The sequence below is a fragment of the Prochlorococcus sp. MIT 1300 genome (genome assembly GCF_034092375.1).
In the GTDB taxonomy this organism is placed as follows: Bacteria; Cyanobacteriota; Cyanobacteriia; order PCC-6307; family Cyanobiaceae; genus MIT-1300.
Window position 1 is genome coordinate 570,363 of the sequence record NZ_CP139302.1, and the last position, 922,746, is coordinate 1,493,108.

Sequence of the window (922,746 nt, forward strand, 5' to 3'; positions counted from 1 at the left end):
GTTTTAGCCTCATTGCCTTTGTAACTTTTGCCACAATTGCATCATCAATGTCATTATCAGTTGTCTTAACATACTCTTCTAACATCTGAACAAGGAACATCTTCATTTGCTGCTTAAAAAACCTTTTCAACATTATTAGAAGTATAGGTTTTAGTAATAGGAAAAGAAAGCTCATACCAAAAGTCAGCCAGGTCTAATGATAGCGCTTTTTATCAGTGACTAGTAGAAGAAACCTGACAATAGCTTGCAATCCCCTCCAAATACCCAATAATTAGCTAAAGCTCTTTAAACTCATGCCAATTGTTAGCTTCTGGGAAAACCTGAATAGTGAAAACAAAATTTTAATCAAACAGATTGGTATAGCTGCCATCTCTCTCTATATTGTATCCCAATTAGTAGTATTTCTATTTCCAATAGCCCTAACATCTCTAATAGCCTACTTGGGATACACAAAATACATTTCCCCCAACCCAAGAGTCATGAAATAAAAAGATAGCCTATTTTTTGCTTTTATAGAGCTATAGTCTTCTCATGGTAATTTAAATCAGTAGATATGTTCTTTTAGTAATGTATACTGACTGCATTTACAAAAACTCATATTAATTGGGTCATTAAAAAAATAATTGCGGTAAATTAATTATTCTAGCCTAGCTTGCTAAAGGTAATTTTTAGCTAAGCACTATAAAAAAATTACACAAAGGATTCTTCAAGTGCAGCTTAAAGATGAAAAATATATAGTCCCTCTTTAAACATAAATTGAAAATTACATGCTTTGTAAAACCAATGCAATCTTTCTGCTAAGCTCAAGAAACATTATTTATAAAATCAAATGAAAAAAAATAAATATTGTCATGGGACTTTTCTTTCTCTTTTTATTGCCGCGATATTATTTCTTTCTCCAAACCTGTTAATCTCTGAGGCCAGGGCAACTGAGAATAACTCCCTTTCACCATTGGTATCAGATGCAAGTAAATCATTTTCTGAGAATTTCTGCGGTTCTATAGATAATGGCTTAACACCTGAAGAGGCTGGAGAATTAACTGCAAAAAAAGCAGTTAAAGGTTTAATGTTCTCACCAATCTTTTCGGAAATAATGGCAACGCCAAAAGAATATTTGGCTTTATCAATTTCTAAAGATATATATGATGGATGTGGGAAAAGTCTTGAAGTATCGCGAGAGGAGCTTGACAACTACCTAATTACACTTGCAAATAAAATTCCGAACAAATCAAACAATAATAACTTCCCAGTAGTAAAACAAAAGCCTTCTTCAAAAATTCTATGATCGCTTAGCTTTTAACGAACCTCGGAGATTTCATAGTAAGGACGATCTGCATAATCAGCATCGGAACAACATATGTCAGCATAAATCTCCTCGAGTAAATCATAGGCATCGTCATAATTATCAAATGATTGAATCGTGATATCATCTTCTTTTCCGTCACTTCTAGTGATAATATATTTCACGATAGACTATATAAGAAATTGAAAAGTATAGTACCTAATCATGAGATAGCACCATTAAAACCTTCGAATAGAAGTTCTACACATTGAATAGGAACTCCATCACATCTCCCTCATTAACAATATATTCTTTACCTTCACTGCGAAGCAATCCCATAGTTCTTGCTTCTACTAATGAACCAGCTTCTAGCAACTTCTCACAACCAATTGTCTGTGCCCTTATAAAGCCTCTTTCAAAGTCAGTATGTATTACTCCAGCAGCTTGAGGGGCAGTCATCCCTGATTTTATAGTCCATGCACGAGTTTCCTTTTCTCCAGTAGTAAAATAGGTTCTCAATCCCAATAAATGATATGTTGCCTTTATAAGGCAGGTTAATCCTCCCTCAGAAACTCCTAGGCCTGATAAATAATCTAATCTTTCCAAGTCACTAAGCTCAACAAGTTCAGACTCAACCTGAGCAGATATATGTACAACTTCAGCGCCCTCATGCTCTGCAAAGCGGGCAACCTGATCAGAATATTTATTGCCAGTTGCTAGGTCATCTTCATTTAGGTTGGCTGCATAAATAATTGCTTTAGAGGTAAGAAAACCGAGTGGTTTAACAATTCGTTCCTCGTCAGGATTTAATTTAATATTCCTAGCAGCCCCACCTTTTTCGAGTTCCAACTGGATTTTGGAAAGAATCTTATCTTCTAACTGTGCTTCCTTGTTATTACGTATCTGTTTCTTTAACCGTTCACGTCGCTTTTCTAATTGTGTGAGATCGGCAAGACCTAACTCAAGGTTAATTACCTCTGCATCCCTAGCAGGATCTACAGAGCCAGAAACATGAATGACATCTTGATCTTCAAAGCAACGCACAACATGAACGATTGCATCTACTTCACGGATATTGGCCAGAAATTTATTTCCTAAGCCTTCTCCTTTACTAGCTCCTTGAACAAGACCTGCAATATCAACAAATTCGATTCTTGTTGGTATTAGTTCCTTGCTCTTACTTAACTCAGAAAGCAATTGCAAGCGCTCATCAGGAACTGAGACGCATCCAACGTTGGGCTCAATCGTGCAGAAGGGGAAATTGGCTGCCTGGGCTTGGGCATTGGCAACAAGAGCATTAAACAATGTTGACTTGCCAACATTTGGTAATCCAACAATTCCTGCTTTAAGCATGTGCTGAAATCTCGCTGATACCTGCTGACTAGATAAGCCAAACCAACTTAATGCCCCCTAGGTCATAAACCCAAAAAACTTCCAAATCCTAAGTATTCTCCTAGCTAGAGCCAATCACCAACTAACATCTATAGATTCCCATATTTGACTGCCCAACTTAAAAAGTGAGTAAAAGCACTTTGCAACGCAAAAACTGGTTGGGGCTTGGAGCTGTTTTTTTTATTTTGACAGCTGTAGGAGGCATAACCGCCCTGAAGCTCGCCCCATGGAAGGTCAAGGTACGTGATGTGACTGAATACACCGTCTCAGCAGAAAGTGGCAAGCTGCCTGCTCTTATTACAGCGAGCGGCGAATTACAAGCAGAGCGCACTGTGAATGTCAGTCCTGATAAACAGGGCCTGCTAGACCAGCTATATGTCGATGAAGGAGACTTTGTTAAGAAGGGGGAAGTGCTTGCAAAAATGAATAGCGGTGACTACGTATATCGCTTAGCGGAGTTAAAAGCGGAATATGAAACTAAAAAAACGGCCTTTGAAAGAAGAAAAGAACTATTTAATGAAGGGGCTATTAGTGCTGAAGAAAATGATGAATATAAGAATCTATTCCTTAAAAGCAGAGCTCGCTTTCAACAAAGACAAGTTGAGGGTAGTGAACTTTTAGTAAGAGCACCTTTCAATGGATTAATCACCGCTCGATATGCAGAGCCTGGTTCTTTTGTTACTCCTACAACTCGTGCCTCCTCCAATGCTGGTGCCACAAGTACTTCTATTCTTGAATTGTCCGAAGGGCTTGAAGTCTCCGCCAAGGTTCCTGAAAGCGATATTGGAAGAATTCGCATTGGACAAGACGCATCTGTTCGTGTAGACGCCTTCCCAGACAAGCAATTCAAGGCACAGGTTTCAGAAATTTCACCCAGAGCAGGTAAAACTGACAATGTCACGTCCTTTGATGTAACTCTAAAGCTATTAAAAGAAACATCAAGACTTCGAATTGGAATGACTGCTGATGTCAATTTTAATGCTGGTGAAACTAAAGTCAGCACCTTAGTTCCTACTGTGGCAATAGTTACTAAAAATGGTAAGCCTGGAGTGCTTTTAGTAGGTAAAGACTCAAACCCAAAATTCCAAATAGTCGAGCTTGGTACTACAAGTGGAAGCAAAACAGCCATAATTAAAGGTATAGAGCCTGGAACACCAATTTTTATCAACTTACCTCCATGGGCTAAACAAAAACAAAACTAATAGCCCTAAGGAAACGTTGCACTATTTTAAAATGTCAACTGCCACGGAAAAGCCCATTTTACTTTTAGTTGATGGTCATTCCTTGGCATTTCGTAGCTTCTATGCCTTCAGCAAAGGAGGAGAAGGAGGGCTTTCTACGAAAGAGGGAATCCCAACTAGTGTTACCTATGGCTTTCTAAAATCTCTATTGGATAATTGCATAAGTCTTAAACCCCAAGGTATTACTATTGCATTCGATACTGCTGAACCAACCTTTAGGCACAAAGCAGATCTAAACTACAAAGCTAATAGGGATGTTGCACCAGATATTTTCTTCCAAGATCTCGAGCAACTGCAAAAAATTCTAAAAGAGGAATTAAATCTCTCAATTTGTTTAGCCCCTGGCTATGAAGCAGATGATGTTCTTGGTACTCTTGCAAATGAAGCTTCTAAAGATGGTTGGCGAGTAAGAATTCTCTCAGGTGATAGAGATTTATTCCAGCTGGTAGATGACAAGAAAGAGATAGCAGTTCTATATATGGGAGGAGGGCCGTATTCCAAAAACAAAGGTCCTAAACTAATTAATGAGGAAGGAGTACTGAATAAACTGGGAGTGGAACCCAAAAAAGTCATCGACTTTAAAGCACTTACAGGAGATAGTTCAGACAATATTCCTGGAGTCAAAGGGGTAGGTCCAAAGACAGCTATAAACCTTCTAAATGAAAACGGTGACTTAGATGGAGTTTACAGGGCTCTAGAGGCAGTCGAAGCTAAAGGAGAAAAGGCCACGAAGAGTATTCTAAAAGGTGCCCTAAAAACCAAGTTAAACAGTGATAGAGAAAATGCATACTTATCTCGTTTTCTAGCTGAAATTCTTTTAAATGTACCTATCCCAAAAAAACCAATTCTTAAGCTACAGCAAGTTGATTCAGTTCAGCTAAAGAATACATTGGAAAAACTGGAATTAAATAGTCTTGTCAACTTGTTACCTAAGTTTGTTGATACATTTTCGGCCAAGGAACTTAAAAAAGATAAAGTTTCAATCGAAAGCAAAACACTTAAAAAAGCTTCTAGCTATACGGAAGTTCTAAAAGAAAAAACACTTGAAGGTCTGCCTAATGAAAATAAAATTCCTGAATTAAAGCCAATTGTTATCGATACAACTCTAGCATTGAAGAAATTAGTCGATACCCTTCTCACATTTACTGACCCGCTTAACCCAGTTTCATTAGATACTGAAACCACTAGCTTAAACCCATTTAAAGCACAGTTAATAGGCATAGGTTTTTGCTGGGGAACAGGGCTTGAAGACCTTGCTTATATCCCAATTGGACACATTGAAGAAATATCTGCATCAACCACAGAAAAACAAATACAACTTCCATTAGAGCAAGTTTTAAACGCAATTTCCCCTTGGCTTTCAAGTTTTAAACATCCAAAGGTATTACAAAATGCCAAATACGACCGTCTAATACTGCTTCAACATGGATTCATTCTAAATGGGGTTGTATTTGATACCTTGCTTGCTGACTATCTAATAGATTCATCGGCAAAGCATAGTTTGGAAATAATGGCAAAAAGAGAGTTTAACTTTGCACCCAAATCATTTTCAGATATTGTTAGCAAAGGAATGACATTTGCTAACGTAACAATTAATGAGGCTAGTTTATATTGCGGAATGGACGTATATGTCACCAGGAAGCTCACCACCATACTAAAGAATTATTTAGAAGAGATGGGTCCAAGTCTAGTTAGCTTACTCCAAGAAGTTGAGCAACCATTAGAACAAGTTTTAGCTGATATGGAAACTACTGGAATTCGCATAGACCTCAGTTACTTAGAAGATCTTTCAAAGGAACTTATCAGTAAATTAAAAGATATAGAAACAAGAGTCTATAAACTCGCAGGAGTAAATTTTAACCTTTCATCACCAAAGCAGCTTGGAGAGGTACTATTTGAACAACTAAAGTTAGACAGGAAGAAATCAAGAAGAACTAAAACAGGTTGGAGTACCGATGCGACTGTTCTTGAACGACTAGAGAATGATCATCCAATAATTACTCTATTAATAGAACACAGAACAATTAGTAAACTGCTCACTACATATGTAGATGCACTGCCTGCCTTAGTTGAGAAAGAAACTGGTAGAGTTCATACCGATTTTAATCAAGCAGTAACAGCAACAGGGAGACTGAGTAGTAGCAATCCAAACCTGCAGAATATTCCAGTTAGAACAGAATTTAGTAGAAGAATAAGAAAAGCTTTCTTACCTCAACAGGGCTGGCAGCTCATTAGTGCTGATTATTCCCAAATAGAGCTTAGAATACTCGCACATCTTTCTAACGAAAAGGCTCTAAAAGAGGCCTATCAGAATGGTGATGATGTGCATGCTCTTACCGCCAAAGTTCTGCTTGAAAAAGACTCGATTACTGCAGAAGAACGACGTCTAGGGAAAACAATTAATTTTGGAGTTATCTATGGTATGGGAGCGCAACGCTTTGCACGTTCAACTGGTCTAACCATTAAACAGGCCAAAGAATTCCTCAACAAATTCAAGGATAGGTATCAAATGGTGTTCTCCTTTCTTGAACTCCAAGAAAAACTTGCGCTTAGTAGAGGCTATGTAGAAACATTATTAGGTAGGCGAAGGAAATTTAATTTCGACAAAAATGGGCTTGGTCGTCTAAAAGGTATAGACCCATTAGAAATAGATTTAGAAGTAGCTCGCAGAGCAGGGATGGAAGCTCAGCAACTAAGAGCAGCAGCAAATGCCCCGATTCAGGGCTCAAGTGCTGACATAATTAAAATCGCAATGGTTAAGCTAAATAAACAACTAAAAAATAGTGAACTTCCAGCACATCTGCTTTTACAAGTACACGATGAGCTTGTTCTTGAAGTGCAGCCTGAATCTATTGAAGAAGTCAAAGCCTTAGTAGTTAAGACAATGCAAGAAGCAGTTGAACTCTCTGTACCCTTATTAGTAGAAACTGGTATTGGAAACAATTGGATGGATGCCAAATAGCATGCATCTACTCTCAAAACACCTAATAGCCTGATCGTGCAACTAAGGCTCACTAACACTCTAAATGGACGTATCGAAGACTTTCACCCCATTAAGCCTGGGAAAGTCAGCATTTATTGTTGTGGAGTAACCGTATATGACCTCTGTCATTTAGGTCACGCAAGAAGTTACATCGTTTGGGATGTACTCCGCAGATATCTCACTTGGATTGGATACGAAGTAACGTTTGTACAAAATTTCACCGATATTGACGACAAAATTTTAAAAAAAGCTAAGGAAGAAGGAAGTACAATGCAAATAGTAAGTGAAAGAAATATTCAAGAATTCCATAAAGATATGGATTCTCTAGGAATTATTAAACCCGATCGAATGCCTAAAGCAACCAAATGCCTCGATCCAATTCGCAATTTAATCAAAGAACTTCAATCCAAAGGTGTTGCTTACTCTATAGATGGAGACGTGTATTTCTCTGTAATGAAACACACTAACTACGGGAAATTAAGTGGTCGAGATTTATCACAACAACAACAAAATGCTGATGGCCGAATAAAAGAGTCAGAAGAAGCTAAAAAACAGCACCCTTTCGACTTCGCTCTATGGAAATCTGCCAAACCCGAAGAGCCAAGTTTTCCATCGCCATGGGGTCAAGGAAGACCTGGCTGGCACATAGAGTGTTCTGCAATGGTAAAAGAAGAGCTTGGAGAAACTATCGATATACATCTTGGTGGAGCCGATTTAATTTTTCCTCATCATGAAAATGAGATAGCCCAGTCTGAATCTCTCACTGGCAAGCAACTAGCAAATTTCTGGTTGCACAATGGAATGGTCAACGTAGGTGGCCAAAAAATGAGCAAGTCACTTAATAACTTTACAACAATAAGAGCGCTTCTGAACCAGGGTATATCACCAATGACTCTTAGGCTTTTTGTTTTACAGGCGCATTATAGAAAGCCACTAGACTTTACCCATGAAGCATTAAATGCGGCATCCAAGGGTTGGGAAGGTTTAAACAAAGCCTTATCACTAAATATTAACCATGGGGAAGAACTAGGATGGACTAATGATTATCTCAAAACAAATAATAATTTGAATTCAAAAATAGATCTAGCAGAAGAAGATAAAATGTTTAGGCTAGCAATGAATGACGACCTCAATACCTCAGGAGGCCTCTCGGTAATTTTTGAGCTTGCAAGGCCTCTACGAACATTAGCCAATCGACTTGAGCATGGTGAAGCTAATCAATTAAGTGAAGGCGAGAAAAGAGTCTTCTACCAAAAATGGGTATCTCTAATTGAGCTTGCCAAGGTTTTAGGGTTTAAGCCAGAAAAGATTATTAACTCTAAGCCCCAACAAGTAAACGAAGAAAGTATATTGCAAGCAATAGAAGATAGGAAAAAAGCCAAGTCAAACAAAGATTATTCTAAGGCAGACAGTATCCGTGAAGACCTAAGGCGCTTAGGCATTGAGTTAATTGACAAATCAGGAGGAATAACCGAGTGGATTAAAAAATAAAAGCAGTAAGCTCTGTACTGATTCAAAAAGACTTTGCCTATAAGTCAATATAAAAACAGGCATCTATTGCATGAAAATATTCCTAAATGTTTCCTCCGCAACTACACAAAAACCAAGTGAAATAGTTGGTACAGATATCCACCTTAGGGTCCAAAGCAAGCCAGCCACTTGAGAATTACCTATAGACACTTCTGTTAAATCGGCACGTAATCTTTTTGGCACAACCCATCCCATTAACACTGAAAGAATCAACCCAGAAGCAATTAAAAGTGTATTCATAACTGAATCTACTTTTACAAGAAAATTGACATTTATTGCAGAGGGTATGCCCAAAAGAGCTACTAGGGCAACTGAACACAAAACTGCCTTGTTTCTATTCCAACCCAAATTATCTATCAAGGAACTCACAGGAACTTCAAGTAAAGATATTGAAGAGGTGATAGCGGCTATATAAACCAAAGAGAAGAATGTAACACTCACGATTTTGCCTGCAATCCCTAAAGAAGGTAGTGCTAAGCCATGCGGCAATGTAGAAAAAAGAGTCCCAACTGTTCCAGCACCGACTAAATCACCAAGCCCCAAAATTGCAACTAAAGGGAACGTGACACAACCAGCAAGCAATCCAACAGCAGTATCCATTGTTACGACAGCTAAGGCTTCACCAGGAATTGAACTCTTGCGACTCAAATAAGCTGAATATGCCAATATCGCTCCAATTCCAGTTCCAACCGAAAAGAACGCTTGCTTAAATGCATTAGCAATAGTAGAAGGGTCAAGAAGTTGTTTTGCATCCCATCCAAACAAAAATGCGTAGCCCTCATGAGCATTGGGCTGAAATACTGCCCAAATTGCTAGGCATATCAACATAAAGAAAAGAAGTGGTACTCCTAAGCGCGTAAGCCTCTCTATTCCTCCACGCACTCCAGCTGCAACAACAATTCCAGTTAAAGCAATACTTAGAAGTTGACCTATAAGTGAAACACTACCAGTACTTATCGATGGGAAATAATCAGTTGCTGCGGACTTATCAACTGGAAGTTGACCAAGTAATGCATTTAAAAGAGTAGTTCCTGTATAACCCATTAAAACAACATAATAAGAAAGAATTCCTACAGAAACGACAAGGAAAAGCCATCCCAAAAGCCCCCAGGATTTACCTGCAATTTCAGCAGGAGCACGCAAAGGGGACTTTCTGGTACTCCTTCCAAGGGCCATCTCCGCCACCAACAATGGAAGGCAGACCAAAAAAACTATTACCAAATACAGCAGAACAAATGCGCCTCCACCTCCTTGAGATGCGCGATAGGCAAAACCCCATAAATTGCCCAAACCAACTGCACTTCCTGCTGCTGCAAGAACAAAGCCAAGTCCTGAACCCCAACGTTCTTTAGTCACTGTCATTAGATGATGTTTCTTTCAAGGTTGGCCTAAGCATGAAGCCTTAGACCATGTAATGGGAGACTGTATTTAACTGCTGGAACAGTGTGAAAGCCATAAGCGTCCTGGGCTCGACCGGTTCAATTGGCACACAAACCCTTGAGATTGCTGAGGAATTCCCAGAAAAATTCAGGGTTGTAGCAATTTCAGCTGGGCGCAATTTGCCTCTACTAGTGAAGCAAATCCAAAAACATAAACCTGAAGTTGTAGCTCTAGCCGACAATTCTCTGTTGCCCGAACTCGAAGAACGTCTTAAAGACCTTGACTCAAAAGAGCTATCTAGTTCTTTGCCAAAACTATTGGGAGGCCAAGATGGCCTTAATACAGTTGCATCATGGGATAAAGCAGAGCTTGTAGTAACAGGAATAGTTGGCTGCGCTGGCCTACTTCCTACACTTGCTGCAGTTAGAGCAGGAAAGGATCTTGCTCTTGCAAATAAAGAAACACTCATCGCCGCTGGGCCAGTTGTCTTACCCGAATTAAAGAAAAGCGGGAGTCGTCTATTACCAGCCGACTCAGAACACTCCGCAATTTTTCAATGCCTGCAAGGCACTCCCTGGCCAGAAAATGCAAGGTTGTCAACAGGGTTAGCAACTCCTGGATTACGCCATATCCAACTAACTGCTTCAGGTGGTGCTTTTCGAGATTGGTCTACCAGTGATCTAAAAAAAGCAACTGTCAAAGATGCAACCAGTCATCCAAATTGGAGCATGGGCAAAAAAATAACTGTAGATTCTGCAACCCTAATGAATAAAGGACTAGAAGTAATTGAGGCTCACTATCTTTTTGGGATCGAATACAACCAAATCGAAATTGTTATACACCCTCAAAGCATTATCCACTCAATGATAGAGCTATCAGATTCCTCGGTTTTGGCACAGCTTGGCTGGCCAGACATGAAACTACCAATCTTGTATTGCATGAGCTGGCCTAAGCGTTTAGAAACACCCTGGAGGCGGTTAGACCTTACAGAAATAAGTCAACTAACATTTAATTCTCCAGATACAAGAAAATACCCTTGTATGACACTTGCCTATGAAGCTGGTCTTGCAGGCGGGACAATGCCAGCTGTTCTAAATGCAGCTAACGAAGAGGCAGTTGCACAGTTCCTTGATGAAAAAATACACTTTCTAGATATTCCAATGCTTATAGAAAAAGCCTGTGAAAGACACAAGAAAGATCTCAACCAAGAGCCAAACTTAGAAGAAGTTCTAAGTATTGACAAATGGGCACGAAAGGTTGTTCAAGAAGAAATAAATAAATCTACTAAATTATCAGTTTAATGCCTAAAAATGAATAAAATCAAGGTAAGTCACCATTTATTATTGTGTGCTACGCCTACCAAGCAAGCATGTTGCAAGTCAGCAGCAGGTGCAGATAGTTGGGAGGCGCTGAAAAGATTATTAAAAGAACTAAAACTTGAAGAACTGCATAATACCGAAGGGATTGTATTAAGAAGCAAAGTAGATTGCCTTAGAATTTGTAGCGGTGGACCAATATTACTTGTCTGGCCAGATGGGATTTGGTACGGAGGAGTTACACCAGAAAGAATCGAAAAGATTATCAATCAACACATAATAGATGGGATACCAATTAATGAATGGATAATCAGAAGAACCCCTATCAAATTAGCCTAAAAAACAAAAGCTAGAACCCTAATTCTGCGAACCATCTTTCCACCAATAAATCACCCCAGCAACCTCCAATACCATGAAAACCATTGTGTCCTCCACGTGAAGTAATCACTAGGTCTATTTTCCCATCTTTAAGAGATTGGATGCTATTTTCTAATTCCAATAATCCCGAAACTGGAACCCAAGGATCATCAGAAGACTGCATCATTAAAGTTCGCGGTAATTTTCTGCCTTGATTGAGAATTGAAGCTAAAGGAGAAGCCTTAATGTAATACTCATCAACGCTCTTATAACCCCATCTTGGAGCTGTTATAGCCGCATCAAAATCACGAATAGTTCTTATAGGACCAGAACCATCTAAACCATTATTCAAGAGATCTTTTTCCGTAAGATTTAAGCCAAATGGATCCTCTAGAGTTTGTCTTATTAGTCTTTTCAAAAGCCAACTCTGATAAACCATATTCCTAGGTCTTTGAATTGATGCACTACAAGAGCACAAATCAAGCGGACTGCTAGTACAAACTAATGCATCCAATAAGGGCTTATCAGAATCTTCTAAGTTATCTGATACCAAACATGCATTTAATAAAATAGTGCCACCTAGAGAAATTCCTGCTCCGAGCAATGGCATATCTTTTTTTAATTTGCCTCCCTTACCAGAAAATTCACGACATAACCTCCTGGCCGTAATAAAGACTTCTCGAAGATCACTATTACAACTAGCTGAATATGTACCCCCTGCCAGATGTCTGCCTGGGTCAGCACCCCTCAAGTTAAGTCTTAGAACACCAAAACCTGCTTCATTAAGTTTCACTCCCATTCTTCGTAAACCTAATCGACTACTAGAGCCTCCTAAGCCATGAAGCAAAAGGACAATGCCCCTCATATTTTCTATCTCGATAGGCTTATCAAAAAAGGCCAATAAATAGCCAGGTCCAGCAGCAGCACTAGGTAATTCAGGTATGGGAATTTCTAATGGATCTCCCTTATCCTCAGGCAAATGTTCGTTGCCAAAGGTATCTCTAAGAGTTTGCAAATCCCCACCTATCCATGGCCAGCGCTCCTTAAAAATTGGCATTTCCAATCTTTCAAGAAGCGAGGACACTCTTTTATCCCTTTCTACCAACACCTAACTCCTTAAGTTCTACCAAAAGGTCTCCCAATACCTTCTTAGCATCACCAAAAACCATCGAAGTATTTACCAGTTCAAAAAGGTCATTCTTAATCCCAGAATATCCAGCACTCATGCCTCGCTTAACAACAAAAACAGTTCTTGCCTCTTGAACATCAAGAACAGGCATGCCGTAAAGAGGAGAACTCGAATCATTTTTAGCCTGAGGGTTTACAACATCATTGGCTCCAAGAACAAGAACTACATCAGTAGCAGGGAATTCTGGATTTATAACATCCATCTCTTTTAACTGTTCATAAGGCACGTCAGCCTCAGCAAGAAGAACATTCATGTGACCAGGCATTCTTCCTGCTACTGGGTGAATTGCGTAATCAACTTGAATACCACTTGACTCCAAAACACGAGTAACTTCTCTCAAAGTGTGCTGAGCTTGGGCAACCGCTAAGCCATAACCTGGAACAACAACAACTCTTTCGGCAGCCTCTAAAGTCAGCGCACATTCTTCAACACTGCAACTAGTAATATTGGTGTATTCACCTGGACTTTCTCCACTAGAATTGGTTGCCCCAAGGGCACCTCCAAAAAGGACAGATAAAAGAGATCTATTCATACCATTACACATCACCTGGGTAAGAATTAATCCCGCTGCACCCACCATTGCACCTGCAACAATTAACAACTGGCTTCTAACAACAAAACCTGCTGCAGCCGCTGCAACACCTGAATAACTATTAAGCAGAGAAATCACAACTGGCATATCAGCGCCACCAATTGGAAGAGTCACGCCAATACCAAGAAGTGTTGAGCCAATTACTAATAGCCAAAGCCCCTTAAAGTCTCCAATTTGAAAGAAATGAAAAGCTGCTACTAAGGCAAGAGCTGCAAAAGCAATATTTACGACATGTCTGATCTTGCTTTGCATCCAAGCTGGGGTAGACAGCCAGCCCTGCAACTTAGCCATTGCGACTATTGATCCACTAAAAGTAATGGCCCCAACAAAAACAGAAACAACTATTGAGATATTTTCAATAAGACCATTTGCAAGTTCCTCATTAGGGAATAAAGCAACTCCCATCGCAACCAATAGCGATGACATCCCTCCACAGCCATTAAACAAAGCCACTGTTTCTGGCATTGCTGTCATAGGTACTCTTTGCGCAGTAACCATGCCTAAGAGCCCTCCAATAAGGATTCCAGACAAAATCCAAATAAAAGCTTGAGGGGAAGCTTTTAATTCACCAAAAGAGCTAACTAATACTCCTACCACTGCAAGTGACATTGCTAAGGCAGCAACCCTATTGGCCTCTCTTGCTGAGCGAACCTTAGAAAGACCTTTAATGCCCAAAGCAAGCAAAAGAACTGCTACCAGATCAATCAGGTATTTAAGAAGTTGAACAGAATTCATTAGCGGTTTTCCTTACTTCGGTTTGATTTACGGCTAAACATTGCAAGCATTCGATCTGTTACCAAGAATCCACCAATCACATTGAACAAAGCGAAGCCAAGTGCTACTGAACCAATCAAAAGCAAAGGAGTTTTTTCGCCTGCGTTAATAATCAAGGTGAGAGCAGCAAGCATGGTTATGCCTGATATGGCATTAGCCCCACTCATCAAGGGTGTATGAAGCGTTGGTGGAACCTTCCCAATAAGCTCCAAGCCAAGAAGACTCCCTAACAAAAGCACCCAAAGGGCCTCACTAACAAAATCCATCAGATTGCTCCACCGGGATTAAGGACATCAGGCGACAGAATCTTGCCTTCTTTACTTATCAAACAACCAGCAATCAATTCATCGTCAAGATTAAGGAAGAGCTGGCCGTCTTTTATCAAAGGCTTAAGAAGCGCTAGAAGATTACGTGCATATAACGAGCTCGCATGATTTGCAACGGAACATGGCAATTCTGAAGCTCCTATAAGCTTCACACCCTTTCTATCAACTGTTTTAGCAGGGTCTGTACAAGCCGAATTGCCTCCCTGAGAAACAGCAAGGTCAATTACCACTGATCCAGGCCTCATGCGATCGAGCATATCCTCACTAATAAGGCGAGGAGCTCTTTTGCCTGGGACTTGTGCCGTACAGATCGCCACATCTGCTTCTGCTAGCTGATCAGAAAGTTGCTGACGCTGAGCAGCTAGAAAAGTCTGAGAAGCCTCATTCGCATAACCACCAGATTCAGCTGGCTTTTCTTCAAGTTGAGGAGGATCAATGAACCTTGCTCCTAAGGACTCAACCTGTTCCTTCACTGCAGGGCGAATATCACTTACATAAACGACTGCTCCAAGGCGTCTTGCAGTAGCAACTGCTTGCAAACCTGCGACTCCAGCACCTAATACAACAACCTTGGCAGGCTGAACGGTACCTGCAGCAGTCATAAGCATCGGGAAATAGCGATCAAGCTGTGCTGCCGCAAGTAACACTGCTTTATAGCCAGCGATATTGGCCTGAGAAGAAAGTGCATCTGCAGCTTGAGCTCTACTAATTCGAGGTAAAAGTTCAAGAGCAATCGCTGACAGCTCATGAGATTGGACTACAGAAGACAATGCAACATTTGAATAAGGAGCCAGTAGCCCTACAAGCAATGCACCTGGCTTCAAAAGAGACAAAGAGTCTTCTGTGGGGGTTTGGACACAAAGGACTGCATCTGCTTCTTTCCAGGCGGCCTGATCCTGAGGAGCAACAAGCTGACAACCAACTGCTGCATATGTCGAATCGACAAAACCAGCATCTAGGCCAGCGTTCATTTCCATAGCCACATTGCAGCCCATAGCAACGAACTTCTTGACTGTCTCTGGGGTTGCAGAGACTCGGGTCTCACCAGGAGCAGTTTCTTTTGGGATTAAAAGTCTGGGCAAAACGAAAAGCCTTTAGACCCAAGGGAGATTAGATGTGAATGGTCCATGATCGGGAACTTTTCTGAAGAAGGCTTTTAAAAGCTCATGTATTAGCTATTACTCAGTAAGACAGTTCAACTCCTCTAAATGGGCCTTACTGCAATCGAATGTCCTGATGGCGTATGCCATAGCCACCATGGCGGTCATGCTGTGGACAGAGCCACAATGAAAAGAAACCTGCAAGTGCATGGCAAAGAATGGTGTGAGCGACTTGCAGAACGCATCTATGAAATGTCGGTAGATACCTTTTCTCAAACGGTTATGCCAAGCCTTCATTCATCTGGCTGGCAAAGGCGTCATCTGAATTGGGAATTCAAACTTGACAAGGAGCAATCCGAGCCAGACGAAACACTAGTCGAGGGAATTATCAATGCCACTGAGAGTTTTCTTCGAAGCAGCGAGGTTCACAGGTTATTCATACAAGAACTAGTTCAAGGAACATTTGCTGAAGCTACTGAAGACAATCTTCGAGCAACTGCCGTACGAAAACTTGTTGAAGATAATTTACTAATAATTTTACAAAATCAAAAAGAAGAGCTGATTAGCAAAATTACAAAGGAACTTTTAGAAGGCACTAACTCAAGCAAAGAGCTTGCACATAATGCTGCCTCAGAGGGGCTTGACGAAGTTCAAAGGTTACTGATGAACCATACTGAGGCGATGTGTTGAACTCATAAACCCAACATGTAACAATGCAAAGGCAAACAAGAACAATTCTTGCACCTACTTAAGCTGACCAGAAAACAATTCAATAACTAATAAAGTTTTTAGAGTTTTTACTTGCGCCTAAAGCAGCGATTGTTAAAAAGGGATATTTATATTTTCTGTTTTATTACGACTCTATCTTTTGAGCTTCAAAGGAGTTCAGACAAACTAAGTATTCTTCCTCGTCTATGGCAAAGACAACTGACGCAACTTTTGAGGCGTCGTATTACAAATGTCTCTGACAAGGAAAAGGATGTATTAATTCATGCAGGACCAGGTGCAGGAAAGACTCTTGGCGCATTGATGAGTTTTAAAAAAATGAAGGAGGAAGGCCATCTCTCTAACTTTGTTGTCTTTTGCCATAGGAACTCAATCTGTACTCAATGGCGCAAAACCGCTTTGAAACTTGGATTAAAGCTTATAGATTTCGATGAATTCTCCTCAGACTTAACAAGTTTTGACGGAATACTCACGACTTACCAAGGGGCTGCCTCTAAAAAAGATGAGCTAATAGAGGCATTTTCTGGCCTTATAGAAGGAGGATTTCTTGCTATTGCTGACGAAGCACATCATTTAGGAGTGAACCCAGAAGAACCAGAAAAACAAGCATGGGGAACAACATTTTTAGAGCTAACTTTGCAAAGCAAATTGAGATTAGGACTCACTGGAACGCCTTTTAGGTCTGACAACCTTGCATTTTGTGCTGCCAGAAAAATACGAGTTAGAACCAATTCAGGTGTATTTGAACAAATCAATCCAGACCTCTGCATAGAGCCCCGTGAACTCATCGCAAATGGAGATGTGCGTCCAATTGAATTCAGATTTCAAGATGGGTGGGTTGAACACAGCAAACCAGGCCAACCAGATCGAGAGCTATCCCTTATCTCATCTGAAAACAGAGAAAGTTGGCGAGCTCGAAATCTTCGCCGTTGCATCCGCCTCTCTGACTCCAGCAGCATTGCAATGCAACTTCTTATCAAGGCAAAGCTTCAACTACAAAAAATAAGAGAACACCACCCGAACGCTGCTGGCTTAGTGATTTCTAGAGATATTCAACATGCCAAGGCAATTAGCTGTGCTTTAAAGGAAGACGGGGAAAGCGTGGAACTTGTTCACTCCCAAGATAGTGATGCGAATGAACGATTAGCTGATTTTCAAATGAGTCAAGCCAAGTGGCTAGTCAGCGTCGATATGTGTTCAGAAGGTTTTGACTCCCCACGAATACGCGTGGTGGCCTATCTGACAACAGTTATCACAAGGAGTCGCTTCTTACAAGGGATTACACGAGCGGTAAGGATGGACTCCCAAAGAGCAGCAGATGAGCCCATTCCGCGTGATCCCTCATATGTTTTCGCCCCAGCTGACCCTGTGCTAATTAATCACGCACAGGATTGGGCCAAATCTCAGCCATACCAAATAAAATCGAGCACGATTTCAACCAGTGATCTAGAAAACTTCGGAGAAAGTTCTCATAGGCCGAGCCTACCTCTAGAAGCCATTAACGATGGAGCAGGAAAGGTTATCAGGATGCACACACCTGAACTACCGGCTTTCTTGAAAAAATGATTCTTTTTGTAGAGAAAATGCTGTTTTAACTACAGAAAACATTTTTTGGGCCAATAAACATGCAATCTGGTGTGCATTGGGGACAAATCATGGACGCATCTCTTCAACGAAGGCTGAATGTAGCCAGCTGTTGGGCATCCTCCAGAATTGCAGTACTCGACTGCCTTGAACGCTACGAAGACAGCTATGCAGTTATGCAGGAATTCCAGGAATGGATAGCTTGCCTAGGCGAAAATCCAAAGCACCTAGAAGGTAGTTTTCTCAAAGTACCTACTGATTTATTAACTTCTTTAGAGCAAACCTCAAAAGACATCGACGAGATGCTGGAAATATAAAGAAAAGATTAAGCCTGGAAACATTTTTTCCTGTTTTCTTGGCAAAGTACTTTTTATCTTTTCTGAGTACTTTTGGATTAACTTCTTAAATCCATAAGGGCCTATTCTTGGAAGCTGAAAATGCGCCTTAAAACATGGGCGAAATTATTACACCTAGAGCATTGCCTATTGAAAATATAGTCATAGTTGGATCAGGACCAGCTGGATATACCGCAGCAATTTATGCAGCAAGATCAAACCTACAACCCTTGCTTATAACTGGCTTCAAAAGAGGAGGTATCCCTGGCGGCCAATTAATGACAACCACACACGTGGAAAATTTTCCTGGCTTCCCCGATGGGGTAATGGGCCCAGAACTAATGGACCTAATGAAAGCTCAGGCAATCAGGTGGGGAACACAGCTTTTAGAGGCAGACGTAGATGAAATAAACCTAATAGAGAAACCTTTCAGGCTCATTACTCTTGAAAAGACAATAACTACTCACGCTCTGATCTTGGCCACGGGTGCCAAAGCTAACCGCTTAGGCCTTCCTCAAGAAAATCTTTTTTGGAGTAAAGGAATTAGTGCATGTGCAATATGTGATGGAGCCACCCCTCAATTCCGTCAAGAGCAACTAGCTGTTGTAGGAGGGGGAGACTCAGCATGCGAAGAAGCTATCCATCTCACAAAATATGGTAGTCACGTTCATCTATTAGTCCGTTCCAATCAACTCAAGGCGAGTGCCGCAATGGCTGATCGAGTTGCCAGTAATAAACAAATAAAAATTCACTGGGAAACTAAAATATTAGATGTCTATGGTGATGAATGGCTCAAGGGGATAAAAGTCATATCTATAAAAACAAATCAAGAAAAAAACATAGAAGTAAAAGGTTTATTTTATGCTATCGGGCATACTCCAAATACCGAGCTAGTACTTAATCAGCTTGATTGCACATCCAATGGCTATCTAAAAACCAACCCAGGCCGTCCAGAGACCTCAGTCGAAGGAGTCTTTGCCGCAGGTGATATAGCAGATGCAGAATGGAGACAAGGGATTACAGCTGCTGGAAGTGGGTGCAAAGCTGCCTTGGCTGCTGAGCGTTGGCTAAGCAAAAAAAATCTTTCCAAACCGATTCAAAGAGATCCAATTGAACCTCCATCGATAGATAAATCCACACCAATATCAACCACGACAAAAGAAAATTACGACGAAAATGCCCTTTGGCAAAAAGGCAATTTTGCCCTTAGAAAGCTATATCATGCAGACAATAAACCTCTATTAGTCATATATACTTCCCCTCACTGCGGTCCCTGTCACGTACTTAAACCACAACTAAAAAGAGTTCTGGAAGAACTTGAAGGGAAAGTACAAGGAGTTGAAATTGATATTGAGGCAGATCCAGAGATTGCTAAGCAGGCTGGTATTAATGGAACACCTACAGTTCATCTATTTCAATCAAAAGTTCTCAAAGCTCAATGGCTTGGTTTCAAGCAAAGAAGTGAATTCAAGCAAGTAATCGAATCAACCCTAGAAATAAATAAATAAATAAATTATTTACGCCTTGGTCCTCCTGGGCGGTTGCCCCCAGGCCGGCCCCCAGGAGCTCCTACATTTCTTTCTCGATAAGTAATTCTTCCTCGAGTTAAATCATACGGACTTATCTCAACAAGTACCTTATCGCCAGCCAAAAGCTTAATCCTGAACTTAGTCAATTTGCCTGCTGCTCGACATAGGCACTGGTGACCTGCAGGTTGCTCAAGAGTTACCAAATAGAATCCATTGCCTTGTTCCTTCTCAATAACACCGGATGTCTCAATCATGCCTTTGATCCAGTCATTTGTTTATATAGGTCATTTTAGGCTTATAGGTGCTTAAAAAGCTCTTAGTGCGATCAACAAAAAAAATCAAAGAAATTTTCCATCGAAAGTATCTATAGTTTTTTTCGGAAGTAGTCCTTCATCAGCCAATAGATTCTTGAAGTTCTCTTACCGTTTGCCATTGTCCATAGTAGTAATTTGCCCGTGCACGTCGTTCAGCATCTTCAAGGCCATCAAAAGCATCAAAACCAACATTCCTCCACAATTGATTACCACAAGTTCGATCGAGCTCTTCAGTAGCCTCACTAGCTAAGTTATCCAGCCTGCGCTGAAGGTTCTTTACCTGAAATACAGACATGAAACAGGAAACAAATGAAATTCCAAGTCCATAGTACAAAGAAACTACAGACTTGCCAGGGGGCTGCTTTTCTGAATTTCAAAAAGGCAGCTTTTTCTTTGCATCCTTATCTAGATCAGCTTCCATTTCACGAAGGCGTTTCAAAATCATGTCGTAATACTCTCTGATATAACTCTCCAAACCTGTTGTTTCGGTTGGATCAAGGTTAAAAGCTTTATATGTTTCCTCCATAGGTGCATCTAAGCACCCACCCCCTCCGGTGACCTCTGCAAAAGAAAGGCGTTCAGCAACATTAAGAGTAGGTTGAAAAAATGAAACTAGTTGCTTTGCTACTGAAATTAGAAAAGGAGATACTCTCAAAACCTTTGCTGTCTTATCAGTAATTCCCTCACACAACTTGACCAGTTCCTCAGGTCTCCATGCCTTAGGCCCAACCACTGGAAAGCTTTCCCGTAAGGTTTCTGAACGAGTTAATGCTGCTACAGCAAATTTTGCCATGTCTTGTGTATTCATATAAGCAATTGAACTTGGATTACCACTTATCCAAACAGGCTGACTATCAAGTACAGGAATAGCGAATTGGCCAATAACACCCTGCATAAATGCAGCACCTTGGAGGATTGTGTAATCCAAGGAAGATTCTTTTAAGAGGTTCTCTGTGCAGTACTTAATGTCCATCAATGGAACATTCCTAAAGTTTTCAGCTGCTAAAAGAGAAAGAAAAATCACACGCTTGACACCTAATCGATCACAAGCTCTATATAAATTGAGTTTCCCGTCCCAATCTGTCTTGTAAACACTGTTTGGGTCATCTGGCCTCCCAGTTGCTGCATCAATAACAGCATCCACACCATCCAAGGCATATTCCAAGCTCTCTACATCAAGCAAATCACCTTGAGTCAACTCACAGCCCCATTCCTGCAAGAATGCAGCCTTGCGTGGAGCTCGAACAACGCATCTAACTTGATGGCCAGCATCAATAGCACGTTTGGCAATCTGCCTTCCGAGAGTACCGGTGCCACCAACCACCAGAACCTGCATAGGTAACTTCATTTAGAAACAGGAGCCTAAATGGGCAAAACAAATATTGCGTGGACTAGTCACCTTGAAACTTCAGTAAAAGAGCTCCTCCAGCAAGTCCTATGGGGATCAACACCCAAAAAATGGCTGCTATACCAAAAATCTCGGAGGCCATTGCAAATGGTAAAACTCTTCTCACCTATTTAAAGCCCTCAAGGGGCAAACTATCTACCACCTGACCAAAAAGCCAATATTCATGAACAATCAAGTTGATCCAAAAAAGGAACTGTCATCCAAAAAAACCAATAGGTGGGGGGGAGCCTTTAGCGATACTGGTTAGTGGAATTTTCCGACTTGTCTTGAGAGGACATATCTGCTCATTATTAAAAAACGAGGGTCTCAAAATGGATTTTAGTGATTGGGGAGAATCCCATATTTGGGACTGGAAAGGGTTTCAATGTCACTGGAGAGTTCTCGGAGAGCCAAATTCACGCCCAATAGTTTTGGTACATGGCTTTGGGGCTAGCAGCAACCATTGGCGACATAATGCCAAAGTTTTTGCAAAAGATGGATATAGGGTCTTTGGACTTGATTTAATTGGTTTCGGTTCCTCAAGTCAACCAAAACCAGATCCAAGAAATCCCCTGGATAATTATTTTTGGGCGAAACAAATTGTGGCTTTCCTTGAGGAAATTGTTAAACCAAAAAGTAGCGGCCCATCAGTTCTTATAGGCAACTCCCTTGGGAGTCTTGCCGCTATAACAACTGTGGCATTTCGCCCTGATCTTGTCGCTGCTGTTATCGCAGCACCTTTACCTGACCCCGCAATAATGACGCCATTAGCAAAGCAAACGGCATCACCTTTATGCCAAAAAATAAAAAAGAAATTTATAACAGTTTTCTTTCACTTAATACCTCTGGAGTTAATTGTTTTTTTTATTTCCAAGACTTTCTTAATCAAGACAGGTTTGCAAATGGCTTACAGCAAATCCATTCAAGGAGATAAAGAGCTCCATCGCCTTATAACTCAACCAGCCCGAAGGCCAACAGCACCAAGAGCATTGAGGTCAATGTGTATAGGGATGACCCTTCGAAGGAGAGAACATACAGCACCACTTCTTTTACAAAAGATTGCCCAGGCAGTAATACGACCTCCAATACTTCTTATATGGGGCAAGGAAGACCGACTTGTCCCTTTATTTATTGGACATACAATTGTTGGGATGCATCCCTGGCTTAAATTATTGGTTATAGATTCTTGCGGACACTGTCCTCACGACGAGTTGCCCGATGAGTTCAATAAAACAGTTTTGAACTGGCTGAAAAGCAACTTAATTGGTGATCCACGACTGGCATGAAGCACACTCTCTCAGTTCTAGTAGAAGACGAGTCAGGAGCTTTAAGCAGAATTGCTGGGCTGTTTGCCCGTAGAGGCTTCAATATTGATAGCTTGGCAGTTGGGCCTGCAGAGGCACAAGGGCAGTCGCGCCTAACCATGGTTGTTGAAGGTGATGACCAAACACTTCAACAAATGACAAAGCAGTTGGAAAAATTACTAAATGTCCTGCAAGTTTTAGACCTGAGCTGTAGGCCAGCTGTTGAGAGAGAATTGATGTTGCTAAAGGTATCTGCTCCAGCCAATAAGAGAAGCTCAATTCTTGATCTGGTTCAAGTTTTTAGAGCAAAGGTAGTCGACGTAGCTGATGAAGCTTTAACACTTGAGGTCGTAGGAGATCCAGGAAAATTAGTTGCGCTAGAAAAGCTGCTCAAACCTTATGGAATTATCGAAATAGCTCGTACAGGAAAAGTTGCATTAGAAAGAGCCTCTGGAGTTAATACTGAATTACTAAAAGTTTCAACCAGCGGTGGAAGAGTTCCCGCATAATTTAAAAATCTCCTTTCGTACTAATTAGATTGTAAATAAGAAGCTTTAATAATGCTGTCTCCCTGAGCGATCTTATCAACAACCTCCATACCCTTAACAACCCGCCCAAAAACAGAATATCGACCATCAAGTTCTGGCAAATTGCGCAAAGATATATAAAACTGGGCACTTGCGGAATTCACAGCTTGTGACCTAGCCATAGCTAATGCGCCTCGTTGATGAGTCAACTCAAGCTGAGCTAAATCATTTGGTTCATTTACCAAACTTCCATATAAAGGATCTTTCCGGGTTCTCAATTTCAACTCAAGTGGGATGAAACGAGGTTTACCAAGAGCCTCATCAAAAAAATTTCCAGTTCCATAATTAGCTTCTGGAGTATCTGAGTTCTTAGTTGTCGGGTCTCCACCCTGAACCACAAAAGGAACAGGCTCCCTTATTACCCTGTGAAAAATTGTCCCGTCGTAAACCCCTCTATTAACAAGGTCAAGAAAATTGCCTGCTGTAACAGGAGCAGATTCGCCATCCAATTCCAAAAGGAAGCTTCCTCTATTTGTAATCATTTCAACTCTTGCAATACCATTCAGACATGGGCTCAAAACATCAGAGCAGCCAAGAGAAATCTCCCCCTTTGATGAATTTGTACAACCAGATACAAAGAGAATCAAACATAAAGCCGTAGTCAAAAAACACTTCTGAAAATGAGCTCTACTAAATCCAAACATTTAGATACCCTCAAGATTGACTCCTAAAAAGCGAGCCAACTCAGCGCCTTCTTGTTCTAACTGACTAATAGGTATCGGGTCCCCTACCCGCGTTAAGGGCAAATCTGCTCGACCATTGACTCGTAATGAAATTCTTCTACGAGGATTCACGCCATCTCGTAATTCCAGGCGAACTGCCTTTACATCATTTAATGGGATTTCAATGTTGAAATCCTTTAAATACCCTCTACGAGAAATAAGCACCACCCCTTTTGCCTTATCAAAACGATTGATACCACCTCCGAAATCTATTGAGTAAAGAGCCCATATATAGATTGCCAAAAGGCTTGCAAGAATCCCATAAACCCCCATCACAAGACCTTGTGGAACAAAAATCAATTCTTCAGGGTGTCCAATTGGAAGAAAGCCTTCACCGAAATAACTTGAAAGAGATGCGAGCGAAAAGCCAATCCCACCAATGGTCACAACCAGGCCAACTAACAAATTCGAGAGACGCCTTGATCCTGTAACTGACTGCTGTAAAAGCTCTTTAGAAGAATTTTCGTTAGAAGAGATGTTCTGCATATCAACGGACATATCAGGCTAAAAGGGGAGTCCATTTTGCCCTGGAAAAGCCAATTCTGACCAAAATAAACAACCTTCTGAATCGGTCTACCAATACAAGGGGTTTCAGATGAGAGCAATTTCCCCCCAAATTCTGCTCAGAAATTGTTAATGTCACCCGGTATCCAACAGCCTGCGACTCCCGCACCGTTTTCACCCATGACGATCGCTGTAGGAAGCGCGCCACAGCAAGGATGGTTTGACGTCCTCGATGACTGGCTCAAGCGCGACCGCTTCGTTTTTGTTGGCTGGTCCGGCATTCTCCTTTTCCCAACTGCTTACTTGGCACTTGGGGGATGGTTCGTCGGAACAACCTTCGTTACCTCCTGGTACACCCATGGTGTTGCCAGTTCCTATTTAGAAGGATGCAACTTCCTTACCGCTGCTGTTAGTACCCCTGGCGATGCCATGGGTCACAGCTTGTTGTTGCTTTGGGGCCCAGAGGCTCAGGGCGATTTCGTTCGCTGGTGTCAACTAGGCGGACTTTGGAATTTTGTTGCCTTGCACGGCATTTTCTCCCTGATCGGTTTCATGCTCCGTCAGTTTGAAATCGCTCGATTGATCAACATTCGTCCATACAACGCTCTGGCCTTTTCGGCTCCTATAGCGGTATTTATGGCTTGCTTCCTAATTTATCCATTAGGTCAGCACAGCTGGTTCTTCGCTCCTTCTTTTGGAGTAGCAGCAATTTTCCGCTTCATCCTGTTTATTCAAGGGTTCCATAATTGGACACTCAACCCATTCCACATGATGGGGGTAGCAGGAATTCTTGGAGGAGCTCTACTTTGCGCAATTCATGGCGCAACAGTACAGAACACTCTCTATGAAGACAGCAGTGTTTATTCAGACGGGAAAAAGCAAAGCACTACTTTTAGAGCTTTTGACCCGACCCAAGAAGAAGAGACCTACTCAATGGTCACAGCCAACCGCTTCTGGAGTCAGATCTTCGGAATCGCTTTTTCAAACAAGCGTTGGCTTCACTTCTTCATGCTTTTCGTTCCTGTAATGGGAATGTGGGCACCATCCATCGGAATAGTTGGTCTGGCCGTAAACCTTCGTGCTTACGACTTTGTTAGCCAAGAGATTCGCGCAGCTGAAGATCCTGAGTTCGAAACCTTCTATACAAAGAATGTTCTATTGAACGAAGGCATGCGCGCATGGATGGCATCCGCAGACCAGCCACACGAAAACTTTGTATTCCCTGAGGAGGTACTGCCCCGTGGAAACGCCCTTTAATAACCTTTTAAAGGCTCCGAATCAAAGTATTGATTCAACTGGCTACGCCTGGTATGTAGGCAATGCACGCCTAATAAACCTGTCTGGGCGGCTTTTAGGGGCACATATTGCTCACGCCGGTCTAATGGTCTTTTGGGCAGGGGCAATGTTGCTCTATGAGGTGAGTCACTTCACCTTTGACAAGCCCATGTGGGAGCAAGGTCTCATCCTTATGCCTCATGTAGCCACTTTTGGTTACGGAATAGGCGTTGGAGGTGAGGTCACCGATATCCTTCCATTCTTCCAAGCAGGTGTTGTTCACCTTGTTGCCTCAGCAATACTTGGATTTGGAGGCATTTATCACTCCTTGGCCGGTCCTGAGAAGCTTGAGGAAGCTTTCCCATTCTTCTCTACAGATTGGAGAGACAAAGATCAGATGACCACAATTCTTGGTCGTCACCTTTGTGTTCTTGGCTTGGGTTCAATCCTATTCTCATTGAATTGGATTTTCCTTGGCGGTGCCTACGACACTTGGGCACCTGGTGGTGGGGCAGTTAGGTTGATTTCCAACCCAACGCTTAATCCAATAAGACTTCACTATTGGCTAGCCAATACTCCTTGGGGTGGTGGTGGCTGGATAGTAGGGGTCAACTCAATGGAAGACATTGTTGGTGGTCATGTTTGGCTAGGGATCATTCAGCTTCTTGGCGGACATTTCCACATGCAGACCAAGCCTTTCGGATGGGCTCGACGAGCATTTATTTGGAATGGCGAGGGCCTTCTTAGCTATGCATTAGGTGGTCTATGTGTTGCAAGCTTTGTTGCATCAACCTTCATCTGGTTCAACAACACTGCTTACCCATCTGAGTTCTACGGACCTACTAACGCTGAAGCTTCTCAAGCTCAGAGTTTCACCTTCCTTGTAAGAGACCAAAGAATTGGTGCAAACATCGGATCTGCCATGGGTCCAACTGGCCTTGGTAAGTATTTGATGCGTTCACCAACTGGTGAAATCATCTTTGGTGGTGAAACAATGCGTTTCTGGGATTTCCGTGGACCATGGTTGGAACCCCTCAGAGGACCTAATGGCTTAAGCCTAGATAAGCTTCAAAACGATATTCAGCCATGGCAGGTTCGCCGTGCGGCTGAATACATGACACACGCACCTAACGCATCAATTAACTCCGTTGGCGGCATCATTACTGAGCCCAATGCAGTTAACTTTGTGAATCTGCGTCAGTGGCTAGCCTCAGCTCACTTCTTCCTTGGTTGGTTTACTTTTGTAGGCCATCTATGGCATGCAGGTCGAGCAAGAGCAGCTGCTGCAGGCTTTGAAAAAGGGATTGATCGCAAGACCGAACCAGCCCTTGAAATGCCTGATCTCGACTAACTAAAAGTAATCAATCAAATATTGGTTACTTTGAAAACAATAAAAAAGGCCTCACATAAAAATTGTGAGGCCTTTTTTATTGGAAAGTTCTTTTCAAGTCAGGTCTCCAATCATTGACAAAGATCTCCTTAACCAAGGGAGACTTAACCCTATAACATTACTAAAACATCCTTCTATAGATGCAATAAAAACGCCTCCAGCCCCCTCAATTGCAAAGCCTCCAGCACAATTCATTGGCTCACCACTAGAAACATAATATTCGATTTCCTGGGTAGTCATTTTCGCGAAAAAAACCTTCGTACTTATTGTTTCTTTTATAAGTCTCTTCTGAGAATTATGTCCTAAGCAATTGCTATCTAACGAAGATACAGCTAAAGCATGACCTGTATGTAAAATCCCAAAATTTGATTGCATTCGATGCCAACGGCTTATTGCCTCTTTTTCATTAGAAGGCTTACCAAATACCTCTCCCTCAAACTCAAACAATGAATCACAGCCCAAAACAGCCGTAATTTTCTCAGCACTCAAATCGCTAAAATGGTTATCTGAGGAGATTTTTTGAAAAACCGCTTCAGCCTTTGCTTCAGCTAGAAGTTGAACCAAAATTTGTGGATTTGAATGGCCAATGCTCTCTTCATTTAACCCACTAACAACAACTTGATGAGGGATTTGGACTTGATTCAAAAGCCTTTGTCTGGCATTGGAAGCGGAGGCAAGAATAAGCAAAAGGAATTGCACTTATCAGCAACACCCGTAGGCTGCCATTAATCCTTCACCTTGCAACATCTACATTGGCGATCAAGATTGAAGAAATCGACCTTATCAGCCGAAAGAGAGCCTCAAAAGCTTTGAGGTGCCTTAAATTCAACAAAAAATTCTATAAAGACATAAGACTCCTAGGGCTCAATGCAGAGGGGGTAATTACTCAAGGCAGCAAATACGCCAAGCAAGAGGCCAAATGGTACAGAAGCACGAATGACGTTGAAGGTGCATTCCGATGGCTAATTACATTGGGGGTCCTTCGCCGTGAGGTCGATGGACAAGGCCTTACTTCCAAAGTTCGCCTAACTCCATTGGCCAGAAAGATGCTTGAGGAAAAACCAGATCTTCCAGACGAACATCCTGGAATTTTGGAAAAAGCAATCCACACCATTTATCGCAGTTGGCCAATTCGATGAGATCCTCTTCAGTCCAAAAACCAATCATGGTCTTTGGGACCTCAAGCGGTGCAGGTAAATCTCTTACGACCATTGCTATTTGCCGCATGCTTCTCAACCTAGGCGATACCCCTTTGCCCTTTAAAGGCCAAAACATGAGTAACAACGCCTGGGTAGATGAAGATGGCGGAGAAATGGCATATTCACAAGCCGTTCAGGCATGGGCAGCAGGCCAAACTCCAATATGCGCTATGAACCCTGTACTCCTAAAGCCCAAAGGTAATTGCACGAGTGAAGTGATCCACCTTGGCGAAAGCGTGGGGATTGCAAAAGCCGAAACCTACTACGATGAATGGTTCCGTCCTGGGTGGCTCGCAATACGCAAGGGACTAACCAAACTAAAAAGCACTGAACAAACTGGAAGACTTGTAATAGAAGGCGCAGGAAGTCCAGTAGAAATTAATTTGCAATATAGAGACCTAACAAACTTAAGAATCGCCCAATTCCTTAGAGCGAATTGTCTCCTGGTAGCAGATATAGAGAGAGGTGGTGTTTTTGCTCAAATAGTTGGGACTCTTTCTTTATTAAGACCAATTGAGAAATCCCTGATAAAAGGAATATTAATCAATCGTTTTAGAGGCCGCAAAGAACTTTTTGAAGAGGGCAAGAAATGGCTAGAAAATCAAACTGGAATTCCAGTTATAGGTGTAATGCCATGGCTAAATGATTTTTTCCCGCCAGAAGACTCTCTCGATTTAATAGAAATTGGGCGTAGAAAAAGCAGCTCCGAAATAGAAATTGCAGTAATTAAACTACCTTCAATAAGCAACTTTTCAGATTTAGATCCATTAAAGAATGAGCCTAGCGTTGATCTTCACTTGATCGAACCAGGATCAATTTTAGGCAACCCTGATGCGCTGATAATACCTGGAAGCAAACAAACAATAAAAGATCTTCAAGTGCTTCATGAAAGCGGATTAGCAAATCAAATAAAATCTTTCGCCAATAACGGAGGAATTGTTCTAGGGATTTGCGGAGGGATGCAAATGTTAGGCCACGAACTTCATGACCCATTAAAGTTAGAAAATTCACCTAAAGGAGTAGAGTCAGGAAAACATATTGGCCTTGAACTGCTCCCAATCAAAACAGTTTTTGAAAAGAATAAGTCACTCCAACAAAGACATATTAGAGCTTCCTGGCCAGCCTGTACATTAGTCAAAGGCTTTGAACTTCACCATGGGGAAAGTCGTTTAATTAGCGAAATAAATCATGGGACTGATACAATAACAGAAGATCCATCACTAGGATGGGTTAAAACAAGTAAGTACTATTCATCAATAGCAGGAACATATCTCCATGGGATTCTAGATAATGGAACATGGAGAAGGCTCTGGCTTAACCAAATCAGAAAGCAAAAGGGAATAGAAGAGCTCCCACACAAAACCAAGGATCATTCAGAACAAAGAGATGGCTTAATAAATAAGTTGGCTGATATCTTTGCAGAAGAAGTTAATATCGAACCTCTACTAGAAAAATGATTGAGACTCAAATTTGTATTGAGTGGCCAAATGGAGAGAAGTCCTATGTTTACCCAGGCACAAGTTGGCTTGCAGTCGCAAAGTCCGTTGGCGTTGAAATCCCTACTGGATGCTTGAGTGGTAGTTGTGGTGCATGCGAAATAGAAGTAAATGGAAAAGTTGTTAGGGCATGTATTAATAACGTTGAGAATACGAAGTCAGGCAAAATCAAAGTCGACTTTGCTGAAGATCCATACTGGTAATAAATCAATTAAAAAAGGGGTTAATGTGGATTTGCAAAGTCACTTGCTAATTTAGATAGGCCTTATACGCCTCCCCGAACATAGGAACTAATTGGCAGGAATAGGATAACTGAAGAAAGCAAACCAGCTAAAATAAAGAATTTCACATAACCATTTTTATACTGCATCATCTTATGCAAAAAGATCATAGATACAAATGTCAACGTGGACAAGAAAGATAAAACTTTTGCTGAAAGAAGGTCAATAGAGAGATTTAGATAGTTATTCTGACCAAAAATAGTTTGTCCCCAAGGGAAAAGGAATTCTCTAATGGCTTCTTCAGAAAGTTCTTGTGAAAGAAGCAAGTAGCTTATCGATGCTGAAGTCCCTATACAGGTTAATATGATAAAAGAAACAGGCTTACTCAGCCTAGACATCGTTCTACTAAAACTAATTAGTAGAATTCCAAGTAAAGAAGCTCCAACAAAAGGGAATACTGGAATGATCCAGGCAATTTCAATAGGTGATGGCATATGCGTTGCAATTTGGGACTGACTCTGAAGCCTAAGCAAGGCTATCTGTAGGCAAAAAGCTAAAAGCTCCTAAGATGACTTTAGCAATTCAAGAGCAATGCATAATTACCTATGGTTACTCGGCATAGTTTTTGCCATTTCACTAATAGGCTTCAGATGGAACCAAATTGAGGTTCAACATACTAGAAGCTCAAGCCGAATGATCAAAAAATCTCGCAAACGTCAAAACAAAATTAATATGAAAGCAAAAAGACTTAACAGTTAATTGATTGAGTATTTAAATAGCTTTAAAGGAAAATCTTTGCTTTAGTTTCCCCAGAAGAGCTTTCAGCAATAGGTCCTTGACTCTCTTCTAACTCTTCATCTTCTAAAGATGGATAGCTTAAGAGGGATTTTTCACTAGTGAGAGGCTCAATAACGCAAGCCCTTAGTTCTTTATGGGTTATAGATGCTGGGATATCAAATTCATTTGAAAGGTCATTTAAGAATGTCGGCAAACTACTCTCAAGACCTTTTCTAGTTAAAAAAGGACCAAACATGTAAGTAACTTTAGGAGTATTAGTTTCAACCTTTGACCACCAAGCTAATCCCAAGCTATTCACCAGGTCAATCAAAGCCTCCCAAGCGAAATATGAGAACAGCAGGAGTAAGTCTATAAAGCCAAACGCGGCTGCCAAATAATGCAGTTCAACATTTCCCATAAAAACCACCTATGATGACTCGAAATAGGCAATAGCCTACAGACGATAAGAATATTGGACTGACTTCAAGTGAGTGGAATGATTGTGGTAATCCTGACTAAAATAAACTTGAATCTCTCACAAAGCGAATTGTCTACTTGGGCTAAAAGCTAAGCTCTACCTAGGATTTTTACTATTTTGTAAGACCTAACAAATTCTTACCAACACAAGAATGAATCAAGAACGTGAACTGCCAGTATCCAGCTCAAATCCAAATGAGAATGATCTAAAAAACCTTGAGTCGCAAGTAAACAAAGAAAATATCTCCAATGAACAATCAACTCCAGATCAACACAATCCAAAATGGATTAACAATGAAGGTTTAGAGGTTGAAGAGGTATTTGGGTTTAATAAAAATGCCGAACTAGTCAACGGGAGAGTTGCGATGGTCGGTTTCTTAATGCTAGTTATTACAGAATTATATTTTTCAGGTGTTCCAGTGACAAAAAGTATTTTTGGTATTGGCTAAAAAGCGTAGATCTTTTTGAAAAAAATAAAGCCAAGTTATTATTAAGAATAACTGTACTAAATTGACTTTGCTACTTCTTTACTGGGGACAAAGATATTGCTCTATTCATCATTTTAAAAATTAAAAAGTGACAGAATCGGTTTTCCCATAAGGTTTCAACCAATGCATTCAATGGATTACTTGGCCTAATACCCTTAAACTATAGCCATTGGTAAGAACAGATCAATGAAAAAGATCTCCCGAAGGCCTGTAGCAAATCTAGAGCTATTTGAAGGCGCCTTAGGACTAGCAGACCTAAGCACTATCCAACAAGAACTTATCGATTACATTCGTTTCATTGGTACATTTACTCAACCTATTCTAAATAGAGAATTAGGCCTAACTAACAAACCACCTGCCTTATCGATTCTTTGTGACGCCTGCAGAAAAATTGGTATGCATATGCCTGAACACTTTTCACAAGTAAGGAGTTGGTCACTAAATACCAGTCAAGATGGTGTCCAATGGGATGGAGACCTGGTTTGCAGCATTACCTGGAATATTGATGGAACTAGACTCTGTCCAGAAGAGGGAACTGCTCAATTTCACAACTTTGCGGTACATCCGGAGTTATTCAATGGCCTTTAATGACTGATCAGGTTCCCAAGCTCATATAGCAATTATTAAAAGGGTTGTCTTACAACAGAAAATAATCTATCAATTCCTTACCTATGTCCCCAATAAAGGTAGATATTTAGCTAGAAGGATGTTGAAGGACTTGCCATGAGTTTGGTGGAATGACAAAAAAAGACTGGTTCGGCATTATCTATGTTTCAGCATGGGTTGTAATTTGGGGAAGCATAGGCTCCGTTATTGACTTGCCCCTACTAAACAGAGAGATCTACGTCGCCGGCTCCATTGGTCAATTAGCAACATTCGTTATAACTGCGGTTGTATCACTATTTATTGGTATATGGCTATTCCCAAAGGTTTCCAAAAATAGTTTTGTCGTTGCCGCTCTTGGACTAGACAGTGATGATACAAAATGAGTGCCCTAATAAATTGGTTAAGTCAAATCTATAAATTTGTAGTCGCAAACCGAAAATAATAATGCAATGAAGAGCATATGAAGCTAAAAAGAGTGTAAGCCTGCTATAGAAGGAATTATGGCCCTAGTACGTTCAAGGTGGATAGAAGTTTGTTCAAGATTTCTTATAGCATCAGTCTTTATAAATGCCTTGCCAAGCAAAATTATAAACTTCCAAAGTACAGCAAATTGGATTGCTAGCAATGGAATACCTGCCTCTCATTTCTTACTCTCTTGTGCGATAATTCTAATGATTTCTGGATCTTTATTTTTAATTATTGGTCGTCCACTTAGACTTGGAGCAATACTGTTGTTGATTTTTCTTGTTCCAACGACACTTTTATTTCATAGTGACCTAAGCACTTTAAGTGAAAGGAATGCATTTACTAAGAATCTTGCAATAATTGGTGGCCTTTCATTGGTCGCTAATAGAGCAGGAAAGCGTAAAACTATTCGAAAAGAATAAAGCTAAGTAAATTTAGTCTAATTGAAAATTAGGCAACGGAAACACCTTCTATTAAATAAGAGCTGAGTTCATACAGCTACCCGATACTTTATTTAATATGTAAATTAAACTTGAATTTTGATCAAAGTAGATGTATGTATAGTACAAAGTACTGAAGTCATGAACCGAAAACTTTCAATAATATTTACTGCATTAGTACTTATAGGCCTCATGGCTTCTTTTCAATTCCTAATCGAACACTGGGTAGTGACGATATCCAAAGCAATCCCCTCAGCATTTACCCTAGGTATGACCACCGTATTGGTCTATAAGAGCCTTAGATATCCCAGAGGAACAGTATTTACTCTCTTTGGTCTATTGCAAATAGGTTTAATCCTCTGGACAGGTTTAGTTGCCATAGAAACTGGCTTGGCTTGGATTCTTTTACCCCTTTCTATTGCCGCATTTGTATTTGCTCCCAAATCAGCAAAAGCCTCCTGGAAATGGTTTGGCGTTGACCGTTACTATCAAAAAAAAACCAAAGCATAAGAGCAAAGCAAATTGTAAACCTCTAAATTTCGTCCCTAAACTCTTAAGTCTTCTAAACCCTTAAGACCTAATGATCGGTAGTTTCAGAATCAAATCTTTAAATAAAGGGCAAAATAGCTAGAAATTGCTAAAAATTAGTTTAAGAGGTTTTAATCCAAATGAAAGATCCAAGCTATGCCATTGAACAAATCATCCTGCACCCTCAACTTGGTCTTGCACTTTTAATAGCGGGTGCTTTATTTACAGCCGCTGTTGGAGTCTCCGTATTTTCCTTCTACATCGATGATTATTGGACAGACCAAGCATACAGGGAACGGTTAAGATGGGGTCCACGCAGACAATCACAATAAAATTCTAAGTTGTTTAATAAGTCCCGAACTTAATAGAGCAGTTTATAACTATCAAACACAGGGTTTCATCATCAATATGATGGATATCTTAATTGATAGTTAATTGTTCTAGATCTATTTGAATTTCACTAGGCACGTAGAAAAATCAATGGACAAAACGACAAAAAATCTTATTCGTATATCATGTATTTTTCTTATTTCTACAGGGATGGCAGCCACTACATTACTTCTTATAAAGATAAAAAAAGAAATGAATAAGCCTTTAGATGAAAACGATTCATTAGAACTATCTGAAGATATAAATAAACCAAAAGAGATAGAAAGTGATTTGGTCCAGAAGGAATCAAAAGAAAAACAATCTCTAGAATTGCCAGTTAAAGAAAAGAAGACAGTTGATCATGAGAGAATCCCAGAGGCACCTTCTAAAGACCTAATCAAAAAGCTCAAATTCGATTCAATATCAGAAGATCCTTGTACTAAATATATTGATTCTTTGGATCTTCTAGATGAACAAATGCCAATTAATGAAGAAAAACTCTCATTTGCTCAGAAAGTAGATGAGCTAGCAAATCTATATTTAAAATGTGTTGACAATGAGCTGAACAAAATCAAATAGAGCTTATATGTAAATAAAGCAAGTATGCTAATGAATATTTACTGGTTATTATTTTTTTCTAAAACCTCCCTCGCTATAATCTCAATAAATCGCCAAACTGCACGATGTCTCCAATGAGAATATTCTCCACCAGTTCGTTGTTTACTACTCTCCAAGTAACCATCCCCAAAATGATTTTCTAGAACTTGAATTATTTCACAACTATGCTCATCAAAGAAATTTTCGATGTCTAACAATTGTGTGTGTGCATATGCCTTACCTGAGATACACCCCTCTAGAGCTATATCTCTAAGTTCATTCTCATGATAAGTATCTAATATTAGTTGCCTAGCGTTGCTTTGGTCAGAGTCATAGTGAAGCATTTGCTTTGCTTTAATTACTTCCGAACTAAATCTTTGCAAATCACATGAATATGTACCATCCTCAGCATAAGTCGCATAACCAGCCCCAATGCAAAGCATATCTCCATCAATATTAGAGTCTCTTTTATTCGACTCTATATAATCAAGTAGCTGCTTCCCCTTAAGATTCTTCACAGGGGGTCGTGAAGTGAAATCCTTTTGGGACATATTCAACTGAAATACTGATTAAGTATAGCAATATAGTTACTATACTTTAGAGTAATGACAACCTAAATTAAAGATTAATTATAAATTAAATGTAGCCTTTCTGGTTTAATTTACTATTGATTTATCGCTAGGAGGTAAGCTGAGAACAATTTAATAAGGAGATCTTTTTTTTAATCCAATCATAAACTAAAATACATTTGAATTTTCTTGCCTATGAACACTGAGATTCTGGATGCTTTTGAAACATGGAAAGAATTTACTCAAAAGAATGCTGACAATCCAAATCCAGGCTTAATCATAGATGACACACTCCAAATAAAATTCGCAAGAATTTGTGTTCAATGCAATGTCAGGGATATAATAAAAACAGGAATTGAACTTGGTTTTTCGCTAGACAGTTTAATAAGTATTATTATTCTTCATGGTGGATATTTTAAACTACTTAAAGAAGGATTTATTACTAGAGAAAATTGCAGACATCTAGATTCTCTATACCACCAATCAAGCCCACATTTGTATTACAATACAAATAACCCTGAAATTCTTGCTCCATGGATAACACTTTCAGCTCAAGAAATATTGCTTGATCTAAACCTTAAAGAATATGTTGCAGTTGAATATGGGTCTGGAATTTCGACTTTTTTCTACGAGAGAGAAACCATAGAATGTTATTCATTTGAAGACGACCCTGATTTAATACAAGGTAAAAATTGGTCTGAAATCATGGCATTCCAAGCTTCACATCTTGGTAGAAAACTAAACTTAATCAAACCAACCAATACTCAACTAATTCCTGAGTTTGCTATCGAAAAACTATGGAGAGGTAGAGGTAGTTTGCTAGTTAGCATAGATGGAATCAATAGAGTCCAGCATTTCCAAGACTGGAGTAGATTCATAGCATATAATAAGGATATGCCTATAATTATTTTACTCGACAATAGTGAAATAACTGGATTCAGAAATTCTTTCGAGTTCTTACTCTCTAGTGGAGCTTCTATATATCATCATTATGGATACGTATATGGATCCTTAAACAGAAAGCAATGCACTTCTTTTATTACATTTCATCCTGAGATGATATGCAGCAAATCAGTTGCTCCTACATCGCATGACAAAAGATGGGGGCAACTAGAGTTCCAGAACTAAGTCAAAGGAGTCTTTACCCTCTAGACAAAAGGCTCTTTCTATAAAAATAAAGAAATAATAGCGCCAAACTTGTTTGCCAGCGTTCTTCAATTATTTGTCGTGCTTTATGAATCATAGAAAAGCAAAGTTTTTCATTAAGCAAATAAACCTAAGCTCATATTTAAAAAATAAAATTTGGATTTATCTGATGATTTGCTTCTAATAAGTGGAGCCAAGCGGACTCGAACCGCTGACCCCCTGCATGCCATGCAGGTGCTCTACCAGCTGAGCTATGGCCCCTTTTGTCTGGTCAATGGTGCCCCTTGGCTGCCATCAACGCCTCTGAGCTTACATGGAAGAGCGTTTCATAGCTGCCGCCAAACCGCCAGCAGTTTGCCTTGTACCTCTACTTGCTCCGCGTCAAGCTCAATAGGTTCATAAGCTGGATTAGCTGCTTCAAGTATTACTAAGCCTTCTCTACGGTGAAAATGCTTAAGAGTAGTTCCACTTCCACGAACCATTGCACTTACAACTGTGCCATCTCTTATCAAAGAAGGCTCATGAACTGGTTCCATTAAAACAACATCGCCATGGGCAATATGAGAATCAACCATGGAGTCACCATTCACTGTTAAAGCAAATACCCCTCTTTTCTCTAAAACAGGGGACAAGTCAAGATGCTCTTGAATGTCATCAAAAGTTTCTACCAATCCACCAGCCGCTACTGCACCAAGTACTGGAATTCCAGACACCAACCCTCCAATCAATTGTAATGTTCTTGCTTGACCCTCCTGCCAGGTAATCCAACCCTTTTGCTGTAAGTGTCTCAATCTACTTTGAATAGGAGCAGGAGAGCGAAGACCCATTGCTTGCATCATCTGCCGAATTGAAGGGCTGTGATGATGAGTGCCAATGTAATCAACCAACCAGTCATAGAGCTCTTGCTGAGCTGGAGTTAGTGAGTCAGCGGAGGAAGGGAGCACCGACAATTCATATGTTCTTCAATACAGGTGTACCTATATAACTTGATTTTGGCAAGTCTTATAGACCTCCCAAAACCCCCGCAAGAAGTGCTTGTTGGACATGCAATCGGTTTTCGGCTTGATCAAAAATCCTGCTCGCTTTGCCTTCAAAGACTTCTGAGGTTATTTCTTCTCCTCGGTGAGCAGGCAAACAGTGCATAACTATGCAATTGGATGAAGCCTCTGCAACCAACTCGGGATTTAGACAAAAGCCCTGAAAAGCCTTCTCCCTTCTAGTCTTCTCTTTTTCCTGCCCCATAGAAGCCCAAACATCTGTATAAACCGCATTTGCATCTTTCATAGCCTCTTTTGGATCGTTCATTAGATGAATTGAAGAACCCTTAATTGCAATCGAGCGAGCATGACTCACAACTTCAGGAATAGGCTCAAACCCTCTTGGACAAGCAATTCTTATATTTACACCTAGCAAGGCCCCACAAATCATCAAAGAATGGGCAACATTATTACCATCACCTATATAAGTGAGAGTTAAGCCATTTAGATCGCCAAATGATTCCTTAAGGGTAAGAAAATCTGCAAGGGCTTGGCAAGGGTGCTCTAGGTCTGTGAGTGCATTTATTACTGGTATCGAAGCCCATTTTGCATAATCTATTAGCTCCTGCTGAGCAAATGTTCTGATCGCTAAGACATCACAAAACCTACTCAATACTCTGGCTGTGTCCTCTAATGGCTCTCCTCGACCTAGCTGAGTAACTTGAGGATTAAGATCAACAGTTTGGCCGCCAAGTCGAGCCATTGCAACCTGAAAGCTGACTCGAGTACGTGTAGAGGCTTTTGTGAAAATAAGACCTAAGACACGATTGCCCAAGTCTATTCGCCTGTCTCCGCTTTTCAATTGTGTGGCTAGGTGAAGCAAAGCGGCTATCTGGTCTGCTGTGAAGTCAGATACAGACAAAAAGTCCTGACCTTTTACTTCAGAGAGAACAGAAGCAACGCCATGGGAAGGAGAAACCATGGGAGCATCTTCAAAGAACCTTGACCTAAGAAAGATACTTCGCCATCAAACCTTACTTAAAGTTTTAGGCAAAGAACTTGATTCCAGCATATTCTTAAGCTCATCTCCTTCTATAACTTCCTTCTCCAAAATCATCTGTGCAATATTTTCTAAAAGAGGAAGATTATGCCTAAGAATGTTTAACGCATTATCATGTCCTCTATCAACCAAACTACGAACTTCCTTGTCTATAGCTTGAGCAGTGGCATCACTTACAACTCTGCGAGGATTATTGTTACCACCCAAGAAATTTCCCCCTCCCTGTTTGTCATAAGCAAGAGGCCCCAAAATATCACTCATTCCATATGTTCCAACCATCTGCTCAGCGAGATCAGTCGCTCTTTGCAAATCATTAGATGCCCCAGTAGTTATTTTCCCAAAGACAATTTCTTCTGCGGATCTACCCCCCAACAAAGTTGCAATCTGACCTTCAAGATCCTGCTTTGAATTTAAAAATCTCTCCTCAGTAGGTAATTGCAATGTATAGCCTAAGGCACTCATCCCCCTAGGAACTATTGAAATCTTTGCGACCTTACTTCCTCCAGGCATCAGATGACCAACAATCGCATGGCCAACCTCGTGATAAGCAACTACTCTCTTTTCGTCTTCTTGAAGAACTCTGCTCTTTTTCTCAAGCCCAGCAACTACTCTTTCTATTGCTTCATTCAAGTCTTTCTGCTCAACTTTGTTTCGTTTTCCACGTGCAGCTAATAAAGCAGCCTCATTAACCATATTTGCCAAGTCAGCGCCAGCAAATCCACTTGTTGCTTGTGCAATCCGATCAAGATCAACTCCTTCCGCAAGCTTAACTTTCTTTACGTAGATTTCTAATATTGTCTTCCTTCCTGAAAGGTCAGGTCTATCAACTAATACCTGCCTATCAAATCTTCCAGGGCGCAAGAGTGCTGCGTCTAATACTTCAGGCTGGTTAGTAGCAGCAAGAACAATGACAGGTTTATCCGTTGAAGCAAATCCATCCATCTCTGTAAGTAACTGATTCAAAGTCTGCTCTCTTTCGTCATTCCCTCCAACTACACCCATGGATCCAGAACGACTCTTACCTATTGCATCAAGTTCATCAATAAAAATTATGCATGGTGCTTTCTTCTTAGCTTGTTCAAACAAATCCCTAACCCTGGCTGCACCCGCTCCTACAAATAGCTCAACAAATTCCGAACCAGAAATAATAAAGAAAGGTACACTTGCCTCTCCTGCAACTGCTTTTGAAAGAAGTGTCTTTCCGGTTCCTGGAGGCCCTACAAGCAAAACACCCTTAGGAATTCGTGCTCCTATTTCTGTATAACGCTCAGGAGTTTTTAAGAAATCAACAATTTCAGTCAACTCATCCTTTGCTTCATCAACACCAGCAACATCATCAAAAGTAATTCGGGATTCTTCATCAGGGACATAAACCTTGGCTTTACTTTTAGTAAAACTAAGGGCTCCTTGAGCTCCGCCACCTCCCATACTCCTTCTTGCAAAAAATTGCAGGACTAAAATAAATATTAGGGGGGGCACTACCCAACTCAAAATTGTTGTAAATATGTTTGGCTTCTTAGGAGGTGCGGCTGCAAATTCAACTCCCTTAGTTTCCAACCTCTGAGGCAAATCCATATCAAATATTGGTGTGGTTGCCAAAACTGAAGGAGCACCCTCTTGAGGACTTGCTATTTCATATCTAATTTGCTCCTGAGTGATATACGCCCTCTTAACCTCACCATCATTAACCTGATTAATGAAAAGAGAGTAAGGGACCCTAGGGACTTGCATCCCCTGGTTTGGGAAAAAGCTGCTTATCAAAAGCAACAAGCCAAAACCAATCAGAATCAAGTTAATGATCCCAAAACCTCGATTAGGTTTGTTTTCATCTTGACGTATGGCCATAACTAAATAAATTTCTGGAGTACCAAGCTAGTTCTACCAATCTAAAATCGTTCAAATCAACTGGTGTAAGAACCGAACGTTTTCACTAAGAACTCAATAATCCTCCTCTCATCCTCAAGGGCCCTTGACTTTAAATGCATAAACTTAAAAAAATTAGATAGACTCAACGCATGACAAGGTTTAGGGCCTTATACAAAGCAACTCTTAACATATTTAGTTTCCATGCTTTATATTCAATTAATTCTTCTATTGATGAACGAAAAGAGTCTCAAAAAGCCAGTCATTGCCATATTTTTGAGCAGAAGGTAAATCTAATGAAAAAACCTGTTTCATGTTGGAAAAAGAAAAGTCCCCAAGAGGTGTTTTAGCCAACTCCCCACCTAATAATTTAGGACCAACAACTACTACCAATTCCTGCACACATTCTTGCTTGATTGCGGCAGTAGCTAAAGAAGGTCCACATTCCCAAAGCACTTTATTGCAACCCCTCCGAGCCAACGCTTCAAGTAAACAAGAAGGTTCTGCTTCAGGAAGCAATAGAGCCTCTGGTCCATCGGGAAGAGTTTTTCCATTCCCCAATTCTTTTTCGGAATAAGCCAGAACCGTCTTAGCAAAAGAGGTATTCCATAAATTGGCCTTTCTGGGCAGATTCAAGCTCTGAGTCAATACCACCCTTAATGGCTCAGGGTTTCGTTTGCCGCGACTAGTCAACAATGGATCATCATTCCGCAAGGTACCACCACCAGTAATGACGGCATCACACTTGGCACGTAGATGATGTACCCATCCACGAGCATCTCCTCCTGTTATCCATTTACTAGAACCATTTGGCAATGCAATACGTCCATCAAGGCTCATAGCCCATTTCAAGATCCCCCAAGGCCTACCTGTAGATACTCGATGCAAAAAAGCCCTGTTTTGGAAAGAAGCTTCAGCGGAAAGAACTCCCTTTACGACCTTTAAGCCAGAGGCCTCAAGCAAAGACAACCCTTTACCAGAAACCCGAGGATCAGGATCTTCAAGTGCAACAACAACAGAAGAAACACCTGATTTCAAAATGGCTTCGGTACAAGGCGGTGTTTTCCCTTGATGGCAACAAGGTTCAAGAGTAACAATCAAACTTCCACCATTGGCCCTAGAGCCTGCCTGCTCAAGAGCATTTACTTCAGCATGCGCAGCACCTGCGCATGCGTGATAGCCCTCACCAACAATATTTCCTTTTGAATCAAGAACTACAGCTCCTACAAGAGGATTAGGGCTTGTTTGTCCATCACCTAATTCGGCCAATTGCAAAGCACGTCGCATCCACGGGATCCAACTTTCAACTAACAAGTCTCTTGACTTCATAAAGTGTTTTCGGAATCAAAAACAGATCGCCACTCTTTTACCAAATATGGAGGTACTGGCATTTCTGTAAAAGCTCCAGGCAATTCCAAGCGCAAAGGTCGATTATTTGTTAACTCAGAAAGCAAACTCGACAACTCAAACTCTGCGGCTGCATCACGAGCATCATTTGCCAAAATTGGATTCAAAAGAGTGACGTCTCTTAAAATCCATTCTCTTCTCCCTGAATATACTTTTAAATCGGTTGGATGATCTAGACGCAACTGGCCTGGATACCCGATTATTCGAAGTACTGCCTTCTTAGACTCAAGATCCTCTTTATAGGCAACGACCTGCCAACTTTTGTAATCAAGATCACGAAGGGTTTCAAGACTTCTTACAAATCCTGCACTACTTTCTGCATCTGGCTTTAAGACCTGTGCATGCGTCATCAAGGGAGTTAAAAAAAGAAGCAAACTTACGGCAAAAATGCTTAGTAGGAAAGTATTAATAGTGGCTGAAACGAGCGGGCTCTTAATAGAGAATTTGCCTGGGAAGGTCATAAACAAAGCTTTCAAAAACGGAAGATGCAGAAGTCCATTAGTAATGCGTCTCTGTCCATTAAACAAAAACGGCCATCAAACTTCAGTCAAGTCCATCAATAGCCTTAATCTTATAGAAGTTCTCAGAATGACCTTATTAAGAGCTACGAGCTAATTCTCTTCATCCAGAAGCGCATCCAAGGTTACTGCTGAACGCACCACAGCTTGATATCTACTTAGAACTCGTCTGTTTCTATCAAGCCAACGAGCAGGGTCTTTCGCTTCTAGTGAATTTATTGGGCCTTCTAGCTGAGGAGCCTCAGCATCCAACAAATCAAAGCCATCTTGCTGTTTTATCAATGCAACAACAAGCTCATGCAACCTCCTACGCCGATTTCCTCTTGCGAAATCGTTCTCTTTAATTTGATTCACTTTGACTGAAGGCAAACTAGTACCTATTGAACAAAACAAAAGCTCTCTTTAAACGTGGAACCAATAAATGTCCAAATCTAAAGACCGAGGGAAAATCAATGTCATTGGCACCGATGCCTCAGGGCTTTGGCATCTACCCCCTGAATTGGAAGAGCTAGTAGTATCTGCAGAAGCGATTGCAGCTTCTAAAAGGATCCTTCAAACTCTTCCAGAATGGTGGGCTAAAAAAGCACCTAAAAAAAATATTCCACAAACCACAAACACTGACCAGCCTGAAAAGTTAGTTAAGTGGCTTAAACAAACAAAAGGTAAAAAGATAGTACTAGCAAGCGGAGACCCCCTATGGTTCGGCATTGGTAGGCGTTTAAGCGAGTCATTCAAACAAAAACATATTGTTTTTCATCCTGGGCCAAGTTCAATGCAACTAGCCTTTGCTCGAATTGGACGTTCTTGGCAAGATTGTTCATGGATCAGTATTCATGGGCGTGATGCAACTCCTCTTATAAGATCACTGCAAAAACATCCCTCTAAACTTGTTGTACTGCCCGATCCACAGGCAGGTGGAGCAGAACAAGTTAGGGAGTTGCTAAATGCGTCAGGATTAGCAAGTTGTTATGAGTTTTGGCTTTTTGAACAATTAGGCCATCCAGATGAAAGAGTTCGACTTTTAAACACAAGTGACAAGATCCCAAAAGGGATAGATCCTCTTCATCTAACAATTTTAATTAAGAAAGAAAATCTTGATGAAATCATAGATTCACAACTTCCTCTATTTGGCTTAAAAGACGGGTTGTTTTTTCAACACAAGGACCGCCCTGGGCTAATGACCAAAAGAGAAATGCGTGTTCAACTCTTAGCGGAGCTTGAGCTGCCTGAGAAAGGAGTGCTATGGGATATTGGAGCCGGTGTAGGGAGCGTAGGGCTAGAAGCTCTTCGCTTAAGGCCTCAACTTCAACTCATGGCCGTTGAAAAAAGAGCAGGAGGTGCAGATGTAATTCTTACAAATGCCGCACGTCTTAAAGTTAAACCAGCTGCGGTTCTGGAAGTAGAAGCCGTTGATTTAATAACAGGGCCAAACTTACCTAGATCCCTGAAATACCCTAATAGGGTGTTGATTGGAGGTTCTGACAAGAGACGTCTTGATCTTTTAGAAGCAATTTCTAAAAAAATCGCTCCAGATGGCATTATCATTATTCCACTCGCAAACATTGAAGCACTTTCTGAGATAAAGCCTTTCCTTGAAAAAAACTTTAAAGAAGTAAGCATTTCTCAACATCAGACTTGGCGGGGATTACCAATTAATCACGGGACAAGATTGTCTCCTATTAATCCAATTATAATAATCAAAGGCAAGCATAAGATATTTAGTAAATAGCAAGATTACAGAGCGGTAAAGTATCCCTTTTAACGCTCAGGTTTTGCGACATGAGGCAATCCCCACCCTAATTTGTTACGAAGAACTTGAAAGAATTCATGATCACGAAGCCTTACAAATCTCACAGGGTGATCACTACGACGTATTAACACACGATCTTCAGGCCAGACATAACAACCGGCACTCCCATCAACGACCATCATTAATCTTTCCGGGGTCGCTGGAAAAATCGTAACTGGCTCCTCATCACTAAAAACAAGAGCTCTTGAAGCGAGTGAGTGGGGAGCTATTGGTGCCAATTGAAGGACAGGGCAGTCAGGGGTAATAACAGGCCCACCAGCACTAAGGGCATATGCCGTAGAACCAGTTGGCGTAGAAAGAATTACTCCATCAGCAGATATGTCCACAGGAGCATGACGACCAATTGCAATTTCAAAGTGGCACATGCTAGTTAAAGGCTCTCGGTGAAGAGCCATCTCGTTAAGGCAAAGGGCCTCCCATCTTCGTTGATCTCCCCTCAAAACTGTGACAACTAAAGTAGATCTCTTTTCAGTGGTCCATTCCTTAGCAATTACCTGTTCAAGAACTCTTTCTAGGTCTGCCAGATAAGCCTCAGCAAGAAATCCAAGGTGACCAGTATTTATTGTCAAAATTGGGACATTTACTGGAGCAGTCTGCCTTGCAGCTGAAAGCACAGTGCCATCACCTCCAAGGACAATTGCTAAGGACATCGAAGTATCAAAACCTTCGGGGACAGAGGCGTTGTAACCAAGCATTCTCATGTGCTGGTCTGGGTTGGCGAAACCAACCATGCCACCAGAGCTACTAGCTCTAATTATTTGATGTCCAGCCTTCTCAAGTCTGGTTTGAATAATTTCAGCAGTCTTGACTGCTAGCTCCTTCCCATCATTAACGATCAGTCCGACACAGGGCACCGATCGCATTGCAAAACAACCCAAATATTTTAATTGAATTTTTGTTGATTTCTTCCTTAGTTCCCACCCTGAATTAAAACATCTGTAATAACCCTCACTGATATCCCCTAAAACTGTTCTAGAAAGCGGAGATCACTTGTGTAAAGCCTTCGGATATCGTCAACTCCATGTCGAACCATACAAAATCTTTCAACACCTAATCCAGCAGCAAAACCACTCCACCGTTCAGGGTCAAGTCCTAATCCTTCCAAAACCGCTGGATCAACCATCCCACATCCCATTACTTCCAACCACCTTCCTCGCCATTGGACATCAACCTCAGCAGAGGGTTCTGTGAATGGGAAATAACTCGCGCGAAACCTTACTGGAAGCTCACCAAAAAATGCTTTTAAGAAAGCAAGAACAGTGCCTCTGAGATGACTGAAATTCAGTCCTTCATCAATAGCAAGTACCTCAACCTGGTGAAAAACTGGAGAATGCGTAGCATCTACAGCATCCCGCCTATAGACCCTCCCCGGAGCGACAATCCTTACAGGAGGAGGATTGTTCTCCAAATATCTAATTTGTACAGGGGAAGTATGAGTCCGCAAAAGCAAATTTCCTCCTAAGTAGAAGGTGTCCTGCATATCCCTCGCAGGATGAGCTTCAGGAATATTTAAGGCTGCGAAGTTGTAATGATCAGTCTCAATCTCTGGCCCTTCAGCAACTGAATAGCCCAATCCGCAAAACAAATCAACAATATTCTCGGTTGTAGTAATTAATGGATGACGGTGTCCAAAAGGGACTCCTGAAGATGGGGCTGTTACATCAATAGCTTCTCGAGCAAGTTGGTTATTTAATTCAGCAGTAGTCAACTCCTCTAATTTTTTTGTTATCAATTTTTGCAGCTCAGTTTTTAACAAGTTTGCCCGCTGGCCAATCAGAGGCCTCTCATTCCCAGGAAGCTTTCCCATGGACCCGAGGATGCCTGATAAGCGTCCCTTCTTTCCAAAAAAGCCTACTCTGAGACTTTCTAAGCTTTCAGGGTCTTTCGAAACAGCAATCTGCTTCATTGCTTCTGACTCAAGTAAGTCGAGTTGATCGTTGAGTTGAGCAACAGTAGTTATGGCGTTCAAAGGAAATGAATATTTATTAGAGACTTTAGGCATCTATCAGGTCTAAGTTCCAATCAATTCAGTCTTGAAGCATGAATCCTTTGCGAATACTCATAAGTAACGACGACGGGGTTTTCGCTGAGGGCATACGAACTCTTGCCTCTGCTGCTGCGAATCGTGGCCACCACGTCACAGTAGTTTGTCCTGACCAAGAAAGATCTGCAACAGGGCATGGACTAACGCTTCAATCTCCCATAAGAGCCGAACGTGCTGATGAACTATTTAGTAATGGAGTAATTGCATGGGGATGCAGCGGGACGCCAGCAGACTGCGTAAAACTTGCTTTATACGAACTTCTTGATGAAAAACCTGATCTAGTGATATCGGGTATAAACCATGGTCCAAACTTAGGAACTGATATTTTCTGCTCTGGCACAGTCGCTGCTGCCCTTGAGGGAACATTAGAAGGCATACCTTCTTTAGCTGTAAGCATTGCTAGTTTCAACTGGCGGGAATTTGACTATGCAGCCGAAATGGCCTTAAACATTTCAGAACTTGCAGTTTTAAGAAAGTGGCCAAAGAATCTACTTTTAAATCTAAACATCCCTCCATGTGATAGTTCCAAAATGAGTGACACTTGCTGGACAAGACTTTCTGTTCGACACTATGAAGAACAATTCAGCAAAAGAAAAGATCCACGCGGAAATACATACTTTTGGCTGGCCGGGGAAGCAGTAAAAGATCTTGATTCAGCTGGCGATGGTCCAACCAATTGGCCTAGTGATGTAGCACAAATTGAGAGAAATGGTCCATCTTTAACACCAATTCAACCAGACTTATTTTGGAGAGGGGGCATTAACCAATTACCTGATTTAGATTTAATTAATCAACTTGTCCGATAAATTCTTTGAAGGAGCCAAAGCGAAAGTACTAAACCAATTAAATGTGCTGACAAAACCTGCGTATTACTCAAAACAGACAGCATTTCAATTGAAGTTATTGGTAAAGATGCAAGGGAACCTGAGCTACCCATAGGGGCCCCAAAAAATCCCGGCACTTGAACAGAAGCTTGAACCATAAGACTTCCTGCCAATGCTTGATAGCCAATTAAGGCAAAAATCGATCCAAGAAGATCAACGATTACCCCTCGTTTCAAGAGTCGGCCAGTCTCTCCTCTAGTTGGCCTAGCGGCACTGTCAAGCGCTCTACCAACCTTCACTATCAACCAACCTTGCCAGAGGCTATAAAGAAGCACAAAGAATGCAAGTGTAGTTATCGACAATCCAGGTCCTAACCCCATTGCCTTTTGAGAGTTTCGTGCCAAACTTCCGCCAATGTTGTAAAAAATCAGTACGCCAGCCGAAACTATTGCAAGAGTCAACTGAATCCAAAAGCGTATCCAGCCAACTCGGCGAAGTCCCAAAGAAAGAAGTTGAAAGTCGAGACGGTCAGCCATTCTTAGTAATGCGTTAGTCGTTCAAACTTGCCACTGAAAAGCTCAATTTGCACGATCACCTTGATTCCACTCTGCCCACCTAAGCAGGCTCGTGTACCGACAGCTTTAGCTCTCGGCAGTTTCGATGGCCTACATGCTGGACACCGGCGTGTAATCAATGAGATTGTTAAAGACGGCAAGGGTATACCAACAGTAGTAAGTTTCTGGCCTCATCCCAGAGAAGTCCTTTACGGGGAGCAACGACTAAGGCTAGATCTCCCATCTGAAAAAACTGAACTCCTAGGGCCTCTAGGAGTGGAACAGCTTGTACTTGTGCCTTTTGACCATTCGTTGGCTGCATTATCTCCAGAAGAGTTTGTTGATCAAATACTTGTCCAAACACTCAAAGCAAAGAAAATTGCCGTGGGAGCAAACTTTCGTTTTGGGAAGAATCGCCAGGGTGATGCTCAGAGACTTAAAGAACTAGCTTCACATGCAAATATAGATATTGTGATTCTTCCAATTATTGAGGACTCTCAGGGAAGGATTAGCAGTAGTCGCATTAGGAATGCACTTAATGAAGGAGACCTGGAGTCAGCAAAAAAATTTATGGGTCGTCCATTCAAATTTCGTGGACAAGTAGTTGAAGGGAAAGGGATTGGTCGCAAAATTGGTTGGCCTACCGCAAACCTTCAAGTTGACGGCAGAAAATTCCTTCCAGGTATAGGCGTATATGCGGCATGGGCATTTCTAAATGAAAGCAAAACCCCTTTACCAGCAGTAATGAATTTGGGACCGCAACCAACAGTTGATCCAAATTCCCCTTCATGTGTTGAAGTACACCTACTAAATCAGCAGCTTGATCTAAGAGGGAAAGGACTGATTGTGCAGCCAATAAAAAGACTTAGAAGCCAAAAACGTTTTGAAGGATTAAATGCACTAAGCAAGCAAATTTCCAATGATGCAAAGATGGCGGAATTAATTCTTCAATCCACTAAAGTTTAATTCTCTTATCCAAAACTTTTCGGATAAGCATTCGCCAACCCCCAAGTAATGAAGACACCAATACCTCCCAATAAAACCACCCCCCAAATGAGGACGTTCATGCTGCTCGTAAATCCTCCCTTCTCCATTGGGTTTAAAACTATGAGGTTTTACCAAGATTGACACGAAAGTGAATGCAAAACACACCAATACCAGATCCAAGTGTTGCTCAGCTCATAGATGCCAATCTTGATAGAGCTAGAGAAGGCCTACGCGTAGTAGAAGATTGGTGTCGTTTTGGCCTAAACCGTAAAGATCTTGTAATCACAATCAAGGACTGGAGACAGAAACTAGGGATTCACCATAAAGAAACGTACAAACAGGCAAGGTCAACATCCCAAGATCAAGGTCTAGGGCTAAGTCATCAAGCCCAAAGCAATAGAAAAACGACCTGGGATGTTGTAGCTGCCAATTGTGCAAGAGCCCAAGAAGCTCTAAGAGTCATAGAGGAATTTGGCAGAAGTCCAGATCCAGAACTCGCCTCAGTTGCTGCTTTGATTCGTTATGGCTTATATGAACTAGAACTTAATGTTTTGGAAGCGACAAATGGTGGAACAAGACACAAGAAACTTTCCGAATGTCAGATATGCCTTATTACATCGCCAAATTCAAATCTAACGCAAACTGTCGATGATGCTCTGTCAGTTGGCGTAGGCATGGTCCAATACAGATCAAAAAATATTAGTGATCTTCAAATGTTCTCTGAAGCTAAAGAACTGGCTGATTTATGCAAAAAATATAAAGCCCTCTTTATAATTAATGACAGGATTGATCTGGCTCTTGCACTAGATGCCGATGGAGTTCATTTAGGGCAAAAAGACTTTCCGGTTGAAATCGCCAGACAACTAATTGGAAGCAACAAATTAATAGGTAGAAGCACACACTCTCTTCAAGACATTAACCAAGCCGAACAAGAAGGCTGTGATTATCTTGGTGTTGGGCCAGTACACAAAACATCAACTAAACCAAATGAAAAAGTTGTAGGACTTATTTACGTAGAAGAAGCATCAAAGGCCACAACCCTTCCTTGGTTTGCTATAGGGGGAGTTAATGGTTCAAACATTAAATCTATTCTTACTGCAGGGGCTCAACGTATAGCAGTGGTTGGAGCAATAATGAATTCTCCTAATCCAAGAGAAGCTGCAGAAGAACTTTTTGAGGCTATGGAATGAAACTTAAAGTCAATGGAGAAATTAAAGAGCTAAAGATAGGACTGGGACCAACAAGCCTTTCCAGCATTATCAGACTACTAGTGACTCATCCTGATCTAGTTGTAGTCGAATTAAATGGCTCAATAGTTAGCAATGATCTTTGGAAGGAACAATCTGTCAATGATGGTGATGTCATTGAAATTGTGACGATTGTTGGAGGAGGTTCCTAGAGTCAATGTCTATTGCCAATAAACCTTTGGCCAAACCCACGCTTAATTCAAGCCAAAAGCTGCTGAAACGCTGTTTCAGCATCCTCATCCTTCCGTTGGTGATGACAGGTCTTCTTTTGCTGCAGCCCCAATCTGCCGAGGCAGCTGGAGGCGGCAGGATCGGTGGAGGCAGCTTTCGAGCACCATCTATTCCGCGTACCGGTGGATATGGCGGAGGCTATAGATATAGAGGAGGGGGATATGGATATAGAGGCGGTTACGGAGGGGGCGGCATGGGTTTTCCTTTCCTAATTCCAATGTTTGGCTTTGGGGGAGGAGGGTTATTTGGATTTCTAATCCTTATGACAATTGCTGGTGTTCTAGTAAATGCAGTAAGAGGTAATCGGGATTCAATTGTTGGCACTCCTCAGGAATATTCACCTCAAGCACAAGGTCCTATAACTATGCTTCAAGTTCAAATAGGACTGTTAGCAAGTGCAAAATATCTACAAGAAGACTTAAGAAGAATTGCTCAATCAGCAAATACAAGTAACTCGGAAGGGTTAAGACATGTACTACAAGAGACCACTCTTTCCCTTCTTAGAAAACCAGAACTTTGGGTCTACTCAAATCTTGAGACAGGGATGATACCTTTCAACTCAGCAGAGTTAACCTTTAATCGTTTATCAATGAATGAAAGAAGTAAACTTAGTGCAGAGTTGACTTCGAATTATTCAGGTCAACAACTTTCTGAAAAAAGTCCTTCCTCTCTGGCTGGCGAAGCGGATCCTTCCAACGAGTACATAGTTATAACGATCCTGGCCGCATCAAAAGGTCGAATCAACCTCAACACTTCTGCTGAAAGCAATCATCTAACAGAAAGTCTAAGAACCCTTGGATCAATTCCCTCCGATGATCTAATGGCGTTGGAAGTGATTTGGCAACCTGAGGGAGCTGGAGAAGTGCTCACGTCTGACGATCTATTGACCTCGTACCCAAACCTGCAACATCTCTAGTCCATAGCCTTGAAAAACCAGCCAAGACGAAATTCTTTATAATTTCTTTCGAGAAAATTGTGCAATACGAGCGAAATGAGGGCTTCAACACAATTATCTTATTGGGACTTAATTTTTTTACCAAGCAGTGTCCGCCTCATCCCAACCCGAGTCCCGTCCCATGAAATGGGAAAGCAATGGCGAACTTGCACATCATGACTTGTCCGAACTAGTCAGCCGATTGCTCGATGTCGAATCAACTAATCACACAAATGAGCTCTCAAGGCTTGGAACAAAATACGAAGATTCAGACTGATTAATCCTTTTCCCTCTTGCGTCGAGAGCTCATATCACTCACCTTCAGTTCAACTGAAAAAATATGAATGGCAATACGACCACTTCATTGGGTCAATACTCCAGTTCTCATGGAAGCAATATTGCGCTACCAGGAAGGACGTTTAGCCAAGCCAATGCGTCTATGGGTTGAGCAACTCCTAGAACTGAAGCCCAGCAAAAACCAAATATGCGCGCTAACAAATGACTCTCATATTGAGGAGATTCAATAGAGTCAATAAGACTCGATCAATGTTTTTGAATTTTAATGATCCTAAGAGCAGCCATTGCAGCTCCATATCCATTGTCAATATTGACTACCACTAAACCAGGAGAACAACTTGAAAGCATCCCAGCGAGAGCAGCTTTCCCCTTAGAGCTCATTCCATAACCCACTGAAATAGGCACCCCAACTATTGGTTGCGGTAAAAGCCCCGAAATAACAGTAGGTAATGCTCCTTCCATTCCAGCACAAACAATTAATACCTTTGCCTCTTTCAAGTAATTAAGGTTCTCAAGAAGCCTATGAAGCCCTGCTACACCAACATCAAGAAGCAAGTCGGTCTCAATGCCATGGCATTCCAATGCCAATTGTGATTCTTTAGCTACTTGCAAATCACTAGTACCCCCACTAACAACGACAACTCGTCCTAATGAACTTTCTTTAGGCAAGGGGTCACCAACCGTTAAGCAATTGGCTTCAACGTGATAGGTAGCCTCTTGTATTGATTCAAGAACTATTTCGGCTTTTTGAGAAGAGACTCTTGTAACCAAAGCCATCTGATTCCGCGATTGAAACATTTTCAAAATTGCTGCAATCTGTTCAACACTTTTGTGCTCTCCCCAAACAGCCTCAACCATCCCAATACGTTCTCTTCTCCGAAAATCCAATCGCGCATAAGCATCAGTCACTGAGGGAGCATCTCTCCTTCAAAAACCACTGGGAAAGGATTCCCCTCTAACTGTCTTGTATAACTCCTAGCAAGCCCTTCAAAGTTTTCTTGAACCAACTCAACCTCATATTGGGGAATATCTTTCCATGCCTCTCTACTAGACCAAGTAATTAATAAGGTTGATTCTTCACTATTCGGATCCCAAAACATCTGTCTTCCTAAAAAGCCATTCTTCTTAACAAGCCATTGCTCCCAACTACCCATTTCAGCCCTAAGCCACGCCTCCCTTGAGGTCTTAGGAACTGAAAGGCGAATCACCTCAACTATTTCTGTAGAGCTTTCAAGAGATTGATTTTGGGCCATCAATTGACTTTCTAAAAAAGGAGTAAAAAATAAAATTGTACAAAATACAAAAGAAGCAACGCTCAATCCAAATATTCTTTGGAGCATCTTCTTAAGAAAATGCAAGTTCATAAACGCTCAAGCAATGCAACAGCATGACTACTTATCCCTTCTTCTCGTCCTTCAGGGCCAAGCAGCTCATTAGTAGTAGCTTTAATTGCTACTGATTCAAGATCTAAACCAATTGTTTTAGATAAATTTTTTCTCATCAGGTCTATATGAGGCCTGAGCTTAGGACGTTCAAGAACAACAACTGAATCAACATTCACAACCTTCCAACCACGATCTGATACAAGTCGAACTACATTCTCAAGCAAAAATAAACTGTTAGCACCGCTCCATTTTGAATCAGAAGGCGGAAAGTGCTTCCCTATATCACCTAAAGCAAGCGCCCCTAAAAAGGCATCCATAACTGCATGCACTAACACATCAGCATCACTATGACCATCAAGACCAAGGCCATCTGGATGGATAAGTTCGACTCCTCCTAAGATCAACTTCCTGCCTGGCTTTAGGCAATGTATATCGTAGCCATTACCTATGCGGAATTGTGATCTAGGATCTGTCATGGCAATGGTTTTCGAGAGAAAATCAAACTGTGGCGCATCTGTGATTCAATAACGATATTATGCAAAGAAGTCGAAATGTGATTTGAGTCGTTTTGAGCATTCTAAGTTTAGTTCGAATTGAGCATTCGGATAAATAGGAAAAAATAAAATATGCTGGAGAAAAATCTATTGTCAGTCCTGGGCTAAAAAACTGATTAAAATAACAGTTTTACAAAATCGTTACTTATAAATAACTGCAGTATCAATCTTTAAAGTTCATAAAATTAAACCTGACTATTTATAGGCCTAGACTAATTACCAATCTGGGTAAGTGTCGTATTCATTAGTGACACAATGGTCTATAGAGATGGTTTTCGATGCATCCTCTCTAGAGTTTTTCGAGAACTTCCACTTAATCCATTTCAAATAAAGATCAGGACGCCGCTTTTGAGTACGCAACTCACGTTGCACCTGACGCCATTGATCAATGGCGCCATGATTTCCACTTTTAAGAACTGAAGGTACCTCTAGACCTCGGAAATTTGCAGGTCTTGTGTAATGAGGATGCTCCAAGAGATATTCTGAATGACTTTCATTAAGTAAAGATTCAGGCTTGCCAACTGTTCCTGGCAATAGTCTCACGACCCCATTTATTAATACCATTGCAGGAATTTCTCCACCACTAAGAACAAAATCACCGACAGAAATCTCTTCATCTACAAGGGTTCTTATCCTTTCGTCGAAGCCCTCATAGTGACCACAAAGCAGAATTAATTGATCATAATTTGTCGACCAGCGGAGCAAATCACTTTGACTCAAAGAGCTACCTTGTGGTGTCATCATCAAAACTCTTCTTCGTTCTCCTACTGGAATCGACTCAAAAGCGGCAAAAACCGGCTCTGGTTTTATTACCATCCCAGCCCCACCCCCATAGGGTTCATCATCAACCTTGTGATACCTATCAGTTGCAAAGTCACGAGGATTATGAACATGTAATTCAGCAATACCATTAGAAAAGGCTCTACCAATTACGCCTAGCTCATGTAGAGAAAAGAAAATTTCAGGAGCCAAGCTCAAAATATCAATCCGATAAGGAGTTGTCATTTTTAACTGAGTTAATTCAAAGGAAAGAGAATGCTGAAAAAGTTTTACTCTTAAGTGATGCAGCTCACATTATTAAAAAAGGAAAATCATAAGCACATTAAAATGAAAAGCACCCGATTGGAACATCGATATTAAGTCTCAATCAATTCCCCTCATAACCCAACTCATTCAACCGAGAAGGTTTACTTCTCCAATCAATTACAACCTTTACAAAAAGTTCTAAATAAACAGGCCCATCAATCAACTTTTGCATTTGCAGTCTGGCTCCATGACCAATGGTCTTCAGCATTGCTCCACCTTTACCAATAAGAATTCCTTTTTGACTTTTACGTTCAACAAAAACCGTTGCCAGAATAGCCGTGGAAGGTGCTTTAGAAGAGGCTTCTTTCCCAGGAGACATCTCTTCAATTCTCTCAATTCTTACAGCAACACTATGAGGTATTTCTTCTCGTGTGTGCAAAAGCACCTGCTCCCGTATTAAGTCCGCTAGCAATACCCTCTCAGGCTGGTCACAAACCATCTCTGAGGGATAAAGTTGAGGGCCTAAAGGTAAGTAATTAACCAATTCAGCAATTAAAGAATCACAACCATCACCAGTCGTCGCACTACAACGATATATTGGCCAATCAGAGTTTGATAAAAGTTTTTGATATGAGTCTTCGATATTGTCTTGATTTGCTCTAGATGCTAGGTCCCATTTATTAAGTGCAACTACAACAGGAACTTTCTGATTTTGAAGCAACCTAACTATGAACTCATCACCTTTCCCAGGCAGCTTAAACCCCTCAAACATTAAAAGAACAACATCAACTTCTCCTATAGAAGACCTTGCGCTCTGAACAAGTCTTTCACCTAGCAAATGGTGTGGCTTATGAATGCCAGGGGTATCTAAGATCACAAGTTGAGCATCTGGAGTAGTGAGTATTGCTCTAAGCCGATTACGTGTTGTTTGCGCTACTGGGGAAGTGATTGCAACCTTCTGACCTACTAGCTGGTTAACCAAAGTCGACTTCCCTACATTTGGTCTACCAACAAATGCAACAAACCCAGAGCGAAAACTCCTAGCAGGAAACTCTTTTAAAGTCATGACATCTAACAGATTCCCTGCATAACCTCAGGGGAAGAATAAATGGAAACCAAGAACAAAAAAACACCAAGCTTCGAACAAGCCATGAATGCTGCCATGCTTTGGTGCAAATCCTGGGAGAAAGGAGAACTAAGTGATGAAGTTTTAGCAGATAGAGTGTCGGAACTAATAGAAACTAGAGATGGGGCTAGGGGTTTCTTTGTCATTACTCTTGCGACTGACCTCACTGTTATCGATCGTCTACCAGAGCCATTAATTCTACAGTTGCGAATAGCGGGAGAAATGATAGTTGATCTAGCAGTTAAGAATCTTGCGATGAGCACAGCTATGTCCATACATCATGAAAGAGTAGGCGACATAAAACAGAAAGCTAATTCTCAAAGAATTACCAATAGATGCATAGAACTATTACGCTCCCTCGAGCCAAGAATCGTAAAAAAGAGACTTGAGATACTTTTAGATGCAACTAGTGGGAATGGAGAGGATGTTAACTTCTTAAAGAGATGGAATTATGACAAAGGTCAAATACTGGCTATATCTAAAAGCATCCTTTCTGTTGCAGAAAAAAAACAATACTAAGAGAGGTTTAAAAAAACATCTCCTAGTATTGAATAGTGAATAATTAATTTGTATTTTTTATAAATTCAAAGAATTAAATTTTATTAATCTCGTCGACCACCACCCTGAAGAGCGATCATAAGTCTAAGGATAAATATAAATAGATTGATATATGTAAGGTACATCCCTAGAGCACCTGCCAGGTATTGATCATCTCTATAAGTACGAGGCATTGTATAGAAATCAACAAATGACATCCCGACAAAGAGAACCGTTCCAAAACCAGCAATCATTAATTCAAACGTGCTACCTCCAAACATTCCTGGAGCAAATATGCCTCCAATTATTTGGACAACCATTGCAACTATTAAACCTATCAACCCCAATCCCACTACACCTGAAAGGGCCTGACCAACAGAATCACTCATCCTGCGCCCAACTACTGAAGCTATTGCGAATGTGATCCCCGTTGCCAAAGCAGCTGTACCAACAGAACCAATCCCTATATCTCGTATTGCGAGAAAAACCAATCCACTCAAGGTATAGCCCGTTATCAAGCTATAAGCACTCAACAATGGCAACGCAGTTGCGTTATCTGCTTTCATCGCGACGTTCTGTGCCACGAAGAACAAAATGAAATTTCCTATAAGTGCCACCCAGAAAAGAGGCATGAACAAACCTGGGTTGGTATTCATCAAAGACAAACCACCAAAAACACCCCCAGCGGTAAGGACCATGCCGCCACCTACGTATGGCAATGCTTTGTTAACTACATTTGGTCCAACAAGGGCACTGGACTGCGCCTCTCGGATTGCGGCTTGAAAATTGCTGCTTGCTGGCATAGCTCACCAGGTCATTTAACAAGTTCACTTTGCCAGTAAAAAAACGATTTTGACTTAATTGTTAGTTCGGATCTCCCTATCAAGAATGATGTTATTCATAAGCATCAATAACACGTTGCACAAGAGGATGACGTACAACATCTGCTGAAGTAAGGCGACAAACCGAAACTCCCTCAACATTTTTAAGCCGTTCAGCTGCCTCTACCAGGCCACTTAATTGACCATGGGGTAAGTCAACTTGAGTTACATCTCCAGTAACAACCATCCGAGAGCGTAGCCCTAGTCTAGTAAGTACCATTTTCATTTGGGCAGAAGTCGTATTCTGTGCTTCGTCAAGAATCACGAAGGAATCTTCTAAGGTCCTACCCCGCATATAAGCCAGCGGCGCAACTTCAATCAAGCCTTTCTCTAATAATGTGGAGGTCTTTTCTGGTCCTAAAAGTGTATGTAATGAGTCATATAAAGGTCTTAAGTAAGGGTCAACTTTTTGCTGCAAATCACCAGGAAGGAACCCTAGCCTCTCCCCTGCCTCCACTGCTGGGCGAGTGAGTATTAAACGCTCAACTTTTCGAGCAGAGAGCATGCGAACGGCCAAAACTGCAGCAAGAAAAGTTTTGCCTGTACCAGCTGGACCAAGGGCAAATGTCAAATCATGTTTTTCCATCGCACTTACATAAGCTTTTTGACGCAGAGTTCTAGGCCTAAGCAGGTGGCCTCTTTGACTTCGAGCCAAAACCTGATGACCTAATTCCGCATGGTCATTCTCCCTACCAGTTTCTAAGGCCAAGATCGCGGCTTGTAAATCAACAGGAGACAGTGCCTGGCCCTGTTGCCAAATAGGTCTAATTAATTCAACAACCGCTGCTGCACGCTCCAACTCAGCTGGCGGCCCTCCAATAATTAATTGAAGGCCTCTAATAACCAAGGAAGCACCGGTAAGTGCTTCAAGTCGATGCAAGTTTTCATTCCCGGCACCTGCTAAAGCAAGTGCCGCATTTGAATCAGACAAGTCAAGAACGAAGCGACCAGAGGGAGGTGCTCCGCTCATAGAAATACTCAGGCTTCTGAAGCTTCAGAAACTTGTTCTGAGGCTTCAGAATTTGAATCTGACTCTTTTGCTTTTGCTTGAGCCTTTTTCTCAGAATCTTTTTTAGAGGCCTGTTTGCGAGCCTCAGCCTGTTTTGCCTTGCCCACTATCTCAGCGGGACGAACGCTTTTTTCTAGCAAGCCGCCCTTCTCAAGCAAAGATCTAACAGCATCTGTAGGCTGTGCACCTTGACTTAGCCGGGATCTCAGAGCCTCGGTATCTAACCTTGTCTCCTTTGTACGAGGGTTATAAAACCCCAATTCCTGCAATGGACGTCCATCTCTGCGAGAAGTGCTGTTACAAGCAACCAAACGAAAACTAGCTTCTCGCTTCTTCCCAAACCGCTTTAGGCGGAGCTTGATCATTTTGAAAATGAATTAATTAGGACGTTGAGTTTTTGGCGAAGCAATAAACGCCAAATATCAATTTTAACCTGCTGAGGCTCAAAGGTCTCCAAAACCCTTCTTTTTCTTGACTGGACGCTGCCTTCTAGGGGCGGCCGCTCCTCCTCGACCGGTTCTGCCATGAGCAGGCAAACCACCTCCCATCCCTGGGATAGATCCACCTAGGTCTCCCATTCCAGGTAAACCTCCCATCCCTGGCAAGCCCCCCATACCACCACTCGACATCTGCTTCATAAAGCCGCGCATTTTCTGGAAATCAGCCAAAACCTTTTCTACGTCTGAAGCAGCGTATCCACTTCCCAAAGCAACTCTCCGACGACGAGAGGGATGAGCGGCGAGAAGCTCAGGCTGAGTTCGCTCTATAGGAGTCATTGAACCAATCATTGCCTCGATTCTTTTAAATTGTTCTTCCCCTTGTTTAAGCATTCCATCATCAATCTTGTTCATTCCAGGGATCATCTTCATCAAGCCTCCTAAAGACCCCATCCGCTTAATCAATCTCATCTGTTTTAAAAAATCTGAAAAATCAAACGTTGCTTCCTGCAACTTCTTTTGCATCTTTTCTACATCAGCTATTTCAACTTCTTTTTGTGCCTTCTCAACAAGAGTAAGGACATCGCCCATGCCTAAAATTCGACTTGCCATCCTTTCGGGATGAAAAGGCTGCAAAGCTTCGACCTTTTCACCAGTACCTACAAACTTGATTGGCTTGCCACTAATTTTTCGAATAGAAAGCGCTGCTCCCCCCCTTGAATCTCCATCGAGTTTGGTTAAAACTGCTCCTGTAATTCCTACCTTTTTATGAAAAGCTCTAGTTAATTCAGCGGCCTCCTGACCAATCATTGAATCAACCACTAGCAAAACTTCTTCAGGGTCAACTGCCGATCTAATTCGAACCATTTCTTCCATCATCTCGGCATCTATCTGAAGACGACCAGCCGTATCAACAAGAACTACATCCATCCTCTCGTCTCTGGCTTTAAAGAGTCCTGCTGCCGCTATCTCCTCTGGCTTAGCGTCTACTCCCAAACTAAAAACGTCTAACCCAATCTCAGAACCAAGTGTTTCCAACTGATCAATAGCTGCCGGTCGGTAGACATCAGCTGCAACCAATAACACTCTCTTCCCTTGATCTTTTAAATGCAGTCCTAACTTGGCAGTAGCAGTTGTCTTCCCTGCACCTTGAAGCCCTGCCATCAAAACAACAGTGGGTGGATTTGCTGTCATTTCCAATGGAGCATTAGCTCCACCCATTACTTCAACTAGCTGTTGATGTACTAATTGAATAAACTTCTGATCAGGACTAATTCCCCGAACCACCTCCTCCCCAAGTGTTTTTTCTCGTACTTCTTCAACAAAATCTTTAACAACAGGTAAACTCACATCGGCTTCTAAAAGAGCTCTGCGCACCTGCTTTAAAGCAATTTCTACATTGCTCTCACTAATCTTTGCTTGGCCCCTAAGCCCTTTGACTGCATCCTCAAAACGGGCTGAAAGCTCATCAAACATGGGAAAAGAGCAATAGAAACCTCATTTAATAATCATAAAAACTATCTGCGTCTTTTTCAGGCGAATTAAAAAACTTGTCTCATTTTAATTCTTGAAAGCATGTAGACGCCACACATCAGCATCTCTTCCCAAAATATAAGTTACTGCAAGGTCTTTAATCGAAGTTTGTGCGAGAGTGTTACCTGAACGATCTAATCGCACATCATTGTAATTGACCTTTGCCTGAACCTCAATTCGACGAGGTTTTCTACTAACAATATTAATTGAAGTTATGTTGGCTTCAATCTCCTGTCGCTGCCGGAGAGCAGCATCTTTAGAACGCTCTTTAGCCAGTGCCTCGACCAAATGCTTCCTAGCAACTATTTCTAAATTTTCAGACATAGATCCAGAAAGAAAAGTTGATTTACTTGATAACCAAACCTCCAATAATTCAAGGATCTCAGCTCTGTCTGGTCGATCAGACGTTAAAGGTTTTACCTTCATAACCTCCTTTTCCTCAAGGGATTCTTTATCTTGTTTAAAGTCAATATTTTCAAGGTCATCCTTCGTCTCTCCTAACTCCTCTTTAGTAAGTTCTTGAGTTAAGTCTGAATTGTTTCTACGCAAAACTAATTGATAAATATTTGGAGCAAAAAATATAGTTATTGCTAAAAAACCTAGAGAAGTGCCAACCAATATCAAACCAAAAGGAGATTTCAAAGGCTTAAAGGGTGTCAATAAATCCTTGAATCTCAAAACAGAAGAATGTAAATACTCAAAGGGTCTATTTATTGCAAAAGCGCTGGCATCATCATTGATATTGTTGAAAAGGTCTTCTTTTATTTCTTCATCATCAACTTCAACCAACTGTTCACTGTCATCACTCAACAATAAATCTTTAGTTGACTGCTCAGAAGACAAGGAAGAAAGGAACGAGAAGCCTGCTTTAGCAAGACCTAATGCACCTTTTCTTTCTAGTTGCTCTACAAAATTCTGAACATCTCTATCAGCGAACCAAGATTCAAGATCAACTTCTTCTGAGTCAACATCTCGGAAACCTGGCAAGACATCTTTCTTTAGCCAATCGCGACAATAATCACACAATGCCGCAAGGTCATCACCAGGATAGTTATCCAACCAAGTACATAGCTTTTCATCAGGACTTTGTCTAAATTTTTCTTTCGCAAGTTCTACATCAGCAAGCAAAAGGTCAAGACAGCCAAGCAAGGGGAAAGAATCAAGCCCCTTAAAATTAATTCTTTTGAGAAACTGTCTTGCTTCATTTAGCCGCTCTGGCTTCCTTCTAGAGAATCCAGATGCAGTAAGAGCTAAAACGGCTAAAAAGCCTGCCTCATCAGAACCTTCTTTATGCCAGGCAATAAACAGATCTGCCTGTTCTTGAACAGTTAAAAACTTTCGAATCTGTTGAAAAAAGACCTCAAATTCAGATTGGTCCAGTCCACTCCTAAGAGATTTTTGTCTTCGCCCTTCTAATCCCCCTCTTTGTGATACGAAATCATCTAAAAGCCTTATTCCTTCTTGATGAGAAGACTGGTCACCTAGATCTCTACTTAAAAGATCCAGAATTCGATAAGGAAGCAATTGCTCAAGGTCATCTTCAAGATTCTTTCTCTCTTCGGGGAGCTTTCCCATCCTCTGAAGCAATTGAATACCTTCCTTCAAAAGCATCCCAGCGGATTGATAGCGCCTCTCTTCTTTCTCTTGTTTTGCCGCTTCCTTGCAAGCCAGTGCTGAAACAAGAATCAAATCCGCCTCTCTACTACTGCCCAAAGCAGGCGCCTGAGGAGGCTTAAGACGCTTAGATGCGAGCTGAAACGCCTCAAAGGACGCATCTGCCTCCCATAGCAAAATCAAACCAGCAATTTCTTTCCTGGAAGGGACTTCCAGCCCAACAGCACCCTTCAAGAGAGCAGTTTCATATTCCTTACGTAAGGACGAATCACTCAACAAATCTGCAGAAAGTCTCAGCAGCTCCGCTCTTTGAGAAAGAGTCTCGTGAGTAAACCCTTGCTCAGGAGCTTTGTCCAACCGCAACTGCAAAGCCCTTAAGACTTCTCCAGCGTCAACGGATGGACTTACTCCTAACAAGCGGAAATGATCAATCGGCAATTCCACTAACTGCTAAGCCATTGGCATAAAACTCTAGGCATTGGAAGGGGTTTTGCCTATTCTTAATCCACAGGACCTTACAGTCGTAAATGGATAGAGCGCATATCTCATGAGCAAAGAAACTACAACCACAGCCAAAGAGCCCGCCCAAAGGGCATTTCCAGCGGAAGAACACGCTGAAAGGCTCTCAAATTTGGTCTCATCTCAACCAGCGGTAATAGACCGCAAAACCGGGCTGGAGCTCTTCAGGGACATGACCTTAGGCAGGCGCTTTGAGGACAAATGCGCTGAAATGTATTACCGAGGGAAGATGTTCGGATTTGTTCATTTATACAACGGCCAAGAAGCAGTTAGTACAGGTGTTATTGGAGCAATGAAACTTAAACATGACTGGTTCTGTAGTACTTATCGCGATCACGTACACGCTCTTAGTGCTGGGGTGCCAGCCAAAGAAGTAATGAGTGAACTTTTCGGCAAGGAAACTGGTTGCAGTAAGGGCAGGGGCGGCTCTATGCATCTTTTTTCAAAAGAACATCACCTTTTAGGTGGATATGCCTTTATCGGTGAAGGGATCCCAGTAGCACTTGGAGCGGCCTTCACTAGTAGATACAAACGTGACGCTCTTGGAGATGAAAAAAGTGATTCTGTAACTGCTGCCTTCTTTGGTGATGGAACCTGTAATAACGGTCAATTCTTTGAATGTCTAAACATGGCCCAACTTTGGAAATTGCCAATCATTTTTGTCGTGGAAAACAATAAGTGGGCAATCGGAATGGCTCATGACCGAGCGACAAGTGACCCAGAGATATGGAGGAAAGCCGGAGCCTTTGGCATGGCTGGAGAAGAAGTCGATGGAATGGACGTACTTGCAGTACGAGGAGCAGCGCAAAGAGCAATAAAAAGAGCACGTGAAGGCAAGGGCCCAACAGTCCTGGAATGTCTTACATATCGCTACAGAGGCCACTCACTAGCAGATCCTGACGAGTTGAGGCTAGAAGAGGAAAAATCCTTCTGGGCTAAAAGAGATCCACTAAAAAAACTTGAAAAAGATCTCACTGATCAAGATCTAGTGGAAGATAAAGAACTAAGGGGAATTGAGAAAGAAATCGATGCTGAAGTACTAGACGCAGTTGAGTTTGCATTAAATGCCCCTGAGCCAAGCCCCAACGAACTAACAAGATATATATGGGCTGAAGATTAGATTGCTAAACCTAAATTAGGTTAATAATTAAATCTATAATATAAGCAGCTAAAATACTAAAAACCCCCTGGAAGTTTTCTCGTTAGGTTTCTGAGCTTACGAAGAGCTTTTAGCTCTACTTGTCGAACTCTCTCTCTCGAGACTTCAGTCAATCTACCTATCTCTGCAAGGGTGTGTCTTTCATTTCCCTCTAATCCAAAGCGAAGCCTTAAAACATGTTGTTCTTGTTCACTTAAATGACTAAGCCATCGACCGAGTTGTTCGTGGTGAATTCGTTGCTCAACTTTATCCAAAGGTTCTTCTAAAGAAGCATCAGCAATTAAATCGCCCAAGAAGCTTCGTCCTTCTTCTCCATTTACAGGGGCATCAAGGCTGCTTGTGGTCAACGCCTGACGCAGAAGAGAATCAAGCTCCTCTAGAGGCATATCTAATGCCTCAGCAATTTCAAACCGACTAGGCATAGCACCTAATTTGTGCGCAAGATCAAGGCTTACCTTGCGAATGGTTGTAAGCCTTTCACTCAAATGAACGGGTAAACGAATAGTCCTTGACTGACAAGCAATTGCCCTAGTCATGCTTTGACGTATCCACCAAAAGGCATAAGTAGAAAACTTGTATCCACGGGTGGGGTCAAATTTTTCAACAGCTCTCTCTAAGCCCAAAGAGCCTTCTTGGATCAAATCTAAAAGTTCTAACCCTTTACCTTGATACTTCTTGGCAACGCTCACTACAAGACGAAGATTTGCTTTCATCATCCGTTCCTTCGCCCGTCGACCTATTCGAATCATTCGTCGTTCATGTGAAGTGAACTTCTTGGTTTCTCCTGCTACCAACCCATCTTCTGTGAGGTTCATCATTGTCTGAACCTGATTGCCCAGCTCAATTTCCTCGGCGGGGGTAAGCAAAGGAATTCTTCCAATAGTTGAGAGATACCAACTAATTGGATCACTACCCCTTCGTCTTTGGGACTCGGTTCCCCTAGTCGCTGTTGCAACCATTTTCAACTTTCCCCAACTCAATAGAAGGGACTTTCCTACAGGTATTTGGTAAAACCCTCTTGTTTTCAAAAAGGTTTCGGATTTATGCAAGGAAATCTACACATTTACCCCTTTGCACTGCTAAATAAGTACAAATCCTTGTGATCTTGGGAACATTTCCCCGATTGGATGCCAAGGGTGAATTCTTCTAAAGATCGACAGATAGAACTTGCAGCACCACCATCGCAAGACTGCCTAGCAGCCTGGGAATGAATTAATGCACACATCGCTAGGTCCTGAGCTTTTGCAAAGCCCCTAGCAGCGACTCCAATAGAACCAATACCAACTGCATAACCAGCCAAAAGATCACCAAGCCCAGCCCTTGCAGTCCAGGGAGCTGTATCGAGTAATTGCCAAACACCATCAGAACTGTCAGCGACAATACTGTTTGCGCCTTTGAGCAAAACAGTTCCTTGAAGCAAGTCTGCGGCCTTCAAAGCAGCCTCAACAGGATTAAAGAGAGGTATCTCGGGGAACAAACGCTGAAACTCAGCCAAATGAGGTGTGATCCATATTGGTCCGTTTCGATGTCGAAATAACTTCGAACCCTCGGGACAAAAAGCTATTGCATTTAAAGCATCAGCATCTAAAACTAATAATCCTTGAAAAGCCTCAAAGATTTCCTTCAAATAAATCCATGATTTTTCTTCCACTCTTAATCCTGGGCCTAATAAAAGGCCATCAAACCTGTCCAGATTTTGGTTCTCTACAAGACCCTGCAAAGAAACTCCATCATCTTTTATTTTAGGAATAGGGTCCAGGAAAACAACCTCAGGAATTGTGCTCCAGATTTGTTTAGTTATTTGTTTGGGAAGAATCGCCTTTAAACTACCAACTCCACTTGCAAGAGCACCCTTTAATGCAATCAGAGCAGCTCCTGGATATTGATCACTACCTGCAATTACAAGAGATCTACCTCGCTTGTATTTAGAGGCATTTACAGGTGGACTAGGCAATAAAACCTTATCCAAATCAAAACTGGAAAGCAATTTTGGAGTTTCCTTAGTAAGTTTCTTTTGGAGAAAATTCTGCTTTAAACCAACATCTATACGAACCAAATGTCCAACATAAGGTAGGGCCTGATCCTGAACCAAACCTTGTTTGATCAACCCAACAGTTAATGTGGTATATGCCTTAGCGACATTTGTCCCAAGTTTATTCCCCGTATCAGAAGAAATTCCAGCAGGAACATCTAAAGAGACCATCTTTCCTAATTGATAAGAATTCCGAGCAGCAAACAAACTAGAAATCAACTCTGGCAATGGTCTACTTTGACCAACACCAAATAGAGCCTCAATCCACAAACAATTTTCTTGAGCTTTAGGTGTAACTTGAATTTGTTCCACCCCTAGCCAATGCAAATTAGAAAGATGACTTGCAGTTAAATCCTTTTTAATTGGAAAAGGGCACCAGAGTTGAACCTGGTACCCAGCCAAATGCAATTCCCTTGCTACAACAAGTCCATCACCACCATTGTGACCAGGGCCTACAAGAACAAGCACACCATTAGAAAGCAAGTCAGGCTTTTCTAAGAACCAAGAGGCCATGCCTAATCCAACTTTTTCCATCAGAGAAGCCACAGGCAGCCCGCTCTCAAAAAGCTCATGTTCCAAACCCATTATTTGGCTAGAAGTAACCATCAGGTGTTCGGCATCAAATGCAGGCCAGCTCACAACTATTACGCTTGTTACCTAACTATGGATAAAGAATTGCCTTATTGCCTGTAAATAATCAATTTCACCCACGATTTGCCATGCCTTCCTGCTCATTACCGGTCACTCAAACCGGGGCAAAAACACTCGAAGCTCTAGAGCGCTTTAAAGGCGAACACAAAATTGCTGTAGGCCTCTCAGGTGGAGTTGATAGCTCTTTAACAGCAGCTCTTATGGTTGAAGCTGGATGGGAAGTAGAAGGTTTAACACTTTGGTTAATGAGTGGTAAAGGGTCATGTTGCTCCGAAGGACTGGTAGATGCAGCAGGTATATGCGATCAACTAGGAATAGTTCACCATATAGTTGATTCAAAATCTATTTTTGAAGAACAAATAGTCAACACATTAGTTAAAGGTTATAAAGAAGGAATAACACCTCTTCCATGCTCAAGGTGCAATCGTTCAGTCAAGTTTGGTCCAATGCTTAATTGGGCTGAAGAACAACGAAAGATTCCTTTTTTAGCAACTGGGCATTATGCAAGAGTTCGACACCCTGATGAACAATATTTGCAGATTAAAGGAATCCCAGAAGATAAATCAAGACACCAACTTCTTCGTGGAGCTGATAAAAACAAAGATCAAAGCTACTTCTTATATGATCTACCACAAGAAATACTTGCGAAAGTAATCTTTCCTCTTGGAGAATTATCCAAAGAAGACACCAGAAAAGAGGCTGCTAGGCATGGCCTTCGCACAGCACAAAAGCCTGAAAGTCAAGACCTATGCCTAGTTGAACATTATGGCTCAATGAAAGATTTTCTTGACAATTATCTGCCATCAAAAAAAGGGGAAATTATTCTCAAAAACGGAACTGTAATAGGAGAACACGATGGAATACAACATTTCACCATTGGCCAACGAAGAGGGATAGGAGTCGCATGGCATGAGCCACTTCACGTAACTCGAATAGACGCAGAGAACAATCAAGTTGAAGTTGCACCCAGAGCAGAAGCCGGGCAATCAGAATGTATTGTTGGAAAGATTAACTGGGTGTCAATTCAACCTCCTTGCGAGCCATTAGAAGTGGAAGTGCAGGTCCGCTATCGAAGTCAACCAGTAGAAGGTTTATTAACACCAATTGAAGCCGAGCAACGTGATATTGATGATCATCGACCATATAGATGCATTTTGACTTTTAAAGAGTACCAGTTTTCAATTACACCAGGGCAAGCAGCAGTTTTTTACAGGGGGGATTTACTCCTCGGTGGAGGCTTAATCGAAAGCATCTAAAGAATAAAAATTTAATAGTCTAACCTTTGAAAAAAATACCAAAAGACCCAAGCACTAAAAACATATAGAGGGGCAACTCACCCCATTTAGAATAGAAAGTATTAGAGTCATATAGGTGGACTTTTGCTAGGCCATTACCTTCCTTAAATGGATCAACTAGTTGTACTTGCTCCCCATTGGGTGAAACCAGAGTTGATGGGCCATTATTTGCCACAACTAAAAGATCACGAGCAGTTTCAATACTACGAATTTGAGATAGTGAATTGAACTGTGCATGTAAAGAAACAGGGTAGGGATCCAAATTGGCAACTACTAGGAGCCAATTAGCTCCTTTAGAAACAGCATTTGAGAATGAAACACCATTACTCAATTCATAACAAATACCAACACCAACTGGAGGTCCCTTCCAATCCAATAGTCTAGAGGGTGCGCCAGGAGTCAACCCTCCTACTGCTGAGAGGCCAATCTTATTTAGTCCTGGCCAAGAAGGCACCCACTCGCCTAAAGGTACTAAACGATATTTATCAATTGCCGAAGAGGCTATTTGTTCACCTTTTTCAAAAACCAATAATGAACTTCTTTGCTGACCTTTCACTGAACGGAACCCACCAATAAAGCTTGGCAATGGTGCTGGTAAAGGAAGGACTTTGCCATAAGGCAAAGTCCCCTCTGGAGCAACAAATAAATCTGCCCCCAAATCAGCTGAATCTTCTAAAGCAGTCTGCAATGCATTTGGCAAAAGACGCAATTGTTCCATTGTGAACTTCTTGCGTGTAGGGATTGCAGGTTGCCATGTACTAACAAGAATTGATCCAGATGATTTATGTCCTGCTAACAAACTCCAACCAAATAAATGTAGTAAAGCTACCAAGCTAAAACCAATCAATAAAGGCTTAAAAAGCTTTCTACCACTACGCATAGCGATAAATATTTTCCAAATCCACCAACTAATTAACAATTGAATTGTTGCCAATCCCCCTGCACCAAAAAGTTGGGCCAGCCCTGCCAGAGGTCTATCTAACGGCAAAAGGCTTGAACCCAAACCAATCCAAAACAAAGGCAAACGAGCAAGTGATACCTCAGCCAGCCCCCAAAGACAGGCCATAACCAGTGCATAAGAAAACTGAATTCGCAAAGTTCCATCCTTATGCACAAAACCAAAAATCAATTTGCCAAACCAAGCCCAAAAACCAACAAGAATCCCTCCCAAGAATGCACAAGCTGTCCAAATGATTAATGTAAAAGGAAGGCTCAAGGCAGCATTTATACCCACCCAAGTAAGGGGATGCAAAGCAAGCAGCCAAGAATGACTAATAAGGACTGCAAAACCACCCCATATAGAAGCTGCTAATGGATAGCGGCAAATTGACCAAAGCAACACCAAAGATGGAGTCATCATCACCACACCGGCATTACTAAGGCCATATCCAGCCAACACCCCCCCAAGTAATCCTCGCAAAAGGATTAAGAAATACTCGATGCGCTTTGGGTTTAAAGGAAACCGCAGAAGTCGAGACCTCAATGAAAACAGTGAAATTTGTCTAACCAATTTCCCCTATAAAGGATAGTGAAACATCAACTCCTATTCGCAAGAGAAGAATTAATAAGGAGAATGCCTGAAATTAATCAGGATTAGACGAAGCTGATGACATGTAAAGCACCTCAAGGTATTGAGAACAAGTCATACAAAGGTCACACTAAAAATCCATCGGTTTTCAAATTTATAATTAGCGAAGTAACCTTTCTCATAGGAAAACCTAAAAACCAAAACGATGAAAGACATCCTGATAAGTTTTACTGTTTTTGTCTGCTGTTTAATCGTTGCACTAGCAAGCCAGATCGTTGCTCCCTCGGCTATAGCCGCTAGCAATGAAGAGCCTCTGACTCAAACTAACCTTCAAAAGGTTGAGCAAGCTGCTGTTTCAACAAACGTTTTTGAGCTTGACCCTGACGATCCCAATCCAGTTCTTTTTGCAATGGCTTCCTCAAAGGACACCCTTGGAAGTACAGATCTAGGAACACCTATTGAATCAGAGACTCCTCAAATGACCTCAAGTGGATTAATGATCACAGAAATCTCACTTGGCACAGGTGATGAGGCATCAGCTGGACAAACTGTATCGGTGCACTATCGAGGGACCCTTGAGAATGGCAATGAATTTGACAGTAGTTATGGCCGAGGCCCTTTTACTTTCCCTCTAGGAGCTGGAAGAGTAATAAAAGGATGGGATGAAGGTGTCGCGGGAATGAAAGTAGGCGGGAAAAGAAAATTAGTAATACCACCTGAGCTCGGATATGGCTCTAGAGGGGCAGGACAAGTAATTCCACCAAACGCGACCCTCATTTTTGAAGTTGAACTTCTGAGTATCAAGTGAGCCTCATCCCTTGTGAATTGAAGATGAATTTCCCTACTTAGTAATGTCCCCAAGTAGGCTGTAAACAGGCACATGATTAACGAGATGTTCCGCTCGGCACTTTCAACAATTCTCAATTTCCTTCCTGCTCAAACAGCTGAGGCCCATTGTGATGGTCCTTGTGGTGTCTATGACCCTGCCTCAGCACGAGTTGCAGCAGAAGCAGTTTTGTCAATGACTAAAAAGCTCATTGCCATGGCACCGCCTACAAGCAGTGATCCAAAAGCTTGGGCGGAATACAACAACACATTCTCCCGCTATGTCGCTGTAAAAGAGGAACAAGCCCAAGAAACCAAAAAGGAACTACTAATTCTTTGGACTGATTACTTCAAACCAGAGCATTTAGCCACCTTCCCAGACCTTCATGACACCTTCTGGAAAGCTGCAAAATTATGTAGTGCTTGCAAGGTCAACATTGATCAAGAAAAAGCCCAAGAGCTAATGAGCTCTGTGGAGAAAATCCACAACATGTTTTGGCAATCAAAAGGTCGTTCTGACGCCTGGGACACTGCAAGTTAATTTAAAAAAAGGCTTTAACCAGCCTGATCCAAACTGGTTGTTTCTTGCAAAGATACTAAGTGGGAGCCTTAGACATTGTCGTGTTGAAGGCTATTCAATGCTGCCAACACTTGCTCCTAAGGATATCGTTATCTTCCGTCCAACAAATGAACAAGATTTATCTCTAAAAGAAGGTTGTTTAGTTGTTGTAAGCCACCCGCTTAAACCAGAAGTATTAATGATTAAACGTATCTACCGATTAACACAACATGGATTTGATCTGAGAGGTGATAACGAAGTGGGAAGTATCGATAGCAGACAATTTGGGTTGGTCAACAATTTTTGCCTGAGAGGTATTGTCGAACAAGTCTTTAAAGTTCAAACAGCTCAAATAGGACCATTTGGTTCATTTAAAAAATTAAAGCAGAAGTTTTTTGAAGCCAAAAGAATCCTGTTACAACTGATAGCCCACCAGTAAGTCCAATAATGACTGGAAATCTCCTTCTTCCAGCATACACAGTTGCATTAGAAATCACTAAAACAAAAGCTCCCATTGCTGCAACTGAACCAAACAAAAACGCAGTCATATATAGCACTGCCCCGAACGCAGGAAGAGCCAATGCTGGTATAACTGCAAGCAAATGGCTGGCACCTGCTAAACCATGGAGGACACCAAGGCTGGTAGCAGCATGACTATGACTTAGGTGTCCTTTATCACCTCTGAAATGCATGTGTAGATGCTTATGGGAGGTATTCTCATCATGCATATGCTTATGACTATGTATATAAAATCCTAAAGAGCTTCTAATAGCTAAAGCACCTATAACAAGCAGCAATAAGCCAACAGTAAATTCTGCAAAGGTAGAAAGTTTTTCAATCTGAGCAATGTCCTTAAAAAGTATTGCTAGTCCTGACAAAAGCAATACGCCTGTTGAATGTCCAAGGCCCCAAGCCATACCACCTTTCAATGCTTTGGCTGGGCTCTTTAAAGAGCTTGGCGCCATGGCCACAAGATGATCGGCACCCCCTACAACATGAAGTGCACCTGCAGCAAAGCCTGTAAGGACGCTGATTAACATAGAAAAACAATGAACAAACTAATTTTGTCTAATTGCATCAGTTTGAAAGAAGCCTCTAAGTATTAGCAATTATGAATCGTAGCTGATTACAAAAACCTTAAATGTTCTCAACCCCGTATTAGCTTTTGCAAAGCAACATAGACGTCCATTTGCTTCATCAACGACTCTCCAACCAATACAGCCGCTGCACCTGCAGAATGAACCCTATCCAAATCACCCCGGGTAAACAAGCCAGATTCACTTACCAGCAAACAGCCTTCTTGACTTAATTCATCTTTAAATCGCTTCCCAAGTGACTCGGTTGTAGCCAGGTCGGTTTCAAAAGTAGTTAGATCACGATTATTGATTCCTACTAACGGGAAATTCCCAAGTGCAAGTATGCGCTGAAGTTCTTCCTCATTGTGTACTTCCACCAACACATTTAAAGTCAATGATTTTGCCACCTTATTTAAATAAGTAAGATCCTGATCAGAAAGAATTGATGCTATTAATAAAACTGCATCCGCACCAGCAGCTCTCGATTGATAAAGTTGATATGGTGAAAGGATAAAATCCTTGCAAAGGATAGGCAGATCAACCTGTTTTCTTATGTCTACAAGATAATCAAATCCACCCTGAAAAAAATGCTTGTCAGTTAATACCGATATACAACTTGCTCCTCCCTTAGCGTAAGCCAAGGCAATAGACACTGGGTCAAAGTCCTCTCGTATAACTCCTTTACTTGGACTAGCTTTCTTAACCTCAGCTATAACCGCAGGCAAAATTGGTGCACTTCTAAGTGCCTTAAGGAAATCCTTTGTAGGAGGAAGTTCAAATATCTTTTTTTGCAATTTTTCCAAAGGAACACGTTTTCTTAAATTTTCAACTTCTCTATCTTTTTCCCAAACAATCTTCTCAAGAATATTGCGCGGCTGACTATCTTCATGAGGAATGGAATATTCCAGGCTGGCAACTTTTACACTTGGATTGGGAGGCCTACGACGTATTTCCATTTTAAATTTGTATGAATTACTGGATTTTAGGTTAATTAGAATCTAACTTATTAAGCTGATGAACAGCTTGTTTGTAAGCAACTTCAACAACTTCACTAAGAGTAGGGTGGGTATGAACTTCACAAGACAATTCTTTAACACTCTGGCGCCTTGCTATTGCATTAGAGACCTCTTGAATAAGGTCTGCAGCATGCAGACCAAAAATATGTGCGCCTAATACCTCTCCTGTGTCTTTCCTAAATAGCAACTTCATAAGACCATCACCTTCATTTTCCGCCAATGCTTTTGAGTTAGCTTTAAAATAACTTCGCACGCTTCCTAATTCAAAGCCAGATTCATCAGATAGTTTCCTCGCCTCTAATTCAGAAAGTCCTACCGAACTAATTTCTGGATGTGTAAAAGTAGCCGCAGGAATACTTCTATAGTCAATTAATCTTGAATTACCAAGTATATTGTCAACCGCTATAGTTCCTTGCGCCGCTGCAGTATGAGCAAGCATCATTTTTCCAGTTAAATCTCCCACAGCCCATAAATTGGGGATAGGTTTTCCATCTACTAATACACGCATATGATCATCTACTGGTACAAATCCTCGATTAGTTTCTATACCTAAACAACTAAGGTTGAGTTCTTCACTTGAAGGGACTCGCCCTGTGGCAACCAATACTGCATCGACCTCAAGCTGTTCTAATGGTTCTTTAGTCTTCGTGTCTGCAAGATCAATTTTCACAGGGCATCCAGGTACAATTTTGTTTGCCAAAACCCCTGCACGAGCATCAATATCCCGACCATCAATTAGTTGTCTTTTAGCCAATTTGGTGAGATCAACATCAAAAGTTGGCATCACCCGCTCAAGAGCTTCGATCATTGTCACTTCGCAACCAAGCGCCGTATAAACATCCGCAAATTCCAAACCTATATAGCCGCTACCGATTATTGCTATCCATCTAGGCAACCATTCAAGATTTACCGCTTCATCACTAGTAAAAACAGTACGGCCATCAGTCTCAATTCCCGGAGGTACAAAAGGGTCAGAGCCTGTAGCAAGAATAATGTTTCGAGAACTTAAAACCCTATCAACTCCATTCTTATCTCTAACACCGACTCTCTGAGGCCCCTCTAAGCGGCCAGAGCCAAGAAGGATAGTTACACCAACTCTTTCAAGACTCTTAGTGAGGTTAGTGCGAATAGTTTTAACCAAATTATTCGCATGTTCAGCAATTTTTCTCCTTTCAAAACGTACCGGAGACGCATGAATTCCAAAACCAGAAAGATGAGCAGAATCTGCCAGTTCACGAACCTTTCCACTTGCAGCCAACAAAGCCTTAGAAGGCACACAACCTCGATTCACGCATGTGCCTCCCATTTCTCGCGACTCAACAATGGCCACCTTTAGGCCTTTCTCAGCAGCATGCTTTGCGGCATCAAAGCCCCCATAACCTGCGCCGATAACTATGAGATCAAAGTCGAAACTGGCTTCCTTCACTCGAGCTTTTGCATTGTCTTGGTCATTTTGGCCCTTCGTCGCTCAAGAAGCATCGGAACTGCTGCAGCTGCCACATTGAGTGACTCAACATTTGAGCTATGAGGGAGGGTAACTCCATGCGTACAACAGCTCTTAAGAAGTGGATGTATACCTGATCCTTCATTACCCAACAACAAAATGGTTGGCTTATTCCAATCAAGTTCCCAATAAGGTAAAACCGGAAAAATATCTGAAAAACCTGGAACAAAACTTCCAACAATTTGCTGGCCTGCTTTTGCACAAAGCCTGAGTTGATGTTCAAGCTTTAAGACACCCTTGCTTGCATCATCATCACCAAAACGACAAATTGGCATTCGAAGCAAAGCCCCTGAAGAAGCCCTAATAGCCTTTTGAGACATGGGGTCAGCACCGCCAGCCAGCCAAACAGCTTGAATTTCCGCAGCTAAAGCAGTTCTCAACAAAGTTCCTAAGTTCCCAGGATCTTGCAGACGATCTAAAGCTAAAACAAAATTGCTATGAGGCCTAGGCAAAGGAAGTGCTGAGATAGGTATTAAAGAAGCAACTCCATCAGGGCTAACTGTAGTTACTGAGGCAGCCAACACTGAAGGAGTGACCTCATATATTTGAGTTTCTGAATTTATCTCTCGCAGGATTGATTGATTTGCATCCATCCACAATCTTGTTGCAACAAGTTCTTTAGGCAGAGAACCTACTTTTAGAGCTTCTTCTAACAAATGTGTACCTTCTAATAACAGCATCGAATGTTCTTTTCTCCCTTCTCGTGTGGCAATTGACCTCAATCGCTTAACGAGGGGATTCCTTCGGCTTTTAATAACAGTAGTGGGAATAATATTAATAGTTAGTACCTCAAAAATCCTGTTGTTTTCTAACCCTTAACCCTTCACCAAGAAGCAACTTTTGTCCTTCTACTTCCATTCCATTAACTATAGAGATTTGTCCTTTTACCCCTTCGCCTTCGAGGTTTTTAATAAGCTCTTTCATAAGCTGCTCTTCTACAGCAGTCTGATCAATTTGATCTGGCGTAAGAAGTTCTACAAACTTCCCAACTTTTGAAGCCACAAGTTCGGAAGCATTAGAAATCTTCAACAAAATCATTTCAAACAGAAAAAACCAGACCTACTCAAAATAGTGCGGATGGGGAGACTTGAACTCCCATGACATTGCTGTCACTAGTACCTGAAACTAGCGCGTCTACCGATTCCGCCACATCCGCCTGAACATGCCGTGAAACCGACGGTCTGACCCTAAAGCATCAACAACTAGGTTTTTGACACCATACAAATAATCCACCAGTTCATGCTCTGGACGGCTGGACGCAATCAAATTCTCTTGTCAATATGGGCCGAAAGAAGTAGTGAACACGACATGCCCTTCGCGGCCAGAGTCTCTCAAGAGATTAAAAAGCCGCATCTTCAAATCAGAGGAGAGTCCTCCTTGTCTGGAGAAATAAAAGTAAGTGGAGCAAAAAATTCAGCGCTTGTTTTGATGGCAGCTGCGCTATTAACTGATGAGTCTTTAATCCTGAACAATGTTCCTGAGCTAACTGATATTGATGGGATGAGTGCAATCCTCCAATTTATGGGGGTAAAGCTAAGTAGATCCCAAAGTTCACTTCAATTGAATGCCAATCAAATTCAACATGTTGAACCTCCCTATGATCTCGTCCATGGACTGAGGGCAAGTTTTTTCTGCATAGGCCCTCTTTTAGGAAGACTTGGAAAAGCAAAAATACCTCTACCTGGTGGTTGCAGAATCGGGGCAAGGCCTGTAGCGGAACATATCAAGGGGCTCAAAGCTCTTGGAGCAGTTGTAAGTGTTGAGCATGGAGTGGTATCAGCCTCAGTGCCAGGGCTTTCAAGGAAATTAAAAGGTGCATCTGTAGTACTGGATTGTCCCAGCGTTGGTGCAACAGAAACTCTAATAATGGCCTCAGTCCTGGCTCATGGCACAAGCACAATAGAAAATGCAGCCCAAGAACCTGAAGTTCAGGATTTAGCAAACCTGCTCAATGAGATGGGAGCCAAAGTCGTTGGTGCAGGGGGGCCGACAATAACCGTGGAGGGCGTTGAAAAACTTTATGGCTGCAATTACAGCGTTATTCCAGACCGTATAGAAGCTGCCACCTTTCTTCTCGCAGCAGCAATAACACGCTCAATAATTACAGTGAAGCCAATTGTTCCTGAGCACCTCAACGCAGTTCTACAGAAACTTAGGGATTGCGGCTGTGAACTTAGATATGAGAATAATTCAATAACCATTTTCCCAGGGGATATAAAAGGTGTTGATATAACTACGCAACCATTTCCAGGCTTCCCTACAGACTTACAAGCCCCATTCATGGCACTGCTAGCAACTGCTCAAGGGACCAGTGTCGTCACAGAAAAAATCTATGAAAACCGCATGCAACATGTTGCGGAACTCGAACGAATGGGTGCATGCATACGCCTCCAAGGCAATACAGCTGTCATAGAAGGAGTACCTCAATTAAGCGCTGCGCCGATTTTCGGAACGGACTTAAGAGCAGCTGCTGCAATGGTTCTTGCAGGCCTTGCAGCAAAAGGCACCAGTCAATTAGAAGGCCTCAAGCATCTTGATAGAGGCTATGAAAACTTTGAAAAGAAGCTAAATCTTGCAGGGGCAAATATCCTCAGACATCAAAATTAAGACCAGACTCACATAAACTGTTTCCATGGGAGCGTGCCGGAATTGGTAGACGGACTCGACTCAAAATCGAGCGCCTTAGGGCATGTGGGTTCAAGTCCCACCGCTCCCACTTCAATAATGGGTACTTACCAACGCTTCCCTGTAACTCTTGTAAGAGGAAAAGGGTGTTGGGTTTGGGATGACTCAGGGAAACGTTACTTAGATGCTGTTGCAGGCATTGCCACTTGCAGTCTTGGGCATAGTGACAAGGTTCTAAGAGATTCACTGTCTAAGCAATTAAATAAGATTCAACACATTTCTAATCTCTATAAAATTCAAGAGCAGGAAGAACTTGCAAATTGGCTGGTTGCAAATAGTTGTGCCGATAGTGTGTTCTTCTGTAATAGCGGCGCAGAGGCCAATGAGGCGGCAATCAAACTCGCTCGCAAATATGGAAATACCAAGTTAAATCTTAATGAATCCATTATTCTTTCAGCGAAGGGAAGTTTTCATGGAAGGACTCTTGCTGCAGTTAGTGCAACTGGGCAACCTAATTATCACAAAGGTTTTGAACCAATAGTTAAAGGCTTTAAATATTTTCCCTATAACAATTCAGATGCCTTTGAAGCACTGCTACTCGAAATTAAATCCTCTAGAGAAACTGTTTCAGCAGTTTTGATAGAACCCCTTCAAGGAGAGGGAGGGGTATATCCAGGGGAATTAAATTTCTTTAAAAGTCTTAGAAACCTCTGTACAAAAGAAAAGATATTACTGATCTTCGACGAAGTTCAAACTGGAATGGGACGAACAGGAACCCTATGGGGATATGAACAGCTAGGTATAGAACCAGATGCCTTTACTGTTGCAAAAGGTTTGGGAGGAGGCCATGCTATAGGGGCCTTATTAGTTAAAAACCATGCAAACATATTTAAACCTGGTGACCATGCAAGTACTTTTGGAGGAAATCCTTTTGCCTGCAAAGCTGGGTTAACTGTTTGCAAAGAAATTGTCAAGAGAAACCTTCTTTCAAATGTTCAACAACGAGGCCATCAATTATCTGAAGGTCTCATAGAGCTCATTAGTAAATTTCCTAAAGAATTAAAAGAGGTTAGGGGGCTTGGCCTAATCCAAGGCCTAGTCCTTAATCAAGATACTAAAATAAGCTCAAAGCTAATTGCAGAAACAGCTCTTCAACAAAAACTTTTAGTAGTTCCAGCAGGGGCAAATGTAATCAGAATAATTCCGCCACTAATAATCAAGAAGAATGAAGTAAACGAACTCTTATCAAGGCTTGAATCAACATTAAAACTCTTATTCACTTGAAGCAAATAAATACTCTGTCATCACAAAGCTTCAATGACTTAATACCAGAACTTGAACAGTTCGGCATGCATCTTGGACTGGAAAGAATAAAAAGAGCTCTCAAAGATTTGGGGGGACCCTCCCAAGATATTCCTGCTATACAAATAATAGGCACGAACGGGAAAGGTTCAATAGCAAGTTTTCTGCAAAGCATTTTTAAAATTGCCAACATCCATACAGGTGTATACACCTCTCCACATTTAATTAGTTGGTGCGAGCGAATACAAGTAGACAAGGAGTTGATTAGCCCTACAGATCTACGCACATTCCTTACCAAGATCAAACAAATTGCCGAGAAACACAAACTAACTCCTTTTGAATATGTTACTGCAACTGCATTTGATTACTTTTCAACTAGAAATGTCGATTTATTAGTATTAGAAGCAGGACTTGGGGGAAGATTAGATGCAACCTCAATCCATCCAAATAGGAAAATAATTGCCATTGCCTCAATTGGGTTAGATCATTGCCAACACTTAGGCAATAGTTTGCAGGAAATTTCAAAAGAAAAAACAGCTGCAATACCTAATGACGCAATAGTAATTAGTGGCCCACAACATCCTCAGGTGGCTGAAATAATCCAGAAAGAAACTGAAATAAAAAAGGCCACTTTAAAATGGGTATCTAAAGTTCCAAAGGAATGGAAGTTAGGTTTAAGAGGAGAGATTCAAAGGCAAAATGCTGCTGTTGCAAAGGCTGTTATTGAAGCAATTTCCTTAATTGGCTGGAACATCAGTAAAGAAGAAATTAAAACTGGACTCAGTCAAGCTAGTTGGCCAGGGAGAATGCAATTCGCAACTTGGAGGGGACTACCTGTAGTGATTGATGGAGCACACAATCCTCACGCAGCTAAGCAACTCTCAATAGAAAGAGCTGCTTTGACAGAACAAGACACAAGTACTTGCTGGATTCTGGGAATCCAATCACACAAACAGGGGCCAGAAATTCTTCGTTACCTTCTAAAGCCCGGTGATAAGGCTTGGATAGTTCCAATACCTGGTCACAGTCACTGGCAACAAAGACAACTCTCAGAAGCCTGTCAGGATCTCAAAAATCAACTCATTTCAGCCAAATCAGCTGAAGACGCATTGTGCAAAATCTTCTCTATGGGCCATTGGCCAAGTCCTCCTCCCTTGATAGCAGGTTCTCTATATCTTCTGGGTAATCTTCTCGCAACAGGGATAATCAAGCAAAGTAGTCAGTAATTGCCTTCTCAAATCATGCGTATATCTTCACGGAAGCTTCAAAGCCTGTTAATGCTCTTTGGCCTAATTCTGTGCTTTCTAGTCTCAACGCCTGCTTATGCCCTTGATAGTGCTCTTGAAAGTCTTGCCCAGGAGCGCGCTCTTCAACAAGAAGGTCGTTTCGGCGAAAAAGAAATGTCCAATCAACCGAATTACGTCTTAACCAATGTCACTGGCAGGGACTTTCATGGGCAGGATTTCTCAAGGTCCTCATTCGCAGGTGCAATTGCACGGGATGCAAACTTTAGTAATGCAAACCTTCATGGCACAACATTAACGAGAGTTGATTTCCTTGGCGCAAATCTGGAAGGAGTTGATCTATCAGACACTTTGGCCGATAGAGCTAATTTCAAAGGAACCAACTTAAGGAATGCAGTCCTCACAAATATGGTCGCAATGGGTAGCAGCTTTGCAGGTGCTGATATAGAAGGGGCTGACTTTAGTTATGCAGTTCTTGATAGTGATGACCAAAGAAAACTTTGTCTTGAAGCTGAAGGAGTTAATCCAACCACAGGAATAGCTACTTATGACAGTCTTGAGTGTTAGGAACTTTCTAAACCCAACCCTTTAATTTCCCAGGATTGAGAAGTCCACGAGGGTCATAACGCTTCTTAGCCTCAACCTGATCCTGATCAGTTACACCAAGTCCACCTTCCTCAACAGTAATAACGTGAGGATTAAACAAAAAAGCACCATTATTTATGCAATCAGCAATCATTTCTTCCAACAACTTTTGGCCTTGCCATCTCACTATTGGTAAAGCAGCTAAGCGCTGAACTCCTTGTTGGCGAACAGATTCCAAATGCCATAACAAGTCCCCCCCCCAGCGTTCTTTTAGCGCACACATAGCAGGTAATTCTGGCTGAGGCAAAAGCATCTGCAAGTAAGTCCATTTGGGGTCTCCGCTCCGTAAATGCAAAGTGGTGTGGTTCCATGTCAATTCACGTAATCCATTACCACTTCGCACATTCTCTTCACCTATCCAATTAAAAATTCCACCTGCTCTTGCTGCGAGGCGCTCAATAGTATTAACCCCATCTGGAGCAACAAGTAAAAAAAGACGATGTTGAGACAGAGAATTACCACACCATTTAGGAAGCTGATCAACGATGCTGCTCTCGACCAAACTACAAAGGTTCAACTCCACGGCAGAGCGAGAGCACTCCAACAAAAGTTCGACAGCCTGAGACCACTCTTTGCAATCAACAATCACCTCTTGCCACGAAACTAAAGGAGCAGTAGCCAAGCTCAGCGCAGTAATAATTCCATTTGTTCCGTACGCATGATTCAAAGCCTCAGAAGAAGAAGCATCTAACTGAAGTCGCTGGGGTTTTTTCTCCATCGTGACAACTTCAAGTGCCTGCAGGTGACCAGGATCTCTTAGGAATCCCCATCTAACAGACCCAATACCACCTGAGCCACCAGCCACAAAACCTCCAATCGTTGCACTTCTCCATGTGCTAGGACAAAGTCTTAACTGACGTCCAAATACTGAAAGTTTTTCGTCCAGTTCACGCATTAAACAACCGGTTTCCACTGTTACAACCCCAGAGACTTTGTCAAAAGTTCGAACATTACGTAGACCTCCCATAAGCATTACCACTCCTCCTTGAAGGGGTACACATTGCCCATAATTTCCCGTTCCCGCACCCCTAAGAGTTAAAGGAATACCATTGCTAGTGCATACTCTTGCGACAGCTTCCACTGCATTTACAGAGCCAGGTCGCACGACAAAATCAGCTATACAACCGTCCAGCTTCTTTTTCAAAATAGGAGAATAGTCATAAGCATCTCTAGAGAACCTCTTCACTTCAGAAGGTTCACTTATGACATCGAGACCTTCTATCGAAATCAATTCTGAAATCAACTTTTGGGGTGACATAGAACTACTCATTTATCAGCAATGATCTGAAGTGTTTGTTTAATAAGCCTTTTAATCTATCCAATTTCCATTAATCATTACTTTCCTTGTAGGAGGTGCAGCCATGGCCTCAGACCAACTTGCTGCATCAACCAACAGAAAATCAGCAGCATTACCAATCTGGACCCCCCCATTCCAATCAATTCCCATAACCTCTGCCGCTGCACTTGTAAAAGGGGCCAGTCCCAAGCGCTGCCAAGGAGCCAAATGAACCATGGCTAATGAAAAGCCCATAAGTGCAATGGGATCAAAATTACCAGCAGGAAACCAGGAATCCTGAACATTATCCCCACCGACAGCGACTGTTACCCCTGCATTCTGCAATTGGCAAACAGGTGCCACTGGGCGAACAAGAGGAGTTGCTCTCGAGGTTGAGGTTCTACCTAATAACCATGAATTAGTTAATGGAAGGGCAACTACTTTTATCTTGTGATGAGCCATTCGTTCAGCAAGACGATTCAACTCCCCAGTAGACATCAAGGCCATACTGCTCAAATGACTACATGTAATTGGGACTGATATTTTCATTTCTTCCAAAGCACTTAGCAATTGCTGAAGTCCAGCTGCTGGATGTGAGGCAGCCTCATCGACATGCAGATCAATACCACAGCCAAGTTCTTCAGCCAGTGATAAGAGTTTTTGCAATGAGTCTTTAACTATTTTCTTTTCAAAAGGAGGCACAATCACGCCACCCAGCAACCCGCCAGCTTGAGCAACCTTTTTTGCAAAAACCCTCCCTGGAGAACCACTCCAAAAGTCCAGACGGCTTAGGGCAACGAGCTGTAGCTCTATCAATCCTCTCCAATCACATTGGAGATCAACTAAAGACTCCCAGGATTCATCTTGCCTTCCATCCAAGACATCAACATGACTTCTTATAGCCTTTACCCCATTGCGCAGGGCTAAAGCCATTGCCTTTTCTGCCCTTTGTCTAACTAAGGCTTTAGAGCGAATCTCGTGCTCTTGCATATTTGCAGACAAAGCACACTGATATGTTCCTCTTAGATTTGCGAACTGCTTCCAGGTAAAAGCCTTATCTAAATGAGCGTGGGGCTCAAAGAGTCTTGGTAAAAGAAGTTTTTTGGGAGACAAACCATCTGGAGCAATTATCTCAATAGCTGAAATGATGCCTGATCTCCACTTGACTCGAATAGCTGAAAGCCCCTCAACATTCACAGGAGCATCAATTAGTTCGTCCGAGTTCAGTAAAAGCAGCCCTCTTGGGACAAGAGCTTCTATAGATCCTTTTCCTTTAGGGCTCACGAACAACCTGCCCAAACCCAACAGATTTTATGACCAGAACAGCACCTCAAAAGGGAAACAATGATCACGCACCTGCCATTTAAATCACTCCTATGTGAATTAACCACACAAAACAACAGTTGAATCAAAGCAGTTCTTCTTGGTTAATTGGTAAATTCATAGAGACGCGGCGGGCGTCGCCAAGTGGTTAAGGCAGCGGCTTGTGGCGCCGCTATTCGGGGGTTCGAATCCCCTCGCTCGCCCTCAACTAATTCAGTGTCCTGGCAAAAACACTGAAAGACACCGGCTCAACAAGGAAATATCATGGTGAGGCAAGAGTTTTCACCCGAGCCAATAACTAACGAAGATGAACGAATCAACATCACATTCAACCTTTAATTATATGGAGAGTCCTTGGCCAGGAAGGATTAGTCCTTCTTCCTAAAAACCATACCTATGTAAAAAAATCCGAAAACCACAAAAATTCACAGATCAATAGATTATGGAGACATATCAATCCTCCAGTTCCACCCCTTTAAAAGTCCCCTTGGTGACCTCATCTACAAAAAATCTGCCCAAAAGTCCTTACAGCCCAGAACGGAGTCAAAGTAGCTATTGGATAACCACCTTTGGTTGTCAAATGAATAAGGCTGACTCTGAAAGAATGGCAGGCATTCTTGAAAGTATGGGATACAACCAAGCCTCCAATGAACTTGAAGCCGATGTAGTGCTTTATAACACTTGTACTATTCGTGATAATGCCGAGCAAAAAGTTTATAGCTATTTAGGGCGACAAGTTCTAAGGAAACAAAGTAATCCTAATCTCAAGCTCATTGTTGCTGGTTGCGTTGCACAACAAGAAGGAGAAGCCTTGCTAAGGCGAGTCCCAGAATTAGACTTAGTTATGGGACCTCAGCATGCAAACAGGCTAGAGACCTTGCTTATTCAAGTAGACAATGGACAACAAGTTGTTGCTACTGATGAACACCACATAATGGAGGATCTAACCACAGCGAGAAGGGATAGCAAAATTTGTGGATGGGTAAATGTAATCTATGGCTGTAATGAAAGATGTACTTACTGTGTAGTCCCTTCTGTTAGAGGTAAGGAACAATCAAGGACTAAACAATCTGTTCTTAAAGAAATAAAAGAACTATCAAACCAAGGATTTCGTGAGGTCACATTACTTGGGCAAAATATTGACGCATATGGTCGTGATTTACCTGGAATTAGTTCAAGCGGAAGACGTGAAAATACACTTACAGATCTATTGTATTTTATTCACAATGTCAAAGGTATTGAGAGAATTAGATTCGCCACAAGCCACCCACGCTACTTCACAGAAAGGTTAATCAAAGCCTGCTCAGAGTTACCGAAGATTTGCGAACACTTTCACATCCCCGTACAAAGTGGAGATAATGATTTACTAAAATCAATGTCTAGAGGGTACACCGTAGAGAGATATCGTCGAATAATTTCCCAGATAAGAGAAAGAATGCCTGATGCTGCAATAAGTACCGATGTAATAGTTGCTTTCCCAGGTGAAAGTATTGATCAATTCGAAAGAACCCTAGACTTAATTGAAGAAATTGGTTTTGACCAAGTTAATACTGCTGCCTACTCTCCTAGGCCTAATACACCAGCCGCTACATGGCCTAATCAAATCTCAGAATCCCAAAAAGTTGAACGTCTCAAGGAAATCAATAAGATTGTAGAAAAAACAGCTAGACGAAGAAATTGTCGTTATCAAGGACGAATCGAAGAGGTCCTCGCAGAAGGGGCGAATTCTAAAAATCCATCTCAATTAATGGGAAGGACGAGAACAAATCGCCTAACTTTCTTTGATAGGCAAGGACAAAGCGGCAAAATCTTTTCGCCAGGAGACCTGGTTCAAGTAAAAATTAGCGATGTTCGCTCATTTTCTCTAACCGGAAACCCCTTGACATGATGTCTCAAAAAAGTACTAATTAATTTGATGATTTTTTCGTCAGCTCTTACCGATTAAATCTATGCCTTCCTCCCGCACATGTGTAGGGGTGGTTTTTGGTGGTGCTTCTGGTGAGCATACCGTCTCAATCCAATCAGCAAAAACAGTTGTAAAGGCACTAAGAACAGGTGCCAACAAAAGTCGTTTCGAGGTAATTCCCATTTACGTCGACAGGCAAGGTTCTTGGCATGAAACAGCCATTGCGTATCAAGTATTAGGAGATGATTCTTATACTCTCCAAGCAAAACTTGCTTCCAAAAAAAATATTTCGGGATTCCAAGGGCTCCCACATAACACCTCTCGAATAGATGTTTGGTATCCAGTTATGCATGGTCCCAATGGAGAGGATGGAACTATGCAAGGTCTCTTCAAACTAATGAAAAAGCCTTTCGTAGGTTCTGGCGTACTTGGCTCTGCCTTAGCAATGGACAAACTGGCTATGAAAGCTGCTTTTAAAGCCGCAGAGATCCCTCAAGTCCCATATCTTGGGGTAAAAGCAAGTCAACTTTCAGACGAAAACTATATCGAAGAGCTTATCAAAAAACTAGAGGAGAGACTTTCCTACCCTTGCTTTGTGAAGCCTGCAAATTTAGGTTCTTCTGTAGGAATAACAAAAGCATTTAATAAACAAGAAGTTTTAAATGGCCTCACTAAAGCAGCAAAATTTGACCAAAGAATAGTTATAGAAAAGGGACTTATTGCGAGAGAGCTTGAATGTGCTGCTCTAGGTCATGAGGATCTAAAGCTATCGGTTGTTGGGGAAGTACGTTTTGATTCAGATTGGTACGACTATGAAACAAAATACTCAGAAGGACGTACTACGACGATTATTCCTGCAGCTATCCCTAAAAGCCTTGAAGATGAAATCCATAAGCAAACCAAGAGAGCTTGTCAAGCACTTTCTGTATCTGGAATGGCAAGGGTTGATTTTTTCTATGAAGAATGTATTCAAAAAATTTGGATCAATGAAGTTAATACCCTTCCGGGCTTTACACATCAAAGTATGTATCCAATGCTTTGGAGAGCCTCAGGTGTAACTCTCGAGGAACTTGTCTGCCAGCTTGTTGAAGCAGCGCGAGAATGAACAAAACCTTCCCATTCCCTCTGGACTCTAATTATTTCCGCTGAAAATGATTCACGGTCTGCTCTGGTTTCCACTCCTGCTTGCATTTTTAATGCTTACAGCCCTTGGCTGGCTTGAACGACGTAGGCAAAATCTCTTTCTTACTTGGGCAGAGGGAGCAGAACTTTCCAAGTTAGACAGTTCTGGGGCTGCGAAACTTAAAGGAGGCCAATTAAGTTGGAGCAGCTTTGAAGCAGGAAGCTTCCAGGAGCAAGGAAGCTTTGAAGTCACAAAACTAGAACTAGTAGAGCTAATGGCATTAACTTCTGGAGAAGCTCCGTTAACGGAAGAGTCCCAAGGGCGCTGCCGACTACGACTAATCGGTGACGGCAAGGAAATGGATGTTCCTTTTGCTGATGCTGAAAGAGCCCGCGAATGGATGGACCAACTCATGTCCAAAGCACGATGCGACTTATGAGGTAAACAGCTATTAAAAAACAAAAATCAGCTCTTAATCCTAGGGAGGAAAGGCGAAGAAACTTCAGACATCAACGTCGCAATGATCAACTTGTAGAGTTATGGAGAGCAATCATATTTAGTAGTATATCTTTTGTACTTGGCTCAATACTACTTGCAAACGGATGGAGTCAAATAAATGTGAAGCATTTACGTATTAAAGGCAATTCAAAACTTGACCCACAATCAATCATAAATGCATCTGGCAGTACCTTCCCTCAACCCCTACTTTTAATCAACCCAAAAGAGCTAGAACGAACTCTACTTATAATGCTGCCAGTCAAAGCAGTTTCTATACGTAAACAGCTAATTCCACCTAGACTCGAAATTGAATTACAAGAAAGAAAATCAATTGCATATGCAACAAGAAAGAGCTCTCAAGGCCCCTATGAGAATGGGGTTCTTGACAAAGATGGTCAATGGATGTCAATGAAAATTGCCAAGCTTGGCGACCCACCCACAACTCAAATAATAGTTGAGGGATGGACAAAAAATGATCAAAAAAGAATATCAATAATACTCCGTGAAAGGAGGAAAATTGGGAATGATCTTGAAAAAATAATTCTCTCGCCAACTGGTGAACTTAGCCTTAAAACAAAGGAATTCAAATTGATTCAACTTGGAAGTGATAAGAGTCAACTGATTAAACAACTTCAGGCCTTCACAGAATTAAAAAGGACATTGCCCAAAAGGCTTCGCAACAAGAACGATTCAAGCATCGATCTGCGTGATCCATTGAAACCCGAACTACAAATACCCTGACCCCAAAATAAAAGACTTAAAGCCAAGAAATCATCATATCCAAAAGCTTATTTTAAGCCCTTTAAAAACCAAAGCATAAGTGGAATACCTTTAGCAATAAATGAAAAAAGACAAACAATTTGTCCTAATGATCTGGCTAAATGGCCAATTTCTAGATATCGATGGTCTACATAAGTCAAAGACATCTGATGACCTCCTCTTTAGGCACGTTTACTTACTGGTCCTTATTAGGACTTAATCCCAGTAGCAATGATGAGGAAATCAAAAAGGCCTTTCGTAGAGAGGCTATGAGGTGGCATCCCGACGTAAATGGGAATGATCGAAACGCAGAGGAACGTCTGAAATGGATCAACAAAGCCTATGAGGTGCTGAATGATCCCCAAAAGCGATTCGAATGGGAAACAGCGGGTCGACCCACTTTTGAGATACATAAAGTCAACCCATACCCTCCTAGCCCTATTCGAGAAAGAGCACCTGTAAGAAAATCTCCAAACGATGACGAAACTTTCAGCCCTGCTGAAAAATTACTACTCCTATTAATTTCAATCTTTTCCTTATTTTTGCTGAATGCTTTGAGGTTTTAGTTTAGAAGCCCTTTTGCTGAAAGGGTTTCAGGGAAGAAAGCTCCACTGAAAGAACCTTTTACCTCAGTTTTTTAGTGACTCTAAATACAAGGAAGCTTATGAAATTATCTACAGAATCCTCTAACAGGGACATAATGCACCAAACCTCAATTCCAAAACCTGAAAATGGAGAGCGGTCTAGCCCGATTTGGTGGTGGAAACAGATCCGGCTTGATAAAAGCTGACGCAAGCAAGTCAGGACTAATCAAAGCCGAGGGGATCCATCCAAGCCAGCAGGCCCGAATAGAGGTGATTGGTGTTGGTGGTGGTGGAAGCAATGCCGTCAACAGAATGATCCTCAGCGATCTAGAGGGGGTGGCCTATCGAGTCCTTAATACTGACGCCCAAGCCCTTATCCAATCTGCCTCCAAAAACAAAGTTCAACTTGGTCAGACCCTAACCAGAGGATTAGGAGCAGGCGGCAACCCAACTATTGGGGAAAAGGCCGCTGAAGAGTCAAGAGCAGAACTACAACAAGCACTTCAAGGCGCCGACTTGGTTTTTATTGCTGCAGGAATGGGAGGTGGAACTGGAACAGGTGCAGCTCCTGTGGTAGCAGAAGTAGCAAAAGAAAGTGGGGCACTAACCATTGGAATCGTTACTAAACCATTTGGGTTCGAAGGTCGACGTCGCATGCGCCAAGCTGATGAAGGCATAGCTCGACTAGCTGAAAATGTTGACACCTTGATAGTGATTCCAAATGACCGTCTGAAAGATGTGACTTCTAGTGCACCACTTCAAGAGGCATTTCGTAGTGCTGATGATGTCCTCCGTATGGGAGTCAAGGGCATAAGCGACATCATTACCTGCCCTGGGCTAGTGAACGTCGACTTTGCAGACGTTCGTTCAGTCATGACAGAAGCGGGAACAGCATTACTAGGGATAGGAATAGGTTCAGGAAGATCTAGAGCAATAGAAGCGGCTCAATCAGCTATTAATAGTCCCCTGCTTGAAGCGGCACGCATAGATGGAGCCAAAGGATGTGTGATCAATGTCAGCGGAGGCAAAGATATGACCCTTGAAGATATGACTGCAGCTTCAGAAGTTATTTACGATGTTGTAGACCAAGATGCAAACATCATTGTTGGAGCAGTCATAGACGAAAAACTTGAGGGCGAAATTCATGTAACTGTTATTGCTACTGGCTTCGAGAGCAAACAGCCCTATCAACGATCTAACAAAATCTCTGCTCAATCAATATATGGAAAATCTGAAACTAAAGAAGCTGGAGCAAGCATCCCTGAATTCCTTCGCAGAAGACAACTTCGAAAGAACGCTGAGAATTAGAGTCTTAATTAATTATTTGGTGACCCGGATTCCACGCCTGCTTAGAGCATCCCTTGTGGCTGCTACCTTCCGGTCCTGACCAGATTTAGGCGTCAGAGCCGCATGGGTCCGAGTCAACTAAATTCTAGCAATGGAAAACCTAGGGCCTTAAAAAAAAGATGCTCCCAGCGGAATTGATTCGGTTTAAACAAACCGGACGATCAATAACTGTTTTAACTGCATGGGACAGCATCACATCCTCCATGGTTGAAGCGGCTGGGGCTGATGTTGTTCTAGTAGGTGATTCGTTAGCAATGGTTGTGCTTGGACATGCAACGACCTTGCCTGTCACATTGGAGCAGATGTTGCACCATGCTCAAGCCGTTGGCAGAGGATTTGCTCGGCCATTGAGTAACCAACCCTTGGTTGTTTGCGATCTCCCTTTTCTGAGTTATCACTGTGGGGAAGATGAAGCTGTTGCGGCAGCAGGCAGTCTTCTAAAAAACTCCTGCGCATCAGCAGTAAAACTCGAAGGGGCTGAATCAGAAGTCCTCAAAGTTATTCAAAGACTTGTCCGTACTGGAATTCCTGTAATGGGGCATTTAGGGCTAACCCCTCAAGCAGTGCATCAACTCGGATATCGCCGGCAAGCTGAAGATCAATTAAGCCAAGACAAGATCTTTAGACAAGCTTTAGAGCTTGAACAATCAGGTTGCTTTGCAATAGTCCTTGAACATGTACCTGGAGAGCTTGCTAGCCGTCTTAGGTCTGAATTAAAAGTCCCTTTAATAGGAATTGGTGCAGGAACAGACTGCGATGGTCAAGTAAGAGTAACTGCTGATCTATTAGGACTAAGCGAAAAACAGCCTCCTTTTAGTCCTTCATTAATTTCAGGAAGAGAACTATGTATTAATGCTCTGCAAAAATGGGTAAATGAACAACAGAAGCAGGCAAAGAATCCCACCAAATAACAATCTCTACCAATACCTGATTACTAAATGTCATACCTTCTGGCTCAGTTAATTGATATCTTTTTCCACTCCTTCTCAACCAACCCCTTTCGATTGCCTTCTGCCACCGTTTTTCAAGCAATGGCAAATAGGTAGAGGACTGCTTACTATTCCACCCATAGTTTTGTGCCAAAAGTTCTAAATTAATACCTTCACTTCGACGTAAGCCAACTATTAATTGATCATCAAGTGGAATAGGTTTTGCATTCTCTGCAAGCAAGGACAGTTCAGGACCATATTTTTGTTGGTCGTTAATCCAGTTGTTATATCCATCTCTTGTTCTAGGTCTAGAAAATCTATAACCCCAAGGTGAACTAGTAGCGCCTTGCCCAAACCCCCACCATCCACTTCCTGCCCAATAAACTCTGTTGTGACGAGACCTATGACCTGGTAGTGCAAAATTAGAAATCTCATAACGATTAAAACCTGCTTTGCCAAGCAAAAGGCTAGTTAATTCAATATTCTGCCTAGACAAGTTCTCATTAGGCAATTCCAACTCACCCCTTCTTTGCAGCCAAGAGAAAACTGTTCCTGGTTCAATAGATAGGTCATAAATGGAAAGATGAGGAGCATTAGTTGCAATTGCTTCGTTTAATTGTAACTTCCAATCTTGCAAATCTTGTCCGGGAAGATTTTGTATTAGATCCAAGCTCCAAGAAGAAAGTTCGCCTTTCTGATGAGCTTTGTGCAACCATTCTGCAGCTTGAATCAAATCTTGTCTTTGATGCTTTCTTCCAATTCGCTTTAAAACATTATCATCAAAACTCTGGCCTCCAAGGCTGACTCTATTGACCCCTACATCTAGAAACGACTCTAAATCATTTAAGTCAAAAGTAGCTGGATCCATCTCTAGGGTGATCTCTGCCCCACCTTGCAAACCAAAATGTTTCTTAAGATGAACCAATAAGCCACTAATTTGAACCGGAGTCAATAAAGATGGGGTCCCACCTCCGATATATACAGTTGCTAAAGGAGGGCCAATTGGTGACAACTCAATTTCCTTATGCAAGTGTTCTAAGTAAGTCTTAATTGATTGACTACCAGGCCCTTCACCGCCTCGAGCAAGGTCCCCCAAAGGAACAACTGCAAAATCACAGTAAAAACAACGGCGATGGCAAAAGGGAATATGCAAATAAGCACTTCGCGGAGGGAACATGAATTCGCCAGTTCTCATCTTTCAATCCGCCAAGGTGCGGGCATCTGCCTGGGCAAAATCTTGAGAATGAAACATTCTGCCTAGACATGACAAGAGGAATCTCTATTTTGAAGCCATGGTGAATCCTCTGATATTGATTCTATTTCTTATCTCAGGAGTGGCTGCTGGTTGGCTTGGGGTGGATTTACTGCCAACAAGAATGCTCGAACAAGTGTCAAATATAAGTGGGTTAAGGAAAGTATTGGCAGGTTTTGGGGGCTTTTTTGGGGTATTAGGCGGTTTTTTCTTTCAAATTCTCCGCCAAAGGTTGCTGGCAAAAATACGAAATGTTCCTACTGACCTATTGGTTAGTAGGGCAATTGGACTCATCCTTGGATTACTTGTCGCCAACCTTCTTTTAGCCCCAATCCTCCTTCTACCACTACCTCCTGAGATGGTTTTCGTAAAACCTCTAGCTGCTATTACAAGTAATTTGCTCTTTGGAGTTCTTGGATACAATCTTGCCGATATTCATGGGAGGACTTTATTACGCTTGTTCAACCCAAATAGTACAGAAGCTATTTTAATCTCAGAAGGAATACTTACTCCTGCAAGCGCAAAGATACTCGATACAAGTGTAATAATTGATGGGCGAATTAAGGGTTTACTTGAATGTGATTTAATAGAGGGAAAGGTTATCATAGCTCAAACGGTTATAGATGAAATGCAACAATTAGCAGATTCCAATAATAATGAAAAAAGAGCAAAAGGCCGCCGAGGCCTTAAGCTACTTACTAGCCTAAGAGAGACGTATGGGAGGAGATTAGTTATAAATAGCACAAAATATGAAGGAGCTGGAACGGATGAAAGGCTCCTCAAACTAACATCTGATACTGGTGGAATACTTATAACCGCTGATTACAATTTGGCACAAGTTGCAAAAGTAAAAGACCTAAAAGTAATGAACCTAAGTGAGTTGGTAATTGCATTGAGGCCTGAAGTGCACCCAGGTCAACAAATCAATCTAAAGATCGTTCGTGAAGGCAAGGAAGACAGCCAAGGGATTGGATATTTGGATGATGGCACCATGGTGGTCGTAGATGGTGCAAGAAGTGCCATTGGCCAGCGACTTCAAATAATCGTCACTGGGGCCCTCCAAACACCTACTGGCCGAATGATCTTTGGTAAAGCTGAAAAAGGTCAAACTCCACAAATATCAAACAACTAAAACCAGCAGCCACCTCCAAGCACTCGCTAGGCTCAAATTCTTAAAAGTTTTTCCTTTTATATGACGGTTTCCGCTCCTTATTACGGGGATTCAGCCGTAATGCGCACACCCCCACCTGATTTACCCTCGCTTCTGCTTAAAGAGAGGATCGTTTACTTAGGGCTTCCTCTGTTCTCAGATGATGATGCCAAACGACAACTGGGAATGGATGTCACCGAATTAATAATCGCTCAACTCCTGTATCTAGAATTCGACAATGCAGAAAAGCCTATTTATTTCTATATAAACTCGACTGGGACTAGTTGGTATACCGGCGATGCAGTCGGGTTTGAGACTGAGGCCTTCGCTATCTGTGACACTCTGAGCTATGTAAAACCCCCTGTACACACCATTTGCATTGGTCAGGCAATGGGAACAGCAGCTGTAATTCTTTCAGCAGGAACGAAAGGTCAGAGAGCAGCTCTTCCGCACTCTTCAATAGTGCTTCATCAGCCTAGGAGTGGAGCCAGAGGGCAAGCAACAGACATTCAAATTCGGGCCCAGGAAGTGATTCATAACAAACAGGCCATGCTCGAAATTCTTTCAAAAAACACTGGCCGTAGTGTTGAGCAATTGTCTAAGGATTCTGACCGAATGAGCTATTTGAGTCCTGAAGAGGCTGTCAGCTATGGGCTAATCGATAGGGTCCTCAAATCAAGGAAAGACTTACCAAGCTCAATTACTCCTAGTTGATTATCAAACCTAAATTATCTAAAAACACTTTCTTAATTAACCATTCTTCTCCTTTTTCATCATGCCAATTGGTACACCAAGTGTTCCCTATCGCCTGCCAGGCAGCCAAATAGAGAGATGGGTAGATATATACACAAGACTTGGCGCAGAACGAATTCTTTTCCTTGGGCAAGAAGTTAACGATGGGGTTGCAAATAGTCTGGTTGCACAGATGCTCTATCTCGACTCAGAAGACAGCAGCAAGCCTATTTATCTTTACATCAACTCTCCAGGTGGATCTGTAACAGCCGGCTTAGCCATTTATGACACCATGCAATACGTCAAAAGTGATGTGGTAACAATTTGCGTGGGACTTGCCGCTTCAATGGGTGCATTTCTTCTTACTGCTGGCACCAAAGGTAAGCGGCTTGCATTGCCACATAGCAGAATCATGATCCACCAACCACTAGGTGGAACTTCACAACGACAAGCTAGCGATATAGAAATTGAAGCAAAGGAAATCTTGAGGATCAAAGAAATGTTGAACCGGTCAATGGCTGAAATGACAGGCCAAACCTATGAAAAAATTGATAAGGATACAGATCGAGACTACTTTCTAAGTGCAGATGAAGCTAAGGAATACGGATTAATCGATAGGGTTATTGCCCATCCCAATGAAGCCTGAACAAAAAATTGCTCATTGGCTCAAAAAGGCAACATTCTCAACTAGTCAAAAACTTGATCTTTTTAAAAAAGAGTTTCAATTAATTCGAACATAGACACTTAAATCCGTTCAATTCTTGTGTTCGTTGCAATGAGCTGAGCGCCCTGCTTGCTTAAGCTCATCAAATTACTGATAAAAACCGCCTCCGCATGGCCAAGCTTTTCTATGACTCCGATGCCAACCTCGATCTATTGGCAGGAAAAACAGTCGCAATCATCGGCTATGGGTCACAAGGTCATGCCCATGCCTTAAACCTCAAAGACAGTGGCATAAATGTCCTCGTAGGCCTTTATGAAGGCAGTAGATCCGCTGACAAAGCTCGTTCTGACGGCCTCGAAGTCCTCAGTGTGTCTGACGCCTCCCAAAAGGCCGACTGGATCATGGTGCTTTTGCCAGATGAATTCCAAAAGAATGTTTATAAAAAAGAAATAGCACCACATCTAACTAAAGGGAAAGTGCTTAGCTTCGCCCATGGATTCAATATTCGTTTTGGTTTAATTCAACCGCCTGATTTTGTCGATGTAGTCATGATCGCACCAAAAGGGCCAGGACATACTGTTCGCTGGGAATATCAAAACGGTCAAGGAGTACCAGCTTTGTTTGCAATAGAGCAGAACGCCTCTGGTCAGGCACGTGAGCTAGCTATGGCCTATGCAAAAGGGATTGGGGGTACAAGAGCAGGCATTCTGGAAACAAACTTCAAAGAAGAAACTGAAACAGACCTATTTGGTGAGCAGGCGGTTTTATGTGGTGGCTTGTCAGAACTAGTAAAAGCTGGGTTTGAAACACTAGTTGAAGCTGGTTACCAACCCGAGCTTGCTTACTTTGAGTGCCTCCACGAAGTGAAATTAATTGTCGACCTAATGGTTAAAGGTGGACTTACAGCGATGAGGGACTCCATCTCCAATACTGCAGAGTATGGCGACTATGTAAGTGGACCTAGGCTGATTACAAGTGAAACGAAAGCAGAAATGAAAAAAATACTTGCTGATATTCAAGATGGGACCTTCGCAAAGAACTTTGTTGATGAATGCGATGCAGGCAAACCATTTATGAACAAAGCTCGTCAAAAAGATGCTGCACTTCCAATTGAAGAAGTTGGGAAGAGTCTTCGTGCAATGTTTAGCTGGCTAAAAACAAGCTGACTTCATCCATTGCGCTAATAATTACTGCAGCAAGCATAGACCTGCTAATTGGGGATCCTTATTGGCTTCCTCATCCGGTTCAGTTAATGGGTAAATTCATCACAATCCTTCAAAGGAAAGTTGAAAATATAGCTGGTAAAAACAAATTTGCATTGAGGGTAGGTGGAGGAATAATTGCCATTGCTGTTGTACTAGCAAGCGGGGCATCCGGATGGCTTATAGAAAGATTAATTATGCAAAAAACGACTCTAATTAGTTTTTATGGATACCTTTTCCTATTACTTGGTTTGGCCAGTTCCTTAGCGACAAGAAGTCTAAGAGATAGTGTAGTGAATGTTCTTAATCCACTATCTAAATTGTCAAGCACTTGTCCAGAATCCCTTGAAATAGCAAGAGAAAAGCTAAGTTTTATTGTTGGCCGCGATGTAAGTCAACTAAGTGAAGATGAAATATTAAGAGCAACAGCAGAAACAGCCAGTGAAAACTCGGTAGATGGAATATATGCTCCTTTGTTTTGGATGTTTTTCGGCAGTTTTCTCTGGGAATTATCTAATCAACTACCAGGTCCACTTGCCTTGGCTTGGGCATTCAAAGCCTCTAGCACTCTTGATTCTATGCTTGGGTATAGAGTTGGCAAATTGAAATGGCTTGGAACATTTGGAGCAAGGCTAGATGATGTATTAACTTGGATACCTTGCAGAATTGTTGTATTTACACTTCCATTTATAAGCAAGCCATTACATAAGATTCCAGGAATAATTAACAACGCCTTTATAGATGGCAGAAAGGACCCATCCCCAAACTCAGGCTTATCAGAATCTATTTTTGCTTATTGCTGTGGAATAACAATGGGAGGCTTAAATGTCTACCAGGGGAAAGAAAAACTTAAGCCTAAAATCGCTTCACACGAACCCAAGCCAAGTATTAGAAGCATTGAGAAGTTATTAAACCTGATACTAAATCTTGAGTTGTTTTGGCTAGCAACTATTCTGATTATTAAATATTTAACTTATCTTCTATAAGTTAATAAGCACCTCGATCCATTGGGAAAAGAAGCACACCAAAAGTCCTCATAATTATTGCAAGATCTAAAAAGAATGTTCGCCGTCTTGCGTAAGCCAAATCAAGCTTTACCCTCCTTGCATAGCTCAAGTTATTCCTTCCACTTACTTGCCACAGCCCTGTGAGGCCTGGCCTTACTGAAGCAATCTCATCCATAAATTCTCCAAAGCGCTGAAGCTCTTTATCTACAATTGGCCTAGGACCAACAATACTCATTTCACCCTTTACAACATTTATAAACTGCGGAAGTTCGTCAAGGCTTGAGCGGCGCAAGAAATTACCAAGAGTAGTTATTCTTGGATCCTTTCGTAATTTAAAATCTCTTTCAAACTCTGCTTTCATAGAGGGTGAACTTTCTAGGACACTAGACAAGACATCGTCGGCATCAACATGCATAGTGCGAAATTTTATGCAGCCAAATCTCTTATAATCTCTTCCTACTCTCCGTTGAATATAGAATATTGGGCCAGGGGAACTAATCTTTATTAAGACAGCTAAAAGCACAAATATTGGGGAGCCTAATGTCAACACTAATACAGAAAATATAACATCACCAACTCTCTTCAATGATCTTCCAATTTTACTTTGCTGATTTATAAGTGTATTGGCAGGATATGGAGATGGAGAAGATGAAAGCTCATCAAGTTGTCTTTGTGAAGCGACTCTTCTAAAAATCATTTTTTCTTTATTCAAAACCAATACGCCTCAGAGGCAGAGATTGATCACCCTTAGGCATATCCCACTAAATATCAAACTTGGAAGCCTAAAAACTTCGCTGGGTCACTCGCCCCAACGTCACAGTCCTTTCTATGCAGTCCCCAAACGCGCCTCAGCTCAGTTTCCAACCTTGAGGCAAATTGCTCTGGGCGAAATTGCTCAGCCCATAGTCGAGTTGATTCCGATGAAAACTTCTTCCAAAGTCGACTCTCCTCAAACCAAGACAAAGCTTGAATAATTGAACCAACAGTTTGATCAGGGAAAAGCACTCCTGTAGGCAGAGCTCCATCAGCAGAAGCACACCTCACCGTATCCAATAATCCACCTCTCCCTAAGCCAATAACAGGGGCTCCAGAAGCCATAGCCTCAACGGGAGCTATCCCAAAATCCTCCAGACCCGCATAAACATAAGCTCGACAATGCGCCATAAGAGTCTCCACCTCCTGCTCAGGCTGAAAACCAACTAAACGAACAGTCGGTCCAGCAAGTTTTTTCAAATACCCCTCCTCAGGCCCTTGACCCACAACCACAAGAGGGAGCTTAAGTCTATTAAAAGCCTCTACCACCAAATCAACTCTCTTATAAGAGACAAGACGAGAAACACATAAATAAAAGTCCTCTCTAGGTTCATTCCAACAAAAACGCTGAACCTCGACCGGAGGGTGTATGACTTTTGCAGCTCTTCCCCAAAAAGCTGCAATTCGTCGAGCCGTAAAACGTGAGTTAGCAATCAAATGATCTACACGCAAGCCACTCAATTGATCCCATTGCCGCAAATTGTGCAATTGCCATCTAATCAAAGGTCCTGCACCCAACCTTGCCAAATGAGATCGACGCAAATAAGCATGCATTAAGTCCCATGCATAGCGCATAGGAGTATGCACATAACTGACATGAAGGTTTTCAGGTGAAGTTATTACACCCTTTGCAACCAAATGGCTACTACTAATTACCAAGGGATAATCAACAAGATCAAGCTGCTCAATAGCAAGAGGAAGCAAAGGGAGGTATTGCTGAACATGACTCCTTCCCCAAGGTAGGTTTTGAATTGGAGTAGTAAGAACTGATCTCCCATACAACCAGCTGTCAAGTTGAGTGCTTTGGCCATCTACTAATGATGCCAACTGCGTTGAGCAACCTAAATGCAAAAGCAAGGAGTCAATTTCCCTGGTAACCAACTCAGCTCCTCCATGGGATCTGGTACTAAACCAATCATGTACAAGAGCAACTTGCTTAGGGAAATCGACTAAGTCCTTATCTGGCATAACTAGATCGAATAGGAGGGAAAGATAACTACTTCAAACGTCTCCTGGAGATTAGTGCGTTTGATCAGAAGAAGAAGCGGGATTGATTAAAATTTTCTACAAATTCGTGCTTTTAGTATTATACAAGTAAAGTTGCATTACAAAATATCGAGTGTAAAGTGAGTTCTTCTGTCCAGTTTAGCGATTTCTACAGAGTTTTAGAAGGGGCAAAAAATGGTGACAATGATCAGTTAAAAAAACTTGATTGGATCCTTGCTGAATATGAACATGCAACGAATAGCATCAATGCTTACGATGAACTTGGTCAGATATTCTGCCATATTGGAGTAATGAAACTTTATGAATACACGGGAATAGATGAGGTTAAAATTATAAGCGAATTCCCAAAAGAAGTCTGGGACTACTTAATACTACGAACGAAAATTGACCTGATAAGTTGCATGAAAGAGGCAATGAATAAGCATGCAAAAGAGCATGATTTGCCAAAAAAACTTTGCAATAGTTGGGGAAATAGTATTGAAGAAATTGAATCAAATCTTGAGGACTTGGCTTTTTATGTGGCTGAAGGTATCGAGCAAATAGTAAAAGAGCCTGCTTAATATCCTTGGCAGAAAATGCTTTAAAGTTAAAGAATTAACAAGAATTCTGATTGCAAACCGATCTGTTCATGGCTTAATACATCTTCTAGTTAGAATAATGGTCAACTCATAAAGGTCATTAGAAGATGGCAAACGAAATAGAGTTCAGTGAACTTTTTGGGCTTCTCAATGCAATAGTAGAAGGCGAAGAAAAGCATTTGGAAGCTGAGCAGCTTTTAATTGATTATCGTGAAGGGAAAGGTAGCCACTCAGCAATTGAGGAATTAGGGAAATTGTTTTGCAATATTGGAATAATGGAACTATATAAATATGCTGGCTCTAGGGACATTAGGTATATTGCCAACCTAGAAAAAGAAGAATGGGAAAAGAAAGAGGAGGAGCAAGAGATAAGTCTTCCCTATTTTCTAGCAAATGCAATGATAAGTTACACTAAAGAAAATAAAGTGGTCGATTATCTTTCGAAGAAATGGGAAGAAAGGAAAAGGATGGTTGAGAAAAATATAGTAAGTATGGCCCAATATGTAACTGAAGGTATTATACGATTAATAGACTAAAGTAGTTTTTTTAATAAGCAACATAGCTTCTGATAGAAATCTATATCATCTAAAATCCCAACCCCATCTGGAGTTTTAAGTTATTATCATGTTTAGGATCTTTTATTGATTGAAATGAGGAGTTAAAGCTAATAGAAGTATAGAAAGAAGAATCTAAAGAAGGAAAGTAACGGAATTTAGTGGAAAAGTTATTACTAGTAGAAGAGTATGGAATATGCCCAATAATTAGCTCATCAGAAACTAGAAAGCTCAAATGTTTGTTTATATTCCAGGAAGCATCCGCTGCATAACTAGAGGAAGTTAAAAAGGTACCACAAGAGCTATAGCTAGAACATTGAGAGCCTCCATCAATTAAATGAACACTAGGTCCTATTGATAAATCAAGAGAAAGATTATCTGATTCTATTAGATTATATCCAATGCCTAGAGAAGTTGATATGTCATTAACTCCAACAGTATTAAGCTGATTATATCTATAATCACTAAGAGTATACAAACTAAGCCCTTTTGCAAAAATACGATCATACCTAAGCTTCAATCCAGCCTTTGCGACCTGTGAGTTTATATCATTTTTTTGTTCTTGAATTTTCTCCCCCATAAGAGAACTAGAAATAAAGAGTTTCTGGGTTTTTCCTTTATAAGTTGATGATATATCCAGAGCATATCCTAGTGAATTGTTTGGGCCTGTCGAATTGGAATCTATTCCTAAATCAATATTTGTTTTCCATTTTTTGTTAATTCTTTTTTTTAATATTGATTTAGTATTGACTTTAACTATTCCAAGGAGGGAATGATCTAATACCCTAACTTGTTTAGTACTTTTTGATTTGATCAGCTTTCCTGAAATAATGTCGCCATTTTTCAGCTTGAATTTAACTAGGTCATTTGCCTGTGCGGGAGTAACTATGTTGAACACACTAAATAGGGTCCCTGAAAGAAGTAGCCTGATAAAATAATTAAATGAATTATTTCTCATAAAAATAGCTGGGTATCATGGATCAACCATGATAACTTTGTTCTCACTAGAGGTCAGTTAAAGAAGTACTTAAAACAATAATTAACGGCAAGCCGTATCCAAGTGGCTTGACATTCCGCCGCCTTGAGGTAAAATTAGCAATGTTACCTTTAAGATGAGCAAAGTTAAAAGCAAGAAAACTAAAAACTGCAATAAGAGAAAGAAGATTGCCTGGCTAGCTTATAGCTTCACAGGAATTGGTTTAAGAGCATTAACAACTCTATCATTAATAATTATCGCTTCAAGCCTTTTGAAGGTGGCAAAGAATGCTGTTCAACATTCTGATTGTGTAGCAGATATGTCGTCACAAGTAGGAAACCGTTCAGATGCTTTGAGATACTGTAATGGAGGAAACTAGCTCAATTAGAAATTCATAGCAGATATGAAATAGGGTCGAACTCATTCAAAATCATCGATCAAAAAGCTAATGAATAGAGGTGATTTGAATGGGGCAATAAAAGATTTCTACATTGGAAATATAAGGGCTGGAGAAAAAGATTTTGAAGGTGCATTAGAGTCTTTCTCAAGGGCAATCGCAAAAAACCCACGACATGTTCTGGCCAAAAATAATAGGGGAATTATTAGAAGGCAAAGAGGTGACTTCAAAGGGGCTATTGATGACTTCACATCTGCTATAGAAATAAACCCAAATAAAGCAGATCTATATTTTCAAAGAGCACTTACAAAGATAAACATAGGGAATGAATCGACGACATATCTTAGTGCAATTCAAGACCTAACTAAAGCCATAAGACTTGACCCTACTTTTGCCTTGGCAATAATTCAGAGAGGACTTATTAGAACTAAGCTAAATAATCACTTAGAGGCAATAAAAGATTTCACATTGGCAATAAGCTTAAAACCCAATCTAGGGTTGGCGTATTTATATAGAGGAAACGCAAAATATTATCTGTATAAATCACATCATGGATGTTCTGATTGGAATAAGGCATTAGAACTTGGCTGCTCGGAGGCTAGGGAGAAATTACAGAGTTTTTGCTAACAGAGAACATTAAGCATCCAAACTTTAGATTGATTTATTAAAGGAATTTTTATTTAGTGATCTTTTTCTTATTGCCAGCGATTGATTTCAACTTAAAGAAAATGCTAGCATATAGGTTTGATAATAATAATTGGATCATGTCAGTTAAGAATGAAAAGGAATTAGGCCCTGTATCTGAAGCCATTTCGCGCCTATCAAGAGTCGGTGATGCTGATGGCTTGGGTCAATTTAATTTCTCCAGGTTTTTTGGTGGAATTAATAAGCCTCATACAGAAGAAGAAGTTGAAAAAAGTTTAATTGTTGGAACTTCAAGTACAACACCCTCCATAAATGAAGTTGATCTAGAGTATCCTCAACCTTGGTTATTTTTTAGATTAATAATAGGATCTATTATACTCTTTTATGGATTTGTATTTGCTTATGAGCAATTTGAAAATTCGAATTTAATACCTGGAGTCATTATCACAGGTTCTTTTGCTGTACCAATATCAACATTATTTCTGTTCTTTGAACTAAATATACGTAGAAATATACATTTATGGCAAGTACTTAGGTTGGTTTTGTTTGGCGGTTTACTTTCACTACTAATAGCCCTATTGGTCTTTGAAAATACAGATTTCTTAGAGGATTCTATGGGAGCATCTGTAGCTGGCTTGGTTGAAGAGCCAGCAAAGCTTGGAGCTTTGCTCCTTTTAATGAAGGGCAAAAGAAAGTACCCTTATATATTGAATGGATTATTACTAGGGGCATCAGTTGGTTGTGGTTTTGCTGCATTTGAATCTGCTGGCTATGCGTTAAATGTGGGACTTTACAGTAGATCCTTTGATTCCTTGGTTGAAAATATTCAAATGAGAGGGTTACTCTCTCCTTTTGCTCATATTGTGTGGAGTGGGGTAGCTGGTGCAGCCCTATGGCGTGTAAAAAAGGCTGGAGACTTTTACCTTGGACTATTACAAAAGAAGGAATTCTATATGCCATTTGGAATAATTGTTGCTTGCCATGCAATATGGAATTCGACTTTTTCACTTCCTTTTATGGGTAAATACATTATCTGCGGAGTTGTATCTTGGATAATCGCTTTATCTCTAGTCAATTTAGGTATAAAGCAAATTGCTTCAGAAAAAAAAGGAGAGTTTATCTTTAGAAGATAGGTATGATTCTCTAAAGATTAAGAGGGACCCTGCTTGAATAAGAAGTTTAATCAGAAAGGGATTCTTAAGTAGTTCAGCTTTTCTATCAAATAAGGTATCTGAGTTCAAAAAAACCTGGAATTTTTTTGGATGCCCAAAAGTTCCTGGCTGAGCCATGAAGATAACATTCTAATAAATGCCTATTAAAACATTTTATTTGTATTGCATTTTTTGGTAATTAGAAATAACATTATAAATAATTAAAATACGAGTTTCATGGCAGTCACACCGCAAATGCAAGAAAGGCTTGACAAAATAGACTTGCTTATAAGCAAAGGTTTTTCATTAAAAAGCTCAATGAGAGGGTTTTACCACATCCTTAGCAACCCAGAAGGCAAAGCTATTAATACTATAAGTCAAGCCTATAAGAATGAGCCTCTACCTGGTTTCTCCTGGATTGGATTCTTATGGTGTCCTTTTATATCAGTTCAAATACGTCATTGGAACTACTTTTGGTTTCTTGGAATCGCTTCATTTATATTTGACTTCATTGTTGCAGTAACTAATCTTCCCACCTCGGTTAATAATTTGTTTGGTATTTCTGTTGGTTTTATTTACGCATATAACTTTCCCTACCAAAGATGGCTTTTTAATAAGAGCAACAAGAAAGAAATCTCTGTTTGGAAATCTATTTTAATAGGCTTAGTGCTTTCCATATTAGTTTCTATACCGGGCCTAATAGTTTCAGAGATAATTAATCCAACTGCTTTTTAGGTAATGGTCAAATAATAAAATTGATTAGTTCCTTTCATATGAGGCATATCCATTTAACTCTTATTAGTACCTGCCAAGTGTAAATAATGAATAATAGCAAAGCAGCTGGAGCTATTTTAGCTTTAGCAAAAGAAAAGCAGAAACAAGGAAAGTATCAAGAAGCAATCCTTGCTTTCCAAAAATCAATTGCTCTTAAAGAAGACTGGGATGCATACCAAAGCCTGGGATCTACATTTTTTACAACCAACCAATTTATAGAAGCAATTGAAGCACTGCAGAAATCACTTACCTTAAAAAAAGACTGGAACTCTTTCAAGGGATTGGGGTGGGCATTCTTAAACACTGACCAGTATCAAAAAGCAATAGAGGCTTTCCAAAAATCAATTGCTCTTAAAGAAGACTGGAACTCTTACCAAGGTTGGGGATGGGCTCTATATAAAAGCATCCGGTTCAAAGAATCAATTAGTCCATTCCAAAAATCAATTGCTCTTAGAGAAGACTGGAATTCCTACCAAGGCCTTGGATGGGCGCTATTTAGGAACAATCAATTCGAGGAAGCTGTTGATGCTTTCCAAAAATCAATTGCTCTTAAAGAAGATTGGAACACATTATATGGACTTGGTTGGGCTCAAATTAGAATGAACCATTTCAGAGAAGCAATAGAAGCGTTTCAAAAATCAATTATCCTGAAAGAAGATTGGAGTTCATACCAAGGTCTAGGGTGGGCTCTATTAAATACAAAACAATACAAGGAAGCTATTCAGAACTTCGATAAATCGATTGAATTTATAAAAGACTGGAATTCCTTAAAAGGGCTTGGCTGGGCACTTTTAAAGACAAAGCGTTATCAAGAAGCTATAGATGCATTCCATGCATCACTTCTAATGCAACCAGTATGGGATTCCTACGAAGGACTTGGTTGGGCTCTTATTAAAATAAAACAATACAAGGCTTCTATAAATGCATTCTGTAATTCCATAGCACTAAATGAGAATAATAGCTCTTACTTAGGTCTTGGTTGGAGTCTTTATAAAGTCAATAACCAAAAACAAGCTAACGATGCTTTAAAGAACTCGGTTCCTATAAGAAATACACAAAGAATTTATCAAGGGAAGGAATGGTTGGAAAGTGTCTATCAAATTTTAGGTAGAAGTTATTCAAGCCTAGAGATGGAGAGGAATCCATTCGTTTCTCAGGTCTATGAAAAATATATTCATATAGATTCGAACATGGATTCATGCATCAAACCAGATAAGACAATTAAAGAGACAAATACTTCCTCTTTTGAATGTTCCTTAATTCAAGGTGCAGTCATAACAAATATTTATGGAGTCTACAATCTGCAAGGCTTGCCATTTAATGAAAGTATTATAACAAGGGGTAAAAAGCTTCACTCGAGAGATTTTCCACTTGGCTCTTTTCACAGCCTAAATTTATCCAACTACCCAAAATTTAATGAAATCAGGTCCGCAATTTGGATTAAATATCTTGAGTTTAATCATATAGGTCATGCTCTAACAGAAATGTGCTCAAGTATTTACCCCTTACTAATGTGGGTAGAAAATGGTTTTAATTTAAATGAGTTAACTATAGTTATTCCAGCCAAATGCAAAGAGCATAAAGAAACGTTGGCAACTCTTTTGTCTCTGGACCCCAAACAATTAATACATGTGGGTGATGAAGACATACCTCTAAGGGTGAATCAACTCCTAATACCTAGACCAACTATGGTATTAAGAGATTTCATGCATCCTAACCATTGCAAAGTTGTACAAACTTATCTCAAGCTTTATATAAAAAATATTGAAAAAATAGACACTGATTATGTTTGCAATGATTACTTTTCAAACAAGGTGGGCGAGTTACCTCCTCAAATACATCCAAGTAAATTATATATTTCAAGATCAAAAATGCCATCTAGGCTTCGTAAGTTTGTCGGAGAAGAAGAAATCGAAAGGGAGTTGATTGAATTAGGTTGGACTATAATTTTTCCAGAAAGAACTACTGTTAAAAACCAATTATCGTTATACAAACATGCTAAATATATTGCTGGAACAGAAGGGAGCGCCTTCCATATTTTAATGGGTATTGAAAAACCTAAATTCAAAATAATCTTACTAACGAAAGTAATAAGGGACCCAGAGGAAGATATGCAAGTAAATCTGGGTTTGCAGTTCTCTTCACTAAATACCAAGGTCGATCATATCAACTGTTTAGAGAGTACCGGAAACAAATGGGGAACAATTCGAGACGTATCTCTTCTTCGAAACTATAATGCAACAAATATTGCAAAAGAAATAGAGGCTTTTAGCCAAAAAAACTGACTAATTTTTTCTTCTCCTATATCCAAAAAGGCAAATACAACTCAGGGCAACCTAATATAGAAATTCAAATAATGACGAAAACTCTTGTAATTATTGAAAAATTTAAACTCTAACCATATTTTATTAGTTTTATCCAAGGGACCAAATGATAGTAGGATTTATGAGTGATTACTTGACTCATCACCCATGAAGATATCTGTTGACTTGGGCTGTGGTTCGACCATTAGAAATCCATATGAAGCCGACAAAGTAATAGGAATAGATATACATGCTTATCCAGGAGTAATGGCATGCAATCTATTTTGTGAGCCAATTCCTTTACCAGATCAATCAGTAGATTTCGTAACAGCAATTGATTTTATAGAACACCTTCCAAGAACACCCATATATGAACCTAATCATGTTGAAAACCCCTTTATATTTTGTATGAATCAAATATCTAGAGTATTAAAAACTGGTGGCACTTTTATGCACAAAACACCTGCTTATCCAAAGCCGGAGGCATTTATGGACCCAACACATACAAACATCATTACGGAGAAGACAATTATTTATTTTGCAAAAATTCCTACAGAGGCATATGAGGATTCCTATTCCTTTATCAGAGAAATATCCTCTGGATATGGAATTCAAACAAGATTTGTACTAAAGTCAAGTAAATGGGAGAATTATCATTTAATTCAGACCCTTGAAAAATACTAAACCACAAAAATATATGCGATCTAAAATAAACATCAACGGCTACTATTTATTAGGGGCCATAGCGGCCCCTGGATGTCCAGCACTGATTTTTTTAGATTACATGCATGGACCAATATTTAATTTCTAACTCAGCCGATACAGAAAGTCAGTAGGCAAAACTGCTCTAGTTGCCGCCATTAAAGTTGCGAACAACAAAAAATGTACTTTTAGCCTTTCTCTTGCTTCTACATTAGAATTTATAAATCTTTTACTTCCTGCCTAACTTCGCCGAAACTTCAGGCTTCTCAGCATTAGGCAAAACAAAAGTAAGGTCAATTTCTTGATCCCTAAGGCAATGAAGCTGCTCTGGTGGGCAGTATCTGCTTCTAAATTTTGGTTTAATCAATCATTAGAACTTTGTAGAGCATGATCCAAATCGGATAGAAATATCCTTTTTCAATGACTAAGAGAAAACGAAGAGAAGCAAAAGTCACAAAAAAAGAGAGACACAACAGGCATCTCCCTTTCTTTTAGCGACTGTTTGGGGACAAATCGCCTATATATTTCTAGTCAGACAGTTCATGAAAAAAAACTCAAAATCTTGATGCCCTCACAAGAAAACCCTATTTGACCAGGAGCTGATTTGAGCAGTAATACAGAATTTCGACAGTCCTCACACAAATTTGTGCGGCATGGACTCCACTCAACAAGTGCGCTTTTTTTGTTGGACTTGCTAAAGCAATAGATACACGTAAAAGCGCCTAAAGGGAGGGGCTCCGATCTTCCTAACAGCTGAAAGGTAGAACTGACAGGTTTGATTGTATGATCTACATATCTATAGAAAGGCTCCTAAAAGGAACTCATGTCATATGGCTAAAAAAGGTACCAGGATAGTTGTAACCCTTGAGTGTACCGAGTGTAGGACTGTCCCCGACTCAGAAAAGCGCACTCCTGGCGTCTCAAGATACACAACCGAAAAAAACCGGAGAAACACCACTGAAAGGCTCGAACTCAAGAAGTTCTCCCCGCAGCTCAATAGGATGACTATCCACAAAGAAATTAAGTAATCAGCCTAGATTCCAAAACAGGTGTTTATACCGTTGATTTTTTAGTTGAGCGATTTATAAATAGCTTAGGAGTCAGAGCATGAACGGTCTTAGATAAGTGCTCGACTCAAAGGGCGGGATCGAAATACCCCGCCCTCTTTAATTTTTCTAATCCTTAGAGCTTGGCCAGAAGAGTGCTAAATCACTGCTTCACTAAGGCACTAGCCAGCTACCGACAACAAATTTTGCCATCAAGGCTTCTTGCTTTATGAGGGCTTAATTTTGTTTGATGCTGAATCTGGAAAATTCAGCTATGTTCACTCAGAACATTAGCCATTTGTTGAACAATGCTTCGGAAGCAAGAAAAAAATGCCATCACAAGAGGCGTATTACTCGGTATTGGATGGGGATGGGGGTTAGACAGGTTTTATGAAGGGGATAAAAAAGGAGGTGTACTCTCAATAATTGGCTGGGCTATCATTTTTACAAGTTTGATGTATCTGAAATGCTCTGGGATTGAATACGTAGATGGGGTCAAGGATTATTCCAACTACAGTCCTAATCCATTAATCATACTTCCATTACTGGCTGGGGTTTATGGAGTATATTTGATTATAAAAAAGGCATTTAAACTTGCAAAACAGTTTGAAAATGCAGAAGATTGATATATTTCCTTTTAAATTAATTTATTAAATAAATAGGTTTTCAAAAGAAAATATCTATTCTCCAATTTTAGTGAATTGAAATAAATGTAGTCAAGAAAACTTTATGTACAAAATTTTTTTTTAATCAGTAAAAAGTGATGATTTCACTTAGTTTTTTGATGTAGCAACAAGTAAAATCCTTTTTATATCAATTGCCTTTCCATAAAAACTTGAAAGCCCAATACCCCAACAAAGTTATCAACACCCAGGGTATCAAGGCTCTTAACGCCGAGAGAACAAAAAGAATGGCAACAGCAGAAAGCAGAACTCTCTTTGTTAACGCTTTTGCGTCATCCGTCATAACTTCCCAGCGGGGGAGTAAAGACATAGATAAATCAATAAACTGATACCTTTTTAACGGATTTTCACTGAACTACACTGTCCCCGGGAGCAATAAAACAGAATTTCGAACCTTCTCACACAAATTTATGCGGTATGAACGCCTCTCGACAAGTGCACCGTTTTTGTTGCACTTGTCAAAGGAAGAGATCCAGGTAATGATACCTAATGTGAGGAGTTTGATCTTCCGAGCAGTGGAAACAAGGAAACACTTGCTTTAGATCTCCCAAAAAGCCTGCCCTAGGGCAGGCTTTTTGGTTACTTACAAAACCTTAAAGCTCCAAAATTCATCCACAAGTCTTGCAACGCAGCCATTAAGTAATCGCCATAGAAGCCATACAACTTGACGAGCCACTCCTCGATTAGTACTCTTGTATTACCTTAGAATTTTCGCGGGCGCTCCTTCCCAGCCTAAAAGGCCCTTGGATTTAGCGCTAAGCGTGGTTCCTTTTTGATCCTTTGAAACACTGAACTTATGGTCGCTGAAATTGAGAGAGCATTACCAACTCCAACTGGATGGTTAATTCACCCTGAAAGGAAGCGGGTGCTCTTTTTCATTCGTGACACCAAATCCGTAGCAAGAAACCCTCAGGTAATAACTCAACTTTGGTATTCCACTAAAGACGGTGTACCTACACACATCAAGGACACTAGATCGATGGAACCAGAAGATGCTGTAAAAACTTGGAATAAGTTGCTGAATAACGGTTGGGAATTGGTAGAGCATCAAATCAATGAAGATGCTGCTTAGCTAAATTTTTACAACGGCACTATTATGCAACCTCTGAAGAAACTAAATACATTAGAAACATTGATCTTATACATATAGCATTTATATCTAATTTATAGCCTTAAATAAATAGTTTTAAATATAGATATCGTCATTTCTCTCATGCCTCAAACGGGGTAATAAGACCTCAATATCTATCGATTTTTGGACAATCCCTAGAAACTCGCCAAAACCCTTCTGCGGCATATAAAAGATCTATATCATCGCGTAAATATTGCTTTTCTCCATACCAAAGACTACTTCCTAATCCCACTATCAATACAGTCTTTTTGCCTTTAACTGATTTGGCATTCTTATGCCCTCTAAGGGGCTCCTTATCTACAAATAGCAGAACTGATCCAGTAGTACTTTTACCCACCATGTCTTCTCGAGGAGTCGACCACCAAGTTGTTGCATATCCTTGATATTGACCGTGAGAAAAAGACCTTACCTTATTCCCCTTATAGAACAATGTACCCTTCCATTCAGGGCTGGCTTTCATCGATGTATCATGGAAGCGTATTACCGCATCAGAGCTTCTTTCGCTACGCCATTCACACCCAATGGCAGGGTAAGAAAACAGAAGAGCAGTCAAAAGTAATGATCGACAGATCATATTAGAAATAGTTTTAGAGCAGCCTAAAAGGCAATATCCTGATCATAAATCTGAGAGGGTCCAGCAATATGTATATACTGCTAGAATATTGAATATAGTTCTGACCATGCTAAGTAACAACGATTTCAACACAAAGAATCTTTCCGACCAATTTAAAAAGCATATTGAATTAACTAAAAAGAAGAAAGGAGTATACCTCTTATCTACAATATCTCTAACACTTAGCACGGCGTTATTTCTATGGGGTTTCCAGCAAATATTAATGAATATTTTGTATCTAGTAAACCTCTCATTTTTCTCTTTGATCTTCCGAGATGCTTGGTCAGTTAAAAATAAAAATATTATTCCAATTATTGCTATTACTATAAGCATACTCTTAACTTCAAGCACTTTAATTGATATTTTAAAAGCGCTTGATGCATTTACATCTCTAGGAAGTACTCTTCAGGATATGTTTGATTAAATTATCTCCAAGTTACTAATTATAAATTTAAAAAGAAAAGCAAAGTATCAAAATACCTCATAGAGTTATGCCTTAAAGATCTAGTAGTTGATTTTATTTGCCAGAAAATCAACCTAATCAACATACTTCTTTCATCGTTGTTTCTCCTAAGTCCAACCAAGTCTTACACGGAGAGGGTGTCCGTTAATTAGGGCCTAAATGGCACTTCCTGGAACCAACTTTGGGTTATTTTTTGGTTTGTTTCCTAGCATTTTCCCTAGCACCTAAACGGGAACTCATGAGACTTCATTTCAGGTCTTCCCAAATTTCCCCATGGAGGAGTAGGGCTGAAGAACGACACCCTCACACACGTTTTTTGTCATGAGTGCCGCCAAATAAGGGCAACTTTTTTATACTTTATCACCAAAAATCTCTGGAAACTAAAGAGAGTTTATCTACTCTGTGAAAGTGAGTGGCTACCTTCAAAGGATGGATTGAATCGAGAAAACAGTTTTTTCTTACAAAGAATATATCCATAAATTAATAACTATACTGAAGAGCACGAGGACTAAAGGGACATAATTATCCTTTCTAATCTTAAGAGTCTCTCTAGTTATTAGTGATAAGAAAATAATATTTATTAGATCTATTTTTGTATAATAAAATTCATCTCCAATAAACAACAAACGATATACCATTATTAGACTTATGATCACAGATATAGATGAAGATATCGACCTGAGGTCCTTCCTTTTAAGACTCTTTAAAAAGTCATTCCAAAGAGTAGGCAATTCTTTCTTGTTCGTTTTTAACTTTGATCCTTCAAACTTTTCCATCTGCTCTGACTGACACCCTGCTGCCAAACCACAAAAAACAACAGGCGACCATGAAAAACCTGTTATGTCATATCCTAGGAACATTCCCAAGAAATCTACTAATGCTACTAAATAAACAATGTAACCGATTAAATTGAACATGGTTCAGATGCATTCATTGGTATCCTAATCGAAAATATTAGAATTAATAACATTGTTAACTAAAAAGAGATCCAAAACTCTTACGCCTGAAAAATTACATCAAAAAAGCAAGCAAGAATTCTCTAACATTTTCCCTAACACCAAATTGGAACCTACTGATCCTTTCTGGAACTAACTAAGAGTAAAAATCTCCTGAATTCGCCAAATTGCAGCAATGATGGGACTTCCTGGAACGTCAGGATACTTACAAAAACGGAGAGGGTGTGCTCCGACTTGCACCTAGCAAAGCAGGTATAGACACATATAAGCAGGTGATTCAGAAAAATCGACTTTTCCGCCAACGCTTCCGCTAACAGGGAGTCAACCCTATAAGTTCAATTTATTTAGATCAAATAAAACAATTACGTGGACAATATATGGTATACCTAATTGTAATAATTACTAGGTGAATAAAACAGTCAAGGATTTATTTAAGGTTGTTGCTCCAATTATAGTTGTTGGTGGATCTATTAGACCTGCTTGAATGAGTTTGTAAGGAAATACCAAATACTTCTTCAAATACCCTACCATTAATTTTACAATCAGTACAACCAAGTTCCAACGTTGTAATTTACTTGCATTTCATTACTATAACTCTACTTAAATCTCTTCAATATATTTTCGATCTATTTATTAACATCAGATTCCAATCAGACAATGATCAGAGTTCCAAGTCATATTGATTTTTGAAATGTTACGGCATTCATCCAGTTATAAATAGTGCCTTTTGAAACCTCAATTATGTTCGCTACTTCTGGAAGGCGTATAAAACGATGCGCGATGGACTTGGGCATAGTGCTCAGAAGAGAAACAACCCTCCTATTGCAACTCAACTAATAAAGGGCAATTAAAATTGACTGAATTTTAGATATAACTAGCAGAACAAATAAACCTTCTCCGAAGAGTAACCAAGTAATCGTGGAGTTGCTGAGTCCGAACCTTCTATAACGAGCAATCGTGGCATCATGGACCCTTCGGATACTTGAAAGCATTTATTTCGCTCCCATCACTTTGATTTGATTTCCAGCATCGCTTAATTTCATCCACCTTTTTTTATCCTCATCAGTAAAGGTCTCTAGCCTTCTTGCATACACGGCATCTGCATTTAAGTCTTCGATCATTTCATAACCAAAGAAGTCCAATAACTCTTCCTGACTGTTAAAGCAGCGATCACTCCACTCATAATTGTTATTCCCCTTCGCATTTTCATACTCATAGCACTCATAGAAATAATCAGTCCTATAACGCTCTACTAACGCAAACTCCTTTTGCTCTTCATCTGGGAGTTTGTCGTATACGCTCCAACCAATTATCAAGACTGGCATTACTTGTTGAGTTGAGAGCGAAGGACTAACTGACGCTTTAGTTTTACGCTCTCGTCTTTTAGTTCTTCCATCTCCTTCTGATACTTGTCGATCAAATCCAGAGTCCACTTCCATTTCTTCTCTTTGCAGTGTGCTCTTGCTGCGTCCCAATCCATATTGAAAGCCTCATTATCAATTGAGTCCTCTTGTCTTTTCTAGCAGAGTCTTATTCATGTCAACAGAACACTTCATGATCATGAGTGGATAGATAGTGCCTTCTTTGTATTGCATATATGCCTCTTCACACATCGTTTGCCTAATTCCTACCCACTCTTCAAAAGTTTTGGATTTCAGTTCCTGCTTCAACTTTTTATCTGACTGAACAAGTTTGCTGAAAGCACATTCACGCATCGCGTAGGTATTTCCTTCGTTGCAATACCCCTCTTTCTCTTGTGCCAATACAGGTAAAGGGATGAGTAATAGCAATAGAAGGAAGGATCTCATTTACTCCTGATCATTCATTAAATAAAGCACCTCTAAATCTTGTCTTGAGTCGGCGACCTTCCTTCTTAAAAAGGTCAAGGCATCTCCATCGATTTGCGATTCAGCAATCATCGCTTCTGACTGGTCAATGGCATGCTCCAAATTCTTGATTTTAAGTTGTCTAATTTCCTTATCTTTCTTGCACTGCTCAAGTGTGTAGGAATCAATCATCTTCTGTCTCGGCCCTTGGTGAAGACCCTTGTAATCACAATATTCATCACCACAAAGAAAATCACCGATCCAATCGTGGGAGCAAAGATAAACAGTGCATCGGAATAGTGCATCGCTTACCAATCTGGATAGGCAAAATCATCTCCAACAGGTTCCTCATAAAAATCACCTGCTTTGATTCCCCTTTGGTAAGACGAAAGGAATGAAAGGAAATGGCGAGTCATTTCTTTGCTCATTCTCCTGCTACCTCTCTTAAACGATAGAAAGTTTCCTCGCACCTCACAACGACACCTTTGTATTCAGGTGGAAACGCTTTCATCCAAGTGGGGATTCCCATAGTCACGGGGAATCCTCCCTTGATATGGAAGACAACCTCTTTCTTCTTTTCGTCCAAGAAGTGTGGGGGAAGGTTCACCATTCCAACACTTTCTTATAAGGATGTTTTTTCATTTCACCAAAGATATACTCGTATAAACAACATTGAATGAAAGAATTAAACGCTTCTAAAAATACCCTATCAGACACTTTATACCCTACCATTCCAGTCAAAATACCCTACCGTTTAAATTGCATTGCGTTGCCTTTGTGTGCATATGTCTGAAAGGTAGACCGCTGAAATCGACTACAGAACTCCAGTTTGAGACCCTGTATTCCCGTGTGAATGAGTTTGGTACGGAGAGGGTGGGATTCGAACCCACGGACGGTTTCCCGTCAAACGATTTCGAGTCGTTCGCTTTCGACCACTCAGCCACCTCTCCAGAGCCTATAGACTAAGGTCGACTAATTATAAAGTTATATTATCGTAAAAATCAAATAATTACTCTTTGAGTATTCAAACTCAAAAAGAATAATAAATCACCCTTTGGGAACCAGGAAGATTTTAAATCTTCACTAAAAAATATCAGCTCGCTACAAATCAATTTACTATTATTTCCAGCCAAACTTAGCCATTAACTTCGTGGCTTTGGCATTCAAACTTCCTAACGCCTTTATCGATACTCCATCAGGAATGAAGTTCCCAAACTTACGTACATATGGAGAGTTGCTAAAACCATTTAGAGGATGTTCAAATGTAGGTCCAGCTAGACCAGTGCTCCCATCAGGTGATGCTAGAAATTCAAGTAACTCAATAGCTTCAGCCTTGTTTTTTGCATACTTAGCTATACCGCCAGCGCTAACATTTACATGTGCGGGGTTGGGAGTAATGACCTTCACTTTTTTTGCCAAAGCCTTATCCTTTTCACCATTTATGCCTCCAAGCATTCTTGCAACATAATAATGATTAGTAATTCCTACTCCACAAATTCCTTGTGCTACTGCTCTTGTCAACGAAATATCTCCACCAAAGAAAGGTTCAGAAACATTGTTAATCATCCCTTTCAACCAAGACTTAGTTGACTGCTCTCCATATAGTGAAATTTGATCTGCCACCAATGATTGGTTGTAAACACTATTTCTCTTTCTCAAGCAAACCTTACCTTTCAGACCAGGCTTTGCCAAATCAGCATAAGTATTAATCTTGTCTACATCAATTACTGAGGGATTTGCAACTATAACGCGGACCCTTCTTGTAAGGCCATACCATCTACCAGCAGGATCACGATAGACAGAGGGAACCGTATCATCTAACTTTTTAGATCGGTAAGGTTGAAGCAAGCCCTCTTTCGCCGCATTATTAATCCGAGCTGCATCTACTAGCAAAATCAAATCAGCTCTTGAGTTTCTACCTTCACGCTTAAGCCTTTCAACTAAGGAGATTCCAGTAGCCTCAATAAGTCGGATTTTAATATTGGTTTGCTCAGAAAATTTCTTATAAATTTGCCTATCAGTATTGTAATGACGCCCAGAATAAACTAATACTTCTCTTTGAACTGAAGTAGCAGAAGGAGTCTTAGGTCGCGGCTTATCCCCACCAAATAAAGCTTTGTCAGCAGTACAACTTGTCAAGAAAGCAGCAAGAAGGACACCAGAGGTAAGCCTTAGAGAGCAAACCATTTCTCAATCCAATCAATGAGCCAACTTATACATTATAGGCTTAATCGACTAGATGCATGAACTATAAAATATTTTACAAGTAAATGTAGCTAATGACCCTCTCGGGGCTTAAGCTTAAAGTTGATGAAATAGCATTTAGCCCTTTAAAATCCTATGGAATATTTAAAACAAAATTTAATTAGCAAAGGGTCGGCCGAAACAATTGTCAATTCTATTTTAAGTGATAAAGAGTCCTGGGTAGATGGGAAAAAGACTGCTGGGAGTCAAGCAGCAAAGGTTAAGAGGAATCTTCAACTCTCAAGAGATTCTTACGTATCAAAATTACAAGCAGACCAAGTTGCCCAGGAAATTTCTAACAATGATTTATTAAAAAGCTTTTGCCTTCCTAAAAGTATTCATGGACTGATGTTTACCCGAACAGGTATTGGCGACTCTTACGGAATGCATGTTGACAATCCCTATATGAGCTCCGGGAGAAGTGACCTTTCATTTACGTTATTTTTAAACGAAAAGGATGAATATGAAGGGGGAAATTTGTGCATACAAACGATGCAAGATGTAAAAAAGATTAAATTAAATGCAGGCCAAATAGTGATCTATCCAAGCACAAGTCTTCATGCTGTTGAACCCGTCACAAAAGGGGAGCGGATCGTGTGTATAGGTTGGATACAAAGCCATATAAAAAGCAGTGAAGACAGAAACCTACTTTTTAACCTTAATGCTGGAGCACGAGGGATCCTCGCTGCTCAAGGAAGATCTGATGAACTCGACCTTATCTTTCAGGCCTACAGCAATTTAATAAGGCGACTAGGTGACTAGGTAATCATTTGATACAGCATTATGTAGTAATCTTTATGACAAAAATATTTGAGTTAAGAGACAATGTTCATTAAAGTTAGTTCAGGATCACATAAATGAGGCAAAAATCTCCTGTAGCCATCTTTATGGCCGCCTCAGCTCTTCTAGCGGGCTGTGCAGGCGAACCGAAACTACAGCCAGAACAACAGCAAAGTAATGCTGGGGGCACTAAGGAGTGGACTACAGATCAGGAGGTTAATGATAAGAGCACACTTGACGAAGATGCTAAAAAAGCTGCCAAAAAAGCAAAAGAACAAGACATATGCATACCTATTGGAGAAGGCGAAAACTGCTGGTAAAAAAAATCTATAAAAACCTTACTAAAAACAACTAAATAAAAACTCTAATCAGTTAATTATAATTATCTACCTGGAAAGTCTCACGATAGACATATAATATCGCTTAGATCCTAATAAAATAAATATGTCTAGACAAGTTTTTCTTGTGATTATCCCATCTCTTTTAAAAGAAAAAGCGCCCACAAAGTGGGCGCTTTAAAGGAACACAAATTAGGAGTTTCTGGTTGATCAGAACTTAAATTTAGTGTTAATCAAGGCGCCGACAACATCATCACCCTTCACGCCATCACCCTTTGGATCAGTTAAAGCAAATACTGCTGGAGTTACTGATACGTTGTCAGATACCTGGAAGGTATACCAAGCTTCAAGAACAGTGTTCTCATCGTTGGTATCACCACCACCTTTCTTCTCAGTTGCATACTGGTTAGCACCAAAAGCAAGACCGGCTGAGTTGCCATCAATGAAAGCATCCTTCCATGAAAGACCAATCATCCAAGCAGTAGTTTCTTCGGTGTCACCTGTTGACTTCGCATCAATGTTTGCGATGTCATAGCCCACACTGATAGATGGGACTGCACCAGTATCTTCTGGCTTCCAATAAGCCCTTAAACCTATGGCGTCTTGCTCGCCAGTACGGTTTCTACCGGCAACTGTTCCAAATCCAGCCGATGCTGCTGGATCTGCAGTCTTGTGGGAATAAGCAGCTGAAACCTGCCAACGAGGGCTTCCATACTCGACTTTGGTAAGGAACATCCCTTTTGCACCATCAGTGAGGATGCCGCCTTTAGTTGGATCAGCGTCTTCACCTGTACTGCTAGAAGCAGTGTAGTTAGCACTAACCGCAAATCTTGGCTCGCTACGGTCGTCGACTGACTGAGTCCAAGCAGCACCAAAGCCCTGTCCTGTGCTCGCACCATAAACAGCGCCGTTTCCACCTAACTTAAGAGACTTCAAGATTGGCTTATAAACCGAAGGAGCACTAGCCAACATGTAGTAGTTCTCGATCTTTGCACCCAGCCAGGCCTTAACGTTGTCTCCAACAGGGAAGCTGTACCAAAGCTTATCTACCTTTAGGGTGTCGTCATTGCTATTAGCATGATTCAAATAGGTACCATCAGAAGTACTCTTGAACATGCTTGGCCCAAAATTACCTGTCTTTAGACGGGTATAGAGCATGTCCTCGCCAGTAAAACTGCTCCTTAAATTGGCCTGCCACGTGTAATTCATTGTGGTGGCATCTTTAGGAGTCGTGACATCATCACGATCGTTATAAGAAATTCCTCCAAGAGTAAAAATGGCATAACCATCTAACTTGGTGGTTGAGGAGAACTGACCTGCTTCAAACTCGCCAACACGAGCACTTAGGCCATCAACGCGACCTTTAAGTACTGCAAGTTCAGGGCCGAACTCGCTGGTTAGGCGACGAACGTCGTCAGAAGCTTCAGCGACGTTGCCTAAGCAAGAATTAAGGAGAGCAGCCGCTTCGAAGCGGGTCATTGACTGGTTGCCGCTGGGGGTTCCAGCTACGCATCCAGTTTGCTCAGCCAAGTTGGTCAGAGCCTGGTAAGCCCAATCACTAGGATGGACATCAGAGAATTGAGAAGCATTTGTGACTTGCTCGCTAGAAGCGGCGTAGTCAGAAACACCATTGATGTTTAGCTCAGCAGCAGTTGCAGCGACAGGAGCCATAAGGCCAAGCGCAGCAGGTGCTACCAGCAATTGCTGGAAGAGTTTCATTGAGTTCCTCACACAAAAAGCCCAATTATTTGGGCTTATAGAGTTTAATTAATCTGCAATGCATATAATGTAGCCACGCATACCAGCCAAAGTAAAGTTAGATACACGATTGAGTGCGATTAAAACACTACAAAGTTATTTAGAGCGGCTTTCTATGTAAGATATTTTCTTCTAGTCGATTAGCCAGTTTGGCTATTTAATTTGGTACTTTTTAAGCAAAGGGAATCCCATTTTTCCTCTTTCTTCAACCCAGGCCTCCGCAGCTTGACGTGCAAGATTTCTAATTCTACCAATGGTTGCGGTTCTTTCTGTAACCGAAATCACTCCTCTGGCTTCTAAAAGATTAAAAGTATGGCTACATTTAAGGACAAAATCTAGGGCTGGTGCAGGGAGTCCCTTGGAAATCAAGTCTGCAGCCTCAGCTTCATATAAAGCAAAAAGCTTATTTAAGCGCTCAGGATCAGATTTCTTGAAATTATATTCACATTGAGCCTTTTCAAAAGGCAGCCATATTTGCCCATAATTCATGTGATTATTCCATTTAAGATCCCATATACTTTCTACATTTTGAAGATACATAGCCAACCTCTCAAGTCCATAAGTGATTTCAATTGAAACGGGTCGACAATCTATACCGCCACATTGTTGAAAATACGTAAATTGAGTAACTTCCATCCCATCAAGCCATACTTCCCAGCCAACCCCCCAAGCTCCAAGAGTAGGCGACTCCCAATTATCCTCAACAAACCTAATGTCATGTTGATCTGGGCAAATACCCAGACGTTCAAGAGAAGACAAATAAGTCTCTTGAATGCTGTCCGGGGAAGGTTTTATTAAAACCTGATATTGAAAGTAATGCTGTGCACGATTAGGATTATCCCCATACCTGCCATCAGACGGACGCCTACAAGGCTCTGGATAAGCTACAGACCATGGCTCAGGACCAAGTGCTCGTAGCACAGTGTGAGGACTCATCGTCCCCGCCCCCTTTTCAGTGTCATAAGGCTGAAGTAACAGACATCCTTGCTCAGCCCAAAAGGTATTCAAAGAACTAATAATGTCCTGAAAATTCACTTGTCGCGCCTCCCGGTAATTTCCACCTGAGAAAATGAGGGGAGCATATAGGGGCTGGCTTTAAAATATATGTATTGAGGAAGGAACTTCACTTCGTTGATGGAATGGCATAAGTGCCATTCTCTCAAAAAATGGATTCTTTTCACAATTTCAAGTGCAAAGCAAGACAAGAAGTAATCAAAGCCAATTTCAAGATACTTCTTCAGTTTTTCAATAGGTAATAGAATAATCGTCAAATCATTTGTATCTTCTATCCATACTAATAGCATTAATTTAGAAACATGGTTAAAAGAAGGGTTTCAAAATTTTCAGGAACAAAGCGACTGGAATAATTTCCGTATAAATGCAAATCTGGTATTTAAAGTTTGTTGTCCATATTCCTTTTGTTGTTTTCTCAAAGTCAGCTCTGCATCTAGACCTAAACCAGCTCTAATAAAGTCTGGGTCTTCTTTAATCCATTGTTCAAACATTTGGTCTTCTATTTCAACATGAAATTGTAAACCATACGCATTAGCTCCTATCTTAAATAGCTGCTCTTTACAACGCTTGCTGCTTGCAAGAAGCTCTGCCGAGGGAGGCAGTATGATTCTATCTCCATGCCAATGTAATACATTAAAGGGGGATTTAAACAAAATATTCTCTGAGTCTTGGATTGAACGACCGCTAGCATAGATTGCTCCCCAGCCTACTTCTGGCTTTAGTTTAAGCGACGATCTATCAAGAAGAGATTCAACCTTTCCCCCTTCAACATGTGCTAAAAGCTGTGCGCCAAGGCAAACTCCAACAATTGCAATCCTCTTACTAAGAGCTTCTTTTATAAAATCCAATTCATGAAGCATCCAAAAATATTTAGGATCATTTTTATCCCTGATACCCATAGATCCACCTAAAACCAAAAGCAAGTCCCCTGGCTCTAATTTAGGAAAACTTTCTCCCTGATCCAATCGAACAATCCTTATAGTCATTGCTCTCTCTAAAGCAACCGTTGCAAACAAACCAGGCCCCTCTCTACACAGATGTTGAAGGACTAGCAGCCTAGACACATCAGATCTATTATTAAATCAATATAGTATAGGGGAAGAAAATATTTTATGTTGTATGCATGAAATGTCTATTAATAGGATTAGCCAAAAGAGTAAAATGCACTACTTCAGCGGATGATCTGAAAACAAGATTAGAGATTTCTCAAGGGCTTAATACATTTCTATTGAAAGATTGTAACCATGGAGTGATGCAAGTTAAGACATCTTCTAATAAAAGATGTTCGGTTCGCAGAGAGATAAAGCCAATCAATTACCAGTTAAAAGTGATAGAGTTTCACCGGTTTTGCTGAGTGTTATTCTGGGTGGCACATACAAGGCCAAGCGACCTCTCGTCAAAGATGGAAACTTATGACTATGAAAAATCTCAATTATTCTTTCAAACCAGAGACAAGGTTAGCGATAAATGGATTTGGGGAACATCCAAGCTAGAAGACTGGGACAATATTGCTTTTGGGAAGGAAGTAAAAAAGGTAAGAATAGATGTAGGTTTATCAAATGATGCGTCACAGAGTGCTAAATGGATAATTGATAACCCTGATAGAGGGATTATCGGGATTGAACCACATCCTCAAAACATCGAAGTCTTATTTCGTGGCTCTGGAAAACTAAATCAATTATCCCTTTTAACCAATAGTGCCAATATTGCTGATTATGTACTTGAGTTAATAAATGGCAGGTTCTTTCTAATACAAGGAGCTATAGATAATATCAATGAACCTTCAACTGCTGAGTTTTATAGTGCCTACCCAGATAAAGGAAATAGCAGTCTTATTAAATGCCAAGATACAATTGTTACAGGAAATATGACTGATCTAAAATTTAAAGTCGCCGTCAACAACCTAAGGTCGATTATAGACAAGCTAGATCTAGATAAGTATCGATATATTGAATGTATAAAGGTTGATACAGAAGGAAAAGATTTAGAAGTTCTGCAAAGCTGTGGAGATCAAATTTTTAATACTGTTTTCCTAAAAGTTGAATTATTTAGAGGTTACTTTCCCGAAAGCATAAAGGCTATCAAGGAAAATAGAATAGAGAGCCTAAACCTACAGGTTGAGAGTGGGAGAATTATAATAGATGAAAAAACTGGTTTTTTAGATGGAGCCACATATACCGTTAATTGGCTTAAAGAAAGGGATTTCGAGTTAATCGCTGCTGTTCCTGGCAATTGGATCTTTCTCAACAAAAGATTTAAAGAGACGATATATACTGATGGCCTGCATTTCTCTTAAAAATTAGCGGTATATCAACAGCGAGCATATTTCTTTTAAAAATTTTAAGGGGAATCAAGATTTTTTGATCGTAATTATTACAATTATTTCTCCCTTGAAAGTATTTCCTTGTCCTAGATTTTAAATATGGCTAAGATATATATTAACATACATGTTAATTGAGCATAAAGAGCACTACAAGCTATAAAAAACTACTTATATCATTCGTTATTTTATGGATTTGAACTTAATATTGAACAAGAGCATGAGATAATCAATATTTTTAATTTTACGTTTATCAGGTTCCTGGGCTCAGAATGTCCCACAAAGGTAAAGGCGATAGGGACTATCTCAAGGGCTATATTGATGAGTATATGTAATGAACGCATGACCAAGTCAAAGATCAAATGGAGACCGCTCTCAATAACAAAGTTCCTGGCTTTGTCAGCCATTTGCATGACTGCGATCAATATATTAATTGTAGTTGCCATGTTTTCTTTCAATTTAAGGAAAGAATGGTTCCTATTGTTTAATATGGACAAAGAAATGAATATACCGACCTTGTTTGCAAGTTTACTTTTAATATTCTGTGCGGTTTTGATAGGAATTGTTGCTAAAAAGATTCCATATAAGAGTAAAGATTTGGCAAAAAAGTGGAGAGCCTTTAAATGGATATTTTTATTTCTAGCGTTAGACGAAGCTCTGCAGATTCATGAGGTATTTATTATAAATGGATTAAAGCAGCTTTTGCCTCCTATACTTAATTCGGTTTGGGTTGTGCCATACGGCATCTTCTTGGTTTGGTTCCTATTATATTTTAAGCAATTAATATTCAGCCTTCCTTTAAAGATACGAAGGCTAACCTTATTTTCAGGGGCAGTTTATGTATTCGGTGCCTTAATACTAGAAATAATTGGTAATTATCTAGTATTGAAAAGTGTCATAAGATTGCATGGAATATCGTACGGATTGATAACAACTTTAGAAGAATTCGCCGAGCTAAGTGGCTTAATAATATTTATTTATGCTCTACTTTTATATGCTCTAGATTATCAAAAACAAAAAATAAAGATCAATCTGAGAATCAAATCCTAATAAGCATATGATTGAGGTTGATATTGCTCACTAGTTAATAAATAAAGTTCTTGGCCAAGAAGTCGACAGGAAAGCACAGTTATGGTTAAAGGGGTAATTTGAAAGCCTGCAAGAGTGCTATATTTAAAGAAATATTTTCTGAACTGTGAATATCAAAAGCAAGCTAAAAGAGAAATCATTCTCATTGATCATTTTGTTGATTTTAGTACTAGCAATGTTTTTGATTTATAGAACTATCCCAATAGAGGTTGTTCAGGCTTGGCTCTATACTTTGCAGAGTCAGGTAAGCTTATTTGTTCTCTGGGGGCCAATTTTAATTTTTGGCCTAAGGTTCATGAGCATAGTAATACCTATACTTCCAGGGACCTACTGTTCTGTACTTTCAGGGTACTTTTTTGGAATACCTCAGGGATTAGCTATTATATTTGTTGCAGATTTAATTGCTTGTTCTACTAGCTTTACACTTTCAAGAAGGCTTGGCCGAAACTTTATAAAAACATTGGTAGGTAAAAGGTTAATGAATCGGGTAGAAAAGTTCAGCAAAAATCACTTAGAACAAAATTTCTTCTTATTGACAGGGCTTTTGATGTCAAACTTCTTTGACTTTGTATGTTATGGGGTTGGTCTCAGCAAGATTAAATTTAGACAGTTTCTACCAGCACTTGTTTTTAGCATATTGATTTCAGATACTCCTTTTGTATTCGCTGGTTATAGCATTAAAAAGATTGGAAAAACTAACGTTCAAGAGATACTAAGTGGTAATGCTACTTCTCTGCAAGGCATGCCGCTAATATTATTTATAGCTACAGCTATTCTAATTTTCTGCCTAGCCATAATAAATATAAAGACCACAAAGAATAATTCTATCGACATCAATTCACGAGATTAAATTATAAATTTCAGCGTCCAATTACGATGGCAAACTACCGTCCCCTAATAAAATCATTCTTTACTAAGGGATGACAGAAGACTATACCTCCTTTTCAATAACCTTTCTAGCGTCATGTAGCTTGTCTAATTCACTGTATATATCCTTTAACTGCTTCTTGATATGATCAACATTATCGATCCTACTAAGAGAGTTCATTGCACTCAAAATACTGTCTTTAGCAGCTATAAGGCCAAGGCATTGAGTACTTCCAGGTTCATATGGCATGGATTGGTTCAACGATAATTCAACAAATTATAGCAACCACCTCAGAGAATAATAAAAATGCCAACTAAAGCATTGCATTGAAGTTATTATCTTGCTTTGCTATTGAATTAAAAAATATCATCAAAAATCTAGCAATTTATTTCTACAAGAGATACAAGACTTTTATTAAAGTGTGTATTTAGATACAAAAAAACACCCCTCGATAGAATCACCAAGGGGTGTTGATCGTCGCTGTTCCAAAATCGATGCGCACCTCACCGATCTGCCCCCTTAGAACATAACCCCTGGCAAAAACAATAATGTAACCGATGCTTTATTTTTGGTTGAGCATATAAGCAAATAACATAAACAAATCTCACTCAAGCTTGTGCAAGATATTGCTATTAAAAAATAACATCCTGTTGTTAAAAAAATAACATCGACTTATCATTTGTATTCAAGGCATACAAATTTATGGGAAGTTGAAGCAGTATTAATATGAAATTCATCCCTACCATCCAATGCTTCTTTCTTCATTAACCACTGGTGCACCAGCTGCAATTACTGACCTTTCAGCACCTATATTCGGAATACTCGGTGTAATTGGATTTGCTATTTTTGCAATTGGTGGGAAAAGTGACAATGATGGTCAAGGTACCAATTCTTCCCCTTTTATAAAAGCAGATGTGACTGGCAAGAAAAAGAGCCAAGCCAATACAGAAGCCTAGTGAAAACTAAGTAGACTTTATAGACATTTGAGGACTAAAGCCTTTCCAAACTGAGCTTTTTTCTCGGAGACCATTCAACCAACAAAAAAGCCTCACTAACGTGAGGCTTTTTTGTTGGTTGAATTAAGAGGTTTTTACAAAGGAGTAATAGTTCTAATCACGCACAGTGATTTTGACATTCTCCATGTTTTCAAAAGCATTAGAAATTCGTCTAAAATCAAATCCCATACCTCTTAAAGCATGCCAGAGATGACCCTGTAGGAAAAAGAACCCTAGGAAAAAATGAGCATTGGATAACCAAGCTCTAGAAGTGTGGACATCTGCTGAAAGATTGGAGGCGGTATCAGTAAAATAAGGGAAAAACTCAAAATTAAGTTTTAAAACCTCACCATAGAATTCTGTTGGGTAAACAGTGGTGTTAGTTGAACACCAAAATGCTGCAACAAAAGCCATATATCCAACCCCTGCAAGGGAGTAAGAAAGAACGGATTCAGCTGAAAGCAATCCTTTCCCTTTGAATTGAGTGTATTCACCAAATTGCTTAGTAGCAATATGGAATGCTCCTCCACTTATAAGAAGAAAAGCCAAGATTCCATGACCACCCATTACATCCTCCAGGCTGGTTATAGATAAGAAATCAGCTTGATGATTCCAAACCATTGAAGCGCTTAGGTTAGGTTCAACAGTCCGAACAACGCCTTGTGCACTGTCCCAAATGCCATGGTATTTGGCCCATTCAACAAACTGAATAGCGCCGAGTCCAAGGAAAATTAGATGATGGCCAAGGATGGAGGTCAATCGATCAGGATCGTCCCAAGTAAAGTCAAATTTCTTAGGGCGACCACTTGCATCCCCAAGATCACCTTCGAACTTGAGTGAATGGAGGAGTCCACCAGCACCAAGTACTCCGGAGAAAATTAGATGCAAAACCCCTATGACTGTGCATGCATAAAGATCAGTAATTACACCTCCTTCAATTCCTCCAATACCCAGAGAGGCTAAATGAGGTAAACAAATTAAACCCTGAGTTCCCATTGGCAAAGAAGGGTCATATCTAGCCAACTCAAAGAGGGTGAATGATCCAGCCCAGAACATCATCAATCCAGCATGGGCTGCATGCGCGGCGATGAACTTGCCTGAGCGGTTAGTCACCCCAGAATTTCCCGCATACCAATCATAGGTAACGTTTGGGTTTCCGTAGGTCTGCACGAGGAAGACAGATATATAGGACTATATGAACTTATTAATAAACTGACTCAAGCTTGATGTTCACTTTACATGGTTTATTAGGGTTGTGAATTATGCAAACCTAGTATATATCATTGATCACACCATAATGTTTTTAGCCCTACTATCGTCTTTAGGTCTAAAAAATATGCGAAATTTGTACTAATAGAATGTGATAAATTTCACAAAGGGTTTATTAAAGGTAAAACAGGATTAGCAAAATTATATTTCTAGGAAGATGATGTGTATTGGACTTTTAACTGGTTACCACTATGAGCCGATACCAAATCGATCTATATCTGATTGTTCTTCTTCACTTCTTCATTGGAATTCCTCTGGCAATATCTATTATTAGAGCAAGAAGTATGGCTAAAAAGGGCATTGCACCCCCCCCTGCTGGTCTTAAGAGCTGGTAATTTATTTGCAAGCTTGGGGGCGTGATCCCTACAAAGGTAAGTTAGCTGAGCAGCCAATTGCACCATTGATGTTCTAAAAACCTTTCTTAAAGCCATTCAAATACCAATAGATAAACATCTTGGTATCAATTCAAACAGGTATCAGTAAATCCTGAACTTCTAAATAATTACTTTCTGTATTAGGAAGTGATAGTTATTTTTTTTTAAATGCCTGTAGGAATTTATTTCGCCACAACCACTGGTAAAACCGAAGACGTAGCAGAACGACTACATGAACTTCTCGAAACATCCAATCCACCCAAAGACCTCGCCGATCTTTCAAGCCTAGATGAGTTTGAAGGTCTTGATGGAATTATTTGTGGCATACCGACCTGGAATACTGGAGCAGATTGTGAGCGATCAGGTACAGCCTGGGACGAAATGCTTGAAACAATCGGAAGTATGAAGTTGGCAGGAAAGAAGGTCGCTATTTTTGGATTGGGAGACTCCTCTACTTATACAGAAAATTTTTGTGATGCAATGGAGGAGTTACATAGTTACTTCGTAAAAGCTGGAGCTAAAATGGTTGGGTATGTTCGCAAAGATAGCTATACATTTGATGACTCCAAAAGTCTTCTGGGAGAAAGCTTTTGTGGCTTACCACTAGATGAAGATAGTGAATCAGATTTAACTGACTCTCGACTTCAAAGCTGGGCACAAGAGCTAAAGCATGAAATGCCTGAATTAAATTAGATTTCAAGTCAATGGGAACATAGCATTCATTCTACTTAAAGAGGTAAGTGCTTAAAGGAAAGGCTAAAGAGACTTACCTCTTTAAATAGATCAACTAAAACTGTATTTTTTGAATCACTAAATCTGATCATAATTACAAAATATTATTTTAAGATCGACTATAAATGATGAAATAAAATAAATTAATTAATTTCAAATGGAGATCGTACGCAGCGCACGGCCCTACAACAGCATGCCAGAACAAAATATGGAACGGCCAATAAGCATCGAACTTAATGGAATATTAGCAAGGGCCTACAAGCAGAAAAACTTATATAAATCGACCAAAACGCTTACAATGACTTAGATTTAACTATTCATTTTTTCTGCAGAGATCAAGCTCTCTTTTGACTAGCTGATCAGCCTAATGGAACCAGTCTATTGATCATTTTGGTATTGAAAAATGTATAAGACAAGACACAAATTAGCTATAAATTTTACATAAATAATTAGCCAGATAAAGCATAATAAACAAGGAACGCATAATTAAGTCTCCTTCCCAACAAAAGGAAAGAGACTTTTTTTTTGCCACAAAATAAGTCCTCTAATCAAAATAGCTAGCATTGGGCACATCGCAAAATGAAGTATGGCCTTAATCCATCTGAGTCGGCAACCAAGATAAGGGTCATCTATGAGGAAGGCTTTTCAAACGAATCTTTTGTTACTTGAAACTCTTAGTATTTTTAATAACACATTAAAAAAGCCCTCTATATAGAGGGCTTTATAGAGGGCTTTTTTTATCTTTGATACTGCTGACCTCGATAAGTCAAGACAGCATGCTGTCTTTGTCCAGCATCTTTTTGCTGTTGATACTTTTGACCGCGATAGGTAAGAGTCATTTGGTTCTCCGAGTTAGCTCAAGTCCCCGTTCCTTGGCTTGAATCGAACTGCGCCCCACTATGTAGCAGGGTGAACGTTTTGTAGCGATTGCTACCAAAAATAATTATCTGCTGTAAATGCTCATTTGGCAAGACCCAATGTTCGATCTACTATCAAAATATGAAATCAATGATTAATGTCGACCAGTAAACGTGAAGAGGTTTGCTCTCATTTGCGCTATATCCGTCAAGAGCTAAGAGATATGGATCAAATGCTGAGAGAGGACCGCCTACTCCCAGAGGTCTCTGAGCTCAAGGAGATCTATGCTGCCCTCGAAGCTCTACATGAGCTCGTTTCAGGCAAAACCAAGAAGAAGCCAAAGCCTGAGTTTGACGACTAGAGAGAGGTCAAACCAAGAATTTAATCTTTTTCAAGCTGAATTTCAAGCTTCCAAGGGTTAACTCTTTGGGCCTTCAGAGTCAAATCAAAAAACCTTGAACGAAAGAAACAGAAGACTTAAAGAATGGCTCTCTAAGAAATTTTAAATATTCTCCAAATCCTCAAGAAATAAAAAATCAATCTTCTCACTTCTAACTTATACTATCTATCTGTTATCTAAAGTCATAAAGTTTTAGAGATGTGAGATATTAATTTAAGCATTTTTTGATCTCAACTTTAATTAGTTGCCCTTGCACAGTGCTGTAATTAGTCTCCAATTTCTATTTAAATAATTAGTTTCTTTAAAGTTTCTCAGCATTAAAGAGAAAACTGCTTAAGAAACAATATATAAGTCTCTAGCAGTAATCTCCAATCTCCTTCCACTTATTTAAACCACTCTGGAGGTTCTCAATCTCTTGACTAGTTCCTTTTAACTTAATTGCTTTAATTAGCGATTCTGTTGCATCAACGCCATATTGACTTGCAATTTTTTGTTTAGCACATCCAGTCAAGACATCTCCCTCCTTTAAGGCGGTTTCTGCCTCAAGGAGATATTTACTTGCTAACTCCCTCTTTTCGTTCCAAACATTCATGTAACCTTGAAAGGCGTCTTCACTATCCGCAGCCAAAATATCAGGAGAAGCCCCAATATAAAAAAGAAAAAATAGGATGGCCAATAAAACCGATTTCATCCAGGAATCCTACTAGATGCCTAAAGAGGCAAGGGAATACATTAAAGCATATTAGAAAACCAATCAATTCCTATAAAGTCAAATTTAATTCTCATAGAAAATGCTAAAGCTAATAGTACTTTTTTATAATAATTATTATGGTCCATAGAGGCTATAATAGAAAAAATGAAACGAGTCAATGCAAGAGCCTAGCTATTTAATTGCAATTGCATTTATAAAGCAATCTGGCAGATTAGCAATGCCATTGGGTGGAAAATCTTTGCATATAGATATAACAGATACAGATAGTATATTAAATGTAGGGAAGGAAATTACATTGGACCTTCTTTTGAGGGTCCTTCAAAGAAGTGAAAAGAAGGAGTTGGGTCAAGCAGCAGGTAGAAATAGCTTGCTACTTTTAAGGATACCAATGGGAGCCACTCAAGAGCTGTTGCCTAAAATCAAATCTCAATGGCTAGAAACTGGAGACCAAGAAAGATTTTTATCCTCTGCAAGGGATTTCTCAGAGAATATATGGAGTGTTGAATATATAAAATATGAAGGAGTCAAATTTACATCTATATTTGATAAAGAAGTCCAATAAAGTTTATTAGTAAGATTTTCAATTTAACGATTGAGAACCAAATAAACTATTAAAGGAACTATTGATGCAATAACAAGTAGGCCCACCACATAAAATTTTGCCTTGCCAGAATCGGGGTCATTGTCTCTCATTGCATTAAAATTTGGGTCAGTAACTGGTGCTTGCAAGGTAGACGAGCGGTCAACACCACCATTTAATGGATTATTTAATCGAATAGACCTATCAAGAGGTGTTTCAGTAGGAGAAGACTCAGGCGAAATGTCAGGTGCATCTAATTCAACTGCAAATACAGGTGATGCAACAAGTAGCAATGAAAATAAATACGCGACAAAGCTGAACACAGTTCTGGAAAGATCCAAGATTTTTATTTAGTTGTTTCAAGCATTCTGAATGGTCTTTAGCTTTTTGATGAATTTCGTATACATACCATCCTAATTTGAAACGAAAACTCTCGTAGTTGGATCAACCAAAAACAATCTGTCGACCAGATAGGCTTCTAGAGTACTTCCTGCACAATCATAGCTGCAGAATGGCCACTTGATGGTTTAAGGCTATAACTGCTTGTAAGCAAAAGGATCTACTAGAATTAAATGAATAATTCCAAGAAAATGAACTTTCCAAGCCTTAAGGGTCAAATTCTAAAGCTCTATAAATCATCTCCAAGCCTTAACAAGCAGTTAACAAGACTTTACTCCCCATTCAAAGTCTTCCTAATAATCTACTTTAGTAGTCATATCAGTCCAATACTTGATCCAATCCATACCTCATGGGCAATGGCAATGGGAAGCATATTCTTCTCGAGTGCTAACCTACTTACATCTCAAAACTTAAATAATTCCCTAAAGATAAAGGAATGGGATACTGTCGTATTGGTAGCTGTAGTAATAACTCTTTTACCCATTTTGGAGTGGGTAAGCGCATCTATTGGTCTGGCTTTTTGTATAACATCTCTATTCCATTTCCAGCGCAACACTTCAATTCAAAACTAAATGCTTTTATCTAAGAAAATTCGTATTAATCGCTTTGGTAAAAGCAACGATTCAGATGGTCAACTCTAGCAATATTCGCCAACGAACTATCCCCTAAACCAACTAGACCCAGCCAAAATTCTCCGTTATCCTGTAAAACCAATACTGGCTTTATAGTTCCTTGACTAGGGGCATCCTCTAAAGAGTTATAAAGCATTTCGGCAACCAACTCCCCTTTTGGATGGGTTCTTAACCTTTGCAATAAAGAGCTCAATTGTGAAATCGAAACGAAAGTTACCGTTGCGCCATCTGCCACAAGAATCAAACCCTCTAGGGTGTGGACTCTCTTAAGCATTTCCTCGATAGAAGAAAGCAAAGAGGGGACTGGGAAAATCAAAACTCTCCTCCCTTTATATTTTCTTCATAATTCAAATATTTGCTATTGGCATGAGCATTTATACGAGTTAGCAGCTTCGGATTAATTCTTGAGTAAAAGCACTCCCATTTGTCCAAAGGCAAGTTTTAAATGAACGGCTTCTGAGAAACCAACCTCCAAAGCCATTTTTTCCTGTTCCTGTCCATCTGAAAACTCTTTCAAACTTTCTTCCAGGTAGGCATATTGGTCTCTTAAACCAAGGGTGGAGGCAATTGGTACAACGAAATTACGCAAATAAAGTTTTTGAAACTTAGCGGCAAATGAATCGTTCAAAAGCCTATTGAAATCAAGAATTCCAGCTCTTGCTCCAGGCTTAAGAATTCGCTGCATCTCCTTTAAGCCTAATGTCGGATTCGACAAATTCCTAAGTCCATAAGCCATAACTGCTCCATCAAAACAATCAGATGAAAGTCCTGTATTTAGTGCATCTGCTTGCAACCAAGAAATGTTCAAGGAAGGCTTTTTATTCGAACGCTTTTTAGCTAAAGAAAGTTGCTCTGAGGAGCTATCTAAACCTAAGACATGGCCACTTGGTCGAACACGACCAGCCAAAACTAAGGCAAGGTCTCCAGTCCCACAACAAAGGTCTAGCCAACTCTCACCCTGAGTTGGCTTCAACCATCCAAGCAACTGTCTTTTCCAGATTCTATGTAGGCCAAGGCTTAACAGATCATTCAACTTGTCATATGAAGGAGCAATCTCATCAAATAATTGCTCAATTGATTTAGGGTCGCTATTACGCACAATCAGACTAAGAAAAGAAAAACTTTGGGTGTTTTTGATCCATAACTACTTTTAATCCTCTAAGGGCCTTATTGGCAAAGATCTATTCAACAAATCTGTTTTAATTTGCTCAACTGAAAGTATTCCATCATGTAGCAGAGAGGCTAAAAGGGCCGCTGATGCCTTGCCTTTAAAAAAAGCATCTGCAATGTCATCTATGGACCCTGCCCCACCAGAGGCAATGATTGGAACAGGTACTGCCTCAGCAACAGATTTAGTTAAATGCAAGTCATATCCTTTCTGAGTACCATCGCCATCCATTGAAGTCAAAAGAATCTCGCCTGCGCCGAGGTGAGCCACCTCTCTAGCCCAAGCAATGACGTCTAAGCCAGTATTTTCTCTACCACCCTTGACGAAGACATCCCATCCTTCCTTCCCATGGGTTCTTTTTCTGGCATCAATGGCTACCACAATGCATTGACACCCAAAACGATCGGCACCCATCTTTACGAGTGCAGGATTTTTAACTGCAGATGAATTCAAACTAACTTTGTCCGCTCCTGCTCTTAAAAGTTCCGTAATCCCTTCAATTGAACCAATTCCCCCTCCAACAGTAAAAGGAATAGTTACAGCTTCAGCTGTCCTCCTAACAAGCTCGACCAGGGTATCTCTTCCCTCGTGACTAGCTGCAATATCCAAAAAGACCAACTCATCTGCACCAGCAAGGCTGTATCTGCAGGCCAATTCGACTGGATCACCAGCATCTCTCAACCCAACAAAATTGACACCCTTAACAACTCGACCAGCGGCCACATCAAGGCAAGGAATCAATCTAAGTGCGACCATTAGTAAATAAGCAAAGGCGGCTTGTTAGGGTTGCGCCACTTCTAAGCCTTACAGGCCATGCCCCAGACTGCCACTCTGGCCAAAATCGGATCAAAAGTCCGAATTGATCTAGATCGCGTTCGTGATCGCATTTCCAGCTCCCTCACTAAAAAGCTAAAGGAAGATCCCCGAGGAACTGTTCTTTCATACAAAATGACTGACGGCCAAGGTATTGGACTTGTCCTTGAACTTAGCGATGGCACAACTAGCTGGTTCTTTGACACAGAATTAGCACGTAATTGAGACTTCAAAAGTGAGCGACGCACGCCAACTTTTAGGCATCAAAGGTGCCTCTGAAACCTCAAGTACTTGGAAACTGCGCTTGCAGTTAATGAAACCAATTACTTGGATCCCTCTCTTATGGGGGGTAGTTTGTGGCGCAGCCGCCAGTGGCAATTACCAATGGCGGCTGCCTGACGTGATCGCTGCAATTGCCTGCATGATCATGAGTGGCCCACTGCTTGCTGGATACACACAAACTATTAATGACTATTACGACAGGGAAATAGATGCGATCAACGAACCCAATAGGCCTATCCCTTCTGGAGCGATTTCGCTCAATCAAGTAAAACTACAAATTTGGGTTCTTCTTTTAGGAGGTTTGGGAGTTGCCTATCTTTTAGACCTTTGGGCAAACCACAAAACTCCCTCTGTTTTTTTACTAGCGCTAGGGGGATCTTTTGTTAGTTATATATATTCCGCACCCCCTTTAAAACTCAAACAAAATGGATGGCTAGGGAACTATGCCCTTGGAGCCAGTTACATCGCCCTGCCATGGTGGGCAGGGCAAGCTCTTTTCGGACAACTTACTTGGGCCACTGCTGCCTTAACTCTGGCTTACAGCTTGGCAGGCTTAGGTATTGCCGTTATCAATGATTTCAAGAGTGTTGAAGGGGACAGGGAGCTAGGTTTGCAATCTTTACCTGTTGCATTTGGGATAAAAAAAGCAAGTTGGATAAGTGCAGGAATGATTGATGTATTTCAACTGGCGATGGTGGTAGTTCTTATTGCAATTGGTCAACACCTTGCATCAGTAATACTAATACTATTAATAATTCCACAAATGACTATGCAAGACATATGGTTACTGAGAGATCCATTGGCATTTGACGTTAAATATCAAGCGAGTGCACAACCATTTTTAATCATGGGAATGCTTGTAACAGCATTAGCTATTGGGCATAGCACTCTTACTCAAATTCTGTGAATCCAGGTAATCGCCGCAACTGGCTTTTACTTACTTTTTCAGCGGCTGCAATCGGGTCCAGTTTCTCACTTATTGAAAACTCATTCAACCGTTTTATAGATAATGCTCTGCCTAATTTAACAACAATCTCTAGTTTTAGGCGACCAGGTACGATAACGATCCTTTCTACTTCTGGAAAGATTATACAAAAACTTGGTCCTGCAACTAGGGAAAAGGTTCCAAATGGTCTTATGCCAAAGCTCTTGGAGCAAGCATTTATTGCGGCAGAAGATAAAAGGTTTTACCACCATAAAGGTGTTGATATATGGGGAATCAGTCGGGCCTTAATAACTAATATTCAAGAAGGAAGAATCAAAGAAGGTGCTAGTACAATTACGCAACAACTAGCTCGTATAGTTTTTCTTAGTCAAGATCAAACATTTACTCGCAAGATTCAAGAAGCGGCTCTTGCATATAAATTGGAACGAGAACTAAGCAAAGAAGAAATAATTGAACAGTACCTTAATAATGTATACCTGGGTTCTGGAGCCTATGGAGTAGCCGATGCCGCTTGGGTTTACTTCTCAAAAAAACCAGTCGAATTGACACTTGCAGAGACTGCTCTAATAGCTGGCCTTGCACCAGCCCCATCATTTTATTCTCCTTTAATAGATCCAAATAAAGCTCTTGAACGACGCTCAGTTGTACTAGATAGAATGCATCAATTAGGTTTTATAAATGATATTCAACGCCATGAAGCAAAAATTTCACCATTAAATATTAGGGAAGCCAGACCAAAATACCTTAAAAGTTCAGCCCCATTCTTTACAAGTTGGGTAGCCAAGAAACTTCCAGAGTTTTTAACCAAAGAGCAACTTGAAATTGGTGGTCTCGAAATCAAAACAAGCCTAAATCTTTCTTGGCAAAAAGTTGCACAGGGAGTAATTGAAAACTTCAGCCCGCGCGAAACAGAAGGCGCCCTAGTTTCAATAACTCCTAAAGATGGACTGATCAGAGCCATGGTCGGAGGCAGAAACTTTAACGCGACACAGTTCAATAGAGCCACTCAAGCCCTCCGTTCACCTGGATCAACTTTTAAATTATTTCCTTACGCTGCTGCAATTCAGGCAGGCTATAAGCCTGAAGATATCTTGATTGACTCACCCCGATGTTGGGGTAAATATTGCCCTAAAAACTTTAACAATAAATATATGGGCAAAGTCTCATTGAGCGAGGCATTTGAGGGTTCACTAAATACAATTGCTGTTCAGCTTTTAGACAATGTAGGCTTTGAAAAAGTCATTAATATAGCCAACAAACTAGGAGTAGGGAAAAACAGAAAGCTTGGCACTTATTACCCTTTAGCAATAGGTGCATATGAACAAACAGTCCTTGAAATGACTGCTGCCTATGCAGCAGTCACTAATCGTGGTCAATACATCAAGCCAACACTTATTGAAGAGATAAGGGGACCAGATAATTCTCTAATTTGGAATTCAAAAATGCAAAAAACCAAAAATATACAAGCAATTAGCACCGATGTCGCCGATACACTAAACTGGATGCTTCAACGATCAGTCAGTATCGGTACAGGCAAAGAAGCTAAACTCAAAGAGCGCCCAGTTGCGGGGAAAACAGGCACCTCTGAAGGAGGTCGAGACCTTTGGTTTATAGGCTCCATACCCCAACTAACAACTGGCATATGGTTTGGTCATGACAACAACAGAAAAACGAAAAGTACTAGCGGTGAGGCAGCTTGGGCATGGAAGGTATATATGAAACAAATAGCAAATGAGTTTCCTATTATCCCCTTCCCATCAAGACCAATTAATTAAAATATTTTTATATTAATAAAATTCTCTTTCTAAAATAGCCACATAAAAGCCATCGCCTTCTCTATCAATACCTGGCCATCTTTGTTCTTCTTTCAACAAATGCAAATCAGGATGAGATTGGACAAGATTTTTAATTTGCTCAAAATTCTCACTAGGATTAATAGTACAAGTTGAATAAACTATCCTTCCTCCATAAGCCAAGAGAGGCAAAACCCCGTTAAGAATTCTATATTGTAAATCAATTAAGTCATCAATATTCTCTGGTTTAATTCGCCACCTTGCGTCTGGATTCCTCGCTAAAGTTCCTAAGCCAGAACAAGGTGCATCTATAAGGATTTTATTGAAAAAGCCATTCCATTCGGGCTTTAAGGTATCTAGAAGGCTTGCATCTGCAACTAAAGGATGAATACTTTTAATACCAAGCCTAGCTGCATTAAAGCTCAATCTTTTTAACCGGTCTTCTGATCTATCTACGGCCCATATCTCACCATTCCCAGACATTAATTCTGCTAAATGAATAGTCTTCCCTCCTGGGGCGGCACAGACATCTAGTATTTTGTCTTCAGTGCTTGGAGCTAAAAACGGCGACACCCATTGTGCTGAGCGATCCTGAACAGACCAGTCCCCTTGTTCGTACCCAGGCAATTCTCGAATATTTCCTGGATTAGAACAAATCTCTATTCCGAAAGGACAACCATTTATTGGCTTTGTTTTTAGCCCTGCAATTTTAAACTCCTCTTGCAAGTTTGTCGGGTTTGAGCGAAGCCTATTGACCCTTAGATCTATAGTTGGAGATTGATTAAAGGCTTTAGCTATATTTTCAGCATCCTGCAAACCTCTCCAACTTATTATCTTTTTAGAAAGCCAAATGGGCAATGAATATTTCTGGGCAAACCTTAGAGATTGATCTTTAGGCTGGGGTAAATCAACATCATCCTCTTTAGCTCTTACAGCTTCTCTTAGGATTGCATTTACCACCCGTGAAAGCCTATTTAGATCAGATTCCTTTGCAAGTTGCACAGTAATATTAACGGCTGCAGATTCAGGGACTCTATCCATACATAATATTTGATAAAGGCCTACGTGTAATAACCATCTAAGCAATGGCGGCTGCTTAAGTGCAGGGACTTTTCCTAGAAAATCAATCCAACAATCAAGCACATAACGTTGGCGAATTGCACCATAAGAAATTTCGGTAAGCAAAGATCTATCTGAAGTCTTTAAATTACTTTTACGAAAAGCACGCTCGACTGCTTTTTCAGCATAAGCCCCTGAAGAAACAGATTGCAGAACCTGCCATGCCAACCTTCTTACCAATAAACCCTTCACGTCATTACTCAAATAAACAACACCAAAGGAATGGTGTAGAGAAATACACAATAGTGAAAGCCTTGGCAGAATGGATTCTAGAAACAGATACTCGAGGCTAAGGCCACCGAATTTGCGTCGAAAGGGATCTTCGGGTCAATGTCCCTTACTCTTAAGCCAAAGGAATCCCTTTGATAGATGCCTCTACTACCAAGGCGATTTGAACGGCTTAAATCAGTTCTCAATTGCAGAATGGGAGACTTGACAGTTCTGCTTGAAGAAGTCGACAAACCCCACAACCTATCCGCCATTCTCCGCACATGTGATGCAGTTGGCACAATGGATGCACATGCAGTCAGCAAGGAAGAAAGACCTAGAACTTTTAACAGCACAGCACAAGGCAGCCAAAAATGGGTTTACCTTCAAGATCATCCAAATATTGGAATCGCAGCAAAAAAGCTCAAAGAAAAGGGTTTTCGCCTATATGGAACAAACCTAAATACCAAGGCAAAGGACTATCGGGACTGTAATTACTGCAAGCCTACAGCTTTTGTTTTGGGGGCCGAAAAATGGGGACTAACCTCTGAGGCTAAATCTTTAATGGATGAAACAGTATTCATACCAATGCGCGGAATGGTTCAATCTTTAAATGTTTCGGTGGCAGCAGCAACATTGCTCTTTGAAGCACTGCGCCAAAGGACAGTGGCAGGTTTATTACCTAAACATGGAGAAGGAGTTGGGTTAGATCTATATAAACAACGACTATTTGAATGGGCATATCCAGAAGTTGCTACTTGGTGCAAACTAGAAGGGAGACCATATCCTCAACTCAACTCAGATGGTGAAATCACCGACAGACTACCTAGAGATATAAGATTAAAGTATTAGGCAAAAGCTCAACTCATATATAGTCAATTAAGTTATTCACTAACATCGCAATGTATCCTATAAAAGTATTTTACTCATACTAATCTTTATCGCGACTAAACCAAGATTCTAATCCTTCTCCGAGCATTGAAAGGCCAAGGACAAGAATAAACATTGCCAAACCTGGATACAATGCAGTCCACCAGACCCCCGTGGGAACAGCAGCCAAAGCCAAGTTCATATCACTACCCCATTCAGGAATATATTCTGGTAAACCAAGACCTAAAAAGCCCAAGCCTCCAAGCACTAAAACAGCATCAGCAGCATTAAGTGTAAGTAAAACTGGAACAGAGGTGACCACATTACGCAAAAGATATTTACGCATTATCCATATAGAACTAGCCCCTAATGTTTTAGCAGCATCTATATACAGTTCAACTTTTACCTGGGCAGTCTGGTTTCTTACAACTCGAAAATATTGAGGGACATATACAATACAAAGAGCAAGTGCGGCATTTAGAATACCTCTTCCCAATAGAAATGCAAGAACAACTGATAGCAATAGGACAGGAACGGTATAAAGAGTTTCCATCAACAAGACCAAAACCCTATCAATCAACCCACCAATATATCCACTCAAAATCCCCAGAGGCACCCCAATAAATACAGCCAAGGTGACTGCCAAGAAAACCACTTGAAGAGCCACTCCGCTGCCTTCCAAGGTTCGAGCACAAACATCCCGCCCCAACCGGTCTGTGCCACACCAATGCTGAAATGAAGGATGAGCAAAAATAGGATTAGTTAGTCCCTCATTTGGCTTTGGCAAAAAACCTCCGTAAACCAACATTGGAGTTACCAAAGCAACAATCAAATAGCAAACAACAATGAAAGTCCCATAAAACACCATACGTTTAGGGAAATTCCGTTGCCTAAGGCGCAAAAATCCTCGAAAAAACTTCAACAATTAAATTTCTGGTCACATAAGAAAGACTACAGGGTAGAAAAGATTGATAAAACACGCTTAGATAGAACAGTTAAAAAGCTCAAATGAATTTCAGGAACGAAGGCCTAACCGTTGGAGAACTCACCATGGCTGTAGCCACCTTGATTATTGTTGGCCTGATTTGGACTACATTCAACAATCAATCCAACTCAAGTAAAGAGTCGACGCTCCCATTGCAAAACATCTCTACACATCTCTATACATAAAATCAGCTCTTACCAAAAAGGTTAACTCTAATATATCAATATAGAGTTAACCTTTACTGATTAATTTTTAGAACTGCCATAAATGCTTCTTGAGGAACATCAACTTTGCCCATGGCCTTCATTCTCTTTTTGCCTTTTGCCTGCTTTTTTAAAAGTTTTTTCTTACGAGATATGTCACCACCATAACATTTTGCTAATACATCTTTACGCATAGCACTAATACTTTCACTCGCTATAATTCTACTGCCAATTGAAGCCTGCAAAGGTATCTTAAACTGCTGGCGAGGAATAAGTTCCTTTAACTTTTCAACCAGTCCCTTCCCAACAAAATAAGCTTTATCCCTATGAACTATAGTTGTAAGAGGGTCGGCCTTTTCAGAATTGATTAATACATCTAAACGTACCAAGTCATTTCTCCGATAACCAATTAAATGATATTCCATTGATGCATAACCTTTAGTACGACTTTTCATCTGGTCGAAGAAGTCAGTCACAACTTCAGCCAAAGGTATTTCATAAACCAAAGTAACCCTATCAGTAGTTATATACTTCATATCAATGAAATCACCTCTACGTTCTTGACAAAGGCCCATCAAGGTTCCATTGAATTCATTGGGCGCATATATCTCCATACGAACATAAGGTTCTTCAAGCGATTCACGCTTCTGAGGGTCAGGCAAAGTCGCTGGATTATCAATCATTAAGGTCAATCCATCAAGCATATTAACCTTATAAATTACAGATGGAGCAGTTACTATTAAATCTAAATCATATTCTCTTTCAAGCCTTTCTTGAACAATTTCCATATGCAAAAGACCTAAAAAACCACAGCGAAAACCAAACCCCATTGCACTACTAGTCTCCGGTTCATACTTAAGAGCTGCATCAGAAAGCTGCAGCTTCTCTAAGGACTCTCTTAGGTCAGGGTATTGATCAGCATCAGTAGGGAAAAGCCCACAAAAGACCATTGGCTTCGCCTCAGTGTATCCAGGCAGAGGTTCTTCTGCAGGAGACTTTAATAGGGTTATTGTGTCTCCAACTCTTGCATCAGCAACAGCCTTAATCGAGGCGGCTAAATAACCAACCTCACCAGCATGTAACTCATCAACTTTTATTTGATCTGGAGCCATGACACCAATTTCGTCGAGCTCATAACTCTTTTGGCTGGCCATTAAAAGAACTTTATCTGCTGTGGTTATATTTCCACTAATAACCCTAAAATATACTATTACACCCCTGTATGGATCATAATAAGAGTCAAATATCAATGCCTTAGTAGGCTCATTCAAGGCATCATTTGGTGGAGGTATTCGTTCCACCACTGCTTGTAAAATATCAGGGATACCAATTCCAGTTTTTGCTGAACAATAAATCGCATTGGATGTATCTAATCCAATAATTTCCTCAATCTCCTTCTTAATACGATCAGGATCTGCTCCAGGTAAATCAACTTTATTCAAAACAGGAATTATCTCCAAGTCATTTTCCAATGCCAAATAAACATTGGCCAAAGTTTGAGCTTCTACTCCTTGACTTGCATCTACAACAAGCAAGGCGCCTTCACAGGCCTGCAAAGACCTGCTGACCTCATACGAAAAGTCAACATGTCCAGGGGTGTCAATCAAATTCAATACATAAGTCTCCCCATCAACAGCTTCGTAATTCATTCTTGCTGCCTGTAATTTGATTGTTATTCCTCGTTCTCTCTCAAGGTCCATATTGTCAAGGAACTGTTCTTGCATATCCCTTCCAGCAACAGTTCCAGTGTCTTGAAGCAATCTGTCGGCAAGAGTCGACTTGCCATGGTCTATATGGGCAATTATGCAAAAATTTCTTAAACGAGAAACGATAACTTCGGTCATCGGAGAGGAGATTTCCCGCTCGGACGCAGCGAGCTCAAAACACGATCTTAAGTGGTGATCTTATCCACATGCCAAAAAGCATCTCCACCTAGTCAAGACAAACCAAGCAGGGAATTACTTCTTTCTCTCATACGCACCAAGAGATTGCTGTCAAGATTAGGACTTTTCCCATAACTGGGAATCAGCTCAGCCAATCTCTTCTTCCAGTCTTCACTGAGCATCCCATCTCCCCAACAAAGCCTCAAAACCTCCAGCATTATTGACACTGCCGTACTCGCACCAGGCGAGGCCCCTAACAAAGCAGCTAAGGATCCGTCCGAAGACGAAACGACTTCAGTACCCATTTTCAAAAGAGAACCTTCCTTTGTTCTTTTTATTATTTGAACTCTCTGACCTGCAATAGATAAATTCCAATCCTTAGCAGAAGCTTTTGGGAAAAACCCCTTGAGTTCAGTTAAACGGTCTTCATCTGTTTGACTCAACTGAGTAATTAAATAAGTAACAAGATCAAAATTGTTTAAACCAACTTTGATCATTGAACTGAGATTCGATACACGAAGAGAGCGAAATAAATCAAGATGAGATCCCTTTTTCAAAAATTTACTGCTGAAGCCTGCATATGGCCCAAAAAGCAAAGAGCGTTTACCACCAATCCAGCGTGTATCAAGATGAGGAACTGACATTGGTGGAGCTCCTACTTTTGCTTTTCCATATACCTTTGCATGGTGTCTATCAACCAATTCTGGATTAGAGCAAACCAACCATTGCCCACTAACAGGGAATCCAGCATATGACTCAGCTTCCGGAATGCCAGACTTCTGAAGCAGAGGCAATGTTCCACCTCCTGCGCCTAAAAAAACAAAAGGTGTTTGAACCAAAGAACTTTGTTGCTTGCTCTGAAGCTCCAGCTCCCAAGATCTTTTCTCTAACCTTCTAATATTTACTACTTCAAATCCATATTTCAATTCCAAAGCCCCGGTTTTTTGAAGAGATTTCAAAAAACCTCTTGTCAATGCTCCAAAATCAACATCAGTCCCTCTCTTGACCCTAGTCGCGGCAACGGCTTGGTCATTATTTCTACCTTCCATAACCAATGGCATCCACTGATTAAGTTGAGCTCTATCTATAGACCACTCCATCTTTGAGAAGGCAGTCATAGACTTCAGTTTTTCGTAACGTCTTCTCAAAAAAGCGACTTCCTCATCCCCCCAAACAGCACTAATATGTGGCAATACATTTAAAAATTCCTTAGGAGAAAGCTTTCCCTCCGAAACCAAAGAACCCCAATATTCAAGACTTTGCTCAAAAGCCAAATTAATGGCTACTGCCTTCTCAGTTGAAATTTTCCCGTTAGCGGTTGAAGGGGTGTAATTCAGTTCGCAATTAGCAGCATGGCCTGTACCTGCGTTGTTAACGGCTGCTGTGCTTTCAAGAGCAGGACCTTCCAATCGCTCAACAATTAGTATTCTTAGAGATGAATCCAATTCATTAAGCAATGATGCCAATGTGGCACTCATAATTCCTGCACCCACCAAGATGGCGTCGTAACGTCCCTCCACATCAGCAGATCCCGATAAAGTCACAATCTTCAATCCACCCACTAGTCAGGTTATGGCATAGTTCACTAATCTGTAGAAAGCTATAGCTTCAAATTAAATGAGTATCGAATCAATGGCCCTAACACATGAAAATGTGGAGACCGTACTTGACGAACTAAGGCCATTCTTAATGGCAGATGGAGGGAATGTGGAAATAGTAGAGATAGATGGCCCAGTTGTAAAAGTAAGATTGCAAGGAGCCTGCGGTAGTTGCCCAAGTAGCACAATGACTCTAAAAATGGGCATTGAACGAAAACTGCGAGAAATGATTCCTGAAGTTAGCGAAGTAGTACAAGTGCTTTAAAAAAAAAGGGTCAATTTTTAGGCATAAGTAATAATTAATGAGTTAATAGCGTAAGGAACCGATTACTCAACTGATGATTCTCTATCATACTCTAAAGCCCTATCGTTCATCCATTCAGACTCGGTCTTGCAATATTCACCATGGATTGACAAATGCCTTATTTCTATAAAGCATAAGATTGCCAGTAAGGCCACAGGCACAAACCATACCGGTGATTTCCAGACATCTCCAGGCTCTGGCATCTCAACATTAGCTTTAACATGATGATAGTAAAGCATATGAATAAGATAATCCCTAACCACGCGAATATTTGCTCAAACAATATTTATATCGTGGAAGAAATAAATTAATAAAGTTTAAGAGCAAAAATCATCCAATATAATGCAGACTTGGATAAGATGCATGCCATTGAACTTCACAAAAGTCTTGTTAATCATAAGAACAGGTTGGTCCATAGAACATTAAGTTGCAGAAAATATTTATCGCTATAAGAATCCAAAGCATCTACAATGATATGGATTATCAAAGACAATAATTTAGCTCATGCAGAAAACCAATCCCAAAAATCCTATGTTTAACATTATCGTTATCTCTCTAGCAAGAACGCCCGAAAGGTGGGAGTCTTTTCAAAATAGTTTAGGTAATAATGATTGGCCAATTAATCGTTTATGGGGTGTTGATGGTCAAAATCTAAATACACGTGAGCTAAGTCATTTAAAAGGTCGAGGTTTAATTAGTGATTCAGCATTACGTTGGCCAAAAGGTCAAATAGGCTGTGCCTTAAGTCATCAACTATGCTGGAGGTCATGCATAAATAGCAACACTCCTACCTTGGTTTTAGAGGATGATGCAATCCTTGCTCAGGGTTGGCAACAAAAACTTAGCTTGGCAATCGATGAACTGCCAGAAAAATACTGGGACATTTTACTTTTAGGTTGGAATTTTGATTCATGTCTTGAATACGAATGGGCCGAAAAGCTATCTGCAACTTTACTGTTTAGGCCTCGTTTTCCCACTAGTCTAGAGTTGCAAAGAGGATTAAATGAAGTAAAAACTAGAACTTGGAAGCGCTTAAGGAAAAGCCTTGGTTTAGCGGGCTACATATTAAGTGTAGAAGGTGCTACTCGACTTTTGGAATGGTCAAAACCGCTAAGGACTTTAGAAATCAAAAATCCTGAATTACCATCAAGAAGTTGTTTTAGCCTTGATGGGCAATTGAACGATTTATATCCAAGTATTAGCGCTTGGGTAATAACACCACCCTTGATTGTAGGAGCGAATCAAAAGGGTGAGTCCCTTACATCACCAAATATCATTTAGTGATTATTGACTTAAAGAAAACCTCATCAAAGCAAGGTTTGATTATCAGTTGAATACCCAATAGAATTAATCTTATCCAAAACTCGCTTCATCTCAACATCTGAAAGTTTTTTTGGCTCTCCAATGATTAGCGAATTTAAGTAGACCTTGGATAAGGATTCTACTTCTAATGCAATATTAAGAGCTTGATTCAAAGTCTTGCCGAGAGCTACTTGTCCATGATGCGCTAGTAAACAAGCAAACCGATCTTTTAAAGCCTTAACAGCTACTGAAGAAAGTTCTTCTGTGCCAAAGGTCTGGTATGGAGCACACCGAATATTATTCCCACCTGCAATTGCAATCATATAGTGAAAACTTGGAATATCTCGCCCATGACATGCAATAGCAGTAGCAAATGCAGAGTGACAATGTAAAACAGAGTTTACCTCTGGACGCTCTGAAAGAATGTGTGCATGAAGCCTCCACTCCGAGGAAGGCCGAAGAGTTTTTCTAGATTTTTCATCAGTTGGTCTTGAAATAATTGATCCTGATAAACTTATTTCCAATACATCCGAAGGAGACATTGTTTCATAAGGTTTAGCACTTGGAGTGACAAGCATGCCTGCAGGGGTTCTACAGGCAATATTGCCCGAAGCTCCTTGATTAAGCCCAAGAGCATTAATTCTTCTAGCCATATCGACAATTTCTTCTCTCAAGCCTTTATGACAAGACATATTTAATTTTCCCCTCTTCAGGTAATTTCTTAAAAAGTTTAGCCATACAAATTAAAGAATAAGAAGTTCGATCTTAGATCTTATCAATAACCATAAATAAATCAATATGCAGAAGCATATATTTAAATACAAGCAAGCATTATACTTGAATCAGCAAAGATTAAGTATGCAAGACTTTTGGTTTGTCTATTCCAGCAATGTTGCATAAAATGAATGAGAGAAAACAATCACACTATTTGAGATGAGCTCCCTCAGAGCAACAATGTCTGCTCTATCCAATAAGCATTACTTCAATTATGGAGGGCAAGGTCCATTACCATCACCCTCTCTTAAGGCAATGAAAGCAAGTTGGGAAAAGGTTCAAGAGCTTGGTCCATTTACTCTAAATGTATGGCCTTATCTCGCAAATGAAATACAACAAACAAAGATTAAGCTTGCAAAAATCTGCGGGGTCAGGCCAGAGAGAATATCCCTTACAGAAAATGTAACTAGTGGTTGCATTTTGCCGCTTTGGGGACTTCCCTTTGAAGCAGGAGACCGAATACTAATTAGCAACTGCGAACATCCCGGGATAGTAGCTGCTTGCATGGAATTAGCACGTAGATTAGGCTTAGAAATTGACACCTTAGACCTAGAGGTCTTCGCAAGCCTTTGCAAGAAACCTGATGAGATTAATGATGAATTACTAGAATCCCTAGAGAAAAGTATCAAGCCTAAAACGAAATTAATTGTTATCTCACATATTCTATGGAATACCGGACAAGTTATTCCTATTGAGGCTATTGCAATGAGCTTAAATCAAAAGCCTCAAAAACCCTACCTATTAGTTGATGGAGCTCAGAGTTTTGGACAAATTCCTCTTAAGAGGTCAGCAGCCAGTGCCGACATATATGCCTTTACGGGCCACAAATGGGCTTGCGGACCTGAAGGATTGGGTGGAGTTGTTTTATCAGAGCGTATTTTAAACGAGGCTAGCCCTACATTTATTGGTTGGCGAACTTTAAAAAATGAGAACCTTATTCAAGAAGACATAGGCAATTTGTTCCATAATGATGGTCGGCGTTTTGAGATTGCAACCTCCTGCATTCCATTATTAGCAGGGCTAAGGTCCTCTTTAGATCTAATCGAAGAAGAATGTTCAGAAGAAGTACGTATCCAACAAATATGTCTTTTAAGTAATCAATTCTGGGAATATATAAATGACTCTGATTGTTTTTCGACAATTCTGAAAATACGCCCCAACTCAGGGCTGGTAAGCTTTACCAGTAAAGATAACAAATCACCAGCTAAACTAACATCTCTTCTAGGAAAAAAAAAGATATGGATAAGGAGTCTGGAAAGTCCCTTATGTATGCGAGCGTGCTTTCATATCACAACAACAGCCCAGGAAATTGAAAAACTAATTGAGTGTTTAACAAGATATACTAATCACAGCTAATTTAAATTTAATTTCTCTCTTAGAGAAGCCTCAACCTCCTCACTGTCATCAAAATGTACTTTAATATTCCCTAGAATTTGATAATCCTCATGTCCTTTACCTGCAACGAGAATAATGTCATTAGGTGCTGCATCAACAATTGAGTTTCTAATGGCTTTAGACCTATCTTCCTCTACAAGAAAATTAGTTCTTTTTGGAATACCTTGGATAATGTCAGAAAGTATTTGTCCAGCATCTTCATTGCGCGGATTATCAGAAGTCAAATAAATCCTATCTGCAAAACTTGCAGCAATCTCACCCATTTTTGAACGTTTAGATCTATCTCTATCACCTCCACATCCAAATACACAAATCAAATCACCTTCTGCAAAAGATCGGCAAGCCATGAGGGCATTCTTTAAGCCATCTGGTGTATGAGCATAATCAACCAAAACTGTTGGTAGCAAATTCTCAGAATACGCATCTAGTGAAATACGCTGCAAACGTCCGGGCACTCCAGGAAAACCTTTTAAATGCTCTAGAAGTTCAGGTAATGCGAATCCGTGTTGCAATAAAACGCCTAAAGCTTGCAAAATATTCATCAGATTAAACTTACCTAACAAAGGAGCTACTAGCCTGCCTTCACCAAGAGGACTATAAAAGTCTCCCTCAATTCCTGAATTTTTAACTACAATATTATCAATGGAAATATCAGCAATACCTTGTTGAAATGCACTTTGAATGATAGAGCTACGCCAACATTGCTCACCTAGCCTTTGAGCCAATTCAAGTCCCCATTTGTCATCAATATTTACTACCACCTTTGGACTATCTAAATCCAAAAGTGGAGGAGCAAATAAGGTTGACTTAGCCTCAAAATATTTGTCCATAGAGATATGGTAATCAAGGTGATCTTGCGTAAGGTTTGTAAAAATAGCTCCTGAGAAATGACATCCCGAGACCCTTTGTTGAGCCAATGCATGTGAGCTTACTTCCATAGCAACTAAATCAACTCCTGATTGAACCGCTAATGCTAATTGGGCTTGCAAGTCAACCGCAAAGGGTGTCGTATTTAAAGCTTTAATCTTATTACCTTTCCAACGATTGCCCAAGGTTCCAAAGAGTCCAGCTGTTCTACCAACAGAGTTACTTAAATACTCAATCAAGTAAGCAATTGTTGTTTTACCATTCGTTCCGGTAATGCCTATCAAGTCCAATTTCTGAGAGGGCTGGTTCCAAAATGCTGCTGCTATTAATCCAACCCATTTGGCTACAGGGTCAGGTGCAATTATGACCAAATCTGATTCACCTGGTGGTTGAAGTATTGCTGCGGCATGCCCAATCAACGAGGCAACTGCGCCCTTTTGTTGTGCCTGGGGCCAAAAAGTTCCGCCATCAAACCCCTCTCCTGGTATTCCTAAAAAGAGTGATCCTTTTTCAACAATCCGTGAATCAGAAGTTAAAGATTCAATCAAAGGGTCAGACATATTCTGTGGCATATCTAATCCCACTTCTCTTAAAAGTGAGTGGAGTTTTCGTTGAACCATATACCTCTGGATTGTTTAGAAAACTGAACTAAAAAGACTCAAGTGCATTGAGGCAAGTCTTTTGAAGCCACTTGAGCAATCCTTCCCCATTCAATCGTGGAGAAACCCTGGGCAAGGGAATTAGCTTATGAAGCGAATCAGATGGACCAATACACATAACTGGTACCTCAAGGTTATAGCGTTCTCGAACATCGGCAGGAGTCAACTGGTGATCTATATCAACCACACGGAGAGATAATTGAGGAGTGACTTTATTAAGTTTCAATTCTCGCAATTTTTTCTCAAGCCCTTCACAAAGGCAACAACCTTTGCGGGTATAGAGCACAAGCGAAAATGCTGCCATCAATCAGGCACAGGGTCACAACCACATGGTGTAAAAGGATGGCATTTAGAAAGCCTCTTTAACGTCAGCCACCCCCCTCTCCAAGGCCCATGACGAGCAATTGCTTCTAACCCATATTCACTGCAAGAAGGAATAAATCTGCAACGTGGGCCCAAAACAGGGGAGACCCATTGACGATAAAAGCCAATAAGTTCAATCATCAACCATCCCAAGATTTTGTTCAAAGCTTCTCGCATGTGGACGGATAGACTATAAGGCTCGTTCATAGCTCAAAGTCCTCCTGGAGCTTATCCAGCACGACAGTTGCTTTAACGATTGTTCTCCAATTAGGTTCTTATGTCTAGATACCGCGGCCCTCGCTTGAGGATTACGCGGCGCTTGGGAGATCTTCCAGGTCTCACCCGGAAGGCCGCAAAACGGTCACATCCGCCAGGTCAGCACGGCCAAGCCCGTCGCAAGCGCTCCGAATACGCTATTCGCCTCGAAGAGAAGCAAAAGCTAAGGTTTAACTACGGGATTTCAGAGCGTCAGCTTGTCCGCTATGTAAAAAAAGCACGATCTCAAGAGGGCTCCACAGGAACCAACCTCTTGAAACTGCTTGAAAACAGACTGGATAATGTTTGTTTTCGTCTTGGCTTTGGACCAACTGTGCCTGGTGCCCGCCAATTAGTTAATCACGGTCATGTAACAGTAAATGGCCGGGTTCTCGATATTGCTAGCTATCAATGCAAGCAAGGTGATGTAGTGGGAATCCGTGAAAACAAAGGCAGCAAAAAACTTGCTGAAGCCAATCTTGAATTTCCAGGATTAGCAAACGTTCCTCCCCATCTCGAATTAGACAAACCAAAGATGACTGCAAAAATCAATGGCAAATGCGAAAGGGAATGGGTTGCTCTCGAGATAAACGAATTATTAGTGGTGGAGTACTACTCACGTAAAGTATAAAAACCCAGTTATACCAAGGCTTTTCAGCTTTCTTGTCAAACTTTGGTCAAACTTTTTCACCCCTCGGATCTTCAATCTGGGGGGTTTTTATTTGGCCACTAAATTTCGCTAATTCATCAAATAACGAGCCAAGCTAAGTGCAATACAGAGACCTATGCCAACGTTCCAAATCTTAGAAGGTCTCTATACCGGCGGTGATTTATCCGTGGCTCAGATTCAAGACATGACGACTGGCGATCCGACCGCTAAATGGAGCTACAGAACCAACGCCACAACCCCTGATCTACTCGCTTAAAAGCCTTTTTTTCGCTAATTCTTCAGACCAAGTCTCATATCCTGGCTACAGTAAATAAAGTAAATCTAGGTTGCCTAGTCATTTCCTTATGGGTACTTATGCAACCAATGAAAGAGATGGGCTAACCCTTTCATGGTCAGGGACTGTTGGTGTTTGGGGTGATGAAACAGATAATTGGGCATCAATAATAGATAGCCAAAAAGGTATTACGACAATTGTCCCTACTGCCTCTTGGCAGTTTGGGTCAAGACCAGGATATGTGAACAGATGGGACCAAGGGCTCCCTTTTGCAATCGGAACAAAGGATAACGGAGATTATTTTGTGCTGAGGAGAGGTTCAGGTGCTCAATATATTGGGACTACATATACACCTAGAAAAAGTTATAGTTATGCAAATGTGTACGATGATTATAATACTTACGCAAATAGCAGTTCCACACTTAACCTCGAGAAATTAGTTCAATATGATATAAATGGAGATAACATAATACATAATGATTATGAGATCTCTCTATCGACATCTTCTTCAACGCTCAATGAAAGCAGCACATTAACAACTACAGTTTCAGCAAAAAATGTTTACAATGGCACTACTATTTATTGGTCATTATCTGGCACTGGTATTAGTTTGTCAGATTTTTCCTCCGGTTCATTAACCGGATCAGGTATTACCGAAGGAGATAATGGGAGTTTTACTTTCTCGCATGTTCTGAATAATGATGAGACAACAGAAGGCACAGAAAAACTACAAATAAATTTATTTGCTGATGCTAATAGGAACAATAATCTGATTGATTTAGGCTATCAAGTTGGTTCCACTAAAACTGTATCCATTTTAGATACTTCAGGAACCCCTGGACCTTCTTATTCACTTGAAGTATCAACATCAGCGCTGAACGAAGGAGGAAGTGTAACAACTACAGTAAGCACATCTAATGTAAACCAAGGAACTAATCTTTATTGGACAGTTTATGGTAATAATATAACATCTTCTGATTTTTCTTCTGGCAACTTAACCGGATTTGGAAGTGTTGATAGCAATGGTGAATTCAGTTTCTCTCATTCAATTGCTAATGACAAAACGACAGAAGGTACAGAATACTTCTATGTATATCTCTATAGTGATTCTGCTCGCGCAAGCCTAGTTGGCTCTCCTCAATATGTATATATATATGATACATCCTTAACTACAAGTAGTAATGACTCAAGCACAACAAAGCCTGGCTTGGAGGTTTCACATATCATAGATGGAAGATCGGCCTTCCAAGATTTCAGAGATAAGGTTGAAAACAATACAATAAACATTTGGGTTGATAAATACGGAGAATCTACTCAATTCGATAACACCCTTATTGATGCAAAATCAATGCCGGATTATAGAATTACTTCAATCGATAATATGCTTACAAAATTAGATGGCATCATCGATTTAGATTTCAACCTTGTTAACAACAGATCGGATGCAAATATAACAATTATGCAGCATGATAATCCAGTAGCAGGACAAGAATATGGAGGAAATACCACTTTTTTCAAGAAAGATAATGGTCAGATGAATTTTGAGATTTCATTGACTACAACAAGAAATGATCATGATAAAAATCTAGGTAGCAATTATTGGGAAAATCTAATCTTGCATGAATTTGGTCATGCTTTACATCTTGAACATCCTTTCAAGGGCGATGATGGAGATAAATTTGGTGATCAGGATGACACCAGCGTAGAGGACACAGTTATGGCTTATGGGTCCCCATCTAAATGGGGGGTTTATCCAACATGGTTTCAGGATATAGATATAAAAGCATTAAAAGAAATTTGGGGAGAAGAAACAGGCGAGATATCATCAACTGAAACTGAAACTGAAACTGAAACTGAAACTGAAACTGAAATTAAGACTAGTTACCAATTAGGTAAAACCGATAGCTCAAACAAAATTATTAAAAATTGGTTCTCAAATTCCACAGCTGTATCTTCTCAAAGTACAGATGTTTATAACTCCGAATTAGCGATTACGACCAATACTTGGAATCAAACAATCAACATCAACCGTGTTTCCCGAGCATCATCTTCTGGTGGCTTAATTCAAGCCAAACAAATTACCTTCAACCAACCAGTTAAATCTGGATCAGTCATAGAAGGTGGCATTGGTGCCGACACCGTTCGAGGTTTGGCCGGATGGGATGTTCTCGATAGTGGCGCTGGTGATGATTTAATTCATGGTGGCAATGGACGAGACATTATTACCGGTGGTTCAGGTGCCGATGAACTTCATGGTGACTTTGGCTGGAACACCTTCCGATCCGAGAAAGATGGTGCTAAGGATCTCATCGTCATTAAATCCGACCAACATCTCCACAACTGGATTTATAAAAAAGCTGGTAACAATCCCAATGGCGAAAAGGTCGACATCATCGAGGGCTTAGATGCCAACGATGAAATCAAAATTGTTGGAGTCTTTACTCCTGATCTGACCTTTGCTCAAGCCACAGCAAAAGGAGTTAGTGGTGTGGGCATCTATGCCAAAGGGGCTTTGGAAGGGCTCTATACCGGCGGTGATTTATCCGTTGCTCAAATTCAAGGCATGACGACGGGTGATCCCACCGCTAAATGGAGCTACAGAACCAACGCCACAACGCCTGATCTACTCGCTTAAAACAAGGTCGTTCTCGAGAACCCTGTCTGCAGACAAGACAACAAGATAAAAATTACGCATATCTACTCCACTTTTCTTGAAGTCTGTTTTGCTGCTCGCTCTCAACAACGTTTCAAGGGTGAAATGGACATATCTTTGACCTACTGAATCAAGAACCCTGTCATAGCAATGGGTTTCAAAACGGACTTGCGGTCCGCCGAGAATTTGAATGAAAATTGTTAGAGCAATAAGCCTTTGAAAGGCTTTGGATCATCCCCCAGCGGGACTCACTTACATACAACTCAAAGCTAAAGAGACGATATCGCTGAAATTTACTGCCTAAATGAAATCGATATAGCAACCAGTCCCCATAAGGGTTTTTCTCAACTTTCAAAATGGCACTTTCAAGTTAGACAAACTTTTGACAAACCCTGTTTTCACCGTTGGCCTCTAGTCATAGCAATGGATTTACCGCTCTGTAGAGTACTACTCACGTAAGGTATAGACGCCCAGTCATACCAATCGATTTCGGCGAAAGTTAGACTTTCTTGTCTAACTCTTGTCAAACATTTCCAACCCCCGGATCATCAATCTGGGGGGGGGTTATTTGACCACTAAATTTCACTAATTTATTAGATAGTGAACCAATTCAAGAGAAGCGCTATGCCTTAAATTAAGTTAAAGAGAATGTATTTATTCTTTCAAGAGATTTATTGCCTACACCATCCAAGAAAACACTTTTTCTTGTCAGAAGAAGACTCATACAAACTATCTGGGTCTTTCCCGCTATCAAGATTGTCAGCACTTCTCATTCTTCCAATATTTTCAGGTTCAAGGGAGCCTCCACTTTTTTCGAGTTTCCTAATTTCTTTTATACTACGTTTTTGCCCCATTGGGAGGCCTGTGAGCATTGCCATCTCACTCATTAATCGCTTCGGCTGTTTAGCATCCTTAAATTGCATCAAAATAGAGGCTCTCTTACCATCAGCGTCATATCCATTTACCGCAAAATTATAGTCATGTTTTTTACTTAAAAATCCAAGAAGACCAATTGGGCCAAGGATTATGGTAGTAGCCACTCCTCCTCCAACATCTGTTTTTGATTCTCCAGCAATGCCCCAACTTATAATTCTTGTCGTTGGTATAGATGCATGAGGTGTGGTTATTGTTTCACTATTTATAACTACTTTGTCTATACATTTCTTCTTACTACCTTTACGAGGATCATGACCAAACTTTCTTTGAGATGAGTCTTCCTTAGGGAATAAACAAACTGCCTCATAATTTCCTGCAATGGCCAAAAGAGGATTAACTAGAAATGACCCGGCTAAAACCAACGGGACCAATGGGAAAGAAGCCGAGAGAACAACTTTGGTCTTCACTTGCTACTCCTGATTGCAAAGAAAGATCGTCAGCGACGTATCATTGACGACACCATCCTAAGAAGCATGCTCTTCCAGAAGAATTTTCTTCATAAAGATTGTCTTGGCTCTTGAATTTTCCAAGACCATCAATTCGATCTAAACGTCTTTCATTTCTTCTGATTTGCTTTGCAGAGCGCCTTTGTCCCATTCCTAATCCTGTAACCATTCCCATTTCCTGAATAAATCTTTTAGCTGGCTTTGCATTCTTAAATTGAATCTGCATAGAGGTTTTTTTCCCTTGATCGTCATATCCATTGATAACAAAATTGAAATCATGCTTCTTAGCCAAAAAACCAAGTAGCCCAAGTGGGCCAAAGAAAATCGTTGTAGCAACACCGGTTCCTACAGCTGTAGTTGAGTCACCTCCTCCACCCCAACTTGTCACCCGGCCAGCCGGGATGGAGCCATATGGCGAGCTAATCGCTTCTGGATTAACACTTATATAACACTTGGTTCCGCCACATAAGGCTTTGTAGTCTCCTGCGAATACAGGGGAGGCTAAAAAGGATGGAATTAAGTAAGCGCCCAAAAAAGAGAGGGTTGCGAACTTGAGTCTTTTAATAATCACTTCTTTAAATTTTTCGGGGTAGTAGCAGAACGTAGATTTAATTATTCTGTTTGCACTAGGAAATCTAGATCTTTCAAACGCCGGTTCCATAAAAGCTGCAGCTCTGTTAAAAAAGCTACAAAACCAACGGAGCCTGCACTCTTTCAACAAGATTTCCAAGGTAAACGCGACATATTTTCGACCTACTGAATCAAGAGCCCTGTCCACCACAGGGTTCTTGTGAAGTGACACGCTGTCACTTGAGAATTTATCGGAAACGAGTAAGGCCAAACTGTCATAGGAAGGCTTCTAGTCGTTACCCCCATAGCCCCTATTACTTCAAAAGTCACAGCTAAAGGCGACTGATCGACTGATTTGCTGCCTACATGAAACCAAGCAACCAACCAGTCCCCAACGGGGTTTTGCCCGACTTCCAAAATGGCAGTTTCAAGTTAGACAAACTTTATACAAACCCTGATTTCACCGTTGCCACCTATTCATACCAACAGCTTTCAGCGACGTTCAGCACTACTCACGCAAAGTATAAAATCCTAGTTATACCAAGGTTTTTCGGCAAAAGTCAGACTTTCTTGTCTAACTTCTTCACCCCCAGATCATCATTCTGGGGGTTTTTTATTTGCCACTAAATTTCACTAATTCATCAGATAGCGAGCTAAACCAAGCACAATACATAGAACTATTCCTACGTACCAAGTCGGAATCTGTCTTAATAGGACATTGCGAACAGAATCTTCAAGATTTAGTATTATTTATCTCTACTTTTTCCCTCCAAACATGTATGAGAGTATTTTTTAATCATATTGCAAAATGTGGCGGGACAACAATTAACCTCCTAGCCAAATCAGAATACAAAGAAAATTATCACGTTCTCTCACCCAGTACATCTATAGGTGAATTGACATATTGGTTGTCCAAGAAAGTATTCTTTATAAGTTCGGAAATCTATGGAGTTAGTCCTTCACACTTAGGATTAATCATGAAGGATCCAAATATAACTCGTATTATACTTGGCAGAAATCCAATAAGTAGATTTAAAAGTTTTTGCGGTCATTCAGCAAGGAATCCTACAAAAAAATATGCAGGGGGGGTCGAATGTGGGACAAACCAGGTATACATACCACAGGCTGTTAGCATTAACTTTTGGTTGAAAGCTGCTCTGAAGAAAATCGAACTAGGTTTGAATAGTTCCCAAGCTGAGTACAGTTTTATTGATCCAACAGGACTTCCTATAACTATTTATTCTCAATGGTGGCTTGCTTCTATTCAATCTGTTTATGATCCAAATTCAAAAAGCTCCATATTCTATGGAAAGAATTTTTTTGGTCATATATGTCAAACCAGGAAAATAGCAACTTCTACAAGACAAACACTACCTAAATACATCTCAACCTATATCCGGAAATTCTACCAAGTTTATGGAATTACTGAATGCATGCCAGATTTTCTCAAAAAGTTAGAGTGTTTAGGAGTTTTATCAGCAATACCTGAGTCGATTCCCAAAGCAAATTCATCGGAGGAGATTCAGCTTAAACTCAAGAGTTCCTTCGAAATAGATGAAATTCTTTTAGCCGATTACTTTTCAATTTTGCCAGAAGAGTTCTTCTTTTACGAGGCCTGTATGGACCCATAGATCGGCCGAAAATAGAGCCTTTCTTGCCAGCAAATTTCACTAATTCATCAGATAGTGAGCCAAACCAAGCGCAATACATAGACCGATGCCAACGTTCCCATCACCGCTTGATTTCTTAAATACCAGCGCATAATTCCGTAAGTACTATTAAATTGATTCTAATTTAAAGGGCAAAGAAGTAGTCCCACAAATAAAAGTCAATTGGGTATTGAATGAAAAACTTAACAGCAAGTTCTGTCTTCAGATTATCCAATTTGCTCTCTTCTCCTACATTTACTCTCTCAAGGCTATTTGCATAATCATAAGTTTTCTTCGAGATTATGTCTGCATCTAGCAAGTCTGTTATAAATTGATTCATTTTCTCTGTTGTTCCAACTACAGCATATTCAGGACCTCCTATGAAATCGAACAATTTTTTATTCACAAAGAAATGCTTGATTCCAGAAGCAACTAACCCTCTAATTTTTGCATTTGCAGTAAAAACATTGTCCGGATTACCTAAAGAGAATGCCATGGTTTGGCCTATGGTATTTGCAAAATCATAAACACTTTCGTTTTCCCTTGAATCATTAGTCATCAAACCTATCAGACTATCAATGCTCACATCTGCGTAATGATAAGTAGGGTTAAGATTTTTCATGGCAATTAGGCTGGAATAAGAGAAGTCCTTATATGGCCCTTTAAGAAGTCTCGCATAAGAATAGTGTTCATAGCGACCCTCTCTTCTGTTATGTTTTACACCTGAGATAAGTCTTGCGAGTGGATGCCTAAAACATGTAACAAACTTAACTTCTTCGTATTGGGATATACCTTGTTTTAGTGAATCAAAATAGTCCTTATCAATAAACGTATTGTGAATACTAATGCAACTTGCATTTTCAGGGAAATTAGACTTCTTTATATCTTCGCTTGTAAGGGAGTAATATAAATCACCATATTCTTTTCTAAGAATAGTATTTATATAGCTGCCACCTGTTTTAGGAATGTGATTGTAAACTACCAATCTTTTCATAAGTTGTTTTACGCGAGCAGATCAGGCGTTGTGGCATTGGTGCGATAGCTCCATTTCGCGGTGGGATCACCAGTAGTCATCCCTTGTATTTGACCAACGGATAAATCCCCTCCGGTATAGAGAGCTTCTAAGGCGCCTTTGGCATAGATGCCAACACCACTGACACCTTTGGCTGTTGTTTGGGCAAAGGTTAAATCTGGAGTGAAGACCCCAATGATTTTGATTTCATCAAAGGCATCTAAGCCCTCGATGATGTCGACTTTTTCTCCATTGGGGTTATTGCCGACTTTGCCATATATCCAATTGGCGAGATGTTGATCTGATTTGATGGCAATGAGATCTTTGGCGCCATCTTTTTCTGAGCGGAAAGTATTCCAACCAAAGTCACCGTGGAGTTCATCGGCACCCGCACCACCTGTGATGATGTCTCGCCCATTACCGCCATGAATCAAGTCATCGCCTGCTCCACCATCCAAAATATCCCATCCGGCCAAGCCTCTTAATGTGTCACTGTTATTGCCACCAAGGAGAACCGAGCCTGATTTAACTGGCTGATTGAATTCAATCTGCTTAGCTTGTAAATAACTCCCGTTACTCGAAGCCTCTGAAACACGATTGACTTTGATTTCTTTGCTCCAAGTAGTTGTTTCTATTTTGAGTAACTTTTCAGGAGAAAGGTCTAAAGATCGACTGGGCCTATCTGATGTGCTGGCAAATAATTGACCAACTAAATCTTTGGTGCTAGTGGTTGTATTTAGTTCAAAAGTATTGATTTGATTGGATCCACCCCCAGAATTTTCACCACCTAATGACTTAGATCCATCTAGAAAAGTTTCCCAGGGATTGTCCCACCAACCATCATATAAATATTCAGAATGAATTTTGCCTTCTATTGAGTTTCTATCTCGAGAAGGTGTTGTGCCTATTATTTCTATATCACTATCTGTAATCTCATAATTTTGATAAGCATAATTTACTCCAGTCCAAATATCATCTAAATTAACACTAGGCCAGGTTAATTCCCTAAAATAACCTGGGTTGATCTCGTAAGAGCGGGCTATTTCTTTGAAAGTCCCATCCTTGTAAAAGCTTGCAACCGAAAATGAGAGATTTTTTATTGTAAAGGAAAATAAACCCCCGTCTGAATTGTAATTGAAATCACCATTTGTACTTACGACCCTCCAGTAAGAAGTCGGTAAATAATGTTCTCCATTTTCTCCAGTATGCTCATGCAATTTTAGATTGGCAACGAAACCATCATCAGCAAGTTCATATAAATAATCTGCCTCATCTGTAGATGTTTTCTGCCCTGAATATAAATAAAGGTCTATTTCTTTTTCATATCCCCAATAGTTACTCATAATTATTTAGACGTACTTACGAAGCATTAGTTTTCAATTAAGGAGCAACGAAGATCCTTAAATCAGCCAAAAAGGTACAAAACCTTAAGGCAGCCCCCCTCTATCTGTGAATAGGTCGTAATACCTAGAGTATCTAGGAAGTCTAGGCGGTCTTCTTCTTCGCCCCCAGGCTTTGGCTTGGCAGATTGGGATAGGTCTATGTATTGCTACGTTTCAAACCAAACCCCATAAGATTAAGCATTGGTGATCTCAGTCCCCTCTCATGCTGATGTTTTTAATTAAAAGACTTACTCCTCGCTCTTCCATTCTCTATACCATTGACGATCATCAAGCCAACGGATGACTATCCAATTAATGAGTATTGAAGCTATTGAAAGCCCATAGAATGAGGCGTTCTCAGAAGCAATAAAAAATAGAAGAGTTGGCACTATCGTCATTATTGCCGAAGTAAGCAATGCCCTTCTAGGGGACATTTTTGTTCTCATGAATAAATCTTCTAAGAAGAAGTGGTGTAACTCTTTCCGTAAGTCTGATTACTTTGCTCCGTCTCAACAACATTTCGAGGGTTAAAACGACATATTTTCAAGCTGATGAATCGAAGCCCCTTCTCCACTACTGGGTGTTTAGTAGACGGACCAAGTCTCCGTGAGTACTTGTAAGAAGCCAGGAAGACAAACAGTGATGGGCAGGATTGTCGTCATCCCCCCAATAGCAATAGGCTCTATTCCATTCATTGATCACAGCTGAAGGCTCCTGATCGCTTCATTTACTGCCTAGACGAAATCGAGTTGCCAACCGGTTCTCAAAGGAGTCCCACTAGTGAGTAATTGGTTTGGCGACTCTAGAACTCTTTCTTCTCAAAGTGAAGATATTTGGATACCCAAGTCAGCATTTAAACCGATATTTAGGATCAAATAATAAGTATCATTGGTCTCTCTAGAGGCTCATCTTCAGGAGGCTTAATTCAAACCAAGCAAATTATCTTTAATCACCCCCCTTAAATCCGGCTCGTTTAGAAGGTGGAAATGGAACTGACACATTTCAAGGCTTGGCAGGCTGCGTTGTTCTTGATTGCAGCGCGGGAGATGATTTAGTACATGAGAGCAACGGACGAGAGAGACATCGCAACAGTTCATGCTTGTGCTGATGAAATCTACGAAAACGTTGACTGGAATACTTTTGTTCAGGACCAGGTGAAGCAGAAAACTGATCTCAATCAAATCAGATCAGCATCTATGCAATTGGATTTATAGCAAATCATGGAATTTGGATTTTGGCATCGCAACAGGTGATCTTGGCATTGGAGAAGTAACCGCAAAGAGAGGTAGTGGTATTGGGAGCTACAGTATGTTGCTTTAGAGGGCTTTATTCAGCCAAAACGACCATCAATCGAGACAATAGTCACGCTCACACCTCATTGTTGCGACCCAACAGGAGTAGCAACACCAGATTTATTAGTTTAGAAGTTATATTGAAGTGCTTAGAAATCAACTTCAATGCCATCGATAGCTAGTGAATACCTAATAGATCAAGGATGGGTTGATATCACCAGAGATATAGTTAAGTCAGATAATTACCTTGACATTTATCTGCACAATAAAAAGGGTCCAGTCTATGTTGGGGGAGGAATGTATGGTGCACAGTACATTAACAGTTTAATAATAAATGAAGAATACCGAATATTCATCGAAGAGCAGGTTTTGTCTATCGATAAAGAGTTAGACCTTGATTTTCGTTTTGTAGGTAATAGCAGAGATAGTGATATAGCTGTTTATTTTGATTCTGACATCAACATAGAAGGAGATAGTGGTGTTCTTGGCTTAGCTGTTCTAAATTCAGAGGCCAATAGAAAATATTGGGAGATATTCATTGATGAACCAGCATTCGCCGGTGATACAAACTATTTAAAATACGCATTAATACATGAGCTAGGACACACGTTTGGGCTTGAACATCCTTTTGAAAGTAGTGATGGAGATATATGGGGAGGGATTACTTCGCCATGGCTTAGTGCCTACCCAGAAGATACAGTTATGGCTTATAGGACACCTAGGTTAAATTATTGGCCAAATAACTTCTCTGCAAATGACATGAATGCCTTAAGTTCAGCGTGGCCTGAGGAAAGCAAAGAAGAAGGCACCAATATTGTATATAAATTTGACAACAAAGCCAATTTAAAAGATTTATTAGGTTACTGGTTTGACTCACTTGAATCTGGAAGCTTACAGAAAATAGATTCACCTGAAAATAGACTTCTGGAGATAAAAACTAATACATGGGGTGATCATATAAAGATAAACCGAATCACAAAATCTTCAGCTGATGGGAATGAAATTGTACAAGCCAAACAAATTATTTTTAACCAGCCAATAAAATCTGGTTCTCTCGTCCATGGCAGCTCCAGCAATGAAACCCTAAGAGGTTTAGCCGGATGGGATATTTTGGATGGTGGAGCAGGCGATGACTTGATTCATGGCGGTAATGGGCGAGACATCATCACAGGTGGTGCGGGTGCCGATGAACTCCACGGTGACTTTGGTTGGAATACTTTCCGCTCAGAAAAAGATGGCGCCAAAGATCTCATTGCCATCAAATCGGATCAACATCTATTCAATTGGAACTATGGAAAAGCTGGTAATAATCCAAATGGCGAAAAAGTCGACATCATCGAAGGGCTAGATACCAATGACGAAATCAAAATTTTAGGTGTATTTACCCCGGAACTAAGCTTTCAAGAAACCACCGCCAAAGGCCTCAATGGGATTGGCATATATGCCAAAGGTTCTCTAGAAGCTCTTTATACAGCTGGTGATTTATCAGTCACTCAGATTCAGGGCATGACAACCGGTGATCTCAATCCGAAATGGAGCTTTAGAACGAACACAAAAACTCCTGATTTATCAGCTTAAAAATTAATCTTTCCCAGTACTTTGTCGGGAAGTTCATTCATTTGGGACGGACTACTCCTAAATAGAAGTAATGAGTCAGGTATTTAACTTACATTTTTTATGTAAAATATACTTAATACATTCCTCAGAGAACTAGGTATTTTAGGAATAAAGTATGAATCCATGTAAATTTCAACATTGAAACTTGGCCTCCTAAAATGAAGTACTTGATCTTAGGAGGCCTTTAAACACTATCCATGGTTTTAAGGATCTATTCAAGAGATATGCCATCAAAAGACTTTTCATCTCTAGCTACATAAAATCTAGCTAATCTCTCAGTCCTAAGATTTTTTATTCGTTGATTACTTAAATACCACAAGTGGTCCCTTTCATAGGGGGCAAACTCAAAGAACTCTAAGATTGCTTCATAGGAAGCATTAAGGTCTAATGCTCTATATTTGGTATTATTCATACCTCATACTCTCTATCTTGGAGCTCACATTCACGCAACCAATACTCATCATATAAATCATTCTGCTTAAGAGTAGGCATGAAATTCATGCGGCTAAAAGCCATGGCAGGACTAGCATTAAATCGATTCATGATTAATTTAACTAAATCAAGTCTGCGAGATACATTTTTCTTTCTCATAACAGAAAAGCAACGTATATGGAATATATTGAGCAAATCAAGGGTTGGTAGTATCAACTTTTACATAACCTTAACTAGTGGACATTTATCTTGAAACCCTCGCTAAACAGAGCATCAATTACTACATAACCTGTCATTTATGTAGCAATTCAAACTAAAAGAGTTGCTCAACTGAAAAGTTCTATATTCAGAAAGTTACGCTGCATCATCCTATGAACTGTTTAAATAAATCGGATTACTAACCAATATTATGGCTTATTTAAAAATTTTTAAACCTTGTAAAAAATTAAACAAGCATCCAATTGCTATTCTTAAGGCCTTAGATGCAACTAATATTCGTGCCCAACTATTCTCAGCTTAACCAAGTCATGTATGAAGTAATAATTCAAACGTTTATGTTACCTGTAAGAGTCAAAGCCTGAAATAAACGGAAAGACTTGGTCATCCTCAAATACTGAATTTTCATAATTTTGATCTTCGGCAACAACGTCTTGATTCCCTAAATCGTTATCTTCTTCACTTGGAAGCATTACCTTGCTCTCAGAACTATCGATATTTTCATCCTGAAGAGGAGTTTCCTGAGAGGGAGGAGTCCAACCTTTAATCAAAGCTTGAACAGGGGCATTAAAAAAAAGAAATGTTGTACTTACAAAGACTAGCGGCGCAACCAGCAGCAACAGTTTCTGAATAGTCTTCATCAGCATTTGGTTGAATAGCACCTATGCACATAATAACTATATGGGATTACCTGACAACAGGCCTCGAGGAGGCGCGTTGTTTAGACTTGTTAATCATCTTTAAGAATATATTTGTAGAGACTCTATGTATAAAATGAATTTACTCATAATAAATATAGAAAATAAACATTAAAACTTTAATGGGAGGTACCTTTAAAATCAAATAAATACGACAATCTACCTAGCTCAGAGAATAGTGTAGATAAAAGTTAAAAGTTTATGAGATAGTAAAATAATTTATTTACAAGTGCAACAAGATGACCAGGATTAATTTAGTATGTCCTAGAGAATTGTCAGACCAGCATCTTTTAGCCGAATATCGTGAGATTTTTATGGTCGGCTCTGCTTTACAAAGATCCTTAAAGGCTAAATCCTGGAACAAAACTATTAAAGAGCTTCCCCAAGAGTTTACATTAAATAAGGGGCACGTCAAGTTCTTTTATAACAAAGGAAAGTATCTTCATAAAAGGTATATTAGTCTGATCAAGGAAATGCAATTGAGAGGCATGAAGACTGATCCTAACCGTAAATTCAAAAGAGATCAATGGCCAAATGAACTTTATAACGACTGGGCCCCTAATGCAAAAGACCTAAGAATAATAAGGGAACGAATTAAACTGAAAATTGATCAAAAACCAGAATGGTATAGGTGGTCTAAAAATACTCTAAGCTCAACAACTAAGTAAACAAAGAAATATTTATATGGTATCCGCTATAAATTTAAGCTCATTTTTCCAACAGCCGAAACGGCTCTGCTTTAACAGCTGTAAGTAGCTGCCATAACTACAACTTGGCTTAGCTAATTCATACCATCTCTCATCGGGGTAAAGAGGTAATAAAATTGTAGCTTTTTTCCCCATAGAAGCACAAAGATGCGCTAAAGCAGTATCAATGGTGAAGACGCGAAAATCTGATATTAGGGTTATAAGGTCAATTAATTTTTTGTCGAATGGTGAATACAGATCAATGCCCATACCCTTCAGGATGAATTTCTCCCACAAATTCCAATCTGTTATATCAATAATTACGACCTTTGGGTATTTATCTCGTAGTTGTTTATAAAAGCAACAAACATCTTCGAACTGAACAGAACGCATAAAACAAGAAAGCAAGTCATCAACTCCTTTAGATTGCCAACAAAAAACAAAGCCTTTTGAAGTATCTCCAGAGCTATAGGAATCAATCAACCATGATGCATAGCTCAGACGAGAGTACATATAAGAAGTAATTAGTTCAAAGTCCAATGAGGTATAACATGAAACTGGATCATCACTTTCATTTGAAATTATAGTCCATTCCACGAAAGGTAAATATTGTAAAAGTTCACCAAATTGCTCAGCTCTACCTTGACTTATCTCCACATGAACTGATTTAGCTGTAAGACTATTCCACCAAAATAAAAGTGAGAAAAATTGTAGGTGGTCTCCTATTCCGCCATTAATATTTATCCTAATACTAGAACTATCTTTGCTAGATCTCGACTTAAACTCATTAGCAACTTTCTCCATTCGTTTTTCTGTAACCAATGTCAAGTAAGGATTTGCCTTACCTTTAATACGAGCAATGCGATAATGGATCTTCTGCTGATAAAGAATTGGCAGTTCATTTGTGTAATCAGCAAGCCAATCTTCCACCTCTTCGTACAGGCCAAGGCTTAAACCCCAATGAACCAACTGAGGCAACTGAGGGTGGGCTGGGGAAGCCCGCCATGCTTCTTTCAACCACTTGCGAGCATGGTCAAGATCATTTGTGAACAATGGCCAGGGTGATTGGTTTACAAGCAATGCAAATTGGTTTTAGAACTAACTAAGATCCATTCATAAGACCTTTAGGAATTAAAAGGTAGAACCTTGCTATTCCGTAGCCTTATGAAAGCACTTCCAAAGAGTGGTCTTGGCAAACCAAAACCCTAAGAACCTTCCTGGCCTAAATACAAGAGCAATCCATCACGGCAAAAGCTTCGCGTCCGAGACCGGAACGGTCATGCCTCCGATTTTTCCCAGCTCAACCTTTATGCATGGGAACCCAGAAGGCTTCGACTACACACGCTCTGGGAACCCCAATTTCCGCATCCTTGAATCATTGCTCTCATCTATTGAAGTCTGTAAGTTTTCGTCAGTATTTGCTTCTGGAGTAAGCGCTATTACCGCTATAGCCTCAACTCTCAAGTCAGGAGATCTCGTGCTATGTGAGGAGAATTTATACGGCTGTACCGTTAGATTATTTGAGAAAGTATTTGAGAAATTTGGTATAAGAACTCAATGGGTCGACTTCACAACTCCCGAAGCATTAAATACTATAAAAACTATTAAACCAGCCATGGTCTGGCTGGAAAGTCCGACTAACCCACTTTTAAAAATTATAGATATAAAAGAAGTTTGCGAAGTAGCTTCTTCAGGGGGAATACCTGTAGTAGTTGACAATACCTTTTCGACACCAATTATTCAGCGTCCCCTAGAACTTGGGGCAACACTTTCGTTAACCAGTACAACTAAGTATATAAATGGCCATTCGGATGCACTTGGAGGGGCAATATGTACACATGACAAGCTGTGGCAAGAGCGATTGTGCTTTGCACAAAAGGCACTTGGACTACAGCCATCACCTTTTGATTGTTGGCTAATTACTCGTGGGATTAAAACCCTCCCACTGAGATTAGAACGTCAGGTCGCTAATGCAGCTGCTATTGCTGATGAACTCGCAAAACATCCAAGAGTCAACTGGATTCGCTATCCCTTCCGCTCAGACCATCCCCAACAAGCAATAGCGAAAAAGCAAATGCAATCCGGAGGAGGAATAATTACAGCGAGGGTTAATGGGGATGCCAAAGATACTTATCTTTTCTGCAAAGCTCTTAAGCATTTCACCATGGCTGAAAGCCTTGGTGGAATTGAAAGCCTGGTATGTCATCCTGCAACGATGACTCATGCTTCAGTTGATTCAGAAATGAAAAAGCACTTAGGAATAGATGAAAATTTGGTGCGATTTTCAATTGGGTGTGAAGATTTATCGGATCTAATTGATGACCTAAATCAAGCATTTGCACAAACCAAGTGAGTCCAAGAGATCTTCTAAAACACCCATGCTGGTCCGCCAAGGACCTTGGCGCTGCCTTGCCAGACAGCCCTCACGCAGTCTCCGTGGCCCTACCTAGATGGAATGATGTTGTTGCCTATGAAGAAAAAGATCCCATATGTACAAAAGCCCTAAAGGCAATTTATCCACGTTTCGGTCTTAACCCACTGGTTTCAGAAGTTGCCAACCAAGCAATTCGACTAAGCGGTTTCGCAAACAGCACTGCCTGGCCATACCCAGATCTAAAAACAGCAAAGAAAGCTCAACTTCATTGTCAAAAAGTTTGTCAAAATGCACAAACATCTATCACTGAGTTTCATGGATTGCACTGTTTGATTGCAAGCAATGAAACAACCGCAGATGCTAAGGCTTTTTGGCAACACACTGGCCTTGGAGCCTCCTCTAGACAAGCCGCAATAGCACTAAACAAAGAACAAGCTCCATTACAAAAGTCAGGCATTGAAGCTAGAGATAAAATAATAAAACGTTTGGCTAAAATTTATGAGTGTGAGGAGGGTCTCTTTTCCCTTCATCCTTCAGGGATGGCAGCTCTATATAGTGCTTTAGAAGTAATTACAGAATTACAACCTGGGAAACCCACAATCCAAATAGGTTTCCCATACGTAGATGTACTCAAACTTCCACAAGTTATTTTCTCAGGGGGTGAGCTAATACTAGAGACGGACCTATTAAAATTAAGTAAAAAACTAGATCAAATAAAACCGGCAGCAATCATCATTGAATTGCCAAGCAATCCATTGCTTCAATGTATTGATCTACAAGGAGTCTCAAAGATCGCTCATCAAAAAAGAATACCTGTGATCGTTGATGACACAATTGGCTCAGCTGTAAATATAAATGTCCTGCCATATTCTGATATCGTTTTCACCTCACTCACCAAAAGTTTTGCAGGACGAGGAGACATCCTTGCAGGTTCTCTTGTTATTAGCCCTCATTCTCCTTGGCGAGAAGTACTTTTAAAAAAAGTTCAAGCAGCCTCATTTAGCTCACTATCAGACTCCGATAGTATTGCTCTGGAACTAACCAGCCAAGATGTAATTAATAGGCTAATACTTTTAAATCAATCCTGCTTAACCCTAAAAAAAAGGCTTGAGCAACATCCTGAAGTTTCAAGGGTGCTACACCCAGAAAAATGTCCAAACTTTCATTCTCTTATGCGCCCTGGTGCAGGACATGGTTGCTTGCTGTCGTTCGAACTTAAGGAAGGCATCTCAAAAGCAAAAAGATTTTATGATGCCCTGGAGGTCTGTAAAGGTCCCAGCCTTGGTACAAACTTCACCTTGGCTTGCCCATATGTGCTTTTAGCTCATTACAACGAATTGGAATGGGCTGAAGAATGCGGATTGCCAAGACATCTCTTAAGAGTCTCAGTAGGGCTTGAAGAACCAGAAAATCTCTGGCAAAGATTCGAAAAAGCATTTAGGGCTTAAACATGAAATCCACACAGATATTTGTCATATCGAAATCAGCCGGCTGGAAGAGACCTAAATTCAGGTAATTGATTAGATCGCTTCAAGCTTACGCATGTCACGAATTTACGAAGACAACAGCCTTGCCATAGGAAACACCCCTCTTGTGAGACTGAACTCGGTCACAAAAAACGCTAAAGCAACCGTTTTAGCCAAAATTGAAGGTCGCAATCCTGCTTACAGCGTCAAATGTCGAATTGGCGCAAACATGATCTGGGATGCTGAAAAGCGTGGGGCACTAGATAAAACCAAAACCATCGTTGAACCCACCTCAGGCAATACAGGCATCGCCCTTGCTTTTACAGCTGCAGCAAGAGGCTACAAGCTAATTCTCACAATGCCTGAGTCAATGTCTCTAGAAAGAAGAAGAGTCATGGCAGTACTTGGAGCCGAATTGATCCTCACTGAAGCAGCTAAAGGCATGCCTGGTGCAATCGCCAAAGCAAAAGAAATAGCCGACAGCGATAAAAATAAATATTTCATGCCTGGACAATTCGAAAACCCCGCTAATCCAAACATCCATTTCAAAACCACCGGTCCTGAAATATGGGATGACTCGGATGGAGCAATAGATGTATTGGTTGCAGGAGTAGGAACAGGCGGGACGATTACAGGAGTTTCTAGGTATATAAAACAAGAAAAAGGTAAGCCAATCACCTCTGTAGCGGTGGAGCCTTCGCATAGCCCAGTCATTTCTCAAACCCTTAATGGGGAAGAAGTGAAACCAGGCCCACATAAGATCCAAGGGATTGGAGCTGGGTTCATACCCAAAAACCTGGATCTTTCTTTAATAGATTCAGTCGAACAGGTAACAAATGAAGAGTCGGTTGCCATGGCCCTTCGGCTAGCACAAGAAGAAGGTTTATTAGTAGGAATTTCTTGTGGGGCAGCGGCAGCTGCAGCAATTCGACTTGCTGAAAAGGATGAATATGCCGGCAAAACAATTGTTGTCGTCTTGCCAGATATGGCAGAACGCTATCTTTCATCAGTGATGTTTGAGACTGTTCCGACAGGAATAATTCAGGAACCAGTTCCTGCTTAATGAAGCTTTGCGCTTGGTAAAACTGCCTCAGGGCTTATCCACATAGCATCTCCATAAGAAAAAAACCTATATCTTCTTTCTATTGCTTCTGTATAAAGTGCTAATAGTCGTTCTCTACCTATCAAGGCGCTTACCAAAAGGAGTAGAGAGCTTTTAGGCAAATGAAAATTAGTCAACAAACCGTCTACGACTCCATATTGATATCCAGGTTTGATAACCAAGTCAACTGGTTCGCTAATTGCCTTTAATTGACCGCCTCCTGCAAGGCAAGCCCCTTCCAGAGCTCTAACACTAGTTGTACCAACAGCAATAACTCTGCCACCACGAGCTCTACAAGCTTTAATTGAATCAACTACTTCTTCTCTAACTTCAACCCACTCACTATGTAATTCAAGATCCCTAAGATCTTCTTTTTCAACAGGTCTAAAAGTTCCAAGTCCTACATGCAGAGTTACGCGAGTCTGCAATATCCCCCTTTTAGATAAGGCTTCCAACAATTCATCACTTAAATGCAATCCAGCTGTAGGTGCAGCAACAGCGCCTGGTCTTGCTGCATATCGAGTCTGATATCTATGATTATCTTTCGGGTCATGTCTCTGAATATAAGGAGGTAATGGCACCTCTCCATATCTTTGAAGAAGCACCTCCATAGTCTCTCTATCGCAAAATTCAATGGGGAACTGCACGACTCGTCCCCCTGTCTCAGGATCATTTGATATCACCTCAAGACTTATTGGTTCCTGCTCAAGAGCTTCTACCCAAAGCTGATCACCAGGCCTCATCCTTTTGGCGGGCCTACCAAGACACAACCATTTGCCATCCCCACGTGGCTCTAGTAATAACAATTCAGCGCGTCCACCCCCTGAGCGTCTCACACGCAATCTTGCCTTCAAGACCCTTGTGTCATTCAAAACTATTAGATCCCCAGGCAGCAATTCCCTATGCCAATCCCAAACTTGAGCATGCCTTGCGCCAAACCCATCCTTGGAAGGTTGATCCACAATTAAAAGCCTTGCGGAATGTCTTGGATTCACAGGGACTTGAGCTATGAGGCTTTGGTCCAGCTCATAGTCGTAAGAACTTAATAAAGAATCTCTTAGGTCCGTCACGCAATGAAGAAAACAGCTTTGATAAAGGAAACCCTTGCAACAAGTAACCAGCCTTAATCACTGTCAAACAACAAGTTCTTCAGGTTGGGTTTCAAGCAAATTCGCTAAATCCTTAAGGAAAGCAGCACCATCTGCACCATAAACAACCCGATGATCAGCAGTGAGATTTACCTGCATCTGACGCTTAACTGAAATTGAGCCATCCTTACCAGCAACAACAACAGGCCTGGAGGCGGCTACAGCAAGTATTGCCCCAGTTCCAGGCGGCAAGACTGCATCAAAACGATCAACCCCAAACATCCCCAAATTGGAAACTGTAAAAGTTCCAGTGCTGTATTCATCAGGTTGTAATTGCTTTTGGCGAGAACGCTTAACCAGATCAGCCCATTGTTTAGACAAGTCAAAAAGTCCTGTTTTGTCAGGGTTTTTCAGTACAGGAGTAATCAGTCCCCCATCTTCCATAGCAACTGCCACCGCTACATTCACTTGAGGTGGATAGACCATTCCTTCAGTGGAGCAAGCTGCATTTACTTGAGGATGACGTGAAAGGGTTATCCCCACGGCTTTAACAAGAAGCGCCGTCATAGTTACTCCATTCGGCTTAACTTTCTTGTAAAAAGCATCAAGCTTGTCAGTGGTAATGGAATAACCAACTCTGAAGCAAGGCACCGACAAACTTGCTTCCATATTCCTATTTACAGCTAACTGAAGCGTATTGAAAGGAACAGTTTCTCCAGGAGATCCAAAGCTCTTGCCCTTAGGAGGGCTTGAGGATTCTTGAGAGGAGGAAGAAGTAGTACTACTACCGCCTGCAATTGAAGTTGAAGTTGAAGTTGAACTATTAAGCGCAGGTCCATTGCTTTCCGCAACCCAAGGGACCGTAATGGGTTGGCCTATAGCAGCTTCCACATCCTCGGCTTGTATTCGTCCATGAGGGCCACTCCCAAGCACTGTCCTTAAATCAACTCCTTTTTGAGAAGCAAGTTTTTTCGCCCTCGGAGTAGCAACAATCCTTCCATCATTTACTGCAACTGGAATTACGTTGCTAGGAGTGCCTGGTGCTGAAAGTTCTGGAGGGGGGGTAGTTGCTGCTACTGCGGGAGCGGGCGCGGAAGCGGGAGCGGGCACGGAAGCGGGAGCGGGAGCGGGATCCTCTATAGGCGAAGCAGCCTTTGCTGAAGACTGAACTTCTTCTATCTCAGCCTCAGTCTCAACTATCAAACCTATCGTTTCTCCAACTGGTGCAGTACTCCCAGCTGGCATCAATACAACAGCAAGATATCCATCTTGAAAAGACTCAACATCCATATCTGCTTTATCGGACTCCACCACAAGGACCGATTCACCTCTGCCAACTTTCTCCCCAGGTTTTTTCAACCACTCAACTATTTTGCCCTCCGTCATGGTGGAGCTAAGGGCAGGCATAAAAATGTCGTGCGTTGCCAATACCTTCTCCAGAATGGTCCTATGGAAACAATTTTAGAGACTGATTGAACCAAGCCATTAAGAACTGTTCAATCTTGCTGAATTGCCTCAACTACCCCATCACGAACCACTACAGCTACTTGCATTTTGCTCACAAGATTGTCACCTACCTTCAAGTCGCAAAAGCTGTCAATTTGTCCCTGATCAACGATTTGCTCCATTTCCAGTTCACGAACCTGAGCCTGCTGCTCAAGCAAATTTCGCTTCTGTTCTTCCAATTCAGCTCTTTTTGCAGCAACTTGTTGCTGCACTTGCGCCACCTGATCCTGGACACGAGGGTCTAATGGATTCGCACTTTGGCTCCGAACATCATCAACAACTTGCTGTCCCTCCTTTTCTAATTGTGCTAATTGCTGATCTGACGTTGAAATTGCATTACTCAACTCTCTCTCAGCTTCTTCCTTCCAAGCAGGAGTGACTACAGCCCGAACAGTGATAGAGCGCTTAATTGAAAGGTTGTTGATAGAAGACATGACCAAGCATTTTCTATTGGATAAAGCTCTCAACGAGGAGGCTTGCGACCCACTAAATAAATCATCTTGCTGTGCTAGCGGCTATAGATATCGGCAATCGCAAACTGATCTCGTGCAGAAATATTCTCACGCCTTTGCTTCAGAGTCTGTGTAAGAAGCCCATTCTCAATGGTAAATGCATCGACTAGAGCTATGCCAATTACGCGTTCTTCAGAACGTGAAGAAGGTCTTTGAGCAAGCAATCTATTAATTTCTTGGCTGAGACTTTTCCTGACAAAAGGGTCTCCAGGAGACCCACCTAAATCTTTGGGGAACGAAAATCCTAAATTATTTGCCCAAAGCAATATCGAGGGAACATTTGGAACAATCAAAGCCCCTAATTTCTTCTCATCTTGTCCAACCATCATTACCTGATCAAAAAGTGGACTGGCCACAAGAAATTCCTCTAAAGGAGATGGTTCAACATTCTCCCCACTGCTAAGCACAATTGTGTCTTTTGCTCGACCTGTAAGCACTAACGAGCCATCTGGCAAGAGCATTCCCAAATCACCAGTATCAAACCATCCATCACGGTCAAGAACTTTTGATGTCTCTTCAGGCTTACCTAGATAGCCATTCATCACCTGCGGCCCTCTAACAAGCACAAGCCCTCTTTCTCGATATTTTCTCAACTCCCTGGTTTCAGGATCAACAATTTTAAATTCAGTCTTAGGCAAAGGGGGGCCTGATGTACCTCGAATATTCCGCCAGGGCCTGCGACAACTGACGACTGGACTAGTTTCAGTCAAACCATAACCAACTAATAACTCCACTCCAAGGGATTCAAAAAACACATCTACATGAGGTGCAATTGCCCCACCGCCATTAATTGGAAACCTCAATTGTCCCCCACAAAGTTTCTCTAAAACCTTTGGCCAAAGCAATAAAGATGCCAGCCTATGCATAGGCCATCTCCCAACAGCCTCTATAAATGAAATCAATTTGTTAATTGGAGATATAGGTTCTACTGTTAAGCCCCTCGTCCTTCTCCAGGAGACTCTCTGAGCCGCACTATTAGAAAGAGCTTTCTTTATTATCCATCGACGGTGAGGAGGCAACGCTTTGATTGCATCATAAAAACCTATCTGAATTGCTTCCCATAGCCTGGGAACAGTAGCCATAACCACTGGCTTTATCTTTGGAAGATCACGCTTTAGTTCCTTAATAGTTGTATAAGTTTGAGTACATCCACAAGAAAAAAAATAATACTCAGCACTCCTTTCATATGCATGCCAGATAGGCAAAACACTCAAAACAGGAGAGCCAACAGCCGGGTAAGCAACACAAGCCAAAGATTTCATCTGATGCAAAATATTTGCATGTGTCAAAGGAACTCCTTTTGGTTTACCTGTTGTTCCTGAGGTATACAAAATAGTCGCAGTAGTGACTTCAGCGGACTTGTGGTCTCTATCAGCAAAAGGGTCTGGTGCCTTTAGACCAATCCCTGCATCAAGAAAAGATTGCCAATCTAAAATGCTCTCCCTATCTGACTTTCCTTCTAATTGCAATATGAACTTAAATTCCTTCATTTGAGTATTAGTTAAAGAGAGCTTATTCAAAAGCTCAGCATTTTGAATAATCAGAGCTTTAGCCTTGGAATCGATAATGATGTAATTGAGTTCTTCTACTGGGGAAGAAGCCCCTCTAACTGAATCGGCCGCTCCCACTCGCATGAGGCCCTGATCAGCTATCAGCCACCTTGGACTATTTTCAGCGAATAGCGCCACTACCTCTCCATGGCGAATCCCTAATGAATAAAAAGACGCAGCTGCAGTGGAAATAAGTTCAGATAGCTCTCCATAGGAAAAACTCTCTGGGTGATAAGCATGAGGAGCCTGTACTGCAAGAACCTGAGAGTGTTTATCCGACAACCAGGGCCAAAGCTGATCTATACGATCTAATTGATCAACATGATGATGAGAAGTCAAGGCCTTCTCTTCTTGCTTATCTGGAGACCAAAATGCTCTTGCAAATCCAACCATCTTTTCAACTTCAATTTTGCCAAAAGGCTTCAATAACCAACTTATTTACATATGACTGAAGTAACCACTTTCCTTACGCCTTAGAAGCAAATGATTCCCTGAAAATCTTTACTATTCAGTCTGCCAAACCAAGCCAAACCGTTTCCTTAAAGATTCCCGAATCAATGGCTTTACGTCTGCCACCTCAAGGCCTGGAATCCAATTACTCAGCCGATCTACAGATTTTCCTCTTAATCCACAGGGAATAACTTGCTTAAACCCCTCTAACTGACAGTTCACATTTAGAGCCAGACCATGCTGAGTAATCCATCGCTTACATCCAATTCCTACTGAGGCAACCTTCCGCCCATCAAGCCACAAACCCGTTAAGCCTGGCATACGACTCCCGCTCAACCCCAAAGACTTCAATACTTCAAGACTGACCTGCTCAAGCTCTCGCAAATACCAATTCAGGTCAGTTTTGTAATTATGAAGATCTAGAACGGGATACACCACAAGCTGACCAGGCAAGTGATGAGTAACTTCTCCGCCACGATCAATTCGGAACAAAGCTAAAGGAGGTTTATTTAGATCAAATAACAAATTGTTCTCATTAGCCCCTCTACCAAGGGTGTAACAGGAGCAATGCTGTAACAACCAAACAGCCTGTTCCGAAGAGGGTTCCTTAAGCAGCTGAGCCTGCCAGTTACGTTGCCAATCCCAAGCAAGCTGAAAAGGCACCAAACCTGTCGGCTCAAAAAGAAAAGTCGAGAAAGACTTTGCTGATGCACTTGATTTAACTAGTTTGCTCTTATCAATGAATGCAGGAGTGCCGGAATGAAGCTGCTTATCCATGGAAGGAACCTGGAGCTAACACCTGCATTGCGTGACTACACCCAAGCAAAGCTTGAGAAAGCCGTCCATCACTTTGGAGATATGGTGAAAGAAGCGGATGTTCATCTATCAGTTGCAAGGAACCCAAGAGTGCCACAACAAACTGCCGAAGTAACCGTTTTTGCTAGCGGAACAGTGATTAGAGCTCAGGAAAGAAGTGAAAACCTATACGCAAGCATTGACCTTGTGGCCAGCAAACTCTCCAGACAACTCCGCAGATACAAAGAACGTCATGCAGATCATCACCATAGTCCTGGCCACAGCGCCTCGTCGACACCCAACACTAAAGACCTGACTCATGAAACATCCATTGAGGGCTCTCTAATCAAAGGGAAAGAAGCACATTTACCAAACCCAGGAGTAAGACGCAAGTATTTCCCTATGCCGCCAATGAGCACCGAAGATGCTCTTCACCAACTAGAGCTAATAGACCACGACTTTTACATGTTTCGTGAAAGGAATACTGGGGAGCTACAAGTTGTATATAGAAGAAATCATGGTGGTTATGGACTAATTCAAGCAAAGAATTGATATCAATAGTCAGATGCTTGAAGCAAATTCTGGAGGGAATTACAAGGAATTAGCTCCTTTCATAAAGCAAGCAATGCTTGACCCTCATCAAGACAAAGAAGAGATTAAAGGGTTCATTGATTCAGCATGTCATTTTGGGTTCTCAGGCATTTGCACAAGCTTGAATCAACTACCACATGCGCGTAAACAACTTGGGACTACAGGTAAAACAAAACTCATTGCCGTAATTGCCTTTCCCTTTGGCGCAATTCCAACGGAAATGAAATTGGCCGAAGTAGAATGGGCAGCAGAACATGGAGCAGAAGAGCTAGATATTGTTCCGAATTTCTATGAGCTAAGTCTGAACCAAAGTATGTTCTTCGCAGAGGAAATTGCATCCCTGTGTGAACCTGGTTTACCTGTAAATATAGTGTTAAACATGAACAAATTATCCAGTGAGGAACTATCACTTGCAGTGAATTCTTCTATTGAGGCAGGAGCTCAAGGTTTACAAACCAGCAATGGTTTTGGCCCAGCCGTCACCCCCGGCGACATTCATCAACTTGTTGAGATAACAAAAGGTCGTTGTTCCATTAAGGCAGCTGGTGGCATTCACAAGCTTGGCCAAGTTGTTGAATTAATAGAAGCAGGTGCGAATCATATTGGGACTAGCAAAGGAGCCGAAATCATGCAAGAACTCCGCTTAGCAAGTTCATGAGTTCTGAAAGATACCTTGAGGGATTGGTCTTAAAGGTTGGGCCTCTAGGAGAAACCGATCGCCTTATATCCCTGCTAAGTGACGAGGAAGGGTTAACTCGTTTGGCAGTTCCAGGTGCAAGAAGACCACGTAGCAAAATGGCTGCAGCATTACCACTAACTTTTTTAAAACTTCAAGTTGTTGGTCGAACTGGCCTAAATAGAGTTCGCCAACTAAAAGTTCTTAAGAGCTTTGGCAAGCTTGGGCTAAAGCTTGAAACGTTATCAGCAGCACAAGCACTAACAGATTTGAGCATGATGTTAGTAGCACATAATGATCCTGTGCCAGGACTCCTAAGTACGCTTCTAATGCATTTGGAACGACTTGAAGCCTTAAGCAGAATTAGTCCTTTTGAGCAAGAGTCAACTTTGGCCAGTAGCGTTCAATCATGTCTTCATCTTCTAGCACTTGGTGGTTATGGAATCCCTATACAAAGTTGCTGCAAAACTGGCAAGCCATTAGATCCTCCACTAGGAGATTGGGCTTGGCGTTGTAGTTTCTTACCCGAAGAAGGGTTCGTTATAGGAGCTCTTCCAGGTGCCGCAGTTCAATTGAATCCATCTGAACTTGCCTTGCTACAAATACTCCCCCGTCCCAATCTCCCCTTCCGAAAGAATGGCGAATTATTAGGGCCTAAAAAAGTTTGGCTTCGACTACTTTCAGTAATTCAGTATTGGATTAAAGCACACTTGAATCGAAACATTAAAGCTCTATCGATGTTACAGACTTCTGTAATTGAAGAAGATGAGAAAAATTAACTTTGAAACGCACATGACCAAAACTAAAAGCTTCTTGAACGATTGAAAGCATGCTCGAAACAGAGTCGCCCGCAAGCCCAAAACAAGCGGAACCAAACCAAGGATTAAAAGGATTAATCCACTTAGATGGATTTAAAAAGCTATGGATTGGACAGGTTTTCTCACAATTAGCTGACAAGTTCTACATCGTTTTAATGGTTTTTTTAATTACTCAAAACTGGGTAATAAAGTCTCCACAAAGCAATGGTGAGCTAGCGGATATAGCAGCAGCAATACGTATGCAGATTGAAACGCCTGGTCAAATGATCACACTTTTAGCTACGGGGATATTTGTTGCCAATACAATCCCTGCGATAGCTATGGGATCGATAGCAGGGGTATGGGCTGATAGATGGCCTAAACGCAGCGTAATGGTGGCATCAAATGCAGTAAGAGCATTTCTAGTTCTATTTACCCCTCTATGTCTTATCCCTGGACCTCTTTTTCTTGGAATCACATGGGGATACTGGGCACTAATTTTAATGACATTTTTCGAATCAATTCTTACAAACTTCTTTGCCCCTGCCGAACAAGCAGCAATACCAATGTTGGTACCAAAAGGGAACCTCCTTGCAGCCAATTCTGTTTATCAAGCAACAAGTATGGGCGCAACGATTGTTGGGTTTGCACTTGGTGAGCCAATACTCCAACTCTTACATAAAGCTTTTTTGCCCATGGGCTTCACAGGCGGCGAATTCTTACTCCTCCCATTTTGTTATGGCATGGCTGCCCTGAGCATAAATTCGATGAAGCTCAAAGAGCAGATAAAGCTCACCAATAAACAAACAACTGTCTTGCAAGAGATAATTGATGGTTTAAAAGTTGTTCAAGATAGACCAAAAGTTCGTTCGGGAATAGTGCATTTAGTCCTTTTGTATAGCCTTTTAGCAGCGTTGTATGTATTAGCCATAAGCCTGGCATCCTCAATTGAAGGACTAGGTCCTGCAAGGTTTGGGACCCTTTTAGCAATGAGTGGAATAGGTATGGCTGGCAGTGCGGTTCTTATCGCACAAGTTGGTCATTGGTTTAGCCGCAGACGACTCACTGCCACCGGTTTAGGAATCATTACATTCAGCTTGATAATGCTTACCCAAGCAGAAGGCTCACAAATACTAACTCTTGTTTTCTGTACATCACTTGGATTAGGAGCAGCTCTAGTTGCCATCCCAGCCCAAACCACAATTCAAGAAGAAACACCCGTTGACCAAAGAGGCAAAGTTTTTGGCCTTCAAAACAGTCTTATAAACATTGCTCTTAGCTTGCCATTGGCTCTGGCTGGTGCACTAGTGAGCCTATTTGGATTATTACCATTGCTTTGGCTTTTGGCAGTAATAGCCTTAATTGCAGCATTATTAGAACATCCATGGCAGCGCTGCTAACTTTATTAGTGGCTTAATGAGAAGTTATAGGTGGCTCACATCGCTTGGTTAGGTAAGAAAACGCCCTTTTGCGGAAATGTAACCTATGGAATCAGCACAACAGAAGCCCTAAGGCAACGAGGCCACCAGACGAGTTTTATTCACTTCGATAATCCAAGCAATCCAGGCAATACAAAAACCTCACTACTTGCAAACGACCCGGAAGTAAGCCTTCCATATCTCGTGAAGTCTCAGGTTTACACCATCCCTTCACCTGGCGCGCAAAGAGAACTCAGAGAATCACTTGAAAGGCTTCAACCAGACCTTGTTCATGCCAGCCTCACTCTTTCTCCTCTTGACTTCAGACTTCCTGATCTCTGCCAGCAACTTGGCGTTCCCCTTGTTGCAACGTTTCACCCACCCTTTGATGCAAGCATCAGAAACTTAACCGCAGGTACTCAACAACTCACATATCAACTTTATGCTCCTGCTCTAGCCAAGTACGACAGAGTAATAGTCTTTTCAGAACTTCAAGCAGAAGTTCTATCAAAGCTAGGGGTAAGGGATCACCGTCTTGCAGTAATTCCTAATGGCGTGGACCCAGAGTGTTGGACACCAGTTGCGCCCCACCGTACTAGTCCCAAAAAGACAGAAATCAGAAAAAGACTTGGCTCAGAGCGAGTTTTTCTATACATGGGAAGAATCGCCACTGAAAAAAATGTTGAAGCACTATTGAGAGCTTGGAGACTTGTAGAGCCATCTGGTTGTCGTCTAGTTATTGTTGGCGACGGACCATTGCTACCTACTCTGCAAAATAACTATGCATTAGCCAATAATTCAAATGTGCATTGGTGGGGCTACGAGTCAGATCTAAATACAAAAATTGCTTTGCTTCAATGTGCAGAAGTATTTCTCCTACCAAGCCTTGTTGAAGGTCTTTCTCTTGCCCTCTTAGAAGCAATGGCTACTGGTACAGCATGTGTCGCTACAGATGCAGGTGCAGATGGAGAGGTTTTGGAAAATGGTGCTGGGATTGTTCTCAGCACACAAGGAGTAACTACTCAATTAAGAACGTTGTTACCCGTTCTACGAGACCAGCCAGTACTTACTGCGGAACTTGGTAGGCGTGCTAGAGAGCGAGTACTTGAAAGATACACTTTGACAAGAAATATCGATTCTCTTGAGAACTTGTACAGTGAACTACTTATTAATAACTCAAGCTTAAGAAGAACTAAGCCAACTCTCGACTCCTCTCAGCCGCAAGGACAACCGCCTCAATTAACGCCGAACGAAAACCTGCTTTCTCGAGATGACGCAATGCAGCAATAGTCGTTCCACCAGGAGAGGCGACCATGTCTTTCAATTCACTTGGATGAATGTTTTTTTCCTTAAGCAACAACGCAGTACCTCCAAGGGTCCGACTGGCAAGATGAAGAGATAAATCTCGCGATAATCCAGCTGCAACTGCCCCATCTGCAAGAGCTTCAACCATTAGTGCGACATAAGCAGGGCCAGATGAAGTTAAGGCCAAAAAAGCATCTAAATTTGATTCAGGAAGCTCTAACACCTCACTAACAACTACAAACAAATCTTTTACATGTTTTTTCTCGTTTTGGTTAATGCCATCTCCCCATGAGATTCCTGTGAGTCCTGCACCCACCAAAGCAGGTGTATTAGCAACAACACGAACACAATTATGATTTGGGAACAGAGATTGCAAGCGTTTTAAAGAAACACCTGCAAGCAAAGAAATTAGTAATGGCCGAGCAACTTTATAACTTAACTCGAGGTCCTTAGCTTTAATTGCAACTTGCTCTAATTGTTGAGGCTTCACTGCAAGAAGTTGAATTGGCTGATGCCAAACTCCCACGGAGGCTTGGTCCTCAGAAGAAAACAAAGTTAATCCCTTGGGTAAACTAGGGCGAAGGCTATTAACACTTTTTTGACGGCCAACTACAGCAAAAATCCTTTCAGGAGTAATTTTTTGCTTTTCTATTAATGGAAATACAAGTGCCTGGGCCATGCGACCCAGGCCTATCACACCCAGGGAAGAAAGCACGATTAGATAGCGGCAGCAGTCGCCTCTCCCCATGCAGGTGCAGGTGCAGGTGCAGGGCTGCTGTCTTGTGTGTAGGACTCTGTTGTTGAATCCATACTTACTGTTGTAGGAGCAGATACATCATCTTGACTTGCATTCGTGACAGTCACGCAACTAGGCGCAAAGAGGAAGATACTTTCCCCTACTCGCTCCTGATGTCCATCAATTGCGAATGTTCCTCCTGCCACAAAGTCAACAGCTCGCTGAGCCTGATCAGGTTCCATCATCGTGAGATTTAATATCACAGTCTTACGCTCTCGCAGAGCCTGAATAGCACTGGGCATTTCATCAAAGCTCCTGGGTTCCATAAGACTTACCTCCGATGCTCCACTGGGGATACCAGGCATCCCAATCACATTGGATCCTGAGATGCCTTGACCCAAGCCAAAAGGATTCGACTGTGAAAGCGAGGCAAGTTCACCACCTAATCCAGGAGATCCTCTGTGATCGTCATCAAAATTGTCACTTGCCTCGTAATCAAGCTCGTCATAATCGCTGTCCAAATAGTCGTCACCAGCGACGACGGCACGAAGACGGGAAATAAGCGACACCGTTGGAATCCTCTCTATTGGGCGTTGAGGTAAGCCGACAAATTGCCGACATTTAGGAGCCATTTCCTCAAAGAAACAACTCAACCTGATACCTGAATAGCGCTCCAAGCAGGCAGAGGCAAGGCTCTGACAAGTCTTTGCTTATATCTGTGAGGAATTTGTTAAAGAAGGACACCTAGCCCCAAACAAAGAAGAACCGAGTCGTAGCCAAGTAGCTCCTGCCTCAACAGCCTCTTCCCAGTCGGAACTCATGCCCATAGAACAATCTGATAAAGAAAACTGATTAGCCAACTCACGACACTCAATGAAGAGCTCTTTACGGTCTTGCAAAGAGAACATCATTGGAGGCATCGTCATCAATCCCTTTAGCTTCAAATTCGGAAGGTGGCTTAGAGTTTTCCAGTCCTTCAAAAATTGCTCTCTACTCATCCCTCCTTTAGTGGGGTCTTCACGCAATTTCACCTGAATCATTATTTCTGGTCGAACTAATTCCTCTCCAGCAATTCTGGATAAACGTTCTGCTAAGGACAATGAGTCCACAGAATGAATAACAGCAAACGCTTTTAATACCGCTCTGGCTTTATTTGCTTGAAGTCGACCAATAAAATGCCATCGCAGATCTGGGATGTCTTGTAGAGATGAAATTTTAGGCAATGCTTCCTGTAGACGACTCTCTCCAAAATCTTTTTGGCCGAGTTCTGCAAGACATCGAATTGAGGTTGCAGAATGCCCTTTACTTACCGCAAGCAAGTTAACTCCTACAGGTAGACAACTCGATATCTGATGCCAACTAGAGGAAAACATCTAGCAACTCTTAGATAAACGTTTGCTGGAACAATTCTGCCCATCGACCGATCTCTATAGAAGATTCTCTTCTGCATCGTGCAAGATGAACCTCAGCATGATGGCGTGCATCTTGATAAGGGATGATCTCAAACTGCGCGCCTCGAGGTTGCAAGGTCACCAGGAAAAAGATCCGCTGAGCATATAAAGTTGCATATACATCTCTACCCTCGCCAGCAGGTGCTACAAGATAAAGCATCCCAAAAGTAGGATGATTGAGATAATGCTCGGCGCTCAATTCCTTCAGTGATTCATCTATAACGCACCGTACTTCCCTCTAAGGCTAAGAACAAATACAAGCAAACATCCACACCATAAGTTCAACCAGCGCATCCCCCCCCCTGCAATGGTTCTTGGCTTGAAATAAGAAATAGGGATACCCACCCCTCCACGCGCCAAGAAAGCATCAGCACCTTGCTCAGCGCGCAAAAGAATATTGTTCAACAAGCGTTCTCCCACAGAAAGAATAAGCGCAAGAGAAGATTTAATGCCCAATTGACGGAGGCTAACGGCTCTACTGGCCAAAGCACGTAGAAGATTCTGCAACTCTTCTTGGACTAATGGCAAAAACCTCAACGCAAGCAACAACTGAAAACTAAGTCTTTTAATTGGAAAACCAATTAAGCCCAGAGGGGTCAAGAACCAATTGAAAGACCACATCACATCCTCTGGCGATGTAGTAATCAACATCAAATTGACACTATGAGCCAAAGTAAAAATCAAAGTAGAAGTCTTTATGGCTAGTGCGATGGAGTAGCGATTAAGAACTAAGGGGCCCAACGAAAAAGTCTTCCATTGGAGTGGTCCAATTCGCACTAACTCCCAAGATGGACTCTGAAGAACTACACCTGAAACCTCCACAGGTGACCGCAAAGGCAATACTGCTGATGGTTCTCCTGAGGGTAAAAACAAAGCAAATATGCCAACTGAAATCGCAAGAACTAACAACCAACCAAGTGGACGCAACCAAACCCGAACTGAGACCCCACTACAAAAGGTAATTACCAAAAGTGTAATAGCTAGAAAAACCCGCCAAATCACACCTGCCAAGACAGGGGTAACTAAAAACATCAACACCCAGGCAATCTTGAGTCTTGGATCAATATTTCGTAGCCAAGATGGCGTCCCTACCACATATTGACCAATTGGAACTTGTCTCAACCAATCCATAAGTCAAGAAGAACGATTCTGCTGTCGAGCCAACTCTCGTTCAGCAGCTCGCTGCTGTTTCCCTCTCCAAAACAACTTGATAGGTGTACCTTCAAACCCAAGACCTTCTCTTAAATGTCTCTCCACATAACGCCGATATGTATCTCCAAACAACTTAGGGTCATTAACAAAAAGGGTGAAACTTGGGGGTTGACTTGCAACTTGTGTGCCGTAATAAAGCCGTCCTTGACGTCCACCTCTAGTAGTTGGAGGAGTACGCCATCTCAAAGCCTCCTCTAAAACCTCATTGACTACAGATGTGCTTACTCGACGTCGATGTTGTTCCACAGCGAGAGCAGCTAATGAAAAAATACTCTCAACACGTTGGCCATTAAGTGCAGATGTAAACAACATTTGAGCCCAGTCAAGAAAATAAAGCTTGGCTCTGAGTTCTTTTTCCATTAATGGCATTGTGTGACTATCTTTCTGAACCGCATCCCATTTATTTACAACAACCACACAAGCACGTCCATCGGCCTCAATCCTTCCAGCCAGTCGCTGATCTTGCTCAGTAACTCCATCTAAAGCATCAATAACCAGCACGCAAACGTCACTGCGAACAATCGCTTTAAAACTACGATTTATCCCAAAAAACTCTGGGCCATAGTTGACGCTTCTTCTGCGCCGTATTCCTGCGGTATCAACAATTCTCCAGGCCTTCCCTTCTTTAATCAAAGAAGTATCGATGGTGTCCCTAGTGGTTCCTCGTATCGGACTAACAATTGCTCTTTGCTGGCCAGATATTGCATTTAAAAGACTTGATTTACCAACATTCGGTCGCCCAACAATAGCGATTTGGATTGGATCATCGTCATCATTTCTTGACTCTAGTGCGGGAAGCAATGCAACCACACGATCCATCAAATCTCCTGTCCCTGCACCATGTATTGCAGAAATGGGGAAAGGCTCTCCCAAGCCAAGTCTCCAGAACTCTGCTGCCATAGCAAGGCCTTGACTAGGAGACTCACATTTGTTAACAGCAACCAAGGTTTTGCATGGATGTCCTCTCAACCACTCAGCAATAGCTTCATCTGCAGCAGTAATACCCTGCTGACCATCAACAATGACTAATGCTACAGAAGCTTCTTCTAAGGCTAAGTTCGCCTGCTCACGAATCTCGGGCAAAAATTCGCTGTCATCATCAAAAACAAGCCCCCCCGTATCAACAACCTTGAACTCTCTCTCCCCCCAAAAACCATCCTGATAGGTCCTGTCTCTGGTTACACCAGGCTCATCATGAACAATTGCCTCTCGACTATGACAAAGCCGATTTACCAACGTGGACTTACCAACATTCGGGCGACCGATGATTGCGACTATCGGACTCGCCAATTGCATTCAACATGAATTAAATACTGACACTACATAGTTCTCGAAACAGAAGCCAATTTTCGCCTTAATCAGACATCAAAACCGCCAGCTTGACCTTCACCCCCATCCCCAAGGGAATAGCCCAAAAGGAAACACTATTACTGAACCAAGGGATCTCCTGGATGACCTTGTAATGGATTAGATGGAGGTGGAAAAATTTTAGGCATAGGCCCCTCTTCAAGGAGCTCCTGCCCCTCTTGAACCAACCATGCTAAGAGCCAATTCACTACTGTTGCCCTCCTGGTTCGTCGTGGATACAACTCACCAATTCGATAACCAGCAAAATTCAAACTCTGCTTGAGTAATTGCTTGTGCTCTTTTGGGATAGATCTTGTCAGATGTACTGAAGCACGCCGCCCAACAATCACCTCCGGCGCCTCTGGAAAAGCCAGTGCCCACTTCTCTGGTGTGGTTGGGCCTGCATGCCATACCTTGACGATTCCATTAATTGGCAAATAACCCAATCGCTCCCAGACAAGCTGAACCACAAAAGAGTCTGTAATCTGGTCATCAAGAATCCCTTTTAAAAGAGTCTTGCTTAACGGCCAAAACGAGGATTCATTCTCATTCAAAAATGATGTCAAAATAAAATCCCAAGAGTTGATTAATTACCAAGGAAATTTCTCAACGGATAGATGCAAGAAATGGATTCTGCAATAACCCTTCCAGGAAGAGGTACACAAAGAAGACTTTATTGCAGGGTTATCCAATCCCCATTAGCAGGAGTCAGTGACCTTACTTTTAGGACTCTAATAAGGCGTTGGGCTCCAAATGCCTTGCTATTTACCGAGATGATTAATGCCACCAGTCTTCACCTTGGACTTGGAAATTACAAAATCACTGATATATCTAGAGAATCAGGTCCAATAGGTGTACAACTTTTTGATTATCGCCCTGCTGCGATGGCAGAGGCAGCTAAGCAGGCAGAAGCAGAAGGAGCGTTTCTCATAGATATAAATATGGGTTGCCCAGTCAAAAAAATTGCTCGCAAAGGTGGGGGCAGTGGGCTACTAAGAGACCCAATACTGGCGGAACAAATAGTTAGCAGCGTTGCAAATTCAGTAAAAATTCCAGTTACCGTAAAGACTCGACTGGGATGGGACAAAACAAATACCAACCCTGTCAAATTTGCACACAGACTTCAAGAAGCCGGCGCACAATTACTGACTTTGCATGGACGCACCCGAGAGCAAGGCTTTGCTGGCAACGCAAATTGGGAGGCAATTGCTGTTGTCAAAGAAGCTCTGAAGATTCCCGTGATCGCCAATGGCGACATAACCAGCGTTGATAGCGCTATTAAATGCCTGGAGGCATCTAATACTGACGGGGTAATGATTGGGCGAGGAAGCTTGAGCTCGCCATGGCTCATTGGCCAAATAGATGCCGCACTAAATGGTGAACCAGCCATACAAGCGCCAAGCCCGAAGGAACGCATCCAATTGGCAATAGAATATTTGGATTGCTTAGTAACCTTAAAAGGTGACCATGGATTATTAGTGGCCCGCAAACATTTAAATTGGCTGTGCCATGACTTGGCAGGAACAAATTCGCTCCTGCCAAAGTTAATGAAAGAAAGAACCCCGAGTAAAGCTATTAATCTTCTTGAAGAGCATGTCAAATCAATGCCATAAAGTCAATACAGAAAACATATTTTAATCAATTCCAAGGCATCACATCAGGCCAGGATTGACGTATTAACAACAAAGAGAAATATGGCTGAGAACCACTACTAGCATTAGCTGCGGGCACAACTTGCTGATCGGACAATCCAAGGTTCTTGGCAAAAAGAGCCCTATCCAAAAGACCTTTTCTTTCAAGCAAAGGCCTAACCCATTCCCAACGATCTCCAAGCTTAAGAAGAGCAAGTACACGCCTGAAAGAGGCAGCTTCATCTAACAACTCTTCCAAGTCAACCAATTGATCAGGAGTGGGCAATATCAAAAGTTGGTCCTGTTGAAAAACCAAAGGCCATAAGCCATTTGCCGCTGCCGCTGATATTGAATTAATACCAGGAATAACATTCACCATGCACTCAGGATGTCGGTCTTTTAAATCCAACAACACATAAGAGCCCGTAGCAAAAAGAGAAACATCCCCCTGACAAAGTAAGACAACTCTTTCGCCATTCTCCACTTCCCTCACAAGTAAATCACTAGCCAAACGCCAAGCCTTTTTCTTTGGAGCAGATTCACAAACCATTGGAAAGACCAAAGGTAGCCTCTTCTGGTTTTCGTTAATCCACTGCGAAGCAATTGTGGCTGCAATGCCAACAGCGCCTTCTTTTGCAACGGGGTAAGCAACCACCGTTGCAGATTTAATTTCTTGCACAGCTGCAAGAGTAATTAAAGAAGGCTCGCCAGGGCCAACCCCAACAAGTGTCAGAGTATTGGGAGAGGAGTTAGAACCTGCCAAAGTCGCATGGTTCATGCACACATATGTCTAATACCCCAAATTAGGCCTTACAAGACAAATCATATTCATGCTATTCAACAAATTTTCAGCTGTGCATCCGAGGCTCGGGGTGCAAACTCTGAAGAATGGCGGATTCAACCTTCGCCAACTCCTCTAATCGACAAACAGTTACATCGCGCCCAAATCGCTCCTCAGCAAGTCTCCAATAGATACAAAAATGTCGAGCTTCGCTGGCCAATAAATCTGTATAAAGCTGTCTAAGTTCCTCCTCAAGGCTATGAATTGCCAACAAAGACATCCGTTCATGACTTCTGGCCTCAATAAGACCAGATACGAGAAAACTATCTAGCATTCTTTCTGGCTCACCCTTCCTAATTTCTTTTGCCAAGGCTGCTCCATAAGGGGGTGCAGGCAATAGTTTCAATGATTGTCCCTTACTCTTAATTAAGGAAATCACTCTCTCAAAATGTTCCAACTCCTCCCTCGCCAAAGGGCTTAAAGCTTCAGCCAAGCCAGGCTCACATGGGTATCTAAACATCAGTTGGATAGCAACACCTGCAGCCTTACGCTCACAATGAGCATGATCAATTAACACAACCAAGGGATTCTCTACAGCCTGTTGCAACCAAGCCAGGCTTGTAGGTTGAGCCAACCATTTAATGGTCTTGTTCAAATTTTTAGAAGTAAGGGGAATACCCATCTCAGGCCGATTGAGTTCTCCGCAAATAAGCCATCAAACCATCCAACGCGAGTAGGTAGCTGAATGCCCCAAACCCCGTAATCACACCAACAGCATGATCTGCCAGATAAGAATTCTGGCGAAAAGGCTCACGTGAATATGTATTACTCAAATGCAACTCCACATAAGGGATCGCGCTTCCCAACAAGGCATCGCGCAATGCTATTGAAGTATGAGTAAATGCACCTGCATTAATCAAAATTCCGGAAACCACTCCCATCGACTCTTGTATGCGATCAATCAAAGCTCCCTCAAAATTGCTCTGAAAACAATCAAGAGACACTCCTTCTGCCTCTGCCTTGGCTCGTAGTTGCTGTTCTATATCTACGAGAGTAGTAGTCCCATAGAACGAAGGTTCTCGTTGACCAAGCAAATTCAAATTAGGTCCATTTATCAGCAGTAGATTCATGAAATCAAAAAGGTGGAGCTGTTTGGATCGTATCGATACCAACAACAAGTTCCAAGCCACTCGGAGTACTTGGGACTGTTAGCTGGTAATGTCTTTTGGTGTGTTTGGGTCGGTGCCCGAGTGGTTAATGGGGGCGGACTGTAAATCCGCTGGCTCTGCCTACGTTGGTTCAAATCCAACCCGGCCCACCTTCCACATGCCCTTGTAGCTCAGCGGTAGAGCACTCCCTTGGTAAGGGAGAGGTCTCGGGTTCAAGTCCCGACGAGGGCACTGCCCTGACCGCCTCCAGGGGAACGGATCTCAGGCACCAGAGGTTCTCTAAAGACAAAGTGGACGTCCACTTTTGAGTCCACTTTGGCCTAAAAAGACCAGATCTGGCTTGGCGCATCTTCCACGATGCAGCTAACCAATGGCAACCATTCGAAAAAGCGGACAAGGCTGGCAAGCCCTAATTCGAAAGAAAGATTATTTAGGCCCAAAAACTAAAACGTTTCCTTCCAAAAGTCAGGCTCAATTGTGGGCAAATGCCGTTGAATCGTCCCTACAAATATCAACTCAATTAACAGATCGTGCACCCAAAATCTTTCAAGAAGCGATTGATCTGTATGTCCAAGGTCCGTTGCAATCCCATCGCAGTGGCCATAACGAGCAATACCCACTCCAAGCAATGGCCAATCATTGGATCGGAGGCGTCCTGATCAGTGAACTTTCGATCCGGCATTTGGCCCTGTGGCGAGATGAACGCTTACTCAAAGTCAAGCCCAACACCGTCATGCGAGAACTCAGGATCGTACGAGTTCTTTTGGATTGGGCCAGAGATGAACTGGGCTGTGACCTAAAGAGCAATCCAGCACGAGCGTTAAAAGTCAGAGGCGCCAGTGATGCCAGGTTCCCTTTCATCACACCAAAGCAAAAACAGCAATTACTCCTTGAATTAGCAAAATCCAAAAACCCCAATCACAAACGACTCACCCAATTGGCATTGACGACAGGTATGAGGCGTTGTGAATTGTTGGCGATGAAATGGACAGATCTTGATCTCACTCGAGGCTTGGTTCACCTAAACCGAAAAGACTGTGCAGCCCAAGGGCTTTCAAGCAGTCATCGCTTAGTTCCCTTATCACCCAAGTCAGTTGCGCTGCTCAAGCACTATCCACAAACCAGCGCGAATGTCATTGAACTCAGTATTGGAGCAGCTCGTCACGGTTTTGATCGCGCCCGCAAAGCCGCTGGTCTGACTGAACTGAGGTTTCATGACCTACGCCATATCGCAATTAGCAGCATGTGGGCCGATGGAATGAATGCTCTGCAGATCTCAGAGGCCAGTGGCCACAAAGATCTAAGTATGTTGATGCGCTACAGCCATTACGCTTTGGGGTATGGGGGTTAAAGAGATCGGCCTATAGCGTTATATGGACACAGACTTTTGTGCCATGTTTAAGGAAATTGATGAATGATTATGAAATGCCAAGGTATTGTGGAGGGGCTCTTAGCTGTATTAATTCACTAAACATATAACCATACCAAAGTTATGTATAAAGATAAATCAGTCGAACAGATCCTAATTTCTTATGGGAATAACATATAAAATAAATGTTAATAAATGATTTTCTGGAATGGTTCGTAAAGAAGAGCTAATGGATTTTTTTAAAGTTCATCTTAAGCAATATAGGCGATACTTAGTTCCGGGGGTCGCAGTCCTCCTAATTATAAATGCAAATATCAATAATAATTCCAATAAAACAATAGTTACTCAATTTAGAACATTACGTGAGGCTGAAAAGGCATGTGAGAAATGGGATAAAAAAATCTCTAAGCAATTAGATTCAAAAAATAAAATTGGGAAGTACTATGCTTATGCTTTTTGTAAAACAGATAAAGCATCAAGGCAAGTAGTTGGAACAAAAAGAGTTTCTAATTATACTGATTTTGGCATGAAGTTTGATAGTTACAATAAATGTATAGACAAACGAGATAAAACGCGAAAAAAAATGGAGAAAGAAGATGATACTTATGTTTATCAGAAGGAAGCGGTTTGTAGTTTATGGAAAGGTAAGACTATTAAGCTAAGGATTACTAAAGGAACAAAAGCAACATTATATAGATTTTAAATCTATAAGCAATTTATCTTCCCTGATTTGACATCTTCGATCTGCTCTAAACCCAAATGTACAAAAGAAAGTATTAGTATCCAGGATATAAAACCACAAATAATATATTTACCCATGAATGGAATATTAGAGTGTGAATTCCAAATTGCATGGCAAAAAATTACTACTCCAAAAGGAATATAGAATTGTTTCCTAGACAATAAACGAAACGAAAATTCATTTCCTTGTTGTAATCTCCATAAGGCTGCGCCAGCAACAGCTGTCCAGGCAATATGCGCAAATGGAGAGAGAACCCCACGTATTTGTATGACTCTAATCATTGAATCTATATCTGAAATGCCAAAGGCAAGAGCATATCCTGCAGATTCAAATGCTGCAAAACCACAGCCCACAGACGCTCCCAACAATAGCCCATTCAAAATATATGGATATTTTTTGCTATTCCTGGCCAACAAAATTAAAGCCATTAATTTTGCAGGTTCTTCAATAATTCCTGCTATTGATGCGCCTAGGGATGACTCTAGAAAACCAGTATTCGAGAAAAAGATAAGTGCTAGGAATAGAGATAAAAGACCTCCAAAAAATATGAGCCTAATTACTTGATATAACGGTATATTTTTAAGTATGTTTATCTCGAAAAATAGAATTACTGTTGAAACGGGAACAGCAAATGAACCAGTTATAATTAGACCTGGAACTAAATTTATATTGTCGAATTGAGTATAAGCAAGGAAGAAACCATAAAAAAGAATAATTGAGCCAGATAGTAATTTTGAGAATATCCATGGCTCTGGGTATTCTGTACTTATTTTATCTATAGGAGGTGTTGTAGTTTTTGTCCCTACAATTAGAGATGCTTCAAGTTCTTCTTCACTATGGTCTTTATTTATCCCTTTTATAATTTTCTTAAAGTTAAAACCTCCCAAACCATTTCCTCCTACAATTGTCGAAAGACTATCGATAAAATCAACTATAATGTTTGTTGAAACCTTTGAATTTAAAACCTTTTTTTTAGAGTCACTGTCAACCATGATTATCCTCCTTCGCTAGAAGTTAATATCCCTTTGCAACCATCTTCCTCATAGGTATTGTATTTAGAGTCATATTTACTTTCATATTTTATATCTTTTGACATAACATCGTTTAGAGTTGTTTCGACAAATTCCTCAAATGATTCTTTGTCATCTTTAATATATTTTTGGTAGAATAAATTTGCAGGCGGATCTTTTTTCAGTAATACATTCTCAAAGTGTTTAAAAGCAGCTCCTTTAGGAATCTCTGTCACCTTTTCCATGCAAATTGCTTTTGCAGCTAGATTAGTAATTACAAAATAAATAAATCTGCCATCTTCGACACGGAACTGAGGTGCTTTGGCATTTACTGAGGTTATAAGTGAAGGAGTTAATATTCCAGCAGAAGTAGCAAAGATTAGGAATAAATTCAAATATCTAGATTTATAAGATCTTGGCTTGTTCATTTCAAGGTACAGACTTCTATCGCTAATCTTAGGAGGATTGTCCTGATATTAGATCTTATTTTATGGTTTATTATCTAAGCTTCACTAATAGGATTATCTGTGACCAAAGAACCTTTGGAGGTGACCCAATGAAGAGAATTAGTCGACTTTTGGTTTCTGCCTTATCTTTTGTTTCCATATCTCAACCAAAACTTATTACCTCCTCGATAATATTTATATCTATTTATGAGAGTACTTTATCGAGGACAGCTAAAGCTCAAACATCTGAAGAATATCTAGAGAATGGAATTATAAAAGGAAAAAATGGCAATTCCAAAGAAGCTATATTGGATTTCGATAACTCAATTAGATTAGATTCAAGAAATATAAGTGCCTATATTAATCGTGGAATCGCTAAGAAGAATCTTGCTGATTTTTCTGGAGCGTTATCTGATTTCAATAAGGCTATAAAGCTTTCCAGTGATTCTCCGTACCTTAAGTCAGTTGCCTATCATAAAAGGGGACACCTATACCTTACTAAGAAAAAATTTAAGAAAGCTTTGCAGGACTTTGATCAAGCAATAAAAAACCATTCTTCAAACACAACTTATTTTTCATCTAGGGCATTTCTTAAGGCGGAACATCTTAAAGAATATAAAAGCGCACTTAATGATTGGAGTAAAGCTATTATATTAAGTCCAAAGGATGAACGGCTATATAACAACCGTGGCTATACAAAGAAGATATTAGGTGATCCTCAAGGGGCTTGCAATGATTTCCAAATATCACTTTCTATAAAAGATAATCCACAGGCTAAGCAATGGATTAGTGGCAAAGGAGATTCCTATTGTGAGCCGTATGTGACAGCAAATGAAAGTATTCCAGATCAATTATCTAAGGAAGTATCAGAAGAAAGCGAGAAATCTTTTATGGAATTCTTAGTAGATAATAAATGCTTAGAAGAGGGTTCTTATATAACTTCAAATCAGGCCAAATTCAGAAGATTAAATAGAAAGGACAATCCTTCCTATTCTTATTTGCGTCTATCAAGGTTGGACTACAATTATTTAACTAAAAGTGTAGCCTCTAAAGAAAAATTAGCTTCATTAATTAGTAAAGCGGGAGGATGCAATAAAATTATTACTGAATTAAAGAATAAATTCAATGGCAAGAAGGATATCCTTGATTATGATAGAGGTTATTTCTACAATATAACCTGGGAAAAAGCTTTAGAGAATGCCATTAGTCTTCCTTATACTCAATTGTCTAACAATTATAGAATTCATCCCAATATATCTCCAGAAAAGTCGTTGACTTTGCAAAAGGAACTAGCCAGCATAGATCCTAATAAATGGGGCAAAAGATTAACTGTTAAGAATTCTACTGAAGGTATAAAAAGAAAGAAGAATATGTTGTTACAACCAACAGAGTTGTGTACTCCAATGCCATGGGTTGGTTACCCAACAAGGAGAAGAAAGCTAGATTGTATTCAGGTATTTAAAGGAAAGGATGACCTCAGATTAGTTGAATTTTCCCGTAATACTGAGAAGATTAACCCAAAATCTGAACCCAAGGTTGACTTTACTTTTGTCAAGTTAATTGATTGCAAAAGATCTCAACCCTATTCAATAGTAATTTCATTTAATGGTAAACCTTCGCTTCTTTCACAAGATAAGGGAGGGTATTGGAGTACTAGGCCTTTGCGAGGACGTTATCGCGGAGCCTGCAAATCTTTTCACTAGTCAATTTATATTTTTCGACCAAGTGCATTGATCTGCATATCTCTGATAGACACTCGCGAATCCTTTATCAACCAGTCGTTCTTGGATATTGATCCCATCTTTGGAAAGTTCAGCCACTGTTCTGCCATATCTATCCTTCGTAATCCTTCTGATTGAGACCTCCTCTCCAGCTACTAACCCATTGAGGTAGTCCCTGGCGGCTTTAGCGGGTACTGGATCAGCTCTTTTTCCTCGTAACTCTGGGGTATCAATACAAGCCAGTCGGATCTTCTCGCCTTCAGTACTAGTGCAGGTATCACCGTCGTAGCAGCGATCAATTGTGATGGTGGTTTGAGCTAAGGCTGGAGGTGCCAGAACTATGACGAGAACCAGGAGTAGAGCATGAGTCTTCATGTCGTTAGTCATCTATTCCTTGAAATATCCTTCCTCACACCAATATTTAATGTCAGAAGTTGCTTCCTTCATTCTTAAATCTGCTGCCATTTCACAATTACCAGAGTTGTATTCGAGGTCTTGATAGGCATCAAAGGTGGCTACATGAACCCTTGTGTTTTCAAAAAGAGGGCTGTCACTATATAAAGTCACAACTTGGTTTTCTTTTTTGCTCTGACAGCCAGCTAAAAGAGTCAATAAAAGTGGTGCAAGTAATAAGTGGCGCATCTACTGCATTAGTGGTCCGTCTTTTCAGTATCCCTTTATTCCCAAAGATGATCCAGCCATTGGCTGTCTCCTAATGGTTTAAATAATCAACCCCGATATTGTTGAATCTGTAGAAGCAGTAGAAGAATGATCCGCTTGCTACTTCCTCAATAAACTCAAACCATGCCTCTCAATAAACCAATTCCAGATTCTGTTGTTCGCTATTGGCAAAAGCAGTTTCAAAAGATCAGGGAAATAATAGTTAGACCTCCTAGTAAATAGAACAGGACTTGTTGTTGTTGTTTGTTTGAGGGTTTTGATTCTGCTTACTTGTCATATGTCATAGGTCATCCTTCAAAAAAGAGGCGCCTTCTAGCCTCGATTTTCACAAGCTATGCCCTCAGATCCCTTTATCCATAAGCCCCATATTTTGATCTTTTAGCGATAGCAGCCCTACATTTCATCTCGTTTAACTCCTTGAGCGAAATCCTCTCGGAATGAGCTTCGAGGTGACGTTCAACCGCTTCTCGCTCTCGCTTAGACAAGGTCTTGCCTGAATGAATTAATTGGTTAATGGTTCTCATCGTGAATCTGTGATGGTGGTTTTGCGCATAAAAAAAGAGGCCAGTCTTGGCCTCTCTGATCGATGCGATTGATTGTTTGATCTCTCAGCTTTTAACGTCCTCAGTGAGCTTGGACGAAACCTTATGGGTTGTAATTCACGCCGATCTGTCTAAGCAGCCGTTCGTACTGGCTCAGTGAAATCCCCATGGAAGCTGCTTTCGCTTCTCGAACAAAGGCATTGCTCAAATCAGAGGCCTGCCGTACAGGATCGATCGATGGATTCTGATTGGTCTGATTATTCATAAGTAGTGATAGTGGTTTGATTTCAGTTCTTCTTTTATCTACTTCTAGGTACCTGGTGCCGGCTCATCCCTCGACTTCGTCGAATCATGAGCTATCACCAATGTTCCAGGTGAAAAAGAGAGTGGATCTAAGACGTAATTGATGAAGAAGGAGGAGAACTCGCTGTCGCTCGTTCTCTGCTCCTCATAATCAATAGGCTTTAAAGAGATTGAAGTCTTCAATCTTGTCTCTTCAATCCTTGTCGTCTTCCCCCGTGTAGTATTGTGGGGTTAGCCAAAAGCCAGTCTTTGCAAGGGGACTCAAAGGGTCAAAAAGTGGACTTTTGAGCGATCGCAGCACTCCCTAGAGGTGGTTTGGCAAAGATAAAAGATTGGTCTACATTCTCGGAGCGTCAACCAGATCAGCTGACTTAGCTGGGATTTCGGTGAGCCAACCCGGCCCACCTTCCACATGCCCTTGTAGCTCAGCGGTAGAGCACTCCCTTGGTAAGGGAGAGGTCTCGGGTTCAAGTCCCGACGAGGGCACTGCCCCCTCTCCCGCAAGGCACCTGCGGGAGCAGTCACGAGACCTCAGAGGGTCTCTTTTTTAATGCAAAGGTGTTGCTACTACTGAGGAGTTGCGAAGAAACACCCATCGGGAACATTCAGAATAGTTCAGAAAGGGGAAATCAAATGTCCCCGATTTGTTCCCGACTGTTTATGGCGATGTTCCCTACAGAAAATCTTTTTTAGGTGTAGAAAAAGTCACCATATTTTCTACAGCACTGAAATAAATTTAAGTCAAAAAGCTAGTATTCTTTTTACAGGTCAGGGCTATTTGCCCCTCGTTGAGAGATCTTTACTTTGTCCTACCCATCTGATACTACGAGAAGAATTTAATTCTGCAGTAACATCTGATTTGATTGATTGAAGATCCTTTTGAGGAATCGCTGTCTCAATCATTCTTATAAAAAGATCTAAGGACTTTCCACTTATAGAAGCTCCTCGTTCTTTTTGAAGATCAATTTCTTGTTGCGACTTCCACATCCTAGTCGAAGTAAAATCAATTGCTTTTATGTGCCAAATGCGCTGAAAGTTGCTCCAAATTGATTGATAGTCTTTAAGGGCACTTTGCACAATATATTGGTAATCAAGTTCCTGGGACGAGAGAGAAGTCGTTTCAATGGAGTTATCCTCTAGTGAATTACTTTTAAGATCAGACAAGCCGCAGCCCAAGAACCAACCTTCAATGACCAATACTTGTGGTGCTGAATAACTCCATCCGCATCGATCTCCAAGACCATTTCGTAAGGCTTTATCAAATTTAGGTGCTTTTAAGTGTCCAATACTTTTCCAGTTTTCTATTGTCTCCTCTAATAGATCAATTGAATGACTTCCCGGCAAGGCTCTTGGCACATTCCAAGGATTGCCTGCCATTGCTTTATCTAATCCTTCAGAGTCTAGATAGAAATCATCCATAGATATCACCTTTAAAGGCCATTTCAATTCTGAAGCTGAGGCCTCTAGCCATCTACCAAAACTAGTTTTACCACATCCAGGAAGTCCAGAAATTCCAAATAGAATTCGCTCTTCTTTAAAAATAAAACGTTGTACATCTGAAAGGAACGGTAATCCCAAGCCCCAAGCCCAATCTTTTTTTGTTCCCACTGGCCATGCCGAAGCCGCAAGATTTACCCCCCCGTATTTGAGCCAGTAATTTAACCATTCAATATGATTTGCCCAATCTAAACTTTCTAGCAGCTTGTTATAGGGGATTGTAGGAAAGTAAATCTGTGGCTCGATTGGCTGAGACCAAGGGGTATTAGGAATCATAATTAATACATGGATTAGAAAGTTTAGTTAAGAAGATTTTATTAATAGCTATTTAAAGCATTTTTAACAGACCTACTACATCCATCACAGCATCAGAAGCTGAATTAAAACGCGACTAACTCTAAGAAACACTTTAAATTATTTCTTTTTTCGAAATAAAATTGCAGATTGTGGTCCAAGCCTAAACGAAGAATGCTCATACTCCCCAAGGAGAAAAAACGGGTCAGAGCAGACTTCTTCTATTCCAAGCCAACTTTCAGAACTTCTATTTAACCAAACCAAGAACTCCTCTCTAACGAACTCATGAAACAAATTATTTGGACATTGACCTTTTAAACCTTGACTCCCAATAGCTTCCCATCTAAACGAGTTATATAAAAAGAAAGAACAATCCTTTCTCAAGTCAACTAAGGAACGAATATAAGCACATAAATCAACAGCCCAGTTATGCTCCCACAAGAAAGCTTCACGACAACTTGGTTCAATGCCACCACATAGTCCGATTTCAGTGCCATAATAAATGCAAGGAGCACCTTGTTGTAAAAACAACAAAAACAACGCAAGCTTTAAGGCATTAATATCGCCACAAAGAGTATCAAGAGCTCTAGGCACATCATGGCTATCTAGCAAGTTCAACTGTCCACAATTTACTTCTTCTTGGTACCAGTCAACCGTTGTCTTTATTACTCTAATAAAAGACAAGCTATCAATATTTTTAAGAGGGTAATCAGGATTCTTATATATTTTTCTAAGAGGTTTAGGAGAAGCCCAGGAAAGGCTTGACCAACCAATTCGATAATTCATGACTCCATCAAACTGTTTTCCGTCTAACCATGGTCGAGCATCGCCCCAAATCTCTCCTACAATCCAAGCCTCATTATTAATTGACTTAACTTTCTCCCTAAAATTCCTCCAGAAACTCATTGGAACTTCATCAGCTACGTCCAAACGCCAACCATCAATACCCTTCTCAATCCAATAACAAGCTACAGAGGTTAGGTAATCACATACATAAGCATTATGATGATTAAACTTAGGCAAGGCTGGATCATTCCACCAACAGCTATATCCACATTCTTCTGACTGCCTAGGATATGGAGTCAGAGGCCATTTATGAACAAGGAACCATTCTCGATAAGGAGATTTCTCACCATTTTCTAATAAATGATGGAATGCCCAGAATCCTCTTCCACAGTGATTAAAAACGCCATCCAGGATTATCCGCATCCCTCTCAAATGAAGTGCCTCTATCAATGCAAATAATGCTTCATTACCACCTAACAGAGGATCTACATTAAAATAATCATAGGTATGATATCGATGGTTAGCTGCGGAACAAAAGACAGGATTTAAGTAGATACAAGTAACTCCCAGATCTTGTAAATGATCTAAGCCCTGAATAACACCATATAAATCACCTCCTTGAAACCCATGCTGAGTAGGGTCACTACCCCAAGGTTGCAGAACCACATTGTCCTGGGCCTCTACACGCCCACTTCGTCTGAATCGATCAGGAAAAATCTGATAGACGACAGCCTTTGCAACCCACAAAGGAGGCGAATCTAATAAGTCTTTCTTCCGCATAAACCTTTGCATTTTCCTGACATACCGCTAGCACTGAAGAAAGAGACTGGCCATGGCTGATCAACCCCTCCTCCTAGCACTCGACCAAGGGACAAGTAGTTCCAGAGCTGCCGTATTCAATGCGAAAGGCGTTTTAATTGCCAGTGCGAGTGCACCACTCAAAATCGAATACCCCGCCAATGGCTGGGTTCAGCAAGATCCAATTGAAATATGGCAAAGCCAGCTAAAAGCAATGAAAGCTTTAGAAGATCTACTTAAAAACAAACAAGACATCTCAATTATTAGCTGTGGAATTACTAATCAACGAGAAACTACAATCCTTTGGAAAAGAAGCGATGGATCCCCTTGTGGTCCTGCTCTAGTTTGGCAAGATGGCAGAACCTCAGAAATATGTTCAAAGTGGAAATCGGAAAACCTAGAAAATGAATGGATAAATCGCACTGGCCTACTACTAGATCCATACTTCAGTGCTAGCAAAATTTTCTGGCTTCTTAACAATGAGCCCTCGGCCAAAGAGGCACTCGCAAAGGATGATCTCTGCTTTGGGACAGTAGAAAGCTGGTTGCTCTGGCAACTAACAAAAGGAAAGAATCACTATTCAGACATGAGTAACGCAAGTCGGACTTTACTCATGGATTTGGAAAAACTTGAATGGCTACAACCCTTTACAGAGGTTGTTGGACTCAAAGAAAATGCCCTACCACACTTAGTCCCTTGCCGAGGAGACTTTGGCAAAATCCAAAATGGGCTTCCCTTCGAAGGGGTAAAAATTCAAGCACTATTAGGAGACCAACAAGCTGCCACTCTTGGGCAACTATGCCTCAACTTAGGAGAAGCAAAATGTACTTATGGAACTGGTGCATTTTTAGTCGTCAATACTGGCCAAAATGTTCGGCGCTCTTCTCATGGTCTCTTAAGCACTCTTGGCTGGACAGATGACAAAGGTGTACCTACATACTGCTTAGAAGGAAGCCTTTTTAATGCAGGCACAGTTGTTCAATGGCTGCGAGATGGGTTAGGAATAATTGAGACAGCAGATCAGGTGAACGTGCTAGCCGAAGAAGTTAATGATGCTGGAGGGGTAATGTTGGTTCCAGCATTCACTGGTTTGGGAACTCCTTATTGGGACCCCGATGCAAGAGGGGTAATAGTAGGAATTACAAGAGATACAACTCGAAGCCATATAGCGAGGGCAGCACTAGAAGGCATTGCACTCTCTGTAGCCGCCCTTGTCCAACTTGCTGAGAACTCGCTCCAAGAAAACCTAGAAGAGTTAGCTGTCGATGGAGGAGCGGCAGCATCCAATCTTTTGCTGCAAGCCCAGGCGGATAGCACAGGTCTACTAGTGCGAAGGCCTAAAAGCCTTGAAAGTACTGCAAAAGGAGTTGCCTTATTAGCTGGGGTTCAATCAGGGCTAATAACCAATTTAGACGAACTTGCCAAAAGCCGAAAGCAAGGGGCAGAGATATTCCTACCAAAATTAGACAGAAATGCCCGTAGAAAGTGGAAATCAGATTGGGAAAATGCCGTAAGCAGAAGTCGTCATTGGCATGAATAACAACACTGTTGATCTACTTGTCATTGGAGGTGGTGCTACTGGGGCCAGCATTGCTTATGAGGCAACAAAAAGGGGATTAAAAGTTGCATTACTAGAGGCTGGAGATTTTGGTGGAGCTACTAGCAGCCGAAGCACTAAACTCCTACATGGTGGAGTTAGGTACCTTGAATTAGCTTTTAAGACACTTGATCTGGCTCAACTTAACTTAGTTAGGGAAGCCTTATTTGAAAGAGCTTATTGGCTAAAAAACGTACCATTCTTAGCGCATAGGCTGGAACTTGTCCTACCTTCAAACAACTATTTTACTCAAGCCTATTTTGGCTTGGGTTTAAAACTATATGATCTTTTAGCCGGAGAGAATAATCTTGGCGAAAGTCGATTTCTTTCATCTGCACAAATACAGAAAGTATTACCACTATTATCTAAGGAATATAATGGAGGCATAGCCTACAGTGATGGTCAATTTAATGATGCTCGTTTAAATATTCTGCTAGCCCTTACAGCACAAAAGAATGGCGCTACGCTTAGAAGTTACTGCAAAGTTGTTGAACTAGAAAGAGATTCAAGAGGCAAACTTTGCGGAGCGATTAGTGAAGACCGCTGCAACAGGATAGAAAAGTGGAAAGCAAAAGCGATAGTAAATGCAACAGGAATAAAAGCCGATCAAATCCGTCAAATGGCTCATCCAGAACTTAGTCCTCGTATATTAACCAGTCGAGGCATTCATATAGTGCTAGAAGATAATCTTTGTCCCGAAGGTTCAGGACTTCTCATTCCTTCAACAGACGATGGTAGAGTTCTATTTGTATTACCATTTTTTGGCAGAACTTTAGTTGGGACTACAGATACAACCTGTGAAATTGAAGATGCATTTTCAACCACAAAAGAAGAAGAGCAATATCTAATAAGCCATATCAATCGTTGGTTCCCTACACTTAAGGATCCAGCAATCAAAAGTTCCTGGGCAGGAGGCAGGCCATTAATAAGATCAAATACCAAGGCTATTAATAGCAGTAGAGTAGTTAGAGAACATGAAATAGAAACTCTGGAATGTGGCTTAGTAAGCGCATTAGGGGGCAAATGGACTACATGTCGACCAATAGCATTAGACACGCTAAAAGCAGTAGAACCTATATTCAACATGTCTACTAATGCTGGGAAAGAATTACCTATAATTGGAACAGGCAGGAATCCCTCATTAACTCTTAAACATCTTGAAATACAAAAAAATGAGCTCCGCAAAGAACTCCCCGACAGCTCACTAAAAGACAAACAGATTGAACATCTTCAGAGCAACTATGGGCTTAATGCATTAAACATAATTAAAAATGCAAAAGTCAAAAAAAGAGAACCCCTAAGTGATAAAATTCCAATTTGCGAAGCCGAAATTGGATACTCAATAGAGCATGAGTGTGCATACAAGCCAACAGACATTCTTGCACGAAGATGCAGGCTAGCAATGATAGACACCGAAGAGGCAAAAAGGCTTCTCCCTATAGCAAATAAATATCTAAGAGAGTCAGGGCTTGAAGAAGGTGAGCTTGATCTGCATAACTAATATTTATCAAATCAAATATTTTCTTGCTTTACACTAGAGATAAAGCCTTCAACCTCACCAATTAACCACCAACTAAATCCATAGGCAGGCAAATATACAAACCAATTACTATTCGCTAAAGGGTATTCACATCCCCAAAGGACCTCACGAGTTCTCTCGCCTTCCCAACGCCTTAAATCCAACCGAAGTGATGCACCAGCAGCTGAAAGATTTGCAGCAACAAGAACTGTCATAGTTTCACTTTTACGTAGAAAGACAATCACGCTGGGATGAGTTGATTCCAAAACCTCAAAATCACCTTTTCTTAAAGCTGGCAAGAGTCGTCTACATGTGAGCATTCGTCTATGCCAATTAAGCAATGAGCCAGGGAGCTGCTTCTGAACTTCTACATTGATTACTCGATAGTCATATCCAGGAGCAGTTACTGCTGGTAAAACCAATAATGGATCTGGCGCTGAAGAAAATCCTCCATTGCGAGCAGGAGTCCAAGCCATTGGGGTGCGATTTGCGTCTCTGTCTCTCAGTCCTGGCCAATCACCCATGCCTAATTCATCGCCGTAATAGATACATGGCAGACCTGGCAGGCTGTACAAAAGAGCATTCAAAACTCGATTAGCCCTTGGGTCCCCATTAAGCAATGGTGCAAGACGCCTGTTAATACCCCAATTCAACCAGTGACCATGACCCTGATGTAATCCAGCTTTAATGGTTTTTATGACTTGTTCTGAAACTAAATGCCCATCACCTAACCAAAGCTCATCGTGATTCCTAAGCGGCAAAGCCCATCTACAGCCTGGAATAGCAATCTGTGCTTCTTTTAGAGAGCTTTCCAAATCTTTAGTGGTACCGCTCGCGATAGCAGCGAACAATTGAGCCGTCAAAACAAAATTAAAAGCTCCATGAAGCTCATCTTTAGCTAAATATGGCGCGGCTTCTTTTACGGGCTGAATTGCTTCTGCTAAAAGCAGAACATCCCTATCAACTAATTCAACCCTCTTTCTAACCTCCTTCAAGAAGCAATGGGTGGCGGGTAATCCTTCACATCGAGAATTCTCCTCCTCAAATAAAAACGGCACCGCATCTAATCGAAAACCGTCAACACCTTTTGCTAACCAAAAATCCACTACAGCAAGCATTTGCTCGCGAACCCATGGATTCTCATAGTTAAGGTCTGGTTGATGTCGAAGGAACCTATGCAAGTAATACTGACCAGCGACTTCGTCCCATTCCCAATTTGAAGATTCAAAATTCCTAAAAAGGACGGGTGCTTGGGCATAACGTTCAGGGTCATCGCTCCAGACATACACATCCCTTTCAGAACTGCCCTTAGGTGCCCATCGAGCTCTTTGAAACCACGGGTGAAGCTCACTAGTGTGATTTAGTACTAAATCAAGGATTACTTTGAGGCCCTTATCATGAGCTGCAGTAAGAAAGCGATGGAATGAGGACAGGTCTCCTAGTTCTGGATGGATATTTTCAAAATCAGTTATGTCATAACCACCATCTTTCAAAGGAGAAGGGTAAATAGGCGTAAGCCAAATTGCCTCCACACCAAGCCAGCGCAGGTAACTCAATCGATTAGTTAAACCATGCAAATCTCCAATACCATCTCCATTCCCATCAGAAAAGCTGCGAGGGATCAATTGGTAGATCACAGCGCCTTCCCACCATGGTTTGCTGTTAGTCATCCTCCAAAAAGGCTTTATCCCTGACCCACTGCTAAACAAACCTGACAACAAAGTCATCCCCTTGAACCCAAAAAACTTCTTTTCAACTTCTCTTCGCGAAACCGTTTGGTCTGGGACAACACGGCCAGAAGGCTGGCGGAGAAAGCAACTAGATCAGCTAAATCGACTGATAGATCAGAATGAGAAAGAAATTCTGAATGCACTAGAAGTTGACTTAGGGAAGCCCCAAACTGAGGCACTATTCGAAATAATTGCTCTAAAGCAAGAGCTCAAAACAACTCAAAAAAACTTAAGCGACTGGATAAAACCAAGGCGTGTTCAGGTGCCTTTATCACTAAAGCCAGGAGAAGCAATAGTGCGCCCAGAACCTCTAGGGTGTGTGTTAATTATTGGTCCTTGGAATTATCCATTTTCGTTAACACTTCAACCTCTCGTAAGTGCCCTGGCAGCAGGCAACACCGCGGTACTTAAACCTTCGGAACAATCTCCAGCAACATCTGAATTAATCGGAACCCTTATTCCTAAATATTTCTCAAAGGAGATTATCAAAGTTGTGCAAGGGGGTGCAGATATTGCAGCCCAGCTTCTTGAGGAAAAGTTTGACCACATTTTCTTTACTGGAGGGGGGGCTATAGGAAAGAAAGTAATGGCAGCAGCAGCAAAGAACTTAACGCCAACCACTCTTGAATTAGGAGGGCAAAGTCCAGCAATAGTTATAGAGGGAGCTGATTTACAGGTCACTGCTAAAAGGCTTACTTGGGGGAAAGGCCTAAATGCTGGCCAAACCTGCATTGCCCCAAATCACCTTTTAGTTGAGGAAAACCTCACAGACCCTTTAGAAGAGTTAATGAAAGATTCTATAGCAAAATATTACGGCTCAAATCCAGTAAATTCACCTCATCTTGCTCGAATAGTTAATAACTACCATTTTAATAGATTAAACAAGTTACTAGAGGGAGCGAGAGAAAATGGGCAAATACTTATAGGGGGAGAAGTTGATAAAAGTATGAACAAGATAGCCCCCACTCTTATCAAAGTAGAGAATCAAGAAGATCCACTAATGTCGGAAGAAATTTTTGGGCCATTACTACCAATTATTAAAGTTAAGAATCTCGAGGATGCTCTGAGAAGGATAAGAAGACAACCAAAACCTCTAGCTCTTTATATGTTTGGAGGGACAATAAGGGAGCAACAAATATTACTTGAAACCACAAGCTCAGGTGGGGTTTGCTTTAACGATGTAGTTATGCAAGCGGGAATACCCGACTTGCCATTTGGAGGTGTCGGCCCAAGTGGAATGGGTACCTATCATGGGAAGGCAGGCTTTAACACTTTCTCTCATCAGAAATCCGTCTTAAAGCGCCCCTTCTGGCTAGATCTGAAACTACGATACCCTCCTTACCAACTCGACCTTGGGCTCCTTAAACGCCTACTAGGTTGAACTGACTTTTTGAAAAACACTTTTAATCATTAACCAAAGGGCTGGCCAATTCTCAGAAGAGTCTTATGGTTCGAAAAGACTTTAGAGAAGCATGCGCCGAGCCACATTTGCCGCACTAGCTCTATCTACTATTACCACTATTCCATCATTAGCCGAAATAGTACTCGTTAAACCAGGAGACACTCTCTCTGGGATAGCCGCACAGCATAAAACCACTGTATCCACAATCATGCACTTAAACGCGATAGATCATCCTGACAAGTTGTATGCTGGCAAAAAGATTAGGGTGAGTGCTCTTACAGAAAAAAAGGCAAGGCCTCAAAGGGACTTTCATAAAGTTGTTCCTGGTGAGTCAGTAAACAAAATATCGGCGCAATACGGTGTAAAACCAGAAACAATCATCTCATTAAATAATCTTCCCAGTGCAGATTTTCTATCCGTGGGTCAAAAATTAAAATTACCTACCTATTCAAGTCAAAAGTCAGAGTTCAAAAAAGTAACGAATCATATTGTAAGGGAAGGTGAGAATTTAACGACTATAGCTAATCTATATGGCACTAATGCACAAAAACTTTTATCATTAAATCAACTCAAAAATGGAAACAAACTCTATCCGCAACAATCAATCTTTGTCCCACAAAGAGCTTACAGCTCTACGAGTAAAGAAAATGAGGGAAATCAAACCAAGACAAAGCACGAGATGAAAAGAGGTGAGACGCTTAGCAAACTCGCCAGAAAATATGATGTGAGCCTAAAGAGACTAATAAGTCTGAACAGTATAAGTGATCCAAGCAGCATAAAAGAAGGTGCTATAATTTATATCAATAATCCAAATCCTTCAACAACTATAAGAAAAGATAATTGGCTTCAGTATGGACCAATACAAGTTAATTGGGCTAACTGGAAAGAAATGTCCGGTAGCCATGTAGCTTTATCAAAAAACAAGCAAGATCAAAGAATGTTCTTAGCAGTCAACTGTCCAAACAAGTTATTGAACACTACGGACTCTAAAGGCAATTGGAGGCAATGGTTGACTCCTATGGAGAAATTTGAATACAACTTGATCAATGATCTTTGCAAAAATAAGAATATCTAGTCCTAATATTTGTGTACACTAAGCGATATATTTTAATGGCCAAGGTTTTCGTAAAAACTGCCGTCCACTTTCTTTTAATGATAGGTTTTGAGCCCCATCATTGCTCTCTGCAATAAACTCCTCTTCAACAAGTCTTCTAACAATCCACCCAGAAGAAACTGTTTTATTGTTTTCATCAAAATCAAAGTTTTCCGAGAGATTGGCCATTCCAATGTTTTTACTACTATCTAACTTGTGAAGAATAGCAATTGCTTGTTTAGAACAATCCCTAATTTGTTTGTAATCCCTGCAGCGATCACAAGTTCCACATGGGTCAACAACCTCTCCTACAGACTCTAGGAGCATTTTCTCTCTGCACTCACCTCCTTCTGCAATAGCCTCCATGCGACGAAGTTGTTTATATGCAAATTCAAAACGCAACTTATCTTCTATTGATAAAAATTCTTTTGAATACTTGAGGCTTGATGATCTCATCGCCCACACCAAACTAATTCTATCCCTTGGAGAAAATAAAACCATACATTTAGCAGGTAGGCCATCACGTCCTGCACGACCAGATTCCTGCAAGTAACCTTCCGGCGATGAAGGTAGATTTAAGTGGAGAACTAAACCAACATCCTTTCGGTCAACACCCATCCCAAACGCTACAGTGGCAACTAATACAGGAGCATTTTGACTGGCAAAAGACTTTTGAGCTGCTTGACGAATTTCTGGTGGAAGTCCTGCATGATAAGCAATTGCAGGAATTCCTTTATCATTCAAAACTTCTGTCCAATGTTCTACAGAGCGCCTGGTTCTAACATAAATAAGAGAAGCACCTCTAGCAGTATTTAAAGCCCTTAAAATGTCCGGCAAAGGGTTCTTTGGACGTCTATACATCGTATATTCAAGGTTGCGTCTCCTGGCAGAGTCAACATGAACAAAAGGCTTAGAAAGATATAGAAGCTTGATAATATCAGCTCTAACTCTTGGCGCAGCCGTAGCACTAAGAGCAACTACTGGTACCCTTGGGCACATGCTTCGAATCTTCCCCAAGCGACGATATTCCGGTCTAAAATCATGTCCCCAAGCACTAATACAATGTGCTTCGTCTACTGCTATACAAACCAGCTTATTTTCCTCAAATAATGTTTCCAAAAGCCTGCGAATTGACTCTCCCTGTAATCTCTCAGGAGAGAGATATAATAAGCGAAGTTTATTTTCTTGAATAAGTTGATTGACCTTTTTCTTGCGCAAAGGGTCCAAGCTTGTATGAAGACATTCCGCCCAAATCCCTCTTTCTCTTAAATTAATTACTTGATCCTCCATTAATGCTATCAATGGAGAAATTACGACAACCAAACCTTCCTTGATTATTGCAGGCAATTGATAGCAAAGAGACTTGCCACCCCCTGTAGGCAGAACAGCCAGTGCATCTCTACCGGAGAGAATCGCCTCAATTATTTGGCGTTGCCCAGGCTTAAAAGCATTCCAGCCAAAATTTGCTCTAAGTGTTCCGACTAAAGGATCCACTAAGCAAAAAAAATATTGCCGTTACAAAATAACGAACCTTACATGAATAAGCCAGTTAGCAATCTCATGGAAGCGAGGGAGGAGGAAGATGTTCCGCTGATTCTTCAACTAATTGCAGTCTCACTTTTTTACCGCCAGCCAATTCCCCTAATGAAATCCTCATGGTTGAACCACTAAGGGTCTGCATCGCAACCAACAAATCTCTCAGATAAGGAGTACTGCTGCCACTTTCAACCCAGAGCCTTTCCTGCAATCCCCCTAATCTTCGCCAAGCTGTATGGAGTCTGAGCACAGCACTCTCAAGTATTTGAGCTTGACCAACTGCATCTGCAAGCAATCCAAGTGCATCAAGCCTATGGGCTTCTTTAATTGCCTTTTCCAAAGCCAATTCATCAAGTTCAAAGGCCCGAACTGCTGTTGCAGCGTCAATTGACTTACTGACCCATCTGGCTCTGCTAGTTACGTCCTTTATACAGTCAAGTTCAGGTTCTTCTCTTAAAGCCTTTTGAAAGTCATTCCTCTGGGGCTCAGGCAACTTAGCCAACTCTCTAACTAAGGGGGCCACAACTCTTGAAGGCAACAAATTCTCTTGAGTTTTTTGCCGAATCTCTTCTGGCAAAAGAGCGCTAGTAGCAGCAGTAAATTCATCGGTCAGACGACGAACTTGCCTACGTGTGATCTCCTTACCTTCATTAGCCGCTTCAGAAATCATCATCTGCACTTCTGGGGTGGCCTGAGCAGTTTCTAAAAAGGCTCTCTTTGAAAAGTTATTCACACTGGCCTCAGCCAACATGCCTTCGCCAACCAGGTCATCTGCTGAATCAGCAAGTTGAATCAACCCATACGCCCGAGTCTTGCTGATTTCTCTTTCCCGCAACCATTGCAAGAACCCTGCTCCTCGTCCTTCTCCTCCCCTTTTTTCACGATCCCTAATGACTCTGAGAATCTTGCCTCTCCAAATCTCCGTTTGCAAATCAAAGCGATCACATACTGCCCAAGCTTTCTCTAGTTGAGTCAAAAACTCCAAGGTGCTTAGATCGTCCTTCTCAGGGTCAGGCAAATCAAATCGAATAGGAGGAATCCCTAAATTCTCCAGATCTCTAGTCAAAATGAAACTTGTTCAAGGTTTGATACTGACACAAAGGGCAGCCTTGGGACGACATTCTGTGACGTTGCAGCCAACTCTTACAAACTCAGCGATACGCTTCTCTATGAAAATCAATTTTCAACTGAGCGATGGCCATCTCTCGTGGTGACATGGTGCGCGTCAAGCGCCCTGAGTCTTATTGGTACAACGAAGTGGGTAAAGTAGCTTCTGTAGACCAATCAGGCATCAAGTATCCCGTTGTAGTTCGCTTTGACAAAGTCAACTATGCGGTCTTTAGCGGACAGGATGGTGGAAACAACACCAACAATTTTGCTGAAAGCGAATTAGAGAAAGCTTAAGCCAGGTTTTTGCCTGAGCTTCCTGAGGTCGAGACGGTCCGTCGCGGGCTGACAGATCGTCTCGTCAATTTTCAAATTCAGCGAGTAGAAGTCTTTAGAGAAAGGGCAGTTGCAAGCCCAGGTGGTTCTGAAGAGTTCAAAAAGAATTTAACTGGCCTTTATGTAGGACGATGGCAAAGAAGGGGGAAGTATCTTTTTGCCTCCTTACATAGGTCAAACCCTCTTTTGCAAAAAGATAATATTCAAATCCAAAGTTGTTTCAATGACGGATTTTGGGGGGTTCACCTAAGAATGACAGGTTACTTTCAATGGCATGAATACCCAACACCTCCCTGTTCTCATACAAGAGCAAGCTTCTGGAACTATGAAGGTAACGAACTCCGATTCGTGGATGTCAGAAGCTTTGGCGAAATGTGGTGGGTCCCACCAGGTAATCCAATTGAAAAAATAATAACAGGTTTGAAAAGATTAGGGCCTGAGCCATTTAGCAATGATTTCAATGCCACATACTTAAGAAGAAAATTTAAAGGCTCTAAAAGAACAATTAAAGCAACTCTACTTGACCAGTCAATAGTAGCTGGAACGGGAAATATTTATGCAGACGAAAGTCTATTCGCAGCGGGGATCAGACCTAACAAACCAGTTGGGGAGCTGAAAACAAAGGAACTCAAAAGGTTATGTCAAAGCCTGGCTGAAGTAATGACTATAAGTATTGGGAAAGGAGGTACTACTTTCAGTGATTTTCGGGATTTAGAAGGAATAAATGGCAACTACGGAGGTGAAGCTTGGGTCTATCGCAGAAGCGACAAGCCTTGTCGAAATTGTGGTGAACCAATCAAAAAAGATTTAATCGCAGGCAGGAGCACACATTGGTGTCCAAAATGTCAACTTTAAACCTCTAATCGCCGAAGAAAAGCTTTAATATTCGTTTAAGCGTATTTCCTAAAAATTATCATCAACACCTTACCTTAAAAGGCAAGGCGCAGTAAAAATTTTTAAATGCAAAACTATTGGTTAGACCATAGAACTTTTCAGCTACTTAAAGAAGGCTAATTAGAGCTAAAAAAAATAAAAAAAGGCCGCTTTTAAAGCGACCTTTGCATCTATCGGTTTACCTATGATAGATGATATTTAGGAAATATTTTACCTGGCATTGAGCTATTTTCTCAGGGGGCTACCCCCCAAATATCGTCGCCGCTGATGCGTTTCACAACCGAGTTCGAGATGGATCGGAGTGGTTCCACAACGCCATGAACACCAGGATAGATATATTCCCAAGGTGAACCTTGAGAACTGCATAGATTATGTCGTAAGACAATTAAGTCTGAAATCAACAAAACAATCTTTTTGTAAGAACCAAAAAATATGGTCAAGCCCTCGGTCTATTAGTACTCCTCCGCTGCACCTGTTACCAGGCTTCCACGTAGAGCCTATCAACGGGTGTTCTTCCCGTGACCTTACTGGCTTATGCCATGGGAACACTCATCTTGAGGTGGGCTTCCCACTTAGATGCTTTCAGCGGTTATCCACTCCGCACATGGCTACCCAGCGTTTACCGTTGGCACGATAACTGGCACACCAGAGGTGCGTTCCTCCCGGTCCTCTCGTACTAGGGAGAAATCCTCTCAATATTCCTGCGCGTACACCGGATATGGACCGAACTGTCTCACGACGTTCTGAACCCAGCTCGCGTACCGCTTTAATGGGCGAACAGCCCAACCCTTGGGACCGACTTCAGCCCCAGGTTGCGATGAGCCGACATCGAGGTGCCAAACCTCCCCGTCGATGTGAACTCTTGGGGGAGATCAGCCTGTTATCCCTAGAGTAACTTTTATCCGTTGAGCGACGGCCCTTCCACTCAGAACCGTCGGATCACTAAGGCCGACTTTCGTCCCTGTTCGACTTGTAGGTCTCACAGTCAAGCTCCCTTCTGCCTTTGCACTCGACGACTGATTTCCAACCAGCCTGAGGGAACCTTTGCGCGCCTCCGTTACCTTTTAGGAGGCGACCGCCCCAGTCAAACTGCCCACCTGATACTGTCCGCTCCCCGGATAACGGGTGAACGTTAGAACCCTAGCTCTGAAAGAGTGGTATCTCACCATTGACTCAGTAGCACCCACAAGCACTACTTCAACGTCTCCCACCTATCCTGCGCATTCAGAGCCCGGGCACAATACCAAGCTACAGTAAAGCTTCATAGGGTCTTTCTGTCCGGGTGTACGTAGTCCGCATCTTCACAGACAATTCTATTTCGCCGAGCCTCTCTCCGAGACAGCGCCCAGATCGTTACGCCTTTCGTGCGGGTCGGAACTTACCCGACAAGGAATTTCGCTACCTTAGGACCGTTATAGTTACGGCCGCCGTTCACCGGGGCTTCAGTCGCCAGCTTCGCTTACGCTGACCGGCTTCCTTAACCTTCCGGCACTGGGCAGGCGTCAGCCCCCATACATCGTCTTGCGACTTAGCGGAGACCTGTGTTTTTGGTAAACAGTCGCCTGGGCCTCTTCACTGCGACCAGCTCTCGCTGGCACCCCTTCTCCCGAAGTTACGGGGCCATTTTGCCGAGTTCCTTAGAGAGAGTTATCTCGCGCCCCTCGGTATTCTCTACCACCCCACCTGTGTCGGTTTCGGGTACTGGCAGTTATGCCTTAACGGGTATAGGGCTTTTCTTGGAAGCATGACATCACCAACTTCGCTGCCGTGGCAGCTCGTACTCACGCCTCAGCTCGGAACGTTTTCACCGCTCCTCAACGCCTTGAACGCTTGAACCAGTAACCAACATCTGGATTGGCTAGCCTTCTCCGTCCCCCTTCCCAAAACATAACCGGTACAGGAATGTTGACCTGTTATCCATCGACTACGCCTTTCGGCCTCGCCTTAGGTCCAGACTAACCCTCCGCGGACGAGCCTGCCGGAGGAACCCTTAGGGTTTCGGGGCATGGGATTCTCACCCATGTTTTCGCTACTCAAGCCGACATTCTCACTTCCATGCAGTCCACGCCCGCTTACGCTAACGCTTCACCCCACATGGAACGCTCCCCTACCATTTAACAAGTTAAATCCGCAGCTTCGGTACAACACTTAGCCCCGTTCATTTTCGGCGCAGGATCGCTCGACCAGTGAGCTATTACGCACTCCTTTGAGGATGGCTGCTTCTAGGCAAACCTCCTGGTTGTCTGGGCAATCCCACCTCCTTTATCACTTAGTGTTGATTTAGGGACCTTAGCTGGCGGTCTGGGCTGTTTCCCTTTCGACCATGGAGCTTATCCCCCACAGTCTGACTGCCTAGTTACACACAGGGTATTCAGAGTTCATCTCGATTTGGTACCGCTCTCGCAGCCCGCACCGAAATGGTGGCTTTACCCCCCTGCTGGAGCACTAGACGCTACGCCTCAACGTATTTCGGGGAGAACCAGCTAGCTCCGGGTTCGATTGGCATTTCACCCCTAACCACAGCTCATCCGCTGATTTTTCAACATCAGTCGGTTCGGACCTCCACTTGGTATCACCCAAGCTTCATCCTGGCCATGGTTAGATCACCCGGGTTCGGGTCTATAAACACTGACCAACGCCCTATTCAGACTCGCTTTCGCTATGGCTCCACCATTTCCGGTTTAACCTGCCAGTGCCTATAAGTCGCCGGCTCATTCTTCAACAGGCACACGGTCACCCGATAAGTCGGGCTCCCATTGCTTGTAGGCTCACGGTTTCATGTTCTATTTCACTCCCCTCCCGGGGTTCTTTTCACCTTTCCCTCGCGGTACTGTTGCGCTATCGGTCACACAGGAGTACTTAGCCTTACGAGGTGGTCCTCGCAGATTCACACGGAATTCCACGTGCTCCGTGCTACTCGGGATACAGCTAGGCCAACTCTCCTTTCGATTACGGGGCTTTCACCCTCTTTGGCGCGCCATTCAAACGCTTCTTCTAGGTTTGTTGGTCCACGTTGCTGTCCCACAACCCCGATGGTCGAAACCATCGGTTTGGGCTATTCCCCGTTCGCTCGCCGCTACTTAGGGAGTCGTTTTTACTTTCCTTTCCTCCAGCTACTAAGATGTTTCAGTTCGCTGGGTTGGCTCGAGCCAGCCTATGGATTCAGCTGGCCGTTCTAGGGGTTGCCCCATTCGGAAATTCCCGGATCAAAGCGTGTTTCCAGCTCCCCGAGACTTATCGCAGGTAACCACGTCCTTCATCGCCTCTGTGTGCCAAGGTATCCACCATGAGCCCTTTGTAGCTTGACCATTAAATTTCTATAGAGTCAAAGGTGTGTTGAACACTTATTTCTTAGATATTTAAATTCTTTCTAAAAACTTATCTCAAGTTTCCCTGAGATATAGAAATTTAGAAAAGACTTAAATATCTAATCAAACTCTTGATATAGAGGAATTGCTCACATCAAAAGAACACTATAGATTCTTAGCTCTTGCTCAAGAATTAACACTCTCCGTTAAAGAGAAGTGCATCCATGAGATGCTTTATCTTTTCCAGACTTATCTATGCAGTTGTCAAGGTTCTGCTGAAGTTCTCTGAAACTCTTTAGAGATTCAGTGAGCCCAGCGTCCTGTCATTTTCTTCTTTAATAAAGGTGAAAAGGATAGGAAGCTAGGTTCATTCAGAGGACAAAACTAAGTCACATCAATTTGAGTGATCTCTATTGGGTCGTTGTAGGAGGTGATCAGTGGAGGTAAGCGGACTCGAACCGCTGACATCCTGCTTGCAAAGCAGGCGCTCTACCAACTGAGCTATACCCCCAACACCGAATGGGCCATCCTGGACTTGAACCAGGGACCTCACCCTTATCAGGGGTGCGCTCTAACCACCTGAGCTAATGGCCCAGGAGAAAACCCTTGCGGGGTGTGACCTAGACAAGTTTAGGAACTGAAATCAAAAGCCAAATGTTGATCAAATGGCAATCAATCTGAGGTACCGATCGACCTAAGGTGACAGGACCATGGTCTAAGGATAAATAAACTCAGACATCATGATCGATTGTTGTCTCCCTGTTAGGAGGTGATCCAGCCGCACCTTCCGGTACGGCTACCTTGTTACGACTTCACCCCAGTCATCAGCCCCACCTTCGGCGTCCTCCTCCACAAGGGTTGGAGTAACGACTTCGGGCGTGGCCAACTTCCATGGTGTGACGGGCGGTGTGTACAAGGCCCGGGAACGTATTCACCGCAGTATGCTGACCTGCGATTACTAGCGATTCCTCCTTCACGTAGGCGAGTTGCAGCCTACGATCTGAACTGAGCCACGGTTTATGGGATTTGCTTGCCCTCGCGAGTTTGCTGCCCTTTGTCCGTAGCATTGTAGTACGTGTGTAGCCCAGGATGTAAGGGGCATGATGACTTGACGTCATCCACACCTTCCTCCGGTTTATCACCGGCGGTCTCTCTAGAGTGCCCAACTGAATGCTGGCAACTAAAGACGTGGGTTGCGCTCGTTGCGGGACTTAACCCAACATCTCACGACACGAGCTGACGACAGCCATGCACCACCTGTCACTGCGTTCCCGAAGGCACCCTCCAATTTCTTAGAGGTTCGCAGGATGTCAAACCCTGGTAAGGTTCTTCGCGTTGCATCGAATTAAACCACATACTCCACCGCTTGTGCGGGCCCCCGTCAATTCCTTTGAGTTTCACACTTGCGTGCGTACTCCCCAGGCGGAACACTTAACGCGTTGGCTACGACACCGAGGGGGTCGATTCCCCCGACACCTAGTGTTCATCGTTTACGGCCAGGACTACAGGGGTATCTAATCCCTTTCGCTCCCCTGGCTTTCGTCCATGAGCGTCAGTTATGGCCCAGCAGAGCGCCTTCGCCACTGGTGTTCTTCCCGATATCTACGCATTTCACCGCTACACCGGGAATTCCCTCTGCCCCTACCACACTCAAGCCCAACAGTTTCCACTGCCTTGATGGAGTTAAGCTCCACGCTTTAACAGCAGACTTGAAAGGCCGCCTGCGGACGCTTTACGCCCAATAATTCCGGATAACGCTTGCCACTCCCGTATTACCGCGGCTGCTGGCACGGAATTAGCCGTGGCTTATTCCTCAAGTACCGTCAGATCTTCTTCCTTGAGAAAAGAGGTTTACAGCCCAGAGGCCTTCATCCCTCACGCGGCGTTGCTCCGTCAGGCTTTCGCCCATTGCGGAAAATTCCCCACTGCTGCCTCCCGTAGGAGTCTGGGCCGTGTCTCAGTCCCAGTGTGGCTGATCATCCTCTCAGACCAGCTACTGATCGAAGCCTTGGTGAGCCATTACCTCACCAACAAGCTAATCAGACGCGGGCTCATCCTCAGGCGAAATTCATTTCACCTCTCGGCATATGGGGTATTAGCGGCCGTTTCCAGCCGTTATCCCCCTCCTGAGGGCAGATTCCCACGCGTTACTCACCCGTCCGCCACTAACCCGAAGGTTCGTTCGACTTGCATGTGTTAAGCACGCCGCCAGCGTTCATCCTGAGCCAGGATCAAACTCTCCGTAGTAGATCAAACCCTTTTGTCGATCCTTTATATAAAGAAACGGCTCAGCTTGATTTGCTTCACCCACATATCAGCACTGGCGTACGGATATGCAGTTGATGCCTCCTTCTTCTGACAGAAGGGTTCAAAGAGTGCACTATCAGAATCTCTTCCGTGTGTCTTTCCGAGATCTCAGATCCGGTCGTTGCATAAACCTGTCACACCTTTTACATAAACACTGACCCGTGAAAGTCTGTGAACATGCAGTAACAGGAGTCTGCAACTTAATTTCTTTTGACGGGACCTCACACTCTCATCGCATACCTATCCAAAAGAGCTAAACACCAAGCAGGCGTCAAGCCTTTTGAACGCGACAAAAGCGTCAGTTCCTAAACTTTTCAGTTGTCCAGGTTCATACCCTTCACTCCTTAACAAGGAGCTTCAGGGTCACAGCCTTTCGACTGCTTATAAAACTTACAACACCGGTGGTTTTGTCCTACCAGTCTTGCAAGCACCCACAGTGCATTAAAGGCTCGCGCCTTGTTTGACCCGGGGGATGCGCACCAGGCTCAGCCCGTTGCACATCCAAATAACTTAAACCATTAACCTCCAAAGATGCAACAAAGAAAAAATACAAGCATCTCAAGACTTGCTTTCACTGTGAAAAATCAAAGACAGAACTAGCGTTTAGCCATAGGTCTTAGGAGCAACATGGCAGGACGCTTTAGTCAAAAGCATCAGAGAGTCCGTCCAAACTCCAATGAAGAACAGGTAATTAAGCGAGCATCCGAACATTTCGAACGTAGTCTCGTCGAAGTGGCTGGCCAAGTTGCTGGAAGCATCGCTGCGTTAGAGCACCCAGCAAAAGACGAGGCTTTGAACTACGGCGAGATCTTTCTAAGAGACAACGTGCCAGTCATGATCTACATGTTGGCCAAAAAGCGTTATGACGTTGTCAGACATTTTCTAAGTGTCTGTCTTGATCTTCAAAGCACGACATATCAAACAAGAGGAGTTTTCCCAACGAGCTTTGTAGAAGAGGAAGGAGAACTCATTGCAGATTATGGGCAACGCTCTATAGGAAGGATTACATCTGCTGATGCAAGCCTCTGGTGGCCAGTCTTGTGCTGGCTCTATGTGAGGCGCAGTGGTGACGAAAGTTTTGGGACTAGCCAAAGAGTCCAAAGAGGTGTCCAACTGCTTTTAGATCTTGTACTTCATCCAACTTTTGAAGGTACCCCTGTACTTTTTGTCCCTGATTGCTCATTCATGATTGATCGCCCCATGGACGTTTGGGGCGCACCACTAGAAGTCGAAGTTTTACTCCACGCCTGTTTAAGAAGTTGTATTGAATTGATGGAGTTAAGCAGAAAAAATCAAGTCAGTCGTCTATTAGACCAACGTCTTGTTCTAACTAGGCAGTGGGTACATGACCTAAGGCAATTTCTCCTAAAGCATTACTGGGTAACTAGCAAGACAATGCAGGTTCTCCGGCGAAGACCCACTGAGCAATACGGAGAAGACCAACACCAAAACGAATTCAATGTTCAACCCCAAGTTGTACCTTCCTGGCTTCAAGACTGGTTAGAAAACCGCGGAGGCTATTTAATCGGGAACATTAGGACTGGACGACCAGATTTCCGTTTTTACAGCCTTGGGAACTCCCTAGCTTGCATGTTTGGGGTACTTACGGCTCCCCAACAAAGAGCCCTATTTCGCTTAGTACTCCACAATCGTCATCATCTAATGGCACAAATGCCTATGCGAATCTGCCATCCACCAATGGATGGTGCTGAGTGGGAGAACAAAACCGGTTCTGACCCAAAAAACTGGCCCTGGAGCTATCACAATGGCGGACATTGGCCCAGCCTGCTTTGGTTTTTTGGAGCATCAATCCTTTTACATGAAAGACGTTATCCAGATGCTGACGTACTGCTCATGGGGCAAATGCGTGCACTTCTTGAAGAGTGTTATTGGAGTCAACTAAATCAATTACCAAGGCAAAAGTGGGCAGAGTACTTTGATGGCCCTACAGGTACTTGGGTGGGACAGCAATCAAGGACCTATCAGACCTGGACAATTGTCGGCTTCCTTTTGATGCATCACTTTCTACGTGTAGCGCCTGAAGATGTAGAAATGCTGGATCTTGAAGAGCTTTTACCAGAGAAAAAATACAAAAAAAAGCCGGTTTAATAAACCGGCTTTTTTATAGAAGCTATTCAATTAAAACCCTATTAAAATAGGCCAAGTGTTAATGACTTATCTATAGGTAAACAAGCACCTATACCCAAATAGATAGTAAAAACAGTTCCAAAAAGAAAGAACCCCATTGCTACTGGCCTTCGGAAAGGATTTTGGAATTTATTAAAGCTTTCAATAAAAGGAATAAGCATCAACCCTAGAGGCACCAAGGTTTGCAAAGTAATGCCAAGTAGTTTGTTAGGGACAACTCGAAGGATTTGAAAAACTGGATAGAGATACCACTCAGGCAAAATTTCCAGTGGTGTAGCGAACGGGTCTGCCTTGTCACCAAGCATCGCTGGATCCAAAACAGCTAGACCTACAACACAAGCAATTGTCCCAAGAATTACTACTGGAAAGATGTAGAGCAGATCATTGGGCCATGCAGGCTCACCGTAGTAATTGTGACCCATGCCTTTGGCAAGCTTTTCCCTAAGCTTGGGGTCAGCCAAATCAGGTTTCTTAAGAATATGCATAAGTAGAGCTTCCAGGCTAAAAGAACGAATTGAAAGAGAAAAAAGATCAGGTTTTAAACCCTAATCAAAATTTGGGAGGATTTTACAAAGGCCCCGAAATGCCTTGCTTACGGATCATCAAGAAATGCATAAGCATGAAGACTGCAAGCAGCCAAGGCAAAACAAAAGTGTGAAGGCTATAAAAGCGAGTCAGAGTTGGCTGACCAACACTCTCTCCACCACGAAGCAACTCAACCATAAAATCCCCGACAACTGGTATCGCCGCTGGAACTCCAGAAACGATTTTGACTGCCCAATAGCCAACCTGGTCCCATGGCAAGGAATAACCTGTAACACCAAAGGAAACAGTAATAACTGCCATTGTTACGCCAGTAACCCATGTCAGTTCTCTTGGTCGCTTAAAGCCGCCTGTTAAATAAACCCTAAAAACATGCAAGATGAGCATGAGCACCATCATTGACGCGCTCCATCTATGCACTGACCTAATAAGCCAACCGAAACTGACATCAGTCATCAAATAGCTCACAGAGCTATAAGCCTCAGCAACAGTTGGTTTGTAATAAAAGGTCATCGCGAACCCTGTCGCGAATTGAATAAGAAAACACACAAGTGTTATGCCACCCAAGCAATAAAAGATATTGACGTGCGGGGGGACGTATTTTGAGGTGACGTCGTCAGCTATGTCCTGAATTTCAAGACGTTCCTGGAACCAGTCGTAGACAGGTGAGGAGTTCGCCATGCAGATCTGGGCTTGTTTTTATAGAAAGAGTCTACTGAACGTCATCAAGGGTCTCCAGCAAGGATCAAACCAATGTCGCTGAGTGTCAATTCCTGGTCAAAAGCCCTGCGGCGCATGCTTATTGCGCTGACAAGCCTCTGTATATGCATTTTCCTGAATGCACCAACAGCAATTGCCCTAAACGATGGCCAGCAGTTGGTTCTTGATAGTTGGAGCCTGGTTAATGAGGGTTATCTAGAACCGAAAAAATTTGATGAGATTCAATGGCGCAAACTTCGACAAAAAGCGTTGGAAAAGCCCATAGAAACAAGTGATCAGGCCTATGCAGCTATTGAAGCTATGTTGCTACCGATAGGAGATCCTTATACAAGATTGTTAAGGCCAACTGATTACACCGCCATGAAGGCGAGCAATCTTGGCAGTGAAATAAACGGGGTTGGCCTCCAGCTGGGAGCAAGGCCTGAAGATGGAGAAATTGTTGTTATTGCTCCCCTGGAGGGTTCTCCTGCAGCAGACGCGGGGATTATCAGTGGAACTGTCTTGCTAAGTGTCAATGGAGAATCGCCCAAAAAGCTTGGCCTAGAAGCAACTGCTTCAAGACTTAGAGGAGAGACAGGTTCACAGGTATTAATTAAATTGCAGTCACCCGATGGTGAAAGTGAAGAAATAATTCTTGAAAGAAGGGAGGTTGACTTGCGCCCCGTTAGGACAAGGCGGCTAAGGAATGAATCCCACACCCTTGGCTACCTGCGAATAACACAATTTAGTGAAGGTGTGCCTGAGCAAGTTAATGAAGCTCTACAAGAACTTTCAGAAAAAGAGATTGAAGGACTAGTACTTGATCTTCGCAATAATTCCGGAGGACTTGTTAGCTCTGGATTAGCTGTTGCAGATGTTTTCTTAAAAAATAAACCAATAGTTATAACTAAAAATAGAGATGGGATTAATGATCCAATCCCATCAAGTTCTGAAATTCTCTATGAAGGTCCGATGGTAACTCTTGTTAACCAAGGAACAGCAAGTGCAAGCGAAATACTCGCTGGAGCTCTCAAAGACAATGGAAGGTCTCAACTATTAGGAGATCGCACTTTTGGGAAAGGGTTAATTCAATCTTTAACAACCCTTAGCGATGGCAGCGGCCTTGCCGTAACCGTTTCAGCTTACTTAACACCTAATGGCACAGATATTCAGGGGAATGGGCTTAAGCCAGATCGAATATTAGACAAACCTGAACCACTAAATCCCGGCAGTTCAGAAGATCGCTGGCTACAAGATGCTGAACTGTTTATGGGAGCCAATTTGGATATTGATAGAAACAAAGAGCTGGAAATGTTGGAAGCCTCTGAGGCCGCAACACTCGAAATTGACCCACGACCCTCTCAATCAAGCTTTCAACAATCCGTCATCAACCCGCAAGCTAATCGATGAGCCTGCGGACATATCAAGACCCACTTCATGGCGGAATCAGTCTCGATAGCAGAGACCCCGCAGAAGCAATGGTGATGAAGTTAATAGACACTCAACCATTTCAACGACTGCGTCGGCTAAGACAGCTTGGGCCTGCTTTCCTTACATTCCACGGAGCTGAGTCAAGCAGATTCACACATTCACTAGGAGTGTTCCACCTTTCTCGAAGAGCAATAAACAAATTAATTCAATTTGATGCAGCACTAACCAAACAGCGCGGTGTTCTATACGGAGCAGCATTACTTCACGATCTTGGGCATGGCCCACTGAGTCATACAGGCGAAGAAATGTTTGGCCTAAATCATGAGAAGTGGTCTGCTGAACTGGTGCGCAAGCATCCTGAAGTTAAACAAGCTTTAGAAGATTTTGAAATCGGCACCGCTGAATCGGTAGCAAGCTTGCTTGAAGGTAATCTCAAGACATCTTCTAAAGCAATAAAAGCACTAGTAAGCAGCCAGCTTGATTGTGATCGATTGGACTATCTTTTAAGAGACAGTCACAGCACAGGCACTAGATATGGGTTACTTGATTTAGATCGAATACTTTCTGCTTTAACCATTGCTCCTGATGGAGACTTAGCCATTCATCCAAAGGGGCTTATGGCAGTTGAACACTATTTGGTAATTCGCAATTTGATGTATCGAAGTGTTTATAACCATAGACTGAATGAAGTATGCAATTGGCTACTAGTTCAGATAATCCAAATGGCTCGAATTTTGGGACCTGGCAAAGTTTGGACTGATAAAATTATGGCAAAATGGTTATGGAACCAAGACAATCTCGATCTAAATCTATTTCTCGGAAATGATGATATTCGCATGGGCTATCACTTGATACGGTGGCAAGAGGACGAAACTCAAGCCGCCTTAAGTGAGCTCTGCAAAAGGTTCCTAACACGAAACCTTTTAAAGGCATTATCTATTGGCAACCTAAGCAATACTGAACAATTAGAAGCCCTTGCTTTAGCAAGAAAATTGTCCGAAGAGAAAAGTCTAAATCCAGATCAATGCTGCGGGTTAAGGCATCAAAGTCTGCATGGATATCACCCATACATAGGAGGCTTGCGCTTATGGGATGGGGAGCAACTAAGTGCTATTGAGCAAGCCTCACCTTTAATAGAAAGTCTTAGCAATCCAGCAGGCACATCTTGGCTGATTCACCCTAAAGAAATCAACAATGAACTCATAAAAAAACTAACTGACTTTAGGAAAAGCCGTTAACTTATAATAGCTAAAAACGAAGGGAAGATGGCAAGAGAAAGCATTCAACCCCATTTTTTGACCCTATCTGCCTCTCAAAGTGTCAACTGGAAAGAAGCACTTAAAAGCAAGTTAAGCGAACTACAAGAAGGCCTTGTTGAATTGAATTGCATGGATTTACCCCTAGGATGCAAAGAACTTTCCTACATAAGTTCTGCAGCTGAAAATGCTAATTTAAAGATTACTTTAATCAAATCTCATCATCTCGAGACGCTAGTTTCAGCTGCTGCCCTAGGCCATCAAACACAACTCAATCTTTCAACCAAGCAAGACACCTTTGAGTCACTTAAAAACGAAACTGAAAACTTTAATTCATCTACTAATACAATGTTCCATGAAGGCACACTCCGATCAGGAGAGCATTTGGAAAGCGAAGGAGATGTTCTTGTCCTTGGAGATGTAAACCCAGGAGCCACAATTACAGCAAAAGGCAATGTGTTGATATGGGGTCGTTTATTAGGGACTGCGCATGCCGGCAAAGGAGGAAACGATTTTGCCAAAATTGTTGCTTTACAGCTACGTCCTCTTCAATTGAGGATTTCTAATGCGATTGCAAGAGGTCCGGCAGAAAAACCTGAGCCTGGACTAGCAGAAGAAGCTTATCTGCAATCAGGCCAAATCTTGATTAAACCAGCTGGAGCGACAAGATAGGGGGACCATCAAAATGATCGAATGCAAACGTTAGTCGCCATCTCATGTGAGTATCGCCAAGGCCCATTAAGCTTTCTCCACTCTTAAATGGCCCGTGTCGCCTAATACCAGAATCATTCTTATTTGCTCAGGGAAGGGAGGAGTCGGCAAGACAACCCTTACAGCCAACCTGGGAATTGCTTTAGCCAAACAAGGATCAAAGACGGTTGTCTTGGACGCTGATTTTGGCTTGAGGAACCTCGATTTACTTTTGGGCCTAGAAAACAGAATTGTTTACACGGCGCAAGAGGTCCTTGAAGAGAGCTGCCGACTGGAGCAAGCCTTGGTGAAACACAAAAGGGAGCCAAACCTAGCCTTACTCCCTGCAGGGAATCCAAGGATGCTTGAGTGGCTAAAGCCTGATGACATGAAGCGTGTCGTCACAATGCTCAAAGATCAATTTGATTATGTCCTTATCGACTGTCCAGCAGGAGTTGAAGATGGATTTAAGAATGCAGCCGCTGCTGCCGAAGAATCAATAGTCATAACTACACCAGAAGTTTCGGCAGTAAGAGATGCTGATCGAGTAATCGGCTTGCTAAATACCTATGGAATCAAGCCTGTTCAACTTGTCCTTAATAGAGTCAGGCCAAAAATGATTGCCAGCCAAGAGATGCTTTCAGTAGATGATGTCACAGATATTCTTGCTCTCCCATTACTTGGCCTTGTCTTGGAAGATGAACAAGTAATTGTCAGTACCAATCGAGGCGAGCCTTTAACACTGGTAGGAAGCAATTCACCGGCTGCACGTTGCTATGAAAACGTAGCAAGCCGTCTTACAGGGAAAGACATTCCACTAATTGATCCCGCCAAGGAGGGCAAAGGCCTTGGCAATAAGTTTCGCCGCCTAATGCAAACCAAGATTTTCTAAAAGCCAATGACACTTCGAGACATCATCACAAAACTACTTGGACGCCAGCCTGCTAGTGCCAGTACTGCCAGAGAACGCCTTCAATTAGTTCTTGCGCACGACAGATGCGATCTAAGTCCAGAATTATTAGATGTAATGAGACGCGAAATATTAGAAGTGGTCGCAAAATATGTAGAAATCGATATTGAAGAAGGTGCTGTTAGCTTGGAAACCGAAGACAGAATGACTGCTCTTGTAGCAAACCTTCCCATAAAACGACCTCTCCCAACAGCCATCGACACCGCAAGCAATAGTTGACGACTAAAAACTCTTTTTCATTATTGACCTTCGCCAGACCAGATTAAAAATCAAACTCAGTCACGAAAACATTTCCCCAGTCGATTAGAAAGCTTTAAAGGCTTGTACCTATTGATAAGGATTAGAATAAATCCAATCAACAAGCGCGAGCGACTCGCTAAAATGTTTCTATAGCCGGCTTAGCTCAGTGGTAGAGCAGCGCTTTTGTAAAGCGAAGGCCATCGGTTCAAATCCGTTAGCCGGCATTGCATGAAATCGACAAACAATACTAAAAACACCGATTCATAAAATTTAATTAGCCTATGTACCTAATCGGGTTATTTTTATTATGTGATCTGAAATCTATTTCCTACCCGCAATAATCCAAGCCCCTAGAAACAAAGCTATTAATTCAAAGCTATTTAGTTCAACAATAGGTGTCAAAAAAATAATGAACGGCTTTAGTAACCAATCAAAACTAGCCTGGAGTAAAAGAATAATACCTAGAAGCCAAATCATTCTGAGAAAAAGGTAGTACGAAAGGGAACTTGAAGGCGAAAACTAAAACACCTAAATCTAAACAATACATAATAAAGCAATAACAAGATATTTGGCAAGTTGCTAGCTTGTAGATAGTACGAAACCATTAGATAGAGGCAAGTACAAAAATATTTTTTTGGTTTGCTCTTAAAGCTTACCCAGTCAAGCTTTTTTCTACTCTTTAATTCTCAGGAGTAATAGAGCCTTGCCTCAAAATTTTCCATGTATTAGAAGGCTCCCATAGCAAAACTGTACTTGGCTGTTCAGAAAATTTAGGCCATGGCAGCGGGCCTAAAATAGGCAGTTCAGGAAAGATAGAAAAAGCCTCCTTAACAGTTCGAGCGGGAGTATTACCTGTGATGTTTACACTGGTTGTTGCCAGTGGGCCAACTTCTTTTAGAAATTCTCTTGCAATTTGGCAATTTGGTATACGCAATCCAATTGTTTGGTTTGTTTTATTTAAAGAAGCTACTAAAGGGCCTGCGGCGGGAAGAACAAGTGTTAATTCTCCTGGCCAATATCGATTTGCCATAACCGCTGCAGCGGCTTTACATGACGGCGAAACCAGATCAAGCAACTGATCAGATTCAGCACCCATAAGTATTAAGGGTTTCTCATGGGATCTACATTTAACTTTCCATATCTTTGCTGCAAACTCTGGCAAAGCAGCAAGTGCAGGCAAGGTATCAGTGGGGATTATCCCTAATGATCCTTTCTGCATTTTTAATATCAATGCATTCGACTGAACAACCAAGGACTCAAAGTTATCCATTCTTCAATTTAATCTTTTTTGTGTAAGTCTCCCTAAAGCGAAACGTCTTACCCCCTGCAAGTCCAATTCATAGGAGATTTCCTTAAGACCTATGTCTCTCATCATGCCAAGAACTGCATCACTTTGATCATGATGGTGCTCAAGAAGCAACCAGCCGCCTGGAGCCAAGGCATCTACCGACCCAATAATTATCTCCCGAAGACTAGAGAGCCCATCCTCTCCACCTATCAATGCCACCTCTGGCTCATGGTCTCTTACAACAGGATGAAGTTCTTCAAAAACATGGCTTGGGATATATGGGGGATTACTCAAAACCAAATTCAATTTCCCCCACCATTGTTTTAAAGGCCCCCACCAAATACCAGAATGAAGCTGGCAAGGACAACCTGGGACCAAAGCGTTGAAATTCTTGGAAGCCAAATGAAGCGCATCACCGCTGCAATCCACAGCATGCCCATTCCAGTCTGGCAACTCCTTCGTAAGAGCAATTGCTAAAGCACCAGAACCCGTGCCTAAATCAGCCCAAACTCCTGGTTGATGGCCTTTAACTCTTGATAATGCCAAGTCAACCAAAATCTCGGTTTCCTGTCTAGGAATTAAAGCAGCAGGACTAATTTCAAGTTCTATATCCCGCCAAGGGCAACGGCCAATCAAATGCTGCAATGGAATATGTTCATAAATATGTCTTCTCCAAAAGCTCGAAAGTTCATCAAGTGATTTGCTAAGCACTACTGGTCCATCTCGGCAAATATGAAGCTTTTGAAGCGCACCCCAAGACAAACCTCCGCCTAAATCCAACAGCCAATCAATATCATCTGCTCTTCCACCTAAGGCCAATTGACTCTTTCTCCAATTCAAAAGTTCTTTTGCTTGGAGTTTCTGAGACATAATAATTAGAGTTTAATAATGAAGAGTAGTCCTTAAAAGACAATGGTCTCCCCATTCAATTCAAACTTCAAAATTAAATTAAGGCAAAGCATCCTAATCATCAATAGGTCCCTGATGGAGAGAACTAAATACAGCTAGTAAATCTTCTGGTGTTTCCCGCAGTAGATTCCTTTTAGTATCAGAGAGTCTAACTAAAACCAAGTCCACTTTTGCTTCAATAATTAAGTCTCCATTACTCCTGTAAACCTTAGATATCCAAGGCCATCGAATCCCTTTTCTAGACATAGCCCAACTATCTATGACAACTTCTTCTCCATGAAAGAGAGTTTTAAAGTACTTAATCTCTAAACCTACTACTGGCATTTCCAATCTTCTCTCTTCAAATTCGCTATACCTACAACCTGCTGCTTTTAGTGCCTCTACTCTGGCCTCCTCTAACCATTGCACATAGGCTCCATGCCACATAACTCCAGCATAATCTGTGTGCTGAGGTAATACTCTTTTATGAATCCGCCAAGGTCTTACCGGTGTGTTAAATGTCAAACCTACAGGCCTTAAAAAAGATTCACCTAATTAGAACCACTGAATACACTTTAGGACAATAAAAAAGAAAAAAGATACAGAGATCTCTGCCTACTCTCTGGTAGGCAGAGATCTAAACTTTTCGACATTAAGCCTATTAAGCCTTAAGCAAAACAGGGCTACTTGCCAAGTTTTCCTTTAGGAGAACTAGAGCTGAAGCTCGATTTATCACCAGTATTAGTCGCTATATAGAGACCAATAAGGAAAATCGTCGGAACCCCAACGAAAAGTACGCTGCCGATAAAGCCGAAGTTGGTGGTTTCCATGACCGCAAGTGGTTGTTCGAAAAAGCTATCACCGGTAGGTCCAATAAATGGAAATAACTTCAGGGCTCTTCATCCGAATTATCAGCAAAGTAACAAACCCCAGAAATTTAAAAATTCGGATGGCAGCTCTAAAAGCTAGTTATGGATTAGGTTTTAAGCCAACGGAGCACTCTTTGCAGACTCAATTAGGGCTTTGGCGTTTAAAGGCGGAGACTGCGGTTTAGTCAGAATTATTACTGAGGATTTGACAATTGTTTGGCAAGCAAGACGCCAATTTGCGGGACGAGCTTTCAACTTGACCTTTTCAACTTCAGTTAATGGAGAAAGTGCCTCAGGACTAGTTGGATCAATAACTGCCACAAAACAAGTAATGCACTGACCACATCCGCCGCAGTTGCCAAGGTTGCCCTTCAATCCATAAAGCTCTAGGCCTTCACGAAGAGCTACTTGGCGAAGATTGTCTCCAACCCCACATTTGACATCTCTTCCTTCTCGAACGAAACGAATTGTTGGCATCTTTTAGAAGTTGAACGCAAAGACAAACACTATTTTGCCTATTGGCGTTGCGATTTGTGACCGCATGGAAGAACCCAGAAATACTCCTTCAAAGCTAGTTATCACTGTTCCTTATACAGCTTGCCTGGCTCGACATTAGTATCACTACACGTTGCAGGTAGCGACAAGAAACCGCTTTGCACCAGCCAGACCCCTTACGATCAACCGGTCTGGCTGCTTAAGCAGCTTTGTTCCACGAACCTGACCCATGGGATTGCCCTGGTATCGGGTGCACACAGTCGTTATCAACGACCCCGGCCGACTCCTGGCCGTGCACCTCATGCACACAGCTTTGTTAGCCGGCTGGGCCGGCTCCATGGCCCTATATGAACTGGCCATCTTTGATCCATCTGATCCAGTCCTAAACCCAATGTGGCGTCAGGGCATGTATGTCATGCCCTTTATGGCCCGCATAGGTATTACAGGTAGCTGGAGTGGATGGGATATCACAGGTAAGACCGGATTAGATCCAGGATTCTGGAGCTTCGAAGGTGTTGCTGCTGCCCATATCGTCTTCAGTGGCCTCTTGATGCTGGCAGCCATCTGGCACTGGACTTACTGGGATCTTGAACTCTGGGAAGACTCTCGTACCGGCGAAGCCGCGCTTGATCTCCCAAGAATCTTCGGGATCCATCTTCTTCTCGCAGGCCTCACCTGTTTCGGCTTTGGTGCATTTCACTGCTCCACAGTCGGACTTTGGGTATCTGACCCTTACGCCCTAACTGGCCACGTTGAGCCAGTAGCACCCGCTTGGGGTGCGGACGGATTTAACCCTTTCAGCCCTGGTGGCATCGTTGCCAACCACATTGGCGCTGGACTACTGGGAATAGTGGGTGGAATTTTCCACATCACAAACCGTCCTGGTGAAAGGCTTTACAGAAACCTGAAAATGGGAAGCCTTGAAGGAGTTCTCGCAAGCGCTCTTGCAGCCGTTCTCTTTGTTTCCTTTGTTGTATCTGGAACCATGTGGTATGGCTCTGCCACCACACCTGTTGAGCTCTTCGGGCCAACTCGTTTCCAGTGGGATTCTGGATACTTCAAAACAGAGATAAACCGTCGCGTCCAAACCTCCATGGACCAAGGAGCGACTAAGGCTGAGGCTTATGCCGCTATACCAGAGAAGCTTGCCTTCTATGACTATGTAGGCAACAGCCCTGCCAAAGGAGGTCTATTTAGACCTGGTGCGATGGTGAATGGAGATGGCTTGCCAACTGGTTGGCAAGGCCATATTGCATTCACAGATCGTGAAGGCAACGACCTCGAAGTACGCAGAATTCCTAACTTCTTCGAGAACTTCCCAGTAATTCTTGAAGATTCCAACGGGAACGTTAAGGCTGACATCCCATTCCGCCGGGCAGAAGCGAAGTACTCCTTCGAACAAACTGGCATTACCGCAACAATTTACGGTGGTGAATTGGATGGTCAAACCTTTACTGACCCTGTGGTTGTAAAACGTCTGGCTCGTAAAGCTCAGCTAGGTGAATCCTTCAAATTCGATCGCGAAACCTATGCCTCTGATGGCGTATTTAGAAGTTCGCCTCGGACATGGTTTACCTTTGCGCATGCTTCATTCGCATTGCTCTATCTATTTGGGCACTGGTGGCATGCAGCGAGAACTCTTTACCGCGATACATTTGCAGGTATTGATCCAGATCTTGGTGATCAGGTTGAATTTGGTCTCTTCCAAAAACTTGGAGACAGTTCCACCCGACGCGTCCCAGGACGTGCTTAACCCAGGTCTAATGGCCTTGTCCTTTTACAGCTGATAGCCCCTACCGAGACTCTCGATGGAAGCCTTCTCCTACGTTCTAATCCTCACTCTGGCACTGGGGACCATATTCTTTGCTATCGCATTTCGCGATCCACCAAAGTTCAAATAAAAACCCAGAAAAGCCCTGCTTAGGCAGGGCTTTTTTTTGTCTGAAAATCATTCTCTAGGCTTATTTTCAAAAAAGTTCTATTTTTGCGAGTAATTTTACAGAAGTCTCCTAGCAGCTAGAAGTACAGAAATAGACAACAAAGGGCCTTCTCATATGGCCAATCAATGTATACAGTTGGTTTATATACATTGGAGCATTAAGGGCAGTATGCAATGCCCCAGTTGCCAAAGCACAGATAGTCGAGTTCTTGAATCAAGAGCAGCTGACAGTGGTCGCAGCGTTCGGCGTAGGCGCGAGTGCTTAAATTGCGAGTACAGATTCACAACCTATGAAAGGGTCGAAACAATTCCTATAACTGTTCTCAAGCGAAATAACACTCGAGAAACATTTAGTAGAAGCAAGCTGCTAACTGGCCTTTCAAGAGCTTGTGAGAAAACCTGTATAGGTGTAAGCAATCTCGAAAGATTGGTAGATGAAATAGAGAGTCAGCTACAACAAAGATCAGCAAGAGATGTTAAGAGCTCAGAAATTGGAGAGATGGTTCTTGAAGAGCTTCGGGAAATTAGCGAGGTGGCATTTGTGAGATTTGCTTCAGTTCATAGAGAATTCAGGGGAATAAACGATTTTGTAGAAACCCTGGACAGCATCAATTCAACTAAGAGTGAACTAGCAACCGTTAGCTGAGATGCGTATCTGTAGAGTGTTTTACTAATTCCGCATTGTCGACGGGCTATCGGGATCCTTTCGCACTGTCTTAAAAGGCAGACCGTCAAATAAAAATGTCAGCAACTACTACTGAACAGGTTCAAGGCTCTGATTCCGAGAAAAGCATCGATCAAATCACAACTGATACGACTCAACAAAAAAATACCGCTGTTGATCCTGTTGCAGAAGAAGAGCTTGAAATCCCAGAGGAAGTCCCAACTGCTGACGACCCTAGTAGTAGGCCTGCAAAACGTGACCTAGACGGAGGAGCCGGTTTTACCGTTGATGAATTTGCTGCACTTTTAAGCAAATACGACTACAACTTCAAACCTGGGGATATCGTTAACGGGACAGTATTTGCTCTTGAATCAAAGGGAGCAATGATTGATATAGGTGCAAAGACAGCAGCATTCATGCCTTTGCAAGAAGTCTCAATTAATAGAGTCGAAGGCCTTAGCGATGTACTTCAACCTTCAGAAGTACGCGAATTCTTCATTATGAGTGAAGAGAATGAAGATGGGCAACTCTCACTATCAATTAGACGCATTGAATATCAACGCGCTTGGGAAAGAGTACGGCAACTACAAAAAGAAGATGCCACCATTTACTCAGAAGTATTCGCAACAAACCGAGGTGGAGCTTTAGTAAGAGTAGAAGGCCTTAGAGGATTCATTCCAGGGTCACATATCAGTACTCGCAAGCCAAAAGAAGAATTGGTTGCTGACTTCCTACCTTTAAAGTTTCTAGAGGTAGATGAAGAACGAAACAGATTAGTTCTCAGTCATCGAAGAGCACTGGTCGAAAGAAAGATGAACCGCCTAGAAGTTGGTGAAGTTGTAATTGGAACTGTTAGAGGGATCAAGCCATATGGCGCCTTTATCGATATTGGAGGAGTTAGTGGGCTTCTGCATATTTCTGAAATCAGTCATGAGCACATTGAGACGCCACATTCTGTCCTAAATGTGAATGATCAAATGAAAGTAATGATTATTGACCTTGATGCAGAGCGAGGCCGCATTTCCCTTTCAACTAAAGCTCTTGAACCTGAACCAGGCGATATGCTTACAGACCCTCAAAAAGTTTTTGACAAGGCTGAGGAAATGGCGGCTCGTTATAAGCAGATGTTGCTTGAACAAGCAGAAGAAGGAGAAGATACAACAACCTCAATGATGGTTTAAAAAACATAGATCCTCTTTCAATGCCTCATCTTTTCCTGAAAGGGATACCCTTGGGATCTTTCAAAGGTATCCTTTTTGATAAAGACGGCACTCTTTCGAATAGCGAGGCTGATCTATTGATTACGGCCAAAACACGAATCGATCAAGCTACTTTACTTTTATCTTCAGAAGGCGAAAAACCAGAGACAATAGAAAAGATTAAACATTATCTTGAAAATGCATATGGGTTAAATAATGATCACCTTAATCCTGGAGGAATCATTGCAGTTGCTTCACGAGAGCAAAATCTAATTTCCACCGCAACAGTTTTCTGCTTATTAGGCAAGACATGGCCTGAATCTCAACTAATGGCAAATAAAGTCTTCTCTTTAACGGATAAATTAAAAGGAGAATCAACACCACAAATAATACAAAGGAAGCTGCTCCCAGGTGTCTTGAAGTTGCTGAATAATCTAAGAAATGCCGGATGCATCTGCGCAATTATTAGCAACGATTCGTCAAGCGGCATAAGAGACTTTATAGATTCCAACAAACTCAAGATTGATCATTACTGGAGTGCAGAGCATGTTCCACCCAAGCCTGACCCAGGCGCCGTAAAGGGACTATGTAATCTCATAGGCTTAAAGCCATCTGAATGTGTCCTTGTCGGAGATGCAGATTCAGACTTGACCATGTCAAGACAGGCTGGCATAGGACTAACTATGGGATATGTAGCTGGATGGAATGAGCCTCCTTTTTTGAGCTCCCATCAAAAACTTATCCACCACTGGGATGAACTAACAGTCAAAGCAAACCTTAAAGTTCTTGATACGGCTTGATCCAAATGAGTAGCTACGTTTTCACTTCCGAATCAGTAACCGAAGGGCATCCTGACAAGATCTGCGATCAGATCAGTGATGCCGTTCTAGATGCTCTTCTTAGCCAAGATCCAAGCAGCAGAGTAGCTTGTGAAACTGTCGTGAATACTGGCCTCTGTTTAATTACAGGAGAAGTCAGTTCCACAGCACAAGTTGACTTTATAAAACTTGCTCGGAATGTAATCAGTGAGATTGGATATTCAGGAGCCCAAGCAGGCGGATTTGACTCAAACAGCTGTGCTGTTCTAGTAGCTCTCGACCAACAATCACCAGATATTGCCCAAGGAGTTAATGAAGCTGAAGATCATTCCAGCGATCCACTCGACAAAGTCGGGGCTGGCGACCAAGGAATCATGTTTGGGTATGCCTGTGATGAGACGCCTGAGTTAATGCCTTTGCCAATCAGCCTGGCCCACCGGCTATCTAGAAGGCTTGCGGCGGTAAGGCACGAAGAGATCCTTGGATATTTGTTACCAGATGGCAAAACCCAAGTCAGTGTTATCTATGAAAACGGATGCCCTATTGCAATTGACACTATTTTGATCTCCACTCAACACACTGCCGAAATAAATGGGATTTCTAATGAAAAGACTATCCGTAATCAAATCACAAAAGATCTATGGGAACATGTTGTCCTTCCTGCAACCAAAGATTTAATCCTTCAACCAAATCGCAACAAAACCCGTTTCCTTGTTAATCCAACTGGGAAATTTGTGGTGGGTGGCCCACAAGGAGATGCAGGGCTTACAGGTAGAAAAATCATTGTTGATACCTACGGTGGATATGCTCGCCATGGAGGCGGAGCCTTCTCAGGCAAAGATCCAACAAAAGTAGATCGCTCAGCTGCCTATGCCGCACGTTTTGTAGCCAAATCCCTTGTGGCAGCTGGTCTTGCAAAACGTGCTGAAGTACAACTTAGTTATGCAATTGGTGTAGCAAAGCCAGTATCAGTCCTAGTAGAGTCATTTGGTTCAGGACAATTATCTGACATTGAACTCACAGCAATTGTCGAGAAGCATTTTGATCTTCGTCCAGGTGCAATTATTAACCAATTCAACCTAAGAAATCTTCCCAAAGATAGAAACGGGCGTTTCTATAGGGATACTGCAGCCTATGGTCATTTTGGGAGACCAGACTTGAAGCTCCCTTGGGAGGAAGTGACTTCCAAGGCGGCGGAACTTTCTAAGTCTATATCGCAATAATTTAGTCGGGCTTGACCTAGAAGAAGTGGGGCAATCGCATTTTGTTCTTGGTATTGATCTCGGAACGAGTGGAGTACGGTTTGCTGTTCTAGAAACTCAAACTCGCAAACTAATTTGCAACTTAGAGACTTCTTATCCAAACAGTATCGAAGAAGTAAAAGATTGGGAGAGTTCTTGTGAGGAACTTATCTGCCAACTACCCCAATCAATAAGAAGCAACCTGAAAGCAATTGCAATTGATGGGACATCAGGGACACTTGCTGCCATCAATAGTGAAGGGTTTCCCTTCGGACCAGCACTTCCTTACAATTTAAGTTGTCCTGAGTATGCATTTTTTCTTCGCAAACTTGTGCCTCAAGGTGGAATAGCTACAAGCACCAGCAGTAGCTTGGCACGGGCTCTACGACTCTCGGAACAATACGGCAACGAAATTCTTTTGCGTCATCAAGCCGATTGGCTCACAGGTTGGTTTCTTGGAAACTGGTGCTGGGGGGAAGAAGGGAACAACCTCAGGTTGGGCTGGGACTTAAAAACACACCAATGGCCCAAAACCTTCCAACAACTTCCTTGGTATAAAGCACTTCCTGCAATAAAGCCAAGTGGAAAGATTCTTGGGCAAATTTCTAAGCAAAAGGCACAAAAAAATAATTTACCTGAAGAGCTCCTAATCGTTTCAGGAACAACTGATTCAAACGCTGCAGTTGTAGCTTCAAATCCAACACAAGAAGATGGAGTGACTGTGTTGGGAAGCACCTTAGTAGTAAAGCAATTTGTCCAGCTACCGCTTAAAGGGCAGGGAGTCACAAATCATCGAGTTGGAGGACGTTGGTTAATTGGAGGCGCTTCTAATAGTGGAGGCGCTGTACTTCGGAAGATCTTTTCAGATAATGATCTCAAAGAGTTAAGTAGACAAATTAATCCCGATACAAAAAGTGGGCTAAATTTTCTACCTCTCATATGTAAAGGGGAACGTTTCCCGACAGAGGACCCGAACTTGGAGCCCATTATGGAACCAAGGCCAATAAGTGATTCTTTATATCTTCATGGGCTTTTAGAAGGCATCGCAGAAATTGAATTAAACAGTTGGAGAAAACTAATAGACTTAGGAGCGCCTGCCCCTAAAAGGATAATTACAATTGGCGGCGGAGCAAAAAATCCACAATGGAGAAAGATAAGAGAGAGATTACTTGGAGTGCCCGTTAGAAGTTGTTTCATGCCCCCAGCAGTAGGTGTTGCCAATATTGCTTTACAAGCAATATTGGCAACTTAAAAAAACAATCCTAGAATTAATGGTCAGGTTACATTTAACAATGCTTGATTGAGGCTTATGCTATGCATAGTTTAAAAAAATTGTAATTAGCCTTTGAAGTTAATTTCAATCTCTTGAGACTAATCATAATCAAGGAAATTTACTGTAAATTAATATTTTCCTGTCAAATCGTCACTAGGATATCCATCAAGAATTCACCAATCAACTTCTCATGAGTGCAGTCACCCCAATTGATCAGGCAGTAAGCGAAAGAATTTGTAGTCATATGAATAAAGACCATTCAGATGCTCTCCTCGCCTTCGCAAAGCATTATGGAGAAGCAAAAAACCCAGTAGTTGCTCGCATGCTCACAATCACTCCTAACAACATGGAGCTAGAAGTAGATGGTGTTCCAATGACAATCCCTTTTACTCATCGCCTTAGTGACAGCTCAGATGCTCACCAAACCCTAGTTGAAATGGTGCGCTCCATAAAACGCAACGAAGAGTAAAAGAATATGCTTGAGTTCAAAAAGCTAATAACAGAAGAGGGCAAGAACAAAGGTCAAGAAGATTCCAACCCAAAACCCTACTCAAAAGTTCCAACCAGCTTAGAGAGCGCTCAGTGATCTAAGATCTGATAGTCGCTAAGTCGACCCGCCGGGATAGCTCAGTTGGTAGAGCAGGCGACTGAAAATCGCCGTGTCCGCAGTTCAAATCTGCGTCCTGGCACCTTTTAAGGGCACCTTTTGGGTGCCCTTTTAATTCAAAGAAACTTCCCGGCCAACCCAGAGGTAAATGATCAGGGAACAAGTTATCGCTGAGCACAGCTATTACATTTAATAGAACAAAGAAAAAAGTTGCACTAGAAAGTATTTCTAAAGCTCATCAGATATTTCACCAGGGGCATCATTAACCAAAAAGTTGCCTTGACCTAGACAGAGTCCCAATCATGCATTTAAAGCTGAATATATAACATTAACTTCGCAAGACAGAATATAGATCTACAATAGGTGTGTAGACTTATCTATGAAGCGCCATGCTCCATAATGAGTTCTGGCAGAAGTTCGAAGTTATTTAGTTGTGTCCTTCCCCAATCTCAATAGAGAGAATGGCCAAGTATTTAATAATGCTGACAGCTTTGCTATATCCTTCGATAATGCTTGGAAAAGCTATGCCACCCCAACGGGAGAAGCGACTTTAAAAGACAACGAAAAGCTGAAAGTCGTCCTTGACTCAATAAAAGATCATCCCTTCTTCCAAAACTCCCCAAAGCAAGCCAAAGAAGTGGCTTTATTCAGGATAAGGCTACTAAAACTTCCTTAGTAACATTTAAGCTGATAGTAAAGGCATTTCAGAATCGTCAACATATTCTGCATCTAATTCATCAAAACTTTCTTCTTGATTATCACCTATAGATTGAGAGGATTCAGAAGTTGAGTCTTCCTCTTTGTTCTCTGACATTCCCTCAATTACTTGCAGAGATAAACCTTCTTTCTTCTCAAGATCCAAGAGGTCCTGCAAATGCCTTACACGCTGCTCACTATCCTCAAGCAAACGACTAGCAGAGTCGTCCTTGAAATCCTCCTCAATTTCTTTTGACTTCTCAAGCGCAGTACACCTTTCTTCAAGCTCAAGAACCCTCAAAGTCAATAACTCACTCAACTCACTAAAAACATGCAGTTGCTGACTTAAGCGTTGCTCAAAAGATCCTTTGCCATTAGTAATCGTCATAAAGCGTCTTCTCCTATAAGGAATCTTGCCGATGGTATCGGTACTGAACAAACTGTCCATCTCAACCCAATCAGCAGGGCAAGATTGACAACAGCCACACCTCTCTGATCTCGTCTACAGGCAAGTTCAATATGACTAATCAACAAAACAAAGGCTTGAATGCGCTTGATCTTGCTCGATTAAGCTTATTTCAGGGCTGCCTGGGCTTCCTGGCCGTTATTTTTGCTGGATTACTTAATCGCATTATGAAAACAGAGCTGGGCTTCCCGGCCCTGTTAGTTGGAGGAGGGCTTGCATTTGAGCAATTGGTCTCTCCTGCAAGAGTGGTTTTTGGGAACATCTCGGACAGTTGGCCCATAAAAGGTCGAAGGAGAACACCTTATTTATTGCTTGGCACTTTTTGCTTTTGCTTTTTAGCCATAGTTTCTATTCCAATCATCTTTCAAACTGAAAAAGCTTTAACGCTTGGGAGCTGGCTACCTATAACAGGATCTGCGCTAGCTCTTTGTGGTCTTTTTGCTCTATATGGATTAGCAATTTCCATGGCAACTACCCCTTACCTTGCCCTTGTAATTGACCTAACTACAGAAGAAGAGCGCCCAAGAGCTATCGGAATAATCTGGTGCATGTTAACTGTCGGGATAATCGCTGGCGCCATTATTATTTCCTTAACCATCAAAGGTATTGACGGAGTCAAAGACCCTGAAATCCTGCGCCCTGCCCTTCAAGAGTTCATGATAAGGGTATCTATTATTATTCTTCTTGTAGCAACCTTTTCCTGCTGGGGAATTGAACCAAAGCAAAAATCTAGCGATTCCGTGAATGAAGAAGATAGATATAACATCAGTTTTGGTACAGCAATATCAATGGTCCTTAAGGACATGAAAAATGCTTGGGCTCTTATTCGATCTAGCAAACAAATAACTATCTTCTTCTGTTTCTTATCCTTATATACATTGGGGGTATTTTGCCAAGACCCGATCCTTGAAAGTTATGGTGGCGAAATCTTTGGCATGACACCAGCGAGATCAACTCTTTTAAACGCTTTTTGGGCTTCTGGCAGCCTAATTGGACTTCTAATTGCTGGCCTTTGGGTAACACCATTTATGGGTAAAATAGCTACTGCTCGCCTGGGCTGTAAAATGATATTATGTTCATTCTTATTATTAATGCTAGCTGGACTAACTGGTAGCGAGAACATTCTATTTGGTGTAATGGTGATTTTTGGACTAGCTGTTGGGATTGGGACCAATAGCGCACTTTCGTTAATGCTTGACTTAACCCTTCCTCAAGTGGCCGGAACATTTGTTGGGGTTTGGGGACTGGCCCAGGCTCTATCAAGAGCAATAGGGAAAATTCTAGGAGGTGGCCTTCTCGATTTAGGCGAATTATTTACGGGCAAAGAAAGTCCACTACTGGCTTATTGGCTTGTTTTTAGTATAGAGATTTTATTAATGTTTTTAGCTATTATTGTGCTAGCCAAGTTAAGCATTAAAGGCTTTAAAAAAGACACTACAACTAACTTACATACGCTTCAAATAGCTGATCTAGACTAATTGAATTATCTATAAAGTTTATTTTATCGAATTACTAAAAAGACATAGCAAAGTTGAGCGAGAAATAAAACAGACACTAGTCTATTCAAGATTAACTTGAAGACTGACAACATAAAGCTTTGGGATGAAACCCACAAAGGCTTTCCCTCACCGTGCAACCTGTTACTGGCACCTGAAATAGAAAGTTGAACTGATTTCCACAAATCTCACTTAGGAGTTGGATCAGCAACGCAATTAGACCAACAAATGCTAATAGTATTGATAAAGCGATAGAACTATTGAAAGCGCTAGGCGGTGAACCTGAAATAACACAACTAATTCAAATTCACTGTCCAGGACTTGGCGAGGAGATTCCATTGGCTTTCTATCTTGAAAGTCCATGGATGGCTTATAGCTTCACCAAGCCTAGTCTCTTAAGAAGCGGATAAGATATTGAATAATTTGCTTTAAAAGCACGCAGTTGGTTAATACTTCCTATAGGCACTTAATCACTGTCAAAGAAAAGTGTTGATAATGATTGCTTTATTGTGCCCGAAAAGGTGACTCATGCCCTAATGGAATATCATTTTGATTTAAAAGCATTGAAATTAACCCTAAGCAATCCTTTTTAAACAATCACAATGTCTTTTATTCCCACTAACGCCCTTCGTTTTGGCGCTCTTAACCCTTACAAAGAACCAGTATCCTATGGGAAGGCTCGCATAGCGAGAAGTAAAAGCATGAGTTACATCATGCATTCAAAGGCAGGCTGCATGCCAGGGCAACCTGAGAGATTTACAGTTACTGGAACGAGCAACCCATATACAAATCCTTGCATAAATGAGAATACAATTACCAATGCATTTAAAAGAGAAAAGAGAATAGATTCAAAGAGTCCTTCCGGTATACCTAATGCCAATTCTCCTTATAATTTTACTTTTGAATTACAAAGTCCTCATGATGATAATGCATTGCATTTAGCAATCAAAGCATCTTATAGGCAAATATTTGGGAACTTTCATCCTATGGATAGCGAAAGACCGATAGATTTAGAAAGAAGACTTAGAAATGGTGATATTAATATTCGGGAATTTATAAGAGGACTAACTAAGTCAGATTTTTATCTAGATCATTATTTCAACAAAGTCACCCAACAGAGATTTGTAGAGCTAAATTTTAAACATCTACTTGGTCGTGCACCATCCAATCAAAGCGAAGTCATTCACCACATTGTAAATATCAATAATTATGGTATTTTCTTTCATATAGATTCTTTAATAGACTCAGTAGAGTACGAAGTAAATTTCGGTTCATATATAGTGCCTTATATAAGGTCTTGGACTTCAGAGGTTGGCCTGCAAACATCAAATTTCAACCACATGGCTCAAATAACTCAAAGTTACGCGACAAGTGACAACGCCATACACCAGAGAAAGACTCTTGCGGATTCTCCGGGGGGAAATAGTCAACTCATAGATGGCATGGCAAAAGGCAAACAGAATCAAATTCCTTTCCCTTCTTACCCAACAAAAACCACCTCAAAGAAAGACTCCCCAAAGAATGCCCAAAACCAAAATTTGGAAATAAAACAATAAAACCCCTGAAATAAAGGCGAAACTGCTATCTCAGCACGCCAAGCATGCTAGAAAAAGAGAAGAACAGGGCGAATGGAACCCTGTCAAGCTCAATGATCCCTGAGGAAGGGCCTAAACCAAGTCTCTAACAACAATCGATCAATGTCTCTGCTGCGTCCCCCTTCCAACGAAAGACCGGGTGAACAGTCTGCCCAAACTCCCTCTGGGAAGAAAGTTCCTATGGCCATGTCAATGATGGTTGACTCAATGGTTCGAATGATTCAAAAGGCAAGCAACAACCATTCAGACATAAATCACGAAACTACAGGCGAATAAATTTATGGAAATTGAGCAGTTCGTTGCTCAAAGCAAGGGAGAATGGCGCTCAATGAGAAGCGCACACTCACTGGCATTCCAACAATTTGAAGATGTTATAAGTAAAATATCTATTAAATTACTAAGCACTGATGATCGAAAAGTCAGAGATCTCATAAGAGCTAATTCTTCCTATAAGCATTTGCCTATTTCCCCTTTCTTGATTCATTGGGAAGCAGATACTGATTGGGAAGTTAATACAGCTTCTCAAGTCAACTCAGGTACATGCATTTTAGTGCCTATGCCCCTATCAGAACATTCTGGATTCATGCTTAGAAGCGTGGGCTACACAGAAGCAACTAAAGCAGTCTCTAAATACGAGTTTCTATCAGATGGCACATTTTCAATGAAAACTGAATACGATCATTCGCTAGTAGAAGAAAAAATTTGGTTTATATCTACTCATGTCAGATGTCGGTCATCAGTGATTCGCACCTCAAAGGGATCAGGTGTTTTGCAGACCTCATTCGCCTCAGAAGTTCGTCGTATAAATACTTAGCATATTAATAATATTTATAAAGTGGAAACTCAGGCTATTTTAAGATTCGCAAAAACTATTTCTGGACACTACAATAACAAAGAACAAGCACAAAATGATCCCGTACATTTTGCGAATATAAACATATTTTTTCGACCACTTGCCTGGGACATTTTCAGGGGGCCAGCATTTTATTCAGAGCAAAGTTACGATTATGCTCCTTGGAGCCCATATAGACAGGCTCTTCATAAATTAACTATAAAAAATGAAAAATTTATATTAAATAACTATAAGATAAAACACCCTTTAAGGCTTGCTGGATCTGGCTTTAAGCCTGACTTATTAAAAGAACTTAAACACTGCACATACGAAGAAAGGCGTGGGTGCTCTATGCATTTTATAGAAACAAAATTTGGCAACTATAAAGGGAGCGTTGAGCCAGGCAATAGCTGCCTAATATACAGAGAAGGGAAAGAAACATTCTTAGAGAGTATTGTGGAATTTAACGAAGATATTTGGATTAGCCATGATAGAGGCCTATGCAAAGAAACGAATCAACAAATATGGGGCTCTAGATTTGGAGCATTATCCTTTACCAGGGTAAAAAACCTTGGAGAAAATCTTGAGGAAAGTTGGGTTTATTCAAAGTAACTCCGAAGATCAATCTCGAAAAACCAAACCTGCTTTTTGCCGGACAAAATAATTAGGGTCTTGCTTAAGCCGTAACCAGCGATTGTTAGCAATTATGAGTTGATCGCTTCTCAGAATGTTTTCTATCGCAATGATTGCAGCATACCTAGATACCCAGAATCTAGTGCTATCTGGATCCGTAAAGTAATCTAGATAATTCATTGCTCTAACAGGATTTATTTCTGAAAGTGTGACTATTGACAATGGTTTAAATTTCATAAAGTCAGGCCAATAAATATCCAAAGATCTAATAAGAAATGACTCTATTTCTTTTATCTCCTGTTCTCCCCAATCAGGGATGGCCCTAAAGAGACTAATTAAAAAGTAAATAGCTCCATAGTCTTTACTTGCCTTTTTCAAATAAAACCCCAACTTAGGAGAAATCTCATCTGATTTATATTCCTGAAGTGTCTTTAAGGCTAAATAGCAACGACTAAAGTCGGTACCAAAAAGCTCCTCAAAAAGAAAGTCAATTGTAGGTGGTGCATCATATTTGTGAACAAGATTTAAATTACTGGGTTTATCAAATATAAATGAATCAACAACTTCTATGGGTCGAAACCCTTGGAAATAGTCTAGCCCCTCAGGCCATAAGGACTCAAATGCTCTTAGTCTAAAGGAAACAGATACTGGCGCCTTTAAAACTGCAGGTAGAAGATCTAATGAGCCAAAATCAATTGCATCCTGAATAGCAGAATGCCTCTGGTTTTGATTAGGCAAAAGTAAATGTTCCTCTAATTCTTCAATAAAACACTTTTCGCCTGATAGTTGAGATAGTGCTGCTATTGAAGCGCCACGAATACTTTCCGATGTATTTGAGTTGTATAAAAAAGTCCTGATTTTTTCTACGGCTGAATAAACCTTCATCCCAGCAAGACATTGGATCAGGTTTCTTGTATTTTGCCTTGGATCATCTAAAAGTTCAATAATCACTTTATGAAGAGCATTGTCGTTACAGTTCAGAACCTTCAAAGCCCAGGCTGCATTCTCAGTCAGATAAGGATCACTAGTCTTTAGACATTTCCCAATAACTGGAATTGAACTTTTTGAACCTAACGTTGCCAAGCCTTCAACAGCTTTTCTCTTTGCTATTAAAACAGCCTGATCATTATCCTCAGACTCAAGTAAGTTTAAAAGTGCTTTTTCGGTTTTACTGCCTGGGTATTTAATCAAATGAAAAACTGCCTTATAATAATCACTAACTAACTTTAATTCAGAAACAGGTGTGGATAAAATTTGAAGGGCTTCTTTTTGGCTAAGTGGTGGGAGGTTGTCAAAAGGACTGTATGTCACTTAAGCTCATCGTTAAGGATCAAAGCCTTACAAAAAAATAGGTATTGAAAGCTTATAACTATAAAAAATATCTTAATAGATCAAGAAGCATATAATCAAACAAATAAATTATGCAATTCTTATAACTCTTTTTCAAAGGAATCTTTCTAGCCAGTTACCATTAGGTTTAAATGCAATGATTTCAGTCCATAATTGAGCTCCGCAATCAAGATGAATTGGACCGAGACCCTCAGTTGCCACCCAATCAACTTGATACCCGTCTCACTAAAGACGAGGCAACAAAGCTGGCTAATGAAGTAAAGACTTTGCTGAGGGCGGGGCAAACACCAGCAAAAGATGCTGAAAACATAAGCAAACTGGTAGCAGGGCTAGGAGATTCAAGAGGGCTACTTCGCAGAACCTTTGCAGAAGGCCTTGGCACAATTGGCAACGCAGCATTACCTGCCCTCTGCCATGCTCTTAGACATCATCCTGACGTAACTGTTAGGAGAGCCGCTGCAAAGTCCCTCAGGCTGGTAGGGGATCCAATTGCGCTTCCCCATCTTCTAGAAGCCCTTATCAACGACCAAGACCCTGTAGTTCAGGGCTCAAGCGTTGGCGCAATGGCCACATTTGGGGAAGATGCTGTTGAACTATTACTTCAAGTGCTGATAAGTCCAACAAGCAACGCGACTCAAAGCGGCTTAGCCAGTTGGGGTTTGGCATTTGTAGGCGCAAAAGCACCAAGGGCATTAAAAAAAGCCGCTCTCTCAAAAAATGCCAATGTCCGAGCTGCTGCGATAGCAGCCCTTGGGGAGCAGATCCAATCTTTAAATGATATAGAAGCCAAATCGATAGTAATCAATTCACTAACCGACGAATCGGGAGATGTTCGCGCTGAAGCAACAGCACTCATAGGAGAATTAAATGAGCCAAAGTGGGCTATACCTTTTTTAAAGAGAAAGCTCAAAGATTCAAATTCACATGTTCGAATAAATGCAACTTTGGCATTAATGAAACTTGGCTCAAATGATGAGTTACAAGAACTTGAGATACGTGCAAAGGAAGAGAATGATGAAAAAGTCTTAGATGTTATTAAATTAGCAATTACGCGCCTAAAGAAATGACTCTTATGGAGATCTATTTAACTTTTAAATGTTGACAATGAAGCCAAGACACTTTCATGGATCAAACTGTCTTGAGTTTCATCACAAAGTAATTGTTCTAGGCAGTCTCTAGCAGACGGGTGGTTGATTTCACCCAAAGCCGTCACAGCCGCCAAAACACCTAAAAGATTTTTACCTCTAGAAATCTTGATGAGGACAGGAAGGCCTTGCTCACCAAGTTGTCTCAACAATGTAACGAGAGTCAATGTTTGTTCCGGGTTTTCTTCTTCAAGGACTTTTTCAACCAAAACTATCACTTCTTCAGGGAAAGGGACATTATCAACTCCTGCTGCAATCTGCACAAGAACCTTAATGCAACTTGTCCTAATTGTGCGGTCTTGAGTTGACTTAAATACCTCTATTACTGGACCTAAAGAACTTTTTCCAAAAGCACCCAGAGCTTTCACATATACACGCCTTAAGTCAATCTTCTCATGACCAAGACAAGCTAATAGTCTTGGCAAGGACTCTTCAGGCCAATATTTGACCATCTTCATATATGCATCTTTATTGATAATTGGATTTGGATGAAGTAAATCATCAAAAAGTCGATCTAGGGCTGAGTTATCCTTATCATTTGACCCATTCATCTAATCAAAATAAAAGTGAACGAAAGTAAAGGAGAAAAACACACTAGATATAATACAAAATGACGCATAAACTTTTTATCATAAAATCATCCTTATCTTCAAGATAAAGCATTTATAAGATAATCAAGGAGTGATTTAAACTCAGTAGCAGCCTGCTGATCCATATCTCTAGGTACACAAACTCTGTCACGGATATGGGCGAAAGCTTCTATGTAAGCGGCCGTAGGTAAGCGTTGGGCACGAATAACTTCCCTCATGCCAGCTATTCCCCACTCATCTAGAGGTCCTGTTCCACCTGTAACTAGGCAATAATTAATAAGACGGAGATAATGATGAATATCTCTTGAACATTTATCTTTATTAGCCTGATCATATGAACCATTGCGATATATAGCATCGACTGCGTCTGCAGTTACTTTGTCAATACCTGAGGCGAGCTTTTCAGCCGCCGCCATCCTCGCTGGAGCACGATCAAAAGAACCTTTTACAGCTTCTATATCACTCATTGTTGGGAAGCGACCAGCTGCATCAGCTGAAGTCACCACAGTCGTGACAGCAGATTTCATTGTTTGCTTTCTACTAGAGAGCTTGTAATTTTCATAGGGATTTGATCAAGCAAAATCAACTAATAGCGCTGATTACACGATCAAAATAGGAAGCTGCTTCAGCTGCAATGTCTTGGCATTGAGCACCTGAACCAGAATTGATTCCTTCAAACATCTTACGACCAGTATTGGTTTCAGTCATGATCGCAACAGTTGCAACTTTCATAATCTCTACAGCGCGTACTGCATTTGATATTGGAACACCTAAAGCCATATAAGTCTCTTTAAGTCCATTTAAGCAACGATCATCAAGAACAGAAGGGTCCCCGGCAAGCAGTGCATAACTTACGTATCTAAGAATTATTTCTCCATCTCTTAGGCAAGCAGCCATTCGCCTGGTTGGATAACAGTTACCGCCAGGCTGCGTCATGCCAGTATTTTCACAAACCATTCCCGCAACAGCATCGGCAGCTATACAGGAAACGTTTTGGGTAATTGCAAGGGTTGCATCAATCCGTTTATTCGCATCAGCTACATAGTTTCTTAATGCAGCCAAATCGCTGCTCCCTATCGGTGCACCCTTGGCGTCAGCACTTACTACAGCACGGGAGAAGGCGTCTAGCATTTAGAGGACAGGACCATTTGGAACTGAGTGTCTGACAACCCACAAACAAAGTGTCATCAAGAGGCTTTGGGAAATTAATGGCAGTTGTGATACTCACGTTGAAGACAGTGAGGAATCCAGACCCCCGAGACTTAAACCTCAAGATCAGACAAATTTGAATGTATAAATGGTTATGCAGCCTAGTAAACCTACGCCTTGGCTCTTCTTGGCTTATAAGGATGAGAAGTTACCGCAATGCTTCGTAACTGAAGCCTTGCCACAACCTCATCAAATAAATCGAGAAAAATCTAGCCATTCCAAGTAAACGGCGGCATGAAAGCTTCAAGGCCTTTGATTTAGTTTCTTGATCTGAAAGGGATGAATCCCTCCCCAAGAGGAATTTCCAATCAGAATTGCCTCTAGATTTGACATGAGATTATTGATCTATGTTGGAGCCCACTCAAATAGAACTTGAACAATCAATCCAAGAACTAACTATCTATAGAGACCGCCTTAGGTTAGAAGTCATCAATATCGCTCAAAAGCTAAGGATGCCTCCTAAGAAAGTGGACTCAACATTAAAAGAGCACCCTGAACTAAAAAAAATTGAGAAAGTGCTTTCCCAGCTCAAGTCTCAACAACTGCAAGGGAAGTCAAGAAATAAAGCGACCTAAAAGGCTGAAAAAATTCGAGGGGCGGCTGCGGCGCTGGCTCCCTGTCGAAGCATGCTCACCAATTGGGCCATAGGGTTATTTGACCCCTGAGAAAGCTTGGGTTTGGCTGCAGGTTCTTGGATACGCAGCGAAACGATCTCAGAGATAAGGCGACTAATCGCCTATCTCCCTCGGAGACGTTTACGCACCTTGCTTGTGCTGGTGCCAATATCGATGATGCCTGGCATCATCGATTTGGCTTCTATAGCCGTGGTTGGGCGGCTTATGGGAGCTCTTGTTGGCTCGAAATTAGCGAACCTCCTTCCTGGCATAAAATTCTTTGGTGGAGATGGCATTGATCAAAGCCTTTGGCTAATAGGAATTTTTATCGTTCTTGCATGGCTTGCCTCAGTCACAAAGATTTCACTTAGATTTCTCCAATATCGCCTAACAGCACAGGTTTGGGGAGATATATCTAGTCTTCTACATTCTAAATTACTTGTACAAACTTATTCTTATCATCTTCTACAAGGTAGAGGTAAGTTCTCAGCATTATTACTAAGTAATGCAAAAAGAGTTTCGGAATCGACTGTAATTCCATTCTTACTGATGTTAAGCGCAATCCCATCAGTACTCTTACTTTCCTTGGGGATACTTTTTGTAGGAAAACTCCTCTCAGTAGGACTAATAATATCTCTTGTTATTGCTTATCTTGTAATATCAATAATTGCCACTCCATATCTTCGTCATTCAGCAAAAGGCAGGCTTAGAAATGAACAAAGGGCTTCTAGCCTTTTACTCGAAACTCTTGGAGCCTTTTCTGAAGTCAAGCTTAGCCAAACACAAACTTATTTCAACCATAGATTTAATTCAACTATACGCTCTACTCAAAGATATGTATGGATCAGCGAGTTGTTACCAGAAATCCCTCGAATACTTATAGAGCCTTTTGGTATCACAATGATATTTATAGTTGGCGCATTACCTGCATTAATTAGTGCAGACCCTGATCGAATTAGAGGAATAATTCCTTTCCTTGCATCAGTTGCAGTGGCAGCACTACGACTTACACCACCACTTCAGGATATTTTCAGATCAATCACACAGCTCCGTGGAGGACTTCCCCATGTGAGTGAACTACTGGAAGTTCTAGATCTTCCATCTCAATCTCCTACTATTTCTTCAAAAGGTGTTCCCAGTCCGGAAGGTATATTTCCAAGGAATACTATTAGTCTAAAGGAAGTTAGCTATAAATACAGTGAAGATTCTCCATGGATCTTAAATAATTTGAATCTTAATATTCCAGTAGGATCGAGGGTAGCCTTAGTTGGTCGAACAGGAAGTGGCAAATCAACAACTGCGAATCTTCTTCTTGGCTTACTTCATCCACAAAAAGGAAACTTAGAGCTGGACGGTGTACCTGTTACCCCCTTGGACCTGCCTGCCTGGCAAGTGAATTGCGCGCATGTTCCTCAATCAATCAATCTTCTAAATACAAATGTAATAGAGAATGTAGCCTTTGGAATTGAGGAAGAACTTGCCGAGCTTGACAGAATATGGGATTCTCTAGAAGCAGCTCAACTGGCTGACTTTGTAGCGGAACTTCCTTATGGTCTCTATACACCATTTGGAGAAAATGGCGTCCAACTTTCTGGAGGACAGCGTCAACGCTTAGGGCTTGCCCGTGCTTTTTATAGAGATGCAAAATTTTTGGTTCTGGATGAAGCCACCAGTGCGCTTGACAATAGAACAGAACTTGACCTAATAGAATCCTTACAACTTCTAGGCAGACGATGCACAACATTAGTTATCGCACATCGCCTAAGTACTGTTCAAAGATGTGATTGTATATACGAATTCGAAGATTGTGGCATAAAAGCATCCGGTACATTTGAACAGCTATGCAATTCCTCAGAAAGCTTTAGAGACCTTGCTTCACTGGCTAGTCAAAGGAATAAATATAATATATAAAGAGTGCACAAAACAGGTCTTCCCCCTATCGGCTTTGACTCCAAATGATTCACTCCTCGCTAAATTAACTAAGCATTGAAAGATCTTGCCTAATATAAACTCTCTCAAATAAAGCTAATCCAAACAAAAAAATCAAAGATACTAAAAATCCTCCTAGCATTAAAATATTAGTAATACAAGCATAAGTAATCCATCCTGAAAAGAACAAGGTAATAGATATTCCCAAAGGCCCAGAGGATATAGAGGCAAATAATATTACAAGAGAAGATATCAAGAAGGGAAGAATCAGGCATCCAACATAAGAAAAGTCTCTTATTATTTCCCCGGACATTGTGTAATTATTATACCCCCAAACATTACTATTTTCTATCGAGTGAATGGCCGATCTAGTTAACGAAGAGTCTAATCTTGCAAATAGATTAAAAATTGGCAAAAATGATCTTTGACCTATCCAATTAGGCTCAGGCAATCTTTGAAGCAATTCACTAAGAGCATTTAGGTAAGCAAAGCAATACCTTAAAACTCCCTCAAACAATCCAAAAAATTGATCCAAGGATTGATAACCATCTCTTAAGACTTTAGGCAGCTGAGTAAAAATCGAAACTCCAAAAATTGCTATCAAAGGGGGCAGGAGCTTCCTTCCATTGACCCTCCAGTCCCAAATCAAGGAGACTAAAAATACAAATACAACAAATGCCATCCCAGCTCTTGCGGAGGTTTGAAGGTCATTAAGAAAAATGGTAAGCACTGAAATCGCAAGAAGAAAAATTGAAAGGTTTGTTTTTTTACAGCGAAATAGTGCGAGCGCCAAGCAAAAGGATGCAAAACATAAACCGTTTGGATAGCTAAGCCATATCGGCACAATGCTCTTTAGATGAACAGAAGCCATTCTTAGGCCAAAGAAGAATTCCTTAGCATTATGGAAATTTTTAGTATTTGCTATTATGTAAAACCAAGTGAATAATTGAAGAAAAAAGGAAATATAAACACTTGAGATTGTAGATTTCCTTAAAAACATAATTCCAGAACTAGAATTTGAGAAGTTATCAAAGAAAAGAAACCTGTGCCTAAAACAATTAAGAGCTAGTGCCATGCCTAAATAAGGCAATGTAAAAACAAGAATCCCCTTCAAAGATATAGTTCCTGGAACTGAGAAAAACGCCTCAAATAGGCAGCAAGAACTTGTATAGATCAAGCAAATCGAGGCAGGGAGCTTCCAGTCAACTGGCACAGCAGAGTTACTTCTTTCAATCAAAACAATCAAGTTGTTCTCGGATGATAATAAGTCTCTAACTGTTCATTCATCATTAACACAAATCCTTTAAGACCTCCTCCACCGTCCGGGCAGCATTGTCCCATCGATAAATATCTAGTTGTTTTTTTGCCCTAGAGCAAAGGCTCCTAACAAGTAATCCATCGCTAAGGACCATGGACATCGCATCGGCAAGTGCTGCTGGGTCCTTAGAGTCAAAAAGCAATCCTGCATCACCTACGACTTCAGGGAGAGCTCCGGAATTAGATGCAATAACAGGAGTATTGCATGCCATCGCCTCCAAAGCAGGCAATCCAAAACCCTCCCAATGACTGGCTATAACCAAAGCCTGACATCTATTTAATAATTTTAGACGCTCTGAATCATCCACCCATGGGATCCATTTACATCGATGATCAATCTCAAGCTCGCTAGCAAGCTTTTTCAAGGAAGGAGTGTATCTTCGATCCTGAGGACCAATAATCCACAATTGTGTTTCTTTGTCTCTTAGTAACGCAATAGCGCGCAAAATCCCAGAAATATTCTTATGAGGATCATGTCTACCTAACACCAAAAAGAATGGTTCTCTAGTTAATTGAAGCGGATAAAGTTTATTAGGGTTAAATCCTAAAGGGATAGTGATTAGTTTTTTTAGAGGCAAGCCCAACCTTTCGTGCAATTCTCTTGCGGTTGCTTTTGAATTACATAAAATTCGTTGAGATCGATGAAGAACTAAAGGTACATATGCAAGGTGATAAGCCAAAAGTGGCGTTGGCTGAGGATATCTAAGTGGTAACAGGTCATGAGCAAGAACAACAGATCTAACCCCTCTGAATAAAGGCGCTTCTGGAACAGGGGAAAGGAAAATCTCAGCCCCTGATTTCTTTAAAAGGCTAGGAATCTTAGTTTGAATCCAAACTAAACGTCGAAAATGAGCCTTAACACCTAATTCCGGCATAAGGCTTTTAGGAATTTGAATACTGCCATGACGATTCCCCTGTAATGGATCTAAAAGATGAACCAACCCCGTATCTAATTGACTGATCAAATCCCTAGCAACTACTCCAAGCCCCGTAGGTTTGGTGCCCAAGCAACTTCCATTAAAAAGAGCCAAAGGTGATGGACAGCTCACGCGATTGGTTTTCGACATGCTTCAAACCATCCTTGAACGGCAGCCAAACTTTGCGAAGGCTTGAAAGGCAATCGAATCAAAGAATTCAGTAAAAGACGAATAGTCCTCAAAATTAGTACCCATCCTGAACGATGACGCTGCAAAAATCGAATGTAACTGCAAGTTGAAAGGCGAATTCGCCGGCTAGAGGGGACTTCACTTCCCTTCCCCCCTTGATGAGTAATCCTTACAGATGGGAGCCATAGTATTGGGGCTCCTGTTCCAGCTAGCCTTAAACAAAGATCCATGTCCTCGTAATACAACGGCAACGAAGCTTCAAAACGAGGTTGAACAAAATGCGCAGAGGGCTTAAAGATCAAACTGCAGCCACTAACCCAATCAACATTGATAGGTAAACCGCGTAAATCATCATGCAGCTCTTGATTAATTCGTCGTCTGCGAAAGTCAAGTCCAGGATCAATCCAACCTGCACTCTGCTCAAGTAAACCATTGCGATCACATATCGCCGTGCCTACCAGAGCGTTCGGAGGGAGCTGAGCCAATTGTTCCTCTAGATGCGCAAAAGTGTTCTGTTGAGGCAATGTCGTATCTGGGTTTAACAGCCAAACCCAACCTTTCCAGCCTGAGCTTTGCAATTGCTCCAGGCCCCTATTGCAACCTTCGCTAAATCCTTCACCTTCGATGCCCCTAATAATGGTTGTCTTACAAGACGCTTCTAAAGAAATACTGCCAGCACTCTCGGGACTGTTGTTGATTACCAGCCATTGGTATGGCTGAGTTATTTGCATTCCTAAAGAGACAGCTAGATCAGACAAAACTTGCTGCGAGTGATAAGCCACTGAAAGCATGGCAACTTGCTGGTCCGAAGCGCTCACAGGGTTAATTGAGCTCAGGCATCATTGATCCTGACATTTCCAGAGGAGTTAAGAGGCAATCACGAATTTTCTGAAAAACCTTACTGAGGGTGTCACAAATCTCTTATCCCAAAATTAATACTTAATTTGTTCTAGGAAATCTGAACTAAGCAGCTTTAACCTGCGCCGATGAGTTTTCTTACAGGACTGAATACCGCTCAACAACGAGCAGTTGACCATCACAATGGTCCACTATTAGTGGTCGCTGGCGCTGGAAGTGGCAAAACCAGGGCACTGACTCATCGCATTGCCCATCTGATTGGAAAACACCAAGTTGATCCAACAAATATTTTAGCCGTCACATTTACTAATAAGGCAGCTAGAGAAATGAAAGAGCGTTTAGAACTACTACTTGCCAGGCGACTGGCCGAAAGTCAATTTAATCAACCTTTAAGTACTCTTTCCGTAAACTATCAACGACAACTAAGGGGTAAAATTTATCAAGAAGTAATTAAGGACCTATGGATAGGAACATTTCACGCACTATTTGCACGCATGCTGCGATTTGATATTGACAAGTACACTGACACAGAAGGGCTTAAATGGACCAGGCAATTTTCAATATATGATGAAACCGATGCTCAAAATCTAGTCAAGGAGATTGTCACTCAAGAACTTCAACTAGACCCAAAGCGCTATGAGCCTAAAAAACTCAGATGGGCGATTAGCAACGCAAAGAATCAGGGATGGACAGCCGCTGATATTGAAGGCCAAATAGATGGCCCTAGAGGTAAATTAATTTCAGACTTATATAGTAGATATAGAAGAGCTCTGGCAGCTAATAATGCACTTGATTTCGATGATCTGCTTTTAGTGCCAGTGCAACTATTACAACAAAATCAGCAAGTCAGGGAATACTGGCACAATAGATTTAGGCATGTATTGGTAGATGAATACCAAGACACTAATCGAACACAATATGAGCTAATCAAGCTACTTGTAACGAACGGGAGTGATCCTTCTACTTATAGTAATTGGATTAATAGATCTGTTTTTGTTGTTGGGGATGCAGACCAAAGTATATACAGCTTCCGAGCTGCAGATTTCACAATCTTAATGGGATTCCAAAATGATTTCGGCGATAAAGAGTCTGATTCAAAAACCGAAACCATGGTAAAGCTTGAAGATAACTATAGATCCACATCTACAATTCTTGAGGCAGCTAATTCGTTAATATCAAATAACACCGAGAGAATAGACAAAGTTCTGCGGGCCACTCGAGGTGAAGGTGAATTGATTCAACTAACACGCTGTGATGATGAAATTTCAGAAGCAGAGTCTGTTATCCACCAACTAAGAAAACTAGAAGCTGCACATATAGACCTAAGCTGGAGAGATATGGCACTACTGTATAGAACCAATGCGCAATCTAGAGCACTAGAGGAGTCATTGGTCAGATGGAGAATCCCCTATGTTGTGGTAGGAGGTCTACGCTTTTATGATCGTCGAGAAATTAAAGACATCCTGGCCTATCTTAGGCTACTTATTAATTCTTCAGATAGTGTAAGTCTTTTAAGAGTATTAAATGTTCCCAAAAGAGGCATTGGGAAGACCACTATTCAACGACTAAATGATGCATCAAATCAACTAGGTATACCCTTATGGGATGTAGTTAGCGACCAGGAAGCAGTTAGATCTTTAAGCGGGAGGTCTGCAAAAGGGCTCATACAATTTGGCGAACTAATTAATGATTTAAAAACTCACTTGCTTTCTTCAAAACCGTCAGAACTTATTCAGTACACAATGGAAAAAAGTGGGTATATCAGTGAGCTAATTGCCGATGGAACGGATGAATCAGAAGAACGTCGCCGAAACTTACAAGAATTAGTAAATGCAGCACTGCAATATCAAGAGGAAAATGAAGATGCCGATCTAGAAGGATTTCTAGCTTCTGCCGCCTTAGCAAGTGATGCAGACAGCAAAGACACCTCTTCAGACCGAGTAACGCTTATGACCTTACATAGCAGTAAAGGATTGGAATTCCCAATCGTATGCCTGGTAGGCATGGAACAAGGACTTTTCCCTAGCTACAGATCATTAGATAATCCTGCTTCTCTTGAAGAAGAGAGACGACTTTGTTATGTAGGTATTACAAGAGCGAAGGAAAGGCTTTTCCTATCTCATGCAAGCGAAAGGCGCATGTGGGGAGGCATGAGAGAGCCTGCAATGCCATCAGTTTTTCTTTCTGAGTTACCAGAAGATCTACTGCAAGGGCAGGCTCCTAGGGCTGGAGGCACAGCTATTAGAAGGGATAGGCATCTTGAAAGACTTACAAGAGTCGATAGAAATCAAAATCAAAATTGCCAATCTGTAAGTCCATCCAACCTGCCAAGTAATGCTGTACGCAGGCTCCATGGAGGCCCAGCCCCTGGCAAATCATGGAAAGTAGGTGACGTGGTAATTCATTCAAATTTCGGAGAAGGAGAAATTACTCACGTATTTGGCAATGGGGAGAAAGTCTCAGTTGCAGTGAAATTTAAGGGAATGGGGCCCAAAATACTTGACCCTCGAATTGCCCCTATATCTCCAAAATAGTGCAAACAAAAATCCTTAATCCTAGTTAAATTGTGGAACCTTTAATACTCAAATCAATATTAAACTCTCAAGGCTTCCCAGAAGGCTTCTTAACTGCATTAAGACAAGCAGCTTCCGAACTTAAAGTAAAGCGCATTGCATTAGTTGGTGGCAGCGTAAGAGACGGACTCTTAATCAACAGGAGTCAACAAATATTACCTAATAGAAATAAAAATGACATTGACCTTGTAATAGAAGGCTCAGCTAAAGAGTTAGTCGGAATATTAACCAAATGTCTAGGAGAAGATACGATTACATGCTCTCGATCATATGAAGCTTATGACACTGTAAAACTAAAATTTAATGGGGTAGAAATAGATTTTGCGACTTCAAGAGAGGAGTCCTACTGCTTACCAGGGGAGAACCCCTCCATAAAGGCAAGTGTACTGGAGAAAGATCTAGCCCGAAGAGATTTTAAAGTTAACGCAATGGCGATTGAATTATTAAGCCAAGAATTTCTTGACCCATTTGGTGGTATCAATGACCTAAAAGCTGGGAAATTAAATTTCCTTCATTCCAAAAGTGTCGAAGAAGATCCAACCAGAGTTATCAGAGCCGCACGATATTCAGCTCGATTAGGCTTTGAACTAACGCCTGAAGGGATTAAACAAGTAAAATCTACAATCTCTAATTGGCCATGGGAGGATCTCAGTACAAATAAATGCATCACCAACCAACATCTTCCTGCGCTCTCAACAAGATTAAGAATGGAATTTGAACTGCTCTTCGAAAAGGAGCCCTGGAAAATTGCCATTAAAAATTTACAAGATTGGGGAGCACTATCCTTACTAGATAATCACCTTCAAAAAGACAAAGAATGGTCTAGGAGATTGCATTGGGGCTTACAATTAGGGCTACCATTACTGACTGTTCTTATAGCCGGAACGAATAAACCATTAAAAGTTGCTAAAAGGTTACAGTTATCTCAAAAGCAGCAAAAGCTTCTTCAAGAAAGTCATGAGTTAAAAGAAATCCTTATAGAAAGGTCATTAGAAAATTATCATGAAAATTCTTTAGTTCCATCTTACTGGTGCAAATTCCTTGAAAGTAGTGGTTGGCAGCCTGAATCAGTCGCTCTTGCAATAAGCATGAATGCACCAATGAGGCATTACCTTCTTAGATGGTTGTTACGTTGGCGAAAGCAGATATCTCCTAAATCGGCGAAGACTCTTTTAATGGAAGGATGGGAGGAAGGCCCTCGACTAGGTGAAGAACTTAACCGATTAAGACTTAATGAAATTGATAAATGCGAGCTTAAAAAGCAATAAATTCATCGCTCAGAAAACTCTCCACAGAGAATCATAAAACAAACCCAATTCTTGTCCAAGCATTTAATTGCTTTATCTTTTCGGACAAACTTTGTGGACATGAAATTAGCAAAGGGCCACAAGTCTGGGGGTCAAAAAGTAATTCGTGCAAGGCCATTTCACGTTTACTTCCCGATACAACCTTATCAAACTCCAACCTAATAGAACTATCACCAATATTAGCTTCCGTTAAAAACCTACTCGCCAGTCTATTAGATGGTGCCAACGTGCTCTTCCAACCAGATTCAAGCAATTCTATCGCCCCTGGGATTGAAGGGATTGACTCCATTTTCAATATAATCCTCAAAGGCTGATGATGAAATAACTCACGCTTTTTATTAGTTGTTGTAAGCATTTCTCCTAAGTGGCCCAACAAACCAAAGCCAGTTACATCTGTACAAGCATGAACAAGGTCAAGATCTTTGCATTGCAAAGATAATTCCTGCAATTCAATTACCAGATCATGCTGACTATTAGAAAGCTCAGATATTGCAAAATCTAGATATTCTCTTGAACCAATGACACTTTGCATAGCAGCTGCAAAAATTACTCCACTTCCTATACCCCTACTAATAAAGAGAGAATCTCCCTCCTGAAGGCCACCCTTACTCCAGGGTTTAAAACCTTTCTTCACTGAACCATTAACACTTAGTGCAACATTTATCCCAATTGAGCATGGACTAGGTGAAGGATGGCGAGCTTCAAGAGTATGCCCACCTAATAACTTCGCACCTTGATTATCTAAGGCAGATTGAATACCAGCCAAAGTTTGTGATAATAAATACTGCTGGATTTCTCCTGAAACAATTGGAAGAGTAATTACAGGTTGGGCTGACTTAACAGAAGCCCCACTCGCCCATAAATCAGAACAAGCATGCAAACCAGTTAAACGACCATTCAACCAAGGGTCGGAAATCAATGCTGGAAATCCGTCAACACTTTGTAGAAGGCTTTCTCCTGTTGAATTGATGTCTATATAAGCAGCATCTTCAGGAAAGGTTGCTAGTTCTTTTAAACCAGTTTCAACAAGAGAAGCTTGCAAGGTCCTGGAAGCTATCTTGGCAGCACAACCTCTACAACCCATCTCACTATTACCTGAGCGAAATTTCTTTCGCATTGTTAAAAGTCGTTTAAATCTATCTACAAATCTTTGATCGATAAATCTTTTCCATAACCAAAAAATTTTATTTGGTCCAAACAACATACCTCCCCAAATCGCCCATGCAAGAGGTTTTTTACAACCTAATTGTCCGCCTATTAAATGCAAAGACCGCCTTTGAGGAGTCCATTTAAGAGGTCTTTTATCCAATGAACATCTTTCCAAGTTTCTAGCTAATGGAATAGCAGCTCTTACAGCCCAAACTCCTGAAGCAGGGCGCAAACACTTGTCAATCACACTGCAATCACCAGCAGCAAAAAAGTGAGGGTGACCAATTACTTGCAAGGTTTTAGAAGTAATTATTCGACCAAGATCACTAACAGGAAGTCCAGACATAGCAATCCATTTTTGAGCCTCGCCACCTGTGCAAATAAGAGCTGGGCCTTGTAAAAAAGACGCATTTTCTATTACTTCTATACCAGCAGCAGAGAGTGCTTTCCCAAAGGAAGATCTTAAAGAGTTATGCTTAACATGTAATTTAATTTTTTGATTCCTCCATCTTTGGCGTAAAGCAAATGCAATCTCAACGCCACTAAGACCACTGCCAACAACATTAAAACAATCGTTAGGCGCTGTTTCTATAAAATCATCGTAACTCTCTAGCCACTCTAAAGCAGCTTCTAAAGGCTTTATAGGCTTTATAGAGGAAGGGTTTTTAACTTGCATTAAATCTAGCTTAATAGCAGTCTGATTCCCTACATCAAGGCTAATTCTATTGAAAGATATTGGATTGCGACCACTAATTAGCAACCTATATTTTTTGACATCTAGACCAATTATTTCTCCTTTAATAAAAGCCACACCAGCTCGATCTGCCAAGCTTCTTATATCAATCTCGACTTGATCCCGTCTATATCTTCCTGCGACCAGTCCTGGGACCATGCCAGAGTAAAGTGTTGTACTAAAGCTACTAACTAAAGTAATTAATCCCCCTGGACGAAGTTCTGGGTGCATTATCCACCTGGCCAAAATGAGGGCATGAGTATGTCCGCCACCTGCAAGAACAAGATGTTTAGGTCTCATAAGGCATTAAGACAGTTGATCGAAAAGAAAGCTGCACGAAATAATCCTAAGAAGAAAATAAACATGTAGAAACCCTTGTAAATTAATTTGCTTTAACTAATGAATAGGAACATTCATATACTTAGCATGCAAATATCAACGTCCAGCGACTTTTAATACCGTTTTGATAGTTCTGAAAAGAATTAACAAATCCAACCAATTACTAAAGTATTTTAGGTAATAGAGATCATAAGAAAGTTTTAGCTCAGAATCTTCAACACTTGCAGCGTAGGGTGCACAAACCTGGGCCCATCCACTCAAGCCAGGCCTCATCCAATGGCGTTTACGATAATGAGGGATACTTGCTTCAAGCTGAAGTTCCAATTCGGGCCTCTCTGGCCTAGGGCCAATCAAACTCATATCTCCCCTCACAACATTTACCAATTGAGGCAATTCATCTAGACGAGATCTTCGCAAGAATCGACCAACTCGTGTTATCCGTTGATCACCAGGAACGGTCCATGTCACAGGTGCATGAGGGGAGGCGACTTTCATCGTTCGCAGTTTTAAAACCTTGAAAGGTTGGCCCAACCAACCACTCCGATCCTGTACATAAAACACAGGGCCTCGATCCTCTAACCAAATTAAAACTGCTGCAAGAAGAACCAAAGGAGACGTGAATGCCAAAAGAACCAGAGCCAACACAACATCAGCTACACGCTTCAACTGCCTTTGTGGACTAAATAAAGCATTCCAAGGGATCTCTGAATAACTCAACCAAGGCTCTGGCAATAAGGCCGGTGGAATTCGTTCTAGTTGTCTTTCCGCCAACGCAAGTGGTGTGCTGATGTTGCATTCCCTAGGATCACGCAGCTCAAATTCTTCTAACAGCTCACGATATTCAGGTTCATATCTCTCACTAGGGGATACCGCGAGAACCAAAGGACTTGACTGCATAGCCGCTTCTCTGGCAGGCATCCAACGAGGCATTACTCGTCTAGGCGTTTTCCTCCAAGCCTGTAAAGCTTTTTGGGCTTCGGCCTGTGATCCAACTAAAACTAATTTCGACTCCTCGGCTTGCAAAGCACCTCTTCTGAGACTTACACGAACCAAAAGCGACCAAATTGCCGTTGGAATCAACCAAGAGAACTGGCTTCTTCGATGAAGGATACGGATATCATCAGGAGCATTAATAACCCAGCCCAAAATTGCCACAAAGATCAAGGTGGTAATAAAACAAAGCCCTATACGCTGAATCAAAGTCCAACTTGAAAGGCGAGGCCATCCAAGAACTGTATAAGTGCCCAATAACCAACCAAACAGTAAATAAGCTGTAATTGTTGAAGCCATCCAAGCTATTTGCCCTTTTAGTGGATGAGGTTCAGACCAGCCGCTTACCAAAAGGGCAAGCACCAGGACCATCCCGAGCACATCAAGACCCGCACAAAGGAATAAATTTTGACGGGGATCACGCCAGGCCAAGGACTTCAAATCAATTTCAAAAGCCTAGATCGCACTAAAACCAAGGTCACCAACCTCCAAAGGATTGCTTTTAGATCAAACTCTGAATTTCAACTGAATATCCATCTGGATTTGCCATCTGCCAAGTCCAGCTGTCCTTGCACATATCCTCCAGGCCTCTTCTGGTGCTCCACCCGAGACGTTTCAAAGCCAAGTCGGGATCGGCAACTGAGCATGCCACGTCACCCTTTCTCCTCGAGGTAATGATGTAGGGCAATTTTTTTTGAGAAGCTTTCTCAAAAGCCTTAACAACTTCTAAAACCGAATACCCTCTCCCACTCCCTAAGTTCAAAGTCAAAACCTGCGGTGCTTCTTGCTGTAAAACATTCAGTGCCGCACTGTGACCTTCCGCAAGATCCATAACGTGAATGTAATCCCTTACAGCACTTCCATCTGAGGTAGGCCAATCACCCCCAAAGATCTCAACCTTGTCACGTCTACCGACAGCAACTTGACTGACGTAAGGAAACAAATTTGCCGGAGTGCCGTGAGGCGCTTCACCGAGAAGTCCGCTGGGATGCGCCCCTACAGGATTGAAATATCTCAATCGAGCAATTTTCCAACCAGGTTCACTTGCAGCCACATCAGCCAATAACTGTTCAACAGCCGCCTTGGTTTGCCCGTAAGGATTAATTGGACTAACAAGAGCATTCTCGCTAATAGGAACTTCGTTGGGGTAACCATAAATAGTTGCACTACTACTAAAAACTATCGTCCGACAACCATGTATTCGCATTGCATTTAGTAAGGAACGGCTGCCACCAAGATTTACATCCCAATAATCAAGCGGATCTTCAAAGGATTCAGCCACAGCCTTAAGTCCAGCGAAATGCACTACTGCTTCGATGGGACTTGAAGCAATGCTGAATGCACAATCCAAATCATCACTATTACGAATATCACCCTCTACTATTTGAATTCTGCTCTTAGCTTTGGGTCCAGCCAACTCAAGGACCCTCCTCAAAGCTTCTGGCGAACTATTAGAAAAATTCTCAATGAGAACCAAGTTATGCCCAGCCTCAAGAAGCACCAAGCAGGTGTGACTACCAATAAACCCAGCCCCACCTGTAATCAACAGCTGGGCCATAAAAGACTGCAACTATTTTGACAGCCACGATAAGTGGTTGACCGCCTTAATCCCGCAATATGGCAGAAGCAAAAAACCTTTTTGTGGAGAAATTACAGTCTCTAAGAGGCATGGTGGATCTCTTACCCCACGAAACAATTGTCTGGCAAAAAATCGAGGCAACCGCCCAGCGTCATTTCAAACGAGCCTCAGTCTCTGAAATACGCACCCCACTTTTAGAAGTCACCGATCTATTTGCTCGTGGGATTGGAGAGGCAACTGACGTTGTCGGGAAAGAAATGTATTCCTTTTCTGACAAAGGTGGAAGGAATTGCACTCTTAGACCTGAAGGAACAGCCTCAGTAGTGCGTGCGGCAATTCAACACGGGTTAACCAAGCAAGGGTCACAAAGGTTTTGGTATTCAGGCCCCATGTTTCGATACGAGAGGCCTCAGGCAGGCCGACAGAGGCAATTTCATCAATTAGGGCTGGAGTTCTTAGGCTTTAGTGATCCCAGAAGCGATGTTGAAGCGATCTCAATTGCATGGGATTTGCTTAGTGAACTTGGTATTGGTGAACTAAAACTTGAGCTCAATTCTCTCGGAGACAAAGAAGACAGAGTTTCTTATAGGAATCATCTCGTAACTTGGCTTGAACAAAGACGTGAGCTCTTAGATGAAGAGTCGCGAGAACGACTAGAGAAAAATCCATTGCGAATTCTTGACTCAAAAAATCCAAAAACAAAAGAGCTATTACTTGATGCACCAAAACTTACAAAAACTTTGGGGCATAAAAGTTTGGAAAGATTTGAAAAAGTACAAGCTGGTCTAAATGATCTTGAGATTCCATTCCAACTAAACCCAAGTCTGGTAAGGGGATTGGATTACTACAGTCATACAGCCTTTGAGATCACGTCCTCACAGCTCGGAGCCCAAGCCACTGTCTGTGGTGGTGGCAGATATGACGGACTAGTCGAACAACTGGGTGGACCTGCTACATCAGCCATAGGCTGGGCTCTGGGAATGGAAAGACTAGTACTGCTTCTTTCTCAAGCTAAACAAAATAATCTTGCAACGAAACCTGATATCTATATAGTTAATCGTGGGATTGAAGCTGAGTCTCTAGCACTAGTATTAGCCAGAAAACTACGCAGTAAAGGGCAAATAGTGGAAATAGATCTTTCAGGATCTGCCTTTGGAAAGCAATTGAAACGAGCAAATCGTAGTGGTGCCGAATTAGCTTTGCTGATTGGCGAAGATGAAGCGGCACAACAACAGGCCATAATTAAAGAACTAAATACCAAAAACCTAGAAGGCCCATCAGACAAGAGGGTCACAATCGAAAGTCTTTTAGCAAGATTCGCCTAAGTTGCCGGCATCAGCCCTAGGAATTCTGTGTGAAAACTCCTCTAACTGAAATAAGAAATATCTGCTGCATTGGGGCTGGCTACGTTGGTGGCCCAACCATGGCTGTAATCGCAGATAGATGCCCCAAGATTCAGGTCAATGTTGTAGATCTGAATGAGAGTCGAATAGCCGCTTGGAATGACAGTGATTTAAGCAATCTGCCAATTTATGAGCCTGGGCTCGACAAAATTGTTCAAAGAGCACGAGGGCGAAACCTATATTTTTCAACAGAAGTCGAGCCTTCAATCGCCAATGCAGACATGGTGTTTATCTCGGTGAACACCCCAACAAAAACAAGAGGACTTGGATCAGGTCAAGCAAGTGACTTGAGATGGGTGGAGGCCTGTGCGAGACAAGTAGCTAAATGCGCTCAAGGCCATACCATCGTTGTTGAAAAAAGTACCTTGCCTGTAAGAACGGCGGAAACAATACAAGCAATTCTCCAAGCTTCCCAAGGGCCACAGTCAAACGGTGAACCGAGAAGCTTTGTCGTCTTGTCAAACCCTGAATTCTTGGCTGAAGGCACTGCTATTAAAGATCTAGAAACTCCCGACAGGGTTCTAATAGGCGGAGAAGATTCACATGCGATCGAATCTCTTGCAAGCATTTATAACAAGTGGGTTCCTTCCGAAAAGATCTTAAGAACCAATCTATGGAGTAGCGAGTTATCCAAACTCACTGCGAATGCCTTTCTCGCTCAACGAATTAGCTCAATCAACTCAGTGGCAGCTCTATGCGAATTAACTGGAGCAGACGTGAAAGAAGTTGCAAAAGCGATTGGCTCTGATACTCGAATCGGATCAAAATTTCTAAACTCAGGCCCTGGCTTTGGTGGGAGCTGCTTTCAAAAAGACATTCTTAATCTCGTATACCTTTCTAGATATTTTGGCCTACCTGAAGTAGCAGACTATTGGCAAAATGTTGTCACACTAAATACTTGGCAACAGGATCGAATAGCTCGCTTAGTTGTTAAAAATCTTTTTGGAACAGTTACAGGGAAAAGGCTTGCCCTATTCGGTTTTGCATTCAAAGCAAATACAAATGACACTCGTGAAGCACCTGCAATTCGTATTGCAAAAGATCTACTTGATGAAGGGGCTCAACTTGCTATCTACGATCCAAAAGTGGAATCATTGCAGATTGCTAGTGACCTTAAACTCCCGCAAATTACTCCACCAAGTCTAAAGGCTGGGCCTAGCAAGGCGGAACTTAGTGGAGAAGGAACCTGGTGGCCTTGTTCGAAAGTAGAGGAAGCAGTCTCTGGTGCCGATGCTGTACTAATACTTACTGAATGGAGCCAATTTAGGGGACTAAATTGGGACGAATTGGCTCAACTTATGCGCAAGCCTGCTTGGGTTTTCGATACACGTGGAATTGTCAACAAAGAGGAAGTAACTTCCGCTGGACTTAAGATCTGGCGTGTAGGAGATGGGGCTACTTGAAACGCACCTTTCTGGTTACCGGTGCAGCGGGATTTATTGGAGCCGCCCTAGTTCACCGTTTATTAGCTAAAGGCGAACGTGTTATAGGTATTGACAACATCAACCACTACTACGACCCAGCTTTAAAAGAGGCTCGACTTAAGCAAATTGAACTATCTGAATTTTCTGCAAACTGGTCCTTTAAGAAACTTGCTTTAGAAGATAAGCATTCTCTTTCAGAAATCTTCCAATCAGAAAAGCCTGAAGTAGTTGTTAATTTAGCTGCCCAAGCAGGAGTACGTTACTCCATAAAGAATCCAGCTGTATATATCCAATCAAACCTTGTGGGATTTGGACACATACTTGAGTGCTGTCGACACAATAATGTGCAACACCTTGTGTATGCATCTAGTAGTTCTGTGTATGGAGGAAATCGTGAGCTCCCTTTCCATGAAAAACAAGCAGTTAACCATCCTGTCAGTCTTTATGCTGCGACAAAAAAAGCAAACGAACTTATGGCACATACTTATAGTCACCTCTACAACTTACCTGCTACAGGACTACGTTTTTTTACTGTCTATGGACCATGGGGTCGTCCAGACATGGCTCCAATGATTTTTGCAAAATCGATTTTAGAAAAAACACCTATTAAAGTTTTTAATCATGGTCAAATGCAAAGAGACTTCACCTATATCGATGACATAGTTGAAGGGGTATTGCGTTGTTGCTACAAAACAGCAACAATCGATTCTAGTTTTAATCCTCAACACCCTGATCCCTCAACCGCAGCAGCACCACACAGAATTTTTAATATTGGCAACTCACAACCAGTTGATTTACTTAAATTCATAGAAGTATTAGAAGACGCTCTTGGTACCATTGCAATAAAAGATTTTCAACCTATTCAACCTGGAGATGTTGTAAAAACAGCAGCAGACACAAGTGCCCTAGAAACCTGGGTCAACTTCAGACCCTATACAAATATTGAGCAAGGAATTAAACTATTTGCTGACTGGTACCGCAACTTCTATAAAAGTTAAATTGATAGAGATACATCAATTTAACTGCAAGAATAGATAGCCTCTAATCCTTCCTCAGTTGCAGCCAAAATTCCTTTATCAGTAATAAAAGCAGTTACCAACCGGGCGGGCGTAATATCAAAGGCAGGGTTAAAAGTTTTAGCAAAATCAGGCACTAATTTAACGGATGCAATATCAACTCCACCATTTAGAGAAAGTAAACGACCTGGTATTTGCTTTACCTCATTTTCTGAACGTATTTCTATGGGTATCTCAGCAAGTCCTTCTTTAATCGACCAGTCAATTGTCGAAATAGGAAGTGCTACATAGAAAGGAATATTATTGTCATATGCCGCTAAAGCCTTTAAATAAGTACCAATCTTATTGCACACATCACCGGTTTTAGTTGTTCGATCAGTACCCACTAAAACCAAATCTACCTGATTATTTTGCATTAAATATCCTCCAGCATTATCAACAATGACAGTATGGGGAATTCCTTCACAACCAAGCTCATAAGAGGTGAGACTGGCACCTTGATTTCGAGGTCTAGTTTCATCTACCCAAACATGAAGATTTACACCCTTGCGAAAAGCTTTATATATCGGCGCTAGAGCTGTCCCCCAATCAACTGTCGCGAGCCAACCAGCATTGCAATGAGTAAGAATTTGAATTGGCAAGTCTTCACCTTTCAGGCACTTGTCTTCTGCAAGTTTTTGCAAAATTGACAGCCCATAAGTGCCAATTGCATCACAACAAGCCACGTCTTCAGCAACTATTAATCCAACTTCCCTTTTTGCAGCTTCAGCACGCTCACTTTGAGGAAGTAGAAATACTGCTTTTCTCATTCTTTCTAATGCCCATCGCAAATTGACAGCAGTGGGCCTAGTAGCCATCAGATTTTTTATCGCAATATTTAGAGCCTTATCAGTAGCGTCTGACTGCAATGCAAGCATTAGTCCATAGGCACCGGTAACGCCAATCAATGGTGCGCCTCGAACAACCATCGACTTAATAGCATCAGCTGCATCTTGCCAAGTCCTCAGAGTTTTGGTTTTAAAAACATGAGGCAACTTCCTTTGATCAATAACCCCCACAGAGCATCCATCTTCCCCCAACCAAATACTGCGCCAAGCTTTGTTTCCAATATTCATACTCAAAAGCCGATGTCATTGAATGGTTTTGATCTGAGAGCCAATCCACACAAACGCAACTTCCATTGAATTCGAAAGGAGAGATTCCCTCACAACAAACCTCCCAATCCTGATTAGCATAGAAATATGTATTAATACCTTGAAGCCACTCTTCTTGGATTATTCGAAGCCCTTTTCTCTTGAAGATGCTCGCATAGGAGTACTAGGTGGAAGTGGCCTTTATTCAATGGAGGGACTCGAAAATCTTCGAGAGGTTGAAGTTGATACTCCGTATGGGAAACCTTCCGACGACTTGAGGATAGGTTCACTTGAAGATATTGAAGTCGTTTTTCTTGCTAGGCATGGTCGGAACCATACCTTCACTCCAACTGAAGTTCCATATAGAGCAAATATTTGGGCTTTACGCTCCTTAGGGGTTCGCTGGATACTGTCCCCCTCAGCAGTTGGATCGCTGCAAGAAGAAATAAGACCTCTAGACATGGTGGTCCCAGATCAATTCATTGATAGAACCCATCAAAGGCCCCTAAGTTTTTTTGCGAATGGAGCAGTTGCCCACGTTTCAATGGCTGACCCGTTCTGCCTTAACCTTTCCCGTCTACTAATAGAAATAGGTGAAAAATTAATGCCAGAAGGTAGACAGTTGCATAGGGGGGGCATTTATCTAGCCATGGAAGGACCAGCATTTTCAACTAGAGCAGAATCAAACTTATATAGGAGTTGGGGATGCAAAGTTATAGGTATGACAAATCACACTGAGGCCCGTTTAGCACGAGAGGCCGAAATTGCATATGCCTCCCTATCGATGGTTACTGACTATGACTGCTGGTCACAAGAGCAAAGCAATGTAAGTGTAGAAATGGTTATTGATAATCTCAAATCAAACGCAGAGGTAGGTAACAGAATAATGATCTCTACTATTCAAAAGATTGCACAAACAAGACCTAAAAGTGAGGCTCATACTGCATTAAGAGATGGTTTAATGACTCAAAAGGAAAAAGTTCCCAACAAGACTAGAAAGAAACTTGATTTATTTACCAGTCCTTACTGGGGAAACTTTGAACAATCTTGAATAACAGTAATGTCAAATCCTAATTAACAAAAAAAAAGAGTCTCTTATGTAGAGACTCTCCAAAGTTCTGGAGCTTGTTTGTCAAGCAGAACCAACTCCGGTATAAGAACCATAGAAGAAGGTTCCTAGGACAAAAATAACTGCAATACCACCAGCGGTAGCAACTAGCCATAAAGGAAGAGAGCCTTCAGTCCACCTGCGTTCCCATGAAACAGCTGGTCGACCGTCAGGCAAACGATCTGGAATACGTCCGTCTGGGCCCTTGAGTTTGGTGCTCATAGTTAGGAAAGGGTCAGTTGAAGAAATAGCTGGTGAACAACACTCCCATGACAAAAACAAGCAATAGCCCTAAATAAAGGCTGGTGCGGTTCAGTTCAACCGGCAGGTTGTTTGGATTCGGATTGCGCTCCATAGTTATCAGAAGTAATCAGCGTCGGATAAATTGCATGGCAGCAATCGCACCAAGGAAGAACACCGTTGGGATGGCCAAGGTGTGAACTGCAAGCCACCGAACAGTAAAGATCGGATAAGTACGAACGTTGGTGGCCTGAAGCGGATTGGATGATGATTGAGTCATGACTTATTGCAAGCGCAGGTCTAGTTGGGACTTCGATTCGAAGCGCTGGCTCACAACTGGAGCCTTAGTTTCAGACGCCTGGTAATAAGCATCTGGTCGTGGAGTTCCGAAGGTGTCATAGGCAAGGCCTGTAGACACAAACAAGAATCCTGCAATGAAGATCGCCGGCAGGGTCACAGCATGGATAATCCAATAACGGACACTGGTGATGATCTCAAAAAACGGGCGTTCCCCGGTAGAGCCGGCAGCCATAGCCTCGCGCGTATCAGCTTGATGATCTTATCAAGGTTGTGCTTGAAGACTGGGGATGAATATGGGGCTTGGTTACACAGCGTTGTGGATTTGATGCTTAAAGGCCGATTTAGCTAGTCCAACGAAGCAAGTGTCCCCTCTCTCCAAGCACGAATCCCTTGGTTTTATCAGTACCAGTGTCAAAAAGAATCCGAATTAAATTAGTGGGCTCAGCATCTCCTACTGGGTCTATCTCCCATGAATCCCCATCATCATTACTAAATAAAAGCGTGCCATTACCTCCTGCAGCCCAAATCGTTCCATTTGGATCCCAAGCTAAATCCAAATAGTTATATCCATTAATTATTGGAATGACAGGTTTCCTCCAGCTCTCAACATCACCGGCCTCTTTATTGAATCGAATTTCAGCCCCACGAGAAAGCATCCAAAGCTCCCCATTCGGTTGATAGCCAAGGCTTTGAACCCTTTTGCTACTGGCCCTTTGATGGGGCTGCCATGCTTCCTCGCCAGGTTCTAGTGTGGCAAAGAAGTTTCCAAGGCTGCTAACACTTACATAACCACCTTCGGGGCCTCGTCGTAAGTCTCGAACACCGCCAGATGCATCACTAACCTTTCCCTCCCAAGTTTCGCCTCCATCAGAAGTGCTATAAACGGCTCCAGCAGTTGTTGCAAGTTCAGCAGAATTAATACCTTTAGTAGTTACTAGGTATGGATCGCCAGGCAATTTGCTTCCTAAAACCAACCGAGTCCAGTTCTTCCCGGCATCAGTGCTATGCATCACCAAGCTCGGCTGACCAGCTATCCAGCCTTCATTTCCTTTGAAATCAATACTTATTAATCGGAAATTTTCCTCCTCAGGCAGCTGCAAAGTACGTTCATTCCAAGTAATCCCACCATCGTTGGTTTCCAAAATCAATCGATTTGTACCAATCAAAAAACCATGCTGATCATCAACAAAATCAAGATCTAAAGGATTCGCTTGTGTATTGAGTTCAATTGACTCCCAAGGACTAAAGCTGGCCACCGGGAGCCTTGTAGTTACACAGCCACCCAACCCAAAAGCAACAACTACGACCAAAGCCAAGTTGAGAAGAGGAGAAAAAAAACTTTTCATGAAATCGACGTTTTTTGAATTAGTGCAGTGAATAAAGGGAAAGGAAGCAGGCAACGGCTAGAGCAAGACCTCCAAAAATCAAAACATTCTTCTGGCCTGGGCTAAGGCTATTCACACCAAAGCCATATTTTAGATTTTCTTCAAAACCACTTGGTTTATCCTTTGGGCCAATGTCTTTGAAAGACTCAACCCGGGCCCTGCAAACCGGGCAACGAAATTGATCTGGATCTAAATCCTGAAATGCTGTGTTTACGGGAATTCCTAGCTTCTTAACTCCCTCAGCTGGATCATATACATAACCACATTCCCGACACTCAAACAAATGTGTAAGCCTTTCATTAATTAGCTCTTCCTCAGCGACTTGAGAACTGTCAAGAGGATCCCCAGCGGATTGATTGATTGGATTGGCTTCTGACATGTGAGGTTTACTTGATTGCTATTAAGGTTGTGTGGTGACTTGTGAGTAAAGAAACTCTATCGGCAGCAGCCGTTAGCAGTGAGTGTCAAACTAAAAGCAAATTTGATCAAACGGGACTTTTAAATGTTCGCCTTGCCGGGTTATGACGCTTTTCTCGGCTTTCTGCTTATCGCAGCAGCAGTGCCCATTCTCGCACTAACCACCAACAAGCTTCTGTCTCCAAAAAGTAGCGCTGGAGAAAGAGAACTTACCTACGAATCCGGAATGGAGCCAATTGGTGGGGCCTGGATTCAATTCAATATTCGCTATTACATGTTTGCTCTTGTATTTGTTGTCTTTGATGTAGAAACTGTATTTCTATACCCATGGGCCGTTGCATTCCATCGACTTGGTTTATTAGCGTTTATAGAGGCTCTGATTTTCATTGCAATTCTAGTTGTGGCTTTAGCCTATGCATGGCGCAAAGGCGCCCTTGAATGGAGTTAGTTCATTGACAGAAACACCCTCTATTAAGGCTGCTCGGGATCTACGAGCCTCTACCTGCGCCCCAGTTGGTGCTCCAGCAGTTACCAGCGACCTTAGTGAAAACATAATTCTCACCAGCCTGGACGACCTTCACAATTGGGCTCGCCTAAGCAGCTTGTGGCCACTCCTCTATGGAACGGCCTGCTGTTTTATTGAATTCGCAGCACTTATTGGTTCTCGTTTCGATTTTGACCGATTTGGTTTAGTTCCAAGGAGTTCGCCTAGACAAGCGGATTTAATAATCGTCGCTGGGACTGTGACCATGAAAATGGCCCCTGCACTGGTCCGGTTGTATGAACAAATGCCAGAGCCTAAATATGTAATAGCAATGGGTGCATGCACTATTACTGGAGGGATGTTTAGTGCTGACTCAACCACAGCTGTAAGAGGGGTAGATAAATTAATTCCTGTGGACCTGTATTTACCTGGGTGCCCTCCGAGACCTGAGGCAATTTTCGACGCGGTAATTAAATTACGCAAAAAAGTAAGTAATGAATCTTTCTTAGAGAGAAGCAAAATAACCCAAACTCATAGGTATTGCACAATCCCCCATAAAATGAGGGAACTACAGCCTATAATTACAGGAGAATATTTAAATGCAGAAACACAAAAGGTGGCTTTAAAGCCTGGCTCAGAAGAAAGCTTCCCAACGAAAATAAAAAACAAAGAAGCCTCAACAATTAATGAGGTTTCATCATCTTCAGAAATCAATTCATGAGCGATACATCTAACACCGAATTAACACAGTCTCTACCTGAACCTGGGCCAGTCAGCAAATGGTTGGATGAACAAGGTTTCGCACACAATTATCTTGAGCCTGACAATCTTGGTATTGAAGTAATTAAAATAGATCCCCAATTTTTATACGTTATTGCTACTGCTCTTAAAGCTCACGGATTCGATTATTTACAATGCCAAGGAGGCTACGATGAGGGTCCCGGTCAAAATCTGGTTTGCTTCTACCACCTAGTTGCTTTATCAGAGCTGGCTTTCAATAAGTCATCCTCAAAGGACCAAAGTAAATTGCGAGAAGTAAGGTTAAAAATTTTCTTACCTCGTGATGGTGTTCCTTCAGTACCAAGCCTTTATAAACTTTTTAGAGGAGCGGATTGGCAGGAGCGTGAAACATATGACATGTTTGGAATCAAATTTAATGGCCACCCACATCCAAAGCGACTACTGATGCCCGAAGATTGGAAAGGATGGCCATTAAGGAAAGATTATGTTCAACCAGATTTTTATGAAATGCAAGATGCATATTAATTAGTCCCTTTTGTATTTCCTATAAAAACGCATGACTGCAAGTGCAAGGCTTCTTGGGTCATGCCTAAGTGTTGCTGTTTGACGTACACCTTGAAGCTGTGCCTGCATAACTTCATATCCCTGAGCCATCAACTCTCCTCCATCACATCGAACGGGTTCCGCACCTCTCTCTCGGTAGTAATCCACTAACGGTGATGGAGCCATATCATCTTGAGCAAGAACAGCAGAAAATATTCTTTTACCTATTCCAAGACTGGCCAGTTGAGCTTCTATCGCACGAAGATGGCCAGAAACATCTAAGCCATCAGTTTCACCTGGTTGGGTCATTAAATTACAAATATAAAGTTTAGGCGCACCACTTCGTTGTATTGCATCAACAATTTCAGGGACTAGAAGATTGGGTAAAAGAGATGTATACAGACTGCCAGGACCTAAAACAATTAATTCAGCATTTGCTATTGCATCCAAAGCACGTGGCAGTGCTGGAGGGTGTTCTGGTAGGCACCCCATCCTGACTATTGGACTTGGAGCCTGGCCAATAGCCGACTCCCCTTCGATTCTTTGCCCATTTTCTAACTCTGCCCATAAACGTACGTCAACGTTTGTAGCCGGAACAACTTGTCCTTGAACAGCCAGAACTCTGCTAGATGCAGTAATAGCTGTTTCTAAATTTCCAGTAATTGCTGTCAACGCTGAGAGAAAAAGATTGCCAAAGCTATGCCCTTCAAGTCCTCCACCCCCTGAAAAGCGATATTGAAACAAACGTGTTAATAAAGGTTCCTCTGTTGAAAGAGCTGCTATGCAATTACGAATATCTCCAGGGGGGGGTACACCTAACTCTCTTCGCAAAACACCACTACTTCCTCCATCATCTGCAACTGTGACTATTGCTGTTATATGAGTGCTATATCGTTTAAGCCCTCTCAAAAGCGTTGAAAGCCCTGTCCCCCCTCCTATTGCAACAATGTTAGGGCCACGATTTAACTTGCTCTTAGCTCTTAGAGCATCAACAAGTACTGTTTCTTTATCCGGAGCCAATGCCTGTTGAATTGATCCAAAGCTACGACTCTGCCCCCACAACAAAAGGCCGGCCCCAAACATTAAAACCAAAGGTCCTGTGATACTTCTAGGCAAAAACGTAGTTATTAAACCAAGCACCCAAATAAGAGTTTCAATCATCCAGTAAATAGGCTTCAAGTCTGCCCAAATGGATGCTCCCAAAAGAGCCAATAACAAACCCAAGCCAGAAGCAAGCATCCATCTCTTTACGACCAAACCTGGCAAAAGCCAACGAATAGCTCGTCTAGAACGAATAATGAAATCTTTTTGACGAGAATTCCTAAACGAGCTAACTCGTCTTGCCGCCAGATTTTGCTGGCGTAAACGACGCTTGGTCGAAGGCGGGATAGACGAGGTCAAATACTCGGGGCAAATAACGCCATAAATCGTTCAAGAACTCTAAGTAAGCTTCACTAATTGGACATCCCAGGCAAGATAAAGATGTTCCAAACCTCAAAACCACGTGAATAAATCGACTCCTGTGGTTGAGATGAAAGATCTCACGATGAAGTGGGGAATACTACCAGTCCTTAATGAGCTTAACTTGGTTATGAAACCAGGTGAAAAGCTTGCAATAGTTGGGCCCTCAGGCTGCGGGAAATCAACTGTACTTAGGCTGCTGGCAGGACTTCTTCTCCCTAGTAGTGGAGAACTCAAAATTTGTGGACAAAAACAAGAATATTTGCGTCTCGATCAGAATGAACCGCCCGATGTCCGACTAGTTTTCCAAAATCCAGCCCTTTTAGGATCCCTAACAGTTGAAGAAAACGTGGGTTTTCTTCTTATGCGGAGTAAGCAATTCACATCCAAAGAGATTCAAGAAAAAGTTCTTACTTGCCTTGAAGCAGTAGGCCTATATGACGTGGCAGACAAATTGCCAGGTCAACTAAGTGGAGGGATGCAAAAGAGAGTTAGTTTTGCTAGAGCATTAGTTAATGACCCAACAGTATCCGAAGAACAAATCCCCTTACTTTTGTATGACGAACCCACAGCTGGCCTTGACCCTGTGGCATGCACACGAATTGAAGACCTAATAGTTAAGACAACCAATGTGGCAAAGGGGTGCTCTATGGTTGTTAGCCATGTAGCAAGCACAATTGAGAGGTCGGCTCAAAGAGTACTTATGCTTTATGGAGGCAAGTTTCAATGGGATGGCTCAATTGAAGAGTTCAGGCAAACTGAGAATCCATTTGTAAAACAATTCAGAACAGGTAGCCTTTTGGGTCCAATGCAACCAACCGATCACTAAAACGTATGAGGCGCAGTATTCGTGATGCGATGGTTGGATTCTCACTGCTTGGTGCAGTGGCAACATTTGCTGGAAGTCTTATTTGGCTCAAAGGTATTCGGATAGGTGCAAATGCATGGACTGTTACCGCTAATTTCTCAGATGCAAGCGGCCTAGCTGAACGTTCACCAGTTACTTACCGAGGGATTTTAGTTGGGTCTGTTGGAGAAATAAAAGTGACGCCTAGGTCTGTTCAAGCAACCTTAGATATCGACAAATCAAACCTGCGTCTTCCACTGCCAGTTTTTGCAAAAGTAGTTACAGGTTCTCTTTTAGGAGGTGACGTTCAAGTCGCTTTATTTAGTAGAGGGAAAAGCCTAGCCCCAAGTACACCAAGGCCTAGGTCAGAAGAATGTCCAGGTAAAAATATTCTTTGCCATGGAGACACCATAAGAGGAGAGCCTCTGACAAGTATTTCAACTTTGACTGAATCCTTAGAAAGGGTATTAATAGATTCTGAAGATCAAGAAGTTGTTTCCCACCTAGTCTCTTCTACAAAGCAATTTGATTTAACTCAAAAAAACCTAGACGAGTTAGTTGCACAAATGAAAACAGAAGTTACTAAAGCAGAAGCAATGATTACAAATTTAATACGTGCAAGTGGTCACTTAACCAACATACTTGCTGCATTTGACAATCCACAAACTCTTAAAGATCTCCAAGAAACTGCACGGTCAACTCGCTCACTTACTGCCAAAATTGATGCTATGGGATCTGACGTAGAAAAGCTTATGGAAGACAAAGAGTTGATGAACGCAGTCAGAAACCTAACAGTGGGACTTGGAGAATTATTCAATGAGCTCTACCCAAGCAAAATGATCACACCTTAAAAACATTGATATTCTAAAATAATAGCTAACTATTACCAACATCAGCTATTGCATCCATAGCTATTGCAGCGATAGCTTGATCACTAGCTTTTGGCAATTGCACATACTTTCCACCTGCGGCTTCTGCTAGATCTTTACCCATACCACTACCAATAAACTTTCTTTCAGTATCTATAACTAATAATTTAATCCCCAAACCACGATATCTAGATGCGACATCTAAAACCTCTTGCTTGAGATCTACAGACTCTTCTCCATCTAATTGAGGTTGTCCCAAGGAGGTGCCTAATGGGACATTTCCACGACCATCAGTAATCGCCACTACAACAACTTGGCCCAAGTCTCCTGTAGCCAGAGCATTAGCGCCAACTCGTGCAGCTTGAGTAAGTCCGTGTGCCAAAGGGGACCCTCCTCCGCAAGGCATTGTTTCAAGCCTTCTTTTAGCAGCTGTTATAGATCTTGTAGGAGGCAGCAAAACCTCTGCCTGATCTCCTCTAAATGGAATCAGAGAAACTTCATCCCTATTCTCATAAGCCTCTGTTAGCAACCTAATGACGGCCCCTTTTGCACTCTGCATGCGATTAAGAGCCATTGATCCACTGGCATCCACTAGAAATATCACCAATGCACCAGCTTTCCTTTGCAAAAGTTTGGCGCGAAGATCGCTTTCCTCAACAATTACTTTGCGTCCAGGCTGTCTAGACCTTCTGGCCTTTTGGTAAGGAGCTGCTGCCCTTAAGGTTGCATCTACTGCAATTCTCCTTACTGGCCCCCTAGGAATTATTGGCTTCACATAACGGCCACGACTATCACTAAGAACAGCTGATCGACTACCACTGTTACCACTTTTGGATTTAGCAGCTGAAAACAAAAGTAAATCTGGATCTATTGCACATGCCTCAGGGTCAAGCATGAATTCTTCAGGAACGGGCGGAGATGCTTGATCTTCGGGGGTTTCCTCATCTTCTTGGTCATCCTGATCTTGATCATCAGAGTCCTCTTCAGCCTGTTCAGGTGGAGTTTGCTGCTCTTCTGGGGGAGGGGGTTCAATGGGCTCATCTTGTGGGGGCAACTGCAAAGCTCTAGGGAAAATCACTAGCTTCACTGCCACCTGCAGATCCTCAACATCAACTTGATCTCTCCCTCCCAATGCTGCATGAGCTTTCGCTACTCGAACTGCATAAAGTTCTGAGCGATGGCCCTCAACTCCACCCCTTATCGCTTCATTGACAAGGTATTCAATCTGCTGACGCGTAATTTGAACATCTGGCAACCATTGACGAGCCAAAATCAACTGCGTAGCCAAAGCATCTGTGTCTTCAGACCATTTTTCAGCAAAGCTCTTAGTGCATTGACCATGGGCAAGAACAGATTGAGTTATCTCTACTCTTTGTTCATTACTAATGACTTGGTCAGCTGATAGAACTATTGCAAATCTATCCAACAAATGATCTCTAACTGCTCCTTCCTCAGGATTGTAAGTAGCAATAAGTAAAGGCCTACAAGGGTGGGTGAGACTTAACCCTTCCCTCTCAACTCTATTTTCACCAGCGCCAACTGAGGCAAGAATTAGATTCACAATTCCATCATCTAAAAGATTCAACTCATCAACGTAAAGTACCCCCCGATGAGCTTCGGCTAATAACCCTGGCTGAAAAATAGCCGCACCACTTGAGAGTGAAGCAGCAACATCAACCGCCCCAACCAACCTATCCTCCGTAACTCCTAATGGAACCTGAACAAAAGGTGCAGAAACTACTTTTGAAGGAGGATTGTTTTCTTCTTTATGCTCGAACGAAGCAGTAGTTTCTCTCGCCAACAAGGTCTTAGTGACTTCATCCCAATCATCTGGACGCTTTGGATCAAGATTTAAACCAACGGGCCTTGAAGCCTGTGAATCACTAGAAATTTCTTCGGCCGTTGGTATATCTACAACCTCAATAGGAGGGATTAACGCGTGCAGCGCCCTGGCTAAAACTGATTTACCTGTTCCTCTACCTCCAGCAATAATTACTCCACCCAACCCCGGATCAACCGCTGCGAGAAGAAGCGCAAGCTTCAAAGACCCATGACCAGTAATTGCTGCCAAGGGAAATGCACGCCCAGCAATATCATTAGCCATTTGCTGACTAGTAATTGCTTTTTTGGAATTGGCGGGTGATCCGCTTGCAACCATGGAATGTGACGACCCAATCAGATCTAAAGCAGTCTGGCCGAGCAGCTAATGAAAAGCATCAACTTCTCAACCACTCCAACCCTAGCTTTAGGCCTGGGCGCAAATATCCCTAGCAAAATAGGTTCTCCCCAAGAAACCCTATGTGCTGTCAGGCCAGAACTCGAAAAAACAATTCAAGAATGGATAGTGGCATCCTTTCCGAATAAAAAAAATATAGGTTTCTTAAACGACGACTTATTTAGTTGGTCTCCTTTGTTTGAAACTCAAGCGATGGGGGGACCGCCCGGACAACCTTCTTTCATAAATGCTGTTTTAGTGATAATGGGACCTCAATTTGCACAACTTGAGCCAAATGAACAGGCAGCCCTCGAATTACTACAAAGATGTCTAATCCTTGAAAAGCATTTTGGGAGAAAAAGAGAACAGTCAACATCATCACATTGGGGGCCGCGCTCTCTCGACCTAGACCTACTTGCCTGGGGGGGGCTTCATGTTGCGACAAAATCACTAACACTTCCTCATCCAAGACTGATTGAAAGAAGCTTTGTCCTTGTCCCCCTTAATGCTGCAATAACTAAAACAAAACCTATGCATCGCCAAATTCCACCATGTAGAAACTGGCCTGAATAAAACTCCTTTTTATGTTTCCATTCCTAAATTGCACCTATAAAACAGTTAAATCTGAGATTCAATTGAACTATTTGATAGTGGAATGGTTCCTTTACCTCCTCTAGAGCACTCCAAAGTCATCGAAAGACAAAAGTTTCTAAATGCTCGCAAAATACGTTTCGAGATCAACAAAGTTCAGTTACCTATTGGATTGGAAGGCACTTTTGGAGTTATTCGGCACCCAGGCGCATCTCTAGCTGTTCCGATAACAAATGAAGGAAAGGTTTTGATCCTTCGTCAATATCGCTTTGCAGTTGCTAGGCGAATGCTCGAATTTCCTGCCGGGACTCTTGAACCCGGAGAAGACCCTCTTACTTCAATGAAGCGTGAACTGGCAGAAGAAGCGGGTTGTTTGGCAAAAAGATGGGACTATCTAGGCGAAATGGTTCCATGCCCTGGATATTCCGATGAAGTAATTCATCTTTTTCTCGCAAGAGACCTTGAGATTTTGGCTGAGCCTCCAGCAGGCGATGAAGACGAAGATCTTGAAGTACTACAAATGAGCAAAAAGGAACTAGACCATAATCTCTCTAGCGGGAATGAATCTCTTGACGGGAAAACAATTACAGCATGGTACAGAGCAAGGCAGGAATTAGGAGATTTCTGATTTTTACTTTAAAGATCAATGCAAAGTGAATCCACTAAGTATTCACAATGTATTTTAAAGCTATTCTTTACTAGCAATATTTCTGCCTTTTAAGTCCATAGGATCACCGATAATTTCTCTCAAAATATCAACAACATATTGTTGCTCCCTGCTAGCAAGTTCAGGAAACATCGGTAAACTCAAGACCTCTTCACAGAGCTTTTCAGTAATGGGCAAGCTGCCCTTCTTATAACCTAAATAATCATAAGCATCCTGAAGATGAATGGGAATAGGATAATAAATAATTGTATTAACACCCTGCCCCTCAAGCTTCTCTTTTAATATGTCTCTTTGAGATATAGAGGAAGAACTAAAAGCATAGAATTCATTGTCTTGCTTTTGCTTCTCATGAGGCCATAAGCCATTCACAATACCCCTAACTCTTATCACAAATTGGTTCCAACCATGGGACTTAGGGGAAGAAGTCGAGGTAAAAGGCAAATCAATCCCAGGCAATCCTTCCAAGGATTCTTTATACTTATAAGCAATCTCTCTACGCCTACTAATCCACTCAGGTAACTTTGAAAGCTTTACATTTAATACTGCTGCTTGTATTGCATCTAAGCGACTATTATAACCAAGGTGAGTATGAACATAACGACGAGGCATTCCATGCACAGCCAATTCACGCATCCTTTTCGCTAAAACAGCATTCTCAGTCGTTACAGCGCCTCCATCTCCTGCACAACCAAGATTTTTAGTTGGGAAAAAGCTAAAGCACCCAACATCACCCCAACCACCAACTGGACGCTTATTCCATTCAGCACCACATGCCTGAGCACAATCTTCTATAACCTTCAAATTGTATTGTTTAGCCAATTGAATCACAAAATCCATATCTACTGCATTACCAAATAAGTGAACCGGCAAAATTGCTTTTGTGGATTTAGTTATAGCCGTTTCTATTAAGTTAATATCAATCAAAAAGTTACTTGGATCTACATCGACGAAAATAGGTTTAGCTCCTACAGCACTAATAGCCTCTGCGGTCGCAAAGAAACTAAATGAGCAAGTTATAACTTCATCTCCAGGGCCTATGTCAAGGGCCCTAAGCGCAAGTATCAATGCATCAGTTCCACTATTACAGCCAACTGCATGAGAGACCTGAATAAAAGATGCAAAAGAGTTCTCGAAATGATTTACTTCTGAGCCACCAATAAATTGACCACTATGAAGGACTCGTAAGACAGCCTCGTCCAGAGCTGGGCCTAGTTCAAAAAGTTGTTTGGAAAGGCTAAAAGGAGGAACTTGCATGAAAGGCACATTAAGTTGATCGAAAATGGCAAGAAGTATGCATTAGCCATACCAGGGGGGCTCTTGCCCTGGATGCCATTTGATATTGCACCCAATTGAAGGTTTTTGATCACTAGAAACCTCCTTGTTCTCTAAGACCGCATCAATTGCAGCTCGCAAATCACAACCAGTGACCAGTTGTTTGTTCCCTGGGCGGCTTCCATCAAATTGACCTCTATATCTCAGTGTCTGTCTTCCTGCTCTTGATGAAGGAGCAAACAAAAAAAATTCAGGAGTACAGGCCGCCCTTAGAGCCTTGACAAAGTCTTGAGAAGAATCTTCTAAATAAGGGAAGTGCCAAGCATGACTTGTTACCTGATGAGCCAATTGTTCTGGCCCATCCTGTGGGTGAGTAATCAAACTATTACTAGCTATTGCAAACATTTGAATTCGTAAGCGATAGTCCTGATCCAACTGAGTAAGTCCATCCTCGATATGCTTTACAAAAGGGCAATGGGAACAAAGCACCATTAAAAGCAGAGGTTTTGGTCGCAAACTAACATCAGAAATACTCGCCAGACCCTCTTCGTACCCATCCAGAAAAGCTTTAGTACCAGAAACCATGTTCAACTCAAATGGCGGAAGAGGGGTGCCCAATGGCAACATTGTGGAAGGGGTAACAACCATGGCTCAAAAATCACTCCCCCATGCTGGTACAAAACTCGATCTTCATTGCGATGCAAATAGCTTCATAAAAGCCTTGCATCTCAATAGAAGAGAATCCTCACCATTGTTCTAAGTATTTTGTTCAGATGCTTCTCGATCTAAGTGGCAAAAAGATACTCGTGACAGGTATCGCCAACAACCGTTCAATTGCATGGGGCATTGCCCAACAATTAAAAGCCGCGGGGGCAGAGTTAGGAATCACATACCTTCCTGACGACAAAGGAAGGTTTGAATCCAAAGTCCGTGACTTGACTTCTCCACTTCAGCCAAGTCTATTTCTTCCACTGAATGTTCAAGACAATTCTCAAATAGAAATGGTCTTCTCTGAGATATCTAGCAAATGGGGGAAATTAGATGGATTGGTGCACTGTCTTGCCTTTGCTGGCAAAGAAGAACTAGTAGGTGATTACAGTGCTACTACCTCTGAAGGATTTAAGAGAGCCCTAGAAATAAGTGCCTATTCATTAGCCCCTCTCTGTCATCACGCAAAACCTCTTTTTACTGATGGAGCAAGCATCATTACGCTTACATATTTAGGGGCAGAAAGAGCTATCCCTAATTACAACGTCATGGGGGTAGCAAAGGCTGCTTTGGAAGCCTCGGTCCGTTATCTTTCAGCAGAGCTTGGACCAGAAAAACAAGTTCGAGTCAATGCCATTAGCGCTGGACCAATCAGAACTTTGGCCAGCTCAGCAATTGGTGGAATTCTGGACATGATCCACAACGTTGAGGAGAAAGCCCCATTAAGGAGAACAGTCACCCAAACTGAAGTAGGTAACACAGCTGCTTTCCTACTTAGCAACCTATCCAGTGGTATTTCAGGTCAAACCATTTACGTAGATGCAGGCTACTGCATAAATGGTATGTAACTAAGCCAACAAAATGAATTCAAACTCTCGCCAAGGAGATGTCCATCGGAAAACAAATGAAACGGATGTAAGCGTGCGTCTAAATCTTGATGGCACAGGCAAATGCGAAGTTTCAACTGGGATTGCCTTTCTTGATCACATGCTTCATCAACTATCCAGCCATGGTCTAATCGACCTAGATGTAAAAGCTACCGGTGATATCCATATTGATGATCACCATACCAACGAAGATGTTGGCATTGCCCTCGGCCAATCCTTATCTCAAGCGCTAAGTGAGCGCAAAGGGATTAATCGTTTTGGTCATTTTGTCGCTCCACTAGATGAAGCCTTAGTTCAAATCAGTCTCGATTGCTCGGGGAGACCGCACCTCAGCTATGAACTTGAAATTCCATCAGAAAGAATTGGCACCTATGAAACTGAACTAGTTAAAGAATTCTTTATTGCAGTTGTAAATAACAGCGGACTAACCCTTCATATCCGACAACTAAGTGGTGTCAACTCCCATCACATTGTAGAGGCATGTTTTAAAGCTTTTGCCAAAGCTCTTCGCATGGCTATTGAAAAAGACCCTAGAAGAGTGGACGCAGTCCCTAGCAGCAAAGGTGTACTTGAGCAAGCAGGCAATCAAATCTAAAAGTCATAAATACAAAAAAAAACTCACGCTTTCAAGGCTTAATAAGCAAAGATTGCACTATTGGAAAAAGCAACTTTTGAAAAAACTTACACTCAGCCAGAACGAGATGGAGATGACTAAAGACTTTGATAGAGAAGACTGGGCAAGTGCCTATCGGAATGTTGAGGAAGAACTTACCGATGTTGAAGTATTTCCAACTAAAGGAATTATTCCTAAAGAGCTAAACGGGACACTTTATAGAAATGGACCAGGGCGATTAGAGCGGAATGGTCAGTGGGTCCATCACCCCTTTGATGGTGACGGCATGATCACAGCACTATGTTTCAAAGCTGGAAAAATCAAACTCACTAATCGATTTGTTCGCACATCTGCCTGGGAGGAAGAAGAACAAGCTGGCAAATTTCTCTATAGAGGTGTCTTTGGAACTCAAAAACCTGGAGGAGCTTTAAAAAATGCTTTTGATCTTCGACTTAAGAATATTGCCAACACAAACGTAATCCGATTAGGAGATGAACTACTAGCTCTGTGGGAGGCAGCGGGCCCTTATGCCCTTGATCCAACCACCCTTAAAACTCTTGGACTATCTACGCTTAATGACGCTCTAAAAACCGGAGAAGCATTTAGTGCTCACCCTCGCTTTGACCCTGGACACCACGAGAGTCCTCGCATGGTTACCTTCGGTGTAAAAACAGGTCCTAGCAGTACCATTCGGTTAATGGAATTCGCCTCTGAAGGGCCTGATGCAGGGCAGCTATTAAGCGAGCGTCATGACCAATTCAATGGCTTTGCTTTTTTACATGATTTCGCTATTACTCCTAATTGGGCAATTTTTCTACAGAACGCCATCAATTTCAATCCTCTTCCTTTCTTATTAGGTCAAAAGGGTGCGGCCCAATGCTTATCGTCTGGCGAAGGAAAACAGTCAAAATTCTGCCTAATTCCTAGGGACTCTGGAGCCTTCGCAGGAGAGCCTCCTAAGATCTTTGATGCACCTGAAGGCTTCGTATTTCATCATCTAAATGCATCAGAAAAAGATGGGGAAGTAATAATTGAAAGCATTTATTACAACGATTTCCCAACAATCAAACCAAAAGAAAACTTTCGCAAAGTCGACTTCAACTCAATTCCAGAAGGTAAGCTCACAAGATGTAATTTAAATCTATCCGATGGAACAATTTCCTCCTCAATATTAAGCCCGCAATGTTGTGAGTTCGCAGTAGTAAATCCTTTTTACCAAGGGATTGCAGCAAAATATGCCTGGATGGCAGTAGCTGAAAAAGAAATTGGGAATGCCCCACTTCAAAGCATTAAAAAGCTTAACCTAATTGATGGAACAAGTTGTCTATGGAGTGCAGCACCTAGAGGTTTTGTAAGTGAGCCTTTAATGGTTCCATCTAAACATAATCAAAAAGAGGATAATGGGTGGATTCTTGTCTTAGTGTGGAATGGAAAACGACAAGGTACTGATCTTGTGATTCTCCAAGCAAGTGATCTAAAAGAACAAAGTGTGGTCGAATTGCCTATCGCTATTCCTCATGGCTTACATGGAAGCTGGTCGACAGAGCAATAAAATATCAGCTAATTTATAGACTCAAATAACAATCAAAAATATTTATGTATTGTACATATCTAAACTTATTTTATTTTGCCATAACCAATTGTTTTAACTTGGGTTCTAATAAAGAAAATGCTTTGCCGCGATGACCACACGCCCGTTTTTGCTCTGATGACATTTCTGCGAAAGTAAGTCCTTTATCAAGGACCTCAAAGATTGGGTCATAACCAAATCCGTGGTCACCTCTTGGGACATTAGTAATAACTCCTCTGCAAATGCCTTCTACTTCAAGTAAAACCTCATTTTGAGGCATCGCAAGACATAATGCTGAACTAAAATGTGCAGATCTCTCTCTAATACCTTCTAAAGCAGTTAAAAGTTTCTCAATTCGCTGTTGATCATTAGATGCATATCTAGAAGAGTAAACCCCAGGTTCGCCGCCCAAAGCATCAACACATAGGCCCGAATCATCAGCAAGCGCCATATAGCCCGTGCGAGTAGCAACCTCCAAAGCCTTAAGACGAGCATTCTCAGCGAAAGTTATGCCATGTTCTTCAATCTGCATTCCCTCAGGTTGAGCTAATACTTGGAATTGCAATGGAGCAAGAAAATCAACAAACTCCTCTACTTTCCCTGGGTTGCTACTTGCAACAACTAGCGTTTGATAGTGGCAAGATTTTAAACTCATAAACTTAGAACAAATTCTTTAGCCCAAACCAAAACTTCTTGCACTTCTGTAGGAGTCGGCGCCTCACAATAGATGCGCAACAGGGGTTCAGTCCCAGAGAATCGAAACATTAACCAATAACTATTCCCAAATCGCAATTTAAGTCCATCAACTCTAGTTACCTCTTTTACTTTTTTACCAGCAACTTCAGACGGAGGGTTTTCCTTCAAAAATGTCTCAATTTTATTTTTTTTATTCATATTTTCAAGTTTCAAGTCAATCCTATCGAATTCACTGGATCCACCATACTCTCTTTGAAGCGCTTGAATCCTTTCGCCAAGGGGCTGCCCACCTTCCACAATTGCTTCTAATACTAAAAGTGCTGCGAACAAAGCATCTCTTTCAGGCAAGTGAATACCAAATCCAATCCCTCCTGATTCTTCCCCACCAATAAGTACATTACTCGACAACATTGTAGAGGCTATGTACTTAAAACCTACAGGCATTTCAAAAACTTCTCTAGATAACCCCTCGCCAACAAAGCGCATTAAATCGGAACCACTAACAGTTTTAATGATAGAGCCCGAAAGATTTTTTACCCTAGCTAAATGATCAATCAACAAAGGCATCAATAATTGCGTACTGCAAAACTTTCCTGTTTCATCAACAGCCGCAATCCGATCACCATCACCATCAAAAACTAATCCTAAGACTTTCTCCCCTGAATGTTTAAATGCCTCAACCTTTTTAGTCAAGTCATTGAGATATGGGGCCAAAGGCTCCGGTGGATACCCACCAAAAAGTGGATCACGACTGTTCCTTATTTCCTCTATTAAATCCGATCCCTTATCTTGAAAGAGATCACTAATGCATCCCGCCGCAGAACCATGCATTGGATCAACTATTACTTTTAAATTCATTGCCTCCAAGCCTTGAGCCAATCGAGAAATATCAAATTTCTTTTTCAACCCATCAAGATGTTCTTGTCTGCAATCAAAACTTTTGATCTTCACCACAGACGGATGCCGAACTACTCCGGTAGAAAGCCTTAGTTCAACCGCTTTAGTGAAATCACCTTCTACTGACCCTCCAAATGGTCCTTTAATTTTCAGTCCCAACCAATGAGGAGGGTTGTGACTAGCAGTTACTACTAATGCACCCAAAGCCTTTCTTTGCACAACAGACCAACTACATGCTGGGGTGGGGACAACTGTTTCACTAAGTAATGGATCCAACTCACATGCGCTTACTGCAGCAGCAACAACCTCAGCAAATTCTCTCGCTAAGAACCTTCTGTCATAGCCAATAATGATTGTCTTGCTTTTGCAATATTTAGGTGCGCGATATGCCAACTCCTCTGCAGCGGCAGCAGCTACAACCAAAAACCTTTCAAGCGTTATATCAACCCCTAAGATCCCCCTCCACCCATCAGTCCCAAAACGAATAGGAGTTGGAAGGAGTGGTAAAGAGGTGGGCAGCATGGAAAATAAAGATGTAATCAAGATCTAACAACCAAGCACCTTAACGTTGGTCATGGATGAGATATCTCTTCAAAAAAATGTTCTAACTGATCGCCTGCTAAGAAGCTGGGTGAAATGCCGAAGAAAAAGCTGGTTAGACATAAATGGGGACAAGAGTCAAAAGACATGGGTAGCCCATCGAGCGCTTGAACTAGACAACCAACAAAAAAGTCTGGCATTGCTTTTTCTTACAGAGAAACCAGAAAGAGGTCTAGAAGCATGTGCAAGGGGCGCAAAAAATGTAGTAGGGCTTAGGCTCAAAGGAGAAACGCCCCAAGGCAATCCACTCGAGGCACATCCTCCAGTGCTTCAAAGAATTGAAGGGTCTAGTAAATGGGGGAAATTCGAATACAGACCTGTCCTACCTCGTCAAGGTCGTCGAATAACACGAGAGCATCGTCTTGTTTTAGCTATTTCTGGATTTTTACTCGGGCAAATACAGAGCAAAGATGTTAAGGAAGGTATGGCTATTAATTTAAACAGAAAAGAACTACAACGAAACAAAATTATCCTTAAAAGTAGTTTACTTAATCAATTATTTGAGTCGCTAGAAAAACTTTCACTCGATATCAATAAACCAACTCCGCCTCCTCTAACTACTGACAGACGAAAATGCACATTATGTTCATGGCGAAGCTTTTGCAATATCGAGGCTGCGGCAACTGGTCATCTATCTGAAGTCAGTGGAGTTGGTAGTCGGCGCAGACAAATGCTTCTAGAGCTTGGGATCAGTAATCTCTCTGAGTTAGCAGAAACTGACCCTCAGGAGTTATCATTAAAACTGGAAAGTTTTGGTAATCAACACGTAAAAGTTGCGAGTGAACTTGTTGCACAAGCCAAAGCACAAAAAGCTAAGAAGATAGAAAGATTAAGCTCCTCAAGCTCAATCCCTGAGCTGGTAAAAGCAGAAGGTGTATTAGTTTATGACATAGAGTCTGATCCTGATGCTCGGGAAGATTTTCTCCATGGCTTTCTAGAAGTACACCGCAATTTAAACGGAGATTTGGATCCAGAAGGGGCAACCTACCATCCACTACTTTTAGCAAAAAAGCAAGGCAAGAAAATTGCCTGGGAAAAGATTAATTCATTAATTATGCGCCATCCAGATTGGCCAATATTGCACTATGGAGACACAGAGTTGCTTGCCATCAATTCAATAGCAAAGCATAACCATGCATCAAAAATAGAACTTGATTTGCTACACAAACGCCTAGTTGATATACACAAAAGAGTTCGAAGGAAATGGCTCCTCCCACTTAATAGCTATACTCTTAAAACAGTTGCCGCATGGCTAGGGTTTCGCTGGAGTAAAGATGGCGCAGATGGGGCACGTGCGCTTCTATGGTGGCGTCAATGGAAAAACTTGAGCTTAATTAAGCGAGAAAAATCATATATTTTGGAATGGATTTTCGAATACAACAAGGATGATTGCTTAGCCACTTGGACTGTTGCGGAATGGCTATTAGAAATGGATCGTCATAGCAATCAAAAAACTATTAAATATGATAATCCAAAAAAATAGAGCAAAGTGGAATACTTAAATTCACAATTTCTGAAGGTTGATTAGAAGGGAATGAGTTAGCATCAAACCATTTTCTTCTAATCAAAGCCAACCCAACACTATATTCAGAGTTTAATTCCTTCATTTTAGAAGTGACTAGGCCTATTCTCTCAGGTTTTTTCATGGAGCTATCAGCAGCCAAGAAATAATCCCCAATCTCTATTTGCTTTGAAGATCTCCAAAAGCGTAGCTGTTGTTTAACACCATTATTTACTGTCAATTTAGCCAATGTTTCCTGACCGAGATAACAGCCTTTATCCAGACTTACCCAATCAGTTAGGCCTAACTCAAAAGGATTAGTTTTACCGTTAATCTCTCCAAGGCAAGAAGGGAAGCCAGCTTTAAGTCTCCATAATTCAAACTGATAAGGGCTTGCAAACTGAAACTTTGACAAATCATCTGGTAAATCATCCTCAGGGTAGAGCCAAATCAAGTCTGAAGATGAATCTACCCATAAAGTTCTCATTACCTGTAGTCTCCTAATTGTTACAACCGATTCAATACTGACCTGATCGGCTGGGAATATAATCTCTTCAAAATACTTTTTTAATTCATCAATATCTCCCTCTAAAATAAGAATATCAGCGGCCTTCTCAGTCAACCGGATCTCTAGCAAGGCTCTTACAAAGCCAGTAGGGGTAAGCCAACAACTTCTATAAAATGTTTTGTCTCTATCCAAAAAAAAGTTCGCAGTTGTCTGACCATGCAAAAACTGTCTAATTCCAGCCCCCTCTAACCTCAATAGAGGTCTAGAGATATCCCAAATAAGACTATTCTCAGAATGATTCATATCGAAATCTCTCTAAAACGAGACACAACATCTGACAAAAGAAATAAACTTTCAAGTTGAAGCTCGGATGCAATCATTGCTTCAAACCCACCTTCTTGACGATCTACGATCGCGACAACTCTAGAAATTTCATAACCAAGGTTCCTGAGTTGTTTTACTGCTTTTAAGGAAGAGCCTCCACTTGTCACAACATCCTCCAAAACCGTGATTTTTGAACCTATCGGTGGCAAGGGCCCTTCAAGCCAAGCTGATGTGCCATGACCTTTGGCCTCTTTTCTAACAATCAAAGCATCAAGTGAACGGTCTTTCTGATAAGCAGTCATAGCCACACCACTTACCAAGGGGTCTGCTCCAAGAGTTAGGCCTGCCACCGCAACTGCATCATCTTCTACGTGAGACAACATCGCTTGACTGACAAGCATCAAGCCCTTGCCACTAAGGCTTACAGGCTTGCAATTAACGTAATGATTGCTCTTTCGGCCTGAAGCCAAGGTGAAGTCACCATGTTTATAGGCATTTCTTGCGAGAAGAGTAAGAAGCTCATCTAAATAGTTCTGCGGAGTTGGTGTGAAAGAGCTCATCGGGGCTGGCGTATCAAAAGGGCATTAACTAGTTTGGTTTTCATAGTCTGTACGTATTATTCCTGCAAAGGTCTTACCTCAGAACAAAGACCATTAACAAGACCATTCAAAGGGGGTCTAGCAATCTGGTGAATGCAGCGAACTCATAATTCGCCTAAGGCGAGTTCGATCCTCGCGACCCCCATTCAAGATCTTTAATGCAACTCCTGGTTCTCGCAGCTCTCATCGCACTACCAGCCTTCTTTGCTGCTGGAGAGGTTGCCTTACTCAGATTGCGACCTAGTCGGGTTCAAAGACTGGTTGAGGAAGGTAAGCCCGGTGCAGTAGCCATTCATCGTCTTCAAAGGCGCCTAAGGAAAGCTCTAATGGTTTCCCAACTAGGCGTAAGCCTTGCATTAATTGCTTTGGGCTGGACTGGGCGGAGACTCTCCAAAGACCTTTGGCAAGCGAACCAAATATCAAGTCAATTTTGGGACATTTGCCTCTTTATCACTCTTGTTCTGCTCGCGACGTTTCTTTCGGGGCTCCTCCCAAAAGCTTTGGTTTTAAACCGGCCAGAAACATCCGCATTAAGACTTGCCCCCTTAATTGAAGCCGTAATGAGATCTCTAGCGCCTCTACTTGGGTTTCTAGAATCTGTTACATCCCTTTTTCTACGCCTTCTTGGCCTAACCACAAAATGGGATTCACTAGTACCAGCCTTATCAGCAGAAGAACTAGAGACACTTATTGAGACTGGTGGGGTAACAGGCTTAAAACCAGATGAACGCAACATTTTGGAAGGAGTTTTTGCACTAAGAGATACCCAAGTAAGGGAAGTAATGGTCCCCAGATCAGGCATGGTGACCCTCCCCTTAGAAGTTACCTTTTCTGAATTGATGAAAGCCGTTCACAAAACTCGCCATGCTCGCTTTCTAGTAATCGGCAGCTCCCTTGATGATGTGAGGGGAGTCATTGATTTACGAGAGCTTGCTGAACCCATCTCTAGAGGTGCTATGCAAGCAGATACGCCTCTCGCTCCATATCTCCTAGCCGCCCGAAGAGTCCTTGAGACAAGCACTCTTGCAGAGCTCTTACCAATAATTAAAAGCGGCCAACCCTTACTTTTAGTAGTTGATGAACATGGCGGAACCGAAGGGCTTGTAACTGCTGCAGACTTAACTGGGCAAATTGTTGGTGATGAAATACAAGCCGAAAAGAAAGAACCCGAACTGCAACAAATCGACGGGAAACCCGAGGAATGGCTTGCAGCTGGAGAACTTGAAATAATTGAACTAAACCGACAGCTAAACTTAGAGTTACCTGAGGCCGAAAATCATCACACTCTTGCTGGCTTCCTGCTAGAGAATTTTCAACACATACCTTCGGTAGGAGAACAACTGAAATACCAAAGTCTCTTATTTGAAGTGGCCGAAATGAAAGGGCCCAGAATTAGCCAAGTAAGACTAATAGCGCCTAATTACAATACTGAAGACGACTCATCAACGATAATCAACTCCGAACAAGCATGACCTCTATGACCGACCCAATGGTTCCGGTGAAGGTCGGGGTAATTGGCATAGGCAATATGGGCTGGCATCACGCTCGAGTCCTTAGCTTGCTTAAAGATGCAGAATTAGTTGGCGTTGCAGATCCAGACCAAGAACGTGGATCACTAGCCACTGAACAATTTGGATGCCAGTGGTTCAACGACTATCACAATTTGCTGAAAGAAGTCGAAGCAGTATGTATTGCAGTCCCAACACTTCTTCACCATCAAGTCGGGTTGGCCTGCCTTCAGTCAGGCCTTCACGTATTAATTGAAAAACCCATTGCAGCTAGTCAAGATGAAGCATCCGCGCTCATCTCAGCAGCCAATAAAGCAGGCAGACTTCTACAAGTAGGGCATATAGAACGATTTAACCCTGCATTTCGTGAACTCATCAAAGTCGTGGCCAATGAAGAAGTGGTGGTATTAGAAGCACGTCGACATAGCCCTCATGCGGAACGAGCAAATGATGTTTCAGTAGTTCTTGATCTAATGATTCACGATATCGACCTAGTTCTGGAACTTGCAAATGCACCAGTTGTTCGTCTAGCAGCAGCTGGAGGGCGCAGCTCCGCAGGCCCCATTGACTATGTCAATGCAACCCTTGGTTTCAGCAATGGAGTGGTTGCCAGTCTGACTGCCAGCAAAATGAGTCATAGAAAAATAAGAAGCCTAAGTGCACATTGCCGGGGAAGTCTTGTAGAAACAGACTTTTTAAATCACAACCTTCATATTCACCGGAGAGCCCACGAATGGTATTCAGCTGATCATGGGGAATTGCTTTATCGCAATGATGGTTTTATTGAGGAAGTAAGTACCACTTCAATTGAGCCTCTATATGCAGAACTAGAGCATTTCCTTCAATGTGTTCGTGGTAGAGAAAAGCCAGCTGTAGATGGACAGCAGGCTTCCAGAGCTCTAAGACTCGCTGATCTAATAGAACATGCCGTAGAAAAGCCTGGACAAGGAATTGAATTAAACGAATCAATTTGACCAAAGTGGTCAGCTTCAAAACAGCTATCCAGCAAAAAACAACCCTTTAATAAAGGGATGTTTTTTGCTGGATCAGGATCACCAATTACTTGTCGTACCTGATGGTTGGCTTAAAAGAGAGTGTTGCGAAGGAACTTCTCTTCAGCAGATGCTTTATCTAAAGCCAACTGCTGCTTGCCACACAAACACAAGTAGGAAAAAGAACAGTGGGATGAGGGGCAACACATCCACGGTGGGAGCAAAGGCCTGGTATGCCTCTGGAAGTTGAGCCAACAAGTCAAGTGTCAATGCTGCCATCCCTGAGAATTAATGGACGTTTTAAGGACGCTACCACGTGTGACGAGCTGGTGAGTCGGTATTCCAGGGAGCGAAATCCTCTGAAAAACAACCTTCAGCAATAGCTTTTGCCATTGCTGAAGTAAATCTGATGAGATGACTAATGTTGTGAATACTCAACAAACTCAGTCCTAATAGCTCATCACTACGAATCAAATGGTGCAAATAAGCCCTCGAATGATGTTTACAAGCTTCACAAAAACAACTTTTATCTAATGGCCGGTGGTCGTTACGAAAACGAGCATTTCTTAAATTCCACCTTTCCCCAGCCACTAATGCCGTTCCATGACGCCCTAAACGTGTCGGCAAAACACAATCAAAAAGGTCTATTCCATTAGCAACGGCTAAAGCCATTTCTGGAAGGGTTCCTATACCCATGAGATATCGCGGCCGGTCCTCTGGAAGAAGAGGCAAAACTTGCTTCACAATTCTGTGCATATCTTCAACAGGCTCGCCAACACTCACCCCGCCAATGGCAATGCCTGGCAAATCAAAACTGCAAATTTGTTTAGCACTCAACTCTCTCAGGCTAGGAAAGCATCCGCCTTGAACTATCCCGAACAAAGCTTGGTCTTTCCGCGAGTGAACCTTCACACATCTTTCAAGCCAATTATTAGTTCTTCTACAAGCTTCTTCCACATCATTCTGAGTTGAGGGATATGGGGGGCATTGATCAAAAGCCATTACGACATCAGCGCCTAATGACATCTGAATTTCAATCGCCTTTTCCGGGGTGAGTTCAATTTGACTTCCATTACGTGGGTTCCTAAAAGAAACACCGTGATCATCAATTTTATTGAGATCCGCAAGACTAAAAACCTGAAAACCACCTGAATCAGTAAGGATCGGGCCGTCCCATCCCATAAAGCTATGGAGTCCACCTGCATTAGCAATCACTTCCTCGCCAGGCTGCAAATGCAAATGAAAAGTATTGGCCAAAACCATTTGAGCACCAGTACCAGCTAATTGCGATGGAGTTACCCCTTTCACTGTTCCCAGGGTCCCCACGGGCATAAAGCGAGGAGTCATCACCACTCCATGTGGAGTTTCAAAAGAACCAATTCTTGCTTTGGTCTTTGAACAACTAGCCTTGATCTGAAAATCAAACACAAGCTTCAATCAAAATTTGCACAAAAACAAACGCCTTCATGTATAGCCTGAATTTACTTTCTAAACTCTAGTGAGAATTTATACACCTAGATGGATTCAAGACCTGGCTGGAGCTTGGATCTTTTATTCAATTCTCCCTCCCTGGCCATGCCCCAAGCCAAGGTTTGAGAGAATTGCAAGATTTGCACCCTTAATAGGAATAATTCTTGGTCTTTTACAATCAAGCCTTTGGCAAATTCTCAACTCCCTTAGTTGGGATATCACAGCAAAAGCAATGGCTGTATTTTCATTGGGAATATTTCTCACAGGGGGGCTCCATGTTGATGGTCTAATGGATACAGCAGATGGAATTGCTGCAGGGGAAAAGCGCTGTTTGGAAGCAATGAAAGATAGTCGAATTGGTGCTACTGGAATACAAACACTTCTATTAATAACGCTGCTACAACTTAGTGCATTAATAGAATTGGATTCAATGGCTATTTACGCAATACCAATAGCCTGCTTCTGGTCAAGGTGTGCTCCAATATATGCAATAGCAAATTTTCCATATCTTAGAGAAAAAAGCTATTCATCATTTCACAGTTACTACTGCCGAGGGTTTCAAGATTCAATCCCAGCAATATTACTCAGCATAGCATTATTTACAATAATCCTATGCATAAAAAGCGAAATAGCACTTAAACTAAGTATTGGGTTTGGCCTAGGAATCATCCCTTGCTTGTTAATCCCAACTCTTTTAGGTAAAAAGCTTAATGGACACACGGGGGATTCCTATGGAGCATCTACTGTTCTTGTAGAAACATCTATTCTTCTTTTGCTTGCATTCTTGATATAGAAAAGCGTAAGACAAATGCATTCCCAAAAGATGGCAGAGATTTATCAATCTGTATAGGGGGGCAAATTAATTCCAACGACCCTCCAATCTCATGAGCAAGTTTGCTAGCCAAGTCAAGTCCGATTCCACTGCCAGTTTTATCAACACTTTTAGTACCTCGAATACCCCTATTAAAAATAATTTCCCTTTCCTCAAGAGGTATTGTCCCCCCACCATCCCAGACACATAATCCATCCTCTAAAAAAGAAAGTCCAATAGAGACATTAGGCTCGCTATAACGAAACGCATTTTCAAGCAGGTTTGCAACAATTTCTGCAACAACTCCATAGCTGGCGTGGCAACATTCTTCGGACCAATAAGGCCAAGACAAAGGGCCAAACCAATCTCTACCTTGTAAAGTCGCTGTTGCTTTACTTCGTTCCAACAAAGGTGATAACAGTTTCCTAATGCTCATTCCAGACACCTCTGGCAAAAGTGGTGGCAGCAACAAAGCCTCTGGGGATTCTTGATATTCATAAAGTCGTCGTTGACTTATTTGATCTAAAGCAGATACATATTGGTTTAATTGATCCTGCTCACTTAATAGGCCTTTAACCAAATCTCTATTTCTACTTTCTGGGCCAATTCTTTTCAGCAAAAGTTCGGCATATGTTCTTAAGGCTGCCAATGGATTTCTTAATTGGTGGACCATCACACCAATCTTTTCTCGCTGTGTATCTAACTCCTGCAGCAATCTCAATTGTTCCATTTCCAGAATCAAGCAATGTGTAAGTACACCTGCGAGAGTCTGCAAACGTTGGTCAAGTGAATCGTTCCAACTAGAAGAGGATCGTTTTTGTTCCGCCCTAAGCACACCAATCAACATTGAACCTTCCTTAAGGGGATACCAACGACGGTTTTCGGAAGGCTTCCTTAACTCTCTATCTGCTTCAACAGGGAGCAATCCCTTCTCACCAAAAGGCCATTCTCCAACCGCCTGAAGGTTTGGCGCCTGAACACCTTTGGTCTCGGCCACATAAACCACAATTCTTTCAAGCGTTGCTTCAGACTCGAAAGAACTCAGCTGTTGCTGAACCAGATTCAAAAATCGGTCAGACAGCTGCATGGCAAATAGTTTGCTTGTGAAACGAGGAAGGAGGAGAGATCAAGTCTTGAAAAATACGAAAAAAGTCTTAAGATATTCTCATCGAAAAGCAAGAAGCTTGTCCAGACAGGCCCAAGCTCAGCATCGACAAAGCAAAAGTTGCACAAATGATGCAACCAAAGCTACAGCAGAGGTAGACAAGTCCCCTGTCTTAAGCCGATCAACGATCGGCTAAACGAGTTGAGCTTATAGGGCCTCAGCCTTGCTGTGATCACTTGTTTCTCAACGACCTATCGGGATTTAACTAACTCGCATATTCCAAGCGAGCCAAGCCTCCCGAAGATCCATTCGACTTCAGTCCTTATCCCGATCGCACTCCCAACTAGGAGTTTCCTTGAATGTCTAAGAAGCGCAAGCGCATCAGCCGTAGACGCCTGGCTGGTCAAAGGGTTCTAGCCCATGTTCCAACCTTTCACCTTGAGACTGGCGAACATAAGCCTGTAACCGCAGCAAGGAGATTTATCGCCGAGGCAGGTCTCCGCTCTCCCGCAATTCTCAATGTTCGCCGCAATGAACACACGACTGATCGTTTTTTCTGGGGTGAGAAAGGTTTGTTCAGCGCTCAATATGCCGAGGAGAACCATTTCCTCTTCCCATCATTGAGAATCATCGTTGACTCCATTGGCGAAGACAACATGTTCCAGGGATTGGAACTAACAGCTGATGACTGGGAAGAAATTGAAGAATACGAATACGCCTTTGTATAAACAAAACATCCTTACCAGGACTTATTCCTTCAACCAATTGGTCAATGCCAATTGAATCGAAGGTATTAAATTCACCGGGATGCAGTGCCCGCCTCCAAAATCAATCAGTTCAACACTCCTGGAGCATTTACTCAACATCTTGAGTAAATGCTTTGATGCAGAGAAAGGGACTACGTCATCTTCCCTCCCATGCAAAAGAAGAACAGATGGACATCCATGAGGTGGCTCCCATCCTGGGTGTGGATATGCACTACAACCAATAATTCCCATCAGCGGTAGTTCGCACCCAGCGGCTAAGGCCATTGCACCGCCTTGAGAAAATCCCAACAAGAAAGTTTTCTCCAAAGGAATCTCAGGGGTTACAAGTTCTTCAAGACGTTTCTTTAAATCACTAACGGCGATAGGAACTGCCTGCCAATCTGAAGGGAACAAGCCATACCATTGAAGTCCAACCCCCTGAGGATGAGATTCCGGGGCATTAAGGGCTGCTAACTCAAATTCAACTGGTTGAGGTTCTAAAAGCTCCTTACCAATGCTTATTAGGTCGGTCGCATCGGCACCCCAACCATGCAACAGAACAAGTCGGTGAGTGGCTCGATCATTGTGATACTGAAGCAATTGATCTTTCACGCAATTATTTAGATACCTAGTGCTTAGGTTGGCTCAAAGGTTTCGTCTTGTCCCCTCCACCATGCCACGAATAGCATTACTGAGCGTTTCCAACAAACAAGGGTTAGTTCCTCTCGCCATAGCTCTAAGTCAGGACTATGGGTTTCAACTGTTATCAAGCGGTGGGACCGCAAAAGTACTAGAAGAAGCTGGTCTTGAAGTAACTCGAGTCGCCGAACACACTGAAGCACCAGAAATTCTTCAGGGACGTGTAAAAACCCTCCATCCAAAGGTCCATGGAGGCATACTTGCAAAAAGGGATGATCCAAATCATCAAAAAGACCTTTCTGAACAAAACATTGCTCCAATTGACTTAGTAATAGTAAATCTCTATCCATTTGAAGAAACAATAAAAGATCCAAATGTCAACTGGGAGAATGCTATTGAAAATATAGATATTGGAGGTCCTGCAATGGTTAGAGCAGCAGCTAAAAACAATGCACATGTTTCAGTGTTGACTAGTCCAACACAATATGAACCATTCATTAATGCTTTAAAAGATGGAATTACCAGTGAAATGAGAAAGAAACTAGCTCTAGAAGCCTTTCAGCATACTGCCTCTTACGACATTGCTATAAGTAATTGGTTAGCCCAAAAACTCAAGAGTAATAAACAGAACTCGTCGTGGCTACAAGCATTTCCTCTTAAGCAGAGTTTGCGATATGGGGAGAACCCACATCAAACTGCTGCTTGGTACAGCAACACCAACGAAGGCTGGGGTGGTGCCACTCAATTACAAGGGAAAGAACTAAGCACAAACAATCTCCTAGATCTAGAAGCAGCTCTATCCACTGTCATGGAGTTTGGGTATGAAAAGGACAAACAAAGGCCCTCTATTAGCCCAGCTGCAGTAGTAATAAAACACACCAATCCCTGTGGCGTTGCAATCAGCGAAAATACTTCCAAGGCAATGTCTAAAGCCTTAGAAGCAGATCCTATTAGTGCCTTTGGCGGCATAGTTGCTATTAATCAAGAGGTCGACTCCAAAACGGCCGAAGTCATACAAAGTCTTTTCCTTGAATGTGTCGTAGCACCAAGTTTTTCCAAAGAAGCCATGAGGCTTCTTAAGGGCAAAAAAAATCTACGTTTATTAGAACTCACATCAAATGCAATTAGAAAGTCCAGCAATACTTACGTACGAAGCATCCTTGGAGGAGTGTTGGTACAAGAGCTTGATAACGATGAAATTCAACCAGAAACCTGGAGCTTAGTGACTAAAAGAGCGCCAAGTAGGCATGAAGAAGAAGACCTAAAATTTGCCTGGAAAATTGCAAGGCACGTTCGTTCAAACGCTATCGTTGTAGCCTCTAATGGCCAAAGCTTAGGGATTGGGGCAGGGCAAATGAATAGAGTTGGCGCTGCATATTTAGCCCTTAAAGCTGCTAAGGAAAAAGCAAAAGGTGCAGTATTAGCAAGCGATGGCTTCTTACCATTTAATGATACAGTTCGCCTGGCATCTGAGCATGGAATCACAGCAATAATTCAACCAGGAGGTAGCGTTCGAGACAATGAGTCGATAGAAACTTGCAACGATCTAGATATTTCCATGATATTTACCGGAAAGAGACATTTTCTTCACTAAATTGAATTTAGAGAAGAAAATGGGGAGCAGTAAATTCTTTATGTCTAAAAAGCTACATTCCACATTTAAAACAATTTAATTCAACCTACTATGATTTTGTCTGAGGGTAATAAGTTATTTTATTAGTCTTTCTAAAGGCTGAAAGCCTCCCAGGCCCAGCACATACAAAATAGAAAAATATAGCTGCATATACTGCAGATAATTCAAATGCATAATTATGATTTTCAACTACGGCAAATGGGAAACCCTCTAGACCTGTATCAAGCAAATGAAATGGGATAGCAAAAAGCATTGTTGACAAAAGGCCTAAAGCAGAAATTCTTGCAAAAAAACCAAGAGCAAGACCTATTGGACAAATTACTTGGGTGGCAGCTGCAATAAATGTCCAAACTACCGGATCCCCAGGCAGGAAACCAAAATATTTGCCGACTACAAACTCTGAAAATCCTTCTGGGTCGTGGAACTTCTCTAAACCGTGATGAATCATCATCACGCTTACCCCAACTCGCAAAACAAAAATGGCCAGCTCTGCCAGGATATTGACCTCATTAGAAGCTGATGGACTCTCTACAACCACTTCGACTCGCTGAGGAGCAGACGAGCGATTTAGCTGAGGTGTACTAGTCCCTTCAGGCTGTGGAGCTTCAGGCTGTGGAACACCAGATTCAGACATCGCAACTAGATCTTTGGAAACTCATTTTAGGTATGCACGTTGCAAATCCACCTATTCCTAATGCAAAAACGATGAATAAGAAACCAAAAAATTGAAAAACTCAAAACCTCTAATTCAAAGTGGCTAATTACTAGGCATCACTTAACTTCATAAGTTTCTGAATTACATGCTCTACAACCTGATCAGGAGTTGATGCGCCAGAGGTTATTCCAACATTAACCTCACCTGATGGAAGGAAATTATCTTCAGTGACGAGGTCCTCACCCAAAGGTTTATGTGTAATGGAATTGTTGTCAGCAATTCTCTCTGGAGTATCTATATGAAAAGAGCGAATACCTCTGCTAATGGCAATTTCTTGTAAATGAGTAGTATTTGATGAGTTAAAGCCTCCTATTACTACAAGTAGGTCCAGTGGTTCATCTACTAAGGAAAACATTGCATCTTGCCTTTCTTCAGTTGCATCGCAAATTGTATTAAAAGCAAGAAAATGTTCATTCAAAGCCTGAGGGCCATATCTCTCAAGCATTGTGAGCTCAAACAAACGACCAATTTCTTCTGTTTCACTTTTCAACATAGTTGTTTGATTAGCTACACCCAGTCTTTGCAAATCCTTATCAGGATCAAAGCCAGGTGAACAGGCCTTAGCAAAACGTTCAATAAAAGCAGCTCTATCACCACGACCCAAAATATATTCAGCAACATATTGCGCTTCTTCAAGATCAAGAACAACTAAATAAGTACCAGCAAATGAGCTGGTAGCCAAGGTTTCCTCATGTTTTACTTTTCCATGAATAATAGAAGTAAAGGTATGTTTCTTATGTTTTTCTACTGTGTGCCAAACTTTAGAAACCCAGGGACATGTAGTGTCAATAATGTGGCAACCGCGCTCATGTAAAAGCTGCATCTCTTGAACTGTTGCACCAAAGGCAGGAAGAATAACCACATCTCCTTCACTAACACCTGAAAAGTCTTTTACTCCACCTTCCGCAGAAATAAAAAGAACATTCATGCTGCGAAGATGATCATTAACAGAAGGGTTATGAATGATCTCATTCGTAATCCAAATACGCTCTTTCGGGTAATGACGTCTTGTTTCATATGCCATCGCAACAGCTCGTTCTACTCCCCAACAAAACCCAAATGCCTCCGCCAATTTCACTCTCAAACGGCCATGTTGCAGTACATAACCGTTATCTCGAATAGAACCAATCAAAGTGCTTTGGTAAGCCTGCTCAAGGCTTCCAGCGACTTCCTTCGCTCTGCCGAACCCTCTTCTGTTATATCGATCCGAATGATGCAGAGAACGTTTAAAAGCCTGGGTATCCATATAAATGACATAGAACTGTGTAACGCGACTCTATGCGCCAATCGATAAAAAGCCAAAAAAAAAGCCTGGCATTAAGCCAGGCCTTTCAAAAAAGTAAATAATCTCAGTTTGCAGCAGAAGCGAAATCAGGGTATGCCTCCATACCGTGCTCGCCAATATCAAGGCCAGCAATCTCTTCTTGCTCACTTACTCGGATGCCACCAAAGCAACTTCCAATGATTTGCCAGGCAATCCAACAAGTAACAACTGTCCAAATTGCATAAGCAGCACATCCAACAAACTGAATCCAGAGTTGGCTAAAGCCTCCTCCAACAAATAGTCCCAATGCTGAACCATCACCTTGAACATCAAAGCCCCAAAGGCCTACTACAAGAGTTCCCCAAATTCCACATACTCCGTGAACTGAGAACGCTCCAACCGGATCATCAATCCCCAATGAATCCAACCAAGAAACAGAGAAAACTACGATAATTCCACCTACCAAACCAGCTACCCAAGCGCCTGTCATGGTGAGGTTGCCACAACCTGCGGTGACACTAACCAAGCCAGCCAAAATGCCATTAATGATCATTGTTAGATCAGGCTTGCCGGAGGTCACTGTTGACACAACTGTTGCACCAATTGCACCGCCTGCAGCTGCAAGGGTGGTTGTAACGGCTACATAAGGTACCCATTGATCCATAGCAAGTTGGGATCCAGGATTAAAGCCATACCAACCAATCCACAAAACAAGTGCTCCAAGAGTCGCAATTGCCATGTTGTGGCCTGGCATCGCTTGCGCCTTTCCATTCACAAACTTGCCGAGACGTGGACCAAGAAGCATTGCTCCTACCAAACCAGCCCAAGCTCCAACTGAATGCACAATTGAAGAACCTGCAAAATCAATGAACCCAAGTTCACTCAACCATCCGCCGTTCCACTGCCAACTACCAGCAATTGGATAGATGAATGCAGTCAAAACCAAGGAAAAAACTACAAATTCTCCGAACTTCACGCGCTCAGCAACCAATCCAGAAACGATGGTTGCCGCTGTACCTGCAAAGGCTGCCTGAAAGAGGAAATCAACTGTGGGGACTAGACCTGCTTCACCAATTAATTCAGGCGTAACAGCAGGATCAAAAAACAACCCATTGAAATAGAGCCAACCTGCCGCTACTGCATCTCCATACATCAAGGAATAGCCAACAAACCAATATGCGGTTACCGCTAAAGCAAAAACAAAGAGGTTTTTAGCAAGAATATTTACCGCATTCTTTTGACGGCACATCCCTGCTTCAACCATTGCGAATCCGGCATTCATGAAAATGACCAAGATGGTTGCAACCAGAAGCCAAAGGTTGTTAGCCAAGAATGCAGCATTTAGTTCAGGCATCTCAGCTGCATGCGCTGAGAGATTGAAAAGGCCTAAACCAAATAGTGCAATAGGAACACAGGCAAGCCACATCAAGGAGCGATGAGAGCTGAAGCCACGAATGCTGCGAAGAAGGAGCATTGGCCCCTCCAAGAGACTTGCCTCTTGGAGGGAAGCAGTGCGCCGCCTACCAGACGAATGCAGTGCAGTAGTCATAAAAAAGTGAAGCCTTTAGATAAGACTAGAAATCTAGAAGTAAATTTCTAGCTAATTAACAACGTTAAAATGATGAATCCCAAGGATTTATCAAGTTGCGGTTGATACCAAACGATAAAGAGGCAGTTAAAAATTTATATATTCGTACGTAAAGCTTTATATCCCTTCCTTAAGCGGTTTTACTCCCTCCCAGGTGATCTTTTCTCTATGAAAACCAAAACAACACGGAACAACCTCAACCCCTGTCTTTAAAGCCTTACGAAACAACCTCCCATAAACAGGATCTGCACTATCTCCAGGTGCAAACTCCTTTACATCAATGCGGCTAAGGCATGGGATCAATACACCTCTGGAGCTTCCTAGAACTACCCCCATGAGTTCCTCTAAGTGCTTTTGGCCTCTCTGTGTAACAGAGTCAGGAAACAAAGCCAAGGAACCATCAGCCCAAGTTGTGTTCTTAACCTCTACATAGATTTTCTTTGAATCCTTCGAATCGCGAGCAGGAGTCAATAACAAGTCAATCCTGCTACGACGATTCAGGCCATAGGGCACTTCTCGTCGAATTGTTTCTATCTGCCCAAGAGAGTCGTCTAGAAAACCAGCTTCTATTGCCAAGCGAACCAGAGTATTTGGTAGTGCTGTGTTGATTCCTACCCAACTAAAACCACCATCAAGACTTGGCACTTTGGCCTGCTCCCATGTCCAGGCCAACTTGCGAGCCGGATTGTTCACATGTCTAAGCCTTACTCGACCTCCAGGCAAAAGAACACCAGTCATTGGACCAGTATTGGCGCAATGTGCAGTCACCTTTTCACCATCATCAAATTCAATATCAGCCAAAAAACGTTTATATCTTCTGAGCAAAGTGCCTTCTTTAAGAGCAGGAAACTTCAAAACTGTCTTGCTTTCCATGAGTCTCCATCCATTGCGACGTTGAGAGATCCTCTAGTAAATAGAGAGTGAACAGACATTCGTTAAACCACCCTTTGGAGAAGAATGGGAAGCCCTCTTAAGCAAATAGCTCTAATAGTTACTTTTGGGACTCTCCTAAGCAAAGCAGGAGGATTGTTCAGGCAACTAGTGATAGCTAATGCTTTTGGGGTAGGCGCAGCCTATGAGGCTTACAACTATTCATATGTTCTACCTGGTTTTCTACTAATTCTTCTGGGTGGGATCAATGGTCCTTTCCACAATGCCATGGTTTCTGTGCTTAGCAGACTGCCAAAACAAGAACGAAGCCATGTAATGGCAGCACTTATTACTTTAGTTAGTTCAACACTATGCTTAACAGCAATCTTTCTAGTTTTAGCAGCCGATCCTCTTATCACTCTGTTAGCGCCAGGCTTAAACCCTGAGATTCACAAAATAGCAGTTATTCAACTTAAGCTCATGTCCCCAATAGCCATTTTTTCTGGACTTATTGGACTTGGCTTCGGCTCTTTAAATGCCGCAGAGAAATTCTGGGTTCCTGCGATATCACCACTAATATCAAGCATTGCAATTATTAGCGGAATTGGCCTTCTAAGATTACAGATAGGCCAAGAGATTGGCACGCCAGATTATGCACTACTTGGCGGACTAGTACTCGCACTTTCTTCTTCAGCAGGGGCCTTCCTCCAATGGACTCTTCAAATACCTTCATTAATTAAAGAAAACTTAATTCAAATAAAATTTGTCTGGGATTGGCAAAACCCTGCTGTTAGAGACGTACTAAAAATCATGGGGCCTGCGACACTTTCATCAGGCATGCTGCAAATAAACGTTTTTACCGATCTATTTTTTGCATCTGGAATACCTCTAGCCGCAGCAGGCCTTGGATACGCAACATTACTAATCCAAACGCCATTAGGACTTATTTCTAATAGTTTAATAATTCCTCTGCTGCCTACATTCGCCAAGCTAAATAATAAACTAGACAAGCCTATGTTAATAAAAAGAATTAGCCAGGGCCTAATGCTTTCGATAACTAGCATGGTTGCTCTAGCAACAATCTTAATTGTTATGAGCACACCAATAGTAACCTTAATCTATGAAAGGGGAGCTTTCGACAGCAATGCCTCGAAAATTGTAAGTGCTCTTTTAATAGCCTACGGTATAGGTATGCCAGCCTACTTAGTTAGAGACTTGTTAGTAAGAATATTTTATGCCCTTGGGGATGCAAGAATTCCTCTAAATTTCTCAATCACAGGAATAATTCTGAATATAATTTTTGACTGGCTTTTGGTTGGAGGGCCTACTCCATGGGGCAACCAACTCTCTTTCAACTTTGGAGCTCCAGGTCTTGTCTTCGCAACAAGTGCGATAAATCTGATTACCTCAATAGGGCTAATATGGGTTCTAAATAAGAAATTAGATGGTCTACCTATTAAAGAGTGGATATCTGATACATACAAAATACTTCTTGCAGGGGGATTATCAGGACTAATAGCTTTTTCTCTAAAAATAGGAGTTCAGTGGCCAGACAACACTTTTGGACTCACTTTCAAAGTATGTCTATCTTCCTTAATCGCCCTGGGCGCATTTGGCCTCATAACGAGTTCGCTGGGAGTAGAACAAGCAAAAGAAATCTTGCTTGTTCTACGAAGAAGAATTACTCATTTTTGAGTCTTACTGCTCGATCTTCTCTAATTTGTAGTGCTACTTCAATGCCTTGGCGCCCAACCAGTTCGGCGCCTTGTACAGAAATAATCCGAGCTTCTATCCCAAATTCTTGAAAAGCTGTTTCCATCTCCTGAATCAAGGCCTTCTCAACCTGCGCTTCAGCATCTACGACCTTGCCAAAAAGCCTTTCTCCTAAACGCCCTATGCGCTCTCGAACAACCTCTCGCGCATTGGTGACCTCGATTATCAGCAAAATAACCCCCCTATTTCAATTGCAACCTTATCGGCAGTAAGGGTCCAAAATCTCTTCTAAGTCAATAATCTGAGAAGGAGGAATCAATCGAGCTAGGGGCAAACGAAGACTTCCTCCAGCCAATGACACCTGTACTGACTCCAAGCCACAACGAGCAGCAGCACTAGCTCCTTGGTCAAGCTTGGCGGAACATTCGATTGCCAAGTCCTCTGCGATGCCAGCATCTCCGAGATAAAGATGCCATTTCGAGACCTGAATATAAATTCGATCAGCAATAGCTATCTGCAGTTCTCTTAACTGATTTTTGTTGAGAGTCATAAAACCATTAACGAAGAAACGAATTCAGTCTTTACTCAACACAGATTTTTCCTCACGAGGTCTTTCCCTGACAACAAAAAGCAAATTAAGCATGAGCACGAGAAGCCAAATCTCAGTAAACCAATTCAGATGTCCCCAAGGGTGTCTGATCTGTTGCCAAAACCAAAGTCCACTATTAACCGCAGCGAATGCCATCGCATGAAGGGTCAGGTTAACAATTCTGGAAAAATGCTTATAGAGAGGATCGTTAGGATCCCCTGAGCCGTACCAACGAATAGGCATGTTTCGCTCTAAAACTCTTCAATTGTGGCTTGGAAAACCATAGTCGGTTGACGAAAGGCCCTGTAATAGTGTCTTATGAATTCTTACATGCGCCTGTAGCTCAGCGGATTAGAGCATCTGACTACGGATCAGAGGGTCGGGAGTTCGAATCTCTCCAGGCGCGTTTTCAACTGCCCTAAGGGCAGTTTTTTTTTGCATAGTGTTTTGAAGTCAAACCACCAGAGCAATTTAAAAATGAATAACTAAGCACCTATGACTACGATCCTCAAACTTGGTGCGATAGAGCATGCAGGAAGGTTCAATGGCTCCAATTGACGAGAACTTGGCAACATCCGACAAAGTCATTGCCGACTTGATAGATCTGGAGAGAAATCGTCAGGAAACGCATCTGGAACTAATTGCAAGCGAAAACTTTGCTTCCCAAGCAGTAATGGAAGCTCAAGGCTCTGTACTAACCAACAAATATGCAGAAGGGCTTCCTTACAAGCGCTATTACGGAGGCTGTGAGCATGTGGATGCCATTGAGGAATTGGCAATCAAGCGAGCGAAAGAACTTTTTGGAGCAGCATGGGTAAATGTTCAACCTCATAGTGGTGCACAAGCAAATTTCGCGGTAGTACTAGCTCTTCTGAAGCCTGGGGATACCATCATGGGGATGGATCTCTCTCATGGAGGTCACCTCACTCATGGTTCGCCTGTAAATGTCAGCGGGAAGTGGTTCAACATCGTTCATTACGGAGTAGATCGTTCCACCCAGAGGTTGGATATGGAAGAAATTCGACAGCTCGCCCTAAAACATCATCCAAAGTTAATCATTTGCGGATATTCCGCTTACCCTCGCAAAATCGATTTTCAGGCTTTTCGTTTAATAGCGGACGAAGTTGGTGCCTATCTTCTCGCGGACATGGCTCATATTGCTGGATTAGTGGCATCTAGGGTCCATCCAAGCCCTATTCCTCACTGTGATGTTGTCACTACTACCACTCACAAAACCCTTCGTGGCCCTAGAGGAGGGCTGATTCTCTGTAGGGACGAAGAGTTCGGAAAAAAGTTTGACAAGGCCGTATTCCCTGGCTCACAAGGTGGGCCATTAGAACATGTAATTGCTGCCAAGGCTGTTGCCTTTGGTGAGGCCTTGCAAAAGTCATTCCAGGAGTACAGCTCGAATGTCATTCGTAACGCCCAGGCCCTAGCCAAAAGACTCCAAGAACGAGGTGTCAAAATAGTGAGCGGAGGTACAGATAATCACATAGTTCTTTTAGACCTTCGCTCTATACAAATGACTGGCAAATTAGCAGATACTTTAGTAAGTGAAATACATATCACTGCAAACAAAAATACTGTTCCATTTGATCCAGAGTCTCCATTTGTCACTAGTGGTCTTCGTCTTGGTAGCGCTGCATTAACAACTCGTAGGTTTGACGAAGATGCATTTATGGAGGTTGGCGATTTAATAGCTGATCGCCTTCTCAACCCCGAAGATAATGAAATTAAAAATCAGTGTCTGGATAGGGTAAAAAGACTCTGCGAGAGATTTCCTTTATATTCATAATCTAACTAACAGAAATAAAAGTCGAATGAAGTCCTTTAAGAGAAAGAAAAATGTCGAAATTCTATGCATAGGAACAGAACTACTTTTAGGCAATATCTTGAATGGGAACTCTCGTTGGATCGCCGAAGAATTAGCGGCCCTTGGGATGCCTCATTTTCGGCAAGGTGTAGTAGGAGACAATATGGAAAGGCTAAAAGAAGCAATCCTTGAGTGCTCAGAGCGGTGCAATATCCTAATAACGACAGGAGGTCTTGGCCCTACACCAGACGATCTAACCACCGAGGCAATGGCCCAAGCCTTTGGCGTCAAACTGCAAATAATTGAAGAAGTAAAGCAAGATATAAAGGAAAAATTAACCTCTAAGGGGAAGAGCTATAGCCTAAATAATGAGAAGCAAGCGTTAGTCCCTGAAGGTTCAAAAATAATGCCCAATTCCAACGGTACTGCACCTGGAATAATTTGGAATCCAATACCAGGCTTCACAATAATTTCTTTTCCTGGTGTCCCCTCAGAAATGAAAAAAATGTGGTCGCAATCCGCCTTGCCATGGTTGGAGAAAAATGCAAATCTTCAAGGTACAATTGCTAGTAAATTGCTACGCTTTACAGGCATAGCCGAATCAAAGCTAGCAGAAGATCTTAGCGATCTACTTCATCAAAGCAATCCAACTATTGCACCATACGCTGAACTAGGAGAAGTCAAGTTACGAGTAACAGCTAAGGCTTCTAATGCCGAAGAAGTAGAGCAATTAATGAATCCATGTATTACAAAAATTCGTGAACGTACCAAGACACTTTGTTATGGATCAGAACAAGATAGTCTTGCCTCAGTTGTGATAGATCTTCTAAGAAAAAAAAATGAAAAACTTGTCATTGCTGAATCTTGTACTGGAGGAGGACTCGGTGCAGCATTAACAGCTGTACCAGGCGCTTCTGATGTTTTCTTAGGTGGAGTTATTACTTACAGCAACGATCTAAAACAAAAACTACTTGGAGTAAACAAAGAATTACTTCAAAAACACGGTGCTGTTTCAGCGCAAGTCGCTGAAGCTATGGCAAAGGGTGTCAAAGAAAAATTGGGAGCAGATTGGGCCATTGCCATAACTGGATTGGCAGGCCCTCTAGGTGGTAACAACAAAAAACCAGTGGGACTGGTTTTTTGTTGTATTGCTAATCGAAAATTTTGCAGCACCAAAAAGGAACTTTTCGGGAACTATCACGGGAGAGCAGGGATACAGCATTTGAGCATTGTCCGAAGTCTTGACGAACTACGTTTGCTTTTGCTCTCCGGGAGCTAGGGTTTCGACTTATGCAATTAACTCTTGAGCTCTGGCACCCTTTACGACAAGGTCTGGGACCTGCATCGGGTGAGCGAATTGGCAGGAGGCTCGACTCAACTGCTTGTAGGACTTCATTTAATTCATGAAGTTACAAGCCCTCAAGCATTTGCAGCTCTAAAAGACAAAGGTTTGAAGGTTAAACATCCTGAGAGGACAGTGGCTACTGTCGACCACATTGTTCCAACCCAAAATCAACAAAATAGACCTTTCCAGGATTCTCTTGCTGAGGAAATGCTCAGCACCTTGGAAAAAAACTGCCTAGATCAAAAAATCACCCTCCATAGCCTGGGAAGTGGTAAACAGGGAATTGTTCATGTCATAGCTCCCGAACTAGGTCTTACCCAACCAGGTATGACAATCGCGTGTGGTGATTCACATACCTCCACTCACGGTGCTTTTGGCGCAATTGCTTTTGGCATTGGAACTAGTCAAGTAAGAGATGTCCTTGCAAGCCAAACTTTGGCAATGAGGAAGCTAAAAGTAAAAAAGATTTGGATTGAAGGCCAACTAAGTAAAGGGGTTTATGCCAAGGATCTGATCCTTCATATCATTCAAGTTCTGGGAGTTAAAGGTGGAGTTGGCTATGCATACGAATTTGCAGGTCCAGCAATTTCATTGCTTTCGATGGAAGAAAGAATGACCATCTGCAATATGGCTATTGAAGGGGGCGCCCGCTGTGGATATATGAATCCTGATTCTGTCACCTTTGAGTATTTAAAAAACAAACCTCATGTACCACAAGGCAAAAACTGGAAGCGTGCCGTTGAATGGTGGGCAAGTCTTTCAAGCAATGAAAATTCCAGCTTCGATAGTGAAGTCTGCTTTGATGCTTCCAAAGTTGCACCAACTGTTACATGGGGAATAACTCCAGGCCAAAGCATTTCAATTGACCAGAGAATGCCCATCCCTGAGACCCTCGAACGAGTAGAACGTTCAATCGCTAAAGAAGCTTATAAATATATGGATTTAAAGCCTGGGGAGCCTATTAAAGGTATTGAAGTAGATGTTTGCTTTATAGGAAGCTGCACAAACGGTCGTCTCAGTGATCTGCAAATTGCCGCAAGCATTGCTAATGGCCGCAAAGTAGCAAAAGGGATAAAGGCTTTTGTCGTACCGGGTTCAGAGCAAGTAGCTCTTGAAGCCAAAGCACAAGGTCTTGATTCTATTTTTCAAAAAGCTGGCTTTGAATGGCGAGAGCCTGGATGTTCAATGTGTCTAGCCATGAATCCTGATCGACTCGAAGGACGTCAAATCAGTGCCAGCTCAAGCAATAGAAACTTCAAAGGTCGTCAAGGGTCGGCAAGCGGCAGAACTCTCTTGATGAGTCCTGCAATGGTTGCTGCAGCGGCTGTTACTGGAAAGGTTACAGACGTAAGAGAACTTCTTAAAAACAACTCATAACCTTCGGCAATCAATGATGGAACAAAAGCCACCATTCCCTAAAGGGGCAATTCAAAATTTAATCGGTAGAGCTATTGTTCTAGAAGGAGATGATATTGACACAGATCGAATAATACCTGCGCGTTTTCTTAAATGTGTCAGTTTTGAGAATTTAGGAAGTCAATTATTCGAGGATGATCGAAATGAACTAGAAGGACGACACCCATTTGATTTAAAAATATTTCAAGGGGCATCTATCTTGATAGTAAATTGCAATTTTGGATGTGGCTCAAGTCGAGAGCATGCTCCACAGGCACTTATGAGATGGGGGATACGAGGAATAATAGGTGAAAGCTTTGCCGAGATCTTTTATGGCAACTGCCTAGCACTTGGCATACCTTGCGCTACAGCCCAAAGCAATGAAATCAAAGCCCTACAAAATACAGTAAAGAAAAATGCATCATCCGAATGGAAGATGGACATAGTCAATAATAAGTTTTGGGGGGACAAGTATGAATTAGAATTAAATATTGAGAATGGGCCAAAAGAAATGTTGCTTACTGGAGATTGGGATATAACAACACAATTAGTAGGGAATGAAAAGGCTACAACCGAAATCTTAAATAGACTTCCCTATTTGAATTCTTTCGATTAGTTGTAGAGTGAGGAAACTATTTAGAGGACGGAATAAAAGGCAAGCCGGTTCCTCCAAAGTCAAAATCATTAAGGTTAACTCTGATACCTCCTATTCCCTTATGAGAGTTATAGTAAATACCAAAATCATATGATCTTCTCTGCCAGCGGAACTCTATTTTTGAATTAATTGCCTCGCCATATACATCAGATGAAGGATCGACATTAAAGGCAAATCCTGTATCAAGAATTAATGGACCAGCTATTTGTTGAGTCAATCCTATCTCTACAACTGCCAGGTCTGTAGCCTGATCAAAATCAAATGGGCTTGAACCATTCTTAACTGTGCCCTTAGCAATAACAGCAAGTTTCGTGTAATCAAGGAATGGTTTTTTGAACCTGCCTAAGGTCAACGAAGGCCCACCACTCAAACTGATCGTATTTTGAGTTGCTCCCCCCTCATAGAGTGCAGCTGTCGCACTGATATTAGTCTTTAGATAAATTCCTGGAATTATTTCTTTTGAAGAATATCTATAGTCGAATATCTTATTCATTCCTTCAGGCTTACCTATAAGTAATGGATAGCTACTGTTCAGTGAGGCGAACAAGCTATATCTCCACAATTCGGGAATCTCGGAAGACTCATGTCTATCAGATCTATACCTTCCCAAGCCTGTTCTTAGCAAGTAATTATTAGTAAACTTCTTAGCCTTCCAATCATTTCGTTTCTCCCAGAAGGCACCATATGCGGAATAAATATCTGTTTGGCCTAAAGATCCATTCCAGGCCCTATACCTTGAAGCCCCAAAAATTCGATTGTTTACCTTGCCAATAAAAGGTAAATTATATTCACGGCTAATCCCTCCCCAAAAACGGCTGGCATTAATAAAGTTGTCCATATTAAATGTACTTAAGCTTGCATTAGCTTCTAATTGCCATCCAAAACTCTCGCCATCAAGTTCGGCTTTTAAACCAAAGAGATCTGATGTCTCAGCCCTTTGAACGACTTCATTACTATTAGAAGCACTTCCAGGCTTTATATAACTACTTGTCTCAAGGCTATTTGCACGCTGAAGCATTACCTGGGGCTGTAGATATAAACTATATTTTTCGCCAATATTAATAGGTTTAAGATTCCTTCCAATAAAAATGCCATCCCTGTCTTTGTTATCTATACCTAGAACCCATCTGTTTTCTATTTCTTCTTTCTTTTTTATTCGTTGCTTTCTTGAAATGGGCAAAGGGAACCTCTCCTCTAAAATTAAATTATTCTGACCAGTTCTTATAAGAATATCTCCATTAGACAATTCTTTAGCAACAACATTCTTTGCATCAATTCTTGTCTGAGTTGGCGTAAAAGGATCATTAGTAAAGCCCATTCGGCTAGCCTCCCAACCTTCTGGCGTGATAGTCACAGTTGGAGCTTGTATGCGCCAACGACTAATTGAACCACTCATAAATTTTGTCCTTCCTTGCAAATTCAGCTGAGAGACTCTTATTCCGCCATATTGATTTTGCTCTTCAATATTGCGAGCAGAAGTTGGCACACCAAATCTCTGTTCAAGTCTTAATCTATTAATGGGTTTTACATTGTAAACCCGTTGATTAATTGATCTAATCACCCTAGAGCGAATTTTCTCCTTTTCTAAATTAGATATTTTTTCATTAGTCTGATTCTTATTTTTATTTGCAACTTGATTTGTAAGTGGTGAGTTCTGATTTAAACCGCTAGTGCCTAGGATTTCATCTTGATTGAATGAAATAATAGCAAGATCTCTTTCATTTTTATGAACGCATTTATTTGGAGGATCTATAGCATATTTACTATTATCTTTGATATCCTTACCCCACCTATATCTGGCTCCAAGCAAATAAGCATTACTCCCCTCCTCAGCACCATTGTACAAACCATATGCCCCTGACCTATGATGAATACGACCAACCAATGAAAGACTTTTAGAGACTTTAGCTTCAATTTCAAAACCTAAATAATTCAAAAGTTTATTATATTTTTTTCTGAAAGTTCTTTCATAATTACTAAATCTTGTGTAGTAACTAACACCTTCTATAAGGGCAAAGCTTAGCCATGGTCTAACCCACAACCTTGCGCCTATTCCCAATACAAGCTCATCAAAGGCTTGCGAAGAAGTATCCGAGTAAGGCTTCGCTTGATTATATTTACCACCCGCTTGCCTAGCAACATCATGCCTAAAGAAATCAGCTTCCAACCCAAGAGTCAAAGGGCCTGCTCTATAAAGTCTTTTTTGCAATCCAACTCCTAACAAATATTCTTCCCTCAGGTTCCCATCAAATACAAATGTATTTCGAAAGTTTGCATCAATCTTCTGGCCGGCCCAAATAGTCGCCGACCAAGGGTGAGGATGCCAATCGGGGATTGAGGGTATAGAAGGTGGGCATATTTTTGACTTCCCTAGCTCAAACTTCTGATCTATTTTTTTAGAAGTTCTATTCACAACTTCGCTTACTTTTAGCCGGTCGACTGACCTATTCGTTGAAAGGTCTTTAGAAACCCTAGCCAAGTCAAGTATTCCATAAACATCTTTCAACACTCCATTTCTATCCAGGAAGCTATAACGAAATGAAGTTGCCTGAAAATACTGAGAACCCTTTTTAAATTGAACATTTCCAGTTGCATATAGAGAATTAAAATCACTAGAAAATTCAATTCTTTCTGCAACAAGAGTCCCCCCATCAACATCCACCCTCGCACTTCCTTCGGCAATAAAAATATCTTTTTCTAAATCATATATGTGTCTATCTGCGCTTAAAGACAAAGCCTTTGGAGGAATGCCAGAGTTGATCCGCGATTCGTTGCTTTCAGCAAGAACTCTCTTTGATTTACCAATATCTAACGGCGAGCCTATAGAAAAGGCACCAAGTGATGCTGACTTATCTTTGTTGTTGCCCTTCTCAGGCCATACACCTCCAGACGCAGGACTGAATCCCACTGCACCTGAGGTAAGAAGACCAACAAAAAAAACAGAGGGGCGTTTAGCCACCACAAATTTTCTTAGGAAGCTGATGATCCTCCCATGCTTAGTAGGTCCTAAACACCAACAAGTCCCAGTACTAAGTCTGGCGCGCGAAGGCCTCTATTTTCAGAAAGGAGTCCTAGTCCTGTGGAGCTTCTAGATCCTTTCTCGCAGGCGTGCGGGTTGGATCGCTAGCCAAGAAGCCAAAAAGGAAGACTCCGACGAAGAAAAAGACGATCGTGTAAACGGAAATCTTGAGGGCGAGCATGGATACCGACCACGTCTAAGTTAAGTGATCACATCTTATGGGATTTACCAGCCTTAAAGACCTCAGGGGGGGGGGTCAAGCCCAAGTATTGGCGCGTATTGAAATGTTTCTAAGTCACAAAAGTCACTTTTTAATCGAAAAAAGGCTCCGCATAGACATCGATATCCAAAAAAAACTGCCAAATACGCGCCAAAAGTAAAGATTGCGATAATTAAGTACAAATACTTAGCGGGGGGATTCTGGTTGACGGATTCTTTCAAGAATCAATCATCATGCTCATCGAAAGGATCGTCTAAGCGCTTAGACGGAGGCCCAAATGCTGTGTAAATCCCAAAACCAGTAAGTCCAAACAAAGTCACCAACAAAACAATTGCTAATGAGAGGGCAGGGGAAGTGGTTTGCATCAAATCTCTCGACAGAATCAATCTTATAGGGGGCATTACCCATAGAATATCCAAACTGATCCTTCAACTGAGACACGAGCCTCGCCATGGGACAAAAAACAGCAATCGGAAGTCTGCTCAAATCAATAGGCAACTCTGGGCAGGGAAAGGTTGTTCCAGGATGGGGCGCCGTACCAGTTATGGCAGCCATTGGCGTAATGCTGCTTATCTTCCTGGTAATCATGCTCCAGATATATAACCAGTCATTGCTTCTTCAAGGCTTCTCGGTTGACTGGAATGGGGCTGGCTGAGGTTAAAAAATGAATGTTTTTGGCATCGGTCTTCCTGAAATAGCGGTAATCGGTGCCTTAGCTCTCGTAATATTTGGCCCCAAAAGGCTGCCTGAACTAGGACGAAGTCTGGGTAAAACCCTTAAGGGTTTTCAGGCTGCATCCTCGGAATTTGAGCGGGAACTAAACAAAGCCATGGCCGAGCCTGAGGCATTGGATAGTGCGAAAATTCCTGAAAAAACCATCTCAACAAAAGAAAGTCAATCTCCAAAACCCAAAGAGGGATGATTCCTGGAGATATCAAGCTGTTAGTAGGACTTGGGAACCCTGGCTCAAAATACAAAACCACACGCCATAACATAGGATTTATGGCCTTAGAGAGGTTGGCGCAAGAAAATGCCGTTAGCTTCAAAAAGCACACCAGAATTGAAGGACTTCTTGGAGAAATTGGTTTTGGTACTAAGCGTGTTCGGTTATTAATGCCAAACACATACATGAATGAAAGCGGCCGCTCAATCCGCTCAGCCATGAACTGGTTCGATCTCGAGATTGAACAATTACTAGTTTTAGTTGACGATATGGATCTACCTCTTGGCAAACTTAGACTTCGAACCAAGGGAGGATCTGGCGGTCACAATGGTTTAAAAAGTACTATTAGTCATCTTGGAACCGAGAACTTCAACCGCCTAAGAATTGGTATTGGTGCTCCAATTGGAATGCCAGAAGAACGACGAGCAAATACCGTTTCTCATGTTTTAGGAGTATTTTCCAAATCAGAGACCCTCCTAGTTGAGAATACGATTAAACAAGTAATTACAGGAATCAATATTATTCAGGAATATGGTCTCGAAAAAGCAAGTAACCAACTTAACTCCTATCAAGCCACTAAACTTGAAAAATAATAATGAATACTCTCCCAGCCACTGCAGCTTGCCTAAGAGTTAACCGTCAGAATTTTGCAGAGAATTTTATAGATGGAGAAGTCTCTGCGGGAGGGTTTGAATGGAATTTTCATTGGGAATTCAGCCAAGGAGAATTACAAGTAGAGCCCTCTCTTGGCAGAGCACTCATTCAAGATGCTTTGCTTAGATTCCTTATTAAAATGGACTATCAGCTTGAGCCAGGTGAAAATTATTTTTTTACTGTTAGGGCTAAGTTTTAAACTTTTTTGATCCTTTCCAACACAGCTTCTTGCCTAGGTAATTTTCTAAAATAATCAAAGCCGCTACAGCATCTAAATTTTCTTTCGGTAAAACTAATCCTCTTGGCAGAAATCTAGTGAAATCTTGAGGGGGCCAAAGTTCCCAATAACGCTTTCTGGCTTTTAAAGTAGTGTTAAACTCTTCTACAACTTGTAAAGATGCAACGCCAGTTAATTTTTCTTCCCAATAATCACTACTAGTACCATTGCCGAGCAAAATCAAGTCAATATTGAATTGTGATTTCCAAAGGGTTATTAAATCAATAACCGCACCTGCATGAACAACTCTTCCTTCCAAAACCAAACCCTTTTCTGGGCATGAAAGTACAAGACCACATTTGTGTCTACCAGGATCAATAGCTATCAGTTTGCCCATGTACTGCTTTTATCGGGCTTATTGATGTTCTGCTTTATGCGTAAACCTATTTTCACTTGATCTGACGTATCACTACTCTTTAAAGCGAACGACTCTAAAATAATAGTTCCACCTAAGAGACCTACCAATTCCTTGCCCAATTGATTAACTGAACTTGCATCAAATTGAAGTCCTGAGCTAAGAGATCCTCTTCGCCTAACCTCTGCGAAAGTAGAGGCTAGTAAAAGGTTTATCTGCTTTCGTATTACATCAGTGGTTCGATCTCTTGGATTAAGGGTGATCTTTCCCAAAACATCACCTTTTTGTACAACAGCAATGTTTGGTCTTACCTCCGGGATGGCATAAACCCATTTTTCCCCTAGCAAAACATTACCTGCTGAACGAAAATTAACGACCCATGTACCAGACTCACTAATAGTTTCTTTAAGCTTTTGAATTTCCTCTCTAGGCACCCTCAGGATCTGCCTATTTGGTTTTTCACCAGGCAAAACCCGCCTAAAAGCCTCAAGATTTGCCTCCTGAAGCAAACGATCAATTATCCCTTTAGCTTGATTCGGGTTATCTAATCTGAACTTCGCAGTAGCCAATCTTTGTCCGCTACTTAAAACAACAGCACCTCTCCTTAAAGCAATCAAATTACTTTCACGCAACCTCAATTCCTTTTGAGCTGCCTTGATCTTTGCTTGTAGGCCATCTAATTGAAATAAACCAACTCTCAATTGCCTGCTCACAAGCAACATCAAACCTAACGATAAAAAACTAATAAGGCTCCCTGTTAGGACTGTGATTAAAACAGCTGTGCTTCTTGGTCGCAGGTTAAATATGCTTAAACGAGCTTTGCCTACTCGACTGCCAAGCCGATCCCCAAGAGTGGATAAGACCCCTCCAAGGACCAATAAAAGAACAATGAGCAGCCAGCCTGTCACGAAAAACGTCGGGCCAAGTTTTTATTTGATTCAAACAACATGAATGGTAGGAAGGGATCACACCTAATTGAAACGCTTAGCAAGAGCAATTGGGTCTAATACCGTAATTTTCTTACGATCAATTTCTACCAGGCCAGCGCTACGTAAGTCTCCCAAAAGTCTGGTAATTGTGACCCTTGTAGAACCTATGGCCTCTGCTATTGCCTGATGCGAAAGTCTCAAATCAATAGTAATTCCTTGATCCCCAGGGACCCCAAAATCCCTGCAAAGAACCAATAAGAAGCTTACTAAACGTGATGACATATCACGATGAGTAAGTGTTTCTATCATCGTTTCTGTTTGCAAGATTCGACTGGAAAGCCCCTGCAAAAGAAGCAACCCAACGCCAGAGTCATCTTCTATCGCCTGTCGAACAGACACAGCAGGAGCCGTAATCATCTCAACCCTAGTGAATGCAACTGCGTGATAGAAGCGATCAGATCTATGGCCTGTTAAAAGAGAAAGAACCCCAAAAAGACTATTCTCTCTCAATAGGGCAACCGTAATTTCTTCACCAGATTCATAGACCCTTGAGAGTCGGACTGCTCCTCTTCTTATTAGATAAACCCTCTCTGCAGGATCCCCAGGGAAAAAAATAGTTTTAGCTCTTTCAACCATTTCAGTGCTAGCACCTTCGAGGGCACGAATCACATCCACCAATGTTCTGCTATTCCCAGCAGGAGCATTAGCAAGGCTTGGAGAAGAACCTTGAGCCACGGGTTGTGATGCATAGCGGCTAAAACCGCCAGGAGCTACAGCCATATATGCAAGGTAGTTGCAAGGACGCTAAGGAGCAGTGAATTAAAGCCTTGTAGCAATAGTGACTATTTTTAGGCTTAATTGTTTAAAGCCGATTTTTGTGCAACCTGAAGTTCCATTAGTCCCTTCTCAGCCAAATCAAGGAAAGAATTCAATTGCTCTCTAGAAAATGGAGCTCTTTCAGCAGATCCCTGTATCTCCAATAGCTTTCCCTGAGAATCCATCACAACGTTTAGATCAACATCTGCAATTGAATCCTCCTGATAATCAAGATCAAGCATTGCTAAGCCATCTACCAAACCAACTGAAACTGCTGCGACTTGCTCCTTGAGAGGATTTTCTTCTAAAAAACCTTTTTCGACTAATCGGGAAAAGCCACGATCAAGAGCGATCCACGCACCTGTAATGGAGGCCGTCCTGGTCCCGGCGTCTGCTTGGATTACATCACAATCAATTTTTACAGTTTTCTCCCCAAGCAACGACATATCTAGGACTGATCTCAAAGTCCTACCTATAAGTCGTTGAATTTCCTGAGTCCTTCCAGAAAGCTTTATTAATTCTCGTTCTTGCCTAACCGGTGTTGACCCTGGAAGCAAACGATACTCTGCGCTCAACCATCCTTTACCTTGCCCCTTCCTCCAACGGGGCACTCCGTCCTCAATACAAACACTACATAAAACTGCTGTATTGCCGGTGCGAATCACCAATGAGCTCAACGCAAACCCCATTGGATCCCAAGTCACTTCAAAAGGCCTTAGTTGATCGTTAAAGCGACCAGAAGTACGTGATGGGCTAGAACCACTCATGAAAAACCAAAATTTAAAAAGCGTCAGAAACCTAAAGAATTGGTTTTCACACCATAGATAGTGTCAAATACCTTGTGAGTCAGACTAAGGCCGCTAGATTTTAAAAAAGGCATTAGCTCTGCTCCTAATTTTAATGAGTGCAAGCCCGAGTCAACGACCCAGGAAGACATCACCACCGGCCTGTATAGAAAGGCCACCACTTGTTGCTGTTCCTAGCCATCCTGCCCTACATCTAGTTGCGCAAGAGGGACAGCTGCAAGTTCATACCGCACCTTATAGGGGCAGTTTCTCCGTTGTACTTAGTGAAGCTCTTAGGGCTGCTGGATTGGGCAGGCGTGTCATGGTTGCTCAATTCCTAAAAGGTGGGGTACACCAGGGGCCAAATAGATGTATTCGACTATGTGGAAAGCTGGAGTGGCTAAGACCTGACGTATCAAGCTGCCTATCCAAACCGCCTAATGATGATGTACATGCCTCCAAAAATGTTAAGGCGGTTGAAGCAATTTGGAAGATATGCCAATCTCACCTTATTAAAGGAGATTTAGATCAACTAGTTCTAGATGAAGTAGGGCTAGCTATTGCCCTCGGATATCTAAAAGAAAACGAGGTGCTTTCTTCTCTCGAGGCAAAAAAAGGAGGTATGGATGTCATCATCACAGGACCATCTATTCCCTCTCGAGTTATGGCAATTGCCGACCAAGTCACCGAGTTACGTCGTGGTTTCTGATGCTTAAAAACGATCGCTGGATTACCGAACAGGCCGCAGCAGGAATGCTTGAACCATTTCAAGCAGGACTCATAAGGCATTTGAACCCTCAACTGAATGAACAACCAGTTTTAAGCTTTGGTTGCTCTTCATACGGATATGACTTGCGCCTATCTTCTAAAGAATTCCTCATATTTAGGCATGTTCCAGGTACTGTGATGAATCCAAAAAGATTCAACCCTAACAACCTAGAGCCAACATCCTTACACAAAGATCAAGACGGTGAATTTTTCATATTGCCTGCCCATTCATATGGGCTAGGTGTTGCATTAGAAAAAATGAAAGTGCCCGAAAATATTACTGTTATTTGCTTAGGGAAAAGTACATATGCCCGCCTGGGAATCATCGTAAATACAACTCCTGCTGAAGCGAGTTGGGAAGGACATTTAACTCTTGAATTTAGTAATAGTTCTGGAGCAGATTGTAGGATCTATGCCAATGAAGGAATATGCCAGTTACTCTTCTTTGAGGGAGACCCCTGTGAAACTACTTACAGTGACCGCAAAGGGAAGTATCAACATCAACCAGAAAAAGTAACCCTTGCTCGAATCTAAAAAAGTGGCAACTGTAGAACTAATTACCGTAACGCCTGATGCTGAAAAAGCTATGGCTTATATAGCCAGAGTAAGCAACCCAAATAATCAAGAGAATGAAAGCTACTCGGGCTTGTTGAAATACTGTATTAAGCATGAACATTGGAGCGTCTTTGAACAGGCATATATGACCCTTCAGATTCAAACAAATAGGGGTATTGCTGCTCAAATTCTTCGTCATAGATCATTCACATTTCAAGAGTTCTCCCAACGTTATGCTGATAGCACCCAGCTGGGGTACATTCCTATCCCCGAATTAAGAAGGCAAGATTGCAAAAATAGACAAAACTCTATAGACGATTTATCTACAGAAATAAAAAAAAGTTTTGAAGAAAAAATTCAACAACAATTCCAGAATTCTATTGAACTTTACGAGTCAATGCTAAAAGCAGGAGTCGCAAAAGAATGCGCAAGGTTCATTCTGCCTTTAGCTACTCCCACACGAATCTACATGACAGGTTCATGTCGTTCATGGATTCACTATATAAATCTACGTAGTGGCCACGGAACTCAAAAGGAACATTTACAATTAGCGGAAGCTTGCAAAGTTATTTTCTGCGAACAGTTTACTACCGTTGCAGAGGCCCTTGGTTGGCATAGATAACGAGTTTAATAATATCTAATAGCCTTAACTATGCGAGCGAGGGCCAACTTGAACCTCATTAAAAGAACTGTCGTCAAGATTGGCTTCACTACTATTTAAAAATGAACTAACAGAACCAATACCTATTGAAGAAGGGAAGGGTGTATCATTGAAAAGAGAGTCCATTAATAAATAAAGTTCTTCTCTTGAACGTAAACCAACTGATCTACCTTTGAACTTCCCTTTTGCATCAAAAAAGTTTAATTCCGGAATCCCATTGACTTCATATTTATCAAGGAGGTCTTCCCAAATTGGATTATCTACATTGAGCAAAACAAAGTCTATTTTTTTTTCATTTTTTTGTTCCAATTCCAGCATGGTTGGCGCCATCTCTTTGCAAGCCTCACACCAACTCGCATAGAACTCAAAAACCGTTGGGCGACCATTCGCTAGGGCAACCTCAGGGTCAAGGGATCTTCTCGCAAGTTGCTCCAAAGGGCCTGCTGGATTCATCCCCCCTTTTAAAAAGAACAGCAAAGTAGCCATGCCAACTGCTACAAGAGCAAGAAAAATCCGTTGAAACTGACCAAGCGAAGAGGATTGAGGACTAGCTGCCATGATCAAACAAGGTTGATAATTCCTTTAGTTGAACTATTTTCTTTTAGTGTGACACATCTAAAACAGATCAAAAAACCTTTTTTAAAGTGGTTCGAGTCATTTCAAATTGAATAAAAGGTTTTTTCATTGAATTAAAGATCAATTGCATTCCATAAAATTTATTTTTGGACTCCGCACGTAAACAAACCATTCAACTCAATAGAAATTTAGGACGCCATCCTTGAGTCTTTATCCAATGACCTTTAAGCTTCAAGCTAATTTTGAGACCTAAATGGCCCAAGCCGCCATTAAATCAGTAGAAACTCCTTTAACAGCAGTCCCTCTAAGGTTTGGGACAGATGGAATTCGTGGACATGCTGAGTCTTTCCTGAATTCAAAACGTTGTCTCGAAATTGGTTTTTGCATCGGAAAGGTACTGTCAGGTAGCGGACCTGTTCTGATTGGCAGAGATTCCCGTTGTAGCGGTGAAGCTATGAGCTATGCCCTAACGGCTGGGCTTAATGCAGCTGGGAAGGAGGTTTGGGATTTGGGTTTATGCCCAACCCCAACTATTGCAACACTCATAAAAGAGTCAGGAGCTATAGGCGGATTAATGGTATCTGCAAGTCACAACCCACCTGAAGACAATGGAATAAAAGTCTTCGGGCCAAATGGATCAAAGCTTAAAAGCTCAGATCAAAGAATTATAGAAAGTTATTTAGAGGAAGACCTTACAGGCAAAATTTCACAAAAAACGACAAATAATAATTCCAATGTGACTAAACACCCTGAGCTCCTAACGAAATATCAAAGGAAGCTAGAGGCCTCAACAAAAGGACAAAGATTAGATGGTGTTTCAATAGTCCTAGACCTTTGCTGGGGATCAGCTACTGCAATTAGTGCTGAGGTTTTTACAAACTTAGGTGCTCAAGTAACTGTGCTACATGGCCAGCCCGATGGGAAAAGAATTAATGTGAAATGTGGTTCTACTAATCTTCTACCACTCCGAAAAGCTGTCCTTGAAACAAATGCTGAAATGGGCTTTGCGTTCGACGGAGATGCTGATCGAATGCTTGCAATAGATAGTAAAGGACGTGTTATAGATGGCGATCATATACTTTATCTTTGGGGCTCGGCTTTAAGAGAGCAAAATGCTCTCCCAGAACAAAGGCTTATAGCAACAGTTATGTCCAACTTAGGATTTGAAAAAGCTTGGGAAGACAGTGGGGGCCTTTTAGAACGTACAGCGGTTGGTGATCAATATGTGCATACTGCAATGCTCAGCAGCGGTGCTGCATTAGGAGGAGAGCAATCAGGACACATTCTTTCCTCAGAGCATCAATTTGCTGGTGATGGTTTATTTACCGCCATCCAACTTTCAACTCTTTGTAAATCAAAAGGATTAACTCTTACTCAATGGTTAGATCAGAGTTTTACACCATTTCCTCAAAAACTAGTAAATATACATGTTCCAAATAAAAGTATCAGGAGAGGTTGGTCTAATTGTCAGCCTTTAAATGAAGCCATTTTAAATGCTAAGGAAGCAATGGGCAATGAAGGAAGAGTTATAGTTAGGGCAAGCGGAACTCAACCTTTAATTAGGGTAATGGTTGAAGCATCTGATTCAGGGTTAGTTGATTCTTTTTCCTCTAAAATTGCTTGCCTGGCAGAACAACATCTAAATGCAGCCTAAACTTTATTTTAAATAAATTAAAATCAACTTTCCTCTAATTACAATCGCAAACATCCCATTCCTCCTCTAGCAATGACAAGGTGGGAATAGAATTTTTATTTCTTAAAAAGAGGGCCCTATATATAGGGGAACCATTTTGAGAAGCATAAATCTCCCTTTCAGTTGCAATACTCATAGGATTATTTGTCAGCCATGCCTGAGACTCTTCACCAATACGTTCAAAACAATTACTCATCTCAATCAACTTCAACATTGGATCGATTACCGACAACAAATCACTTTGAATAAAAAGCTCCTTACCAGGCGACAAGGCATTTGCAATCGACAGCAATAACTTTGGCTGAAGAACTCTGCGTTTCTTATGCTTTCTCTTAAACCAAGGATCGGGAAATTGAATTGTTACTCTATGAAGTTGTTGTTTTGAAAGGTTATTTAGCCAGGCGTCAAGACTCACATTTGCATTGCAAAAGAGAAACCTAAGGTTAGCTATACCTAGCTGCTCACGTTCACGCTCCGATGACAACACAAGAGGATGGCGAATTTCGACTCCAATATGGTTCCAATCCAGCTGCAAAGGAGCTAGTTCTAGTAAAAACTTTCCTCTTGCAGAGCCAATATCTAAATGCAATGGCATATCATAATCTTCAAACAATTCTTCAGGCCTAGGTATGCTTCGAGGCAGCTGAAAAAAACGGCTTAGAGGGTTGACATGTTGACGCACTAATGAAAATTTTTAGAGGAGTCTTCTATAGAAGAAATATGCCTTAGAAGACCCCAACAAGCTGTATATCCATGAACATGAGTTGCTCCACCAACCGAACCAATCTCCCCATTACAAAATGCACCTGCAATTGGAACTTCTTGAATCAACTCTCTAGCAATTGCAACATCCCCATTCTTAACTCCATATAAGCTCTCCCCTCTACCTAAACATGCCATTAATAATCCAAAAACTGGAGGTTGATCAGTTCTGTCTAAGGCTGCTCTCAAAAGCTGAAAGGCCTCCTGCCGTGAGGCGTCTGCTTCTCGCAGTTGAAACTGCACATTCTGCCCTACTCGCATCTGTTCAGCGACAGCCACAGCTCCGTTATTTGGATCAACACCTATAAGATTCCGAACTAAAAAACCTGCTTGGGCTTTAGGCGAACCAGTCCCCCCTATAACCAAATCTTTACATTCAACTCCAAGGAACAGAGAATGCCTAACGAGGTCTCTTTCTCGCTCTGTCAAATCAGCAAGAACTCTTTGTAGGAAAGCAACAGGACTATCTCTTGATTCCTCATGACTAAGTTCTATCAGAACATTTTTTTGAACCCGTTCAATCGCAAATACTGGACCTATAGGTTTGCAACCCTGCGCAACAACTGACTCTAAGAACCATTCACCTCCAAAGGTACAACCGACAGCACCATCAACTACTTGATCTCCAAAAAAAAGAGAGCCATGTGCAGCATTATGAGGGCCAGCTATTCCTCCAATAGTTGGTACAGAAGGATAGGCATAGTCAAGACCACTTATAAGGTCATTAATTGATCGTGTGGTGGGATCAACCAATAGCAACATGCTATTGGTTGTTAGAGGGTCTGATCCCACCCATTGCTGCCAATCATGAGAAGGCCCATCCAAATCTGGCAATGAATTTGTGTTTATCGCAAAAGGGTGCAATACAGCACCAGGCAAATTCAACAGAGTTACGCTTAATGCAGGTTTCCGCTCAACCTCAGATGTGATCAAATCACTTCTCGTACCTATCACTCCTCCTCCAGCACAACCCAACCAATGCCTTGCTTTTAAGCGGGCTTTTAAAAGTGGAAGCAAGCGGGGCAAATCACTTGCATAATCAGTCGAAGCAAAAACAAGCGCCAAGTCTGCCGTGCTTTCACCTTTAAGATTGTCGCCAACCTCTTTAACGGCACTCTCTAAAGAAGCTTGCTCAGACAAGGCCGTCCGGCAAGTTGCCTTAGAGGCACGTTGAAAAAGCCAATTTAAGGAAAAGTACGAACCCATAGACTCGACCCTAACAACTCCTTTACTCATCACTGCGAGATTGATAATGACGACATACATAAGGTTGCTATGAGTGAAATCGAATACCGCTTACTCGTATGGCTGACTTATCGACTTGCTGGAATATTCGCTTTAGGCCTACCTCTAGTACTTCTCATCTGGTCAATCCTCAGAAATCAAAGCTCCCTAATACGCCTCTTAATTATCTATTGGAAAGTCTCAAGCCTTTTAGCAATAAGCCTATTGCTTCTTGCTGATCATCGTCCAATGGGATACATCGCATTTTTTCTCGCACCTTTCTTGATGGCCTCCTCGGTCTGGTTCTGGACAGATCTCAATGAAGAACTTGCAGATCAACCACCATTTCGACCTTTACCGTTCACGGTAAAGCTATGGCGTTGGGCATTAACAGGGTTTGCAGTTTTAGCTGGAACAGTTTCCTACCAAAGTCTTGCTTGCTTAAATTTTGTACAGCATGCGAATTGCTTACCCTGGCTAGAAGGGCCAAAGTTAATCCAGCAAACTATAGAAACTCTATTTAAGTTTCTTTTTGGGGCGCAATGGACCGAGCCAATATCAGCTTTCATAGGATATATAACACTATTTGCTTATATTCTTGGAGTGCTTCAACTCCTTTTAGTAAAGCTGCCTAAGCAAGGGAGAATCGCAGGAGGATTTTAGCCAGTAAAATAAAAAATCAAGCCTCACCTATTCAATCAATATAATATTAATGTTATAAAACAAGAATTATTTAGAAGAAAATATTTACTTATTTTTCCAAAACTTCGATACAGCGGCTACAAATAGTGGGATGATTTTCATTAGAGCCTATATCACTCTCATAATGCCAGCACCTCTCACATTTTAGACCTCTTGCTCTCGCAATTTCAATTAAAGCAAGTTCACTCTTATGGCTAGCCAATACCTCTGCCCAAGGCTCCCCTCCTATTTGTAGCTGTGAAACAATTAGCCAATCTCTCAAGCCATCAACTTCTTGATTCCCAGAATCATTCAGCCAATTCAAAGCATTCTTTAACGCAGAACTGACAGGGTCCACCCGAACAGATGCCTCAAGAGATGCTCCAATCTCTTGTTGATTTCTACAATCTTCGATAACACGATTTACCGCAGATCTCAACTCACGTAATTCATGCATTGGCTCCACCAATGTTTTGTCCCTCCAGGCATCATCTGGGACAGGCCATCCTCTTAGAAACACTGAATCCTCATCTACATCATATGGGATATTCTGCCAAATGTCCTCGGCCATATGACACAGTACAGGTGAAATCATACCTGCTAGTTTTTCAACAATAAGCGACATTACTGTCTGACAACTTCTTCTTCGGAAGTCATCACTATGACTTACGTAAAGTCGATCTTTTGCAATATCTAGATAAAAATTTGACAAATCTGACACACAAAAGGCCTGAAGAATCTGAAAAAATCGCGCAAACTCATAATTATCAAACGCTAATGAAACGTCATCAATAACTTCAGCAGTTCTATGGAGCATCCAACGATCAAGCAATGGCAGCGAATCAATTTCTATTGAATTACAAGATGGGTTGAAGTCATGCAAATTACCCAAAAGATACCTTGCGGTATTTCTTACTTTTCTATAAACATCTGACAACTGGCGCAATATACCAGGGCCTATTGGCACATCAACGTTGTAATCAACGGAGCTTACCCAGAGTCTAAGGACATCTGCTCCATAAGCGGGTTCTAGTTTTTGATTAGTGCCCCCATTTATAACAACTGAAGGATCAACAACATTTCCTAGAGATTTACTCATCTTCCTACCCTTCTCATCTAAAGCAAATCCATGTGTGAGAACTGATTTATATGGAGCTTTACCATTTACCGCTATAGATGTAAGCAAAGAAGACTGAAACCAACCTCTATGTTGATCTGAACCTTCTAAATACAAGTCAGCCGGATAACTAAGATGATCAGTTTCTAATAAAACCGCTGCCCAACTAGAGCCTGAGTCAAACCAAACATCCATAGTGTCAGTTCCTTTTCTCCATTTTGCTGCTTGCGAGGCATACGAAGGAGGCAATAGTTCTGACTCATCCCTTTCCCACCAAATATCTGATCCATACTTTGAAATTAGACTATAAAGGTGATCTAATGTCTCAGAGTTCAGAAGAACATCATCACCATCTATCTCATAAAATACAGGAATAGGCACCCCCCAATTTCGCTGTCTAGAAATACACCAATCACCTCGCTCTCTAACCATTGCTTCCATTCTATTTCGTCCTGAAGAAGGTAACCAATTAATTGATTCAATTGCATCCAATGCTTCTTTTCTAAATCCCTCTACAGAAGCAAACCACTGCTCTGTAGCACGAAATATGGTAGGTTTTTTTGTTCTCCAATCATATGGGTATCTGTGGACATAGGGCAACTCCTTTAAAAGTGCTCCCTTATCAATAAGAGCAGAAATAATTGCTTGGTTTGCATCCTTAAGAACATTTAAACCCTGAAAAGGACCTGCTTGTTCGGTTAAAAATCCTGCATCATCAACGGGACAAAGAATTGATAAGTTGTTTTTGCGCGCTGTATTAAAATCATCCACCCCATGACCTGGTGCAGTGTGTACAAGGCCTGTACCAGCGTCAGTTGTTATGTAATCACCTCCTGCAACCACTGGGCTATTACGATCCATCAAAGGATGTCTATACATAAGACCAACCAAAAGACTCCCTTTAACTAGCCCCCTAACATTCAAATCTTGATCAAGGTTATTACTAAATTCTTTCAAAAGCTCTTCAGCAACAATCAGGATGCAACCTTTGGGGTCTTCAACGAACAAATAGTTTAAATTCTTGTTAACAGAAACAGCTAAATTCGCAGGTAAAGTCCAGGGTGTTGTAGTCCAAATTGCAATCTTTAAGGCCCGGCCTAATGACTCTGATTCTTGGGGTAATTTAATAGACTGTTCGTCCAAAGATATTCTTAACTTCTGAGGCAATTTAATTGCTGGAAAGGCTACATAAACACTCGGACTTTTATGCTTTTCAGAATATTCTAATTCTGCTTCTGCTAAAGCCGTTCTAGAGCTTGGGCTCCAATGTACTGGTTTAAGTCCCCGATAAATATGTCCTTTCAATACCATTGATCCGAATACTTTAATCTGAGCAGCTTCATATTGCTTATTTAGAGTTAAATAAGGCTTGTCCCAATGCCCCCAAATACCCCACCTTAAGAAGCCTTTACGCTGAGAGTCAACTTGCTTTTGTGCATAGGCTGCAGCCTTTTTACGCAATTTAATTGCTGATAATTGCTTGCGATTATCTGGATCAATTGATTGTAAAACCTTTAGCTCAATAGGCAAACCATGGCAATCCCAACCAGGAGTAAAGGAAACTTTTCGGCCTAAAAGTATTTGATACTTATTAATTATGTCTTTGAGCACCTTGTTCAATGCATGACCCATATGCAAAGGACCATTTGCATATGGAGGTCCATCATGAAGAGTGAAGCTAGGTCCAGTATTCAACAACCCGATTTTCAAGTTTATGCCTTTCTCTTCCCAAAACCTCTGCAATTCAGGTTCTCTTTGAGCTGAATTGGCACGCATACCAAAACTAGTCCTCAAAAGATTGAGGGTCTCCTTGTATTTCGGGCCTTTTTGCCCGTTCTGTTGCTTCTCCTGACTCACGGGTGGATTCAAGAAACAGGGTTAAAAATCTTCAGAAGAAGGCTTCTGCTCATAGCGGGTTTCCTTGGTTTCTTGGTCAACTGGTGCACTCGCTGACATTACCTCCTTTAGTGCACCCCTTGAATCCTCTTGAGTGGACTGCTCTTTCTGAACATCTGGACGAACCCATTTCTTCCCTATTGAACTTGGCTTGGGTTTACTTCTAAATAATTTTAAAAATTCACCCGCAATTTCTCCAAGATTCAAAAAGGCCTTTTTCAGCTGATCAAAACTTGTCGTCCATCTTTCGATGGAGCCAATCCGGACTTTCTCCTGGCTACTTAAAGCCGCCCAGCGACTCTGAACAACTTCTAGTCCCAATCTGCTTATTAGAAATGTCCCACACAGGACTGCAAGCATCGGTGATCCCAATAAACGATCATGACTAGTGATCAAAACCAATCCAAGCAATAAAAAAACAGCCCCTACTAATGCATCCCGTGGTCGGCTTAGCTCTGTCAAAAACAAAGGAAGCAACAAAACCAACAGGCCTAATAAGACTGCAAGGTCTCCGGCAATAGTTGCCAACATTGCACAAACAAGCGTTACTTCATTCTGATGGGTGAGATCAATAGGGCCACTGTCACCAGGAAGATGAAAGGAAAAACCATCTATAAGGTTTATCTCGAGTTAATTGAAATCCATCACCCTTTCCAAGAAAGCAAAAACCCTCTGGGAATGGCTTATTGACTCATCTGATGCAAATCTAATGTCCAAACCAGCCTCAAACAGAAGATTTTTCAAGATCGAGAAGTTACTTGGATGTATAAACTGGATTCCAAGCCTCCCTTGTCCTTACAAGGGAGAACATTTGGCCCACCTGGCGGAATTGGTAGACGCGCTGGTTTTAGGTACCAGTGACTTCGGTCGTGGGAGTTCAAGTCTCCCGGTGGGCATTATGAAAAAAACAATAGATACACTGGATATACCTATTGGCCTTGTTCGTAGGGGGTCAAGCCCCCGCTGGGTATCCGTTGTGAGAGCTCAAGTAACTTGCGAAGGTTCTGATGAACTATGACTCAAGAATTAGCTAGCACTCAAATTAAAAAGGCTCATAACACTTCAAAATCTTTTGCTGATTGGCAAAAGATTTTGAAGCAGTACAAGGATCCGCCTAATGCATGGAACCCTACTGTTGGCCTGTTCTTCGGAGGATATTGCCTTGCAGCTCTAACCATATGGGAGTGGTATCAAGGCAACTGGCCATTACCAGTTTTAGTAGGCCTTGCCTTTTTGTCTTTACATATGGAAGGGACGGTAATTCATGATGCATGCCATAACGCAGCGCATCCCAATCGTTGGATCAATCAAGCAATGGGACATGGCTCAGCAATATTGCTTGGATTCAGCTTTCCTGTTTTTACAAGAGTCCACCTGCAGCATCATTCACACGTGAATGATGCTAAAAATGATCCAGATCATATTGTCAGCACATTTGGTCCAGTTTGGCTAATAGCTCCAAGATTCTTTTATCACGAATATTTTTTCTTCGAAAGAAAACTTTGGCACAAATATGAACTTCTTCAATGGGGATTAGAACGTGGCCTTTTTATTTCGATTGTTGTTGCAGGGATAAAATATGATTTTATGAACGTTATATATAACCTTTGGTTTGGTCCTGCACTAATGGTAGGAGTAACCTTAGGAATATTTTTTGATTACTTACCTCATAGGCCATTTATATCAAGAAATAAATGGAAAAATGCAAGAGTCTATCCAAGTAGAGTTATGAACTTACTAATAATGGGGCAGAACTACCACCTTGTTCATCATTTATGGCCGTCAATTCCCTGGTTCGAATACAAGCCTGCATACGAAGCAACAAAACCTCTTTTAGACGCCAAAGGATCACCTCAAAGAATGGGGATTTTTGAAACAAAGTCAGATGGCTTCAACTTTCTCTATGATGTACTACTAGGAGTTAGAAGTCACAAAAAACGACGCAGCAAAATGCGTCCTATAGCAAAACTACTCCCTACCTCAAGGCTAAGAAGAAGTTGGATATCACTGCTTCATAAAACAGCAGTTATTCCATTCCAAAAGGAAAAGTAATCTATTTATCTGAAAGTATCCTCGGAACTCTAAAGAAATCACCCTCACGCTGTGGAGCCAGATCTAATATTTGCTCTCTTACAGGTGTAGGAGTCACAGAATCTTCCCTTGAAATATTGACAACTTCAACAGCCCTAGTAGTCGGCTCAACATCAGTAGTGTCTATCTTCTCCAATTGAGCAATATATTCAAGAATCTTCTCCAGTTGCCCGGTATACCTATCAATACTTTTCTCAGGGAGATTAAGTCTTGCAAGGTTTGCAACTTTGCGAACATCTGCAGAAGTGATCCGAGTCATACTTGCTTCAAAAAAGTTTCCAAATCCTCGCTAAGCGCTGAGGCGGCTTTATCAAGGAATCTAGCCCCATGCTCAGGCTTAGCCAAATAAGGATCAGAACCCATGCGGCCATCAGGATATAACCGGCGAAAATCCTCAGGCCCATGAATAGGGCCTGCAGGGGCAGGCTCAGGCAAAGGTCTCATCTTGCCAATCAAACTAGGTTCCAAATGCAATGTGAGAGAAATTTCACTAGGTGTCGCATGTTGACCTTCCTTTGAACCATATAAAGATTTGGCTTCATAAAAGACAGGCGCAGCCATAAACCAATTCACAATCTTGCACCGCAAATTCTTTGATGAGGGCAAGCCACGGCCTAATGCAGTTCCATAAGCCTGTGCAAAAGAAGCCTTGGCGGTAGCAATATTTCCACCATGTCCATTAATGACAAAAATCCTTTCAAAACCATTTCGAGCTAATGACAAAATCAAATCATTAAGAACTGCCATCAGAGTTGAAGGTTGAAGACTCATAGTTCCAGGAAAGCCCAAATGATGTTCCGCCATGCCAAAGGCCTGCACAGGCGTAACTAACACTCCAGTTCGACGCCCAACTTCCAAGGCAACCCCTTCAGCAGTCAAAGCATCGGTACCAATTGCACCAGTGGGACCATGTTGTTCAGTTGAGCCTATGGGGAGAATCACAGCCTTACATTTACTTAGATAATCTTCTACTTCTGGCCAACTTTTAAGCGCCAATCGAATCATGCTGATCTTGTCAACTGGCCCTGGAACTTGGGATGACATTACTGGTCCTCTGAATCTAAACACTTATTCAATCTGGTGCCTTGCCTAATTGTTCTTTAGGGATGACTACCTATTCGAAGCAAAATAGGCTCTGCGAGGCACCTCTGAATATGACCAAGCGATTTTCTCACCATATAGACAAAAAAAACAATCAAATTCAAGCGTCTCCTATCACTACATATAAACTGATATTCAAAATAACTAATTCCAATATCGTTTTTCTACCAACCACACCCAAAATCTTGGCAAAGTCTTTTTTTTGCCGTCCAGCTGAAGTAGTGGCCCCAGAGCTGGTTGGATGCCTAATTTTTAAACGTCAACAAGATGACAAGGTACTTTGGGGAGTAATTGTCGAAACAGAAGCTTATTCACAAATTGAAGAAGGTTGTCATGGATATAAACGTCGATCCAAAAGCAACGAAAGTCTTTTTGGAGAACCAGGCATCCTTTACACCTATCTAACTTATGGTATTCATCATTGCGTCAATGTAGTAACTGGCCAAAAAGAATTGGCAAACGGAGTCCTTTTACGTTCTTTAGCCATACCAAATGAAGATGAGCGAATAGCCTCCGGACCTGGTCTTTTAGCTAAAAGATTGTCTCTAAATCTTTCTCATGACAGTTTGCCATTATCAATAGAAAATGGCATATGGATAACTTGCAAACCTTCAAACCTACTGAAAGCCCATCTTGTGTCGACAACCAGAATCGGTATCTCTAAAGCGAAGGATTTGAAATGGAGGTGGTATCTCCATTCTAGTAGAAGTGTTAGTAAACGCTCCCAAGGAGACCGACAGCCGTCAATAAGTCAAGCGTGGATCCCATCAACCAGTGACCTGCTATGAGCAATTGGAATCATCGACATATTCTTGATCTGGCCGCATTCTCTATTGCTGACTTCGATTCAGTAATAGAGCTTGCACACCGCTTTCGTTCCATCCCAAAAACAGGAGCCCGAAGGCTCCCAGCATTACAAGGACGTTTAGTTGCAACATTGTTTTTTGAGCCAAGTACCCGTACTAGAAGCAGCTTTGAATTAGCAGCAAAAAGTCTCTCTGCAGACGTCCAAAGTTTTACCCCTGCCACCAGTTCACTCAGCAAAGGAGAAACACCTGTTGATACAGCACTTACCTATGTAGCAATGGGGGCTGATGTACTAGTGATTCGCCACAACTCAAGCAGCATTCCTCAAAGAATAGCCAATGCCTTAGATCAAACAAATTCAAACACCAGAGTTCTAAATGGAGGAGATGGTCTTCACAGTCATCCAAGCCAGGGACTCTTAGACCTTTACACCTTGGCAAGTCACTTCAACCCTCAAAAACCTTCTTCAAAGGAATTAAATGGCAAAAAAATAGTAATTGTCGGAGATATCTTGCACTCTCGAGTAGCCAGGTCAAATATTTGGAGCCTGACCGCATGTGGTGCTGATGTGATTTTATGCGGACCTCCAAGCCTGCTTCCTGACACCTTCAAAGCCTTTGTAGACGAACCTCCACCAGGACAAAAAAAAGACCCGGTTAAAAAAAGAGGTGATATCAAAATACTCTATTCACTTGAGGAGGCCTTGCCTGAAGCTGATGCGGTCATGGCACTCAGGTTGCAAAAAGAGCGGATGAGTCAAAACCTACTCACTGACCTTGATCAATATCACCTTGACTATGGCTTAACTCATCATCAACTTAAATTATGTGGGAGACATGTCCCAGTGCTTCACCCTGGGCCTGTAAACCGTGGAATAGAATTAAGTGGAGATCTACTAGACGATAAATCTATTTGTCTTGTAGACAAGCAAGTTCAAAATGGAATCCCAATCAGAATGGCACTCTTATATTTAATGACCAAAATGAAATCAGCGTTGGACTAGATAAAAGACTTTAGAAGCTATTTTTCAAAATCCCTACCGTGATTTGAAAACCAATACCCTTTACAAAAGCTTAAAGCCTTCCATTAGCAAGCCGTAAAGAAGACCTATTCTTCCATTATCTAAAAGTTGACGAGTAAATGCAGGGGGGCCAGATAGAGGCCATTGTCTTCTAAACCGGACCATTATCTCCAGAAACAAAACGGTTATAAAAGCACCCACAGGATCCATCAAAGCCAGTGCACCATTAATCATTCCCACAGAGCTGCCTAAAAAAAATCCAACGAGTAGAAGTATCAACAACAAAGAACTTCTTCGCCATGGATTATCTGCCCAACTTTCTAAGCGTTTGACACTTAGAGCGACATTTCTGTGAAGACGAGTGTTCTGCACCTTGCTTGCGATCAATAAAAGCTTTTTGGACAGGGGTTTATTGCAATGAGAAGAACCACAAAAACCACTGTGCAATATCTTTTTACACCATAAGCATAATATTTCCAGAGTGGAATCTAAAGAAGTATTTTCTCTATATTAAAGACTTAGGAAATCTAAATTTAGCGAAGGAAGTAACACACAGAGATGAAATTTATTCCAGAGTGAATAATCTCTGGTTAATTAGCCTCTGCTTTTAACTTCCTCACAGACTTACCCTCAAGCAACTCTAGAAGAGCTTCCATCTGCGCCATAACTCCACGTATTTCGCCAGCCTCGGGCAGCAAACCATCCTCTAAAACCCCTTGATGCATCTCACGCAGTTCTTGCCGGACATAGCGCAAGTGACTAACCACCTGCTCACGTTTCGATTGAGACATTGAACTCTTTATTTTCTTGGTAACCCCTTTTAACTCATATGACTATGAAATGTGGGGTTTGCGACAGCCTGAAAGACTTCCTGCAAGGGCAATGAAGCCAAAGGTTATTAACGCTGAAGGACGTGCCAAGACCGAAAGAGTTGCCAAAAAAGCAAGTCCAAGAAGGAAAAAATGGCGATTGGCGCTTCGAATCCTGATCAACTGAACCACCCGCTTACCTCATCAAAAAAGAAATTTGATCTAACTAACAAGTGCTAGGAAATTTAATGTTGACACATAATCCTTTGCTATTCAGGAAAACTCATAGAGATCTGCTCTACAAAAATCTTTTGAGCCATCTTTGCTTAACGAATTTGATGGAGAATAGGGGATTCGAACCCCTGACCTCTGCGGTGCGATCACAGCGCTCTACCAACTGAGCTAATTCCCCATTAACAAAAGCTAGCGTCCAGGCAAAATAACTAGTGATGGCAAATTCAGTACTAAAAATGGATAGCCTCGAAATTATGGGAACTAATACTGGGTCTGCAATCACACAAAAGCGTCTTGAAGAATTTGATGAACAATCAATAGCCGTGCTAGCCAAGAGGCTTGAAGAGGATGACTATCCAACACCTTTTGCAGGACTAGGCGATTGGCATCTAATCCGAGCTTTGGCTATACATCGCCCAGAGCTGACAAGGCCTTATCTTCACCTAATCGATCAGGAACCCTTTGATGAAGACTAAGCAACTGAGTCTTCTAGAAGGACGTCGTCTATTAGTCGCGGTAACAGGAAGTATTGCGGCTGTAAAGACACCACTCTTGGTAAGCTCACTCGCGAAGCAAGGTGCTGATGTTCGCTGCTTGGTTACCCCAAGTGCTTCAAAGCTAGTAAGCCCTATTTCTCTTGCATCATTAAGCCGAAATAGATGTTATCAAGATGATGATCAATGGAGCCCTTTAGCGAGTAGGCCTTTACACATAGAGTTGGCAGAATGGGCTGAATTAATTGTCATAGCCCCCCTTAGTTCAACCACCCTGGGGAAATGGGTTCATGGAATTGGTGAAGGCCTTCTCTCAAGTCTGCTACTTGCATCTGAAAAGCCAATAGTTGCTGCTGCAGCCATGAATACGGCAATGTGGAGCAACCCTGCAGTAAGGAGAAACTGGGAAAAAATTCAACAATATCCAAAAGTTCTATGTATATCTCCTGAACCAGGGATGTTGGCATGTGATCGTTTAGGTGATGGTCGGATGGCCGACCCAGAATTAATAGAATTAGCAATTGAAAGTGGGCTAAGCCAAACAAATAAAAATGGAGTGCTATTAAAAGACTTTAATAAGCACCAGATCCTTGTTACAGCTGGGCCAACCCATGAAGAAATTGACGCGGCAAGAATAATCACAAATCGCAGCACTGGAGCAATGGGGGTTTTACTTGCCCAAGCAGCAAGATTAAGAGGAGCGAAAGTTGATTTAATTCATGGACCACTTCAACTCCCTTCAAAAAGTTGGTTAGAAGGGATAAATAGCTATCAAGTTCGTACAGCATCTGAAATGCAAGCCCTCATAAAAGAATTACAAGCCAACGCAAATTCAGTCGCAATGGCGGCAGCAGTTGGAGATATAAGGCTCAAAAACCACTCGAATTCTCAAAAACTCTCGAAACAAAAAATTCTTGCTGTATTACCTCCAAACCTTGAAGAAGTCCCAGACTTACTTCAAGAGCTAGTTAACAGAAAACCACCTGGACAGATTGTGCTGGGATTTACGGCTCTCACCGGCACTGAGAGTGAAATCCAAAAGGCAGCTGAAGCGAAATTAAGACAAAAAGGTTGCGATCTTCTATTTGCGAATCCCATTGACCGCCCAGGTTATGGCTTCGAATCCAACACCAACGGTGGTTGGCTAATCACAAGCAACAAAAAAGCTGTTGAATTGCCAAAAACCTCAAAACTTGCTCTAGCCAATGAGTTGCTTAATGAAATCCTTGCTTTAAAGGCCGAAATACAGTCAAAACATCCGGATTCTTCCTCAGCTGTCGGTACCCAATAAGCACTTTCTGCTGATCAGAGTTCAACTCAAAAGGCTCAAAAGGGGCAATTTGGACCCGTTACCCTCTCAAATAGTCAAAATAAATGTCTATAAGTGAAACTGCCTTTTCACGCTAAATCCGCCAAAAATTCGACAGCGACCCTCATCCGACCCTGATCAAGCAAGGTCCAAAGCCCTTATTAGTAAAGGGTTTTAAGCGAAAACACACCTTGCCTAATTAGGGCTTTTGTCGCCCTCAAAATAAGCGACGGGTTGTTGAGAGCTGCAAAAAGCTCGTGAGATGACCTATTTAGCCCCTGTAGGATCCCAGTTGCCCTGTTGGGCGGTAATAACCGCAGTTATCTGGCCTTTCGGCTTCCTCCCATGCTATTTCGTCCTTTTCTGGCCCTGGTGCTGGCTTTCTGTCTGACATTTTTAGCTGCTCCAAGCAGTGTCTCCGCTGAGTTCGTTCTAGGCAACGAAAGGGGGAACGCCACATATGGCGACATAGTTAATACTGGCAAAGCTAACGATTGCCCAACCATTGCAAATGGCTCCAATGGATCCATAGGCATTGGTTCAGGTGACACCCTCAACGACATCTGCCTTCAACCCACTGAAATCTTTGTCAAAGTTGAAGGTAATAGACGTCAGAAAGCTGGCTTCGTCCCCACCAAGATCATTAGCCCAATCCACAACACAACCGTTGAGCAAGTCTACGGAGACATTTCTGGTAGTGGAACGTTTACTGAGAAAGGTGGAATTGATTTTCAGTTGATCACCGTTCTCACACCAGGTGGCACTGAAGTTCCTTTGGTCTTCTCTGCAAAAGAACTTGAGGCAACCTCAAATTCTTCTTCAATCACTCCTGGCACTGAATTCAAAGGCACCACTCGTACTCCTAGCTATAGGACCAGTAACTTCCTTGATCCAAAAAGTCGTGCTCTAACAACTGGAGTTGACTATGCACAAGGACTTGTAGCTTTAGGTGGTGATGATGAGGAACTTACTGCCGAGAACACCAAGCGTTATCTCGAAGGTAAAGGCGACATCACTTTGAACATTGACAGTGTTGATTCTGATACCGATGAGTTCACAGGAACCTTCGTTGCTTATCAGACTGGAGACACTGACATGGGTGGCAAGACAGCCCAAGACGTCAAAATCACTGGTGTTGTCTATGGTCGCAAAGGTTGATCAGTAAAAACTTGACTTAAGTCACTTTGAACTTGAATCAAACCAGCATCCAATAAAGAAGGGGCCCTGTTTGGGCCCCTTCTTTATTGGATGCTGGTTACAAGCCCTTTCCCAAAACGCTATAACCATCAATCTGAGAGAATCCCCAAGGTATTCCCAAGAATTTCAAAGATCATCATGCAATCTGCTTCAGGCCAATCCGATGGGGTTATTACCCCATGCGGTGGAAAGCTTGTAGATCTAATGCTACCGGCCAATCAACATGAAGACGCAAAAGCTTCTGCCACTAAGAAGTTGGAATGTTCTGATCGCAATGCATGTGATATAGAGCTTCTAATCGTTGGGGGGTTCTCACCTGAACGTGGATTTATGCACCAGGAAGATTATGAAGCTGTAGTAGAAGGCTATAGAACCACATCTGGCCATTTATTTGGCCTCCCAATTGTTCTAGATACAGATCGAGAGGATATATCCATCGGAGATCAAGTACTACTTACTTACAAAGGACAAGATTTAGCCATTATTCAAATAGAAGACAAATGGGAACCAGACAAAGTAATCGAAGCCAAAGGTTGTTATGGAACAACATCACTAGAACATCCAGCTGTTCGAATGATTGCATTAGAGAGAAAACGCTTCTATTTAGGTGGGGGATTACAAGGTCTTGCCTTACCCAAAAGAGTATTTCCCTGCAAGACCCCCGCTCAATTAAGAACTGAACTTCCCCCGGGAGAGGATGTAGTTGCTTTTCAATGTCGCAATCCAATTCACCGAGCTCACTATGAACTTTTTACGCGCGCCTTACATGCGCAGAATGTAAGCAAAAATGCCGTTGTACTAGTCCATCCAACTTGTGGGCCAACCCAACATGACGATATTCCTGGTGAAACGAGATTTCAAACGTATGAGCGCCTAGCTGAAGAAGTAAAAGATAAAAGAATTAGATGGGCATATCTTCCATATGCAATGCATATGGCTGGACCACGGGAAGCCCTTCAACACATGATCATCAGACGAAACTACGGGTGTACCCACTTCATTATTGGCCGAGACATGGCCGGCTGTAAGTCATCCCTAAATGGCGAAGACTTTTACGGGCCCTACGAAGCTCAAAACTTTGCCCGGGAATGTGCTCCAGAACTAGCTATGGAAACTGTCCCCTCACTCAATCTTGTATATACGGAAGAAGAGGGTTACGTAACTGCCGAACATGCTGAGACAAGGGGCCTTCATGTGAAGAAACTCAGCGGGACGCAATTCCGAAAAATGCTCAGAAGTGGGGAGGAAATACCTGAGTGGTTCGCCTTTAAAAGCGTTGTTGAAGTGTTGCGATCCTCATGAGCACTAGTCTGCCTATTAACATTCCTTCACTACAGGCTAAAGGACATTGAACAAACGCTTGCGCAATGTAGGGCTATACGTGCTCCTAGTCGGAGTAGTGATCATTGTTGGTACAGCTTTTTTCGACAAGCCAACTACTGAGCAAACCTCAAGAACCATTCGGTACAGCGATTTTATTGAGGCTGTTCAAGAGAACCAAGTGAGTCGTGTTCTGATTTCACCTGATCAAGGCAGTGCTCAAGTTGTTGAGAGCGATGGAAGGCGTTCAGAAGTCAATCTCGCGCCTGACAAAGATCTCTTAAAACTGCTTACAGATAACAATGTTGATATTGCAGTTCAACCAACTAGGCAGGCAAACCCCTGGCAGCAGGCTGCTGGCAGCCTCATTTTCCCTCTACTTTTATTAGGTGGGCTGTTCTTTCTATTTCGTCGAGCCCAAGGAGGTGGAGGCGGCAACCCCGCTATGAACTTTGGGAAAAGTAAAGCTCGCCTTCAAATGGAACCTTCTACACAGGTGACTTTTGGTGATGTAGCAGGAATCGAAGGGGCAAAACTTGAACTTACTGAAGTTGTTGACTTCCTAAAAAATCCTGACCGTTTTACTGCAGTAGGAGCAAAAATCCCTAAAGGGGTCCTGCTAGTTGGGCCTCCAGGAACCGGCAAAACTCTTCTAGCAAAGGCCGTGGCTGGAGAAGCTGCTGTTCCTTTCTTCTCAATCTCTGGCTCAGAATTCGTAGAAATGTTCGTTGGAGTTGGGGCTAGTCGAGTACGAGACTTATTTGAACAAGCAAAGAAAAATTCTCCTTGCATTGTATTTATTGATGAAATAGATGCCGTAGGGCGCCAGAGGGGGGCAGGACTAGGTGGCGGGAATGATGAAAGAGAGCAAACGCTTAATCAACTCCTTACTGAAATGGATGGTTTTGAAGGAAATACAGGAATCATCATTGTTGCGGCAACCAATAGGCCAGACGTACTAGACGCAGCGTTGATGCGACCTGGTAGGTTCGATCGCCAAGTAGTAGTTGATAGACCTGACTACAAAGGAAGGTTGCAAATACTCAAGGTTCATGCACGAGACAAAACCCTTTCTAAGAATGTTGACCTGGATAAGGTGGCACGCAGAACACCAGGTTTCACAGGTGCTGATCTAGCAAATTTGCTTAATGAAGCAGCAATCCTTGCTGCTCGTAATGAGCTCACTGAGGTAAGTAATGACGAAGTAAACGACGCCATAGAACGTGTTATGGCTGGTCCAGAGAAAAAAGATCGTGTAATGAGTGATCGAAGAAAGCGTTTAGTTGCCTATCACGAAGCGGGGCATGCACTTGTTGGAGCCCTTATGCCTGAATACGACCCTGTCCAAAAGATCTCCATCATTCCCAGGGGACAAGCCGGAGGGCTAACTTTCTTTACCCCAAGCGAAGAACGCATGGAATCAGGACTTTATTCAAGAGCCTATCTGCAAAATCAAATGGCAGTAGCTTTAGGAGGTCGGGTAGCAGAGGAAATTGTCTATGGCCAAGACGAAGTAACTACTGGAGCCTCCAATGACTTAACCCAAGTTGCACAAGTCGCCAGACAAATGGTTACACGCTTTGGAATGAGCGAAAAGCTAGGGCCAGTTGCTCTTGGTCGTTCTCAAGGAGGCATGTTCCTTGGAAGAGATATAGCCTCCGAACGCGACTTCTCTGAAGACACGGCTGCCACTATCGATGAGGAGGTATCCGACCTGGTCTCTGTAGCCTACAAACGAGCAACAAAGGTACTGGTAGATAATCGATCAGTATTAGATGAATTAGCCGAAATGCTTGTTGAAAAAGAAACCGTAGACGCCGAAGACCTTCAAGAACTTCTCATCCGCCGAGATGTAAAAGTTGCTGAATACGTTTGACCCCAGTTCTCTTAACAACTCATATAGCTTGAGAAATGAGCAGCAAGCCTTAATTGCTGCTCTACGAAAACAACCTCTCCTAATAGTCCTAAGACCATCTAAGGAAGATCTAGACCAATTACTTCCAAAAAACCGTCCAATAATTCAAACCATCGAGAAACTCAACGACCTAGGGGTAAAGCATATCGAAATAGCTTGGGCGTCCCATCCAGCATGGGCTGAACTAATTGAAGAATTAAGGCAGAACTTTACAAATATTTCCCTTGGAGCAGCCTCAATAACAAATATCGAAGGATTGGAAGAAGTAGCCAGGCTTGGCTTGACTTATGCAATGAGTCCTTACTTGGACCCTCCCCTCCTCTTGCATGCCAGAAAGCTCAAACAACTTCTTATACCAGGAGTTTTCTCTCCTACAGAAATTCATGAAGCACATCAATCAGGCTGTGAATTAGTAAAAGTTTTCCCAGCATCCAATATTGGAATCAACTATATAAAACAACTGCAGATTCCATATCCCTCCTTGCCATTCATTATTGCCGCTGGCGGGCTAAGAGCTGCAGACTTAAAACCATGGCTAGAGAATGGATATGACGCATTAACCCTTGGCCGGAAACTCATCGAAGATGATCAGATTGACCCTGATTTACAAGCATGGTTAAGAGCAGGGTTGAGCAAAAGTTAAACCTTACATTTGGTTAAAATGAGAATCAGCTGCTACATATGACAGGTGTTAAGTATTCGATTTCTCAGTCAACTATCAAGCTCAGTCTTGAGGCTGCAACCCTAATCACCCAACTTCAAAAGGGAATTTTCAACCGTCGCCACAAAAAAGTTTCTGCTTCTTAAGTAGTAGAAAAACTGGTTGAAATTGGTACCAAGTCTAAGTCAGGAAAAAGTTGCATCAACCAAACCAATCATAAGTAATAACTCTGCTGCAGTTGCGAATGGAAACAAGCAATTAGTACTTACCTAACTCTTCAAAACCAAAAATAGTCCCTCACCAAAAAGTACATTGACCTTGCTGTTTCAAAAGATGGTCAGCAAGTACTAAAGAAACCATTGCTTCAACCATTGGGACTGCCCTTGGAAGCACGCAAGGATCATGGCGACCCTTCCCAGCGAGGGTGATTGGTGTCCCATCTAAATCAACAGTTTGTTGATCTTTCCGAATAGTTGCTGTGGGTTTAAAAGCTACTCTTATGACAATAGGTTCACCATTACTAATCCCACCTTGAATCCCTCCTGAATTGTTTGTCGCAGTCTTTAAGCGACCATCTGCACTGGGAACAAAAGCATCATTATGTTGGCTGCCCTTCATAAAACTCCCCTCAAAGCCAGAACCAATCTCAAAACCTTTAGTTGCAGGTAATGACATCACTGCTTTCGCAAGATCAGCTTCTAATTTGTCAAAAACTGGCATGCCTAAACCAACAGGAGCATTCCTTACAAAACACTCAATAAGGCCACCGCAAGAATCCCCTTCTTTACTAATCTGCTCAATTCGTTCAACCATATGAGCTGCAACTACTGAATTAGGGCAACGAACAATATTTGCCTCTACATCCTCAAACCTGACCTTCTCAGGATTGATATCAGCTTCAATATCATGAATTCTCTTTACCCAAGCCAATACCTCGGTGTTGTGGGTTTTTCTTAGCAGTTGTTTGGCAATTGCTCCAGCAGCTACTCGACCAATAGTTTCTCGAGCTGAGGCTCGTCCTCCCCCACTTCTCGCTTGGATCCCATATTTCTTTTGATAGGTAGCATCGGCATGCGAAGGTCGAAATGCCATTTTCATTTCTTGATAATCCCCTGGGCGATGATCCTTATTCCTAACAAGCATCGCAATAGGAGTACCAAGAGTTTGGTTGTCAAGCATCCCACTCAAAATCTCAACTTGATCTCCCTCCTTCCTAGGAGTGGTGATCTTGCTCTGACCAGGCTTACGTCTCTCTAATTCCGCTTGAATCATAGAAATATCTAATTCAAGTCTAGGAGGACAACCCTCCAAAATGACTCCTACCCCACCACCATGTGACTCACCAAAAGTAGTTATGCGGAACAAGTCCCCGAAAATACTGCCCATAAAACACTCACTCTGACCTAGAGCGTAAGGACTCCAGGCAAAGCAGACCGCAATCCTTGGTCAAAACCAGATGAGAAAATTTATTCCATAAAAAAAGCCCCCTCATAGAGGGGGCTTTGAAGACATTCCTAAAAGGTCTCTTTAAGAAGAGTTTTTAGTATTAGTCGTGATCAACCAATTGCAGGAGCAACAAGAGCAACTGAAGTTGTTTCAGCAGCTGCAAGGTCTAGAGGGAAGTTGTGAGCGTTACGCTCATGCATTACTTCCATACCTAGGTTTGCGCGATTAAGCACATCTCCCCAAGTAGGAACAACCTTGCCCTGTGCGTCAATAATTGACTGGTTGAAGTTGAATCCATTCAGATTGAATGCCATGGTACAAATGCCCATAGAAGTCAACCAAACACAAACAACTGGGAAGATTGCCAAGAAGAAGTGAAGACTACGGCTGTTGTTAAAGCTGGCGTATTGGAAGATCAGACGTCCAAAGTAACCGTGGGCAGCCACGATGTTGTAGGTCTCTTCCTCTTGGCCAAACTTGTAACCGTAATTCTGAGATTCGTTCTCTGTTGTTTCACGAACAAGTGAAGAAGTAACGAGAGAACCATGCATGGCAGAAAATAAGCTTCCACCAAACATGCCTGCCACACCAAACATGTGGAAGGGGTGCATAAGAATGTTGTGCTCAGCCTGGAACACAAACATGAAGTTGAAAGTTCCGGAGATACCTAAGGGCATTCCATCAGAGAAAGATCCCTGACCGAATGGGTAAACAAGGAACACAGCAAATGCTGCAGAAACTGGAGCGGAGTATGCAACGCAAATCCATGGGCGCATACCTAAGCGGTATGAAAGTTCCCACTGGCGTCCCATCCATCCACAAATACCAATAAGGAAGTGGAAGCAAACCAATTGGTAAGGGCCACCGTTGTAAAGCCACTCGTCAAGAGTCGCAGCTTCCCAGATTGGGTAAAAGTGAAGACCGATGGCATTACTTGAAGGCACAACGGCTCCGGAAATGATGTTATTTCCGTAGAGGAAGGATCCTGCAACTGGCTCACGGATACCATCAATGTCGACCGGTGGGGCCGCAATGAAAGCAATAATGAAGCAGGTGGTTGCGGCCAAAAGGCAAGGGATCATCAACACACCAAACCAACCGACATAAATTCGGTTATTGGTGGAGGTGACCCACTCACAGAAAGTGGCCCAGGAATCCAGTTCCCATCTACCCCTGTCGCGGATAGAAGTGGTCATAGATAGTTAGTAAGACGGAGTTTTACCTGAAAAGAGTCCCAAGAGTGGGACAGCTAGTAAGGGCAGGATGTACCTACCGAGGTGACTTTAAAGGATTCAATGCAATATCTGTGAGCAAATCACGAAATCCAAGTACCTCTTAAACAACCGTCAAGCAATACCCCCAACAGGCAAGCAACGGATAGTGAGCCATAGCTAGTACCATTTAAGCTGATCAGGCTAAAGAGTATTTAAACCCTATATAGAGTTCACAGTCTTAATTTTTCCGTACAACCTGTTAACTTCAAACTTAGTTCTTCAAAGCTGGTTGAAGGTCAACCAACCCAATGTCCAGGTCTCCCTATTCGCTACTTCCCACCTTGACCATTGGCACAGGGCTGCTTGTCTTAGGGATAGTCCAATTGACTAGCAATAATAGATTTCAACAGCGAATAAAAAATCTCGAAGAGCTAATGGGGCAACAAATTATTCAATCCCCAAAACTCGACGCAAAAACCCCTATTGGTCCGATTAAGTCAATCACGTTCCGAATAGGGACCAAAGATGATCGGCTCAGAATTTATTGGGCAGATGGAAGTAAAAGCGATTTACCATGCTCCAAAGAGCATGCCACCAAGGAACAGTGGGCTTGTGGCTGAATAAACTTGTGAAAGCAATTCTCAAGTTTTAATGATCTGAAATCTTGTGAAAATCATCTCAAGAAAACAATAAACTATTTAATTCGACTGCCCAGTTTTGATCAAATGCCAATACTTCTCGTTTAGTTAGACTTAAGGCTATTTTTTTTTCCAAATATGCTGCTTCATTAATAAATACCGGTACTAATTTTTCCTTAAAATTAGAGCGAATGATCTCTCCATTTGCCTTAATAAACAATGGTGATCCATGCTCTATCGGTTGCCAGTCTCGGCCTTGAATCTCTGGGTGCAACACTGCAATAGGTTGTCCATCTGAATCTCTTGGCAAATCTAGACTTTGAATATGCCTATGAAGCACCAATTGGTTTGGGAACCTAGCTTCCCCACAAGAAAGCTTTGCAAGACAATCAAGAGAAGCCGATAAAGCCAAGCGAGTCTTTTCAATAATTGATGCCTTTAAAACACCCTGGGGGACTGGTCCAATTTCAATCACCAATCCACATGGCCAATTCTCGACTAAAAACCCTTGCTGATTAGGATCACCTTCATGCAAATAGACAGGCAAACCTAGCCGGTATTGAATTAGAGACGCAACAGCCAAATCAACTGATCTTCGGCCATATATAACAATGCTGCTTCCCATTGATGATGTAGTGCTGTGAAGGTCTATTGCAAACTTGCATGAATGTTTTCCATTAGGTCCGAACAATCTCACAAGCTCCTTAGCTCTCAAGACCTCTTGAACTGAAGAGTTAGAAGAATTCAGCAACTCTTTGCGAAAGCTCCTATTTAAATCACTATGTATATAACGTTTACCTTCGGATAAAGCAGCTGGATTGCCAATGACTTTTTTCAGTTCCAAATCATGGGAATCAATCAAATCAGGATTTCTCGACCACTGATCAAAAAGCCAGGGGGCATTAACCTCATTTCCATGAGTTCCTGCTACCAAAAGTACCGAAATGGGTGACATTCAGAATTAATGGTTGCCGCTAGCCTGACTCAAAATCACTGCAAAGGGAAGCAATGTCTATACCCCCAGCAGTAGTTGCCGCTGCCAGATGCGCCTGGAAATGGCAATGGAACCAATTAATGAATGGCCTCGCCCCAGCTGACAGTAAAGGGAACTACCAAAGGCCACCGAGCCAACATCAAAAAGCACAGATTCCCATTCTTGCGGAGTTGACCAAACGCCCAAAAGAACAATTGCCTCGCTTAATTATTGGCAGAAGCTGTCCATGGGCTCACCGTACCTGGCTAATGCACTGTCTTCGAGGGCTGAGTGAAAGCATTACTTTGCTAGTAGCTAATGCTGATCACAAAAGTGGCCGCTGGACTATTAATCCTCCATGGCTAAAGCAAACGACCCTTCTTGGCCTTTATGAAATAAGTGGCGCACCTCCCAAGCATCGAGCAACTGTTCCAACCTTGATTGATCCTGGGGAACAATCAACTAATCCCCCCGTAATTCTGGGAAATGAAAGTGCTCAACTTGTTGAAGCTCTGAATCAATGGCCAACATCAAAGGATGCAATGGAATTGGCCCCAGAGAATTTAAAAGAAGAAATTAATAACTGGCAAAAGCTTATTCAGCCAACTGTTAACGATGGAGTCTATAGATGCGGTTTTGCCCGTAACCAAGCCGCATATGACAAAGCTTCGAAGCAGTTGTTTGATACTCTCCGCAATATAAATACAAGCCTTTCATTAAAAGGTCCCTGGTTATGTGGAGAAAAACTTACGATTGCTGATGTAAGACTTTTCCCAACTCTTATCCGCTGGGAAATCGTTTACTCACCTCTATTCGGCTGTAGCCAAGAGCCTCTCTGGAGCTTTGACCAAATTTGGGAATGGCGACAAAGATTTTTTGCTCTACAAGGTGTAGCTGAAACATGTAATGCGGATATCTGGCGAAAGGACTATTTCGGAGCACTCTTCCCGTTAAGGCCAAGCTCCATTGTCCCATCAGGTCCAGATCTCAGCAAAATAACTAATTCCTCATCACCTTATTCCCTATGAACACTAATCAACAAAGCCAGGGAATCCCTAATTCTTCTCTTAGCGAACCAGAATTTGAAGGAATATATGGCAGGTATAAAATCACTAAAAATGATGAAAAGGAGGTTCAGTATTACCGGATCTCACTACTACTCTGTGGGATTTCCTTGTCAATTGGCTTATTGCATTGGCAGCTATTAGGCGCAAATATGGCCTGGATATGGTTACTACCAATGTCTATAGGACTTGGATGTTCCCTCTTATGGATACACATATATCTTCGACCTCTTCATATTGCCTTGCAAATACTATGGGCATTTGGATCACTTCTTACTATTTTATTGTCTTTATATGTTGGGCCACAAAATCTTTTAACAGTCATAGCAAAAGAACCTCGTTGGATATTAGTTATAGGTCCACTATTCGCCTCTCTCACTGGGGTAGGGTTTAAAGAGTTTTTTTGTTTCGGCAGGCCAGAGGCAATTGGCCTAACAATACTTGTCCCTTGTGCACTCCTAGGTCATCTAACAAGACTAATTAATGGAGAAATTGCTCTTACATTATTAAACTCCGCTTCAGTCCTACTAATAATCTTATCTCTTAGGAAATTTGGCATGGATGCGGCAGCTGATGTGGGAGACAAAAGCGTATTTAATTACCTAAGAAGTCAAAAATCCGCTAAAATTTCGTGAGTGTTTTAAGCCTCATAGGAGCCTCTAAAGACTTTGGTATTAAAAGTCTTTTTCATGATCTTACGCTACACATTGAGAAGAATGAACGCTTGGGATTAATTGGTCCTAATGGAGCAGGGAAATCAACTTTATTAAAAGTAATTTCAGGGCTAGAACCACTCAACCTAGGTGAAAGAAGATGTAATAAAAAAACTCTAATAAAGCATGTAACGCAGGAAACCTCCTTTCATAAAGGACGGACTGTTTTAGAAGAAGTGCTCGCCGGATGCGGGCAAAAAAAAGAATTGCTAATTAACTTCCGAAAATCTAGTGAAGAAGTTGCGCAGAAACCTAATGAAAAGTCTTCTTTAGAAAAGTTAGGTCAACTGAGTCAAGAGATGGATCATGCAGAAGCTTGGAATCTAGAAAGCCAATGCCAAGAAATCCTCAGCAGACTAGGTATTCAAAATCTGCACCAACCTGTAGATGAACTATCAGGTGGTTTCCAAAAAAGGGTAGGGCTAGCGTCGGCACTATTGTCTAACCCTGATTTATTGCTCCTCGATGAACCTACAAATCACCTCGACGCAATAGCAGTGGAATGGCTACAAAACTGGCTTAAAAATTTCAAAGGCGCCTTAGTGCTGGTTACGCATGACCGATATGTACTTGATTGTATTAGCACACGAATGGTTGAAGTAGACCAAGGCATCGCACGCATTTACCATGGAAACTACAATAATTATCTAAAAGAAAAAAGCAAGGTAAATTCAATTGATAAGTCAAAAGAACACAAATTAAAGAGTATTTTGAGAAGAGAACTAGCCTGGCTAAGTCAGGGGCCAAAAGCACGAAGTACCAAGCAAAAAGCCCGTACAGATAGAATAGAGATTTTACGCAATAAAAGTATTAGTTCAAATCAAAAACAGCTACGTATAGAGAACTTAAAGCGTCGAATAGGCAAGGTAGTTATTGAGGCAGAATGCTTAAAAGTAAGACAAGATAAATACCAAGATAGTAAAATTCTTATAGAAGACTTTAATTACAATTTTTCCCCTAATGACAGAGTTGGAATAATTGGTAAAAATGGTTCAGGAAAATCGACATTACTTGAACTAATAGCTGGACTTAGGAAACCTGATTCTGGTCAATTGCGCATAGGAGAAACCATTCATATAGGTTATTTAGATCAACATACAAAGGAAATAAAAAATCCAAAAGATCTAAAAACAACAGTCATTCAATTTGTAGAAGAAAAAGCCTTATTCATTGAACTACAGAAAAAAAAGATTTCAGCCTCTCAATTATTAGAAAGGTTTTTATTTTCACCTGCGCAACAACATCTGCCAATAGCAAAACTTTCGGGGGGAGAGCGTAGAAGATTAACTCTTTGCCGACTACTGGTACAAGCTCCGAATGTTCTTCTACTGGATGAGCCAACAAATGACCTTGATGTTTATACCTTGAGCATCTTGGAAGACTTTCTAGAAGATTTCTTCGGCTGTGTAATAATTGTATCTCATGATAGATACTTTCTAGATAGAACTGTTAACCGTATCTTTTGTTTTGAAAACAATAAACTTAATCGTTATGAAGGCAACTATACTGACTTTTTAAACAAATCTAGAGAAAAAATTATTTGTGAAACTGAGAAATCCTCTCAAAAAAATACATCTAAATTATCTAAAGAAAAGAACATCACTCACAGAGGAGAAGTAAATAAATTTCAAACTCATAAACCTAGGAGGAGGAGCTTCAAAGAATCCAAAGAACTTGAAATCTTGGAAAAACAACTTCCAGAGTTTGAAAAAAGACGTAATTTTATTGAAAAAAGCATGTCAGAAAACAATGCAGACCTCAGCCAGTTGAGCAATCAACTGGCTGAGGTGGTACTCGAATTGGCTAAAGCAGAGGAACGATGGTTGGAACTTAGTGAATTGGCTCCTTAGGCAGCATCTTTTCATCGCCAAAAGGGACTGAGAGCCCTCCAAAGAAATGCCGCTCTTGAGAACTACGCGAAGCGAAGCTCTCAAATTAGAGGCGAAGGCTCTACCAAAAGGATTCCTACTCAAAAGTCTTATCACCTTATGGAATCAGAGCAATTTGGTCATTCTGGTTTCGCTGATTAGCACTTAGCTTGTTCTTTACCAGAGGCCTAAAACAAGTGTGTCTTCTTTTCCGTTGTAGTTGTTTTGAGACATAGCAAGCCTTGCTTTCGTCATTAATCCAAAGCATACGAACAAATTCACTAAGGGCATCACCGCCATGCATTGCTTTTATTATTCCCATTTCTTCAGCTGGCAACTGAATAATTTACTTTTTCAAACCCTAGTTAGTCTCGGCAATGGTGTTGTAAAGGAAACCAACTACTAGTTCCACCCATGGCATAACGGTGCAAGGGCCGTATCGTGAGTTGTCGCAAGATGCTGGCCAAAGCCTCAGACTCATGAACACCATCGACGAGCACATTCAAAAGGATCAATCCGAGATCCAATCAGCAAAGGCACAAGGAGATGCCGCCAAAGTGAGGCATCTAACTGACGAGCTTCATTCACTAGAAGAATACAAAGAGCATCATCCTGGTGAAAAGCATGATCCAAATGCCTTGGAATTATTCTGCGATGCCAACCCAGACGAACCAGAATGCCTGGTCTATGACGATTGATGCAATATTTGGCAGCCATCCTCTACAGAGGAAATCTCCCACAGGGGATGGCCGCTACTTATTTCAAAATTCCTCATCAAATTCGGATGGACTTCTAGTTAAAGAGCAAACAACCGCCTCCTCTCTTTTAAGTTCCTTCACTTCATTAATTGGACGCCCTAGTTTGCGCAAGGCTTCCACCTCTTGATAGGTTTGGCATCTTGCGATCACATTTCCTTGTCCATCAAAGCAACTATAAAAAGTCATGATTGAAATAGATTCCACCTATTTATGACTAATTCTCACGAATTACACAAGTATATATTCTTGATTTTGCATGTTAGCTATCTAACACCCTCCAGACTTCTACCAGCAAATCTTTAAGGCCATGCCCCATTGCAGCTGATACAAGGATGACTTTTTTACTGAAAGCATTTTGCACAGAATTAACAATTTCTTCTAATTCTTCTTGTTCAACTAGCTCAGTTTTGTTCAGTACTAGAAGTCTTTCCTTGTCAATTAAGCCATTACCATAAGCTGATAGTTCCTCCTCCACTACTCTCAAATCATTGCAAGGGTCTTGAGCAGAGCAATCTATTAAATGCACTAATAATTTTGTTCTTTCAATATGTCGCAGAAACTCATGTCCTAAACCAGCGCCTTTAGCAGCTCCAGAGATCAATCCAGGTATATCCGCAAAAACCGTTCCGTCCCCAGTCGGTTTACGCACAACTCCTAAGTTCGGAACCAAAGTTGTAAATGGATAATCTGCAATTTTTGGACGAGCTGCTGAAAGAACTGCAATCAAAGTACTTTTGCCAGCGTTGGGCAATCCAATAATTCCTACTTCTGCCAACAATTTCAATTCTAGTTGCAAACACCACTCCTCTCCATCGCCTCCCTCGGTGCACTTTTCTGGAGCACGATTTCGGTTACTTAGATAATGAGCATTTCCCAAACCTCCACGACCTCCAAACGCAACTACCAAAGATTGTCCGGCAGAGATCAAATCCCCAAGAATGATGCCTGAAGGGAGGTGGCGTACTTCAGTTCCACAAGGAACTTTTATTATCAAGTCTTTGCCTGAAGCTCCGCTCCGCCTACTGGGCCCACCCCTACTACCATCATCAGCAAGGAACAATCTCCTGTATTTGAAATCTAGAAGGGTTTGAAGGTTGGCATCTGCTTGCAGCAAGATTTTGCCTCCATGTCCCCCATCCCCACCTGATGGACCTCCTGCAGGCACATACTTCTCTCGACGAAAGGCAACAATTCCATCGCCTCCTCTACCCGCTCTAACAGTTACCTTTGCTTGATCTATGAACTGCATTTTCTTCTATTCATACCGAGAAATCTCAAGAAGGGAAAACTACCAGGGACAAATCAGGGATTACATCTCGTGAACCAATTTATATGGGTCATTTAATTCACCCTGTTCTATTCTGTATGCAACAGTTTAGCTTTATCATCAAAAAGGATTTGATTGGGAATTATATTTTCTTCACTAAATAGTTAAGCTTTTCAACCAGATAACAGTGCAACCTGATCCACCATCAACTGGTTCTGCATCACCTATACGCTCAACGTAAGGAACATTTGCAAGCCACTGCCGCAATCCTCGCTTCAATCTTCCAGTACCTATGCCGTGTATAACCCAAACACACCCACTAAGGCCTCGTATATATTCCTCAATCACAGCCTCAGCTTCATGCACCCTTAACCCACGTACATCAACAGTATTCCTCGATGTTCTTACTAAAAGAGAAGAATTTAATGAAGCTTTTCTGTTACCACCTTTTACAAGCACTTGAGGAGTAGGTGTTGGCCTTACTCCATCAAGACTCTCAATAGCCTCAATAGGGACAGTACTTCTTAAAACCCCACAAAGAACAGTAACTTGGGTTCTATCATCAGAAATCGCTACTACTTGTGCTGACTTACCTAGAGCCAACAGTTTAATACGATCACCAACTTCAGGACGCCACCATTGCTGATTTCTTCTCTGAGAAATTGATCTAGCTTCTAATTCCAATTGACGAAGTTTTTGTCCTGCTTGTCTAGCCGTCTCACCATCAGCACCATCTGCCCTAAGACGACTAATCAATTTACGCACTTCCCGCTGGCCTTCACGAATAGAATTAGCTAATTCCTGGCGGGCTTGTTGTTGGATTTCAGCTGACCTATCACTCTGCTGTTTCCAATGACTCAGTAACTCCTCATGGAGCAATTCAGTACGTGCCAACAAAGCAGCTGCATCTTCTGCAGCTGCTTGCTGACGATTCCGCTGTTCTTCAAGACCACTAATAATTTTATTGACTTGTAAGCCGCCACTAAGGCGCAACAACTCTTGTGCCTGATCAATGATGTCTAATTTAAGGCCAAGTCGTTTTGCTATTGCTAATGCATTACTGCGACCAGGAATACCCCATAGCAACTGATAAGTAGGCGACATCGTTTCGCTATCAAAAGCGACAGAAGCATTTTCGAACCTTGAATCAGAGTATTTCAGGGCCTTCAACTCACCAAAATGAGTCGTGGCGATTGTTAAACGCGCCATATCTGCCAATGTAGAAAGTAGTGCTCTTGCCAAAGCACTCCCCTCACTTGGATCAGTACCAGCACCTACCTCATCTAAAAGAACTAATGCATTAACAGGTTGCTCATTTAGTGCATCAAGAATTCGAGATATACGATTAATATGACCACTGAAAGTAGAAAGATTCTGTTGAATCGACTGCTCATCACCAATATCTGCCAAAACCATTTCGCACCAAGGCAAAGATGGACTAGTTTCACAAGGGATTAAGAGACCTGATTTAGCCATCAGCATGGCCAACCCAATACTCTTAATAGTTACTGTTTTGCCCCCAGTATTAGGGCCCGTGATCGCTACAACCTTTAGAGAGGATGGAACTTCAATGCTAATAGGCATTACTTCTATACCCTGCTCTTTAAGGTTCTGCCACATAAGTAAAGGGTGACGAAAACCCTTCAAAGTAATTTGTCCATCTTCATGTTCATAAAGTTTAGGAGATTTTCCACCCAACCATTTGCTATAACGAGCTCGTGAAAGAGCCAGCTCAATTTTTAGGAGTATTTCTTCAAGTCGCGATAGTTCAAAGTAATTTTCACCAACTAATTGACTCCATATAGTTAATAATCTCCTCTCCTCATCGACAATTTGCAATTCCAAATCAGCTAAGCGATGGCCAAGAGGAATAACTTCTTGAGGCTCAATAAAAACAGTATGTCCTGATGAAGAGCGTCCATGCACTAAACCACTAACTTCAGATGAAGCACTCGCCCTAATGGAAAGAACTGGTCTTCCATTTCTTTCCGCAAGTAAAGAATCTTGAAGCCTTCCTCCATATAATTTCAACAGCGCTTGTAAACAACTTTTCCGCTCTTCCTGCAATAATTTTCTTCTAGCACGAAGACCCGCTAAAGAACTACTTGCGCGATCAGCAACTCGACCTCCTTCCTCAAGTCCATATTTAAGTTGTTTTTCAAGATTAGGAAGAGTTGAGAGCTTTTCTAATAACGCAAAAATTGTTGGCCAAAGAGATGGATCATCTAATTGCCTACGCAAACGTCTCGCAGACGCAAGTGTATGAGCAATGAACAAAAGCTCCTCACCAGAAGCCACCCCACCTTTATGACATCGCTCAACAGTTTTCCTAATTTCATGCACTCCATCAAAGTTCAATCCACCCTCAATTGAACTGTCGATCAGATCTATCTCTAATGTTTCTAAAAGCCTTTGTTGGCTAGTAGAGAAATCTGCTGGAAGCTCAAGATTTCTGCAAACTCTTTCTCCTTGAGGAGTACAAGCAAAGCTAGATAGATGTTCACATAGCAATGGCCACTCCAAAAGCTCCAGGGTTTCCTGAAGCACATTGGACGCATAGTCGCCTCTTGCAGCAGGGCCAAGAGGGGTCATGCAAAAACTTGTCCATCCCCCTGATTAGTAGGAATTCCTGCTGGAGGGTGAAAAAGCATTTCCAACCAATTGCCCTCCGTATCTTTTAAATAAAAAGAAGCAGTTCCGTCTCGATGCTCATGAATAGCACCAACTTGACAACCATTTTGTTCTAGTTGCTTATGCATTAGATCAATTTCAGTTCTCTCAGTAAAATGAAAAGCGAAATGAGGTCCTGCAGCTTTATACCCTGGCCCTAAAAGTGCAAGCCCATCCCTGCCTGAACCCGCTTCTAGGTAACACCAATCCCGATCATCCCAAACAAGCTTCATACCAAGAGCCAAATAAAAGTCTCTAGCTCGGTCCATATTTTGCACACGAATCGCAATATGGCCCAGCCTTTGAACAGTCAACCTGCTGTTTTGCAAAGCCATTCTGGGATGTAAAGCTCTAATGGAAGATTACATATTAGAAAGGGCAAAAGAGTATTTATTTACTGGAAGAAAACATTCAACTAGACGACAACAATCTTTCTTAGCTCAAGATTCACTTAACCAACTTGCAGCATCACAGGCGTGATAGGTAAGGATCAAATCAGCTCCAGCTCGCTTAAAGCTCAATAAAGTTTCCAAAACAATGGCCTTCTCATCTATCCAACCTTTAGCAGATGCCGCCTTAACCATCGCATATTCCCCACTAACATTATAGGCCGCAATTGGCAACTCAGACTCATTTCTAAGACGATGAATAATATCTAAATAAGCAAGACCTGGTTTAACCATAAGAATGTCAGCACCCTCCTGCTCATCTAATTGAGCCTCGGTAATAGCCTCTCGACCATTAGCCGGATCCATCTGATAGGTGCTTTTGTTTTTAGGAATGGGCTTCCCGCCATCTTCTCGAGGAGCGGAATCAAGAGCTTCTCGAAATGGCCCGTAATAAGCGGATGCATATTTTGCCGTATAACTAATGATCCCAACATGTTCAAAACCCTCTTCATCAAGGGCCTCACGAATGGCCCCAACACGACCATCCATCATGTCGCTTGGACCAATTAAGTCAGCTCCAGCCTCAGCCTGAACAACTGCCTGTCTGCATAAATTCAAGATAGTTTCGTCATTCAGGACAATTCCCTCGGAACTAACAATTCCATCATGACCATCGCAAGAATAAGGATCTAAAGCCACATCAGTCATCACAGTCATTTCTGGCAACTCTTCTTTAAGGCGTCTAATAGCTCTAGGGATTAACCCATCCTCGTTAAAGCACTCAGCTCCATCCTCAGTTTTTAGTTCATCATCAATCTTTGGGAAAAGTACCACTGAACGAATACCTAAATCCCAAGCTCTTGAGACCTCTCCCATCAAGCGATCAATAGTCCATCGATATGCACCAGGCATCGCTCCAATAGGTTCGACATCATTACCTTCATGGACAAATAACGGATAGATAAAATCACTGGGATTTAACGAGTATTCCCTGACCATTTCCCTGATCGAAGGTGTCCTACGCAATCTGCGGGGGCGATAGGTGAGATCCATCTTTTTCTAAGCTTTAGATATTGATGGTAGAGCCACCTCAAAAACGTGCTGCTTTAAGCCAAGCTTCTCGGGGGTCATGAGATCTAGCTTTTTTCAACCCCTCCAAAAGCTTTATCTCTTCAGAGCTCCATGTGTCGGGAATTTGCAAGCTTAAGGTTAAAAATAAGTCTCCGCGCCCGAGCTTTGAGGGCCAGCCTTTACCCTTTAATCGCAAACTTTTCCCTGGAGGGGTTCCTGCAGGTACAAAAACCTCTGCTTCTCCATCCGGAGTAATTACTCTTAAATTTGCACCTAAAGCAAGTTCATCTAAAGAAACAGGTAAATCAGCACGCAACTGACTCCCTTCAAGTCGCCAAATTGAATGAGGAAGAATCTCAATATTTAGATATAGATCACCTCTTCGACCAGTGCCTGGCTGAATATTTCCCTTACCCTTTAAACGCAATTTAGAGCCTGACTGAATACCTTTAGGGATCTGAACCTGAACTCTTTCATCATTCACCGACAAGGTGCGTTTGGTTCCAGTGAAAGCCTCCGAAAAGCTTATCTTTACTCTCGCTTCAGCATCAAGGTTCAAACTCCTTTGATTTGAGCTTCTAGGAAACCCACTGCCCGCTGTGAATCCATACGATCCAGGGAAACCTCCTCCAAAACCAGGGCCTCCCATAGGACCTGAGAAGCGTCCTAACAAATCATTTACAAATTCATCAAAATTGCCGTATTGGCCAAAATCGACATCAAAACCACCACTAGCGTTGCCCACTCCTCCAGAATTCTTCCAGTACTGTCCAAACTGTTCATACCGACGACGCTTTTCAGGATCAGAAAGAACTTCATAGGCCTCGTTGACCTCTTTGAACTTTGCCTCAGCGCTCAAATCACCAGGATTAACATCGGGGTGGTATTTCCGTGCCATTTTCCTAAAAGCACGTTTGATCTCGTCGGGGTTGGCACCACGCGGAACCCCCAAGATATTGAAGTAGTCCCTGAACCCTCCAGGGGACATATCCACAACCCCCCCTCTTAGCTACTTATCTGTAATTTTCTCAGTTAGCAGCAGAAGTTTGCTTCTGGAAGATGTAGGGAAGCCCGAACGCAACTTTTGGCCTATTTCAAATAAACGGGCAGATGAACCTATAAAATCTTTGAAAGGTTAATAAGTAGGAGAAGCTGAAGCGTGTCACTGATTCATGGATTCAACACTAAAAACCTGAGAGGGGATGTTCTAGGAGGAATTACAGCAGCTGTAGTCGCTTTACCTTTGGCGCTTGCCTTCGGCAATGCTGCGCTTGGTCAGGGAGGTGCGATCTATGGCCTCTATGGAGCAATTATTGTTGGCTTCTTTGCAGCATTGTTTGGAGGCACCCCTGCACAAGTAAGTGGTCCAACCGGGCCCATGAGCATGACAGTAACGGGTGTAGTTACAACTCTCGTAGGCATTGGTGTGGCCAACGCACTGCCAGGATCTCAGGGTCCTGGCACTTTGTTACCACTTGTCATGGCAGCAGTAGTTGTAGGAGGCATATTTCAAATACTTTTTGGCTTACTTAAACTAGGTAAATATATAACTTTAGTACCCTATTCAGTTGTTTCAGGGTTTATGTCGGGGATAGGGGTAATTATTCTCGCAATTCAAATAGGGCCTTTGCTTGGCATAGACACTTCAGGTTTAAATGTTATCCAGTCAGTCAACAAAGTATTCACTGAATTTGGCTCAGAAGCATTTGTTCTGAATTGGTCTGCAATCAGTGTAAGTGTCATGACACTTGCAATTGTATTTCTAACACCAAGAAAAGTTAGCCAATGGGTACCTTCTCCACTGCTTGCGCTTCTAATAGTTACACCACTTTCAATTCTACTTTTCTCAGACTCAAGTCTTGCAGCGAAAGGATTAACTACTCTGCCAAGAATTGGCGAGATCCCACCTGGAGGGCTAAGTTTTGTAGTTCCAAACTTTAATAATCACTTTAATGTAATCATCCAAGCAGGCTTAATGCTCGCTGTCCTAGGTGCAATTGACTCATTACTTACATCATTAGTTGCGGATAATATTTCACAGACACGCCACAACTCCGACCGTGAGCTAATTGGTCAGGGCATTGGTAATGCGGTAGCGGGACTATTTCAAGGCCTTCCAGGGGCTGGAGCCACAATGCGAACTGTTATCAATGTTAAGTCTGGAGGGAAAACCCCTATCTCGGGGATGGTTCATTCAGTGATCCTACTAATTGTTTTATACATAGCTGGAGACTTAGCATCAACAATACCTAACGCACTTCTTGCAGGAATTTTAGTCAAGGTTGGGTTAGATATCATTGACTGGAGGTTCCTATTAAGAGCACATCGCCTTTCAGCTAAAACAGCTGCAGTCATGTGGGGAGTGCTTCTAATGACAGTCTTCTGGCAACTTATTGGTGCAGTACTAGTAGGGGTATTTGTGGCAAATCTACTAACCATCGACTCAATCACCCAAACTCAACTGGAAGATATGGAAGCTGAGATTCCATTAGATGGTGAAACGCAAAATCTCAACAATGACTCAACTTTATCCCAAGAGGAAAAAGACCTTGTAGACAAATGCGCTGGAGATTTAATGTTCTTCAGATTAAAAGGTCCACTAAGTTTTGGAGCAGCAAAGGGTATTACAGAAAGAATGATGTTAGTTAGGAATTACAAAGTTTTAGTTCTTGACATTACGGATGTTCCTCGACTCGGAGTCACGGCAACCCTAGCTATAGAAGACATGGTTCAAGAAGCAAAAACAAACTCAAGAAAAGCATTTGTTGCTACATCCAGCGGCAAAGTAAGAGAAAGACTACAAAAATTTGGAGTTGAAGGAATTGTGAGCACAAGGCTTGAAGCACTCAGGTCAGCTGCAGAAGTCCTAGGAAGTTGACAGTTAGCAGCTCTTAATTGCTTTCCAAGGTCAAGCAGAGTTGAATTAATCAAATCCAAATGAGACGATATGCAAAGCTTCGCATGATCAAAAGCCCTCAAGGATTTGTCATGCCTAATAATCAACTTCCAGTCAGTTAATGAAAATCTCAAAACTGACATCCCTCCATTCCCTATTCCTCACCTTTTAGCATGGGCGCAAGCCTTGTCCTGCAAAACGTCTTAACCCCACCCGTTCTTTTCTTTTTCCTGGGAACGGTTGCTGTTTTCGTTCGATCAGACTTAGAGATACCTGCTCCGCTTCCAAAATTATTTTCGCTCTACCTGTTATTAGCAATAGGTTTCAAGGGAGGGCTAGAGCTGCAGCTAGAGCTTCAACAAACAGGTTTAGGGGGACAGGTTTTACCCACAGTGGGTGCAGCCATTCTGATGTCTTTACTTTTGCCTTTGATTTGTTTTGCAGTCCTGAGGCTAAAGTTCGACGTTTTCAATTCTGCTGCAATTGCGGCTGCCTATGGATCTATAAGTGCAGTGACTTTCATTACTGCTCAAAGTTTTCTTCAAAGTCAAAATATTAGTTCCGATGGTTTTATGGTAGCCGCATTGGCTCTAATGGAGTCTCCAGCAATAATTGTTGGACTTGTATTAGTAAAATTAGCTGCTCCTAAAAACCGACCTGTTTCTAAAAAGATTCGCTGGAGAGCCATTCTGCATGAAGCAATGCTCAATGGTTCTGTATACCTTCTTCTAGGTAGTTTATTAATAGGCTTCTTAACTTCATTACAAGCAGGAAATAATCCTGCAGGCGTTCAAAACATGAAGCCTTTTACAGAGGGCCTTTTCTACGGAGCAGAATGCTTCTTCCTCTTAGATATGGGCATTGTTGCCGCCCAAAGGCTCCCTAGTCTTAGACAGGCAGGTTCTTTCTTAGTTGCTTTTGCTGTTGGGATGCCTTTGTTCAACGCATTTCTGGGAGTATTTGTAGCTAGAGCATTGAATCTTGGCCCTGGCAATGCACTGCTTTTTGTAGTTCTTTGTGCAAGCGCCTCTTATCTTGCAGTCCCAGCAGCAATGCGTATGACAGTCCCAGAAGCTAAATCAAGTTATTACATCTCAACTACTCTTGGAGTAACTTTCCCCTTTAACATAATTTTCGGAATCCCTCTATACATGGAATTGGTCAACAAGCTAATTCCCTTAACTCCTTAAAAATTAATGAAACGATTAGATCTGATCTTTAGCGAAAGAGAGTTACATGAAGTACTCAAGTCATTAGAAGATGCTGAAGTACCTGGCTACACAGTAATGAAACACGCAACAGGTCGCGGCCCAGAGCGTGTTGTGTCTGAGGATATGGAATTTACTGGACTAGGAGCTAATGCGCACGTAATTGTTTTTTGTGAAGAATCGGTTCTTGACAAACTTAGAGATAATATTAAACAACTTCTAAGTTATTACGGTGGAGTTGCATATGTTTCCGAGGCGACCTCACTTTAATAAGTGCATATATAATAATCGTATTTGACTTTAAATCTCAAAGAATTATCAGGTTTTATTTTCAAGTCAACTAGTGTATAAGCCTAGATATTAATAGTTTTATGAATGCACCCAGTCCACACGAATAATTTTGCGGCTATTCAAAAATCTATCAATTGCCATAGCAGCAATACATCCATCAGATGCTGCCACAACTGCTTGCTTAAATGGTGTATTTCTTATATCTCCTATAGCCCAAACCCCTTCAGAAGTTGTCGCCATGAAATCATCAACTACCACTCCCCCATCTTCTTTAAAAGCAACCTGGTCTCCAAGAAAATCAGTAATAGGCTTGGAACCAGTCATGTATACAAAAACTCCTTCTACAGAGATTGACTCCAATTCATCCTGAGAGCGCGGCTTTATCTGAATTCCCGTAACTCCTGATTCATTTCCTTGAATTTCCATCATTCTAGTTCGATTCCAATGCTTAACATTTGACTGTGCAATTAAATCTTTTGCATGGAAGTCATCATCCTTAGGTTCATTGGAAGTAATCCAATGAACCATCGAAGCAAACTTTGTTAGGACTTGAGCTTCCTCTATGGCTTCCTTATTAATCCCTACTACAGCCACTTCTTTCCCTCTATAAAAAGCCCCATCGCAAGTAGCGCAATAACTGACTCCCTTACCCAAAAAATCAGCTTCTCCCTTAAAGGAGGCTGGTCGCCCCATTGCTCCACTAGCAAGAACTAAAGCACGACCCTTAAATGTTCCTTCTGGGGTATAGACAGTCTTCCATTCATCATTCACATCAACTCCGAAGACTTGAGCACGACGATAGTCAGTCCCATACTGAACAGCCTGGTCACGCATCAAAGCAAGCAAGTCCTCTCCACTCATGTCAGTGGGAACCCCTGGATAATTGGCAATTTGATGAGTAATAGCCAAGGCCCCTACTGCTGGGTTCTTATCGAGAATCACCGTCTTCAAATCTGCCCTTGAGGTATATAGAGCGCAGGTGCAGCCGGCTGGTCCGCCTCCCACAATCACCACATCTGCTTCGATTGTTTCCAAGGTCTAATACTCTTCTAGTGAGATTATTACTGATAGAGGAGGCTTGTGAGCAAAAGCCCTAGTAAATTTCAGCAATCCCCTTCTAGTTCTAAGCCAAAACGACTAACTGGCCTTCATGAAGCGATTGGAATCACCATTAAAACGCAAGCCTGCTTTCTGGTTAGGCCCCTTGATAGCAGGCTGCTGCTTTGCACTTGGTCATGGCATTACACAAAGGGTTGCCATACTTCAAAGAAACTGGCGAAAGGCAATCGAAGAGCCTTTTAGCAATAAGCCACTGCCTGGGAAAAGCTTAAAAGCACTAAAGTCGGACCACAGGTCAAAAGAAAGAGCTGCAGCAAGCGAATTCAAGCAATCTGGAGCCTCACAATCTTTCAAGCCAGAAGCAAGCGAAGAGACCTTTCATCAAACGAACATCAAAGCAAAGCTAAAAACGCCATACGCCCCCTGGATCAGGCCTGATATCCCTAGAATTCCTGCAAATTAATATTGCATCTGTTCTAAATCAAAAACAGGTATCCAAGCCCAAATGAAAAAGTCTTGGCGACTCCTTCAAGCCAGTAAAACTGGAAAATCCTAAAAAATAATCGTCTCAATAATGAGCTCATCAGACTCTCTACTCAAAGCAACACTCAATCGCCTAATAGTACGGTTAAATAAAAGCTTGGCTGATACGACAAAAAAAATTTCTCTACTAGTTGATGATGCCCCTCAACGAATTCAGACAGAATGGGATCTTTTTAAAGAAGAAGTTAAATTAGAAGCAGAGCGAATTGACAGCATCTCCCAACAAGAAGGCACTTCAAAATCTACAGCTCCAGACAATCAAAACAAAGAAGCTATTCAAGAAAAGATTGATGGACTGAGGGAAAGACTATCTCTGTTAAACAGGAAACTTGATTAGATATATAAGCTGATGAAATATTTTCCCAAATCAACTATTTCAAGAGGAGTGAGGATTTTCCTTATCTGGCATGGGGTAATAAAGTTAATTCTTATAATTTGGTTTGACACTCAAAAATGGACTTACCCAGGAGGGTGGACTGCTGAAAGATTTAAAGCTAGGCAAAAAAAAAGTGCTCAATGGCTTGCCAAAAAGTTAATTTACCTTGGCTCAGCTTTTATTAAACTTGGCCAGCTCCTCTCAGCAAGACCAGATGTTTTACCAGCCAATTGGGTAATTGAACTGGCAGATCTTCAAGACAAAGTACCTCCTTTTAAATTTGAAACTGCTGAGAAAGTATTGCGAAGAGAACTTGGGCCACGTTATGCAGAAATTATTGATATAGAAAGACATCCATTAGGGGCAGCATCCCTCGCTCAAGTTCATAGAGCAAGGTTGAGAAGTGGACGTCAAGTAGTACTAAAAATACAGCGGCCTGGCCTTCAGAAACTATTTAAGCTTGATCTTGAAGTCATGCAAAAAGTTGCCGCTCTATTGCAACGACACCCTGAATGGGGGAAGGGACGTGACTGGATAGGCATAGCCAAAGAATGTCGTCGAGTATTAATGAAAGAACTCGATTTTCAAATCGAAGCACAGTATGCAGCTAGATTTCGTCAGCAATTTTTTGATAATCCAAAGGTTAGTATTCCGGGAGTTATATGGGAACTCAGTACAAGAGAAGTACTCTGCCTCGATTATTTACCAGGTATAAAGATTAATGATCGAGAAAGTTTAATCAAAGCAGGCATTAACCCATCTGATATCGCAAAAATTGGCACAAGTAGTTACTTGCAACAACTTGTACGATTTGGATTCTTCCATGCCGATCCTCATCCGGGGAACCTTGCTGTTGCAGCAGACGGTTCTCTGATCTACTACGACTTTGGGATGATGGGATTAATTTCAGACGGACTGAAAAGTCGAATCGGGTCAATGGTCCGTGCAGCCGCAATTAAAGACGCTTCAGCGCTAGTAAAGGAATTCCAAGCAGTTGGGCTCATTGCATCCGAAGTGGATGTAGGCCCAGTAAGGCGCTTAATCAGAGTGATGTTGCAAGAAGCCCTAACTCCTCCTTTCAAAGCAGATATCCTTGAAAAGCTTTCAGGGGACTTGTATGACTTGGTCTATGGCAAGCCATTTCGCATACCTGTTGAACTAATTTTCGTCATGAGGGCAATGACTACTTTCGAAGGAGTTGGACGAACTCTTGACCCAAGCTTTAATTTGATGGCAATTGCTCAGCCATACTTAATCCCCCTCATGACCTCAAGCAATTCCAGTCCAAATGATCTCATCAATGAACTAGGCCGTCAGGTTGGAGCCATCGGGAGCCGTGCTGTTGCCTTACCAAAACGTCTTGATGAAAGTCTTGAAAGACTTGAACAGGGTGATTTGCAATTACAAATTCGGATGGGGGAGTCAGATAGACACCTTCGTCGAATAGCAAATGCACAACAATTTGTAGGGCAGTCAATAATCCTGGGAGCACTCAGCGTGACTGCAGCAATACTTGGCTCAGGTGAACGGCCTATATGGGCTTTAGTCCCTATAGCCTTCAGCCTTCCAGCAATTTTAAGCTGGTTAAAGTTACAAATGAGAATAAAAAGTGATGATCGAATCCCCAGGGTTGGTTCGGAAAATATCTAATCTAAATTTTAAGAAGATAACAACAACCTGAAAAGATTTAATCCTTCCATTGAGGTCCTTTACCAACAGATCCTGCATAAATAGCCTGACTACCAAGCTCATCCTCAATTCGAAGAAGTTGATTATATTTAGCGACCCTTTCACTTCGGCTTAAAGAGCCAGTTTTAATTTGGCCCGCCCTAGTTGCAACTGCTAGGTCAGCGATAGTAGTATCTTCTGTTTCACCACTGCGATGGCTAATCACGCTCGTATATCCAGAACTCGTAGCAAGATCTATAGCCTGAAGAGTCTCACTAAGAGAACCAATTTGATTGACCTTTATCAAAATTGAATTTGCAATATTTTTCTCAATTCCCTTCTTCAATCTAAGAGTATTTGTAACGAACAAATCATCACCTACAAGCTGAACTCTCTTACCCAAAGAATCAGTTAGTGTTGACCATCCATTCCAATCATCTTCTGCTAAACCATCTTCAATAGAAACAATAGGGTATTTATCAACTAATTTCCTTAACTCATCTACCATTTCTGTGCTCGTATAACTCCCAGAACCAAAATTATATAAACCATTACTGTAAAACTCTGTACTGGCAACATCTAAAGCAAGAGCTATCTGCTTTCCTGGTTTAAAGCCCGCCTTCTCAATTGCTCTAACCAACATTTCTCCAGCAGCATCATTACTAGATAAATCAGGAGCGAACCCACCTTCATCTCCAACAGCTGTTGATAAACCCTCAGCAGCAAGAAGACCCTTCAATGTATGGAACACTTCTGCTCCCATCCTCAATGCTTCTCTGAAACTTGAAGCGCCATGAGGAACCAACATGAACTCTTGAAAGTCAAGATTATTTGCCGCATGAGCTCCGCCGTTAATCACATTCATTAATGGGACTGGGAGTAGATTCGCCATCGGCCCCCCTAAATAGCGGTATAAGGGCAATCCCAAACCATTAGCCGCCGCCCTTGCTGTAGCCATACTCACTGCAAGAATTGAGTTAGCGCCTAAGGCAGCTTTGTTCTCACTCCCATCTAGTTCTTGCATTGTCATATCAACAGTGAGTTGATCCAGAGAAGACAGCCCACAAAGTGCTGGTGCAATACGTTCTTCGATATAACCCACCGCCTTGGTGACACCTTTACCCATGTAGCGACTACCACCATCTCTTAATTCATGAGCTTCGTGTGCGCCTGTACTTGCTCCACTGGGTACCATCGCGCGGCCTATGGCGCCTCCCTCAAGAAGGACTTCTGCTTCTACGGTCGGATTACCGCGTGAGTCCAGGACCTCTCTAGCCATAATGGTATCTATTACTAAATCAAGAGAATCAATCACGTTTGTCTAATCGAGGTTTCTTGGATCTTATAAGTCGTCAAGACAAACGGCTTGAGTTGTTTGAGACTCCTGCTCTTTAGCGAAAAGCTTTAGGGCATTTTGGATCCAGAATGAAACTTAACTCTCCATCTACCTAGAGGCCATCAAATATGCGCATGCTCCACACAATGCTAAGAGTAGGGGATTTAGAAAAATCCTTATCCTTTTATACAAAAGTATTAGGGATGAAGCTCTTAAGGAAAAAAGACTATCCCACTGGCCGCTTTACCTTGGCCTTTGTTGGGTATGGAGATGAAAAACAAAACACAGTTCTTGAGCTAACCCATAATTGGGACAAAACAAATTACGAGATTGGTCAGGGCTACGGTCACATCGCAATCGGAGTTAAAGACATTCACGCAACATGTGCTGCAATCACAAAAGAGGGAGGTCATATAACCAGGCCACCTGGTCCAATGAGCCATGGGCAAACTGTTATCGCATTTCTAGAAGATCCTGATGGTTACAAAATTGAACTAATTGAATTGATCCCTGGCAAAAATACGGTCTAAATCAAATGTCCAACCAGGCCAACTATCCCAGTTCTATGCAAAGCAGCCTGACTAGCAACCCTGAATGTTTTAGTGATGAAGCCTGGGAGCTTTTATTAGCCGGTGAAGACACTGCACGCCAATGGCGGCATATTCAACTCGATGTGGAGCATCTTTTACAGGTTCTATTTACTGATAGGGCATACAGCCGCTTAATAGAAGCCCTGCCGATTGACAAAGACAAGCTGCTAGACCTCCTTGAAGGTTTTCTTTCAGAGCAAAAGCTATCTCGTGGATCTGAATTATTTATAGGCAATGATTTGGAAGATCTTCTGGAAGAAGCAGATAGATTCAGAAACCATTGGGGATCAAAATTAATAGAAGTTTCTCACTTACTTGTAGCGTTTGCGAAAGATCCTCGAATAGGAAGTGAACTTTTTGACAAATTAGGCTTACCTAGTGAGCGATTAGAAGCAGAATTAAGAAAACTTCCACTATCATCACAAGCAACTCAAGCACTATCGACGAGAGCATCAACAACCCAAAATGGAAAGTCCAAGTCGTCCACGAAGTCAACCTCTAACGCTCAAAAGCCCCAAGAAAACATTCAAGAACAAAATCAAGCCAATAATGATTTCTCAATAAAGAAATCAATCCTAAATAATGAAGACGAACCAACAGCAACAGCTCTTGAGATATATTGCAGAGACCTCACATCTGCCGCAAAACTTGGAGAATTAGATCCAGTCATTGGTAGAGACGTAGAGATTAGACAGTTAATAAAAGTCCTCTCTCGCAGAAGCAAAAATAATCCTGTATTAATAGGCGCTCCAGGTGTCGGGAAAACAGCCGTTGCAGAACTTTTTGCCCAAAGGATAATCTCTGGCGATGTTCCTGACACCTTAAAAGGTTTAAGACTAGTTTCCCTAGACCTGGGAGCATTAATTGCAGGTGCAAAATTCAGAGGTCAATTTGAGGAGAGATTTCGTTCTGTCTTAAAAGAAGTTAGCGAGTCAAACTCAGGAGTAGTGTTATTTATCGATGAGTTGCATACAGTTATCAGCTCAGATCGATCAAGTGCCGAGGCAGGAAGTCTTTTAAAGCCAGTTCTTGCAAGAGGTGATCTACGCCTTATTGGTGCAACAACTGCCGAAAGTTATCGTCAGACCGTTGAGAAAGATCAAGCACTTAACAGGCGATTTCAACAAGTTTTGATTAAAGAACCTCATCTTGAATTAAGCATAGAGATTCTTAGAGGTTTAAAAGGAAGGTATGAGCTTCATCATGGAGTGACAATTACGGATGCAGCAATAGAAGCCGCAAATCGGCTTTCAGATAGATATATCAGTGATCGTTGTCTGCCGGACAAAGCAATCGACCTAATTGACGAAGCGTCAGCTCAATTTAAAATGGATATTTCATCAAAACCTCAAGTCATTGAAGAGGCTCAGGCAGAACTGAGAAAAATTGAAGTTGCTTTACTTGATAACAAAAAAATATCAGAACAAGAAAAGTTTGAGCTTGAAGAAGAAAAAAAAATCGCCATGCAATATTTTGAAGAGCTGAATACATCCTGGGAAGAAGAACGGCAATATCTCATGGAATTGAAAGGGCTAGTTCAAGAAATTGAAGATCTCGAAATTTCTATCCTTGATGCAGAAGATAAAGGAGATTTAGAAGAGGCTGCAAGATTAAAGTATGATGAGTTAAATGTGGTTCAAATCAGAAAATCCTTCATAGAAGATGAAATAGCGAAGAAAAGATCTTCAGGAACCGCTTTGCTCCGTGAAGAAGTAGAAGCCGAAGATATAGCTGATGTTGTAGCCAGATGGACAGGCATCCCAGTGCAACGTCTTCTAGCAGGCGAAAGACAAAAATTATTACGACTCGAAAAACACTTATCTGAAAAAGTAATTGGCCAGCCGAAAGCCGTACAAGCTGTTGCAGCTGCTATTAGACGCGCAAGGGCAGGGATGAAAGATCCCAAAAGGCCTGTTGGGTCATTCCTATTTTTAGGGCCTACCGGAGTTGGCAAGACCGAACTTGCCAAAGCACTGGCAGATTCACTTTTTGATGAAGAAGAAGCACTTGTCAGACTAGATATGAGTGAATTCATGGAGCGCAATGGAGTAGCAAGACTGATTGGAGCACCCCCTGGATATGTTGGTTATGAAGAAGGTGGTCAATTAACCGAAGCTGTCAGACTTCGTCCATATGCAGTCTTGCTTCTAGACGAAATTGAAAAAGCCCATCCAGATGTATTCAATCTGCTCCTTCAATTACTCGATGAGGGACGACTAACTGATTCACAGAGCCGAACAGTTGATTTCAGACACACTGTGATAGTGATGACTAGTAATCTTGCAAGTAGGGCAATACTTGATTCTTCAATATCCTCTAAGGAAAGTGGTGCAGATTTACATAAGATCAGTCTCGAACTAAAAGATCAAATAGATCAAGCATTAAATAAACAGTTTCGACCTGAATTTTTAAACCGTATTGATGAAATTATTAGATTCAATCCACTACAAGCTAAAGATCTCCAACAGATCGTACGCCTCCAATTAAATGATCTTGGAAAGCTTCTGGCCGAACAAGGATATGAGCTCAGAGTTGATGAATCAGCAATAGAACTTCTTGCAAAAGAAGGCTATGAACCTGAATATGGGGCCAGGCCATTAAGGAGAGTTGTAAGAAGAACTATAGAAAACCCTCTCGCAACAAAGCTTCTAGAAGAACATTTCATAGGTGCCAATGCTATTCGGGTGAGACAAGAGCAAGAAGAATCATCATCACTACTTTTTATTCCAGAGCAATAACGATGCTGTTATCCGTTAATGTGTCAAGTTGGCAGTGTATGTCAAAGCATCAGCGCCATCCTCCGGCTTCAATACTGTGACAAGCCCATCTTCTGAGGAAAATTCAGCTGAAACCAGCGAAATCCCTGAATTAAAGGAGCTAGAGGCCACCAATCAACGTGGTTTTCTATCAAAGACCCTTGAGGAATTAAAGCTGGTTGTTTGGCCAAGTCGCCAGCAACTGTTCAGCGAATCAATTGCCGTCATACTGATGGTCACCCTTTCAGCTGCATCGATTGCAGCAATAAGTCGTTTTTACGGTTGGGGGGCTTCTCAATTATTTGGTTAAACCAAAAAAACCCTCAAAAAATCAAAACACCATTCACCGTTCTTCTAGAAAGTGACAGACTTCGATATCACCCCTCAAGAAACTTCAGAAGCAATTACTGCTGCCAATGAAGCAAGTATTGAGGATGTGAATAATTCCTCAACACCAAAAGCACAAACGGCAATTTCTCGTTGGTATGCAATACAAGTTGCATCTAGTTGCGAAAAAAAAGTAAAGGCTACTTTGGAACAAAGAGCTGTAACCCTAGGCGTTAGCAATAGGATCTTAGAGATTGAAATTCCGCAAACACCAGCAGTGAAATTAAAAAAAGATGGTAGCCGACAATCAACTGAGGAGAAAGTCTTTCCTGGCTATGTTCTAGTTCGAATGGTTCTCGACGAAGACACAATGATGGCAGTTCGTAGTACACCAAACGTAATTAATTTTGTAGGTGCTGAAGATCGACGAGCAACTGGCAAATCAAGAGGACATATCAAACCAAGGCCTTTAAGCCGCAGTGAGGTTGATAGGATTTTCAAACGTGCAGCAGAGAAAAAGACAGTAGTTAAACTCGACCTAGCAGAAGGGGACCAAATTATTGTCACATCAGGTCCTTTCAAAGACTTCCAAGGAGAAGTAATAGAAGTTTCAGGAGAAAGAAGCAAACTAAAAGCACTGCTCTCTATCTTTGGAAGAGAGACCCCAGTGGAACTCGAATTTTCCCAAATCAACAAACAGAACTAAAAAAAGGTGGTCGTCTCCCTGTGGAGGGCGGCCAAAGAGGTAGGTTCAACACCTCACCGCACTTGCCCAAATAGGCCAAGTGATCCACAGTCGTCCAATCCCCTTAGCAGATGGCAAAGAAAGTTGTAGCAGTGATCAAGCTGGCCTTACAGGCCGGCAAAGCGAACCCAGCTCCTCCTGTAGGTCCTGCACTAGGCCAACATGGGGTGAATATCATGGCGTTCTGCAAGGAGTACAACGCTCGCACTCAGGACAAGGCCGGTTTTGTAATTCCAGTAGAAATTTCGGTCTTCGAAGACCGCAGTTTCACCTTCATTACTAAAACCCCTCCTGCTTCTGTTCTCATTACTAAAGCAGCTGGTATTGAAAAAGGTTCTGGCCAGTCCTCACATGGCAATGTTGGCTCAATCGACAGAGCCCAACTTGAAGAAATTGCCAAAACTAAATTGCCAGACCTCAATTGCAATAGCGTTGAGTCGGCGATGAAAGTTATTGAGGGCACAGCCCGAAATATGGGCGTTTCCGTTAAGGATTAAAGTCTTTACCCAAACCTATTCTTTATTTAGTTCTTTCTTCTGGGGGAGACATCTTTTTGTCGCCAGAACCCCGTTAATAACATGAGCAAACCATCCAAACGCATCACTAGTCTCCTTGCAAAAGTCGAGGATCGCATTTATCTCCCCGCAGAAGCTGTCCAGCTTGTCAAAGAAAATGCGACAGCAAAATTCGATGAAACAATCGAAGCGCATATTCGCCTTGGTATTGATCCTAAATACACCGATCAACAGCTCAGGACTACGGTCGCCCTTCCTCAAGGAACAGGGCAAAGTGTTCGAATCGCCGTGATAACAAGTGGCGAAAAAGTTAGTGAAGCCAAAGCTGCTGGAGCTGAACTAGCCGGAGACTCAGATCTTGTCGAAACTATTAACAAGGGTGAAATGGATTTTGATCTCTTAATAGCAACGCCTGACATGATGCCAAAAGTCGCCAAGCTTGGCCGTGTATTAGGTCCGAGAGGACTTATGCCCAATCCCAAAGCGGGGACTGTAACTACAGACCTTGCGGCTGCAATCAAAGAATTCAAAGCAGGGAAACTCGAATTCAGGGCAGATCGCGCCGGTATTGTGCATGTCCGTTTTGGTAAAGCAAGCTTCTCAGCAGAAGCCCTGCTAGAAAACCTAAAAACACTTCAAGAAACTGTCGATAGGCATAAACCTAGTGGTGCTAAAGGTCGTTATTGGAAAAGCCTTTTTGTCACTTCCACTATGGGACCTTCAATCGAGGTTGATGTAAATGCTCTGCAAGAGATGCAACAAGACTGATAGCCACATTGTTGTATCCTTATCAATTGGCGTAAGCCAACGGGCATGCGCCCGGCCCAAGACAGCAGGTTTTTAATTATTTCCAGCGCAATCTTGCTCAGGAAGTTTTTTTTATAAGCCCTGCCGAGGCAAATGCAACGGTTTTTTCCCACGTGGATTGGATCGACCTGCGAGCCTCGTCTCCTCATTGGAGGGCAAATCGGCCGTATGTCCAGCTTTTTCCCTCAATCCGATCCCTATGGGCCGCACGCTGGAAAGCAAGCAAGAAATCGTCAAGGAACTCAAAAGTCTCCTTGACGATGCAGAAATGGCACTAGTCCTTGATTACAAAGGACTGACCATCAAGGAAATGTCTGATCTGCGGACGCGTCTGCAGGCCAGTAATGGTTTGTGCAAGGTTGCTAAAAACACCCTTATGCGCAAAGCAATTGATGGCAATAGTGCATGGTCAAGTCTCAACTCTTTACTGAGTGGCACCAATGCATTAGTCCTTGTAAAAGGTGATGTTGGTGGTGCAGTTAAAGCTGTACAGACGTTCCAAAAAGAAACAAAGAAATCCGAGACGAAAGGCGGCCTTTTCGAAGGCAGGCTGTTATCTCAGGACGAGATCAAGGCTATAGCCCAACTTCCTTCCAAGGAAGTTCTCATGGCTCAAATCGCCGGTTCCATTAATGCAGTAGCAACCAAAGTTGCTGTTGGGATTAACGAAGTACCTTCGGGTCTTGCCCGAGCTTTACAGCAACACGCTGACAAAAGCGCAAGCTGATCTCATTAGGACTACCAAACTTTTTCACTCTTAAACAGTTGCTCTGAATTCCAAAATGTCTGCAAAAACCGACAAGATCCTTGACTCTCTCAAAGAGCTTTCTCTGCTTGAAGCCTCTGAGCTTGTAAAGCAAATTGAAGAAGCGTTTGGGGTATCAGCCGCAGCATCTGCTGGTGTTGTCATGGCCGCGCCTGGAGCCGCTGGTGCTGCTGGTGGCGAGCCTGCCGAAGAAAAGACTGAATTTGATGTTGTTTTAGAAAGCTTTGAAGCCTCTGCAAAGATCAAAGTACTAAAAGCTGTTCGTGAAGCCACAGGCCTTGGTCTTGGTGATGCAAAAGCCATGGTGGAAGCAGCTCCAAAAACCATTAAGGAAGGGATCTCTAAAGACGATGCCGAAAGTCTTAAGAAGGCCATCGAAGAAGCCGGCGGCAAAGTCACTCTTAAGTGAACTAGCTAATTACTTGGAACTTCAAAGTTTCAAGCCGATTCCAAAAATGGGATAAGCCAGTCTTGAATGACAGTTTTATCCCATAAAAAAAAAGCCCTGCTTCAGGCAGGGCTTTATTAGTGGAAGAATCTCAGGAGTCTTTCCTTGTTTCGACCCTGAAATTCTTCATCACTCCTCACACGAATGAACCTTATCTAAAAATTACCAAAATCTATAAAGCGATAGGTGCGCTAATTGAACTGGCCTATATCTATCAAAGATTGAGGTCAAATCCGAGTCTGCTTAATCCAGTGAATCTGTAGGGACTCTCAAAAGTACAAAAACAAACTTCAAGCAGAAGCAAATGGACTCATAGCAACAATGAGAGATTGCCTAAAAAGAACTAACAAAATGATGATGAAACTCAAAACAAATGAGGAAAATCCTGTAGACATTCAAAATAATGATGCTTTGAATACAACAACCACTATCTTGAAATGTCAAAACCTCCTGGGCGAGTAATAGCTGCGGCCACAGACGGAGCATGTAGTGGTAATCCTGGGCCAGGAGGATGGGCAGCACTCATACGTTTTGAAGATGGCAGTATTGAAGAGTTTGCTGGTTTCGAACCAGCAACTACTAATAATCGAATGGAACTACAAGCAGCTTTAAATCTCCTCAAAACATTAAAGTCACTTCCTATTCACCCAAACCTGAAAATTAGAACAGATAGCAAATATCTCATTGATGGCTTAGAAAAATGGATGCCAAATTGGAAACGCAAGGGTTGGCTAACAGCAGCAGGCAAACCAGTTATGAATCAGGATCTCTGGAAAGAGCTTGATCAAGCAAATATAAACGAAGTAGCTTTTAGCTATGTAAAAGGACATAGTGGAGACCCTGACAATGATCGCGTAGACAAAATTGCAGTAAGTTTTTCTAAAGGGCAGTCCATAGAGTTACACTCTAGAGTGAAAGGTAAAGTAGACTCACTAGATGCTTTGCCATTCCAGACAGAGGATACTGATATTAAAAATAAAGGACTTAGAGATTTAAATACTTTACTTTCTCGCTTGGAAATTGTTAATAAAATTTCAACGGAAGGCTATAGCCTAGAAGATGCTGAATTAGCTGAATTAGTAAACCTATCTATTAAAGATATTAAAAACAAAACAGCTTCCTGGTATTGGCGAGATTGGCTTATAGAGCCCATAACAAGTGGTCGATGGAAAATTATAAGCCTTATTAAAGACAATCAAAAACCCTAATGAATAAATCATCTAAAACCACTTTTTTTAGTTTCTCAAAGTTTTACAAAGTCCTCTTCGGTTCATTACTGTTGCAAGACGGCGGAATAGATGCAGAAGATTTAACTAATGCCGCACTATTAGCATTGGGACAAGCTTCTCTTTTAAGAAACTCGCCATTCGTGTCAAAAGTAATCGAAAATATGGGCAATGAGCTGAACGTTGAAGATAAAAAGCTTGAACAATTACTTTTTGGATGCAACTTCAAAAACCCAGTAGGTCTAGCCGCTGGGTTCGACAAAAACGGCGTCGCAGCAGGCCTATGGCATCATTTTGGGTTTGGTTTTGCAGAGCTAGGCACAGTTACTTGGCATGCACAACCAGGTAACCCTCGCCCAAGACTTTTTCGCCTTTCAAATGAACAAGCGGCACTTAATCGGATGGGGTTTAACAACAAAGGTGCAGAGATTATGCGTAAAACTCTCAAACGTCAGCATCTTCCACCACCTGGACAGCGGGATGCCATCCTTGGGATCAATCTGGGCAAATCTCGCAAGACTTCTCTCGATCTAGCAGCTGACGACTATGCCTGCTCCTTAGAACGATTAGCCCCTCTAGCAGATTATGCAGTGATCAATGTGAGTTCTCCAAATACACCTAACCTGCGTGATCTTCAAAGCCCCAAGCAATTAAGAAAGCTCATTGAAAAATTACGAAAAGTCCCAAATTGTCCCCCATTACTAGTAAAAATTGCTCCAGATCTTCAAGATAAAGATATCGACAATTTAGCAAAGCTCGCCTATCAAGAAAGAATCGCAGGGCTAATCGCAGTCAACACTAGTCTCAATCGACTTGGCTTAGAAGAGAGAGTTATTCAGCAAACTGGGCGCAAGCTCTCTCTTGAAACAGGAGGATTAAGTGGTTCACCTCTGCGAGCAAGATCAACAGAAGTCATAAAAAGACTCTATAAAAATACTGGCTCAAATCTGCCCATCATTGGAGTAGGAGGAATTGACTGCCCAGAAGCTGCTTGGGAAAAAATTACAGCAGGTGCCTCACTCTTACAGATTTATACCGGTTGGATTTTTCAAGGTCCTCATCTTGTTCCAAGAATTCTTGAGGGGCTTTCACATCAACTAAACAAAAATGGGCTCAACAATGTCTCAGAGGCTGTAGGGACAGGGATACCCTGGAATTAGTAAATTTAATCAACTAAATTTAGAAAAAAAGTTTAGTTAGTAAAATTCCTCCTCAAACACTCCTTCTAATAAAACTTTGCCAAGGTTAATTCCAAGCGAATAACATTACTCAACAAATTTATTGTCACCGGCTTGAGCTCACCCCCCCCTATCCATGGCGGCAATGTTGCCCAAGAAGCCCAAAGATTAGGTTGCAAACCCAATGACCTTTTAGATGCAAGCGCATCAATCGTACCTTTCGCTATTCCCAAGGATCTCAAAAGCTGCCTAAAACAAGCCTTGCATAGGAGTCCTCTAAGAGATTATCCAGATCGAAACTACGAAGAACTACGAAAAGCAATAGCTTCTTGGCACGGAATAAATCCTAATTTCGTTTTACCTGGCAACGGAGCAGCTGAACTTTTTACCTGGGCAGCACGCGATGCTGCAAGAGAAGGTTTAAGTGGCTTACCTTCTCCTGGTTTTGCGGACTACAAAAGAGCACTTCGTTGCTGGCATGGTACATATCAAAACGAAGAATTACCTCTTTCTTGGCCAGAGGAATTCCCACAGCCCTTTCCAATAACACCAAATACAGAGGTGTTATGGATAACTAATCCCCATAATCCAACAGGCCAACTGTGGAGTAAACAATCCATCATTCCATTAGTTGAAAAATACAAACTGGTAATTTGCGATGAGGCATTTCTACCCTTGGCTCCAGTAGGCGAAAAACAATCACTGATACCATTTACAGAAATGTGCCCCAATCTAATTGTCATTAGAAGCCTCACAAAACTCTTTGGGATAGCAGGCTTAAGGCTTGGATATGTAGTTAGCAATGAGAAGCGTCTACACCATTGGCGAGAATCTCGAGACCCATGGCCAGTCAATGGATTAGCCATGACTGCAGGGGAAATGCTTATGAAAGACACCGCTGGCCTTCAAAAGTGGCTAAAAAAAGTACATAATTGGGTTCTCCAAGAAGGCAGCTGGTGTCAACGTAAATTCAAACAAATCCCTGGGATTACTCCACATCCATCATCTACTAATTTCTTCTTAATAGAAAGTCAACATTCACTAGTTTCACTCAGAGAAGAACTTGCACAGAGACACATTCTACTTCGTGATTGTCGGTCATTTAACAAGCTTGGAGGAAACTGGCTGCGAGTAAGTCTTCAAAATAGAAAAGGAAATAAGAAGATTCATAAAGCAATTAGAGGTCTACTTACTTAAATTCCGTAACCAAATTAATCAATCTTTGTTGTGCATCAGCAATTGCAAATTGCTTCATAGCCCTACTCATTGGAATCAATGGATCAGACATATTCTCAACCTTATTCAAGCGTACTTGCAACAATCTCCAAACGGTTTTGCTGAGGGCATCTTCCCCAGGTAAATGTTGATGAATTATCACTGCAGCTCCTGTCTCTGCAGCACACATAGCATTTACTTCTTGATGCTGATCAGTTGCATATGGATATGGAACCAAAATAGCTGGAGTACCCGATATAGCTAATTCACTGAGGCTCCCTGCCCCTGCCCTACTAATAGCAAGATCAGCGTGTTGAAACAAACCAGGGATTTCATATGTAAAGGTTTTTTCTACAAAATTGGGATTACTTAACTGGCAAAGCTCATGATCATTCTCACCAGTTATATGAACAACACGGCAACCTGCATCTAACAAAGAAGCAAAAAGAGGTCGAACCATTTTATTGAGCCCCAAAGCACCTTGACTACCTCCAATAATTACCAACAAAGGTCCTTCCCCAACAGGAACCCAGATTGGCAACGGCTGAGGCGACAGAAACTTTTCTCTAACAGGAGTACCTGTTAGAACAGGATGACAATTCTTCAGTTTGCTACCTGCCAACGGCAAGCCAATAGCAACTGATTGGCACAAACCTGCCATCAACCGAGTAACGCGACCTGGGATAGCGTTTGATTCATGCAATACAACAGGTATCCCACAAAACCATGCAGCAAGAATTGCTGGTGCAGCAATATATCCACCAGTAGTGAAGACCACCTCAATACGATGTCTTCGCAAAAAAAACATCACACTCCCACTCGCTAAAAGCAACTGAAAAAACTGGCTAAAGCGACGAACTCCCTTACCATGCAGGCCGCCTGCTCGAACAGTTAACAGCTGATAACTATCTGGGACTAAACTTGTTTCAAGCCTATCTGGAACGCCAAGCCAACTGACTGTCCAAGACGAGGGCAAGGCCTTCGCCACGGCAAGGGCTGGGAAAATGTGTCCACCAGTCCCACTTGCGGCAATAAGAAGCCTGGGCATTTACCTCATCACAAAGATTTGCCGCTTAACTTATCTGGATTGCAATGACTTACAAAGTGCACCAGCGACTGCAATTAATACTCGGCTCATTATTCCTAGCTACTGTTCTGGCAGTCAATCCCACTTCTACACGCGGGGAGGACTTTGAAACACTCAAGAACCGTCTTGAAAAGGCACTTTCCAACCCAAGCTCACAAACGTCAAAAGGGCTACTTTCAAGAGAGTTATCTGCTGAGCTCGAGAGCAAATATCGCAACTTCCTAGCTCGCTTCCCTAATTCAAACTGGATTATAAAAAGATCTCCAGATCTTGAGGACGGTAGAAAAATGGTTGAAATCCTTATTAAAGGAAAACAATATTCAAAACACCAGGAATACACTTTAGAAGCGACTCAAAAGATTGCATTTAGAAGCAATGGCAATCAAATTATTAACCAAGAGATTCTCCATGAGCAATCAGTACTGCGAAGTAATGATAATAAACTTTCTATAAGTTTATTAATTCCAGACGAAGTACTAACTGGAACTAAATATGACGTAGATATCATTTTTGACAAGCCTCTAGGCAGAGCAATTGTTGCCGGTGGCTTAATTGCGCTTAGCGAGGATGAGGTTCGCAACCAAGTAAACCCTGTCATTGAAATTTCCCCAATGGCAGGAGGCGGATTATTCAAATCAGTACAAGCTCCTATCACTCCAGGGGTGCAAACCTGGTCAGCGCTGTTAACTCATCCAGATGGAATCATTTCAGTAACTAAACGAGTACGTGTTGTGACAACTCCAAGGGGTATATCTCCTTGATACTTGTACAAAAGAAACCTACAAATAAATATCTAGAACAAGTGGCAGACAATTATCAATTAGGATTGATCTGTAAGCACATTAAGCAAGCCAACTTATTATAGAAGGTATTAATTTAGAAACTTACTTTTAAGAGGCATCATCTAGTGCCGATACTCCAGGGAGCACTTTCCCTTCAAGCAACTCTAGACTAGCCCCTCCGCCTGTAGAAATGTGTGACATCTTTTCAGCCAACCCTGCCTTTTCTACAGCAGCTACAGAATCTCCACCTCCAATAATCGTGCAACAGCCTTTTGTACCTATTTCAGCAAGAGTATTGGCTATAGCGTTAGTCCCAGCAGCAAACTTGTCAAATTCAAAGACTCCCATGGGACCATTCCAAATAACAGTTTGACAATCAGCTAAAGCATCTTGAAAAGCCTTCACTGAATCTGGTCCAATATCTAATCCCATCCAGCCATCTGGTATCGAATCAATTGAGGCAGTTTGACTATTTGCATCAGGGGAAAAGTTATCTGCCAAAATAACATCATTAGGTAGTAATAATTGAACACCTTTTGCTTTGGCCTTTTCTTCAAGCTCTTTAGCCAAATCAAGCTTATCTTCTTCAACTAGACTCTTGCCAACTGAAAGGCCACGTGCCTTATAAAAAGTAAATATCATCCCTCCTCCTATGAGGACCTTGTCACACTTATCTATCAAAGATTCAAGAACACCTATCTTACTACTTACTTTTGAGCCCCCAACAATTGCTGCTAAAGGGCGTTTGGGCTCATCAACAGCTCCTTGAAGGTACTGAAGTTCTTTCTCCATTAGATAACCAGCCACACTTGGACTCAGGAATTTGGCCACACCCTCAGTCGAGGCATGAGCTCTATGAGCTGCTCCAAAAGCATCATTCACATATACCTGTGCAAGGCTGGCAAGTTGCTTAGCAAAGTCAACATCATTCTTTTCTTCTTCCGCAAAAAACCTCACATTCTCCAAAAGCACTACATCTCCATCTTTCATCGAATTGACCTTTGACTGAGCATCACCACCAACACAGCTTTCTGTCTTAACAACCGGTTTTCCTAATAAATCACTCAATCGTGCAGCAACTGGTGTTAACCGCATAGCTTCATTAACCTTTCCTTTGGGACGGCCAAAATGAGCTGAAAGAATCACCTGTGATCCTTTCTCAACAAGATCTTGAATTGTCGGCAATGCTGCTCTAATACGAGTGTCATCAGTTATTAAGCCTGAATCGTTTAAAGGTACGTTGAAGTCAACTCGCACTAAGACACGCTTTCCGCGTAAATCAACTGCTTTAAGGCTAGACAGAGAGCGCTTGGCCATGAGAATTTTTGAGAACAATATCAAACGCGCTGAGACTAACCCTTGGGCGGAATTATTTGGAATAGCTGAAAGGAAGGCCAATCTTTCCAGACTGAGCTAGTAAGCAATTAAGTCCTGGCATAACAAGGATCTCAATGTTCGAAACCATTCTTTTCCCAATTGATCAGAGCAGGCAGGCTATTGAAACTGCTTGTAAAGCCTTAGAACTGGCTAGAAAAGATGGGAGCCACTTAACAATCCTTTCCGTTGTTGAGCCTGATAGCGCAGAAGTCAATACTTCTGAATCAGTTTCCGCACTTTTAGCAAGTGTTCGAGAAAAATTTGAACAAGGAGGCGTCTCATGTGATGCAATCGAACGCAAAGGTAAGCCTGCGTTTGTGATCTGCGATGTAGCTGATGAACTAAATGTAGATTTAATTATTATGGGAACAAGAGGGATCAATATCGAAGGCAAAACTGAAAGCACAGCTTCAAAAGTGATACAACTGGCACCATGTCCAGTTCTTGTAGTGCCGTGAGCACTCCAGCAATACAGTGGTATCCAGGCCACATAGCCAAGGCAGAGCAACAACTTAAATATCAACTTGAAAAAGTTGATCTAGTTATTGAAGTGAGGGATGCACGTATACCTATCTCAACATCTCATCCTCATCTCGATCGGTGGATTCAAAACAAGAAACATCTCCTAGTTATCAACCGTCGAGACATGATCACGCCTGAAGCAATGAAAGCTTGGGACGAATGGTTCCGCCATGAGACTCTCCTACAGCCTTGGTGGTGTGATGCAAAATCGGGAACAGGAACAAAGCAATTACTTCAAGCTGCAATCAAAGCAGGAAGTCAACTCAATCAACGCAGAATGAGACGGGGCATGCGCCCAAGAGCCGTAAGAGCTCTAACTCTCGGCTTCCCAAATGTTGGTAAATCTGCATTAATCAATCGACTAGTAGGTCAAAAAGTCGTAGCCAGTGCAAGAAAAGCTGGAGTTACCCGAAGTCTTCGCTGGGTACGTCTCGGGAAAGAGCTAGATCTGTTAGATGCTCCTGGGGTACTACCCCCTCGTCTAGACAACCAAAAGGCTGCTCTGAGGCTTGCTGTTTGTGATGACATTGGACAAGCTGCCTATGACGTGGAGTCAGTAGCTTTGGCATTTTTAAATTTATTGAGCTCCCTACCAGAAAGAAGCTTTAAAGGAGCTCCTCAAGTCGTTCTAGGGAACAGATACGGGGCTCCATATCCTCAAGAATCCGACCAAGTGCATCAATGGCTTATACAAGTTGCTGCCACCCATACATCGGGAGATACGGCAAGGATGGCTCAGAGGCTGCTTGATGACTTTAGAAAAACATTACTGGGGGCAATCTCCCTTGAATTGCCGTGAACCTCACAAACTCCCATCACACTGCCTTTGGAGAAGGAGAGGGACAACTACTCAAACTCCACTATCCAAAGCCATTGCCAATGAGATTAGATAGATGGCTAGTAAGCCAAAGGAAAGAACAAAGTCGAGCCAGGATTCAAAAGTTCATTACTGCCGGTTTTGTTCTTGTTAACGGCGTCACAGGTAAAGCCAAAACCCCTCTTCATCAAGGAGACGAGGTGTTGCTGTGGATGCCACCACCAGAACCCTTAGAACACCTCAAGCCTCAAGAAATGAAGCTAGATGTGCTTTTTGAAGACTCACATCTCATCGTGATCAACAAAACAGCTGGGCTGACAGTTCATCCTGCACCTGGTAATAAAGATGGGACCTTGGTAAACGGTCTCTTACATCACTGCAAAGATTTGCCAGGGATCGGTGGTGAACTTCGACCTGGGATAGTGCATCGGCTAGATAAAGACACGACAGGTTGTATTGTTGTCGCCAAAAGTCAAGAAGCACTAGTAAAACTACAACTTCAAATTCAAAAGAGAATCGCATCAAGAAACTACTTAGCCATAGTCCACGGGGCCCCGACAGAAGAAAAAGGAACAATTTCAGGGGCAATAGGACGCCATCCAATAGACCGAAAGAAATACGCAGTTGTTAATGAGGAAAAGGGTAGAAAAGCAATTACTCACTGGCATCTTATCGAGAGACTTGGTGATTATTCCCTACTAGGGTTTAAATTAGACACTGGAAGAACTCACCAAATCCGTGTACATTGTGCACACATAGGGCATCCTATTCTGGGAGACATTACTTATAGCCGCTGCAAAAAACTGCCAATACCTCTCAAAGGCCAAGTATTGCATGCAATAAAACTTGAATTAGATCATCCTGCAAATAAAAATCGAATGAAGTTCGAGGCTCCACTGCCTGAATATTTTCAACATTTGATTGACCTGTTACGCAAAAGATATCAATCAACCATTTACCAAAGGGACTCTAGGGCATGAGGCCAACAATTTCTGCGTAACCAAATTTCGAGGTGATTTAAGCACCAGATCTGCAGGCCCTTCTTCAACAACTTTGCCCTTATCTAAAACAATAATACGATGGCAAAAACTGGCTGCAACTACTAAATCATGGGTTATGAACAACACTGCCAAACCAAGCTCTTTCTGGATTTTCCCTAACAACCTTAATACATCCATTTGTATTATCGAATCCAACATACTTATACTTTCGTCGCAAATAAGGACTTTAGGATTTAGAGCCAATGCCCTTGCTATAGATACACGTTGCTGCTGACCACCTGAAAGTTCTCTAGGGAAACGATTCTGATATTCCTCAACTGGACTCAGTCCAACCTGTTCAAGAAGTTCGCGTGCTCTTTCCTTAGCTTGAACAACGCTACACAAATTGTGAATCAATAAAGGATCAGCTACTGCCTCCGCGATGGTCATCTTGGGATTCAGGCAAGCAGATGGATCCTGAAAGACCATCTGCAAAGCCATGCGAGCATTTCTCAAAGCCTTTCCCTTCAAACGAAATAAATCCTTGCCTAGAAGATTTACTCGCCCCCCTCTTAAAGGCTCAAGTCCTATCAAAGTTCTACAAAGGGTGCTTTTGCCGCAGCCCGATGCCCCTACTACTCCAAGACACTCGCCTGCATGAAGATCAAAAGTTACAACCTCAACTGCCTTGAACCATTTTGGGGCCCATGGCCAACCGCCCTGCGGATACCAACACCTCAGACCCTCCACTTCTAAAACAGTTCTGGAAGCATTTGCATTTGGTTTAGAAACAAAAATGCCTTCTCTCTCTCGTGCAGCCTTAACCAATCTCTTCGCAGTATCAGATTGAGGAGCTAAAAGAAGATCTTGAGTTTTGCTTTTCTCAACAACCTTGCCATTAGCAATTATTGCCAGTTGTTCACACCACCTATTAGCAATTGCCAAGTCATGCGTTATTAAAAGAAGCGCACTGCCCAGTTCAATGCATAAGCTCTTAAGTTCTAACATCACCTGATTGGCGACAGCAACATCAAGGCTGGTTGTGGGCTCATCAGCAATTACGAGAGAGGGACTTAAAGCAATCGCCAAAGCGATAGCAAGTCTCTGTCGCATACCACCACTAAATTCATGAGGATATGAATTAAATCGATTAGTCCCTATTTTGACTTTGTCTAGTAATTCCTGAGCTTTTCGCTCTCTCCAACTGCGGTCAGTTTCTGGCCGATGTCTACTCAAGGTGTCCAGAAGATGTTCTCCTGCGGTCATTAGAGGGTTCAAACGTGTCATTGGGTCTTGATAGACCAAGCCAATTGTTTGACCTCGTACTTTTCTTAGGTTGCTTTCTGTTATTGATCTGAAATCAATCCCCGCCACACAGACTTCTCCTTCACATTTAGAACCAGAAGGAAGAAGTCCTAAAAGAGTCCTCGCCAAAGTGCTCTTTCCACAACCAGACGGACCAGCTAAAGCCAGGCACTCTCCTTGCGAAACCTGCAAAGTCAAACCATCCAGGGTCCAATCAAGGTTCTTTGGATAGCGCACACGTAGCTGATTAATTTCTAGTAGCCGCCCTGAGGAATTGGGCATTATCTGTAGCAAGGGGTACTGGATCTGAATACCATAGATTTATCCGAAGGTTCGGATGCCAGATGTCACCTCTGCACCTGATTCCTCACAAGCCTATATGGTTTGTGAGGAATCAGGCTGTGATTCAACTGCAGAAGGTCCAACTCCAATCAAGGATATTGATGATTATGGGGTTCCTATCCCAACTTGGTTAAAAAATTGTCTTGAAAAGGTCCCACCTGAACTTGGCAAAAGTTGTCCAAGAGATTCAGATGCATTATTAGCAGCATCTTTTGACTTGGCCTTCCGGCTACATGAAGGGCAATTTCGTGCAAGTGGAGACCCTTACATTGTTCATCCCATTGCTGTAGCTGACTTATTAAGAGATATAGGAGCAAGTTCCAGCGTTATTGCAGCAGGTTTTCTGCATGATGTAGTTGAAGATACAGATGTAACTCCTCAGCAACTTGAGGAATATTTTGGTAGCGAAGTTCGTGGTTTAGTTGAAGGCGTCACAAAATTAGGAGGGATTCATTTCAATAATCGAACAGAAGCCCAAGCGGAAAATCTCCGCAAGATGTTTTTAGCAATGGCTAGTGATATCAGAGTAGTTCTTGTCAAACTAGCTGACAGACTGCACAACATGCGGACAATCGGATCCTTAAAATCTGACAAGCAGCAACGAATAGCTCGTGAAACGAGGGAAATCTACGCTCCGCTAGCAAATCGTCTTGGGATAGGCAGATTCAAATGGGAACTTGAAGATCTCGCCTTCAAACTGCTCGAGCCAGATGCCTTCCGAGAAATACAACAAGAAGTAGCGACGAAAAGAAGTAAGCGCGAAGAACGATTAGCCGTAACTGTTCAATTGTTAAAAGATCGACTTGCCTCTGCAGGACTTGAAAATTGCGACATTAGTGGACGACCTAAACATCTCTATGGAATTTGGAGCAAAATGCAACGGCAACAAAAAGCCTTTCACGAAATTTTTGATGTCGCGGCTCTAAGAATCATCGCTCCCAATGTAGAAAGTTGCTATAGAGCTTTAGCTGTGGTCCACGACACTTTTAGACCCATACCAGGCCGTTTTAAAGATTACATTGGGCTACCTAAACCAAACGGCTATCAGTCACTTCATACTGCAGTGATTGGTCGCCATAGGCCGATTGAAGTACAAATACGGACTCCTGAAATGCACCAAGTCGCCGAATTCGGGATCGCCGCTCATTGGAAATACAAAGAAGGTGGGTCCCCTGCTATAGGCGACACAGAACGCTTCAATTGGCTCCGCCAATTAGTTGAATGGCAACAAGAGGGAGGCAATGATGATCATAATGACTACTTAGCCTCAATAAAAGAAGATTTATTTGATGAAGAGGTATTTGTATTTACTCCAAAAGGCGATGTTGTCGGCCTACGCAAAGGGTCAACTGCAATCGACTTTGCTTATCGAATTCACTCAGAAGTAGGGAATCATTGTCATGGCAGTCGAATCAATGATCGCCTGTGTTCTTTATCAACTCTTCTTAAAAATGGTGATTTTGTAGAGGTTCTTACAAATAAGGCAGCTCATCCAAGTCTCGATTGGTTGAATTTTGTAGCCACACCTACCGCTCGAAATCGAATTCGACAATGGTACAAACGTAGTCATAGAGATGAAACCATACTCAGGGGCAAAGAATTATTAGAACGGGAGCTTGGACGGAGTGGGTTTGAAGCATTACTCACCAGTGATGCAATGACACGGGTATCAGAGCGATGCAACTTAAAAAGCACTGAAGATTTATTAGCTGCACTTGGATTTGGCGCTGTCACCCTTCAACAAGCATTAAATCGACTTAGAGAAGAAGTCCGACTAAATAGCGAACCCCCTCAACAAACCTTGAGCAATGATGATGTTGCCAAGAAATTAACTAATCAAAACGAAGCTAATCATTCTAAGCAAACTAATAGAGAGAATATTCCTATTCTTGGAGTTGAAGGACTGGACTATCGACTTGGAGGATGCTGCAGTCCATTGCCAGGCGAATTAATACTAGGCACTGTTGCACTGGGCAACCATGGGATAACCATTCATCGTCAAGATTGTCAAAACATACTGTCTACGCCGAGCGAACGTCGACTTCCAGTGCGCTGGAATTCAAGTAATGCCCTAGCGAATGAGCGCTTCCCCGTGCAATTAAGAATAGAAGCAATTGATCGAGTAGGAATTCTCAAGGACATCTTGATGCGCCTTTCAGATAGCGAAATAAATGTGAGCGATGCCCGCGTCAAAACTGCCTATAGCAAACCAGCGTGCATTGACCTCCGTGTAGAACTAAATAACGCAGAGCAATTGTCGAAAACGATCGATCAAATCAAATCTATAGCTGACGTGTTAGATATTGCTCGCACTGGGTTGAGCTAATCTTCATAGCCTGAATAATAGAAACATTTAAAATCTATGAGGCCCAAAAAATCAAAGTAGCAATTGACAACTTTTACATGATTAGCTCAAGAATATAATCATTAAACAACTAAATTCGTATAGAGAGACGAATCAATAAATCTTTCTTTGATTGACAATGTATGTTTGGAGGCTGCTAACTTCAATTTGTTTTCTTAAAAGCACGATATGAAATAACTCCAACAAAACCAGCAACAAAGCAACCTATTAAAGCTGACCCAAGCATCAGCCTTTGACTAAAAATCCAACCTTGATGCCAAAGGCTCTGAAAAGTAACCTCTCTAAGCTCAGGTAACGTTTCAGCCTCTCCAAGCACTGCACATCCAACTTTGTAGTTCAACCAATACAACGGCAAATAAGTCACTGGATTACTAATCCAAGTCCCTATTACAGCTAAGAGACGATTGCCATGGAAAATAGTAGCAAGAGAAAGACCTAATAAGGTCTGAAAACCAAATAGTGGGAAACAACCACTAAAGGCACCTAAGGCCAAGCCTATTGCACGCTCCACTGGTGTACCTTCTTGTTGCCACAACCAAACCAACCAACGACGAAACTTACGCCTCATTGCTCGAAGGGGAGGAACCATGAGAACCTCTAGGAATATTGCTACATGGTGTTTTGGATCGTAGTAAGGATTGAGGAATTAATCATCTATGGCTGATCCCACTGAAGAAACGATTGCAGCAATAGCTACGGCCTTATCTCCTAATGAAGGAGGAATTGCAGTGGTGAGAATATCCGGTCCAGATGCTGAAAAAATTAGCAAAGAAATCTTATCGATACCCGGAAAACAAATCTGGGCAAGTCATCACATTGTCTATGGGTATGTAACTGATCAAGACGGGAAAGATCATATAGATGAAGTATTGGTATTAATTCTGAAGTCACCGAGAAGCTTCACAGGAGAAGATGTCATCGAGATCCACTGTCATGGCGGGCTTGTCAATGTTGAACGTGTATTGCAACGAGTTCTTTCACAACCAGGAGTTCGTAGAGCTCTTCCAGGCGAATTCAGTAAGCGAGCTGTTTTAAATGGCCGCATTGATCTAACCAGAGCTGAAGCGATCAGCCAACTAATAGCTGCACGTAGTCAAAGAGCTGCACAACTAGCTATGACTGGCTTAGATGGAGGCATTCAAGCTCAAATTAACCCTCTCAGAGAACACCTACTTAACCAATTAAGCGAAATCGAGGCAAGGATTGACTTTGAAGAAGATCTACCTGCTCTCAATGAAATAGAAATACTAAGTCAACTAAACGAAGTTAAAGCTGGCCTTAGCAAGCTGATTGATGAAGCAAATAAAGGTCAAGTACTTCATAAAGGACTTCAAGTAGCCTTAATAGGTCTACCGAATGTTGGCAAAAGCTCGTTACTCAATCGTCTCTCTGGTCAAGAACGGGCGATCGTCACCTCCCATCCAGGTACAACAAGAGACTTACTTGAAAGTGCAATCATTTTACAAGGAGTGCCTATTACTTTGCTAGATACAGCTGGAATCCGAACGACTACTAATGCAATCGAAAAGGAAGGCATCAATCGTAGCCATCAAGCTTTAGGTAGTGCAGACGTTGTTGTCCTCATTTTTGACTTGTCGATTGGTTGGAGTGAAGAAGATGCTGCACTCTTAAGCAAGATTCCTATAGATGTTCCAAAGCTGATTGTAGGGAACAAATCAGATCTCAAAGCTTCTCCAAAACGATTCCCTAAGGGCACACAATCCTCGAGAATCCTGCCTGATATAAGGATTAGCGCACTTAACGGTGAAGGTGAAAAAGAATTTATAGATGCTCTCTTAAGGGCCTGTGGCGCATCAGATCTTAATGGAATTGTACTTGCTCTCAATGACAGGCAAAAGGACCTTGCTGCTCAAGCAATTGGTTCACTAGAAAAAATCCAACAAACCGCAGAAAATAGGTTGCCCTTAGATTTTTGGACAATTGACCTTCGTGAAGCGATACGGAGCTTAGGCGAAATAACTGGACAAGAGGTAACTGAAGAATTGCTAGACCGAATCTTTTCACGCTTCTGTATTGGTAAATGAACTAAAACTCAAAGCGAATCAGTCTGACACTTAATAAGCTCAATAAAACAACTCTTCAACAACCCAAAGTAGTGGATTTGCTTACCCCTGGATTAAACCGCCTTTTAGATACCTGGTTAGATGAAGATTTAGGGAGAGGAGATCTTACGAGCGTTGCCCTCAAAAACTTAGAAGGATCAGCTTATTGGATAGCAAAAGCAGAGGGAACCTTCTGCGGGGGACCATTCGTTGAACAGCTATTCAAAAAAGTGAATCAAGAAGTTCAAATAGAGCTGCTAGTCAAAGATGGAGAACCAGTCCTCACAAACCAACGTGTACTTGAACTTCACGGCCCCGCATCTGCTCTTGTTGCTGGTGAAAGAACAGCATTAAATCTAGCCATGAGACTTTCAGGCATTGCATCAGCAACTGCTGAGCTAGTAAAACAACTTGAAAGGACAAATGTACGACTTGCCGACACACGCAAAACGACTCCAGGTATGCGTTTACTCGAAAAATATGCCATCAGATGTGGAGGTGGCGTCAATCATCGTCTTGGTCTAGATGATGCAGCAATGCTCAAAGAAAATCACATAGCTTGGGCTGGAGGAATTCAGACCGCAATTGATGCAGTCAAAGCTTCGGCCCCATGGACATCTAAAGTAATAGTGGAAGCTGAAACCGCTAACCAAGCCAAGGAAGCTGTCCTCGCTGGTGCAGATGGAGTCCTCTTAGATGAATTTTCTCCTGAAGAACTTAAATTGCTTATACCAAAATTACGAGAACTGGCTAAAAGTCGTTCCTGCCCTTACACCTCTAAAGAAATTGTGATTGAGGCTTCAGGCATAAGAACCGATGAGCTCAAGGCTTTTGCTGCAACAGGAGTGGACTTGATTTCAACTAGTGCGCCAATTACCCGTAGCTCATGGCTGGATCTCAGCATGAGATTCGACCAATTTAAGTAATGCACCAAAATTGCTCATCAGTGATCACTAAAGTCCACACTTTTTACTGAGGTCGATCCACTCTCATGCTTACCCTTTCAACAACTCTAGGCAAGCAAGTAAAAACCGCCCTCCAGCAAGCCTTTCCTCAAGAGATTGAGGAGGCAAGGATTGCCGGAATATCTCTGGATCCGCAACTTGCCCCTGCCTCTAAGCCAGAGTTTGGTGACTTTCAAATCAATGGAGCACTCTCATTAGCAAAAGTAATTAAAAAACCTCCTCGACAAATCGCCCAAGCCATAGTGGAGGAGTTAATAACTGAAAAAAATTTTTTGAACATTTGCGAGCATCCAGAAATCGCAGGCCCAGGATTCATAAATCTCACTCTTCGACCAAATTACCTCGCTAAAGAAATCCAAACACGATTAAAAGATAAGCGCCTAGGTGTACCTGAAATAAGCAAAAAGAGGGCTCAAGAGGAACCCCAGTCAGTAATCATTGACTTTTCTAGCCCAAATATTGCCAAGGAAATGCATGTTGGGCATTTACGTTCAACCATTATTGGAGATTCGTTGGCTCGAATCCTTGAGTTTCGCGGACATAAGGTTCTACGAATAAATCACATAGGGGATTGGGGCACACAATTTGGGATGCTAATTACTCATCTAAAGGATGTGGCACCAACTGCACTTAACACTCCCGAAGCATTTGACTTAGGAGATTTAGTCACTTTATACAGAGAATCAAAAATACGTTTTGATTCTGATAAGGCTTTTCAAGCCAAATCGCGTGATGAAGTGGTAAAGCTCCAAAATGGTGACCCCATCTCAATTAAGGCCTGGCAGCTGCTATGTGATCAATCACGTAAAGCCTTTCAAAATATATATACAATTCTAGATATTCAACTAACAGAGCGAGGAGAGTCTTTCTATAACCCCTACCTGCGAGGAGTTATAGATGATCTACAAAGCTGTGGGATGCTCACTAAAGACGATGGAGCTAAATGTGTCTTCTTGGAAAGTGCAACCCAAAAAGGGCATAAGAAACCTCCCGTAATAGTTCAAAAGCGAGATGGAGGTTTTAATTATGCCACCACTGATCTTGCGGCTATTCGCTACCGGTTTGGAAAGCCACCAAAAGGAGATGGGGCACGTCGAATAATTTACGTAACCGATTCTGGCCAAGCCAATCATTTTGAAAGCGTTTTCGAAATAGCCAATCGAGCCAATTGGATTCCTAATGGAGGTGAATTACAGCACGTACCATTTGGTCTTGTCCTAGGAGAAGACGGGAAGAAACTCAAAACTCGCTCAGGAGATACCGTCAAGCTTCGGGATCTGCTAGACGAGTCAATATCAAGAGCGGAAAGAGATCTGCGATGCCGATTAAAGGATGAAAAGCGCAAGGAAGATGATTCATTCATCAAACATGTCTCAAAAACGATAGGTTTGGCTGCTGTCAAGTACGCCGACCTTAGTCAAAACAGAATTACCAGCTACCAGTTCAACTTTGATAGAATGTTATCTCTACAAGGTAATACTGCACCTTATTTACTATATGCAGTAGTAAGAATTGCGGGCATAATTAGAAAAGGAGGTGAGTGGAAAATATCTTCAGATGATATTTCTTTCGAGGAGCCACAGGAGTTAGCACTAATTAGACAATTGCTCAAATTTGATGAGATTATAGTAGAGGTTGAGCAAGATTTACTACCCAATCGTCTCTGCAATTACTTATTTGAACTGAGTCAAAGTTTTAATCGCTTCTATGACCAAATCCCCGTCATCAAAGCAAAAGATCCTACTCGCCAAAATCGTCTTAGCCTCTGTCTAATCACCGCAAATACCCTAAAACTCGGATTAAGTCTTCTTGGAATTCCCACATTAGAGCGAATGTAATGGATCTCGAACGCAAAAATTCTTTCAAGAAGTTCCCACCGCCAAGGAAGGAAGTTGAGGACTTAAAAAGTTACTCAGCTCCTGTAGAAGGCCGACGCAAACTTCTTAGACTTGATTTTAATGAAAATACCATTGGGCCAAGTCCGCTAGTAGTTCAGGCACTTCGCAATATTCCAGCCAATCAAATCGCCATATATCCAGAATACAATGGCCTCCGAGAGGCAATGGTTCAAAATTTAAATACAAAGAGGCCCTCCAGTAATTTAAACTCATCGCACATTGGCTTATTTAATGGAGTCGATGGGGCAATTCATGCAATCTTCCATGCTTATGGGGATCGTAAAGATCAACTTTTAACTACATCTCCCACCTTTGGTTACTACAAACCATGTGCTGAGATGCAAGGCATGAAAGTCAAAGCAATCCCTTATAAAAAAAAGAATTTCCTCTTCCCTGTAGATGAATTTAATGCGTTTCTAATAAAGAACAAACCTCGAATTTGCATGATCTGTAACCCTAATAATCCCACCGGGACAAGGCTCTCTCCTCAAAAAATAATTGAATGGGCAAATCGATCTTCAAATACACTTTTTGTAGTTGATGAATTATATGAAGCATTTACTAGCGACAGTCTTTTGTCTCAATTAGATTTTACGGCTTTTCCTAACATAGTAATCTTGCGTTCTTTTTCAAAAACGGCTGGATTGGCTGGGCTAAGGATTGGATTTGCAATAGGGAATTCTCAAGTAATTGAAAGAATTAATAGAGTGACTGGGCCTTATGACATTAATAGTTTTGCAGTGATAGCAGCATTTCAGGCCTTAAAAGATCAGGAATATATAGACACTTATGTTAAAGAAGTTTTGAAAGCTAAGAGTTGGATGATCAATCAACTAGAGAATAGTGGGGCAATTTATCACGCTGATGGAGGAAATTACTTGCTCATATGGCCTAATAGAAATCCTCAAGAAATTACTAAGTTATTAAAAAAGGATGGAATACTTATTAGAGATATGCAAGGCAAGCCACTAATCGAAGGGTCTTTAAGAGTAAGTATTGGAACTACTGAGCAAATGAAACAATTTTGGCAGGTATTTTCAAAGCATGAGATTCAATAATTCTTTCATAAATCATATAGTTAATGCCAGGACCAGCCTCTACGAATAGATCTGCTACAAACGAATTACATCTATAATTGTTTGGCTGGGCAAAGATTTAGGTACCCGGTATGTGTTGCCAACTTCCTGAATTTTTGTACCCTCCATTGCATCCAGAAAAGGCTTCAAACCTTGCTCAAGTTGACAATCTTTAGGTGCCTTCTCATTCCTCAAAAATTGAACTGGTATTACTCTACGAGGGTTCAACTCTTCAATAATCTTAGCTGCTTCTTGTGCATTAAATACTTTAGGGCCTCCACCTACGCCAATAATCAAAACATCAGATCTTGCCAAAAGTACTTTCATTTCGCTAGTCAAAGGCGCTGCTGTACCACCTAAATGGGCAAAAGTCAGTCCAGCCTGTTTCCAACGCCATACGGTTGCCTGGCCAAAACGTCTGCCCCCCAATCGATCATGAGGGAAAGCAAGTCCCTCAAGTTTCAACAACCCAACTCGATAAGAACCAGGTTGAGCAAGAAACTTCCCTTGAGCGACTTTGGCCCCCTCATCGGCAAGTTCTGAACTCGCAAGAATAACGTTGGCACTAATTCTTGGCTCAATTAAACCCTTTGCACATGCAACTGCTTTAAATGGATTAATTAGAACGGAGTGACCGCCGCCCTTAATCAATAAAGAGCTATGACCATAACTTTTAATAGTTACACCCTCTCTAACTGAACTCCACCAACTGGAAAAAAATATTCCAAAGCCAGAAGACACAACCAAAACCGCTGCTAAAGGAATTGGCTTACGCCCAAAATCTTTGAATTGTGAAGGGATCTCAGAAAAGGAGATTTTCCCAATAGCCTTTTGTAATCGATCAAACATGAATTTAGGCACGCAGAGTGAAGAAATCAAAGATGCTGATTATGTTGATCAGCTAAACGTAAAAAATTACTCAACATGTGATGACCTGATTGAGTTAAGACACTTTCAGGATGAAACTGAACTCCTTGTACATGTAGGTAATCACGATGCTGTAAGCCCATGATCGTCCCATCTTGCAGCCAAGCTGTTACCTCTAAACAGTCAGGCAAGCTTTTACGTTCCACAATCAAGCTGTGATATCTAGTGGCAGTAAGTGGTTTAGGTAAATCCAAAAATACACCCTGATTACTATGAAGAACCGGAGAAGTTTTCCCATGCATCAACTCATGAGCACGCACAACTTTACCCCCAAAAACTTGTGCCAAGGCCTGATGGCCTAAACACACTCCAAGAGTAGGTATCTTTGGCGAAAGTTTCTCTAACACATCCAAGCAAATTCCAGATTGATCTGGGTCTCCAGGACCAGGTGAGAGCAAAATCGCTTTAGGATTTAAAGTCTTTATCTGATTCAAAGAAAGCGCATCATTTCGCTCTACACGAACATCCTTAGCTAACGAATGAGATGTGGCCAACTCACCCAAATATTGGACAAGGTTGAATGTGAAACTGTCATAGTTGTCTATTACAAGAAGCATTGTAATTAAGGACTTGATAGACCAAGACGAATTAAGAAAGGAGGCAAAATCAACAGAAATCCAAGTAGCAAAGAGCTCATTGAAGCGAGTAAAACTGCTGCAGCTGCACAGTCTTTAGCAATTCGAGCCAAAGGGTGGAAACGAGGTCCGATAGCCAGATCGACCACAGCCTCTACAGCAGTATTAATTAACTCCAACACTAAAACAGCAGTTACAGTTAATACTATCAACGCCAAATTACTACTACTGAGTTGTAGCCATAAACAAAGTCCAAAAACACATAAACCTAAGAAAACATGGATCCGAAAATTCCTCTGACTATGAAAAGAATATTTCAGGCCTTGTGCTGCGTAACCGAAACTGGCTGGTAAGTCGCCAGAGACACGCCAAGAACCGCTTTTGCCTGACCGAGTTCTGTGCTTGGAAAATGTTTTGATTTCGTCTGACACCTAATTAATGGCTTTAGAGAACGTCACTAATCTCCGGGTCTCACACCCTGAATTAAACCATACCTTCAATATTCAAAAGATGCTCCTGACATGTCAGCATCTTTTGGAGACTTTCTTCATCTGGATGGTCCCAACCTAATAAGTGCAGCAATCCATGACTAACAAGCCAGCGAAGTTCTTCCACCAAATCATGATGATGCTCATGTGCTTGGCGCTGAGCCATAGGAACTGAGACAAAAATATCTCCAAGCTCCAGAAAGCCATCAAAAGGAACAAGCAGCTCCTGGTCTAATGCCGGGAAAGAAAGAACATCAGTTGATTGATTCTGTTGACGCCAAAATGAATTCAATTCAATCATTTTCTTATCATCTATTAACTCCAAACTCAAGCTAAGGTTTCTTGCCAAGAATAATACTTTAGGGCAATCATCTCTTTTATTTTCAAGCAAACTAATAATCCACTTCTTTATATCATATACCCAGGGCTCAGGATTGACTAAACGTATATTAGTACTAGAGCTAATATCACCAATAAGAAACAAGTCAGGGGCCGAATGAAAAGTAAGATCCACTTGAAGATCTATTTTCCCCAAATCATTTTGATCCATTAAATATACTATGGAAAGTTCGGACGACCAAACCAAGCAATGACCAATATGAACAATCCAAATCCAATTGCAGTCAGTGCAAAATGGGAGATACTCTGTTGCCCTTTTCGCACCATATTCCTCATCGCTAGCTTTACAAAACTTGGAGAAGGGCTCGCTGCCTTAGGAGAAGTTTCTTTAGATGAATTTTGTTCCATAATTAAAATTAGTTTTTAGAAGCCTCACCCGGAGTCTCGACCCCCTGGCGCAACAATGACTGAATAAATTGATCTAGCTCTCCATCCATAACTCCTTGAACATCAGTGGTCTCCTGGGAGGTCCGTAAATCTTTGACCATCTGGTAAGGATGAAAAACATAATTGCGAATTTGATTGCCCCAGGCAGCCTCAACAATATCCCCCCGAATATCAGCAATCTCTGCCGCTCGTTGTTCCTGAGCAATTACAAGCAATTTTGCCTTTAGAAGAGCCATTGCCTTCTCCTTATTTTGAAGTTGCGAGCGCTCCTGTGTACAACGGACAGCCAACCCAGTCGGCATATGCAATATTCTTACAGCAGTTTCAACTTTATTAACGTTCTGTCCACCTGCTCCTCCTGAACGACTCGTTGTAATTTCTAAATCTTTATCTGGAATATCAAGCTCTACCTCATCATCAAGCTTTGGCATAACTTCAATCCCAGCGAAGCTTGTTTGCCTTTTCCCATTTGCGTTAAAAGGTGAGATTCTTACTAGACGATGAGTACCCTTCTCATGCTGTAGATATCCATATGCATAACGTCCTTCTACCTCAATAGTCGCGCTTTTGATTCCCGCTTCTTCTCCCTCAGACAATTCATCTATGGTGACTTTCATATTGTGATCTTCAGCCCAACGGGTGTACATCCTCAAAAGCATTTGTGCCCAGTCCTGAGCATCTGTCCCCCCTGCTCCAGCATTAATTGATAAAACTGCACCTTCTTGGTCATAAGCCCCACTTAACAAACGTTCTAGTTCCCATAGATCAAGATCCTTTCCCAGCTTATCCAAGCCCAACTGCGCCTCTTCCAGCATCTCTTCATCAGGCTCAAAGTCATATAACTCAAGAGTTGCTTTTGCATCTTCAATAATTCTTTGCCAACCTGAAAACTGCTGTAACTGAGCTTTAACCTCATCCAGCTGACGCATTTGTTTTTGAGCATTTTTTTGGTCATCCCAAAAACCAGGCTGAGCAGCAAGTTGCTCTAAATCCTGCTGATGAGCCTTCAGCGCTGGCTCGTCAAAGACAGTCCTGAGCTTTGCTCAGGCGGTCAGTGAGCACGGAAAGATCTCGTTTGAATTCGATGAGGTCTGCCAAAGATTGAACTTCTTTGTTCAGATTTGACGCTATCAGGGTAATCAACCTGAATAGGATCATTAACTACTCGTTGCAAACCCATGCCAAAGATCGAAATCTATACATGGCAGTCATGCCCGTTTTGTATTCGAGCAAAGGCTTTACTTGAAAAGAAGGGGGCTATCTATGAGGAATATCGAATTGATGGTGATCAACAAGCCCGAATAGCTATGGCCAAAAGAGCTGAAGGCCGCACTAGCGTTCCGCAAATCTTTATCAATGATGAAGGTATCGGAGGTTGTGATGATTTGCATGCACTCGAAGAATCAAAGCAACTAGATGTCTTGCTTGAAATCGTTTAGTGAAACCATGCGACACCTCTTCGTAATTGACCCTCTAGATCAAATCAAACCCCTAAAGGATTCCACAGCAGCATTAATGCAAGCCACTCAAAGAGCCTCAATTGAGGTTTGGGCCTGCACGCCGGCTGATCTTCAAGCCCGAGGAGACGAGGGATGGGTCTCAGCGATGCATGTACTTACTGAGCCTTGGGTCAGTAAAAAAGAACAAAGAAATATGCCCTTAATAGACTTTGAATGTATCTGGATGCGAAAAGACCCTCCAGTAGATGAGGTTTACCTATATGCGACTCATTTACTTGAACTTGCAGAAAGGAATGGAGTAAAGGTTTTAAACAAGCCTTCTTCGTTGCGTGCTTGGAATGAAAAATTAGGTTCACTTCGCTTTAGCACTCTAATGGCACCAACTCTGGTTGCTAGCAGAGTGGAGCAGCTAGCTAATTTTGCCAAAGAACAAAAAGAAATAGTTTTGAAACCAATTGGGGGCAGAGCCGGACAAGGGGTAATTCGAATTAACTCAGAAGCTCCTGGTCTGGAAGCATTGCTTGAGTTAGTTACTGATCAAGAGAGGTTGCCAATTATGGCTCAGCGCTTTCTCCCAGCCGTTGTAGAAGGCGATAAACGGATCCTCTTGGTCAATGGCGAAGTCCTAGGAGCAATAAATCGCAGACCTAAGTCAGGGGACTTCAGAAGCAATCTCGCCGTAGGTGGCAATCCTGAGCCAACTCAACTCACTAAAAAAGAACAACTCATCTGCGATCAATTGTCGCCAGTTTTAAAACAGCACGGACTCTTTTTTGTTGGTATAGATGTTATTGGTGAAATTTTGAGTGAAATCAACGTAACAAGTCCTACTGGAATAAGAGAAGCAGAGTTATTTATGGAATCTCCTCTAGCAGACCATGTAATTAAATCACTAATCAATACTTTGAGATGAAGAAATTGGTTTGATATCAAATTGATCAGCCAAAACAGCTAATTTCAAAGAAACCTCGTCTAACTCCTTGTCTGGCAAAGACCCTCTAACTAATCCTGCCCCTGCAGTTAAATCAAGAATCTTTCCACGCATATTTCCACATCGAATAGCGACCCTAAGTTCACAATCCCCAGAGCTATCAATCCAACCAATAGGACCAGCGTAACCACCTCTTTCAAAAGGTTCTAACGTACGAAGCCATGACATTGCCTCTTTTCGAGGTAAACCAGCGACTGCTGGAGTTGGATGCAATGCATCTGCTAAACCAAGAGGCTTATACCCATCTGCTTGAGCTGTAATTGGGGTGTGAAGATGAATTAAACGCCCATGCTTCGCCAATTGAGGCATACGTGTACGAAAAGGCCTAATTCCTTGAGCAACAAGCTGGTCAATTATTGAAGTCACAACAAGTTCATGCTCTCTTAAATCCTTATCCGAACTAAGCAATTCCTCACCATTATCAAAGGCAGTTGCCGTTCCAGCCAAAGCATCACTACATAAACGGCCTCTGCGAAGACTTAGAAGTCGTTCTGGTGAAGCTCCAAAAAAAGCCTCTGTAGCATTTTGCTGCCACAAAAAACGACAACTCCCCGCCTGTTGAGAACGCAATCTAGCAAGCAAATTAAGAGGCTCTAAAGAGTCCGACAACTCAATTGATTGACGAACAGCAAGTACTAATTTATGAAGCTGATTTGTATTAACTAATTCAATTCCACGTGCAAGCGCAGGTCTATAACATTTCTGCCATTCGTTTGTTCCTGAACTAATTACTGGAACAGAACCATTTGAAAATGATTCAGGTAAATCACTGGAATTGGCATTAACGAGACATTGGCTCATCATGCAGAGCTCTTCAGCAAGCTCCCTTGCTTCAGCCTCTTGAGTGACTACACCATTAAGTCTTAACCATGCAAATCGTCCTTGGCGACTCAATTGCCATCGTGGTAATACACAATGAACTGAAGGAGGGACTCCTTCAGTTCTCAACCTTTCTGCCGTGTATTCAAAAAACGAAAAAGCAAGCATTATCCGTGGGCGGGCCTGTGCTGGAGCCTCTGGATTTACATCCGTAATCCGTCCCAATGTGTTATCGGCAAATTTTTGGGCAGCAGCAAATCTTCTAGGTCCAACAAGATCTAATTGCTGGCACACCCCAGCCGCAGCAATAGTTAGCCCTGGGGCCCCATCCCAAAGGAACCTAAAGGAATTTTCTACAGCTATCAAAGGCAAATGGTGGAGCGGATCAATCCCTTGAAGCCGCAACGCAAGGCTTAAAACACCTTCTTCACTATCCCTCTCTCGCCAGCCCTTAGCTGCCGAGGTCACAATATTGCTGAAATGGCTACCAGCTGTCATCCGATTCGCGAGGTAATCGCAAGGACTTCTCAAATGTATAAACCGTACTTACTTGCATAGGGGGCTCAATTCCATGCGAAAGCACCAGGCTGTTGCAACCCTTTACGCCAGCAGCACTAATCGACGCACCCTTTGGAAGGCAGCGATCAAATGGCCGCTTTACTCAGTCGCTGTTATGCCAGTGCTTTTGGCTGCTGGATGGAGACTTGGAGCCAGACAAGAAGTCAGATTCGATCAATTAATTGGTTTTCTTCTAGCTTCAGTACTGCTTTTACTTTGGGAAAATCTTACAAATGACCTATTTGATGCCGACACAGGCATAGATCAAGACTCAAAACCTCACTCAGTAGTCGCATTAGTTGGATCAAAAGAGCCAGTACGTTTCTTGGCATATATCTCCCTCACCCTAGGTCTGCTGATAATACTTTTTTTGGCTTTGCGAAGTAATTCTTCTGTGGTGGTACTAGTTTTTATCAGTTGTTTCCTTGGTTATCTATACCAAGGCCCTCCCTTTCGTTGGGGATATAAAGGACTAGGTGAGCCACTTTGCTGGCTCGCCTTCGGGCCTTTTGCTACAGCAGCTTCACTATTGGTAGTAGCTCCCAAATTGGATTATGGCCAAAATATTCCATGGGGGCGAGCTTTAACTCTTGGGACAGGGCCAGCACTAGCTACGACATTGGTACTTTTTTGTTCACATTTTCATCAAGTTGCAGAAGATGCTGCACATGGGAAAAAATCTCCATTAGTGCGTTTAGGTACTCGCAAAGCCGCCAATCTTGTACCTTGGTTAATAGTCCTAACATTATTATTTGAATTTGTACCTGTGCTTCTTGGGACATGGCCAATTACTGCTCTTCTAGGAATTGTTGGCCTACCTGCTGGACTATCTCTAATTCGATTACTAAATCGATATCATAATCAACCTGAAAAGACATATATCAGCAAGTTTTTTGCCTTGCGTTTTCAAGCCCTTAATGGCATAGGGTTAAGTATTGGACTAGCAATTGCACCTCTGTTTAACATTGAAGTAGCGAGTCTAAGCTAAGTGTATGGAAGTCAATATTCAATCAAAACCTTTCTCTTTTCAACTTATAAAAAAATTAAAAACCTCACAAGGATTTCTTAAATTCAGGCGCGGCTTTTTACTTAGATTAGAGACCAGTTCTGGTCAATCTGGCTGGGGGGAAGTCTCACCATTTCAACCCAATGAACTCAGAGAGTGCAAAGAACTACTAACATTGATTGGTAAAAAGACTTCGCGTTCTAACTTAGAGAGTCAAATCAGTCAATTACCTGGAAGCTTAGCTTTTGGCATTGGAGCAGCTCTAGCAGAAATAGATCATTTTAATGGGGGCAAGGCTAAAGGCAATTGGTTAAAGGCACCAAGATCTGCAGTATTACTCCCAGACCCAGAAAAGCTTCTAGATGTAATTCACTCAACTATTTCGAAGTCACAAAAAGAAGATTATGCACCTACATTCAAATGGAAAGTCGGAATTAGGTCAAATTCTGAAGAACAAGAACTTCTAAATGAAATCCTGAGCTGCTTACCCTCGAATGCAAAGTTGAGGTTAGACGCCAATGGTGCATGGAATCGCAAAACAGCATATCAATGGGTTAATTCTCTAATCAATCAACCATCAGTCGAATGGCTTGAACAACCTTTACCAACTCTTGATATTGAGGGACTATTGAAACTATCTCAAAAGATTCCCATTGCTCTAGATGAATCCTTAACTACTGATAAATCACTTATTAAATCTTGGAAATCATGGCAAGTTCGCAGACCCATCTTAGAGGGAGACCCAAGAAAACTACTACAAGAATTGGAAGCCAGATCTTCTCACAAAATGTTAAGTACATCATTCGAGACTGGCATAGGGCAACGTTGGGTGCATCATCTATCAGCTTTACAACAACAAGGACCTACGCCTACTGCACCGGGTTTAGCAGAAGACTGGTTTCCAGATAATGATCTATTCAGTTCAAACCCAATTACTGTTTGGGAGGCTGCATGAAGAATTTAATTTCTCTACCATGTCAACCTATTGAATACAAAGATTGTGCTTTAAGCCTTTATAAATCAATTAATGAAGGGCTTTGGGTTCAACTAATGCCCGACTCACATCAGCAAGCGACTTTATTACCTCAAAAGATTTCCCTTCAAGGGCCTGGTGTGGCCATCCAAAGTGGCGGAAGTAGCGGTGGAAAACATTACTGTTTTCAGCCAATTGATCACCTCAATCAATCAGCCTTAGCGACTTCTGAATGGCTTAAATTGCAAGGGATAGAACCCCAAAATTGTATTATTCTTAACCCCTTACCCCTTCACCATATAAGTGGATTAATGCCTTGGTGGAGAAGCCAATGCTGGAAATCTGAACACATTTGGCTACTCCCAAAAGCAATGCGAGATCCAGTCTTAATAAAGGAAATAATCCACAATCTGAATTCAAAGCCAATATTAATCTCTCTTGTACCTACTCAACTTAAACGCTTACTATCTCATAAAATAGGAATAAATTTATTAAAACTGTGCGATATTATTTGGGTTGGAGGTGCACATCTAAACGAATCCATTGCAAAATTTGCGAGAACACAATCTATTCGGTTAGCACCCTGTTATGGGGCAACAGAAACAGCAGCAATGATTACAGCAATGCATCCCCAAGACTTTTTAAAAGGAGAATCTGGCTGTGGCTCGCCATTAGGCGACATAGACTTAACGATAGGAGAAAATAACTCACTGAAAATAAAAACATCACGGCTCGCTGTAGCTCGCTGGAGCCCTCAAGGGATCGAAAGAATTACGAATAAAGAAGGATGGTGGCAGTCTGGAGATTCTGCTCAAATTATTAATCTCAGCAAAAAAAAATGTCTAATAGTTAAAGGTCGGCTAGACAATGCGATTAATTCTGGTGGCGAAACAATTTTCCCCGAACAATTAGAAGAAAAACTACTTGGCAAATCAAAAAAGGCTGGTTTAAAACTTGAAAGCGTATTACTTCTCCCTATTAAAGATGATGAATGGGGAGAAAGAATTGTCGCACTAATTCGATGGGAACCAACAATCTCTCCCAACGAATTGGAAAGATCTTTCCGTTCCCTCCAAAATATTGTCGCCAAATGGATGAAGGCCGAACAACCTGTTGCTTGGCATAATTGTCCTGAATTATCGCCTAACAAATCAGGCAAATGGGAACGGAATAAATGGCTAGAATGGTTAAAGCTGAAAAGCTAAGTCTTTCATCAATAGAAAGCTTTTTAAACCGGTCTAGGCCCATCGAATAAGGATGATGCTTCCAGCCAAAGGTCAATCTCATGGGGCAAAGTAGACCTATGTCTTGTCTTGCTATCAATAGCCACATGGCGAAGAACAACCTCCGCAACTAATTTCTCTTCTATGCAAAACTTTGTTTGAACTCCAAAACAACTTTTATCTAATTTCTCAGGTCTCAAATCCACAATCAACTGGTCACCAGCTTGAATTGGATGTCGAAAGTCTGCATGACAATGAATAATTGGAAGGCTGACTTTTAATCCTTCAGGTTTGTTACTTAAGCAAGGAAAGATATTACTTGAGGATAAACCATACTTTTGAAGGCTCTCTTCCCAGGACTCATGTGCCCAACGGAAAAGTTGGTGAAAATGAACTACACCTGCCCCATCGCTATCGCCAAAGCGAACATCCCTTCGAAAACTCAACCAATCAATTTGATGTTTTGAATCCACCTCAAATTTCAACGATCAACTGAACCCATTATCACATCAATAGATCCCAGTATTGCCATTATATCTGCCACCTTATTACCCTTCAAAATATGAGGGAGAATCTGCAAGTTATTTAAATCTGCGGCGCGAATTTTAAAACGCCAAGGAGTAACATCATTATTACCCTGTAAAAAGACACCTATCTCCCCTTTCCCCGACTCCAAACGAGTATAAAGCTCTCCGTTTGGAATTTTAAAAGTGGGAGCAACCTTTTTCGCTACGTACTGATAATCAAACTCTGAGAATATACTTTTCTTTCCTTCTGCTATTCGTCTAGCTTCCAGATTTTCAGTAGATCCTCCAGGAATCATTTCACAAGCTTGACGGAGAATCTTTAAAGATTGGCGCATTTCTTCCATTCTTACTCGGTATCTGGCATAACAATCTCCTTCATTTGCAATAGCAACATCCCAGTCAAAGTCGTCATAACACTCATAGTGGTCTACTTTTCTTAGGTCCCAGGGCACACCAGAGGCTCTAAGCATTGGTCCTGACAAGCTCCAGTTGATAGCTTGTTCAGTAGTAATAGTGCCTAAACCCTCAATACGCCTTCGAAATATTGGATTATTAGTAATTAACTTTTCATACTCATCAATCTTTGGCCCAAACCAATCACAAAAGTCCTTACATTTTTCTAGCCAACCCCAAGGGAGGTCACAAGCAACTCCACCTATCCGAAAATAGTTATTGTTAATTAACCTTTGGCCAGTCGCTGCCTCCCAAAGATCATAGATCATTTCCCTTTCTCGAAAAATATAAAAGAATGGAGTTTGAGCACCAACATCCGCCAAAAAAGGACCTAGCCATAGCAAATGATTAGCAATCCTATTTAACTCAAGCATCAGTACTCGGATATAACTAGCTCGTTTAGGCACAGGAATATTTGCCAGTCGTTCCGGAGCATTGACTACTATCGCCTCATAAAACATGCCTGCCGCATAGTCCATACGGCTCACATATGGCACAAACATTACATTTGTTCTGTTCTCGGCAATTTTTTCCATCCCTCTATGGAGATAGCCAATTACAGGTTCGCAATCAACCACATCTTCCCCATCAAGAGTCACCACCAACCTCAATACACCATGCATCGAGGGATGATGGGGGCCAAAATTGACCACCATGGGCTCCGTTCGAGTTTCAAGCTGCGTCATTACGCCTTGATAAAAAGAGCATTTGTACGATCTTAGGAAGAACCCATGCCAAAACCTGCATTGGTTTCTAACTACGATTTTCATCATCTACCAGTTTTGGCAGATGAAGTATTGACAACTCTAGAAAATTTGCCTTTAGAACTAATAAATGATGGCCTTTTAATCGATGCCACCATTGGCGGCGGTGGCCATAGCAGCTTACTTTTGGAGGCTTATCCAAGCTTGAGGTTAATAGGGTTGGACCAAGACCCTGTAGCCGCAGCAGTCGCAACCGAGAGACTGGCTCCTTACTCAAGTCGTGTAGAAATTATTTCGAAAAATTTCGCAGATTTCACCCCTCCGGAACGCGCTGTCATGGTCCTAGCCGACCTAGGAGTCAGCAGCCCACAATTAGACGACGGTGCAAGAGGTTTTAGCTTTCAACTTGACGGCCCCATAGATATGCGGATGAATCCCTCTAAAAACATAACTGCTGCCAAACTTCTGGATAGCTGTAATGAAAAAGAACTAGCCGAAATCATTTTCATGAATGGAGAAGAACGTTTTTCACGGCGCATCGCAAGAAAAATAAAACAAGACCTGCTAAAAAAAGGACCATATAAGGGTACAAATTCTTTGGCCTACGCAATAGCAGGATGCTTTCCTAATAAATTACGCTATGGACGAATTCATCCTGCAACTAAAACCTTCCAAGCATTAAGAATCGCTGTTAACAATGAACTTGATGCTCTGGACAAACTTTTACAAAAATCCCCTGATTGGCTTATTCCTCAAGGCCTCTTAAGGCTAATCAGTTTTCATTCTCTTGAAGATAGGAAGGTCAAGCAGGCATTCCTAGGAGATTCACGACTTGAGCGTATAACTCGCAAGCCCATTACAGCAAAACAAGAAGAAATCTCTAAAAACCCTAGAAGTCGATCTGCTAAATACCGTATTGCTCGTAGGAAATCATCCGTCAATCTTTTGTAATTTCTCAATAGAGTTTACAAGCACTTTAACAACCTTATGTACATCATCAAGAGTAGTATCACGACCCAAACTAAGTCTTAAAGAAGATCTTGCTTCTTCTTTAGTTCTTCCTAAAGCTTGCAATACATGCGAGGGCTCACCCATACTACATGCAGAGCCACTACTACAAGAAATTAAAGGGCGAATTTCTCGAAGAAGTTTCCTGCCATTGATCCCAGGAATAGTAATATTAAGGTTGTGCGGTAAACGATCCTCTAAAGACCCATTAAGCATCAGATTTGGGACATTAACTCTAAGCAAATCCCACAGTTGATTCCTAAGAAATTTCAACTTTTTACCCCTCGCAATAATTTCAGCGAATGCGAATTCTGCAGCCTTAGAGAAACCAACAACTAAAGGTACAGGCACAGTTCCAGGTCTAAGTGACCTTTCCTGACTTCCTCCCCAAGCAATTGGCTCAATAGCTACATCTGGACAAAATAACAAAGCACCTATACCTTTAGGACCATATAATTTATGGGCACTTAGACTTAATAACTTAATACCACAAGAGTCAGGAAACAAGGGAATATGGCCAAAAGACTGTGCAGCATCACTGTGAAAAGTAATATTGTTAGCTTTACAGATGGAACCAATTTCCGACAAAGGTTGTATTACACCAATTTCATTATTTCCCGCCATGATGCTTACCAAGATTGTGTCCTTTTGAATGGCCTCTATTAACTGGTTCATATCTAAAAGACCATCTGCACCAGGAAGAAGCTCAGTCAATGTGAAACCTTCTCTTTGCAACCTTCGCAAAGGATCTAAAACAGCTCTGTGCTCGGTAGCCAAGGTAATCAAGTGCCCAGGCCCGCCACGTCTCATTGCCGAGGCACGTGCATGACCAAGTAAGGCCAAGTTATTCGCTTCTGTAGCTCCACTAGTAAAAATCAATCTCTCAGGAGTTGCCCCTAAAAACGAGGCCAACCGATCCCTAGCAACACTTACTGCTGCAGAAGCATTTAAGCCATCAAGACTATGTCTACTTGAAGAGTTGCCCCAATGCTCCGCCCAATAAGGTGCCATTGCCTCCTGGACTTCATCAAGACAAGGGGTGGTGGATTGATAATCAAAATTTAGTGGAGGCTCTTCTAGCAATGCTTCAAATACTCTTCACCTCATTGTGATCATTTCTTTGGTCTCGTGGTACATACATCCAAAACTCAGAACCATAAGAGTGAATTTTTTTATTTTCAGCTCATTTCTAAAAAGAACAATGAATTCTTATAAATCACAAATTTTGAAAAAAGGGGGTGAAATAATAAGCCCAAGGAGCTTAGAGAACCTGAATGCCTACAAGGAATAGTAGAAACAAATCAACAGCGGGGTTGAACCCGAAGAAGAGTATCCCTATTAATAGCTGAAATTTCTTTCAGAAAATCAGAATTTTGAACTAATTTACCCTTGTACCTGTTGAAGAAATACCGTCTAGATTTTCTCAACACTTCTCTGTTTGGTCTATGAGAGAACCGATCCCTGAAAAGCCCAGTTCGACCGTATCACCAAGGCTTTTATTGGTTGACGATGAACCAGGCCTTCGCACTGCTGTACAAGCCTATCTGGAAGACGAGGGATTCGAGGTTAATACCGCAGTAGATGGCGAAGACGGTTGGCAAAAAGCCCAAGAACTTCTTCCAGATCTAATTATTAGCGACGTAATGATGCCTCGTTGTGATGGATATGCACTTTTAAAAAAGCTAAGAGATGATGAACGCTTAGGAGGCACACCAGTTATCTTCCTTACTGCAAAAGGCATGACAATAGATCGGACTCAAGGATATCAAGCAGGGGTAGATGACTATATTCCTAAACCATTTGACCCAGAAGAATTGATAGCGAGAGTGAGAAATGTAGTGCGAAGACAAAATAGATTACTGGCTGAGGCTGCTCATTTTGCAGATGCAGATATGGGGCAAATTGCAAGACAAATAACAGAAATCCGCTCCTTATTAGCTCAGGGAGACTCTCCTCAATCCAAAGAGGTTCAGCTCCACAACTTCACTCCCCGAGAAGAAAGTGTGCTGCAACTTGTTGCAGAAGGATTAATGAACAAAGAAATAGCCAGGAAATTAGAAACATCCATTAGAAATGTTGAAAAGTATGTCAGCAGATTATTTAATAAAACTGGAACATCTAGCAGAACTGAGCTGGTTCGCTATGCCCTTGAAAATAAATTAGTCAAGTAATCATTTGAAATGCTAGAAGAAAATCTAAAGCAAGATTGGCTACCCGCGCAAATGAATAATGGCTGGGCCTATAGTTATATAGTAAAACCAGTTGATAGCGGCTCTAGAGTTGTTTACCTATTAGCGAAGAGATATGGCCATTCCTCAGTAGACGAATGGCAAGGCAGACTTGACGCCGGCGAAATCCTTCTAAACGACATAGTATTAAGGCAAGATAAAATAATCGTCGTAGGAGACAATATCGTCTGGGAAAGACCACCATGGGAAGAGCCATCAATTCCTCATAAATGGGAGGTTGTATTTGATAATGATGACCTATTAGTTATTAATAAGCCATCTGGCCTGCCTGTTATGGCTGGTGGTGGCTATTTACAGCACACACTTACTACCCTGCTTAAAAAGGAAGCAGTCACCAAAAAAAAATTATTATTTCCAGCCCCTGTTCATCGACTGGGAAGATTCACTTCAGGCTTAATAATTTGTGCAAGGAAGCCAGAAACACGAGCACTCTTATCCGCGATATTTCGCAGAAGTACAACTCAGAGTAATTCCATCAAGAAGGTATATCGTGCATTAACGATGATCAACAAGAATCTAGTTCCAGGAAAGATATTAGAGTTAAATCAACCAATAGCAGAAAACAGTCATCCTCTCATAGGAAAGATATGGGGACCCCCAATGAAAGAAAGTAAAGACTACAAAAAGGATTTTAAAGGGCGCCTACTTAAAGCCAGTTCACATATAAAGCTTATAGAGCGACGTGAGGACGCAGACCTTTTAGAAATTACTATAAAGACAGGACGACCTCACCAAATTCGCATACACCTAGCAATGCTGGGTTCACCCTTAATAGGAGATCCACTATATAAATCTCATGGAAAAATTGCACAAAATGCTGTACCTGGGGATGGAGGTTATTTATTACATGCCTATCAGCTAAATCACCTTGAAATACTAGGAGAAAGATACTCTTTTAAAGCGAACCTGCCAAAAAGACTAATCGCACAGAGATAAGATTATGTATTAGCTAAACAGAAGTTTTTGATTTCCTAAACTCTATTAATTTTGAAAAGTAAAATGGAGCTTGATTTAACTTCATTCGTGCGGGCTCAAAGCCGCATTTCCTTGCAGAATTAATAATACCTGCCTCGCGCAGAGTATATGCTCGAGTCGTCTTACTAGGGCCTGGGAAAAGCTGACCTACTTTCTTTAAAAGGGCCAGAAATGGAGTAAAAGGAGCAAAACTTACTATCAACCTTTCCTGAGTCAGATTACAGAGGTGTGCAACCATTTCCTCTGCTGCTTCTTGGGGGTAGTGAATAAATACATCCAAGCAAATCACTGTATGGAAAGAGCCTGAAAGACTTTCCAAATCAGAAGTATCAAAAGTCAATTTGCTTAAATCTAATCCAGCTTCTGTTGCACGTCGTTTGGTTTCTTCGACCATGGCCTGAGAAATGTCACTAGCAGCGATAGAACCAGCGCCCATCGCCGCCAATGGCAAAGAAAGGCTGCCAACACCACAGCCTGCGTCACAAAAGCTCAATGACCGCAAATCGCTTTCCTCATCCAACCAGGAAAGAACGTCATCAACTGTCTTTTGATGTCCTAGTCGAATGTTTTTCTGAACTTTGTTGACCTCATCACTTTCGCTGTAGATACGATTCCATCGTTCAAAACCCATTCCATTGAAGTAATTGGCGACCTCCGCCTTCTCTGCTTGTTTAAGCTCCTTGAACTTTTCCATAATGATGGACGCGAATCAGTTGATCAGTTGATCGAGATATTAGGCAGCAAGCTTCCAACTTAGTCCTTTCAATTCTTCCTCCCATTGCCAACGCAACAAGTGCTTCAGTGGCTTGCCAAGCAAAAATTCTTTTATCGAAATCTCCGAAGCAAAAATTTTTCTAGGCGCCATAGTCGCTGACCAAATAGAAGCAGAAGGTTCATTGCCCCACAATGCCAAGCGACGACAACCTTCTAATAAAGACAAAGTGGAGCCAGCCAAGGTCCCATCTTCTAGGAAACAAGTTCGATTTTTAACACAAACTTTTCTGTGATCCCATTGATATTTGCTTTCCTCCATCCCATAGGGTGCGAGAGCATCACTAACCAAAACCAGACGTTTCGAAGCCAATTTTTGCAAGATAACAAGCACTTCAGGAGCTACATGAACCCCATCAGCAATTAACCCAAAGGCAATCTTCTTATTGCTCAATGCTGCCCCTATTGGTCCAGGATCCCTATGAGTCAAAGCAGGCATGGCATTAAAGGTGTGAGTCAACATGCTCACCCCATTACTAAAAGCAGATGATGCCTCTTTCGCATTAGCAGTCGAATGTCCAAGGCAAACTACAATTCCCAGTTTGGTCAGTCTTTTAACAACCTCTCTAGATCCCGGTAACTCTGGAGCCAAAGTCACCAAACTAATTTCATTTTCAAATCCCCTAATTCTTTTTTCAATAGCCTCATAGCTTATCTCAGATAAATATTGACAAGGATGGGCACCATTTTTTCGGGGAGAGATAAAAGGCCCTTCTAGATGGGCACCTAAAAGTCTGCAACACCTCTCACCAATATGACTACGAGCCTTATGAAGAACCTCTAAAGAATAACGAAGCTTCTCGGGCTCACAACTCACAATTGTTGGACAAATTGCATCAACTCCATCAATCCAAAGTTGGTTTAATAAAGAAAGCAAACTTGTGATATTTGAATCATCCAAGTCAGAGAAACTTAATCCAAACCCTCCATTCATTTGAAGGTCCATGCCCATTGGACTCAACCAATCACCATGCCAGTCATCACCTGACATGGCTGACCCTGGTGGCATAACACCAAATTCCAAAATCAGATCTTCTTCATCCAATCGAATCCACCAAAGTTGCTCTGAGAAACAATCTTCTAAATGGCTTGGGAGACGTACGTTTGTAATACGACGCATTAGGGAAAAGCAACTGAACTAGTGCGGAAGAGTGACAGTGTCGTCATCATTCATAGTGAACCCCGAAAATCCTCATATGGCTTCAGAACTTCAAAATCAAAGCCCACTTGTTGCTGTAGTAATGGGAAGCGATTCAGATCTCTCAACACTCCAGCCAGCCATACAAATCTTGAAGAAATTCAATATTGGTGTAGAGGTCAGAATTCTTTCTGCTCATAGAACTCCAGCAGAGATGTTCCACTTTGCTCAAAATGCTAAAGACAAAGGATTCAAAATCATTATTGCTGGTGCTGGTGGCGCCGCCCACCTTCCTGGGATGGTTGCTTCTCTCAGTACAATTCCTGTTATTGGTGTACCAATTCAAAGCAAAGCCCTTTCAGGGGTCGACTCATTGCATTCAATAGTTCAAATGCCAAATGGGATACCGGTAGCCACAGTAGCTATTGGGGGAGGACTCAATGCTGGTTTATTAGCCGCACAAATACTAGCCATAGAAGATCAAAGACTAGAAACTCAAGTATCAAATTACCGCAAGGATCTTCATAATAAAGTTATTTCAAAAGACAAAAAACTTATCGAATTAGGCGTGGACGACTATTTACATAGCATGTAAATAGTCAAGCCTGAAAACTATTTTCAATGCCTATTCTTCAGGAGTTAGGTATTATTTCCTTGGCTACTAAATGACCAATCACAATATCAACACATTCTTCAATTGCCAAACTGCCAGAATCAAGTTTCAACTCAGGATCCACTGGTTCTTCATATGGACTAGAGATGCCTGTGAAATCTTTAATTTCTCCCGCTCTTGCTTTTAGATAAAGGCCTTTTGGATCACGCTCCTCACAAATAGAAAGATCTGCTGCACAATAAATTTCTAAGAAGTCTTCTTTATCCACTAAGGATCTTGCCTTTTCTCTATCCCTTTTAAAAGGAGACACAAAAGCAGTCAGAACAATTACACCTGCATCTAGAAAAAGTTTCGCGACCTCGCCTATTCGGCGAATATTTTCTTCTCTGTCTAAATCTGAAAAACCAAGATCTTTGCAGAGCCCATGCCGAATGTTGTCACCGTCCAGTACATAAGTCGCTAAACCACGATTAAAAAGATCTGCATTTACAGCATTCGCCAAGGTGCTCTTGCCTGAACCAGACAAACCGGTGAACCATAAGATCACACTGCGATGACCTCTTTGGTTAGATCGAGCCTGACGATCAACCGAAGCTTCATGCCAAACAATGTTTGCAGCCTTGGAGTTGTTCTCCCTTGATGAAGCTGAAGTCATAATCACAAAACTATTTTTCACTATTCTCCATCCCAAGGGCCTCAACAAATCAATCAGGTCATCCGCCTGCCCGTTTAGGTCTATAACCATCATCATGTAGAACCTCCAACAAAATCCCCACTTGATCACCTTGGAGCTCCAAGCGATCCCCTTTCAAAGTGCCTCCAGTGCCACATCTACTCTTAAGACTCTTAAGTAATGCTCGCAATGCAGCCTCATCAAGCTCAAGCCCTGTTACCAGAGTGACAGTCTTACCGCCCTTGCCATTCTTAAGTTTCTGCACACGAATTCTCTGAGCATTTTTTGGAGTTGTTGCTTTAGCTGATAAACCTTCATTGAAAGGTTGACCAAATTCACACCAATTTCCTTTACTCATTGCACTCATTCTTAGGCTGGAGCATATTCTCCAATCAAAACAGTGACTAGCACAATTCCATCCCAACCCAAGGAGTCGGATCTGGAGATAGGTGTACGTCCTTCCAACCTTGGTCGCTTTGGCAGGTATGGAGGGCAATACGTCCCTGAAACCCTTATGCCAGCACTGTCTGAATTAGAACAAGCAGCCAAAGCTGCTTGGAAAGACGAGAAATTTACATCCGAATTACACAACTTGCTCTGCTCGTATGTAGGCCGTGCAACTCCACTATATGAAGCTGTAAGGCTTACAAAGCACTATCGCAACAAGGAGGGGGGACCAAGAATTTGGTTAAAGAGAGAAGATTTAAACCACACTGGTGCTCATAAAATTAACAATGCACTTGGGCAAGCTCTTTTAGCAATAAGAATGGGCAAAAAAAGAGTTATTGCTGAAACTGGAGCCGGGCAACATGGAGTAGCTACAGCAACTGTCTGTGCTCGTTTTGGCCTGGAATGTGTGGTTTATATGGGGGCAGAAGATATGCAACGACAAGCTTTAAATGTTTTCCGCATGCGTCTACTTGGTGCAAGAGTTGAACCAGTCACCAGTGGCACAGCGACACTAAAAGACGCAACAAGTGAAGCAATTAGAGATTGGGTTACAAATGTAGAAAATACTCACTACATTCTTGGCTCTGTAGCAGGGCCCCATCCCTATCCAATGATTGTTAGAGATTTCCACGCAGTCATTGGGGAAGAGACCTTAAAGCAATGTAGAGATGCTTTTGGGGGATTACCAAACATCTTGCTCGCATGCGTTGGAGGTGGTTCTAATGCAATGGGACTCTTCCACCCATTTGTCCCCAAAACCGCAGTAAGAATGATTGGTGTAGAAGCAGCGGGTGATGGGGTCTCAACTGGAAGGCATGCCGCAACTATCACAGAAGGTCGTGATGGTGTTCTACATGGTGCAATGAGCCTTTTGCTACAAGACCCAGATGGACAAGTGCAGGAAGCCCACTCAATTAGTGCAGGCCTCGACTATCCTGGAGTAGGCCCAGAACACAGTTACCTCAAAGAAATTGGGCGAGCAGAATATGTTGCTGTAACTGATCAAGAAGCTTTAAAAGCACTTCAATTAGTGAGCGAACTTGAAGGTATTATTCCTGCTCTAGAAACCGCACATGCATTTGCTTGGCTAGAAAAGTTATGCCCTACTCTTCAAAATAACGAAGAAATTGTTATCAATTGTTCGGGCAGGGGCGACAAGGACGTTAACACCGTTGCAGCAAAACTTGGCGAAAAAATTTGACAATTTAATGCAAGATTCTTTCCAGATGATTCGCAACTGTCTTCACGGCTGCCATGCAAGTCGAATAAGCCATGCGCATTGGGCCAACAAGGGCAACATTGCCTATTTGGTCATCCGAGACCCTATAAGGAGCATGTACAACTGAACAGCCTTCCAAAGCTCTTTCTGGATGTTCTGCACCAATTAGCACCCCCCCTAACTGATTTGAAATTAAAGGAACAACTGCTGCAGGCTTTCTGTCCATCAGATCTAAAAGAGGCAAAAAACTATCAGTTGTACTGAACTCAGGTTGCGAAACCAATCGAGAAATACCATGAAATAATGCATTCTCCTGAGCCATGCCTTTAGCTTGAGCATGACTCTGAATCGCCTCACGAAGCACCGCTCCACTCAGTTTCAAATGAGGAGGTAATGCAGCCCAACGAATACTCCCATCTCGAGAGTGCTGTAGCTGTTCCATCAGCCATTCTTCAATGGCATCAAGCTCAATTAAAGCTTCACTTGGCAATCGAAGATTTAAATGACTGGCATGATTTGAACTATCTACCAACATCACTAAAAGTCTGTCATCACTGTTCACAAGGCGAATTTTCTGGAGAGTTGGTTGTACTAGAGCAGGTCTGGTAATCAAACTCATTAAACCTGTGAAATCTGTCAATCTTCTTGCCAGCTGCCACAACAGATCATCCAAAGAAGCCCATTGCAAACTCAAACTGGTCAATTCTCTTTCCAGGCGAAAAGCTGCAGAGCCCGGAGGCGGCAATAAACAATTCACATAATGTCGATAGCCCTGTGGGCTTGGAACACGTCCAGCAGAAACATGCGGCTGGATAAGAAGTCCACGCTGCTCCAAAACACCCATGACTGATCTAACGGTGGCCGAACTGACTTTCAAGCCAAACCGTTGAACCAAAGTCTTACTGCTAACAGGCTCAATAGTATCCACGTAATGATGCACCGTGGCTCTGAGTATCTGCTGTTGTCTTTGCGGCAGAGTTTCCAAAGGGCTGAGCACCTATGGGTATTAATCGTAAGAGGAGTAATGCTGGATAAGGCGATCGTCACGAAAGCCTTTGTTGCTATTTAATAACGTGGAACACTTGAATCAACCTCAACACTCCAAGCGTCTATACCCCCTTCTAAATTCCAAACTTCTAGTTGCCAATCCTGCTCAAGCAGCCAAAGAGCAAAGTTCCAACTACGAATTCCCGAATGACAAATAACAACAACATTCTGAGGATCTTCAAATCGCTCTGAAAGAGAGTTAAGCCAAGCTGAAGACTTGCTTAAAGGCAAATGAAGAATTGAAGCAGGGAATGGGGCCAAAGCGACTTCCTCATCTTCCCTTACATCTACCAACAAAGGTAACGGCGATTTCTCTAATAGCCATTGATGCAGATCCTTAGCTGAGATAGTCATGGGAATTTTCTTTTTCATGCAACCATTTTGTGGGAATTAATAGTCAAAACATCACTTTTGCATAAAGATAAACCAAAAGGCCTAACCACTTGATATGCAAGCTCGTACCCTCATGGGCACACTTGGTGCAGGACTACTTTCGTTAATCTTGATCAGCCTGGCTTTGTGGCCAGGCTTTACAATAAAACAAAATATTAATAACGCTCAACTAGAACTCAAATCCATACAACTACCACGAACAGCCGTATTTACCCCTAGAGATGCATCATTAACGGTTCATTGGTTAATTAATCCAAAACTAATACCAACTTATATAGGGACTCAAGCTCAACCCAAGTTTCAAAAAGCAGCCAGAAAAAATGCTCAAGACCTAATAGACGGTATTTTTGCATTAGCAGGTCTTAATTTTCCCTCAGATATAGAAAATTGGATAGGGAGCGAAGTCAGCTTCTCACTAATCGCACCCAAAAACAAAGAAGGTAAAGCTGGCTGGGTGCTTGCACTTGCAAGTGAAAACAAAAATGAAGTAAAAAATTTCTTAGAGCGTTTTTGGCAGGAACAAGCTCTTGCAGGAGAAAATGTTCATGTCACTATCTATCGTGGACTTAATTTAATAAGCAAAGAAAAATCTCTTGATGATAATCTCAAACAGACATTCTCGACTGCCTTAATTGATGATGATCTCCTTTTGGTTGGCTCAGGAGAAGGGATTCTTGAGCAAGCTTTAGACGTATCACAATTGCCAGGTCAGAATCAAATTGGAAATGAAATACTAAGACATTCAGCTGAAAGTCTCGGAGATGGCATTGCTTTAATTACTGCAAAACCTAAAGCCCTTTCATCTTTCTTAGGTTTTCCAGCGCGACTGACTAGTAGAAAAGATTTTATTGGCTTATTGGCAGGCATAAAGCCCATAAATAATCAAATCCAAATCAAGGGATTATTACAATTCAAGGGAGCTAAAAACGTCGACAAAGAAGAGTCCTTTGAAAACTTGTTATTTCTTTCTAATCCCTATGTTGAATCCAACTTAATCGCGCTAATAAATAATCCTTCGCGATTCATGGATCAAAATGATTTAACATCTGGGGAACAATTATTAGGGCCAATAATTCGCGATAAAGTCAGAGAAATAAAATCACTTGCCCCAAAAATAATTTCCAAACTTGACCAAGGCTCATTATTTGTTTTATCCAATCAAAAGGGCTGGCTATTAGGAACAGAGCCAATGCAGCCACCAACATCAAATGTAGCTAAGTTACTAGAAGATAATGGGCTTAGCCAAGCAAATTTATCTACTGAAGATCAAAGCTTAAAAATATGGTCAAAACTGATAGCTAAAAGTGCAAAAGACACTAAAGAAGTAGATACAAATTTAGACGTGATTCTAGCTGAAACACCACAAATCAACTGGTGGGCAGAAGACATTGCTAATCTTCCTATAGATAAACAATCAAACTATAATCTTAAGGAATTAAAAGATCTTCAGAATTCACGCAAAAACATCTCTTATGAGCAAATTTATCTTAATAAAAACCTTGCCAAAGAGCAATTGAGACAATGGCAGGCTTGGCGTCTAATTCAAGCTCTTGCCGGAAATTCATTGGAAGAAAATATACAAGAAATGTCTATTGCAGTAGGCGAGGGGACAAGCATTGATGAATCTAATATACAATTAAATATCGGAATCAAACTTGGTTAATTTACTACATCAGCAAAATACCAATACAAAGCTAATGTTTCATGTTGATTCGACTCTAAGCCGAAGGCCCTTGATCAAGAAATTAGCTTATTCTAAACTTCATTTAAGGCTGCCCAATAATTTCGTCGCCGCCGCTTTCCCTGGACCATATAGCATCAATGCTTACTGAGGTAAACAACCGTTCATATCACTCAGGCAAATCTTTTAGCGCAAACCCATGTCCATCTGCTCAAAAAAACAAGCAAAGCGAATAGGAATGCAAAACTTTGTGCTTTGCTTACAGTCGGCTCAGTAGAATAGGATTCTGCTTAAGTTTCCAAGTAGTTGAAAATAGTCGGTGGAGACAAAAGCACCTAAAGCGAAACACCGTAAAAGTACTTCAATGATTTTTCGACCAGGATTAGAAGGAGTTCCCGTCACTCAATCTGCAATTTGTGATATTGATGGACTCAAAGGAGAATTAACTTATAGAGGTTATCCACTAGCCGACTTGGCTTCGAATAGCAACTTTCTAGAAACCGCCTTCTTACTGATCTGGGGGGAGTTACCAGACCCCAAACAATTACGCGAATTCGAACATCAAGTACAGATGCATCGAAGAGTGAGTTTTCGAGTCCGCGACATGATGAAGTGCTTCCCTGCCTCAGGACATCCAATGGATGCCCTTCAATCCAGTGCAGCATCACTAGGGCTCTTTTACTCAAGAAGAGCAATTGATGATCCTCAATACATCTATGACGCTGTAGTGAGATTAATAGCCAAAATCCCAACTATGGTCGCAGCCTTTCAACTAATCAGAAAAGGCCAAGACCCAATTCAACCAAAAGACAATTTGGCATATTCAGACAATTTTCTTTATATGCTGACTGAGCGTGAACCAGATCCATTAGCTGCAAGAATTTTTGATCGCTGTCTCATCCTGCATGCAGAACATAGTTTAAATGCAAGCACCTTTAGTGCACGTGTTACAGCAAGCACTCTTACTGACCCATATGCAGTCGTAGCTTCAGCGGTTGGGACTCTTGCAGGGCCGCTACATGGTGGTGCCAATGAAGATGTATTGGCAATGCTGGAAGAAATAGGAAGCCCTGAATGTGCAGTGCCTTATTTAAATAAAGCCATTGCAGAAAAAAGAAAAATCATGGGTTTTGGTCATCGTGAATACCGCGTTAAAGACCCAAGAGCTTCAATTCTGCAAAGCTTGGCAGAAGAACTATTCGCAAGATTTGGTAAAGATGAAATGTATGACGTAGCAAAGGCTCTCGAAGAAGCCGCTGAAGCTCGTTTAGGGCCTAAAGGTATTTACCCAAATGTAGACTTTTACTCTGGGCTCGTGTATAGAAAGCTTGGAATCCCCAGGGACTTATTTACACCTGTATTTGCAATTTCTCGTGTAGCTGGTTGGCTCGCTCACTGGCGAGAACAACTAGGCGCCAATAGAATTTTTCGTCCTTCTCAAATCTATACAGGGTCTAAACCTCGTGACTGGAGCAATCCAGAGAGTCGCACCCCTTCAAAAGAGAACTAAGTTGCCATCATCTCAACCATGACAATGGTCACACACCTTGCTACTGCAAATCCAGCTTTGGTAACGCCAGGTATAGATCTCGAATTGAGCTTCACCCATGCTCTAGAAGGATTAGGTTTCTCCTCTGAACTTGCCCATATCCTTTGGTTACCTTTGCCAATGCTGCTGGTACTAACAGCTGCCTTAGTCGGAGTGTTAGTAACAGTGTGGCTAGAAAGAAAAATTTCTGCTGCCGCACAACAACGAATAGGGCCTGAATATGCAGGCGCCCTAGGAATTCTTCAACCAATGGCTGATGGCTTGAAATTATTAGTGAAAGAAGATGTAATACCAGCAAAAGCAGATGGAGTTTTATTCACGGTTGGTCCTGTACTTGTACTAGTTCCGGTAATACTTTCATGGTTGATAGTTCCATTTGGACAAAATCTACTTATTAGCAATGTGGGGATTGGCATATTCCTTTGGATCTCACTAAGTAGCATTCAACCTATTGGCCTTTTAATGAGTGGTTACGCCTCAAATAACAAATACTCACTGTTAGGTGGTCTACGAGCAGCGGCACAATCCATCAGTTACGAAATCCCTCTTGCTCTCTCAGTATTAGCCGTTGTAATGATGAGCAATTCCTTAAGCACTGTCGAGATTGTTGATCATCAAAATAGTGCTGGGTTCCTTAGCTGGTATGTCTGGCGACAACCAGTGGGATTTTTAATTTTTTGGATTTGTGCCCTAGCAGAATGTGAACGACTGCCATTTGACCTTCCAGAAGCAGAAGAAGAACTTGTGGCTGGATATCAGACTGAATATGCTGGAATGAAATTTGCTTTATTTTATTTAGGTAGTTATATAAATTTAATTCTTTCTGCTCTACTAGTTTCAGTTCTTTATCTGGGAGGGTGGGGGTTTCCTGTCCCAATTGAATGGTTTGCAACTGTCATAGGCCAATCAGTAGATGCACCAATAATTGAGCTAATAAATGCTTCCGTGGGCATCGTAATGACAGTGCTTAAGGCATATTTGCTAGTTTTCTTAGCAATTCTTCTGCGGTGGACTACCCCTCGAGTACGAATTGATCAACTGCTAGACCTAGGCTGGAAATTCCTTCTTCCTGTTTCTCTTGTTAACTTACTTGTTACAGCTGGTTTAAAGCTTGTGCTTCCAAGCGCCTTTGGTGGATAAATGAACAAACCCTCATTTCCCAAGCTTCTTGTAAGCACTATTACTTATAGCCTTCAAAAAACTAGTAGGATTTTGTTTATGAACATAGTTAGCCTTCATTAGGTACCTATCAATGCTCGGGTTCCTCAAAAAAGTTGCTGACTACTCCCAGGATGCAGTTGATGCAGCGAAATATCTAGCCCAAGGGCTTTCGGTCACTTTTGACCACATGCGCCGTAGACCCATCACGGTTCAATATCCCTATGAAAAACTCATTCCTTCGGAACGTTATAGAGGAAGGATTCACTATGAATTCGACAAATGTATCGCCTGTGAGGTCTGTGTAAGGGTTTGCCCAATCAATCTTCCAGTCGTTGACTGGGTAATGAATAAGGAAACCAAGAAAAAGGAACTCAAAAACTACTCCATAGATTTTGGTGTATGCATCTTTTGCGGAAATTGTGTTGAATATTGTCCAACAAATTGCCTCTCTATGACTGAAGAGTATGAACTTGCGGCCTTCGACAGACACAGCCTAAATTTCGATAATGTTGCCCTTGGCCGCCTCCCAACAAGTGTAACCACAGACCCATCTATTACCCCTCTTCGTGAACTGGGTTATCTGCCTAAAGGAGTTATGGATCCCCATGGAGTATCTAGCGCCAATAAACGTGCCGGAGAACTACCACTTGAAGCACTTAAGAGAATAAATGAAGAAACAAACTCAGAAGAGCAAAATCCTTCTTTAAAAGCAGATTGCGAAGAGAGGCCTACATCCAAATGACAATTGCAACTTCCACAGAGTTAATTTGCTTTCTACTGCTATCAACAGTTGTAATAGCTGGAAGCATTGCTGTCGTTTTATTGGAAAACATTGTCTATTCAGCCTTTTTACTAGGTGGAGTATTTATGGCAGTAGCAGGGTTATACCTTTTACTAAATGCAAGTTTTGTGGCTGCAGCTCAAGTTTTGGTTTATGTAGGAGCAGTCAATGTCCTAATACTTTTCGCAATAATGCTAGTTAATAAACGCGAGCCTCTCAAAGAAATTGAAGGTTTACGGCTGCAGAAAATACTTTCAGGGGGAGTATGTCTAGGTCTTCTAACAATACTTACTAGAGTAGTAATAACCACTCCATGGGCGACTCCTGGGCCAGCATCTATTGGCGAAATGGCAACAGAGCGCATTGGGGAGCATCTTTTTAGTGATTACCTGCTTCCTTTTGAACTCGCATCTGTGCTCCTATTAATGGCAATGATTGGAGCAATAGTTCTCGCTCGGAAAGATTTCCTTCCTGACGGTATTGGAACAGATGCCGTCACCAAACAAAGCATTGTAGAAAAAGAAAGAACCCCACTACTAATTGAGCAACCGAAGCAGTGATTCATCTCTATCTTTCTCTAGCTACTATGATTCAAACATCTTCTGGCCTAGTTCCACTTCAAGCATATTTATTACTTGCTGCCTTGCTGTTTTGTATTGGAGTATGGGGATTAGTTAATAGCAGAAATGCAGTAAGAGTTTTAATGAGTATTGAGCTGATGCTCAATGCTGTTAATATTAATTTAATGTCATTCTCCTCATATCTTGATGGTGATTTAATTCGAGGTCAAGTTTTTGCTGTATTTGTAATTACAGTTGCAGCAGCCGAAGCAGCTGTTGGGTTAGCCATCCTTCTATCTTTATATAGAAATAGAATAACAGTCGACATGGAAAGTTTTAATCTTCTGCGATGGTAAAGCAGTAGCCGCATCATGCGCCTTAACTTAATTTGGGTTATATATAGATCTGAAAGTAGCAAAGCATACCAAAAGGCTACTTTATGCTCAAACAAATTAACTGCTTTGGGAATCAAAGTTGTTATCGCAGAAAGTGGTATAGGAAAGAACCCATTCCCAAAATTAATTTCTGAGCGAAAGAAACTTCCTGATTTAACAGTAGTTCTTGGAGGTGATGGGACTGTATTGGGAGCAGCGCGTCATCTTGCTATATACGGTGTTCCGATACTTAGCTTTAATATAGGTGGCAATTTAGGTTTCCTTACTCAAGAAAAGGTTCTTTTAGATGATGATCAACTTTGGGAAAGATTGCGGCAGGATAGTTATGCAATAGAAAGCAGAATGATGCTCCAAGCCAATGTAAAACATTTTTCTAATTACAATTTGAGCGAAACAATAACTGAAGTTCAATCTAGAGATGATTGCTCTAATCCACACTGGGCCTTAAATGATTTTTATGTGCGTGCGTACCAAGACGAAATCTCACCTACATGCACTGTTGAACTTGAAATAGATGGAGAAGTAGTTGATCAATACAAAGGAGATGGCTTGATCTTTTCTACTCCTACAGGCTCCACAGGATATGCAATGGCTACTGGTGGTCCAATCTTGCATCCTGGCATTGAGGGAATAGTAATCAGTCCGATATCTCCTATAAGTCTTTCGAGTCGAACGGTAGTTGTTCCACCTGCATCACGACTAATCCTTTGGCCCAAAGGTGATAAAAAACGCCGCATCAAACTCTGGAAGGATGGTGCAAGCGCGGATTTACTAAAGCCAGGTGATTGTTGCATTGTTCAAAGAGCACGTCACAATGCTTTGATGGTTGTTCTAGAACAAAACCCCTCCTACTACAGAACTCTTTCACAAAAACTCCACTGGGCAGGAAGTTTTTCCAACAAGAAAGAAGAACGCAAGTAGCTCAATGGCTTTGGAAATTGAACGACGGTTTCTCGTCTCAAATACAAGCTGGCGTGAATTGACCAATCCAGGCATCCAATTACGCCAGGCTTACTTAGCGACTGGCCACAGTGGCTGGACAATCAGAATAAGAATCAGTGATAAAAACCAAGCATGGATAACACTCAAAGCACCTGCAGAAAAGATTTCAAGCCACGAATTCGAGTACCCAATTGCAATCAAAGATGCTGAAGAAATCTGGGAACTCGCTCTCTATCGCCTACACAAAATCAGGTATCAACTAAATCTCGATAACGGCGAGTGGATCGTGGATTCCTTTGAAGGCGACAATTCTCCTTTAATAATCGCTGAAGTGGAACTCTCATCCCCAAGCCAAATGATTGAAATACCTCCATGGTGCGGCCAAGAAATCACTGGGCAAACTGACTTAAGCAATGCAGCACTAGCCCAAAACCCTTTAAAGGACTGGCCTAATAGCAAGCTGAGAAAAAACGGGCTCACCTAAAGAAGCCTGGCGCTTGCCCGTTTCTTTATATTCTGTTTATAATTCATATTCTCTTAACAAGTGCTGTCGTATTGGCGCTGTTCCACAAAGGAGGAAATTTTGTTTGGGTTGTACGACACAGATGGAATCCTTCGCTACATAGGACGGGATAAAGAAGCGTGCCTGGACTACGCGAGGCTATTTGAGCTGCCACCTGTGGAATGCTCACTGATGCCACTGCCAGAGCCGAAGCTCCTGTCAATCAGGAGTCGGAAGGGGACGCGTCAGGAAGTGTGCAGCAATTGAAGCCATCTCGGCAGATTTTGCCGTGATCCATTGCCCAATTCAGAAGAGCCACACGATTTTTGGACCCTGTTTTTGTAAACATATTGCTCACATGATTGTCGACAGTCCTTTTACTAATGGTCAACTTTTCAGCAATTTCCTGATTTGTAAGCCCTGCGGCAACAAGTTCAATGATTTCCATCTCCCTTGCAGAAAGGGACATTTGAGCTGAATTGGAGATGTCGCCAGTGATCATGCCCTCCTCTCAACCCTTTTCCGCCATAATAGGCAGACATAAGGTTCCTCGATCATTCATAGTAATTAGGGTTACAGGTAAAGCGGTTTGAGATCAGCTCTGCAGCGCTCCTTAGAGGCTGGAGCGGTAACAGTTACTGCTGAAATCATGCCCCCTCGAGGGGCTAATCCTGGCCATGCAATTGCAATGGCCAATACTCTGAAAAATCGCGTTCACGCAATAAATGTTACCGATGGCAGTAGAGCTGTCATGAGAATGAGCAGTCTTGCTCTATGTAGCTTGCTCTTGCGAGAAGGACATGAACCTGTTCTCCAAATGGCTTGTCGAGATAGAAATCGAATAGCTCTTCAGGCAGATTTACTTGGAGCAAATGCCCTGGGAATAAAAAATGTTCTTTGCCTTACAGGCGATCCAGTCAGAGCTGGAGATCAACCTTTGGCTCGCCCTGTTCATGACTACGAATCAGTCAAACTCCTTAAACAAATCAAAGAACTTAACAATTCCAAGGATCCTCTTGGCACTTTGCTCCCCGATGGAGGAACTAATTTATTTGCTGGGGCCGCTGCAGATCCAAATTGCAAAAGCCTCAAAAGCCTGCGCAATCGCTTAGAACGAAAACGTGAAGCTGGAGCACAGTTTCTTCAAACACAAATGGTTATGGATGCTGTAGTACTAGAAAAATTCTGCAAAGAAATAGCTACTCCACTTCAACTGCCGGTATTAGCGGGTGTTTTCTTACTCAAGTCCGCAAAAAATGCACAATTTATCAATAAAGTTGTACCAGGTGCATGTATACCTCAAACCATTATCAGTCGCTTGGGTAATTCTAAAGATCCAATCGCAGAAGGAATTCAAATTGCGGCAGAACAAACTAAGCAATTTTTAAATATCTCACAAGGTGTTCATTTAATGGCGATAAAAGCAGAACAGAAAATCCCAGCGATCCTCGATCAGGCAAATATTAACTTGCAGCAGAAGTAATATCAGTCCCAAGCAATTCAGCCATAGCTTTTTGCTGAGGAGAAGGTTCTACTAAATCCTGACGTCTTGCATCAGTAATTAGCCAATCCAAAGCTGCCTCTTGAAGATCAAAATGATTTCCATTCTTTCCTACACAATATCTTCCAAAGACCAACTTCTCAACCAACTGAACACCAGCTCCAATCCTAGAATAATCAAATATGATCGAGTTATCTATTGTTGCGCCCTCACATATACAACAACTAGGTCCAATCATCGATGGCCCAATAATAGTAGCCCCATCCTCTATTCGAGTCATGCCTCCCACATAAATAGGGCCCTCAACATGAATCTTATCCCAATTTGCAGCAACATTTAATCCGGTATAAATCCCTGGCCTAATTTCTTTACCCGGAACACTCACCTGCCTTACTTCGCCTAGCAAAACACTCCGTATAGCTTGCCAATAATCAGGCACTTTACCGATATCAACCCATTCAAAATCCATGGGAAGGGCATAAAAAGGGGCTCCCATCTCTACCAATTTTGGGAATAGATCAGAACCAATATCGAAAGGCTTGTTTGATGGTATATGCTCAAATACTTCAGGTTCGAATAGATATATACCAGTATTAATAGTGTCGCTTAAAGCAACATCAACAGACGGTTTTTCCTGAAAAGCCTTTACACGGTCTTGATCATCAGTAACAACAACACCATAACTACTAACTTGCTCTTTAGGGACTCTTTTAGTTATCAAACTCGCCATAGCGCCTTTGGATTTATGTCTCCTTACTGCTTCCGTGAGATCTAAATCAATTAATGCATCACCACACAACACTACAAAAGTATCATCAAAAAATTGCTGAAAGTCTTGAATCTTTTTTAGACCACCTGCCGATCCCAGAGCATCGCCAATAAGCTCCCCTTCTTCTATACGACCCTCAAAACTATACGCAATCTCTACTCCAAAACGCTGTCCATCCCTAAAATAATTCTCTATTTCTTCAGCCAGGTGAGACACATTCACCATAACTTCTTTGAAATTGTGCTCCTTTAACAATTCCAAAAGAAACTCCATGACGGGTTTCTGCAAAATTGGAATCATCGGTTTGGGGATCACATGAGTGATCGGCTGGACACGAGTTCCTTTGCCTGCCGCCAGGATCATCGCCTTCATTGGCGTTGCAAGCCTCACCTAATTGGGACACAACATAGACGCCTAAGGGAATAGCCATCTAAGCCGCGGCCGGCGTGACATCTGGCACGTCTATTGTCTCGAGTGGAAGTTGGGCAACTGTTCCTGGTTGCAGTAAGCGTTTTAACCTTAGAGGGGCATACAAAGATCCGTCTTGTTGAAGTTCTACTTTGCCTTGAGAAGAAAGAAACAATAATGCCCAAAAAACACCCACTCGATCAGTGTCTAGATCTTCCTTGGCGACCTCCTTCCAATTCAAGATCAAAGCCTCAAAGTCAATCCAATGCATAGCCTGCTCCCAACCATTGAGGAAAACCCCTAGTGCTGCAGTAGTTTCTGGCAGTTTTTCTCTATGGGCAAGAGCCTTGACTTCTGCGATAGCCTCACGTTCACTGTATCGCTTTTGTCTTTGGCGACGTCGATTTTGCAACTCATCTGATTCAAGCTGCTCTGCAATCGATTCCAATTGATCTATAAGCTCCCCAAGGGTGACCGGTCTTTTTAATGGTGGAGGTGCAACAGGTCGTCTAAGTAAATGGTTCTCAGGTTTACGAGGCAATTCGAACCTTGGGTCTAACCAAGCCTGATCAACATAATCAGGCTCAAATTCGACTTCCACAGGTTCAGGAGGGAATGTCTGTATTTCTAGAGCTTCTGCCTTCAAGCCAACCAAAACAGATGCCGCAAGAAAAGCCTCACTGCTATCCGCTAAATCAATTTCATAGCTTCCTCCATGAGCCTCTAACTGAGCTGCAACCTTTTTTGGAACTTCTATGCGCTGCCTAAGCTGATCCAAAAATCCATCTATCACTGAAATAACATCAACATCCCAAGGATCGAGCTGCCCACTTTGAGCTGCATCTTGCAAAAGCCTTATCGCTAAGCGAGCCCCAGATTGATTACCTTTATCATGGCAAATATCTTGCAAGATAAAACCCAGTCTTTTAAAAAGATATCGATAGTTCAGGGTTTGTGCCAGCATTAGTTAACCATGTTTAAAACTTCTAACAAGAAGTTGAAAAAACATATTAAACAATCGTCTTTTTTAATTATTTTACCTAATTCAAAATGGAATAAAGTAAAAATCTAAGTGATGTTAGAAGCTTGCTCTTTAATTAAAGGGGTTAAAACAGTTGCTGAAGTGATTGCAGAATTGCCAACATTTTTTGGCTTTGCTCGAGTAACTCTTTCCATAGCCACAACGTCCCTAGATACAAGTGCTTCAATAGAAGCGCTATAACTATCTGTCATAAGACGTGGGTATAGTCCAATACCAATAATTGGAACCAACAAACAGGCAATTATATAAACCTCCCTTGGTTCAGCATCGACAAGACTAGTCTGAGCAACAAGTTCATTATTTTCCTTGCCAAAAAATATTTCTCTAAGCATAGATAATAGATAAATTGGAGTGAGGATTACCCCTACTGCAGCCAAAGAAGCAATTACAACTCTAAAAGGCAATGTATAAGCTTCGTCAGTTACAAGACCCGCAAAAACCATTAGCTCTGATACAAAGCCACTCATGCCAGGCAATGCCAATGAAGCTAGTGCACAAACAGTCCAGAGAGCAAACATGATTCTCATTTTTTGCCCTACACCTCCCATCTCATCCAATTGCAAAGTATGTGTCCTGTCATATGTCGCTCCTACAAGAAAGAAAAGGCTGGCCCCAATTAGACCGTGACTAATCATTTGGAGCATTGCCCCACTAGTGCCAAGGGTACTAAAGCTTCCAATTCCAATTAAAACAAATCCCATATGACTTATTGAACTATATGCAATCTTACGCTTTAAGTTTCTTTGTGCAAAGGAAGTTAAAGCAGCATAAATAATATTAACTACACCAAGAATAATGAGCAAAGGTGCGAACTGAGCATGAGCCTCTGGCAAAAGCTGCGCATTGAATCGCAAAAGTGCATAACCCCCCATTTTCAACAGTATTCCTGCCAATAGCATATGGACAGGAGCGGTAGCCTCTCCGTGAGCATCTGGCAGCCAAGTATGCAAAGGAACTATGGGAAGTTTGACACCAAAGGCAATTAATAAGCCGCTATAACAAAGAAGTTGAAATCCTCCGCCAAAACTTTGTTGGGCCAGATGTGTGTACTCAAAATTTGGTGTTTCTCCACCAAAGAACCCCATCGCAAGTGCAACTAATAAGATAAATAATGAACTTCCAGCTGTATATATAATGAATTTTGTTGCAGCGTATTGACGCTTCTTGCCTCCCCAAATTGCCAAAAGTAGGTATACAGGTAAAAGCTCAAGTTCCCAAGCTAAAAAGAACAACAACATGTCCTGAACGGCAAAAACAGCTATTTGACCTCCGTCCATAGCTAACATCAAAAAGAAGAACAGTTTCGGCTTAAATGTGACTGGCCAAGCAGCCAAAACTGCTAGAGCAGTTATAAAACTAGTTAGCAATATCAGAGGCATAGAAAGTCCATCGGCCCCAACAGCCCACGCCAATCCAAGGCCTGGCAGCCAATCAACCCGCTCAGCCAGCTGAAGACCTTCTAGCTGGGGGTCGTATCCATTTAGGTAAGCACCAACAGTAATAAGGAAAGTAATGAGTGCTATTACCAATGCAAACCACCTGACTTGTTTCCCCTCCCCTCTATCAGGGATAAAAGGCACCACAAATGCACCCGCAATGGGAAACAAAATAGACAGACTCAGCCAGGGAAAACCTGCAATCATCTGATCACCCACCAGTAATCCTCCAGCATCTAAAGATGTACCTGCTAAAGATTGCTAAACGTTTAAGGCGTTCAGCTCTTGTGGGAGTGTAGAAATGCTGAGCGTTATCGCATCACCTAAATAGGGGTTGACACACAGAAGGCAATGAAATGGGTCATGCAACTGGGGTTCCTAGAGCACCAAAAAGGACTACCAATGCAACAACTCCCCCAAAAACTATCAATGCATAAAACTGAGCACGCCCTGTTTCGAAGTACTTAAGTCCTTCCCCACTCCCAAGAGTTAACAGCCCAGTAAGATTCACCACACCATCTACAACCTTTGCATCAACTTCAAGGACCTCCTTAGCAAGCCTGCGACTCCCTTGAACAAAAAGCTTTTCATTAATCTCATCGAGATACCACTTTTTAGACAAGAATCGATTCACTTGAGGGAAACGAGCCGCACAAAGCTCTCCTAAATCAATTCTTTTGAGTGCATAAGCAAATACAGCCAAAGTAATACCTGCAACAGAAATTGCTACAGACAAAATGGCAAGCGGAAGGAATTCTCCCCAGCTGAAATTTTCTGCCATTTCTAAAGCCTCATTAGGATCCAAAAGTGCCCCAAATCTGCTATTCCAAGGGATTCCAAGCAAACCTATCAATACTGAAGGTACAGCTAATACAGCTAAAGGAATCGTCATTGACCAAGGAGATTCATGCAAGACACCCTGAATATGGCCCTCATGCACATGCTCATCCTCAAGCTCTTTCCCAGCAGCCAAAAGCAAATGTTTCTGTAGTTCTTTTTCTTCTCCTCTAAAATCGCCTTCAAAAGTTAGAAAATAAAGTCTAAACATATAGAAAGCAGTCATACCAGCAGTCAACCAACCAACAACCCATAACAAAGGGAAAGAATTAAAAGCCTGACCAAGGATTTCATCCTTACTCCAAAAACCAGCAAGAGGAGGTATTCCACTGATAGCGACACAACCAATGAAAAACGTAGTGGCTGTTATAGGCATCTTCTGGCGAAGACCACCCATCAATCGCATATCTTGAGCGAGAACAGGTTCATGACCAACAACGTCTTCCATCGCATGGATGACCGACCCTGAGCCAAGAAAAAGCATTGCCTTAAAGAAAGCATGGGTTACCAAGTGGAACATGCCTGCTATAGGCGCACCACATCCCATAGCGAGCATCATGTACCCAAGCTGGGAAACAGTGCTGTAAGCAAGCCCCTTCTTCAAGTCCATTTGTGTCAGAGCAATAGAAGCACCCAAAAAACAGGTAATAGTTCCTACTAATGCAATGACAAAACCAACTAATGGAAATTGTGAATATATAGGCTGCAAACGAGCAACTAGGAAAACTCCAGCAGCGACCATTGTTGCCGCATGAATAAGAGCCGAAATAGGAGTTGGGCCTTCCATTGCATCTGGAAGCCAAACATGCAATGGAAATTGTGCAGATTTTGCCATGGGGCCCATAAATACCAAGAGGCATAAAACCAAAGCTGCCCAAAGCGGCACTGTCCCGTCACTTAACGCCGCCGAAAGCCCGTCAGCAATTCCCTGAAAATCAAAGCTTCCAGTAGCCCAGAACAATCCAAGGATTCCCAAGAGGAGGCCAAAGTCACCTACTCGATTAACAATGAAAGCCTTCTGGGCAGCATGGGCAGCTCCTTCACGGTCATACCAAAATCCAACGAGTAGATAGGAGCACATTCCTACAAGCTCCCAAAAAACATATATCTCAAGAAGGTTTGGGCTAACTATCAGGCCCAGCATCGAACTGGTGAATAAAGCCAAATATGTAAAAAAACGCACATAGCTTTTGTCGTGGGCCATATAGCCATGTGAATAAAGCATCACTAATAAGGCAATGGTCGTTACCAAAGCCAACATCACTGAACCCAAAGGATCCACCACATAGCCCATTGGCAAAACAAAGCTTCCTGCACTAGCCCAAACAAACAATCGCTCTATAGAAGGGGTACCAGCAAGCTGCTCAAAAAGAACCGCATAACTCAATACTGCAGAAGCACCCACACAGGTCAGGAGAATCCATGCAACAGGCTTCCGAAGCCTATTGATAGTCCTATTGAAACTTATCAATCCAAGGCCTGTAGCCACTGCCCCAAGGAGAGGAAGAACAGGAATTAACCAGGCGATGTCAACTGCAGAGGGCATCCGGTCGGATCAATCTTCAGGGAGTGTACGCAGCTCAGCCGAGCAATTCCCCTAGCCAAGAAGAGAGAAACGCTTCGCTACCTAACGATATGAAGCGATGCGACCACCAAAACAAGCCGACAGCTAGGGCAATTCCTAGCTGGGAAGGTCTTAAGAATTCTTGGACAATCAACTTTTGTCTTTTATCAATAACTGCAAGAAAAGGAACGACAGAAGTTTCCTCCTTCAACACCTCAAAGGCTGGTCCAAACTTACGCTTTAGTCTTTTATCCCCATGCCAAATCGCAAAAACATGATGACCAATCAACCCCAAAGAAGTTACAAGCATGAAGCTACTGCCAATCCAAAGTTGATGCGTTAAACACCAAAGAATTTGGCCCACAGCCTGCGGATGACGAGTTACACGAATTATTCCTTTTGAATAAAGCCTTTGTTGTGGTTTCACCACAGCAGGGATTTCTAAAAGGTTGTAAGTAGCGGGATATAAGAAAAAGAAACTCACTGCTGTTAAGAACCAAACCAAAGGCACCATCCCGGTCAGGCCTTGAACATTCCATAGGCGTGCGCCGTCATAGCGATGTACAAGAAAATATCCAATAAGTATTGCAGCAAGTGGAATACTCACTATCGCAAAAATAATTCTCCAAAGCCTTGGCCCAACTAGCTCTTCAGCCCAAGGTCTCAACGCGGCACCGCCACTATGAATTACAGCAAATAAAACGAGCAGCAAAAACATCACAAGACTGCTGTGATGTGGGCCACCCAAAAAAATGTTTTCCACCAAATCAGCTTATTGCGTTGGAGAAGTGTCCGCTCTAGCAGATTGCCGCTTAAAGTCTTTGTATTGTTGACGCCCTAACGGACGGGCCCAATGGCTGAGCTGCCGTTCACTCTGGACCAGCTAAGAATCCTTCGGGCAATAGCACACGAAGGCAGCTTCAAAAAAGCTGCTGACAGTCTGTATGTAACCCAACCTGCGGTAAGTCTCCAAATTCAAAACCTTGAAAAGCAACTAGAGGTTTCTTTATTTGACCGAGGAGGCCGAAAAGCTCAACTCACCGAAGCAGGGCAACTACTACTGAATTATTGCGACCGAATACTTAGTCAATGCCAAGAGGCCTGCAGAGCACTTGAGGATCTGAACAATCTCAAAGGTGGTTCATTAGTTATAGGCGCTAGTCAAACCACAGGAACCTATCTAATGCCTCGAATGATTGGGGCGTTTCGACAAAAATACCCAGAAGTTTCTGTTCAACTCCAGGTACACAGCACACGTCGCACAGGCTGGAGTGTGGCCAATGGCCAAATCGACTTAGCAATTATTGGCGGAGAGTTGCCTCCCGAACTCAAAGAAATCCTAGAAATCATCCCTTACACAACTGATGAACTTGCCCTAGTGCTACCAACCAAACATCCAATGAATAGACATAAGGAACTTACAAAAGAAGACTTGTATCGCCTGGGCTTTCTCAGTCTCGATGCGCAATCAACAACAAGAAAGGTTGTCGACAAACTTTTAACTAACTCAGGCTTAGAGGTTCAACGACTAAGAATCGAAATGGAACTAAATTCTTTAGAGGCAATTAAAAATGCTGTTCAATCAGGTCTAGGCGCGGCTTTTCTCCCAGTAGTATCAATCGAAAGAGAAATTCTGGCTGGAACCATTTATAAGCCAATTGTGACTGATCTTAATGTAAGCCGCCAACTAAAATTGATTAGACATCCTGCAAGGTATTGCTCACGTGCAGCAGAAGCCTTTAGGAATGATATTCTTCCATCTTTTGCCGACATGAAAAGCCCAATAAGGACAGAACCTATTACTAAAGATTAAAACAGAAAAGTGCTTAAAATTGATAGGCTTCTCGACCAACTGCTCCGGCATCCTCTGAGACACCCTTTAAGTAAAACTTGTTATCTTTGAGGTCCGTTTGATAAACACATTTCACAATTGGTTTATCTCTTATAGATCCTATGTAAGCAAATGTATTCATTCTTTGCTTACATTCACGCTCATCTTCATTAGTGATCGCACCTTCTCTTTTTAGAACCGACCAATTCTCTCTACGAATTACACATCCAGGCTGCAAAGCTGGTTGAGTAACAAAACTAGTAGATGGATTAAGGGTGGTATACATCTCAACATCAATAACAAAAGCACTCGCTCCCCATAATCTGCAAAATTCAGGATCAGGAACCTCCATATCTAACTGCTGTTGGCTAGCAATATTTCCCTGGCCACCTTGAGTGGTACTTGTAATCAGACTGCCTATTCCAACACCTACAACCAAAACCCCAGCCAATACAGCCAGTGATCCAGTATTGAGGTTCATGCCTCCAAGGCCGCCTCCCCCGCCTGAAGGGGCACCAGGAGCAGGTGGGGGGGCATAGGCCGACCTTGGAGACGAAGAACGCGAAGCACCTCGAGGCCTACCTCTTCGACGAGGATCATTACGATCACTTCCGCCACCTCTCGGCGATCTGTAGTAAGGCGGACGAGTCACAACAATTCCGATTTACGGGGAAGGCCCATAGAGAAATTAAGTACACGACAATCTGGGTTGTACTTAATTTCTCCTGCTTGCAACAAATGACGAATAGTGCCCTCTAGCTCTGAGCCAATCTTACGAAGGTTGTAATCGCTCAATTCTTTCCCTGCCTGCGAAGCAACCAATTCTTTAAATCGCAGATTTACTTTGGCAACCACTTCATCAGGCCAAAGGAACTCATTATCAGGGTCTAGATCAAGAGTGAGGTGATCCCCATCTGGAATCAAATTGTCACCATCCACAATTGCGGTGAAAAGTCTTACGTGCCTTGTCGTGCACTTCAGCTGCGTCTCGGTCATAAATTGGCCGGTCCGACTAGTGAACCGAGATAATGAATTAACAAGACTCTAGGTATGGAACCACCTGAGGGGAGTCTTCATTAAAGTTGACGTTCATCTTCCATCAAACAGATGCGAGTTGCCATAGCTGGAGCCGGTTTAGCCGGTCTATCCTGCGCGAAATACCTAGCCGATGCAGGTCATACCCCTGTCGTGTATGAAGCTCGCGACGTTTTAGGAGGCAAGGTTGCAGCCTGGAAAGATAAAGACGGGGACTGGTACGAAACGGGATTACACATCTTTTTTGGGGCATACCCAAACATGCTGCAGCTCTTCAAAGAATTAGAAATCGAAGAACGGCTCCAATGGAAAAGCCACTCAATGATTTTCAACCAACCAGAAGAACCAGGAACATATAGCCGTTTTGACTTTCCAGACCTACCTGCACCATTAAATGGAGTAGCAGCAATCCTGAGCAATAATGACATGCTTAGCTGGCCAGAAAAAATCTCATTTGGAATTGGCTTAGTTCCTGCAATGCTCCGTGGACAAGAATATGTTGAAGAAAGTGATAAGCAATCCTGGACAGAATGGCTCCGCTCACACAATATCCCTGAGCGCGTAAATGATGAAGTTTTTATTGCCATGAGTAAAGCCCTAAATTTCATAAACCCAGATGAAATATCATCCACAGTCTTACTAACAGCACTGAATAGATTCCTTCAAGAAAAGAATGGATCTAAGATGGCCTTCTTGGATGGAGCCCCTCCAGAACGATTATGCCAACCAATTGTCGAGCATATCCAAAACCTTGGTGGCGAGGTTCACCTAGATAGGCCTTTGCGCAAGATAAATCTTAGTGAAAATGGAGATGTAGCAAGCTTCAGCATAGGAAGTACAAAAGGCGGGGATTCCATGGAAGTCAAGGCGGATGCCTACGTAAGTGCCCTTCCAGTTGATTTATTCAAATTATTAATTCCTTCCCAATGGCAAGAAATGGATATCTTTAAAAAACTTGAGGGACTTAAAGGAGTTCCTGTTATCAACATACACCTTTGGTTCGACAGAAAACTAACAGATATTGACCACTTACTTTTTAGTCGCTCCCCATTACTAAGCGTCTATGCAGATATGAGTATAACTTGTAAAGAATATGAAGACCCCGATCGTTCAATGCTGGAACTTGTTTTTGCTCCAGCGAAGGATTGGATTGGTCGTAGCGACGAAGAAATTATTGAAGCAACTATGGGAGAATTAAAGAAGCTTTTCCCGAAACATTTTTCAGGGAATGATCAAGCAAAGCTAAGAAAATACAAGGTTGTGAAGACACCTCTGTCAGTTTACAAAGCAGTTCCAGGATGCCAGAAGTTTCGCCCAGCCCAAAAAACACCTATAGACAATTTTTTCCTCACAGGAGACTACACAATGCAACGTTATCTAGCGTCAATGGAAGGCGCAGTCTTAAGTGGGAAATTATGCGCAAAAGAGGTAAATCACATGACTATTTCTAAAGAGCAAAACCACTTAAAAAACGAGACTTCTCAAGATGCGACATGACAGCTGGATACTCAATTCCCCCTAGTAATCAGAAGGCTGGAATCAGTCTTGATAAGGCCTATGAAATTTGCAGAAAAGAAACTGCCCAATGGGCAAAAACCTTTTACCTCGGCACAATGTTGTTGCCGCCTCTCAAACGGAAAGCTATCTGGGCGATCTATGTCTGGTGCAGGCGTACTGACGAGCTCATGGATAGTCCAGAAGCACTATCGCTTCCAATAGCTCAACTATCAGATCGCTTAGATAACTGGGAAGAACGGACAAAAGCAATCTTTCAAGGTCAAGTTAGGAATGAACTTGATGCTGTGATGGTTGACACAATAGAAAAATTTCCGCAATCAATCAAACCTTATCTAGACATGATTGCCGGACAGAGAATGGATCTCAATCAAACTCGTTATGCAACTTTTAAAGAGTTAGAACTTTATTGCTATCGAGTTGCAGGCACTGTTGGGCTTATGACTCAAGGAGTGATGGGTATTGATCCTGCATATACAACTGCTCCATGGAGTTCAGCCCCAGACCCTTCCGAAGCTGCAATTGCTTTGGGCATAGCCAACCAATTAACGAACATTCTCAGAGATGTTGGTGAAGACCGAGAACGAGGACGGATTTACATCCCGCAAGAAGACTTACTTAAATTTGGCTACTCTGAGCAAGATCTTATGGATGGAAAACTTAACCAAGAATGGAAAGAATTAATGGCCTTTCAGTTGCAAAGAGCAAGGATGTGGTTTGAAAAATCAGAGCAAGGCGTGCGGTGGCTTTCTTCTGATGCAAGATGGCCTGTATGGACATCTTTAAGGCTATACAGAGGCATTTTGGACGCGATAGAAAAACTTGACTATGACGTTTTTAATAACCGAGCATATGTAAAGCGTTGGATTAAAATCCTAGACCTTCCGATTTCTTATTTAATTGCTCAATCCAAATAAAACTTATAAGAAATATTTTCAAGTCTGGTACTGGTAGTAATAGCAGGAAGCTTTAGAAAATCAAAGATCAAACCGCAGTCTTTTGATTTGCGAGTAGGTCCTTCAACTTAGACAATTCACCTGCCCAACGGGGATCTGGCGCCGCTTTAGAAGGTGCATCACTATGCACAAATTTCTTAGTTTCCTTTCTAGCGCTGCCCTGGGAATTAGATCCATTAGAACCGCCTCCTCTCCTAGAGCCTCCTGAAGAAGAGTCACGTCTTTCAGAACGCTCTACTCTCAATTTATTTCCATTGAACTCTGTCCCATTGAGCTTTTCTATTAGAGCTTCAGCCAATTTCTCATTTTCGACATTGGCAAATCCAAAACCTCTACAGCCTCCCGTTTCTCTATCAAAAACGGCTTTAAATCTGATTCCATCCCCAACACTTCTCAAAAGAGCTTCAAGCTCTTTGCTCTCGAAAGTCTGCGGCAAGTTGCCGATGTAAAGACGAACGCTCATGAAAAATAAGGGAGATAGAAATGAATGAGAATCAGACCGTTGAAGTGAAGTTGCTCGTTACATATGCAGTTAATCACATTTAGGTCCAATTATGTTCACACCACTTGCGAGCAAGATGTATAGCTTCATCTCTGGTATTCAACCTACCAAATGCTCGTTCATGGCGAAGATACCGCATGAGCTTACCTAACTCTCTACCAGGGGCGATCCCAAGGGTCTGCTGCAATGTATTGCCATCAAGAGGTGAAGAGGGGTGGAAAAGAGGATCTTTTTGGTCTCTCCATCGCTCAAGCCAATTCTCCTTTTCAGAGTCAGGAAGGTCCAAAATCAACGCCGGCAAATCTGGTTCTAAATCAATGTGCAATTGGAGACGATCCTCTTCGGAAAGGCTCTCAAATGCCTTGCCATCATTAAGCTCTCTCCATTTACAAAGAAGACCACAACGTTGCGAAATCTTGGTTGAGAAACGAAGCGTTTTCAAGCCCTCATTACTTAACAAATTGGCAAGGCGAACTAATGGTATGAATGCAGCTCGTTCATTTTCACTAAGCAAACTTGCATCTTTTAAAGAAAATTCTTGAGAAGATCTACCCGCATCCCAAGATCGAAACAAGTGCATTTCCTTAACTAAAGGCAATACATCATCAGCGAATGGGGCACTCAGCAACAACTCAAGCTCCCTTCGGATTCTTTCTGGGGCTACCTGAGGTAAAAGTTTGGAGTTAGCAGATACCCACTTTTGAGTTTGCGGGTCTAAAGAAAAATTCATTTCAGCCATCAAGCGGAATCCCCGAAGTAACCTCAATGGGTCTGCAACAAGATTCTTCTCACTAATTGCACAAATACGCTTGTGGTAAATATCGTCAATTCCCCCTGTTGGATCAACTAATTCCAAACTTTGGAGAAACCTTAGTCCTACTGCATTAAGGCGATAATCTCGGCGAAAGAGGTCATCAAGCAGATTTTCTCCTTCTTGAGCTGCTACATCTATTGTCCATCCTTGTAAAACAATTCTCGCTATATCCCTAGCTGCATCTAATAAGACATAGGAGCCTCCTACGTCTTTTGCAAAGTTTTGAGCCCATTGCGCAGCATGCTCAGGAACAACTAAATCAAGGTCAGGTTTTTCAGGAAGCCTGTCTAACAGAGCATCTCGAACAGAACCACCCACCAAAACACTCCCTTTGGGAAGCTTCTCGAAAGGGAAAGGCCATCTGTCAGGCTTGAGCCTTCTCCAAGCAATCTTAGATAATTCAATCCGGTTAGCAGTCAGAATGGATTGTGGAGCAATTGGACTAGGCATGTGCATATGCGTTGACTGCCGCTGGGTGGACCGGTGCCAGACCTATCACTCAGTGGAAGAACAACATGGCGTAGATCATCTAACTGATCATCCTGATATAAGACCCCAAGGCCCCAGAATTCATATAAGCGTGATTGACCTTGATGAGGGGCAAACTGGAATTGAATGGGATGTACGAGCCTGCGATAGTTTTGTCCAAGAGAAAGGTCGCTGGCAGAAATTAAGACCTGGGATGGAACTACCAACATGACAGCCCAGCGAACAAACTTGTCTGAAGAAATAACATCCAAATTCATACTTGCTTTGCACAGCTCTCATGAAACCTTTGGTATATCAGTCCTTGATTTAAATGAACCCATAAAAAGCGTTAGGAGTTCTACCTTCCAAATAGGTCGGTTACTTTCCAACAACCTCCTTACATGCGTTGAAGATCTTCTTCCAGCAAAATCATGGACAAAGTTATCTCGCCTTGCTGTAGCGACAGGACCTGGAAGCTTTACCAGTACCCGGTTAACCGTAGTCATGGCGAGAACAATTGCTCAACAAATAAATTGTTCACTTGATGGTGTGAGCAGCTTTGCCTTAATGGCACCTCGACTAGCAAAACAGCTTGATTCTGAACAACTTCAAAAGCCATTCTGGATAGCGCAAAAACTCAAAAGAAGAGGAATAGTGGCTGGCTTATATCACTTAAAAAATAGCCCTAAAACTATTCAGCAAAAATTTTTAGAAATAAAAGCCCCACATCTCATACACGAGGAACTTAATATTCATCCAGCTTTATCAGCCCAAGTAGACGTCAGAAGTGATGTCGAATACCTTTTAAAGATCTCATTAGAAGCGCATAGGTCTAAACAAGATTCCCCTTGGCATAACGTCACACCTATCTACCCGACTTCTCCAGTTGGCAATGTTTGATGCTATTAAAACGCAGCTCTTTTTTTATTATAGCTGGATTATCCATTTGGCTAATAATTAGGTATCCACTTAGGCCCTATTTACAAGCATCAAGATATCTAAAGTCTCCTGAATTAGTTTTTGTCTTAGGAGGAGACATCAAAAGAGAGCTTGCCGGTATTGGCCTGGCAAATACATTAAATCTGCCACTTATAATTAGCGGAGGCAGTAATCCAGAGTATGCGCATTGGATGATAAAAGAATCAGGAGTACCTAAGAAAAACGTTAAACTCGATTATAGAGCAAAGGATACGCTCGAAAACTTTACTTCTATAGTCGAAGATTTACACCTAAAAGGGATTAATCATGCTCTCCTAGTTACCAGCGAAGATCACCTTGCAAGAGCACTTTTAATGGGCAATCTCATAGCAGGAAGTCGAGGGATTAAACTCACACCAATAGCAATATCCTGTGCACCTGAATGCAAAAAAGAAAGTTTACCAAAAAAACTTTTTGATCTATTTAGGGCTGTAGGCTGGATAATTACAGGGCAGGATCCGAAAGATTGGGCTAAACAAAATTTTCCCAAGGTTACAACTTTTAGTGAGAAAATATTTAGAGACTAAGAAACGTTTTTAAAGGTCTAAAAGCGAATTAATACTACTCTGAAGCTCTTCAGTGGTTAATTCAAGATCAGCTTTTCTTTTTGAAGATGGAGGAGAGATAGGCAAGCCAATTCGACAATCAATACGAACTAATCGAGGAAGCCATCTGCCAGAGCCTAAAGCGCGATGACTATTAGCTATAGCAACTGGTAATAATTTGGCACCTGAACGCGCCGAGAGAAGTGCCGCCCCATGCATAGGATTATTAACCCTCCCATTGGATTGTCTTGTACCATCCAAAAATACACCTATTGCCCAACCTTCTAATAATCTATTAGTCGCAACACGAATAGCTTCTCTATCACTAGAACCTCTTTTAACTGGATAAGCACCACAAGCACGGATAATTGCTCCAAGCAATGGAATCCTAAATAATTCATCCTTGGCCATAAATGCTACTGGCCGTCCTAAGGCATGTCCCAAAATAGGAGGGTCTAAATGAGAGCCATGATTAGCAACTACTACTAATGGGCCATCTAATGGGACCTGGTTCAGGCCAGAGATACGTCCTCTGAATATCAGACGAAAAACAGGGAAAACCAATAAATAACTAACTATTAAATAAGCAATGCTGGCATTTGGCCGATTATTCGTCAAAAGACGTCCAGATTTGTCAAGGTTTCTTAGTGAAGCCAAAATTTAATGCCCCAAATCTGTCGCATTTCCTAATTGACTTGTGACAACATCCTTGAATGATCTCTTTACCAATCCGCTCAAAACATTACCTGGACCAATCTCTACCATAGTAGTAATTCCTTCTTGAATCATTGCATCCATAGTTTCTCTCCAACGCACTCCCGTTGTCATTTGCTTTTTTAAGCGTTCTTTGAGAAGCGTTCCATCAGAAGTGGGAGTTGGCTCTGAATTACTAATAACTGGAATAACCGCATTATCAAATTTACAATCGTCTAGCTCTCTATTAAAAACTTTCGCCGCATCTTCCATGAAAGGTGAATGGAAGGCACCTGAGACCTTTAAAGGGATAGCTCTTTTGCAAGCCAAATGCTTGGTTACTGCGTTCACACCCTCAGGAGAGCCTGATAAAACGACTTGACCAGTGCTGTTGTCATTCGCAATAACCACTCCTTCTGTGGACATAACCAAGTGATCTAATTCCGAGCGATCAAAACCCAAAACTGCTGTCATTGCTCCACCACCAGCAGTAGCCATTTGATCTGATCTACAGGCAAGCAATCTCAAAGCAGTCTCTGCATCAAAAACTTCTGCAGCATATAAAGCCACAAATTCTCCAAGGCTATGGCCAGCAACTAAGGATGCTTGACGCCCCTGCCTTTTCATATCATCAACAATTAAAGACTCAACCAGAAACAAAGCAGGTTGTGTATTTCTAGTGTTATTCAAATCAGACAATTCATCCTTTAAATCACTATTACCCGAACAAATAGAGCGCAAATCTCTACCTAAAAGTTGTCTTGCAAGCTCAAATCTATCCTTTGCACCAGGAAGGTTAATTACCCCTTCAGCCATACCAACCTTCTGAGAGCCTTGGCCAGGAAATACCCATGCTATTGACATTGAAAACCTGCGAAAAATACTTATAAGACTAAACGGGCCCTTGCCATTTAAATAAGGCAGCACCCCAACTCAGTCCTGCCCCAAAACCACTACTCGCTATTAAATTACCGGATTGGACACGGCCATCCCTGACTGCTTCGTCAAGCATAAGAGGAATTGTTGCTGCTGAAGTATTCCCATACTCCGCGAGGTTACTCAAGACCTTTGAAAAAGGAATTTTGAATCGATCTGCAACCGCATCCAAGATTCTCTGATTCGCTTGATGCAACAGGAGCCAATCCAATTTATCTGGAGAAATATCATGTGACCTAAGCAATTGCTCCAGCAAAAGAGGCACCTCTCTCACTGCAAATTTATAAACTTCTTGACCATTCATTTGAATTGGTAAAAACCCACCCAGCTGATGACTGCTTCCACCAACCAAAGGGAGATGCTCACTTGATTTCATTAAATTCAAACAGTTACCTCGACTACCATCTGATCTCAATTTGAATCCAATCAAACCCTGATCATCAGAATTCCCTGCTTCTAATGCAACTGCTCCAGAACCATCCCCAAAAAGGACACAAGTACGGCGATCATCCCAGTCAACCCAACTACTTAATTGATCAGCCCCAATCACTAAAGCTCTATGCATCGTCCCACTCTGCAAATATTGGGCAGCTGTTACCAAAGCAAAAAGAAATCCACTACATGCAGCAGTTAGATCAAAAGCCACTGCTCTATTAGCCCCTATTCGAGCTTGAACCTGAGGAGCTGATCCAAACAAATCGTCAGGAGTAGAGGTGGCAAGGATAATTAGATCGACCGTCTCTGGCTCCCAACCGGCCATCTCTAGAGCGGACAAGGCTGCAGAAGCAGATAAGCCCGTCAAGCTCTCCCCAGGGGCAATGACACGTCGTTTACCTATCCCAGTTCGACTACGTATCCAAGTGTCATTAGTTTCAACTCGTAGGGCGAGCTGATCATTCGTAAGGCTCAGCTCTGGCAAAGCACTGCCAGAACCAACCAAAGCCATGCTTTTTGAAAATGTAGGCATTCAAGCGAAGAGGAACTTTGCCCTAATGGGGCCAGTCAACCACACCAATTAACCAAGTCTGTCAAACATTGATTGCAGAAGGCTTCTCAAGTGCAAGTAAATCATCCATAACACCATGACTCGCAGCTGAATGTGCCAAGCGCAATGCACTTACAACTGACAACGGCTTGCTGCTGCCATGTCCAATGACACAAATACCTTTAACTCCCAGCAAAAGAGCGCCACCATGCTCTGCATGGTCTAAACGCTTCTTAATACGCTTTAAGTTGCTTCTAAGAAAAGCTGAGCCCACTTTCCCTCGCCTACCTCGTGGGAGTTCTGCTCTAAGAACATCCAATAAAACACCTCCAACAGATTCAAGAAATTTAAGAAGGACATTCCCAGTAAAACCATCACAAACAACAACATCAAACTCCCCTGACAAAACATCTCTTCCTTCGCAGTTACCCGCAAATTTAAAGCTGTGTTCTTTATTAAGTAATTGATATGCACTTAAAACCAATTCATTACCCTTACAAGACTCTTCACCAATATTAATAAGACCAATACGTGGTTCTTTAACCTGAAGAACATCCCTGGAGTAAATATTTCCTAGTAAAGCAAATTGATGAAGATAACTTGGTTTGCAATCCATATTTGCCCCTACATCAAGTACTAAAACAGGTTGAGCTGGATCTTTCGTAGGGAAAAGAGCCCCAATAGCAGGCCTATCAATACCTGAAAGACGACCTAAACGAAAAATTGCTGAGGCCATCATCGCCCCTGAATTTCCTGCCGAATAAACAGCTAAAGCCTCTCCTTTCTTAACAAGGTCCATGGAAATATTGATACTTGAATCTCGCTTTTTCCGTACAGCTGTAGCTTCCTCATTCATGCCAACAGAAGGGCCACTGGAAACTATTTCTAAATGCCCAGCTAATTGTGATTCTTTCAAAGCTTCTATTACTCCAATCTCTTCTGCAGCAGAAAGCAACTTATCTTTTTCTCCAACCAACTTTATACGCACAGGAAGCCGCTGGATCGCTTCCAAACAACCCTGAATAATTGCTGCTGGCGCATTATCTCCTCCCATCCCATCAACAGCTATCCAAAGTCGATCTCGATCATCTATCGACTTAAAATTATTAGAAACCTCATTGCCCTGCAAACGACGGAGTGGATCAAATACCAATGGTTGAAGCACACTTCCTGCCATTGTGCCTGCGTTTGTCACCACAGACCCAGCGCTAGAAACCACTGTCCCTGCAACATTGCCAGCTACAGAAGCAGAAGATGTAGCCGTATCAACAAGAGTGGTTACCGCCGCATTACGGCGATACCAAATTACCAATCGTCTTATAGCTCTAGAACGATTGGCTTTATTCCTAGGCTCAAAAGCCTTGGAAGTATCAGAATCAGAGTCCTTCGGATCCAATGGAATCAACTATGCGCTGAAATAAATAGCCGGTTCCCCTAGCTGTAAGTATCAACTCAGGGTTAGCGGGATCGTCTTCGAGTTTGGAGCGAAGCCTAGAAATATGAACATCAACCACCCTAGTGTCTACATGCCTTTCAGGGGTATATCCCCAAACCTCCTTCAAGATTTCGCCTCTACTAAAAGGCTCGCCTGAGCGACTAACCAACAATTCGAGCAAACTAAATTCCATCCCTGTCAGCCGTATTCGTTCATCAGCTCGAAAAACTTGGCGCTTATTTGTATCAATTCTTAGATTTGTGACTTGAATTACACCTGAATTGGGGATTCCCGCTACATGTTCCTTCTCTACCCTGCGAAGCACACATCGAATACGTGCTTCTAATTCCTTAGGACTGAATGGCTTCACTACATAATCATCAGCACCTAACTCAAGGCCAGTAATACGATCTGCAACATCTCCCAAAGCTGTAAGCATCACAATTGGGACATCTGACTCCTTTCGCAGCTCCTGGCAAACCGCGTATCCGTCTAGTTTTGGCATCATGACATCCAAAACCACTAAATCAGGCTGGCAATTTTGAAAACTCGCTAAAGCCTCATTCCCATCGCAAGCAGTGACTACTTGATAACCAATCATTGAAAGACGAGTTTCGAGAATCCTACGGATGCTCGCCTCATCATCAACTACGAGGATTGTTTCCTTGGAGGCACTAGTGGCCGTCATATCTTCTTTTGTTTTGGCGGCTAGCAGATACTGATCTTAGATGAAACCCTAATCCAACCACCCTGAAGCTCCTCTCCAATGGTCTCAAGACAATTTTCTGAATGGACTAAACGTGGCTAAACCTGTCTCCCATTACATCTGCCAAAGCTGTGGAGCCCAAACCAGCCAATTTTTTGGCAGATGTCCAAGTTGTGGAGATTGGAATTCATTAATTGAACAAATCAATTCTTCTTCTAAAAGTCTTAGAAAACTGCAACTAGGGACGAGTGCTCTACCTGGTAAAGGCAGCAAGCACTCCGTACCTATGTCATCTCTCGATGAAAAACCAATTAATAGGCTCAAAAGTGGCTACTTAGAACTTGATCGGGTACTAGGAGGAGGATTTGTTCCAGGTTCAATTGTTCTAGTAGGAGGAGATCCTGGCATTGGGAAAAGCACACTGCTTTTGCAAAGTGCAACTGCAATGGCTCTTCACAAGTCAGTCCTTTATGTAAGTGCTGAAGAATCTGCTCAACAAGTCAAGCTCCGTTGGGAAAGACTCAAAGGGACAAATTCAGATCTTCAATTGCTCGCAGAAACAGACTTAGACGTCGTTTTAGAAGAACTTCAATGCCTTAAGCCTGATGTGGCAATCATCGATAGTATTCAAGCCCTTAATGATGATTCACTTTCAAGTGCACCAGGTTCAGTTGCCCAAGTTCGCGAATGTTCTAGCGCCCTGCAAAGATTGGCCAAAAAACAAGAAACAGCTTTAGTGCTTGTAGGTCATGTCACTAAAGAAGGCTTACTTGCAGGACCAAAAGTCCTTGAACATCTTGTAGATGCAGTGCTCACTTTTGAAGGAGACCGATTTGCCACCCACAGACTTCTAAGAGCAGTAAAAAATAGATATGGAGCTACTCACGAATTAGGCGTCTTTGAAATGCAAGGGGCTGGACTAACAGAAATAGGAAACCCCAGCGAACTTTTTATTCATTCTGAATCGGCTTCAGGTGTCGCGACAATAGTTGCATGTGAAGGGACACGATCACTTTTAGTAGACCTTCAGGCACTTGTTAGCCCCACTTGTTATCCAAGCCCTAGAAGAACAGCCACTGGCTTAGAAACAAACCGACTTCTTCAAATCCTCGCCGTTCTAGAAAAGCACTTAACATTGCCCATGTCCCGATCTGACTGTTACCTAGCCGTAGCAGGAGGTCTAGAAGTTGAGGAGCCAGCTGCAGACCTTGGAGTTGCGGCCGCAATTATCTCAAGCTATAGAGACTTGACTATTCCTCCAGGCACAGTATTTATTGGTGAGATTGGTCTTGGAGGACAATTAAGACCAGTAGGCCAAATAGTTCAGAGACTTAATGAAGCTATGAGACTGGGCTTCAGCAGAGCTGTAATTCCAAAATCGTCAGGAATTCATGAAATGGGTTCAGCAATAAAATTAGAAGTTTTAGAAGCTGGAAGTCTTAATGAAGCCATTGTTCTTGCATTGGGTGTGAACTAAGATATAAGTCAAGGCAAAGAATTCATCTCCTAAAAATAAACATCTACATTACTTCTACCGGTTGTTTTTAACCAATTTTCTATATCAAGGTATCCACCTGGGTACAGTCTTACTGCTTTAGTCCAAACCTCAGCAGCTTGATCAAACCAACTATCTGATTCATCAAACTTCCCTGCCTGTTGTGCCATACGTCCTCTTTTCTCATAAATTAAACCCATATTTTTCAAGCAAGAAGGTTGCTTAGGGTTTTCCTCTAAAGCCTTTCTATAAGTCTCAAGTGCAAGATCTTCTTTCCCATTACTCATATAAATAATTGCCATGTTTTTCAATGTTTCGCCTCTATCGACAGCATTCTCTTCAAACTTGAGGCTTTCCTCATAATTCTCAAGAGCCTCTGAGTAATCGCCATCATTTTGAGCAGCGAGCCCATCTCGATAATAGATATAAGCTTTTTTTTCCTGAGCGTTGATTGGCATGACTTTTACGATCATCTCTGCCATAACAGTGAAGGCCTTATCGATGATGTTGTCGTTTTGACTTCGGGGCACGGTTAGCTTGAAAAAACAATTTGTCCACCATCCTGACGGCTTTTAGCGATACTTGTCTATTGAAAACAACCGATCGTGAAATGATTTCAGATCTTTTGCGTTCATTGTTTGCTTTTATTAGCGTTAGGGGACTTCTCACCAACCTGTGAGCCGCATCCAACTTCCTTCTAAAAATCCATCTGTCTTATTAGACGTCGAAGGGATGAAATGCGGCGGGTGCGTTCGATCGGTTGAAAAAACCCTACTTGAACAGCCAAACGTTGCGAATGCCAGTGTCAACCTAGTAGCACGTACTGCATGGATAGATCTAGCTAACCCTGAAGAATCTCTGGAGCCAATCCTTAATGCATTAACAGCTCGTGGGTTTCCATCTAAGCCCCATGCGACTGATCCTTTATCAGAATCAAAACATCAATCCATAGACGGCATCGAAGGGTGGTGGCGTCAATGGCGGCAATTGATGGTGGCCCTAGTCCTATTAGTCCTCTCTGTATTAGGCCATCTCGCAGAAGGTAATCAAATCAATCTCCCATTAATGGGACAACTACCATTCCACGCTGCATTAGCAACTGCTGCCTTATTAGGGCCAGGACAACCAATCCTTAAAGGAGGACTTCGCTCAGCGATTGCCCTAACTCCAACAATGGACACACTAGTTGGACTAGGAGTCAGCAGTGCTTATTTTGCAAGTCTTGTTTCATGGGTTTGGCCTGAAGTGGGTTGGCCATGTTTCTTCAATGAACCTGTAATGCTTTTGGGCTTTGTTTTATTAGGTAGGTTTTTAGAAGAACGTGCACGTTTCCGAACTGGAAGGGCATTAAAACAACTGGCAGAACTACAACCAGATAAAGCAAGACTTTTGATTGGCAATAAAGCCATTAGAGAAGTAAGAGTTGGGGCTCTCCTCCCAGGTGAAAAGATTCAATTACTACCAGGTGATCGAATCCCAGTGGATGGAATAGTTGAAGAAGGACATTCAGCTGTTGATATATCTAGTCTTACAGGAGAACCAATGCCTTTAGAAGCTTCACCAGGCAGCGAATTAGCTTCAGGAAGTCTCAATCTAGAGGCACCTATAATTCTAAAAGTAACAAGGATCGGTGCAGAAACGGCTTTAGCAAAAATAATTGGATTAGTAGAACAAGCTCAAGCAAGAAAAGCACCAATTCAAAGGATTGCGGACCAAGTCGCTGGAAAATTCTGTTATGGCGTTGTAACCCTTGCAATAACTACTTTTCTTTTTTGGTGGCAACTGGGAACACGAATATGGCCACAAGTATTAAATGCAACTGGTCAAGGGCTTATTCATGGCCATCAAGGCCATGAATTACATATGGCCTTAGGTGGTAATGCAGAAACACCATTAGGCCTTGCACTTCAGCTGGCTATCGCTGTGCTCGTAATAGCTTGTCCTTGTGCGCTTGGTCTAGCCACGCCTACAGTTATCACTGTTGCCTCAGGCAAAGCTGCTCGCCATGGATGGTTATTTCGTGGCGGAGATGTCATTGAAACTGCAGCTTCTTTAGAAAAGATTGTTTTCGACAAAACAGGAACTCTCACTCTTGGAAGGCCCTTAGTTTCAGAAGTACTTCAGACCAAAGACCCCAATCAATTACTTCAATTAACTGCAAGTCTCGAACAAAATAGTAGGCATCCGATTGCTCATGCAGTTTTACAAGAAGCCCAAAGGCAAAAGCTCACGCTCCTATCTTCAAAAAATACTAAAACATATCCAGGAGAAGGCTTGGCAGGTGAATTAGATGGAATTGATGGAATCATTCGAGCAGGAAATAAGGAATGGCTTCAAAAAGAAGGGGTTAGCTTTAATAAAGAGACCCAGAAAAATATCTATCAAGCAGCATTAAAAGGTCAATCAATTGTCGCAGTAGCTCAAAACCAAACACTTCTTGGCTTAATTGCAATTGAAGATCTTCTAAGACCAGATGTTTCAATTGCCCTAGACAGGCTGAAAGAGAATGGACTCAGTCTGGCGATGCTTAGCGGAGACAGGCGTGAAGCTGTAGAACGTCTTGGCGAGAAACTTGGTTTCGATCCCAAAAATCTTGGCTGGCAATTACTACCTGCAGAGAAACTAGACCATCTCAAACGTTTTCAGGAGCATGGTCCTGTAGCAATGGTTGGCGATGGAATTAATGATGCTCCCGCTCTAGCTGCAGCAAATATAGGCATCGCAGTAGGAACAGGAACGCAAATTGCTCAAGAATCTGCAGATCTTGTTTTATTGGGTGATCGACTTGAAGGTTTACCAGCAGCACTTTTGCTAGCTCGCCGAACCATGAATAAAGTCCGCCAAAATCTCTTTTGGGCATTTGGCTACAACCTGATTGCTTTACCAATAGCAGCAGGAGTTCTTCTCCCAGGGTTTGGGCTACTACTTTCTCCACCAATAGCAGCACTATTAATGGCTATAAGTTCAATAACAGTAGTTATTAATGCTTTATCTTTACGCACAACATGAAAGGACAATTTATTGTTCTAGAAGGTATTGATGGGTGTGGTAAAAGCACACAAATGCGCTATCTGGAGAATTGGCTCCCTCAAAGTGGTCTGATGCCAAAACAAGCTCAATTAAAGAAAACTCGAGAACCAGGAGGGACTTCACTAGGAAATTCATTAAGAGAATTACTACTTAATCCACCAGGAGAGTCCTCACCTGAGCCCACAGCAGAAATCTTGCTGTATGCAGCAGACCGGGCTCAACATATATCTCAAGTAATACAACCTACCCTGCACAAAGGTGATTGGATAATTTGTGATCGTTTTGTGGGGTCAACCTATGCATACCAAGGCTACGGAAGGAATCTTGATTTAGATCTAATTGAGAAACTTGAGGAAATTGCTACAAGAGGCTTAAAGCCTGATATAACTTTTTGGTTAGACCTACCAGTATCAGAAAGCATTAAACGTAGAGGAGATAGGACAGAGGATCGGATTGAATCAGAGGGTATAGAGTTCCTTAGAAAAGTTGCTTCAGGTTTTGCAAAACTAGCTAAAAATCGCCAATGGATTGAGATTGATGCGCATCAGCCAGCTGAAAGAGTAAGCAAGTGCATCGAAAGAGAAATACTTGGACATTTCAACTCAAAATAACAATAATGCCATTAAACAGAACTTTCTGCGCAACTAGTCTTTTTGAAGACATCATAGGTCAACCTCTCGCTATATCCTTGCTAACAGCTTCTCTTGAAAAGAATCATATTGCGCCTGCCTATTTATTCTCTGGGCCTGACGGTATAGGACGTAAACTCTGTGCTTTACGTTTTCTAGAAGGTCTTCTAACAAATGGGCAGATTTCAATTCGTGAAAGAAAAAGATTAGAAGATTCAAACCATCCTGATGTTCTCTGGATCGAACCTACATACCAACATCAAGGGAAACTAATACCTGCATCTAAAGCAAAAGAGGAGGGAATAAATCTCCGTTCAAACCTAAAGCTTCGAATAGAGCAAATAAAACAAATACCCCACTTTTTAGCTCAAGAGCCAATCGAGGCTAAAAAAGGAATGGTGATACTAGAGGGTGTAGAAAATATAGACGAGCCCGCTGCAAATGCACTACTCAAAACCCTTGAAGAGCCAGGCAAAGGGATCTTGATACTATTATCAACCCGACCAGAATGTCTTCTACAAACAATCAAATCACGTTGTCAAGAAATTCCCTTCTTTAGATTAAGGAAGGATTCCCTTAGACAGGTGCTCAAGAAAAGCAAAAAACCCCAGGAAGAAGCTTTAGATCTAGAGGATATTCAGCCTGAAATCATACTCCTGGCGAATGGTTCGCCGGGTGCACTGATTGATCACAAAAGCAAGTTAGAGGAAATTCCCCAAGAAATATGGTCAAAATTAAATGTTCCAAACGCAAGCCACATAGAAGCCCTTAACCTTGCCAAAGAAATCTCAACAAAGCTGGACAATTCTCAACAAATCTGGATGATTGACTGGCTTCAACAACATCTTTGGAATAAAAATTTCAATCCTCAGCAGATAAAAAAATTGCAGATTTTACGCCGACATCTAATTAACTATGTACAACCAAGACTGGCTTGGGAGATTGCACTGATTGAATTAATTGAAAGAACTAAGCACTAGCACGTTCTTCATCTGCAACAACTTTCTGCTCACGTTCTTGACGGGCCTTTGCTAGTACATCTTGCATATCTTGTATTTGCTGACCTCCAGTAGGCAGTTCCAAGCAATACCCAGCTCCATAAACAGTTTTGATAAACCTTGGCTTTCTTGGATCAGGCTCTAACTTAGTTCTTAAGTGACGGACATGAACTCGAATGGTCTCAATATCGTCGTCTGGTTCATACCCCCAAACCTCCTTAAGGATTAAAGACGGCGCAACTGTCTGACCATGTCTCTGCAAAAGACAATGGAGCAATTCGAATTCTAAATGGGTTAAACGAACTGCTCTATCGAACCATATAGCCTCAAATCTTTCTGGTACAAGTGTTAAGGGTCCATAATTAAGTATCTCACTGTGACTGGTGGCTCCAACCACAGTTCTATCAGTCCGCCTCAGAAGCGCTTTTACTCTGACCAGTAGTTCTTCCAGATCGAAAGGCTTAGTTAAGTAATCATCAGCACCTGAATTAAACCCACTAACTTTATCTTTTGTACCTCCCAAAGCAGTCAACATTAGTATTGGAATTCCTGCGGTTCTTTCATCTCTTCTAAGTCTCTGACAAAGAGTTAATCCATCTACATTAGGGAGCATCAAGTCTAAAAGAATCAAATCTGGGGAATATTGAAGAGCCAAGGCTTGGCCTTTAATACCATCAGCGGCGCGCTGAACATCAAAGCCACTGTGCTCCAAGTGACCGCTTACCAGATCACGCATGTCCTGGTCGTCTTCGATCAAGAGGATGCAAGGCTTCATTAGATCGGAATAGAAAAGCTAGGGGGATTAGTAAACGAGATGCCGTTGTATGAGCATTCCACTAATTCTCTCAAGATTTAATTTGCAGTGCAGAAATGTCACTTCTGGAAGTTCTTGCAGATAACACGCAAGAAAGCAGTACTGGCAATGCTTTTTACCAGCCAAAGCCTAAAGAAGAGATTTCTTCTCTTTAGAAAGTCTTCCAATTCACGCCATGCTCTGTTGCGCATTTTGCAAATTAGAAAGAAAAAGCCACAGCTAAAGCTGTGGCTTGATTTAAAGATGAAACTCCCCGGGCGGGATTCGAACCTGCGACCAATCGATTAACAGTCGACCGCTCTACCGCTGAGCTACCGAGGATTGAACCCAGGAAACTTACCGTTCATACCTACCTGCCGGCAAGTGGTTGAATCTCCTTTCTTAAAGTTGTTCCCTCTTTCCAAGAGCCCAGTTGACCATTTTTCATGAGAATTGCTGCATCTGCATGCTCCAATTCCTCAAGGCGGTGGGTGATCCAAAATGCCGCTAGAGGGTCTTGAGATCGATGGCAAAGCGCTTTGACTATCGAGAGGACTTTCTGCTGGCTCGAGGGGTCTAGCAAGGCTGTAGGCTCATCTAAAAGCAACAACGTTGCCTTACTCGCAAGAGCGCCTGCAAGAGCAAGTCTTTGTTTCTGACCTCCACTGAGAGTATGAATTGGACAAGTCTCCAAACCTGACATCCCTACTTGTTTCATCGCCGTAGCAATCCGTTCTTCACGTTCATGCTCTGTAAGGTTGCTAGGAAGACTAAGCATCACATCACTTTTCGAACTAGGCATAAGCAACTGATGATCTGGATTTTGAAACATCAATGCAGGCTTGAAATTGCAATGCAAAAAACCAGATTGAGGTTTTATTAACCCACTTATCAATTTGAAAAGAGTACTTTTGCCACAACCATTGCTACCTACCAGCATCCACAAACCAGGACCAGGTATATCAAAACTGCAATCAACCAAAGCCTTCTTACCAGAAGGCCAAGCAAAGGTGACCTTCCGAAGGAAGAGCTGACTCTGCTCTGGCATTAATTTGGATTGCTTGACATAAGAACCTTCATTTAAGCCTCGAAAGAAAAGCCTGGGCGCTTCACTCCCCCTGAGGCAGCAGTCTTCTCATACATTTGTACTGCAAGTACCTCACTGAGTAAAACAGTGACTTTTTTCTCCTCAACCTTTTCGCAGGTCAACTCTAAAAGGTGCGGATGACCTTTTTCCATACACCTACGAACCTCATAATAAAGAGCCAAAGCATCCTTTGGATCCTTACGTTGAACGGACAAAGGTAGAGGGCTCAATTTCAGTGCCAACTCAATGACGTACACAGGGCAAATTAGAAGCGCACTTCATTCTTGCCAAAGAAAAGGCACAAAAACGTAAAAACATGTGCCGGATAATTTTCCAAATGCAAGTAGGGCCTCTCCAGCGCCTAAGGGAACATCTTTCAAATCACCTAAGCCAACAACAACATTTCAAAAAGTTTCCGAGAGCATAATTAAGCATAAATAATATTAATGCCAATTCAGCTTAGGAACCAAATTTATACAAGAGCGATTAGCTAGACGGCTGAAGTGATATAGCAGAGATATTCTCCAGTAAAAGCTCTAAAGATTTATCAACATTTGGATCTGAAGGTCCATTTAGTTTATACAAAACCAAGCCATCTTCAACAGTCTGAGGGGAATACTTTCCTTTCAGATCCCTTAATTTAAGAATAATTTCCTGAAGATCTCTCCATTCTGTTTTGAAAACATGTGCATACCTCTGATGCTCATCAACGTCTACAAGTATCCATTCAACATCTCTATCAGAACCATATCTATCCCGATAATTTATGTGGTAAGGGAAGCGAATCAAAACTTCCCTTGCCGACAAATGTGGCACCAATGAGGAACTAGCGGAAACACTTGCATTGACTGGTATAGAGCTCATTATCTTTCTTGCAGTATTGCCATGTTTCCACTGAGCAACTGGTGCTCTGTACACCCAAGGATTAATACTCTGGGGTACCATCCAAGACAGAGTACGGTTTGGGTTACTTGTTAGCATAAAGATAAAAGATAAGGCGATAAATCCAGACCAAATCCTCCTTATATTTTTTTTGTAAAACAAGTAACTTCTATCTTTCCACCAATATATTGATCCAGCAAATAAACCAGGAACCACTAAGTATGTATAACGCCAATTAATTGCGAGAGGGTTACCTTGCGCAAGCAATAATCCAGCCAAAGGTAAACCCATAAGCAACCATGCATCCAAGGAGAGAAATGGAACAAACAACAAAGGGAGCCCTTGGCCAGCTAGATAACGAAGTGTCTTACCTGGAGGATTTACAAACTCTTTCAAAACAACTAAAGGTTGCTTTAGTGCAAAGCCTATGACTTCAAGGCTACTCGCCTTATCTTGGCCGGAAACATATTGACCAAAGTTCTCAATCATAAAGCGCTTTGCATTATCTTCGCTATAAATAGGCATAATTATATTAGTAACTATAAGGACCCATATTGCCCCATAGAGAGTAATCCATAACGCGAATTTCCATCTATATCTATCGCGATAATAAAGCCATAAGCCAACTCCCATGAGAACAATACCAGTATCCTCTCTAATAAGAGGAATAGCTATGGACAATAAAACTGCCAAAAAGTCTTTTTTCTTTTCTATCGCTAACAACAACCCAAATACCAAAAAAGGCAGCTGACAAAGATCAGTAAAGTTGCCAAGGCAAGGGCCTATAACTGCATTGGCTCCATAGAATGCAAATACAATCATTCTTGCAAGCTCAATATGTAACTTGAGCTTTGCCAATTCAAAAAGAAGAAGGCCGGCTCCCGCCATAAGAGTTACTTGAATCAAAGGCAAAGCCCATTTACCAAGTAAACCAACAATAGGTATCCATAATACTAAAATGGGAGTGTAATGTTGACCTAATCGATGATATCCAACTTCTGGATATTCTCCCGAATGAACAACATTAGTCGACAGCTGGGATGAAAGTGTGCTTTCAAAAGGGTGTCCATTCAAGCCATTCCATAAGGATTGGTAGAAAATACCTTGGTCCATTGAGGCTGTCAGACTCTGCATGCGCCAGAACTGCAAAACACAACAGCCCAAAAAGAAAGCACCTGCCGCGAGGCCTACTTGTCTATCTAAGCGCCAAAGGGGTAATCTAATTTGACTCATTTAATCAGCCATCGATTCAGTTGTACAGAATAAATAGCACCATCAAAAAAAATTTTCTAGCCTTATGAACTTGACCAACATTGATCTAGCTTCTTTTACAATTTCTCCAAAAACCCATAACACCCATAAAAATCCTTGACTAAAGCTAGTCTGTATCAGTCAGGCAATAGCGAAGTGACAACGGTTCTTGAATCGCAGTCGCAAGCTTCGTGATTTGCCATATCCCACCAGGAGGAGGTGCCCATGAGTCACAGTTGTTCCATCAAGGGTCTGCTGATCGCGGAGAACGTCGGCTGATTAGTCCTATCTTTCCTTGATCAACTGGTTCCGCGCCATAGCGGGCCCGACGAGAGCCCCTAGTGAGAATATTTTCCTCACTAGGGGCATCGTTAATGAAAATCTAATCTAATTAGTCTCATTAATTGATACTTTTTCACAAAGTTCTATGCCTACAGGCCACTGCTTACATAACCAACCTTCTTCATTAGCTTTTAACAATAAATCCTTCTGTACTTGACTACTTGAACCCCAACCAGGATCCTCTGGGTTTAACAAAAAAATGTCAAAAGCTGAATAATCCTTAAATTTGGTTCCCACTCTAGGGAAATCTACGACTTTCCTGTGACTAAGATGAGGTATAAAATAACTCGTGGTTAATAATCTCCCCTCCGTGGGGATACTCAACATTGCTTGATTGAATGGTTGTCGAACTTCTAATCGCTCTAAGTATGGTCCTGTAAAGAACCAAGGCTTTGATAAAACTGCCCAACAAAGGGCACTCCAAACGAGGCTCCTGAATGGAATATTCTTTCTACGATTGACAGCTATTCCATCTATAGCCGCAATTACACCAATAACTGCAAGAGGCAAACTATAATGATGAATAAGTGTTCTCTGTGGAGATTCTTCAGAAAGCAAGTTTACGACAACTAAAGGTAATCCACCTAACAAAACTGGTAAAGAAGATTGTCTCCAAAAAGGGGAAAGAGAAACTGAAATCAACACGAGGTATATAAAACCACCAATCCAATCTAGATTCTCAAAAACTAAGCTTGGATTCGTAACAAGGTTAACAATAACCTCATCTAAAGTATCACCTAAATAAGAAAACAAACCTGCGGCAGCCTTAGGTCCAGTATTGCTACCAGTTAGTAACGGATATAGAAATTTATTCAAAAAACATAACCACATTAAAGATAAACCAATCGCAGCACAAGACCAAGTCCATTTTCGCCTCAAAGCCAATTCGAATCCGATCCCTCCTACAACCAGCACTAAACCATCGCGCGCTCCAAGCAAAACAACCAACAATACGAACCAAACCCAAGGTCTATTAGATCTACAAAACCAATAGCTTGCAGCCAAAGCAGGCATAACCCAAACTTCTGGATGAAAATCAAATAGATTTACATTCAAAACAACCGGCTGAAGCCACCAAAGCGTACAAACCAGCCAACAATGCTTATTCGGTAAACCTGCCTGCCTTCCAACACACCAAATAGGTATAGCTGTAAAGCTTAAAGCGATAGCCTGACTCGCCAAGAGCCATTGAACACTGCTATTAAAACAATAAGGAATTGCTGCTATATAAAGAAGCCAAGCTCCATGGTCAGCCAATAGATGGCTTCCCTCCATAGACGAATATTGGGGCAAGCCTCTACTTGCCAACCAAATCCATTGATCAAACAATCCAAGATCATAAGCATTACTCTGAAGCAAAGAATGCCTTAAGCCTGAAAACATCCAAAATAACAACGCAATGATCACGCAAATCATTATTAACTTGCGGGCAGGGAATAACTCCTCAAACGAAGGTCTACTCCTAAATTTACTAGCCAGGGAGAGTCCCATTTTGAAGCTATATTGAACCTATTTAGAATAGCTAAATGGTGTTAAGCGGAAACAACGAAAGCATATTCAAGATAAACTGACATGGTTATTAAACTCAATTAAATTCGTAATTTTATTTTTAAAAATCTCGCGTATAGGAATTTAAATACTAATTTAGTAATTGCAAGTCACCCCTTATGGAATTAATCTCCCTAACAAAGCATTCTTCATTTCGAGCATTAGTTGAACCATTGTATTCTAGTATTATAGAGTTCTTATCGCAATGAAAAACAGTATATTGACTGCTTTCAACTAATTCTTCTAATCGATTAATGCTTTTGGATACCCACAACTTGTGATGATTAAATGCGGGTGCGTATGAAAGATTAAATCTTGGTTGACTTACTATAAAGTCTACTGAAACATCATGTCCTTTTTCATCTCTATATTGATCATTTTCCGGGAAGCGGAGTAATACCTGTCTTTGTGCAAGTTGAGGTATGAGATGTGTTTCGGCAGATACAGCAGCTGTCCTAGGGATTAGATTGACAACTTTCCTAGCAACTTTTCCTCTAACCAGCTGCTCCTTCAAAGGCACCTTGACCCAAGGATCAATGCTGTCAGGGATAACAAAGGAAAGTGCTCGGTGAGGGTTAGCCGCCAATGCGAATGCAAAAGCGATAATCAAGCAAAACCTCCAAAATTTCCTGAATAAGCTTCTTTTAAATAAGTCAGGGTGGTCGGCTAGCCAAAATATAGTGCCAGCAAAAATCCCTGGCACTAAGTAAAGAACAAAGCGTAAATGCACCACCAAAGAGTTTCCACCCTGAGAGCTAAGTGCAACAAACAACGGAAATGCTATTAATAACCAAGTATCCAAAGCTATCAAAGGAATAAAGGCTAGTGGTAAGCCAGCAGTAATTAAAAACAAAAAAGTCTTCCCGGGGGGAGAAAATAATTCCTGAATTAGTAAAATTGGTTGGCTAATCATTGATAGCAATACATCAATAGTGCCTCCTGACCTACCATCTAAAAAGTGTCCAAATCTTTCTTGCATAAAACGATCCGCCAACTCTGTACCAAACATAGGCATAACACTATTGGTAATTACCATGACAGCCAAACAAGAGTAAAAGCATAGTCCTAAGCCAAATAATCTCCAATTAGGCCGTCTAATAATCATCCAAACCCCCACTCCAAATCCAAGCAAGCCAACATCTTCTCTTACTAGCGGTAACAATATTGATGAAAGAAAATATAGTGGTATTTGATTTCTAGTAATGCCAAGCAAAAGACAAAAAATCAAGCAAGGGATAACACAAAGATCATGAAAATTCTCTAGGGTTGGCCCTATTACTAAAGTTGTAGAGAAATAGCTAAATACAATCCATGCAGACAATTTGGGTGGGAGATATTCATTAGCTAGGAGAAAAAGGATATACCCCCCCAACGAGATCATTCCCACCTGAATCAGAGGCAAGGACCACAGACCCAAAAAACGAACCAATGGAGTCCAAAAAAGTAATAGAGGCGTAAAGTGTTGTGCTAGGTGTCGATAACCAACCTCTGGCAAGGCGCCATCAAACATTACTGGAGCAGATAGTTCAGAAGCAAGAGTGCTCTCAAAGAAACGGCCATTAGCACTATTCCAGATTTCTTGGAGGAAAAGCCCCTGATCATAAGTCGCATTAAGAGTATAAATTCGCCAAATTTGCAAGCTTAATGTTACACAAAAGAAACCAAATATGTACCTAAAAACATAAGCATGTGCCGATTCATCCTTATTAGGTAAGAGATGAAATTTCATTGATTTACATTATCCAAAGAAAGGAAGTAGGTTGAGCCGATAGTATTTAGACAGTCTGGCGATTCACCACAAAATAATTCTTCCAATTTTATCTTCGTTGTGCGACTGGAGAGCTTCGCATAACTTTCTTGCCATTCAAAGCTTCCTACAAGATATTTAGCCCCTTGAGAAGACCAATGCGCCAAGCTGGATTCATTAACGTTTTCAATAGAAGTTAACCAACCTTGTCGTCTTGCAAGATTTAATAAAGTTGGATCACCTCCAGTAACAGTTACAATACGATGGTCTCCAGGAACTTCATTTCTTATTCTCTCTGCTAAGGGCATCCATATCTTTTCTTGAGTTCTTTCTAAGGACCAATAATCAAAGTTTAATATCGTAAAACTAATCAAAATATTAAAAAGAATGAGCCAAAGTTGGCTGGGCACTGAAAATATCAGAGATTTAGAGATTGTTGTTGAACAAATTACAAAGCCTCGGCCCATCAATGGGCAGGCAAATAACATTAATGGTAATTGATAATATTCATGAATTGAACTTGCACGAAAAGCAATTAAAGTAGAGGCGAACCAGCCTATGACGCCAGACATAAGAATAAACCCTCCTAAATCTTTGCGGGTTTTCCAAAAGCCTAAGAAGGCAAGAGGCAATCCTAAAATAGCAAAATTCCGCAATGTAATTCTTAAGGCAAAGTCCAACCAGACCTGAGTATTCAACAAAAGCCTTAGGCTGCTTCTATCAGAACTTGTGCCCCAAAAACCAAAGCTAAGGCCTGTTATTTGACCTATCTGATAAGCATAGAAAAACCAAATAGATACAATCAATATTACAGTCATAAAATAAATAGATAAACTAGGTTTTTTTAGTATATTAAAAACGTTCAATACTAGTTTTAATAAGCCATTTTGACGATGCCTTCTAGTATTTTTTGCATGCAAAGCCAATATAGGTATCCCCAGCCAAATTAATGGTAAAACTTTAATTAAACAAGCAGCTGTAAAACTTGACCAGCTAAACATTAAAGACCAAACACTACCAGTCTTTCTCCAAGAAAAATATCTCTCAATACTTAATGCTCCAAACATTAAAAGCATTGATTCTGCCTGAAAAGTACGCCCATAGAAAACGGTTAAAGGTAATATTGCAAAGAAAAGTCCACCCCACCAACCACTATCAGGGTCCAAAAGAATTGTTCCAATTCGAATGACTAAAATGATTGTTATCAAACTACAAATAACGGCAGTTGAACGACCAACCCATTCGTGAATTCCTGTTAACTTATAAAGCTGACCTATTAAAAATGGAAAAAGCGGAAACTCACATTCAACAAATCCATCACTTGCACCTCCCCAATCAATTTGCGGCAACCAAATAGGCGTACCTTTAAGGGCAAAATGTCTGGCCATAGCTGCGGTATCAGCCTGACGCCAGCTATGCACACCTAGAATAGGAGACTGAATCTGAATCAAACGAAGAATTAAACCTAAAAAGACTGGGATTGAATAATCTCGAAGTCGAAAGTTCAATAAAGCAAGCATCAGAGGTTCTTCTCTATCAAGGTGTATTCCATACAAAACGAGACGACGCAGCATAATTCCATACAAAAACAACAAATATCCCTGCCATTTGCGCCCACAACTCGTTAGGTGCAATCACTTGGTAAAAAATTGTTGCTAACCCTACATTCGCTACAACTGGCAAAGAAGCAACTAGCAAGAACTTGAGCAGGCCCCCAAAGAGCAACCAACCTCTAAGTCTATGGAAGCGAAATGTCAAAGCATTATTTATAAGGTAATTAGAAGTGGCTGCTAGAACTACAGATATAGGCAAAACATTCACAAAGTCGGCATCAAACAATTTCATTAACAGTTTCGTGGAGAATAACTGAACAAATACTCCACTAAAGCCTACAAATGCGAAACTAATTGCACGACGTGGAATTAATCTAAAAGTAATAGTATGTACTAATGAAATCCAAAAATCCCACAAAATTGCTAGGTCCAGCTTAGAACGACCAAATTCCCTCGGTTGGAAAGAAAAAGAAAACTCATCGACTAATAAGCAGCCTCCACTAATAGAAAGTAATTCGTATAAAAATTTAAATCCATTCACATCAACTTTACGAACGAATGGCAAACATTTACTGAGGTTCAATACAATAAAACCACTCATATAATCTGTTAGATGTCCATAGCTTAATGGCAAGCTAAAGCGAGCTAAACGGTTAGCCATCGAGGAGCCTTCAGTGCGTCTTCGGCTAAGTCCTAGGATTTTCGCTTCGCCTAGGAATCGGCTGCCTGAAACCAAATCTAGCTTTCCATTAATTAATTTTTTAACTGCTTTTAATAAGGCAACTGTTTCATGTTGGCCATCAGAATCCATGACCACAGCTATGCTACCTGTTGCATCTAACAAACCCTCTTTAATTGCACTGGCCAAGCCATATCTGCCAACTCGACTAATTAGACGCACACAAGGTTCATGACTAGAGATGCTCTTAACCAGATCTGATGTGCCATCACGAGAGTCATCATCTACGACTAAGATTTCAAGATCATAATATTGCTTATAAATAAGGAGTTGATCTATCAATGGTTGAATATTTTCATACTCATTATAGGTAGGTAAGACGACTGATAGCCTAATTTGCTTTTTCTTTTTTTCCCTGTCAAGTGTAATCATTTCATCGAGAAGTTAAAGGGCAGTTAGAATTAATCTGAGCCGCAAAACATCAGCGACCATGCCTCCTCACTATCAACTATTTTGCAAATCCTAGATAGAGAAATTACCTTTTGATTTAGCCTTATAGGGTCCTGAGTCAAAATCCATTCTGCATTAGGTCTGCTTTGAAAAGAAGCGATTCTCTTGCCTGCATACCAATTGAGGCTTGGTCGCTCCTCATTCCCCTCCAAGACAAGCTCCGTCTCAGGTGCACGAGAAATCAATTCTCTCAAGGAATCAACAGGCCAAGTCTCATTCAATTCCCAAAGCCAAAGGGGGGATGTCATCAAAAACATTAAGGCAAGATAACTGCCTGACATCAACATGAAAATTCCATATCTTCTCTGAGTTTTTTTTGAACTACATAACCAGTTTCCCCCAACGCACAACCCTGCTCCGATTGGCAAGGTAAAAAGGCTATAGGGACTAAATGCAGAAAATAGATTCGCCAACCCCAAAGAACTGACAAAAACCAAGATCAAGCCAATGCACTGCCAAAGAGAAGGTACTCTTTCAAGAACCCTGAAATAAGGAGGTTTCTGAGAGCTGTCGCGGTTTATCAACCAAACCAAGGGAGGAGCACATAGCAAAGCGAAAGGGAGCCAAAGGGGGTGGCTATACCAGGGCAATTGAGTCTTAAGAGGAAAGATTGCCAACATCATTACCAATTGAGTGCTTAAGGCCCATTGACCCCATAGGCTCTTACGTCTTCGCCAAGCCCACATAACGCCAAAGGGCCATAACAACAACCAAGGCCAACCCCCTTCAAGAATTTCTATAAGAGGCACTCTCCAGCCAAGGTCACTCCCTTCCCCTGCATCTAGGAGTACTCGCATAGCACCATCACCACCCCACAACCAAAAAGCTGCATGTCCACGCTGCCACCAATGAAAAAAATGCCACCCAAGACCTGGAGCCAGGCCTAAAGCAAACCAAAGAAGTAGCCCTAGAGTCCACCAATTCTTCCAGGCTTTTCCCCAAGCAAGTGCCACTAATCCAGCAAACAAAACAGGTAAAAGTAAAGGTGCTTTAAGCATCAACATGCAACTGCTAACTAAACCAATGCCTAACATTTTCAACTGGGTGTATGAACAACTATCAAGCGCAGCTATCAATAGCCAAAGCAGTGCAATGCAACTCAACTGAGTGCCATCCAACATTGCCAGGCGACCATGGCGTACCAAAGGCATCAACGTCAGCAAAATTCCAGAGGTAACAAGAGTGACATTTCGATCGCCACAAGTTAATTTCCACTGAATTAGCCCTCCAAAAGGCACGACGAAACTAGATAAAAATGCTGGTATTATTCGGACATAAAACTCATTCGGTAATGACTGCCAAACATTCGAATTAGTATTATCAAAACCCATTGCAAAAGCAATAAGCCAATGCAAACCTGGTGGTTTGTTCAAGTAAGGCTCATTCCAAATTGTAGGCAGAAGTTTTTGTATCCCACTTTTGGGTATGAACTCATATGAAACACGTGCAACAGTACCTTCGTCAAAATCTCTTAAAGGCAAATCCCCCAGACCCACAAAAGCCAGAAGGCAACCCAAACCCCACAAAAGTAATAAGCCTTTAAAAGGAGCTACTCCGTCTGCCGTAAAAGATTCATCTGAAACTCGTGGATTCAACTCTAAAGGCCTTCTTGCATTCATAAGAACCAAGCACCTCAACTTTCTCGATACATGTCTTTAGTCTGACAAATCAAACTATTTACATTTTCCAAAAACAATGCCAAAGCTCAAAAAAAACCTTGGTTTTTATAATATCTATAGTGAAAGAATCTAGTTTTGGATTTGACTACATGGCCAAAAAGTTGAAATTTTGTATTTGATATTACAAATCATTTTAAAGGTTCAATCTAAATTTGAAACTCAAGTGATAACAGCGCCTAGGGACTAGACCATTGATACTTCTGGCACATCAAGGTGTGTCCAAGAGCACATTAATGGCGAGGATTGCTAGGTGCATATATTGCGCCTCTTTGTGTGAGGAACTCAATGAAACTCTTCCAGCAATTGCTGGTAGCACCTGCTGCGCTTGGCCTTATGGCTCCTGTCGCTGCAACTGCTGCTGAGCTAAACATCAATGGTGTTTCTGACTACGCCGCTTCTAGCGAGCAAGTCACAAATGCTTCTCAATTCTCTGATGTCCATCCTAGTGATTGGGCTTACCAGGCTCTGACCAACTTGGCTGAGCAAACTGGATGCGTAGCTGGAACCCCCAGCGGCAACCAGTCAATGACCCGCTTCGAAGCGGCTGCTCTCCTTAATTCTTGCTTAGGCAACGTCGCTGAAGCTTCTGACGACGTTCGTCGCCTAACCAGCGAGTTCGGCCCTGAACTTGCAGTACTTAAAGGTCGCGTTGATGGCCTAAGTGCTCGTGTTGGCGAGTTTGAAGCAGGAATGTTCTCCACCACCACAAAACTAAGTGGAGAAACAGTATTTGTTACGGGCGCTGTTTCTTATGACGACCGCGACAAAGCTGGCAAGACTGATGATGCATTCACATTCAACTATGCAACCAGGCTTGACCTAGACACCAGCTTCTCTGGCGAAGATTTACTGAAAACCAGAATCAGCGCTGGTAACTTCGGCAACACACCTTTCGGTGGCGATGCATTCTTGGAGAGGGCTTACACCTCTGGATCTGCTGACACACTAGAGATTGATCGTAGTTACTATCAATTCCCTCTTGGTGATTCCTTTACTGCCACCGTTGGCGCAGTAATCCGTCAGGACGACATGCTTGCAGTATGGCCTAGCCAGTACCCAAGCTCATCCAACCTTGATGTCCTCACCTATGCTGGTGCTAATGCCGCATATAACCTTAAAGAAGGCCAAGGTGCAGGTCTTTCCTGGGCAAATGATGAAGGCGTAAGCGCAAGTCTTGTTTATGTAGGCAGCAATGGTTCTGATGCTTCCAAAGGCATCATGACCAAAGAAGGTGGTGATGACATCACAGGCCAGATCGCCTATACCGGCGAAGGATTTGGTGCTGCAGTTGTTTACACCGAATCAGACGAAAAGTCTGGTAATTACGACGCCTGGGGCATCAGTGGTTACTGGGCACCTGAAGAGGTTGGCGCTATTCCTACCGTCAGTGGTGGAATTGGCTTTAAAACCCTTGACAAGGAAACTTCTACTGCAAAAGACGAATTCACTTGGACCGTTGGTCTTGAGTGGGCTGATGTAGGCGCTGATGGCAACTCCCTAGGCTTCGGCTTCGGTAGTGCAGAAGGCTGGCAGGACAAGTCTGGCTATGACGATCCCATGGCTTATGAAGTCTGGTATGACATGGCTATTAGCGACAACGTAAGTGTGACTCCTTCTCTCTTCCTTGTTGAAGTAGACGGAGACGACAAAGACTACTCAGGCGGTCTTATCAAAACCACTTTCCGCTTCTGATTCTTTCAAAGTCAAATTGACTTTGAATGGTTCCAGAAACTTTGGTTGTTATTTGCCAAAAAAAAAGCCCTCTTTAAAAAGAGGGCTTTTTTTTACTTTTTAGCCAAGTATTTGTTTGGATAGATAAATCGCAATTCATGCGCACTCGCCCATGCCCATTGCATCTGACATCACTGCTCTTGTAGGTCGTACACCTTTAGTACGACTAAATCGAATTCCACAAGCAACTGGCTGTAAAGCCGAATTGTTGGCCAAATTAGAAAGTTTTAACCCGACAGCATCAGTTAAAGACAGAATTGCAGGGGCAATGGTTCAAGCTGCTGAACAAGAAGGCACAATCACACCCGGCAAAACAATTTTAATAGAACCGACGAGTGGAAATACTGGTATAGCCCTTGCGATGGTCGCGGCAGCAAGAGGATATCGATTGATTTTAACTATGCCAGACACTATGAGTACAGAACGTCGCTCAATGTTGAGAGCTTATGGTGCAGAGCTTCAGCTAACTCCTGGGAATGAAGGCATTCAAGGAGCTATTGACTTAGCCAAAGAGTTAGTTACAACAACTCCTGAAGCATATTTACTACAGCAATTTGACAACCCCTCTAATCCAGCAATTCATGAAAAAACAACTGCAGAAGAAATTTGGTCTGATTGTGAAGGCCATCTGGATGGATTGATCTCAGGCGTAGGTACAGGCGGAACACTCACCGGTTGTGGGCGGTTATTAAAAAAACGCAATCCCAACTTGCGCATATTTGCTGTTGAACCCGCTTCGAGTCCAGTTTTAGCTGGTGGCAATCCAGGATCTCATAGGATTCAAGGCATTGGAGCTGGATTCATTCCAGGGGTACTACAACAAGAATTGATAGATGAAATTATTCCCATTAGTGATGAAGAAGCTATGGGGATGGGACGAAGACTTGCCAAAGAAGAAGGTCTATTAAGTGGAGTTAGTAGTGGTGCAGCTGTCGCTGCAGCTATCAAAATTGGTATTAGACCAGAAATGGCCAATAAGCGCCTTGTATTAATTTTGGCGAGTTTCGGGGAACGCTATCTATCAACACCTATGTTCAATGCTTCGGCCATTTCAACACCTCGCAAAGACGGACATCTTTAAGCAGTAGGACAATTGAACAATGATTCTAGATCCATATAAAGTTCTGAAAGTGAGTTCAGATGCAACAACTGCCGAAATAAAGGCAGCATATAGATCATTAGTAAAGCGTCATCATCCAGATGCTGGTGGCGAAGAAACAGAGATGCTAAAGATCAATGCCGCTTGGGCAATATTGAGCAATCAAACTAAAAAATACGAATATGACCAAACGAAACAGCAAGAGGATGCTTTCTCACGAGAAACTCAAAAAAGATCAATTCGTAATTCCCAAGCCACAGCTGCCGCCCATGCCACTAAAGGTCAAATTACTGCAGCACATCTAGAACTTATGAACTGGATCAATCATGTCTACTTGCCAATTGACAAGCTCTTAGGACAAGTAATCAACCCTTTTAATGCTGAACTTAAAGCATTATCTGCAGATCCTTATGACGACATATTAATGAATAATTTTTCAAGATATCTCAGCACAAGTCAAAATCGCCTTCAGAAAGTAGATAATTTGTACAGGTCGACATCAACCCCAGTATTAGCTCAAGGTTTTAGCTTAAGTCTCTATCACTGCCTATCTCAAGTCCAAGATGCAATAGTTGAACTAGAGCGTTACACAATGGGATATGTAGATAGTTATCTGCATGATGGGCAGGAAATGCTAAGAGAAGCCAAGCGAATGCGGCTAAGACTTAAATCAGAGAGACATAACTTAAAAGCCTCATGAAATCATCTTGGAAATTCTGGGGTTTAGTAACACTTTTATGGTGCATTGCCACAGGTTTAGATCGCTTGTGGTGGAATTTTCATGCTGGATTTCCATCATGGGATCAAGCTGATTATCTAAATAGTGCCTTAGACCATGGCCGTGCCATTGGCTTCCTCGATGGAGGGCAATGGCTTGGGTGGAAGCACTTACTAGACCTTTCACCCAAAATTCCTCCGCTAGCTTCTCTAATTAATGGCAGTGTTTTAAGCATTGCAGGTGACTCCCCCGCTGAAGCGGCCTGGAGCTTAAGTATCTGGCATGGACTACTGCTGTTTGCAATCGCAGGATGGGGCAAAACACTCAAGGGGGAAGGTTTTGCATTACTTACAGCGAGCTTTGTAGCTATAGCACCAGCCTTAATGGAACTCCGTACAGATTATGTATTGGAGATGTCCCTCACATCAACAGTAACCTTAGCTTTATGGAAACTGGGATGTTGGTGGGATCCCCAAAAAGGTGGCCGATGGGGCCAATCTCTGTTGGCTTGTCTAACAGTCACTGCAGCAATACTTGTCAAACAAAGTGCTCTATTAGCACTTCTCCCTGCCGTGGCATGGGCAAGCTGGATAGCTATAAAAAGAAGTCAAGCCACAAGATGGCAACTTTTAATAGGCCTGACAATATTCTCCTTAAGCATCATTCCGTGGTTACACCACAATTGGATCACAACGATTGGAGGAACTAATAGAGCAGTTATTGAATCAGCAATAAAAGAAGGGGACCCATCTCTATTTACATTGGAAAATTGGATTTGGTATCCGCGCTTACTTCCTGAACAAATTGGAGCTCTATATCTAGCAATAGGGATTAGCGGCCTTTTCCTTTGGTCAATCCAACAAAGCCAGACCAACCATCCTTTAAGTAAATCGCATAAAGAACAAGATGATTACAAGTCATGGTTATGGCTAATCATCACCCTGATAAGCGCTTGGATATTAACAAGTCTCAGTCCAAATAAAGGCGATCGTTATATCACCCCTCTTTTACCTCCTTTACTCTTATTGCTTTCGAGAGGCTGGTGGGAGTGGGGTACTTGGTTCAACCAACATTACCCAGGAAAGACATGGAAAATGCCTTGTTTTCTTATAACAGGTTTTTTAGCAACTATTCCAAATTCTTTGACAAGTCAAGTCAAACGACTCGTACTACACAAACAAGGACCTTTAGAAGAAATCGTCGATACAGCTAGACGAGCCAACCCAAGCAAAAAGCCAATGACTGTAATTGTGATACCCAGTACACCGGATCTGAACCAACATAATGTTAGCTACTACGGTCGAAGGCAAGGCGGACAATTGGTTGGCCGCCAGCTTGGTAATAACAAAAGTGATCTAAAGCCTCTTTTGGCACAGGCAAAGTGGGTGATTTTGGCTGAGGGTGATCAAGGCTCTGTCAGATCAGATGCCAAAGCGGTAGACCAAGGTATTAGAGCAAGCAAGTTTTTCATCGAAATTAAAAGGTTCCCAAGACCACAAGGCGGCAGCTATTCCTTATGGCAAAGAAGTCTTAAAGCTCCACCTGCCACAAATTTTGCTAAAGACTTCTCAAAATTAGCGAGAGGATTAAACAATGGGCCAAAAGGATTAGCAGAAGTGTTTGACCAAGTAGCAATTCAACATATGCTTGATGGACATTTCGAATATCGATTAGAAGTTCGGGAGAATGCTTTAAAACAACTGAGAAAAAATCGAAATAATCCTGATGCTCACTGGAGTCTTGCTCTACTAGCCACTTTATCTAACAGACCTAATCAAGCCGCAAAACATTTTTCTTCTCTAGAAAAACTACTACCAAATTCACCATGGCCTAGCGCTTATCGAAGTGTGGTCACCCTTGCAGCATGGGACCCTTGGACAGCAGTCTTAGTAGCTGATAAAGCCAATCAAAAACGACCCAACAATGTTCTTCAAGGACTCGGAGATCTCAGTGGTGTGATAGGGGGAGCTATATGGCGCCTGCCGAATGCATCTAAGTCAATTCCACGGGCAATTGAAGAAATAGAGACAGCTCTTGAGAAGTCTTAAAGCTCCTCACGCCAAACTTCTAGTTGATCAATACGCAGCCAAACATCAGGAACTGGACGTCTCCAACGAATTTGAGCATATTCACCTTTAATTAGAAGCAACTCACCAGGTCCCTCAAATGGATATGCAGGGGGGTTCTCATCACTGGCAGTTGACTCAACGCTATCTAGATAAGCCGCTCTATTGAGGCGAACCAATGCCCCTTTTTTTAAGCTTTTGGAGGGCTTATCAGATCCATTTTCTTCAGCCATAAGAAGTGGAGTTCCTAATTTTTCAACCTTGTGAACCAAACCTACCTGAGAAGAGCTAATGATGACATGCGCTTGTGACCCAAAAATTGATCTTTAGAAATGACCTCTGATTGAGTGAAGTTCCTCAATTAGATGTACCAAAAGGGTTAAGCCTCTATATCTTCCTGGAAACTTTCGTTAATGTGTCGCAGCAATTAAATGGTTTACAAGATGCGGTTACTTCTTCTGGGCTGCAGTGGTTTTATAGGTCGTGAACTTGTCCCCCACTTATTAAACAAAGGCCACCAACTAACCCTAATCAGCCGACAGCCATTTAAGAAACTTGCAATCAATGGCCTCTCGATTTCAGACAACCTCAATCATCTAAAACTTGACCCTAGCTCTGCAAAAAGCTGGGAGGACAGCAATCTCTTGCAAGCCTTAAAAGAAGCAAATGGTGTAATTAACCTCACAGGAGAACCGATAGCGGAAAAACGTTGGACGCCTACTCACCTGAAAACGATCGAAGATAGTCGACTCAATACAACAAAAGCAGTAGTAAAGGCGATGACTCAAATGAACAAGCCTCCTTCAGTATTAATCAACGCATCTGCTATTGGCTACTACGGAACAAGCGAAAACAATTTATTTACAGAAGACAGTGTATCTGGCAGCGATTTTCTTGCGGAGCTTTGTACAAAATGGGAAAAGGCTGCTGCCCAAAAACCAAACTCCACAAGATTACTAATTATTCGCATTGGCATAGTCTTAGGCCCCAATGGAGGCGCCTTAGGGAAAATGCTGCCCATATTTAAAGCAGGGCTTGGTGGCCCTATCGGTAATGGACGTCAATGGATGAGTTGGATATTTAGGACGGATCTCTGTGAAATCATCAGCCAGGCACTAGAAACTAAAGCCTGGACTGGAGTAATAAACGCCGTAGCTCCTTATCCTGTATCCATGGCAGATTTTGCAACCACACTTGGGAAGGTTCTTCGCCGCCCAAGCCTATTAACCGTACCTGGACCTATTCTCAAATTACTTTTAGGGGATGGCGCACAAATAGTACTTAAAGGACAAAACGTTCAGTCCAAAAAGTTAAAGGCTTTGAAATTTAGCTTTCAATATCCACAACTTTTAGATGCTCTTCATTGTGCCAACAATCCTCAGAAAATAGATAATAAAAAGAGCAAAATTGCCAACAATCAATGAATAAGTTTAGAAATAGCATTAGCCATTGCATGAGCTCCACCGGATACTCCAAGCCTAATACTGGCTTGCTTTGCACATTCATCTATAAGTTTCTGGTCATTCCTAACTCGTGCCAAAAGGTCAAGAATGAGACTGGCTGTCTTCCTTAAGGTCGATTGATCTCCAGTAGATCCATGAACGCAAAAAACTGTGGGTCCTAATAATCGACGCTGAGCTTCAGCAAATGTGTTCGTAAACTGTGGTCCTTGACCTACCAATTGCACAACAGGCTTGGCAAGACCAACAGTTTGCTCTGTGGCTGTTCCAGCCATGCAAACCAAGAGATCACTATTTTGCAATATTTGAGCAAAGGCACCTCTGCGAACATTCATCTTCAACAAACCTCGTTTGATCCGCAATGGAGAAGATTTACTCAACCCACCTTCTAGAGCCCAACCTTTACTCAAAGCCAAATGATGAAGCGCCACATCATCTAAGGCTGATACCAAAGCTAAATCCAGAGTTATCTCACCGCTACCAATAAGCATTTCAGGGAGAAGCTCTATCAAGCTCAGAATCAATAGCAAATTTTTATCAACCTCAGGCCTTCTACTCCCCGGCAGTATCCCTAAACGCCTACGACAAGACGGCAACGCTGGTTGATTTATAAAGACCATATCCATAAAAGGATTGCCTAAGAACTTCACGATGCGACCCAACTGAATTGAAAGATCATTTGAGGTCAATTGATCTCTGCTATAAACCTCTAAAAAACGCTGACTTTTCAAGCAAGCACCACAAGGCCAAGGGAGGCACAACCTGCCCTCATAATGGCTTGAATAAGCAACCAAATAGGTAACGACAGGACGGCGACTTAACCAAGCTGCCAAGACCGGAACGACATCACCAACAACTACTATCAGCTCATAAAAATGAGCCATTCGTAACAGCTTCACTACCCGCTTAAGTAAATAAAAAGCTTGTCCTTCTAAAAACTCAACCAGTCGCCCACTCATACTTGTATATCCAATACCTCCTGTACTGAACTCTTTCCCCTCATCAATTACAAAAATTCCAGAATTTTTATAAGCGGCTCCCAAGCCGACTAAAGGCAACGCCTCAACTGTATGTCCCAATCCTTTTAATTGTTCGCCAAGGATTGCCCCAGATAAGTCTTCACCATGCCCATTACTTAATAGCAAAACCCTTGCCAATTCAAAGCTCCAACCAATTCTTTACTTTTATCAGAGCCTCCCACTCAGGCTTTCGCTCAAGACCATCGGCAATAGAATTGCTAAGTTCTTTCCCACATTCTGGCAAAATCGACATAACTCTTTTGACATAGTCAATGTGATCTCTCACGCCTTTCGAATTCGTTTCTAATAACGCCAAACTCAGATTGACACGTGCTTGGGGATCTTTGCTATCAATTCTGACTGCCTTTCGTGCAGAGAGCAAAGCATCATTTGGCTGATCACAGAGCAGCTGAAGCCACGCAAGACAAATCCACCCCGCTGCTTGATTTGGTGAAACTGTGGTAAACGTCTCAAAATCCCCAATAAGTTCTTCCGCAGGAGTTCCCGATTGATAACGATCCATTGCCCTTTCAAAGAGGCTCTCTTGATTAGCTTCCATTGAAAAAGTCTTAGAAGAACAACACAGACCTCATTAAAGCCTTAGGCAATCTCAATAACAGTCATACTGCGAATGAGCTACCGCAACCACATGTTTGCGTGGCATTAGGATTAGTGAAGTTAAAGCCACCACCGATCAGGTCGGTACTGAAATCCAATTGCATTCCGTAAATGTATAGAAGACTTTTCGGATCTGATACAACTCTCAACGAGGTTCCATCTGAAATCAGGTATTCATAAACCTCGTCTGCCTCTTGTATTTCAGAAGAAGGGACAAAATCCATCGTATAACTCATTCCGCTGCAACCCCCAGAACGCACTCCCACCCTCAAGACCTGAGTTTCACCCTGCTCATTAGCCAGTCGAGACAACTGCTGCATGGCCATTTCAGTAATTAAGATTCCCTTACCATCTGCTGCTGTATGGGTAACAGCAGTAGTTTCAGCACTGCTCATCGATCATGAGAAAACTCTGCACTCACTCTATGGAGATACATGAAATTGTGTCGCATTCACTTCTGGCAACAATGTTCATAGAGTCAGGTAGTTCTTATCTCAGAAGCGAGTGCGAGTAGCAATCGTTGGAAGTGGGCTTGCAGGCCTTACCGCAGCCGTGGACCTTGTTGATGCAGGGCATTCCGTGGACCTCTATGAAGCCAGACCCTTTGTAGGCGGCAAAGTGGGTAGCTGGGAAGACAAAGATGGAAACCACATTGAAATGGGCCTACACGTCTTCTTTTTCAATTACGCAAACCTCTTTGCCCTTATGCGAAAAGTAGGGGCATTTAAAAACTTGCTTCCAAAAGACCACACACATTTATTTGTGAACAGCGGAGGCGACCTACGATCGCTGGACTTTCGCTTTGCCTTGGGCGCGCCCTTTAATGGACTCAAGGCATTTTTTACTACACCACAACTGAACTGGATAGACAAATTACAAAATGCTCTTGCTCTAGGAACCAGCCCTATACCTTTGGGCCTAATTAATTATGAAGGTGCAATGAAAATAATTCGGGAGCTGGACTCAATCAGTTTCCAAAAATGGTTCTTAAGTCATGGGGGAAGTCAACAAAGCATTAATAGGATGTGGAATCCAATAGCTTATGCATTGGGCTTCATAGACTGCAAAACAATTTCTGCAAGATGCATGTTGACTATCTTTATGATGTTCGCAGCTCGAACAGAAGCATCCAAGCTGAATCTACTAAAAGGATCACCACATCGTTGGCTAACTGCACCAATATTAGATTACATTCAGGCTAAAGGTGGAAAGCTACACTTAAGACATAGAGTACGGGAAATTCATTATGATACGAACCATTCATCAAACATAACAGGGTTAACTATAGGCACACCAAATGGAGATATAACTGTTCAAGCAGATGCATACCTGGCAGCATGTGATGTTCCAGGAATTCAAAAACTACTACCTAAAGAGTGGAGAAAATTCTCAGAGTTTGCCGCAATAGATAAACTAACAGCGGTACCAGTCGCAACCGTTCAACTTCGATACAATGGATGGGTCACAGAACTGAATAATTCCAGTGCCCGAAATAACCTAACAACTCCTGCGGGGTTAAATAATCTTTTATATACAGCAGATGCAGATTTTAGCTGCTTCGCAGATCTAGCACTAACTAGTCCCGAAGACTATCTATTAGAAGGGCAAGGTTCCTTGCTTCAATGTGTTCTTACTCCCGGAGATCCATGGATCCCAAAATCAATCGAAGAAATTGTCAACCATACAGACAAGCAAGTTCGTCAATTATTCCCTTCCTCTCGTTCACTAAAATTAGTTTGGAGCAATGTAGTAAAACTGGCCCAATCGCTATATAGAGAAAGTCCGGGCATGGAGGTTTTCCGGCCTGACCAAGCTACTCCAATAAAAAATTTCTTTTTAGCGGGTAGTTATACTCGTCAGGATTACATAGACTCCATGGAAGGTGCAACAATGAGTGGTCATCTTGCCGCAGGCAAAATAATGCGTAAACCTGCAAAGCTTGCAACAAATAAGGCGGTTGCATAAGAATGGGACGCTGGTTAGAACATACGGTTGTCAGCAATATTGACGCGCCTGTTGATCAGGTGTGGAAGGTATGGAGTGATTTAGAGGCAATGCCTCTATGGATGAGTTGGATCGAATCCGTCAAAACAATGAATGAAGAAGATAAAGTCCTGCCAGACTTAACAGAATGGACCTTGGCAGCCAACGGATTTCGCTTTAAATGGAAAGCAAAGATTACTGAAAGAGTTGATGCTCAGAAATTGCAATGGGAATCCATAGGAGGACTACCCACAAAAGGGGCAGTAAGGTTTTACGAGGAAAAAGACAACTCAACTGTTGTCAAATTATGTGTTAGCTATGAGTTGCCAAGAGTTCTAGCTCCAATAATGGAGCCAAATATTCTTGGAGGAATGGTAACAAATGAATTACAGGAAAATATAAATCGATTTAAAAAGCTAGTTGAAAGCGGCTATTCAAAAAATAATTAATATGCATTCGAGTGAATTCGAACCAAACCTTACTTATTCTCTAATTATTTAAAGTGATAACGATTCAATACAAGCTTTAGCCAAACCTTCTAAATCATGAGGACTTGCTTCCCTATCTACTCTATGAAAATTTTCCTCGCAAATCAAACTTGTTTGAGGACCAATAGAAATCAGCTTAACTTTATCAATTAATTCTTCCCATTTAGGGCCAAAATGTAGTCGCAAGAGTCGCGCTGTATGCAAGGCAGTCTTACCACTCGTAAAAGTAATTGCATCTATAGCAGAAGTATTAATAGCCTTTAATGTGCCTTCAGGAATCCTATCTGGACAACAAGATTCATAAGCCGCTACTTCGACTACCCGCACACCAGACTTCCCAAAAGCTTCTGAAAGCACGGACCTACCACCACTCTGCACCCTAGGCAAAAGCATCCTTAGGCCCCATCCTGAAACAGGGAAATGTTGAATAAGGCTTTCAGCAACAAAATCAGGGGGGACAAAATCAACCGCAACACCTAATGACTCAAGCAAATACGCAGTCTTCCGCCCAACAGCAGCAATTTTCAAACTCGAGGGGCCCCTAGACAAGCTCTTTCCCATTTTCTCTAATCTTTCTTGAACCGCATGAACACCATTAGCACTAGAAAAAACTATCCAGTGAAAATTTTCTATATCTGCCAAGGCATCATCTAAAGGACCCCAATCGTCGGGAGGGCCGATTACTAAAGCAGGCAAGTCAAGTGTTTTCGCCCCCAAAGTCTTGAGTAAATCACTAAACTCAGAATGTTGCGCCTGCGCTCTGGTTATCACAACAGAGAAACCCTTTAGTGGCTTTTCGACTAAATTCATAAGATTTCATTCTAAATGAATATTCAATGGAATAAAGGAAACTTTTAGGGAATTGCCAGCCTTGAATTCAATCAGTTATTAATTAAACATACAAAATAAACTAGTACTGTGGAAAGCAATCAGTCTTAATCTGTGAAAGCATCAAAACCTCTAAAAGAAAATTGCTCTTTATGCTTATCCACTTTAAAAAGAGTCCTGAGAGCAATATATTGAGCCTCAGGAACCTGGCCAGGAGAATAAGCTGTAGGTATAGATGGATCTAAAATTGACAAAAAATCTTCCCAAATATAAGGGCTGCCATAAACAATCAAAGCATCAAGAAGGCCGGAATCCTGCAATTGTTTTATTATAAGCTTCCATGGCTCATAGAGATAATTATTACCCGCGAATGGATTACCTCTAAAGAATAGTTGTAACAAGAAGGGTTTTTTGCCAAATCTTTGTAAATCTAAAGGTGAATCAGATTCATCTAACCATGGCAATATTCCGAGCCGATGTGAAATGAAAGTTTTATAACCAAAGCGCTCTGGGAGCAAGATGGCTGGCGAATATTTATCCAGAATATTCGAAGACATTAAACTATCTACTCTAATCAAATTTAATCCATCAGCCTTACCATCTAAAGAGTTACGATGACGTGCCTCCAATGATGCCTTTGCAATTTCATGAACAAGTGCTCGATCGTCTTCACTTTGCAAAGTTTCTGTATAAACAGCATATGAAGTTGAAATCTTCTCAGGAAGATTGACTTTACGTTTTCTAAGTGCCTCTTTCCTTCGTCGAATGGAATGTTCTAATCTTTCAATAGGCAGCCTTCCAGATTGGAGTGCCTGAAAAATTGCATCAATCGCTTCCTCGGCATTTTCAGGCATAAGAATCAAATCAGCACCTGCTTCAAACGCAAGAACTGCTGCCTCGCTAGAACCATATGAATTAGAAATTGCCTGCATTATTAATGCATCCGTAACTATTAATCTATCAAATTTTAACTGATCCCGAAGCAGGTTTTTCAATACTACTTTTGAGAGCGTAGAGGGATACTTTTCATCCAATTTCTTTAATACTAAATGACCAGTCATAACTGCATCTACACCAGCCTTCATTATTTCTATAAAAGGAATTAATTCACAAGATTTTAACCTTTCAAGCTCATGATTTAACACTGGTAAATCCAGATGGGAATCCAGCTCTGTATCACCATGACCAGGAAAATGCTTTGCACAACTCAAAACCTTTTCAGCAGCTAATCCTCTTTGAACTGCACAGGCGAGAGTCGCTACCGTTGTAGGGTGTTCTCCCAAAGAACGAACATTTATAACAGGATTTGACGGATTATTATTAACATCGCAAACCGGCGCAAGAACCCAATTAAGTCCGCATTTGCGAGCCTGACTGCCAATACATTTTCCATAGCGTTCTGCTAAAAGTAGAGCTTTTTTAGGGTCTTTAGAAAAAATCCTTGCCAATGCCATTTGTGGTAACAACCAAGTTCCACCTGAGAACCTTTGTCCGATCCCTTCTTCAACATCTGCACACAAAAGAAGTTCCTTTGGGCTACTGCTCCACTGCTGAAGGCTTCTACAACGATGTTGCAGTTCAAAAGCATTACCTCCAACAAGAATTACTCCCCCCACACCCTTAGCTAAAAGGCGTTGTAATTCAAAGTTACTTAGCTCCCATTCTGGATACTCTCTTTCACTATCAGCCTCATGCCCACTGGCCCTAACAACTAGTAATTGAGCTATCTTGCGACGAATTAAATCATTAGATCTTTGATCTAGTTTTTCAACCATCATTTTCAGATTTGGAGTCCATACGTTTATTTCTTTCATCTTCCAGTTTCCCTAAAAGGCCCAAAAGAGCACTTCCTTGCTCAAGGCCACGGTCTAAGTGAAACAAAACCTCAGGAGCTCGTCTCATTTGCAATCTTCGACCCAACTCTCCTCGCAAAAAACCACTAGCGGCACTAAGTCCTTCTAAAACCTCATGTTTTTGCTTGGCATCTCCAAAAACACTTACATAAATTTTGCAATGTTGTAAATCCCCTGAAACCTCAACTTCGGTAATACTCACCATCCCTTTACGGACCCTCTCGTCTCTAATACCACTAAGAAGTAACTCACTAATTTCTCGGCGGATCAAAGCCGCGACCCGTTCAACGCGACGTCCATGTGCCATGTCTATGCAAAAGATTGAGGAAATACCATTGCGTGAACAATCAAAGCAAGAGTAGTCAGCCCACTAATCAAAGCACCTATTAAAGCAATTGCAGTTACTGGGTTACTGCTCCTACGAACAAGAGGCTCAATAATGGCGGTAAAAACGCCAAGGATGATTGTGATGAGGTATTTGGGATACCTCGCAACATTGGCAAAAAACTCACCCATGGGCCTCTAAATCATGCATGTTGTAGCTACTGTGCCTGTCTCTAGAAAGAAAAGATCATGTTAGAACTACATCAATTCCGCCATTCTGCTTTCTGCTTGAAGGTCAGAATGGCCCTAGAACGCAAAGACCTTAGTTATCGAGTAGTTGAAGTAACTCCTGGGATAGGGCAACTCACAGTTTTTCGAATTTCAGGTCAAAAACAAGTTCCAGTTTTAGTTGATGGAGATAACGTGGTATCTAATTCAAGCGCAATTCTTCGATATCTAGAAGAATTAAGTCCCGAACCAACACTTTTTCCAAAAGATCATAGTCAAGAAGCTCAAGCCCATCTAATTGAAAATTGGGCCGATACCACTCTGGCCAAAGCTGCGAAAGCAGCCTTGCTTCAAGCTGCAGCATTAGATCAAGAACTTCGAGGCGCTTTGTTGCCTAATGAACTTCCAGAACCCTTTCGCAAAGCGATAGAAGGACTCCCTTTAAAAGTAATTAATGACCTCTCTGACGCGTTGAATCAAGGAGAAAGACAGTCCTTAATGGCCTGTCTTGAGAAGATCACTCAACTAGTTGAAAAGAAAAGATGGCTTGTAGGAAACTCAATAAGTGCTGCTGACCTAGCAGTAGCGGCTCAACTATCTTTACTTCGCTTTCCACCCTCTTCCGGAGAAACACTTGCAGGGAAAGGGGTCCCAGGTATAACTGATCACCCACACTTACAAGCCCTCTTCCACTGGAGAGATGAATTAGAACTTTCTTTAAATGAAAAAGATCCAGACTATTTCTGAAAACTCACTCATTTTTTAGCGTGCCTAACCCACTAATCCGTCTATGTGACCACTACGTTGTACTAGAGCCGGAAAAACCAGAAAGAATTCTCAATGCTGATGAAACATTGATATGGCTTGATACCTGGTTAAAAACTTTAGATAAACTACCAGAGGATTTAAAAGAGCAAGATTCAACCGAAACTGCAGCCAAGCGACTGCTTGATACTGCATGTAACTTAGAAATTCAACCAGGAATCAACCTCCAGTGGTTTGCTGTCCGACTAGATCCTCCGGAGGACAAAGGATAGAAGGTAATTTTTCCAAAATACTTAGCGCAACTTGATCAGCTGTCTCTTCTCCACCAACCTCTATATGCAAATCTGATTCAGCATAAAAAGCTTTGCGTTTCCCGAAAATGACCTTGAGTTGCTCTTCAGGGTCTTCACCATCCAATAAAGGTCTACTAGCCGGGTCTAACTGCAGCCTTCGCAAAAGTTTTCGCTGCCCAGGATCAAGCCATATCACTAATCCCTGATGCATAATTCCCCAATTCGTAGGCCGAGTCACCACACCACCACCCGTTGCCACTACAAGTGAGTGCCTCTGACCTATGTCATTTAAAACTTGACTTTCAATTTCACGAAACTCTGCTTCCCCATTTTTCTCAAAGATCTCATGAATCTCCATAGATAACAATTTTTCTATTACCACATCTGAATCCACAAACCTATACCCAAGTCGCTGAGCCAAAAATGGACCAGAACTACTCTTTCCACTACCCATCATTCCTACCAAATATAAGTTCCGCCCCTTTAATCTTTGGGCCAGTGGATGAGGATGCATGGATTCAGTCATTGAGCCTTACTCTTTTGCAACTAATTAGGATGGAGATTGGTCTGAAGTGCCATGACTGAGATCTCTCAAATACATTCCCACGGTAAAGGTAGGTCATGTGTCATTACCAGGCGCGCCTGCTTCAGCGCAAGCCACCAATACTGGCTACCAGAACTGTCCCCAGAAAAAAATGAGCTTGAATTTGGCCCATGCTCATTGTCGCCAGGGCATGGACACAATTACGAGCTAATCGTATCCATGGGGGGAGAATTGGACCAGGATGGGATGGTCTTAAACCTCTCTGAAGTAAAACACGCAATTCACTCTGAAGTCACAAGCCCACTTAACTTCAGTTGTCTGAATAAAGTTTGGCCAGAATTTGACCTCTCGAAACCGAATGGAATCCTCCCAACAACTGAAGCATTGCTTCTCCTCATATGGAAGCGCTTAAATAAGCTACTACCTCTAGTTTCACTTCGCCTTTACGAACAACCAACTCTTTGGGCCGATTACTCAGGAAATTCAATGGAAGCTTACCTAACGATTCAAAGACATTTTGCAGCTGCCCACAGACTTGCTAGACCTGAATTGTCTCGAGAGGAAAATGAAAAAATCTATGGAAAGTGTGCTCGCCCGCATGGACATGGTCACAATTACCTGGTTGACGTAACCGTACGAGGCAATATAGATCCACGAACAGGAATGATCTGTAACTTAACAGCATTGGAAAATCTTATTGAGGAGTTAATTCTAGAAAAATTTGATCATACCTTCCTCAATAAAGATATTTCATATTTCATGGAATGTGTTCCTACCGCTGAGAACATCGCCCTTCATATAAATGATATCCTAGAGCAACCAATAAAAGAAATTGGTGCACATCTACATAAAATAAAATTACAAGAAAGCCCCAACAATGCTGCAGAAGTTTACTCAAGCTCTTCACACTCAGACTCTGACCTAAATCAACAGACTCTTCAATCAATAAAAACTGATTGAAGAGTCTCATCTTGAAGCCATACTGGATCAGACTTGTTTTAGCAATTAGCCTGGATGGAAGGCTTGCAAGACCGAATGGAGGCAAGACTTTTTTGGGAGGCAAAGGGGATAGGCGCGTTTTAGAAGAAGCCCTTGCCTGGTCAGATGCAGCTCTCATTGGAGCTGGAACACTACGAGCGCATCAAAGCACCTGCCTAATTCACTCTCCAGACTTAATCTATACTCGACTTAAACAAGGAAAAGCAAAACAACCAATCTCAATTGTTATAGCCAAAGAAAGCAATCAATCACCACAATGGCTTTATTTCCAACAACCTATAGAGCGCTGGCTTATAAATAATCAAAACTATTTAGGGCTAAATAGCTCAACCAAGATTATCAGCCAAGGTTTTGACCGACATCTATCACTTCAACCAAGTTGGGCCGAAACATTGCAGCAACTATCCGAACTAGGCCTTTCAAAACTTGTTCTTCTAGGCGGTGCCAAATTGCTTTATTCTTTCCTGCAGGCTGATCAAATTGACGAACTACAGCTGACCATCACACCACAGGTAATTGGTGGATCTTATAGCTGGGTCCCTGAAGAAATAACTGGTCTCCCAAAAGCCCTATCAGAAAAGCAATCCTGGACTCTTCAACACCAAAAAGTACTCGACGATCAGGAATTAATGCTGAAATACATACGGAATAGGAATGAAAAAGATTAATACAAACTAATTCTCAACAAGAATGACTTGATTTTATCTAAAATCGTAACCCTAATAATTCTTCGTTGATTTCGAGGCACTTCATCAACCTGTAATGTCGAAACTTACTGTCCGCTGGCATCAATCGATAAGAGAAATACCAGAATCTCAATGGGACGCACTAGTAGGCGAGTCAACGACTCTTTTTTATAAGTGGAGGTGGCTAGATGCACTCGAAGCTTCTGAAAGTGTTGCTCAAAAACAGGGGTGGCAGCCAATTCATCTCGGCCTATGGGAAGGCATGAAACCAATAGCATTTGCCCCCCTTTATCTAAAAGGACACAGTTATGGCGAATTTATCTTTGATCAACCATTTGCTCGTCTTGCACATGAATTAAGACTTAATTACTACCCAAAACTGATAGGAATGAGTCCATTTAGCCCGATTCAGGGTTATAAATTCTTCGTTGCCTATGGAGAGAACGCGAACGAGCTTACAAAGCTAATATTTCATACTATAGATAAATTCGCTATAAAAAATAAAATTATTAGTTGCAATTTTTTGTACGTTGACAACGAATGGCGCTTAGTTGCAGAAAAGGCGGGATGTGCGACTTGGCTAAATCAACAAAGTCTTTGGTCAGCAAACAATCAAGAGAATTTTTCTGACTATTTGGCAAGCTTTAATGCCAACCAAAGGCGAAATATCAAAAAAGAAAGAAAAGCAGTTAAAGCACAGGGAATTAAAGTTTCTGCCATTACAGGAGATGCCATAGAGCCAGAAATCTTAAAGTCTATGTATATTTTTTATGATAGGCATTGTGCAAAATGGGGCCCCTGGGGAAGCAAGTATCTTTCACCTAAATTCTTTGAAAAATTAAATATTTCGCAAATCAAAAAGTATATAGTCTTATTCACTGCCTTTAGGGATAATCCACGTGATGCAGTCGCGATGTCTTTATGTGTAGCAGACAAACACCATTTATGGGGTAGATATTGGGGCTCCAAAGAAGAAATTAACTGCCTACATTTTGAGCTATGTTACTACGCCCCTATTGAGTGGGCTCTAGCGAATGGAATCAAAAGTTTTGACCCTGGGGCTGGCGGCAACCATAAGCGCCGTAGAGGCTTTATAGCAAAGCCTAATTTCAGCCTGCATCGATGGTATGACCAAAGAATGGACAAATTAATAAGGTCTTGGTTGCCTCAGGCAAACAACCTTTTACTAGAAGAGATAAATAATATCAATAAAGAATTACCACTTAAAAGTCATGGGAATATGTACATCTCACCTAATAATTCCTAAAATTTTTTACGTATCTTAAAAGTCACTCAAAGCTCCTTTAACGAAGAAATGTCCTCACAGCGATCATTCGAAAAGGAATCAACGAACCCTAAACGGGCAAGTCGAAGATGAAGCTCCTGAAGACTAATCTCCTCTCGTATACGCTGAATTCTAGGAGTCACAACAGGTTCAATACTCCACATAAGAGATACCTCAAATCTCCAGAGCCCCTATAAATTGTAGGACATCCATTTAGTGACCGTCATAGCACACTACATATAGTGATACAGGAACCGCTATCAACATCTGATGCAAAGGAATTCATATCAATTCTTCTGACCAAACCCAAGCCCCCTGGAACAACAAATCGAAGAGAATGGGCAGATTGATTAATTCTGCAGATTATTGAAGCAATGACTTCTAGTGAAGCCACCTCGGAGGGGACTGCTCTCTCCATAAAAGTAATTGACACCAAGCTCTCTCAAAGATTTATAGAGCTGGACCCTCATGGCTATTGCCTCATTACTGTCAATCATGAATCCAACGAAATAATTGTCCGGCACTTCCAAAATGACATTGATGACCAAGGCAGAGCCATTGATCCAAAGACAGGTGCAGTAATAGGTTGCGATGAAAAAAGGAAAGCAGAACCTGCAAATATCTTTCGAGGCAGGAGCGCAAAAGAAATAGGAATCAAGCTAACCGAGGGTGATGGGAAACATCCCATAAGCCGTCTAGACCATGCTCTCTATCTAGGGAGGGAGCTTCAAAAGGCTGAAAATTGCCTAATCAATGGCACAACCTATATACAAGATTGAAAAAACTATCTTGGCAAGCCTAGAAATCGGCCTTCGATCTCTATAGTCTTAAACAATTACAGGATTTCTCTGAGATGGGCATCATTTTTTATCTTGGCTTAATTGTTGGCGGTCTAACAGGGGCGTTTGTTCTCAACAAAGTACTTCGGGCTGCGAAGTTAATCTGAAAATCACTGGTAATAGAACTTGAGACGACTGCCAGCGCCTGCAGGACAGAGCTAGAGATTGTTTTAAAGAGCATCTCGAGCTTCTGAAATCATTAAATGCGCACCTGCCAGTTGACCAGTCAAATCATAAATATCAGAACCAGTGATCAAAACAGGAACCATCTCGCCTGGGTTTGCACATATACCATCACTAGAAGATTCAATCCTTACCTCACCATCAACTTCTGGGGCAAAACGTCCACACCGACCAATCATTTGACCTGTTCGAGGGTTAGTCTGCTCAACCAAAACATCAATGGTCTTTCCAACCAATTGATTATTTTTTTCTGCTGCAATAGGTTGCTGCAAAGCCATAAGCCGATCTCTTCTTGATTCAGCAATATCTTTATCAACTTGACCAGGCAAATTAATAGCCGCTGTACCCTGCTCAGGAGAAAAAGTAAAAACTCCTAAATGATCAAATCTTTGATTCTCTACAAATGCAAGTAAATCGTCAAAATGATCATCTGTTTCACCAGGGAACCCAACAATCAAAGTTGTTCTCAAAACTGCATTATCAAGTTGACTACGAATACGATCAAGTAAAAGCGAATTAACACCTTCTTGCCAAGGGCGATTCATTGCTCTCAACACTTCAGGATGGCTATGCTGTAAAGGTAAATCCAAATATGGAAGAACATTTTGTACTTCCTGGTAAGCCTGCAAAACTTCAGGTGTTAAACCCGTTGGATATGCATAATGCACCCTTATCCAAGGTATTTTTACATCTCCAAGAGCCCTTAAGAGATCTGCTAAACGAGGTCGCCCATAAATATCTAGACCATAATTAGTGGTTATTTGACTAATAAGAATTAACTCCTTAACTCCCTGTTCAGCCAATTGATGAGCTTCCGCAACAATTGACTCGATAGGTCGACTTCGCTGATCTCCACGCAACTTAGGAATAATGCAGAATGAACAGCGGTAGTCACAACCTTCGGCTACTTTTAAATATGCAACTGAATCAGGTGTAGTCCTGTACCGTGGAAGATTTTCATCTGCGACAAATGATGGTTTGGAACTTACCCGGTTAACCCTTTCTCCTAACTCAACCCTTTGCAAAACTTCTACGATATGTTGATAGTCACCTGTACCAACAATCGCTTTCGCTTCTGGCAAAGAATCCAGTAACTCTTCCTTGAATTGCTGTGCCAAACAACCAGCAATAATTAATTCTTTACCTTGATCAGCCAAACCAACGAGTGTTCTAACCGACTCTTCTCTTGCCTCCTGAATAAAGCTACAAGTGTTAACCACAACCAAATCTGCGTCTGCTTCGTTATTAGTCACTCCATAGCCTGCTTGCGCAAGCAATCCAAGCATGTGTTCAGTATCAACGCGATTCTTTTCACATCCAAGGTGTGCAAAAGCTACAAGAGGTCTTGAAGACACCACTTCAGAAGAAAGGCAAGTTTTTGCAACCAGAGACTGAGTTTGATTCATTGATTGGCAAGGGAAAGCTCGAAATTGCTGTGAGAATAGTTTTATCTAGATGAACATAGGGATAGACCTTTTAGGAGTTTGACTGCAAGAATCAACAAAATCAATTACCCCATAATGGGCTCCTCTCGCCTAGTTAGCCGCCGCCGGCAGGATCCAGGTTTGAAATGGGTCAGAGTTGCAATAGCCATTCTCTCAACTATTGGTGTAATTGACACAGGATCTATCACGATTAGTAAATGGGGTTGGCTTGGCGCATTGTCTTGCCCTGGAGGGAGTGAAGGCTGCGACAAAGTTCTTAATAGCCCATGGGGGACAATCTTCAATGGAAGTCAATTCTCTATTCCTTTATCGCTGATTGGGCTTATCAGCTACTTTGCTGTCCTTTCTTTAGCTATTTTCCCACTCTTACCAGGACTCTCCGAAAACAAGAATGAACTTTCCAGGAAAACTTGGTGGGGATTATTCATCCTGTCATGCGGGATGACAATTTTTAGCCTGATTTTATTAGGGTTAATGATTATCAAAATCGAAGCCTTCTGCTTCTTTTGTGTACTCTCAGGCGCTATTTCTTTATCTCTATTAGTCTTGACAATTATTGGTGGCAACTGGGAGGACCCTGGTGACATGATTTTTAAAGGAATAATTCTTTCAATTGCTGTATTACTAGGGGGCCTCCTTTGGGCGTCCACAACAGAGACGTCCGCTGCAAATGACTCAATAGCTTTTGAGCAAGGAGTCGCTCCTCCAATAACAGCCTCGAGCACCGCAAATCAAATTGCTCTCGCAAAACATCTGAAATCAATCGGAGCAGTTCAATACAGCGCATATTGGTGCCCTCACTGCCATGAGCAAAAAGAACTATTTGGTAAAGAAGCGGCAAGTTACTTATCAATCGTTGAATGTGCTGTAGATGGAAAAAATAACCAACATGCACTATGTGAAAAGAAAGGGATAACGGGTTATCCATCCTGGGAAATTAATAACCAAATCTATTCAGGGACTAGATCTTTAGATGAGCTCGCGGAACTAAGCGACTATAAAGGGGCTAAATTCTTCTAAAAATTTTGTTCTATTCATGAACTGGTCTTGTAAACAAGCCAGCAAAAATTGTCTGACGTGAATGACACCTCCAATAAGGCAGAGTTGCAGGTGCATCATTCCTAAAATGGCCTCCACGACTTTCATCACGAAATAAGCAAGCTCTAAGCATAAGATAACTAGTAAGCTGCCTATGACTTAGATCAAGGAGAAGATTTAACTCTCTTCTGGCACCATTCTCAAGCCTAATAGATAAATCTTTTGGCTGTTCGGTAATCATTTTGAGTAGGTCTTCTTCCTTAGTTTGCGCAAGATCTTTCTGAATTGTTAATAAAGCTGCATGCATGCCCTTAGCCGAACGATCAACCCCGGCTTGAAACCAACAAAGCTTTCTAAGATCTTCTATTTGCCTAAGTAGAGATCGAACATTTTCTTCGGCTTTAAGAAGACATCCGGAACTATCTGAAACAAATTCTGTGCGTTTAATTTCAAGCCTAGATACAGAATTCAACTCTACAGACGCAAGCTGTCTTGCAAAAACCAAGCATTCCATTAATGAGTTACTGGCCAAACGATTTGCTCCATGCAAACCCGTACATGCGACCTCTCCTACAGCAAAAAGTCCTTTCAAGGTAGTTGCAGCTTGCAAATCTGTTGCAACGCCACCCATCCAATAATGAGCTGCTGGAGCAACAGGAATCAAACTGTTTAAAGGGTCTAATCCAAGTTCCCTGCAATGCTCAAGAATCGTAGGGAAGCGAGCTTCCGCGAAAGTCTTAGACATCGGCGAAAGGTCTAATCCAATATGCTGAACCCCCTGAAGTTGCATAGCTTTAACTAATGCTCTGCTGATCTGATCCCGAGGCGCAAGATCTCCACCTTTAAGCTCAGCTACAGGGCTTTGACCATAAGAATCAATTAAAACTGCACCTTCTCCACGCAAGGCCTCAGAAATCAAAAAGCACGGAGCGTCTTTATCTTTCAGCCTTAAAGCAGTTGGATGAAATTGAACAAATTCCATATCTTCAACCGCTGCACCTGCTCTCCAGGCCAAAGCAACACCTTCCCCACATGCCTGCGCTGGATTAGTTGTATTGGCAAATAGATGTCCTCCCCCTCCAGTAGCCAGTACAACTGCCCTAGCTGAAATCCAATGCAGATGAGGACCATCTAAAACTTGAGCACCACAACATACATTTCCTTGGACCCAAAGCTGCGTAACGCGTACTCCTCGTCGATGGAAGATATTCGAGCGATGTTCTACCTGGTCCTCAAGTACCTCCACAAGCGCTCTTCCTGTTCGGTCTTGAACATGCAAAACACGCCTATGTGAATGAGCCGCTTCCAAAGTTGTTGCAAGCTCATTACCAACACGATCAAACTCCATCCCTAGCTTTTGAAGCCGACTCACGCATTTAGGAGCCTCTTCAACTAAAAGTCGAACTGCATCACCATCACACAGTCCTGCACCTGCCTTAAATGTATCTTCAGCATGGCTCTGAACACTATCTTCAGATCTGGTTACCGCTGCAATCCCACCCTGAGCCCAACGACTTGATGAACGGCGGCTCGTGTTTCTATTCAACAAAAGAACATTTAAGTTCTTAGGCAGTTCCAAGCAAGTCATTAGGCCAGCGGCACCTGCACCAACCACGACCACATCCCATGGACCTGGGTCAATAGAACTAGAAAGAGGAGATCGCCTCATGAAAACCACAAAAAAGCCGTCGGTAAAACCGACGGCTTTGAGCTGTAATTAAGTCAACGGGAGCTGGTTTATCTGTACTGTCCGTCATTAAGACGGTCAAAACCCTCATTTAAAGCATTAGAGGGAGCAGTAACAGTGAAGTTGTCCTTGTACTTGTTAAAGACTGACTTCTGCTCACTACTGAGCACGTCATCAGCATCATTAACACTGTTGTAAGGACCTCCAACAATGATTTTGCCAGCAATAGTTGGATACATGCCAGGGAACTGCTTAAAGGCGCGAACTGAAGAATTGTTCAGATCGACCTTCGTGCCTCGTTCACCGAGCTTCTCATCGGAAACGTTTGCGTTGACTGACTGGGGGAAGATCAGGACCACAAGAAGGCCTGCCATCACCAGAAAAGAAGTAAGCAAGGACAACAGCCGCTTCATCTAATACTCCAAAGGAATCGGAACGGATCTTCCGGCTAGGCCGGTACATGAACTTTACAAGCCACAAGCAGTACTCAACCCATCTCTGTGATCAGCTTTTGCAGTTCTTTTCAGACCAACCCACTTAATTTGGGTTGAATCAAGGCTGTAAACCAGAAGAGCCCATCTATCCAAAGAGTAGTTGTCAGTGCAGCACTGGCCACAAGCCAGGTGCTTCTAAACGGAGAATCCAATAACGCTTTTTGTCTCATTTTGTTAGCTAAAAACAATATTAATCCCGCAGCAATAAGTAGTAACAAAAGCGGCTGGGGCTTTAAAAGGGCCTCAGCTGTCTGATTTAGCAACCCCGGGGCATCCTTCAAAGAAGCTTGAACGACAGCAGGCCAGTTAGTCATCACACCGGTAATGACCATCATCAAATCTGTCAATGCAGTACCCAATAAACAAGCCAAATAAAACCCACACCCCAGACGCCACCTTGTGCTTAAGCCCCCAATGGCCAAAGGAAGTGCAATACCCTCAACTGGTAGATGCCACAGAGGATGCCCTCTTAACCACCCCCAAAACAGACAACCACCCAACCAACTCCCACTAACTCCCACTAAGAGTGAACCCACCAAAGCCCATTTTTCTCGACCGATTTCAACAAGACCAATTCCAATACCTAGTAAAACCGCAGTAAAAAGACAAGCAGAGAATGGATGCAAATGCACCCAAGGCGCTTGCAAAAACACGGGCAGCACAACCATGGAACTAGTCCAAAATTGCAATGAACGAGTATTGGAGAGATAACTTTCCAATACTTGCTGAGGCTCTTTGACTAGCGGAGAATTGCTCAGGGTTAGCTCAATCGCAAAGAATGTGAAATTGGAGTTGAATTTCCGAGAAAGCGCTCAAAACAGCATTGGCTCAAAAATTCAACTAAGAAGAAGAACCTTAGAAGACTGGCCTTCTCTCAACCCAAAGAAGAGATTTGAATTGATCTTTTACATGCTTAATTTCCATGCCCGAAGCCTTTGATGACTGACTTCTCTTCATCAGCTGGATTAATTGAGACCTGTTGGAAGTTCTTAGTACTAGGTGCAATCCAAGGGCTAACAGAGTTTCTCCCTATAAGCAGTACAGCACATCTAAAAGTACTCCCCATCTTGTTTGGCTGGGGTGATCCTGGAGTTTCCGTCACTGCTGTACTACAGCTGGGGAGCATGTTCGCCGTAATCACTTATTTCTGGAAAGATCTTTATGGGATGTATAAAGGAATGGATCTGGCCATCAGGAGAAAACAGTTTCACAAACCAAATGCACGCTTAGCTATCGCCATTCTTCTAGGAACCATTCCAATTGCCTTTGCAGGGACAACAATTAAATGGGTTTGGATAGATTTCGACAGTTCCCCCATAAGAAGCATTCCAATCATTGCAGCAGTTTCAATCGCGATGGGCCTTTTATTGGCTCTTGCAGAGTATTGCAGCAACCCTAAAAAAATCATTCAAAACATACAGCCAAAAGATGGAGTATTAGTCGGGTTCTCGCAAGCACTAGCTCTTATACCGGGAGTTTCACGTTCAGGAGTAACACTTACAACATCTCTACTCTTTGGATGGCGCAGAGAAGATGCAGCAAGATTTTCCTTCTTACTGGGAATACCTGCAATTACTCTTGCTGGACTCGCAGAAATCAACGAAGCAATGCAGCAGCAGATCGCCAATGGAATTTGGCCACTAATCATTGGCATTAGTTCGTCAATAGTAGTTTCGTGGTTCGCAATTGATTGGTTACTTAAGTATCTAAGGCACAACAAAGCCTGGCTCTTTGTAGGATATAGACTCATATTTGGTCTATCCCTGATTGTCTGGTGGTTATACGGATTGCCAACTAAAGCTTAAAAGCTCAACTAACCTTTATAACTGTGTGGAACGAACCCGACACCAGCATTACTAGATCAGTTCTAGATCCCGGATCAGAGCAAAAGCAGCCAAGACCAGCAATAATAGAAGCCGTTGAAAAAGGGTCTATTGGAGAAGAGCTTGGCTTTGAACCCGGAGACAAATTAGTCAGCATTAATGGAGTCAAGCCAAGAGACTTAATAGATTACAAATTTTTAATCGTAGAAGAAATATTAGACCTAGAAGTTCTGGATCCAAAAGGAAACATACACAAACTTAGCTGTGAAAAAGATCTTGATGATGGTCTTGGATTGGTTTTTACAGAAGCTCTATTTGATGGACTCCGCCAATGTAATAACAATTGTCCTTTTTGCTTTATAGATCAACAACCACCTGGCAAGCGAAATAGTCTATACCTTAAAGATGACGATTATAGGCTGAGCTTCCTATATGGATCCTATCTAACACTCACAAATCTAACTAACTCTGACTGGGAAAGAATTGAGAATCAAAGACTCTCACCACTTTTTGTATCTGTACATGCCACTGACCCAACAATTAGAAGTGACCTCTTAAAAAACAAACGAGCTCAGCTATTACTAGAGCAACTCCGTTGGTTTAACAAGCGTAATCTCCAAATTCATGCCCAAGTAGTAGTCTGCCCTGGCATTAATGATGAAAAGGTACTTGAAAATACGTTAATAGATTTAGCAAAGTTTGCGACAGGAAAATGGCCAACTGTTCTATCAACTGCAATAGTGCCAGTTGGGTTGACACGCTTCCGACCTGACAAAGACGGCCTAATACCGGTCAATGAAGAATGCGCTGAAAAAGTTATCAATATGGTCGAGTCATTACAAAGCAAATTCAACCGCGATTTCGGAACAAGATTTGCATGGGTTTCTGACGAATGGTACTTAATCGCAGGCCAAACACTACCCAGCAGAGATTCATATGAAGATCTTCCTCAACAAGAAAATGGTGTGGGAAGTATCAGAGGTTTCTTAGAAGCAATAGATATAGCCACAAGAGATCTTCCCCAACAATTAAGTCCTAAAAGAACATGCAGCTGGGTTGTCGGACGATTAGTCGAACAAGCTTTAACCCCCGCTTGTGACCGCTTAAATTCAATTGATGGTTTGTCGCTTCAGCTGTATGGACTACCAAGTCCATACTGGGGTCAAGAAAATGTGGTTACTGGCTTATTGACAGGAGAAGATCTCCTAAAAGGCCTTGAGGGGCTTGATTTGGGAGATGAGTTGCTACTACCTAGTGTGATGCTCAGGCAAGATCAACAGGTTTTTCTTGATGACCTCACTCTTGAAGAAGTCATTGAAACACTTAAGGTCCCCATAAGGATTGTGAATGGAGCGGATGACATCGTGGCCGCAGCGATGGGAGATTGCACCAAAATTCTCTAAGATCTATTAAGTTTTCGAAAAACAGTGCCGAGGATTACTGCAAAAAACCTCTTCGTAGTTGCGAGCATCCTGGCTCAAGGGATCCAAAGTGCTCGGGCAGAAGAAGCTATTAAACCTTTACCCCTTCCCATAACAGATGGACAAACGGCCACTGAAAAAGCTCAACCCAAAGAATTAACTTCCCTCCAGGAAGCTACTGAGAAGGAACCTGCTATCACCAAAGCCTCAGAAACTACTCCCTCCGCTCGATCTAACGAAAAAATAACTCCTAAAACAATTCACAGTACTCTTGAGCCATCTCTTTCTAGCAAGCCTTCTGAAGCCAAAACAAAAACCATAAAGAAACCTATAACCTCTAATTTAAAACCTGTCGAAATAAAAAAAACATACTTGAAGCTACCCAATACTAAAATTAAAACCTTTGGGAATGACTTAGACGTACCAACCTTGCCAGGCGATGTAAAAGTCAAGGAACTTCGACCTCTTTCACTCACACAAGTCGAAAAGTTAGTAGAAATAAATAACCCTAGGCTACAAGTTTTAGAAAACCAAGTTGAACAAGCTAAATCATTATTATTGGCCGCTATTTCATCTTGGTACCCAACAGTCAATCTCACTGCAAATGGTTTACCACAATATCTTTCATCAGATCAATATAGAAATCCAAAGTTCACTGCAAAAACAAAGTTAAACCCTGAAACAGGAGAGTCTGAAGCTATTCCTTTTACTAAAAGTAGTCAATGGAATGCTGCATTCTCAGTACAAGTTAGATGGAATCTAATTGATCCAGCTAGAGTTCCAGCAATTGCGGCAGCGAGAGATTCATATGAAAAAGCAAGAGATGCATACATTGTCAATCTTCGTGAGCTTCGTCTAGAGGCAGTTAGTCAATACTTTCTACTACAAAGAGCCGATGAAGGGGTTCGAATAGGCAAGCAATCTATGCGAGCCTCATTAGTAAGTATGAGAGATGCAAAAGCTAGATACAAAGCAGGAGTTGCAGCCAAGCTTGAAGTACTTCAAGCTGAAACACAATTAGCTCGAGACAAACAACTTCTTACAAGAAAGCTAGGGGATCAACGCATAAGCAGAAGAGCTTTGGCCAGCCTGCTAAATCTACCTCCCAGCATTACACCTACTGCAGCATCCCCAGCTGAAGTTATAGGTATTTGGCAGCCATCATTACAAGAAAGTATCATTGCGGCTTTAAACTATAGGGAAGAACTTGACAGTTTAAGGCTAGAAGTTTCTATACACAATAATAATGCCAATGCTGCACTTGCCGCCGCGCAGCCTACTCTAAGCATTGTAAATACCTTTAGTTCTAGTAGATTTAAAGGCCAGCAAGGTATTGGCACGAATGATTCTGTAGATATGGATGACTATGGGTGGAGCGCAAGTAACACAATAGGGCTTTCCGCGAATTGGAATATCTTTGATGGTGGGCGTGCAAAAGCACTTTATAGATATAACAAGCAAAAAGCCAAAGAAAGCAAGGCTAACTTTGCTGCAACTACAAACAATATTCGCAAAGCAGTTGAAGAAAGTTTCTTTCAACTGCAAACCGCTAATCAAGATATAGAAACCATGACTCGAGAAGTACTTGCTTCAAGAGAGTCATTAAGACTAGCTAGATTACGTTTCCAAGCAGGCGTCACAACACAACGAGAAGTTGTCAATAATCAACGTGATTTAACACAGGCAGAGGTACGCTATGCAGATGCAATAACGACTTACAACACTAGTCTCGCCCAACTACGACGAAGGACTGGGTTAGATGAATTTAAACTATGTAAAAGTGAAAAACTGCCTACAGAAAAACCTGAAAGCAATGATTTAAATTCCTTACCAATAGAACCCTTCCCAGTCAAGCCAGCTTGTCAAGCTTCTGTTTTAAATGGAGAGGGATAAATCTATATTGTGCCTGCAATTCTAAACTCAACTCAAATAATAGAGCTCAACAAGCTTCTAGACCTAGTGGCCGAACGTCAAAGGCAAGACTTTGGACATATAGCGTCTGACACTAAACCCGATGGAACTTTAATTACTGACTGTGATCGATGGAGCGATAAGACATTAGTGGATGGACTTCAAAGAATTACGAATAATGAGGAAGGTGTGTTGAGTGAAGAAGGGTGTCAAAAAGTACCTAAGTCAAAAGCATTTTGGGTAGTCGATCCATTAGATGGAACAACAAACTTTTCTGCTGGTATTCCACATTGGGCCATTTCTGTCGCACGTTTTATTGACGGAAAGCCGCAATCAGCCTTTTTAGATATTCCTGCTCTTCAACAAAGAATTTTTGCTGTACGCAATCAAGGTGTTTGGTTAAATGGTACTCAGCTTGATCTCGCCAAGAAAAGTAATTCAAATTCTGGGTGTATATCTATTTGCAGTAGATCAATACCTATGCTTCAAAGAAAATCCAATCAACGTTTTCCAGGCAAACTGCGTTTAATGGGAGTCGCCAGCTTAAATCTGGTAGGCGTTGCCATAGGCCAAACCTTTGGAGCGATTGAGGCTACCCCCAAGATTTGGGACCTTGGCTCTGCATGGCTGATTTTAAAAGAACTGCAATGTCCTATCAAATGGTTAAAAGCAGATCCAGGCAACATTGAATCAGGCCAAGAATTATCACAAGCAAGTTTCCCTGTGGTGACTGCAAGTTCCTCAGAAAAGCTAGAGCTTTTACTACCTTGGGCCCAAGCAGTAATCGAAAATCAATCGTTTAGTCAACGGCCTTAAACATCAAAACCCTACTTTGTCATGAGTCTTAGGTAAGCTCCAATTGCTCCAACTTGAGTAACCCAAAAAATCATCTAAGGTAGTTAACTTACTTATTTAAATATTGCTTTTATCTCGCTAGCCTTTAGTTATAAACATTGTTGAAAAATCTAGAGTGGGATTTCGCTGGAGACGTCAATTTCAATGGTTGGTTATGAGTTTATGGCGTGCTTACGAACGTTGGACTCGCTGTGACTGTGTAGACCTCAGTGCGGCCTTTGCCTATTACACCCTTCAATCCTTCTTCCCAATCTTACTAATCTCCCTATCCGTAGCGTCATGGTTCCTGGGACGACAAACAGGACTCGACCAAGAAATTATTACCTACACAGCACAAGTTCTGCCTCCTTCTGTAGTTGGATTAGTAGATACAACCTTAGCGAAACTTGTAAATCAAGGTTTTGGGGCTGGATTATTAGGTGCGATTTTTCTCATGATAACTGCCGGCAATGCATACCTAACACTTCAAAGAGGAACTGATCGTCTCTGGGGTGACGCGCTGCCAATCCAAACAAAACCTTCCCCCTGGAAAACACAAGCTTTCAGATTCATAAGAAGCCGAATAGAAGCCTTTCTTGTAGTAATACTGATCGGATTACTAGTAGTCATTGACCAATTAAGTGCAAATATACGCATGATCCCTGGAGCAGTATTAGAAGACCTCAGCAACACATCCCCTTGGGTAGCTGCATTGTTAGCCAGGGTTCCTGTCCTCGAAGTAGGTCAATTTATTATTCCTTTATTAGGCCTGTCAGGCATGGCTTTATTACTCCAAGCCTTACTTCCCAGCAGACGTGTCCCTCTAAGGCCTCTTATACCAGGTGCATTACTTATTGGCACACTCCTGACAATCCTCAATCTCACTGTTAGTCGAAGTCTGCTTTCATTAGGTTCGCGCTTTCAAGCATATGGATTTATTGGTGGTGTACTAGTACTCACATTATGGGTATGGATGATAGGAGTAATTGTTTACTTTGGACAATGTTGGAGCATAGTTCTCGCTAGCCATAGAAACTCAAGGGTTATGAGCTGAAGCAATTAAAAATCAAAAATACTTTTAGCAAATTAATCTCATGGTATATCTTGTTCTGCTCGTAAAAAGACCTTCTTAAGGTTAAGAGCTATTGTATTCCTAAAAAGGAATTGTCAATCAACCGTTCTATTGTGATTAATATTTAGGCTGATCTCAAAAAACTGCTTCAAGCTTATAGCCCAAATTGCAATATTGAGATGGGAAAACCCTCTTCGCTGCTTTGGTTAACACTCTTTTTTCTCCTACTTCTGCCAACTGCCGCAGGAAGAATCCTTCTTGATTTAGCAGGGGGGGTAATGCTCATACTTTTAGGCTTACCACTGCTGCTAGCAGGCTTTGGATGGATAGGGTGGCGGATCCTGCAATCAAAAATGGTCACTTGCCAGGCTTGTGGTGTAACAACATTTCGGAATTCAGATAAATGTCCTATTTGTGGGTCAGCAGTTTTGGAGGTCTCAAAGCCTCCAAAAAAAGCTTCAAATCAATCCATTCCTGCAAGCTCCGTCACAATTGATATATCTGCTGAAGATGCAGGAAAAGATATAGATTAAAGTCAATTCACAAGTTTAACTAGAATTATTTTCATTAAGGTTGACCTCCACCAATTCCTGCTCTACAGAGTCTAATAATTCTTGGCAATGTGCAAGATAAGCTTTTCCTTGAAGATAATGGGCCTGAAGATCTGCCAAAGGGACTTCATCATTCTGTAGTTTAGAAAGCAAGGTATCTAGTTCTCTTAATGAATCCTCAAAGGAAAGTTCCTTCAATTTTTTTCGCCACTGATCTAAATCTTTCTGGACTTTAGATCTCAAGTTTTCTGCATTCTGATTATCAGTTTTATTGTTTCTTCTATTTGATTGTGATAAATCAGACTGTTTCACTGTACGGACCTCTCTGAGTGAATTAATTCCGTTCGAGCATCTACGGATCCATTACTTAACTGAATGTTCAACATCTCTTTAGGGGATATATCATGCACATCCTTTATAGCGTTACCTACATCATTCCTGACAATTGCAAAGCCTCTCTTTAACCACCGAGAGGGAGAATTGGCTTCCAATAATTGAGATTTCTGGTCCAAGAGCACTTGCTTGCGATTAAGAGTATTTAACGGAGCCTGCTCTTGCCACAGCAAAAGACGGTCTTTCAAGTGCTGCTGCTCTCTACCAATCAACCAATGGCAATGATCTGAAAATCTTGCCAACCTTTGCAGCAATTGAACCCGAATGGCTTCTTTATTGGGAAGAATCGCCGTAATAGCAGCAGTAGGAGTTGCCGCGCGGTAGTCAGCTACAAGATCAAGCACAGTTAAATCATCCTCATGCCCTATTCCTGTCACAACAGGAATAGGGCATGAGGCAATTGTTCTGCAAAGGTTGGGATCATCAAATACCACTAAATCCTCCCTACTGCCGCCACCTCTTGCTATGACTATCGCTTCAACACCTAATTCCTCATAACGCTTGAGGAGATTGTTAAATACCGATTGTATTTGCTTAGCAACATCACCTTGCACTGGAATAGGTACAAGACAAAGACGAGTTAAAGGCCACCGGTCTTGTGCCGTACGCAACATATCAGCCAGTGCCGAACTTGGGACACTAGTCAAAATTGCAAGAGAGCTGGGAAATTTTGGGAGCACACGACGTCTATTTGAATCAATTAACCCCTCTTGAAGTAAAAGAGTTTTAGATACTTCAAATTGCCTTAAAACCGTCGAAAGAGTTGGACGAATATCAAGAACCTGCACCGACAAAGTAGCTCTGGCTGCCCAAAAATTCAATTTGCCAACTACAACTACACCATCCCCTTCAATTGGACGATAACTTAGCTGTTTGACTCTGGAGGACCAAACCACAGCAGAAATAGTTGCCTCTCCATCACTCAGAGTCAGCCAAAGATGCCCTTTCTTCAGTTGAGCCTGGCTCACTGAAGCATGCACCAAAAAACGTGGGGCAAAACCACGGTCCAGCAAAGTACCAATTGCTGCATTCAGCTCAGCAACTGAAAAATCAGGTAAAGGTTCAGCGTTCAAGACGTCTATAGGCGAGCCACCAATAAATACATATCAATGCACTAAAAGCACTTAATGCCTGGCCCCAGGAATGATCAATTTGAGTTGAAGCTATAGCCAGAATCAATAGCCCTGTACTTAACATTCTCGCCCCATCACGCCGATTCTTAACAAAAAACTTTGCCAACAGAAAAGTGCTCAATCCTTTATCCACTCTCGCCCAAGAAGTAGTCAATTAAAAAAAAAACTGAGCGGAAAAGCTGTAAGAGCTAGAAAAAGTAATAAAAAACTCTTACCCAAACACTCATAAAGGGGTCTCTATCTAAAAATCAGAAGTCATCCCAAACCCATTTGCACCAATATGCCCTGTCCAGTAAGCAATTCTGTGCCCAGACCAATAATGATTCCCATCATCGCTAATCGCCCATTCCAAGTCTCAGCAAAGTTAACAAAGCCAAAACGTGGTTGATTTTCCTGACTCATAAAGCTCTCCAAGAGTGTTTATTGATCTAATCAAGCAATACTAGAAAAAATCTTCCTAAAAAAGGATTGACACCTCAAAAAAGTGTTATTCCATTAGCAATAGAAAATTTTTGAGGTGTCTGGATATTCAGCGAACATGCCTAGTGCCATCCACGGGATGGTAATCCTCACCGGTGAGTTCTTCATAAATAATTGCAGGCAAACCAGTTTCAAACATTGTTTGCAATGCTTCCTTAAGCAACGGATTCCATCCGCCAGTGCTTACCTTTCCATGCCGCACTGTCCAATCCCAGGTTCCCTGGAGATCTCTTGGAATTCTGCCTTCTCGATCTCGCCTAGCTACCAAATCCAAAGACTCAACTAAACCAACCTGTATTGGTTTCTTGCCATAAGCAGGGGTAAGACTTAACTCGAGCCGAACGGGATCTTCCTTGAGAAGTTTGAGCCGAAACCTTGGAGGCAATTTCACAGCCCTAATTACTGCAGCAACGATTCGTGTTCTTTGATCCAAAAGGCCTCTCCCAGCTAATCCTATTGATGCCTTCTTTAAATAATATCTACTGAACTCATTCAGTAGGTTTTTCTTCTGAGTGAGGAGACTCGTTCTCTTCTGAAAATCTCACGGTTAAAAGCTCCTCATCCGTAATCCGACCTTCTTGATCCAAGAGTTCCGGATGAATTGTTAAGCGACCAGTGCGATCACCTTTTGCATTCCTTCCCCCAGCAGGTGAGCCTTTCTCCAGCGCAAAGCCCCGACTCATCACACGAAAGGCTTGCCACAAAAGGATCAAAACAATAGAGGCATACAAAAATGGGAAAATAGTTCTCAGCATGAATTCACAACCAATTAGGACCAGAAGCGCTCAGATCACTAGCAAAGTTTTATTCATCATTACCTGCTATGGAGAAAACTTGCCGCATGAAGCATCAAGGTTTCATGAAGAGTTAGCCCAAAACCAACAAAGTCCTTGCGAGAAGGAGCACTTGAACATTGTTGTAAAAGTTATCACGTTCAAGCAGTTGCAAAGCCTATGGAAAACGAACCTAGAAGGGGAAAGTTAAACACAAACCCTCTGGCGGAGCATCTATTCAATGGCTAGTGAAACTATATGGCTCTAAGCCGATCAATCCTGTTAATTAAATAGTGAAAAAATTTGATTAATAGGATTAGTGGTAAAAAAGAGTTTTGAAAGATATCAATGTTCTCTTGAATGACAGCAATATTAATCATATTTAATTTTCAATTCACCAAATAGCGATTAGGCATCAAGAACTTCAGTCGTCAGATTCACGCAATTGCTCAACGCAACGAGTAATACACTCACCATCATCCAAAGAGCAAGTCGTAATGCACTCAAAATAAGTTTCCACCGCATCCCATGCCTGTTCCCTGCTCTGGCCATGGTCAATCGAAATAGCGTTGGAAGAGATATTCATCAAGGCCAAAACTCAACTTTGTCAGCCTATGCAAACTTTTTACACAGGTAAAGAAAAATGAGTCTTACTGCCTAATCGATTGTTAAGTTTTTCCAGTGAAGTTAAGAGATTTAAACGATTTAAACTCCCTTTGCCCTCTTGTGAGCCTTTCTTTTCCTCTGGCTGTCGCGCCTTGCAAGACGTTTGGCCTCTTTAGCCGCAAGAGCCAACTCTTTCTCCGCTGCTAATCGTTCTTCTAACTTTTTCTCCTTGTAGTAAGAATAGTCGCCCCTATATAAAATCAATTCACCGTCTCTCAATTCCACAATTCTGTTGGCAACTCGAGAAATAAAGTAACGGTCATGGGAAACAATTAATGCTGCTCCCTCGTATTCTCTAAGAGCATCTTCCAACATCTGCTTTGCCGGTATATCTAAATGATTAGTTGGCTCATCTAATAAGAGCAAATTACAAGGTTTTACAAGCATCAAAGCCAGAGCCAATCGTGCCTTCTCTCCTCCACTTAAATTGCCGACTTCCTTAAAAACATCATCTTTACTAAAGCAAAGATTTCCGAGCAAAGATCTGACTTTTGTTTGCGTCCAATCAGGTACCTCCTCAAACATTGTATCAATCACAGTTCTATCAAGGTTTAAAGCTTCAGCCTGATTTTGTTCGAAATAAGCAGGAATCACATTATGGCGACCCAAGGTAGCTTTGCCCTCATCTGGCTGTTCTAGGCCCATCACTAAACGCAAGAGGGTTGATTTGCCTGATCCATTAGGACCTATAAATGCAATTCTGTTACCTACTTCTACCTCTAAATTGGCACCCAAAAACAAAATCTTATCATCATAACTATGTGTTAGATCATCTATCATAACAACCTCACTCCCAGACCTTGGAGCTGGCAAAAATTTAAAAGAAGGGCCGGACAGCTCACCTTCTGGAGCCTGAATCCTCTCAACTTTTTCAAGCATCTTTTCACGACTCTTTGCTTGAGTACTTCTCGTCGCACTGGCCCTAAAACGATCCACGTATGCCTGTTGAGTCGCAAGATCCTTCTGTTGTCTCTGAAATGCAGCCTGAGTCGCCTCAGCCTCAATATCTCTCTGCTCAATAAATGCTGTATAATTACCTAAATAAGTACGAGAGATGCCTCTCTCCGTGCTCACTATTTGCGTGCATATGCGATCAAGAAATGCTCGATCATGGCTAATGATTACCATGGCTGAGTTTTGCTCTAAAAGGTAATCTTCCAACCATTGAATTGCCTCTAAGTCCAAATGATTAGTTGGCTCATCTAATAAAAGCAAATCAGGCTTCTGTAAAACTATCTTGCCTAGTGCAATCCTCATTTGCCACCCACCTGAATAGTCACCAACGACCTGATCAGCCTCTTTAGAAGTAAACCCAAGAGTTGGCAAAACCTTTTCTACCTGAGCTTCTAACTCATAACCATTAATCGCCTCAAAGCGACTTTGAATAGTTCCTAGATCTCTAATTAATTGATCTAAATAGTCAGTATCAGTTTGCGCTTGTTCAGATGCCATATCCTGCTCAATTTTGTGCTGTTCATCAAGTAAATGAGCAGCCTCAGAAAATGCTCTAAATAATTCATCTCTAACAGTTTTAGAAGGATCTACATCAAACTCTTGCTGTAAATATGCAATCCGAGGACACCCATTCCTAACAATTGATCCACTAGTAGCTTCCTCTAAACCTGCAATAAGCCTCAATTGTGTCGTCTTTCCTGCACCATTTGCACCCACCAAGCCAATTCGATCAGACGCCTTCACCTCCCAAGTCACCTCACGCAGAACTTCACTGGTGGGATAAATCTTGCTAATACGCTCAAGTCGCAGCACTGGAAATTGGAAACAAATAAAGATCATCCAGCTTTGAATAGAGGCAAACTGGAAAAGCCCATACCGAATCTTCGGCCATGGTGAGACTGGAACAAATTACTGCTTTGGTTTTAGCTGCAGCCCTAGCTATCCCCAGCTATTGGTTTTTCTGGAGCTTGGCCGGAGGGGGTGGTTATGACAGGAGGAAAAAACAAACTCAGTCAATGGAAAATGGTTTGATTCAACAAAAACAGCCCCAAAAATCACTTAAAGGCCTCCTCGAGCCTTAATCAACCACTGCTTGGTCTCTCCATCATCAAGGCTTGCAAGATGAGCCTTAACTTCGTCAGGGGTCACAGGGAGATCAAGAGCACGTCCTAATTCACATATAGATCGGATCGCTCCCTGAGGGTCCTGAAGCGCTTGACGGAAGAGAGCCTGTGTATGCGCAGGATCTTCTTGAATACGACGATAAAGCTCTTTGGCATTAGTGCTCATATCAAAAAGCGAAATAAGAAATGCTATTCATAAACTATGCAGCATCTGAGTGAAGAAATTGCATTTCGGAATTTTGAGTGTTGTCGATATCTCCATTACCCAATGCAGATGCATCATCCATACTTCGCGCATCCATGCATAACACTTTCCTCAATTCTGCAAAGTTAGCTGCCTGAGAAGCCTTTCCATCCTTAACAGCACCATATTCTGCTCGTTGCAAAATATGGTGAAGATGGGTGAGCAAATAGGTACTGACAACAGCAGAAATCAAGACATCGCTCTTCTGAGGTGATCTGCTTGTACGGCGACGTCGATAACCAGAGCTTGTTTTTTGCTCATTGGATTTTGAGGGCTTTGGCCTTTTAGCGGAAGGGAGGCTTGGCTTAGCAGACATGGAAAACTCCTTTTGGAAGACCCACTGGTAGTTGACTTGTCAAACGCAGTTCACCAGTTGAACTGCGAAGCGATTAACAATGAGAAAAGCATACTCCTGGATACTACCCTTGCACATGTCTGTACACTAATTATTAACCGTTACTTTTTTAGGGTCGTGGCCACCCGCCAAACATCGTCCAACGGAAAACCCAAGTCGCCACGAGTTCAAGTTGTGCTGCCCGAAGATCTGTGTAATCGATTGGCTGCCTTAGCAAGCCTGGAATCTCGTACAGTTAGCAATATGGCAAAAGTACTAATACAACAAGGAATTCAGCGGTATGAGCAGCAAAACGTTGCTCCTCTACATCAGTCATATCCACAAAACACTGAAGTCTTCCGATCAGCTCTTGAAGCACAGCAGCCCAAAAGGCTTCAAGGCGCACCTCGCAGACTACGCCTTCACCGTCCATAACCAACCCTGGAGATTAAACAGGGTTAACTCGAATACCTAGAACTGCAGAGCGAGAAGCCCCCGTTACAGAAGCAAGGTTTCCCTCATATTTCAACATGTGCCACCAAGCCAATAAAGCAAATGCAAGAGCCTCCCGAGCCGTAGAAGGAATCCCAAACTCTTCAATGGGTCTAATCCTTGTACCTAAACAGCGACGGCGCAATTGATGAAGCAAAATTGGATTCCTTCTACCGCCACCAGAAATCAACATTTCATTTGGTCGAACGAAATTTCGTATAGCCCAACGATTGAGATCCTGCGCCACAATTGCAGCAGTAAAGGCAGTAAGTGTGGCAATCAGATCTTCCTTACCAATAGAAAGATTCCTTCCCAAACGTTCTCGCAAATCCAGAACCCCAAATTTTTCTCTGCCAGTTGATTTCGGCGGAAGTTGCTGAAAGAAAGGTTCCAAAAGCCATTTCTCTATTAACTCTTCGTGCACAATGCCTTTCGAAGCAATTAATGCATCTCGATCAAATTCAAGGTCGCCATTAGTAAAATATTGAACTGCCAAATCAATAAGACTGTTTGCTGGCCCACAATCCCACCCCATTACTGAAGCCCGACAATCAGGCCCTGTACAAGGTGGTATCAAAGTGAGATTTGAAATCCCACCCAAATTCAATATTCCTCGCCAAAACTGCCCCCTTCCCAACAATGCTTCATCAGCTTTAGGGACCAGCGGAGCTCCTTGACCTCCCAGAACCATGTCTGCTGATCGAAAGTCATATACGACTGCTTTATTCAATAATTGAGCAAGCAACTGAGCATGAAGAATTTGCAAGCTGGCGCCTCGCGAAGATTCCCCAGGGGGTCTATGCCAAACGGTTTGCCCATGACACCCAACAAGCTCATAGTTACTTCGAGAAGCACATTTATCTGCCGCATTGGCCTGTACTTCCGTAACAGCCTCTGATAGCTCAAGCCAATCACTGCTACTGAGTCTCTGCCCTTGACCAACCTCAACTATTGTTTTTCTAAGACTGGCGGGATAAGAAGTGAAAGCAAAATCGAGTATTTCCCAATTAGGTCTTGCAGGAGATCCACTGAAATAAGCAAGAACTGCATCAACACCATCAGCACTGGTCCCACTCATCAACCCCAGAACATGCATAAATTCAGGTCTGAGGCAGTTCTTGGAGGTCTTCCATCAGTCCCATGACTACAAGTACATAATCTGGCTCTAGGACATAAGTTGCAGGCGGATTAACTGTAAGTCGATGTGTAGGACCAGCCGCCAAAACATTGACCCGATAATTTTTTCTCAAATTGAGATCACGCAAAGAGCGACCGACAAACAAATCAGGCACTTTTATTTCATCAATGCCTGTCTCATCATCAAGTTCTAAACGCTCAATCAAATTCGGCCTAACCAGTTCAAGGCCCAAACGTTCACCTTGCATTCTTGAGGGGAAAACAACCCTATCTGCACCAACCCGTTTCAACATCTTTTCATGCAAATCGCTCGTAGCCCTAGCAATTACCTGCCTCACCTTCGTCCCTGAACTGTCTTTGGCGATAAAAGTGGTTGTAATGCTTGCTTCGATCGGCTCGCTAATACCAACAACCACTGTTCCCATCTCGAGAACTCCAGCCTCACGCATGGACTCTTCATCAGTGCTATCAACAACTCTGGCTTCGATTGCAGGTTCAAGTTGACGCAACTCCTCAATAGCCCTTTCAGACGAATCAACAGCTAAAACTTCAGCACCATTTTGCAAAAGCTCTCTGCAAACAGCACTTCCAAAACGACCAACCCCAACGACGGCAAAGCCCAATTTGTCTGAGCCTGGTTGGGGTGACCATTGCCACCATTGACTCATGAGCTCTCCTCACTCAACAAAAACTTACACATAAATATCCTCCCTGGGGTAACCAATACGATTCTGATGATGCAATTGGTCTCTATTCAAGACTTCCCATATAGCACTAAGCAATAAAAGGATGCCCAGTCTTCCTACAAACATTCCCACAACTAAAACCAGCTGACCAACATGTCCTAGCTGTCCCGTTACACCTACATCAAACCCAACAGTTGCAAAAGCAGAAATGCAGGTGAAAAGCATCTCTAAAAAAGAAAATGACCTTTCATCTCCGAGGTTGCTTGACATACCTAGGAGTAATGCCATCAACAAAACAAACAAAAGTGAGCCAACTGTTATCCCAACAGCTTTCAAAACAACCTTGTCAGAAATTTGACGCTTTCGAATAATTACATCATCTTGAGCTCTCAGTGTTGAGCGTGTTGCAGCCATCAAAGCTGCCAAAGTCGTTGTTTTTATTCCTCCACCGGTCCCTCCAGGACTTGCTCCAATAAACATCAAAGCCATTAACAACAACAACCCAGAGTCTGAAATACTCTCAATTGATAAAGGCATATTGGTAAAACCAGCTGTTCTAGCACTGACTGACTCAAAAAAAGCAGTTGTTAGTCTTTCAGGCCAACTAAGCGACGAAAAGAAATTCCCATGACCTAAAGATTCTGTAACCAAAATACCAAATGTTCCTATCATGATTAATAAAAAAGACGTATGAATTACAAGTCGAGTATGAAGGCTAAGGTTACGCAAATTAAGTCGGCGTCTATTGCTCCATAAATCACTCGTAACTCGCCAACCCAAGCCCCCTAGGATTATCAATGAAATAATCACTATGTTCACAACCGTATTACTCCTATAGTTTTCCAGACTTCCACTAAATAGACTAAAACCCGCATTATTGTATGCAGAAATACTGTGAAACAGCGAAATCCATAATCTTTCACCTGGATTAGATATATTGTTAAAGCCAAATGAATAAAGAGTTACAGCACCTAATAAGATAAGAATAGCGGCTGTTATAGCAATTCCTCTAAAAGTTCTTCCTACTCCTCCAACACCGAACTCATCAAGAGTTTTCCCTCGATCTAAGCGACATCTAAGCTCTGTACCGCGAACAACAAACCCTTGCAAAAAAGTTGTAATGGCCATTAAGCCCAGGCCTCCAATAAGTAACATAATTGCTAAAACAACCTGCCCCAAAAAAGTTAGGTCATTACCCACATCAATAACAGATAAGCCCGTAACAGTAACTGCAGATGTGGCAGTAAAAAGTGCTTCCCACAAGCCAACCTCTGGACCAGAACAAAATGAAGAGCTCAAAACAATAGTGCCTAAAATTATTACTAATAAGCCCGTGACGACAGTAAACTGAGGGACCGTTAAACGCCGGTGCCAATGTTGAGTTCGATAAACAGCTCTAGGTAAAGGCAACGGTTAACACCCATTTGGCTGCAAAAGATAGAATTCCTTCCATAAGCCTGACCCAGGAGAAACTTGATTAATTATTAGAAACACACTCATCAGTTTATTACGTCTAGGAACTTGCATATCTCCAAAGTATCAAAGCAGGGATCATTAGAGTCATCAAAACAGTCAAGCCTGCCCCATAACGAGTCACATCTAAAAAGCTATAACGCCCTGGGCCAAAAACCATCAAATTAGTTTGATAGCCCATAGGGGTTAAAAATGATTGGCTAGCCCCAAATAAAACAGTTAGCAAAAGTGCCTGTGTAGGCAAGTTCAATCCTGGTGCCAGCTGGATGGCAACAGGAACTAATAATGCAACTGATGCAGCGTTACTAATTACTTGGGTACATAAAGTTGTAGCCAAAAAAATCATTAACAAAGCAGTATAAGTTGGCCAACTATTCAAACCATTCAAACTCTCTGCCAATGCATCTGATAGAGCTGTTTTTTGCATGGCAACGCTAAAGCTTGTAAGGGAACCTAATAAGAGAATTACATCAAGACGAATGGAACGTTGAACTTCTCCAGGCGGAAGACAACCCCCAGCAACCATCGCTACAACCGCAAGTAAAACTGCAGCGACTAGAGGCAAAGGGGTCAGAGTGGGCACCGCCAACATTGCCAAGGCAATGGAAATAGCGAGAGGTTTGCGACGAACAGTAGGAAGGTCATTTTCTAACTGATCCAGTACCAAAAGATCGTTGCTGGCCTGCAGACCACGAATCGAATCCATAGGCGCTTGTAGCAGCAAAACATCGCCTTCGCGCAATACAGCCTGACCCAATCTTTCTTGAACGGTCTGCTGACCCCTGCGAAGAGCAAGGACTGTCGCGTTATGACGTTGTCTAAAGCGCAGCTCGCGCAGGCTAGCCCCTGCCAAGGTCGAGCCTGCAGGTAGAAGTACTTCTACTGTTTTCTGGCTCTCGTCAATATCATCCGACAAAGAAAAATTTGTGAACTTATCTCGATCATGACTGGCAAGCTGCACCGTATGTTCTTGCTGAAGTCTTAGAAGATCTGCACGAGTGACACGTAACAACAAACGATCTCCAGGCTCTAATCTGCGATCTGCAAGTGGAGGAAGGAGTCTCTCTTTTCCTCGTTGAAGTTCAAGGACATCTACGTCAAAACGACGCTGTAAACGACTGTTGTGCAATGAATGCCCTACTAGATGAGAGTCGGCAGGTATTGTCACCTCCGTGAAGTAGCCAATCTGATCTCTACGGCCTCCTAAGTCATTACTATCTCTACCTCTATCAGGCAAAAGAGACTGCGGTGCAAACAAAAGATAAGTCGCTCCAACCAACCAAATTGGGATACCAATTGATGTAAAGCTAAATAGCTCTAGGGGAGCTTCGCCCAACTGCTGGCTGATATCACTCACTAACAAATTCACCGAACTACCAAGCAGCGTGAGTGTGCCACCAAGTACGGTCGCAAATGACAAAGGTAGAAGTACTCTTGAAGGCGATATCCTCCGTCTATTGCACCAGGCTTCTATGACCGGTAGCAAGGATGCAACCATTGGTGTATTAGGTACAACTCCTGACACTGGAGCCACCACAAACCCAAGAAGAGCAATCAAACGTCTTGGGGAAGAAATACTATCCGATGCAATTAATTCACGTAAGCGATCCAACGCACCACTACGAAACAAGGCAGCCGACACTGCAAAAAGTCCCATCAAAGTAATTAACGCAGGACTACCAAACCCTGCCAAACCCTCAGCAGGTGTAAGAACCCCAGTTCCTATTAATAAACCCACACTTAAGAGACCCGTGAGCTCTGGCGCTATTACTCCACTAACAAAAAGAACAATTGCAAGACCAAGAACAGCAAGCGTTAAAACCTGAGCAGCATATGGACTTTGGTAAAAATCAATTAGGTCAAACATGCACCTTCCTAAGTAAAAGCGTCTGATTCCCCCTGTTTTTTGGCCGTACTTTCATGATCGATCAAACAAAATGAACCCGTTTTAGTTACCCAGCAACCAAGCACCTGCCGAACGCAACCCCAACGAAATCCTAGGCAACCTTGTGAGGTAGGTCATCCGACGAAGTTGATAAGCAAGAGGCCCAGCAATCGTCATGCCCATGCCTGTAATCGTTGCTTCACCCATGCCCAAACTAAGCATTTCCCCAAAGTCCTTATATTCAAATGCCTCAGGTTCATGACCTAAGCGCATTGCCATCAGGATTTGCGCAAGTGCTTCTCCCTGCTGTAAAGCCACCTGCGCGGTAGAAGGACAACAATGCTCTTCGTTATATGAAACGTCACCCAAAGCAAAAATATCCTCAAAACCCAATACCTGAAAATATGAATTAATGGGCAAACGAGAACCTTTCAAAGCAACCTCATCTTTGAAAAAAGGAATAACCGGACTATTCCCAGCCGTCCAAATAACACCACGATGCATCAAAGAAGAAATAGAAGATTGTTCTGGTTGTTCACTTTTTAATTCCACCAAGCTAGAAGTAACCGATATAACTCTTGTACGCAGGTGAACGGTAATACCACGCTGATTGATTGCCCGCTCTGCTTGTTCTTGATTAAAGGCCTTTGCATGTGGCAAAACCCTATCGCCAAGCTCTACAAGATGAACCTCTGCAGCACCCTTAAGAAGATCTACCAATTTGCATGCTAATTCAACCCCAGTAGGTCCTGCTCCAACAACTACGACGGCCTGAGAAGAATCCGCTTGCTGCTTAAGCTCACGAATTCTGAGACGCAACGGCTGAATATCATCCAGACCATAAAACATAAAGGCATTTTCACGAACTCCATTCACTCCAAAATCACTAGATTGTGCTCCAGTAGCCAATACAAGCTGGTGATAGCTAACCCTTACTCCACTACTTGTTTCTACTGTTTTCGAAACACTATCAATCGCTTCTACCTTGTCTTCCAACAAAGCTATACCTTGATCAACTAACAATGAAGAAAACTTGGGAGCCACCTCCCACTGTTTAAGCTCACCACTTAACAGTTCATACAACAATGGTAAAAAAACAAATCGTTGACGTGGCTCAATCAAAATTATTGGAGGGCGAGGTCGGCAGCGACTAAGTGCAAGTGCAACTGTCAGCCCACCGAAACCACCCCCTACAACAACTACTGGCCTGTTTTTTGATGATTTAATTCCCATTGCCAATGCAAAATCACCCCGAGCGTGCCTAAACGTTAACCAAAATCAATGGTGTGACGGCATTAGAAAATAGAAGAAGGCCGATCACTCTCTAACAACTTCATCACTAAACCCCCTTCACAAAGAAACAAATGGAAGTTCCATTAAAAGTACCTCTAAAAAAGGCCAGAGCACATTTGGAAGGACTTACAGCACAAGAAAGAATTAAATGGGCAATCGACGAATTCGGCCAAAATTTTGCCTTAACAACCAGCTTTGGGATCCAATCCTCCGTTCTTTTGCACATGGTGAAAAAGGTGCAGGGAAACGCAGTTGTTCCAATTATTTGGGTTGATACAGGTTATTTACCCGTAGAGACCTATCTATATGCTGATCAACTTACACAATTGTTAGACCTAAAAGTCACAACATTTCAAAGCCAAATCTCCCCTGCTCGCATGGAAGCATTACATGGAAAACTGTGGGAAACAAACTCGGTAGAAGATCTTGAGAAATATCATCTACTGCGCAAAGTTAAGCCAATGGAACAAGCTCTTAATGACTTTAAAGTGCACTGCTGGGCAAGTGGCGTAAGAAGTTCACAAACAGACCTGAGGAAATCAATGACACATTTAGATCCACTTCGAGGCCGCCTTTCTCTAAGACCACTTCTTGATTGGACACCTAAGGAAGTCTTTTATTACATGGAAGAACATCAACTCCCACAACACCCGCTCTTTGAAAAAGGATATTCAACAGTAGGGGACTGGCATTCGAGCGCTCCGGATGGCAGTGACACATCAGGTCGTCAAACGCGTTTTGGTGGCCTTAAACAAGAATGTGGCCTTCACGTGCCAGACGTTATGGGTGAAGGCTTGATGGGAGAAGGAATCTGACTTCCTCTATTACCAAAAGCTGCCTATTGATTGGTAACAGTAGATGGCATTGGGCTGAACTACGTGATGGGCAATGGGCCTATCAACACAAAGAACCTAACCCCACAAAACTTAAATCATTCAACTTCTCGACATTGACCTGGGCAGCAGTAGGAGTAATACCAAACAACATTAATCTTCCTATTAGGAATAAATTAGCCATCACTGATGTGCCCTTAAAGGAATTACCTTCTTGGATTGGCATTGATAGAGCCCTGGCCAGTTGGGGAGCACTTATAAGAGCAAAATCATTAAAAACAACCTTCACCGGCTTACTCGTTGCTGATGCTGGGACAGTACTAAGTATTACAAGAATCACTCAAGATGGCTCTTTTTTAGGAGGCCAATTGGCAGCTGGCTTTCGCCTCCAACTGAAAGCTATGTCAACAGGAACTGTACAGCTCAATGATCCCGGGAATGGAATAATCATGGACAACCCATTTCCTTCTAAAACCGAAGAAGCAATGAAGCGTGGTTCTCTTCAATCTCTAATTGGAACAATAATAGAGGCACAAAAAATAGCAAATCTACCTCTATGGCTATGCGGTGGAGATAGTGAGCTTTTATTCAAGGCTCTTAGGCACCAAGGTATTGAGGTACATCATTATCCAAACCTTGCCTTAGAAGGCATGATTGATATACAAAAGAATTATTCAATACCTAAGTCTGAAAGAATTTGATTGGCCATGATTTCTGCTTTGACCTTTCTATAAATCACCTCAATTTTTCCTTGTACATCAACCACAAAAGTATGTCGCATCATCCCCATATATTCGCGCCCCATAAATTTCTTCAAGCCATAACTTTCATAAGAGCTAGCAACAGGGCATGGCTCCTCATCGGTTAACAAAGTCAATGGTAGTCGATGCTTGTTTATAAACTTTGTATGAGAGGCAGCTGCATCTTTACTAATTCCAAGAACCTGTATGCCATTAGCATCAAACAATTCCCAACGGTCACGAAAATTACATGCTTCTTTAGTACATCCCGGCGTGTCATCCTTTGGATAAAAATAGATCACGACCCTTTGTCCCAATAAAGATGAAAGCTTCACCAAATTTTCATCCTGATCAGGAAGCGTGAAATCCGGTGCCAGGTCTCCTACTTGAAGGTTCATTAATGCCCGAGAAACTAATTAAAAGAAGCGTACTGGCATTGTGGTTATTTCCAAAGGTTGAACAGCTTTTGCCCATCAGTTCCGCAGAAGAGCAACTCGCCAATGAGCTCCCTACCAAGCGAGCACAACAATTCAGAGTCTCCCGCGGATATCTACGAGATGCCATGGCTGATCTTTGGCAAATTGACGCTCTTACGGTTCCCATCTATGCCCCACCAGGGCAACCACCTTTACTAGAGAAAGGATGGGGGCATATCAGCATGAGTCATTGCCAAGATGCTTTTTTGGTTGGCTGGTCACATAAGAAGATAGGAATAGATATAGAGCGAACAGACAGAAAAATCAAAAATACACAACTTATTAATAGATATTTCTCAAAAAGTGAGCAAAGATCAATTCTTCATCTACAAGATGAAGAGATCAATCGTTTTGTATTAAGGCATTGGATCACAAAAGAAGCATGCATTAAATGGCAAAGGAGTTCAATTGCTAAGGACTTCTCAAATTGGGATTGGGGGAAAGACTCTGACACCGCCAAACACAAGCTAGACAAGCATCATCTCAGAATTCATCACCTCACTCATCACAAATGGAATATGGCAATTGCATATTCAATCAAAGAAAGAATGCAGGGGCCAATGCTTTGCGTGAGTTCAAATTAAAAAAAATGGTGTGCAAGGAAAAATATTTCTGAGAGTTCAAGATTAAGAATTCTATTTCTAAGCCATAGATCCCAAGATCAATTGATGAGTTAATTTTTGAGGAAGTCTACTCCCATATAAACCACGAACAACTCCCCGCAAGATTTCAATTTCGGAAGACAGTAAATCTTTATCTAGAGATTTGCGATAAGCCTCATTACAATCAAGCCATCTCTTTTCTAAATATCCATCTATTTCCAAAGAAAGATCTTCCTGCCATTCTTCGATATTTATTATATTCCAACCTAAGTATTTTAATTTACCAAGAAAAACCTCCCTTTTCATACAAGATTTTAACCAAGCCTCTTCATGCTTGGATAGCCTTAATATTAAATCCCTAGACCCTGGATCTAATTCAATTTTTTTAGTTAATTCTAATAAACCCATTGCTATTCCAATAGTTGGATAACTCAAAAGGACTCTCAAGCCTGACTTGTCCAAGCATCTTCTACTAATAGCCGACCAAGCCTGATCGACATCAAAATTATTAAGGTCTTGATAAGTCAAGCGTCCTCCAACCCATTCAAATTTATGTTCCTTAGGAATATCTGACAGGTCGTCAATACCAGTCAATATCTGCGGCTGGAGAACAGAATCTAATAAGTCAAATTGGGCACTTAAACGTGTCTTTTCTTCTTCCCCCCTACAAACAATCATTACGCCTCCCTCTGGCACCTCTCTTAATGGGTCAAGAGACCAAAGAGCAGTTCCTTCACCAAAAACTAAAACTCTATCTGATCTTTTCCAAGATACTTTTGCCCATAAGCGTTGTCGAAGATAATGCAGTCTTTCTCCATTCAAGCTGAGTTGACGTCGTAACCATCTCTCCATATGGGGAATCCCAGGGCTACTACTTAAGAGGAAAGGATGTTCTTGAACTGATAACGCTGAGGCCGCAAATTGAGCTGCCCTTCGTTCAAGCATCTTTGAACGACGAAGTCCTTCCCATCCGCTTCCACCAGGCTTCCAATAAACCTCTCCTTGAAGGGCATCTGGTAAATATTGTTGTGCAACCCAATGTTCCTGAAAAGCATGAGGATATTTATAACCAACCCCATGACCAAAGGCTTCTCGATCTCGATTCCCATCCTTTAGATGTATTGGGACATCTTGTTTTTGGGCATTTCGCACTGTACACAAAGCTTCAAAAAAGCCCTGGGCACTATTACTTTTCTCTGCACAAGCCAAATACAGCGCTGCCTCCGTTAATAAATAAAGACCCTCTGGCAATCCAATTCGTTCAAAAGCACTTGCACAAGCTTCGACTACAACAACTGCTTGAGGGTCAGCCAATCCAACATCTTCTGCGGCTGCAATTAGCATGCGACGGAAAATGAAGCGAGGGTTCTCTCCTGCTTCAACCATGCGAGCCAACCAAAACATAGCCGCATCAGCATCGGAGCCTCTAAGGGACTTAATAAATGCACTAATAGTATCGAAATGTGCATCTCCTTGTTTGTCATACAAGATTGCACGCTCTTGAATAGATTCTTCAGCTATTGAAAGATCTATATATATCAACCCTCTCTCATTAGGAGCGGTGCTCTCAACAGCTAATTCCAAAGCATTTAACAAAATTCTTGCATCACCATTAGCAACATCAATCAAATGATTGGCTGCAGAATCAGTAACTTCTATTTCTCGGCAACCATATCCTGAATCCCTATCAGTAATTGCACGTAGTAAAAGCCGATGCAAATCACTAGTTTCTAGACTTTGAAGCCTAAATAGCCTGGACCTACTCAACAAAGCCTTATTGACTTCAAAGTAAGGATTTTCTGTAGTTGCTCCTATGAGTGTAAGGGTCCCATTTTCAACCCAAGGTAGTAAAGCATCTTGCTGTGCAGAATTAAATCTATGAACCTCATCTATAAATAAAATAGTTCTCAACCGATTACGTTCTAAACGTTGCTGAGCCAACGTTACTTCTTCGCGTAAATCCTTTACGCCTGCCAAAACAGCATTCAAGCTTGCAAAATGAGAGCGAGTATGACCAGCAATAATTCTCGCCAAAGTTGTCTTTCCTACACCTGGCGGTCCATGTAGTAACAAATTACCAACACGATCGGCAGCTATCGCCCTACGAAGAAGCCTTCCTTCAGCCAATATGGCTCCTTGACCAACAAACTCCTCAAGAGTTTTTGGTCTCATTCGATCGGCAAGTGGAGCGTTACTTTGCAGTTGTTTTTTTATATTATAAGAGAAAAGATCTTCGTCCAAAAGCTCCTCCCAAAGATTAAAAAAAGAATTAACTCAGGTGATTACTGTAGGTTTATCCATTCCTGTTCGTTGACCAATTTCAGCCAAGGCATCAATCTCCCTAATAAGATCAGAGAGGACTTCTTGAGGGTTACGAGAAAGATTTTCCTTATCCACCAAATACTTCTCAAGATATAATCTTAAGGTTGCTCCTTTTGTTCCTGTACCAGAAAGTCGCAACATAACTCGACTTCCATCTTCTAATAAAACTCTTAGGCCTTGAGCGCTAGTTATAGATTTGTCAACTGGGTCAGTATAGCTAAAGTTATCTGCCTTTTTAACTATTTTACCTGCAAATAAATTTCCTTCCAAGTTAGAAAGTAGTCCTTCCATTCGCTCATATAAACCATGTGCAACTTCTAATGGTATCTCCTCATAATCATGGCGTGAATAATAATGACGGCCATAGTTAATCCAATGAGCATTCATTATTTCTGCGACGGAACAATTCCTTTCGGCAAGGATTTGCAGCCAAAATAGCACTGCCCATAAGCCATCTTTCTCTCGCACATGATCACTCCCAGTACCAAAACTTTCCTCACCACACAGAGTGATTTGACCGGCATCCAGCAGATTCCCAAAAAACTTCCATCCAGTTGGTGTTTCAAAGCATGGAATATCAAGTTTTTTCGCAACTACATCTACAGCTGAACTGGTTGGCATAGAACGAGCCACACCAGAGAGACCCCTTGAATAGGCCGGGACCAAGTGTGCATTTGCAGCCAGAACTGCAAGACTATCGCTAGGATTAACAAAGCAGGCTTTTCCAAGAATCATATTTCGATCTCCATCTCCATCACAGGCAGCCCCAAAAGAATAACTAGAGCCATTTAATAAAAGATTCGCCAATTCATTTGCATAGGTAAGGTTTGGATCTGGATGTCCACCTCCAAAATCTTCTAAAGGCAAACCATTCCGCACAGTGCCAGAGGGAGCACCCAATATTTGCTCAAATAAACGAACAGCATATGGTCCAGTGACTGCATGTAGCGCATCAAATACAATTGGAAAATCTTGCGTTATTAGGTTACTAATGCGATCAAAATCGAATATACCTTGCATTAAATCTAGATAATCTTTCACACCATCAATCACCTCTACTTCCATAGCTCCTATCAAATACTTTCCAGGTGCATCTAATGAGATGGCAGGACATTCAAGGATAACGTAGTCTTCTAAATCTTTAGTACAATCAAAAATAGAATTAGTTAAAGATTCAGATGCTGGTCCGCCATTAGAGCCATTTACTTTTACCCCAAAATCTCCGTCCAAACCTCCTGAATTGTGACTAGCAGAGAGAATTATCCCACCAACAGCTTTTGTGGTCCTTATTAAATGTGAAGCAGCAGGTGTCGAAAGAATACCATCAATAGTTGTAATTACCTTCTTAAAGCCGTGTGCGGCAGCCATCCTCAGAATGATATCAATGGCGCGTCTATTGCCATATCTTCCATCACCCCCTAACACAAGAGTCCCGCCATTCACTCCATGAATAGTCCTAAATATCGATTCAACAAAACTCTCAAGATAGTGTGGCTCTAAAAACTGCTTAGTACTCTTTCTTAAGCCAGAGGTTCCTGGCTTCTGATCCTTAAAAGGAACATTGAACCGAATAGTCCTTGCAACGGGGTTGAAATTTTCCATAAGAATCAATGGGGCATCTCTGATGTTCGCAACATTGCCACGAACCAAAAACTACTAAGAATCAACGCCACCAACACACCCGCACCTATCCCTATGCGGACCATAATAAAAGGGACGACTAATGGGAAAAGAATCGCTCCTAATAGAGGAGTGGTCGCTACAAATGTCTTCAACATACTCAACTTAAAATCTGAGATTAAAACCATTCAGCCTGAGATTGTTCCTTAGGATTTGTATTATCTACAGGTGTGTCTCTCTGAAATTTCATCGTGATATTTCGCTTTTGAGAACCATCAGTAACCGTAGCCTCTATTGGATATTCCTGTTGACCATCTCTAAAAGGAACTTGCAATCTAAAAGTACCGTCACTAGAAAGAGGAACTTCTTCTCCACCAATAGTTAATCGTGCAGCAGGATCTGTTGCTCCATAAACAATTAATTCTGAATCTGCCACAAGCCAAAGAGACCGGTTCCTAGGCACAACACCACCAATGCCAGACTCATTACGACCACTAGCCCAAAGGCCAGCTCCTGACTGATTCAGTCCTCCTTCTGCAAATTCATGCTCCTGAAACTCTTCTGAGCCAACTCGAGTTTTACGATAATGACTAGTGGCACTTTGATAGAGCCTCTCGTGTAAGCCAATATCTTTCGATTCAGGAGTTGATGGAGTAATAGGGGCACTAACTGGGCTCGCAGTTGACTCCAAGCTAAACGGAACAAATTGATCCAATATTTGGCTACTTGGATGTAGGGATGGGACCTTGGCTACTGAAGAAAAAGCCAAAGAAATCCAAGTATTAGCTAAGCGATAGCCAAGTTCCACTCGATACTCACGATCACTCATTGGGATCGGCAGGTACCACTCTGTGTTATGGCTATCAACCTGAACCTCCTGAAGAGCATGTGGATGGGCAGTGCCATCAGTAATACCTGTGACATCTGACAAACGCAGACATAGGCGACTTGCACCTCTCGCTAAAGCTCGCTTGCGATCTGACTCAGAAATCTCCCAAAACACATATGACCACTCAGGATCTCTAGGAAGAAAAACAACTTTGCTCCCCCCTTGGGGATCGTTATAACCACCTAATTCAGGATCCTTTTTGGCTGGTGCCCTCCAAAACGAATTAAAGGAATGATCTACAGCATTCTTTTTTTGCTCAAGATTGAAGATCTCTTTTATTAAGGTCGCTTTGCTTTTACGACTATATAAAGACACTCCTAAATCACTAGCCTTATGGCGAAGCTGACGCAACGTTAAACGTGACAGGGTATTCAGCTCTTCAGTCACGTTTCAAGGCACTCCGTTTTTGTTCGGGATCATTGTGGAATACAACCATCTCTAGAAGCCCTAGTGGTCAGCATCTACTGACTCCAATGAAGTGCAAGAAGAGCGGGACTCAAATACCAAGGAGCCCAAAACGCCTGTGGGGCAAAGCTTTAGCGAGGAAACCAGTACAACAAGCATTTGTGCCTCTAAGCACATAATCGCGCATCACATCACAGCAACTGATCCAAGCCAATGCGATCCCGGATACCTTGCAAAGAAATCATTTTGAGATCTGATTTGGGAATCGTCAGTCAAGACACTCCATAGACAAGCAGAATTGCAAACTAACTTACAAACAAGTTAATTATTGAGAGCGTTCTTAAAAAGATGCCTAGAAGTTATTAAATCACTCAAATCAAGTTCTAATGGACTAATTGCATGGTCCGTGGCTATTAAATTTAGCTTTGCCGCAGCAACCTCTAATTGCTCTAGAAAAATAGGTATAAATGTCTTCTCTGAAGCAAATGCTGCTTGCTTCAAACACCACTCATAGCGTTCTCTACTGTTTGGCAAACTGCCTAAAGTCATTCCTTTCTCAAGTGCTATAGACTTAAAACAATTCAAGCAATGAGCGAGTAATCTTAAATAGTGCCTATCCATGAGAGGAAGATTTGTTGAATCAATTTTTTCCATCTCTTCCTCAGAAAGTGTGCCTTGATTGTGAGGAATTTTATTCGCCATTTACTTAAACTGGTGTGATCTGGAAGCCACATGAGTGTCCACATTCAATCCGCCAGTGAACTCTCTCAACCAAACAATCTGGAAAAGTCTGTCGAATCGTCTGTAATTCTTGGTCGCAAATAATAGGATGCTCTTTTGCAACATTCCTTATTGAACAATAAAATGCATTCATATACCAACTTCGCCCATCCTTTCCGGGTTCATATTCAGCTATATATCCTTCCTTACGCCGTAATTCAATTAACCTTGAAAGTCTATCACTAACAGTGCCAGAGCCTATTAAGCTCCTGTATTCATTTGCCTTATTAGAGGCTTGAGTATTCAATAAAACATTAATACTTTCAGGCGAAAATCTGGTTTTCATGGTGCGCAGTAAATCAACCACAAACCCCTCATTGCCTTCATAAAAATAATTATGTCCTTGCTTAGTAAGCTGCCAAGCATTGAATGGTCGCCCAGGCCCTTGAGAGACAATTGCACTCGATACAACAAAACCATCCTCTTCCAAACTACGAAGATGCCTACGCATAGCCTGAACTGAAACCCCTACAGCACCAGAGAGTTTTAAAGCAGTGCTTTCCCCCAACCTAAGGAGATGAGTCAATATTGCTTCCCGAGTGGGAGCTTGGCCCTTTGCGCGCATCAGGGTAAAAGATGTAAACAAAAACTAGCTCTTCCTAAAGGGTAAGACCTCAATAGACATAGCGAATGGTTATCTAAATAGAGAAATTCGTTTGATGTTCCGAGGTAAAAGACACCTAAACAAATCGACTAAAAACAAGTCAGCCTCTAGGTTCTTGAGAAACTAGCAAACTCAAAAAAAGATAGCATGTAGCAAGAGCTATCCATATTTTTCCGAAGTGACTACATAAGGGGCAGAATGACAAGGTCCCTTTTTTTGCAAGGCCCTTGCCCTAGGCTCATACTACGAAACAACTTTGTTTCGTAATTTCTCGTGATTTAGCAACCTGGCTCCCAAACCATGCACGGAACACTGTTCACAAGTCATTCATTGAGACAGCTCCTTGCCACAAACGGTTCTATTAGGGTGACCAAAAAGCATTAATAAGCTGATTCCACTTAAATCCAGAGCCACTTTGCCTAAGTCACCGTGACAAACAAACACCTCAAACAAGTTATGACGAACTGGCATCTACACCTTTTTGACCAAAACGCTTGAAATTCCCAAGATTGAAATCATGACAAGCCAAAACACATTTAATGAACTCGTATCGCAGCCTTATAAATATGGCTTTGTAACTGATATAGAGACTGAGAAAATATCGAAAGGACTTAGCGAAGAAGTCATTAGGTTGATATCCGAGAAGAAACAAGAACCTAGCTTTTTACTCGAATTTCGCTTAAAGGCCTATCGTAAATGGCTCACAATGGAAGAGCCAAATTGGGCTGATCTAGGGTACAAGAAAGTAGATTACCAAGACATAATTTACTACGCTGCTCCAAAACAAACTCAAAAAAAAGCGAGCCTAGAAGAAGTTGACCCTAAACTACTCGAAACATTTGAGAAGCTAGGAATTCCATTAAGTGAGCAAAAAAGACTCAGCAATGTTGCCGTAGATGCTGTCTTTGATAGTGTTTCAATTGCAACAACATATAAGGAGAAACTGGCAGAAGATGGTGTTGTTTTCTGTTCAATAAGTGAAGCTGTAAACAACTATCCTGAACTTATCGAAAAATATTTAGGAAGTGTAGTTCCAATTAATGATAATTTTTTTGCAGCTCTAAATTCTGCAGTTTTCAGTGATGGATCTTTTGTATATATACCTAAAGGAGTTGAGTGTCCAATGGAATTATCCTCGTATTTCAGAATTAATTCAGGGGATACCGGTCAATTTGAAAGAACATTAATAATTGCAGAGGAAGCTTCATCAGTTAGCTACCTAGAGGGCTGCACTGCGCCAATGTTTGACACAAATACATTGCATGCAGCCGTGGTGGAACTCATAGCCCTAGATGATGCTTCCATCAAATACTCAACAGTTCAAAACTGGTATTCAGGAGATGAAAAAGGGATAGGAGGTATCTACAACTTTGTAACTAAGCGTGGACACTGTCGGGGCGACAGAAGCAAAATTAGCTGGTCACAAGTCGAAACTGGTTCGGCAATAACCTGGAAATATCCAAGTTGTGTACTCCAAGGAGAATCATCTATAGGAGAGTTTTATTCAGTAGCTTTAACAAACAACCTACAAAAAGCAGATACAGGAACAAAAATGATCCATGTTGGACCAAAAACACGTTCGACCATTGTCAGCAAAGGAATTAGTGCTGGGAAATCTAGTAATAGTTATAGAGGCCTAGTCCAGGTAGGCCCCAAAGCAAAGGACGCTCGTAATTACAGCCAATGTGATTCAATGTTGATTGGTGATCAAGCTGCTGCCAATACCTTTCCATATATTCGTTCTCAACAACCACAAGCCAATATTGAACACGAAGCAAGTACATGCCGAATTTCAGAAGAACAATTGTTCTACCTGCAAAGTAGAGGTATTGGTTTTGAAGAAGCAATTTCAATGATGGTAAGTGGCTTTTGCAGAGATGTCTTTAATCAATTGCCGATGGAATTTGCAGCTGAAGCAGACAAGCTTCTCGCAATAAAATTGGAGGGTTCAGTAGGTTAAAACCGACATTTACAAACCCTTCATTCTTGTTTCCAACATTTTTCTACTTTTAAGTGATAAGAGCAGACTCCAAAATCATTCTCGACATTTCTGACCTCCACGCCAAAGTGGAGGATCAACCTATCCTGCAGGGAGTAAATCTCCAAATAAGGTCTGGAGAAATACATGCTGTTATGGGGCGCAATGGAAGCGGTAAAAGCACCCTCTCAAAAGTATTGGCTGGGCACCCTGAATACCTAGTTACTTCAGGGAAAGTTACTTATTTAGGGGAAGACCTCCTGAAATTCGAGCCAGAGGTACGAGCTCGAATGGGTCTGTTCCTAAGTTTTCAATACCCAGTAGAAATACCAGGGGTAAGCAACCTGGAGTTTTTGCGTGTAGCCACCAATTCTCGACGAATGCAACGCGAACTAGAAGAGCTGGATACATTTGAATTTGAAGATCTAGTACGAGAACGACTCGACATAGTTCAAATGGATCCTGCGTTTCTTGATAGGAGCGTAAATGAAGGATTCTCTGGAGGCGAGAAAAAAAGAAATGAGATTCTACAAATGGCACTTCTTGAGCCTGTCATGTCAATCCTAGATGAAACCGATTCCGGACTAGATATAGACGCCTTGAGGATTGTCGCTTCAGGGGTAAATCAAATGTCCCAACCAGATACTGGAATATTAATAATTACTCACTATCAAAGGCTTCTAAATGAGATAACTCCTGACTTTGTTCATGTTATGGGTGCTGGACAAATTCTTAAAACTGGTGGGAAAGAACTTGCTCTTGAATTAGAGGAGTCAGGCTATGAGTGGGTTGATGAAGTTCTGTCTAAAAAGCCAATAAAGTAATCATGAATTCCGAACCAAATTGGATAGAAGCTTTACCTACTGCAAAGGGTTCGCTTCAAAAAATACAAAGACGAGGCAGACAATTGCTTCAAGAGACAGAACTGCCTTCCCCTAATCAAGAAGCTTGGCGCTTAACAGATCTAAGTCAACTCAAGCAACTATTAAGACTTCCAATATACGCAGAACAAAAAAAGAATAAGAACTGGGCATCTGAAATACTACCAGAAGAAGCAACTTGTGGAATTAGAGTCATACTTGATCCTGTCAATTCCCCTATAAATTCAATCAATTGGCCAACAGAAATAACGCCTCTAACGAAAGAAGAACTCGAACAATGTCTTGGAAATACTCTAAATAGATGTTCTTGTGAGTCAGATTGGCCAATCTATCTGAATCATGCCACTACTGAAGAAGTACTTGGATTAAAGATTACAGGTCAACAATTACCTCCTCTAGAGTTAATTATACCAAGTCATGAAAATAGCCTAACGCCATCAAGAATTATACTTTTACTTGAAGAAAATGCTCATTTAGACCTTCTACAAGTAAATCTTGGGTCACATAATTCTGCTCAAAGTCATCTAACGGAAATACATTTAAGCCAAGAATCCAAACTTAACCATGGCCTCCTCGCTATTGGGGGTGGAGCAGCAAGTTTAATTGCAAACCTAGCAGTTACGCAGGATACTCGTAGTCACTACTCATTAACATCAGTGCATCATGGCTGGTCACTGTCTAGATTCGAACCTCGAATCAGTCAATTAGAAGGACAAGCATTTACAACACTGCAAGGGCTTCAGATTTCTCAAAACAATCAACAACTTGCGACCCATTCGAACATAACTTTTAACGGACCATCTGGTCAGCTAGAGCAACTACAAAAATCTTTAGCGACTGGACACTCTCATTCTATTTTCAATGGTGCAATCAATGTTCCCAGAGCTGCACAACAAACTAATGCTTCACAGCTAAGCAAAAATCTGTTGCTTTCCAGTAAAGCAAAAATTGACACGAAACCAGAGCTAGCAATTATTGCTGATGATGTTCGCTGTACCCATGGTGCAACCGTGAGTCAACTACAAGAAGAAGAGCTATTTTATATGCGCAGTAGGGGAATAGAAATCAAACAAGCAACACAACTTCTTTTGCAAGGTTACTGCCAAGAAATCTTACAAAAACTTCCAGCAGAAGCTGAACGTTGGAAGACACTTGAGCATATACTAGGTAATATCTTGTGATGTCAGAAGCCAAACAAAATCCAGCAGAAAAAGCCAGGGAAGATTTTCCACTGTTAACAAGTAATTTTTCAAGTGAGCGTTCACTAATTTATCTTGATCATGCCGCAACTACGCAAAAACCTAAAAGTGTTATTACCGCACTTGAGAATTACTACAAGAATGACAATGCCAATGTTCACCGAGGCGCCCATCAACTAAGCGCAAGAGCCACTGAAGCCTTTGAAGGAGCCAGAGAAATCACCTCCAACTTTATAAAGGCAAAATCTTCTAAGGAAATACTTTTCACTCGCAATGCTACTGAAGCAATCAATTTAGTTGCTCGTTCTTGGGGGGATAATGTTATTAAAGAAGGTGATGAGATCCTGCTCACCTTGATGGAGCATCACAGCAATCTTGTGCCATGGCAACTTCTTTCTAAACGCACAGGATGTATTTTACGCCATGTAGGTATAACCCCCAGTGGGGAGTTAGACATAGCAGATCTAAGTTCAAAACTAAATGAACGCACTCGTCTTGTAAGCTTGGTACATATCAGTAATACTCTTGGTTGCTGCAATCCAATTAGTGAAGTTGCTACTTTAGCTCATAAAGTAGGTGCTCTTGTTTTAGTTGATGCTTGTCAAAGCCTTGCCCATCAAATTATTGATGTAGGCGCTTTAGATATCGACTTCCTAGTTGGATCCTCACACAAACTTTGTGGACCTACTGGCATTGGTTTCCTCTGGGGCCATGAAGAGATCCTTGAGGCAATGCCACCCTTCTTAGGTGGGGGCGAAATGATTCAAGAAGTATTTCTTGATCAAAGCAGTTGGGCAGAACTACCTCACAAATTTGAAGCAGGAACACCAGCTATTGGTGAAGCAATCGGAATGGGAGAAGCACTTTCTTATCTACAGGGTATTGGATTAGATAATATTCATAGTTGGGAAAAAACCCTAACCAATTATCTTTTTAATAGTTTATCAAGTATAGATAACATCAAAATCCTTGGGCCTTCACCCCAACAACAATCAAATCGTGGGGTCCTGGCGACATTTTATGTTCCTGGATTACATTCAAACGATATAGCAACCTTGTTGGATGAAAATGGTATCTGTATTAGAAGTGGGCATCATTGCTGTCAGCCACTTCATCGACACTATGAAGTCACTTCAACGGCAAGAGCTAGCCTTAATTTCACCTCAACTATAGAGGAAATAGATCTCTTCAAAGAAGAGTTAATTGAATCAATTAACTTCCTTAAAGCACATAGTTAAATATCTAGATGAGAATTAAAGAACCGTTCGGTGCACTCCAAAACCTTTACCTGCACATTACTATTTCTAAAACCATGACCTTCTGAGGCATAAGTATGTACCTCCACAGGAATATCGTTTTCAATCAATGCAGATGCCATGTCATCTGTTTGAGTAGGAGGGACTACTTTATCTTCTAAACCTTGAAAAAAGATTACTGGGCATTTTATCCTATGCGCATTAAATAATGGTGACCGGCTTTCGTATAAATTACTTGCTATAGGCCAAGGTCCAACAAGAGATTCTAAATACTTAGCTTCAAATCTATGCGTTGCTTTTGCCATTTCAGTTAAGTCACTTACAGCATAACGGCAAGCACCAACCCTAAACACTTCAGAGAAGCAAAGGCAGCCAAGGGTAGTAAAACCAGCAGCACTTCCACCTTCTATTGCTATACGGTCTGGGTCAACCTTACCTTCTTTAATTAAAGCCTCCGCAGCAGAAGCACAATCAAAAGAATCCACTTCGCCCCAACCCCCAATCAACCTTTCTCGATAACTTCGACCAAATCCAGTAGAGCCACCATAATTAACATCAACAACCCCCCAACCTCTGGAGGTCCAAAACTGAATCCCCAAGCTTATTCCTTTCCTTGCCATGCCAGTTGGGCCACTATGACTTTTAACTAATAAAGGAGGTATTGAGAAAACCTCATTAGAAGGTGGGTAATACCAAGCATGGGTCAACTTGCCGCCAAAACCTTCAAACCAAAATGATTCTGGTAAACTTACTTCTGAAAAGGCAAGAACAGATGGGCTCATAGGACTGTGGTCCCAATTTCCTGTAGTTAAATCAATTTCTAACAATCCACTACCTGTAAAAGAATTACTAGCTATTGCAATTGCGCGTCCAGATGACTGTGCATTGATACCTGATAAATCATCAAAAGGCTGGTCAATCTCATGAATATGTCCATCTTTGGTCAACAGATTTAAATGCCACTGCCCTTCCTTACAGACTGCAGCCACCAACCCCTCCCCAGCTGCTGCAGAGGTTCTCATTCCATATACCCACTGAGGCATTGCAGTCTCTCCCTTCATAGGCCAAGGCTTACTCCACTCAGGTGCCTTATTAGGCTGTATAGCCTCATTTGAAATCATCAAGTTCCACCATCCGGTGCTGTCTTCCGCAACAACTAATTCTCCTTGGGAAGACCAGAAAGGTTGAAACACCGACTGACTAATTATTGGGTTTTGGCCACTACCACTACCTGCCAATAAACGCTTGTTTTGAAGTGCACCCAACTGATCAAATTCCCCCCACCAAAGTTGACTTGCATCCCAAGGCATATGTGGTTGCTGCCATTCAACCCAGGCCAATTGACCTCCATCTGGGCTTAAAGCCGCATAACCTAAAAAATCTCTTGGAAAATGCAAAGCATTTGGTGTTTGGTCTCTAGCTGAAAGTGACAAAGTGACCAAAAAATCTTTATCTTCATACTCCATCACTCCAATCCAACGATTACGAGAAATATCAATAAGACCATCAGCAAATAATCCCTTTCCAGGTGAAGAAAGGCGTAAAGAAGGTTCGCAAGGACTGAGCCAAGGATTCTGCAAATGTGCTGAATCTGTCAAGCCCTCCCAACTCTGAGTCCAAACACATCCATCTTCATTATTAATCCAAACAAGAAGCAAAGTATTTTCAAAACTTTCCGCAGCAAAAACGCCTCCTCCATAACCATGTACCCGAGTCCGCAAATTCATAGGTGCAGGGGTCAACTCCTGACCTGCGGAAGCAGTAAGACCCCAAGGTCTAATTAGCGCAGTAGTCCTTCCTCCTTCATTCGGCCTTTGTTCTAACCACAGCACCCAATTACCAATTAACTGAGGTTCCTTAAGAACAACTGTCCGGCTCAGAGCAACTGCAGCTGAAAGGGGCTGGGCAAATGGTTTGGAATAAGACAAGTCAGACATTTTGCGATTCATTCACTTCACGAAAAAAGGATGCTCTCAACTGATTAAGATCATTAAAACTAGTTCCGAGACGTTCCTTGGCTAAAAGCTTTGCTCAGCTTGCAAGAAATGCCGAAAAGGCCAAGGCATCGATTCTTGTTTCCAAAGAACCTCTGGAGACATCTCCTCTAGCAATCCATACCCTTGGGAACAAGGTATTACGCCAATCAGCAAAACGAATCAGTAAGGTGGATGATCAAATTAGAGACTTAGCACGTGACATGCTTAGAAGCATGTATACGGCCAAAGGTATTGGACTTGCAGCTCCCCAAGTTGGAATTCATAAACAGCTATTAGTTATTGATCTAGATCTAGAAAACCCGACTACACCCCCACTCGTACTTATCAATCCTGAGATAATCGGATATAGCGGAGCTATAGAAACTTACGAAGAAGGCTGCTTGAGTATCCCAGGGGTATACCTCAATGTTGTTAGGCCTTCGGAGATCAAGCTTAGTTTTCGCGACGAGATGGGAAGACCTAGAAAAATGAATGCCGATGGACTAGTCGCAAGATGCATTCAACACGAGATGGACCACCTGAATGGGGTTCTTTTTGTTGACCGTGTCACTGACCAGGAAAACCTAAACCAAGAGTTGAAAGAACACGGTTTCAATCAAAAAGATGTCCGCACTATCCAATAAATCAGTCGAATTGCTAAATTTGTCCACTAAAGAAATTTAACTACTGCATGACTCAGGTCACGGTTGGCGAAAATGAAGGTATTGAATCGGCCCTGCGTCGCTTCAAACGCCAAGTCTCAAAGGCTGGGATATTTGCGGATCTAAAGCGGCTCCGCCACCACGAAACGCCTATTGAGAAGTACAAGCGTAAAGCCCAGCAGCGTCGTAGAAGACGTTGAAGAAGACAAACAGCCTAAAAAATCTAAGTTCTTAACGCCTCCCTTGTTCTGAGTACATCCAATAAGATCGGTGTAATTACTCGTTGCCTCCATCACTCAAGAGGAAACACAATGTAGATAGTTGCATTGTGATCAGGTCATGGCAAACAACCTTAAGAATCTTCGCCACTGGCTATCAGAGGCACTTGAATTCACCCTTGGCAATCCAAGTGGAGAAAGACACTTGCCACCACCAATAGGACCTCAGCCATATACAGAAAAGTCCACAAAATCTTATTTTTAGGCTAGGCCCTAGCAACCAAACAAAAAAGATATGCTATCAATAGTAAATTTTTTGCTCGCATATTAAAGTGAATACCCTAATTAAATTATTGGGAGGTTATTAAGATTATCTCCCAATAATTTAATGTTCTTTCTTGACTAATTTACACACATGCCTGAAGATACGGTTTTTGATCGAATACTTAGCGGAGAGATTCCTTGTGATTCAGTTTTTAGTGACGAGCTATGCCTTGCCTTTCGTGACATTCAACCCGTCGCGCCAGTGCACATATTAATTATACCAAGGAAAAGACTGGAAAGCCTTAATAGCTCAACAGAAGCAGACGAGTCACTACTAGGTCATTTACTAATAACAGCAACCAAAATTGCCAAGCAAGAAGGTTTAAAAGATTGGCGAGCTGTAATCAACACTGGGTCTGAGGCTGGACAAACCGTTTTCCATCTCCATGTACATTTAATCGGGGGAAGAGCACTTAAATGGCCACCAGGATAAATCCTGAAAGTTAATTAATTCACAAACCAGAGGTGAAAAGCCATTATTCAAATTCGATGCATGGCTTTTTCGGTATCACAATTAGCAAAATAGAATGCCAAACTGGACTTCTCAGAATTTTTCTTATTGCAAGTCCATTGTTAGAAACACGAAAGACTTGCAATAAGAAGAACCAGAGCGATGCTTGGTATCAATAACAAAAAGAAAGAATGAAAAAAACCAAAACGCCTCATGACCCAAAGCGCGATAATGCACAATACATGGAGCAAGAACTATGGTTCTCTACAAACGAGCTGCTGGAATATTTAGGCATTTCTCATGAAGAACTCGACCAACAAAAAGACCTTTTCCAAAAGGGAATTCACTTCAAACACGCACGTCCTAAGGACACAAACAGTCAGCTGCTCTGGAGAATTGACTTAATCGACGAATTACTTTCCCTGCCAGTACCCCCACTAGAAAGAGAAGCCATGTTGAATGCCGTGAACAATCGCATTACTTGTCTCAAGTAAAAATACAAAAGGTTCAATGCTCAATTTTGATCCTCTACAAAAAGTGATCTACTAACGTAGAAGCCTTTAAAAGGCTCACAAAAACAGCACTATGAATAATTGTTGGTGATATTCCCATGACAACACCAGTTACCAGTCGGCCTAATGGCCTGGGGGATCAGCTAGGCAAGCTAAGACGCTTAGCTCAACCATTCTTTCTACCTCTTGACCAAGCCAATGGTTGGCAATTTTGTTGGTTACTGATTTCCCTCCTTTTCTGTGTAGGGGGCTTGGTACTCGTATCTCTAACAGGATTGATTGAAATTCTGGCGAAATTCCGACCAGAACTTACTGATAATTACCTAACGGGGGTTAGCAACACAATTAAAACAATTTGGAGTACCTGGTGGGGTGGAGCTTTCTCCGGTTTATTCATCATCGGGTCAGCAAGTTTCTTTGGAATGCGCCAGCAGCTAAGAAATAGACGTTGGCTGCATTGGTTCCTATTAGGAGTAATAGTCCTAATGCTTTTAGCAGTAAATGGAATAAATGCAGGCATTGGATTTATCGCAAGAGATCTAACCAATTCCCTTGTTGCTATGCAAGAAGAGAATTTCTATAAAATTCTAGGGATATACGCATGTTGCTTTGTAGCTGCATTGCCCATACGTGTTTCTCAAATATTTTTCACCCTCAAACTTGGAATAATTTGGCGCGAATGGCTTTCACGCAGCCTAATTGGAGATTACATGAATAATAAAGCATATTATGTACTCAATCCAAATGATGAACAAGCCACAGATGTAGATAATCCCGATCAGCGGATTACTGACGACACTAGAGCCTTTACTGGCCAAAGTCTCCAATTTACTCTTGGCATATTTGACGCATTGCTAACCTTTTCACTAAACATACTTATCCTCTGGAGTATTAGCACAAGACTAACTCTTTCACTCTTCGGTTATGCCATATTTGCCACTTCTGTATTAATTATAGCAGGAAGAAATCTTGTAAGAATTGACTATGATCAATTGCGGTATGAAGCCGATTTTCGATATGGCTTGGTCCATGTAAGAGATAATGCCGAGTCAATAGCTTTTTATTCTGGAGAAAGGCCGGAAAAAGCAGAAACAGTAAGAAGGCTTACTGAGGTAATTCGTAATTTCAACCTTTTAATAATATGGCGAGTAATTATAGATGTCATGAGAAGATCAATAGGTTATGCAGGAAACTTCTTTCCTTATTTAGTAATGGCAGTGCCATACTTTGCTGGGGAGATTGATTATGGTGGATTTATTCAAGCAAATTTTGCATTTGGGATGGTAGAAGGTTCATTATTTTTTGTCGTCAACCAAATAGAAGAACTTGCAAAATTCACAGCTGGAATTAGTAGGCTAGAAGGTTTCCAGTCCAAAATCGAGCAAGTTAGTCATAAAGCAATACAAGAAGGTATTCCCAAAGCAACTAATAGCAAAGCCATATTAATTAACAACGCGGATCTATATGCACCAGGTGGAGAAGAACCAATAATACGTGATCTAAGTATTAGTGTTGGTCAAGCAGATAGAGTTCTTGTAGTTGGACCATCTGGCTGTGGTAAAACATCATTATTACGCATGATTAGCGGCTTATGGCAACCACTAAAAGGCAATGTAGAAAGGCCGAAAACTGGAGATTTGTTATTCATTCCACAAAAACCTTACATGTTGCTTGGTTCTTTGAGAGAGCAACTTTGCTATCCAACAGAAGAAAGTCGATTTAGCAATGATCAACTTAGAGCTGTACTAGATGAGGTTAACCTTCACAAACTAGTAGAAAGATATCCTGATCTTGACGTCAAACAAGACTGGCCCAGGATTCTTTCACTAGGTGAGCAACAACGATTGGCATTCGGGCGACTACTCCTCAACGCACCTAGATTTGCAGTGCTAGATGAAGCGACTAGTGCATTAGATGTTAAAACGGAGGAACATCTTTACAAGCTTTTAAAAGCGAGGGATCTAGCAGTAGTAAGTGTTGGGCATAGACCAACCCTTATAGACTTTCATCAAAGTGTGCTCGAGCTGGTAGGAGACGGCAGCTGGCGTCTAATACCGGCAAAAAGCTATGAAATTGGCCACTCTTAACACTGGTTCAATGCCTACATCAACCAATCAAGACCTTAATGACAATTCTGAACTTCTCCCTGAGGAAAAACAATCAATAGAGGATCGAGCACCTCAACCGCCCTCAACAAGTGCTACCACTAAAGACATTCCTGTCTTTGGCTGGAGTGGTTATGCCGAAAGAATTAACGGGCGATTTGCCATGGTTGGATTTATAGCACTTCTCTTAGTAGAGCTATTCAGTCAAGATACGTTCTTGCACTGGGCAGGTCTGATCCCTTAAAACACATAACGCATCAAAAACGTATCAAATCCACATCCCATCGTCCTTCTCTACTGACTTGGACTGCCAAACGTTTCCCATTAGCACTCAAGCTAACTAAACGTGGAATACCTTTAGGTGAAATTTGTAATCTCTCCAGCGAACCTACCGTTCGACGGTAAACCAACAATTCAGTCTGGTCATCACGCTGTCGAACCAATGCAAGACGGTCTCCATTAGCACTTACACTAACGCTAATGGGTTGTGAGTCAGGGCGATTCAACCCTGGAAGAGGAACAATTCTTTGAGTGCGTAAATCTACTAAAAAGATTCTGTCCTTTCCCTGTTGGTTGACCAACATGGCTAGCCAACGAACCCCTAACGATGGCTCCCTCTGACTATAAGAAGAACGCAAAAGAACCCTATTCAAGTTATTCACTGGCTTAATACTGGTTCCTAAGCATCCACTCAAAAGAGAATTGAAAAGTAGAAAATAGAAAGCAATGTTAAGAGGCGAATTAGCTGCAAATTTCATTGCGTCCTCTCAATTTGCGGAGTGAGAAGACGAAGTCCAGCAGCCTCATCAGGCTCGAGAGTCTTAGTCAAATCAAAAAGCTCAATCCGCCACTTTCCCTGAACAGCTACTTGTAAAGCGATCTGACGAGCATCAGGAGCCAAGCTCACTCGAATTGGATAACGTTGACCTATCAATGGGAGTGGATGGAGACGTCCTGTTAATCGATCCTGAATCACCACAACACGTTTGTTACCTCTTTGAGTTATTACAGCCAAATAACGCCCATTCCAACTCAAAGAAGGTGAACTATGCGGTTGATTCCTAGAAAGATTTTTTAGGTCAAGAAGATTCCCATTTCTTAGGTCTCGCAATTGAACCGTAGGCCTGCCAAGCTGATCAACAATTACAGCCATTTTCTGACCATCACCGCTTAAAGCCGGTTCTTGCTCACTTCTATCAAATAGGCCACTAGAAGTACTAATAACTCTATTAGAGCAGCCAGCTAGACCTAGCAGGCAAGCAATAGTTGAAATGCCAACAAAAGCAGCAAAATTCAATTTCAGTCGTCAAAGCGAGAGCTGTTATCCCTGGGTCTTATTTGTCTAGGAGTTGATCGACTTTGAGGCGAATCTGACCTAACGGATGTTGGAGTTTGGCTTGATCTAGATACAGATGAATTTTGATCTTGATTTGTTCTTGAACCCATGGCTCGAGGGTTAGAAGGTGAAAAGGCTGCATCCTCAACAGATCGTCTCATTGAAGCTCCCCTAGGAGATCTAGATGTGCCTGATGATGTCGAAGACAAATCCCTCTGCCTGGGTGATCCTTCTGTGTCAGCTGATGAGCTACGACGAGTCGTTTGTTGATTAGGAGATGGCCTACTCCCACGCCTTTGATCTTGGCGCAGGCTTCTTCTCTCTCCAAAACTTGGACTACTTTCAGATTCATCGTTCTGACGGCCAAATCTAGCCATCCGCCTTGATCTTTCTGACTGTTCTCGCCAAGGTTCAGCTTCGGATCTAGAAGGTCTCCTCCTGCTAGCTGCCTCCTCAGGAATAGCTGCTCTTGATGTTCTGCGAGGCCTATAAAAATCCTCCTCTGATGAATCAGAGGTGTCATTCATCTGCCCAGTGAATCTTCTCCGGAATTGCTGAGGTTCTTCAAGTTGATCGTAAGAGTCCTCCCAACGATCATTAAAGCCACCTCCGCCCATAGAAGGGGGAGGTTGATCTTCGTCAAAGTAAGAAGAGCGTCGCGCCTGATCAGTAGCGACACCTCTTAAACGAACGCTTTCATATCCAAAGAAAATTACAGTTCCAGTAAGAAGAAAATTCCCGAACTGCAATATTGGATCCAGCCTCCATCCCTGAACTAAAAGGATGCCTCCACAAAGAAGACCTATAGCGGAAAAGAAGACATCGTAATCACGCGCCAGAGCAGGCTTGAAAGACCGCATGAAATAAAGGCCCGCCCCACAAACCATGAGAGCGATGCCATAAATACTGGCCCAATTAAGACTGGCATTAATCAAAGTTGCGCCCCCTGAATGGGTCCTGAAATGAGATCGATAAACAACCTCTTAGGGTTCAGTCTAAGGAGTGCGCCAAAAGACTTAGCGAGATCTTGTTAGTTGATCTTTGTTGCTGACCCAAATCAAGAAACTGGCTGCTGGGACAATTATGAGGAGGGCGGCCGCAATAAAGCTTCCAACCATCGACTCAGCGGAGAGTCTTGAAGCCTCCAAAGAAACCCCAGAACCTAGGAGAAGACTTAAAAAAGAAAGTGACATAGCAACTGCTCACTTGAGCAAGAGACAACTGATCTTAATGATCTAAAGCATATTTATACGATAGAGGTCTTGAATGCTTTGAGCTTTGTGACGCCAATGACCCTAGAAGCCCTCAAAATTGGTCATTTCCTAATTGGCTTAGTACTAGCAGCTTGGACCATTGCTTTCCTGCTCAGGATAGTGCTCACCTGGTATCCAGAAGTAAACCTGAAACAAGGAATTTGGATCTTGGCTGTTATTCCAACAGAATCTTTCTTAGCCACAACAAGGAAGTTCATAACCCCAATAGGAGGTGTCGATGTCACTCCTGTCATTTGGGTTGGCTTAGTAAGCCTCGTAAGAGAATTGTTAGTTGGCCAACAAGGCGTCCTTTCTCAAGTGCTATTGAAGCTCCAAGCAGCTGGTTAACAGCTCTTGTAAAGCCTTTAAATCAATCAACCCAGCATCTCTTGCTCAACAAATTTTGTGTGGACATCACCTCGCAAAAACTCATCACGATTTAGAAGATTGAGATGAAAATCAATTGTGGTAGGAATTCCAGTCACTGCGCACTCATTAAGTGCTCGCTTCATTCGTTTAAGGGCTGAATTTCGATCATGTCCCCAAACAATCAATTTTCCTATCAAAGAATCATAAAAAGGTGGGATGTCGTATCCGGTATACACATGACTATCAACTCTTACTCCAGGTCCTCCTGGAGGTAACCAACCTGTTATGCGCCCTGGAGAAGGACGAAAATTATGAGTTGCATCTTCGGCATTAATGCGACATTCAATTGCATGGCCTCTCAACTCAATCTGATCTTGCTGACAGCTAATTGGATCTCCACCAGCAATACGTAATTGCTCTGCAATGAGGTCAATACCTGTGACCATTTCAGTAACTGGATGCTCTACTTGTATTCGAGTATTCATTTCCATGAAATAAAAGTTGCCTTCACGATCAAGTAAAAACTCAACTGTTCCTGCGCCCTCATATGCAATGCTTCTTGCAGCTGATACAGCAGCTTCACCCATTCGAAGCCTCAAAGAGGGATCTAAAGCAGGACTAGGAGATTCTTCAAGCAACTTCTGATGTCGACGCTGAATAGAACAATCCCTCTCACCAAGATGCACAACATTGCCTAAACGATCGGCCAAAATCTGGACCTCAACATGTCTGGGCCTATCTATAAATTTCTCCATATAGAGACCTGCATTACCAAATGCCGCCTCCGCTTCTCCCTGGGCTGCCTTAAAAAGTGTCTCTAATTGATCTGGACTATTAACCAATCGCATACCCCGACCACCCCCACCGGCGGTGGCTTTGATCATCACTGGGTATCCCATTTGATTAGCCAAACGGCTCGCCTCATCAGGGCTTGCCAACAGGCCCTCGCTCCCAGGAACTGTAGGTACCCCCACCCTCTGCATAGTTGCCTTAGCAGTCGATTTGTCACCCATCGACCGAATTGCATCAGGAGATGGGCCCACAAAGGTGATTCCATGATCTCGGCAGATTTCTGCAAAACGATCATTTTCGGCTAAGAATCCGTAGCCAGGATGGATTGCATCCACCCCTCTGGAGGTCGCAGCGGCAAGGATGTTCGGAACGTTTAAATAGCTTTTGTTGCTAGGTGCATCGCCTACACAGACAGCTTCATCAGCCAACTGAACATGTAATGCATTTCGATCGACAGTGCTATAAACAGCGACCGTGGCGATCCCTAATTCTCTGCAGGTGCGGAGAATTCTGAGAGCAATCTCGCCACGATTAGCGATCAGTACTTTGCCGATGGACATCCGGCATTTGTCCAAGTCTTAGGGCGGACTGTATCAGCGCTCCTGTCCATCTTCTGATCAACAAGCAACTCCCTTTAGCCAGTATGATCTGAAAAGACCCAGTCCGAGAGGGTTTGTCAGCGACGCGGATGTGGTGGAATTGGTAGACACGCACGTCTAAGGAGCGTGTGGCTTCGGCCTTGCGAGTTCAAGTCTCGCCATCCGCATACTCTCCTTAAAACTTGACATCCTCAACAACACCACCAAAAAAAGACGCTTCAATAGCGGTGGTTTTTGTATCCAATGGACCAGGGGAATTAGCAACGTGGGTGAAGCCTCTCGCAGAGAGGCTTCATAGCAATATTCTGATGAGACCCCTTGTTCCAAGTTCACCCATCAGCTTGAAATTAGTTTTAGTTCCCTGTCCAAATGCAACTGGAAAAGAAGCAGACGTAGCCAAAAAGTTTGGGTATTTCCAACAAATTACAAAAGCCAAAATCTTTTGGAGGCTGCTCATTCGTCCAGCAAATTATGGAGAATGGCCCAAGCAAGGTTTAGTAGTTTTTCTAGGCGGAGATCAATTCTGGAGCGTTTTGCTCTCTGCAAGGCTTGGCTACAAACACATCACCTATGCAGAATGGCTTGCTCGATGGCCATATTGGAACGACAGTATTGCTGCGATGTCCGAGAAGGTGCGTGAGCGCCTCCCAAAACGCTTCAGAAGCCGCTGCAAGGTGGTCGGCGATCTCATGGCCGATCTGTCCTCGATATCAAAGATCAAAGAGCCTCTCCCCTCTGGAGAATGGATTGCGCTCCTGCCCGGATCTAAAAAATCAAAACTTTGCGTAGGAATTCCTTTTTTTATTTCTGTAGCTGATCAACTGGCAAAATTGAGGCCTCAATGCAAATTTTTACTTCCAGTAGCTTCCACTACAAATGTTGACGAGCTCAAACATTTCAGTAGCTTGAATAATCCAATAGCAAGACTTTATAGTTCATCAATTGTTGAAATTAAACCAAAACAAAATAATCAACTGATGCGCAAATTTATAACAAAAATGGGAACAGAAATCAATCTCTATGAAAACCAACCTGCCCATGCCCAACTAAGCCAATGCAAGCTTGCCTTAACAACTGTAGGAGCAAATACAGCTGAACTAGGAGCCCTTGGTGTCCCGATGATTGTGATAGTTCCTACTCAACACTTAAGTGTAATGCAAGCCTGGGACGGAATTATTGGCATAATAGCAAGAATTCCAGGGCTTAAATGGTGCATAGGCTTTCTCCTAACAGCATGGAGGTTAAGGAATAATGGTTTTTTAGCTTGGCCAAATATTTCTGCAGGTCGAAGGATAGTCCCTGAGAAAGTGGGAAAGATTATGCCACAAGAAATTGCTTTTGAAACATCACAATGGCTTGAATCTCCCAGTCGACTGAAAGGTCAGAAAGAAGATTTGCAGAGTCTGCGGGGAAAACCTGGCGCAGTCAAAGCCCTTGCAAAAGAAATTCAGAACTTAATTTCCACTCTTTAGAAAGATCTAAAAAAGTACTATTTAGTAGAGAAATATCACCAAGGATCTTCGAGCTCATTATTCCCAAAAAATTCCTTAGGCTTATCAGGGCTTTGATCGTTCTGAGGAAGATCAAAAGGTTCCACATCCAGTGGGGCCTGAGCTTTCTGAATTGGTCTCTTAGCCGCTGGCCTAGGTCTAATCGCGGCCTTATCACTATAGGAAGACCTCTCTGAGAATTTAGAATCAATCTCTTGATAGTTCTTATCATCAATTGACTCACGATAATCAGCAGCATTTGACGAAAAATTCTCATCTAAATATCGTCGTCTAGGGGCAACTTCCTGTTGCCTTTGATCAACTTCTACATACTCAAGCTCCTCCTCTAACTGAAAACTACTATCTCGGGCCTCCTCAAGAAGAGGCTGTTCCTGCTCTATCGTTTGTCCTGATATTAATTGGTTTTCTACTGGTACTAGGTTGACTCTATATCGCTCTCTTTCCTGCTCTTCCCAACTACTTCCACCAACCCCAAGTTTTTCTAAAAAACCACTATTTAGTTGCTTAAGTTTTTCCTCAGCACCTTCATAAACAATAATTCGGTCCACACCACTGCTAACAACTTCCTCGACCGGTATCTCCCATGTACTTAACACGCCTTCACCAAGAAGCGGGACTCCAAGTGCACCCATTACCAAGGTTGTAAGTTCACCAGTTTCAATATCAAACGAAAACCCTAAAACTCTGCCTAATTGTTCTCCTGATTCAGTAATGACTTGACAATTAATAACCCTGCTATACCTCTCAGGAGTGAATGCTTCACTGAGAGAATCAGCTGAATCCACAAGAATGACATCACCCACTTGGCGGATACGATCAAGGGGCATCCAACGCGGCAATCCTGGCAAAAAGCGAGTCAAAGGATTGTCTCGTAATCCAAGTGCAACAACTTCTCTGCGATCAATATCTACTACAACTTCTCCTACTACACCCAGTCGGCGACCAGTGTCCCGGGTTATCACCTGAGTCCCCATTAGTTCCGAACGCAACCAAAGCCGGTCACTAGGGACTGTTTCAAGTGAATCTGTTTGAGATTGTTGGATAGTCAAACGCAGGCCCTCACAATTGGGCGAATCGAATCATTGTGGCGCAAAACGATCGGAAGCACTTCAAGCTGCCTCAGGTAAACCAACAACTTGAGTATGCGCACCGCGCGCCTGAGTAACACCTATTGTGCGACTGGATGCGCCAATCATTGGTCGCCTATGGCTTACTACTAAAAACTGAGCTTGCTGTGCCTGTCGAGCGATCAATGCCGCCAGCCTCTCAACATTAATCCCATCTAAAAAACTATCAACCTCGTCCAAGGCATAAAAAGGAGACGGACGAAAACGTTGGAGCGCAAAAAGAAAACTCAATGCAGTTAAAGATTTTTCCCCACCTGACATTGCAGCCAAGCGTCTAACCGATTTCCCTTTGGGATGAGCAACTAAGGTCAAGCCACCCTCTAATGGATCATCTGGATTATCGAGCTGTAGGTGTCCATCCCCCTCAGAAAGACTGGCAAAAATCTCTCGAAAATGACTATCCACAGCCTCAAATGCTTCCAAGAAAGCTTCCTGCCTCAAAGTTCCCACAGTTTCTATACGTAATAGCAATTCTCCTCTCTCTTCATCAAGAACCTGAAGCCTTTGAACAAGTTCTTGAAGACGTTCTTCTAGTTTTTCTAATTCCTCTAAGGCAAGCATATTAACTGGCTCTAATGCTTCCATTCGATCTTGTAATTGCTGCAAAGTTATACGCAAAGCGTCCAATCCATCATTACGCAATTGTTGTGGAATCTCAGGCAATGGATCTGGGAGAGACTTTTCCGATTCTTGTATTCTGATAGTGCTATTGCGTAATTCTTCTGCCAAAGACTCCCGCTCCTCTCTAAGTTTTTCCAAGTTCCATTGAGCCATTTGCAGCTTCTGACGCTGATCAGCAACTTTGGCCTCAGCCTGATCTCGAGCTCTACGTTGCTCCCCAAAAAGTTCTTGTAATTCTTTTTGCTGAGTCTCTAAACCAAAGCGTTTTGATTTAAGCATTTGTTGCTGCTCTTTCCAAAGAGCATGGTGCTGAGTCAACTTCTCAACCAAATCTTTTAGACGACTCTCTTCAATCAGAAGAGCCTGCTGTTGATCTCCAAGTCGCTCCAGAGCAAGTTGCCGCTTACGTTGATCGTTTAACAACTGATCTCTTTTCACTCTTGCTTCATTAAGAGCAACATCAGCCAACTCAAGATCCTTCTGCAACTTATTCCATATCTCTGAATCCCCATGCAACTGTGATGCAGTTTCTTTTTTTTCCAATTGTTCTAGCTCACTCACTACTGGCTCCATTTCCTGCGAAATAAATTCCAAACGCTTCTCGTGCTCTTTTTGCCTTTGATGAAGTGCAGTTGAAGACTCCAACCGATTGCGGCGTCTATCTAACAAAGGCCCATTAGCCCTTCGTGCTGCTTGACGCTCCGCTTCTAAGGCGGCCTGACGCTGCTCATAACTCCTTAACTTGGGACGTAAATCTTCTATAGCTTGGCCTTGCGAAGCTTCTTCTTGACTGCATTGCACAAGCGCTTCTCCTAACTCAATTAAACGTTTACGTAACGGTTCAGCTTCATCCGAATCCATACTGCTTCCAAAGCTCAAACCAATACTTCGTCCGGAAAAACTTCCTCCAGTCATTGCTCCTGTCTTTTCGAGTAACTCTCCATCCAAAGTGACAGCTCGGTGCTGACCCAAATGAACTCGCGCAGAACTCAAATTTTTAAATACAAGGGTTTCTCCAAAAACATATGCAAAAACATCTTTATAAACAGGTTCAAATTGCACAAGGTCTATTGCTCTACCAAGGCAATCATCACTCTCTTTGAATTGATTAGATCCACCAGTTCGAGCCAGCACAAAGTTGCTCACTTTCCCACCAGTTTTAATTCGATTCAAAGGCAAAAATGTTAATCGGCCAGCTCGTCTTTTTTTAAGCATCTCTATTGCTTTTGCAGCAATACGATCATCATCAACAACAATCTGTCCAAGTCTTGTTCCTGCTGCCACATCTAGTGCTAATCGATGGGCAGCATCTACATTTCCCAATTGTGCAACAAGACCATGAATCCCCTCTATACCTGCTTCAAGAAGCAACCTAAGAGCACCTATTCCTCGACTTTCATTAACAGTTTCCCGTCGACTTTCTATTCTTGCCAAATCCCTTTCCAGCCTAGCCTGCTCCTGCTGTAGGCGATTTCTTGTGCGTTGCTTAACAGAAAGAGCTTCTAAAGATTCAGCTAAAGATATCTTGTGATTTTTGATCTTTTCTACAAGGTCTTTCCATTCAATGTCTAATTGATCTAACTGCTCTTGAACTTTTTGATCCTCAGCGCTATCAAGATCTTGCTCGATTTCGAACTCCTTCTGCCGACAAATACTCTGCTCTAATCGCTCCTGAAGCGTTTGCTGTTCTTGCCTAAGGGGCTCGAGAATCTCTTGAAGTGTCTTACGCCTAGTACTCAACTTTTTCTGCTCGTCTAACCAAGCCCCTGATCGACCAGCGACATCGCCTAGTCGTCTCCGAGAGACCTCAACTGCCGATTCTGCATTTACACAAATTTGCTCGGATTCTTTTAAAGCATTCTCAAATGGATCATCAGATACTGCCTTACTTTCCCCTTGCAGGTCTTGTTGCTTCTTTAAAAGGTCTTGTCTAAGGACTTGTAGATGTTCACCCTCTTGCTTGTGTTGAATAGCCTGGCGGTCCAATTCACGACTCTGTGTGTCCAAACCTGCTAATTCAGCCTGTACAGACAAAAGTTTATCTTCACCTAATGCCTTAACATTCTCTTGAAGGGACTGAAGTTTATCCACTTCTTTTGATAACTTTTCCTGCTTCTCAGCAATTATCTCAATATCTCTAACTTCTTTTTTAGAAAGCTCTTCTTGCTGTACTTTTAGTTTTACCAAGCCGTTCTTAGCATCTTCAAAAGCAAGAACCAATTCTTGCTGCCTACCCAAGTGAAGCCGTTCTCTAAGTTCTTGATAAGTTCTGGCCTTTGCACAATCTTTTTCCAAACGCTGTTTAGCAATCTGCAACTCTTGCTCAACAATTCTGCAACGTTCTTGACGCTCATAAACTTCATCTAATTTTGAACGTGTCTGTTCTATTCGGTTATCAAATAAAGCAACGCCAGCTAATTCATCTATTAGGCTCCGCCGATCCTTATTACTCATAGATACGATTCTGGTCACATCGCCCTGCATCACTACATTGCTGCCTTCAGGGTCAATCCTCAAACGCCTTAATTGAGTTTGAAGCTGCTGAAGATTGCATGGCTCGCCTTCAACGCTGTAACTACTGCTATAGGAGCCTCCGGGCATTACTCTTAACCGGCGCGTAACAGTCCATTCCCTCTGGCCAGCACTGATCCAAGGCCCTTCAGAAGGCGGCTCCAATCCTTCCTCGGCAGGATCTGGCTGCCAATCACTCAAATCGAACCTGACACTTACTACGGTTTCGGCAGACTTTCCTGCTCGAAGAACTCCGCTATTAACCAAATCAGGCAAGCGATCGGCTCGCATACCTCTACTAGTAGCTAAGCCCAGACAAAACAGAACCCCATCAAGAATATTGCTCTTTCCGGATCCATTAGGCCCGGTCACAACTGTAAATCCCTCCTCAAGAGGGATCGTCATCGCCCCGCCAAAGGACTTGAAATGCGTTAGCTCGACCTGATTGATATGAACCAACAGGACGAAAGCTGCTGTCTTCGAAGGTTAGCGAAACCTTCGAGAACCTCAAGAGGTCTTCACATGCTCTAATTTTTTTCTATAGGCAGCGCTTGAGTAAGAAAACAAAGGTTGTTCTTAATCTCCAAGGTGGCACAAAAGGCTTTACTCCTGAGATAAACGCGCACGGAAGCATCCTCAAGAGCATCAAGACTCCCTTGATAAATACCATCGAGAACTCTTTTGACTGATCCTCGACCTTCAGACAATTCTGCCGCTTCCTTTTCCAACCACTTCAAGCTGTGTAATTGAAGAGGGGTAACTTGCTCGCCTGAACCTCCAACACGAGGGAACCTAGTCAATCGCCATGTTCTGCAAGCATGGCGATCTTCTAAAAGCAAGTCGAAATGATCTCCAACGGGATCATGAGAAAAGACGGTATGTCTCAACAAGACCCATCTCTTCGACTTTTCCACAAAGCAAATCCCCACTCAAAGTTATCTCTAGGAATTAAAGCATTCTCAAATTACTGATAAACAAAAGATAAATTTTAAGACCTGGAAATGAAACCATTCAAAGCTTTGTCACCGGTGTTCTTTTGACGAACATATCTAACTTCTGCTTCCGCTGCACGCCTTGTAGCCCAATGCGCTATAGCACTTTTTTGTTTTTGTAATTCCAACAATTCGAACGCTAAGCTACGCAGCATTTCTATGTCCCCACAGGTCTCAATTGTACGGCGAAGATGTTCTACCTGTAATTCAAGTTGTAAACTTGGTTCAATTGGTTCAGTCATAACAATAAACAGAACTTTCTACTTGTTAAAAGTTAAAAGAACTAGCTGCCTATACATAGAAGTAGAAGCCTTCAGGACGGAAAACATAAAAAACAAGTGAGCCGCTGAGCGAGGCTCTATCCAAACCATCCTGAGGCTATTGCGCTTACGTGAGCGGCGAAAACCTAGTCCTTGTATGGCTTAGTAAACCTAAGAGCAATAAACAAGAGTGATGCAGCTCCTGCAAATGCGACGCCGATCAATTGATTGTCAGTAGGAACAAGATTGGAAGCAAACAACATTGCGGACAAGCCGGCGTCCATGATTATTTAAGACAATGACTCGGGAAGTTTGGCACTAGAAGCATTGCTATAGCAATAAATGTAAGAAAAGACGACGCTACGCCAAATAAAAGGAGGTCCATCTTCAGAGGAACAGACCTAAGAACGACCTGAGAAGGCCTTCGTTTTGAACCATCTCTAAGCTTTTGTGCTCTAGGGGGTTTCACTCATAGCCTGCTCTTCCTATTCTTAAAGCAACCGTCTGGATCTCATGGAATCCACGAATTCCGCATCCGGCGATCCCCAAGCTTCGGTTGGGACCAATCCGCCTAATACAGCAGATCCTTCCGATCATTGGTTTACAGAGCGCTTTGAAAGCCTCTTGCCAAGGATTCAAGATCGCTGGCCAAACGTCGCCAAACAAACCTTAGAAGCCACGAAAGGCAGCTTGGACGAAGTCGTCCGAGTGATTTCAGAACATTCTGAACAAAGCAACTACGGGGTACGCGATCAACTTGAAGAGTTATTCAATGCTGCTGGAGATAAGACAAAGGAACTTGCAGAGAGTTTCGAACCATTAGAGAAAAAACTAGAAGCACTTCTAGACGAACTCAATAGCACGATTAGACCACGTATTGAGAGACCTGTTCGGAATCGTCCTTTACTGGCGATAGGCATGGCGGCAGGCGTTGGAATATTGATAGGCCTAATGATGGCTGGAGGCAGAAAGAGACCATGAACGAAGCACAACGCTCTAAAGGCTTAGGGGCCGCGGCGAGAGTTACTGCATTAGCAGGATCAGTCATGGACCTTCACGTGCGCATAGCACTCCAGGAAGTGGATCGTGAAAAACGCAGGATTATCAGCGGTGGAATCTTTCTCGCAATGGGAGGCACCCTGATGCTAATGGCGTTATTAGCCAGCGAAGGAGCCTTTTTCCTATGGACTCAAGATGCTTTTGATTGGAGTCCCATTTACTCATTATCAATAATTACTTTGACTAATCTTTTCCTGGCTGGATTGAGCTTACGCATTGGCGGACAGCTAACTAAGGGTCCCTATCTTCGCGAAACAATGGAAGGTCTATCTAAGACAACAAAAGCCGTTTTAGGGCAGTCATAAATTAATGAATAGCATAATGCAGCCAGCGGCAATCAATTCCTCCATTATTAATTGGAATTCTACTATTACATTTCATCTTCAAGAATGCAGAAAGGCTGGGATTTCCACTGAGCATCCAAAAATCCCAACCTGAAGCCTTAGTCTTTAAAAATTGACCCAATTTGATATACAAATGAGACAAATCTGTGTCCCTTCCAATACGCTTGCCATAAGGCGGGTTACACACAATCACACCCTTCTTATCAGGCATTCTTAAATCTTCAAAGTCACCTATTTTAATGTGAATAACTTTTTGAAGTCCAGCTGCACAAACATTTGCATTAGCTTGACGAGCAATTTCCTCATCTGCTTCACAACCAATGATTAAAGGCATATTTATTTTTTTATTTTCTGGAGGAGCAGCAAGTTGCAACTCCTTTTCCCACAACCTTGAATCAAAATCAGCCCAATTTTTGAGCAAAAATGTCCGGTTTTTGCTTGGCAAAATTTGCAATGCCAAACTGGCAGCCTCAATCAAGAAAGTGCCGGAACCGCACAAAGGATCAACCAATGGCAACGAAGACTCCCAAGAAGTCATACCTATTAACCCTGCCGCCAAATTCTCTTTAATTGGCGCTACTCCCATTGCTGCACGATAACCACGTCGATGAAGGCTTCCAGAGACACCATCCAAGCTAAGAATTGCAGCTCCATTATTCAAATGAAGATGAAAACATAAGTCTGGATCTCCAAGATTTACATCAGACCTTTTCCCCCAACATTGCCGTTGAAAATCGACTAAAGCATTTTTTACTTGAAGAGCACTGAAATGACTGTGATTAAGGCGGCTAGTTGATCCTGAGACATCAACTCGAAAACTTAAAGAAGGAGGTAACCAGCTATGCCAATCAAGTGCTCTTTGAATGCCCAAATAAAGGGTTCTTGGATCGCTACAGGGGAATCTCGCCACCTCCCTTAAAAAACGAAATGGAAGTCTGGCCTGAAGATGAAGTCTATATAAACAGGCCATGTCCGATTGAAATTCAACAAGTCCCCGCCTAAGTTTTACTTGTTGTGCCCCATGCAAAGAAAGTTCTTTCGCGCCCTCCATTTCCAGACCCTGTGGGAAAACAGCTATAACCTTCATAAGGCAAAAATTACTCAAAAGTCGGTAAAGGAATCACCAAAGAAAAGAGCAAGAAAGGACAAAACTAATTTGCTCAAAGCTGTCAGAATGTAATTGTTCATTTTCGGATGAACTAGGTGATCCACACCAGTGCTTCGGACAGCGGTTCGATTCCGCTCAGCTCCATTAAATTCCCTAAACGAAGGGGCTGCAATGGTTTCGACGGGGCATCAGGCGGGTGACTGAAGCCTGCTCGGTCAGAGCAAAACCGTAACAGCGAACAACATCGTTCGTTTCTCCCGTCAGACAGCCCCTGTTGCTGCCTGACCCTAGTTAGGGAGATGGGGTCAAGTCAGCCTTATCACCCAAATGACTCATGAGGGCTGGAAGGCCCTCTCTTTATACGTGATATCTTTAAGTTTAAGTATGAAATCGTTGACTTGATCAGTAGGAATACCAGCCAACAACCTACATATCATATCTATGGTTCAACTGGCCTTCTAGGAAGTGCATTATCAGAAATATGTTCTGGCACAAAAAGAAATTACAAAGGGTACTCATTTTCTGGCAAGGATTCATATCAAGTTGATATATCAAACAGAAAATCTATTGCACAATGCCCTCCACCACGGGAGGGGGACTACATCATCAATCTAGCCGCAATCGCACAACCAATGAAAGTCCTAGCGAATATAGATCACGCTAGGGCAATCAACGTTAATGGTAATCATAACCTAGCCAAATACGCCGAGAAATATGGTTGCAAGTATTTCTTTATGTCTTCCGTAGAAGTATTTGGAAGGGAAATAGAGGGGCTCAAAGAAACAACCGAAACCTCACCAATAAATGAATACGGGAGGCAAAAAGAAGAAGCAGAAATTCACCTCTTAGAGTCTAACGATAAAAACATTATCATTGGAAGAACTAGTTGGAACATCTCCATGAATGGTATTGGTAGATGCTTAATTGATGTCATGATCGACAGTCTTGAAAAGCCAGATAGCAAAATGGCAGAAGATAATCTTTTTACTATTGCATCATCTTATGAAACAGCTGGAAACATAATAAAGGCCTTGGAGTCTAATTTTACAGGCATAGTACACATTGCAAGTCCAACGCCAATATCTAGATATAAGATAGCTAAAATAATCATGAAATTATCAAGAAGCAAAATGTTATCCTGCAAGAAATGTAAATTCAATGATCTCTCGTTCAAAGAGCCAAGATCAAGGCTAAATGTGCTTGACTCAAGCCTAAGCATTTTAACATTCAATGCCAGTTATTCTGATCCTACAAAAATCATCATAGATAGGTTAATTAACCTCAATATCGTGTAAAAATGGTCTCATCAAATCAAGTGAATTTGATTTACGTAAACGAGAACACTTTGCGTGTAAACTCTAGTGGCTTCATTTTCAAAAATGAGTATCGGTTAAAGTTGATTGAACTTGCGAAGAAACATAAAAGTGGAAGTGCGAGAATATGCCTTCACGGTAGTACATTAGAAACGACACAGAATATGATTATCTGCTTAATGCCTCACAAATCATTCCAGGGCCATTTTCACCCTAAGGGGAAGAAGGAATCATATACAATTTTGTCCGGTGTTCTCTATGTTGAACGGTATTCAGCAAGTAACGAACTTATCTCAACCGAGGCCCTTACAGCGTCTAACACTCCATATATGCACCTAGGGGGAGAAAAGCATTTACCATATACAAAAGAAGAGATATGCCTCTACCAGGAGGTTTATCATGGAACATTCATCAAGAACAAAGACGTAATCCCCTTTTAACTTAGCCAAAATCAATCTGGAGACATATGGAGAGCTTGATTCAAAAAACAAGTTGCTGCCCAATCTGTTCATCAAATGATGTTGAAGTCGTATGTGAGTTAAAGAATTATCCATTGACTGAGTTATTCGTACCATCTTGTGGGAATGCAAGAGATAGAACCCAGCATCCATTAATAGAATCGGATCAAACCCTAAAATATTGCTCCGATTGTTCTCATGCTTTTCTGGAAAATGTGATATCTCCGGATTATTTATACTCTAAAGACAACTACAATACAGTTACGACAAATAGTAGTGGCTCCTTAATAAGTATTAAAAACTTTGCGCGTTTTATAAACCAACAAAATCATGAGGTCTCATATACTATTGATATAGGTGGTAATGACAGCAATTTACTGAGACTGATAAATTGCGAGGTTGGCTGTGTAATAGATCCAAATGCCAGTTCAAATGACAAAAGATATTCGGCTATAAATAATTTCTTTGAGGCAATTAATCCAGAAAAATTTAACGGGGCTCCTGTTAACATAGTTTCTAGTCATACACTTGAGCATATCCAGTCTCCGCATACATTTTTCAACTTCCTAAGTTCTATAAAAACTATTGAGCATGTATTTCTACAGTTTCCATGTCTAGAATTAATGCACGAGTCAAGCAGATACGATCTCATACATCATCAACACTTGCATTATTACACATTGAACTCAATTCAAACCCTTGCCAAACAATATGGTTTTATAATAAATGCCTATGAATATGACCATGACCACTATGGAACATTGCGGGTACATATTGCGAAAGAAAAGGTGCTTTTAAAGCAAAGTATTCATGAAAAGCTCTCCTCAAAACTCGATATTAATGACTTAATAAATGATTATAAATTATTCAATAAATCATGCTCTAATAACTCATCAATGCTAACAAAGCTTCCTTCACTATACTGCTATGGTGCATCTTTAATGCTGCCAATAATATACTATTATTACCCATCTCTTAGTTCCTTATCAAAAGGAATATATGACATGGATGAGAGTAAATCATCAGTACGATATGCAAATGTACAAACACCTATTCTTCACGATGATGGCAAAGTAGATTTCAACAATATGTCCATTTGCATAACTGCAGTTGCAACAAAATCTGCTCATCGTAAAATATTAACCAACTTGGCAAAAAGACAGCCAATATATATCTTCAATCCTTTCGGAGCATTGTAATGGATTTAGGCATCAAAGAAAAATCGTGCCTTGTCACAGGAGGCTGCAATGGAATTGGCGCGGAAATAACTCGATCATTACTCAAGGAAGGTTGCCGTGTAACAGCAACCTCTCGATCAGCTCCTGAAGAATTTATATCTACGTTAAACCAGGACGATCAATCAAGATTCAATTACCTATTAGCTGAACTTTCCAGTACAGGTGGTTTGCAAAATTTCCTTAATCAAAATAATTTTGACTTTGATATTCTAATTAATAATGCTGGGCACACCTTAGACGTTAAAGACCCTTTTTGCTCATTAGAACAATGGGGAAAAGTGATGCACTTAAACTTTTATGCCTGCGTTGAACTTGTTAATCAAGTTGTACCTCATATGAGGCGTAGCGAATGGGGCCGAATTGTCAATATTACATCTTGTGCGGGCCTTGAAAACTCAGGTCCAGTAACATTTACTACCGCCAAGGCTGCATTAACAGCGTACACCAGAAGCATGGGCCGTGTTCTGGCAATAGAGAGCCCTGGCATTGTCATGACAGCTGTCTATCCAGGTGTAATAGTCACCCCAGGTGGGCATTGGGATTCAATTCTCAAAGAAAATCCGGATCACGCTAAAAAATATATTGAGGAACGTTGCCCACTAGGAAGATTTGGAAAAATATCGGAATTTGTACCTGCAGTTATGTTTTTCGCCTCTTCCCATGCATCATTTGCCCATGGCTCTATCGTTGGGATTGATGGAGGACAATCAAAACACTTCATGCAATACAACTATGAGCCATGAATACATACAAGGTATCTGACTTCATCGCACAAAGACTATTTGAATATGGAGTAAATTCAGTCTTTGGTGTACAAGGTGGTGCGGTTGTTCATTTATTTGATTCACTACATAAATTAAATCAAATTTCAATCTGCTACACCCATCATGAACAAGCTGCTGCTCTAGCAGCCGTAGCAAATGCAAAAATCACCTCTGGCTTAGGAGCTTGTTTTGTAACGACAGGCCCGGCAACTACAAATGCTATGACAGGGCTTCTGGCAGCTTGGCAGGACTCAACTCCCGTCATCTTTATCTCAGGGCAAACTAGATTGGCACAAACTAGTTATGGGCTTGGGGTTAGACAGAGGGGTTCACAAGAGTGCAATGTTTTAGATGTAGTAAAGCCATGGTGTAAATTTACAAAATTAATTTCTAGTACTTCACAAATCGATGAAGCAATTGATGAAGCCGTTAAATATGCACTTCAAGGAAGGTGCGGTCCTGTTTGGATAGATATTCCATTAGATATTCAATGGGGTGAATGCACCGTTAGAAAGGTCTCACCAAAAAGTATTGATACCAAAGAAGAATACAAATTAAATAGTAATGCAATAACAAAACAAATAGCATCACACCTTAAAGCATCAAAAAGGCCTTTAATTCTTTTTGGAAGAATTAACTATCAAGAGGAGTATCTTGAAACTTTTTTTGATTACTTGTCGATTAACAATATTCCATGCGTCTCGACTTGGGGAGCCCCTACTATTAGTGGCAAAGAAGCATTTACAGCTGGTATTATTGGGGTCAGTGGTCAGCCTGCAGCAAATTTTGCTGTGAAGTATGCAGATTGCATCATCTCCCTTGGGCCCCATTTGTCTATTACTCAATCAGGGAACAACTTTTTCGCGTTCGACAAACACCAAAAAATCATATTTATAAATATAGATTCTAATGAATTAAGTCAACTTAACTTAAAGGATAAAAGCAACATTATCTCATGCAATGTTGATGCAAATTTAATAATTCAAAGTTTACCTAAGAAGGCCATTAAATATAGCTACGCAGATGAAAATAAGAGTTGGATGAGATTGCTCACTAAAGTTACTAATTCACTATCTCCCCAAAAAGCGGCACTGCAGCTAGGAACTGCTAATTTCACTAATCCACATCTTTTTATTTGCAAATTGTACTCTCGGCTCAGAAAATCAGATTTAGTAGTTATTGATGGAGGCGGTTGTGCTTTATATGCTGGCTTTCAATCAATTCCAGTAGATGCTACTTTTAGAGTTATTTGTAGTACATCCATAAGTGCTATGGGGACTGGCCTTCCAGAGCTCTGCGGGGCAAGTCTACAAAGGGGAATAAACAAAGCAGGGAAGAATATCTGCATTATTGGTGACGGCAGTTTAATGTTTAATCTCCAAGAACTTCAAACAATTAAATCCAATATTTCTTCTGCAATAATTATAGTAATCAACAACTCGGGTTATTTGGCTATTAGACATACTCAGGCAAACTTCTTAAATGAAAGATTTTATGGCACATCTGGAGGCAGTTTTGGTATTGACATCCCTTCTATAGAAAAAATAGCTAGTACTTTTGAGTATAAATATTTTTGTGTTTCAGATGATAGCCTTATAGATACAACAATAGAAAAATCTCTCAGCAATAGTAATTCACATATGATCATTGAAGTCATCTCATCTCCTAAACATGAGAATCTCTTCACAGCATCATTTGTGAAGAACAAGGATAACTCCTACTCGCAACAAGGCCTGCATCTTATGCGGCCATTTGAAGACTTCTCATATAGGGACTTAGATACGGATTCTGTTTTATAAAAAGATAATGGAGCTCTCATCAATCACAAAGGATCTTTTGGGACAAAAGATGTTCCAAATTATGGAAGAAGCAAAAAATATAGAATTAGCGGGCTCTAATGTCTTGCACTTTGAAATTGGAGATCCTGATTTTGATTCTCCTGATATTGCAAAGCAAGCAATTAAAAAATATATAGACCAAGACATAACTCATTATGCACCTAGCTCTGGCCTATTAGAGCTCAAAGAAGCAAGTCGAAAGGTGACTTTTAAGTCAAGAGGCTTCGAGCCAGACCTTGACCAACTTTTAGTCACATCAGGTGCAAATATTCAAATTTATCTAGCTTGTGCATGCCTAATAAATCCAGGAGATGAAATTATCATTCCTGATCCAGGCTTTGTAAGTTATGTATCTATAATTAAATCACTAAGAGGTATACCTAAATTTGTACCTCTATCTGAATCAAATAATTTCACTTTAGATCCCAAAGACCTTAATCATCAGATTAATTCTAAAACAAAAGCCATAATCGTCAATTCACCACATAACCCTACCGGCGCTGTAATTTCTAGAGAAGGGTTTATAGAAATCTTTGAAATCTGTAGGCAGCACAACCTTTACTTAATAAGTGATGAGGTCTATGGTCGCATGATCTATAATGACTTCCCCAATTCATTCTTTTCACCATCGCAAATTGACAAATGTAAAGAAAGAACCTTAATGATTCATTCCTTCAGTAAAACCTTTTCCATGACAGGATGGAGGATTGGCGCAGTAACTGGACCAGAAAAAATTATCAAGAAAATGTCACTTTTATTTGAAACAATAAATTCTTGTGTCCCGCCTTTTATCCAACTAGCAGCCGCTGATTTGCTCAACAAAGACCCGCAAGCTTCCAAATCAATGGTAGAGGAATATCAAATACGTCGCAACTTATTTATGAATGGTATAGAAAACCTTAGGTTACTTTCATGCATTAAGCCAATGGGGGCATTCTATGCATTTGTAAATATTAAAAAAACAGAGTTAAGTAGTGAAGAGTTTTGCAAATACTTATTGAATGAGTCAAGAATTGCAGCTTGTCCAGGAAACTTCTTTGGTATTACTGGCGAAGGCTTTGTACGCTTTTGCTTTGCAAATTCACAAGAAAATATCAGTCTTGCATTGAAACGCATCAAAGATTTGGGCTTTTAGGGTTACTTATATAAAACCACATCGAAGCTAATTTATGTTAGATTAGATATGTTAGGTAATAGGCATGGTTGATCTTAGCCTTGAGTTAAAGCATCTGCTAATTTCCGCAAAACAAAGTGACTTTCAAGTAGCAAAGATTACCTATCAAGCTCTTGGGCATTCCATTTTTGACCCTATCATTTACGATTACTTTTATCAAAAAGGTGTTATCAAGCAAAAAGCGCTATTTATATGTGATTTCACAAAAGCTGCTAACAGCATAGTACTAAACAAATTCGGCAAAGATTCACAAATATTTTTACATAATAGTGTTGCATCTTTTGGGATAGAGAGTCTTGGTTATTTACCACAATCTATACATGATACAAGTGCTCTTTATAACAACTATTCTATTCCACATAATCCACCAATATGGGCAGCAATCGACAATTATATAAATCAAGATTCCGATATCATGTCATCATTTTCTCCATCAAATAATATTCATGATATGTATAAGAATTTCTTAAAGGATTATGGGCTTGATGATTGTAATTATATTTGTATTCATTGCAGGCAAGCTGGTTACAAGAGTGAGCAACTTTCCGGCAATCAATCTTTTAGAAATGCAGATATTTCCTGCCTGAAAGAAAGTGTTGAAGTGCTAGAAAAATATGGCATTAAAGCTGTTCAAATGGGCTCTCCAGGTACTGAGCCATTAATTCACCAAAATGTAGTTAATTATTCTTCTAGTCGTTATGCATCATCGACAATGGATTTATTAGTAGCTAATGGGTCCCTCGCATGGTTAGGCGACTCATCTGGAGCCAGTGCATATGCAACTTTATTCAGAAAGCCTCGAATATTATTTAATATGCCATTAACTGGTTGCATTGGATATTCCTCGCAAGATCTACATTTATTCATGAAGCCCCATCTAATAGAGAGTTCAACAAAATTAGAAATTAGGAATGCATTTGCAATCGGTGTTGATCGTTACTCATGCTCAGAAAAACTGGCGAGCATGGGCTTTTACTATCAAATCAATACTGGTAATGAAATATCGAATGCAGTCTCAGAGTATTTGCCACATATAATCTCAAAACAACATAAGGAATATATAACTAATTGCAGATCCAGTCATTTATTTAATGCTTTTTATAGTCAACTTCGACCTGATTCATATATTCGAGGTGCTCATGGAGCAATTGCCATGAATCTAATTGCTTAACTCAAGGGGAAATTTCTAAGATACTTATCAAATACTTATAAGGAGATCGTGCCTGCCATGTCATTCAAGGGAATTCAGAAAACTCCTTTCGACCTTAAGGATTAGAAGAAAGGTGACAGATACCATTGACCCTTTATCATATATATCAACCACATGGCTAGTGGGCCAGGCTATAAAACTCTCTTTTTGCAAGGAATTGCCTCTTTCAGTAAAGACACCTGCAAAACGAAAAGTTTTCTCAATTTTTAAAAGATATAGAACTTGCAATGGTTCTAGACTTGAGTGGTGCATTGACAATGAAACTTCTCAGCGGAGTGACAAAATGCCATCCCTCCAAAGCAATTAGCACTTTGAACATCAGCTTCTCTGCTCAACTCTATAGATGAAAACCAACAAGCCTATTTTTTGGGGCAAACTTCGATGGATTACTGTTATCGCAGCCATTCTTTATGGGACATGCCTTTATGCAAGTCCATACGTTGCAATATTAAAATGTAAAAGATCGATAGAGAGAAAAGATTCAGGCAACTTAGATAAGTGCATTGATTATAAACTCCTTAGGGCTAATCTAAAAGCAAGGTTTAAAAAATTTATAATAAAAGGATTAGGAGATAATACAACTGAAAGTCCATATATCACCTTAGGCATGTTGATAATCGTGAACCCTCTTGCTGATGGCATGGTCAATGCAATAATAAGACCTTCTAATCTTCAAGCCTTACTCAACTATGGCAAATTAAATCTTAGAAATAAAGAAATTAGTGCTACTGAGCATCCCCAGAACTTTGTTCTTGGTAATGATCTAAGAAAGATTGAGCCTAGACTTTTCTATAATTCTTATCGACAATTCACTTTAAGCATCCATCCGTCTCAACTCAATGAGCCAATCGAATTCTTATGGAGGAGAACAAACCTTGTGACATGGAAGCTTCATGACATCCATATACCACACCGTCTTTACTTGAAATGAAAAGGAAAACTTCTTGTTGATACCCTAACCCTGCGAACAAAGAGATGGCATTCCTACCTCCTCTTGAGCCAGGATAAGGATGTAATAAGGAGTTGCAGGTCTTATGACCCGCCACGCTTACACAATCAGTTATCTAGACAGCACTAGGAAAAGGTGCGAGTTTTGCACCTATGCAAACGACTCATTTGAGGCACGCTTAATTGCTATGGAAACAATTCAATATGTCCACGAGCATCCTAATTCTATTAATTACATCCTTAGGGCTCACTAAGACTAGGCCTTCCTTCAATTCTCTGAGATTTATTCAAGCGCAAACCCTCTGCCTGAATCTATGATCTTGTACAACAAAACGCTCCTTTGCTCTGCTTTACTACTCCTGAGTGCCAGCACATACGCTTGCGGTTCCTCAAGCACTACTCCACTAAGAGGAGCAGGAGCATCATTTCCCGCAAAGATTTATGCAAGATGGTTCTCAGATCTCGCAAAAGCAGGCGGACCTAAAGTCAATTATCAATCCATTGGCTCAGGTTCAGGCAGGAAAGCGTTTATTGACGAAACTGTGGACTTCGGAGCATCCGATGATCCAATGAACGCGAAAGATATCGCGAAGGTCCAACGTGGCTTAGTTCAAATCCCAATAATCGGAGGGACTATTGCATTTGGGTATAACTATGACTGTGACCTGAAGCTCACTCAAAAACAAGCAGTTCGTATTGCAATAGGAAAAATCAAAAACTGGAAGGAACTTGGTTGCGCAGAAGGAAAACTCACCTGGGCACACCGCTCTGACGGTTCCGGCACCACAAAGGCTTTCACAAACTCAATGAAAGATTTCTCAAACGAGTGGACTCTGGGCTCTGGTAAATCAGTCAATTGGGCTGGTTCTAATGCCGTGGGAGCCAAAGGCAACGCAGGTGTCGCCGGAGTAATTAGGAATAATCCTGGCACCATTGGCTATCTCAACCAGTCCTATATCAAAGGCAAGATAAAAGCCGCATCTCTCGAAAATCTCTCTGGTGAGTTCCTCAAGCCAACTGTGGACTCAGGAGCCAAAGCACTCAATGGAATCAATCTAGACAGTAATCTCGCCGGAAATAACCCCAACCCCACCGCTCGAGGTGCTTACCCTATTACAACCTTGACCTGGATCCTGGCCTACAAAACTGATAATGGCAGTAAACAGCAAGCAATCCAAAAAGCATTGAGATATTTATTAAGCGATGCGGCCCAAAACAAAGCTGCCAAGCTTGGATTCATTCCTCTCCAAGGAAATATTTTACTAAAGTCAAGAAATGCTATTGATCGCATTGGTGAGTAATCCATAACTCATCATCAGGTGGATTACCTAAGAAAATAGACATAATATTATCCGGTTATTTTTGCAGCTCTACCAATTCAATTAATCGAACTATCTGAATAAACGAACCTACATTAAGTCCACTTATGTATTAAAAATAGACAAAAGTGTAAGCATAACGCTTTGTTTGAAATGTTGATCTAATTTGATTAGGAATGCACAGAAACACCAAATTATTGCAAGCAACTTCTCAAAAGATTATAAGATCCTTGTGACCTTGAAGTTGTTTAATCGTCCCTTCAGACAAATAATGCATCTCTCACTTCGTCAATGAGATGAACCTATAGCAATCAAGGCTACCCTTCAACTGAAGAATATTTAAATAAACTATTTAATAGTTGATGATCGCAGCAGACGATCGATATGGGAGAAATAAAGCATATAAACTATGCAGCATCTAGTCTAACTAATGACCAACTTTTCATGAGATTCCGAAAAATATCTAAGGATTGTTAGCATGCCTGAGTAGATTTAAATCCAAGAATGACTTATCAGTTGCCAAAAAATAACTTTGCAATTAGCCAAGAATCGTCACTTCAGGCTTGCTAGAAAAAGTGTCAGAAGGCTTTGCATTCAATTTTTCCTGAACCACCTTGTCAGATGGCCGCTTAAAGCCTCTGATAAACCTAGAAAATGCCCTTAATATTGCCATGGGATTTAGAGAATTTTACTAATCATGCAGAGGTTAGGCACAATGTCAATTCTTTGATCAACCATTCTCTAAGATTTTTTAGATTTACTCATCAAATCGTGGAGAGGGTCTTAAACCATCTCGCTTTAGGTTGTGTAATCGGCATTAATTCTGATGTATTGATCAGACAGATCACAACCCCATGAAATACCTAGACCTTGCCCGCTACCAACTACTAGTTTAATAGTCACGCAATCATCAATAAGATATCTACCCCTCATTCGATTCCTCATATAAGTAACAACTTCCTTTTGATCGAATGGCAATGAATTTCCGCTTTCTAGTAACTTACAGTCGCCAATCCAAAGGTCTAGATCTTCTAATTGAAAAGCAACCCCTGAGCGACCCGCTGCAGCCACTATCCTTCCCCAATTAGGGTCACAACCATGTATTGCAGTTTTAACCAAAGATGACCCACAAATAGCTCGTGCAATACATCGAGCTTCCTGGTCGGTTGAAGCTCCATCGACTTTAATTTCTAAAAGGCAATTGGCCCCTTCCCCATCCCGAGCAATAGCTTTTGCCAAGAATTGCGCGACTTGCACTAATCCAGATTCCAAAGCACCCCAATAATTTCTATCTAGAGGCGGTCCAGCAGCAAAAGCTATGACTGCATCATTTGTACTTGTATCACCATCAACAGTGATTGCATTAAAAGAACAATCAATGGCACGCGTCACCATTGATGACCAATCTGCAGAAGGAATTCCTGCATCACAGGTTATATAACCCAGCATGGTTGCCATATCAGGGTGAATCATTCCTGAACCTTTAGCCATACCTCCGATTCTGACCACTCTTCCTCCTAACTCCGCTTCAACAGCAATTTGCTTATCCACTAAATCAGTTGTGAGTATTGCCTGAGCCGCTTGATTGCCTCCCATGTCATCCAGACCTTTAACAAGAAGGGGTAAAGCCAGCAACAACTTTTGAACAGGAATAGGCACTCCAATAACCCCCGTAGAGCACATCAGAACCTGATCAATCTCTAACCCGAGCAGACCAGCTAAAACTTCCGTAACTTTCAAAGTATCAACTAGACCTCTATTACCTGTACAAGCATTTGCTTGCCCAGAATTGATCAAAACTGCTCTTACATTTCCACCGGTAAGTTGCAAACGTTGAATCGCCAAATCAATGCAAGCTGCTCTAGTCACAGACTTTGTAAAAACACCGGTACAAACCGCCTTGCCAGGGGCTAATAAAAGTGCCAAGTCTGCCTTCCCCGAGGCTTTCAATCCAGCAGTAATTCCTGCCGCCTTAAAGCCTCTAGGAGAAGTGAGACCACCACTAACCAAAGACCATAAAGATCTATTGAGATGGGTCACAGCTTTCACAGACACACACTGACCTCATACTGAGCCATGATCAGCAAGCTAGAAACCCCGATCATGAATAATCCAGAAGTACAACGACGCATCGGGATAACAGGTGGTATCGCAAGTGGCAAAAGCAGTGTGGCCAACTACCTTGCGAAAACTTATTCGATTCCACTATTAGACGCTGATCTATTTGCACATGAGGCATTGGCCCCTGGGACAGAAGCCAGCACAAAAACGATACGCAGATATGGAAACTCAATTCTTCAAAAAACCAACAGTTTCATCCCAGAGATAGACCGTTCTGCCCTTAGTGAAATTATTTTCAAGGATAAGACAGAGCGATTGTGGCTTGAGCAGCTTATACACCCCAAAGTGGAGCAACATTTGATTAATGACCTGGAAAAATATAAGAACTACCCTATTGTTTTGCTAATGATTCCTCTACTATTTGAGGCAAAATTTGAAGTATTTTGCAGCGAAATATGGCTAGTAAGTTGCGAGCCAAAGCAACAGCTAGAGCGCCTCATTCATCGTAATAAGATCACTTCTGAAGAAGCTCAAAGACGTATAAATTCTCAATGGCCTTTGGAACAAAAAAAAGAACTTGTAGATATATTAATTGATAACAGCAATGCAAAAGAAGCCTGGATTAACCAGGTCAAAGAACTTATTTAGGCTCTTCTCCTTTTAGCTTCATAACCAGGAGTTGGTTGGCAAGTTTTGGATCAGCTTTGCCCCCTGTCCTCTTCATAAGTTGCCCCACAAAGAATCCTTGTAACTTGGTTTTCCCATCACGATAGTCTTGAACCTCCTTTGAAAACTGATCTAGCAACTCATCAATAACCACTAGCAGAGCGTTTGAATCACTAATCATTCCAAGCCCCCGCTCGTCAATCATTCTCCTTGGGGATCCACCTTGAGCCAATAAATCTGGAAGAATTTCCTTCGCAATTTTGCCACTAATTTTACCTTCCTCAATCATCTGCACCATCTCTGCCAAACCCTCAGGTTTCAATGGTAACTTTGTATAGTCCAACCTGTTTGAGTTTACGTAAGCAGCTATATCCCCTGTAATCCAGTTAGATGTCACTTTGGGATTTGCTCCTCCTGCAACTGTCTCCTCAAAAAATCTAGCCATAGAAAGCTCATCAGTTAATACTCTTGAGTCATAAGCGGAAAGGCCATACTCAACGGCATAACGATGCCGCTTTTGGGCTGGCAACTCTGGAAGTTCAGACAACCATTTCTCTTTCAACTCAGGAGCGACTTCAATAGGGCCAAGATCTGGATCAGGAAAATATCGATAATCACTACTGCCTTCTTTAGAGCGCATACTCTTAGTCAACTGCTTTCCCTCATCCCATAAACGTGTTTCCTGTACTACTGGCTCATTAGCCTCATAAGCCTTAATTTGACGCTGAACCTCATATTCACAGGCTTTTTGAATTGCGGAGAAAGAATTCATGTTCTTAATCTCTACCTTTGTGCCAAAAGGAGCCTTTGGGCCACGGCGCACAGAAATGTTGACGTCACATCGCAATGAACCCTCCTGCATATTTCCATCCGAAACACCTAAATAACGAACAATTCGTCGAATCTCAGATGCATATTCAGCCGCTTCCCTACCAGTCCTTAAATCTGGCTTACTAACAATTTCAGCCAAAGCAACTCCTGCGCGATTGTAATCAACTAACGAATGAGTAGATCCTGCTAATCGATCACTACCCGCATGGACTAACTTGCCAGCGTCCTCCTCCATATGCAGCCGCTCTATTCCAATCTTTTTCAAGTAGGTCTCTTTCCCCTTCTCAGCGACCTCTACTTCAATCCAACCATCTTCAGCAATAGGTTCATCAAACTGTGAAATTTGATAGTTCTTTGGCAGGTCTGGATAAAAATATTGCTTGCGATCAAACTTACTATGCATTGCGATGTTCAAATTCAGAGCCATCGCAGCTTTAACGGCATACTCCAGCACCTTCTGATTTAAAACTGGCAAAGTGCCTGGTAAACCACATACAACAGGGTCAATATGGGTATTGGGATCATCACCAAACGTTGTGGAGGCATTGGTAAAGATCTTGCTTTTCGTACCTAATTGAACATGGGTTTCAAGACCAATAACAGCCTCCCAATCTGACTTATCTGTTGCCATAGCTGATTTTCTAGATGACTGAGTCCTTTGGAAATGAAAAATTTAGAGATTTGCCTCTGAACTTTAAAAAAATGCCGAGAGTCAAGCAAACCAATTTACTAGAAAGATAGTGAAAGCTAGCAAGCCCTTGTTAATTCTTGGCGGTGGCCTAATGGGTCTTGCGATAGCTCACGCGCTAGCCAAGAGGGGCCGTACTGTAGAAGTTCTTAGTAGAAATAGAAGTGAAGCCGCAGGCTTTGTAGCAGCGGGCATGCTTGCACCACATGCCGAGGGATTAAGCAACGAGCTTCTAAAGCTGAGCCAATTAAGTCTTAAAGCCATTCCTTCATGGGTGGAAAGCATTGAAAAAGACAGTGGAATAGGTTGCGACTTAAGGAATTGCGGAATTGTGGTGCCGTTTAGGTCGTATAGCGAACTAGAGACATATTCGACTGCATCCTTTGGTGAACACCTAAACCGAAAAGACTTAGAAAAAGAAATTCCTGGACTTGCCTCAAAATGGCAGGCAGGATTATTTTTTCCACAAGACGGACAAATCGATAACAGAAGAAGACTAATGCGAGCGCTAGAAAAGGCCTGCGCTGAATTGAATGTGCATTTTCAAGAGGGAGTAGAAGTGCTGGAAATCATCCATGACAACCACTTTTTCACAGGTGCAAAGGTGCGCAATGCAGAAGGGAAAGTTACTATTCTTCCAGCAAAAGAAGCGGTGTTGTGCAGTGGGGCATGGAGTAGCAACTTATTAAAGGAGTTGCCAATCTTTCCCGTCAAAGGACAAATGTTGTCCATCCAGGGACCTAAGGCTGCATTGAAACGAATTATTTTTGGCCCAGGTACTTATTTGGTCCCTCGAGATGATGGACTGATTGTCGTGGGAGCAACTAGTGAAAGAGGGGCTGGTTTTAGAGAAGGCCTTACACCATTTGGTCAAACAGAACTACAAAAAGGGATCAAGAACCTTTTACCCAACGCAATTACATGGCCTCCCATGGAACGATGGTGGGGTTTCCGGCCATGCACCCCAGATGAGAAACCTTTATTAGGACCATCATCAATTCAAGGGCTCTGGCTTGCGACTGGACACCACCGAAATGGGGTACTTCTAGCGGCAATTACAGCAGAACTAATCAGCAAATCTATTTGTGAGATTCCACTCAAGAACGAACTAAAGGTACTAATGAAAGCATTCTTGTGGAATCGCTTCCATACTCAGGCCAAAGACTCATGATAGGTAACTAAAAGAGAGAAATATCTCAGGAATCATGCCTCAACTCGCCAGACCTGATCTGAAGGGAGCCAATCATTTAACTCAGCAGCCTGGAACCAAAGCCCAATTTCAAATTGAGCTGTTTCTGCCCCATCAGAGCCATGGATGACATTGCGTCCAATATTCACAGCCAAATCACCACGAATCGTCCCAGGTTCCGCCTCTAAAGGTTTAGTAGCCCCAATTAATTGACGAGCACTTGCAATCACACCATCTCCTTCCCAAACCATTGCAACTACAGGACCACTTGTAATGAAATCAACTAAACCATTAAAAAATGGACGTTCACGATGTACCCCATAATGTTGTTCAGCCAACGCTCGGCTAGGAGTCAACTGTTTCAAGCCAATCAACTTGAATCCTTTGCGTTCAAAGCGTCCAAGAATCTCACCCACTAGCCCTCGCTGAACGCCATCTGGCTTAATAGCAATAAAGGTCCTTTCAACAGCCATGAAACAAACAGATCAAAACAAAGCCATAGTCTTCTTTCTGATACCCACTTGGCAAGCGAGCGGCTGGCAGTCATTCAAACGGTCCTTAAATTTCATTTAAAGAAACAAAGCTGCTAATGCCACTGGCCAACACTGCTAAAAACAAAAAATGGACAGTCTTAGACAGCGCTGCTTTGTATGGACTGGATAAGTGGGGAGAGCAGTATTTTTCGATAAATGAATTAGGTCACATATCTGTACAGCCAAAAGGTGCAGGGGCCGGCTCCCTAGACCTAATAGATCTAGTCAAGGGGCTAGAAACTCGCAATCTTCAACTACCGCTTTTAATTCGTTTTGACGACATTCTGGAAAATAGACTCGAACAAATTCATACAGCTTTTGACGAAGCAATCAAGGAATATAAATATGCCGGTAGTTATCAAGGCGTCTTTCCTATCAAATGCAACCAACAACGTCATGTTGTCGAAGAATTAATCTCGTCTGGGGAAAAATGGCATTTAGGCCTCGAAGCTGGTAGCAAAGCAGAGCTGCTTATAGCTTTATCTCTTTTAAATGATCCAAAAGCACTTTTAATTTGCAACGGCTACAAAGATCAACGCTACATAGAAACAGCTATACTTGCTCGCCAGTTAGGTCGCCAACCTGTAGTAGTCATTGAACAAGCTGATGAAGTTGAAAGAATTATTTCTAGCAGTCGTGAATTAGGCGCAGCCCCCTTAATCGGTATTCGCGCAAAACTCGCCAGTCGAAGTAGTGGAAAATGGAGTAATTCTGTTGGGGAGACAGCAAAGTTTGGTCTTTCAATACCCGACATTCTTGCAAGCTTAGAAGCTCTCCAGTCTGCTGGACTTATTAATGATCTTCGGCTATTGCATTTTCACCTAGGAAGCCAAATCAATGATATAGCTGTTTTAAAAGATGCCCTACAAGAAGCCAGCCAAATATATGTAGAGCTAACCAAGCTAGGAGCACCTATGGGCTACCTTGATGTAGGTGGCGGCTTAGGAGTTGACTACGACGGAAGCAAAACTGCTACCACAGCATCAACAAATTACTCATTGCAGAATTATGCCAACGATGTTGTTGCCACAATAAAAGAATGCTGTGAATCGAATCAAGTAAACGTACCTACTTTGATAAGCGAGAGTGGGAGAGCAATTGCCAGCCATTTTTCAGTTCTTTTATTCAATGTTCTAGGCACAGAAGGGAGACACAAAAAGGCACCATCGAGCAGCCCAAAAGAATGCTTAAGCATTAGCAACCTAAGAGAGACATTAGCCAAAATTACGGCGACCTCACGCGAATCCGAAATTGCTATTCCCAACCTCCAAGAGGCATGGAACGACGCAATCAAATTTAAAAATGATGCACTCGCCGCATTCCGCCTAGGTTACCTTCGCATGCACGAAAGAGCTCTGGCCGAGCAATTAACTTGGGCATGCGCAAGAGAAATCGTGCAAAAACTGCCTATCGAAAAAAACATTCCAGATGAACTCAAAAATTTACGGTCCAATTTTGCCCACACCTACTACGCCAATCTTTCCATATTTCGCTCAGCCCCAGACACTTGGGCCATTGATCAAGTATTTCCTATCATGCCAATTCATAGATTGAATGAAGAGCCTACTGAATTAGGACATTTTGCAGATCTTACTTGTGATTCACATGGAAAAATAACAAGGTTTATAGACAATGGAGAAGTAAAATCTCTGCTTGAACTTCACCAATTAAAGCCTAACGAAACCTACATAATAGGCATGTTTCTAGGTGGAGCTTATCAAGAAGTCATGGGTAATCTGCATAACTTATTTGGAACTACAAATGCCGTACATATTCGCCTAGCCACGAATGGCAACTACCAAGTAGACCATGTTGTACGTGGGGACACAAATGCCAATGTGCTCGAGGCTATGGAACATGACCCAGAACAACTACTGGAAAAATTACGAATAGCCAGTGAGTCGGCAATACACCGAAAAAGCCTAAAAATCAAAGATGCACAACGTCTAATGGATCACCTTGAAACCAGTCTTCGTCAAAGCACATATTTACAGCAATAAGTAATTATTGCAGTAACACAGCAAGTTCTTTTTCAGCAGTTCCCAAAGCTCGATCCAAGGCTGCGCCATCTCTACCTCCCGCTTGAGCCAAATTGGCTCGCCCTCCTCCTCCTCCTCCACAAATCTTGGCAATTCGACCAATAAACTTGCCTGCTTGCAGTCCACTGGCCACAACATTGTCTCCAAATGCCGCAACTAATATCACTTTTTGAGTATCGCCTGGATCTGGCAAACCACCTAGAACCACAACACCGCTTGCACCAAGTTGTTCCACAAGACCTTGAGCTGCAAGTTGAAGCGCATCACCTTGAGCTCCATCAAGTCGAGTGACTAACAATTGGTTTTGGCCAACAACTAAAGCCTGGTTCAACATTGCAAGAGCCTTGGCTTTAGCCAATTCTTCTCTTGTAGCAGCTAAGACCTTACTAGTGGCTTTTAAATCATTCTGAAGAGACAAAACTCTGTCAACAATTTCTAGAGGCTTTGCCTTAAAAACTTTGCCAAGATTTTTTACTACCAAATCACGTTCATTGAGGTAGTCGAGCACTGCATGACCTGCAACTGCCTCAATCCGTCGAATACCTGCTGCAATTCCACTTTCGCTAACAATTTTAAAAAGGCCTATTTCTGAAGTGTTCTTGACATGTGTACCACCACAAAGCTCCATTGAGACACCAGGCACATCAACAACTCGCACCACATCGGCATATTTTTCACCAAACATTGCCAACGCACCAGAAGCTTTAGCGATATCAATATCCATATCTTTAACAACTAAGGCATGAGCATCAACAATCCAACTATTTATTAAATTTTCAATCTGATCAAGTTCCTGCAAAGTAACTGACCTAGAAAAATGAAAGTCAAATCTTAAATGATCAAAATCAACCAAGGACCCAGCCTGGCTAATATTGGCATCAACAACTTTTCTTAATGCAGACTGCAATAAATGAGTGGCAGTATGATGAGCCTGAGCCATTCTACGAAAAACATGATCTACAACACCTTGAACTAGATCACCAACTTCTAAAGTACCGCTCTCTATCTGACCACAATGAATAAAAACCCCTTGACTGCGTGTGACTGTATTCACAGAAACTTTTAAATCCTTATTAATTAGATAACCACAATCACCTACCTGACCACCACCTTCTCCATAAAAACAAGTTGCATCTAGCAAAACTTGAACAGAGTCTCCTGCTTTGGCCATATTTCCAGACTTTCCATCTACAATTAATGCTAATACTTGACTGCTTTGTTTTAGGGATTGATAACCTGAGAAATTTGTTTCATCAAGCTCAAGAGTTATTTGATTAATAACATCTTGAACAGTCAAGTCAATACTTACAGCAGCTGCCTTAGCCCTCTCCTTTTGAGCATTCATCTCCTCATCAAAGGCATCTACATCTACTTTTAATCCATGTTCACTAGCAATTTCCTGAGTTAACTCAAGGGGAAATCCATAAGTATCATAAAGCTCAAAAGCTTGCTGACCTGTTATTTGCTCTGGATTTTGAATAAGCAAGTCCTTAATTAAACTCTCACCGCGAGCGAGAGTTGCTAAAAAACGGGATTCTTCAAGTTTTAACTCTTTAATAATCACCTCTCTCCGATCCTGTAGCTGTGGGTGAACCTTCTTCATCAAGTCAATAGCAACTTTACCCATCTTTTCCAAAAAAGGTTCATGTATTCCCATTAAACGGCCATGTCGGACGACTCGTCTTATCAAGCGACGCAGAACATAACCTCTTCCTAAATTACTTGCTATAACTCCATCACCAATTAACTGAACTATTGCACGACTATGATCACCAATAACTTTAAGGCTCGTTTTGCTTTGTTCATTTAATTTGTAGTAATCAACTTCAGCTAAATCTGCCGCTTTTTCAAGTAACGGGAAAATTAAATCTGTTTCATAATTATTAGGAACATTTTGAAGAATTTGAGCCATACGCTCTAGGCCCATACCTGTATCAATGTTGCGGTTTTCAAGCGGTGTTAATCGACCATCTCCATCACGGTTGTGCTCCATAAATACAAGGTTATAGAACTCAATAAAACGTGTGTCATCTTCCAAATCGATCAGTGCATTGCCCAATTCAGGTCTGAAGTCGTAATACATCTCAGAGCAAGGCCCACAAGGTCCTGTAGGTCCTGCAGCCCAAAAGTTATCTGCTTCACCCATCCGAATGATTCTCTTGGGATCAACTCCAATCAAATCCCTCCAGATCGTCTCAGCCTCTTCATCTTCTCGAAAAACACTGACTACTAAATTCTTCGGATCTAAACCAAATACATCAACACTTAACTCCCAAGCCCACCGAATTGCCTGCTCTTTGAAATAATCACCAAAAGAGAAGTTGCCAAGCATCTCAAAAAAAGTGTGATGCCTCGCAGTGCGTCCAACGTTATCTATGTCATTTGTCCGTATACATTTTTGAGAACTTGTTGCCCTTGGTGAAGGAGGTTCACTCTGCCCCAAAAACACCGGTTTAAAAGGCAACATCCCTGCGATGGTAAGCAAAACAGTTGGATCCTCTGGTACCAAAGAAGCACTAGGAATTAGCTTGTGATCCCGCTGGGCAAAAAACTGCAGGAAAGCGCTTCTTATTTCATCCCCAGTACGAGGTCGCGACTCTCTTGAACCCGACTTTTTTGCAACGGGCATGGCGCAATTAGGTATGAGAAAAGACTTACAAACCATGATCGCCTTTCAAGCCCCCAAAGGGGAATCACAAAGATTTAACTTCCCATCACCAAGCCTAAGATCCCTTACAGTCACAAGGTTTAGTACTATTCGCGAGCTTTTTACAAGTCTCATCATTCGTGGGATTGATATAGAGGAGAACCTCCCGAAATAGCTTTTAAAGAGCTATCTACTTAAAACGGAAAGAAAATTTGCAACCCAAAGAGGAAGTAATACAACTCTTTAAGGTGACGAAGAGACCAAGTACCTGCCATCATTAACAGTAGAGATGATCCAAAGTAGTTGCCTCCCATAGGCACCGAGCTTTTGATTGAAGGCACCCAACGAATGATTTTCGCGTCGCGGCCATGAGCCTGCTGCACGCCACCTGGCTTCCAGCCATAAGAACACCGACCAATTCCGGTCGCCCAGCCCTATTAGTATGGGCGGACACTTGGCGAGTTGCGAATCCTTCAGGGCCAGGGAGCACCCCAGCCCCTCATCCTTTTACACTTAACCCACAAGATCTTCGAGCTTGGCTAACACAAAGAGATCTTCTACCGGATAACATTATTGATGCCACAGCTTGTCTCACACTTCCTAGTAGATACGTAAAAACACCAATAAAAACTGACGATTCAACAGAAAATCTTGAATATCTCTGGCAGGGATTCCCACTACAAGCGGGAGAACCCATTCCTACAAAGTGTGAGTGGTGGCCCTGGCAAGTAGACGGACTAGCAATTGAAGCCAGTGCGGCTACCACCTGGTTATCCAAGCTCCCCCTGTCTGGGAATCACCCTGATCTAGGCGATGAATTGCGTTGGTGGAGTCATCTCCAGCGTTGGGCTTTAAGCCTAATTGCGAGGGGGAGATGGTTGCCCAAAGTTGAGCTCAGCAGAGGAGAAGGATATCCACACCGAGCCAGATGGGTACCAATACTTAATCGAGAAGAGGACAGGCAAAGGTTAGAAGAACTGGCAGCAAAACTACCTCTCGTTGCTACATGTGCTCTCCCATGGAGAGAACCAACTGGTAAAAGAAGTAATCGAACAACAAGGTTACGTCCAGAGGCAATGCGAGCAGCTAATCCAGTCGCCTCCTGCCGACCGAGAAGTGGCCGATTAAGGGTAGCCAATCTTTTAGAAGACCTTCTAGACGCACAAATTAGACAAGGTTTTGAAGTAAATACCAACGGTCTTGATCCTCTCTTGGCAACTTGGCAAGAGGCACTTGGATCTGAAACAGGAGTGCTCACTTTGCCTGACGAAGAAGCAGAGCGCATCTCAACTGCCAGTCATCACTGGCGTGAAAGTGTCGTAGGCAATGTTGCTCCTGCGCGAGCATGCCTAGAGCTTTTTACTCCAATAGAAGGAGAAGATCTATGGGAGCTGCGCTTCGCCTTACAAGCTGAAGCAGACCCAACATTAAAAGTTCCAGCGGCTATAGCTTGGGCAGCAGGATCTCAAGTGCTACAGCTGGGAGAGATCCGAGTAGAGCAACCAGGAGAAATCCTTTTAGAAGGCATGGGAAGAGCCCTAACCGTGTTCGAACCAATCGAAAGAGGTCTTGATACAGCTACGCCAAAATCAATGCAACTAACACCTGCAGAAGCTTTTGTTTTAGTACGAACTGCAGCTAATAAATTAAGGGATGTTGGAGTTGGTGTAGAGCTACCGGCAAGCCTTTCTGGTGGTTTAGCCAGTCGCCTTGGCCTGGCAATACAAGCGGAGCTCTCCGAAACATCCATAGGTTTCACCCTAGGCGAAAGTCTTGAGTGGTCTTGGGAGCTCATGATCGGCGGTGTCAAACTCAATCTCAGAGAATTAGAGCAACTCGCAGAGAAAAAAAGTCCGTTGGTTCGCCACAAAGGTGCATGGATCGAATTACGTCCAAATGATTTAAAAAATGCAGAACGTTTTTGCAGCGCCAAGCCCGAGTTAAACCTTGATGACGCTTTAAGGCTCACTGCCACCGAAGGGGACACTCTGATGCGCCTACCCGTACATCATTTTGAGGCTGGGCCAAGACTCCAAAATGTTTTAGAGCAATATCATCAACAAAAAGCCCCAGACCCTTTACCTGCCCCAGAAGGATTTTGTGGTCAGCTGAGACCGTATCAAGAGAGAGGATTAGGTTGGCTTGCCTTCTTACATCGTTTTGACCAAGGTGCATGCTTGGCTGATGACATGGGGCTAGGAAAAACAATTCAGCTCTTGGCGTTCCTACAACATCTCAAAATCGAAAAAGAATTAAAAAGGCCCGTTTTACTCATTGCTCCAACTTCTGTGCTCACAAACTGGAAGCGAGAAGCACACTCATTTACACCAGAATTGGATGTCAAAGAACACTATGGTTCACGTCGTCCTTCAGACACTACATCGCTACATAATGCACTAAAAGGAGTTGACCTTGTATTAACAAGTTATGGCCTCATGCAAAGAGATAGTGAGCTTCTCGAAACAATCGACTGGCAAGGCATAGTGATTGATGAAGCCCAAGCAATCAAAAACCCTATTGCGAAACAAAGTCAGGCAGCTCGAGATATTGCGAGGCCTCAAAAAAGCAATAGATTCCGAATAGCTCTTACTGGTACACCAGTAGAAAATCGCGTAAGTGAATTGTGGGCATTAATGAACTTTTTAAATCCTAGGGTTCTTGGTGAAGAGAACTTTTTTCGACAACGTTATCGGCTCCCAATCGAACAATACGGAGATATGTCATCTTTAAAAGACTTGAAAAGTCGCGTTAGTCCTTTTATTCTTCGACGTTTAAAAACTGACAAAGCAATTATCTCCGACTTACCCGAAAAAGTGGAACTTAGCGAGTGGGTCGGACTCAGCAAAGAGCAATCACGACTCTATAAGAAAACTGTAGAAGAAACTCTTGATGCAATTGCGATTGCACCTCGTGGCCAAAGGCATGGCAAGGTACTTGGCCTTTTGACTCGCCTCAAGCAAATTTGCAATCACCCTGGCTTAGCTCTTAAAGAAGAAGGGGTGAATGATGATTTTGGGTCCCGTTCAGCAAAGTTAGAAAGATTAGAAGAAATTCTCGAAGAAGTCATTGAAGCAGGAGACAGGGCATTACTATTCACGCAATTTTCCGAATGGGGTCATCTGCTTCAGCAATACCTACAAAAACGATGGGGTTGTGAAGTGCCATTCCTACATGGCGGCACAAGAAAAGCTGAACGGCAGGCAATGGTTGATCGTTTTCAAGCAGATCCACGAGGACCCCAACTATTTCTGCTTTCCTTAAAGGCAGGAGGTGTTGGTCTTAATCTCACACGAGCTAGTCATGTTTTTCATATAGATAGATGGTGGAATCCTGCAGTGGAAAACCAAGCCACAGATAGGGCCTATCGTATTGGGCAAGTAAATAGGGTAATGGTTCATAAATTCATTACAAGCGGCTCCGTAGAAGAAAAAATTAATCGCATGATTCTGCAGAAATCGCGACTAGCCGAGGACATCATCGGCTCAGGAGAAGACTGGCTAGGAAATCTTGGGGTTGATCAATTAAGAGAACTGGTTTCTCTAGAAGAAACCTAAAGCAAACAAGCAAATGACTAATTCAAACAACAATTCTGAAATTACAACGGCCTTAAGTGAGCAAGGGCTAGGGCAACAGCCATGGTGGGTAGAGCAATGGATGGAACTAATAAATTCCTATCGTTTCAAAAAGCGATTAGAACGGGCATGGAGCTATGCCAGAGAAGGCAAAGTCACTTCAATTAGATTTGAAGGTCGCAGAGTGCATGGACGGGTCCAGGGGACTGATGAAGAGCCCTACAAAGTAAAACTCTGGCTTGATGTTCTCAATGATGAGGATTGGAGCTATGTCATAGAAGCTTTAACCCAAAAAGCACGATGGTCAGCACAACTTTTGGCTGGGATCATGCCCTCAGACATTGAAAGAGCCTTTGCAGCAAGTGGTCGAAGACTGTTCCCTTTCAAACTACAAGAAGTACGAAGTGAATGCAGTTGTCCTGATAAAGCAAACCCCTGTAAACATATCAGCGCTATATATTTTCTGATGGGTGATCGATTTAGTGAGGATCCATTTGTACTTTTTCAACTCCGGGGACGAACACGTGCCAAATTAGTTGCAGATCTAGCAGAGTTACGCAGAGCCAAATTGGCAGAGCTTGCCCAATCAACAACGAAGGATTCTTCAGCTAATGAAAAGTCAATCATTCATCCGGGTGTGCCAAACCAACCCCATCCAGCTGTTATTGAACCCAGTTTATGGTGGCGCTATGAATCCAATCTAAATGCGGATCTAGTAGTCATAACACCTGCCCTAGAAGGTGAAACAGGTCTGGACGCTGCTGGAGATTTGCCCCTAGCAGAAGAGCCTCGTTTCCCAAAAGCACGGCAACTATTTATAAATCATCTGCGAGAGCAAGGGCAGCAACTTGCTCAGAAAGCAATGCTCCAAGCCATGTCTTCCAGTACCTGATATGCCTCCTTGGCTAACAACTGAAAAACGTCAACTCACACATCATATTTTACAGTCCCACCTCTCGACATTTGGCCATCCATTATTCAAATGCAATTGTGGTAATGATAACTATCAGCTACAGAGCCAAGAGCTTTTCACAATGAATATGCCATTAATGGCACATAACATTGATCGCGACCCCCGCCTAATTTACGCCAATGCAGCTGCATTGACTCTCTGGTGTAGACAATGGAAAGACATGGTAGGCATGCCTTCAAGGCTTACAGCGCCTGAAAGTGAAACCCAAACCAGAAAACTTGCCCTAGAACAATCACTCCACAAGAATGCAAGCAAAAATTACTATGGAATACGAATAGACAGCAGGGGGACGAAATTCACTATTAACAACGCACGTATTTGGACAGTCTGGGATAATGAAATTAATTTGTTAGGGCAAGCAGCAACTTTTAATGACTGGTCATATCTATATAAACAGTGACTACGTCTTTAAGAAGTTGTTTGCCAAAGTTTTCTAATCGAATAGATACTAAAGCTCGCTGACCTTCCCAACCCAAACGATCAAGAAACCTAAACCCTTTCCCTAAGAAAGCTTGGCTAAGGTAAAAACTGCTCAGAATTGAAGTTCATTCTGAAGGCGATTTTCGCCGCAGAATCCAACTAAAAGGAAAAGACATGAAAAGAAGAGAACTCTTAGGGACTGGTGCAACAGCAATTACAGCAGCTCTAGGTGCAGGAGTTTTAGGCTCCTGTACTATCCGAAAAAATGACGAGATAAGTGAACCTGGTCGCCCAAAAGTTAAATGGCGTATGGCCACTAGCTGGCCTCTATCATTAGATACTATTTATGGAGGCGCAGAAACTATTAGCCAACGGGTCCTTGAACTCAGCGGGGGGGGCTTTCAGATTAAACCCTATGCTGCCGGGGAACTAGTTCCTGGTCTAGAAGTTTTAGATGCTGTGCAAGCAGGCTCGGTGGAATGCGGACATACTGCTAGCTACTACTACATAGGTAAAAATCCTGCTTTTGCATTCGGCACTTCCGTACCATTTGGCCTCACAGCCCAACAACAAAATGCTTGGCTCTATGAAGCTGGTGGCAACACACTACTTAACAACCTCTACTCAGACTTCGGCGTAATTGGGTTCCCTGCAGGTAACACCGGAGCTCAAATGGGAGGCTGGTTTAAACGAAAGTTAGATGGACTCCAATCCTTACAGGGGTTGAAAATGCGTATACCTGGTCTAGGTGGGAAGGTCATGGCCGAGTTAGGCGTGAATGTTCAAGTATTGCCAGGGGGTGAGATATATCTAGCTCTTGACCGCGGCGCCATAGATGCAGCGGAATGGACGGGTCCATATGACGACGAAAAATTAGGTCTTTATCGAGCAGCTAAGTTCTACTACTACCCAGGCTGGTGGGAACCAGGACCAACACTCTCAGGACTAGTCAACAAAAAAGCCTGGAACAAACTGCCTAAGGAATATCAAGAAATCTTCATTAGCGCCTGTTACGAAGCAAACCTCACCATGTTGAGTCGTTACGACAATCTCAATGGTGCTGCTTTACAAAATCTCTTAGCGAAAGGTACAGAACTAGTACCCTACGAAGACAGCATTCTGCAAAGTGCTCAAAACGCCTCATATCAAATGTATTCAGATCTAGCCATAAAGAATCAGGACTTTCGCAAAGTCTTTACGGAATGGAAAAAATTTCAAAACGAGATCTTTGGCTGGAACCAAATCAATGAATTTTCTTACTCGAGATTTAATTACAAGCTGCCAGAGAACAAACAATGAAACGATGGATTGATCTAGCAACTCGAATCGACAACATCAATAAAGCTGCGGCCAAGGTTGCACAATTAGCTGTCCTACTAATGCTTAGCCTCGGACTCTGGAATGTTGTTGGTCGCTATCTCGGGGTAGCCATAGGAAATAATCTTAGTTCCAATGGATTAATTGAAGGACAGTGGTACTTTTTTGACCTTATTTTTCTGTTGGGAATGGGATGGACCTTACAACGGCAAGGTCACGTCAGAGTAGATGTTCTTCAAAGCTATTGGGGCGGTAGACAAAGAGAAAGAAATGAACTTTTTGGCACACTCTTCTTACTATTACCATTCGCCATTGCCGTAATGGCGCTTTCTATCGAACCTGCTCTACTCTCAATAGCCATCAATGAAGCATCGCCTGATCCAAATGGCTTACCTCGTTATCTAGTAAAAGTCTTCATTCCTCTTGGCTTCTTTCTTCTAGTGCTACAAGGGATTGCCGAGGCAATTCGTTCATATACAAAAGTTCAAGGACAAAGCAAGACAGATGAGAGGAGGCACAAAACTTGATTGAGCTTGAGGCGCTTGGTTATGTGATCAGCTTTGACCCTGTTTTGGTACTGGGTCCAACAATGTTCTTGGCACTAATAATAGTCCTCTTGACTGGTTATCCCGTGGCATTTTGCCTGGGTGGAGTGGCAGTTTTATTCGCCTTCATAGGCATTGGACTAGGAGTAATTGAACCTGTATTTGTGAAAGCCCTACCCCAAAGAATTTTGGGCATTATGGGCAATTTCACGTTGTTAGCGATACCTGCTTTTGTCTTTATGGGATCAATGTTAGAAACATCCGGAATAGCTGCAAGACTTCTTGAAAGCATTAGCCAACTACTGGGCAGACTTAAAGGTGGCCTTGCAATTGCAGTAGTTCTTGTAGGTGCCTTACTTGCAGCGACGACAGGAGTCGTAGCCGCAACGGTAACCACTATGGGATTAATTTCTCTACCTGCAATGTTGAAAGCTGGCTATAACCGATCATTAGCAACTGGAGTAATAGCTGCCTCAGGCACCCTTGGCCAAATAATCCCACCAAGCATTGTCCTGGTAGTACTGGGGGATCAACTTGGAATCTCAGTAGGAGACCTCTTCCTTGGGTCTGTTATCCCTGGGCTAATGATGGCAGGTGCATTTGCAGCCTATGTATTAGTAATTACTGCATTAAAGCCTGAACTAGCTCCTCAACAAAATTGGGAAGAACTTGGTCAAATCAAATTTCTTGAAGTGCTTCAGACAATCATTCCACCATTAGGGCTAATACTCTTAGTTCTAGGAAGCATATTCATAGGAATAGCAACTCCAACCGAAGCAGGCACTTTAGGTGCAATCGGAGCAATATTCCTCGCTGGTCTCAATGGTGGATTCAGTCGTTCAGCTTTAACAAAAGTCTGCGACGAAACCGTACGCACTACCTCTATGGTGATGGGCATCTTGCTCGGCTCTACTGCATTCAGTTTGGTCTTTAGAGGGATAGAAGGTGATGATTTAATTGCTGAATTATTGCTAAATCTGCCAGGAGGAAAATTGGGATTTATCGCTTTCAGCATGCTAATCATCTTTATTCTTGGCTTCTTCATTGACTTCTTTGAAATAGCTTTTATAGCTGTCCCACTACTGCTTCCTACAGCTCGCGAATTACTTGGCCCTGAAGCAATCGTTTGGCTAGGTGTTGTAATTGGCGCAAACCTACAAACCTCCTTTTTAACGCCTCCCTTCGGATTTGCCCTGTTCTACCTAAGAGGCGTTGCACCTAAATCAATAACTACAAAAGAAATTTATATGGGCGCTTTACCATTTGTAGGGCTCCAAGTTGCTGTTCTAATGGTCATTCTCACCTTTCCAGGTCTCGTTAGCTGGCTTCCTAATCTTGCCTACTCTTAAAAAAATCCACTTCTAGTGGTCAATATTCCTAGAGTTGACTTATTCAGAGACACAGTCCATGGCAGCTGATCAGCCTGATGCCAAAGTTGCAACGATTAATTTAGAGGACAGACTTTCACTACAATATGCTGCCCTTGCAACTGACACTCACACAATAAGGTCCCTGGACTGGGAGCGAAATCGTTTTGATATTGAATTCGGCTTGCGTAACGGAACTACCTATAACAGCTTCATTGTCCAAGGCGCAAAAACAGCCTTAATAGACACCAGTCACAAAAAATTTGAGTCGGCATGGCTTTCTCTACTTCTCGAACATTTGGATCCAACTGAAATTGATTACTTAATTGTTAGCCATACTGAGCCTGACCATTCAGGATTAATAGGCAACCTACTAAATTTAAATCCAAATATTGAAATCGTCGCTTCCAAGGTTGCAATTCAATTTCTAGAGAATCAAATTCACAGGAGTTTTCGCTCTAGAGCTATTAAAAGTGGCGAGGTACTAGACCTAGGGCAAAACCCTCAAAGCGGCGTGGAGCACTGTTTTGAGTTCATTAGTGCCCCAAACCTTCACTGGCCAGATACAATTTTTTCCTTCGATAAAGGAACTGGAATACTTTTTACTTGTGATGCATTTGGCCTCCACTACTGCTCCGATGAACTATTCGACAAAAATCCTGAAGTCATAGCAGCTGATTTCCGTTTCTATTATGAGTGTCTGATGGGTCCAAACGCCCGTAGTGTTCTGCAAGCATTAAAAAGAGTTGATAAGTTGCCTCAATTATCGATTATCGCTGTAGGGCACGGACCTATTTTAAAAAACAATATCAATCTATGGCTAAATCAATATCGCGAATGGAGTACCCAACGCAGTAAAGGCGAAAACTATGCAGCTATTTGTTATCTGAGTCAATACGGTTTCTGTGATCGCCTAAGTCAATCAATTGCTCATGGAATAGGGAAAACTGAAGCACAAGTACAACTAGTTGACCTTAGAGGTTCTGACCCCCAAGAACTCAGTAGCCTAATCGGAGAAGCAAAAGCAATTGTCGTACCAACCTGGCCAGAAAATCCTAATCCTGATTTACAAAGTTCTATAGGCACACTTATTGCCGCCTTAAAACCTAGCCAATGGGTAGGCGTTTATGACTCTTATGGCGGTAATGATGAGCCGATTGACTCGATTGCAAGCCAACTCAGAAAACTTGGCCAAAAAGAGGCTTTCCAAGCACTGAGAGTTAAAGAAACTCCTAATAGCAATACATACCAACGTTTTGAAGAGGCAGGAACTGACCTAGGTCAGTTACTAACACGTGCCAAGTCAATAGCTCTAATGAAAAGTCTAGATAGTGATCTAGATAAAGCTCTTGGACGTCTTAGTGGAGGTCTATATGTAGTGACAGCGAGTCAAGGTAAAAACAAAAGCAAGCGAAGAAGTGCAATGATTGCGAGTTGGGTCAGCCAAGCAAGTTTCAATCCTCCTGGGTTAACAGTTGCAGTTGCCAAAGACCGTGCAATTGAAACCTTAATGCAAGTAGGAGACAATTTTGTAATCAACGTACTGCGTGAAGACAACTATCAACACTTACTACGCCACTTCCTAAAGCGCTTCCCACCTGGAGCTGATCGATTTGAAGGAATAAATATTTTAGAAGATGTAGCTCGAGGTGGTCCTATCCTCACCGATGCACTCGCCTACTTGAATTGTAGGGTTGAACAAAGACTCGAAACCCCAGACCATTGGATAATATATTCAGTTGTCGAGCAAGGTAATGTCGCTGACTCAGAAGCAATTACAGCCATACATCATCGCAAGGTTGGCAACCACTACTAAATCATGAGACTTTTTGGCTCAAAACATTCCCAACAGGGATCAGATCAACTCAAAGTAATTAAAATTCCTATTGACGATGGATTGATCAGCCTCAGGGGATTAAGTCCGAAACGGTTGAGGTTTGAAGTTGAATATGGATTAGAACGCGGAAGTACAGACAATAGTTTTTTGTTTTCTGATGTAAATACAGGAAATTCAGATCACAATTATCAAACAGCAATTCTTGTACATCCACCTGGTGCAACATATTCGAAAGAATTCATACCTGCTCTGAAAAATGCATTAAAAGAGCGAATCGAAAAGCTACAAATTATCGTTGGCCATGTCAATCCAAATCGCGTTAATCTGCTCAGAGAATTAGCAACTCTTTTCCCAGAGGTAGAACTATTTAGTTCAAATCCAGGCGCAAAATTGCTAAAAGAGCTATGGAACCAGCAAAAACCCAATGCATTCAAAAATAATTCAAAAGGTCAACAAGATATTCCAAGTCTCCCAAAAATTCAAATAGTACGCCAAGAAAAAGAAATTTCTACAAGCTCCGGCCACACCATCTGTTTAATTGCAGCCCCAACCCCCAGATGGCCAGGAGGGCTTATCGCATTTGAGAAAAAATTAGGCTTATTAATGAGCGACAAATTCTTTGCAGCACATCTATGCGCTCCTGAATGGGCAGAGGCGAATTCAAATAATACAGAAGAAGATCGACGTCATTTTTATGAATGTCTAATGGCCCCTATGGCCACGCAAGTAACAACTCTTGTCGACAAACTGGAAACCTTAGATATTCAGACTCTTGCACCAGGACATGGGCCAGCAATTAGCACCAGCTGGCGTAGCTTACTTAATTCCTATCAAAGATGGGGAGAAGCCCAACAACAAGGCTCACTCACAGTAGCTTTATTGTTCGCCAGTGCCTATGGCAATACAGCCGCAATCGCAGATGCACTCGCCCAAGGTGTCAGCAGAACTGGTGTGTTAGTGGAAAGTCTTAATTGCGAATTCACTCCAGCTGATCAATTACTAAAAACAATTCAAAGAGCTGACGGATACCTTATAGGCTCTCCAACACTCGGAGGCCATGCACCAACTCCAATAGTGTCTGCACTAGGAACCTTGCTCTCAGAAGGGGATAGAAGCAAGCCTGTAGGTATATTCGGCAGCTTTGGATGGAGTGGTGAAGCATTAGATTTATTAGAGAGCAAACTACAAGATGGTGGATTCAAATTTGGCTTCGAGCCAATTAAAATTAAATTTAGTCCTGATATGACAACGCTAAAAACAATTAGCGAAACAGGAACGCAATTCGCAAGAGAGCTAAAAAAACAAAAACGTCTACTTCAAAAACGTACAAAAGGGGGGCTCACAGAAAGTCGCAGCGATCCAGCAGTTCTCGCTTTAGGAAGAGTGGTGGGTTCACTCAGCGTTCTAACAGCTCGAAAGAATACAGAGAAAGAAACACTTAGTGGGGCAATGGTTGCTAGTTGGATTAGTCAAGCAAGCTTTACTCCTCCAGGCCTGACGGTTGCAGTAGCCAAGGACCGAGCCATCGAAACACTGCTCCATCGTGATGACTCATTTACTTTGAATGTCCTTAGTGCAGGCAACGAACAAAAAATCATGAAGCAATTTCTACAACCATTTGCACCAGGTGCAGATCGCTTCTCTGGAGTCGTACTTGAACACAGCCCGGGAGGACACCCTATTCTTCCAAAAGCATTAGCCTGGCTGGAATGCACCGTACGTCAAAGAATTGAATGTGGAGATCATTGGCTGATCTACGCAGAAGTAGATCATGGGAAAGTACTTGACAAAGAAGGTGTAACAGCTGTACACCATCGGAAATCAGGAGCAAATTATTGAATAAGACAGTTATTTGCTCAGCTGACTAACCCTATAAAACCTATGCCAACAAAATCTCAAACAAAGCTTTTAATCATTGCCGCCAGCAATGGTGAAAACCTAAAACTCGCTGAACGTTTTATCAAATTAGGAAATGAGTTAGGTGCGCAATCAGAACTCCTGGACTTAACCGAAGTCAATTTGCCCCTTTACAACCCAAGAACTCATGCTTCTGAAGGCATTCCAGATTTGGTAAACACTTTGAGTCAAAAATTGTCCGCAAACACTTACTGGGTAATTTGCGCTCCGGAATACAACGGATCAATTCCACCCGTCCTCACCAGTGCAATTGCTTGGTTATCAGTTCAAGAACAAGAGTTTCGCTATTTGTTTAATGGAAGACCAATTGCAATGGCAAGTTTTTCTGGTGGTGGTGGGATGGAATTATTACTGTCATTACGTATCCAACTCACTCACCTAGGGGCTCAAGTCGTAGGGAGGCAGCTAATGAGTAACCATGCAAAGCCTCCAAAAGATGAATCAATCAAAGATGTTCTGACTCGACTCCTACAAATGAAAAAATTAGCAATTTAAAAATTCGAGCAGCTTATGACGTAAATAAAGCACTGATTTCAAAAGGCAAAAGGACAAATCAAGTTACAAAGCCTCCACAGCTGAATCTACTCAGCCCCATATGTGGGGTGTAGTTCTCTAAACCTCAATCAAACACCGCCTGAATCTATGTTGATTTACTGACCAGAGAAAATAGAAATAACGCAGTAATGGCAAGCATTCATCCAAAATGTATCACCTAATACAAAACGCTTCGATGCAAGTATAAAGAATTTCAGCAATTGCCTGTCACGCTAGATATTGTGTAGTGGAATAATTGCATATTTAAATCCATTAGTGCTGCGATGAAATCGCAACCAAATCACGATTACGCAGTCCGATATAGAGGATTTCTTTTATTGCCACAAATGAACAATTCATGGTTGGTGCGTCCAGAACGCAGCCCTATGAAACTACTACCTTTCCGAACCGAACCATGTTCCCTAACTGAGGTGAAGAAAATACTGGATGAACGACTTGCAAATCAAAAAACACTAAGCAGAGCAGCGTAGTTTCAAGCTGCCTGAGGTGGAGGAGTTGGTTGACCCTGAGGTTGCAACGGAAGAACTAGTGTTACCAATGTTTCTGGACGCTGCGGCTTTTTTTTGCGAGATTGACGAATCCCAAATGGAACTCGAATCACATTTGTTCCAGCAACCCTCAAAGTCTCTCCAGTGCAAAGAGAGCCCTCCAAGCTCTGCGGCAAAGGAGGCAAACTTAATTCATGCACTGTTGAAGATGATGTTTGCTTGTCCGTTGATTTGACTCTACCCATGGTGTCCCCCAAGCGAACTGAGCCGCTGCGCAACAGTGTGGTCAAAACACTGAGTTAGTCGGCAAAATTAAACCAAAAATTCGGTTTTCGATGAAAATTTACCTCCTTAATGAGGTTTACACCAGGGTGTAACTGAAATTGCTTAAGCAACAAAGTCTTCAATTGAAGGGCAGCTGCAAATCAAATTCCTATCCCCATAAGCATTATTAATCCTTGAAACAGCCGGCCAGTACTTAGTTTCTTGCTGAGAAGACAGGGGAAAAGCAGCCTGCCTGCGCGAATAAGGGCGCTCCCATATATCTGCTGTAACGGCAGCCAAAGTATGAGGAGCTTTTTTTAATGGATTGTTGAGAGCATCCATTTGACCAGATTCAATCAACGCCACCTCTGCCCTAATCGCAATCATTGCCTCACAAAAACGATTCAACTCATCAAGACTTTCACTTTCAGTTGGCTCAACCATTAATGTTCCAGCAACAGGCCAACTAACTGTTGGAGCATGAAATCCATAATCCATCAACCTCTTTGCAATATCTTCTACATCAATCCCTGTAGTCCTCTTGAAACCACGGAGATCCAAAATGCATTCATGTGCAACTAAAGCATTCAAACCACGAAACAGAACTGGAAACGAAGAATCAAGCTTCTGAGCAACATAATTAGCTGAAAGCAAAGCTATGGAACTTGCATGGCGCAAGCCAGTAAAACCCATCATCCTCAAATACATCCAACTAATTGCAAGAATTCCTGCACTTCCCCATGGAGCTGCGGAAACAGCTCCAATAGCTTTTTGGCCACCACAAAAAGAAAGAGGGTGTCCTGGCAGAAAAGGCACCAAATGATCTGCTACTGCAATTGGGCCAACACCAGGGCCTCCTCCTCCATGAGGGATACAAAATGTCTTATGAAGATTTAAATGGCAAACATCAGCTCCATAAACTCCTGGCCTACATAAACCTACCTGGGCATTTAAATTAGCTCCATCAAGATACACTTGACCTCCATGTTTATGAATTAAATCACATATATCTCGGATCTGCGGCTCAAATACGCCATGAGTAGAAGGGTAAGTGACCATTAAAGCTGCAAGGCTTAAAGAATATGTTTCAGCCTTACTGAGTAAATCATTAAAATCAATATTCCCTGCTTCATCACAAGCAACTGGAACAACCTTGAACCCAGCCATTACACAGCTTGCTGGATTTGTACCATGAGCGCTAGAAGGAATTAGGCAAATATTACGATGCTGTTCTTTACGAGATTTATACCACTCCTTTATAACTAATAATCCTGCAAACTCTCCCTGGGAACCAGCATTAGGCTGTAAAGAAACTCCCGCAAACCCTGTCAAAGTCGCCAACCAATTCTCTAAATCTGCAAAAAGATGTATATAGCCTTCTGCCTGATTAGCTGGAGCGAATGGATGCATTGAGGCAAATGATTTCCAGCCTACTGGTATCAATTCTGCGACTGCATTGAGCTTCATAGTGCAACTACCCAAAGGAATCATCCCATCTACTAATGAAAAATCCTTTCTCGCTAGTCTATAGATATAACGCAGCATTTCAGTTTCACTATGAAACTTATTAAAAACAGATTGCTGCAGCCATTTCTTCTGACGGAGTGGTATTCCAAATAAAAGAGCAGCAGCATCAAGAGTTTCGTGATTTTGCAATCCATCAAATTCCTGGCCCAAGGCACTTGCGCAAACCTTCAGCAACTGATCTAGCTCATCTAAAGTACTTAATTCATCAAAACTAACTCCAAAACCTTTGGCTTGATCTATGTCTGCACCCAAAGGCAAAATGCGCAAATTAAATCCTCTACTAACTGCTATTTTATGAACGTCGGGAGCATTTTCAGCAAAAATCTCGACGGTATCAAAACGGGCTATATCATCAATTTGATATCCGAGTTTAATCAATTCTTGTTGAAATAGTGCACGTAATTTGATAATCCGAGACGCAATATTCTTCAAGCCATTGGGCCCATGATAAACAGCATAAAAAGCAGCTATTACAGCTAGCAAAACCTGCGCTGTACAAATATTGCTAGTTGCCTTATCTCTGCGAATATGTTGTTCACGTGTCTGCAAAGCCAATCGCAATGCGGGCTGACCATCAGCATCAACCGATTGACCTACTAAACGACCTGGCACCTGTCGTTTAAATACTTCATTAGTGGCAAAAAAAGCGGCATGTGGTCCACCAAAACCCATCGGGACTCCAAAACGCTGGGCACTGCCAATAGCAATATCTACACCTAAGTCACCAATAGGTCTCATCAATACTTGCGCCAAAGGGTCTATCGCAGCAGTGACTAGAGCACCAATCTGATGGCAATGTTCCACCAAAGTTTCAGGGTCCCAGATGCATCCATTCGCCCCAGGTAGTTGCAAAAACGCTCCAAAAATATCTGAGTCGTAGCAAAAGGAAGTCGGCTTTTTCACATCCAGAACTACACCCAACGGCTCTGCTCTAGTACGCAGAACAGCAAGGGTCTGAGGCAAAACTTGCTCATCCACTAAAAAGCGGTTCGCACCATTTCGTTTACATGCTGCGAAGCTCAAACTCATCGCCTCAGCAGCAGCAGTCGCCTCATCAAGTAAAGAGGCATTCGCAATAGGTAGACCAGTTAATTCGCTGATCAGTGTTTGAAAATTGAATAAAGCCTCAAGCCTTCCTTGCGCTATTTCTGATTGATAGGGGGTGTAAGCGGTGTACCAGGCAGGGTTTTCAAACACATGTCGCTGTATACAAGCTGGCAATGCTGTGGAGTAATAACCAAGTCCTATCAAAGACCTCAACACCTTATTTTTCTCGGCTATAGACCTGATGTGATTAAGCGCATGAACCTCATCACACCCAACCGGTAAAAAATCCTCATAATCAGGATCTACCTCGAGAATGTCTGCTGGAATTACTGCCTTAACAAAATCCTCCAAGTCATCATGGCCAAGTTCCTTAAGCATTTGATCTATATCCTGAGAGCTAGGACCTAGATGACGCTTTAGGAAAGGCGAAGACTCAACGAAAGAGGTCTCATTAGAGACTTTGTCAAGCACGTTGGGTATTTAGCTAACTAAGTGTCCAGACTAAAAAATCGCCAAGCATCGCTTAACAATTCTGGACTAATTAGCTGCGACCTTATTCGCATAAGACGAAGCATCCATAAGCTCTTGCAACTGAGAAGGCTCTGAAGGACGTACAAGCAATAGCCACCCCTCCCCATGCGGATCATTTTGCAATTCCTCAGTACTAGAAAGAACTGATTCATTCCTTCTAACAACCTCACCACTAATCGGTGAATACATATCCTCGACTGCTTTTACTGATTCAACAGATCCAAAAGTTTGCCCCTTAGTAACAACATCACCCACTTCAGGAAGGTCAACAAAGACAATGTCACCTAGCTGGTCAACAGCGAATGCACTGATGCCCACTCGAACCAAATCCTCCTCTAGGAAGGCATATTCATGACTATCAGCAAAGCGATACTGCTCTGGAAAATTGAAGGCCATTGAAATTTAGGGCCAAACGAATTCAACCAGTTTGGGACATTTCAAGCAAACCTGCTTTAACCAAGCCAATCAACGCTCTCTTTAAAGCCAATTTGATATGAATATGATGAGTACCACCTTGAACATACAAATTGTAAGGAGGCTTTAAAGGGGCATCTGCCGAAAACTCACTAGTACTTCCATCAATAAAAGTGCCGCCAGCCATTACTAATTCATTCGCATAACCAGGCATAGGTGCAGGTACAGGATCAAGATATGAACCCACAGGGGAGGCAGCCTGAAAGCTCCGGCACACAGATTTTAAAAGCTCTGGATTCCCTAAACGAACAGCTTGAATCACATCTCCTCTTAATTCTCCAGGCAATGGCCGTACTGGGAAACCCAAGCCTTGAAAAACAGTTGCTACAAGGTCTGCACCAATCAAAGCCTCTGTGACCATCTGAGGCGCTAAAAATAGACCTTGCAAGATTAGACGGTTCAAATCAAAACCAATACCTGCTTGCGAACCTATTCCTGGTGCAGTCAACCTATAACAAGCTTTTTCAACCAAATCAGCTCTTCCGGCCACGTAACCACCAGTAGGTGCAATCGTGCCACCGAGATTTTTAATTAGTGATCCTGCAATTAGATCAGCACCTACCTCGCAGGGCTCCTGCTCAGCAACTAACTCTCCATAGCAATTATCTACAAAACAAACACAGTCAGGTTGATGAGAATGAATCAACGCACAGATTTCTGCAAGTTGATCAATAGTCAATGATGGACGCCATGAATACCCGCAACTCCGCTGAATAAATACCATTCGCCTTGGAACTCTTAAAGCTTGTTTCAGAGCAAAAAGATCAACAGATCCATTCTGAAAACAAGAGCATTCCTGATAATCAATACCAAAGTCCTTAAGAGAGCCCTGACCAGATCCACGAATGCCGATTACCTCCTCAAGAGTTTCGTAAGGCGCTCCTGTAGCAGTCAAAAGAGCATCGCCAGGTCGAAGAACCCCAAATAGAGCTGAAGTGATTGCATGCGTCCCACTCACAAACTGAACCCTTACTGCTGCTTTTTCAGCGCCTAAAACCCTTGCAAAAACACGATCAACCACTTCTCTGCTTTGGTCGTCATGTCCATAACCGGTTGAGGAAGCAAAATGTTGAGTCCCAACACGCTCCGCAGCAAAAGCCTCTAAAACCTTCTGGAGGCGAACCATAAGCATTTGAGCGTGAGCTTCAATTAGTGGATTGAAGCCCTCCATCTGGGAGTTGAGATACTCACTGGCCCAGGTCTCAACTGCTTTTTCACAATCTTCAGCAACAAATCTCTGCACAAAAATGAAGGCGAGGTTTACAGTTCCTTTAGATTCTTACTCTTAATTGCCCAAACGTTCCTCTTGAAAAATTGAACAAACGGCACGCGCTAACCAAAGGAGTTCATCTTGGTTTCAAATATTTCTACGACCTCATTAAACAACCGTGAGGCACAACTCAGGCAAGGGATGGTGACCCCAAGAGAACCTCTCCCGCCCAGTCAAAGCAAGTTCCGAGTAGGAACAACTAGTTTCATGCTTGCAATCCATATTGGAGCCAGCTTCGCTTTGCTCCCAGCCTTCTGGAGCTGGCAGGGACTGGCATCTTTTGCAGTTCTTTACTGGATAACAGTTTTAGGAGTCACTCTGGGGTTGCATCGACTAGTAGCTCACAGAAGTTTTGTCGTCCCAAGCTGGGTCGAAAAGGTTCTTGTAGTTATGGGAAGTCTTGCTTGCCAAAGCGGACCCATCGAATGGGTTGCACTTCATCGCCATCATCATAAATTCTCTGATCAACCCAATGATCACCATGATGCCGGGCGAGGCTTTTGGTGGAGTCATAGCGAGTGGATGCTCCATGAAATCCCTGCACTAGAACATACCGATCGATTAGCCAGTGATCTACTTGCAGACCCGTTTTATCGCTGGCTAGATCATTGGTTCCTACTAATGCAAATACCTCTCGTACTTGGTCTTTACTGGTATGGGGAACTCAACCAAGTTAATGGAGGAGGACTCGGATTAGTCCTTTGGGCAATACCTTTAAGACTTGTAGTTGTGTATCACGTGACATGGTTCGTGAATTCAGCCACACATACCTTTGGATACCGCAACTTTGACACTCCAGACCTGTCAAGGAATTGCTGGTGGGTTGCCTTACTTTCGTTTGGAGAAGGATGGCACAACAACCATCATGCCTATCCACACAGCGCTCGACATGGCCTGAGATGGTTCGAATTTGACATTACCTGGCAGCACATCAAACTCTTAAAGCGCTTTGGTTTGGCCCGTCAAATTCGTCAAACCAAATACAGCAGCTCCTAGCAATCCCTATTGAATACCCAAGTTATTAGCGCGAGTTCTAAGTTCTTCCAGAAAACCATCGGCTTTCATCGATTTCTCCCCGAAAAGAATTTGCTGAGTGGTACACAAATCCAATAATTCACCATCTAACTCTTCAGCAGTGAAATCTCTTAACCCAGCCATCACCTCTGCAAAACGCTCTCTTCTCGAAATCTTCTTAACCGGATAGGCATTTAAAACATGATCACGGCATTTTCGCCAGGTTTTACCTTGACAGAAAAAATCTGCTAAAGCAGCACTTAGACCTGCCGCCTCTTCATCTTCAATAAACCAGTTGTAACAAGCTGGCAAAGGAGCTAAGCCAACGAAGATCTCAAAAAGATCGCCAGTACCAATAGCTTTGCCATCATCTCCCTCGAGAGACAAGGAAGATTCTCTAAGAACTTCGAGTAATTCAGGATGGACTTCAGCCAATCGATCTTGCACATGCTCCAATCCCTTGTGAAGAATTAAATTCGCCTGAGCAAGCGCTAAAAAAACTTCTGGCCCTGGGGCAGCAAGCTTGGCATTTCGAAGATTAGATATCTGAGAATTATGAACACGGCCCAAACTCAAACTTTCAACCAAGGCTGGAAGCACTCGATGAGACCAGCCATTGCGCTCATGCCAAACATGAATCAGATGAGCCATTGCTCTCCGGCCATTTGAAAGTCGATCGCGGTAATCAATAATCAAAAAATCACACTCAATATCAAAGAGAGCAAGACGATATGGATCCGTATCATCTATGTTCTTACACAATGGAACTGATCACCATGTTATCCATTGTAAATAAACCTCTCGCAACCCCAAGCAGACCCGCGTCTGCTGGCAAGGCACTGAGCATGTCTTCAAATCTTCAAATGCTCCCAGGGGCAGGATCAAGCTATCAACCAAATAAACAGCGGCGCTGGGGAACAATCCTGTTCATGATCACCATCCATGCTTTATCAATATTTGCCTTAAATCCAGCTTTTTGGAGCTGGGAGTCAGTCACAACCCTATCCATTCTCTATTGGATTACAGCTTGTTTAGGTGTCACTCTTGGCTACCACAGACTTCTTTCACATAGAGCTTTGCGTGTACCCCTTTGGCTGGAACGTTTTTTTGCAACATGTGGTGCCTTAAGTTGCCAGCACGGTCCAATCGACTGGGTAGGACTTCATCGACACCACCACAAATTTTCAGATACCGACGCTGATCACCACAACAGCAATAAAGGCTTTTGGTGGAGCCATATGGGATGGATGTTCAAACCAATTCCAGCTATGCAAGCAGTACCAACGTTGACTGGGGATCTACGTAAAGACCCTTACTATCGCTGGCTTAATAAGAATTTTCTATTACTTCAGGTACCGCTTGCGATGTTGCTCTTTTTGCTGGGCCAAATTACTAACGTGGGTGGGTGGGAATTAATTCTTTGGGGAATACCACTCCGCTTAGTTCTTGTGTATCACGTGACATGGCTGGTTAATTCAGCAACACACTGTTGGGGAACAGTTGCTTTTGAGAGTGGAGATGGTTCACGCAACAATCCCTGGGTGGCAGCCTTAACTTTTGGAGAGGGATGGCATAACAATCACCATGCATTCCCTTACTCAGCAAAACAAGGCCTTCAAAAAGGTCAAATTGATCTCACCTGGCAACATATACGCCTTTTAAAGGCAATAGGATTAGCAAACAAGGTCCGGCTACCAGCCGCATCGTAGGGTTAACAACCAACCAACTTTTTAGCCGCACCGATATAGCCATGGCAAAGCGTGTAAAAGTCGTTCTCAATGAAGACATCCTCAGTCTTGGCAAAGATGGAGATCTTGTAGAAGTTGCACCCGGATACGCCCGCAACTTTCTTCTCCCTTACGACAAAGCATTACCAGTCACACCAGCCGTTTTAAAGCAAGTCGAACATCGGCGAGCTAAACAAGCTGAGCTTGAGGCGTCACTCAAACAGGAAGCAATTGATTTCCAAACAGCCCTAGTCACTATTGGGCGTTTTACGGTGAAAAAACAAATCGGAGAAGACGAGGTTCTATTTGGAACCGTTACCAATGGCGATGTTGCCGAAGCAATAGAAGAGGCGACAAAAAAAGAAATTGATCGCAGAAACATTACTGTTCCTGAAATCCATCGCACTGGCAAATACAAAGTACAAGTAAAGCTGCATAGTGAAGTCACCGCAGAAATCAATCTTGAGGTCCTTAGTTACTAACAGGTTGCAAAGCTTCAAGAGACAGTCAAAGTAAGTCCCCCCTTTACTCCTTTAGCTCTATATGGTGAGCGCCCCCCTTCCTGATAACGGCGGTGATACACGCAAGGGATCTAGACCCTTCCACAAGTCCAATAGTTCAGAGCCTCGCTTTGAAGCTCTTCCTGATTCCATACCACCACAAAACCTAGAAGCAGAAGAGGCAGTACTAGGTGGGGTTTTGCTGGATCCGGATGCAATTAGTCGAGTAGCAGACTTACTCCAACCCGAAGCCTTTTATATCAATGCTCACAAAGAAATTTATAGAACAGCCTTAATGCTCCACAGCCAAGGCAAGCCTACTGATCTCACAGCAATGAGTGCCTGGCTGGCAGACACGGGTGCTTTGGAAAAAATTGGTGGCGCCAATCGACTGGTGGAATTAGTTGATCAAGTTGCATCAACAGCATCAATCGAGCAAGTCGCAAGATTAGTAATGGACAAATTTCTCCGTCGTCAGCTAATTCGTTCTGGAAATGAAGTGATTCAACTTGGTTTTGATCAAAAAATGCCCATGGAAGAGGTTTTAGATAAGGCCGAGCAAAAAGTTTTTGAAATTAGTCAAGAAAAACCCTCTAAAGGACTGACACCAACCTCAGAGATTCTCACAAGCACATTCAATGAAATAGAAAGTCGATCTTTAGGAACTTCGGTTGCAGGTATACCTATCAATTTCTATGACCTTGACGCTATGACTCAGGGCCTTCAAAGAAGTGATCTGGTAATAGTTGCAGGACGTCCTGCCATGGGGAAAACATCCATAGTCCTCAACATGGCCAAAAATGTAGCTCAACTGCATGATTTACCAGTTTGTATCTTTAGTTTGGAAATGAGTAAAGAGCAACTTACCTATAGACTTCTGTCAATGGAAGTGGGTATTGAAAGTGGAAGGCTAAGAACAGGGCGATTACAACAAGATGAATGGCCTCTCCTAGGCCAAGGAATTAATACGCTAGGTCAACTACCGATATTTATCGATGACAAACCCAATTCCGGGGTTTTAGAAATGCGCTCTCTTTGTCGACGACTGATGGCCGAACAAGGGAAAGAACTTGGATTAATAGTTATTGACTATCTTCAACTAATGGAAGGTACCACTCCAGATAATCGAGTCCAAGAGCTTTCCAGAATTACCCGAGGCCTGAAAGGCATGGCAAGAGAGTTAAAAGTACCTGTAATAGCTTTGTCCCAACTAAGCCGTGGAGTGGAGTCCAGGACTAACAAACGGCCAATGTTGAGCGATTTACGTGAATCAGGTTCAATCGAACAAGACGCAGACCTAGTGTTAATGATTTACCGAGATGACTACTACAACCCAGACACCCCTGATAGGGGCATTGCTGAGGTAATTGTGACGAAACACCGAAATGGGCCAGTAGGAACAGTCAAACTATTGTTTGAACATCAATTCACTCGATTTAGGAATCTCGCGGCGTAAAAAGAACCTAACCAAATCCAAGAAATTGGTTTATGAGTATTCCAGACAAACCAATCGAAACTTTCGAAATAATTGTTGTTGGAGGAGGACATGCAGGTTGTGAAGCTGCTATTACCTCTGCCCGTCTTGGCCTCTCTACTGCACTTTTCACGCTCAACCTTGATCGAATCGCCTGGCAACCATGTAATCCTGCCGTAGGAGGACCTGCCAAAAGTCAACTGGTACATGAAGTAGATGCATTAGGTGGCGTCATTGGACGACTAGCTGATGCAACAGCTATTCAAAAAAGAATTTTGAATGCAAGTCGAGGTCCTGCTGTATGGGCATTGAGAGCTCAAACCGATAAACGCCAATATTCACGCGAAATGCTGCAATTACTTCAAAACACGCCAAATCTGGCTTTACGAGAAGCCATGGTTACTGGCCTTGAAGTTGAGGGGGATCCAAAAGGAGGTGGGAAAGAATGGAAACCAATTAACGGACCTGCCTCCCAAATCAAAGGTATACGAACCTATTTCGGCAGTATTTACCATGCAAAAGCCATCATTCTCACAACAGGAACATTTTTAGGGGGTCAAATATGGGTAGGCAATCAATCAATGCCAGCAGGCAGAGCTGGTGAACCTCCTGCTCAAGGTCTCACAGAAGCCTTAAATGAATTGGGCTTCGCAACCAACAGGCTCAAAACAGGAACTCCAGCGAGGGTTGACCGAAGAAGTATTCGCCTAGATCAACTAGAAGAACAGCCAAGCGATGCAAGTAATCGCTTCTTCTCTTTTGATCCAACTGCCTGGATCAAAAGAGAACAAATCAGCTGCCACATCACACGTACGACAAATGAAACACACAAATTAATCAAAAACAACCTTCACCTATCTCCTGTTTATGGAGGATTTATCGATAGCAAAGGCCCACGCTATTGTCCATCAATAGAAGACAAAATTGTTCGCTTCTCAGATAAGCCATCTCACCAAATCTTTCTAGAACCAGAGGGCTTAGAAACGCCAGAAATTTATGTACAAGGCTTCTCGACAGGACTACCCGAGAGACTTCAACTGGAAATGCTTAGAACGCTTCCTGGACTAGAACAATGCCTAATGCTAAGGCCTGCTTACGCTGTTGATTATGACTACTTACCAGCCACCCAGCTCTTGCCTTCCCTAGAAACTAAAAGAATCAAAGGTCTATTTAGTGCAGGACAACTAAATGGTACAACTGGATACGAAGAAGCTGCTGCACAAGGCCTTATAGCAGGGCTTAATGCAACTCGATATGTCAAAGGAAAAGAAACAATCCATCTATCTCGCGAGAGTAGTTATATAGGAACCATGATTAATGATTTGGTAAATCAAGATTTGCGAGAACCCTATCGAGTACTCACCAGTCGCAGTGAATATCGACTAACTCTGCGTGGAGACAATGCAGATCGTCGACTAACACCACTAGGATATGAGTTAGGCCTTATTGATGAACGGCGTTGGAAATTATTTAATGCAAAACAGAAAGCCTTAGAAGAAGAAAAACTACGCTTAGAGAAACAACGAGTAAAAGAAAGTGCTCCTGAAGCGAAACTAATAGTGAAACAAACCAATGCACCCATAAAAGGATCAATCACTTTGGCTGATTTACTACGTCGACCTGGCATGCATAGTGAAGATTTAATTAGATTAGGCTTGGCAGATTCACATTTACCCTTAGACGTGAGAGAAGGGGCTGAAATTGATATTAAATATAGTGGATATCTAGATAGACAAAAAAAACAAATCAATCAAATACTTAAACAAAGTCAGAAGAAATTTCCTACTGAAATTAATTATTTGACCATCAATACAATCTCAAAGGAGGCAAGAGAAAAACTTGCATTAGCTCGACCCTTGAACTTGGGCCAAGCCGCAAATATTCCAGGTGTTAGCAAAGCAGACTTGAGCGCATTAGTTCTATGGCTCAAGCTGCATGGCTAGGAGCATCTCGTTTACTCTGCAGAGGAACAATAAAATCTCTTGAATGTCATTGGAGGAAGTTAGCTGCTAAAGGAATCTTCCTCATTATTGAGCTCTCCACACAGTATCTGGAAAGCTTCCACGCATTCTGTGCTGTCAGGCCAAGGGCCTTCACAGCTACCAGGCCCTTGGCGACTAATGCTCTTAGGTGATGGAAGTCCCACTCGCCATCTGCGCCTACTAACTGGTTACGAAGTTGAAGTAAAGCTAATTGCAATGCAATTGGAACCATCAATAGACCAAGAAGCCCCTAAAGAAATCGAAGAGTTGAGACCGCCTTTAATAAGACGTCAAGTGTGGCTAAATTGCGGCACTGATACCCTGGCATGGGCGGAAAGCTGGTGGAACCAAAATGAAGCTGAAAAGCACCTGCAAGATAGAAATCAACCTATTTGGAAAAGTCTTACCCAAGGCCGTTCAGAACTGTTTCGAGAAGTGGATGGGCTTGCATTAGTTACCGCAAAATGGTTGGAATCAGGCTTCAACCAAGAAGGGCCTTTTTGGAGTCGCCATTACCGGTTCTTTCGAGAAGAACGAGAACTAACTGTCATACGAGAAGTATTTAGCCCAAAACTAGAGAAATGGCTGGGATCAACTCCTAGAGAAAAATTAAAAATCGATTAATACATTAATTACATAATTTGCAGCATTTTAAACTTGACAACTTGCCAACTTCTGTGCTTGGTGGATGATAGAGCAGCGGTTCCCTTATTCATGGCACCCTCCTCAAGTCGAGCATTGCAAATCGAACAATGGGCTCAATTACTTGAAGCCCTAGATGTTGGATCCCCATCCATCGATACAACAGCAGATCAAATGGCCGAAGACCTGCCTTCAGAACTAGTCCCTGAAGTTAACAACCAATTGGCAGAACGAGGATGTCATTTCCGTGTAAAACAAGGTCAAAAATCAATCCTATGTAAACCTTCTTCGCATTAATAGAAACCAAAAACGATCACCATAAGTACAAAGAAAAATCACTGTCTTCGGCGCGTAGACCGAGGCAAAGGTCTATTTACACCGCCATTTGATCTGGGGATTTTTATAGTCTCATCTAAAGATTGTCGAGAATTAGATGATGTGCGTTGCCAGCGATCCAACTTAAACATATCCTCATCTGGCCATTGATCATGGTCTTGCAAGAAAGTGTCTACCTGTTCTTTATTTGAGAAGTCAGGCCTAGAGACTCTTCGCGAAATAGCTCCTAAAGGCCTCTTGGAACCTGAAGCATTCCTTTGAGAATCAACCTGCCAAGGCTCTAACCAATCGTCGTCGTCTTCTAATAGCCACTCCAACTTGTCACCTACCCATTTACCAACATTTTCTAAATTGGAGCCTGAACGCCGATCACTACGACCTGTTCTACGTTGTCCAGGACGTGTACCCGATACGCCATCAACAAACTGTCGTCCGGTTTCAATCCATTGATCTACTCGGCGATCCAAAGAGTCAATGGATCGTTGGCGAGGTAAACGACGTTGGCGAGCTGAATCCATTTCTTGACCTTAATGGAGCTGTATACGCTCAACCAATTTTTCGTTCATAACGAAGTAAAGCCTATCGATATAAAAAACTCAGGCATCTCTAATGCTCAAGGGTCAAGGACCTTCCTGTACCTCAATCAACTAATGAAACTGGCTCAAACACAAGCAAGCAACTTGGATGCCATTTGCCCTCGTAATGCTGGTTGCAACAACGTCTGCATGCAACACCACTTACTTTTCTGTAGTACTTAGATCTTTGACCACAAATAGGACATACTGCGGACCACTTGGCTGGTTTAATCGGAACTGGAAATCTGTGGCGCACAGTTACCTGAAATTTATTCTGTGCAGAATTAATTTTTCGCATCCGAGCATGAAAGTTCTTGCCATGTCCCTCTGGGATTTTTAAAACAAGGTCGATCCATGCATGAATCATTTCATGGCATAAGGTGCTTTCTATAGCCTCCTGGGGCAGCAATTCCAACAAAGGCCTAGACAAAACAATTTCGCTGGCAAACACTCCAAGCAAATTGGACCTACGACGATACAAGCCAGCGGTTTTTCTCAAACGTCCATCACTCCATCTCACTGTCAACAAAGGCTGGGACGCAACAGTCAAAGTCTCATCAAAATATGCTCTATTAAATCGATGAAATAACGGAAGCAAAGGCACCAAAGGCATTTCAGCTGTTTAGGAGGAGAAAAATCTGAGGCAAACCCAGTCTGCCCACAACTAATCGATTCTCAAGTGTGCGTCTTCGACTAGTGGTAAGTCAGAATCCTTACTAAGTTGCTTGCAATCGATGGATGGGGTTCTTGTAAAAGAGATAGGGACAAAAGCCCTATTGGCAGGTGTGGCGGTACTGGTCCTCTACTGGACAGTTAATGCTGCGAGATTAGTTATAGGGGCTAGGGGCCTCAACCCATTGGTGAAGCAATTTTTCACCCAAATAGCTTCAGGGCGAATAGATGCGGCGTATTTGCTGACAACAAAAACCTATAGACAACACGTCAACCGGCAGCAATTTGTCAATTTTCTAGCTGGTCTCAAATTAAGCCGTTACAGCAATCTTAAGTCAGGTCGACCTCGGCTTGAAGAAGGACAGATCATCCTCACTTTAAAACTCAAATCCGAAGATAAGAAAAACGAGTTACCCTTGGATTTCACATTCACCAAAGTCGATGATGTTTGGAAAATTGACCGTATAACGGAGGTAAAGGCTTAATCATTGATTCCATCAGAAACCAACTTTGCAATCTTTTTCGCGAGACCCATCAGAACGTGCTGCCGATTTAAGAGCTTTACTTAATAAAGCTGGCCACGCTTACTACGTACTTGATGCACCCTTTATGGAGGATGCAATCTATGACAATCTTTATAGAGAGTTAATAGCGCTAGAGCAAAAGTATCCTGCACTTATTACACCCGATAGCCCTAGTCAACGCCTAGGAGGGAAACCAGCTGCAAAGTTCAACACTGTTGAACATCGATTTCAATTACATAGTTTAGATAATGTTTTCAACATTGATGAATTTAAAGGTTGGCTTGAAAAAGTGATAAAAATACTTAAAGCTAATTCAAGTGACCAAAATATTATCGACAGTCGTCCCGAATTGGTAGGCGAACTAAAAATTGATGGGAATGCTCTATCACTAAGTTATGAGAATGGAGTACTCGTAAAAGCCGCCACAAGAGGTGACGGAACCAAGGGAGAAGAAATTACTGCTAATGCGAGAACAATCTATTCAATCCCATTAATACTGAACCTTAAAGACCCACCTGCTTGGCTTGAGGTACGTGGCGAGGCATTCATACCCAATCGTAGCTTTTCCAAAATCAATGCTAAAAGAGCAGATCAAGGTGAAGTGTTGTTTGCTAACCCAAGGAATGCATGTGCTGGAACTTTGCGTCAATTAAACCCTCAAGTTGTAGCATCGCGACAGTTAGATTTCTTTGCCTACACGTTGCACTTGCCTGAAAGCTGGACAAGCGAGAATGAAGAATTTAAACAACCCCAAAAACAAACGGAAAGTCTCGATTGGTTGAAGAAAGCAGGTTTCAAAGTTAATCCCAATGCGAAACTAATGCAAGATTTATCTGAAGTAAAAAGTTTTTTTAATAACTGGCATATTAAGCGTCATTCTCTTCCATATGCGACGGATGGGCTAGTCATTAAAATGAATAGTTTTGCACATCAAAGCTCAATGGGATTCACTCATAAAGCTCCTAGGTGGGCAATTGCTCTAAAGTATCCAGCAGAAGAAGCTGTAACCAAATTAGAAAGGCTTTCCTATCAAGTTGGACGTACAGGAGCAATAACACCTGTAGCTGAATTCCAGCAAATTGTACTTGCTGGAACAAATGTTAGTCGTGCAACACTACATAATGCCGATCGAATAGAAGCATTAGAATTACACACTGGCGACTCTATTGTCGTTCGAAAGGCAGGAGAAATTATTCCAGAAGTTCTACGAGTACTGAAAGAATTAAGAGATCCTGCTGCTACAGCTATATCCCTACCCAAACTATGTCCAGAGTGTAGTTCTCAATTAGTCCGAGAAATGAACGAGGCAGTCACACGCTGCATCAATCCGAGCTGTCCTGCAATTATCAAAGGTGTGCTTAAACATTGGGTTGGCAAAGGATCTATGGATATTGAAGGGTTTGGCGACAAACTTATAGAGCAATTAGTAGACAAAGGAATTATTAGTTCAATATCAGACCTGTATGAATTAGATATAATCACATTAAAGAGCCTCGACAGGGTAGGAGAAAAGTCTGCAGAAAAACTTTATTCTTCACTATCCAAGTCAAAAGACAAATCTTGGGCAAATAAACTATATGGCTTGGGCATTCCTCACATTGGCGAATCTAATGCGAAATTACTTACAAAAGCATTTCCTACTGTCTCTCAGCTTGCAAATGCTGTCAGTCATCAACCTGAACTCCTTGAAAGCATTTCAGGTATTGGCAACGAAATTGTCATTGCACTCCAAGCGTGGTTCGCAACTCCAGAAAATCAACAGATGCTAAATAAACTCAAGGAGTCTGGTGTGACACTGGAAGAAAAAACTCAAAATATAGAACTTAAGCAAAAGAATCATCTCTTTGGAAAAATCTTTGTTTTAACAGGCACTATGCCATCTCTTGAGCGCAACAAGGCTAAGGCACTTATAGAAGCTTGCGGAGGTAAAGTGACCTCTTCGGTGAGCAAGAACACCACTTATCTAGTCGCTGGTGAAAAAGCTGGAAGCAAAATAAAAAAAGCGAAAGATCTTAAAATAGAGATTATCGACCAAAGCAAGCTTGAAGATCTTTTAGTATAGAATCAGAGTCATCTTCATTGTATTAACTCGCAATTATGAATGAAAAAATAATCTTCAATTGGATAAAGACTCCTTGCGGGAGAAGCAAGTATAAACAACTTGAATCAAACAAAGGGCTTTTATCTAAAGTAAGACTGTACTGGTTTATTTTTTGGGCTGCTGTGAAAGATTTTAGGATACCGAATCCAGATTAATCAACAGGTTCAAACTCTTTGAGCGCACTTCTAGCGGAGCGGGACACAATAAATATCACAGCGAAAGTAGCAACTAAGCCAAATATTCTCAGCACAGAAATACCAACATTTGTATTTCCTGAAATAATTTCATTAAACCTAGCTAAGTCCCCAGCTAAAGCACCTAAGCCACAAAAAAGAATGGTTCCGGGTAGGATGGCTATTAAACCAATTGAATAATCACGCCAACTTACCTGACTAACTCCAAACATAAAGTTTAACAAGCTAAATGGAAAAGCTGGTGAAAGTCTCGTAAGAAGAACAAGTTTAAGACTTTCCCGAGTCATGGCCTTCTCAATTGCCTGCAACTTAGGAAACCCAGCTAATTTTTTTTGTACGAAGCCTTTTAAGAGTGTTCTGGATAGAAAAAAAGATATTTGTGCACCAAGTGATGCTCCAAGAAATACTAAGATGCTACCGTGGAATGTTCCATACAAGGCGCCTGCAAGCATAGAAGCCCATGCTCCTGGCAATAAAATAGTTACCCAAATGGCATATATAGGAACAAATAAATAAACCCCTAATGGACTCCTTAAAAAAGAAAGCCAAGTATCAAGAGAGAACAAGATTTCAAACATAATCAACTAGGAATCAGAAACTAAATTGCTCTTGCTATATGGCTAAAATTTGTGGGCATTTGAAAGTAAATAAAAATGAACCTCAATTAGATCATTCTAACAAGCCGATACTCAATTTAGATCGTCAAGTCGTTTACGAGCCAAAGCTGATTGAGATTGAGCCTCAGCCAACTTTGATCTACATTCAGCAACTACAGTAGTAGGTGCTTTATCTGTAAAATTTGGATTAGCCAATCTTTCTGACAAAGCTTGAATTTCCTTATTCGCCTTAGTCATATCTTTATTTAAACGTTCACAAAGAGCTCCTAGGTCTACAAAGCCTTCGATTGGAAGTATCACTTCCAATTCACCACTGACAGCAGCTAGAGCTCTTGGAAGTGGCTGTAATAATGCCTGCTTTGGATTAAGCACCTCAACGTCCTCAGCCCATGTTAAAGCTTGTATATCAGCTCGCGATTCGCTCAACATCTTAATTAAATCTTTGCGAGAAGTAATAAATCTCACAGGAACATTTTGTGTGCGTTTTAATCCTGCTACTGCACGTAAATTACGAACCATACGAATAGATTCAAACAAATCAGAAAAAGAAGACTCTAGTGAATCATCTAGATGATCCTCATTACATTCAGGCCAAGATTGTAATGCAAGAAAAGTTTGTTCTGAGGCACCAGTCAATGCATGCCATAGCTCCTCAGTTAAATGAGGCATTAATGGATGTAACATAATCAACAATTGACTAAGCGAATTAAAAAGAATTTGGCGGGCTACTTTTTGATCCTGAATAGCTAATTCAGTAAGCGGCTGATCTGACTGGAGACGACGCTTTATTAGTTCTAAATACCAATCACAAAAATCATTCCATGCAAATTCATATAAACCTTTAGCCGCCTCACCCAGAGCGTAAGTCTTGTACTTCTTCGTCGTTTGTTGATTTAATCTCGCAAGCCGAGACAAAATCCATTTATCAGAAGGTTGCAATATTGAATAATCTATTTTATCTAAAACTTCATTAGAGTTAGAGCCAATATTAATCATCGCAAAACGGGTTGCATTCCAAAGCTTATTAGCAAAGTTCCTAGCCGCTTCAACAGTGGCAGAGGTCTCCTTTTTACGGTCATAATCCAGTCGAATATCCTGACCTGCCCCTGCAACTTCGCGAACTAATGCAAAGCGTAAAGCATCAGTACCATATCTATCAATCAACAATAATGGGTCAATCCCATTACCTAAGCTTTTGCTCATTTTTCGATTTTGCTCATCACGTACCAGGCCATGAATATAAACATCTTGGAAAGGAATTTGACTCGTAAAGTGACCAGCCATCATCGTCATCCTTGCCACCCAAAAGAAGATTATGTCAAACCCAGTTACTAGAGTAGAAGTCGGATACCAACATTTGAAATCTGCATTATTTTCATCCGGCCAACCCAAAGTAGAGAAAGGCCAAAGGCCACTAGAGAACCATGTATCAAGCACATCCTCATCTTGTTGAATATCTATAAGGTCTCCAAACTGTTCGCAAGCTTTAAGTCGAGCTTCATCCTCAGATCTAGCAACAACATATGGTGTCTTTTCAGTTAATCTGCCACCTGTTTCACTAACAACAAACCAAGCAGGAATCCGGTGCCCCCACCACAACTGTCTACTGACACACCAATCACGAATATCAGTAAGCCAATCTCGATAAACTTTTTCCCAGCGATTTGGCACAAAGCAGGGTTGCTGTTGTTCAAGATATTCACGGCAACTTGCAGCCATTGAATGCATGCGAACAAACCATTGCGTAGACAACAATGGTTCAACTGGAACCTTACCCCTATCGGAATAAGGAATGCTATGGCGATGATTTTCGACCTTGACAAGTAAACCTTGTTTTTTCATTTCCTCCACTACAGCCTTTCGAGCCTCAAATCGATCAAGGCCTGCAAAGCAACCCGCTTGATTATTCATCTTGCCATCTTTATTCATAACAGTAATTTGCGGAAGATTATGTCTCTGACCTATTGCAAAATCATTAGGATCATGAGCTGGAGTGACCTTGACACAACCCGTACCAAAAGATTGATCAACATGTTCATCTGCTACTACCGGAATCTTGCGTCCAGCAAAGGGCAATGTGAGCTCTTTGCCAACTAAATCTCGATACCTTTCATCCGAAGGATTTACAGCAACTGCCACATCGCCCAACATCGTTTCAGGACGAGTCGTCGCAACTTCTAAAAAGGCTGTGCCATTTGCCAAAGGACCCTCAGTCAGGGGATATCGAAAATGCCAAAGATATCCATCAACCTCCTTCATCTCAACTTCTAAATCACTAACTGCGGAACCAGAAGCAGGACACCAATTCACTAAATATTCACCTCTATAAATCAAACCCTCTTCATGCAAGCGCACGAATGCTTCAGAAACCGCTGCACTCAAACCCTCGTCCAAAGTAAATCTCTGTCGGCTCCAATCAACCGAATATCCCATCCTTCTAAGTTGATCAACTATCCGTCCGCCACTCTCTGCTTTCCAATCCCAAGCTCGACTTAAAAAAGCTTCCCTCCCCAGTTTTTCAATACTTTTACCCTCCTTTTTCAACTGTTTTTCCAGGATGGATTGAACAGCAATTGAAGCGTGATCTGTTCCCGGTAAACAAAGAACGTTCTTCCCTTGCAAACGCTGATAACGAACAATCGTGTCAATCAAAGATGTATTAAAAGCATGCCCCATGTGAAGGCTGCCTGTCACGTTGGGAGGAGGTATGACCACAGCGAATGGTTCCCCAGATGCACTTGGGTCTGGGGTAAAAATGCCGTTCTCCTCCCACAAGTTTTGCCAACGACTTTCCGTACCGACAGGGTCATAGGTTGTCGATAAAACCACGGAATTGTCAGCAATGTCTGCTGCAGCTTTTACCTCGCTCACGGGAAAATGCACACTCTCTCAAACCATGCTCGCAAAAGGTTGCAGAAAAATCTTTGCGACTTCAATCTGAACTCTCAGAATCATTCCAAGGAATTGCCAACAACCCATTTTCATGGGACTTCCAAAGCGTTCTATCAAAAGCAACTCTTTCTATCAAACCAACCTTCGACAGGGCTTGAAATGTTGTTTCCTCTGTAACGAGAGTGACTGCCTGAATTGGCATCACCAAAACCTGTGAATCAGCAGGATCAGCAAGAATATGAATCTGAAGGTCTTCGAGAATCCTTTCAAAAAAGAGCTTTCTCATTCGTACTGTCAAGGAAGAGCCCATAGCTTTCGCAAATGTCTCTAAACTCTCTCTATCTCCTGACAAGCCACAATTTAGGGACACCCAGATGAGAAACTTCACCCAACTATCAACTGTCCAAAGAGGCTGAAAACGATCTCTATGGATAAGCACTAATTCTGCGATGGCAAAATCAAAGGCTTTTGCCTGAATGGTGATTTCGGTTGGGTCTTGAATAGAAGACATCTTTCCATTTAAGAGTCAGACTGATGTCGCCTCTGAACCAGCAGCGGACAAAATCATGGATCTAAATGACCCCGAACTCGAATTTGCTGATCTGGTATATGCCTACCAAAGCTGGGTAATGGCTGTCATCAATGATGAAAAACTGGACAGTGAAGACACACTACTAACCGATGAGATTACAGAGGAAGCTCTAGATGCAATGCGTTTCCTTCCTGGTGAAGTCACAAGCGCTATTGAAACCAGCTTGGCTCGTGTATATGACGTAGACGCTGAAGAACTAGCAGAACTCCTATTCCCTGAGGAGTAAGCAAAAATTTTTGCCCTCATTAGAAGGCTATAAAAATGGGCGATCCAGGGTTCGAACCAGGGACATCCTGCTTGTAAGGCAGGCGCTCTACCGCTGAGCTAATCGCCCATATACACAATTCTGCACCAAAGAAGGAACCAAATCACTATCAACTCCAAAAACCATGTCGTCCGGAAAGGAACATGACAAGGCAACATTGATTATCAGCGTGCCTTTTGGGGTCAGTGTTGGATTATTTCTGGGAGCAGACCTTGGCATCTTAGGTGGTCTTAGCTTTTTAGTGGGTGGTCTTTGGCTATCTCCAGACTTGGATACACATTCAAACTCCCTGAAGAGATGGGGGTTTCTCAAGTGGATGTGGTGGCCCTATAGAAAATCAATCAAACATCGCTCAATTTTTTCTCATGGACCTTTCATTGGAACAGTTCTGAGAACTACATATTTGATGACTTGGCTAATTTTAATGTTAGCTACACTACAGCTTTTAGGAGTTATAGAATTGATTCCAATTGTCCAAAAGTTAACCAACCTAATAAAGAATAATCCCATCCAAATATTCACTGTAATTTTAGGTTTTGAATCAAGTGCAATGCTTCATCTCATAAAAGATGGAGACCCTTGGTTGCTAAAGTGATTAGATTGCAACAATAAAATAAAGCAATTAAAGATTGAATGAGCAAAAAAGCCCAATCGATCAACAAGTTGATCGAAATTGTTTCCAGACTTCGTGATCCGAAAGATGGATGTCCTTGGGACCTAACACAAACGCATCACTCCTTAATTCCATATGTTATCGAAGAAGCTTATGAAGTGGCAGATGCCATCAGGAATGGTAATGACACGAATTTAATTGAAGAGCTAGGGGATTTATTATTTCAAATCATAATACATTCGCATATTGCCAGTGAAGAAGGACGTTTTTGTCTCGAAGATATCATCATAAACATCTGCCAGAAGATGATAAGAAGACATCCTCATGTTTTCGAAAATTCAACCCATAAAAGCAGTGAATACAGTCCACAGGATTGGGAGAAGATAAAAGCATCTGAAAAGGCATTTCAAAAATCTAAAACACCTATTAGCGACAAACTAAGAAGAAAGATTCGTACACAACATCCAATAACAGGTGCAATTAATATCTCCCAAAAAGTTGCAGAACAAGGTTTTGAATGGGATTCAATTGATAGGGTATGGGAAAAAGTTGATGAAGAATTAAACGAACTAAAAGAGGCTATTAGGACTAAAAATTCGACTGATGTACAAAATGAACTTGGGGATGTCTTTTTTACACTAATAAATATTGGAAGATGGTGCAGTATAAATGTAGAGGAAGGCATAGCAGGGACCAATAAACGTTTTTTAGATCGCTTTTCTTATTTAGAAACAAAACTAGGAAATAGATTAACTGAAACATCTCACTACGAACTGAGTAAGTTATGGGAAAACGCAAAGAAAAAGTGTAACAATTAATCTTTCAAAGATGTATGAGAGTCAATCCACTATATTTCTCCATAACAGAAATTAGCAGGAGACATTAGTGAAAGAGACCCAAAAGACAACACACATGAATAAGCCAATTCAAGACGGCAACTGGATTGATGAATATCACAATGGAGTGCGCTATGGACTTGAGGCAAAACTTTTAATAGAAGAACAAAGCAAGTTCCAAAAGATCACAGTTATTGAGAGCAGCCGCTATGGCAAAGGGCTTTTACTAGATGGATGCTGGATGACCGCTGAAAAACAAGAAAAGCATTATCACGAATGCTTAGTTCAACCCGCGATGTGTAGTGCTAAAGAAATCCAAAAAGTTCTTATTATTGGCGGTGGAGATGGAGGGACAGCAAAAGAATGTCTACTGCACAAGGAAGTTGAACAATTAGATTTAGTGGAAATAGACGAAACAGTGGTTGAAATCTGCAAAAAGCAACTACCTACAATTGGCGGACAAGCTTGGCAAGACCCAAGGCTAAAAGTGAAGATTGAAGATGGGATTCATTGGATAGCGAACGCATCTTCTAATTACTACGACGTCATATTTGTAGATGGGTCTGATCCGGCTGGCCCGGCGAAAGGTCTCTTTAACAAAGTTTTTTTTGAAAATTGTCGCAGAGTTCTAAAGCCTGGGGGCATTTTTGCTACTCAAAGTGAATCTCCAGAGGCCTTCAGGGAAATTCACATCGATACAGTCAAAATTCTCCGTGAAGTTTTCGAATATGCGGACCCTTTATATGGCTGGGTGCCCATGTACCCAAGTGGATGGTGGAGTTGGACATTTGCAGCTATAGATAATCCCAGATACCTGAACCCAATTAAACAAAGGGTCATTCAAATAGAAGAAAATTGCGAAATATGGAGTCCAAGATGGCAAAGCGGAGCCTTTGAAGCAATGCCTGCTTTTGTAGAGAGAGGTCTAAGCAAATGAGTGAATTAAATACAAGCAAATTGCAGGAATTTGATGATGACGGTGCAATTTTTATGGCTGCGAGTCGAAATCATGAAAATTGCAAGGTAGGGCTTTTTGGAGTTCCCTATGACGGCACAACTTCTTTCCGGCCAGGCACTCGATTCGGCCCTTCAGCTATCCGAGAAATAAGCAAGGGAATTGAAACATATTGCCCCGAGCTAAACAGAGATTTAGAGGATTTGACCTTTAAAGACTTTGGATCCCTTGACATTCCATTCGGAGCACCAGAGCCAGTTATTCAAATCATCAAGCAAGCAACCGAAAAACTCATAAATTTAAACCTGAAGCCACTCATGCTGGGAGGCGAGCATTCAATTAGCTCAGGCGCCGTAGCAGCTTTAACAAAGAAATATCCCGACCTTATGCTGGTTCAACTAGATGCGCATGCTGATCTCCGTGAAGAATGGCTTGGTTCCAAATACAGTCATGCCTGTGCAATGCGCCGCTGCTTAGAAGTTTTGCCAAGTGGACAGTTATTCCAAATCGGAATTAGAAGTGGCACCAGAGAAGAATTTGCAGAGCTTCTTTCAACCAAAAGACTGATTCCTTTTGAAGCTGGAAAAACTGCAAAAGCTCTCGAACAAGCTCTTCAACCACATCTTGGAAACCCTATGTATCTCACTATTGATCTGGACTGGTTTGATCCAAGTGTTCTACCTGGAACAGGGACACCTGAACCAGGTGGCTTTTTTTGGCAAGACTTTGCGGAGGTGGTAAAGGTAATTCGCAATCATCATTTAGTCGGCGCAGATATTGTTGAACTATCTCCTCAACTAGATACTTCTGGCATTAGCACCATACTGGCTGCAAAAATCACCAGAAGTCTCATAATGCTTCTGAGCAAATAAAAAGGCATCAAACACTAAAATCAGGAATCAGAAACACCTGTTACTACAACACCCCGACCAAGTTCAAGCTGAAGATCTCTAGAGGATTCCGTTGCAGAATTACTCAAAGTAGGGAGAACAGGCTCTCTCTCGGTCCAATGATGACAAAAAGCAAATTGAGCAACTTCAGAATGAAGGCTTAATTGCCTTAAACAGCACCAACCTCCTAGCTCAGTGCGGCTATCAGCACAGTGTTGACAGGTTCTACAGCATGGTTGGGGGGACATAGGCAATGTCCTAAGACGCACAAGCTAATGAAACTTCTCGTTTGGAACCACGAATCAGCACAAATCTCCGCCTTTCCTTCCAGTTCTGAAATCATTCCCAGAATCAAAACCTAGAGCGCATCCCCTTTCATCAGCTATGGAACAACTTCGAACTCCTCTGCACGACTTGTCACTTAAGGCTGGTGGGCGAATGGTCCCTTTCGCAGGCTGGGAAATGCCAGTTCAGTTTTCCGGGTTGATTCAAGAGCACAATTCAGTCAGAAACAACGCAGGGGTTTTCGATATATCTCACATGGGAGTTCTGCGTATCGACGGGCAAAATATCAAAGATACATTTCAAAGACTCATCCCAACAGATTTACATAGGATCAGCGAAGGAGAAGCCTGTTATTCAGTCCTATTAAACGACAATGGGGGAATTATCGATGATCTCATAATCTACGACTTAGGCGGCAACAAGAACGGCAATGAAAGCCTCATAATCGTTATAAATGCTGCTTGTTTTGAGCAAGACCTAAAATGGTTAAATACACATCTACACGAGAAAAGTATATCTATAAAAAACATTAAAAAAGAAGGGGTACTACTAGCTGTTCAAGGTCCAAAGTCACTTTCATATCTTGAGCAAATCAGCGAAATCTCACTAACTGATATTCCACGATTCGGACACCGCTTCATCACACTAAAAGGCACATCATTCAATAATGAAAACGAAACATTTATAGCTAGGACTGGGTACACTGGAGAGAACGGTTTTGAACTTTTGTTATCACAAGAAAATGGTCGAATACTTTGGTCTGAATTAATTAATAATGGGTTAAGCCCCTGCGGACTAGGCTCCCGGGACACTCTTCGTTTAGAGGCAGCTATGCATCTCTATGGGCAAGACCTAAATGAAGAAACAACACCTTTTGAAGCAGGCCTTGGATGGCTCGTCAATCTTGAAGCCCCAATCCAATTCATTGGGAGAAAAGCACTAGAAACACAAGCCGAAAAAGGCATAGCGAAAAAATTGATTGGTTTAAAAATGAAAGGCAAAGCAATTGCAAGACAAGGGTATCCAGTTTTCGAGTCAGGAAAACAAATCGGAGAAATTACTAGCGGTACATGGTCTCCAACCTTGGAAGAAGCCATAGCACTTGCCTATGTGCCACCAACCACTAGCAAACTAGGTACTCAGGTTGCAGTAAACATCCGAGGCGTAAATCATCCAGCCATAGTGGTCAGACGTCCCTTTTATCGCACTCAAAATCCCTAAAAACCAACTAATAACCCTTCTCAAGCAGGTCTTGTGGGAAACTCGCTTATCGGTATGAAGTCTTTGTAATGCGCAGCAATGGTTGCGGCGAACTGCGAAATGGTCACATTGGCTCAGAGGTTGAACTCTGTGGCTGGGTAGATCGTTGTAGAGACCATGGTGGGGTTATCTTTCTAGATCTAAGAGATACAACTGGAACAGTTCAAATCACTATTGACCCTGATGAAGGTCAAGAAATGTTTTCTATCGCTGAAAGCCTTAGAAATGAAACCGTTTTACAAATAGCTGGACTGGTTCGCCAAAGGCCTTCCGAAGCAATCAATAAAAAGCTAACAACGGGGGAAATAGAGGTGCTCGCGAAGCATTTGCATGTACTCAACTCCGTCAAAGGAACATTACCTTTTACAGTCTCAATTCATGATGAGGAAAACATAAGAGAAGAAATTCGCCTACGTCACAGGTACTTAGACCTGCGAAGGGAACGAATGAGCAAAAATCTACGTCTTAGGCATCAAACAATTAAAACAGCACGACAATTTCTCGAAGATGAAGGTTTTATAGAAGTAGAAACTCCACTTTTGACTCGTTCCACGCCTGAGGGTGCAAGAGATTATCTGGTCCCTTCACGTGTCTGCGGTGGCGAATGGTTCGCGCTACCTCAATCACCACAACTATTCAAACAATTGCTCATGGTGGGGGGGTTAGAACGGTATTACCAAATTGCAAGGTGTTTCCGTGATGAAGATCTAAGGGCTGATCGTCAACCAGAATTCACTCAACTAGATATAGAAACCAGCTTTATGAGTCAAGAGGATATTCTCTCTCTAAATGAAAAACTTATTTCAAAGATTTGGAGGGAAATAAAAGGCATAAACCTATCAAAACCCTTCCCAAGAATGACTTGGCAAGAAGCTATGGATAGATATGGGACTGACAGGCCAGACACAAGGTATGGAATGGAATTAAAAGATGTGAGTCACATCGTAAAAAATATTGGTTTCAAAGTTTTCTCTGGAGCAATTGCAGCAGGAGGGTCTGTGAAATGCCTCACAGTTTCAGGCGGAAACGACTCAATCAGCAATGTCAGAATCAAACCTGGCGGTGATATTTTTAGTGAAGCTCAAAAAGCAGGAGCTGGAGGCTTGGCTTTCATTAGAGTGCGAGAAGATAAAGAAATAGACACTATTGGAGCAATTAAAGACAACCTAAATGCCCAACAAAAAGAAGATCTTTTAAATGAAGTTCAAGCTAGTTCAGGAGACCTAATTCTTTTTGGCGCAGGTGATACTCCAACTGTAAATAAAGCTCTTGATCGAGTTAGACAATTCTTAGCTCGCGAACTGAATCTGATTCCTTCTACAACAGCCAATGAATCTTGGCAATTCCTATGGATCGTAGATTTCCCAATGTTCGAATTGAACAAAGATGAAAATCGTTTCGAAGCCTTACACCATCCCTTTTGCGCGCCTAATCAAGAAGACATCGGCACCGATCCAAACTCTTGGAAAAACCAACTCCCCAAAGCCAGAGCACAAGCTTATGACCTAGTACTCAATGGTCTTGAATTAGGAGGAGGCTCATTAAGGATTCATAACTCAGCTCTACAAAAACAAGTACTGGAAACAGTTGGACTAGCCAAAGAGGAAATACGCAAACAATTTGGATTCTTAATCGAAGCACTAGATATGGGTGCGCCTCCACATGGCGGAATAGCTTTTGGTCTGGACAGACTTGTGATGCTGTTGTCTGGTGAAGACTCAATAAGAGACACCATTGCCTTCCCTAAAACCCAACAAGCCAGATGTTTGATGACCGATGCACCTTCCCAGGTCTCTAACAATCAACTTGAAGAACTAAATGTTGCTAGTACATGGATCGATCCCGAATAGATTCCAAGCATTCCAATTAGCTGGGCGATTCTCGATAGACCCTATAGATATAGCTAGAGGGCAAGCTTTTGAAAAAAAGCTCATCGAAAATCAAATCCCCTCCATCTCGCAATAGAGGAACCAAAGATTTAGTGCGCCTTTATCTGCAAGATATTGGCAAAGTTGACCTACTCAATAGTGAAGACGAAGTCATACTCGCAAGGCTGGTACAAAGACGTGAAACACTGCTCAAGGAAGAAAAAAAGCTCGCATCCCAGCACCAGGAAATTAAAGAGCTCATGCATCTAGAACAGCTGCAACAACAAAAAGCCAATCATCTGTGTCACTGGCCTACCAAACAAGAATTGGCAATTGCTTCTGAATTAACAGTTTCTGAACTAGAACAAAAACTAAATCGCGGCTACCACGTTTGGGGAAAATTATCCAAACTTGATCCTAAAGAACTCAAAAAAGCTTTACGAGAAGGGCGAAGAGCAAAGAACCAAATGATTCAAGCAAACCTCAGGCTTGTAGTTGCAGTTGCCAAAAAGTATCAACAACGAGGAATGGAACTGCTTGATTTAGTTCAAGAAGGTACTTTGGGACTAGAAAGAGCCGTGGAAAAATTCGATCCAACCAGAGGATTTCGGTTCAGTACTTATGCCTATTGGTGGATTAGGCAAGGAGTTACTAGAGCAATCGCAACTCAAAGTCGCAATATTCGCCTACCAGTTCATATCACCGAAAAACTCAACCGAATTAAAAGAATTCAACAAGAAATTGCTAGTGCAGAAGGGAGATTTGCTTCTATAAATGATCTGGCAAAAGCATTAAAACTCAAAGAAGACACTGTTAGAAATATCCTTTCAAGTATTCCCCGCTCAATTTCTTTGGAAACGAAAGCAGGACTGGAGCAAGGCACACAGTTGATTGACTTATTAGAAGATATAAACGCAACGCCCGAAGAAACTTTAACCCGTAATCAACTACACCATGATCTTGAAATCCTATTAGCCGAACTTTCAAGCAGAGAAGCGACAGTAGTAAGACTAAGGTTTGGCTTAGACGACGACACCCCTAAAACACTCGTAGAAATTGGGGAACAACTAAACTTATCAAGAGAAAGAGTTCGACAAATAGAGACGGGAGCATTATTAAAATTGAGACAACCACAAGTGCGCAAGAAAGTTGCGGACTATAAAGACAGCCTCGACTCCTAACAACCCCCAACAAAATACCTAAGAAAAACCTAAAAAAGTTATAAAGAAATTGAAGCACTAAAGCACATTGAATTTTGCCTCGCCTACAAAAGGGTGAGCTAGCTTAAAAGGTCAACTAAAGGACAATGACTAAATTCGTTTTCGTCACAGGCGGAGTCGTATCCAGCATTGGCAAAGGAATAGTCGCTGCCAGTCTTGGCAGGCTACTCAAATCCCGAGGTTACAACGTCTCCATTTTAAAACTGGATCCATATCTCAATGTGGACCCAGGGACCATGAGTCCATACCAGCATGGCGAAGTATTTGTAACCGAAGATGGTGCAGAAACAGACTTGGACTTAGGACACTATGAGCGCTTCACAGATACAGCAATGTCACGACTCAACAGTGTGACAACCGGATCTATATATCAAGCAGTAATAAACAAAGAAAGACGTGGAGATTACAACGGCGGCACGGTACAAGTAATTCCGCATATCACAGGTGAAATCCGCTCAAGGATCCATAGAGTGGCTTCAAATACAGGAGCTGATGTTGTTCTTACTGAAATTGGAGGGACAGTCGGTGATATCGAATCTCTACCTTTTTTGGAAGCAATTCGTGAATTCCGCGGCGATGTCGGACCAAACGACTTGGCTTACGTACATGTAACTCTTTTACCTTTTATAGGCACCTCAGGTGAACTCAAAACGAAACCAACTCAGCACTCTGTTAAAGAGCTAAGGTCTATAGGAATTCAACCAGACATATTGGTATGTCGCAGTGACCGAGCTATCAATGAAGAGCTAAGAAGAAAAATAGGTGGTTTTTGTGGAGTAAAAAATGACGCAGTCATTCCATCTCTAGATGCGGATAGCATTTATGCAGTGCCTCTAGCACTAAAAGAAGAAGGTTTTTGCACACAAGTCCTTGATGTTCTTGACCTCAAGGATCACTCAAGTGATTTAAAAGATTGGACTCAATTAGTCCACAATCTACGTCATCCAGGGCCAACTGTAAAAGTAGCATTAGTGGGAAAATATGTACAATTAAATGATGCCTATCTCTCTGTTGTTGAAGCGCTTAGGCATGCTTGCCTTGCTCAGGATGCCTCACTTGATCTTCATTGGATTTGTGCAGAGCAAATTGAAACAGAAGGAGTCGATAAGCTCTTAAAAGGAATGGATGCTGTTGTCGTGCCCGGTGGATTTGGCAACCGTGGTGTTGACGGCAAAGTCGAGTCAATTCGTTGGGCTAGAGAACAACGAGTACCTTTCTTAGGCCTTTGTCTTGGCATGCAATGTGCAGTAATCGAATGGGCTTGCAACCAAGCCAATCTCAAAGGAGCAACTAGTGCAGAATTAGAACCAAATACCCAACATCCAGTAATTCATTTACTACCAGAACAACAAGATATTGAAGATCTTGGAGGCACAATGCGGCTTGGGGTTTACCCATGTCGCCTTACTCCAAAAACAATGGGACAGAAACTTTATGGAGAAGAAGTAGTTTATGAGCGTCATCGTCATAGATATGAGTTCAATAATTCCTATCGAAATCTATTTTTAGAGTCAGGCTACACAATTAGTGGCACTTCCCCCGACGGGCGACTTGTCGAATTAATTGAGCTTAAGGGCCATCCCTTTTTTACTGCTTGCCAGTATCATCCAGAATTTCTTTCTCGACCTGGCAAGCCACATCCATTATTCCGTGGATTAATTGAAGCGGCTCAATTGCGCCTGCCAGCATCCCCACATGAAGCCTTAGAACAAAGAAACTCCTCGTTGGAAAAAGAAATTTCTAAAGAATCTCAATGAGCAAAGAGCTACCTATAGTGGAATACTTCCACTCTTTACAAGGAGAAGGAACACACGTTGGTCGAAGTGCATTTTTTATTCGTCTAGCTGGCTGCAATGTCAAATGCACTTGGTGTGACACCAAAGAATCATGGTCAACAGAAAATCATGCACAATATTCTGTACAAAGATTGGCACAAGAAGCTGTTGAAGCTATGAAAAAAGGAGCCGCCTTTATTGTGCTAACAGGAGGGGAGCCACTTCACCACAATCTAGATGACCTATCTGAGGCAATAAAAGAAGAAGTGCGAATAGAAAAAGTCAATGAAATCCCAATTCATATAGAAACAAGCGGAGTGGATGCGATTACTGGCAGCCCAAATTGGATAACATTGTCTCCTAAGACACATGCATGGCCTAGACAAGAAGTTTTAGCTGCATGCCATGAACTCAAGATAATAATAGATAAAAAATCTGATCTAGATTTTGCAGAAAAAATGGCGATAGAAGCCAGTAAGGCCAGGGGGAAAAGTGCCAAATTATTACCAGAATTATCGGCAGAAAATCCTTACCTATTTCTACAGCCTGCCTGGCATAGTCCACAGAGTCTTGAACTTGCCTTAGAACACGTCAAAAAAAATCCAAAATGGAGGCTTAGCATTCAAATACACAAATTCCTAGGCGTTCTTTAAAACTATAAGTTATTCTTAGAAGTAGTTTTGTAAATGCCATGACTAAGCAACAAAATCTAGTTGGGACTATTTTACACAGCTTATTTACAACCTCAAAGCAAAAGCCTAATTAACTATAAGCTCATCCACCCATGAGGATACTAATAGGAATAAATCAGAAACTCTCCCCCAAAATTGCACCATATTATTATGAATGAATTTAAAACTATTGCCTTGCTTTCAGGAGGTCTTGATTCAGCTACGGCAACTGCATTAGCAATTGAAGCGGGGCACATTGTCATAGGACTATCAATAGATTATGGCCAACGACACCGGAAAGAATTAGAAGCAGCTAAGAAATTAGCGAATGAACTAGAGATAAAAGAACATCATATAATTAAAGTAAATTTAGCTGCTTGGGGTGGTTCATCGCTCACAGATAAAAAACAAGCCTTACCTGTGGAAGGTGTGCAAAAACAGACTATTCCCAACACATATGTTCCTGGAAGAAACACAGTTTTTATTTCGATTGGCCTCAGCCTGGCAGAAGCAAAAGGAGCCAAACGTATTGTACTAGGAGTGAATGCAATTGACTATTCAGGTTATCCAGATTGTCGACCTGATTATCTAAATGCCTTTCAAAGTTTAGCAAACTTAGCAAATAAAGCAGGACGGGAGGGTAATGGAATAAAGCTTTGGGCGCCTTTGGTTAATTTAAACAAAGTTCAGATTATTCATGAGGCTATACGGCTAGGTGTACCACTGAAAGAAACCTGGAGTTGCTATAGCGACCATGAAACACCCTGTGGGATATGTGATAGTTGTAGAATCAGAGATGAGGCACTGCTAAAGGCTGGTAGAAAAGATCTTTGCAGCAATTGGTTCAATGATTACACCTCAAAAAAAATTATGTGACTGGAAGGAACCAATTTTAATAGTAAAAAAACTAAGAGAATTATGGGGTGAAGCTGGTTTAATTTGGCTAGACGGAGATGGAAGCAGACTTGGTAGATGGATAACATTGGCAGTTGATCCTCTACAACAAATTTGTTGCAGAGGCCTTCCTCAGTCTCCCAAAGCATCAAACCCTTTTGAAGCGCTACGAAATCTAGACCCAGGGCATTGGACAGGTTGGCTTAGTTACGAAGCTGCAGCATGGATAGAACCACAAGGTTTTTGGAAGCCAGATCAAATGGCAACACTCTGGATTGCAAGACATGATCCATTAATACGGCTAGATCTAGAAAAGCATCAATTATGGATCGAAGGTTACGATCTCAAACGATTAGAAGATATGGTCAATTGTATAGAGGCAATTAACTCAAAAGGTGAAGAAAGTAATACGGAGCGAAGAAGACTATTCACAAAACAATTAAGTGTCCCAATCACAGATTGGGAATGGAAAACCAAGAAAACGGACTACGCTATGGGAGTACAAAATATCAAAGAATTCATTGCAAATGGAGATATTTTCCAAGCAAATCTAAGTAGTTGCTGCACTACTTATATACCTAAGGACATACTCAATCTAGAAATCTTCCAAAAGCTACGGAAAAAATGTCCGGCCCCATTCGCAGGTCTGGTGGTAGCTGGAGGTGATGCAAAAGGTGAAGCAATAATCTCAGCGTCACCAGAACGTTTTATCAAAACGCTATCCAATGGTCAAATTGAAACGAGACCCATCAAAGGCACAAGACCAAGAAATCCAAATCCATTAATAGATGCAGATTTAGCGGCTGATTTAGTGTGCAGTCCAAAAGATCGTGCTGAAAACATCATGATAGTTGATTTACTACGTAACGACATAGGCAAAGTTTGCAAGCCAGGTTCTATTCATGTACCTCAACTTGTGGGATTAGAAAGTTATCCTCAAGTACATCACCTCACTTCTGTTGTTCAAGGTGAACTTAGAGAAAAGCAATCATGGGTTGACTTGTTAGAGGCTTGCTGGCCAGGAGGGTCCATAACTGGGACTCCTAAGCTACGAGCCTGTCAAAGACTCAGTGAACTGGAACCAACCTCACGCGGCCCTTACTGCGGATGTTTATTACGAGTCAATTGGGATGGGGAACTAGATAGCAGCATCATAATTAGATCACTAATACGTCAAGCAGATACCCTCAGAGCCCATGCAGGATGTGGCATAGTTGCCGAATCAGAGTCCCAAGCAGAAGCAGAAGAACTTAGCTGGAAACTACTACCAATGATGAAGGCGCTGCAATGATCAAAAAAGAAAATAAAAGTATTGCTTGGTTTGATAATCAATGGGATAAAATTGCGAACTTACAGTTTCCATTACAGGACCGCGGTCTTCACTTAGGGGATGGTATTTTTGAAACCATTCTTATACATCAAGGCTACCCACAACATCTACAATCACATATAAAACGCTGGGAAAAAAGTGCATTATTGCTAGGAATGGCAAATCCACCAGAAGCTGATTGGATAGAAGAACTAATCAATCAAGCAGTGCAACGTTGCAACGCCTCAGAAACTGATGCGGCTTTAAGAATTAATTGGAGTCGCGGTTGCTTAGAAACAAGGGGAATTAACATACCTATTACTTCTACACACCCCTCAACGCATCGCTTTTGGTTAGAGTTCAACTCCATTTCACCATCCTTTCAACCAATAACAACTCTAATTAGTAGGCATGAGCGTAGGAATCCATGGAGTAATTTAAGTCAATGCAAAACATTCGGCTATGGGCAATCCATTCAAGCTCGTCGAGAAGCTCAACTTGCAGGCTTTGATGATGCGTTACTACTATCAACAAACAATGAATTATGTTGTGGTAGTACGGCAAATATACTGATCTTTCGCGAAGGCAAATGGCTAACACCACACTTAAAAAGTGGATGCTTGCCAGGAGTAATGAGACAACAAGGTCTGAACAGAGGCTTATTTAAAGAGGCTGAATTAAGTGCAATTCCTCAAAGCAAAGATCAATGGGTACTTATAAATAGTTTAGGTTGCCACCCAATTCAAAAGTTAAATAATACACAGCTAGAAATCTTTCCCAAATCTTATGAGTTATGGCAATCACTACTCATGCCTAAAAGGCAATAGGCATTGTGACATTCGCAGGGGTTGGTGCAGCAGCTTCTATCTGAGTATCTACTACTCTTCCAACAACCACAATTGATGGAGATATAAAACCTTCTTCTTTGACCTTCCCAACCAACTCATCCAAAGAGCTCTTTAAATAACGCTGTCCTACCACTGTGCCTTGCTGAATAACTGCTGAAGGTGTCATTGGATCTAAGCCCCCAGTCAAAAGAGCGTCAACAATACTTTCTAAATTATGCAAGCCCATATATATCACTAAAGAATCAGAAGCATGAGCAAGAGCTTGCCAATTAACAGCGGGTCGTTTTTTATCAATTTCTTCATGACCAGTGACAAAAGTCACAGAACTACCAACCACTCGATGAGTTACTGGAATACCTAAATATGCTGGGGCAGCAATACCTGCAGTAACACCTGGAACAACCTCGACGTTGACGCCATGTCGACTCAAATATGCAGCCTCTTCTCCTCCGCGACCAAAAACGTAAGGATCTCCGCCCTTTAAACGCACTACACATTCATAACGACTAGCCAAGTCCAGAAGGATTGCGTTTGTTTTCGCCTGAGGAACTGAATGGTGACCCCTACGCTTTCCAACAAATTTAGAGTCACAAGAGTCAGGTACCAAACTCAGAATTTCGTTAGGGACCAGTGAGTCATATACAAGAGCATCACACTGTGATAGGAGGCGACTAGCTTTAAGTGTTAGCAAATCAGGGTCTCCAGGTCCTGCACCTACGAGGTAAACCTTTCCTAATTTCATCTGGTTCATGGTAATGCCATCAACAAATTGGCCAAGGAAACATACAAAAAGTCAATCTCTAACAAGGAAGATATACCATCAAATTCATTCATTGAATCTGCCATGTGATTTGGCGCTAATGCTAAAGGTATTGGATAATATTGTTTCTTAGTTAACAAGTCATAGGAATTCCAGTTCTCAAAAGGAATAATTTGAGTTTTTAAAAACTGCTTTAAAGAGCTTATATATCGATCACCCAGTCCTTGCCTAATAGGGTGATGGATCAAAGCTACAGATCCGTGACACACTTTACTAGTCAAAAACTCCAACAATAAACGGTTCCAGGAATACCAAGCACCCAAAAATGGCAACAAATTCACCTTGACTCCAAGGTGATGCAATCTATCCCTTATCAAAGGGACATCATGTCTTACATGATGTCCAGGGAGTAAAAATAACGGAATCAACCAAGCGGACTTGGAGCTAGTTATCGGCAAGGAATCCGCAGTTAAAGCCTCAACAACGACTGAAGACCCTCGACGCGACCTTAGTGAGCTCGCAAGATCCATCAAGCAAGACTCTACAAAGCCACCAGGACGCCCATGGACAATCAAATGCAAAGGCCTTGGTCTGTCAAAAATTGAATTCCGTAACAACGGCCACGGATCTTCGGCAGAGGAAACTGCTGTAGTCGTTTTAATTGTTTGAAAATTCACGGAACAATGGCATACAGAGGTAACAAAAGACAGCAGCCGAGAAAAAGGGCATTTACAGCGAATAGCTCAAATAGCAAAAGAGCAAGCCACACAAATAATTTATTTCAAAGAGACTTGGTTGCTATGGCCAGGGTTTGGAAGATGTTGAGACAAGGGGCTATTCGATGGATTGGAGAAGCTGGTCGACAATACTGAACCACACAAAAAGGGTGAAATTGATTTAAACCCCCATTCAATTACTTTTTTTGTATTGATAATTACATTTCTTTTGATCAATTTGCCAAAACGTAATTCTCGATACATTGGATGGCTTAGAAAAAGTGGTTAATAGTCATCGACATCACAACTAGGAACATTTTCAAAAAACTTTAATACGATGACTGAGGAATTCACACTTAAGCCTTATTTGCAAGGCAAGAAATTGAATAAGATTGAGCAAATGAAATCAATTAAAGATGGGTTGGAAATAGGCAAAGACATTGATAAATTTTCAAAAATCGGTTGGCAAGAAATGGATAAGACTGATTTAGAATTAAGGTTGAAGTGGTATGGGATGTTTTGGCGCCCAAAATCCCCGGGTCAATTCATGCTAAGGCTAAGAATTCCCAATGGAATCATCAATTCTACCCAACTAAATATTGTTGCCTCTATAGTTGCAAGATATGGTGAAAATGGCAGTTGTGATATAACAACAAGACAGAACCTTCAACTGCGAGGGGTTTTAATAAGTGACCTGCCAGAAATAATAAAGCGACTTAACGAAGCAGGTATTAGCACTATACAATCAGGTTTTGATAATCCAAGAAATGTTACTGGTAACCCTTTAGCGGGAGTTGACCCTGAAGAAATAATAGATACAAGACCTTATACAATTGAATTGCAGAACTATCTTACAAATAATGGAAAGGGTAATTCAGATTTTTCCAACCTTCCAAGAAAATGGAACACTGCTATAGCCGGTTCCCAAGACAATTTCCTTCTACACAATGACCTGATATTTCACCCTGTAAAGCATCAAGGCGAATTAGGATTTGGAGTGTGGGTTGGAGGGGTACTTTCTGCGCAGCTCAATGTATATGCTGTACCATTAAATGTTTGGATTAAAGCTAATCAAATATGCAAGCTAACTGGAGCTATTCTAGGTCTATGGCGTGATAATGGAGAAAGGGACAAACGCCCCAAAGGCCGATTCAGGTTTTACTTAGATAGTATTGGAATTGATGTATTTAGGAAACTACTAGAGAATAGATTTGGACCACTTATTGAAGACCCTGGTTCAGAGTTTAGCAAGGACACACGCTCATTATTTGGAATACATCCACAAAAACAGGCCGGTGAGTTTTACGCAGGGATACATGTTCCTGTTGGCAGGTTAACTGCTGAAGATCTTCAAGACCTTTCTACAGTTGCATATGAATATGGAAGCAGTGAAATTCGATTAACAGAAGACCAAAATATAATCTTCATCGGCATACAAAAAGCTTCACTCGAAAAATTTAAAGAGAATCACCTTTTAAAGCGATTCCCTCTAGCGCCACAAGCAATAGCTGCAGGAACCGTGTCTTGCACTGGAAATACCTATTGCAGTTTTGCACTAACCAATACTAAGGATGTAGCTTTCAAAGTTTCTAGCCAACTCGACAAGGAACTTGAGCTTCCTAAAGAAGTAAAAATTCACTGGACTGGATGTCCAAATAGTTGTGGACAAGCCTATATGGGAGGCATAGGTCTAACAGGCACAAAAGCAAAGAATAAACAAGGACAAATGGTAGAAGCATATCAAGTGACTGTAGGGGGCTCTCAAGGTAAAATTAAAAATATTGGTACAGTCCAACACAAATCTGTTCCCAAAGATGAAGTAAAAGCGGTCATAAAGCAAATACTAATAAGTGATTTCGGAGCCTCACCAAAAAAAACAAATAAGAAAAGAATTAGGAATTTAGTTTCTACTGTTCTTAATTATTTGTTTCAGAAGGATAAAAGCTGTTATATACAATAACAGCTTTTATCCTTCTTATATCGCTTAACTTTTTCATCATGACTAACACAACACAAAGCAAAGATCTATTTTCAAGGTTTGTAAATTGGTTGAGTGAATTAGGCAAAGAGAAACCTATTTCTAATAATGAAAATGGAGGACAAGATCCATTTTCAAAGTTAATGAACCGTATTAGCGGATAAAAATTTCCTCAACACAAAATCTGAAACTCATGAATCAAACAACTTCTCAAATGGACTATGTCCTGCCCAATGAACTAGTAGATGGGATGATTGCCGCAGGAGGCAAAAAGGCAACAGTCAGTGCTAAGAATCTCTTAGTTCGAGGATTCTATTCTGGTGCGATTCTTGGGCTAGCAACTTGCTTAGCAATTACTGTAGGTATACAGTCTAAAATGCCTTTTCTTGGATCATTTCTATTTCCTTTTGGGTTTGCAAGTATAGTTCTTTTTGGGATGGAGCTAGTAACAGGAAACTTTGCCCTTTTGCCAATGGCAACATGGGCCGGTAAAAGCACTTGGAGATCTACATTTAGGAATTGGACATGGGTATGGATTGGGAATTTTATAGGTACATTACTCGTAGCTATTTTATTATCAATTAGTCTCACAAGTGCTGGAACAGTAGAGCCATTGGCGGCTTCAGATGGTGGCAAAGGGTGGGCTTTGATTGCAGCCAAAATAATCTCAATTAATAAGGCTAATGTTTTAGTCAAATACGAAGCTCTTGGAAGTACTGGATTCTTTCTTGCATTTCTAAGAGGAGTCATCGCAAACTGGCTGGTATGTTTAGGCGTAACGATGGCGCTTGTTAGTAAAAGCGTGCCAGGCAAAATACTTGCTTGTTGGTTGCCAATCACTGCTTTCCAGACTATGGGAATGGAACATATAGTTGTTAATATGTTCTTGCATACTGCGGGCCCACTTCTTGGATCTGGTGTTCCTTTTACAAAAGTAATCTTTTGGAATTTCCTACCAGTTACCATAGGCAATATCGTTGGAGGAATGGTATTTATTGGCATGCTCTTCTATAGCACCCATAGAACCAAGATGTCTAACGTGCTCCCAAGTATTCACGATGAAAAACTTGAACGTGAACTCGCTGCAGAACTAGGCGCCAGATGATTTAATTAGGGAATTCCCAGAAGAATATTTTCTTCTGGGAATTCCGCCCCTAAACGTGATAAATAGTTCATCAGCCTCACACATAGATTGATTATCTTCATGAAAACTACATTTATACATCAAATTAATAATCCTTTTCTCGTCAATTTTTCGATCTGCTACTTCTCGCCAGAGACGGTTGGTCAACTCATCATCAGCGAGGCAGAACTGCGCATGAACAAGCTGTCTAGCAAGATCAAATATCATTTCTTGTTCAGACGTAAGGCCAACTTCTAAAAACTTGCCAGGCGATTTGCCCTGGTAACGCAATTCTGACTTATTAGATATAAGGTCTCTAATCATGAATTCTGTATGCAGGGTATGACTATGTCTAGATCCTATGCCAGGCCTGTCTTTCTAAATTAATAAAAATTCAATAATTATGCCCTTTAATGTTAAGCTTAAGGATAAGGGTATTCACTATTACAAAGCCAATCTCTTTCTAAACAATGACAGGCATTGAATCAGAGATCTGGGAAAGACTTTGCAATACTAAGATAATTCCAATAGAAGTTACCTGGCTTGCTGATAAATACTCTCCAACACTATCCAAAGAACTAAAAATTGCAATATGTGAACAGCTGGGCATGAAATCGCAAGAAGGCTGGAAGGCAATAAAAAATCTAATTAAAAAATATGGAAAACAACCTGAACTAATTCTTGCCAGTGGGCTTTGTCATCAGGATGAAGCCAAAGAACTTCTTCTCAACACTATAAAAGAAGAGGATGGAAAGTTTAATATAACAACAATTAGGGCACTTAACTGCTGGGGCGCAGAACTGCCAATAAGCTTGCTAAAGCAAATTCTTGAATCTCTAGAACAAGAAATTAGACTTGCAGGAATTGATTTGCTAAAGTTTAAATTACATACACTTAGTGAAAAAGAAATTTTAGAATTAACCAAAAACCTGCTTATTGACATACGTGATCCAATATTAGTTGCGACTATCAGGGTATTACAACGCCGAGACGAAGAATCTATTAGCGAAAAGCTAAGAATTTTAGTTGAAGAGGGTTCTGATGTTGTTGCTAAATCAGCGTTAATTGCTTTAGGTTCAATAGGGACCCATAAAAGTTATGAAATTCTTACTTGCCTATTTAAAACACTACCTCCAGGGATTAAAAGGGATCTAACCAACAAACAACTCAAGAGCCAATATAGATTTGCAAATACTTAGGTTATCAAGATAAAACCATGATCTAAGCAACACATCTTAGATATAATACAAACAATTATTTAAATAGCAGGGCAATTACCAGTGACTTTCGATATCCATATGGAAGAAGCTATCGAAAAGCGCTTCAAAAATTATCTCCGCAAAATAGCAAGTGGTGAAAAAACAAGTCGAGGACTGAGTAGAGAAGAGTCTGCAGATGCTTTAAAAGCAATTCTTACTGGCAAAGCAAGTCCAGCTCAAATAGGAGCATTCTTCATTGCTCATCGTATTCGCCGACCGGAACCACAAGAACTTGCTGGAATGCTTGATACTTACCTATCACTTGGCCCAAAGCTTAAATCAGTGAATAATCAAAGAGCTCCCATTTGTTTTGGGATGCCTTTCGATGGACGTAAAAGAACCACACCAATCTATCCATTGACAACCCTTGTATTACTAAGCGCAAATCAGCCAATTGTGTTACAAGGTGGAGGAAAAATGCCAATTAAATATGGAATAACTACATCTGAGCTTTTCAAGAGTCTTAGTCTAAATGTCACAGGATCAACAATCCATCAAGTTCAAACTGGGTTCGATAAGAATGGGTTGGCAATTATTCACCAACCAGACCATTTCAAATTAGCCGAAGGAATAATCAATTATCGAGATGAAATAGGCAAACGTCCACCTATAGCAAGTATGGAACTAATCTGGACAGCTCACCAAGGAAAGCATATTTTGATTAGTGGCTATGTACATCCACCTACTGAAGCAAGAGCCTGGAAAGCGCTTGATATTATTGGAGAAAACAATATTATAACTATAAAAGGTTTAGAAGGAAGTATAGATTTACCCACAAGTCGTGCATGTATTACAGCTCGCGTTCAGAACAAAAATATTGAAAGATTGATCTTGCACCCTCGAGATTACAATTGCCACTCAAGTGACATTGAATGGAAAAGTGTACCAGAATGGAGTGCACACGCATTGCAAGCACTTGAGAATAAAGGCCCTTTAAAAACAGCTCTTTATTGGAATGCAGGCGTATACCTATGGTTTTCTGGGTTAACAAAGACTTTAAAAGAAGGCATCGAACTTACAGAGTCTCTTCTCTCTTCTGGAGAAACATTGAAGAAGCTCAGTGAACTAATTAAATGGGAAAACTTGAGACAGTAATCTATAGCATAAAATTTGATTGGTTTTGTCACACCTAAGGCCAAAGAACAAGTGTCCAACTCAATCCGTTTCTAAAAGGTTCCTGAAACATTCAAAAAAATTGATATTAAAACACTAGAAGCTATATGGATAGTGATTTGACTGAGCCTACGTAAAGTATTTGAATGAAGTATTTGAGATGGTGAGATCGAACATGACTCAATTGAAAATGCGTAGATTTAAAGCTCCAGTACTTCTGTGTGCATTCATAACATTGTTGAACGACAGGTTAAGTGAAACAATCCTCCTTCCGCTTTTACCCAAACTCAAACAACTTTTTGACTTCAGCGCAACAAATCTAGGACTGCTTGCAGGCACTTATGCGTTAGCCCAATTTGCAGTAGCACCACTTATAGGTGCATTAAGCGACCGGTATGGTCGCAAACCCATAATGACAATCTGCGTTGGCGGATCAGTCATAGGGCTAGGGCTTTTTAGTTTGACAGTCGGATTGAATTGGAACTCTCTACTCCCAGATTGGAAAAATCTCACATCATTACTACTCGGTTTATTGTTTCTATCAAGAATTATTGATGGTGCAAGCGGAGGAACCGTAGCTAGTGCAACTGCTGTTCTTGCTGATATTTCTACTCCTGAGAAAAGAGCAAAAGCATTTGGCCTCATAGGCGTTGCATTTGGCCTTGGTTTTGTAATTGGACCTTTCCTTGGCGGGCTGCTAACAGAAGTGAACTTCACATTGCCCGCTTTGACTGCGACAGCATTTGCACTAGTCAATCTTTTTTTAGTCATATTTCTACTGCCTGAAACACATTTACCCTCTAAGCGAATTTCTATTCCAAGCAAGGCCGCACTAAATCCAATCACTCAATTGATTCGAGTATTCACAAACCCTATAGTTCGTCGTCTTTGCACAGCATTCTTTCTCTTCTTTATGGCCTTCAATGGTCTAACTTCAATGCTCCTCCTATATCTTGAAGAGGTTTTTTCATGGCAAGGTTTCCTTCCTGGCCTGAGCTTGGCTGTGGTAGGTCTTGTCGCAATGATTATTCAAGGTTTACTTATAGGTCCCTTGGTCAAAAACTATGGTGAATATCGACTCACTCTTGCAGGTATAGGATTCGTAATTATTGGCTGCATCTTACTAATCCTGGCCAACTCGGAAAACTCAATACCAATGGTATTTACTGCATTACCTTTACTTGCTGTCGGAACAGGCCTTGTAGTTCCTTCTCTAAGGTCATTAGTCTCTAGAAGACTTGACGATTCTGGTCAAGGAGCAGTTTTAGGTAGCCTTCAAGGTCTTCAGAGTCTAGGCACATTTTTAGGAGCTGCTGCAGCTGGCTTCTCATATGAGCAAATAGGGCCTCGCAGCCCCTTCATTATTGGTATTGTGGTGATCATTACTGTTGGCCTCTTAGTCGCAGGGGGCTATCCAGGTTCTAAGAAAAAATCCATAGTCAACCTACCTAATTGCTAGATTGCGATATAGAGTCGCCAAGTTGGTATTCAATGACTCAGGGACAAAACAAACGCCATCTCTATATCAACCGGGAATTGAGTTGGATATCTTTTAACGAAAGAGTACTGGCCAAAGCGCTAGATCCATCAACTCCTCTTCTAGAGCAAGCAAAATTCAGCGCAATATTTAGCAATAACTTAGACGAATTTTTTATGGTTCGCGTTGCCTCTCTTAAATCACAGGTGGAAGCGGGTATCACGAAAAAAAGTGAAGACGGACAAACACCACAAGAACAACTAACAAAGATTCGAACACATATCGAACCTCTACTAGCAAAGCAACAAGCTCACTACAAAAAGTCTCTACGAAAAAAACTTAGCGAACAAGAGATTCATCTGCTCAACTATGAAGATCTAAACAAAAGACAAAAAACTTGGGTAGATAACTACTTTCAAACAGCAATTTTCCCCGTACTGACTCCTCTAGCAGTAGACCATGCTCATCCATTCCCATTTATTAGCAACCTGAGCTTAAACGTGGCAGCTTTAATAAGTGACCCATCAACCAATCAAAAGCAATTTGCCCGAGTCAAGGTCCCTAAAAAGACCATATCGAGATTAATCACTATTCCAACTGAGCTCAGCGAGCAAAATCCTTATCCAAGGCATACATCAATTCCCTTAGAGCAATTGGTGGCTTTTAACTTAAAGCATTTATTCCCAGGGATGAAGATCGAAGAGCATTATTTTTTTCGTGTGACTAGAGACGCCGACCTCGAGCTTAGAGATCTTGAAGCAGATGATTTAATGAGTGCACTTGAAGAGGGACTACGTAAACGTCGAATAGGTGGAGAGATAGTTCGCCTTGAAGTCTCCCAAGAAATGCCTGCAACCGTCATAGAGATGCTACTAAACGGCATGGGAGTCGAGAAAGAAGATTTATATCGTATTGAAGGTCTCCTCGGTTTAGATGAATTATTTGAACTCATGAAAATTGAAAATGCCGAACTAAAAGATCAACCTCACAATGGCCTCACCCCTAAATCTTTGCGACATAGCCAACAGGGTTGTCTAGAAGACGGTTCCTTAAAACAAGAAAAATTCAAAGACATTTTTACCGTGATTCGCAGTAAAGACCTACTGCTTCATCATCCCTATGACTTATTCGCAACTTCAGTAGAAGAGTTCATTAATCAATCCGCGGAAGACCCACTAGTAATGGGTATCAAGATGACTCTCTACCGCATCTCAAAAGATTCTCCAATAATCTCAGCACTAATACGTGCCGCCGAAAATGGAAAACAAGTTATGGCTTTAGTAGAGCTGAAAGCTCGTTTTGATGAAGACAATAATATTCAATGGGCCAAGCATCTTGAGCAATCCGGTGTCCACGTTGTCTATGGTGTTTTAGGGCTCAAGACACACACCAAAATCGCTTTAGTAGTACGCAAAGAAAAATCTAGACTACGCAGTTACGTACATATTGGAACAGGAAACTACAACTCAAAAACGTCAAAGTTATACACAGACCTAGGCCTCTTGTCTGCCAACCCTGAAATTGGTCAAGATTTAGTCGAGTTATTTAATTACCTCACTGGTTTTTCAAAACAGCAAACATTTCGAAAATTACTAGTGGCACCCGTAACTTTAAGGACAGGCATGGAAGATCTGATCCGTCGAGAGATTCATCATGCACAGATAGGCCGAGTTGCACAAATTCGCGCCAAAATGAACTCACTAGTAGACCCTGCAATTGTCCAACTTCTCTATGAAGCATCACAAGCTGGAGTCAAAATTGAATTAATCGTACGAGGAATGTGCTGCCTAATGCCAGGCAAACCAGGTCTCAGTGAAAATATAACTGTTATCAGTATTATTGGCCGATTTCTTGAACACTCACGTATTTTCTGGTTTGCGAATGATGGTAAGCCTGAAGCCTACATAGGTAGTGCTGATTGGATGCGACGCAATTTGGATAGACGTGTAGAAGCAATTACACCAATAGAAAGCCCAGCATTAAGAAAACAACTCGAGGTACTGCTTGAAATATATCTTCAAGACAACATAGAAGCATGGGAAATGCAAAGCGATGGTGGCTTTATAAAACGACAACCTAAAGGCCACCAAAATTGTGCACAAAGTCGATTAATCGATGAATGGCACAAAGCGCTGCAGATGGCAGAATCATAAGATGTTGAACCAATCAAGGCCTAAGTTCCCATAGAAAGTGCAAACAATACGTTTGCGTCAAAACTGTATTTTTTACCTATGCGTTGAACTAATTATGTCTCAAAAGCCTAGGTTTACTGAAAGATTTCCAATTCCATAGGTCTAGAGAGCTATAAAACTGCTAAATTCCGGCCAAATCTAATAATAGGAGGCCAGGGTGATGGGGATCCCTCTGGAATCTACGCAGGACAATTGTTCTGTAAAAAAAGCGGAGGTGTCATTGCCATCTCCGCCTGCTACATCTAAAGGATGTAGTGACAAAACCACACGAAGTGGACAGCCGGCACGCAACAATCAACGACAAGGTGGCCGTCTAGGGACAGACGCAATTGGTTTCTATCTCAGCAGCATTGGACGCATTCCACTCCTAACAGCTGCAGAAGAAATAGAACTAGCTCACCACGTCCAAGCAATGAAGGAATTGCTTGAAATACCTAAGGATGAACAAACGCCTCGTCAACGTCACAAAATCAAAATGGGCAAAAGAGCCCGAGACAGGATGATGGCCGCGAACCTACGGTTAGTAGTTAGTGTAGCCAAAAAATACCAAAACCAAGGCCTAGAACTACTTGATCTTGTACAAGAAGGAGCTATTGGGCTGGAGCGTGCTGTAGACAAATTCGATCCCGCTATGGGCTACAAATTTTCTACATACGCCTACTGGTGGATTAGGCAAGGAATGACACGTGCTATCGACAACAGTGCACGGACAATTCGTCTCCCTATTCATATAAGCGAAAAACTCTCAAAAATGCGTCGTATTTCCAGAGAGCTTTCCCACAGATTTGGCCGTCAACCAAATCGTCTAGAATTAGCTCATGCTATGGGCGTAGACCCAGAAGATATAGAAGATTTAGTAACCCAAAGTGCTCCATGTGCTTCTCTTGATGCACATGCTCGCGGCGAAGAAGATCGAAGCACACTAGGTGAGCTAATACCAGATCCAAATGGTACAGAGCCAATGGAAGGGATGGATAGAAGCATCCAAAAAGAACACTTAGGAAGTTGGCTTTCTCAACTCAATGAACGTGAACAAAAAATCTTAAGACTACGTTTTGGTCTCGACGGAGAAGAGCCATTGACACTTGCAGAAATTGGTAGACAAATTAATGTCTCCCGAGAGAGAGTACGCCAACTAGAAGCCAAGGCGATTCTCAAACTCCGTGTAATGACCAATCATCAACAGGCTGCCTAGAAGATTTAGATTGCAGTACGTCTACCCACTTTGTGTCATTGGAATATGGATAACCATTGTGGTATGCATTGCGCAAATATCTAAGATTTTTTGGCCCAATCAAAATGAACTAAGTCGAAAAATTGTTCATATTGGCACTGGACCTGTCGTTCCTCTAGCCTGGTGGCTAGCAATACCTTATTTCATTGTAATACCAGCAGCAAGTTTGATTAGCTTGGCTCTATTAGCAAATTTTCGTTGGCGCTTTCTACCTGTTTTTGAAGCTGTTCACCGACAAAGCTTTGGAACCATTGCATATGGACTATCTATCACCTGCTTATGCATAATCTTTTGGGAAAACAGTCCTGAAGCAGTAACTGCAGGGGTTTTAACAATGTCATTAGGCGATGGATTGGCTGGTTTAATTGGTAAAAATATTCAATCCAATAGTTGGATGATCTGGGGTCAGAAAAAATCATTCGCTGGGACTCTGACAATGGGCATAGTTACATTAGGCTTGCTAACGATCCTTTCGATATTGATTAATGGCCATTTTCACCCAATAAAAATAATAATCACTACCTTGATTGTTGTTGCTTTAGAACAACTTAGCAAATGGGGTATAGACAACCTAACAGTACCAATAAGTGTTGCTTTGTTCTGGGGGTGGCTGGCGACAGCCTAAAAGTTAATTCACCTTTTCTTTGCCTTAAGCATTTTGACGGCGTCTGCTAAATTTTCAAGTAATTTAGCGGTAGTGCCAATATCAATACAAGCATCAGTAATACTTTGCCCATACACAAGAGAAGACAAATCACTAGATAATTTTTGGTTACCTTCAACTAAATGACTTTCCAACATCACACCCATTACATGAGTAGAGTCTTGGCGAACCTGATTTGCTATTTCATTTAAAACATCAGACTGGCGTCTAAAATCTTTATCAGAATTTCCATGACTACAATCAACCATCAAACGATCACAAAGATGGGCTTTTCGCAAATCCCTAACTACTCCCTGAATGGCTTCTAGATGATAATTACTGCCGGCTTTGCCGCCTCGTAACACAAGGTGTCCGTCAGGGTTACCAGTAGTACTAACAATCGAAGCATGGCCTTCTCGATTAATTCCCAAAAAGTGATGTGGCCTAGAAGCAGCCTCCATAGCATTAATAGCAATCGTTGCAGTTCCATCCGTTCCATTCTTATAACCAATAGGCATTGATAAGCCTGATGCCATTTCTCTATGGGTCTGACTTTCAGTGGTTCTTGCACCGATAGCAGTCCAAGCAATCAAATCAGCAATATATTGAGGAACTACTGGATCCAGCAATTCTGTAGCAGCTGGCATACCACTACGTCCCAAATCCAACAACAAGGCTCGAGCGGAGCGCAAACCAGTATTTATGTCATATGAACCATCTAGATGCGGATCATTAATTAAGCCTTTCCAGCCAACAGTAGTTCGTGGTTTCTCAAAATAAACCCGCATCACAATCTCTAATTCAGCCGCAAAGCGCTCACGCAAAGGTGCTAGGTGACTCGCATAATCTTTTGCTGCTTCCACATCATGAACAGAGCAAGGCCCTACGATTACTAACAAACGAGAGTCTTGACCCTGCAGTATTAATTGAATACGTTTACGACTCTCTGAAACAGTGTTAAGAGTCACTGGGTCTATAGGTAAATCCTTATGAAGCAATGCAGGTGGTACCAAAGGCCGGGTATCCACCACATGAAGATCAGCAGTGGTGGTCATTTCATGCAAATTCATAACTTACCAAGCAAGGAGAGCTGCAAGCGGTAAGCACCCCTCACTATCATTTCAACATTGATTTCAACCAAATGGGACCCACGATAAACAAGAATAGGAAATAAAGAAGAACTAAAAGGGTTCACCACAATGCTGAGTGCCTATCGCGAACTGGCTGCCGAGCGTAATGCTCTAGGGATACCAGCCCTTCCTCTCTCTGCCGAGCAAACTCAGGAGCTTACGGAATTACTTGAAAATCCCCCAGCTGGTGAGGACAAAACTCTTTTACATTTGTTGCAAGAACGGATTCCACCAGGTGTAGACGAAGCTGCATACGTAAAAGCCACATGGCTCAGCTCAGTTGCACAGAGAAGCACTATTTCACCTTTGGTTTCACCCTTAGACGCAACTCATTTATTAGGCACCATGGTAGGTGGTTATAACGTTTCGGCTTTACTTGAACTACTCTCCAACAAAGATGAAGCAATAGCAAATAATGCCGCAAAAGAGTTAAGTCAAATCCTGCTGGTATATGACGCAGTTAATGATGTATTGGAGCTGGCAAAAACCAATCCTTTTGCAAAAAAAGTAATTACTAGCTGGGCTGATGGAGAATGGTTTACCTCAAAAGCATCGTTGCCACAAGAAATTACAGTAACTATTTTTAAAGTTACTGGAGAAACAAATACTGATGATTTATCTCCCGCAACTCATGCCACCACAAGACCAGACATCCCATTACATGCCTTAGCAATGCTCGAAACTAGAGACCCTAGTGCTCTTGCAACTATATACGAAAACAAGAAGAAAGGTCATCCAATTGCATATGTTGGTGATGTAGTGGGTACAGGAAGTTCGCGGAAATCAGCTATAAATTCTGTCCTATGGCATATAGGAAATGACATCCCGTATGTGCCAAATAAACGTGCAGGTGGAATAATTTTAGGAGGAAAAATTGCACCGATATTTTTTAATACTGCAGAGGACTCTGGCACCCTTCCAATCGAATGTGATGTCAGCCAACTTGAAACTGGAGATGTAATTAAGATCTACCCATATGAAGGAGTTATTAAAAAGGCAGAAATTGAGACGTCTAATTACTCCGATCAACCATTAACAAAGTTTGAGCTCAAACCAGCCACAATTCACGACGAAGTACAGGCAGGAGGCCGCATTCCATTAATGATTGGAAGAGCATTAACCGACAAAGTCAGGAAAAAGCTGGGGCTAGAGCCATCCAATCTCTTCATACGGCCAAGTGAGAAATTAGAAACCCACCATGGTTTTACCCAAGCCCAAAAAATGGTCGGTAGAGCTTGTGGCCTTATTGGAGTAACTCCAGGAACAAGCTGTGAACCTGTCATGACAACTGTTGGGAGCCAAGACACAACAGGTCCGATGACTAGAGATGAAATGAAGGAGCTGGCTTGCCTTGGCTTCTCAGCAGACCTAGTAATGCAAAGCTTTTGCCATACAGCCGCTTATCCAAAGCCAATAGATCTAAAAACTCAAAAAGAATTACCTGATTTTTTCTCAGAACGCGGAGGAGTAGCTCTTCGTCCAGGAGACGGAATTATTCATAGCTGGTTAAATCGAATGCTTCTCCCAGATACTGTAGGAACAGGTGGCGATAGTCACACTCGGTTCCCACTCGGCATCTCATTCCCAGGTGGCTCAGGAATAGTAGCCTTTGCAGCAGCTATTGGCTCAATGCCTTTAGACATGCCTGAGTCGGTATTAGTGAGATTCAAAGGCTCACTGCAATCAGGAATAACCCTAAGAGACATAGTCAATGCAATCCCTTGGGTCGCAATTCAACAAGGACTCTTAACCATAGAAAAATCAAACAAAATCAATGTATTTAATGGAAAAATTATGGAAATAGAAGGATTGCCAGATTTAAAGCTAGAACAAGCTTTTGAACTAACAGATGCTAGTGCAGAAAGATCATGTGCTGGTTGTTCTATCAAGCTCTCTGAAGAAACGGTCGCAGAATATTTGAAAAGCAATGTGGCTTTAATGCAAAATATGATTTTCCGTGGCTACCAGGATGCTCGTACCCTGCGACGACGAATTGAAGAAATGCAAAACTGGCTAAAAGAGCCAAAGCTTTTGAGTGCAGACCCAGACGCAACATATGCGGAAATCTTAAACATCGACCTAAGTGAAATTAAAGAGCCTGTTTTGGCATGTCCCAATGATCCTGACAATGTAAAGCTACTCAGCGAAGTAGCTAATGAATCTATTCAAGAAGTTTTTATAGGGTCTTGCATGACGAACATTGGGCACTACAGGGCTGCTGCAAAAATCCTTGAAGGAGAAGGCAGAATTAAAACTAGATTATGGGTTTGCCCACCTACTCGTATGGACGAAGAAATACTCAAAAAAGAAGGATTTTACGAGATTTTTGAAGCTGCTGGTAGTCGCATGGAAATGCCTGGATGTTCACTTTGCATGGGAAACCAGGCACGAGTAGAAGACAACACTACTGTCTTCTCTACGAGTACACGCAACTTCAATAATCGACTAGGTAAAGGCGCTCAAGTCTATTTAGGGAGTGCAGAATTAGCTGCCGTCTGTGCACTACTAGGCAAAATCCCGACCACTGCAGAATACCTTGCAATTGCAGGGGAAAAAATTACTCCTTATGCAAAAGATTTATACCGATATCTCAACTTTGATCAAATTTCAGGGTTTGAAGAAGAAAGTCGAGCAACTAACAAAGCAAATGAACAAGCTCTTTCCTCAAGCAAATAACAAGTGACCTTTACTAAAGCCATCAATTCAGAAGAACAAATCAACTCCAGTCGAAGTATTCGTCGACTTTTAAAACAAAGATGGTTTGTAGTTGTTTTAACTTTAATACTCACCGGTCTTGGAGCAGCCTTAACAGGGGTGCTATTCAAAGCAGGGATACATTTTTTAGAAGACTGGAGACTGAAACTTCGAGAGGATCTGCCAACTTGGTTTTTGTTGCCATCCTTAGGAGCGTTAGGGGGACTTGTTTCAGCGTTACTCATTTCACGACTAGCTCCAGCAGCAGGAGGCTCAGGAGTTACTCACATCATGGGTTATCTCAGACACAAAGCAGTGCCAATGGGACTACGAGTTGGGGTTATTAAATTAATTGCAGGAATCATTGCAATAGGTAGTGGATTCCCCTTGGGACCAGAAGGTCCTGCCGTGCAAATGGGGGGATCAGTTGCATGGAAAATGGCACAGATTCTGAAAGCACCTAGACCCTTTCGCAGGGTAATTGTTGCAGCAGGAGGGGGCGCAGGTATTGCGGCAGTTTTCAGTGCACCTATAGGTGGATTTATTTACGCAATCGAAGAACTACTTAACTCAGCCAGACCAGTGATTCTGCTACTGGTTGTAGTTACCACTTTCTGGGCAGATACCTGGGCTGATATTTTACAAAGTTTCGGGTTGGATCCAACAGCAGGTGGCTTCAATAGCAGTGTTGGATTTCAACTAGTACGAAAATACAACACAGATATTGCTTTTTTTCCTATCGATCTTGCTTACTTAATTGCCCTGGGTGTAATTATTGGCATCCTGGCAGAATTGTACAGCCGTTATGTTCTGACAATGCAGCGTAAAGGGAATCAATTATTCCAAAACCGGCTTGTCCTTCGCATGGTTCTTAGTGGTTTTTTGCTAGGTATTATTTATGCATCTTTAAGTGACTCATTTCATGACATCAGTTCTCTACAATATGAAATAGCCACTGGAAATCTAGGCATACGTAAAGCATTAGAAATATTCACGGTACTTTTTATAACTACTGGCTTGGCCGCAGCCTCAGGCGCTCCTGGTGGATTGTTCTACCCAATGCTTACCTTAGGAGGAGCAATAGGCCTGGCTTGTGGAGATTGGCTACAAGGGATAACAAACTATGTTCCGAGCACCTATGTTTTTGCGGGTATGGGAGCTTTTGTTGCTGGGTGCTCTAGGACACCTATCACAGCTATGTTCCTAGCATTTGCATTAACAAAAGATCTTCTGATTCTTAAGCCTATTTTAGTAGCATGTATCACCAGTTTTTTAATTGCTCGTATATTTAATGAACACTCTATTTATGAACGTCAACTAAACATGGAAATCACATGAAAATTTCAGCAGGCCATTTATTTTCCTCTCTGCATATTTCCCTTAACTTACAACCACTTGCATAATTAACTCTGAATAACGAAATACTACTCTTTAACCCAGCTTTACCAAGGGGTGATGCGCTTAAAGCAGTGCTGGCCTTCCCTAGTACATATGAAGTTGGAATAACTAGCTTGGGTTACCAAATCATCTGGTCTACCCTTGCTCAACGTGAAGATATTCATATAAAGCGTTTGTTTACTGATCAAGGAGATCAGCCGCATCAAAAATGCGATTTATTTGGACTCTCACTGAGCTGGGAATTAGACGGACCAGTGCTTCTGGATCTATTGGAAAAAAGTCGAATACCTCTATGGAGCTTTCAGCGAAAAGAAAATGACCCAATAGTTTTTGGCGGCGGGCCAGTTCTTACTGCAAACCCAGAGCCATTGGCTCCTTTTTTCGATGTAATTCTCCTAGGAGATGGTGAAGAGCTCCTCCCTAATTTCATCGAAACTTGTAAAAAGATACGGGGAGAAAAGCGGTTCAAGCAACTTCAAGCTTTAGCAACTATTCCAGGCATTTACGTTCCAAGCCTCTATGAACCTCAATTTTCGTCGGACGGCAACTTTCTAGGAGTTATTCCTATTGATCCAACAATCCCTTCATCAATCTCAAAGCAAACATGGAAAAGCAACACGCTCAGTCATTCAACAGTCATTACTCCTGATTCAGCCTGGCCAAATATTCACATGATTGAAGTGGTAAGAAGTTGTCCGGAATTATGTCGTTTTTGCCTGGCCAGCTACTTAACCCTACCTTTTCGCACTTCATCTCTAAACAATGGGCTATTACCCGCTCTCGAAAAAGGGCTCAAAGTGACTAAACGCATAGGGCTGCTAGGTGCATCTGTGACACAGCATCCAGAGTTTCCAGAGTTAATGCAATGGCTGAATAAAGAAAAATTTAATGATATTCACTTAAGTGTTAGCTCTGTTCGAGCTTCAACAGTAAACACTCAACTAACGAATATTTTGGCCAAGAGAGGAAGCAAATCAATAACCATTGCGATAGAAAGTGGCAGTGAACGTATTCGCAAGGTGATTAATAAAAAACTATTGGAAGAAGAAATATATAGTGCTGCCCGATATACACTTGAAGGAGGTCTTAAAGCACTCAAACTATATGGAATGGTTGGACTGCCTAGCGAAGAAGAAGAAGACGTAGATAAAACAGCCGAATTATTAATAAACTTAAAGAAAGCTGTTCCTCAACTTCGTCTAAAACTAGGTGTAAGCACTTTCGTACCTAAAGCTCATACTCCATTTCAATGGGACGGAATAAACAAAGATGCGGCAAAAAGACTGAAATATCTCAACAAAAAACTCAAGCCAAAAGGAATTGATATAAGACCAGAAAGTTATAGGCTAAGCGTTATCCAAACTTTATTATCTCGTAGTGATAGACGATTGGCTCCTGTAATAGCAAGAATGAGATGCGGTGAAAATAGTTTGAGTGCCTGGAAAAAAACTTATAATGAAGTCAGAAATCAAGATTTATATTCAGCCTCACAACCGACCCTCAGGCCTCTCCCTCCACCACCTCCTTGGGAAGAAGTAGTACATAAAAGGTGGGATGAATGCAACGTATTGCCTTGGAATCATATTAAGGGTCCTTTGGGGATAGACCGCTTACTAGAACATCGCCATTTGGCTTTAGAGAACAATGGTGATTAGCTTGCTCTTGACGGATTGAACAACGCAATCCTGCTAACAAAATCCAACCAGCCAGATTTAACCTGCTATCAAAAAAAGGCATATCTGTCGCATGCATAACGACAACAATAAAACTCGCAGCCCACCAAGCTCTATCAAAAAGAAGAATGTTGGTTGCATAATTTCTACTCATCCCACCTTTCAACATGCCTCGATATAAAGCTGTAATAAGTAAAGACAAAACACAACAAACAACTAATAAAGAAACAAGTAGACCATAACTAACAGCTAATTCCAAAGGAAGATTATGAGCATGACCATGCCATTGGCCTGTACGAATAGGATATAAAACAGAAAAAGCCGCTGCTCCCCAGCCAAGCCAAGGACGCTCTAAACAAAGTTGAATCGCAATGCCCCATTGACTTAAACGCGTAGAAGCCAAAGCTCTCTGGGTGTATCTCATATCGTTTAATCGAGACCAAATAGACTCAGGAACGAATTCGCGCGCCCATTGCTGTAAAAGAAAAGGTACTCCAGGTAAAGCTGCTAAAACGACTGGAAGCAAGAAAAAGCCCAAACAAGGCAACAACCAAGGCCATGAGATTGGGCCAACTACAAAAGGAATTGCAAGCATTAGACCTCCCCAAGCATTTCGTGAATCGGTCAAAGTAATCGCCGCAACAATCGAAATAGCCAAGAAAAATACCACAAATCGCTGATACCTAGACAAGCCAAATTGCATTAGAGCAGCTAAAGAAAAAGGCCACACCAAGGCCAACCAAGCGCCAGCAATATTTGCATAATCAAAGAGACCTGAAAGACGGCCTAATGGCTCCCCTCCAGGTGCAATAAACCAAATGACTAGCCCACCAAATAATTCCCAAGGGCCTTCCCAACCCCACCAAAGTTGCCCAAACCCTGTCAACACAACTGGAACAGTGCCTGCTAAAAACAACAACGCGCTACGCATTCGTGAGTTGCCATCCAATAGATAGGGCTGAAAAGCCCAAAAAGCCCAAAAGAATGGCAGCCAGTTCCACAAACCTATCCATGCCAACCATCCTGAATAAGCCCCAATACAACTCAAAATCATCAAAATCGCTGCGATCAAAAATGGCCAATTCCAAGGATCTTTGATAAAAGATTCAGTTCTTTTAAAGCTCCCAAATCCCAAGGCAAAAACTAAAAATAAGCCAGATAAAGCAGCACTAGAAGGTAGAAAGAATAAACCCAATTGAAAAGCCACCCATCCCCTTTGATTTGCCAAAACAGGTCGTGAATTCAATACCCAAGAAAAGCAACTCATGCGAAAACAGCAGTGCGTCCTCGATAAACCATTACCTGACGCCGCAAATGCAACCTCAAAGCTCTCGCCAAGGCAAGGCGCTCAAGATCCCTTCCCTTGCGGATTAGATCATCTACTTCATCGCGATGACTCACATTTGCAACTGTCTGTTCAATAATCGGTCCCGCATCAAGATCTTCAGTTACATAATGCGCAGTAGCACCAATCAACTTCACGCCCCGTTGCCAAGCTTGATGATAAGGCTTAGAACCTATAAAGGCCGGCAAAAAAGAATGATGAATGTTGATAACTGTTGAAAATCTTTCCAAGAAGTTACTACTAAGAATTTGCATGTATTTAGCTAATACAACGACTTCAATCTGATGATTATCTAATAATTCAAGCATATGTTCTTCTGCATCCTTTTTACTGGAAGGCGATGAGGGAACAAACTCAAAATCAACACCAAAATCTTGACATAATGACCTTAATTTATTGTGATTTGAAATAACTAAAGGAACGATCATAGGCAGTTCCCCACTACGAAACCGCCAAAGCAAGTCCAAGAGACAATGATCCTGTTTACTAGCAAAAATCGCCACTTTCGTAAGTTCATCAGAAAAATGCAATATTGCTTTACCTCCCAATTTTTTAGCAAGAGCTTCAATGGAAGCGGCCATGCAGTCTCTTTTCAATGAAAAGCCATCTAAATCCCATTCAATCCGACTTAAAAAAAGTCCTGCACCAAAATCGGTGTGATGATCAGCATGACGTATATTTCCACCCTTCTCCGCAACCCAACCAGATAAATCACGAACCAATCCTGGTCGATCGGGACAAATTAGCTGCAAAATGACACTTACGTTAGAAGTCACGACCTAGAAATTGAGAGGTTAGAGATTGACTTGGATATGGATTGAAAAATAGCCATACTTAGCAGGTGCTTCCAATACATCCTTAATTAAATCCTCCCCTGACTAAAAACATTGCAATAATCGGCGGCGGCGCTGTGGGCTCAGGAACGGCTTGGCACCTTGCATCCTATGGGCATCAGGTCTACTTAATTGATCCACACCTAAATCATCCGTTATCCCGAGATGGTCCCTTAAATGGCTCCAAAGCCTCTCTAGGAATTCTTATGGGATATATGTTCCGCCGCTCTAGTGGCAGAGCATGGCACTTAAGAAACGAAAGTATGAGGCTCTGGCCGGATTGGATCAAAAGGCTAAAAACTCAACAATACGCATTAAAACTTAATCACCCAATTATACAACTTGCGGCCACTGAGCAAGAAGCCATCGCAATGAAAGAGCTGAGTGAAAAAAAATCAAATTATGGAATAAAGTTTCTACAACCAAATGAAATAATTAGTTGTCCTATACCCTGGCCTAAAAATAATCTAGGAGCAATGATTTCTAAAAAGGATGGCCAGTTAGACCCTCTCCTTTTACAAAAATGTCTGCGATTGGCTATCAAGACAAAAAACGTCATTCAAGAGAGTTCATATGTTATATCGCTCGAAAGAAAGCCCAAAAAATTTTGCTCATGTTGGCAATTGAATCTTACAAATGGCAAGAAAATCATCGCTGATATAGTAGTTATATGTAGTGCCATGGGAACTTCGAAGCTCATCGAGCCACTTGGCTATAAACGCAACCTTGAACCAGCCTTAGGGCAAGCTATCCTAGTTGAAATAAATGCTAAAGAGAAAGATTGGTCTGGTTGGCCTGCTGTTTTAATGAGCAAGGGTGTAAATCTCATTCCTCAAAATCATCAGCAAATCTTATTAGGTGCAACTTTAGAGTTTGCAGAACACCCAAGCGTAAACGACCTTAGGAAGATGGTAGCCCTAGGAGGTGATGCACCATTTTGGTTGCGAGAGGGGAGAATTAAAGAAAATTGGTATGGAATACGTAGTCGCCCAACCCAAGAACCAGCACCAATTTTAGAAACTTTAGAACCAGGGCTAATTCTTGCAAGCGCACACTATAGAAATGGGATTTTACTAACCCCAGCAACTGCAGAATGGGTAAAAAGAACAATTGATGGCTATTAAACCAATCAAAAGATTAATCTATTAAAAGCTATTTAGTCTCTGTAAATTCAGCATCGATCACATCATCCCCTGATTGATCGCTAGGACCTTGCGAATTACCAGCATCTGATGGTCCTGATTGGGCTGCTGATTCAGCACCTGCCTGTTGATATACAGAAGCACCTAAAGCATACAACTCCTTCTGAAGTTCTTCTAAAAGAGTTTTCATAGTTTCGAAATCATCCTTCTCAGTTGCTTCTTTTAGTCTTACCCTCTTATCTTCAACTTTTGCTTTAGCTTCTGAGTCAACCTTGTCTCCAATCTCACCTAATTGTTTTTCAGTTTGATAAACAAGAGTTTCCGCTTGATTCTTAACATCAATTCGCTCACGTTTCTCTTTATCCGCAGAAGCATTTGTTTCAGCATCTTTAACCATCTTGTCTACTTCATTGTCAGACAAAGTAGAGGCACCAGTAATAGAAATACTTTGCTCTTTTCCGCTGCCTTTATCTTTGGCATTCACACTAAGAATACCATTTGCATCTATGTCAAACGTGACCTCAATCTGAGGCACACCTCTAGGGGCAGGAGGTATTCCATCAAGACGAAATGTTCCCAAACTTTTGTTATCTGAAGCCATCTCTCTTTCACCCTGGAGAACATGAATCTCAACATTTGTTTGACCATCAACTGCTGTGGAATATGTCTCAGACTTCTTAGTAGGAACAGTTGTATTACGAGGAATCATTTTAGTCATCACCCCTCCAAGAGTCTCTACGCCTAAAGACAAAGGTGTTACATCTAAAAGAAGAATATCTTTAACCTCACCAGCCAACACACCTCCCTGAATAGCGGCCCCAACAGCAACAACTTCATCAGGATTGACAGTTTGATTAGGATCTTTCCCTGTAACACGTTTGACCAACTCCTGCACTGCAGGCATACGAGTTGATCCACCAACCATCACAATCTCATCAAGTTCTCCAGAAGACAGCTTCGCGTCTTTTAAAGCCTGTTCAACTGGAACCCTACAGCGGTCAATCAGCGAGGATGCTAATTCCTCAAACTTGGCACGGGTCAAAGTCAAATCAAGATGCTTAGGACCTTCTGGGGTGGCAGTAATAAAAGGGAGATTGATTTCACTCTGAGTAGCATTAGACAACTCAATCTTCGCCTTCTCAGCCGCTTCTGTAAGACGTTGAAGTGCCTGCTTGTCCTGACGCAAATCAATCCCTTCATTACCCTTAAAAGTTTCTGCAAGATGATCAACAATTACTTTGTCAAAGTCATCTCCACCTAAATGTGTATCACCAGAAGTAGATAAAACCTCAAAGACTCCATCACCGACTTCTAAAACAGAAACATCAAAAGTTCCACCACCTAAATCAAAAACAAGTATTCGTTCATTGCTCTGTTTATCAAGACCATATGCTAAAGCTGCTGCTGTAGGTTCATTAATAATCCTCAGGACCTCAAGACCAGCTATCTTCCCAGCATCCTTAGTTGCTTGTCGTTGAGAGTCGTTGAAGTAGGCAGGTACGGTAATAACTGCCTGCGTAACACTCTCTCCTAAATACTTGCCAGCATCCTCAGAGAGCTTGCGGAGTACCTGAGCACTAACTTCCTCAGGCGAAAACTGTTTATCTAAAACAGGGCATTTTAATTTGACACTAGAACCTGATTTCTCAACTCCATAACTGACTTCCTTTGATTCCTCATTAACCTCATCTACTCGCCTTCCAACAAAGCGTTTAGAGGAATAAAAAGTATTTTCTGGATTCATAACAGCCTGACGCTTAGCTATCTGGCCTACTAACTGATCCTGATTCTTTGTGTAAGCAACTACTGAGGGGGTAGTGCGAAAGCCTTCTGCATTAGCAATGACTGTAGGCTTACCGCCCTCCATCACTGCAACACAGCTATTCGTAGTTCCAAGGTCAATCCCAACAACCTTCCCCATTGGTGTCTACCTCAACAAATTTCTAACTTGAACATGTGCATCCTCCTCAGTGAAAGCACTTTGAGGCGAGGTGTGGTTCCCGAACAGCTGGCTGATCAGACTGATCTCTGAAAAGATAAGAACATGAGTCATATCAACAGCAAAACCCAGCTATTAGGCCTTCTTGGCAAGCCAGTGCAACATTCACTCTCTCCGGTGATGCACAACGCGGCTATCAAAACAATGGGCCTGAACTTTTGCTATTTGGCATTTCCCTGCGACTCAGAAGGATTAAGTGATGTTCTAACTGGACTCAGTGCGATTAACTGTCGAGGTCTAAATGTCACTATCCCTTACAAAAAAGATATAGCGAAGCAATGCAGAGAACTTTCACCTCTTGCACAACATCTTGGCGCAGTCAACACCCTGATTCCAATGGAGAACGATGGCTGGTTTGGAACAAATACTGATGTAGAGGGATTTTTGGCACCTTTGATCAACAGCTCAACCAATTGGACCGACCAACAAGCTTTCGTAATCGGCTGTGGGGGGAGCGCTAGAGCAGCTGTTGCAGGGCTCCAAACATTAAAATTAAAACAAATAACTATTTTAGGTAGGAATCAAAAACGACTAGACCTTTTTCTCAAAGATCTAAAAACATTGGATGGGTATTCATCGCAGCAAAAGACAATCCTGCAAGGTTGTCTTGAAAAAGATAATTACATTCCAGAGATTATAAGTGCTGATCTAATAATCAATACCACCCCTATAGGGATGGCTTCTGAAAGCAAACCATTAGACCCTTCACAAGATTTACCTTTAGGATCTGAAATCTGGAAAAATCTAAGCCCCCAAACAACACTGTATGACTTGATATACAACCCTAGACCAACCCCTTGGTTATCTCTAGGGAAATCTCAAGGCTGTCGATGTATTGATGGTTTGGAGATGCTTATTCAACAAGGGGCAGCATCAATGCGATTGTGGACACAACAAAAAAATATCCCTATCAAAGTTATGAGAGAAGCCGCAGAAAAAGCATTAAAGCCCTAACTTTGATTTAGTTTTCGAGCAACGATGCTTATCCCGGCCTGGCAACGACTCCTAGGTCTTCTCATATATATGTTGCCCTGGAGTGATGGAATCCCTTTTGGAAGGCATCTTTTTGTGGAGTTTCCATTTCTGCAAATATTTGCTCTACCTGCTCTCCCACTACTGATTTTTGAGCAAACAATACCTTTTGGAGGATTCCTTATCTTCCTAATTCTTTTTCTCGCAGTCATTCGAAATCAAAGTGTCCCTTATTTCCTTCGATTCAATGCCTTACAAGCCCTACTGATTGATATTGTGATAATCGTGCTTAGCTACGCCTTTCAAATTATTCTTCAACCCTTCAATACAAGCCTGTTGGTTAGAAGCCTTTCAAGCACCGTTTGGGTTTCAACACTCGCCATAGTGATCTTCGCATTTATCGAGTGCATCCGAGGGAAAGAACCTGATCTACCTGGGATCAGCCAAGCTGTAAAAATGCAGCTTTTCTAAAACCGACCCATCAAAGGATAAGGTGGTATCTCCGTCGCTCATTTTAATGAGCCTTAAAGTCCCTGTCGGAATTAACTGATGACTGACAAGCCCTACTACGAAACGATGTACATCCTTCGACCGGACATCCCGGAAGAAGAGGTTGAATCGCACCTAACCAAGTACAGCGACATGCTTGTACAAGCAGGCGCAGAGATTTTAGATAACCAAATGCGAGGCAAACGACGTTTAGCCTATCCAATTTCCAAACACAAAGAAGGAATCTATGTGCAACTAAGTCATCAAGGTGATGGCCAGCATGTAGAAGTACTCGAAAAGGCAATGAGACTCAGCGAAGACGTAATTCGCTATTTAACTGTTAAACAAAACGGACCCTTGCCAACTCCCAGAGTGACAACTCCTAGTGAAAGTAAAGATGAATCAGAAGATCAAACAGACACTCAAAAAGAAAAAGATTCAGAAAAGGAACAAAAACAAGAAACAGAAAATTAATGGTTAGTTGCAGGAATCAATTTCAATGGCAATTATCCGTGCTTGCTAGATTCCGCCCAAACTCGACTTGACAGACCCCATATGTATATAAATCCTTCCGCAGCTTTATGGTCAAAGATGTCATCATCGCCATAAGTAGCCATCTCAGGTTTATAAAGACTATTCTCACTAGAGGCCCTGCCAATAACAATTGAATTCCCCTTGTACAAACGTAGCCTAACGAGGCCATTTACGTACTCCTGGGTATTTTTAATAAAACCATCCAAAGCCTCTTTTAAGGGTCCAAACCAAAGTCCTTGATACACCAAATCAGCCCATTGGGCCTCAAGATTAGCTTTAGTACGTAAAACGTCTGCGGCTAATGTCAAGGTTTCTAATTCTTTATGTGCTTGAATTAAAAGTAATAATCCAGGCGTCTCATAAATCTCTCTACTTTTAATCCCTACAACTCTATTTTCAATCAGATCTATACGACCAATACCATGTTTACCTGCTAAAGAATTTGCACGATGAACTAACTCTACAGGATCTAAACACTCACCATCTATTGCTACAGGTCTGCCGCCTTCAAAAGCAATCTCTATTTCCAGTGGTTCATTGGGTGCCTCTTCAATAGAAGAAGTCATTGCAAAGATTTCTTCGGGAGGAGGAGCCATTGGGTCTTCCAATATTCCTGCTTCAATACTTCTACCTAAAAGATTTAAATCAATTGAATAAGGAGACTTTTTACTAACAGGCGCAGGTATCCCAAAGCGTTCCCCATATGCAATTGTCTCTTCTCGGCTCATTCCCCATTCTCTTGCAGGAGCTAAAACTTTTAATTCGGGAGCAAGACCAGCAATCGCTACGTCAAAGCGAACCTGATCATTGCCTTTTCCAGTACAACCATGAGCCACTGCATCAGCTCCCAATTCCCGAGCCACCTGGACTAACTTTTGAGCAATCAAAGGTCGAGCAAGGGCTGTAGAGAGCGGGTAACGCCCTTCATAAAGGGCATTTGCTTGAATTGCTGGAAAAGCAAACTCTTCCACAAAGGGTTTGATCAAATCCCCTACCAAAGATTGACTTGCCCCTGCTTCAAGAGCCTTTAAACGAATAGGCTCAAGCTCATCCCCCTGACCCAAATCAGCCGCAAAGGTAATAACCTCTTCCACTCCCCATTCCTCAAGCAAATAAGGTATGCAAACACTTGTGTCCACTCCCCCTGAATAAGCAAGAACAACTCTCTTTGCTCGTCCCATCATCCGAAATCCCAATCAAATTATTTTAAAGTCTCAGAACTAGTTCATTTGAAAAATCAAGCGTAAATCTCACGATAAATTGCTAAATAGAAATATCAATTGAATGCATCGAGGCATTTGAAACAAGAAGCAGAGCTGCCTAATATATTTGTACCAAACCCAAAAAGTCCTATAACTAGCAAAAGAAGGGAAAGTATTCCTTAAAGAAATAGAGTACTTAGAAAGGCAATCAAGAAAACATCATCCATATCACCAATGCCAAGACAACGTAAAATAAAATAGGGGAAGTCTACGGGCACCTTACTGTTATAAGGCTATTGGACAAAAGAACCAAAGCTGGCAACGCTTACTGGTGGTGTCAATGCATTTGCGGCAATACACGTGAAGTGCCTAGCGATTCATTATCAACGAAAGCCAGAAAAAAGAAAAATATAACTGAATGCATCCAATGGGCGCACAATAGCGCAACAACAGCTTTGATCAATAAAGGCAAACAAGAAGAACTTATACGCAGAAAAGAAGCAAAAGAAAAAAGACGAAAGCTACTAAAGGAAGTTCCGCCTGCATGGTTAAAACTACCCTTAACAGATGCTCACGCTAGAGAGCTAGGACAAAAACACTTCTTTCGTGGAAACACATGCAAGAAAGGTCACCTGTCTCCATATCGCATCAATGGTGGTTGCTTGAAATGCCAAAAGAAGAAGAAATCTACTGCTAATTAATTCTCAAAGGAGCAAATTAGAATGGCTTAGGTCAAATAAGCACGCCACTCCAAATATCGGCGAAATCAGCATTTAAGGCAATGGGTGTAAAGGCTGATTGCATTCAAGCTGAATCAGCAGGATGCTTACAACATCGAATACGGAGGCGTCCATGGACGACACGCCACCTGAGGATTTTTAGAAGCAGCTGATTCAGGTCCCTGCTCCAACAGTCTTCACCCATATGTGGGCTTTCGTCTGGCGAGACATTCAGCAGGTTCGTCAAGCCAGTCGACCTCCTCAGCATCGTTTAGGTGCCCTTTAAGGAGAGTTGCCTAACACCTGAACACTTGGCCCCAGGTTCCAACTCAGAAGCTTCCTAACCTTCTAATTTCTTTGTAACCGACTCCTATAAGGGGTCGGTTCTTTTATGAGTAAAAACTAAATCTCTCAAGACAAAGCCATCATCCTCAATCCCAAGGTTTTTCCAAAGGTTTTCCTTCTTTCCTGTCACGAAAAAAATCGATAGCCCAAACCCAAATAAAAGCTAAAGAAGAAAAGCCAAAAAATATCAACGCATAAATAAGCCATGTGCCGATATCCCTTCCAAATATGGTCCCGTCTACAACATCACCTGTTGTCCGATAAGCAAAAAATTCAATGAATGTCTTTAGCAAAAAAAATCCTTATTTATTTTTGACTTTAAGTTGGTTATTGGCCTCAAGGGCATTGTCAGCATGAAAAATGTCTCGAAAACCAACAAAAGCTATCCACAAACCCAAAACAACTGATGGACCAACCAGCAACAAAAAAATCAAGGGCAATCTGATTTGAAAAGGATCGGGATGCTGTACACCCCAAAGCCTAAAAAACCAACTCAACACAAGGGCTAAACCCCATGTCAGTAATACCAAAGCAATTTTTAAGGTCAAAACAAACTCATTGAGGGCTCCTATGCTCTATGTTGACCTATCGGTTGTACTTTTCATCAATGAGCGCTGTCGGAAACGTAAATCTCAGTGCACTTGACGGCATCAACCCAGCCCTAACTCGATATGGGAGGGATGAACCTGCTCCTGTGTTACCCCTCCGAGAAGAGCCAGATTTGTTGTCATGGCTAGAAACCAGTGGCAGGCTAGTAGCTGATGAAGATTCCGCCACTGAAGAAATAAGTACTGTTGAAGAAGAGGAGCTTTCAGCCTTGATGGGAGAAAAAGAGGATTACAAATCGGACGAGGATGAACAAGAAGAAGAAAATTGGGAAGACTGAGGTCAATTGACAATCAACACTTCTGTAGATAAAAAATAATTACTAATAAATTTATCGGTAGTGGATTCTCTGAAAGCACCTGCTGCAGAGGAAAAGGGAAATAAGCCAAAACAGACAAAAACTGATAGAAGTTACATGTGTCTAGTGATAGTGATTTTTGGGGCTACTTTTCTGGCTGATACTTATGCAACAAACAGTAATCTCAAAATACTTTTACTTGTCTCATCTGCAATCTCTGTATTACTAACCTGGTGGACTATCCCAATGCTTAAGGCCTTAAAAGTAGGTCAGGTAGTTAGAGAAGACGGCCCGCAAAGTCACCTTGAGAAATCAGGCACACCAACTATGGGTGGTTTGATAGTAGTCCCTGCAGGAATAATTATTGCAAATCTCATTCATTTAGATGTTGAAAGAAGTGAAAAAATACTCGCAATCTCATTTATCACACTGGGATATATGATCATTGGAGTAGTAGATGATTGGACAAGTATGACTAAACAAAAAAGCACAGGCCTTACGGCTAATAAAAAGATCATTCTGCAAACAATTCTTGGGATTATTTTTCTAATACTAGTAGCCTCTAAAGGTTTAATTAATGAATCAATTGCGTTTCCCTTCGGCTTAAGCTGGAACGCTGGTATTTTGATTTGGCCACTCGCATTATTTGTGTTGATCGCTGAAAGTAATGCTACTAATTTAACAGATGGACTTGACGGATTAGCTAGCGGCTGTGGATCTCTTGTATTCGCAGGAATAGCTTTACAACTAACGCTGAGAGAAGACACTGGAGACCATCATGTCGCTGCCTTTTGTATTGTTATGTCAGGGATATGGCTAGGGTTTCTTGTTCAGAACAAAAAGCCCGCAAAATTATTTATGGGAGATGCAGGTTCATTAGCAATGGGAGCAAGCCTAGCCAGTACAGCATTACTAACTAATAGCTTATGGGCACTATTTATTATGGGAGGAGTATTTTTAGTGGAATCCTTATCTGTAATCACACAAGTTTTATTCTTTAAGCTAACAAAAAGAAAGTACGGTATTGGGAGGCGACTATTTAAAATGGCTCCACTTCACCATCACTTTGAACTAATTGGAATACGAGAAAACAAGATCGTGCATCACTTTTGGCTAGCGACTTTCTTACTATTCTCAATTGCTCTAGCCACCCGACCAACCCTTTAAAGATATGAGCTACTTCACGTGGAAAGAATCAGGCTTATCTTCGGATTGCGCCAGCTTAGAAGCTATGGCTTCTCGATTTGAAGAAGCCGCAAGCTTAATGAGAAGGATGGCAAAAGAAGGGTTCAAGGTTAAAAAAACCGCGAAAGGACAACTAATAACTCATTCTGACCCAACCATATTTGCTTCCTGGGGCTTTATAAATGAAGAGCCAATTCACAAACAACTAACCCTTATACCAGGGCAACCCTAATTGAGGGATTAGTTAATCGATTTTGCTCAATTTTCCACTGACCCCTGATAGACAAACCAGACAAATAGAAAGATAGCTATTATAATAAAATAAAAAATGAATCGCCTTCCACAAGTATTAATGTTACTTGGCAGCGGTGAACTAGGAAAAGAAGTTGCTATAGAAGCAAAAAGATTAGGTTGTTGCGTAATCGCATGTGACCGATATGCAAATGCACCTGCAATGCAAATTGCTGACAAGTATGAAATATTTGACATGAATGACAAAACGACGTTGAAAAAGATTATTCAAAAACATAGCCCCGATCTAGTAATACCAGAAATCGAAGCTCTGGCAGTCTCAGCCTTAATAGAACTGGAAAATGAAGGCATTAAAGTAATTCCAAACGCAAAAGCGACTGAAATAACTATGAATAGAGACAAAATAAGAGATCTTGCAGCCAAAAAACTAAAATTAAAAACAGCAAAATATGAATATGCCTCTAGCAAAGAAGAGTTAGTAAAGAAAGTCAAGCAATTCAAATGGCCAGTTCTAATCAAACCAGTAATGAGCTCTTCTGGAAAAGGGCAAAGTTTAGCGAAAGATATTAAAAGCCTAAATGAAGCATGGGATATAGCGATGGAAGGAGCAAGAGGTAATTCCCCTAGAGTAATAATTGAAGAATTTCTAAGCTTTGATCTTGAAATCACATTACTTACAATCAGGCAACAAGATGGAACAACATTATTTTGTGATCCAATTGGACATGAGCAAATAAACGGTGACTATCAATGCAGTTGGCAACCTGCACAACTAAATCACAAGGCACATATACAAGCACAAGAAATCGCCAAGAAAGTTACTGAGTCTCTAGGGGGAACAGGAATATTTGGCGTAGAATTTTTTATATGTGGTGATGAAGTTATTTTTTCTGAGCTATCCCCTCGACCACACGATACAGGTTTAGTAACAATAATTAGCCAAAATTATAGTGAATTTGAATTACATGTACGTGCAATACTAGGGTTACCAATACCAAAAATAAAAAGATTAAGTTGCGGAGCCAGCCAAGTGATTTTATCATCAGATACATACTCATCAATAGCCTACACAGGAGTCAGCGAAGCATTAGAAATAGAAAATACAAAGTTACTCTTTTTTGGGAAACCAAACGCTAAAAAAGGTCGTCGAATGGGCGTAGCATTAGCAGAAGATAATGAAATAGATATCGCTCTTAAGAAAGCCAAGCAAGCTGCTCATCTAGTAAAAGTAATTAAAAATCCAACGCCAGATTAACGACTAGAGAATAAACGATAATGATTTAATCCATCTATCAAGCCTGAAGAGCGGGTATTTGAAGCAAAAAAGACTCTTTGCTGAGATTTCAAGCTTTCCAACGAGGGATCGTGAATTGGTGGTACCAATGTATTCGTCAAACCCCGTAGCAATTCTGCATCCCCTTGTTGACTCGCAACTACAAAAACTTGCTCCAAGGGAACACCCCATCGCAAAACCAAATGGCGAATAGCCTCGGTACGAGAAGCTCGCAATGGAATTACATCCAGGTACCAATGGCAACGCAAATAAGGTCTCGCTACCTGATGATTAACTCTTAATCGCTTTCTAACCAAAGGTAATATGGAATCGCCAGGTTCTTTTAAAAGATAACTCACCTTATATGGAGTTTGATGTTCTTGATTTTGAAGAACTAAATGATCTTTCAAATCAAGTAAAGCATTTTCTACTCCATTACGGTCCCAATCCGTTGCTATTGAATCCTTCCATAGATTGTCAAAAGACTCCTCTTGGCCATAATATATCTCTGTACCTGCAGAGGTGATCCAGACTGAAGGTTCTGGTAAATGCAAATCTGAATAACGACTTCTAGCTAATTTTATAGAGCGACCAGTTAGAACACCTAGCTTATTAGATTGATGCGAATTTAAGGCTTCTAAGTTATTTCTAAGCGCGATTAATTCTTCACCTTCAGGGAGCTCCATATTGCTATCTAAATCAAGTAATAACAAATGGTCACCCAAAGGATTAGTGACTGTTTGCTCAAGAACAACAGGGGAAGGACGGTGCTCAGCCTCCAAATTCTTTTGCATTAAAGCTAAGTAATTACAAACATGAGCATCCCAACTGAAATGTCGACTTATAGCCTCTATACCATTATCACTCCATTTTCTCCACTGATCGCGATCACTGCCTGCCTGTTCAAGAGCATCTTGAAGGGATTCCAAATCAGTGACGTCCACCAAAAGCCCGTTTTGGCAACGAGCAAGAATGTCACGAGGCCCACCATCATCAGTTGCAACCGTTGGCAAACCACAGGCAGCAGCTTCAAGCAAAGTCAAGCCGAATGGCTCCGTCAAAGCAGGGTTCACAAATAAACCCTTTCTATTTCTTGCCCAACTATAAAAATAAGGAATCTGATCTCGTCGATGTTGTTTAGGGTAAGCAACTTGCCCATATAAATCATATCGATCAACTAAATCAAAAATCTGTTGAAAAACCTCTCGTTGTTGCTTTTCCAACTGTCGGGGATCTTCCCGACAACCAAGAATCAAAACAAGATTATGACGTTGCCTAAGTACTGAAGAACGACCATAAGCCTCTACTAAAGCTGGTATATTTTTTCTACGTACTGCTCGAGATATTGCTAACAAAGGGGGTAATTCTGGCTTACGTAAAAAGGGGCTCAGAATTTCATTTACCTCATCAGTATCAACTGTCTTCTGGGAAGGATAAAAGCGTCTGGAGTCAACTCCTGGAGGAACAACCACGGTTCGTTCAGGTTGAAAGCGTCCATACCGCGAATATTGATAATCAGCTTCATGTTGTGTACTAGTAATAACCAAATCGCTATGAGCTAAAGCAACTTCTTCAGCATCAATTCTACGACTAATTGAATAAGTTTGTTCAATCTGTTCATGATCAACTCCTGCTTCTAATAATCTACGTTGTTTCTCCCGGCCTAAAGAGTGTCCAGTAAAAGCCATTGGAATTCCTAAACGACGACTGACTAAAGCAGCTACATATCCAGCATCTGCATAATGGGCATGGATCCAATCCGGACGTTTTTCTTCTTGCTTGTACAGATCAAATAATTGATCTGCCAAATCATCTAAATAAGGCCACAACAATTCTTTCCTAAGATATCTCTTAGGTCCAAAAGGTAATCTAATAATCGAGGCACCAGGTGCCACGACTTCTTTAGGATTTGAATATTCAGCAGAAACCTTTCTATCCTGAATTAAACGAGTAACTAAATCAACCTGTTCTACTTCAGGCCTACTTGCTAATCCCTTCAAGAGTTCTAAAACATATAAAGTCTGCCCACCAGTATCTGCATCTCTCCCTAATTCAAGATCATGAGACCTGAACAAACCATGGAGATTCAAGTGAAGGAGCTTTAAACCCACCCAGTACCTCCGTCAACTGACAAACAAATAAGAGATTTTTTGTAATCAAAACCTAAAGAAAGAATGAGAAATTAAATAAGAGCTAAGAATTTTTCACTGAAATCAATTGGCATCAAAGGGATTACAGCAAATACGAAGAAAAGTTTTGCTGTAGAAACATAGCGAATTGCGAACGAATTTAAACAACCCAAAGGACTTGCAGAAGGTCAATCAGCTATCTAGATCCTTGATTAATAATGAGTAAAGCCACTAAGCCTGTAATCACTCCTTAAGAGAAGCCTGAGGAGGGTGACTTTCAAGAACCTTTTTAAGATAATGGGCTGTATGACTCCTTGGATGGTTAGCAACTACCTCCGGAGTACCTGTAACCAATACCTCACCACCTCTATCTCCTCCTTCAGGTCCTAGGTCAATAATCCAATCAGAACAACGAATTACATCTAAATTGTGCTCAATAACAATAACTGAATTGCCTTTATCAACAAGACGCTGTAAAACATCCATCAATTTGTGTACATCATAAAAACTTAAACCAGTAGTTGGCTCATCAATCAAATACAGAGTCTTACCAGTTGCTCTTCGTGAAAGCTCCGTTGCAAGCTTCACTCGCTGAGCTTCTCCTCCTGACAACGTAGGAGCTGGTTGCCCCAATTTTACATATCCCAATCCTACATCTACCAAAGTTCTCAATCGATCTGACGCCTGAGGAATTGCCGAGAAGACATCTGCTGCTTGCTCTACTGTCATCTCTAATACGTCAGCAATTGTAAAACCTTTATATTTAACTTGAAGTGTCTCTCTATTAAAACGTGCACCCTTACATACTTCACATTGTACAAACACATCAGGCAAAAAATTCATTTCAATAACATTTACTCCTTGTCCTTTACAGGCCTCACACCTTCCTCCTTTAACATTAAAACTAAATTGTCCAACCTGATAACCCCTAGCTTTAGCTTCAATTGTGGCTGCAAAAATTTGCCTGATTGGATCAAAAGCTCCAGTATAAGTAGCAGGATTGGAACGAGGAGTGCGTCCTATAGGTGATTGATCAATAACAATTACTTTATCGACAGATTGAATACCCCTTAATTCTCCTAAACCTTTAGGAAAAGGAACTTTTAGGCCTAAAGAATGATTCAGGGCAGGGTGCAAAAGTTCGTTGATTAGCGTGCTCTTACCACTACCACTAACACCGGTAACAGCTACTAACTTACCGAGTGGAAAATCAACTGTAATGTTTTTCAAATTATTTTTATCGCAATCAACTAACCTCAACCGTCTATTAGTTGAAGATCGCCTTTCACTAGGTGTTGGAATAGAAAGTTTTCTACTCAAATAAGCTCCAGTGAGCGAATTCTTTGATCTCAGCAATTCACTAACATCACCTTCTGCAACAATTTCGCCTCCATGAATACCTGCTCCGGGACCAATATCTACGACATAATCTGCAGCTCTAATAGTTTCCTCATCATGCTCAACAACAACAAGTGTATTTCCTAAATCTCTTAAGCGCTTGAGGGTCGCTAATAGGCGATCATTATCTCTTTGATGTAGACCAATACTAGGTTCATCTAATACATAAAGCACTCCTGTTAAACCTGCACCTATTTGAGTGGCCAACCGTATTCTTTGGGCCTCTCCACCAGAAAGCGTCATAGCAGGTCTATCTAAAGTTAAATAATCAAGCCCTACATCAAGAAGAAAAAGCAAACGCATTCTTATTTCTTTTAAGACTAAATCAGCAATTTGTATTTGACGTGACGTCAGAAGTGGTGCAATCCCTTCTGAGGCCCCAAGCCCCATAAGTTTCTCAATTCTCTCTAAAGTTTCTCCTACACTGATAGACGTTAGTTCATTAATAGAAAATGGACCAACTTTTACTGCCAAAGCCTCTGGGCGAAGTCTAAGACCTTTACAAGTTTCACATGGAACCAGTTCAAGAAATTTTTCTAATTTTTGCCTTGCTGACTCTCCACTTGCATCTCTTAACTGCCTTTCAAGTATAGGAAGTATCCCTTCAAAAGGACGCATATAACCAGAACTTTTTTTATATCTACTATCAGCTTGTATTAAAATAGGCTCTTTACTCCCATGCAACAAAATATGTTGCTGTTCATTTGTTAGGTCCTTCCAAGGGGTTTTAATTTCAAAGCCAAATGCTTCACCAACAGAATAAAGTAAAGAAAAATAATAAGAATTATCTTTTTCACTCCAAGGCGCTACTGCTGCATAAACAGGGAGTGTTGGATCAGGAATAACCCTATCTAAAGTAAATCTACGAAGATGACCAATACCATGACATGTAGGGCAAGCACCATAGGGACTATTGAAAGAAAATAGTCTTGGAGACAGTTCCTCCATTACAGCGCCGTGTATAGGACATGCAAAATTTTCAGAATAAAGCCTTTCTCTTTCCACCCCTTCAGGCAGCTCTTCATTCGCTTTAGGAACAATTTCTAATAAAGCCAGTCCTTCACCGCGTTTCAGCGTTGTCTTTAATGAGTCTGTCAAACGTTCTTGTATTCCATCTCTAGCTATTAATCGATCAACAACAACCTCGATAGTATGCACATGGTTTTTATCTAATTCAATATTATCGGCTAGCTCTCGTACCTCATTATTAATACGGACTCTAGCGAATCCTTCTGAAGCAAGTCCACTAAGCAACCTAGAATGAGTGCCTTTCTTTCCTCGAATAACAGGGGCTAATAATTGATATCTAGTACCTTCTGAAAGTGTAAGAATTTGATCGACCATTTCGTCAATAGTCTGTGGACGAATTGGTCGACCACACTTAGGACAATGAGGATCACCCGCTCGACCATATAACAATCTCAAATAATCTTGTATTTCAGTAACAGTACCAACCGTTGAGCGTGGATTATGGCTCGTTGATTTTTGATCTATTGATATTGCTGGTGACAAACCTTCTATTGCATCAACGTCAGGCTTATCAACTTGTCCTAAAAATTGTCGCGCATATGCAGATAGACTTTCTACATAACGACGCTGACCTTCAGCAAAAATCGTATCAAAAGCTAAAGAGCTTTTACCACTTCCACTAACACCAGTAAAAACTATCAACTTATTCCGAGGAAAAGCGATATTAATGTTCTTCAGATTGTGCTGGCGAGCACCTCGAACAGTGATCAGGTCCTCAACTGACTGAACACTGTTCTTAGCTGACTTGCCCGATCTAGAACCAATTTGCCCTGACGCGTCCAGACCCATAACCACTAGTTAGTTAGCCTATGATTCTACGAAGAGAGGCCCTTTTTTAGGCAGCTTGCTGGTCCAGCAAGCTGGCCGCATAGTTTCTAGCTTGAGCAATATCACCCCCTGCCAACTCTGCAAGTTCATTTTTACGGTCCTGAAAATCAATCAATTCAACAACAGATGAATAGGTAATCCCTTTATGAACGGTCTTATTCACAGAAAAATGATGATCGGCCGCTGCAGCAATTAAAGGCTGGTGAGTCACACAAAAAACTTGTTGACTTCTGGCTAATTGCTTCAACAGATTTGCTATAGAAGAGCTGACACGACCACTAACACCAGCATCTATCTCATCAAAAAGGAAAGTGCCAGGCATATCAATAGATGAAAGGGTCGTTTTCAGGGCCAAGAGGAATCTAGACATTTCTCCTCCTGAAGCAACTTCTGTAAGGGGAGCTAGAGGCTGTCCTGGATTAGCGGAAAATAAAAATTGAATCTCATCAGCCCCTTTCTCACAAGGTGAAATAGAAGTCAATTTGATCTGAAAACGTAAATTCGACAATCCCATAGGTTTCAAATAATTCAATAATTGCATCTCAAATTCTCTGGCAGCTTGCTCCCTAAGAACAGACAAATTGTTGTTGCATTTATTTCTTAAGTTTTTATATTCAGCCTCTTCCTCCTCCAACTTAAAGACTAACTTGTTTATATTCTCATCGTATAATTGCGTTCTTAGGCAATCTCTTAATTCTAAAATACCTTTAAGATCCATTGAATGTCTTCTTTTAAGGCGATTAAGAAAATCTATTCTTGCTTGAATTTGATCCAATCTTCCAGGTTCACTCTCTAAACTCTGGATATAATTCTGAAGGTTAGCAATCAAGTCATACAAATCATTACTTAAATCCATAGATTGACTATAGACAACAGACAAAGTAGAGTCTAATTTACTTAATGCTTTCAATTCATGGGATGCCATTGATAAATGATCCATAGCAGAGGGAATTCTATCTTCAGAGTCGTTTAACCGTTGAATTAAATAATTTATTCCTTCGCCTAATCGAACTCCATGAGCGAGTTTATCTTGTTCTTTTGCTAAGTTTTGATCTTCAGAAGGATCTTCTAATTCAGCAGCTTCTAATTCATCTAAAAGTATTAAATTCTCTTCCCTTTTTACCTGAGTCTCGTCAAGCTTAACTTGAGCATTTAAAAGTTTTTGGTTTGCAGACTTCCAAATATTCCAGGCTTTCTTAGTATCATCTAGAGCTAAAAGCAAAGGTTGTCCGCCAAATAAATCTAGCCAATCACGTTGTCGCGTTGGACTATCCAATTTCTGAGATTGACCTTGAATTGTTAAATCAATTAAGAACGGTCTAATAGATAAAATTTGATTTCTATTAATTAAAATTCCATTTAATCGAAAGCGAGTTGTTAACTTTGAATCCTTATATCTAAATTCACGACTTATGGTAATTTCTTTATTTTCGACTTCAAAACCTTTCTGAATCAAAAAGTTTTCCACATGTGAAGTAAGCGAAAATGATCCTTCAATGAGACCCTTCTGAGCACCAGAACGAAGTAACCTACTTCCTAAAGGTCCATATGCCCCACCTAACAAGGCATCCAAAGCATCAAGCAAAATGGATTTTCCTGCTCCGGTCTCACCAGTAAGAACAGAAAAACCCTTTTCAAAGCTAAGCTCAAGACTCTCTATAAGAGCAATATTTTGAAGTCGCAAAACTGTGAGCAAGACAACCTCTTAATGCAGATAAACGCTAGCGAGAGTCTTACTAGATTAGAAGGGGGTTCCCCCATCGAGCTGCTCTAAATGAAACAAGAACTTGGGGATTTCATCGAAGCATCGGGATTGCTCGAGTACGACCCCACGGCAATTACCAAAATCTATAAGGGACATCCCAAAAGACTCTTTAAAAGACTTTGGCAAACCCTGATTCCGATAGGACTGTACTTATTGGGCATAGCTGCCGACAAAATTGTTGGGTTGCTTGAAAACACAACCAGGGCCAAAGCAAGAGCTAAAGAATTTGCAGAGCTTTTAGTAAGCCTAGGTCCAGCATTTATCAAGGCTGGACAAGCCTTGTCATCCAGACCAGACATCATTCCTGGAATCTTGCTAGAGGAGTTAGCACAATTACAAGACCAACTCCCAGGCTTCGATAGCGAACTGGCAATGGCTTGCATTGAAGAAGATCTAGAAAAACCAGTTGAAGAAATCTTTGAACATTTAGATAAAGAACCCATATCTGCAGCTTCTTTAGGCCAAGTTCATAAAGGTAAATTAAAAACTGGTGAAAAAATTGCGGTAAAAATACAAAGGCCAGGGCTCAGAGAGCAGATAACTCTAGATTTATACATTGTAAGGAATATTGCAAAATGGCTAAATAAATATGTTGGTTTAATTCGGAGCGATTTAGTCGCTTTGATAGATGAGTTAGGAAGAAGAGTCTTTGAAGAAATGGATTATCTTAACGAGGCAAATAATGCAGAAAAATTTAAACATTTACATGCTCACAACAAAATGATATGTGTTCCAAAGATATTTCCAAAAGCAACTAGCAGAAGGGTTCTAACGATGGAATGGGTAGATGGCGTAAAACTGACAAATTTAAAGGCTGTCAAACGTTTAGGTATTGATCCGAATAAAATGGTTGATATAGGAGTAAATTGCAGTCTTCAACAATTACTAGAGCACGGCTTTTTTCACGCTGATCCCCATCCTGGAAATTTATTAGCTTTAAAAGACGGACGGTTGTGTTATCTTGATTTTGGCATGATGAGTGAAGTAACAAGAGAATCAAGAACAGGGCTTATCAAAGCAGTTGTTCACCTAGTAAATAAACGATTTGGAAAGCTATCCAAAGACTTTGTGCAGCTAGGTTTTTTGTCAGAGGATGTTAATCTTGAGCCAATAGTACCTGAATTTGAAAAGGTTTTTACACAGGCAATAGAAATGGGTGTAAGTACTATGGATTTCAAAAGTGTCACAGATGATCTATCTGGTGTTATGTATAAATTTCCCTTTAAGGTTCCTCCTTATTATGCATTAATAATTAGATCTTTAATAACCTTAGAAGGCATAGCTTTAAGCGTTGATCCAAATTTTAAAATCCTTGGGGCCGCATACCCTTATTTTGCAAGAAGATTAATGGAGGATCCTGACCCTCAACTGAGATCTAGCCTCAAAGAAATGTTGTTTGACGGTGATACATTTAGATGGCAAAGACTACAAAATCTTATAGCCAGTGCCGCCAGCCAAGCCGAATTAGATCTAGAAACTCTGTTAGATCAGGTTTTAGATTTGTTATTCTCTAAAAAAGGTGGTTTTCTCAGAGATGAACTTGTAGAGAGCCTAATTAAACAAATAGATATTCTAGGATGGCAAGCATTCCTAAAAGCAAAGAAAAAATTGAAAGAACCATTTAAAAAAAATCAAGTTTTTCAAGAAGATAATATTAATAGCATCGACCTGAGAAGCCTTGTACCTCTTCGAGATTTATACAACGTACTTCAAAAGACTCCCGGTTATAGTCCAGAATTAATTTTTAAAAAAATACCTAGATTAATCAACGAAAAAGATACAAGAAAAATGAGCTTAAAAGTTGCGAAAGGCGTAGCAGAAAAAGGAATAGTTAGATTGATAAAAGTAGCAGCTAAAGTTCAAAACTAAATCTATGTGCTATAAATAAATTATGAAGATCAAACCCAGTAACCTAATAAAAGCAATCTTCGGGGCTGGAATAAGTTTGCTAATTAATTGTCCAAGAGGACAAAGTGCAGAACATATAGCATTTATGAGCGGAGCCTTTAAACGAACTATACCTGTTTCAGACTTGGAATATCTAGCAAACACAGGCAAGACAAGAGGTCTTCTATCGGATATAATTAGACTAAGCAATCAAGATCCTAAAAAAATTGCTAATCTTTTAAGTGAAAAGGTTGAACTAAAGCTTTTAGTAACCAGCAGATTAATGCATAGCAAAATTGGAAATGTTATTATAGGAAGAACTACAAAAGTTATTTATCCAAGTAAAGTAAGCAAACAATCTGTAAGTATACCTGCGATTAGATCAGCCGCCATCAAAGCGATTTATCAAGAACAAGGAAAAATAAATCTGATAGATTTTATAAAAGCTTATCCAAATAGAGTTATGACAGTCAATATTCCCGAACTCTCTAAAGTTTTAGGAAAAATAGAGTCTATATCTGATTTAATCAGATTTTTCTCTAATTCTCCCCTAGAACGTCTTAAAGAGCCTAAGGCGAAGGCCTAAATTGGGTATAGGTAGCTCTGTGTTTACTAGTGTCTCTAATTAACAAGCTTATACGACCCTTTGCTGCTACTGGGTCACAGTGCATATGGCCAGGGCTGATAGAAGCCTATAGACCTTTTCTGCCGGTCTCTGAAAAAACCCCTGTTATCACTCTTCAAGAAGGGGCTACTCCATTGATTCCAGTTCAATCAATAGCCAATCGTATAGGTAGAGGCGTAAAAGTATTTGTGAAATACGACGGATTGAATCCAACAGGATCTTTTAAAGATAGAGGAATGACAATGGCATTGAGCAAAGCTAAAGAAGAAAACTCTGAAGCAGTCATTTGTGCCAGCACTGGAAACACCTCTGCATCAGCTGCTGCATATGCGAAAAGAGGTGGAATGAAAGCCTTTGTTTTAATACCTGATGGATACGTTGCTCAAGGGAAACTAGCTCAAGCACTTGTATATGGAGCAGAAGTTATCTCCATTAAAGGAAACTTTGACGCAGCATTAGAAATAGTGCAGAAAATGTCGGATCAATACCCAATTACTCTAGTTAATTCTGTAAATCCATATCGGCTTCAAGGACAAAAAACTGCTGCTTTTGAAATTATTGATAGCCTTGGTGATGCACCTGATTGGCTATGTATTCCAATGGGGAATGCTGGCAATATAAGTGCTTACTGGATGGGTTTTAAAGAGTATTTTAAACATAAAAAAGCAAAAAAATTACCAAAAATGATGGGTTTTCAAGCAAGTGGTTCAGCACCTTTAGTCCAAAATAAAATAATAAAGGAGCCTGAAACGATTGCAACAGCAATAAGAATAGGCAATCCAGTTAATAGGGAGAAAGCTATTAACGCTAAAATTGAAAGCAAAGGTGAATTTCTTGCTGTTACTGATGAAGAAATCGTAGAAGCATACAAAATGCTAGCCTCTAAAGAAGGTATTTTTTGTGAGCCAGCAAGTGCTGCATCAGTCGCCGGATTGCTAAAAAGAAAAGACAATATTCCACTTAATTCTACTATTGTTTGTGTTTTGACGGGCAATGGATTAAAAGATCCAGATTGTGCTATTTCAAATAATGATGCTGTATTTCATATAAAAGTTGAAAATAATCTAGATGTTGTAGCTAAAACAATGGGATTTTAAGAAAAGACTAAAAAAATAAAGAATGTTAAGTTTCTCCTTGTAGAAAAACAATGTTTAAAGGTGTGGAAAATTAAGTACAAAGGAGTAAAAACTCAATAAATTTTTTCCACAAATATTATTTTTTGTGGATAACAACTCTTAATCCACTTTCCTGAAAATATTTTCCACACCCAATAATTAACAAATGCCAGTGATTGAAAGGGATTAAGAGCTTTTCCACCGTTTCCACAAAACCTACTACTACTAAGGTTTTAATAGTTTTAAAATAAGAAAAGAATATAGAAGAAGAGAGACAGCTTGTTGATTCCATGGAAGAATGGGATTCCTTTCTCCTCGTTTAGTTGTTACCTTGACGAGATGAAACTAGTCTGCTCTCAGCTTGAACTGAATACAGCTCTTCAATTAGTCAATAGAGCTGTTGCAACTCGGCCAACGCATCCTGTACTGGCAAATGTACTTTTGACTGCGGATGCTGGTACTGGTCGTTTTAGCTTGACTGGATACGACTTGAATTTGGGCATTCAAACGTCTATCTCAGCTTCGGTAGAGGATAGTGGGGCTATAACTTTGCCTGCTCGTATTTTTGGAGAAATAGTGTCTAGGTTCCAATCTGATTCTCCTATAACCCTTTTGAGTGACTCTGATGGTGAGCAGGTTGAAATCACAAGTTTAAGTGGAAGTTATCAAATGCGTGGAATGAATGCTGATGATTTTCCTGATCTCCCTTTGGTGCAAAGCGGTACAACGTTTAAAGTTCATCCTAATTCCTTACTTAATTCTTTAAAAAGAACTCTTTTTGCAAGCAGTTCAGATGATGCTAAGCAACTTTTAACAGGTGTACACTTTACTTTTACTGATCATTCTATAGAAGCTGCTGCAACAGATGGCCATCGTTTAGCTGTATTAAGTTCCAGTGATGCTGTTTTGAATGAGACAGAACAAAATCAGTCGGATTCGTTTTCAGTTACTTTGCCCTCTAGGTCCCTTCGCGAAGTTGAAAGATTGATCTCCTCTTGGAAACCAAGTGAGCCAATTAGTTTATTTTGTGACAAAGGTCAGGTTGTTTTTCTCGTTGAAGATCAAGTAATTACTAGTCGAACACTAGAAGGAAGCTATCCTAATTATTCACAGTTAATTCCAGATCAATTTAGTCGTAGTATTGAGATTGAGAGGTTAAACTTTATTTCTTCTTTAGAAAGAGTTGCTGTTTTGGCTGACCAACATAATAATGTTGTAAAACTTTCTACCGCTCCGGATCAAGGTCAGCTTCGTATTTCTGTCGATGCTCAGGATCTTGGTTCAGGATCTGAATCAATACCAGCTAATTTAAAAGGTGATTCTATTCAAATAGCTTTTAATGTTCGTTATGTTTTAGATGGTCTTAAATCTATGGATGATAAAATTGTTAAGCTAAATTTTAATGCTCCTACAACTCCAGCTGTCTTTAGCCCGGAATCTGATGAAGGTTCTTTCATGTACTTGGTTATGCCAGTTCAAGTAAGATCTTAAGTTTTGTCTATACCAGAAAAGTTCCTTTTAAGTGATCTATTGCAATATAGAGTTCGTTGTAATGAAGGTATTGATCATGGACCAGGGTTAACAATTTGGATGCATCCTCCTGTACACAGGGTTTTGGGTTGGGTTAGCAAACCTTCTGCTATTAAGCTTGAACGTGCAGTTTGGCGCTTAGATCAATTAAGAGGGTTTTCGGAAAAGGAGGTTTTTGTTAAAGGGAGACCTTCCTTGAGTGATCAAATAACTTTAGAAAGATTGCCTACACTTATTGATGCTGATTTGCTTGATATTGATGGCCAAAAATTAGGTCAAATTGCAGATGTCAATTTTGCAACTAAAACCGGTGAGATTTTACAGTATTTAATTTCTCGAACTGATCCTCGATTACCAGGTACTAGTAGGTGGAGTTTGGCTTTGGATCGGATAGTCGACCAACAACCTGGATATGTAAAAACGTCCCTTTCAACAATTGATGAGCTCCCTTTGATTAGATCAAGTATTCGAGAAGATATATTAAGACGTTCTAAATTTTTTAGGGATCAATTTTCCCAACTAACAGATAAGGCCGGTGATCGTTTGGAGGGTTGGCTAGAAGAACCACCCTGGGATGATTTCATTAGTAGAACTTGGGAAACACGTGAGAAAATAACGAGAAAAGCTCCAAGCAGATATCAATCATCTGAAGATCATTGGCTACATGAAGATGAAGAAGAATATTTTTCAGAGTTTCCTGATCAAATTACGGAAAATCAAGAACACCAAAATCCTTCAGAGCTTATAGATAATGAAGAAGATCCTTGGGTTTGATGATTTCAGGTCAAACTCTTCATTAGCTTCCTTTTTTACTCGTGGCAGATTTTGAACATGCAGCTGTGGAATACAACGTTGAGCAAGCTCTCCGCCAAGAAGGCTTGAAGCCTCAAGATTATGATGAAATTTGTCGTCGTCTAAATCGTCAGCCTAATAGAGTTGAGTTGGGTATGTTTGGTGTCATGTGGTCTGAGCATTGTTGTTATCGTAATTCAAAACCACTTTTAAGCTCTTTTCCAACAGATGGACCCCAGATTCTTGTTGGCCCTGGAGAGAATGCAGGAGTTGTTGATCTTGGAGAAGGCCAACATTTAGTATTTAAAATAGAAAGTCATAATCATCCATCCGCGGTAGAACCTTTTCAAGGAGCAGCAACAGGAGTTGGGGGAATATTGCGTGATATTTTTACTATGGGAGCTAGGCCAATTGCTTTGTTAAATGCGTTACGTTTTGGTCCTTTAGATGATGATAACAATATTTCTTTAATGGAAGGAGTTGTTTCTGGCATCGCTCATTATGGAAATTGTGTAGGTGTTCCGACAGTAGGAGGAGAAGTTGCTTTTGATAGTAGTTATTCGGGTAATCCTTTAGTCAATGCAATGGCATTAGGATTAATGGAAACAGACGAAATAGTTTGTTCAGGTGCACAAGGGATTGATTACCCAGTTCTTTATGTTGGAAGTACAACTGGGAGAGATGGCATGGGAGGAGCAAGTTTTGCTAGTGCAGAATTAACAGATACTTCTTTAGATGATCGTCCTGCTGTTCAGGTTGGTGATCCATTTTTAGAAAAAGGGTTAATAGAGGCTTGCTTAGAAGTTTTCAAAACAGGTGATGTTGTTGCAGCTCAAGATATGGGGGCAGCAGGTTTGACCTGTAGCTGTTCAGAAATGGCTGCTAAAGGTGGTTTAGGTATAGAGCTGGATTTGGATCTCGTTCCTGCAAGAGAGTTAGGTATGTCGGCATATGAATTTTTGCTTTCGGAATCTCAAGAGCGAATGTTGTTTGTTGTTAAACCTGGAAAAGAAGAAATAGTTATGAGTAAATTTAAAAAATGGGATTTACATGCAGCTGTAGTTGGAAGAGTCTTAGAAGAAAATGTTGTAAGAGTTATTTATAAAGGAAAACTTGAAGCAGAAATCCCCGCTTCAGCATTAGCAGATGACACGCCAATTGATCAACATGAATTAACTCAGAAGATTCCTTCTCAGGTAAGTAATCTTTGGAATTGGAATGAGTCTGAACTACCTTTAGCTAATATACATGGATTAGAAGTCAATAATAAAATTATAGATTGGAATACTTTAGTATTATCTCTTCTAGATTCCCCTACTATAGGTTCTAAAAGGTGGGTCTATGAACAATATGATTATCAAGTTCAAGCTAACACATTAATAAAGCCTGGTGATTCGGATGCCGCTATTGTTCGATTGAGATCTCAACTAGATAGCCATTCTAATGGTTCAAATCGAGCTATAGCTGCAGTAGTAGATTGTCCAAACAAATGGGTTTATTTGGATCCAGAGAGAGGGTCTGAAGCTGCTGTTGCTGAGGCCGCTAGGAACCTTTCCTGTGTTGGAGCAAAGCCTCTAGCAGTAACTGATAACCTTAATTTTTCTTCGCCACAAAGCTCACTGGGTTATTGGCAATTAGCAATGTCTTGTAAAGGAATATCAAATGCTTGCAAATTATTTGAAACACCAGTAACTGGGGGGAATGTTTCACTTTATAATGAAACCAAAGGAGCTAATGGCAGTATTCAACCAATTCAACCTACACCTGTTATTGGGATGGTTGGGTTAGTTGATAATATTGAAAATATAAAAGGACAGGGTTGGCATTCTCCTGATGATAATATTTATCTTTTAGGAGTCCCTTTTGAAAATTCTTCTGCATTAGACTCACGCATAACACTTTCTGGTAGTAATTATTTGGAGGTAATTCACGGTAAGGTTCTAGGAAGACCTCCTACAATTGATATTGATTATGAGTTATTAGTACAAAATATATTAAGAGATCTTATTTCCCAAGATCTAATACAATCAGCACATGATCTGAGTGATGGAGGCTTGGCTGTTGCATTATCAGAATCCTCGATTAGTTCTGGTTTAGGAGCAGACATAAACCTTCCAAAAACTACTGGAAGGATAGATAGGCTTTTATTTGCTGAAGGAGGACCTCGTATTCTTTTAAGTGTCTCAGCTAATCAGTTAGATTCCTTTAAATCCTATATAGAGAATGATACATGTTCTGGAGATTTTCATCATTTAGGGATTGTTAGCGATGATAAGAAATTGCTTATTAGATATGATTCGCAACCTTTAGTTTATTTATCAGTTGAAACTCTTACAAATTCCTTTGAGGGTGCAATTCCAAGTAGGATTTGCTAACCCCTCTTTATTTCTACCTATCATTTTATGTTCTTCTTTTTTCACTTTTATATAGTCAGAGGAATTATTTGAATGTGCGGAATTGTCGGTATTGTTTCTTCAGAGCTTGTTAATCAGCAGATTTACGACAGTCTCTTACTCCTCCAGCATCGTGGTCAAGATTCCACAGGCATTGCAACTATGGATGGGAGTGTTTTTCATATGCATAAAAATAAGGGTCATGTACGTGAGGCTTACAGAACTAGAGACATGAGATCGTTATTGGGTAATCTAGGTTTAGGTCATGTTCGTTATGCGACTAAAGGAGCAGCTGATAGAGAAGAGGAGGCTCAGCCTTTTTATGTAAATGCTCCATATGGCATTATTTTGGTACATAATGGAAACTTAACTAACACTAGAGAAATAGAAAAAGAGCTTTTTAATGTTGATTGTCGTCATACAAATACTACTAGCGATACAGAAATGTTGCTGAATGTGCTTGCAACAGAATTGCAGGGACAAGCGTCAGGACAGAAAAGAGAATTATCACCAGACAATGTTTTTTCTGCTATATCCTCTGTCCATAAAAGAGTAGAAGGGTCTTATGCGGCAATAGCACTAATTGCAGGTCAAGGATTAATTGCTTTTAGAGATCCCTTTGGAATACGTCCGTTAGTAATTGGTAGACGAGAATCTAATTCAGGAGAAATCGAGTGGATTGTAGCAAGTGAGTCTTTGGTTTTAGAGAATGGGGATTATTCGATTGTGCGTGATGTACAGCCCGGCGAAGCTATTTATATAAGTTCAAACGGAGAATTTTTCTCTCAGCAATGTGCAGAAGAGTCCTATTTGGTGCCCTGTTCTTTTGAATATGTCTATTTAGCACGTCCCGATTCAATCATGAATGGAATTTCTGTTTATGAGGCACGTTTAAAAATGGGAGATTTATTAGCAGATACTATTAGAAAAGAAATTTCTTCTGGAGATATAGATGTTGTTATGCCTATACCGGACTCATCCCGTCCTGCAGCTATGCAGGTCGCAAGGGGTCTAGGTATTGAGTACAGAGAGGGGTTTTTTAAAAATAGATATGTAGGTAGAACATTTATCATGCCAGGTCAATCTAAAAGAAAAAAATCTGTTCGCCAGAAATTAAATGCTATGGGATCAGAGTTTAGAGGTAAAAATGTTCTTATAGTCGATGATTCTGTTGTAAGAGGCACTACCTCCAAAGAAATTGTTCAAATGGCTAAACTGGCAGGAGCAAATAATGTTACCTTTACTTCAGCCGCACCCCCAGTCAGGTTTCCCCATGTTTATGGTATTAATATGCCATCAAGGAAGGAATTAATTGCTTATAATAGAAGTGTTAGTGAAATAGCGCAGGAATTATGTATAGATAGTATGGTATATCAGAAGGTAGAAGATTTAAAAGAAGCTATTACTATTGGTTCAAATATAGATAGACTAGATATGTCCTGTTTTACAGGAGAGTATATAACTGGCAAAATATCAAAAGAGTATTTAAACTGGGTAGAGTTAACCCATCTTTCATAAAATTAGTTTATTAAAGTATATATTTTTTCAATTACTTCTTGATCTCTTAGCTCTAAGTTAGATATGTTTAATTTTTGACTTGTATCTAATATAATATTCTTTGCATTTACCCGCGTATTTCTGCCAGCACTAGTAGTTAATGAAATTAAAGTTTCTCCATCAGCGACATCTATTATTTTGTCAAATTGGGATGTTTTTTCTTTGATTTCTATTCCAATATCACCTAAGGAACCTCTTGTAGTAGATCTAATATGGGATATATCTAGTTTGGCTAAAAGGCCGTTTTCAGAAGCGATGAATAGTGTCTTATGTTCTTGATTTTGATATGCTACGGCCCCCGCAATATTTTCGTTAGGCAGTAATCTCATTGTAGTTGGACCCTGGGCGAGTTTTCCCATTATTGGTAAGTTTTTATCATTGACAGAAAGTTTTAGCATTCTCCCAATATCACTTACTATAATTATTTCAGATTTTGGGTAGCAAATAATAGCTGATTTTAATAATATGCCTTTTTTTAATTTTAAAACTGTTGAAGCTCTGCCTGACATTTCTAGTATTTCATCTAAGGGAAGCCGTTTAAATCTCCCGTCACTACTTAGTAAGCCAAGAGTTAGTTTTTGATCTAAAGGTAGTGAAAGTATCTTGACTATCTTTTCTCCTTCTAGTCCACCTGGTAAAAATTTATCTATTGTTCCAGGTTGTTGTCCAGCAAATTCCCATCTAATTAGAGCAACTCTTCCATTTTCTGTTACGGCTAGTAATCGTGGTTTTGATTCTATTGATAAAATTATTTCAGCAGGAGAGATTTCATTGTTCAAACTAGACTCTTGATCTAAATGAAGTCGGCCAAGCGTTTGCGGGCTTACGATTTTGACCTGTCTATCTGCTTGTATAATTATTTTTCCATCTTTATTTAGAGCTTCGAAGGCTTGTTGACGTTGTAATTCTGTATTTGGTCTTTGACTGGCTGTTTTCTCAGCCAAAAGCTCATCACCACCTTCTATTAATCTAGTTTTTCTAGGATTCCCAAATTTCTTTTTTAGGGCTTTTAATTCTTCAATTATTTTCTTTAGTAATTGATCTCTATTATCTAAAAGACTTTTTAGCTCCTTTCTCTTTAAATCTAAATTTTTCGATTCCTCTCTTAATGTTTTCTGTTCTAAACCAGTTAAACGTCTTAGTGGCATAGCTAAGATCGCATCTGCTTGTTTTTCCGTGATTTCTAAATGAACGATTAGCTTGGCTCTTGCCGCTCCAACCTCAGGCGCATCTTGAATCAAATTTATTACTTCCTTTAAATTATTTAAAGCTTTAATTAATCCATTAACGACTTTTAATCGCTCTTCTGTTTTTGTTAAGGAAAATTGTATTCTCCTAACAACAGTCAACTCTCTGTATTCAACAAAGGTTTGCAATAAAAGCTTTAATGATAATTGTTTTGGTTGTCCATTCACAAGGGCAAGCATTATTGCCCCAAAATTGCTTTGAAGTGATGTTTTTCTATGTAGGTCCTTAAGAACTTTGTCGGCGTCTACATCTCTTCTAAGTTCTACAAGTATTCGCATACCATCTCTATCACTTTCATCACGAATATCGGCAATTCCTCCTATTTTGCCTTCATTAACTTGATCAGCTAATTTTTCAATCCACCCTGCTTTGCTTAGCTGATAAGGAAGTTCTGTGACAACTACAGCTCTTCGTTTGTGACGGCCTTTACCCGGTTGAACTTCTTCTATATGAGCTAAACCTCTCATAGGAATACTTCCTTTTCCTCTTAAATAAGTTTCTCTAAGCCCACTTCCTTTCAGAACTTCTCCGCCAGTAGGAAAGTCTGGCCCCGGTATGATTTCAGCTAATTTTTCATCACTTAACTCAGGTTTTTGAATCAGTGCAATAAGCCCATTTACAAGTTCGTTTAAATTATGTGGTGGAATTGAAGTAGCCATTCCTACAGCAATTCCTGAGCATCCGTTTAACAGCAGAAAAGGAAGTTGCGCGGGAAGCACACTCGGTTCTTGCTGTGACCCATCAAAATTTGGGTTGAAATCAACTGTGTTTTCCCCTATTTCATCTAGAAGGGCTTCGTGAGCTATCGGAGCCAATCGTGTTTCTGTATAACGCATCGCTGCTGGTGGATCGTCATCAACAGAACCGAAGTTCCCATGACCATCTAAAACTGGATATCTACTAGCGAAGTCCTGTACTAAACGGACTAGTGCGTCATATACAGCTTGGTCTCCATGTGGATGGTATTTACCTAAAACATCACCAACTACACGCGCACACTTTCTATATGGCCGATCAGGAGTTAATCCAAGTTCGTGCATAGCGAAGAGTATTCGCCTTTGAACAGGTTTTAAGCCATCGCGAGCATCTGGTAATGCTCTTCCTACGATTACGCTCATTGCGTATTCGAGATAGGAGCGCTGCATCTCTTGATGCAGGGAAATTGGTTTCAGGCGCTCCTTGGCCATTCAATGCACCAAATAGTTAGCGGAAAACGGGCTAAGCCTACAGATCTATTCAATAACAAACAGTATTTGTATATCATTGGTCAGAATTTCAATCAGCGTTTGCTTCTGCAAGGTCTACAGCCGAGAACAGCTCTGGCTTTTGTAAGAGTTCCCTAGCTGCTTTCCGTAATTTGAATCCCCAAAGCTGTTCTTCTTGATATTTGGCTAAAACATAATTAGGATTTTGACTCAAAGCTTTATTGGCCAGATTTATAGCTTCTGAAGCTTGAGGCTGGATTTGATTTAACGCAGCGGCAAGAGCGAGCATTGGCTCGGCATTTTTTTCTATAATTAGCACTTCTCGCCAGGTTTGAATAGCTTTTTGCATTTTCCCCATTTCAAACAGTACGATAGCTTGGTTGTTGAGTGCTTCCCAGAAGGAGGGTTTTAAACTGCAGGCTTGTTTGAATGCTTTGAGAGCAGATTCAAAATTGGCTTGCATTATCCTTGCATTCCCTAGTTGGAAATAACCGTTTGAGTTTTTTGGATCCAGTTTTAGACCATGATTAAGAAGTTTAATAGCTTGATTTGGTTGATTTTGCTCTAATATTAAAGCTGCTTCCGCAAACCAAACCTCTGGGTTTTGAGGGTTGATTGTTTTTGCTTTAATTAAGGATCTGAGCGCTGCTTCGAGCTGGCCATTTCTATGTTGTGCTGCTGCAAGCACAGACCAAAGTCGCTCATCATGTGGTTGAAGCCTTACCGCAAGAGCCGCAAGATTGGCGGCTTGTTCGTTTTGACCAATTTGAAGTAATTGAGTAGCAGTGCGTCCAATATTTAGACTTGTTTGATAAAGAACTTGGGGATTTGGTTCGTATACATAAGGGATTAGTGCAGAAACAGGTCTTGCTGATAGGCACCCTGTCAAGCTAATAATTAATATTGCCAGGCGGTTAAAAATAGCCTTTAACGTTAAACTGTTTTGCATCATAATTAAAGGTTCACTCCTTTTAAGCTTATTAAAAGCTTTTCTTTTTCTTTTTCTGTACTGCATATGCATTTCTTCTCCACATCCATGGTTTGATTCTTTTAAGAGCGGAATTCCGCAAGTTGGTCTTCCATGTTTCATCATCCCATTGCAGAGCTTGTTTTGTTGTTAGGCCCAGGACCCATGGTTTTGGTTGGACATCAGGGTCTTTGCTGCTTGGAAGTGGTTTTTGATTCCAAGGACATATTTCTTGGCAGATGTCACACCCAGCAACCCAGTTACCAATTGATTCGGTTATTTCTGATGGTAGAGAGCTGTTGCGGTTTTCAATATTGTGATAAGCAATACAAAGTCTTGCATCTACTACAAAAGGCTCTGTGATTGCGTTTGTTGGACAGTGCTCCAAACACAGTTGACATTGACCACATGATGGTGTTGCTGGTTTGTCTGGGATTAGGGGTTCTGTGCATAAAAGGTGCCCAATCACCATCCAGGAACCATTTTGAGCATTGATTAGGTTGCTATTTTTTCCAATCCAGCCAATACCCGCTTCTTCTGCCCAAGCTTTATCTAGTAAAGGTGCTGTGTCGACGCAAACTTTCCAACGGCAACCAGGCCTTTCTTTTTCTAGCCAGCGTCCAATTTTTCTAAGCCTTTGATTGACGACCTTGTGATAATCCTTACCCCAGCCATAACGCGCGATTGATAAGGTTCCTGGGATGGGATTTTTATCTACGTAATAGTTAAGTCCTACAGCCAATACGCTGCAAACACCTTCAAGAAGGGTTTCTATTTTTTTGCGGCGTTCAGCAGCCATCCAGTTCATGTCTGCTTGATAATTGGCGTTTAGCCATCGCTCCAACGCTGCTGTCCTAAGCGAAAGTCTTTTGCTGCCTGGAATTCTTGCAATACCCACAGGGGTAAAACCTTCAATTTTGGCCTGGTTTTTGAGTTCTTGAGTGAGTTCTGACTGGGTCCAAATGGCTTTCACAAAAAAACGACCGTAAAGTTGGGACTCCTATGGCATCTTTGCCTTGTCTGATACTGATATTAGTCCTAGTTCTGCTAGGCACTTCGCATCTCTAATGAGTTGGGTTGGCTTCACCTTGGTTTTATTGTTTTTTTTGCAGGTTTTTGTTGTCCTTAGTAGTGGAAATTGGGGAAATCGTATTTATGAGCAATTAGTTATAGAGCGTTTGGTTCATCAGGCTCCTATGGCCTTCCTTGGGTTAGTTGTAATGGCGATGAGCTTTAGATTGAATCGTACTGAAAACAGGTCATTTTCTTTTAAATGGTTTGTTTGTGGACTGTCCTTAATCATTGCTCTGGCAATGTTTTCTTTGGTTCCAATTGGGCTTTCTGGGAATCGAATTCTTTCAGAGGAAGCGGATCAGCTTTTGACTCAAAAGCGTGACCAACTCGCGATAGCACGCAAACAATCTCAAAACGATATCGTTTTGCTGAGTCTTGGAGAAGATTTGGCTCAAGCAGGTCGCTTGAAATTAGATGCTAGTGATTTAGAAAAGAGGAGAGCAGCAAAGGATTTTATTGATCAACAACTTGGTCAAATGGTTGATCAGATCCAACAAGCAGAACTTCAAAGTGCTTTGGCTACAAAGCAAAGGACCATTGGAGGCACCTATAGCGTAGTTGTCCTTTGCGTTGGTTTTATGTTGCTTGCTCTGACAGCTGTTCTATAAAAAGACAGAAATAACCTTTAATATGGCTAACTTGGTTAAATACTTCTTATCTAAGGCATAAGACGGACCTTTGGTGCAGTCGAATCCCAGACCAGATCTTCCGTTGGGCTCCAGGCTTCAGCAAGATCTTAAGAATGACCTGATCGCCGGGTTGTTGGTGGTAATTCCACTTGCTACAACCATTTGGCTTTCGACAATTGTCAGTCGTTTTGTTCTGGCATTTTTGACTTCGATACCTAAACAGTTAAATCCTTTTATCACTCTCAATCCACTTCTTCAGGATTTGATCAATTTGGCTTTGGGGTTAACTGTTCCGTTATTGGGGATACTCTTAATTGGACTGATGGCTAGAAATATTGTTGGCAGATGGTTGCTTGAATTTGGCGAAGGAACCCTTTCTAGGATCCCTTTGGCAGGGTCTGTTTATAAAACATTGAAGCAATTGCTGGAAACCTTTTTAAGAGATAATTCTTCTCGTTTTCGTAGAGTTGTTTTGGTGGAATATCCCAGGGAGGGATTGTTTAGTGTTGGCTTTGTTACTGGCTCTGTAGGCCCTTCTTTGCAGCCAGATTTAGAGAAGCCTTTGCTTAGTGTCTTTATTCCAACAGCTCCAAACCCTACAACTGGGTGGTATACCCTTGTTCCTGAGTCCTCTGTAAAGGATTTGAATATTTCTGTAGAAGATGCTTTTAGGACGATTATTTCTGCAGGAATTGTCAATCCTGATGAACGAGAAGCCCCAGTGAATAGAAGTTTTTCAAGTCTTTTTGCTCAACTCAGAGCAACTACAGCTTCCTCTTCCCCTTCTGCCCAGGGTTGATAGGAGGGCTTTTTTGTCTTTAGAAGATGCCAATTAGGTCTGTTACTAGAGAATTAGCACTTTTGGTGTTGAGTCAAATTCCTGAGAGTCAACTACACACGTTGACGAGCAGTTCCCTTTCGAGTTTGTTGAATAAGGCTTTAGAGAGTTTGATGCAGCATTGGAGAGAACAGCTTGACGCCACTGCGATTGGTCTGGAGAGTGCTCAACAAGATTTATTGGACAGTGAACTTCAAGATTCCGACAGTAGTTCATTGAGTCGGGTGCGTGATCATTTAACTGCTTCTTTGAATTCCTCAGAAAAGGTTTTAAATAGCCTTTCAGCTTGCTTAGAGCTGCCAAGATTAATTGTTTTGGGAGATCAGGAGGAAATTAGACTTGCTTCTATTAAACGAGTGGATTTGGTTTTACAAGAAAGTCAAAAGATTGACTCTCGATTGGATGCCGTAATGGAAGGCTGGCGATTGAAGCGTTTGCCAAGAATAGATCGAGATATTTTGAGACTATCAGTAGTTGATTTGATGTTTTTGCAAACACCAGTAGCTGTAGCTTGTAATGAAGCTGTTGAATTGGCGAATCGTTATAGCGATGAGCAGGGTAGACGCATGATCAATGGTGTTTTGCGAAGATTGCAAGATGCTTCTTTTGCTGAGATTTCCTGATGGGTTACGACGGGTTTAAACGCCAAGAAACAAATTCTTCTTTTCCTGAGGAATTAGAAGATGGAATTTCTGATTTAAGTGAACAAGAAAAATTGTCTGCTCAGGCTGATGAAACAGAGGAGGCCTCCCAAGAAGAAGATCCTTTGCTGTGGGCCAAGCAAGCTTATGAAAGGCTCAAAAAACAACAGGAGGAGGAGCGTAAAAAAATTGAAGTTGTAGAGCAGGAAAATGAAGATAATGCTTCCAATCAACAACAATTAGCTAATTTAGATTTAAAAGAAGATAAAAGTGAGACATCCAGAGAAGATAATTTTTTAGAATTAGCTGGTGAAAATAAAGCAGCTCGCCATGCAAAGAGTGAATTAGAAGTTTCTGAAGCGAAGGTTGACGTGACTCCAGTACTTGGAGAATTTGATGATACTTTTACTTGGTCAGCGGAGATTTTGGCTGCCCAAGGTAAAAGAAAAGATCAGATTTCGGTTGAAGATATTGATTGGCTTGGAAGATTAAGGAGGGGTTTAGAAAAGACACGCCAAGGTTTTGTTACTGAACTTTTGGAAAGATTGGGAGATGATCCACTTACCCCAGCGACTTTAGATGAATTAGAAACATTGTTGTTAAGAGCTGATGCTGGGGTAGATGCCACTGATCAGGTTTTAGAAGCCCTTAGACGCCGTTTAAATGAAGAAGTTCTTGACTCTCGTGAAGGCTTGCGCTTTCTCAAAGAACAATTATGTTCATTGATTGACAAACCTATTAATGACAGCGGAACAGAGCTTCTTGCCCCTCAGCGAGGGTGCTTGAACATATGGCTTTTAGTTGGTGTTAATGGTGTAGGAAAGACAACGACTTTAGGTAAGTTGGCTAATCTTTCTGTTAGAAGTGGATATACTACTTTGATCGCAGCAGCTGATACTTTTCGTGCTGCCGCAGTTGAACAGGTTCAAGTATGGGGAGATCGTAGTGGAGTACAAGTTATTGCTAATAACACAACTAATGCTGATCCAGCTGCAGTAGTTTTTGATGCTATTGGGGCGGCCAAATCTAAGTCTACAGATTTATTGTTAGTAGACACTGCCGGTCGCTTGCAAACTAAGCATAATCTTATGGAGGAATTAAATAAAGTTAGGAGAATAATTGATCGCTTAGCTCCTGAAGCTAAAGTTGAATCATTATTGGTTTTAGATGCTAGTCAAGGGCAAAATGGGCTTCGTCAAGCAATGGCTTTTGGTAAGAAAGCTGGCTTGACTGGTGTGATAATTACTAAATTAGATGGATCTTCCAGGGGTGGTGTCGCTTTAGCAGTCTCTTCTGAGGCTGGTCTACCTATTAGATTTGTGGGAGCTGGAGAAGGCATAAGAGATCTTCGACCCTTCAAAAGTTTTGAATTTGTTGAAGCACTACTAGCTTTTAAATAATTTCAAGGTTTTTCTTTAAATGTCTTGCTAGCTTTTTAGACCTGTAGTGGTTATGTGGTGAGCAATAAACCACCAAGGCCCCATCAAGCTCAGGACTCTCGTACTTTTCCGCAGTCCCCTACTGCTTTTGTCTCCTTGCGTCAATTACTAGATAGTTTGACCAAGGAGCAATTGCGCAACCAAGAATTGTTGGTTTCTTTGGGATTTGCCTTACGCAGTTTTACTAATTTACATAGATTTTTGGAATTAGTTCCAGTGCTTGCGTCTCGATTAGCAGGTGTAGAAGGTGCCTTGGTTGTTCCTTTTCTTGCTGATGGTCGCATTTGGCGGGATCAGTTGCAAGCAGATCCTTCTGAGTTAAATCAAGACTTATTAAGTAAGTTGTTGATGTTTAAGCAAGGAATGGCTAAAGGTTTTGCATCAGATGAAAGTCAATTAATCGCATTAGACCGTGTTGTTCAGCGTCATATGCCTAAGGCAGGTATTTTTGCGACCTCTTTAGTTGCAAGAGGCCGCCAGAGAGGACGTTTATATGTATTTAATAGAAATAAGCCACTTGTATGGAGTGATATTCATCGTCGTCATGTGCAATTGGTTGCTGATTTGACAGGTGTTGCTGTTGAAAATGATCAGATCGTTCAAGAGGTCAGAAGACATGAGCGGGTGGATCGTCAATTAAGTATTGGTGCAGAGATTCAGTCTCAACTTCTCCCAGATCATTGTCCCATTATTGAAGGGGTTGAATTGGCAGCTTGTTGTAGGCCAGCTTTTGAAGTTGGAGGTGATTATTATGATTTTATTCCTACCCGTCCTGAGTTTGTTGGCCCTAAAAGAGAAAAGGGTCGTTGGGCGCTTGTGATTGGCGATGTCATGGGTAAAGGAGTGCCGGCTGGTTTATTAATGACTATGTTAAGAGGAATGCTGAGAGCAGAGGTATTAACTGGGTTATCGCCTGATCGAATTCTTCATGACCTTAATCAATTGGCTCAAGAAGACTTAGCGCAATCCCATCGATTTGTTACTCTCTTTTATTCTGATTATGATCCATATTCACGTTCCTTACGTTATGCAAATGCTGCGCATAATCCTCCCTTATTATGGAAGGCCGATCAAAAATCTGTAAGTCGATTAGATGCTCCAGGATTTTTAATTGGGCTTCAATCAGAAGCTGACTATGGCTTGGGAGAAATAGTTTTGAGCCCTGGTGATGTTCTTCTTTATTACACCGATGGTGTAACCGAGGCGGCTGGGCTGTCGGGTGATCGGTTTGATGAAGAGCGACTGATTAAGGCTTTGGAGATTTGTTGTAGAGCTGGTTTAAGCGCTCAAGGCATATTAGATAAGTTGTTTTTGCGCCTAGATCGGTTTGTGGGTGGAGACCATCAGCTTGAAGATGATGCCTCTATGGTTGTTTTGAAGGTTCGAGAAGAATTAACCCTTCCTTCTTTGCATGTGTCTCTACCCTGAAGATCAGTTTTAATCAGAGTGGAAGAATGACAGGAGGGGTAACTGGAGGATCAAAGACAGGTTGGAGTGACAGGTTTGAGGAGGGGCTTCATCCGGCAATAGAAGTTTTTAATGCTTCTATTGCATTTGATATCACAATTCTTCAGGAGGATTTAGATGGATCAATTGCTCATAGTCGAATGTTGGCTGATTGTGGGGTAATTACTAAGGAAGAATTTGCAGAGATTTCAAGAGGCCTTGAACAGATTCGTCTTGAGGCCAAGGAGGGAACTTTTCAGCCAGACCTAACCGATGAGGATGTTCATTTTGCGGTAGAGCGACGATTGATTGCTTTGTTGGGTCCAGTGGGTAAGAAATTACATGCTGGGCGCAGTCGTAATGATCAGGTAGGAACTGATCTTCGCCTTTGGTTAAGACGTCGCATCGATGAAATTGAGCAGCATCTTGTTCGCTTGCAAATTGCCTTGTTGGGTCAAGCAGAGTCTCATGCGGATTGGTTAATTCCTGGTTATACACACCTTCAACGAGCTCAACCGGTTTGTTTAGCGCATCATCTTTTGGCTTATGTAGAGATGCTTCAACGTGATCGTGATCGTCTTTTGGAGGTTCGTAGACGCGTAAACATTTCACCACTTGGTGCGGCAGCTTTGGCAGGAACTTCCTTGCCGATTGATCGTCGTCAAACTGCACTAGAGCTAGGGTTTGACGACATTTATAGAAATAGTTTAGATGCTGTTAGTGATAGGGATTTTGCAGTTGAATTTGCGGGTTTTTCAGCATTAGTTATGGCTCATATGAGTCGTTTGGCTGATGAAGTTATTTTGTGGGCTTCAGAAGAATTTGGGTTTGTTCAGCTTACGGATCGATGTTCGACTGGAAGTAGCTTAATGCCACAGAAAAAAAACCCTGATGTACCTGAATTAATTCGAGGAAAGACCGGACGTATTTATGGTCATCTTCAAGGTCTTTTGACAATGATAAAAGGACTTCCCCTCGCTTATAACAAGGATTTTCAGGAAGACAAAGAAGCATTATTTGACACTGTTGCGACTACTAAAAATTGTCTTCAGGCGATGTATATTTTATTCGAAGAAGGATTAGTTTTTTCTCAGGAAAGGTTAAGCGTTGCAGTGCAAAGTGATTTCTCTAATGCAACAGATGTGGCAGATTATTTGGTGAAAAAGGGAGTTCCTTTTCGTGAGGCTTATCAGATCGTTGGAGGATTGGTAAAAACTTGTTTGGATCAGAAAGTTTTGCTTCGAGATTTAACCCTTGCTCAATGGAAGGCCTGTCACCCTTCCATCGGTGAAGATTTGCTGGATAAACTTCCCCCGCAGAGTGTTGTCTGTTCTAGAAAAAGTGAAGGGGGGACTGCGTTTGTTCGTGTTCAGGAGCAGTTGGAATATTGGCGAAGTCGCCTTGGTTCCATGAAAGAGTGATTTAAGTTTTTCCTCTGCGGTTTAATCTATAGGTGTTATTGGTTATTTGATTCCTTAAGAATCATTAGCCAATTAGGATCCCTTTGATCCAATCGGTCCATTTTCTGTCCAATTTAGACAAGTGAGTATTTTCGTTGGCAATCTGCCCTTCCGCGCTGAGCAGGAAGACATCATTGAATTGTTTGCGCCCTTTGGTGAGGTCGCTAATTGTTCCCTCCCTCTTGAAAGAGACACTGGACGAAAGCGAGGTTTTGCTTTCATTGAGATGTCTGATGAGGCTGCTGAAGCCGCCGCTATAGAAGGCTTGCAAGGAGCGGAGATGATGGGCCGTCCATTGCGCATTAACAAGGCTGAGCCCCGAGGCAGTGCTCCAAGAAGAGGCGGCGGCGGCTATGGCGGCGGCGGCTATGGCGGCGGCGGATATGGCGGTGGCGGCGGCTATGGCGGCGGTGGTGGCTATGGCGGCGGCGGCTATGGCGGCGGCGGCCAAGGTGGCTATGGCGGCGGTGGTCAAGGCGGCTATGGCGGTGGCGGCCAAGGCGGCTATGGCGGCGGCGGCGGCCAAGGTGGCTATGGCGGCGGTGGTCAAGGCGGCTATGGCGGTGGCGGCCAAGGCGGCTATGGCGGTGGTGGCCAAGGCGGCTATGGCAGTGGTGGCCAAGGTGGATATGGCGGTGGCGGCCAAGGTGGCGGTAACGCTTCTAGTGGTGCCAAAGGTTGGGAAGATCGTAGTTATGGTGGAGGATCTTCTTCCGATTCTTCTGGACATGATGAAGGGCGTAGCCGTAGAAGAAGAGGTACAGCACCTGAAAAAGATGGTGGATTTTCTGGCGACGAAAATTCAGATTACGGTGGTGCCGAAGGTTAATTAGAAGTTGAACTGTTAAAGGCCTAAATTTTCCAATTCCTTTATAGCTTCTTCTAGTACAGTTAAATTTGCACTTCTATTTTGAGCCTTAAGTGTAAGATTTTTTCTCCATAATCTTGCACCAGGCACTCCTTCTACGATTTGCAATAGGTGTCGAGATATGTCCCATAGTTTTCCATCTCTGGCTAGATGTTTTTCAGCATAAGGTAATAGGTTTTTTATTATCTCTGAAGGATTGATTTCTTTAGCTGAGTCTCCATAAATGATTTCATCAATATTTTTCCATCTAAGTGGATGTTCGTATGCGGCTCTTCCAACCATTGCTCCATCGCAAAATGCCAATGCATTTATGCAATCGATTGGTGTTTGCAGGCCGCCATTAAGTTCAATGATGACATGAGGCAGTTGTTTTTTCAGTGCAGCTACTCTTTCATATTGAAGAGGGGGTATTGTTCTATTCTCTTTTGGATTTAGTCCTTCAAGCCATGCTTTTCTTGCATGAATTGCAAATCGTTTAGCTCCTCCATTTGCAACTTCCACTACGAAATTCTTTAATAGATAGTCATTATCTAAATCATCTATGCCAAGTCGATGTTTTACGGTTACTGGTATAGAACTTGCATTAGTCATTGCTTCTACGCATTGTGCTACATGACTAGGTTTAGCCATAAGACAAGCTCCAAAATTGCCTGATCTGACCTTTTTGCTAGGACACCCCACATTTAAATTAATTTCGTCGTAACCCCATTCTTCTGCCAGTTTTGCTGCTTCTGCTAAAAGCTTTGGTTCATCTCCACCAATTTGAAGTGCGATTGGGTGTTCAATATTATCGAAATTAAGTAATTTGCAGGGATTTTTTTGGTGGTGTAGTGCTTTCGCCACGACCATTTCGGTATACAGTAAGCTGCGTTTTGTAATTTGACGCATCAACACTCTGAAGTGAGAGTCAGTCCAATCAAGCATTGGTGCGACACTAAATCGATATGCTTCCTCAATGCTTGAGGAAGATTTGTTTACTATTGCTTGGTTTGGAACGCACTTTTCCATAGGTCTTGTCTAGAACAGTCTTGTTGGTTTTGATTGGTTTATGCACACTATCTCTTCTCTTTTTAGTCGTCGTTCACTTCTTATGTCAGTAATTGCAGGTTTATTAGCATTCTTTCGAAGTCCTTCCTTGCTATTGGCTGCCTCAAAGGCAGATGATAGTTCATGGGACTTAACAGATTCGGATTGGAGGGGAAGGCTATCAAAAGAGGCTTACAATGTTTTACGTGATGAAGGTACTGAAAGACCTTTTACTAGTCCGTTGAATGATGAGAAAAGAAGTGGAACTTTTCATTGCGCGGGTTGTGATTTGCCTTTATTTTCTTCCCAGGCAAAATTTGATAGTGGTACAGGATGGCCTAGTTTTTGGGCTCCATTAGATAATTCGATTGATACTAAAGTCGATTTTAAGTTGATTGTGCCCAGAACTGAATATCATTGCCGCCGATGTGGTGGCCATCAAGGACATGTTTTTAACGATGGTCCAAGACCAACAGGAAAACGTTATTGCAACAATGGAGTTGCTCTCACTTTCAAGCCAACAATTTGATCTAATTGTTGTAGGCGGTGGTGCCGCAGGTTTCATGGCTGCTATCACAGCAGCTGAACAAAGTAATGCTTCTGTGCTTTTATTAGAGGCCACACGTAAGCCATTAGATAAAGTACGAATTAGTGGAGGTGGTCGATGCAATGTAACTCATGCCTGTTGGGATCCAAGTGAACTCATAACCAAATATCCCCGAGGAGGTATTGCTTTATATAGTCCTTTCACTCGTTTTGCTTGTGGTGATTCAATTAGTTGGTTTGCTGAGCATGGAGTTGAATTGGTTGTAGAGGAGGATGGCAGGATGTTTCCTAAAGCCAATACTTCCTTGGCAATAGTTAATTGCCTAAAAAAAGCAGCTAAAAAAGTTGGCGTGAAGTTACTTCAAGAAGCTTTGGTAAGTACTATAAGAACTGATTTAAATGATCTCTTTATTGTTACACTCCAAGATAAATCCTTTGCTTTTGCCAAAAAAGCATTACTTGCCACAGGAGGGCATCCTTCTGGGCGGAAGATGGCAAAGGCTTTAGGTCATAATATTATTAAACCTATTCCTTCATTGTTTACTTTTAAATTAGCTGAGCCCCGTTTGAATAAGTGCAGCGGCATATCTCTTGATTCGGTTAAATTAAATATCAGGGTGGGCGGAGAGTGTTTTGAGCAACTTGGTAGAGTGCTCATAACTCATTGGGGCATCAGTGGTCCTGCAGTTTTACGTTTAACAGCTTATGCAGCTAGGGCTCTACATAAAGATAAATATAAGGCTAAAATTACTATTAATTGGCTGGGTAATTTAGATAGAACTTACATCCAAGAATTTATTCGTAAATTTCGTCATGAAAATGCATCCAAAAGGATCAAAACAGTTAAACCCTTTTCGACTATACCTAAACGATTTTGGTTATTACTCTTATCGCTTGCCTCGATAGATCCCGATTTGCGTTGGGCTGACTTTTCTTATAAATTTGAGCAGTCATTAATTGATTGTTTGATTAATAGTCAATTTCGTGTTGAAGGTAGAGGCCCTTTTGGGGAAGAATTTGTGACAGCTGGTGGTGTTGAATTGGATGAAATAGATCTTTCTACAATGGAAAGTCGTATATGTTCAGGTTTATATATTGCCGGAGAATTATTGGATGTAGATGGAATTACAGGTGGTTTTAATTTCCAACATTGTTGGAGTAGTGGCTGGTTAGCAGGCAAGTCAATTGCCAATGCAATTAATAAAGCCTATTAAATCCATAAAAACTAGATTAAAGTATTGATTTGTATTCTTGTAATTGGTTGCTAATACACATAGGTCATTTTGTTGGTAATTATTACGTCAGATAGGTGCGGGCTTCCGCAGCTTGTCTGAGGACCACTTCACCCATCAACATGGGTGCATGTGAAGCTAGAAGTGCACAGTATGAGTGAAGACGTGACCTCACAAGCTCAGGATCCAAAGGGATCAGGTTCTGAGGAAAATTCATCAGAATCTGGGAATACTCAATCTGTTGAGCCGATGGCTGACAAGGATTCCAGTAGTGCTCAATTGCCTATTGAACAGGCTCAAGCTGAGAATTCAGCCGATGACGGATCTCTGGGAGATAAGCCATTAACCCCTGATAGCGAAGCTCGACTTCAGCAACTGGAAGAGGAGCATGAGACTCTTCGAAGTCAATACATGAGAATTGCAGCAGATTTTGACAATTTCAGAAAGCGGCAATCACGTGATCAGGATGATCTCCGAGTACAGCTCACTTGTACGACTCTTAGTGAGATTCTTCCAGTAGTTGATAACTTTGAGCGTGCGCGACAACAGTTAGATCCTCAGGGCGAAGAGGCACAAGCCCTGCACCGTAGTTATCAAGGCTTGTATAAACAGCTGGTTGATGTTTTGAAGCAGTTAGGGGTTGCACCAATGCGTGTAGTTGGTCAGTCCTTTGATCCAAACCTGCATGAAGCGGTTTTACGTGAGCCTAGTGATGAGCACCCAGAAGATGTTGTGATTGAAGAACTACAACGTGGTTATCACCTCAATGGACGTGTTTTGCGTCATGCTCTTGTGAAGGTCTCTATGGGATCACAAAAAAGTTCAACTAATGATTCTGCTTCTGATCAAGAAACCTCTGAGCAGATCCCTGATGAGCTCTTATCGCCGGATAAAGAAAACCAATGATCTTTCTTTTGGTCTTTACTCTGATGCAATGTTGATGGTCTGATGGCAGATTTTTACGATCTTCTCGGTGTTAGCAGGGATGCTGACGGAGATACCTTGAAACGGGCTTATCGCCGTTTAGCACGTCAGTACCACCCTGATGTTAATAAGGATCCTGGTGCTGAGGATCGCTTTAAGGAAATTGGGCGAGCTTATGAAGTGCTTGGTGATCCCCAGTCACGAGCACGTTATGACCAATTTGGTGAGGCTGGGCTTGGTGGGGCAGCTGGGATGCCAGACATGGGAGATATGGGAGGCTTTGCAGATTTATTTGAGACATTTTTTAGTGGGTTTGGTGGAGGCGCTTCTGCTGGGCCTCGCACGCAACGTAGAGGACCGCAACAGGGTGAAGATCTTCGATATGACTTAACGATCGATTTTTTGCAAGCGGTTTTTGGAGAAGAAAAAGAAATAAAAGTGCCGCATTTGGAAACTTGTGATGTTTGCCAAGGAAGTGGGGCGAAAAAAGGAACTCGACCTGTTACTTGCAGTACTTGTGGAGGGGTAGGACAGGTTCGTCGCGCTACTAGAACTCCTTTTGGCAGCTTTACCCAAGTAGCTGAATGCCCGGCTTGTGGTGGAACGGGCCAGGTAATTGCAGATCCGTGCCCTGCATGTTCGGGACAAGGAGTACGTCAAGTTAGAAAAAAATTGCGTATCAACATTCCTGCTGGAGTTGATAGTGGAACGCGCTTAAGAGTTACTGGTGAGGGCAATGCCGGTTTACGGGGAGGTCCTTCAGGGGATCTATATGTGTTTTTGAAGGTAAAAAGTCATCCAAAGTTGAAACGTGATGGCTTAACTGTTCTTTCAGATGTAAATGTTAGTTATCTTCAGGCGATTTTGGGGGACACCATCCAAGTTGATACTGTTGATGGTTTATCCGACCTTGATATACCTGCAGGGACTCAACCGAATGCGGTTTTAACTTTGGAAAATAAAGGTATTCCTAAGCTAGGGAATCCTGTTGCTAGGGGTAATCAGCGTATCTCAGTAAAGGTACAATTGCCCACAAGATTGTCTGATGAAGAACGTGGTTTGCTAGAGAATTTAGCTAGTCATCATTCTGCTAAAGGACCACAACATCATCATCACAATAGTGGTTTGTTTGCACGTTTGTTTGGTCAAACTTGATGAGATCTACACTCTCATCAAATAAGATGGACCTGCGAGGTACGCCCTGTCCATTAAATTTTATTCGCTGTAAATTAGCTCTTGAAAGGTTAGAAAATAATGAGTTGCTTCAGGTTGATTTGGATGTGGGAGAGCCAGAATCTATGGTTATCTTCGGTCTTCGAGATGCAGGGCATAAGGTTGAAATTGTGGGTTACGAAGATGATTGGATGAGGGTTTTGGTTGTCAACAACTGTGGAGAGTGAATTCAATTCTTTAATAGGTACTGTTGTGGCTTCACAAGCCAATTATTTTGAGGTTGAGTTAGACGATCTAAATAAGAATATTTTGATGGATTTGAATGGTTTTGATCATCAAAAATCTCTTCGAATACTGTGTACCCGAAGGAGTCGTTTGGATCATATAGGTACCCTCGTGTCGACAGGTGATCGTGTTTGGATCGAAGCTATTGACTGGAAAGCTTGTACGGGAGTAATTGTTAAAGTAGAACCGCGAATAAGCTGGATTGATAGGCCTCCAGTTGCCAATATTACTTCCTTATTTGTTGTCTTATCATTGAAAAATCCCGCTTTTGATTTAGATCAGGCCAGCCGTTTTTTGCTCACAGCAGAAAAAACAGGATTAGATTTGCACTTATTGCTTACAAAGACAGACTTGATGGCAAAGAATAACGTGGAGCAAATGTTAAAACGAATAGAAGATTGGGGTTACGAACCTATTCCTATTTCAATTAAAAGTGCAGAAGGTTTGGATCATTTGAAATCCCTATTTCTCAAGAAAGGCTTAGCAGTCCTTTGTGGGCCTTCAGGAGTAGGTAAAAGTAGTTTGCTTAGCTATTTTCTGAAAAAAAAATCAATTAGAGTCGGCAAGTTATCTGGCAGATTACAACGTGGTCGCCATACAACTAGACATGTGGAACTTTATTCCTTTGCGACAGGTTGTTATGTTGCAGATACACCAGGTTTTAATAGACCTTCTCTTGAATGTGACCCCTCTGATTTACCTTATCTTTTTCCAGAAATTAGGAGTAAGCTCAATGAGAATAGATGTAAGTTTAGAAATTGCTTGCATTTAGACGAACCTGGCTGCTCAATTCCAAAAACCTGGGAGAGATACTCTTTCTATAGAAATTCTATTTTAGAAATACTTAATTCTCGGCGTTAAAATCAGGCAGATTTAATTTTAAGCCTCCGGTCAACTCTTCCATGCGCTCTTTCATTGTTGTTGTTGAGAGTTTGTATGCTGCCTGTAAAGCTTCTAAGGTAGCTTCTTCAATAGTTTCTTTAGACTCATTCAGAATAGTGTTGTTGAACTCAATTCGAAGGGGCTTTTGATTGCCCGAAATCCATACACTTACTCTCTTACTTTCATCTGTTGCTTGAAGCTCCATTTCATCCAATTCAACTTGAAGGCTTTGTGCTTCTTGTTGGATTTGTTGTGCTTTTCGAAAAGCTTCAGTTAATTGACCGAAATTGGGTAGTCCGAACGCTGCCATGGTTTTTAGAGGCGATAGTTGAATGCTAATGGTTTGAGTTAGATCCGAAGCCAAGAAATTTAACTTCAGTATGTAGTTTTAATCCATAGGCTTTTTCGACTTCGCATTGTATAAAGCTAATCAAATCATTTATGTCTTTTGCAGAAGCTGCTGCTTGGTTGACAATAAAATTGGCATGAATATTGGAAATTTCTGCCCCACCTATTCTGTAACCTTTTAAGCCTAGCCCATCAATAAGTTGTGCGGCTTTTAATGGTTCTGGATTGCGAAATACGCTGCCGCAATTAGGAAGGCTGTATGGTTGTGTGCTTGTCCTATGTATCAGGTTTTCGTTTGTTTTTCGGCAGACTTCGTCGCTGTTATGTCCAGCCTCTAATTGTAAAGTGGCTGAGATAACAATCAAATCATCTTCTTGCAAGCGACTATGGCGATAACCATAGAGAAGATCTTCTTTTTTAAGTTCAAATTGCTTGCCTTCACTTAGGGACATTACGGTTAAGGTTTTCAGCAGGTCTGAGATGCAACCCCCTTGTGCACCAGCATTCATGACCACAGCTCCTCCTAGTGTTCCTGGTATACCTATTGCCCATTCCAGGCCATGGAGACCTTCCTTGGCAGCACGTCGAGACAAGCTAGGCAGTGGTTCGCCAGCGAAGGCTTTCACTAATCCGGTATCTCCATTCACTTTTGCTCCGTTTAACTTGCGAGTGCATACACTTAATCCTTGCAAAGTTTTATCGTTAACCAATAGATTTGACCCTGCTCCTAAAACTTGGCAGGGAATGTTTTGGGTGTGTGCCCAATTGATAAGTAATTGCAGTTCATTGGGATCATTTGGCTCTGCAAAAAACTCTGCTTTTCCTCCAACACGCAAAGTAGTGAAATTTGCTAATGAGACAAGGCTTTGCAGATTCAGTTCTTTAATCAAGGGCGTTATGCTGCCATAGTGGAGCACCATTCTTCTAAATCATTCTTCTCATTTAAATGATTCCAAATATTGTTTATATCGCCAGCACCGATAACAAGAATAAGATCATTATTGCGACTATACTTTTTGATTGATGTTGTTAAAGTCTCGAGATTTTTACCTAAGAATATGGGTACATTTGGGTTTAGCTTATTAATAGCTTGTTTTAATGCCTGACTGTTTGCATTGTTTATAGGCTTTTCTCCTGCAGAATAGACTGGTGCCAAGAATAAACAATCAACTTTGCTAAGAACTGAGGCAAACTCTTGTATAAATTCTTTCATTCTGCTGTAGCGATGTGGCTGGAAGACCACAACCAGTCTTTCAGGGGGATTATCAAAGATAGTTTTTTTACTTTTTATCATTATTTTAGCCATCGAGATTGTTGCAAGGACCTCACTAGGGTGATGTGCATAGTCATCAACAATTTGTCTACCATTCCAATTACCTCGAAACTCAAACCGGCGTCCAGGTGTTTGTAGTTCTCCCAAATGTTTTTTGATTTCTTTAAATGGTATGTTTTGTAGTCGACATGCACTAATTGCTCCTAAAGCATTGCTGAGATTATGTAATCCAGGTACTGGTATTTGAATACGAGAAATAAGTTTTCCTTTTTCATAAAAGTCTGCAATGGTTTGGTCTCCATATAATGCAATAGGTATTGCGGCAAAGTCGACGTCTTCGATGTTATTGATAGACCACCAGGCGGAAGCTTTGAAGTTATCCCTCAAGATGCGGCAGTCATAGTTAGCCAAGAGGCTTTTGGAGCCTTCAGCAAACTTTTGCATAGTTTTTATTAATTCGTTTAGGTTTGGATAGTGGTCTGTGTGATCTAGTTCCAAATTTGTTATTACACTGCAGTTTGCTTGAAATTTCACAAGGGTCCCGTCTGATTCATCGGCTTCAGCTACAAGAATTTCTCCATTACCTACATGGCTATTGCTACCAAAGCAAGGTACATAGCCACCAATTGCCGCTGTCGGGCCCTGATTGGCTTTCTCAAGCAAGGTGCTAATAAAGGTGCTTGTAGTGGTTTTTCCATGGCTTCCGCCTACAGCTATGGAAGTTTGTTCTTTTATTAGCTTTGCCAGAAGGTCTGACCGGTGCCATATTTCCAAGCGTAGGTTTTCAGCAGCTTTTAACTCTGGGTTGTTTAGGGGTATTGCGCTGCTTTTAATGATTAAGGGGCTGATTTCGTATGTCTTGCAAAGTTGGTGAATATTCGAATCCCTTTGTCCCTTAAAAAATTTAACGCCTTTTTCTATTAGTTGGCGGATGCTTGGGTTGATTTGTTGATCTGATCCAGAAATGAGATGTCCTCGATCAGCCAGTATTAGGGCCAGTGCAGACATCCCTACACCACCAAGGCCTATGAAGTGAATGGGTCTTTTGCTGTTAATCGGATTCGCCGTAGGAGGAGTAGACGGTTGAAAGATAGGTCACCTTTGCAAGAAAGGCCCGCTTTTGCATGGTTTTTGGAGCAGGTCGTTACTCCATGGATTGTTTTTCTTCGTTTTCTGTCCTCTGATTCGACAAGAATTTTTGGCATTTCTGTATGATCGGCGGCCAACTTACTTTGCGGTATTCCCGCTTTAGATATGACTCTGCGCGTTGCGATAAATGGATTTGGCCGAATTGGTCGCAATTTCATGCGTTGTTGGCTGAGCCGAGGAGCCAATACAGGTCTTGAAGTAGTAGGCATCAACGTCACTTCTGATCCCAAGACCAATGCCCATTTGCTCAAGTATGACTCAATTTTGGGTCAGATCAAAGATGCTGAAATTGGTTATACCGACGATACTTTTATAATTAATGGGAAAAGCATTAAATGTTTTTCAGACAGGAATCCTCTTAATCTTCCATGGAAGGAATGGGGAGTAGATTTAGTTATTGAATCAACAGGTGTTTTTAATACTGATGTTGGCGCAAGTAAGCATTTAGAGGCTGGAGCTAAAAAAGTGATTCTGACAGCTCCAGGCAAAGGCGATGGAGTTGGAACCTATGTTGTTGGGGTTAATGCTGATCAGTATCAACATGATGATTATCAGATATTGAGCAATGCAAGTTGCACGACAAACTGCTTGGCTCCAATCGTTAAAGTTCTAGACCAAAAGTTTGGAATCAATAAAGGCTTAATGACTACAATTCATAGCTATACTGGTGACCAAAGAATTTTGGATAATAGTCATAGGGATTTACGTCGTGCAAGGGCTGCAGCAATGAATATTGTTCCTACTTCCACTGGAGCTGCGAAAGCTGTTGCTCTTGTTTATCCAGAAATGAAGGGCAAACTTACTGGTATAGCAATGCGAGTTCCAACTCCTAATGTATCGGCAGTGGACCTTGTTTTTGAAGCTGGATGCTCAACAAACGCAGAAGAGGTTAATGCAGTTTTGAAACAAGCCTCTGAAGGGTCTATGAAGGGTATTATTAAGTATGGAGATCTTCCATTGGTTTCTAGTGATTATGCAGGAACTAACGAATCCACGATTGTCGATGAAGCGTTAACTATGGCTATTGGGGATAATTTGATTAAGGTACTCGCCTGGTATGACAATGAATGGGGCTATAGTCAGCGAGTAGTAGATTTGGCAGAAATAGTTGCTCAAAGATGGAAATAAGTTCTAAACTTATTCGGGAATAATTAGCCTTTTGCTTCAACATTTATAAATCAAGATTTGGCCTTTTGGGACCATAATTTGACTATGTAAAATGTTTAAAGCAAGTATTTGGTTTGATCTCCTCCCTGGTGTCTTTCCATATAATTAATGGCTCTCCTTCTTCTATGTGTCCAATAATTTGACATTTTGGATTTGATTTAATCCATGCATTTGCCCATGTTTTAGGCAGGCTTACTACAAGTTCAAAATCTTCTCCTCCATTTAGGCACCAGTTATCCCAAATTTTTCCTGACGGCCAATTTTCGGCTACCGGAAGTCTTTCAGGATCGAGCACAGCAACACATTGGCTGCTTTGACAGAGATTATTGATGGCTTCTAGGAGCCCGTCACTGCTATCAGTTCCACCTGCACGGAATGGCAAGTCTTTAGGTTTAGTGTTTTTGAGTGCTTTTAGGGCTGCTAAAGCAGGCTTGGGTCTTTGATGGGCTAATAAAGCTTTCTTTTGAAGGGTTTCTGGTAGTTCCGTAGTAGAAAGGTTTAAATCCTTTTGTAACAAGGCGAGACCTAATCGACTGAGTCCATGTGGACCACTTACCGCTAAATAATCTCCGGGTTTTGCAGAAGATCTATGGAGCCGGAGGTCACCTAAAGAACCAATAGCAGTTATGGAAAGTATCCTTTCGCTCCCTTGGGAACAATCCCCCCCCAGTAGTACGCCGCCAAATTTTTCTAAGCATTCAGAAATACCCTGGTATACGCCATCAACCCATAACCATTGTGTATTTGGCGGGGTGACCAATCCAACAGTGACCCCAAGGAAATGGTCGCTTCCGCTTGCAGCCAAATCTGACAGATTTGCTGCAACTGATCTCCATCCCACATCATTCGATGAAGTCGTGATCTCGCTAAAGTGAATACCTTCCACGAAGAGGTCCGTGTTAATTAAAAGTTTTTTTTCGTTAAGATTTAACTCTGCAGTGTCATCATCAGCCTGATTGTTCGGGACATATTTGCTTATTCTTTTTAGTAGTTTTCTTTCGCCAATTTCTTTAATAGTTTCATCCATGTTCCTCTAGACGATTGGCACCGTCAAGCACTTTGATAGAAAGCACTCGATCATCTCCTCCTAAGTTTTCTAATACATTAAAACCTTCGACGATGTAACCAAAAGCTGCATTTCTCCCATCAATTAGGTTGCGCCCTGCAGGTGTGAGCTCTGGTTCATACAAAAAAATGAAGAACTGAGAAGAACCATCATCTACTGCTTGGTCAGAATGAGACCAGCCTAGAGTGCCAAATGTAGAAAAAGGAAGTATTGGGGTTGATTTGTATAAACCAACATCTTCAAAGGTTTCATTGTAAAGGGTTTGAGATTCCTCTGGAACCCTTATTTCTAAAGGCACACGTCTTTCATCTCCAGTGTTGGGATTGATATAACCAATGTCTGGGCCGTCTGGATCCCCAGTTTGTAGTATGTAAAAGTCTTCGGCTCTATTAAATGGTAAATTATCATAAAATCCTTTAAGAGCTAGATCTACAAAGGCCCCTGAAGTCAGTGGTGCATTGTAACCATCAATTACAGCGATCATCTCTCCTTTGTTTGTATTAATTGAGACCGTTGCTCTTCCTAGTAATCTAGGTAAATCTTTGAATTCATCTGGAATATTGTAAGGAAAACCTTCAGTTAAGAAAAGTCCTTCTAGGTCGCCGATTTGATTTAGTGCTTTTCTACGTGTCTCTATGAAATTTGTTTGATTTTGACTGCTAGCATCTTGTCCAAGACTTTGTAGGCTTTCTTCTAAGGCCTCTAAGAGTGCTTTGCCTTCTTCTTGACGATTGATTGGAATATTCTCCAGGATTTGTTTTTTGCGAGTGGTTAAGAGAAATTGGGTGGAACTTGCTGCTTCGTTTAAAGCTGCCCATTTATTTCCAGGTATTTCGTTGCTAGTTACTTCAAGTGTGTGTTGAATCCCTTGCAGATCCGTTTGTTGTACAGGTAGTGCGTTGCGCAATATTGCAGAAGGATCTTTCAAAGCATTGCCAGGAGGGAGCCCAGCTAAAAGAGGCTTGCTTGCTAGGAGCCCAGTGGTGAGAAGGATTGTGAGGGCTGAAATAAGTAGACGCAAAATTGGCATTTAGCAGTTGAGTCCTTGTGGACTTTGGCACAGCTCTATGATCACCTAATCCGTTCCGCGGGAATGATCTCAAGTAACGACTTCCGGACAGGTACCACGATTGAACTGGATGGAGCTGTTTGGCGTGTTGTTGAATTCCTGCATGTCAAGCCTGGTAAGGGCTCTGCTTTCGTGCGAACCAAGTTAAAAGCTGTTCAGAGTGGAAATGTGGTGGAGAAAACTTTTCGTGCTGGAGAGATGGTTCCACAAGCTTTGTTGGAAAAGTCCACCCTTCAGCACACTTATATGGAGGCTGGGGATTATGTCTTTATGGATATGTCTAGTTACGAAGAGACTCGCTTGACTTCTAAACAAATTGGCGAGGGTCGTAAATATTTAAAAGAAGGCATGGAGGTGAATGTGGTTGCTTGGAATGGAGATCCGCTGGAAGTTGAGTTACCTAACTCTGTAGTTTTAGAAGTCACTCAAACAGATCCTGGAGTGAAGGGTGATACTGCTACAGGTGGTACTAAGCCAGCCATCCTTGAAACTGGCGCCCAGGTTATGGTTCCCCTTTTTATTTCTGTTGGTGAGAAAATTAAGGTTGACACTCGTAATGACAGCTATCTCGGGAGGGAGAACTAAACAACATGCAGCTTGATCATGAACAACTGCACCTTCTGCTTTCAGCATTGGAGCAAAGCGATATCCAAGAGTTTCGTCTGGAGGGGGATGACTTTCGCTTAGAAATCAGGCGAAATTTACCTGTTGCTTCTCAGACCTTAGTTCCTGTAATTTCTCCACCTACTACTGAGGTCCCAGCCACTTCATCAACTCCTCAACCCAAGTCAGAGCCCTCTCAGCCGGCAGGAAACCCACCTCCAGCAGGAGCTGGCTCTAGAGCTGATTTGCTAGACATTACAGCTCCTATGGTTGGGACGTTTTATAGAGCCCCTGCTCCAGGGGAACCCTCTTTTGTTGAAGTGGGTAATCGTATTGGTGTGGGTCAAACGGTTTGCATTCTTGAAGCAATGAAATTGATGAATGAATTGGAGTCCGAGGTCAGTGGTGAAGTAGTTGAAATTCTTGTGGATAACGGAACTCCCGTGGAGTTCGGTCAAGTGTTGATGAGAGTTAAGCCAAACTGAATTCAAGGATGACTTAAATCCCAAGCTGTTCTTATAGCTGCAATCATGCTGTTAGGTCTTGCTTTACCTGTCCCTGCGATGTCAAAAGCTGTTCCATGATCCGGGGAGGTTCTGAAAAAAGGCAGCCCTAACGTTGTATTGACAGCTTCATCGAAAGCTAGAAGTTTGATTGGAATCAATCCTTGATCATGATAAAGAGCAAGTATTCCATCGTAGGTATTAGAGGTTATTCTCCCTTGCCATGAAAGAGCGGCTGAAAGCCAGCAAGTGTCTGGTGGCAATGGTCCTTCTAGTTTTATATCTGGATTTTGTATTCGCCATTTGTCTAAAACTGGTTTTATCCATTCTTTTTCTTCTGTGCCTATTAATCCTTCTTCTCCTGCGTGGGGGTTTAAACCAGCAACTGCAAGTTTTGGATTTTTATTAAATTTTTTACAAAACTGTGAAAGTATATTTAGCTTTTCTTCTAAGACTAAAGGGGATAAGTAGTTGTTAAGTTTTAGTAGCGGTATATGGGTTGTTGCTAGAAGAGTGTTTAAGCGCCAGTTGTTATGAGGGGATAAAGCTGTAAATAACATTGTTGCTTGTTGGCTATTTGTAAGCTTTGCTAGTACTTCTGTTTGACCTGGATAATTATGTCCAGCTGCATGCCAAGAATGTTTTGCAATAGGTGCTGTTACTAGTGCTCTTCCATTTTTTTGGAGTGTTAGTTCAATCGCTCTCGTAAGCCATCTAAAACTTGCCTCACCATTTTCTTTTGATGCTCTTCCTGGATTTGCGATGGTATTTAAGGGAATATTATTGATTGTTAGATCTTTTGGATTAGCTATTTGGTTTATCCCTTGTGATATGAGCCTTCGATAAGTTTCTTCGATTTGTTTTTGGCAACCCACAAGCAATGGTTTCATTGTTGAAGGTAATTTTTTCGATGCAAGTGCTTTAAGTGTGATTTCTGTGCCGATCCCACCAGGGTCGCCCAAAGCGATTACAATTGTTTCATCCTTTGGTATTGAAGATTTTTCTGGGAATGTCATGTTGCGTTTAATTCTGTTGGGCTTGTTGTTTTTTGGATTGACTAGCGGATTGCGTGATGGATGGCTTGTAATTAAGTGGTCACAGCTTTTGAATCAAGTTGGTTTTGCAGAGGTCGATCCTGATAAGCCTTTGAATTGGAACGAATTTTTATTTAGTTGGTTGGAGAGGAATGTAGACAAATCTACTTCTGATTAGTCTATTTTTTAAGGTTGAGATCTTCTTTAAAGCAATCCTTTAACCCGGATTTATAATCTGGATGAAGCAACTGATAGCCTAGTTCTTCACACAGCAATCGGTTTTTTATTCTTCTATTTTCCTGCCAAAATGATAAGGCCATTGGATTCATTTTGCTTTTTGCTATTTCAAAGGGTTCTAAAGGCGGTAAAGACTTATCTAGTAATTTTCCTGCAAAACGTAGTACGTCAATATTTGAGGCAGGGACGTTATCGGCAATATTAACGATTAAGGGTTTTTGACCTTTTTCAGCAAGGCTGATGAGATGCATTGTTGCCCCAGCTATGTCATCAACATGAATTCTAGAAAATACTTGTCCAGGCTTATCAACCATTCTGACATTGCCTTTGCAGATGCTTGTGATTGCTGAGCGTCCAGGGCCATAAATTCCAGGAAGTCTCAGGATTTGAATTGGCAGCCCAGTTTGTTGCCAAGCTTCTTCACATGACAAACGTCTTTTACTTCTTAATTGAATTGGTTTAGGAGAATCTTGTTCTGAGACCCATTTGCCTTTGGAGTCTCCATAAACTCCTGTGGTCGATAGATACCCCACCCATTTGAGCGACATATCTTTCAGTTGTTCTTCTAGGCAGCTAAGGACTGGGTCTTTGCCATCTGCGTCTGGAGGAATCGAACTAAGCAAATGTGTAAATTTTTCTAGTTTTAGGTTTGTAGGGATTGTTTTATTCACGCTGTCAAAAATTACATCTGCCCCTTGGCTATTGATTTGTCTACGACTGCAAACGGCTTCGTTCCCAAGAGCTCTGGCAAGAGCTGCAATGTGTTGGCCACTAAAACCTCCTCCTAGGACAAGTAGCTTGGAGCCTTTAGGAAGAGGTGTTGACCTGTTGACAAGTGATTCAAGCATGAGTACAAGTGTATTAGTCGGCTAGTTGCCAGTGCTTAATTCACCTTTGAGTTTCTTCACCACATCCAAGTCCATCGTTTTTGGACAATTCTGCAGGGTTTGGTTTGTTCATCGGCTTAGTGGTTTCAATCTTTGCAATATGGCAGTTGTCAGCCTTGTGCTTTTTGCAACATGTTTGGCTCCGGAGGAGCCTGCTCGACAAGCTTCCATCTGCGAAAGATATAACTCTCCACAGGCTTGTCGGGTGCTGTAAACGGTTTATTAGGCCGCTTGTAAACTCCATTCTTCATCCAAAGTAGTTTTGCTTTGAGATTGTTTTTCAGGAATATGAGATTGTTTTTGCTTCTCCAACTCTGATGGTTTTGCCCATTGGAGTAAACGTAATGCAAGGCGAAGATCGCCATCCATCCATGCCCTTATGGCCATTGCGCGTCGTGGGTCATAGAAGCGTTGACGCCTGTACCAATGGAAAGCTTCTTCATCAGATTTGTCACCATTACACGAAAGACATGCTGGCACACAATTTTCTGTAAGGCTTAACCCTCCTCTGCTGCGAGGGATAATGTGATCAATAGATTCAGAAGCTTTCCCGCAATAAATGCAACTCTTTTGGGTAAATGCATGTAGCGATTGCCTCCACCTTCTAGCTCTTAATTTTGGGCAGAGATCATCGAGAAAAACCGCGTCTCTGTAGTGCATCCGAGGTTATCGGTTGAAGTCAGTTTGCCTTGATTGAAGAGTAAGTCAATGTTTGTTTTGTTCTATTTACAGTTCTAGTTCTTTGCTTGCTAACTTTCTTGCCAGATTCTCTAAAAGCAGTAAATTTGTTTTTACTCTCAAACTGGATTTGTTCTTACGTCTTTAACTCGTTGTTCTCTGGGCTTGACCTCAGGAGGTTTGATAAAAGTATCGTTTCCTTTTGATGCGGTTACTCATGCTCAATTACGCAGAATTAGGCCTCGAGGTTATTGGCGGGGTTCTCGAGTTGGCTGGGAATTTCCCTTGGCTGCAGCTAACAGTCTTCAAAATTATTTAGGGAACAGATTTGTAGTTGAAGAAGAATTAACTAATTGGTTGTCTTTGTTTAATCATCCCTTACCTCCTTTGCCCAGGCATAGGTTTTTAATTTCAGAGGGAGATTTAGACAAAGAGTTATTAGATGGTCGCCATCCCCTTTCGCACCAGCGTGTTGGTGCTAGATGGTTGTTGGCTAGGCGAGGGGCGGTACTGGCGGATGAAATGGGGCTTGGAAAGACTTTGACAGCACTTTTAGCTGCTAGGGCAATGGTGCGAGCAGCAAATGTCAAGGTAATGGTTATTGCTCCAGTAGGTCTCCACAATCATTGGCTTTATGAAGCTAAAGCTTTGGGATTATCTATTCATTTGCAAAGTTGGGCCAAATTGCCCAAGGAGTTGCCAAAAGCTGGAACAGTTTTAATCGTTGATGAGGCACATTTTGCACAAAACATTAAGGCAAAAAGAACTCAAGCAATGTTGCGCCTCGCTCGGCATCCACGTTTACGAGCAATATGGTTGATCACTGGAACACCATTTAAGAATGGCCGACCTTCACAGCTGTTTCCACTATTAGCTGCTATCGATCACCCTTTAGCTAGAGATCAAGTCAATTACGAAAAGTCTTTTTGTAATGGTCATTGGGTAGAGAAACAAGGCCGCCAAGTTTGGGATTGTTTAGGTGTAAGTAATTTGAGTATTCTTCGTCAGTTAATTAGACCTTTGTTTTTAAGCCGTAGAAAACAGTATATTTTGGACTTGCCTCCCAAATATCGATTTGATCATAAAGTTGTTTTAACTGACTCTCAGGCGCTTGGTTTTGACCATCGAATTGACTTAGTGATAGATGATTATCGTAGAAGAGTTCAAGAAGGCTTAGTTTCGTCAGATGCAGAATCATTAGCAATTTTAACTTCTTTGAGAAGAATTGGCTCCGAGTTTAAATTGCCAGCTGTGAAAAAGTTTTTAGAAGATAGACTTCGCAAATCTGAGGCAGTAGTTATTTTTAGCAATTTTGTAGAGCCATTGGAATTGCTTCAAAGTAGCCTCGGGGGAGAACTCCTGACAGGTCGTCAGAAACTTGTAGAACGAGAGGAAGCTGTAAATAATTTTCAAGGAGGATCTAGTTCTTTGCTATTTGCAACTTTTGCTGCTGGTGGCTTAGGTTTTACTTTGCATAAGGCAAGGCATGTGGTTTTACTTGAGAGACCTTGGAGTCCTGGAGATGTTTTACAGGCTGAAGATAGATGTCATAGAATTGGTATGGATTCTGCTCTTAATATTCATTGGTTTAAGTTGGGTTTTGCAGATCAATTGGTAGATGCTCTAGTTTCCACAAAAAATGACACCATAGAAGTTTTGCTAGGTCATGATAAGTTGCGCATCAAGCGTCAATCATTGGCAAAAATGTTGCTTAGTTGTGTGCAGGATGCCTGACGAATTCTGAATTCTGCTTTAAGGATTGGATCATTAAAATTATCTTGTGACTTAATTAGTTTTGTTGCTGCAAGAACATCTTCACATGCTTTTTCCTTGTTATTATTTAAGATGTGTAAAAGGACTCGATCATTAATTAAAAAAATATTAGCGGGATATTTTTTGATTAATTCATCACACAAGGCGATAGAAGATCCAATAGATTCAATATTAAGTTTTTCAAGGCAACTGTTTTTGTTGTCTCGATTGCTTCTGATCTCATTGAAATCACAACCTGCAATCGCAAGCAACAAGCCTGTGCAGAAGATATTAATTAGCCTTTGATAATTCTTCAATAGCTATAACGATCCCTGCTTCCTTTTTTCTTAGAATTAATACTTTTGTCTTGGATTTCGGATTCACTTATGTTGCTATTAGTGATTGGGGTTGCCCCTCCAAAGAGATCACCAAGATAGCTTCCACAGTTTGGATATGTTGTTGGCTCCTGGACTACAGCTTCAGTAATCATCACTGCCGCGTGTCTTGGAGATGTTTTGAAGAGCCCATTGGATTGTCTTTTGATCAAGGCATATGCGGCCCTCCAGCTGACTTCATGTTCATTTCCATTGTCACGCATATAACAATAAATCTGGGCTCCTTTTTCACTTGTGTCTCTTGGAGAGGCTTGGCCTAACTGGGTTAGGAGGTTCATGCCAGCCATGCTGATTAGGGTAATGCAGAAGAAAATCCTTTTTGGATTTAGGAACATTGGTTAAAAGCAAAGCAGTATCCATCAACGTATCGATTTCTTAGTTTGTGTCCAGAGTTTATTTATGGATTCATAAGACCCAGAGGCCCCAAAAGCCTAACTATTAATGGAAGTAAGAGTAGAACTGTTATTAATCTGACGGCATGTAGTGCTGCGACAGCTGCTCCTACTCCTAATTCTGCTCCCACTAGGCTCATTCCACTTATTCCCCCAGGAGCAGCTCCTAGAAGAGCTACTAAAGGATCTAGCCCTAATAACCTGCTACTCCAAAGCCCAACAACAATTCCTGTCAAAACTAGAGTAGTGGTAATCAGAATTGCTGGGCGCCAAAGTGTTTGTAGTTGTTCGAATGATTCTCTTGTAAGCCCTGTACCAATGACAGTTCCTATAGCTATTTCTACAGCTGTTCTAGTACCTACAGGCCATTGTGCTGCATCAAGTCGACCGCTAAGGCTTACAAAGCCTGCGCCGAGTAATGCGCCTGCCAAAGGTGCAGCAGGAATACCGGTAAAGAGCATTAATAGGCCAATCGTTGTTCCACCTAATAGGTAAATAAGCAAATTTGATAATTGAAGAGTCATGATTAAATTCTGCATTTTGTAAGTTTGCCTGGATATGAAATTTTTACCAGATGCTTTTTTAAGACTTGAGGTCTTTGAATCTTTGTGTTGTTATCGGAGCAGGTTATTTTTCTTCTATGACCTCTTCTTGTTCTTTTCGCATCACTCGTACCACTGAAGATCTTGCTCAGACAGTCTCTGCTCTTTCTCAGAGATTGGTGAAACTAGAACAAAAGCAAGAGTCTTTGGAATTGCTCTTGAGGCAACGCCAAGTTGAGCCTGATCCTGAGGAGATGGCAATGCTTGATGGAGTCGATCAGCTTTTGTTGGAATGTAAAGAGCTTTTAGATGGCTCAGAACAATTAAATGAGGAGGATGACTCATGGTCTTGTGATGAAGACAATATTGCTGCTTGAAGGCCTCTTTAGGTGGCAAAATAAAAAAAATAAAGGCAACCATGGCTTCTACCATTTCTGCCTCAGGCTTTAACCATTCACCTCGATCTAATTTGTCTAAGACTGCCTTTACCACAAAGGCTTTCTATGAGGGTGGCCATCAGTTAGAGAAGCTTGAATTTGCTTTGGCAATTTCTGAAGCTCGTGGAGATCAAATTCGTTCAGCAGTGCTAAGAGCTAAAATTGCCGATCTAGGAGGAAATGTTGAGGAGCCAGGTACCTGAATTGATTATTTTCCCTTTCAAAAAATTTGACTTGTTGCTTTAAGATCTTTTAATCTTGAGAGGTGTTTATCTTCGATGTCCCTTTCTGCATTGATTCCAGGTTAAACTTCTCCAATAAACGATTTTTTTAGCACAATTTTGACATCTATTCTTGTGAGATCCCAATTCACAATGAAAGCTCCAAGCGAACAGCGTGAGGCTTATATGAACGCTGCCGATAATTTATTTGATTCTGCTTGTGCACAAGCAGAATCAGGTGATCTTCAGGGAGCAGGTGTTTTGATTCTTAAAGCACTTGATCAGGAAAGAAGAGCAGGTGGAGTTGGTCCTCAGGTTTTACAGTTGATAAAACCAAGGTCTTGACTAGTTGCCTTTTTTACTTAGTTATAATTTTATCTATAATTAATTTACAGGATTGATCTTAAGAATAATCCACTGGAATAAATTTAGTATTGAAGCGGGTGACCGGACTCGAACCGGCGACGTTCAGCTTGGGAAGCTGACATTCTACCACTGAATTACACCCGCACACTTTATATATTACTGCTATCTAGCAATAGAGCTTTCTAGGTGATATTTAGTGAAGTATTTTCTGCGCAGCTGCTAATCCTGCCCCCATATTATTGTTAAGTCCTAGCGTCTGCAGGGTTGCTTCTATTGAGGCTATTGCAGTTAGAAGGTCTCGATCACTAACAAATCCAAGGTGGCCTATCCTGAAAATCTTTCCTTTTAAGTGGTCTTGCCCTCCAGCCAGGAGGATGTCATATCGATTTTTAATTTCTTTGCGCAGAACTTCTGCATCAATATTATTCGGTACAACTGAGGTAATTGCTGGGCTGCCAAAGCCATCAGCAGCATATAAAGACAGTCCAATAGCCTTCATACTTGCTTGTGCTGCCGCTCGGTGACGAGCATGCCGATTGAAAATTGCATCTAATCCTTCTTCCTCCATCATTGCTAATGCTGCTTCAAGCGCAAAGTAGAGGTTGACTGCAGGTGTAAATGGGTTGCTATTTTGGGCAGCAGTTTTTCTATATGGCTTTAGGTCCAAATAAAACTTTGGCAGGTTTGATTTGTCTGATGCTTTCCAAGCTTTTTCACTCATAGCGACAAAGCTGAGTCCTGGTGGCATCATGTATCCTTTTTGAGAACCAGATGCAACCACATCTAGACCCCATAAATCCATTGGAACATTGCATGCACCCAGGCTTGTGACACAATCAGCAATCATTAATGCAGTGCCATGAGAATTAACGTATTTACTTATCTTTTCTAAATCATTGAGAACCCCAGTTGATGTTTCCGAGTGAGTAATAATCACACCTTTAATTTCTTTTGAGGTATCTGATTCAAGTGCTTGCTTGAAAATATCAGGATCAAGAGGTTGGCCCCATTCGGCTTTTATAACTTCGACATCTAGCCCATAAGACTTAGCGACTTTGACCCACCGTTCCCCGAATTTGCCATTGCTCCCACATAAAACTTTATCGCCGTAGCTGAGAGTGTTGATGATTCCTGCTTCCATTGCTGCAGTGCCGCTACCGGTTATCACAACAACGTCATTGGATGTTTGATGCAGCCAACGCAATTGTTCATTGGTACGTTTCACTATGGTTTGGAACTCCCCACTTCGATGTCCGATTGGGTGACGCCCCATTGCTTTAAGGACTGTTTCTGGTACTGGTGTTGGCCCAGGAATCATTAGGGTGAGCTTGTCCTTCACGGTCTCATGGCTAACACTTGAACATCTTAAAAAACCATCTACTTAGTTAGTCCTTTGAGAGAAATTTTCTCCCCCAGAAAAACTAGATTCACATTACCTATTTGGGTCGCAGCGGCAGCGCGAGCTGCAACTCAAGTACTAATCGGGATGAGTTTTCAGTCTGAACAAGAGCTTTGCATCCCTAATGAGAAAAAGAAAATTTCTGTTTCTGTTGCATCGGCAGCCAAGGTTGGGACATGTGATGGGGCCTTGGGGATTAGTTTTTGTCACTCTGGGTTAGGACTTGACTTAACCCAAGGTTTGGAGGCTTGGGTATATGTTCAGTGGGATGAGGAACACATATATTCCAATGCTTTAGAAGCATCCCAGATCGAAAATAACCATCAATTTTTTAGTCTGGTGCCTGGGACTGGTGTAGGACGTTATCAAGTGGATGGATCTATTTGTGCTTCTAAATTTGCCTATGATTTGTTGAAAATTAATTTAAGACCTTTAGTTCCTATTGGTCGTTACCTAAGATTAGAGGTTGTTTTCCCAAAAGGCAGTGATCTTGCGGCAAGAACAAGTAATGAATCTTTTGGAGTAGTTGATGGATTATCGTTAATAGGAATTACAGCAGAAGCTCAAGTTAGCGCTTCTCCAGAACAGCTTAATAAGAATCTAGAAAAACTTGCAAGTATAACTGACCATAAGGGTTTTGATGGCTTCCTAACTTTGGTTATAGGCGAAAATGGGCTCGATTTGGCTGCTAGCACAGGTTTAAATGTTCATCCGATTTTAAAAACAGGTAATTGGGTAGGCCCTTTATTGATCGCTGCGGCAAAGGCGAATGTGAAGCAGTTAGTGTTGTTTGGTTATCACGGTAAATTAATTAAATTAGCAGGTGGCATATTTCATACACATCATCATTTGGCTGATGCTCGACTAGAGATTTTGAGTGCCTTAGCACTGCGTACAGGCTTGCCTGTGGACTTAATAAAATCTCTTATTAGTTCTGATTCGGTTGAGCATGCATTTAAAACCTTGACATCTATAGATCCTTTGTTGTCAAAAAGGCTTTGGGAACAGCTTGCTGGAGAAGTGGAGAGAAGAAGTTCTGAGTATGTTAAACGTTATTGCGCAAGCAAAATGTCTATTGGCTCCGTTTTATTTGATCGTTCTCGCAAGGTTAGAAGAGTTGGTCCAGTTGGTTTGGAACAACTATCAAGCTTGGGAATCAGGTCTTTGTGTTCCAGTTGAGGAACTATTAACTAATCTAAGTTTTAGCAAGGCTGGTTTTTACGATTTTTCGTTCATATGTCTGATTCCATCTCTCAAGCTCAAAGAGAGCCTGCAATAGTAATTCTTGATTTCGGCTCACAGTACTCTGAGCTCATTGCACGGCGCATCAGGGAAACAGATGTCTATTCATTGGTGATTAGTTACGGCACCTCCGCTAATGAATTAAAAGCCTTGAACCCTAAAGGAATAATTTTGAGTGGAGGCCCTAGCTCTGTGTATTCAGAAGGGGCTCCTCTGTGTGATCCAGCGATATGGGATCTAGGTATTCCAGTGCTTGGAGTTTGTTATGGAATGCAGTTGATGGTGCATCAGCTAGGAGGTGAGGTTCAGCCTGCTACAGGGAAAGCTGAGTATGGGAAAGCACCTCTTTATGTAGATGATCCAACAGCATTGCTTACTAATGTCGAGAGTAGTTCCACAATGTGGATGAGTCATGGTGATGCAGTTAAAAAGTTGCCAAAAGGTTTTGTGCGTTTAGCACATACTGCTAATACATCTGAGGCTGCAATCGCTTCTCATGAATCTGGTCTTTATGGGGTTCAGTTTCATCCTGAAGTTGTCCATTCTGTCGACGGAATGGCATTAATTAGGAATTTTGTTTATAATATATGTAATTGTGAACCGGATTGGACTACCAGTGCATTTATCGAAGAGGCTATAACTCAGGTAAGGAACCAGGTTGGAGAAAAAAGGGTTTTACTTGCATTGTCTGGAGGGGTAGATTCTTCTACATTGGCTTTTTTATTGCATCAAGCCATTGGAGATCAGTTGACTTGTATGTTTATAGATCAAGGCTTTATGCGTAAGGGTGAGCCTGAATTCCTAATGGAATTCTTTGATAAAAAATTCCACATTAATGTTGAATATATTAATGCACGTCAAAGGTTTATAACTAAACTAGAAGGCATTATTGACCCTGAAGAAAAGCGCAAAGTAATTGGCGCTGAGTTTATTAGAGTTTTTGAGGAAGAAAGTAATCGCTTAGGCCCTTTTGATTATTTAGCACAGGGAACTCTTTATCCTGATGTAATAGAAAGTGCAGGCACTAATGTAGACCCAAAGACTGGTGAAAGAGTTGCCGTTAAAATTAAGAGTCATCACAATGTAGGTGGTTTACCTAAAGATTTGCAATTTAAATTAGTTGAGCCTTTGAAAAGACTCTTTAAAGATGAGGTAAGGAAAGTTGGCCGCTCTTTAGGCTTACCAGAAGAAATAGTTCGCAGACATCCTTTCCCTGGCCCAGGGCTGGCAATTCGTATTTTGGGAGAGGTTACAAATGAAAAATTAAATTGTTTGCGAGATGCAGATTTTATTGTTCGAGAAGAAATTACTAATGCTGGTTTATATCACGATATTTGGCAGGCTTTTGCCGTTTTGCTTCCAGTGTATTCAGTTGGAGTTATGGGAGATCAAAGGACATATGCATGGCCAATTGTAGTTAGATGTGTCTCCAGTGAGGATGGTATGACTGCAGATTGGTCAAGACTGCCCAATGATCTATTAGAATTAATATCAAATCGTATTGTAAATGAGGTGAAAGGTGTTAACAGAGTAGTCCTAGATATTACCAGTAAACCTCCTGGAACAATTGAGTGGGAGTAATGAAATCAATTCATAGTTTTTTATCTATTTTGTTTGGCACAATACTGATCTTTGCCTTGCTTGGATCAATTAGTGGAAGTGCAGAAGTTTTTATTTTTGGGATTGTCTCTTTAATTCTATTGGTTATATATTTCCTCCCTTCGTTAATTGCTTTTTCAAGAAAATGTCCCAGTGCCTTGGCAATTACTGCACTTAATTTATTTTTAGGTTGGACTTTATTCGGTTGGGTTGCGAGTTTGGTTTGGGCATTGAGGAATTATAATTACTAGGGTTTCTATTTCTAATGAAAGGCTTTTCAATATTAATTGCACTGCTAGGGGTTCAGTTGATATGTCAGGGCTGTGCCTCTAGGGATTATTTTAATTATTATTCATGTGATGGACAGGAGATTCTAGGGACTAATAAAACTCCTTTTAGAATATCGCTTAATGATAGAAAAGTAAAAATAAAATCTTCTGGAAAGGAGCAAACCTTTTTTTTAGGCAAGGAGTTGGATGGGTTTGCTACCTTGGAGAGAATTGATTCTTCCAATCTTTTAATAGATTATGGGCCAACCTCTCTTTTGCCTAAGGGATTTATCGATTTGAAGTCATGTGAAATGTATCCGTTTGGTAGATAGATTTTGACTTTTATGGGTGGTAGCTTTTCTCTCATCTGATCTTTTAAGCGTAAAGCGGTTGTGATTGTGTTAGAGAATGAATTCCATTTATGTTTTTAGGGCTGGTTTCAAGCATTCGATGCCGATAGTCTGGAGCACTGGCCAATAGCTCATTGACAGCTACTCACACTCAGGACTTCCGTCTGCAGCGTCGTCTTCAGCAGGACAGTATTCAGCTTTCAGGAAAAACGGTTTATATAAACCCTTTCCTTTATTGGCGTCGTTTTGATACCAATACAGATCGATGGCTAAGAGAACCCGGACAATTGGGTGAAGATCAAATCACGCTGAACCGAAGTCGTTTTTACCCAGAACTGGAATGGTCTTTATTAGATGATTCACAGCGGAATCTCAAAGATGCTGCGGTGGAAATGTTCCTTAAAAGCCTCGAATTGATAGGTACTTTTCATCCAGACCTGACAGCTGGCCAATTGTTGGAAGTAGAGAGAAAGATGACTGTTACTAAGAAGGAGGCTTTTGAGCGTTGGGTAGGGAAGTCATTAAGGAGGCGCTTAAATGAAGAATCAAGAGAAAAGCAGCGCTTTGAACGAGAGAGAGTTTTCAGGATGTGGAGAGAGTGGTTCTGCCTAGAAGCTAGTCATCAGGCCATGGGGGTTTTTCTCGCGACAGTAATTTTGTCTGGTTTTGTGGGTTGGTCGATAGGACTATCGAAAACCACTTCAACCACATTTTTGGTACCGTCTGAGCAAACTGGAATTAGATAGACCCTGAGGCTGCTTATGGCCGATGAATCTTTTGACAACATTCGCTTGTCATTCATGCAGGATGTACTGCCTGTTGGAATTGCAATGTTTGAAAGAGCGCGCCAAGGAGGCGCTGAGAAGCTTGTAGAGGCATTTACTAAATCCACTGCTCCTCTGGAAGAGCTGCGTCTGGAAGGAGAGCCTGCTGCTAGATCACTTCGTGATCGTTTAGATCAGGTAGCCCCTGGTTTGGGGAACCCTGTGATGTCAGTCAATGTTGCAGTTGAGAATGAAGAGTCTGTTGATGAATTGTCGTCTTTCGTCGAGAATCAAGAAGAGGAGGAACTCGCTTTTGTTCTTACTAGAATTGAAGCAAGACTGCATGAATTGGAAGATTGTTTGATTGATCATGAAAGTCATTCAGATGACTTGCCATTGGATTAAGGATTAAATGAATGGCTAAAAAGCCTAACTATTCAGGTATTTCTAATCAAAGGAACGCTGGCATATATAACCAATCGACACTATTTCTTTTGTTGATTTTATTTTTTTGTAGTGCAATTTCGGGACGTTTATTTTGGCTCCAGGTCTTAAAAGGTAACAAGTATAGGGAAATGTCAGAACAGAATAGAATTAGATTGGTCGCCAGATCTCCCATGCGAGGGCGACTTCTTGATCGCAATGGAGAGGTTCTTGCTTCTAATAAGTTGAGATATAATTTATATATTAAATCTCGTTTAATTAGGTCAATAGATTGGCCTTCCATGAAAGAATCATTATCTAACTTGTTAAAAATTGATTCAAATCTCTTGGAGAATCGATTTCAGCTTGGTCTTGACAAGGATAAGCTTCGTATAACTTTAGCAACAGATTTAACGCCTCAGCAAGTTCTTCGTTTTAAAGAGCAATCAGATGAATTATTAGGCGCACAAGTTGATATTGAGGTAGTTCGCTTTTATCCTCATAGAACTTTGGCGGCTCATGTATTGGGTTATACACAACCTATTACTAATGAGGAGTTCAAGGTTCTTTCTTCAGATAATTATGTAATACAAGACAGGATTGGACGTACTGGATTAGAGGCAGCTTATGAGTCGCATTTGCGTGGAGAATGGGGTGGGGAGATGCTTGAAGTTGATGCGGTTGGGACAATACAACGTAGTCTGGGTCAGAAATCGGCAATTCCAGGTAAAGATCTAACTTTAACTATTGATCTTGATTTGCAAAAGGCTGCTGAGGATGCACTGGCTACAAAAAGAGCTGGTGCAATTGTTGCCTTAGATCCTAGAACTGGTGCTGTTCTTGCTATGGCTAGTCGACCAGGCTTTGATCCAAACTTTTTTTCGAAATTTTTTACTAGTCAAAAAGAATACGATCAATTATTCCTTTCTTCTCAAAAGCCTTTATTTAGCAGAGCAGTTAACTCATATGATCCAGGTAGTACTTGGAAACCAGTAACTGCTGTAGCTGGTATGGAAACAGGTAAATATCCTTCAGATGTAGTTTTAATGACTACATCATGCATTAAATATGGATCACATTGTTTTTATGAATATAATCGACGTGGATTTGGAAAGATTGGATATGAGGACGCTTTGCGTTTTTCAAGTAATACTTTCTTTTACCAAATTGGTATAGGAGTAGGCTCCAAAGCTCTTTATAAAGCTGCCAAACAATTAGGTTTTGATGCACTTACAGGAATTGAGCTGTCTTATGAAGAAAGCAAGGGCATTGTTGGTAATGAAGAATGGGCAGAAAAAGGTCGGGGTTGGGGAGAACCAGGAAAAACCCCATGGATTCCCGAAGATATGGCCAGTGCATCCATTGGGCAGGCTGTTGTGCAGATAACTCCTTTGCAACTTGCAAGGGCATATGCCGTGTTTGCTAATGGGGGATATCTAATTACTCCTCATTTGGCTGCTCGTGATATTGATTGGTATTCATCAAAGCGCCGCAGGAAGGTTCGCCTGAAACCTTCAACTCTTGAGACTATTCGCAAAGGGCTTCGCAAAGTTGTCGAAATTGGAACTGCTGCCCCTATTAACTTGCCTCATTTACCTAAAATTGCTGGTAAAACTGGAACCGCAGAAGATAGCACTGGGGGCAATGATCATGCATGGTTTGCATGTTTTGCACCTTATGAGAATTCAGAGATTGTTGTTGTCGCTTTTGCACAAAATACGCCTGGAGGTGGCTCTGTACATGCTTTACCTATGGCTAGACAAGTTCTTGAGGCCTGGAACCAGGGTAGGGTTCAATCTGCTTTTTGAATATTTGAATTAAGCAGCTAATTTGTCTGAGTCTTCAAGAACCTGTTTGTAATAATCTCTGAGTTGGTTTGTTGCTCCAGACCAACCCCAACGTTCTGCTTCTTGTCTGGCCGCTTTGCGCATACCTTGTCTCTCTAGATCATTTCCGAGAATTATTTTTGTGGCTTGTATCAGGCTATCTGCTCCTCCATTAGTTCCGTCTGGGTCATAGAGACAACCATTTTCTCCATTAGTAATAATGTCGGGGATTCCTCCTTTGTTGGCTCCTACAACCGGGCATCCTGCAGCCATAGCTTCTAGGAGGACTAGCCCTAATGTTTCGGTACTTGATGGAAATAAAAATGCATCGCCACTTGCATAGGCGCTTGCTAACTCCTCGCCTTCTAAATAGCCAACGAAAGTAGTAGCAGTATTTTCGAAAATCTTTTCTAATTGTTGTCGATAAGGACCATCACCAACTAATGCCAAACGAGATTTGGGCAGTGCTTCTAAAACGGGCTTTATTCGTTCTATTTGTTTTTCAGCAGAAAGGCGTCCTACATATATCAAAAGCTCCCCTTCGTCTTCGTATTTGCCTAGTAAACGTTTTCGCATGCTTTCATTTCTTAAATTTGGTCTAAATAAGTCTGTGTCTACTCCTCTTTGCCATAAAGCAGTGTTTTGTATTCCTTTTTCGCTGAGCTCACTAACCATTGCCGTGGAGGTGCAAAGATTTAAGATTGCCTGATTGTGCGCGGCCTTTAATAATTCCCATAAAAGTGGTTCAAGCATCCCCATCCCATAATGTTCAAGATATTTGGGAAGATGTGTGTGGTAGCTAGCTAATAGAGGGATTCCATTGGTTTTTGCTAGCCAAATGCCTCCTAGCCCTAGTACTGCTGGATTTACTACATGAATCAAATCTGGTTGGAATTGTTCCAGGGCTTCAGAAGTAGCAGGGCCTGGTAGCCCTAGCTTTAGTTCTGGATATAGAGGTAATGGCATTGCCGGTACCCCTGTGACTTTGGCGCCCAAAAATTCTTTAGGAGCTCCTTCGGGGCAAAAAACTAAAACTTCATCCCCCGCCTCAATTAGATGAGGGATAGTTTTAGTGAGCCGAGTCACGATTCCATCCACCTTGGGGAGGAAAGTCTCTGTGAAAAAGGCAATCTTCACTGGTACAAAGAGATGCTTAGGAGTAGACCTTTAGGAAGTCTTGTTAATGGCTTTAGCTTGAGCTGAGGTCCATGCAGAAATACATGGAATTCGTTGCTTGTCACAACGATCAGCCCATTTACGAGCAACATCTACAACTTCGGCTAATAAACCATCATCGAGTGTTGTTGGCTTTAGTCCTAGTTCAATGAAGCATCGGTTGTCTACGATTAAATCATTTTCAACTGCTTCGTTCCTTGGGTTAGGTAAGTAATTAACTTTTGCTCCTGTAAGCGAAGCGACCTTTTTAGCAAGTTCGCCAACTTGGTGACTTTCAGTCATTTGATTGAAAATCTTGACCCTTTCCCCTTTTTCGGGAGGGTTCTCTAAAGCGAGTTGTACACATTTCACTGAATCCCGTATATGTATGAAGGCACGAGTTTGACCACCAGTGCCATGCACAGTGAGTGGATATCCAATTGCTGCTTGCATGAGGAATCTATTTAATACTGTTCCATAGTCACCGTCATAATCAAAGCGATTGGTTAAACGCGGATCTTTACTGGTTGCTGCTGTGTTTGTACCCCAAACTATTCCTTGATGGAGATCAGTAATGCGTACATTGTCGTTTTTGTTGTAGTAAAGGAATAGAAGTTGATCGAGTGTTTTTGTCATGTGGTAGACGCTGCCAGGACTGGCGGGATGAAGAATTTCTTCTTCAAACCGACTTCCATCCGGTTGAGGTACTTCGACTTTGAGATATCCCTCTGGGATAGTCGCTCCTCGATGAGAGCCGTATCCATAAACACCCATAGTCCCTAAGTGAACTATGTGAATATCGAGACCACTCTCAACTATTGCAGCCAAAAGATTGTGAGTACCGTTGACATTGTTATCAACGGTATATCTCTTGGTTGCAGTGGATTTCATTGAGTATGGCGCTGCACGTTGTTCAGCAAAGTGAATTACTGAATCAGGTTTTTCTTCTAGAAGAAGATCGAGCAGTTCTTGATATTCATGCGCTATGTCTAATCGTAGAAAGCGCATTGGCTTTCCACCTGTTTCTTCCCATGCTTTTAAACGGTCTCCAATGCTCGAAATCGGAGTCAGTGACTCGACTTCGAGATCAATGTCGATTTTCCGACGACTCAGATTGTCCACTATGAGAACTTCGTGGCCTTCATCAGCCAGGTTTACAGCACATGGCCAACCACAGAATCCGTCGCCACCAAGAACGAGAACTTTCACCCCAAACTCCTGCAGGAAAGAGCAAGTCGCTCATTTCACGCAAGCTACTACAGGGTTTTCAGCTAAGTCTCAGAGTTACAGCAATCAAGGACGTCAAAAGCAGTAATCCCAAGGCCACGATTAGCCCAGATCGATTGCCAGCACTTGCTTTTGTCTCAATTACTTCAATTTTGGGTTCTTTTGCAAAAGCGTTGAGTCTTCCACCTTCTTCTTTTGTTACTGCCACAAATTTCCTTCGACTCGGCGGAGACTATTGACCTAAGTGCTTAGGGATTCTTTTCCGTTACTTTCCGTTATGGAAGGCAGTCTTTATTTTGCAACAAGTCCAGTGCTTGGTGAGCTGGCCGATGCTGCTATTTGTTCAGGGATTCGTCCCGCTAAAAAGGCTTTTCGGCCTGCTCTAACGCCCTCAGACATTGCTTCCGCCATTTGGGGCGGATTTCTTGCTAAAGCTATGGCTGTGTTCACTAGAACGGCTGAGGCGCCCATTTCAAGGGCTTGGGCGGCTTCACTGGGAACCCCGATACCAGCATCTACGACTACAGGGACTTTTGCATTTTCAATAATTATTTGGATATTGGCTGCATTTTTGAGACCTTGACCAGAACCTATTGGTGATCCCAATGGCATGACTGTTGCACACCCAACTTCTTCTAGTCTTTTTGCTAAGAGAGGGTCAGCATTGATGTAAGGAAGTACTGTAAAACCTTCTTGAACAAGCTTTTCAGCTGCTTCTAAGGTTCCAATGGGATCAGGAAGAAGATACTTTTTATCTGGAATTACCTCTAATTTGATGAAATTATTGTCTTCTTGACCAGCTAATTTCGCTAATTCTCTTCCCATTCTTGCCACTCTGATTGCCTCGTGGGCATCGGAGCATCCAGCAGTATTTGGCAGCATCCAAATCTTTGACCAATCGATTGCTTCAAGAAGTCCTTCATGCCCTTCTGTCTTATTTTGGACTCTTCTGACCGCTACCGTCACCATCTGGGATTGAGAACTCCTCAGGCTTTTGTTCATTAAATTCAAGTTTGGAAACTTGCCAGTTCCAGTGAATAAGCGACTGTGGAATGTCTTGTTGTTGATAGTCAGAGGGTCGATCGAATGAGAAGACATGAGTGCGTTTGGTAATGTTTTCAGGCAAAGGCGTGCATTTTTGAACAACCGTTTTCAGCCAATAGGCTTTAAGTTGCATTCATCATCAGGTGTTTGAATGTTTTTTCTGTTGGCAACTGATCCCCCAGTTTTAGCTAGGCCTGCGCCTGATCCAAGCCTGCAGCCAGGACAGGCTTATCAAGCTCTTCCAGTCATTCTTGAGGGCTCAGTTGAAAATTTTGATCCTGTAGCCAGAGCTCAGCAACTCGCAAAAACTATGCCTCGCAAATGGTGTGGTTTTTACGAACCTTTCGCGAATGCTTCTAAGGTGGCAGTGATATTGGACTTTAGAGAAGTTAATGCTGTAGGACAAATGGTTGCGTTGAATGGAGAGATGCAATTAGGCAATGTTAAAACTCTTGTGCAAGGCAACTTAAATGCAAAATCGGATCAATTAGAAATTCTACCTATTTCAACTGAGTTGATTCCTGGGATTGAAAGTGGCGGCAGCTTTATGGGATTAGAAGGTATTGAACTGTCTGGTTGGACTTCATCAAGTTTTGCCAACCCTGGAGGTAAACTTGTATTAAATAAGTCCTGCGCAGATATATCTTCAGAACCCCCTGTCGTCGATACTATTTGGTGAGTCGACATTGCCTATTTTCTCAAGTCTCTTTAGTTGTTTTTGTGCTGTTTTATTGTTTGGCTCAAAATTCAAAACTTTTTGATATAACTCTATTGCCTCCTCCCTTTTCATGAGCTTTTCTTGCGCAAATGCAAGATTATTTAGTGCCACTGGATAATCTTCTTTAGCCTTTAACGCAGTTTTGTAATGTTTGACAGCAGCTTCAAAATCATCTTGTGCTGCTAACGCAAAACCAAGTGCATTTTCGATTAAAGCAGTCGCTTCATCTGGTTCATTCTCAAGTCTCTTTAATGCTTTTTTCAAGGTTGTTACTGCTTGTGGAAAAAGTCTTTTTCGCAGTTGTACAGATGCTAATTCGTAGAGATCTGAGGCCTCTCTTGAAGATGCTGCACCGCTTTTTTCAAGCTTTAATAGATTTATTTCGTCTTTGCGTGTGCGAAGTAATTGTCTCCCTACAAGGACTGCCAAGATAGCTAGTAGGCCAACAAGGCCAATTAAGTAGGTTTCAGGTTGTAGAAGTTTCATGGTTGACGTTCTCCGGCACTGGAGAAGAAGATCCCAAGAGTTGTTAAATGGTTAGTTATGAGGAGATGATGGGACAGATTCGTTGGGCGTTCTTTTGCCCATGGTTCCTGCCTTTAGAAGCATTCATAAATTGTGCTGAACGGTAAGTGTATATAGATCTTTTAAACAAGAAGAGATTTACAATTTTTTTGTCTTAATAAGCTCAGCTTTTGATTGAAGCCAAGACCGTTTCAAAGCTTTTAGGATCAGCAACCGCAAGTTGAGCCAACATTTTGCGATTTAGCTTTACGTCTGCTTTTTTTAAACCACCAATGAAGCGGCTATAGCTAATTCCGTTCGACCTAGTTGCGGCATTAATGCGAGCAATCCATAGGCGCCTGAAATCTCTTTTGCGTTTTCTTCTGTCTCTGTAGGCATTGCAAAGAGCCTTCATGACTCTTTGGTTGGCAGTTCGAAATAGTGTTCCGTTACTTCCACGGAACCCTTTCGCGAGCTTCAGGATTTTATTTCGACGTTTGCGGGCAACATTGCCTCTTTTGACGCGGGCCATGGCAAGGATTAATGAAAAGGCAAGAAGATTTACTAGAAACTTTTGGGGACTTTTAAGCGTAGGGGAGCATCAAGCTCACATTTTCCGCATCCCTCTCGTTTACAACAGCTTTGGTCGCAAGATGTCGCTTAAGTTTTGGACTCTTGTGATCTAAGAGATGATTGCGGAAGGCACGTCTACGCAAGAATTTGCCTGTACCAGTTGCTTTGAACCGCTTAGCGGCTGCTTTGCGGGTCTTCAGCTTTGGCATGTCCCACCCAAAATGCACAAATATCAACACTACTGCCTAGACCTCCCTAAAGCCAAGCCCGAGACTATGTATTAATCAAAATTTGTTCAATGGCGGCAAAAAAAAATTCAACAAAATGGCTTTCTAGTCCTTTCTGGATGAGTGCTGGGATCCTTGTGCTTACTTTGTTTTGTGGGGCTTGTAAACCTGATTCCTCTAGTTCAACGGGTAAAGAAATTTCTATAAGTGCGAAATCATTAGATGTTCCTCCGACTCATAGAAAGGTTCCTTTGCCCCCGCTGATTGTGCCTTCAAATCCAGTTATATGGGTTTCTTTAGCTTCCCATTTGGGGGGGAGGTCGACTGAAGGTGTTCCTGTGGCTCCTCTTGTACTCAAAAGTCCTGATACACCTTTGGTCCTTCGTGATGCGAATGGCTTGGAATATCAAGCCTTAGAGATTCTCCTGAAATGGCAGAGTTTTCCTTTGGGGAGCCCATACAAGATTTCTCGCAAGGTTGCAGGTCCATTTGCAAGTTTTGAATCTGCTGAGCGTTTTGCTTTCGAATTACGTAATTCGGGATTGCATCCTGTAATAGCTCGCCCAGGTGAATGGGAAGTTTGGTTGCCTAAGGGGATTTCATTTTCTGCAAGTGTTCCAATGGAATTACGTGAGCAGACAATTGTCACATCCATTCAACCGGTTCTTCAAATTAATGGCTCTGAAAAGGTTTTAAAAGGTCCTATCAATATAGAAGCTAATAGTGGATTGATTTGGGATGGGGGGGTTTACCAAGGTCCTTTTGTTTTGCAAGCTGATGCTTATGGCAGCTGGACTCTGGTTGAGAAAGTTCCATTACAGCGTTATTTAGAGGGAGTTGTTCCACATGAAATTGGCTCATCTTCTCCCAAAGCTGCTTTAGGTGTGCAGGCTGTACTTGCAAGAACATGGGCTTTAGCAAATAGCCATAGGTTTTTGATTGATGGATATCATCTTTGTAGTAATACTCAGTGTCAGGTCTATAAAGATCCCAACTACGCGAATTCACTGGTTAAAGAATCTATTAAAGAAACTGCTGGTTTTATTTTGAGTTCAAATAAAAAACCTATTCATGCTGTTTATCATGCAAGCAATGGAGGCGTTATTGCTTCCGGGACTGAGGCATGGGCAATTGACCCTTTGCCTTATTTAAAGACTAAGTTGGATGGTCCGCCTTCCTGGAACAGGAGTTATAGACTTCCTTTAAGCACAAGTGTCGATGTTAAGGATTTACTCAAAAGGGGCAAAGAGGCCTATGGGAGTAACCATAGACGTTTTCGATGGACTATGACTCTTACAGATTCGGCCTTGAAAGATGCTTTGGGCGAGCAGGGTAAGAACTTGATTCTTCCTTTGGAAGTTAATGTTTTAAAACGTGGAACAAGTGGAAGAGTATTAACGCTACAAGTGAGGGGGAAAAAGCAAAAATTTTCAGTGATATTAACTTTAGATGCTATTCGACGTCGATTACCTCAGCTCCCCAGCACCCTTTTTGTTGTTTCGTCACCAAGTGAAGGAGACTGGCGTTTTGCAGGTGGAGGATTTGGCCATGGTGTAGGTCTTTCCCAAGCAGGAGCAATAGATTTGGCGTCCCGAGGATGGCCTATAGAACGGATTCTTGATCATTACTATCCAGGAACTAATTATGCTCCTTTGCCTGGCTTTTCAAAAGCCCCTTAGAGTCCATGAACTTCTTCACCAATTATGGCCGCAGCTTTTGCTCGTATTGGTGACAATCGTCAAGTTAAGACAGCATTGTTTTTAATTGCTTGTGGATGGGCAGGAGCAGCTCCACATTTTTTGCTGACTCAAGCTACCAAGCTTGTCCCTGCAATCGCTTTGGCAATTTTGCTAGGTGGATATGGTTTGCAAAAAGTACTTGTGGATCGAAGAAAGACTTTTTTGAATACCTTAGAAGTTCCAATTGATTTAGCGGATGCCGGAGATTGGCCTTCGGTGGATGTTTTGGTCGCTGCTAGAGATGAAGAGGCAGTCATTACAAGGTTGGTTGAACGCCTGAGTGCTCTTCGCTATCCCGAAGGGAAGCTGAGCATTTGGATTATTGATGATGGCAGTCAAGATCGAACGCCAATATTGTTAAAGAATTTGCGCGAACAATTTCCCATATTGCATGTGATTTGCCGTGATAAGGATGCTGGTGGTGGTAAATCAGGTGCTCTAAACGCAGCTCTGACCTCTGTCAATGGTGATTGGTTGCTTATTCTTGATGCGGACGCACAATTTCAGCCTGAATTGCTATTGCGTGTAGTTCCTTATGCAGAAAAGGCTGGTTGGTCGGCGGTTCAGCTTCGCAAAGCTGTTGTCAATGCTCAACAAAATCTTTTAACTCGTGTTCAGGCTATGGAAATGGCCATGGATGCATTAATACAGAAAGGTCGACTGGCGGGAGGGGGTGTTGCTGAATTGAGAGGGAATGGTCAGTTGTTACAGCGTGAAACTCTTCAAAGATGTGGTGGATTTAATGAAGAAACAGTTACTGATGATTTGGATTTAAGTTTTAGATTTTTAACTCTTCGAGCAAAGATTGGGATCCTTTGGAATCCTCCTATTCAAGAAGAGGCCGTTGAGACTTTCTATGCTCTATGGCGGCAACGTCAGCGGTGGGCAGAGGGTGGTTTGCAGCGATTTTTTGATTATTGGCCAGTTTTGACCTCAAAGCAATTATCTATTTCACAACGTTTTGACTTGTCTTGTTTTTTCCTTTTGCAGTATGCGCTGCCAGTTGTGTCTATATCGGATTTAATAACCACTATTTTTGTAAGGACAACTCCTTCATACTGGCCCTTATCAATAGTTGCATTTTTGGTTTCCGGCTTGGCTTATTGGCGAGGTTGCCGTACCAAGAGCGAGGGACCAACATTGCCTGCACCAACTTTTGGGTCATTGTTAATAGCAATAATTTACTTAGTCCATTGGTTTGTAGTTATCCCTTGGGTCACAATCAAAATGGCAATCTTTCCTAAACGGTTGGTTTGGGTAAAAACCACTCATGCTGGGCGACAAAGTTAATATTATAGCTTTTATTTAGGATTCTATGTCTATTACTTTTCCATTAAAGAAATCAGCAAGATTTTGAGCTTTATTCTCAATCTCATCTTGTTTGGCTGGTGAAATTTCGTCTGAGTTACTGTCATTTATTGCTTCTTTTTTTGACGCAGAATCATCTGCTTTGTTTTGGATTGTCTTTGTATTAATAATTGGCTTACTAAGTCTCTCAGGATTTGAATTATTTACTGGAGAAGATGATGTTGGTTGATTTACTGGACTTACGGTATTTTGTTTTTGGATTATCAGCCGTCTAGAAGCGCCTAGTGCCTTGCCAAGTGCTTCCTCTAGAAGGGCCGCACGACTTTGAACCATGCTCATCCAGTTTTCCGAAACTTCAACCACTGCTTTATCTCTAGTGAGTTGGACTAATTTGGCTTGTTGAGAAAGCAACATTCTGGTTGATGGTAGTTCTAATCGGCCTAATACTTGTTGCCATAGTTCAGGTAATTTTTTAGAGGCATAATCTTCTATTTTGTTCGCATTATTTGAAATCAATTGTGGAGCTCTTTCATTTGCTTGAAGATCTGTATTTATTTGTTTTGATTGAGTTTGTGAAGGTATGGATGGTTTTGCCGATCCAGCTGACCCTTGCAGGATTTCTTTAGGTTGAATTTCTTGTATGTTTTTATTTTGGTTTACTGAATGCAACATACTTAGGAGGAGTACTTCAAGCCAAAGACGTGGTTGCATACTTTGTCGCAATTGGTATTCAGTACCTTTTAAGTTATGTTGCCAGCTTAATAGCTTTGAATGTTCAAGATCTTTCGAGATAGCTACTAGCTTCTTATGACTTTGGGCGGAAACACTTGTGAGTTCCTCTCGATTTGGAGCGGCTATGATAATAATTAGGTCCCGTAATATTTCGGTGATTCCCTGGAGAATTGCTATTGGCTCTCTACCTTTTTCTATAAGCTCTCTACAAGTTTCTATAATATTCAAAGGTTGTTCAATTATTAAGGCATTTACTAATTTTATTAGTTCTTCCTCAGGCACTGCACCCAATAACTCCCAGATTGTTTCTGGCTTAATGGGCCCTGGCATTAGGCTTACTTGATCTAATAAACTTTCTGCATCCCTTAACCCTCCTTGAGATCTTTGAGATATTACTTTGATTGCTTCTTTCGTAATTTCTATATCTTCTTTAGAGGCGATAAATGACAGATGATTCTCTATTGCTTCAAGTCTTATTCTTCTAAACTCAAAGCGTTGACACCTGCTAAGGATAGTAGGCAATACTCTTTGAGGATCAGTTGTGGCTAGAACAAATACAACTTGGGGAGGTGGTTCTTCTAATGTTTTTAGAAGAGCATTAAATGCTGCAGTGGAAAGCATATGGCATTCGTCAATTACATATACTTTCCATCGAGCTTGCACAGGAGCAAAACGCGATCTTTCTATCAATTCTCGAATATTATCAACACCTGTATTGGAAGCAGCATCTATTTCGATTACATCTAGTGCGGTGCCTTTTGTAATTGCCTGACAGATTTCACACTTACCACAAGGTTCAGGAGTGGCGGTTTCGCTACTAAGACAATTTAATGAACGTGCAAGTATTCTTGCACTGGATGTTTTACCCGTACCTCTTGGCCCACTGAATAGATATGCTGTCGCTATTCGATTGGTAACTATGGCTTGACTCAGTGTTTCTGAGATAGCCTCTTGCCCTACCAACTCTCGAAAGCTTTGGGGTCGGTATTTATGGTGAAGTGGTTGGTAAACCATGCTGATAGGTTAACTGTCAGGAGGGTAAAAGATTTAGATTTGATTGTTGGACTTGGCCAGCAAGATATTAATTCCTTCTTCTAGATTTTTAAGTTTAGTAAGCTCGTCGGCAATAATTTGACCTTTTACTAAAAGAGGTGAAGAATTAATTTCTTTTGATTTTTTCAGCCGCGTATTTGGCGAACTTGTTTTATTTTCTTCTATTTCTTCCAGTATTTGTTCAAGTTTTTTCAACAAGATAGTCTGTATATTTATTAATTCTGTCAACCTTTTTTGGGCTATTTTTTTTGAGTCTAAATCAAGAGATTTTTTTTGGAGCAATAGGTTTAATCCTTTCCATAGCAGATCAGGGATTGCATTGCCTAAAGCCTTCGCACCTAATATGCTTTTTTGAGATAAGTTTTCCAGTTGAACACTTCGATGACGCCCTGTTTTGCACCAGTTGGCAAAATGTTCACAGTTGTTAAATAGTAAGTTATATTTTTGTTCTCCTATGCGACTCATGGCTCGCCTAAGAGTAACTCCTGCAGATACTGCCTCGTCATGATCAACTATTTGGATAACTTCTCCACCAGCAAATTCATTCATAGGACTCCTTAGGATTTCTCGCCCTTCTAAGTAATGAGCCACCGTTCCATCGCCTAGGTCTATGCCATGATGTTGAAATAAACCATGCTGCCTAGCTACCTGAAGATGGTCGCCAGCAACCATTGGATTAGGCAGTCTCTGATTCTTGTTCGGTTCTTTCTTCAGTTGGATTTAAGGGTAAGATTTTTGTACCAGTATGAGCGTCTACCATTGATCTAGTCACTGTGAAGTTTTTTACATCCTTATTAGATGGAAGGTCATACATAAGATCAAGCATTAGCTCTTCAACTATTCCTCTTAATGCTCTGGCCCCTGTTTTTCTTCTGAATGCTTCTTGGGCAATTGCTTCGACTGCTGTTGTCTCAAATTCCAATTGAACATTATCCATACTTAAAAGGGTACTGAATTGTTTTACGAGTGCATCACGTGGTTCTGTAAGAATTGATTCCAATGCTTGAGCATCGAGAGGTTCCAATACAGCACTTACAGGCATTCGCCCAATAAATTCTGGTATGAGTCCATACCTGACTAAGTCATCAGGTTCGAGACTTTTGAGTATATGAGTTGTATTTAGCTCACGATTTATTCGAGTGCGGCCGCGACTTTCACTTTGCATAAAACCGATGCTGTTGCGCCCGAGTCTTTTTTGGACAACTTCTTCTAGACCTACAAATGCTCCACCACACACAAAGAGGATTTGACTTGTATCGATTTGAATGCAGTCGTGGTGAGGGTGTTTTCTACCTCCTTGAGGAGGCACATTTGCGATGGTTCCTTCAAGCATTTTTAATAAGGCTTGTTGGACCCCCTCTCCAGAGACGTCTCTAGTAATGGAAGGGTTCTCGCTTTTTCGAGCAATTTTGTCGATTTCATCAATATAAATAATTCCTCTTTGCGCTTGATCAACATCCATATCTGCTTGTTGAAGCAGCCTCAGGAGAATATTTTCGACATCCTCTCCTACATACCCAGCCTCTGTGAGTGTTGTTGCATCAGCAACTGCAAAAGGAACATCTAGTAATTCAGCAAGTGTTTGTGCAAGTAATGTTTTGCCGCAGCCAGTTGGCCCAATTAAAAGAATATTTGATTTTTGCAATTTGGTAGATGTTTGATCAGCTTCTGCTTTTCCATCTCCTTGCCATGCAAGGCGCTTGTAGTGGTTATATACAGCCACTGAAAGAACTTTTTTTGCTGCTTCCTGACCAACTACCTGTTGATCAAGGAAATTTTTGATTTCGAGTGGCTTAGGTATTGACGCAAGAGTCGGGGCTGGTTTCCCACTATTTCGAACTAACTGAGAGCCTTTGCGAACAGTGTCCCCATTGTTGCGGGGATTACCCTGGCTGTCTAAAAGCTCTTCATCCAAAATCTCGTTGCAGAGATCTATGCATTCATCGCATATATACACGCCAGGACCTGCGATTAGCTTTCGTACTTGCTCCTGGGATTTCCCGCAAAAGGAGCATTTCAGATGGGCGTCGAACTTAGCCATCGGGCTCTAGTCGCTTCAAGTAAGAGGATCACAGATCTGACAGAGGTGTCAGCCTGAACTAACAGGATCGTCCCGAAATGGAGCTGCGTCAGCTTTCCGTAACGATTCAGATGTTCTAGAGACTGTCAACAACTTGATCTATCAGGCCGTATTCAACCGCTTCTTGCGGGGAAAGAAAGTGGTCTCGGTCAGTATCTTCAGAGATTTTGTCTAGTGATTGACCTGTATGGTCCGATAAAAGCTTATTCAGTGTCTCTTTGAGGTAAAGGATTTCTTTCGCTTGGATTTCAATTTCCACAGCTTGACCTTGAGCACCACCTAAAGGTTGATGAATCATGATCCTGGCATTTGGGAGAGCCAGTCTTTTCCCTTTGCTTCCACCTGATAGCAAGAAAGCACCCATACTTGCCGCTAAGCCATAGCAAATGGTGACTATGTCAGGTGCTACTTGTTGCATGGTGTCGTAGATGGCTAAACCTGCTGTTACAGAACCACCTGGAGAGTTGATGTAGATGCTGATATCTTTTTCTGGATCTTCAGCTTCTAGGAAAAGCATTTGAGCGACTAATGCATCTGCAACTTGGTCATTAACCTCTGTTCCTAGAAAAATGATTCTCTCTCGTAGGAGCCGTGAGTAGATATCAAATGCTCGCTCGCCTCTACCTGACTGTTCAATGACCGTCGGCAAAACTCCATGGGCTGATGAAGGAAGATGTCCTTTCCATTGGTTGTGGATTGGGTGGGTGCGATAAGCATTAATCACGCTAAACAAAAATTGAGGTGTGCGTTGTGAGCAATCTATTTGTAGAAGTTAAGTCTTAGGGGTTTTTGAAGAAGGTTTTTTGGCTGTCGATGCGCTTTTGCCTTGATTCCCTTTTTTAGTATTTACTGTTTTTGTTGTGGGAGATTCCTTTGTTGGAGTGATTTCTATGATTTTATTATTTGTGCCTAGCCATGCCAATAATTTATCCTTCAATAAATCTTCTTCAACTATTGTTTTTAATTTATTGAAATTGATATTGCGCTCGCCTGCAAGTTGTTGCTTGACCTCATTGAACTTTTCCTCAACCTCTTTGTCCTCTAGTTGTATGTTTTCAGATTTTGCCAAAGCATTTAGCGCTAATTTCTCTTTGAGGTTTTCTGTCGCTTCTCCTCTTGAAGACTCCATTAATGATTTAACCAGATCTTCAGTAAACATTGACTTGACATCCATTCCTTGTTGAGCAAATTTGGATGCAGTTTGTTCTACAATACTTCTGATTTCATTTTGAATTAGTGTTTCAGGAATGTCTACCTCTAATTCATTGACAATTGCTTTTACTAGTGCGTTTTTTTGGTTATTTTCGTTGCGCCTCTTAAGATCTTCTTTGAGTCTTTCTTCAAGCTCAGAGCGAAGTTCTTTGAGGGTTTTCTTGTCACTGGCTTGTTGAGCAAAAGCGTCATTTAGCTCCGGAAGCTCTCTCTGTTTTAGCTCCTTTAGCTTGATCAAGAAGAATGCTTTTCTTCCACGGGCTTTTTCATTGGGATATTCATCAGGGAATTGACACTCTACTTTTTTCTCTTGATTGGTTTGCATTCCAATAATCCCTTCAATAAAGCCAGATATCATTCGACCTTCCTCTAAATCCACATCCATAGAATCTGAGCTCCCTCCTTCAACTTCAGTTCCATCATCTTCAAATGTTCCAGTGAAACTTATAACTGCAACATCTCCCATACTTGCAGACCGATTTTCCACTGGTACGAGGGTTGCTAATTGTTTTCTAGATTGTTCAATTAGTTCATCCACTTGACTTGGATTGAACTCTTCTTTTTCGGCTTTGGCTTCTAGGCCTGTTGTAGCTTTGAGGGTTGGAGTAGGAGATATTTCTGTTTCTAGAGTAATTGTTAATGATTGATCTGGATTAAAGGTTTGGAGTAACGCTTCGTATCCACCAGGCACTGTTGGTTCCGAGATTGGCTCGATGGCTTCTTGTTTTAGAGCTTCTTGCCATGTTGCATCAATGAGATTTTCTAAGGCAGCAGCCCTTATGCGTGTAGTGCCAATTTGCTGTATTAGGACAGCTTGGGGGACCTTGCCTTTTCTAAATCCTGGCAGCTTTACCGATTTACTCAAAATCGTTAAAGCCTTTGTATAGCTAGCTTTACAGCGATCAGCCGGGACCTCCATTTCGATTGAAAGGCGACTTCCGGGAAGTTGTTTGGTATGGACCTTTAATGTGACGACACTCATGGGTGAGCTTCATATCCAGCTCAGTACCTTAAGTAACAGTGGGTTTTCCGCTCGCCACGTATTGTGGCTTCAACGTTTTGCATTATTCAAGGGTGTAGTTCTTGAAGAGTATTTGTTTGGGCTCTTTAGCTGGCTCGACCTCCTGCTTCTTGTTCTATAGCTGAATAAATCGATTGCTTTCCTCCATTTTGTTTCCGGACCGCCCTCTTACCGTTGCTGTTTTAGGCGCTACAGGTGCTGTTGGGGAGGAATTGGTAAGTTTGTTGGAAGAGCGAAACTTTCCTGTTGGCGAGCTTCGATTACTGGCGTCTAAGCGATCTGCAGGCAGTTTGAGGGTTTGGCGAGATAAGCCCATCAAAGTAGAAGAAGTTAATGAGGCTGCCTTTCAAGGTGTTGATTTAGTCCTTGCCTCTGCTGGTGGATCTATTTCAAGAAAATGGAAAGAAGTCATTCTTTCAGCGGGGGCTTTGATGATTGACAATTCAAGCGCATTCCGCATGTCAGCTGATGTGCCTTTGGTTGTTCCAGAGGTGAATCCTGAGGCAGCAGCGAACCACAAAGGAGTTATTGCAAACCCTAATTGCACGACAATTCTTCTGACCTTGGCCCTAGCACCTTTGGCTAGAAGGTTTTCAATGCGCAGAGTGTTGATTTCAACCTATCAATCTGCTAGTGGAGCTGGTGCACGTGCTATGGAAGAGTTAAAAGTACTTAGTAGGGATGTTTTGGAGGATAAGAAACCAATAAGCGAAGTACTTCCGTATTCATTAGCTTTTAACTTATTCCTTCATAATTCACCTCTCGCATCTAATAGTTATTGTGAGGAGGAAATGAAAATGGTTAATGAGACTAAGAAAATTATGGGTCTTCCTGATTTACTTGTTTCGGCTACCTGTGTTCGCGTGCCGGTACTCAGAGCTCATTCGGAGGCGGTAAATATAGAGTTTGATCAAGTATTTGATTTGGAGGAAGCTCGTCACTTGTTAAAAGAAGCACCTGGTATTGAGATAATTGAGGATTTTGAGTCCAATCGTTTTCCGATGCCCGTAGATGTAACTGGTCGAGACTTAGTCGCTATTGGTCGTATTAGAAAGGACATTAGTCATCCCAATGCTTTGGAGCTTTGGCTTTGTGGTGACCAGATCCGAAAAGGTGCAGCTCTTAATGCGGTTCAGATAGCTGAATTATTTCTGACTAGAAGATGAGTTCTGCCGCAGCACTTTCGCCCACCCCTTTTGGTCGTTTGCTTACGGCCATGGTGACTCCTTTTGATCTTGAGGGACATGTAGATTTGGCCTTGGCAGGACGCTTGGCGCGTTATTTAGTTGAGGAAGGGTCAGATGGATTGGTTGTTTGTGGGACAACCGGTGAATCGCCAACTTTGACCTGGAAAGAACAACATCAATTATTAGAAACGGTCAGACAAGCTGTAGGCTCAGGGGTGAAGGTTCTCGCTGGTACTGGTAGCAATAGCACTGCTGAGGCCGTTGAGGCCACATCTCAGGCCGCTGCGGCTGGCGCAGATGGTGCTTTGGTAGTAGTTCCTTATTACAACAAGCCGCCTCAGGAGGGTTTGGAAGCACACTTTCAAGCAGTTGCAGCAGCTGCCCCAGATTTGCCATTAATGCTTTACAACATTCCTGGAAGAACTGGTTGTTCAATTTCGCCCAAAACTGTTTCGCGACTAATGCAATACCGCAATGTAGTGAGTTTGAAAGCTGCCAGTGGGTCTACTGATGAAGTAACGCAATTGAGAATGGAATGTGGTTCTCGATTAGCTGTTTATAGCGGTGATGATGGTTTGCTTTTGCCAATGTTGGCCGTTGGTGCAGTAGGTGTGGTTAGTGTGGCTAGTCATTTAGTTGGTCGACGCTTGAAAGCAATGATCGATGCTTATTTAAGTGGCCAAGTTGCTATTGCATTGGATCATCACGAGAAACTGCAACCTCTTTTTAAGGCATTATTTATGACTACTAACCCTATTCCAGTTAAGGCTGCTCTTGAATTAAGTGGTTGGCCTGTTGGGTCCCCAAGAAGTCCTTTGCTCCCTTTAAATCCGGCAATGCATGATTCATTATCTAAAACCCTCCTTGCCCTGCGTCAAACCTGACGCCATGGCTGTTATGCGGTTTGAGTTTGTTGCCACCGCTATTTTTCTAAACCTCCAAGGTTGTTTTTAATACCATTCTTTCCATGACACCTAGCCAAACTATTTCAACTAATTCCAGAACCAGTGTTGCCTCCAAGGGAAACTCCAATACCCCACAGTTGAGGGTAATTCCTTTAGGCGGTTTGCATGAAATTGGTAAGAACACATGTGTCTTCGAATACGGCGAAGACATCATGCTTGTTGACGCAGGTCTTGCCTTCCCAAGCGACGGGATGCATGGTGTAAATGTTGTAATGCCGGATACGAGTTACCTCAGAGAAAATCAGCACCGTATTCGTGGCATGATTGTTACTCATGGCCATGAAGATCATATTGGTGGGATTTCTCATCATTTAAAGAATTTTCATATTCCAGTCATTCATGGGCCTCGATTGGCAATGTCGATGCTTAGAGGAAAGATGGAAGAAGCTGGAGTCACAGACAGAACTACTATTCAGACTGTTGGTCCAAGAGATGTGGTTAAGGTTGGTAAATATTTTTCCGTTGAATTTATTAGAAATACTCATTCAATGGCTGACAGTTTCACATTAGCTATTACAACACCTGTTGGAGTGATTGTTTTCACTGGGGATTTTAAATTTGATCATACCCCTGTTGATGGAGAACATTTTGATTTAGCAAGACTTGCTCATTATGGGGAACAAGGAGTTTTATGTCTTTTTAGTGACTCAACTAATGCGGAAGTTCCAGGTTTCTGTCCACCCGAACGATCAGTATTTCCTTCACTTGATAAACATATTTCAGAGGCAGAAGGGCGCGTCATTGTAACTACCTTTGCTAGTTCAATCCATCGAGTCTCTATGATTTTAGAATTAGCTCTTAAAAATGGAAGAAAGGTAGGCTTGTTAGGAAGATCTATGCTTAATGTAATAGCGAAAGCTAGAGAATTGGGATATATGCGTGCCCCGGATGATCTATTTGTTCCAATTAAGCAAATTAGAGATCTTCCAGATCGTGAAACATTGTTATTAATGACTGGCAGTCAAGGTGAACCTTTGGCTGCTTTGAGCCGAATTTCTAGATGTGAGCATCAACATGTTCAGCTTAAGACAAGCGATACAATTATTTTTTCTGCTAGTCCAATCCCTGGGAATACTATCTCTGTAGTTAATACCATTGATAGATTAATGATGCTTGGAGCAAAGGTTGTTTATGGCAAGGGTGAAGGTATACATGTTTCAGGGCATGGCTTTCAGGAAGATCAAAAGTTGATGCTAGCCCTTACAAAGCCAAGATTTTTTGTTCCAGTACATGGTGAACATCGCATGCTTGTTTGCCATAGCAAGAGTGCTCAATCTATGGGAGTACCTGAAGATAATATTTTGATCCTTGATAATGGAGATGTTGTTCAATTAAGTCCTAACTCAATAGCTAAAGGGGATCCTGTAAAGGCAGGGATTGAATTATTAGATGCTTCTAGAAATGGAATTGTTGATGCACGAGTGCTTAAGGAACGTCAACAGTTAGCTGAGGATGGGGTTGTGACTATTCTTGCGGCAATTAGTACAGATGGGGTAATGGTGGCACCACCTAGAGTCAATTTAAGGGGTGTTGTTACTTCAGCTGATGCAAGGAAAATGTCCTTTTGGACTGAGAGAGAAATCGGATGGGTTTTAGAAAATCGTTGGAAGCAGTTGACTCGTAATACGGGAGGTAAGGCTACTGAGGTTGATTGGATGGGTTTACAGCGAGAAGTTGAAGTTGGCCTGACTCGACGGATGAGGCGTGAGTTGCAAGTTGAGCCTTTAGTGCTTTGTTTAGTACAACCAGCACCTTCTGGTACTACTCCATATAAAGGAAGGGCAGTTGATCCTGACTTAGTAGCCGATTCGCGATCTAGCAATAATCAACGAAATAGAGATCGAGGCAACTCAACAAATCATCCAATAGATTCTGCTCAAAAAGTTGTTAAGAAAGTATCTCAACCATCTGATTCGAGCCCTACTAAAACTTCTGCTAATAGCTCTACTCCTAATGTTCAATCGAAGGGTGAAGATGAAAGTCCAGCTGGCCGCACTAGGCGTCGAAGATCGGCTGCAGCATAAACAATATTTTGTTTATCCTTAGTTCAAAATATATTTTATTTTCTATCTGAAACTATCTCTCTTCTTTCTAAAAGAATAGTTTCCCTGTCCCATATTATGTACCATCTATCAGCCAGACTTTTAGAGCCAGGTGGCTTGCTTTTTCCTATCCTCCAACTTATGTCTTCTAGGGTTTTTGAGGTTAACTTTGGGACACGTTTCTCTTTTAACCAAGAAGCTAACAATAGAATCCTTGCATTTGAAGGTATGGAGGCTAATTCTGGTCTTTTGAGGCCTTTTTCGTTTTTCAGGCTTCTGATTGCTATTTTAGCTAATGTCTCTTGACTTTCTTTATATCCCTGTAGTCTTTCGGATAATTTTGATATGCGTAGTGTGCATGCTGGGTAAAGCAGCTCAAGTAAAGGCAATATTTTTATTCTGATTTTATTTCTACTAAAATCTTCCATTTGATTGGCAGGGTCAATCCAAATTGGTAAATCTAATTCTTTGCATATAGCGAGGGTATCCTCTCTGCTAAAGCAGAGCATTGGTCTGGACAGATTTACTTTTTTATCTTGAACTTCTTCATTTAATTGCCTGCTTTTGTGAAGGCTGCTAAGGCCAGCCAAGTCTGTACCACGCGCCAGATTTAAGATGAGTGTTTCGGCTCTGTCATTCGCTGTATGTGCTGTTAATACATTTTGGCATGGTTCTTGTGGTCGCAATGAGGAGATTCTTTCTGTTTCTGTAAAGAGCTCTTGATATCTCCACTGACGTGCTTTTGCCTCGTTTTTAGTTTCTTTTGATTGGGCAGTACTTACATAAATAGGGAGGTTCTTTTCTGTGCACCATTGCTTTAGTTCAAGACCTATTCGCTTTGAACCTTTGTGCCAGGAATGATCACCATGCCATATATGAATTCTCCATTGGTGAATTCTTTGTAGATCTACTAATAGACCCACCATTGCCATTGAGTCTTGACCCCCTGAAACGGCTAATACAAGAGTAGATTTCTTGGGAAGAAGCGTCGGGTTTTTGATGAGATCGATGTGCAGTCGTTCATGCCAGTGAGTCCATTTCAGTCGCGGGGCACTAGAAGAGAGGTCATTCAAAGATTTGCTCACCTCATTACACTTGGTAGTTGATAGCTCTGACGAGTGGGAGAATTTCTGTATTCATTGGTGCTTAGATGACACGTCTTTTCCATTTGCCAAGGGTCCTGAGCGAGAGTCTTCAGGAGAATCGACTCTTTAAGGTTATTGCCGGATTGAGCAATTTTGATGAAGCTTCAGTTGCTCGGATATCTCATGCCGCTGGGGTTGGTGGTGCGGATCTGTTAGATGTTGCCTGCCAGCCTGACTTGGTTCGTATAGCCGCTGAACTTTCAGGGTTACCCATATGTGTTAGTTCAGTTGAGCCTGAGTTGTTTCCCGCTTGCGTCGCGGCTGGTGCGGTAATGATTGAAATTGGAAATTTTGATACTTTTTATCCTCAAGGTCGAGTTTTTAAGGCTAATGAGGTTTTGGATCTCACTCGTGAGAGTCGCAAGCTTCTACCGGATGTTGCGCTTTCTGTAACTGTGCCACATGTTTTGCCATTAGATGAACAGGCACAGTTGGCTATTGAGTTGATTAAATCTGGTGCTGATGTGATTCAAACGGAGGGAGGAACGATTGCAAAACCTTTGAGCTCAGGCACCTTAGGCCTCATTGAAAAAGCATCGCCAACACTTGCAGCTGTACATAGCATTTCTAAAGCACTTAGATCTGAACTTCTCGATAATCCTATTCTTTGTGCTTCAGGCTTGTCAGAAGTTACCGTCCCAATGGCAATAGCTATAGGAGCTTCGGGAGTTGGTATTGGCTCGGCAATAAATCGATTAGACGATGAACTTGCCATGATCGCAGAGGTTTGTCGTATCAAGCAATCTTTACAACCTCTTAGATTGCCTACAATAAAATAATGATTTTCTTCTATTTTTTATAAATTATTTTATATGAATAAAAAAATAATAGTTGATTCATGTGAAATTTTTAAAAGCTTAAAGACCAGACTTCCGTTTATTTTTGACAATTAATGGTTAGTTATTGCCTTGACGCACCATATTCTCCAAAAGGCGATCAGCCCAAAGCTATTGATAGCTTGGTTGAAGGCTTGAATGCAGGTAATCGATATCAAACTCTTCTAGGAGCAACAGGTACTGGTAAGACCTTTACTATTGCAAATGTTATTGAAAAGACCGGAAGGCCTACATTGCTGCTTGCACATAATAAGACGTTAGCAGCGCAACTTTGTAATGAACTAAGGGAATTTTTCCCTAAGAATGCAGTTGAATACTTTATTTCATATTATGATTACTATCAACCTGAGGCATATGTTCCTGTTAGCGATACTTATATAGCAAAAACTGCTTCTATTAATGAGGAAATTGATATGCTTAGGCATTCAGCAACACGTTCTTTATTTGAAAGACGCGATGTTATTGTGGTTGCTTCTATAAGTTGCATTTATGGGCTTGGCATGCCTAGTGAGTATTTAAAAGCAGCTGTAAAATTTGAAGTAGGTTCTGCTGTCAATTTAAGAGGCTCATTGCGAGAACTAGTTAACAATCAATATTCTAGAAATGATTTAGAGGTGGCGCGAGGTAGATTTCGTGTTAGAGGAGATGTCCTTGAAATAGGGCCTGCATATGATGATCGTTTGGTTCGTATTGAATTGTTTGGTGATGATATAGAAGCAATACGTTATATTGATCCAACTACAGGCGAAATACTGGAAAGCTTAGAATCCATAAATATATATCCTGCAAAACATTTTGTTACCCCTAAAGATAGACTGGACACTGCAATTAAAGCAATTCGTGATGAACTAGATGATAGATTAGAGTTTTTGCAAGCGCAAGGTAAATTGTTGGAAGCACAGAGACTAGAACAGCGAACCACATATGATTTAGAAATGCTGAGAGAAGTAGGTTATTGCAATGGAGTAGAGAATTATGCAAGACATTTGAGTGGCCGTTCTCCAGGTACACCCCCTGAATGTTTAATTGATTATTTTCCAGATGATTGGTTGCTGGTTGTTGATGAAAGTCATGTAACTTGCTCACAATTACAAGCTATGTACAATGGTGATCAAGCTCGTAAAAGTGTTTTGATCGATCATGGCTTTAGATTGCCAAGTGCGGCAGATAATAGGCCATTAAAAAGTGAAGAGTTTTGGGAGAAAGCAAAACAAACTGTCTTTATTAGTGCTACGCCAGGAGATTGGGAGCTAACGAAGAGTAAGGATGCGATAGCAGAGCAAGTAATTCGTCCTACAGGTGTACTTGATCCCATTGTTGAAGTGAGGCCAACAGAGGGGCAGGTCGAGGATTTGTTGACTGAGATAGGAAAAAGGGTGAAAAAAAAGCAGCGCGTTTTGATTACAACTCTTACGAAAAGAATGGCTGAAGACCTTACTGATTATTTGGCCGATAATGCAGTGAGAGTTCGATACTTACATTCAGAAATTCATTCTATAGAACGAATAGAAATTATTCAGGATCTACGATTAGGAGAATATGATGTTTTGGTAGGAGTTAATCTTCTTAGAGAAGGTTTAGATTTGCCAGAAGTATCTTTGGTAGTGATTCTTGATGCTGATAAAGAAGGTTTTTTAAGGGCTCAAAGATCTTTGATTCAGACTATTGGTCGAGCTGCAAGGCATATTGAGGGTGTAGCTCTTTTATATGCTGATAACCTCACTGACTCTATGGCCAAAGCTATTAGTGAAACTGAGAGAAGACGTCAAATACAAAATGAATACAATCAAATTCATGATATTACACCTAAACCAGCTGGTAAAAAGGCATCCAATTCGATCCTTTCTTTCTTGGAACTTTCTAGACGCTTGCAGCAAAATTCAAATAACAAGGAATTAATTAATATTGCAGGAGAATGCGTTCAATCATTGAAAGACGATAATGATAATGGCTTAGCTTTAGAGGCCTTGCCAGAATTAATTGATCAGTTAGAAAGTAAAATGAAATTAGCTGCTAAACAACTTGACTTTGAGGAAGCTGCTACTCTAAGAGACAGAATTAAACAACTTAGAAAAAGATTAATAGGGAAAACACTCTAGAAACTATTTACAGAGGCATAAATTTGATTGATTTTTTGCACAAAAGGACCAAACTATCTTTATTGTTTTTGTGCTTCTTTGTTTGTTTGCCTATATCGGCAGACACCCTTCTGAAGCGTAGTCTCTTAGATGAGATATCTTTTGTAGAAATCAATGAAAGCTTAAAGCCCAATGACTTTTGCACTGAGAATCCAATTATTTCCCAACAGATCATTGATGTTGGCACTAGGTTGGGTGTTCAATTAATTTCTGGCCAGCCACTTTTAGCCAAAAAAGATGCCACTTATGAGGCACTTCATGGAAGCCTAGGAACAATTGTTGTGAGCCCTAGATATATGTCTCCTTCTGTAAGATGTCAATTAATAACTCATGAATTTATACACGTTTTGCAACATCTAAGAGGAGATTTAAAAGCTGTTATACCTATGGGTTGGCCTATACCCTCCAATGCAATATTGAGATTTGGTTCATTGCAAGAAGCTGAGGCCTATGTTTATCAAAATAAGGCTGCACTGGTTTTAAAGTATCTCTTATTTATCGAAAGAAATATTTTAAATGATTAAAAAATAGATTTATATGTTCTGGTGTAAATTGAACCCATTGTGGACTACATTTAAGGCTTTTGTTCCATCTGCTTCTGCTATAACGCAGCTTGTGCGTATTTCACTTGTTGTTATCATTTCAATATTAATATTTGCCTGAGCTAGTGCGCGAAACATTTTTGCTGCTGTTCCTATTTTAGCTGGCATTCCAGCTCCCACAGCACTAATTCGTGCTATAGCGGGTCCGTCTTCTAAGCTTGCACCTGGCCATTGGGCAAGTAGAGGGATCAGTGCATTTCCCGCTCTTTTGCGGTCATCTTTATTTAAGGTAAAGCTAATATCTTGGCTACCATCTGAGTGTTTTCTTTCCGATTGAACAATCATATCTAGAGTGATTCCATTTTCCGCGAGAGTAGAGCATAAGGCGGCTGCAGTACCTGGCTTGTCTGGTACTTTGCGAACACTTACTTGTGCCTGATGTTTATCAAGTGCTACTCCTCTAACTTCAGGTTCACCTAGGCCAGCAACCATCGGATTGATTGTAATCTGATCTTCAGTTAGTTCAAAAGTTTCTCCAACTGACCTAAGTGCTTTTGTCCCAAGACTTGCATCTATAACGCAGCTTACTTTTACTTCGCTTGTTGCAATTAGCCTTAGGTTAACTCCTGAACGGGAAAGCACTTCGAAGAGACTAGCTGCAATACCTGGTCTACCCATTATCCCTGCTCCACGAATGCTTAATTTTGTCATGTGATTTTGGGTCGATAGTTTGCCACCTAATTTTTTAATTAACTCTTCGCAGATTTTATTAGCCTCAGCTAGTGCATTTTGGCTTATGGTAAAACTAATATCATTACTATTTCCTTCATGTGTTGCTTGAATAATTAGATCAACATTGATTCCACCACTTGAAAGTGCTTCAAATAATTTGGCTGCGATTCCTGGTTGATCAGGCACATGTGAAAGCGCCAGAACTGCCTGATTCTCTAAGAGTTCAAGCCCATCTACTGGTTTTCCTAATTCTAAGCCTTGGAGACCAATTGAGTTTTTTAAATCACTAGTCAGGGTAGTGCCACAGTCATCACTCCAACTGGAGCGGACCTCAAGAAGAACCCCATAATTTCTCGCTATTTCTACAGCCCTGGGATGAAGCACAGAAGCCCCAAGACTTGCAAGCTCTAGCATTTCATTGCAACTAATTTGCTTCATTAGTTGGGCATTTTGTACTTCCCTGGGATCAGTTGTTAAAACTCCTGGGACGTCTGAGTAAATTTCACATTTGTCTGCTTCAAGTGCCGCGGCTAGCGCAACGGCCGAGGTGTCTGATCCTCCCCTGCCAAGAGTGGTGATTTCTGCTGTTCCGCCGGTACTAAAGCTTGTTCCCTGGAATCCTGCTACAACAACAACTTGTCCATTTTCTAATCGTGATTTCAGGCGATCAGTTCTTATTTCTAAAATTCGAGCACGACCGTGAGCTGATTCAGTAACGATGCCTACTTGAGCTCCAGTCATTGAAACAGCATTCACTCCTAATTCATGAAGAGCTATTGAAAGTAATGCTATGGAAACTTGCTCTCCAGTTGCCAAGAGCATATCCATTTCTCGTTGTGGGGGGTTTGGACTTATAGCTTTTGCCAAATTTGAGAGTTCATCGGTGCTGTTGCCCATAGCAGAAACGACTACCACTAATTCGTTTCCCTCCTCCTTACTTGCGGCAATTCGTTTTGCCACTGCTTGGATTCGCTCCACGCTCCCTACAGAGGTGCCGCCAAATTTTTGAACGAGCAAAGCCATTCAATTATCAGAATGAGTGTTGATTATTTCACTTAGGAGGGTAGAAACGGGGATCTATAAGCAGACAGTCGCGGAATGCATTTCTAGCGCTGGTCCCTTTTTTAATTGCAGCTTCAATTTCTATTAAACGACTTAGCTGGTCAAGAAAAATTCTTGGGGTTTTTCCATTTAACTTTTTCCTCATCACATAAACCCTTTTGGGATTGGCTATACCAGCCGCCTTTGCAATAGTTCCTACATCGGTTTCTCCTTGCTTTTCTAGAAGGCTGATCCAAAGTAATCCCCGTATCTGGCCAGTTAGTGTCGCAAGTAACCTAAGTGGAGGTTCTCCATTTGCGAGTAGTGCATCAATTAAGGCTATAGCTTCTATTGGTTTGCCTTCTATGAGAGCATCCCCTACTGCAAAGGAGTTTGTAGTAATGCCTTCAATCAAGGCATTAACACTATCTGCAGTAATTCGAGTTCTAGCTTCATTGGTTTTTCCGGCTATTTGGGAATGTAATGAGAGTTTTTGCAGCTCCATATAAAGTCTAGAGCTGTCATTTCCTATTGCTTCAACAAGAGCAGTTACTGCAGAAGCCTCTATCTGTAATCCAAGCTCGTTGGCAGTTTTTTCTACGAGCTCCTTTTGACCGGAAGTGTCCCATGTTGTTGGTAGTAGAAAATTTTTTTCTACTACCAACCCTGTTTTTTTTAGTTCAATAAGTGCTTTAGTTGTTTTTAGGCGTCCATCTGGTTTCGTTGAATTGCATAGGACCAAATGGCTTGCTTCTGGAATTAGTTCAATGGTTTGAAGGAAGCTTGTTGTTAATTCACTAGTGCATCCATTGCAAAAGCTGCTGTTTTGAATAATTACTAATCTGCCTCCTCTGCCTAATGGGGGAGTTCGGCTTTCCTCAAGCGCTTGATTAGCTTGTCCAGGTATGGAACCGTCGAGGCGACTTAAATTGGTGCTGATCCAGGAAGGGTCAAGAACTGTTTTTTGAAGCTTTTGAATTTCTCGGTCTTGTGCGGCTCCATCATCCCCCCAAATTAGGTAAATGGGCATCTCTTTGGCTGCAATGATGATCTTTACTCGATGATGCCTTAATAGTGCTTGCACTTAGGAGAGATTGTGACAACCTCTGACCATCCGATTTTTCTAGAGAGCATTAGCTTCATTAAAGAGCGTTTGGGCTTTACAGGTTTAAACACTCTTGAGCAAAGTGTTTTAGAGCGTTTAATTCATAGCAGCGGCGATTTTGCAATCAGTTCTTTATTGGCTTTTAGCCCTCAGGCTTGTGAAATTGGCCTTTCAGCCCTTAAGGCTGGCGCGCCCATTCTTGTGGATACGACTATGGCTGCTGCTGCGGTAAGGCCCATGGCTCAACGAACAGTGAATTCACTAGTCATTAATGCGTTGGATTGGGTTCCTGATCAAATACCTCAAGGGTTCACGAGGACAGCTGTTGGGATGGATGCAGCTTGGAAAAATCTTTCTGAACAATATACAGATCAAAAATCACCCATAGTTCTAGTTGGAAGTGCACCTACTGCTTTGCAAGTACTTTTGGATTTAATTTCTCGGGATTATGCTAAGCCAAGTTTGATAATTGGTATGCCAGTTGGGTTTATTGGCGTCTCTGAGAGTAAAAAAAGATTGGCTAAAAGTGGTATTTCTCAGATTCGTATTGATGGCACTAAAGGTGGGGCTGGTCTGGCAGCAGCGACTATTAATGCTTTGCTACGCGAATGTAATTTAGTTGATTTCTATGAGACTTAGGCTGCGGAAAGGGGTGAATTAATTTGTCTTTTTTTTATCTGCTGGATAATTTGGCTGGAGGGTTCTTCTTGGAGTTGGCTTAATACCCTCTCGGCAGATTCGATTACAATTTGAGGAACGCCTGCTAAGCGAGCTACTTCGATTCCATAACTTTTACTCGCACCTCCAGGAACTACTTGATGAAGAAATACAAGATCTTCCCCTGTTTCTTTTACTAGTACTTGAAAATTATCGACATTCTTGAGTTCATTAGATAATTCATTTAATTCGTGATAGTGAGTTGCAAAAATGGATCTGCTTTTTAGTTTTTGGGCTAGGAACTCGCTTACAGCCCAGGCGATTGATAGACCATCAAAAGTTGCTGTCCCTCTTCCTATTTCATCGAGGAGAACTAAGGAATGCTTAGTTGCATGATTAAGTATATAAGCAGTTTCGGCCATTTCTACCATGAAGGTTGACTTGCCTGTTGCTAAATCGTCAACTGCCCCTACACGAGTAAATATTTGATCTGTGAGGCTTAAGTGTGCTTCTTTAGCGGGTATCCAACTGCCGATTTGTGACATTAATTGAATGAGTCCAATCTGCCTTAAGAAACAGCTTTTTCCACTAGCATTTGGACCAGTAAGGACCATAAGATCAGTGCCTTTGCCTAAAGAGATATTGTTTGGGGTAAATCTTTTTTCACTTATGAGTAATTCTACAACTGGATGGCGACATCCTTTGATAACTAAAGTGCGGGATATTTTGTTTGATTGTTTTGCAATTATCTCAGGCCGACAATAGTTATTTGTAGCGGCTACCTCTGCTAGTCCAGTAATTGCATCTAAGGCCGCAATGGAGCGAGCGGATTTACGAATCAGTTCAGTATGCTCTCCAACAGATTCTCTTAGCTTACAAAATAGTTCATATTCTTTTTGGGCAGTTCTAGCTTTGGCCTGAAAGATTCGTCCTTCTCTTGCTTTGAGATCAGGAGTAATAAATCTTTCTTCATTTGCTAATGTTTGCCTCCTGATCCAATGCTCAGGGACATTCCCTGCTTTTGCTTTGCTTACCGATAAAAAGTACCCAAAAGTTCTGTGATACTGAATTTTCAGATTTGTATTACCACTAATTTTACGTTCTATATTTTCTTGATTATTGAGCCAGGTATTTTGATCATCAAGATGGTTCCTTAAACCATCTAGTATTTGATCGACTCCATCACGAATTATTCCTCCTTCTGTCAGGCTTAGAGGAGGATTTGGATACAAGTGATGACGAATAAAAGTTGCTAGATTTAATAGTTGAGGCTCAACTTTTTGTAATTCCTTAAACCATTTTGGAGTGGCTTCTTCGGTTAGTCCTTTTAATAAGTTGGCAATTTTTGGTAGGCGCTCTATTCCATCAGCAATAGCTTGTAAATCTCTTGCCCCCGAATGACCACCTCCTGCGCGACCAGCTAAGCGTTCTAAATCTCCCATTGTTTTAAGTAGCCGACGTAATTCTTGTCGCAACGTTCGATGATTGACTAAAGCAGAGATGACTGTTTGGCGAGCAAGAATTTGTTCTTGATCAATTAGGGGTAATTCAATCCACCTCCTAAGACATCTACCCCCCATTGCTGTAAGGGTGCGATCTAAAGCCCACAGTAAAGAACCCTGCAATTGCCCATCTTTTTGAGTGCAAGTTAGTTCAAGGTTTCGACGAGTTTGTGAATCAAGAATAAGATGGGTATTTGCAGTAGTTTTTTGTGGTTTATCTAGAGGGAATGGTGTGACTTCTTTATTCTTTTGATCATCAGTATGGACTGGGTGTGTCTCTCTTAAATAATTCAATAAACCCCCTGCTGCTCTAAGTGCTAAAGGTGAGTTTTCAAGTCCTAAACCATAAAGAGTTTCTATTTTAAAATGCTTTTTGAGAGTCTGTTCTGCTTCAATCCGACTAAAAGGAGTGGTTGCTACTTTTGTTACCGGTAAATATTCTGGGCACCATGATTGCGCTGAATTTTCGTTGTTTTCACTTATTAGAAGTTCGGATACTTCTAATTTGGTTAATTCCTGAAATAGTTCAGTTTTCCCCGATCTTTCAGTAACTAAGAATTCGCCTGTACTTACATCGACTGTTGCTAGTCCCCATTGAAAGTCTTTTGTGTTTTGATCAAGAAGAACAGCTGCCAACCAATTGTTGCGTCTTGCCGCCAACATTCCTTCTGCAATAACAGTACCTGGAGTTAAAACTTTTGTAATTTGTCGCTTAATGAGAGTGCCCTTAGAAGGCTTATTTTCAAGTTGATCACATAAAGCGACACTTAGGCCCTTTTTAATGATTTCGGAGCAATATCTCTCAGTTGCATGATGTGGTATCCCTGCCATAGGAATACGCCCAATGGTTTTACCCCCATCTTTTCCAGTAAGAGTTATTTCTAGTAATTGAGAAATCTTAATAGCATCTTCAAAAAAGCATTCAAAGAAATCCCCTAACCGATATAGCAAAATCCTTTCTGGATGTTGACCTTTAAGCTCTACGTAATGTCGTAAGACTGGAGTTAATTCTGCCTCATTGATTTGTGTGTGGTGTGTGTATTTAGTAATACCAGCCTTCAGGGGTTCCTTTTGCTTCTCATCACTCACGACCTCTGCGCTTAGTTCCTCTTGCGTTGTTGGTGCTTTGTTTTGCCTGGGTCTTTTAAGCGCGTCCGCAAGAAGTTGTTCGTCAGAAAGGTCTGGCTGCAAATCAGGCGTTTTGAGTTTGTGGGATGAATTGGAGTTACCTAAAACCTCGGCTGTTTCCCCAAACAAGCTGCCTTGCAGTGATTCAGCCTCGGCCACCATGTGTCCTCTCCTCCTTATTGAGACGCATCGTAAGGGCTTTAATTGTCTTTGCATGTGAAGCCTCGCGACACCAAAGGCTCCCTTGTGCCCAGAGATCACAACCTCATGGGAGAATTACGCAATGCTGAGAGCAATGGCTCCACCGCACGATTCCCATGCAGTTCATTAGTTTCATCGCCGCGAATGCCCTCCTTTTCGCTTCATTGATATTGGTTGTGGGGGTTCCGGTGCTTTACATGACCCAGAACAACCCTGAGGACCGGCGCAATAGGGAAATCAGAGCTATCGAGGTAATCGGTGGTGTTTGGTTTCATCTCGTCTTGATCAACGGGATTATTGCTTTCTTCGTGGTCTGAACTTAAACAGCTGGCCCCTTCCGTTTGATGGGATTATGGGATCAGTGTTTGCAAACTAGGTATGCCCACATTTGAGGGACGTTTCACTAATGTCAGTGATCTGAGGATCGCTGTTGTAGTTGCGCGTTTTAACGATTTAGTCACTTCGAAGCTTCTAAGTGGATGCTTAGATTGCTTGGAGAGACATGGCATCGATACCTCAGCTTCAAGTAAGCAACTTGATATTGCCTGGGTCCCCGGTTCCTTTGAGTTGCCAATTGTTGCTCAACGCTTGGCCTCCTCTGCTAATTATCAAGTTGTTGTGACCCTGGGGGCAGTTATTAGAGGTGACACTCCTCATTTTGATGTGGTGGTTGCTGAGTCCAGCAAGGGGATAAGTGCTGTTGCTAGGGAAACGGGTATTCCTATCATCTTTGGTGTTCTGACTACAGACACGATGCAACAAGCACTTGAGAGAGCAGGAATTAAGAGCAATCTTGGATGGAGCTATGCTTTGCAGGCTTTAGAGATGGCTTCTCTTATGACTGTTCTTCCACCAAGAAAGCTTTCTTGATGCATTTGGGAATTGACCAGGTCCCCTCCTTTGGGTCATGCTATTACTACTTAGGGAAGTTACCCTAAGAATTTTGCGGATGTAGCTCAGTGGTAGAGCATCTCCTTGCCAAGGAGAGGGTCGAGAGTTCGAATCTCTTCATCCGCTTTTAGAAAGCTGTCAGATATACAGAGTCTCCCTTGATCAAAGCATTGGTTCTTATGCGAACAAACCAATGTTTTAAGAGCAAAATATTGAGATTGATTTTTTTTATTTCTAAACTCTTAGGAACAAACAGGGTCTGAAGACTCATAAGCCCCTCTTTTTGGATGAACTAATCAGGAAATTGTCTCTTCTCCAAATATAAAGTTGCTTGATCTTTTAGAGCAATATTTAACGCTTGAGCCTAGGCGCTTTCTGAATTTCCTAGCTACTAATCTTTTGAAAATATTCAAGCTGTTCATCGATTGGGATTGAAAAATTAAGGTTTCTTCAGGGATTAGTGAGATTAAATATTGGTTTTGATCCTTTCCCAATCAATCAACCAATTGTTTTATTTTGTGAAGTCTACCCTGCTTGAATTGCACGATGGATTCAACTTATACTTATCTATAAAATGTTCAACTGGCATAGGCTCTTTCTTGATAAAAAGGTAATTCATTCCATCATTAACGTAAGGATAATATCCTAAGTCTGCAAGCTGATTGACTATTTCAATTTGAGTGTATTCAAATGATTTTTCTAGGACTTGATTGTCAAGCATCTCGATCCAAACAATTGGTTCAAACTGTTTTAGGGTCCTTAGCATTCCCTTAAGCACTCTTTTTTCTGCACCTTCCACATCTAGCTTGATTGCATCTACCTCTACAAGGTACAAATCATCTATTTTGATTTGCGGCACTTTATCTACTCTGACTTTTTTGCCCCAGTCTGGGCCTTTGTTCACACCATAAATAGGATCCCATAGAGATTTTAGTGTTCCTACTCCAAAATTATCTTCATAGACATAAAAGTCTGCTGAACCTGCTTCGTTTGATGCAGCGGCATTAATAATCAATGCATTGGGATTATTCTTAAGTGCTAGTTTAACATTTTCTTTAACAGCTTCGATAAGAATCATGTTCTTGGTATTTGATATTGTGTTTTGAATAAAGGCTGAGTGGTTGCCAATATTTGCACCGATATCTATAAACCCTGAGATTCCATTGGGCTTAAGTTCTAAAATTAAAGCTCGAAAAACATATAGCATGGACTGTTCGTAGAATCGCTTGTGAGTAGCAATGGTGTCAGAAATATATTCTCCTTCATCATGTACATATAGATTGGGATGAGTTAAATTATTTTCTTCATTTATTATTGTAACTCCAGTTAATTCAATTTTCCTCATTTAATTACCTCTTTGATGGTTGACAGGCCTTCATTCATTTAGCTCTACCTTTATTAAAAAGTCGATTTATGTAAGTTGATTTTTTCGAGTAGAGTTTGATTTTGGTTGGCTGTGAAGCCAAGTTGTAAATAAAAATCCTTTTCATTTGTTGTCATTAAGTAGATGTGTTCAACACTTCTTATTGATTTTGAAGTTAGAAGTGCTTCTACAACTTGTCGACCAAGTCCAAGTCCCTGAAGGTCTCCTGCAACCACGATATCCCATAAAACTGCTCGACAAATTCCATCAGTGGTAGCTCTTCCAAACCCAACCATTCTCTTTCCTCTCCAAAGGCTCACTACAACGTTGCTTCCTGCCAGGAGTAAACGTAATTTTTTGTAGCTACGTCCTTTTGCCCAGAAAGCATGTTTGTCTAGTAAGGTTTTGAGCTTATTCATGCTGCGGGTTGGTTTTAGTCCTGGACCAAGACCAAACCACCTCATACCAGGTGCGCCTGGCAAATGTTTGATCAGTTTGATGCCGGCCATTTAATAATCTCAATGGCAGCATTTTCCCAGCGCAAGGGCTTTATGACTAGAAAAGGGATCATTCTTGCTGGAGGAACTGGCACCAGATTGAATCCAATAACGCAGGCTGTCAGTAAACAGCTACTTCCTGTTTATGACAAGCCGATGGTGTTTTATCCATTGACGACTTTGATGTTGGCTGGAATTAGGGAGGTTTTGATCATTACCACACCTATTGATCAAGCTGCCTTTCAAAGGCTGTTGGGTGATGGATCTGCTTTGGGTATGAAGATTTGCTATGCAGTACAGCCAACTCCTGAAGGGTTAGCACAGGCCTTTTTGATTGGGGCTGACTTTCTTGCAGGCTCGCCAGCAGCATTAGTCCTTGGTGATAACTTATTTCACGGTCCAGATTTTGTGCCGCAGCTTTTAGATAGTTCGTCTTCTGAGGCTAGTGCCACAGTTTTTGCCTACCCAGTAAGTGACCCTGAGAGATATGGAGTGGTTGAGTTTTCTAAAGAAGGTAAGGTAATAAGTATTGAGGAGAAACCTTCTAAACCAAAGAGTCAATTTGCCATTACAGGCCTTTATTTTTACGATGAAACTGTTGTAGAAAGAGCAAGCAAAGTGAAGCCTTCGGCTCGGGGCGAATTAGAGATAACAGATTTAAACCAACAGTATCTGGAAGAGGGGGCTTTAAGGGTTCAGTTGATGGGAAGGGGTATGGCATGGCTTGATACCGGCACATGTGATTCCTTGCATGAAGCTGCTGCGTATATAAGAACCCTTGAACATCGCCAGGGCCTGAAAGTTGGATGTCCAGAGGAAGTTGCCTGGCGTCAGGGTTGGATTGATGATGACCATTTATATGCTTTAGCTCAACCATTACTGAAAAGTGGCTATGGCAGCTATCTTGTGCAGCTGCTGCAAAATCATTAAGAGACTTGTATGGAAGTAAAGCAGCTATCAACTATTGAAGGTTTGACTATTCAAGGGCCTCTTTTGCTGCAACCTAGAGTTTATGGTGATGACAGGGGGTTTTTCTTTGAAAGTTGGAATCAACTTTATTGGAACGAAGTCATGGATCAGAATTGTCAGTCAATCTGTCCTTTTGTTCAAGACAATCATTCACGCTCTGTTCAAGGTGTTCTTCGTGGATTGCATTACCAGTTACCACCCAATCCTCAAGGGAAGCTTGTACGTTGCTTAGTAGGCGAAATTTTTGATGTAGCTGTTGATTTGAGATTGGATTCTGAGACCAAAGGGCTTTGGGTTGGAAGGATATTAACTTCAGAAAATAAAAACCAATTATGGATTCCTGCTGGATTTGCTCATGGTTTTCTTACGCTATCTACCTCTGCTGAAGTTCACTATAAAACCACTGATTTTTGGAATCGTGATTGTGAAAGATCGATACGTTGGAATGATCCTGATTTGTCCATTGCTTGGCCAGATTGCTCCGTACCGATTACGCTCTCAGATAAAGATAAATCTGCTCCTTTTTTAAAAGAGCTTAACGAGAAACAATTTTTTTCATGAAGGTTCTTCTGACTGGTGCTTCAGGCCAGCTTGGCCACGCTTTGCAAGCCTCTACTCCTGATAATGTGCACTTAATAAGTTGTAGACACCATCAACTTGACCTTACAGATGAAAACAAAACCTATCGACTTGTTTCTGAGATTAGGCCTGATTGGGTGATCAATGCTGCAGCTTTTACCGCGGTAGATCAAGCTGAAAATAAATCTGATTTATGTTATGCAATTAATGCTCAGGCTCCAGCTACCTTGGTTAAGGTGGTAGACGAAATTAATGGCCGCCTACTACAAATTAGTACAGATTTTATCTTCAATGGGGAGCAGGGTAATCCATATTCGTTGCATCAAGATGCTAAGCCTTTAGGAGTCTATGGAGCTTCTAAAGCTGCTGGGGAGGAGGCCGTATTGGAATTTCCTGGTTCAAAAGTACTTAGAACTAGTTGGCTTTATGGCCCTGTTGGAAGTAATTTTTGTTTGACGATGTTGCGATTGCACGCGACTCGAGCTGCAAGAGGTCAATATTTAGATGTGGTAGCAGACCAAATTGGTTCACCAACTTCTACTTATTCGCTAGCAGGAGCTTGTTGGGGTGTCTTGGCTATGGGTAATTCTGCTGATCCCAATCGTATATTTCATTGGAGTGATTCAGGAGTAGCAAGTTGGTTTGATTTTGCCGTTGCAATAGGGGAGCTTAGTGTTTCTATAGGACTTCTTGATGAAGCTGCTATCGTGAGACCAATTACCACCGAGGAATATCCAACCCCGGCTAAACGACCAAAGTATTCGGTTTTAGATTGCTCATCTACACGTAAGTTGCTTCACCTCTATCCTCTCCATTGGCGTAGTTCTTTAGAGAAGGTGTTAGTTGACATTTCTAGAGGCGTTTCATGATTAACATTATGCACAGCTAATTTTTTTACGCAAAATTCAGAACTTTGATTGATTTCTCTCACAACTTTAATAAAGATTGTAAGATCTTAGTAACAGGCGGTGCTGGTTTTATAGGTGGTGCCTTGGTGAGGCGTCTACTAATAGAAACTAAAGCTACTATTATTAATCTTGATAAATATAGTTATGCAAGTGATGCTACAAGCATTGATGAAGTGTTAAGTGGCCTAGGTTCGGTTGCTAATAATCGTTATAAGTTATTAAAAGTAGATCTTAGGTCCGAATCTGATACTGCTTTAGCTGTTCAGATGGCAGACCCAGATCTGGTAATGCATTTAGCTGCAGAAAGTCACGTTGATCGCTCTATTGATGGTCCTTCTGCATTTTTAGAAAGTAACATTTTAGGTACGTTTAATCTGCTTCAAGCATTACGAGATCATTGGGAAAGATTGCCAGAAGATAGAAAGCAACTTTTTCGATTACATCATATTAGTACTGATGAGGTTTTTGGTTCTTTAGGCTCTAAGGGAAGATTTTCCGAAATTACTCCTTATAACCCCCGTAGTCCATATTCTGCTACAAAAGCAGCAAGTGATCATTTGGTTAGCGCTTGGCATCATACTTATGGTTTGCCAGTGGTTTTAACTAATTGCTCTAATAATTATGGGCCCTGGCAATTTCCTGAGAAGCTTATTCCTGTAGTTATTTTAAAGGCTTTAGAAAATCAGAAAATACCTTTGTATGGAGATGGTGCCAATGTTCGAGATTGGCTTTTTGTAGAAGATCATGTTGATGCTTTGTTGCTGGTAGCAACTAAGGGAGTATGTGGCCGAAGTTATTGCATAGGTGGATCTGAAGAACATAGTAATAAACAAGTAGTTGAGTCAATTTGTAAAATACTTGATGAAAAATTGCCAAAGGGAAAGTCTTATACAGAATTAATTACATATGTCACTGATCGGCCTGGACATGATAAAAGATATGCAATTAATCCTGATAGGATAACAAGTGAATTGGGTTGGCATCCAAGTAAAACGTTTGAGGAGGGTCTAATCACAACTGTAGAGTGGTATATAGCCCATCGTGATTGGTGTGAAAAAGTATCAAAGCGCTCTGGATATTTTGGAGACAGAATCGGCATTAGTACTGCTAACTAGTTTTATTAGGCCCGTAAATTCCCTCTTTCTAAGGCCTGTTTGAAATCTTCATAAGCCATTTTTATTCCTTGATCTAATGTAATTTTTGATTGCCAACCTAATTTGCTTAAGCGAGAAATATCTAACTGTTTTTTAGGTGTGCCATCTGCTTTTGTATGGTCCCAGCAAATTGTCCCTTCGAAGCCAACAACTTCAGCAACTTTCATCGCAATTTCTTTGATCGATGCATCCTTTCCAGTTCCTACATTTAAGAACGAAAGAGGCTCTCCATCATTGTCAAGAGGGGCATCTTTTGCATTTGGACTCCATTGTTTTAAAGCAAATACACATGCCTCACCTAAGTCTTCAACATAAAGAAATTCCCTAAGTGGCTTACCTGTTCCCCAGCAGATAACTTCTCTGGATTGATTGATTTTCTCTTCATGGAAGCGTCTTATAAGAGCTGGTAAAACATGGCTATTTTTACTATGGTAATTGTCTCCTGGTCCATATAAATTTGTAGGCATTAAACTAATTGCATCAAAGCCTTCTTGTAATCTAAGTGCATCACAAAGCTTGATCCCTGCAATCTTTGCTATTGCATACCATTGATTGGTAACTTCTAATGAGCCTTTAAGTAGCTCTTCTTCTTTGATTGGTTGCTTTGCAAATTTAGGGTATATACAACTACTCCCTAAAAATAATAGCCTTCTAACTCCTGCTAGCCATGCATTTTCAATTATATTATTTTGTATCTTTAGGTTTTGGAGTAAAAAATCAGCTGGATATGTATTGTTGGCATATATTCCACCAACTTTGGCCGCTGCTATAATAACAATATCGGGTTCATGGTAGGAAAACCATTCACGTACTTTTTCATTATTAGTGAGATCAAGTTGTTTTCTATTCGTTGAAATTTGATTTGTATAGCCTGCTTTGTTCAGGGCCTTACTGATCGCATTACCAGCCATTCCGCTTGAACCGGCTATATATATTAGATCTTCTTTCTGTATCAGATAACTTTTCATATCAACCTTCTATAATCTATTGGGTGGATTCTCTATAGATCCAATGACTTCAAAGCCTTGACTTTTTAGATAGGCTTCTTTTTTGGCATCTTTTCTATCCACTTTAATCATTTCACTAATTAGCTCTTCAAGTGTAGTTTTTGGCTTCCAGTTCAGCTTGTGAAAAGCATTAGTTGCATCACCTACAAGAGAATTCACCTCTGATGGACGAAAGTAGCGAGGGTCTATCCGAACGACTATCGATCCGTCTTTTCTTTTCGCCACTTCTTCTGTTCCAGCACCTTCCCATTTTAACTTGCCCCAGCCAAGTTCTATAGCAGCTAATTCAATAAACCTTCGTACTGATTCTTGTCGGCCAGTGGCAATTACAAAGTCCTCAGCAGTTTCTTGTTGAAGCATTAACCATTGCATTTCAACATAATCACGTGCATGTCCCCAATCTCTTAAAGCATTTACATTTCCCATAAAAATACATTCCTCGAGTCCGGCATCGATCCGGGCTAACCCACGAGTAATTTTACGGGTAACAAATGTTTCTCCACGTCTTGGAGATTCATGGTTAAAAAGTATGCCATTGCAAGCGTACATTCCATATGATTCTCGATAATTTACTGTGATCCAATAAGCATATAGTTTTGCAACTCCATAGGGGCTTCTTGGATAAAATGGAGTCGTTTCTTTTTGTGGAACTTCTTGAACGAGTCCATACAGTTCGCTTGTGCTGGCTTGGTAAATTCTTGTTTTGTCAATTAACCCAAGCATTCTTACTGCTTCTAAGACTCTTAACGTGCCAAGAGCATCACTATTTGCAGTGTATTCAGGTGTTTCGAAACTAACTGCCACATGACTTTGAGCGCCCAAATTATAAATTTCGTCAGGCTGAACTTGTTGAATGATTCTAATGAGATTTGTGCTATCAGTAAGATCACCATAATGAAGAACCAGTCTTTGGTCCGGGTCATGTGGGTCTTGATATAGATGATCTATTCGAGAGGTGTTGAAACTGCTTGCTCTGCGCTTAATGCCGTGAACAACATAACCTTTTTGAAGCAGAAGCTCGGCCAGGTAACTCCCATCTTGTCCTGTGATTCCTGTAATTAGGGCAATTTTGCTATGGCTCATAGCGTTTCTCCTCTATTTTTGGGTTAATTCAGAAGCTGCTTTGGCTAAAGCGCTTGGCTTGTGTTTTTGTTGAGAAAGTTTCATATCCATTGAGATAAAAAGATGAAGTACTACCTCTTTTCGGCATGAAGGAACAGACTCTTATTTAGCTGTTGATGGTCGTATGGACCAGTGATCTCAGAACATGACTTTGGTTGTCCTATTTCACTATGGCGAGTTTCAGCCTTTGTGGCAGCAAAGGGGCTTGTTGCAATGCGGTCCGCATATAGCTGCAAATAGCCCAGGAATCCAAGTGATTGCCTCAAGGGTTCCTGATTTGCAGCAGAGTTTACTTTCTAAAGGACTCACCCCTTCAGGAGTTTTAGTCAATTACATAGACCCTTTTTTGATTAGGGCATCACCTCTTACTGAATTGGACTCTTGGGTTGGTCCCAAATTGCTTGTTTGTGGCGATCTTCATCACGGTCCAAACCCTATAGGCACATTGGTGACTTACCAGGCCAAGGAATTTCATGATGCCGTCTTGGTAAGTTTTAATCCTGTCTTGTTACAAGAAGTGCGTTCCCATTTGGCGGTACCAGTGCATTCCATACCGCCTGGTTTTTTTCGCTATCCAACTCGCCCTTTAAACCCTTACTTTCAAAATCGTTTAATTCATGTGGGTAGCCTCGGTATTCATCACCCTCGACGTCGTCAGATAGTTACTAAACTTTTAGAACGCAAACAAATACCTTTTACTCATACAGTAACGCGAAATAATGAAGAAGCAGCGGATCTTTATAATGGGAGCGCATTGGTACTAAATATACCCCTTAACAATGATTTGAATCATCGTTTTTTTGAAATCATGGCTGCTGGTAGTCGCCAGATTATTTTTGGGAACAAGCAATTGCTAGGGCCACATTATGAGTTGGCAAATAGAAAAGATATTTTTTGGGTTCAAACTATTGAGCAATTAGAGGACCTAGTTATTAAGCTATTTAGAAACCCACACCTTCTTAAGTTTGAAATATTACCACCACCAAGTTATGATTTAATTGACCTTCTGAAAAGTTGTTTTGGTATTAGAGAAATACCTTCCTGGAGTAAGGCTGATACAAGTACTATATATAGGGAATTACAAGGGTAAGATTTTTGTATTACTACATTGAACATACAAGTCGTTTTAATTGCAATACAGGTATTCAGCGTTGTGTAAGAAGCATTGCTCGTGCATTGATCAGAATTGGTATACCATTAAGACCTTTAGTATGGGATAGACAGCGATCAGATTTTTGTGCAGCCTCTGCTGCAGATTTGAATCACTTAGAACGTTGGAATGGCCCAAAGATCGAGAGTTGGGCCGAATCAAGGTTGCGGTTGGAAGTGAATGAATCTCATGTAACTGATAATTGGCTATTGATAGTTGAGTTGGTTAGTGGTCCCTATCAACCATCTTTACCGGAGATTAAAAAGGCTTCAAATAGACTCTCTCTATCAGTAGCGTGGGTATTTCATGATGCAATTCCTCTGAGATTCTCTCAGTTGTATGGAGCTAGGTCAGCTGTTACGGCTTCTCATCATGCAAAATATATGGCTGGACTATCTCAGTTTGAGATCGTTTTAGCTAATTCGTATACAACCTCCATTCATTTAAAGACATTTTTGAGCAAAAATAAACTACCCTATTCTCATGTAAAAGCATTGCCTTTAGCATGTGAACTTATGGGAGTTGAGCGATGTGATATCCCAACAAGATTTGAGGAAGGTGAAATAGTTGATTTGTTGTGTGTCAGCTCACTTGAGCCTCGCAAGAATCACTTGGGTTTGTTGAAAGCAATTTCTACTTTAGCTGCAAAAGAACGGTTTCCTGCAAGGCTTACATTAGTGGGGTGGGGTAATGATCAGAGAACCATTAACATAGTCGAGCGTGCAGTTGAAATTGATTTACCTATTCGTTGGGAAAATAATGTCGACGATAATTCTCTAGTTCAACTTTATAGATCTTCTAAATTGACAATATATCCTTCGTTAGAAGAAGGCTTTGGTTTGCCTGTTGCTGAAAGTCTATGGCAACGTAGACCATGTATATGTAGTAGAGATGGCGCCTTAGGTGAGCTAAGTGTTAAGGGAGGTTGTTTAGGGATCAATACCTCGAATTGGTACGAGATTGAAGGTGCTATTGAGCGATTTTTGCATGATGAATCTCTTCAAGTGCAATTATATAAGGAAGTTTCCTTACGTCCAACCCGCAGCTGGCATACATATTCATTGGAAATGTGTGAGTTATTGGGAATCGAATTATGAAAAATAGATTTTTAAGATTATTGTTATGCTTTCTATTTTTTCTAGATCTAAAAAACCATTTCCTTAAATGCTTTTTGAATAATTGATTATGTTTAAGGAGAAATGGTACCTTTACTCTAATGATGCAGATTTTGCACTTGAGTATTTACGAAATGATATTCAATCAGCAACCTTGCTAGAAGAAAAGGCATGGCTAATACATTTTTTAACTCAATTTGGTCAATTTGAAGAGGCTAAGTATTTTTTGGATCAATTCACCCCAGAAATCCTGAATTATAATTATGCGCGAGCCACATTACTTAGGATACGGCAATTCTCAGGTCACCCTAACCCTTGGGAGGCAATGCTTTTGCCAGGTGAAGAACAGATATTCCAATGGCACTGTGAACAAATTATGAATCAGTCAACACCTTTAGATATTTATTTAGGGGGTGGTTTAGGTGATCAACTTGAATTTATTTCTAGACTTAAACCAAGCTTGGTCGATCATGATCTTTTTCATAGATTAAACATAGTTCTTCCTCAGAAAAGTCAATTAGCCTTAGCATCATTTTTAAAGAAATTTACTCCACGTGACTTTCCTGAAATACGATTTGAGGATAATAATATAAGTTTAAATAAAGCTTGGATAAGCATGATTCCGTTTTTTGCTCTGTTAGCTAATTATAGATTATTAAAGCCACCTGAGCCAGTCTTTTCTTCTTTTAATAAGGCTCGAAATGCGAACTCTCTGCTTTTTTGCTGGAGGAGCAAAGTTGATAGAAGTGAGAAGTTATGGGCTCATTTAAGGAGCCTACCATTCTTGGAGATATCTGCTATTTATCGTCACTTAGTTCCTTTTGCAAAACAGAATGGCATAGCTTTAATTGACATAACTAACTATCGTGAACATGAAATTCTTGAGCTTTCAGAATATTATCCCGTTTTACAGCTAAGAAATAATCAGATAAAGAGCTTTATGGATACTGTTCAATTACTTAAATCAAGTTCGGGAATTATTAGTGTAGATACTGCTCTCGTTCATTTATCCTCATGGTTTGGTTTAAAAATGTCGATCTTGTTGCATTCCTTCCCTGACGGAAGATGGTGCACTAATAAATCATATAAGATGGAAGTTGTTCAACAGTTAGAATATAATAATTGGCATAATATAAGTATTGAAGTGATCAATCATCTTATTTCTCGCTATTTCTCTTAGTAGTAAGGATTGCTTTTATTATCTTTGAGAATGTTCAGCCAGCATTCAATTGTATGATTACGATTCTGCTTGGTTTGACTTAATTCTTGGAGAGCTTTACCTTCTCGTTCTCTGATATATGGATCGAGAAGAGATTGTATATGTTTAATCCAGTCTTCGGTATTTTTGCAAAGCCTGCCTTCCCATTGCCATCTTTCACATAGCTCTCTATAGGATATTGCTTCTGAGGCGATCCATGGAATACCTAAACTGCTGAACTCGAGAAGTTTGAGTTCACTTTTGAATTCATTGAACATACTTTTAGAAATTGGTGCAAAACCAATATCACCATTGATAGTATTGAGATAATCTTTATGTGGAAGAATAGGGAATGTTTCGATATTATTAGAGTTGATACCAATGACATCGGCAAAGCTCAGCATTTGATCTGAATGACCGATGTGAAGCCACTTTATTTCAATGGATTCTCTCGCTAGCCACTCAGCGACTGGTCTCAAAATAGCCAGATCATTCGGCCTAGTCCATGGGGCGCCAGTCCAACAGATTGTTAGTTTCTTTTCATCTAAATTATTTCGTCTAACCCTCGCTTTTGGGGCGCTATTTCTTATAAGTATTATTCTTTTATCATGGAACATAGTATGAAGTAATTCCTTTAGTGAGTTTGTGCTGCAGGTGATGATATTGCAATTCCTTAATGTGTTGGTTAAGCCTATAAGACGTCGTTTATCCCACCCAGGTGCTTGCCATAAACAGTCATCTATATCGCTTATTATTTGTACTTTTTTGCTCCTTAACCATTGCAAAATTTCACTCATATCGCCCCAAGCTATTGCGTACCGGTATAGAATAAGAATATCGCCATCAGAGAGTTCCAATATTTCTTTTGGATTCGTTGTTATCTTTATAGGGAGCTTCAAATCTTCCGTATATTGTCCAAATCGGATCCAAAAGCTATGCCAAGGATTGATTGAGTCTGTTAGGGCTATTATTTTCATTTTATTGTAGAGAATTCTTTTAATCTTTCAGCGATTCTATTAATTACTGAATTCCAGTCTCCATTAGAAGGCTGCCGAAATAGTTCCATATTTTGGTACCAAGGTGTATTAGTTGTTTGAATGCCCCATCTCCATTCTGGAATCCATCGCAAAGCTAGCCATGTTGGAACGCCTAATGCTCCCGCCAAATGAACTACTCCACTATCAGCACTAATTAATAGGTCACAGTTGGCTAAAACACCCGCTGTGTCTCTGAAATCAAGGGTGACATTGAATTCTTTCTGCCCCTTTACGAAAGGAAAACTAGAGTTTGGATCGATTTGCTGAAGACCAGAGCCCTTTTGGATCGCAATAAATTCAACATTTTTTATTCCAGAAAGTGGCAGCAAATTGTGGAATGACATTGATCGACCTTTGCAATAAAGGCTTCTCTCATGCTTGAGGTTACCTTGCCAGTGAATAGCAACTAAAAGGTGACCTTTCTTCCTTTTGAGTTTTTGCTTCCATTCCTTAACTTTTGCATCTTTTACTGTTAAATATCCCTGAGCCTTTTGAATAGATTTTTTTGTCAAATTAAGCCTATTTGGCAAACTTAGCAAGGGACACCAAAGTGTTCCTTTGGTCAATCTATCGGGCTTGATCTCGTGTAGAACAGTTGTGAGATTTGAGCCTTCCTTGAGTAATCTCGCTAAAGCTTTTTGGCAGAATATGGTTATATTTAAACCTTTCTCTTTTAGTTGAATTGCTAGTCTTATAAATTGTAATGTATCACCAAAACCTTGTTCTGATACTAGGATTAGTTGCTTGCATGGCCTTGGGTCATTGAATCCTTGCCACGCAGGCCCGAGAGCATTGATAAAGTAACTATTGTCATGTTTAGGTTGGGATAATCTATTTTCATAACATTTCCAGCCTTCCTCGAACCTCCCAATAAGTAGTAAATCATGGCTAAGATTTTGAAGTATTTCTTTTTGAGGACAGTTGGCTAGAGTTAGTGAGTATTGGTATGCTCTGATTGCACTATGTATACGATACTGTTGATGAAGAGCAATCCCAAGGTTGAACCATGCAATTGGTTCGTTAGGTATACCTTCTATTCCCTTTGCTATAAACCTTTTAGCTAGAAGAGGATCTTCTTCTAATAAACTACCACCACGATTCACCCATTCTCTACCTTCCCATAAAATAGCCTTATCGATTTTATTTATAGCCATGTTTTAGAGTATATGGTAACCGCTTGTTTTTGTGCTTCATCCATTTTAGAAACAACATCTAGTGCGGCTGTTCTTCCCTCATTTGCAATAGAATAGCAAAGAAAAGTATTTTCTTTGCACCACTCTAATTTTTCTTTTAGATCACTTAAGTCTGGAGCGATTGGTATATAATGTATCCAAGGTTTGATATATTTATGATACCATTGTTGACGCTTACTTCTAACTCTTAAGATGCAGCAACCACTTAGAAGTTTCCATAGAAGACCCCAGGAGTTCACATTCCCATCGATATCGATTTGCCATTTATGTAATGACAAGTTGAACGGATGAACTCCAGCAGCAAACATATTTTTCTCTTTTAATTCATTCTCAATGCTCAATTTTTCTTCTTGGTTATAAACCTGTACTACTGATATCAGGCGAGCATCTAAGAGGCCAGGGAATTTTTTGCTTAATTTGCATAATTTATATCGAGGAAGAGAATCAATATTATTTTTGCTAACGTTTTTTATGCCAGTGCTTGATCCCCTCCATATTGCCAATGGAATTCTCAGCTGCCAATCGGGAAGCTCCTTTAATTGAGTACGAATACTTTCGAAACCTCTTGTCATAAGTGCATAAGGGTCTGGAATCAATGGTCCTTTCCCATCATCAATAAGAGGAGCATCAAATCTAAAGCAAATTTCTCTCGGACTTTGGTCATGTATCTGTACGGCAAAACTTATATCTTTATAACCTAATTTGTTGAACCAGATTGCCGCATTTTCAGAGAAATTTATTAGAGCATCTAATCTTTGCTCCATTCCATCCCTAGTCATATTGGGCCTGTTTATTTTTAAAACACATCCATTAGTTGCTTCGACGTGGAGTAGGTCTTCTTTCATGGCTTTGGAACATCTTTCCATAAACAATCGTTATGTCTGACTTGAAAGAATCGAGCTTGCTCAGGTCTAGTCTTCATCATTTTGAATATTGGCAGGAATATTCCTGTGCATGCCATTTCCATTTTCCCTGCCCAATGGTAATCAATTTGCCATTTACGGCTGTGCCAGTAATTGTGTGCTATTACAGATTGCTCCTGTGTAAGGAAAAAGCAGCCGGAATGAGGATTCACAACTCTTCGAAAACTTTTAGGTGTGTTTAGCCAATCAATTATCAATTCTTCCTCAGTTGCCCAAAATAGATCTGGACGTTTTTCTATTGGCTCTCCTGCTAGTACAACATCTCCTATCCCGCTTAGTCGTTCACACCGGTGTGGCATAAAAACATATTCATTCCCAGCTTTAAGAACCAAATGCTTTATCTTTTCTGGTAGTTCTCTGTCATCAATGCTGATATCATCTTCTAAATAAATCACTAGATCAATCTCTTTATCTATTGCAGCTTGCTCCAATAGTGATCGGGTAACTGCTAAGGGAAGGTCAGTAGGGTCTTTGATTTTGTGTCTTATAACTTCCATCTCTTTTGCGAGTCCTTGCTCTATAAGGAGTTCTTCAAAAAGACTCCATGGTTCAACGATGTGTAGTTGAAGATTGACTTCATGGCCGCTTGCGCTTTGCTCCAGAGTGAACCATCGATTGTTTTCGTATCGGTGTACCCATTGCGTGTCTCTAAGCCGGTCCAGATTGCCAAGAGATGCCTCTTGTAATGCTTTTTTCTTTAAAGCACGCTTTTCTGAATTCTCGGATGAGAGTCGGGAGCCCTCTTGAGGGCGGAATACATGAGGGATTCCGATCAGAATACGCACGTTTTGCCCACTGAAATGGTCTTACTCTGTTCCTAATGAGAATTCTCCTTGCTATCGCCCATTTTTGGGATCCTAACGGTGATGGTAAGCATCAGTCGTTGAGGCCCAATCCTTTTCCTCGCCTTGAGGCCTTAAAGCATCAGTTGTTGTGCTTAAGACGACAGGGCGAGCATCAGTCACAACTTCATGTGGCTGACCGAATGGTATATCCAGCCAACCAGGCCTTGCGCCATGAAATCGATATATGTTTGGTTACGGATGGGGAGCACACAGTTATTGAGCAATTAGAACCGCTTTATCGCGGACTATTTGAAGAAGTTGTTACAGAACCTCCTGTCGGCTTGGAACTTGGTTTTGAGGCTCAAGCATACTTAGGGTCTCAAGTTGATAAAAAATATGATTTTTACGGGTACATGGAAGATGATTTGTTGATACATGATCCTCTTTTTTTTCAAAAATTAGTTTGGTTTCAGAATTTCATGGGTCAAGAAGCACTCCTACTGCCTCAGCGGGTAGAGCTTGCTCAAGGCCCACATTTCGTTGATCGCTTTTATATTGATGGGCCGTTACCTGAGGATCACGTCAAGCCATTAGTAGATCTTGACGGCCCTTTAGTGATGGTTGCTGCTCCAGGAGGCGATGTACCATTTGAACCGCCTAGGAATCCGCACGCAGGTTGTTTCTTCTTAAGTCATTCTCAGTTGCGTCATTGGATGGAGCAACCACATTGGTTGGATCGAGATAGTAGCTTTATTTCCCCGTTAGAAAGTGCTGCAACATTAGGCATTTCGAGAAGCTTTAATTTATATAAGCCTTCATTAAGCCATGCAAGTTGGTTAGAAATTCAGCATTGGGGAACTAGTTTTCATAGTTTGATCGCTGCACCTCAGCCAGAAGTTGAAGAGGAATTGGAAGATGTAATAGAACCTGAAGGTGAGGTTGGTCAAGACTCACTGGCAGAGCTTCATGCAACCTGAATTCAATAGAGTGCAATTCATTTGGGGTTGCCTTCCGGAAAGGCAGTTTGAGAGTTATTGGTTGAGTCAGATTCTTTTCCCTTTAAATATAACCTCTATTCAGGCATCCTCTGGCTTGAACCCTGAGGAATTGCTCCCGCATGTACCAAAAGTTCTAATTGAATCAGGCTTGCTTTTTTTAGAGCGTCAGGTGGCTATTTCTCGGTTGGAACGATTGCAAATAGAACGATCTCAGAGAATTGACTTGCTTGTTCAGAATGGTCCTTTTATTGTTCTCCATATTAGTGATGAAGAGGGTTTTGACGGGGACACACTCTATACAATGCTTCCTAAAGATGTACCCGTATGGAGAAATTTTCCTTATCCGAGATTTGCTCAAACTGACCAAATTTCTAGTTTTCCTATAGGCCCTAGGCGAGAATTTTTTGGCTTTCAACCTTTCGTATTAGCAGCAGATCGAATGTATCCATGGACATTTATGGGGACTTTGTGGATGTCCGGCAGTCGAACACGTGCCGTTTCGTTATTTTTGCGATCTTTACCTAATGGTCAATATTTTGGGGGGAAACAATTTGGCATTGGGTTGCCATTAGATATTTACAAGCGATATTTGATGTCAAGTGTTTTTGCTCTTTGTCCAGAGGGAGACCGTCATTTAGATACTTTTAGACTCTATGAAAGTTTGCAGATGGGTTGCATTCCTTTAGTGGTCGATCGTTTTGAGCAGGCCAAGTCCATTCTTGGTGATAGTTTCCCTATTGAGTTCTTTGAAGACTGGGAAGATGCATTGAGTTTTGCGATGCTTGCTTTGGAATCTCCTGTTCGCATTAACGAAATGCAGAAAATGTGTCAGTCATGGTGGATTAATTTTAAGGCTGATTTATCTATTCAGATTAAACACAGTTTATTTAGAGAATAGTTTGGATGAGATATATCCCCTAATTATTATTTTCGCTTTTATTTTTGTTTAATTTTCTTTGGCTTACCAAATTGTTCCCTATCTAGCTATTAGAGTTTTGTATAGTCCCAAGGCTTTAAAAACCTTCTTCTTACCCTTTCATTAGTCGTGCGTATATTGATAATTCATCAGAATTTTCCTGGGCAGTTTAGGCAGTTAGCCCCATATCTGCAGCAATGTGGTCACGAGGTTGTCGCGATTTGTGCTCATGAACGTTCTACGGGGATTAATTGCCGAACTCTTCGTTATAAAGAGCCTTCTAAGCATGACGGTCTACCCCTGAGTTCTGAGCTTGCACATGATTCTTTTCAACGCGCTTCAGAGGTTGCCAAGCTTTGTGGTCAATTAGATGCAGAGGGATGGCGCCCTGAGCGAATTTGTGCCCACTCAGGCTGGGGGGAAACTCTTGCGATTCGAGAAGTTTGGGATGATGTGCCGCAAATCCTTTGGCCTGAGCTTTGGGTTTCTCCTGAACATGGCGGTCATGGCTTCGACCCCCAAAAGGCTCCGCCTGGATTGGAATTACGATTAGATCAGGTTGGGCGAAATAGTCTTACAAGGGCAGCATTGGATCAAGCAGTTTCCTGGGTTTTGCCAACGCAGCATCAAGCTAATAGCTTTCCTAATGAGTTTAGAGACTCAAGGATGCATGTGATTCATGAGGGCATTGATACGAAGTTAGCTTGTCCGAATCCAGATATTAATTTTACAGTTAGAGGTATTCAGATAAATAGAAGTATTCCAACAATTACATTTATAAATAGAAGTTTAGAGCGTTTAAGAGGGTTTGATACATTCATGAGATCTTTACCTGCCATTCAGCGATCATATCCAAAAGTCAGGATATTAATTGTTGGTGATGATCAAAAAGGTTATGGCACTTTGCATGAAACTGGACGACCATTGAGAGAGGTCATGCTTGAAGAACTTGCGGGTAAGATTGATTTGGAAAGAATACATTTTCTAGGTCGCATTCCATATTTGCAATTCCTTGCAATTCTTCAGGCAAGTTGGGTGCACATCTATCTTAGTTATCCATTCGTTTTGGGTTGGAGTTGCTTAGAGGCAATGTCTTGTGGTTGTTGTATTGTAGGGAGTAAAAATATGCCTGTTGAAGAGGTAATTCATAACGGCATTGAGGGATTATTAGTCCCAATTACATCACCTGATGACGTTGCCCGTGCGGTCATAAAAATGCTTGGTGACGCACGGATTAGAGATGAATTAGGGCGTAATGCAAGGAAAAATGTTCTGAACTTGGATCAGTCAATACTTCTTCCTAAAACGTTAGAACTAATACAAAATAGCTTTTAGGAGGAGTTAATTTCACCAGATACAAATTCTGTTACCGTAACCCTGAGGACTTGTTTTTGGTTTCCAGTAAGAGTTTAAATAATCTCTGCCTAGACCTAACTTTAAGAAAGGATTGAGTGTAGTTCCAATATCAATAAAACTAAGCCAAGGAAAATGTTTAAATCCTTCGTGGATTAATATCTTGGCTGCAGCAGAAGCTCCTATTAAGACAAGACTACCAGGCTTTGCTAATGAGCATTCATGAAGGAATTTTTCTCGAAATGGATCAATTTTTTGCAAAACTCCATTAGGGACTGGAACCCATTTAACTGAAGGACATGTTGAAAATAGTGTGATATCTGCATGCTCGTTAATCGCTATTAAAACGTCTCTATCAAGTATTAAAGGTAATGATGTTTCTATAAAGCCTTTATAGTTGTGATTGACTAATAAGTTTGCCCAGGATTGAATAGAGTTAGTTTCTCTTCTTATTTGCGCTACCTTATTTGGGTCACAACAACATGGACAAGGCAAACCAATAATATAATTCTTCATTCTACATTTTAAAGCATTGTGTAGACCCTTAGCAATTTGATGATCAGTATTTGGATTAAATGTTTTATGGTCCCAAGATGCAAATTTCTGCAGATTAACTTTTTTCCCAGCTATTTTTGCACCATCTGCAGCTAAATCAATTCCTAAACCATCCATCATAAATAATTCTCCGTCAGATATCCTATTGAATGCAAAAGGAACTTTCAGTTCAATAAGGCGATTAAGTTCACGCAAGTGAGCTTGAAAATTTTTATATTCAAACTTTTCTTTTATATCTGGCACTCTGGGTTTGCTATATGCTAAAACAATAGCATAACAAAAAGATTGATGTCTTATTTCAGTGATGTCGAATTGAAAGGATTTGGATTTAAAAGCTTAGGGAATGATGTGCGTATTAGCACTAAGGCAAGTGTTTATGACTGTAGCAAGATAAGCATTGAGGATCATGTTCGAATTGATGATTTCTGCCTTTTGTCAGGGGCTCTAAAGATTGGTCGCTTTACACATCTAGCACCTTATTGCATGCTTGCAGGAGGATTGAAAGGTATTTGTATAGGGTCATATGTAACCTTGGCTTATGGGGTAAAGATCTTTAGTGAAACGGATGATTATTCAGGTGCTTCCGCGGTTGGATCTTTAATGCCAGAAAATTTAAAGAAGGTTAGAAGAAAAACCACTGAAATAGGTTCTATTTCTTTGCTTGGAACCAATTCTATTGTTTTGCCAGGTTGTCACCTAGGAGAGGGAGTTGCTTTAGGAGCAGCCACAGTAGTGACAAAGGAGTTAGATCCATGGTGGATTTATATTGGATCCCCAGCAAAAGCTTATAAACCTAGGGAGCAAAAGGTAAAGAAATTAGTTAGAGAAATAATTGAGGCAAAATAGTAATGATTCCTTTTAATAAGCCTTACTTATCTGGAAATGAACTTGAATATATTAGAAAAGCTGCCACATTGGGTCAATTATCTGGTGATGGGCATTTCACCAAACTTTCTAAAAAATGGTTAGATGATTACTACAGTCCAGCAAAAACTTTATTAACACACTCTTGCACAGGAGCACTAGAAATAGCTGCTTTGCTTTTGGAACTTGAGCCAGGCGATGAAATTATTTTACCTTCGTATACTTTTGTTAGCTCTGCAAATGCTTTTGTTTTACGTGGAGCCACCCCTGTTTTTGTAGATGTTGATCCAGTTAATTTCTGTATAGATGTCCATCAAGTTAGGAAAGCTATTACAAGTAAAACGAAGGCAATTCTTTGTGTTCATTATGCAGGTTTATCATGTGATATGACTACATTAGTGAATCTATCAAAAGAATTTTCTATACCTTTAATTGAAGATGCGGCTCAGGCTTTTGGTTCTACCTATAAAGGTAGAAAATTAGGGACATTTGGAGATTTAGCAACATTTAGTTTTCATGAAACTAAGAATATTATTTCAGGAGAAGGTGGTTGCTTATTAGTAAATAATCAAAAGTATTATAATAGAGCAGAGATAATTCGAGAGAAAGGCACTAATCGATCTAGTTTTTTTAGAGGTCAGACTGACAAGTATACTTGGATTGATTTAGGCTCTAGTTTTTTGCCTGGTGAACTGATTTCTGCTTTTTTACTTGCACAACTTGAGTCCAGCTCTCAAATCCTTAATATGAGACTAAATTTATGGAATTCTTATTATAAAATGCTTCAATCTCTTCAGGAGAAAGATAAAATCAAATTACCCTTTATTTCGGGTGAAATATCACATAATGCACATATGTTTTTTGTGTTGTGTTCGAATTTAATTGAACGACAAGCATTGATAAAATATTTGCGAGACCAGGGCATTCAGGCTGTATTTCATTATGTCCCTTTACACTCCTCGCCAGCAGGTCAAAGATTTGGCAGAATCTCTGGCAAATTGCAAAATACAATAAAAGCCTCTGACTGTCTTCTTAGACTTCCTTTATTCCCTAACTTAAGCTCTGAGCAAGTACTTTATATATGTTCTGCAATCGAGTCTTTTTATACATGCATTTAAATTAGGGGTTTTTAATCAGTTTGAAGCCACGTTGAATAAGCCTTCGAAAAGGTTGATCCATCATAGAACCTTTTCCTGAAATAGATATAGCTTCTGAGCCAGAGCCTTCCTCTAGAGCTTGAATGCTTCCCCACAGAGCTTTGTCATTAAGAGGATGTGGTGGAACCATTGTTGGTATTCCTTTTTGCTGCAATGCATATGAAAAGTGCATATCTTCACCACAAAAATCTATACCTGCAACATCTTCTTTGTAACGCCAATATGTTTTCAACCAGTTGGTTTTAAAAAACCAACTATGTCCTACTATATCCACTTGCTTAGCGTTCTCAATTGGAAGCGGCCACCCATAACGAATATGATCCATATAGGATGTAGAAGACTGGTAGATAAGTCCAACAGTTCCATATAAAGCTTCTACTTTGGACATTTCCCAACAACAGTTTTCTATCCATCTGTTACCTGGAACTGTATCATCATCAAAAACTACTGTGTATTCAGTAAGGTTGTTTAGAGAGTAAGAAAATCTTGCCCATACCCCTAAATTCTCATCTGAAATAACAAATTTAGCAAGTGGCATCCTCCGCTTAATCTTTTCAATCTCATTTTTATCCTTATAACTATTGACCCAAATAATTATCTTTGAAATAGGGTAACTTTGCTGAAGTAATGCATCATAGATTTTCACTGCACATTCAGGTCTCCTATACAGATTAATGACCGCCGTGACTTTATGCTTCCACAAAACACTAGATGACAAATGAGCCATGCCACCTGAACCGCCTAATGTAACTGACGAATCCATGACCTTTAGCTCCTTCTCTACCTTTTTCTCGTTTTCGTCGAATAAAATATGATCACCAATAGAAATTACAATATTCCATGGCATTAATGAATATAAATGTGCAGCAATTAAATCCCGCTCATCTTTTTCTATAATAGGATCTATAATTATAAATGATCTTTGTGAGGTCTTTAAATCTTGTACCAATCTATTTTTACCTAGGCTTATGAATTGGCTAATTGAATCTTTGTTTAGGATTCTATGAAACTTAAACTTATCAATATTATCCATACTTAAGGTACCTATCTGATCTAGTAACATCAGATCCCAAATTGGATTAGATACTTTAATCTTTGCCTCCTTAGAGATGAATGCAATATTTACTTTAAATTTAGTTTTATACTGATTAATAGTCTTTATTAGTCCACCGCAGTCGTAGAGAAGAGAAGAAACACCACTAGCTGAGAATAACTGACTTTTACCCTCTACTAATTGATAAGCGTCTTTAAGACTCACTAGATGATAGTGAGTCTTATTAAATGCATGCCAGAAATCAGGAGAATTTTGGTAGTCAGGGTAGCGGTCATCTAATTGGTTCTCGGAATATAAATTTCCCTCGGTTATTAAACATCCTTCACCTAGTAAGCTATTAGAAGAAAGCTCTTCTAATTTCTGCTGAATAGAATAGATGTTTTTTTCCACGTACCCTCTATACTTGTATAGGTGTATGCTTTGAATTCCAACATTCTGATTTCATGATTCTATAATATAAATTATTTCTTGTAAAGAGCTTACTCTTTTGCAAGGCGCTAAGTCTCATATCATCGTATTTTTCCCAATTGCTGAGCACTTCCCCAATCTTTTTTTCCATATCCTCCATTGATTCAAAATATATGAAATCTTTACCTTCTTCATAGAAGTCTTCAACCAGATTCCAATTATCTTTTTCAACTAGATTCAATGTTCCTAGAGCGGCCGCCTCATTAAATCGCGATTTAAACTGAGGTACATAACCATTATTTAAATCATTAAATGCCTGATTCTCTTCCCATCGAGGCCTCCGTTTAATATTTTCAATGGCCTCAGTACCAACGGGATAAGAATTAAAGCATATGGAGATTTTACAGTTACTTATTACTTTATATTTATCTACCGGTGATAAGTTTATGTTCGTCGCCATCGGCAACGCTAACCCTGTTAATTGATTTATACCCTTGGTCATTGTTATGTATCTGTAGTTAAACTGTTTGAATATTTCTAGCATATGGAGATATTTAACGTTATGAATTCCACCATGATATATGACATCATAATCCTTTTTAGCTAATGGATTTACTCCATTAGGAATAGAAACAGGATAGAAAATATATTTATAACGATTACTTCCTTCTAGTTTATTCATCCAATGACAACTAAAAGGGCAGATACCATATATTTCGTCAAAGACACCATTAGCATCATGTATAAAATTATCACTACTATACTCTGTAGGCATAGTCACATTTAAGTACTTAATTTTTCTAAAGCAAGACCTGACCTTTGCTTTGCTTAGCCCTTTTTCTAAAATACGATATCCATAGAAAAGTACCTCTTCACAATATTCTTGGTTGTCTTTTGCAAACTCCTCTAAGTCCAAGTCATATAAATTTGTTCCAGGTATCTCTGAATTTAAATAACTGATTACTTTCATAGATACACACCTCGTGCATTTGGATTTATTCCATACTTGATGAATATTTCATCCAGCTCTTTCTTGTATTCTGATATGTTCCATTTGCCACCTACTATTGCTGTACAGATATGTGGAGTAATTGAAGAATCATAATGATACATACCTCGCTTTTCTTCATTATCATAAAACAACAAGCCTTGAAATCCCATATCTCTACAGATTTGACTTCCCAAAACCTCCTGCTGCAACCCCCCTTTTCTAGCTATTTCAGAATCTATGCTCATAGAGTAGATATCTAAGAGCCTAGCTCTGTTCCAAATTGAGACCTGTTGTGTAAAAAGAGTATCAGAGTCTGACTCTATTTCAAATAAATACTTATGATTGGTTGCCCTAATTTTTTCAGGTCCTCTGACTAGCTTTACAAAATCCCATTTGTTATTATCATCCCTAATTAAATTATGGATATAATTAAATTCATTTTTTCTTGGTACCCCAGATGGAATACAGTCCTCATTCGCTATTAAAACAGTCTCTTCCTTTATTTTTTTAAGGCAAAATAAGTACTGCAGGTTGTACGATAACTCTTGAGGGTATATTAGATAATTCAAGTGTACGCCCCATTTTTCTTTTATCTCAACCAAGGCTTTACTCTCCTTGCTTGTTAAAAGATAGATTCTGTCAAACAATCTATCCCAAGCAAACCTTTTGAGTTCGCCAAAGAAAGGCTCCCAAACATCCTCTGAACTACTGTGACTATTCACTATTAAAGCAATACTCATCTCATCACACAAAAGCAATCAAATTCTAGAGATAGAAACTAGGAATGTCCACTTGCTTCTCTTGCTAATTTAATATCAGTTATTAGTCTATAGCCTTTAGCTTTTGTATTCAATTTACTTTGACCTTTGTCTTCATATGTGCTAAAATTACAAAAAAAGTTAAATGAAAATAGCTTGCCGTATATGTGGCTCGCATAATCTTGAGCCTTGTATTGATCTAGGTGACCAGCCCTGGTGTAATAACTTTCTTACATCAGAACAAATAGGCACAGAGCCTTCCTATCCTTTAAGAGTTGTTTATTGCCATGATTGCCATACTTCACAGCTTGATTTTACTGTTAAAAAGGAAATCATGTTTGGAGATCATACCTATCTATCAGGTGTCACCAAGTCTTTGTCAAATCATTTCCTATCAATAGCCAAAATTACCCTTGATAATTTTTTTGAAGGTAGCAATAGATCTTTAATAAACGTTTTAGATATTGGGTCAAATGATGGTACACAGCTGAAGCATTATAAAAACTCTGGTTGTAATGTTTTAGGTGTTGAGTCTTCAAAAACCACAGCGACCATCGCCTCTCAAGCAGGAATCAATACCCTAAATGAGTTTTTTAATGAGCAAGTAGCATTGAGAATATCTGAAAAGCAAAATATTATCAATGCTTCAGGTGTTTTCTTCCATCTTGAAGAACTTCATTCTGTGACTAGAGGTATCAAACACTTGCTTGATAAGGATGGAGTATTTGTAGTTCAGTTTTTATATATGAAATCTATTGTAGAAAATAATGCATTTGATCAAATTTACCATGAACACCTACTTTATTACACTTTATCTACAATTACAAAACTATTGTCAATACATGAGCTTTCTATAGAAGATGCGTTTTTAGCCCCAATTCATGGAGGCTCAATGATATGTTTTGTTAGGCATACAGATCGATGTAAGCCTACTAAACGATATAAAGAGCTTTTAGCGCAGGAGGAAATTAGTCAAATCAATACCTTTTCATCATATTTATCTTTTTCCAGACGTATTGAAGAATTTAAGATTCGTGATATGGATTACCTCTATCAAGCCAAAAAGTTAGGCAAAACCATTTATGGTTTCGGCGCACCAGTTAAAGGCAATACTCTTTTAAATTACTTTGGCATAGGTAAGGATGTTTTAGATTATTTAGTGGAAAAAAATGAATTAAGGGATGGACTATTTAGTCCAGGCATGCATATACCTATAAAACTTGAAAAGGATTTAACCCAACTTCCAGATATATATTATGTTTTAGCATGGAATTTTCGCGACGAGATATTAGCCAATAATCAAGAATTGATTGATAATGGAGTAGAGTTTTATTTCCCAGTCAATCCAGCTTGAACCATGAGGGTATTCGTAACTGGTTCGAGAGGCTTCTTGGGTCGTCATCTAGTACCTTTTTTACAAAGTCAAGCTATTGAGGTTGATAATCCATCGCGTAAAGAACTGGATCTTATGGATTTTGACGCTTTACAGTCTTATTCGCAGAAAAAATATGATCGTATATATCACCTTGCTGCATGGACACAGGCTGGAGATTTTTGTTTACGTTACCCTGGTGATCAGTGGGTTAATAATCAAATCCTGAACACAAATGTACTTAAATGGTGGTCAGAGTTACAACCTCAGGCAAGACTAATTTTTATGGGCACTAGTTGCTCATATTCTCCTGAACTTCCTCTTGTAGAATCCAACTATATGAAAGGTCAACCAATAGATAGCCTCTATACTTATGCAATGACCAAAAGAATGCTTTTAGTAGGTGCTCAGTCCTTAAGTAAGCAGTATGATCTAACTTATAATTGTTTTATACCATCAACTCTATATGGAGGAAACTACCATTCTGATGGACGACAAATGCATTTTATATTTGATTTAATTCGAAAGATTGTATCAGCATCAAAAACTGGATCCAAAGCTGTTCTATGGGGAGATGGGAATCAGAGGAGGGAACTTGTTCACGTCAAGGATTTCGTGAGCATTATGGAGTTTCTTATACCCAAGTTAAATAATGATCTTATAAACATAGGAGCTGGTATAGACTATTCAATAAAAGAATTTGCAAATACCATATGTGAGTTGACAAAAACTACTACTAAGGTTGTTGAATATGACAAAACCAAATATGTTGGAGCAAAATCCAAATGTTTAAATATCGACAAGTTGCAATACATTTACCCACAGTTGGAGTATCTTCCATTGCGCACAGGCCTTAACGACTCAATAGCCTGGTACCTCACTACTCAGGACTAAGATTTTGTTGGTTGTTACAAAAACGCCTCTGAGAATAAGCTTTTTAGGAGGAGGTACAGATTATAAGTCTTATTTTCATCGAAAACCAGGTGCAGTTCTTGGCATGTCAATTGATAAGTATATATTTATTGCTTCAGTAGATATGGATGGAATACAAGACTATAGATACCGCGTCTCATATTCCAAGATTGAACAAGTAAATTCCAAAGAACAAATTGAACATCCTGTTATCAAAGCAGTTTTAAGTGAACGTTCTATTAACGAGAATCTTGATATAAGCATTATTTCCGATATGCCAGCCAATTCTGGATTGGGCAGCTCCTCAGCGTTTACTGTAGGCCTCTTGCGTATGCTTAATGCAAGATATGAGGTAAGAGCTACTAAGTTAGATCTAGCCTTAGAGGCTATTTATGTAGAGAAAGAACTGCTTAATGAGAATGTAGGTATTCAAGACCAGCTACACTGTTCATTTGGTGGTATAAATAGGTTCGATTTCTTTCAAGATGATATTAAGGTTTCTCCTGTTGTTATGAGAGGAGAATGTCAGTCAACATTACTTGATTCCCTATTCCTTGTTTATACAGGTATTAAGCGACATGCTTCACAAGTTCTAGATAATCAAATCCAGAAAACAATAGATGGATCAAATGATAAATACCTTGAGGAGATGTACAAAATGGTAGCTGAAGGCTCCGAAATTCTTTCAAATCCTGATCCTACTTCTCTTCTTGTCGATTTTGCTAATCTACTTTCCAAAGGTTGGCATTTAAAGAAGCAACTCAGCAAATCCATCAGTGACCCACAAATAGATCAACTCTATGAAAGATGTCTTTCTGCTGGAGCTTTAGGAGCAAAACTATGTGGAGCTGGTGCTGGTGGTTTTTTACTTTGTATAGTGCCAGAGCAAAATCGACTGAACTTTCTTTCTGATTTAGCTGACACCTCAGTAGTGAAGATATCTATGGATACTGAAGGTTCACAAGTCATGTTAAGAGGTTAATGAAACCCACATATTTGTCTGATAAAGGAGTGCATATCCTTAACTATTCTTCTGAGGTCAAGACTAGACCCACACACAAGGCATTATTTTTAGATAGAGATGGTGTGATAATCGAAGATTGCCACTATATTTCCAGATCAGAGGATGTATGTCTTATTAACGGAGTTAGCCAACTTATTCTGCGAGCACAAGAGCTTAACTACGCAGTAATAGTTGTTACTAATCAGGCTGGAATTGGCAAGGGAATATTTTCTTGGAATGATTATCTAGAAGTTAATAATAGGATGATGCACCTCTTGGAGAAAAATATTCACATTCAACCAATTCATCTCGTTTTAGCCTGTCCCTTTCACCCTGAAGCAAATCAGAAGTGTTTTTCTCATCCCAATCATCCAATGAGAAAGCCCAACCCAGGGATGTCCTTATTAGCTTCAGAAATATTGAATCTTGATTTACAACAATCTATTATAATAGGTGATAAAGAGTGTGATATTCAAGCGGGAATTAGAGCGAGGATGAAACTAGCAGTTCACGTTTTGACAGGCCATGGAGCTGAACATCGAAATAAGGTTACTCAACTTAACTCTGATTCTACTAAGATAGAATTAGTAAGTTCTATAGGAGATCCTATGGTGCTCAATTGGCTAGAACTTTAGAAAACCTATGATGATTAACCATTATCTAGAGTATTTAACTGGTTTTCAAGAGGCTTTGACTCTTATGAAAACGAAAGAATATTCTGGATCAATCATTGAAGTAGCAGAACTCATAATAGACACTGTTAAGGAACGTAGGCCCATACTCATTTGCGGCAACGGGGGGTCTGCAGCAGACGCAAGTCACATAGCAGCCGAACTTGTATGCCGTTTTGAGAGTAATCGTGAACCCCTGAAGGCTATTTCATTAACCACTGACACCTCATTACTTACAGCAATAGGAAATGACTTAGGTTATGAGAGAGTTTTCAGTAGGCAGGTTGAGGCTCTTGGAGAGGCAGGTGGTTTATTGTGGGTGATTTCGACAAGTGGGAAATCTCCCAATATTAAGTTAGCTATAAAGGCTGCTAAGGCTATAGGTATGAAGGTTTTACTTATGACAGGTAATAATGTTCCTCTAGAATTAGAATGCGATTACGTAATAAATGCACCTTCCCAACGAACAGCATATATTCAGGAATTACATAGACTTGTTTATCATTTTATTTGCTTAGAGGTCGAGAGGAGCCTCCCTATCAGCTAAGATCTATTTACTTGAGAAAAATTTATGAAGATACTAGTGACTGGTGGAGCTGGCTATTTAGGTTCTGTTTTGGTACCAGCCTTGCTGGAATCTGGCCATGCAGTTACGGTAATAGACAATTTTATGTACAAACAAAATAGTCTAGCAACTCTTTGTACTAATAAAAACTTTAATGTAATTAATGCTGATGTGAGAAATACTTCTACATTGAAATCACTTTACACTAGCCATGATGTAATCATACCTTTAGCAGCCTTAGTAGGAGCCCCAATTTGCTCCAAAAATCCTGTAGGTGCAACGACTATTAATAAAGATGCTGTCCTTAAAATATTTGAGGTTTTAAGTAAAAATCAGATCGTACTTATGCCTACAACAAATAGTGCTTATGGTACCGGAGATGAAAACAATTTCTGTACAGAGGAATCTCCTTTAAGGCCAATCTCTCAGTATGCTATAGACAAAGTTAATGTAGAAACCAAGCTTATGATGCTTCCTAATGCCATTAGTTTTAGGTTGGCGACAGTTTTCGGAATGGCGCCAAGAATGAGGATAGATTTGTTGGTCAATGATTTTACATATAGAGCGTTTAATGACCGAGCTCTTGTTTTGTTCGAGTCCCATTTCAAAAGAAACTATATTCATGTACGTGACGTAGCGAGAGTTTTTATACATGCACTAAAGAATATAGATATTATGAGAGGGAATATTTATAACGTTGGTCTATCATCAGCCAACTTATCTAAACGAGAGTTGGCTGACAGAATCAAACTTCAGTTGCCTGAAACAGTTATTGTTGAACAGGCCATAGGCAGAGATCCTGACCAGCGAAACTATATTGTGTCCAATGAAAAGATTGAATCTACAGGTTTTAGTCCTAAATATGATATTGATTCTGGTATAGGCGAGTTAATTAAAGGTTATTCTATGATTAACAATTCAGTTTATTCTAATATATGAATATACAAAGAGATGTCATAATCCTCTGCGGAGGATTGGGAACTCGTTTAAACTCAATCTCATTTGGAAAACAGAAATGTATTTTACAAGTGGATGGAAAGCCATTTTTAACTCATATACTTGATTGGCTTGCCGATCAGAACTTGTTTAAGAGGGTGTTCTTGGCGACAGGTCATGGCTCTTCAGAAATTATTGATATTTTTGAATATAGTTATAAAGGTATAACTCTAATTTATTGCAAAGAAGATGAACCTTTAGGGACTGGAGGAGCTGTGCTAAATCTTGTCAATAAATATCCACTCACACAAAAATTCTATTTAGTCAATGGAGACACATTTTCCCCTTTTCAGATCCAGCTTTTAGAGCAACCTTTTAAAAATAAAGGTTGCTCAGCAGTTTTGCACTCAGTGGTTGTGGAAGATGCTAGACGCTATGGAAGTTTGGAAATCTCGACACTTGGAAAAATCCAAAAATTTAAGGAAAAGTCAGTGCAAGCAACTCAAACAATTACAACTATCAACGCGGGAACCTATCTTTTTGATCAATCTATATTCAAGGAGTATTGTGAAATTAAATCTACATCAAAATTCTCTCTAGAATCTAATATACTAAGTCAATTAGCAGCAGATGATAAGTTATATACAGTAACTACCAACTCAGAGTTCATTGATATAGGTATACCAGAGGATTATGAAAGATCCCATGGTTTTATTTCTAACTATTTACAGAAATCTTGATAAGAAAAATTTTTTAGAATTGAACATTGCTTCCCCAAGAGTAATATTCAGTTTGCTTTAAGTAATCATTGATAGTATTAGACCATAGAACTTCGCTAGCATTTTCTTTTTGAAGGAGTTTAGATATTATTGTAACCCATTTAATTCTGTATAAGGATACGAATATTTTTAGATTGCTACCATCGAATTGAATGTTCATTGCATTACTGGCAATTTTAATCATTTGATGAACATCTTTTTGTTTGATAATCTGGTTGGGCTGGAGTATGCAATCCGCTAATAATTTATATGGATCATCCCAACCCGCATATTCAAAATCTATATAATTTAATCCATCAGAAGTTCTCAACATATTATGTATGCCTATATCTGATGGAGATAAGATCCTGATATCATTTATGAAGCAATTACTTGTGATCAAACCTATAGCATTTAGTTGATTAATCAGTCCATTCACTATACCTTCGCATTTTTTGTATGACTTCATTATTAAATATTTTTTGCAATCTATTAATCTAGTTTCAATCAAGTCTAAATGCTCCTTATACGTATTACATGATTCCGATGCAGCATTTACTGGTATTTTATCTGGGTTCTCTAAATTCTGTATGCTTTTTATAAAGCCAAAAAACTCAGACCAGTCACTACAGCTTAGTTTAAGTGGCCTAGTTCCGTCTATCCAACTAAACAAAGCCCAATTTTCTTTTGTATTCCAGCTAAGGGGTTTTGGAACTTTATATATCCCATTGTATCTGATTAATCTAAGTACATTGACTTCGGTAGTTAGCCGGGGCCTTTGATCATCTCCCTTGTTTGGATATACCTTAAAAGCATAATCTTTACCTTCGGTCTTAACATGATAAACATTGCTATTATTGCCATTTCCTACCGCTTCTATTTTATAATCATAGAATCCCATATTCTCTAGGGCATGACTAATATCTCTATTCATCAATTAATCAGATCCAATCCTTTAGTTCCTTCCAGTCTGTCATTTGACAATATCTATCTGAACTTTTCTTTTGTAATGGATTAAAGTGTATTCGTTTTATATAAGCTGGTATTGACTCTAGAACTTGTGATAAATCATCTATAAAATGTGTGCATTTAACACCCACTATCCTTTTTACTTTCTTTTCCATTGTTGGTTCAAAGTATACATCAGATCTTGTTATTAGACCATCTGCCTCATCAAAGAAATCGTTACCTTCCAGCCACCTTGTGGCAGCCTTGTGTAAATCATACTTAGGGCCTTTATAGGGAAACTTTGTTTTGTGACTTATAATAAACAACTGGAAGCCTTGCGACTTGGCATATTTAAGAGCACATTTTACAGTATTTGAACAAACCATATTAGCCAACTGAGAGCCGTAGACTTCCCCTTGCAAGCTCGTAAAATCATCCTCTAAGCCTTTTTGGATAAGGTGTGATCTAATATCTACTTTTGTTGGCGCTACCTCTTCCGTAATTAACTTTTTACTCAGTGCTAAATCATAAAATACTTGATCATAACTAACAAGAGTATTGTCAAAATCTAATCCTAGCCTCTTCATATATCCATGATCTTATTGATAATCCCATTGTAGTCAATTTTGGCTAATTGTCTTGTATAGCTTTGGTCGCCTAGTTCATGGATAAATTCACTTTCACACCCAATCCTATATAGAGAGATATTGTTGGTATTGTTTGTCTCTAATAGCCATTCTAAAACTGTTGTAGCTAATCCACCGCTTTTATAATGTTCTTCAAGAACAACCCATTTATGGAAACCATTATCAATAAGATTGTTGAGAAAAAGTTCATCTAATGGCCTAACACTTCCCATCGTCGAAACACCTACATTTAGACCAGTTTCTCTAAGACTGTCGGAAGCAATTAATGCTTCATTAACAATAGGTCCTATTGAAAGTATCATCACTTCTTCACCACTCCTGACAATATTCGCTTTACCAATGCCAAGATTGTTTGACTCATTATGTATATTTGGCTCACCCTTTTTTCCAATTCTAATATATGTGGGTCCTCCTAACTCAATTGCTTCTCGAAATTGTACTTTCAGTTGCGCACTATCCGCTGGAGCAAGTATTCTTATTCCCGGTAACGCTTTGATTATTGCTATATCCTCTAAGGAATGATGCGTGGCACCTAGTTCAGCATAGGAAAGTCCAGATCCAGTGCCTACAATTACAACAGATGCTTGATGATAAGCAACACCTATCTTTATTTGTTCCAAGCATCTAGTTGTAGTAAACGGCGTAATTGTATAAATCACAGGCTTTAGACCTGTAAGAGCCATGCCACTTGCCAAACTCATCATATTCGCTTCTGCAATGCCACAGTTGATAAACCTGTTTGGAGCAATTTCTTTAAAGCTATCAAACATCCTATTGCCAATATCACCAGATAGGAGAACAATATCTTCTCTGACTTTTGCAAGATTAGTAATTTCTTGAGCGAAAGCGTTTCTCATTTTTAGGATAACTCCTTTAATGCTAGTTCTAATTCTTCAGTATTTGGAGTTCTGTAATGCCAATTATTGTCATCTTCCATGAATGATATTCCTTTACCCTTTATTGTATGAGCAATGATCACACTTGGTTTTTGAGTTTCTTGTTTTGCCAGTTCAAAGCAATTTAGCAATTCACCTATATTGTGGCCGTCTACTTCTAAAGCATGCCATCCAAATGCATCCCATTTTTTTGCCAATGGATCAAGGGCCATAATGTCTTGACTTCTTCCAGTTGCTTGCCACTTGTTGAAATCTATAATTGCAGTTAATTGAGAAGTCTTCTGTGCTGCAGCTAGTAACGCTGCTTCCCAAATACTTCCCTCATTGCATTCACCATCACTCAGCAGGGCATACGACCTAAATTTTTGATCTGCAATTTTACTGCTTAGTGCCATTCCCAAAGCCATTGGTAAGCCATGGCCTAAAGAACCGGTCGCAGCTTCAATCCCTGGTATTAGGCCTGATTTAGGAGGGTGTTCATGAAATAAACTTCCATTCTTTCCAAATCCATTTAGTTCTTCTTTTGGGAAAAAGCCTCTTTCAGAAAGTATTTGAAGTAGTACAGGGGAAGCATGACCTTTACTTAGTAGGAATCTATCTCTACTCTTATTGTATGGATCTTTTGGATCTATATTTAATTCACTCCAATAGAGTGTTGTAAGAATCTCTATACAGGAAAGGCATGATCCTAAATGAGGTATTTTGGCTTTTGAAGATGTCCAAATAACTCTTCGCCTAATAATTGAGGCTAGTGTTCTGAGCCTTGAAACTTTATCTGCTAAGTTACTATGTTTTATTGCGTCCATTAATTTCCTTCAAGATTTAGATTTTTCATCCATTTAACTGTATAGCATTGATCTGTTTCTAGTAAATTTCCACTTTCGTATGCTTCACATATCTCGTCTATTGCATGTTGAATGGTTTTCTCTGGCTTGAACCCTGTATTTAAAAGTTTTGTTGAATCTTGTCGATATGAACGTGGATCATTTGATTCGGTAATAATAATTTCCGATTGTACTCGAGATGTTACTTTCTTTGCAATTTCTAATATTGATATATTTTCAAAGCCAGCGTTGTAGCATCCACTTTCTAAATGTGGATTTAAAAGAAAATGTAAATAAACATTTGCGATATCATCTATATGGATATTTGGCCTAGTTTGCATCCCTCCAAATACATTTATACGTTGATTTTTTAGTGCTTGGAAGGTCAGCATGTTTACGCTAACATCCAGTCTCATTCGTCTTGATAATCCACATACAGTTGCAGGTCGTATGCAATGAATTTGCATTTGGTCCTTATATGAAAGAAACACTCTTTCCGCGACCATCTTAGTCTTGTTATATACAGAGATAGGAATTAGGCTAAGATCTTCTGTGACTTTAGGCTCATCCTTTAATCCATACACACTTCCTGAACTAGCGAAAATGAATTGTTGAACACCTTCTCTTATAGCTTTATCCGCTAACTGCTGGCCTGCGAGAACATTGACTTCCCAACTTAAAGTTGGGTTTAGTTCAACAGCTGGATCATTAGCAATATTTGCTAAATGTATAATTGCTTCTACTCCCTTTAGGGGGATTGAATCTACATCTCTTATATCAGCTTTTATATTCTGAAGATTTTCATGCTTCGTAAGATAGTTGCCAAACCATTCGTTGTCTACATTAATAATTTCATGTCCCTTTTTGAGTAGGAGGGGTATGAGTACAGACCCTTTGTATCCACATCCTCCAGTTATTAGTAATTTCATGACTTGTGTATATACTCCCAAGGCTCATTAGAAAGCTGTTCAAAGTTGTTATCAATCCATGCCATAGTCTCTAGGATTCCTTGATCTAGAGATATTTTATCAGACCAATTCAGTTTACTCCTGGCAGTTTCACTATCTAATAAGTAACTTTGGTCCTTCCCCAGCCTTTCTGCTTCAACCTCTACTATTTCATTGGGTTTGACCCCAGAAATTGAGCAGATTTTGAATACCAGTTCTTTAATTGATATCTTTTTCTTAGTGGATAGATGCCAACTGCTGCCAGGCGACGCTTGAAGCATTATTTTCAAAGTCCCATCAACAACATCTTTGATATGAATAAAAGATCTTTCGGATGAACCTCCTCCATGTAGGCGCATCTTCTTTTTACTTTTAGCGCTTAGAATTGTCTTTGGAATGATTCGATAAAGTTGCTGGCCTGGACCATATACATTCGCTGATCTTGTAAAGACCACAGGGAATTCATAGGTTTTAAAAAAACTCATAAGATGCATATCACATGCTGCTCTACTAACTGCGTAAGGAGTGCTTGGATTAAAATGGTTATTCTCTTTAATCCATCCATTTTCTGTGCTTCCATAAACCTCTGGAGTGGTGACATGAACGTATTTTTGTAAGAAGGACATTTTTCTTAGTTCATCATGAAGCATCACTTGTGAGACTAAATTTGTCTGATACCAATGTTGGGGATTTGACCAACTCTCTGCGACCATACCCTGCGCCGCAAAATTCACTATAAAATTAGGTTTTACAACCTTTATTTTATCAATGAGTTCTGTTATGTCTGTATTAATATTATATTGATCAAATGTGAATCTAGTTAAGTTATTCTTTTCCCATTTGTATGCTAAGAATGGATCGCTGGGTTCATTAGACCTGCTAACTCCCCATACTTTGTAATTTTGTTGAAGAGCATGATTAACAAAATGGCTGCCACTAAAGCTATTACTGCCAATCACCAAAATTTTATCTTGTGTCATTTTTCTAGCACTTCAATTAAATTATTTGTTAGAACAGATTTAGCAATCGGAGTGTTTCCCATTGTTTCTACTGCAATTGATGCCATACAACATCCTATAGCAGCTGTTGCCATCATTGGCTCTCCACTCGCTAAACCTGTAGCCATTAAAGCTAGTAAGGAATCTCCTGCGCCAGCAACATCTAATGGATTTACGCACAATGCTGGAAATGCTTGTGAATCCATTTCATTAGAAGAATTTCTATCGTATGCAATAAAGCCTTCTGCGCCCAACTTCATAATTAGACGTTGACTTTCCGTTCTTCTGACTAAGTTTTTGCTAAGTATCTCTAGTCCAGTATCTTTATCTTGGAGCGCAATACGGGCCTCACGTTCATTAGGACACAATAATGAAAAGCCTTTAAATCTCATAATACTTCCAACTTGGCTACTACATTGCAAGTCTCCAAAGAGCAGTAGCTTATGCTTTTCAGCTAAAGATCTGACAGCCTCTAAGATCTTTTTAGTTACTACACCGTAGACAAAGTCTGAGATAACAATGCCGTTTACTTGAGGCGCTATTTCTTCTAGCTTATCTAAAATTTGTTGTTCTATATCTTGACTTAAGAGGTGATCTTCTAGTCTGCTAACTCTAAATAATTTTTGATTTTCAACTACATATCTTTTTTTAAAGGTAGTAGGACGACTGTTGTCTGTGACTAAGTGGTTGCCGATATTTCTTTTATTCAAATCAGCGTGTACTATTTCGGCGGTCTTGTCATTTCCTACAACTGAAATTAAATCGCACTTAGCACCAAGTGCTCTTATATGTGAGGCCACAACTGCTGCACCTCCTATGAAGTTTTTGTGTTCGAGCTCTCTTACAACGACTACAGGTGCCTCCGCACTCATGCCAACAGCCTCGCATGCAGCATATTGATCAATGATGGTATCCCCAAGTACAGCCAGTCTGGAATTTTGCCATGCCTCCATTGAGTTCAAGAGCTTATTCAGGTCCAGATTTTGTCTTTTACAAGCAACTTTAAATTTCACTCGTCTATCTTTAATTAATTCTTTTTCTGATCTTGAAAGTAAATCAGTTGTAGCGTAATGTATTTCACCAGCGTGAAATTCAACTGTTTTTCCCTGACCTCTTAAAATAGAGGTTGCTTCCAATATTTCTTTATCCATAGAGTTTTCGTATTCTTTACCAAGAACAAGCAGATTGGGCATAAGTATTTTTATCGCCTGGCTCAACTCATTATCTTGTAAAAGGATAACGGCATCCGCCATTTCAATCATGGCTAGAGCTTCAGCTCTTTCTTTTTGCTTAAATTGATAACGTCTTTCACTTTCACCTTCCCCATCACCTATCAATGCAACAGCAAGGACATTCCCTTGGGCTTTTGCATGTTTTAAATACCGTATATGTCCAGGGTGTATAGTTGTAAAATGTCCATAGGCCAAAGTTAGATTTTCTATAGGCTTAGCGTCTTTAAGCTTGATTATTTTAGAGCTCATGTTTCTATTGTTACCCTCCCTGCTATTGAGCCATCCCTCATCTTAGCGATAGCATCATTTATGTCTTCCAGTGTGTACGACTCTCCAAGAATGCAATCTAAATTTAAAACACCTTTTTCTACCAACCTTGCTAGTTGAGGTATATCCTTGCTTGGTTGGCATTCACCCCCATGCGAGCCCACTATTGTTTTTCCAAAGTGCAAAGGGAGTGAAAATATATTTATCTCTTCTCCCTTTTTTGGAACACCTACTAGAATTATTCTGCCATTAGAGTGAGTGAGTTTATAGCCCATTTCAATTATTTTGGGGATACCTGTATTGTCAACAAAGACATCTAATGCTTGGCCATTTAGTAATTTACTAATCGCCTCTTCCGGGTTCTCACTATTGCTGTTAATTACATATGTTGCACCAACCTTTTTGGCTAATTTAAGTTTATTGTTATAGATGTCTACAGCAATAATTGGCCATGCAGAACGTAATTTTGCGGCTTGTATGATATTTAACCCTATTCCCCCAGCGCCAAATACTACAATTGACTCTCCTATTTGTATCTTAGCATTGTTTTGTATTACTCCAAAACCAGTAGTTACTGCACATCCAAATAGTGCAGCGATACTAGGTTTGATATTTTTATCTATTTTAGTACATCTATTTTCACTGATTATTGCATGAGAATTAAAGGTTGTTATCCACCCTGCATTAACTTTATTCCCCTTCCATAGATAATTAGGTGGAGGGGCTTCCATTCCCAGGCCTTTTTTCCAGTGTAAAACCACCTTGTCCCCTACTTGAATATGTTTTACACCAGCACCAATTTCAAGAACAGTAGCGCAACCTTCATGGCCTAGTAGGTGCGGGAGGTATGGATCTGGTCCCTTGACTCCACTTATTTCCCCCAGCTGAGAACCACATATTCCACTTACGTGAATTTTTACTAATACTTGACCAGGCAGCAGTTTGTCAGGCAATAAAAGGGTATCGACAACTAATGGTTCATTTTGTGAGACCAGAATAGCGGCCTTAAACGATTTAATGCCAGACTTCATTTGCTTGCCTCTACTCAAAATAAATGAATGAGTGGTCTCCTGTATAGCCAGTATTTTCGAACCACCAAAGCCATTCTTTAGGTGTATGAAATGCTTCACATGTAAGTTGCCAATATAATAGGTTGGCTTTTTCTTTTTCATTCCTATAGCTTTCAACACAGATATACTTGTAATTATTACCAACTCTTTCAATCTCTTTCAGGGCTTTCTCTAGTTCGTAGGAATATAGGCAATGCAGAGTATTAATTGAGATGACCAAGTCAAAATAATTATCCTTCCAAGGAAGCTTTGTAGCATTGCCAAGTTTTATATTATCCTTCACTTCTTCTTTGGCATGCTCTATTGCATAACTGGAGATATCTAAACCATGTACCTCTGCATCAGGAATTACCTTTAGCCAATCATAGAGCAGATAACCTTTGCCACAGCCAATATCAAGTATTTTGGGATGCTTGGGAAGTTTAAAGTAACTAGACATTTGTCTTGCGACTTTTTCCCATCTTCCTTCAATATATTGATATCCGCCGTAGCAGATTCGGCGGTCTCCATCCCAATAATCAAATCCCCATCTTTTAGCTAATTCGGCTGCTTTTTCTTTAGGGTAAATAGGATCATTTACTCGTCCTAAATAATCTCTATTTGTGCTTTTATGAAGCACACTCATGAAATCAACTTCAGACATTCAAATTCTCCAAAGCTTTCGGCTTGTTTGTGTTGAGCCATTGCATACAGAGATGACCAACAATTAGCTGGCTATCTTCAGCAATTTGCATGTCATTTATGCCAAGATGTATGGCCACACTGGCAAGATTTAGGCACTTTCCGCCATCGAATGCAACAATTGCATATGTTTTTAGACTTAATTTATTAGCAATTTCTAAAGCCTTAACTACATTAGCCGAGTTTCCACTTCCTGAGAGGACAATCAAAAGATCTTTAGGATTACCTTTGACCTCTATTTGATTTGCGTAGATATTTTCATAGCCTGTGTCATTGGCTAAACATGTTATTAATCCTGTATTAGCGGATAAGGCTTCTACCTTTAAGCCAGAAATTTTTGGTGCAGGTCCACAGGCTCCGATGCCGTAGTGCAGATCATTCGCCATGTGTATTGCATTAGCTGCACTTCCTCCATTACCGCAGATAAAGACATTGCGGCCTTCAACCCATGTGGCTAAAAGATCATGTGAAAGATTCTCTATTCCTTTAATTACATTTTCACTAAAGCAACCTACTAATTGCTTTAAATAAAAACTTGTAGAGTCTTTAAAATTCGAGGAAGAGTTATTCATTAATTATCTCCCAAAGATTGTGAGAAAAGTTTTTGTGCCTCCTGCAGTGACTCAGATGTCCCTATATCTAAATACGGGGCAGTGGTATGCCATGTTTGTATTCTACCTTTCAGCTGAGGAATTATTTCCATACTGAAATCTTCTACACCAGTCGGAAGCTTCGCCAGCCAATCTAGAAAGGGTTTGTCAAATAGGTAGATTGCCCCGTTGGCACAATTCCCTGGTGGATTAGGAACTTTCTCATGAAACTCTTGCATGACACCATTGGAGTCAGTTACCACAATGCCGCAATTTCTAGGACTTGAGGTTTTAAATGTAAGCATAGTTAGTAAGCACTCCTTAGGCTTCTTGCTATGTGCTTTTATTAGATTCCCCAGATTTGCTGATGTGATGTTGTCTGCATGGATTAAGAGGCCTGTTGAGTTTTCAAAGAAGTCTCGATTAGCAAGCATTGTTCCTGCTGTACCGAGTAACGTTGTTTCATGTACTGTTTTCAAAGACATGGATGATTGGGGCCAGTCTTGAATAAAACTGTTCACCTGCTCAGAAAGATAGTGGGTGTTTACTAGGCAAGATTCACAACCGAGTGCTTCTAGGTTTAAAAGCCACCGTTGAAGTAAGGGTGTATGACCTATTTTGACTAGGCATTTAGGTGTGCTTAATGTAAGAGGCCTTAATCTTGTGCCATACCCAGCAGCCAACAAAAGAGCTCTTAATCTAATCTTATTAGTATTTTTCACTAGAATTCTATTTTTTCAAGGATTAGATCTGCTAGGGCAAAACTTGCTGTGAAGGCAGGAGAAATGCAGTTCATAATGTGTGTACTGTTTCTGCCTGATAAGCAAATGAAATCATCTTCTAGCCTATGCGATTTTTGATTAAATAACTGTGAACGTATACCAACCTTTTTGCTTATTTGAATGTGATTATACTCTATTTTGGGAATTAATTCTTGAGCAGATTTGATTAGAAAATGTGGAATGGAAAGAAATGATTGTTCATGTACATACTTGCGAAAACCACCTCTATTGTTGATATATTGATTGGATAAAAGCGCAAGGTTTTGTATCGCCGACCAAGGCTCTATGCCTTCCAGTCCATAATAATTTTCTCGCCCCAATGCTGGTGTAGCAGTTGGTCCAATACTTATTTTTGGTTTAAGATCTGCGCTTGGAGTGAAATGGACTCCTAAGAATGGAACATTGAGATCTGGTACTGGATATAAATTGCATTTGGGCTGTATAGAACATTGCTCTTTGATTTCCCAGTAAAGGCCTTTGAATGGTAATAACCGATAATTTAAGCCTACCTCAAATTTATGAGCCACCTTGTCAGCTTGAAGACCGCTACAATTTATAAGGTGTGAATAGTGTAATTTTGTACCATCATTGAGTATGACTTGTTGTTCGTTTGGAATTGGGTTCCAATTTGTTTGACCTTTTATAAATTTTACTCCTTTCTTTCGCAACTCTGACTCTAGAGATTGAACTACAAGTATTGGTTTGACGACACATGTATTTGGACTCCATAGCGCTCTGCCAGTAGCAGTTCTTGCTTCAGGGAGGTGAGAATAAAGTTGTTTTTCATCCCATATCTCTATCGTGGCTCCATTAGCAACACCTCGAGTTGCAAGAACATCTAGTTGGTCATCAAGATGCTCCTTTTGAGGAACAATGACTTTGCCACATTTGTTGATTGGCAGGCCTCTGTCTTCGACCCATCGCCGCAATCTTTTGGCTCCTTCGACACATACCTTGGCTTTAATTGTTCCTGGCTGATAGTAAAGTCCAGCGTGCAAGACGCCGCTATTCCTGCCAGAGCTATGTAGTCCTATGTCTAACTCTTTTTCAACTATTATTATGCTCTTAGTAATTTTTTTTTCTAGCAATTGATTGGCTAATGATAGCCCTACCATGCCACCTCCGATTATAATTACATCTCCAATATTTTCTTTCATGATGAATAGCTGGAGAAGATAGATTGTAGCTGAAGACAACTATTCTTAACGCTAAAAAATTCATTAACTTGAAGTTTTCCTGCTTGGCTTACCTTCTCTAATAACTTTGGATCTTGAATCAGCATTTTAAGTTTATTGGCTAAATCTCTTGAATCGCCTGGGTTGAAAATCAACCCTGTCTTGCCATCTTCGACTAGTTCTGAGGCTCCTCCAACACCCGATGTTATTAGGAGAAGACCGCTTGCTTGCATCTCAGCCCCTACTATTCCAAAAGCTTCTGGGTAAATGGAGGGGAAGATGCCGACTCTATGGAGTATGAGCATTCTCGCGAGTTGTTCTCGATTTAGGTTTCCCGTAAAAATCACTATATCTTCTAACCCTGCTTTTCTTAGTAAGCCCTCCAGCGCTTCACGATAGCCACTCTGGAAAGAAGCTCCTGCAATCATCCCGTTGACGTAAACCCCACTTTCTTTCAAGCCTATTAGGGCTTCAACAACTGTGTGGGCGCCTTTGCTGCCCATAAGTAAACCTGCAAAGCAGACGCTTAACGGGTTGGTAGATGTTCCTAATTGAGCTTGCTTGCCTTGAGAAAAGGTGTTAATTGGTGGCAAATTTCTTCTTAAAGACTCTTCGCCAAATAACTCAACTCTTGCTCCTGGATAGATTACAGGTTCATTACTAATTGGAAACCCCTCTCTGATCATTGAACTCTTTACTGCTTGACTTGCACATACCATCTTGTAGTTTTTTTCAGTTGGGTAACTATGTATTGGGTAAGGTGCTGAGATAAAGCCTATATGATGCACAATGGGTAGTTTGGTTTTTATTAATACTGAAAGAATTTCTGGTCCAATTAAATCTAGATTTCCAAGCAGGATCCCGTCGAATTTTTGTTCTCTAATAATTTCTTTTAGCTTCTCATTGTTCCATTGATTTATTGAATTTATTTTATTTGCATCCTTTAAAAAGTTAAGCCCGTTTTCGAAAGTGCCTTTTAGAATGAGTTTTCGTTCGATTATTTCCCCGCTTGGGCTAGGTCCTTGTGGGCCCAAGTAGGCCGCATCGGAACTTGCCACTACTATTTGATAGCCAAGTCGCATCAAGCCCCACGCAAAGTCAGCCATACATCGCCCGTACCCACCAAGTTCTTGTGGTGGGTAGAGGTTGGTAACGATCAGAATCCTTTTAGCCATAGTGTTTGATGGACCGCTTCCCTTTAAAGCAACGTTTGAAACATCGTTTGATTAAGAGCAGATGGGAGAGATGGCTTTTCCCAGCTCTTTGCGCAGTGCCTTACACCGCGTCGTTGATTTGGCTAGTTCAGCGTGGTCAGCTTTGGGTTGCTCAGATCATGCTGACACCTATTTTGATGGGGGCAGCGCTTATTGGTATCACTTGGCTTTTGGCTCATGCGGAGTTTCGGATGAGCACTAGTATCTCTGTAGAATCTTTCTCAAAAGTCATACGTAAATGGTTGCGCTCCCTACTAAATCCTGGTCCTTAGGAAGTTCTTTGGCAGAAGGGAATAGAGATGCTTTGGCAAAGTTTTGGTTGGCTGCACCAGTAGATCAGCTACAAACACTATGGTCGTCTGAATTTGGTCAAGCTTCAATGGCCTTAATTGGCCAACTGACCCCAGATAGTTCATTTACTCCTGAGCAGGTTGCGATTCGAGAAAGCATTAATGAGCGACTAAGAGCCGAAGGCCTGCAGCAGCCATGTGCCCCACAACTTCTTTTGGCAGCCTTTCTTTATTCACCCCCAGGTTTGATGACTATTGCCAATCCAGAGCAGAATCTTCCTGCTTGGCTGGCTGCAGAATATAAAAAAATTTATGAGGGTTCTTCAAGCGCAACAGAACCAGTACAACCCGATACGGTTTCTAGGCCAGTCCAGGCAGAGAATGTTCCTGCTTCGAATGCCCCTCAATCAGCTTTGCCTGATTTTGGTCCCTTCCCTAGTTCGTTGCAGGAATTAGTTGGTAATAGGGTTCAGCTAAATAGAATCTTGGGACTTTCCAACTTGTATTACATAGATCCTGAAGATCAGGAAATTCTCGGTGAGCTTCGACAGCTGCGCTCTCAGTTGGTGGACTTAATTCTTCAAGCACCAGAACCAACACTAGAGCAAATTTGGGCCAGTGATTTTGGCGATCGTTTTTGGGCCATGGTTCGCTCTGGGGTTCAGAAAGAAACTTTGGCTGATCAAGATGAGCGCTATAAAGCTTTGGCAGTTCAGAAACTTGATCCAAATGCGGGAGGAGGTTTTGGTAAACCTGGAGCAATCAATGCCTTTTTGGTATCAATGCTTTATTACTTGCCGGGCACTATGAAAGTTGATGATGCTCAAAGCAAGTTGCCTAATTGGCTTTTTCCACATTATGAACAATTATTTGCTGCAGCTATTACTTCCAAATAAATAGCCCTAAGTGCGCATTTTGATTAGTCATCCCAATCATCCTGCACAGTTCAGGAGGTTGGCACCTTATCTTGCAGATCAGGGGCATGAGTTGATTTTTTTGTATGAGCGAAATGAGTGGAATGCACCTAAAAACCTTAACTATCGCCTGATTCATTATTCCCCTCATCGTTCAGGAGGTGGGCCATACATTCATCCTTATCTGCGCAGATTGGAAAGTGCAGTTTTGCAAGGGCAAGCAGTTTTTAGGGTTTGCGAGCAATTACGTAGAGAGGGCTGGGTGCCTGATGTGGTAATCAATCATGTTGGTTTTGGTAATGGACTTTATTTGTCAGATGTTTTCCCTCAATCCCGAAGAATTGGTCTATTTGAGTGGTATTACAACGCCGACGATAGTGATGTTGACTTTTTAAATAAAGGAGCAGTCTCTGGTGATAGGCGGATGCGCTTGAGAGGCTGGAATGCACAGACACTATTGGAACTGGCTGCAGTTGATTGTGCTGTTACTCCGACTGTTTGGCAGCAGCAGCAGTTCCCTGAGTTTTTGCGAAATCGTTTTCATGTAATTCATGAAGGCATTGATGTTGAGGCGATGGCTCGACTAAAGCCTCTGAAGGGACTAAGACCATTTGGCTTGCCAAATGACAAAAAAATAGAAGTAGTGACCTACCTCAGTAGAGGGTTCGAGACTTATCGAGGCTTTCCGCAGGCCATGGAGGCTATGGCTTTAGTGCAAAAACAACGTCCCAATGTTCATCTGGTTTTAGCTGGGTCGGATGAAGTTGCATATGGCCCTGGTCGTTCAGATGGAAGGACTTGGCGTCAATGGGCAACAGAAGAATTGCCTCTTGATCCTGAGCGCACTCATTGGGTAGGGATTCTGCAGGAGCCTGAATATCATCAATTGCTTGCCTGTAGCCAGGTCCATTTGTATCTCACTGTTCCTTTTGTGTTGAGTTGGAGTTTGTTAGAAGCAATGGCTGCTGGTTGTTCATTAGTCGCTAGTGCGACACCACCTGTGATGGAGGTTCTTGAGAATGGTAAAAACGGATTGTTAGTAGATTTTTGGGATTCTCATGCTCAGGCAGCTGCTATTCAACGGTTGCTTGATGATGCTTTTCTCAGTGAAACCTTGGCTAATCAGGCACAAAATACTGTTTCAAGGTATACATCTCAGAACGGTTTGAGGGCATGGGAGACCCTCCTAGTGTGTGAGGACACAAACGAAACCGCCACGCATCCTTGATAGGACGTACTTAATCGCGTATCGTCGGTCGGCGTCTAACTCTTTTATTGATTAGTACGCACACGCCGCCCCCTTGGTGGGTGCGGTAGTGAGGACACGACCCACCCACCAAACAGCGAACTGATTCACAACTAATGGCCTACAACTCAATTACCGGGACCGACACTGCTAACACCCTCGTTCTCGGGAGCAGCACTAGTGATTCGGTAACAGCACTAGCAGGAAACGACACCATTCTTGGTGCAGGAGGCGACGACATCGTCTCTGGCGGAGGAGGTAAAGACAGCCTTGGCCTCACTGAAAACTTCAGTGGCGGTTCTGTCCTAGGTGGCAGCGGTGCTGACAACTTTGCAGTAACTGCCTCCTTCAACAGCTCCACCATGGATGGTGAGTCTGGAAACGACACACTTTCCTTAACTGCAACTCCTTCTGCAGCAGTCCTTTATGGAGGTGCTGGTGCCGACTCTCTATATGTCGCCACTACCATTAACGAAGCCACCATTAAGGGCGGTAGCGGTTCAGTAACAAGTACCGATGGAAATGACACCATCTATATCGGTGGTACTGCTACTGCCTCAAACATCCATGGAAATGGCGGTAAAGACACCATTGAAATCAATGGACCTCTAATTACAGGAAGTGATGCAGCTGGTGGTGCTGGAGCTGACCAGATAACAGTTCTTGGATCAGTTTCTGGTTCAACAGTTACTGGCAACAAGGGCTCTGACACCCTTCACATCACTGGCAACGTTTTAGGAACTTCTGTTTACGGTGGTGGTCCTCTTGATACCACTGACGACTCTGCAGATAGCATCCTTATTACAGGTTCTGCCTCTTCAGCCTTCCTTCAAGGTAATGCTGGTTCTGACACTCTTTATGTCACCTCAAGCGTTGTTGATGATTCTTCCGTAAAAGGCGGTAAGGATGCCGACTACATAACCATTGGTGGAACACTTTCCAAATCTGATCTTTCCGGTAACAAGGGTGCTGACACTCTTGCAATTGGAGTTGTTAATAGCGGCACTGTTTACGGTGGCTCAGTTACAGAAACAACAGTTGATAGCGCTGACTCAATTTGGATAAGTGGATCTGCAAGCGCAGCTACTATCCAAGGTAACGCTGGTGCTGACACTCTCGAACTTGACTCCACATTCATCAAATCAACCCTTAAAGGTGGTGCTGACGCTGACCAAATCAATATTGATGGCTCAATCAGCATCTCACTAGTTGCAGGTAACAAGGGCTCTGACACCATTCTTTCCGGTGCTGGCGGCACACTTAAGCAGGCAACTGTTTGGGGTGGTAATTCAGCGGGTGACCTAACTGGAGATGATTCAATTTCCCTTGGTTACTCAACCCTTGATGCATCTACTGTTTATGGCGGTGCCGGTGCTGACACCTTGGTGATTGGTGATGGTGAAGCTAATACCTTCGCTTACAGCGACATCAAAGCATTCGCTGGTAAGGACTCATTGGTTATCAAAGGTGCCTTTGATGAAACGAACCTGGATGCAGGCGCAGGTAATGACACCTTCTACATCAGCTCTAGTGGTGGATCTATTAATAGCGACGCCAGCTATACCGCTGGTGCCGGTGCTGACTACGTAAGTTCCTCCAACATCTGGGGCGGTACTGTTTACGGCGATTCTTCAGCTGATGACACAGCAGGAGGTGCTGACTCCTTAATGCTTGGCACACTCAGCAAAGTTGCTGTTTACGCAGCAGCAGGTGCTGACTCCCTAAGCGTGAGTTCTGCTACAGGTGCTTCTATCTACGGCGGTACAGGTGCTGACACCTTCAACCTTGTAAATGATGCAGCTGGAAGTAGTTATGTAGAGACTGGAGCTGGTAATAACCAACTCTTCGCAGCAGCTAGCTTTGTTTCCTCAACTGTGATTGGTGGAGCAGGTAATGACACCCTGACCTTCAACGCCATTAAGACAGCCACTGTTACTGGTGGAGCAGGAGCTGACTCTCTATATGCTTCTGGTGCTATCGCAGGCGGCTCTATAGAGGGTGGAACTGGTGCTGACACCCTTTGGATCGCAGGTGCAGTTAGCGGATCAGCCGAGATTTCCGCGAGTTCTGACACCAAGACTCTTGTTTCCTTCGGAAGCACAATTGCATCCAGTACTGTCCTCGGAGGAGATGGAGCTGACTCAGTTATCTTCCAGGGAACACACTCTGCTACTACCGTTCTTGGTGGTGCCGGCGCTGACTCACTTCAATTCGTAGGAAATGTTTCTGGAGCATCAATTGTTTCTGGAACTGGGTCTGACAGCCTCTACTTCTCAGCCGTTACCGCTACCAAGATCACCAGTGGATCTGATTCAGCTGGTTGGGTATCAGTAGGTGGAAACGTTATTAACGGAACCGTCACAGGCGGCTCTGGTAACGACACCTTGAACTTCGCCGGTTACGCCACTAAGGCTGACATCGATGGAGCTGCCGGTAATGACTCCATCTATCTTGCAGGCGAGGTTGTTTCCTCAACTGTTATTGGTGGAGCCGGTAATGACACCCTTACATTTGGTCATGCAAGCCCAGTTACTGGAGCTTCAATCATCGGTGGAGACGGAGCTGACTCTGTTACATTCACCCTTGGAATGACTCAAATCAGTTCCAGTACCTACTACTTCGGTTATAACTCTGGCGCTGACACCTTCACCTTCGGAGGCAACCTTGGTAGAAGTAACGGAGGAATCGTCTTCGGCTACTCTGATAGCTACTCAGGTTCTACTGCTGCTTCTTACAACGCAACTGATAACAAGTCCACCTACACAGTTGGAGGAACAACAGTCCTTACAATTGCTGGACAGTCAACTAACGTTCAGATGGTTTCAGTCACACAAGGAACAATCGATACCCTTGGTGGCTGATCGGATCTCTACTTGTTATCAAAAGGGCGGCTTTGCCGCCCTTTTTTTTGTCTTTAATAATTGATGTCAGCTTCATTTCACAGACTTGAAAAGCTCTTGTTTGGCTGGCCTGATGAGCTTCCCAAGCAACTTCCAACTACTGATCTGGCGGTAGATGCCTCTTGCTATCTAAGACGTCAGGATTGGACAAGCTCAGAAGCAATTCTCTTATCTGGATTAGCGTTGGACCCGGATGATTTGGAATTGTTTTGGCTCCTTATTTTTTTGCGTCTTTCTGAATCGAGATATCTTTCCATACCTGATTTACTCAAATCAGTAGAACAGTATGAGCAGCATCAGCATGTACCGTTTTGGTACTTGAAGGTTCAATTTAGACTTACCAACAGAAGTAACTTAGATCTAGACAAGCTTTATCCTTTGATTGAAAAACAAACGAATAGTGAGTTACTGCGACAGCTCTCGTTAATCGCTATTGCATTACGTTTATGTGATTTTAAGAAAGTTGAGTTTTTGGTTACACATTTTTCTGGACCTAATTGCCTGGAGTTCTTGCGACTCAAGGCACGCTTTCTGGAAATGGTTGGCAATGGGAAAGAATCACTGTCAATCGTTTCCAAAGCCCTGAACCGTTTCCCAACTCATCGCGGTTTGGCTCGTCAAACTTCAATTCACGCAATAAATGCTAAGGATTCAAAGGCAGTAATTCCTGCTTTGCGGGTAGGTGTGTCACACCATGGAGAAGTCCCTTCATTTTTAACCCAAATTGTCCAAGTAAAGTTGATGCAACGCCAGCCTTCCTTGGGCAGAAGAGCTGCTTTAGTTGATAGTACCTGGTCTTCAATTGACTCCCATCAGATTAATGTTGCCAACCATGTAAGTACATATGAACATTGTGGCAATGTTGAATGGTTCCCATGGCTTTTACCATCTCTGCGGGACCCTTGGTTTAAGGAAGACTTTGATATTGGATTACTTACAAATTTAAATCTTCAATACGCGAGCATAGAGTCACCAATTGCTTCTGAATTAGCCACATCTTTTTGTAACCGATTAGCGTCACTTCCTCTTATTGCCGCTCAGCTTGCTCAAGCCCCTCAAGCTCAGGCAGCTACTTTGCCTAAGAAAATAGCTTGGGTTAGTGGGGATATTGCATATCATCCTGTTTCACGCTTTCTACACAGCTTTCTTAGATATGCGCATACTGTTGGTTCACAAGAACATGTAATTGTCTGTACTGAAGATCACTTAGAGCATTCTCTTGCTTCTCACTTTGAGGCATTAAAGGGTGTTGATGTACTTGATTTAGCTCCTATCCCTAAGCAGAATCGTGTTCCATTTGTTCGGGAACATAATATTGATATTGCGGTTGACCTTTCAGGCTGGACCGGAGGTTGTTTTCAGCCTGGATTCTTAGCAAGAATGGCACCTTTGCAAATTAATTACTTAGGATATTTTGCGTCGACAGGTAATCCTTCGACTGATTATTGGCTAGGCGATGAGAATCTTTTTCCTAACCCTATGAGCGAATGGCATACAGAGAAGTTGCATCGGCTTGATAGGTGTTTTCTGGCTTGGGAACCTTCGCAAATTTTTCCTGAGTCACAAGTTGATGTAACTGAAGCACCCAAAGGAGGCATACGTTTTGGCAGTTTTAATCACAATCGCAAGCTTTCTGATGCAACTTTAGCGTTATGGGGTCAAATTCTTGAATCGATACCTGATTCGCGGCTTGTTTTAAAAGCAAATGTTCAAACAGATCAAGGTACACAAGAATTGTTGCGACGCAGAATGATTAGACAGGGCTTGGACCCTCAAAAGGTTATTTGGCTACCTCTGGCGGATAGTAGTCACGATCATTTGGCTCAATACGCAAATATAGATGTTGCGCTTGATTGTTTCCCCAACGGAGGATGTACCACTACTTGTGAGGCCTTATGGATGGGAGTCCCAGTAATTACTCTTACAGGTAATACTTACGTAAGCCGAATGAGTACAGCAGTTTTAAAAGGAGCTGATTTGGGTGAATGGTGTGTTAACTCCAAACAGGAATATTTGAACATGGCCATAGCTCAGGCACAGCAGTTGAATGTATTGCGCCTTGATAGGGACAAATGGCGCAATCATATTAAGAATAATCCAATAGGAGATGCTCATTCTTTGATGGCATCCTTGCTTTCATCATTTAACTATCTTTATAGTTCTATATCTTCTATATGACTATTTCTTTGCTTACATGCCTTTTGGTCAATGAGTAGTAAATTTCTTCTAGTTCGTTTGTAAGGCGCTTGGCATCTGATAACGGTGATTGATGAAGTATTTCTCTTACTTTCTGTCTTTCTTTAAGATTTCTCGGGCCTTGTTTGGATAATTTGATCGCTTTTTTAATCAATTCTGATTCACTTTGACATACCCATTCTTTGAAACCTCCATTCATAAGAATACTGGCAGAAAGTCTACCTACCATGCCTTCTCCTGCAATCGTTAGAACTGGCACGCCCATCATTAAAGCTTCGCAAGTTGTGGTTGCTCCTCCATATGGTAGAGGGTCTAGAGCTACATCAACTTGCTGATAAAGGCTGACATGGTTTAGCCACCCTTCCACCCAGGGCAGTATTACTAATCTTTCATTTGCAAGCCCATTGTCTTCAAAAAGATCTCTTATCCTATCTTGCTCAGCTTCTTCTACGAAACTGATACTTTTCAGGACAAGCTGTGCTTCTGGGGTTGCTTCTAATACCTTGCAGAATAAGTCTATAGTCTCCTGAGTTAATTTCCTTGAGTGATTAAAGCACCCAAATTGAAAGTATTTATTTGCAACTCTTTCTCTTAATTTTGGCTCTACTTCAGGCTTGAACGCCATGTACCCTCCACTAACCTTAAGGAGGTTTTGCTGCTTATCAATACCCTGTAACCCATCAAATAAATCTTGATCTCCTATCCAGCCATCAATTGATTGGAGATATGTAGGTGCATAAAAACCTAGATAGCTAAGTTGAATTGGTGCTGGGCGATGAATACAAATACCTATTCTGCTATTACCAGTAAATCCACCTAGCTCAACTAAAATATCTAATTTTAGATCAGAGATCAGACGTGCTATCTCAAGGTCTGTTCCAAACCTAATATTAAGCCAGTGGTTACATTTATTTTTTATTTTTGTGCTTAACTCGTCTTCTTTCACTGTGCAATTTAGTCCCCATACTTCTACACGTCTCCGATCATGACTCTCTATTATTGGTAATATAAAACGTCCGACAGGATGGTTTGCGAAGTCTGCTGATAAATATCCAACTTTTAAAGCACGCTTGTTTGGATCCTCATGAATTACGTCTCCCCAAAGATCTCCTACCCCCTCTTTTTTCTTTCTCCCTTCCCATAAAAGTGACATCTTTTGTCGCTCTGTTGAACTAATGAGGTGATATCCAGCACCTAAGAATTGCAAATTCATTAAATAGGTGTCTGTAAGTTGTTCAATTGGCCCTGCCGATCTTTGAAGAAGTTCCATAGCTTGTTTATGCTTGCCCATTTCCGCCAAGCTTTGACCAAGTGATTGTTCAAGATCCGCATGACCAGGATTCCAACGGAGCCCTTGCTTTAAAACCCAAGTGCACCTTCCCATGATTTTCATGCTTCTCAGGCAAGCTGCTCGGTTGAGCCAATTAATGGGATTATCTGGTTGGTTAATACATAAACTGGTTAGTAAAGCTTCGGCTTCTTCAAATTTTTGTTGTTTAATAAGTAATCCTGCTTTTGCACCTTGGACAAGATTATTAGTAGCAATTTGATTGGGCAGTGTTCTTATAAGATTTTGTGCTGTTAAGAAGTCTCCTTTTTCTTGTAAGACGGTGATTCTATTTGCGTAGCTTCTTGGATCTTCAGGGTCTAGTTTTGTAGCTCTTTCAAAAGCAGATAATGCTGCGGACCAATCTTGTTGTTGATGACAAATAAGACCTAAGTCTAGCCAAACTCCCAATCTATTTTGATCGTTTTGAATTAGCTGTTCTAAGACTTGTCTGGCTTCGTTTATGTGCTTAAGACAGCGGAGATTTTTTGCTTGGGCAAGTCTCAGGTCAATATTGCCAGGATGGGATTGAATGCCTTGGTCTATCCACCCTTTGGCTTCAATGTGGTCTTCTAGTTCGAAAAGAGCATTTATTCCGTTTAATCTTAAAGAGACTTCCTGAGGGAATATTTTGAGATAGTGGTGGTAGTGTGCTCTGGCTTCTTTTAGGCGTCCTTGGCTTCTGAGCAGAGCTCCTAAGTTAATCGCGTCACGACAATCTATTTTGGCTTCTATAGAGCCTTTTGTAAGTAATTGTCGGTAAAGCTCTTCTGCATTGCCAAGTAGACCTTGGTGGTGCGCTAACCAGGCTTTTTGGCGTAGATCGGATTCTTTACTCGACATGCTCTCTGATCTGCAGGATCAATCTTATGAAAATGCCTACCAATTAATGGAGGTAGGAGCCTCTGTACCTATTAAAGAGTTGGAAGGAGTCATTCAGAAGGCTGAAAAGGCTCATTTGGCTACAAAAGATAATCTTTGGTTATTGCCATGGGGTTTGGCTTTGTGGCGGCAAAAGTTATTCGTTGAGGCATTGGCTGTTTTAGATAAAGGTAATGATCAGATTTTATTTAATACTGATTTTCAAATTTTACGTGGCATGGTTGCCCGAAAACTCCCTGATGGTTATCAAATTGCACTAGCTTCTTATAGGACAGGGATCTTATTGGATCCAGAAAGATCAGATTCTTATTATAATTTCGGGAATATGCTCATGGATGATGAGCCAGAGGTTGCGGAGCGTATATTCAATTTTAGCGTTCAATATGATCCTCAAGCAGCGCAATCATGGCACAATTTAGGAATTACACTTAATCATCAGTCTAGGTATGAAGAGGCTTTGAATGTTTTTCGTCTAAGTTTGAGATTAGACCCTATGGTTGCTGATACATGGTGTAATCTTGGCCTGGCATATTTTGGCTTAGAAGATTTTGAAAGTGCAGAGTCTAGTTTTGAACATGCTATATCGCTAGATGCAACCCATGGAGCTAGTCATATTAATATGGGTAATGTTCTGATTAGTGTCCTAAAACCTGATCAGGCGCTAACTTTTTTAGAAAAGGGTGTTGAACTTGAATCCAGCTCAGCCAATTCCTTGTGGAATCTTTCTCTTTGTTATTTACTCTTAGGTCAATATAAACAAGGATGGGACTATTATGAATCTAGATTTGCAACTAAAACTTTTGAGGACCTTATTCGGCCTAGTTTGGGAGCCCAGCCAAAAAACCTTTTAGAATGTCCTAAGATTGGTGAAGATGAGGAGCTTCTTGTTTGGAGTGAACAAGGATTAGGCGATGCAATTCAATTTTCCAGATATTTAAATCTCTTAGATGCTTTGAAGATAAACTATAAATTTATGACAAGACCAGCTTTGGTAAAGCTTTTTAGTCAATGGTTTGGTTTGGGAGAGCGTGTTATTAAGCAACCCAATAAAACTAATAAAGAGGATTTGAGATGTCAGATACCACTTCTGAGTTTGCCAAAACTTTTTGGAACTGAATTGAGTACCATTCCTTCTTCAACTCCTTATTTAAAACAACCCGAAGGCCCTATAGACGAGTCTCTGCTTATCACTCCTCATCCGGCAGGACTGTCAGTTGGGATTGTTTGGGCATCTAATCCAGATAACAAAGCTATGTATCGCAACAAAAGTATGCCCTTGGAACTATTTATGCCTCGCTTAATAGATTTGTTGGATCTAGAATTAATTAATCTTCATTGCTTGCAGTTTGGTGAGGATGCAAAACAGTTAGATCCTTTTCGTAACCATCCTCGAATTACTGATTGGTCTAAAACCCTGAAAGACTTTTCTGAGACAGCTCATATTATTAACCAATTAGATTTAGTCATTTCTGTTGATACAGCAGTGGCTCACTTGTCAGGTGCGTTAAATCGTCCTACATGGTTACTATTGCCGCACAATGCTGATTTTCGTTGGTTGAAAGACAGGCTAGATTCTCCATGGTATCCAACAATGCGTTTATTTCGTCAAAAGGAACATGGTGATTGGCCTGGACTTATCAATGATCTGAAAACTGCAATGGACAATCTTTTCTTGCTTGATATTGATGGTTTGTCGAACGCTAAACTTAGATAATGTTGATTTTACGCTCTCTGGAACTCGAAGACAAAGATGTCGTAAGTCTTGTTCGGCGTCATGAGTTAGTGCCCAAGTTGTTGCGACATAAACTAGAGGAACAAATTGTAGAGCTTGTTCCTATTGCTGATGAGTATATTTTTGAGAGACGGCAAGAAATGCTCGGAGAGCAGGATGAAGCTCAGTACTTAATTAGTCGTGGGTGGACGACTAATGATTTTGAATTTCATATTCGTAGAGCTGAAGCTATGAAACTTTTCTCTGAGCATCAATTTGGCCCTGCCCTTGAAGAATTATTTCTGACTAGTAGTGCAGAACGGGATACCATTATTTATTCCCTATTACGTGTTAAAGACGCTTTTCTGGCTAGAGAGCTGTGGATTAGATTAGAGGAAAATGAAATAACCTTTGCTGAGGCTGCAGCGACTTACGGAGAGGGTCCAGAAGCATCTTCTAAGGGAGTTATTGGACCTTTGCCTATAGGTAGATTGTTGCCCTCTCAGCTTGGCGAAATGCTTAGGCGATTGCAGCCTGGAGAAATTGCCCCGCCTCAACAGTTAGGAGAATGGGTTGTCCTGCTGCGACTGGAAAAACTCACATCAGCACGTTTTGATGAAGAGATGAGAGAGCAACTCTTGAATGAGCAACTGGAGGAGTTTCTGGCTAAACGCGTTGAACAGTTATTAGACGGTGAGCAGGTTGATCCACTGCATTACGATCCTTAATTATGACGAGTACATCTGCAACATCTTTAGTTGATCTTTTAGGTCGTTTTAAAGCTTTTCAGGATGTAGATCCTGATCAACTTGCTTGGATTGCTGAAAGAGCCAGGCCTTTTCATTGCAGCGTCGGACAGGAACTTCTTGTACAGGATCGTTTGCCTGAGTATTGCTATGCAATTGTTGAAGGGCGAGGGCGAGTCCTTCATAGAGACCCAGGTTTGAGGAGGCCCGTCACTCTGGCCTATGCGCAACCAGGGGATTTAGTCGGTTGGGCAGGCTTGGCATGTAGACAGCCTTGTGAATGGATTTCTGCTCTTAGTCCACTCAAGTTAATAGGCATTCCCGCTGAAGACTTTCTTGAACTTGAACGCACTAGTTCAGCATTTGCTAATTGGATTGATAATAATAATTCCCCTTCGGAGTTGATGGCTGCCTTGGCACCGGCTTTGCGGCGCAGGCCTATGGCGGACCCTCCAGAGAGGGATGTGTTGGCAAGTTTGCTGCCTGGTTTACAAGTTATTCCTGCTAGGGAAAAACGCTCTCTCCCTCAAGATGGTGCAATTTGGCTTTGGCATGGACAGCCAAAGAGTATTTCTGTTCCTATTGGTAGTCCTGTAGATGAGGAGTTATTGCAGACTATTCCACAAGGAGAACCTTTGCGATTGGTCAGAATTGACGCTGACCTATGGGAGAAGAATTTAAACCCGCCCCTTAAAGGCCCAGAGGATTCTGATGAGGGCATTACTGTTCAAGATCTTTGGGATGAAAATCGATATGCAGACCTTTTGGCTCCTGACCCTTCTGGGCAGTTGGTAACTGAATCCCAGGAGAATGAACTAAATGAGTTTCAAAAACCTACCCAACATAAGGGTCGCAAGATCCCTGTAGTTACAGCAACAGGCTCTTTAGGACATGTCATGGCCAGTCTGGAAATGTTGGCCAAGTACTACAACGTTCCATTTCGTAGCGATGTGATTGAAAGGTGTGCAAGATCCGAGATTGGTAATGGTGCTGCAACCTTGGAGCAAATGGGAAACCTTTCAACTTTGATGGGTTTCACAGGGACTATTGCTGATTTGCCTGACGTGCAATTACCTAGAGCAACTTTTCCATGCTTTGTAATTGCTTTAGGGCAACCAGCCATGTTGCACGATATAGCTCAAGGAGAGGTCAAAGCAGTATTACCAGAATATGGTCGAGTAACTCTTACTCTTGATCAAATAACTTCTGATCAAGGAGGGGCTCGTGTATTGATGCTTAGCCCAGGTCGTGATACTCAGAGACGTAAATTAGGCCTGGGATGGTTTATACCAGAATTAAAGAAGTATCGTAGAAGTTTGATTGAAGTTGTTGTTGCATCATTAGTTCTTCAGATACTCAACTTGGCTCAGCCGTTGGTAATGCAGCAAATTTTTGATAAAGTTATAGGGCAGCAGAATACTGATACTTTATATACACTTGGACTCATATTATTAGGCGTTAGCTTGTTCCAAGGGGTTATTTCTGCTGTTAGAACCTATTTATTTTCCGACACCACTAATCGAATAGATATTGCATTGGGTGCAGAAGTTATTCAGCATTTATTTAGGTTACCTTTAAGGTATTTTGATAGACGGCCAGTAGGTGAGCTTCAAACTAGATTTGCAGAGCTAGGAAACATTCGAAACTTTCTTACTGGAAGCCTTTTAACACTTGCATTGGATTCGATTTTCTCTGTTATCTACATAGCAGTAATGGTTGTCTACTCAGGTGTATTAACAGCAGTTACTCTAGGAGTAGTACCTTTATTTCTTGGACTTACTTATGTTGCTTCTCCCGCTATTCGCGCACAATTACGCAAGGCGGCTGAGAAAAATGCTGCTACTCAAAGTTTTTTGGTTGAATCTCTTAATGGTGTGCAAACAATAAAAGCTCAGAATGCAGAAAATACTGTGAGATGGCGTTGGCAACAAAGATATTCATCTTTTATGAGTGAAGCATTTAGGTCTTTACTTATAGGTGTATCTACTGGAACTATCGGTGGCTTTCTTAGTTCATTAACTGGGCTTTTAACATTATGGGTTGGGGCATATTTGGTTATTAAGGGTGATTTAACTATTGGACAACTTATCGCCTTCAGGATCATTTCAGGGTATGTAGTTGGTCCTTTAATTAATCTGGCAACCAGTTGGCAAACTTTCCAAGGTGTTGCTTTATCTATAGAGCGTCTTAGTGATGTTGTGGATGCAGCCCCTGAAGGCTCTGACCAAGAAGCTGATCAATTACCTTTGCCTCCTGTCGCTGGAGAAGTAACCTTCCAAGATGTTGATTTTCGTTTTGGTGAGGGAGCACCATTAGTTGTTAAAAATGTTAGTTTTGGAGTAAAAGCGGGCTCTTTTGTTGGAATTGTTGGGAGAAGTGGCAGTGGAAAAAGTACAATTATGAAACTTTTACCTCGTCTTTATGAACCTGATAGTGGCAGAATTCTGATAGATGGTTATGACATTAATAAACTACAGCTAGGATCTGTTCGCCGCCAGATAGGGATAGTTCCTCAAGATAGTCTTCTCTTTGATGGATCAATTAGAGACAATATTTCCTTAATTAAGCCTGACGCTACAAGTGATGAGATTATGGCTGCTGCAAGGGTAGCTTGTGCTCATGAATTTATTATGGAGCTACCAAATGGTTACGGCACTCGTGTAGGAGAACGAGGAAGTTCTCTCTCCGGTGGCCAACGGCAACGAATTGCTATTGCCCGTTCAGTCTTGCAGCGTCCAACCTTATTGATATTAGATGAAGCTACAAGTGCTCTTGATTACATTACAGAGAGACAGGTTTGTCTTAATCTAAAGAAGGAGTTTGAAGGATCAACGGTCTTTTTCATAACCCATCGGCTTGGTACTATTCGGAGTGCAGATCAGATTTTGATGTTGGATCAGGGCTCACTAGTTGAATCTGGAACTCATAATGAGCTATTAGAATTACAGGGTCGTTATTTTGCCCTCTATTCTCAGCAGGAGGCAGATCTTGACTAATAACGAATCTGGTGAAAATAATCAAGAAACTCAAGATAGTGGCATGCAGAAGGAAGTCACTTCTGATCAGCCAGTGGTGGATTTATGGGAGGGTAGTTCTTCAGTTGTTAGACAAGGTAGACACTGGTCAAGTGCATTAATCTGGACAGGAGTAGTCCTTCTAGGCTCAACAGTTATTTGGGCTTTTAATGCAAAAATAGATCAGACAATAACTGTTAGAGGTAGGTTGGTTCCATCTGGAAGAGTTCGAGATGTTGAGTCGCCAAGCTCAGGTGTGGTTAGTGATGTTTTTGTGTCTGAAGGGGATCAAGTCATTGCAGGGCAAGCTCTTTTTAGTGTTGAAGCAAAAGGACTTGATAGTCGACGACGGGCAATCATTAAAACCTTAAAACTATTATCTCTTCAGGCAGAGGCGCTTGCGTTGGTTCTTTCTAGTGATGGTGATCCCGATAAGTTTGCATCTACTCCTGAATTGCCTTCGGTAGAAGACCCAGTTCTTATGAATCAACTTGTTATTGCTGCACAACAATCACAGCAGATTCGATCTCAGCTAGAACAGATTGCAATTCGCCTTGAAAGTAGAAAGCAGACTTTGGAATTGCAAAAAGATATTGGAAAGAACCTTGAGCCTTTATATAAGGCAGGAGGGATGGCTCGAAATGAATATCTGACTCGTTTAAATCAGATTCAGGAAACACGCGCACAAGTATCGACTTTAGAAGAAGAGAAATCTAGGATAGTCGGCCAAACAGCCACACAATTAAATCAAATTAATAGACAGATGATTGGTCTTAAAGCAGAGCTTGTAGCGCTACGAGAAACAATCTCATACCGTACAGTTAAAGCCCCAACATCAGGACGAGTATTTAATTCTAGAGTTAAGCCTTATGCGGTTATTTCAGACTCTGAAATAGCAATGAAGATTGTTCCCGATAAAAGGTTGGAAGCAACTGTAGGAATAGTTGATTCTGATATCGGTTTTGTGAAAGTAGGAATGCCAGTTTCGGTTGCAGTTGACTCTTTTCCGTCTGGTGAGTTTGGATATATAGATGGTCAAATTACTAGCCTTGCATTGGATGCCGTTCCGCCTGATGCAGAGAGTGCTAGATTCACTTTCCCAGCAAGCATTAGCCTAAATCAACAGACTGTTTTATATGGGGATAAAAAATTAAATCTACAAAGTGGAATGGCTGTTTCTGCAAATATAAAGTTACGGAAAAGACCAGTGATTACTATATTAACAGATTTATTTACTAAGCAAATGGATGGAGTAAAAACATTCCGTTAAGACTAAGAAATCGTTCTTTGGCAAAATATTTTCTGCGTAAATTCTAATTTTTTATCTTTTCTTTAGAACTTTGTTGTATATTTTTTCAGTTGCATCTGTTGTTCTTTCCCAATTAAACTCTTCTAGAATTCTTCTTTTTAGGGTTACTGGTCTGTGATGAGTTTTTCCAGCATTCCAGGCATTTTGTACGGCTGTACTTATTGAATTTGGGTCCGCAGGATCGCACCACCAGGTTTCTTGGCGCAAATATTCGAGCTCATGTCCAAAATTACTTCCAACAACCGGTGTCCCTGTTAAAGCTGCTTCAAGTGTTACTAGTCCGCAAGTTTCCATCCAGCTAGGTAACACGTGAACTGATGCAGCAGCAAAAGCGGAAGCTAAAAGTGGTTGTGAAATATGATCGATAATCTTAAGTTGATCGCCATAAATCTTTTTACATAGTTCACTATAAGCAGGCCAATTATTGCTGCTGCCAATTAGTACTAATGGAAGATTCGTATGGCGTAATGCCCAACAAAGCATTGCTTGATTCTTTGCAGGTTCTATTCTTCCTCCTTGAACTATAAATGGACCTTTGATACCAAAACTTTCGCGAAATGGATTTGGATCAGCGTCTAGGAAAAGGCTGGGATCTACTCCATATGGAGCTACTTCAAAGCAATCACCACACCAATTAAGTTCGTTTTGAACGGCTTTTAATTCCAACCAACTGTTAGTTAATAACCCATCAACTTGCTTGAGGAGGGCGCCTACTTCCTCCATCCAGCTCAGATCACAAGTTCCTTGACCTTGAGCATCAATAGTGCCGTTGGGTAATTGAACTGTCAGTTTGCGGCCTTTGAGCATTTCGAGGCTTTTGAGACCAATCTCTTCACCTTGCTCAACTAGTTGCTGGATTACTGCCAAGGTTCCTCTGCTTCCCCATAAGGCCTTGGGTATTGAGATCCATATAGGAGATACAACGGTGGGGATTTTTGCTTTTAGGCATGTTCTCATTTGTTGAATAAATGAGTGCTGCACTCTGCAGTTAAAAATGTGGACTAAGTCGTATCCCTCAACCTCAGGAGTGTCACTGTTAACCAAATCGACTTCATGTCCTCTATTGATTAGACGCTTTGAGGTCTCTCGCATTTGGACTCCATCACCCCCACCCCAGTTGTTTGCACTTCCATGATTTACAAGCAAAATTTTCATAATTTCAAGCTATCTGAAGGTTTTCCTGTCAAGATCCTGGCTGGTGATTAATCAAGATATGGTGCGAGCGATAGTTACTCTCGCAGTTGGGGAGAATTGTTATCGCCCTTGGTATAACCATTTGCGGAAGGGATGGCTGCAATGGTGCTCTAACCATGGTTATGAACTGGTTGTTTTTGACAATTTTTTAGACATAAGCCTTAGGGCAAAAAATCGTTCTCCTGCTTGGCAGAAATTACTTGCCATGTCTTCTCCTGAGATTGCTTCGTTTGAGCAAGTCCTATGGCTTGATGCTGATGTAATGGTAGGTGCACATGCTCCGGACCCTTTGCTTGGAGTGCCATTGAGCAAGGTTGGCATGGCTAGGGATGTGGGTTCACCTCTAGCGCATGAACCAGATTGGTTTCGGCGAACATGGTCAACAATTCTATTGCGATCACTAGGTTTAAATCATCTGTCAGTTATGAATGAGATGTTTAGCTACTTAGATTTATGGGGGTTTGATGCTAGAAGACGGCCACTTTGGAATAGCGGCGTAATTGCTTTTAGTCCTAAGCATCATGGAGCTTTATTTAGGCACATTTATGAAACCTGGTCTGATGGTGGTCCAGGGGCTCTCCATGAGATGGTCCCTTTAAACCTTGAATTAACTCAACGCAGTTTGTTGCATGAAATTGATCCAAGATTCAATCTTTTGTTTGGTGTTCACCATGCTGTTTGGGATGTTAATCCTTTAGCTGTTCAACGTCTTCATGGACTTGGAGAGGAGTTAGTTGACTTTGAATCTTTTGCAGTCGCTCTAGCACAGAGAAGCTTTTTTCTTCATTTTGCTGGCGCGCATCGTCGTATGGAAAGGTTGCTTTCAAGTGGATGTCTATAGGGCAAATGTGCTAACTCGCCATGAAATGGGCCAATATGACTGCATTGTGAATTGACATGATTTCGATGCAACGCTATTCCGGCGAGCATCTAGGGGCGGCTCCTCACATTGTTGTGCTGGGTTCATGCAAAGTGGGAAATTTTGTTGTGAGTACTCCTGTTTTGCAAGGGATAAAGCAACGCTTTCAAGATGCCATTATTGGTTTTATTGGTAGTGATGTAACTGCTGATTTTGAGGAGTCTTACTCATTGATTGATTGGCGTGTGAGTTGGGATAACCCTTCGTTTGAGGCAGGTTTGAAATTACAGCAATTGATTTTTGAAAAGATTCGTAGTTATGGGGATGTTCAGCTGGCATTAAATTTGGATGGGTTTAATTTTGTCACTTGCAGTTTGGTTCCTTGGTTAAGACCTCGCTATGTGGCCGGAGGTAGTCTCACAGAGAATTTACGTCGCTCTTTGCCATGGGGATCATTGCCTCAACAGCGATTTTTGGATGATCCAGATTGGTCTACTAAGGAATTTGTGGAGCGGTATAAAGGAATTTTTTCAAGTAACTATATAGCTGAATTATTTTGCCAGCTTGCTTTTGTAGCTGATCAAGTTGATTCATCCCAAATTCAATTACCAACTGAAGAGGTTTTATTTCAAGTCCCTGATGTCCTAATTCACTGCACCACTGCTCGCTCCGCAAAAGTTTGGCCATTTGAGTTTTGGCGGATAGTTATTGATTATTTGAACGCTCAGAGCTTCTCCGTAGGACTTGTGGGTAGTGCACCTGCCGCTCAAATAGAGTCCTACAACTCTGGTTCTGGAGAGGATTGGTTGTTAGAAGTTACTGATTTAATAGATCTACGAGGTCAGACGAGCCTTATTCAATTGGCTGGCGCTTGTAAAAGAGCAAAAGCAGTTATCAGTGTTGATGCTGGACCACTGCATATTGCAGGAGCGACTGGAGTACCGACTTTGGCTGTTGTTGGGAATGATGTTGAGGAAATTGGTGCTAGTCCTTTGAGTTTGTGGCTGCCACGCTGTCAATCAGTTCAAAGAACAGTTGCTTTATTTACTTGCTCAGTTTGTGCTGAGAATCGCTTCCGAAATGATGATTGCCTGGTTGAAGGTCATCCTTGTATGGCAAGTGTTGCGCCTCAGCAAGTGATTGATTGGTTGAATGGGGTCTTAGCTGTAACCTCTGGTCGTTAGCTATTGGCCATTGAATAAATCTAAGTGGTCCCCGTTACTTTCTTTGATAGTTGTAGTGTTCGACATGCGCCGAGAGGCCCCTAGGACATTAAAAACACTTACTAGTGCTTATCAGGGAGTTTCTTCTGAGCTCTATGAAGTAATAGTTGTTGAAAATGCCTCTTCGGAACCGCTAGGCAATGATGCTGTAGAGGCAATTGACCCCTCTTTTCGGTATATATATTTTGATAGTCAATATCCTTCTCCAGCAGCTGCCATTAATGAAGCAGTCAGAGAGTCCCGTGGACATGCTATTGGGATCCTTATCGATGGCGCAAGAATGCTGTCACCAGGATTTGTTAAATATTCTTTGAGGGCTTTAAGGGCTTATCACCGTCCATTGGTTAGTACTCTTGGCTGTCACTTGGGGGCAAAACCACAACAAGAGTCTGTTAATGAAGGGTATAATCAAAAAGTAGAAGACACTCTTCTGGAAAGTGTTGATTGGGAGAATGATGGCTATAAACTATATGATATTTCGTCCTTGGCAGGTTCTTCAAAATATGGAATATTTGCCCCTTTGGCAGAAAGTAATGCTGTTGTATTGACTCGTCAAAGTTATGATGAGTTGGGTGGTTATGAGGAGAAATTTATTAGTCCAGGAGGAGGACTTGTCAATCTAGATTTCTATCAACGTGCCCAAAATTTACCAGGAATTCAACTAGTAACTTTGCTTGGAGAAGCAAGTTTTCACCAGTTCCATGGAGGAGTTACGACACGGCCTGTAGACAATTGGTCAGTTATGGCTGAAGAATATTTATTGATTCGTGGTAAGTCCTTTGATCCGTACCCAACACCTTGGCTGAATAGTGATTATTTAGGGAATGCCCATGAATCTGTATTGCCTTGGTTTAAATATGCATTAGACCAACGAAATGATTTGCTTTCATTAATGTCTAGCAATCCATATAAGGATCAATCAAAAAGTGATCAGAGGAATGATCTTGATTTTCCTCAAAGTGTAGTAGCTGTTTTGGGGATGCATCGAAGTGGTACAAGCCTGTTAACAGGCACTTTGCAAGAAGCGGGCTTAGTACTTGGAGATGTTGTGACACAAGCTCCGCATAATCGTAAAGGCAATAGAGAGGCATTATCTATAAGAACACTCCATGAGGACCTTATGAAACAAGCAGGTGGTGATTGGGATTCACCTCCTGAAAATATCAATTGGGACCCTATCCATGTCTTATTACGTGATTTGATCATTAATAGCTTTGATAAGGAAACTTGTTGGGGCTTTAAGGATCCTCGTAGTCTCTTTTGCTTGGAAGGATGGCTTGATGCTTTACCAGAGTTGCAGTGCGTTGGAATTTTTAGACATCCAGAGGAGGTTGCGCTTTCCTTGAATGCACGTAATCAAATGTCATTGGAAGAAGGTATTTTGCTGTGGACTTTATATAATAAAAAACTTCTTTATTGGCACGAGAAACTTAACTTCCCTTTGATTTACTTTGGAGAAGAGCCAGATCACTTTCGCATGCAAGCTGTTGAGGTAATTGGGGAACTTTCTTTACCTAGGCAGTTGAAAATGGAAGAGTTGAGATTTTATGAGCCTAATCTTCGGAACCAAACTGTTGGAACTTATAGACTTGAACCGGAAGCAAAAAATATTTACGACACCCTTTTAGGTAGAAGTATTCTTTCTCAGAAGGAAATTAAATCAGAACTTACTCCGCCTGAAGATTCAAAGGGGTGGCGTTCCCAAAGCCTATCTTGGTGGCGAACCATTAGAAATCTATAATGCTCAGGAATAGGCTTCATCACTTTAAAAATAGGTAGTAATAGTCCACTTCCTGCCTGCTCTAACGGTCCTGATAATTCAAAATCTGGTGTCCAATTATGGGCTTCCCAGTAAGCGAGTGCCTTGCTGGCTTGGGTCTTAGTCAAGAAATAACACCCTGAATGCGGATTGGTCGCACGATAAAACTTTCGTTCCCCTAAGGGCCATGGAATATTTATTAATTCACCTGTATCCCAGAACAAGTCTGGGCGACCTCCATCTGGATCACCAGAAAGAATTACATCACCTTTGCCAGGAATATTTTCACATCGATGAGGGATGAATACATGACTCCCATCAGAGCACTTTTCAAAGTAAAGTATCTTCGAAAAGAATTCTGGATCTTCTATTAAGATGTCATCCTCCATATAGCCAAGTAGATCGTAATGAGGCGCTTGTTCAAGTAGATGCCTTGAAGCAATTAAAGGTATTTGTTGGTAGTCAGTGCAATTGGGCTCATATAGATGAATAGATATATTTGTTTCTAGTTCTGAAGCTAATGTTGCTTTTGAGGGAGTGAATACTTCAACTCTTATGTCTACTCCTAGATTTGTTGATAATTCCCTAGTAACAATTGATTTGCCCAAACCTAGTGATGCGTGTATCCAATGCCTTTTGCTATGGCGATCTATATTGCCAACTGTGGCTGAATGAAGAGCTTTAGTTTTTAGGCCTCTCTTGAGTTCATTTTGGGACGAATATAGAGAACCTTTGAGAGGTGCAAAGACATGTGGGATTGTGAGAAGTACTTTCATTTGATTAGCTTATTTTTAACCAATCGCTGCAATCCCAGCCAAGTAGAATTTCTAACTGACGGATCTCTGCTTTGTAGAGGCGAGCCAGGGTTTTTCGTGCTTCTAAAGGCATCAAATGTATATATTCTAAACTATTTGAGTTTAATTCACCAGGAAACTCTATTGCATCTACTTTAAGATGTTTGCAAATTTTCATTAGGGTTGTTTGAGGATTATTTAAAAGTTCTTCTTGCCGTAGAATTAAAGTCTGTTCCCTAGGGAAAAATCGCCACAATCTTTTTATCTGTGAGCTATAAAACCCTCTAGATAGATAAGAGTAAACACGATGTTGCAATGGCAAAGCTTCTCTGCAACGCTTTTCTTCTTGTTCTAGGGATATATTAAATGGCATATTATCTCGCCCTCTTTTATATTCCATATTCCAATGTGAGTAGGCCCTTGTAATGGGATTGCGAAGAATTGAAATGATTTTCATATCAGGGTTATATCTCCATATCCGTTCAGGAGCCTTTTCCCAGAAAAGGCTTACTGGTGTGGCTTCACCACAAAGTGTGCTGTATGATGAATTTGGGAAATGATGATTAATTTCATAGTCAATCTGCTTTATAGATTCTCTTGTCCAATCTCTATTTTCATTATCAAAGAGATGTAGCTCCTTGTCTTTGGGCAAGCAAAGTGAGGGATGAATTTTGAGATAGTTATACAGCGCTGTAGTACCACTTTTTTGGGCCCCGTTGATAAGAAAACGTAAAAGTTGGCTCATGATTTTTGTTTAATAATTTGCCCTGTCCTTTGTCTTGTAGGCATGATCAAGATGGCTCCTGGTTTTGACCAACAATTTATGCGAGGGGAAGTTATGTGTTTGATCTTTGAATTCTAAAAGTTTGTGCCAAAAGAAGCTTCTGCTCCCTTTAGGCTGAAAGAGATTGATGTCAGAGGCTCTTTGTTCGTAACTGGTTGCCATCGCTCGGGCACATCTCTATTGGCTTCCTTGCTGAAGGATGCCATGGATGCAAGAAACTCAATTGGTATTGAGGATTTAACGACAAAGCTTGATAACCCACGAGGTTTTTTTGAATCACAACGCTTGGTGGAAACTAATGATAAGTTGCTCAGAATGATTTCCTGTTCTTGGGATCACCCTCCTTTGTTGACCCCTATATGGGGATCTAAAGAATTTATTGATACTTTCGAGTCTTGGCGTGAAGAATTCCATGATCATGCATTGAATAAAGATTGGATAGATAAAGACCCTCGTTTGTGCATTACATATAATGCTTATTTGCATATTTTGTTGAAGCGTATTCCAATCATAGGGATAGTGCGAAAGCCTTTGGAAGTTGCCACTTCACTTTATGCAAGGAATGGTCTATCTATAGAAGCAGGATTATCTATTTGGTATCTTTATAATTATCATCTAGCTTCTTCATTGCATCCGGAAGATACTGTCGTCTTCTATGAGGATTTGTTGGATCTGAATAATAATTTAAAGGCTGAAAGTATTTTTAGGCAACTAATAAATTGTTTTGATAGAAATGGATATAGATTATTTAGTGAGAGTACCTGGGAGGAGGCAATTGCTAAAAGACTTTCTCCAAATCTTAATAGAGCATCTAAATCAATATCTATTAACATGACTAATTGCTCAGATAAAGCATTGATTGAGCAATGTGAATTGGTTTATAGTTTATTGAGAAAAGAAGGTAATTCTACTATGGTTTTTCAAGAAGCATTTGATGCTTTGCCAAGGTGTGTTTTAAATATTCTTCATCGCCATAACATAGTTGAACACCCTATCCCATGTAGAACTGATATAGATCAAAATTTCTTGGTTCGAGAATTAGAAAGTAAGAAGAAAGAGCTTCTACGCCTTGAAGATGAAAATGAGGCTATAAAAGCTTCGAGCAGTTGGAAGATGACCGCACCATTTAGAAGTATCAAGAACCTTTTGAGTAAATTCTAATGGATCAATTGGTGAGGGAATGGCCGCCTGGTTTTGGTGGAGTTGAAAGAGTTGCTCATCGCATTGCTTTGGAGCTTAAAGGGAAAGTATTTACTCTGAGGCCAGCAAAGCAATCACCAGAACCATTGGCTGTTGATTATGCACGCAGTTTCTTGTTGTCTATTTCAATGGGGAAGATTATTATTCCCTTCCCTTCAAAAGATTTGATGGGTTTATTGATTAGTCAAAAACCGCTTTTAGGCCATTTGCCCTGTCCAACAGTCTTGTTGATTTGCTTAGTTTCAAGACTTATAAATCCTAACCGCTATATAGCCTTCTATTGGCATGCATTTTTGCATAAAAGACCAGGTTTACTGGGGTTGTTTGAGGATATATATCAACGTATAGCACTGAAAATTATAAGATTTTTTCCTGTTATTTGTACTTCTCCAATTTTGTCCAAGGCCTTACAGGATGAAGGAATACCTGCGAGACAGATTAATTATTTGCCGTGTGCGATATCACCTGAAGCTGAGTATCAATTAAGCTTAATCTGCCAAGAAAGAAGTAGGTTTGGATATTCGCCCACTGGCACATTAATTGTAATTGGTAGATTAGATAGTTATAAGCGTGTTGATTGGTTGATTAGGGTCCTCTCAGAAATTCCAGCTGCAAAAAAACTGATCGTTGTAGGTGATGGGCCCGACCGCTTAAGACTTGAAGAGTTGGCTAGAAAATTTAAATCACCTGGTCAGTTGGTTAGTTTTTATGGTCGTGTAGATGAAAAACTAAAATACAAACTTCTTGCAAATGCAGATGCTTTGCTGCTTCCCGCAAACAACTGTAATGAGGCTTTCGGGATTGTTCAACTTGAGGCTATGGCATCTGGGATTCCTGCATTTGCTTTTGATCTTCCCCGTTCAGGAATGTATTGGGTCAGCCAATTGGCAGGTTCACCCTGGAGTGGTCAGCTAAAGGATTTCACTGGTACTTTAGAGAAACTACTTCTTGATGATGAACTTTATAAGAAACTATCTCTCCGAGCTAGAGATAGATATGACTATGAATTTTCGAATCAAATATGGAGATATCGTTTGACTGAAATCAGGAAAGGGAGTGTTTGAGATGTCTGTTTATTTTCAAGGTACAAAAGATGATGAAGCATTAGCCAGCATTGAAATTTTACAGAAATGGAGGGATTCTGGAATTGCAGCTGCTACTAAACAACTTCGATTAATTCAGGAAACTCAACCCAAATTTACTTCTTGTCCTCTTTATAAGGAACTTGAGCTCAGGTTGAGTGGGAAACCTGGTCCGCGAGTTTTGGTTGATGGAGTTTGGTTTTGTAGAGCTTATGGAGGAATTACAAGGGTATGGGATCAAATACTGAGTTGTTGGTCTTTAGAAGGCATGGTTTCTGATGCGGCACCAGTTTGTGTAATTGAGCGTGGTAATCATCGCTTCAACATTGATTCGTTCCAAAAAGTGAATGGGAAGTTTGCAGACCCTTTAGATTCCAGGGCCGTTTTGGAGTTGGCTACAGAAAATGCATTCTTCGTGTCTGATTGGAATGCTGATGTTTTTGTATCTAGTTGGATAAGTACTTCGGGTCCTAAGTCCCCTAGCTGTAGTGAAATTGCGCTCGTGCATGATTGCTTGCCAGAACGTTTTCAAGCGCCTCCCCTTTTAAAGAATTTGCGTAATAGATGGCTTAGAGGTGCTAGTGCTCATCTCGCTGTTTCTGCGGCTACAGCTGATGATTTAGAAAAATTGCTTGGTAAGTATTCCGGCTCGATCCCCTGGTGCCATTTAGCACCTACTCCAACGTTTGCTAATTCTGCAGTATTTGCAGAAGAAAATGAAACCTGGAGGATTTTGAAGCGTCATTCAGGCATTGCTGCACCCTATGTCCTTCTCCCTGCAACAAGTGCAATAGGTTCCTATAAAAACCCTGAACTTTTGTTAGAGGCCCTTAGTGCACCTGGGCTCGAACAAATCCAATTAATTGTGTCTGGAATTGGAGCTGAAATTCGACAAAAGGAATTTGAGGATTTTGCACCTGCCTTAAAAGGGCGGATTCTGGCTGCCGGATTTACAGACTCTGAACTTTCTTTGGTTTATCAAAACGCGTTGGCAGTGATCATTCCCAGTCGAATAGAGGGATTTGGATTACCGGTAATAGAGGCATTGGCTTCTAAGGCTCTTGTCTTAGTAGCAGATTCTCGTGGGTTGGTCGAGGCGGGGGGTAAAGCTTGTCTTCGCTTTTCTGCTGATAAACCAAAGGAGTTAGTGCAGTTGCTGCAGCTAATTCTTGATCGAGAGACTTGGCGTGGATTTGATCAGGTTTTGATTCGTCGTCGGAATCAGCGGTTGTCAGGTCTTAGTTCGGATTTGCTTGGATTATGTTTGCTTGCGGCTATACGTTCGTTGGCCTCTGGGAGATAGCGATTTTTTTAAAGCTATGCAAGATCTTGCCTCTTTTATGTTTTTGTTGGTGATTTTCATATAATTATGCTCCTGAGAGGCTTCTTTCTATTTGCTTTGCCTAAGGCCGCTTTGATTTAATTCCTTTGCTTAGCCTTAATCAAGTCATGCGCGAACAGATCTTTTGATAACCACCCTCCCAATTGATTCCGATCCATCCGAGCAAGATCATTCTGCTAGTGGAAAGGATCGACCACAGCAGAAACAACACTTTGGTGGTTTAGATCCATCTAAGGTCGTGATTACTTTGGAAAACGTAGGCCTTGATATTCCTGTATTTACTACTGAAACACGAACTTTGAAATCCACTTTGATTCGCTCAGTTACGGGTGGAAAGTTAAGTCGTAGGCGGGGTGGTGCAGTCATTACTGCATTGCAAGGTGTTAGCTGTAGTGTGTGTGAAGGTGAGCGAGTAGCTCTAATTGGTCATAACGGCGCTGGGAAGACTACTTTTTTGCGTTTGATTTCTGGAATTTATAAGAATACTTCTGGTTTTTTTGAGTCTCGTGTTCCCGTTTATCCAATGCTTCATAAGAGCTTTATTACCAGTCCAGAATTAAGTGGAATGCAAGCCATTAAGGCGCATTACCTTATGGTTCATGGGAATTTAGGAGGCTTTGAGGCCTTCAGTGAAGATGTAGTTGGATTCTCAGGTTTGGGTGATTTCATTCACTTGCCCGTAAAGACATATAGCCAAGGGATGGCTACTCGTCTTCTTTTTGCAGTTCTTACAGCATGTCGGCACGAATGTTTAGCCCTGGACGAAGGTTTAGGTGCAGGCGATACCAGCTTTTTTGAACGTGCTCAGTTGCGTTTACATGATTTTTTAAGAACAACAGGAACAGTTTTTTTGGCATCTCATTCAGAGTCATTGCTAAAACGTTTTTGTAGCCGGGGTTTGGTCTTTGAAGAGGGAACAATTGTTTTCGATGGGCCTCTTGAAGAGTCTTTGAGCTTTTACCACAAAAATTCTTGACTATTTCACCCCGGGTAAATGTCAGATCAGTCCGCCATACCTTGAAAGAGGCTTGGGCAATGCGTCGTGTTTGGTGGTTTACGGCAACGGCACGAACTAAGGCAAGATTTGTTCGAACAGTATTTGGAAGCTTCTGGTTGGGATTATCTAATCTTTTTTCTATAGCAGCTCTAGCAGTTGTATATGGTGCTGTATTTAAGGTAGATGATTTTAATGAGTATGTTGTTTATTTAGGAATTGGTCTGGTCGTTTGGAATACAATTGCTGCAGCCATCGCATCTGCACCAAATCTCTTCGAACATAATCAAGTTCATATTCACAATACAAGTTTGAATCCTGTCTTTTACACGCTTGAGGAATGGTCTTTTCAGATCCAGACATTTTTCCAGTCTTTTTTACTTGTTATTCTCGCGCTTAGCTTTTTTCAGAATAATTTGTTCCTAAACCTTCTGATTAATGGTTGGTTGCCATTGGTTAATTTGTTTCTATTCCTCTATTGGTTCCCTTTGTTAATATGTCTTTTAGGGGCTAGATATAGGGATCTCTACCAGTTAGTTCCTATAGTGCTTCAATTGGTTTTCCTTCTTTCTCCAATATTGTATAAAAAAGATAATCTTGGCTCTCTAGTTTGGACGGCAAATTACAATCCTCTATATCGCATTCTTGATCAAGTGCGCCATAGTTTAATGGCCAATCAGCTTAATATTCCTGTGGCAGTCTTGTTACTTGCTTCTAATATTTTCTGCATTTGGCTTGCTTTGAGCTTGCTAAATAGGGAAAGAAGAAATTTGCCTTTTTTGATTTAGAAATCAAAGTTGCATGTTTTTAGTTGATTAGCTTTTTTAGGTCTTCCTGAAACTTTTGTTCAAAGAAACATACTTTTTCTGCATATCTGCATATTCGTTTTTCCCTTTCTTTTTCTGGAGAGTGATTGTTAGAGGATAACCCCACTACTGATTCAATTGCTGTAGCCCATTCACGTGTATTTACTGTGTCGATAGAATGCACATATCTTTCAAAGTCTAGGATCGATTGTATCTCATTATGGGAATCGCAGCTGCTAACAATTGCTGGCATTCCAAGGCATGCTGCATCTAGAACAGGAATACCGAAACCCTCAACCAAGGAGGGACTTACCAAAGCCATTGCATTTAGGTAAAGATCTAATTTTGTGCTTTCATCAATGTAACCAGTCAGTAGAATCCCCTTTTCATTTTTAACAATTTCCTTTACAGCTTTACTGTAGGAATCTTGTTTTAATTTACCAGTGACACATAACCTGATACCTTCCTTGCTTACGTTAGATTCTACGTAAGCCTTTACGAGGAAAAGCAGGTTTTTTCTCGCTTCCACAGAAGAGTTAAATAATAAATATTTAAATGGTGTTAGTTGTCCTTGATCTCTAAGTAGGTAGCTAACAGGTTTCAGATCAGCTATAACCTTTGAATCGGATGTTAACCATTTAGGGAAATTCAGAGAGGGGGGCTGTACAAGTACTTCTTCTCTAGCCTCTCTTGGGATTTGTGTCTTTATTCTTTGGTTCGAAAAAGTTGGAAGATCTATTTGGTTACGAAATTTGTATGCAGTAGAAGAGGAGACATATATTCTTCTTGAAGAAAGGCAGGCTTGAAGTCTTCTGCCAAACTGTAGTCCATTGTCGTCGTGTTGATCATATTCAAGTGGTATGACATCATGAATTGTTTGAATAAATACTGGTACATTGAATGGTTTTAAGCTTAGTGGACAAGTGGTTATAAAAATATCAAACCCATCTAAATCTATGGATACTTTTGTATGATTTCGTAGAAGTGTAGCTATTAGGCTGGCTTTATAGATATTTCTGGCACATAATAAACCATCTACATTTTTGAGATAACCAAGTCTTTCATTTCTCAGGTTGGGATTGTCAAATAGATTGTTGATGAGGATTTTATTGATCTTTCGCTTGGGATATCTTCTTGGCCTGCGTATCCATTCAATAATTAATTCCATTAACTCAGGAATTTTAGATAATTTCTGAGCGAATGGTATTTTCCCTCTAAATAAGACCCTTCTGTCTTTTGATCCAGTGCTGAGTTGACTTAGGACCTTGGAACTATGGATGACTTCTTGGGTGATTTTTGGGAGTCGGTTTAGGCCTGAACTTTTTTTAGGTGGATCAAATTGTGTTAGTAGCCAGACTTCAGCACCAGCATTGCGTAAAAGCGAAATGAGTGCTTTGGAGTACGTTGCGATGCCTCTATGTTCGCTTTGCTCTAGGTCGAGAGCGGTCACCAAGACCCTTTTGCCTTTCAGAAAGAGTTGCTGTTCAGACAAAAGACTTGACGACTCCATGGAGGCAGGTTCGGCGACTTCACCTTAACTCTGCATCCCTCTTTCGGTTGCGCCCTTTTGAGCCATTCTTGTTTGGGGCAGGATTCTCAGGCATTAGAATATATTTTGTTGGTTCTTTCAATGGATAAATTGATCTAAATTTATAAGTAGGCAGGCTTACTGCTCCTCTCGTTGCAGATTTATTCTTTCTTTTAACCGTGTAATTTCTTGGTCTTGCTTGATGCGATGTAATTGAAGAGAATGAGTTTGATTTTTCCAGTACTTTAGATCTTTTTCGAGCTTACTATCACCTCTAATAATAGATAATAATGCTTCACTTTCCTTCTGAGAAGCATTCATTTCATCTTTTAGTTCTTCAATGCTTATTTGCTCTAGAAATTTTCTTCGCCTGTTGCGCATTCTAACTAGGTCTTCTGAATTGTTGCCGGCTAAATTTTTCTTTTGTCTGGTGCTGGAATATTCGTGAATTGCACTTGCCTTCGCTGAATAATAGGCCTTGAGGGTAAGCTTTTCACGAATATCTAAACACAGTTCGACGTCTTCGCCGCATCTAATATATTTCTCGTTGAATTTTAATTGAAGGAAATGTATCCGTCGTATGAACATTAAGGCCCCTGTTATTGCAGGCATGGCTATGTTTTTATTGATTATTGATTGGTCTTTTGCAGGTAAAATATGTTCAAGCTGATGGTAGGCGGAGCTTTTGGTGTCGAAAAGCATTCCAGCGTGGACAAGCTGTCCAGATCCATTACGAAGTCGACCTCCTACAACTCCAGCCTTGATTTCTTGTGTAAGACAGTCGATACCAGCATCAATGCTTGCAGGGTCTAGAACAATGTCATCATTGACCAGCATGAGCAGTTCACCGGCAGCAAGTCCGGCTAGCTGATTCATATTGCTAGCGAAGTGATAGGGGAGCCTTTGAGCAATAAGGAATTCATAAGGGGAGCTGTTAATTATTTTTTGCTCGTCTGCTGGCGAGCCATTCCATGAGCAGAGAATTTCCAAATCATTTGAAGAGAGCTTGGTTGCTTCAGCCAAACTTCCTAACAAACTATTCAGCAGTTTCCAATCACAGGAGACCACAAGGATGGATAGACGCATTTGCAGTCGCCTAAACAATCCTGAGCCTATCAATCTGGCAGGGCGTTGTGTGGGAACAGAATCTTTTATGCCTAAAGAACTCTTCCAATTCTCAGGTATTTCTACAAGTAGATGGTGTTCAACTTCGTTAGGCTTAGTTTAAATCTCAGGTCAATTTTCTAATCATGCTCAAGCTACTGCTGGGTGATCCCAATGCCCGCAAGCTGAAGCAGTACCAGCCAATCGTTACTGACATCAATGTCCTCGAGGAGGATATTGCTCCTCTTAGTGACGATGAACTGCGCGTAAAAACATCAGACTTTCGTCAAAGGCTAGAAAAACCTGAGAGTTTTGAGCGGCAACGGCAATTATTAGATGATCTTTTGCCGGAAGCTTTTGCGGTAGTGAGAGAAGCGTCCAAGCGGGTTTTAGGGATGCGTCATTTTGACGTGCAACTCATCGGTGGAATGGTCTTGCATGAGGGTCAAATAGCTGAGATGAAGACTGGAGAGGGCAAGACCCTTGTGGCCACTCTCCCAAGCTATTTAAATGCTTTAACTGGAAGAGGAGTGCATGTAGTTACCGTCAACGATTATTTGGCTCGTCGTGATGCGGAGTGGATGGGTCAAGTTCATCGGTTTTTGGGATTGAGTGTTGGTTTGATACAGCAAGAAATGACACCTCTGGAGCGACGTAAGAATTATGGTTGTGATATCACTTATGCAACAAATTCTGAACTTGGTTTTGACTATCTTCGAGATAATATGGCTACGGATATTAGTGAAGTGGTACAGAGAGACTTTCATTTTTGTGTGATAGATGAAGTCGATTCGATATTGATTGATGAGGCAAGAACTCCTTTAATTATTTCTGGCCAGATCGAAAGACCTCAAGAGAAGTACCAGCAGGCGGCTGAGGTGGTGACCAAATTAGAGCGTGCAGCTGAGATGTCTAAAGATGGTATAGATCCTGAAGGTGATTATGAAGTAGATGAGAAGCAGAGAAGCTGCATCCTTACAGATGAGGGCTTTGCTAAGTCAGAAAAATTTCTCAAGGTTAGTGACTTATTTAATCCAGCTGACCCATGGGCTCATTATATTACAAATGCATTAAAAGCTAAGGAATTATTTATTAGAGACGTTAATTATATAGTGAGAGATGGAGAAGCAGTAATTGTTGATGAATTTACAGGGCGAGTGATGCCAGGGAGGCGTTGGAGTGATGGACAACATCAGGCAATTGAAGCTAAAGAGCAGTTAACAATTCAACCTGAAACTCAAACACTGGCATCTATTACTTATCAAAACTTCTTTCTCCTTTATCCTCGTTTGGCGGGTATGACTGGTACTGCAAAGACAGAGGAGGTTGAATTTGAAAAGACATATAAATTAGAGACCTCTGTTATTCCAACTAACTGCCCTAGGGCTAGAGAAGATTGGGTGGATCAGGTTTATAAAACTGAAGCTGCAAAATGGAAGGCTGTAGCTTGTGAGACTGCAGAGATTCATAAGCAAGGAAGACCTGTTCTAGTTGGAACTACTAGTGTTGAAAAGAGTGAATTATTAAGTGCATTACTGGCCGAGCAAGAAATACCTCATAACTTGTTAAATGCAAAACCTGAAAATGTAGAAAGAGAAGCAGAAATTGTTGCTCAAGCAGGACGTGCGGGTGCAGTTACTATCGCTACAAATATGGCAGGTAGAGGTACGGATATAATTCTTGGAGGGAATAGTGATTATATGGCCAGACTTAAATTAAGGGAAGTTTTATTGCCAAGACTAGTTAAGCCTGAAGAAGGACATCGTCCTCCAGTTCCGTTGCAACGAAGTAATGAATCTCCCGCTGGCTTTGGAGCTAAAAGTGTTTCATCGGATCAGAATTTATCCGTAAAGGTACAATCCGAAGCAAGAGCAATTGGCAGTCTTTACCCATCTTTAATAACTGAAGAAACTGATGAATTACTATCCGAACTAGTTCGTGATTTGGTTAAAGCATGGGGAGATAGGACGCTGACTGTTATTGAATTAGAAGATCGAATTTCGACTGCGGCTGAGAAGGCTCCCACAACAGATACTCAGATTGCGGCATTGAGAAATGCCATTGCGTTAGTAAAGGCTGAATACGATGAAGTGGTCGTGCAAGAAGAAGTACGTGTTCGTGAAGCTGGAGGATTACATGTCATAGGCACTGAAAGACACGAATCTAGGCGCGTTGATAATCAGTTACGTGGACGCGCTGGTCGTCAAGGTGATTTGGGAAGCACCCGATTTTTCCTTTCTCTAGGTGATAATCTTTTGCGAATTTTTGGGGGTGAAAGAGTTGCCGCACTTATGAATGCATTTCGAGTTGATGAGGATATGCCAATCGAATCAGGTATGTTAACTCGTTCTTTAGAGGGTGCTCAGAAGAAAGTTGAGACCTATTATTATGATATTAGAAAGCAAGTATTTGAATACGATGAAGTCATGAATAATCAGCGTCGTGCTGTTTATTCAGAACGAAGGCGTGTTCTTGAAGGATTAGGACTTAAAAAACAGGTTATTGGTTATGGGGAGCGCACTATGGATGACATAGTCGAGGCTTATGTGAATCCAGATTTGCCCCCTGAGGAGTGGGATGTAGGCCAATTGGTTTCTAAGGTACAGGAATTTGTTTATTTATTAGATGATCTAACTCCAGACCAATTGTATGGTCTGGGCGTGGAAGAATTGAAGGCTTTTTTGCAGGAACAATTGCGTAATGCTTATGACATTAAGGAGAGTCAGATAGAGAAAGAAAGGCCTAACCTTATGCGAGAGGCTGAAAGGTTCTTCATACTTCAACAAATAGATACTCTTTGGAGAGAACATTTGCAGGCTATGGATGCATTGCGAGAATCGGTAGGTTTGAGAGGGTATGGACAGAAAGATCCACTTATTGAATATAAAAATGAGGGCTATGACATGTTCTTAGAGATGATGACGAATATGCGCAGGAATGTTATCTATTCGATGTTTATGTTTCAGCCTGCACCTCAATCGCAACCTGCTAATACTTAATCACTGTATTTTCCTGCAGGCTAATTATCTCCTAGAAACTCAATTATTTCTTTGTCTTTAAGATTTTGAGCTTTGCCAGAAAGCCGGTTTTTTGGTGATTTGCCTTTAGACAAGTCATTTAGGCAATTTTGCAATGTTGTGACTTGATTTTCGAGTTGATCAATTCTTTCCATCAGATTCCGAATCACGTTTGCTTCTGCATCTGGCAAAGCAGAGTGAGCTAGAGGATTAATCCTCACACCACTTTGGTGAACTACGCGTCCAGGTACTCCGACTACTGTGCTATCTGCTTCAACATCGCGAACGACTACCGACCCAGCACCAATTCTGGTGTTTGTACCAACCTTTATAGCCCCTAGGACTTTTGCCCCTGCACCAACCACAACATTTTCCGCCAGTGTGGGATGACGCTTCCCATGTGCTTTACCTGTGCCTCCAAGTGTGACGCCTTGATAAAGCAAGCAACGATTGCCAATTTCTGCTGTTTCTCCTATGACAACTCCCATTCCATGGTCTATGAAAACTCCCTGACCAATTCTTGCTCCTGGATGAATTTCAATACCGGTCAAAGATCGATTTGCTTGACTTAGCAAACGTGGCAAAAGAGGTAATCCAAATTGCCAAAGTTTGTGGCTAACTCGATGTAATAACAGGGCTTGAAAGCCTGGATAGCACAAAAAAACTTCCAGCAAGCCTCTAGCTGCTGGATCTCGCTCTTTAATTATTGCTAGATCTGACTGGATTGCTTTTAGCATTGAACCAGATTAATTGGTTATTTCACGAGACAAGTAGACCAATTTCCTTTCGTAATTGCTCGATAGTTGCACTGCTGAGATAACTTTCAGCACAGTGAACCTGGGGCATTCTCATTAATTGAGAGCGATTTTGTCGCAGACTGTGTTCAACTAAGGGCAGGCTAGGACTATCACAAAGGACATGACTTGCAGCTCGGAGTAGGGCGAGCAACCGGCTCCCGACATCTGGTGTGGCGGTCATAAGCAAAAGCTCATTACCTCTCATGCTGTGAAGAATCACCTCAGCAGCTCGCAGAACCCCTGGGCTAATGCTTACGAGGCCAACACAGCTACCAGGTCTGAGTTCTTTAAGCATGGTCAGCTCTTGCCTAAAATCATTCAGGTCAACGGCTACGGCTCTTACTCCATGGCGTTTGGCTAGTTCTTCTAAAGGTTGTAGAAAGTAGCGACTAGTCACGACTGTCCCATTGCTTGAGCTTTCAAGCACGCTTTCCAGCTCTTCCATGGGGACCACTTCAACAGGGACCTCGAGTCTTGGCTCAAGCTCTTCAGCTATCAGCATTGACGCACCAATGTCCTCTCTTGGGGTGCTTACCAAGACTCGGGCGCCACAGCGCAGTCTCCAATCAATTTCTCGTGTAAGTAATTCTCGAGTTTGTTGAAGGGTGCATCCTGCATTCAAAAGACCATCAACGCATTTACGAACTTCTTGGTCTAGATCAGTAACCGCGCGGTTTCTTATATGTGGAGGAGTGCGTATTTCGCGAGGTTTTTGTTGGTCTCGGACGTAAATGCCTGAGCCAGCCATGGCTTCTACTACCCCATCAGTTTCTAATTGGCGATAGACCTTGCTGATGGTGTTGCGATGGAGCCCAGTTTGCATCGCTAATTGGCGAGTGCTAGGCAGTCGATGTCCAGGAGGATAGTGCCGAGCTGCTATAGCAAAGCAAATCTGGTTGTAAAGCTGACTAGATGCAGGGATGTCGCTTTCCTGTTGGATATGGAATCGCACGCCGCTAGGCCAGGTTGCAATGCGGCCACCATAAGAACTTACGCGGTCGGTGACAATCCTTTGTTTGTCCTATGACACTGTGACAGTTCAAGAAAGCCCTTGGGGAGCTCGATTTGGGATTTGTTCAATTAATCAAAATTTATTGATAATGATTATTTTTTGACTTTTGAGGCAACCACAAGGGGGTGGATTTGACCTGATTTAGGAGATTTAAGGTTTTGGTGGTAGCTGGAAACCAATGAATATCATGCGTTGTTTGCTTTGGTTTTGTTTGCAAGCTTTGCCGCAGTAGGACGTGGGGGTGCTGTGATAGTTCTTACAGCACGAACAGGGGTTGCTGAATCATTGTCTTTTTTGATTAGAGGTGTTTTGCGAGGTGTTAGGAACATGATCATGTTCCTTCCTTCACGTTTAGGAGCTTGTTGGATTTCTGCTTGCTCCTCAAGGTCACGTGCCATGCGCCTTAAAAGAGTTTCAGCGAGGGCTGTGTGTTGGATTTCTCGGCCTCTGAAGATAACGGTGCATTTGACTTTGTCTCCAGCTTTCAGGAAGCGGACCGCGTGACCAATCCGCACTTGATAGTCGTGCTGGTCAATTTTGTACCGCATTTTTACTTCTTTAACCTCAGTCTGATGAGATTTCTTTTTGGCTTCTTTGGCTTTTTTCTCTTGTTCAAACTTGAATTTCCCATAATCCATGATTCTGCAGACAGGCGGATCTGCTTTTTCGCTAACTAGAACCAGATCTAGTTCTCTGTCTTTAGCAACAACAAGGGCTTCTTCTCGATCGATCACCCCTAGCTGAGTGCCATCTGAGTCAACTACCCGCAATTTTGGGTAGTTAATACGGTCATTGATGTTTGGAAGCTCCCGAACAGGAGCACGACGGTCAAAACGAGGACGTGGAGGCATTCAGTGCGTTGATGGAATAGGGCAGATAAATAACTGAAAAGTTGCTCTGCTAATCCCAGCCTAGACCGGCTTGGATGATCGACAGTGATTCTCTAAGGGGTTTCTCATGATTTAGCCAATGTGGGTTGTGTTGGCCCTTAAACCAAGTTCGCTGACGTTTGGAGAATTGATTGGTGCGTTTCGTAGTGGTTTCAATAGCTTCGTCTAGATCGAGACTCCCATTAATGACCTGTAGAGCTTCCTTGTAACCAATAGTTTGAAGTAAGGGAAGGTCTTTGCTGTAAATCTGAATTAACCGCTCAGTTTCTTCGATCAGACCATTTAGATAGATCTCTTTAGTTCGTTTAGAGATTCTTTGACGAAGGTTGACTGGATCTAGTCCTAATTCGAGTATTCTCCATGACGGTGGATTTATCGCTTGTTGACTGCTAATAGGTTTGCCTGTTGCATAAAATACTTCTAGAGCACGTTGAGTGCGGACAAAGTCAGACGTTGAGATGCGGGAGGCTGCAGTGGGATCTACTTGTTTAAGTAATTGGTGAGACGCTTCTTGCCCAAGTTGGCTTAATTGAGCTCTTAGCGAGGTTTGTGGTGGAACAGCTGGTGGGCAAAGACCTTTCGTAATTGCTTTGAGATAAAGCCCACTCCCACCAACTAGTAATGACATCTCGTTGGTTTGGATTTCTTTTTCAATATGTGCTGTAGCTGTTTGTTGGAACTCTTGGAGATTGATTGGATTATTGGGATATCGAAGGTCAAGGAGGTGATGAGGTATTGCTTTTTGTTGAGCAGGTGTTGGTTTTGCAGTACCAATATCCATTCCGATATACAGCTGCCTTGAGTCAATATTGATGATTCCGACTTTTAATTTCTCTGCAATCTTGATTGCGAGATCTGTTTTACCGCTTGCAGTGGGCCCTAAGAGGACAATTACTAGGGGCTGAGATGCATTTGAAGTCACTCGATGAACTGCAATTTAGAGGGCTTTTGTTCGATGGGTTGTTGGACTGATTTTCTTAGAATTTGTTATGAGCAAGATTGTTCAGCCAGTGTTAAATTGAGCCAGTCAGGTCGAGGTTTCTCGTCTACGAGGCCCCTTTGAATAACCCGTCCTGGCTGCGAATACAAGAATGAGTGAAGAGTCCAAGGTCCAGGCTGCTTACGGCGCCGAACAGATTCAGGTACTGGAAGGGCTTGAGCCGGTAAGGAAGCGTCCAGGCATGTACATAGGCTCGACGGGGCCTAGAGGTTTGCATCATCTTGTATATGAAGTAGTTGACAACTCAGTAGATGAAGCCCTTGCAGGACATTGTGATGAGATTCAAGTGGTATTGGAGGAAAATGGTTCAGCCACGATTACAGATAATGGTCGCGGAATCCCAACAGATATACATCCTAGGACTGGTAAAAGTGCTTTAGAGACTGTTCTGACTGTTCTTCATGCAGGAGGCAAATTTGGCAGTGGAGGTTATAAGGTTTCAGGAGGCCTTCATGGTGTTGGAGTTTCGGTAGTTAATGCCTTAAGTGAGTGGGTTGAAGTAACCGTTCGTCGTCAAAGTAAAGTTCATCGCCAACGATTTGAAAGGGGAGCTCCTGTCGGGACACTGCAGTCAGAAGCTCAACCTTCGTCTGAATCTTCAAGGACGGGGACTAGTGTTTCCTTTAAGCCTGACCACGAAATCTTTACTGGCGGCATCATTTTTGACTATACAATTTTATCTTCACGTTTAAGAGAACTTGCTTATCTCAATGGTGGTGTAAAAATAGTTTTTCGTGATGAGAGATCTTCAGCAATTAATGCTGAGGGTGATCCTTATGAGGAAATTTATTTTTATGAGGGTGGCATAAAAGAATATGTTGAGTATATGAATACAGAAAAGGATGCATTGCATCCAGAAGTTATTTACGTAAATTCAAGTAAAGATGGTGTTCAAGTAGAGGCTGCGCTTCAATGGTGTGTTGACGCCTATTCCGATAGTATTTTAGGTTTTGCTAACAATATTCGAACAGTTGATGGCGGCACACATATTGAGGGCCTCAAGACAGTCTTAACTCGTACATTGAATACATTTGCTAAAAAGCGAGGTAAACGAAAGGACTCTGACTCGAACTTGGCCGGTGAAAACATACGTGAAGGACTAACTGTAGTTTTGTCCGTTAAAGTGCCTGAACCTGAGTTTGAGGGCCAAACAAAAACTAAACTTGGAAATACTGAAGTTCGTGGAATTGTTGATAGTTTGGTGGGAGAAGCTTTAAGTCAATATTTAGAATTTAACCCTTCAGTTATTGATCTAATTCTAGAGAAGGCGATTCAAGCTTTTAATGCTGCAGAAGCTGCCAGACGTGCAAGGGAGCTCGTACGACGTAAAAGTGTTTTAGAAAGTTCGACACTTCCAGGAAAGCTCGCGGATTGTAGTTCAAGAGATCCTTCTGAATCCGAAATCTATATTGTTGAGGGTGATTCTGCTGGTGGATCTGCTAAGCAAGGCAGAGATAGACGTTTCCAGGCAATTCTTCCACTCCGTGGAAAAATTCTGAACATAGAGAAGACTGATGATTCAAAGATATATAAAAATACTGAGATACAAGCTTTAATTACAGCACTTGGCTTAGGTATTAAAGGCGAGGAATTTGACTCTAAAAATCTTCGTTATCATAGAGTTGTAATAATGACAGATGCTGATGTAGATGGTGCACACATTAGAACACTTTTACTTACATTTTTCTATCGATATCAGAAAGAGCTAGTTGAAGGTGGATACATTTATATTGCTTGCCCTCCGCTTTACAAGGTTGAAAGAGGCAAGAGCCATACTTACTGCTACAACGAAAATGATTTACAAAAGACTTTGTCTAAATTTGGAGAGAAGGCAAATTATACAATTCAGAGATTTAAGGGATTAGGTGAAATGATGCCTAAGCAACTATGGGAAACAACTATGGATCCTTCTACACGCATGATGAAAAGAGTAGAGGTAGAAGATGCTCTTGAGGCAGATAGGATTTTTACAATCCTCATGGGAGATAAGGTGGCCCCTAGAAGAGAATTTATAGAAACACATAGTGTTGAATTAGATATGGCTGCATTAGATATTTGATGGAAATTATGCGTTTCACCATTCGTTGGGGATGGTTGCTTGGATTGGCTTTGTTTGCTCCAGCTGCCTTGCCTGCAGGTGGAGCTGATCGGATGCAACCAGAAATCAGAAGACGACAAGGCCCTAGCCCTTTGTTAACACTTAATGATTCCCTGTTAAAGACAAGTCCTTTTGCTATTGCACCTTCTCTGAGGAAATTACAAGCAGGAACACCGGTAAGGGTGTTGCATCAATGGCAAGCCCCTCATGGTTCTCAATGGCTTTATGTTTGCTTGGCAGAGAGTGACTTGTTAGGAAGTGTGCATTCAGCCAGTCGGGGTTGGATTAGTGTTTAATGATGACTATCTCCTAAGACTTATTGTTATAGGTATTGGTGCAATCGCCGGAGCTTGGCTTCGCTTTTTTGTAACTAATTTCTTGCGAGTAGTGTGGCCTAGAAGAAGTTACTTGCCAACAATGCTTATTAATGTACTTTCCGCATTTTTGTTGGGACTTTTGTTGCCTTCAGTCTTAGCAACTGGCGAGTTTCGTTTAGTATCATCTTCTTTTTTATTTCTGGGAATTGGCCTCCTAGGAAGTTTTAGTACTTTTTCCTCATTTGCAATTGATTTACTAGAGGAATTAAGAAGGAAAGCTTGGGCTGAAAGTTTTTTCCTTTTAGTTGGTTCTGTAGTTGGTGGGATTATTTTTGCCGCCATTGGATATGAACTAGCCAATGCTTAGTAGATTCTTGTTTGTCAAGGTAAACAAGATTGAATTGCTACTTATTGCACTAGGGGCAATTCTTGGAGCAGTAATACGATTTCAAGCCCAGAATAATTTTCTGGTAAATATTGTTGGAGCGGCTTTTCTTGGCTTTTTGAGTGCTTGCTCTCTTCGCTCAAACTATCAATTATTTTTAGGTGTTGGTTTCTGTGGAGCTCTCACTACGTTCAGTGGTTGGATTGTTAATGCATTTGAATTGTTATTAGATGGTTTTTGGAAAGATGCGTTGACGCTTGTTGGTTCGACCCTGGGTTTTGGGTTAGGTGCAGCTGCGATTGGTTATTGGATCGGCAGGAGAATTAATTGGAAAGGGCTTTCTCGATAGCCATTTTTAATTCTTGACTCTCAGGCTCAACTCCACTTTTGAATCTTGCGATAACAGAACTATCTTTCCCAACAAGAAATTTTTCAAAGTTCCAAGCGACTTCTCCAGCTGGTTCCGATTGGATTAAAGATGTGAAGGGCTCTGTTGTGTTCCCTTTAGCGTGCACCTTATCGAAAAGCTCAAAAGTTGCGTTATAGGTTGAAGAGCAAAAGTTCTTTATCTCTTCAAGGGTGCCTGGCTCTTGTCCACCAAAATCGTTGCAAGGGAACCCAAGAATTTCCATTCCTTTAGACCCATATGTATTTTGTAGTGCTTGAAGCCCTGAATATTGTTTGGTGAAGCCGCATTTGCTAGCAACATTAACTATTAGCAAGACTTTGCCTTTGTAGTCCCCAAGGCATTTTTGTGTCCCGTTGGCTTTACGGACTACAACTTTGCTTACATTCACACCCATTGGCTTTGATGGTTAATCACGACAAGATTAGCCATAAAATAAGCGAGCCCTGATTATGCGTCTATGAATGAGGCAAATAGGGTACCCATCCCTTCTCAAACTCCAGTCGCTGGAGCTTATTTGGTGGATGAGGTTGCTAATGAGTTGGAATCGATGCTTGCGTCTGGCAACTATGACGCAGTAAAACTATTGCTCCAGCCAGTCCAACCTGTTGATATTGCTGAAGCAATAGGTAGCTTGCCTTTAATTTTGCAGGCTTTGGCTTTTAGGCTTCTTTCGAAGGATGAAGCCATAGAAGTTTATGAGTATTTAGATGCGGCAGTTCAACAAAGTCTTCTGGATCGCTTGAGGTCAAGTGAGGTACTGGAAATTGTTGAGGAGATGTCCCCTGATGATCGAGTGAGGTTGTTTGATGAACTGCCTGCAAAGGTTGTTCGTCGATTAATTGCTGAGTTAAGTCCAGCAGAGCGAAGGGTTACAGCTCAGTTGCTTGGTTATGAACAAGAAACTGCTGGTCGCTTGATGACCACAGAGTTTATAGATTTAAAAGAATTTCATAGCGCAGCCCAGGCTTTAAGCATTGTTAGACGTCGGGCGCCTGATACAGAAACTATTTATAGCCTTTATGTCACTGATCGAGAGAGACACCTCACAGGGATTCTGTCTTTAAGGGATCTTGTTACTGCTGAGCCAGATGCATTGATTGGCGATGTAATGACTAGAGATGTTGTAAGTATTCGAACTGATACGGATCAAGAGGAAGTGGCTAGGGCAATCCAGCGTTATGACTTTCTGGCATTACCAGTAGTTGATTTAGAGCAGCGCTTAGTAGGGATAGTTACTGTTGATGATGTGATTGACGTTATAGAGCAAGAGGCTACGAGGGATTTATATGCGGCGGGTGCTGTCCAAGCAGGTGATGAAGATGACTATTTTCAAAGTAATTTGTTTGTTGTCGCCCGAAGACGAGTGGTTTGGTTGTCAGTTTTAGTTTTCGCAAATGGCTTTACAACTCAAGTAATTGCAATGAATGATGCTGTTCTGAAGCAGGTTGTTTTGTTGGCTGCATTTATTCCATTGCTTATAGGTACTGGAGGTAATGTTGGTGCCCAGAGTTCAACAGTTGTTATTCGTGGACTGAGCACTCAAAGTATTCAGGCCATGGGCCGTTTGAAGGCTGTTTTTAGAGAAACTATGGCGGGTGCATTATTGGGACTTCTGATGTTGTTGTTTGTTGTTCCTTTTGCTTGGTGGAGAGGTGAAGGCCCATTGGTTGGAGCAGCGGTGGGCATAAGCCTTATGGCAATAACAACCTTGGCTGCAACTGCTGGTGCTGCGTTGCCACTGATGTTTGATCGCATGGGCCTTGATCCCGCATTAATGTCAGCACCATTTATTACTACTGCTACAGATGTGGCAGGGGTGTTGATTTATCTGCGAACTGCTTCATGGTTGCTGACTCAGATTGATGGCGTGGGGGGTTCAGCTTTATAAGTGGATTCAGCCTCTTGTAATACGCCTTTACAAAGCGTAAGGTAATGTTCACATAACTTAGCAAGCGGTTGATGGCCTCTTCTACTGCCCTTCGTGATTCTTCTAGCCAAAACCTTTCTATGACTAAGAAGGTATATGGCGAGGTCGATTTAGTTAGTTCGTATTTGCGTGATATTGGTAGGGTTCCACTTTTGACCCATGAGCAAGAAATTACTCTTGGGCGTCAGGTTCAGAACTTGATGGATTTGGAGGCGCTGCATTCTGATCTGCAGCAAAACCATGGAGAGTTGGTTGATAATGAAGATTGGGCTAAAGCTGCAGGAATTTCGCCTTCGGAGCTTAAAAAGAAGTTAAAACTTGGTCATCGCGCTAAGGAGCGTATGGTTGCTGCGAATTTGCGTTTAGTAGTAAGCGTTGCCAAGAAATATACCAAGCGGAATATGGAGCTTATGGATTTAATTCAGGAGGGAACGATTGGTTTAGTTCGAGGAGTAGAAAAGTTTGACCCTGCTCGTGGATATAAGTTTTCTACATACGCATATTGGTGGATTCGTCAGGGCATAACTCGTTCTATTGCGGAAAAAAGTAGGTCTATTCGCTTACCAATACATATTACTGAGATGCTCAATAAGTTAAAAAAAGGACAAAGGGACCTTAGTCAAAATCTTGGTAGGACTCCTTCAGTTAAAGAATTAGCTGAGTTTGTTGAAATTTCAGAGGAAGAAGTCAAAGATTTAATGTGCAGTGCTAGGCAGCCATTAAGTTTGGAGATGAAGGTTGGGGATTCAGAAGAAACAGTTTTGTTAGATATGCTTCCGACAGATAATCTGACCCCGAGTCAGGATATTGATTCCCGCTGTATGAAAAGCGATCTGAATGACTTATTAGGACAGTTACCTGACTTACAAAATAGAGTTTTACGTATGCGATATGGAGTTGATGGAGAAGATCCGATGAATTTAACTGCTATAGGAAGGGTTATTGGTATTAGTCGTGACAGAGTCCGTAATCTTGAAAGAGATGGATTGATTGGTCTTCGTAAATTGAGTGAAAATGTTGAAGGTTATTTAGCTGCTTGAATTATCTTTACTAGAAGAGGGTTTACCTCTTCAGGCATTTCATCATGGGGGCAATGACCGGCATTAGGTATTATTTCTAAAGACCTAATAGATTGCATGGATGAGTGCCATCTCTTTGCCTCTTGAATTGGTTCCCATGGATCTTCTTCGCCCCATATCAGGTCTATAGGAATATCTAGATTTTTAATTAATTGTGGTGCCAAATGATCATCAAATAAGTTGATAAATCCCCTAAAAGATTCTGATGCACCTGGCCTTTTACTAGGGTTCAGTAAAATACTTACAAGTGATTCGTTGACATTCCTTCCACTTGGGTATGCCTGCCTGAGTACTTTTTTGACTACAGATGATTGTGCTGCATTACGAAATAAATTACTACTCAGCCACCTTTGCTTTACAAGAAACTTTAGAGTTGGCCTGCTCCAGCTCATCCAGAGGGGTTTCCCTGGAAGCCTCTTGTCGTCCATTGCTCTAGTTGCGCAATCAATAAGAATCACTCCGCAGCAAAGTCCTTTTAACATTTGAGCTGCTCTTAGTGAAACTATTCCACCAATAGAATTCCCTACTAATATGACTGGTTTTTTTATAACTTCTTTGCAGAAATCAGTCACTTGTGAGCCCCAATTATCAAAGTTGTAGTAGAAACCAGACTCCTGGAACTCTTCTCCTTGTAGCAATGCCCTCGGCTGACTGCTATTCCCGAAGCCTATTAAATCAATTGCATAACAATCAGCATGTGCGGACAATATATTTTGATTATGCCGCCAATGTTCTTTGCAAGCTCCAAACCCATGAACAAGAAGTACTGCTGGGGAGGTGCTATTCATCCCAGCTCGGCTCCAAGCAACTTTCCAATTTTGCCATTCCCAGGCTTGGCTCTTGGGTGGTTTCAAGTTTACTGCTTAAGAGTGATTTTATTTGAAATATTCTAGTAATAAAGCTTACTTTCCTCTGCTCCAATGGACAATCTCTCAATTGTATATTTGATCTCCTCTAGATCTATTTAAGAGGTTATTTCTCGACTAAAGTTATCATCTTACCTTTAAGAACTAAGCTTTCCTGCATTGAGTTGATCTAAATTTTTTATTTTTGCTTGTTCCGAAGAGAATTAGTTGTTAATATGCTTTTCAAAAGCGCGTTAGCAATTAGCGTAACTTATATAAAATTTTAGCTTTTAATAATTGAAGCTTTGAGGGTGGTAGTAATGCGATTTTTCTTTAAATTTCTATACCTAAGAGCGTCTTTATTGTATTAAGCTCTATCATTTGGAATGATCAAATGGTTTTATTTTTTCGAATTATTGTGCAAGCTTTTCATTGAAGAAAAATAGTCAAAAGTGTCCTCAAGCATTATTAATCAACTCTGGGAAGGCTTTTGCTCTCCAGCGAGTTATTTTTACATGGTTTGATGATCACGGGCGACATGCAATTCCCTGGAAGCTAAAAGCAGATGGCTGTAGGCCTGCATCAGGGGAAATCATTGGAGCTTATGGTGTCTGGATTGCGGAAATAATGCTTCAGCAGACACAGCTCAAGACGGTTTTGCCTTATTGGCATAAGTGGATGGATGTCTTTCCTGGGCTAATTGAGTTGGCTTCTGCTGATGAACAGACTGTTTTATTGCTTTGGCAGGGTCTTGGTTATTACTCAAGAGCACGTCGTATTCATAAAGCTTCAAAGATTTTGTTGGATCTGATTGGAGCTAAGGAATCTGGAGACCCTAATGCTTGGCCTAGGGATTTAGATACTTGGATGGCTTTACCAGGTATTGGTCGAACTACGGCAGGCAGCATTATTTCTTCTGCATTTGATTTACCTGAAGCCATTTTGGATGGGAATGTTCAAAGGCTTTTGGCTCGATTATTTGCTTGCAACAGCGAGCCTAAGAAAAATTTGTCAGATCTTTGGACGTTAATTGAACAACTCCTTGATCATGAAAGGCCAAGAGATTTTAATCAGGCGATCATGGACCTAGGGGCAAAGATTTGTATACCAAAAAACCCGTTGTGTTCTAAATGTCCATTGCGCAGGCATTGTTTTGCTTACGCTTCTGGTCAACAGAAGATGTTGCCAATGAAGGATGTGAAAAAGAAGCTCCCCTTCCATGTCATAGGAATTGGTGTAGTAGTTAATGAATCTGGGCAAGTTTTGATTGCTCAGCGTCTGGCCGAAGGTCTTTTAGGAGGTCTATGGGAATTCCCTGGAGGTAAGCAGGAGGAAGGGGAGGTGATTGAGCTCACTATTTCTCGAGAACTTAAAGAGGAATTAGATATTGATGTTGAGGTTGATGAAAAATTAGTTTCTTTCGAGCATGCTTATAGCCACATGAAACTTCGATTTGAAGTTTTCCTTTGTAGACATATAGATGGAGAGCCAAAACCTCTTTCAAGTCAAAAGGTTAAATGGGTTACGCTTTCGGCATTGTCTGAATACCCATTTCCAGCGGCCAATGCTCGCATGATTGCTTCCTTAAGAGATCATTTGAACTATGACAAGAAAGCCAGAGCTGAGTATTTTCAAGACATCTAATTGAGAAATGATGCCTGGGAGTGATGGCTCTGCTTTAAATCAACCTAAATTCATTTGTTTTGGTGAAGGGTTAGTTGATCGCTTGGGACCTTTGGGCGGTAATCCAGATTGTGATCTTCCTGTAGATGACTGTCTTGGGGGAGCCCCTGCCAATGTGGCCTGTGGGTTAGCAAAACTTGGAAATGATGTCGCATTTATAGGTAGGTTTGGTAATGATTCAATTGGTAGAGATTTCCGCAAATTAATGACCCATAGAGGCGTTAATTTAAAGGGTTGTCAAATAGATCTTCTAAGACCCACTCGAATAGTTTTAGTGCAAAGAGATCTTAAGGGAGATAGAACTTTTAAGGGCTTTTCGGGTGATCAAAAGGATGGTTTTTCTGATCAAGCAATAGATTGCCAATCTATTTCTAAAGTTTGGGATTACTTGCATAAAAAGGCTTGTTGGCTGTTAATAGGCTCAATCCCACTTGCTTCTCCTGTTTCTGCAGAATCACTACTTTGGTGTATCGATAGGGCTAAAAAGAATGGGTTGAGAATCGCATTTGATGTGAACTGGAGGCCAACATTTTGGGATGCCAAATTGCCGGCAAACAGTGGGCCCAGTGAGAATGTGAAGGAATTAATAGCTACACTATTTGAGTCTGCTTCTTTATTAAAGCTTGCCAGAGAAGAGGCGATTTGGTTTTTCAATGAGACAGATCCCTGTTTGATTTCGAGGTCTTTGCCCCTGTCTCCAGATGTAGTAATTACTGATGGTTCGAAAAAAGTGAAATGGTGGATGTTCGGGAGGCAGGGCGAAACTGATGTGATGCCAGTGCGTTCAGTGGTTGATACCACTGGTGCTGGCGATGCTTTTACCGCAGGTTTACTTCATCAATATCTCTTGAAAAATGTATTTCCTGATCAAGAGCTATATCCAGACAACATGGTTAGGTTCGCGGCAGCTTGTGGTGCGATGGTCTGTGGTGGCGCAGGAGCTATTTCACCTCAGCCTTCTAAGCATGAAGTGGAAGTTTTTTTGTCTAGTTTCGAAGGTTTGATCAGCTGAGCTAAACGCTCGGTTCGATTTAAGTATTTCAGTTTCAATTTCCAAGCATCAGGAAGGGCAATCCCCAACCTTTCTGGCCATTCAACCGCGATTAAAGCAGCAATGGTTATGGCTTCTTCCTCTTCTTGGAGAAAAAGCTCATCAGCAGATTGTCTTTCCGTTAGACGATATAGGTCGATATGTATTAGGGGTGGTTGACCCATTGGATAATGCTGGGCTAAGGGAAAGGTGGGACTCGTAATTGCCTCGTCTATACCTAGCCCTAAAGCAAGTCCTTTGACTAAAGAAGTTTTCCCTGCGCCTAAGGGACCCTCCAGGAGCAGGATGCTGCAATCAGGCAGTTTGTTGGCCAAGCTTTTCCCCAGCGCAACAGTTTCATCTAGGTTCTTTAAGATCCATTGTTCATCTGTAGATTGCCTCACGTGAGAGTTTGATCTCTCATGGATTTCGCAGAAATTCCTTTCCAAGCTTCCCTCTGAGAGTTTTAACTATGGTGGCAGTGTCCACATCATCGCCCTCTAATGCAGTAGAGGATTTTCGTGACTATGTAGTTGCAGACATTGGTCTAGCAGGCTTTGGGAGGAAAGAACTTTCGATTGCTGAGACTGAGATGCCTGGTTTGATGGCATTGAGGAAGAAATACAGCAGTGAAAGGCCACTTAAGGGGGCTCGTATTGCGGGGAGTCTTCATATGACTATTCAAACTGGGGTCCTTATTGAAACTTTGGTCTCTTTAGGCGCTGAAGTGCGTTGGGCTTCTTGCAATATCTTTTCTACACAAGACCATGCTGCTGCAGCTATTGCTGCGACTGGTGTCCCTGTATTTGCTGTTAAAGGCGAGACCCTAGATGAATATTGGGCTTATACCCATCGAATATTGGAATGGGGAGACGGTGGTTCTCCTAATATGATTTTGGATGATGGAGGTGATGCGACAGGGTTAGTAATGCTTGGGAATAAGGCTGAGCAGGATATCTCGGTCTTGGAAAATCCAAGCAATGAGGAGGAAATTTCATTATTTGCATCTATACGCAGTAAGTTGAAGGAGGATTCAAATTTCTACTCTAGAATTAAAGAAGAGATAAAAGGTGTAACTGAAGAGACTACCACTGGAGTTGCACGTCTTTATCAGATGCAAAAGAGTGGCGACCTTCCTTTCCCTGCAATCAATGTAAATGACTCTGTCACGAAGAGTAAATTCGATAATCTTTATGGGTGTAGGGAATCACTTGTAGATGGTATTAAACGTGCAACAGATGTAATGGTGGCTGGTAAAGTTGCTTTGGTTATTGGTTATGGCGACGTTGGAAAGGGTTCTGCTCAATCATTAAGAGGATTGGGGGCGACTGTGATGATTTCAGAGATAGATCCGATTTGTGCTCTGCAAGCTGCAATGGAAGGTTATAGGGTTGTTAGGCTTGAAGATGTGGTTGAGGAAGTTGATATTTTTGTCACAGCAACCGGTAATTATAAGGTCATTATGCATGACCACTTAACTAGGATGAAGGATGAGGCAATTGTATGCAACATTGGTCACTTTGATAATGAGATTGATGTTGCATCATTGAAAAACTACTCTTGGGAGAATATCAAGCCACAGGTAGACCACATAACGCTCCCTAGTGGGAATAAGATCATTCTGTTAGCAGAAGGCCGATTGGTGAACCTTGGCTGTGCAACTGGACATCCAAGTTTTGTGATGAGTAACTCTTTTACGAATCAAGTTCTTGCGCAAATTGAGTTATTTGTTAAGGGTTCAAATTATCAGAATAAGGTTTATGTTTTGCCCAAGCATCTTGACGAAATGGTTGCCAGATTGCATTTAGGCAAAATAGGTGCCAATCTAACCACGTTAACTACTGAGCAGGCCAAATATATTAATGTTCCTGTTGAAGGTCCTTATAAGAGTGATCACTATCGCTATTGATAAAACCATATAAATCTCTTCTTAAGTCTCTAAAAGGTTTCACTGTATCTACGAACAATGAGTTTGATTGAACTGATTAATGCTTTGCCTCAGTTCATAGGAAATGCTGTGGAAGCCAATCAAGCCCTTGGATATCTAGCGATTTTCTTGGCAATGTTTTTAGAAAATATTTTCCCTCCCATACCTTCTGAACTTATTATGCCTTTAGGAGGTTTTTATGTTCAACAAGGCCAATTAGATTTTCTTCCAGTGGTTTTGGCAGGATTGCTAGGCACTGTTCTGGGAGCTTTGCCTTGGTATGGACTAGGCCGACTTGTTAATGAACAAAGGATGGAGTTGTGGTTGACTCATAATGGTAAATGGATAGGTATTAGTCCAGATGAATTGGCTCGTAGTCGCCGCTGGTTTGCCCGTTATGGTAGTGCTTTAGTTTTCTGGGGGAGACTGGTTCCAGGAATTCGAACATTGATTTCTGTGCCAGCAGGAATTGAGATAATGCCACTAGCCCCTTTCTTGATATGGACAACCGCAGGGACTCTTATTTGGACTCTTTTGTTGACATTTGCCGGGTATGTACTAGGGGCAAGTTATATGAATGTTGGTATTTGGTTGGAACCTTTTTCTAAAGTGATAAAAGTGTTACTTGTTTTAGTTATTTGTTCAGCGGTTGGTTGGCTGGCAATCCGAATTTTAAGAATTTATCAACGCAAAAAAAAACTATGAATTGATTCCTTTTGCATTAAAAGGGAATTTCATCATTTGTTGGATTGTTTTGGTTGCTAGTAGTAAATCCATTGGGCTCTGAATCTCTTTTAGAACCTAAAAGTTCAAGGCGGTCTACGCGAACAACAGGCTTGGTTCTACTTTCCCCCGTGTTTCGATCGGTCCAGCTATCTAGTTTGAAGCTTCCTGTAATACCCAATAGGGAACCTTTCTTAACGTAATCAGCGGCGACTTGAGCTTGCTTCCCCCAGATTTCGAGATTGAACCAGTCAGGCTCCTCATCACGCTTTCTTCGATTCACCGCGAGAGTGAGGTTTGCTACGACATTCCCCGATTCGAAGTAACGCACTTCTGGATCCCTGCCAGCACGTCCAACTAGCGTTACTGAATTGACGCTCATAATGCACAACAGAATTTGTTATCGCCTAATAATGAGTCACTTAAGTCAGAACTGTTTGAAGTATTTGTATCCTGTCGCCGTCATTAACAGGTTAATCAACGGCAGAAAGCCCTTATGATTCGCCGATCTGTCTCGGCCAACTGTGTTTTTTAGTCGCTTTAAGCTTTCGCGTGATATCGGAATCGATCTTGGCACCGCTAACACACTGATTTACGTGTCAGGGAAGGGGATAGTCCTTCAGGAACCTTCAGTGGTGGCAATGGATTTAGAAGAGGGCTTGCCTATGGCTGTAGGGGATGATGCGAAATTGATGCTTGGACGGACTCCAGGAAACATTCGTGCTGTGCGGCCCTTGAGAGATGGGGTCATTGCTGATTTTGATGCAGCTGAACAGATGCTTAAGAGCTTCATTCGGAAATGCAATGAAGGTCGTGGCATCATTGCACCACGTTTAGTGGTGGGGATCCCTAGTGGTGTTACTGGTGTCGAAAGAAGAGCTGTTCGAGAAGCAGGTATGGCTGGAGCTAGAGAAGTTAATTTGATTGATGAACCAGTTGCTGCGGCTATTGGCGCCTCTCTGCCAGTGACTGAGCCCATTGGCACAATGATTGTGGATATTGGTGGGGGCACTACTGAAGTTGCTGTTTTAAGTCTTGGCGGAACGGTTTTAAGTGAATCAGTACGGGTGGCTGGTGATGAGTTGAACGATGCAATTGGTACCTATCTAAAAAAGGTTCATAACCTTGTAGTTGGTGAAAGGACAGCTGAGGAAATCAAGATTCGTATAGGTTCTGCTTTCCCTGATAATGAATTTGACCTTCAATCAATAGATGTAAGAGGGCTTCATATGCTTTCAGGTTTACCTAGATCTATCAATTTGCAGGCTGGAGACTTGAGAGAGGCGATGGCCGATCCTTTGAACAACATTGTTGAGGCAGTCAAGAGAACTCTTGAGCGAACTCCACCAGAATTGGCTGCGGATATTGTTGATAGAGGAATTATGTTGGCTGGAGGAGGTGCATTAGTTCGTGGTATTAGCGATTTAATAAGCCATGAAACTGGGATTTTTACTCATGTGGCAGAAGAACCATTGCTTTGTGTTGTTAATGGTTGTGGCCAAGTACTAGAGGATTACAAGAGGTTTAGGCGAGTAGTTGATACTCCTGATTTTGCAAGAGCTGCTATTAAGGATTGATTGTTGTGTCTCCCATTTGGGCGATAGTCTTCAGAACACGCAGACTGGTTCAAGTTTGGAGATTGGTGTTCTTTTTAGGGGTTTTGTTTTTAGTTCGTTGGACTAAAGGAGCAGGCGTTGTAGATATCTATGCGTTCATTACTAGGCCACTTTGGCCAGGCCCAGCTCAAAAGGAATGGATTCAATCAGCGGCGGACCTTGAATCTCAGACCAAATTGAAATTATTAGAGGAAGATAATCGGAGACTAAGAGGTCTTTTATCTCTGCAAGCCTCAGGAGGAAATAAACGTATTTCAGCGGCAGTCATTTCTCGATCTGTCAGGGGATGGTGGCAGCAAATTGAGCTGTCCAAGGGAAGCACTCATGGCGTTCGAAGAGGTGCCGCAGTATTGGGGCCAGGTGGATTGATTGGAAGAGTTGAAAGTGTTACCCCAAGCACCTCCCGGGTACGGTTGTTAACTGCTCCTGGAAGTCGGATTGGGGTTTGGGTTCCTCGCACTCAGCGTCATGGATTATTAATTGGAGTGGGGACACGAAGGCCGCAACTTGTTTTCTTAGACAAGGATCCCAAAGTTTCTGCAGGAGATTTAATAAGTACTTCTCCGGCTAGTACGTTGCTACCTCCAAACTTGCCTATAGGAGTTGTTCAATCACTGAATCAAAAGGCCCAGCCTTCACCTCAAGCGGCCGTTCAGCTAATAGCTGCTCCTGAAGCTATTGATTGGGTACAGGTTCAAACTATTTGATGTCTAGGCTTTATAAACGACCAGCTTGTGTTGCTTCTGCCTTATTAGTCCCACTTTTCACTTTGTGGAGTCCTACTTGGTTGAGCTTTACTGGAGTTGCTCCTTGTTGGTCGATTTTTTGGTTGTTGCCTTGGGCTCTCGTTGATGGGCCGATGTCAGGGGTTTTGGCTGGAATGAGCTTGGGTTTGATTCTTGATGGAATAAGTATTGGAGGTCCTAGTCAAATTCCGGCATTAGTGATTCTTGGTTGGTGGTGGGGACGATTAGGCAAATCAGGAGCTCCTGTTGAACGTAGTTTGAATATTGGGTTATTAGCTTGGCTAGGAACAATTTTTCTAGGACTCACGATTGCATTGCAGACATTTTTCATTGCTCAATATGATTCCAGCTCCGTTTTTTCTATTTGGATTTGGCAAAATCTCTTGATTGAGGCTTTCCTTACAGGACTTTTTGCTCCATTCATTGCTTCCTGGGGACTGTTGCAATGGCGTCAGCAGCGGTTTTAAAATATTGAATCCACCTATTGCAGAATTATCGGTTTTTGTGGAGGAGGAACAAATGATTAGTTTTGCTTATTTTTAAAAGAGCTTTTAAAAGAAAATTTGGTAGCTGGGGGGGTAAAAAGCTTTGAGAGCAAGATAATTAACCTTCTTTTTTGGAATGGTTGAGTAATATTGCCTAAGCGTAAGTACTCGTTAAATCTTAAGAAAATAAGTAAGTCCTATTGGATCAGGCCTTTTAGCTGGGTTTCTTAACTGGCGGAAGGTTATGGTTGCTTTTCTTGATGAGGAATTGCTTATGTCAGGGGGAGGCCCATCCAAGCTACAAAGCATTGATGGGCCTGGGCAGAAAGCTCCAGGATTCCCAAAGGCTTCAATTCTGGTTGTAGATGATGAACCAGCTGTTCTAAAGGTCTTAATCACCAGATTGCAGCTGGCTGGTTATCGAGTCATGTCAGCTGAAGATGGTGAGCAGGCTTTAGAAGTCTTCCATAACGAATCTCCAGATCTTGTGGTTTTGGATGTCATGTTGCCAAAGTTGGATGGCTTCGCAGTATGCAGAAGACTTAGGGCTGAATCTTGTGTTCCAATTATTTTTCTTACTGCTTTAGAAGCTATTTCTGAGCGCGTTGCTGGCTTAGATCTTGGCGCTGATGATTACCTTTCCAAACCTTTTAGCCCTAAAGAATTGGAGGCACGCATAGCCACCATTTTGAGGAGGGTTGGCCCTGGCTCTTCTGTTGCGGAGCCGCGAGACCTTCCAGTTGGTCAAGGAGTAATGAGACTGGGTGATCTAGTCGTGGACACTAATCGCAGACAAGTAAGTAGGGCGGGTGAAAAAATTGGCTTGACCTATACCGAATTTAGTTTGCTTGAGTTGTTGTTCCGTGAACCCGGTCGTGTTGTTCCAAGAGCAGAAATTTTGGAGCAGTTGTGGGGTTACCCACCACGGCGAGCAGCCGATCTTAGAGTTGTTGATGTTTATGTCGCTCGTTTGCGTGGAAAGTTGGAACCTGATCCCCGTAATCCTGAGTTGATTCTTACTGTGAGAGGGATTGGTTATGCATCCCAGCGCTCAGGTGAATTCCCTGTGGCATTAGCCAGTTGAAGAAGAAGTTCTTTGGATAGGCCAAATGTATGATCTAGCGCCAAGATGACGGCGGATTGCAAAGATTATTTTGTCTGATCTCCGCGAGACTCGCTTAGAAAAAGCTAATGCTTTAAAAATGATTGGGCAGGGTCCTTATGCCCAACGTTTTGATTCAAGCCACAAGACTGCATCTTTGCAAGAAGATCATGCTGACTTGCCTAATGGTGAAGAGAGGGATGTTGTTGTTTCTATTGCAGGGAGAATTGTCTCTCGTCGAGTGATGGGAAAGTTAGCATTTTTTTCTTTGGCCGATGAGAGTGGCACTATTCAGCTTTTCTTAGACAAGTCAACACTGAATTCACTTTCCTCTGATGAAAATCAGTTGAAGCCTTTTAGCCAAATCACGACTTTGGTCGATCTGGGAGATTGGATTGGCGTTAGTGGAATATTGCGGCGAACTGACCGTGGAGAGTTATCGATCAAGGTTAGACAATGGACCATGTTGTCTAAATCCCTGCAGCCACTTCCTGATAAATGGCATGGCTTATCAGATGTTGAAAAGAGATATAGACAGAGGTATTTGGATTTAATTGTTAATCCCTCTTCAAGAAAGACTTTTCGGAGAAGAGCCTTAATGGTCAGTGCAATACGTCGTTGGTTAGATGAACGAGATTTTTTAGAAATCGAAACTCCTGTTTTGAATGCCCAGGCAGGTGGGGCTGATGCAAGACCGTTTGTTACGCACCACAACACACTCGACCTTTCGTTGTATTTGCGTATTGCTACTGAGCTTCATTTGAAGCGACTTGTTGTGGGTGGATTTGAACGGGTTTATGAATTAGGCAGGATTTTTCGTAATGAAGGCATCAGTACTCGACATAACCCTGAGTTCACCTCTGTAGAGATATATCAAGCTTTTGCGGATTACACCGACATGATGAATCTGACTGAAGAGTTGATATCCAATGTTTGTTTGCAGGTATGTGGCTCTATGAAGGTTGCCTATCAAGAACAAGAAATTGATTTCCAGCCTCCATGGAGAAGAGCCACTATGCATGAGCTCGTTGAGGAAGCAACTGGTATTGATTTCAGTAGTTTTGACGATCATTCAGCTCTGACGACTGCAATGATTGGTGCTGGATTAGAAGTATCGGAAACTTCTGATTCTGTAGGGCGCCTACTAAATGAGGCGTTTGAACAGTGTGTTGAGAGTAATTTGATTCAGCCGACTTTTGTCATTGATTATCCGATTGAGATTTCCCCACTTGCGCGTAAGCATCCATCCAAAGAAGGATTGGTTGAAAGGTTTGAGTTGTTTATTGCAGGAAGAGAAACTGCTAATGCATTTAGTGAGTTGATTGATCCAATCGATCAGCGAGCAAGGCTTGAGGCCCAGCAGCTAAGGCGCCAGGCAGGCGATTTAGAGGCTCATGGGGTAGATGAGGATTTTTTGAATGCTCTTGAAGTCGGCATGCCTCCTACTGGAGGGCTTGGGATTGGTATAGATCGCCTAGTTATGTTGTTGACGGATAGCCCTTCAATTCGCGACGTTATTGCGTTTCCTCTCCTTCGCCCAGAGGTTACAACAAAAAGTTCCTAGCTTTAGGCCGCCGCAGTGGGATAATTAATAACAGTGGCAAGGTCCTCTTCGTATGAGTGGCGAGCGCGTAGGTTTCCGCTTCAAACACACCGATGCGGTGGTCAAGCGCAATCCCCAGGGTCGTTCTAGGCGTGGCTGGGTCATGGAGCCGGTTGAGCAGACCACAAGTCGTGGTACAAAGATGCCTGCGTATCGGATACGTTGGCGTGATAGTGAGCGGCCTGAGATTGTGCTTCAGCACATGTTGATTGCTGATCCTGATCCAACCCCACCACCAGAGAATGTGAGTCTTGAGCCTCCTGCTAAAAATTGAGCTAATTAGTTAGCTTTTTTTTGCTTGAGATCATCAAGCTCTTGTTGGGCTTCAAAATCTCTCCATTCCTTTTCGATTGTCGAGCTTGTTGAGCTGGATACTTCGTTGAGAGTGAGGCTTTGTTTTTCTATGTCCCTAAGATTATCACCTAATTGCTTGAGATTCGACCAAATTTCTTCTCCTTCAGAAATAAGATTTTGAATATGCTTATCAGCTTTTATTGCTAAAGAATGAGCACCATATTTCTCGGCTCGTTTAGACCTTTCCTTCCATAACCTAATTTGTTTTACCAGTTCAATTAACTCTTTTCGTAGCTTGTTTGCTGCATCTTTTAATTGCAGTTCTTTTCGCATTAGCTTGTATCCTTGATCTCTTTCAAATTGCTCATTTAGCAAGAAGTCTTGGTAAGGGTTTGAACGTAAGAAGCGCTCCAGCTTGGAATCAAGGTTTTGCTCTAACTCTTGCAGCCAATTATCGCTCATGGTTGTGTTGATGGACTAGTTATTAGAGGTTGTTCAATTTCTTCTCTTAGCGGGGCTATGGCAGAGTCTCGAGATAGAAGAATTATTTGCGTAAGCTTCGCAATAGATCTTTCAGAGATTTTAAGTGTGCTTATTCGATCAAAGGTTCTTTTATATAGACTATCAAGCTCATCTATAAGAGCTTCTCTTTGGGCTAACAAGACTTCTCGCTGTTCTTTTTTAGACATTGTTAGCATTGAGAGAGTGTTTGAATAGACTAGGCTTTCTTCGGGAATATACTCATTTGCATTAATATAACTTGTATTCTTGAATTTTAATATCTCGACTGGGCTGATTTAATTTCTTTATCTGAAACCTTGCGTTTTTCCTCTTGTCGCTTGTCATGTAATTTGCGCCCTTTGCCAAGGCCAATAGTGAATTTAATCCAAGAACCTTTCAGGTGAATACTTAGTGGAATTAGCGTGAGCCCTTTTTTTTCGATTTGTCCACGTAACTTATCAATTTCTCGGCGGTGTGCAAGTAGCTTTCTTACTCTTAATGGATCATGATTGAAATAGGTACTTGCTTGTTTGTGAGGGGATATGTGAACATTGTGGAGTTGCAATTCTCCTTTTCGAATAAGACAAAAGCCGTCTCGAAGATTTGCTTGGCCAGCGCGAATTGATTTCACCTCTGTTCCAAGCAGTTCAATTCCGGTTTCAAGCGTTTCTAGAATTTGATATTGATACCTTGCCAGACGATTATCTGCTAATAAGCGGTTGGCAGCTGCCCGTGCAGCAGCTGAAGCTTTTTTTTTGCTTGATTTCACCATCTGTTCTTCATGATGACTTGACCTGATCCATTGCTAGGTACCCTTTCAGCATGGCAATAGTTTCTTCGAAAAAGGGTCGGGAGGATTCCTATCCGAAAATGCCTAAAGATAGGCTGATGGATGCTGAGGCTTTACGAGGAGAAGAGTGTTCTCAAAAAGATGATGGCCTTAGACCTAAGTCTCTTAATGAATATATTGGCCAGTCTGCGTTAAAGCAGGTACTTGGAATTGCGGTGGAGGCGGCTTTAGGGAGAGCTGAAGCACTTGATCATGTTTTGCTTTATGGACCTCCTGGTCTTGGCAAAACAACGATGGCAATGGTTTTAGCTAAAGAACTTGGTGTTAGATGTCGAATCACGAGTGCTCCAGCGCTGGAGCGTCCTCGAGACATCGTGGGTTTATTGGTCAATTTGCAGCCTCGTGAGGTTTTATTTATTGATGAAATCCATCGACTCACAAGAGTTGCGGAAGAACTGTTGTATCCCGCCATGGAGGATAGAAGGATTGACTTGACTGTTGGTAGAGGGGGCACAGCAAGAACAAGAGCCTTAGAGCTTCCCCCTTTTACATTAGTGGGAGCAACTACTCGAGCAGGAGCCTTGAGTTCGCCATTAAGGGATAGATTTGGATTGATTCAGCGACTTGGCTTTTATGGTCTTGATGATCTCAAATTAATTGTTCAAAGAACTTCTGATTTATTGCATTTATCATTAACAGAGGAGGCTTGTTTGGAGGTCTCGCGAAGATGTAGAGGAACTCCACGAATTGCGAATCGTTTACTTAGGCGTATTAGAGATTTTGCTGCAGTGCGTGGAAGTGTTTTATTGATCGAGCCAAGACTAGTTGATGAAGCTCTTCAGCTCCATCATGTAGATACTCTTGGGCTTGATCAAAGCGATAGGCGTTTATTAGAAGTTTTAAATAATAATCATGGTGGTGGGCCTGTAGGATTGGAGACTCTTGCTGCTGCTCTTTCTGAGGATTCCACTACATTAGAATCTGTAGTTGAACCTTTCTTGCTTCAGATTGGTTTTATTCAACGAACACCTCGTGGAAGAATTCTGACAGAAGCAGGGCGAAACCATCTCTTATCAACTAAACCTTAATGAGACTTTTTGAATCATCCTCAATATTCTTTAGAGTATGCTTAATAGTTATTTTAATAATTAACATTACTGTATTTCCTCAAGGGCTTGATGCTCAGCAAGATGATTCTGAATTACAAGTTCTTTTTGAACAGGCACTTTCAGAAAGTAAAGAAGGTGATTTTGGTTCTGCTTTAACTCGTTGGGATCAGTTTTTAGATATTGCTCCTAACGATGCTGCAGCTTTGAGCAATAGAGGAAATGTACGTTTGGCTTTAGGTGATGTTGACGGGGCTATTGCAGATCAATCGATAGCTATAGGTCTGGATCCATTGGAGATAGATCCTTATTTGAATAGAGGTATTGCAGAGGAGCTTTTGCACCTTTGGGATGATGCGGCAAGCGATTATTTGTTTATTCTTGGTCAGGATCCAGAGAATTCTTCAGCGCTTTATAACCTCGCAAATGTTTTGGGATCGCAAGGTGATTGGGAAAAGGCCCAAGACCTTTATAAAAGGGCTTCAATTTCTAGACCAGGTTTTGCAATGGCGCGCTCTAGTCAAGCTTTGTCGGCCTATCAATTAGGTGATTTTGATAACGCAGAATCCCAACTACGTAACATAATTCGGCGTTATCCCATGATGGCTGATGCCCGAGCTGCTTTGTCTGCACTTTTATGGCGAAGTGGATCTTTTGGAGAGGCTGAGAGTCATTGGGCTGCAGTCGCTGGATTGGACAATCGCTATAGGGATAGAGAATGGCTTGTAGAAATTCGTCGTTGGCCATCAGAGCCAACCGCAGATCTCATGGCTTTTCTTGATCTACGGAGGCGATGAAAAGGATTTTGAATTGGACTGAACGTCTTGAAGGTTTTTTAGATGATTTGATTGAGCTGCGAAGACATTTGCATGCTCATCCTGAATTAAGTGGTGAGGAATACCAGACCGCTGCTCTTGTTGCAGGTGAGCTGCGCAAGATTGGTTGGAGGGTTAAAGAAGGGGTCGGTCGTACTGGTGTTGTTGCTGATTTAGGAACTGATAGGCCTTGTATTGGATTAAGAGTTGATATGGATGCATTGCCAGTAGAAGAACAAACTGGTTTGGCTTATACCTCTAAAAGGCAGGGTGTAATGCATGCATGTGGGCATGATTTGCACACCACTATTGGGATTGGAGTGGCAAGGCTTTTGGCAGATGAAGAGCTTCCTGTAGGAGTTCGGATAATTTTTCAACCCGCTGAGGAGCTTGCTCAAGGAGCTGGTTGGATGAGAGATGAGGGCGCTCATCTAGGCCTTGAAGCGCTCTTTGGGGTACATGTTTTTCCTGAGTTGCCTGTTGGCAGTATTGGAATCCGTTCTGGCACACTTACGGCAGCAGCTGGCGAACTAGAGATACAAATTCTTGGTGAAGGAGGACATGGGGCGAGGCCTCATGATTCAGTAGATGCAATTTGGATTGCTGCGAGGGTAATAACTGGATTGCAGGAAGCAATTAGTCGGCGTTTAGATGCTCTTGAGCCTGTAGTTGTTAGCTTTGGCAAGATTGATGGTGGTAGTGCTTTTAATGTCATTGCCGACCGTGTGAGACTCATAGGGACTGTTCGATGTTTAGACAACACTCTTAATAAACATTTGCCAGCTTGGATAGAAGAGACAGTAAAGGGTATTTGCAGTAGTTTTGGTGCAAAAGCTTTAGTTAAGTATCGTTCTATTGCTCCACCTGTAGTTAACGATCCAGAACTAATTGATTTGTTGAAAAGATCAGCAAGTTCACAGCTAGGAACCGAAAAAGTCTTATGGCTTGCGAAGCCTTCTTTGGGAGCAGAAGATTTTGCTGAGTTTTTACAAGATGTACCAGGAGCCATGTTTAGACTTGGTGTTGCTGATACTGATGGATGTGCTCCTTTGCATAGTGGCAAGTTCTGTCCAAGTGAAGATTGTTTAGCTGTTGGTATCAAGGTTTTTACCGCTACTCTTCTTGAATGGATCAATAAGCGTTCGGAGTTACCGCTAGAACACCAATGAAGTCACCCGGACATCTTTGGCTTTCACTTGCAGCCCCTTTTTTAATTGTTTTGGCTTGTTTTGGCCTTATCGTGCGCCAGGGTACAGATCAACTGCAGAGCTTGCCAGCCTTACTGGTTGGGGCTGGACTAATTATTAGTGGGAGTCTTGGAAGACGTCGTCGACGCCAAAAGTTGTTGTTGGCATTATTAAGAGATAGGCAGGTACCAAGATGAATGAAAGAGTCTTGAGGTTTTTAAAATAGTAATTTCTTCTTGGTTTTTGGCTAAGCAATAGGATGAAAAATTGCAGGGTATTAATTGAAATAGCTTATTTTTAGTAGATTTAGGGCTTAGTTCTTGAAATCGGGCTAAATTTTATATACCGCTAGGGGTGCTAGTCAAAAACTTTCGACTGGCTGAGATCACACCCTCTGAACCTGATCCGGGTAGCACCGGCGAAGGGAAGTGAATAAGAGTGACCCTTGGCTGACCAAATTGCTTTTTAGATCATGCGTGCCTCATGGGTGACTCCTCGTAGAGGAAAGGCCAACGTTTCTCAATTGCACTTTGCTCGTAATGAAGTGCTTACTGAAGAAATGGCTTATGTGGCGAACAAGGAAAGCCTGCCTGAGTCACTTGTCCTTCAAGAAGTGGCTAGGGGCAGGATGATCATTCCTGCAAATATCAATCACCTTAATTTGGAGCCAATGGCCATAGGGGTCGCATCTAAATGCAAGGTGAATGCAAATATTGGCGCATCACCTAATGCAAGTGATGTGAATGAAGAGCTAAAGAAGTTAGAGCTTGCTGTGAAATATGGGGCTGATACTGTGATGGACCTTTCAACAGGAGGAGTAAATTTAGATGAAGTTCGAACAGCAATAATTAATGCTTCTCCAGTGCCAATAGGCACTGTTCCTGTTTATCAAGCTTTAGAGAGTGTTCATGGCTCTATAGAAAAGTTATCTGAGGATGACTTCCTAGACATTATTGAGAAACATTGCCAGCAGGGAGTTGATTACCAGACCATTCATGCAGGCCTTTTAATTGAACATCTTCCAAAGGTGAAAGGGAGATTAACTGGAATAGTGAGTAGGGGAGGAGGGATTTTGGCCCAATGGATGCTTTATCACCACAAGCAGAACCCTCTTTACACTCGTTTTGATGATATTTGTGAAATCTTCAAAAGATATGATTGCGCTTTTTCTCTAGGAGACTCTTTGCGCCCTGGCTGTGTCCATGATGCTTCGGATGAAGCGCAATTGGCAGAGCTAAAAACCCTTGGGGAGTTAACCAAAAAGGCTTGGCAACATGATGTGCAGGTAATGGTTGAAGGTCCAGGACATGTGCCTATGGATCAAATAGAGTTCAATGTGCGCAAACAAATGGAAGATTGTTCAGAAGCACCTTTTTATGTGCTTGGACCTTTGGTAACAGATATTGCGCCAGGCTATGACCATATAACCAGTGCTATTGGTGCTGCAATGGCCGGATGGTATGGCACGGCGATGCTTTGTTATGTCACTCCAAAAGAGCATTTAGGTCTTCCGAATCCAGAGGATGTTCGTGAAGGGCTTATAGCTTATAAAATTGCTGCTCATGCAGCCGACATTGCTAGACATCGCCCAGGTGCTCGCCTACGAGATGATGAGCTAAGCCGTGCACGTTATTCCTTTGATTGGAATAAACAATTTGACCTTTCATTAGATCCTGAGCGTGCTCGTGAATATCATGATGAAACACTTCCTGCGGATATTTATAAGCAAGCAGAATTTTGCTCAATGTGTGGGCCAAAACACTGTCCTATGCAAACTAAAATCACAGATGAAGATATCGCTGAGCTTGAAAAAGCTTTGGATTCAAAAGGGGCATCTGAACTGAATACTGTGAAGCTAGATAAGAAAACTTGATGCTTTAATTTAGGGCAAGCTGGTTTAAATTAAAAAGCTAATTATGTAGTTTGATTCATGGTTTTTCTGAACCATTCTATGGTTGAATCCAAGCCTTGCTCTAAAGAAATTGTAGGTTTCCAGTTTAACTCATTTTCCGCTAAAGTTATGATTGGCTGTCTTTGTAATGGGTCATCAGCTGGTAATGGTTTCTCGATAATTTTTAAATTTGGCTGTATGCGTTTACGGATTAATTCAGCTAATTCACGAATAGTGAATTCCCCAGGGTTCCCTATATTTATAGGTCCTGAATGCTTGCCATTCATAAGCTTTATCATTCCATTGATGAGGTCATCTACATAGCAAAAAGATCTTGTTTGACTTCCATCTCCATAAAGTGTGAGGGGTTCGCCTTTGAGTGCCTGAACAATGAAATTACTTACTACTCTCCCATCATTTGGTAACATTCTAGGCCCATAAGTGTTGAAGATTCTCATTACTCGGATTTCAGTTTCATGCATTCTTTGATAGTCAAAGCAAAGGGTCTCTGCAATACGTTTGCCTTCGTCATAACAGCTTCTTATTCCAATGGTGTTAACGCAACCTCTATAACTTTCAGGTTGAGGGTGTACTTCAGGGTCACCATAAACCTCGCTGGTACTAGCTAATAGTATTCTTGCCCCTACTCTTCTTGCTAGCCCAAGCATATTATATGTTCCTAGGAAACTTGTTTTTGCTGTTTTAATTGGGTTGAACTGATAGTGTACTGGCGAAGCTGGGCACGCTAAGTGCCAGATTCTATCTACCTCTAATTGGATGGGGACAGTTACATCATGGCGGATAAGTTCAAATTTTCTGTGCCCAATCCATTGCGATACATTATCTTTTCTACCTGTAAAGTAGTTGTCTAGGCAGATAACCTCCTCGCCATTTTGCATCAACTGATCTATTAAATGAGACCCTAGAAATCCTGCCCCCCCTGTCACTAGATTTCGGTAAGAAGTTTTGTTTCCCATAGTTAGTGTTAATGATTTTAGATAGAGGTGCGGCTTGAGTGGTTGGTGAAGTTTGTGCCTTTGTTGTATTCGTTAGGTTGAATTATGGTTACTTTCCTAGGGTTTAGGAATCAGCCAAAACCAATGAAGGTGTTGGCTGATGTTTATTTTATTGTATCTCCTAAAAATAATAATATAAGACTAGTTAGCCAAGCAATATTTTCGACTTTGATATGACATTTTCAACCGTAAATCCAAATTTCTCCATGCACGTTCCACCTGGAGCCGATGCGCCAAAACGACTCATGGTGATGCTATCCCCATCAAGCCCAATGTATTTGTGCCATCCAAAAGATTCTGCTGCTTCTACAACAATTCGTCTTCTTACAGATGAAGGGAGTACATCCTCTTTATAGCTTGGGCTTTGCTCCTCAAAAAGTTCAACACAAGGCATGGAAACCACCCTAACCTTGTGGCCTTCAGATGTGAGCTTTTCAGCTGCTTTTACGCAGAGGTCAAGCTCACTTCCAGTGCCTATAAGTATTAGATCAGGAGTTCCAACGCAGTCATTTAAGACATATCCACCTAGAGCAACTTTGTCTATAGATGAGTTTTTTTGATTTGCCATACCTTGCCTGCTTAGGCATAAAGCACTTGGACGCTTTCGGTTGGATATGGCAAGTTTGTATGCCCCACTTGTTTCATTTCCATCTCCTGGGCGGAAGACAAGGAGGTTTGGCATTGCTCGTAGTGAGGGAATAGTTTCGATAGGTTGATGGGTTGGGCCATCTTCTCCTACACCAATTGAGTCGTGGGTCAGTACATAAATAACGCCTAATTCGCTTAATGCTGATAGACGCATTGAGCCTCTCATATAGTCCGCGAATACAAGAAAGGTTCCGCCATAAGGAATTAGCCCACTGTTGTGGTAGGCAATTCCATTGAGGATGGCGGCCATGGCATGTTCTCTGACGCCAAAGTGGAGATAGCGCTTTTCAGGAGTGGAAGATTGGAAAGAACCAGATTCTCCTTTGATATCTGTGTAGTTGGAGTGAGTAAGGTCGGCAGATCCACCGATTAGTTCAGGCAAATTTGGTCCAAGTGCACCTAGGCAGATTTGAGAGTGTTTTCGGGTGGCAAGACCTTTGTCTTCTGATGTATAGGTCGGGAGGTCTTTATCCCAACCATCTGGTAATTCACCTCGGAGCATACGCTCTAACTCTGCTGAATCGTCAGGGTAATTCTTTCGATAATCATTGAGTAAATTATTCCATTGAGACTCTAAGTCCGCACCTTTTGTAATTGCTTTTCTGTAATGATCATAGGCCTCCTGGGGCACTTCAAAAGGTGAATAGTTCCAGTTAAGTTGTTTACGAGTTAGATCTGCTTCCTCTTCGCCTAAGGGTGCACCATGCACTCCTGCAGTATCGCTTTTATTAGGTGAACCAAATCCAATAGTAGTAGTTACTTTTATGATTGAAGGTCTGTCAGTGACAGACTTTGCTGTTTCAATTGCTTTTGCAATAGCTTCTACATTTGTATTTCCATCAGGGACATGTTGTACATGCCACCCATATGCTTCATAGCGCTTGAGAACGTCTTCGGTAAAAGAAACATCAGTGCGCCCATCAATTGTAATTTTATTGTCGTCATATAAAGCGATTAATTTCCCAAGCTTTAAATGACCTGCGAGTGAACAGGCTTCTGATGAAACCCCTTCTTGATTACATCCATCACCCATTACTACATATGTGTAATGGTCGACAATCTTTGCATCAGGTTTGTTGAACTTTGCTGCTAGATGTGCTTCAGCTATTGCAAGTCCGACAGCGTTCGAGATGCCTGCTCCAAGGGGACCTGTAGTCACTTCAACACCAGCAGTTTCGAAGGTTTCAGGGTGACCAGGTGTTCTTGACCCCCATTGCCGGAAAGCCTTTATGTCGTCAAGGGTTACTGAGTCATAACCAGTCAGGTGAAGCAGCGCATAGATGAGCATGCAGCCATGACCCGCTGAAAGCACGAATCGATCACGATTGAACCATCTGGGGTTTTTGGGGTTGTGATTAAGAAATTTGTCCCAGAGGGTGTACCCCATGGGAGCACAACCCATTGGTAAACCTGGGTGACCGCTGTTGGATTTGTTAACTGCATCGACGGCTAACATCCTGATGCTGTTGATGCATAGGGTGTCGAGAGAAGCTTGTGCAGCGGTCATGGTTTGAAAAGTGGTTTTAAGAATTCTGAAGGATTGAGTGAAAAAGGTTCCTTAGGTCATCTTGCGGAAGGCAAGGCAGACGTTATGGCCGCCAAAACCAAAGGAATTCGAGAGAACTACACCTAGGTGGTATTCCCGTGCTGTGTTGGGTACGTAGTCCAGATCACAGGCAGGATCAGGATTGGAGTAGTTAATCGTTGGAGGCGCTACTCCATGCTTTAGGGCAAGTGCACATGCAACTGCTTCAATCCCTCCTGATCCTCCCAGAAGATGACCAGTCATAGATTTTGTGGAACTAATTGGGATTGTTTTTGCTCTGTCGCAAAGCACACTTTTTATTGCGGCAGTTTCATTGCTGTCATTGGCTGGTGTGCTAGTGCCATGCGCATTGATGTAATCAACTTGATTTGGATTGATTTGAGCATCATCTAAAGCTAGGTGGATTGCTTTTGCACCCCCTACACCTCCTGGAGTTGGTGAAGTGATGTGGTGAGCATCGCAGGTGGTCCCATAGCCAATCACTTCTCCGTAGATCTCTGCTCCTCGGCTCATTGCATGGTCAAAGGTTTCTAGAACCATGACACCAGCGCCTTCGCCAATAACAAAGCCATCTCTGTCTTTGTCGAAAGGGCGACTTGCTGTTGAAGGATCGTCGTTACGAAAAGAAAGTGCTTTGGCACTTGCAAAACCTGCAACTCCTAAAGGAGTAATGCTTGCTTCTGCGCCCCCGCAGATCATCGCATCGGCCTTGCCAAGTTGAAGAAGGCGAAAAGCGTCTCCGATTGCGTTGGATCCCGCTGCACATGCTGTTGCAACTGCGGAACTAGGTCCTTTGGTCCCAAGGGCAATTGCCGCTAGGCCAGTGGCCATGTTCGGGATCATCATTGGAACTGTAAAGGGACTTACCCGTCCAGGTCCCTTGTCAGCAAGGACATGTGCTTGGGTCTCCATGGTGAGTAGTCCACCAACACCAGAGCCAATGATGATCCCAATGTTTGTTTCATTGTTTTCATCAATTACAAGTCCAGAATCAGCCAGAGCTTGCTTGGCCGCAATGACACCAAATTTTGAGAATCGATCCCATCGTTTCGATTCTTTTGGTTCAAGAAACCCTTTGGTATCAAAGTTCTTTACTTCAGCAGCAAATCGACAGGCATGGGCAGATGCATCAAAAAGGGATATGGGCGCAACACCGTTGCGACCTGCGGTAAGCCCTTTCCAGTAATCCGCGACATTGTTACCAATCGGCGTAATCGCACCGAGGCCAGTGACCACAACGCGATGGAGAGCCTCCACCATTGTGTTTCCTCAAGCTTGCTTGTCTTCGATGTATTTGACGGCGTCGCCAACTGTGGCAATGCCCTCAGCTGCTTCGTCAGGGATTTCGATGTCGAAGGCTTCTTCTAGTGCCATGACTAGCTCGACAGTGTCAAGCGAGTCTGCTCCTAGGTCGTTTTGAAAATTTGATTCAGGCTTGACTTCGCCAGCATCGACACTGAGTTGTTCAGCAACGATGGAGCGGACTTTCTCGAGAATTGCTTCTTGGGACATAGCCGTGAAGTTGGGACCACGCATCCTACGGGCTAGAGGTCTGGAGTTAACAACAGTGACGGCAGAACGCTCAACCTGTATCAGATGGTGCAATCGCGGTTAACTTTGTGTCAGGCACCTTTTGTTCCGGAACGGACTTATGTCCCACGCTGTCAAGATCTACGACACTTGCATTGGCTGCACACAGTGCGTCAGGGCATGTCCCCTCGACGTCCTTGAGATGGTCCCATGGGATGGCTGCAAGGCAGCTCAGATCGCCTCATCCCCTCGCACAGAGGACTGTGTGGGTTGTAAGCGGTGTGAGACTGCATGCCCAACTGATTTCCTTAGTATCCGTGTATACCTGGGTGATGAAACCACCCGAAGCATGGGTCTCGCATACTGATTTTTCAGGCACAAGGCATTTAGGGGTAAGGTTTTGGTATCAACCCCATAAGCTTGGCCCGGCTTTTGCCGGGCTTTCAGATGTGCGGAATCGTTGCAGTAATTGGTTCAAGAGAGGCTTCCCCCCTCTTACTTGCTGGCTTAAGGCAGCTCGAATACCGAGGCTATGACTCGGCTGGGCTGGCTACCATTGAGGCTTCCCCTGAAGGGCAGAGTGGGCAATTAACATGCCTGCGCGCTAAAGGTAAGTTGTTCAATCTTTCCAATAAGGTTGGACAACTTGGTGCTCTTGGACAGTTAGGGATTGGACACACACGATGGGCAACACATGGGAAACCAGATGAGATCAATGCTCATCCACATTGCGATACTTCCAGGCAGATAGCTGTTGTTCAGAATGGAATAATTGAGAATCACAGGGCGTTGAGAGAAGACCTTGAGAGTGAAGGCGTTAAATTTCTTTCGGAAACTGATACAGAAGTAATACCCCATTTGATCTCCCGCGAGCTCGGGAATCTCTCAAATCGAGCGGAAATCCCGACCTCAAAATTGCTCTTGCATGCTGTGCAAAGGATCACTGCCTTATTGAAGGGAGCCTTTGCTTTGGCGGTCGTATGGACTGAGAGCCCTGATGCACTGGTTGTTGCCAGGAGGCAGGCACCCTTGGTGATTGGTCTGGGTGAAGGGGAATTTTTGTGCGCAAGTGATACGCCAGCATTGGCAGGCTTCACCAGAACTATTTTGCCGTTGGAAGATGGGGAGGTTGCATTGCTTACTCCACTTGGTATTGAGCTTTACGACGCGCAGGGGGCAAGAGAACAGAGAAATCCATCACTTTTGAGTGGGGTTGATCATGTTGCAGATAAAAGTCATTTCAGGCATTTCATGCTTAAAGAGATTCATGAGCAACCTGAAACGGCTGAACTTTGGATTAACCGTCACCTTCCTTCTGGTTTGCCTTTAGATGCGCCAGTTGCGTTGCCTTTTGATGATTCTTTTTATAAAGATGTTGAACGCATTCAAATCCTTGCTTGTGGCACAAGTCGTCATGCGGCCATGGTTGGTGCTTATTTGTTAGAGCAATTTGCAGGACTTTCTACCACTGTTTTTTATGCCAGTGAATTTCGTTACTCTGCCCCACCATTATCCGCGAATACTCTCACTATTGGTGTTACCCAATCGGGAGAGACGGCTGATACTCTTGCCGCTCTTGCAATGGAGGCTGAGAGACGCAAATCTCAAGCCAACCCTGCATATATCTCTAGGCAATTGGGGATAACTAATAGGCCCGAAAGCTCTCTTGCTCGTCAGGTTACAAATATTCTTGATATAGGAGCAGGCATAGAAGTTGGAGTCGCCGCTACTAAGACATTTTTAGCTCAATTGCTTGCTTTCTATGGGCTTGCCTTAAATTTTGCTGCTCGAAGAAATAGCCGGTCACCTGATGAGATTGATAATGTAGTACAAGAAATCAGATCTCTTCCTGCTCTACTTAAGAATTTAGTTGATCAACATGACAAACTTTGTGAAGAATTAGCACCTCGCTTTGCGGATACACAGGACGTGATTTTTTTGGGCCGTGGTATTAATTACCCTATTGCACTTGAAGGAGCATTAAAGCTTAAGGAAATTAGCTATATCCATGCAGAAGGATATCCTGCTGGGGAAATGAAGCATGGACCAATTGCACTTCTTGATCCAAGAGTTCCAGTCATATCTATTGCAATGCCAGGGGTCGTTTTTGAGAAAGTTATTAGCAATGCACAAGAAGCGAAGGCTCGAGATGCTCAATTAATTGGGGTTGCGCCTATTGGGCCTGAAACCCAACTATTTGATCACTTGCTCACTGTCCCTGAGGTCAGTGAATGGATAAGTCCATTGGTTTCTGTAATTCCTATGCAATTGCTTAGTTATCATATTGCTGCCCATAGAGGTCTTGATGTTGATCAGCCTAGAAACTTGGCTAAGAGCGTAACTGTTGAGTAATTTACTTGGTAATCATTTGATTAATACGTCCATAACGATCTTCAAATCTGACTATATCGTCTTCCCCTAGATAAGCGCCGCTTTGTACTTCTATTAACTCAACGGGCATTCTCCCGGGATTGCTAAGTCTGTGTTTACACCCCAAAGGGATGTATGTGCTTTCGTTTTCACCCACTAAGTGTTTATCACCATCTTTCTCTACTAATGCAGTTCCTTTAACTACAACCCAGTGCTCAGCTCTATGGTGATGCATCTGTAGAGAAAGGCTTGCGCCAGGCTTTACGAGAATACGTTTAACTTGCCAACGGTTTCCTTCTACTACTCCAGTGTAATTTCCCCAGGGACGATATATTTTTCTATGTGCTTTTGCTTCAGGACTCCCATTGAGTTCAAGTTGTTTGACGATGCTTTTTATATTTTGAGATTGTTTTCTATCGGCAACTAAAACTGCATCGTCAGTTTCAATTACTACTAAATCTTTTACGCCTAGTCCAACTACAAGTCGATGTTCACTGCGTAGATAGCAATTTTTATTTTCTTTAGAGATAACTCGACCTCTGAGGACATTGCCATTGAGATCTTGTTCTGCTGTTTCCCAGAGTGCTGTCCAACTACCTACATCACTCCAGCCTGCATTAAGTGGTAAGACTGTTCCTAAAGATGTTTTTTCCATTACTGCTATATCGATTGCAACATTGGGACATTTTGCGAATGCTTCTCTTTCGAGTCTTAGGAAATCAAGATCTGGGACATCTTGTTCTAGTGCTGCTCTACAAGAGCTAACTATTTCTGGCGCAAGCCTTTCTAGTTCGCTGAGCATGGCACTTGCTTTGAAGAGAAATATTCCGCTGTTCCATGTGAAACGTTTATCTGCAACAAACTTTTTAGCTGAGGCTAGATCAGGTTTTTCTACGAATCTTGCTATGGGAACGCCATTGCCCTCGGTATTGGCGAGCTCTTTTGATGCTTCGATGTATCCGTAACCAGTTTCTGGGGCAGTGGGAACTATCCCAAAGGTGACTAGTCTTCCGGCTTCAGCCGGTACTCGTCCTGCTTCGATTACTCGAAGAAATTCCTTTGAATCTTTGATTAAATGGTCTGCTGCTAGTACTAGCAGCAAAGGATCTTCGCCTCTTTCAGTAGCTTGAAGGGCAGCGACTGTAACTGCAGGGGCAGTATTTCTTCCTATGGGTTCGAGCAGTATTGCATTTGGTTCTATGCCAATTTGTCGCATTTGTTCTGCGACTATGAAGCGATGATCTTCGTGGCATATAAGTAAAGGGTCAGATAGACCTCGGAGCCCCTCCAGCCGTTGATGAGTCTGTTGCAATAGTGTTTTGTCATTATCTGCTCCTAACGGCCAATATTGCTTCGGGTAACTTGCTCGAGATAAAGGCCACAGGCGTGTACCAGTACCTCCGCAGAGAATTACAGGAACTAGAGGAGTAAATGCCACGATTGTGTTCTTTGGTTAGGTGATAACTGCTAGAAAAACTTTCTTTTTGTTGGTTTATAGCTCTAGCAGACCAGGAGGAGGGGTTATAAGCAACCAACCACCTTCCAGATCAACTGTCGGCACAATTTCATTGACAAATGGTATGAGAACATTTCTACCTTCAAAAAGTCTGATCTCAATCAAGTCATTCCCTGCAAATGTCAGGTTGATTACCTCTCCTATTGCAGGCCCTGCTGGATTATTCAATCTGGCTTCGAGGCCAACAAGATCTAGAAGGTGAAATTCTCCTTTGGCAAGTTTGGGCCGGCTAGTAGATGGCACTAGCAAACTTGATCCAATTAGTTCTTCGGCTTTGCTTCGGTTACTTATTCCACCAAAACTGACTATATAAAGGGATTTTCCAGGCAACTTTCTTCCTGCAGTCAATTCAATCTCTTTGGGTTCCTCGTTTCTTAATTGCAACCATCTTTTCCCAGGTTCTGTAAAGCGTTCTGGGAAGTCACTACTTGGGTGAATGCGTATTTCACCTTTAAGTCCCTGAGGAGCGACTAATTTGCCGATAGTGAGCCAGGGTTCATTTGGAGTCATTATGGACAATACATGCTGTCATTGATAGCGAAAAATTTTTCAACTTCGATTCTATGGCTTCTGAATTTGGACCAATTTTGCCTGGCTCTACTGTGATCGTTAAAGACATGAACTCGATCTATCTGGGTTACAAGGGTTTTGTGCAAAGGATCAGTGGTGACATGGCAGCGGTGCTTTTTGAGGGGGGAAATTGGGACAAGTTGGTCACTATTCCAATCAAGGATTTGGCTTTGGAATGAACTAACAGCTTTGGAACCATTCTGTTTTGGTTGGGATGCGTATTAGGCAGATTCAAGAAGATTTCCTAAGGCTTGTTTGGCGGCATCTTTTTCGGCATCTCGCCTAGATCCACCCCAACCTTCTCCTAGAATTTTTTCGTCAAGTGAAACCTGACTAAAGAATCGATATTGATCCCCATGACCTTTAGTTTTTTCTTCGCTTGAGTAAACAGGCTTTTGAAGCCCCCTGGCTTGGGTCCATTCTTGAAGTGCAGACTTGCTGTTTTGTCGATGTGGATCAGCCAGGACTAATTTGGCCGATTCTTTCCAAAATGGAACAAGCCATTTGTGCACTGGCTCCATACATTGAAACCATTGATAGATCGCTCCAATTAGGGCCTCTGTAGCTTCAGCTTCTATTGTTGACCGTGCAGAAATATCCCGAGCAGCCTTGGGGCCCAAAATCAAAACATCTTTTATTCCAATTCTGCTTCCTATTTCAGCAAGCCAGCGATCAGAAACAATTTGGGCTCGTAATGCTGAGCGTTCCCCGACTTCCATGTTCGGATAGTTCCGATCAATGAATTCTGAGGCGGCAAGCCTTAGAACTGCATCCCCTAGAAATTCAAGACGCTCGTGGTTTTTCCCTGCTTGTGCAGAGGTATGGGTAAGTGCTTCATCAACAAATTCAAGGCCTTTGTTATTTGTCTGAATGCTTAATTCGATTTGATTTGGATCAATACCAAGGCTTACTACAAGAAAAGCTTGCAGCTTAGAGATTCTTTCAGGATCAATTTTCCTTTTCGTTTTTTTTGGCATCTCTAGTCTCTTTAAGCAAAGCTAGGAGCTCATTTTGAAGACCTAAAGTTTATAGGGAACTTTTGGTGGAATTAGATCAATAAGGTGAAAGCAGGGTGTAAGCCGGGTTCTGTTCGCCTCCCAATAAGGGGAGGTGGGCGATCATCTATCTAGGACTGCCGTTGCCGACAGCCTCAAGCGGCTCATTCAACGGAATAAGGCATATGGCCAGCCTTTGTTCCTTGGCCTTGCTCCTGGCCGGGGTTTACCGAGCCAGCACCTCTCGATGCTGCTGGTGCGCTCTTACCGCACCTTTGCACCCTTGCCTGTGCCCATAGGGCCATTGGCGGTGTGTTTCTGTGGCACTATCCTCACGGTTGCCCGTACTGGGAGTTACCCAGCAAGCCTGGCCATAGAGGAGCCCGGACTTTCCTCAATTGAAGCTTTGCTGCTGAACAGCTGCTTAGGATCAATCGCGATCACCACTCCTGCTTTCAGACTCCATAATGCCCGGTAGGCATAATTCTTATCAATGGGGCTGTAGCTCAGCTGGATAGAGCGACGGTTTCCTAAACCGTAGGTCGTGGGTTCGAGTCCCGCCAGCCCCGTTTCTTCATATCCTTTACATAAGGTTAGGTACTATATTTGGTGGGGTGTTCAAACTCGACACTGTCGCTAGCGTATGGTTGGCAGAGTGAAACCGTCTCTATGACCCAGCTTCACGATTTACGTCTTCGTCTTCTTGTTCAACAGGAAAGCGAGCACATTGCCAACTCTCAACCGACTGACCTTGATTTGTCTGTGGTCCAAGCGCGTTGTTTGTGTTGGCTAGCTCTTTTGGCAGATGCTCATGAAGATCAAGCTAGCGATGCTGAACGTAGAGGTGATACAGAGCAGGCAATGGGTTGGTTTGCGGATTCAATGCGGCTCCGCGACGTTATTCAGGTAGTTACGACAATCGAAATACCTTTGCCAGATTGTGTCGATTGTGATGATTGTGATGATCAGATTTCAGGTGATTCTTCCCTTGCAGCATGACGGGATGGCATGATGGAATCAGAGCTGAGGTACTGCGGTGCCAGAAGAGCCCTGTCAATGCCCTGACTGTCAAAGGTTTTACCGCGAGCATGATCGACTTATTCGTGAGTGCCCAACATTGCGACAGCAACAAGAGCTGAATTGGGCTGCCTTGCAGTCTTTTAGAACCCTTTCTGGAAGAGTTCTTGAAGATCTTCAAAAACAGCAAGCAGATAAATCTAAAGAGGAGGAGCCCAATCCTTCTCAAATTTCTTCTTCTGGTGGACTTGAAGAGGCAGTTGATCCTATCCAGCAGGCAATAGCAGATTTAGAAAATATCAATGCACATTTATTTTCCATAGAAGCTTTGATGGAGCGTGTTTTTGATGTTCGTGTACCAGACTCAGTTGAGACAAAATTTAGAGAATTTGCTGGAGAATTAGCTCCTGATCCTTTGAATGCAGACCGGTTACGCTTAAATCGACTTTTGCACCAAACACCAGATTTGCCTGATAGGAGCTAAAAGCATTTTTATTTATATTTCTCGCTGAACTTTATTAGTAGAAAGTTAATAACAATGATTTAGTTTGACGTCAATATTTTGTAAACTCTCTGTATAATTCGTTTAGTTTACATCACAGGTTATTTCAACAGGAAGTGGCTCAACATTCCAGATTGAATTGCAATATTCCATTATTGATCTATCTGATGAAAAGAAGCCTGATCTTGCACAGTTAATCAATGACATGCGATTCCATTCTTTTTTATCAATCCAGGCTCGGTTTACAGAATCTTGGGCTCTTAGGTAGTCTGCAAAATCTGCCATTACAAAAAATGGATCTCTTGTTCTTAAATTATTAGTTAATGGCTTAAAAAGCTCTGTGTCGCCATTGCTAAAGTGGCCTAGATCAATGAGGTGAAGGGCTTCTTCAAGCTCGGGTAATTCTTCTATGTATGATTGGGGCATATAATTGGCATTTTGTAGATCCATTATTTCTGATTCTGTTTTTCCAAATAAAAAGAAGTTTTGTTCTCCAACCTTTTCACGTATTTCTACATTAGCCCCATCAAGGGTTCCAATTGTTAGGGCTCCATTCATTGCAAATTTCATATTTCCTGTCCCAGAGGCTTCCTTACCTGCAGTTGAAATTTGTTCAGATAAGTCAGTCGCAGGATAAACCTGCTCCCCTAATTTTACGTTGTAGTCAGCAAGAAAAATAACTTTAAGTCGCCCATCCATATCGGGATCTGCATTGACAGTTTCAGCAATCCCGTTTATGAATCTAATAATTAGCTTTGCCATAAAATAACCTGGTGCTGCTTTGCCGCCAAAAATGACAGTGCGAGGAGCTAAGCTCTGATCCTGACCATTTTTTATGCGTAGGTATTGGGTAATTACTTGCAAAGCATTTAGATGTTGACGCTTGTACTGATGGATTCTCTTAACTTGTACATCAAACATACTACTAGGGTCGACTAAAACACCACTTTGTCTATGTATATAAGAAGCTAATTTTATTTTGCCAGATAATTTTGTGTTTCCAAACTCTTCAAGAAAGTTAGAGTCATTTTCTCGACTCTCTAAGTTTTTCAGCAGCTCCATATTGGTTATCCAGCTAGGACCTATTTCTTTATCGAGTAGATCAGCCAGCTTTGGATTCGCTAGTGCAACCCATCTTCGAGGAGTTACACCATTGGTTACATTTGTGAATTTTTCGGGCCAAATTTTTGTGAATTCAGGTAATAGTTGGCGTTTAATTAAGTCAGAGTGTAGAGCTGCTACTCCATTTATATGATGGGCACCAATAGTTGCCAAGTGAGCCATTCTAATTGCTTTGCCTCCTTCTTCATCTATGATTGATACTTTCCTAAGAATATTGTCGTTACCTGGATAGCGTAGACGCACTTGTTGAAGAAATCTGCGGTTTATTTCATATATAATCTCAAGATGACGTGGTAACAGACTTTTAAAAAGTCCAAGGTCCCATTTCTCTAGTGCTTCTGGTAAAAGAGTGTGATTTGTATAAGCAACTGACTGAGTAGTAATTTCCCAGGCTGTTTCCCAATCAAGATATCGATCATCTATTAGCAGTCTCATTAATTCTGCGACTGCAATGGCTGGATGAGTGTCATTTAATTGAACTGTCCAATGCTTAGGAAAATCTTTGATAGAAATCTTCCGATTTTCAAGACTTCGCAACATGTCTTGTAAAGAACAGCTCACAAAAAAGTGTTGTTGCTTCAGTCGTAAACGTCGCCCTTCATCTGTTCCATCGTTTGGATAAAGAACCTTAGATAAGGTTTCAGAGCCAACTTTTTCTTCTACAGCGCCGTAATAGTCACCAATATTGAATGCATAAAAGTCAAAACTTTCAGTAGCATCCGCCCTCCAAAGTCTTAATCGGTTGCAGCTATTGACTCTATAGCCCAATAATGGGACATCATGTGGTACACCTATCGCATTCTCATTAGGTATCCAGCGCGAACGATAGTTGCCTTTGTCGTCTATATAACTTTCTGTGCGACCTCCAAACCCTACGAAGCATGCTTCGTCTGGTTGCGGAAGTTCCCATGGCCAGCCACCTTTTAGCCATTTGTCAGTGACTTCTACTTGCCAACCATTCCGAATAATTTGATTAAAGATTCCAAATTCATAGCGGATTCCATATCCGACTGCGGGGACTTGCAGTGTTGCAAGAGATTCCATGTAGCAAGCAGCTAGTCTTCCTAGTCCGCCATTACCTAATCCAGGTTCCTCTTCAACTTCAAGGGTTTCAGCCAGCGATTCGATTCCAAAGCGGCGAAGAGCTTCTTCGGCTTCTTTTTGTATTCCTAGATTGAGCAGATTATTGTTGAGTTGAGGGCCAATTAAGAACTCCGCAGAGAGATAAGCAACTGTTTTTTGAGGCTGTGCACGAATTGCCTCCATGCTTGCAAGGTACCTTGTCATCAGCCTGTCTCTAACGGCATAACTAAGAGCCATATAGAGGTCGTGAAGACTGGCTGTAGGTGCAAGCTTGCCCAGAGTGAAGAAGAGATGCTCTGTCATCCCATCAAAAACAGCATCAGCATCTATACCTGCCCTTTCTGGATCTGCATAACAGCCTGGGGTTGGCAGTCTCAGGTCTAGGGGCTTGGAACTGCTCATGGATTAGAAGAAGATTCTTAAAGAGTGGTTAGGAGTTTTAGGTGAGTTTTGATGAGTTTCTTTAGTTCTTTAAAGCAACTAGAAGACTTCTACCGCTGGACCGTAGTCCCACTTTTTGGCTCAAATGAGTAGTACCTTCAGATCAACACCGTGTAAATCCGTTTCTAGTCGTGTCCCCTGTCACAGAAGATTCGGCACGTCGTCAACTATGTTCCAGGGTAAGGACTTGTAAAACTTGGGCTTTATGTTGCTTCCTCAAATTCTGTCCGTGCTGAGCACTCATGATGTTGAAGTGGCAGAAACCCTTATTGGCGTAATCAATTTCCTTTTAATTTTCCTTGCCGCAAGAACGCTTGCAGAGGTTTTGGTTCGCCTTCATTTGCCCACAATCGTAGGGGAATTGCTGGCAGGAGTAATTATCGGTGCTTCTGGGTTTCATTTGTTGATGCCCCCAACTACTAGTGCCCAGTTAAATGACGGCTTTATCCATTTGATTAGTGCATTAGCTTCTGTGCCCCCTGAAGCCGTACCAGATCTTTATTTTGAGACTTTCCCCTCACTTCAGGCAGTAGCCACTCTTGGTTTGTATGCATTGCTTTTCTTGACTGGCTTAGAAAGTGAACTAGAGGAACTAGTGGCAGTTGGCGCACAGGCTTTTACTGTGGCCCTTGCAGGTGTCATTTTGCCTTTCGCGTTTGGAACCTTTGGCTTAATGTTCCTCTTCAATGTTGATTTGATTCCTGCAATTTTTGCTGGTGCTTCTATGACAGCTACCAGTATTGGAATAACGGCAAGTGTCTTTGGTGAACTTGGTTATTTGAAAACTCGAGAAGGACAAATTGTTATCGGGGCAGCAGTTTTGGATGACATTCTTGGGATCGTGATTTTGGCTGTTGTTGTTGCACTTGCTACTGGAGGCTCCTTAGAGATTGCTCCAATTGTCAAACTTGTTCTTGCAGCGACAGTTTTTGTTGTTGGAGCTATAGCCCTTAGTAGAACTGCTGCACCTGCTTTTGATTGGTTATTAGAGAGACTTAAGGCTCCTGGGGCAGTGGTGGTAGCTTCTTTCGTGATACTTGTATTGAGTTGTTTTGTAGCTACCGCAATTGGGTTGGAAGCTGCTTTGGGAGCATTTGCAGCTGGTTTGATTCTTAGTAGCTCAAAAAATAATCATGCAATTCAACAATCTGTCCTGCCTCTTGTTTCTCTGTTCGCAACAATCTTCTTCGTAATTGTTGGAGCAGGCATGGACCTTTCGGTAATTAATCCTTTAGATCCATCTAGTCGATCAGCACTTGTTGTGGCTGGTTTCCTTTTAGTGGTGGCAATTATTGGAAAGATTGCCGCAGGCTGGTCATTCTTGATCGATAAGCCAACTAACCGTTTGGTGGTTGGACTTGGAATGATGCCTAGGGGTGAGGTAGGTCTCATTTTCCTTGGATTGGGAACCAGTGCAGGACTTCTTACTCCCTCACTTGAGGCTGCAATTTTGTTAATGGTTATTGGTACAACCTTTTTGGCCCCTGTTCTCCTAAGGCTTGTGCTTAAGGATAAAACACCTAGTGGGGGTAATACCATCCCTGATGAAGTTGCTGCAAACCCCGTTGGGCTTCTTTAAAAGCCTCTTCTCATTTGAGATGAGCAAGCAAACTAGTAAGTAGAAATTTTGCCTTTTCAGGTTTGATTTCGACAGATTCAGACCTATTTGCTTAGCATCTCTTTTCTTATTCTCTTTAGTTGCCTTGGTGATGTCTGCTCAAGTTGCCGCATCTAATTCTCCTTGGAGTTATCGAGGGCATGAAGTTCATTGCTTATCTAGCAGTCCGATAGCTCACGGAACGGAAGTTGCTCAGGCTTGTGGTCCTGCCCTCTTGTTGGTACATGGTTTTGGAGCATCAACTCAACATTGGCGCCATAACATTCCAGTTCTTTCGCAGACTCATGAGGTGCATGCCTTAGACCTTTTGGGTTTTGGTAGAAGTGCGAAACCGAGTGAACTTGATTACGGAGGTTCTCTTTGGCGGGAACAAGTAGTTGCATATGTCAAGGAGGTAATCAGAAGGCCCACAGTCATTGTTGGAAATTCTTTAGGTGGTTATGCAGCACTTGCAGCAGGGGCTGACCTCGGAGTTGATGCTGCAGGGGTTGTTTTATTAAATGCTGCTGGATATTTCAGTGATGAGAAAAAACCCCCAAAGACTCTTTTCTCGAAAGCTCGTCAATTTCTAGGAACGGGCTTATTAAAAGATCCATTAGTACAAAGATTGATCTTTGAGAATTTACGAAAGCCTTCCACTATTAGACGCACTCTGAATCAGGTTTATATCGATCAAACTAATGTTGATGATGATTTAGTAGAAGCTATTCGTAAGCCCTCCCTGGATCCAGGCGCTTTTCAAGTTTTTCGAAGTGTTTTCGATTCGAGAGGTCCACAAGGTCAACCTTTAGATGAATTATTTATTGAACTAAAGGCTCCTCTGCTCTTGCTTTGGGGGAGTAGAGACCCTTGGATGAATGCTGCAGGTAAGCGAGCAAGTTTTCTTCGTCATGCACCAACTGACACGACGGAAGTCGTTCTTGATGCAGGACATTGCCCACACGATGAAGTGCCTGAGCAGGTAAACAATGCCTTACTAGATTGGTTGAATAACCATTAAGGTTGTTTGCTAGAAGCGGCAATATTTTCTCTGGTTCTTAAAAAAAAAAATCATTCATGGCATTAACAAGAAAATCTGAACCCTATCCACATTGGGAGTATGTATATCCAGACAACGGTGACAGATTGCGTGTAGTCCCTGAACGAGGGGGCCTCGTTAGTGAATGGCGTTGTAATGATCGAGAAATGTTGTACTTTGATCGAAGTAGATTTTTAGAGCCCTGGCAGAGTATTCGTGGGGGCATCCCAATACTTTTTCCAATATGTGGCAATCTCCCTGGCAATACTTTGCCTTTGGCTGAGGGCAACACAACTCTTCCACAACATGGATTTGCAAGAGATTTGAAATGGGATTTATCTCAGTGTGATCAGGGCAATGGTATTCAGTTATTGCTTGAACAGAATAGTCATTCGCTTGCAGTATACCCCTTCCTTTTTACATTAGAGATTAGCTTTTATCTTTTAAAGAACTCGTTAGAAGTATCTATTTTATTAAGAAATACCGGCGATTCGGATATGCCTTTTAATTTCGGATTACATCCATATTTTTTAGTAGATGATCTTTCAAGGACTCGGATCGAAGGGCTTTCGAATAAATGTTTTGATCATATTCGCTCGGCTGAAGATTTAACTAATAATCAATTGTCTAACCTTTCTTCAGGTGTAGATTTCTTAACTCGTTCATCAAGTCGAGTCACTCTCTTTGATGATGCAGCTGGCACTGCTTTAGAAGTACATAACAAAGAGCCTATGGACTTAACAGTTATTTGGACAGATCCACCGCGTAAAATGGTCTGTATAGAACCATGGACTAGTCCTAGGAATTCTATGATTTCTGGAGATAGGAAGTTAGCCCTAGCTCCTGGTGAAGATGTAAACTTTAGCTGTAAGTTTTTACAAGTAACTTAGCCAGCGACGCCAGGTAATCTTCCTATGGCTATGAGTTCCTTAGGGTCAAATTGAATTTTGAGTGCTTGAATCAGCTGCTTTGATTCTGCATCTAACCAGCACAACAAAGGGCCGCCTTCTATATTTTTAGGTTGAACAAATATTGTTAGCAACCCTCCAAGCTCATGAACTTTATCCCTAAGTAGCTTTATTGTTTCTACACTTGTTTGACTTTCTGAATTGCTTTGCCATGTATCTCCTATCCCAACTCCTGCCGCGAAACGCAACCGCCAGTCTTTAATTGCAGATAGCTCTTGACTTTTTAGTAGCTTATGAACTTCTGACGGAGGCATCATTATTCTGGCTAACCAAGTAACTTCTTGAAGTGAATTTTTATTTGGAATATGTTCTGGTTGTGGTTCATTCCATTCAAGCATATTTATAGATATTTTCGTTTCTTCTGCAAGTCTAATTAGTCTGTTGGATTGTTCTTTTAATGAATTCATATTTACACTTGCTATACCTATTTCTAGCCCAATTTCATTCGATCTACTTTTAACCCAATCAATATATTCAGGAGAGAATGATGAACGAAGAAGTAAACGTCTCCAAGTTTCCAGTGAGTTAAGTTCTCCTTTCGCCTTGAGGCAGCAACGTGCTTGTCTTATGGGTTGCGTTCTTAACGTGATTTCAGTAATCATACCTAAACTCCCCCAGCTCCCACATAGCAATCGCATCAAGTCATAGCCCGCAACATTTTTTACAACACGTCCTCCTGCATGAGCTTCAATGCCATCACTTCGAAGCATCCCTATGCCAATTATTTGATCACGGACGCCTAAATATCTTTGACGCAAACTACTAGATAATCCTCGGGCGACTAACCCTCCAATAGTTCCTGCAGTAGATGTTTTTTGGTCAGCCTCAGTGCCCCATGGCCAGTCAACTGGAAGCCATTGAGATTCTTCGGATAGTTCAGCCTGAAGCTCTGCTAAAGACATTCCAGCTTGAACTGTAATTGTGAAATCATTTTTTGCAAAATCAATTATGTGATTTAGTTTTCTAACGCTTATGGGGTGAGATGTAGCTTGAAGAGGGGCCCCCCAGTTGAGACGACTTGTTCGACCACATGGGAACCAGGATTGACCTTCTTCATGAAAATCTTTTAAAAGAGTTGCAATGTCTTTTACATTCTTTGGTGCCAGTGCTCTGGCATGAAGTTGAGGAGAGTTGTTCACTGCACAATGAAGTTATGAAGATTGTTGTGCTCGATGATGACCCCACAGGCTCTCAGACTGTTCATGGCTGTTTGCTCTTGTTGAGTTGGGAGGTGAGTCTTCTAAGGAAGGGCTTGAGGGACCCTTCTCCGTTTTTGTTTGTGATTGCAAATACACGGGCTCTGATGCCTGAGGAGGCTTTGAGCAGAAATCGTTTGATTTGTAATTCACTTAAAAAGGCTATGGCTGCGGAGGGGATTAAGCAAAGGGATTTGATTTTTGTAAGTCGAGGCGATTCAACGCTTAGAGGCCATGGTTTTTTGGAGCCCAAGGTCATAGCAGAAGAATTGGGGCCATTCGATGCGACTATCCATGTGCCTGCTTTTTTAGAAGGTGGTCGAACTACTATCGATGGTGTTCATTTATTAAATGGTCAGCCAGTACATAACACAGTTTTTGCTCGTGATCGTCTCTTTGGCTACTCGACTAGTGATTTAGCGGCTTGGTTAGAGGAGAAGAGTAATGGTGCAATTCCTCAACAATCCGTGGTTCGAATATCTCTTGAACAGTTAGATGATGCTTCTACTAGTTCAGCAGGGCAGAAGAGGTTGGAAGAGTGGTTGAGTAAACTGAGAGATAATAAGCATGTAATAGTAGATGCTGAATATTCGCATCAATTGGATGCCTTAGGTACAGCAGTAAGGAAATTGATGGGACATAAGAAGTTTTTATTTCGTTCGGCTGCGAGTTTGCTTAATGGTCTTTCGAAGAAAAGATCTCGACTATTGAGTAAGGAATATTTGCGAGAATTGCGGGCTAGAGATTCATCTGGACATCCCTTGCCTGGGATTATCATGGTGGGTTCTCATGTGTCTCTTGCTGATGCTCAGATTCGGCGCTTGCTTGAAACACCTAATTGTGAAGGCCTTGAGCTTTCAGTTCGTGATATCGCAAGGTGCTTAGATCAAGCTTGCGCTAGAGATCAACTTCTTTCTGACTTGAAAAAACAATATCTTGACCAAGTGATCAAGATATTGGACATGGGGAAAACACCTGTCCTTTATACAACTCGTGGAGAAGTTGTGTTTAGTTCTATGGAATTAAGGATGGTATTTGGTCAAAAAATTGCTGAATTTATGGGACACTTGGCAGGAATATTGGCTCCAAAAATTGGTTACTTAATTAGTAAAGGTGGCATTACGACATTAACATTACTTTCACAAGGCCTGGAACTTAGCTCGGTATATTTAGAAGGGCAAATCCTGCCAGGTCTTTCGTTGGTAATGCCTTCTGAAGACAAGCTTCATAACTTGCCAGTGGTTACATTTCCTGGCAACTTGGGAGGCCCTGAGACACTTTTTGAGGCTTGGCTTCTAATTGATTCCCTGTGAATCTTTTAGTAGCTCCATAGGATGCTTTACTGTTAATTTACTATCTAAATGACACCTAAGTTGCAGTGTGCAGCCTATATTTGCACTAGCCACAATCTCGGCACCAGTTTTAGAGAGGTCGGCAGCTTTTATCTTGCCCAAATCGGCGGCTTCTTCTGGTCTTACAATGTTATAGATGCCTGCACTTCCGCAGCAAACACCGGCTTCTGTCGCTTCCTTCAAAAGTAGGTAAGGGATGTTTTTTAATAGATCACGTGGTTGATAGCTTATCCCTTGGCCATGAATCATATGACAGGCATCGTGATAGACAACCTCGCATGGATTTTGTTCACTAGATTCCTCCCCACCCTTATGTCTAAGAGGTTTTAAACTTGCAAGAAAACTGTGTGATAAACCTTTGCTAAATAGAAATTCATGAACGTCCATTACTGGCACTTTGAAATCGATTTCGTTGTTAAATAGTGCACCATAAGCCTTCATCGTATGGCCACACCCTGAAGCTGCAATTAAAATTGCATCTATTGATTTATCACCTTTAGCTAGCTCAGGTTCAATGCTAGAGGTGAAGCTTTGAACTAGCTTTGAGGCTAATTCTTTGGTCTGTTGTAAATCTCCCTGGTGATGAGTAACTGCACCACAACAGCCTTGGTTATGTGGAATAAGAACTTCGAACCCATTAGCTTGCAGCACTTCTAATGTCGCTTGGTTGACCTCAGGATCAAAACATCTTTGGACACAACCTAGAACTAGTCCAACACGTCCTCTGTAATCACCTTGGGCAGGATTGATTACTTGAAAGTTATCTATAAAGTTGTTTTTCTTTAGCTCAGGAAGAAGAGCTTCCATTGAGGCTATTTGGGGCCCAAGTAAATTTGTGAAACCAGATTTTTGAAATATTTTTTGTATTGGTTTTCCTGAATACAGGCGAATCACATTAAGAAGCTTTCTGAGCCTTTTGGGGTAGGGCAATATGTTTAGAAGGAGTTTCCGAAGAAAGTTGTCGCAAGGGCTACGAAGTCCTGCTTTATTTAGTTTTGGTCGAGTTTTTTCAATTAGTTCGTCATATCGCACGCCAGAGGGACATGCAGTGACACATGCGAAGCACCCCAGGCAAGTGTCAAAGTGACTAGCGATTGTTGGGTCTAGTTTGAGCTCCTCGTTTTGAATCGCTTTGAGCATGTGGATTCTGCCTCTTGGTGAATCCATTTCGGTACCTAATACTCTGTAGCTTGCACACGTGGGCAGGCAGAAGCCACAGTGGACACAAGGGTCTGTCGCATTCCCAACAGTTTTTAAAGTTTGGCCTTCACCAAGGCGTGACTTTTGACTCATAGGACTCACGGATTTATTTGTTGGGTCCACGCTTTTTTGATTTTGCCAAAGATTTTGATTCTCAAAAACGATCTATAACCGCTTTTGCGAATTCGCTGCATCTCAAAGGCTCAACTTTAGGTTCCATTAATCGAGCTAGATCGTAGGTCACTTTTTGATCTGAGATGGATTGACTAAGTCCTTTAGTAATCAGGTCAGCAGCTTCTTTCCATCCAAGGAATTCGAGCATCATTACTCCACTAAGGATGACTGAGCCAGGGTTAATGCGATCCAGCCCAGCATGTTTAGGAGCAGTTCCATGGGTTGCCTCAAATATGGCAGCATTGTCACCAATATTGGCCCCTGGTGCCATTCCCAACCCTCCCACAATTGCAGCAGCAGCATCAGAAATATAGTCACCATTAAGATTCAAAGTTGCCAGTATTGAATATTCCTGTGGACGAGTTTGTATTTGTTGAAAAATGCTATCAGCTATACGATCATCCACCATTACCATTTCACGCCATTTCCCATTTCCATGTGTGTTTCCTATGGATTTAATTACACTTTTAACTTCTAAGCATATTGCTTCTTTTTTTTCTTGTGTTAGGGATTCGTATCCAGGTTCAATCATCTGTCCGTTATTCTCAAGGCTAATGCTTGGATTCTTCTCGACATTATTTAGTATCCAACTCTCTCGTTCTGTAATGCAAAACTCCCTAAATTCGCTAGTGGCTAATTGGTAACCCCAGTCACGAAATGCGCCCTCTGTATATTTCATAATATTGCCTTTGTGAACAAGTGTCACATGGCGTTTATGCCCTTTGAGTCGCAATGCATGTTGAATAGCCTTTTTGATGTGTCGTTGACTGCCATGTTTACTGACTGGTTTGATGCCAATTCCTGCTTCCATTGGGATTTGTCGTTTGCCGAGCTTTCCATTCGCTGGAATAATTTCAGAATTAAGAAGGTTGCAAAGCTTTTGTCCTACCGGATCAGTGGCTTCCCACTCAATTCCCATATATATGTCCTCAGTGTTTTCTCTGTAGACAACTACATCTAGATCTTGAGGGCGTTTGTGCGGACTAGGAGTGCCGTTGTAATAACGGCAAGGTCGCACGCAAGAGTAAAGGTCAAAGATTTGTCGCAAGGCAACATTGAGTGAGCGAATGCCTCCACCAACTGGAGTGGTTAAAGGTCCTTTAATGGCGACGCCATAAGTTCTAATTGCTTGCAATGTATCTTCAGGGAGATATTGATAGGTTCCATAAAGGTCACAGGCTTCATCCCCTGCGTAAACCTTGAACCATTTGATTTGTCTGTGTTTTCCATAAGCCTTAGCCACTGCTGCATTTAATACGCTTTTTGTTGCAGGCCAGATGTCAACACCTGTTCCATCTCCTCTAATAAAGGGAATAATGGGATTGTTTGGGACAACTGGCTGTCCTTTTTCAAATCGGATCTGCTCACCTTCTGTTGGGGCAGTTAACTTTTGGAATTGGGCCATGAAATTCTGAGACTTCTGAGTTGCATCAAGTTGAGCTTATGACTCAGAGGTAGGTTTCCTCTAGGAATTTGCTCTCTCAATTTGAATTGGTAAGAATGTTTTGCTTTCGGATGATGCTTTCTCTGCCTAAAATCTAATGACAGATCCCTTGAATAAGCCAACTGTTGAGCCGCCTAAGGTTTGGGTGATTGCGGCTTGTTTCAATGAAGAAGCGGCGATCGTTCGCTTTATTGAACGTGTAGTTGCTTTAAATTGTGTTAGTCGTTTAGTTTTAGTAGACGACGGTTCGTCTGATAATACTGTTAATCAGATTCAACTTTGGCAGGAGAAATCAGAGCAGCCAGAGGCTTTTGGAAAAATCACCTTGATTGAGTTGACTAGAAATTTTGGGAAAGAGGCTGCAATGCTTGCTGGTTTAGATTATGCGCAGGATAATTGCGAGGCAGTGGTAATAATTGACTCTGACTTGCAGCATCCTCCAGAGTTGATTTTTGATATGGTTGAAGAATGGCAAAAGGGTGCTGAAATTGTTACTGCAGTTAGAGATGATAGAGATAAAGAGTCACCATTTAAAGTCGCTACAGCATCTTGGTTCTATAAAGTATTTAACAGGCTTGTTGATTCAATTCAATTAATTGAGGGTGCAGGGGATTACAGGTTGTTGAGTGCCCCAGTGATTAAGGCCCTTATTCAAATGAGAGAGTTTAGTCGTTTCTCTAAGGGACTAGTTCCTTGGACTGGATATAAAAGTGTTCAGCTTAGTTATATGAGAGAATCTAGGATGGGAGGACATACTTCTTGGAGTCCTTTGAAACTGTGGAGCTACGCTCTTGATGGCATATTTTCGTTTTCTGATATCCCACTTAAGGTATGGAGTTTGCTTGGAATAACTGTTTCAATGTGTAGTCTATTTTATGCTGGACTGATTATTATAAGAACCCTATCTGATGGGCCAGATCAGGGAGCTCCCGGTTATGCTTCTTTAATAGTTGCGATTTTATTTTTAGGTGGGGTTCAGCTCATAGGGATAGGTGTTTTAGGAGATTATATAGGCCGTATTTATCTAGATGCAAAGGCTAGACCTCATTATTTTATTAGGTCAATTCATGTTCAAGAATGATCTAGCTTCTATTAAATTCTTTTAGTGATAACCACTCCTTCCTTCTCCATTCAGATGAAAAGAAATCTTGGGAAAGATAGAATCCTTTTGTTTTCAAATCATTTTCTTTTCTGTTTAAATTAGTGGATGGGTGAGCCAGCAACAACGGAGCAGTTAGTTGTTTCCCCTGAGAGAAAAACCTGAGTTCTCTCCAGGCTCTACTTAGAGTCTTATCGGCCATTCTTCCAGTGCAAAGAACTCCGGCGAAGGCAATATTTGTCTCTAACTCTGCTTTTTTTATCTTTGACTTAGCAAGTATCGTAAGTGCTTGGAGTATTATCCATTTCAACCATCCACCATTGGCAAATATAAACGCTAAGTCTTTTAAGGGAATTCCCTGAGGCCATGGCTCTGATGTTGTGCGTATCCAATGTATGCCTAACTCATGTGCATTTTGTAGAAGAATATTTAGAACAATTGGTGTCAGATGAATGTGTTGATGACCATCTAATTTTATCTGTTTCTGATGAGTTAGTTGCTTGAAAGTATTGATTTGAGCTTTAAGTTCCTGGGTTAGCTGAAGTTCTATTGCTTGTCGTTTTTTTGACTGCTTAGGCAATATTGATAACCACATCAATTTAGCAAAAGATGTATTTAGATAACCTTCTTTATTTATTAAATCTAAGATTTCTTCTTTAGCAGATATTGTTGGACCTTCTGTTAGGCATATGTGCAGATGGAGCTCAAGCCGAGTGTCATAATTGAATTGTTCAATAGCATCTTTAACCGAAGGTCCATTTACAAGTAAGCTGGCACTATCTAGGTGCCCAGATTTTGCAAGGGAAAATATTGCTTCATTTGTAGCAGTATTTAGCCCAAGATCGTCAGCATGTATTCTTGGTGAGACATCGCTAATCCTTCTGCGCCTTTTACTAAAATTTGCGGCTTTATTCCATATTAATGCATTTAAAACTGTTGGGGTTAATACAAGAATTACTTTTGTCATTGGCAAGTCTTGCCAATGACTTAGTGCGATTGGGAGCAATGCACTTACCGTCGAATTGATACAAAATTGAAAAATTAACCACCTACGTGCGAATTGTCTCCCAGATGTCTCCTCTTGATATGTGTAGATCGCATGACCTATGTAGCTGGTGACAGAAGCAGCTACAAATGCAGTTAGATTACTTGCCCAGAATGGTAGGAAGTGAGTTAGAAACTCTAGGCAAATTGCATGAGTTGTTGCTGCCCCTAGCCCTACTACTGCATAGCGTCTTAAACGTTTCGAGAGATTGGTGATTTTCATTCTTCTAAGAAATTCTTGTTTTCTGAAAGATTGACATCTAAGTTGCAGGTGGTTAAAGAGATCACTAGGTGTGCGTAAAAAGGTGGTTGTAAATGCCCTTTAAAGCTAATTGCATGTCATCTTCATCCAGTAATGGTGTTACTAGGAGGTTGAGTTGAACGCTGCTGATCAAGCTCATAGTTTTGATTTTGCTAATGCGATTGCCTCGGTAGGCACACTGGTTAGGCAACATTTCCCTGCCGCGTCAGCGAATCTGAAGCCTTGGCGAGATGATCCTGAAACTCGTAGGTGGTCTGAGAGCGAGACATTGGATTTGGCCTTTCATTTCCCAGGGTGGACTCCAAGATTGCAGTGTCGCAGTCTCTTATTACAACTCAGAATGAGTAGTGATGAGTCTGAACTGCCTCCTCATCTTGTAGGTGTTGTGATCAGAGGTATGACATATGAAGGAGAGCGATGGCGTTTAATTACTGCTGGTGACTGGTGCCCTAGGGGCTCTCATTTGCCTCAGATTGAACAAATAGATCATTTACATGAGATTTGTCGTGACTTGTTCTCCTTATTCCCCTACCGTGATTCATGCTTGGAAGCTTCTTAAGCTTTCTAGTTCAGACGTATTTGGTTTTTCTCTCTCCATTTTTCCTATCGCATTCTTTTAAATGTCTTTAGCCCTAGCCAGGCAACTGAGAGAAGGTACGAAGAAAGCCCACACGATGGCTGAAAATACAGGCTTTGTGAGCTGCTTCCTTAAAGGGGTGGTCGATAAGACCAGTTATCGCAATTTGGTTGCAGATTTGTTTTTCGTTTATTCAGCAATGGAGGAAGAAATTGGGCGATTGACAGCAGCTGATCATCCTGTAATTAGCTCCATTAGTTTTCCTGAGCTCAATCGTCGTGAATCTTTGGAATTGGATTTGGCTTTTTATTTTGGAAGTCATTGGCTAGAGGCTGTCAGGCCAACAAGCGCCGCTCAGTCATATGTAGATCGAATACATCAAATTGCAAGTGAGTGTCCTGAGTTGTTAGTTGGACATCACTACACCAGGTATATCGGGGATCTGTCTGGGGGGCAGATACTTAAGAAGATTGCTCAAAAGGCAATGAATCTTGATGAGCATGATGGTTTGCGTTTTTATGAGTTTGATCTGATAGAAGATGAAAAAGCATTTAAACTTAAATACAGTGCAACTTTGAATAACCTGCCTATTGATCAACAAATGGCTGATTCAATCGTTGAAGAGGCAAACAAGGCTTTCCAATGCAATATGGCTATGTTCCAAGAGCTAGAAGGCAGTCTGATTGCAGCAATTGGAAAAGTTTTGTATGGCTTCCTTACACGTAACAAACGCCTTGGGAGTACTGAAATCACTAACAATTAGTAATTTTGGGACTATTTTTTGCAAATCTTGTGGCTAAGTTTTACAGATTCTTGTTATATAGCCTTTACTTGAGGTTACCCCTTGCTAAGTAGAGAGTGATTGATGTTCGACCCTTTACTAGAGGAATTAAATGAAAGCATCCTTTCTAGAGGAGGAATAGAGGCGAAAATTCCCTCTGACCTTGCTGAAGGCTTCTCCGTTAAAGGTAAGGCTTTTATAAAGAGTTGGCTGTGGCAAGCCCCAGGGTTTCGAAGGTGGCGCGTAACGAGAATGGACGCTGGAGAGAACCTCCAAGTACTTAATTCGGTTGCTTACCCTGAGTACAAATGTGATCAACCTCTTTTAGGCATAGATCTTTTGTGGTTTGGTACAAAGCGCAAGTTGGTAGCAGTGCTTGATTTTCAACCATTAACCCAAGATAAGGATTATTTGGATCGTTACTATGATGGTCTCAAGTCTATTCATGGACGTTTCCCGGAGTTGGGCGGGAATGAAATAATGCGTTCTTTTGACCCTCATCAATACTTTTCCCCCTGGTTGCTTTTTTATAGGGGGAATAGTCAGTCAGCCATCAATTCTTTGAAGAGTGCTTTTACCGCCTTTCTTGATTGTTATTGGATGTTGAACCAACTAACGTTGAGGAAGCCTTCGGGGTTTTCTCCGGAAGAAGTAAAGAACCTTCATATCGCATATGACATTTATAGTGCTGAACGAGACCCTGCTCATCACTTGTTTGCTGGTTATTTTGGACAGGCTTGGGCCAATCGTTTTGTGAGTGAGTTTTTATTTCCCTATAGCTCAATAACCCAAAATGTAACTACAGCCTTAGACTTTCCCTCTGAATGAACTTAAAGCGCCAAAATAGTTTAGACCCAGTAAAAATTTCCAATTGGAAGTGGGCTCCATTTCTAGATTTGGCTATAAAGGAATTCACTTCTTTGGAAGTTAAACCATATCTAATAGAAGAAGATTTTCTTGAAAAGACAAGTTCTTATGGTTCAAGGGCAAAGCCTTCACAAGTACATATGTCTACTTGGGGTTGCCAAACCAGGAAATTACGTCTGGTTCGCGCAGCTTGCTTGAATGCTGGGAACTCAACTTCAGTTCTTAACTTGGTTGCTAGTCCTTTTTCGACTTTTAACTTGCCTTTCTTTGGCGCTGATTTTGTCACTCTTCCATCAGGACATCTTTTGGCACTTGATCTACAGCCTGCATTGCGGAATGAATGTTTTCATACTGATGCTGTTTGGGAACGTTTGCTTCCTATTTATGATTTTTGGCGAAAAAACTTACCAGAAGGTGGCGCAATACCTGAATCTGCTAAGCCTTATTTCTCTCCAGGATTTTTATGGTCTCGCTTACCTCTAGACTCTGAGAGTGATAGGATTATAAAAAATATTTTGCTTCCAGCCTTTCATGATTACCTGAACCTTTATTTGGATCTTGTTAATGGTGCACTAGAAGTTGATAATAGCATGTCAAATAAAATTAGTATAGGGCAGAAAAATTACTTCAACTATCGAGCGATAAATGATCCTGCAAGAGGAATGCTGACACGTTTTTATGGAAGAGAGTGGACTGAGAAATATATTCACGACGTTTTATTTAATATTTAAGCCTCCGGAGTAATGATGATTTCTGGATAAAAAACACTTTAGGCTCTATCATCTGGGAAATCTACCTTAAGCAAAATTATTTGCTTAACTTTGTCTAGGTATGGTCAAAAGACTGCTTTTCGTCTGTTTGGGTAATATTTGCAGGTCTCCTGCAGCAGAAGCTGTCTTCCTGCATTTGATTAATAGCAAAGGCCTGGCTAAGGATTTCGAAGTTGATTCTGCTGGGACAGGTGGCTGGCATGTTGGAAGGCCCGCGGACTCGAGAATGTTGATGGCTGCTAACCGCAGAGGAATTGAAATCAGAAGTCTTGCTCGCAGGATTGATGTAGAAGATTTCAGAGAGTTCGACCTCATTCTTACTATGGATCAGGATAATTACGATGCTGTACAGGCATTAAGCAAAAAGGCTGGGACCGCTTCAACCGCAACAATTAAGCCAATTTTGAGTTATTTAAGTAAAGGTGAATTACTCGAGGTCCCAGATCCTTATTATGGAGGGGAGGACGGATTTGAAAAAGTTTTAGATTTATTGGAGGATGCATGTAAGGAGTTGATTGTAGAACTTAGTTCTTCCTAATAGGCCAAACTTCCTCAGGAATTCTTTGGTGAAATAGATCAGTTATGTCTTCAACCACCTCATCAATATTTTTGCCATCAGTAATAATTTCAATTGCATCTTTGGCTTTAATAAGAGGAGCGATTTCTCTGGAACTATCAAGATGATCACGTTCCTTAATTTGTGCCTCGAGTTGACTTAAAGAAGGCACTTTGAAGCCCTTTTGCTTTAAGTCGAATGCTCTTCGTTTTGCGCGCTCTTTTGAACTGGCAGTTAGAAATATTTTTAACTCAGCTTTTGGGAAGACCGCAGTCCCAATATCCCTACCCTCAGCAATAAGCCCTCCACTATTACCCATTTGTTTTTGCTGATTTGTAAGAGCATTCCTGACAGATTCTAGGGAGGCTATTTTTGAAACCAATGCAGTTACTTTTTGTGAGCGAATGATCTCAGTTACATCTTGATTGTTGACCCTTACCCTTGTAAGAGAAGAGTCGGAGTTGTCTAGCTCTAGATCTAATTTAGAAAGCAATTTATCTACTTCTTGCTCATTGTCAATATTCACTTGCTTGTTGAACATTAACCAAGTAACTGCTCTATACATTGCACCAGTATCTATGTACAACAGCCCAAGTTTCTTTGCTAAAGCACGTGTGACTGTGCTTTTGCCAGCGCCTGCAGGACCGTCAATGGCAATAATTGGCTTGCGTGTCATTAGGAATGCGTGATCGATAAGACGGGTTTCTCCGCAGCGGACTGCTGCTGCTAAAAGAGAGAGCTCTCCAGAGGGGTTGGTTGGTTTAAGGAGGTATGGATCAACTGTTTGCAAATATTCGACCTCAAGGCCACTTTCTTGCAACATGAAGTTTATGTCAATCAGGTTAATCTCTTTAGTTTTCTGATAAAGATCTGAAGCTTTTTTAAGCAATTTAGGCAATTTTCTTGCTTGGCTTCTTTGGAATGTAGTTAATTGCCGGTTCCTCGAGCTAAATGCAAGTCCATCTTGGTCACGAACTGTGGAGACACTGATTACACGAACAGATAGACTTAGTCTTTTAATGAGACTTTTTATTATCATTAATTGTTGCCAGTCTTTTTCGCCAAGTATTAAAGTCTTTGGTTTGATCAGCATTAGTAGGCGATTTATTATTGTAACTACACCATCAAAATGTCCTGGGCGAGTTCTGCCACACAGCTCTTTTTGAAGTTCTTCGTCGGCTTTAATAATATAGCTTTCGGGGTCTTCAGAAAAGATCTCTTTGACTGTTGGAGCCCATATCGCAGAGGCTCCTGAAGAGACAGCTAATTCATAGTCATTTGCCAAGTCACGTGGGTATCTTTCAAAATCTTCATTAGGGCCAAACTGCAGAGGATTGACAAAAATGCTTACTAAAACATTGCCTGGTCTTTTTTGGGTAAGTGCTTTGGCAGTTGCAATTAATGATGCATGCCCCTTGTGTAGGCCTCCCATTGTGGGGACAAAGTTAATTGGACTACCTTGTTGTTTTTGCCAGAGCCTTAATTCTTCTTGGGTTTTGAGGATCGGATAGCCCATCATAATTTTTTAGTATGACAGCCGTCTATGTCTTTATAGATCGCGAGGTTGTCTATGAGATTCAGGAACTAGTGCTTTTTATCCAATAAGCAAATACCTTTAGGTGATATGCAAGTTTTGGGGTCGGTAGAACCTATGGACTACAAGACCTCTGGGGTTGATGTAGAAGGTGGAAGGGAGTTTATTGAACGAATACGTTCAAGTGTTGAGAGCACGCATCGCTCTGAAGTGATTGGGGGGCTTGGAGGTTTTGGTGGCTTGATCAGATTGCCAAGTGGGGTAAAGAATCCATTATTGGTCGCAGGAACAGATGGTGTTGGTACCAAACTTGAGCTCGCTCAGGAACATAAATTTCATCAAGGGGTTGGGATCGATTTGGTGGCGATGTGTGTGAATGATGTGATAACAACAGGGGCTCAGCCTCTGTTCTTTCTTGATTACATTGCTACTGGCAAGCTTGGCCCTCTTGAGATGGCCGAAGTTGTGGATGGGATTGCTGAAGGATGCAGGTTGAGCAGATGTGCTCTTTTGGGGGGCGAAACAGCCGAGATGCCAGGGTTTTATCCTGCTGGTAGATATGATTTAGCGGGTTTTTGTGTCGGAGTGGTTGAAGAAGAAGAGATTATTGATGGTCGAACTGTGAAAACTGGAGATCAAATAGTTGGTGTCGCTAGTAGTGGGGTGCATAGCAATGGATTTAGTTTAGTTAGAAAAGTCTTGGAGATCGCTCATGCGAATGAAAAAACTTGTTTTGGAACTCATAACAGTCCTTTAATTGAGACTTTGCTGGAGCCCACAACAATTTATTTTGAGTTGGTTAGATCCTTTTTAGATAACAAAATTCCACTGAAGGCAATTGCACATATAACCGGAGGAGGTTTGCCTGAAAATCTTCCTAGGTGTTTACCTGATCATTTGGTCCCCTTTGTGGATTTGAGCAGTTGGCCGAGACCAGAGCTGTTTCAGTGGCTTCAAGACACAGGGGAAATTCCTGAGAGGGACATGTGCCATACCTTTAACCTTGGAGTTGGCTTGTGTTTGGTTGTAGCCCCAGAGCTTGCTGAAGATGTCATTCACCTTTGCAGTAGTAACGGACTAGCTGCTCGACTCATAGGTGAAGTGGAATCTCTGAATGCTTCAGAACCCAGACTTTTGAGGGGTCTTCCTAATTAAACGTTTCATTAGTGGTTTGCTTGGGTGGATTACTTCGGAGTAGTACGACGTGGTAATTCGTTTTACATTCTTCCTTCGATGCCTTTATCATTGAGATATGCAAACCGAAATTTTTCGGTAGCTGCGTAGTTAGATCTCGATTAATTCGATTCGATGCCTTTTGATACTCCACAGCGTTTAACGCGTAGGCGTAGTTCTGCAGGACCAGTGCCCCCACGCAGACCCCTTGGCAATTCAAGCGATCCAAGCTTGTCTCATCGCCAAGGACCTCGACCAACTTTTCTGACTCTTCGAGATCATGGAAAGGTTTACGTCGCTGATATGCCCAATTTGTCTGATGGGCAGTTGGCCCATGTTGGGAAGGAAGCGCAGGAAGTTTTGGAAAGCCTAGAAAGGCGTATTACTGATCTAGAAAGAGAATTAGGTAATGGTCTTGGAGATAGTGACACTTTTATTAAGGCTTCTACAAAACGCGACGTAACTAGGCGGTTCATTCGAGCTATTCAGGATGAACAGGAACATCGCAGGAATAATCCGGCATTAAGAGATGCCGCTACTGAATCATTGCCAAGGACTTTTCTTGAAGTTGCAAGACACCGACTCCCAGGAGCTACATTTGATTCCCTTTTGAGAGAGGCATTGGCAGCATGTTCTCCAGAAGAACCTCCAGAGGCATCAACACAGCCACCGCAGCCAACCAACAAACAGCCTGTGCCTCCAGTCAAGGTTGTACCAATACGCTCTTCCTCTGCAGCAGCAAATAGTATGCCAGTTGTGGTTAGCCCTGATCCAAACCTCAAGGATTCAACAAGTGCTTGAATTGGGAATTGTTTGGTATCCCAAGGTTAATTTGGAGTAGTTAGTATGTTTTGGACTATTTAATGCAAAAAGACTTGCAAAGCTTTGGCCTTATGTCAAAAAAAATAGAAGATAAGTCCAATCAATATATAGAACCATTAATTATAAAAGAAAAACTATTATGTAAATATTGTAAGCGTACGGCATATAATAATATCCATTGTCTAGGGATTTGTGTTGAGGAAAGTGGATATTAGTTTGTTAATTGTTTCATGAAAGAGGCGAATTAACTTCATTTATAGGCTGTATTAATGGGCTAAAATATAATTAATTAAATTATTTGGCATCTAATTGTTGGCCATTCATATTTCAGGTTTGTTTGGGGGTCCAATGTTCGCATTTGATCCCTTTTAGTACTTCTGCAGGTACTGCGACACACCACACTCTGCAAAACCCTCCATCCAAAGGGCAGCCAGTGAAATTTTTGCAGTTTGAGCAGCGAGGAAGATGAAAGGACATGTATTTCAATATGCACACTCAATACTTTTCTATTCGCAAGTGGCGGTGTTGTGAGTAAGTAAAAATCCCTATTTAGGTATATGGATTTAGTTCGAAAATACTAGGTTTTAAAACATTACGATTTCCTCAGTGAGTCCTTTATTGACAACGTCTCTGCGTTCCATTAACTGTTTTTTTTCATAGTAAAAAGAGGTAGTTTAAGCTAGTGTTTGATTTTAGGATATGGAGAAGCGTTTCAGGAGTTCTAAAAACTTTTTTGCAGCCAGCCATTCCTTTATGGCGAGAGCGAGGAAACGGTCTGTGGGTTATGCCCGTATTGGGATCGATGATGTTGACGCCCAGCTGCAAGTTGCTGAGTTGAGGGCTGCCGGTTGCAAATATGTAGTCCAAGAATTGAGTAGCAGAGAGGATGGTCTCCCAGGAATTCGTTTAGAAGAAGTAGTCTGTTCCTTGGGCCAGGCCGATCAGCTGGTTGTGACGAAAATAAGTCGATTAGGCTTGAAGAAGATCGAACTTCTTTGGTTCCTTAGGGATCTTGAAAGTCAAGGCAAGCATCTCAAAACACTGGATGGATTTCTTGATACAAAGCTTTTAGAGGGATTCGCTGTCCCCATGCTTGGTTTATTGATTGGATGTAGTGATTTAGAACAGTCTTTAAATAAAGAACAAGCAATTGAGAATATTCATCTTCGACGGATTCAAGGGGGAAATATAAATATGGGAGGTCGACCAAAGACAAGTGCAATAAAGGAAGCGTTGGTCTTGCGACTAAGAGGTGAGGGATGTTCCTATAGATCAATAAGAGAGCAAACCGGCCTTGCTCTATCGACAATCCGCAGGATCATTGTGAGTAGTTAGGCTTTGGTTATGAATGATGAAAACTGGAAAGAAGAGTACAAAAAACTTAAATCTCTTAGGCCTTACCAAATAAAGTTGCTTGAGGAAGGCGCAACTAGCCTTTCCCAGGCTTGGCTTTTGAACAGCATGTGGTGTGAATGGAAGGAGATAAAGGCTATGACGGAGACTAATTTGCCTTCTATTGAGGTCTTCTCGGTTGGGACCCCTATGGATCCCTGGGAGGGCTGAAAGCTAAATGGATATAAATTTAGAGTAATACTCATGGACTATAAGATTGTCTTAAAGCCGTTTGGTGTTTATTTCTTTGCTAACTTTCAAATGAACAATTATCGGTAACTAAATTGACTAAAATTAAAGCAATACAAGACTTTATCTCTCAGACTTCTCCTCTGTACGATTACTGGTGTTCTGCTCAGGATGCAAACGATGAGAAAAAACGGTTGTTAAAGTCTAATACAAAGTCTCCCGCTGCTTATCTTTTTCAAGAAGAGCCTTATAAGTGGGAAAATTTATATCAGTGCATTGCAAGGGAGGTCTTGAAAGGTGATTTGTCTTCAATTAAGGGCATGAAAATTCTTCTTGGAAGTATAACTTTTGAGGAGAGAGAGAGGTTGTTAAAACGGTTCTCAGAGAGAGATCTTTTTGATCAAGATACTATTAACCTGTTTCGTGCCGAGGAAAACCTGCCTGTTGTTCCAAGGAAAAATCGCTTTAGATTCTTTAGAGTTCTACTTTCCATCTTCTTTAACCCTTATAATATAGAAATTAAGGGAAGGAAAAAGCACTTATATGAATATACAGGACATCTTGTTTTGACCTTGAGGAAACCTTTCTCGTAATAATTACTTGCTATTGTGCTCATATTTAGAATATTTTGCCTTTAAGTAATGAATGTCTATAAGCCCCTTTTTTCATTCTTCTTTATTTAAGTTGCTTAGACCAATCGAGTCACGCCTCTTATTTCTCTAATGTGGTCCGTATGGAAAGGTAAGAAGGCGGCACCCAGATTCGAACTGGGGATAAAGGATTTGCAATCCTCTGCCTTACCACTTGGCCATGCCGCCGCTCGGGATTTTGAATTCCCCTCTGCGGATCGTATCAGTGAAGGTATGCCACAACTGTTAGTTGTCAGCAATGGCCATGGTGAAGATTTGATCTCTTTAAGAGTTTTAGAGGCTCTTCACAGTATTCATCCCTGGCTATCTCTAAAGGCTTTGCCTCTGGTTGGGGAAGGGAAAGCTTTTGATAAGGCTGTAGCAGAAGGTTGGTTAAAGGTTTTAGGTGCTGCTCGCAATTTGCCTAGTGGAGGCTTTAGTAATCAGAGTTTAAGAGGATTGGTTTCTGATTTGGCGGCTGGATTAATAGGAACTACCTGGCGACAGTGGAAATCAGTTCGATTTGCGGCAAAAGAAGGACATCATGTGCTTGCAGTGGGTGATTTGCTCCCACTTTTTTTTGCTTGGAGTAGTGGAGCTCACTTTGGTTTTATTGGTACACCTAAAAGCGATTACACATGGCGCAGTGGACCTGGTCATGCTCTGAGCGATTTATATCATTTTTGGAAGGGAAGTGAATGGGATCCTTGGGAGTGGAGTTTGTTGCGCTCAGCCCGGTGCAAGATGGTCGCGGTTAGAGATCCTTTGACTGCACGTGGCTTGAGAAGGCATGGGGTATCAGCGAGGGCGCCAGGGAATCCAATGATGGATGGGTTAGATGTCACTCCCACGCCTGAATCTTTGGCAGGGTTTAGGCGCTTAATTTTGCTTTGTGGAAGTCGAATGCCAGAAGCATCAAGGAATTTTGAATGTTTACTTGACGTGATAGGGCGACTGAATTTCGAGACCCCTCTTGCAGTCTTTATTCCTCTTAGCTCCCAGCCTTCAGTAGATCAATTAGCACCATCTTTGATTTCGGCTGGTTTTAGTCCTTCAGATTTTGACGACCATGGCTTAGAAGCGCAGGCTTGTTGGGTTAAAGATAAGAATTTTCTTTTCTTGGCTCAAGGAAAATTTGCGCGTTGGGCGTCTTGGGCAGAAATTGGTCTTGCAAATGCAGGAACAGCTACAGAGCAACTCGTTGGTTTAGGGGTGCCTGCACTCTCCTTGCCAGGGGAAGGCCCTCAGTTCAAGATGGGTTTTGCTCGTCGCCAAAGTCGGCTTCTTGGTGGAGCCGTGACTCCTTGTACTACTAAAGGTTTGATGGCGAGGGCCCTAAAAAGATTGCTCGCAGATCAGTCACTACGTACTCGATTAAGTATTTTGGGTATGCGACGCATGGGTGCATCAGGCGCAAGTGCTGCCTTGGCAGGTTTAATTTCTCAATTGCTACTAAGTTGTGAGACTGAACATTAGGTGCTTTGCTCCTATCAGATTAATGCTAAAGAACTAAAGGTTTTTATTCATGGCTATTATTGAAGATCATGCTTATTTAAAAATTTGTGCCTCGTTAGCGAGTTGCTTAAGTATTAGCTTGGCTGCAGCAAGAAAAAAAGTAGAGCTTGCCTCTGCTAAAGCTGGTGTCCGAGATTTAGCTTCTCGTAAAAAGATTGCCGAAGACCTTTTAAATCATGCTAAAACCTTATCTTTAGAGCAGTCCAATTCACCATCCAAATCATTAGACCGTTTATTGGAGGCATTGGCTGAGGACGAGAACTTTATGATTGAAGACTGACAACTGCTAGTGCTCAAATGTATTTGTAAAGCGTAATATATCGAGCTCTGCTATTACTGGGATACACTTAAAACATCGTTTTGCAAGCTCGTAGCGACCTTCCCTAAGGAGCATTGATTCAAGCCGTTCTTTTGCTTTAAGTAGATATCTTGTGTCATTGGCTGCATATAAAAGTTGTTTGTCCGTAAGACCACCATGGTTGCCCCAGTCGCTACTTTGGGCTTGTTTGTCAAGTTCAATGCCAACAAGTTCTAGTATTAAATCCTTAAGGCCATGCCGAGGCGTATAGGTTCTTGCAAGTTTGCTGGCTATTTTAGTGCAGAAGAGAGGACTTGTTTTAATATTTAGACCATTAAGTATTGCGGCAAAATCAAATCGAGCGAAGTGGAAAACCTTCTCAATAGATTGACTCTCTAAAAGCTCTTTCAGCTTAGGCGCAGATTTTTGCCCAATGGCAATTCTGACACATGCAACTTGATCTGATGGGTCGCAAATCTGAACTAAGCAGATTCTATCTCTTCCGTGAATCAGCCCCATGGCTTCGGTGTCTATAGCTAGTGCGGAGGCTTTGCGATAGTTTTCAAGCCAAGTATCATCAAGGTCCCCATCAAAGATTGCAAATTCCTTAGGCCTAGTAGGGGGATTCTTCATTTTTCAAAGAGGTTCCGCGGAGAAGTTTGCCTTGACAAGCCAATAATTGTCTAGTCCTGGATGAACCAGGTAATGCTTTAGAAAGAATACTATTCATATTGAAACCAGTTTTGATTATTCCTTGTAAATGAACCTTTCGCTTTGTGTTTTGTTTAAGCTAGTTGTTGGGTGAGCTTTGTTTAGCTTGGGTAACTTTGCTCAAGCAAATAGCGTAAGGCCCTCAAAAATCCTTCTGCGTTCAGGTTTATTTTTCAAGGGTTGATAAACCGTTGGAGCATCTGGATGCATATCATTTTCATTATTGGGAATGTCCAAAGTTTTTACTTCAACGCTTTTGCTCACAGTCTTGCTTGCTATAGGACTGGTTTTTTTCTTGCGTGCGGCAAGTAAAGATAGAACCACTGTTGTTGATGTGCATTCTCCTAGGCCTCCTCTAGAAGTTTTAAAAGGGGTAAGCCTTTGGTTGGAAGAACGAGGGTGGCAGAGAGACGGCGGAGATTTAGAGCGGCAGTTGTTGCGTTTTAAGGGCAATGTCGATTCGAGTAGGCCTTTGGCATTCTTTTTGTCATTACTAGGAGGCCTTGGAGCTGCTTGTCTTGGTTTAGTTCTTAGGCAGTTGTATCCATGGTTGGGTTGGTGGCCTCTCTTGCTTGCTGCTTTTGGTGCACCATTGGCAGGCTTTATTTATAGGACTCGTGCTAGTCGTGAAGAGATTGTTGAGTTGAGATTAATGAAGGGTTTAGATAATGGAAGCAGTACCTTGCGGTTAAGAGCCCATCGAGATGAGTTGATTGCTATGGAGCTCGAGCTTGCAGACAAGTTGGAATTGGCTAGTGATGGTTCACTACTGTCTTCGCCTATCTGAGTAATTAGATGGCGCATTGTGGGTTTTTATATAGGACTCCTAAGCTTTTTTTGGGCGCGTTTTTTATTGGATTAAGTACCTGTGCGTTTGTTTTACCTGCTAAAGGCCCTAAGCCCCCAGAGAGTAAACATCCTTTAACAGGTTCATTTGTTAATTTAAAAGCAGAATGGATTGGCAATATTGAGCTTCCCAGGTCAACCTCAATATTGTGTTTGGCAGGTCATGCAGATTCACAGGGAATAGATGGCGCTGGTACTCCAGGAGAGGCAGTTGATTTGTTTAATGCCTCTCCCATGGATTCCACAATGCGAGATGAGCTTTATTGGAATTTGAGAGTTTGCGAAGCTTTAGTGAAGTTGGGACGCAAAAAAGGATTAAATATAAGTTTTTATGACCCTAAATCCCGGCAAATTGTTGATGAAAATGATCCTCGAACTAATTGGTCAGTAGGTTCAAAATTTGCACAAAAAGGTGGATATGTTTTTGAAATACATTTTGATGCTTATCGGCATCATGGTTATGGATCTGGTTTGATTCCAGCTATATCAAGACCTCTAAATAGAATCGATGAGAGTCTTGCAAGAAGCTTTGGTCGCTATCCGAAATTATTTCGAGGAGGTCTTGGTGGGCCTAAGCGCAATATTGGAATTCTTGAAGTTGGGAAGCTTGAGGGGGTGTTGGAAAGAAGTCTCCGTAACCCAAGCTCAAGAGAAATCACGCTAAATGCTATTGCAATGCGTATTTTGATTGCTGTGATGGAAGGATTGCCTGTAGAAGAAGTTTCTAGTCAATAGCTTCAAAAGGCCGACAATGCTCAGCAAGAGAAGTGTCCCCCAGCCAGTCTTGAGGTTTGGTGAATAGTTTTGTAAGTAATTCTTCTCGGGAACCTTCAGGTGGTTGGTAGCCATATTCCCATCTTGCAAGTGGGGGTAAGGACATCAGAATTGATTCCGTTCTTCCGTTGGTTTGCAACCCAAAAATAGTGCCCCTATCCCATACGAGATTGAACTCCACGTAACGTCCTCTTCGGTAAAGCTGGAATTCGCGTTCTCTATTCCCAAAATTTTTATTTTGACGTTTTTCAATAATTGGTAGATATGCAGGAAGAAAGGCTTTCCCACAGGCTTCTGCTAATTGAAATAACTGATCCCAAGTTTTAGTTGATGTACCTATTTCCTGAGAGGCTTTTGAGGCAGGCCCATTGGGACTTTGGCCTTTATATAAACCCCCAGAGCCATCTTGATAGTCGTAAAAGATCCCTCCAATTCCTCTAGTTTCTTGTCGGTGTTTTAAGAAAAAGTATTCATCGCACCAGAGCTTAAAAACTTTATGAAGTTCTGGGCTTACAGAGTTGCAAGCTTTTTGATGTTCTCTATGAAAATGGCGAGCGTCTTCTAAATAGGGGTAATAAGGAGTGAGGTCTGCGCCCCCTCCAAACCACCAAACAGGACCAGCTTCGAAATAACGGTAATTGAGGTGGACGGTTGGTATATAAGGGTTGCGGGGATGCAAAACCATTGATGTACCCGTAGCGAACCATGGATGGCCTTTAGCTTCTGGTCTTTGATTAATGATTGATGGTGGCAACTCTTTCCCATGTACCTCAGAAAAGTTGACTCCACCTTGTTCAAAGATTTTCCCTTCAGTCATTACTCGAGATCTACCACCACCTCCTTCAGGGCGTTCCCAAGATTCCTCCTGAAACTTTCCTAGACCATCAATTTTTTCTAGTCCTTCACAGATCTCATCCTGGAGGTTTAGGACTAGTGAGCGCGCTTTTTCTCGTGAATCTGAGGGTGGCATTGAAGTCATTTTTGGCGGTCTTGGCTGAAGTCTTTTCACCAGTGAGGTGGCTAGGAGTGTCCGTTAACAGGCCCAAAAACAAACCACCTTTTATAAACTTTATAGGGATGCGCTTTTGCTTTTTTAAAACTCTGGAAGTAGTTACGCTCTGAATTATGTTCAATTAATTGGACCAGCCTCGTAGGATCTAACTCGTATTTAATGCCAGTTATGACCCTTGCCGACCAGGCGAAAGTAGGCCTAGATCGTATTAAAGACTCCGGTAGCGGTAGATCAGTGCTTGAACTGGGATGGGTTGATCAGATCAGAGTGGACCCCCCACGAGCAATAGTTCGGCTAACTCTGCCAAATTTTGCACTAAGTCAAAGAGATCGTCTTGCTAGGGAAGTAAGAACCTTTTTGGCTGATTTGGACGGCATTAGTGAAGTTCAAATTGAGCTGGGTGATTCAAGTACTCCAAGTGAGGGTCAAATAGGAAGTGCAGGCCATGGGCAAGTTGCTGAAAGACAAGCTATTAAGGGTGTAAAAAATGTAATTGCTATTAGCAGTGGGAAAGGTGGAGTTGGTAAGAGCACTGTTGCTGTAAATCTTGCTTGTGCCTTAGTTAATCAAGGGCTCAAAGTTGGTTTGCTTGATGCTGATATCTATGGACCTAATACTCCCATCATGCTTGGTGTTGCAGACCAGACTCCAGAGGTCCAAGGAACAGGCTCTGATCAAAGAATTGTCCCTATAGAAACTTGTGGGGTTGGAATGGTTTCGATGGGGCTATTAATTGAGGAGAGTCAGCCAGTTATTTGGCGAGGGCCAATGCTTAATGGAATTATTCGTCAGTTTCTTTATCAAGCTGATTGGGGTGAACGTGATGTATTGGTAGTAGATCTCCCCCCAGGCACAGGAGATGCTCAGCTCTCTTTGGCGCAAGCGGTGCCTATGGCTGGAGTAATTATTGTTACTACACCTCAAAAGGTTTCGCTACAAGATGCGCGAAGGGGCTTATCAATGTTTAAGCAGATAGGTGTAACAGTACTGGGTGTGGTTGAAAACATGACTGCTTTTATTCCTCCTGATCAACCAGAACGTAGCTATGCACTTTTTGGTTCTGGTGGGGGTGAGCAACTGGCCCAAGAAAATAATGTTCCCTTATTGGCAAAGGTGCCTTTAGAAATGTTTCTTCAGGCAGGTAGCGATGAAGGTGCACCGGTCGTTCAATCACGACCAGACTCCTTTAGCGCTAAAGCTTTTGAAGAGTTGGCTAGTTTTGTTGTGCAGAAAGTTGTCTGACCATTTTTATTATGTTTGCCAGGCTTGAAAGACGAACTAAAGCATATTTCTACCGGCGAAGCGGCTTTACAAAAAAGTTGGAAGAAAACGATTTAATTCTATGGGGATGCTCGATATTTCTTGTTGCCTTAGCCGGTATCTTGATTGCTAGTACTCAAAGACAGGCTAACTATGCTGATTGGTATCAACACTGGATAACTGCTGGAGTAGGAGTCTTTTTAGCTATCCAACTTCAGAGAATTCCTTTGCATCTTATTCGCCCATTATTAATTCCAATTTATTGCTTAACAAGCTTTAGCTTGATAGCTGTCAGAATCATTGGCTCATCAGCTCTTGGAGCTCAACGTTGGATAAACATAGGAGGTTTTAATGTTCAACCTTCTGAATTCGCAAAATTAGCTGCAATTCTGTTACTTGCAGCAGTTTTAGAACGTTTTCCTATTGGGAAGGCTATAGATCTTTTAAGGCCTATTAGTGTGATTTCGATGCCTTGGCTGCTGGTATTTATTCAGCCTGACTTGGGGACTTCTCTTGTGTTTGGTGCTGTTCTAATTGCAATGCTTTATTGGGCAGGAATGCCATTGGAATGGGTTTTCCTTTCTTTTTCTCCATTGATAACGGCAGTTTTTTCAGGGATATTTCCATGGGCTTTGTTGGTTTGGATACCTTTGATCGTTTTTCTTGCCTATAGATCTTTCTTTAATAGACTTGCGGCAAGTTGGATCACTATTTTATTGCAGATAGTTGTTGCTTTTAGTACGCCCTGGATTTGGAATAACCTTCTGAAGGATTATCAACGTGATCGCTTAATTCTTTTTTTGGATCCTTCGAAGGACCCGTTAGGGGGTGGATATCACTTATTGCAAAGCTCAGTTGGAATTGGTTCTGGCGGTATATTTGGTACAGGCTTATTGCAGGGTCAACTTACAAAGTTGAGGTTTATTCCTGAACAACACACCGACTTTATTTTTAGTGCTCTAGGAGAAGAAACTGGTTTTGTTGGAACTATTTTTGTTTTAGTGGTATTTCTACTTTTTATTTGGCGTCTCTTGAAAATTGCGAGGCAAGCTCGGACTGATTTTGAATCTCTCGTAGTAGTTGGGATTGGAACAATGTTGATGTTTCAGGTAATAGTGAATATATCTATGACAATAGGTCTTGGCCCTGTGACTGGTATACCGCTTCCGTTTTTGAGTTATGGGCGCTCAGCTTTGTTGACAAATTTTTTAGCGCTTGGTTTTTGCCTTTCCGTTTCTCGTAGTTCACGCACTATCAGTAGAAACTGGTGAACGATTTCATTACTCATAGTGCCATTCGCGAAAGAATGTCAGATGGTGTCCTCCAGGGTCGCGTAGATGATTCCATTGTCCGGAGGCTTTGGTGGGCAGCTCTTGAAACCTTGCAGGAAGACATATTGCTTCCTATGGAGCTAAGTGCAGGGTTATGGGTGGCTTCGCCTTTGCCTGCGCTATATGACTCCAGACTCCTAGAGCAATTACAAGGATGGGTGTGGGCGCCTGATCAATTAGAGGGCTTCCTTTTGCCGCAAGGGGGTTTGTTGCCCCCTGCGCAAGTGCGGACTGTGAAGGAAGAAACTCATTTGGGCTTTGGTTCTTATAAATGTTTCCCTCTTCGAGAGGATGATGGCCAAGATCCACTTTTATTGATTATTACCTCTGAGCTGCAAGTAGCCCTTGCAATAAAAGGTGAACCTGGCAAAAGGCAGTTGCTTATGCGGAGTGACCCAGAAACTTTGAGTGATTTGCTTGCCATGCTTGATAAGCGACTGAATCAGGAGGACCCACAAGAAGCATTGGCATTGAGGGACAAACTTTCCAGCTTAGGTCGCTTGAAAAGCAACTTGGATTTAGAAAAGATCTTTTGGCCATTAGTGTCTGAGCGATTGGCAGGCATGGCTCCCAGCTTGACTTTGCAGCCTCTTCAAGAGACTTCTTCCTCGAATCCATCAAATGAAGAAATCAGCTCTGAATTAACACTTTTGGAGGCTCTTACACATGAAGTCCGAACTCCTCTTTCGACTATTAGGACTCTTATAAGGTCTTTGCTTAGAAGGAAAGATCTTCCTGAGGTGGTTTTCACTCGACTTAAGCAGATTGACGTTGAATGTACCCAGCAAATCGATAGGTTTGGTCTCATTTTTAATGCTGCGGAGTTGCAAAGACAGCCGTCTTCCGAGAAATCTCTTTTAGCTCGCACTGATTTAGGGGAAATGCTTGTGATGCTCAATCCGGTTTGGAGCCAGCAGCTAGAAAGCCGTGGACAGACTCTTTTACTTGATATCACTCCAGATTTGCCTCAGGTTCTTAGTGACTCTGAAAGATTGGAGCCGATGTTAGGTGGTTTGATTGATCGCTGTAGTCGAGGTCTTCCTTCTGGTAGCAGTCTTTCTTTGCTTCTAAGAGCCGCTGGTCATCGTTTGAAGCTTCAAATTCTGACTCATGTCCCTAATGCAAGCAAGAACAGTTCTTCCGACAATTTTTCCAATTCTGAACTTGGTCCAGTTTTAAGTTGGAATCCAAATACAGGAAGCTTGCAATTGAGTCAAGCAGCTACTCAAAGAATGCTTGCGAGCTTGGGAGGAAGGCTGACACATCGCAGAGACAGGGATTTGACGATTTTCTTTCCAATAGAACATGAGAATTGATCTCTTTTTGGAATGTCGCAATGTTGACGGGTGTGAAGGTTGACACCCACATGTGTCCTAGGTCATAAAGCACGGTGCTACTTTTCACATGTAACGCCATGCCGGTTTCTAGAGAACAGTTATGACAGAAGCACTAAAAGGAAATCTCCCACAGTGCATCGGCAGTACAGGAGGACTTCTAAACTCCGCTGAGACTGAAGAGAAATACGCAATCACCTGGTCCAGTTCAAAAGCTCAGGCTTTTGAACTGCCTACCGGGGGCGCGGCAATCATGAATGAGGGTGACAACCTCATGTATTTTGCTCGTAAAGAGCAATGCCTTGCTTTAGGTACTCAACTACGTACCTTTAAGCCAAGGATTGACGATTACAAGATTTACCGCATTTTCCCTGGTGGTGACACAGAGTTTCTTCACCCCAAAGATGGTGTGTTCCCTGAAAAAGTTAATGAGGGAAGGCCTATCGTGAATCACAATGCTCGTCGCATTGGTGAAAACCCTAACCCTGCCAGTATTAAGTTCACTGGTAAGAATACCCACGACGCCTGAAGATATTCCCTTAATTTTGAGTAGGGGGTCCTTAAGTTCACAGCACGGGCTGCGAGGATTCCCCAATGATCAGATCTAATACTGCAGATTTCATGGATGCTGCTTCAGGTGGCTCCACTTTTGTACCGTTGGCTGAAAGTTGGCCAGCAGATCTTGAGACACCATTGACAACCTGGTTAAAGGTGGGAGCAGACAAGCCCCCAGGGGTTTTGCTTGAATCTGTGGAAGGCGGAGAGTCTTTAGGAAGATGGAGCGTTATTGCTTGTAACCCTTTATGGCAAGCAACATTTCGGGGAGAAAAATCAATACGTAACTGGAGAGATGGAACAATTGATGAGTCAATAGGTAATCCCCTTGAGATCCTGCGCAAATGGTTGTCTCTCTACAAGACTGAGCCATTACCAGGCTTGCCTCCCTTAGGCCAGTTGTTTGGGATGTGGGGATTTGAATTGATTGAATGGGTGGAACCCTCTGTGCCAGTCCATCCGAGAGGAAAGGATTCACAACCAGATGGAATATGGATGCTGATGGATGGCATCCTCATATTTGATCAAGTTAAAAGGGTGATCACTGCTGTTGCTTATGGAGATTTGACGAGCGGGCAATCCGTTGAAGAGGCTTTGAGAAAGGCTCAAGGGCGAATAAAGGAATTGAAATCTCTTATGGCTGCCCCTTTACCTGCCGTTAGTCCATTGAATTGGAAGGCAGCGGGGAAGAAGCCTACCCCTACTAAAAGTAATTTTGGTCAGAAGCGATTTGAATCATCCGTACAAATTGCGAAGGAGCATATTGCAGCAGGCGATGTCTTTCAGCTTGTTCTTAGTCAGCGCCTGGAAGCAAAAGTATCGCAAAAACCAATTGAGTTGTATCGGAGTCTTCGTATGGTAAATCCCTCTCCATATATGGCCTTTTTTGATTTTGGTGATTGGCAACTTATTGGCTCTAGTCCAGAAGTGATGGTTAAAGCTGAGCCTTGTCAAGATGGAATTAGGGCAAGTTTGAGACCAATCGCGGGGACACGTCCTAGAGGCTCGAATAAAATAGAGGACCTGCAATTACAAAAGGATCTTCTATCTGACCCCAAAGAATTGGCTGAACATGTGATGCTTGTGGATTTAGGGAGAAATGATTTGGGTCGTGTATGTAGTGCAGGGAGTGTTGAAGTCAAGGAATTGATGGTTATAGAAAAATACTCTCACGTAATGCATATCGTTAGTCAGGTTGAAGGCTTTCTCCAAGAGGGGAAAGATGTTTGGGATTTATTAACAGCTTCCTTCCCTGCAGGAACTGTTAGTGGTGCGCCAAAAATAAGAGCAATGCAACTTATTAATGAGTTAGAACCGGATGCTAGAGGGGCGTATTCTGGAGTTTATGGTTCAGTTGATTTGGTAGGTGCATTAAATACTGCTATCACGATTAGAACTATGGTTGTCACACCTAGTCCTGAAGAGGGCTTTATAGTCAGAGTCCAGGCTGGAGCAGGGGTTGTGGCAGACTCTATCCCTACCTCTGAATACGAAGAAACTCTCAACAAAGCCAAGGGAATGTTAACTGCTTTGGCTTGCCTTGAAAAATGATAGTGATGAATCAGTTGTTATTGAAAGGGTTTGAAGTAGAACTCTTTACTGGAAGTCCTAACGGTCAAAATGTTGGAGTGGCTGTAGAAGTTACACGTGACCTCCATGATTTTGTAAAAGAGCCTGATCATCGCAATATTGAATACATCACTAGTCCAATAAAAGATTATGCTCTTTTGAGTGAGGCTCTTCTTGCCCCACGAAGGAGATTGAGAGAATGGCTTTCTTTGAAAAATTTAACGATTCTTCCTGGCAGTACCTTGAGTTTGGGTGATAGTGAAAGGTTCGAGCGTTCCGACCCGGTTAACCCATATCATGATTTGATTGAAGCCACTTATGGAACGCGTGTAGTCACAGCCAGTATTCATATAAATCTTGGCATAGAAGATTTGTCTGTCTTGTTTGCAGCATTGCGATTAGTTCGTTGTGAAGCTGCTTTATTTCTTGCTCTTTCAGCTAGCTCGCCTTTTTTAAATGGCTTAAGTACAGGGATGCATTCACAAAGATGGGTTCAGTTCCCTTTGACTCCATTAAATGTCCCACTATTTGCAAACCATGGTCACTATGTTAGTTGGGTTGAAGAGCAGCTTGAAACTGGGAATATGACTAATGAGCGGCATTTTTGGACTTCGGTAAGACCTAATGGACCTAAACGTCCCTATCAGTTAAATCGGTTAGAACTTCGGATTTGTGACTTAATTACTGATACAAATGTGCTCTTGGCTGTGACTGCATTGTTGGAGCTGCGAGTTTTGAGCATTGTTCGGAGTCCAAATCTCAACGATCCATTTCTAGCTAGTCAATTGGATAAATATGAGCTTGCAGAATTGAGCAATAAGAACGATGTTGCTGCCGCTGAAGCGAGTTTAAATTCAACATTGCATCATTGGCGCGATGGAAGTTCAATCGTGTGCAGAGAATGGCTTGATCAAATCCTGGAGGAGGTCACGCCACTTGCTGTTGAGATGGGGTTAAGTGATCAATTAAAGCCTTTGTATTCGGTTATCACTCACGGTAATCAGGCCATGCAATGGCTAGAAGCTTATTCAACAGGTCAATCGGTAGAAGCAGTGCTCCAGAAAAGCATTGTTGCTATGCAGGCAGAAGAAACGTTTACAGGCAGGGGAGGGGTGATGTTGGGATGATCATGCTGCAGCCAGAATCTGATAATGCTTCCATGAAGCACTCCTCACCTCAATCTTGTCAGCAAGATCGCGATAGAGGTCAGGTATTGAGTGAGGAGACTTCAGGTCGGCTTTTGAAGCAACGCTTAGAGTTGGTTGAAGATCTTTGGCAGACGGTTCTTAGAAGTGAATGTCCACCTGAACAAGCAGAGCGATTATTGAGGTTGAAAAAGCTTAGTGATCCCATTGGTCTAGAGGAAGGAAACTCGAATAGTACGAGCGTTGCGATTGTGCTTTTGATTCGAGAGATGGATCTGGCAGAGGCAATTTCAGCTGCAAGGGCTTTTTCTCTTTATTTCCAGTTAGTTAATATTCTCGAGCAACGGATTGAAGAGGATAGTTATTTAGAAAGTATTAATAAGATAAATACTAATGAAGATGAAGAGCTTTTTGATCCATTTGCGCCTCCATTAGCCAGTCAGACTGATCCAGCCACTTTCCGTGAATTGTTTGAAAGGCTTCGGAGATTAAATGTTCCTCCTGCCCAATTGGAGACTCTTCTTTCCGAACTGGATATTCGTTTGGTCTTTACTGCTCACCCTACAGAAATTGTGCGACATACTGTGCGACATAAGCAGCGAAAGGTGGCAAGCCTTTTGCAGCAATTGCAATCTGATAAAGTTTACTCTGACTCTGAAAAAGGAAGTCTTAGGCTCCAGTTAGAGGAAGAGATAAGGCTTTGGTGGAGAACAGATGAGTTGCATCAGTTTAAGCCTTCTGTGTTGGATGAGGTTGATTACGCACTTCATTATTTTCAGCAGGTTTTGTTTGATGCAATGCCTCAACTTAGTAGACGAATTAGTTCTGCTTTGCGTGCTAGTTATCCAGATGTAGATATACCTCAGGCGGGCTTTTGTACCTTTGGATCATGGGTGGGCTCTGATCGAGATGGGAATCCTTCAGTTACTCCTGCGATTACTTGGCGTACAGCTTGCTATCAGCGTCAATTGATGCTTGAGAGATATGTAACAGCTGTTAAATGCCTTAGAGATCAATTAAGTATTTCTATGCAATGGAGTCAAGTGAGTTCTCCTTTGCTTGAATCTTTAGAGATGGATAGGCTTCGTTTCCCGGAAGTCTACGAGGAACGTGCCGCACGTTATAGATTGGAACCTTATCGCTTGAAACTCAGCTATACGCTTGAAAGGTTAAGACTTACACAGCTTCGTAACCAACAATTAGCAGAGGCAGGTTGGCAGACACCTCCAGAAGTAATTAGCCCTCTAACTGCTACGAACTCGGCAGGCGAGTCTTTTCATTATGGATCTGTTGCTGAATTCCGTAGTGATCTGGAATTGATACGTAATAGCCTTGTAAGTACGGCTTTAAGTTGTGAATCATTAGACACTCTTTTGACTCAAGTTAATATCTTCGGCTTTTCTCTAGCAAGTTTGGATATACGTCAAGAAAGTACCAGACATAGTGATGCCTTAGACGAGCTCACGCGTTATCTAAATTTGACTAAATCATATGGAAACATGTCTGAGGATGAGAAAGTTAGTTGGTTGATGGAGGAGCTGCAAACTCGAAGGCCATTAATACCTTCAGCTGTTGATTGGTCTCCAAGTACTTCTGAGACAGTTGCAGTTTTTAGAATGTTGCATCGATTGCAGGAGGAATTTGGGAGTCGGATTTGCGGAACTTATGTGATTTCAATGAGTCACACAGTTTCAGATCTTTTGGAAGTTCTTTTATTGGCTAAAGAGGCAGGCTTGGTGGACCCTTCAGCAGGAAATGCTGATTTATTAGTTGTTCCTCTGTTCGAAACTGTTGAAGACCTTCAAAGAGCTCCTTCAGTGATGGAAGAGCTCTTTAAGACTGATATATATCGAAATTTGCTCCCTCGAGTTGGTCAGCAAGTACAACCCCTTCAGGAATTAATGCTTGGGTATTCAGATAGTAATAAAGATTCTGGTTTTCTTTCTAGTAACTGGGAGATTCATCAAGCACAAATTGCTTTACAAGATCTTGCTTCTCGACAAGGTGTGGTTCTTAGACTTTTTCATGGTAGAGGTGGCTCTGTGGGTAGAGGTGGTGGACCAGCATATCAAGCAATTTTGGCTCAACCAAGTGGGACATTGCAAGGTCGAATAAAAATCACTGAGCAGGGTGAAGTGCTTGCTTCTAAATATAGTTTGCCGGAGTTGGCTTTATATAATTTGGAAACTGTGACTACTGCTGTTTTACAAAATAGCCTTGTAAAGAACCAACTTGATGCAACTCCAAGTTGGAATGACCTTATGACCAGATTGGCCGCACGTTCTCGTGAACATTATCGTGCGTTAGTTCATGATAATCCTGACTTGGTAGCTTTTTTCCAGGAGGTCACTCCTATTGAAGAAATCAGTAAGTTACAGATTTCTAGCCGACCCGCGAGGAGAAAGAGTGGAGCTAAAGATCTTTCTAGTTTAAGAGCTATCCCATGGGTATTTGGATGGACGCAAAGTCGTTTTCTTTTGCCTAGTTGGTTTGGCGTAGGAACAGCCTTGGCAGCTGAAGTTGAAGCAGATTCTGATCAATTAATTCTATTGCGCACACTTAATCAACGCTGGCCTTTTTTTCGAATGTTGATTTCTAAAGTTGAGATGACTCTTTCCAAAGTTGACTTGGAACTTGCTCATCATTATATGGCGAGTTTAGGGAGTGCAGATAATCGAGAGGCCTTTAATGGGATCTTCGAAATTATTGCTAAGGAATATGGCCTTACTAGGAAATTGATTCTTGATATTACTGGTCACAAAAGACTACTTGGAGCAGATCCTGCGCTTCAGTTATCGGTTGACCTCCGTAATCGCACTATTGTTCCTCTTGGTTTTCTCCAAGTGGCATTACTTAAGAGATTGCGTGATCAGAATCGTCAGCCCCCTATAAGTGAATCTCCTTCCTCAATGTCAGATGGAAGAACCTATAGCCGTAGTGAGCTTCTTAGGGGTGCATTACTAACTATTAATGGAATTGCTGCGGGAATGCGTAATACGGGTTGATAAAACTTTGTTTCGTTTGACACCTAATTCTTCTTCGCCAGAACTCCCTATTGGCTTTAGCTTGGATTGGGAAAAAGTACCCAATCCTGATGATTTGAATCGATTACTTTCTTTGTGCCATGAATCAACACATCCTAATGAGAAATTGACTTTAGCTTTACAAAGGAGTTTTTGCCATTTGAGTATATTAGAAGAAAAGACATTCAAGCTTGTTGGCTTCGTGAGAGCTACTAGTGACATGGGGTTAAATGCAAATCTTTGGAATCTTGTAGCTCTTCCTGGTCAACAGCAACATCATTTCTTTTCGGTGTTAATTTTTCAAATGCTTGGAACTTTGAAGCGTCAGATGCCTGGATGTAGCATTTCTGTTTCTGGTTCCTCTATGGCGTTAGGAGCTTTGAAGGATTATGGTTTTTTAGTGGACCCAGGGGGAATTAGAGCTATGGGGTTAAGGCTCAAATAAGCCTTGTTGAATTTCAAAGATTTACGAGCATGGAGGGACTCGAACCCCCGACCCTCAGAACCGGAATCTGATGCTCTATCCAACTGAGCTACATGCCCTTGATAAGGCCTCGTACCACTAATAGAGCAAGACTCATCAGTGGCATATATCAAGTTACCTTAATCACAAGCTGCTAACACTTCCATGCGGCTTCAACGGCTAGAACTAAGTGGGTTTCGAAACTATGAGAGCCTTCAGTTGGATTTGACTGAACGCAGGCTATTGATCACTGGACCTAATGGAACTGGAAAATCAAATCTCTTAGAGGCTGTAGAGCTCGTTGGTAGTTTGCGCTCTCACCGTTGTAGCAGAGATCAAGATCTTATTAATTGGGATTCAAATAAGGCGATAATTCGTGCGATTGCAAATGATAATGAAAGCCTTGAGCTGGAACTGAAACGAAAGGGTGGGCGCCAAGCAAGAAGAAACGAAAAGCTCCTTGGCAGGCAACTGGATTTAATTGGCCCCTTGAGGTGTGTTGGTTTTAGTTCTCTTGATCTTGAATTGGTAAGGGGTGAACCTAGCCTTAGAAGAAATTGGTTGGATCGAGTTGTACAGCAACTGGAACCAATTTATTCAGACTTGATTACGAGATATACCAAGCTTTTAAGACAAAGATCTCAACTATGGCGAAATTGGCAGCAATGGTCATCAATCCATGAGAGGGACTCGATGCTTGATGCTTTCGATGTTCAATTGGCCTTAGTAAGTACTCGTATACATCGTCGGCGGGCTAGAGCTTTGGCACATTTACAGCCATTGGCTGCAACTTGGCAACAGACACTTAGTAAAGGTCAAGAAAGTTTGGAGTTGGTTTATATGCCTGGAAGTTGTTTAGAGGGGGAAGAGGCTGAGCAGCCTTGGAGATTTTCCATTGAAAAGCAGCTATTAGCTCAGCGCGCAGATGAGGAGAGATTAGGCGCTTGTCGCGTTGGTCCTCATCGGGATGAAGTGGGCCTTTTACTCAATGGAGTTGTCGCTAGGCGCTTTGCTTCTTCCGGGCAACAACGCACTGTTGTTCTTGCATTGAAACTTGCAGAACTTGAATTGGTTGGGCAGGTCTTTGGAGAGCCCCCTTTATTGTTGCTTGATGATGTGTTGGCTGAATTAGATCCGATGAGACAGATGCTCTTGCTTAAGGCTGTAGGGGAGACTCATCAATGTTTAGTAAGTGCCACCCACCTGCAATTGTTTGAGGGTGATTGGCAAAAGCATTCTCAAGTGCTTCGAGCTGAGTCGCTTAATTCAATTTGAGGCGTCAGTTAAGGTAGTCAGCCTTTCCCCTTGGCCAGATGGAGCACATTTTGTCTTGCCTGCATCCGAATCCAGGATGGGACCATGCTGACTGTCAGGAGTTTTCTTGCTCAGCTGCTGATGGTTCGACAGATATGGTTGGCAAGCATTGCATCCTCGAATTGTATGAATGCGATAAAGCAAAACTGAATGACGAAGCGTTTTTGAGGACTTCTATAACATCAGCTGCAAAGGGGGCTGGGGCAACACTTTTAAATTTAATTACTCATCGATTTGAGCCCCAAGGGGTCACTGGTTTGGCTCTTTTAGCTGAATCCCATATTTCCATTCATACATGGCCAGAAAGTGGTTATGCAGCAGTCGATGTATTTACTTGTGGAGATCACACAATGCCAGAACTGGCATGCGAGTTTTTAAGGCGAGAGTTTTCTGCTAAAAGTTTCTCTCTAAAAAGCTTTAAGAGAGAAACGCCTGAATCCTTAACAAAGGAAATTAGAACTCCAATAGAAACTTCTGGCAGATATCGCAACAGCTAAGATCTGAAAATTTATTATTTTTTAGATCTTATTTTGATTGAGCGGTTTAACTTTCCACTGATTAATCCTTCAAGATCTAAAGTTACTGTATTGAATCCTAGTTTAAGGAAATAGTCTACAATTTCTTTTCTATTTATGTTATATAGGAAGTCGCCAATGCGCTCCGAAGGTAATTCAATAGATGCGCTTAAGCCTTGAACTCTTACTCTTGATATAGGGAATCCATTGTTTCTTAGCCAGCTTTCTGCTTTATTCACTTGAGATAAAAGTTCAGAGCTGATCATTTGCCCATATGGAAAGCGTGACGATAAACATGGTTGTGCTGGTTTTTCCCACCAGGGGAATCCAAGTGCTTTTGAAATTTTGCGAACACCAATCTTCGAGATGCCTAAATCTGCTAATGGTGAAATTACGCCTGCTTTTTTTGCTGCTTCGATCCCTGGACGATAATCGGCAAGGTCATCATGGTTGACTCCATCAATAACCTGTGAGCCTTGGGAGGCTTGTGCAATGACCTTCAAATGTGTATGCAGTTCCTTTTTGCATGCAAAACAACGATCTTCTGGGTTCTCGTTATACCCAGGATCTTTTAGTTCATTGGTTTCACACTCAATATGACGAATGCCTATCCATAAGGCTTGTTTTCTTGCTTCAACTAGAAGATGGGGTGCCAAGGCTGGAGATACACCTGTAATGGCTAAAGCATCTGTGCCTAGTTGTTCTTGCGCTATGGCTGTGACAAGAGTGCTATCCACGCCTCCTGAATAGGCAACACAAACATGCTTCAGTTGTGCAATATTCTTTCGTAAGAGATTCAGTTGGTCTTGTTCGAATTTCGGTAGAGCCTCCAATTGGCGAAACAAGCTACCTTTTGCATTTCGTTCAACCATCATTTCTCTCGTCTTGTTCTGGTTAAGCTCCAAAAGTAAATCGATCCTTAGATGGAGTCATCAACGGACAAAGGAAGCAATTCAACAACTAGTCAATCTTCTCGAGCCAAAAGGGCTAGAGGGATTGGGATTGTAACGGCTTCTGATAGTCAGGAGCGATTACAGGGCCAGCTTCACGTTTATGACGGTGATGGGAAGGGGAAAAGTCAGGCTGCCTTAGGTGTTGTTTTACGCACGATTGGATTGGGCATATGTGAAAAAAGGCGTACAAGAGTTTTGTTATTAAGGTTTTTGAAGGGGCCTGGGCGCTCTTACGACGAGGATGCTGCGATTGAGGCTCTGCAGCAGGGCTTCCCTCATTTAATTGATCAGGTCCGTACTGGACGGGGAGATTTTTTTACTGCTGAAGAGGTAACCAAATTTGATCTTCAGGAGGCTCGTCGAGGTTGGGATATCGCAAAGGGAGCTATCGCAAGTGCTCTTTATTCGGTCGTTGTACTTGATGAGTTAAACCCTGTTTTGGACCTTGACTTGTTACCTGTAGAAGATGTTGTCCAAACACTTAAAAGTAGACCTGCAGGCATGGAAATAATTATTACTGGTAGAGCTGCGCCAAAGGATTTAATTCAAGTCGCTGATTTGCATTCAGAAATGCGTGCACATAGGCGGCCTGAAAATAGTGAAATTAACATTTCAAATCTACATATGAATGGAGGAATTGAGGTTTATACAGGAGAAGGAAAGGGGAAATCTACCAGTGCATTAGGTAAGGCTTTGCAGGCCATAGGTAAAGGAATTAGCCAGGATAAAAGTCATCGAGTATTGATTTTGCAATGGTTGAAAGGCGGAACTGGTTATACCGAGGATGCAGCAATTGAGGCTCTCCGCGAGAGTTACCCGCATTTAGTTGATCATCTTCGCTCTGGGAGGGATGCGATTGTTTGGAGAGGGCAACAAAAACCGATTGATTATGTTGAAGCTGAAAGAGCTTGGGAGATAGCTAGGGCTGCAATAACTAGCGGACTCTATAAAACAGTTATACTTGATGAATTGAACCCAAGTGTTGATTTAGAATTACTACCTGTTGAACCAATTGTTCAAACTTTGCTGCGTAAGCCAGCCGAAACTGAAGTGGTAATTACTGGAAGATGTAAAAATCCCCCCGCTTATTTTGATTTAGCAAGTGTCCATTCCGAAATGGTTTGTCATAAGCACTATGCAGAACAAGGAGTTGACCTTAAGCGGGGTGTGGATTATTAGTTTCTGCATTCCATGCATCTATCCCTCCAATTACATTAATTCCTTTAATGCCATGGCGAGAAAGCTCTCGAATGGCTTTAAGGGACCTATGACCACTTTTGCAATGGATAAAGAGTTTTCGCCCTTTAGCCATTGCTTTGATTTCTTCTACTAATTCCCCATTCTCTATTTGTGAAAGAGGGTATAGTTTAGCCCCTTTGATGGAAGATATTTGATTTTCATGAGGCATTCTTACATCTATAAGAATTATTGAGTCTGGGTTTTCCGACATCATAATTTTTAACTTTCCAGCTGATATGGTTTCAATCTGATTAGTGATTTCAAGATCTTTGCTTGTATCCTTTGATTGGCAAAATTTCTTGTAGTCGATTAAATTAGTTATTTTTGCACTATTGGGATTTTTCTTGAGCTTTAGTTCTCTAAAATGCATATTTAGTGCATTAAAAACCAGCAATCTTCCGTTTAAAATGGATCCAATCTCTGTAATTATTTTGATAACTTCAGAGGCCTGTATAACACCAATTAATCCAGGCACTACTCCTATAACACCAGCCTGTGCACATGAAGGAATCAGTTCTTCTGGGGGAGGCACAGGCAGTAGATCCCTATAGTTTGGGCTATTTTTCGTAAGATTAAATACTGAAACTTGCCCTTCAAACTGCTGGACTGAGCCATAGACATTTGGCTTCTCTAGGATCACACATGCATCATTTAATAAATAACGTGATGGGAAATTGTCTGTACAATCGCAAACAATATCATAGGGTTTAATTATTTCTAGAGCATTTGTTGGCGAGATCTTTTCATTGTATAAGTTTATCTGGCAAAAAGGGTTGATTTCAAGTAAGCGTGCTTTGGCAGATGCAGTTTTGTTTTCCCCTATCCACTCGGTTGAATGGATTATTTGCCTCTGAAGATTGGATTCTTCAACAATATCAAAATCTACTATTCCTATTTTGCCGACTCCTGCAGAAGCTAGATAAAGCAAAAGAGGTGAGCCAAGTCCGCCACTTCCTACGCAAAGAACTGAAGAGGCTTTGAGTTTCTTTTGTCCTTCAATCCCAATCTCTGCAAGTGAGAGGTGCCTTGCGTATCGCAGCAGCTCTTTATTACTTAAAGAAGTTTCGTCGGCAATGTCATGGGCCATTTATTTTGTCCTTGCTTTCACTATGCTCTTACTAGTTCTCAAAATGCGCCACTCGCTTAGGTGCAGAGGACTGGCCTCCTGGGAGCCACCAGGATTGAATTAGTCCAGTTTTTGAAAGAATCACCATAAGCCTTGGAGAAGATGCCCAGAAACGATCTGTACGTGAAGGTATAGCTTCTCCCAATGGGTGAGAGTGTGCTGACCCTAAAACTTCCCAATTGTGCTTCCGAGCCCAACGTTGTGCGTGTAATTGTTCTCTTGGGTCAATTAAAAAATGGTTGGCTTTGGAAAAATGGTCATCGCGGTTAAATCTTTGAGGATTGAGCCGTTCAATTAGGGCGAATGAGTTGTCTCCCCAAATATTGCAGCATGGCCAGATAAGTCGAACATTCCAGATCTTCTTTGACCCTGATATATCAGATTTTTCGTGGTCTCCTACTAATAGTGCGCAGCCTTCTTGCGGTGCTACTGCAAGCAGACTTTCACGGAGAACTATCAGGCAATCGCCATCGAATTTCAGAACCCCTGGCATTACATAGATGTATTCGATATTCTCAACACATATTTGCATTCAGTGTTGTGTTCATGAGCGACTCAAGTCCTGAGGCAAGCAATGCCTCGACTAACGACACTTCCAGTATGGGCAATGAAACTAGCAACGGCGATGAGAACAGTTTCTCAGAGCGATACAGCCAGGTAATGGGATCAGTCAATCAGACCCTTAATCAAGTTGATTGGGGGCAAATGGGTAAATACGGAAAAGCGGTTGGAATTATTGCTGTTGTAGTCATTGCACAGGTGATTATTAAAGGTGTAATTGACACCATTAATCTCCTGCCTGTAGTCCCAGGGCTTCTTGAGTTGCTGGGAGTTGTGGTTCTTGGGCAGTGGAGTTGGCAGAATTTGACTACTAGTGAAAAGCGCAACGCTGTCTTTGAGAGGGTTCAAAATCTCCGTAAGGAGTATTTGGGTTAATTATTTAGGCTTTGCTTTCAATTTAAAGTTTTGCGATTAGCCGTTCCAAACTTTTTAGTCTGGAATAGCATTGTTTTTGATATGAACCACCAAAAAGATTTGCATGATTCAACAGATGATAGAAATTGTATAGCTCAATTCTTGTTTCGGCAGATTTAGGTAAAGGCCAGACTTTTTCATATGCAAGATAAAAATCCTGTGAGAATCCTCCGAATAATTTGGTCATTGCAATATCTACCTCTCTATCAGCCCACCATGATGCTGGATCTATGAGCACACCTCTGCCATCTTCTAATGAAAAGGCATTACCACTCCATAAATCACCATGAACTAATGATGGTTTTGGTTGGTGATCATTAAGGAAATTTGTTAGACCTTCAAGTGTCTGCTTGATACCTGACAGCTCTAATCCCCAAGATCTTGCAAGACTTAATTGTGGATTTAATCTTAGTTTGACAAAACAGTCTCCCCAACATTTTTCCCAGCCTCCTGGCTGTGGCCCTGCACCAATAAATCCGTCTTCATTCCAGCCATAGTTGCCAGGGTTTTGTAACGCAGAAGATTGGTGTAATTTGGCAAGGCCACTCCCTAGAGTTCTTTGACTTTTGTTTTCTAACTTCAGCCAAGGTAGAACTAACACTGCTGAGTTCGAGATTTGCTGAACACATATTGGCTGCGGAATATGCATTAAGACTGGATCAGCAAAGCGTTTGAGAATGTTCAGGCCCTCTGCTTCTACTAAGAACATTGGTAGAGCAGATTTTGGACCACACTTCACGAACAGTTTTTCATCTTTTTCAAGGGTCAGCTTCCACGCCTGATGAAATGATCCTCCTGATATAGCTTCAGTTACTTTAATTTTTTTATTTGCCAAAGCTTTAGTGTTGGCAAATAGTTCTTCCCAAATTACTTTGTTCATAAGATCATCTCTTTAGGTTTTTTCTCCGTTGGTTCATGCTTGAGGAACCTGTCGTAGTTATAGGTGGAGGGGTTGCTGGACTCACTGCAGCAGCTTTGTTAGCGCATAAAGGTATTCAAGTAACTCTGTTGGAAAGTCATCATCAGGTAGGTGGTTGTGCAGGTACTTTTCAGCGGGGGCCTTATGTTTTTGATGTAGGTGCAACTCAGGTTGCTGGTTTTGAGCCAGGGGGTATCCACAGCAGAATCTTTAACTTTTTGAACTTACCTTTGCCTAATGCTGAGGTTTTAGATCCAGCTTGTTTAGTTGACTTGGGTGACGGGTCAGAGCTCATAAGGCTTTGGTATGACCCTAAGCAATGGAAAGAAGAACAAGAATTGCATTTTCCTGGAGCGCAATCCTTTTGGAAGTTGTGTGCTGGTTTACATAAAAGTAATTGGGGTTTTGTTAGTAGGGATCCTGTTCTCCCTGTGCGTGATAGTTGGGATTTTGTACAGCTTTTGCAAGCACTGCGGATAGAAAATTTGCCTTCTGCATTGTTTAGTCGGCTTTCTGTTGGAGATCTGATGAGTTTGGCCGGTTGCGCCCAAGATGATCGACTCAGGAGATTTTTGGACTTACAACTTCGTCTTTATTCTCAAGAGCCAGCGAATCGCACAGCAGCTCTTTATGGAGCAACTGTATTGCAAATGGCTCAGGCCCCTCTTGGACTATGGCACCTTGAAGGCTCTATGCAGGTACTGAGTGAATTGTTATTGGAGAGCTTTAAGAGAGATGGAGGTGAATTACTTTTAAATCACCGAGTAGTGTCTCTAGATATTATGTCTAAAGGCTTTGATTGGGAGTTAAATGTAATCAGATTTAGACGAAATGCTGTTACTATTAATGCACGTGATGTTGTATTTAGCTTGCCTCCCCAGTGCCTTTTAAGTTTGGCTCCGCAACATTTATTAAGGAAATATCCAGCATATTTCAATTGCCTTTTAGAATTACCTTGTCCTAGTGGAGCTCTTGTTTTATATGGTGCGGTTGAACGTCACTCACTGCCTCAACTCTCTTCTTCTCACATTCAACTAAGTAATGAAGATCTGGGCTCTATTTTTATTTCAATAAGCCGTGATGGTGATGGCAGGGCACCTATAGGTTATGCAACGATTACTGCAAGCATTTTCACTAAGGTTTCGGAATGGTCTGAACTGTCAGAGTCTGATTACCAGGCCCGGAAAAAAGATTCACTCTTTGCTATTAGAGGGGCAGTGGAATGTTGGTTGGGAATTCCATCTGATCACTGGTTGCACCAAGAGTTAGCTACACCGAAAAGTTTTGCCAAATGGACAGGAAGACCAAAAGGGATTGTAGGTGGATTGGGACAAACTCCAAACAATTTTGGTCCTTTTGGATTGGCCAGTAGAAGCCCTATAGATGGACTTTGGTTGTGTGGAGATTCTATTCATCCTGGAGAGGGCACTGCTGGAGTTAGTCAATCTGCTTTGATGGCTATTCGTCAGTTACTTGCTAAGCGTGGCTCTCAATTATCTTTTCCTTGAAAATCATTTTTTTGCCTTTTAAGAAAAGATTTACGGGATCTTTGAGTTTGCTTTAATTCATTCTCTAATACTCCCCATTGTTCTTTTGATATTTCTTCTTCAATAGCCCTTAAATTGAATTTATATTCATTTAGATACTCCAATATTGCTTTTGTATTGTTCATAGCCATTGAAGTCCCCAAAACCGGATTACCACCCCCTACTCTTGTTGTATCTGCAAATCCACTGGAGGCAAGTCGCTCGGCTAACTCTCGCACTTCTGCGTCAGCTACTTCTTCAAGTGTACGTAGTAAAGCGGCACTAACTAATACTGGAAGATGAGAAATAAGTGCGGCCGCCTGATCATGTTTTTCTGCTTTGGTAATTATCCACTCGCTTCCTAAACTATTGGCTAGTTGACATACAACTTCCAATGATTCTTGATTGGTAGATTTCTCGGGAGTTGTGACCCAAGGTCGACCTTTGAACAATCCCTTTTGGCCTGCTTCGACTCCCGCATTATTTGTTCCAGCCATTGGATGACTGGCAACAAAATTGGGATGTAAGTCCCTCCAAACCTTAAGAACCGGTACTTTGACAGAACCAACATCGGTAATAACCCCCTCAGGGGGTAATGCCTGAATAAGAGCATCTTCTGGCTTCAATAGAGTGGCTAATGGTTGAGCAAGTATGACAAGACTGCAATCTGAAAGGACTTTTGGGTCTGTACTAATGACAGTCGCAAGTTTCCTGCTCTTTGCTTTTTCAGCTGTGCTTGCTCGATGAGTGAGTCCTTTGACTAGCCATCCATTGGCTTGCAGATCAAGGCCTATAGACCCGCCAATTAGTCCTAGCCCAACAATGCCAACTGACTTTTGTGGTTCCTTCATTAATTAAACGCTAAAAATGGGGTTTTATGTTGAGCTTCTTGACCAACATGGAGAACTACTTGATTGGGATTAATAGGTTTCCCCAATGTTGGAAGCTCGTGTTCACTGTCAACTTAAGCATCTATTAGATGGGGAGACCTCTTCATGGCCTCATGATTTGACCTTGGGCCGCTTAATCGCCAGGAGCCTTAGGAGGAAGGACCATACCCTTATTCAAATTGGTCCTTTGAGTTACGACTTTTGGTGGTTAGGTCTTTTGCTCCCACTGTCTCTAGAGGATTGTGGTGCTGTATTGGTTATTAGTGATGAACAAAGAAGGAATCTTTTGGGACATCAGCTGTTAAGACTTCAGAGAAAAGGATTTATTTTGCAGGTTTGGGAAGATAAAAACCCTGCTCCTAATGATCAAATTTGGTTATTAAATTCAACAGAATTAATTAACGCCTATCAAAATAATTTTCTTAATTCTAAGCAAATTATTATTCCTGAGGCACATTATTTAACACAAAGGCTCCGCGATGCAATGACTATATCAGTTAGTTCGGATGACTGGGATCAGTTGCTACTAAGTAATTATCAAATTGGACCTTTAATATTATCTTTATATGAGAGAATGAGCCGTAGGATTTTTGCACAGGTTGGTCTTTATGATCGCAAAATAAGAGTCGATTTAAGTGAAATACATTTATTGCAAAAAGCTCTTAGTAATTCTTCTTTTTTGCCAGTCCCTTGGGAAGAGGTTTTAAAGGTCGACAACGACAACTGGGTAAGTTGGGTTGTCGTTGACCGTCATTCTTTGAGTTGGGATTTGAATATTCAGCCTTTAGAGCCATTGCAAAATCTTCCAGGTCTCTTGAATGAAAACCCTAGCCTATTAATTTCTGAGACTGGAAGGTCTGGGATTTTATTTGAAGAATTAAATGCCATAAATTTTTCTCCAAAAGTGCAGGTTAAACTTCAAAAGTCTGATTCTTTGAAGGCCATACCTTTATATGCACCTCAGGTGCAGCCTGTACCAAATTCTCCTGTTTACCCTCAACATATTCTAGAACAGTCTAGACGCCTCATTCTTGGACAATTAGGGATAACAATTATTTTATTAGACGATCTTGCTCTTTGTAGAAAATTGACTAGTGAGTTAGCTGCAGTATTTGGGAAAAGAGTAGTTCATGAGACGATATGTATTCAAGAAAATAGTGTTATTTGTTGTCGCTGTTCTTGGTGGTTAAGTCATTGTGAGCAATTGCCTTTTCCTAAACAAATTATTGTTGCTTTGCTGCCTTTGCCAAGCTTAGAGTCACCTATTACTGCTGCACGCGTTGACGCTTTTAAACGTGATGGTCGCGATTGGTTCCGTAGTCTTTTGTTGCCTGAAGCCTTGGCTTTGTTGACCCCTTCGATTGCGTCACTTCGAGTAAATCAAGGAAGATTAGCGATATTGGACGGACGTGTTCGTTTACGTAGTTGGGGTAAGCAAGTTTTGAGTACGTTGGAGCCCTGGATTCCGCTTCAACGTCTTCTGCCTCATTAAGCGTTCTAATCTTTGTGAGTTTCTAATCGCTCAATAATTCAATGGGAGAAGCCAAACGCCGCGCCGATCAAGGCCTTCCTCCAAGACAGAGCAAAGCAACTAGATCTAAGCAGGACACCTCTCCAAGGATTTTTCCTTGGTTACCTATTACTGAGAATCAAAAAAATCAGTTTTATGCAGTCACTATTCGTGGTGGCTGGATTGGTATTGGCCTCCTTGTCGCTGTTTGGGTTGTAGTGCGTTTTGTCGGTCCCGCAGCTGGTTGGTGGACTCCGGCTGATGCTAGATAATTATTAATAGGCCATAGATGACCTAATTGAATCCAATATTTCTTGTTTTCAAGTATCAAGCGGCTGTGGCTACAGCATTTACTACTGGCTTTGTTGCAGCTGTTCGTGCAGCTGCCGCAAGAGGCCGCATGGAATTTGCGGTAACTTCAGAACCTTCGGTCAGTTTTTTTCTGACAAGGACTTCAATTTGATCACAGGCCGCAGAGTTTTGTTCTAACCAGGTGATCGTGTTATCGCGTCCTTGCCCAATGTTATCTCCCTCGTAGCTGTACCAAGCACCTTTGCGGGTAACGACAGAAGTTTCTTCAGCTAGATCCAATAAACAACCCAAGGTGCTGATGCCACGGCCAAAAAGAATGTCGAATTCGGCTATTCGGAAAGGAGGGGCCACTTTGTTTTTGGCAACTTTTACTTTGGCTCTAATACCAAATTCTTCTGTGCCCCTTTTCAGGGTTTGAATTCGCCGAATGTCGAGTCGAACAGAGGCATAGAACTTCAGTGCATTACCACCGGTTGTTGTTTCCGGGTTGCCGTAAGTCACCCCAATTTTGAGTCTTAGTTGATTGAGGAAAATCACCGTGCAGCCTGATTTGCCTATGTTGCCGGTAATTTTCCTCATGGCTTGGCTCATCAGGCGCGCTTGACTTCCCACAGCCAGGTCGCCCATTTCTCCTTCTATCTCTGCTCTGGGAGTTAGTGCGGCAACTGAGTCAACAACAACTATGTCGACAGCGGCAGATCGAACGAGTTGGTCAACTATTTCAAGGGCCATTTCCCCTGTATCGGGTTGAGAAACCAGCAGGTTTTCAATATCTACTCCTAATGAGGCTGCGTAAACGGGATCGAGTGCATGTTCGGCGTCCACAAAAGCTGCCACACCCCCCTTGCGTTGGACTTCGGCGATTGCATGCAAGGTAAGAGTGGTTTTGCCAGAACTTTCTGGTCCATAGACTTCTACAACTCTGCCTTTTGGATACCCACCCCCTAAGGCAAGATCCAGTGTGAGGGCTCCTGTAGATATGGTTTCTACACGCATGCGGGATGCATCTCCCAGTCGCATGATCGAGCCTTTTCCGAAGTTGCGTTCGATTTGGCCAAGCACAAGATTAAGAGCCTTGTCTCGTTCTCCTGAACGTGCGCCTGCTTTGGAACCGTTCGTATTTGGGTTCACGTTTTTTGTGTCGACTGGCATGGTAGAGGTGTTAAGGAAGGAGCCAAAAGTGCACTGTCTGTCTTGAGTGGCTGAAATTGCGCTTCAGCAAGCAGCAGGCTTCTTTAGTAGTACAAGCGTACCCTAGCTAATTAAGTCCATGTCGCCAAGGGGGTCGTTAGTGTTTCTTGTTTAAGTAATTGAATGCCGTCTGGTAGTGCTTGACAATCTTCTGGCTTTAGATATCCCCAATTAGCTAAATAGCAAGCAAGAGAGGTTAGGCCAGGAGTTTGGAGTATTTTTTCGAGTGTCTCTCGACGGTCTTCTACAAAGCCAAGCAATGATCTTTGAAGAGATAATTGCAAAAGGACTTCAGCTTTGCTTCCGGCTTCATGACCGAAGAGCATGGAAGTCTTGAGGTGGAAGCTTTGTAGTAGCTGATGGGTGAAATCGGTGCCTTTAGTGGTTAGGACAACTAACTCGATGCCTTCATCCCTAAGGCTCTGCAGGTGTTTCACAACGATAGGGAAGGGTTTATGAAGATCAAGCCAATGGGCTTTATCTTCAGTCAATGCTTGTTGGCGAACATTCTCAAGGGCTGCTTGCAGTTGATTGGCAGTCCACCCTTGTGCCTCTAGTGCTTGTTTACATCTCAGTTTGTAGTTGTTTGCAAAATCTTTGATTCCTTTGCGAGCCAGTGAACTTTCAGGTCGCAATATCTCAGTAGCGATAAGAACCATCTCCCAGCCATGATTAACCCAAGGCCTTAACTGTCGAAATGACTTTGGTACAGAAGTAGCAGACGCCTGTTTGACTTCAGCACCTAATAAGTCAATGCAGGCTTTTCTTGCACTCCACCAATATTCCAACATTCCATCGACAATGACACCATCGAAGTCAAAGACTAAGAGTGGTGAGGGAGAAGCCACATGCTGATTTGAAAAACTGGGGCGCTAGGATTCGAACCTAGGAATGGCGAGACCAAAACCCGCTGCCTTACCGCTTGGCGACGCCCCAATGAGCTAGAGAAACACCTGCATAAAGGTGTCTTCACCAGTATCCAATAGTTACACATCGCTTGTCCAGATTAGTCAATTCATTCATGACTATGAATTTTGTATGAGGTTATGAAGTTATCGGAATACGAGCTCTTGGCTTGATCCCTTGCCATGTTGGTTCTTAGGCCATCATGGTGATTAAAATGAAATTGGTCTTAGCTGTTTTTTTGACTTTGCGGCTCTACCCCTAAAAGAAGATCAAAGCTTGCGATGCCTTTGCGCTAGAAAAGTATTTACTTTGTTAGATGAAGGTCGATGCATTGTGATCATTTCAGCGAAAGTCTTAATCCAATTTAATCAACCTTTAATTTATGTTTTTCTAAGAGCTTCCCTAGAGCTCTCTCTACTTGAGTAGGTGTGTTTGATTTGATTACTAAGATAGGTATATGTTCTTCGCGGGCTTGTTTCCTAAGTGTATTCTCTGCAGCCAGGTTGTTTTTGGCGCTGAGTAACACGTCTGCTTCTTCTAATTTGTTGACACAGATTATTGGCCAATCATGTTGATTAATTACTTCCTCTAATAAATGTTTGGATATACCACAACTTAGTATTTTCATTGCTGTAGAAAGTCCATTGGAATTGATTTGACCATTAAGTGATTTTTTGGGTTCATTGCTGACGTTAGATGAATTAATAGACTCTTTGACTGGAGATGGTTTTTTGACTTCTATATTTTTTATCCCTGGATGTTTTACCATAGGGGACATATCTATTAATTTTATTCGGCCATCCTTGTCGATTTTTCGTTTTTGCGGCTGAGGAATTTCCCCTCTCAGTATTAAATCTATTGTTGCCGCTACGTTGGTATGAATAAACCAAGAGTTCCTATTAGCTATTTCTACTGCTACTGGGAAAGTTGGATCAGCAGCTCTTTCAAGGACGCTTTTTTGAGTGCGGCGACGTCTGGCCTCTTCATCGCTTAGTGTCACAGATTGGATGCCTCCAACAAGGTCACTTAGGGTTGGATTTTTGATTAAATTTGAAAGTGAGTTCCCATGGGCTGTAGCAACTAGTTGTACTCCTCTTTCTGCAATTGTTCGTGCTGCATTGGCTTCAAGCTCTGTTCCGATTTCGTCAATTACTATTACTTGCGGCATATGATTCTCCACAGCTTCAATCATTGTTTGATGTTGATATTCTGGTTTGGCCACCTGCATGCGTCTTGCTCTTCCAATTGCAGGATGTGGAATATCACCATCTCCAGCAATCTCATTACTTGTGTCAATAACTACAACTCTTTTTTGCAGGTCTTCAGCAAGAACTCTTGCAATTTCTCTAAGCACAGTGGTTTTGCCGATGCCTGGAGGTCCCATTAGTAAAAGAGATTGTCCGCTATTTAGTAAATCTCTAACTAATTCCACTGTCCCAAATATTGCTCTTCCTACTCGGCAAGTAAGGCCAATAATTTCTTGCTGACGATTGCGAATTGCACTGATGCGGTGCAGTGTACGTTCGATCCCTGCTCGATTGTCTGTTCCAAACTTTCCTAGGCGATTTACTATCGCTTGTAGATCATATTTTGTTATATATTTATCGCCTAAAGCTAAGACTTTGTCTGGATAACGGGCCTCGGGAATCCGGCCAAGATCTAGCACTACTTCTAACAGTTCATCTTGTTGACCGGAGTTTGATAGAGATTTTTGAACTCCAGGAGGCAATAGCCCCAACATTTTGTCAAGGTCATCTGTAATGCGTTTTGGTTTCATTGTCGAAACCCCAACATAGATAAGTGGTGTAGATCTTGAGTTAGTTTTAGCAAATTTAGAGAGAGACTCGTCGGGTTGCCCATGGATTAATTAAGTCTTTGGCTGTTTTAACTGCTAGTTCTAACCCTTCTGGCCAATCTCTCAAGTTCATTTTTTTTTCCTGGGCTTGTGACAAATACGGTTGTATGAGTGCACGTGCCATGCCGCCAAAAGCGATGCCCGAAGGGCCAACATTGTTGTTTATGTGCTCAATTGTGTGAGAGTTTGTTCCCCCTGCTATTTGTATTGGGCCTGGGGGCAATAGATGTTTCATTTTTTCCCAAAGCGCAATGGAAACTCTGGATGTTCCTTTGCCTAAATCACCACTCATTGGACGACCATCTAATTGCCAAAGTGGATTTAGTCCAAATCTGGTTATGGAAGAGTGCCTTTGCCAAAGTTCTCTGGCTAGAGAATTTACTGTGAGGTTGTGACCTTCTAACCCACAACTAACTGCTAACCGCCTGAAAGGCACTTCAGCTGATATTAATTCTGCAATTATTGCTTCAAAGTTTTTACTTCTTCCAGAAGATGTGTGGATTTCAACCGCATCTGGCTTGATGTTAGAAATGAGATGTTTGTAATCACCAATTACTAGATTTGTTTCTTTTTCACGGATTAGTCCCAGTGGACATGCTGTTAAACAGCGACCACATCCATAGCATTTATTTGCGTTGACCCCTTGATTTTCTTCGATTGCTTCCGCGGGACAAATCTTTTCACATGGACGAGGACATTCCTTTGGACAAAGCTTTGGATTAAATGAGGCTTTGCGAAAATGTACATCTTTCCCATCGCTAATGCTGATCATTAACCAAGGTCGATTGCCATAATTATTTTTTGCCCAATCCAATCCTTTTCTAGCTGCTCGGACAACTGCTATATCTGCGGCTACATCTACGCAATGGACTCCAGCAACAGCATATACAGCACATAAATCACTTATAGATAAAAGATCTTGATTGCTTGCTCCGCAAATTAATTTCACCCATGCCCCATGGGCTAGGGCATTATTTCCAGAAAGTACTTTGTGTTGATTGTTAACGCCCAATTTGGAACTTATTTTTTTAGCAAAGCTTGCATTGGTTCCCAGCGAAGGTTTCTAGAGCCCCCCATTTCAACCACTATCTTCAAACGTTTTTCACGACTACATAAATCCTTTAAAGCGAGTAGTTCTGAGCGCGATAGAACTTGACCTTCGAGGAGCCAAAGTATTAATGGACTGCTTGCATCCATGAATTGGTTTAGTTGAGGTATGACTTGTTGAACCTCTCCAACGGCAGCGTTTCTAGCAACATTTTGATGCCCTAGGTGTGGTGGTCGAATGCCATGAAGCTTTAGGAGGAATTCTTCTGGGTCGCCTAAACCTCTTGCCGTAAGAATTTGTGTGCGATATCCCATCTTCCTTAATCGACGGAGCAATCTTGTTTCGGCACCACCCTCAAGTGGTACGTGAATAGCAACACAGCCAAAGGCTTCTAGGTCATCGCGAAACCCTCTACCAGAGAGCAACAGCGGCATGGTTAGTAATTTAATTCGAAACTAAGTCTGGCAGGTTTTTGGTAAATCATCAGAAAACGATCAGCGGTGGTGTAGGGTTTTAGTTTGCTTGCCTTTCTGTGCCCGTCCGCTAGCCGGGCCTCCAGGAATTCAAGCAGATTCGGTGATAGCACCGGATCCAATGGTCACAACGAAATTAAGGGCCCTGTTCTTTAAATTCGTCGGGAAACTGACCAACATTTTCGAATGTTGGAAAAGTCTCAGCCAGCTGATTCACTCGCTAGCTAAATCCGAGATCTCTAAACAAAGTCTGCTTTTAGCAGTGCTAATTAAGTTTTCGGTCATGACAGCTCTGCAAAGATCAGCAAAAACCTTTTAGCCCTTTTTAAGGGGTTTCCACGCTGGCGTTAATTTCTCCAATGTCTATAGGCATCCTCGGGAAGAAATTGGGTATGTCCCAGTTCTTCGATGAAAATGGCAGAGCTGTTCCGGTCACTTTGATCGAGGCAGGACCTTGTCGAATTACCCAACTAAAGAGCATCGACACTGATGGTTATTCCGCAGTGCAGATTGGCTTCTGCAATATTCGCGAGAAGCTAATTAATAAACCCGCCAAAGGACATCTATCAAAGTCTGGCGATGCCTTATTGCGATATTTAAAGGAATATCGTGTCGAAGCTCTCGAAGGTTTTGAACTGGGTAGCGCAATTACGGTTGGTGATTTTGAGGCAGGTCAGAAAGTCGATGTAAGCGGAGACACGATGGGACGTGGTTTCGCTGGTTATCAAAAGCGTCATGGCTTTAGTCGTGGTCCTATGAGTCATGGTTCAAAAAACCACCGCGAACCTGGATCAACTGGTGCAGGTACCACCCCTGGAAGAATTTACCCAGGCAAGAGGATGGCAGGTCGTTATGGCGGGAAACAAATAACTACACGTGGGTTAAAGATTCTGAAAGTTGATAGTGAAAGGAATTTGTTGGTTGTTAAGGGTTCTGTCCCTGGCAAGCCAGGTTCACTACTTAATATCAAACCCGCTAAGCGTGTTGGTGTTCACATTCCTCAAGGGGGAGGTAAGTGATGGTTAATTGTGTTTTAAAAGACTGGAAAGGTAAGGATGCCGGTGAGGCAAGCCTAGATTTAAAGGTCGCCAAAGAGACCACAGCTGTTGATCTAATGCATAGAGCTGTTCTGCGGCAGCAGGCTCATATGCGTCAAGGGACTGCAAGCACCCTTACGAGATCAGAGGTTCGTGGAGGTGGACGAAAGCCCTATAAGCAAAAAGGGACTGGTAGAGCTCGGCAGGGCTCTATTAGAACCCCTCTTCGACCTGGGGGAGGAATTATTTTTGGGCCCAAGCCTCGTAGTTATTCATTGGCGATGAATCGCAAAGAACGTCGCTTGGCGTTAAGAACCGCGCTTATGGCTCGTGTTTCTGATCTTGTAGTTGTTAAGGGTTTTGGGGTCGATCTCAAAGCTCCTAAAACAAAAGAGATCACTGCCGCACTGCAGCGGTTGGGTATCAGTTCCGATTCCAAAGTCCTGATTATTCTTTCTGATCCCTCTGAGATCATTAGTCGCTCTGTGCGCAATCTCGAGAAGGTCAAATTGATTGCTGCAGATCAGTTGAATGTCTTTGATCTACTTCATGCCAACTCACTGGTTGTAGGTGAAAAGGCCTTGTCACAGATACAGGAGGTTTATGGTGATGACTGAGCGGTTTACTGGCAGGCTTGCAGATGTGATTAGGCGTCCCCTTATCACAGAGAAGGCAACCACTGCCTTAGAAATGAATCAGTACACCTTTGAGGTAGACCATCGAGCAGCCAAGCCTGATATCAAGGCAGCAGTCGAACAAATGTTTGATGTTCGCGTTGTTGGTATCAGCACTATGAATCCTCCAAGGCGCACTAGACGCATAGGGCGTTTCGCTGGTAAACGAGCCCAGGTTAAGAAAGCTGTGGTTCGTCTTGCTGAGGGCAATTCGATTCAACTCTTCCCTGAGTCATGAGGTTTAGCTAAAAGAAATGGCAATTCGTTCTTATCGTCCTTACACCCCAGGAACTCGTACCAGGGTAGTTACTGACTTCAGCGAGGTTACTGCTCGCAAGCCTGAACGCTCCCTTGTGGTAGCAAAGCATCGCCGAAAGGGGCGTAATAATCGCGGGGTTATTACCTGTCGCCATAGAGGCGGAGGCCATAAGCGTCTATATAGGGTCATTGATTTTCGCCGTAATAAGCATGGAGTTACGGCCAAGGTTGCGGCAATCCATTACGACCCTCATAGGAATGCACGCTTAGCTCTTCTTTTTTATTCCGATGGGGAGAAGCGCTATATCCTTGCTCCTGCAGGGATTGCTATTGGTCAAGAGGTTGTTTCCGGACCTGACTCTCCAATAGAGGTTGGGAATGCACTTCCCTTGTCCTCAATACCATTAGGTTCAAGTGTTCATAACGTTGAGTTGTATGCGGGTCGTGGAGGGCAAATGGCTCGCACAGCAGGAGCAAGCGCTCAGGTTATGGCTAAAGAGGGAGATTATGTAGCTCTTAAGTTGCCCTCCACTGAGGTTCGCCTGGTTCGCCGTGAGTGTTATGCGACTCTTGGTGAGGTAGGGAACTCTGAAGTCAGAAATACCAGTCTTGGCAAGGCTGGAAGGCGTCGGTGGCTTGGACGGCGCCCTCAGGTTCGTGGCAGTGTGATGAACCCTTGTGATCACCCTCATGGAGGTGGTGAGGGTCGAGCCCCTATTGGGCGTGCCGGTCCTGTTACTCCTTGGGGCAAGCCTGCATTAGGACTTAAGACTCGCAAGAAGAATAAGCCTAGTAACAAGCTTGTCCTTCGAAAACGTCGTCGAACCTCTAAACGTAGTCGTGGCGGAAGAGATTCTTGATGTCACCTTTATTTTTTACTCTCACATAATTCGCCATGGGACGATCACTTAAAAAAGGACCATTTATCTCTGACAGTCTTCTTAGGAAGATTGAGAAGCAGAATGCTGATGATGACAAGTCAGTCATTAAAACTTGGTCTAGGGCTTCCACCATCCTTCCGATGATGATTGGCCACACCATTGCTGTTCACAACGGCAGAGCCCATGTGCCTGTCTTCGTTACAGAGCAGATGGTTGGCCACAAATTGGGGGAGTTTGCTCCAACCAGAACTTTTAAAGGCCACATTAAAGACAAGAAAGGAGGTCGCTGAGTCAATGACAATGTCAACTTCAACGGCACAGATTGCCCAAGCACATGGCCGCTTTATTCGTGGCTCAGTATCAAAGGTTCGACGCGTACTTGATCAAATACGTGGGCGGACATATCGCGAGGCATTAATCATGCTTGAGTTCATGCCATATCGCTCAACTGGGCCTATTACCAAGGTTCTTCGTTCAGCTGTCGCGAACGCGGAACACAACCTTGGATTAGATCCAGCTTCTCTTGTGATTTCTCGAGCTAGTGCTGATATGGGCCCACCCATGAAGCGCTATAGACCTCGTGCTCAAGGTCGCGCATTTGCGATTAAGAAGCAGACCTGTCACATCAGCATTGCTGTGACCACAACCGATTCCTGACCCCCCTAAGATTTCGAACAGATGGGACACAAAATCCATCCAACTGGCTTACGACTGGGGATCACCCAGGAGCACCGATCCCGTTGGTATGCCCCCAGTAAGACTTATCCGATTCTTCTTCAAGAGGATGACAGAATCCGAACGTTCATCCATAAGAAGTATGGTGCTGCTGGTATTAGTGATGTATTGATTGCTCGTAAAGCAGATCAACTTGAAGTTGAACTCAAGACTGCCAGGCCAGGCGTTTTGGTGGGGCGCCAGGGAAGCGGTATAGAAGAACTCCGTACAGGCATCCAAAAAACTATTGGTGATCGGAGCCGACAGGTCAGGATCAATGTGGTTGAGGTTGAAAGAGTAGACGCAGATGCTTTTTTGCTTGCTGAATACATTGCTCAGCAGCTTGAAAAGAGGGTCGCTTTTAGAAGAACAATACGAATGGCCGTTCAACGTGCTCAGCGTGCAGGAGTCTTGGGCCTAAAGATTCAAGTTGGTGGAAGGCTTAATGGCGCTGAAATAGCTCGCACAGAGTGGACTCGTGAAGGTCGAGTACCGTTGCACACTCTTCGTGCTGAGATTGATTATGCGACAAAGGTCGCCACTACTACCTACGGGGTTTTAGGAATCAAAGTATGGGTCTTTAAAGGTGAAGTACTAGCTAAAGAAGACCAACCAGTGCCTGTGGGTGCAAACCCACGGCGGAGGGGTAACAGGAGACCCCAACAGTTTGAAGACCGTTCTAACGAGGGATGATCCAGAGGCCTAAATTATGTTAAGTCCGAAACGCGTCAAATTCCGTAAGCAACAAAGGGGCCGTATGCGCGGTGTTGCTACTAGGGGCAACACAATTGCCTTTGGTAAGTTTGCCCTGCAAGCTCAAGAGTGTGGTTGGATCACATCTCGCCAAATTGAGGCGAGTCGACGAGCAATGACCCGTTATGTAAAACGGGGAGGGAAGATTTGGATCAGAATCTTTCCAGATAAGCCTGTCACTATGAGGCCTGCTGAGACTCGTATGGGTTCTGGTAAAGGTAATCCAGAGTTTTGGGTTGCTGTTGTCAAGCCTGGTCGAATACTTTTTGAGATGGGGGGCAGTGAGGAAATTACTGAAGCCATAGCTAAAGAGGCTATGCGTCTCGCTCAGTACAAGCTTCCGGTCAAAACAAAGTTTTTGTCCTTGGAGGAAGAAGAAAACAATTCTTCAGTTGACTCTCAGTCTTCTGAAAGCTCAACCCTTACCCCCGCGGAGTCTTAACTCATGGCTCGATCCGACACAGCTGAGGTGAGGAAGCTCACTGATGCCGACATCACAGAACAGATTGACGGTCTTCGCCGTGAATTGTTTGATCTGCGCTTTCAGCAAGCTACTAGGCAGCTCACTAACACCCATCGTTTCAAAGAGGCACGCATCAAACTTGCCCAACTTTTGACGGTGCAGAAGGAGCGGAGTCGCTCCAGCTCTCCCTCCTGATTCCCTTATTAGATCTCATGGCACTTAAGGAAAGGCTCGGTACTGTCGTCAGCGACAAAATGGATAAAACGGTTGTCGTGGCAGTCGTTAACCGTTTCCCACATCCCATCTATCAGAAAACGGTTAGCAGAACTACTCGATATAAGGCTCACGATGAGGAGAACACTTGTCGTGTAGGGGATCGAGTTCGTATTACGGAGACTCGACCAGTAAGCAGGTCAAAACGATGGTCTGTAGCAGAAGTTCTTAGCCACAGCTTTAAAGCTGAGGAGGAGGCCTCAAAATGATTCAACAAGAAACATTCTTAACTGTTGCTGATAACAGTGGAGCCAAACGAATTCAATGTATCCGAGTTTTGGGGTCGAATAGACGTTATGCCCATGTCGGGGACGTAATAGTTGCCGCAGTAAAGGATGCGATGCCAAATATGGGCGTCAAAAAGTCTGAGGTTGTCAAAGCAGTTGTTGTTCGTACTAAGGCAACTATGCGGCGGGATACAGGCAATTCGATTCGTTTTGATGATAATGCGGCAGTACTTATTAATGACGATAAAAACCCTCGTGGTACAAGGGTTTTTGGACCTGTCGCGCGTGAATTACGAGAGCGTAATTTCACTAAAATAGTTTCTCTTGCTCCGGAGGTGATCTGAAATGACAAATTCGACTCAAAAACCGACACCTTCTAAGCACGTCAAGATGCGTATTCGGAAGGGTGACACTGTGCAGGTGATTACTGGAAAAGATAAAGGGAAAACAGGAGAAGTTATACGAACAATTCCTCTTCAAAATCGTGTGATAGTGCAAGGTATCAATCTTCGTACCAAGCACGTTAAGCCAACTCAAGAGGGGGAAACTGGTCGAATAGTTACTGAAGAGGCATCTCTCCATGCATCGAATGTAATGCTGTATTCAACTTCTAAAAAGGTTGCAAGTCGGGTTGAACTTTTTGTAGATAAAGATGGAACGAAGAAGCGTCGATTAAAGAAAACTGGTGAATTAATTGATTAATCACCGGTTCTCTTTAAAACCTCTCTAATTCAAGTTCTTGCTTTCCCAACACAATCTTCTGACCACGTCCAGAAGTACTCAAACTCCAATCTATGTCACTTAAAAAACGCTATAGAGAGAAAATTCAGCCAAAGTTGCTGAAAGATTTAAATCTCTCAAATATCCATCAAGTTCCAAGGGTGGTAAAAGTCACGGTAAATCGTGGACTTGGAGAAGCTGCCCAAAATGCTAAGTCTCTGGAAGCATCCATAAATGAATTAGCAACAATTACTGGTCAGAAAGTATTGGTGACTAGAGCCAAGAAAGCAATCGCTGGATTTAAAATTCGGCAAGGAATGCCAATTGGCTGTGCCGTAACTCTTAGAGGGGAAAGGATGTATGCCTTTTTAGAGAGATTGATTAATTTAGCGCTCCCAAGGATTCGTGACTTCCGAGGCGTAAGCCCTAAGAGTTTTGATGGGCGTGGTAATTACACCCTGGGTGTGAGGGAGCAAATTATTTTCCCTGAGATTTCTTTCGACAAAATTGATGCAATCAGGGGAATGGACATCACCATTGTGACTTCAGCCCGTTCGGATGAAGAGGGCCGTGCCCTGCTTCGTGAGATGGGAATGCCTTTTCGCAATAACTGAGCTTTTCTTCGCAAACGACTATGGCTAATCACGATCCAATTTCAGACATGCTGACTCGCATTCGCAATGCTAGTGAGAAGCGTCATGAAACCACTAAGGTTCCAGCTTCACGCATGTCTCGCAGCATTGCGAAAGTTCTTCAGCAAGAAGGTTTCATTGCTGACATTAGTGAGGAAGGAGAGGGAGTCCGATCACAGCTAGTGCTTCAATTGAAGTACAGCGGAAAACATCGGCATCCAACAATTCGCTCAATGCAGAGAGTTAGCAAGCCAGGATTGCGCATTTATAAAAACACTCGTGGACTTCCAAAAGTTCTTGGCGGTTTGGGAGTTGCCATCATTTCCACCTCTAAGGGTGTGATGAGTGACCGTGACGCCCGTAAACAAGGCGTTGGCGGAGAAGTCCTCTGCTACGTGTATTGATTAGGAGTTAAAACTATGTCTCGTATAGGGAAAACACCAATTCAGTTGCCAGAGAAAGTTGCCGTTACACTTGATGGCCTTTCTGTGACGGTAAAAGGGCCTAAAGGTGAGTTGAGCCGAACTCTGCCGGATGGTGTGAGTATTAGTCAGGTTGAAAACACCATAGTGGTGGCACCAACCAGTGAGAAACGTAAGTCCAGGGAACGTCATGGACTATGCAGGACTTTGATCGCAAATATGGTCGAGGGGGTTAGTAAGGGTTATTCCCGCAGATTGGAAATCGTTGGAGTTGGTTCTCGTGCTCAGGTGAAGGGTAAGACCTTGGTTGTGAGTGCTGGCTTTAGTCATCCTGTAGAAGTTGTTCCTCCCTCAGGCATAACTTTTGCTGTCGAGAACAACACTAATGTGACTGTTTCTGGGGCTGATAAGGAGTTGGTAGGGAACGAAGCTGCGAAAATTCGTGCAATTCGTCCACCTGAACCTTACAAGGGGAAGGGGATTAAATACCAAGGAGAACGCATAAGAAGGAAGGCCGGTAAATCTGGCAAGAAATAAGAGTTTTCTCTCAACTTTTTTAATTATCATCATGTCAACTCTTTCTCGAAAACAGCAGACACAGAAGCGCCACAAGCGTCTTCGTCGTCATTTGAATGGGACTCCAAGCCGCCCTCGTTTGGCAGTTTTTCGTTCAAACAATCATATTTATGCCCAGGTTATTGATGATGAAGCTCAAAGCACTTTATGTGCTGCTTCAACCTTGGACAAGGCATTGCGCACTACGCTCAAAGCTGATGGGAGCAGTTGTGATGCATCGATCGCTGTCGGCGAGTTGGTTGCTAAACGTGCTCTTGAAAAAGGTATTCAACAGGTTGTCTTCGACCGAGGTGGCAACCTTTATCACGGTCGGGTTAAAGCCCTAGCCGATGCAGCCCGGGAAGCGGGCCTTAAATTCTGACTCCTTCTCTGACTATGACCGAATCAAATTCTAAAAACAAATCAAAAGACATTCCAGCGGCAGCTGATGTTCCTGCTGCTGCAGATGGGCAACAGCAGGAACAACGCCGTGGTGGTGGCAATCGTGAGCGCCGTGGTGGACGACGGGGGGATCGACGTGGCCATGAGCGTGATTCTGAATGGCAAGAAAGAGTCGTTCAGATAAGACGTGTCTCTAAAACTGTTAAAGGTGGTAAGAAGATGAGTTTTAGGGCAATAGTTGTTGTCGGGAATGAAAAGGGTCAGGTAGGTGTGGGTGTTGGTAAGGCTGGGGATGTTATTGGAGCAGTTCGCAAGGGAGTCGCAGACGGTAAGAAGCATCTCGTCAAGGTGCCTTTGACCCGCCATAGTTCTATTCCTACACTCTCAAATGGCAGAGATGGCGCAGCAAGTGTACTTATTCGTCCTGCTGCACCAGGAACAGGTGTAATCGCAGGGGGTTCGATACGTACAGTGCTTGAATTAGCAGGTATTAAGAACGTTTTGGCTAAGAGGTTGGGTAGCAAAACCCCCTTAAATAATGCTCGGGCTGCAATGGTGGCTCTAGCAGGCCTACGTACTCATAAGGAGACCGCTAAAGAACGTGGAATCTCTCTTGAACAGATTTTCTCCTGATTGGATTTCAAATGACACTTCAACTTGACTCTCTAAAACCAAATAAAGGCGCTAGGCGTCAAAAATTACGCAAAGGAAGAGGTATTGCTGCTGGCCAAGGTGCTAGTTGTGGTTTTGGAATGCGTGGACAAAAGTCACGTTCAGGTAGGCCTACAAGGCCTGGTTTTGAAGGTGGACAAATGCCTCTCTATAGGCGAGTCCCAAAGTTAAAGCACTTTCCTTTAGTGAATTCAAAGTCTTTTACTGTTGTCAATGTATCAGCTTTGAATGACTTGAAGGCTGGAAGCACAATTAACCTTGATTCCTTAGTCAAGTCAGGCATCGTTACCAACCCTAAAAGTCCTTTGAAAGTGTTGGGTAATGGTTCTTTGAAAGTGAAGTTGAATGTTCAGGCAGCTGCATTCACCTCTACAGCTCGCAGCAAGATAGAAGAGGCTGGTGGAACATGTGAAGTCCTTGATCTTGGGAGTTGAAGTTACTGACTCTTGTACAAGAAATGACTAGCAATCTATTATTCTCTAGTTGCTAGAGAATATTCTCTAAAAATTATTTTGTAGTTTTCATGCTCGTCAGTCGAGGCCGTAATCCCAGCGCCTCTGAAGTAATCACCCAGTTGGTCATAAATCAAGAGCTTCGTGGCCGAGTCTTGACCACTTTGGGGTTGTTGTTGCTTATCAGGCTAGGGATCTATATCCCAATGCCAGGAATAGATAGAGAGGCGTTTCAAGGGTTCTTAGAACAAGGTGGCCAGTTAATTGGCTTTTTAGATATTTTTACGGGTGGAGGCATCTCTACTCTAGGAGTTTTTGCGTTAGGGATTCTCCCGTTTATTAATGCTTCTATTATCCTGCAGTTGTTAACGGCGGCGGTACCGCAGTTAGAAGATCTTCAAAAAAATGAGGGAGAAGCAGGAAGAAGAAAAATTGCACAAATCACTAGATATGTAGCGTTGGGATGGGGCTTAGTTCAAAGTTTAGTTTTTGCTTCAATTCTTCGTCAATATTCAGTAGAAGGGCTTAGTGAAGCCGCATTTATTATTCAAACTGCCTTGGCGTTGGTCACAGGGTCAATGGTGGTTATGTGGCTTAGCGAGATAATTACGGAGAAAGGAATAGGTCAAGGTGCTTCGTTGGTTATCTTCTTGAATATTGTCGCTACTTTGCCTAAGGCATTAAGTTCAACAATTGAAAAAGCACAGACTGGAGATAGGAGTGATGTCGTTGGAATAATTGTTCTTTTACTAGTTTTTCTATTTACAATTGTGGGAATTATCTTCGTTCAAGAAGGCTCTCGAAGAATTCCAATTGTCAGCGCCAAAAGGCAGATAGGTGGCAGCAATCTTCTTCCTAATCGCCAAAGTTATCTTCCTTTAAAATTAAATGCAGGTGGAGTAATGCCGATTATCTTTGCTTCTGCCCTTATATTCCTGCCTATAACAATTGCCAATTTTACTAAAAATCAGTTCTTAATTAGGGCTGCCGGTTACTTGAACCCAAGTGCTGCAAATCCTTGGCCATATGCGATAGCTTTTTTTGCTTTAATTCTTGGCTTTGCATATTTTTATGCTTCTTTAACTATTAACCCTATAGATATAGCTTCTAATCTGAAACGTGGAGGTGTGGCAATCCCAGGTGTGAGGCCTGGTAGTGCTACTGCAAACTACCTTTCTGGTGTGCAAAATCGTCTTACTTTGCTTGGGGGTCTGTTCCTTGGATCGGTTGCAATAATTCCTGCAGCTGTGGAGCGAGCAACCAATGTTCAGACTTTTCAGGGTTTAGGCGCGACCTCTTTGCTTATCCTTGTTGGTGTGGCGATAGATACCGCAAAGCAAGTTCAAACTTATGTGATTTCTCAGCGCTATGAAGGCCTAGTACGTCAATAGGCCTTCATTTGTAAAGCTGACTAAAACTCTTTTCTCGTTTCATGAAAGACCGACTTCTCTTTTTAGGACCTCCAGGTGCTGGAAAAGGAACTCAGGCAGAACGACTTTGTAACGCTCATGGCTTGAATCACTTATCCACAGGTGATCTTTTGCGTGCTGAAGTTGATGCTAAGAGTGCCCTGGGCACGGAGGCTGCTGAATTAATGAATAAGGGTGAGTTGGTTAGTGACTCATTGGTTTTGGCAATAGTTAAATCAAGAATGAAAAGTCAATCTGGGGGATGGGTCCTAGATGGTTTTCCAAGAAATGTGAATCAAGCGAAAGCTCTTCAAATCCTTCTTGAAGAGCTTGATCAGCAAATTCAAGGTGTTGTTTTGCTAGAGCTGGATGAAGTGGCTTTGGTTCAACGATTGCTTTCAAGGGGGCGTACTGATGACAATGAAGATGTGATTCGGCATCGCCTTGAGGTTTATGCCGAACAGACTGAACCTCTTGTTGATTACTATTTAAACCAGGGGTTGCTTCTTAGAGTGCCTGCAAGCGGAGCTATCGAAGAGATTCAAACCCATATAGAGGATGTTTTGAGTTGATCGGTGTAGTAGTATTGATCTTTAAAAAATTGACGAGAAACAACCTATGAAGGTGCGTGCCTCAGTCAAAAAAATGTGTGAAAAGTGCCGTGTCATTAGAAGACATGGACGGGTAATGGTGATTTGCACCAACCCTAAGCACAAACAGCGTCAGGGTTAAACCCTGATCTATCTGGCTTAAAATCAAATGATTAGGGACGAACTTTCTTCTCTATTCCTTTTAGCCAGATATTTACTCACCGCCTTCGGTGATTCCCGTTCCCCTTCATTTTTATTGTTAAGTGGCAAGGATTGCAGGCGTTGACATACCCCGTGAGAAGCGGGTTGAGGTTGCCCTCACCTATATCTATGGTATTGGACTGACACGTGCCAAAACCATTCTCTCTCAATCTGGAGTTAACCCAGATGTAAGAGTCAAAGATCTAGAGGATGGTGATGTCCAAAAACTGCGGACTGCCACAGAGACCTTCACTATTGAAGGGGATTTAAGGCGTCAAGAGGGCATGGCTCTTAAGCGTCTGCAAGATATCGGTTGTTTGCGCGGCCGACGTCACCGCATGAGTCTGCCTGTCAGGGGTCAGCGCACCCGAACAAATGCTCGCACCAGAAGAGGTGCTCGCAAAACTGTGGCTGGCAAGAAGAAGTAAGCCTCACAACTAGTAGGACTTATTTAGTCCAATTATTCCTCCTTCATATTTAAAAGGCCCAACCATATGGCCACACCAGCAAAGAAATCAGGTTCCAAAAAGGCTAAGCGCAACGTCCCTAATGGCGTTGTACATATTCAGAGCACCTTCAATAACACTATTGTCTCAATTACAGATACCTCTGGAGAAGTGATCTCCTGGTCATCTGCCGGAGCGAGTGGCTTTAAAGGTGCTCGAAAAGGCACCCCTTTTGCTGCACAAACAGCGGCTGAAGCTGCTGCTAGACGGGCCTTGGATCAGGGAATGCGTCAAATTGAGGTTCTCGTAAGAGGTCCAGGGTCAGGTCGTGAAACAGCCATCCGTGCTTTACAAGTGGCTGGTTTAGAGATCACCCTTATTAGAGACGTCACTCCTTTGCCTCATAACGGCTGCCGTCGGCCTAAACGTCGTCGCGTTTGATTTTCCCCGATAGGCAAGCTTCATTCTCCAGCCCCAATTCCCCTTCTCCCGCTTTAGACCGTGCTGCAATACCAGATCGACAGGATCGAACATCAAGTTGCTGACGATCGCGCTCAAACCGGCGTGTTCCTTATTGGCCCTTTAGAACGAGGCCAGGCAACGACTCTTGGGAATTCCTTAAGAAGAGTTCTTATGGGTGGCCTTGAAGGTAGTGCCGTTACTGCTGTTCGCATCGCAGGCGTGAACCATGAATATGCGACAGTGCCAGGTGTGAGGGAGGATGTATTAGATATTCTTTTAAACTGCAAACAACTTTCTGTTAATAGTCGAACTCCAGAACTAGAAATAGGGCGATTAGTTGCATCTGGTCCTGTTGAGGTTAAGGCAAAGGATTTGCAATTTTCTTCACAAGTTCAAGTTGTTGATGGAGATAGGCCTATAGCGACTGTGCATGAAGGACACAGTCTTGAACTTGAGGTTCATGTAGAGCGTGGTGTTGGGTATCGGCCTGTTGATCGACATCAAGAAGATGTGAGTGCAATTGATTTATTGCAAATCGATGCCGTTTTCATGCCAGTGCGGCGCGTGAATTTCACTATTGATGAAACTGCGGTCGCTGAAGGCGGCTCAACAAGAGAAAGGTTGCGTATGGAAGTGGTAACTGATGGTTCTACCACTCCCGATGACGCCATTGCAGAGGCAGCTAACCAACTGATTGAGCTTTTTCAGCCTTTAGCGACAGTTACAATGGTTGAGGAAATTCCAGTGGAGCCTGAACCTTCAGCTGAGGCACAAATTCCACTTGAGGAGTTGAATCTTTCTGTGAGAGCTTACAACTGTTTGAAACGTGCCCAAGTCAATTCTGTATCAGATTTAATGGGCTTTAGCTATGAGGACCTTTTAGAGATTAAGAACTTCGGTTCTAAATCCGCTGACGAGGTCATTGAGGCTCTAGAGAGGATTGGCATCTCAATTCCTCAGAGTCGAACCTCTGCCTGATTTCTCTAAATAGTTCCCCAAGAAGCAGAACCATGCGTCATCAATGTCGAGTCCCTCAGTTAGGTCGTCCTGCTGATCAACGAAAAGCAATGTTGCGAGGATTAACCACTCAGTTAATCCGCGAAGGGCGTGTTACTACTACAAAGGCTAGAGCTAAAGCCCTACGAGATGAAGCTGAAAGGATGATTACTCTGGCTAAGGAAGGAAGCTTGGCTGCAAGGCGAAGAGCAATCGGATATATATATGACAAGCAACTAGTCCATGCATTATTTGATAAGGCACAAGATCGTTATGGGGATAGAAATGGTGGATATACCAGGATCATTAGAACTGTTCCTCGGCGTGGTGATAACGCGCAGATGGCAATAATTGAACTTGTCTAAAGTCTTTCTCTGATTTTCATGAGCTGGCAAGGATCAGCTAATGATTACTGAATCATTGTCCAATGCGCCTGAGGGGAAAAGTTTCAGGCGTGTTGCGATTTGTTTGCAGTATGACGGATCTGGTTTTAGTGGATGGCAGTTTCAGCCCCATAGGCCCAGTGTTCAAGGTGTTTTACAGGAGGCCATTCAGAGCCTTGATCCATATAGGCCAATTAAAGCTATTGCTGCAGGAAGAACAGATGCAGGCGTACATGCAGCAGGTCAGGTAGTTCATTTTGATTGCTCTGGTCGGATACCTAGTGATCGTTGGGTATCTGCCTTGAATGGTCGCTTGCCTAAAACCATTAGGGTTCGAGAAGCAATTTCAATGCCAAGAAGATGGCATGCATGTCATTCAGCTAATTACAGGAGATATAGGTACACGATTTATAACGGCTGTAGACCTAATTTATTTCTTGATCATTGGACATGGCATAGATATCAAATCAGACTTGATGATGCATTGATGAGAAAGGCATTAGATGGGTTGATTGGCTACCACGATTTCTCTGCTTTCCAGCGATCTGGTAGTAAGCGGGCAGATGGATTTACCACTATTCAGGCTGTAGATATTGAAAGAGAAGGTGATTTAGTTGTAATTGAAATTCAAGCCACTGGTTTTTTATATGGAATGGTGAGATTGCTTGTTGGCCAGTTGGTGATGTTAGGTGAGCATCGACTGGCTTTAGATAGTTTTGAAAGAAGGTGGAAGCAGCAGCGGCGGCAGGAAGTTAAAGAGTCTGCTCCTGCCAAGGGTCTTTGCTTGCTTCGAGTGGGGTATGAGGAGCAATTGTTTTCAGAAGTTGGTTGGTTCGAGTCTTTTCCAAAGTATGTACTCTCAATAAGTGATCCTCCAGCAGACCCTTTGGAGATCAAATCGGGGCCCGGCTAAGCATTGTTCATATTGGTCTATCCCGAGAAATTGATTGCTACTTTGATCCTGTGTTGGTCATCTGGAGCTTGGGATTGTGAAGACGAGAGTGTAAGCTGTTGAATTGAGCTTTATTGATCCTAGTAAATGGGTCCTAAGGCTCTATTAACCAGCACTGTCGCTTGCGATTTTGTGCAAATTCGAACCGGCCTGCCGGCGTGATGAACAAGACCTCAATCCCTTCTAATGATTCCATTAATCGCCAGTGGTATCTGGTAGATGCTGAGAATCAGACCCTTGGAAGACTTGCTTCCGAAGTTGCTGCTGTCCTCCGCGGTAAAAACAAACCGAATTTCACTCCTCACTTAGATACAGGAGATTTTGTAGTTATTGTGAATGCCGAGAAGATTCGTGTAACTGGGAACAAGCCTCAGCAAAAGCTCTATCGGCGACATTCAGGACGGCCTGGGGGGATGAAAGTAGAAACCTTTGAGTCTTTACAGCAAAGAATTCCTGAGAGAATTCTTGAAAAAGCTATTAAAGGGATGTTGCCTCACAACGCTCTTGGGAGGCAGCTCTTTCGGAAATTGAAGGTCTATAAGGGACCTGAACACCCTCACTCGGCTCAGCAACCACAGATTATTACTTTAGATTCTTCGAATTCTTCTCAATGACTAGTTCTTCTAATAACAGTGTCGTTTACTGGGGTACTGGTCGCCGCAAGACTTCAGTAGCTCGTGTTCGTTTAATTCCTGGGAAAGGAAACGTCACTATTAATGGTCGCCCAGGAGACCATTATTTGAATTTTAACCCTGCATATATAGCTGCAGTAAAGGCACCTTTGCTGACTCTGGGACTAAATAATGATTATGACATTCTGGTAAATGTCCATGGTGGTGGACTGACTGGTCAGTCTGATGCCATTAAGCAAGGCGCTGCACGTGCTTTATGTGAGCTTTCGTTAGATAATCGCAAGCCTTTAAAGACTGAGGGTCATTTAAGTAGAGATCCCCGTGCTAAAGAGAGACGTAAATATGGATTGAAGAAGGCGCGTAAAGCTCCTCAATTCTCTAAACGCTAAATCAATTAGTTTTTTTGCTTTTCCTTCTTATGCCTAAACCCGATATCCATCCAACTTGGTATCCAGATGCAAAGGTTATTTGCAATGGCGAAGTCGTTATGACCACTGGGTCTACTCAGCCAGAAATTCATGTTGATGTCTGGAGTGGTAATCATCCCTTTTTTACGGGAACCCAGAAGATTTTGGATACTGAAGGAAGGGTTGATCGATTTATGCGGAAGTACGGCATGGGTTCTACTGATGCTGGTGCAGATGTGAAGCAAGCTAGTTCTTCCAATCAGAAATCTGATGAATCCAAGGTTGAGAAAGCTTAAATAGTCTCATTTATTAGGCGATGACTGTGCTTGGCCTCTTTAAGAGATGAGTATGGATTCTTCTGCTTTCAAGACAAGATTAGATACAGCAACCTCTACTTTTCGCAGTTTGGAGAGACAGCTTGCTGATCCTGATGTTGCTTCAGACCCGAAGCGCTTAGAAAATATTGCTCGGGAACGAGCCCGGTTAGAGCCCTTAGTTTTGAATTTTCAAGCACTTCGTAAAGCTGAGGAGGAATGGGATCAGGCCAAGGATTTGTTGCGCGAGATGAAAGGGGATCAAGATATGGAATCTTTAATTCAGGAGGAATTGCAGCAACTTGAGGAACTTAAGAAAAGTCTGGTAGAAAAGTTGACTTTGGCTTTGTTACCCCAAGACCCTAGAGATCAACGAAGTGTAATGCTAGAGATTAGAGCTGGCGCAGGAGGTGATGAGGCATGTTTGTGGGCTGGAGATCTTGCGAGAATGTATGAAAGGTATGGGCAGCGTGTTGGCTGGTCTGTTCAACCAGTTACTGGTACAGATGCTGAGATGGGTGGTTTTCGAGAATTAATTCTTTCTGTGAAAGGGGATTCAGTTTTTAGTCAACTTAAGTTTGAAGCCGGTGTTCACAGAGTTCAACGAGTTCCAGCGACTGAATCGCAAGGCAGAGTGCATACTTCTACCGCCACTGTGGCTGTTATGCCTGAAGCAGATCCAGTAGAAGTTCAAATAGACGCATCTGATATAGAAATGCATTCCGCTAGATCTGGAGGCGCTGGTGGACAGAATGTTAATAAAGTAGAAACAGCCGTTGATTTAATTCATAAACCAACCGGTATAAGAGTTTTTTGTACTCAAGAAAGATCTCAACTGCAAAATAGAGAGCGTGCTATGGAGATCCTTAGGGCGAAATTATTTGAGCTTCAACTTGCTGAAGCAAATGCAAAAGAAAGTTCTGCACGAAGGGCCCAGGTTGGCACAGGGGATCGAAGTGAAAAGATTCGGACGTATAACTACAAAGATAATCGTACTACTGATCATCGTTTAGGTAGTAACTTTTCATTAGAGCCTGTTCTTCAAGGACAATTAGAAGAGGTTATTGGTGCATGCTTAGCTGAAGAACAGCGAAGAAAAATTGAAGATTTAAGTAGAGAAGACTAGGCTAAAAGTTCTCTTTAGCGCCAGCCAATAACGTATTTACTCCACTCTTTATGATGGCCTGAGGCAATTATTTTGTTTGTTTGAAAGCTAAGGCTATTTAATGGTTTATGCGGAGGTTTTCGTAACTTCATATGTGCTTCGGCTGGAGTTCGGCTTCCTTTCTTTATGTTGCAAGGGAGACATGCAGTCGTAACGTTTTCCCAGGAATCGCTCCCGCCTCTGCTTCTGGGAATGACATGATCTATCGAAAGCTTATCTCCGTTATATCCACAGTATTGGCAGGAGGAGTTATCACGTTGAAGGATATTTTTACGAGTAAGTGGTAGTTCTCTAAAAGGCACCCTTACGAATTGACGTAGTCGTATCACCGTGGGAAGCATGATGTCTTTACGAATCACTCGACTTGAATCTTGCTCCAGACTTTCTGCTTTACCTTTAAGCATCATCACCATGGCTCTTTTCCAAGTGGTGATATTCAGCGGTTCGTAGGACGCATTTAAAACGAGAACCTGGACCATGCCAGCCCTTTGATTACGCGGCATGCTAACTGCATTAAACGGACAGCGCATTCCGTTGCAAATTCATTCTTAATGAGAGACGCCCTGGCTACTGTTCAAAATGATTTTTTGGGTAAGAAGCCTTTGGATCTTGTTGAATCCGACCCTCGTCAGCGTGCTTGGGTTGAAGTTTCCCCGCAGGCTGTAGAAGCAAATGTAATCAACCTCAAACGTCATTTGGCAAAAGACTGTGAACTTATGGCGGTTGTTAAGGCTGATGGATATGGCCATGGAGCTGCAACAGTCGCAAGGGCAGCGTCCAAGGGAGGCGCTACTTGCTTGGGGGTAGCCACTCTCCAGGAGGGTATTGAATTGCGCAATGCTGGTGTCCAAGCTCCGACATTAGTTTTAGGGAACATCACAGATGTTGAGGATTTGCGTGCTTGTCTTTATTGGGAACTTATGCCCACTCTTAGCAGTCAAAGCCAGGTGGAAATTTGCCAACAACTAGCCCAAGAATCTGGACGTAAGTTTCTTGTTCATTTGAAAGTTGATACAGGTATGGCGAGATTGGGTTGTGATTTAAAAGATGTTCCTGACTTGCTAGATAAAGTCTATAAATGTAGTGAAATACAGCTCAAGGGAATTTATAGTCACTTAGCACTTGCCGATGGCGATTTATTCGGGGAGGCGGCGAGATTTACTGAGTTACAGCGGCAGAGGTTTGATGATGTATTGAAACTATTACCAAAGGGTTCTGCTGGAATATCTAGACATCTTGCCAATTCTGCAGGCACTCTTCGCGACAGGAATCTTCATTACGACATGGTGAGAGTAGGGCTTTCTATCTATGGGTATAACCCTTTAAATCAAGTAGGCGAGGCGTTAACTTTAAGACCTGCCTTATCACTTAAGGCAAGAGTTACTTTGATTCGTGATGTTCCTGCTGGAGTAGGTATTAGTTATGGCCATAAATTTATAACTCAGCGTCAAAGTCGTCTGGCGGTTGTTGGTATTGGATATGCCGATGGAGTTTTGAGAGCGCTTTCTAATCGCATTGATGTTTTAGTAAATGGTGAGAAGGTCCCTCAAGTTGGTTCAATTACCATGGATCAATTGGTCATTGATATAACAGACAATCTCAATTTAGAGGTGGGTGAGGTAGTTACTCTTTTAGGTCAGGATGGAAAAAATCGGGTCACGCCGCAGGATTGGAGCCAAATGAGTGGTTCAATTCCATGGGAGATTCTTTGTGGTTTTAAAGATCGTTTACCTAGGCTTGTGATTTGAGGTCTTGATCATTGGCTGCTGCGATAAAAGACTCTTGATAAAGTAACGAAGCTGGAGAGGTGGCTGAGTGGTTGAAAGCGGCTCCCTGCTAAGGAGTTACAGGAGGCAACTTCTGTCGAGGGTTCGAATCCCTCCCTCTCCGTTCCAAGAAATCTTTAAAGAGTCTTTCGACCCTTTTAATTCGAACCCTTAAAACGTCGAAAGATTGTGCGGAGGAATAGGATATTGCTTTCGCAAAAAGCAAGTGACTGAAAAAACCGGGAAGGAACTAGCGACCATATCTGTTTACTTGAACACAGGAATAGTCGTGGGGATCTTTGCGGTCGGGTTTCTGGTTTCAGCTGTTTTGTTTGCTGCAATAACCCTTATTGCAAGGTGATTGTCCTGCTCTTTTAAAGGATTCCTTTAATGCAGCTTGTTTAGTTCATGAGCTAGCGCTGGCAATAGAAAGGAGTCCTTTGCCCTTTCGCGCCCTTGGCAAAAGACTACGAGCATCATGGGTTTGCCATGTGGGGGGGACCACCATGCAGCATCGTGGCGAGCTTGACTCATCCAGCCTGCTTTGCTCCATAGACGACTTCCTATAGGCAAGCCCTCCCCCAGAAAACCATCTACTTGGTTCTCTGGGTCAGATTTTCTTTGAGATAAATCAATTGATCTTGAAAGAATTGTTTTGAGTCTCTTTGAAGCTTGAGCAGAAATCATATTGTTGGTCATTATTCCCTCAAGCATTCGAGCAGTGCCAGCTGTCGTTAGGAGATTTCGATTTTTATTGCCTGCACCATAAAAATCTTTTTCTCTACCAAATGGGCCATCATTCCAGGTCTTTTGGCAGCAATTCACTGCTTCCAGTTCAGGCCAATTTAGAGAATTTAACCAGTTATTAATTAGGTTGCGTTGTTTTACCCAACTTTCCCATCTTTCTGGCTTTAGTGATTTGATTGATGGACCACTAGTTGTTCCAGTCAAAAGATCCACGATTAGGCTGGTTGCATCATTGCTCGATTGAGCAATCATTTCTTGCATTGCTCTTCGGAGTTCTTCGTTGTCCAGGATGAGGTCTTTTTTAAGCCAAGCTTCAATTGCTACGGCATAAAATAATTTGACTACACTTGCTGGATAAAGAGGACGTAGATCTGAAAAACCTGTGCCTAAACCGCTCCCAGGTACTGGAATTTGAGTCTCATAACGTATCCAAGTGATTGCAATGCTATCTGTTAAACCTGGTCGCCCTTCTGCAGTAAAACGATGCAACACCTTTTCTAGGTGGCTTTTCATTGCTGGATCGGAACGGTAAAACGCCATACCGCATGGAAAAAACTTATGAAGAGACTAGGCAGCCCTATCGAAAGGCATTTGATAGTTTGCAATTCCTACTGGCAACTTAAGGTAGGTGTGAACGGCTATGAAAATTCAACGACCCATGAGTTGGCTACTCAAGTTTTACCGGGTAGAACTTTTCGTGTGATTGAAGCCCCTGACTTGGAGGAAGGAAAAACTCCTGCAGTAACTAGGGTTAGGGTGAATTTGATGGAAGATGGATATTTATGTTGGCTAGATCTTGCTGCATTATTTGGATCAGCTTTTCAAATAGATATTTGGAATCCAGTTCTTTTTAGTAAAGCCGAAATTTATCGGCGTTTACCTGCTGTATTGCATTGGGTCGAATCGGCCGCTAAAGCACCGAATCAATATTTGTGGGGGGGCAGCATTGGCCCTGATTTCGACTGTTCAGGTCTTGTGCAAACTGCCTTTGCCAGCCAATCTATTTGGTTGCCTAGAGATGCCTATCAACAGGAAGGTTTCTGTACTCAGATTCCTGTTGCTGCTAATGACTTCAGCCTTTTGCGACCTTGCGACCTTCTTTTTTTTGGATCAAAAGATCATTGTGATCATGTTGCCCTTTATCGTGGTGATGGGTACTACTTGCATAGTTCCGGAAGGGAATATGGTCGCAACGGAATCGGATGTGATGGGTTGCATCCCAAAGACAATAATCCAATCGCAAATCATTATCGAGCCAGGCTTAGAGGTGTCGGAAGAGTCGAGCGTTGCCATGATGGGACAACACTGTCTTGAACAATTTGTGGTGTGTTCGCCCGTGATTGTTAATTGATGGCATGACTTTGCCCTTAGATCTCTCAGTAGTTGTTCCTATCTTTAATGAGGAGGAAAGCCTTGGCCAATTGGTTGAGCAATTACTGCTTGCCTTAAGACCTTCTGGTGAAAGCTTTGAAATAGTTTTAGTTAATGATGGCTCTACAGATAGCACTGCAAAGGTTATGGCATTGATAAGTGCTGAAGTGCCAGAGGTGGTTGGTGTTTTGTTACGTAAGAATTATGGACAAACAGCTGCTATGGCAGCGGGTTTCGATGTGGCTAAGGGGGAAATAATAGTTAGCCTTGACGGTGATTTGCAAAATGATCCAGCAGATATTCCTGTTTTGACTGCAAAGTTAAGGGAAGGTTATGACCTTGTCAGCGGGTGGAGGTTTCAAAGGCAGGACGCTGTTCTACGTAGAAAGCTGCCATCGAGAATTGCTAATCGACTAATTGGGCGCGTTACTGGAGTTCGCTTACATGATTATGGCTGTTCGCTCAAAGCATATAGAAAGGAAGTACTTGCGGATATGCGCCTCTATGGCGAACTCCATCGTTTTTTACCAGTCTTGGCCAATATCGAGGGTGCCAGGATTACTGAGGTGAAGGTTAACCATCGTGCGCGACAACACGGTATTAGTAAATACGGTATTGATCGCACATTCCGAGTGCTGATGGATTTGCTGACAGTCTGGTTTATGAATAGGTTTTTAACTCGCCCAATGTATGTCTTTGGCTTTGCTGGATTACTTGCAATAGCAGGGAGTTTCTTGGCTAGTGCCTATTTGCTTGTTGTAAAGATTATGGGGGAGGACATAGGTAACAGACCCCTTTTAACTTTGGCTTTAGTTCTGGGCTTAGCTGGTGTTCAACTTTTCTGTTTTGGCTTGCTAGGGGAATTGCAGATTAGGACTTACCACGAGAGCCAGGGACGCCCGATTTATCGCATAAGAGCAACATTGCGAGGTGGACGTATTTCTTGATTATTTTTGGCAAGTGTTCTTCCTCGATATTTGGAGATGGCAACAGCTGAGGATGTAACTACTCGACTATCTGAATCTCTAAGCCCTTGTCGAAGAATTTTCAAAACAGAGGAATGTCCCCAATATGCAGCAATTTGGATTGCTTCTAAGCGTTCCTCAGGACCAGCAGCCATTGCTTTTGTTAGTTGCCGTTGAAGTTCCAGTCGCTCTCTTGTGTTCGTAGGTAAAGCTAAAAGGCCATCTGATTGAGTTGTTCCGCTAGTGCTTCGCGGCTTTAAATCATTGTTGGATCTAACTAGGGTTGTTTGAACTTGCTGCAATTCAGTTCCTTGGGAGGAGGAACTTCCCTTAAGGACCTGAGGAGTGTTTTTCCTTCCTAAACCCCAAAGCAGTACTGAAAGTAGTAGAGCTGCAGAGCCTGCAAAAATCTCGTTCATTGGGCAAATCGCTAATTGGGGCTTGAGAGGAAATTGGGATGGGGAGTTCAGGATTGAACTTTTATGTCGTCAAAGGGTCTAATTTAGTTCGAAAAGAAGTGCAATCTATACAGTAACTATGGATCTATCGGCATATTCAATGTCTACAGAATTTGCTGCAGCCTGGCTGCCCGCCGTTTTTGTACCTCTCATCGGCCTTGTGACCCCCGCGGTCTTCATAGTGCTTGTAGGTAGGCATATCACTGCCACCGACTGAACGGTCGCCTCAAGTAAATCAAGCCAATTCCGTTCTATTAACTCATGACTGAATTTCAGGACCCATTCCTCAAATCTGGTAAGCCAGTTAAATTCCCAGAAAAGTACGTCGACAACACCGTCCGACCAGGTGACATCGGAGTGGCCGATCAGTGGGCTGTAAAGCCTGCTGCAGATCCTTGTGTTGGTGATTTGGCTACTCCTGTGAATAGTGGCTATTTCACTAAAGCTTGGCTTAACAACCTTCCTTTTTATCGGCCTGGGTTGTCACCAAACTTCCGCGGCCTAGAAATAGGTGCAATGTTTGGTTATGCCTTATATGGACCATTCGCAATAACAGGTCCATTCAGGAGTTCAGACTATGCATTGACAGCTGGTTTGTTGAGCACAATTGGTGCAGTCCACATCTTGACTGCTTTATTGGTTCTTTATAACTCTCCTGGCAAAGCACCGGCAGTTCAACCCCCTGATTGCACGATTGATAATCCGCCAGCAGATTTGTTTACCAAACATGGTTGGGCAGATTTCACCAGTGGTTTTTGGTTAGGTGGATGTGGGGGTGCACTCTTTGCATGGTTACTATGTGGAACCTTGCATCTTGATGCATTACTGAGAGTTCCACTCAGTGCTTGGAGTGTTGGTTGACTTTAGAAAAACTAGTAATTTCTTCAGAACCAACTTATTTGCCTTTTTCCTGATGAGCCTAATGCTCATCAGGAATTTTTTTATCATCTTTTGCCTGCAGGGCTAGAAATCAACTACCTTGATGTTCATTTCGTTCAGCAAAGGTTGTATGCAGATGGCCTTTTTAGGCTCGTTATTTTTTAGTCAAGGCTCATCAGGAGAGCTAACAGCACAGCTTTTAAATATTACTCACCCTATAGAGGGTACTTTGTGTTTAGTTGTCCTCGGAGTAGTTGTCAGGTGGAGGTTTCCAGACTTTTGGAATCACTTGCTCGAAAAACTGTCTGTCGGTAATGATGATATAAATCCAGACCTTTGACTATAATCTTGTTTGATTTTTTCCCATAAGAGATTAGTGCTTAATTAGTTATTTGTTGTGAGCAAAAATAATTAACCTATCGATTCTGAGAGCAGTTTTTGTGAATTTATCAATGTCTCGAATTTAGGGCTTCAAGTAAGCAGCTCTCGATTCTTTGAGTTAATTATTTAGGCGCAAAAAAAACCTCGCCAGATTATCTGACGAGGTTTTTTGGAGCTTAAGGCAAATCAGTTTTATCCGAATTTACCAGCGGTGGATGCAATTACGAATGCAGCAAATGTGACCGCCGTACCCACAACAAAGTGAGTTACTCCTACAAGTCGAGCTTGAACAATTGATAAAGCTACTGGCTTGTCTCTCCATCCAATCAAGTTGGCAATTGGAGTACGTTGATGAGCCCAAACGAGTGTTTCGATGAGTTCTTGCCAGTAACCTCTCCAGGAAATCAGGAACATGAATCCTGTTGCCCAAACCAGGTGTCCCCATAGGAACATAAATGCCCAAGGAGATAAAGCGTTAACGCCAAATGGGTTGTAGCCATTGATTAACTGTGAACTATTGAGCCACAAATAATCTCTAAACCAACCCATTAAATAGGTCCCAGATTCATTGAATTGGGCAACATTTCCAGACCAGATGGCTAGATGTTTCCAATGCCAGTAGAACTGAACCCAAGCAATTGTGTTAACTGCCCAGAACAATGCCATGTAGGTTGCATCCCAAGCGGAGCTATCACATGTGCCGCCTCGACCAGGTCCATCACAAGGGAAGGAATAGCCGAAGTCTTTTTTGTCTGGGATTAACTTTGAACCCCTGGCATCAAGTGCACCTTTGATAAGGATTAATGCCGTTGTATGGACGCCGAGTGCAATGCCATGGTGAACCATGAAGTCAGCGGGGCCTATAGGTAGGAAGTTGGTTGTTGCATCTGGCGCATTAACCAAATCCATCCAATAGTGATTGCCAGGTATGTTTGCTGCTGCAAGGGTGGCAGCGCTATTACTACTTGAAAGCAGTGTGTCAAAGCCATACATGACTTTTCCACTGAATCCCATAAGCATTTGAGCAAAAATTGGCTCAATTAGGATTTGCTTTTCAGGAGTACCAAAAGCAATACATACATCGTTGTGTACATATATGCCCAGAGTGTGGAAGCCAAGAAGCATAGTTACCCAACTTAGATGGCTAATTAGTGCTTCTTTAGTTCCTAGAACTCTTGCAAGAACATTGTCTTTGTTTAGTTCTGGGTCATAATCTCTGACGAAGAAAATTGCTCCGTGAGAGAAGGCTCCAACCATCAATAAAACTGCAATGTACTGATGGTGTGTATAAAGAGCTGCCTGAGTTGTGTAGTCCTGAGCAATGTATGCGTAGGAAGGAAGCGCACCCATGTGGTGAGCGACAAGGCTACAAGCAACACCTAAACAAGCCAGAGCAAGTCCAAGTTGGAAGTGCAATGAGTTGTTGACAGTTTCGTAGATACCGTTGTGGTTAATACCGAAGTAACCCTTATGAGGATCATTTGGGTGACTGGTGTTATGGCCTTCGGTGATCTCCTTAAGGGTGTGACCTATGCCAAAGGTGTTTCGGTACATATGACCACCAATAATCATCACTACACCTAGAGCTAGATGGTGATGAGCTATATCGGTTAGCCAAAGTGAACCGCTTCCAGGGTGCATGCCACCAAGGAAAGTCAGGATTGCTGTACCTGCTCCAGTAGTACTACCAAATACGGCATCCACAGAATCTGGATTCTGTGCGTATGCGCCCCAGTTTCCAGTAAAGAAAGGAGCTAGACCATCTGGATGAGGAAGAACTTCAAGCCAGTTGTCCCATCCGACATGCTGACCACGTGATTCAGGGATTGCCACATGAACAAGGTGTCCAGTCCATGCGATGTTGCTAAATCCGAATAAGACAGCGATGTGGTGGTTTAGCTGCGCTTCAGCGTTTTTGAACCATGCCAAAGATGGACGGAACTTGGGCTGAAGATGTAACCAGCCTGCAAATAGCAGCCAGCACACCATGATGTTGATGAAAATGGCGCCCTGATAGAGCTCAACATTGGATCTCATTCCAATTGTGTACCACCAGTGGTAGAGACCGGAATAAGCAATGTTGACTGGGCCAGATGCACCAGCTTGAGTTAATGCAGTAGTTAGGCCTTCACCGAGGTGGGGGTCCCATACTGCGTGAGCGATTGGGCGAACATGAGTTGGGTCGGCGACCCAAGCCTCGAAGTTGCCCTGCCAGGCGATGTGGAACAGGTTTCCTGCAACCCATAAGCCGATAATTGCAAGGTGTCCGAAATGAGTAGCAAAAATCTTTTGATAAAGCTGCTCTTCGGTGACACCGTCATGACTCTCGAAATCGTGAGCCGTGGCGATGCCATACCAAATACGGCGGGTTGTAGGGTCCTGTGCCAGACCCTGGCTGAACGAAGGAAATTTCGTGGCCATAGGGGAAAGGTCAGGAAAGGTCAGCCGAGCCCAAGAAGGCGGGCATGGAAGAAGGTCCAGGTGGTGACAATACCTCCAAGAAGGAAGTGAGTAACACCCACTGCACGACCTTGTGTAATTGATAGGGCACGTGGCTGGATTGTTGGAGCAATCCTTAGCTTGTTATGAGCCCAAATGATTGACTCAAACAACTCTTGCCAGTAACCACGGCCGGTGAATAGGAACATCAGGCTGAAAGCCCAGATGAAATGTCCACCAAGGAACAACAAGCTATAAGAACTTATCGAAGTGCCATAGCCAGTTAGTACCTGTGAAGACTGAGCCCATAAGTAGTCACGCAACCAACCATTGATTGTGATTGAACTTTGAGCGAAGTTGCCTCCAGTTAGTCCCCATACGTCGCTTTGCATCTTCCAGGAGAAGTAGAAGATGATTACTGATATGGAGTTGTACATCCAGAAAAGGCCTAGGAACACATGGTCCCAAGAAGAAACCTGACATGTACCACCTCTACCTGGTCCATCACATGGGAAGCGGAAACCTAGTTGAGCTTTGTCTGGAATCAGACGAGAGCTTCTGGCATACAGCACCCCTTTAAGGAGGATGAGGACAGTCACGTGAATCGTGAATGCATGGACGTGGTGAATCATTAAGTCGGCAGTCCCTAAAGGAATGTCGAAAGCTTCACTTACGCCGCCAGGAAGGTTTCCAGCTCCAACAGCAGCGGCGGTGCCGACTGATGAATGCCAAATGTTCTGAACCCATTGAGCTAAGAATGGCTGAAGCTGAATAGCGCTGTCACTAAACATGTCCTGAGGGCGTCCCAGGCCACGCATCACATCGTTATGGATGTACAGGCCAAAGCTATGGAAGCCAAGGAACATGCAAACCCAGTTGAGGTGACTAATCAACGCATCACGTGCTTTGAGAATTCTGTCAAGCACGTTGTCAATATGAACTGCTGGGTCGTAATCCCGCACCATTGCTATACCACCGTGTGCAGCAGCTCCACAGATCATCAGACCACCAATCCACATATGGTGAGTAAATAGTCCAAGCACAGTTGCATGGTCTATTGACAGGTATGGATATGGAGGTAGCGCATACATATGATGCGCAATGATGATGCTTGCTGAGCCAACACAAGCAAGGTTGATGCTCAGCTGAGCATGCCAGCTATTGCTGAGGAACTCAAAGATTCCGTCGTGGCCATTGGGTGCTGGGAAAAGAATGGGATCGCCTTTGGCGTTCGCCATGATTTCCTTCATGCTGTGGCCTACACCCATAGTGTTGCGCCACATGTGTCCGCCGAAGATAGCGAAAACACCCCAGGCCAAATGGTGATGAGCAATGTCAGTTGCCCAAAGGCTTCCAGTAACTGGATTTAACCCTCCATTGTTGGTGAGGAAATCGCTGAAGGCCCACCAATTAAGACTGAAGAAGTTTCCTACTCCAGATGCAAGACCAGGGAAGATCTGGCCCACGAGGTTTGCGTTATAGAGCTCATGGGGGAGTGGGATGTCTGCAACGCTTGCAATTGTTTGACCATTTAGTACAAGCGGATTGCCTGCATCAATGGCATCAAGCATTGCGTTAGTGGGATTGGCCACATGTATTAAGTGACCTCCCCAGCCAATAGAACCAAGACCAATCAGACCAATCTGATGGTGCTGGAGCATCGACTCGATCTTTTGGAACCACTCCAGCTTTGGAGCTGCTTTGTGGTAG

At 41.8% G+C, this 922,746-nt stretch carries 922 protein-coding genes, 26 tRNA genes, 3 rRNA genes, 2 other RNA genes, 1 pseudogene and 1 riboswitch (1 of these 955 cut by a window edge); of the genes and pseudogenes, 533 read left to right on the top strand and 421 right to left on the bottom strand.

Annotated features, from left to right (window positions below; genetic code table 11):
• The first annotated feature begins 829 nt into the window (after positions 1 to 829).
• Positions 830 to 1,285: a hypothetical protein gene (locus SOI83_RS03010; protein ID WP_320677159.1), complete on the top strand. Its 456-nt coding sequence runs from the start codon at positions 830 to 832 to the stop codon at positions 1,283 to 1,285.
• Positions 1,286 to 1,543: 258 nt separating this feature from the next.
• On the opposite strand, the gene ychF is transcribed toward SOI83_RS03010, so the two are convergent.
• The gene (gene ychF / locus SOI83_RS03015; protein WP_320677160.1) at positions 1,544 to 2,635 is read right to left on the bottom strand and encodes a redox-regulated ATPase YchF; all 1,092 of its coding nucleotides are present in this window, start codon (positions 2,633 to 2,635) and stop codon (positions 1,544 to 1,546) included.
• Between the two features lie 164 nt (positions 2,636 to 2,799).
• Between ychF and SOI83_RS03020 the strand changes: the two genes are divergently transcribed.
• The 3 genes from SOI83_RS03020 to cysS are packed head-to-tail and all read left to right on the top strand — an operon-like array spanning position 2,800 to position 8,389.
• On the top strand, positions 2,800 to 3,876 hold the full coding sequence (locus tag SOI83_RS03020; protein WP_320677162.1) for an efflux RND transporter periplasmic adaptor subunit: 1,077 nt from the start codon (positions 2,800 to 2,802) through the stop codon (positions 3,874 to 3,876).
• A gap of 31 nt (positions 3,877 to 3,907) precedes the next feature.
• The gene (polA, locus tag SOI83_RS03025) at positions 3,908 to 6,877 is read left to right on the top strand and encodes a DNA polymerase I (RefSeq protein ID WP_320677163.1); all 2,970 of its coding nucleotides are present in this window, start codon (positions 3,908 to 3,910) and stop codon (positions 6,875 to 6,877) included.
• A gap of 36 nt (positions 6,878 to 6,913) precedes the next feature.
• The gene (gene cysS / locus SOI83_RS03030) at positions 6,914 to 8,389 is read left to right on the top strand and encodes a cysteine--tRNA ligase (RefSeq protein ID WP_320677164.1); all 1,476 of its coding nucleotides are present in this window, start codon (positions 6,914 to 6,916) and stop codon (positions 8,387 to 8,389) included.
• A gap of 63 nt (positions 8,390 to 8,452) precedes the next feature.
• Here the strand turns inward: cysS and SOI83_RS03035 are convergent, their stop codons facing one another.
• Positions 8,453 to 9,784, bottom strand: coding sequence for a sodium-dependent transporter (locus tag SOI83_RS03035; RefSeq protein WP_320677166.1), 1,332 nt, complete (start codon positions 9,782 to 9,784; stop codon positions 8,453 to 8,455).
• Positions 9,785 to 9,873: 89 nt separating this feature from the next.
• Between SOI83_RS03035 and SOI83_RS03040 the strand changes: the two genes are divergently transcribed.
• Both SOI83_RS03040 and SOI83_RS03045 read left to right on the top strand, forming a co-directional pair.
• The gene (locus SOI83_RS03040) at positions 9,874 to 11,109 is read left to right on the top strand and encodes a 1-deoxy-D-xylulose-5-phosphate reductoisomerase (protein ID WP_320677167.1); all 1,236 of its coding nucleotides are present in this window, start codon (positions 9,874 to 9,876) and stop codon (positions 11,107 to 11,109) included.
• Positions 11,110 to 11,118: 9 nt separating this feature from the next.
• Positions 11,119 to 11,463, top strand: coding sequence for a (2Fe-2S) ferredoxin domain-containing protein (locus SOI83_RS03045; RefSeq protein ID WP_320677168.1), 345 nt, complete (start codon positions 11,119 to 11,121; stop codon positions 11,461 to 11,463).
• A gap of 10 nt (positions 11,464 to 11,473) precedes the next feature.
• Here SOI83_RS03045 and SOI83_RS03050 read toward each other — a convergent pair whose 3' ends face one another.
• From SOI83_RS03050 to SOI83_RS03065, 4 genes are read right to left on the bottom strand one after another with little or no spacing between them, the layout of a single operon-like run.
• Entirely contained in the window at positions 11,474 to 12,538 is a 1,065-nt protein-coding gene (locus tag SOI83_RS03050) for an alpha/beta hydrolase (protein WP_414153437.1), read from the bottom strand.
• 31 nt (positions 12,539 to 12,569) lie between these two features.
• Positions 12,570 to 13,997, bottom strand: coding sequence for an NAD(P)(+) transhydrogenase (Re/Si-specific) subunit beta (locus SOI83_RS03055; RefSeq protein ID WP_320677170.1), 1,428 nt, complete (start codon positions 13,995 to 13,997; stop codon positions 12,570 to 12,572).
• On the bottom strand, positions 13,997 to 14,302 hold the full coding sequence (locus SOI83_RS03060) for an NAD(P) transhydrogenase subunit alpha (RefSeq protein WP_320677171.1): 306 nt from the start codon (positions 14,300 to 14,302) through the stop codon (positions 13,997 to 13,999). Before SOI83_RS03060 ends, SOI83_RS03055 begins: the two co-directional genes overlap by 1 nt.
• A complete protein-coding gene (locus tag SOI83_RS03065) occupies positions 14,302 to 15,444 on the bottom strand; it encodes a Re/Si-specific NAD(P)(+) transhydrogenase subunit alpha (RefSeq protein ID WP_320677173.1) in 1,143 nt (380 codons plus the stop codon). The genes SOI83_RS03060 and SOI83_RS03065 overlap by 1 nt, the downstream gene beginning before the upstream one ends.
• Before the next feature lie 126 nt (positions 15,445 to 15,570).
• On the opposite strand from SOI83_RS03065, the gene SOI83_RS03070 reads away from it, so the two are divergent.
• The 4 genes from SOI83_RS03070 (at position 15,571) to trxB (ending at position 19,615) form a co-directional block, all read left to right on the top strand.
• Entirely contained in the window at positions 15,571 to 16,152 is a 582-nt protein-coding gene (locus SOI83_RS03070) for an EF-1 guanine nucleotide exchange domain-containing protein (RefSeq protein ID WP_320677174.1), read from the top strand.
• Between the two features lie 210 nt (positions 16,153 to 16,362).
• Positions 16,363 to 17,754, top strand: coding sequence for a DEAD/DEAH box helicase (locus tag SOI83_RS03075; protein WP_414153438.1), 1,392 nt, complete (start codon positions 16,363 to 16,365; stop codon positions 17,752 to 17,754).
• Positions 17,755 to 17,843: 89 nt separating this feature from the next.
• On the top strand, positions 17,844 to 18,089 hold the full coding sequence (locus tag SOI83_RS03080) for a hypothetical protein (RefSeq protein WP_320677175.1): 246 nt from the start codon (positions 17,844 to 17,846) through the stop codon (positions 18,087 to 18,089).
• Positions 18,090 to 18,223: 134 nt separating this feature from the next.
• A complete protein-coding gene (gene trxB, locus SOI83_RS03085; RefSeq protein WP_320677176.1) occupies positions 18,224 to 19,615 on the top strand; it encodes a thioredoxin-disulfide reductase in 1,392 nt (463 codons plus the stop codon).
• A gap of 5 nt (positions 19,616 to 19,620) precedes the next feature.
• Here the strand turns inward: trxB and infA are convergent, their stop codons facing one another.
• The 4 genes from infA to petM form a co-directional block, all read right to left on the bottom strand.
• Positions 19,621 to 19,890 carry a translation initiation factor IF-1 gene (gene infA, locus SOI83_RS03090; RefSeq protein WP_320677177.1) on the bottom strand — a complete coding sequence of 90 codons (270 nt, stop codon included), beginning with the start codon at positions 19,888 to 19,890 and terminating at the stop codon, positions 19,621 to 19,623.
• Positions 19,891 to 20,029: 139 nt separating this feature from the next.
• A complete protein-coding gene (locus SOI83_RS03095) occupies positions 20,030 to 20,245 on the bottom strand; it encodes a hypothetical protein (protein ID WP_320677178.1) in 216 nt (71 codons plus the stop codon).
• 78 nt (positions 20,246 to 20,323) lie between these two features.
• Positions 20,324 to 21,286 (bottom strand): NAD(P)H-binding protein, encoded by a 963-nt coding sequence (locus tag SOI83_RS03100; RefSeq protein ID WP_320677610.1) that lies wholly within the window; start codon positions 21,284 to 21,286, stop codon positions 20,324 to 20,326.
• Positions 21,287 to 21,341: 55 nt separating this feature from the next.
• Entirely contained in the window at positions 21,342 to 21,440 is a 99-nt protein-coding gene (gene petM, locus SOI83_RS03105) for a cytochrome b6-f complex subunit PetM (protein WP_320677179.1), read from the bottom strand.
• Between the two features lie 229 nt (positions 21,441 to 21,669).
• Here petM and SOI83_RS03110 point away from each other — a divergent pair, with 229 nt between their 5' ends.
• Together SOI83_RS03110 and ilvN are read left to right on the top strand one after the other, a co-directional pair.
• A complete protein-coding gene (locus SOI83_RS03110) occupies positions 21,670 to 22,623 on the top strand; it encodes an alpha/beta fold hydrolase (RefSeq protein WP_320677180.1) in 954 nt (317 codons plus the stop codon).
• Entirely contained in the window at positions 22,620 to 23,150 is a 531-nt protein-coding gene (gene ilvN, locus SOI83_RS03115; RefSeq protein ID WP_320677181.1) for an acetolactate synthase small subunit, read from the top strand. The genes SOI83_RS03110 and ilvN overlap by 4 nt, the downstream gene beginning before the upstream one ends.
• A gap of 20 nt (positions 23,151 to 23,170) precedes the next feature.
• On the opposite strand, the gene SOI83_RS03120 is transcribed toward ilvN, so the two are convergent.
• Together SOI83_RS03120 and SOI83_RS03125 are read right to left on the bottom strand one after the other, a co-directional pair.
• On the bottom strand, positions 23,171 to 23,872 hold the full coding sequence (locus SOI83_RS03120; RefSeq protein ID WP_320677182.1) for a peptidylprolyl isomerase: 702 nt from the start codon (positions 23,870 to 23,872) through the stop codon (positions 23,171 to 23,173).
• Entirely contained in the window at positions 23,873 to 24,448 is a 576-nt protein-coding gene (locus SOI83_RS03125) for a photosystem I assembly protein Ycf4 (protein ID WP_320677183.1), read from the bottom strand.
• A 186-nt stretch (positions 24,449 to 24,634) separates the two neighbouring features.
• Between SOI83_RS03125 and psbD the strand changes: the two genes are divergently transcribed.
• Together psbD and psbC are read left to right on the top strand one after the other, a co-directional pair.
• Positions 24,635 to 25,711, top strand: coding sequence for a photosystem II D2 protein (photosystem q(a) protein) (psbD, locus tag SOI83_RS03130; RefSeq protein WP_320677184.1), 1,077 nt, complete (start codon positions 24,635 to 24,637; stop codon positions 25,709 to 25,711).
• A complete protein-coding gene (gene psbC / locus SOI83_RS03135; protein WP_320677185.1) occupies positions 25,695 to 27,080 on the top strand; it encodes a photosystem II reaction center protein CP43 in 1,386 nt (461 codons plus the stop codon). The genes psbD and psbC overlap by 17 nt, the downstream gene beginning before the upstream one ends.
• A 93-nt stretch (positions 27,081 to 27,173) precedes the next feature.
• Here psbC and SOI83_RS03140 read toward each other — a convergent pair whose 3' ends face one another.
• Positions 27,174 to 27,806 (bottom strand): nucleoside triphosphate pyrophosphatase, encoded by a 633-nt coding sequence (locus tag SOI83_RS03140; RefSeq protein WP_320677612.1) that lies wholly within the window; start codon positions 27,804 to 27,806, stop codon positions 27,174 to 27,176.
• A gap of 122 nt (positions 27,807 to 27,928) precedes the next feature.
• Here SOI83_RS03140 and SOI83_RS03145 point away from each other — a divergent pair, with 122 nt between their 5' ends.
• The 4 genes from SOI83_RS03145 to SOI83_RS03160 all read left to right on the top strand — a co-directional run bounded on the left by SOI83_RS03145 (position 27,929) and on the right by SOI83_RS03160 (position 30,551).
• Positions 27,929 to 28,258 carry an Npun_F0494 family protein gene (locus SOI83_RS03145; protein ID WP_320677186.1) on the top strand — a complete coding sequence of 110 codons (330 nt, stop codon included), beginning with the start codon at positions 27,929 to 27,931 and terminating at the stop codon, positions 28,256 to 28,258.
• Positions 28,255 to 29,775 (top strand): cobyric acid synthase, encoded by a 1,521-nt coding sequence (locus SOI83_RS03150; RefSeq protein ID WP_320677187.1) that lies wholly within the window; start codon positions 28,255 to 28,257, stop codon positions 29,773 to 29,775. The genes SOI83_RS03145 and SOI83_RS03150 overlap by 4 nt, the downstream gene beginning before the upstream one ends.
• Positions 29,772 to 30,017 (top strand): 2Fe-2S iron-sulfur cluster-binding protein, encoded by a 246-nt coding sequence (locus SOI83_RS03155; RefSeq protein WP_320677188.1) that lies wholly within the window; start codon positions 29,772 to 29,774, stop codon positions 30,015 to 30,017. The genes SOI83_RS03150 and SOI83_RS03155 overlap by 4 nt, the downstream gene beginning before the upstream one ends.
• A 381-nt stretch (positions 30,018 to 30,398) precedes the next feature.
• Complete coding sequence (locus SOI83_RS03160; protein WP_320677189.1) at positions 30,399 to 30,551, top strand: hypothetical protein; 153 nt, start codon at positions 30,399 to 30,401, stop codon at positions 30,549 to 30,551.
• A 265-nt stretch (positions 30,552 to 30,816) separates the two neighbouring features.
• Here SOI83_RS03160 and SOI83_RS03165 read toward each other — a convergent pair whose 3' ends face one another.
• On the bottom strand, positions 30,817 to 31,230 hold the full coding sequence (locus tag SOI83_RS03165) for a DUF1816 domain-containing protein (protein ID WP_320677190.1): 414 nt from the start codon (positions 31,228 to 31,230) through the stop codon (positions 30,817 to 30,819).
• 211 nt (positions 31,231 to 31,441) lie between these two features.
• Between SOI83_RS03165 and SOI83_RS03170 the strand changes: the two genes are divergently transcribed.
• The 7 genes from SOI83_RS03170 to SOI83_RS03200 all read left to right on the top strand — a co-directional run bounded on the left by SOI83_RS03170 (position 31,442) and on the right by SOI83_RS03200 (position 34,764).
• On the top strand, positions 31,442 to 31,738 hold the full coding sequence (locus SOI83_RS03170; RefSeq protein ID WP_320677191.1) for a chlorophyll a/b-binding protein: 297 nt from the start codon (positions 31,442 to 31,444) through the stop codon (positions 31,736 to 31,738).
• 225 nt (positions 31,739 to 31,963) lie between these two features.
• Positions 31,964 to 32,365, top strand: a complete 402-nt coding sequence (locus SOI83_RS03175; RefSeq protein ID WP_320677192.1) for a hypothetical protein — start codon at positions 31,964 to 31,966, stop codon at positions 32,363 to 32,365.
• Between the two features lie 149 nt (positions 32,366 to 32,514).
• Positions 32,515 to 32,766, top strand: a complete 252-nt coding sequence (locus tag SOI83_RS03180; protein WP_320677193.1) for a hypothetical protein — start codon at positions 32,515 to 32,517, stop codon at positions 32,764 to 32,766.
• 117 nt (positions 32,767 to 32,883) lie between these two features.
• On the top strand, positions 32,884 to 33,270 hold the full coding sequence (locus tag SOI83_RS03185; RefSeq protein WP_320677194.1) for a DoxX family protein: 387 nt from the start codon (positions 32,884 to 32,886) through the stop codon (positions 33,268 to 33,270).
• Positions 33,271 to 33,429: 159 nt separating this feature from the next.
• Entirely contained in the window at positions 33,430 to 33,798 is a 369-nt protein-coding gene (locus tag SOI83_RS03190; RefSeq protein ID WP_320677195.1) for a hypothetical protein, read from the top strand.
• A 158-nt stretch (positions 33,799 to 33,956) separates the two neighbouring features.
• Complete coding sequence (locus SOI83_RS03195) at positions 33,957 to 34,148, top strand: hypothetical protein (RefSeq protein WP_320677196.1); 192 nt, start codon at positions 33,957 to 33,959, stop codon at positions 34,146 to 34,148.
• Positions 34,149 to 34,296: 148 nt separating this feature from the next.
• Positions 34,297 to 34,764: a hypothetical protein gene (locus tag SOI83_RS03200; RefSeq protein ID WP_320677197.1), complete on the top strand. Its 468-nt coding sequence runs from the start codon at positions 34,297 to 34,299 to the stop codon at positions 34,762 to 34,764.
• Positions 34,765 to 34,802: 38 nt separating this feature from the next.
• Here the strand turns inward: SOI83_RS03200 and SOI83_RS03205 are convergent, their stop codons facing one another.
• Positions 34,803 to 35,300: a hypothetical protein gene (locus SOI83_RS03205; RefSeq protein ID WP_320677198.1), complete on the bottom strand. Its 498-nt coding sequence runs from the start codon at positions 35,298 to 35,300 to the stop codon at positions 34,803 to 34,805.
• Between the two features lie 246 nt (positions 35,301 to 35,546).
• Between SOI83_RS03205 and SOI83_RS03210 the strand changes: the two genes are divergently transcribed.
• Positions 35,547 to 36,479, top strand: a complete 933-nt coding sequence (locus SOI83_RS03210; protein ID WP_320677199.1) for a hypothetical protein — start codon at positions 35,547 to 35,549, stop codon at positions 36,477 to 36,479.
• A gap of 206 nt (positions 36,480 to 36,685) precedes the next feature.
• Here the strand turns inward: SOI83_RS03210 and SOI83_RS03215 are convergent.
• From SOI83_RS03215 to SOI83_RS03245, 7 genes are all read right to left on the bottom strand, one after another.
• Positions 36,686 to 36,758, bottom strand: a tRNA-Ala gene (locus SOI83_RS03215).
• Positions 36,759 to 36,823: 65 nt separating this feature from the next.
• Complete coding sequence (gene lexA / locus SOI83_RS03220) at positions 36,824 to 37,447, bottom strand: transcriptional repressor LexA (RefSeq protein ID WP_320677200.1); 624 nt, start codon at positions 37,445 to 37,447, stop codon at positions 36,824 to 36,826.
• 52 nt (positions 37,448 to 37,499) lie between these two features.
• Entirely contained in the window at positions 37,500 to 38,456 is a 957-nt protein-coding gene (gene argF / locus SOI83_RS03225; RefSeq protein ID WP_320677201.1) for an ornithine carbamoyltransferase, read from the bottom strand.
• A 45-nt stretch (positions 38,457 to 38,501) separates the two neighbouring features.
• The gene (gene ftsH / locus SOI83_RS03230; protein ID WP_320677202.1) at positions 38,502 to 40,379 is read right to left on the bottom strand and encodes an ATP-dependent zinc metalloprotease FtsH; all 1,878 of its coding nucleotides are present in this window, start codon (positions 40,377 to 40,379) and stop codon (positions 38,502 to 38,504) included.
• A 246-nt stretch (positions 40,380 to 40,625) separates the two neighbouring features.
• Positions 40,626 to 41,726 carry a bifunctional diaminohydroxyphosphoribosylaminopyrimidine deaminase/5-amino-6-(5-phosphoribosylamino)uracil reductase RibD gene (gene ribD / locus SOI83_RS03235; RefSeq protein ID WP_320677203.1) on the bottom strand — a complete coding sequence of 367 codons (1,101 nt, stop codon included), beginning with the start codon at positions 41,724 to 41,726 and terminating at the stop codon, positions 40,626 to 40,628.
• Complete coding sequence (locus tag SOI83_RS03240) at positions 41,723 to 42,154, bottom strand: DUF3122 domain-containing protein (RefSeq protein WP_320677204.1); 432 nt, start codon at positions 42,152 to 42,154, stop codon at positions 41,723 to 41,725. The genes ribD and SOI83_RS03240 overlap by 4 nt, the downstream gene beginning before the upstream one ends.
• Before the next feature lie 261 nt (positions 42,155 to 42,415).
• Positions 42,416 to 42,676, bottom strand: coding sequence for a hypothetical protein (locus SOI83_RS03245; protein ID WP_320677205.1), 261 nt, complete (start codon positions 42,674 to 42,676; stop codon positions 42,416 to 42,418).
• 67 nt (positions 42,677 to 42,743) lie between these two features.
• On the opposite strand from SOI83_RS03245, the gene cbiE reads away from it, so the two are divergent.
• Positions 42,744 to 44,051 carry a precorrin-6y C5,15-methyltransferase (decarboxylating) subunit CbiE gene (gene cbiE / locus SOI83_RS03250; RefSeq protein WP_320677206.1) on the top strand — a complete coding sequence of 436 codons (1,308 nt, stop codon included), beginning with the start codon at positions 42,744 to 42,746 and terminating at the stop codon, positions 44,049 to 44,051.
• Between the two features lie 29 nt (positions 44,052 to 44,080).
• On the opposite strand, the gene SOI83_RS03255 is transcribed toward cbiE, so the two are convergent.
• Together SOI83_RS03255 and pheS are read right to left on the bottom strand one after the other, a co-directional pair.
• Positions 44,081 to 44,986 (bottom strand): NAD(+) kinase, encoded by a 906-nt coding sequence (locus tag SOI83_RS03255; RefSeq protein ID WP_320677613.1) that lies wholly within the window; start codon positions 44,984 to 44,986, stop codon positions 44,081 to 44,083.
• A gap of 107 nt (positions 44,987 to 45,093) precedes the next feature.
• The gene (gene pheS / locus SOI83_RS03260) at positions 45,094 to 46,134 is read right to left on the bottom strand and encodes a phenylalanine--tRNA ligase subunit alpha (protein ID WP_414153427.1); all 1,041 of its coding nucleotides are present in this window, start codon (positions 46,132 to 46,134) and stop codon (positions 45,094 to 45,096) included.
• Positions 46,135 to 46,172: 38 nt separating this feature from the next.
• On the opposite strand from pheS, the gene surE reads away from it, so the two are divergent.
• The gene (gene surE / locus SOI83_RS03265) at positions 46,173 to 46,982 is read left to right on the top strand and encodes a 5'/3'-nucleotidase SurE (protein ID WP_320677207.1); all 810 of its coding nucleotides are present in this window, start codon (positions 46,173 to 46,175) and stop codon (positions 46,980 to 46,982) included.
• On the opposite strand, the gene SOI83_RS03270 is transcribed toward surE, so the two are convergent.
• Positions 46,967 to 47,536, bottom strand: a complete 570-nt coding sequence (locus tag SOI83_RS03270) for a DUF3611 family protein (RefSeq protein ID WP_320677208.1) — start codon at positions 47,534 to 47,536, stop codon at positions 46,967 to 46,969. The two genes, surE and SOI83_RS03270, sit on opposite strands and share 16 nt — an antisense overlap.
• Before the next feature lie 27 nt (positions 47,537 to 47,563).
• On the opposite strand from SOI83_RS03270, the gene SOI83_RS03275 reads away from it, so the two are divergent.
• The 6 genes from SOI83_RS03275 (at position 47,564) to SOI83_RS03300 (ending at position 51,480) form a co-directional block, all read left to right on the top strand.
• Positions 47,564 to 48,520: a bifunctional riboflavin kinase/FAD synthetase gene (locus tag SOI83_RS03275; protein WP_320677209.1), complete on the top strand. Its 957-nt coding sequence runs from the start codon at positions 47,564 to 47,566 to the stop codon at positions 48,518 to 48,520.
• A 173-nt stretch (positions 48,521 to 48,693) separates the two neighbouring features.
• The gene (locus tag SOI83_RS03280) at positions 48,694 to 49,731 is read left to right on the top strand and encodes a thiamine phosphate synthase (protein ID WP_320677210.1); all 1,038 of its coding nucleotides are present in this window, start codon (positions 48,694 to 48,696) and stop codon (positions 49,729 to 49,731) included.
• Positions 49,728 to 49,940: a sulfur carrier protein ThiS gene (gene thiS, locus SOI83_RS03285; RefSeq protein ID WP_320677211.1), complete on the top strand. Its 213-nt coding sequence runs from the start codon at positions 49,728 to 49,730 to the stop codon at positions 49,938 to 49,940. Before SOI83_RS03280 ends, thiS begins: the two co-directional genes overlap by 4 nt.
• Before the next feature lie 5 nt (positions 49,941 to 49,945).
• On the top strand, positions 49,946 to 50,935 hold the full coding sequence (locus tag SOI83_RS03290) for a DUF1517 domain-containing protein (protein WP_320677212.1): 990 nt from the start codon (positions 49,946 to 49,948) through the stop codon (positions 50,933 to 50,935).
• A gap of 127 nt (positions 50,936 to 51,062) precedes the next feature.
• On the top strand, positions 51,063 to 51,230 hold the full coding sequence (locus SOI83_RS03295; protein WP_320677213.1) for a hypothetical protein: 168 nt from the start codon (positions 51,063 to 51,065) through the stop codon (positions 51,228 to 51,230).
• 67 nt (positions 51,231 to 51,297) lie between these two features.
• Positions 51,298 to 51,480 (top strand): hypothetical protein, encoded by a 183-nt coding sequence (locus tag SOI83_RS03300; RefSeq protein WP_320677214.1) that lies wholly within the window; start codon positions 51,298 to 51,300, stop codon positions 51,478 to 51,480.
• Between the two features lie 16 nt (positions 51,481 to 51,496).
• Here SOI83_RS03300 and larB read toward each other — a convergent pair whose 3' ends face one another.
• The 5 genes and pseudogenes from larB to era all read right to left on the bottom strand — a co-directional run bounded on the left by larB (position 51,497) and on the right by era (position 55,281).
• Entirely contained in the window at positions 51,497 to 52,159 is a 663-nt protein-coding gene (gene larB, locus SOI83_RS03305) for a nickel pincer cofactor biosynthesis protein LarB (protein ID WP_320677215.1), read from the bottom strand.
• Positions 52,156 to 52,503, bottom strand: a complete 348-nt coding sequence (locus SOI83_RS03310) for a TIGR03792 family protein (RefSeq protein WP_320677216.1) — start codon at positions 52,501 to 52,503, stop codon at positions 52,156 to 52,158. Before SOI83_RS03310 ends, larB begins: the two co-directional genes overlap by 4 nt.
• 107 nt (positions 52,504 to 52,610) lie before the next feature.
• A pseudogene (ispF, locus tag SOI83_RS03315) lies at positions 52,611 to 53,096 on the bottom strand (2-C-methyl-D-erythritol 2,4-cyclodiphosphate synthase); the annotation flags it as partial.
• A gap of 309 nt (positions 53,097 to 53,405) precedes the next feature.
• Entirely contained in the window at positions 53,406 to 54,194 is a 789-nt protein-coding gene (gene trmD, locus SOI83_RS03320) for a tRNA (guanosine(37)-N1)-methyltransferase TrmD (RefSeq protein WP_320677217.1), read from the bottom strand.
• 142 nt (positions 54,195 to 54,336) lie between these two features.
• The gene (gene era / locus SOI83_RS03325) at positions 54,337 to 55,281 is read right to left on the bottom strand and encodes a GTPase Era (RefSeq protein WP_320677218.1); all 945 of its coding nucleotides are present in this window, start codon (positions 55,279 to 55,281) and stop codon (positions 54,337 to 54,339) included.
• Between the two features lie 42 nt (positions 55,282 to 55,323).
• On the opposite strand from era, the gene SOI83_RS03330 reads away from it, so the two are divergent.
• Positions 55,324 to 55,860, top strand: a complete 537-nt coding sequence (locus tag SOI83_RS03330; protein WP_320677219.1) for a hypothetical protein — start codon at positions 55,324 to 55,326, stop codon at positions 55,858 to 55,860.
• An 83-nt stretch (positions 55,861 to 55,943) separates the two neighbouring features.
• Here the strand turns inward: SOI83_RS03330 and SOI83_RS03335 are convergent, their stop codons facing one another.
• The 5 genes from SOI83_RS03335 to SOI83_RS03355 all read right to left on the bottom strand — a co-directional run bounded on the left by SOI83_RS03335 (position 55,944) and on the right by SOI83_RS03355 (position 61,796).
• Positions 55,944 to 56,681 carry a Bax inhibitor-1 family protein gene (locus SOI83_RS03335; protein ID WP_320677220.1) on the bottom strand — a complete coding sequence of 246 codons (738 nt, stop codon included), beginning with the start codon at positions 56,679 to 56,681 and terminating at the stop codon, positions 55,944 to 55,946.
• Positions 56,682 to 56,772: 91 nt separating this feature from the next.
• Positions 56,773 to 57,729 (bottom strand): PhoH family protein, encoded by a 957-nt coding sequence (locus SOI83_RS03340; protein WP_320677221.1) that lies wholly within the window; start codon positions 57,727 to 57,729, stop codon positions 56,773 to 56,775.
• Between the two features lie 8 nt (positions 57,730 to 57,737).
• Positions 57,738 to 58,133 (bottom strand): 30S ribosomal protein S16, encoded by a 396-nt coding sequence (gene rpsP, locus SOI83_RS03345; RefSeq protein WP_320677223.1) that lies wholly within the window; start codon positions 58,131 to 58,133, stop codon positions 57,738 to 57,740.
• A gap of 78 nt (positions 58,134 to 58,211) precedes the next feature.
• Entirely contained in the window at positions 58,212 to 59,681 is a 1,470-nt protein-coding gene (gene ffh / locus SOI83_RS03350; protein ID WP_320677224.1) for a signal recognition particle protein, read from the bottom strand.
• 84 nt (positions 59,682 to 59,765) lie between these two features.
• Positions 59,766 to 61,796, bottom strand: coding sequence for an IMS domain-containing protein (locus SOI83_RS03355; RefSeq protein ID WP_320677225.1), 2,031 nt, complete (start codon positions 61,794 to 61,796; stop codon positions 59,766 to 59,768).
• A 103-nt stretch (positions 61,797 to 61,899) separates the two neighbouring features.
• Between SOI83_RS03355 and pdhA the strand changes: the two genes are divergently transcribed.
• Positions 61,900 to 62,991, top strand: a complete 1,092-nt coding sequence (pdhA, locus tag SOI83_RS03360; protein WP_320677226.1) for a pyruvate dehydrogenase (acetyl-transferring) E1 component subunit alpha — start codon at positions 61,900 to 61,902, stop codon at positions 62,989 to 62,991.
• Between the two features lie 56 nt (positions 62,992 to 63,047).
• Here pdhA and SOI83_RS03365 read toward each other — a convergent pair whose 3' ends face one another.
• Positions 63,048 to 63,989 carry an RpoD/SigA family RNA polymerase sigma factor gene (locus SOI83_RS03365; RefSeq protein ID WP_320677227.1) on the bottom strand — a complete coding sequence of 314 codons (942 nt, stop codon included), beginning with the start codon at positions 63,987 to 63,989 and terminating at the stop codon, positions 63,048 to 63,050.
• Between the two features lie 104 nt (positions 63,990 to 64,093).
• Positions 64,094 to 65,701, bottom strand: coding sequence for an NAD(P)H-hydrate epimerase (locus SOI83_RS03370; RefSeq protein ID WP_320677228.1), 1,608 nt, complete (start codon positions 65,699 to 65,701; stop codon positions 64,094 to 64,096).
• An 80-nt stretch (positions 65,702 to 65,781) separates the two neighbouring features.
• Between SOI83_RS03370 and mnmA the strand changes: the two genes are divergently transcribed.
• Positions 65,782 to 66,969, top strand: coding sequence for a tRNA 2-thiouridine(34) synthase MnmA (gene mnmA / locus SOI83_RS03375; RefSeq protein WP_320677229.1), 1,188 nt, complete (start codon positions 65,782 to 65,784; stop codon positions 66,967 to 66,969).
• A gap of 19 nt (positions 66,970 to 66,988) precedes the next feature.
• On the opposite strand, the gene SOI83_RS03380 is transcribed toward mnmA, so the two are convergent.
• The gene (locus tag SOI83_RS03380) at positions 66,989 to 68,428 is read right to left on the bottom strand and encodes an apolipoprotein N-acyltransferase (protein ID WP_320677231.1); all 1,440 of its coding nucleotides are present in this window, start codon (positions 68,426 to 68,428) and stop codon (positions 66,989 to 66,991) included.
• 313 nt (positions 68,429 to 68,741) lie between these two features.
• On the opposite strand from SOI83_RS03380, the gene SOI83_RS03385 reads away from it, so the two are divergent.
• The 3 genes from SOI83_RS03385 (at position 68,742) to sodX (ending at position 70,359) form a co-directional block, all read left to right on the top strand.
• Positions 68,742 to 69,344 carry an FKBP-type peptidyl-prolyl cis-trans isomerase gene (locus SOI83_RS03385; protein ID WP_320677232.1) on the top strand — a complete coding sequence of 201 codons (603 nt, stop codon included), beginning with the start codon at positions 68,742 to 68,744 and terminating at the stop codon, positions 69,342 to 69,344.
• Between the two features lie 84 nt (positions 69,345 to 69,428).
• Complete coding sequence (sodN, locus tag SOI83_RS03390) at positions 69,429 to 69,902, top strand: superoxide dismutase, Ni (protein ID WP_320677233.1); 474 nt, start codon at positions 69,429 to 69,431, stop codon at positions 69,900 to 69,902.
• A 37-nt stretch (positions 69,903 to 69,939) separates the two neighbouring features.
• Positions 69,940 to 70,359, top strand: coding sequence for a nickel-type superoxide dismutase maturation protease (gene sodX / locus SOI83_RS03395; protein WP_320677234.1), 420 nt, complete (start codon positions 69,940 to 69,942; stop codon positions 70,357 to 70,359).
• Here sodX and SOI83_RS03400 read toward each other — a convergent pair.
• The 6 genes from SOI83_RS03400 to SOI83_RS03425 form a co-directional block, all read right to left on the bottom strand.
• Complete coding sequence (locus SOI83_RS03400) at positions 70,292 to 70,960, bottom strand: hydantoin utilization protein A (RefSeq protein ID WP_320677235.1); 669 nt, start codon at positions 70,958 to 70,960, stop codon at positions 70,292 to 70,294. The genes sodX and SOI83_RS03400 overlap by 68 nt on opposite strands.
• 107 nt (positions 70,961 to 71,067) lie before the next feature.
• On the bottom strand, positions 71,068 to 71,952 hold the full coding sequence (gene trpC / locus SOI83_RS03405; protein WP_320677236.1) for an indole-3-glycerol phosphate synthase TrpC: 885 nt from the start codon (positions 71,950 to 71,952) through the stop codon (positions 71,068 to 71,070).
• 31 nt (positions 71,953 to 71,983) lie between these two features.
• Complete coding sequence (locus SOI83_RS03410; RefSeq protein ID WP_320677237.1) at positions 71,984 to 73,438, bottom strand: dihydrolipoyl dehydrogenase; 1,455 nt, start codon at positions 73,436 to 73,438, stop codon at positions 71,984 to 71,986.
• Positions 73,435 to 74,286, bottom strand: a complete 852-nt coding sequence (locus SOI83_RS03415; RefSeq protein WP_414153439.1) for a TrmH family RNA methyltransferase — start codon at positions 74,284 to 74,286, stop codon at positions 73,435 to 73,437. Before SOI83_RS03415 ends, SOI83_RS03410 begins: the two co-directional genes overlap by 4 nt.
• A 19-nt stretch (positions 74,287 to 74,305) precedes the next feature.
• Entirely contained in the window at positions 74,306 to 74,554 is a 249-nt protein-coding gene (locus tag SOI83_RS03420; protein WP_320677239.1) for a hypothetical protein, read from the bottom strand.
• Positions 74,555 to 74,588: 34 nt separating this feature from the next.
• Positions 74,589 to 74,672: transfer RNA gene (locus SOI83_RS03425), tRNA-Leu, on the bottom strand.
• 152 nt (positions 74,673 to 74,824) lie between these two features.
• On the opposite strand from SOI83_RS03425, the gene murA reads away from it, so the two are divergent.
• The 5 genes from murA to SOI83_RS03450 all read left to right on the top strand — a co-directional run bounded on the left by murA (position 74,825) and on the right by SOI83_RS03450 (position 79,254).
• Complete coding sequence (gene murA, locus SOI83_RS03430) at positions 74,825 to 76,123, top strand: UDP-N-acetylglucosamine 1-carboxyvinyltransferase (RefSeq protein WP_320677618.1); 1,299 nt, start codon at positions 74,825 to 74,827, stop codon at positions 76,121 to 76,123.
• Between the two features lie 27 nt (positions 76,124 to 76,150).
• Positions 76,151 to 76,232, top strand: a tRNA-Leu gene (locus SOI83_RS03435).
• Positions 76,208 to 77,425 carry an aspartate aminotransferase family protein gene (locus tag SOI83_RS03440; protein ID WP_414153428.1) on the top strand — a complete coding sequence of 406 codons (1,218 nt, stop codon included), beginning with the start codon at positions 76,208 to 76,210 and terminating at the stop codon, positions 77,423 to 77,425. Before SOI83_RS03435 ends, SOI83_RS03440 begins: the two co-directional genes overlap by 25 nt.
• Entirely contained in the window at positions 77,422 to 78,669 is a 1,248-nt protein-coding gene (locus SOI83_RS03445; RefSeq protein WP_320677240.1) for a dihydrofolate synthase, read from the top strand. Before SOI83_RS03440 ends, SOI83_RS03445 begins: the two co-directional genes overlap by 4 nt.
• Before the next feature lie 15 nt (positions 78,670 to 78,684).
• Positions 78,685 to 79,254 carry a pentapeptide repeat-containing protein gene (locus SOI83_RS03450; RefSeq protein WP_320677241.1) on the top strand — a complete coding sequence of 190 codons (570 nt, stop codon included), beginning with the start codon at positions 78,685 to 78,687 and terminating at the stop codon, positions 79,252 to 79,254.
• A 7-nt stretch (positions 79,255 to 79,261) separates the two neighbouring features.
• Here SOI83_RS03450 and SOI83_RS03455 read toward each other — a convergent pair whose 3' ends face one another.
• Both SOI83_RS03455 and SOI83_RS03460 read right to left on the bottom strand, forming a co-directional pair.
• The gene (locus SOI83_RS03455; RefSeq protein WP_320677244.1) at positions 79,262 to 80,602 is read right to left on the bottom strand and encodes an FAD-binding oxidoreductase; all 1,341 of its coding nucleotides are present in this window, start codon (positions 80,600 to 80,602) and stop codon (positions 79,262 to 79,264) included.
• A 39-nt stretch (positions 80,603 to 80,641) separates the two neighbouring features.
• A complete protein-coding gene (locus SOI83_RS03460; RefSeq protein ID WP_320677245.1) occupies positions 80,642 to 81,892 on the bottom strand; it encodes an amidohydrolase family protein in 1,251 nt (416 codons plus the stop codon).
• A 169-nt stretch (positions 81,893 to 82,061) separates the two neighbouring features.
• Here SOI83_RS03460 and SOI83_RS03465 point away from each other — a divergent pair.
• From SOI83_RS03465 to ftsZ, 7 genes are all read left to right on the top strand, one after another.
• Positions 82,062 to 82,134, top strand: a tRNA-His gene (locus SOI83_RS03465).
• Between the two features lie 239 nt (positions 82,135 to 82,373).
• Positions 82,374 to 83,819 (top strand): tRNA (N6-isopentenyl adenosine(37)-C2)-methylthiotransferase MiaB, encoded by a 1,446-nt coding sequence (gene miaB / locus SOI83_RS03470; RefSeq protein WP_414153429.1) that lies wholly within the window; start codon positions 82,374 to 82,376, stop codon positions 83,817 to 83,819.
• Positions 83,820 to 83,880: 61 nt separating this feature from the next.
• On the top strand, positions 83,881 to 84,942 hold the full coding sequence (locus tag SOI83_RS03475) for a D-alanine--D-alanine ligase family protein (protein WP_320677247.1): 1,062 nt from the start codon (positions 83,881 to 83,883) through the stop codon (positions 84,940 to 84,942).
• 46 nt (positions 84,943 to 84,988) lie between these two features.
• Entirely contained in the window at positions 84,989 to 85,399 is a 411-nt protein-coding gene (locus SOI83_RS03480) for a hypothetical protein (RefSeq protein ID WP_320677248.1), read from the top strand.
• Positions 85,400 to 85,578: 179 nt separating this feature from the next.
• Positions 85,579 to 86,199: a cell division protein FtsQ/DivIB gene (locus SOI83_RS03485; protein ID WP_320677249.1), complete on the top strand. Its 621-nt coding sequence runs from the start codon at positions 85,579 to 85,581 to the stop codon at positions 86,197 to 86,199.
• Positions 86,200 to 86,387: 188 nt separating this feature from the next.
• The gene (locus SOI83_RS03490) at positions 86,388 to 86,783 is read left to right on the top strand and encodes a J domain-containing protein (RefSeq protein ID WP_320677250.1); all 396 of its coding nucleotides are present in this window, start codon (positions 86,388 to 86,390) and stop codon (positions 86,781 to 86,783) included.
• A 165-nt stretch (positions 86,784 to 86,948) separates the two neighbouring features.
• A complete protein-coding gene (gene ftsZ / locus SOI83_RS03495) occupies positions 86,949 to 88,109 on the top strand; it encodes a cell division protein FtsZ (protein ID WP_320677251.1) in 1,161 nt (386 codons plus the stop codon).
• 18 nt (positions 88,110 to 88,127) lie between these two features.
• Here the strand turns inward: ftsZ and ffs are convergent.
• Positions 88,128 to 88,224, bottom strand: an RNA gene (ffs, locus tag SOI83_RS03500) — signal recognition particle sRNA small type.
• A 43-nt stretch (positions 88,225 to 88,267) separates the two neighbouring features.
• Between ffs and panB the strand changes: the two genes are divergently transcribed.
• The gene (panB, locus tag SOI83_RS03505) at positions 88,268 to 89,059 is read left to right on the top strand and encodes a 3-methyl-2-oxobutanoate hydroxymethyltransferase (protein ID WP_320677253.1); all 792 of its coding nucleotides are present in this window, start codon (positions 88,268 to 88,270) and stop codon (positions 89,057 to 89,059) included.
• On the opposite strand, the gene hemW is transcribed toward panB, so the two are convergent.
• Positions 88,998 to 90,272 (bottom strand): radical SAM family heme chaperone HemW, encoded by a 1,275-nt coding sequence (gene hemW, locus SOI83_RS03510; RefSeq protein ID WP_320677254.1) that lies wholly within the window; start codon positions 90,270 to 90,272, stop codon positions 88,998 to 89,000. The genes panB and hemW overlap by 62 nt on opposite strands.
• A 97-nt stretch (positions 90,273 to 90,369) precedes the next feature.
• On the opposite strand from hemW, the gene SOI83_RS03515 reads away from it, so the two are divergent.
• The 5 genes from SOI83_RS03515 to cbiB all read left to right on the top strand — a co-directional run bounded on the left by SOI83_RS03515 (position 90,370) and on the right by cbiB (position 95,063).
• Positions 90,370 to 91,461 carry a PIN/TRAM domain-containing protein gene (locus SOI83_RS03515; RefSeq protein WP_320677255.1) on the top strand — a complete coding sequence of 364 codons (1,092 nt, stop codon included), beginning with the start codon at positions 90,370 to 90,372 and terminating at the stop codon, positions 91,459 to 91,461.
• 60 nt (positions 91,462 to 91,521) lie between these two features.
• Complete coding sequence (locus SOI83_RS03520; RefSeq protein WP_320677256.1) at positions 91,522 to 92,193, top strand: ATP-dependent Clp protease proteolytic subunit; 672 nt, start codon at positions 91,522 to 91,524, stop codon at positions 92,191 to 92,193.
• Positions 92,194 to 92,254: 61 nt separating this feature from the next.
• Positions 92,255 to 92,857, top strand: coding sequence for an ATP-dependent Clp protease proteolytic subunit (locus SOI83_RS03525; RefSeq protein WP_320677257.1), 603 nt, complete (start codon positions 92,255 to 92,257; stop codon positions 92,855 to 92,857).
• A 188-nt stretch (positions 92,858 to 93,045) separates the two neighbouring features.
• On the top strand, positions 93,046 to 94,041 hold the full coding sequence (gene ilvC, locus SOI83_RS03530; RefSeq protein WP_320677258.1) for a ketol-acid reductoisomerase: 996 nt from the start codon (positions 93,046 to 93,048) through the stop codon (positions 94,039 to 94,041).
• 20 nt (positions 94,042 to 94,061) lie between these two features.
• A complete protein-coding gene (cbiB, locus tag SOI83_RS03535) occupies positions 94,062 to 95,063 on the top strand; it encodes an adenosylcobinamide-phosphate synthase CbiB (RefSeq protein ID WP_320677622.1) in 1,002 nt (333 codons plus the stop codon).
• A gap of 1 nt (position 95,064) precedes the next feature.
• Here cbiB and SOI83_RS03540 read toward each other — a convergent pair whose 3' ends face one another.
• Together SOI83_RS03540 and SOI83_RS03545 are read right to left on the bottom strand one after the other, a co-directional pair.
• The gene (locus tag SOI83_RS03540; RefSeq protein WP_320677624.1) at positions 95,065 to 95,781 is read right to left on the bottom strand and encodes a sugar transferase; all 717 of its coding nucleotides are present in this window, start codon (positions 95,779 to 95,781) and stop codon (positions 95,065 to 95,067) included.
• A gap of 71 nt (positions 95,782 to 95,852) precedes the next feature.
• Complete coding sequence (locus SOI83_RS03545) at positions 95,853 to 97,085, bottom strand: glycosyltransferase (RefSeq protein WP_320677259.1); 1,233 nt, start codon at positions 97,083 to 97,085, stop codon at positions 95,853 to 95,855.
• 158 nt (positions 97,086 to 97,243) lie between these two features.
• On the opposite strand from SOI83_RS03545, the gene SOI83_RS03550 reads away from it, so the two are divergent.
• Both SOI83_RS03550 and SOI83_RS03555 read left to right on the top strand, forming a co-directional pair.
• Positions 97,244 to 97,684, top strand: a complete 441-nt coding sequence (locus SOI83_RS03550; RefSeq protein ID WP_320677261.1) for a hypothetical protein — start codon at positions 97,244 to 97,246, stop codon at positions 97,682 to 97,684.
• A 125-nt stretch (positions 97,685 to 97,809) separates the two neighbouring features.
• Positions 97,810 to 98,238 (top strand): hypothetical protein, encoded by a 429-nt coding sequence (locus SOI83_RS03555; protein ID WP_320677262.1) that lies wholly within the window; start codon positions 97,810 to 97,812, stop codon positions 98,236 to 98,238.
• Positions 98,239 to 98,287: 49 nt separating this feature from the next.
• On the opposite strand, the gene SOI83_RS03560 is transcribed toward SOI83_RS03555, so the two are convergent.
• Positions 98,288 to 99,214, bottom strand: a complete 927-nt coding sequence (locus SOI83_RS03560; protein ID WP_320677263.1) for a DUF481 domain-containing protein — start codon at positions 99,212 to 99,214, stop codon at positions 98,288 to 98,290.
• Between the two features lie 154 nt (positions 99,215 to 99,368).
• On the opposite strand from SOI83_RS03560, the gene SOI83_RS03565 reads away from it, so the two are divergent.
• From SOI83_RS03565 to SOI83_RS03605, 9 genes are all read left to right on the top strand, one after another.
• Positions 99,369 to 99,611 (top strand): hypothetical protein, encoded by a 243-nt coding sequence (locus SOI83_RS03565; RefSeq protein ID WP_320677264.1) that lies wholly within the window; start codon positions 99,369 to 99,371, stop codon positions 99,609 to 99,611.
• Between the two features lie 69 nt (positions 99,612 to 99,680).
• Positions 99,681 to 100,256 carry a tetratricopeptide repeat protein gene (locus SOI83_RS03570; RefSeq protein WP_320677266.1) on the top strand — a complete coding sequence of 192 codons (576 nt, stop codon included), beginning with the start codon at positions 99,681 to 99,683 and terminating at the stop codon, positions 100,254 to 100,256.
• Positions 100,257 to 100,393: 137 nt separating this feature from the next.
• The gene (locus tag SOI83_RS03575) at positions 100,394 to 101,407 is read left to right on the top strand and encodes a PrsW family intramembrane metalloprotease (protein ID WP_320677267.1); all 1,014 of its coding nucleotides are present in this window, start codon (positions 100,394 to 100,396) and stop codon (positions 101,405 to 101,407) included.
• A 255-nt stretch (positions 101,408 to 101,662) separates the two neighbouring features.
• Positions 101,663 to 102,160 (top strand): hypothetical protein, encoded by a 498-nt coding sequence (locus SOI83_RS03580; RefSeq protein ID WP_320677268.1) that lies wholly within the window; start codon positions 101,663 to 101,665, stop codon positions 102,158 to 102,160.
• 86 nt (positions 102,161 to 102,246) lie between these two features.
• The gene (locus SOI83_RS03585) at positions 102,247 to 104,484 is read left to right on the top strand and encodes a tetratricopeptide repeat protein (RefSeq protein ID WP_320677270.1); all 2,238 of its coding nucleotides are present in this window, start codon (positions 102,247 to 102,249) and stop codon (positions 104,482 to 104,484) included.
• 186 nt (positions 104,485 to 104,670) lie between these two features.
• Positions 104,671 to 105,186 carry a class I SAM-dependent methyltransferase gene (locus SOI83_RS03590; RefSeq protein WP_320677271.1) on the top strand — a complete coding sequence of 172 codons (516 nt, stop codon included), beginning with the start codon at positions 104,671 to 104,673 and terminating at the stop codon, positions 105,184 to 105,186.
• Between the two features lie 848 nt (positions 105,187 to 106,034).
• Positions 106,035 to 106,232, top strand: coding sequence for a 50S ribosomal protein L33 (gene rpmG, locus SOI83_RS03595; protein WP_320677272.1), 198 nt, complete (start codon positions 106,035 to 106,037; stop codon positions 106,230 to 106,232).
• Between the two features lie 326 nt (positions 106,233 to 106,558).
• Entirely contained in the window at positions 106,559 to 106,876 is a 318-nt protein-coding gene (locus SOI83_RS03600; RefSeq protein WP_320677273.1) for a hypothetical protein, read from the top strand.
• 853 nt (positions 106,877 to 107,729) lie between these two features.
• On the top strand, positions 107,730 to 108,005 hold the full coding sequence (locus tag SOI83_RS03605) for a DUF1651 domain-containing protein (RefSeq protein WP_320677275.1): 276 nt from the start codon (positions 107,730 to 107,732) through the stop codon (positions 108,003 to 108,005).
• A gap of 166 nt (positions 108,006 to 108,171) precedes the next feature.
• On the opposite strand, the gene SOI83_RS03610 is transcribed toward SOI83_RS03605, so the two are convergent.
• From SOI83_RS03610 to SOI83_RS03640, 8 genes are all read right to left on the bottom strand, one after another.
• Complete coding sequence (locus SOI83_RS03610) at positions 108,172 to 108,618, bottom strand: hypothetical protein (RefSeq protein ID WP_320677277.1); 447 nt, start codon at positions 108,616 to 108,618, stop codon at positions 108,172 to 108,174.
• Between the two features lie 981 nt (positions 108,619 to 109,599).
• A complete protein-coding gene (locus tag SOI83_RS03615) occupies positions 109,600 to 110,058 on the bottom strand; it encodes a hypothetical protein (RefSeq protein WP_320677278.1) in 459 nt (152 codons plus the stop codon).
• A gap of 713 nt (positions 110,059 to 110,771) precedes the next feature.
• A complete protein-coding gene (locus SOI83_RS09675; RefSeq protein WP_414153430.1) occupies positions 110,772 to 110,891 on the bottom strand; it encodes a helix-turn-helix transcriptional regulator in 120 nt (39 codons plus the stop codon).
• Between the two features lie 198 nt (positions 110,892 to 111,089).
• Entirely contained in the window at positions 111,090 to 111,572 is a 483-nt protein-coding gene (locus SOI83_RS03620; RefSeq protein WP_320677279.1) for a hypothetical protein, read from the bottom strand.
• A 21-nt stretch (positions 111,573 to 111,593) separates the two neighbouring features.
• A complete protein-coding gene (locus SOI83_RS03625) occupies positions 111,594 to 111,905 on the bottom strand; it encodes a DUF1311 domain-containing protein (protein ID WP_320677281.1) in 312 nt (103 codons plus the stop codon).
• The gene (locus SOI83_RS03630; protein WP_320677282.1) at positions 111,906 to 112,115 is read right to left on the bottom strand and encodes a hypothetical protein; all 210 of its coding nucleotides are present in this window, start codon (positions 112,113 to 112,115) and stop codon (positions 111,906 to 111,908) included.
• Positions 112,116 to 112,788: 673 nt separating this feature from the next.
• A tRNA-Ser gene (locus tag SOI83_RS03635) sits at positions 112,789 to 112,873 on the bottom strand.
• Positions 112,874 to 113,042: 169 nt separating this feature from the next.
• Positions 113,043 to 114,110 carry an extracellular solute-binding protein gene (locus tag SOI83_RS03640; RefSeq protein WP_320677283.1) on the bottom strand — a complete coding sequence of 356 codons (1,068 nt, stop codon included), beginning with the start codon at positions 114,108 to 114,110 and terminating at the stop codon, positions 113,043 to 113,045.
• A gap of 153 nt (positions 114,111 to 114,263) precedes the next feature.
• On the opposite strand from SOI83_RS03640, the gene SOI83_RS03645 reads away from it, so the two are divergent.
• Entirely contained in the window at positions 114,264 to 114,929 is a 666-nt protein-coding gene (locus tag SOI83_RS03645) for a Fe2+-dependent dioxygenase (RefSeq protein WP_320677284.1), read from the top strand.
• 95 nt (positions 114,930 to 115,024) lie between these two features.
• Positions 115,025 to 115,267 (top strand): hypothetical protein, encoded by a 243-nt coding sequence (locus tag SOI83_RS03650; RefSeq protein WP_320677285.1) that lies wholly within the window; start codon positions 115,025 to 115,027, stop codon positions 115,265 to 115,267.
• 228 nt (positions 115,268 to 115,495) lie between these two features.
• On the opposite strand, the gene SOI83_RS03655 is transcribed toward SOI83_RS03650, so the two are convergent.
• From SOI83_RS03655 to SOI83_RS03665, 3 genes are all read right to left on the bottom strand, one after another.
• Entirely contained in the window at positions 115,496 to 117,004 is a 1,509-nt protein-coding gene (locus tag SOI83_RS03655) for an iron uptake porin (RefSeq protein ID WP_320677286.1), read from the bottom strand.
• Between the two features lie 192 nt (positions 117,005 to 117,196).
• Positions 117,197 to 118,078: a glycine--tRNA ligase subunit alpha gene (gene glyQ, locus SOI83_RS03660; protein ID WP_320677287.1), complete on the bottom strand. Its 882-nt coding sequence runs from the start codon at positions 118,076 to 118,078 to the stop codon at positions 117,197 to 117,199.
• Positions 118,079 to 118,386: 308 nt separating this feature from the next.
• Positions 118,387 to 119,121 (bottom strand): type 1 glutamine amidotransferase, encoded by a 735-nt coding sequence (locus tag SOI83_RS03665; RefSeq protein ID WP_320677288.1) that lies wholly within the window; start codon positions 119,119 to 119,121, stop codon positions 118,387 to 118,389.
• Positions 119,122 to 119,459: 338 nt separating this feature from the next.
• On the opposite strand from SOI83_RS03665, the gene SOI83_RS03670 reads away from it, so the two are divergent.
• The 3 genes from SOI83_RS03670 to SOI83_RS03680 all read left to right on the top strand — a co-directional run bounded on the left by SOI83_RS03670 (position 119,460) and on the right by SOI83_RS03680 (position 122,316).
• A complete protein-coding gene (locus tag SOI83_RS03670; RefSeq protein ID WP_320677289.1) occupies positions 119,460 to 120,353 on the top strand; it encodes a hypothetical protein in 894 nt (297 codons plus the stop codon).
• Between the two features lie 525 nt (positions 120,354 to 120,878).
• Positions 120,879 to 121,427, top strand: a complete 549-nt coding sequence (locus SOI83_RS03675) for a hypothetical protein (RefSeq protein WP_320677290.1) — start codon at positions 120,879 to 120,881, stop codon at positions 121,425 to 121,427.
• A gap of 145 nt (positions 121,428 to 121,572) precedes the next feature.
• Positions 121,573 to 122,316, top strand: coding sequence for a TVP38/TMEM64 family protein (locus tag SOI83_RS03680; protein WP_320677292.1), 744 nt, complete (start codon positions 121,573 to 121,575; stop codon positions 122,314 to 122,316).
• An 81-nt stretch (positions 122,317 to 122,397) separates the two neighbouring features.
• Here the strand turns inward: SOI83_RS03680 and SOI83_RS03685 are convergent, their stop codons facing one another.
• Complete coding sequence (locus SOI83_RS03685) at positions 122,398 to 122,595, bottom strand: hypothetical protein (protein ID WP_320677293.1); 198 nt, start codon at positions 122,593 to 122,595, stop codon at positions 122,398 to 122,400.
• 488 nt (positions 122,596 to 123,083) lie between these two features.
• On the opposite strand from SOI83_RS03685, the gene SOI83_RS03690 reads away from it, so the two are divergent.
• Complete coding sequence (locus SOI83_RS03690) at positions 123,084 to 123,290, top strand: hypothetical protein (protein ID WP_320677294.1); 207 nt, start codon at positions 123,084 to 123,086, stop codon at positions 123,288 to 123,290.
• A 153-nt stretch (positions 123,291 to 123,443) separates the two neighbouring features.
• Here SOI83_RS03690 and SOI83_RS03695 read toward each other — a convergent pair whose 3' ends face one another.
• Complete coding sequence (locus tag SOI83_RS03695; protein ID WP_320677295.1) at positions 123,444 to 124,499, bottom strand: chlorophyll a/b binding light-harvesting protein; 1,056 nt, start codon at positions 124,497 to 124,499, stop codon at positions 123,444 to 123,446.
• A gap of 641 nt (positions 124,500 to 125,140) precedes the next feature.
• Between SOI83_RS03695 and fldA the strand changes: the two genes are divergently transcribed.
• Positions 125,141 to 125,665, top strand: a complete 525-nt coding sequence (gene fldA / locus SOI83_RS03700) for a flavodoxin FldA (RefSeq protein ID WP_320677296.1) — start codon at positions 125,141 to 125,143, stop codon at positions 125,663 to 125,665.
• Between the two features lie 776 nt (positions 125,666 to 126,441).
• Here the strand turns inward: fldA and SOI83_RS09680 are convergent.
• On the bottom strand, positions 126,442 to 126,543 hold the full coding sequence (locus SOI83_RS09680; RefSeq protein ID WP_414153431.1) for a DUF4278 domain-containing protein: 102 nt from the start codon (positions 126,541 to 126,543) through the stop codon (positions 126,442 to 126,444).
• Between the two features lie 176 nt (positions 126,544 to 126,719).
• Between SOI83_RS09680 and SOI83_RS03705 the strand changes: the two genes are divergently transcribed.
• Positions 126,720 to 126,923, top strand: a complete 204-nt coding sequence (locus SOI83_RS03705; protein ID WP_320677297.1) for a hypothetical protein — start codon at positions 126,720 to 126,722, stop codon at positions 126,921 to 126,923.
• 394 nt (positions 126,924 to 127,317) lie between these two features.
• Here the strand turns inward: SOI83_RS03705 and SOI83_RS03710 are convergent, their stop codons facing one another.
• Complete coding sequence (locus tag SOI83_RS03710; RefSeq protein WP_320677298.1) at positions 127,318 to 127,653, bottom strand: hypothetical protein; 336 nt, start codon at positions 127,651 to 127,653, stop codon at positions 127,318 to 127,320.
• Positions 127,654 to 127,831: 178 nt separating this feature from the next.
• On the opposite strand from SOI83_RS03710, the gene SOI83_RS03715 reads away from it, so the two are divergent.
• Positions 127,832 to 128,236, top strand: coding sequence for a hypothetical protein (locus tag SOI83_RS03715; RefSeq protein WP_320677300.1), 405 nt, complete (start codon positions 127,832 to 127,834; stop codon positions 128,234 to 128,236).
• A 23-nt stretch (positions 128,237 to 128,259) separates the two neighbouring features.
• Here SOI83_RS03715 and SOI83_RS03720 read toward each other — a convergent pair whose 3' ends face one another.
• Positions 128,260 to 128,595 (bottom strand): hypothetical protein, encoded by a 336-nt coding sequence (locus SOI83_RS03720; RefSeq protein ID WP_320677301.1) that lies wholly within the window; start codon positions 128,593 to 128,595, stop codon positions 128,260 to 128,262.
• A 231-nt stretch (positions 128,596 to 128,826) separates the two neighbouring features.
• On the opposite strand from SOI83_RS03720, the gene SOI83_RS03725 reads away from it, so the two are divergent.
• Positions 128,827 to 129,225, top strand: coding sequence for a hypothetical protein (locus tag SOI83_RS03725; RefSeq protein ID WP_320677302.1), 399 nt, complete (start codon positions 128,827 to 128,829; stop codon positions 129,223 to 129,225).
• Positions 129,226 to 129,250: 25 nt separating this feature from the next.
• On the opposite strand, the gene SOI83_RS03730 is transcribed toward SOI83_RS03725, so the two are convergent.
• The 3 genes from SOI83_RS03730 to hisF form a co-directional block, all read right to left on the bottom strand.
• Positions 129,251 to 129,559, bottom strand: a complete 309-nt coding sequence (locus SOI83_RS03730) for a hypothetical protein (protein ID WP_320677303.1) — start codon at positions 129,557 to 129,559, stop codon at positions 129,251 to 129,253.
• A gap of 123 nt (positions 129,560 to 129,682) precedes the next feature.
• A complete protein-coding gene (ubiE, locus tag SOI83_RS03735; RefSeq protein ID WP_320677304.1) occupies positions 129,683 to 130,384 on the bottom strand; it encodes a bifunctional demethylmenaquinone methyltransferase/2-methoxy-6-polyprenyl-1,4-benzoquinol methylase UbiE in 702 nt (233 codons plus the stop codon).
• 51 nt (positions 130,385 to 130,435) lie between these two features.
• Positions 130,436 to 131,209: an imidazole glycerol phosphate synthase subunit HisF gene (hisF, locus tag SOI83_RS03740; protein ID WP_320677305.1), complete on the bottom strand. Its 774-nt coding sequence runs from the start codon at positions 131,207 to 131,209 to the stop codon at positions 130,436 to 130,438.
• 57 nt (positions 131,210 to 131,266) lie between these two features.
• Between hisF and SOI83_RS03745 the strand changes: the two genes are divergently transcribed.
• Genes SOI83_RS03745 through SOI83_RS03755 form a run of 3 tightly spaced genes read left to right on the top strand, consistent with a single transcriptional unit; the run spans position 131,267 to position 134,269 of the window.
• Positions 131,267 to 131,491 carry a DUF2862 domain-containing protein gene (locus tag SOI83_RS03745; protein ID WP_320677306.1) on the top strand — a complete coding sequence of 75 codons (225 nt, stop codon included), beginning with the start codon at positions 131,267 to 131,269 and terminating at the stop codon, positions 131,489 to 131,491.
• Positions 131,492 to 131,501: 10 nt separating this feature from the next.
• A complete protein-coding gene (gene chlG, locus SOI83_RS03750) occupies positions 131,502 to 132,455 on the top strand; it encodes a chlorophyll synthase ChlG (RefSeq protein ID WP_320677307.1) in 954 nt (317 codons plus the stop codon).
• Positions 132,452 to 134,269 (top strand): PBP1A family penicillin-binding protein, encoded by a 1,818-nt coding sequence (locus SOI83_RS03755; RefSeq protein ID WP_320677308.1) that lies wholly within the window; start codon positions 132,452 to 132,454, stop codon positions 134,267 to 134,269. The genes chlG and SOI83_RS03755 overlap by 4 nt, the downstream gene beginning before the upstream one ends.
• A 12-nt stretch (positions 134,270 to 134,281) precedes the next feature.
• Here SOI83_RS03755 and SOI83_RS03760 read toward each other — a convergent pair whose 3' ends face one another.
• Positions 134,282 to 135,649, bottom strand: coding sequence for a 16S rRNA (cytosine(967)-C(5))-methyltransferase (locus SOI83_RS03760; protein WP_320677310.1), 1,368 nt, complete (start codon positions 135,647 to 135,649; stop codon positions 134,282 to 134,284).
• A 126-nt stretch (positions 135,650 to 135,775) separates the two neighbouring features.
• On the opposite strand from SOI83_RS03760, the gene trmH reads away from it, so the two are divergent.
• Positions 135,776 to 136,465, top strand: a complete 690-nt coding sequence (gene trmH / locus SOI83_RS03765) for a tRNA (guanosine(18)-2'-O)-methyltransferase TrmH (protein WP_320677311.1) — start codon at positions 135,776 to 135,778, stop codon at positions 136,463 to 136,465.
• Between the two features lie 79 nt (positions 136,466 to 136,544).
• Here the strand turns inward: trmH and SOI83_RS03770 are convergent, their stop codons facing one another.
• Positions 136,545 to 137,351 (bottom strand): ABC transporter permease, encoded by an 807-nt coding sequence (locus tag SOI83_RS03770; RefSeq protein ID WP_320677626.1) that lies wholly within the window; start codon positions 137,349 to 137,351, stop codon positions 136,545 to 136,547.
• 140 nt (positions 137,352 to 137,491) lie between these two features.
• Here SOI83_RS03770 and SOI83_RS03775 point away from each other — a divergent pair, with 140 nt between their 5' ends.
• A complete protein-coding gene (locus SOI83_RS03775; protein WP_320677312.1) occupies positions 137,492 to 137,653 on the top strand; it encodes a hypothetical protein in 162 nt (53 codons plus the stop codon).
• Positions 137,654 to 137,706: 53 nt separating this feature from the next.
• Here the strand turns inward: SOI83_RS03775 and lepA are convergent, their stop codons facing one another.
• Positions 137,707 to 139,515: a translation elongation factor 4 gene (gene lepA, locus SOI83_RS03780; protein ID WP_320677313.1), complete on the bottom strand. Its 1,809-nt coding sequence runs from the start codon at positions 139,513 to 139,515 to the stop codon at positions 137,707 to 137,709.
• A gap of 92 nt (positions 139,516 to 139,607) precedes the next feature.
• Positions 139,608 to 141,098 carry a malate:quinone oxidoreductase gene (locus tag SOI83_RS03785; RefSeq protein ID WP_320677314.1) on the bottom strand — a complete coding sequence of 497 codons (1,491 nt, stop codon included), beginning with the start codon at positions 141,096 to 141,098 and terminating at the stop codon, positions 139,608 to 139,610.
• 73 nt (positions 141,099 to 141,171) lie between these two features.
• Between SOI83_RS03785 and SOI83_RS03790 the strand changes: the two genes are divergently transcribed.
• Positions 141,172 to 141,417, top strand: coding sequence for a NifU family protein (locus SOI83_RS03790; protein WP_320677315.1), 246 nt, complete (start codon positions 141,172 to 141,174; stop codon positions 141,415 to 141,417).
• A gap of 570 nt (positions 141,418 to 141,987) precedes the next feature.
• Positions 141,988 to 142,737 carry a glycosyltransferase family 25 protein gene (locus tag SOI83_RS03795; RefSeq protein WP_320677316.1) on the top strand — a complete coding sequence of 250 codons (750 nt, stop codon included), beginning with the start codon at positions 141,988 to 141,990 and terminating at the stop codon, positions 142,735 to 142,737.
• A gap of 26 nt (positions 142,738 to 142,763) precedes the next feature.
• Here SOI83_RS03795 and SOI83_RS03800 read toward each other — a convergent pair whose 3' ends face one another.
• The gene (locus SOI83_RS03800) at positions 142,764 to 143,432 is read right to left on the bottom strand and encodes a class II aldolase/adducin family protein (RefSeq protein ID WP_320677317.1); all 669 of its coding nucleotides are present in this window, start codon (positions 143,430 to 143,432) and stop codon (positions 142,764 to 142,766) included.
• Between the two features lie 259 nt (positions 143,433 to 143,691).
• Between SOI83_RS03800 and SOI83_RS03805 the strand changes: the two genes are divergently transcribed.
• Complete coding sequence (locus SOI83_RS03805; protein ID WP_320677318.1) at positions 143,692 to 144,888, top strand: aminotransferase class V-fold PLP-dependent enzyme; 1,197 nt, start codon at positions 143,692 to 143,694, stop codon at positions 144,886 to 144,888.
• Here SOI83_RS03805 and SOI83_RS03810 read toward each other — a convergent pair.
• Genes SOI83_RS03810 through yidD form a run of 3 tightly spaced genes read right to left on the bottom strand, consistent with a single transcriptional unit; the run spans position 144,885 to position 146,993 of the window.
• Positions 144,885 to 146,414: a UDP-N-acetylmuramoyl-L-alanyl-D-glutamate--2,6-diaminopimelate ligase gene (locus tag SOI83_RS03810; protein ID WP_320677319.1), complete on the bottom strand. Its 1,530-nt coding sequence runs from the start codon at positions 146,412 to 146,414 to the stop codon at positions 144,885 to 144,887. The genes SOI83_RS03805 and SOI83_RS03810 overlap by 4 nt on opposite strands.
• Before the next feature lie 28 nt (positions 146,415 to 146,442).
• On the bottom strand, positions 146,443 to 146,757 hold the full coding sequence (locus SOI83_RS03815) for a glutaredoxin family protein (protein WP_320677320.1): 315 nt from the start codon (positions 146,755 to 146,757) through the stop codon (positions 146,443 to 146,445).
• Positions 146,757 to 146,993, bottom strand: a complete 237-nt coding sequence (yidD, locus tag SOI83_RS03820) for a membrane protein insertion efficiency factor YidD (RefSeq protein ID WP_320677627.1) — start codon at positions 146,991 to 146,993, stop codon at positions 146,757 to 146,759. Before yidD ends, SOI83_RS03815 begins: the two co-directional genes overlap by 1 nt.
• A 100-nt stretch (positions 146,994 to 147,093) precedes the next feature.
• Between yidD and rpsD the strand changes: the two genes are divergently transcribed.
• From rpsD to SOI83_RS03835, 3 genes are all read left to right on the top strand, one after another.
• Positions 147,094 to 147,702, top strand: a complete 609-nt coding sequence (gene rpsD, locus SOI83_RS03825; RefSeq protein ID WP_320677321.1) for a 30S ribosomal protein S4 — start codon at positions 147,094 to 147,096, stop codon at positions 147,700 to 147,702.
• Positions 147,703 to 147,856: 154 nt separating this feature from the next.
• Positions 147,857 to 147,997, top strand: a complete 141-nt coding sequence (locus SOI83_RS03830) for a hypothetical protein (protein ID WP_320677322.1) — start codon at positions 147,857 to 147,859, stop codon at positions 147,995 to 147,997.
• A gap of 88 nt (positions 147,998 to 148,085) precedes the next feature.
• Positions 148,086 to 150,650: a hypothetical protein gene (locus SOI83_RS03835; RefSeq protein ID WP_320677323.1), complete on the top strand. Its 2,565-nt coding sequence runs from the start codon at positions 148,086 to 148,088 to the stop codon at positions 150,648 to 150,650.
• A 689-nt stretch (positions 150,651 to 151,339) separates the two neighbouring features.
• Here the strand turns inward: SOI83_RS03835 and SOI83_RS03840 are convergent.
• Positions 151,340 to 152,011 (bottom strand): hypothetical protein, encoded by a 672-nt coding sequence (locus SOI83_RS03840; protein ID WP_320677324.1) that lies wholly within the window; start codon positions 152,009 to 152,011, stop codon positions 151,340 to 151,342.
• A gap of 40 nt (positions 152,012 to 152,051) precedes the next feature.
• Positions 152,052 to 152,621, bottom strand: coding sequence for a hypothetical protein (locus SOI83_RS03845; RefSeq protein ID WP_320677325.1), 570 nt, complete (start codon positions 152,619 to 152,621; stop codon positions 152,052 to 152,054).
• 778 nt (positions 152,622 to 153,399) lie between these two features.
• On the opposite strand from SOI83_RS03845, the gene SOI83_RS03850 reads away from it, so the two are divergent.
• Positions 153,400 to 154,251: a hypothetical protein gene (locus tag SOI83_RS03850; RefSeq protein WP_320677326.1), complete on the top strand. Its 852-nt coding sequence runs from the start codon at positions 153,400 to 153,402 to the stop codon at positions 154,249 to 154,251.
• Positions 154,252 to 154,414: 163 nt separating this feature from the next.
• Here SOI83_RS03850 and SOI83_RS03855 read toward each other — a convergent pair whose 3' ends face one another.
• The 3 genes from SOI83_RS03855 to SOI83_RS03865 form a co-directional block, all read right to left on the bottom strand.
• Complete coding sequence (locus SOI83_RS03855; protein ID WP_320677327.1) at positions 154,415 to 155,263, bottom strand: sulfotransferase family 2 domain-containing protein; 849 nt, start codon at positions 155,261 to 155,263, stop codon at positions 154,415 to 154,417.
• An 8-nt stretch (positions 155,264 to 155,271) separates the two neighbouring features.
• Positions 155,272 to 156,624, bottom strand: a complete 1,353-nt coding sequence (locus SOI83_RS03860; protein ID WP_320677328.1) for a hypothetical protein — start codon at positions 156,622 to 156,624, stop codon at positions 155,272 to 155,274.
• A gap of 287 nt (positions 156,625 to 156,911) precedes the next feature.
• Positions 156,912 to 157,109, bottom strand: a complete 198-nt coding sequence (locus SOI83_RS03865; protein WP_320677329.1) for a hypothetical protein — start codon at positions 157,107 to 157,109, stop codon at positions 156,912 to 156,914.
• 612 nt (positions 157,110 to 157,721) lie between these two features.
• On the opposite strand from SOI83_RS03865, the gene SOI83_RS03870 reads away from it, so the two are divergent.
• Positions 157,722 to 157,877 carry a hypothetical protein gene (locus tag SOI83_RS03870; protein ID WP_320677330.1) on the top strand — a complete coding sequence of 52 codons (156 nt, stop codon included), beginning with the start codon at positions 157,722 to 157,724 and terminating at the stop codon, positions 157,875 to 157,877.
• A 243-nt stretch (positions 157,878 to 158,120) separates the two neighbouring features.
• Complete coding sequence (locus SOI83_RS03875) at positions 158,121 to 159,533, top strand: zinc-dependent metalloprotease family protein (RefSeq protein ID WP_320677331.1); 1,413 nt, start codon at positions 158,121 to 158,123, stop codon at positions 159,531 to 159,533.
• A 250-nt stretch (positions 159,534 to 159,783) separates the two neighbouring features.
• Here SOI83_RS03875 and SOI83_RS03880 read toward each other — a convergent pair whose 3' ends face one another.
• The 3 genes from SOI83_RS03880 to SOI83_RS03890 all read right to left on the bottom strand — a co-directional run bounded on the left by SOI83_RS03880 (position 159,784) and on the right by SOI83_RS03890 (position 160,861).
• Positions 159,784 to 159,984, bottom strand: coding sequence for a hypothetical protein (locus SOI83_RS03880; RefSeq protein WP_320677332.1), 201 nt, complete (start codon positions 159,982 to 159,984; stop codon positions 159,784 to 159,786).
• Complete coding sequence (locus SOI83_RS03885; RefSeq protein ID WP_320677333.1) at positions 159,981 to 160,163, bottom strand: hypothetical protein; 183 nt, start codon at positions 160,161 to 160,163, stop codon at positions 159,981 to 159,983. Before SOI83_RS03885 ends, SOI83_RS03880 begins: the two co-directional genes overlap by 4 nt.
• A 398-nt stretch (positions 160,164 to 160,561) precedes the next feature.
• Positions 160,562 to 160,861 (bottom strand): hypothetical protein, encoded by a 300-nt coding sequence (locus SOI83_RS03890; RefSeq protein ID WP_320677334.1) that lies wholly within the window; start codon positions 160,859 to 160,861, stop codon positions 160,562 to 160,564.
• A gap of 296 nt (positions 160,862 to 161,157) precedes the next feature.
• Between SOI83_RS03890 and SOI83_RS03895 the strand changes: the two genes are divergently transcribed.
• A complete protein-coding gene (locus SOI83_RS03895; RefSeq protein ID WP_320677335.1) occupies positions 161,158 to 161,586 on the top strand; it encodes a pyrimidine dimer DNA glycosylase/endonuclease V in 429 nt (142 codons plus the stop codon).
• A 12-nt stretch (positions 161,587 to 161,598) separates the two neighbouring features.
• Here the strand turns inward: SOI83_RS03895 and SOI83_RS03900 are convergent, their stop codons facing one another.
• Complete coding sequence (locus SOI83_RS03900) at positions 161,599 to 162,657, bottom strand: hypothetical protein (protein ID WP_320677336.1); 1,059 nt, start codon at positions 162,655 to 162,657, stop codon at positions 161,599 to 161,601.
• A 136-nt stretch (positions 162,658 to 162,793) separates the two neighbouring features.
• On the opposite strand from SOI83_RS03900, the gene SOI83_RS03905 reads away from it, so the two are divergent.
• From SOI83_RS03905 to cysK (SOI83_RS03915), 3 genes are all read left to right on the top strand, one after another.
• Positions 162,794 to 163,957 carry a PLP-dependent aspartate aminotransferase family protein gene (locus tag SOI83_RS03905; RefSeq protein WP_320677628.1) on the top strand — a complete coding sequence of 388 codons (1,164 nt, stop codon included), beginning with the start codon at positions 162,794 to 162,796 and terminating at the stop codon, positions 163,955 to 163,957.
• A complete protein-coding gene (locus SOI83_RS03910; RefSeq protein WP_320677337.1) occupies positions 163,954 to 165,426 on the top strand; it encodes a PLP-dependent transferase in 1,473 nt (490 codons plus the stop codon). Before SOI83_RS03905 ends, SOI83_RS03910 begins: the two co-directional genes overlap by 4 nt.
• A 94-nt stretch (positions 165,427 to 165,520) precedes the next feature.
• Complete coding sequence (gene cysK, locus SOI83_RS03915; protein WP_320677338.1) at positions 165,521 to 166,507, top strand: cysteine synthase A; 987 nt, start codon at positions 165,521 to 165,523, stop codon at positions 166,505 to 166,507.
• On the opposite strand, the gene queA is transcribed toward cysK (SOI83_RS03915), so the two are convergent.
• The 5 genes from queA to lipB all read right to left on the bottom strand — a co-directional run bounded on the left by queA (position 166,504) and on the right by lipB (position 172,429).
• Entirely contained in the window at positions 166,504 to 167,616 is a 1,113-nt protein-coding gene (gene queA, locus SOI83_RS03920; RefSeq protein ID WP_320677339.1) for a tRNA preQ1(34) S-adenosylmethionine ribosyltransferase-isomerase QueA, read from the bottom strand. The two genes, cysK (SOI83_RS03915) and queA, sit on opposite strands and share 4 nt — an antisense overlap.
• Before the next feature lie 63 nt (positions 167,617 to 167,679).
• Entirely contained in the window at positions 167,680 to 169,062 is a 1,383-nt protein-coding gene (locus SOI83_RS03925) for a dihydrolipoamide acetyltransferase family protein (RefSeq protein WP_320677340.1), read from the bottom strand.
• A gap of 68 nt (positions 169,063 to 169,130) precedes the next feature.
• The gene (locus SOI83_RS03930; RefSeq protein ID WP_320677342.1) at positions 169,131 to 169,574 is read right to left on the bottom strand and encodes a YlqD family protein; all 444 of its coding nucleotides are present in this window, start codon (positions 169,572 to 169,574) and stop codon (positions 169,131 to 169,133) included.
• 74 nt (positions 169,575 to 169,648) lie between these two features.
• Positions 169,649 to 171,595: an AMP-binding protein gene (locus SOI83_RS03935; RefSeq protein WP_320677343.1), complete on the bottom strand. Its 1,947-nt coding sequence runs from the start codon at positions 171,593 to 171,595 to the stop codon at positions 169,649 to 169,651.
• A 111-nt stretch (positions 171,596 to 171,706) separates the two neighbouring features.
• Positions 171,707 to 172,429: a lipoyl(octanoyl) transferase LipB gene (gene lipB / locus SOI83_RS03940; RefSeq protein WP_320677344.1), complete on the bottom strand. Its 723-nt coding sequence runs from the start codon at positions 172,427 to 172,429 to the stop codon at positions 171,707 to 171,709.
• On the opposite strand from lipB, the gene hpf reads away from it, so the two are divergent.
• From hpf to SOI83_RS03965, 5 genes are read left to right on the top strand one after another with little or no spacing between them, the layout of a single operon-like run.
• The gene (hpf, locus tag SOI83_RS03945) at positions 172,412 to 172,999 is read left to right on the top strand and encodes a ribosome hibernation-promoting factor, HPF/YfiA family (RefSeq protein ID WP_320677346.1); all 588 of its coding nucleotides are present in this window, start codon (positions 172,412 to 172,414) and stop codon (positions 172,997 to 172,999) included. The two genes, lipB and hpf, sit on opposite strands and share 18 nt — an antisense overlap.
• Positions 173,000 to 173,012: 13 nt before the next feature.
• A complete protein-coding gene (deoC, locus tag SOI83_RS03950) occupies positions 173,013 to 173,696 on the top strand; it encodes a deoxyribose-phosphate aldolase (protein ID WP_320677347.1) in 684 nt (227 codons plus the stop codon).
• On the top strand, positions 173,693 to 174,493 hold the full coding sequence (gene recO / locus SOI83_RS03955; RefSeq protein ID WP_320677348.1) for a DNA repair protein RecO: 801 nt from the start codon (positions 173,693 to 173,695) through the stop codon (positions 174,491 to 174,493). The genes deoC and recO overlap by 4 nt, the downstream gene beginning before the upstream one ends.
• Before the next feature lie 50 nt (positions 174,494 to 174,543).
• A complete protein-coding gene (locus tag SOI83_RS03960; protein WP_320677349.1) occupies positions 174,544 to 175,911 on the top strand; it encodes an MFS transporter in 1,368 nt (455 codons plus the stop codon).
• Between the two features lie 30 nt (positions 175,912 to 175,941).
• Entirely contained in the window at positions 175,942 to 177,219 is a 1,278-nt protein-coding gene (locus tag SOI83_RS03965) for a glycosyltransferase family 4 protein (protein WP_320677350.1), read from the top strand.
• Here the strand turns inward: SOI83_RS03965 and proC are convergent.
• The 7 genes from proC to SOI83_RS04000 all read right to left on the bottom strand — a co-directional run bounded on the left by proC (position 177,122) and on the right by SOI83_RS04000 (position 182,546).
• Positions 177,122 to 177,949 (bottom strand): pyrroline-5-carboxylate reductase, encoded by an 828-nt coding sequence (gene proC, locus SOI83_RS03970; protein WP_320677351.1) that lies wholly within the window; start codon positions 177,947 to 177,949, stop codon positions 177,122 to 177,124. The genes SOI83_RS03965 and proC overlap by 98 nt on opposite strands.
• Before the next feature lie 2 nt (positions 177,950 to 177,951).
• On the bottom strand, positions 177,952 to 178,539 hold the full coding sequence (locus SOI83_RS03975; RefSeq protein ID WP_320677353.1) for a cell division protein SepF: 588 nt from the start codon (positions 178,537 to 178,539) through the stop codon (positions 177,952 to 177,954).
• A 141-nt stretch (positions 178,540 to 178,680) separates the two neighbouring features.
• Positions 178,681 to 179,343: a YggS family pyridoxal phosphate-dependent enzyme gene (locus SOI83_RS03980; protein WP_320677354.1), complete on the bottom strand. Its 663-nt coding sequence runs from the start codon at positions 179,341 to 179,343 to the stop codon at positions 178,681 to 178,683.
• Positions 179,344 to 179,353: 10 nt separating this feature from the next.
• Positions 179,354 to 179,620: a PipX family protein gene (locus tag SOI83_RS03985; protein WP_320677355.1), complete on the bottom strand. Its 267-nt coding sequence runs from the start codon at positions 179,618 to 179,620 to the stop codon at positions 179,354 to 179,356.
• Between the two features lie 17 nt (positions 179,621 to 179,637).
• Complete coding sequence (locus tag SOI83_RS03990; protein WP_320677357.1) at positions 179,638 to 180,552, bottom strand: energy-coupling factor transporter transmembrane component T family protein; 915 nt, start codon at positions 180,550 to 180,552, stop codon at positions 179,638 to 179,640.
• A 3-nt stretch (positions 180,553 to 180,555) separates the two neighbouring features.
• The gene (gene der, locus SOI83_RS03995; protein ID WP_320677629.1) at positions 180,556 to 181,923 is read right to left on the bottom strand and encodes a ribosome biogenesis GTPase Der; all 1,368 of its coding nucleotides are present in this window, start codon (positions 181,921 to 181,923) and stop codon (positions 180,556 to 180,558) included.
• Positions 181,924 to 182,060: 137 nt separating this feature from the next.
• Positions 182,061 to 182,546 carry a DUF1823 family protein gene (locus SOI83_RS04000; protein WP_320677358.1) on the bottom strand — a complete coding sequence of 162 codons (486 nt, stop codon included), beginning with the start codon at positions 182,544 to 182,546 and terminating at the stop codon, positions 182,061 to 182,063.
• A 60-nt stretch (positions 182,547 to 182,606) separates the two neighbouring features.
• On the opposite strand from SOI83_RS04000, the gene dusB reads away from it, so the two are divergent.
• The gene (gene dusB, locus SOI83_RS04005) at positions 182,607 to 183,593 is read left to right on the top strand and encodes a tRNA dihydrouridine synthase DusB (RefSeq protein WP_414153432.1); all 987 of its coding nucleotides are present in this window, start codon (positions 182,607 to 182,609) and stop codon (positions 183,591 to 183,593) included.
• A gap of 25 nt (positions 183,594 to 183,618) precedes the next feature.
• Here the strand turns inward: dusB and cobI are convergent, their stop codons facing one another.
• From cobI to aroQ, 3 genes are all read right to left on the bottom strand, one after another.
• A complete protein-coding gene (gene cobI, locus SOI83_RS04010; RefSeq protein WP_320677360.1) occupies positions 183,619 to 184,389 on the bottom strand; it encodes a precorrin-2 C(20)-methyltransferase in 771 nt (256 codons plus the stop codon).
• A gap of 70 nt (positions 184,390 to 184,459) precedes the next feature.
• A complete protein-coding gene (locus SOI83_RS04015) occupies positions 184,460 to 185,074 on the bottom strand; it encodes a tRNA-(ms[2]io[6]A)-hydroxylase (RefSeq protein WP_320677361.1) in 615 nt (204 codons plus the stop codon).
• Position 185,075: 1 nt separating this feature from the next.
• Positions 185,076 to 185,522: a type II 3-dehydroquinate dehydratase gene (gene aroQ / locus SOI83_RS04020; protein WP_320677362.1), complete on the bottom strand. Its 447-nt coding sequence runs from the start codon at positions 185,520 to 185,522 to the stop codon at positions 185,076 to 185,078.
• Positions 185,523 to 185,628: 106 nt separating this feature from the next.
• On the opposite strand from aroQ, the gene SOI83_RS04025 reads away from it, so the two are divergent.
• The 4 genes from SOI83_RS04025 to SOI83_RS04040 all read left to right on the top strand — a co-directional run bounded on the left by SOI83_RS04025 (position 185,629) and on the right by SOI83_RS04040 (position 187,633).
• Positions 185,629 to 185,710: transfer RNA gene (locus tag SOI83_RS04025), tRNA-Tyr, on the top strand.
• Between the two features lie 10 nt (positions 185,711 to 185,720).
• Positions 185,721 to 185,792 (top strand) — tRNA-Thr (locus SOI83_RS04030).
• 139 nt (positions 185,793 to 185,931) lie between these two features.
• A complete protein-coding gene (locus SOI83_RS04035; RefSeq protein WP_320677363.1) occupies positions 185,932 to 186,912 on the top strand; it encodes a site-specific integrase in 981 nt (326 codons plus the stop codon).
• A gap of 226 nt (positions 186,913 to 187,138) precedes the next feature.
• Complete coding sequence (locus SOI83_RS04040) at positions 187,139 to 187,633, top strand: hypothetical protein (protein WP_320677364.1); 495 nt, start codon at positions 187,139 to 187,141, stop codon at positions 187,631 to 187,633.
• Between the two features lie 2 nt (positions 187,634 to 187,635).
• On the opposite strand, the gene SOI83_RS04045 is transcribed toward SOI83_RS04040, so the two are convergent.
• Both SOI83_RS04045 and SOI83_RS04050 read right to left on the bottom strand, forming a co-directional pair.
• Positions 187,636 to 188,664, bottom strand: coding sequence for a PrsW family intramembrane metalloprotease (locus tag SOI83_RS04045; RefSeq protein WP_320677365.1), 1,029 nt, complete (start codon positions 188,662 to 188,664; stop codon positions 187,636 to 187,638).
• 2 nt (positions 188,665 to 188,666) lie between these two features.
• Positions 188,667 to 189,110 carry a hypothetical protein gene (locus SOI83_RS04050; protein ID WP_320677367.1) on the bottom strand — a complete coding sequence of 148 codons (444 nt, stop codon included), beginning with the start codon at positions 189,108 to 189,110 and terminating at the stop codon, positions 188,667 to 188,669.
• Positions 189,111 to 189,259: 149 nt separating this feature from the next.
• On the opposite strand from SOI83_RS04050, the gene SOI83_RS04055 reads away from it, so the two are divergent.
• A complete protein-coding gene (locus tag SOI83_RS04055; protein ID WP_320677368.1) occupies positions 189,260 to 190,831 on the top strand; it encodes a hypothetical protein in 1,572 nt (523 codons plus the stop codon).
• Here SOI83_RS04055 and SOI83_RS04060 read toward each other — a convergent pair whose 3' ends face one another.
• The 4 genes from SOI83_RS04060 to SOI83_RS04075 all read right to left on the bottom strand — a co-directional run bounded on the left by SOI83_RS04060 (position 190,832) and on the right by SOI83_RS04075 (position 192,337).
• Positions 190,832 to 191,236, bottom strand: coding sequence for a thermonuclease family protein (locus SOI83_RS04060; protein WP_320677370.1), 405 nt, complete (start codon positions 191,234 to 191,236; stop codon positions 190,832 to 190,834).
• Entirely contained in the window at positions 191,237 to 191,491 is a 255-nt protein-coding gene (locus SOI83_RS04065; RefSeq protein ID WP_320677371.1) for a hypothetical protein, read from the bottom strand.
• A 389-nt stretch (positions 191,492 to 191,880) separates the two neighbouring features.
• Positions 191,881 to 192,054 (bottom strand): hypothetical protein, encoded by a 174-nt coding sequence (locus SOI83_RS04070; RefSeq protein WP_320677373.1) that lies wholly within the window; start codon positions 192,052 to 192,054, stop codon positions 191,881 to 191,883.
• A 121-nt stretch (positions 192,055 to 192,175) separates the two neighbouring features.
• The gene (locus tag SOI83_RS04075) at positions 192,176 to 192,337 is read right to left on the bottom strand and encodes a hypothetical protein (RefSeq protein WP_320677375.1); all 162 of its coding nucleotides are present in this window, start codon (positions 192,335 to 192,337) and stop codon (positions 192,176 to 192,178) included.
• 452 nt (positions 192,338 to 192,789) lie between these two features.
• Between SOI83_RS04075 and SOI83_RS04080 the strand changes: the two genes are divergently transcribed.
• Positions 192,790 to 192,861 (top strand) — tRNA-Thr (locus SOI83_RS04080).
• Between the two features lie 288 nt (positions 192,862 to 193,149).
• Here SOI83_RS04080 and SOI83_RS04085 read toward each other — a convergent pair.
• On the bottom strand, positions 193,150 to 194,148 hold the full coding sequence (locus tag SOI83_RS04085; RefSeq protein ID WP_320677376.1) for a uridine kinase: 999 nt from the start codon (positions 194,146 to 194,148) through the stop codon (positions 193,150 to 193,152).
• A 138-nt stretch (positions 194,149 to 194,286) separates the two neighbouring features.
• Positions 194,287 to 195,732, bottom strand: a complete 1,446-nt coding sequence (locus SOI83_RS04090) for a glycoside hydrolase family 13 protein (RefSeq protein ID WP_320677377.1) — start codon at positions 195,730 to 195,732, stop codon at positions 194,287 to 194,289.
• A gap of 52 nt (positions 195,733 to 195,784) precedes the next feature.
• Between SOI83_RS04090 and glpK the strand changes: the two genes are divergently transcribed.
• Both glpK and SOI83_RS04100 read left to right on the top strand, forming a co-directional pair.
• Positions 195,785 to 197,290 (top strand): glycerol kinase GlpK, encoded by a 1,506-nt coding sequence (glpK, locus tag SOI83_RS04095; RefSeq protein ID WP_320677378.1) that lies wholly within the window; start codon positions 195,785 to 195,787, stop codon positions 197,288 to 197,290.
• Positions 197,283 to 198,848, top strand: coding sequence for a glycerol-3-phosphate dehydrogenase/oxidase (locus SOI83_RS04100; RefSeq protein WP_320677379.1), 1,566 nt, complete (start codon positions 197,283 to 197,285; stop codon positions 198,846 to 198,848). The genes glpK and SOI83_RS04100 overlap by 8 nt, the downstream gene beginning before the upstream one ends.
• Before the next feature lie 11 nt (positions 198,849 to 198,859).
• Here the strand turns inward: SOI83_RS04100 and SOI83_RS04105 are convergent, their stop codons facing one another.
• Entirely contained in the window at positions 198,860 to 200,536 is a 1,677-nt protein-coding gene (locus SOI83_RS04105; RefSeq protein ID WP_320677631.1) for an alpha-amylase family protein, read from the bottom strand.
• Between the two features lie 61 nt (positions 200,537 to 200,597).
• Between SOI83_RS04105 and SOI83_RS04110 the strand changes: the two genes are divergently transcribed.
• Both SOI83_RS04110 and SOI83_RS04115 read left to right on the top strand, forming a co-directional pair.
• Positions 200,598 to 201,977: an aldehyde dehydrogenase family protein gene (locus tag SOI83_RS04110; protein ID WP_320677381.1), complete on the top strand. Its 1,380-nt coding sequence runs from the start codon at positions 200,598 to 200,600 to the stop codon at positions 201,975 to 201,977.
• A gap of 286 nt (positions 201,978 to 202,263) precedes the next feature.
• On the top strand, positions 202,264 to 203,073 hold the full coding sequence (locus SOI83_RS04115) for a LysM peptidoglycan-binding domain-containing protein (protein ID WP_320677382.1): 810 nt from the start codon (positions 202,264 to 202,266) through the stop codon (positions 203,071 to 203,073).
• Between the two features lie 18 nt (positions 203,074 to 203,091).
• Here the strand turns inward: SOI83_RS04115 and SOI83_RS04120 are convergent, their stop codons facing one another.
• Both SOI83_RS04120 and SOI83_RS04125 read right to left on the bottom strand, forming a co-directional pair.
• Positions 203,092 to 204,585 carry an ATP-dependent DNA helicase RecQ gene (locus SOI83_RS04120; protein WP_320677383.1) on the bottom strand — a complete coding sequence of 498 codons (1,494 nt, stop codon included), beginning with the start codon at positions 204,583 to 204,585 and terminating at the stop codon, positions 203,092 to 203,094.
• A gap of 64 nt (positions 204,586 to 204,649) precedes the next feature.
• Entirely contained in the window at positions 204,650 to 205,693 is a 1,044-nt protein-coding gene (locus tag SOI83_RS04125) for a hypothetical protein (protein WP_320677384.1), read from the bottom strand.
• 128 nt (positions 205,694 to 205,821) lie between these two features.
• Here SOI83_RS04125 and SOI83_RS04130 point away from each other — a divergent pair, with 128 nt between their 5' ends.
• Positions 205,822 to 206,031, top strand: a complete 210-nt coding sequence (locus SOI83_RS04130; RefSeq protein WP_320677385.1) for a photosystem I reaction center subunit IV — start codon at positions 205,822 to 205,824, stop codon at positions 206,029 to 206,031.
• A gap of 9 nt (positions 206,032 to 206,040) precedes the next feature.
• Positions 206,041 to 206,925: a DNA-formamidopyrimidine glycosylase gene (locus tag SOI83_RS04135; protein WP_320677386.1), complete on the top strand. Its 885-nt coding sequence runs from the start codon at positions 206,041 to 206,043 to the stop codon at positions 206,923 to 206,925.
• 251 nt (positions 206,926 to 207,176) lie between these two features.
• On the opposite strand, the gene rrf is transcribed toward SOI83_RS04135, so the two are convergent.
• From rrf to SOI83_RS04160, 5 genes are all read right to left on the bottom strand, one after another.
• Positions 207,177 to 207,293, bottom strand: a 5S ribosomal RNA gene (rrf, locus tag SOI83_RS04140).
• Between the two features lie 103 nt (positions 207,294 to 207,396).
• A 23S ribosomal RNA gene (locus SOI83_RS04145) occupies positions 207,397 to 210,272 on the bottom strand.
• A 438-nt stretch (positions 210,273 to 210,710) separates the two neighbouring features.
• A tRNA-Ala gene (locus SOI83_RS04150) sits at positions 210,711 to 210,783 on the bottom strand.
• Between the two features lie 9 nt (positions 210,784 to 210,792).
• Positions 210,793 to 210,866, bottom strand: a tRNA-Ile gene (locus SOI83_RS04155).
• A gap of 168 nt (positions 210,867 to 211,034) precedes the next feature.
• Positions 211,035 to 212,519 (bottom strand): 16S ribosomal RNA (locus tag SOI83_RS04160).
• Together the 16S, 23S and 5S rRNA genes with 2 tRNA genes alongside form the textbook arrangement of a ribosomal RNA operon.
• Before the next feature lie 687 nt (positions 212,520 to 213,206).
• Between SOI83_RS04160 and SOI83_RS04165 the strand changes: the two genes are divergently transcribed.
• The gene (locus SOI83_RS04165; RefSeq protein ID WP_320677387.1) at positions 213,207 to 214,688 is read left to right on the top strand and encodes a glycoside hydrolase 100 family protein; all 1,482 of its coding nucleotides are present in this window, start codon (positions 213,207 to 213,209) and stop codon (positions 214,686 to 214,688) included.
• Positions 214,689 to 214,729: 41 nt separating this feature from the next.
• Here the strand turns inward: SOI83_RS04165 and petD are convergent, their stop codons facing one another.
• Together petD and petB are read right to left on the bottom strand one after the other, a co-directional pair.
• Positions 214,730 to 215,212, bottom strand: coding sequence for a cytochrome b6-f complex subunit IV (gene petD, locus SOI83_RS04170; RefSeq protein WP_320677388.1), 483 nt, complete (start codon positions 215,210 to 215,212; stop codon positions 214,730 to 214,732).
• A gap of 82 nt (positions 215,213 to 215,294) precedes the next feature.
• Entirely contained in the window at positions 215,295 to 215,951 is a 657-nt protein-coding gene (petB, locus tag SOI83_RS04175) for a cytochrome b6 (RefSeq protein ID WP_320677389.1), read from the bottom strand.
• A 72-nt stretch (positions 215,952 to 216,023) separates the two neighbouring features.
• On the opposite strand from petB, the gene ctpZ reads away from it, so the two are divergent.
• From ctpZ to SOI83_RS04205, 6 genes are all read left to right on the top strand, one after another.
• Positions 216,024 to 217,379, top strand: a complete 1,356-nt coding sequence (gene ctpZ, locus SOI83_RS04180) for a carboxyl-terminal processing protease CtpZ (RefSeq protein ID WP_320677390.1) — start codon at positions 216,024 to 216,026, stop codon at positions 217,377 to 217,379.
• Positions 217,376 to 218,638, top strand: coding sequence for an HD domain-containing protein (locus SOI83_RS04185; protein WP_320677391.1), 1,263 nt, complete (start codon positions 217,376 to 217,378; stop codon positions 218,636 to 218,638). Before ctpZ ends, SOI83_RS04185 begins: the two co-directional genes overlap by 4 nt.
• A gap of 57 nt (positions 218,639 to 218,695) precedes the next feature.
• Positions 218,696 to 219,328, top strand: coding sequence for a septum site-determining protein MinC (gene minC, locus SOI83_RS04190; protein ID WP_320677392.1), 633 nt, complete (start codon positions 218,696 to 218,698; stop codon positions 219,326 to 219,328).
• Between the two features lie 94 nt (positions 219,329 to 219,422).
• On the top strand, positions 219,423 to 220,238 hold the full coding sequence (minD, locus tag SOI83_RS04195) for a septum site-determining protein MinD (protein ID WP_320677393.1): 816 nt from the start codon (positions 219,423 to 219,425) through the stop codon (positions 220,236 to 220,238).
• A gap of 6 nt (positions 220,239 to 220,244) precedes the next feature.
• Entirely contained in the window at positions 220,245 to 220,535 is a 291-nt protein-coding gene (minE, locus tag SOI83_RS04200; RefSeq protein ID WP_320677394.1) for a cell division topological specificity factor MinE, read from the top strand.
• 173 nt (positions 220,536 to 220,708) lie between these two features.
• A tRNA-Thr gene (locus SOI83_RS04205) sits at positions 220,709 to 220,780 on the top strand.
• A 455-nt stretch (positions 220,781 to 221,235) separates the two neighbouring features.
• Here the strand turns inward: SOI83_RS04205 and SOI83_RS04210 are convergent.
• From SOI83_RS04210 to SOI83_RS04230, 5 genes are all read right to left on the bottom strand, one after another.
• Complete coding sequence (locus SOI83_RS04210; protein WP_320677395.1) at positions 221,236 to 221,826, bottom strand: L-threonylcarbamoyladenylate synthase; 591 nt, start codon at positions 221,824 to 221,826, stop codon at positions 221,236 to 221,238.
• A 3-nt stretch (positions 221,827 to 221,829) separates the two neighbouring features.
• Positions 221,830 to 222,714, bottom strand: a complete 885-nt coding sequence (prmC, locus tag SOI83_RS04215) for a peptide chain release factor N(5)-glutamine methyltransferase (protein ID WP_320677396.1) — start codon at positions 222,712 to 222,714, stop codon at positions 221,830 to 221,832.
• 93 nt (positions 222,715 to 222,807) lie between these two features.
• Positions 222,808 to 223,257, bottom strand: coding sequence for an acyl-CoA thioesterase (locus SOI83_RS04220; protein WP_320677398.1), 450 nt, complete (start codon positions 223,255 to 223,257; stop codon positions 222,808 to 222,810).
• A gap of 158 nt (positions 223,258 to 223,415) precedes the next feature.
• Positions 223,416 to 223,562, bottom strand: coding sequence for a photosystem II reaction center protein PsbM (psbM, locus tag SOI83_RS04225; RefSeq protein ID WP_320677399.1), 147 nt, complete (start codon positions 223,560 to 223,562; stop codon positions 223,416 to 223,418).
• Positions 223,563 to 223,715: 153 nt separating this feature from the next.
• On the bottom strand, positions 223,716 to 224,078 hold the full coding sequence (locus SOI83_RS04230) for a 2Fe-2S iron-sulfur cluster-binding protein (protein ID WP_320677400.1): 363 nt from the start codon (positions 224,076 to 224,078) through the stop codon (positions 223,716 to 223,718).
• Between the two features lie 247 nt (positions 224,079 to 224,325).
• Between SOI83_RS04230 and psbB the strand changes: the two genes are divergently transcribed.
• From psbB to SOI83_RS04275, 9 genes are all read left to right on the top strand, one after another.
• On the top strand, positions 224,326 to 225,849 hold the full coding sequence (gene psbB, locus SOI83_RS04235; protein WP_320677402.1) for a photosystem II chlorophyll-binding protein CP47: 1,524 nt from the start codon (positions 224,326 to 224,328) through the stop codon (positions 225,847 to 225,849).
• A gap of 55 nt (positions 225,850 to 225,904) precedes the next feature.
• Positions 225,905 to 225,997 (top strand): photosystem II reaction center protein T, encoded by a 93-nt coding sequence (locus SOI83_RS04240; protein WP_320677403.1) that lies wholly within the window; start codon positions 225,905 to 225,907, stop codon positions 225,995 to 225,997.
• 207 nt (positions 225,998 to 226,204) lie between these two features.
• Entirely contained in the window at positions 226,205 to 226,681 is a 477-nt protein-coding gene (gene nrdR / locus SOI83_RS04245; protein ID WP_320677633.1) for a transcriptional regulator NrdR, read from the top strand.
• A 95-nt stretch (positions 226,682 to 226,776) separates the two neighbouring features.
• Positions 226,777 to 227,880, top strand: coding sequence for a 30S ribosomal protein S1 (locus tag SOI83_RS04250; RefSeq protein ID WP_320677404.1), 1,104 nt, complete (start codon positions 226,777 to 226,779; stop codon positions 227,878 to 227,880).
• A 20-nt stretch (positions 227,881 to 227,900) separates the two neighbouring features.
• Positions 227,901 to 228,698, top strand: coding sequence for an HAD-IA family hydrolase (locus SOI83_RS04255; protein WP_320677405.1), 798 nt, complete (start codon positions 227,901 to 227,903; stop codon positions 228,696 to 228,698).
• Positions 228,699 to 228,703: 5 nt separating this feature from the next.
• Entirely contained in the window at positions 228,704 to 229,939 is a 1,236-nt protein-coding gene (gene metK, locus SOI83_RS04260) for a methionine adenosyltransferase (protein ID WP_320677406.1), read from the top strand.
• A gap of 25 nt (positions 229,940 to 229,964) precedes the next feature.
• On the top strand, positions 229,965 to 231,209 hold the full coding sequence (locus SOI83_RS04265) for a sugar kinase (RefSeq protein ID WP_320677407.1): 1,245 nt from the start codon (positions 229,965 to 229,967) through the stop codon (positions 231,207 to 231,209).
• Between the two features lie 211 nt (positions 231,210 to 231,420).
• Complete coding sequence (locus SOI83_RS04270; RefSeq protein ID WP_320677408.1) at positions 231,421 to 231,699, top strand: DUF2470 domain-containing protein; 279 nt, start codon at positions 231,421 to 231,423, stop codon at positions 231,697 to 231,699.
• A 147-nt stretch (positions 231,700 to 231,846) separates the two neighbouring features.
• A tRNA-Phe gene (locus SOI83_RS04275) sits at positions 231,847 to 231,919 on the top strand.
• A gap of 600 nt (positions 231,920 to 232,519) precedes the next feature.
• On the opposite strand, the gene SOI83_RS04280 is transcribed toward SOI83_RS04275, so the two are convergent.
• A complete protein-coding gene (locus tag SOI83_RS04280) occupies positions 232,520 to 232,921 on the bottom strand; it encodes a hypothetical protein (RefSeq protein ID WP_320677409.1) in 402 nt (133 codons plus the stop codon).
• 131 nt (positions 232,922 to 233,052) lie between these two features.
• On the opposite strand from SOI83_RS04280, the gene SOI83_RS04285 reads away from it, so the two are divergent.
• From SOI83_RS04285 to SOI83_RS04305, 5 genes are all read left to right on the top strand, one after another.
• Positions 233,053 to 234,477: a BCD family MFS transporter gene (locus tag SOI83_RS04285; RefSeq protein WP_320677410.1), complete on the top strand. Its 1,425-nt coding sequence runs from the start codon at positions 233,053 to 233,055 to the stop codon at positions 234,475 to 234,477.
• A gap of 620 nt (positions 234,478 to 235,097) precedes the next feature.
• The gene (locus SOI83_RS04290; RefSeq protein ID WP_320677411.1) at positions 235,098 to 236,051 is read left to right on the top strand and encodes a phycobilisome rod-core linker polypeptide; all 954 of its coding nucleotides are present in this window, start codon (positions 235,098 to 235,100) and stop codon (positions 236,049 to 236,051) included.
• A gap of 141 nt (positions 236,052 to 236,192) precedes the next feature.
• On the top strand, positions 236,193 to 236,366 hold the full coding sequence (locus tag SOI83_RS04295; RefSeq protein ID WP_320677412.1) for a hypothetical protein: 174 nt from the start codon (positions 236,193 to 236,195) through the stop codon (positions 236,364 to 236,366).
• A 4-nt stretch (positions 236,367 to 236,370) separates the two neighbouring features.
• The gene (locus SOI83_RS04300) at positions 236,371 to 236,904 is read left to right on the top strand and encodes a phycobiliprotein lyase (protein WP_320677413.1); all 534 of its coding nucleotides are present in this window, start codon (positions 236,371 to 236,373) and stop codon (positions 236,902 to 236,904) included.
• Between the two features lie 21 nt (positions 236,905 to 236,925).
• Positions 236,926 to 237,534 (top strand): chromophore lyase CpcT/CpeT, encoded by a 609-nt coding sequence (locus SOI83_RS04305; protein WP_320677414.1) that lies wholly within the window; start codon positions 236,926 to 236,928, stop codon positions 237,532 to 237,534.
• A 9-nt stretch (positions 237,535 to 237,543) separates the two neighbouring features.
• On the opposite strand, the gene SOI83_RS04310 is transcribed toward SOI83_RS04305, so the two are convergent.
• Positions 237,544 to 238,866: a HEAT repeat domain-containing protein gene (locus SOI83_RS04310; protein ID WP_320677415.1), complete on the bottom strand. Its 1,323-nt coding sequence runs from the start codon at positions 238,864 to 238,866 to the stop codon at positions 237,544 to 237,546.
• Between the two features lie 215 nt (positions 238,867 to 239,081).
• On the opposite strand from SOI83_RS04310, the gene SOI83_RS04315 reads away from it, so the two are divergent.
• Entirely contained in the window at positions 239,082 to 239,972 is an 891-nt protein-coding gene (locus tag SOI83_RS04315; protein ID WP_320677416.1) for a HEAT repeat domain-containing protein, read from the top strand.
• A gap of 17 nt (positions 239,973 to 239,989) precedes the next feature.
• Here the strand turns inward: SOI83_RS04315 and SOI83_RS04320 are convergent, their stop codons facing one another.
• From SOI83_RS04320 to SOI83_RS04330, 3 genes are all read right to left on the bottom strand, one after another.
• Positions 239,990 to 240,601, bottom strand: coding sequence for a HEAT repeat domain-containing protein (locus SOI83_RS04320; RefSeq protein WP_320677418.1), 612 nt, complete (start codon positions 240,599 to 240,601; stop codon positions 239,990 to 239,992).
• Positions 240,602 to 240,699: 98 nt separating this feature from the next.
• Positions 240,700 to 241,167 (bottom strand): bleomycin hydrolase, encoded by a 468-nt coding sequence (locus SOI83_RS04325; protein WP_320677420.1) that lies wholly within the window; start codon positions 241,165 to 241,167, stop codon positions 240,700 to 240,702.
• A 55-nt stretch (positions 241,168 to 241,222) separates the two neighbouring features.
• Positions 241,223 to 241,771, bottom strand: coding sequence for a bleomycin hydrolase (locus tag SOI83_RS04330; RefSeq protein ID WP_320677421.1), 549 nt, complete (start codon positions 241,769 to 241,771; stop codon positions 241,223 to 241,225).
• A gap of 425 nt (positions 241,772 to 242,196) precedes the next feature.
• Here SOI83_RS04330 and SOI83_RS04335 point away from each other — a divergent pair, with 425 nt between their 5' ends.
• On the top strand, positions 242,197 to 242,424 hold the full coding sequence (locus SOI83_RS04335) for a hypothetical protein (RefSeq protein WP_320677424.1): 228 nt from the start codon (positions 242,197 to 242,199) through the stop codon (positions 242,422 to 242,424).
• Between the two features lie 96 nt (positions 242,425 to 242,520).
• Positions 242,521 to 244,374: an ABC transporter ATP-binding protein gene (locus tag SOI83_RS04340; RefSeq protein WP_320677426.1), complete on the top strand. Its 1,854-nt coding sequence runs from the start codon at positions 242,521 to 242,523 to the stop codon at positions 244,372 to 244,374.
• Between the two features lie 64 nt (positions 244,375 to 244,438).
• Here SOI83_RS04340 and SOI83_RS04345 read toward each other — a convergent pair whose 3' ends face one another.
• From SOI83_RS04345 to SOI83_RS04355, 3 genes are all read right to left on the bottom strand, one after another.
• Complete coding sequence (locus SOI83_RS04345; RefSeq protein ID WP_320677634.1) at positions 244,439 to 245,605, bottom strand: oligosaccharide repeat unit polymerase; 1,167 nt, start codon at positions 245,603 to 245,605, stop codon at positions 244,439 to 244,441.
• Positions 245,606 to 245,681: 76 nt separating this feature from the next.
• Entirely contained in the window at positions 245,682 to 246,776 is a 1,095-nt protein-coding gene (locus SOI83_RS04350; protein WP_320677428.1) for a glycosyltransferase family 1 protein, read from the bottom strand.
• Positions 246,755 to 247,633 carry a glycosyltransferase family 2 protein gene (locus SOI83_RS04355; protein WP_320677430.1) on the bottom strand — a complete coding sequence of 293 codons (879 nt, stop codon included), beginning with the start codon at positions 247,631 to 247,633 and terminating at the stop codon, positions 246,755 to 246,757. The genes SOI83_RS04350 and SOI83_RS04355 overlap by 22 nt, the downstream gene beginning before the upstream one ends.
• Positions 247,634 to 247,801: 168 nt before the next feature.
• On the opposite strand from SOI83_RS04355, the gene SOI83_RS04360 reads away from it, so the two are divergent.
• Positions 247,802 to 250,207 carry an ATP-dependent helicase gene (locus SOI83_RS04360; RefSeq protein WP_320677431.1) on the top strand — a complete coding sequence of 802 codons (2,406 nt, stop codon included), beginning with the start codon at positions 247,802 to 247,804 and terminating at the stop codon, positions 250,205 to 250,207.
• A 32-nt stretch (positions 250,208 to 250,239) separates the two neighbouring features.
• Positions 250,240 to 251,514, top strand: coding sequence for a CCA tRNA nucleotidyltransferase (locus SOI83_RS04365; protein ID WP_320677432.1), 1,275 nt, complete (start codon positions 250,240 to 250,242; stop codon positions 251,512 to 251,514).
• Positions 251,515 to 251,545: 31 nt separating this feature from the next.
• Here the strand turns inward: SOI83_RS04365 and selD are convergent, their stop codons facing one another.
• The 3 genes from selD to galE all read right to left on the bottom strand — a co-directional run bounded on the left by selD (position 251,546) and on the right by galE (position 256,322).
• The gene (gene selD / locus SOI83_RS04370; protein ID WP_320677434.1) at positions 251,546 to 253,735 is read right to left on the bottom strand and encodes a selenide, water dikinase SelD; all 2,190 of its coding nucleotides are present in this window, start codon (positions 253,733 to 253,735) and stop codon (positions 251,546 to 251,548) included.
• 135 nt (positions 253,736 to 253,870) lie between these two features.
• A complete protein-coding gene (locus SOI83_RS04375) occupies positions 253,871 to 255,205 on the bottom strand; it encodes a sugar transferase (RefSeq protein WP_320677435.1) in 1,335 nt (444 codons plus the stop codon).
• A 61-nt stretch (positions 255,206 to 255,266) separates the two neighbouring features.
• On the bottom strand, positions 255,267 to 256,322 hold the full coding sequence (gene galE / locus SOI83_RS04380) for a UDP-glucose 4-epimerase GalE (protein WP_320677436.1): 1,056 nt from the start codon (positions 256,320 to 256,322) through the stop codon (positions 255,267 to 255,269).
• Positions 256,323 to 256,405: 83 nt separating this feature from the next.
• Between galE and hisS the strand changes: the two genes are divergently transcribed.
• Genes hisS through SOI83_RS04395 form a run of 3 tightly spaced genes read left to right on the top strand, consistent with a single transcriptional unit; the run spans position 256,406 to position 260,168 of the window.
• Positions 256,406 to 257,668 (top strand): histidine--tRNA ligase, encoded by a 1,263-nt coding sequence (gene hisS / locus SOI83_RS04385; protein WP_320677635.1) that lies wholly within the window; start codon positions 256,406 to 256,408, stop codon positions 257,666 to 257,668.
• Between the two features lie 29 nt (positions 257,669 to 257,697).
• A complete protein-coding gene (locus SOI83_RS04390; protein WP_320677437.1) occupies positions 257,698 to 259,149 on the top strand; it encodes a nucleotide sugar dehydrogenase in 1,452 nt (483 codons plus the stop codon).
• Complete coding sequence (locus SOI83_RS04395; RefSeq protein ID WP_320677438.1) at positions 259,146 to 260,168, top strand: NAD-dependent epimerase; 1,023 nt, start codon at positions 259,146 to 259,148, stop codon at positions 260,166 to 260,168. The genes SOI83_RS04390 and SOI83_RS04395 overlap by 4 nt, the downstream gene beginning before the upstream one ends.
• Before the next feature lie 20 nt (positions 260,169 to 260,188).
• Here SOI83_RS04395 and mtnA read toward each other — a convergent pair whose 3' ends face one another.
• Positions 260,189 to 261,301 carry an S-methyl-5-thioribose-1-phosphate isomerase gene (gene mtnA / locus SOI83_RS04400; RefSeq protein ID WP_320677439.1) on the bottom strand — a complete coding sequence of 371 codons (1,113 nt, stop codon included), beginning with the start codon at positions 261,299 to 261,301 and terminating at the stop codon, positions 260,189 to 260,191.
• A 154-nt stretch (positions 261,302 to 261,455) separates the two neighbouring features.
• On the opposite strand from mtnA, the gene mtnP reads away from it, so the two are divergent.
• Positions 261,456 to 262,370 (top strand): S-methyl-5'-thioadenosine phosphorylase, encoded by a 915-nt coding sequence (gene mtnP, locus SOI83_RS04405; protein WP_320677440.1) that lies wholly within the window; start codon positions 261,456 to 261,458, stop codon positions 262,368 to 262,370.
• An 81-nt stretch (positions 262,371 to 262,451) separates the two neighbouring features.
• Here the strand turns inward: mtnP and SOI83_RS04410 are convergent, their stop codons facing one another.
• The 6 genes from SOI83_RS04410 to SOI83_RS04435 all read right to left on the bottom strand — a co-directional run bounded on the left by SOI83_RS04410 (position 262,452) and on the right by SOI83_RS04435 (position 264,731).
• A complete protein-coding gene (locus SOI83_RS04410; RefSeq protein WP_320677441.1) occupies positions 262,452 to 262,649 on the bottom strand; it encodes a photosystem II reaction center protein J in 198 nt (65 codons plus the stop codon).
• Positions 262,650 to 262,662: 13 nt separating this feature from the next.
• Positions 262,663 to 262,782, bottom strand: a complete 120-nt coding sequence (locus SOI83_RS04415; RefSeq protein ID WP_320677442.1) for a photosystem II reaction center protein L — start codon at positions 262,780 to 262,782, stop codon at positions 262,663 to 262,665.
• Between the two features lie 15 nt (positions 262,783 to 262,797).
• Positions 262,798 to 262,947: a cytochrome b559 subunit beta gene (gene psbF / locus SOI83_RS04420; RefSeq protein ID WP_320677443.1), complete on the bottom strand. Its 150-nt coding sequence runs from the start codon at positions 262,945 to 262,947 to the stop codon at positions 262,798 to 262,800.
• 3 nt (positions 262,948 to 262,950) lie between these two features.
• Entirely contained in the window at positions 262,951 to 263,199 is a 249-nt protein-coding gene (gene psbE / locus SOI83_RS04425) for a cytochrome b559 subunit alpha (protein WP_320677444.1), read from the bottom strand.
• Between the two features lie 109 nt (positions 263,200 to 263,308).
• Positions 263,309 to 264,313, bottom strand: coding sequence for a photosynthesis system II assembly factor Ycf48 (locus tag SOI83_RS04430; RefSeq protein ID WP_320677446.1), 1,005 nt, complete (start codon positions 264,311 to 264,313; stop codon positions 263,309 to 263,311).
• Positions 264,314 to 264,332: 19 nt separating this feature from the next.
• A complete protein-coding gene (locus SOI83_RS04435) occupies positions 264,333 to 264,731 on the bottom strand; it encodes a rubredoxin (RefSeq protein ID WP_320677448.1) in 399 nt (132 codons plus the stop codon).
• Positions 264,732 to 264,854: 123 nt separating this feature from the next.
• Here SOI83_RS04435 and SOI83_RS04440 point away from each other — a divergent pair, with 123 nt between their 5' ends.
• Genes SOI83_RS04440 through SOI83_RS04450 form a run of 3 tightly spaced genes read left to right on the top strand, consistent with a single transcriptional unit; the run spans position 264,855 to position 266,519 of the window.
• On the top strand, positions 264,855 to 265,217 hold the full coding sequence (locus tag SOI83_RS04440; protein WP_320677450.1) for an NAD(P)H-quinone oxidoreductase subunit 3: 363 nt from the start codon (positions 264,855 to 264,857) through the stop codon (positions 265,215 to 265,217).
• A gap of 4 nt (positions 265,218 to 265,221) precedes the next feature.
• Entirely contained in the window at positions 265,222 to 265,974 is a 753-nt protein-coding gene (locus SOI83_RS04445) for an NADH dehydrogenase subunit K (RefSeq protein ID WP_320677451.1), read from the top strand.
• Positions 265,971 to 266,519 (top strand): NAD(P)H-quinone oxidoreductase subunit J, encoded by a 549-nt coding sequence (locus tag SOI83_RS04450; RefSeq protein ID WP_320677452.1) that lies wholly within the window; start codon positions 265,971 to 265,973, stop codon positions 266,517 to 266,519. The genes SOI83_RS04445 and SOI83_RS04450 overlap by 4 nt, the downstream gene beginning before the upstream one ends.
• Here SOI83_RS04450 and SOI83_RS04455 read toward each other — a convergent pair whose 3' ends face one another.
• On the bottom strand, positions 266,520 to 267,938 hold the full coding sequence (locus tag SOI83_RS04455) for a gluconeogenesis factor YvcK family protein (RefSeq protein ID WP_414153433.1): 1,419 nt from the start codon (positions 267,936 to 267,938) through the stop codon (positions 266,520 to 266,522).
• Between the two features lie 145 nt (positions 267,939 to 268,083).
• On the opposite strand from SOI83_RS04455, the gene SOI83_RS04460 reads away from it, so the two are divergent.
• Positions 268,084 to 268,827 (top strand): ABC transporter ATP-binding protein, encoded by a 744-nt coding sequence (locus SOI83_RS04460; protein WP_320677637.1) that lies wholly within the window; start codon positions 268,084 to 268,086, stop codon positions 268,825 to 268,827.
• 5 nt (positions 268,828 to 268,832) lie between these two features.
• Entirely contained in the window at positions 268,833 to 269,696 is an 864-nt protein-coding gene (locus SOI83_RS04465; protein WP_320677453.1) for an MlaD family protein, read from the top strand.
• 25 nt (positions 269,697 to 269,721) lie between these two features.
• Here SOI83_RS04465 and bchD read toward each other — a convergent pair whose 3' ends face one another.
• On the bottom strand, positions 269,722 to 271,872 hold the full coding sequence (bchD, locus tag SOI83_RS04470; RefSeq protein ID WP_414153434.1) for a magnesium chelatase ATPase subunit D: 2,151 nt from the start codon (positions 271,870 to 271,872) through the stop codon (positions 269,722 to 269,724).
• Positions 271,873 to 271,920: 48 nt separating this feature from the next.
• Here bchD and folK point away from each other — a divergent pair, with 48 nt between their 5' ends.
• Entirely contained in the window at positions 271,921 to 272,502 is a 582-nt protein-coding gene (gene folK, locus SOI83_RS04475) for a 2-amino-4-hydroxy-6-hydroxymethyldihydropteridine diphosphokinase (RefSeq protein WP_320677454.1), read from the top strand.
• Between the two features lie 82 nt (positions 272,503 to 272,584).
• Positions 272,585 to 273,148 (top strand): NUDIX hydrolase, encoded by a 564-nt coding sequence (locus tag SOI83_RS04480; RefSeq protein WP_320677455.1) that lies wholly within the window; start codon positions 272,585 to 272,587, stop codon positions 273,146 to 273,148.
• A 60-nt stretch (positions 273,149 to 273,208) separates the two neighbouring features.
• On the opposite strand, the gene SOI83_RS04485 is transcribed toward SOI83_RS04480, so the two are convergent.
• The gene (locus SOI83_RS04485) at positions 273,209 to 274,441 is read right to left on the bottom strand and encodes a DegT/DnrJ/EryC1/StrS family aminotransferase (RefSeq protein WP_320677457.1); all 1,233 of its coding nucleotides are present in this window, start codon (positions 274,439 to 274,441) and stop codon (positions 273,209 to 273,211) included.
• A 42-nt stretch (positions 274,442 to 274,483) separates the two neighbouring features.
• A complete protein-coding gene (locus tag SOI83_RS04490; protein WP_320677458.1) occupies positions 274,484 to 275,107 on the bottom strand; it encodes a thioredoxin family protein in 624 nt (207 codons plus the stop codon).
• 125 nt (positions 275,108 to 275,232) lie between these two features.
• Between SOI83_RS04490 and fabI the strand changes: the two genes are divergently transcribed.
• The 3 genes from fabI to SOI83_RS04505 all read left to right on the top strand — a co-directional run bounded on the left by fabI (position 275,233) and on the right by SOI83_RS04505 (position 278,219).
• Positions 275,233 to 276,015: an enoyl-ACP reductase FabI gene (gene fabI / locus SOI83_RS04495; protein ID WP_320677460.1), complete on the top strand. Its 783-nt coding sequence runs from the start codon at positions 275,233 to 275,235 to the stop codon at positions 276,013 to 276,015.
• Positions 276,016 to 276,028: 13 nt separating this feature from the next.
• Positions 276,029 to 276,649: an imidazoleglycerol-phosphate dehydratase HisB gene (gene hisB / locus SOI83_RS04500; protein WP_320677462.1), complete on the top strand. Its 621-nt coding sequence runs from the start codon at positions 276,029 to 276,031 to the stop codon at positions 276,647 to 276,649.
• A 112-nt stretch (positions 276,650 to 276,761) separates the two neighbouring features.
• On the top strand, positions 276,762 to 278,219 hold the full coding sequence (locus tag SOI83_RS04505; RefSeq protein WP_320677464.1) for a carotenoid oxygenase family protein: 1,458 nt from the start codon (positions 276,762 to 276,764) through the stop codon (positions 278,217 to 278,219).
• 70 nt (positions 278,220 to 278,289) lie between these two features.
• On the opposite strand, the gene rdgB is transcribed toward SOI83_RS04505, so the two are convergent.
• Both rdgB and SOI83_RS04515 read right to left on the bottom strand, forming a co-directional pair.
• The gene (gene rdgB, locus SOI83_RS04510; RefSeq protein ID WP_320677466.1) at positions 278,290 to 278,892 is read right to left on the bottom strand and encodes an RdgB/HAM1 family non-canonical purine NTP pyrophosphatase; all 603 of its coding nucleotides are present in this window, start codon (positions 278,890 to 278,892) and stop codon (positions 278,290 to 278,292) included.
• Positions 278,889 to 280,352 carry a phosphoglucomutase/phosphomannomutase family protein gene (locus SOI83_RS04515; protein ID WP_320677468.1) on the bottom strand — a complete coding sequence of 488 codons (1,464 nt, stop codon included), beginning with the start codon at positions 280,350 to 280,352 and terminating at the stop codon, positions 278,889 to 278,891. Before SOI83_RS04515 ends, rdgB begins: the two co-directional genes overlap by 4 nt.
• 52 nt (positions 280,353 to 280,404) lie before the next feature.
• Here SOI83_RS04515 and SOI83_RS04520 point away from each other — a divergent pair, with 52 nt between their 5' ends.
• Positions 280,405 to 281,913: a TM0106 family RecB-like putative nuclease gene (locus SOI83_RS04520; protein ID WP_320677471.1), complete on the top strand. Its 1,509-nt coding sequence runs from the start codon at positions 280,405 to 280,407 to the stop codon at positions 281,911 to 281,913.
• Here the strand turns inward: SOI83_RS04520 and SOI83_RS04525 are convergent.
• Together SOI83_RS04525 and pyrE are read right to left on the bottom strand one after the other, a co-directional pair.
• On the bottom strand, positions 281,888 to 282,742 hold the full coding sequence (locus tag SOI83_RS04525) for a tRNA-modifying protein YgfZ (protein ID WP_320677473.1): 855 nt from the start codon (positions 282,740 to 282,742) through the stop codon (positions 281,888 to 281,890). The genes SOI83_RS04520 and SOI83_RS04525 overlap by 26 nt on opposite strands.
• Complete coding sequence (gene pyrE, locus SOI83_RS04530; protein ID WP_320677474.1) at positions 282,739 to 283,323, bottom strand: orotate phosphoribosyltransferase; 585 nt, start codon at positions 283,321 to 283,323, stop codon at positions 282,739 to 282,741. The genes SOI83_RS04525 and pyrE overlap by 4 nt, the downstream gene beginning before the upstream one ends.
• 111 nt (positions 283,324 to 283,434) lie before the next feature.
• Between pyrE and SOI83_RS04535 the strand changes: the two genes are divergently transcribed.
• From SOI83_RS04535 to SOI83_RS04545, 3 genes are all read left to right on the top strand, one after another.
• A tRNA-Ile gene (locus tag SOI83_RS04535) sits at positions 283,435 to 283,507 on the top strand.
• 13 nt (positions 283,508 to 283,520) lie between these two features.
• The gene (locus SOI83_RS04540) at positions 283,521 to 284,834 is read left to right on the top strand and encodes a hemolysin family protein (RefSeq protein WP_320677476.1); all 1,314 of its coding nucleotides are present in this window, start codon (positions 283,521 to 283,523) and stop codon (positions 284,832 to 284,834) included.
• A gap of 5 nt (positions 284,835 to 284,839) precedes the next feature.
• The gene (locus SOI83_RS04545) at positions 284,840 to 285,844 is read left to right on the top strand and encodes a Gfo/Idh/MocA family oxidoreductase (RefSeq protein ID WP_320677478.1); all 1,005 of its coding nucleotides are present in this window, start codon (positions 284,840 to 284,842) and stop codon (positions 285,842 to 285,844) included.
• A gap of 153 nt (positions 285,845 to 285,997) precedes the next feature.
• Here the strand turns inward: SOI83_RS04545 and SOI83_RS04550 are convergent, their stop codons facing one another.
• Positions 285,998 to 286,141, bottom strand: coding sequence for a photosystem II reaction center protein K (locus SOI83_RS04550; protein ID WP_320677480.1), 144 nt, complete (start codon positions 286,139 to 286,141; stop codon positions 285,998 to 286,000).
• Between the two features lie 30 nt (positions 286,142 to 286,171).
• Positions 286,172 to 287,290: a tRNA guanosine(34) transglycosylase Tgt gene (tgt, locus tag SOI83_RS04555; RefSeq protein ID WP_320677483.1), complete on the bottom strand. Its 1,119-nt coding sequence runs from the start codon at positions 287,288 to 287,290 to the stop codon at positions 286,172 to 286,174.
• 70 nt (positions 287,291 to 287,360) lie between these two features.
• Between tgt and cobS the strand changes: the two genes are divergently transcribed.
• The gene (cobS, locus tag SOI83_RS04560; protein ID WP_320677484.1) at positions 287,361 to 288,125 is read left to right on the top strand and encodes an adenosylcobinamide-GDP ribazoletransferase; all 765 of its coding nucleotides are present in this window, start codon (positions 287,361 to 287,363) and stop codon (positions 288,123 to 288,125) included.
• Here cobS and SOI83_RS04565 read toward each other — a convergent pair.
• On the bottom strand, positions 288,094 to 289,230 hold the full coding sequence (locus SOI83_RS04565) for a HAMP domain-containing sensor histidine kinase (protein WP_320677485.1): 1,137 nt from the start codon (positions 289,228 to 289,230) through the stop codon (positions 288,094 to 288,096). The genes cobS and SOI83_RS04565 overlap by 32 nt on opposite strands.
• A 377-nt stretch (positions 289,231 to 289,607) precedes the next feature.
• On the opposite strand from SOI83_RS04565, the gene SOI83_RS04570 reads away from it, so the two are divergent.
• A complete protein-coding gene (locus SOI83_RS04570; protein WP_320677487.1) occupies positions 289,608 to 289,976 on the top strand; it encodes a DUF3155 domain-containing protein in 369 nt (122 codons plus the stop codon).
• Between the two features lie 21 nt (positions 289,977 to 289,997).
• Here SOI83_RS04570 and SOI83_RS04575 read toward each other — a convergent pair whose 3' ends face one another.
• On the bottom strand, positions 289,998 to 290,606 hold the full coding sequence (locus SOI83_RS04575) for an esterase (RefSeq protein ID WP_320677489.1): 609 nt from the start codon (positions 290,604 to 290,606) through the stop codon (positions 289,998 to 290,000).
• A 61-nt stretch (positions 290,607 to 290,667) separates the two neighbouring features.
• Between SOI83_RS04575 and purH the strand changes: the two genes are divergently transcribed.
• Positions 290,668 to 292,227: a bifunctional phosphoribosylaminoimidazolecarboxamide formyltransferase/IMP cyclohydrolase gene (gene purH / locus SOI83_RS04580; protein WP_320677640.1), complete on the top strand. Its 1,560-nt coding sequence runs from the start codon at positions 290,668 to 290,670 to the stop codon at positions 292,225 to 292,227.
• Positions 292,228 to 292,315: 88 nt separating this feature from the next.
• Here purH and SOI83_RS04585 read toward each other — a convergent pair whose 3' ends face one another.
• The 4 genes from SOI83_RS04585 to sfsA all read right to left on the bottom strand — a co-directional run bounded on the left by SOI83_RS04585 (position 292,316) and on the right by sfsA (position 296,706).
• Positions 292,316 to 292,900 (bottom strand): DoxX family protein, encoded by a 585-nt coding sequence (locus tag SOI83_RS04585; protein WP_320677491.1) that lies wholly within the window; start codon positions 292,898 to 292,900, stop codon positions 292,316 to 292,318.
• Between the two features lie 130 nt (positions 292,901 to 293,030).
• On the bottom strand, positions 293,031 to 294,227 hold the full coding sequence (locus SOI83_RS04590; protein ID WP_320677492.1) for a 4-hydroxy-3-methylbut-2-enyl diphosphate reductase: 1,197 nt from the start codon (positions 294,225 to 294,227) through the stop codon (positions 293,031 to 293,033).
• Positions 294,228 to 294,330: 103 nt separating this feature from the next.
• Positions 294,331 to 295,794 (bottom strand): ammonium transporter, encoded by a 1,464-nt coding sequence (locus SOI83_RS04595; RefSeq protein ID WP_320677493.1) that lies wholly within the window; start codon positions 295,792 to 295,794, stop codon positions 294,331 to 294,333.
• Positions 295,795 to 295,950: 156 nt separating this feature from the next.
• Positions 295,951 to 296,706: a DNA/RNA nuclease SfsA gene (gene sfsA, locus SOI83_RS04600; RefSeq protein ID WP_320677494.1), complete on the bottom strand. Its 756-nt coding sequence runs from the start codon at positions 296,704 to 296,706 to the stop codon at positions 295,951 to 295,953.
• 84 nt (positions 296,707 to 296,790) lie between these two features.
• Between sfsA and murJ the strand changes: the two genes are divergently transcribed.
• Positions 296,791 to 298,398, top strand: coding sequence for a murein biosynthesis integral membrane protein MurJ (murJ, locus tag SOI83_RS04605; RefSeq protein WP_320677496.1), 1,608 nt, complete (start codon positions 296,791 to 296,793; stop codon positions 298,396 to 298,398).
• Here murJ and SOI83_RS04610 read toward each other — a convergent pair.
• Genes SOI83_RS04610 through SOI83_RS04620 form a run of 3 tightly spaced genes read right to left on the bottom strand, consistent with a single transcriptional unit; the run spans position 298,385 to position 299,248 of the window.
• Entirely contained in the window at positions 298,385 to 298,648 is a 264-nt protein-coding gene (locus tag SOI83_RS04610; RefSeq protein ID WP_320677497.1) for a cytochrome-c oxidase, read from the bottom strand. The genes murJ and SOI83_RS04610 overlap by 14 nt on opposite strands.
• Before the next feature lie 27 nt (positions 298,649 to 298,675).
• Positions 298,676 to 298,966, bottom strand: coding sequence for a DUF3181 family protein (locus SOI83_RS04615; RefSeq protein ID WP_320677498.1), 291 nt, complete (start codon positions 298,964 to 298,966; stop codon positions 298,676 to 298,678).
• 24 nt (positions 298,967 to 298,990) lie between these two features.
• Positions 298,991 to 299,248, bottom strand: coding sequence for a hypothetical protein (locus tag SOI83_RS04620; RefSeq protein ID WP_320677499.1), 258 nt, complete (start codon positions 299,246 to 299,248; stop codon positions 298,991 to 298,993).
• Between the two features lie 89 nt (positions 299,249 to 299,337).
• Between SOI83_RS04620 and SOI83_RS04625 the strand changes: the two genes are divergently transcribed.
• The 5 genes from SOI83_RS04625 (at position 299,338) to SOI83_RS04645 (ending at position 304,174) form a co-directional block, all read left to right on the top strand.
• Positions 299,338 to 299,411 (top strand) — tRNA-Arg (locus tag SOI83_RS04625).
• A 123-nt stretch (positions 299,412 to 299,534) separates the two neighbouring features.
• Positions 299,535 to 300,800 (top strand): serine hydroxymethyltransferase, encoded by a 1,266-nt coding sequence (glyA, locus tag SOI83_RS04630; RefSeq protein WP_320677501.1) that lies wholly within the window; start codon positions 299,535 to 299,537, stop codon positions 300,798 to 300,800.
• 25 nt (positions 300,801 to 300,825) lie between these two features.
• Positions 300,826 to 302,097 carry a competence/damage-inducible protein A gene (locus SOI83_RS04635; protein ID WP_320677502.1) on the top strand — a complete coding sequence of 424 codons (1,272 nt, stop codon included), beginning with the start codon at positions 300,826 to 300,828 and terminating at the stop codon, positions 302,095 to 302,097.
• A gap of 24 nt (positions 302,098 to 302,121) precedes the next feature.
• Positions 302,122 to 303,540 (top strand): 3-isopropylmalate dehydratase large subunit, encoded by a 1,419-nt coding sequence (gene leuC, locus SOI83_RS04640; RefSeq protein WP_320677503.1) that lies wholly within the window; start codon positions 302,122 to 302,124, stop codon positions 303,538 to 303,540.
• Positions 303,541 to 303,556: 16 nt separating this feature from the next.
• Positions 303,557 to 304,174 (top strand): 3-isopropylmalate dehydratase small subunit, encoded by a 618-nt coding sequence (locus SOI83_RS04645; RefSeq protein ID WP_320677642.1) that lies wholly within the window; start codon positions 303,557 to 303,559, stop codon positions 304,172 to 304,174.
• Positions 304,175 to 304,190: 16 nt separating this feature from the next.
• Here SOI83_RS04645 and SOI83_RS04650 read toward each other — a convergent pair whose 3' ends face one another.
• From SOI83_RS04650 to psbN, 3 genes are all read right to left on the bottom strand, one after another.
• Positions 304,191 to 307,175, bottom strand: a complete 2,985-nt coding sequence (locus SOI83_RS04650; protein WP_320677504.1) for a DUF3769 domain-containing protein — start codon at positions 307,173 to 307,175, stop codon at positions 304,191 to 304,193.
• A 109-nt stretch (positions 307,176 to 307,284) separates the two neighbouring features.
• On the bottom strand, positions 307,285 to 307,413 hold the full coding sequence (locus SOI83_RS04655; protein ID WP_320677505.1) for a photosystem II reaction center protein I: 129 nt from the start codon (positions 307,411 to 307,413) through the stop codon (positions 307,285 to 307,287).
• Between the two features lie 263 nt (positions 307,414 to 307,676).
• Positions 307,677 to 307,817 (bottom strand): photosystem II reaction center protein PsbN, encoded by a 141-nt coding sequence (psbN, locus tag SOI83_RS04660; protein WP_320677506.1) that lies wholly within the window; start codon positions 307,815 to 307,817, stop codon positions 307,677 to 307,679.
• An 86-nt stretch (positions 307,818 to 307,903) separates the two neighbouring features.
• Here psbN and psbH point away from each other — a divergent pair, with 86 nt between their 5' ends.
• The 4 genes from psbH to SOI83_RS04680 are packed head-to-tail and all read left to right on the top strand — an operon-like array spanning position 307,904 to position 309,248.
• Positions 307,904 to 308,107, top strand: a complete 204-nt coding sequence (psbH, locus tag SOI83_RS04665; protein ID WP_320677507.1) for a photosystem II reaction center phosphoprotein PsbH — start codon at positions 307,904 to 307,906, stop codon at positions 308,105 to 308,107.
• Between the two features lie 9 nt (positions 308,108 to 308,116).
• Positions 308,117 to 308,374 carry a TatA/E family twin arginine-targeting protein translocase gene (locus SOI83_RS04670; RefSeq protein ID WP_320677508.1) on the top strand — a complete coding sequence of 86 codons (258 nt, stop codon included), beginning with the start codon at positions 308,117 to 308,119 and terminating at the stop codon, positions 308,372 to 308,374.
• Positions 308,371 to 308,988 (top strand): aminoacyl-tRNA hydrolase, encoded by a 618-nt coding sequence (gene pth, locus SOI83_RS04675; RefSeq protein WP_320677509.1) that lies wholly within the window; start codon positions 308,371 to 308,373, stop codon positions 308,986 to 308,988. The genes SOI83_RS04670 and pth overlap by 4 nt, the downstream gene beginning before the upstream one ends.
• 2 nt (positions 308,989 to 308,990) lie before the next feature.
• The gene (locus SOI83_RS04680; protein WP_320677510.1) at positions 308,991 to 309,248 is read left to right on the top strand and encodes a DUF3146 family protein; all 258 of its coding nucleotides are present in this window, start codon (positions 308,991 to 308,993) and stop codon (positions 309,246 to 309,248) included.
• On the opposite strand, the gene SOI83_RS04685 is transcribed toward SOI83_RS04680, so the two are convergent.
• The 4 genes from SOI83_RS04685 to rph form a co-directional block, all read right to left on the bottom strand.
• Positions 309,238 to 309,663: a resolvase gene (locus tag SOI83_RS04685; RefSeq protein WP_320677511.1), complete on the bottom strand. Its 426-nt coding sequence runs from the start codon at positions 309,661 to 309,663 to the stop codon at positions 309,238 to 309,240. The genes SOI83_RS04680 and SOI83_RS04685 overlap by 11 nt on opposite strands.
• Positions 309,651 to 310,589 (bottom strand): DUF3084 domain-containing protein, encoded by a 939-nt coding sequence (locus SOI83_RS04690; protein ID WP_320677512.1) that lies wholly within the window; start codon positions 310,587 to 310,589, stop codon positions 309,651 to 309,653. Before SOI83_RS04690 ends, SOI83_RS04685 begins: the two co-directional genes overlap by 13 nt.
• Before the next feature lie 63 nt (positions 310,590 to 310,652).
• Entirely contained in the window at positions 310,653 to 311,390 is a 738-nt protein-coding gene (gene ntcA / locus SOI83_RS04695) for a global nitrogen regulator NtcA (protein ID WP_320677514.1), read from the bottom strand.
• Positions 311,391 to 311,464: 74 nt separating this feature from the next.
• Positions 311,465 to 312,193, bottom strand: a complete 729-nt coding sequence (gene rph, locus SOI83_RS04700) for a ribonuclease PH (RefSeq protein WP_320677516.1) — start codon at positions 312,191 to 312,193, stop codon at positions 311,465 to 311,467.
• Positions 312,194 to 312,326: 133 nt separating this feature from the next.
• Here rph and SOI83_RS04705 point away from each other — a divergent pair, with 133 nt between their 5' ends.
• Genes SOI83_RS04705 through thyX form a run of 3 tightly spaced genes read left to right on the top strand, consistent with a single transcriptional unit; the run spans position 312,327 to position 314,156 of the window.
• Positions 312,327 to 312,920, top strand: a complete 594-nt coding sequence (locus SOI83_RS04705) for a cob(I)yrinic acid a,c-diamide adenosyltransferase (protein ID WP_320677518.1) — start codon at positions 312,327 to 312,329, stop codon at positions 312,918 to 312,920.
• On the top strand, positions 312,920 to 313,513 hold the full coding sequence (gene dcd, locus SOI83_RS04710; protein WP_320677519.1) for a dCTP deaminase: 594 nt from the start codon (positions 312,920 to 312,922) through the stop codon (positions 313,511 to 313,513). The genes SOI83_RS04705 and dcd overlap by 1 nt, the downstream gene beginning before the upstream one ends.
• A 4-nt stretch (positions 313,514 to 313,517) precedes the next feature.
• Positions 313,518 to 314,156 (top strand): FAD-dependent thymidylate synthase, encoded by a 639-nt coding sequence (gene thyX / locus SOI83_RS04715; RefSeq protein ID WP_320677521.1) that lies wholly within the window; start codon positions 313,518 to 313,520, stop codon positions 314,154 to 314,156.
• 24 nt (positions 314,157 to 314,180) lie between these two features.
• Here thyX and SOI83_RS04720 read toward each other — a convergent pair whose 3' ends face one another.
• Positions 314,181 to 314,753, bottom strand: coding sequence for a thioredoxin domain-containing protein (locus tag SOI83_RS04720; protein WP_320677524.1), 573 nt, complete (start codon positions 314,751 to 314,753; stop codon positions 314,181 to 314,183).
• 271 nt (positions 314,754 to 315,024) lie between these two features.
• Here SOI83_RS04720 and glmM point away from each other — a divergent pair, with 271 nt between their 5' ends.
• Entirely contained in the window at positions 315,025 to 316,425 is a 1,401-nt protein-coding gene (gene glmM / locus SOI83_RS04725; protein WP_320677526.1) for a phosphoglucosamine mutase, read from the top strand.
• A 34-nt stretch (positions 316,426 to 316,459) separates the two neighbouring features.
• Here the strand turns inward: glmM and trmB are convergent, their stop codons facing one another.
• Positions 316,460 to 317,146, bottom strand: coding sequence for a tRNA (guanosine(46)-N7)-methyltransferase TrmB (gene trmB / locus SOI83_RS04730; protein WP_320677528.1), 687 nt, complete (start codon positions 317,144 to 317,146; stop codon positions 316,460 to 316,462).
• Positions 317,146 to 318,432, bottom strand: a complete 1,287-nt coding sequence (locus SOI83_RS04735; protein WP_320677643.1) for an FIST N-terminal domain-containing protein — start codon at positions 318,430 to 318,432, stop codon at positions 317,146 to 317,148. The genes trmB and SOI83_RS04735 overlap by 1 nt, the downstream gene beginning before the upstream one ends.
• 69 nt (positions 318,433 to 318,501) lie before the next feature.
• On the opposite strand from SOI83_RS04735, the gene SOI83_RS04740 reads away from it, so the two are divergent.
• Complete coding sequence (locus tag SOI83_RS04740; protein ID WP_320677529.1) at positions 318,502 to 319,113, top strand: DUF3177 family protein; 612 nt, start codon at positions 318,502 to 318,504, stop codon at positions 319,111 to 319,113.
• A gap of 88 nt (positions 319,114 to 319,201) precedes the next feature.
• On the opposite strand, the gene ileS is transcribed toward SOI83_RS04740, so the two are convergent.
• Both ileS and SOI83_RS04750 read right to left on the bottom strand, forming a co-directional pair.
• Positions 319,202 to 322,105 carry an isoleucine--tRNA ligase gene (gene ileS / locus SOI83_RS04745; protein ID WP_320677645.1) on the bottom strand — a complete coding sequence of 968 codons (2,904 nt, stop codon included), beginning with the start codon at positions 322,103 to 322,105 and terminating at the stop codon, positions 319,202 to 319,204.
• Between the two features lie 21 nt (positions 322,106 to 322,126).
• Positions 322,127 to 322,675, bottom strand: a complete 549-nt coding sequence (locus tag SOI83_RS04750; protein WP_320677530.1) for a hypothetical protein — start codon at positions 322,673 to 322,675, stop codon at positions 322,127 to 322,129.
• 283 nt (positions 322,676 to 322,958) lie between these two features.
• Between SOI83_RS04750 and SOI83_RS04755 the strand changes: the two genes are divergently transcribed.
• Positions 322,959 to 323,040, top strand: a tRNA-Leu gene (locus SOI83_RS04755).
• A gap of 118 nt (positions 323,041 to 323,158) precedes the next feature.
• Positions 323,159 to 324,196 (top strand): beta-carotene hydroxylase, encoded by a 1,038-nt coding sequence (gene crtR, locus SOI83_RS04760; protein WP_320677532.1) that lies wholly within the window; start codon positions 323,159 to 323,161, stop codon positions 324,194 to 324,196.
• 1 nt (position 324,197) lies between these two features.
• On the opposite strand, the gene gatC is transcribed toward crtR, so the two are convergent.
• Positions 324,198 to 324,494: an Asp-tRNA(Asn)/Glu-tRNA(Gln) amidotransferase subunit GatC gene (gene gatC / locus SOI83_RS04765; RefSeq protein ID WP_320677533.1), complete on the bottom strand. Its 297-nt coding sequence runs from the start codon at positions 324,492 to 324,494 to the stop codon at positions 324,198 to 324,200.
• On the bottom strand, positions 324,491 to 325,279 hold the full coding sequence (locus SOI83_RS04770) for a creatininase family protein (RefSeq protein WP_320677534.1): 789 nt from the start codon (positions 325,277 to 325,279) through the stop codon (positions 324,491 to 324,493). The genes gatC and SOI83_RS04770 overlap by 4 nt, the downstream gene beginning before the upstream one ends.
• Positions 325,280 to 325,557: 278 nt before the next feature.
• Between SOI83_RS04770 and SOI83_RS04775 the strand changes: the two genes are divergently transcribed.
• Together SOI83_RS04775 and SOI83_RS04780 are read left to right on the top strand one after the other, a co-directional pair.
• Positions 325,558 to 326,124 (top strand): DNA-3-methyladenine glycosylase, encoded by a 567-nt coding sequence (locus SOI83_RS04775; RefSeq protein WP_320677536.1) that lies wholly within the window; start codon positions 325,558 to 325,560, stop codon positions 326,122 to 326,124.
• Positions 326,121 to 327,146 carry an aspartate carbamoyltransferase catalytic subunit gene (locus tag SOI83_RS04780; protein ID WP_320677538.1) on the top strand — a complete coding sequence of 342 codons (1,026 nt, stop codon included), beginning with the start codon at positions 326,121 to 326,123 and terminating at the stop codon, positions 327,144 to 327,146. The genes SOI83_RS04775 and SOI83_RS04780 overlap by 4 nt, the downstream gene beginning before the upstream one ends.
• A 60-nt stretch (positions 327,147 to 327,206) precedes the next feature.
• On the opposite strand, the gene SOI83_RS04785 is transcribed toward SOI83_RS04780, so the two are convergent.
• The 3 genes from SOI83_RS04785 to SOI83_RS04795 all read right to left on the bottom strand — a co-directional run bounded on the left by SOI83_RS04785 (position 327,207) and on the right by SOI83_RS04795 (position 328,385).
• Positions 327,207 to 327,536: a DUF565 domain-containing protein gene (locus SOI83_RS04785; protein ID WP_320677539.1), complete on the bottom strand. Its 330-nt coding sequence runs from the start codon at positions 327,534 to 327,536 to the stop codon at positions 327,207 to 327,209.
• Between the two features lie 218 nt (positions 327,537 to 327,754).
• Positions 327,755 to 327,955, bottom strand: coding sequence for a hypothetical protein (locus SOI83_RS04790; RefSeq protein WP_320677540.1), 201 nt, complete (start codon positions 327,953 to 327,955; stop codon positions 327,755 to 327,757).
• Between the two features lie 357 nt (positions 327,956 to 328,312).
• Positions 328,313 to 328,385: transfer RNA gene (locus tag SOI83_RS04795), tRNA-Ala, on the bottom strand.
• Between the two features lie 76 nt (positions 328,386 to 328,461).
• On the opposite strand from SOI83_RS04795, the gene SOI83_RS04800 reads away from it, so the two are divergent.
• The 6 genes from SOI83_RS04800 to SOI83_RS04825 all read left to right on the top strand — a co-directional run bounded on the left by SOI83_RS04800 (position 328,462) and on the right by SOI83_RS04825 (position 335,085).
• On the top strand, positions 328,462 to 328,683 hold the full coding sequence (locus tag SOI83_RS04800; protein ID WP_414153440.1) for a DUF2555 domain-containing protein: 222 nt from the start codon (positions 328,462 to 328,464) through the stop codon (positions 328,681 to 328,683).
• Entirely contained in the window at positions 328,673 to 329,992 is a 1,320-nt protein-coding gene (gene coaBC / locus SOI83_RS04805; RefSeq protein WP_320677541.1) for a bifunctional phosphopantothenoylcysteine decarboxylase/phosphopantothenate--cysteine ligase CoaBC, read from the top strand. Before SOI83_RS04800 ends, coaBC begins: the two co-directional genes overlap by 11 nt.
• A gap of 363 nt (positions 329,993 to 330,355) precedes the next feature.
• Positions 330,356 to 331,168, top strand: coding sequence for a photosystem II manganese-stabilizing polypeptide (locus tag SOI83_RS04810; RefSeq protein WP_320677542.1), 813 nt, complete (start codon positions 330,356 to 330,358; stop codon positions 331,166 to 331,168).
• A gap of 177 nt (positions 331,169 to 331,345) precedes the next feature.
• Positions 331,346 to 332,509 carry a sulfate adenylyltransferase gene (sat, locus tag SOI83_RS04815; protein WP_320677543.1) on the top strand — a complete coding sequence of 388 codons (1,164 nt, stop codon included), beginning with the start codon at positions 331,346 to 331,348 and terminating at the stop codon, positions 332,507 to 332,509.
• A 46-nt stretch (positions 332,510 to 332,555) separates the two neighbouring features.
• A complete protein-coding gene (gene ftsH3, locus SOI83_RS04820; protein WP_320677545.1) occupies positions 332,556 to 334,403 on the top strand; it encodes an ATP-dependent zinc metalloprotease FtsH3 in 1,848 nt (615 codons plus the stop codon).
• Positions 334,387 to 335,085: a bifunctional 4-hydroxy-2-oxoglutarate aldolase/2-dehydro-3-deoxy-phosphogluconate aldolase gene (locus tag SOI83_RS04825; protein WP_320677546.1), complete on the top strand. Its 699-nt coding sequence runs from the start codon at positions 334,387 to 334,389 to the stop codon at positions 335,083 to 335,085. Before ftsH3 ends, SOI83_RS04825 begins: the two co-directional genes overlap by 17 nt.
• 315 nt (positions 335,086 to 335,400) lie before the next feature.
• Here SOI83_RS04825 and aroC read toward each other — a convergent pair whose 3' ends face one another.
• Together aroC and psbA are read right to left on the bottom strand one after the other, a co-directional pair.
• On the bottom strand, positions 335,401 to 336,489 hold the full coding sequence (gene aroC / locus SOI83_RS04830) for a chorismate synthase (protein WP_320677547.1): 1,089 nt from the start codon (positions 336,487 to 336,489) through the stop codon (positions 335,401 to 335,403).
• 170 nt (positions 336,490 to 336,659) lie between these two features.
• Positions 336,660 to 337,745: a photosystem II q(b) protein gene (psbA, locus tag SOI83_RS04835; RefSeq protein ID WP_320677548.1), complete on the bottom strand. Its 1,086-nt coding sequence runs from the start codon at positions 337,743 to 337,745 to the stop codon at positions 336,660 to 336,662.
• A gap of 326 nt (positions 337,746 to 338,071) precedes the next feature.
• On the opposite strand from psbA, the gene SOI83_RS04840 reads away from it, so the two are divergent.
• Positions 338,072 to 338,383 (top strand): hypothetical protein, encoded by a 312-nt coding sequence (locus tag SOI83_RS04840; RefSeq protein ID WP_320677549.1) that lies wholly within the window; start codon positions 338,072 to 338,074, stop codon positions 338,381 to 338,383.
• A gap of 58 nt (positions 338,384 to 338,441) precedes the next feature.
• Here the strand turns inward: SOI83_RS04840 and SOI83_RS04845 are convergent, their stop codons facing one another.
• Positions 338,442 to 339,356 carry an aspartoacylase gene (locus SOI83_RS04845; protein ID WP_320677550.1) on the bottom strand — a complete coding sequence of 305 codons (915 nt, stop codon included), beginning with the start codon at positions 339,354 to 339,356 and terminating at the stop codon, positions 338,442 to 338,444.
• Positions 339,357 to 339,409: 53 nt separating this feature from the next.
• On the opposite strand from SOI83_RS04845, the gene SOI83_RS04850 reads away from it, so the two are divergent.
• Genes SOI83_RS04850 through SOI83_RS04860 form a run of 3 tightly spaced genes read left to right on the top strand, consistent with a single transcriptional unit; the run spans position 339,410 to position 343,001 of the window.
• On the top strand, positions 339,410 to 340,402 hold the full coding sequence (locus SOI83_RS04850; protein ID WP_320677551.1) for a glutathione S-transferase C-terminal domain-containing protein: 993 nt from the start codon (positions 339,410 to 339,412) through the stop codon (positions 340,400 to 340,402).
• On the top strand, positions 340,399 to 341,073 hold the full coding sequence (locus tag SOI83_RS04855; RefSeq protein WP_320677553.1) for a DUF2301 domain-containing membrane protein: 675 nt from the start codon (positions 340,399 to 340,401) through the stop codon (positions 341,071 to 341,073). The genes SOI83_RS04850 and SOI83_RS04855 overlap by 4 nt, the downstream gene beginning before the upstream one ends.
• The gene (locus SOI83_RS04860) at positions 341,070 to 343,001 is read left to right on the top strand and encodes an ABC-F family ATP-binding cassette domain-containing protein (RefSeq protein ID WP_320677555.1); all 1,932 of its coding nucleotides are present in this window, start codon (positions 341,070 to 341,072) and stop codon (positions 342,999 to 343,001) included. The genes SOI83_RS04855 and SOI83_RS04860 overlap by 4 nt, the downstream gene beginning before the upstream one ends.
• A 136-nt stretch (positions 343,002 to 343,137) precedes the next feature.
• Here the strand turns inward: SOI83_RS04860 and SOI83_RS04865 are convergent, their stop codons facing one another.
• Positions 343,138 to 343,356 carry a hypothetical protein gene (locus SOI83_RS04865; RefSeq protein WP_320677556.1) on the bottom strand — a complete coding sequence of 73 codons (219 nt, stop codon included), beginning with the start codon at positions 343,354 to 343,356 and terminating at the stop codon, positions 343,138 to 343,140.
• 142 nt (positions 343,357 to 343,498) lie between these two features.
• On the opposite strand from SOI83_RS04865, the gene SOI83_RS04870 reads away from it, so the two are divergent.
• Positions 343,499 to 343,717, top strand: coding sequence for a CP12 domain-containing protein (locus tag SOI83_RS04870; RefSeq protein WP_320677557.1), 219 nt, complete (start codon positions 343,499 to 343,501; stop codon positions 343,715 to 343,717).
• A gap of 63 nt (positions 343,718 to 343,780) precedes the next feature.
• Here SOI83_RS04870 and SOI83_RS04875 read toward each other — a convergent pair whose 3' ends face one another.
• From SOI83_RS04875 to SOI83_RS04900, 6 genes are all read right to left on the bottom strand, one after another.
• A complete protein-coding gene (locus tag SOI83_RS04875; RefSeq protein ID WP_320677649.1) occupies positions 343,781 to 343,963 on the bottom strand; it encodes a hypothetical protein in 183 nt (60 codons plus the stop codon).
• A 73-nt stretch (positions 343,964 to 344,036) separates the two neighbouring features.
• Complete coding sequence (gene cgtA / locus SOI83_RS04880) at positions 344,037 to 345,026, bottom strand: Obg family GTPase CgtA (protein ID WP_320677558.1); 990 nt, start codon at positions 345,024 to 345,026, stop codon at positions 344,037 to 344,039.
• A gap of 174 nt (positions 345,027 to 345,200) precedes the next feature.
• Complete coding sequence (locus SOI83_RS04885; RefSeq protein WP_320677560.1) at positions 345,201 to 347,636, bottom strand: endonuclease MutS2; 2,436 nt, start codon at positions 347,634 to 347,636, stop codon at positions 345,201 to 345,203.
• A complete protein-coding gene (locus SOI83_RS04890) occupies positions 347,633 to 348,049 on the bottom strand; it encodes a VOC family protein (protein ID WP_320677561.1) in 417 nt (138 codons plus the stop codon). The genes SOI83_RS04885 and SOI83_RS04890 overlap by 4 nt, the downstream gene beginning before the upstream one ends.
• Before the next feature lie 105 nt (positions 348,050 to 348,154).
• Complete coding sequence (gene hemB / locus SOI83_RS04895; protein WP_320677562.1) at positions 348,155 to 349,156, bottom strand: porphobilinogen synthase; 1,002 nt, start codon at positions 349,154 to 349,156, stop codon at positions 348,155 to 348,157.
• Positions 349,157 to 349,193: 37 nt separating this feature from the next.
• Positions 349,194 to 350,162: a J domain-containing protein gene (locus SOI83_RS04900; RefSeq protein WP_320677651.1), complete on the bottom strand. Its 969-nt coding sequence runs from the start codon at positions 350,160 to 350,162 to the stop codon at positions 349,194 to 349,196.
• 171 nt (positions 350,163 to 350,333) lie between these two features.
• On the opposite strand from SOI83_RS04900, the gene SOI83_RS04905 reads away from it, so the two are divergent.
• The 3 genes from SOI83_RS04905 (at position 350,334) to SOI83_RS04915 (ending at position 353,548) form a co-directional block, all read left to right on the top strand.
• Entirely contained in the window at positions 350,334 to 352,052 is a 1,719-nt protein-coding gene (locus SOI83_RS04905; protein WP_320677563.1) for a SulP family inorganic anion transporter, read from the top strand.
• Between the two features lie 191 nt (positions 352,053 to 352,243).
• Positions 352,244 to 353,260: a sodium-dependent bicarbonate transport family permease gene (locus SOI83_RS04910; RefSeq protein ID WP_320677564.1), complete on the top strand. Its 1,017-nt coding sequence runs from the start codon at positions 352,244 to 352,246 to the stop codon at positions 353,258 to 353,260.
• A gap of 6 nt (positions 353,261 to 353,266) precedes the next feature.
• Positions 353,267 to 353,548: a P-II family nitrogen regulator gene (locus SOI83_RS04915; RefSeq protein ID WP_320677565.1), complete on the top strand. Its 282-nt coding sequence runs from the start codon at positions 353,267 to 353,269 to the stop codon at positions 353,546 to 353,548.
• A 99-nt stretch (positions 353,549 to 353,647) separates the two neighbouring features.
• Here SOI83_RS04915 and SOI83_RS04920 read toward each other — a convergent pair whose 3' ends face one another.
• Positions 353,648 to 354,604: an NAD(P)/FAD-dependent oxidoreductase gene (locus tag SOI83_RS04920; RefSeq protein ID WP_320677566.1), complete on the bottom strand. Its 957-nt coding sequence runs from the start codon at positions 354,602 to 354,604 to the stop codon at positions 353,648 to 353,650.
• 115 nt (positions 354,605 to 354,719) lie between these two features.
• Between SOI83_RS04920 and SOI83_RS04925 the strand changes: the two genes are divergently transcribed.
• From SOI83_RS04925 to SOI83_RS04935, 3 genes are all read left to right on the top strand, one after another.
• Complete coding sequence (locus tag SOI83_RS04925; protein WP_320677570.1) at positions 354,720 to 355,091, top strand: hypothetical protein; 372 nt, start codon at positions 354,720 to 354,722, stop codon at positions 355,089 to 355,091.
• 111 nt (positions 355,092 to 355,202) lie between these two features.
• Positions 355,203 to 355,508, top strand: a complete 306-nt coding sequence (locus tag SOI83_RS04930; protein WP_320677572.1) for a hypothetical protein — start codon at positions 355,203 to 355,205, stop codon at positions 355,506 to 355,508.
• 12 nt (positions 355,509 to 355,520) lie between these two features.
• Complete coding sequence (locus SOI83_RS04935; RefSeq protein WP_320677574.1) at positions 355,521 to 357,197, top strand: AarF/ABC1/UbiB kinase family protein; 1,677 nt, start codon at positions 355,521 to 355,523, stop codon at positions 357,195 to 357,197.
• 37 nt (positions 357,198 to 357,234) lie between these two features.
• Here the strand turns inward: SOI83_RS04935 and eno are convergent, their stop codons facing one another.
• Complete coding sequence (eno, locus tag SOI83_RS04940; RefSeq protein ID WP_320675504.1) at positions 357,235 to 358,530, bottom strand: phosphopyruvate hydratase; 1,296 nt, start codon at positions 358,528 to 358,530, stop codon at positions 357,235 to 357,237.
• Between the two features lie 149 nt (positions 358,531 to 358,679).
• Here eno and gloA point away from each other — a divergent pair, with 149 nt between their 5' ends.
• The 11 genes from gloA to SOI83_RS04995 all read left to right on the top strand — a co-directional run bounded on the left by gloA (position 358,680) and on the right by SOI83_RS04995 (position 369,106).
• Entirely contained in the window at positions 358,680 to 359,081 is a 402-nt protein-coding gene (gene gloA / locus SOI83_RS04945; RefSeq protein WP_320675505.1) for a lactoylglutathione lyase, read from the top strand.
• A 5-nt stretch (positions 359,082 to 359,086) separates the two neighbouring features.
• Complete coding sequence (locus SOI83_RS04950; protein WP_320675506.1) at positions 359,087 to 361,879, top strand: ATP-dependent Clp protease ATP-binding subunit; 2,793 nt, start codon at positions 359,087 to 359,089, stop codon at positions 361,877 to 361,879.
• Positions 361,880 to 361,955: 76 nt separating this feature from the next.
• Positions 361,956 to 362,207, top strand: a complete 252-nt coding sequence (gene secE / locus SOI83_RS04955; protein WP_320675507.1) for a preprotein translocase subunit SecE — start codon at positions 361,956 to 361,958, stop codon at positions 362,205 to 362,207.
• A gap of 117 nt (positions 362,208 to 362,324) precedes the next feature.
• Entirely contained in the window at positions 362,325 to 362,930 is a 606-nt protein-coding gene (nusG, locus tag SOI83_RS04960; RefSeq protein WP_320677652.1) for a transcription termination/antitermination protein NusG, read from the top strand.
• 110 nt (positions 362,931 to 363,040) lie between these two features.
• On the top strand, positions 363,041 to 363,466 hold the full coding sequence (rplK, locus tag SOI83_RS04965; RefSeq protein ID WP_320675508.1) for a 50S ribosomal protein L11: 426 nt from the start codon (positions 363,041 to 363,043) through the stop codon (positions 363,464 to 363,466).
• An 81-nt stretch (positions 363,467 to 363,547) separates the two neighbouring features.
• Positions 363,548 to 364,252 carry a 50S ribosomal protein L1 gene (gene rplA, locus SOI83_RS04970; protein ID WP_320675509.1) on the top strand — a complete coding sequence of 235 codons (705 nt, stop codon included), beginning with the start codon at positions 363,548 to 363,550 and terminating at the stop codon, positions 364,250 to 364,252.
• A gap of 238 nt (positions 364,253 to 364,490) precedes the next feature.
• Positions 364,491 to 365,018, top strand: a complete 528-nt coding sequence (rplJ, locus tag SOI83_RS04975; RefSeq protein WP_320675510.1) for a 50S ribosomal protein L10 — start codon at positions 364,491 to 364,493, stop codon at positions 365,016 to 365,018.
• Between the two features lie 55 nt (positions 365,019 to 365,073).
• Entirely contained in the window at positions 365,074 to 365,466 is a 393-nt protein-coding gene (gene rplL / locus SOI83_RS04980) for a 50S ribosomal protein L7/L12 (RefSeq protein ID WP_320675511.1), read from the top strand.
• 476 nt (positions 365,467 to 365,942) lie between these two features.
• Positions 365,943 to 366,713: a ribonuclease H gene (locus tag SOI83_RS04985; protein ID WP_320675512.1), complete on the top strand. Its 771-nt coding sequence runs from the start codon at positions 365,943 to 365,945 to the stop codon at positions 366,711 to 366,713.
• A complete protein-coding gene (locus tag SOI83_RS04990; RefSeq protein ID WP_320675513.1) occupies positions 366,713 to 367,891 on the top strand; it encodes a quinone-dependent dihydroorotate dehydrogenase in 1,179 nt (392 codons plus the stop codon). The genes SOI83_RS04985 and SOI83_RS04990 overlap by 1 nt, the downstream gene beginning before the upstream one ends.
• A 132-nt stretch (positions 367,892 to 368,023) precedes the next feature.
• Positions 368,024 to 369,106 (top strand): threonine-phosphate decarboxylase, encoded by a 1,083-nt coding sequence (locus SOI83_RS04995; protein ID WP_320675515.1) that lies wholly within the window; start codon positions 368,024 to 368,026, stop codon positions 369,104 to 369,106.
• On the opposite strand, the gene SOI83_RS05000 is transcribed toward SOI83_RS04995, so the two are convergent.
• Positions 369,099 to 370,172: a UDP-N-acetylglucosamine--N-acetylmuramyl-(pentapeptide) pyrophosphoryl-undecaprenol N-acetylglucosamine transferase gene (locus SOI83_RS05000; RefSeq protein ID WP_320675516.1), complete on the bottom strand. Its 1,074-nt coding sequence runs from the start codon at positions 370,170 to 370,172 to the stop codon at positions 369,099 to 369,101. The genes SOI83_RS04995 and SOI83_RS05000 overlap by 8 nt on opposite strands.
• Positions 370,173 to 370,228: 56 nt before the next feature.
• Between SOI83_RS05000 and SOI83_RS05005 the strand changes: the two genes are divergently transcribed.
• Positions 370,229 to 370,972, top strand: coding sequence for a hypothetical protein (locus SOI83_RS05005; protein ID WP_320675517.1), 744 nt, complete (start codon positions 370,229 to 370,231; stop codon positions 370,970 to 370,972).
• A 129-nt stretch (positions 370,973 to 371,101) separates the two neighbouring features.
• Here SOI83_RS05005 and SOI83_RS05010 read toward each other — a convergent pair whose 3' ends face one another.
• Complete coding sequence (locus tag SOI83_RS05010) at positions 371,102 to 372,310, bottom strand: phosphoglycerate kinase (RefSeq protein ID WP_320675518.1); 1,209 nt, start codon at positions 372,308 to 372,310, stop codon at positions 371,102 to 371,104.
• Positions 372,311 to 372,444: 134 nt separating this feature from the next.
• On the opposite strand from SOI83_RS05010, the gene SOI83_RS05015 reads away from it, so the two are divergent.
• The 3 genes from SOI83_RS05015 to SOI83_RS05025 are packed head-to-tail and all read left to right on the top strand — an operon-like array spanning position 372,445 to position 374,689.
• Complete coding sequence (locus tag SOI83_RS05015) at positions 372,445 to 372,828, top strand: universal stress protein (RefSeq protein ID WP_320675519.1); 384 nt, start codon at positions 372,445 to 372,447, stop codon at positions 372,826 to 372,828.
• Entirely contained in the window at positions 372,825 to 373,691 is an 867-nt protein-coding gene (ylqF, locus tag SOI83_RS05020; RefSeq protein WP_320677654.1) for a ribosome biogenesis GTPase YlqF, read from the top strand. The genes SOI83_RS05015 and ylqF overlap by 4 nt, the downstream gene beginning before the upstream one ends.
• Positions 373,688 to 374,689 carry an RluA family pseudouridine synthase gene (locus tag SOI83_RS05025; protein ID WP_320675520.1) on the top strand — a complete coding sequence of 334 codons (1,002 nt, stop codon included), beginning with the start codon at positions 373,688 to 373,690 and terminating at the stop codon, positions 374,687 to 374,689. The genes ylqF and SOI83_RS05025 overlap by 4 nt, the downstream gene beginning before the upstream one ends.
• Here the strand turns inward: SOI83_RS05025 and SOI83_RS05030 are convergent.
• Positions 374,657 to 376,276 carry an ABC transporter ATP-binding protein gene (locus tag SOI83_RS05030; RefSeq protein ID WP_320675521.1) on the bottom strand — a complete coding sequence of 540 codons (1,620 nt, stop codon included), beginning with the start codon at positions 376,274 to 376,276 and terminating at the stop codon, positions 374,657 to 374,659. The genes SOI83_RS05025 and SOI83_RS05030 overlap by 33 nt on opposite strands.
• A gap of 55 nt (positions 376,277 to 376,331) precedes the next feature.
• Here SOI83_RS05030 and SOI83_RS05035 point away from each other — a divergent pair, with 55 nt between their 5' ends.
• Positions 376,332 to 378,662 (top strand): bifunctional (p)ppGpp synthetase/guanosine-3',5'-bis(diphosphate) 3'-pyrophosphohydrolase, encoded by a 2,331-nt coding sequence (locus tag SOI83_RS05035; RefSeq protein WP_320675522.1) that lies wholly within the window; start codon positions 376,332 to 376,334, stop codon positions 378,660 to 378,662.
• Between the two features lie 181 nt (positions 378,663 to 378,843).
• Here SOI83_RS05035 and SOI83_RS05040 read toward each other — a convergent pair whose 3' ends face one another.
• Positions 378,844 to 379,269 (bottom strand): DUF2062 domain-containing protein, encoded by a 426-nt coding sequence (locus tag SOI83_RS05040; protein WP_320675523.1) that lies wholly within the window; start codon positions 379,267 to 379,269, stop codon positions 378,844 to 378,846.
• A gap of 88 nt (positions 379,270 to 379,357) precedes the next feature.
• Between SOI83_RS05040 and mnmE the strand changes: the two genes are divergently transcribed.
• The 4 genes from mnmE (at position 379,358) to SOI83_RS05060 (ending at position 384,685) form a co-directional block, all read left to right on the top strand.
• Positions 379,358 to 380,746: a tRNA uridine-5-carboxymethylaminomethyl(34) synthesis GTPase MnmE gene (gene mnmE / locus SOI83_RS05045; protein ID WP_320675524.1), complete on the top strand. Its 1,389-nt coding sequence runs from the start codon at positions 379,358 to 379,360 to the stop codon at positions 380,744 to 380,746.
• A gap of 71 nt (positions 380,747 to 380,817) precedes the next feature.
• Positions 380,818 to 381,690, top strand: coding sequence for a carboxylating nicotinate-nucleotide diphosphorylase (nadC, locus tag SOI83_RS05050; RefSeq protein WP_320675525.1), 873 nt, complete (start codon positions 380,818 to 380,820; stop codon positions 381,688 to 381,690).
• Positions 381,691 to 381,755: 65 nt separating this feature from the next.
• Positions 381,756 to 383,567 (top strand): arginine--tRNA ligase, encoded by a 1,812-nt coding sequence (gene argS / locus SOI83_RS05055; protein ID WP_320675526.1) that lies wholly within the window; start codon positions 381,756 to 381,758, stop codon positions 383,565 to 383,567.
• Positions 383,567 to 384,685 carry a histidinol-phosphate transaminase gene (locus SOI83_RS05060; protein ID WP_320675527.1) on the top strand — a complete coding sequence of 373 codons (1,119 nt, stop codon included), beginning with the start codon at positions 383,567 to 383,569 and terminating at the stop codon, positions 384,683 to 384,685. Before argS ends, SOI83_RS05060 begins: the two co-directional genes overlap by 1 nt.
• Positions 384,686 to 384,739: 54 nt before the next feature.
• Here SOI83_RS05060 and SOI83_RS05065 read toward each other — a convergent pair whose 3' ends face one another.
• The 6 genes from SOI83_RS05065 to prfB form a co-directional block, all read right to left on the bottom strand.
• Complete coding sequence (locus tag SOI83_RS05065) at positions 384,740 to 385,552, bottom strand: MBL fold metallo-hydrolase (protein WP_320675528.1); 813 nt, start codon at positions 385,550 to 385,552, stop codon at positions 384,740 to 384,742.
• A gap of 26 nt (positions 385,553 to 385,578) precedes the next feature.
• The gene (locus tag SOI83_RS05070) at positions 385,579 to 386,187 is read right to left on the bottom strand and encodes an aminodeoxychorismate/anthranilate synthase component II (protein ID WP_320675529.1); all 609 of its coding nucleotides are present in this window, start codon (positions 386,185 to 386,187) and stop codon (positions 385,579 to 385,581) included.
• Positions 386,188 to 386,192: 5 nt separating this feature from the next.
• Positions 386,193 to 386,636: a diacylglycerol kinase family protein gene (locus SOI83_RS05075; protein WP_320675530.1), complete on the bottom strand. Its 444-nt coding sequence runs from the start codon at positions 386,634 to 386,636 to the stop codon at positions 386,193 to 386,195.
• A gap of 52 nt (positions 386,637 to 386,688) precedes the next feature.
• On the bottom strand, positions 386,689 to 387,243 hold the full coding sequence (ybeY, locus tag SOI83_RS05080; RefSeq protein WP_320675531.1) for an rRNA maturation RNase YbeY: 555 nt from the start codon (positions 387,241 to 387,243) through the stop codon (positions 386,689 to 386,691).
• 8 nt (positions 387,244 to 387,251) lie between these two features.
• The gene (locus SOI83_RS05085; RefSeq protein WP_320675532.1) at positions 387,252 to 387,440 is read right to left on the bottom strand and encodes a DUF3285 domain-containing protein; all 189 of its coding nucleotides are present in this window, start codon (positions 387,438 to 387,440) and stop codon (positions 387,252 to 387,254) included.
• A gap of 8 nt (positions 387,441 to 387,448) precedes the next feature.
• Positions 387,449 to 388,577, bottom strand: a protein-coding gene (gene prfB / locus SOI83_RS05090; protein WP_320675533.1) for a peptide chain release factor 2 whose coding sequence is annotated in 2 segments (ribosomal slippage) — positions 387,449 to 388,501 and positions 388,503 to 388,577 — 1,128 coding nt in all. Because the reading frame shifts where the segments join, the coding sequence is not laid out codon by codon here.
• An 80-nt stretch (positions 388,578 to 388,657) separates the two neighbouring features.
• On the opposite strand from prfB, the gene grxC reads away from it, so the two are divergent.
• The gene (grxC, locus tag SOI83_RS05095; RefSeq protein ID WP_320675534.1) at positions 388,658 to 388,918 is read left to right on the top strand and encodes a glutaredoxin 3; all 261 of its coding nucleotides are present in this window, start codon (positions 388,658 to 388,660) and stop codon (positions 388,916 to 388,918) included.
• Between the two features lie 7 nt (positions 388,919 to 388,925).
• Positions 388,926 to 389,852 carry a glutathione synthase gene (gene gshB / locus SOI83_RS05100; protein WP_320675535.1) on the top strand — a complete coding sequence of 309 codons (927 nt, stop codon included), beginning with the start codon at positions 388,926 to 388,928 and terminating at the stop codon, positions 389,850 to 389,852.
• On the opposite strand, the gene SOI83_RS05105 is transcribed toward gshB, so the two are convergent.
• Positions 389,832 to 391,247 (bottom strand): isochorismate synthase, encoded by a 1,416-nt coding sequence (locus SOI83_RS05105; RefSeq protein WP_320675536.1) that lies wholly within the window; start codon positions 391,245 to 391,247, stop codon positions 389,832 to 389,834. The two genes, gshB and SOI83_RS05105, sit on opposite strands and share 21 nt — an antisense overlap.
• Before the next feature lie 73 nt (positions 391,248 to 391,320).
• Between SOI83_RS05105 and menA the strand changes: the two genes are divergently transcribed.
• The 3 genes from menA to SOI83_RS05120 are packed head-to-tail and all read left to right on the top strand — an operon-like array spanning position 391,321 to position 394,491.
• The gene (gene menA / locus SOI83_RS05110) at positions 391,321 to 392,295 is read left to right on the top strand and encodes a 2-carboxy-1,4-naphthoquinone phytyltransferase (protein WP_320675537.1); all 975 of its coding nucleotides are present in this window, start codon (positions 391,321 to 391,323) and stop codon (positions 392,293 to 392,295) included.
• 4 nt (positions 392,296 to 392,299) lie between these two features.
• Complete coding sequence (locus SOI83_RS05115) at positions 392,300 to 393,268, top strand: o-succinylbenzoate synthase (RefSeq protein ID WP_320675538.1); 969 nt, start codon at positions 392,300 to 392,302, stop codon at positions 393,266 to 393,268.
• A complete protein-coding gene (locus tag SOI83_RS05120; protein ID WP_320675539.1) occupies positions 393,265 to 394,491 on the top strand; it encodes an AMP-binding protein in 1,227 nt (408 codons plus the stop codon). Before SOI83_RS05115 ends, SOI83_RS05120 begins: the two co-directional genes overlap by 4 nt.
• A gap of 23 nt (positions 394,492 to 394,514) precedes the next feature.
• Here the strand turns inward: SOI83_RS05120 and SOI83_RS05125 are convergent, their stop codons facing one another.
• Both SOI83_RS05125 and SOI83_RS05130 read right to left on the bottom strand, forming a co-directional pair.
• The gene (locus SOI83_RS05125) at positions 394,515 to 394,982 is read right to left on the bottom strand and encodes an acyl-CoA thioesterase (RefSeq protein WP_320675540.1); all 468 of its coding nucleotides are present in this window, start codon (positions 394,980 to 394,982) and stop codon (positions 394,515 to 394,517) included.
• An 8-nt stretch (positions 394,983 to 394,990) separates the two neighbouring features.
• The gene (locus SOI83_RS05130; protein WP_320675541.1) at positions 394,991 to 396,175 is read right to left on the bottom strand and encodes an NAD(P)H-quinone oxidoreductase subunit H; all 1,185 of its coding nucleotides are present in this window, start codon (positions 396,173 to 396,175) and stop codon (positions 394,991 to 394,993) included.
• Between the two features lie 45 nt (positions 396,176 to 396,220).
• Here SOI83_RS05130 and rsmH point away from each other — a divergent pair, with 45 nt between their 5' ends.
• Complete coding sequence (gene rsmH, locus SOI83_RS05135; RefSeq protein WP_320675542.1) at positions 396,221 to 397,144, top strand: 16S rRNA (cytosine(1402)-N(4))-methyltransferase RsmH; 924 nt, start codon at positions 396,221 to 396,223, stop codon at positions 397,142 to 397,144.
• Here the strand turns inward: rsmH and SOI83_RS05140 are convergent.
• Complete coding sequence (locus SOI83_RS05140) at positions 397,124 to 398,284, bottom strand: cysteine desulfurase family protein (protein WP_320675543.1); 1,161 nt, start codon at positions 398,282 to 398,284, stop codon at positions 397,124 to 397,126. The two genes, rsmH and SOI83_RS05140, sit on opposite strands and share 21 nt — an antisense overlap.
• Before the next feature lie 362 nt (positions 398,285 to 398,646).
• On the opposite strand from SOI83_RS05140, the gene SOI83_RS05145 reads away from it, so the two are divergent.
• A complete protein-coding gene (locus SOI83_RS05145; RefSeq protein WP_320675545.1) occupies positions 398,647 to 399,372 on the top strand; it encodes a response regulator transcription factor in 726 nt (241 codons plus the stop codon).
• A gap of 51 nt (positions 399,373 to 399,423) precedes the next feature.
• The gene (locus SOI83_RS05150; protein ID WP_320675546.1) at positions 399,424 to 400,386 is read left to right on the top strand and encodes an RluA family pseudouridine synthase; all 963 of its coding nucleotides are present in this window, start codon (positions 399,424 to 399,426) and stop codon (positions 400,384 to 400,386) included.
• Positions 400,387 to 400,399: 13 nt separating this feature from the next.
• On the opposite strand, the gene bchM is transcribed toward SOI83_RS05150, so the two are convergent.
• Positions 400,400 to 401,119 carry a magnesium protoporphyrin IX methyltransferase gene (gene bchM, locus SOI83_RS05155; protein WP_414153394.1) on the bottom strand — a complete coding sequence of 240 codons (720 nt, stop codon included), beginning with the start codon at positions 401,117 to 401,119 and terminating at the stop codon, positions 400,400 to 400,402.
• Between the two features lie 39 nt (positions 401,120 to 401,158).
• On the bottom strand, positions 401,159 to 402,316 hold the full coding sequence (gene nagA / locus SOI83_RS05160) for an N-acetylglucosamine-6-phosphate deacetylase (protein WP_320675547.1): 1,158 nt from the start codon (positions 402,314 to 402,316) through the stop codon (positions 401,159 to 401,161).
• A gap of 76 nt (positions 402,317 to 402,392) precedes the next feature.
• On the opposite strand from nagA, the gene purE reads away from it, so the two are divergent.
• Entirely contained in the window at positions 402,393 to 402,929 is a 537-nt protein-coding gene (purE, locus tag SOI83_RS05165) for a 5-(carboxyamino)imidazole ribonucleotide mutase (RefSeq protein ID WP_320677658.1), read from the top strand.
• 37 nt (positions 402,930 to 402,966) lie between these two features.
• On the opposite strand, the gene cysC is transcribed toward purE, so the two are convergent.
• Entirely contained in the window at positions 402,967 to 403,602 is a 636-nt protein-coding gene (gene cysC, locus SOI83_RS05170) for an adenylyl-sulfate kinase (RefSeq protein ID WP_320675548.1), read from the bottom strand.
• Between the two features lie 58 nt (positions 403,603 to 403,660).
• Positions 403,661 to 403,978, bottom strand: coding sequence for a translation initiation factor (locus tag SOI83_RS05175; protein ID WP_320675549.1), 318 nt, complete (start codon positions 403,976 to 403,978; stop codon positions 403,661 to 403,663).
• A 42-nt stretch (positions 403,979 to 404,020) separates the two neighbouring features.
• Here SOI83_RS05175 and trpB point away from each other — a divergent pair, with 42 nt between their 5' ends.
• Positions 404,021 to 405,271 carry a tryptophan synthase subunit beta gene (trpB, locus tag SOI83_RS05180; RefSeq protein WP_320675550.1) on the top strand — a complete coding sequence of 417 codons (1,251 nt, stop codon included), beginning with the start codon at positions 404,021 to 404,023 and terminating at the stop codon, positions 405,269 to 405,271.
• 4 nt (positions 405,272 to 405,275) lie between these two features.
• On the opposite strand, the gene SOI83_RS05185 is transcribed toward trpB, so the two are convergent.
• Together SOI83_RS05185 and SOI83_RS05190 are read right to left on the bottom strand one after the other, a co-directional pair.
• The gene (locus SOI83_RS05185) at positions 405,276 to 406,274 is read right to left on the bottom strand and encodes an HrcA family transcriptional regulator (RefSeq protein WP_320675551.1); all 999 of its coding nucleotides are present in this window, start codon (positions 406,272 to 406,274) and stop codon (positions 405,276 to 405,278) included.
• An 80-nt stretch (positions 406,275 to 406,354) separates the two neighbouring features.
• A complete protein-coding gene (locus tag SOI83_RS05190) occupies positions 406,355 to 406,690 on the bottom strand; it encodes a rhodanese-like domain-containing protein (RefSeq protein ID WP_320675552.1) in 336 nt (111 codons plus the stop codon).
• 94 nt (positions 406,691 to 406,784) lie between these two features.
• On the opposite strand from SOI83_RS05190, the gene SOI83_RS05195 reads away from it, so the two are divergent.
• From SOI83_RS05195 to SOI83_RS05230, 8 genes are all read left to right on the top strand, one after another.
• Positions 406,785 to 408,392 carry a DUF3352 domain-containing protein gene (locus SOI83_RS05195; protein WP_320675553.1) on the top strand — a complete coding sequence of 536 codons (1,608 nt, stop codon included), beginning with the start codon at positions 406,785 to 406,787 and terminating at the stop codon, positions 408,390 to 408,392.
• A gap of 382 nt (positions 408,393 to 408,774) precedes the next feature.
• Positions 408,775 to 409,920, top strand: a complete 1,146-nt coding sequence (locus tag SOI83_RS05200) for a citrate synthase (protein WP_320677660.1) — start codon at positions 408,775 to 408,777, stop codon at positions 409,918 to 409,920.
• A 24-nt stretch (positions 409,921 to 409,944) separates the two neighbouring features.
• Positions 409,945 to 411,099 (top strand): NADH-quinone oxidoreductase subunit NuoH, encoded by a 1,155-nt coding sequence (gene nuoH / locus SOI83_RS05205; protein ID WP_320677662.1) that lies wholly within the window; start codon positions 409,945 to 409,947, stop codon positions 411,097 to 411,099.
• Between the two features lie 112 nt (positions 411,100 to 411,211).
• Positions 411,212 to 411,862 (top strand): NAD(P)H-quinone oxidoreductase subunit I, encoded by a 651-nt coding sequence (ndhI, locus tag SOI83_RS05210; protein WP_320675554.1) that lies wholly within the window; start codon positions 411,212 to 411,214, stop codon positions 411,860 to 411,862.
• A complete protein-coding gene (locus SOI83_RS05215) occupies positions 411,859 to 412,461 on the top strand; it encodes an NADH-quinone oxidoreductase subunit J (protein WP_320675555.1) in 603 nt (200 codons plus the stop codon). The genes ndhI and SOI83_RS05215 overlap by 4 nt, the downstream gene beginning before the upstream one ends.
• Positions 412,462 to 412,487: 26 nt before the next feature.
• A complete protein-coding gene (gene nuoK / locus SOI83_RS05220; protein ID WP_320677664.1) occupies positions 412,488 to 412,817 on the top strand; it encodes an NADH-quinone oxidoreductase subunit NuoK in 330 nt (109 codons plus the stop codon).
• A 15-nt stretch (positions 412,818 to 412,832) separates the two neighbouring features.
• Positions 412,833 to 413,777, top strand: a complete 945-nt coding sequence (locus tag SOI83_RS05225) for an NAD(+) kinase (RefSeq protein WP_320675556.1) — start codon at positions 412,833 to 412,835, stop codon at positions 413,775 to 413,777.
• Positions 413,778 to 413,781: 4 nt separating this feature from the next.
• Complete coding sequence (locus tag SOI83_RS05230; RefSeq protein WP_320675557.1) at positions 413,782 to 414,282, top strand: CYTH domain-containing protein; 501 nt, start codon at positions 413,782 to 413,784, stop codon at positions 414,280 to 414,282.
• Between the two features lie 241 nt (positions 414,283 to 414,523).
• Here the strand turns inward: SOI83_RS05230 and SOI83_RS05235 are convergent, their stop codons facing one another.
• A complete protein-coding gene (locus SOI83_RS05235) occupies positions 414,524 to 414,802 on the bottom strand; it encodes a helix-turn-helix domain-containing protein (RefSeq protein ID WP_320675558.1) in 279 nt (92 codons plus the stop codon).
• Positions 414,803 to 414,889: 87 nt separating this feature from the next.
• Between SOI83_RS05235 and SOI83_RS05240 the strand changes: the two genes are divergently transcribed.
• Complete coding sequence (locus SOI83_RS05240; protein ID WP_320675559.1) at positions 414,890 to 415,783, top strand: methylenetetrahydrofolate reductase; 894 nt, start codon at positions 414,890 to 414,892, stop codon at positions 415,781 to 415,783.
• Here the strand turns inward: SOI83_RS05240 and SOI83_RS05245 are convergent.
• The 5 genes from SOI83_RS05245 to SOI83_RS05265 form a co-directional block, all read right to left on the bottom strand.
• A complete protein-coding gene (locus SOI83_RS05245) occupies positions 415,764 to 416,942 on the bottom strand; it encodes an NDP-sugar synthase (protein ID WP_320677665.1) in 1,179 nt (392 codons plus the stop codon). The two genes, SOI83_RS05240 and SOI83_RS05245, sit on opposite strands and share 20 nt — an antisense overlap.
• Before the next feature lie 58 nt (positions 416,943 to 417,000).
• Positions 417,001 to 417,888: a segregation/condensation protein A gene (locus tag SOI83_RS05250; protein ID WP_320677666.1), complete on the bottom strand. Its 888-nt coding sequence runs from the start codon at positions 417,886 to 417,888 to the stop codon at positions 417,001 to 417,003.
• A gap of 158 nt (positions 417,889 to 418,046) precedes the next feature.
• Entirely contained in the window at positions 418,047 to 419,663 is a 1,617-nt protein-coding gene (locus SOI83_RS05255; protein WP_320677668.1) for an NAD(P)H-quinone oxidoreductase subunit 4, read from the bottom strand.
• 154 nt (positions 419,664 to 419,817) lie between these two features.
• Positions 419,818 to 421,839, bottom strand: coding sequence for an NAD(P)H-quinone oxidoreductase subunit 5 (locus SOI83_RS05260; protein WP_320675560.1), 2,022 nt, complete (start codon positions 421,837 to 421,839; stop codon positions 419,818 to 419,820).
• Between the two features lie 34 nt (positions 421,840 to 421,873).
• On the bottom strand, positions 421,874 to 422,575 hold the full coding sequence (locus SOI83_RS05265; protein WP_320677670.1) for an NnrU family protein: 702 nt from the start codon (positions 422,573 to 422,575) through the stop codon (positions 421,874 to 421,876).
• A gap of 135 nt (positions 422,576 to 422,710) precedes the next feature.
• Between SOI83_RS05265 and SOI83_RS05270 the strand changes: the two genes are divergently transcribed.
• Entirely contained in the window at positions 422,711 to 423,670 is a 960-nt protein-coding gene (locus SOI83_RS05270) for a LysR family transcriptional regulator (RefSeq protein ID WP_320675561.1), read from the top strand.
• 13 nt (positions 423,671 to 423,683) lie between these two features.
• On the opposite strand, the gene SOI83_RS05275 is transcribed toward SOI83_RS05270, so the two are convergent.
• A complete protein-coding gene (locus SOI83_RS05275; protein ID WP_320675562.1) occupies positions 423,684 to 424,340 on the bottom strand; it encodes a DUF3172 domain-containing protein in 657 nt (218 codons plus the stop codon).
• Complete coding sequence (locus SOI83_RS05280; protein WP_320675563.1) at positions 424,337 to 424,684, bottom strand: NAD(P)H-quinone oxidoreductase subunit M; 348 nt, start codon at positions 424,682 to 424,684, stop codon at positions 424,337 to 424,339. Before SOI83_RS05280 ends, SOI83_RS05275 begins: the two co-directional genes overlap by 4 nt.
• A gap of 111 nt (positions 424,685 to 424,795) precedes the next feature.
• On the opposite strand from SOI83_RS05280, the gene pds reads away from it, so the two are divergent.
• The gene (gene pds, locus SOI83_RS05285) at positions 424,796 to 426,220 is read left to right on the top strand and encodes a 15-cis-phytoene desaturase (protein WP_320675564.1); all 1,425 of its coding nucleotides are present in this window, start codon (positions 424,796 to 424,798) and stop codon (positions 426,218 to 426,220) included.
• Positions 426,217 to 427,155, top strand: coding sequence for a phytoene synthase (locus tag SOI83_RS05290; protein ID WP_320675565.1), 939 nt, complete (start codon positions 426,217 to 426,219; stop codon positions 427,153 to 427,155). Before pds ends, SOI83_RS05290 begins: the two co-directional genes overlap by 4 nt.
• Before the next feature lie 67 nt (positions 427,156 to 427,222).
• Here the strand turns inward: SOI83_RS05290 and SOI83_RS05295 are convergent, their stop codons facing one another.
• On the bottom strand, positions 427,223 to 427,657 hold the full coding sequence (locus SOI83_RS05295) for an RNA-binding protein (RefSeq protein WP_320675566.1): 435 nt from the start codon (positions 427,655 to 427,657) through the stop codon (positions 427,223 to 427,225).
• A gap of 79 nt (positions 427,658 to 427,736) precedes the next feature.
• A complete protein-coding gene (locus SOI83_RS05300) occupies positions 427,737 to 428,960 on the bottom strand; it encodes a CCA tRNA nucleotidyltransferase (RefSeq protein ID WP_320675567.1) in 1,224 nt (407 codons plus the stop codon).
• On the opposite strand from SOI83_RS05300, the gene SOI83_RS05305 reads away from it, so the two are divergent.
• The 3 genes from SOI83_RS05305 to SOI83_RS05315 are packed head-to-tail and all read left to right on the top strand — an operon-like array spanning position 428,959 to position 430,483.
• Complete coding sequence (locus tag SOI83_RS05305) at positions 428,959 to 429,210, top strand: Ycf34 family protein (RefSeq protein WP_320675568.1); 252 nt, start codon at positions 428,959 to 428,961, stop codon at positions 429,208 to 429,210. The two genes, SOI83_RS05300 and SOI83_RS05305, sit on opposite strands and share 2 nt — an antisense overlap.
• Complete coding sequence (gene tsaB / locus SOI83_RS05310; protein WP_320675569.1) at positions 429,207 to 429,878, top strand: tRNA (adenosine(37)-N6)-threonylcarbamoyltransferase complex dimerization subunit type 1 TsaB; 672 nt, start codon at positions 429,207 to 429,209, stop codon at positions 429,876 to 429,878. The genes SOI83_RS05305 and tsaB overlap by 4 nt, the downstream gene beginning before the upstream one ends.
• Positions 429,878 to 430,483, top strand: coding sequence for a YdcF family protein (locus SOI83_RS05315; protein WP_320675570.1), 606 nt, complete (start codon positions 429,878 to 429,880; stop codon positions 430,481 to 430,483). Before tsaB ends, SOI83_RS05315 begins: the two co-directional genes overlap by 1 nt.
• A 9-nt stretch (positions 430,484 to 430,492) precedes the next feature.
• On the opposite strand, the gene SOI83_RS05320 is transcribed toward SOI83_RS05315, so the two are convergent.
• The 5 genes from SOI83_RS05320 to rpaB (SOI83_RS05340) all read right to left on the bottom strand — a co-directional run bounded on the left by SOI83_RS05320 (position 430,493) and on the right by rpaB (SOI83_RS05340) (position 435,238).
• On the bottom strand, positions 430,493 to 431,119 hold the full coding sequence (locus tag SOI83_RS05320; protein ID WP_320677671.1) for a lysophospholipid acyltransferase family protein: 627 nt from the start codon (positions 431,117 to 431,119) through the stop codon (positions 430,493 to 430,495).
• A gap of 42 nt (positions 431,120 to 431,161) precedes the next feature.
• Positions 431,162 to 432,058: an ACP S-malonyltransferase gene (fabD, locus tag SOI83_RS05325; protein ID WP_320675571.1), complete on the bottom strand. Its 897-nt coding sequence runs from the start codon at positions 432,056 to 432,058 to the stop codon at positions 431,162 to 431,164.
• 28 nt (positions 432,059 to 432,086) lie between these two features.
• Positions 432,087 to 433,076 carry a beta-ketoacyl-ACP synthase III gene (locus SOI83_RS05330; protein ID WP_320677672.1) on the bottom strand — a complete coding sequence of 330 codons (990 nt, stop codon included), beginning with the start codon at positions 433,074 to 433,076 and terminating at the stop codon, positions 432,087 to 432,089.
• Positions 433,077 to 433,158: 82 nt separating this feature from the next.
• A complete protein-coding gene (plsX, locus tag SOI83_RS05335) occupies positions 433,159 to 434,511 on the bottom strand; it encodes a phosphate acyltransferase PlsX (RefSeq protein ID WP_320675572.1) in 1,353 nt (450 codons plus the stop codon).
• Positions 434,492 to 435,238: a response regulator transcription factor RpaB gene (gene rpaB / locus SOI83_RS05340; RefSeq protein WP_320675573.1), complete on the bottom strand. Its 747-nt coding sequence runs from the start codon at positions 435,236 to 435,238 to the stop codon at positions 434,492 to 434,494. Before rpaB (SOI83_RS05340) ends, plsX begins: the two co-directional genes overlap by 20 nt.
• Before the next feature lie 112 nt (positions 435,239 to 435,350).
• Here rpaB (SOI83_RS05340) and radA point away from each other — a divergent pair, with 112 nt between their 5' ends.
• On the top strand, positions 435,351 to 436,733 hold the full coding sequence (radA, locus tag SOI83_RS05345) for a DNA repair protein RadA (protein ID WP_320675574.1): 1,383 nt from the start codon (positions 435,351 to 435,353) through the stop codon (positions 436,731 to 436,733).
• Between the two features lie 29 nt (positions 436,734 to 436,762).
• Here radA and SOI83_RS05350 read toward each other — a convergent pair whose 3' ends face one another.
• Positions 436,763 to 437,281: a photosystem I assembly protein Ycf3 gene (locus tag SOI83_RS05350; RefSeq protein ID WP_320675575.1), complete on the bottom strand. Its 519-nt coding sequence runs from the start codon at positions 437,279 to 437,281 to the stop codon at positions 436,763 to 436,765.
• Positions 437,282 to 437,426: 145 nt separating this feature from the next.
• Between SOI83_RS05350 and SOI83_RS05355 the strand changes: the two genes are divergently transcribed.
• Genes SOI83_RS05355 through SOI83_RS05365 form a run of 3 tightly spaced genes read left to right on the top strand, consistent with a single transcriptional unit; the run spans position 437,427 to position 441,390 of the window.
• Positions 437,427 to 439,760, top strand: a complete 2,334-nt coding sequence (locus SOI83_RS05355; protein ID WP_320675576.1) for a heavy metal translocating P-type ATPase — start codon at positions 437,427 to 437,429, stop codon at positions 439,758 to 439,760.
• On the top strand, positions 439,757 to 440,392 hold the full coding sequence (tmk, locus tag SOI83_RS05360; RefSeq protein WP_320675577.1) for a dTMP kinase: 636 nt from the start codon (positions 439,757 to 439,759) through the stop codon (positions 440,390 to 440,392). The genes SOI83_RS05355 and tmk overlap by 4 nt, the downstream gene beginning before the upstream one ends.
• A gap of 5 nt (positions 440,393 to 440,397) precedes the next feature.
• A complete protein-coding gene (locus SOI83_RS05365; RefSeq protein ID WP_320675578.1) occupies positions 440,398 to 441,390 on the top strand; it encodes a DNA polymerase III subunit delta' in 993 nt (330 codons plus the stop codon).
• Here SOI83_RS05365 and SOI83_RS05370 read toward each other — a convergent pair.
• The 10 genes from SOI83_RS05370 to SOI83_RS05415 form a co-directional block, all read right to left on the bottom strand.
• Positions 441,380 to 442,183, bottom strand: a complete 804-nt coding sequence (locus tag SOI83_RS05370) for a response regulator transcription factor (RefSeq protein WP_320675579.1) — start codon at positions 442,181 to 442,183, stop codon at positions 441,380 to 441,382. The two genes, SOI83_RS05365 and SOI83_RS05370, sit on opposite strands and share 11 nt — an antisense overlap.
• A gap of 288 nt (positions 442,184 to 442,471) precedes the next feature.
• Positions 442,472 to 442,543 (bottom strand) — tRNA-Asn (locus SOI83_RS05375).
• Positions 442,544 to 442,571: 28 nt separating this feature from the next.
• Complete coding sequence (locus tag SOI83_RS05380) at positions 442,572 to 443,249, bottom strand: ABC transporter ATP-binding protein (RefSeq protein ID WP_320675580.1); 678 nt, start codon at positions 443,247 to 443,249, stop codon at positions 442,572 to 442,574.
• Between the two features lie 32 nt (positions 443,250 to 443,281).
• Positions 443,282 to 443,545, bottom strand: a complete 264-nt coding sequence (locus SOI83_RS05385; protein ID WP_320675581.1) for a hypothetical protein — start codon at positions 443,543 to 443,545, stop codon at positions 443,282 to 443,284.
• A gap of 229 nt (positions 443,546 to 443,774) precedes the next feature.
• Positions 443,775 to 445,403 carry a DUF2079 domain-containing protein gene (locus SOI83_RS05390; RefSeq protein ID WP_320675582.1) on the bottom strand — a complete coding sequence of 543 codons (1,629 nt, stop codon included), beginning with the start codon at positions 445,401 to 445,403 and terminating at the stop codon, positions 443,775 to 443,777.
• 405 nt (positions 445,404 to 445,808) lie between these two features.
• A complete protein-coding gene (locus tag SOI83_RS05395; RefSeq protein ID WP_320675583.1) occupies positions 445,809 to 447,254 on the bottom strand; it encodes a DUF2079 domain-containing protein in 1,446 nt (481 codons plus the stop codon).
• Between the two features lie 148 nt (positions 447,255 to 447,402).
• Positions 447,403 to 449,040: a DUF2079 domain-containing protein gene (locus SOI83_RS05400; RefSeq protein ID WP_320675584.1), complete on the bottom strand. Its 1,638-nt coding sequence runs from the start codon at positions 449,038 to 449,040 to the stop codon at positions 447,403 to 447,405.
• Positions 449,037 to 450,632, bottom strand: a complete 1,596-nt coding sequence (locus tag SOI83_RS05405) for an ArnT family glycosyltransferase (RefSeq protein ID WP_320675585.1) — start codon at positions 450,630 to 450,632, stop codon at positions 449,037 to 449,039. Before SOI83_RS05405 ends, SOI83_RS05400 begins: the two co-directional genes overlap by 4 nt.
• Entirely contained in the window at positions 450,595 to 451,722 is a 1,128-nt protein-coding gene (locus SOI83_RS05410) for a glycosyltransferase (protein WP_320675586.1), read from the bottom strand. Before SOI83_RS05410 ends, SOI83_RS05405 begins: the two co-directional genes overlap by 38 nt.
• A 29-nt stretch (positions 451,723 to 451,751) precedes the next feature.
• The gene (locus tag SOI83_RS05415) at positions 451,752 to 453,395 is read right to left on the bottom strand and encodes a 4-amino-4-deoxy-L-arabinose transferase (RefSeq protein ID WP_320675587.1); all 1,644 of its coding nucleotides are present in this window, start codon (positions 453,393 to 453,395) and stop codon (positions 451,752 to 451,754) included.
• Between the two features lie 369 nt (positions 453,396 to 453,764).
• Between SOI83_RS05415 and SOI83_RS05420 the strand changes: the two genes are divergently transcribed.
• The 4 genes from SOI83_RS05420 (at position 453,765) to SOI83_RS05435 (ending at position 459,075) form a co-directional block, all read left to right on the top strand.
• Entirely contained in the window at positions 453,765 to 455,171 is a 1,407-nt protein-coding gene (locus SOI83_RS05420) for an iron uptake porin (RefSeq protein ID WP_320675588.1), read from the top strand.
• Between the two features lie 151 nt (positions 455,172 to 455,322).
• The gene (gene cysK / locus SOI83_RS05425) at positions 455,323 to 456,291 is read left to right on the top strand and encodes a cysteine synthase A (RefSeq protein ID WP_320675589.1); all 969 of its coding nucleotides are present in this window, start codon (positions 455,323 to 455,325) and stop codon (positions 456,289 to 456,291) included.
• A gap of 19 nt (positions 456,292 to 456,310) precedes the next feature.
• Positions 456,311 to 457,009: a J domain-containing protein gene (locus tag SOI83_RS05430; protein ID WP_320675590.1), complete on the top strand. Its 699-nt coding sequence runs from the start codon at positions 456,311 to 456,313 to the stop codon at positions 457,007 to 457,009.
• Positions 457,006 to 459,075, top strand: coding sequence for a glycosyltransferase family 39 protein (locus SOI83_RS05435; RefSeq protein WP_320675591.1), 2,070 nt, complete (start codon positions 457,006 to 457,008; stop codon positions 459,073 to 459,075). The genes SOI83_RS05430 and SOI83_RS05435 overlap by 4 nt, the downstream gene beginning before the upstream one ends.
• Here SOI83_RS05435 and SOI83_RS05440 read toward each other — a convergent pair.
• Positions 459,072 to 459,326 carry an NAD(P)H-quinone oxidoreductase subunit O gene (locus SOI83_RS05440; protein ID WP_320675592.1) on the bottom strand — a complete coding sequence of 85 codons (255 nt, stop codon included), beginning with the start codon at positions 459,324 to 459,326 and terminating at the stop codon, positions 459,072 to 459,074. The two genes, SOI83_RS05435 and SOI83_RS05440, sit on opposite strands and share 4 nt — an antisense overlap.
• A 210-nt stretch (positions 459,327 to 459,536) precedes the next feature.
• Here SOI83_RS05440 and SOI83_RS05445 point away from each other — a divergent pair, with 210 nt between their 5' ends.
• Positions 459,537 to 460,517, top strand: a complete 981-nt coding sequence (locus SOI83_RS05445; RefSeq protein WP_320675593.1) for a TIGR01777 family oxidoreductase — start codon at positions 459,537 to 459,539, stop codon at positions 460,515 to 460,517.
• Here SOI83_RS05445 and SOI83_RS05450 read toward each other — a convergent pair.
• The 3 genes from SOI83_RS05450 to SOI83_RS05460 form a co-directional block, all read right to left on the bottom strand.
• The gene (locus tag SOI83_RS05450) at positions 460,511 to 461,710 is read right to left on the bottom strand and encodes a lipid-A-disaccharide synthase-related protein (RefSeq protein WP_320675594.1); all 1,200 of its coding nucleotides are present in this window, start codon (positions 461,708 to 461,710) and stop codon (positions 460,511 to 460,513) included. The two genes, SOI83_RS05445 and SOI83_RS05450, sit on opposite strands and share 7 nt — an antisense overlap.
• Before the next feature lies 1 nt (position 461,711).
• Complete coding sequence (locus tag SOI83_RS05455; protein ID WP_320675595.1) at positions 461,712 to 462,131, bottom strand: hypothetical protein; 420 nt, start codon at positions 462,129 to 462,131, stop codon at positions 461,712 to 461,714.
• A gap of 61 nt (positions 462,132 to 462,192) precedes the next feature.
• Positions 462,193 to 462,585, bottom strand: a complete 393-nt coding sequence (locus SOI83_RS05460) for an iron-sulfur cluster assembly accessory protein (RefSeq protein ID WP_320675596.1) — start codon at positions 462,583 to 462,585, stop codon at positions 462,193 to 462,195.
• A gap of 109 nt (positions 462,586 to 462,694) precedes the next feature.
• On the opposite strand from SOI83_RS05460, the gene zds reads away from it, so the two are divergent.
• Complete coding sequence (gene zds / locus SOI83_RS05465) at positions 462,695 to 464,155, top strand: 9,9'-di-cis-zeta-carotene desaturase (protein WP_320675597.1); 1,461 nt, start codon at positions 462,695 to 462,697, stop codon at positions 464,153 to 464,155.
• 2 nt (positions 464,156 to 464,157) lie between these two features.
• Entirely contained in the window at positions 464,158 to 464,622 is a 465-nt protein-coding gene (locus tag SOI83_RS05470; RefSeq protein ID WP_320675599.1) for an SRPBCC family protein, read from the top strand.
• A gap of 48 nt (positions 464,623 to 464,670) precedes the next feature.
• On the opposite strand, the gene SOI83_RS05475 is transcribed toward SOI83_RS05470, so the two are convergent.
• The 4 genes from SOI83_RS05475 to SOI83_RS05490 form a co-directional block, all read right to left on the bottom strand.
• The gene (locus tag SOI83_RS05475; RefSeq protein WP_320675600.1) at positions 464,671 to 465,471 is read right to left on the bottom strand and encodes a uroporphyrinogen-III synthase; all 801 of its coding nucleotides are present in this window, start codon (positions 465,469 to 465,471) and stop codon (positions 464,671 to 464,673) included.
• Positions 465,472 to 465,596: 125 nt separating this feature from the next.
• The gene (locus SOI83_RS05480) at positions 465,597 to 467,267 is read right to left on the bottom strand and encodes a glycoside hydrolase family 3 N-terminal domain-containing protein (protein WP_320675601.1); all 1,671 of its coding nucleotides are present in this window, start codon (positions 467,265 to 467,267) and stop codon (positions 465,597 to 465,599) included.
• Complete coding sequence (gene rbfA / locus SOI83_RS05485; protein WP_320675602.1) at positions 467,257 to 467,649, bottom strand: 30S ribosome-binding factor RbfA; 393 nt, start codon at positions 467,647 to 467,649, stop codon at positions 467,257 to 467,259. Before rbfA ends, SOI83_RS05480 begins: the two co-directional genes overlap by 11 nt.
• Positions 467,650 to 467,651: 2 nt before the next feature.
• On the bottom strand, positions 467,652 to 467,858 hold the full coding sequence (locus SOI83_RS05490) for a DUF751 family protein (RefSeq protein WP_320675603.1): 207 nt from the start codon (positions 467,856 to 467,858) through the stop codon (positions 467,652 to 467,654).
• Positions 467,859 to 467,915: 57 nt separating this feature from the next.
• Here SOI83_RS05490 and SOI83_RS05495 point away from each other — a divergent pair, with 57 nt between their 5' ends.
• Together SOI83_RS05495 and SOI83_RS05500 are read left to right on the top strand one after the other, a co-directional pair.
• A complete protein-coding gene (locus SOI83_RS05495; RefSeq protein WP_320675604.1) occupies positions 467,916 to 468,641 on the top strand; it encodes a glutathione S-transferase family protein in 726 nt (241 codons plus the stop codon).
• Positions 468,642 to 468,661: 20 nt separating this feature from the next.
• Entirely contained in the window at positions 468,662 to 468,931 is a 270-nt protein-coding gene (locus SOI83_RS05500) for a chlororespiratory reduction protein 7 (protein ID WP_320675605.1), read from the top strand.
• On the opposite strand, the gene SOI83_RS05505 is transcribed toward SOI83_RS05500, so the two are convergent.
• A complete protein-coding gene (locus tag SOI83_RS05505; RefSeq protein ID WP_320675606.1) occupies positions 468,879 to 469,478 on the bottom strand; it encodes a shikimate kinase in 600 nt (199 codons plus the stop codon). The genes SOI83_RS05500 and SOI83_RS05505 overlap by 53 nt on opposite strands.
• Before the next feature lie 51 nt (positions 469,479 to 469,529).
• On the opposite strand from SOI83_RS05505, the gene SOI83_RS05510 reads away from it, so the two are divergent.
• The 3 genes from SOI83_RS05510 to SOI83_RS05520 all read left to right on the top strand — a co-directional run bounded on the left by SOI83_RS05510 (position 469,530) and on the right by SOI83_RS05520 (position 472,448).
• Positions 469,530 to 470,456 (top strand): 6-carboxytetrahydropterin synthase, encoded by a 927-nt coding sequence (locus tag SOI83_RS05510; protein ID WP_320675607.1) that lies wholly within the window; start codon positions 469,530 to 469,532, stop codon positions 470,454 to 470,456.
• The gene (locus SOI83_RS05515; RefSeq protein WP_320675609.1) at positions 470,453 to 471,163 is read left to right on the top strand and encodes a RibD family protein; all 711 of its coding nucleotides are present in this window, start codon (positions 470,453 to 470,455) and stop codon (positions 471,161 to 471,163) included. The genes SOI83_RS05510 and SOI83_RS05515 overlap by 4 nt, the downstream gene beginning before the upstream one ends.
• A gap of 94 nt (positions 471,164 to 471,257) precedes the next feature.
• Positions 471,258 to 472,448, top strand: a complete 1,191-nt coding sequence (locus SOI83_RS05520; protein WP_320675610.1) for a GNAT family N-acetyltransferase — start codon at positions 471,258 to 471,260, stop codon at positions 472,446 to 472,448.
• 26 nt (positions 472,449 to 472,474) lie between these two features.
• Here the strand turns inward: SOI83_RS05520 and SOI83_RS05525 are convergent, their stop codons facing one another.
• The gene (locus SOI83_RS05525) at positions 472,475 to 472,630 is read right to left on the bottom strand and encodes a hypothetical protein (RefSeq protein WP_320675611.1); all 156 of its coding nucleotides are present in this window, start codon (positions 472,628 to 472,630) and stop codon (positions 472,475 to 472,477) included.
• Between the two features lie 210 nt (positions 472,631 to 472,840).
• On the opposite strand from SOI83_RS05525, the gene SOI83_RS05530 reads away from it, so the two are divergent.
• The gene (locus SOI83_RS05530; RefSeq protein WP_320675612.1) at positions 472,841 to 473,245 is read left to right on the top strand and encodes a DUF4346 domain-containing protein; all 405 of its coding nucleotides are present in this window, start codon (positions 472,841 to 472,843) and stop codon (positions 473,243 to 473,245) included.
• Between the two features lie 230 nt (positions 473,246 to 473,475).
• Here the strand turns inward: SOI83_RS05530 and rimO are convergent, their stop codons facing one another.
• Positions 473,476 to 474,894: a 30S ribosomal protein S12 methylthiotransferase RimO gene (rimO, locus tag SOI83_RS05535; protein WP_320675613.1), complete on the bottom strand. Its 1,419-nt coding sequence runs from the start codon at positions 474,892 to 474,894 to the stop codon at positions 473,476 to 473,478.
• 114 nt (positions 474,895 to 475,008) lie between these two features.
• Here rimO and SOI83_RS05540 point away from each other — a divergent pair, with 114 nt between their 5' ends.
• Positions 475,009 to 475,953, top strand: coding sequence for a vitamin K epoxide reductase family protein (locus SOI83_RS05540; protein ID WP_320675614.1), 945 nt, complete (start codon positions 475,009 to 475,011; stop codon positions 475,951 to 475,953).
• A gap of 10 nt (positions 475,954 to 475,963) precedes the next feature.
• On the opposite strand, the gene nadB is transcribed toward SOI83_RS05540, so the two are convergent.
• From nadB to SOI83_RS05555, 3 genes are all read right to left on the bottom strand, one after another.
• Positions 475,964 to 477,640: an L-aspartate oxidase gene (gene nadB / locus SOI83_RS05545; protein WP_320675615.1), complete on the bottom strand. Its 1,677-nt coding sequence runs from the start codon at positions 477,638 to 477,640 to the stop codon at positions 475,964 to 475,966.
• 68 nt (positions 477,641 to 477,708) lie between these two features.
• On the bottom strand, positions 477,709 to 478,071 hold the full coding sequence (gene psbU, locus SOI83_RS05550) for a photosystem II complex extrinsic protein PsbU (RefSeq protein WP_320675616.1): 363 nt from the start codon (positions 478,069 to 478,071) through the stop codon (positions 477,709 to 477,711).
• A gap of 110 nt (positions 478,072 to 478,181) precedes the next feature.
• A complete protein-coding gene (locus SOI83_RS05555; protein WP_320675619.1) occupies positions 478,182 to 478,820 on the bottom strand; it encodes a DUF3120 domain-containing protein in 639 nt (212 codons plus the stop codon).
• Between the two features lie 270 nt (positions 478,821 to 479,090).
• Here SOI83_RS05555 and SOI83_RS05560 point away from each other — a divergent pair, with 270 nt between their 5' ends.
• The 6 genes from SOI83_RS05560 to SOI83_RS05585 all read left to right on the top strand — a co-directional run bounded on the left by SOI83_RS05560 (position 479,091) and on the right by SOI83_RS05585 (position 485,746).
• Complete coding sequence (locus SOI83_RS05560) at positions 479,091 to 479,957, top strand: undecaprenyl-diphosphate phosphatase (protein WP_320675621.1); 867 nt, start codon at positions 479,091 to 479,093, stop codon at positions 479,955 to 479,957.
• A gap of 23 nt (positions 479,958 to 479,980) precedes the next feature.
• Complete coding sequence (locus SOI83_RS05565; RefSeq protein WP_320675622.1) at positions 479,981 to 481,378, top strand: TIGR03279 family radical SAM protein; 1,398 nt, start codon at positions 479,981 to 479,983, stop codon at positions 481,376 to 481,378.
• Between the two features lie 24 nt (positions 481,379 to 481,402).
• Positions 481,403 to 483,289 carry a TolC family protein gene (locus SOI83_RS05570; protein ID WP_320675623.1) on the top strand — a complete coding sequence of 629 codons (1,887 nt, stop codon included), beginning with the start codon at positions 481,403 to 481,405 and terminating at the stop codon, positions 483,287 to 483,289.
• A 6-nt stretch (positions 483,290 to 483,295) separates the two neighbouring features.
• A complete protein-coding gene (locus SOI83_RS05575; RefSeq protein ID WP_320677673.1) occupies positions 483,296 to 484,123 on the top strand; it encodes an inositol monophosphatase family protein in 828 nt (275 codons plus the stop codon).
• A gap of 193 nt (positions 484,124 to 484,316) precedes the next feature.
• Positions 484,317 to 485,195, top strand: a complete 879-nt coding sequence (locus tag SOI83_RS05580; protein WP_320677674.1) for a YihY/virulence factor BrkB family protein — start codon at positions 484,317 to 484,319, stop codon at positions 485,193 to 485,195.
• 197 nt (positions 485,196 to 485,392) lie between these two features.
• Positions 485,393 to 485,746, top strand: a complete 354-nt coding sequence (locus tag SOI83_RS05585; RefSeq protein WP_320675625.1) for a hypothetical protein — start codon at positions 485,393 to 485,395, stop codon at positions 485,744 to 485,746.
• Positions 485,747 to 485,761: 15 nt separating this feature from the next.
• Here the strand turns inward: SOI83_RS05585 and xseB are convergent, their stop codons facing one another.
• From xseB to SOI83_RS05625, 8 genes are all read right to left on the bottom strand, one after another.
• Positions 485,762 to 486,007: an exodeoxyribonuclease VII small subunit gene (xseB, locus tag SOI83_RS05590; protein ID WP_320675627.1), complete on the bottom strand. Its 246-nt coding sequence runs from the start codon at positions 486,005 to 486,007 to the stop codon at positions 485,762 to 485,764.
• A 65-nt stretch (positions 486,008 to 486,072) separates the two neighbouring features.
• Positions 486,073 to 487,230 carry an exodeoxyribonuclease VII large subunit gene (gene xseA, locus SOI83_RS05595; RefSeq protein ID WP_320675629.1) on the bottom strand — a complete coding sequence of 386 codons (1,158 nt, stop codon included), beginning with the start codon at positions 487,228 to 487,230 and terminating at the stop codon, positions 486,073 to 486,075.
• Positions 487,220 to 487,411, bottom strand: a complete 192-nt coding sequence (locus SOI83_RS05600) for a hypothetical protein (RefSeq protein WP_320675630.1) — start codon at positions 487,409 to 487,411, stop codon at positions 487,220 to 487,222. Before SOI83_RS05600 ends, xseA begins: the two co-directional genes overlap by 11 nt.
• Positions 487,412 to 487,545: 134 nt before the next feature.
• Positions 487,546 to 487,692 (bottom strand): high light inducible protein, encoded by a 147-nt coding sequence (locus SOI83_RS05605; protein ID WP_320675632.1) that lies wholly within the window; start codon positions 487,690 to 487,692, stop codon positions 487,546 to 487,548.
• A gap of 127 nt (positions 487,693 to 487,819) precedes the next feature.
• On the bottom strand, positions 487,820 to 488,203 hold the full coding sequence (locus SOI83_RS05610; RefSeq protein ID WP_320675634.1) for a hypothetical protein: 384 nt from the start codon (positions 488,201 to 488,203) through the stop codon (positions 487,820 to 487,822).
• Positions 488,204 to 488,258: 55 nt separating this feature from the next.
• The gene (locus SOI83_RS05615) at positions 488,259 to 488,525 is read right to left on the bottom strand and encodes a DUF2973 domain-containing protein (RefSeq protein WP_320675636.1); all 267 of its coding nucleotides are present in this window, start codon (positions 488,523 to 488,525) and stop codon (positions 488,259 to 488,261) included.
• A gap of 442 nt (positions 488,526 to 488,967) precedes the next feature.
• Entirely contained in the window at positions 488,968 to 489,129 is a 162-nt protein-coding gene (locus tag SOI83_RS05620; protein WP_320675638.1) for a hypothetical protein, read from the bottom strand.
• A 119-nt stretch (positions 489,130 to 489,248) separates the two neighbouring features.
• A complete protein-coding gene (locus SOI83_RS05625) occupies positions 489,249 to 490,976 on the bottom strand; it encodes an ABC-F family ATP-binding cassette domain-containing protein (RefSeq protein WP_320677675.1) in 1,728 nt (575 codons plus the stop codon).
• A gap of 77 nt (positions 490,977 to 491,053) precedes the next feature.
• Between SOI83_RS05625 and SOI83_RS05630 the strand changes: the two genes are divergently transcribed.
• Positions 491,054 to 491,245 (top strand): hypothetical protein, encoded by a 192-nt coding sequence (locus SOI83_RS05630; RefSeq protein WP_320675639.1) that lies wholly within the window; start codon positions 491,054 to 491,056, stop codon positions 491,243 to 491,245.
• Here the strand turns inward: SOI83_RS05630 and SOI83_RS05635 are convergent.
• Positions 491,223 to 491,453 carry a hypothetical protein gene (locus SOI83_RS05635; protein WP_320675640.1) on the bottom strand — a complete coding sequence of 77 codons (231 nt, stop codon included), beginning with the start codon at positions 491,451 to 491,453 and terminating at the stop codon, positions 491,223 to 491,225. The genes SOI83_RS05630 and SOI83_RS05635 overlap by 23 nt on opposite strands.
• A gap of 34 nt (positions 491,454 to 491,487) precedes the next feature.
• Complete coding sequence (locus SOI83_RS05640; RefSeq protein ID WP_320675642.1) at positions 491,488 to 491,847, bottom strand: hypothetical protein; 360 nt, start codon at positions 491,845 to 491,847, stop codon at positions 491,488 to 491,490.
• A 156-nt stretch (positions 491,848 to 492,003) separates the two neighbouring features.
• On the opposite strand from SOI83_RS05640, the gene SOI83_RS05645 reads away from it, so the two are divergent.
• The gene (locus tag SOI83_RS05645) at positions 492,004 to 492,300 is read left to right on the top strand and encodes a ribbon-helix-helix domain-containing protein (RefSeq protein ID WP_320675643.1); all 297 of its coding nucleotides are present in this window, start codon (positions 492,004 to 492,006) and stop codon (positions 492,298 to 492,300) included.
• A 13-nt stretch (positions 492,301 to 492,313) separates the two neighbouring features.
• On the opposite strand, the gene SOI83_RS05650 is transcribed toward SOI83_RS05645, so the two are convergent.
• The 5 genes from SOI83_RS05650 to SOI83_RS05670 form a co-directional block, all read right to left on the bottom strand.
• A complete protein-coding gene (locus tag SOI83_RS05650; protein ID WP_320675645.1) occupies positions 492,314 to 493,453 on the bottom strand; it encodes an anhydro-N-acetylmuramic acid kinase in 1,140 nt (379 codons plus the stop codon).
• A gap of 4 nt (positions 493,454 to 493,457) precedes the next feature.
• On the bottom strand, positions 493,458 to 494,162 hold the full coding sequence (locus tag SOI83_RS05655; protein ID WP_320675646.1) for a TrkA family potassium uptake protein: 705 nt from the start codon (positions 494,160 to 494,162) through the stop codon (positions 493,458 to 493,460).
• 24 nt (positions 494,163 to 494,186) lie between these two features.
• Positions 494,187 to 495,590, bottom strand: a complete 1,404-nt coding sequence (locus tag SOI83_RS05660; protein WP_320675647.1) for a TrkH family potassium uptake protein — start codon at positions 495,588 to 495,590, stop codon at positions 494,187 to 494,189.
• A gap of 103 nt (positions 495,591 to 495,693) precedes the next feature.
• Positions 495,694 to 497,520, bottom strand: coding sequence for an SLC13 family permease (locus tag SOI83_RS05665; protein WP_320675649.1), 1,827 nt, complete (start codon positions 497,518 to 497,520; stop codon positions 495,694 to 495,696).
• A gap of 81 nt (positions 497,521 to 497,601) precedes the next feature.
• Positions 497,602 to 498,771, bottom strand: a complete 1,170-nt coding sequence (locus tag SOI83_RS05670) for an NAD(P)/FAD-dependent oxidoreductase (RefSeq protein ID WP_320675651.1) — start codon at positions 498,769 to 498,771, stop codon at positions 497,602 to 497,604.
• A 131-nt stretch (positions 498,772 to 498,902) separates the two neighbouring features.
• Between SOI83_RS05670 and SOI83_RS05675 the strand changes: the two genes are divergently transcribed.
• Together SOI83_RS05675 and SOI83_RS05680 are read left to right on the top strand one after the other, a co-directional pair.
• Positions 498,903 to 499,646: a phosphoadenylyl-sulfate reductase gene (locus SOI83_RS05675; RefSeq protein ID WP_320675652.1), complete on the top strand. Its 744-nt coding sequence runs from the start codon at positions 498,903 to 498,905 to the stop codon at positions 499,644 to 499,646.
• Between the two features lie 26 nt (positions 499,647 to 499,672).
• Entirely contained in the window at positions 499,673 to 500,365 is a 693-nt protein-coding gene (locus tag SOI83_RS05680) for a type III pantothenate kinase (protein ID WP_320675653.1), read from the top strand.
• On the opposite strand, the gene bcp is transcribed toward SOI83_RS05680, so the two are convergent.
• Entirely contained in the window at positions 500,335 to 500,802 is a 468-nt protein-coding gene (gene bcp, locus SOI83_RS05685; RefSeq protein WP_320675655.1) for a thioredoxin-dependent thiol peroxidase, read from the bottom strand. The genes SOI83_RS05680 and bcp overlap by 31 nt on opposite strands.
• 2 nt (positions 500,803 to 500,804) lie before the next feature.
• Here bcp and SOI83_RS05690 point away from each other — a divergent pair, with 2 nt between their 5' ends.
• Positions 500,805 to 501,464, top strand: coding sequence for a 4'-phosphopantetheinyl transferase family protein (locus SOI83_RS05690; RefSeq protein WP_320675657.1), 660 nt, complete (start codon positions 500,805 to 500,807; stop codon positions 501,462 to 501,464).
• A gap of 57 nt (positions 501,465 to 501,521) precedes the next feature.
• Here the strand turns inward: SOI83_RS05690 and SOI83_RS05695 are convergent, their stop codons facing one another.
• The 6 genes from SOI83_RS05695 to sufR all read right to left on the bottom strand — a co-directional run bounded on the left by SOI83_RS05695 (position 501,522) and on the right by sufR (position 508,063).
• Positions 501,522 to 503,723: an AAA family ATPase gene (locus SOI83_RS05695; protein WP_320675658.1), complete on the bottom strand. Its 2,202-nt coding sequence runs from the start codon at positions 503,721 to 503,723 to the stop codon at positions 501,522 to 501,524.
• A gap of 33 nt (positions 503,724 to 503,756) precedes the next feature.
• Complete coding sequence (locus SOI83_RS05700; RefSeq protein WP_320675660.1) at positions 503,757 to 505,406, bottom strand: alpha-D-glucose phosphate-specific phosphoglucomutase; 1,650 nt, start codon at positions 505,404 to 505,406, stop codon at positions 503,757 to 503,759.
• A 5-nt stretch (positions 505,407 to 505,411) separates the two neighbouring features.
• Positions 505,412 to 505,612 (bottom strand): hypothetical protein, encoded by a 201-nt coding sequence (locus SOI83_RS05705; protein WP_320675662.1) that lies wholly within the window; start codon positions 505,610 to 505,612, stop codon positions 505,412 to 505,414.
• A complete protein-coding gene (locus SOI83_RS05710) occupies positions 505,603 to 506,700 on the bottom strand; it encodes a DUF4912 domain-containing protein (protein ID WP_320675664.1) in 1,098 nt (365 codons plus the stop codon). Before SOI83_RS05710 ends, SOI83_RS05705 begins: the two co-directional genes overlap by 10 nt.
• A gap of 339 nt (positions 506,701 to 507,039) precedes the next feature.
• Positions 507,040 to 507,420: a hypothetical protein gene (locus SOI83_RS05715; protein WP_320675667.1), complete on the bottom strand. Its 381-nt coding sequence runs from the start codon at positions 507,418 to 507,420 to the stop codon at positions 507,040 to 507,042.
• A gap of 4 nt (positions 507,421 to 507,424) precedes the next feature.
• A complete protein-coding gene (sufR, locus tag SOI83_RS05720; protein WP_320675670.1) occupies positions 507,425 to 508,063 on the bottom strand; it encodes an iron-sulfur cluster biosynthesis transcriptional regulator SufR in 639 nt (212 codons plus the stop codon).
• Positions 508,064 to 508,619: 556 nt separating this feature from the next.
• Here sufR and sufB point away from each other — a divergent pair.
• From sufB to SOI83_RS05740, 4 genes are read left to right on the top strand one after another with little or no spacing between them, the layout of a single operon-like run.
• On the top strand, positions 508,620 to 510,062 hold the full coding sequence (gene sufB, locus SOI83_RS05725) for a Fe-S cluster assembly protein SufB (RefSeq protein ID WP_320675672.1): 1,443 nt from the start codon (positions 508,620 to 508,622) through the stop codon (positions 510,060 to 510,062).
• Positions 510,063 to 510,115: 53 nt separating this feature from the next.
• Complete coding sequence (sufC, locus tag SOI83_RS05730) at positions 510,116 to 510,904, top strand: Fe-S cluster assembly ATPase SufC (RefSeq protein WP_320675673.1); 789 nt, start codon at positions 510,116 to 510,118, stop codon at positions 510,902 to 510,904.
• A gap of 2 nt (positions 510,905 to 510,906) precedes the next feature.
• Positions 510,907 to 512,142 (top strand): Fe-S cluster assembly protein SufD, encoded by a 1,236-nt coding sequence (gene sufD, locus SOI83_RS05735; protein WP_320675674.1) that lies wholly within the window; start codon positions 510,907 to 510,909, stop codon positions 512,140 to 512,142.
• Positions 512,142 to 513,398: a SufS family cysteine desulfurase gene (locus tag SOI83_RS05740; protein ID WP_320675677.1), complete on the top strand. Its 1,257-nt coding sequence runs from the start codon at positions 512,142 to 512,144 to the stop codon at positions 513,396 to 513,398. Before sufD ends, SOI83_RS05740 begins: the two co-directional genes overlap by 1 nt.
• Here SOI83_RS05740 and SOI83_RS05745 read toward each other — a convergent pair.
• Positions 513,395 to 515,353: an alpha/beta hydrolase family protein gene (locus SOI83_RS05745; protein ID WP_320675681.1), complete on the bottom strand. Its 1,959-nt coding sequence runs from the start codon at positions 515,351 to 515,353 to the stop codon at positions 513,395 to 513,397. The two genes, SOI83_RS05740 and SOI83_RS05745, sit on opposite strands and share 4 nt — an antisense overlap.
• A gap of 77 nt (positions 515,354 to 515,430) precedes the next feature.
• Here SOI83_RS05745 and def point away from each other — a divergent pair, with 77 nt between their 5' ends.
• From def to SOI83_RS05775, 6 genes are all read left to right on the top strand, one after another.
• Positions 515,431 to 516,036, top strand: coding sequence for a peptide deformylase (gene def / locus SOI83_RS05750; RefSeq protein ID WP_320675686.1), 606 nt, complete (start codon positions 515,431 to 515,433; stop codon positions 516,034 to 516,036).
• A 47-nt stretch (positions 516,037 to 516,083) separates the two neighbouring features.
• Positions 516,084 to 516,254: a 30S ribosomal protein S21 gene (rpsU, locus tag SOI83_RS05755; RefSeq protein WP_006043142.1), complete on the top strand. Its 171-nt coding sequence runs from the start codon at positions 516,084 to 516,086 to the stop codon at positions 516,252 to 516,254.
• 433 nt (positions 516,255 to 516,687) lie between these two features.
• Complete coding sequence (locus tag SOI83_RS05760) at positions 516,688 to 517,029, top strand: histidine triad nucleotide-binding protein (protein WP_320675692.1); 342 nt, start codon at positions 516,688 to 516,690, stop codon at positions 517,027 to 517,029.
• Between the two features lie 209 nt (positions 517,030 to 517,238).
• On the top strand, positions 517,239 to 517,541 hold the full coding sequence (locus tag SOI83_RS05765; protein WP_320675694.1) for a hypothetical protein: 303 nt from the start codon (positions 517,239 to 517,241) through the stop codon (positions 517,539 to 517,541).
• A 116-nt stretch (positions 517,542 to 517,657) separates the two neighbouring features.
• Positions 517,658 to 519,646: an ABC transporter ATP-binding protein/permease gene (locus tag SOI83_RS05770; RefSeq protein ID WP_320675699.1), complete on the top strand. Its 1,989-nt coding sequence runs from the start codon at positions 517,658 to 517,660 to the stop codon at positions 519,644 to 519,646.
• 10 nt (positions 519,647 to 519,656) lie between these two features.
• Positions 519,657 to 519,908: a chlorophyll a/b-binding protein gene (locus SOI83_RS05775; protein ID WP_320677676.1), complete on the top strand. Its 252-nt coding sequence runs from the start codon at positions 519,657 to 519,659 to the stop codon at positions 519,906 to 519,908.
• A 13-nt stretch (positions 519,909 to 519,921) separates the two neighbouring features.
• Here the strand turns inward: SOI83_RS05775 and SOI83_RS05780 are convergent, their stop codons facing one another.
• The 4 genes from SOI83_RS05780 to psbX all read right to left on the bottom strand — a co-directional run bounded on the left by SOI83_RS05780 (position 519,922) and on the right by psbX (position 522,193).
• Positions 519,922 to 520,326, bottom strand: coding sequence for a hypothetical protein (locus SOI83_RS05780; protein ID WP_320675703.1), 405 nt, complete (start codon positions 520,324 to 520,326; stop codon positions 519,922 to 519,924).
• Positions 520,327 to 520,418: 92 nt separating this feature from the next.
• Positions 520,419 to 520,961, bottom strand: a complete 543-nt coding sequence (locus tag SOI83_RS05785; RefSeq protein WP_414153395.1) for a TolB family protein — start codon at positions 520,959 to 520,961, stop codon at positions 520,419 to 520,421.
• A gap of 2 nt (positions 520,962 to 520,963) precedes the next feature.
• Positions 520,964 to 521,935 (bottom strand): Ycf66 family protein, encoded by a 972-nt coding sequence (locus SOI83_RS05790; RefSeq protein WP_320675704.1) that lies wholly within the window; start codon positions 521,933 to 521,935, stop codon positions 520,964 to 520,966.
• A gap of 81 nt (positions 521,936 to 522,016) precedes the next feature.
• Positions 522,017 to 522,193 carry a photosystem II reaction center protein PsbX gene (psbX, locus tag SOI83_RS05795; RefSeq protein WP_320675705.1) on the bottom strand — a complete coding sequence of 59 codons (177 nt, stop codon included), beginning with the start codon at positions 522,191 to 522,193 and terminating at the stop codon, positions 522,017 to 522,019.
• Between the two features lie 96 nt (positions 522,194 to 522,289).
• Here psbX and SOI83_RS05800 point away from each other — a divergent pair, with 96 nt between their 5' ends.
• The gene (locus tag SOI83_RS05800) at positions 522,290 to 522,601 is read left to right on the top strand and encodes a YggT family protein (RefSeq protein ID WP_320675706.1); all 312 of its coding nucleotides are present in this window, start codon (positions 522,290 to 522,292) and stop codon (positions 522,599 to 522,601) included.
• A gap of 26 nt (positions 522,602 to 522,627) precedes the next feature.
• Here the strand turns inward: SOI83_RS05800 and accC are convergent, their stop codons facing one another.
• Entirely contained in the window at positions 522,628 to 523,974 is a 1,347-nt protein-coding gene (accC, locus tag SOI83_RS05805) for an acetyl-CoA carboxylase biotin carboxylase subunit (RefSeq protein ID WP_320675707.1), read from the bottom strand.
• A gap of 124 nt (positions 523,975 to 524,098) precedes the next feature.
• Between accC and SOI83_RS05810 the strand changes: the two genes are divergently transcribed.
• Positions 524,099 to 524,180: transfer RNA gene (locus SOI83_RS05810), tRNA-Leu, on the top strand.
• 15 nt (positions 524,181 to 524,195) lie between these two features.
• Positions 524,196 to 525,485 (top strand): glycosyl transferase, encoded by a 1,290-nt coding sequence (locus tag SOI83_RS05815; protein WP_320675709.1) that lies wholly within the window; start codon positions 524,196 to 524,198, stop codon positions 525,483 to 525,485.
• Between the two features lie 35 nt (positions 525,486 to 525,520).
• On the opposite strand, the gene SOI83_RS05820 is transcribed toward SOI83_RS05815, so the two are convergent.
• From SOI83_RS05820 to SOI83_RS05835, 4 genes are all read right to left on the bottom strand, one after another.
• Positions 525,521 to 526,573: a PRC-barrel domain-containing protein gene (locus tag SOI83_RS05820; protein ID WP_414153396.1), complete on the bottom strand. Its 1,053-nt coding sequence runs from the start codon at positions 526,571 to 526,573 to the stop codon at positions 525,521 to 525,523.
• Positions 526,574 to 526,633: 60 nt separating this feature from the next.
• Positions 526,634 to 530,242, bottom strand: a complete 3,609-nt coding sequence (smc, locus tag SOI83_RS05825) for a chromosome segregation protein SMC (protein ID WP_320675710.1) — start codon at positions 530,240 to 530,242, stop codon at positions 526,634 to 526,636.
• A gap of 68 nt (positions 530,243 to 530,310) precedes the next feature.
• A complete protein-coding gene (locus tag SOI83_RS05830) occupies positions 530,311 to 530,670 on the bottom strand; it encodes a hypothetical protein (protein ID WP_320675713.1) in 360 nt (119 codons plus the stop codon).
• Positions 530,671 to 530,771: 101 nt separating this feature from the next.
• A complete protein-coding gene (locus SOI83_RS05835) occupies positions 530,772 to 531,017 on the bottom strand; it encodes a hypothetical protein (RefSeq protein WP_320675714.1) in 246 nt (81 codons plus the stop codon).
• A gap of 531 nt (positions 531,018 to 531,548) precedes the next feature.
• Here SOI83_RS05835 and SOI83_RS05840 point away from each other — a divergent pair.
• Positions 531,549 to 532,016 carry a hypothetical protein gene (locus SOI83_RS05840; RefSeq protein ID WP_320675719.1) on the top strand — a complete coding sequence of 156 codons (468 nt, stop codon included), beginning with the start codon at positions 531,549 to 531,551 and terminating at the stop codon, positions 532,014 to 532,016.
• Positions 532,013 to 532,399 carry a phage holin family protein gene (locus SOI83_RS05845; RefSeq protein ID WP_320675726.1) on the top strand — a complete coding sequence of 129 codons (387 nt, stop codon included), beginning with the start codon at positions 532,013 to 532,015 and terminating at the stop codon, positions 532,397 to 532,399. The genes SOI83_RS05840 and SOI83_RS05845 overlap by 4 nt, the downstream gene beginning before the upstream one ends.
• A 1-nt stretch (position 532,400) precedes the next feature.
• On the opposite strand, the gene SOI83_RS05850 is transcribed toward SOI83_RS05845, so the two are convergent.
• A complete protein-coding gene (locus SOI83_RS05850; protein WP_320677680.1) occupies positions 532,401 to 533,525 on the bottom strand; it encodes a class I SAM-dependent RNA methyltransferase in 1,125 nt (374 codons plus the stop codon).
• A gap of 419 nt (positions 533,526 to 533,944) precedes the next feature.
• On the opposite strand from SOI83_RS05850, the gene SOI83_RS05855 reads away from it, so the two are divergent.
• The 9 genes from SOI83_RS05855 (at position 533,945) to pstS (ending at position 543,790) form a co-directional block, all read left to right on the top strand.
• The gene (locus SOI83_RS05855; protein ID WP_320675734.1) at positions 533,945 to 534,841 is read left to right on the top strand and encodes a sugar nucleotide-binding protein; all 897 of its coding nucleotides are present in this window, start codon (positions 533,945 to 533,947) and stop codon (positions 534,839 to 534,841) included.
• A gap of 2 nt (positions 534,842 to 534,843) precedes the next feature.
• On the top strand, positions 534,844 to 535,299 hold the full coding sequence (locus SOI83_RS09685; RefSeq protein WP_414153397.1) for a WbuC family cupin fold metalloprotein: 456 nt from the start codon (positions 534,844 to 534,846) through the stop codon (positions 535,297 to 535,299).
• A gap of 35 nt (positions 535,300 to 535,334) precedes the next feature.
• The gene (locus tag SOI83_RS05860) at positions 535,335 to 536,516 is read left to right on the top strand and encodes a methyltransferase domain-containing protein (protein WP_320675735.1); all 1,182 of its coding nucleotides are present in this window, start codon (positions 535,335 to 535,337) and stop codon (positions 536,514 to 536,516) included.
• Complete coding sequence (locus SOI83_RS05865; RefSeq protein WP_320675737.1) at positions 536,516 to 537,298, top strand: SDR family oxidoreductase; 783 nt, start codon at positions 536,516 to 536,518, stop codon at positions 537,296 to 537,298. The genes SOI83_RS05860 and SOI83_RS05865 overlap by 1 nt, the downstream gene beginning before the upstream one ends.
• Positions 537,295 to 539,118, top strand: coding sequence for a thiamine pyrophosphate-binding protein (locus SOI83_RS05870; protein ID WP_320675739.1), 1,824 nt, complete (start codon positions 537,295 to 537,297; stop codon positions 539,116 to 539,118). The genes SOI83_RS05865 and SOI83_RS05870 overlap by 4 nt, the downstream gene beginning before the upstream one ends.
• A gap of 7 nt (positions 539,119 to 539,125) precedes the next feature.
• Complete coding sequence (locus tag SOI83_RS05875; protein WP_320675741.1) at positions 539,126 to 540,292, top strand: pyridoxal phosphate-dependent aminotransferase; 1,167 nt, start codon at positions 539,126 to 539,128, stop codon at positions 540,290 to 540,292.
• Positions 540,293 to 540,356: 64 nt separating this feature from the next.
• A complete protein-coding gene (locus SOI83_RS05880) occupies positions 540,357 to 541,502 on the top strand; it encodes a TIGR04372 family glycosyltransferase (RefSeq protein WP_320675746.1) in 1,146 nt (381 codons plus the stop codon).
• Between the two features lie 382 nt (positions 541,503 to 541,884).
• Entirely contained in the window at positions 541,885 to 542,472 is a 588-nt protein-coding gene (locus tag SOI83_RS05885) for a DUF2939 domain-containing protein (protein ID WP_320675750.1), read from the top strand.
• Positions 542,473 to 542,803: 331 nt separating this feature from the next.
• Positions 542,804 to 543,790 (top strand): phosphate ABC transporter substrate-binding protein PstS, encoded by a 987-nt coding sequence (gene pstS, locus SOI83_RS05890; protein ID WP_320675752.1) that lies wholly within the window; start codon positions 542,804 to 542,806, stop codon positions 543,788 to 543,790.
• Positions 543,791 to 544,606: 816 nt separating this feature from the next.
• On the opposite strand, the gene argJ is transcribed toward pstS, so the two are convergent.
• Positions 544,607 to 545,863: a bifunctional glutamate N-acetyltransferase/amino-acid acetyltransferase ArgJ gene (argJ, locus tag SOI83_RS05895; protein WP_320675759.1), complete on the bottom strand. Its 1,257-nt coding sequence runs from the start codon at positions 545,861 to 545,863 to the stop codon at positions 544,607 to 544,609.
• 48 nt (positions 545,864 to 545,911) lie between these two features.
• Here argJ and coaE point away from each other — a divergent pair, with 48 nt between their 5' ends.
• Positions 545,912 to 546,517, top strand: a complete 606-nt coding sequence (gene coaE / locus SOI83_RS05900; RefSeq protein ID WP_320675761.1) for a dephospho-CoA kinase — start codon at positions 545,912 to 545,914, stop codon at positions 546,515 to 546,517.
• Here the strand turns inward: coaE and gatB are convergent.
• On the bottom strand, positions 546,510 to 547,997 hold the full coding sequence (gene gatB / locus SOI83_RS05905; protein WP_320675767.1) for an Asp-tRNA(Asn)/Glu-tRNA(Gln) amidotransferase subunit GatB: 1,488 nt from the start codon (positions 547,995 to 547,997) through the stop codon (positions 546,510 to 546,512). The genes coaE and gatB overlap by 8 nt on opposite strands.
• Positions 547,998 to 548,106: 109 nt before the next feature.
• On the opposite strand from gatB, the gene SOI83_RS05910 reads away from it, so the two are divergent.
• The gene (locus SOI83_RS05910) at positions 548,107 to 549,225 is read left to right on the top strand and encodes an NAD(P)/FAD-dependent oxidoreductase (protein ID WP_320675770.1); all 1,119 of its coding nucleotides are present in this window, start codon (positions 548,107 to 548,109) and stop codon (positions 549,223 to 549,225) included.
• 32 nt (positions 549,226 to 549,257) lie between these two features.
• Here the strand turns inward: SOI83_RS05910 and ndk are convergent, their stop codons facing one another.
• Positions 549,258 to 549,716, bottom strand: coding sequence for a nucleoside-diphosphate kinase (ndk, locus tag SOI83_RS05915; RefSeq protein WP_320675771.1), 459 nt, complete (start codon positions 549,714 to 549,716; stop codon positions 549,258 to 549,260).
• A gap of 116 nt (positions 549,717 to 549,832) precedes the next feature.
• On the opposite strand from ndk, the gene speA reads away from it, so the two are divergent.
• Positions 549,833 to 551,776, top strand: a complete 1,944-nt coding sequence (gene speA / locus SOI83_RS05920; RefSeq protein ID WP_320675772.1) for a biosynthetic arginine decarboxylase — start codon at positions 549,833 to 549,835, stop codon at positions 551,774 to 551,776.
• 4 nt (positions 551,777 to 551,780) lie between these two features.
• Here speA and alaS read toward each other — a convergent pair whose 3' ends face one another.
• A complete protein-coding gene (alaS, locus tag SOI83_RS05925; protein WP_320675779.1) occupies positions 551,781 to 554,444 on the bottom strand; it encodes an alanine--tRNA ligase in 2,664 nt (887 codons plus the stop codon).
• Between the two features lie 386 nt (positions 554,445 to 554,830).
• On the opposite strand from alaS, the gene SOI83_RS05930 reads away from it, so the two are divergent.
• From SOI83_RS05930 to SOI83_RS05975, 10 genes are all read left to right on the top strand, one after another.
• Complete coding sequence (locus tag SOI83_RS05930; protein WP_320675785.1) at positions 554,831 to 558,016, top strand: DEAD/DEAH box helicase; 3,186 nt, start codon at positions 554,831 to 554,833, stop codon at positions 558,014 to 558,016.
• A gap of 13 nt (positions 558,017 to 558,029) precedes the next feature.
• Positions 558,030 to 558,926, top strand: coding sequence for an SWIM zinc finger family protein (locus tag SOI83_RS05935; RefSeq protein WP_320675786.1), 897 nt, complete (start codon positions 558,030 to 558,032; stop codon positions 558,924 to 558,926).
• 1 nt (position 558,927) lies between these two features.
• The gene (locus SOI83_RS05940) at positions 558,928 to 559,407 is read left to right on the top strand and encodes an MEKHLA domain-containing protein (protein ID WP_320675787.1); all 480 of its coding nucleotides are present in this window, start codon (positions 558,928 to 558,930) and stop codon (positions 559,405 to 559,407) included.
• 194 nt (positions 559,408 to 559,601) lie between these two features.
• Positions 559,602 to 560,726, top strand: a complete 1,125-nt coding sequence (locus SOI83_RS05945; protein ID WP_320675788.1) for a TRAP transporter substrate-binding protein — start codon at positions 559,602 to 559,604, stop codon at positions 560,724 to 560,726.
• Positions 560,723 to 561,271, top strand: a complete 549-nt coding sequence (locus SOI83_RS05950) for a TRAP transporter small permease subunit (protein WP_320675789.1) — start codon at positions 560,723 to 560,725, stop codon at positions 561,269 to 561,271. Before SOI83_RS05945 ends, SOI83_RS05950 begins: the two co-directional genes overlap by 4 nt.
• Positions 561,268 to 562,638, top strand: a complete 1,371-nt coding sequence (locus SOI83_RS05955; protein WP_320675790.1) for a TRAP transporter large permease subunit — start codon at positions 561,268 to 561,270, stop codon at positions 562,636 to 562,638. The genes SOI83_RS05950 and SOI83_RS05955 overlap by 4 nt, the downstream gene beginning before the upstream one ends.
• 58 nt (positions 562,639 to 562,696) lie before the next feature.
• The gene (locus SOI83_RS05960; RefSeq protein ID WP_320675791.1) at positions 562,697 to 564,472 is read left to right on the top strand and encodes a diflavin flavoprotein; all 1,776 of its coding nucleotides are present in this window, start codon (positions 562,697 to 562,699) and stop codon (positions 564,470 to 564,472) included.
• A 3-nt stretch (positions 564,473 to 564,475) separates the two neighbouring features.
• Positions 564,476 to 566,332 carry a diflavin flavoprotein gene (locus SOI83_RS05965; protein WP_320675792.1) on the top strand — a complete coding sequence of 619 codons (1,857 nt, stop codon included), beginning with the start codon at positions 564,476 to 564,478 and terminating at the stop codon, positions 566,330 to 566,332.
• A gap of 42 nt (positions 566,333 to 566,374) precedes the next feature.
• Positions 566,375 to 566,905: an NAD(P)H-dependent oxidoreductase gene (locus SOI83_RS05970; protein ID WP_320675793.1), complete on the top strand. Its 531-nt coding sequence runs from the start codon at positions 566,375 to 566,377 to the stop codon at positions 566,903 to 566,905.
• A 323-nt stretch (positions 566,906 to 567,228) separates the two neighbouring features.
• Positions 567,229 to 567,435, top strand: a complete 207-nt coding sequence (locus SOI83_RS05975; protein WP_320675794.1) for a hypothetical protein — start codon at positions 567,229 to 567,231, stop codon at positions 567,433 to 567,435.
• 2 nt (positions 567,436 to 567,437) lie between these two features.
• On the opposite strand, the gene SOI83_RS05980 is transcribed toward SOI83_RS05975, so the two are convergent.
• The 4 genes from SOI83_RS05980 to SOI83_RS05995 form a co-directional block, all read right to left on the bottom strand.
• Positions 567,438 to 567,698, bottom strand: coding sequence for a hypothetical protein (locus tag SOI83_RS05980; protein ID WP_320675795.1), 261 nt, complete (start codon positions 567,696 to 567,698; stop codon positions 567,438 to 567,440).
• A 142-nt stretch (positions 567,699 to 567,840) separates the two neighbouring features.
• Positions 567,841 to 570,762 (bottom strand): aminomethyl-transferring glycine dehydrogenase, encoded by a 2,922-nt coding sequence (gene gcvP / locus SOI83_RS05985; RefSeq protein WP_320675796.1) that lies wholly within the window; start codon positions 570,760 to 570,762, stop codon positions 567,841 to 567,843.
• A 66-nt stretch (positions 570,763 to 570,828) separates the two neighbouring features.
• Positions 570,829 to 571,218, bottom strand: coding sequence for a glycine cleavage system protein GcvH (gene gcvH, locus SOI83_RS05990; protein ID WP_320675797.1), 390 nt, complete (start codon positions 571,216 to 571,218; stop codon positions 570,829 to 570,831).
• 22 nt (positions 571,219 to 571,240) lie between these two features.
• Entirely contained in the window at positions 571,241 to 572,467 is a 1,227-nt protein-coding gene (locus tag SOI83_RS05995) for an aminotransferase class I/II-fold pyridoxal phosphate-dependent enzyme (RefSeq protein WP_320677682.1), read from the bottom strand.
• Positions 572,468 to 572,707: 240 nt separating this feature from the next.
• On the opposite strand from SOI83_RS05995, the gene SOI83_RS06000 reads away from it, so the two are divergent.
• Positions 572,708 to 573,562 (top strand): acyl-CoA desaturase, encoded by an 855-nt coding sequence (locus tag SOI83_RS06000; RefSeq protein ID WP_320677683.1) that lies wholly within the window; start codon positions 572,708 to 572,710, stop codon positions 573,560 to 573,562.
• A gap of 6 nt (positions 573,563 to 573,568) precedes the next feature.
• On the opposite strand, the gene SOI83_RS06005 is transcribed toward SOI83_RS06000, so the two are convergent.
• Positions 573,569 to 574,231 (bottom strand): hypothetical protein, encoded by a 663-nt coding sequence (locus SOI83_RS06005; RefSeq protein WP_320677684.1) that lies wholly within the window; start codon positions 574,229 to 574,231, stop codon positions 573,569 to 573,571.
• A 212-nt stretch (positions 574,232 to 574,443) separates the two neighbouring features.
• Here SOI83_RS06005 and SOI83_RS06010 point away from each other — a divergent pair, with 212 nt between their 5' ends.
• From SOI83_RS06010 to SOI83_RS06035, 6 genes are all read left to right on the top strand, one after another.
• Positions 574,444 to 575,289 (top strand): acyl-CoA desaturase, encoded by an 846-nt coding sequence (locus SOI83_RS06010; RefSeq protein ID WP_414153441.1) that lies wholly within the window; start codon positions 574,444 to 574,446, stop codon positions 575,287 to 575,289.
• A 41-nt stretch (positions 575,290 to 575,330) separates the two neighbouring features.
• Positions 575,331 to 575,789 (top strand): 50S ribosomal protein L9, encoded by a 459-nt coding sequence (rplI, locus tag SOI83_RS06015; protein WP_320675799.1) that lies wholly within the window; start codon positions 575,331 to 575,333, stop codon positions 575,787 to 575,789.
• A 61-nt stretch (positions 575,790 to 575,850) separates the two neighbouring features.
• Positions 575,851 to 577,263, top strand: coding sequence for a replicative DNA helicase (gene dnaB, locus SOI83_RS06020; protein WP_320675800.1), 1,413 nt, complete (start codon positions 575,851 to 575,853; stop codon positions 577,261 to 577,263).
• A 32-nt stretch (positions 577,264 to 577,295) separates the two neighbouring features.
• Positions 577,296 to 579,224, top strand: coding sequence for a tRNA uridine-5-carboxymethylaminomethyl(34) synthesis enzyme MnmG (mnmG, locus tag SOI83_RS06025; RefSeq protein WP_320675801.1), 1,929 nt, complete (start codon positions 577,296 to 577,298; stop codon positions 579,222 to 579,224).
• An 87-nt stretch (positions 579,225 to 579,311) separates the two neighbouring features.
• The gene (locus SOI83_RS06030) at positions 579,312 to 579,887 is read left to right on the top strand and encodes a chorismate lyase (protein WP_320675802.1); all 576 of its coding nucleotides are present in this window, start codon (positions 579,312 to 579,314) and stop codon (positions 579,885 to 579,887) included.
• A gap of 90 nt (positions 579,888 to 579,977) precedes the next feature.
• Entirely contained in the window at positions 579,978 to 580,202 is a 225-nt protein-coding gene (locus SOI83_RS06035; RefSeq protein ID WP_320675803.1) for a hypothetical protein, read from the top strand.
• Positions 580,203 to 580,240: 38 nt separating this feature from the next.
• On the opposite strand, the gene SOI83_RS06040 is transcribed toward SOI83_RS06035, so the two are convergent.
• Together SOI83_RS06040 and SOI83_RS06045 are read right to left on the bottom strand one after the other, a co-directional pair.
• Positions 580,241 to 580,759 (bottom strand): RNA helicase, encoded by a 519-nt coding sequence (locus tag SOI83_RS06040; protein ID WP_320675804.1) that lies wholly within the window; start codon positions 580,757 to 580,759, stop codon positions 580,241 to 580,243.
• 121 nt (positions 580,760 to 580,880) lie between these two features.
• Positions 580,881 to 581,429 (bottom strand): SprT family zinc-dependent metalloprotease, encoded by a 549-nt coding sequence (locus tag SOI83_RS06045; RefSeq protein ID WP_320675805.1) that lies wholly within the window; start codon positions 581,427 to 581,429, stop codon positions 580,881 to 580,883.
• A gap of 121 nt (positions 581,430 to 581,550) precedes the next feature.
• On the opposite strand from SOI83_RS06045, the gene SOI83_RS06050 reads away from it, so the two are divergent.
• Both SOI83_RS06050 and ligA read left to right on the top strand, forming a co-directional pair.
• Positions 581,551 to 581,973: a hypothetical protein gene (locus SOI83_RS06050; protein ID WP_320675806.1), complete on the top strand. Its 423-nt coding sequence runs from the start codon at positions 581,551 to 581,553 to the stop codon at positions 581,971 to 581,973.
• Positions 581,974 to 581,998: 25 nt separating this feature from the next.
• Entirely contained in the window at positions 581,999 to 584,074 is a 2,076-nt protein-coding gene (ligA, locus tag SOI83_RS06055; protein WP_320675807.1) for an NAD-dependent DNA ligase LigA, read from the top strand.
• Between the two features lie 190 nt (positions 584,075 to 584,264).
• Here ligA and SOI83_RS06060 read toward each other — a convergent pair whose 3' ends face one another.
• From SOI83_RS06060 to SOI83_RS06070, 3 genes are all read right to left on the bottom strand, one after another.
• Positions 584,265 to 584,885 carry a TVP38/TMEM64 family protein gene (locus tag SOI83_RS06060; RefSeq protein WP_414153398.1) on the bottom strand — a complete coding sequence of 207 codons (621 nt, stop codon included), beginning with the start codon at positions 584,883 to 584,885 and terminating at the stop codon, positions 584,265 to 584,267.
• A 111-nt stretch (positions 584,886 to 584,996) separates the two neighbouring features.
• Positions 584,997 to 587,768 carry a valine--tRNA ligase gene (locus SOI83_RS06065; RefSeq protein WP_320677686.1) on the bottom strand — a complete coding sequence of 924 codons (2,772 nt, stop codon included), beginning with the start codon at positions 587,766 to 587,768 and terminating at the stop codon, positions 584,997 to 584,999.
• A gap of 88 nt (positions 587,769 to 587,856) precedes the next feature.
• The gene (locus SOI83_RS06070; RefSeq protein ID WP_320675809.1) at positions 587,857 to 588,327 is read right to left on the bottom strand and encodes a protein phosphatase; all 471 of its coding nucleotides are present in this window, start codon (positions 588,325 to 588,327) and stop codon (positions 587,857 to 587,859) included.
• A gap of 55 nt (positions 588,328 to 588,382) precedes the next feature.
• Between SOI83_RS06070 and SOI83_RS06075 the strand changes: the two genes are divergently transcribed.
• Positions 588,383 to 588,634 (top strand): hypothetical protein, encoded by a 252-nt coding sequence (locus tag SOI83_RS06075; protein ID WP_320675810.1) that lies wholly within the window; start codon positions 588,383 to 588,385, stop codon positions 588,632 to 588,634.
• Positions 588,635 to 588,670: 36 nt separating this feature from the next.
• Here SOI83_RS06075 and SOI83_RS06080 read toward each other — a convergent pair.
• Positions 588,671 to 588,742, bottom strand: a tRNA-Val gene (locus tag SOI83_RS06080).
• A gap of 55 nt (positions 588,743 to 588,797) precedes the next feature.
• Here SOI83_RS06080 and SOI83_RS06085 point away from each other — a divergent pair.
• The 4 genes from SOI83_RS06085 (at position 588,798) to speB (ending at position 591,949) form a co-directional block, all read left to right on the top strand.
• The gene (locus SOI83_RS06085; RefSeq protein ID WP_320675811.1) at positions 588,798 to 589,268 is read left to right on the top strand and encodes a metal-binding protein; all 471 of its coding nucleotides are present in this window, start codon (positions 588,798 to 588,800) and stop codon (positions 589,266 to 589,268) included.
• Positions 589,269 to 589,306: 38 nt separating this feature from the next.
• A complete protein-coding gene (gene mazG, locus SOI83_RS06090; RefSeq protein WP_320675812.1) occupies positions 589,307 to 590,104 on the top strand; it encodes a nucleoside triphosphate pyrophosphohydrolase in 798 nt (265 codons plus the stop codon).
• A 94-nt stretch (positions 590,105 to 590,198) separates the two neighbouring features.
• Positions 590,199 to 591,059 (top strand): polyamine aminopropyltransferase, encoded by an 861-nt coding sequence (speE, locus tag SOI83_RS06095; RefSeq protein ID WP_320675813.1) that lies wholly within the window; start codon positions 590,199 to 590,201, stop codon positions 591,057 to 591,059.
• Complete coding sequence (gene speB, locus SOI83_RS06100) at positions 591,056 to 591,949, top strand: agmatinase (RefSeq protein ID WP_320675814.1); 894 nt, start codon at positions 591,056 to 591,058, stop codon at positions 591,947 to 591,949. The genes speE and speB overlap by 4 nt, the downstream gene beginning before the upstream one ends.
• 20 nt (positions 591,950 to 591,969) lie before the next feature.
• Here the strand turns inward: speB and SOI83_RS06105 are convergent, their stop codons facing one another.
• Complete coding sequence (locus tag SOI83_RS06105; protein ID WP_320675815.1) at positions 591,970 to 592,215, bottom strand: metal-binding protein; 246 nt, start codon at positions 592,213 to 592,215, stop codon at positions 591,970 to 591,972.
• Positions 592,216 to 592,351: 136 nt separating this feature from the next.
• Between SOI83_RS06105 and gcvT the strand changes: the two genes are divergently transcribed.
• From gcvT to SOI83_RS06145, 8 genes are all read left to right on the top strand, one after another.
• Positions 592,352 to 593,473, top strand: coding sequence for a glycine cleavage system aminomethyltransferase GcvT (gene gcvT, locus SOI83_RS06110; protein ID WP_320675816.1), 1,122 nt, complete (start codon positions 592,352 to 592,354; stop codon positions 593,471 to 593,473).
• 68 nt (positions 593,474 to 593,541) lie between these two features.
• Entirely contained in the window at positions 593,542 to 595,362 is a 1,821-nt protein-coding gene (gene aspS / locus SOI83_RS06115) for an aspartate--tRNA ligase (protein ID WP_320675817.1), read from the top strand.
• A gap of 68 nt (positions 595,363 to 595,430) precedes the next feature.
• Entirely contained in the window at positions 595,431 to 596,561 is a 1,131-nt protein-coding gene (locus SOI83_RS06120; RefSeq protein WP_320675818.1) for an RNA polymerase sigma factor, RpoD/SigA family, read from the top strand.
• A 125-nt stretch (positions 596,562 to 596,686) separates the two neighbouring features.
• Positions 596,687 to 598,357 (top strand): CTP synthase, encoded by a 1,671-nt coding sequence (locus SOI83_RS06125; RefSeq protein WP_320675819.1) that lies wholly within the window; start codon positions 596,687 to 596,689, stop codon positions 598,355 to 598,357.
• Complete coding sequence (locus SOI83_RS06130; protein ID WP_320675820.1) at positions 598,354 to 599,028, top strand: 7-carboxy-7-deazaguanine synthase QueE; 675 nt, start codon at positions 598,354 to 598,356, stop codon at positions 599,026 to 599,028. Before SOI83_RS06125 ends, SOI83_RS06130 begins: the two co-directional genes overlap by 4 nt.
• Before the next feature lie 189 nt (positions 599,029 to 599,217).
• Entirely contained in the window at positions 599,218 to 599,922 is a 705-nt protein-coding gene (gene queC, locus SOI83_RS06135; RefSeq protein ID WP_320675821.1) for a 7-cyano-7-deazaguanine synthase QueC, read from the top strand.
• Positions 599,894 to 601,231, top strand: coding sequence for an anthranilate synthase component I family protein (locus SOI83_RS06140; RefSeq protein WP_320675822.1), 1,338 nt, complete (start codon positions 599,894 to 599,896; stop codon positions 601,229 to 601,231). Before queC ends, SOI83_RS06140 begins: the two co-directional genes overlap by 29 nt.
• Positions 601,228 to 602,076 carry an aminotransferase class IV gene (locus SOI83_RS06145; protein ID WP_320675823.1) on the top strand — a complete coding sequence of 283 codons (849 nt, stop codon included), beginning with the start codon at positions 601,228 to 601,230 and terminating at the stop codon, positions 602,074 to 602,076. The genes SOI83_RS06140 and SOI83_RS06145 overlap by 4 nt, the downstream gene beginning before the upstream one ends.
• Here the strand turns inward: SOI83_RS06145 and cobA are convergent.
• Positions 602,063 to 602,848, bottom strand: a complete 786-nt coding sequence (gene cobA, locus SOI83_RS06150; protein ID WP_320675824.1) for a uroporphyrinogen-III C-methyltransferase — start codon at positions 602,846 to 602,848, stop codon at positions 602,063 to 602,065. The genes SOI83_RS06145 and cobA overlap by 14 nt on opposite strands.
• Positions 602,845 to 603,534 carry a DNA mismatch repair protein MutS gene (locus SOI83_RS06155; RefSeq protein WP_320675825.1) on the bottom strand — a complete coding sequence of 230 codons (690 nt, stop codon included), beginning with the start codon at positions 603,532 to 603,534 and terminating at the stop codon, positions 602,845 to 602,847. Before SOI83_RS06155 ends, cobA begins: the two co-directional genes overlap by 4 nt.
• 376 nt (positions 603,535 to 603,910) lie before the next feature.
• Here SOI83_RS06155 and SOI83_RS06160 point away from each other — a divergent pair, with 376 nt between their 5' ends.
• The 3 genes from SOI83_RS06160 to SOI83_RS06170 are packed head-to-tail and all read left to right on the top strand — an operon-like array spanning position 603,911 to position 606,656.
• Positions 603,911 to 605,533 (top strand): ferredoxin--nitrite reductase, encoded by a 1,623-nt coding sequence (locus SOI83_RS06160; protein WP_320675826.1) that lies wholly within the window; start codon positions 603,911 to 603,913, stop codon positions 605,531 to 605,533.
• Positions 605,534 to 605,571: 38 nt separating this feature from the next.
• Complete coding sequence (locus tag SOI83_RS06165) at positions 605,572 to 605,715, top strand: ferredoxin--nitrite reductase (protein WP_320675827.1); 144 nt, start codon at positions 605,572 to 605,574, stop codon at positions 605,713 to 605,715.
• Between the two features lie 50 nt (positions 605,716 to 605,765).
• Positions 605,766 to 606,656: a formate/nitrite transporter family protein gene (locus SOI83_RS06170; RefSeq protein WP_320677687.1), complete on the top strand. Its 891-nt coding sequence runs from the start codon at positions 605,766 to 605,768 to the stop codon at positions 606,654 to 606,656.
• On the opposite strand, the gene SOI83_RS06175 is transcribed toward SOI83_RS06170, so the two are convergent.
• Positions 606,642 to 606,998 (bottom strand): hypothetical protein, encoded by a 357-nt coding sequence (locus tag SOI83_RS06175; protein WP_320675828.1) that lies wholly within the window; start codon positions 606,996 to 606,998, stop codon positions 606,642 to 606,644. The genes SOI83_RS06170 and SOI83_RS06175 overlap by 15 nt on opposite strands.
• Positions 606,999 to 607,144: 146 nt before the next feature.
• On the opposite strand from SOI83_RS06175, the gene SOI83_RS06180 reads away from it, so the two are divergent.
• The 6 genes from SOI83_RS06180 to SOI83_RS06205 all read left to right on the top strand — a co-directional run bounded on the left by SOI83_RS06180 (position 607,145) and on the right by SOI83_RS06205 (position 614,574).
• The gene (locus SOI83_RS06180) at positions 607,145 to 607,873 is read left to right on the top strand and encodes a HEAT repeat domain-containing protein (protein WP_320675829.1); all 729 of its coding nucleotides are present in this window, start codon (positions 607,145 to 607,147) and stop codon (positions 607,871 to 607,873) included.
• Positions 607,874 to 607,972: 99 nt separating this feature from the next.
• Positions 607,973 to 609,028 (top strand): anthranilate phosphoribosyltransferase family protein, encoded by a 1,056-nt coding sequence (locus SOI83_RS06185; protein ID WP_320677688.1) that lies wholly within the window; start codon positions 607,973 to 607,975, stop codon positions 609,026 to 609,028.
• Between the two features lie 193 nt (positions 609,029 to 609,221).
• Positions 609,222 to 610,505 (top strand): MFS transporter, encoded by a 1,284-nt coding sequence (locus tag SOI83_RS06190; RefSeq protein WP_320675830.1) that lies wholly within the window; start codon positions 609,222 to 609,224, stop codon positions 610,503 to 610,505.
• Positions 610,506 to 610,537: 32 nt separating this feature from the next.
• A complete protein-coding gene (gene ppk1 / locus SOI83_RS06195) occupies positions 610,538 to 612,676 on the top strand; it encodes a polyphosphate kinase 1 (RefSeq protein ID WP_320675831.1) in 2,139 nt (712 codons plus the stop codon).
• Between the two features lie 199 nt (positions 612,677 to 612,875).
• Positions 612,876 to 613,910 carry an RpoD/SigA family RNA polymerase sigma factor gene (locus tag SOI83_RS06200; protein ID WP_320675832.1) on the top strand — a complete coding sequence of 345 codons (1,035 nt, stop codon included), beginning with the start codon at positions 612,876 to 612,878 and terminating at the stop codon, positions 613,908 to 613,910.
• A gap of 10 nt (positions 613,911 to 613,920) precedes the next feature.
• The gene (locus SOI83_RS06205) at positions 613,921 to 614,574 is read left to right on the top strand and encodes a dolichol kinase (RefSeq protein ID WP_320675833.1); all 654 of its coding nucleotides are present in this window, start codon (positions 613,921 to 613,923) and stop codon (positions 614,572 to 614,574) included.
• A gap of 8 nt (positions 614,575 to 614,582) precedes the next feature.
• Here SOI83_RS06205 and SOI83_RS06210 read toward each other — a convergent pair whose 3' ends face one another.
• Entirely contained in the window at positions 614,583 to 615,647 is a 1,065-nt protein-coding gene (locus SOI83_RS06210) for a 3-deoxy-7-phosphoheptulonate synthase (protein ID WP_320675834.1), read from the bottom strand.
• A 144-nt stretch (positions 615,648 to 615,791) separates the two neighbouring features.
• Between SOI83_RS06210 and acnB the strand changes: the two genes are divergently transcribed.
• From acnB to SOI83_RS06225, 3 genes are all read left to right on the top strand, one after another.
• Complete coding sequence (acnB, locus tag SOI83_RS06215) at positions 615,792 to 618,398, top strand: bifunctional aconitate hydratase 2/2-methylisocitrate dehydratase (protein WP_320675835.1); 2,607 nt, start codon at positions 615,792 to 615,794, stop codon at positions 618,396 to 618,398.
• A gap of 3 nt (positions 618,399 to 618,401) precedes the next feature.
• Positions 618,402 to 619,754 carry a ClC family H(+)/Cl(-) exchange transporter gene (locus SOI83_RS06220; protein ID WP_320675836.1) on the top strand — a complete coding sequence of 451 codons (1,353 nt, stop codon included), beginning with the start codon at positions 618,402 to 618,404 and terminating at the stop codon, positions 619,752 to 619,754.
• Positions 619,755 to 619,885: 131 nt separating this feature from the next.
• On the top strand, positions 619,886 to 621,469 hold the full coding sequence (locus SOI83_RS06225) for a radical SAM protein (protein ID WP_320675837.1): 1,584 nt from the start codon (positions 619,886 to 619,888) through the stop codon (positions 621,467 to 621,469).
• On the opposite strand, the gene SOI83_RS06230 is transcribed toward SOI83_RS06225, so the two are convergent.
• Entirely contained in the window at positions 621,399 to 622,754 is a 1,356-nt protein-coding gene (locus tag SOI83_RS06230; RefSeq protein ID WP_320675838.1) for an O-antigen ligase family protein, read from the bottom strand. The two genes, SOI83_RS06225 and SOI83_RS06230, sit on opposite strands and share 71 nt — an antisense overlap.
• Complete coding sequence (gene purU, locus SOI83_RS06235) at positions 622,751 to 623,608, bottom strand: formyltetrahydrofolate deformylase (protein ID WP_320675839.1); 858 nt, start codon at positions 623,606 to 623,608, stop codon at positions 622,751 to 622,753. The genes SOI83_RS06230 and purU overlap by 4 nt, the downstream gene beginning before the upstream one ends.
• Positions 623,609 to 623,727: 119 nt before the next feature.
• On the opposite strand from purU, the gene SOI83_RS06240 reads away from it, so the two are divergent.
• Positions 623,728 to 624,789 carry an FAD-dependent oxidoreductase gene (locus tag SOI83_RS06240; protein WP_320677689.1) on the top strand — a complete coding sequence of 354 codons (1,062 nt, stop codon included), beginning with the start codon at positions 623,728 to 623,730 and terminating at the stop codon, positions 624,787 to 624,789.
• Between the two features lie 28 nt (positions 624,790 to 624,817).
• On the opposite strand, the gene dnaK is transcribed toward SOI83_RS06240, so the two are convergent.
• Complete coding sequence (gene dnaK, locus SOI83_RS06245) at positions 624,818 to 626,728, bottom strand: molecular chaperone DnaK (RefSeq protein WP_320675840.1); 1,911 nt, start codon at positions 626,726 to 626,728, stop codon at positions 624,818 to 624,820.
• A 123-nt stretch (positions 626,729 to 626,851) separates the two neighbouring features.
• Here dnaK and SOI83_RS06250 point away from each other — a divergent pair, with 123 nt between their 5' ends.
• The 3 genes from SOI83_RS06250 to rpsF all read left to right on the top strand — a co-directional run bounded on the left by SOI83_RS06250 (position 626,852) and on the right by rpsF (position 628,741).
• The gene (locus SOI83_RS06250) at positions 626,852 to 627,760 is read left to right on the top strand and encodes a shikimate dehydrogenase (protein ID WP_320675841.1); all 909 of its coding nucleotides are present in this window, start codon (positions 626,852 to 626,854) and stop codon (positions 627,758 to 627,760) included.
• A gap of 24 nt (positions 627,761 to 627,784) precedes the next feature.
• Positions 627,785 to 628,249, top strand: coding sequence for a Tic20 family protein (locus tag SOI83_RS06255; RefSeq protein ID WP_320675842.1), 465 nt, complete (start codon positions 627,785 to 627,787; stop codon positions 628,247 to 628,249).
• Between the two features lie 78 nt (positions 628,250 to 628,327).
• On the top strand, positions 628,328 to 628,741 hold the full coding sequence (gene rpsF, locus SOI83_RS06260; RefSeq protein ID WP_320675843.1) for a 30S ribosomal protein S6: 414 nt from the start codon (positions 628,328 to 628,330) through the stop codon (positions 628,739 to 628,741).
• A 32-nt stretch (positions 628,742 to 628,773) separates the two neighbouring features.
• Here rpsF and SOI83_RS06265 read toward each other — a convergent pair whose 3' ends face one another.
• Positions 628,774 to 629,982, bottom strand: coding sequence for an argininosuccinate synthase (locus SOI83_RS06265; RefSeq protein ID WP_320677691.1), 1,209 nt, complete (start codon positions 629,980 to 629,982; stop codon positions 628,774 to 628,776).
• A 317-nt stretch (positions 629,983 to 630,299) separates the two neighbouring features.
• On the opposite strand from SOI83_RS06265, the gene SOI83_RS06270 reads away from it, so the two are divergent.
• A complete protein-coding gene (locus SOI83_RS06270) occupies positions 630,300 to 630,704 on the top strand; it encodes an early protein (E6) (RefSeq protein ID WP_320675844.1) in 405 nt (134 codons plus the stop codon).
• A gap of 665 nt (positions 630,705 to 631,369) precedes the next feature.
• Here SOI83_RS06270 and SOI83_RS06275 read toward each other — a convergent pair.
• Positions 631,370 to 631,615 (bottom strand): hypothetical protein, encoded by a 246-nt coding sequence (locus tag SOI83_RS06275; protein WP_320675845.1) that lies wholly within the window; start codon positions 631,613 to 631,615, stop codon positions 631,370 to 631,372.
• 59 nt (positions 631,616 to 631,674) lie between these two features.
• Here SOI83_RS06275 and SOI83_RS06280 point away from each other — a divergent pair, with 59 nt between their 5' ends.
• The 4 genes from SOI83_RS06280 (at position 631,675) to purT (ending at position 634,663) form a co-directional block, all read left to right on the top strand.
• Positions 631,675 to 631,953, top strand: coding sequence for a DUF3134 family protein (locus tag SOI83_RS06280; protein ID WP_320675846.1), 279 nt, complete (start codon positions 631,675 to 631,677; stop codon positions 631,951 to 631,953).
• Between the two features lie 135 nt (positions 631,954 to 632,088).
• Entirely contained in the window at positions 632,089 to 633,138 is a 1,050-nt protein-coding gene (gene mraY, locus SOI83_RS06285) for a phospho-N-acetylmuramoyl-pentapeptide-transferase (RefSeq protein ID WP_414153442.1), read from the top strand.
• A 4-nt stretch (positions 633,139 to 633,142) separates the two neighbouring features.
• A complete protein-coding gene (locus SOI83_RS06290; protein ID WP_320675848.1) occupies positions 633,143 to 633,388 on the top strand; it encodes a hypothetical protein in 246 nt (81 codons plus the stop codon).
• A gap of 96 nt (positions 633,389 to 633,484) precedes the next feature.
• Positions 633,485 to 634,663, top strand: a complete 1,179-nt coding sequence (gene purT / locus SOI83_RS06295; protein ID WP_320675849.1) for a formate-dependent phosphoribosylglycinamide formyltransferase — start codon at positions 633,485 to 633,487, stop codon at positions 634,661 to 634,663.
• On the opposite strand, the gene SOI83_RS06300 is transcribed toward purT, so the two are convergent.
• From SOI83_RS06300 to recN, 3 genes are all read right to left on the bottom strand, one after another.
• Positions 634,660 to 636,792: an HAD family hydrolase gene (locus tag SOI83_RS06300; RefSeq protein ID WP_320675850.1), complete on the bottom strand. Its 2,133-nt coding sequence runs from the start codon at positions 636,790 to 636,792 to the stop codon at positions 634,660 to 634,662. The two genes, purT and SOI83_RS06300, sit on opposite strands and share 4 nt — an antisense overlap.
• A gap of 261 nt (positions 636,793 to 637,053) precedes the next feature.
• Positions 637,054 to 640,026, bottom strand: a complete 2,973-nt coding sequence (gene uvrA / locus SOI83_RS06305; RefSeq protein WP_320677692.1) for an excinuclease ABC subunit UvrA — start codon at positions 640,024 to 640,026, stop codon at positions 637,054 to 637,056.
• 46 nt (positions 640,027 to 640,072) lie between these two features.
• Positions 640,073 to 641,761 (bottom strand): DNA repair protein RecN, encoded by a 1,689-nt coding sequence (gene recN / locus SOI83_RS06310; protein WP_320675851.1) that lies wholly within the window; start codon positions 641,759 to 641,761, stop codon positions 640,073 to 640,075.
• Positions 641,762 to 641,839: 78 nt separating this feature from the next.
• Between recN and SOI83_RS06315 the strand changes: the two genes are divergently transcribed.
• The 7 genes from SOI83_RS06315 to purF all read left to right on the top strand — a co-directional run bounded on the left by SOI83_RS06315 (position 641,840) and on the right by purF (position 651,690).
• On the top strand, positions 641,840 to 643,699 hold the full coding sequence (locus SOI83_RS06315; protein WP_320675852.1) for an AarF/ABC1/UbiB kinase family protein: 1,860 nt from the start codon (positions 641,840 to 641,842) through the stop codon (positions 643,697 to 643,699).
• Between the two features lie 22 nt (positions 643,700 to 643,721).
• On the top strand, positions 643,722 to 644,303 hold the full coding sequence (locus tag SOI83_RS06320; RefSeq protein ID WP_320675853.1) for an alpha/beta hydrolase: 582 nt from the start codon (positions 643,722 to 643,724) through the stop codon (positions 644,301 to 644,303).
• A 29-nt stretch (positions 644,304 to 644,332) separates the two neighbouring features.
• Positions 644,333 to 645,439 carry a threonine synthase gene (gene thrC / locus SOI83_RS06325; RefSeq protein WP_414153399.1) on the top strand — a complete coding sequence of 369 codons (1,107 nt, stop codon included), beginning with the start codon at positions 644,333 to 644,335 and terminating at the stop codon, positions 645,437 to 645,439.
• Positions 645,440 to 645,796: 357 nt separating this feature from the next.
• Complete coding sequence (gene dnaN, locus SOI83_RS06330; RefSeq protein WP_320675854.1) at positions 645,797 to 646,948, top strand: DNA polymerase III subunit beta; 1,152 nt, start codon at positions 645,797 to 645,799, stop codon at positions 646,946 to 646,948.
• Between the two features lie 3 nt (positions 646,949 to 646,951).
• Positions 646,952 to 647,761 carry an RNA methyltransferase gene (locus SOI83_RS06335; RefSeq protein ID WP_320675855.1) on the top strand — a complete coding sequence of 270 codons (810 nt, stop codon included), beginning with the start codon at positions 646,952 to 646,954 and terminating at the stop codon, positions 647,759 to 647,761.
• Between the two features lie 41 nt (positions 647,762 to 647,802).
• Complete coding sequence (gene purL / locus SOI83_RS06340) at positions 647,803 to 650,154, top strand: phosphoribosylformylglycinamidine synthase subunit PurL (RefSeq protein ID WP_320675856.1); 2,352 nt, start codon at positions 647,803 to 647,805, stop codon at positions 650,152 to 650,154.
• 72 nt (positions 650,155 to 650,226) lie between these two features.
• Positions 650,227 to 651,690 (top strand): amidophosphoribosyltransferase, encoded by a 1,464-nt coding sequence (gene purF / locus SOI83_RS06345; RefSeq protein ID WP_320675857.1) that lies wholly within the window; start codon positions 650,227 to 650,229, stop codon positions 651,688 to 651,690.
• A gap of 2 nt (positions 651,691 to 651,692) precedes the next feature.
• Here the strand turns inward: purF and SOI83_RS06350 are convergent, their stop codons facing one another.
• From SOI83_RS06350 to queG, 3 genes are all read right to left on the bottom strand, one after another.
• Positions 651,693 to 654,164, bottom strand: a complete 2,472-nt coding sequence (locus tag SOI83_RS06350) for a DNA topoisomerase (ATP-hydrolyzing) (protein WP_320675858.1) — start codon at positions 654,162 to 654,164, stop codon at positions 651,693 to 651,695.
• Positions 654,165 to 654,252: 88 nt separating this feature from the next.
• Positions 654,253 to 655,131, bottom strand: coding sequence for a tetratricopeptide repeat protein (locus tag SOI83_RS06355; RefSeq protein ID WP_414153443.1), 879 nt, complete (start codon positions 655,129 to 655,131; stop codon positions 654,253 to 654,255).
• Positions 655,132 to 655,162: 31 nt separating this feature from the next.
• Positions 655,163 to 656,122 (bottom strand): tRNA epoxyqueuosine(34) reductase QueG, encoded by a 960-nt coding sequence (gene queG / locus SOI83_RS06360; protein ID WP_320675860.1) that lies wholly within the window; start codon positions 656,120 to 656,122, stop codon positions 655,163 to 655,165.
• A 43-nt stretch (positions 656,123 to 656,165) separates the two neighbouring features.
• On the opposite strand from queG, the gene SOI83_RS06365 reads away from it, so the two are divergent.
• The 7 genes from SOI83_RS06365 to SOI83_RS06395 all read left to right on the top strand — a co-directional run bounded on the left by SOI83_RS06365 (position 656,166) and on the right by SOI83_RS06395 (position 663,505).
• Positions 656,166 to 656,831: an HpsJ family protein gene (locus SOI83_RS06365; protein ID WP_320675861.1), complete on the top strand. Its 666-nt coding sequence runs from the start codon at positions 656,166 to 656,168 to the stop codon at positions 656,829 to 656,831.
• A gap of 70 nt (positions 656,832 to 656,901) precedes the next feature.
• Complete coding sequence (locus tag SOI83_RS06370) at positions 656,902 to 657,651, top strand: DUF502 domain-containing protein (protein WP_320675862.1); 750 nt, start codon at positions 656,902 to 656,904, stop codon at positions 657,649 to 657,651.
• Between the two features lie 26 nt (positions 657,652 to 657,677).
• The gene (gene nusB / locus SOI83_RS06375) at positions 657,678 to 658,313 is read left to right on the top strand and encodes a transcription antitermination factor NusB (protein WP_320675863.1); all 636 of its coding nucleotides are present in this window, start codon (positions 657,678 to 657,680) and stop codon (positions 658,311 to 658,313) included.
• On the top strand, positions 658,313 to 659,731 hold the full coding sequence (ftsY, locus tag SOI83_RS06380) for a signal recognition particle-docking protein FtsY (protein ID WP_320675864.1): 1,419 nt from the start codon (positions 658,313 to 658,315) through the stop codon (positions 659,729 to 659,731). Before nusB ends, ftsY begins: the two co-directional genes overlap by 1 nt.
• Before the next feature lie 57 nt (positions 659,732 to 659,788).
• On the top strand, positions 659,789 to 661,198 hold the full coding sequence (locus SOI83_RS06385; protein WP_320675865.1) for a PP2C family protein-serine/threonine phosphatase: 1,410 nt from the start codon (positions 659,789 to 659,791) through the stop codon (positions 661,196 to 661,198).
• Positions 661,199 to 661,224: 26 nt separating this feature from the next.
• Positions 661,225 to 662,637, top strand: a complete 1,413-nt coding sequence (gene argH, locus SOI83_RS06390; protein WP_320675866.1) for an argininosuccinate lyase — start codon at positions 661,225 to 661,227, stop codon at positions 662,635 to 662,637.
• A 121-nt stretch (positions 662,638 to 662,758) separates the two neighbouring features.
• Positions 662,759 to 663,505, top strand: a complete 747-nt coding sequence (locus tag SOI83_RS06395; RefSeq protein ID WP_320675867.1) for an RNA-binding protein — start codon at positions 662,759 to 662,761, stop codon at positions 663,503 to 663,505.
• 15 nt (positions 663,506 to 663,520) lie between these two features.
• On the opposite strand, the gene dusA is transcribed toward SOI83_RS06395, so the two are convergent.
• The gene (dusA, locus tag SOI83_RS06400; protein ID WP_320675868.1) at positions 663,521 to 664,552 is read right to left on the bottom strand and encodes a tRNA dihydrouridine(20/20a) synthase DusA; all 1,032 of its coding nucleotides are present in this window, start codon (positions 664,550 to 664,552) and stop codon (positions 663,521 to 663,523) included.
• A gap of 40 nt (positions 664,553 to 664,592) precedes the next feature.
• On the opposite strand from dusA, the gene msrB reads away from it, so the two are divergent.
• The 6 genes from msrB (at position 664,593) to rsgA (ending at position 669,591) form a co-directional block, all read left to right on the top strand.
• Positions 664,593 to 665,099 (top strand): peptide-methionine (R)-S-oxide reductase MsrB, encoded by a 507-nt coding sequence (gene msrB / locus SOI83_RS06405; RefSeq protein WP_320675869.1) that lies wholly within the window; start codon positions 664,593 to 664,595, stop codon positions 665,097 to 665,099.
• Positions 665,065 to 666,330 (top strand): NAD(P)/FAD-dependent oxidoreductase, encoded by a 1,266-nt coding sequence (locus tag SOI83_RS06410; protein ID WP_320675870.1) that lies wholly within the window; start codon positions 665,065 to 665,067, stop codon positions 666,328 to 666,330. The genes msrB and SOI83_RS06410 overlap by 35 nt, the downstream gene beginning before the upstream one ends.
• Before the next feature lie 171 nt (positions 666,331 to 666,501).
• The gene (grpE, locus tag SOI83_RS06415; RefSeq protein WP_320675871.1) at positions 666,502 to 667,254 is read left to right on the top strand and encodes a nucleotide exchange factor GrpE; all 753 of its coding nucleotides are present in this window, start codon (positions 666,502 to 666,504) and stop codon (positions 667,252 to 667,254) included.
• A gap of 42 nt (positions 667,255 to 667,296) precedes the next feature.
• Positions 667,297 to 668,427, top strand: a complete 1,131-nt coding sequence (gene dnaJ, locus SOI83_RS06420; protein WP_320675872.1) for a molecular chaperone DnaJ — start codon at positions 667,297 to 667,299, stop codon at positions 668,425 to 668,427.
• A 26-nt stretch (positions 668,428 to 668,453) separates the two neighbouring features.
• The gene (locus tag SOI83_RS06425; protein WP_320675873.1) at positions 668,454 to 668,672 is read left to right on the top strand and encodes a sulfurtransferase TusA family protein; all 219 of its coding nucleotides are present in this window, start codon (positions 668,454 to 668,456) and stop codon (positions 668,670 to 668,672) included.
• The gene (gene rsgA / locus SOI83_RS06430; protein ID WP_320675874.1) at positions 668,650 to 669,591 is read left to right on the top strand and encodes a ribosome small subunit-dependent GTPase A; all 942 of its coding nucleotides are present in this window, start codon (positions 668,650 to 668,652) and stop codon (positions 669,589 to 669,591) included. The genes SOI83_RS06425 and rsgA overlap by 23 nt, the downstream gene beginning before the upstream one ends.
• Here rsgA and SOI83_RS06435 read toward each other — a convergent pair.
• Genes SOI83_RS06435 through murC form a run of 3 tightly spaced genes read right to left on the bottom strand, consistent with a single transcriptional unit; the run spans position 669,575 to position 672,325 of the window.
• Positions 669,575 to 669,922 (bottom strand): YbaB/EbfC family nucleoid-associated protein, encoded by a 348-nt coding sequence (locus SOI83_RS06435; RefSeq protein WP_320675875.1) that lies wholly within the window; start codon positions 669,920 to 669,922, stop codon positions 669,575 to 669,577. The genes rsgA and SOI83_RS06435 overlap by 17 nt on opposite strands.
• A 25-nt stretch (positions 669,923 to 669,947) precedes the next feature.
• Positions 669,948 to 670,880 carry a UDP-N-acetylmuramate dehydrogenase gene (gene murB / locus SOI83_RS06440; RefSeq protein ID WP_320675876.1) on the bottom strand — a complete coding sequence of 311 codons (933 nt, stop codon included), beginning with the start codon at positions 670,878 to 670,880 and terminating at the stop codon, positions 669,948 to 669,950.
• A complete protein-coding gene (murC, locus tag SOI83_RS06445) occupies positions 670,856 to 672,325 on the bottom strand; it encodes a UDP-N-acetylmuramate--L-alanine ligase (protein WP_320677694.1) in 1,470 nt (489 codons plus the stop codon). Before murC ends, murB begins: the two co-directional genes overlap by 25 nt.
• Before the next feature lie 162 nt (positions 672,326 to 672,487).
• Between murC and gap the strand changes: the two genes are divergently transcribed.
• Complete coding sequence (gene gap, locus SOI83_RS06450) at positions 672,488 to 673,510, top strand: type I glyceraldehyde-3-phosphate dehydrogenase (protein ID WP_320675877.1); 1,023 nt, start codon at positions 672,488 to 672,490, stop codon at positions 673,508 to 673,510.
• Positions 673,511 to 673,592: 82 nt separating this feature from the next.
• Here gap and thiL read toward each other — a convergent pair whose 3' ends face one another.
• Together thiL and SOI83_RS06460 are read right to left on the bottom strand one after the other, a co-directional pair.
• Positions 673,593 to 674,576 (bottom strand): thiamine-phosphate kinase, encoded by a 984-nt coding sequence (gene thiL, locus SOI83_RS06455; RefSeq protein ID WP_320675878.1) that lies wholly within the window; start codon positions 674,574 to 674,576, stop codon positions 673,593 to 673,595.
• Positions 674,569 to 675,645 carry a peptidylprolyl isomerase gene (locus tag SOI83_RS06460; protein ID WP_320675879.1) on the bottom strand — a complete coding sequence of 359 codons (1,077 nt, stop codon included), beginning with the start codon at positions 675,643 to 675,645 and terminating at the stop codon, positions 674,569 to 674,571. The genes thiL and SOI83_RS06460 overlap by 8 nt, the downstream gene beginning before the upstream one ends.
• A gap of 63 nt (positions 675,646 to 675,708) precedes the next feature.
• Between SOI83_RS06460 and efp the strand changes: the two genes are divergently transcribed.
• Positions 675,709 to 676,269: an elongation factor P gene (gene efp, locus SOI83_RS06465; RefSeq protein WP_320675880.1), complete on the top strand. Its 561-nt coding sequence runs from the start codon at positions 675,709 to 675,711 to the stop codon at positions 676,267 to 676,269.
• Positions 676,270 to 676,274: 5 nt separating this feature from the next.
• Entirely contained in the window at positions 676,275 to 676,772 is a 498-nt protein-coding gene (accB, locus tag SOI83_RS06470) for an acetyl-CoA carboxylase biotin carboxyl carrier protein (RefSeq protein ID WP_320675881.1), read from the top strand.
• A 2-nt stretch (positions 676,773 to 676,774) separates the two neighbouring features.
• Here the strand turns inward: accB and pdxA are convergent, their stop codons facing one another.
• Positions 676,775 to 677,806, bottom strand: coding sequence for a 4-hydroxythreonine-4-phosphate dehydrogenase PdxA (gene pdxA / locus SOI83_RS06475; RefSeq protein ID WP_320675882.1), 1,032 nt, complete (start codon positions 677,804 to 677,806; stop codon positions 676,775 to 676,777).
• On the opposite strand from pdxA, the gene SOI83_RS06480 reads away from it, so the two are divergent.
• On the top strand, positions 677,805 to 678,002 hold the full coding sequence (locus tag SOI83_RS06480; protein WP_320675883.1) for a 4-hydroxythreonine-4-phosphate dehydrogenase: 198 nt from the start codon (positions 677,805 to 677,807) through the stop codon (positions 678,000 to 678,002). The two genes, pdxA and SOI83_RS06480, sit on opposite strands and share 2 nt — an antisense overlap.
• Before the next feature lies 1 nt (position 678,003).
• Here the strand turns inward: SOI83_RS06480 and SOI83_RS06485 are convergent, their stop codons facing one another.
• Both SOI83_RS06485 and SOI83_RS06490 read right to left on the bottom strand, forming a co-directional pair.
• Positions 678,004 to 678,909, bottom strand: coding sequence for an SDR family oxidoreductase (locus SOI83_RS06485; protein ID WP_320675884.1), 906 nt, complete (start codon positions 678,907 to 678,909; stop codon positions 678,004 to 678,006).
• Positions 678,910 to 679,170: 261 nt separating this feature from the next.
• A complete protein-coding gene (locus SOI83_RS06490) occupies positions 679,171 to 679,608 on the bottom strand; it encodes an HNH endonuclease signature motif containing protein (RefSeq protein ID WP_320675885.1) in 438 nt (145 codons plus the stop codon).
• Between the two features lie 183 nt (positions 679,609 to 679,791).
• On the opposite strand from SOI83_RS06490, the gene SOI83_RS06495 reads away from it, so the two are divergent.
• The gene (locus tag SOI83_RS06495; RefSeq protein WP_320675886.1) at positions 679,792 to 681,360 is read left to right on the top strand and encodes a DEAD/DEAH box helicase; all 1,569 of its coding nucleotides are present in this window, start codon (positions 679,792 to 679,794) and stop codon (positions 681,358 to 681,360) included.
• On the opposite strand, the gene SOI83_RS06500 is transcribed toward SOI83_RS06495, so the two are convergent.
• From SOI83_RS06500 to SOI83_RS06510, 3 genes are all read right to left on the bottom strand, one after another.
• Positions 681,315 to 681,695, bottom strand: a complete 381-nt coding sequence (locus SOI83_RS06500) for a hypothetical protein (protein ID WP_320675887.1) — start codon at positions 681,693 to 681,695, stop codon at positions 681,315 to 681,317. The genes SOI83_RS06495 and SOI83_RS06500 overlap by 46 nt on opposite strands.
• Entirely contained in the window at positions 681,692 to 682,051 is a 360-nt protein-coding gene (locus tag SOI83_RS06505; protein WP_320675888.1) for a DUF6554 family protein, read from the bottom strand. The genes SOI83_RS06500 and SOI83_RS06505 overlap by 4 nt, the downstream gene beginning before the upstream one ends.
• A gap of 119 nt (positions 682,052 to 682,170) precedes the next feature.
• Positions 682,171 to 682,704 carry an AbrB family transcriptional regulator gene (locus SOI83_RS06510; RefSeq protein ID WP_320675889.1) on the bottom strand — a complete coding sequence of 178 codons (534 nt, stop codon included), beginning with the start codon at positions 682,702 to 682,704 and terminating at the stop codon, positions 682,171 to 682,173.
• A gap of 101 nt (positions 682,705 to 682,805) precedes the next feature.
• On the opposite strand from SOI83_RS06510, the gene SOI83_RS06515 reads away from it, so the two are divergent.
• The 3 genes from SOI83_RS06515 (at position 682,806) to SOI83_RS06525 (ending at position 683,710) form a co-directional block, all read left to right on the top strand.
• The gene (locus tag SOI83_RS06515; protein WP_320675890.1) at positions 682,806 to 683,084 is read left to right on the top strand and encodes a hypothetical protein; all 279 of its coding nucleotides are present in this window, start codon (positions 682,806 to 682,808) and stop codon (positions 683,082 to 683,084) included.
• A 41-nt stretch (positions 683,085 to 683,125) separates the two neighbouring features.
• Entirely contained in the window at positions 683,126 to 683,347 is a 222-nt protein-coding gene (locus SOI83_RS06520) for a hypothetical protein (protein WP_320675891.1), read from the top strand.
• Positions 683,348 to 683,518: 171 nt separating this feature from the next.
• Positions 683,519 to 683,710: a hypothetical protein gene (locus tag SOI83_RS06525; RefSeq protein ID WP_320675892.1), complete on the top strand. Its 192-nt coding sequence runs from the start codon at positions 683,519 to 683,521 to the stop codon at positions 683,708 to 683,710.
• 93 nt (positions 683,711 to 683,803) lie between these two features.
• Here SOI83_RS06525 and SOI83_RS06530 read toward each other — a convergent pair.
• Positions 683,804 to 683,875, bottom strand: a tRNA-Gly gene (locus tag SOI83_RS06530).
• 49 nt (positions 683,876 to 683,924) lie between these two features.
• Positions 683,925 to 685,070 (bottom strand): alanine--glyoxylate aminotransferase family protein, encoded by a 1,146-nt coding sequence (locus tag SOI83_RS06535; RefSeq protein ID WP_320675893.1) that lies wholly within the window; start codon positions 685,068 to 685,070, stop codon positions 683,925 to 683,927.
• 54 nt (positions 685,071 to 685,124) lie between these two features.
• Between SOI83_RS06535 and cbiD the strand changes: the two genes are divergently transcribed.
• From cbiD to mrdA, 6 genes are all read left to right on the top strand, one after another.
• Entirely contained in the window at positions 685,125 to 686,309 is a 1,185-nt protein-coding gene (gene cbiD, locus SOI83_RS06540) for a cobalt-precorrin-5B (C(1))-methyltransferase CbiD (protein WP_320675894.1), read from the top strand.
• 57 nt (positions 686,310 to 686,366) lie between these two features.
• The gene (gene guaA / locus SOI83_RS06545) at positions 686,367 to 687,953 is read left to right on the top strand and encodes a glutamine-hydrolyzing GMP synthase (RefSeq protein WP_320675895.1); all 1,587 of its coding nucleotides are present in this window, start codon (positions 686,367 to 686,369) and stop codon (positions 687,951 to 687,953) included.
• Positions 687,953 to 688,222 carry a superinfection immunity protein gene (locus SOI83_RS06550; RefSeq protein WP_320675896.1) on the top strand — a complete coding sequence of 90 codons (270 nt, stop codon included), beginning with the start codon at positions 687,953 to 687,955 and terminating at the stop codon, positions 688,220 to 688,222. Before guaA ends, SOI83_RS06550 begins: the two co-directional genes overlap by 1 nt.
• A gap of 502 nt (positions 688,223 to 688,724) precedes the next feature.
• Positions 688,725 to 689,336, top strand: coding sequence for a hypothetical protein (locus tag SOI83_RS06555; protein WP_320675897.1), 612 nt, complete (start codon positions 688,725 to 688,727; stop codon positions 689,334 to 689,336).
• Between the two features lie 15 nt (positions 689,337 to 689,351).
• A complete protein-coding gene (locus tag SOI83_RS06560; protein WP_320675898.1) occupies positions 689,352 to 689,759 on the top strand; it encodes a hypothetical protein in 408 nt (135 codons plus the stop codon).
• A gap of 11 nt (positions 689,760 to 689,770) precedes the next feature.
• Positions 689,771 to 691,585, top strand: coding sequence for a penicillin-binding protein 2 (mrdA, locus tag SOI83_RS06565; protein WP_320675899.1), 1,815 nt, complete (start codon positions 689,771 to 689,773; stop codon positions 691,583 to 691,585).
• A gap of 9 nt (positions 691,586 to 691,594) precedes the next feature.
• Here mrdA and SOI83_RS06570 read toward each other — a convergent pair whose 3' ends face one another.
• The 4 genes from SOI83_RS06570 to SOI83_RS06585 form a co-directional block, all read right to left on the bottom strand.
• A complete protein-coding gene (locus tag SOI83_RS06570) occupies positions 691,595 to 692,740 on the bottom strand; it encodes a glycosyltransferase family 1 protein (RefSeq protein ID WP_320675900.1) in 1,146 nt (381 codons plus the stop codon).
• Positions 692,741 to 692,770: 30 nt separating this feature from the next.
• Entirely contained in the window at positions 692,771 to 693,967 is a 1,197-nt protein-coding gene (locus tag SOI83_RS06575) for an NAD-dependent epimerase/dehydratase family protein (RefSeq protein ID WP_320675901.1), read from the bottom strand.
• A 58-nt stretch (positions 693,968 to 694,025) separates the two neighbouring features.
• Positions 694,026 to 694,193 carry a photosystem II assembly protein Psb34 gene (gene psb34 / locus SOI83_RS06580; RefSeq protein WP_320675902.1) on the bottom strand — a complete coding sequence of 56 codons (168 nt, stop codon included), beginning with the start codon at positions 694,191 to 694,193 and terminating at the stop codon, positions 694,026 to 694,028.
• A gap of 83 nt (positions 694,194 to 694,276) precedes the next feature.
• Positions 694,277 to 695,083: a thiazole synthase gene (locus SOI83_RS06585; RefSeq protein ID WP_320675903.1), complete on the bottom strand. Its 807-nt coding sequence runs from the start codon at positions 695,081 to 695,083 to the stop codon at positions 694,277 to 694,279.
• A gap of 97 nt (positions 695,084 to 695,180) precedes the next feature.
• Between SOI83_RS06585 and SOI83_RS06590 the strand changes: the two genes are divergently transcribed.
• Complete coding sequence (locus tag SOI83_RS06590; protein WP_320675904.1) at positions 695,181 to 695,708, top strand: hypothetical protein; 528 nt, start codon at positions 695,181 to 695,183, stop codon at positions 695,706 to 695,708.
• Here the strand turns inward: SOI83_RS06590 and SOI83_RS06595 are convergent.
• The 3 genes from SOI83_RS06595 to rpmI form a co-directional block, all read right to left on the bottom strand.
• The gene (locus SOI83_RS06595; protein WP_320675905.1) at positions 695,676 to 696,233 is read right to left on the bottom strand and encodes a tetratricopeptide repeat protein; all 558 of its coding nucleotides are present in this window, start codon (positions 696,231 to 696,233) and stop codon (positions 695,676 to 695,678) included. The genes SOI83_RS06590 and SOI83_RS06595 overlap by 33 nt on opposite strands.
• A 202-nt stretch (positions 696,234 to 696,435) precedes the next feature.
• Positions 696,436 to 696,783 (bottom strand): 50S ribosomal protein L20, encoded by a 348-nt coding sequence (gene rplT, locus SOI83_RS06600; RefSeq protein WP_320675906.1) that lies wholly within the window; start codon positions 696,781 to 696,783, stop codon positions 696,436 to 696,438.
• Positions 696,784 to 696,835: 52 nt separating this feature from the next.
• Complete coding sequence (gene rpmI, locus SOI83_RS06605) at positions 696,836 to 697,033, bottom strand: 50S ribosomal protein L35 (protein ID WP_320675907.1); 198 nt, start codon at positions 697,031 to 697,033, stop codon at positions 696,836 to 696,838.
• Between the two features lie 89 nt (positions 697,034 to 697,122).
• Here rpmI and SOI83_RS06610 point away from each other — a divergent pair, with 89 nt between their 5' ends.
• Positions 697,123 to 698,730, top strand: coding sequence for a SpoIID/LytB domain-containing protein (locus tag SOI83_RS06610; RefSeq protein ID WP_320675908.1), 1,608 nt, complete (start codon positions 697,123 to 697,125; stop codon positions 698,728 to 698,730).
• A gap of 24 nt (positions 698,731 to 698,754) precedes the next feature.
• On the top strand, positions 698,755 to 700,080 hold the full coding sequence (locus SOI83_RS06615) for a glycosyltransferase (protein WP_320675909.1): 1,326 nt from the start codon (positions 698,755 to 698,757) through the stop codon (positions 700,078 to 700,080).
• 15 nt (positions 700,081 to 700,095) lie between these two features.
• Here SOI83_RS06615 and SOI83_RS06620 read toward each other — a convergent pair whose 3' ends face one another.
• The 5 genes from SOI83_RS06620 to tig form a co-directional block, all read right to left on the bottom strand.
• The gene (locus tag SOI83_RS06620; RefSeq protein WP_414153444.1) at positions 700,096 to 701,850 is read right to left on the bottom strand and encodes a DNA polymerase III subunit gamma/tau; all 1,755 of its coding nucleotides are present in this window, start codon (positions 701,848 to 701,850) and stop codon (positions 700,096 to 700,098) included.
• A 27-nt stretch (positions 701,851 to 701,877) separates the two neighbouring features.
• Complete coding sequence (locus tag SOI83_RS06625) at positions 701,878 to 702,555, bottom strand: lecithin retinol acyltransferase family protein (RefSeq protein WP_320675911.1); 678 nt, start codon at positions 702,553 to 702,555, stop codon at positions 701,878 to 701,880.
• Between the two features lie 4 nt (positions 702,556 to 702,559).
• On the bottom strand, positions 702,560 to 703,924 hold the full coding sequence (clpX, locus tag SOI83_RS06630; RefSeq protein WP_320675912.1) for an ATP-dependent protease ATP-binding subunit ClpX: 1,365 nt from the start codon (positions 703,922 to 703,924) through the stop codon (positions 702,560 to 702,562).
• Between the two features lie 115 nt (positions 703,925 to 704,039).
• Complete coding sequence (gene clpP, locus SOI83_RS06635) at positions 704,040 to 704,687, bottom strand: ATP-dependent Clp endopeptidase proteolytic subunit ClpP (RefSeq protein WP_320675913.1); 648 nt, start codon at positions 704,685 to 704,687, stop codon at positions 704,040 to 704,042.
• A gap of 48 nt (positions 704,688 to 704,735) precedes the next feature.
• Positions 704,736 to 706,157: a trigger factor gene (tig, locus tag SOI83_RS06640; RefSeq protein ID WP_320675914.1), complete on the bottom strand. Its 1,422-nt coding sequence runs from the start codon at positions 706,155 to 706,157 to the stop codon at positions 704,736 to 704,738.
• Positions 706,158 to 706,330: 173 nt separating this feature from the next.
• Here tig and SOI83_RS06645 point away from each other — a divergent pair, with 173 nt between their 5' ends.
• From SOI83_RS06645 to SOI83_RS06655, 3 genes are all read left to right on the top strand, one after another.
• Complete coding sequence (locus SOI83_RS06645) at positions 706,331 to 707,362, top strand: aspartate-semialdehyde dehydrogenase (RefSeq protein ID WP_320675915.1); 1,032 nt, start codon at positions 706,331 to 706,333, stop codon at positions 707,360 to 707,362.
• Complete coding sequence (dapA, locus tag SOI83_RS06650) at positions 707,359 to 708,267, top strand: 4-hydroxy-tetrahydrodipicolinate synthase (RefSeq protein ID WP_320675916.1); 909 nt, start codon at positions 707,359 to 707,361, stop codon at positions 708,265 to 708,267. Before SOI83_RS06645 ends, dapA begins: the two co-directional genes overlap by 4 nt.
• A gap of 83 nt (positions 708,268 to 708,350) precedes the next feature.
• Complete coding sequence (locus SOI83_RS06655) at positions 708,351 to 710,372, top strand: ribonuclease J (protein WP_320675917.1); 2,022 nt, start codon at positions 708,351 to 708,353, stop codon at positions 710,370 to 710,372.
• A 35-nt stretch (positions 710,373 to 710,407) separates the two neighbouring features.
• Here SOI83_RS06655 and tilS read toward each other — a convergent pair whose 3' ends face one another.
• On the bottom strand, positions 710,408 to 711,475 hold the full coding sequence (tilS, locus tag SOI83_RS06660) for a tRNA lysidine(34) synthetase TilS (protein WP_320675918.1): 1,068 nt from the start codon (positions 711,473 to 711,475) through the stop codon (positions 710,408 to 710,410).
• Positions 711,476 to 711,540: 65 nt separating this feature from the next.
• Here tilS and SOI83_RS06665 point away from each other — a divergent pair, with 65 nt between their 5' ends.
• From SOI83_RS06665 to SOI83_RS06675, 3 genes are all read left to right on the top strand, one after another.
• Positions 711,541 to 712,314, top strand: a complete 774-nt coding sequence (locus SOI83_RS06665) for a DUF561 domain-containing protein (RefSeq protein ID WP_320675919.1) — start codon at positions 711,541 to 711,543, stop codon at positions 712,312 to 712,314.
• Between the two features lie 113 nt (positions 712,315 to 712,427).
• On the top strand, positions 712,428 to 714,470 hold the full coding sequence (gene uvrB, locus SOI83_RS06670) for an excinuclease ABC subunit UvrB (protein WP_320675920.1): 2,043 nt from the start codon (positions 712,428 to 712,430) through the stop codon (positions 714,468 to 714,470).
• 62 nt (positions 714,471 to 714,532) lie between these two features.
• Positions 714,533 to 715,033, top strand: coding sequence for a hypothetical protein (locus tag SOI83_RS06675; protein ID WP_320675921.1), 501 nt, complete (start codon positions 714,533 to 714,535; stop codon positions 715,031 to 715,033).
• Between the two features lie 9 nt (positions 715,034 to 715,042).
• Here the strand turns inward: SOI83_RS06675 and SOI83_RS06680 are convergent, their stop codons facing one another.
• On the bottom strand, positions 715,043 to 716,806 hold the full coding sequence (locus SOI83_RS06680) for an aspartate kinase (protein WP_320675922.1): 1,764 nt from the start codon (positions 716,804 to 716,806) through the stop codon (positions 715,043 to 715,045).
• A 28-nt stretch (positions 716,807 to 716,834) separates the two neighbouring features.
• Positions 716,835 to 717,854: a DNA polymerase III subunit delta gene (gene holA, locus SOI83_RS06685; RefSeq protein WP_320675923.1), complete on the bottom strand. Its 1,020-nt coding sequence runs from the start codon at positions 717,852 to 717,854 to the stop codon at positions 716,835 to 716,837.
• A 66-nt stretch (positions 717,855 to 717,920) separates the two neighbouring features.
• On the opposite strand from holA, the gene SOI83_RS06690 reads away from it, so the two are divergent.
• The gene (locus SOI83_RS06690; protein WP_320675924.1) at positions 717,921 to 718,568 is read left to right on the top strand and encodes a precorrin-8X methylmutase; all 648 of its coding nucleotides are present in this window, start codon (positions 717,921 to 717,923) and stop codon (positions 718,566 to 718,568) included.
• Here the strand turns inward: SOI83_RS06690 and mutS are convergent.
• The gene (gene mutS, locus SOI83_RS06695; RefSeq protein ID WP_320675925.1) at positions 718,565 to 721,378 is read right to left on the bottom strand and encodes a DNA mismatch repair protein MutS; all 2,814 of its coding nucleotides are present in this window, start codon (positions 721,376 to 721,378) and stop codon (positions 718,565 to 718,567) included. The genes SOI83_RS06690 and mutS overlap by 4 nt on opposite strands.
• A gap of 155 nt (positions 721,379 to 721,533) precedes the next feature.
• On the opposite strand from mutS, the gene psbZ reads away from it, so the two are divergent.
• The 3 genes from psbZ (at position 721,534) to SOI83_RS06710 (ending at position 722,434) form a co-directional block, all read left to right on the top strand.
• The gene (psbZ, locus tag SOI83_RS06700) at positions 721,534 to 721,734 is read left to right on the top strand and encodes a photosystem II reaction center protein PsbZ (protein ID WP_320675926.1); all 201 of its coding nucleotides are present in this window, start codon (positions 721,534 to 721,536) and stop codon (positions 721,732 to 721,734) included.
• A gap of 61 nt (positions 721,735 to 721,795) precedes the next feature.
• Complete coding sequence (ribH, locus tag SOI83_RS06705; protein ID WP_320675927.1) at positions 721,796 to 722,287, top strand: 6,7-dimethyl-8-ribityllumazine synthase; 492 nt, start codon at positions 721,796 to 721,798, stop codon at positions 722,285 to 722,287.
• Positions 722,288 to 722,362: 75 nt separating this feature from the next.
• Positions 722,363 to 722,434, top strand: a tRNA-Gly gene (locus SOI83_RS06710).
• 385 nt (positions 722,435 to 722,819) lie between these two features.
• Here SOI83_RS06710 and SOI83_RS06715 read toward each other — a convergent pair.
• Together SOI83_RS06715 and SOI83_RS06720 are read right to left on the bottom strand one after the other, a co-directional pair.
• Positions 722,820 to 723,653: an FkbM family methyltransferase gene (locus SOI83_RS06715; protein ID WP_320675928.1), complete on the bottom strand. Its 834-nt coding sequence runs from the start codon at positions 723,651 to 723,653 to the stop codon at positions 722,820 to 722,822.
• Between the two features lie 53 nt (positions 723,654 to 723,706).
• Positions 723,707 to 724,180 (bottom strand): GNAT family N-acetyltransferase, encoded by a 474-nt coding sequence (locus tag SOI83_RS06720; RefSeq protein ID WP_320675929.1) that lies wholly within the window; start codon positions 724,178 to 724,180, stop codon positions 723,707 to 723,709.
• A gap of 12 nt (positions 724,181 to 724,192) precedes the next feature.
• Between SOI83_RS06720 and rfbA the strand changes: the two genes are divergently transcribed.
• Genes rfbA through rfbB form a run of 4 tightly spaced genes read left to right on the top strand, consistent with a single transcriptional unit; the run spans position 724,193 to position 727,739 of the window.
• Positions 724,193 to 725,098: a glucose-1-phosphate thymidylyltransferase RfbA gene (gene rfbA / locus SOI83_RS06725; RefSeq protein ID WP_414153400.1), complete on the top strand. Its 906-nt coding sequence runs from the start codon at positions 724,193 to 724,195 to the stop codon at positions 725,096 to 725,098.
• 9 nt (positions 725,099 to 725,107) lie between these two features.
• Positions 725,108 to 725,698, top strand: coding sequence for a dTDP-4-dehydrorhamnose 3,5-epimerase (gene rfbC / locus SOI83_RS06730; protein ID WP_320675930.1), 591 nt, complete (start codon positions 725,108 to 725,110; stop codon positions 725,696 to 725,698).
• Positions 725,695 to 726,585 carry a dTDP-4-dehydrorhamnose reductase gene (gene rfbD, locus SOI83_RS06735; protein WP_320675931.1) on the top strand — a complete coding sequence of 297 codons (891 nt, stop codon included), beginning with the start codon at positions 725,695 to 725,697 and terminating at the stop codon, positions 726,583 to 726,585. The genes rfbC and rfbD overlap by 4 nt, the downstream gene beginning before the upstream one ends.
• A 44-nt stretch (positions 726,586 to 726,629) precedes the next feature.
• Positions 726,630 to 727,739 carry a dTDP-glucose 4,6-dehydratase gene (gene rfbB, locus SOI83_RS06740; RefSeq protein WP_320675932.1) on the top strand — a complete coding sequence of 370 codons (1,110 nt, stop codon included), beginning with the start codon at positions 726,630 to 726,632 and terminating at the stop codon, positions 727,737 to 727,739.
• A 5-nt stretch (positions 727,740 to 727,744) separates the two neighbouring features.
• Here rfbB and SOI83_RS06745 read toward each other — a convergent pair whose 3' ends face one another.
• On the bottom strand, positions 727,745 to 728,746 hold the full coding sequence (locus tag SOI83_RS06745; protein ID WP_320675933.1) for a GDP-L-fucose synthase: 1,002 nt from the start codon (positions 728,744 to 728,746) through the stop codon (positions 727,745 to 727,747).
• A gap of 9 nt (positions 728,747 to 728,755) precedes the next feature.
• The gene (gmd, locus tag SOI83_RS06750) at positions 728,756 to 729,868 is read right to left on the bottom strand and encodes a GDP-mannose 4,6-dehydratase (RefSeq protein WP_320675934.1); all 1,113 of its coding nucleotides are present in this window, start codon (positions 729,866 to 729,868) and stop codon (positions 728,756 to 728,758) included.
• Positions 729,869 to 730,052: 184 nt separating this feature from the next.
• Between gmd and SOI83_RS06755 the strand changes: the two genes are divergently transcribed.
• The 3 genes from SOI83_RS06755 (at position 730,053) to SOI83_RS06765 (ending at position 733,352) form a co-directional block, all read left to right on the top strand.
• Positions 730,053 to 730,997, top strand: coding sequence for a glycosyltransferase family 1 protein (locus SOI83_RS06755; RefSeq protein WP_320675935.1), 945 nt, complete (start codon positions 730,053 to 730,055; stop codon positions 730,995 to 730,997).
• A 5-nt stretch (positions 730,998 to 731,002) separates the two neighbouring features.
• On the top strand, positions 731,003 to 732,154 hold the full coding sequence (locus tag SOI83_RS06760; protein WP_320675936.1) for a glycosyltransferase: 1,152 nt from the start codon (positions 731,003 to 731,005) through the stop codon (positions 732,152 to 732,154).
• Positions 732,155 to 732,236: 82 nt separating this feature from the next.
• The gene (locus SOI83_RS06765; protein WP_320675937.1) at positions 732,237 to 733,352 is read left to right on the top strand and encodes a hypothetical protein; all 1,116 of its coding nucleotides are present in this window, start codon (positions 732,237 to 732,239) and stop codon (positions 733,350 to 733,352) included.
• Here SOI83_RS06765 and SOI83_RS06770 read toward each other — a convergent pair.
• From SOI83_RS06770 to SOI83_RS06785, 4 genes are read right to left on the bottom strand one after another with little or no spacing between them, the layout of a single operon-like run.
• A complete protein-coding gene (locus tag SOI83_RS06770) occupies positions 733,349 to 734,347 on the bottom strand; it encodes a hypothetical protein (RefSeq protein WP_320675938.1) in 999 nt (332 codons plus the stop codon). The genes SOI83_RS06765 and SOI83_RS06770 overlap by 4 nt on opposite strands.
• Positions 734,344 to 735,561 (bottom strand): glycosyltransferase family 9 protein, encoded by a 1,218-nt coding sequence (locus SOI83_RS06775; protein ID WP_320675939.1) that lies wholly within the window; start codon positions 735,559 to 735,561, stop codon positions 734,344 to 734,346. The genes SOI83_RS06770 and SOI83_RS06775 overlap by 4 nt, the downstream gene beginning before the upstream one ends.
• On the bottom strand, positions 735,552 to 736,445 hold the full coding sequence (locus SOI83_RS06780; protein WP_320675940.1) for a glycosyl transferase family 90: 894 nt from the start codon (positions 736,443 to 736,445) through the stop codon (positions 735,552 to 735,554). Before SOI83_RS06780 ends, SOI83_RS06775 begins: the two co-directional genes overlap by 10 nt.
• Complete coding sequence (locus SOI83_RS06785; RefSeq protein ID WP_320675941.1) at positions 736,442 to 737,308, bottom strand: hypothetical protein; 867 nt, start codon at positions 737,306 to 737,308, stop codon at positions 736,442 to 736,444. Before SOI83_RS06785 ends, SOI83_RS06780 begins: the two co-directional genes overlap by 4 nt.
• Before the next feature lie 35 nt (positions 737,309 to 737,343).
• Between SOI83_RS06785 and SOI83_RS06790 the strand changes: the two genes are divergently transcribed.
• The 3 genes from SOI83_RS06790 (at position 737,344) to SOI83_RS06800 (ending at position 740,557) form a co-directional block, all read left to right on the top strand.
• Positions 737,344 to 738,285: a hypothetical protein gene (locus SOI83_RS06790; protein ID WP_320675942.1), complete on the top strand. Its 942-nt coding sequence runs from the start codon at positions 737,344 to 737,346 to the stop codon at positions 738,283 to 738,285.
• Between the two features lie 10 nt (positions 738,286 to 738,295).
• Positions 738,296 to 739,204 (top strand): hypothetical protein, encoded by a 909-nt coding sequence (locus SOI83_RS06795; protein WP_320675943.1) that lies wholly within the window; start codon positions 738,296 to 738,298, stop codon positions 739,202 to 739,204.
• Between the two features lie 147 nt (positions 739,205 to 739,351).
• Positions 739,352 to 740,557: a glycosyltransferase gene (locus SOI83_RS06800; protein ID WP_320675944.1), complete on the top strand. Its 1,206-nt coding sequence runs from the start codon at positions 739,352 to 739,354 to the stop codon at positions 740,555 to 740,557.
• Positions 740,558 to 740,569: 12 nt separating this feature from the next.
• Here SOI83_RS06800 and SOI83_RS06805 read toward each other — a convergent pair whose 3' ends face one another.
• Positions 740,570 to 741,373, bottom strand: a complete 804-nt coding sequence (locus tag SOI83_RS06805) for a hypothetical protein (protein ID WP_320675945.1) — start codon at positions 741,371 to 741,373, stop codon at positions 740,570 to 740,572.
• Positions 741,374 to 741,418: 45 nt separating this feature from the next.
• On the opposite strand from SOI83_RS06805, the gene SOI83_RS06810 reads away from it, so the two are divergent.
• Positions 741,419 to 741,976 carry a hypothetical protein gene (locus SOI83_RS06810; RefSeq protein WP_320675946.1) on the top strand — a complete coding sequence of 186 codons (558 nt, stop codon included), beginning with the start codon at positions 741,419 to 741,421 and terminating at the stop codon, positions 741,974 to 741,976.
• 2 nt (positions 741,977 to 741,978) lie between these two features.
• On the top strand, positions 741,979 to 743,112 hold the full coding sequence (rffA, locus tag SOI83_RS06815) for a dTDP-4-amino-4,6-dideoxygalactose transaminase (RefSeq protein ID WP_320675947.1): 1,134 nt from the start codon (positions 741,979 to 741,981) through the stop codon (positions 743,110 to 743,112).
• Position 743,113: 1 nt separating this feature from the next.
• Here the strand turns inward: rffA and SOI83_RS06820 are convergent, their stop codons facing one another.
• From SOI83_RS06820 to SOI83_RS06830, 3 genes are read right to left on the bottom strand one after another with little or no spacing between them, the layout of a single operon-like run.
• Positions 743,114 to 744,595 (bottom strand): hypothetical protein, encoded by a 1,482-nt coding sequence (locus SOI83_RS06820; RefSeq protein WP_320675948.1) that lies wholly within the window; start codon positions 744,593 to 744,595, stop codon positions 743,114 to 743,116.
• Positions 744,596 to 744,602: 7 nt separating this feature from the next.
• A complete protein-coding gene (locus tag SOI83_RS06825) occupies positions 744,603 to 745,583 on the bottom strand; it encodes a glycosyltransferase (RefSeq protein ID WP_320675949.1) in 981 nt (326 codons plus the stop codon).
• The gene (locus SOI83_RS06830) at positions 745,580 to 746,344 is read right to left on the bottom strand and encodes a hypothetical protein (RefSeq protein ID WP_320675950.1); all 765 of its coding nucleotides are present in this window, start codon (positions 746,342 to 746,344) and stop codon (positions 745,580 to 745,582) included. Before SOI83_RS06830 ends, SOI83_RS06825 begins: the two co-directional genes overlap by 4 nt.
• A gap of 163 nt (positions 746,345 to 746,507) precedes the next feature.
• On the opposite strand from SOI83_RS06830, the gene SOI83_RS06835 reads away from it, so the two are divergent.
• The 7 genes from SOI83_RS06835 to SOI83_RS06865 are packed head-to-tail and all read left to right on the top strand — an operon-like array spanning position 746,508 to position 752,561.
• Positions 746,508 to 747,716, top strand: a complete 1,209-nt coding sequence (locus SOI83_RS06835) for a class I SAM-dependent methyltransferase (protein ID WP_320675951.1) — start codon at positions 746,508 to 746,510, stop codon at positions 747,714 to 747,716.
• 3 nt (positions 747,717 to 747,719) lie between these two features.
• A complete protein-coding gene (locus SOI83_RS06840) occupies positions 747,720 to 748,628 on the top strand; it encodes an NAD-dependent epimerase/dehydratase family protein (protein WP_320675952.1) in 909 nt (302 codons plus the stop codon).
• A 4-nt stretch (positions 748,629 to 748,632) separates the two neighbouring features.
• Entirely contained in the window at positions 748,633 to 749,628 is a 996-nt protein-coding gene (locus tag SOI83_RS06845; RefSeq protein WP_320675953.1) for a GHMP kinase, read from the top strand.
• Positions 749,628 to 750,284: an HAD-IIIA family hydrolase gene (locus SOI83_RS06850; RefSeq protein WP_320675954.1), complete on the top strand. Its 657-nt coding sequence runs from the start codon at positions 749,628 to 749,630 to the stop codon at positions 750,282 to 750,284. Before SOI83_RS06845 ends, SOI83_RS06850 begins: the two co-directional genes overlap by 1 nt.
• A gap of 7 nt (positions 750,285 to 750,291) precedes the next feature.
• Positions 750,292 to 750,867: an SIS domain-containing protein gene (locus SOI83_RS06855; protein ID WP_320675955.1), complete on the top strand. Its 576-nt coding sequence runs from the start codon at positions 750,292 to 750,294 to the stop codon at positions 750,865 to 750,867.
• Between the two features lie 36 nt (positions 750,868 to 750,903).
• The gene (locus tag SOI83_RS06860; RefSeq protein WP_320675956.1) at positions 750,904 to 751,824 is read left to right on the top strand and encodes an SDR family oxidoreductase; all 921 of its coding nucleotides are present in this window, start codon (positions 750,904 to 750,906) and stop codon (positions 751,822 to 751,824) included.
• Positions 751,821 to 752,561 (top strand): sugar phosphate nucleotidyltransferase, encoded by a 741-nt coding sequence (locus SOI83_RS06865; RefSeq protein WP_320675957.1) that lies wholly within the window; start codon positions 751,821 to 751,823, stop codon positions 752,559 to 752,561. The genes SOI83_RS06860 and SOI83_RS06865 overlap by 4 nt, the downstream gene beginning before the upstream one ends.
• Before the next feature lie 13 nt (positions 752,562 to 752,574).
• Here the strand turns inward: SOI83_RS06865 and SOI83_RS06870 are convergent, their stop codons facing one another.
• The 13 genes from SOI83_RS06870 to SOI83_RS06930 are packed head-to-tail and all read right to left on the bottom strand — an operon-like array spanning position 752,575 to position 764,811.
• Entirely contained in the window at positions 752,575 to 753,513 is a 939-nt protein-coding gene (locus SOI83_RS06870) for a phosphotransferase (RefSeq protein ID WP_320677696.1), read from the bottom strand.
• Positions 753,514 to 753,520: 7 nt separating this feature from the next.
• On the bottom strand, positions 753,521 to 754,114 hold the full coding sequence (locus SOI83_RS06875; protein ID WP_320675958.1) for a hypothetical protein: 594 nt from the start codon (positions 754,112 to 754,114) through the stop codon (positions 753,521 to 753,523).
• A complete protein-coding gene (locus tag SOI83_RS06880; protein WP_320675959.1) occupies positions 754,111 to 755,031 on the bottom strand; it encodes a transketolase family protein in 921 nt (306 codons plus the stop codon). The genes SOI83_RS06875 and SOI83_RS06880 overlap by 4 nt, the downstream gene beginning before the upstream one ends.
• Before the next feature lie 2 nt (positions 755,032 to 755,033).
• Entirely contained in the window at positions 755,034 to 755,876 is an 843-nt protein-coding gene (locus SOI83_RS06885; RefSeq protein ID WP_320675960.1) for a transketolase, read from the bottom strand.
• On the bottom strand, positions 755,876 to 756,823 hold the full coding sequence (locus SOI83_RS06890) for an SDR family oxidoreductase (protein ID WP_320675961.1): 948 nt from the start codon (positions 756,821 to 756,823) through the stop codon (positions 755,876 to 755,878). The genes SOI83_RS06885 and SOI83_RS06890 overlap by 1 nt, the downstream gene beginning before the upstream one ends.
• Positions 756,820 to 757,821 (bottom strand): GDP-mannose 4,6-dehydratase, encoded by a 1,002-nt coding sequence (locus tag SOI83_RS06895; protein ID WP_320675962.1) that lies wholly within the window; start codon positions 757,819 to 757,821, stop codon positions 756,820 to 756,822. The genes SOI83_RS06890 and SOI83_RS06895 overlap by 4 nt, the downstream gene beginning before the upstream one ends.
• Positions 757,818 to 759,320 carry a PfkB family carbohydrate kinase gene (locus tag SOI83_RS06900; RefSeq protein ID WP_320675963.1) on the bottom strand — a complete coding sequence of 501 codons (1,503 nt, stop codon included), beginning with the start codon at positions 759,318 to 759,320 and terminating at the stop codon, positions 757,818 to 757,820. The genes SOI83_RS06895 and SOI83_RS06900 overlap by 4 nt, the downstream gene beginning before the upstream one ends.
• Complete coding sequence (locus SOI83_RS06905) at positions 759,317 to 760,369, bottom strand: zinc-binding dehydrogenase (RefSeq protein WP_320675964.1); 1,053 nt, start codon at positions 760,367 to 760,369, stop codon at positions 759,317 to 759,319. Before SOI83_RS06905 ends, SOI83_RS06900 begins: the two co-directional genes overlap by 4 nt.
• A gap of 10 nt (positions 760,370 to 760,379) precedes the next feature.
• On the bottom strand, positions 760,380 to 761,051 hold the full coding sequence (locus tag SOI83_RS06910; RefSeq protein ID WP_320675965.1) for a class I SAM-dependent methyltransferase: 672 nt from the start codon (positions 761,049 to 761,051) through the stop codon (positions 760,380 to 760,382).
• Positions 761,044 to 761,661 carry an SIS domain-containing protein gene (locus SOI83_RS06915; protein WP_320675966.1) on the bottom strand — a complete coding sequence of 206 codons (618 nt, stop codon included), beginning with the start codon at positions 761,659 to 761,661 and terminating at the stop codon, positions 761,044 to 761,046. The genes SOI83_RS06910 and SOI83_RS06915 overlap by 8 nt, the downstream gene beginning before the upstream one ends.
• On the bottom strand, positions 761,661 to 762,401 hold the full coding sequence (locus SOI83_RS06920; protein WP_320675967.1) for a nucleotidyltransferase family protein: 741 nt from the start codon (positions 762,399 to 762,401) through the stop codon (positions 761,661 to 761,663). Before SOI83_RS06920 ends, SOI83_RS06915 begins: the two co-directional genes overlap by 1 nt.
• On the bottom strand, positions 762,401 to 763,618 hold the full coding sequence (locus SOI83_RS06925; RefSeq protein WP_320675968.1) for an NAD(P)/FAD-dependent oxidoreductase: 1,218 nt from the start codon (positions 763,616 to 763,618) through the stop codon (positions 762,401 to 762,403). The genes SOI83_RS06920 and SOI83_RS06925 overlap by 1 nt, the downstream gene beginning before the upstream one ends.
• A complete protein-coding gene (locus SOI83_RS06930; protein WP_320675969.1) occupies positions 763,615 to 764,811 on the bottom strand; it encodes a glycosyltransferase family 4 protein in 1,197 nt (398 codons plus the stop codon). The genes SOI83_RS06925 and SOI83_RS06930 overlap by 4 nt, the downstream gene beginning before the upstream one ends.
• Positions 764,812 to 764,819: 8 nt before the next feature.
• Here SOI83_RS06930 and SOI83_RS06935 point away from each other — a divergent pair, with 8 nt between their 5' ends.
• From SOI83_RS06935 to SOI83_RS06955, 5 genes are all read left to right on the top strand, one after another.
• Positions 764,820 to 765,122, top strand: a complete 303-nt coding sequence (locus SOI83_RS06935; protein ID WP_320675970.1) for a hypothetical protein — start codon at positions 764,820 to 764,822, stop codon at positions 765,120 to 765,122.
• Positions 765,089 to 766,036, top strand: coding sequence for a hypothetical protein (locus SOI83_RS06940; RefSeq protein WP_320675971.1), 948 nt, complete (start codon positions 765,089 to 765,091; stop codon positions 766,034 to 766,036). The genes SOI83_RS06935 and SOI83_RS06940 overlap by 34 nt, the downstream gene beginning before the upstream one ends.
• 10 nt (positions 766,037 to 766,046) lie before the next feature.
• The gene (locus tag SOI83_RS06945; protein ID WP_320675972.1) at positions 766,047 to 767,282 is read left to right on the top strand and encodes a glycosyltransferase; all 1,236 of its coding nucleotides are present in this window, start codon (positions 766,047 to 766,049) and stop codon (positions 767,280 to 767,282) included.
• Between the two features lie 134 nt (positions 767,283 to 767,416).
• Complete coding sequence (locus SOI83_RS06950; RefSeq protein WP_320675973.1) at positions 767,417 to 770,161, top strand: calcium-binding protein; 2,745 nt, start codon at positions 767,417 to 767,419, stop codon at positions 770,159 to 770,161.
• 63 nt (positions 770,162 to 770,224) lie between these two features.
• On the top strand, positions 770,225 to 772,378 hold the full coding sequence (locus tag SOI83_RS06955; RefSeq protein WP_320675974.1) for a hypothetical protein: 2,154 nt from the start codon (positions 770,225 to 770,227) through the stop codon (positions 772,376 to 772,378).
• Here the strand turns inward: SOI83_RS06955 and SOI83_RS06960 are convergent.
• A complete protein-coding gene (locus SOI83_RS06960) occupies positions 772,371 to 774,566 on the bottom strand; it encodes a tetratricopeptide repeat protein (RefSeq protein WP_320675975.1) in 2,196 nt (731 codons plus the stop codon). The two genes, SOI83_RS06955 and SOI83_RS06960, sit on opposite strands and share 8 nt — an antisense overlap.
• Here SOI83_RS06960 and SOI83_RS06965 point away from each other — a divergent pair.
• From SOI83_RS06965 to SOI83_RS06980, 4 genes are read left to right on the top strand one after another with little or no spacing between them, the layout of a single operon-like run.
• Positions 774,565 to 776,319, top strand: coding sequence for a tetratricopeptide repeat-containing glycosyltransferase family protein (locus SOI83_RS06965; RefSeq protein WP_320675976.1), 1,755 nt, complete (start codon positions 774,565 to 774,567; stop codon positions 776,317 to 776,319). The genes SOI83_RS06960 and SOI83_RS06965 overlap by 2 nt on opposite strands.
• Complete coding sequence (locus SOI83_RS06970) at positions 776,319 to 777,044, top strand: peptidylprolyl isomerase (RefSeq protein WP_320675977.1); 726 nt, start codon at positions 776,319 to 776,321, stop codon at positions 777,042 to 777,044. Before SOI83_RS06965 ends, SOI83_RS06970 begins: the two co-directional genes overlap by 1 nt.
• A gap of 2 nt (positions 777,045 to 777,046) precedes the next feature.
• A complete protein-coding gene (locus tag SOI83_RS06975; RefSeq protein WP_320675978.1) occupies positions 777,047 to 780,058 on the top strand; it encodes a peptidase domain-containing ABC transporter in 3,012 nt (1,003 codons plus the stop codon).
• On the top strand, positions 780,051 to 781,346 hold the full coding sequence (locus SOI83_RS06980) for an HlyD family efflux transporter periplasmic adaptor subunit (RefSeq protein WP_320675979.1): 1,296 nt from the start codon (positions 780,051 to 780,053) through the stop codon (positions 781,344 to 781,346). The genes SOI83_RS06975 and SOI83_RS06980 overlap by 8 nt, the downstream gene beginning before the upstream one ends.
• Before the next feature lie 51 nt (positions 781,347 to 781,397).
• Here the strand turns inward: SOI83_RS06980 and SOI83_RS06985 are convergent, their stop codons facing one another.
• The gene (locus SOI83_RS06985; RefSeq protein WP_320675980.1) at positions 781,398 to 782,540 is read right to left on the bottom strand and encodes a glycosyltransferase family 4 protein; all 1,143 of its coding nucleotides are present in this window, start codon (positions 782,538 to 782,540) and stop codon (positions 781,398 to 781,400) included.
• 43 nt (positions 782,541 to 782,583) lie between these two features.
• Here SOI83_RS06985 and SOI83_RS06990 point away from each other — a divergent pair, with 43 nt between their 5' ends.
• The 3 genes from SOI83_RS06990 to SOI83_RS07000 all read left to right on the top strand — a co-directional run bounded on the left by SOI83_RS06990 (position 782,584) and on the right by SOI83_RS07000 (position 786,402).
• On the top strand, positions 782,584 to 783,420 hold the full coding sequence (locus SOI83_RS06990; protein WP_320675981.1) for a hypothetical protein: 837 nt from the start codon (positions 782,584 to 782,586) through the stop codon (positions 783,418 to 783,420).
• Positions 783,421 to 783,485: 65 nt separating this feature from the next.
• Positions 783,486 to 784,622 (top strand): glycosyltransferase family 9 protein, encoded by a 1,137-nt coding sequence (locus tag SOI83_RS06995; RefSeq protein WP_320675982.1) that lies wholly within the window; start codon positions 783,486 to 783,488, stop codon positions 784,620 to 784,622.
• Positions 784,623 to 784,632: 10 nt separating this feature from the next.
• Positions 784,633 to 786,402 (top strand): glycosyltransferase, encoded by a 1,770-nt coding sequence (locus tag SOI83_RS07000; protein ID WP_320675983.1) that lies wholly within the window; start codon positions 784,633 to 784,635, stop codon positions 786,400 to 786,402.
• Here SOI83_RS07000 and SOI83_RS07005 read toward each other — a convergent pair.
• Both SOI83_RS07005 and SOI83_RS07010 read right to left on the bottom strand, forming a co-directional pair.
• A complete protein-coding gene (locus tag SOI83_RS07005; protein ID WP_320675984.1) occupies positions 786,306 to 787,196 on the bottom strand; it encodes a hypothetical protein in 891 nt (296 codons plus the stop codon). The genes SOI83_RS07000 and SOI83_RS07005 overlap by 97 nt on opposite strands.
• A gap of 4 nt (positions 787,197 to 787,200) precedes the next feature.
• Complete coding sequence (locus SOI83_RS07010; RefSeq protein ID WP_320675985.1) at positions 787,201 to 787,959, bottom strand: sulfotransferase domain-containing protein; 759 nt, start codon at positions 787,957 to 787,959, stop codon at positions 787,201 to 787,203.
• A 123-nt stretch (positions 787,960 to 788,082) separates the two neighbouring features.
• On the opposite strand from SOI83_RS07010, the gene SOI83_RS07015 reads away from it, so the two are divergent.
• From SOI83_RS07015 to SOI83_RS07035, 5 genes are all read left to right on the top strand, one after another.
• Positions 788,083 to 789,159 carry a hypothetical protein gene (locus SOI83_RS07015; protein WP_320675986.1) on the top strand — a complete coding sequence of 359 codons (1,077 nt, stop codon included), beginning with the start codon at positions 788,083 to 788,085 and terminating at the stop codon, positions 789,157 to 789,159.
• Complete coding sequence (locus SOI83_RS07020) at positions 789,159 to 790,262, top strand: glycosyltransferase (RefSeq protein WP_320675987.1); 1,104 nt, start codon at positions 789,159 to 789,161, stop codon at positions 790,260 to 790,262. The genes SOI83_RS07015 and SOI83_RS07020 overlap by 1 nt, the downstream gene beginning before the upstream one ends.
• A 1-nt stretch (position 790,263) precedes the next feature.
• Complete coding sequence (locus tag SOI83_RS07025) at positions 790,264 to 791,583, top strand: glycosyltransferase (RefSeq protein ID WP_320675988.1); 1,320 nt, start codon at positions 790,264 to 790,266, stop codon at positions 791,581 to 791,583.
• Positions 791,584 to 791,746: 163 nt separating this feature from the next.
• Complete coding sequence (locus SOI83_RS07030; protein WP_320675989.1) at positions 791,747 to 792,598, top strand: ABC transporter ATP-binding protein; 852 nt, start codon at positions 791,747 to 791,749, stop codon at positions 792,596 to 792,598.
• Positions 792,595 to 793,404, top strand: coding sequence for an ABC transporter permease (locus tag SOI83_RS07035; RefSeq protein ID WP_320675990.1), 810 nt, complete (start codon positions 792,595 to 792,597; stop codon positions 793,402 to 793,404). Before SOI83_RS07030 ends, SOI83_RS07035 begins: the two co-directional genes overlap by 4 nt.
• A gap of 19 nt (positions 793,405 to 793,423) precedes the next feature.
• Here SOI83_RS07035 and SOI83_RS07040 read toward each other — a convergent pair whose 3' ends face one another.
• Both SOI83_RS07040 and SOI83_RS07045 read right to left on the bottom strand, forming a co-directional pair.
• The gene (locus SOI83_RS07040; protein WP_320675991.1) at positions 793,424 to 794,872 is read right to left on the bottom strand and encodes a glycosyltransferase; all 1,449 of its coding nucleotides are present in this window, start codon (positions 794,870 to 794,872) and stop codon (positions 793,424 to 793,426) included.
• 216 nt (positions 794,873 to 795,088) lie between these two features.
• The gene (locus tag SOI83_RS07045; protein ID WP_320675992.1) at positions 795,089 to 796,036 is read right to left on the bottom strand and encodes a hypothetical protein; all 948 of its coding nucleotides are present in this window, start codon (positions 796,034 to 796,036) and stop codon (positions 795,089 to 795,091) included.
• 164 nt (positions 796,037 to 796,200) lie between these two features.
• On the opposite strand from SOI83_RS07045, the gene secA reads away from it, so the two are divergent.
• Positions 796,201 to 799,053: a preprotein translocase subunit SecA gene (gene secA / locus SOI83_RS07050; RefSeq protein WP_320675993.1), complete on the top strand. Its 2,853-nt coding sequence runs from the start codon at positions 796,201 to 796,203 to the stop codon at positions 799,051 to 799,053.
• A 20-nt stretch (positions 799,054 to 799,073) separates the two neighbouring features.
• Here secA and cysE read toward each other — a convergent pair whose 3' ends face one another.
• The 4 genes from cysE to miaA all read right to left on the bottom strand — a co-directional run bounded on the left by cysE (position 799,074) and on the right by miaA (position 802,692).
• The gene (cysE, locus tag SOI83_RS07055; protein ID WP_320675994.1) at positions 799,074 to 799,808 is read right to left on the bottom strand and encodes a serine O-acetyltransferase; all 735 of its coding nucleotides are present in this window, start codon (positions 799,806 to 799,808) and stop codon (positions 799,074 to 799,076) included.
• Positions 799,809 to 799,830: 22 nt separating this feature from the next.
• Entirely contained in the window at positions 799,831 to 800,820 is a 990-nt protein-coding gene (locus SOI83_RS07060) for a GntR family transcriptional regulator (protein ID WP_320675995.1), read from the bottom strand.
• 245 nt (positions 800,821 to 801,065) lie between these two features.
• Positions 801,066 to 801,731 (bottom strand): translation initiation factor IF-3, encoded by a 666-nt coding sequence (infC, locus tag SOI83_RS07065; RefSeq protein WP_320675996.1) that lies wholly within the window; start codon positions 801,729 to 801,731, stop codon positions 801,066 to 801,068.
• Positions 801,732 to 801,780: 49 nt separating this feature from the next.
• Positions 801,781 to 802,692 carry a tRNA (adenosine(37)-N6)-dimethylallyltransferase MiaA gene (miaA, locus tag SOI83_RS07070; protein ID WP_320675997.1) on the bottom strand — a complete coding sequence of 304 codons (912 nt, stop codon included), beginning with the start codon at positions 802,690 to 802,692 and terminating at the stop codon, positions 801,781 to 801,783.
• A 169-nt stretch (positions 802,693 to 802,861) separates the two neighbouring features.
• On the opposite strand from miaA, the gene gyrB reads away from it, so the two are divergent.
• The 4 genes from gyrB to SOI83_RS07090 are packed head-to-tail and all read left to right on the top strand — an operon-like array spanning position 802,862 to position 805,919.
• The gene (gene gyrB / locus SOI83_RS07075) at positions 802,862 to 804,829 is read left to right on the top strand and encodes a DNA topoisomerase (ATP-hydrolyzing) subunit B (RefSeq protein ID WP_320675998.1); all 1,968 of its coding nucleotides are present in this window, start codon (positions 802,862 to 802,864) and stop codon (positions 804,827 to 804,829) included.
• 8 nt (positions 804,830 to 804,837) lie between these two features.
• Positions 804,838 to 805,164 carry an SH3 domain-containing protein gene (locus tag SOI83_RS07080; protein WP_320675999.1) on the top strand — a complete coding sequence of 109 codons (327 nt, stop codon included), beginning with the start codon at positions 804,838 to 804,840 and terminating at the stop codon, positions 805,162 to 805,164.
• Positions 805,127 to 805,552 (top strand): fluoride efflux transporter FluC, encoded by a 426-nt coding sequence (locus tag SOI83_RS07085; RefSeq protein WP_320676000.1) that lies wholly within the window; start codon positions 805,127 to 805,129, stop codon positions 805,550 to 805,552. Before SOI83_RS07080 ends, SOI83_RS07085 begins: the two co-directional genes overlap by 38 nt.
• Entirely contained in the window at positions 805,545 to 805,919 is a 375-nt protein-coding gene (locus SOI83_RS07090) for a fluoride efflux transporter FluC (RefSeq protein WP_320676001.1), read from the top strand. Before SOI83_RS07085 ends, SOI83_RS07090 begins: the two co-directional genes overlap by 8 nt.
• Here the strand turns inward: SOI83_RS07090 and SOI83_RS07095 are convergent.
• On the bottom strand, positions 805,894 to 806,373 hold the full coding sequence (locus SOI83_RS07095) for a glutathione peroxidase (protein WP_320676002.1): 480 nt from the start codon (positions 806,371 to 806,373) through the stop codon (positions 805,894 to 805,896). The two genes, SOI83_RS07090 and SOI83_RS07095, sit on opposite strands and share 26 nt — an antisense overlap.
• 63 nt (positions 806,374 to 806,436) lie before the next feature.
• Here SOI83_RS07095 and mgtE point away from each other — a divergent pair, with 63 nt between their 5' ends.
• Positions 806,437 to 807,867 carry a magnesium transporter gene (mgtE, locus tag SOI83_RS07100; RefSeq protein ID WP_320676003.1) on the top strand — a complete coding sequence of 477 codons (1,431 nt, stop codon included), beginning with the start codon at positions 806,437 to 806,439 and terminating at the stop codon, positions 807,865 to 807,867.
• Between the two features lie 71 nt (positions 807,868 to 807,938).
• Positions 807,939 to 808,946: an RpoD/SigA family RNA polymerase sigma factor gene (locus SOI83_RS07105; protein ID WP_414153401.1), complete on the top strand. Its 1,008-nt coding sequence runs from the start codon at positions 807,939 to 807,941 to the stop codon at positions 808,944 to 808,946.
• On the opposite strand, the gene SOI83_RS07110 is transcribed toward SOI83_RS07105, so the two are convergent.
• A complete protein-coding gene (locus SOI83_RS07110) occupies positions 808,931 to 809,773 on the bottom strand; it encodes an alpha/beta fold hydrolase (RefSeq protein WP_320676004.1) in 843 nt (280 codons plus the stop codon). The genes SOI83_RS07105 and SOI83_RS07110 overlap by 16 nt on opposite strands.
• Before the next feature lie 489 nt (positions 809,774 to 810,262).
• Between SOI83_RS07110 and mutY the strand changes: the two genes are divergently transcribed.
• Together mutY and SOI83_RS07120 are read left to right on the top strand one after the other, a co-directional pair.
• Positions 810,263 to 811,474 (top strand): A/G-specific adenine glycosylase, encoded by a 1,212-nt coding sequence (gene mutY / locus SOI83_RS07115; protein ID WP_320676005.1) that lies wholly within the window; start codon positions 810,263 to 810,265, stop codon positions 811,472 to 811,474.
• A gap of 7 nt (positions 811,475 to 811,481) precedes the next feature.
• On the top strand, positions 811,482 to 812,525 hold the full coding sequence (locus tag SOI83_RS07120; protein WP_320676006.1) for a carbohydrate kinase: 1,044 nt from the start codon (positions 811,482 to 811,484) through the stop codon (positions 812,523 to 812,525).
• Here the strand turns inward: SOI83_RS07120 and tsaE are convergent.
• The gene (gene tsaE / locus SOI83_RS07125; protein ID WP_320676007.1) at positions 812,465 to 812,947 is read right to left on the bottom strand and encodes a tRNA (adenosine(37)-N6)-threonylcarbamoyltransferase complex ATPase subunit type 1 TsaE; all 483 of its coding nucleotides are present in this window, start codon (positions 812,945 to 812,947) and stop codon (positions 812,465 to 812,467) included. The two genes, SOI83_RS07120 and tsaE, sit on opposite strands and share 61 nt — an antisense overlap.
• Positions 812,948 to 813,024: 77 nt before the next feature.
• Here tsaE and ahcY point away from each other — a divergent pair, with 77 nt between their 5' ends.
• Both ahcY and SOI83_RS07135 read left to right on the top strand, forming a co-directional pair.
• A complete protein-coding gene (ahcY, locus tag SOI83_RS07130; RefSeq protein WP_414153402.1) occupies positions 813,025 to 814,452 on the top strand; it encodes an adenosylhomocysteinase in 1,428 nt (475 codons plus the stop codon).
• Positions 814,453 to 814,509: 57 nt separating this feature from the next.
• The gene (locus tag SOI83_RS07135; protein ID WP_320676009.1) at positions 814,510 to 815,175 is read left to right on the top strand and encodes a DedA family protein; all 666 of its coding nucleotides are present in this window, start codon (positions 814,510 to 814,512) and stop codon (positions 815,173 to 815,175) included.
• 16 nt (positions 815,176 to 815,191) lie between these two features.
• Here SOI83_RS07135 and SOI83_RS07140 read toward each other — a convergent pair whose 3' ends face one another.
• Complete coding sequence (locus SOI83_RS07140) at positions 815,192 to 815,575, bottom strand: single-stranded DNA-binding protein (protein WP_320676010.1); 384 nt, start codon at positions 815,573 to 815,575, stop codon at positions 815,192 to 815,194.
• 142 nt (positions 815,576 to 815,717) lie between these two features.
• Here SOI83_RS07140 and SOI83_RS07145 point away from each other — a divergent pair, with 142 nt between their 5' ends.
• From SOI83_RS07145 to SOI83_RS07170, 6 genes are all read left to right on the top strand, one after another.
• A complete protein-coding gene (locus SOI83_RS07145; protein ID WP_320676011.1) occupies positions 815,718 to 816,770 on the top strand; it encodes a rod shape-determining protein in 1,053 nt (350 codons plus the stop codon).
• Positions 816,771 to 816,784: 14 nt separating this feature from the next.
• Positions 816,785 to 817,516, top strand: coding sequence for a rod shape-determining protein MreC (mreC, locus tag SOI83_RS07150; protein ID WP_414153445.1), 732 nt, complete (start codon positions 816,785 to 816,787; stop codon positions 817,514 to 817,516).
• A complete protein-coding gene (locus tag SOI83_RS07155) occupies positions 817,516 to 818,022 on the top strand; it encodes a rod shape-determining protein MreD (RefSeq protein WP_320676012.1) in 507 nt (168 codons plus the stop codon). The genes mreC and SOI83_RS07155 overlap by 1 nt, the downstream gene beginning before the upstream one ends.
• Before the next feature lie 292 nt (positions 818,023 to 818,314).
• Positions 818,315 to 819,124, top strand: coding sequence for a response regulator transcription factor RpaB (gene rpaB, locus SOI83_RS07160; RefSeq protein WP_320677702.1), 810 nt, complete (start codon positions 818,315 to 818,317; stop codon positions 819,122 to 819,124).
• A gap of 118 nt (positions 819,125 to 819,242) precedes the next feature.
• On the top strand, positions 819,243 to 820,706 hold the full coding sequence (gene lysS, locus SOI83_RS07165; protein WP_414153446.1) for a lysine--tRNA ligase: 1,464 nt from the start codon (positions 819,243 to 819,245) through the stop codon (positions 820,704 to 820,706).
• 52 nt (positions 820,707 to 820,758) lie between these two features.
• Positions 820,759 to 821,019, top strand: a complete 261-nt coding sequence (locus SOI83_RS07170) for a hypothetical protein (RefSeq protein ID WP_320676013.1) — start codon at positions 820,759 to 820,761, stop codon at positions 821,017 to 821,019.
• A gap of 5 nt (positions 821,020 to 821,024) precedes the next feature.
• Here the strand turns inward: SOI83_RS07170 and SOI83_RS07175 are convergent, their stop codons facing one another.
• The 3 genes from SOI83_RS07175 to smpB all read right to left on the bottom strand — a co-directional run bounded on the left by SOI83_RS07175 (position 821,025) and on the right by smpB (position 822,312).
• Positions 821,025 to 821,501, bottom strand: coding sequence for a hercynine metabolism protein (locus SOI83_RS07175; RefSeq protein ID WP_320676014.1), 477 nt, complete (start codon positions 821,499 to 821,501; stop codon positions 821,025 to 821,027).
• Positions 821,498 to 821,728: a hercynine metabolism small protein gene (locus SOI83_RS07180; RefSeq protein ID WP_320676015.1), complete on the bottom strand. Its 231-nt coding sequence runs from the start codon at positions 821,726 to 821,728 to the stop codon at positions 821,498 to 821,500. Before SOI83_RS07180 ends, SOI83_RS07175 begins: the two co-directional genes overlap by 4 nt.
• An 86-nt stretch (positions 821,729 to 821,814) precedes the next feature.
• Entirely contained in the window at positions 821,815 to 822,312 is a 498-nt protein-coding gene (gene smpB, locus SOI83_RS07185) for an SsrA-binding protein SmpB (RefSeq protein ID WP_320676016.1), read from the bottom strand.
• 98 nt (positions 822,313 to 822,410) lie between these two features.
• Here smpB and ruvB point away from each other — a divergent pair, with 98 nt between their 5' ends.
• From ruvB to thiC, 5 genes are all read left to right on the top strand, one after another.
• A complete protein-coding gene (gene ruvB / locus SOI83_RS07190; RefSeq protein WP_320677706.1) occupies positions 822,411 to 823,418 on the top strand; it encodes a Holliday junction branch migration DNA helicase RuvB in 1,008 nt (335 codons plus the stop codon).
• Complete coding sequence (locus SOI83_RS07195) at positions 823,418 to 824,233, top strand: tetratricopeptide repeat protein (protein ID WP_320676017.1); 816 nt, start codon at positions 823,418 to 823,420, stop codon at positions 824,231 to 824,233. The genes ruvB and SOI83_RS07195 overlap by 1 nt, the downstream gene beginning before the upstream one ends.
• Positions 824,230 to 825,420, top strand: a complete 1,191-nt coding sequence (locus SOI83_RS07200; protein ID WP_320676018.1) for an amidohydrolase — start codon at positions 824,230 to 824,232, stop codon at positions 825,418 to 825,420. Before SOI83_RS07195 ends, SOI83_RS07200 begins: the two co-directional genes overlap by 4 nt.
• Entirely contained in the window at positions 825,417 to 825,635 is a 219-nt protein-coding gene (locus tag SOI83_RS07205; protein ID WP_320676019.1) for a DUF3188 domain-containing protein, read from the top strand. Before SOI83_RS07200 ends, SOI83_RS07205 begins: the two co-directional genes overlap by 4 nt.
• A 143-nt stretch (positions 825,636 to 825,778) precedes the next feature.
• Positions 825,779 to 825,882, top strand: a riboswitch (TPP riboswitch).
• A 28-nt stretch (positions 825,883 to 825,910) separates the two neighbouring features.
• Positions 825,911 to 827,311: a phosphomethylpyrimidine synthase ThiC gene (gene thiC, locus SOI83_RS07210; protein WP_320676020.1), complete on the top strand. Its 1,401-nt coding sequence runs from the start codon at positions 825,911 to 825,913 to the stop codon at positions 827,309 to 827,311.
• A gap of 41 nt (positions 827,312 to 827,352) precedes the next feature.
• Here the strand turns inward: thiC and SOI83_RS07215 are convergent, their stop codons facing one another.
• The 4 genes from SOI83_RS07215 to acpP all read right to left on the bottom strand — a co-directional run bounded on the left by SOI83_RS07215 (position 827,353) and on the right by acpP (position 832,051).
• Entirely contained in the window at positions 827,353 to 828,306 is a 954-nt protein-coding gene (locus SOI83_RS07215) for a UDP-glucuronic acid decarboxylase family protein (protein ID WP_320676021.1), read from the bottom strand.
• A 184-nt stretch (positions 828,307 to 828,490) separates the two neighbouring features.
• Entirely contained in the window at positions 828,491 to 830,500 is a 2,010-nt protein-coding gene (gene tkt / locus SOI83_RS07220) for a transketolase (RefSeq protein WP_320676022.1), read from the bottom strand.
• 51 nt (positions 830,501 to 830,551) lie between these two features.
• Positions 830,552 to 831,799, bottom strand: coding sequence for a beta-ketoacyl-ACP synthase II (fabF, locus tag SOI83_RS07225; protein WP_320676023.1), 1,248 nt, complete (start codon positions 831,797 to 831,799; stop codon positions 830,552 to 830,554).
• A 9-nt stretch (positions 831,800 to 831,808) separates the two neighbouring features.
• A complete protein-coding gene (acpP, locus tag SOI83_RS07230; protein ID WP_066910276.1) occupies positions 831,809 to 832,051 on the bottom strand; it encodes an acyl carrier protein in 243 nt (80 codons plus the stop codon).
• A gap of 139 nt (positions 832,052 to 832,190) precedes the next feature.
• Between acpP and psaC the strand changes: the two genes are divergently transcribed.
• Positions 832,191 to 832,436 (top strand): photosystem I iron-sulfur center protein PsaC, encoded by a 246-nt coding sequence (gene psaC, locus SOI83_RS07235; protein ID WP_012196283.1) that lies wholly within the window; start codon positions 832,191 to 832,193, stop codon positions 832,434 to 832,436.
• An 80-nt stretch (positions 832,437 to 832,516) separates the two neighbouring features.
• Positions 832,517 to 834,421 carry a glutamine--fructose-6-phosphate transaminase (isomerizing) gene (gene glmS, locus SOI83_RS07240; RefSeq protein WP_320677709.1) on the top strand — a complete coding sequence of 635 codons (1,905 nt, stop codon included), beginning with the start codon at positions 832,517 to 832,519 and terminating at the stop codon, positions 834,419 to 834,421.
• A gap of 1 nt (position 834,422) precedes the next feature.
• Here glmS and SOI83_RS07245 read toward each other — a convergent pair whose 3' ends face one another.
• Positions 834,423 to 835,877 carry a mannose-1-phosphate guanylyltransferase/mannose-6-phosphate isomerase gene (locus SOI83_RS07245; protein WP_320676024.1) on the bottom strand — a complete coding sequence of 485 codons (1,455 nt, stop codon included), beginning with the start codon at positions 835,875 to 835,877 and terminating at the stop codon, positions 834,423 to 834,425.
• A gap of 54 nt (positions 835,878 to 835,931) precedes the next feature.
• Complete coding sequence (rimM, locus tag SOI83_RS07250) at positions 835,932 to 836,465, bottom strand: ribosome maturation factor RimM (protein ID WP_320676025.1); 534 nt, start codon at positions 836,463 to 836,465, stop codon at positions 835,932 to 835,934.
• A gap of 53 nt (positions 836,466 to 836,518) precedes the next feature.
• Here rimM and SOI83_RS07255 point away from each other — a divergent pair, with 53 nt between their 5' ends.
• The gene (locus SOI83_RS07255; RefSeq protein ID WP_320676026.1) at positions 836,519 to 836,704 is read left to right on the top strand and encodes an NAD(P)H dehydrogenase subunit NdhS; all 186 of its coding nucleotides are present in this window, start codon (positions 836,519 to 836,521) and stop codon (positions 836,702 to 836,704) included.
• A 42-nt stretch (positions 836,705 to 836,746) separates the two neighbouring features.
• Here the strand turns inward: SOI83_RS07255 and rnc are convergent, their stop codons facing one another.
• A complete protein-coding gene (gene rnc / locus SOI83_RS07260) occupies positions 836,747 to 837,502 on the bottom strand; it encodes a ribonuclease III (RefSeq protein ID WP_320676027.1) in 756 nt (251 codons plus the stop codon).
• 82 nt (positions 837,503 to 837,584) lie between these two features.
• Positions 837,585 to 837,977, bottom strand: an RNA gene (gene rnpB / locus SOI83_RS07265) — RNase P RNA component class A.
• Between the two features lie 38 nt (positions 837,978 to 838,015).
• On the opposite strand from rnpB, the gene SOI83_RS07270 reads away from it, so the two are divergent.
• The 3 genes from SOI83_RS07270 to SOI83_RS07280 all read left to right on the top strand — a co-directional run bounded on the left by SOI83_RS07270 (position 838,016) and on the right by SOI83_RS07280 (position 839,021).
• Positions 838,016 to 838,089, top strand: a tRNA-Arg gene (locus tag SOI83_RS07270).
• 100 nt (positions 838,090 to 838,189) lie between these two features.
• Positions 838,190 to 838,519, top strand: coding sequence for a hypothetical protein (locus SOI83_RS07275; RefSeq protein ID WP_320676028.1), 330 nt, complete (start codon positions 838,190 to 838,192; stop codon positions 838,517 to 838,519).
• A gap of 37 nt (positions 838,520 to 838,556) precedes the next feature.
• Positions 838,557 to 839,021, top strand: coding sequence for a hypothetical protein (locus SOI83_RS07280; RefSeq protein ID WP_320676029.1), 465 nt, complete (start codon positions 838,557 to 838,559; stop codon positions 839,019 to 839,021).
• A 102-nt stretch (positions 839,022 to 839,123) separates the two neighbouring features.
• On the opposite strand, the gene SOI83_RS07285 is transcribed toward SOI83_RS07280, so the two are convergent.
• Positions 839,124 to 841,646: a glycogen/starch/alpha-glucan phosphorylase gene (locus SOI83_RS07285; RefSeq protein ID WP_320676030.1), complete on the bottom strand. Its 2,523-nt coding sequence runs from the start codon at positions 841,644 to 841,646 to the stop codon at positions 839,124 to 839,126.
• A gap of 244 nt (positions 841,647 to 841,890) precedes the next feature.
• On the opposite strand from SOI83_RS07285, the gene SOI83_RS07290 reads away from it, so the two are divergent.
• From SOI83_RS07290 to SOI83_RS07300, 3 genes are all read left to right on the top strand, one after another.
• Positions 841,891 to 843,264 carry a cation:proton antiporter gene (locus SOI83_RS07290; protein WP_320676031.1) on the top strand — a complete coding sequence of 458 codons (1,374 nt, stop codon included), beginning with the start codon at positions 841,891 to 841,893 and terminating at the stop codon, positions 843,262 to 843,264.
• 130 nt (positions 843,265 to 843,394) lie between these two features.
• Entirely contained in the window at positions 843,395 to 844,303 is a 909-nt protein-coding gene (locus SOI83_RS07295; protein WP_320676032.1) for an alpha/beta fold hydrolase, read from the top strand.
• 56 nt (positions 844,304 to 844,359) lie between these two features.
• Positions 844,360 to 845,211 (top strand): galactose mutarotase, encoded by an 852-nt coding sequence (locus tag SOI83_RS07300; RefSeq protein WP_320676033.1) that lies wholly within the window; start codon positions 844,360 to 844,362, stop codon positions 845,209 to 845,211.
• Here SOI83_RS07300 and SOI83_RS07305 read toward each other — a convergent pair.
• Positions 845,208 to 846,428, bottom strand: a complete 1,221-nt coding sequence (locus tag SOI83_RS07305) for an FAD-binding oxidoreductase (protein ID WP_320676034.1) — start codon at positions 846,426 to 846,428, stop codon at positions 845,208 to 845,210. The two genes, SOI83_RS07300 and SOI83_RS07305, sit on opposite strands and share 4 nt — an antisense overlap.
• A gap of 14 nt (positions 846,429 to 846,442) precedes the next feature.
• Between SOI83_RS07305 and SOI83_RS07310 the strand changes: the two genes are divergently transcribed.
• Positions 846,443 to 847,798, top strand: coding sequence for a four-carbon acid sugar kinase family protein (locus SOI83_RS07310; protein WP_320676035.1), 1,356 nt, complete (start codon positions 846,443 to 846,445; stop codon positions 847,796 to 847,798).
• On the opposite strand, the gene SOI83_RS07315 is transcribed toward SOI83_RS07310, so the two are convergent.
• Entirely contained in the window at positions 847,781 to 849,130 is a 1,350-nt protein-coding gene (locus SOI83_RS07315; RefSeq protein ID WP_320676036.1) for a (Fe-S)-binding protein, read from the bottom strand. The two genes, SOI83_RS07310 and SOI83_RS07315, sit on opposite strands and share 18 nt — an antisense overlap.
• A gap of 61 nt (positions 849,131 to 849,191) precedes the next feature.
• Positions 849,192 to 850,616: an NADP-dependent isocitrate dehydrogenase gene (locus SOI83_RS07320; RefSeq protein ID WP_320676037.1), complete on the bottom strand. Its 1,425-nt coding sequence runs from the start codon at positions 850,614 to 850,616 to the stop codon at positions 849,192 to 849,194.
• Positions 850,617 to 850,752: 136 nt separating this feature from the next.
• Here SOI83_RS07320 and SOI83_RS07325 point away from each other — a divergent pair, with 136 nt between their 5' ends.
• Complete coding sequence (locus SOI83_RS07325) at positions 850,753 to 851,736, top strand: glycosyltransferase family 2 protein (protein WP_320676038.1); 984 nt, start codon at positions 850,753 to 850,755, stop codon at positions 851,734 to 851,736.
• Between the two features lies 1 nt (position 851,737).
• Here SOI83_RS07325 and SOI83_RS07330 read toward each other — a convergent pair whose 3' ends face one another.
• Complete coding sequence (locus SOI83_RS07330) at positions 851,738 to 853,021, bottom strand: ChbG/HpnK family deacetylase (RefSeq protein ID WP_320676039.1); 1,284 nt, start codon at positions 853,019 to 853,021, stop codon at positions 851,738 to 851,740.
• 154 nt (positions 853,022 to 853,175) lie between these two features.
• On the opposite strand from SOI83_RS07330, the gene SOI83_RS07335 reads away from it, so the two are divergent.
• The 5 genes from SOI83_RS07335 to SOI83_RS07355 all read left to right on the top strand — a co-directional run bounded on the left by SOI83_RS07335 (position 853,176) and on the right by SOI83_RS07355 (position 856,593).
• Positions 853,176 to 853,619 carry a hypothetical protein gene (locus SOI83_RS07335; protein ID WP_320676040.1) on the top strand — a complete coding sequence of 148 codons (444 nt, stop codon included), beginning with the start codon at positions 853,176 to 853,178 and terminating at the stop codon, positions 853,617 to 853,619.
• A gap of 61 nt (positions 853,620 to 853,680) precedes the next feature.
• The gene (locus SOI83_RS07340) at positions 853,681 to 854,400 is read left to right on the top strand and encodes a heme oxygenase (biliverdin-producing) (protein WP_320676041.1); all 720 of its coding nucleotides are present in this window, start codon (positions 853,681 to 853,683) and stop codon (positions 854,398 to 854,400) included.
• A 102-nt stretch (positions 854,401 to 854,502) separates the two neighbouring features.
• Positions 854,503 to 855,246, top strand: coding sequence for a 15,16-dihydrobiliverdin:ferredoxin oxidoreductase (locus SOI83_RS07345; protein ID WP_320676042.1), 744 nt, complete (start codon positions 854,503 to 854,505; stop codon positions 855,244 to 855,246).
• The gene (locus tag SOI83_RS07350) at positions 855,243 to 856,016 is read left to right on the top strand and encodes a phycoerythrobilin:ferredoxin oxidoreductase (protein WP_320676043.1); all 774 of its coding nucleotides are present in this window, start codon (positions 855,243 to 855,245) and stop codon (positions 856,014 to 856,016) included. Before SOI83_RS07345 ends, SOI83_RS07350 begins: the two co-directional genes overlap by 4 nt.
• A 100-nt stretch (positions 856,017 to 856,116) precedes the next feature.
• The gene (locus SOI83_RS07355) at positions 856,117 to 856,593 is read left to right on the top strand and encodes a low molecular weight protein-tyrosine-phosphatase (protein ID WP_320676044.1); all 477 of its coding nucleotides are present in this window, start codon (positions 856,117 to 856,119) and stop codon (positions 856,591 to 856,593) included.
• Here the strand turns inward: SOI83_RS07355 and SOI83_RS07360 are convergent.
• Positions 856,580 to 858,127 carry a bifunctional pantoate--beta-alanine ligase/(d)CMP kinase gene (locus SOI83_RS07360; protein WP_320677710.1) on the bottom strand — a complete coding sequence of 516 codons (1,548 nt, stop codon included), beginning with the start codon at positions 858,125 to 858,127 and terminating at the stop codon, positions 856,580 to 856,582. The two genes, SOI83_RS07355 and SOI83_RS07360, sit on opposite strands and share 14 nt — an antisense overlap.
• Before the next feature lie 135 nt (positions 858,128 to 858,262).
• Here SOI83_RS07360 and purM point away from each other — a divergent pair, with 135 nt between their 5' ends.
• From purM to SOI83_RS07380, 4 genes are all read left to right on the top strand, one after another.
• On the top strand, positions 858,263 to 859,300 hold the full coding sequence (gene purM / locus SOI83_RS07365) for a phosphoribosylformylglycinamidine cyclo-ligase (protein ID WP_320676045.1): 1,038 nt from the start codon (positions 858,263 to 858,265) through the stop codon (positions 859,298 to 859,300).
• Between the two features lie 153 nt (positions 859,301 to 859,453).
• On the top strand, positions 859,454 to 860,119 hold the full coding sequence (locus SOI83_RS07370) for a histidine phosphotransferase (RefSeq protein ID WP_320676046.1): 666 nt from the start codon (positions 859,454 to 859,456) through the stop codon (positions 860,117 to 860,119).
• 720 nt (positions 860,120 to 860,839) lie between these two features.
• A complete protein-coding gene (locus SOI83_RS07375) occupies positions 860,840 to 861,475 on the top strand; it encodes a recombinase family protein (protein WP_320676047.1) in 636 nt (211 codons plus the stop codon).
• Positions 861,476 to 861,484: 9 nt separating this feature from the next.
• Complete coding sequence (locus SOI83_RS07380) at positions 861,485 to 861,703, top strand: hypothetical protein (protein ID WP_320676048.1); 219 nt, start codon at positions 861,485 to 861,487, stop codon at positions 861,701 to 861,703.
• A gap of 765 nt (positions 861,704 to 862,468) precedes the next feature.
• Here SOI83_RS07380 and SOI83_RS07385 read toward each other — a convergent pair.
• Positions 862,469 to 862,539 (bottom strand) — tRNA-Cys (locus SOI83_RS07385).
• A 45-nt stretch (positions 862,540 to 862,584) separates the two neighbouring features.
• Here SOI83_RS07385 and SOI83_RS07390 point away from each other — a divergent pair.
• Positions 862,585 to 863,826 (top strand): lipid-A-disaccharide synthase-related protein, encoded by a 1,242-nt coding sequence (locus SOI83_RS07390; RefSeq protein ID WP_320676049.1) that lies wholly within the window; start codon positions 862,585 to 862,587, stop codon positions 863,824 to 863,826.
• Between the two features lie 49 nt (positions 863,827 to 863,875).
• On the top strand, positions 863,876 to 864,145 hold the full coding sequence (locus SOI83_RS07395; protein WP_320676050.1) for a hypothetical protein: 270 nt from the start codon (positions 863,876 to 863,878) through the stop codon (positions 864,143 to 864,145).
• Between the two features lie 6 nt (positions 864,146 to 864,151).
• Here the strand turns inward: SOI83_RS07395 and SOI83_RS07400 are convergent, their stop codons facing one another.
• Positions 864,152 to 864,796 carry a ribonuclease D gene (locus SOI83_RS07400; RefSeq protein WP_320676051.1) on the bottom strand — a complete coding sequence of 215 codons (645 nt, stop codon included), beginning with the start codon at positions 864,794 to 864,796 and terminating at the stop codon, positions 864,152 to 864,154.
• Positions 864,797 to 865,103: 307 nt separating this feature from the next.
• Between SOI83_RS07400 and SOI83_RS07405 the strand changes: the two genes are divergently transcribed.
• Both SOI83_RS07405 and SOI83_RS07410 read left to right on the top strand, forming a co-directional pair.
• Entirely contained in the window at positions 865,104 to 865,661 is a 558-nt protein-coding gene (locus tag SOI83_RS07405; protein WP_320676052.1) for a cofactor assembly of complex C subunit B, read from the top strand.
• A gap of 50 nt (positions 865,662 to 865,711) precedes the next feature.
• The gene (locus tag SOI83_RS07410; RefSeq protein WP_320676053.1) at positions 865,712 to 866,455 is read left to right on the top strand and encodes an N-acetylmuramoyl-L-alanine amidase; all 744 of its coding nucleotides are present in this window, start codon (positions 865,712 to 865,714) and stop codon (positions 866,453 to 866,455) included.
• Here SOI83_RS07410 and hemF read toward each other — a convergent pair.
• Positions 866,445 to 867,464, bottom strand: a complete 1,020-nt coding sequence (hemF, locus tag SOI83_RS07415; RefSeq protein WP_320676054.1) for an oxygen-dependent coproporphyrinogen oxidase — start codon at positions 867,462 to 867,464, stop codon at positions 866,445 to 866,447. The genes SOI83_RS07410 and hemF overlap by 11 nt on opposite strands.
• A 210-nt stretch (positions 867,465 to 867,674) precedes the next feature.
• Between hemF and SOI83_RS07420 the strand changes: the two genes are divergently transcribed.
• The 8 genes from SOI83_RS07420 (at position 867,675) to SOI83_RS07455 (ending at position 878,168) form a co-directional block, all read left to right on the top strand.
• On the top strand, positions 867,675 to 868,748 hold the full coding sequence (locus tag SOI83_RS07420; protein ID WP_320676055.1) for an Mrp/NBP35 family ATP-binding protein: 1,074 nt from the start codon (positions 867,675 to 867,677) through the stop codon (positions 868,746 to 868,748).
• Between the two features lie 11 nt (positions 868,749 to 868,759).
• Positions 868,760 to 870,037, top strand: a complete 1,278-nt coding sequence (rodA, locus tag SOI83_RS07425) for a rod shape-determining protein RodA (RefSeq protein WP_320676056.1) — start codon at positions 868,760 to 868,762, stop codon at positions 870,035 to 870,037.
• Positions 870,034 to 871,413, top strand: a complete 1,380-nt coding sequence (locus SOI83_RS07430) for a sensor histidine kinase (RefSeq protein ID WP_320676057.1) — start codon at positions 870,034 to 870,036, stop codon at positions 871,411 to 871,413. The genes rodA and SOI83_RS07430 overlap by 4 nt, the downstream gene beginning before the upstream one ends.
• A 121-nt stretch (positions 871,414 to 871,534) precedes the next feature.
• Entirely contained in the window at positions 871,535 to 871,960 is a 426-nt protein-coding gene (locus tag SOI83_RS07435) for a photosystem I reaction center subunit II (RefSeq protein WP_320676058.1), read from the top strand.
• Between the two features lie 65 nt (positions 871,961 to 872,025).
• Complete coding sequence (locus SOI83_RS07440) at positions 872,026 to 873,537, top strand: anthranilate synthase component I family protein (RefSeq protein ID WP_320676059.1); 1,512 nt, start codon at positions 872,026 to 872,028, stop codon at positions 873,535 to 873,537.
• 5 nt (positions 873,538 to 873,542) lie between these two features.
• The gene (gene gshA / locus SOI83_RS07445) at positions 873,543 to 874,682 is read left to right on the top strand and encodes a glutamate--cysteine ligase (protein ID WP_414153447.1); all 1,140 of its coding nucleotides are present in this window, start codon (positions 873,543 to 873,545) and stop codon (positions 874,680 to 874,682) included.
• Positions 874,679 to 877,705: a phosphoenolpyruvate carboxylase gene (ppc, locus tag SOI83_RS07450; RefSeq protein ID WP_320677711.1), complete on the top strand. Its 3,027-nt coding sequence runs from the start codon at positions 874,679 to 874,681 to the stop codon at positions 877,703 to 877,705. Before gshA ends, ppc begins: the two co-directional genes overlap by 4 nt.
• Positions 877,671 to 878,168: an N-acetyltransferase gene (locus SOI83_RS07455; protein WP_320676061.1), complete on the top strand. Its 498-nt coding sequence runs from the start codon at positions 877,671 to 877,673 to the stop codon at positions 878,166 to 878,168. Before ppc ends, SOI83_RS07455 begins: the two co-directional genes overlap by 35 nt.
• A gap of 24 nt (positions 878,169 to 878,192) precedes the next feature.
• Here SOI83_RS07455 and SOI83_RS07460 read toward each other — a convergent pair.
• Positions 878,193 to 878,266 (bottom strand) — tRNA-Arg (locus SOI83_RS07460).
• A gap of 85 nt (positions 878,267 to 878,351) precedes the next feature.
• Between SOI83_RS07460 and recF the strand changes: the two genes are divergently transcribed.
• Together recF and speD are read left to right on the top strand one after the other, a co-directional pair.
• Entirely contained in the window at positions 878,352 to 879,461 is a 1,110-nt protein-coding gene (gene recF, locus SOI83_RS07465; RefSeq protein WP_320676062.1) for a DNA replication/repair protein RecF, read from the top strand.
• Positions 879,462 to 879,499: 38 nt separating this feature from the next.
• A complete protein-coding gene (gene speD, locus SOI83_RS07470; protein ID WP_320676063.1) occupies positions 879,500 to 879,997 on the top strand; it encodes an adenosylmethionine decarboxylase in 498 nt (165 codons plus the stop codon).
• A 14-nt stretch (positions 879,998 to 880,011) separates the two neighbouring features.
• Here speD and larE read toward each other — a convergent pair whose 3' ends face one another.
• Entirely contained in the window at positions 880,012 to 880,887 is an 876-nt protein-coding gene (larE, locus tag SOI83_RS07475; RefSeq protein ID WP_320677712.1) for an ATP-dependent sacrificial sulfur transferase LarE, read from the bottom strand.
• Between the two features lie 51 nt (positions 880,888 to 880,938).
• On the opposite strand from larE, the gene SOI83_RS07480 reads away from it, so the two are divergent.
• Complete coding sequence (locus tag SOI83_RS07480) at positions 880,939 to 882,147, top strand: cob(I)yrinic acid a,c-diamide adenosyltransferase (RefSeq protein ID WP_320676064.1); 1,209 nt, start codon at positions 880,939 to 880,941, stop codon at positions 882,145 to 882,147.
• Here SOI83_RS07480 and moeB read toward each other — a convergent pair.
• Together moeB and SOI83_RS07490 are read right to left on the bottom strand one after the other, a co-directional pair.
• Positions 882,125 to 883,294, bottom strand: coding sequence for a molybdopterin-synthase adenylyltransferase MoeB (gene moeB / locus SOI83_RS07485; RefSeq protein WP_320676065.1), 1,170 nt, complete (start codon positions 883,292 to 883,294; stop codon positions 882,125 to 882,127). The two genes, SOI83_RS07480 and moeB, sit on opposite strands and share 23 nt — an antisense overlap.
• 31 nt (positions 883,295 to 883,325) lie before the next feature.
• On the bottom strand, positions 883,326 to 883,826 hold the full coding sequence (locus SOI83_RS07490) for a M67 family metallopeptidase (protein ID WP_320676066.1): 501 nt from the start codon (positions 883,824 to 883,826) through the stop codon (positions 883,326 to 883,328).
• Positions 883,827 to 883,879: 53 nt separating this feature from the next.
• Between SOI83_RS07490 and SOI83_RS07495 the strand changes: the two genes are divergently transcribed.
• The gene (locus SOI83_RS07495; RefSeq protein ID WP_320676067.1) at positions 883,880 to 884,269 is read left to right on the top strand and encodes a CAAD domain-containing protein; all 390 of its coding nucleotides are present in this window, start codon (positions 883,880 to 883,882) and stop codon (positions 884,267 to 884,269) included.
• Between the two features lie 22 nt (positions 884,270 to 884,291).
• Here the strand turns inward: SOI83_RS07495 and SOI83_RS07500 are convergent, their stop codons facing one another.
• Positions 884,292 to 885,188, bottom strand: a complete 897-nt coding sequence (locus SOI83_RS07500) for a fructosamine kinase family protein (RefSeq protein ID WP_320676068.1) — start codon at positions 885,186 to 885,188, stop codon at positions 884,292 to 884,294.
• A 35-nt stretch (positions 885,189 to 885,223) separates the two neighbouring features.
• Here SOI83_RS07500 and crtD point away from each other — a divergent pair, with 35 nt between their 5' ends.
• On the top strand, positions 885,224 to 886,735 hold the full coding sequence (gene crtD, locus SOI83_RS07505; RefSeq protein WP_320676069.1) for a C-3',4' desaturase CrtD: 1,512 nt from the start codon (positions 885,224 to 885,226) through the stop codon (positions 886,733 to 886,735).
• Here the strand turns inward: crtD and SOI83_RS07510 are convergent.
• Positions 886,717 to 887,604: a prephenate/arogenate dehydrogenase gene (locus tag SOI83_RS07510; RefSeq protein WP_320676070.1), complete on the bottom strand. Its 888-nt coding sequence runs from the start codon at positions 887,602 to 887,604 to the stop codon at positions 886,717 to 886,719. The two genes, crtD and SOI83_RS07510, sit on opposite strands and share 19 nt — an antisense overlap.
• 85 nt (positions 887,605 to 887,689) lie before the next feature.
• On the opposite strand from SOI83_RS07510, the gene SOI83_RS07515 reads away from it, so the two are divergent.
• Both SOI83_RS07515 and SOI83_RS07520 read left to right on the top strand, forming a co-directional pair.
• Complete coding sequence (locus tag SOI83_RS07515) at positions 887,690 to 889,135, top strand: helicase (RefSeq protein WP_320676071.1); 1,446 nt, start codon at positions 887,690 to 887,692, stop codon at positions 889,133 to 889,135.
• Between the two features lie 41 nt (positions 889,136 to 889,176).
• Positions 889,177 to 889,425 carry a DUF2839 domain-containing protein gene (locus SOI83_RS07520; RefSeq protein WP_320676072.1) on the top strand — a complete coding sequence of 83 codons (249 nt, stop codon included), beginning with the start codon at positions 889,177 to 889,179 and terminating at the stop codon, positions 889,423 to 889,425.
• Positions 889,426 to 889,480: 55 nt separating this feature from the next.
• On the opposite strand, the gene recA is transcribed toward SOI83_RS07520, so the two are convergent.
• The 6 genes from recA to SOI83_RS07550 form a co-directional block, all read right to left on the bottom strand.
• On the bottom strand, positions 889,481 to 890,596 hold the full coding sequence (recA, locus tag SOI83_RS07525; RefSeq protein WP_414153403.1) for a recombinase RecA: 1,116 nt from the start codon (positions 890,594 to 890,596) through the stop codon (positions 889,481 to 889,483).
• A 131-nt stretch (positions 890,597 to 890,727) separates the two neighbouring features.
• Complete coding sequence (locus tag SOI83_RS07530; protein ID WP_320676074.1) at positions 890,728 to 891,504, bottom strand: HAD family hydrolase; 777 nt, start codon at positions 891,502 to 891,504, stop codon at positions 890,728 to 890,730.
• A gap of 16 nt (positions 891,505 to 891,520) precedes the next feature.
• Positions 891,521 to 891,592, bottom strand: a tRNA-Gln gene (locus tag SOI83_RS07535).
• A 334-nt stretch (positions 891,593 to 891,926) separates the two neighbouring features.
• A complete protein-coding gene (locus SOI83_RS07540; protein ID WP_320676075.1) occupies positions 891,927 to 893,339 on the bottom strand; it encodes an AAA family ATPase in 1,413 nt (470 codons plus the stop codon).
• Between the two features lie 55 nt (positions 893,340 to 893,394).
• Positions 893,395 to 894,366 (bottom strand): LdpA C-terminal domain-containing domain, encoded by a 972-nt coding sequence (locus SOI83_RS07545; protein WP_414153448.1) that lies wholly within the window; start codon positions 894,364 to 894,366, stop codon positions 893,395 to 893,397.
• A gap of 71 nt (positions 894,367 to 894,437) precedes the next feature.
• Entirely contained in the window at positions 894,438 to 894,899 is a 462-nt protein-coding gene (locus SOI83_RS07550; protein ID WP_320676077.1) for an NAD(P)H-quinone oxidoreductase subunit N, read from the bottom strand.
• A gap of 398 nt (positions 894,900 to 895,297) precedes the next feature.
• Between SOI83_RS07550 and rplC the strand changes: the two genes are divergently transcribed.
• The 30 genes from rplC to prfA all read left to right on the top strand — a co-directional run bounded on the left by rplC (position 895,298) and on the right by prfA (position 911,991).
• Positions 895,298 to 895,957: a 50S ribosomal protein L3 gene (gene rplC / locus SOI83_RS07555; RefSeq protein ID WP_320676078.1), complete on the top strand. Its 660-nt coding sequence runs from the start codon at positions 895,298 to 895,300 to the stop codon at positions 895,955 to 895,957.
• On the top strand, positions 895,957 to 896,592 hold the full coding sequence (gene rplD / locus SOI83_RS07560) for a 50S ribosomal protein L4 (RefSeq protein WP_320677713.1): 636 nt from the start codon (positions 895,957 to 895,959) through the stop codon (positions 896,590 to 896,592). Before rplC ends, rplD begins: the two co-directional genes overlap by 1 nt.
• Entirely contained in the window at positions 896,585 to 896,887 is a 303-nt protein-coding gene (locus SOI83_RS07565) for a 50S ribosomal protein L23 (RefSeq protein WP_320676079.1), read from the top strand. The genes rplD and SOI83_RS07565 overlap by 8 nt, the downstream gene beginning before the upstream one ends.
• 16 nt (positions 896,888 to 896,903) lie before the next feature.
• Positions 896,904 to 897,767, top strand: coding sequence for a 50S ribosomal protein L2 (gene rplB / locus SOI83_RS07570; protein ID WP_320676080.1), 864 nt, complete (start codon positions 896,904 to 896,906; stop codon positions 897,765 to 897,767).
• A gap of 35 nt (positions 897,768 to 897,802) precedes the next feature.
• Positions 897,803 to 898,078 (top strand): 30S ribosomal protein S19, encoded by a 276-nt coding sequence (rpsS, locus tag SOI83_RS07575; RefSeq protein ID WP_320676081.1) that lies wholly within the window; start codon positions 897,803 to 897,805, stop codon positions 898,076 to 898,078.
• Positions 898,079 to 898,082: 4 nt separating this feature from the next.
• Positions 898,083 to 898,445 (top strand): 50S ribosomal protein L22, encoded by a 363-nt coding sequence (gene rplV, locus SOI83_RS07580; RefSeq protein ID WP_320676082.1) that lies wholly within the window; start codon positions 898,083 to 898,085, stop codon positions 898,443 to 898,445.
• Between the two features lie 21 nt (positions 898,446 to 898,466).
• Complete coding sequence (gene rpsC / locus SOI83_RS07585) at positions 898,467 to 899,195, top strand: 30S ribosomal protein S3 (protein ID WP_320676083.1); 729 nt, start codon at positions 898,467 to 898,469, stop codon at positions 899,193 to 899,195.
• Between the two features lie 16 nt (positions 899,196 to 899,211).
• Positions 899,212 to 899,697 (top strand): 50S ribosomal protein L16, encoded by a 486-nt coding sequence (gene rplP, locus SOI83_RS07590; protein ID WP_320676084.1) that lies wholly within the window; start codon positions 899,212 to 899,214, stop codon positions 899,695 to 899,697.
• 3 nt (positions 899,698 to 899,700) lie between these two features.
• Complete coding sequence (rpmC, locus tag SOI83_RS07595) at positions 899,701 to 899,913, top strand: 50S ribosomal protein L29 (RefSeq protein WP_320676085.1); 213 nt, start codon at positions 899,701 to 899,703, stop codon at positions 899,911 to 899,913.
• 17 nt (positions 899,914 to 899,930) lie between these two features.
• Entirely contained in the window at positions 899,931 to 900,200 is a 270-nt protein-coding gene (gene rpsQ, locus SOI83_RS07600) for a 30S ribosomal protein S17 (protein WP_320676086.1), read from the top strand.
• Positions 900,197 to 900,562 carry a 50S ribosomal protein L14 gene (gene rplN / locus SOI83_RS07605; protein WP_320676087.1) on the top strand — a complete coding sequence of 122 codons (366 nt, stop codon included), beginning with the start codon at positions 900,197 to 900,199 and terminating at the stop codon, positions 900,560 to 900,562. Before rpsQ ends, rplN begins: the two co-directional genes overlap by 4 nt.
• Position 900,563: 1 nt before the next feature.
• The gene (gene rplX / locus SOI83_RS07610) at positions 900,564 to 900,920 is read left to right on the top strand and encodes a 50S ribosomal protein L24 (RefSeq protein WP_414153404.1); all 357 of its coding nucleotides are present in this window, start codon (positions 900,564 to 900,566) and stop codon (positions 900,918 to 900,920) included.
• A 92-nt stretch (positions 900,921 to 901,012) separates the two neighbouring features.
• Positions 901,013 to 901,552: a 50S ribosomal protein L5 gene (gene rplE, locus SOI83_RS07615; RefSeq protein ID WP_320676088.1), complete on the top strand. Its 540-nt coding sequence runs from the start codon at positions 901,013 to 901,015 to the stop codon at positions 901,550 to 901,552.
• A gap of 20 nt (positions 901,553 to 901,572) precedes the next feature.
• Positions 901,573 to 901,974 (top strand): 30S ribosomal protein S8, encoded by a 402-nt coding sequence (gene rpsH / locus SOI83_RS07620; protein WP_320676089.1) that lies wholly within the window; start codon positions 901,573 to 901,575, stop codon positions 901,972 to 901,974.
• Between the two features lie 15 nt (positions 901,975 to 901,989).
• Positions 901,990 to 902,529, top strand: coding sequence for a 50S ribosomal protein L6 (gene rplF / locus SOI83_RS07625; protein WP_320676090.1), 540 nt, complete (start codon positions 901,990 to 901,992; stop codon positions 902,527 to 902,529).
• 31 nt (positions 902,530 to 902,560) lie between these two features.
• Positions 902,561 to 902,929, top strand: a complete 369-nt coding sequence (rplR, locus tag SOI83_RS07630) for a 50S ribosomal protein L18 (RefSeq protein WP_320676091.1) — start codon at positions 902,561 to 902,563, stop codon at positions 902,927 to 902,929.
• A 14-nt stretch (positions 902,930 to 902,943) separates the two neighbouring features.
• Positions 902,944 to 903,582 carry a 30S ribosomal protein S5 gene (gene rpsE, locus SOI83_RS07635; protein ID WP_320676092.1) on the top strand — a complete coding sequence of 213 codons (639 nt, stop codon included), beginning with the start codon at positions 902,944 to 902,946 and terminating at the stop codon, positions 903,580 to 903,582.
• An 11-nt stretch (positions 903,583 to 903,593) separates the two neighbouring features.
• Positions 903,594 to 904,055, top strand: coding sequence for a 50S ribosomal protein L15 (rplO, locus tag SOI83_RS07640; protein ID WP_320676093.1), 462 nt, complete (start codon positions 903,594 to 903,596; stop codon positions 904,053 to 904,055).
• A gap of 89 nt (positions 904,056 to 904,144) precedes the next feature.
• Complete coding sequence (gene secY / locus SOI83_RS07645) at positions 904,145 to 905,464, top strand: preprotein translocase subunit SecY (RefSeq protein WP_320676094.1); 1,320 nt, start codon at positions 904,145 to 904,147, stop codon at positions 905,462 to 905,464.
• A gap of 41 nt (positions 905,465 to 905,505) precedes the next feature.
• Positions 905,506 to 906,054: an adenylate kinase gene (locus tag SOI83_RS07650; RefSeq protein WP_320676095.1), complete on the top strand. Its 549-nt coding sequence runs from the start codon at positions 905,506 to 905,508 to the stop codon at positions 906,052 to 906,054.
• Between the two features lie 46 nt (positions 906,055 to 906,100).
• On the top strand, positions 906,101 to 906,214 hold the full coding sequence (gene rpmJ / locus SOI83_RS07655; protein ID WP_007100636.1) for a 50S ribosomal protein L36: 114 nt from the start codon (positions 906,101 to 906,103) through the stop codon (positions 906,212 to 906,214).
• A gap of 121 nt (positions 906,215 to 906,335) precedes the next feature.
• Complete coding sequence (gene rpsM, locus SOI83_RS07660; protein WP_320676096.1) at positions 906,336 to 906,701, top strand: 30S ribosomal protein S13; 366 nt, start codon at positions 906,336 to 906,338, stop codon at positions 906,699 to 906,701.
• Positions 906,702 to 906,767: 66 nt separating this feature from the next.
• A complete protein-coding gene (rpsK, locus tag SOI83_RS07665) occupies positions 906,768 to 907,160 on the top strand; it encodes a 30S ribosomal protein S11 (protein ID WP_320676097.1) in 393 nt (130 codons plus the stop codon).
• 60 nt (positions 907,161 to 907,220) lie between these two features.
• On the top strand, positions 907,221 to 908,159 hold the full coding sequence (locus SOI83_RS07670) for a DNA-directed RNA polymerase subunit alpha (protein ID WP_320676098.1): 939 nt from the start codon (positions 907,221 to 907,223) through the stop codon (positions 908,157 to 908,159).
• Between the two features lie 32 nt (positions 908,160 to 908,191).
• Positions 908,192 to 908,542, top strand: a complete 351-nt coding sequence (gene rplQ / locus SOI83_RS07675) for a 50S ribosomal protein L17 (RefSeq protein ID WP_320676099.1) — start codon at positions 908,192 to 908,194, stop codon at positions 908,540 to 908,542.
• A gap of 40 nt (positions 908,543 to 908,582) precedes the next feature.
• A complete protein-coding gene (truA, locus tag SOI83_RS07680) occupies positions 908,583 to 909,473 on the top strand; it encodes a tRNA pseudouridine(38-40) synthase TruA (protein WP_320676100.1) in 891 nt (296 codons plus the stop codon).
• Positions 909,474 to 909,673: 200 nt separating this feature from the next.
• Positions 909,674 to 910,126: a 50S ribosomal protein L13 gene (gene rplM / locus SOI83_RS07685; protein WP_320676101.1), complete on the top strand. Its 453-nt coding sequence runs from the start codon at positions 909,674 to 909,676 to the stop codon at positions 910,124 to 910,126.
• On the top strand, positions 910,123 to 910,533 hold the full coding sequence (rpsI, locus tag SOI83_RS07690) for a 30S ribosomal protein S9 (protein ID WP_320676102.1): 411 nt from the start codon (positions 910,123 to 910,125) through the stop codon (positions 910,531 to 910,533). The genes rplM and rpsI overlap by 4 nt, the downstream gene beginning before the upstream one ends.
• 29 nt (positions 910,534 to 910,562) lie before the next feature.
• Positions 910,563 to 910,847 carry a 50S ribosomal protein L31 gene (gene rpmE, locus SOI83_RS07695; RefSeq protein WP_320676103.1) on the top strand — a complete coding sequence of 95 codons (285 nt, stop codon included), beginning with the start codon at positions 910,563 to 910,565 and terminating at the stop codon, positions 910,845 to 910,847.
• 52 nt (positions 910,848 to 910,899) lie between these two features.
• Entirely contained in the window at positions 910,900 to 911,991 is a 1,092-nt protein-coding gene (gene prfA / locus SOI83_RS07700) for a peptide chain release factor 1 (RefSeq protein WP_320677715.1), read from the top strand.
• 14 nt (positions 911,992 to 912,005) lie between these two features.
• Here the strand turns inward: prfA and SOI83_RS07705 are convergent, their stop codons facing one another.
• Positions 912,006 to 912,509, bottom strand: a complete 504-nt coding sequence (locus SOI83_RS07705; protein WP_320677716.1) for an HNH endonuclease — start codon at positions 912,507 to 912,509, stop codon at positions 912,006 to 912,008.
• A 72-nt stretch (positions 912,510 to 912,581) separates the two neighbouring features.
• Here SOI83_RS07705 and alr point away from each other — a divergent pair, with 72 nt between their 5' ends.
• Both alr and SOI83_RS07715 read left to right on the top strand, forming a co-directional pair.
• Positions 912,582 to 913,778 carry an alanine racemase gene (alr, locus tag SOI83_RS07710; RefSeq protein ID WP_320676104.1) on the top strand — a complete coding sequence of 399 codons (1,197 nt, stop codon included), beginning with the start codon at positions 912,582 to 912,584 and terminating at the stop codon, positions 913,776 to 913,778.
• Between the two features lie 53 nt (positions 913,779 to 913,831).
• Positions 913,832 to 913,920, top strand: a tRNA-Ser gene (locus SOI83_RS07715).
• Positions 913,921 to 914,183: 263 nt separating this feature from the next.
• On the opposite strand, the gene SOI83_RS07720 is transcribed toward SOI83_RS07715, so the two are convergent.
• Complete coding sequence (locus tag SOI83_RS07720; RefSeq protein ID WP_320676105.1) at positions 914,184 to 915,083, bottom strand: serine hydrolase; 900 nt, start codon at positions 915,081 to 915,083, stop codon at positions 914,184 to 914,186.
• Between the two features lie 18 nt (positions 915,084 to 915,101).
• Between SOI83_RS07720 and SOI83_RS07725 the strand changes: the two genes are divergently transcribed.
• Positions 915,102 to 915,857 (top strand): C40 family peptidase, encoded by a 756-nt coding sequence (locus SOI83_RS07725; protein WP_320676106.1) that lies wholly within the window; start codon positions 915,102 to 915,104, stop codon positions 915,855 to 915,857.
• A 41-nt stretch (positions 915,858 to 915,898) separates the two neighbouring features.
• Positions 915,899 to 916,861, top strand: a complete 963-nt coding sequence (locus tag SOI83_RS07730) for a glycosyltransferase family 2 protein (protein ID WP_320676107.1) — start codon at positions 915,899 to 915,901, stop codon at positions 916,859 to 916,861.
• Here the strand turns inward: SOI83_RS07730 and SOI83_RS07735 are convergent.
• Complete coding sequence (locus SOI83_RS07735; RefSeq protein WP_320676108.1) at positions 916,819 to 917,298, bottom strand: HEAT repeat domain-containing protein; 480 nt, start codon at positions 917,296 to 917,298, stop codon at positions 916,819 to 916,821. The two genes, SOI83_RS07730 and SOI83_RS07735, sit on opposite strands and share 43 nt — an antisense overlap.
• 139 nt (positions 917,299 to 917,437) lie before the next feature.
• Here SOI83_RS07735 and SOI83_RS07740 point away from each other — a divergent pair, with 139 nt between their 5' ends.
• The 3 genes from SOI83_RS07740 to SOI83_RS07750 all read left to right on the top strand — a co-directional run bounded on the left by SOI83_RS07740 (position 917,438) and on the right by SOI83_RS07750 (position 918,556).
• Entirely contained in the window at positions 917,438 to 917,554 is a 117-nt protein-coding gene (locus tag SOI83_RS07740) for a photosystem I reaction center subunit VIII (RefSeq protein WP_320677717.1), read from the top strand.
• A 44-nt stretch (positions 917,555 to 917,598) separates the two neighbouring features.
• The gene (locus SOI83_RS07745) at positions 917,599 to 918,198 is read left to right on the top strand and encodes a photosystem I reaction center protein subunit XI (RefSeq protein ID WP_320676109.1); all 600 of its coding nucleotides are present in this window, start codon (positions 917,599 to 917,601) and stop codon (positions 918,196 to 918,198) included.
• A 121-nt stretch (positions 918,199 to 918,319) separates the two neighbouring features.
• Positions 918,320 to 918,556 (top strand): hypothetical protein, encoded by a 237-nt coding sequence (locus SOI83_RS07750; protein ID WP_320676110.1) that lies wholly within the window; start codon positions 918,320 to 918,322, stop codon positions 918,554 to 918,556.
• A 233-nt stretch (positions 918,557 to 918,789) separates the two neighbouring features.
• Here the strand turns inward: SOI83_RS07750 and psaB are convergent, their stop codons facing one another.
• Both psaB and psaA read right to left on the bottom strand, forming a co-directional pair.
• A complete protein-coding gene (psaB, locus tag SOI83_RS07755) occupies positions 918,790 to 921,018 on the bottom strand; it encodes a photosystem I core protein PsaB (RefSeq protein ID WP_320676111.1) in 2,229 nt (742 codons plus the stop codon).
• Between the two features lie 20 nt (positions 921,019 to 921,038).
• Positions 921,039 to 922,746, bottom strand: the 3' portion of a protein-coding gene (gene psaA, locus SOI83_RS07760) for a photosystem I core protein PsaA (RefSeq protein ID WP_320676112.1). 542 nt of this gene lie beyond the right edge of the window; only the last 1,708 of its 2,250 coding nucleotides appear in the window; the start codon falls outside the window, past its right edge — the gene reads right to left on this strand; it ends in the stop codon at positions 921,039 to 921,041.

Coding starts and splice junctions, on each gene's coding strand:
- SOI83_RS03010 (WP_320677159.1), top strand. CDS start 830: ATGAAAAAAAATAAATATTGTCATGGGACTTTTCTTTCTCTTTTTATT.
- ychF (WP_320677160.1), bottom strand. CDS start 2,635: ATGCTTAAAGCAGGAATTGTTGGATTACCAAATGTTGGCAAGTCAACA.
- polA (WP_320677163.1), top strand. CDS start 3,908: ATGTCAACTGCCACGGAAAAGCCCATTTTACTTTTAGTTGATGGTCAT.
- SOI83_RS03045 (WP_320677168.1), top strand. CDS start 11,119: ATGAATAAAATCAAGGTAAGTCACCATTTATTATTGTGTGCTACGCCT.
- SOI83_RS03050 (WP_414153437.1), bottom strand. CDS start 12,538: ATGCCAATTTTTAAGGAGCGCTGGCCATGGATAGGTGGGGATTTGCAA.
- SOI83_RS03055 (WP_320677170.1), bottom strand. CDS start 13,997: ATGAATTCTGTTCAACTTCTTAAATACCTGATTGATCTGGTAGCAGTT.
- SOI83_RS03060 (WP_320677171.1), bottom strand. CDS start 14,302: ATGGATTTTGTTAGTGAGGCCCTTTGGGTGCTTTTGTTAGGGAGTCTT.
- SOI83_RS03070 (WP_320677174.1), top strand. CDS start 15,571: ATGGGCCTTACTGCAATCGAATGTCCTGATGGCGTATGCCATAGCCAC.
- SOI83_RS03080 (WP_320677175.1), top strand. CDS start 17,844: ATGGACGCATCTCTTCAACGAAGGCTGAATGTAGCCAGCTGTTGGGCA.
- trxB (WP_320677176.1), top strand. CDS start 18,224: ATGGGCGAAATTATTACACCTAGAGCATTGCCTATTGAAAATATAGTC.
- infA (WP_320677177.1), bottom strand. CDS start 19,890: ATGATTGAGACATCCGGTGTTATTGAGAAGGAACAAGGCAATGGATTC.
- SOI83_RS03095 (WP_320677178.1), bottom strand. CDS start 20,245: ATGTCTGTATTTCAGGTAAAGAACCTTCAGCGCAGGCTGGATAACTTA.
- SOI83_RS03100 (WP_320677610.1), bottom strand. CDS start 21,286: ATGCAGGTTCTGGTGGTTGGTGGCACCGGTACTCTCGGAAGGCAGATT.
- petM (WP_320677179.1), bottom strand. CDS start 21,440: ATGGCCTCCGAGATTTTTGGTATAGCAGCCATTTTTTGGGTGTTGATC.
- SOI83_RS03110 (WP_320677180.1), top strand. CDS start 21,670: ATGGATTTTAGTGATTGGGGAGAATCCCATATTTGGGACTGGAAAGGG.
- ilvN (WP_320677181.1), top strand. CDS start 22,620: ATGAAGCACACTCTCTCAGTTCTAGTAGAAGACGAGTCAGGAGCTTTA.
- SOI83_RS03120 (WP_320677182.1), bottom strand. CDS start 23,872: ATGTTTGGATTTAGTAGAGCTCATTTTCAGAAGTGTTTTTTGACTACG.
- SOI83_RS03125 (WP_320677183.1), bottom strand. CDS start 24,448: ATGTCCGTTGATATGCAGAACATCTCTTCTAACGAAAATTCTTCTAAA.
- psbD (WP_320677184.1), top strand. CDS start 24,635: ATGACGATCGCTGTAGGAAGCGCGCCACAGCAAGGATGGTTTGACGTC.
- SOI83_RS03150 (WP_320677187.1), top strand. CDS start 28,255: ATGAGATCCTCTTCAGTCCAAAAACCAATCATGGTCTTTGGGACCTCA.
- SOI83_RS03155 (WP_320677188.1), top strand. CDS start 29,772: ATGATTGAGACTCAAATTTGTATTGAGTGGCCAAATGGAGAGAAGTCC.
- SOI83_RS03160 (WP_320677189.1), top strand. CDS start 30,399: ATGATAAAAGAAACAGGCTTACTCAGCCTAGACATCGTTCTACTAAAA.
- SOI83_RS03165 (WP_320677190.1), bottom strand. CDS start 31,230: ATGGGAAATGTTGAACTGCATTATTTGGCAGCCGCGTTTGGCTTTATA.
- SOI83_RS03170 (WP_320677191.1), top strand. CDS start 31,442: ATGAATCAAGAACGTGAACTGCCAGTATCCAGCTCAAATCCAAATGAG.
- SOI83_RS03175 (WP_320677192.1), top strand. CDS start 31,964: ATGAAAAAGATCTCCCGAAGGCCTGTAGCAAATCTAGAGCTATTTGAA.
- SOI83_RS03180 (WP_320677193.1), top strand. CDS start 32,515: ATGACAAAAAAAGACTGGTTCGGCATTATCTATGTTTCAGCATGGGTT.
- SOI83_RS03185 (WP_320677194.1), top strand. CDS start 32,884: ATGGCCCTAGTACGTTCAAGGTGGATAGAAGTTTGTTCAAGATTTCTT.
- SOI83_RS03190 (WP_320677195.1), top strand. CDS start 33,430: ATGAACCGAAAACTTTCAATAATATTTACTGCATTAGTACTTATAGGC.
- SOI83_RS03195 (WP_320677196.1), top strand. CDS start 33,957: ATGAAAGATCCAAGCTATGCCATTGAACAAATCATCCTGCACCCTCAA.
- SOI83_RS03200 (WP_320677197.1), top strand. CDS start 34,297: ATGGACAAAACGACAAAAAATCTTATTCGTATATCATGTATTTTTCTT.
- SOI83_RS03210 (WP_320677199.1), top strand. CDS start 35,547: ATGAACACTGAGATTCTGGATGCTTTTGAAACATGGAAAGAATTTACT.
- argF (WP_320677201.1), bottom strand. CDS start 38,456: ATGGTTTCTCCTTCCCATGGCGTTGCTTCTGTTCTCTCTGAAGTAAAA.
- ftsH (WP_320677202.1), bottom strand. CDS start 40,379: ATGGCCATACGTCAAGATGAAAACAAACCTAATCGAGGTTTTGGGATC.
- ribD (WP_320677203.1), bottom strand. CDS start 41,726: ATGAAGTCAAGAGACTTGTTAGTTGAAAGTTGGATCCCGTGGATGCGA.
- SOI83_RS03240 (WP_320677204.1), bottom strand. CDS start 42,154: ATGACGCATGCACAGGTCTTAAAGCCAGATGCAGAAAGTAGTGCAGGA.
- cbiE (WP_320677206.1), top strand. CDS start 42,744: ATGTCCAAATCTAAAGACCGAGGGAAAATCAATGTCATTGGCACCGAT.
- pheS (WP_414153427.1), bottom strand. CDS start 46,134: ATGCCTAAAGTCTCTAATAAATATTCATTTCCTTTGAACGCCATAACT.
- surE (WP_320677207.1), top strand. CDS start 46,173: ATGAATCCTTTGCGAATACTCATAAGTAACGACGACGGGGTTTTCGCT.
- SOI83_RS03270 (WP_320677208.1), bottom strand. CDS start 47,536: ATGGCTGACCGTCTCGACTTTCAACTTCTTTCTTTGGGACTTCGCCGA.
- SOI83_RS03280 (WP_320677210.1), top strand. CDS start 48,694: ATGCAAAACACACCAATACCAGATCCAAGTGTTGCTCAGCTCATAGAT.
- thiS (WP_320677211.1), top strand. CDS start 49,728: ATGAAACTTAAAGTCAATGGAGAAATTAAAGAGCTAAAGATAGGACTG.
- SOI83_RS03290 (WP_320677212.1), top strand. CDS start 49,946: ATGTCTATTGCCAATAAACCTTTGGCCAAACCCACGCTTAATTCAAGC.
- SOI83_RS03300 (WP_320677214.1), top strand. CDS start 51,298: ATGGCAATACGACCACTTCATTGGGTCAATACTCCAGTTCTCATGGAA.
- SOI83_RS03310 (WP_320677216.1), bottom strand. CDS start 52,503: ATGGCCCAAAATCAATCTCTTGAAAGCTCTACAGAAATAGTTGAGGTG.
- trmD (WP_320677217.1), bottom strand. CDS start 54,194: ATGACAACTCCTTATCGGATTGATATTTTGAGCTTGGCTCCTGAAATT.
- era (WP_320677218.1), bottom strand. CDS start 55,281: ATGACTTTAAAAGAGTTTCCTGCTAGGAGTTTTCGCTCTGGGTTTGTT.
- SOI83_RS03330 (WP_320677219.1), top strand. CDS start 55,324: ATGGAAACCAAGAACAAAAAAACACCAAGCTTCGAACAAGCCATGAAT.
- SOI83_RS03335 (WP_320677220.1), bottom strand. CDS start 56,681: ATGCCAGCAAGCAGCAATTTTCAAGCCGCAATCCGAGAGGCGCAGTCC.
- SOI83_RS03340 (WP_320677221.1), bottom strand. CDS start 57,729: ATGAGCGGAGCACCTCCCTCTGGTCGCTTCGTTCTTGACTTGTCTGAT.
- rpsP (WP_320677223.1), bottom strand. CDS start 58,133: ATGATCAAGCTCCGCCTAAAGCGGTTTGGGAAGAAGCGAGAAGCTAGT.
- ffh (WP_320677224.1), bottom strand. CDS start 59,681: ATGTTTGATGAGCTTTCAGCCCGTTTTGAGGATGCAGTCAAAGGGCTT.
- pdhA (WP_320677226.1), top strand. CDS start 61,900: ATGAGCAAAGAAACTACAACCACAGCCAAAGAGCCCGCCCAAAGGGCA.
- SOI83_RS03365 (WP_320677227.1), bottom strand. CDS start 63,989: ATGGTTGCAACAGCGACTAGGGGAACCGAGTCCCAAAGACGAAGGGGT.
- mnmA (WP_320677229.1), top strand. CDS start 65,782: ATGCCTTCCTGCTCATTACCGGTCACTCAAACCGGGGCAAAAACACTC.
- SOI83_RS03385 (WP_320677232.1), top strand. CDS start 68,742: ATGAAAGACATCCTGATAAGTTTTACTGTTTTTGTCTGCTGTTTAATC.
- sodN (WP_320677233.1), top strand. CDS start 69,429: ATGTTCCGCTCGGCACTTTCAACAATTCTCAATTTCCTTCCTGCTCAA.
- SOI83_RS03400 (WP_320677235.1), bottom strand. CDS start 70,960: ATGTTAATCAGCGTCCTTACAGGCTTTGCTGCAGGTGCACTTCATGTT.
- trpC (WP_320677236.1), bottom strand. CDS start 71,952: ATGGAAATACGTCGTAGGCCTCCCAATCCAAGTGTAAAAGTTGCCAGC.
- SOI83_RS03420 (WP_320677239.1), bottom strand. CDS start 74,554: ATGATTTTGTTGAAGATTTCTAATGCTTCCGAACTTGTGGCTTCAAAA.
- murA (WP_320677618.1), top strand. CDS start 74,825: ATGCCCTTCGCGGCCAGAGTCTCTCAAGAGATTAAAAAGCCGCATCTT.
- SOI83_RS03450 (WP_320677241.1), top strand. CDS start 78,685: ATGCGTATATCTTCACGGAAGCTTCAAAGCCTGTTAATGCTCTTTGGC.
- SOI83_RS03455 (WP_320677244.1), bottom strand. CDS start 80,602: ATGAGTAGTTCTATGTCACCCCAAAAGTTGATTTCAGAATTGATTTCG.
- miaB (WP_414153429.1), top strand. CDS start 82,374: ATGGAGACATATCAATCCTCCAGTTCCACCCCTTTAAAAGTCCCCTTG.
- SOI83_RS03475 (WP_320677247.1), top strand. CDS start 83,881: ATGCCTTCCTCCCGCACATGTGTAGGGGTGGTTTTTGGTGGTGCTTCT.
- SOI83_RS03480 (WP_320677248.1), top strand. CDS start 84,989: ATGATTCACGGTCTGCTCTGGTTTCCACTCCTGCTTGCATTTTTAATG.
- SOI83_RS03490 (WP_320677250.1), top strand. CDS start 86,388: ATGACCTCCTCTTTAGGCACGTTTACTTACTGGTCCTTATTAGGACTT.
- ftsZ (WP_320677251.1), top strand. CDS start 86,949: ATGGAGAGCGGTCTAGCCCGATTTGGTGGTGGAAACAGATCCGGCTTG.
- panB (WP_320677253.1), top strand. CDS start 88,268: ATGCTCCCAGCGGAATTGATTCGGTTTAAACAAACCGGACGATCAATA.
- hemW (WP_320677254.1), bottom strand. CDS start 90,272: ATGAGAACTGGCGAATTCATGTTCCCTCCGCGAAGTGCTTATTTGCAT.
- SOI83_RS03515 (WP_320677255.1), top strand. CDS start 90,370: ATGGTGAATCCTCTGATATTGATTCTATTTCTTATCTCAGGAGTGGCT.
- SOI83_RS03520 (WP_320677256.1), top strand. CDS start 91,522: ATGACGGTTTCCGCTCCTTATTACGGGGATTCAGCCGTAATGCGCACA.
- SOI83_RS03525 (WP_320677257.1), top strand. CDS start 92,255: ATGCCAATTGGTACACCAAGTGTTCCCTATCGCCTGCCAGGCAGCCAA.
- ilvC (WP_320677258.1), top strand. CDS start 93,046: ATGGCCAAGCTTTTCTATGACTCCGATGCCAACCTCGATCTATTGGCA.
- SOI83_RS03540 (WP_320677624.1), bottom strand. CDS start 95,781: ATGATTTTTAGAAGAGTCGCTTCACAAAGACAACTTGATGAGCTTTCA.
- SOI83_RS03545 (WP_320677259.1), bottom strand. CDS start 97,085: ATGCCAGATAAGGACTTAGTCGATTTCCCTAAGCAAGTTGCTCTTGTA.
- SOI83_RS03555 (WP_320677262.1), top strand. CDS start 97,810: ATGGCAAACGAAATAGAGTTCAGTGAACTTTTTGGGCTTCTCAATGCA.
- SOI83_RS03560 (WP_320677263.1), bottom strand. CDS start 99,214: ATGAGAAATAATTCATTTAATTATTTTATCAGGCTACTTCTTTCAGGG.
- SOI83_RS03565 (WP_320677264.1), top strand. CDS start 99,369: ATGAGCAAAGTTAAAAGCAAGAAAACTAAAAACTGCAATAAGAGAAAG.
- SOI83_RS03570 (WP_320677266.1), top strand. CDS start 99,681: ATGAATAGAGGTGATTTGAATGGGGCAATAAAAGATTTCTACATTGGA.
- SOI83_RS03575 (WP_320677267.1), top strand. CDS start 100,394: ATGTCAGTTAAGAATGAAAAGGAATTAGGCCCTGTATCTGAAGCCATT.
- SOI83_RS03580 (WP_320677268.1), top strand. CDS start 101,663: ATGGCAGTCACACCGCAAATGCAAGAAAGGCTTGACAAAATAGACTTG.
- SOI83_RS03585 (WP_320677270.1), top strand. CDS start 102,247: ATGAATAATAGCAAAGCAGCTGGAGCTATTTTAGCTTTAGCAAAAGAA.
- SOI83_RS03590 (WP_320677271.1), top strand. CDS start 104,671: ATGAAGATATCTGTTGACTTGGGCTGTGGTTCGACCATTAGAAATCCA.
- rpmG (WP_320677272.1), top strand. CDS start 106,035: ATGGCTAAAAAAGGTACCAGGATAGTTGTAACCCTTGAGTGTACCGAG.
- SOI83_RS03600 (WP_320677273.1), top strand. CDS start 106,559: ATGCTTCGGAAGCAAGAAAAAAATGCCATCACAAGAGGCGTATTACTC.
- SOI83_RS03605 (WP_320677275.1), top strand. CDS start 107,730: ATGGTCGCTGAAATTGAGAGAGCATTACCAACTCCAACTGGATGGTTA.
- SOI83_RS03615 (WP_320677278.1), bottom strand. CDS start 110,058: ATGTTCAATTTAATCGGTTACATTGTTTATTTAGTAGCATTAGTAGAT.
- SOI83_RS09675 (WP_414153430.1), bottom strand. CDS start 110,891: ATGCCCAAGTCCATCGCGCATCGTTTTATACGCCTTCCAGAAGTAGCG.
- SOI83_RS03625 (WP_320677281.1), bottom strand. CDS start 111,905: ATGAGATCCTTCCTTCTATTGCTATTACTCATCCCTTTACCTGTATTG.
- SOI83_RS03630 (WP_320677282.1), bottom strand. CDS start 112,115: ATGATTGATTCCTACACACTTGAGCAGTGCAAGAAAGATAAGGAAATT.
- SOI83_RS03640 (WP_320677283.1), bottom strand. CDS start 114,110: ATGGTTTGCTCTCTAAGGCTTACCTCTGGTGTCCTTCTTGCTGCTTTC.
- SOI83_RS03645 (WP_320677284.1), top strand. CDS start 114,264: ATGGAATATTTAAAACAAAATTTAATTAGCAAAGGGTCGGCCGAAACA.
- SOI83_RS03650 (WP_320677285.1), top strand. CDS start 115,025: ATGAGGCAAAAATCTCCTGTAGCCATCTTTATGGCCGCCTCAGCTCTT.
- SOI83_RS03655 (WP_320677286.1), bottom strand. CDS start 117,004: ATGAAACTCTTCCAGCAATTGCTGGTAGCACCTGCTGCGCTTGGCCTT.
- SOI83_RS03670 (WP_320677289.1), top strand. CDS start 119,460: ATGGAAACTTATGACTATGAAAAATCTCAATTATTCTTTCAAACCAGA.
- SOI83_RS03675 (WP_320677290.1), top strand. CDS start 120,879: ATGAATATACCGACCTTGTTTGCAAGTTTACTTTTAATATTCTGTGCG.
- SOI83_RS03690 (WP_320677294.1), top strand. CDS start 123,084: ATGCTTCTTTCTTCATTAACCACTGGTGCACCAGCTGCAATTACTGAC.
- fldA (WP_320677296.1), top strand. CDS start 125,141: ATGCCTGTAGGAATTTATTTCGCCACAACCACTGGTAAAACCGAAGAC.
- SOI83_RS09680 (WP_414153431.1), bottom strand. CDS start 126,543: ATGACTCTTACCTATCGCGGTCAAAAGTATCAACAGCAAAAAGATGCT.
- SOI83_RS03705 (WP_320677297.1), top strand. CDS start 126,720: ATGTCGACCAGTAAACGTGAAGAGGTTTGCTCTCATTTGCGCTATATC.
- SOI83_RS03710 (WP_320677298.1), bottom strand. CDS start 127,653: ATGAAATCGGTTTTATTGGCCATCCTATTTTTTCTTTTTTATATTGGG.
- SOI83_RS03715 (WP_320677300.1), top strand. CDS start 127,832: ATGCAAGAGCCTAGCTATTTAATTGCAATTGCATTTATAAAGCAATCT.
- SOI83_RS03725 (WP_320677302.1), top strand. CDS start 128,827: ATGAATAATTCCAAGAAAATGAACTTTCCAAGCCTTAAGGGTCAAATT.
- SOI83_RS03730 (WP_320677303.1), bottom strand. CDS start 129,559: ATGCTTAAGAGAGTCCACACCCTAGAGGGTTTGATTCTTGTGGCAGAT.
- hisF (WP_320677305.1), bottom strand. CDS start 131,209: ATGGTCGCACTTAGATTGATTCCTTGCCTTGATGTGGCCGCTGGTCGA.
- SOI83_RS03745 (WP_320677306.1), top strand. CDS start 131,267: ATGCCCCAGACTGCCACTCTGGCCAAAATCGGATCAAAAGTCCGAATT.
- trmH (WP_320677311.1), top strand. CDS start 135,776: ATGCCTCTACTACCAAGGCGATTTGAACGGCTTAAATCAGTTCTCAAT.
- SOI83_RS03770 (WP_320677626.1), bottom strand. CDS start 137,351: ATGGTGTTTTATGGGACTTTCATTGTTGTTTGCTATTTGATTGTTGCT.
- SOI83_RS03775 (WP_320677312.1), top strand. CDS start 137,492: ATGAATTTCAGGAACGAAGGCCTAACCGTTGGAGAACTCACCATGGCT.
- lepA (WP_320677313.1), bottom strand. CDS start 139,515: ATGACCGAAGTTATCGTTTCTCGTTTAAGAAATTTTTGCATAATTGCC.
- SOI83_RS03790 (WP_320677315.1), top strand. CDS start 141,172: ATGAGTATCGAATCAATGGCCCTAACACATGAAAATGTGGAGACCGTA.
- SOI83_RS03795 (WP_320677316.1), top strand. CDS start 141,988: ATGTTTAACATTATCGTTATCTCTCTAGCAAGAACGCCCGAAAGGTGG.
- SOI83_RS03805 (WP_320677318.1), top strand. CDS start 143,692: ATGAGCTCCCTCAGAGCAACAATGTCTGCTCTATCCAATAAGCATTAC.
- SOI83_RS03810 (WP_320677319.1), bottom strand. CDS start 146,414: ATGGTTCAACGAAAACTCCACTCACTTTTAAGAGAAGTGGGATTAGAT.
- SOI83_RS03815 (WP_320677320.1), bottom strand. CDS start 146,757: ATGGCAGCATTTTCGCTTGTGCTCTATACCCGCAAAGGTTGTTGCCTT.
- yidD (WP_320677627.1), bottom strand. CDS start 146,993: ATGCGAGAAGCTTTGAACAAAATCTTGGGATGGTTGATGATTGAACTT.
- rpsD (WP_320677321.1), top strand. CDS start 147,094: ATGTCTAGATACCGCGGCCCTCGCTTGAGGATTACGCGGCGCTTGGGA.
- SOI83_RS03830 (WP_320677322.1), top strand. CDS start 147,857: ATGCCAACGTTCCAAATCTTAGAAGGTCTCTATACCGGCGGTGATTTA.
- SOI83_RS03835 (WP_320677323.1), top strand. CDS start 148,086: ATGGGTACTTATGCAACCAATGAAAGAGATGGGCTAACCCTTTCATGG.
- SOI83_RS03850 (WP_320677326.1), top strand. CDS start 153,400: ATGAGAGTATTTTTTAATCATATTGCAAAATGTGGCGGGACAACAATT.
- SOI83_RS03855 (WP_320677327.1), bottom strand. CDS start 155,263: ATGAAAAGATTGGTAGTTTACAATCACATTCCTAAAACAGGTGGCAGC.
- SOI83_RS03860 (WP_320677328.1), bottom strand. CDS start 156,624: ATGAGTAACTATTGGGGATATGAAAAAGAAATAGACCTTTATTTATAT.
- SOI83_RS03865 (WP_320677329.1), bottom strand. CDS start 157,109: ATGAGAACAAAAATGTCCCCTAGAAGGGCATTGCTTACTTCGGCAATA.
- SOI83_RS03870 (WP_320677330.1), top strand. CDS start 157,722: ATGAGAGCAACGGACGAGAGAGACATCGCAACAGTTCATGCTTGTGCT.
- SOI83_RS03875 (WP_320677331.1), top strand. CDS start 158,121: ATGCCATCGATAGCTAGTGAATACCTAATAGATCAAGGATGGGTTGAT.
- SOI83_RS03880 (WP_320677332.1), bottom strand. CDS start 159,984: ATGAATAATACCAAATATAGAGCATTAGACCTTAATGCTTCCTATGAA.
- SOI83_RS03885 (WP_320677333.1), bottom strand. CDS start 160,163: ATGAGAAAGAAAAATGTATCTCGCAGACTTGATTTAGTTAAATTAATC.
- SOI83_RS03890 (WP_320677334.1), bottom strand. CDS start 160,861: ATGAAGACTATTCAGAAACTGTTGCTGCTGGTTGCGCCGCTAGTCTTT.
- SOI83_RS03895 (WP_320677335.1), top strand. CDS start 161,158: ATGACCAGGATTAATTTAGTATGTCCTAGAGAATTGTCAGACCAGCAT.
- cysK (WP_320677338.1), top strand. CDS start 165,521: ATGTCACGAATTTACGAAGACAACAGCCTTGCCATAGGAAACACCCCT.
- SOI83_RS03930 (WP_320677342.1), bottom strand. CDS start 169,574: ATGTCTTCTATCAACAACCTTTCAATTAAGCGCTCTATCACTGTTCGG.
- SOI83_RS03935 (WP_320677343.1), bottom strand. CDS start 171,595: ATGGTTGGATTTGCAAGAGCATTTTGGTCTCCAGATAAGCAAGAAGAG.
- hpf (WP_320677346.1), top strand. CDS start 172,412: ATGAAGCTGCTTATCCATGGAAGGAACCTGGAGCTAACACCTGCATTG.
- lipB (WP_320677344.1), bottom strand. CDS start 172,429: ATGGATAAGCAGCTTCATTCCGGCACTCCTGCATTCATTGATAAGAGC.
- deoC (WP_320677347.1), top strand. CDS start 173,013: ATGCTTGAAGCAAATTCTGGAGGGAATTACAAGGAATTAGCTCCTTTC.
- recO (WP_320677348.1), top strand. CDS start 173,693: ATGAGTTCTGAAAGATACCTTGAGGGATTGGTCTTAAAGGTTGGGCCT.
- SOI83_RS03960 (WP_320677349.1), top strand. CDS start 174,544: ATGCTCGAAACAGAGTCGCCCGCAAGCCCAAAACAAGCGGAACCAAAC.
- SOI83_RS03980 (WP_320677354.1), bottom strand. CDS start 179,343: ATGTTTTCCTCTAGTTGGCATCAGATATCGAGTTGTCTACCTGTAGGA.
- SOI83_RS03990 (WP_320677357.1), bottom strand. CDS start 180,552: ATGGATTGGTTGAGACAAGTTCCAATTGGTCAATATGTGGTAGGGACG.
- dusB (WP_414153432.1), top strand. CDS start 182,607: ATGGATTCTGCAATAACCCTTCCAGGAAGAGGTACACAAAGAAGACTT.
- cobI (WP_320677360.1), bottom strand. CDS start 184,389: ATGAACCATGCGACTTTGGCAGGTTCTAACTCCTCTCCCAATACTCTG.
- SOI83_RS04015 (WP_320677361.1), bottom strand. CDS start 185,074: ATGGGTATTCCCCTTACTTCTAAAAATTTGAACAAGACCATTAAATGG.
- aroQ (WP_320677362.1), bottom strand. CDS start 185,522: ATGAATCTACTGCTGATAAATGGACCTAATTTGAATTTGCTTGGTCAA.
- SOI83_RS04035 (WP_320677363.1), top strand. CDS start 185,932: ATGGCAACCATTCGAAAAAGCGGACAAGGCTGGCAAGCCCTAATTCGA.
- SOI83_RS04040 (WP_320677364.1), top strand. CDS start 187,139: ATGGTTCGTAAAGAAGAGCTAATGGATTTTTTTAAAGTTCATCTTAAG.
- SOI83_RS04045 (WP_320677365.1), bottom strand. CDS start 188,664: ATGGTTGACAGTGACTCTAAAAAAAAGGTTTTAAATTCAAAGGTTTCA.
- SOI83_RS04050 (WP_320677367.1), bottom strand. CDS start 189,110: ATGAACAAGCCAAGATCTTATAAATCTAGATATTTGAATTTATTCCTA.
- SOI83_RS04060 (WP_320677370.1), bottom strand. CDS start 191,236: ATGACTAACGACATGAAGACTCATGCTCTACTCCTGGTTCTCGTCATA.
- SOI83_RS04065 (WP_320677371.1), bottom strand. CDS start 191,491: ATGCGCCACTTATTACTTGCACCACTTTTATTGACTCTTTTAGCTGGC.
- SOI83_RS04070 (WP_320677373.1), bottom strand. CDS start 192,054: ATGAGAACCATTAACCAATTAATTCATTCAGGCAAGACCTTGTCTAAG.
- SOI83_RS04075 (WP_320677375.1), bottom strand. CDS start 192,337: ATGAATAATCAGACCAATCAGAATCCATCGATCGATCCTGTACGGCAG.
- SOI83_RS04085 (WP_320677376.1), bottom strand. CDS start 194,148: ATGATTCCTAATACCCCTTGGTCTCAGCCAATCGAGCCACAGATTTAC.
- SOI83_RS04090 (WP_320677377.1), bottom strand. CDS start 195,732: ATGCGGAAGAAAGACTTATTAGATTCGCCTCCTTTGTGGGTTGCAAAG.
- glpK (WP_320677378.1), top strand. CDS start 195,785: ATGGCTGATCAACCCCTCCTCCTAGCACTCGACCAAGGGACAAGTAGT.
- SOI83_RS04100 (WP_320677379.1), top strand. CDS start 197,283: ATGAATAACAACACTGTTGATCTACTTGTCATTGGAGGTGGTGCTACT.
- SOI83_RS04105 (WP_320677631.1), bottom strand. CDS start 200,536: ATGACTAACAGCAAACCATGGTGGGAAGGCGCTGTGATCTACCAATTG.
- SOI83_RS04130 (WP_320677385.1), top strand. CDS start 205,822: ATGGCCATCTCTCGTGGTGACATGGTGCGCGTCAAGCGCCCTGAGTCT.
- SOI83_RS04165 (WP_320677387.1), top strand. CDS start 213,207: ATGGCAGGACGCTTTAGTCAAAAGCATCAGAGAGTCCGTCCAAACTCC.
- petD (WP_320677388.1), bottom strand. CDS start 215,212: ATGCATATTCTTAAGAAACCTGATTTGGCTGACCCCAAGCTTAGGGAA.
- petB (WP_320677389.1), bottom strand. CDS start 215,951: ATGGCGAACTCCTCACCTGTCTACGACTGGTTCCAGGAACGTCTTGAA.
- ctpZ (WP_320677390.1), top strand. CDS start 216,024: ATGTCGCTGAGTGTCAATTCCTGGTCAAAAGCCCTGCGGCGCATGCTT.
- SOI83_RS04185 (WP_320677391.1), top strand. CDS start 217,376: ATGAGCCTGCGGACATATCAAGACCCACTTCATGGCGGAATCAGTCTC.
- minE (WP_320677394.1), top strand. CDS start 220,245: ATGACACTTCGAGACATCATCACAAAACTACTTGGACGCCAGCCTGCT.
- SOI83_RS04210 (WP_320677395.1), bottom strand. CDS start 221,826: ATGGATAACTTTGAGTCCTTGGTTGTTCAGTCGAATGCATTGATATTA.
- prmC (WP_320677396.1), bottom strand. CDS start 222,714: ATGTCTCAGAAACTCCAAGCAAAAGAACTTTTGAATTGGAGAAAGAGT.
- psbM (WP_320677399.1), bottom strand. CDS start 223,562: ATGGAAACCACCAACTTCGGCTTTATCGGCAGCGTACTTTTCGTTGGG.
- SOI83_RS04230 (WP_320677400.1), bottom strand. CDS start 224,078: ATGCCAACAATTCGTTTCGTTCGAGAAGGAAGAGATGTCAAATGTGGG.
- psbB (WP_320677402.1), top strand. CDS start 224,326: ATGGGATTGCCCTGGTATCGGGTGCACACAGTCGTTATCAACGACCCC.
- SOI83_RS04240 (WP_320677403.1), top strand. CDS start 225,905: ATGGAAGCCTTCTCCTACGTTCTAATCCTCACTCTGGCACTGGGGACC.
- nrdR (WP_320677633.1), top strand. CDS start 226,205: ATGCAATGCCCCAGTTGCCAAAGCACAGATAGTCGAGTTCTTGAATCA.
- SOI83_RS04250 (WP_320677404.1), top strand. CDS start 226,777: ATGTCAGCAACTACTACTGAACAGGTTCAAGGCTCTGATTCCGAGAAA.
- SOI83_RS04255 (WP_320677405.1), top strand. CDS start 227,901: ATGCCTCATCTTTTCCTGAAAGGGATACCCTTGGGATCTTTCAAAGGT.
- metK (WP_320677406.1), top strand. CDS start 228,704: ATGAGTAGCTACGTTTTCACTTCCGAATCAGTAACCGAAGGGCATCCT.
- SOI83_RS04270 (WP_320677408.1), top strand. CDS start 231,421: ATGAGTGCAGTCACCCCAATTGATCAGGCAGTAAGCGAAAGAATTTGT.
- SOI83_RS04280 (WP_320677409.1), bottom strand. CDS start 232,921: ATGACGATTACTAATGGCAAAGGATCTTTTGAGCAACGCTTAAGTCAG.
- SOI83_RS04285 (WP_320677410.1), top strand. CDS start 233,053: ATGACTAATCAACAAAACAAAGGCTTGAATGCGCTTGATCTTGCTCGA.
- SOI83_RS04290 (WP_320677411.1), top strand. CDS start 235,098: ATGTCTTTTATTCCCACTAACGCCCTTCGTTTTGGCGCTCTTAACCCT.
- SOI83_RS04295 (WP_320677412.1), top strand. CDS start 236,193: ATGTCTCTGCTGCGTCCCCCTTCCAACGAAAGACCGGGTGAACAGTCT.
- SOI83_RS04300 (WP_320677413.1), top strand. CDS start 236,371: ATGGAAATTGAGCAGTTCGTTGCTCAAAGCAAGGGAGAATGGCGCTCA.
- SOI83_RS04320 (WP_320677418.1), bottom strand. CDS start 240,601: ATGAATGGGTCAAATGATAAGGATAACTCAGCCCTAGATCGACTTTTT.
- SOI83_RS04325 (WP_320677420.1), bottom strand. CDS start 241,167: ATGAAATCTGCTGTCACGACTGTGGTGACTTCAGCTGATGCAGCTGGT.
- SOI83_RS04330 (WP_320677421.1), bottom strand. CDS start 241,771: ATGCTAGACGCCTTCTCCCGTGCTGTAGTAAGTGCTGACGCCAAGGGT.
- SOI83_RS04335 (WP_320677424.1), top strand. CDS start 242,197: ATGTTGGAGCCCACTCAAATAGAACTTGAACAATCAATCCAAGAACTA.
- SOI83_RS04350 (WP_320677428.1), bottom strand. CDS start 246,776: ATGTCGAAAACCAATCGCGTGAGCTGTCCATCACCTTTGGCTCTTTTT.
- SOI83_RS04360 (WP_320677431.1), top strand. CDS start 247,802: ATGAGTTTTCTTACAGGACTGAATACCGCTCAACAACGAGCAGTTGAC.
- selD (WP_320677434.1), bottom strand. CDS start 253,735: ATGAGACCTAAACATCTTGTTCTTGCAGGTGGCGGACATACTCATGCC.
- galE (WP_320677436.1), bottom strand. CDS start 256,322: ATGGCCCAGCTGTTGATTACAGGTGGGGCTGGGTTTATTGGTAGTCAC.
- mtnA (WP_320677439.1), bottom strand. CDS start 261,301: ATGAATATTGGAAACAAAGCTTGGCGCAGTATTTGGTTGGGGGAAGAT.
- SOI83_RS04410 (WP_320677441.1), bottom strand. CDS start 262,649: ATGAGCACCAAACTCAAGGGCCCAGACGGACGTATTCCAGATCGTTTG.
- SOI83_RS04415 (WP_320677442.1), bottom strand. CDS start 262,782: ATGGAGCGCAATCCGAATCCAAACAACCTGCCGGTTGAACTGAACCGC.
- psbF (WP_320677443.1), bottom strand. CDS start 262,947: ATGACTCAATCATCATCCAATCCGCTTCAGGCCACCAACGTTCGTACT.
- psbE (WP_320677444.1), bottom strand. CDS start 263,199: ATGGCTGCCGGCTCTACCGGGGAACGCCCGTTTTTTGAGATCATCACC.
- SOI83_RS04430 (WP_320677446.1), bottom strand. CDS start 264,313: ATGAAAAGTTTTTTTTCTCCTCTTCTCAACTTGGCTTTGGTCGTAGTT.
- SOI83_RS04435 (WP_320677448.1), bottom strand. CDS start 264,731: ATGTCAGAAGCCAATCCAATCAATCAATCCGCTGGGGATCCTCTTGAC.
- SOI83_RS04440 (WP_320677450.1), top strand. CDS start 264,855: ATGTTCGCCTTGCCGGGTTATGACGCTTTTCTCGGCTTTCTGCTTATC.
- SOI83_RS04450 (WP_320677452.1), top strand. CDS start 265,971: ATGAGCGATACATCTAACACCGAATTAACACAGTCTCTACCTGAACCT.
- SOI83_RS04460 (WP_320677637.1), top strand. CDS start 268,084: ATGAAGTGGGGAATACTACCAGTCCTTAATGAGCTTAACTTGGTTATG.
- SOI83_RS04465 (WP_320677453.1), top strand. CDS start 268,833: ATGAGGCGCAGTATTCGTGATGCGATGGTTGGATTCTCACTGCTTGGT.
- bchD (WP_414153434.1), bottom strand. CDS start 271,872: ATGGTTGCAAGCGGATCACCCGCCAATTCCAAAAAAGCAATTACTAGT.
- folK (WP_320677454.1), top strand. CDS start 271,921: ATGAAAAGCATCAACTTCTCAACCACTCCAACCCTAGCTTTAGGCCTG.
- SOI83_RS04480 (WP_320677455.1), top strand. CDS start 272,585: ATGGTTCCTTTACCTCCTCTAGAGCACTCCAAAGTCATCGAAAGACAA.
- SOI83_RS04485 (WP_320677457.1), bottom strand. CDS start 274,441: ATGCAAGTTCCTCCTTTTAGCCTTTCCAAACAACTTTTTGAACTAGGC.
- SOI83_RS04490 (WP_320677458.1), bottom strand. CDS start 275,107: ATGGTTGTTACCCCTTCCACAATGTTGCCATTGGGCACCCCTCTTCCG.
- fabI (WP_320677460.1), top strand. CDS start 275,233: ATGCTTCTCGATCTAAGTGGCAAAAAGATACTCGTGACAGGTATCGCC.
- hisB (WP_320677462.1), top strand. CDS start 276,029: ATGAATTCAAACTCTCGCCAAGGAGATGTCCATCGGAAAACAAATGAA.
- SOI83_RS04505 (WP_320677464.1), top strand. CDS start 276,762: ATGACTAAAGACTTTGATAGAGAAGACTGGGCAAGTGCCTATCGGAAT.
- rdgB (WP_320677466.1), bottom strand. CDS start 278,892: ATGAGTTTAAAATCTTGCCACTATCAAACGCTAGTTGTTGCAAGTAGC.
- SOI83_RS04515 (WP_320677468.1), bottom strand. CDS start 280,352: ATGCTGCCCACCTCTTTACCACTCCTTCCAACTCCTATTCGTTTTGGG.
- SOI83_RS04520 (WP_320677471.1), top strand. CDS start 280,405: ATGGATGAGATATCTCTTCAAAAAAATGTTCTAACTGATCGCCTGCTA.
- SOI83_RS04525 (WP_320677473.1), bottom strand. CDS start 282,742: ATGAATCATTCTGAGAATAGTCTTATTTGGGATATCTCTAGACCTCTA.
- pyrE (WP_320677474.1), bottom strand. CDS start 283,323: ATGAGCTCTTTCACACCAACTCCGCAGAACTATTTAGATGAGCTTCTT.
- SOI83_RS04540 (WP_320677476.1), top strand. CDS start 283,521: ATGCAACTCCTGGTTCTCGCAGCTCTCATCGCACTACCAGCCTTCTTT.
- SOI83_RS04545 (WP_320677478.1), top strand. CDS start 284,840: ATGACCGACCCAATGGTTCCGGTGAAGGTCGGGGTAATTGGCATAGGC.
- SOI83_RS04550 (WP_320677480.1), bottom strand. CDS start 286,141: ATGGCAGCATTGACACTTGACTTGTTGGCTCAACTTCCAGAGGCATAC.
- SOI83_RS04565 (WP_320677485.1), bottom strand. CDS start 289,230: ATGCAGCTGTCTGACCGATTTTTGAATCTGGTTCAGCAACAGCTGAGT.
- SOI83_RS04570 (WP_320677487.1), top strand. CDS start 289,608: ATGTCTAAGAAGCGCAAGCGCATCAGCCGTAGACGCCTGGCTGGTCAA.
- purH (WP_320677640.1), top strand. CDS start 290,668: ATGCCACGAATAGCATTACTGAGCGTTTCCAACAAACAAGGGTTAGTT.
- SOI83_RS04585 (WP_320677491.1), bottom strand. CDS start 292,900: ATGTCTGAATCTGGTGTTCCACAGCCTGAAGCTCCACAGCCTGAAGGG.
- SOI83_RS04590 (WP_320677492.1), bottom strand. CDS start 294,227: ATGGATACCCAGGCTTTTAAACGTTCTCTGCATCATTCGGATCGATAT.
- SOI83_RS04595 (WP_320677493.1), bottom strand. CDS start 295,794: ATGACTACTGCACTGCATTCGTCTGGTAGGCGGCGCACTGCTTCCCTC.
- sfsA (WP_320677494.1), bottom strand. CDS start 296,706: ATGGAAAGCAAGACAGTTTTGAAGTTTCCTGCTCTTAAAGAAGGCACT.
- murJ (WP_320677496.1), top strand. CDS start 296,791: ATGGGAAGCCCTCTTAAGCAAATAGCTCTAATAGTTACTTTTGGGACT.
- SOI83_RS04615 (WP_320677498.1), bottom strand. CDS start 298,966: ATGACTCTCAACAAAAATCAGTTAAGAGAACTGCAGATAGCTATTGCT.
- SOI83_RS04620 (WP_320677499.1), bottom strand. CDS start 299,248: ATGCCTATTCGTTGGTACGGCTCAGGGGATCCTAACGATCCTCTCTAT.
- glyA (WP_320677501.1), top strand. CDS start 299,535: ATGCAGGAAGGTTCAATGGCTCCAATTGACGAGAACTTGGCAACATCC.
- SOI83_RS04635 (WP_320677502.1), top strand. CDS start 300,826: ATGAAGTCCTTTAAGAGAAAGAAAAATGTCGAAATTCTATGCATAGGA.
- SOI83_RS04645 (WP_320677642.1), top strand. CDS start 303,557: ATGGAACAAAAGCCACCATTCCCTAAAGGGGCAATTCAAAATTTAATC.
- SOI83_RS04655 (WP_320677505.1), bottom strand. CDS start 307,413: ATGCTCGCCCTCAAGATTTCCGTTTACACGATCGTCTTTTTCTTCGTC.
- psbN (WP_320677506.1), bottom strand. CDS start 307,817: ATGCAAACCACTTCCCCTGCCCTCTCATTAGCAATTGTTTTGTTGGTG.
- psbH (WP_320677507.1), top strand. CDS start 307,904: ATGGGACAAAAAACAGCAATCGGAAGTCTGCTCAAATCAATAGGCAAC.
- SOI83_RS04670 (WP_320677508.1), top strand. CDS start 308,117: ATGAATGTTTTTGGCATCGGTCTTCCTGAAATAGCGGTAATCGGTGCC.
- pth (WP_320677509.1), top strand. CDS start 308,371: ATGATTCCTGGAGATATCAAGCTGTTAGTAGGACTTGGGAACCCTGGC.
- SOI83_RS04680 (WP_320677510.1), top strand. CDS start 308,991: ATGAATACTCTCCCAGCCACTGCAGCTTGCCTAAGAGTTAACCGTCAG.
- SOI83_RS04685 (WP_320677511.1), bottom strand. CDS start 309,663: ATGGGCAAACTGATAGCTATTGATCCTGGTAGACACAAATGTGGTCTT.
- ntcA (WP_320677514.1), bottom strand. CDS start 311,390: ATGGCTGTAGCTCCTGGCGGTTTTAGCCGCTATGCATCACAACCCGTG.
- rph (WP_320677516.1), bottom strand. CDS start 312,193: ATGAGTGGTTCTAGCCCATCACGTACTTCTGGTCGCTTTAACGATCAA.
- SOI83_RS04705 (WP_320677518.1), top strand. CDS start 312,327: ATGAGTGCAAGCCCGAGTCAACGACCCAGGAAGACATCACCACCGGCC.
- dcd (WP_320677519.1), top strand. CDS start 312,920: ATGCTTAAAAACGATCGCTGGATTACCGAACAGGCCGCAGCAGGAATG.
- SOI83_RS04720 (WP_320677524.1), bottom strand. CDS start 314,753: ATGGCAGCTAGTCCTCAATCCTCTTCGCTTGGTCAGTTTCAACGGATT.
- glmM (WP_320677526.1), top strand. CDS start 315,025: ATGGCCCAAGCCGCCATTAAATCAGTAGAAACTCCTTTAACAGCAGTC.
- SOI83_RS04735 (WP_320677643.1), bottom strand. CDS start 318,432: ATGGGTTCGTACTTTTCCTTAAATTGGCTTTTTCAACGTGCCTCTAAG.
- SOI83_RS04740 (WP_320677529.1), top strand. CDS start 318,502: ATGAGTGAAATCGAATACCGCTTACTCGTATGGCTGACTTATCGACTT.
- SOI83_RS04750 (WP_320677530.1), bottom strand. CDS start 322,675: ATGTTGGCAACTATTGCCGGAGACCTTGCAGTCTTATTAGGCCTGTTG.
- crtR (WP_320677532.1), top strand. CDS start 323,159: ATGACTCAAGAATTAGCTAGCACTCAAATTAAAAAGGCTCATAACACT.
- gatC (WP_320677533.1), bottom strand. CDS start 324,494: ATGACTCGGATCACTTCTGCAGATGTTCGCAAAGTTGCAAACCTTGCA.
- SOI83_RS04770 (WP_320677534.1), bottom strand. CDS start 325,279: ATGTCATCCCAAGTTCCAGGGCCAGTTGACAAGATCAGCATGATTCGA.
- SOI83_RS04780 (WP_320677538.1), top strand. CDS start 326,121: ATGAGCAATTGGAATCATCGACATATTCTTGATCTGGCCGCATTCTCT.
- SOI83_RS04790 (WP_320677540.1), bottom strand. CDS start 327,955: ATGTCTCAATCGAAACGTGAGCAGGTGGTTAGTCACTTGCGCTATGTC.
- SOI83_RS04800 (WP_414153440.1), top strand. CDS start 328,462: ATGGGAACTAATACTGGGTCTGCAATCACACAAAAGCGTCTTGAAGAA.
- coaBC (WP_320677541.1), top strand. CDS start 328,673: ATGAAGACTAAGCAACTGAGTCTTCTAGAAGGACGTCGTCTATTAGTC.
- SOI83_RS04810 (WP_320677542.1), top strand. CDS start 330,356: ATGCTATTTCGTCCTTTTCTGGCCCTGGTGCTGGCTTTCTGTCTGACA.
- sat (WP_320677543.1), top strand. CDS start 331,346: ATGCAATCTGCTTCAGGCCAATCCGATGGGGTTATTACCCCATGCGGT.
- aroC (WP_320677547.1), bottom strand. CDS start 336,489: ATGGGCAGTATTTTCGGGGACTTGTTCCGCATAACTACTTTTGGTGAG.
- psbA (WP_320677548.1), bottom strand. CDS start 337,745: ATGACCACTTCTATCCGCGACAGGGGTAGATGGGAACTGGATTCCTGG.
- SOI83_RS04840 (WP_320677549.1), top strand. CDS start 338,072: ATGTCCAGGTCTCCCTATTCGCTACTTCCCACCTTGACCATTGGCACA.
- SOI83_RS04845 (WP_320677550.1), bottom strand. CDS start 339,356: ATGTCACCCATTTCGGTACTTTTGGTAGCAGGAACTCATGGAAATGAG.
- SOI83_RS04850 (WP_320677551.1), top strand. CDS start 339,410: ATGTCTATACCCCCAGCAGTAGTTGCCGCTGCCAGATGCGCCTGGAAA.
- SOI83_RS04855 (WP_320677553.1), top strand. CDS start 340,399: ATGAACACTAATCAACAAAGCCAGGGAATCCCTAATTCTTCTCTTAGC.
- SOI83_RS04870 (WP_320677557.1), top strand. CDS start 343,499: ATGAACACCATCGACGAGCACATTCAAAAGGATCAATCCGAGATCCAA.
- SOI83_RS04875 (WP_320677649.1), bottom strand. CDS start 343,963: ATGACTTTTTATAGTTGCTTTGATGGACAAGGAAATGTGATCGCAAGA.
- cgtA (WP_320677558.1), bottom strand. CDS start 345,026: ATGCAGTTCATAGATCAAGCAAAGGTAACTGTTAGAGCGGGTAGAGGA.
- SOI83_RS04885 (WP_320677560.1), bottom strand. CDS start 347,636: ATGACCCCTCTTGGCCCTGCTGCAAGAGGCGACTATGCGTCCAATGTG.
- SOI83_RS04890 (WP_320677561.1), bottom strand. CDS start 348,049: ATGGCTTTGCAAAACAGCAGGTTGACTGTTCAAAGGCTGGGCCATATT.
- hemB (WP_320677562.1), bottom strand. CDS start 349,156: ATGGATCTCACCTATCGCCCCCGCAGATTGCGTAGGACACCTTCGATC.
- SOI83_RS04900 (WP_320677651.1), bottom strand. CDS start 350,162: ATGTCCCCTGGAGGGTTCAGGGACTACTTCAATATCTTGGGGGTTCCG.
- SOI83_RS04910 (WP_320677564.1), top strand. CDS start 352,244: ATGGGCGCAAGCCTTGTCCTGCAAAACGTCTTAACCCCACCCGTTCTT.
- SOI83_RS04915 (WP_320677565.1), top strand. CDS start 353,267: ATGAAACGATTAGATCTGATCTTTAGCGAAAGAGAGTTACATGAAGTA.
- SOI83_RS04925 (WP_320677570.1), top strand. CDS start 354,720: ATGAAGCGATTGGAATCACCATTAAAACGCAAGCCTGCTTTCTGGTTA.
- SOI83_RS04930 (WP_320677572.1), top strand. CDS start 355,203: ATGAGCTCATCAGACTCTCTACTCAAAGCAACACTCAATCGCCTAATA.
- SOI83_RS04935 (WP_320677574.1), top strand. CDS start 355,521: ATGAAATATTTTCCCAAATCAACTATTTCAAGAGGAGTGAGGATTTTC.
- gloA (WP_320675505.1), top strand. CDS start 358,680: ATGCGCATGCTCCACACAATGCTAAGAGTAGGGGATTTAGAAAAATCC.
- SOI83_RS04950 (WP_320675506.1), top strand. CDS start 359,087: ATGTCCAACCAGGCCAACTATCCCAGTTCTATGCAAAGCAGCCTGACT.
- rplK (WP_320675508.1), top strand. CDS start 363,041: ATGGCAAAGAAAGTTGTAGCAGTGATCAAGCTGGCCTTACAGGCCGGC.
- rplA (WP_320675509.1), top strand. CDS start 363,548: ATGAGCAAACCATCCAAACGCATCACTAGTCTCCTTGCAAAAGTCGAG.
- rplJ (WP_320675510.1), top strand. CDS start 364,491: ATGGGCCGCACGCTGGAAAGCAAGCAAGAAATCGTCAAGGAACTCAAA.
- rplL (WP_320675511.1), top strand. CDS start 365,074: ATGTCTGCAAAAACCGACAAGATCCTTGACTCTCTCAAAGAGCTTTCT.
- SOI83_RS04985 (WP_320675512.1), top strand. CDS start 365,943: ATGTCAAAACCTCCTGGGCGAGTAATAGCTGCGGCCACAGACGGAGCA.
- SOI83_RS04990 (WP_320675513.1), top strand. CDS start 366,713: ATGAATAAATCATCTAAAACCACTTTTTTTAGTTTCTCAAAGTTTTAC.
- SOI83_RS05000 (WP_320675516.1), bottom strand. CDS start 370,172: ATGCCCAGGCTTCTTATTGCCGCAAGTGGGACTGGTGGACACATTTTC.
- SOI83_RS05010 (WP_320675518.1), bottom strand. CDS start 372,310: ATGGCCAAGCGCTCTCTGTCTAGCCTTAAAGCAGTTGATTTACGCGGA.
- SOI83_RS05015 (WP_320675519.1), top strand. CDS start 372,445: ATGTTCGAAACCATTCTTTTCCCAATTGATCAGAGCAGGCAGGCTATT.
- SOI83_RS05030 (WP_320675521.1), bottom strand. CDS start 376,276: ATGCCCAATTCCTCAGGGCGGCTACTAGAAATTAATCAGCTACGTGTG.
- SOI83_RS05035 (WP_320675522.1), top strand. CDS start 376,332: ATGCCAGATGTCACCTCTGCACCTGATTCCTCACAAGCCTATATGGTT.
- SOI83_RS05040 (WP_320675523.1), bottom strand. CDS start 379,269: ATGAGGCGTAAGTTTCGTCGTTGGTTGGTTTGGTTGTGGCAACAAGAA.
- mnmE (WP_320675524.1), top strand. CDS start 379,358: ATGGCTGATCCCACTGAAGAAACGATTGCAGCAATAGCTACGGCCTTA.
- argS (WP_320675526.1), top strand. CDS start 381,756: ATGCTTACCCTTTCAACAACTCTAGGCAAGCAAGTAAAAACCGCCCTC.
- SOI83_RS05060 (WP_320675527.1), top strand. CDS start 383,567: ATGGATCTCGAACGCAAAAATTCTTTCAAGAAGTTCCCACCGCCAAGG.
- SOI83_RS05065 (WP_320675528.1), bottom strand. CDS start 385,552: ATGTTTGATCGATTACAAAAGGCTATTGGGAAAATCTCCTTTTCTGAG.
- SOI83_RS05070 (WP_320675529.1), bottom strand. CDS start 386,187: ATGCTTCTTGTAATAGACAACTATGACAGTTTCACATTCAACCTTGTC.
- ybeY (WP_320675531.1), bottom strand. CDS start 387,243: ATGGATCAAAATGATTTGGGGAAAATAGATCTTCAAGTGGATCTTACT.
- SOI83_RS05085 (WP_320675532.1), bottom strand. CDS start 387,440: ATGGAACAAAATTCATCTAAAGAAACTTCTCCTAAGGCAGCGAGCCCT.
- grxC (WP_320675534.1), top strand. CDS start 388,658: ATGCCAAAGATCGAAATCTATACATGGCAGTCATGCCCGTTTTGTATT.
- gshB (WP_320675535.1), top strand. CDS start 388,926: ATGCGACACCTCTTCGTAATTGACCCTCTAGATCAAATCAAACCCCTA.
- SOI83_RS05105 (WP_320675536.1), bottom strand. CDS start 391,247: ATGACAGCTGGTAGCCATTTCAGCAATATTGTGACCTCGGCAGCTAAG.
- menA (WP_320675537.1), top strand. CDS start 391,321: ATGCGAAAGCACCAGGCTGTTGCAACCCTTTACGCCAGCAGCACTAAT.
- SOI83_RS05115 (WP_320675538.1), top strand. CDS start 392,300: ATGGAAGTCAATATTCAATCAAAACCTTTCTCTTTTCAACTTATAAAA.
- SOI83_RS05120 (WP_320675539.1), top strand. CDS start 393,265: ATGAAGAATTTAATTTCTCTACCATGTCAACCTATTGAATACAAAGAT.
- SOI83_RS05130 (WP_320675541.1), bottom strand. CDS start 396,175: ATGACGCAGCTTGAAACTCGAACGGAGCCCATGGTGGTCAATTTTGGC.
- rsmH (WP_320675542.1), top strand. CDS start 396,221: ATGCCAAAACCTGCATTGGTTTCTAACTACGATTTTCATCATCTACCA.
- SOI83_RS05145 (WP_320675545.1), top strand. CDS start 398,647: ATGAGAGAACCGATCCCTGAAAAGCCCAGTTCGACCGTATCACCAAGG.
- SOI83_RS05150 (WP_320675546.1), top strand. CDS start 399,424: ATGAATAATGGCTGGGCCTATAGTTATATAGTAAAACCAGTTGATAGC.
- bchM (WP_414153394.1), bottom strand. CDS start 401,119: ATGGAAAAGTTCAAGGAGCTTAAACAAGCAGAGAAGGCGGAGGTCGCC.
- nagA (WP_320675547.1), bottom strand. CDS start 402,316: ATGCGTCGTATTACAAACGTACGTCTCCCAAGCCATTTAGAAGATTGT.
- purE (WP_320677658.1), top strand. CDS start 402,393: ATGGCTTCAGAACTTCAAAATCAAAGCCCACTTGTTGCTGTAGTAATG.
- cysC (WP_320675548.1), bottom strand. CDS start 403,602: ATGACTTCAGCTTCATCAAGGGAGAACAACTCCAAGGCTGCAAACATT.
- SOI83_RS05175 (WP_320675549.1), bottom strand. CDS start 403,978: ATGAGTAAAGGAAATTGGTGTGAATTTGGTCAACCTTTCAATGAAGGT.
- SOI83_RS05190 (WP_320675552.1), bottom strand. CDS start 406,690: ATGACTATCTCAGCTAAGGATCTGCATCAATGGCTATTAGAGAAATCG.
- SOI83_RS05195 (WP_320675553.1), top strand. CDS start 406,785: ATGCAAGCTCGTACCCTCATGGGCACACTTGGTGCAGGACTACTTTCG.
- SOI83_RS05200 (WP_320677660.1), top strand. CDS start 408,775: ATGATTTTTCGACCAGGATTAGAAGGAGTTCCCGTCACTCAATCTGCA.
- nuoH (WP_320677662.1), top strand. CDS start 409,945: ATGGTCACACACCTTGCTACTGCAAATCCAGCTTTGGTAACGCCAGGT.
- ndhI (WP_320675554.1), top strand. CDS start 411,212: ATGCTCGGGTTCCTCAAAAAAGTTGCTGACTACTCCCAGGATGCAGTT.
- SOI83_RS05215 (WP_320675555.1), top strand. CDS start 411,859: ATGACAATTGCAACTTCCACAGAGTTAATTTGCTTTCTACTGCTATCA.
- nuoK (WP_320677664.1), top strand. CDS start 412,488: ATGATTCAAACATCTTCTGGCCTAGTTCCACTTCAAGCATATTTATTA.
- SOI83_RS05225 (WP_320675556.1), top strand. CDS start 412,833: ATGCGCCTTAACTTAATTTGGGTTATATATAGATCTGAAAGTAGCAAA.
- SOI83_RS05230 (WP_320675557.1), top strand. CDS start 413,782: ATGGCTTTGGAAATTGAACGACGGTTTCTCGTCTCAAATACAAGCTGG.
- SOI83_RS05235 (WP_320675558.1), bottom strand. CDS start 414,802: ATGATCACTGGCGACATCTCCAATTCAGCTCAAATGTCCCTTTCTGCA.
- SOI83_RS05245 (WP_320677665.1), bottom strand. CDS start 416,942: ATGAAGGCGATGATCCTGGCGGCAGGCAAAGGAACTCGTGTCCAGCCG.
- SOI83_RS05255 (WP_320677668.1), bottom strand. CDS start 419,663: ATGATTGCAGGTTTTCCCTGGCTGAGTCTGTCTATTTTGTTTCCCATT.
- SOI83_RS05260 (WP_320675560.1), bottom strand. CDS start 421,839: ATGCCCTCTGCAGTTGACATCGCCTGGTTAATTCCTGTTCTTCCTCTC.
- SOI83_RS05265 (WP_320677670.1), bottom strand. CDS start 422,575: ATGTTTTTGCTGCTCGTTTTATTTGCTGTAATTCATAGTGGCGGTGCC.
- SOI83_RS05270 (WP_320675561.1), top strand. CDS start 422,711: ATGGCTGAGCTGCCGTTCACTCTGGACCAGCTAAGAATCCTTCGGGCA.
- SOI83_RS05280 (WP_320675563.1), bottom strand. CDS start 424,684: ATGACCGAGACGCAGCTGAAGTGCACGACAAGGCACGTAAGACTTTTC.
- pds (WP_320675564.1), top strand. CDS start 424,796: ATGCGAGTTGCCATAGCTGGAGCCGGTTTAGCCGGTCTATCCTGCGCG.
- SOI83_RS05290 (WP_320675565.1), top strand. CDS start 426,217: ATGACAGCTGGATACTCAATTCCCCCTAGTAATCAGAAGGCTGGAATC.
- SOI83_RS05295 (WP_320675566.1), bottom strand. CDS start 427,657: ATGAGCGTTCGTCTTTACATCGGCAACTTGCCGCAGACTTTCGAGAGC.
- SOI83_RS05305 (WP_320675568.1), top strand. CDS start 428,959: ATGTGCATATGCGTTGACTGCCGCTGGGTGGACCGGTGCCAGACCTAT.
- SOI83_RS05300 (WP_320675567.1), bottom strand. CDS start 428,960: ATGCCTAGTCCAATTGCTCCACAATCCATTCTGACTGCTAACCGGATT.
- tsaB (WP_320675569.1), top strand. CDS start 429,207: ATGACAGCCCAGCGAACAAACTTGTCTGAAGAAATAACATCCAAATTC.
- SOI83_RS05315 (WP_320675570.1), top strand. CDS start 429,878: ATGCTATTAAAACGCAGCTCTTTTTTTATTATAGCTGGATTATCCATT.
- fabD (WP_320675571.1), bottom strand. CDS start 432,058: ATGTCAATAGCATGGGTATTTCCTGGCCAAGGCTCTCAGAAGGTTGGT.
- SOI83_RS05330 (WP_320677672.1), bottom strand. CDS start 433,076: ATGGCTTTGGTTGGTTCTGGCAGTGCTTTGCCAGAGCTGAGCCTTACG.
- rpaB (WP_320675573.1), bottom strand. CDS start 435,238: ATGACGGCCACTAGTGCCTCCAAGGAAACAATCCTCGTAGTTGATGAT.
- tmk (WP_320675577.1), top strand. CDS start 439,757: ATGAAAGGACAATTTATTGTTCTAGAAGGTATTGATGGGTGTGGTAAA.
- SOI83_RS05365 (WP_320675578.1), top strand. CDS start 440,398: ATGCCATTAAACAGAACTTTCTGCGCAACTAGTCTTTTTGAAGACATC.
- SOI83_RS05370 (WP_320675579.1), bottom strand. CDS start 442,183: ATGAAGCCTTGCATCCTCTTGATCGAAGACGACCAGGACATGCGTGAT.
- SOI83_RS05380 (WP_320675580.1), bottom strand. CDS start 443,249: ATGCCAGAGCAGAGTCAGCTCTTCCTTCGGAAGGTCACCTTTGCTTGG.
- SOI83_RS05390 (WP_320675582.1), bottom strand. CDS start 445,403: ATGAGTCAAATTAGATTACCCCTTTGGCGCTTAGATAGACAAGTAGGC.
- SOI83_RS05395 (WP_320675583.1), bottom strand. CDS start 447,254: ATGGGACTCTCCCTGGCTAGTAAATTTAGGAGTAGACCTTCGTTTGAG.
- SOI83_RS05400 (WP_320675584.1), bottom strand. CDS start 449,040: ATGAAATTTCATCTCTTACCTAATAAGGATGAATCGGCACATGCTTAT.
- SOI83_RS05405 (WP_320675585.1), bottom strand. CDS start 450,632: ATGCTGCGTCGTCTCGTTTTGTATGGAATACACCTTGATAGAGAAGAA.
- SOI83_RS05410 (WP_320675586.1), bottom strand. CDS start 451,722: ATGATTACACTTGACAGGGAAAAAAAGAAAAAGCAAATTAGGCTATCA.
- SOI83_RS05420 (WP_320675588.1), top strand. CDS start 453,765: ATGAAACTCTTCCAGCAATTGCTGGTAGCACCTGCTGCGCTTGGCCTT.
- cysK (WP_320675589.1), top strand. CDS start 455,323: ATGCCCATTGCATCTGACATCACTGCTCTTGTAGGTCGTACACCTTTA.
- SOI83_RS05430 (WP_320675590.1), top strand. CDS start 456,311: ATGATTCTAGATCCATATAAAGTTCTGAAAGTGAGTTCAGATGCAACA.
- SOI83_RS05435 (WP_320675591.1), top strand. CDS start 457,006: ATGAAATCATCTTGGAAATTCTGGGGTTTAGTAACACTTTTATGGTGC.
- SOI83_RS05440 (WP_320675592.1), bottom strand. CDS start 459,326: ATGGCTGAAGAAAATGGATCTGATAAGCCCTCCAAAAGCTTAAAAAAA.
- SOI83_RS05445 (WP_320675593.1), top strand. CDS start 459,537: ATGCGGTTACTTCTTCTGGGCTGCAGTGGTTTTATAGGTCGTGAACTT.
- SOI83_RS05455 (WP_320675595.1), bottom strand. CDS start 462,131: ATGGAAGCTAATCAAGAGAGCCTCTTTGAAAGGGCAATGGATCGTTAT.
- SOI83_RS05460 (WP_320675596.1), bottom strand. CDS start 462,585: ATGAGCAGTGCTGAAACTACTGCTGTTACCCATACAGCAGCAGATGGT.
- SOI83_RS05470 (WP_320675599.1), top strand. CDS start 464,158: ATGGGACGCTGGTTAGAACATACGGTTGTCAGCAATATTGACGCGCCT.
- SOI83_RS05475 (WP_320675600.1), bottom strand. CDS start 465,471: ATGAATTTAGTCGAAAAGCCACTAAAGGGTTTCTCTGTTGTGATAACC.
- SOI83_RS05480 (WP_320675601.1), bottom strand. CDS start 467,267: ATGATGGTTGAAAAACTAGATCAAAGATCTAATGATTTAATTCGTCGC.
- rbfA (WP_320675602.1), bottom strand. CDS start 467,649: ATGGCACATGGACGTCGCGTTGAACGGGTCGCGGCTTTGATCCGCCGA.
- SOI83_RS05490 (WP_320675603.1), bottom strand. CDS start 467,858: ATGGGTGAGTTTTTTGCCAATGTTGCGAGGTATCCCAAATACCTCATC.
- SOI83_RS05495 (WP_320675604.1), top strand. CDS start 467,916: ATGTTAGAACTACATCAATTCCGCCATTCTGCTTTCTGCTTGAAGGTC.
- SOI83_RS05505 (WP_320675606.1), bottom strand. CDS start 469,478: ATGACTGAATCCATGCATCCTCATCCACTGGCCCAAAGATTAAAGGGG.
- SOI83_RS05510 (WP_320675607.1), top strand. CDS start 469,530: ATGACTGAGATCTCTCAAATACATTCCCACGGTAAAGGTAGGTCATGT.
- SOI83_RS05520 (WP_320675610.1), top strand. CDS start 471,258: ATGTCGAAACTTACTGTCCGCTGGCATCAATCGATAAGAGAAATACCA.
- SOI83_RS05525 (WP_320675611.1), bottom strand. CDS start 472,630: ATGTGGAGTATTGAACCTGTTGTGACTCCTAGAATTCAGCGTATACGA.
- SOI83_RS05530 (WP_320675612.1), top strand. CDS start 472,841: ATGACTTCTAGTGAAGCCACCTCGGAGGGGACTGCTCTCTCCATAAAA.
- rimO (WP_320675613.1), bottom strand. CDS start 474,894: ATGAATCAAACTCAGTCTCTGGTTGCAAAAACTTGCCTTTCTTCTGAA.
- SOI83_RS05540 (WP_320675614.1), top strand. CDS start 475,009: ATGGGCTCCTCTCGCCTAGTTAGCCGCCGCCGGCAGGATCCAGGTTTG.
- nadB (WP_320675615.1), bottom strand. CDS start 477,640: ATGAGGCGATCTCCTCTTTCTAGTTCTATTGACCCAGGTCCATGGGAT.
- psbU (WP_320675616.1), bottom strand. CDS start 478,071: ATGAAGCGGCTGTTGTCCTTGCTTACTTCTTTTCTGGTGATGGCAGGC.
- SOI83_RS05555 (WP_320675619.1), bottom strand. CDS start 478,820: ATGGTTGTGCTGCCCGTGTTTTTGCAAGCGCCTTGGGTGCATTTGCAT.
- SOI83_RS05560 (WP_320675621.1), top strand. CDS start 479,091: ATGACTGACTTCTCTTCATCAGCTGGATTAATTGAGACCTGTTGGAAG.
- SOI83_RS05580 (WP_320677674.1), top strand. CDS start 484,317: ATGAGTTTATGGCGTGCTTACGAACGTTGGACTCGCTGTGACTGTGTA.
- SOI83_RS05585 (WP_320675625.1), top strand. CDS start 485,393: ATGGGAAAACCCTCTTCGCTGCTTTGGTTAACACTCTTTTTTCTCCTA.
- SOI83_RS05605 (WP_320675632.1), bottom strand. CDS start 487,692: ATGAGTCAGGAAAATCAACCACGTTTTGGCTTTGTTAACTTTGCTGAG.
- SOI83_RS05615 (WP_320675636.1), bottom strand. CDS start 488,525: ATGCTGAGAACTATTTTCCCATTTTTGTATGCCTCTATTGTTTTGATC.
- SOI83_RS05620 (WP_320675638.1), bottom strand. CDS start 489,129: ATGAATATCTCTTCCAACGCTATTTCGATTGACCATGGCCAGAGCAGG.
- SOI83_RS05630 (WP_320675639.1), top strand. CDS start 491,054: ATGGTGAGACTGGAACAAATTACTGCTTTGGTTTTAGCTGCAGCCCTA.
- SOI83_RS05635 (WP_320675640.1), bottom strand. CDS start 491,453: ATGAGCACTAATGCCAAAGAGCTTTATCGTCGTATTCAAGAAGATCCT.
- SOI83_RS05640 (WP_320675642.1), bottom strand. CDS start 491,847: ATGTCTGCTAAGCCAAGCCTCCCTTCCGCTAAAAGGCCAAAGCCCTCA.
- SOI83_RS05650 (WP_320675645.1), bottom strand. CDS start 493,453: ATGCATGTTCTGGGGTTGATGAGTGGGACCAGTGCTGATGGTGTTGAT.
- SOI83_RS05655 (WP_320675646.1), bottom strand. CDS start 494,162: ATGAGTCAATGGTGGCAATGGTCACCCCAACCAGGCTCAGACAAATTG.
- SOI83_RS05665 (WP_320675649.1), bottom strand. CDS start 497,520: ATGTTTGACCTAATTGATTTTTACCAAAGTCCATATGCTGCTCAGGTT.
- SOI83_RS05670 (WP_320675651.1), bottom strand. CDS start 498,771: ATGGGAATTAAATCATCAAAAAACAGGCCAGTAGTTGTTGTAGGGGGT.
- SOI83_RS05675 (WP_320675652.1), top strand. CDS start 498,903: ATGGAAGTTCCATTAAAAGTACCTCTAAAAAAGGCCAGAGCACATTTG.
- bcp (WP_320675655.1), bottom strand. CDS start 500,802: ATGAACCTTCAAGTAGGAGACCTGGCACCGGATTTCACGCTTCCTGAT.
- SOI83_RS05690 (WP_320675657.1), top strand. CDS start 500,805: ATGCCCGAGAAACTAATTAAAAGAAGCGTACTGGCATTGTGGTTATTT.
- SOI83_RS05700 (WP_320675660.1), bottom strand. CDS start 505,406: ATGGAAAATTTCAACCCCGTTGCAAGGACTATTCGGTTCAATGTTCCT.
- SOI83_RS05705 (WP_320675662.1), bottom strand. CDS start 505,612: ATGGTTTTAATCTCAGATTTTAAGTTGAGTATGTTGAAGACATTTGTA.
- SOI83_RS05715 (WP_320675667.1), bottom strand. CDS start 507,420: ATGGCGAATAAAATTCCTCACAATCAAGGCACACTTTCTGAGGAAGAG.
- sufR (WP_320675670.1), bottom strand. CDS start 508,063: ATGCGCGCAAAGGGCCAAGCTCCCACTCGGGAAGCAATATTGACTCAT.
- sufB (WP_320675672.1), top strand. CDS start 508,620: ATGACAAGCCAAAACACATTTAATGAACTCGTATCGCAGCCTTATAAA.
- sufD (WP_320675674.1), top strand. CDS start 510,907: ATGAATTCCGAACCAAATTGGATAGAAGCTTTACCTACTGCAAAGGGT.
- SOI83_RS05740 (WP_320675677.1), top strand. CDS start 512,142: ATGTCAGAAGCCAAACAAAATCCAGCAGAAAAAGCCAGGGAAGATTTT.
- SOI83_RS05745 (WP_320675681.1), bottom strand. CDS start 515,353: ATGTCTGACTTGTCTTATTCCAAACCATTTGCCCAGCCCCTTTCAGCT.
- rpsU (WP_006043142.1), top strand. CDS start 516,084: ATGACTCAGGTCACGGTTGGCGAAAATGAAGGTATTGAATCGGCCCTG.
- SOI83_RS05760 (WP_320675692.1), top strand. CDS start 516,688: ATGCCTGAAGATACGGTTTTTGATCGAATACTTAGCGGAGAGATTCCT.
- SOI83_RS05765 (WP_320675694.1), top strand. CDS start 517,239: ATGAAAAAAACCAAAACGCCTCATGACCCAAAGCGCGATAATGCACAA.
- SOI83_RS05770 (WP_320675699.1), top strand. CDS start 517,658: ATGACAACACCAGTTACCAGTCGGCCTAATGGCCTGGGGGATCAGCTA.
- SOI83_RS05775 (WP_320677676.1), top strand. CDS start 519,657: ATGCCTACATCAACCAATCAAGACCTTAATGACAATTCTGAACTTCTC.
- psbX (WP_320675705.1), bottom strand. CDS start 522,193: ATGTCACTTTCTTTTTTAAGTCTTCTCCTAGGTTCTGGGGTTTCTTTG.
- SOI83_RS05800 (WP_320675706.1), top strand. CDS start 522,290: ATGACCCTAGAAGCCCTCAAAATTGGTCATTTCCTAATTGGCTTAGTA.
- accC (WP_320675707.1), bottom strand. CDS start 523,974: ATGTCCATCGGCAAAGTACTGATCGCTAATCGTGGCGAGATTGCTCTC.
- SOI83_RS05835 (WP_320675714.1), bottom strand. CDS start 531,017: ATGACTGAACCAATTGAACCAAGTTTACAACTTGAATTACAGGTAGAA.
- SOI83_RS05840 (WP_320675719.1), top strand. CDS start 531,549: ATGGAATCCACGAATTCCGCATCCGGCGATCCCCAAGCTTCGGTTGGG.
- SOI83_RS05845 (WP_320675726.1), top strand. CDS start 532,013: ATGAACGAAGCACAACGCTCTAAAGGCTTAGGGGCCGCGGCGAGAGTT.
- SOI83_RS05850 (WP_320677680.1), bottom strand. CDS start 533,525: ATGAAGGTTATAGCTGTTTTCCCACAGGGTCTGGAAATGGAGGGCGCG.
- SOI83_RS09685 (WP_414153397.1), top strand. CDS start 534,844: ATGGTCTCATCAAATCAAGTGAATTTGATTTACGTAAACGAGAACACT.
- SOI83_RS05865 (WP_320675737.1), top strand. CDS start 536,516: ATGGATTTAGGCATCAAAGAAAAATCGTGCCTTGTCACAGGAGGCTGC.
- SOI83_RS05870 (WP_320675739.1), top strand. CDS start 537,295: ATGAATACATACAAGGTATCTGACTTCATCGCACAAAGACTATTTGAA.
- SOI83_RS05875 (WP_320675741.1), top strand. CDS start 539,126: ATGGAGCTCTCATCAATCACAAAGGATCTTTTGGGACAAAAGATGTTC.
- SOI83_RS05880 (WP_320675746.1), top strand. CDS start 540,357: ATGGTTGATCTTAGCCTTGAGTTAAAGCATCTGCTAATTTCCGCAAAA.
- SOI83_RS05885 (WP_320675750.1), top strand. CDS start 541,885: ATGAAAACCAACAAGCCTATTTTTTGGGGCAAACTTCGATGGATTACT.
- pstS (WP_320675752.1), top strand. CDS start 542,804: ATGATCTTGTACAACAAAACGCTCCTTTGCTCTGCTTTACTACTCCTG.
- coaE (WP_320675761.1), top strand. CDS start 545,912: ATGAATAATCCAGAAGTACAACGACGCATCGGGATAACAGGTGGTATC.
- gatB (WP_320675767.1), bottom strand. CDS start 547,997: ATGGCAACAGATAAGTCAGATTGGGAGGCTGTTATTGGTCTTGAAACC.
- ndk (WP_320675771.1), bottom strand. CDS start 549,716: ATGGCTGTTGAAAGGACCTTTATTGCTATTAAGCCAGATGGCGTTCAG.
- speA (WP_320675772.1), top strand. CDS start 549,833: ATGCCACTGGCCAACACTGCTAAAAACAAAAAATGGACAGTCTTAGAC.
- alaS (WP_320675779.1), bottom strand. CDS start 554,444: ATGCCCGTTGCAAAAAAGTCGGGTTCAAGAGAGTCGCGACCTCGTACT.
- SOI83_RS05930 (WP_320675785.1), top strand. CDS start 554,831: ATGAGCCTGCTGCACGCCACCTGGCTTCCAGCCATAAGAACACCGACC.
- SOI83_RS05935 (WP_320675786.1), top strand. CDS start 558,030: ATGACTAATTCAAACAACAATTCTGAAATTACAACGGCCTTAAGTGAG.
- SOI83_RS05940 (WP_320675787.1), top strand. CDS start 558,928: ATGCCTCCTTGGCTAACAACTGAAAAACGTCAACTCACACATCATATT.
- SOI83_RS05945 (WP_320675788.1), top strand. CDS start 559,602: ATGAAAAGAAGAGAACTCTTAGGGACTGGTGCAACAGCAATTACAGCA.
- SOI83_RS05950 (WP_320675789.1), top strand. CDS start 560,723: ATGAAACGATGGATTGATCTAGCAACTCGAATCGACAACATCAATAAA.
- SOI83_RS05960 (WP_320675791.1), top strand. CDS start 562,697: ATGGCAGCTGATCAGCCTGATGCCAAAGTTGCAACGATTAATTTAGAG.
- SOI83_RS05965 (WP_320675792.1), top strand. CDS start 564,476: ATGAGACTTTTTGGCTCAAAACATTCCCAACAGGGATCAGATCAACTC.
- SOI83_RS05970 (WP_320675793.1), top strand. CDS start 566,375: ATGCCAACAAAATCTCAAACAAAGCTTTTAATCATTGCCGCCAGCAAT.
- SOI83_RS05975 (WP_320675794.1), top strand. CDS start 567,229: ATGAAATCGCAACCAAATCACGATTACGCAGTCCGATATAGAGGATTT.
- SOI83_RS05980 (WP_320675795.1), bottom strand. CDS start 567,698: ATGGGTAGAGTCAAATCAACGGACAAGCAAACATCATCTTCAACAGTG.
- gcvH (WP_320675797.1), bottom strand. CDS start 571,218: ATGGCCTTCAATTTTCCAGAGCAGTATCGCTTTGCTGATAGTCATGAA.
- SOI83_RS05995 (WP_320677682.1), bottom strand. CDS start 572,467: ATGGAGGGCTTCAATCCACTAATTGAAGCTCACGCTCAAATGCTTATG.
- SOI83_RS06000 (WP_320677683.1), top strand. CDS start 572,708: ATGGTGACCCCAAGAGAACCTCTCCCGCCCAGTCAAAGCAAGTTCCGA.
- SOI83_RS06005 (WP_320677684.1), bottom strand. CDS start 574,231: ATGGCTCATCTGATTCATGTTTGGCATGAGCGCAATGGCTGGTCTCAT.
- SOI83_RS06010 (WP_414153441.1), top strand. CDS start 574,444: ATGCTCCCAGGGGCAGGATCAAGCTATCAACCAAATAAACAGCGGCGC.
- rplI (WP_320675799.1), top strand. CDS start 575,331: ATGGCAAAGCGTGTAAAAGTCGTTCTCAATGAAGACATCCTCAGTCTT.
- dnaB (WP_320675800.1), top strand. CDS start 575,851: ATGGTGAGCGCCCCCCTTCCTGATAACGGCGGTGATACACGCAAGGGA.
- mnmG (WP_320675801.1), top strand. CDS start 577,296: ATGAGTATTCCAGACAAACCAATCGAAACTTTCGAAATAATTGTTGTT.
- SOI83_RS06035 (WP_320675803.1), top strand. CDS start 579,978: ATGGCACCCTCCTCAAGTCGAGCATTGCAAATCGAACAATGGGCTCAA.
- SOI83_RS06040 (WP_320675804.1), bottom strand. CDS start 580,759: ATGGATTCAGCTCGCCAACGTCGTTTACCTCGCCAACGATCCATTGAC.
- SOI83_RS06045 (WP_320675805.1), bottom strand. CDS start 581,429: ATGCCTTTGGTGCCTTTGCTTCCGTTATTTCATCGATTTAATAGAGCA.
- SOI83_RS06050 (WP_320675806.1), top strand. CDS start 581,551: ATGGATGGGGTTCTTGTAAAAGAGATAGGGACAAAAGCCCTATTGGCA.
- SOI83_RS06060 (WP_414153398.1), bottom strand. CDS start 584,885: ATGTTTGAAATCTTGTTCTCTCTTGATACTTGGCTTTCTTTTTTAAGG.
- SOI83_RS06070 (WP_320675809.1), bottom strand. CDS start 588,327: ATGTCTTCTATTCAAGACCCAACCGAAATCACCATTCAGGCAAAAGCC.
- SOI83_RS06075 (WP_320675810.1), top strand. CDS start 588,383: ATGGATCTAAATGACCCCGAACTCGAATTTGCTGATCTGGTATATGCC.
- SOI83_RS06085 (WP_320675811.1), top strand. CDS start 588,798: ATGTCGTCCGGAAAGGAACATGACAAGGCAACATTGATTATCAGCGTG.
- mazG (WP_320675812.1), top strand. CDS start 589,307: ATGAGCAAAAAAGCCCAATCGATCAACAAGTTGATCGAAATTGTTTCC.
- speE (WP_320675813.1), top strand. CDS start 590,199: ATGAATAAGCCAATTCAAGACGGCAACTGGATTGATGAATATCACAAT.
- speB (WP_320675814.1), top strand. CDS start 591,056: ATGAGTGAATTAAATACAAGCAAATTGCAGGAATTTGATGATGACGGT.
- SOI83_RS06105 (WP_320675815.1), bottom strand. CDS start 592,215: ATGTCCCCCCAACCATGCTGTAGAACCTGTCAACACTGTGCTGATAGC.
- gcvT (WP_320675816.1), top strand. CDS start 592,352: ATGGAACAACTTCGAACTCCTCTGCACGACTTGTCACTTAAGGCTGGT.
- aspS (WP_320675817.1), top strand. CDS start 593,542: ATGCGCAGCAATGGTTGCGGCGAACTGCGAAATGGTCACATTGGCTCA.
- SOI83_RS06125 (WP_320675819.1), top strand. CDS start 596,687: ATGACTAAATTCGTTTTCGTCACAGGCGGAGTCGTATCCAGCATTGGC.
- SOI83_RS06130 (WP_320675820.1), top strand. CDS start 598,354: ATGAGCAAAGAGCTACCTATAGTGGAATACTTCCACTCTTTACAAGGA.
- queC (WP_320675821.1), top strand. CDS start 599,218: ATGAATGAATTTAAAACTATTGCCTTGCTTTCAGGAGGTCTTGATTCA.
- SOI83_RS06140 (WP_320675822.1), top strand. CDS start 599,894: ATGATTACACCTCAAAAAAAATTATGTGACTGGAAGGAACCAATTTTA.
- SOI83_RS06145 (WP_320675823.1), top strand. CDS start 601,228: ATGATCAAAAAAGAAAATAAAAGTATTGCTTGGTTTGATAATCAATGG.
- cobA (WP_320675824.1), bottom strand. CDS start 602,848: ATGAACCAGATGAAATTAGGAAAGGTTTACCTCGTAGGTGCAGGACCT.
- SOI83_RS06160 (WP_320675826.1), top strand. CDS start 603,911: ATGACTGAGGAATTCACACTTAAGCCTTATTTGCAAGGCAAGAAATTG.
- SOI83_RS06165 (WP_320675827.1), top strand. CDS start 605,572: ATGACTAACACAACACAAAGCAAAGATCTATTTTCAAGGTTTGTAAAT.
- SOI83_RS06170 (WP_320677687.1), top strand. CDS start 605,766: ATGGACTATGTCCTGCCCAATGAACTAGTAGATGGGATGATTGCCGCA.
- SOI83_RS06175 (WP_320675828.1), bottom strand. CDS start 606,998: ATGATTAGAGACCTTATATCTAATAAGTCAGAATTGCGTTACCAGGGC.
- SOI83_RS06180 (WP_320675829.1), top strand. CDS start 607,145: ATGACAGGCATTGAATCAGAGATCTGGGAAAGACTTTGCAATACTAAG.
- SOI83_RS06185 (WP_320677688.1), top strand. CDS start 607,973: ATGGAAGAAGCTATCGAAAAGCGCTTCAAAAATTATCTCCGCAAAATA.
- SOI83_RS06190 (WP_320675830.1), top strand. CDS start 609,222: ATGACTCAATTGAAAATGCGTAGATTTAAAGCTCCAGTACTTCTGTGT.
- ppk1 (WP_320675831.1), top strand. CDS start 610,538: ATGACTCAGGGACAAAACAAACGCCATCTCTATATCAACCGGGAATTG.
- SOI83_RS06200 (WP_320675832.1), top strand. CDS start 612,876: ATGGGGATCCCTCTGGAATCTACGCAGGACAATTGTTCTGTAAAAAAA.
- SOI83_RS06210 (WP_320675834.1), bottom strand. CDS start 615,647: ATGACCACCACTGCTGATCTTCATGTGGTGGATACCCGGCCTTTGGTA.
- acnB (WP_320675835.1), top strand. CDS start 615,792: ATGCTGAGTGCCTATCGCGAACTGGCTGCCGAGCGTAATGCTCTAGGG.
- SOI83_RS06230 (WP_320675838.1), bottom strand. CDS start 622,754: ATGAGTTGCTTTTCTTGGGTATTGAATTCACGACCTGTTTTGGCAAAT.
- dnaK (WP_320675840.1), bottom strand. CDS start 626,728: ATGGGGAAGGTTGTTGGGATTGACCTTGGAACTACGAATAGCTGTGTT.
- SOI83_RS06250 (WP_320675841.1), top strand. CDS start 626,852: ATGAGTCATATCAACAGCAAAACCCAGCTATTAGGCCTTCTTGGCAAG.
- SOI83_RS06255 (WP_320675842.1), top strand. CDS start 627,785: ATGCTTATCCCGGCCTGGCAACGACTCCTAGGTCTTCTCATATATATG.
- rpsF (WP_320675843.1), top strand. CDS start 628,328: ATGACTGACAAGCCCTACTACGAAACGATGTACATCCTTCGACCGGAC.
- SOI83_RS06265 (WP_320677691.1), bottom strand. CDS start 629,982: ATGGGACGAGCAAAGAGAGTTGTTCTTGCTTATTCAGGGGGAGTGGAC.
- SOI83_RS06280 (WP_320675846.1), top strand. CDS start 631,675: ATGAGCGCTGTCGGAAACGTAAATCTCAGTGCACTTGACGGCATCAAC.
- mraY (WP_414153442.1), top strand. CDS start 632,089: ATGTGTCTAGTGATAGTGATTTTTGGGGCTACTTTTCTGGCTGATACT.
- SOI83_RS06290 (WP_320675848.1), top strand. CDS start 633,143: ATGAGCTACTTCACGTGGAAAGAATCAGGCTTATCTTCGGATTGCGCC.
- purT (WP_320675849.1), top strand. CDS start 633,485: ATGAATCGCCTTCCACAAGTATTAATGTTACTTGGCAGCGGTGAACTA.
- uvrA (WP_320677692.1), bottom strand. CDS start 640,026: ATGGGTCTGGACGCGTCAGGGCAAATTGGTTCTAGATCGGGCAAGTCA.
- SOI83_RS06315 (WP_320675852.1), top strand. CDS start 641,840: ATGAAACAAGAACTTGGGGATTTCATCGAAGCATCGGGATTGCTCGAG.
- SOI83_RS06320 (WP_320675853.1), top strand. CDS start 643,722: ATGAAGATCAAACCCAGTAACCTAATAAAAGCAATCTTCGGGGCTGGA.
- dnaN (WP_320675854.1), top strand. CDS start 645,797: ATGAAACTAGTCTGCTCTCAGCTTGAACTGAATACAGCTCTTCAATTA.
- purF (WP_320675857.1), top strand. CDS start 650,227: ATGTGCGGAATTGTCGGTATTGTTTCTTCAGAGCTTGTTAATCAGCAG.
- SOI83_RS06350 (WP_320675858.1), bottom strand. CDS start 654,164: ATGGCCAAGGAGCGCCTGAAACCAATTTCCCTGCATCAAGAGATGCAG.
- SOI83_RS06355 (WP_414153443.1), bottom strand. CDS start 655,131: ATGCAAAACAGTTTAACGTTAAAGGCTATTTTTAACCGCCTGGCAATA.
- nusB (WP_320675863.1), top strand. CDS start 657,678: ATGCCAATTAGGTCTGTTACTAGAGAATTAGCACTTTTGGTGTTGAGT.
- ftsY (WP_320675864.1), top strand. CDS start 658,313: ATGGGTTACGACGGGTTTAAACGCCAAGAAACAAATTCTTCTTTTCCT.
- argH (WP_320675866.1), top strand. CDS start 661,225: ATGACAGGAGGGGTAACTGGAGGATCAAAGACAGGTTGGAGTGACAGG.
- dusA (WP_320675868.1), bottom strand. CDS start 664,552: ATGGAAAAGTGCGTTCCAAACCAAGCAATAGTAAACAAATCTTCCTCA.
- msrB (WP_320675869.1), top strand. CDS start 664,593: ATGCACACTATCTCTTCTCTTTTTAGTCGTCGTTCACTTCTTATGTCA.
- SOI83_RS06410 (WP_320675870.1), top strand. CDS start 665,065: ATGGAGTTGCTCTCACTTTCAAGCCAACAATTTGATCTAATTGTTGTA.
- grpE (WP_320675871.1), top strand. CDS start 666,502: ATGAGTGAAGACGTGACCTCACAAGCTCAGGATCCAAAGGGATCAGGT.
- dnaJ (WP_320675872.1), top strand. CDS start 667,297: ATGGCAGATTTTTACGATCTTCTCGGTGTTAGCAGGGATGCTGACGGA.
- SOI83_RS06425 (WP_320675873.1), top strand. CDS start 668,454: ATGGACCTGCGAGGTACGCCCTGTCCATTAAATTTTATTCGCTGTAAA.
- SOI83_RS06435 (WP_320675875.1), bottom strand. CDS start 669,922: ATGGCAGCGTTCGGACTACCCAATTTCGGTCAATTAACTGAAGCTTTT.
- murB (WP_320675876.1), bottom strand. CDS start 670,880: ATGGTGCTCCACTATGGCAGCATAACGCCCTTGATTAAAGAACTGAAT.
- gap (WP_320675877.1), top strand. CDS start 672,488: ATGACTCTGCGCGTTGCGATAAATGGATTTGGCCGAATTGGTCGCAAT.
- thiL (WP_320675878.1), bottom strand. CDS start 674,576: ATGGATGAAACTATTAAAGAAATTGGCGAAAGAAAACTACTAAAAAGA.
- SOI83_RS06460 (WP_320675879.1), bottom strand. CDS start 675,645: ATGCCAATTTTGCGTCTACTTATTTCAGCCCTCACAATCCTTCTCACC.
- efp (WP_320675880.1), top strand. CDS start 675,709: ATGATCTCAAGTAACGACTTCCGGACAGGTACCACGATTGAACTGGAT.
- accB (WP_320675881.1), top strand. CDS start 676,275: ATGCAGCTTGATCATGAACAACTGCACCTTCTGCTTTCAGCATTGGAG.
- SOI83_RS06480 (WP_320675883.1), top strand. CDS start 677,805: ATGTTGCGTTTAATTCTGTTGGGCTTGTTGTTTTTTGGATTGACTAGC.
- pdxA (WP_320675882.1), bottom strand. CDS start 677,806: ATGACATTCCCAGAAAAATCTTCAATACCAAAGGATGAAACAATTGTA.
- SOI83_RS06485 (WP_320675884.1), bottom strand. CDS start 678,909: ATGCTTGAATCACTTGTCAACAGGTCAACACCTCTTCCTAAAGGCTCC.
- SOI83_RS06490 (WP_320675885.1), bottom strand. CDS start 679,608: ATGCACTACAGAGACGCGGTTTTTCTCGATGATCTCTGCCCAAAATTA.
- SOI83_RS06505 (WP_320675888.1), bottom strand. CDS start 682,051: ATGAACCTCCTAACCCAGTTAGGCCAAGCCTCTCCAAGAGACACAAGT.
- SOI83_RS06510 (WP_320675889.1), bottom strand. CDS start 682,704: ATGCAGAATTTAATCATGACTCTTCAATTATCAAATTTGCTTATTTAC.
- SOI83_RS06515 (WP_320675890.1), top strand. CDS start 682,806: ATGACCTCTTCTTGTTCTTTTCGCATCACTCGTACCACTGAAGATCTT.
- SOI83_RS06520 (WP_320675891.1), top strand. CDS start 683,126: ATGGCTTCTACCATTTCTGCCTCAGGCTTTAACCATTCACCTCGATCT.
- SOI83_RS06525 (WP_320675892.1), top strand. CDS start 683,519: ATGAAAGCTCCAAGCGAACAGCGTGAGGCTTATATGAACGCTGCCGAT.
- guaA (WP_320675895.1), top strand. CDS start 686,367: ATGTCTGATTCCATCTCTCAAGCTCAAAGAGAGCCTGCAATAGTAATT.
- SOI83_RS06550 (WP_320675896.1), top strand. CDS start 687,953: ATGAAATCAATTCATAGTTTTTTATCTATTTTGTTTGGCACAATACTG.
- SOI83_RS06560 (WP_320675898.1), top strand. CDS start 689,352: ATGGCCGATGAATCTTTTGACAACATTCGCTTGTCATTCATGCAGGAT.
- mrdA (WP_320675899.1), top strand. CDS start 689,771: ATGGCTAAAAAGCCTAACTATTCAGGTATTTCTAATCAAAGGAACGCT.
- SOI83_RS06585 (WP_320675903.1), bottom strand. CDS start 695,083: ATGTCTTCTCATTCGATCGACCCTCTGACTATCAACAACAAGACATTC.
- SOI83_RS06590 (WP_320675904.1), top strand. CDS start 695,181: ATGTTTTTTCTGTTGGCAACTGATCCCCCAGTTTTAGCTAGGCCTGCG.
- SOI83_RS06595 (WP_320675905.1), bottom strand. CDS start 696,233: ATGAAACTTCTACAACCTGAAACCTACTTAATTGGCCTTGTTGGCCTA.
- rplT (WP_320675906.1), bottom strand. CDS start 696,783: ATGGCCCGCGTCAAAAGAGGCAATGTTGCCCGCAAACGTCGAAATAAA.
- rpmI (WP_320675907.1), bottom strand. CDS start 697,033: ATGCCAAAGCTGAAGACCCGCAAAGCAGCCGCTAAGCGGTTCAAAGCA.
- SOI83_RS06610 (WP_320675908.1), top strand. CDS start 697,123: ATGGCGGCAAAAAAAAATTCAACAAAATGGCTTTCTAGTCCTTTCTGG.
- SOI83_RS06615 (WP_320675909.1), top strand. CDS start 698,755: ATGGCCGCAGCTTTTGCTCGTATTGGTGACAATCGTCAAGTTAAGACA.
- SOI83_RS06625 (WP_320675911.1), bottom strand. CDS start 702,555: ATGGTTGCTGGCGACCATCTTCAGGTAGCTAGGCAGCATGGTTTATTT.
- clpX (WP_320675912.1), bottom strand. CDS start 703,924: ATGGCTAAGTTCGACGCCCATCTGAAATGCTCCTTTTGCGGGAAATCC.
- tig (WP_320675914.1), bottom strand. CDS start 706,157: ATGAGTGTCGTCACATTAAAGGTCCATACCAAACAACTTCCCGGAAGT.
- dapA (WP_320675916.1), top strand. CDS start 707,359: ATGAGTTCTGCCGCAGCACTTTCGCCCACCCCTTTTGGTCGTTTGCTT.
- SOI83_RS06655 (WP_320675917.1), top strand. CDS start 708,351: ATGACACCTAGCCAAACTATTTCAACTAATTCCAGAACCAGTGTTGCC.
- SOI83_RS06665 (WP_320675919.1), top strand. CDS start 711,541: ATGACACGTCTTTTCCATTTGCCAAGGGTCCTGAGCGAGAGTCTTCAG.
- uvrB (WP_320675920.1), top strand. CDS start 712,428: ATGGTTAGTTATTGCCTTGACGCACCATATTCTCCAAAAGGCGATCAG.
- SOI83_RS06680 (WP_320675922.1), bottom strand. CDS start 716,806: ATGGCTTTGCTCGTTCAAAAATTTGGCGGCACCTCTGTAGGGAGCGTG.
- holA (WP_320675923.1), bottom strand. CDS start 717,854: ATGCCCATTTACCTAATTTGGGGGGATGATGGAGCCGCACAAGACCGA.
- mutS (WP_320675925.1), bottom strand. CDS start 721,378: ATGGTGGCCGAGGCTGAATCACTGCAAGGCAGCTTGTTTGGGGAAACA.
- psbZ (WP_320675926.1), top strand. CDS start 721,534: ATGCAGTTCATTAGTTTCATCGCCGCGAATGCCCTCCTTTTCGCTTCA.
- ribH (WP_320675927.1), top strand. CDS start 721,796: ATGCCCACATTTGAGGGACGTTTCACTAATGTCAGTGATCTGAGGATC.
- SOI83_RS06715 (WP_320675928.1), bottom strand. CDS start 723,653: ATGAGGAAAATTGAATTAACTGGAGTTACAATAATAAATGAAGAAAAT.
- SOI83_RS06720 (WP_320675929.1), bottom strand. CDS start 724,180: ATGGCCGGCATCAAACTGATCAAACATTTGCCAGGCGCACCTGGTATG.
- rfbA (WP_414153400.1), top strand. CDS start 724,193: ATGGCAGCATTTTCCCAGCGCAAGGGCTTTATGACTAGAAAAGGGATC.
- rfbC (WP_320675930.1), top strand. CDS start 725,108: ATGGAAGTAAAGCAGCTATCAACTATTGAAGGTTTGACTATTCAAGGG.
- rfbD (WP_320675931.1), top strand. CDS start 725,695: ATGAAGGTTCTTCTGACTGGTGCTTCAGGCCAGCTTGGCCACGCTTTG.
- SOI83_RS06745 (WP_320675933.1), bottom strand. CDS start 728,746: ATGAAAAGTTATCTGATACAGAAAGAAGATCTAATATATATAGCCGGT.
- gmd (WP_320675934.1), bottom strand. CDS start 729,868: ATGAGCCATAGCAAAATTGCCCTAATTACAGGAATCACAGGACAAGAT.
- SOI83_RS06755 (WP_320675935.1), top strand. CDS start 730,053: ATGACTTTGGTTGTCCTATTTCACTATGGCGAGTTTCAGCCTTTGTGG.
- SOI83_RS06770 (WP_320675938.1), bottom strand. CDS start 734,347: ATGAAAATAATAGCCCTAACAGACTCAATCAATCCTTGGCATAGCTTT.
- SOI83_RS06775 (WP_320675939.1), bottom strand. CDS start 735,561: ATGGCTATAAATAAAATCGATAAGGCTATTTTATGGGAAGGTAGAGAA.
- SOI83_RS06780 (WP_320675940.1), bottom strand. CDS start 736,445: ATGAAAGAAGACCTACTCCACGTCGAAGCAACTAATGGATGTGTTTTA.
- SOI83_RS06790 (WP_320675942.1), top strand. CDS start 737,344: ATGAGAATTCTCCTTGCTATCGCCCATTTTTGGGATCCTAACGGTGAT.
- SOI83_RS06810 (WP_320675946.1), top strand. CDS start 741,419: ATGTCTTATTTCAGTGATGTCGAATTGAAAGGATTTGGATTTAAAAGC.
- rffA (WP_320675947.1), top strand. CDS start 741,979: ATGATTCCTTTTAATAAGCCTTACTTATCTGGAAATGAACTTGAATAT.
- SOI83_RS06825 (WP_320675949.1), bottom strand. CDS start 745,583: ATGAAAGTAATCAGTTATTTAAATTCAGAGATACCTGGAACAAATTTA.
- SOI83_RS06830 (WP_320675950.1), bottom strand. CDS start 746,344: ATGAGTATTGCTTTAATAGTGAATAGTCACAGTAGTTCAGAGGATGTT.
- SOI83_RS06835 (WP_320675951.1), top strand. CDS start 746,508: ATGAAAATAGCTTGCCGTATATGTGGCTCGCATAATCTTGAGCCTTGT.
- SOI83_RS06840 (WP_320675952.1), top strand. CDS start 747,720: ATGAGGGTATTCGTAACTGGTTCGAGAGGCTTCTTGGGTCGTCATCTA.
- SOI83_RS06850 (WP_320675954.1), top strand. CDS start 749,628: ATGAAACCCACATATTTGTCTGATAAAGGAGTGCATATCCTTAACTAT.
- SOI83_RS06855 (WP_320675955.1), top strand. CDS start 750,292: ATGATGATTAACCATTATCTAGAGTATTTAACTGGTTTTCAAGAGGCT.
- SOI83_RS06865 (WP_320675957.1), top strand. CDS start 751,821: ATGAATATACAAAGAGATGTCATAATCCTCTGCGGAGGATTGGGAACT.
- SOI83_RS06870 (WP_320677696.1), bottom strand. CDS start 753,513: ATGAATAGAGATATTAGTCATGCCCTAGAGAATATGGGATTCTATGAT.
- SOI83_RS06875 (WP_320675958.1), bottom strand. CDS start 754,114: ATGAAGAGGCTAGGATTAGATTTTGACAATACTCTTGTTAGTTATGAT.
- SOI83_RS06880 (WP_320675959.1), bottom strand. CDS start 755,031: ATGAGAAACGCTTTCGCTCAAGAAATTACTAATCTTGCAAAAGTCAGA.
- SOI83_RS06885 (WP_320675960.1), bottom strand. CDS start 755,876: ATGGACGCAATAAAACATAGTAACTTAGCAGATAAAGTTTCAAGGCTC.
- SOI83_RS06890 (WP_320675961.1), bottom strand. CDS start 756,823: ATGAAATTACTAATAACTGGAGGATGTGGATACAAAGGGTCTGTACTC.
- SOI83_RS06895 (WP_320675962.1), bottom strand. CDS start 757,821: ATGACACAAGATAAAATTTTGGTGATTGGCAGTAATAGCTTTAGTGGC.
- SOI83_RS06900 (WP_320675963.1), bottom strand. CDS start 759,320: ATGAGCTCTAAAATAATCAAGCTTAAAGACGCTAAGCCTATAGAAAAT.
- SOI83_RS06905 (WP_320675964.1), bottom strand. CDS start 760,369: ATGAAGTCTGGCATTAAATCGTTTAAGGCCGCTATTCTGGTCTCACAA.
- SOI83_RS06910 (WP_320675965.1), bottom strand. CDS start 761,051: ATGTCTGAAGTTGATTTCATGAGTGTGCTTCATAAAAGCACAAATAGA.
- SOI83_RS06915 (WP_320675966.1), bottom strand. CDS start 761,661: ATGAATAACTCTTCCTCGAATTTTAAAGACTCTACAAGTTTTTATTTA.
- SOI83_RS06925 (WP_320675968.1), bottom strand. CDS start 763,618: ATGAAAGAAAATATTGGAGATGTAATTATAATCGGAGGTGGCATGGTA.
- SOI83_RS06930 (WP_320675969.1), bottom strand. CDS start 764,811: ATGGCTAAAAGGATTCTGATCGTTACCAACCTCTACCCACCACAAGAA.
- SOI83_RS06935 (WP_320675970.1), top strand. CDS start 764,820: ATGGACCGCTTCCCTTTAAAGCAACGTTTGAAACATCGTTTGATTAAG.
- SOI83_RS06940 (WP_320675971.1), top strand. CDS start 765,089: ATGGTTGCGCTCCCTACTAAATCCTGGTCCTTAGGAAGTTCTTTGGCA.
- SOI83_RS06950 (WP_320675973.1), top strand. CDS start 767,417: ATGGCCTACAACTCAATTACCGGGACCGACACTGCTAACACCCTCGTT.
- SOI83_RS06955 (WP_320675974.1), top strand. CDS start 770,225: ATGTCAGCTTCATTTCACAGACTTGAAAAGCTCTTGTTTGGCTGGCCT.
- SOI83_RS06965 (WP_320675976.1), top strand. CDS start 774,565: ATGCTCTCTGATCTGCAGGATCAATCTTATGAAAATGCCTACCAATTA.
- SOI83_RS06960 (WP_320675975.1), bottom strand. CDS start 774,566: ATGTCGAGTAAAGAATCCGATCTACGCCAAAAAGCCTGGTTAGCGCAC.
- SOI83_RS06970 (WP_320675977.1), top strand. CDS start 776,319: ATGTTGATTTTACGCTCTCTGGAACTCGAAGACAAAGATGTCGTAAGT.
- SOI83_RS06975 (WP_320675978.1), top strand. CDS start 777,047: ATGACGAGTACATCTGCAACATCTTTAGTTGATCTTTTAGGTCGTTTT.
- SOI83_RS06985 (WP_320675980.1), bottom strand. CDS start 782,540: ATGAAAATTTTGCTTGTAAATCATGGAAGTGCAAACAACTGGGGTGGG.
- SOI83_RS06995 (WP_320675982.1), top strand. CDS start 783,486: ATGCAACGCTATTCCGGCGAGCATCTAGGGGCGGCTCCTCACATTGTT.
- SOI83_RS07005 (WP_320675984.1), bottom strand. CDS start 787,196: ATGAAAGTACTTCTCACAATCCCACATGTCTTTGCACCTCTCAAAGGT.
- SOI83_RS07010 (WP_320675985.1), bottom strand. CDS start 787,959: ATGAGCCAACTTTTACGTTTTCTTATCAACGGGGCCCAAAAAAGTGGT.
- SOI83_RS07020 (WP_320675987.1), top strand. CDS start 789,159: ATGGATCAATTGGTGAGGGAATGGCCGCCTGGTTTTGGTGGAGTTGAA.
- SOI83_RS07025 (WP_320675988.1), top strand. CDS start 790,264: ATGTCTGTTTATTTTCAAGGTACAAAAGATGATGAAGCATTAGCCAGC.
- SOI83_RS07045 (WP_320675992.1), bottom strand. CDS start 796,036: ATGCGTCTATCCATCCTTGTGGTCTCCTGTGATTGGAAACTGCTGAAT.
- secA (WP_320675993.1), top strand. CDS start 796,201: ATGCTCAAGCTACTGCTGGGTGATCCCAATGCCCGCAAGCTGAAGCAG.
- cysE (WP_320675994.1), bottom strand. CDS start 799,808: ATGCTAAAAGCAATCCAGTCAGATCTAGCAATAATTAAAGAGCGAGAT.
- infC (WP_320675996.1), bottom strand. CDS start 801,731: ATGCCTCCACGTCCTCGTTTTGACCGTCGTGCTCCTGTTCGGGAGCTT.
- gyrB (WP_320675998.1), top strand. CDS start 802,862: ATGAGTGAAGAGTCCAAGGTCCAGGCTGCTTACGGCGCCGAACAGATT.
- SOI83_RS07080 (WP_320675999.1), top strand. CDS start 804,838: ATGCGTTTCACCATTCGTTGGGGATGGTTGCTTGGATTGGCTTTGTTT.
- SOI83_RS07090 (WP_320676001.1), top strand. CDS start 805,545: ATGCTTAGTAGATTCTTGTTTGTCAAGGTAAACAAGATTGAATTGCTA.
- SOI83_RS07095 (WP_320676002.1), bottom strand. CDS start 806,373: ATGGGTGTGAATGTAAGCAAAGTTGTAGTCCGTAAAGCCAACGGGACA.
- mgtE (WP_320676003.1), top strand. CDS start 806,437: ATGAATGAGGCAAATAGGGTACCCATCCCTTCTCAAACTCCAGTCGCT.
- SOI83_RS07105 (WP_414153401.1), top strand. CDS start 807,939: ATGGCCTCTTCTACTGCCCTTCGTGATTCTTCTAGCCAAAACCTTTCT.
- SOI83_RS07110 (WP_320676004.1), bottom strand. CDS start 809,773: ATGAATAGCACCTCCCCAGCAGTACTTCTTGTTCATGGGTTTGGAGCT.
- SOI83_RS07120 (WP_320676006.1), top strand. CDS start 811,482: ATGATGCCTGGGAGTGATGGCTCTGCTTTAAATCAACCTAAATTCATT.
- SOI83_RS07135 (WP_320676009.1), top strand. CDS start 814,510: ATGAGTTTGATTGAACTGATTAATGCTTTGCCTCAGTTCATAGGAAAT.
- SOI83_RS07140 (WP_320676010.1), bottom strand. CDS start 815,575: ATGAGCGTCAATTCAGTAACGCTAGTTGGACGTGCTGGCAGGGATCCA.
- SOI83_RS07155 (WP_320676012.1), top strand. CDS start 817,516: ATGTCTAGGCTTTATAAACGACCAGCTTGTGTTGCTTCTGCCTTATTA.
- rpaB (WP_320677702.1), top strand. CDS start 818,315: ATGTCAGGGGGAGGCCCATCCAAGCTACAAAGCATTGATGGGCCTGGG.
- lysS (WP_414153446.1), top strand. CDS start 819,243: ATGATTGGGCAGGGTCCTTATGCCCAACGTTTTGATTCAAGCCACAAG.
- SOI83_RS07170 (WP_320676013.1), top strand. CDS start 820,759: ATGAGTGGCGAGCGCGTAGGTTTCCGCTTCAAACACACCGATGCGGTG.
- SOI83_RS07175 (WP_320676014.1), bottom strand. CDS start 821,501: ATGAGCGATAATTGGCTGCAAGAGTTAGAGCAAAACCTTGATTCCAAG.
- SOI83_RS07180 (WP_320676015.1), bottom strand. CDS start 821,728: ATGTCTAAAAAAGAACAGCGAGAAGTCTTGTTAGCCCAAAGAGAAGCT.
- smpB (WP_320676016.1), bottom strand. CDS start 822,312: ATGGTGAAATCAAGCAAAAAAAAAGCTTCAGCTGCTGCACGGGCAGCT.
- ruvB (WP_320677706.1), top strand. CDS start 822,411: ATGCCTAAAGATAGGCTGATGGATGCTGAGGCTTTACGAGGAGAAGAG.
- SOI83_RS07195 (WP_320676017.1), top strand. CDS start 823,418: ATGAGACTTTTTGAATCATCCTCAATATTCTTTAGAGTATGCTTAATA.
- SOI83_RS07200 (WP_320676018.1), top strand. CDS start 824,230: ATGAAAAGGATTTTGAATTGGACTGAACGTCTTGAAGGTTTTTTAGAT.
- SOI83_RS07205 (WP_320676019.1), top strand. CDS start 825,417: ATGAAGTCACCCGGACATCTTTGGCTTTCACTTGCAGCCCCTTTTTTA.
- thiC (WP_320676020.1), top strand. CDS start 825,911: ATGCGTGCCTCATGGGTGACTCCTCGTAGAGGAAAGGCCAACGTTTCT.
- SOI83_RS07215 (WP_320676021.1), bottom strand. CDS start 828,306: ATGGGAAACAAAACTTCTTACCGAAATCTAGTGACAGGGGGGGCAGGA.
- tkt (WP_320676022.1), bottom strand. CDS start 830,500: ATGACCGCTGCACAAGCTTCTCTCGACACCCTATGCATCAACAGCATC.
- fabF (WP_320676023.1), bottom strand. CDS start 831,799: ATGGTGGAGGCTCTCCATCGCGTTGTGGTCACTGGCCTCGGTGCGATT.
- acpP (WP_066910276.1), bottom strand. CDS start 832,051: ATGTCCCAAGAAGCAATTCTCGAGAAAGTCCGCTCCATCGTTGCTGAA.
- psaC (WP_012196283.1), top strand. CDS start 832,191: ATGTCCCACGCTGTCAAGATCTACGACACTTGCATTGGCTGCACACAG.
- glmS (WP_320677709.1), top strand. CDS start 832,517: ATGTGCGGAATCGTTGCAGTAATTGGTTCAAGAGAGGCTTCCCCCCTC.
- rimM (WP_320676025.1), bottom strand. CDS start 836,465: ATGACTCCAAATGAACCCTGGCTCACTATCGGCAAATTAGTCGCTCCT.
- SOI83_RS07255 (WP_320676026.1), top strand. CDS start 836,519: ATGGCTTCTGAATTTGGACCAATTTTGCCTGGCTCTACTGTGATCGTT.
- rnc (WP_320676027.1), bottom strand. CDS start 837,502: ATGCCAAAAAAAACGAAAAGGAAAATTGATCCTGAAAGAATCTCTAAG.
- SOI83_RS07275 (WP_320676028.1), top strand. CDS start 838,190: ATGACCCAGCTTCACGATTTACGTCTTCGTCTTCTTGTTCAACAGGAA.
- SOI83_RS07285 (WP_320676030.1), bottom strand. CDS start 841,646: ATGAGCAGTTCCAAGCCCCTAGACCTGAGACTGCCAACCCCAGGCTGT.
- SOI83_RS07290 (WP_320676031.1), top strand. CDS start 841,891: ATGTTGCTTCCTCAAATTCTGTCCGTGCTGAGCACTCATGATGTTGAA.
- SOI83_RS07295 (WP_320676032.1), top strand. CDS start 843,395: ATGTCTGCTCAAGTTGCCGCATCTAATTCTCCTTGGAGTTATCGAGGG.
- SOI83_RS07300 (WP_320676033.1), top strand. CDS start 844,360: ATGGCATTAACAAGAAAATCTGAACCCTATCCACATTGGGAGTATGTA.
- SOI83_RS07310 (WP_320676035.1), top strand. CDS start 846,443: ATGAAGATTGTTGTGCTCGATGATGACCCCACAGGCTCTCAGACTGTT.
- SOI83_RS07315 (WP_320676036.1), bottom strand. CDS start 849,130: ATGAGTCAAAAGTCACGCCTTGGTGAAGGCCAAACTTTAAAAACTGTT.
- SOI83_RS07320 (WP_320676037.1), bottom strand. CDS start 850,616: ATGGCCCAATTCCAAAAGTTAACTGCCCCAACAGAAGGTGAGCAGATC.
- SOI83_RS07325 (WP_320676038.1), top strand. CDS start 850,753: ATGACAGATCCCTTGAATAAGCCAACTGTTGAGCCGCCTAAGGTTTGG.
- SOI83_RS07330 (WP_320676039.1), bottom strand. CDS start 853,021: ATGAAAATCACCAATCTCTCGAAACGTTTAAGACGCTATGCAGTAGTA.
- SOI83_RS07340 (WP_320676041.1), top strand. CDS start 853,681: ATGTCTTTAGCCCTAGCCAGGCAACTGAGAGAAGGTACGAAGAAAGCC.
- SOI83_RS07345 (WP_320676042.1), top strand. CDS start 854,503: ATGTTCGACCCTTTACTAGAGGAATTAAATGAAAGCATCCTTTCTAGA.
- SOI83_RS07350 (WP_320676043.1), top strand. CDS start 855,243: ATGAACTTAAAGCGCCAAAATAGTTTAGACCCAGTAAAAATTTCCAAT.
- SOI83_RS07355 (WP_320676044.1), top strand. CDS start 856,117: ATGGTCAAAAGACTGCTTTTCGTCTGTTTGGGTAATATTTGCAGGTCT.
- SOI83_RS07360 (WP_320677710.1), bottom strand. CDS start 858,127: ATGGGCTATCCGATCCTCAAAACCCAAGAAGAATTAAGGCTCTGGCAA.
- purM (WP_320676045.1), top strand. CDS start 858,263: ATGGACTACAAGACCTCTGGGGTTGATGTAGAAGGTGGAAGGGAGTTT.
- SOI83_RS07370 (WP_320676046.1), top strand. CDS start 859,454: ATGCCTTTTGATACTCCACAGCGTTTAACGCGTAGGCGTAGTTCTGCA.
- SOI83_RS07375 (WP_320676047.1), top strand. CDS start 860,840: ATGGAGAAGCGTTTCAGGAGTTCTAAAAACTTTTTTGCAGCCAGCCAT.
- SOI83_RS07380 (WP_320676048.1), top strand. CDS start 861,485: ATGAATGATGAAAACTGGAAAGAAGAGTACAAAAAACTTAAATCTCTT.
- SOI83_RS07390 (WP_320676049.1), top strand. CDS start 862,585: ATGCCACAACTGTTAGTTGTCAGCAATGGCCATGGTGAAGATTTGATC.
- SOI83_RS07395 (WP_320676050.1), top strand. CDS start 863,876: ATGGCTATTATTGAAGATCATGCTTATTTAAAAATTTGTGCCTCGTTA.
- SOI83_RS07400 (WP_320676051.1), bottom strand. CDS start 864,796: ATGAAGAATCCCCCTACTAGGCCTAAGGAATTTGCAATCTTTGATGGG.
- SOI83_RS07405 (WP_320676052.1), top strand. CDS start 865,104: ATGTCCAAAGTTTTTACTTCAACGCTTTTGCTCACAGTCTTGCTTGCT.
- hemF (WP_320676054.1), bottom strand. CDS start 867,464: ATGCCACCCTCAGATTCACGAGAAAAAGCGCGCTCACTAGTCCTAAAC.
- SOI83_RS07420 (WP_320676055.1), top strand. CDS start 867,675: ATGACCCTTGCCGACCAGGCGAAAGTAGGCCTAGATCGTATTAAAGAC.
- rodA (WP_320676056.1), top strand. CDS start 868,760: ATGTTTGCCAGGCTTGAAAGACGAACTAAAGCATATTTCTACCGGCGA.
- SOI83_RS07435 (WP_320676058.1), top strand. CDS start 871,535: ATGACAGAAGCACTAAAAGGAAATCTCCCACAGTGCATCGGCAGTACA.
- SOI83_RS07440 (WP_320676059.1), top strand. CDS start 872,026: ATGATCAGATCTAATACTGCAGATTTCATGGATGCTGCTTCAGGTGGC.
- gshA (WP_414153447.1), top strand. CDS start 873,543: ATGAATCAGTTGTTATTGAAAGGGTTTGAAGTAGAACTCTTTACTGGA.
- ppc (WP_320677711.1), top strand. CDS start 874,679: ATGATCATGCTGCAGCCAGAATCTGATAATGCTTCCATGAAGCACTCC.
- SOI83_RS07455 (WP_320676061.1), top strand. CDS start 877,671: ATGGAATTGCTGCGGGAATGCGTAATACGGGTTGATAAAACTTTGTTT.
- recF (WP_320676062.1), top strand. CDS start 878,352: ATGCGGCTTCAACGGCTAGAACTAAGTGGGTTTCGAAACTATGAGAGC.
- speD (WP_320676063.1), top strand. CDS start 879,500: ATGGAGCACATTTTGTCTTGCCTGCATCCGAATCCAGGATGGGACCAT.
- larE (WP_320677712.1), bottom strand. CDS start 880,887: ATGGTTGAACGAAATGCAAAAGGTAGCTTGTTTCGCCAATTGGAGGCT.
- SOI83_RS07480 (WP_320676064.1), top strand. CDS start 880,939: ATGGAGTCATCAACGGACAAAGGAAGCAATTCAACAACTAGTCAATCT.
- moeB (WP_320676065.1), bottom strand. CDS start 883,294: ATGGCCCATGACATTGCCGACGAAACTTCTTTAAGTAATAAAGAGCTG.
- SOI83_RS07490 (WP_320676066.1), bottom strand. CDS start 883,826: ATGCCAGGGGTTCTGAAATTCGATGGCGATTGCCTGATAGTTCTCCGT.
- SOI83_RS07495 (WP_320676067.1), top strand. CDS start 883,880: ATGAGCGACTCAAGTCCTGAGGCAAGCAATGCCTCGACTAACGACACT.
- SOI83_RS07500 (WP_320676068.1), bottom strand. CDS start 885,188: ATGAACAAAGTAATTTGGGAAGAACTATTTGCCAACACTAAAGCTTTG.
- crtD (WP_320676069.1), top strand. CDS start 885,224: ATGCTTGAGGAACCTGTCGTAGTTATAGGTGGAGGGGTTGCTGGACTC.
- SOI83_RS07510 (WP_320676070.1), bottom strand. CDS start 887,604: ATGAAGGAACCACAAAAGTCAGTTGGCATTGTTGGGCTAGGACTAATT.
- SOI83_RS07515 (WP_320676071.1), top strand. CDS start 887,690: ATGTTGGAAGCTCGTGTTCACTGTCAACTTAAGCATCTATTAGATGGG.
- SOI83_RS07520 (WP_320676072.1), top strand. CDS start 889,177: ATGGGAGAAGCCAAACGCCGCGCCGATCAAGGCCTTCCTCCAAGACAG.
- SOI83_RS07540 (WP_320676075.1), bottom strand. CDS start 893,339: ATGAAACCAAAACGCATTACAGATGACCTTGACAAAATGTTGGGGCTA.
- SOI83_RS07550 (WP_320676077.1), bottom strand. CDS start 894,899: ATGCCGCTGTTGCTCTCTGGTAGAGGGTTTCGCGATGACCTAGAAGCC.
- rplC (WP_320676078.1), top strand. CDS start 895,298: ATGTCTATAGGCATCCTCGGGAAGAAATTGGGTATGTCCCAGTTCTTC.
- rplD (WP_320677713.1), top strand. CDS start 895,957: ATGGTTAATTGTGTTTTAAAAGACTGGAAAGGTAAGGATGCCGGTGAG.
- SOI83_RS07565 (WP_320676079.1), top strand. CDS start 896,585: ATGACTGAGCGGTTTACTGGCAGGCTTGCAGATGTGATTAGGCGTCCC.
- rplB (WP_320676080.1), top strand. CDS start 896,904: ATGGCAATTCGTTCTTATCGTCCTTACACCCCAGGAACTCGTACCAGG.
- rpsS (WP_320676081.1), top strand. CDS start 897,803: ATGGGACGATCACTTAAAAAAGGACCATTTATCTCTGACAGTCTTCTT.
- rplV (WP_320676082.1), top strand. CDS start 898,083: ATGACAATGTCAACTTCAACGGCACAGATTGCCCAAGCACATGGCCGC.
- rpsC (WP_320676083.1), top strand. CDS start 898,467: ATGGGACACAAAATCCATCCAACTGGCTTACGACTGGGGATCACCCAG.
- rplP (WP_320676084.1), top strand. CDS start 899,212: ATGTTAAGTCCGAAACGCGTCAAATTCCGTAAGCAACAAAGGGGCCGT.
- rpmC (WP_320676085.1), top strand. CDS start 899,701: ATGGCTCGATCCGACACAGCTGAGGTGAGGAAGCTCACTGATGCCGAC.
- rpsQ (WP_320676086.1), top strand. CDS start 899,931: ATGGCACTTAAGGAAAGGCTCGGTACTGTCGTCAGCGACAAAATGGAT.
- rplN (WP_320676087.1), top strand. CDS start 900,197: ATGATTCAACAAGAAACATTCTTAACTGTTGCTGATAACAGTGGAGCC.
- rplX (WP_414153404.1), top strand. CDS start 900,564: ATGACAAATTCGACTCAAAAACCGACACCTTCTAAGCACGTCAAGATG.
- rplE (WP_320676088.1), top strand. CDS start 901,013: ATGTCACTTAAAAAACGCTATAGAGAGAAAATTCAGCCAAAGTTGCTG.
- rpsH (WP_320676089.1), top strand. CDS start 901,573: ATGGCTAATCACGATCCAATTTCAGACATGCTGACTCGCATTCGCAAT.
- rplF (WP_320676090.1), top strand. CDS start 901,990: ATGTCTCGTATAGGGAAAACACCAATTCAGTTGCCAGAGAAAGTTGCC.
- rplR (WP_320676091.1), top strand. CDS start 902,561: ATGTCAACTCTTTCTCGAAAACAGCAGACACAGAAGCGCCACAAGCGT.
- rpsE (WP_320676092.1), top strand. CDS start 902,944: ATGACCGAATCAAATTCTAAAAACAAATCAAAAGACATTCCAGCGGCA.
- rplO (WP_320676093.1), top strand. CDS start 903,594: ATGACACTTCAACTTGACTCTCTAAAACCAAATAAAGGCGCTAGGCGT.
- secY (WP_320676094.1), top strand. CDS start 904,145: ATGCTCGTCAGTCGAGGCCGTAATCCCAGCGCCTCTGAAGTAATCACC.
- SOI83_RS07650 (WP_320676095.1), top strand. CDS start 905,506: ATGAAAGACCGACTTCTCTTTTTAGGACCTCCAGGTGCTGGAAAAGGA.
- rpmJ (WP_007100636.1), top strand. CDS start 906,101: ATGAAGGTGCGTGCCTCAGTCAAAAAAATGTGTGAAAAGTGCCGTGTC.
- rpsK (WP_320676097.1), top strand. CDS start 906,768: ATGGCCACACCAGCAAAGAAATCAGGTTCCAAAAAGGCTAAGCGCAAC.
- rplQ (WP_320676099.1), top strand. CDS start 908,192: ATGCGTCATCAATGTCGAGTCCCTCAGTTAGGTCGTCCTGCTGATCAA.
- truA (WP_320676100.1), top strand. CDS start 908,583: ATGATTACTGAATCATTGTCCAATGCGCCTGAGGGGAAAAGTTTCAGG.
- rplM (WP_320676101.1), top strand. CDS start 909,674: ATGAACAAGACCTCAATCCCTTCTAATGATTCCATTAATCGCCAGTGG.
- rpsI (WP_320676102.1), top strand. CDS start 910,123: ATGACTAGTTCTTCTAATAACAGTGTCGTTTACTGGGGTACTGGTCGC.
- rpmE (WP_320676103.1), top strand. CDS start 910,563: ATGCCTAAACCCGATATCCATCCAACTTGGTATCCAGATGCAAAGGTT.
- prfA (WP_320677715.1), top strand. CDS start 910,900: ATGGATTCTTCTGCTTTCAAGACAAGATTAGATACAGCAACCTCTACT.
- SOI83_RS07705 (WP_320677716.1), bottom strand. CDS start 912,509: ATGGTCCAGGTTCTCGTTTTAAATGCGTCCTACGAACCGCTGAATATC.
- alr (WP_320676104.1), top strand. CDS start 912,582: ATGAGAGACGCCCTGGCTACTGTTCAAAATGATTTTTTGGGTAAGAAG.
- SOI83_RS07720 (WP_320676105.1), bottom strand. CDS start 915,083: ATGGCGTTTTACCGTTCCGATCCAGCAATGAAAAGCCACCTAGAAAAG.
- SOI83_RS07725 (WP_320676106.1), top strand. CDS start 915,102: ATGAAGAGACTAGGCAGCCCTATCGAAAGGCATTTGATAGTTTGCAAT.
- SOI83_RS07730 (WP_320676107.1), top strand. CDS start 915,899: ATGACTTTGCCCTTAGATCTCTCAGTAGTTGTTCCTATCTTTAATGAG.
- SOI83_RS07735 (WP_320676108.1), bottom strand. CDS start 917,298: ATGAACGAGATTTTTGCAGGCTCTGCAGCTCTACTACTTTCAGTACTG.
- SOI83_RS07740 (WP_320677717.1), top strand. CDS start 917,438: ATGTCTACAGAATTTGCTGCAGCCTGGCTGCCCGCCGTTTTTGTACCT.
- SOI83_RS07745 (WP_320676109.1), top strand. CDS start 917,599: ATGACTGAATTTCAGGACCCATTCCTCAAATCTGGTAAGCCAGTTAAA.
- SOI83_RS07750 (WP_320676110.1), top strand. CDS start 918,320: ATGTTCATTTCGTTCAGCAAAGGTTGTATGCAGATGGCCTTTTTAGGC.
- psaB (WP_320676111.1), bottom strand. CDS start 921,018: ATGGCCACGAAATTTCCTTCGTTCAGCCAGGGTCTGGCACAGGACCCT.